This is a genomic window from Pseudonocardia sediminis (genome assembly GCF_004217185.1).
Classification (GTDB): Bacteria; Actinomycetota; Actinomycetes; order Mycobacteriales; family Pseudonocardiaceae; genus Pseudonocardia; species Pseudonocardia sediminis.
In genome coordinates this window covers 2,828,358-3,751,103 of record NZ_SHKL01000001.1, presented here as the reverse complement: position 1 = coordinate 3,751,103, position 922,746 = coordinate 2,828,358, and the positions used below count along the sequence as shown (strand labels likewise).

The following is a 922,746-nucleotide window of genomic DNA, read 5'->3' as shown; positions in this document are numbered from 1 at the left end:
CGCGCGGCCGGTTGACCCCCCGCGATCGGCTGTGGTCGAGTCAGTCCCGGTCGAGGTCGAGTCACCGCCGTTCTCCGGCGCGGGTCCGGCGGTCACGGATCCGGGGGAGGGGCGAGTGGTGCACGCAGGTCCGCTGGACGGGTTCTACGACGTGCTGCACGCCCGCCGCGACGTCCGCACCGGCTTCCTGCCCGACGTCGCCGTCGACGACGCCGCGCTGACCCGCGTCCTCGCCGCCGCACACGCCGCCCCGAGCGTCGGGTTCTCCCAGCCGTGGGACTTCGTCGTCGTGCGCGACCGCGTCGTCCGCGAGCAGGTGCACGCCCTCGTCGCGCGGCACCGGGAGGCCTACGCCGCGTCGCTGCCGACCGCCCGGGCCCGGGCCCTGCGTTCGATCAAGGTCGAGGCGATCCTCGACACCCCGCTCAACGTCGTCGTCACCGCCGACACCACCCGCGGCGGACGGCACACCCTCGGCCGGCACGGGCGTCCGGAGATGGGCACCCACTCCGCCGCGCTGGCCGTGCAGAACATGTGGCTGGCCGCGCGGGCGGAGGGTCTCGGCGTCGGCTGGGTCAGCTTCTTCGGCGACGACGGGCTGCGCGAGCTCGGCCGGCTGCTCGACCTGCCGTCGCACCTGGAGGTCGTCGCCTACCTGTGCGTCGGGCACGTCCGGGAGTTCCCCGACGAGCCCGAGCTCGCCGGGGCCGGATGGGCGCGGCGACGTCCGCTGGGCTGGGCCGTGCACCAGGAACGCTACGGGCAGCGCGGGCTGCCGGGAGAGGAACCGATGGACCTGCTCGCCGAGACCGTCGCCGCGATCACGCCGGTCGACGGGGAGTCCCGCGCCGCGGCCCGCGACCGCCTGGACCGGATGACGAAGCCGCGCGGCTCGCTCGGGCGCGTCGAGGACGTCGCGGTGACCCTCGCCGGGATCTCCGCGGCCTGCCCGCCGCCGGTCCCGGAGCCGGCCGCGGTCGCGGTGTTCGCCGCCGACCACGGCGTGCACGCCCAGGGCGTCACCCCGTGGCCGCAGGAGGTCACCGCGCAGATGGTGGCGAACTTCCTCGACGGCGGAGCGGTGGTCAACGCGTTCGCCCGCCAGCTCGGCGCCGAGGTCTGCGTCGTCGACGTCGGGGTGCTCGGCACGCTGGACCCTGCCGATGCTCGTTCCGCCGGGGCTCCTCTCGCTGTGCCTGGATTGCTGCCACGCAAGGTCGCCGCCGGCACCGCCGACATGACGCAGGGCCCGGCGATGACCCGCGAGCAGGCCCGCGCGGCCGTCGAGGCCGGGATCGAGGTGGCGCGGGACCTGGTCGCGGGCGGCAACCGCGCCCTGATCACCGGCGACATGGGCATCGCGAACACGACCGCGGCCGCCGCCCTGATCAGCGTGTTCACCGGCGCCGCCCCGGAGACCGTCACCGGTCGCGGCACCGGCATCGACGACGAGACGCTCGCCCGCAAGACCGACGTCGTGCGCCGCGCGCTGGAGCTGCACCACCCCGACCCGGCCGATCCGCTGGGTGCGCTCGCCGCGGTCGGCGGCCTGGAGCACGCCGGACTGGCCGGGCTCGTCCTCGGGGCCGCCGCGCTGCGGGTGCCGGTCCTGCTCGACGGCGTCAGCGCCGGTGCGGCCGCGCTGGTGGCGGCCGCGTTCGCGCCGGACGCCGTCGGCTACTGCGTGGCCGGGCACCGCTCGGTGGAGCCCGGCAGCGCGACGGCGTCGGAGCACCTCGGCCTGGAGCCGTTGCTGGACATGGGGATGCGCCTCGGGGAGGGGACCGGCGCGCTGCTGTCGCTGCCGATCCTGCAGGGCGCCGCCCGCGCGCTGGCCGACGTCGCGACGTTCGACAGCGCCGGGGTGACGGAAAAGACCGGCGGAGACGCGGACGGGGCGGGCGCGGCCGGTGGATGAGCCCGTCACCGTCGTCGGGATCGGGGCCGACGGCTGGGCCGGTCTGGCCGGGCCGTCCCGCGACGCCCTGCGCGCCGCCGAGGTGGTCCTCGGCGGCCCGCGGCAGCTCGACCTGCTCGACGCCTCCGTCACCGGGACCCGCCGCGCCTGGCCGTCACCGCTGGTCCCGGCCCTGCCCGGGATCCTCGACGAGCTCGCCGGGCGGCGCGTCGCGGTGCTGGCCAGCGGGGACCCGATGTTCTTCGGGATCGGCACCACCCTGGCCCGCGTCGCCGGGGCGGAACGGCTGCGCGTGCTGCCGCACCCGTCGTCGATCAGCCTGGCGTGCGCCCGGCTCGGCTGGGCCGTCGAGAACGTCGAGCTGGTCAGCGTCGTGGGCCGCCCGCTCGCACGGCTGGCCCGCTCGCTCGCGCCGCGGGCCCGGATCCTGGTGCTCAGCGCCGGGGCCGGATCGCCGGCCGCCATCGGGGAACTGGTCGCGGCGCACGGGTTCGGCCGCAGCACGATGACCGTCCTGGAGCGGCTCGGCGAGTCCGGAGAACGCGTGGTCACCGGCACCGCCGCGACCTGGGACGGCACCTCGGACGCCCTCAACGTCGTCGCACTCGACTGCGTCGCCGACCCCGGCGCGCGCCTGCTGGGGGAGACGCCCGGGCTGCCCGACGACGCCTACGACAGCGACGGGCAGCTCACCAAGCGCGAGGTCCGCGCCGTCACCCTGGCCCACCTCGCGCCACGGCCGGGTGAGGTGCTGTGGGACGTCGGCGGCGGGGCGGGCAGTGTCGGCATCGAATGGATGCGGGCGCACCGGACGTGCCGGGCGGTCGCGGTCGAGTCGCGTGCCGACCGTGCCGAGCGGATCATGGCCAACGCGGCGGCGCTCGGTGTGCCGGAGCTCCGCGTCGTCACCGGGACGGCGCCGGAGGCGTTGCGAGGGCTCCGCCGGCCGGACGCGATCTTCGTCGGGGGAGGCCTGACCGGCGACGGCGTTCTCGAGACCTGCTGGGACGCCCTGGAGCACGGCGGACGGCTGGTCGCGAACGCGGTCACCGTGCAGACCGAGGCACTGCTCGCCGGCGCGCACGAGCGCTACGGCGGGCACCTGGTGCGGCTGCAGGTCAGCCGGGCCGAGCCCGTGGGCCGGTACCACGGCTGGCGGGCGTCGATGCCGGTGACGATCTGGAACGTGGAGAGGACGACGCAGTGACGGTGCACTTCATCGGGGCCGGGCCGGGGGCGGTGGACCTGCTCACGCTGCGCGGACGCGACCTCATCGCGGCGTCCCCGGTGTGCCTCTACGCCGGCAGCCTCGTCCCGCCGGAGATGCTGGAGATCGCACCCGCAGACGCGCGGACGATCGACACCGCGCTGATGACGCTCGACGAGATCGTCGCCGAGATGGTCCGGGCCCACCGGCACGGCCTCGACGTCGCGCGCCTGGCGTCGGGCGACCCGTCGGTGTTCTCCGCGATGGCCGAGCAGATCCGGCGTCTGGAGGCCGAGGGCGTCCCGTACGACGTGTGCCCCGGCGTCCCCGCCTACGCCGCCGCGGCCGCCGCACTGGGCCGCGAGCTCACCGTGCCGACCGTCGCCCAGACCGTGACGCTGACCCGGATCGCGGCCCGCGCCACCCCGATGCCGGATCACGAGAACCTCGCGGAACTGGGCCTCTCCGGCGGCACGGTGGTCCTGCACCTGGCCGTGCACCGGATCGCCGAGGTCGTCGACGCGCTCCGCCCCGCCTACGGCCCGGACTGCCCGGCCGCGGTCGTCGCCCACGCCAGCCGGGCCCACGAGATCGTCCTGCGCGGGACGCTGGACACGATGCCCGCCGCGGTCCGGGAGTCCGGCATCGAACGCACCGCCGTGATCATCGTCGGCGAGGCCCTGGCCGCCCGGCACTTCCCGGACAGCCACCTGTACTCGTCCACCCGCTGCCGCACCTGACCCGGCATCAGCGACCGGCACGCTCGTCCGAACCTTGACGACGACAGTGCCGCTCGCTGGAGCAGGCCGGCTCAGTAGTCCTCGTGCCAGGCCCGGCCGTCGCGCTCGATCAGGTAGGTCGCCGACGCGGGGCCGTGGCCGCCTGCGGAGTAGGGGCGGGGCTTCTGGTCGGTCTCGGCCCAGGTGTTGAGCACCGGCTCCGCCCACCGCCAGGCGGCCTCGATCTCGTCGCGGCGCATGAACAGGGTCGGATTGCCGCGCAGGACGTCCATCAGCAGGCGCTCGTAGGCGTCCGGGAGACGGTCGCCGAACGTGCGGGCGAACGAGAGGTCCAGCGCGGCCGGGTGCGGGCGGATGCCGCCGGGGCCGGGCTGCTTGGCCGTCATGTGCAGGCGCACGCCCTCGTCCGGCTGCAGGCGCAGGACGAGGCGGTTCGGCGGGATCTCCTCACCGAACGAGGGGAAGATCGAGTGCGGGACGGGCTTGAACTGCACCACGATCTCGGACGCGTGCCGGGCCAGACGCTTGCCGGTGCGCAGGTAGAACGGGACGCCGGCCCAGCGCCAGTTCGCGACCTCGGCGCGCAGGGCGACGAACGTCTCGGTGTCGCTCGGGGTGAGCTCGTTCGGCGTGCCGGCGCGGGACTCGGCCAGCTCGGTGCCGTAGCCGGGGACGGCGGTGCCGTCGACGAGGCCCTCGGTGTACTGCCCGCGGACGGTGTCGCGCACGACGTCCGGCCCGACGAGCGGGCGCAGCGACTGCAGCACCTTGAGCTTCTCGTCGCGCACGCCCTCGCCGTCGATCCGGGCCGGGGGCTCCATCGCGACCAGGCAGAGCAGCTGCAGCAGGTGGTTCTGCACCATGTCGCGCATGGCGCCGGAGCCGTCGTAGTAGTCCGCGCGGCCGCCGACGCCGATCGACTCGGCCACGGTGATCTGCACGTGGTCGATCTGCCCGGCGTTCCACAGCGGCTCGAACAGGGAGTTGCCGAAGCGCAGGACCAGCAGGTTCTGCACCGTCTCCTTACCGAGGTAGTGGTCGATCCGGTAGATCTGCTCCTCGGAGAACACCGAGCCGACCTCGTCGTTGATCGCCTGGGCGGACGCGAGGTCGGTGCCCAGCGGCTTCTCCAGCACGACGCGCGAGGCGTCGTCGACGATGCCGTGGGCGTGGCTGCCGACGCAGATCCGGCCGAACAGCTTCGGCGCCGAGGCCAGGTAGAGCACCCGGATACGGCCCTCCGGCGGGCCGAGCAGGTCCGCGAGCGCCGACCAGTCGTCGTCGGCGACGTCGAGCGTCACGTGGTGCAGGCGGCGCAGGAACGTCTCGTGCACCTCGTCGGACTCGCAGGTCGAGCCGGTCCAGGCCGGGGTGGTGCGGCGGAGCTCGGAGTCGACCTTGTCGCGGTAATCGGCATCGTCGAGACCGGAGCGCGAGACCGCGACGATGCGGGTGTCGGCGTCGAGCTGGCCGTCCCGGTCGCGGAGGTAGAGGGCGGGCAGCAGCTTGCGCATCGCCAGGTCGCCGGTGCCACCGAACACCACGATGTCGGCCGGTTCCATGACGGGAAGGTTCGGCACAGGCCGTCTCCTCCAAGATCGGGTGCCGGTTCGCGGGGGTGCGTATCGGCGTCTTCTGTACTGTACCGGCTGACTTACGTCCTTCAAGCGCCATAAGGGTGTCGGTCGGTCGACACGACGATGGCGGGCGCTCTATGTTTCGACGTAGAACATAGGGATCGACCGTGGAGTGCGCCGTGCCCACCAGCCCGTCCGACGCCGCCGCGACCCTGGCCGCCGGCGCACCGCTGCACCTCCGGTCGGCCGGGGTGAGCGCGGTCGTCGTCCTGCCCGGATTCGAGAAGCCCGGGGACGGCCTGCCGGTCCTGCTGCACTGGGGCGCGGACCTGGGGGAGACGACGCCGGAGGACCTGCGCGAGCTCGCCCGGGCCGCGGTGCCGGCGACGGCGAACAACGAGGTCGGCGTCCCGGTCGTCGCCGGGGTGCTGCCCGAGCACGCGACCGGCTGGAACGGCCGACCCGGGCTGTCCGGGAGCCGCGCGGGCCGGGGGTGGTCGCCGTGGTTCCGCCGGACCGGCGTCTCGGTGAAGTCCGGTTCGGACGGCGGGGACCGGATCGTGGTGTCCGGCCACGACTCCGACGCCGGACTGGACGTCGTCGTCGAGATGGAGCTGCTGCCGTCGGGGCTGCTGCGCCAGCGCGCGACGGTCACCGCCGGCGACCATCCGTCGCGGGTTCCGTACGCGCTGGGCGGGCTCGGGCTCACCGTCCCGCTCCCGCCGGAGGCGACCGAGGTGTTCGACCTGGCCGGTCGCTGGGGACGCGAGCGTGCGCCGCAGCGCCGCGAGCTGACCGTCGGCGTGCACTCGCGGGAGAACCGGCGTGGGCGGACCGGTCCCGACGCCCCGCTGATCCTGGCCGCGGGGACGGCCGGGTTCGGGTTCCGCGGCGGCGAGGTGTGGGCGGTGCACACGGCCTGGTCGGGCAACCACGTCACCTACGCCGAGCGACTGTCCACCGGCGCGTCCGTACTCGGCGGCGGGGAGCTGCTCCTGCCGGGGGAGGTCGTGCTGGCGGCGGGGGAGTCGTACGCGTCACCGTGGCTCTACGCCGCGCACGGGATCGGGCTCGACGCCGTCGCCGCGCAGTTCCACACCCACCTGCGCGCCCGGCCGTCGCACCCGTCGACGCCGCGGCCGGTGGTGGTCAACAACTGGGAGGCGACCTACTTCGACCACGACGTCACCCGCCTGACCGAGCTGGCCCGGCGCGCGGCCGACGTCGGCGCGGAGCGCTTCGTGCTCGACGACGGCTGGTTCCGGCACCGTCGCGACGACACCGCCGGGCTGGGGGACTGGTACGTCGACGAGTCCGTCTGGCCGGACGGGCTGACCCCGTTCGTCGAGACGGTGCGCGGGCTCGGCATGGAGTTCGGGCTGTGGGTGGAGCCGGAGATGGTCAACCCCGACTCCGACCTGGCCCGCGCGCACCCGGACTGGATCCTGGCCACGGGCGGGCGGACGCCGGTGCCGTCGCGGAACCAGCAGGTCCTCGACCTCGCCCACCCCGACGCCTACCGCCACATCCTCGACCGGCTCGACGCGATCCTCTCCGCCGACGCGATCTCGTCGCTGAAGTGGGACCACAACCGCGACCTCGTCGACGCCGGGCACTCCCCGGGCGGCGAACCCGGGGTGCACGCCCAGACCGCCGCGGTCCACCGCCTGCTCGACGAGCTGCGCACCCGCCACCCCGAGGTGGAGATCGAGTCGTGCTCGTCCGGCGGGCTGCGGGTGGACCTGGCGATCCTCGAACGCACCGACCGGGTGTGGGGCAGCGACTGCATCGACGCCCTGGAACGCCAGCAGATCCAGCGCTGGACCGCCCAGCTCCTGCCGCCGGAGCTGATCGGCTCGCACGTCGGCGCGGCGCGGGCGCACACCACGGCCCGCACCCACGACCTGTCGTTCCGGGCCGGGACGGCGCTGTTCTGCTCGTTCGGTATCGAGTGGGACCTGACGGTGGTGTCCGACGACGAGCGGGCCGAGCTGGCGGCGTGGGTGGCGCTCCACAAGGAGCTGCGGCCCCTGCTGCACAGCGGGACCGTCGTGCGGGCGGACTCGCCGGACCCTGCGTCGGCACTGCACGGCGTCGTCGCGGCCGACGGGTCGGAGGCGGTGTTCGCACTGGTCCAGCTCGACGCCCCGCTGACCTCGGTGCCGGGCCGGATCCGCCTGCCCGGACTGGACCCGGACCGCCGCTACCGGGTCACCGCCGCCAACGCCGGTGGCCTTCCCGCGCTGCGGCACCGTCCCCCGCCGTGGGTGGCCGAGGGCGTCACCCTGTCCGGCGCGGCCCTCGGTCACGCCGGCGTCCGGGCCCCGTCCCTGCAGCCGGAGCACCTGGTCCTGCTCCGGGCCACCGCCGTCTGACGGGCCGCATCGGTCGTCAGGACAGGCGGGCGGCACCCTCGGAGGGGGTCGCGGTGAACGTGACGGGGGCGGTCCAGCCGCGGTCGGCGTAGGCCTTCTCCACCGCGCCGCGGACCGCCGGGACGTCGGCGTCGTCGACCAGGGCGATGACGCAGCCCCCGAAGCCGCCGCCGGTCATCCGGGACCCGTGCGCGCCGGCGTCGCGGGCGACCTCGGCGGCGACGTCGACGTGCGGGACGGTGATCTCGAAGTCGTCGCGTATCGACGCGTGCGAGGCGTCCAGGGCGGGACCGATCCGGCGCGGGTCGGCGCCGCCGGCCAGCAGGGCCACGACGTCGCGGACCCGGTCGTTCTCGGTGACGATGTGCCGCGCGCGGCGGCGGATCCGGTCGTCGGTCAGGGCCTCGACGGCCTCGAGGGTCGCGTCCCGCAGCGCGGGCACCCCGAGGGCATCGGCCGCGGCGGCGCAGTCGGAGCGGCGCTCGCCGTACTGCCCGTCGGCGTGCGCGTGCGGGGCCCGGGTGTCGATCACCAGCAGGGTCAGGCCGTGCCCGGAGAGCGGGAACGGGGTCAGCTCGATCGCGTCGTCGCGGGTGTCGAGGAAGACGAGCCGCTCCGGGCGCCCGTGCATCGACGCCATCTGGTCCATCCCGCCGGTGGGCGCGCCGACGAAGTCGTTCTCCGCGCGCCGCGCCAGCACCGCCATCGGCGTCCGGTCGACGCGCACGCCTCCCAGATCGGCGAGCGCCACCCCGACCGCGCACTCCAGGGCCGCCGACGACGACAGCCCCGCCCCGACCGGGACGTCGCTGTCGAGCACCAGGTCCAGCTCCGGCACCGGGTACCCGGCCTCGCGGAACGCCCAGAACATCCCGGCCACGTAGCCGGCCCACCCCGGCAGGTCACCGGGCGCCACGCCCGCCGCGGAGAAGGTGACGGTCTCGGGTTCCTGGGCGCTGGTGACCGTCGACCCGGAACCGGACGCCGGTGCGGCGGCGACCACGGCCCGGTGCGGCAGGGCGAAGGGGAGGACGAACCCGTCGTTGTAGTCGGTGTGCTCGCCGATCAGGTTGACCCGCCCCGGCGCGAACCACACCCCCGCGGGCTCGTGCCCGTGGCGCGACCGGAAACCGGTCGAGACGGCGGCGGCGGTGGGGGTCATCGATGGTCCTCCTGCGGACGGTGGGGTGGTGCTCATCCGACGGGCGCGTCCCCGCGGACGTGGTCCTGGACGGCGACGACGGCGGCCCCGCGGGCCCAGTCGGTGAACCCGAACGGCGCGATCCGCACCGGGACCGGGTCCTGGCCCGGGCCGATCCGCGCGATCTCCTCGTCGAACGCGGCGCGGGAGACCTCGAGCAGCTCGGCGCCCTCGCCGGAGATCAGCACGAGCTCCGGATCGGACAGTGCCGTGACGGCGGTGACCAGCTGGGCGAGCCCGCGCGCGGCGTCGTCGAGCACGGTGCGGGCGCCCGGGTCCCCGGCGCCGGCGAGGCCGAGCAGCTCGGCGTGGGTCACCGGGTGCCCGAGGCGCGCGGCGGCCGCGGCGGTCAGCCCGCCGGTGCCCAGGAGGGCCTGCGCGCAGCCGGGGTGCCCGAGGTCGCAGGGCCCGCCGGGGGCCGAGGCGACCAGCGGCAGGTGACCGATCCGGCCGCCCCGCCCGCGCGCCCCGCAGACCTGCCGGTCGTGCACGACGAGCCCGCAGCCGACCCCGGCTCCGATCGTGACCAGCGCGAACGAGTGCAGCCCGCGGCCCTGGCCGAACCAGTGCTCGGCCGCGGTGAGCGCCCGCACGTCGTTGTCGACTGAGACCGGCACACCGGTCGCCTCGCCCAGCAGCGCCGCCAGCGGGACGGCCCCGGTCCAGCCCAGGAACGGCGAGACGACGACGTCGCGGTGCTCGGTGACCAGCCCGGCGATGCCGACGCCGATCCCGGCCACCGGGCCGTGGGTCCGGGCGAGGTCGTCGACGACGGCGGCGACGCTGCGCACGACATCGTCGGGGGACCGGCCGGGCAGCGCGACGGTGCGGCGGTCCAGCACCGAGGCGCGCAGGTCGGTGACGACGGCGAACAGCTCGTCGGCGGTGATCTTCACGCCCGCGAACCGCACGCCGGTCGGGCGGACGTCGAGGGGGACCGACGGCCGTCCGGTGCTGCGCTGCAGCTCCGGGCCGCCCTCGACGAGCAGGCCGTCGTCGACGAGCGGGCGGGTCAGGCGGGTCAGCGAGCCGGGGGACAGGCCGAGACGGCGGGAGAGCTCGGCGCGCGGGAGCGGGCCGTGGCGCAGTACCTCGACCGCGACGGCGAGCAGGCTGCCGTCCAGACGGCCCCAACCGGTTTCTTCCGACACGGAAGTCACGGGATCACGCTACCCGAGCGACGGCGCGACCCCGGTCCACCCGGCCACGGGAACCCGGGTGACCGGCCCCGGGACCGGTAGGCATGATCGGCCCCATGGACGACCCGATGGCGAACCCGGTCTCGGCCGCACTCCACGGACCGTTGCGCGCCTTCGGCGACCGGCGCGGACGGGCCGTGCGCTTCGACCCCGACGTGTCCCCGTTCGCCGGTCTGCCCGCCGAGCCCGGCGATCAGGACTGGGCCGATCTCGCCGTGCTGGCCGGGCCGGGGGAGACGGTCGTGCTGGCCGGGCCCGGTGCCGTCCCGCCGCAGGGCTGGGAGGTCGTCCGGGCGCTCGACGGCGTGCAGATGGACGGCGCAGCCGTCACGACGGCGACCGACCCCGGGATCGTCGAGCTGGGCGTCGGCGACCGGACCGCGATGGCCGCGCTGGTGGAGCGGACCAAGCCGGGGCCGTGGGGCCCACGCACCGCCGAGCTGGGCACCTACCTGGGCGTCCGGCGCGACGGCGAGCTGGTCGCGATGGCCGGCGAGCGGCTGCGGATCCCGGGCCGGACGGAGATCAGCGCCGTCTGCACCGACCCGTCGGCCCGCGGGCAGGGTCTGGCCGAACGGCTGGTGCGCGCCGTCGCGGCGCGGATCGTGGCGCGGGGGGACCTGCCGATGCTGCACGCGTCCGCGGTCAACGAGCCGGCGCTGCGGGTCTACCGGCGGATGGGGTTCGTGCTCACCCGCCCGATGCGCTTCGACCTGCTCCGGACACCGGTGGGCACACCGGCGGGATGAGCGTTCAGACATCCGGGTCGGACAGCGCGGCGTCGACCGAGGCGGGGGCGAGCACCTCGTCGAGGACGAGGATCGCGCAGCCGGTGACGCCGCTGCGCCCGGACATCAGGCCGGGCTCGATCCGCAGGTCCTGGGTGGCTGCGGCCATCGACTGCCGGTAGATCGCCTCCCGGACACCGGCCACCAGCGGGTCGTAGGCGCCGACCAGGTCACCACCGATCGTCACGACGGCCGGGTTGATCAGGTTCACCGCCGCGGCGAGCACCTCGCCGAGACGCCGCCCGGCGGTGCGGACCAGCCGGACGGCGTCCGGGTCGCCCTGCTTGACCAGCGTGATCACGTCGCCGACGCCGTGCACGTCGCGCCCGGCGGCGGACAGGTCCCGGACCAGGGCGGCGCCGCTGGCCAGCACCTCCAGGCAGTCGACGTTGCCGCAGCCGCAGCCCACGCCCGGACCGTCGTGCACGGGGGTGTGCCCGATCTCCCCGGCCGCGCCCCACGCTCCGCGCTGCAGCCGCCCGCCCGACACCACCCCCGCGCCGACGCCGGTGGACACCTTCACCATCAGCAGGTCGTCCACGCCGGGGTGCGCGGCGTGCTCGGCCAGCGCCATCACGTTCACGTCGTTGTCGACGCGCACCGGCACGGGGAAGCGCCCGGAGAGCAGCGGCGGCAGCGACACGCCCTCCCAGCCGGGCAGGGCCGGGACGCCGATGCTGCTGCCCGACCCGCCGTCGACGGTGCCCGGAATGCTCACGCCGATCCCGCGGATCCCGGACTCGGCGGCGCCCGCGGTGGCCAGCAGCCTCTCCAGCACCGGGATCGCGGCGGCGATCAGCTTCTCCGGCCCGACCGACGCGGGCTGGTCGAGGACGTCCTCGGCGATCACCTCGCCGGTGAGGTCGCAGATCGCGGCCTTGGTGCGGCTGACGCCGATCGGGAGTGCGAGCACGGTGCCGCCGGTGGCGTGGAAGACGAGACGTGCGGCCGGGCGCCCACCGGTGGCCGCGGCGCCGACGACCTCGGTGACCAGGCCCTCGGCGAGCAGCCGGTCCACACGCGCCGCGACAGCGGTCCGCGACAGGCCGGTGGCACGGCCGATCTCGGTCCGGGTGCCGGCCTCGCCGTCACGGACCAGCCGGAAGATCTCGCCTGCGGTCGCGGGCGCGGTGGTGGGGGTGCGTCCTCGCATTTGACCAGTAGACCATGTGAGTTTGACCTGGGCTAACGCAGATGTCGGACCAGTAACGTCTTGTGAGTACTGAAGTAGCGCTCTAGAGTGCTCATTGCACGGTTCGACCCACCGCTTCCTCAGGAGACCGACGCACCGTGACCTTTCTTCCGACCGCCACCGGCGGCTCCACGAACGAGATGCACCCGATCGTCGCCGCCGTCACCGACCGGATCCGCACCCGCTCCGCAGCCCGCCGCTCCGCCTACCTCCGGCGCGTCCGCGCCGCCGGCTCCACCCCGGACGCCGCCACCGGCGCGAGTGGACCCAGCCGTGACGACCTGGGATGCGCCAACCTCGCGCACGGGGTCGCCGCCTGCGGGCCGGACAAGCTGACGCTCACCGCGTCGCCCGCCCGCAACGTCGCGATCGTGACCGCCTACAACGACATGCTCTCGGCCCACCAGCCGTTCGAGACCTACCCGGCCCGGATCAAGCGGGCCGCCCGTGCCGCGGGCGGGGTCGCCCAGGTCGCCGGCGGCGTCCCCGCCATGTGCGACGGCATCACCCAGGGCCGCGAGGGCATGGAGCTCTCGCTGTTCAGCCGCGACGTGATCGCCATGTCCACCGCGGTCGCCCTGTCGCACGACATGTTCGACGGTGCGGTGCTGCTGGGGGTCTGCGACAAGATCGTCCCCGGGCTGGTGATGGGGGCGCTGTCGTTCGGGCACCTCCCCGTCGTCCTGGCCCCGGCCGGTCCGATGACCTCCGGGCTGCCGAACAAGGAGAAGGCCCGCGTCCGCCAGCTGTTCGCCGAGGGGAAGGTCGGCCGCGACGAGCTCCTGGAAGCCGAGTCGAAGAGCTACCACGGCCCCGGGACCTGCACGTTCTTCGGCACCGCGAACTCCAACCAGCTGCTGATGGAGGTCATGGGCCTGCACCTGCCGGGCGCGAGCTTCGTCAACCCGGGCACCCCGCTGCGCGACGCGCTGACCGACGAGGCCGCGCGCCGGGCGCTGGACCCGGCGACCACGCCGATGGGCGAGGTCGTCGACGAGAACGCCGTCGTCAACGGGGTGGTGGCGCTGCTGGCCACCGGCGGCTCGACGAACCACACCATGCACCTGGTCGCGATGGCCGCCGCCGCGGGCGTCGAGCTGACCTGGGACGACTTCTCCGACCTGTCCGCGGTCGTGCCGCAGCTGACCCGGATCTACCCGAACGGCACCGCCGACATCAACCACTTCCAGGCCGCCGGCGGCATGTCGCTGCTGATCCGCGAGCTGCTCGGCGCCGGGATGCTGCACGACGACGTCGACACCGTCGCGGGGCACGGCCTGCACCACTACACCGAGGAGCCCTTCCTCGACGGTGACGGCGGCCTGGTCTGGCGCGACGGCCCGACCGAGAGCCTGGACAAGACCGTCCTGCGCGGCGTCGCGGACCCGTTCGCCCCGGACGGCGGCCTGCGCCTGCTGGACGGCAACCTCGGACGGGCCGTGGTCAAGACCTCCGCCGTCGAGGCCGACCACCGGGTCGTCGTGGCGCCCGCGCGGGTGTTCGACGACCAGGCCGAGCTGCTCGACGCGTTCGGCCGTGGCGAGCTCGACGCCGACATGGTCGCCGTCGTCCGCTACCAGGGCCCCCGCGCCAACGGGATGCCGGAGCTGCACAAGCTCACCCCGGCGCTCGGCGTGCTGCAGGACCGCGGCCACCGGGTCGCGGTCGTCACCGACGGCCGGATGTCCGGCGCGTCGGGCAAGGTCCCGGCGGCGCTGCACGTCACCCCGGAGGCCGCGCAGGGCGGGCCGCTGGGGAAGGTCCGCGACGGCGACATGATCCGTCTGGACGCCGAGACCGGCACGCTCTCGCTGCTGGTCGACGCCGACGAGTTCGACTCCCGCGACGTGGCGATCCCGCCGGTGACGGAGACGTTCGGGACCGGCCGCGAGCTGTTCGCCGCGTTCCGCGACGCCGTCGGACCGGCCGAGCGGGGCGCGAGCGTCGCCCTGCGCGACGCGTGACCGCCCCCGTTCTCCCGACTTCGAAGGACACGACCCCGATGACCACGACCACCCCGTCCCGCCCGATCACGGGCTCGCTGCTCGACCTCGCCCCGGTCGTCCCCGTGGTGGTGATCTCCGACCCCGCGACCGCCGTGCCGCTGGCCCGGGCGCTGGTCGCCGGCGGGCTGCCGGTGATCGAGGTGACGCTGCGGACCGCGGCCGCGCTGGAGGCCACCCGCCGGATCGCCCAGGAGGTGCCGGACGCCGTCGTCGGCGTGGGCACCATCCGCACCGCCCTGCAGGTCCGCGAGGCGCTCTCCGCCGGCGCAGGGTTCCTGGTCAGCCCCGGCGCGACGCCGTCGCTGCTGGACGCGATGGACGAGTCCGGGCTGCCCTACCTGCCCGGCGTCAGCACGATCTCGGAGATGCTCGCCGTCGCCGAGCGCGGCGTCACGGAGATGAAGTTCTTCCCGGCCGAGGCCGCCGGCGGGCGACCGTTCCTCAAGGCCGTCTCCGGGCCCCTGCCCGACCTGCGGTTCTGCCCGACCGGCGGGATCACCGTCGACTCGGCGCCGGACTACCTCGCGCTGGGCAACGTCGGCTGCGTCGGCGGGTCGTGGCTGACCCCGTCCGACGCCGTCGCGGCGGGGGACTGGGACCGCGTCACCGACCTGGCGTCGCAGGCGGCCGCGCTGCGCTGACCAGCGGCCGCTCCGCCCGGGCGCACCTCTCGCACGCGACACCGTGTCCTCGCACGCGACATTCCGCGTGCGACGGCACGGTTTCCGGTGCGGCGTCGGCGATCGCGGCCCGGCCCGCGTCCACGACGGGTGGCACCGGCCGGGCTCGACTAGGGTGGGCTGCGGTGTGCCGGGAAGTCTGGTCGGCGGTCGTCCCGTCGTGTCCGGACCCACCCGAGGAGCCCCGTGAGCCCCGCACCGTCCCGCCTGTTCGCCCGAGGATCCTGGCCCGAGGCCTCCCGGATCGGCGACGTCCTGCGCGCCGAGACCGTCGGCGGGGCCCTGCTGGTCGTGGCCGCCGTGCTCGCCCTGATCTGGGCGAACTCGCCGTGGCGCGAGGCCTACACCGCCCTCGGCTCGCTGACCGTCGGCCCGGCCGCCCTGGGGCTGGACCTGTCACTGTCCACCTGGGCCGCGGACGGTCTGCTGGCGATCTTCTTCTTCGTCGCCGGGCTGGAGCTCAAGCGCGAGTTCGTCGCCGGTGACCTGCGGGACCCCCGCCGGGCGGTGCTCCCGGTGGCCGCCGCCGTCGGCGGGATGGCGGTCCCGGCACTGATCTACACCGCCGTCAACCTCTCCGCCCCGGGCGCCGGCGCGGGTTGGGCGATCCCGACCGCGACCGACATCGCGTTCGCCCTCGCCGTGCTGGCCGTGATCGGGTCCAGCCTGCCGGCGGCGCTGCGCACGTTCCTGCTGACGCTCGCCGTCGTCGACGACCTGCTGGCCATCACGATCATCGCGATCTTCTACACCGACGACCTGGCCGTCGTCCCGCTGCTGCTCGCGGTCCTGCCCCTGGCCCTGTTCACGGTCCTCGTGCAGCACCGGGTGCGCTCGTGGTGGCTCCTGCTGCCGCTCGCGCTCGCGACGTGGGGCCTGGTGCACGAGTCCGGGGTGCACGCCACGGTCGCCGGGGTGCTGCTCGGGTTCGCCGTCCCGGTGATCCGGCGACGGCAGGGGCCCGGGCCGGGTCTGGCCGAGCACTTCGAGCACCGGTGGCGCCCGCTCTCGAGCGGGTTCGCCGTCCCCGTGTTCGCGTTCTTCGCCGCCGGCGTCTCGATCGTCGACGGCGGCGGTCTCGGCGCCGCGCTGGGCGACACGATCACGCTCGGGATCATCGGCGGTCTGGTGGCCGGCAAGGCGGTGGGCGTGCTCGGCGCTACGTGGGCGGTGCAGCGGTTCACCCGCGCCCGCCTCGCCGACGAGCTGGGCTGGTGGGACGTCGTCGGGCTGTCGTTGCTGGCCGGGATCGGCTTCACGGTGTCGCTGCTGATCGGCGAGCTGGCGTTCGGGACCGGGACACCGCAGGACGACCACGTCAAGATCGGGGTGCTGCTCGGGTCGCTGCTCTCGGCGGCACTGGCGACGGTGGTCCTGAGGGTCCGCAACGCCCACCACCGGCGGGTCACCGCCGCGGAGACGCTCGACGCGGACGGCGACGGCGTCCCGGACGTGTACGAGGATCCCGGCCGGTAGGAGCCGTGTCCACGGTTGTGTGCACTTTCGCCGTGCGGTTACCCGAGGTGCTGTCCCTGCGCGAGTTCCGCGGCGCCCTGGCCTCCACACTCAGACAGGTCCAGGAACCCGACGCCGAGCCCGTCTTCGTCGGCTCCCACCGCAAGGCCTCGGCCGTGGTGATGTCGGTCGAGTACTACCGGGGCCTGGTCGACGCCGCGAACCGGCGCGCCGACGTCGCCGAGGCACTGGCCTCCGTCCGCCCCGAGGGCATCGAGCCCGGCCCGGCCGGTCTGGTCCGTCTGTACGAGATCGCCGAGGGCCGGATGACCACCGCCGAGGCACGCGCCGCCGTCCGGGCCCGCCACGGTCGGTGACCGACCCCTACCTCGACCTCGACGCCGGGGCCCTGCAGAACCGGCTCGGCATCACCGATTCCGCCGAACTCGCCCAGGACGAGGTCGAGCTCAGCGCCCTGCGCCTGATCGAGCTGCGTGCCGAGCCGCTGCCCGGCGCCTACGACCTCGACCACCTGCAGGACGTCCTGACGACGCTGCTGGCCCGGCTGAACCTCCTGCACCCGTTCCGCGAGGGAAACGGCCGCACCCAGCGCGCGTTCCTCGCCCAGCTCGCCACCGACGCCGGCTACCTGCTCCGGTGGACGGCGATGGACCGCGAGCAGAACATCGCGGCGAGCCGGGCCGCCCACGACGGTGACCTGCAGCCACTGAGGGCGATGCTCGCCCCGCTGGTGCATCCGCTCGACGAGCTCCCACACGGCGAGCCGGACAGCCGGTGACCGGGGTCAGCGGTGGTCGGCCTGCTCGTTGGCCCAGCGCATCGCGGCCGGCGCCACACCGCGGCGGATCGGGTTCCAGGCGCCGGGGTCGGGTGCGGTGCAGGCCCGCGCGTGCACCGCGGACTGCAGCCGCCGGACCTCGCCGCTCTCGCCGTCGGTGACGCGGTGCGGGATCAGCCGCATCGGTTCGGAGGAGCGGTCGATCTCCGACCAGCAACGCTCGCAGACCAGGGTCGTCATGCGGCCCTCCGTCGTTGCCCGGCGCCGCCGGAGTGGACCAGGGCGGGGCAGCTCGGGGCGGTGTGGACCGTCGCGTCGTTCCAGACGACGTCGCCGTAGCGGTCGGCGTGCGAGATGTGGGCGAGGCGGAAGAAGTCCTCGCGGTCCGGGTCGATCGGCCCGTAGCAACGCTCGCAGAGCAGGGTCATCGTTCACCCTCCGGATCTCGGCGCGCAGCAGCGCGGAGTGGTTCGGAGCGCGTGTGGTGCCGCGCGATCAACAGTGACAGCGGACGGGACCGACGATGTCCCTGTCTCAGGCTGACACACTGATCCCCTTGACGTCGCCTCCGGCCGGCGTGGTCTTGCGCACGACACGAGTTCCGTCGGACCCGCGGTATACCCTCGACAGCGAGTTACAGCGGTGTCATTACCGGTGCCACGTCTGGAGGCGGCCTGATGCGACTCGTGCACGCCGCCGACCTGCACCTGGACAGCCCGCTGCTGGGCCTGGCCCGTCTCGGCGACTCCGACCTGGCCGACACGCTGCGCGCCGCGACCCGCCGGGCGTGCGAGAACCTGGTCGACGAGGTCATCGCGCAGGAGGCCGACGCGCTGCTGCTGGCCGGCGACGTCTACGACGGCAACTGGCGCGACTACGCGACCGGCGCGTTCTTCGTCCGCCAGCTCTCCCGGCTGCACGACGAGGGCGTCCCGGTCTTCCTGATCAACGGCAACCACGACGCCGAGTCCGAGATCACCCGTTCGCTGCGGCTGCCGCCGAACACCCACCGCCTGTCGGTCGACGAGCCGGAGACGGTCGTGCTCGACGACCTCGGCCTGGCCGTGCACGGGCAGGGCTTCGCCCGCCGCGCCGTGCTGGAGAACCTGGTCCCGGCCTACCCGGACCGGATCCGTGGGCTGGTCAACGCCGGGATGCTGCACACCTCGGTGCAGGGCGACCTGCGCCACGACACCTACGCACCCTGCCGCCCCGAGGACCTCTCCGGCTGCGGGTACGAGTACTTCGCGCTCGGCCACATCCACGAGCAGAAGATCGTCTGCGACGGGCCGCACGTGGCCGCGTTCTCCGGGAACCTGCAGGGCCGCCACCCCAAGGAGACCGGGGCGAAGGGGGCGCTGGTCGTCGACGTGGAGCCGGGGGAGGCCGCCCGGCTCTCGCCGCTGACGCTCGACGTCGCGCGCTGGGAGCTGGTCGAGGTCGCCACCGACGACTGCCGCGACGCCGACGAGGTGCTCGACGCCGTCGAGGTCGCCGTGCGGGAGCGGTGCGTGCAGGCCGCGCCCCGCGCCGTCGTCGTACAGGTGACGCTGACCGGGGCCACCGCGGCCGCGCCGGGGCTGGTCGAGGCGGAGTGGCTGCGCTCGGAGATCGAGCTGCTGGCCGCCAAGGCCGGTGCGGTGGTGGAGAAGATCCGCAACCGGACCCGTCCGCCCGCGGACGCCCTGCGCGTCGACCCGGAGCTGACCGGAGCGGTGGCCGCGGCGGCGTCCGGGCTGGTCGGCGACCCGGACCGGGTCCGCGAGCTGGCCGCCCCGCTGGAGCGCGAGATCGGACGGCGGCTGCGTGAGGCGGGCCTGCTGGACCTGCGCGACACCGACCGTCTGGAGTCCCTGGCCCGGCAGGCCGAGCAGCAGCTGCTGGCCCAGCTCGCGGGCGCCGGCGGTGAGGACGCCGCGTGCTGATCCGGTCGCTGACGCTGCAGCGCTACGGCGGGTACGAGAACCGCGAGCTGACGCTGGGGCCCGGCCTGACGATCGTCACCGGGCCGAACGAGGCGGGCAAGACCACGCTGCTCGACGCGCTGTCGGACCTGCTGTGGGGGATGCCGCGCCCGGTCCGCAACGCGTGGGCGTTCAGCCCGGCCCGGCTCGGTATCGCCGCGCGGACCGAGTGCGGGGGCCGTGAGGTGACGGTCCGGCGCACCACCCGCGGTCTGTTCTCCTCCCGCGAGGACGAGCCGGACGCCCCCTACGACGCGCCGTGGGGCCCCGGTGGCGCGGACGCCCGCAAGCGGTGGCGGCAGGGCTTCGGCCTGGGGCACGAGGACCTGCGCGAGGGCGGACGACGGCTGTGCGCCGGTGGCGGCGACCTGGCCGAGCTGGTGTTCACCGCCCGCAGCGGACGGGACGTGCGGGCCGTCGTCGGGGCGCTGGACGGCGAGGCCGACAAGCTGTTCAAGGAGCACAAGGGCAACAAGACGGTCGAGGTGCGGGCCGCGATGGGCCGCTACGAGCAGACCGAGAGCGCCGCCGCGGAGCAGATGGCCAAGGCCGGAGAGGTCACCGCGCTGGTCGAGGAGATCGGGCGTCTGGAGCGGCGGGCCGCCGAGCTGGCCCGGTCCCGCTCGCTCGCCGCGACCGGCAGCGACCGGGCCCGGCAGGCCGTCCGCGGGCACGAGCCCGCCCGGGTGCTGGCGGCGCTGCGCGCCGAGCGTGCGGCGCTGGAGGCGTCCGGGGTGGTGCTCGACGCCGGGCGGCTCGAGGAGTTCGAGCTCGCCTCGGCCGAGCTGGACACGGCCTCCGACGAGCTCGCCGAGCACCGCGCCTCGGCCGAGGACCTGCGGGAACGGCGCTCCGCCCTGGACGTCGACGACCGTCTGGTCGCCGACGCGCCGCGGGTGCGGGAGCTGGACTCCGCCGCCCAGGCCCGTGCGGCCGACGCCGAGCGGGCGGCCGCCCTGCGCGCTGAGGCGGCCGACGACTACCGCCGCGCCGAGGAGGCGCTGGCCGGTCTCGTCGCCGAGGACGGCCGCAGCGCGGCGCAGCGCCTGGCCGCGGTGCACCTGCCTGCCGACCGTGCGCGCGACCTGGACGCCCTGGCCGACGCCCTGCGCGGCGCCGACGCGGAGACCGACCGCGCCGAGGAGACGCACCGGGCGGCGCTGGCCGAGGTCCGCTCCGCCGCCGACGGCGCCGCGGGGCTGGACCTCGACCGGGTCGGGCGGGTCGCCGAGGTCCGGCAGGCGATCGAGGCCGAGGGCTCCGCGGCGGCGCTGAGCCGGGTCGCGATCACCGAACGGGCCCGCGCCCGGACCCGTCGCGCCGAGGCGCTCGCCGCGGCCGGGCACACGGGCGGCGGCGCACCGGCCGGGACCGGGCGCCACGCCGAGAAGGCGAGCGGCGCCGCGGCCGAGCCCCCGGGGCTGTTCGAGGCCGACGCGCCGATCTCCGTCCCGCCCGCCCGTGACGTACGCAGGCTGCGCTCCGCCCTGCGCACGGCCGAGCAGGACACGGCGGCCGCCGCGCGGGACGCCGGGACCGCCCGCGACCGGGTCCGGACGGCGACCGAGGCGCGCGACGCCGTCGCCGCGCAGGGCCGCCCGGTCGACGCCGGCACGCTGTCCGGGGCCCGCGAGGAACGGGACCGCCAGGTCGCGGCGCTGGTCGAGGTGCTGCGCGGCGAGATCGACGCCGCGGACCTGGCCGGGGCCGCCGCGCGGGTGGAGCGCGCGATCGGGGCGGCGGACCGGGTCGCCGACGACATGATCGACTCCGCGGACCGGGTCGCCGACCTGGCCCACCGCGAGGCCGAGCTCTCCACCGCCCGCGACGCGCTGACCGTCGCCGAGGAGGCCGCCGAGACCGCGGGGCGGGCACAGCGCGAGGCCGAGGCCGGGTGGGCGGCGCTCTGGACCGGGCACGGCGTCGCGACGCCGGAGCCGGACGAGGCCGACGCGGTCTGCGCCGCCCTCGCCGACGCGGTCCGCGCGCAGGGTGAGATCGACGAGGCCGACGAGCGGCTGGAACGGCTCTCCGGCCAGGCCCGCACCCAGCAGGAGGCCCTCGCCGTCGCGCTCGCCGGGGCGGGCCGCACGCGGGCCGGCGCGGACCTGGACACACTGCTGGTCGCCGCCGCCGACCTGGCCGCCGAGGCCGACCGCGCCCGCGACCGCCGCGTGCTGCTGGCCCGCCTGCGTGCCGACGCCGAGCGCGCCGGTGGCGCCGCCGACGCGGCCCGGCACGAGCGGGACCGGGCCGCGCTGCGCTGGCGTTTCGCCCTGGGCTCCGCCGGGCTGCCGGCCGACCTGGAGCCCGACGGGTGGGCGACACGGCGCGACACCGTCGCCGACGCGCAAGACGCCGGCGCGCACGCCCGTCGCTGCGAGGCCGAGGCCGCAACCCTGCAGAAGGCCGTCGACGCGCACCGCAGGGCCGTCGCGACGCTGGTGCGGACCCACCTGCACGGCGCCGCGGCCGCCGAGGCCGACCCGCAGGCGCGGCTGTCCGAGCTCGCCGACCGTGTCCGCGAGGTCACCGCCGCGGCCGTATCCGCCGCACACCTCGACGACGCGATCGCCGCCGCCGAGGACGCCGCCGTCCGTGCCGCCCGCGCCGCCGCGTCGTCGCGCTCGGTGCTCGACCGCCTCGCCGTCGAGCTGGCCCTGACCGAGACCCTCGACGACGGCGGGATGGAGGCGGCCGCCGAGCGCGGCGCCCGTGCCGTCGAGCTGGACCACCACATCGCCGAGGCCGCACGCCTGCTCGCCGCGGCCGCCCCCGACCTCGACGCCGACGAGCTGGTCGCCTCCGCCCCGGAGACCGAGACCGGCGCGCTGGACGAGACGCGGGCCCGCAGCGAGGAGACCGAGCGCGAGCTGGAGGTCGCCCACGCCGACGTCCGCGAGCAGCTCGGCGGGCTGCGCGCCCGTCGCCGCGAGCTGGAGGGCGCCGACGAGGCCGCGCTGCTGCACGCCGAGGCCCAGGAGCACCTGGCCCGCGCCGCGGACGCCGCCGAGCGCTACCTGGTGGTGCACCTGCAGCGGGAGATCCTGCGCCGCGAGCTGGACAGCTACGAGCGCACCCACGCCTCGCCGCTGCTCGTCGACGCCGGACGGCTGCTGGAACGGCTCACCAGCGGGCGGTTCGTCGCGCTGCGCCCACCCGCGGACGTCGCCGCCGGGGGCCGGAGCCTGGTCGCGGTCCGCGCCGACGGCGAGGAGCTGGCGCCGTCGCGCCTGTCGGAGGGCACCGCGGACCAGGTGCACCTCGCGCTGCGCCTGGCCGGGATCGGGCAGCTGCAGGCCGACCGCGCCGCGTCCGGGCTGCCGCCGGTCCCGGTGGTGCTCGACGACGTCCTGATGACCTTCGACGACGAGCGCGCCGTCGCCGCGACCGGTGTCCTCGCCGAGCTGGCACGCGACTACCAGGTGCTGCTGTTCACCCACCACGACCATCTCGTCGCGCTCGCCGACCGGGCCGGTCAGGACTTCACCGTCGCCACGCTGTCCCCGCCGGCGCAGGTCGACACGGTCGTCGACCCGGACGCCGCACGCGCCACCCCGGTGGCCGGCTGACCCGATACCGGCGGGTGGCGGAGCGGTGGCGCGGTGTGATCGCGGGTGCGGGAGGATCGAGGGGTGAGTGAACGGATGGACCCCTCCGGCCGGACCTTCGAGATCACCGACGGGGACGCGCACGCCGTCGTCTACGAGGTCGGGGCCACCCTCGGCGGGTTCACCTCCGGCGGTCTGAACCGCACGGAGCCGTACCCGCCCACGCAGCGCCCGCCGAAGGGCGCCGGGGCCGTCCTGGCGCCGTGGCCGAACCGCGTCCGGGCCGGGCAGTGGTCCCATGACGGTGTCGCGCAACAGCTCCCGCTCACCGAGCCGGACGCCGGCAACGCCATCCACGGCCTGCTCCGCCACGTTGCGTGGCAGTGCGACCAGCACGTCTCCGACGGCGTGACCCTCTCCGCGGTCGCGACCGTGCAGCCGGGCTGGCCGCAGCCGGTCCGCGTCGCCGTGACCTACTCGCTCGAGAACGGCGGCCTGGTCGTCTCCACCACCGCGACCAACCTCGGCGACGGACCCGTGCCGTTCGGGCTCGGTTTCCACCCCTACCTGCGCGTCGGTGACATCCCGACCGACGAGCTCGCCCTCGCCCTCGGCGCGCACACCGAGCTGCCGCTGACCGACCAGCTCCCCGACGGCGACGAGCACCCCCTCGCCGGCGCCGACCCGCTGCGCACCGGCCTGGTGCTGGCCGGGGAGGTCCTCGACGCCGCCTACGGCGGGTGCGCCCCGGCCGACGGCGACACCCTGGTGCGGCACCGCCTCACCGCCGCCGACGACCAGGGCACCGAGCTGTGGGCGGACCCGGCGTTCGGCTGGGTGCAGGTGTTCACCTCGGACGAGCTCACCGGTCACGGGCGGGCCGTCGCCGTCGAGCCGATGACGTGCCCGCCGGACGCCCTGAACTCCGGCACCGACCTCGTGACGCTGGAGCCGGAGAAGTCCTGGACCGCGGCCTGGGGCCTGCGCCCGATCGCCTGACGCGGGAACGCCCTCAGAGGCAGCCGTGCAGTGCGTCGAGGAGCCGCGCGGCGCGGGTGTCGGTGTCCTCGGAGCGCATCTCGTTGGTGACGAACGAGAAGCCCAGCTCGTGCTCCGGCCAGACGCCGTGGCGCCCGCCGCCCGCGCCGCTGTGCCCGAACGCCTCGGCGACCGGGCCGTAGGTGCCGATCGGGTCGGCCAGCTCGAAGCCGAGCCCGAACCGCAGTGGCCGGTCGTTGACGGCGTCGATCCCCTCGGACCGGGTGCGGGTCGCGGCGGCCAGCGCGGGCGCCGGGACCAGGGGATCACGGCGGTCGGCGAGACGGCCGTAGATCCGGGCCATCGACCCGGCGCCACCGACGCCGCCACCGGCCGGGGAGCCGGACGTCCGGTAGGCGGGGGAGTTGACCAGCTCGGGGTCGTCGGTGAGCACCCGGTACATGCGTTCGACGATGCGCCGCCGCACCGGGTCGGTGAGGAACGTGGACAGCCGGTAGCCGGGCTCGCGCACGATCCGCGCCATCCGCAGGGCCTCGGCGTCCGGTGTCCGCAGCGCGACATCCACCCCGGGCAGCGTGGCGAGCTCGGAGGCCACCAGCGCCGCGGTGTCGCGGCCGGTCGTGCGCCGCACCAGCTCGTCGACGAGGTGGCCGAACGTCAGCGCGTGGTAGGCGACCCGCGTTCCGGGCTCCCACAGCGGGGCCTGACCGGCCAGCGCCGCCGCACCCGCCCGGGTGTCGAGGACGTCGACGTCGTCGTCGGCGACGTAGGGCAGGCCCGCGGTGTGGGCGAGGACCTGGGCGACGGTCGTGGCCTCCTTGCCGCGGACGGCGAACTCGGGCCAGTAGCGGCCCACCGGGGCGTCCGGGTCGAGCACCCCGCGCGCGGCGAGCAGCGCGCACACCGTGGCCGCCAGTCCCTTCGTGCCGGAGAACAGCACGGCGGTGGTGCCGGCGTCCCACGGCCGGCCGGTGACGGGGTCGGCGAGGCCGCCGTACAGCTCGACCAGCGGCTCCCCGCGCCGGACGACGCTGAACGCGACCCCTCCGCGGGAGTCCGCCAGGACCTCGGCGAACGCCTCGGCCACCGGTCCGAACCCGGCCGCGAGGGTCCAGGCGGGGGTCCGGACGGCCCCGGCGCTCACGCCCCGACCCGCATCGTCGGCGTGTGCTCGAGCAGCTCGACGGTGTAGTCGTGCCGCGGGCGGGCCAGGACCTCGTCGACGGTGCCCTGCTCCACGATGCGTCCCCGGTGCAGCACCGCGATCCGGTCCGCGACGTGCCGGGCCAGCGCGATGTTGTGGGTCACGAACAGCATCGCCGTGCCCAGCTCGCGGCGCACTGCGGCCAGCAGGTCGAGGATCGCGGCCTGCACCGACACGTCCAGCGCCGAGGTGACCTCGTCGCAGATCAGCACGTCCGGTGCGGTGACCAGCGCTCGGGCGATGGCCGCCCGCTGGCGTTCCCCGCCGGAGAGCCCGCCCGGGTAGCGCCCGGCGAACGAGCTGTCCAGACGCACCTGGCCGAGCATGTCGTGCACCCGGTCGCGGCGCTGCCCGGCGTCGAGGTCGGTGAGCCGCCGCAGCGGCACCTCCAGCGAGCTCCCGATGGTCCGGCGCGGGTTCAGCGAGGCGAACGGGCTCTGGAACACGTACTGCACGCCGCGCCGCTGGGCCGGCGTCCGGTCGAAGCCGAGCGCCTCGCCGCGCAGCGCGACCGAGCCGTCGTCGAGCTCCAGCAGCCCCGCGAGCCCGCGGGCCAGCGTCGTCTTCCCCGAGCCGGACTCGCCGAGCAGCATCAGGCACTCACCGGGCGCGAGCTCCAGGTCGACGCCGTCGAGCACGGTGGCGCGCCCGTAGCGCTTGGACACCCCGCTCACCGCCAGCAACGGCCGCCCGTCCGGCGCCGGTGCCGGGGCGTCGCGTTCCGGCGCCGAGTGCAGGTCGGGCACCGCCGCGATCAGGCCGCGGGTGTAGGAGTGCTGCGGGGCGTGCAGGACCTGCGCGACCTCGCCGGTCTCGACCACCTCACCGGCGCACATCACCGCGACCCGGTCGGCCAGCTGCGCGACGACGGCCAGGTCGTGGGTGATGTAGAGCGCCGCCGTCCGGGAGCGGGTCACCAGCTCCCGGACGGTGTCCAGGACGAGGTCCTGGGTCGTCACGTCGAGCCCGGTCGTCGGCTCGTCGAGCACCACCAGGTCCGGGCGGCAGGCGAACGCCGTCGCGATCCCGACCCGCTGCTGCTGGCCGCCGGAGAGCTGGTGCGGGTAGCGGCGCAGGAACGCGTCGTCGCCGGGGAGCCCGACGTCGGCGAGCACCTCACGGACCCGCCCGGTCCGCTCCGTCGTGTCCATCGCGGTGTGCTCGGCCAGTACCTCGTCGATCTGCCGGCCCACCCGCAGCAGCGGGTTCAGCGACAGCGCCGGGTCCTGCGGCACGTAGCTGAGCAGGCGCCCGCGCATCGAGCGGATCGACGCGGCGGGCAGCGCCAGCAGGTCGTCGACCCGCTCGGTGTGGCCGTCGAAGGCGATCCGGCCACCGGTGCAGGTCAGGCCCTCCCGGAAGTGGCCCAGCGCGGCGAGTGCGGCGGTGGTCTTGCCGGACCCGGACTCGCCGACCAGGGCCAGGATCTCGCCGGGCGCGATCGCGTAGTCGACGCCGTGCAGGACCTCGCGGCCGCCGGTGGTGGCGATCCGAAGGTCCGTGCAGCGCAGCGTCGGCGACGTGGCGGGCGATGTGCCGTGCACCGTGTCGGTGGTGCTCATGCGGTCGCCTCCACGCTCGTGTCGGCGGACGCGCGCGCCAGCCCGTCGGTGATCATGTTGGTCCCCACGGTCAGGATCGCGATCGCGGCCACCGGGAGCAGCACGCCCCACGGGGCGACGACGAGGGCGATCCGGTTCTCGTTGATCTGCAGGCCCCAGTCCGCGGCCGGTGGCTGCACACCCAGGCCGAGGAACGACAGCGAGGCGATGTAGCCGATCGAGTAGGTCAGCCGCAGGCCCAGCTCCACCATCAGCGGGCCGGTGATGTTCGGCAGGATCTCGGTGGTCAGGATCCGGCGCCGGGGCATCCCGTACATCCGGGCGGCCAGCACGTAGTCCTGACCGGCCACCGACAGCGTGGCCTGCCGGGCGACCCGGGCCACCCGGGGGATGTGCGTGATGCCGATGACGAGCACCAGGAGCCAGCCCGACGAGCCGAGGACGGCCACCGCCAGGAGAGCGAGCACGAGCTGCGGGAACGACAGGAGCACGTCCCCGCCGCGCATCACCAGGCTGTCCAGGCGGCCGCCGCTGTAACCGGCGACCATCCCGGCCAGCGCGCCGCCGACGAGCCCGATCGCGGTCGCGGCGAGTGCGTAGAGCAGCACCGGGCCACCGCCGGCGAGGAAGCGGGTGAGGACGTCGCGCCCCAGGTCGTCGGTGCCGGCCGCGCCGTCCGGGCGGAACGGCTTGCCCACGAAGTCGCCGACGTCGTGGCCGGTCAGCAGTGGGCCGAGGACGGGCCCGAGCAGCGCGACGGCGACGACCACCAGCGTCAGCGAGGTACCGATCTTCACCTGACGGCGTCGCCAGGTGCGGCGCAGCAGCCCGGCCGCCGGGGCCGGTGCCGCCGTCTCCACCGGCGGAGGCGTGTCCACGGAGTCCTGTTTGGTGTCGGTGCTCATCGGGTCCCTCCGGTTCGGATCCGCGGGTCGGCGACGATGCCGACGATGTCCGCGGCGAGGTTCACCAGGACGTAGAACGCCGCGATGATCAACGTGATGGCCTGCACGACCTGCACGTCACGGGTCGCCACGGCGTCGATCAGGGCCTGCCCGATACCGGGGTAGCGGAACAGGAACTCCACCACCACGACGCCGCCGGCCAGCCAGGCCAGCTGCATGGCGAGCACCTGCGCGATCGGGCCTACGGTGTGCGGGACGGCGTGGCGCAGCACGACCGTCCGCTCGGGCAGCCCCTTGAGCCGCGCCATCTCCACGAAGCCGCCGTCGAGGGCCTCGGACAGCGTCGTGCGGGTCATCCGGATCACGTACGGAATCACCACCAGGGCCAGCGTCAGCACCGGCAGCACCAGCTGGGCGGGCTGGGACCAGACCGGCTCGCCCGGGCGGGACAGCGTCACCGACGGCAGCAGGCGGAACACCGAGGTGGACAGCAGCACCACCAGCAGCACGCCGATCACGAACTCCGGCAGCGCCGCCAGCACCAGGCTGACCCCGGACACCGCCGAGTCGCCGCGACGGCCGCGCCGCACCGCCGAGTAGGTACCCAGCGCCAGCGCCACCGGGGTGCTGATCACGGCGGTGAGCAGCAGCAACAGCCCGGACGAGACGAGCTTGCCGGCCAGCAGCTCCGACACCGGGCCCTGGGTGGCCGCGGAGAAGCCCAGATCGCCGGTGAGCACGCCGCCGAGCCAGTCCAGGTAACGCTGCCAGACCGGCTGGTCGAGCCCGAGCCGCTCGGACAGGGCCGCGACGCGTTCCGGGGTGGCCTGCTGGCCGAGGATGGCCCGCGCCGGGTCGCCGGGGAGCAGCAGCGTGGCCACGAACACCAGCACCGACACGATCAACAGCACGAGCACGCTCACCGCGAGCCGGCGCAGCACCATCCGCACCAGCAAGGAGGGTCCACGGGAGGTCGCCGCGCCCGGCGTCGTGACCTGTTCGGTCGTACTCACTGCGTCGTTGTCACTCACTGGCCCACCCACGCCTTCCGGAACTCGTAGCCGGACAGGGACAGCCCCGTCCGGTTGGGCACCAGGCCGCCGACGTAGCTCTGTGTCGCGTCGACCCGGTCCGGGAACGACCAGATCAGGTAGCCGCCGCGCTCATACTCGATCCGCTGTGCCTGCGCAACCATCGCCGTCCGCCGGGTCGCGTCCATCTCCGACCGTGCGCGCCGGATCAGCGCGACGTACTCCGGGTCGGTCCAGTGCGTCTCGTTGAACGGGGCCTCCGGCATCGAGCTGGACGCGGCCTGCGGGAGGTAGTTGCGGGTGTTCCAGAACGACTGGGCGAACTCCCAGCTCAGGTACTGGTCGGAGAAGAACGTCGAGGTGTCGACGCGGCGCAGCCCGATCTCCACCCCGGCGTCGCGGGCCTGGGTGGCGAGCACCTGGGCGGCCTCGACCGTCCCGGCCTGGATCGGCGAGGTGACCAGCTCCAGCGACAGCCGCGGTTTCCCGGCCGCGGCGAGCAGGTCGCGGGCCCGTTCCAGGTCCTGCTCCCGGTTCGGGACCGAGCGCAGATAGTCCCGGTCGAAGCGGGAGTAGAGGTCGTTGGCGGTGACGCCCTGGCCGCTGAGCACCTGGTTGACCATCTCCGCGCGGCCGGCGATCAGCCGCAGGGCCTGGCGGACCCGGACGTCGTCGAACGGGGCGACGTCGACGCGCATCGTGAACGGCAGCCAGGACGCGGTCGGCGACGTGAGCACGCGGACCGTGTCGTAGGCCTCCATCACCCCGGTCAGGGCCAGCGGGACCTGGTCGATCGCGTCCACCTGCGCGGAGAGCAGCGCGTTGACCCGGGCGTCGTCCTCTGCGAAGTTGATCAGCTCCAGGCGGTCGACGTGCGGCTCGTCCGGGCGCCAGTAGTACTCGTTGCGCAGGAACACGCTCTGCTGGCCGACGGTGAACGAGTCGAACCGGAACGCCCCGGTGCCGATCGGGCGCTCGACGTCGAAGTCGGCCGGCACGATGCCGGAGGTGTACTCGGCGACGTACTGGTCGAAGATCGGCGAGGGCTCGCTCAGCGTGAACCGCACCTGCCGGTCCCCGGCCACCGTCACGTCGCGGACCATGGTCAGGCTGGACGCGCCGGACTTCGGGTCGGCCGGGTCGAGGATCCGGCGGAACGTGGCGACCACGTCGTCGGGGGTGACCGGGCGGCCGTCGTGGAAGCGGATGCCGCGCCGGATCGTCGCGACCCAGGTCCGGCCCCCGTCGGCGGGGGTCACCGACTCGGCGACGGCCGGTTTGATCGTGTAGTTCTCGTCCCAGTGCAGCAGCGGCTCGTAGAGGTTGAGCGTGCGGGCGATGTCCGGGTTGGTGGCCGGGGTGTGCGGGTCGAGGGTGTCCGAGCTGCCGCCGCCGGTGACGCCGACGCGCAGTACTCCGCCGCGGCGGGGCGCACCGGCCTCGCGGGCTGCGGCGCCGGTGCCGCAGCCGGCCAGCAGGACCGCTCCGGACAGGCCGGCGAGGGTGCCGAGCATCCTGCGCCGGCTCAGCATCCGTGGAGCGGGACGGGGCTGGCTGTTCATCTGTTCTCTCCTGGGTCGGTGCCGCGGCTCCACTGCCGCGACGGGGGAGTGATCAGCTCGGTTGCCGGCGCACCACCGATCGGATCGCCCGCCCGGCCTCGTCGGGGGCCGGTCCCGTCAGGTCGTCCAGCGCGGCGCCGACCTCGTCCGGGAACGGCGTCGCACCCTCGGCGCCGACGTGCATCGTCATCAGCTCCTCAGTGGCGCAGAGACGGCCGTCGACGTGGAGCTCGTGCCAGAGCCGGGCCCGCTTCACGTCGCGCTCGAGCACCCCGGTCCGGACCTCCAGCTCGGAGCCCGGCGGCACCTCGCGCAGGTAGCGGACGTGCGCCTCGAGCGTGTACAGCGAGCAGCCGGTCGCGGATCGGTAGCCCGGCCCCATCCCGGCACGGTCCATCAGCGCCGTCGTCGCGTCGCCGAACACGAGCACGTAGTAGGGCTCGGACAGGTGCCCGTTGTAGTCGATCCACTCCGGACGCACGGTGTCGGTGTGGATCAGGCCGGGCTGGGTCGGCTCAGGCATGACCGGCCTCGCGGGCTGCGGCCACCGCGCGGGTCACGGCGATGATGGCCCGGTCCCGCTCGGCGACCAGGGTGGCCATGTCGCGCCCGCCGGCCGAGGCGTGCGCTCCGGCGACCATGTCGTCGCGCAGGCGCCCGGTCAGCTCGGGGGCCTCCAGCCGCGTCCACGGCGACTTCAGCGACGGTCCGAAGTGGTCGAGCATGTGGCCCATCCCGCCCTCGCCGCCGGCCAGGTGGAACGTCAGGCAGGGCCCGTGCACCGGCCACCGCAGGCCGGGACCGTCGGTGATCGACAGGTCGATCTGTTCGACGGTGGCCTCGCCCTGCGCGACCATGTGCAGCGCCTCGCGCCAGATCGCCTCCTGCAGCCGGTTCGCGATGAACCCGGGCAGCTCCCGGTCCATCTCGATCACCGACTTGCCGACGTGCCGGTAGAACGCGGCGGCCCGCGACACCGCCCACGGCGCCGTGTCCCGCCCGCCGACGACCTCGACCAGCGGGATCAGGTACGGCGGGTTGAACGGGTGCCCGACCACGAGCCGCGACGGGTCCGCGGCCGCGGTCGCCATGTCCGACATGGGGTACCCCGAGGTCGACGACGCGACGACGACGTCGTCGCCGGTCGCGGCGGCCAGCTCGGCCAGCAACGCCCGCTTGAGGTCGAGGTCCTCCGGTGCGCTCTCCTGCACGAACCCGGCCCCGTCGACGGCGTCGGCGGCGGTGGGCGCCATCTCCAGCGCGTCCGGGTCGGCGCCGGGGGCCAGGCCCAGCTCGGTGAGCGCCGGCCACGCGGCGTCGATCGTGCGGCGCAGCTTCGTGTGGGCGTCCGGGGCCGGGTCCCAGGCCCGGACCCGGTAGCCGCGGGCCAGGAAGTAGGCGACCCAGCCGCCGCCGATCACGCCGGCGCCGATGCAGGCCACGGTCTCGATGCCGGCCACCGCGGCGGCGGCGCCGGGATCGGTTCCGGGGGAGTGGACGGGCTCAGACACCGGCGCGCTCCTTCAGGCCCAGGATCTGCCGGGCACGGTCCGGCCCCGCGACGTCGGCGCCGAGCCCGCGCACGATCTCCACCGCCCGTTCGACGAGCTGGGCGTTGGTCGCCTTCACCCCGCGGGAGAGGTAGAGGTTGTCCTCCAGCCCGACCCGCACGTGCCCGCCCAGCAGCGCGGACTGCGCCACCCACGGCATCTGGTCGCGCCCGATCGCGAACGACGCGAACTGCGCACCGGCGGGCAGCAGGTTGACCATGGCGGCGAGCAGGCCCGGGTCGGCCGGGGCGCCGTAGGGGATCCCCATGCACAGCTGGAACAGCGGCGGGGCGTCGATCAGGCCCTCCTCGACGAGCGTGGAGGCGAACCAGAGCTGGCCGGTGTCGAAGATCTCGAGCTCCGGCTTCACGCCGAGCTCCTGCACCCGGCGCGCGCCGACGCGCAGCATGTCCGGGGTGGAGACGTAGAGCTGGCTGCCCTCGCCGAAGTTGAGCGAGCCGCAGTCCAGGGTGCAGATGTCGGGGAGCAGCTCCTCCACGTGCGGCAACCGCTCCAGGGCGTTCACCAGGTCGGTGCCGTCGATCGGCTTGAGCGGGTCGTCGGCGTCGATCACCAGGTCACCGCCCATGCCGGCGGTCAGGTTCAGCACCACGTCGACGCCGGCGTCGCGGATGCGCGACACCGTCTCGCGGTAGAGAGACACCGCGCGGGAGGGCTGCCCGGTCTCGACGTCGCGCACGTGGATGTGCACGACGGCGGCGCCCGCCTGCGCGGCGGCGATCGCGTCGGAGGCGATCGCGGCCGGGGTGACCGGCACGTGCGGACTCCTGCCCACCGTGTCCCCGGCCCCCGTCACCGCGCAGGTGATGATCACGTCACGGTTCATGCGTGCTCCGTCTTCTCGTGGGTCTTCTCGTCGGTGCTGTCGGTGCTGTCGATGGGTGTGGCTCCGGGGCGCAGCACGCTCCGGTCGATGAACTCGCGCAACGTGGCGCGCATACCCTCGGCCGTGGCGCCGGGCGTCCCGGCCATGACCTGGATGCCGAGGCCGTCGATCAGAGCGGTGAGCGCCCGGGTGAGGACCTCGGCGTCCGGGACGAACACACCGGCCAGGGCGCCGTGCTCCAGCGTCATCGCGACGCTGCGGTACCAGCGGTCGTAGGCGTCCCAGTACAGGGAGCGCCGTGCGGGGTCGACCGCGGACTCGGCCCACACCTGGATCCAGATCGACCACTCCCGGCGCAGGAGCGTGCTGGTGGGCAGCTGCAGATCGATCAGGCGCAGCAGCCTCTCGTGGGCGTCGGCGACCTCGCCCAGCTCGGCGACCTGCCGGTCGAACGCGAGCTTGACGTTGTGCCGCAACGCCTCGTCGAGCAGGGCCGAGCGGCTCGGGAAGTGGTAGTGGATCGTGGCCGGGCTGGTGCCGCACGCGCGGGCCACGTCGGCGGTCCGCACCTGGTGGTAGCCGTTCTCGGCGATCAGCTCCCACGCCGCGTCCAGGATCCGGCGCCGTGCCCGGGTCCCGCGGGTCTCGTTCGCCGCGCTCTCGGTGCGGGCCGCCCCGCCGGGGACGGCCGTGTGCGTGCGGGCGTCGTCGTGCCCGTGCAGCAGCCAGTTCACGGTGACGCCGGTGCGGTCGGCGATGGCGACCAGCTCCGCGGCGGTGAACCGTCGGCGCCCGGCGAGGGCCTTGGACAGCTTCGTCTCGGCGAGCCCGATGTCGGCGGCGAAGCGGCGCTGGGTGCCCGGGCCGGTCGCGACGAGGTCCCGCACCCGGGCCGCCACGGAGTCGTCGTCGGCGGCGGTCTCGGGGGCGGGCACGGAAGGATCGTAGGGACACGATTGCGGTAATCGCAAGAACTGTGCGCACGGCCGGACCGATCGCCGCAGCGCACAACGTTGTGACGGCACGTATCCGACTGGGCATTCAGTCAGGATTGCGACGACGTACGAGGGGCGGGCGTGGCACCCCGGTGGACGCTAGGGTCGGCCCGAGAACACACGCGAGGCCCGATCGAGGTGGGGAACGATGCAGTCGCTGGATTCCGGGACGGTCTGGACGCAGGGTGCCGAGGGCGTCGACGTCCCCGGCTACGACCGGAGCGGGATCACGACCGGCATCGTGCACTTCGGTGTCGGGGGCTTCCACCGTGCGCACCTGGCGATGTACGTCGACGCACTCCTGACGGCCGGGCAGGCCCGGGACTGGGGCATCTGCGGCGTCGGCGTGCTCGACGGCGACCGCCGCATGCAGAAGGTCCTCGGCGAGCAGGACGGGCTCTACACGCTGGTGCGCAAGGAGGCGGACGGGTCGCTGGCGCCGCGCGTGATCGGGTCGCTCGTCGAGTACCTCTTCGCCCCGGACGACCCGGAGAAGGTGATCGAGAAGATCGCCGACCCGGCCACCCGGATCGTGTCGCTGACGATCACCGAGGGCGGCTACGCGATCGACCAGGTCACCGGCGAGTTCGACCCGGAGGACCCGGGCATCCGCGCCGACCTGGCGCCCGGCGCGACGCCGTCGACGGTGTTCGGGCTGGTCGTGGAGGCGCTGGCCCGTCGCCGGGAGCGGGGGACCGGCCCGTTGACGATCATGTCCTGCGACAACATGCAGGGCAACGGCGACACCGCCCGCCGCGTGTTCACCGGGTTCGCCGCGCTGCGTGACGGCGACCTGGGCGCCTGGGTCGCCGACACCGTGACGTTCCCGAACTCGATGGTCGACCGGATCACCCCGGCCACCGCCGACACCGACCGCGAGGCGCTGGCCGAGCGCTTCTCGCTGCGCGACGGCTGGCCGGTGGTGTGCGAGCCGTTCACCCAGTGGGTCCTGGAGGACCACTTCGCCGCCGGGCGGCCGCCGTTCGAGGAGGCGGGTGTGCAAGTCGTCGACGACGTCGTGCCCTACGAGCTGATGAAGCTGCGCCTGCTCAACGCCACCCACCAGGCGCTGGGCTACCTCGGTTACCTGGCCGGGTTCCGCTATGTGCACGAGGTCGCCCAGGACCCGACGTTCGCCCGCTTCCTGCGCGACTACATGGACCTCGAGGCCACCCCCACCCTGCGCCCGGTGCCCGGCATCGACCTCGGCGAGTACAAGGCGACGCTGATCGAGCGGTTCGCCAACCCCGGCGTCGCCGACACCCTCAAGCGGATCAATTTCGGCAGCTCCGACCGGATCTCGCTGTTCCTGCTCCCGGTCGTGCGCCAACAGCTCGCCGACGGCGGGCCGATCGACCGGGCCGCGGCCGTCGTCGCGGGGTGGGCTCGCTACGCCGAGGGCACCGACGAGCAGCACGAGGCGATCGAGCAGCAGGACCGCCTGGCCGAGCAGCTGACCGAGCTGGCCCTGCGCCAGCGCGAGGAGCCGCTCGCGTTCCTGGGCGCGACGTCGGTGTTCGGCAACCTCGCCTCGGACGAGCGCTTCGCCGCCGCCTACACCCGGGCCCTGGAGACGCTGCACCGCGACGGTGCCCGCGCTCTCGTCACCTCACTCGTCGACGGCTGACGCGCCGAACCGGGCCGGGCCGGGCAGCTCAGCCGGTGCCGGGGGAGAACAACGCCCGCGTGTGGTCGAGCACCTGACGGAACAGCGTGCGGGCCTCGCGCTCGGACGGGTCGGCCAGCCAGGTCGTGATCGTGACCCGCAACGCGGCCATCGCCACCGCCGCGGCCGTGCGCGACTCGAGGTCGTCGACCGGGCGGCCGGCACGCTCGGCGACGGCCCGGACCAGCGTGTCCTCGACCGTCCACTCGACCGTCGCCATCCGCGGCCCGAGCTGCGGGTAGGCGCGCAGCAGCGCGATCTGCTCGTGCCACAGCGGGCTCGTGGTCAGCGCCGCGACCAGACCCTCGACGACGGTGAAGACCGCCGTCGCCGGGTCCTCCCCGGCCGGCCGGTCGCGCACCGCGGCGGACAGGTCGGCGACCATGTCCTCGTCCCAGTCGAAGAGCACGGCCTCCTTGCTGGGGTAGTAATTGAAGAACGTGCGGGCGGAGACCTCCGCGTCGTCGCACACCTCCTGCAGCGTGAATCCGTCCGGGCCCTGGGCGCGGGCGCGGGCCAGCGCGGCCGTGCGCAGTGCCCGCCGGGTGCGAGCCTTCTTCCTCGCACGCAGCCCCGGGTGCACGGTCTGTTCCGGCACGCCTCGCACCTCCCGCACTGTTCGACCGCTGGTCACCATACGGACATTCACTGCCCGGTCTGCAATTTTGCAGGGGGTGCATCCTAGCGCTAAAGTCGTGAGCACAGCCAACGATCCCGGCGGGCCGCATCCGGTCCGCCCGTCAGGCGTGGGCGTGAGGTGGAGGAGAGACGTGGTGGACCAGGAGACGGCGGACACGGGCACCGGTGAGAAGGAGGACTCGCCGCGGGTGCGCACGGCCAAGGAGCTGGCGCTGTCGTTGTGGTTCCCGACGTTCTTCGTGCTCGGCTTCATGCTGTTCTACCTGCTGCCCTTCCACGCTCCGGCTCCGAACGGGATCCCGGTGACGGTCGTCGGCAGCTCGGCGGCCCAGCAGGTCGGGGCCGAGCTGGCGCGGGCGGTGCCCGACGGCTTCGAGGTCTCCGCGGTCGGTGACGCCGGCGCGATCCGGGACGCGATCTTCGACCGGGACGCCGTCGCCGGCTACGACCCGGCATCGCACACGCTGTTCATCGCCAAGGCCGACGGCATGCAGCTCACCCAGGTGCTGCAGGGCATCTTCGCGCCGCTGAGCTCCGGCTCCGGTGCCCCGCTGACCGTCGTCGACCTGGCCCCGACCGCACCCGGCGACGGTTTCGGCACCGCCCTGTTCTACATCGCGATGGCCTGGAACATCTCCGGCTACATCGCCGTCATGATGATGATGCAGGCGCTGACCCTGTCCCGTCGTACGAAGCTCTGGGCGTTCGTCGGGTTCGGCGCCGCGGCCACCCTGATCTGCTGGATCTTCGGCATCGCGATCGACGCGATCCCGAACCACCCGGCCGTGGTGGTCGTCGGCTTCCTGCTCTCCCAGGCCGTCGCCTGGACGACGTTCGGTCTCGCCCCGTTCGTCAGGCGCGCGCTGCCCGGTGTGGCGATGGGCCTGTTCGTGCTGCTCTCGATCCCGTCCAGCGGTGGTGCCATCCCGAAGGAGATGGTGCCGTCGATGTTCCAGTGGCTGCACCACGTCATGCCGCTGGGCCAGGCGATCGACGCGGCGCGCAGCATCCTCTACTTCGGCGGCTCCGCGGTGACGGTGCCGATCCTGGGCCTGCTCGCCTGGTGGGCGTTCGGTGCGGCGCTCGTCGCGCTGGGGGTGTGGAAGGAGCGCCGGTCCTCCACGGAGGGCGAGACCTCCGCGGACGAGGACATCGAGGTTCGCGACGAGGACGAGCTCGACCGACGGGTCCGCGAAGCCGTCGCGGACGAGGCCTCGGTCGGTGGCGCACACCAGTACTCGCTGGCCGACGCGCGACTGCTCACCCACCCCGTCCCGACCCTGATCGGCCGGGTCGCCGACCCGGCCGGACACCCGGTGGCCCGGGCCCGGGTGACCGTCGTCGACGGCACCGGCGCCCAGATCGACGTCGCCACCACCTCCGAGGACGGCCGTTTCGCCGCCCGCGGCCAGGCCGAGGGCTGGGTGACGGTGCTGGTCTCCGCACCGGGGCACACGCCGGTCTCCGAACGCCTGCAGCTCTCCGGGCCGGTCGCGCACCGCAGCTTCCGGCTGGGCACCGCCTCCGACGGGGCGCGGCACGCCGCGGTCCCGGCGAGCGCCGGCGCCGCCCTGCGCTGACCCCTGTCTCCGGTCGTGCGCGGATATCGTCGCCCTGGCAGCGATATCCGCGCACGGGTGGTGTCAGTCCTCGTGGGCCAGGAGGGCGGCGCCGATGATGCCGGCCTCGTTCAGCAGGTGCGCCGGGACGATCTTCGTGCGGGTCTCGACGTAGGGCGCCCAGCGGTCGAACTTCTTGCTGACCCCGCCCCCGACGACGATCAGGTCCGGCCAGATCAGGTTCTCCACCGCCTGGAAGTAGCGGGTCAGGCGCCCGCCCCAGTCCTCCCAGGACAGCTCTTCCCGCTCGCGGGCGGAGTCGGCGGCCTTCGTCTCGGCGTCATGGCCGTCGACCTGGATGTGGCCCAGCTCGGTGTTGGGGACGAGCTTGCCGTGCGCGATCAGCGCGGACCCGATCCCGGTGCCGAGCGTCGTGACGAGCACGACGCCCTTGTTGCCGGCGGCGGCACCGAACTCGACCTCGGCCACGCCGGCCGCGTCCGCGTCGTTGACGATCAGCGCCTTGCGGCCGGTGGCGGACTTGAGGATGCCGCGGGCATCGGCGCCGATCCAGGACGAGTCGACGTTCGCCGCGGTCCGGGTCGTCCCGTGCTGGACGACGGCCGGGAACGTGCAGCCGAACTCGTCGGTCCAGCCGAAGTGGTCGAGGATCTCGCCGACCACCTTCGCCACCGCGTCCGGCGTCGACGGCTTGGGCGTCTCGACCCGCAGCCGCTCGTCGGCGAGCTTGCCCTTGTGCAGGTCGACCGGCGCGCCCTTGATGCCGGACCCGCCGATGTCGATGCCGAACCCGAGGTGCTTCTTCGTCACGTGCGTGCCTCTCTCGCTGTGTCAGCCCGACTTGAGTGCGGCGGCCACGACGTCGCGGGCCTCGTCCTGGATGCGGGCGAGGTGCTCGGGCCCGACGAAGCTCTCGGCGTAGACCTTGTAGACGTCCTCGGTGCCCGACGGGCGCGCGGCGAACCAGCCGTTGTCGGTGACGACCTTGAGACCGCCGATCGCGGCGTCGTTGCCCGGGGCGCGGGTCAGCCGGTCGGTGATCTTCTCCCCGGCCAGCTCGGTCGCGGTGACCGCATCGGCGTCGAGCTTGCCCAGGCGCGCCTTGTCCTCCCGCGAGCAGGCGACGTCGATCCGGGCGTAGGCCGGGGCGCCGAAACGGCCGGTCAGCTCGGCGTAGTGCTCGGTCGGGGTCTTCCCGGTCACCGCGGTGATCTCCGAAGCGAGCAGGGCCAGGATCAGGCCGTCCTTGTCGGTGGACCACGGCGTGCCGTCGTGGCGCAGGAACGACGCCCCGGCGCTCTCCTCGCCGCCGAACGCGATCTCCCCCGACCGCAGGCCCGGCACGAACCACTTGAACCCGACCGGGACCTCGATGAGCTTGCGGCCCAGGTCCTCGGCCACCCGGTCGATCATCGACGAGCTGACCGCGGTCTTGCCGATCGCAGCGCCACCGGGCCAGCCCGGGCGGTTCGCGTAGAGGTAGCCGATGGCGACGGCGAGGTAGTGGTTCGGGTTCATCAGGCCGCCGTCGGCGGTGACGATGCCGTGCCGGTCGGCGTCAGCGTCGTTGCCGGTGGCGATCCGGAACGGCGCGCCCTCGGACATGCGCGACACCAGGGAAGCCATCGCGTACGGCGACGAGCAGTCCATCCGGATCTTGCCGTCCCAGTCCAGCGTCATGAAGCCGAACGCGGGGTCGGTGTCCGGGTTGACGACGGTCAGGTCGAGCCCGTACCGGTCGGCGATCTCGCCCCAGTACGCGACCGACGCCCCGCCGAGCGGGTCCGCGCCGATCGTGACGCCGGCGTCGCGGATCGCGTCCATGTCCAGGACCTGGCCGAGCTCGGAGACGTAGGCGTCGAGGAAGTCGTAGCGCCCGACGTCGGCGCTGACCGCCTCGAACGACCGCCGCCGCACCCCGTGCAGCTCCGCCTCCAGCAGTTCGTTGGCGCGGTCCGCGATCCAGGACGTCGCGTCCGTGCCGGCCGGGCCGCCGTCCGGCGGGTTGTACTTGAAGCCGCCGTCGGCGGGAGGGTTGTGCGAGGGGGTGACGACGACGCCGTCGGCCAGCCGGGAGGTCCGCCCGGCGTTGGTGACGAGGATGGCGTGCGAGACGGCCGGGGTCGGGGTGAACCCGTCCCGGGAGTCGACGAGGACCTGGACGCCGTTCGCGGCGAACACCTCGGTCGCGGTGCGCCAGGCGGGCTCGGACAGCGCGTGCGAGTCACGGCCCAGGTAGAGCGGGCCGTCGGTTCCCTGCGCCTCGCGGTACTCGCAGATCGCCTGGCTGGTCGCGGCGATGTGGTCGTCGTTGAAGGTGCTGCTCAACGCCGACCCGCGGTGTCCGGAGGTCCCGAACGCGACCCGCTGCTCGGCGACCCCCGGGTCCGGGTGCCGGTCGGCGTAGGCGGCGAGCAGCTCCGGGACGTCGACCAGGTCCTCGGGCCTGGCTCGCGTTCCGGCGCGTTCGTGCACGGACATCGATGTCTCCTCCCCGGCGGCGCGGCGTCCCGCCGCTCCACCTGCAGGAGCAGCGGCGGACTCCCGGCCGCGCCGACCACCTTGCCGCATGGGCTGCGCCGCAGCACCGCCACCCGGCTGATCTCGTCGCGGCGGGTTACCCACGGCGATAGCCTCCATGCATGCGGATCGCGTCGTTGCTGCCCGCGGCCACCGAGATCGTCGGCGCACTCGGCCTGGACGACCGGCTGGTCGCCGTCACGTTCGAGTGCGACCACCCGGCCGGGATCCGCGACCGCTGCCCGGTCGTGGTGGACACCGCGCTGCCGCACGGCATGACGCCGGCCGAGATCGACGCCGTCGTCCGCGACCGTGCCGCCCGGGGCCTGCCGATGTACTCCCTCGACAGCGAGACCCTCGCGAGGGCCGACCCCGACCTGATCCTCACCCAGGACCTCTGCCGGGTCTGTGCGCTGCCCCAGGCCACCGTGGACGAGGCCCAGACGGCGATCGGCACGGACGCCCGGGTGCTCTCGCTCGACCCGCACACGCTCGACGAGGTGTTCTCGGTGATCGCCGAGGTCGCCGACGCCGCGGGCGCGGCCCCGGCCGCCGACGCCCTCCTGGCCGGGCTGCACGCCCGCCTCGACGCCATCGCCGCGGCCGTCGCCGGACGCCCGGTGCCGCGGGTGCTGGCCCTGGAGTGGACCGACCCGCCGTTCCTTCCCGGGCACTGGGTGCCCGAGCTGGTGTCGCGGGCCGGGGGAGAGGCGGTCGGGGCGATCCCGGGCGGGCGCAGCGTCGGGTTCGAGTGGTCCGACATGCCCGGCCCGGTCGACGTCGTCCTCGTCGCGCCCTGCGGCTTCGGCCTCGACGACGCCATCGCCCAGGCCGAGGCGGTCCGCGACCGTCTCCCGCCCGGGGTACCGGTGGTCGCGCTGGACTCGGCGTCGTTCGTCGTCCGGACCGGACCCCGCCTCGTCGACGGCATCGAGGCCATCGCCTGGGCCCTGCACCCCGACGCCGTCCCGGAACCCCCACCCGGGCGGGTGCGCGCCTTCGGCGCCCGTGCGCGGAAATAGTCGCCCCGGCAGCGATATCCGCGCACGACCGGTTCTCACTCCGCGAAGTGCTCCCGCAGGATGTCGGTGACGACCTGCTCGCCCCGGGGCAGGACGGACCGGTTCACCGGGGGATGCGAGCCGAGGCCGGGGTCGACACCGCGAGCAGGGTTCAGGATGACGTCGACAGTGATCACGCCCGATCCTGTGGGCCCGGTCCCGGCGGCCACCGTCCACTCGTGGTCCTGCCCATAGCCGCTGATCCCGCTCTCGGTGTAGTGCACCTCGTGCCCGTCGATCGGGCCGGAGCGGCCGGTCGGGCGTGGAGCCGGTTCCGAGTCCGGTCCGAGCCGGTATCTGTCCGTTGCCGAGACCATGACATCGACCTCGTGCGATGCGTCGACGAAATGACAGAAGTCCCCGTAGATCGCGGGTTGCATCTGTGGGCCGAACCAGCGGTGTACCGCATGCTGCGCCAGCGCACACGTGTACGCGGTGTTGGCGTGGGACGCGGCCAGGATGTTGCGGGGTTGGCCGGGGAGAGTGACCTGTCGTGGAATCCGGCACTCCGGCACGGGCGCGTCGGCGCATGCACCGACAGGGTCGACGTCGGGTTCGTCCGGTGCGAACAGCCGGACCGGCCGGGCTGCCGGATCCGGGTTGGGCACGGTGGACAAGGCCGACGGGAGGCGGTCTCCCGCGCGGCGGGCAGTTGCGCAGTCGGGAGCGGTATCGGTCAGTGTGATCTGGGACCGCCCGGTCACCTCGACACCCGGATCACTGTGCTCGTCCGGCTGGGGAAGGGGCACCGTGACGATGCAGCCACTGTCCGATGCGTGAACACCGGCCCCTCCGGGAAGGTCGTCGTACTCGGCCGCCAGCGCGATCTCGTGCTCGGGGGCGACCAGCGCCGTACAACCGTCGACCGTCGACGTCCGGTGACCCATCCTCGGCTCCGTGCCGGGCCATCGGGTGGGCGCCTCCGGCACGACTGCAGCGAGCAGCATGCAGGCGTCGCCGGCCCCCAGCGGAGCCCGGGACCCGATCCTGATGGTCAGATCCGACCCGTCGCGCAGGTGTGGGACGGCCTTCTCGACCAGCCGGGTCACCGTCGAGCACGGATCGCTGCCGGGAGGAGAGCTCACCACGAGACGCAGCCCCATCCGGAACGTGACCGGCACGAACGCATCGCAGCCTGCGGGCATGTACCGGCCGTCCGGGTCCTCCGCCTGTAGGTAGGCCCGGACGCCACCGGCTACGACCGGGCGAGCGCGCCACTTCTCGCCGTCGGTGATCAGGGCACCGACCGATACCTCCGTCCAGATGCGTCCGGCCGAGGTCGCGCAGGTGTGCGGCGCCGTCGCTACCAGGTCACCCCGGACCGGACCTACAGCGTCGCCCATCGCCCTGGCCAGCAGGGCGCAGGCGTCCATCTGCCGCAGTGTGACGGTCATCGGCTCGATGCCGCGGTCCGGCCGGAACTGGGCCGGGGTCCCGGCGGCGTCGGGGTTCCCCAGGTCCTTCTCCCACGGCCGGGGGCTCAACGGCCCTCCGCGGATCGACGACAGCAGGACGGCGAGAGCCACCACCCCGCCGAGCACGGTCCATCCGCGCCGCTGGGCCCTGACCGATATCCCGGACTCGGTACGCACCTGTCGAGGCTGACAGCGTGGCGGGGAACCCAGCCGGGTCCGAGACCAAGTCGTTTGCAGCTGTGAACGTCGTCAGGACCGTCAGCCCGTCGCGGAACCGAACCGGCGGCCGACCAGGCGGGCCAGATAGGGCGCGACCATCAGCATCAGGATCACGCGCAGGACCTGCACCGCGACCACCGACGTCACGTCGACGCCGGAGGAGATCGCCGTCGCCAGGACCGCGTAGACCCCGCCCGGGGTGGTGGCGAGGTAGCCCTCCAGCAGGGTCATCCCGGTCGCCCAGGACAGCAGCAGGCCCAGCCCGGCGCACAGCGCGACCACGCCGAAGATCAGCCCGGTGGCCAGCGGCAGCACCCGGACGACGGTGCCGAGCGCCTCGCGGGTGAACCGCAGACCGGCCTGCCAGCCGATCACCGCGTACGCCACGTCGACCAGCAGGGACGGCACCGAGGCGTCGAACGAGAGCCCGGCCAGGCTCAGCGCCAGCGCGATCACCATCGGGCCGAGCAGCGACCCGGCCGGCACCCGGCTCAGGCGCGCCAGCGGGATCCCGACCGCGCAGCACACGACCGTGACGCCGAGCCCGATGTACCAGGGCGCGGTGCCCGTCCCGGCGTCCCCGCTCCCGCCGGACCCGACGTGCCCGGCCCCGAACACGAGCGCGGCGACGACCGGCATCGTCGCCGTCACCAGCCCGACGCGCAGGTACTGGATGACCGCGACCATCCGCTCGTCGCCGCCGAGCTCGCGGGTGATCGCGACCAGGCCGGACGCCCCGCCCGCGGTCAGCGCGAGCATCCCGGTCAGCGGCGAGACCCCACGCGCCACGCCCATCAGCAGGCCCGCGGCCATGCTCGCCACCAGCGTCCCGAGGCTGATCAGCAGGACCGGGAGCCAGTCGGCGGCGACGGTGGCGAGGGTGTCCGGACGCGCCAGGAGCCCGATGACGACGCCGATCACGGCCTGCGCCCCGGCCGTCGCCGGCTTCGCGACCCGGGACGGTCCCCGCCCGAGCAGCGCGAGCACGGTCGCGACCAACAGCCCGGCGAACAGGGCGGGGGACGGGACGTCGACGGCACCGAGCGCCACCGTCACGGCGACGGTGAGCAGGGCCAGCAGTGCCCACCGGCCCCAGGCGACGGCCCGCAGGCGCTCCCGCCGTCGTTCGGTCAGCACGCCCATCCCCCGAGCGTAGGCAGCCGCCCACTGGGCCGCCGAACCGCGAGCGATCTTTGCGCCGTGAAATCCCACACCCCGTCCCGGGTCCGGAGAGGGCACCATCGACCTTGACGACGACGTCGAGACAGCGGAGGTGGCGGGTGGGCGAGCACGCGGACGAGGTCGGGCTGGGCCCGGTGATCGCGGGTCTGACCGCGCCGGGCGGCGAGTTCGAGCTGGCGACCGAACAGGTGGACGGCCGCCCGATGCGCGTCTACCGGCGCGGTCCGCACACGCTGCGCGAGCTCGTCGTCGGCACCGAGGTGTTCGGCGACGCGACGTTCACAGTCTACCGGGGCGAGCGGCGGACCTACCGCGAGCACCTGACGCTCGTCGCCGGGCTGGCCCGCGCCCTGCTCCACGACCACGCTCTGACGCCGGGGGACCGGGTCGCGATCGCGATGCGCAATCTGCCGGAGTGGCCCGTCGTGTTCTTCGCCGCCCAGGTCGCCGGGCTGGTCGCGGTCCCGCTCAACGCCTGGTGGAGTGGCTCCGAGCTGGCCTGGGCCGTCGAGGACTCGGGCTCGCGCATGGTGGTCGCCGACACCGAACGGACCGATCTGCTCGCCGCGGAGGGGGTCCCGGCGGACGGCGTCGCGGTCGTCCGGGTCCGCGGGGACGGCCCCGCTCCGGAGGGCGTGCGCGAATGGGCCGACGTGGTCGAGGGGCTCGATCCCGCCGCGACGGTGCCGGAGGCCCGCGTCGGACCGGACGACGTCGCCACGATCCTCTACACCTCCGGCACCACCGGTCGTCCGAAGGGCGCGGTCGGGACCCACCGCAACCACTGCACGAACCTGCTCAACGTCGCCCTGCAGGGACGCGCCGGGTCACTGCTCGCCGGCACCACTCCGAGCACCGAGCCCGGGACGCTGCTGGCCTACCCGATGTTCCACATCGCCGGCATCAACGGCCTCGTCGGCGCCGTGCTGGGCGGGGCGAAGCTGGCGACGCTGCACCACTGGGACCCCGACACCGCCCGCGAGCTGGTCCGCGACGAGCGTCTGACCCGCACCGCCGGCGTGCCCTCGACAATGGCCGCGCTCGTCGACCAGGCCGCCGAGCACCCGGCCGACCTGGCGTCGCTGACCACGATCGGCATGGGCGGGGCGCCGATCCCGCCGGAGCTGGTCACCCGGATCGGGCGCGACCTCGGTGCCGGAGCCGCGAACGGCTACGGCCTCACCGAGACGACGTCCGCGATCTGCGCGAACTCCGGCCCGGACTACCAGGCCCACCCGGACAGCGTCGGACGACCGGCACCCGGGGCGGAGCTGCGCATCGCCACCGCCGACGGCGAGGGCCCGGACGCGGCCGAGGGCGAGATCGGCGAGCTGTGGTTCCGCGGGCCCAACATCGTCCGCGGCTACTGGAACAACCCCGACGCCGACGCGGCCGCCTTCGTCGACGGCTGGTTCCGCACCGGCGATCTCGGCCTCGTCCGCGATGGCTGGGTGTACGTGGTCGACCGGCTCAAGGACGTCGTGCTGCGCGGCGGCGAGAACGTCTACTCGGCGCAGGTGGAGTCGGCGATCCACGACGTGCCCGGCGTCGTCGAGGTCGCCGTCCTGGGTGTGCCGCACCCGACGCTGGGGGAGGAGGTGGCCGCGATCGTGCACGCCGAGCCCGGTGCCGCCCGCGACGACGACGCGATCCGCGCCGCCGTGACCGCCCGGGTCGGGGCCTTCGCCGCCCCGGCTCACGTGCACTGGTCCGACGAGCCCCTCCCGCGCACCGCCACCGGCAAGATCCGCAAGCGCGACCTGCGGACCACGCTGCCCGGCCCGGCCTGACCCCGGCCGTGCCGACGTCCCGCCCCCCCGACCTCACAGGGGGTCGGTGCACCTCACAGACCGTCCACGCCGTGTGAGGTGCACCCAACCGGTGTGAGGTGGGACCGGACTGTTCTCAGGAGTCCTGCAGCTCGCGGACGGCGGCGTCGGCCCGGTCGCGGGCGGTCTCGGCCGTGCGGGCGGCGCGGGCCGCCTCCTTCTCGGCGGAGGCGGTGGTGTGCGCCTCCTTGTTCGCCGTGCTCGCGTCGGTGCGCGCCTGCTCCAGGGCCTCGATCAGCTCGGTGACGCGGTCGCGGGCCTCGTCGCGGCGACGCTCGGCGGCCTCGGCCTCGGAACGCGCGGTCTCGTGACGCTCCTGCGCCTGTTCGGCGGCCTCGCGGGCGCGGTCGGCCTCGGCCCGCGCGGTCGCGAGCTCACGTTCCCGACGGCGCGCCTCGGCGTCGTCGGGGGTCTCTTCGTCGGAGCCCGAGCCGGACCCGCCGCCGGACCCGACGTCCCCCGAGCCCGGGCCCGGGCGGTCCCGGGCCGGGCGGGACGGCTTCGGCTCCGCGCCCTCGTCCGGCGCCGGGCCGAAGCCGGCGTGCTGCTCGGCCTTCACCAGACGTCCGGAGCGCACCCGCTCGGCCAGCTCGGCGTCGGCGAGGGCGGACTCGAGGATCGTCCGGACCTCCCGCTCCAGTGTGGAGTCGACCCGGTGCCCGGCCTCGCGCCCCAGGGCGGCGGCCTGCCGGGACAGCGCGCCGACCAGCTTGCTGCGCTGCGCGGAGATCGTCCGCAGTGCGCCGCCGTCGAGGGAGCGCTGGGCGTCGGCGAGGGTGTCGGCCAGGCCGAGCAGGCCCTCGACCTCGTCGCGGCGGTCGTGGACCAGCAGGTTCGTCAGCCACGCGGGCCGCGACGGGCGTCGCAGCGCCCCGATCGCCTTGGCCGCGTCCTTGTCACCGGCCTCCTTGGCCCGGGCGACGTGCGCGTCCCGCTCGGCGACGAAGTCCTCGGGCGCGAGCAGGTACAACTCCGCCTGCGCCTGCTCGACCGCGTCCACACCGCACACCCTGCCGCCCCACCGGTCCCGGCGCGAGCACCCCCGCCGCAACGACCGTGACCGTCGAGGCACGACACGCAACGAGGGTCACTCTCGTTCAGGCCCCGGACACGCGCGCACCCCCGCCGGAGGCCGACGGGGGTGCACGGGTGGCGGAGCGGGGGCTCAGCGCAGGCAGACGCTCGCGTCCGGCTCGACGGCGCGGAACGTGAAGCTCTCCTCCAGGTAGAGGTGCACCTCGTTCGCGTCGTGGTCGGAGTAGCCGATCGCCAGGTCCTGGCCGACGTCGAGCAGGAAGTCCCCGCCGCGCTGGCTGACGACGACGGCGCCGTCGAGGCCGTGCGCGCGCAGGATCTGCCCGCCGAGGATCCGGCTCAGGTGCTCGAACAGCGGGTAGCCGCCGTGCTCGGCGGTCTCCACGATCCGGGTGTAGCCCTCGGGCGCGATCGCCATCGCGTACGGGCCCTCGATACCGTTGCGGCGCAGCTGGTCCACCGCGCGGGCGACGACGCCGGGGTAGCCCTCCGGGTTGTCGCCCAGCGTCACCGCGTCGTACGGCGAAACGCCGGCGATGCCCTCGAAGCCGGCCTCGGGCCAGCCGTGGAAGATGGCGCGGTTCTCGATCGCGGCGGCCTCACGGGCGGCGCGGGCGAGGTCGTCGAACTCGGGGTCCTGGGCGCCGCGCTGCAGGTCGTCGATCTCGTCGCGGGAGACCGAGAACGGCACCCGGAACTCGGCGAGCGGCTGCACCCGGCGCAGGCGCGCCTTGATGCCGTCGACGGCCACGCCGGGCGGGGGCCCGTCGAGGCGCAGCGAGCGGCCGAGGTCGACCGAGGACGTCTGCCAGCCGGCGGTACCGGTCCAGTCCGCGAGACGGCGTCCGGCCAGCAGCGGCGTCAGGCGCTCGCGGGCCTCGTCGTCGATCGCCTTCCACGACGTCGTCGGGATCGGGGCCTTGTCCCGCATGAGGTGGTCATGAACAGCCACGTCTACTTCTCCTTCAAGCTGCCGATCCCGAGCCCGTCACGGGTCGGGTCGGGCGGGTCGATCTCGGCCTCGACCGCTTCGACGTACCCCTCGGGGTCCTTGTCGGAGTTGTCGAGGCCCTCGGTGGTGGGGTGGGCGTCGAGGAACTCGGTGAACTGCTGGCCGAGCGCGTCGCGCAGGCCGGTGGTGGCGTTGAGGCGGAAGTTGGCGAGGCCCTCGTTCTCCTCCTCGCCCATGTGCTCGTCGTTCGCACGACGGGCGCTCCACACCCCCTCCCACCACTGGCCGCTGCCGACCGGGCTGCGCTCGGCCTGGGCGACGCCGTCGCGGATCTCGTTGTGGTCCCCGATGGCGTCGAGGGTCTCGTCCTCGGGGTTCTCCCCGTGCTCGAGAAGGTGCGGGTAGAAGATCTTCTCCTCGGCGATGGCGTGCACGTCCAGACGCGCGGCCAGCGGTTCCCAGAGCCGGGAGAGCTCACGGGGACTGGAGTCGCGGGCCTGGAGCTCGTCGAGGGCCGCGAACTGACGACGGAACCAGTTGTGGTCGTCCAGGATCAGTGTGGTGATGTCGGGCACCGGCGCAGGTTACGACGGTACGGGGCAGTCGGCTCGGTGAATGACCGCCCGCCCGGGTGACCTGCGCCGGGCGCGCGCTCAGCTGAGGTTGGCGTAGGTCCCGACGATCGTGGCCCGGGCCAGCGTGTGGCCGAACATGTTGAACGCGAGGAACGTCGGCGTCGCGGTGGCCGGGACCTCCAGGCTCTCCACGTCCAGCGCGTGCACCACGACGTAGTAGCGGTGCGGGCCGTGTCCGGGCGGCGGGGCGGCACCCAGGTAGCGGGGCAGGCTCGCGTCGTTGGGCAGCTGGACGGCGCCGGAGGGGAGCGCCGACCCGGACTCGTCACCGGCGCCGGTGGGCAGCTCGGTCACCGAGGCGGGGATGTTGAACACGGCCCAGTGCCAGAACCCGGCGACGGTCGGGGCGTCCGGGTCGTAGACGGTGACGACGTAGGACTTCGTGCCTTCCGGAGCACCGCTCCAGGACAGCTGCGGGGAGACGTCCTCGCCGCCGGCACCGAAGATTCCGGACAGCTGCGGGGTGGACAGCGTGGCGCCGTCGGTGAGATCGGTGCTGGTGAGGTCGAACGACGGCACCTGGGGGAGCTCGTCGTAGGGATTGCGGGACATGGTTGTGCGCACCTCCGGTCCGGGGTGGACGGTCATGACCTGCGGGGCGGGCCCGCGGCCACCGGCGATCCTGGCACGGACGAACGGTCCGCGCCGATCCGGACCGCGGCCCCGGCCCCGGCCATTGATCCGGGTGACCCGAGGACCGGAGTGACACAGTGACCGGGTGCAGATCCTGTTGCTGGTCGTCGGCCTGATGCTGGCCGCGGTGCTGCTGGTCGGGGTGGGGGACCGGCTCCGGCTGCCGTGGCCGGCGCTGATGGTCGTGATCGGCGTGCTGGTGGCACTGGTCCCGGGGCTGCCGGACATGTTCACGCTCGAGCCCGACCTGATCCTGCCGCTGTTCCTGCCCCCGCTGCTGTTCGCCACCGCGCAGCGGACCTCGTGGGCGGTGTTCCGGGCCCGGTGGCGCTCGATCGCGCTGCTGGCCGTGGCGCTGGTCGTGGTCACGGTCGCCGCCGTCGCCGGGACGGCCACGCTCCTGATCCCCGGTATCGCGCTCACCGCGGCGGTCGCGCTCGGGGCCATGGTCGCGCCGCCGGACCCGGTCGCCGTCGAGGCGGTCGCGGGCACGGTCCGGATCCCGCGACGGCTGCTGTCGGTGCTGCAGAGCGAGGGGCTGTTCAACGACGCGACGGCTCTCGTGGTCTTCCAGGCCGCCGTGCTGGCCACGGTCAGCCGTGACGAGCTGAGCCCGGCGGGCCTGGGACTGCGGTTCGTCGCCGGGGCCCTGGGCGCGGTGCTGATCGGGCTGGCGGTGGCCTGGCTCGCCCAGAGCGTGCTCGCGCGCCTGACCGACACCACCGGCCGCAGCGCCCTGACCCTGGTGCTGCCGTTCGCCACCTACCTCGCCGCCGACGAGCTCGGCGCCTCCGGGGTGATCGCGGTCGTCGTGCTGGCCCTGCAGCTTCGCCGCAACGCCGACGCCGACGAGGCCGCCGAGCGCCTGACCCAGACCTCGATCTGGAACGTCGTCGAGCTGCTGGTCACCGGCATCGCGTTCGGCCTGATCGGGCTGGACCTGCGCCAGGTCCTGATCGACGCCGGCGACGACCTGCCCCGGATGCTCGGCCACGCCGTCGTCGTGTGCGCGGTGGTGATCGTCGTGCGGGCGGCGTGGATGACGATGGCGTGGCGGGTCGTGCGGCGCGGCAGCGACTCCTCGGCCGCACCCCGGACCGGCCGTGAGGCCGTCCTGCTCACGTGGTGCGGGATGCGCGGGCTGGCCACGCTCGCCCTGGCGTTGTCGCTGCCGCTGACCACCGCCGACGGGACGCCGTTCCCCGGCCGCACCGAGATCGTCCTGATCGCGGTGTCGGTGCTGTTCACGACGCTGCTGATCCCGGGGTTCACCCTGCCGCTGCTGGTCCGGGCACTGGGGGTGGACGCCGAGGCCGACGCCGAGAAGCAGGCCGAGAAGATGATCGTCCTGCGGGCGCGCCGCGCCGCGGTCGCCACGATGGAGTTCGAGCAGCAGGTCCAGGGTGTGCCCGACGACGTCGCGACCGGCATGCGCGAGCGGATGAAGCGGCTCGAGGGTGTGCTCAGCGGCGAACCGGCGAGCGAGGACGACCGTCAGCGCCTGGCCACGCTGCGCCGGACGCGGGAGCGGGTCAACACCGCCCAGGCCGCAGCGCTGTCCGCCGCCCGGGCCGAGGTGCTCGCGGCCCGCCGCGAGCCCGGCGTCGACCCGCAGGCCGTCGACCGGGTGCTGCGCCGCCTGGACCTGCGGACGGTCCTGCTGGACTGAGCCGGATCGTCGCCGGCAGGACGGTCAGCGCGGGCCGTAGACGATCACGACGTTGCCCCACGGGTCCTTCGCCACCGCACGGGTCTCGTGCGGGCCCGCCTCCGGCTCGCGCACGACCGACCCGCCGGCCGTCGTCACGGCCTGCAGTGCGGCCGCCACGTCGGCGACCTTGAACGACGCCGCGGCCACTCCCGCGGTCAGGTCCTCCTCCGGCCCGGCGAGGGCGAGCTTCGTGCCACCGCCCCCGTCGAGGGCGGCGTAGCGGTCGCCGTCGGTGAAAAGGGCCGGGAGCCCGAACGCGTCGGTGTAGAACGCGACCGCCGCCCCGACGTCACCGACGGGGTGGTGCACGTTGCCGATCTTCGCCGGGGCGTCCGAGGTGGGCTTGGTGGTGTCCGGCCCGGTCGGGCTGGGCAGGGTCTCGTCCGGCACGGCCGGCCTCCAGATGCTGGTGGAGCGGGTCGTGCGCGGATATCACCGCCATGGCGGTGATATCCGCGCACGGGGGGTCAGAACAGGCCGACGACCTCGCCGTGCTCGTCGAGGTCGATCGAGTGGGCGGCCGGGGTCGCGCCGAGGCCGGGCATGGTGCGCATGTCGCCGCAGATCGGGTAGACGAACCCGGCACCGACCGATGCCCGGACCTCCCGGACCGGCAGCCGCCAGCCCGTCGGGGCGCCCTTGAGTGCCGGGTCCGAGGAGATCGACAGGTGCGTCTTGGCGATGCAGACCGGGAGCGAGCCGAACCCGTTGGCCTCGTAGGAGTCGAGCTGCTTGGTCGCGGCCGGGGTGTAGTCGACGCCGTCCGCGCCGTACACCTTCGTCGCGACGGTCTCGATCTTCTCCTTGAGCGACGCCGAGTCCGGGTAGAGGAACGCGAACTGCGACGGCTCCTCCGCGGCCTCCGCGACGGCCTCGGCCAGGTCGGTGGCGCCGGCGCCGCCGTCGGCGAAGTGCGTGCAGACCGCCCAGCGTGCGCCCATCTCCTCGGCGATCGCCGCGATCGCGGCGTGCTCGGAGGGGTGGTCGGTGGGGAAGGCGTTGATCGCGACGACCGGGGAGACGCCGTGCAGGCGCATGTTCTCGATCTGCTTGCGCAGGTTCGCCCCGCCCGCGGTGACGTCGTCCGGGTTCTCGGCGAGCATCGCCTCCGGCAGCGGCTTGCCGGCCACGACCTTGAACTTGTCCGAGTGCGCCTTGAGCGCGCGCACCGTCGCCACGATCACGGCGGCGTCCGGGACCAGGCCCGAGGCCCGGCACTTGATGTTGAAGAACCGCTCGGCGCCCATGTCCGCGCCGAACCCGGCCTCGGTGATCAGGTACTCGCCGCTCCGGATGCCGACCAGGTCGGCGACGATGCTGGAGTTGCCGTGCGCGATGTTGCCGAACGGCCCGGCGTGCACCAGCGCGGGCGTGTTCTCCAGGGTCTGCATCAGGTTCGGGGCCAGCGCGTCGCGCATGATCGCCGCCATCGCCCCGGCGCCGCGGATGTCCTCCGAGGTCACCGGCTTGCCCTCGCCGGTGTAGCCCACGACGATCCGGCCCAGCCGCTCGCGCAGGTCGGTCAGCGACGTGGCCAGGGCCAGGATGGCCATCACCTCGCTGGCGGTGGTGATGTCGAACCCGGTCTCGCGGGGGACCCCGTCCACCCGCGTCCCGAGCCCGGTCACGATGTTGCGCAGGGCCCGGTCGTTGACGTCGAGCACGCGGCGCCAGGTGATCGAGTGCGGCTCGATCTCGGTCTCGTTGCCCTGGTAGAGGTGGTTGTCCAGGACCGCGGAGAGCATGTTGTGCGCCGCGGTGACGGCGTGGAAGTCGCCGGTCAGGTGCAGGTTGAGCTTCTCCATCGGCACGACCTGGGAGTAGCCACCGCCCGCGGCGCCGCCCTTGATGCCGAACGTCGGGCCCATCGAGGGCTGCCGCAGCGCGATCACGGCCTTGCGCCCGGTCCGCGCCATCGCCATGCCCAGGCCGACGGTGGTGGTCGTCTTGCCCTCGCCCAGCGGGGTCGGGGTGATCGCCGAGACGATGACGTACTTGGCCTTGGGACGGTCGGCCAGCGCCTCGATCGCGTCCAGGCGGACCTTCGCGACGTCGTTGCCGTAGGGCTCCAGCAGAGCGGGGTCCAGGCCCATCGCGCCGGCCACCTCGGTCGGTGGAAGCAGTCGGGCCGCCTTCGCGATCTGCAGGTCGTCCACGGGCTCTCCTCGTCGATGGTGGATCGGGGGTCGGATTCACCCTAGATCGTCGGACGCACTCGGGGGTGCCGAGAGGAAGCGGCGGGAGAGCGGAGACGCCGCTGACCAGGGGCGAACGTCCGTAACCGTTGCGCCACAGCTGCTGCGACGTCCCCGTCCGCATGCACGGAGCGCGGTACGTTGCCGTGACCTGGGTCACCGCAGTAGCGTCGGAGATCGGCCACGTTCGCGCGAGGCGTGACGACCGGCCGCCACACGATCGAACGACGTCATGGTCCCCGGTCCCCGGACCCGTGCGGAACACCGTGCACGCCGATCCGTCCATTCCCGCGTTCCCGCGCCGGTGTGCGGCCGCGTCGCCGGTCCGCGACCGAACGAGCCCGATCGACATCCGAGGAGCTCCCATGAGCGGATACGACCCGCGCACCGCCACCGGCATCCCGACCGAACCCGTGGGCTCCCTGCCCCGGCCGCAGAAGCTGCAGGACGCCTACGCGGCCTACGACGAGGGCTCGATCGACAAGCCGGATCTGGAGGCCGAGCAGGAGACGGCGGTCAAGGACACCCTCTCGCGCTACGAGGCGACCGGGTCACCGATCATCTCCGACGGCGAGCAGCGCTGGTCCTCCTTCGCCACCTACCCGATCACCGACACGCTCGCCGGGACCGGACTGGCCCCCTCGCTCGGGCCGGGCGGGCAGTTCTTCGCGATCTTCGCCGACGGTCACGGGCGTCAGCTGCCGAAACTGGAGCGCGGGCCGTTCCGGTACACCAACTACGCCGCCGACTCGCTGTCGCAGTCGATCCTGTTCGCCCACGCCCCGATGAAGCAGGCGGTGATCTCGCCGTCGATGCTCGCGCTGCTCTACCCGCTGAAGGACCCGGTGCCCGGCTACAGCCGCGAGGAGTTCGAGGCCACCCTGGTCGACGAGTGCGAGCGCGACATCCGCGCGGCGTTCGCGGCCGGTGCGGCGCGGGTGTCGGTGGACTTCACCGAGGGCCGTCTCGCCACCCGGGAGGACCCGCGCAATCCCTGGACCGGTGCCGGTCTGCTGCCGCACTTCATCGAGCTGATCAACGCCGTGATGGCCCGCTTCGACGCCGCCGAGCGGACGAACATCGGCGTCCACACCTGCCCGGGCGGCGACCGGGACTCGGTGCACTCCGCGGACGTGCCCTACGGCAACCTCCTGCCGGAGATGTTCCGGATCGACGCCGGCTACTTCCTCATCCAGTGCGCATCCGAGCGGGACAGGGACCCGGTCTACGAGGCGATCGGCAAGAACCTGCGGGCGGACGCCGCCGGGGTGGCCCAGATGGCCTACATCGGTGTCACCAACCCCGGCAACCCGCGGGTGGAGAGCGCGCAGGAGGTCACCGACCAGCTCGTCCGGGCCGCGAACTTCATCCCGGGTGAGCAGCTGGGCTCCACCGACGACTGCGGGTTCTCACCGTTCTCGATCGACGAGAAGCCCGACCACGGCTCGCCGGACTTCGCCCGTGAGGTGGCGTTCGAGAAGATCCGGAGCCGGGTCGACGGCACCCGCGACGCCGCGGAGATACTCGGCGTCGGCTGAGCGCCGGCGATCCGGTCCGGACTCAGGTGATGGTCAGGCCACCGTCGACGGGGACCGTCTGGCCGGTGAGGTACCCGCCGGCGTCGGAGGCCATGAAGACCAGCGCGGCGGTGAGCTCCTCGGGGTCGCCGATGCGGCCCATCGGGATGCGCTCGCTCATCCGGTCGAGATAGCCGTCCTTGTACTGGTCCGTCATCTCGGAGGCGAAGAAGCCGGGGGCGATCGCGTTCACCCGGATGCCCTTGCGGGTGCCCCACTGCTGGGCCAGGTCGCGGGTGAGCCCGATCAGGCCGGCCTTGCTCGCGGAGTAGGCGGCCTGGGGCAGCTCGGCGGTGGTCAGGCCGATCACGCTGGAGATGTTGACGATGCTCGACCCGGGCTGCATCACCTTGCCGCAGGCTTGCGCCATCCAGTAGCAGCCGTTCAGGTTCACGTCGATGACCTGCGTGAACTGCTCGGGCGTCTCCTTCGTGGCGGGGACGGCGGTACCGATGCCGGCGTTGTTGACGAGCACGTCGACGCGCCCGAAGTCCTCCATCGCCGCGTCGACGAGAGCCTGGCAGTCGGGCTGGCTGGCCACGTCGGTGGTCACGGCGAGAGCGCGGCGGCCCAGGCCCTCGACCATCGCGACGGTCTCGGCGAGCTTCTCGGCACGACGGGCGCCGAGCACGACGTCGGCGCCGGCCTCGGCCAGCCCCCGGGCGAAGGCGACCCCGAGGCCGGACGAGGCACCGGTGACGACGGCGACCTTGCCGTCGAGGCGGAAACGATCCATCACGGTCATGGCGCGCACCCTATGCGGCGGACCACCCGTGTCCCACATGGAGCTTTCGTGCGGTGCGGCCGCACGAAAGCTCCACGGGTGCGTCCTGGCCGGACGCGCGGGGCCGGTCAGGCCAGGGAGCGGCGCTTGCGGGCCACGACGGCCCGGTAGTGCAGCGGGGCGCGGGTCGTCGCGAGGCGGTGCTGGTAGGTCACCGCACCGAGCTCCTCGAGCTCACCGGAGGCCAGCAGCGACTTGATCAGGCCGGAGAAGCCGCTGGTGTCGGTGTCGGAGAGGAAGTCGGCACGCAGCGTGAACGCCAGCCACCCGTCGTCGCGGACCATGTCGAACGCGGCCCGGAAGGCCTCCGGCGGGATGTCGCCGAAGCCGAGCGCGGCCACGCAGGCCAGGGCGTCGAAGCCGCCGCCCGCGATCTCGTCCGCGGCACCGGGCTCGAGGTCGGTGAGATCCACCACGCGGTAGTCGTCGTAGACCTCGGGACGGTCACGCAGAGCGGCGTCCTTCGCCTCGGCGATGATGTCGACACCCACGACCTTGCTGATGCCGCGGGCACGCAGCTCCTCGGCCACGATGCCGTTGCCGGCGCCGACGTCGAGCACCCGCAGGCTCCCCGGGTCGACGTTCTCCCCGGCCAGCTGCTCGGCGAGCAGGTCGCACACCACCGGCGGCGACTGGCACTGCAGGACCTCGTAGAACAGCCGCTCGTAGAGGCCGGGCACCTGGTAGATGTCGGAGTAGTCGTGGAAGCGCAGTTCGCGCCAGCCCGAACCGTCGTCGACGAGGCACCACTCGACGTCCTGCTCGTAGCTCTGGGTCGCGTCGGGGAGGGCGAGACGGAAAGCGGGGGCGGATCGTGCATCGGCCATGAGGGGACCTTCCTGGTCGAAGACGGGGGCGGCAGCTCGATGCTGCGACGCGGTCGGCGGGGTTCCGGCCGGCGGGTCGCGTGCACAGCGACGCGACTCACGGTAGTCGAGGAAGGGGCCCGGTGCGGGTGAGCAATACCGCTCCCTGCGCTGCGCACAGGCCTTGCGGGAATGACACGATCAGCTCCTGAGTCCGCACCGGAGGGTGCCGGGCACCGATGGATGCATTGCCGAAACACCGAGGAGAAGCACGCAATGACGCAGTCGCAGACCCGTACCGCGATCGTGACCGGCTCGGCCCGGGGGATCGGCGCGGCGACCGCCGTCCGCCTGGCGGCCGACGGTTTCGCGGTGGGCGTGGTGGACCTCGAGGAGTCCGCCACCAAGGCCACCGTGGAGACGATCGAGGCGGCCGGCGGGAAGGCGCTCGGCGTCGGCGCGGACGTGTCCGACGCGACCGCCGTGCAGAACGCCGTCGACACCGTCGCCGAGAAGCTCGGCCCGCCGACCGTGCTGATCAACAACGCCGGCATCACCAAGGACAACCTGCTGTTCAAGATGACCGAGAACGACTGGGACGCCGTCATGGGCGTGCACCTGCGCGGCTCGTTCCTGATGACCAAGGCCGTCCAGAAGCACATGGTGGACGCGAAGTGGGGCCGGGTGGTCAACCTGTCCTCGACCTCGGCGCTGGGCAACCGCGGCCAGGCGAACTACTCCACGGCCAAGGCCGGCCTGCAGGGCTTCACCAAGACCCTGGCCATCGAGCTGGGCAAGTTCGGCGTCACCGCCAACTGCATCGCCCCCGGGTTCATCGCCAGCGAGATGACCAAGGCCACCGCCGAGCGCCTCGGCGTGGACTGGGAGGAGTTCAAGTCCTCGCGCGCCAAGGAGATCCCGGTGCAGCGTCCCGGGCTGCCGGAGGACATCGCCAACATGGTCTCGTTCTTCGCGAACGAGGCCTCGGGCTTCGTCTCCGGTCAGGTCATCTACGTGGCCGGCGGCCCGAAGGCCTGAGTCGGCCCGCGACGTGAGGCAGCGGCTCTGAGAGGTACTTGCAGGACGACGCGGCGGCGTTGATCGTGGCCCCGTGACGAGCACACTGCGGGCACCCCTGCTGCTGCCCCCGCCCAGCGGGCCGGACCGGTTGTTCCGGGTCGGCCCGCTGCGGGTCGAGGACTCACCGGGACCGGACCCGATCGGCCGGGACACCGTGGTCGCCGCGACCATGGTGTCCGGGCCGTGGTGCCTCGGGCCGGACGGCCGTCCCGGCGTCGGTGCGCTCTGCGTGCTCCTCGACGCCGTGCTGGGTCAGGCGACGATCGTCGGTCGCCCGGACGGGCACTGGCCGGTCACCACGGAGATGACCGTCGACCTGTGCGGACCGATCCCCGGTGACGGTGGCGAGGTCACGGTGCGGGCGTGGGTGGTCGAGGCGGGGGACCGCGCCGTCCTGGCCCGCGGCGACGTCCTGGGCCCGCGCGGCGAGCTGATCGGCGTCGGCACCGAGTGGGGCCGGTTCCTCCCCGAGGTCCCCGACCTCGACTCCCTCGCCGACCCCGACGCGGGCACCGCCCCGCCGGACGGGGACGCCGCCGCCGTCCTGGGGGTGACGTTCCCGGACCGCTCGTCGGCGACCCCGGACGGGGTCGCCGAGCAGGGCCCGACGCTCGTCCTGCCCGGCTCGGCCGCACTGGCCAACGAGCGCGACACCATGCACGGCGGCATCCTCGCCGCGGTGAGCGAGCTGGCCGCCGTCGCGGCGCTGCCGGGGCCCGCCGAGCGGCCGCTGGCGACGGGGTCGCTGCACGTCACCTACCTGCGCCCGGCCGGTCTGGACGCCCCGACCACGGTCGAGGCCGACGTCGTGCACGCCGGGCGGTCCTTCGGCGTGGTGCGTACCGACGTCCGGAACGCCGCCGGGAAGCTCGCCGCCGCGGCGACCGTCACCCGCCGCGCTCTGGACTAGTTTCGACGTCGAGCGAGCAGGGAGGCGGAAGGGCGATGACGGTGCACCCGATGACCAGTGAGGCGTTGTCCGACGAGGTGGTGGCCAGCGTCGGGAACGCGCCAGCGCGGACCCGGGAGGTGCTGCAGGCGTTGCTGCGGCATCTCCACGCGTTCGCCGCGGAGGTGAACCTGACGACGGCGGAGTGGGAGGCCGGGATCGACTTCCTGACCCGCGCCGGGCACATCACCGACGACGAGCGCCAGGAGTTCATCCTGCTCTCCGACGTGCTGGGGCTGTCCATGCAGGTCGTGGGCCTCAACGCGGCCGAGGACCCGCGGGCCACCGAGTCCACGGTGTTCGGGCCGTTCTTCGTGGAGAAGACCCCGCACGTCGGGCTCGGCGACGACATCGCCGCCGGCGCCCCCGGCGAGCCCTGCTGGATCGACGGCACCGTCACCGACGTGCACGGGGCCCCGATCGCGGGAGCGCGGGTCGACATCTGGGAGACCGACGGCGACGGCGTCTACGACGTGCAGTACGGCGACTCCCGCACCGCCGCCCGCGGCTACCTGGTCACCGGCGACGACGGCCGCTACGCGTTCTGGTCGCTGCGCCCGGTCGCCTACTCGATCCCGGCCGACGGCCCGGTCGGGGACCTGCTCTCGGCGACGGGACGGCGCACCATGCGCCCGGCCCACGTCCACCTGCGCGTGACCGCCGACGGGTACCGCCAGCTCGTCACGCACGTGTTCGACCGCACGGACCCCTACATCGCCGAGGACGCCGTGTTCGGCGTGAAGGAGTCGTTGATCGTGGACTTCGAGCCGCAGTCCCCCGGGACCGGTCCGGGCGGGCGGGAACTGGACTCGACCTGGTACCGGGTGTCCTACGACCTCGTCCTGGCCGACGCGTGAGCGCCCCGGTGGTGGTCGAGACCGACGTCCTCGTCGTCGGCACCGGCCCGGCGGGAGCGGCCGCCGCACTGGCGCTGGCCACCTACGGCGTCGAGCACATCGTCGTCACCAAGTACCGGTGGACGGCGAACACCCCGCGGGCGCACATCACCAACCAGCGCACCGTGGAGATCTTCCGCGACCTCGGGATCGAGGACGAGGTGATCGCGCAGGGCACGCCGAACGAGCTGATGGGCGACACCGTGTTCTGCACCTCGCTCGTCGGCGAGGAGATCGGGCGCGTCCGCACCTGGGGCACCCACCCGTCGCGGCACGCGGAGTACACCCTGGCGAGCCCGTCTCGGCACTGCGACCTGCCGCAGACGCTGCTGGAGCCGATCGTCGTCGGCGCGGCCGCGTCGCGAGGGAGCCGGATCCGGTTCGACACCGAGTACCTGGGCTTCGTCCAGGACGACGACGGCGTCACCGCGAGCGTCCGGGACCGGATCACCGGCGCGGAGTACACGATCCGCGCGAAGTACCTGATCGGTGCTGACGGGGCGCGCAGCACCGTCGCCGCGGACGCCGGTCTGCCGTTCACCGGCGAGATGGACGTCGCCGGCAGCATGAACATCGTCTTCGACGCCGACCTGTCCGGGCTGGTCGCGCACCGCCCGAGCATCCTCTACTGGGTGCTGCAGCCGGGCTCGGACATCGGCGGCATCGGGATGGGCGTCGTCCGGGCGGTGAAGCCGTGGACGCAGTGGCTCGCGATCTGGGGCTACGACATCGCCGCCCCGCCGCCGGAGATGAACGACGAAGCCGCCACGAAGATCGTCCACGACCTGCTCGGCGACGACTCGGTCCCGGTCACCATCCGCGGGTACTCGTTGTGGGGCAACAACAAGTGCTACGCCACGAGCTACCGCTCCGGGCGCGTGTTCTGCGCCGGGGACGCGGTGCACCGGCACCCGCCGTCGAACGGTCTGGGGTCCAACACCTCCATCCAGGACTCCTACAACCTGGCCTGGAAGCTGGCCCTGGTGCTGCGCGGCGCGGCGGGGGAGTCGCTGCTGGACAGCTACGAGGCCGAGCGGACCCCGATCGGCGAGCAGATCGTGCTGCGCGCCAACAAGTCCATCGAGGAGTTCGGGCCGATCTTCGAAGCGCTGGGGCTGACCTCGACGGACGACCCGGACCTCATGGAACGCCACATGGCGGCCCGGTTCGACGACACCACCGAGGCGGCCGCGCAGCGCGAGGCCCTGCGCAAGGCGCTCGAGCTCAAGAACTACGAGTTCAACGCCCACGGCGTCGAGATGAACCACCGCTACCGCTCGGGCGCCGTCGTCCCGGACGGCACGGAGGAACCGGCGTTCGACCGGGACCCCGAGCTGCACCACCACCCGACGACCTGGCCGGGCGCCCGTCTGCCGCACTGCTGGCTGGGCCGTGACGGGCACCGGGTCAGCACCCACGACCTGGCGGGCAAGGGCAGGTTCGCGCTGTTCACCGGCATCTCGGGGCAGCGGTGGGCGGTCGCGGCCGAGCAGGTCGCGACGGACCTGGGCATCGAGCTGGTCGCGCACGTGATCGGGCCGGGCCGGGAGCACACCGACCTCTACGACGACTGGGCGCGGGTGCGCGAGGTCGCCGAGGACGGCTGCGTGCTCGTCCGCCCGGACACCCACGTCGCGTGGCGGGCCCACGACCTGGCCGACGATCCCGCCGCGGCCCTGACCGACGTCCTGCGCCGGGTGCTGCACCGCTGACCGCGCACGACGGACACGAACGGCCCCGATCCACCCGGATCGGGGCCGTTCGGCGTCGAGCGGGGTCAGGCGTTCGAGGGGACCTCGACGACCGCCCAGCCCGGGAGGTCCTCCTGGCCGGGGACCGGCACCGGGTCACCGCTGAGGTTGACCATCAGGACGTTGCCGTCGGTGTCGCGGAACGCGGTGAGCGGGCTGCCCTGGGCGCGCCCGAACTCGACGTTGCCGTCGCGCAGGCGGGGCACCAGCCAGGCCCAGGCCTCGGTCAGCGGCGTCGCCTGCCCGCCGTCGGACTCCGTCGCCGGCGTCCAGAGCGAGGAGTACTCGAGGTCGGAGCTGCCCTCCGGGCCCCAGAGCAGCGCACCCTCGGCCCCGGAGCGGGCCATCGCCGAGATCGCGGCCAGGGTGCTCACGGCGCTGGCCGGCTTGTCGTAGCCGGCCTCGGCCCCGGCCGGGACGTTGGCGTAGAACTCGGCCCACCAGATCGGGAGCTGGGTCCGCTGCTTGATCCAGTCGTTGACGACGGCGAACTTCTGCGCGCCGACGTCGACCGGGCTGATCGCGTCCTGCACACCCTTGTTGGTGGTCGAGCCGTCGACGACGATGAAGTCCGCGCCGACGTTGTTCTTGATCCAGTACTCCAGGACGTCGAGCGGGCGCTTGTCCAGCGCGCCCCACACCCCGGTGACGGTCGAGGCGTCCGAGGAGCCGGCGGGGACGCTGTTGGTCACCACGTACGGCCCGCCGACCTTGACGTCCGGCCGCGCGGCCTTCACGGCCTTGTAGACCTCGTTGTAGAACGCGGTGTAGCCCTCGTAGTCCCAGCGGTTCTCGGCCTCGTTGTAGAAGCCCTTGAGCTCGTTCCACACCATCACGCGGTCGACCTGCGGGTAGCGCTTGACGGCCTCCGCGGCGAGCTTCGCGTAGTCGGCGAAGTGCTCCGGGGTCGGCGCCTTCTCCAGCTGCGACCAGTCGGTCTGGCCGGGCTGACCGCCCTTCATCCAGTCCGGGGAGCAGCAGAGCGTCATCATCGCCTTGCCGTTGGTCTCCTTGGTCAGCTCCATCCGGCGGTCCAGCGACGACCAGTCGTACTCGCCCGGGGCCGGCTCGGGGTTGAGCGTGCCGAAGCCCATCAGGTGGTGGTTCTGGTACTCCTCGCCGGACCCGGAGAGGATCTCGGTGCCGCGCTGGCGGGCCTCGGCCGGCTCGGTGTCGTCGAGGCTGTTCTTGGTGTGGGTCACACCGATGTCGGTGGGGCCGGTCTGCTTGCGCCAGGCCCACCCCTGCGAGAGGTCGACGGCCTTCGCCGAGGCCTGCTCGGCCGACGTCGGCTGGGTGGGGGTGGAGCCCGGGTCGGAGCCGGTGGAGCAGGAGGCCAGCGCCAGCACCGCCACCAGCAGCGCCGCGATCGCGGGTACCCGCCTCGACGGGGACGAGGTCGGGCGGGGGTGGGGTGACGCACGCACGGGGGGAACCTCACGATTCGCAGGTGGTTCGGTCGGGTCCCGTCCTGGCTCGCCGCGGGGACTGCCGGCCGGGTGATCTCTACAGTGGCACCGAGCTCCTGTGATCGGGCTGAGAGACCGGCACCGCTCCTGTCAAGAGGCGTTCGGAGCAGGGTAGGGGGTCGGATCGCCCGCTCGGCGCGCGGCTCCGTCGTCGCCGTACAGCCGCTTGTCGCGCAGTGTGACGACGGTGTCGGCGCGCCGGAGACACGCCGGATCGTGCGTGATCAACAGCACCGAGCGGCCGGCGGACGCCGTCAGCAGATCGTCCAGGACGGCGTCGCGGGTGTCGGGGTCCAGGTGCGCGGTGGGCTCGTCGAGCACCAGCAGGGCCGGGTCGGTGAGCAGCGCACGGGCGAGTGCGAGGCGCCGGCGCATCCCGCCCGAGAGGCGCATCCCGTGCGCGCCGACCCCGTGGTCGAGGTCCAGCGCGGCGAGGCCGACCCGGTCCAGGACCGAGCGCAGCTCCGGGTCGGTCGCGTCCGGGCGGGCCAGGCGGACGTTCTCCCGGACCGTCGAGTCGAACACGTGCGGATCCTGCGGGACGCCGCTGACCGCGGCCCGCACCGCGTAGGGCGAGTGCGCCAGGAGGTCGGCGCCGCCGAGGGTGACCGTGCCGGACTCCGGGTCGAGGAACCGGAACAGGACCGAGGCCAGCGTCGACTTCCCGGAGCCGCTGGCCCCGACGAGCGCGACGTGCGCGCCGGCCGGGACATCGAGGTCGAGGCCGTCGAGGACGAGCGGGTTCGGCTCCTCCGCCTCGTCCCTCGTCACACCGTCCCCTGCCACCTCGACCCCCGCCGCTCGGTCCACCCCGTCCTGCGCCGCCCCGTCCCCGGGAAGCTCGTCGCCGACCAGGTGCTCCGGGCGGTGCCGGACCCGGAGGCCACGGATCCGCAGGTCGCCGCGGGCCGGGATCGGCTCGTCGTCGTCGGGCACGGCGCGCACCGCCGGTTCGACGGCCAGCACCCCGCCCAGGCGGTCCAGCCCCGACCGGACCGTGCCCAGGCGTGCCGCCGCGCCCGGCAGCGGTGCGACGACCTCGAACGCGGCCAGCGCCGTCAGGACCAGGACGGCCAGCGGGATCGGGCCCAGCGTGCCGCCGGCCACCGCGGTCACGCCGAGCAGCAGCGACCCGGCCAGCGTCAGGCCCGCGACCAGCGAGAACGCTCCCGCGCCGAGGCCCAGCAGGCGGGCGTCGCGGCGGGCGACGCGGGTGAGGTCGTCGTCGGCGCGCCGGACGGCGTCCGCGGCGCGGTCCATCGCCCCGTAGGCGATGAGGTCCGGGGCGCCGTGCAGGACGTCGACCAGGGCGGTCGACAGTTCCGAGCGGGCCCGCGCGGTACGTTCCGCGGGACGACGTCCGGCCGCGGCGGCCAGGGCCGGGACGGCGAGCCCGGCCAGCAGCAGTCCGGCCGCCAACAGCGCCCCGCCGGGCAACAGCAACGCGCCGGAGAGCAGGACCGCACCCGAGCCGGCGAGCGCGGCGGCCACCGGCGGGGCCAGGCCGCGGACGACGAGGTCCTGCACCGAGTCGGTGTCGGTGACCAGGCGGCTGACCAGGTCGCCGGAGCGGAACCGGCGGACCGGCTCGGTCGCGGCGAGGCGGGCGTAGACGCGGTCGCGGGCGTCGGCCAGTGCCCGCAGGGCCGCGTCGTGGGTGACGAGACGTTCGGCGTAGCGGGCCACGCCGCGTCCGACGCCGAGCGCCCGGGTCAGGACGACGGCGACGCTCAGCGCGGTGATCGGGGGGTGGGTGGCGGCGGTCGCGATCAGCCACGCGGCGAGGCTGAGCAGCCCGGCGCCGCAGGCGGTGGCGACCGCGCCGAACAGGGCTCCGGCCAGGATCTGCCGGGCCCGTGGACGCAGGACGGCGGTGACGAGCGACCGTGCCGGGGACCCGGTCATCGTGGTGCTCCTGCCTCGTCGTCGGCGGCGGTGTCCCTGGCGGTGTCGGCGGCGGTGCCGGTGGGCGCGTGCACGACGCCGTCGCGGACGGTCAGGGTGCGGTCGACCAGGTCGGTCCAGCCGTCGTCGTGGGCGACGACCAGGGCGGTGCGGCCGCGGAGCAGCAGCGCCGCGGAGGCCCGGACGGCGGCGGCCGAGTCGGGGTCCAGGTGCGCGGTCGGCTCGTCGAGCAGGACGAGTGGGGCGTCGCGCAGGAAGGCCCGGGCCAGGGCGACCCGCTGCCGTTCCCCGGAGGACAGCCGGGCCCCGTTCTCGCCCAGCGGGGTGTCGTAGCCCTGCGGGAGGCGGGCCACGACGGCGTCCAGCCCGGCCTGCTCGGCGGCCCGGCGGACGGCCTCGAGCGGGGCGTCCGGTTCGCCGAGGCGGACGTTGTCGGCGACCGACCCGGCGAACAGGTGGGGATGCTGCGGCACCCAGGCCACGGTGCGGCGCCAGTCGTCCGGGTCGAGGTCGCGCAGGTCGGTGCCGCCGGCCCGGACGGAGCCCGACCCGACGTCGACGAAGCGCAGCAGCACCGAGACCAGCGTGCTCTTGCCGGCCCCGCTCGGGCCCCGGAGCAGCACGGACTCGCCCGCCGCGACGTCGAACGACGCGTCCCGCACCGCCGGCTCGGCCGCGCCCGGGTACCGCACGACCACGCGGTCGAACTCCAGCGCGGTGGCGACTCCGGTCGATCGAGCGTCACGTTCCTGCTGCTCGGTCGACCACATCGTGACGCTCGACGGCGCCGGATCAGCAGTATGCGATCGGGCGTCACGTTCCGGTCGCACGCTCCGCCGTTTCGTGACGCTCAACGGTGCGGCGCCGTCGTGGGTCGGAGCGCCGGGGCCGTCGACCACGGCGAAGACGTGCCGGGCGGCGGCGACGCCCTCCATGCTGGCGTGGAAACGGGCGCCGACCTCGCGCAGCGGCAGGTAGGCCTCCGGGGCGAGGATCAGCACGAGCAGCGCCGTCTCCAGGTCCAGGTTGCCGTAGAGAAGGCGCAGCCCGACCTCGACCGCGACCAGCGCGACCGCCAGCGTGGCGAGCACCTCGAGCACGAACGCCGACAGGAACGCGACCCGCAGCGTGCCCATCGTGGCCCGCCGGTGCTCGTCGGTGGTCTCCCGGACCTTGCCCGCGACGGCCTGCGCCCGCCGGAACAGGGCGAGCGTCGGGAGTCCTTGCACGACGTCGAGGAAGTGCCCACCCAGACGCGAGAGCAGCTGCCACTGCCGCTCGGTGCGGGCCCGGGTGTGCATCCCGACCAGCGCCATGAAGATCGGGATCAACGGCAGCGTCAGGCCGATGACCAGCGCCGACACCCAGTCCGCGTCGGCGATCACGATCAGCACCGCGACCGGCACGAGCACGGCCAGGACGAGCTGGGGCAGGTAGCGGGCGAAGTAGTCGTCGAGGGCGTCGAGGCCGCGGGTGGCCAGCGTGACGAGCTCGCCGGCGTTGCGCCCGGCCAGGTCCGGGGGCCCGGTCGTCAGGCGGTCCACGAGCTGACGCCGCAGCTGGGACTTGGCCCGGGCGGCACTGCGGAGCGCGGCGGTCTCTGCTCCGTAGGCCAGTACCGCCCGGACCAAGGCCACCCCGGCGACGAGCGCGACCAGCGTCGTCAGGGTGATCATGTCCGCACCGTCGGTGGCCCCGGCGACGGTGCGGGCGAGCAACCAGGCCTGGGCGAGGATCAGGCCGGTCAGGGCGAGGCCGCACGCGGTGGCCACGAGGAGGTGGTTGCGCACCGCGCTCGCGGTGCGCAACAGGCGCGGGTCGACCGGCGGCCCGGGCGCCTGCGCGGCAGGGTCCAGCGCCACCGGGCCCGGCGCCATTGAGTCCGGCGCCACCGGGTCCGGCGGCAGTGGCCCCGGGGCGGCCGGACGGGTGGACGCGTCGAGAGGGGCGTCAGGGCTGTCCGGAGCGGGATCGACGACCGTGACGTCCCGCTCGGCGTCGACGGGCCCGGCGGGCCGGGTCACGACAGGCCGGCCGGGTCGGGCGCCGGCTCCACCCGCTCACCGACCAGGCGCTTGCGGAAGACCCAGTAGCTCCAGGCCTGGTAACCGATCACCAGCGGCAGGAACACCGCGGCGACCCAGGTCATGACCGTCAGCGTGTACGGCGCCGACGCGGCCCCGGCGACGTCGAGGGTCAGGGCCGGGTCGGTCGTCGAGATCAGGAGCTGCGGGAACAGCGACCCGAAGATCACCACGGCCAGGCCGGCGACGGTCGCGGCCGTGGCGGTGAACGCCCATCCCTCCCGGCCCCGGTGCACCGCACCGACGGCCAGGGCGAGCGCGGCGACGGTCGCCAGGGCGACCCAGACCGTCCACGTCGTCTCCCGCAGGAACAGCGTCCAGCCGAGGAACGCCGCCAGGAGCACCAGCACCGGGACCGACATCCGCACGGCCAGGGCGCGGGCCCGGTACCGGACCGGGCCGTCGGTCTTCAGGGTGAGGAACACCGCGCCGTGCAGGACGAACAGCGCGACCGTCAGCAGACCGCCGAGGAGCGCGTAGCCGTCGAACAGGTCGGTGAACCCGGCGTCGACGATGCCGACCCCCAGCGTCCCGGGGACCATCGGCAGGCCGCGGACGAGGTTGGCGACGACCAGACCCCAGACGAAGGCGGGCAGGAACGACCCGACGGCGATGCAGGCGTCCCAGCGGGCGCGCCACCGGGCGTCGTCGACCTTCTCCCGGTACTCCAGCGCGACCCCGCGCACGATCAGGCCGAGCAGCACCGCGAGCACCAGCAGGTATAAGCCGGAGAACATCGAGGCGTACCAGGCCGGGAACGCCGCGAACATGGCGCCGACGGCGGCGATCAGCCACACCTCGTTGCCGTCCCAGACGGGCCCGATCGCGCCGAGCATCACCTTCCGGTCGTCCTCGCGCCGGGCCAGCGGGCGCAGCAGCATCCCGACGCCGAAGTCGAAGCCCTCCAGCACCAGGTAGCCGGTCCAGAGGATCGCGACGGCGACGAACCACACGACGGGGAGATCCATGATCGTCTCCTAGTAGGTGAAGGCGGGGGCGCGGTCGTCGCGCTGCGGAGCCGGGCTGCCGTCGTCGGCGTGGTCGTCGGGCGGGCCGTCGAGGTAGGGCATGACGTGCCCCGGACCGGCCTTGACGTAGCGCAGCAGCAGCCGGAACTCGACGACGGCGAGTACCCCGTAGAGCGCGGTGAACGCGGCGAGGGAGATCGCGACCTCGGTCAGGCTGACGCCGGGGGAGACGCTCGCCGCCGTCAGGAGCTCGCCGTGCACCGTCCACGGCTGGCGTCCCATCTCGGTGAGCACCCAGCCGAAGATGTTCGCGGTCAGCGCGGCCGGCAGGGCGAGGACGACGATCCGGTACATCCAGCGGTGCGCCCACGCCCACCGGGCACCACCGGCGGCGTCACCCCAGCCGGGGAGACGCCCGCGGCGGGTCAGCCACAGGCCCAGCACCGACACCGCGACACCGGTCATGCCCAGGCCGATCATCAGCCGGAACGACCAGTACAGGACGGCGATGTTCGGCCGGTAGTCGCCGGGCCCGTACATCTGCTCGTACTGGGCCTGCACGTTGTTGATGCCCTGCACGGTGCCGCCGAGGTCGCCGGTGGCCAGGAAGCTCAGCACCGAGGGGATCTGGACGTTGATGTGGTTGCGGCTGCCCTCGATGTCACCGACGGCGAACAGCGAGAACCCGGCGCCCTCCTCGGTCTCCCAGAGCGCCTCCGCACCGGCGAGCTTCATCGGCTCGTAGGTCGCGGCGAGCTTGGCCTGGTGGTCGCCCGAGATCGCGAGCAGTGCACCGGCGATGGCGGTGACCAGGAAACCGGCCCGCAGCGTGCGCCGGAACATGCCGTGCTCGCTCTCGTGCGGTGCCGTCTCGCCACGCCGCGGCCACCGCTCGCGCATCAGCTTGAATGCGCTGACCGCGGCCACGAACAGCCCGGCGATGACGAACGCGGCCGAGACCACGTGCAGGTAGGTCGACCAGGCCTGGTCGTTGCCCAGGACGGCCCAGATGTCGGTCAGGCGGGCCCGGCCGGTCACCGGGTCGGTCTCGAAGCCGACCGGGTGCCGCATCCAGGCGTTCGCGGCGAGGATGAAGTAGGCCGACAGGTTCGACCCGATCGCGGCGGCCCAGATGCAGGCCAGGTGCACGCGCCTGCCGAGCCGGTCCCAGCCGAAGATCCAGAGCCCGATGAACGTCGACTCCAGGAAGAACGCGAGCAGCGCCTCCATCGCCAGCGGGGCGCCGAAGACGTCACCGACGAACGTCGAGTAGGCGCTCCAGTTCATCCCGAACTGGAACTCCTGCACGATCCCGGTCACGACGCCCATCGCGAAGTTGATCAGGAAGAGCTTCCCGAAGAACTTGGTCGCACGCAGGTAGTCCTCGCGGCCCGTCCGCACCCACGCGGTCTGCAGCGAGGCCACGATGACCGAGAGGCCGATCGTGAGCGGGACGAACAGGAAGTGGTAGATCGTCGTGATGCCGAACTGCCATCGCGCGAGATCGAGCGGGTCCATCGCGGCCGTCCCCCAGAGGTGCTGCTCGGCGAACTTCTACATCCAGTAGTAGTTCTACACCACGTAGAAGTCGGTGGCGACGTGCCGCGCGACACGTCCCGTCCATCCGGGAGAAAGGGCAGTTCAGGGGTTGCGGAACGCGCCGTGCGAGCGCAGGACGTCGAGGACCTCGGGCAGGTCCCGGAAGGCCGCCTCCACGTCGGCGGGGGTGACCACGCGGTGCGCGTTGGTGGCGACGTAGGCGCGCATCGCGGCGTCGAAACGGTCCGCCCCGACGCGCTCGCGACCGTCGAGCAGCGCGGCCGCACCCTGGTCGTAGACGCCGTCGGTCAGGGCCCGGAAGCCCCCGTTGGCGTCCCAGAACGACATCGGTGCGCCGATCGGGCCGGCGACCTCACCGGGGCCGAAGTTCCGGATCCGGTACAGGTCCTGCTGCCCGGCGGCGATCGCCTGGGCCCAGGTCGCGAACGACTCGTCGAGCCACGGGTCGCGCGCCTGGTTGTTGCCCACGAGCGAGTAGAACCAGGAGTGCGCGAGCTCGTGGGCGACCAGCGACGGGCGGGTCCGGGCGCCGACGTCACCGAACTGCAGGTGCGTCGGGAACTCCACGCCGTCGCTCTGGGTCGGCACGATGGTCAGCCACAGGTCCGGGTAGGGGTGGGGCCCGAGCAGGTCCTCCAGGCGGGCGAGCTGCTTCTCGACCTCCGCGGCCCAGTCCTGAGCCGAGGCCCGCACCCCGGTCCGCGGGACCGCGACATGGACCCTGGTGGCCCCGGCACTCGCCTCGGTGATCGCGTAGTCGCCGGCGGCCACCGCGACGTCGCGGATCGCGTCGGCGGTGAACAGGTGGGTCGTGCGGCCGGGTCCGGCGGCGCTGGTGCCGGCCGCGGTCCCGGTGCCGACGACCGTCTGGTCGGTCGCGGCGGTGACCTCCAGTGCGTTGAGCGAGAAGTCCTCGCTGGTCACGGTCTCGCCGGACATGCGGACGGCCGGGTCGCGGACCCAGCCCTGCCCGCGCACCCAGGCCAGCAGCGGCAGGACGGAGCCGAGCCAGGCCGTCCGGGCGCCGGGGGAGTACCCGATCCGCTCGGTCGAGTCGGCGCCGAGCGTGACCGTGAAACCGACCTCGGCGCGCACCGGCGTCCCGGCCGGGACGCAGGACGGCAGGGGCAGCTCGACGAGCGTGCCCGGAGCGCCCGCAGGGGCACCGGCCTGCTCGGTCCGCGGGGTGACCGGGTTGCCGTTGACGGCGGCCCGCGTGATCCGCGACGTCGTGCCGTCGGACACGGTCGTCGGCCGGTTCGCCCAGTTCCGGAACACGACCTCGCAGATCTGCTGGTCGGGGGTGAACAGGACGGACTCGGTGCCGGTCACCGAGGACAGGTCCGGGGCGAGGTCGAGGGAGGCGTCGACGACGGGGCGCCCGGGCCACGGCTGTGCCGGCTCGACGGCTGAGGTTCCCGCTCCGCAACCGGCCACGACGGCCAGCAGGACCAGGACCCCGACCAGGGCACGCTGCCGCACACCGAAGTCGATCATGTTCCGGAGGCTAATGTCGGTCGTCCCCCACGCGGACCGGCGCGCGGGACGCGCCGGGCGTCTCCACCCGATCGCGTCCGTCACGTCGCTTCCCCGATCGCCCCCGGTCACCGCGCCCCCGGTCACCGCGCCCGCGGCGGACACGGTCCCGGGCGGCGTGCGAGAGCATCGACACCGCGGCCTCCAGCGGGCCCCGTCCGACGGCGCGCTTCCACGCCACGCCGATCAGCATCGCGGCGACGACCTGGAACACGTAGCCCGGCACCGGGTCGAAGTCGTCCAGGCCGGAGTTCATGTAGAGCAGCGAGAGCGTGTAGAGCGTCAGCGTCATCGAGCCGGCCGCGGCGACCGGGCGCAGCACGTACCCGATCAGCCGTCCGGGGACGTGCGTGAGCAGCAGCGCCAGCCCGAGCACACCCAGCGCCGAGCCGATCGTCTGGACCAGGTCGAGCGGGGTCCCCGAGTGCGGCGCGATCGTCGCCATCCACCACCAGGTCGTCGTCGGGGTGACGCCGTCGGGGGAGGCGTTCACGAAGTCGACGATCGTGGGTGCCGTCTCGAGCTGGGCGGGCGGGGTGACGGCGGCGATCCGGGCGTACCCGCCCATCGCGCCGAGCAGGTACCAGGACGCCCCGGTCGCGGCCAGCGCCGCCGCGGCGCCGCCGCCCAGCAGGCCGAGCGCCGTGCGGATCGACGAGAGCCGCAGACGCCCGACCGCGATCCCGGCACAGAGGTAGGTGACCCAGGTCAGGGCGGGGTAGGCCCCGGTGAACGTCAGCTCGCTGAGCAGGCCCAGCGGGTCGCTGAAGATGTCGCCGAGGTGCGGGTTGTCCAGCGTCGGGACGGGCAGCGCGGGCCGCAGGAGCGCCGAGAGCACCGGGAGCCCGCCCGCGAGCACGACGGTCAGCCCGGCGAGCACCCCGGTCGGGAGCAGGACCAGGGGTATCGCGAGCAGGAACATGATCGCGTAGTACGGCAGGATCACCGCCGCGATCTCCGGGTCGGTCCAGCCCAGGGCCAGGCCGACGACCAGCAGGAGCCCGGCGCGGGTCGCCAGGGTCGCCGCGGCGGCGGTGAGGTCGGCACCGGGCCGGACCCGTCGCCGGCGGGTCATGAACGCGAACGCGACGCCGGCGAGCAGCGCGAACAGCGCCGCCGACCGGCCGCCGAAGACCAGGTAGTTGGTGGCCGGCGAGCCGTCCTCGTTGCCCTCGACGAGGGCGTGCACGGCGATGATGCCGAACAGCGCGAGGCCACGGGCGACGTCGACACCGATCAGGCGCGACGCGGCGCTCTCGTCGGTCCGGACCGGCGTGTCGCGGCCGGGCGTCGCCGTCGCGCTCGCCGCAGCCGGGCGGGCCTCGGCCGGGCGGGCTCCGGCCGGACGGGTCTCCGGTCGCGGAGCCGGGACGGCCGCCGGAGCCGGTTCGTCCCGCACCGGGGCCCCGACGGCGGTGTCCGGGCCGGGGCCGTGCAGGGCGGTCGTGGCGCCGGCGGGCCGCCGGTCGGCGGGGAGCTCCCGGCGAGGGGACGGGAGCGCCGGACGACGGCCCGTGGCTCCGGGATCCTGACGGCCCGTACCCGCGGGGTCCTGACCGTGAGCGGTCCCGGAGTCCTGACGGGCGGTGGCCGCGGGGTCTCGACGAACGGTGGCCGGGTCGGCGAGCGCTGACGTGGGGGAGTCGGTCACGCCCGGGCGCGGCGGACCGTCGACGCCCGGGCGCGGCGGGGCCGGACGGCGGGGCGGGATCGGGGCCGGGGTGACGGCGCGGGTGCGTTCGACGTCCGGGAACGGAGCGTCCGTCCGGACCTGCTCCGGGGGCGTCGGGACCGGGCGGGACCGCGAGGGAGCCGCGTGGGCGGCGCCGTTCGCCGCCGGACGGGTGGGGAGGGGACCGGACGTGCCTGTGCCGAAGCCCCGGACCGATTCGCCGGTCGCCGCTCCGGTGACGGGGACAGCCCCGTCGAGGGGCGCCCCGTTCACGGGCGCCCCGTTCACGGGCACCGATCCGTTGACGGGCGCCGCCCTGGTGACGGGCGCCGATCCGTCCCGGGCTGTCGGGACCTGCTCGTCGCGAAGGGAGCCCTCCGGCTCGCCCGCGACACGGTGCCGGGGCGCCGAGTCCTCGACGGAACGGGTGGGGAGCTCCGGGGCCGGTTCACCCTCGGGGCGACGGCGACGTCCACCGGTGCCGGGCTGCTGCCGGGGTCCGGTGCCCTCCGGCTCGGACGGGCCGTCGTTGCGGGGCGGCGCGGGACGCGTGCCGGGCGTGCGGCGGCGGGCCGAGTGGGTCGCCGGCCTGCCGACGCGGCCACCGGGCCGCAGGCCCGGTCCGGGCGTCGACGAGGACCCCTCGGTCGATCCGGAACCGCTGGTGTTGCGGTGCCGGCCGGAGGGGTGCTCGTGCGGGCGGCTCACGATCCGACCTCACCTGCCATCGTCGTCGTCGTTCGGGGCCTCACGACATCACCGTGTCGATCAGTTCGAGGCCGAGGTCACGGGCGTCGTGCATCGGTAGCCGGGCGTCGCCGAACCAGTCGGCGGTGGCCTCGGGGTGCGGGCCGACGACGCCGACCCGCCCGGCGCCGAAGGGGGCGACGAGCGCCGCCACCGTCCCGTTCGGGTAGCGGCCCAGCACCGAGACCCGGGCGTCGCGTTCGAGCAGGAAGTGCGGCCCGTCCTGGAAGAACAGGGTGCGCTCGCGGCCCCGCCAGGACACCCCGACGAGCGTGTCCTCGTCGTCGTCGACGGTGGCGCCGGGGGAGTCGATGTAGCGGTCGGTGTCGCCGGGCAGCAGGCCGAATCCCGGCGTCGCGCCGGCGAGGTAGCCGCCGAGGCAGAAGCCCAGGTAGCGGCCGCCGCCCGCGACGTGGTCGCGGATGATCCCGCGCTGGTGGCGCAGCTTCTTGTAGGCGTGCGAGAGCGTCCCGCCGCCCGGCTGGGCGTAGAGCGCGGCACCGGCCAGGGTCTCCGCGGTGAGCGGGAGGTCCTCGTCGGGGCCGACGTAGCGGACGTCGAACCCGTGCCGGCTCGCCGCCAGCAGCGCGGCGACGGCCTCGGAGCAGCCCTCCGGCCTCGCCGCCGGACCCCGGTAGACCAGGGCCAGTGGAGCGCCCGGACGGCGTGCCGGCGTCGCGTCGGCACGGCCGCCGAACAGCCCGAGGACCCGGTCGACGAGCCCGCTCACCGGCCTTCTCCGTCGGCGGGCCCCGGCGTGGGCCGGCGGTGCCGGCCGGACGTCGATCCCGACGGGCGCGGCACCGTCGGCAGACGGGTCGTCCCGTCGGCGTCCGGCCCCGCGACGACGGCTCGGTTCGGGCCCGTCTGGTGCCGGCCGGCCTGCTGCGGCACGGTCCGGTCGGGCACGACCCCGTTCGCTGCGGGCCCGTTCGCTGCGGGCCCGTTCGCTGCGGGCCCGTTCGCTGCAGGCCCATTCGGTGCGGGCCTGTTCGGTGCGGGCCTGTTCGGCGAGGGCCTGTTCGGTGCAGGCCGGTCGGACACGGCCGGGCGCGGACCGGTCTCCCTCGGCCCGAGCGGCCCGTTGGACGACGCTCGCGGCGCCGGAGCGGGACCGCTCGCCGGACCCGGCGACGGACGGACCGACGACATGCGGGTCGTCGGTTCCGCGGTGGTCTGCGGCTCCCGCTGTGCGGGCAGACCCGGGTCGAAGATCGGCGCCGGCGGCGTGGGGCGGCTGCCGGTGTCGGAGGGACGGGCGTCCGCCCGGCCCGGGCCGGCACGGTGACCGGCCGGGGGACCGTGCACCGGTCGGGCGCCGTCGGACGCCCCGTCGGTGTCCTCCGGGCGGGCGGTACCGGCGGACGTCCCGGGACGGCGCAGCACGCGGGCCTCGCCGGTGGCGTGCACCGACCGGATGCGCATCGTCCGGCCGACGTCGGCCGCGGCCAGGACACCGCTCGCGTCCGGACGGACCTGCGTCATCACGGTCGTCCGCTCCACGTCGGCGAACCGGGGGTCCGGGACGTCCGCGGCGGCGGGGACCGGTCGACGGACCTGGGGGATCGCCGTCGTGGCGGCGGCCGCGGCCGGATCCACGGGGTCCGCCGCGGCGGTGAGGGCGGGGACCGCGTCGGGCGCGGCCTCGGTGACGGGCTGGGCGGTGATCCCGCGCCAGCGCGTCCCGGGCGGGAGATGCTCGCCCTTCATCACCAGCGACAGGGCGTCGAGCGCCACCCCGGTGCCGACGACGGCGTCGTAGAGCACGATCGCCCGGTCACCGACGCTGGCGCCGTTCTCGATCCGCACCGTCGACATCTTCATGACGCGGTCCTCGAACAGGTGCGTCTGCAGCGAGACGTCCCGTCCGATCGTCACGTCGTCGCCGATGTCGACCAGGTCGTACTCGGTCATGTAGGTGGTGCCGACGTAGGTGCGGCGCCCGATCCGGCAGCCGAGCAGCCGCAGCGCGGGCGGCAGCATCGGCGTGCCGACCAGCATCATCAGCAGCCCGGGCACGGCCGCGGCCTCGTAGAGACCGGTGACGAACTCCGAGCGGCGCACGAACCGGCTCCAGAGCGGCTCGGTACGCGGCCGGTAGGTACCGACGACCACCCACTTCACGGCCGCCACCATGAGCAGCAGCGCCAGCCCGGTGCCGACCGCGAGCAGTGGCGCGACCAGGACCGTCGCCCACCACGGCGTGCTGCGGGCCATCCCGGACAGGCCGTAGAGGAACAGATAGAGCGACACCGAGATCATCGAGGCGGGCAGGGTCGCCCGCAGGAACTCGATCCCCAGCCGCTCGGCGACCTTGTACCGGGGCGGGCGGAACGTCGTCGACTCGTCGAAGTCGCCGCTGTCCTGCCGGACCGGCAGGTTCATCGCCGGGGAGCCGAGCCAGGTGCTGTCGCCGGGGACGCCCGCGATCGGGGGCACCGTGGCCACACCGATCAACGAGTCGTCGCCGAGACGGGTGCCGGCCGGGACGACCGCGGCGTTGCCGACGAACGCACGCCGCCCGACCAGGGTGGGACGACGCACCATCCAGCCGTTGTGGAACGTGGCGCTGCCCAGGCTCGCCATGTCGGCGACGAAGGAGCCCTGCTCGATCGTGAGCATCTCCGGGTCGATGTGCGAGGCGGTGGAGACCTCCGCGCCGCGCCCGATCCGCGCGCCGAGCAGCCGCAGCCATCCGACGGTGTAGAGCGTCGAGTAGAGCGAGTTCGTGTAGAGCAGGCTCATCTCGAGCAGCTTGTCGCCGAACCACTTGCGCAGGCCCACCGCGGACCGTGCCGGGAACACGCCCGGCCCGGTGCGCGGGGCGACGATCCGCCGCCCCACCGCGACGACCACGCAGACGGTCAGCACGAACACCGGTCCGACCAGTACCGCGGCGAGCAGCGCGAGACCCTCGCCGAAGAACAGCAGCGAGCCCCACACCAGCAGGACCGCCGGCAGCAGGCTCACCACGGAGATGAGCTCCAGCGCCGCCGCCCCGGCCGCCGCGGCGGCGAGCTGCGGGCGGGTCCAGGTCGGGGCCGGTCCGGCCTCGGTGAGCTCGGCGACGGCGGCGTCGGCCGGGTCGGGCACCGACGGCGACCCGGCCCAGTGCTCGCCGTCCGGGATCACCTGGTCGCGGGCCACCGACGACTGCTCGCCCATCACCGCGTCCGCGCCGACGAGCGCGCCGGGCTCGACCACGCAGTTCCCGCCGACGTGCGCCCGGGCGCCGATCGTGACCGGTGCGACGACGATCCAGCCGTCCTGCACCGTCCACGGGCGCAGCGCGGCGCCGTAGCCGACGGTCGCGCCGTCGCCGATCCGTACCAGCGACGGCAGCGACACCACCGACGTCCCGAGGTGGGTGTCGTGGCCGACGCGGGCACCGAGTATCCGCAGGTACGTCGCGGCGAGCGGGCCGCCGGAGAGGAACGGCAGCGGCGACATCGACAGCATGAGCTCGGAGGCCCACAGCCGCAGGTGCACCGACCCCCACATCCGGTGGTACCCGGGCCTGATCCCGGTGCCGAGAGCGCGCACCGCGATCGGCGCGAGCACCCATCGCTGCAGCAGGTAGATCGCCGTGGCGCCGAGTGCGAGCTCGGCCAGGACGTCGGGGGCGACCCGGCCCTCGTGGTAGGCGTAGACCCCGGCCGCGGGCAGCGTCATCACCAGCAGCAGCACGAACAGCACGGCGCTCTGGACGTAGCCGGCCGTGGCGTAGCGCAGCGTCGGGTGACGCAGCGGCTCGCGGCGCGGCGGGGGCGGGACGCTGCCGTCCGGCTCGGCCGCGGTGTCCAGGACCCCGGCGAGGCCGCGGATGGTCGGGTTGTCGTAGAGGTCGCGCACGGCCGGGCTGCGCCCGACCTCGTACCGGCGCAGCAGCGTCACGACGCGGGCGGCGAGCAGCGAGTGCCCGCCCAGCTCGTCGAAGAAGTCGGCGGTGACCGAGACCTGCGCGGGCTCCAGGCCCAGCGCCTCGGCCATGACGTCGCGGACGCGGGTCTCCAGCGCCGTCTCCGGCGCGACGGTGGGCCCGGCGCTGGTCATGATCCGCGGCCCGCGCGGGGCGGGCAGCTTGGAGCGGTCGACCTTGCCGCTGACCTGCGTGGGCAGCGACTCCAGGACGTCGATGTAGCCGGGGACCATGTACTCCGGCAGCCGGGTGCGCAGCAGCTCGTGCAGGCGCGCGACCAGAGCCGGCTCGTCGCCCCCGATCGCCTCCGCCGCCAGCGTCACGTAGACCGCGAGCTCCTCGGAGGTCTCGGTCTTCGACAGCGAGGCGACCGAGCTCTCGACGGCCGGGTCCTCCAGCGCGACGTTCTCGATCTCGCCGAGGTCGACGCGGTGCCCGCGGATCTTGACCTCGTCGTCGGCGCGGCCGAGGTAGACGATCTCGCCCTCGTCGTCGAAACGTCCGAGGTCACCGGTGCGGTAGAGGCGCCCGTCGCCGTTGGCCGGGGCGGCGGGGTGGGTGATGAACCGGTCGGCGGTCTTCTCCGGCAGGTTGACGTAGCCGTCGGCGACGCCGGGCCCGCCGATGCAGATCTCGCCGACCTCGCCGTAGGGCACTTCGACGCAGGCGTCGTCGAGGATCACCACGGAGTAGGTGGGGACGGGCCGGCCGATCGTGACCGGACGGCCCGGGAGCAGCTCGCCCCAGGTCGCGGTGACGGTGGCCTCGGTCGGCCCGTAGGTGTTGAGCATCCGGCGGCCGGGGCGGGCCCAGCGCTCGACGAGCCCGGCGTTGCAGGCCTCGCCGCCGACCATCAGCGTGCGCAGGTGCGGCAGCTCGCGGGGGATCGTGGCGAGCAGCGTGGGCACGCAGCAGAACACGGTGACGCCGGTGTCGTGCAGGAAGTCACCCAGCTCGGCGCCGATCCGCCGCGAGTCGGTGGGCCCGACGATCAGCGTGGCGCCGGCGGCGAACGTCGTCCAGATCTCCTCGATGGAGAAGTCGAACGAGATCGTCATGCCCTGGTAGACGCGGTCGTGCGACCGGACGTCGTAGACCTCGGTGATCACGTCGACGAAGTTGCAGATGCTCGGGTGCGAGACCGCGACGCCCTTGGGACGCCCGCTCGACCCGGACGTGTAGATCACGTAGCAGAGCGGGGCCTGCGGGCCCGTGGGCGGGGGCAGCGGGTGCCGCGCCTGCCCGAGGACGTCCTCCACGGCGTGGTCGAGCAGGACCAGGCCGTCCTGCTCCAGCTCCTCGGCCAGGTCGGAGGTGGTGACGAGCAGGTCGAGCGAGGCGTCAGAACGGATGTAGTCGACGCGGTCCGGCGGTGCGGCCGGGTCGATCGGCACGAACGCGGCGCCGGCCTTGAGCGCGGCGAGCAGCACGGCGTAGGTGCGCCAGGACCGGTTGAGCAGGATCCCCACCCGGCCGCCGGGGCGGAGCCCGCGCGCGAGCAGGTGGCGTGCGAGCTGGTTCGCGCGCGCGTCGAGCTCGAGGTAGGTCAGCTCGAGCGCGCCGTCCTGCAGGGCGACGGCGTCGGGACGGCGCGCGACGGAGGCCTCGAAGAAGCGGTGCAGCCGGTCCGGCCGGGGGGCGGGCCGGACCGGGGCCGCCGGGACCGGGCGCCGGAACGTACGTCCGTTCGAACGAGCGCGGGGTGGGGACAGAACCACGGGCGCCGCTACTCCTCTCCGACCGACGGGCGACCGGAGCGGAGGCCGGCTGGCCACCTGCGGACAGACTTCACCCTGCGGGCAGCACCGGGAGAACCGCAGGACGGATCTCGGTGTGACTACGCGGAGGGGGAGCAGCTCCGGTCACGACTCTGTGTCACGAATGTTATCGTTGACCACGCAGAAGTGTTACGCGGTGCAGGGTCTGAGCGGACCGTTGTGACGTAGCGTACTTCTTTGCGTGACCGTCACGGCCTCCGGCCCGAGCGGTGCCGACCGGTGCCACCCGTCCGGCCGAGCGACCCGCCCGCCGTCCGGGCGCCGGTCCTGGCGCGGTCGCGAGCGGCGTGCGCGAGCCGGGACACGACGGCTTCCACCGGGCCCCGGCCGATGATCCGCGCCCACGCGAGCCCGAACGCCAGCGCGACCACGACCTGCAGCAGGTAGCCGGGTACGGGGTCGAACGTGTCCAGCGGCGAGTTCATGAACAGGATCGACGCCGTGTAGAGCGTCAGCGTCATGCTGCCCGCGGCGGCGAGGGGGACCAGTGCGAGGTTCAGGATCCGGCCCGCTCCGCGGCGGGCGGCGTGCCCGAGCAGCAGCGCGGCGCCGATCACGGCCAGCGCGGAGCCCGTCGTCGCGATCAGGTCCGGCGGCGACGCCGAGTGCGGCGAGACGGCCGTGAGCCACCACCAGGTGTCGGTCGGCGTGGTCCCCTCGGGCGAGGCGATCACGTAGCCGGCGACGGTCGGGGCGGTCGACAGCTCGTCCGGCGAGGTGGCGTCGGCGATCCGGTCCAGACCCCCGAACGGGCCCAGCACCAGCCAGGACAGCCCCGTCACCACGAGCGCGGCCAGTGCGCCGCCGGCCAGCAGCCGCCATGCCGTACGGACCGAGGACAGGTCCAGGCGACCGACCACGATGCCCGCGCAGACGTAGGCCGTCCAGGGCAGGGCCGGGTAGTAGCCCGTGAGCGCCAGTTCGGACAGCAGCCCCAGCGGGTCCTGCACCACCTGGGCGAACGACGGGTTCTCCAGCAGCGGGGTCGGCAGGCCCGGACGGACGAGCTGGGACAGCACCGGGACTACCACCGCGATCGCGGATCCGAGGACGACGAGCGCCCGGGTCGGCAGCAGGACCAGCGGCACGGCCAGCACGAACATGATCGCGTAGTACGGCAGGATCACCGCGGCGACGCCCGTGTCCGTCCAGCCCAGGGCCAGGCCGAGCACCAGGAGCACGGCGGCGCGGGTGAGCAGCGTCGCCGTGGCCCCGCGCGCGTCCGGGCCGGGCCGGACCCGCGCGCGACCGGTCATGAACGCGATCGCGACGCCGGCCAGCACGGCGAACAGGGCCGCCGCGCGTCCGCCGACGATCAGGTAGTTCGCCGTCGGGGCGCCGTCGTCGGTGACCTCGAGCAGCGCGTGCGCGGCGATCATGCCGAGCAGCGCGACGCCGCGGGCGGCGTCCACCCCGCCGATGCGTGGGCGCCGCGTCGAGGTCGGCCGGTCCGGGCCGCCGGGCGGCGCGGTGCCGGTCCCGGGCCGGGCGGTCGGGTCGGCGGTGTCGCTCACGGATCTCCTCGCGCGTCGGGTCCCGCCCGGGCCCGGCCGCGCCGGGGACCGGCTGCAGGTCGGAGCCCTCGGGACGGGGGGTCACCCGGTCAGTTGCCGCTGAACCGGGTGACCACACGCGATCGGTCACGTGAAAGCGATCATGGTGACGTGACGAACACCCGTCACGCGTCGGCGGTGACCGCCAGCGTCCGGGTGAGGAAGTCGACCTGGGCCGCGGCGGAGCGCTCGAACATCTCGCCCGAGTAGATGTCGAAGTGCCCGCAGGACAGCTCCAGCACCTCCGAGCCCGCCCCGGCCTTCGCGGCCACGGCACGGACCGCGGACGGCGGCGCGATGTTGTCCCGGTCGGCGACCACCAGGAAGATCGGCGCGCGCAGCTTCGGCGCGGCCGTGACCGGGCGGTTCAACGGGATGATGACCGCGCCGCGGGCGCACATCTCGTTGCGGAACGTCGGTCCCATGATCGAGCGGTAGCCGGTCTCGGCGTCGTCGGCGGTGATCGCGGCCAGCGACCCGGGCGGGCCGACGACCGGGATCCGGTGCGGCTCGCGGCCCAGCAGGGCACCGGCGAAGTCCCGCAGCCCGTGCCCGGTGAGCTTGAGCAGCTGCCCGATCCCGGCGTAGCGGGCGATCTCCAGCAGGGCGGCGAGCCCGTCCATCGCCGCACCCTGGGAGATGACGGCCGCGACCTGCCCGTCCTTCGCCGCGACCGGCACCACGTGCCCGCCGGAGTAGGAGCTGCCCCAGAGCACGATCCGCTCCCGGTCGACCCCGTCCAGACCGCGGGCGTGCGCGATCGCGGAGTGGTAGTCCTGCCGGTGGCGCAGGTGGTTGACCTCCTGGCGCAGGTCGCCGTCGCTGGTGCCGTAGCCGCGGTAGTCGAAGACCAGGACGTCGGCCCCGGCGTCGGCGAAGCGCTCGGCGAACGGGAGCAGTCCGGCGTCGCGCGTCGCCCCGAACCCGTGGCCCATCACCACGCACGGGCGGCCGCGGGGACCGGTGAGCGCCTCGGACCGCGCCCGTAGGTGCCAGGCGGCGCACCGCACGCCGTGGCTGTCGAATCCGGTCTCGTCCGGGGTGGCGGTCATCGGCACTCCATCTGTTCGTCCCTGGGGCGCCACATCCTGCCGCACTCCGTCCCCGTGCGCGGATATCACCGCCCCGGCGACGACATCCGCACACGAGGGGTCAGCCGGTGGGGCCGAACTGCTCGACGCGGATCGACTCCGGCGCGACCCCGGCCTCGACCAGCAGCTCCGCGGCGGCGTCGGCGAACGCCGGTGAGCCGCACACATAGGCGGTCTCGCCGCCGCGCACGAGCGGCGCGACGTCGTCGATCGTCAGGCGCCCGGCGGGGCGGGTCGCGCCGTCCGGGGCGGTGCGGGTGTGCACGACCGAGACCTGCGGACCGGTGAGCTCGTCGCCGTAGAACAGGGACTCCGGGGTGCGGACCGAGACCAGCATCCGGACGAGGTCGGGGCGTCCGAGCGCGCGGGCGTGGCGCAGCATCGCGGCCAGCGGCACCATCCCGGACCCGCCGCCGACGAGCAGCGCGGGGGAGCCGCCGTCCCAGGCGAACCAGCCGCCGACCGGGCCACGGACCTCCAGGATGTCGCCGGGGACGACGACGTCGTGCAGGAACTCCGAGACCTCGCCGTCGTCGAGACGTTCGACGGTGAGCTCGATCGTCGCCGTGCCGTCGGGTGCGGAGGCGACGGAGTACGAGCGCTGCGCGGTGTAGCCGTCCTCGGCGGTCAGGCGCAGCACGTAGTACTGCCCGGGCAGGTGGGCGCTGACGTCCTGTAGGGCGAGACGGAACGTCCTGACGCCGGGGGCCTCGTCGCGGATGCCGGTGACGGTGGCGAGCTGCCAGCGCAGGGTCCGCCGCGACGTCGTGTCGGGGGCGCCCACGTCAGTCGCCCTGGAAGCGCTGCTCGGACCAGGGGTCGCCGCGGTCGTGGTAGCCGTTGCGCTCCCAGAAGCCGGGCTCGTCGTGGTCGGCGACGCGCAGCCCGGCGACCCACTTGACGCTCTTCCAGAAGTACAGGTGCGGGACCAGGAGCCGGGCCGGGCCGCCGTGCTCGCGGGTCAGCGGCGAGCCCTCGGCGTTCCAGACGACCCAGGCCTTCCCGCCCGTGACGTCGGCGAGCGGGAGGTTCGTCGTGTAGCCGCTGTGCGAGTGCGCGACGACGTGTGTCGCCTCAGGTCGCGGTCGGGCGCTGTCGAGCAGGGTGTCCACCGAGACGCCGTCGAAGCGCATCCCGAACTTCGTCCAGGTGGTGACGCAGTGGATGTCGCCGTCCCAGCGCTCGTCGGGTAGCGCGCGGATCTCGTCCCACGTCCACTGGGTCTCGCGCTCGACCAGGCCCTCGATCGTGAACGTCCAGCGGCTGGTGTCCAGGTGCGGGGCGCGCTCCGCGGTGAGCACGGGCCACTGTCCGCCGACGTCGTACTGCCCGGGTGGCAGGCGCTTGTCGCGGGTGCGGCGTCCGACGAAGCCTCGCGTGACCGGTGGCATGTCCACCTCAGCGCCGGGGCGGCCCGTCCTGTTCCCGGGCCCCGCCGAGAAGTCGATCACGGGTGAGATGACGTGGGTGGCGCCGGGCCGTCCGCGCAGCGCGATGGACGTCATCTCACCCCGCGGCTCAACCCGCCGTGACCGGGGCGGAGAGCCATACGCGCCAGGCCTCCGACAGGGCCTCGGGCGCGGCGCCGGCGTAGTCGTGGTGGGAGACGGCGACGGGCATGCCGATCGCGGACCGCTCGTGGAAGCGGATCAGGGCGCGGTCGGTGCGCAGGCCCAGGAACTTCCCGGTGACGTAGTCGATCTCGCCGGTGACCGTCCGTCCGCCCAGGTCGATCGTGGCCGTGCCGCCGGGGGCGTCCGGGCGGCCCAACGTGTCCCGGATCCGCTCCCACACCTCGCCGCCGGACCCTCCGGAGGCTTCCGCCTCGCCGTAGGTCGCGGCCCGGCCGGGGAAATGGGTGAGATAGGCCTGCAGGGTCGCGAAGTACTGGTCCCAGCCGGCGCGGGTCATGGCGTCGAACTCGTCACCCCAGCCCTCGGGTGCGTCCGGGACGTCCATGACGCCGCTGTGCACGAAGCGCAGGACCGCGGTGCCGCCGTCGGCGGCGTCGATCAGGAACTCGGTGGCCATCGTCGGTGTCGGGCGGACCAGCAGCCGGTGCGGCGGCTCCCATACCTCGACGCCCGGCGCGGTCGACGGGTCGGCGCCGGGCTCGGCCGGGACGGCCATGAACCACGCGGCCTGCCCCTCCGGCGTCGCGACGGCCTGCCAGACCTGCTCGGGTGTCGCCGGCAGGGCGACCGAGGTCCGGATGTCGAACTCGTGACTCATCGGGGGTCCTCCGTGTCGGTGGGGGTGCCGGCGGTCGTGTCCGCGGCGGCGACGGTGGGGTGCAGGCCGACGACGAGCCGGTGTGGACGCCCGCCCTCGGCGTTCTCGTCGTGGTAACGGGCGACGAGCCCGGCGACGGCGTCGGCCAGCTCGCGGGTGAACTCGGCCCGGCGCTCGGGGGAGGCGAAGCGGATCTCTCCGTCCACCGCGAACGTCGCGACCCGCTGGCCGGCCCGGTCGGCGCCGGTGATCAGGTTCCCGACGTCGCGGACCAGCCGGGCGCCGAGCGCGAGCAGCCACTGCGCGGAGAGACGGTCCGGGCTGCGGTCCGGGTCCGGCGCCAGCAGGGCCCAGGCCTGCGGCGACACGACGAACGCCCCGGCCACGGCCTGCATCACCCGCTCGGTCATGTTGCCCCGTCGCCGTTCCTCCACGAGCTGGACGAGCCCGTGTGACTCGAGCGCCCGCAGGTGGTGGTTGACGTTCTGGCGACTCAGCCCGAGGACCGGCGCCAGCGTGGTCGCCGATCCCGGCTCGGTCAACGCCCGGAGCATCCGCGCCCGCACCGGGTCCAGCGCCACGGCTGCGACCGCCGGATCGGAGATGACCGCCGTCTGCTGCACGGGAGAAAGTTCCCACCGAAAGGACGGACTGTCAAGAAAGTGAAACCTGTCGGTCGCACGAACGGAGCCGTCGTCCCACCGGGGCGCACGAACGGAGCTCTCGTCTAGCCGGAGGGGCGCCCACCCGGGCCGGCCACACGTGGAGCAACCCGCACCCCGCTCCACCGAGGAGTGCGCGAAAGGAGCTGTCGTCCATCCCGGAGGCGCGAAAGCAGCTCTTGCACAGCTGGAGCCGTGGCTCATCCAGAGGTGGCCATGCACGTACGGAGCCCTCGTCCAACCTGGACACGCGAACGGGGCTCTCGTGCAGGCGTCGGTCAGGTGCTGCGCTGGGAGGCGGCGACGTCGCGTTTGCGGATCTTGCCCGACGGGGTGCGGGGGAGGGCGCCGCTGAAGACGACCGAGCGGGGGACCTTGTACCCGGCCAGGCGTTCGCGCAGGAACGCCAGGAGCGCCTCGGGGTCGACCTCCGCGCCGGGTGACGGAACGACGACGGCGCGGCCGACCTCGCCCCACCGCTCGTCGGGCATCCCGACGACCGCGCACTCGGCGACGCCGGGGAAGTCGTGGATCGCGCTCTCCACCTCGGCCGGGTACACGTTCTCCCCACCCGAGATGATCATGTCCTTGATCCGGTCGACGATCCGGACGTAGCCGTCGTCGTCGACGGTCGCGACGTCGCCGGAGTGGAACCAGCCCTCACCGTCGAGTACCTCGGCGGTGGCCTCGGGCCGTTGCCAGTAGCCGTCCATCACGTGCGGGCCGGCGACCAGGACCTCGCCGCGATCCCCCGGGGAGACCGAGGCACCGTCCGGGCCGGCGACCCGGACGTCGGTGAAGAAGTGCGGCACCCCGGCCGAGCCGGCCTTGCTCTGGGCGTGCGCGGCGTCGAGCAACAGCACGCCGGGGGAGGCCTCGGTCATGCCGTAGCCCTGCAGGAACACCAGGTCGCGGGCCAGCCAGGTACGGATCGTCGACGCCGGGACGGGCGCGCCGCCGCAGAGCAGGGTCCGCATCCGGGACAGGTCCGCGCCGGCGAACTCCGGGCGGGCGGCGACGGCGTCGTAGGTCGCGGGGACGCCGAACATCAGCGTGACGCCCTCGTCGGAGATCCGGCGCAGCACCGTCTCGGGGTCGAACGCCGAGCACAGCGCCAGCTCCCCGCCGCGCAGCAGCACCGGCAGCGACACCATCCCGAGCGCCGCCGAGTGGAACAGCGGCGTGTAGACCAGCGCCTTCTCGTCGACGCGGATGTCGACGTCGAGCAGGACGTTGACCGAGTTCCACGTCAGGTTGCCGTGGGTCAGCACGGCTCCCTTGGGGCGGCCCGTCGTGCCGGAGGTGTAGAGGATCACCGCCGGGTCGTCGAGGGACACCGGCTCGTCGACCGGCCCCTGCTCCGCCGCCTGAACCGGACCGGACACCAGCGCGGCGTACCGGACGGGGTCGACGACGGTCTCCACCGCGAGGTCGGCGTCGGCGAACCCGTCCGCGGCGACGAGCACCCGGGTGCCGGAGTCCTCCACCAGATGGGCCAGCTCGGACGTCGTGAGCCGGAAGTTCAGCGGTACGAACACCGCGCCGAGCGCCGCCGTCGCGAACAGCGTCTCCAGGAACGACGGGTGGTTGGGTCCGAGGTAGGCGACCCGGTCCCCGCGCTCGACCCCGAGCGACCGGAGCCCGTGCGCGAGCCGGTCACAGCGGGCCGCGGCCTCGGCGTAGGTGAACCGCTGCCCGTCCGGGCCGTCACCGGACCACGCCGGACGCTCGGCGCAGGTCCGGGCCCTGCGATGCAGCCACGAACCCAGCCCCTGGTCGCGCACGCGCTCAGCTCCGCTCGTAGGCGCCCAGCCCGGGGCGCAGGGTCTTGTCGTCGAGGAACTGGGTCAGGCCCTGTTCCTTGCCGCGCTCCGGATCGTGCCCGGTCGTGGCGTCCAGCTTGGCGTAGAGGTAGTCCTCGGCCTCGTCCCAGGACATCGTCTGGGCCTTCTTGAACCCGACCTTCGCCGCGCGGAGCACGTGGGTGTTCATCCCGGCGAGCTTGCGGGCGACCTCGACCGTCCGCTCGCGCAGCCGCTCGGCCGGGACCGACTCGTTGATCAGCCGCATCTGCGCGGCGCGGCGGCCGTCGAACGTCTCGCCGGTCATGATGAACCACAGGGCGTCGCGCGAGGAGACGGTCTCGGCCAGCGCGCGGCTGACCAGGCCGCCCGGCGGGATGCCCCAGTTGACCTCGGACAGGCCGAACGTCGCGTCGTCGGCGGCGATCGCCAGGTCGCAGCACACGAGTGGGGTGAACGCCCCGCCGAAGCACCAGCCGTTGACCATCGCGATCGTCGGCTTCGAGAAGTGGATCAGGCGTCGCCACTGCCATTCCGCGGAGTCGCGCCGCGCCCGGACCTCGACGTGCGGCGGGCCGGCGTCGACCTCGCGGAAGTACTCCTGCAGGTCCATCCCGGCCGACCACGCGTCGCCGTCCCCGGTCAGCACGACCGCGCGGGCACCGTCCTCGGCCTCCAGGATCTCCAGCGCCGCGATCATCTCCCGGTTCAGCGTCGGGCTCATCGCGTTGCGCTTCTCGGGGCGGGCGAAGAACAGCCAGCCGATGCCGTCGTCATCGATCTCGACGCGGACGGTGGCGAACTCGCCGACGGTGCGGGTACCGGTCATCGGGCGACCCCAGATCTCTCGTTCTTCGATCCCAGTTGTTATCAGGTTACCTGATGATTACCGGAGAAGATCGGTCCTGCAACCCCCGTCCCGTCCGGTCCGCCTCACGCGGTCGGCGCCGCGGTCCCGCGGGCCACCGGCGCGACGGCCTGGTGGGCGCGTTCGAGGCGGTCGCGGAACGCCGTCAGCTCCTCGGGGCTCATCACGCCCTCGACCAGGCCTTCGAGCTCGGAGACGACGCCCGCGCAGGCACGCATCCGCTCCCGTCCAAGCGGGGTCAGGTGGATCAGCAGGATGCGGCGGTTGGTGGCGTCCTTGTCCCGGGAGACCAGCCCCGCCCGTTCCAGGGTGATCACCTGCTCGTGCATCGTCTGCGGGGTGACGAACGAGCGCCGGGCCAGCTGGGCCGAGGTCAGACCGTCGCGCGCCGCGAGCGCCGTCAGTGCCGTGTACTGCGGGGCGGTGATGCCGTACGGGCGGAGCACGTCGTCGAGCACGGCGCGGATCGCCAGCTCCAACTGCTTGACCATGTACAGCGTCGACGGCGTGTGGCTGAACGTGGCGGGCACGAGGGGCAGCGTAGGGGCAGGGGTGGCGGAGTGAAGGTCGGGACGTTCCTGTTGCCCGGAGGTTTCCCCGGACGGGACCACGCGGCCGTCCTGCGGGCCTCGGTGGACGCCGCGGTCGCGGCCGAGGAGGCCGGTTTCGACGACGTGTGGGTCGCCGAGCACCACTTCATGACCTACGGCCTGTGCCCGTCCGCGGTCACGCTGGCCGGCTACCTGCTCGGCGCCACCCGGCGGATCACCGTCGGCACCGCGGTCAGCGTGCTGCCGACCGTGCACCCGGTCGCGCTGGCCGAGCAGGCGCTGCTGCTCGACCAGGTCTCCGGCGGGCGGTTCCGGCTCGGCGTCGGACGTGGCGGGCCCTGGGTGGACCTGGAGGTGTTCGCCACCGGCGCCGACCGGCACGGCGAGGCCGGGTTCGCCGAGTCGCTGGACCTGCTGCTGGCCACGCTGGACGGCCCGAGCGTCGCCGCGGACGGGGAACGCTTCCGCTTCCGCGAGGTGCCGGTGACGCCCGCGCCGCGGCCCGGCACGACGCACGGCGGGGTGGCGCCGGTGCTGGCCGCGACGTCGACGTCCGGGATCGCGGCCGCGGCCCGACGCGGCCTGCCGATGCTGCTCGGGATGCACGCCGACGACGAGGAGAAGGCCCGGTTCACCGCCGCCTACAGCGACGCGGGCGGACCGCCGCGGATGCACCTGTCCGCCGGGATCGCGCACGTCGAGGACACCGCCGCCCGCGCTCGGACCGTGGTGCGGGCGTCGCTGCCGCGCTGGCTCGAGCCCGGTCTCGCCGGGTACGTCCGGCTCGACGGCGCGCCCCGGACCCCGCGCGACCCGCGGGAGTACACCGAGCTCCTGTGCCGGCTGCACCCGGTCGGCGACGCCGGGCACGCGATCGCCCGCCTGACCGAGACCGCGGCGACGACCGGGATCGACCACGTCGTGCTGCTCGTCGACTGCACCGGCGACCCGGCCCGCACCGCCGAGAACATCGCCCGCCTCGGCGCCGAGGTGCTGCCGTACCTGCCCGGGCGCGAGCCGGTCGGGGACCCCGGCGGGCACACGGCGTACCGCCCTCGACCGTCGGATGCGTCACACGGCGTGCGGGTCACACCACAGGCGCTGCCGGGGCCGAACGGCGCTCACTAGACTCCCCGCAACTCCACGGGAGAAGACGGAGCGGCCGCCCGTGGGCCGGTGAGGAGATGCGATGGCGACCACCCAGACCACCGGCACGTCCGAGGGCGGGGCCGATCAGGACGGCCCGGTCGAGCCCGAGAACCTGGTGCTGGCCGGCGAGTTCGCCGCCACCTCCCGGGACCAGTGGCTCGACGCCGTCGACCAGATCGTCCACAAGTCCGGCCGCATCCGCGAGGACGCGCTGCTCGGTGCCGGCGTGCAGAAGCTCTCCCGCACCAGCCCGGACGGGATCCGCGTCGCGCCGCTCTACGCCGCCGAGGACGTCGAGGACCTCCCGGGGACCGGCGTCCCCGGCGCCTGGCCGTTCACCCGGGGCTCCCGCGCCGCCGGGCACGTCGCCGAGGGCTGGGACATTCGCCAGCGCCACGCCGGCACCGACCCCGCCGCCGTGAAGGACGCCGTCATGGGCGACCTGGAGAACGGCGTCAACTCGGTCTGGCTCACCGCCGGTGACGCCGGCGTGCCGGTCGAGGAGATCGGGTCCGTGCTCGCGGACGTCTACCTCGACCTGGCGCCCGTCGTGCTGGACGCGGGGGAGCAGGCGGCCGAGGCCGCGGAGGCCTACCTGGCGCTCGCCGCCGAGCGCGGTATCGAGGACTCGGCCCTGCTGGGCACGCTCGGTCTCGACCCGATCGGCCTGCGCGCCCGCGCCGGCAACGGTCCGGACGTCGACTCCGTGGTGGCGATCGCCCGTCGCGTCGCGAACGACTTCCCGCTGGTCAAGGCCGTCGTCGTGGACGCCACCCCGGTCCAGGAGACCGGCGGCTCGGACGCCCAGGAGCTGGGCTTCTCCCTCGCCTCCGGCGTCGCCTACCTGCGCGCGCTGACCGCCGCCGGCCTGGACGTCGCCGCCGCGGCGAGCCTGCTCGAGTTCCGCTATGCGGCCACGCCCGAGCAGTTCCCGACGATCGCGAAGCTGCGCGCCGCACGCCGTCTCTGGGCGCGGGTGCTGGAGGCGTCCGGGACCACCGACGTCCCCCAGACCCAGCACGCCGTAGTCCCGCCGACCCTGTTCAGCCGCCGCGACCCGTGGGTCAACATGCTGCGCGGCACCGTCGCCGGGTTCGCCGCGGGCGTCGGGGGCGCGGACGCCGTCACCGTCCCGCCGTTCGACGTCGCGATCGGGGAGTCCGAGCCGTTCTCCCGCCGGGTCGCGCGCAACACCCAGGCGCTGCTGATCGAGGAGTCGCACCTGGCGCAGGTGATCGACCCCGCCGGTGGCTCCTGGTACGTCGAGCACCTCACCGACGACCTCGCGACGACGGCCTGGGCGTTCTTCCAGGAGATCGAGGGCGCCGGTGGCGTCGTCGCCGCGCTCGACTCCGGGCTCGTCGCACGGAGGACGGCCGAGGTCCGGGCCGGGCGCGAGCAGGCCGTCGCCCACCGGACGGCGCCGCTCACCGGCGTCAGCGAGTTCCCGAACCTCGACGAGCGCCTGGTCGAGCGGACCCCGCTGCCGGAGGCGATCGAGCGCGGCGGGCTGCCGCTCTACCGGCCGTCGGAGGCCTACGAGCACCACCGGGACCGCTCCGACGAGATCCTGGCCGACAAGGGGGAGCGCCCGTCGGCGTTCCTCGCCACGCTGGGCCCGCTGGCGGCCTACACCGCCCGCGCCGGGTTCGCCCGCAACCTGCTGCAGGCCGGTGGGCTCGACGCCCCGGAGGCCGGCGCGACCGAGTCCGCCGAGGAGGTCGCGACGGCCTTCCGCGAGTCGCCGAGCACGGTCGCGGTGCTGTGTTCGACCGACAAGCTCTACGACGAGCGCGCCGCCGACACCGCCGCCGCCCTGCGCGAGGCCGGTGCCACGCGCATCCTGCTGGCGGGACGTCCGGCCGAGGAGGTCCCCGGCGTCGACGGGTACCTCTACGCCGGGTGCGACGCCCTGGCCGTCATCGACGACGTGTACGCCGCTCTGGAGGCACAGGCATGAGCATCCCCGACTTCACCGGCGTCCCGCTCGCCTCGGACAAAGCGCCCGGCACCGACTGGGCCGCCGCCCTGGGCGGCGCGGACACCCCGCCGACCTGGGAGGCCCCCGAGGGGATCGGCGTCAAGCCGCTCTACGTCCCCGGTGACGTCGCCGACCTGGACTTCCTGCGCACCTACCCGGGCATCACCCCGTACCTGCGCGGGCCCTACGCCACGATGTACACCAACCAGCCGTGGACGGTGCGCCAGTACGCCGGGTTCTCCACCGCGGCCGAGTCCAACGCGTTCTACCGGCGCAACCTCGCCGCCGGGCAGAAGGGCCTGTCGATCGCGTTCGACCTGGCCACGCACCGCGGCTACGACTCCGACCACCCGCGCGTCGGCGGCGACGTCGGCATGGCGGGCGTCGCGATCGACTCGATCCTCGACATGCGCCAGCTCTTCGACGGCATCCCGCTGGACAAGATGTCGGTGTCGATGACCATGAACGGCGCCGTCCTGCCGGTGCTCGCGCTCTACATCGTCGCGGCCGAGGAGCAGGGGGTGACGCCGGACAAGCTCACGGGGACGATCCAGAACGACATCCTCAAGGAGTTCATGGTCCGCAACACCTACATCTACCCGCCGCAGCCGTCGATGCAGATCATCTCCGACATCTTCAGCTACACCTCGCGGGAGATGCCGAAGTTCAACTCGATCTCGATCTCCGGCTACCACATCCAGGAGGCGGGGGCGACCGCCGACCTGGAGCTGGCCTACACCCTGGCCGACGGCGTCGAGTACCTGCGCGCGGGCATCGACGCGGGCATGGAGGTCGACAAGTTCGCGCCGCGCCTGAGCTTCTTCTGGGCGATCGGCATGAACTTCTTCATGGAGGTCGCGAAGATGCGGGCCGCGCGCCTGCTCTGGTCGAAGCTCGTGCAGCGCTTCGAGCCGCAGAACCCGAAGTCGCTCTCGCTGCGCACGCACTCGCAGACCTCGGGCTGGTCGCTGACCGCGCAGGACGTCTACAACAACGTCGTCCGCACCTGCGTCGAGGCGATGGCCGCGACCCAGGGCCACACCCAGTCCCTGCACACCAACGCCCTCGACGAGGCGCTGGCGCTGCCGACGGACTTCTCCGCCCGGATCGCGCGCAACACCCAGCTGCTGCTGCAGCAGGAATCGGGCACCACGAACGTCGTCGACCCGTGGGGCGGCAGCTACTACGTCGAGCGCCTGACCTACGACCTGGCGCGACGCGCGTGGGCGCACATCGACGAGGTCGAGAAGGCCGGCGGGATGGCGCAGGCGATCGACGCCGGCATCCCGAAGATGCGCGTCGAGGAGGCCGCCGCCCGCACCCAGGCGCGGATCGACTCGGGCCGCCAGCCGGTGATCGGCATGAACAAGTACGTCGTCGACGTCGACGAGGCCGTCGACGTCCGCAAGGTCGACAACTCCACGGTGCGCCGCGAGCAGATCGAGAAGCTGCAGAAGCTCCGTGCCGAGCGCGACGACCGCGCCACCGACGACGCCCTGCGCGCCCTGACGAACGCCGCCGAGAAGATCGGCGAGGGCTCGTCGCGCAACGACGACCAGAACCTGCTGGCCCTGGCCGTGGACGCCGCCCGCGCGAAGGCCACCGTGGGGGAGATCTCCGACGCGCTGGAGAAGGTGTTCAGGCGGCACTCCGGGCAGATCAGGATCATCTCCGGCGTGTACTCCAAGGAGGCCGGGCAGAGCCCGGCGATCGACCGGGCCCGCGAGCTGGTGGCCGAGTTCGCCGAACACGAGGGACGCCAGCCCCGGATCCTGGTCGCGAAGATGGGCCAGGACGGCCACGACCGCGGCCAGAAGGTCATCTCGACGGCGTTCGCCGACATCGGCTTCGACGTCGACGTGGGCCCGCTGTTCCAGACCCCGGGCGAGGTCGCGCGCCAGGCCGTCGAGTCCGACGTGCACGTGGTCGGAGCCAGCTCGCTGGCCGCCGGTCACCTGACCCTTCTCCCGGAGCTGCGCTCGGAGCTGGCCGAGCTGGGTCGCGAGGACATCATGGTCGTCGTCGGCGGCGTGATCCCGCCCGGTGACGTCCAGGAGCTCCTCGACATGGGCGCCGCCGCGGTGTTCCCGCCGGGCACCGTGATCGCCGAGGCCGCGACCGACCTGCTCGGCAAGCTCTCGGCGGCGCTGGGTCACGGCTCCTCCGAGGACGGACCCGAGGCCGGGAGCGTGTTCGCCGACTGATGGCTCCCCGCACCCCCGATGTCGCGGCCCTGGCCAAGGGCGTGCTCGACGGCTCCCGCGCGACCCTGGCCCGGGCGATCACCCTGGTCGAGTCCAGCCGCCCGGACCACCAGCAGGCCGCGCAGGAGCTGCTGCTCGAGGTCACGCCCAAGGCCGGCGCAGCCGTGCGGGTCGGCATCTCGGGCGTCCCCGGCGTCGGCAAGTCGACGTTCATCGAGGCCCTCGGCACCCGTCTGACCGCGGCCGGGCACCGGGTCGCCGTGCTGGCCGTCGACCCGTCCTCGACCCGGACCAAGGGTTCCATCCTGGGCGACAAGACGCGGATGGCGGCCCTGGCCGTCGACGACAACGCGTTCATCCGGCCCTCGCCGACCGCCGGCACGCTCGGCGGCGTCGCCCGGCGCACCCGGGAGACGATGGTCCTGATGGAGGCGGCCGGCTACGACGTCGTCCTCGTCGAGACGGTCGGGGTCGGGCAGTCCGAGATCACCGTCGCCGGGATGGTGGACACGTTCCTGTTCCTGACCATCGCCCGCACCGGCGACTCCCTGCAGGGCATCAAGAAGGGGATCCTGGAGCTGGCCGATGTCGTCGCGGTGAACAAGGCCGACGGCCCGCACGAGCGCGACGCCCGCGCCGCCGCCCGCGAACTGGCCGGGGCCCTGCACATGATGACCCCGACCAGCTCCGCCTGGACCCCGCCCGTGCTGGCCTGCAGCGCGCAGTCCGGGATGGGCCTGGACAAGGTGTGGGACAAGGTCACCGCGCACCGCGCCGCCCTCGACGAGGCCGGCGAGCTGGCCACCCGCCGCGCCGACCAGCAGGTCGACTGGATGTGGGCGATGGTCCGCGACCGCCTGATGGACCGGCTGATGACCGACCCGGACCTGAAGGAGAAGCTGCCCGGGCTGACCCGCGACGTCCGCGACGGCGACCTCACCCCGACCCTGGCCGCCCAGCAGATCCTCGACGTCCTGCGCTGACGCGCGCGTGCGCGGATATCGCTGCTCCGGCGACGATATCCGCGCACGACCGGTGAAGATCACGACCCGGTCACCACCCGGGACACGCGCAGCCCGGAGGCGACAGATCCCGGCCTCGGCACGCATGCTGGGGTGGTGACCGACCAGCCCCCGGCCGACGAGCTTCCGGCCGACGAGCCCGTAGCGGCCGGCGGCGCGTGGGCCACGACGAAGCGCACGCTGTCCCGGGCCTGGGACGACAACATCTTCTCCGAGTCCGCCGCCGCCGCGTTCTGGCAGACGCTCTCGCTGCCGCCGCTCCTGCTCGGGCTGCTCGGCAGCCTCGGGTACGTCGGCGGCTGGTTCGGCCCGGACACGGTCGAGGTGGTGCAGGCCCGGATCGTGGAGTTCGCGAGCCAGGTGTTCAGCCGCAACGCCGTCGAGGAGATCATCGCCCCGACCGTCGACTCGATCCTGACGACCGGGCGCGGCGAGCTCGTCTCGCTCGGGTTCCTGATCTCGTTGTGGTCGGGATCGTCGGCGCTGTCGTCGTTCGTCGACGCCATCACCCGCGCGCACGACCAGTACGGCGTCCGGAACCCGATCTGGCAGCGGACCATCGCGCTGCTGCTGTACCTGGTCGGGCTCGTCGCCGGGATCGTCGCGCTGCCGGTCCTCGCGCTCGGCCCGGACCGGGTCACGCGCCTGATGCCCGTGGCCCTGCAGGACGGCACCGCATCGCTGATCGGCTGGCTCTACTACCCGGTGCTCGGTGTGCTGCTGATGGGCGCGCTGACCACGCTCTACCGGACCGCTCTACCGGCCAAGCCGCCGTGGCGGCGCTGCCTGCCGGGGGCGCTGCTCGCGGCGGTGGTGTTCCTGGTCGGGGTCACCGGCCTGCGCGTCTACCTGAACGTGATCACCACGACGGGTTACACCTACGGCGCGCTGGCCGCCCCGATCGCCTTCCTGCTGGCCGCGTTCTTCATCGGTTTCGCCGTGGTGATCGGGGCCCACTTCAACGCCTCGATCCAGCACTTCCACCCGGTGCGCCTCAAGGACCGCCGCGGGACGGTCGAACAGAGGGCCGACGACGGGACCACCGAGACGATCCCCGCCGGCACCGCAGGCCCCCGGCCCGTCGCGAGGCCTCAGCCCGAGTGAGCCCGGCTCTGCTCCAGCGCGGTCGTCGCGGCCGCGCGGAGCAGGGCGTGCTCGGCCGAGAGACCGAAGAACGAGAAGCCCAGCGACCGGTAACGGCGCAGGTTCTCCGGACCGGCGCACCAGATGCCGGTCGGGAGCCCGGCGTCGGCGCAGGTCGAGGTGATCCGGGAGAGCAGGGCGTCGTAGCCGGGGTCGCCGCCGTGCTGCGACGCCAGCGGGGTGCCGTGGGCCAGCGCCAGGTCCGAGGGGCCGACGAACACCGCGTCCAGCCCGTCGACGGCGACGATCTCCGGCAGCGTCTGCACCGCGGCACGCGTCTCGACCATGACCACGCACAGGCCGGGGGCGTCGGTGTCACGGCCCTGCCAGCCGAGCCGGGTCGGGCCGTAGCTGCGCACCCCCGTCGGCGGGTAGCGGCAGGCGGCGACGGCGGCGCGGGCCTGCTCGGCGGTGTCCACCAGCGGCACGATCACCCCGGCCGCACCCCGGTCCAGGGCCCGGCTGATCGGACCCTCGCCGTGTTCGGGCACCCGGACCAGCGCGTGCGTCCCGGTGGCCGAGAGCGCCTGCAGCATCGGGAGCAGCGCGTCGTCGCCGATCAGGCCGTGCTGGGCGTCGATCACCACGAAGTCGAACCCGACCGAGCCGATCACCTCGGCGGTCGCGGCGGAGGGGAGCTGGAGCCATCCGCCGACCATGTCGCCGGCGAAGCGGAGATCGTCCATGCCCCGCACTGTGCCCGGGCCACCCGCGCGACGCGACCCGTTCGGCTCGCCGGTCGCCGGGCGGTGCCGCCGGTGCCGTGCGTCACAGGTGCCCGGCGGTGTTGACGCGGCACGGACGGGCGTCGTTAGGGTCTGATCATGTTCCTCGGGGTCCGGCGTCGCCACGTCGACCTCCTGCGTACCGCGAGTGCTCGCTGTCGGGTCTCCTCCGCCCGCTGACGGCCCCATCCCGCCACGTCCGGTCCTCCCGCCACACGCGGCCCGGCGTGGTCGCCCGTGCGGCCGGACAGGCCCACCACGGCCGTTCCCACTCGCTCGCGCGTGGCCCGTGAACGCACGCGCGCCCTCGGACCAGCAGGAGACCCCATGACCCGGCAACTGCACCTCGGTGGATTCCAGATCGCCTCGCACGTGGCCCACTCGCACGCGGCCTGGCGGCATCCCGGCTCGGACCTCGACGTCCTGCGCCCCGAGTACTGGCACCGCGTCGGCCGCACGCTGGAGCGCGGACGCTTCGACTTCGTCTTCTTCGCCGACCTCCTCGCGGTCCCGACGAACTTCGGCGACAGCCTGGACGAGGCGCTGCGTCGCGGCACGCAGGCGAGCTCCACCCTCGATCCGTCCCTGGTCACCGCCAGCATCGCGGCCGTCACGAGGCACCTCGGCGTGGCGATCACCAAGAGCACGACCTACTTCCATCCGTTCGAGGTGGCGAGGATCTTCGCCACCCTCGACCACCTCAGCGGCGGCCGCGCGGCCTGGAACATCGTGACGTCGCTGTCCCGGGCCGAGGCGCGCAACTTCGGCTTCGACCAGGGCCTCGACCACGACCTGCGCTACGACCGTGCCCAGGAGTTCGTCGAGGCGGCGATCGCGCTCTGGGAGAGCTGGGAGCCGGATGCGCTCGTGCAGGACAAGGTCGGTGGCGTCTTCGCCGACCCGGCCAAGGTGCACCGGGTCGACCACGACGGGCCGTACTTCACGACCCGCGGTCCGTTGCCCACACCCCGCTCACCGCAGGGTCGACCGGTGCTCATGCAGGCCGGATCCTCGGGCAAGGGCAAGGACTTCGCGGCCCGGTGGGCCGACGTGATCTTCGAGATCGACCCGACGCCGGAGGGGCGGCGGGCCTACTACGACGACGTCAAGAGTCTCGCCTCGAACGCCGGCCGGGACCCCGAGGACGTCAAGATCTTCCCGTCGTTCATCCCGTTCGTCGGGGAGACCTCATCGATCGCGCGGGAGAAGCAGGCCTTCCACAACGACCTGGCCGACCCCGTGTCCGGACTGATCACGTTGTCGGTGCACACCGACCACGACTTCTCCACCTACGACCTGGACACGCCCGTCGAGCAGGTCGAGGTCTCCGGCAGCAAGGGCCTGTTCGACGTCGCCCGTCGGCTCAGCGAGCGCGACAACCTGACGTTGCGGGAGGTCGGGAAGCTCTACGCCCAGGGCGTGCTGCTCCCGCAGTTCGTGGGGACGGCCTCGGAGATCGCCGACGAGATCGAGGCGGGTTTCGCCGGTGGCGAGGCGGACGGCTTCATCCTCTCCGCCGCGCAGAGCCCGGGCACCTTCGACGACTTCGTCGACCAGGTCGTCCCCGAGCTGCAGCGGCGCAAGCTGTTCCGCTCGGAGTACACCGGCGCCACGCTGCGGGAGAACCTCGGGCTCGGGAGCTCCTGAGCGACGGGTCGCAGCAGAGCGGCCCGGCCCCCTTTCGTGCCGCGGGCGGGTACGACCGGGCATCATCTGCAGTCATGCACGTGAGGGCGCTTCCGGCGCGGCCGGTGATCGGGATCCTGCATCCGGGGGTGATGGGTGCGGCGCTCGGGTCGGCGCTCAAGGCCCGCGCCGGTGCGGTGATCTGGGCCGACGCCGGCCGTACGCACGCCACCGCCAAACGCGCCGAGATCGCGGACCTGGTCGCCGTCCCGGACGTCGCCGACCTCGCCCGGCGCGCCCACATGATCATCTCGATCTGCCCGCCGCACGCCGCCCGCGATGTCGCCGGGCAGGTCGCGGCGGCCCTGGAGGGCCGCGACGAGTGCCCCCTCTACGTCGACGCGAACGCCGTCTCACCCCGGACGGTCGCCGACATCGAGGGGATCCTCGGCACCGGGACGGTGTGCGACGGGGCGATCATCGGGCCACCGGCGTGGGAGCGCGGGAAGACGGTGTTCTGGCTGTCCGGGCCGGGTGCGGCGACCGTCGCGGACCTGTTCGCGGACACCCCGTTCGACGCCCGCGTACTCGGCGACGAGATCGGCACGGCGAGCGGGCTCAAGGCCTGCTTCGCGCTGCAGAGCAAGGCGCTGCCGACGGTGTGGCTCGCGATCGAGTCCGCCGCGGCACGGTTCGGTGTCACCGACGCGCTGCGCGACGAGCTCGACCGCACCGGCGCGGGCTACGACGCGGCGCTGGCGGCCGTCCGCGACAGGGCCGACGGCAAGGCGTGGCGCTGGGCGGGGGAGATGGACGAGGCCGGCGACGCCCTGGCCGCGATCGGGGTCCCCGACGGCTTCTCCCGCGCCGCCGCCGAGATGTACCGCCGCGAGGGCTGAGCCCGGGCCGTCTCGGCGGCCACGGGGCCGGCCGGGAGCGCCGAAGGGGCCCTCCGGGACACCTGACGTCCCGAGGGGTCCCCTCGAGGCGGGCGGATCGGCCGGCTACGTCGTCGCGGGGCGCCGCGCGCCGTAGGCGGCCAGCAGGACGGCGAGAGCGTCCTCGGTCAGGGCACCCGGCAGGTCGGCCCCGAGCTGACCGGACGCGGTCGCGCGGAGGCGCGATCCGCCCCAGGCCGAAGTCCCGGCACCCAGCACCGCGACGAACACCGCGGGCCACGGCGTCCGGCGGTCCCGCAGGGCCACTACGAACGCGGCGGCCGCCCCCAGCACGAGACGCCCGCCGAGACCGGCGGGGGCGAGCCGGCTGGGCACCGACGGGTGCTTGTCTGCGCCGGACTCCCCGAGCAGCGCCACCGCGGTCACCGCGCGCCCGGCCGTCGTCCCGAGCAGACGCGCCGGGCCGTCGTCCTTCGGCGTGGACGTCCAGGCCGCCGCGGCCACGCCGCTCGTGCTGCGGGCTCCGGAGGCGACGCCGAGGGCCGCGGCACGGAGGAGGTCGGGGGAGGAGGTACGCATCTGCGAGCGGTACCCGGACCGGACGAGGGTCAATCCGGGGGCGCGCCCGGTGGGGCAGCTCACGGCCCCGCCCCACCGGTCTGCCGGGGCGGAGCGGGAGCCCGTGCTCGATACTCGGTCCATGAGCGACTCGTCGACTGCGTCGTCCGGCTCCGCCGAGGTCATGGAGGCGCCGATCCCGGTCCTGCCCGCCCCGTACCACTCCCCGGAGCGCGAGGCCCTGCAGAAACAGGCCCGGGACTTCGCGATGGGCCGCGTCCTGCCCCTGGCCAACGAGCTGGACCCGCAGAAGGGCGAGATCCCGCGGGAGCTGATCGACGAGATGGCCGAGCTCGGCTACTTCGGGATCACGGTGCCGAAGGAGAACGGCGGCCTCGGGCTCGGCGCGTTCGAGTACTGCATGGTGGCCGAGGAGCTGGCCCGGGCGTGGATGAGCGTCGGGTCGATCATCGCCCGCGCCCAGGGCGCCGGGACCGGCGTCGCCGACTCCGAGCGCCGCGGAGAGCTCCTGCACCGCAGCGCCACGGGGGCCTGGATCGGCGCGATCGCGCTGTCCGAGCCCGACGCCGGGTCCGACCTCGCCGGCGTGGAGACCCGCGCCGTCCGCGACGGCGACGAGTTCGTGATCACCGGGCACAAGCGCTGGACCGGCAACGCGAAGGCCGCCGACTTCATCCAGGTCCTGGTCCGCACCGAGGACCCGGAGCCGGGGGAGAAGCGCTCGGCCGGGCTGGCGACGGTCGTGGTGGAGAAGGAGCGGGACTCCTTCCCCGACGGCCTCACCGGCACCCCGATCGACAAGATCGGCTACCACGGCTTCGTCACCTGGGACCTGCACTTCGACGGCCTGCGCGTCCCGGTGTCGAACCAGCTCGGCTCCGGCGGCGAGGGCTTCGCCGACGCCCAGGCCTGGCTCAACATCGCCCGGGTGCACACCGCCGCCCGTGCGGTCGGGCTGGCCCGCGCCGCGGTCGAGGACTCGATCGGCTACCTGCAGGAGCGGCGGCAGTTCGAGCACCCGATCGGCGACTTCCAGGCCCTGCGCTTCAAGCTGGCCACGATGGCCGCGCGGGTCGAGCAGGCGCGGTCGTTCTACCAGCACGTGGCGCACCGCCTGGACCAGGGCGAACCGTGCGAGCGGGAGGCCGCGATGGTGAAGCTGCTGGCCACCGAGATGGCCGCGGAGGTGACCGGCGACGGCATCCAGCTGCACGGCGGCAACGGCTACACCACCGAGCGCCAGGTGGAACGGCACTGGCGCGACGCCCGTCTGACGACGATCTTCGAGGGCACCAGCGAGATCCAGATGAAGATCATCTCGGACCGTCTTCTGCCCCGCGCCGGCACGAGCTGAGCGCTACCGGAACGCTCCGCGCACCATCCCGAGCACGTCGTCCTCGCCCAGGCCCAGCCGTCGGGCGAGGGCGACGAGCTCGGTCGCCCGCTCGGTGATCTCGGCGTGCCCACCGGTGGCCGCGGCGGTCAGCACCGCGCCCCGTCCACGGCGCAGGTCGACCAGGCCCTCGTCGCGCAGCTGCTGGTAGCCCCGCAGCACCGTGTGCAGGTTGATGCCCAGCGACGACGCGACCTCCCGCGCCGGTGGCAACCGGTCCCCGGCGCTCACCTGCCCCTCGGCCACCGCACGGCGCACCGACGCGGCGACCTGGTCTCCCAGCGGCGTCGGCGACGACGGGTCGACGCGGATCAGCACGCCGGGTCCGCCGCGCGCCGCCGGTCCAGCTCGGTGTTGACCAGCGCCGCGGCGGTGCCCGCGCCCGGGACCGTGACCAGGAACTCGCGGTCCCCGGACAGGTCCAGGTGCAGAGTCTCACCGGAGCGTGTCGCGCGGTAACCCGACACTCCCGGCCGGCGCAGTACGCCGTAGGCCGACCACGGCAGACGCTCCGGCTCGAGCGTTCGCCCGGTGGCCTCGACCACCTCGTCCAGCGGCGCCGCGGTCAGGGTCCGGCGCAGCAGCGGCTGCTCGACCCGTACGCCGTTGGCGTCCACCCGCACGCGGGCCCAGGCCTGCACGGCGGTCACGACGGCCAGGACCAGCAAGGCGGCCGGAGCGGCGAGGGTGCGGACCGCCCACCACTCGACCGCGGCCAGGACCAGCCAGAGGCCGGCGATCGCGAGTGCCGGACGGGCCACCACGGAGCGCGTCCACAGCACACGTTCCCCCGCGGCCAGCGGCATCCGGGGCGCGTCCGGACCCGGACGGCCACTCGTCGCCGGGCGCACCGGGTCCCGCCCCGCCGCGAGCCACCCGAGAGCTCCCGCGAGGACCGCGAGCACGAAGATCGCGGTCGATCCACCCCACCACTGATCCGGCCGGGCCGGCGGACCCGTCAGGTCGAGGTTGCGGGTCACCGTCGACAGCTCGAACAGCAGGCTGAACGCGGCCGCACCCCAGCCGAGCGCGACGGCGGAGCGCCCGCTGCCCGCCGGCGCGTTCCTGCGGAGCACCATGGCCAGCACGAACCCGATCGCGAGCACCTGCCAGACGAGGGGGAGGACGACCACGCGCGACCAGCTCAGGAAGCCGCTGTACCCGCCGTCGTCCCCCCACGCGCGGTCCGGCAGCCGGTCGGACAGCACCAGCGGCGCGAACGCCACCAGGAGTCCGGCCAGCACCGGCGCCAGTGCGACCACGATCCGGCGACGCCGGGTCCGTCCGTACTCGTCCATCGCTACCCCCCGAGTCGAACTTGTTTGCAAAATACTAGAACAAGTGTGTCTCGTGGTGCAACGCCGGCTCCGGAGGTACGACACGGACTACCCGTACGACCCGGCCCCGGATAGCGTCCGGCCATGCCGCTCGACCCGATCTTCCGCACGATGCTCGACACCCTCGAGAGCGCCGGCGCGCTGCCGCTGATCCGGGGCTCCGCCGTCGAGTCCCGGGAGCACTACCGCGCGTTGTCTCTGTCGCGCCGCGGGCCGGACTTCGTGCCCGAGGAGGTCGCCTCCGTCGTCGAGGACGCCGCGGACGGGCCGCACGGGCCGGTCCCGGTGCGGATCTACCACCCGGCGACGGACGGCGGCGCCGTCGTGCTGTGGCTGCACGGGGGAGGGTGGGTGCTCGGCGACCTCGACACCCACGACCCGCTCTGCCGGCGGGTGGCGAACGCGCTCGGCGCGGTCGTCGTCTCGGCGGACTACCGGCTCGCCCCCGAGTACCCGCACCCGGCGCCGCTCGACGACTCCGAGGCCGCGCTGCGAGCGGTGGCGCAGTGGTTCCCGGGCCGGCCGATCGGCGTGGCCGGCGACAGCGCCGGGGCGAGCCTGGCCGCCGGCCTGGCCCTGCGCGCCCGGGACGGGGGACCGGCCGTGGCCGCGCAGCTGCTGTTCTACCCCTCGACCGACCCGGCGCAGTCGCAGCCCTCGACGGCCGAGAACGGCGAGGGCTACTTCCTGACCGCGTCCGACATGCGCTGGTTCTACGAGCAGTACCTGCCCGGCGGCTCCGACGACCCGCAGGTCGACCTGCTGCACGCCGACGTCCGCGGCGTCGCACCGGCGGTGGTCGCGACCGCGGAGTTCGACCCCCTGCGCGACGAGGGCCTGGCCTACGCCGACCTGCTCGACCGGGCCGGCGTCACCGTCCGGCGCATCCCGGGGCCGGGCCTGATCCACGGCTATGCGGCGTTCCTCGGCGTGGTCGACGCGGCCGAACGGGCGGCGGCCGATGCTCTGAACGGGTTCAAGGAGCTGCTCACTCCTGGGTGATCGCGCACGTACTGACCGTTGCCGTCACGTCACCGTCACATTTGGGACACCGATCCGTAGCACGTCCGGTGCATATTCGGGCATCCTTCGATCGTGACGAGTGAGGTGGGGATGGGCCGTTCGGAGACCGGTCGTACCGGTGCCCGGTTCGGTGCGCCCGCCCGCCGGGCCGGGCACACCCCGGACCCCGAGTTCCCGCACGGGCGCCCGCCCGAGGAGCCCGAGCCCGTCGAGGCCGTCGCCGAGTTCTCCGGCGAGGCCCCGCTCCCGGCCGGAGCCCGCTTCGGCGGACAGACCCGCAGGCAGCGCAAGGCCGCCGCGAAGGCCGCGGCGGAGGCCGCGGTGACCGCCGAGGCACCGCCGGCACCGGAACCGCCGCATGCCGAGGAACCCGCCGAGCCCCCGGACGAGCGGGGACGGGCGTGGGAGACCACCCCGATGCCGCGCTTCGTCGACGAGCCCGAGCCCGCCGCCGCGACCACCCGCGCGGTCCGGCCCTACGTCGTCACCGGCGGGCGCACCCGCGCCCGGATGGAACTGCGGATCGAGACGCTCGTGACGGCCACCGGAGGTCCCGGCCAGGCCGACGTCGGCGAACGCCGGACGGTGCTGGAGCTGTGCTCGCGGCCGCGCTCGGTGAGCGAGGTCGCCGCGCTGACGAAGGTCCCCCTCGGTGTGGCCCGGGTTCTGATCGGCGACCTGGCCGGCGAGGGACGCCTGCGGGTGCACGTCGGTGTCGACGCGGCCACCGGGCCGGACATGGCGCTGCTCGACCGGGTCCTCTCCGGACTGCGCAACCTCTGACCCGGGCCGGCTCCGACCAGGGCCGCCTCCGAGGCCCCGGGCCGCAACCGGAACGGGACGGACGGGACGCTCGAGATGTCGGCCCGTCCGAACCGGACCAGCATGGGGCCATGACCACCGACCGTCCCGTCCGCATCGGGCTGCAGCTGCAGCCCCAGCACGCCGACTACTCCGAGATCCGACGCACGGTCGCCGCCGCCGAGGAGGCCGGCGTGGACATCGTCTTCAATTGGGACCACTTCTTCCCTCTCTACGGTGAGCCCGACGGCAAGCACTTCGAGTGCTGGACCATGCTCGGTGCCTGGGCCGAGGCCACCTCCCGCGTCGAGATCGGCGCCCTCGTGACCTGCAACAGCTACCGCAACCCCGAGCTTCTCGCCGACATGGCCCGCACCGTGGACCACATCTCCGACGGCCGCCTGATCCTGGGCATCGGCTCCGGCTGGTTCCAGCGCGACTACGACGAGTACGGCTACGAGTTCGGCACCGCCGGCGGCCGGCTCACCGAGCTGGGCAAGGCCCTGCCGCGCATCCGCGAGCGCTGGGGCAGGCTCAACCCGGCCCCGACCCGCGACATCCCGGTTCTGATCGGCGGGGGTGGGGAGAAGAAGACCCTGCGCTACACCGCCGAGCACGCCACCATCTGGCACGGCTTCGGCGACGTCGAGACGTTCACGCACAAGACCGGCGTGCTCGACGGGCACTGCCGCGACATCGGGCGGGACCCGTCCGAGATCGAACGGTCGGTCGCCGTCGAGGGGGCGCCGTCGGAGAACGGGCAGGCGCTGCTCGACGCGGGCGCGCGGCTGTTCACCATCGGGCAGGACGGGCCGGACTACGACCTGGGCAAGCTCGGGGACTGGATCGCCTGGCGCGACGAGCAGAACGCCGCGTAAGCCGTCACCGCACGAACGGTTCCCGGATCAGGTCCGGGATCCGTTCGGCCGGCACGGCGGGGGCGTAGTACCAGCCCTGGGCGTTGGTGCAGCCGTAGGAGCGCAGGCGTTCGGCCTGGTCACGGGTCTCCACCGCCTCGGCGGTGACGTCGAGGTGCAGCGAACGGGCCAGCTTCACCAGGGCTCGGAGGATGACGTCGTCGCGGTCGGCGGACCCGGCGACGAAGTTGCCGGCCAGCTTGAGGTTGTGCACCGGGAGCTGGCGCAGGTAGGACAGGTTCGAGTAGCCGGTCCCGAAGTCGTCGATCGCGATCTGCACGCCCATCGCGGCGAGCTCCTTGAGCGCCGCGGCCGGACGGCCGGGGGTGCCCATCAGGTCCCGCTCGGTGAGCTCGAGCTGCAGCAGCCCGGGCGGCATGTCGTACTCGGCGAGCACCGTGCGGATGTCGCCGACCAGGTCGTTCTCGCTCATCTGGCGGGCCGCGACGTTCACGCTGACGACCAGCTCGTGCCCGGCGTCGCGCCAGGCCCGGGCCTGGCGACAGGCCTCGTCGAGCACCCGGCGGCCCAGCGGGACGACCAGGCCGGTCTCCTCGGCCAACGGGATGAACCGGTCCGGCCCGATCAGCTCGCCGTCCGGGCGCTGCCAGCGCACCAGCGCCTCCACCCCGACCGTCCGCTCGTCGGCCAGGCGCACCAGCGGCTGGTAGACGACCCGGAAGTCGTCGCGCCGCAACGCCTCGGGCATCTGCGAGGAGAGCTCGAAACGCAGCACGTCGGAGCGGTGCCGCTCCTGGTCGAACACCGCGTACCGCCCGCGGCCGGCGTGCTTGGCCGAGTAGAGCGTCGTGTCGGCCGCCTTCATCAGCTCCTCGGGGCCGGCGTCGCCCTCGTGGCGGACGACCCCGATGCTCGCCGAGATCGCGACGTCGTGGGAGTCGATGCGGACCGGACGCCGCACCGTCTCCAGGGCGACGGAGGCCACGTCCTCCAGCTCCGGGCCGTCCTCCGAGCGCTCCACGAGCACGACGAACTCGTCGCCGCCCATCCGCGCCACCAGGTGCCCGCAGGGCGCGAGGGCGTCGCGCAGCCGGTCCGCGACGGCCTGCAACAGCCGGTCCCCGGTGTGGTGCCCGAGCGTGTCGTTGACGACCTTGAACCCGTCCAGGTCCAGGTAGCAGACCCCGGGCCGGGGGCCGGACCCGTTCTCGCCGACCCGGCGCATGGACGCGCGCAGCCGCTCGAAGAACAGGGACCGGTTGGGCAGACCGGTCAGCGGGTCGTGCTGGGCCTGGTAGGTCAGGCGCTGTTGCAGCTCCATCCGCTCGGTGATCTCGTTGACCATCGCGAGCAGGTAGCGAGGGTGCCCGTCGGTGTCCCGGACGGCGGAGACGACGGCGTCCACCCAGATCCGGCGCCCGTCCGGGCGCTGGTAGGGCCGCTCGACGGTGATCCGGTCCAGCGTGCCGTCGGCGAGGCGGGGGAGGTCGGCCCAGAACGCGGGGTCCTGCCGCGGCGGCACGACGTCCGCGACGGTCATCGCGCGCATCTCCTCGGCGGTGTGCCCGACCATCTCGCAGGCCGCGCTGTTCGCCTCCATCGACGTCCCGTCCAGGGCGAACACGATGATCCCGACGGTCGCGGCGTCGAACACCGCGGAGAAGCGCGCCTCGCTGGCCCAGCGCGCCTCGTCGGCGGTGGTGCGTGCGTCCAGCGCGGCCGTGGTGATCGCCTCGTGCTCGGTGAGCGTGCGCCGGCGCAGAGCGTCGGCGTACCCGCGCCCGAGCGCTCCCTGCAGGGCGAGCAGGCGCCGCAGCCGTCCGGGGTTGTCCGCGGCGTCGGCCAGGCACTCGCCGAGCACCAGATGGGTGTCCTCGAGAACGGCCGGCTCCGTGAGGTGCGCGTCGACGAGCGCGCGGCCGACCCGGCGGGCGTCCTCGGGGTCGAAGCGCTCGGCCAGGGCGGCGGCGAGCAGCCGGTCGGCGAGGGTGCCGATCAGCGCCCGCAGTTCGCCCATCGGCCTCGCCAGGTAGCGCGCACCGCCGACGACCTCGGTGAGCCACCGGTCGCGGAGCCGGTCCGCCCCGACGACGGCGTGTGCGGACAGCGGCTCACCGCCCTCGACCTCTGCAGCGGTCACCGGACGGCGCCACCTCTCGAATCCGGGCCCGCGAGCGCGCCGTACCGCATTCGCCAGCCCCCTTGTCCCACGCGCAGGCTACTGTCGTTCACTGCGCGTGATCGGGGAACACCATAACCAATGCGTTGCTCCGATAGGGCCGAATGTCACGTCCGGCCCTTCGTTCGGACGACCGGGCACCGGTCAGGGGCGGTCGGTCAGGCCGGTGATCCACACCACGGCCTCTCCGGCGTCGTCGGACGCGGCCAGGTCGACCTCGGCGGTGATCACCCAGTCGTGGTCGCCCGCCGGGTCGTCGAGCACCTGGCGGACGAGCCAGCGCTCCCGCTCCTCGACGATGTCGATCATCTTGGGCCCGCGGGCGTCCGGCCCGATCTCGATCCGTGGGTGCAGCGCGAAGTAGGGCTCGAACTCGGACCGCCAGCGCTCGGCGGTGAAACCGGACTCCCGGTCGAGCTCGCCGAGCAGGTCCCAGCGCCCGAACGAGGCGAGCTCGACCCGGCGGAACATCGCGTTGCGGACCAGCACCCGGAACGCGCGCTGGTTGGCGGTGACCCCGGACGGCGCCGCCCCGACCGCCTCGGCGGTGGGCGGGAGCACCTCGCCCCCGGCCTCGTCGGCGCCGGCGGCGAGCTTCTCCCACTCGTCGAGCAGGCTGGAGTCGGTCTGGCGGACGAGCTCGCCGAGCCACTCGATGACGTCGGTCAGCTCGTCGGTGCGGGCGTGCTCGGGCACGGTCTGGCGCAGCGCCCGGTAGGCGTCGGCCAGGTAGCGCAGCACCAGGCCCTCGGAGCGCGCCAGCTGGTAGTGCGACACGTACTCGGTGAACGTCATCGCCTTCTCGGACATGTCGCGGACGACCGACTTGGGCGACAGGCGCGCGTCCTCCACCCACGGCGCGCCACGGCGGTAGGTCTCCAACGCGGCGTGCAGCATCTCGTCGAGCGGCTTGGGGTAGGTGACGTCCTCCAGGAGCGCCATCCGCTCCTCGTACTCGATGCCCTCGGCCTTCATCGAGGCGATCGCCTCGCCGCGGGCCTTGTTCTGCTGGGCGGCCAGCACCTGGCGCGGGTCGTCCAGGGTCGCCTCGATCACCGACAGCACGTCGAGGGCGTAGCCGTCGGCCTCGGTGTCGAGCAGCTCGACCGCGGCCAGCGCGAACGGCGACAACGGCTGGTTGAGGGCGAAATCGAGCTGCAGGTCGCCGACGAGCTGAGGCCGCCGCCCCTGCGGGGTGTCGGTCTCGGTGACGATGCCGGCGGTGAGCAGCGCCCGGTAGATCGCGATCGCGCGCAGGATGTGCTTGCGCTGCCGGGCGCGGGGCTCGTGGTTGTCCTCGAGCAGGTGCTTCATCGCGGCGAAGGTGTCCCCGCCGCGGGAGATCACGTTGAGCAGCATCGCGAACGTGACCTGGAAGTGGCTGGTCAGCGGCTCGGGCTGGGCGGTCTGCAGCTTCTCGAACGAGGTCTGCGACCAGCCGACGAACCCCTCGGGGGCCTGCTTGCGGTTGACCTTGCGGCGCTTCTTCGGGTCGTCGCCGGCCTTGGCCAGGGCCTTCGCGTTCTCGATGTCGTGCTCCGGCGCCTCGGCCACGACGGTGCCGACGGTGTCGTAGCCGGCCCGCCCGGCGCGTCCGGCGATCTGGTGGAACTCCCGGGCCTTCAACGGGCGGCTGCGGGTCCCGTCGTACTTGCTCAGCGCCGTGAACAGCACGGTGCGGATCGGGACGTTGATCCCGACGCCGAGCGTGTCGGTCCCGCAGATCACCCGCAGCAGCCCGGCCTGGGCCAGCGTCTCCACCAGGCGCCGGTAGCGCGGCAACATCCCGGCGTGGTGCACCCCGATCCCGTGCCGCACCAGGCGCGAGAGCGTCTTGCCGAACCCGGCGGTGAACCGGAACGACCCGATCGTCTCGGCGATCGCCGCCTTGTCCTCCCTGGACGTGACGTTGACGCTCATCAGAGACTGCGCGCGCTCGACGGCGGACTGCTGCGTGAAGTGCACGACGTAGACCGGCGCCTCGTGCGTCTGGAGCAGCTCGGTGATCGTCTCGTGCAGCGGGGTGAGCTCGTAGCGGAAGTGCAGCGGCACCGGCCGGTCCACCGACGTGATCTGCGCCGTCTCGCGGCCGGTGCGCCGGGTGAGGTCCTCGGCGAAGAAGCCCGTGTCGCCCAGCGTGGCGCTCATCAGCAGGAACTGCGCCTGCGGCAGCTCGATCAGCGGGACCTGCCAGGCCCAGCCACGCGAGGGGTCGGCGTAGAAGTGGAACTCGTCCATCACGACCGAGCCGACGTCGGAGTCCCGCCCGGAGCGCAGCGCCAGGTTGGCCAGGATCTCCGCGGTGCAGCAGATGATCGGGGCGCGCTCGTTCACCGCGGCGTCGCCGGTGAGCATGCCGACCATGTCCGCGCCGAACACGTCGATCAGGGCGAAGAACTTCTCGCTGACCAGGGCCTTGATCGGCGCGGTGTAGAACGTCCGCTCGCCCCGGGCCAGTGCCGCGGCGTGCGCCCCGATCGCGACCAGCGACTTCCCGGACCCGGTCGGCGTGGAGAGGATGACGTTGGCGCCGGTGACCAGCTCGAGGACGGCCTCCTCCTGCGCCGGGTAGAGCGAGAGGCCGCGCTCCTCGAAGGCCCACTCGGCGAACGTCTCGACCAGGGCGTCGGGGTCGGCGCCGGGCGGGATGCGGTCGGCGAGCGTGGGGGAGGAGGTCGCGGAAGTCATGGTGACCCCATCGTCCCAGGCGGGGGCACCGGTGACACGCGCCGGGCGGGCGCCCGGACACGTCCGGGCGACGCCGTGGCGCTAGCGTGCCCCCTGTGGCGGGGCGCGATCAGTCGGGAATGCCCGACCTGGTTCCACCGATGCTGCCCACCCCCGGCGAGCTGGCCGAGGCGACCGACCCGGACCGCTGGGCCGTCGAGTTCGGGTGGGAGGGCCACCGCTGCGTCGCCTACGCCCGCCCCGGACGGGTCCGGCTGCTGTCCTCCACCGCGCGCAGCGTGACCGGTTCCTTCCCCGAGCTCGCCGCCCTCGGCGAGCAGGCCCCGGCCTCGGGCATGGTGCTCGACGGCACGGTCGTCGCCCTGGACGAGGCCGGACGCCCGTCGCGGCGGCCGCTGATGCGCCGCACCAACACCGTCCGCCCGGACGCGGCCCTGCAGTCCGAGGTCCCGGTCGGCTACGTCGTCACCGACCTGCTCTGGGCCGACGGGCAGCGGGTGCTGGACCTGCCCTACCGCGAGCGCCGCCACGAGCTGGAGGCCCTCGGGCTGGGCGGGCCGACGATCCTGGTCTCGCCGTCGTTCGGGCTCGACGAGGCCGACCTGGTGATGCGCACGGCCGAGCAGTACGGCCTCGACGGCCTGCACCTCAAACGCCTCGACGTGCCCTACCAGCCCGGACGGCGCACCCGGAACTGGTTGCGGGTCCCGCTGCGCCGGACGCGTCAGGTCGTGGTCGGCGGGTGGATCCCGGCGGGCCGCTCGGACCGGATCGCGGCGGTCCTGCTCGGTCTGCCCGGACCGGGCGGGCTCGCCTACGTCGGGCGGGTCGGGATCAGCACCACGCACGCCGGGGACGACGTCGAGACGCTGCTCGACGAGCCGGTCGCGCGGGACTCGCCGTTCACCGGGCCGGTGCCCGACGACGTCGCCGCGTACGCGCGCTGGCTCGACGGCGACCTCGTCGCGCTCGTGGAGCACCGGGGACGCACCGTGGCCGGACGGCTGGCGCTGCCGACCTGGCTCGGGCTCGTCGACTCCGGCGACGCCGACCCGGAGCTGTGGGAGCCGGGCCCGCCGGTCGCGGCCCCCGACCCGCCCTCCGCCGCGGACACCCCGGTACCGCCGGCCGAGCAGCACGTCCCGGCGTCGGCCGAGCGGGAGGAGGAGGACCGCAGTCCCTGGCACGGCCCGCTGAGCCGGCGTCTCGAGCAGCACTTCGTCTACAACACGCTGAACACGATCGCCGCCCTCGTGCGCACCGACCCGCCGCGGGCCCGCGAGCTGCTGCTGGGCTTCGCCGATCTGAGCCGCGCCGCGGACCGGGCGGGGGAGGCGAGCATCCCCCTGGCCGACGAGCTCGGCGCCGTCCGCGCCTACCTGATGATCGAACGGACCCGGTTCGGCAAGCGCCTCGACGCGGGGGTCGAGACCGACGACGCCCTCGCCGACGCCCCGGTGCCGCCGCTCGCCGTCCTGGCCGCCGTCCGCGCCGCCGTGCAGCAGTGGGTGGAGCCCGACCCCGACGGCGGTGCGGTGCGCGTCACGACCCGCCCCGGCCGGGCCGGTGGCGCCCCGACGTGCCTGGTCACGGCGTGGACGGCCGGGTCCCCGGCCCCGGTGACGGTGCTCGCGCTGGACCTGCCGGACCCGCCGGACTGATCACCTCCGGAGCCGGTTGGCCGCTTCTCGACCGATCCGGATACCGTTCGCGCATGCTGGGCCTCCCCGACGGCACACGCGCGTGCCTGTTCGACCTCGACGGCGTTCTGACCGACACCGCGAGCGTGCACGCCGCGGCGTGGAAGCAGATGTTCGACGAGTTCCTGCGCGGCCGCGACGGCGACGGGTTCACCCCGTTCGACGTCTCGTCCGACTACGGGCCCTACGTCGACGGCAAGCCCCGCCTGGAGGGCACCCGCAGCTTCCTGGCCTCCCGCGGCGTCGAGCTGCCCGAGGGCAGCACCGACGACGGCCCGGACGCCGAGACGCTCTGGGGACTGTCGACCCGCAAGAACGACCTGGTCCAGAAGAAGATCCGCACCGACGGGGTGGACGTCTACCCCGGCTCGCGGCGCTACCTCGAGGCCGTGCGCGCCGCGGGGCTGGCCACCGCCGTCGTCAGCTCCTCGGCCAACGCCGAGCAGATCCTGAAGGTCACCGGCCTGGCGAAGTACATCGACGTGCGGGTCGACGGGGTCAGCGCCCGCGAACGCGGCCTGCCGGGCAAGCCGGCGCCGGACACGTTCCTGGCCGCGGCCTCCGACCTCGACGCCGAGCGGGCCCAGGCCGTCGTGTTCGAGGACGCGCTGGCCGGGGTGCAGGCCGGGCACGCCGGAGGGTTCGGCGCCGTCGTCGGCGTCAACCGCCTCGACCAGGCCGACGCGCTGCGCGAACACGGCGCGGACGTCGTCGTCAACGATCTCGCCGACCTGCTGGAGAGCACGTGAAGCCCGAGCACGCCCCCACGTTCACCGTCGAGCCGTGGGTGATCCGTGAACCCCGCCTCGACCTGCCGAAGATGGGGCAGACGGAGTCGATCTTCGCGCTGTCCAACGGCCACATCGGCCTGCGCGGCAACCTCGACGAGGGCGAGCCGCACAAGCTGCCGGGCACGTACCTGAACTCCTGCTACGAGGTGCGTCCGCTGCCCTACGCCGAGGGCGGCTACGGCTATCCCGAGTCCGGCCAGACGATCATCAACGTCACCAACGGGAAGCTGATCCGCCTTCTCGTCGACGACGAGCCGTTCGACCTGCGCTACGGCACCCTTCGCAAGCACGAGCGCGTCCTGGACATGCAGGCCGGCACGCTGCACCGCGAGGTGGAGTGGGAGTCCCCGGCCGGCCGCACGGTCCGGCTCCGCAGCACGCGCCTGGTGTCGCTGACCCAGCGGGCGATCGCGGCGATCAGCTACGAGGTCGAGGTGCTCGACCCCGGTGACGACCCGGCGGGGGCGCTGCTGGTGATCCAGTCCGAGCTGGTCGCCAACGAGCAGCTGCCCGGCCGCAACGAGGGCGACCCGCGCCTGGACAAGTCCCTGGACAACGTCCTGGAGCCGGAGATGTCGCGCAGCTCCGACGCCGGCGCGACGCTGGTGCACCGCACCCACAAGTCCGCGCTGCGCGTCGGCGCGGCGATGGACCACGAGGTCGAGGGCCCGGACGGCATCCAGGTCACCTCCGACGCCAACGAGGACCTGGCCCGCACCACGATCATCGCCCGGGTGAAGCCGGGGGAGACCCTGCGCGTCACCAAGTACCTGTCCTACGGCTGGTCCTCGCGGCGCAGCCTGCCCGCCGTCTACGACCAGGTCCGTGCCGCCCTGGCCGCCGCCCGCTACACCGGGTGGGACGGTCTGGTCTCCGAGCAGCGCGGGTACCTCGACGAGTTCTGGTCCACCGCCGACGTGGAGATCGACGGCGACGCGGAGCTGCAGCAGGCGGTCCGGCTGGCGACGTTCCACGTGCTTCAGGCCGGTGCCCGGGCCGAGCGGCGCTGCATCGGCGCCAAGGGCCTGACCGGCGACGGCTACGACGGCCACACGTTCTGGGACACCGAGACGTTCTGCCTGCAGCTGCTCTCCTTCGTCGCCCCGGACGCGGCCGCGGACGCGCTGCGCTGGCGGAAGACGATCCTGCCGCAGGCCTTCGAGCGCGCCGCACAGCTGGGGTTGAAGGGGGCCGCGTTCCCCTGGCGGACGATCCGCGGCCACGAGTGCTCCGGCTACTGGCCGGCCGGCACCGCGGCCTTCCACATCAACGCCGACATCGCCGACGCCGTGCGCCGGCACGTCAACGCCACCGGCGACACGAAGTTCGAGCTCGAGGTCGGCCTCGACCTGCTGGTCGCCACCGCCCGTCTGTGGCGCTCGCTGGGCCACCACGACCCGGAGGGCAACTTCCGGATCGACGGCGTGACGGGGCCCGACGAGTACTCCGCGGTCGCGGACAACAACGTCTACACCAACCTCATGGCGCAGCAGAACCTGCGCTACGCCGCCGAGGTCGCCGCCAAGCACCCCCGCTCCGCCTCCCGCCTGGGCGTGGACACCGAGGAGGTCGCGAGCTGGCGCGACGCCGCGACGTCGATGTACATCCCGTTCGACGAGCGCCTGGGCGTGCACCCGCAGTCCGAGGGGTTCACCAGCCACAAGCTCTGGGACTTCGAGGGCACCGCGGCCGAGCACTACCCGCTGCTGCTGAACTTCCCGTACTTCGACCTCTACCGCAAACAGGTCATCAAGCAGGCCGACCTCGTCCTGGCCATGCAGATCCGCCCGGACGCGTTCACCGAGGAACAGCGCCGCCGCAACTTCGCCTACTACGAGTCGATCACCGTCCGGGACTCGTCGCTCTCGGCGTGCACGCAGTCGGTGATGGCCGCCCGCACCGGGCACCTGGACCTGGCCTACAACTACCTGGGCGAGGCCGCCCTGGTCGATCTGCACGATTTGGCCGGCAACTCCGACCACGGCATCCACATCGCCTCGATGGCCGGGACCTGGACGGCGATCACGCTGGGCTTCGGCGGGATGCGCTGTGAGGCCGACGGGCTGTCGTTCGCGCCGGCGCTGCCGTCGTCGCTGAGCCGGATCTCGTTCGGCCTGCACTGGCAGGGCCGCCGGATCCGGGTGACGATCACCCCCGGTGAGACCGAGTACCGGCTCGTCAGCGGCTCGCCGATGCGGCTGCGTCACCACGACGAGCCGGTCGCGCTGGCGGAGGACCCGGTGAGCCTGCCGATCCCGGTGCACGACTACGTCGAGCCGGTGGAGCAGCCCTACGGCCGCGCACCGCGCCAGCGGGGCTGAGGCCCGTCCCGGCCCGCCGGTGCGGGTTTCCGGTCGCCGCTCGCGGGTAGTCCATGTGCCGGGCCGGGCGAGAGTCGCCGGTCCGGAAGGGAGCACCATGTCCGACGAGCTGACCGGTCGCCGCATCGCCATCATCGCCACCGACGGTTTCGAGGAGGTCGAGCTCACCGAGCCGCGCAAGGCCGTCACCGAGGCCGGCGCGACCGCCGACGTCGTGTCCATCTCCTCGGACCCGATCCAGGCCATGAGCGGTGACATCGACAAGTCCGACACCTACGACGTGCAGGTCGTCGTGTCCGAGGCGAACTCCGCCGACTACGACGCCCTGATCATGCCGGGCGGCACCATCAACGCCGACACGCTGCGCGTCGACGCCGACGTGCGCGCGTTCGTGAAGGGCTTCTTCGACGCCGGCAAGCCGGTCGGCGTGATCTGCCACGCGCCGTGGACGCTGGTCGAGGCCGACCTCGTCAAGGGCCGGACGCTGACGTCGTACCCGAGCGTGCGCACCGACATCCGCAACGCCGGCGGGACCGTCGTCGACTCCGAGGTCGTCCGCGACAACGGGCTGGTCTCGAGCCGCAACCCCGACGACCTGCCCGCGTTCTGCGCCGCGATCGTCGAGGAGTTCGCGAAGGCCGCGACGCGCTGAGTCCCGTCCCCGGCAGGACCGGATCGCAGCCGGGCGCGGGCGTGCGCTGGTAGGTTGGTCAGTCGGTCGGCAGCACGGGGCGGATTCCGCGTCCGTGCGAGCCGCCTGGTCTGAAGAGTCCTTCTCGGTGGAGGAAGCCCCCACGTGTCCAACCCTGAGCCTGCCGGTCCCGACGTGACCACCGGCGGCGCCGGTTCCGAGCTGGAACGCGAGCAGGCCTACGTGGCGATGCTCTACGAACAGCTCGAGGACCGGCGCCGGGACACCGCGAAGCGCCTGCACGACACGCTGCACGACGAGACCGTCGGCACGCCGCAGGCGCTGACCCAGCGCGACGCGGCGGCGGCGCTCTACACCGATCGTCTGGCCGGACTGCGCGCGGCCGAGCACGGGCTCGCGTTCGGTCGTCTCGACACCGAGACCGGCGAGATCCGCTACGTCGGCCGGATCGGCCTGCTCGACGAGAAGCGCGAGTACGAGCCGCTGCTGATGGACTGGCGGGCCCCGGCGGCGCGGCCGTTCTACACCGCCACCGCCGCCTCGCCCGAGGGCATGCGGCGGCGTCGTCACCTGCGGACCCGGCTGCGGCAGGTCGTCGCGATCGACGACGAGCCGCTGGACCTGTCCGAGGCCTCGGAGTCCTCCTCCGGGCTGACCAGTGAGGCAGCGCTGCTCGCGGCCGTGTCGGAGGCCCGGACCGGGCGGATGGGCGACATCGTCGCGACCATCCAGGGTGAGCAGGACCGGATCATCCGGTCGAAGCCGTCCGGGGTGCTGGTCGTGCAGGGCGGCCCCGGTACCGGCAAGACGGCCGTGGCGCTGCACCGTGCCGCGTACCTGCTCTACACCCACCGCGACCGCCTCGCCCGCCGCGGCGTGCTGGTCGTCGGCCCGAACCCGACGTTCCTGCGCTACATCGGGCAGGTGCTGCCGTCGCTGGGGGAGACCTCCGTCGTGCTGGGCACGGTCGCCCAGCTCTACCCCGGCCTCGACGCCCGCCGGCCCGAGGACGCGGCCACCTCGGCGCTGAAGGGGAGCTCGGACATGTCGGCCGTGATCGCCGCGGCCGTGCGCGACCGCCAGCAGGTGCCGCGGGCGCCGATCCGGCTCGTCGTCGAGCAGCAGGACGTCCGGATCGACCGTGACGTCGTGACGCAGGCCCGCACGCGGGCCCGCCGCTCGCGCAAGCCGCACAACGAGGCCCGGCGGATCTTCCGCACCGAGCTGCTGCGGCTGCTGGCCGACCAGGTCGCCCGCGGCGTCGGACGCGACCTGCTCGACCGCCGCGACGTGCAGGACATCCGCGACGAGCTCACCGAGTCCGCGACGCTGGGGCGCGAGCTCGACGAGCTGTGGCCGACGCTGTCGCCGGAGACGCTGCTGACCGACCTGTTCGCCGACCGCAGGCGGCTCAACTCGGTGGCGCGACGCATCCCGGCCGAGAGGCGCGCCCTGCTCGAGCGCGACGCCCCGGCCGACGACGTCGAGCCCGGGCAGCGCTGGAGCGCCGCCGACGTGGCACTGCTCGACGAGGCCGCCGAGCTGCTGGGCGACGACGGCAGTGCCGCCGCCGCGGCCGAGGCCGCCGCCCTGCGCGAGGAGGTCGAGTACGCCCAGGGCGTGCTCGACGTGCTGGACCTGGAGGAGGACCTCGACCCGGAGCTGCTCCGCGCCACCGACGTCATCGACGCCGACCGCCTCGCCGAGCGCCGCCAGGTCTCACGGTTCGACTCCACCGCCGACCGTGCCGCCGCGGACCGCGAGTGGACCTACGGGCACGTGATCGTGGACGAGGCGCAGGAGCTGTCCCCGATGGCCTGGCGGATGATCATGCGCCGGGCGCCCGCCCGGTCGATGACCGTCGTCGGCGACATCGCCCAGACCGGCGACCGCGCCGGAGCGGGGTCCTGGGGCGAGGTGCTCTCGCCGTTCGTGGCGAGCCGCTGGCGTCTCGAGCAGCTCACCGTCAACTACCGGACGCCGTCGGAGATCGCCGACGTCGCCGACGACGTGCTGGCCGAGATCGATCCGACGCTGGCCCCGCCGAGCTCGGTGCGCAGCACCGGGGACCTGCCGTGGGCGGAGGTCCTGCCCGCCTCCGGGGCCGAGACCGTCATCGCGGAGCGGGTCGCCTCCGAGCGGGCGCGGATCGGGGAGGGCCGCACGGCCGTGCTCGCGCCGGTGACGTGGGTCGCCGGGTTGCGCACGGCGCTGCTCGACGGCGACGCCGATCCGGAGGACCTCAACGCGCCGCTGGTGGTCCTCCCGATCTCCGACGCCAAGGGCCTGGAGTTCGACGCCGTCGTGCTGGTCGAGCCGGCCGAGATCCTGGAGGAGTCCCCGCGCGGGCTCAACGACCTCTACGTCGCCCTGACCCGGGCGACCCGGCGCCTGGCCGTCCTGCACACCGGGGAGCTGCCGCCGGTGCTCAAGCGGATCCGCCGCTCCTGACGACGGGGAACCCCGCCCCCTCGCCGACCGGCAGGCCGGCCAGGGGGACACCCTGCTCCAGCCGGGTCAGCACGGTGTCCAGCGCCTCGACGTAGCTGCGCCCGGGGGAGAGCCGGACCCGGACCGGGTCCGCCCGGAAATCTACGACGCCGTCGACGGCGACCTGGTCCTGGTGCGTCCCGACGGCTATGTGGCCTGCGGGCCCGGGCCCGCGAGGAGGTCGAGGCCTACCTCGCCGGGATCGTGCCGGCGGCCGTCCCGCACTGAGCGGGACGACCGGCTCCGATCAGACCCGCGAGGTCCACTCGCCGGAGGGAACGGCGGCGGCCTGCTCACGCAGCGGGGCGCCGGCGTCGTAGAGCGAACGCAGGGTCTGCGAGTAGGAGTCGACCAGCCCGGTACGCAAGTAGTCGACGCCGATCTCGGCGCAGTAGGCCTGCACGATCGGCTGGGCCCGGCGCAGGTTCACCGAGGGCATCGCCGGGAAGAGGTGGTGCTCGATCTGGTGGTTGAGCCCGCCGTAGGCGATGTCGACCACATGCCCACCGGAGATGTTGCGCGAGGTCAGTACCTGCTTGCGCAGGAAGTCCATCGGCTCGTCGTCGGCGTCGACCAGCGGCATGCCCTTGTGGTTCGGCGCGAACGTCGAGCCCATGTAGAGGCCCCACAGCATCTGGTGCACCAGCACGAACGCGACCGCCTGCCAGAACGGCATCACGCCGAACACGAGCGCGACGTAGAGCAGCACGTGCGCGCTGAGCAGGGCCAGCTCGATGCCCCGGCCCGGCGTCTTCCGCGTGACGCAGGCGCGGAAGCCCGCGTAGTGCAGGTAGAAGCCCTCGAGCAGCAGGACCGGGAAGAACAGGAACGCCTGGTGGCGGCCGAACCAGGCCGGGACGCCGGTGGCCGCACGGGCCTGCTTCTGCGACCAGACCAGCAGGTCGGCCTCGACGTCCGGGTCGTGGTCGGTGTGGTTGGGGTTCGCGTGGTGGGCGGTGTGCTTCTCCATCCACCAGCTGTAGGACATGCCGATCCCGACGTTGCCGATCAGCCGTCCGACACCCATGCAGGTGCTCCGGCGGCGGAACACCTGCCGGTGCGCCACGTCGTGGGCCAGCAGCGCGACCTGGGCGAAGACCACCGCCAGGAACGCGGCGATCGCGAGCTGCCACCAGGAGTCGCCGAGCGCGACGACCCCGCAGAAGGCACCGATGTAGGCGCCGCCCACCAGGGCGAAGCGCAGGACGTAGTACCCGGGACGGCGGTCGGTGAGTCCGGCGTCGGAGATCCGACGGGACAGGCCCGCGAAGTCGTTGCGGACGCTGGAGGTGGTCATACCTCGTGACACTGCACCCACGTGTGCACCCCGGTAAGCCCACGGGCACCCCCACGGTGCCGGGGGTCTGCACCAGTGCCACCGAGCCCCCACGTCCGGACGTTCTGCCCCGCAGCGCCTCGCACCGGTAGTGGTGTGCCCGCCCGGGTCGTGGCGTGCTCGCACAGGTCGCACCGTGTGCGAGGACACGCGCCCTCCGCGTACGCGTGCCGTCGCGCGCTCAGCCCGGTTCCGCGCACTCAGCGCGTCGACGCGCGCTTCCCGGGGCGCGCGTCGACGCCCCCGGTGCGCGTCGACGCGGTGGGCGCGCGGGGTCGACCCATGGGCGACGAGGTGAACCGCCGGAATCGATCGAGCCCGTATCCGCGCGCTCGCCTTCCCGGCGCACGCCGACCGACGTTCCGCGGGCGCGGCCGCGATCGCGCGCCGAAGCCCAGCGCGCGGGAAGTCCCCGGCAGCGCGGAGTCGGGACCGGGGCGGGTCAGGTCCGGATGGTGTGGGGCGCCCGGGCGGCGTCGACGACGGCGCGCATCAGACGCAGGTCGGTGAGGTCCTGCTCGGGGGGCCACTGCACGCCCATGACGAACGGGTGCCCGTCCAGCTCGACGGCCTCGACGGTCCCGTCGTCGGCGCGGGCGGTGACCCGCAGGCCGTCGCCGGGCCGGTCGACCGCCTGGTGGTGGTGGCACCACACCTGCAGCGGGCCGCCGAGCAGGTCCGCGGCCCGGGTGCCCGGCTCCGGGGTCACCTCGACCGGGCCGTAGTGGCCGGGCGGATGCTGTGCCGCTCGTGCCCGACGACGTCCGGGAGGTGCTGGATCAGCGTGCCGCCCAGCGCGACGTTGAGCAGCTGGTGCCCGCGGCACACACCCAGGACGGGGATCCGGCGCTCCAGGGCGCGGCGGATCGCGGCCAGATCGGAGGCGTCGCGCTCGGGCCGCGGCGGGTCGGCGTGCGGGCCGGGCGTCGCACCGTAATGCGCCGGGTCGAGATCGGGCCCGCCGACGAGGACGACGGCGTCACACACCTCGACGGCGTCGGCCGCGGCCGCGGTGGGCGGCAGCAGCACCGGGGTCCCGCCGGCGTCGGTGACCATGTCGACGTAGGCACGCGGCAGCAGCGCGACCTCGTGCTCCATGATCCAGTACGCGGCGTGCTCCCCGTAGGTACTGAGCCCGACGACGGGCCGACGCCCCGGGGAGCCGCTCACGCGGGCTGCTCCGCGAGCGTCTCGAGGACCTGCTCGCCGTAGCGGGCGAGCTTGCCCTCACCGATCCCGCTGATCGCTCCGAGACCGGTCAGGTCGGACGGCATCCGTCCGGCGATCTCGCGCAGCGTCGCGTCGTGGAAGATCACGTAGGCGGGTACGCCCTGTTCCTTGGCCGCCGCGGCCCGCCAGGCGCGTAGCCGCTCGAACACCGGCGCCGCCTCGGCGGAGAGCTCCGCCGCCGGTGCCGAGGACCGGCCCGACGACGACCGCCGCGACCGGGCGGCCCTCTCCGGCTCGGTGCGCAGCAGCACCTTCTGCTCGCCGCGCATGGCGGCGGGGGACTCGTCGGTGAACTGCAACGTCGAGTGCGGTCCGCCGACCTCGAGCAGCCGGCGCGCGACGAGCTGGCGGATCACCCCGCGCCACTGCGGCTCGGTCAGGTCCGAGCCGACGCCGAACACCGAGAGCTCGTGGTGGTCGAACTGCTCGATCTTCGGGGTGCGTTTGCCGAGCAGGATGTCGATCACGTGCACGGCGCCGAAGCTCTGCCGACGCTCGTTCTTCAGCCGCCAGACCGTGGAGAGCACCTTCTGCGCGGGCACGGTGCCGTCCCACGTCGTCACCGGCGTCAGGCAGGTGTCGCAGTTGCCGCACTTCCGGGCGTCCCCGGTGGGTTCCTGGCCGAAGTAGCCGAGCAGCTGCGCGCGACGGCACTCGACGGTCTCGCAGAGCGCCAGCATCGCGTCCAGGTGCTGGCCCAGGCGTCGCCGGTGCGCGGCGTCGCCCTCGGAGTCGTCGATCATCTTGCGCTGCTGGACGACGTCGGCCATGCCGTAGGCCAGCCATGCCGTCGACGGGGCGCCGTCGCGGCCCGCACGCCCGGTCTCCTGGTAGTAGCCCTCGACGGACTTGGGCAGGTCCAGGTGCGCCACGAACCGGACGTCGGGCTTGTCGATGCCCATCCCGAACGCGATCGTCGCGACCATCACCACGCCGTCCTCGCGCAGGAACCGCGACTGGTTGCGGCGACGGACCCCCGCGTCCAGACCCGCGTGGTAGGGCAGTGCGGTCATGCCCTGGGCGGAGAGGAACTCCGCGGTCTGCTCGACGGACTTGCGGGAGAGGCAGTAGACGATCCCGGCGTCTCCGGCGTGCTCGGAGCGCAGCAGGTCCAGCAGCTGCTTGCGCGGCTCGTTCTTGCCCACGATCCGGTACTGGATGTTGGGCCGGTCGAAGCTGGCCACGAAGTGCCTGGCCCCGGTCAGCTGCAGCCGCTGCGCGATCTCGGTGCGGGTGGCCTCGGTGGCGGTCGCGGTGAGCGCGATCCGCGGGACGTCGGGCCAGCGGTCGTGCAGCTGGGAGAGCATCAGGTAGTCGGGCCGGAAGTCGTGGCCCCACTGGGCGACGCAGTGCGCCTCGTCGATCGCGAACAGCGCGACCGTCCCGCGGTCGAGCAGCCGCAGCGTCGACTCCACCCGCAGCCGCTCCGGAGCCAGGTAGAGCAGGTCCAGCTCACCGGAGAGGAACGCCGCCTCCGTGTCGCGACGTTCGTCCGGGTTCTGGGTGGAGTTGAGGAACCCGGCCCGCACGCCCAGAGCCCGCAGCGCGTCGACCTGGTCCTGCATCAGCGCGATCAGCGGTGAGACGACGACCCCGACACCGGGCCGGACCAGGGACGGGACCTGGTAGCACAGCGACTTGCCGCCACCGGTGGGCATCAGGACCAGTGCGTCCCCGCCGGCGACGACCTGCTCGACGATCGCCTGCTGCTCACCGCGGAAGGCGTCGTAGCCGAAGACGCGGCGCAGCACCTCGTGCGGGTCGGTCGAGGTGATCCGGGCGGGGGCCGGGGTCACCTCCCCGGGCGCCTCGGCCGGCGGTGCGGGCTCGTAGGGCCCGTCGGGGTACGGCTCGTCCGGGTACCCGTAGTCGTCCTCGGGAGGCTCCGGCGGCAGGGGGATCTCGTCGTCCGGGCCGGGATGCGCGTGGGGGACGGTGTCGGGCACCCCGCGATCGTACGAGTCGCCGCGTCCGCACCGCGGGCCCGGGACCGCCCCCGGAACCGTGCGCCGCGCCCGGACGTGCGCCGCAGCGCCACCGGCCGTGTGACCGGCCACGTCGGACACCGCAGGGTGGCCGCGCTGCAGCGCGACGGCCACGGGTGTAGCAGTGTGGGCAGCAACCGCGGCGGGCGATGATCGGAGCGCGCCGCACCACCCGGAGGACCCAGTGGATCTGAAGATCGGTTACAAGGCGTCGGCCGAGCAGTTCGGCCCGCGCGACCTGGTGGAGTACGCCGTCCGCGCCGAGGAGCTCGGCCTGGACAGCGTCTGGGCGTCGGACCACTTCCTGCCCTGGCGGCACAACGGCGGGCACGCCCCGGCCGCGCTGCCGTGGATCGCGGCGGTGGGGGAGCGCACGAAGCGGGTGCAGATCGGTACGTCGGTGCTCACACCGACGTTCCGCTACAACCCGGCGGTGCTGGCCCAGGAGTTCGCGACGATGTCGCTGCTCACCGGCGGGCGCGTCGCGCTCGGCGTCGGCACCGGCGAGGCGCTGAACGAGATCGCCGTGTCCGGCATGGAGTGGCCGGAGTACAAGGAGCGCTTCGCCCGCCTGCGCGAGTCGGTCCGCCTGATGCGTGCGCTGTGGACCGAGGACGGCAAGGTCAACTTCGAGGGCGAGTACTACACGACCGTCGACGCCGAGATCTACGACCGCCCCGAGCAGCCCGTCCCCGTCTACATCGCCGCCGGTGGCCCGATGGTGGCCCGCTACGCCGGACGCCAGGGCGACGGCTTCATCTGCACCTCCGGCAAGGGGATGGAGCTCTACACCGACAAGCTCATCCCCGGGCTGTACGAGGGCGCGGAGAAGGAGAGCCGCGATGCCGGGAAGATCGACCGCACGATCGAGATCAAGATGTCCTACGACCGCGACCCGGAGGCGGCGAAGGAGAACTGCCGGTTCTGGGCGCCGCTGTCGCTCTCGGCGGACCAGAAGAACTCGGTCTCCTCGTCCGAGGAGATGGAGCGCCTGGCCGACGAGCTGCCGCTGGACCAGATCACCGGGCGCTGGATCGTCACCTCCGACCCCGACGAGGCCGTCGCGCAGATCAAGCCCTACGTCGACGCCGGGCTCAACCACCTGGTCTTCCACGGCCCCGGCGACGACCAGGAGCGCTTCCTGTCGCAGTTCGCCGAGGACGTGCTGCCCAAGCTGCGGGCGCTCGCGTGAGCCCCACGGACGGCCCGGTCGTGCGGGACGGCCGGGTGCTGCGGGCGCAGATCTCGAAGGGCCGTCACGGGACCCTGGACGGCGACGTCCTCGCCGAGCTGCGCGAGCAGCTGACGAAGCTGGCCGGGCAGGACCCGGCCGACCCGGACGGCGTCGGCGCGGTGCTGCTGGTGGGCGAGGGCGAGAACTTCTGCACCGGCGGTGACGTGCGCGCCTTCGCCGGCGCCGAGGACCGCTACGCCTACGTGCACGATCTCGCCGACACGTTCCACGCGTTCCTGGAGCCGCTGGTGAACTCGCCGGTCCCGTCCGTCGCGGCGGTGCGGGGCTGGGCGGCGGGTGCCGGGATGAGCATCGTCTGCGCGACCGACATCGCCGTCGCCGGCCGGTCGACGAAGGTCCGTCCCGCGTATCCGGGGATCGGCTTCTCCCCGGACGGCGGTATGACCTGGACGCTCCCGCGGCTGGTCGGGGCGGCGCGGGCGCGCCGGATCCTGCTCACCGACGAGGTGCTCGACGCGGAGACGGCGCTGGAGTACGGCGTGGTCTCCACCGTCGTCGACGACGACGAGGTGCTGGCCGAGGCGGAGCGCACCGCGCACCGTCTCGCGGCGGGCCCCACGGCCGCTCTCGGGCGGATCCGGGGCCTGCTGACCCGCACCTGGGACGTCGGGCTGGTCGAGCAGTTCGCCGCCGAGGCGGACGGGATCGCCACCAGCGCCGCCGGGCCGGAGGGCGCCGAGGGTCTCGCGGCCTTCGGGGATAAGCGGCCCCCGCGGTTCCACTAGTCCGAACACGACGGAGCCCGCACACCCTCCGGGGCGTGCGGGCTCTGTCGTGTGATGGAGCCGGGAACCGGGTCAGCGCCCGGAGGCGGGACTCCCGGCGGCGAGACGGCGTCCGGCGGGACGGCTGCCGCGGACACCCGGCATACCGACCGACCAGCGCTGGACGGGCCGGTGCAGGCCCGGGCCGAGCGGCCAGCCGGAGTCCAGCGGCGCGAGCAGGCGGTCCAGCTCGGAGTCGGTGGTGGCGCCGATGCTCGAGCGCAGCAGCTCCTGGAACTCGGTGTACTCGGCCATGGCGCCGGAGACGTCGCCGCCGGCGAGCATGGCTTCGACCAGCACCCGGCGGGACCGCTCCCGGCTCGGCGCGGCGGCCACGACGCGGCGGGCGACCGCGATGGCGTCGTCGTGCTGGTCGGCGGCGGTCAGACCGGCCGACAGGCTCTCCATCGCCGAGAGCCGCAGCTGACGGAAGCGCTCGCGCTCGACGGCGATCCAGGACGCCGTCCAGGACGGCAGGATGTCGGACTCGAGCAGCTCCAGGTCCGGGCGGTGCTCGACGCGGATCCCGGACAGCGCCCGGATCAGCAGCATCGCGTCGGAGAGGTCCACCGCGACGTCGTCGCAGAGCGCCAAGCGGCCCTGGTCGTCACCGGTGAGCAGGCCCGGCACGTCGACGGCCGCGACGGCCTCGTCGAGCAGGCGGGCGGCGGCGGAGGGGTTCACACCGGGCCACAGGTCGGCGGCCAGCGCGGCCGTCGGCTGCGGGCGGCGGTGCACCGCAAGGTAGGCCACGAGCCGGCGGGAGTCCACCGGAAGAGGGATGGTGTCGGTGTCGACGTGCAGGGCGAAGGAGCCCAGCAGACGGACGGTCGGTACGCAGAGATCTGGGCGGGATCGACGGTGATCGTCGGACATGGGATGTCCCTGGTGGTGTAGCGGTCGGCCCGCAACAGCTGGCGCCGGGGCCCGGACGGCGTGCGTCCACGGATTCCGGGCACGACTGAAACCAACCGGGCACGGACGGCGGGCGGCGGATCCCGTGCGCGATCGCCCTCCAGGGTAGCTCAGGCGCGGGCCAGAAGTCGCACGTGGGTTCCGCCACTGTCTCGCCAGACGTGGAGCGCGTCGCACAACTGGCGGGCGATCCACGTGCCCCGCCCGCGGGCCTGCGACGGGTGCGGCGGCGCCAGGCCGATCAGCGGCTGCTCCAGACGACCCTCGTCGTGCAGCTCGCACACCAGCTCGTCCGGACCGGCCCACAGGAACAGCTCGGCCTGGCTGGACCCGTGCTCGACGGCGTTGGTCGCGATCTCGTTGACCGCGAGCACCAGGTCCTCGCCGCGGGTGCGCTCGAGCTCGGAGCCCCGGACCGCGTCCTCCACGGCGTCGCGCACCCGGGCCAGCTCGAAGGTGTTGTAGCGGAGGAAGACGTCCGGCGGGCCGAGCAGCTCCGGCGGGGCCACCGGCAGGTTCGCCATCACCTGGGCCGGACTGCGGTGCTCGGGGTTGTGCATCAGCTCGCCGGCGCGCAGCAGCAGCGGATGGTTGACCAGCGCCGCATCGGCCACGACCTGGTGCAGCGGGATCTGCGGGTAACCACACACCTGGGTGACGGGCAGCCCGCCGAGGGAGATGTTGAGCGCGGCCTCGAGCTCGGTCCAGTAGCTGCCGTCCGGGCCGTCGAGCGCCGCGTCGTGCTCGGTCACGACGAACACGTCGCGCCCGGCCGAGCACAGCGCGCGCAGCTCGCGGGCACGCCAGGCGGCCACCGTCTGCCCGGACCCGCGGGCGGCCGGGGCCAGCGCCGTCAGCGTGGAGACGCGTTCGCCGCCGAGCCTGTCACGCAACAGCTCCTCGGAGGCGGGGGAGACGGCCAGGGTGACCTGGTCGCCACGGGACAGAGCCGCCTCGGCCAGCGGGGCGACCCTCCCGACGAAGTCCGCCGGGCCGTCGTGCGACACCAGCCCGTGCGCGAACCGTGGCGCCGCTGCCTCGTTGACCCGCATCAGGCGATCCTAGGTCCGCGGACACCCCGGATCACGGTGTCTCCGGGATCACGGTCTCCGGAATCACGATCTCCGGCCTCGCGGGCTCCGGCATCACGGGACCTCCATCGGCGGGCGGTCGTCGAACCGCAGCTGCGGCGCGAACGGTGCACCGCACCGGTCGAGGATCCGCTGCACGCGGGGCCGGACCCGGTTGAGCACCAGGCTGTGGCTCGCCGGGAACATCTCGGCGGCGTGCACGAAGCTCACCGCGGAGGCGACGTCGATGAACCGGACCGAGGCCATGTCCAGCTCGATGTCGGTGGACGCGTCCGCCGACCGGAGTGCGGTGTCCAGCGAGGACTGCAGCAGCGACGCGATCTTGGGCCGGTTGCTGTGGTCGATCTCCCCGGCCAGCCGCGCGCTGGTGGCGTCGATCCGCACGATCCGCATCAGGCCGTCGTCGTAGGCACCGGTGAGCGCGAGGTGGTCGCGGTGCAGCGCCCGCATGATCTCGATCTGCTCGTCGGTGTAGTGCACGTGGTCGTAGGTGCACAGGGCCGTCAGCGGGGTGCGGCCGAGCACGTTGTCGAGCGCGCCGTCGAACTCCGGCAGCGTGGCCGACGTGCCGGGCTCGACGGAGGAGTGCATCTGCCCGGTCAGCCGGGCGCCGGCGTACCCCTCGTCGACGGCCGACCAGACGGTGCCGGCGACGGCCTCGGACAGCGCACCGATCGGGGTCCGGAACGCGGCCCGGGTGTACTCCTCCGGCAGGATCTCGATCTGCCCGGTGCGCAGCGGCTCCTCGACGGGGGCACCGTCCTCGCCGAGGCGGCGCAGCATCGCGTCGGCGGCACCGGCGTCGTCGTAGAAGAAGACCTTCTCGTTGCGGCGCAGGCCGCCGGCGACGAAGCGCGCGGACAGTTCGCTGAGGTGCTCGTCACTGTCCGGGACCGCGCACACGTGATCCCCGGATGACAGGTCATCCGCGAGCTTGATCACGCCTCACCTACCGGTACCGGTGTCACGACGGTCCTCACAGTACGTTCGGACGACCCGGCCGCCGACCGATCGTCGCAGGTCCACGCGCCGAGGCGTCGGACCGACGCGCCGAACGGGTTCCCCGGCGCGACAGTGAGCCACCTCCACGGTCGAAGCATGCCGTTCGCCGCATCCCAGGTGCCGCCGTTCAGGCTACGGGGGAGTGGTCCGGTCGCTGACAGTGGGCGCCGGACCGTCGCCGGGCGGGGAGCGGGCGTCCGGAACGCCGAGCGGCCCCGGACCTGTGCCGGTCCGGGGCCGCTCGAGGTATGGCGGGAAGGTCAGGACGAGGTGGCGACGCTGACCTCTGTGGTGGCGCTGCCCTTGATCGTCTGCAGGACGACGCAGTAGCGCTCGGTCAGCTTGATCAGGCTGGCGACCTGGTCCTCGCCGGCGTCGGTGACGACGTCGAAGTGCAGGCGGATGTCGCGGAACCCGACCGGCGCGTCCTTCGCCACGCCGAGCGTGCCGCGGAAGTCGAGGTCGCCCTCGGCCTTCACGGTGCCCGACACGTTCATCTCCATCGACGTCGCGACGGCGCGCATGGTGACGCCGGCGCACGCGACGAGCGCCTCGAGAAGCATGTCGCCGGAACAGAGCTGGGTGCCGTCCCCGCCGGTGGCCGGGTGCAGACCGGCCTCGGCCATCGCCTGGCCGGTGGAGACCTTGCACGCCACGCCGGAGCCGTCGAGCTCGCCGTCGGCCTTGAGGGTGACGACCGCCGACTCCGGGTCGTCGCGGTACTGCTGTTTGAGCGGGCCCTGCACGCCCTTGAGGGTGATCGTGTCCATACCGCCATCCTGACCGTCCGGGCGGCGAATAGCACGCTGCGGGCGGGGATACCCTCGCCGCGTGGCGGGGGTGGGGACGTGACGGACCGGGAGCGGGCGGCGACGGGCGTCGGCGGCGGGACCGACGGCGGGACCGGTCGCGGCGCGACGGGCGGCGGTGTGACCGGCGGGGGCGCGACGGGCGGCGGTGTGACCGGCGCGGCCGATGCGCTGTCGCGGGTGGCGGGTCTGCCCGAGCTCCCGCCCGGGCAGCGCGACCGGGTGCTCACGGTGCCGAACGCTCTGAGCGTGCTGCGCCTGGCCGGGGTACCGCTGTTCCTGTGGCTGATGCTCGGTCCGGAGGCCGACGCCTGGGCGGTCGTGGTGCTGGCCGTCGGCGGGGCCACCGACTGGCTCGACGGCAAGCTCGCCCGTGTCCTGGGGCAGTACAGCCGTCTCGGTGCCCTGCTGGACCCGGCCGTCGACCGCCTCTACATCCTGGCCGCGCTGGTCGGGCTGGCTCTGCGCGACATCGTCCCGTGGTGGCTGGTGCTCGCCCTGGTCGCGCGCGACCTGATCCTCGCCGGGTGCGTGCTGGTGCTGCGCTCGCGGGGCTACGGCCCGTTCGTCGTGACCTACCTGGGCAAGGCGGCGACGTTCGTCCTGCTCTACGCCTTCCCGCTGCTGCTGCTCGGCGACGGACCGTCGCAGGCGGAGTTCGTGGTGCGGGTGATCGCCTACGGCTTCGCCGGGTGGGGGGTGGCCCTCTACCTCTGGACCGGTCTGCTCTACCTGGCCCAGTTCGTGCTGGCGCTGCGGGCGCCGCTGCCTCGGCCGGGTGGTCCCGCCGGAGGCACACGCACCGGTGGGCCGCGCGAGTGACCCCTTCCGGACACCGGGGTACCGCGGGATAGGCTTCCTGCGTGAGTTCGGAGATTCCGGCGGATCTGATCTACAGCGAGGCCCACGAGTGGGTCCGCACCACCGAGGACGGCGTGGTCAGGATCGGTATCACCGATCATGCCCAGGGCCAGCTGGGGGACGTCGTGTTCGTCCAGCTGCCCGACGTCGGCGACACCGTCGCGGCGGGCGCCGCGATGGGCGAGGTGGAGTCCACCAAGTCCGTCTCGGACATCTACGCCCCGATCGGGGGTGAGGTCGCCGCGGTGAACGACAAGCTGGACGACAGTCCGGAGCTGGTGAACTCCAGCCCGTACGGCGACGGCTGGATCGTCGAGCTGAAGCTCGCCGACGGTGCCGCCGCAGCCCTGGACGACCTGCTCGACGCCGACGCCTACCGCCAGCTGACCGACGGTTCCTGAACGGGGACCTCCCGCGCTGACGCACCAGTGCAGAGCGGTAGCTTCACACCCTTCATCGGCCCCGGACCGCGTCCGGGACTTCGCACCCCAGGAGGAGACCCCGAGGTGACCACGAACGACGGACCCGCTGTTCCACCGGAGCGCGCACCGGAGACCACGTCGGTCTTCCGTGCCGACTTCCTCTCCGAGGCCGAGGCTCCGGCCCAGGAGCAGCCGGTCTCCGGCGTGGACGGCCTGCCGCCCGGCTCCGCGTTGCTCGTGGTCCGCCGCGGGCCGAACGCCGGCTCCCGGTTCCTGCTCGACATCCCCACCACGAGCGCGGGCCGGCACCCGGACAGCGACATCTTCCTCGACGACGTGACGGTCTCGCGCCGGCACGCCGAGTTCCGCCGCGACGCCGGCGAGTTCGTCGTCGTCGACGTCGGCAGCCTGAACGGCACCTACGTCAACCGGGAGCCGGTGGACACCGCCGTCCTGGCCAACGGTGACGAGGTCCAGATCGGCAAGTTCCGCCTGGTCTTCCTGACCGGGCCGCGCGAGACCGCCTGACCGACCCCGTCGAACGGGTACCGGCGTCGATCACGACGCCGGTGTCCGAGGCGTGCCGGGAAGGGCTGCTCCGGTGGGGCGCACCGCCCCCGCGTCGATCGCCGAAAGGTGACCGAACGCCCCGTCCGGAGGCGCGCGCCGGGGCGATCGCCCGTGTAGCGTCAACATGACCAGACACCGAGCGGTTCGCCCGGGTGCGCACAGTGAAGTCGACTGAGCGCGGGGGTCCCGATCGGAGTGCGGACGCAGTGGCTGAGGAGGCGGGCGGATGAGCGAGATGCGCGTCGTGGGTGTGAGGGTCGAACTTCCCGCCAACCAGCCGATTCTCCTGTTGCGTGAGACCAACGGAGATCGGTATCTGCCCATCTGGATCGGGTCGGTCGAGGCCACCGCGATCGCCCTCGAGCAGCAGGGGGTCAAGCCGGCTCGGCCGCTGACCCACGATCTGCTCAAGGATGTCATCGGCGCGTTGGGCCGCCGTCTCGAACAGGTCCGGGTGACCGACCTGCAGGAGGGCACCTTCTACGCGGAGCTGATCTTCGACGGCGGCGTGACGGTGTCCGCGCGGCCGAGCGACTCGATCGCGCTGGCCCTGCGGACCGGGGTCCCGGTGCATGCCGACGAGAGCGTGCTCTCCGAGGCCGGCCTGGTCATCCCGGACGAGCAGGAGGACGAGGTCGAGAAGTTCCGCGAGTTCCTCGACTCCGTCTCCCCGGAGGACTTCCGCGGGGCCCAGCCGGGCTGATCGCCACGCCCGGAACGTCGAACGGCGTTCCGGGAACGATCACCGGTTTCGACCGGGGACGGCGCGTGGCCGTCGTCGGTGAACGGATCATGGGACGCCCAGCGGTCGTCGTGAACCGATCGCCCCTTTCGGGTGACGCTCGGTCACGAGCCCGGCGGTCGATTTCGAGCGCCGCTGGGCCGAACCGGTGACCTGCGCCAAACCGGTCGGGCGACACGCCCGGCGTGAAGGTGGCCGTCCCGGCGAGCCGCGTTGACCGCCCTGGTCAGCGGGCCTACCGTTCCTTTCGTAACGACAACCGTGGCATCCGTCCCGGTCGATGCTGACGCGAGGGAGACTCCGTGGACGCCACTCCACCCGAGGGGCCGGGACAGGGCGAACTGTTTCCGGACCCGCTCGTCGGTGAGGGCTTCGACGGCGTCTCCGACCAGCTGGTCGGGTTCCGCGGGCCGACCGCCTGCCAGGTCGTCGGGATCACCTACCGCCAGCTCGACTACTGGGCCCGCACCGGGCTGGTGATGCCGTCCATCCGTGGCGCCGCCGGGTCCGGCAGCCAGCGGTTGTACTCGTTCAAGGACGTCCTCGTCCTGAAGATCGTCAAGCGTCTGCTCGACGCCGGGGTCTCGCTGCAGAACATCCGGGTCGCGGTGGAGCACCTGCGGCGCAGGGGGATCCGGGACCTCGCCGGCATCACGCTGTTCTCCGACGGCACCACGGTCTACGAGTGCACCTCCCCGGAGGAGGTCGTGGACCTGCTGCAGGGCGGTCAGGGCGTCTTCGGGATCGCCGTCTCCGGCGCGATGCGCGAGATCACCGGTCTGATCAAGGACTTCCCGGCCGAGCGCGCCGACGGTGGCACCGTCGACGACTCCCCGGAGGACGAGCTGGCCCGTCGCCGGGCCCGCCGCGCCATCTCCTGACCCCGCCCCCGCGGTCGCCGTCGGCTCAGGCCACGTTCCGGAACGGGTCGTGCTCGGCCAGGAGCTTGTCCATGCGCGCCTGGTCGACGCGGCTGACGACGGTCAGGCTCTCCTGCTTGTCCCGCACGCACTTCGCGAGCGTGAACGCCGAGGTCGTCACGTAGAGGACGGCGATCCCGAGGAACGCGCGGACCCACGGGTCGGCCGGCAGGTAGAGCAGGCCGATCGCGACCGCGGCGAGCGCCACGGCGAACGACAGGGCGGCCTGCAGGTGGAACGCCGCGGTGGTGGCAGGCGTCGGGGCGGAGCTGCTGGTGTTCGACATGGCCGAAAGTGTGACGACGCGAAGACGCGACGGTGGCCGTGGAACTACGCAATCACCGGTACCCTGACGTGCGTAGTCGCCGATCCCGCGCGGGAGAGATCCGGTCCAACCAGGGCCGGGCGCCGAAGGAGCAAACCCTTCCCGGAACCTCTCAGGCACCCAGGACCGCGTGGGCGAGACGCCTCTGGAAAGCGACGGGCACCCACCGGGGCATCCCGTCCGCCGACGGGGAAAGCACGGCCGGGCAGACGGGCCGCGTGAATCTCTCAGGCGCCCCGATGCGGGCACGGACAGAGGGGAGGGGCCGTAGACGCCCGCCCCGCCCTGCCCATCCGGAGGCCCGATGACCCCGCAGCAGGATCCCCGCCCGTCCCCCTCCCTCGCCGAGCTCGAGCGTGGGGTGCCCTTCGCCGACCGGCACGTCGGACCCCGTCCCGACGGGCTCGCGACCATGCTCGGCGCCCTCGGGCTGTCCTCGCTCGACGAGCTCGCGCACGCGGCACTGCCGGACGCGATCCGCGACGACGAGCCGGTCGCCACGTCGCTGCCGGAGCCGGTGAGCGAGACCGACATGCTCACCGAGCTGCGCGGGATCGCCGCCCGCAACACCCTGACCGTCCCGATGATCGGGCTGGGCTACAGCGGCACCCGCACCCCGTCGGTGATCCGGCGCAACGTCCTGGAGAACCCCGCCTGGTACACGGCCTACACGCCGTACCAGCCGGAGATCAGCCAGGGACGCCTGGAGGCGCTGCTCGCGTTCCAGACCACCGTGTCGGACCTGACCGGCCTGCCGGTCGCCGGCGCGTCCCTGCTGGACGAGGCGACGGCCGCGGCCGAGGCGATGACGCTGCTGCGCCGGGCCGGGAAGTCGACGAGCCCCCGGTTCGTCGTCGACGCCGACACGCTGCCGCAGACGATCGAGGTGCTGCGCACCCGCGCCGAGCCGCTGGGCATCGAGCTCGAGGTCACCGACCTGAGCGGTGGGCTGCCCGAGGGGGAGATGTTCGGGCTGCTCGTCAGCTACCCGGGCGCGTCCGGGCGGGTCGCGGACCCGTCGTCGCTGATCGCCGACGCCCACGGGCGTGGCGCGCTCGTCGCCGTCGCGGCCGACCTGCTGGCGCTGACCCTGCTCACCCCGCCCGGTGAGCTCGGCGCGGACGCCGCCGTCGGAACCACCCAGCGTTTCGGGGTGCCGCTCGGCTTCGGCGGCCCGCACGCCGCCTACCTCTCGGTCGGCGAGCGCCACGCCCGCCAGCTCCCCGGGCGCCTGGTCGGGATGTCGCGCGACGCCGACGGCAACCCGGCGCTGCGGCTGGCCCTGCAGACCCGTGAGCAGCACATCCGCCGGGAGAAGGCGACGTCGAACATCTGCACCGCGCAGGTGCTGCTCGCCGTCGTCGCCGCCTGCTACGCCGTGTACCACGGTCCCGAGGGCCTGGCCGCGATCGCGCGCCGCACCCACCGGATGGCCGCCGTCCTGGCCGCGGGCCTGCGCTCCGGTGGCGTGGAGATCGTCCACGACCGCTTCTTCGACACCGTCGTCGCCCGGGTGCCCGGCCGGGCCGACGCCGTCGTCGCCGCCGCGCACGACGCGGGGATCGCGCTGCGCCCCATCTCCTCCGACGAGGTCGGGATCTCCACCTCGGAGATCACCACGACGGCGCACCTGCGGACCGTGTGGTCGGCCTTCGGGGTCGACGTGGCCGACGTGGACGCCCTCGACGCCGCCACCGCGGACGCGCTGCCGCCCGAGCTGGGCCGGACGTCGGAGTACCTGACGCACCCGACGTTTCACGACCACCGTTCCGAGACCTCGCTGATGCGCTGGCTGCGCCGCCTCGCCGACGCCGACCTGGCGCTGGACCGCACGATGATCCCGCTGGGCTCGTGCACGATGAAGCTCAACGCGGCCGCGGAGATGGAGCCGATCACCTGGCCCGAGTTCGCGAACCTGCACCCGTTCGCACCCGAGGCCGACACCGCCGGGTCCCGGGAGATGATCTCCCAGCTCGAGGGCTGGCTCGCCGACCTGACCGGGTACCACGCGGTGTCGTTGCAGCCCAACGCCGGCAGCCAGGGTGAGCTGGCCGGGCTGCTGGCGATCGCGGCGTACCACCGCGCCAACGGCGACACCGGCCGCGACGTCTGCCTGATCCCGGCCAGCGCGCACGGCACCAACGCCGCGTCGGCGGTCATGGCCGGGCTGCGCGTCGTCGTCGTGGGCACCGACCCGCGCGGCAACGTCGACCTCGACGACCTGCGCGCCCAGATCTCCGAGCACGGCGAGCGCCTGGCCGCGCTGATGATCACCTACCCGTCGACGCACGGGGTGTACGAGGCGACCGTGCGCGAGGTCTGCGGCGCCGTGCACGACGCCGGCGGCCAGGTCTACGTCGACGGCGCGAACCTGAACGCGCTGGTCGGGGTGGCCCGTCCGGGTGCGTTCGGCGGCGACGTCAGCCACCTGAACCTGCACAAGACGTTCTGCATCCCGCACGGCGGCGGCGGTCCCGGCGTCGGTCCGGTCGCGGTGGCCGAGCACCTGGCGCCGTTCCTGCCCGGGCGCACCCCGGTGGCCGAGGGCGGCGTCGGGGCGGTGTCCGCGGCGCGCTACGGCAGCCCGGGCGTCCTGCCGATCTCGTGGGCCTACGTCCGGATGATGGGCGTCGAGGGGATGCGCCGGGCCACGCTGACGGCGGTGGCGGCGGCGAACTACGTCGCGCGCCGGCTCGGCGACCACTACCCGGTGCTCTACTCCGGCGTCGACGGGTCGGTCGCCCACGAGTGCATCCTCGATCTGCGCAGGATCACCAAGGACACCGGCGTCACGATCGACGACGTGGCCAAGCGCCTGACCGACTACGGCCTGCACGCACCGACGATGTCGTTCCCGGTGGCCGGGACGCTGATGGTGGAGCCGACCGAGTCCGAGGACATCGTCGAGATCGACCGGTTCGTCGACGCGATGATCGGCATCAAGGGCGAGATCGACCGCGTCGCGGCGGGGGAGTGGCCGGTGGAGGACAACCCGCTGCGCGGCGCCCCGCACACCGTCGCCTGCCTGGTCGACAAGTGGGACCACCCGTACCCGCGCGAGCTCGCCGCCTACCCGACCGACGGGACACCCGGGGTGCACGACCGCAAGGTCTGGCCGCCGGTGCGCCGGATCGACGGGGCGCACGGCGACCGCAACCTGGTCTGCTCCTGCCCGCCGGTGGAGGCCTACGGCGGCTGACCCGACGTGGCACTCGTGCGCCATCGGTTCCGTCAGACGGGACGAATGCCGCACGAGTGCCGGCGGGGAGGACCGGCGGGGGAGTGGTAGCGGGGCGTCACCGGGGCCGGTAGAGGGCCGCGACGGCGTCGAGGAGCTGCGCCCGGGCCGCGTCCGGCTCGGTGACGCCGATCAGCACGTAGTAGGCGAGACCCTCGGCCAGGGCGGCGAGCCGGGTCGAGACCGCGACCGGGTCCTGCTCCGCGTCGATCATTCCGGCGGCCTGGTCCCGGCGCACGAGGTCGGCGAGCTGCCGGTGGTGCAGGTCGTGGTAGCGCTCCCGGAGCCCGTCGGCGACGGCGCCGTGGTGCAGGGCCAGCGACGTGAACGACTGCCGGAACTGCAGGTGTGCCCGGGTCGCCTCGTCGTGCGGGACCAGCTCGGTGAGCACCACGGTCAGGACCTCCCGTGCGGGCGCGGTCTCCGGGTCGCCCCCGAGCGCCGCGGCGATGCGGGCACTGCGCTCGGCGTTGACCTGCTCGAACGCGGCCGACAGCATGTCCTCCCGGGTCGGGAAGTAGTGCTGCACCCGGCCCGGTGAGACCCCGGCGCGGCCGGCGACGGCGGACAGGGTCGCCGCGGCGACGCCCTTCGCGGCGGTGATCGCCAGAACCGCCGCGACGAGCTCTCCGCGACGCTGCTCGTGCGCGACCCCGGGTCCCCGCGTGCGGCTCACCTCTCCACCTTTCCGATGTGACGACATCGTTTTGACGAACCGCCCCATGGTTTTCTACCCTCGGACCCAGCAATCCAATGCTATCTCATTGTTCTGCTGGTCGACCCGAGCGGAGACTACTCGTGGACCGTGCACGGACGGACCCTCCGTCGGCGCCGGGTCGGGCGTCCACCGCGTCCGGGCTGGTGCTGCTGGTCGCCTGCGCGGCCGAGTTCATGGTGGTGCTGGACTCCTCGGTCGTGAACGTGGCACTGCCGGCGATCCGGGACGGGCTGGGCTTCAGCCCGGCGGGGCTGCAGTGGGTCGTCACGGTCTACGCGCTGGTGTTCGCCGGGTTCCTGCTGCTCGGTGGCCGGTTGGCCGACCTTTACGGCCGGCGGCGCGTGTTCCTGGCCGGGCTCGTCGTCTTCGTCGTGGCGAGTGCCGCGGGTGGTCTGGCGACGACGCCGGCCGTCCTCGTCGCGGCCCGGGCGGTGCAGGCCCTCGGGGCGGCCGTCCTCGCGCCGGCCAGCCTGACGATCCTGACCACGACCTTCCCCGAAGGTCCGCGCCGGGTCCGGGCGATCGCGATCTGGACCGCGCTCGCCTCGGCGGCGGGTGCGGCGGGGAGCCTGCTGGGCGGCGTGCTCACCGAGTACCTGACCTGGCGCGCCACTCTGCTGGTCAACGTGCCGATCGGCGCGCTCGCCCTGGTGGTGGCCGTGCGGGCGCTGTCGCCGGAGCGGCACGACACGACCCCGGCGCGCGACGACCCCCGCGTCCGGCTCGACGCGGTCGGCGCCGTCGCGGTGACGACCGGTCTCCTCGCCCTGACGTTCGCGGTCTCGCAGGCCCGCGGGTGGACGTCCCCGGTGACGCTCGGCGCACTGGTCGTCGCCGTGCTCGCGCTGGCGCTGTTCGTGGCGCAGGAGGGGTGGTGGTCGCGCTCCCCGCTGCTCCCGTTGCGCCTGTTCGGCCTGCGTGCGATCGCGGTCGGGAACCTGGCGATGCTGCTCGCCGGCGGCGCCCTGATGCCGATGTGGTTCTTCCTGTCCCTCCACATGCAGCAGACGCTCGGGCTCTCCGCCGTCCTGACCGGCCTCGGGTTCCTGCCGCACACCGTGGTCACGGTCCTGGTCGGAGCCCGGGTCGCGCCGTGGCTGATGCGGCGGATACCGGCCCGTTCCCTGCTGGGCATCGGGTCGCTCGTCGCCGCGGCCGGGTTCGGCTGGCAGAGCCTGGTGGCCCCCGGCGACACCTACCTGTCCGGCCTGCTCGGACCGGCGGTCCTGATGTCGGCCGGCGTCGGGCTGCTCAACACCCCGTTGAGCACCCTCGTCACCTCGGGGGTCACCGATCGCGACGCCGGCGCCGCGTCCGGGCTGATGAACACGACCAAGCAGGTCGGGGGCGCGCTCGGTCTCGCGGCCCTGCTCACGGTGTCGCTGCCGGCCGCGGGCGGCCCCGCGGGACCGGCGACCGCCGTCGCGGGCTTCGCCGGCGCGTTCCGGCTGATGGCGCTGCTGATGGTCGTCGTCGCCGTCCTCGCCGCGGCGCTGCCCCGGCCGGGTGCGCGGCCCGATGGTGCACGATGACGGCATGGACGGCCGGGATCGGACGGTCCGGGGATGACCGACCCCCGGCCCAGCGAACGGCTGCGCCAGCCACAGCCGTTGCTGCGCAGGAGAATCGGATCCGGCCGCGCCGCGATGGACCAGCCGAACGTCACCGGGGACGGCGACGTCCCGCTCACCGTCCGGTTCTGGGTGATGGTCGTCCTGACCGGCGTCGGCGCCGGGCTGTCCGGCGCGCTGCTGATGCTGCTGCTGTTCACGGTGGCCGACCTGGCGTTCGGGCCGGGGGCGGGGTCGGGGAGCTTCCAGGACGCCGTCGTGCGCGCCGACGCGCTCGGACGGATCGTGCCGCTGCTCGTCGCCGGGGTGGTCGCCGGCGTCGGCTGGTACCTGCTGCGGCGCCACGTGCCGGGTAAGACCGACGTCGACGACACCATCTGGACCGGCGACGGGAGGCTGGGTCTCCGTCGCAGCGCCGGGACGTCGGTGCTCTCGGAGATCGTGGTCGGGCTCGGCGCGTCGCTGGGCCGGGAGGCGGCGCCCAAGCTGATGGGCGGGGTGTGCGGCAGCCTGCTCGCCACGTGGTCCGGGCTCACCGTCCCGCAACGGCGCCTGCTCGTCGCCTGTGGTGCCGGGGCGGGGCTGGCGTGTGTCTACAACGTGCCGTTGGGCGGTGCGCTGTTCACCGCGGAGGTCCTGGTCGGGGCCGTGCGGCTGCCGGTGGTGCTGCCCGCGCTGGCCTGTTCGGGGATCGCCACCGTCGTCGCGTGGGTCTACCTGCCGCCGCTCCCGACCTACCTGGAGCTCCCGGCCTACGACTTCACGTTCGCCCCGCTGGTGTGGGCGCTGCTGGCCGGGCCGGTGATCGGCGTGCTGGCGACGGCGTTCGTCCGCCTGGTCGCCTGGGTCTCGGACCACCAGCCGTCGCACCGGTGGTGGCAGCTGCTCGCGCCGCTGACCGCGTTCGCGGTGCTGGGCGTCGTCGGGCTCGCCCTGCCCCAGCTCTTCGGCAACGGCAAGGACATGGCCGAGCAGGCGTTCACCACCGGCGGCGGGCTGCTCCTGCTCGGTCTGCTGGCGATACTCAAACCGCTGGTCACGACGATGTGCCTGGGCAGTGGCGCGTCCGGGGGCCTGTTCACCCCGGTGCTGAGCACCGGTGCGGTGCTGGGTGGGTTCCTCGGCACGGCGTGGTCGCTGCTGTGGCCCGGTTCGCCGGTCGGGGCGTACGCGCTGATCGGCGCCGCGGCGATGATCGGCGCCGCCATGCAGGCGCCGCTGGCCGGGCTGGTCATGGTCCTCGAGCTGACCCACACCGGGTTCGCGCTGATGGTGCCGATGGTCCTCGCGACGGTGCTGGCCACCGCCGTCGCCCGCTGGATCGACGGGTACTCGATCTACTCGGCGCGCCTGGCCGGCGGGACACCCTCGGACCAGGCGACCTGACCGCCGCCGGTCACGGCGCGGTGCCGCGGGAGCCGGTCCGGCCGGGGCGCGGGCGCGGCGAGCGCGCCCGCGCGATGCGCAGCAGGTCCCGGGCCGGACCGGCCGGCGCCGGGCCCTCCGGCCAGACGCCGCGCAGCTCGCGCCGCAGGTCCATCCCCCCGTCGATCCGGACCCGGACGAGCCGGCCGGTGTCGACGTCGTCGGTGACCGCGACGGCGGACAGGACGGCGGGGCCGGCCCCGGCCAGCACGGCCTGCCGGATCGCGGTGGTCGCCGACAGCTCCAGCGACGGCTTCGCCCGCGCCACACCGGGGGCCGCGACGTCCAGGGCGCGTTCGAGGACGAGGCGGGTGCCGGAGCCGCGCTCGCGGGTGACCAGTGCCGTCGCGGCCAGCTCGGCGGCGCCGACCCCGTTGCGGCGGCGGGCCCACCGGTGGTCGGGCGCCACCACGAGCACCAGCTGGTCGGTGCCGACGGTCACCGTGTCCAGCCCGTCCGGCAGGGTCGGCCCCTCCACGAAACCGACGTCCGCCTCGCCGGCGAGCACCATCGCCGCGACCTGCTCGCTGTTGCGGACCACCAGGTTGACGCCGGTCCCGGGGCCGAGCTCGGCGCGCAGCCGGGCGAGCCACGCGGGCAGCAGGAACTCCGCGACGGTGAAGCTCGCCGCGACGTCGAGGCGCCCGTCGCGGTCGCCGCGCACCGCTGTGATCGCGGCGTCGAGCTCGTCGGCGGCGGCCAGCACGCCGCGGGCCCAGTCGACGAGCATCGCGCCCTCGTCGGTCAGCGTCGTGCCGCGCACGTCGCGGCGCAGCAGCCGTACCCCGACCAGCTTCTCGGTCGACCGCATCCGCGCCGACACCGCCTGCTGGGTCATCCCGAACTCCCGCCCGGCGGCGCCGAGGCTGCCGACCCGGGCCACCGTCACCAGCAGCTCCAGCGACGTGAGGTCGGGGACGTGCGGGGAGAGAGCCACAACTGGATCCTAGGGCAGGGCACAACGTCTGTTTGTGGGCTACCCGCAGCGGGACCGGTACCCGGAGCCCGCCCCGGGCGGCACCGTGGACGTCATGGCCACTCCCGTCCTCGACCGCCCCGCCCGGCCCGCCGTCGGCCGGGACTCCGGCCCCCGGCGGCACCCGCTGCAGCGGGCCGGGCTGTTCCGCGCCCTCGACCACCCCCGCGACGTCGTCGCGAACCTGGGGCCCAACTGGTTCTCCTCGATCATGGGCACCGGGATCGTCGCCAACGCGGCGGTGACGCTGCCGCACACGGTGCCCGGCCTGCACGTGGCGGCACTGGTCGTCTGGGCGCTGGCCTCGGTGATGCTGGTGGCGCTGACCGTGGCGTGGGGCGCGCACTGGCTGCGCCACCGCGACACCGCCCGCGGGCACGCCGCGAACCCGGTGATGGCGCAGTTCTACGGCGCACCGCCGATGGCGCTGCTCACCGTCGGCGCCGGCACCCTGCTGCTCGGGCGCGACGTCCTCGGCGAGGCGACGGCCGTGCACGTCGCGGTCACGCTGTGGCTGCTGGGCACCGTCGCCGGGCTGGCGAGCGCGGTGGCGATCCCGTACCTGATGGTCACCCGGCTCGACCTGAGACCGGACTCGGCGTTCGGCGGCTGGCTGATGCCCGTCGTGCCGCCGATGGTCTCGGCCGCGACCGGCGCAGGCCTGCTGCCGCACGTGGCGGCCGGGCAGTTGCGGCTGACCCTGCTGCTGGCCTGCTACGCGATGTTCGGCCTGAGCCTGGTCGCCTCGATGATCGTCACGACGCTGATCTGGTACCGCCTGACCCTGCACGGGACCGGTCCGGCCGCGACCGTGCCGACGCTGTGGATCGTCCTCGGGTGGCTCGGGCAGTCGATCACCGCGGCGAACCTGCTCGGCGACGGGGCCCACCTGGCACTGCCCGCCCCGTACGCGACGGCGTTCGCGGTGCTCGGGCTCGTCTACGGCGTCCCGGTGTTCGGGTTCGCCCTGCTCTGGGCGGCCCTGGCCGCAGCGGTCACGATCCGGACCGTCCGCCGGGGGCTGCCGTTCGCCCTGACCTGGTGGTCGTTCACGTTCCCGGTGGGCACCGTCGTCACCGGCACCAGCGCGCTCGCCGTGCACAGCGGGTCGGTCGTGCTCGGCTGGACCGCGGTCGTGTTCTACGCCGGGCTGGTCGGCGCCTGGGCCACCGTCGCGGTGCGGACGGCGGCCGGGAGCCTGCGCGGCGACCTGTTCGCTGGGTAGCCCGTCCGGACGCGGCCTCCTCGCCGGAGCAGGTCCGGTGCGGGATCAACAGGCGGCGAATCGCATCGCGTGCGACGGTTCTCCTGCTCACCACCGCCCGGGTCCCCGGCGGATCACCGTTTTCCGGATCCGAGGGGGAGCAGTTCGTGACCACCACTGCGCCGAGGCCGACCACCAGCCGTCCGTATCCGTCGAGACGGCCGGACAAGGGTTCGAAGCTCCTGCACATGATGCGGACGACCGACCCCAAAGACATCGCGATCATGTATCTGGTGACGTCGTTCGCGATGTTCATGGCCGCCGGTGCGATGGCCCTGCTGATGCGTGCCGAGCTCGCCCGCCCGGAGCTGCAGTTCCTCTCCGTCGAGCAGTACAACCAGCTGTTCACCATGCACGGCACGATCATGCTGCTGCTGTACGCGACGCCCATGCTGTTCGGTTTCGCGAACTACATCGTGCCGTTGCACATCGGCGCACCGGACGTCGCATTCCCCCGGTTGAACGCGTTCTCCTACTGGCTGTTCCTGTTCGGCGCGCTGACCGTCCTGGCGGGTTTCCTCACCCCCGGCGGGGCGGCCCAGGCGGGATGGTTCGCCTACCAGCCGCTCGCGAGCGTCATCCACTCCCCGGGACCCGGCCAGGACCTGTGGACGATCGGCCTGATCGTGTCCGGCCTGGGCACCATCCTCGGCGCGGTCAACTTCGTCACCACGATCGTCTGCATGCGGGCGCCGGGCATGACGATGTTCCGGATGCCCATCTTCACCTGGACGATCCTGATCACCTCGCTGCTGATCCTGATCGCGTTCCCGGTGCTCACCGCCGCGCTGTTCGGGGTGGAGGTCGACCGGCACCTCGGCGGGCACGTGTTCGACCCGGCCCACGGCGGGGTGATCCTCTACCAGCACCTGTTCTGGTTCTTCGGCCATCCCGAGGTCTACATCGTCGCGTTGCCGTTCTTCGGGATCATCTCCGAGGTGATCCCGGTGTTCTCCCGCAAGCCGATCTTCGGGTACAAGGGCCTGATCTTCGCCACGATCGCGATCGGCGCCATCTCGGTGGTGGTCTGGGCGCACCACATGTACGCCACCGGTGCCGTACTGCTCCCGTTCTTCGCGTTCACCACGTTCGTGATCGCGATCCCGACCGGTGTGAAGTTCGTGAACTGGATCGGCACGATGTGGAAGGGGAAGATCACGTTCGAGACGCCGATGCTGTTCGCCGCCGGTTTCCTCGTGACGTTCCTGTTCGGCGGTCTGACCGGTGTCCTGCTCGCGATGCCGCCGGTGGACTTCCACGTCAGCGACACCTATTTCGTCGTCGCGCACTTCCACTACGTGCTGTTCGGGACGATCGTGTTCGCCACGTTCGCCGGGATCTACTTCTGGTTCCCGAAGATGACCGGGCGGATGCTGGGCGAGAAGCTCGGGAAGCTCCATTTCTGGACGACGCTGATCGGCTTCCACCTGACCTTCCTGGTCCAGCACTGGCTGGGCAACGAGGGCATGCCGCGCCGCTACGCGGACTACCTGCCGACCGACGGCTTCACGACGCTGAACATGATCTCCTCGATCGGCGCGTTCGTCCTCGGCGCCTCCACGCTGCCGTTCCTCTACAACGTGTTCCACAGCTACCGCTTCGGCCGCAAGATCACCGTCGACGACCCGTGGGGCTTCGGGAACTCGCTGGAGTGGGCGACGTCCTGCCCGCCGCCGCGGCACAACTTCACCGAGCTGCCCCGGATCCGCTCCGAGCGTCCGGCGTTCGACCTGCACTACCCGCACCTGGTCGAACGGATCCGCGCGGAGGCCCACTCCGGGCGCGCCCCCCAGCTCGCCGAGGTCCTCGCCCAGGGTGTCGGCAAGGAGGCCCAGCCCGACGACGACCCGAAGTCGGTCTGAGGCCGTGCACTCCGGCACCCGGCACCCGGCACTCCGGCACCCGGCACTCCGGCACCCGGCACTCCGGCACACCGAGCACGTGGAGACAGTCATGACCGTCGACGACCAGGGCGCCACGCCGCTCACCGACCGGGAGCTCGACGTCCTCGCCGACGTCGAGCGGGGGCTGGCCCGCACGGATCCGCCCACGGGTACCCGGGCCGCACCCGACCGGCGCCCGGGACTGATGGCGCTGTGGCTGGGGGCGGCGTGCACCGCGGTCACGGTGACCGCCCTGCTCGCCGGCCCCGGGGCCGCGCTGCTCGTCGCGGCGGCCGGGGGAGCGGGCCTGGTGGCGATGATGGTGTCGTTCGCCCGCCGGGACCCCTGAGGCGCGGACCCGACCGGTTGCCGGTCCGGGCGCCGTCCCGGTGTCCGGCTGAGGCCGGGGCTGGTCCGGCGGGCCGGGACACAGCACGATGGACGGATGCACGGTAACGGCACCGACGCGGCGCTCACCCTGCCCGGGACGCTCCGCCGGACGGCCACCATCGCCTCGCTGACCCACCCCGACGCCGGTGTCGTCACGCCGGTCGAACGGGCCCCGTGGGGGCGGATCCTCACCGGCTCCGAGGCGCTCGCCGCCCGGCTGGCCTACCTCGGCGTCCCCGACGGGGGACGGGTCGCGCTCCTGACCGGCAACTCCGTCGCCGGGGTCGAGATGGTGTTCGCCTGCGGGATGCTCGGCGCGGTGTGCGTGCCGGTTCCCGACGGGCACGACGTCGGGGAGCTGCGGCGCCTGCTGGCCGAGGCCGAGGTGGACACGCTCGTGGTGACCGATCCCGGGCGGCTCGACCTCGTCCGCGACGCCGTCCCCGAGCTGGGCGGATCCGCCGACCCCACCGCGCTCGACGTGGACGGCCTCCCCGGGCTGCGCCGCGCCGTCGTCGTCGGTGCGGACGCGGCCGGTCCGGCCCGCATCGACGACGACCCGGGCCCGTCGGCACCGATGCGGTTCGCCCGGCCCGGCGACGTCGCGGTGGTGCTCCGGACGGCGGGGACGACCGGGGACCCGCGCGGCTGCGAGCTGACCCACGGCGCGGTCGTCGCGGCCGGCCGGGCCCTCGGCGACCGGATCGGCCTCGACCCCGAGGACGTCGTGTGGTCCGTGCTGCCGCTTGACCGGCCCGGGTTCCTCGGGCCGTTGCTGGCGATCCTGGAGGCGGGCGGCACCGTCGTCACCGACGACGGGTTCGCGGCCGGACGGGCGTGGACCCAGGTCCGGGCCGAGCGGGCCACCGTCCTGGTGACCGGCGCCCCCGTCGTGACCGACGCCCTGCGGGCCGACCCCCGGGCGGCGTGGTCGTTCGAGAGCGTGCGCACGGTGCTCGACCTCGGCACGCCCAGAGCCCTGGGCGCTGTGCAGTCGGTTCTCCCGCGGGCGGTGGTCCTGACCGGGTACGCCGCCACCGAGACGGCCGGGTTCGCGACGCTGACCGGCCGGCGCGACGCCGACGCCGAGCGGCTCGGGACCCACGGTCACCCGCTGGCCGGAGTGGAGGTCGACATCGTCGACCCCGACACCGGCGGGCCGCTCCCGAGCGGGGAGCCCGGCCGGATCCGGGTGCGCGGCGCGACGACGTTCCTCGGCCACCTCGGCGCGGACCGCCGCGACCCGGACGCGTGGTTCGCCACCGGTGACCTCGGGTTGCTCGACGCCGACGGCCGGCTGCGCCATCTCGGCCGCGTCGCCGACCGGGTCACGGTGGGCGGGGAGAAGGTCGCCGCGCCGGAGGTCGAGGCGGTGCTCGCCGGGCATCCGGACGTCGTGGCCGTCGCCGTCGTCGCCGCGCCGGACCCGGACTTCGACGAGGTCCCCGCCGCGTTCGTGCAGCTGCGGCCCGGCGCGCAGGTGACCGCCGAGCAGCTGCAGGAGCACTGCGCCGACGCCCTCCCGCGGTTCAAGGTGCCGCGCCACGTCCGGTTCGTCACCAGCTGGCCCCTGGCCGGACAGGGCTTGTCGGGTCAGGGGTCGTCGGGGGAGGGGTCGTCGGGGGAGGGGATGTCGGGCACCGGGATCCGGAAGGGGCCGCTGCGGGACCGGATCGCCGAGGAGCTGAGCCCGGCCCGGCCACAGCAGAGCCGGCCGCCCCGGTAGGCCGGGGCCGGGCTCAGCCCCCGGTCGAGCGGGCGAGCCGTCGACGGCGGTGCGCGGCCATCCGGACCGGGGCGTCGGACCACCCGAACCCGTCGTGCCCGCCGACGCGCTGGACCAGGGCCAGGAACAGCCGCCCGTCCAGCAGCTCGGTACAGACCTGCAGGTAGGAGCCCTGGGCGTCGGCCTCGCAGAGCACCCCGAGCTCGCGGAACGCGGCCAGGCGTTCGGGCGGCGGCTCGAGGCGGGCGTCGAGGTCGTCGTGGTAGTTCGCCGGGATCTCCAGCAGCGGCGCACCGGCGGCGCGGGCCGCACGGGCGGTGGCGACGACGTCGTCGGTGGCCAGCGCGATGTACTGCGGATCCGACACCCCCGGCGCCCACTCCCCGCGGCGCAGCAGCGAGACCGTCAGCGCCAGACGCACGCGGCGGGCGTCGTCGGCCAGAGCGCGGCTGCGGACCAGGCCGAACGGCGCGGCGAACTCGCCGTCCGCGCACGGGGCCAGGCCGAGCACCGAGCGGTAGAACAGCGTCGCCTCGTCGAACACGTCGTAGGGCTGCGTGAGGCCGACGTGGTCGATGGCGGTCACCCCGGTGCCGGGGCCGGGTCGCTCGCCGGTCGGGACGAAGTCACCGGCCCAGCCGGCGCCGTCCGGGGCGTCGGTGCGGCAGAAGAACAGCGACGTCCCGTCCGGGGCGGCGACCTCGGCGAGGTCGGCCTCGCCCGGGCCGTGACGGCGCGGCAGCAGCGGAGCGCACAGCCGCTGCGCGCGCCGCGCCGAGGACTGCGGGTCGGCCGACTCGAGCGCCAGCGCGGCGATCGCCGTGGTGGTGCTCCCGCCCGAGCCGTGGCTCGTGTCGGCACCGGGGTCGTCCTCGGCGCCGGAGTTCACCAGGATCCGGGCCGCGCCCTGCTCGTACCGGGTGACCGGCTTGGAGCGGTGCACACCGGTCCGGGCGAAGCCGAGCGCGCGCAGCACCGTGCCGAGGTCCGGGCCGTCCGGGCCCGGATCGGCGGCGGCGCCGGCGGCGGCGGCGGCCTCGGCCTCGGCGACCGGGCGTTCCGGTCCGCGCAGCTCGACGAACGCGTGCCCGCCCAGCTCCGGGGCCGCGACGGCGACCGGGTCGGTCCCGGCGTGGTGTCCGGTGTCCCTCCGTGCCGTGGCCTCGGCCAGCGCCAGCAGCGAGCGACGGGCGTCGACGGCCGTGCGGACCGGGTCGGCCTGGCGGAAGACGTCGTTGAACACCTCGAGCGAGAGCGGCCCGCGGTACCCGGCCGCGAGCACCGGTTCCAGGAACGCGGGCAGGTCGAACTCGCCCTGCCCGGGGAACAGGCGGTGGTGACGGCTCCAGCTCAGCACGTCCATCGTCAGCTGCGGGGCGTCGGCGAGCTGCAGGAAGAACAGCTTCTCGCCGGGCACGTCGGCGATCCCGGACGGGTCCGAGCCGCGGGAGAGGATGTGGAAGCTGTCCAGGCACAGCCCCAAGGCCGGGTGGTCGGCGCGGGCGACGACGTCGGCCGAGTGGTCCCACGTGCCGACGTGCCGTCCCCAGGCCAGCGCCTCGTAGGCGATCCGCATCCCGCGCGCGGCGGCGTGCTCGGCGAGCCTGTGCAGCTGCCCGGCGAGACGGTCGTCGTCGGTGACGGCGTCGGGTGAGACCGACGAGCAGAGGAGCACCGTGTCGGCCCCCAGCCCGGCCATCACGTCGAACGTGGCGCCGGCGCGGCGCAGGTTGGCCGCGAACCGCGCGTCGTCGGTGGAGTCGATGTCGCGCAACGGCTGGTAGAGGTCGACCGACAGGCCCAGGTCCGCGCAGCGGGCACCGATGTCGGCCGGCGACAGGGGAGAGGCGATCAGGTCCGGGGCGAAGATCTCGACGCCGTCGAACCCGGCCGTCGACGCGGCGGCCAGCTTGTCCTCCAGCGTGCCGGACAGGCAGACGGTCGCGACGGCGGTCCGCGGGCGGGTGGCCGCGAACGGCGCCGCCGGGTCGGCGAGGACGGCGGGCTCAGGCGACACGGTCGGTCTCCTTCATCTCGGCGGTGGGGCTCTCCTCGGTCGCGACCAGCTCCGCGAGGTGGGCCAGCATCCGGGCCGGGTCCGGGGTCAGGCCGGTGAACAGCCGGAACGCCTCGGCCGCCTGGTGCACGGCCATCCGCCCGCCGTCGAGCGTCGGGCAGCCGGCGGCCCGCACGGCGCGCAGCAGCGCCGTGTCCAGCGGCCGGTAGACGATCTCGGCGACCCACAGCCCCGGGTGCAGCAGCGACGACGGGAACGGCAGGCCGGGGTGCTCGGCCATCCCGACCGGCGTCGCGTGCACGACGCCGTCGGCGCCGTCGAGGACGGCGGCGAGCTCGTCACGGCCGTGCCCGGCGGTGCGCCGTGCCTCGGCACCGGTCGCGCCGAAGCGCGCGGCCAGCTCGTCGGCCAGGTGCCGGGCGCGGCCGGCGTCGACGTCGACGACGTCGAGGTGCCCGGTGCCCAGGGTCAACAGCGCGTGCGCGGCGGCGGCACCGGCCCCGCCCGCCCCGAGCAGCACGACCCGGTCGCGCGCGGCACCCGGCAGTCCGGTGAGCAGGCCGTCGCGGAAGCCGGACCAGTCGGTGTTGTGCCCGGTCGCGCCGCGGTCGTCGAACACGACGGTGTTGACGGCGCCGATCGCGGCGGCGTCGTCGGAGAGGGCGTCGAGGTGGGGGATCACCTGCTGTTTGCAGGGGTGGGTGATGTTGAGGCCGCCATAGCCCTGCGCGCGGGCGCGTCCCAGCAGCTCACCGACGTCGGACGGCGCCGCGCCGAGCTCGTCGAGGTCCCAGCGGGTGTAGCGCAGCGGCAGCCCGAGCGCGCGGGCCTCCCGCTCGTGCAGGGCGGGGGACAGCGACGGGCCGATCCCGCTGCCGATCAGTCCGGTGCGGACGATCCCGGCCGTCGTGCTGTCCATGCCTGCTCCCTCGCTCAATGTACCGTCTGGTTAGTTGTACCCGACTCACGAGACGGTGAAAAGAGGTGCGCCTCCCGGAAACCCGGGGGAGCCGGTCGTAGAGTCCGCTCGACACGACCGGTGAGCCGGCCGACGGCGACCGCATCCGGGGCAGTACCCGGTGGCACCCGGCGACCGCGTGCACGCGGAGACCAGGAGGGACGGGGAGGACACCGTGGCCGCAGACCCGAGCGACCCCGTCCGCCAGCGCGACGCCGAGCGGACCCGCGCCGAGATCCTCGACGTGGCCACCGACGAGTTCGCCGACCGCGGCTTCGCCGGCGCCCGCGTGGACGAGATCGCCGCCCGGACCCGCACCACCAAGCGGATGCTCTACTACTACTTCGGCAGCAAGCAGGGCCTCTACGTCGCCGTCCTGGAGCGCGCCTACGTGGGCATCCGTGCGCTGGAGCAGACCCTGGAGGTCGACGACCTGCCGCCGGCCCGCGCCGTCCGCGCGCTGGCCGAGCTCACGTTCGACCACCACGAGTCACACCCGGCGTTCATCCGGCTGGTCGGCATCGAGAACATCCACCACGCCGAGCACCTGCGGACCTCCCCGATCCTGCCCGGGCTGGCCAACCCCGCCCTCGACGTCCTGGGCCGGATCCTGGAGCGCGGGCGCGACGCCGGGCTGTTCCGCGACGACGTCGACGCCCTGGACGTGCACATGATGATCAGCGCGTTCTGCGTGTTCCGGACGGCCAACCGGCACACCTTCCAGGCGATCTTCCACCGCGACCTGCTCGACGCCGGTCGTCGCGACCACTACCGGCAGATGCTCGGCGACATGGTGGTCGAGTACCTGACCGCGCACGTCGGCCGGGCCTGATCACCTGCGGGAACCGGCCCCTTGACACGTCCGGCGCGCTAACTCACTATTCGGTACGTAACCAGACGGTACATACGCGCGGCCCGCCGCTCGCGCCACCGTGCCTGCAACGTCGCACACGCCTGGAGGGCCCCGTGAGTTCCAGTCCGTCGTCCACCGCCACGAGCGGGGACCTCCCGCCCACGGCCCAGCCGAAGCGGGCCGCGCTCGCGGCCTGGGTCGGCAGCGCGCTCGAGTACTACGACTTCTTCATCTACGGCACGGCCGCCGCGCTCGTGTTCAACAAGGTGTTCTTCCCCGACTCCAGCCCCGCCGCCGGCACGCTGCTGGCGCTCGCGACGTTCGGGTTCGGCTACATCGCCCGGCCGCTGGGCGCGGTCCTGTTCGGGCACATCGGCGACCGGATGGGCCGCAAGAAGGTCCTGGTCGCGACCCTGATGATGATGGGCATCGCCACGCTGGCGATCGGCTTCCTGCCGACCTACGACCAGGTCGGCGTGCTCGCACCGATCCTGCTGGTCACCTGCCGCCTGCTGCAGGGGCTCTCCGCGGGCGGGGAGCAGGCCGGCGCGAACTCGATGACGCTGGAGCACTCGCCGCAGAACCGCCGGGCGTTCTTCACCAGCTTCACGCTGTCGGGCACCCAGGGCGGCCAGATCATCGCCACCGCCGTGTTCCTGCCGGTCGCGCTGCTGCCCGAGGACGCGCTGCTGAGCTGGGGCTGGCGGGTTCCGTTCTGGGCGAGCGTGCTCGTCCTCGTCGCCGGCGTGCTGATCCGGCGCACGCTGCACGAGACCCCGGTCTTCGAGAACGAGGTCGCCGCCGAGCGGACCGTGGACGGTGCCCCGGCCCCGGCGAAGAAGGAGCAGCTTCCGATCGCGGCGCTGTTCCGCGGGCACTGGCCGAACCTGCTGCGGGTCACCCTCGCCGCGACCGTCGCCTCGGTCAGCACCCTGATGACGGTGTTCGCGCTCTCGTTCGCCGTGAACACCGTCGGCCTGGAGCGCTCGACCATGCTCTGGGTCGTGGTCTCGGCCAACGTCGTCGCCCTCGCCGCGATCCCGCTGTTCGCCACGCTGGCCGACCGGATCGGCCGCCGCCCGGTCTTCATCGCCGGCGCCCTGGGCAGCGCCGTCATGCTGGCCGTCTACCTGTGGGCGGTGTCCACCGGCGAGCTGGCCCTGGTCTTCGCCGCCGGCATCCTGCTCTCCGGCGTCGTCTACAGCGCCGCGAACGGCGTCTGGCCGTCCTTCTACGGGGAGATGTTCCCGGCCAAGGTCCGGCTCACCGGCATGGCCGTCGGCACCCAGATCGGGTTCGCGCTCGGCGGGTTCGCGCCGACGATCGCCGCCGCGCTCGCCGGGGACAGTGCCTCGGGCTGGCTGCCGGTCGCCGTGTTCGGCGCGGTGATCTGCGTGGTCGCGGCCGCCTCGGCCTGGACCGCCCGGGAGACCGCACACCTGACCCTGACCGAGATCGAGACCGTCCAGGACCGGGAGCGGACCCCCGCCCACGTCTGACCCGACCGCGCCGACGGCCCGTGTCCCCGACCGGGGTGCGGGCCGTCGTCGTACCCCGGGTTCCCTATCCGTCGAGGCCGGTACGCCGGTGCTGCCACAGCGTCACCGCCACGACGAACACCGCCCCCAGCAGCATCGGGACCAGCATCGCCGCGGCCCCGGGATCGGGCGCGGCCATCGCCCGGTCGGCGTCCTGCCAGGGCCACAACGCCCGTAGCGCGCCGAGGAGCACCCCGGCCATGACCAGCATCATGGTGCGGTGGTGGCGCTCGAGCAGCCACTGCAGCAGCGAGACGAACGACCCGAGCCCGAGCGCGGCGCCCAGGGCGAAGACCGCGAGATAGGCGACGTCGCCGGAGGCCACCGCGCGCAGGGTCGGCTCGTAGAGCCCGAGGACCAGTAGCAGGAAGGACCCGGACAGCCCCGGCAGCACCAGGGCGCAGACGGCCAGCGCCGCGGCCCCGCCGACGAGCCACAGCGACGGCCCGCCGTCACCGGCCGGGGTCGGCAGCCCGGTCAGCACCCACGTCGCCCCGGCCGCCGCGACGACCACCAGCGGTTCGTGGACCGCCCGCAACCGGCCCAGTGCCAGCGCGGGGACCAGCACCGACGCCGCGACCATGCCGAAGAACACCGCCCGCGTCCCGACCGGACGGCCCTCGATCAGGTCCGGCAGGATCTGCGAGGCGATCGCCAGCGCGAGCACCATCCCGGCTCCGACGGCGGCCACGAGCGGGACGTCGACCCGGCCCAGCTCGGTCCGTGCACGGACGCCCCCGCGCCCGCGGGGCAGGTCCGACACCGCGGCCCGCACCGCGGCCACGAGGTGCCCGGCCACCGCGATCAGGCGCTCGTAGACGCCGACGATCAGCGCCATCGTCCCGCCGCTCACCCCGGGGACGGTCTCGACGACACCGATCGCGGCGCCCCGGGCGACATTGGAAACGGACGTAACGGACAGCACGCCGCCGACCGTACCGTCCCCGGCAGGGCGGCCCGGTCAGGCGTGCGCCGCGACGTGGCGGGCCAGGTGCTCCCCGGTGAACGAGCCGGTCGCGCCCACCAGCTCCGCCGGCGTCCCGGTGAACACGACGGACCCACCGCCGTCACCGCCGTCCGGGCCGAGGTCGATCACGTGGTCGGCATGCGCGACGACGTCGAGGTTGTGCTCGACGACGATCACCGAGCTGCCGCCGTCGACGAGGCGGTCGAGCAGCGCGAGCAGGTGCCCGCAGTCGGACATGTGCAGCCCGGTGGTGGGCTCGTCGAGGACGTAGACCCCGGACCGATCAGCAGGGCCCTCCTCGTGCAGTCGCCCGGCCAGCTTGAGCCGCTGGCACTCCCCGCCGGACAGCGTCGAGAGCGGCTGCCCGAGCGTCAGGTACCCGAGCCCGACGTCGACGACGGCCGAGAGCCGCTTGCGCACGTCGCGCTGGTCGAAGAACTCCACGGCCTTCGCCGCGGTCAGGTCCAGGGCGTCCGAGATCGACAGCCCGTCGACGGTGAGCGCGAGCACCTCGTCGGTGTAGCGGCGGCCCTCGCAGTCGGTGCAGGTGGAGCGCACGCCGTCGAGGTAGGACAGGTCGGAGTAGACGACGCCGAGCCCCTTGCAGGTCGGGCACGCGCCGGCCGAGTTGAAGCTGAAGAGGGCGGGCTTGGTCCCGGTGCGGGCGGCGTAGAACTTGCGGATCGGGTCCATCACGCCGGTCCACGTGGCCGGGGTCGAGCGGATCGAGGTCGCCACCGCGGACTGGTCGACGACGATCGTCTCCGGGTGCTGCGGCACGAGCACCTCGCGCACCAGCGTCGACTTCCCCGACCCGGCCACCCCGGTGACCGCGACGAGCACCCCGAGCGGGACGTCGAGGTCGAAGCCCCGCAGGTTGTTCGCCGTCGCCCCGGTGACCCGCAGCGTCCCGGTCGGCGTGCGGACCTGCGCCTTCGCCGTGATCGGGCGGTGCAGGAACTCCCCGGTCAGCGTCCCGGAGCCGCGCAGCCCGGCGACGTCGCCCTGGTAGACGATCCGCCCGCCGTCGCTGCCGGCGCGCGGGCCGAGCTCGACGACGTGGTCGGCGGCGGTGATCACGTCGGTGTCGTGCTCGACGACCAGGACGGTGTTGCCCTTGTCCCGCAGGCGCGCCATCAGCGCGTTCATCCGGCCGACGTCGCGGGGGTGCAGCCCGATCGTCGGCTCGTCGAAGATGTACATGACGTCGACCAGCGCGGACCCGAGGTGGCGGACCATCTTGATCCGCTGCGACTCCCCGCCGGACAGCGTCGAGGTCTCCCGGTCCAGCGTCAGGTAGCCCAGGCCCATGTCGACCAGCGCCCCGATCCGTTCCACCGCCTCGTCGACGATCGGGGCCACCTCGGCGTCGGAGAGCGAGGGCAGCAGGGCGTGCAGCGACGCCAGGTCGAGGGCGCAGATCCCGGGCAGCGTGTGCCCGCCGACGGTCGCCGTGCGCTGGGCCTGCGCGAGCCGGGTGCCGCCGCAGTCCGGGCAGCGCACCGACGTGGTGAACCGGGCCAGGGTCTCCTTCTTGCGGTCCGAGGTGCCCTCGCCGTCGGCGGCGACGAAGAGCCGGTTGAACTTCGCCTCGACGCCCTCGAGGTCCATGTTCAGCGTCTTGCGGCCGGTCGTGGCGAGCGCGACCTTCTCGTCGGCGCCCCAGAGCAGCAGCTGCCACTCCTCGTCGGTGTACTCGGCCAGGGGCAGGTCGTTGTCGAACTTCCCGGACTGGGCGTAGACGTGCCAGTACCAGCTGTCGACGGCGAAGTCGCGGTGCAGGATCGCGCCCTCGTTGAGTGACTTCGCCCGGTCGAACATCTTCGCGTGGTCCAGGCGCACCTGACGGCCGATGCCGGCACACCCCGGGCACATCCCGCCGGGCAGGTTGAACGAGAAGTCGAAGCCGGGCCCGACGTAGGGGACGCTGCGCCGGGAGAACAGCAGCCGCAGCAGCGGGTTGATGTCCGAGACCGTGCCCAGCGTGGAGCGCGAGCCCCCTCCGAGGCGCTTCTGGTCGACGACGATCGCGGTCGAGAGGTCCTCGATCAGGTCCGCGTCGGGCTGGCCCAGCTTGGGCAGGAACCCGCGCACGAACGCCGAGAACGTCTCGTTGAGCTGGCGCTGGGCCTCGGCGGCGATCGTGTCGAAGACCAGCGACGACTTCCCGGATCCGGACACCCCGACGAACGCCGTGATCGCCCGTTTCGGGATCGTCAGCGACACGTCGCGCAGGTTGTTCTCCCGCGCGCCGGTGACCGAGATGAACGCGCTGGCCGGTACCGAAGTGCTCATCGGGCTCCTTCGTCGTCGACAGGGCACCGGGTGTGCCCGCGCCCGCAGGGTGGACCGCCGGGGGTACGGATCCTCATCGGTCGGTGCCCGCCGGGCCGGGGTCGGCCTCGATCCGGAACACCGGGCAGACGCCGGCGATCTTCTCGAACGCCTCGGGCGTGACGGCCTCGACCACGCCCGCGTCGCGCATCATCCCGGCTCCCTGTTCGAACGCGACCGGCCACTCCCGCAGGACGGGCAGCGCCGCCTGCGCGTCCAGCTCGATCAGGCGCACCGGCTCGGCGGTCCGGCCCACGCTCAGCGTCCCGCGCCCGGCAGCCCGGGCGTTGCGGCCCCAGTCCGCGCCGGGGTAGCCGACCAGCAGGTAGCGCTGCCCGTCGAGGTGCAGCACGGAGACCGGCGTGTAGCGCGGCTCGCCGGAGCGACGGCCCGGCACGGTCAGGACGGGGAGCTCCTTCATCCCCAGGCCGAGGCGTTGCACGCCCATCAGGACACGGTTCATCGGCTTGAGCCAGCGGGGTGGGGTGCCGGTCTTGCGGGCGGCCATCGGATCGTCTCCTCGGTCCTGCTATTCAAACTTGAATTAGCAGTGTGCCACAGGCACGCGCCCGACCGGGTGGAGTTCGCCACCCCGTCGAATCGTTGTCAATGACAACCTCTTGCGCCGCCGTACGTCTCTCCTTGTAGGACGGACACGGCGATCCGGCCGGACACACGACGATCGGGGGAGACATGACGGGCGACGACCGACCACGGATGACGGCGCGACTGACGCTGGCCGCCGTCGCGGCGGCGACACTGGCACTCGCGGGGTGTTCGAGCGGGGAGGACTGGCCGACGACGGCGGGCGCCGCCTCCTCGGCACCGACGACGACGGCCGCCGCGCCGACCACCGACACACCGGCGAGCAACACCGCGGCCGGTGACTCGTCCGGCGGCGGCGCGGAGGGCTCGGGGAGCGGCGCGTCCGGCGGCGGGGCGGCCGGGGGCGGGAACTCCGCCCGCTGCACCACCGCGGAGCTGACGGGCTCGCTCGGCCCGGCCGACGGTGCCGCGGGTTCGGTGAACCAGACGCTGATCCTGACCAACAGCGGCTCGCGGACCTGCTACCTGCGGGGATTCCCCGGCGTGTCCTACGTCGGCGGTGACAACGGCGCCCAGGTCGGTCCGTCGGCGGTCATGGACGGCCCGCGCGGCGGCGACCTCCGGCTCGGGCCCGGTGGTTCGGTCGGTGCCGCGATGAAGCTGGCGAACGTGGCGAACTTCGACACGGCTTCGTGCCGGCCCGTCCCGGTGCGCGGGCTGCGCATCTACCCGCCGGGCGACACCGCGTCGCTGTTCGTCCCGCGCGAGGGCACCGGCTGCTCCGGGACCCCGTCGAGCGGCAACCAGCTCGCGGTGCGCTCACTCGAGGCCCGCTGAACCGCCCGGCCGCTCGAGCGTCACGATGTGGCGGCCACGGTCGCCCTGTCGTGACGCTCGCCGGACGGATCGCCCGACGCCGCGATCGAGCGTCACGTTCCGGCGGGGCGAACCGCCATCACGTGACACTCACCGAGCGGCAGGCCGCACACGGCCCGGGGCTCGGCATCGAGCGTCACGTACCTGATGTGCTCGCCGCCATGTCGTGACGCTCGTCGGCGGCGAGTGAGGCGGGGGGCGGTGCCGCGGGCCCGAGCGTCACGTTCCGGCGGGGCGGGTCGCCGTTTCGCGACGTTCAGAGATCGACGAGGCCGCGTGGCGGCACCCCGGCCACCCCGTCGTGCGGCACCCGGGGCGCTGCGGGCGCGCTGATCGGGCGGGACTCCGTGGGGTGATCGGCGGACGGGTACCGATCGACGCCACCCGTGGCCACCATCGGTACCCGTTCGACGATCACCGGTCTCACGCCCAGGGGGCTCCGGCCGCCGCCGAGCCCGGGACTATTCGCGCCGGTAGCGTGGCCGCCCGCATCGACCACGATCTCCGGCGACGGGGCGCAGCCCTCGTGCCGGCGGAAGGACGCCCATGACCCGCACCCAGGGCGACACGCGCGCGCTCGCGTCGTCGCTGCACGGCATGGACGGCGCGAGCTACGGCCGCTACAAGAGCCTGACCGGGCGGTGGACGATGGACGGCTTCACCCTCGAGGTGCGCCGGATCCAGGCCGACCCGTTCGCGCCGCCGAGCCGGATCCGGGTCGACGTGCCCGCCTCCACCGCCGGGTTCCCGGCGGAGCTGCACGACTCCGACGTCCGGCGGCGGGCCCTGGGCGGGTACCTGCTGCGGGCGTTGCGCCGGGCCCTGTCCGGCACCCCGGTCACGGTGGACGCCGGTGGCCAGGAGGTGCTGGCCCGCAGCGCGATCCGGCTCGACGACGGCGCGGTGCGGGTCGAGCTCGGCGTCCCGATGCCGGGGCACGGACGGCGGATCGACGGCAAGCAGGCCGCCCGCACACTCACCCGTGACCTCCCGGACGCCGTCCTCGCCGCGCTGCGCTGGGAGACCGCCGACCGGGCTGCCGCCGAAGAGTTCGTGCACACCGTCGAGGACGCGACGGCCCTGCGCGAGGCACTGGCCGGGAACGGCCTGGTCGCGTTCGTCGCCGACGGCGCCGTCCTGCCCCGGCGCAGCGGCGTCGACGAGCGCCCGCTCGACGGGGCCGTCCCGTTCGCCTCCCCGGAGTCGCTGCGCACCACTCTGACCACGCCGCACGCGGGCGAGGTCACCGGCATGGGCGTGCCCGAGGGCGTCACGTTGATCGTCGGCGGCGGCTACCACGGGAAGTCGACGCTGCTGCGCGCGCTGGAGACCGGCGTCTACGACCACGTGCCCGGTGACGGCCGCGAGCGCTGCGTGACCCGCCCGGACGCGGTGAGCGTGCGCGCCGAGGACGAGCGCGGCGTCGAGCGGGTGGACGTCTCGGCGTTCGTGTCGCACCTTCCCAGCGGCGCCCCGACCGACGACTTCTCGACCACCGCCGCGTCCGGGTCCACCTCACAGGCGGCGTCGACGGTCGAGGCCCTGGAGGCCGGCGCGGACGTGCTGCTCATCGACGAGGACACCTCGGCGACGAATGTCATGATCCGCGACGCCCGGATGCGGGAGCTGATCCCGTCCGAGCCGCTGGTGCCGTTCACCGACCGTGTCCGGCCGCTGCACGCCGACCACGGCGTCTCGACGGTGCTGGTCATGGGTGGGTCCGGGGACTACCTGGACAAGGCGGACACGGTGATCCTGATGGAGGGCTACGTCGCCTCCGAGGTCACCGGCCGGGCGCACGAGGTGGCGGCCGCGGCCGGCCCGGCGCGCACGAGCGAGCACACCGGCTTCCCGGACGTCACGCACCGGGTGTTCGACCCCGGCTCCGTCGACGCCGAGGTCCGCGGACGACGCAGGGTCACCGCCCGCGGGAGGGCCCGGCTGACGTTCGGCGCCGACGACATCGACCTGTCCGCCGTCGCCCAGCTCGTCGACTCCTCCCAGGTCACCGGCATCGGACTGGCCCTGGCGCACGCCGTGCACACGAAGTTGCTCGACGGGCGCCGCACGGTCGGCGAGGTGCTCGATGGGTTGGACCGCGACGTCGTCGAGGACGGGCTGGAGGGCATCGCGCACGGAGCGCTCTCGGACTACGCGCTGCCGCGCCGGCACGAGGTCGCGGCCGCGCTGAACCGCCTGCGGTCGGCCCGGGTCACGGAGCTGCGCGCCCGCTGACGGCCCGGGGACGGAGCGGGGGACGACGCGAGGGGACGGCGCGGTGACGACGACCACGATCGGCCGGGTCGTCCGTAAAGCAGTCAATGCTGACTGTTACTGTCCGCGCATCCGATCTCCCCGACCACCGGAGGGCCAACGATGACCGACCCGACCACCTCGCAGAGCCTCGAAGGCCGCACGATCGTCATGTCCGGCGGGAGCCGGGGGATCGGCCTGGCCATCCTGCTGGCCGCCGCCCGCCAGGGCGCGAACGCGGTGATCCTGGCCAAGACCGACGAGCCGGACCCGCGCCTGCCCGGGACCGTGCACACCGCCGTCGACGAGATCGTCGAGGCCGGCGGCAAGGCCGTGGCCGTGGTCGGCGACGTGCGGGTCGAGGAGGACGTGGAGCGGGCCGCGGCGACCGCCGTCGAGACGTTCGGCGGCATCGACATCGTGATCAACAACGCCAGCGCCCTGAACACCAAGGGCACCGCGGACGTCACGCCGAAGCGCTTCGACCTGATGCAGTCGATCAACTCGCGTGGCACGTTCCTCCTCACCCGCGCCTGCCTGCCGCACCTGAAGAACTCCACCGACGCGCAGATCGTCACGCTGTCCCCGCCGATCAACCTCGACCCGAAGTGGCTGGGGGAGTTCCCGCCCTACATGCTCTCCAAGTACGGCATGTCGCTGCTGACGCTGGGGTGGGCCGCGGAGTTCGCCGGGGACGGCATCCGCGCGAACTGCCTGTGGCCGCAGACCACGATCGCCACCGCCGCGGTGGTCAACCTGCTCGGCGGCGAGGAGGCGGCGTCCAAGGCGCGCAGCGTGGAGATCATGGGGGACGCCGCGGTCGCGCTGCTGACCGACCCGGCACGGCCGACCGGGCAGACCCTGATCGACGAGGACGCTCTGGCCGCGGTCGGGATCACCGACCTCTCGCCCTACGGCGGCGGGGACGACCCGGCGCTGGACTTCTTCGTCGAGAAGCGCTGACGACCCGTCCGGCCCCCGGATCGCTCCGGGGGCCGGATCGGAGATCGGTAATCGATATCCGACATTCGCGACATCGGCCCGGCGGCGCCACCGTGCACCGCTGATGATCGGGACGACGGCGGCGCGGCGACCCGCGCCCGACGATCTCGAGCACCGGAGTGGACATGGCCGAGCACGAGCAGTGGGACATCGTCAGCAGCGTCGGGTTCACCGCGCTGCTGGTCGCGGCCGGCCGGGCGGTGGAGACCTGCCGCGACGACCGTCTCGTCGACGACCCGTGGGCGCAGCGTTTCGTCGCCGCGGCGAACCCGCCCTCGTCAGTGCCGGTCCGCCCGGGCGAGACGTGGACCGTGCACGACCCGGACCCGGCGATCCGCTCCGAGGTCGACGGGTTCTGGACGATGATGGCCACCTACCAGGGCGTCCGCTCCCGCTTCTTCGACGACGCGCTCGACCGCGCCGTCTCCGCGGGCACGGACCAGGTCGTGCTGCTCGCCGCGGGCCTGGACGCCCGCGCGCTGCGCCTGCCCTGGGGTTCGGGCGTCACCGTCTACGAGATCGACCAGGCCGGGGTCCTGGAGTTCAAGGACGAGGTCGTCGAGGCCCACGACGGCCGCCCGACCTGCGACCGCCGCGTGGTCGGCGTGGACCTGCGCGACGACTGGGTGGCCGCGCTGCGGGCTCAGGGCTTCGACCCGTCCCGGCCCACGGCGTGGCTGGCCGAGGGGCTGCTGCCGTTCCTGCCCGCCGACGCGCAGGAGACGCTGCTGCGGGCGATCGACGAGCTCAGCGCGCCGGGGAGCACGATCGCGGCCGAGCACTTCGCCGACGTGATCGCGATGATGGCCCACCGGCCGAGCCTGGCCGCGCTGGTCGCGCCGTTCGGGGTGGAGTTCCCGTCGCTGATCTCGACCGAGGAGCGCCCGCCCGCGGCGCGGCGTCTGTCCGAGCTGGGCTGGGACGTCGACTCCGTGGACAGCCCCGGCGTGGCCCGCGGCTACGGCCGTGACCTGGCCGGGTTGCCCGACGGCATCGAGTTCAGCAGTGACCTGGTGACCGCCGTGAAGTCCTGACCGGACAACTCCGGCCCGAACCGGTCATCGATGGGATTCCCGGAACCGGGCGCCGTTCTCGTGCGACCGTGTCCGTGGCGGGCTGACCGTCCGCGACCCGACGAGCACGAGGAGCCACGACCGATGCGCCACATCGCCACCTTCTGCGGGAACTGCAACTGCGGCTGCCCGGAGCTGCACGTCGACGAGAACGCGGCCCCGGAGCGCCGGATCGTGATCACCGACGACTTCGGGCAGCGGATCCAGATGAGCACCGACCAGCTCGCCGACCTCGTCGCCGCGGCCCGCAACGGCGTCCTCGACGACCTGGTCCCCACCGGCTGACGTCCCCCGTGCGCGGATATCGCTGCTCTGGCGGTGATATCCGCGCACGACCGGGCGTCAGCGCATCAGTGGGTCAGGGACGCGCACACGGCCATCAGGCGGCGGCGCAGGGGAGCGGCCCGCTCGGCGAAGCCGGCCTGGGCGCGGGCGTAGTCGGCGCGGCCCTCCGGGGTCTCGATCCGGACCGGGGTGTACCCGTGCGCGGCGAGGTCGTAGGGGCTGGCCCGCATGTCCAGCTCACGGACGTCCACGGCCAGCTCGAAGCAGTCCGCCGTCAGGTCGGACGGGCAGCCGGGGGCGAGCTTGTAGGCCCACTTGTAGAGATCCATGTTCGCGTGCAGGCAGCCGGGCTGCTCCAGCTCGGTCTGACGCTCCCGGGTCGGCGTGAGCGCGTTGCGCGGGGCGGCCGACTCGGTGAAGAAGCGGTAGGCGTCGAAGTGCGTGCACCGCACCGGCATCGACTCGACGACCTCGTCGGTGCCCGCGGCCCCCAGACGCAGCGGGACGGCGCCGTGGCGCGGGGCGTCGGTGCGGTAGACCATCGCCCACTCGTGCAGGCCGAAGCAGCCCAGACGGGGCGCGCGCTCCAGGGTCGCCGCGAGCAGGCCGTGCACGAACTCCGCAGTGGCGCGCAGCCGGTCCGGCGCGCAGGCCGGGTCGAAGCGGACGCCGACGCCGTCGCGGCGGTAACCCGGCCGGTCCAGGAACTCCTCCGCGTCGTGCAGCACGACCCCGGGACCGGGATCCCACTGTTCGAGACGGACCGGCTTGTGCGAGTAGTAGGTGAACAGGAAGTCCATCACCGGGTGCGGCTCCCGGCGGCGACGGCGCTCCCGGTGCGGCCCGGTGAACACCGCCATCCGCTCCCGGTGCCGCTGCGCGGCCTCGCGCCACCGCAACCCGGAGAGCGAGGACAGCACGTCGGGACCGGCACTCACGCCGGCGGCCCGGGGGAGTGCGTGGCGTCGCGGACGGTGCCGACGTAGCGCTCGGTCAGATCCTCCATCGTCACCAGCCCGACCGTGGTGCCCGCGTCGTCCGTCGCCCGGGCCAGGTGTGCCCGCGACGTCCGCAGCGTGGACATGGCGACGTCGAGACGGGCCGAGGCGGAGACCTCGGGGAGGCTGCGGATCCGCTGCGGCGGGATCACCGTCGACGGCCCGTCGGCCAGGTCGAGCACGTCCTTGACGTGCAGGTACCCGGTCAGCCGGCCCTGCGTGCCGCGGATCGGGAAACGCGAGAACCCGGTGTCGGCGACGGCGGTGGTGACCTGGTCGACCGTCGGGCTCGGCGGCAGCGTGACCAGGTCGCCCATCGCGACGACCACGTCGGCGACGGTGGTCTCCGCCGAGCGCAGGGTGCGGGCGATCCGGCTGGACTCGTCGTCGTCGAGCAGGCCCTCGCGCTGCGAGTCGGCGATCATCTCCGACAGCTCGCCGGAGGTGAACGCGGCCTCCAGCTCGTCCTTCGGCGTGACCTTGAACAGCCGCAGCGTGGCGTTGGCCATCCAGTTGAACGCGTCGATCGCCGGGCGGGCGAGCTTCGTCCAGATCAGGAACGGCGGCACCAGCAGGATCGCGGCCCGCTCCGGGCCGGCGATGGAGATGTTCTTCGGGACCATCTCCCCGAGCAGCATGTGCGCGATCACGACCAGGATCAGCGAGATCGTGAACGCGATCGGGTAGACGGCGGCGTCGGGCACGCCGACGGCCTCCAGCGGCGTCTCGATCAGGTGCGCGACGGCCGGCTCGCCGAGGCGTCCCAGCAGCAACGACGCGATCGTGATGCCCAGCTGCGACGCCGCGAGCATCCGGGACAGGTCCGCGGAGGCGCCGAGCACGGTCCGCGCGCCGGACGACCCGGCCTCTGCCATCGCCTCCAGCCGGTCCTTGCGGGCGGAGATCAGCGCGAACTCGGCGCTGACGAAGAACGCGTTGGCACCCAGCAGCGCGAGCGCCGCCAGGAGAGCGAGCAGATCGGCAGTCATTCCGCCTCCGCGGGAAGAAGTGCGTCGGCGGGGGTCACGACCGCACCTCCCTGCTCGGGGCACCGACACCGGCACCGGTCAAGGCCGCACCGTCGAGGGACAGCCGCAGCTCGGCGACGCGGTTGCGGTCGCGGCGCAGGACGGTCAGGCGCCAGTCGTCGACCAGCAGGTCGTCGCCGACGTCCGGGATCCGGCCCAACCGGGCCAGCACCATCCCGGCCAGGGTCTCGTAGTCGCCGTCGGGCATCACGAACCCGGTCGCGTCGGCGATCTCGTCGGCGCGCAGCAGGCCGGAGACGACCCAGCTGCCGTTGCCGGCGCCGCGCACCCGGGACTGCTCGGCGCGGTCGTGCTCGTCACGGACGTCGCCGACGATCTCCTCGATCAGGTCCTCGAGGCAGACCAGGCCGGCCGTGCCGCCGTACTCGTCGACGACGACGGCCATCTGCAGCCCGGAGTCGCGCAGCCGGGTCATTAGGGCGTCGCCGTCCAGGGACCCGGGCACGGTCTCGACCGGCACCGTCATCGTCCGCAGGGTGGTGGTGGCCCGCTCCTCGACCGGCACGCCGAAGGCCTGCTTGACGTGCACGAGCCCGAGCAGCACGTCCGGGTCGCCGTCCTGCACCGGGAAGCGGGAGAACCCGCTGCGCCGCGACAGGGTCAGCAGGTCGGCCACGGTGTCGTCACCGTCGATGGTCTCCATCCGCACCCGCGGCGTCATCAGCTCGTCGGCGACGCGGTCGGTGAAGCGCAGCGAGCGGTCCAGCAGGGTCGCGGTGCCCTGGTCGATCGTGCCGTGCTCGGCCGAGGACCGGACCAGTGAGCTGAGCTCGTGCGGAGAGCGCGCCGAGCGCAGCTCCTCCGCGGGCTCGATACCGAGCTTGCGGACGATCGCGTTCGCCGAGGCGTTCAGGGCGCGGATCAGCCAGCGGAACGCGGTGGCGAACCCGGCCTGGATCCACACGACCTTGCGGGCGGTGCCCAGCGGGTGCGCGATGGCGAGGTTCTTCGGGACCAGCTCGCCGAACACCATCGACAACGCCGTGGCGATGACCAGCGACAGGACCGTCGAGATTCCGGTGGACAGCCCGGTCGGCACGCCCGCCGCCTCCAGCCCGGGGTTGATCAGCTCGGCGATGGCGGGCTCGGCGATGTAGCCGGTGGCCAGGGTCGTCACCGTGATGCCGAGCTGACAGCCCGAGAGCTGGAACGACAGTGACCGGTGGGCCTTCTGCACGGCGCGGGCGCTGCGGTCGTTCGCCTCGGCGACGTGGGCGTCGACCTGGCTTCGCTCCAGTGCGGTCAGGGAGAACTCCGACGCCACCGACATCGCGGTGCCGGCCGTGAGGACCGCGACGGCCACCAGGCCGAGGAGGGAGAGCAGCACGGTCATCGGAGGGCCCCTGCGGTGGCCCGGGCGGCCTGCGGCCGGGAGGGGATCGGCCGGGTCGCGTGACCCGGCCTACTACTGCAACCCGGCTCGGCGGGTCCTGCGGTGGGCACGAACACTCCTGGGCTGGACGGGACCCGGTCAGCGGGCAACGATACGCCGCCGACGGAACGGCGCCCGTCGGGCGTACCCCGTGCGAGCGAGGTCACGCAGGCGCGGGGCCGGGTGAGGTCTAGGTTGGGTGCCCATGACCACGGTCCCGACAACGGCAGCGACGCCGACGCGGTTCCCGTCCACCCGGGAGACCCCGGCTGCGGTAGCCCGGTGAGCCTCGACCGCAGGCCCGCGCCCGTCGACGAGCACCCGGCCCCGAAGGACGAGCTGTCCTCCCCGGCACGACATTCCGGCCTGGCCAAGGGCAGTGCCTCGCCCTTCGTGGACTTCGACCGGCGGGCCTGGTCGCAGCTCGCTGCGGCCTCGACCCGTCTGCCGCTCTCGGCCGAGGAGCTCGACCAGCTGCGTAGTTTCGGCGACTTCGTCGACCTCGACGAGGTCCGAGAGGTCTACCTCCCGCTGTCGCGGCTGCTGAACATGCACGTCCGGGAGGGTGGGCGGCTCTACCACGCCTACCGGCGCTTCCTCGGCGACACGGCGGCCCGGACCCCGTTCATGATCGGGATCGCCGGGTCGGTCTCGGTCGGCAAGTCCACCACCGCGCGGCTGCTGCGCCTGCTGCTGGCCCGCTGGCCCGAGCACCCCAGCGTCGAGCTCGTGACCACCGACGGGTTCCTGCACCCCAACGCCGAGCTGGAGCGGCGCGGGATCATGCACCGAAAGGGGTTCCCCGAGTCCTACGACCGCCGCGCGCTGCTGCGCTTCGTCTCCGAGATCAAGGGCGGCCGGTCCGAGGTCAGCGCTCCGGTCTACTCGCACCTGGTCTACGACATCGTCCCGGACGAGCGGCTCGTCGTGCGCAGCCCGGACATCGTGGTGATCGAGGGCCTCAACGTCCTGCAGCCCGCCACGTCCGGGGCGCTGACGGTCAGCGACTTCATCGACTTCTCGGTCTATGTCGACGCCGCGACCGCCGACGTCCGGCGCTGGTACGTCGAGCGGTTCCTGCGGCTGCGCGAGACCGCGTTCCGCGACCCGGCGTCGTACTTCCGCCGCTACGCCGAGCTGGACCACGAGGCGGCGGTCGCCCGCGCCGAGACGATCTGGGACGAGATCAACGCCCCGAACCTGGTGCAGAACATCCTGCCCACCCGGGGCCGCGCGAGCCTGGTGCTGAGCAAGGGCGCCGACCACAACATCACCCGCGTCCGGCTGCGCAAGCTGTAGGGAGTTCCCGCCCTGGTCCGGGGGTCGTTGTCATTGCTGGCACGATGTCGGGATGGGCGGGAACACGGGGACGGACACGGTGACGACGAAGTACTCCGGCACCGACGAGGAGCTCGCGGCCCGGCTGCGGCTCGCCGTGGGCCGGCTGAACCGCCGGATCCGGATCGACGACAAGGAGTCGCTGCCCCCGTTGCAGCTCTCCACCCTGGTCACCGTCGAGAACCACGGCCCGCTGCGCCTGTCCGAGCTGGCCCGCCGCGAGGCCGTCACCGCACCGACCATGTCCCGGGTGCTCACCGCGCTGGACGAGGCCGGTCTGGTGACCCGCGCCGCCGACCCGGGCGACGCCCGCGGCGTCCTGATCAGCATCTCCGCCACCGGCGTGAGCCGCCTGGCCGAGCTGCGCAGCCACCGCACCGCGCTCATCGCGCGGCGTCTCGACCGCCTCGACGACCAGCAGCGCAACGCCCTGGAGGCGGCCCTGCCCGCCCTGGAGGCACTGCTGGTCGACGAGGAGGACTGAGGTCCTTCCCGGGGTGAGCTCAGGCGGGCTCGCCGTCGACCTCGACCGTGACGCCGGTGTCGCCGCCGTCGGTGAAGCTGAGCAGGCCGCCGATCCGCGACGACTCGGGCAGCGGCTCGGGGTAGCTCCAGGCCACATCGGTCAGGACGGTGCCGTCCGGCAGGGTGGCGTGCGAGTAGGACGACCGGCCCTTGTACGGGCAGTGCATGTGGGTGTCGCTGGGCTTCAGCGGGACCCGGACGTCTCCGGGGCGCAGGTACCAGCGGTTCTTCAGGCCCGTCTCGGACAGGACCACCGGCTCCCGGGACTCCGCCAGGACCGTGTCACCGTGCCGGACGACGACGTCGCGGTGCGTCGGGCGGACGTCGACCCGCGTGTAGGGGTCCGTGAGGTGGGCGAAGACCTCCTCGTCCTCGTCGTACCAGGCGTCGGCGGCGTTCCAGTACAGCGCGGCCAGGCCCTTGAGCCACGGCGCCTCGTCGGTGGGCTGGGGGTAGGACCAGACGGCGTTCTCCGCGACCCGGTCGCCGACGACCAGCGAGTGGTAGGCGGCGTCACCCTTGAACGGGCAGTGCGTCGTGTGCTCGGTGGGGACCAGGACGTCGGCGTCGAGGTCGTCGAACGGCACGTAGAGCACCGGCAGCAGGTTCGACTCGTGCACCAGCTGCCCGGCACGGGTGTCGAGCACGGTGCGCCCGGCGAACTCGGCCCGCACGCGACGCGGGAACGGGTGCATCAGCAGCTTGTGCGGCGGGCCCTCGATCCGGTAGTTCACCGAGGTCGGGGCGTAGGGGGACAGCGGTCCGTCGGTGCGGGTCAGACCCACGATGGCTCCTCAGCTAGGGAACGAAGTACCTGCCCCGACCAACACCCCCGCCGCCCGTCGTGATTCCCGGAGCGCACTCGTGGCGCGAACGCGTCGCGAGCCCGCACATTCGCGCCCCGAGTGCGGCCCCGGCGCGCCACCCCCGGCGCACTCATGGAGCTTTCGTGTCGTGGAGCCACACGTCTGCGCCATGAGTGCGTGCGGGGTGGGGCCGGTCAGACGTTGAGCTCCACGTCGTAGTCGCCGAGCCACTGGTTCAGGTCGATGATGCGCTCGAGCTGCATCCGCTGACCCATGTGGTTCTGCTGGTGCGACGACGGCGCGTCCAGGCGCTCGCGGATCGCCTTGAGGTCGACCATCGGCGCGACGGGGGCGTTCTCACCCTCGGCGAGGATGCCGGCCACCCGGTCGCGCAGGGACTTCTCGTAGCCCTCGTCCTGCGTCGACGGGTACGGGCTCTTCACCCGCTGCACGACCGACTCCGGGAGCAGGTCCTTCGTGGCGTGGCGCAGGAGGCTCTTCTCCCGGCCGTCGAACGTCTTGTGCGCCCACGGCGTGCCGAAGACGTACTCGACGAGGCGGTGGTCGCAGAACGGCACCCGCACCTCGAGACCGACCGCCATGCTCATCCGGTCCTTGCGGTCGAGGAGGTTCGGCAGGAACTTCGTGAGGTAGAGGTAGCAGATCTCGCGCATCCGGCGCTCGTGCGGATCGGCCGCCGCGGGACCGGTGAGCTGCGGGACCTCGGCCAGGGCCGCGCGGTACTGGTCGTCGACATAGCCGGCGACGTCGAGCTTGGCGAACAGCCCCTTGTCGAACAGGCCCGGGTCCTTCGCGTCGTGGTTCATCATCCGGCCGGCCAGCCACGGGAACGTGTCCGCGGCGACGGTGTCGGCGTCGTGGAAGTCGCGGTACCCGCCGAAGACCTCGTCGGCCGACTCCCCGGACAGGGCGACCGTCGACTCCTCGCGCACCGCCTTGAACAGCAGGTAGAGCGAGGTGTCCATGTCCCCGATGCCCGCGGGGAGGTCGCGGGCGTGCAGGGCCGCGTTGCGTACCCGCGGGTCCATCATGTCCTCGGTGGAGAGCAGGATGTCGCGGTGGTCGGTGCCGACGAACTCGGCGACCTCGTGCACGTACGGGGTGTCCGGCGTGCCGCGGACGTCGTCGGCCTGGAAGTTCTCCGCGTAGCCGGCGAAGTCGACGGCGAACGAGCGGATCCTGCCGCCGCCCTGGTCGGTGACGTGCCGGGCGGCCAGCGCGGTCAGCGCGGAGGAGTCGAGCCCGCCCGAGAGCAGTGTGCACAGCGGGACGTCGGCGATCAGCTGGCGCTTCGCCGTGTCCTCGAGCAGCTCGCGGACGTGGTTCACCGTCGTCGGGACGTCGTCGGTGTGCCCGGTGTCCTCCAGGCGCCAGTACCGCTCCTCGCGGATCCCGTTGCGCCCGATCCGGACCACGTGGCCCGGCGGGACCTCGCGCATGCCGCGGAACACGGCGTTGGACGGGTCCGCGACCCAGGCCAGTGCCCGGCGCAGGCCTTCGGCCTCGACGACGCGGTCGGCGTCGGGGTTGGCCAGGATCGCCTTGGGCTCGGAGCCGAACAGCACGCCGTTCGGGGTGGGGTAGTAGTAGAGCGGCTTGATGCCGAGCCGGTCGCGGACGAGCACCAGCTCCTCGCTCCCGGTGTCCCACACCGCGTAGGCGAACATGCCGTTCAGACGGCGGGCGACCTCGCGCGGGTCCTTCCGGCCCCACTCGCGGTGCGCGCGCAGCACGACCTCGGTGTCGCTGGAGGTGCGGAAACGGTGCCCCGCGGCGTCGAGCTCGGCGCGCAGCTCCCGGAAGTTGTAGGTCTCGCCGCTGTAGACCATGTGCAGCGCCGGACCGCGGTCGTCGTCGTCGAGGGTCATCGGCTGGCGGCCGCCCTCGATGTCGATCACCGCGAGGCGCCGGTGACACAGGGCGGCGTGACGTTCGACCCAGATGCCCTCCTGGTCCGGGCCGCGGCAGCTCATCGTCTGGTTCATCCCGGCGAGGGTGCGCCGGTTCTGGTCGTCGCCCAGGTCACGCCGGTAGTCGATCCAGCCGCAGATTCCGCACACGGTGGGGGCCTCCTTGCACTTTGTTAACGGGGTGTTACTCGATTTCACCTCGCAACGTTGCAACGTGCAACAGGAGTAGAGTCTTGTTATGCAGGAACGTCCGATACGTCCGATTGGAGCTGGCCCTATGACGGCGTCGGCCGGTGTGACCTCCACCACCACGACCACACGCCCCGATGACTCCCTGCGACAGGGCTCCCCGGAACAGGACTCACTGCAACAGCTCGAGAAGCAGGTGACGCTGCTGGTCCGGCGAACCATGGAGTCGGTCTGGTCGGGCGGGTACGGACCGCACGAGGCGGTGGACCGCTACACCTATCCGGTCCTGCTCCTGCTCGACGAGGAGGGGCCGCACTCGCTGACGGCCCTGACCGCCAAGCTCGGCGTCAGCAAGCCCACCGCCAGCCGGCAGGTCTCGCGGCTGTCCCGAGCCGGGCTGGTGGAGGTCAGCCCGCACGAGCGGGACCCGCGCTCGGTCAGCGTCGCCCTCACCCGGGCCGGTGCCGCCGCCCGCGACGAGGTGCGCCAGGCCCGTCTGGCGCCGCTGCGCGAGGTGATGGAGCACTGGCCGGAGGACGACCGGGACGCCCTGGCCGGGCTGCTCGACCGGTTCAACACCGACCTGGAGCTCTTCGTCCGCTGAGCCCCGGGGCCCACCGACATCGTGGCGGCGGGGCCGTCGGGGGCGCTCGGTAGCCTGGGCGCGTGGCTGACACCGAGACCGCCGAGCCGGACGCCGTCCCGGACACCCCCGTCACGGGCACGGCTGCGCCGGGCACACCCGGGGCCGAGCCGGCGCAGCCGGTGGCGTGCTCCCGGTGCTCGACGGCGACGACCCTGCTCCACATCGTGGGCAACTGCGCGGACTGCCTCGCCGACATGGGGTTGAACCACCCCGAGCAGTTCACCGAGTTCAAGGCGCAGGTGCTGGCCAAGTACGGCAGCGGCGGCGCATAGGAGTCCCGCGGGCCGCAGGAACGTCAGTACCGGTCGCCCTGCGCTCCCGGCAGGGTCTCCAGCAGGGCGTGGTCCTCGGCGGTCAGCGTGACGTCCGCGGCGGCGGCGTTCTCCTCGACGCGCTCGGGGCGGGTGGTGCCCGGGATCGGCACGACACGCTCGCCGCGGGACAGAACCCAGGCCAGCGCGATCTGCGCCGGTGTGGCGTCGTGGCGCTGCGCGACCGTCGTGACGGTGTCGACGATCTCGGCGTTGGCCGCCATGGCCTCGTCGGTGAAGCGGGCGTTGTGGGCGCGGAAGTCCTTGCCCTCGAACGACCCGGGCGTCAGGGCGCCGGTGAGGAAACCGCGGCCGAGCGGGGCGAACGGGATGAAACCCGCCCCCCGCTGCTCGCACCAGGGCAGGACGTCGGTCAGGGCGCCGCGGGTCCACAACGACAGCTCGGACTGCACCGTGGACACCGGGTGGATCACCGAGGCGCCGTCGAGCTGGGCCGGCTCGACCTCGGACATCCCCAGCGCACGGACCTTGCCCGCGGTCACCAGGTCGGCGAGCGCTCCCCAGGTGTCGGCCAGCGGGACCTCCGGGTCGACCCGGTGCAGCTGGTAGAGGTCGATGACGTCCACGCCGAGGCGGCGCAGCGAGTCGTCGCAGGCCTGCGCGATCCGCTCCGGGCGCCCGTCCGGGGACGGGACCTGACCCGGGGTGCGGTCGGCGGTGACGACGAGTCCGACCTTCGTGGCGACCGTGAGCCGCTCGCGGTCCGACGGCGTCAGCCCGGCCAGGGCACGCCCGAGGAGCTCCTCGTTGGTGAACGGGCCGTAGACGTCGGCGGTGTCGAGCAGCGTCACCCCGCGGTCGAGCGCCCGGTGGATCGTCGCGACCGAACGCTCGTCGTCGCGCTCGGCGGGGGAGTAGGCCCAGGACATCCCCATACATCCGAGGCCGACCGCGCCGACCCGGGGACCGTCCTGCCACAGCTCGCGGTTGTCCATGCGCCGACGGTAACGCCGCCACCGCCGGCACACGCCGTCGCGGCCGCCCGACACGGCCGGGACACCCGTGCCGCGTCGTTCCCGGCGTCGGTGATGCCATAGTGGGAGTCGGACGGCGGAGGGGGTTTCGGGCGTGGACACGCTGGTGGCGCTCGTCGCCGGGCTGCTCGACGGTCTGCGCGGCCTGGCGGCGGACGCGTGCCCGGGCGAGTGGGCGTGGTCGGTCAGCATCCTCGGGGTGCTGGTCGGGCTGCTGCCGACGGCCGGGGCGGTCGCGGTCGCGCTGATCCGGCGCCGTCTCGGCTCGTCCTACGGGGCGTCGGGGTCCGTGCTCGTCGGCGGGATCGGGATCCTGACCGCCGGCCTGCTGCCGCTGGTCGCGTTCATCGCCACCGGACGGGTGTTCGCCGCCGCCACCGAGGGACAGCCGGTCCCGGGCATGGCCGCCGCGACGACCCGGACCATCCGCACCACGACCTGCTCGGTCGTCGGCACCCAGAGCAGCTACCTGGGCCAGGGCACCGTCGCCGGCGCGGTGGGCAGCGGCGACGTCGTCCAGTCGGTGATCGCGGTCGCGCTGCTCGGCGTGGTGCCGCTGATGGCGGTGCTGCTGGTCGCCGTGCAGGCCCGCACCGCGCTGCGCCGCGGGCCGAAGTGGCCGTCGAAGTTCTTCTGGATCCCGCTGTTCTCGCTGATCGTCCTCACCGCGGGGGTGCCCAGCGGCACCGCCGAGCACCTCTGGATCGGCGTGCTGGTCGCGACCCTGCTCGGGGTCGTCGTCGTGGCGATGGTGCCGCCGCCGTCGCGGGCCGCGCTCGCCGCGGCCGAGCGCCGGTCCGTCGACGCCGCCGGGCCGCCCTCGGGTCGCGCCGTCGGCGCCGGTCGACCCGGGCCGCCGCCCGGACATCCCTCCGCGGCCCACCCGGCCGCCTCGGCGCCCGCCGCCACGCCCAGCCTCGCCGACCGCCTGGCCGGCCGGTTCGCCGCACGCACCCCGGAGAGCCCGGTCGAGATCGGTGGCGCCGCCGCCGGGCGGGTCGCCCCGTCCGGCCGGGCCGCCGCGGCCGGTGGTCCCGGCTCCGGTGCCGCGCCCCGCCCGAACGGCACCCGCGCACTGTCCGGCCCGTACCCCGCGGCGCCGCCACCGGCGATGCCGCCACCGCCACCGCCGACGCCCGGACGATCGGGCCCGTTCCCGCCCCCGTCCGGCGGGTTCCGGACCGGTGGCGGCCCGCTCCCGCCCCCCGGACCTCCGCGCCGCCCGACGATGGTCGCCCCGGTCGGCGGCGTCACCGGCGGGCAACGCGCCCCGCGGTTCCGGCTGCTGCGCCGTCTCGGCTCCGGCGGGTTCGGACGAGTGTGGCTCGCCCACGACGCCAAGCTCGGCCACACCGTCGCGGTGAAGTCCGCGCACGCCCCGGACGCCGAGACCGAGGAGCGGATCCGCCGTGAGGCCGCGGCCCTCGGCGCGATGCAGCACCCGTGCTGCGTGCGGATCCACGACCTCGTGCAGGCCTCCAGCGACCCCGGGCTCGTCGGGATGGAGGGCCTGGTGATCGTCATGGAGTACGTCGACGGCCTGTCGCTGGGCCAGCTGGTGGCCGACCGCGGCCCCGTCGACGACGTCTCCGCGGCGCGGATCTGGACCGGGATCGCCGGGGCGCTGGACACCGCCCACCGGCGCGGGGTGCTGCACCGCGACATCAAGCCCGGCAACATCGTCGTCGACCCGCACGGCAAGCCGCACCTGATCGACTTCGGGATCGCCCGCAAGCAGGGCGACTCCACCCTGACCATGGCCGGCTACGTGCTGGGCACTCCGGACTACCTGGCCCCGGAGGTCGCGGCGGGCAAGCCCGCCTCCCCGGCCTCGGACGGCTGGCAGCTCGCCGCCGCGGTGTCGTTCGCGCTGTGCGGGCAGCCGCCCCGTGGCGAGAGCCAGGACGCCGTCGCGGGCCTGCGCGCGGCCGCGGCGGGCGGGAAGCTCACCCACCTGCCCTCGCGCACGGCGCACCTGAGCCTGCTCAAGTCCGCCCTGCGCACCGACCCGGGCCGCCGCCCGGAGCTCGCGACGGTCCAGGGCAAGCTCGACGACTGGCTGCACAAGCGCGGCGCCCGGATCGACGGGCCCGTGACCAGCATGTTCGACCGGATCTGAGTCCTCACCAGGCGTCGGCGAAGAGCTTCACGGCCAGCCCGAGGCCCGCGATCGCGATCCCGGCCCGCAGCAGGGTGGTGGGGACGCGGCGGGCGATGGCCGGGCCGGTCCAGCCGCCGATCAGCAGCCCCGCGGCCAGCGGGAGCACCGCCGTCCACACGACGTCGCCGAACAGCGCGAACCCGATCGCGGCGACGCCGTTCGCGAGTCCGAGCAGCACGTTCTTGACCGCGTTGGACTGCAGCAGCGTCAGCGGCTGCGAGATCGAGAGCAGGGCGAGCAGCAGCACCCCGGCGGCGGCGCCGAAGTAGCCCCCGTAGACCGCGACGGCCGTCATCGCGGCCAGGACCCACGGCCCGTCGCGGCGCGGTCCCTCCGCGGCGGCGGTCCGGATCCACGGCGAGGCCAGCAGGACCACCGACGCGCCGCCGACCAGGAACGGGACGATCTTCTCGAAGCCGCCGTCGGGCGTGACGAGCAGCAGCCCGGCCCCGGCCGCGCCGCCGACCACGGACAGCACCGCGAACCGCCGGACCATCGGCCCGAGCCCGGTCAGCTCCGGGCGTGACCCGGTGACCGACCCGACGCTGTTGAACAGCAGCGCGACGGTGTTCGTGACGTTCGCGCTGGTCGCGGGCAGCCCGACCGCGAGCAGCGCCGGGTAGGAGAACAGCGACGCCAGCCCGGCGATCGACCCGGACAGCCCGGCCCCGATCCCGGCGAGGAACAGCAGCAGGACCTGACCGGCGGTCACCCGCGGGCCCGTCGCGACGGTGACGGCACGCCGGGATCATCGCAATCCCCCGCCCGCCCCGCGCCGGCGGAGCAGCGACCCACCTCCCACGCCCCCGGAGCGTGATCAGCGGATCGGCGGCGATCCGCGACACCCCTGTCGTCGATCGCCGCCCGTCCGCCGATCATGGGACGCGGGATCCGGCCAGCAACGCGCGGGCCCGGCCGGCGGCCCGTTCGACCAGCGCGGCGAGGCGGTCCTCACCGGGCGGCCCGGTGTCCTGCGCCGAGGAGACCGGGCCCGCGGTGAGGGCCGCGACGATCTCCTCGCGGTCCCGCCCGCGCAGCAGCAGGAGGACGAACGGGTCCTCGTCGAGCAGCCACGCGGCCTGGTAGCAGAGCGCCCCGGCGTGGACGCAGGGGTTGCCCCAGTCCGGGCAGTCGCACTCCGGGTCCAGGTCCCCGATGTCGGGCAGCAGCGCCACCCCGGCGGCGTCCGCGGCCTGCACCAGCGCGCGCGGCACCTCCCCGGACAGCAGCGCCGCCAGATGCCCCGACTCGGCCGCGACCTGCTCGAGCAGCCGCGACCACTCCTCGTCGCCCAGGACCGCGAGTGCGACGGAGGCGTGCAGCCCGTCGGGGGCGTCCGGGTCGTCGACGGCGGCGGCCAGACGGCCGGGGGAGACCGTGATCGGCCCGACCCGTCCCGAGCCCGCGACCTTCCGCGAGCGGCGCAGCGCCGAGTGGTCGAGCGAGGTGTCCTCGACGGCGGCGACCCAGGCCCGCGCCCACCACGACCGGCCCCGGACGGCGTTCCCGCTCCGCGCCGCGAACGCGGAGAACCCCCGCGCGGCGCTCACCGGGACACCCCGGCCGCAGAGCCGGCCAGGTCGGAGCCGTCGGCGGGTTCGGCGGTGAGCGCGACGAGCTCGGCGAGCTGGTCGTCGGACAGGCCGGTCAGGGCGTCCTCGCCGCGGGCCAGCACCGAGTCGGACAGGGCGCGTTTGCGTTCCAGCAGGGCGGCGATGCGGTCCTCCAGCGTTCCCTCCGCGACGAGACGGTGCACGTGCACCGGCCGGACGCGCCCGATCCGGTGCGCGCGGTCGGTGGCCTGGTCCTCCACGGCCGGGTTCCACCAGCGGTCGTAGTGCACGACATGGTCGGCGCGGGTCAGGTTCAGCCCGGTACCGGCCGCGGTGAGCGAGAGCAGCAGCACCGGCAGCTCTCCGGCCTGGAACCGGTCGACGAGCGCGGTCCTCGCCGCCAGGGTCAATCCGCCGTGCAGGATCGCCGCGTCGGTCCCGCGACGGCGCAGGTGCAGCTCCAGCAGCTGGGCCATCGTCACGTACTGGGTGAACACCAGGGTGCGCTCGTCGGCGTCGAGTATCCGGTCCAGCAGCGCGTCCAGGGCGTCGAGCTTGCCGGAACGGCCGTCGAGGACGACGTCGTCGCCGGACTCGCCGAGGTAGTGGGCGGGGTGGTTGCAGATCTGCTTGAGCGCGGTGAGCAGCGCGCCGATCGCTCCGTGCCGGGCGACCCCGGCGCGTCCGGCGAGCTCACCGGTCGCCGCGTCGAGGGCGGCGGTGTAGAGCCCGGCCTGCTCGCGGGTCAGGCCGACCGGTCGGTCGGTGACGGTGCGGGCGGGCAGGTCCGGGGCGACGCCGGGGTCGGTCTTGCGCCGGCGCAGCAGGAACGGCCCGACGAGCCGGGCCAGCCGGTCGGTCGCCGCGGCGGCCGTCCCCGGATCGGCGGACTCGATCGGGTCGGACCAGCGGCGGGCGAACTCGGTACGGCCGCCGAGCAGGCCGGGCGTCGTCCAGTCCAGGATCGCCCACAGGTCGGCCAGCCGGTTCTGCACGGGCGTGCCGCTCAGCGCGACCCGCGCCGTCGCCGGGACGGTGCGCAGCGCGTGGGCGGTGTCCGAGCGGGCGTTCTTCACGTACTGGGCCTCGTCGGCGACGACCAGGTCCCAGTGCCGCCCGGCCAGGGGCTCCGGGTCCGCGCGCAGCGTGCCGTAGGTGGTCAGGAGGATCCCGCCGGTCCCGACGCCGGCGGAGCGCCCGGCGCCGTGGAAGCGGGTGACCGGCACGCCGGGGGCGAAGCGGCGGATCTCGCGTTCCCAGTTCGGCATCACCGACGCCGGGCACACGACCAGCGTGTCGCCCTCGACCAGCGTCCGCCGGTGCAGGTGCAGCGCGATCACGGTGATCGTCTTGCCGAGCCCCATGTCGTCGGCCAGGCAGCCGCCGAGGCCCGCGTCCACCATCCGGGCCAGCCAGCCCAGGCCCTGGCGCTGGTAGGCGCGCAGCTCGGCGGCCAGCCCGGGCGGCTCGGGCAGCGCCTCCGGCGCCGAGGCCAGCACGTCGCGCAGCCGCTCGAGCCCGCCCTGTGCCGTCACCGGGACCGCGACGCCGTCGACGAGCAGCTCCCCGGCCAGCGCCGCCGCGATCGCCCGGACCGCGGGCACCTGCTCGGGCCCCCCGCTCCGCGCCGCCCGCCGGGCCGTCGCCGGGTCGACGAGCACCCACTCGTCGCGCAGCCGGACCAGCGGCGACGCCGCGGAGGCGAGCGTCTCGTACTCGGAGACGGTCAGCGGGTCCCCGCGCAGGGCGAGCTGCCAGTCCAGGGCGACCGATCCGGTGCCGTCGAGCAGGCCCGCCCCCGCGCCGTCGTCCTCGCGACCGGCGACGATCCTCGGACGCAGGCCGTCGCGCAGACCCCGGGGCCAGTGCACGGCCACGCCGCCGGAGGCCAGCGCGGCGACGCCGGAGGCCAGCAGGTCGGCGAGGTCGGTGTCGTCGAGGTCGAGCGCGCCGGGGACGGCGGCGCTGAGCAGCCGCTCCAGCGGCGGCCACAGCTGTGCGGCCCGGCGCAGCGCCAGCGCCGTCACGACCCGGTGGCGCGGCGCGAAGCCGGAGACCGGCCCCTCCCAGAGCGCGGCGGCGTCGGTGACCAGGCCCGATGCATGGACCTGCAGTACCGCCCGGACGACCGGCCGGGAGCCGGCTCCGGCGGCACCGGTCCCGGAGTCGGTGTCGACGGCGTCCGCAGGACCGTCGAGGGCGTCGGCGGCGCCGGACTCGATCCGCAGCGAGAGCCGGACCGCCTCGGTCGTGCCCTGCGCCGTGCCGTCCCGGCCGAGGCGGACGACGTCGTTCCCGGCGTAGGCGCCGTGGTCGTCGCCGGACCGCGGGAGGGTGTCGGCGACGGCGTCGCAGAACGCACGGAGATCGCCCGGATCGTCGGCGGCCAGGCGGCGCAGCCGGACGTCGTCGGCGTCGTCGAGATCGGCGGCCCAGGCGTCGAAGCCGGCGGGGGAGACGCCGGGGACGAGGGCGCCGCGGGCGACGACGTCCAGGGCGAGCGCGGTGACCGCACCCCAGACGTCGTCGCGGGCGACCAGGTCCGGCAGCGCGTCGAGCAGGGGGACCGGGGTCCCGTCGAGGTGCAGCTCGCCGGTGCGGGGCGGGTCCTGCGGGGTGAAGATGAGCACGGGGTCGGGGCGGGTCGTGTCCGGCGGGCCGGAACGGCTCATGAGCACCTCGGCGTCTGGGGGATCGGGGCTCAAGTTTGAACTATCGGCCCCCGCAGCCTATTCCCCGGCGTCCGCACGCTCCTCGACCAGCTTCGGCCAGCTCCCCGGCGGGCCGGGCGACCCCGGCTCACCGTCCATCGCGTACTCGCCCGACTCCAGGCGCCCGATCAGCCCCCGCGCCCACTCCGCGCCACCGGTCGCGTCACCGGCCCACAGCCCGAACAGCTCCCGGACGTGCGGCGGCCAGTCCCATCCGTCCCGCCGCTCGATCGCCGACCGCTCCGCCTCCTCGCAGCTGGCGAGCCGCTCGTGCAGCAGCGCGATCGCCTCCCCGCGGGGGAGCGAGGGCAGGAACGCCAACGCCGCGCCGAGCTGGTCGGTGTGCCGGTCCGGGACCCGCAGCGCCGTGCGCAGCAGCCGGGAGAACTCGGCCTCGCCGCGCTCGGTGAGCTCGTACTCGGTCCGGCCCCGCACGCCGACGTGGTCGAGCAACGAGCCGGAGCGGGTCAGCGCGGCCAGAGCGTGGTAGATCGACCCCCACTTGACGTTCGCCCACCGGTCGGCCTCCCAGGCCAGCAGGTCGGTGCCGATCCGGTAGCCGTGCGCGCGGCCGTAGCCGCGCACCACACCGAGGACGAGCAGACGGGTGGCGGACACGACGACCAGCCTAGGAGCAGCCGTCGCCGCGCCGCCGTCACCCTGGTGCCGCTCATGATCCGTAGGGGTGCCGGGCGCGGGCCTCGCGCAGCGCGCGGCCCCACCACACCAGCTGGTCGGTGAGCACCTTCGCCGCGCCGGCGGGGCGGTCGTCGGCGACCCGGCCGTCCTCGTCGAAGGCGCTCCAGAAGTTCGCGAAGCTGACGCCGTCGCGGACCGGCGCGGCGTGCAGCTCGACGAACACCGGACGCAGGTGCTCGACGGCGCGCAGGCCGCCGGAGATGCCGCCGTAGCTGACGAACCCGACCGGCTTGGCCTGCCACTCGACGGAGAACGAGTCGATCGCCGTCTTCAGCCCGGCCGGGTAGCTGTGGTTGTACTCCGGGGTCACGACGACGAACGCATCCGCGGCGGCCAGCCGCGCCCGCAGCGCTCCGGTGGGGGCGTGGGGGTCGTCCGGGTTGCCGTCGAGCGCGGGGGAGAGGTTCACGTCGGCCAGGTCGATCAGGTCGGTCTCGACGTCCGGGTTCCCGCCCAGGGTGCCGGTGAACCAGCGGGCGACGGTCGGGCCGAACCGTCCGGTGCGGACGCTGCCGATGATCACGGCCAGGCGGATGGGGGTCGAGTCGTTCTGCAGTGCGGTCACGATGTCCTCGTTCCGTCCGCGGCGCGGTCCGCGCCGTCCGAGGCGAACGTAGGAGCTGAAGTCGGCTTCAGGTCAAGTCGCGTCGACCTGCAGGGCGAACCACAGCTCGGAGCGCACGCCGGGGGAGTCGAGGTCGCGTCCGAGGAGCGAGGCGACCCTGTCCATCCGCGCCCGCAGGGTGTGCCGGTGCACGCCGAGCCGGGTCGCCGCGGGGTCCCACTGCCCGTGGTGGGCCAGCCACTCGCGCAGCGAGCGGACGAGGTCACCGCGGCCGTGGGCGTCGTGGGTGACCAGCGGGCGCAGGAGGGACTCCGCGAACGCGGCGGCGTCGGCGTCCGGGACGAGGCTGCGCAGGCCCTCCCCGGCCAGCTCCCCGAACCGGACGAGCCGGTTGCCCCGGTGCGCCCCCGCGTCGAGGGCCTGCCGGGCCTGGCGCAGGCCCACACCGATGTCGTCGACCGGGTCCGAGACACCCGCCCGCACGTCCGGGCGCGGCCCGGCCAGTGCGGTGACCGGCTCCCCGGCGTCGGCGGCGACGACGGCCACGACGACGTCGTCCAGCGCGCCGAAGAACAGCGGCCCGGAGCGCGCGGCCACCGACTCCAGGACGTCGAGCAGCTCGCGGGTCGAGCCGGACCGCCTGCGCAGCACCACGACCCGGGCCCCGGCGCCGGGCAGCGGACCCCACAACTCCCCGGCGATCTCCCGCGCCTCCTGGGCGGGACCGTCGACCATCAGCCGCAGCAGCGCGGTCCGCAGCCGTCGCTCGGCCCGCCCGACCGCCGACGTGCGCGAGTGCAGCAGCGTCAGCACCGACACCGCCGACCCGATCACCTGCCGGTCCACCGGCGAGAACGCCCGGTCCCGCCCGACCACGAGCACCGCGCCCGAGCCGGGCAGCCGGATCGGTTGCAGCACCACCTGCCCGCCGTTCACCGCCACCGTGACGCTGGTCGGGTTGCGGTGCGCCCGCACCCGGTCGATCTCGGGCAGCAGCGCCTCGGCGCGACGCCCGGCCGTGCGCGGGGCGGCGTGCCGGACGGCCCCGTCGGCGTCGGAGACCAGGACCCACGCACCCAGGCGGCCGGCCAGGCCGCGCAACACCCGGCTGGTGCCCGACCTTCCGAGCGCGGCGGCGGTCAGCGCGCGCTGGGCCTCGTCGGTGCGCACGACCTGGGCGTAGGAGTCCGCGGCCAGTGACGCCGACACCGCCTTGGTGATGGCGATGAACGGCGTCCGCTCGGGGATCTCCAGCAGCGCGAGACCGTGCCCGGCGCAGGCGCGGACGACCTCGTCGGGGATCGCGTCGTGCCCCAGCCCGGTGCCGAACCCGAGCCCCACCAGCCCGTGCCGGGCCAGACCCGCGACGTAGCGGGCCGGGCCGGCCGCGTCGGGACCGAGACCGGTGGTGAGCAGCAGCTCGCCACCGTCCAGATAGGGCGCGGGGTCCGGCAGCTCGCTGCTGTGCACCCACCCCACCTCGCGATCCAGATCTGCGGAGGGACAGACGGACCGGAGTCCGAGGGTGCGGTCCGTCACCAGGTCCCGCAGCGTGATCGGCATCGTGCTCCCCCGTCCCGACGGCCCGGACCTGGACGGAACGTCCATGTCATCGTCCCGAAACCGACGATCCGGACACTACCGCTGGGCGGTGTGCTGGATCACGCTGTCGCCACAACTGATCCGCCCGGCAAGGAAATGAGACCTGGTGACCCAGACCGCGGAGCGTTACGTCGGCACGTCCATGCTGCGCAAGGAGGACCCGGCCCTGCTGACCGGGCGGGGGACGTGGGTCGACGACATCACCCCCGCCGGGACCCTGCACCTGGCGGTGCTGCGCAGCCCGTTGCCGCACGCACGCATCGACCGGATCGACGTGTCGGCCGCGCAGGCGCACCCGGGCGTCGTCGCCGTGCTGACCGGTGAGGACGTGGCCGGCGAGTTCCTCGCCGGCATCCCCTGCGGGTGGCCGGTGACCGAGGACATCAAGATCCCGGACCACATGCCGCTGGCCACCGCGGTGGTCTCGCACGTCGGCGACGGGGTCGCCGTGGTGCTGGCCCGCGACGCCAACGCCGCGCGCGACGCCGTCGACCTGATCGACGTCGACTACACGCCGCTGCCGGCCGTGGTGGACATCGAGGCCGCGATGGAGCCCGGCAGCCCGCTCGCGCACGAGGAGCTGGGCACGAACCACTGCTACACCTGGCCGCTGGCCACCGGCGACGTCGACGCCGCGTTCGCCGAGGCCGACGTCGTCGTACGGGGGCGTTACCTGCAGCAGCGGGTGATCCCGTCTCCGATGGAGCCGCGCGCGGTCGTGGTGACGCCGGACCCGGTCGGCGGCGGGTTCACCGTCTACACCTCCACGCAGGTGCCGCACTTCGTCCGCGACATCCTGGCCGCGATCTGCGGGGTCTCGGACACGAAGCTGCGCGTCGTCGCCCCGGACGTCGGCGGCGGGTTCGGAGCGAAGCTCAACGTCTACGCCGAGGAGGCGCTCGCGCTCGTCCTGGCCCGGCGCCTCGGCAAGCCGGTCAAGTGGACCGAGACCCGCTCCGAGCACCACCAGGGCACCACGCACGGCCGCGGGCAGGTCCAGCGGATGGCGGTGGCGGCGACCCGGGACGGGAAGATCCTCGGGATGAAGGTGGAGCTGCTCGCCGACATGGGCGCCTACCTGCAGCTGCTCACCCCGGGCATCGCCGTGTTCGGTGCGTTCACCTACTGCGGGCTCTACGACTTCGGCTCGTACTCCTTCGAGTGCAAGGGCGTGTTCACCAACCTCACCCCGACCGACGCCTACCGCGGCGCCGGGCGTTCCGAGGCCGCCTACGCCCACGAGCGGATCATGGACGACCTGGCCCGCGAGCTGGCGATGGACCCCGCACAGCTGCGCCTGCGCAATGTGCACCCGAGGTTCCTGGAGCCGCGCACCGTGCCGTCCGGGGTCCAGTACGACTCCGGCGACTACGAGGCCTGCATGCGCCGGGCGATGGAGCTCGTCGACTACGACGCGCTGCGCGACGAGCAGGCGCGGCGTCGCGACTCGGGCGACCCGGTGCAGATCGGCATCGGGATCGGGAACTTCACCGAGTCCGGCGGGCTGTCGCCGTCGAAGGTCGCGGCCGGGGTGCGGCTGCAGTCCGGCGGCTGGGAGCAGGCCACGGTCCGGATGACCACCAGCGGCAAGGTCGAGGTCGTCACCGGCACGTCGCCGCACGGGCAGGGCCACGAGACCGCCTGGTCGCAGATCGTCGCGGACTCGCTCGGCGTGCACCCCGACGACATCGAGGTGCTGCACGGCGACACCCTCGTCGCCCCGTTCGGCCGCGACACCTACGGCTCGCGCAGCCTGCCGGTCGGCGGGGTGGCGGTGCACCTGGCCGCGGGAAAGGTGCTGGCCAAGGCGACGACGATCGCCGCGCACCTGCTGGAGGCCGACGAGAAGGACCTGGACTTCACCGGCGGTCGGTTCTCGGTCACCGGGACGTCCGGGCCGGGGGTGACGATCCAGGAGGTCGCGGGCGCGGCGGCACTGGCCGCGGACCTGCCCGAGGGCATGGAGCCCAACCTCACCGCGGACCACGCGTTCGACCCGCCGAACTTCACCTGGCCCTTCGGCACGCACATCTGCGTGACCGAGGTCGACACCGAGACCGGCTTCACCCGGATCCGCCGCTACGTCGCCGTCGATGACTGCGGGGTCATCGTGAACCCGACGATCGTCGAGGGGCAGCTGCACGGCGGCATCGCACAGGGCATCGGGCAGGCGCTCTACGAGCAGGCCACGTTCGACGCCGACGGCAACCCGACCGCGGGCACGCTGGCCTCCTACACGATCCCCGCGGCGACCGACCTGCCGTTCTTCGAGCTCGACCAGCAGGTCACCCCGTCACCGACGAACCCGATGGGCGTCAAGGGGATCGGCGAGTCCGGAGCGATCGGCTCGTCGCCGGCGGTGGTCAACGCGGTGATCGACGCCGTCGCCCACCTCGGGGTGACCCACGTGGACATGCCCGCCACCCCGGAGGCCGTGTGGCGGGCGATTCGTGCGGCGGGCGGCTGACACGCACCCGGCGGACACGCCAGACTGCCTGCCAACCCGCGATCGGAAGGGGACGAGACCTCATGGTGGCCATCAACTGCGACATGGGCGAGTCGTTCGGCATCTACCACTGCGGCGACGACGAGGGGCTGATGCCGTTCGTGACCGTCGCCAACGTCGCGTGCGGGTTCCACGCCTCGGACCCGCGCGTGATGACCCAGACCGTGCGCCTGGCCAAGGCGCACGGCGTCAAGGTCGGCGCGCACCCGTCGCTGCCGGACAAGGAGGGGTTCGGCCGGCGCGAGATGAAGCTCGACCGCGACGAGTTGACCGCCGCCTGCGTCTACCAGATCGGCGCGCTGTCGGGGTTCCTCCGCGCCGAGGGCATGGAGCTCAACCACGTCAAGGCGCACGGCTCGCTCTACGGGATGGCCGCGCGCGACGAGGAGGTGGCGGCCGCGCTGGCCGACGCCGCCGACGTGTTCGACGCCCCGCTGATGGGCATGGCCGGCACCGTGCACGAGAAGGTCTGGGGCGACCGGAGGGCCGGGTTCATCTCGGAGTACTACGCCGACCTCGACTATCGCGACGACGGCTCGCTGATCATCACCCGGGTGCACGAGGCGTTCGACCCGCAGACCTCGGCGGCGGGCGCGGTCCGCGCCGTCACCGAGGGGAAGGCGACCTCGGTCAACGGCAAGGAGCTGCCGGTCCGGGCGGACTGCGTCTGCGTCCACTCCGACACCCCGAACGCCGTCGAGCTGGCCCGCGCCGTGCACGACGCCCTCGCACCGCACCTCACCTGACCCCGCACCTCACCTGACCCCTTTCCCACCCGCCCCGTTCCCCACCCGCCCCGTTCCCCACTGCAAGGAGCCTTCAGTTGCCGCGTCACGAGGTCGTCTCGCCGATCCCCGGCGTCTTCTACCGCCGTCCCGACCCCGGTAGCCCGCCGTTCGCCGAGGACGGTGCGACGGTGACGGAGGACCAGTCCGTCGGGCTCGTCGAGGTCATGAAGTCCTTCCACCAGATCCCGGCCGGAGCGGCGGGGACGCTGGTGGAGTTCCTGGTCGACGACGAGGCCGAGGTCGACGCCGGGCAGCCGGTCGCGGTGGTGGAGACCGGATGAGACGCCTGCTCGTCGCCAACCGCGGCGAGATCGCCGTCCGGATCATCCGAGCCGCCCGCGACCTGGGCATCTCCACGGTCGCGGTGCACAGCGAGGCCGACGCCGACGCCCTGCACACCCGGCTGGCCGACGTCGCGGTCGGGATCGGGCCGTCGGCGGCGTCGAAGAGCTACCTGGTCGCCGACGCGATCCTGGCCGCGGCGAAGGACACCGGAGCCGACGCCGTCCATCCCGGGTACGGGTTCCTCTCCGAGCGGGCCTCGTTCGCGGCCGCGGTCGCCGACGCCGGGCTGACGTTCGTCGGCCCGGACGCGGCGACGATCGAGCGGATGGGCGACAAGGTCGCGGCCCGCGAGGTCGCCCGCGCCGCCGGGGTCCCGACGGTGCCGGGCACACCCGGGGGAGTGGCCGACGCCGACGGCGCGGTGGCCGCCGCCGACGACGTCGGCTATCCGGTGATGCTCAAGGCCGCGGCCGGCGGCGGTGGGCGGGGGATCCGCGTCGTCGACGACGCGGAGGCGCTGCGCACGGCGTTCGGGCAGGCGTCGAACGAGGCGTTGAAGGCGTTCGGCGACGGCACGATGTACCTGGAGCGCTTCGTCACCCGCGCCCGGCACGTCGAGGTGCAGGTACTCGGCGACGGCACCGACGCGGTGCACCTGTTCGAACGGGAGTGCTCGCTGCAGCGGCGACGGCAGAAGGTCGTCGAGGAGGCCGTATCGCCCGGGATCTCCGCGCAGACCCGGGACGCGATGACCGCCGCGGCGGTCTCGCTGTGCCGCGAGGCCGGCTACCGCAGCGCGGGGACGGTCGAGTTCCTCGTCGACGACGAGACCGGAGAGTTCTTCTTCATTGAGATGAACACTCGGATCCAGGTCGAGCACCCGACGACCGAGCTGGTCACCGGTGTCGACCTGGTCGCCGAGCAGCTGCGCATCGCCGCCGGGGAGCCGCTGCGGTTCGCCCAGGACGACATCGTCCGGCGCGGGCACGCGCTGGAGTTCCGGGTGTGCGCCGAGGACCCGGAGAAGGACTTCCTGCCCTCGCCCGGGAACGTCGGGCGGGTGACGCTGCCGTCGGGTCCGTGGGTGCGGTGCGACACCTGGCTGGAGCCCGACGGCAAGGTCCCGCCCTACTACGACTCGCTGCTGGCGAAGGTGATCGTCTGGGGCTCGGACCGGACCGAGGCGATCGCACGGTCGCGGCGGGCACTGGCCGAGTTCTCCGTCTCCGGCATCCCGACCACCGCCGGGCTGTTCGCCGAGCTGCTCGACCAGGACTGGTTCGCCTCCGCGGACTTCCACACCGGGACGTTGGAACAGTGGCTGGCTACCCGAGGGGAGAACGCATGAGTGCCCGCTACAGCTGGGGCGGCGACGAGTTCGTGTTCGTCGAGCTGGCCGAGGAGATGAGCCTGCAGGCCAACTTCAAGGCCGTCGCGATCACCAGCCTGCTGCGCGACGAGCGCCCGGAGGGGATCCTGGAGATCTGTCCGGCGAACGCGTCCTACCAGGTCCGTTACGACCCCGACGTCCTCGAGCCGCACACGCTGCTGGCCCACCTCAAGGACATCGAGACCCGCGTGGGCGATGCCCTCGGCGTCACCCTGCCCTGCCGGGTCGTCGAGATCCCGGTGCTCTACCAGGACCCGTGGACCACCGAGACGCTGATGCGCTTCCGGGACCGCCACCAGGACCCGGACGCCACCGACATCGAGTACGCGGCCCGGATCAACGGCTACGGCAGCGTCGAGGAGTTCATCGCCGCGCACTCCGGCTCGCCGTGGTTCACCTCGATGGTCGGGTTCGTCGCCGGGCTCCCGTTCAAGTACCAGATGGTGCCCCGGGAGCGGCAGATCATCGTGCCGAAGTACGTGCGCCCACGGACCGACACCCCGAAGCAGACCGTCGGCTACGGCGGCTGCTTCTCCTGCATCTACTCGGTGCGCGGCGCCGGCGGCTACCAGATGTTCGGCATCACCCCGGCCCCGATCTACGACCCGCGCCAGACGAAGCCGGACTTCACCGAGCACAAGGTGTTCATGCGCTCCGGCGACATGGTCAAGTTCCGGCCGATCGACCGCGACGAGTACGACGACCTGGAGGCGAAGGCCGAGGCGGGGCAGTACCGGATCACCGCGCCGGACGTCGACTTCGACCTGCAGCCGTTCCTGGACGACCCGGACGGCTACAACAAGCGGCTGCTGGAGGTCCTGGCATGAGCGCCACGACGATCGAGGTCCGCAAGCCGGGCCTGTCCACGACGATCCAGGACGGCGGCCGTTCCGGCTACTACCACCTGGGCATCCCGCCCTCGGGCGCGCTGGACCAGTACTCGCTGGCCGCGGCGAACGGCCTCGTCGGCAACGCCGCCGACGACGCCGCGCTCGAGATCGTCTACATGGGCCCGGAGCTGGCGTTCACCGGCCCGGCCGTGGTCGCGGTGACCGGCGCGGGGATCGCGCCGCGGGTCAACGGGTCGGACCGGCCGCTGTGGGAGTCCTTCGAGGTCGCCGACGGCGACGTGCTCGACTTCGCCTACCTGACCGACGGCGCGCGGGCCTACCTGGCCGTGTCCGGCGGCTTGGACACCCGCGTCGACCTGGGTAGCCGAGCCACCTACGTGATCGGCTCGCTCGGCGGGGTGGACGGGCGCCCGATCGCCGCGGGCGACGTGCTGCCGGTCGGCTCCGGCGGCACGGGGCGGGCCGGGCTCGTGGTGCCCTCCGAGCTGCGGCCGGTGCTGTCCAAGGACGTCGAGGTGCGGGTCGTGATGGGGCTCTACGACCACCGGCTGACCGACAAGGGCCGCGCCACGTTCCTGGACACGACGTGGACGCTGACGCCGGTCGCGGACCGGATGGGGTTCCGCTACGGCGGCGGCGAGCTGGAGACCGTCGACCGGGAGCCGCCGTTCGGGGCCGGGCAGGACCCGTCGAACATCGTGGACGCGCCGTACCCGATCGGCTCGATCCAGGTGCCGGGCGGGGTGGAGCCGATCGTGCTGCACCGCGACGCGGTGTCCGGCGGCGGCTACATGATGGTCGCGACGGTGATCTCCGGTGACCTCGACGTCGTCGCGCAGTCCGCGCCGCGTACCCGGACGAGGTTCGTGGAGGTCGACCTGGAGACGGCCCTCGGGATTCGCGCGGACCGGCGCCGTCGTCTCGCCGCGCTGCACGAGGCCCTGTCCTGACCCGTGGGCCGGGGGGGTCTCCCGCTGCCACCTCCAGCGAGCGGCACTCTCGTCGGAACCATTGCGACGAGCGTGCCGCTCGATGCTCCGCCGGCGGGCGAGGCCCGGCACCGAGGTTCGGCGAGCGGCACTCTCGTCGGATCCTTCGGGACGAGGGTGCCGCTCGTCGCCTGGTAACTCCGGGTGATTGATCACATCGGTCCTGGTGAACGTTGATCTGTTCGGCCTAGAGTTCGTACCGACCGCTGCAGCAGTCGATCGGGAGGCGATCACAGATGGCCGGACGGCACCGGGCACGCGCGAGCGTGGTCAGGACGATGCTGGCCGTCGCCGTGCCGGTCGTCGGCGCTGCGGCCGTTGCGACCGCCGTCGTGCTGGGCAGCGCGACCGTCTCCGCCGGAGGGCCCGGGGTCGCGATCCCGACGTTCCCCTCCCAGGAGCGGGTCCTCGCCGCGAACGTCGTCGCCGTCTCGGCCGCGCCGTTCGCCGTGCACCGCAGCTCCGACATGGCCGGGGGAGCGGTGTCCGCGGCCACCACGGCCGTCGACCGCCGGGTCGACGAGCAGCGCGCCGCCGAGGCCCGTGCGCAGGCCGAGGAGCGCGCCGCCGCCCGCGCCGAGGCGGCTGCGCGGTCGGCCGAGGCCGCGGCCCGCGCTCCGCAGACCTCCGAGGCACCGGCGCCGCGCGTGGCTCCCCGGACGACGACGGCACCCCGCCCCTCGGCCGTCACCCCGCGCAGTACGCCCGCCCCGACGACGGCCCCCGATCTCCGGGCCCGGTCGGCGAGCCCCGAGCCCACCGAGGACTCCGACGACGACTCCGGCCTCCTCGGCGACGACGGCCTGCTCGACGGCACGCTCCTCGGTGAGGGCTCCCTGCTCGGCGGCTGACCGCATACGCCCGGACAGCCGATACCGCGCTGGTCGTGCCGGCCGTCATCATTCCAGGTGACAAGTGCTCTGTTCGGCTCACGACCGCTGCTCCCCGGCGATGATCCGGGTAGCGAACGAGCAGAAGGCGGGTGGCCATGTCCGGACGGCACCGACGACAGAGGGCACGGACCGGGATCGGCCGCCGGGTCCTGACCGGGGTGGTCCCCGTACTGGCCGCGGCCGGAGTGGCGGCGGCGGTCGTGCTCGGCGGTGGGGCTCTCGGCGTGGACTCCGGCCCCCGGGACATCGCCGCACTCGCCGCACCGCCCGGCGGCGCGTCTCCCGCGTCCGTCGTCGCGGCGGCGGCAGCGACGCCGTCGGTTCTTCGGGCGCTGCCGGGCGCCTCCGCGGCCGCGGACACGGCGGGCGAGGCCGTCACCGCTGCGTCCGCACGGGCCGAGCAGGACCGCCGGGAGGCCGAGCAGGAGACCACGGCACGCGAGGACACGGGCGACGACGACGCCGCGACAGGATCCGAGGCCGGATCGGGCGTGTGCGACCTCGAGGGCTCGCCCCGTTTCGACGACCCGGAGCACCCGAACTGGATCACGAACCGCGACTGCGGCTACGTCGACGACCAGGGCCGGGAGCGCTCGCTGGACCCGTGGATCGACGGGCAGCTGCTGTCCTCCTACGGCGAGTAGACAACGGGGAGTCACTGCGCGTGTTTGTTCTCGTCACCGTTGGGGCACAATCACGGCGGGAGGCGATCACATGAGCGGACGCCATCGACAGGGTGGACCGAGCATCACCGCACGCGCGCTGGCCGGAACGGTCCCCGTCCTCGGCGCGGCGGGCGCGGCGACCGGGCTGGTTCTGAGCAGCGGGGCCGCCGTGCCCCCGGCGGCTGACGCCGGTGCGACGACGGACGAGGCCGTGGCACCCACCGCGGCCGAGACCACGCCGTCGGTGCCGAGCGTGCGCACCGAGGTGCCGGGCCGGGCCGAGGAGGCCGTGTCGGCGGTGTCCGCTGCGAGCGACGCCGCACGGGAGCAGGACGCGCTGGCCCAGGCCCGCGACCAGCGCTCGGTGAGCGCCCTGGTCGAGGACGTCCGGGCCGACGCCCGCCAGCGTGACGCCGTCGTCCAGCAGCAGGGACGTGCGGAGCTCGAGGCGTTCCAGGACCAGCAGGTCCGCCGCCAGCAGGTTCTCGAGCAGCAGCAGGCGCAGGGCGAGGACCCGTCGTCGACGTTCTCCGAGCCCTCGCAGCCGGCCGAGCCCGGTGAGTGCGACGCTTCGGGCCTGCCCCGCCTGAGCCCGTCCGCCGACTCCGACGACATCGTCGGCCGGGACTGCCGCATGACCGACGACCAGGGCCGGGAACGCTCCCTGGACTCGTGGATCGACGGCCAGCTGCTGTCCTCCACCCACGACGACGACTGATCGCGCCGGTCGGCTAACGCTCCAGGACGATGAGTCCCAGCGCCTCACACACCGCGGACGCCTGAACCGGGGAGACGATCGCCCCGGCCAGCTCCCGCGGCGTGTCCGGGGTGATCTCGCCCAGGTCGCACGTCCGCAGGTCGGCGGCGCCCATCCGGGCGTGCTTGAGCACCGTGCCGCGCAGGCGGCACCGGTCGAAGACGACCTCGCGCAGGTCCGCGCCGCGCAGGTCGGCCTCGGACAGGTCGCACTCCTCGACCTGCATCCCCTTGAGGCTGAGCTCCTGCAGGTCCGCGACCTGCAGGTTGCACCCCACCAGCCGGAACGACGCGGCCAGGCCACGCAGGCCCCGCATCGACGTCCCGATCATGCGGCAGCCCTCGAACCGGGTGTCGCCGAGCATCGCCCCGGCGAACCGCGCACCGGACAGGTCGACGCCGGCGAGCACGGCGTCGGTCAGGTCGGCCTCGCGCAGGTCGGCCCGGGCGAAGCTGCCGCCGCTGATCCGCGCGCCGTCGAGGCGGACACCGCCCAGGTCGACGTCGTCGAACCGGCAGTCGCGCAGCTGCGCGCCGGCCAGATCGACCTCCCGCAGCTCGGTCCCGCGCAGGTCCAGATCGGTGCACGCTTTCCCGGCCCGGACGGCGGCGATCAGCTCTTCGGCGGACATGGTGCCCAGGCTGCCACCGGCCCGGGGGAGTACCCCGGGCCGGGGTGGACCGGTGCGGCCGGGTGGGTCAGATCGCGGACGGGGCGTCCGGCCCGACCGGCGTGCAGCGGACCGGCTTCGCGTTCGCCGGGTCCAGCGCGTTCTCGATGTGGCCCAGCGTCACCGGGTCGAACGCGACGGCGACGTGCTCGGCCAGGTCGGTCGGGCATCCGTCCTGCAGGACGATGTTCGTCGCGCCGTCGAGCTCACCGCTGGTGTAGGGCACGACCAGCTCGTCGTACTTCGTCATGATCATCGTGTACGTGACACCGTCGACCGCGGGGCCGCCGTCGGAGTTCATCTGCGCGATGAAGTCCGAGCCCGCGAGGAGCTGGCGGCAGGACCCGCACACCGGGTCCAGCGTCAGGCCCAGCGCCGGGTCCAGGCCGAGCTGCTGCCCGGTCCGGTTGAGGAACGCCAGCCCGGCGGTCTGGGTGCCGTCCCAGAGCGGGGTCATGCCGACGTAGCGGTCCACGTAGCGGTCGCCGCCGAGGAACTTCACGTAGTAGTTCGGCATCAGGCTGCCCTCGGAGTGCCCGACGATGTCGACCTTCTCCGCACCGGTCGTGCCGCGCACGCGGTCGACGAACGCGGCCAGCTCCTCCGCGCTGCGCTCCATCGGCGCCAGGCCGCCGACCTGCGGCAGGATCGGGTTCTCGCCGTAGGTCAGGGAGAACACGCAGTAGCCCTGCTGCGCGAGCCGAGGGGAGATGTAGGCCCAGTTGTTGGCCTGGTTGGCCGAGAGCCCGTGCACCAGGACGACCGGGTTCGGGTGGTCCTCACCGGGCTCGCAGCTCCAGTCGTTGGACCCCGGGGGAGAGGGGTCGAGCGCCGAGGGCGGCGGCAGCGAAGGCTGAGCGGCGGGCTGCTCGGGCGTGGCCTGGGCCAGCGGGGCCATCGCCAGTACCGCGGTCAGTGCGGCGACCGCCGTCCCGATCGCTGCCCATCGACGTCGGTTCATCCGTTCGGCCCCCCGCTACGTTGCGTTCCGTGCTGATCATGAGATCAACGACGGGCGACGGCCGAGGGTGCGCGGATCAGGTCACGGCAGCGCCTCGATCACGCCGCGCGGCGGGGTGACCGGCGGTCAGCCGACGCGCTCGACCTCCTCCAGCGGACGTCCGGTGCTGCGGGGTCCGAGCAGGCCGACGTCGAGGCACAGCAGCACGATCAGCACTGCGGCCCCGCCGAACACCGCGACCGGGCCGAGCGAGGCGAGCAACGGGACGGCGATGAACGGCAGCGCGATCGACGTCGCCCGGGACAGCGAGTAGGCGATGCCGCTGGCGGTGCTGCGGATGGCCGTCGGGAAGATCTCGGCCTGGTAGATGTGGAAGCCGTTGGAGAACACGTTGCTGATGGCGGTGAGCAGGAACCCGGACACGACGATCACCACCACGTTCTCCGCGGCGGCGAACACCAGCCCGAACACCCCGATCCCGATCGCCGAGTAGATGATCAGGAACTTCCGCTCGACGCGCTCGACCAGCGGCACCGAGGTCAGCGACCCGAGCGGGTAGCCGGCGAAGCTCAGCGCGGCGTAGCCCAGGGACTCGGTGATGTCGAAGCCCTTGGCCACGAGCACCAGCGGCGCGAGCGTGCCGAAGCCGTAGTAGGCGACCGTCTGCAGCACCTGGAAGATCACCAGCATCACGCTGCGCTGCCGGTAGTCCCGGAACGCGATGGTGAGCACCTCGGTGACGCTGCGGGCGTCGTCGCCCTCACGGCCGTCGGTGCGGGCGGGAGCCTCGGGCACCGGCGTCCCCGGCGCGACCTTCTCCACCACCGAGCGCACCACCTCACGCGCTTCCGCGAACCGGCCTCGGCTCTCCAGCCAGCGCGGCGACTCGGGCAGCATCGTCCGCACGGCCAGCACGAACACCGCCCCGAGCGAGCCGAACACGAGCAGCCAGCGCCAGCCGTCGATGCCGGCGAGCGTCTCCGCGGCGACGAGCTTCCCGCCGAGCAGGGCCGCGATCGGGACGCCCAGGAAGCCGACGGTGTAGGCCCACGCCGTCATCCGGCCGCGGACCCGGCCGGGCACGAACTCGGCGAGGTAGGTGTCGACGAGCACCAGTTCCGCACCGAGCCCGACCCCGGCCAGGAAGCGCAGCACCAGGAACGTCTCGATGTTCGGGGAGAACGCCGCGGCCAGCGAGAACACCGAGTACAGCAGCAGGTTCAGGATGAAGACCCTGCGCCGTCCCAACCGGTCCGCGGCGATCGAGAGCACGTTCGCGCCGACGAACATCCCGGCGAACCCGGCCGCCAGCACCGCGGCCTTGCCGGTCGAGCCGAGTGCGAACTCTTCGGCCAGGACCGGGGCCAGCACCCCGCCCAGGAACACCTCGTAGAGATCGAAGAACGACCCGATCCCGACGAGGACGACGAGGCGGCGGTGCCAGCCGGTGACCGGCAAGATCTCCAGCACGCTCGACGCCCGGTCGAGGACACGCCCCGACTGATCCGACATCCCGGCCCCCCGTCGACGGGCCCGGCGGCGGACGACCCACCGGGCGATGGGCGGATCGTCGCACTGTGACCTGCATCGTTGCCAGACGCAACGGTCGGACGTCCCACAGGGTGGGCGCCGCGGTCCGGTTCGTTCACCGTCAGGCGTTTCGCCGGGCTTCGACCGCCGTTCGCCCTGGGCGGACCGGCTCCCGAGGCGGCAGGACGGGTGCCAGGGTGGTCGTCGTGAGGGTGCTGGTGCTCGGAGGGACGCGCTTCCTGGGACGACGGGTGGCGGAGTCGGTGCGGTGGCACCTCGACCATCCACCCACCGGACCGACCTGGTCCGACGACGACACGGACGCCGACGACACCGCCCTCGCCTCCGCAATGTCCTGACGACCCCCGGGCGCAGGGTCGTTGCGCCGGTGACCCGGCCGGAGGACAGTCGGTATCAGGTCGTTCGACGACCTGCTCGGCACGCGCCGCCCGGCGCGCCACCGGGCGTGGCGGTTCCGTTACGCGTACCGAGGAGATCGAGCATGTCCGACAAGTCGCCCCGCCAGTCCAGTAGCAAGAAGTCCGAGAAGTCGCTCAAACAGAAGCGCGCGGACAAGAAGTCCGCGGCCAACGCCGCGGCCAACCCGGCGATCGTCCCGACGACCGGTCGCGGCAAGTAGGACTCGGCCGCCCCCGTCGCCCCGCAGGGCCGGGGGAGGGCGGCCGTCCTCGACGCCGCGAATACCGGGTGTCGAACCGAAACTCCGTTGCTAAGGTCGTCTCCGTGAGCAGCCCGGAGTCCGACAGACGCTGACCACCGGCCCCTCGCCGGTGGCGCAGGCAGGCCCGCGAGCAGGTGCGCAACCCTCGCCCGGCCCGACCCCGCCCGCCACGTGTGCAGTGGCCGCATCGCATCGTCGTCGATTCCCCGCCCCCGTACGGCCCGACCGCGCCCTCGACGGCCGCGGAGGTCCTGCGCGGGCTCGATGCTCGCGGAGCCGTGTCATGCCGTTCGTGTTGTACGTCCTCGCCTCGGCGGTCCTCGCCCAGGCGACCTCGGAGTTCATGCTCGCCGGTCTCGTCGCCGAGATCGCGCGGGACCTCGACGTCCCCGTCGCCGCCGCCGGATCGCTGACCTCGGCCTTCGCCGTCGGCATGGTGGTCGGGGCGCCGCTGATGGCGCTCTCGGCGCGCCGCCTCCCACCGCGGACCGCGCTCTCGGGGTTCCTGGCCGTCTTCCTCGCCGTCCACGTCCTGGGCGCGCTCACGCCGGGCTTCGGCGTGCTGATGGCGACCCGGGTCGTCGCGGCGCTCGCGAACGCCGGGTTCCTCGCCGTCGCGTTCGCCCTCGTGCTGCGGGTCGTCCCGCCGGAGCGGACCGCACGGGCGACGGCGACGCTGCTCGCCGGGACGACCCTGGCGTTGATCGTCGGGGTGCCCGCCGGGGCGATGCTGGGGCAGCTGCTCGGGTGGCGCTCGACGTTCTGGGCCGTGGCCCTGGTGTCGCTCCCCGTACTGGCCGGGGTCCTGGTCACGGTGCCCGGGCACGCGGACGGACGCGGTCCGGCACCGGCGGTGCGCCAGGAGCTCAGGGCCCTGAGGCGCGCCCCGGTCGTCCTGACGCTGCTGGTCGGAGCGCTGGTCAACGGCGGCACCTTCGCCGTCTACACCTACCTCGCCCCGCTGCTGACCGGTGCGGGCGGTCTCGGCGCCGAGGCGGTGCCGGTCGGGCTCGCACTGTTCGGGATCGGGTCCTTCGCCGGCGTGACGCTCGCGGGGCGGCTCGCCGACGCCCACCACCGTTCCCTGCTGCTCGTCGGCGGGACCATCGTCCTGCTCGGCTGGGTCGCACTCGCCCTGCCGGCCGGGCACGGACGGGTCACTCTCCTCCTGGTCGCGATGATGGGCGCCGCCGCGTTCGCGGTCGGGTCGGCGGTGATCGCCCGGTCGCTGACACTCGCCTCCGGTGCCCCGACTCTCGGGGGCAGTGCCACCACCGCAGCGCTCAACGTCGGCGCGACGGCCGGGCCGCTCGTCGGGGGATGGAGCCTGTCGATGTCGGCGACGGGTCCGGCATGGGCGGCCGCCGGGCTGACGGCTCTGGCCGCGGTGCCCGCCGTGGCCGCCTCGTGGTCGGGTGGACGGCGTCCCGGCGTCCGCACCCCGCCCTCCGGCGGACGCCGGACCGGCCCGGACCTATGACAAGAGTTCTTGCGAAAGACTTCTTGTCATGTCACGGTAGTGCCGTGCCCGAGCCCCGTCCGCAGGACATGGACCCCGAGAAGCCGAACTGGATCACGGACAAGAAGACGTTCCGGGCTCTCGCCCATCCCACGCGGTGGCAGATCCTCCAGCAGTTCGACCTCGAGCCGACGATGACCGCGACGCGGTGCTCGGAGCTGACGGGGGAGAGCGTGGCGAGCTGCTCCTACCACCTGAACACGCTGTCCCGGTACGGGTTCGTCGAGGCTGCCGAGGGCGGGACGGGCCGGGAGAAGCCGTGGCGGCTGGTCGTCGTCGACCGCAGCTGGCGGGCGGGAGGGGAGGGGCTCGACGACGAGGCGGCGGTCGCGGCGGTGGCGCTCAGCGACGTGTCGCTGGACCACCTGGCCGCGCACCTGAAGTCCTGGATCCGGTGGCGCAGCCGGGAGGAGCCGCAGTGGCTGGACGCAACGGCCGTCACCGAGACGGTCGCGTTCGTGACCGCCGACGAGCTGGCCGAGCTGACGGCGGACATCCGCACGCTGGTCCACCGCTACAACGACCGCGTCGGCGACCCGTCCGCCCGACCGGCCGGGGCCCGCGCCGCCCAGGTCTTCGCGGCCACGTCGTTGCGACGGCCTCCGGAGGTCGACCGTGGCGACCGATGACTACCTGCGGGCCGCCGTCGCCGCCCGCCGGGCGCAGCTGCGCTCCGTCGCGCGCCCACGCACCGGCTGCCCGCGGCGGTGGCGGACCGGGGTCGACCGCCTCCACCTGCGCCTGTGGTGGGCCACCCGGCCGCGCACCCGCAGGCTGCACTGCCTGGTGACCGCCGACGACGGTCTGTCCGTCCTCGGGGACCGCCGTCCGGCGGCGGAGGGTTTCGCCCTGCGCTGAATCCCGGCTCCGGTGTTCACCGGGCGAAAACCGTGGCGGTGCCGCCGCCGGACCCTGCGAGGGTGAGCCGATGCGCGACACGAGTCCGCCCCGGCGCCGGTTGACCCCGCGCCCGGGCTCGCTCTGGCGGCACCGCGACTTCCTGCTCCTGTGGTCGGGGGAGAGCGTCAGCCAGGTCGGGACACGGATCGGCGACGTCGCGATCCCGCTGCTGGCGGTGACCGTGCTCGGCGTGACCCCGTGGCAGATGGGTCTGCTCACCGCCGCCCAGACCGCGGGCTTCCTGCTCATCGGCCTGCTGGCCGGCGTCGTGCTGGACCGGGTGCGCCGGTTCCCGGTCATGATCGCCGCCGATCTGGCCCGGTTCGCGCTCCTGGCGACGATCCCGGTCGCCGGCTGGTTCGGCGTCCTGGGATACCCGCAGCTGCTCGTCGTCGCGTTCCTGGCGGGTCTGGGCACGGTGTTCTTCGACGTCGCCTACCAGTCCGTCCTGCCCTCGCTGGTCGGACGCGAGCACCTCGTCGAGGGCAACGGGAAGCTGGAGTCGACCCGCGCCGGCGCGGAGGCGGGCGGCCCCGCGCTGGGTGGCGGTCTGGTGCAGCTGGTGGGGTCCGTCGGTGCGGTCCTGGTCGACGCGGTGAGCTACCTGGCCTCGGCCGCCCTGCTCTCCCGTATCCGCACCGCGGAGCCGGAACCGGTGCCGTCGGGCACCTCGGTGCGCGCGGAGATCGGGGAGGGGCTGCGCTTCGTCCGGGACCACCGACTGCTGCGGCCGATCGTGCTGTGCACCGGGACGTCGAACCTGTTCACCGGCGTCATGCAGGCCGCGCTGGCGTTGTTCCTCGCCCGCGAGCTCGGCCAGCCGGCGGCGGTCGTCGGGCTGATCCTCGCCGCCGCCGGGGTCGGGGCACTGGTCGGGGCCGTCACCGCCGGAGCCTGGACGCGGCGGCTCGGCCAGGCGCGCACGATCGTCTGGTCGCTGCTGGTCACCAGCCCGATCATGGTGCTCGTCCCGCTCGCCCGGCCGGGCCCGCTGCTCGGTGCCGCGGCGGTGGGCCTGTTCGCCCTGGGTTACGGCTCGGTGGTCTACAACGTCGCCCAGGTCAGCTTCCGCCAGGCCATCTGCCCCGCACGCCTGCTGGGCCGGATGAACGCCAGCGTCCGCTTCCTGGAGTGGGGCACCATCCCGCTGGGAGGCCTCCTCGGCGGCGCTCTCGGCGAGGTGATCGGCCCGCGGGCGACCCTGCTCGTCGTCGCGGTCGGCAACACCCTCGCCCCGCTCTGGGTGCTGCTCTCCCCGTTGCGACGCCTGCGGGACATGCCCGAGGGGGAGTAAGGGCCCTACCGCGGAGACGGAGGACGGGCGTTGCGCAGCCGGATACCGCTGAACCCCAGGGTCCCGGCCGTCACCGCCTCCCAGAACGTCCACAACTCCGGCAGCACACGGAGCTCGATACCGGCCTGTTCGTGCAGTGCGAGGAGATCCCCGACGGGCTCGGGCCGCCCCAGCGGACGGATCCGGACCCGGGCGACGTGGGCCGACGGCTCCGCGGTCTCCTGCCGGCGCGCAGGCTCCGGCTCGGGGAACGGGCGGAACGGGGCGGCCGGCAGGCGGTAGGCGTACAGACGCACCGACCGCATCCGCTCCAGCCACGCGTACTCGACGGCGTGCACCCGCGTCACGCCGGACGGGCCGATGACACGCTCGACGTCCGCGACCGTGCTGCCGGACACTGCCCACGTCAGGACGCGCGGGCACTGCCGCGGGAACCAGTAGGCGGGTGCCCTCGGCGCGTCGACCGCCCAGACCAGGGTGTCTCGGACCCGGGCCGACGCGGCGATGTGCGGGACGAACTCCTCGATGGTCGGGTCCTCGGAGAAGTGCAGGACCTCGCCCTCACGCGGTCGCACGGCGCCCGGTTCCGTTCTCGGCGTGGTGCACCGCAGGAGCCTGCCCTGCTGTGACGCCACGCGTCGACCGGATAACCGTCGAGAGCCGCCGCTGCGGCCCGGGCAGGTGCACCACAGGGTAATCGCGTGGTGCCGGAGATCCACACATGGCAACCTGGACCGCCGGGGGGAGGTGGACCATGAAGCTGGCCGAGGCGCTCGCGCTGCGGGCCGACGCACGTCGACGGGTGGAGCAGCTACGCACCCGCGTCGTCGGCAGCGCGCGCTACCAGGAGGGTGAGCAGCCCCCGGAGGACGCGGCGGCGCTGCTGGGCGAGGCCGACGAGGTGCTCGACGAGCTGGCCGGGCTGATCCGCCGGATCAACCGCACGAACGCCGCCACCGACCTCGGCGACGACGGCACCATGACCGACGCCCTGGCCGTCCGGGACGTCCTGCGTCAGCGGCACGCACTGCTCACCGCGGCCGCCGACGCCGCGGCCGGGCACGGGGGTTTCCGGCAGCTGCGCTCGGAGCTGCGCCAGCTCTCCGCCCTACCGGTGGGCGAGCTGCGCAGCCGGGCCGACCGGGTGGCCCGCGACGTCCGCGAGCTGGACGCACGGATCCAGCAGGCCAACTGGACGGTCGATCTGCTCGACTGATCGTTATGACAACTGAATCGGCGCGGGAGCAGGTACCCGGGCGGGGAGCGGGCACGAGCCCGAGGGCCGGCGGGCGAAGACCGGCCCATGCCTGGCGCGCGAGGGGCCGCGCACGGGGTTCGACTCCCCGGACGCACACATCAGCCCAGCACGTCGCACAGGTGATCGGTGCACGCCGTACGACGCACCACCATGTGCCGGCCCCGCACGGGGAGGGAGGGCCAGGGGACCCCGCGCCCACAGGGGCGGTCAGATCCGGCGGGTGAACACGATCCGGTCCTGGCCGGGACCGTGATAATCGGCCTGCGGGTCGGAGACGTCGAACCCCAGGGCCCGGTGGAAGCGGACCGAGTCCTGGTTGCGCGGCGGGGTGATCGCCCGGACGCGGGTACAGCCGCGCTCACGCGCGAGGTCGAGGAACCTCCCGTAGAGCGCTCGCGCCAGGCCCTGTCCGCGACGCCCGGGGTGGACGCCGGCGAAGTGGATGTAGGCGTCCTGCGGTGACGCCGGGGACACGAAGGCGACCAGGAACCCGGCCAGGCCGGACGCGTCCTCGGCGACGAGGCTCGTCTCGTGGAAGTGCTCCAGGAACAGCCGCGGCAGGACCGGGCTGACCGTGCGTCCCCACCAGCCGTCCATCACCGTGACGATCGGGTCGTAGTCGGCCGGGGCGGCCGTCCGGATCCGAGGGACGCCCGGAACGAGGGGTGAGGCCATGGGGCGCAGAACCTCCCGCCGACGTATCAACTGTCATAACGCACATTATCGGCTCGATATCAGGGTGCCGATAACGGCGAGCCCGAACATACGTGTGGGCCGCCGGATCGTCTCCGACGGCCCACACGGCGAATGAATCAGTTCCCGCGACCGGTCTTCTCCTGCAACGCGTCGATGCGACGCGACGCCTCGGACTTGTTGAGCTTGTCCAGGTCGTCCGGCGCGTCCTCGCCGGCCTGCTGCAGCAGCGTCTCCAGGTACGAGCGCTGCGGCCCGGTCATCGGCTCGTCGCCGGTGGTCCAGTCCGCGGGGTCCTTCTCGGCCGTCCCGGGGTCGACGGTGTCTGCCTTGTGATCGTCGGTCATGGATCGAACATATCTTCGATCGTCCCCCGGCGCGCGGTGGGACGGCCCCGCTGCGCCGAACCTGTCATAACAAGCGCCGAGCGTGGATCAGCCCGGGTTCGGCGGCTGGTCGACGAGCTGCGCGAGGTACAGCGGCTCGCCCAGCTTCTCCATCAGCTCGAGGTTCGTCTCGATGTAGTCGATGTGGTGCTCCTCGTCGGCGAGGATCTCCTCGAACAGGTTGGCGGTCGTGATGTCGCCCTTGTCGCGGCACATCTGCACGCCGGGACGCAGGCGCTCGACGACGGCGAGCTCGATCGACAGGTCCGCCTCGAGCTGCTCGCGCACGGTCTGCCCGACCCGCAGCTGGAACAGGCGCTGGTAGTTGGGCAGACCCTCCAGGAACAGGATCCGGTCGGTGATCTTCTCCGCGTGCCGCATCTCGTCGATGGACTCGCTGCGGGTGTAGGCGGCCAGCTTCGTCAGGCCCCAGTTCTGCTGCATCTTCGCGTGCAGGAAGTACTGGTTGATGGCCGTGAGTTCACTGGTCAACTGGTCGTTGAGCAGGGAGATGACCTCGGCGTCGCCGCGCATCGGATTCTCTCGATTCGTCGCAAGGGTCTGGACGCGACGAATGTAGGACACCACTCGGGAGCACTGTCCGCTCAGGACCGACTCTGATTCGCCCAGCCTTGCCTGGGACAAGGGTGCGGATAGGTTCAGGCGGTGGCCGGCAGTCCGTCCAGATCGGACGGTGCGGCGGTCGTCATCAACAGCACGCCCAGGGTGTTCACGCACGACCCGCATCCGGTACCGGCGCCGCAGGCGTCGCCGATCTCCTCGACCGTGAGCGCGCCGAGACGGACGCAGTCGCGGACCTCGGACTCGGTGGCCGCAGCACAGATGCAGGCGAACAACGTGACCCCACCCTTCATGTAGGCAACCCTATCCTGACAGTTGATCACCCTCGGGCACAAGAGAACGCCGGGTCCGGTGCGGGACGCGTGGCTAGGCTGGCCGGGTGCCGCTCGAGGACTACCGCCGCAAGCGCGATCCGCAGCGCACGCCGGAGCCGATCCCGGAGACCGACCCGGAGGCCTCGGGCGCCGGCGAGCGCTTCGTGATCCAGGAGCACCACGCCACGGCGCTGCACTGGGACCTTCGCCTCGAGCGCGACGGCGTCCTCGCGTCCTGGGCGGTGCCGAAGGGTCTGCCCACCGACCCGTCGACGGTCCGGATGGCGATCCGCACCGAGGACCATCCGATGGAGTACCTGGACTTCGCCGGTGACATCCCGTCCGGCGAGTACGGCGGCGGGCACATGAGCGTCTGGGACTCCGGCCGCTACGAGACCGAGAAGTGGAACGACCGCGAGGTCGCCGTCGTCCTGCACGGCGAGCGCGCGCAGGGCAGGTTCGTGCTGCTGCACCGCCCGGACGGCAAGCGCGACACCTGGCTGCTGCGGCGGGCGAAGGACCAGGGCGACGACTCCCCCTCCGGTGAACCGCTCCCCCACGACGCCGCGCTCGTCGAGCCCACCCCCGCCGACGCGCTCCCCGACGGGCCGGGCTGGTGGATCCGCGTGCGCTTCGGCGGGCGCCGGGTGCTCGTGCGCAGCGACGGCGGGCGGGCGACGCTGACCGGCCCGGACGGCGCCGGCGGGTGGCAGGACATCGCGCTGCCGCCTCAGTTGCGCCGGTTCGGCCCGAGCCTCGGGGCCGGCGGGCACCTGCTCGACGCGGAGCTCACCACCGGCGGCGACCTCTGGATCTCCGACGTGCTCCACACCGGCGGCGAGGACCTGCGCGACCGGCCGCTGCGCGAGCGGCGGGAACGACTCGACGCGCTGCCGCTGGACGGCCCGCACTGGAAGGTCGCGCCGGTCTACCCGGACGCCGGGCCGGAGCTGCTCGACGCCGTCACGGCGCAGGGGCTGCCGTCGGTCGTCGCCGTGCGGGAGGACTCGGCGTACCGCACCGACGTCGTGCCGGACCCGGACTGGGTGGAGGTCCCCGCCGCCGCACCCCGCCGGCCTGCCGGTACCGGGCCGCTCGGAGCGGGGCGCGCGCGGCTGACCAACCCGGACAAGGTCCTCTACCCCCGCACCGGGACGACCAAGACCGACGTCCTCGCGCACTACCTGGCCGTCGCCGAGGTGATGCTGCCGCACATCGCGGACCGGCCGCTGACCATGGTGCGCTGGCCGGACGGGGTCGGGAAGCCGTCGTTCTTCGAGAAGAACGTCGCACGCCACGCCCCGGACTGGGTGCGCACCGCGCGGGTGGGCACGCCGGGCGGGCGGTCGGAGACCGCGGACTTCCCGGTGATCGACAGCGTCGAGGGGCTGGCCTGGGCGGCGAACCTGGCCGCGCTGGAGCTGCACGTCCCGCAGTGGCGCCTGGGCCCCCGCGACGGCAGGCACCCGCCGGACCTGGTGGTGTTCGACCTGGACCCGGGTGAGGGGACGTCGATCGTCGAGTGCTGCCGGGTCGCCGAGTGGCTCGACGACGTCCTCGCCGAGCACGACCTGGAGGCGTGGCCCCGGACGTCCGGGGGCAAGGGCCTGCAGCTCTACATCCCGGTCGGGGTGACCCGTGCCGAGCAGACCTCGGAGTTCGCCCACGACGTCGCCGACCGCCTGGCCACCGACCACCCGCGCGAGGTCGTCTCGGTGATGGCCAAGGCCCGGCGCACGGGCCGGGTGTTCGTCGACTGGAGCCAGAACAACACGGCCAAGACCACGATCGCGAGCTACTCGCTGCGCGGGCGGGAGCGCCCCACCGTCGCCACCCCCGTCACCTGGGACGAGGTCCGGGCCTGCCACGCCGCCGAGGACCTGCGCTTCGTCGCCGACGACATCCCGGCCCGCCTGGACCGCCACGGCGACCTGATGGCACCCCTGCTCGACACCGAGCGTTTCCGTCTGCCGCGTCGCACCTGATCACCGCACCTGGGAGGGTGAAGGCATGGGCGACCGTCATCCCTATCTCGAGGGCCCGTACCCGCGTGCGTACGCCCACCGCGGCTGGCACATCGACGACCTCACCGGCTGCGAGAACACCCTGGCCGCGTTCGTCCGCGCCGCCGACGAGGGCTTCGGCTACGTCGAGCTCGACGTGCACGCCAGCTCCGACGGCATCCCGGTGATCCACCACGACGCCCACCTCGACCGCACCACGGACGCGACCGGCCGGATCGCCGACCGGCACGCCGCCGAGCTGGACGAGGTCACGGTCGGCGGGCGCGAGAAGCTGCCCCGCCTGGAGACCGTGCTGCGGGCGATCCCGCGGACCCGGGTGACGATCGAGCTCAAGGCCGACGCCGTCGTCGCGCCCACGCTCGCCGTCCTGGAGCGGCTCGACGCCTGGGACCGGGTGTGCCTGGGGTCGTTCGAGGAGTCCCGCCTGGTCCGTGCCCGCGCATCGGCCGGACGACGGCTGTGCACCTCGTTGGGTCAGCGCGGGGTGCTGGGCCTGCGCGGGCGGGCGTGGCTCGTTGCGCTGCCCGGGCCGTTGCAGGCCGCGGGCCTGCTCGGGGGCGCGGTGCTGCCGCGGGTGCACGGGCAGGTCGCGCAGGTGCCGGCCCGGTTCGGGCCGCTGACCGTCGTCGACGAGCAGTTCGTCCGCACCGCGCACGCCGCGGGCACGGAGGTGCACGTGTGGACGGTCGACGAGCCGGGAACGATGCACACGCTGCTGGACCTGGGCGTGGACGGGATCCTGTCCGACCGCCCGGACGTGCTGCGCGACGTCCTCGCCGTGCGGTCCGAGGCACTGCGGCCACCCGAGGCCGGCTGAACGGGCACCGGCTCGGTAGTTCCACGGCGGGGATCGTCGCCGGTGCGCCGTTAGGCTCGCCGTGTGACCAGCCCCGCCGCCGCTCCCCCGGCCTCGCAGCCCGCTCCCCGACGCGGGCAGGTGTGGACCTGGGGCCTGTGGGACTGGGGCTCCTCGGCGTTCAACACGATCGCCCTGACGTTCGTCTTCTCGGTCTATCTCACCGACTCGGTCGGCGCCGACCTGCCCGGTTCCATCAGCGTGAACAGCTGGCTGAGCTGGTCCACCGCCGCGGCCGGCGTACTGATCGCGCTGATGGCACCGGTGATCGGGCAGAGCGCGGACCGGGCCGGGCGCAGGCTGCGCTCGACCGGGTTGTGGACGGCGGCCGTGGTCGTCGCGATGGCGCTGATGTTCTTCGTCCGCGACGACTACCACTACCTGTGGCTGGGCCTGCTCCTGCTCGCCGTGGCCTCGATCTTCTTCGAGCTGGCCCAGGTGTCCTACTTCGCCCTGCTCTCCCAGGTCTCGACGCCGGCCAACGTCGGGCGGGTGTCCGGGTTCGGATGGTCGATGGGGTACTTCGGCGGGATCGTGCTGCTGCTGCTCATCTACCTCGGCCTGATCGCCGGTGACGACGGCGGCCTGCTCGGTCTCGGCACCGAGGGCGGCATCAACATCCGGGTCGCGATGCTGCTCGCGGCGGCCTGGTTCGCGGTGTTCGCACTGCCGATGTTCTTCTCGCTGCCCGAGACCCCCGCCACCGGCAGCGGGGCCCGGCTCGGCGTCGTCGGGTCCTACCGCAGGCTGCTCGCCGACCTGCGCGACCTCTACCGGCGTGAACCGCACACCGTGTACTTCCTCGGGGCCAGCGCGCTCTACCGGGACGGCCTCAACGCCGTGTTCGCGTTCGGCGGGGTGATCGCGGTGACCGTGTACGGGATGGACCCCGGGACCGTGCTGATCTTCGGTGTGGTGATCAACGTGGTGTCCGCGCTGGGCGCGCTGACCGGAGGCTGGCTCGACGACCGGATCGGCCCGAAGGCCGTCGTCGTCGGCTCGCTCGGCGGGCTGGTGGTCGTGGGGATCATCCTGCTGTTCGTCTCCGGCCCGAACGCGTTCTGGGTGTTCGGCCTGATCCTGGGCCTGTTCGTCGGCCCGGCGCAGGCGTCGTCGCGGTCGTACATGAACCGGCTCTGCCCGCCCGGGCACGAGGGCCAGCTGTTCGGCCTCTACGCCACGACGGGGCGGGCGGTCTCGTTCCTGGCACCGGCCCTGATCGGGTTGTTCACCTATCTCTTCTCCTCCGACCGCGCGGGCACCGTCGGGATCGTGCTCGTCCTCGCCGCCGGTCTGGCCGCGATCATCCCGGTCAAGGCCCCGGCCCGTTCCGCACCAGCGGTGAACGCGGCCTGAAACGGTCCGCGGATCTTGCCTGCGCAAGCATCCTCACACCGTGCGGAAACAAGGGCGTGAACACTGCGCCAAGACAGGGTGAGCTAAGTCACAGATGGCTGACACGTCACATCAGCGTGTGCGATAGGCACAAATAGGGAACACTGGCTCGTCGGGCCAGGAACAGTTACCACCGGGTACTCACCGGAGGGAAAACCCTGGCCGGCCACCAGGAATGACAGTAACGCCACGAACGTTACACCTGGTGGCGGCGAAGTAACCGTCGAGGGTCCGTCCCTCGTACACCGCACAGGAGGGTGACACATGGCCGACCGCGTACTGCGTGGAAGCCGGCTCGGGGCTGTCAGCTACGAGACCGACCGTAACCACGACCTGGCGCCGCGGCAGATGGTGCGCTATGTGTCCGAGGCGGGATTCGAGTTCGAGGTCCCCTTCGCCAACGACGCCGAGCCGCCGGCCACCTGGGAGTCCCCCCAGGGTGGTGTCGGCAAGCGCGTCGACGGCAACGAGCCGGAGGCGAAGAAGGCCAAGCCCCCGCGCACGCACTGGGACATGCTGCTCGAGCGCCGCTCCATCGCGGAGCTGGAGGAGCTGCTGAACGAGCGTCTCGAGCTGCTGCGCGAGCGTCGCGCCGAGATCGCCTGACGCACGCCCACCACCACGTCCGAGACGACGCGCCGGACACCGCGGAGCCGGGTCACCCGAGAAGGGGGCCCGGCTTCGTCGTGTGCGGGGCCGTGCGGCGGCGGGCACCGGGGGCGGTGGGCATGATGGCGTCATGCCCGACACCCCTGAGGAGAACCCTTCCCGCGCCGTCCGGGACCTCGCCGACGACCACGTCCGACGCCTCGCCGCCCTGGACCCGGTCCTGGCCGGCGAGCTCGGCCACACCGACGGGCAGGACCGGCTCGGAGACCTCTCCCCCGCCGGTCAGGACGCGATCGACGCGCTGGACCGCGAGACCCTGGACCGTCTGACCGCGCTCACCGGCGACACGCCGCCGTCGGACCCCGACGAACGCCGCTGTGCGCGGCTGCTCTCCGAACGTCTGCGGGCCGGGCTCGACGTGTCGGCATCGGGCGAGAACCTGCGCGCGGTGCAGGAGCTGTTCGGCCCGGTCCAGGGCGTGCGCCTGGCGTTCACGCTGATGCCGGTGGCGACCGAGCACGACTGGGCGAACGTCGCCGGCCGGATGAGCCGCGTCCCCCAGGCGCTGCGCGAGTACCGCGAGAGCCTCACCGAGGGCGACCGGCGCGGTCTGTACGCCGCGCCCCGGCAGGTGGAGCGGGTCGCCGAGCAGATCGACTCCTGGGTGGCCGACGGCGCCGGGCGCGGCTGGTTCTCCGTCTTCGCGGACGGGGCCTCCCGTGCTCCGCTGGGCGACGGGGTCCGGGCCGACCTCGCCACCGCGGCGCCACAGGCCACCGGCGCCCTCGTCGAGCTGCGGGACTGGCTGCGCACCGAGTACCTCCCGCGCGCCGAGGGCACCCCGGACGGGGTCGGGGCCGAGCGCTACCGGCTCGCGTCGCGGTACTGGAACGGCGCCGACATCGACACCGACGAGGTCTACGCCTGGGGCTGGTCGGAGTTCCGTCGGCTGCGCGAGGAGATGGCGGTCGAGGCCGAGCGGGTCAAGCCGGGCGCCGGCGCCGCGGAGGCGATGGCCCACCTGGACCGGCACGGCGACGTCGTCGTCGGCGGGGAGGCGGCGCGGGCGCGGCTGCAGACGATGATGGACGACACGATCGCCGACCTGGGCCGCACGCACTTCGACCTGGCCGAGCCGATCCGCACCGTCGAGGCGTGCCTGGCCCCGGCCGGCAGCGCGGCCGCGCCGTACTACACGCCGCCCACACTGGACTTCTCCCGCCCGGGCCGGACGTGGCTGCCGCAGACCGCGGACGACCGCTACCCGATGTGGGACCTGATCAGCACCTGGTATCACGAGGGCGTCCCCGGACATCACCTGCAGATGGCGCAGTGGGCCTACCGGGCGGCGGACCTGTCGTCCTACCAGGCCAACGTCGGGTCGGTCAGCGCGAACCTGGAGGGCTGGGCGCTCTACGCGGAGCTGCTGATGGACGAGCTCGGCTACCACACCGACCCCGGGTCGCGGATGGGCTACCTGAACGGCCAGATGCTGCGCGCGATCCGGGTCGTGATCGACATCGGGATGCACCTGTCGCTGCCGATCCCGGACGACTCCCCCGTCGGTGCCGGCCTGCGCTGGACCCCGGAGCTGGGACGGGAGTTCTTCCGCAGCCACGTCGGCGGCAGCGACGAGCTGATCGACAGCGAGCTGCTGCGCTACCTCGGAGCGCCGGGCCAGGCGATCGGCTACAAGCTCGGTGAGCGGGTGTGGCTGGCCGGCCGGGACGCGGCCCGGCGGGCCCACACCGCCCGCGGCGGGGAGTTCGACGTCAAGGCCTGGCACATGACGGCGCTGTCGCAGGGCTCGCTGGGCCTCGACGACCTGGCCGGCGAGCTGGCCGCGATCTGATCGCTCCCCCGGGGTCCCGTTCAGGCGCGGACGGGGCCCTCGGGGATCGGGTCGACCGGGTCCGGCGGCCGGTCGCCGCTGCCGAAGCGGTGCGACATGCCCCAGCAGGTGACCCGCCAGAGCGCCTCGCCGACGATCGTGGAGTTCATCTTCGACGTGCCGCGCTCGCGTTCGGTGAACGTGATCGGGACCTCGCGGACCCGGAAGCCGGACTGCACGGCACGCCAGGCCATGTCGACCTGGAAGCAGTAGCCCTGCGAGGCGACGCTGTCGAGGTGCAGCTCCTCGAGCACCTCGCGCCGGTAGACGCGGTAGCCGCCGGTGATGTCGCTGATCGGGACGCCGAGCGCGAGCCGGGAGTACAGGTTGCCACCGCGGGAGAGCATCTGGCGGTGCCACGGCCAGTTCACGACACGTCCGCCGGGCACGTAGCGCGAGCCGAGCACGAGGTCGGCGTCGTCGAGGGCGTGCAGCAGGGCGGGCAGGTCCTCCGGGGCGTGCGAGCCGTCGGCGTCCATCTCCACGACGACCTGGTGCTCGCCGCGCAGGGCGTGCGCGAAACCGGCGAGGTACGCGGCGCCGAGCCCGGACTTGCCGGTGCGGTGCAGCACGCGGACGCGCTCGTCGGCGGCGGCGAACTCGTCGGCCAGCTCGCCGGTGCCGTCGGGACTCGCGTCGTCGACGACGAGGACGTCGGCCTCGGGCACAGCTGCGTGCAGGCGCGCGAGAGCCGGGCCCAGGTTCTCTCGCTCCTCGTACGTCGGGATCACCACCAGGACCGGACCCGGGGGCTCAGCCATGCTCGTCCTCTCCTGCCTCGGGCATACGACCCGCTGACCCTACGCCCGACCGCGGGCCCCGCCTCCGCGACGCTCCGAAGACGATCACCACGGCCAGTACGCCGATGGCCGTCAGCGTCCATTCCGGAACCGACCGCAGGTGTCCGGACAGCGTAGTGGTCCCCTTCAGGGGGATGCGATCGACCAGTACCCCGGGCACGAACTGGCCGGTCGAGGCCGTCACCGTGCCGTCCGGACGGATCATCGCGCTGACCCCGCTGGTGGTCGCGACGACGACCGGACGGTCGTGCTCGACGGCCCGCACCCGCGACATCGCCAGCTGCTGGAACGTCATCTCGGTGAGGCCGAACGTCGCGTTGTTGCTGGGCACGGCGAGGATCTGGGCGCCGGCGTCGACGCTGTCGGAGACCAGGTCGTCGAACGCGACCTCCCAGCAGATCGCGACGCCGACGGCGACCCCGGCCATCGGCGCGACACCGGCCCCCGGGCCGGGCACGAAGTTCCCCGCGCGGTCGACGTAGGAGGAGAACAGCCGGAAGAACGAGCGCCACGGCATGTACTCGCCGAAGGGCTGGACGCGGCGCTTGTCGGTGCGGGCGACGACGCCCTCGCCCGCCTCCCAGATCAGCGCGGCGTTGCTGGTCGTGCGGTCGCCGTTGACGAGCACGGCGCCGACCAGGATCGGGGCGCGGATCGCCGACGCGGCCCCGTCGATCAGGGCGGCGGCGTCGGCGTTGCGCAGCGGGTCGATGTCGGAGGAGTTCTCCGGCCAGATCACGATGTCGGGCTGGGGCTGCCGTCCGGCCGCGACCTCGGCGGCGAGGCGCTGCGTCTGGCGGACGTGGTTGTCCAGGACGGCGCGGCGCTGGGCGTTGAAATCCAGGCCCAGGCGCGGGACGTTGCCCTGGATCGCGGCGACGGTGACCGTCCGCTCCGGTGGTCCGGCCTGGGCCGGCACGAGCCCGGCCAGCGGTCCGGCCACCAGGACGAGCACGACCAGCAGCGCCGGGACGACGACCCCGGCCCGGGAGCCGGCCGCGCCGCCCGACGTGGGCCGGTGCCCGCGGACCAGGATCCGCAGCACCTCGCCCAGCGCGAGCCCGGCCAGGACCGTCGCGAACGACAGCAGCGGCACCCCGCCGATCGCGGCGAGCGGCAGCGTCGGGGCGTCCGGCTGACCGAAGCCGACCCGTCCCCAGGGCAGCCCGCCGAACGGGATCCGCCCGCGCAGCGCCTCCGCGCCGACCCACACCGCGGCGGCCCAGACCGGCCACAGCGCCGACGCCCACCGCGCCCGGAAGCCCGACACCAGTGCCATCCCGGCCCCGGCCACACCCAGGAACAGCGACTCGAACACCACGAGCGCGACCCACGGCAGCGACCCGACGAAGAACCCGGTCCAGCTCAGCAGCGGCAGCAGGAACCCGATCCCGAACAGCATCCCGATCTCGAACCCACGCCGCGGTCCCACGCCGCGCAGCAGCAGCCCCACCAGGGCGAACGCCGGCAGAGCGAGCCACCACAGGGTGCGCGGGGGGAAGCTGAGGTAGAGCAGGACACCGGCCCCGGCCGCGAGCACCCAGACCGCCAGCAACCGTCCCCAGGCCGAGGCCCGGGACTGCGGCGGCGACGTCGGCGAGGGCGGGCTGGTCAACGTCGCGGACACGCGATGAGACTACGTCCCCGCGCTAAAGGATCGCTGCGGACTCCACGTGCTCCGGACGCCGCGGCGCGCCGGCGAGCAGGTGCTCGTTGCCCAGGACGTCGAGCAGGCCGGACGCCCCGTCGCGCAGGAACCACTCGTAGCCGTAGGTGGCGGCGAACGTCTCGTCCGGCACCGCGTCCGGGCCGATCTGGCTGGCGTGGGTGAGCATCGCGGCGCGCTTGACGGCCAGGTCCGACGCCGAGCCGGCGACGGCCGTCGCGATCTCGGCGGTGACCCGGCCGAACGCGACGTCGGCGGCGCGGGCCGCGCCGTGCACCAGGTGCCGGTCGCGGGCGGAGAGGTGCAGGTGCTCGCGGTCGACGGTCATCCGGTAGCCGGTCGCCCCGGACAGCGAGGCGGCGGTGGCGCCGACGGCGTGGGCGACGCGGTGGTCGGGGTGGCCGTAGATGCCGGCGTCGTCGTCGTAGACCAGGGTCGCGGCGCCCTCGGCGTCGGCGAGCTCGGCCACCCGTCGTCCCAGGGCCAGGGGGTCGGCCCCGGCGAGGGCGCCCGCGTGGGACTCGTCCGGGCCGCCGGGCAGGCCGGAGTCGCGGTGCCCGAGCAGGACGAGCCGTGCGACGCCCAGGAGGTCGGCGGCACGCTCCAGCTCGCGTCGGCGGCGTGCGGCGACGGTCTCGCCGTCGGAGAGCGGGAGGCGGGACCCGCCGAGCTCGCCGCCGGTCGCCATCACGAGGACGACGCGGGCGCCGGCGTCGGCGAGGCGGCGCAGCGTGATACCGGTGAAGATCGCCTCGTCGTCGGGGTGGGCGTGCAGGGCGAGAACGGTCTCGCCGGAGAGATCAGGGGTGCCGAGGACGGCCATGGGGAGTGGTCACAGACGTGCGGGCCGCGCTGCGGCAGGGTGGACGGGGCCGGGGCGGGTCGGTGACGGTGCGTCGGCGCTCTGGACTCGGGGGTCTCAGGGACGACGGCAACGGCACGGACCCGGCTGACAGCACAGCCGACAGTCCACACAGGCGACGACGCAGGACAGGGCGCGGCGACGGAGGTCGCGGGCGCCGGTCCGGTCGATCACGGACGACATCATGCCAGTGGGGCCGCGCCTGTGCCGGCCCGGCCCCACCGCTCTCGCAGGCGCTCCGCGTGTCACCGCGGAGCGCGGGGTCTATGCCCTGGTCAGGACCGTGGTCCTGCCCGGGACGGGGATCCTGCTCAGAACTGCGCCTTGGGCATGATGAACCACAGCACGATGTAGATCACGAACTGCGGGCCCGGCAGCAGGCAGGAGATCAGGAACAGGAAGCGGACCGTGTTGCGGCCCCAGCCCACCCGGTCGGCGAGCCCGGCGCAGACCCCGGCGATGACCTTCCCGTTGCGAGGGCGGACGAGGGTTCCGGTCTGCGGCATGGTGCGTGCTCCTTCCCGGGTGCGGATCCGATGCGATCCACCCGGTGTCGTGGTCGTGGCCGGTGTATCCGACCGCGTCCGTTCCCACTCTGCTCGGTGGAGCCGGTGTCTTCACTCGGGTAACGCCCGGAGACCACCCTGAAGTTCCCCCGGACGGCGGGGGATGATGCTCAGCGGATCAGCCACGAGACGCAGGGGGTGTGCACGGTGACCGGATCGGTGCTGGAGGCGACACGTGAGGTGATGCGCCGCTTCGGCCTCACCACGGTGTTCGGCAACCCGGGGACGACCGAGGTCCCGTTCCTGTCCGACTGGCCGGAGGACTTCCACTACGTCCTGGGGCTGCACGAGTCCGTCGTCGTCGCGATGGCCGACGCCTACGCCCAGCTCACCCGGCGCCCGGCGCTGGTGAACCTGCACTCCGCCGGCGGGGTCGGGCACGGTCTCGGGGCGGTGTTCAGCGCGTCCCGCAACAACTCCTCGGTGATCGTCCTGGCCGGACAGCAGGCCCGCTCGATGCTCGGCGAGGAGCCGTTCCTGGGCGCGCCGGACGCGACCACGTTCCCGAAGCCGCACGTGCGGTTCAGCCACGAGCCCGCGCGGGCCGAGGAGGTCCCGGCCGCGCTGGCGCGGGCCTACCGGCACGCGGCGCAGCCGCCGCGCGGGCCGGTGTTCCTGTCCGTGCCGGTGGACGACTGGGACGCGCCCATCGGCGACGTCGAGCTGCCCGAGGCGACCGCGATCCGCGGCACCGCACCGCACCCGGACGCCGTCGACGAGCTGGTGACGGCGCTGTGGACCTACACGAAGCTGGGCTCGAACGCCCCGCTGACGAACGACCCGCCCCGTCTGGCCTTCGTGGCCGGCGGTGAGGTCGACGCCGACGGCGCGGTGGAGTGGCTGGTCACCCTGGCCGAGGGCTGCCGGGCCGCGGTGTTCGCGGCGCCGATGTCCGGGCGCTGTGCATTCCCCGAGGACCACCCGCTCTTCGCCGGGTTCCTGCCGCCCGAGCGTCGCGCGCTGGGGGCGGCGCTGAGCCCGTACGACCAGGTCATCGTGCTCGGCGCGCCCGCGTTCACCTACCACGTGCTGCGCGACGGGCCGATCCCGCCGCTGCCGCCCACCTACATCGTCTCCGAGGACCCGGACGTCCTGGCCCGGGCCCCGCACGGGCGCGGGATCCTGGCCTCCCCCGGGCTGGCGCTCGACGCCGTCATCCGCGCGCTGAACGAGTCCGGTGCGACGGTGCCGATCGGCGAACCCGGGTCGGCCGGCCTGGTGCGGCCGCCGGCCCCGGAGCTCTCCGGCGGGCTGACCGCGGAGCTGGTCTACGCGACGCTGTCGCAGCTGCTGCCCGAGGACGCGGTGGTCGTCGAGGAGACGCCGAGCCTGCGCGGCCCGCTGCACGACCACCTGCCGATCCGCTCCCGCGACGGCGGCTTCCTGACCACGGCGAGCGGCTCGCTCGGGTTCGGGATCGCCGCGACGGTCGGCGCGGCGCTGGCCCGTCCGACGTCGACCGTGGTCGGCGTGCTCGGCGACGGCTCGGCCATGTACGGCATCCAGGCACTGTGGACGGCGGCCCGCGAGGGCACGAACGCCGTGTTCATCGTGCTCGACAACGCCGAGTACGCCGCGGTCCGCCTGCTCGGAGAGGCCGCCGGCGGGAAGAAGCTGCCCGGCACGAAGCTGGGCGGGATCGACTTCGTCCCGCTGGCCCGGTCGATGGGCTGCGCCGCGTACCGCGTGGACGACGCCGCGGACCTGTCCGAGGCGATCTCGGGTGCCCTGAACTCCTACGGCCCGACGCTGCTGCACATCCCGATCGACGGGGCCTCCCCCGAGATCTACTGAGTCGTGAGTGGATATCGCTGCTCCGGCAGCGATATCCACTCACGGGGGCCTACAGGACCACGAGATCCCGCGGGTTGTGGTTCAGCCGCTCGACGCCGTCGGCCGTGACCACGACGATGTCCTCGATCCGGGCGCCCCAGCCGCCGGCCTGGTAGATGCCCGGCTCGATGCTGAACGCCATGCCGGGCTCGAGCACCAGCTCGTTGCCACCGACGATGTAGGGCTCCTCGTGCACGTCGAGGCCGATGCCGTGCCCGGTGCGGTGGATGAAGTGCTCCCCGTGCCCGGCCTCGGTGATCACCGTCCGGGCGGCGTCGTCGATCGACGCCGCGGTCGCGCCCGGCCGCACCGCGGCGACGGCCCGCTCCTGGGCCTCCTGCAGCACGGCGTAGGTCTCCTTGACCTGTGCCGACGGCTCGCCGCCGACGGCGTAGGTGCGGGTGCAGTCGGAGTTGTAGCCGTCGGGCAGGGGGCCGCCGATGTCGATGACGACGACGTCACCGGCCTCGATCACGCGGTCCGAGACGTCGTGGTGTGGGCTCGCGCCGTTCGGCCCGGACCCGACGATCACGAAGGCGGCCTCGGCGTGGCCCTCGGCGACGATCGCGGCGGTGATGTCGGCGCCGACCTCGGCCTCGGTGCGGCCCGGACGCAGCATCTCCCCCATCCGCGCGTGCACGCGGTCGATCGCCTCGCCGGCGGCGCGCAGCCGGGCGACCTCGGCGGCGTCCTTGCGCATCCGCAGCTCACGCAACACCGGTCCGCCGAGGCTCTGCGGGACGTCCGGGAACGCGTCGCGCAGGGCGAGCACGTGCCGGGCCGGCATCCCGTCGTCGACCGACATCCGGGTGGGGCCACCGGCGAGGTCGCTGACGAGCAGGTACGGGTCCTCGCCGTCGGTCCAGGTGAGCAGGTCGATGCCGAGCGCCTCCAGCGGCACGTCGGCGAACCCGGGCGCCTCCAGCTTCGGTACGACCAGCGCCGGCGGGGCGCGGTGCCCGGCGGCCGGGACGATCAGGCAGGTCAGGCGCTCGTGCGAGGCGCCGTCGAATCCGGTCAGGTACCGCAGGTCGGTGCCGGGGGTCAGGAACAGCACGTCGGTGTCCTGCTCGGCGGCGAACTCGGCGGCCCGGCGCAGACGGTCGGCGAGCAGCTCTGTGGGCACGGCGTCGGTCATGGTCCGCAGCGTAAGCCGGACACGGTCGGTGAGGGACCCACCCCGGCGTGGCTACCCAGCGGTACCGCGCCCGGCCCTACGCGTGCTCGCCGTCCAGTGCCGTCGGCCGGGACGCGAGCGTGGTCGCCAGATCGACGAGCTTGACGTTGAGGTCCTGCGAGGTGCGGCGCAGGATGTCGAACGCCTCGTCGGCGCTGAGCCCGCGGCGCGCCATCAGGATCCCCTTCGCCTGCCCGATCACGTCGCGCGAGGCGATCGCCGTCCGGAACTGGGCCTCCTGCAGGGCGGAACGGCTGATCGCCTCGGTCGCGGCCAGGGCGAGCGAGGCGTGCGTGGCCAGCAGCAGCGCGCGGTCCCGGTCCTCGTCGCCGAACGCGTCGCGCTTGCGCGCGTAGAGGTTCAGCGCGCCGGACAGCCGCGGCGCACGCGCGTCCGGCAGCAGCGTCGTCGCCAGCACCGAGCCGTACCCGTTCCGGACCGCCGCCGACGCGAACTCCGGCCACCGCGTCTCGAGGCCGAGGTCCCCGCTCAGTGCCATCGCCGGGCCGTCCTCCCGGGCGGAGTCCAGGCAGGGCCCCCGGTTGCTGCGGTACTGCTCCTGGTCCAGCTCCGCGGCCTCGGTGCCGGTCTCGACGGGGGTGTGGAAGGTCCCGTCCGGCGCCCTCAGCGTGATGCTGACCAGGTCCGCCGCGGGGATCACCGAGCGCGCCACCGTCACCACACGCTGCAGCGCCTCGGCGACGGTGCCCGCCGCGAGCAGGCCCGCGGTGAGCTCGGCGAACCGCCGGGCGAGCGGGCCCTCCTCCGCGACACCGGCCGCGTCGTCCAGGTCGACACCGCCCCCGGCCTCGGACCGGCGGAAGTCGATCCGGTCTCTCTCCCATTCGGGCCCGGTCTCCACCGTCCCCTGTTCCGTGTCAGTCACGCCGACCATCATGCCTTTCCCGGATGCGCGGGGCCGAGACCGATGCGACGCCTGCCATAGTGACGCACCATGACCGACCGTCCGCTGATGCTCCTGGACTCCGCGAGCATGTACTTCCGCGCCTACTTCGGGGTGCCCGAGTCGATCATGGCACCGGACGGGACGCCGGTGAACGCCGTGCGCGGGTTCACCGACATGATCGCCCGCCTGGTCACCGAGCACCGGCCGTCGAAGCTCGTGGCGTGCCTGGACCTGGACTGGCGGCCGGCGTTCCGGGTGGAGGCGCTGCCGTCGTACAAGGCGCACCGGGTCGAGACGGCGAAGGCTGCCGACGAGGTGCCGGCCGGCGTCCCGGAGGAGGTCCCGGACACGCTCGGCCCGCAGGTGCCGGTGATCATGGAGGTGCTGGCGGCGGCGGGGATCTGCACCGGCGGCGCCGTCGGCTGCGAGGCCGACGACGTGATCGGCACGCTCGCCCACACCGAGAGCTCGGACCCGGTGCTGGCCGTGTCCGGGGACCGCGACCTCATGCAGATCGTGCGCGACGGGCCCGCCCCGGTGCGCCTGCTCTACATCGGTCGCGGGCTGAACAAGGCCGAGTACCTGGGCCCGGCCGAGGTCGCCGAGAAGTACGGCGTACCGCTGGAGCGGGCCGGGGCGGCGTACGCGGAGATGGCGATGCTGCGCGGCGACCCCTCCGACGGGCTGCCCGGCGTCCCCGGCGTCGGCGCCAAGACCGCGGCCACGCTGGTCGGGCGCTTCGGCAGCTGGGACGAGTTGCTCACCGCTGTCGGCGACCCGTCCGACACCCGGATCGCCGCGACCGTCCGGTCGAAGCTGGGCGGGGCCACCGACTACCTCTCGGTGGTGGAGCCCGTGGTGCGGGTGGTCACCGACGCGAGGGTCGACCTGTCCGGCGACACCACCCTGCCGGTGACCCCGGCGGACCCCGACCGCCTCGTCGAGCTGGCGCAGCGCTGGGGACTGGAGTCGTCGGTCCAACGCCTGCTCACCGCACTGACCAAGGCCGCCGCGACCTGACCCGGCCCGCGGAGTGGGTCCGCGACGTGTCCGGGTCCGGTGGGGAGATACTCGGGGCGTGCCCGACCACCACACGGACCACACCCGCCCCGAACGACCCAGCCGCGCGTACCTCGACGCCGTCGCCCGCGAGACGGCCGTGCGCGCCGCCGGCGCCGAGCCGCTGACCTCCCCCTTCGACGGGGCGCCGGAGTCCCTGCGGGCCGCCGTCTCCGACGGGCTGGAGGCGGTCTCCGACGAGATCGTCGCGCTCTCGCGGGCCCTGCACGCCGACCCGGAGACGGCCTACGAGGAGCACCGCTCGGTCGCCGCCGTGGCCGACCTGCTGACGCGGCACGGCATCGACGCCGAGGTCGGCGTGCACGGGCTGGACACCGCGCTGCGCGCCCGGATCGGCGGTGACACCGCCGGGGGGAACGGCCCGACGGTCGCGGTGCTCGCCGAGTACGACGCCCTGCCCGGGCTCGGGCACGCCTGCGGGCACAACGTCATCTGCTCCGCCGCGGTCGGGGCGTTCCTGGCGCTCGCCCACGCGCTGTCCGCACCGGGCGCCCCCGGCGGGACCGTCGTGCTGCTCGGCACGCCCGCGGAGGAGGGTGGCGGGGGCAAGGAGCTCATGGCCCGCGACGGCGCCTTCGACGGGGTTGACGCCGCGGTGATGCTGCACCCGTTCGCCCACGACATCGCCGACCACCCGTTCCTGGGACGCCGTCAGGTCGACGTCGTCTACCACGGGGTCGCCGCGCACGCCGCCGCCCAGCCGTTCATGGGCCGCAACGCCCTCGACGCCGTCGTGCTCGGCTACCAGGGCGTCGCGATGCTGCGCCAGCACCTGCCCGACCCGGACCGGATCCACGGGGTGATCACCGAGGGCGGCGACCGCCCCAACGTCGTCCCGGACCGGGCCGCGGCCCGGTACTACCTGCGCTCGGCCGACGCGGACGCGTTGCGGGACATGACGACCCGCGTCCAGGCGATCGCCGTGGGCGCGGCCGCGATGACCGGGTGCGGCTACGAGCTGACCTGGGACCCGGCGCCGGCGTACCTGCCGATCCGGCACAACGGCACGCTCGCGGCCCGGTGGGCGGTGCACCAGGCCGGTCGCGGCCGGACCGTCCACCCGCGCGGCGTGGTGCCGGAGTCCGAGACGGGCTCGACCGACCTGGGCAACGTCAGCTTCCGGATCCCGGCGATCCACCCGATGATCGCCGTCGCGGAGCCGGGGACGTCGCTGCACACGGTCGAGTTCGGCAAGGCCTCGGGCGGGCCGGGTGGCGACCGGGCCGTCGTCGACGGGGCCGCGGGGCTCGCACTGACCGTGGCCGACCTGCTCGCCGACGGCGCGCTGCGCGAGGCCGTCGCGGCGGAGTTCGCCGAGGCGGGCGGTCCGGTCGACGTGCCGTCGTTCTTCGAGGGCGCCTGAGCGGTTCTTGCCATAACGGCAACGTCGCTGGCGTCAGCGGCATGACAAGCGCAGAGTCGTGGTCATGGATGACAACGGTTCTCACTACGATGTACTGGTGGTCGGCGGCGGGGCGGCCGGGCTCTCGGCCGGGCTGACCCTGGCCCGCGCACGGCGGGACGTGCTGGTCCTCGACGCCGGCGAGCCCCGCAACGCCCCGGCGGAGGGCGTACACGGCTTCCTCACCCGCGACGGGATCGCGCCGGCCGAGCTGACCGCGCTCGGGCGGGAGGAGGTCACCCGCTACGGCGGACAGGTCCGCTCGGGGCGGGCCGTCTCCGCGCGCCGCACCGCCGGGGGCTTCACGGTGCGGACCGCTGACGGCGACGAGCTCACCGCCCGCCGGCTGATCCTCGCGAGCGGCGTGGCCGAGGAGTTCCCGGACGTCGACGGTCTGCGGGAGCGCTGGGGCCGCGACGTCGTCCACTGCCCGTACTGCCACGGCTGGGAGGTGCGCGACCGGGCCATCGGCATCCTCGCCACCGGCCCGTTCGGGGTGCACCAGGCGCAGATGCTGCGCCAGTGGAGCGACGACGTGACGTTGTTCCTGCACACCGCCCCGGACCCCACCGACGAGGAGTGGGAGCGGCTGGCGGCGCGCGGGATCGCCGTCGTCGACGGGGAGGTGGCCGGGCTCGAGGTCACCGACGACGCGCTGTCGGGCGTCCGGCTGGCCTCGGGGCGCGTCGTCGCGCGGGAGGCGGTGGTCGTGCTCCCGCGTGCTGTGGCAGGAGGGGCCCTCCTCGACGGGCTGGGTCTCGAGATCGTCGAGCACCCGACGGGCGTCGCCACCCAGCTGGACACCGACCCGACCGGGCGCACCGCCGTGCCCGGGGTGTGGGCCGCCGGGAACCTGCGGGACCCGATGGCCACCGTCGTCGCCTCGGCGGCGTCCGGCGTCACGGCCGCGATGGCGGTCAACGGCGACCTGATCACCTCCGAGACCGACCGGGCCGTGGCGCTCCGCCGCGGCGACCCGTTCTCGGCCGCGTCCGAGGCGCGGGTCGCCGCGCTGGTGGCGGGCGACCGCGCGCACGGGCTCAGCGCCGCCGGATCCCGAACCTGAGGGTCAGAAGAACGTGCCGCACCACGGGACGTCCGCGGTGGCGAACAGGGCGTCGGCCCGGGCCACCGCGGCGTCGTCGTGGGCCCGCCACCACCCGGCCGCCACCAGCTCCGACGGGCGGCGGTCGCCGAGGTAGGCCATGGCCAGGGCGTCGACGTCGCACTCCAGGTCCGGTGCGGTGACGTCCTCGACCGGCTTCGGCCCGTCCGGGCCGATCCGGAACGCGCCGTCGTTGGCCGGGAGCAGGCGGTCGTGCACGCCCAGGACGACCGGTGCGGCGTCGCCCCAGGTCCGGGCCGCGAGCGCGGCCGGGACGTCGACCAGGCGCAGCCACGTCTCGTCGGCGACGTCCTCGACGTGGAACTCGCGCGGGTCGGTGAGCAGCAGCGACAGGTCCTCGTCGAGCGGGCGGAGGCGTCCGGTGACGCGGGCGGTCAGGTCCATCCCGAGCAGGAACCGCCACAGGTCCGCCGAGGCCACCGGGTTGCCGGCGTGCAGGTCCAGCACCCGCACGGTGTCGCCGTCGGCGTGGTCGCCGGAGTCGACGGACCACACGGCCCATCCGTCGTCGCCGTCCGGGCCGGTGTGCACCGCCATCGCACGGAACTCCGTCGCCGGACGGTGTCCCTCCAGGAACATCGGCCACCAGCCCTCGAAACGGGTCATCCCGCCCGGGCGGCGCAGCGCGGCGCGCTCGTGCAGCTCGGGCAGGACGGTCCGCGCACGGTCGAGGGGGATCAGCCGGACGGAGCCGCCGGACGGCGCGTCCGCGCGCAGCGTCGCGCCGGCACGGATCCGCACCTGACGTCCGCGGGTGGCGATGCCGTAGCCGAACCGGCCGTAGATGCCGGTCTCGCTGGCCCGCAACGTGGCCAGGACCTCGCCCCGGGACGCCACGTCGGCGAGCTGGGCCCGCATCAGCGCGCTCAGGTGACCGCGCCGCGTCCTGTCGGGGCGCACCGCGACCAGGCTGACCGCGGCGGTGTCCAGCCCCGCCCCGCCCGGTACGGCGGTGCGGCAGGGGAACGACATGGCCGTGCCGACCAGCTCGGGGTCCTCCCCCGCGGCGGGCTCCTCGAACGCTCCCAGCGTCCGGCCCGGGACGTGCCGGGATCCGCCGCGGCGCCACCCGTCGTCGTCGAGCGGGAGGATGTGCAGGGCGGCGCGGAACAGGTCGGTGGACGCGCGCAGCTCGTCGGGTTCGAGGACACGGACGCGGGGATGGTCGCTCACACCCCGAGCATCCCGGCTGAGACCCGCCCCGTCATCCGGATTGGGGCGCGTGCAGCGTCTCAGACGCGGCCGACCTGGTAGGCGCCGTCGTCGGTGATCACGCGGCCGGGGACGGCGAGCTGCTCGCCGTCGACGACGGCCTGGCACTCGAACGTCGTCCCGGCCGTGACCTCGACGTCGTCCGGGCAGTCGATCGCCCCGACCTGCAGCCGGTAGTTCTGGCTCAGGATCTGGTTGACGCCGTTCTGCAGGGCCGTCTTGTCCAGGGTCCGGGTCACCGCGAAGCCGGGTGCGACGAACGCCAGTACGAGCAGCACCGCGATCACCACGACCCCGCCGACGATCCCGACGAGCGCGCCCCGGCCCAGGCCGAGCGGGCCGCGCTTCGGGCGGCGCACGACGTCGTCCGGCGCCCACGGCTCCTCACCGGGCAGGACGCCGTCGTCGGTCGGGCCCCACACGCCGGTGGGCCCGGCTCCGGCGTCGTCGTCCGGAGCGCGGCGCCGTCCACCGGCCGGCGCGGCGACAGCGGTGGACTCGTCGCCCCAGACCGGCGCCCGTCCGGCGGGTACGTCCGAGCGGGGTGCGGCCGGCTGGTCCCAGGGGCTCGGTGCCCAGTCGCTGTCGTCATATCCCGGCCGGCCGGCGTACCCCGGCTGGTCCGGGACGCGGTCCTCGGCGCGACGGCGGCCGCCCGGCTGCGACGGCCACCCGCCGGTGCCCTCGCTCGCCGCCGGAGCCCAGCCCCCGGTCTCCTGCGCACCACCGGCCGGGGCCCACGCCCCGGTCGAACCCGCACCACCGGTCTGCTCCCAGACCCCGGTCGATCCGGCACCGCCGGTCGGCGCCCACCCGCCGGTCGCCTCGGCGCCGCGCCCGCCCTGCGGGCCGCCGGACAGGTCGTCGTCACGTCCGGGCGCGTCCGGGTCGGCCTGGCCCCAGCCCCCGGGCGGCGGGGTGCCCCAGGTGGGCAGCTCGCCGGTCTGCTCGGCGTCGGAGGGGTGGCGGCCCTGTCGATCGGGTCCCTGTGGCGTGCTCATCGCCGACCTTCCTGTCCGTCCGTCGTGCCGCGCCCTACCGACGCGGAAGGGCCCCGGGAGCCCATCGTTGCGCCAGACGCTACGTGACAGTGCCCCTGCGCAGCTCCGCAGGCTGCGTGTCGACGCGCAGCTCCGCAGGCTCCGTGCTCAGGCGCGGGCTCAAGCTCAGGCCATCCCCGCCGCCACGACCCCGCGCCGCACCGCGGCCGACGCGCGGTGCGCGGCCCGCCCGACCTCGCTGGAGCGCCCGGCGACACCGGCGATCTGGTCCAGCAGGTCGAGCACCTGCCGGCACCAGCGCACGAAGTCACCCGCGGAGAGCTCGTGCCCGTTGCGCTCCGCGGCCTCGAGCACCTGCGCCAGCGACTCGCCCCGGGCCCAGCGGTGCATCGGCCACGCGAACGCCAGGTCCGGCTGGCGGGTGCGCTCGGCCTTGAGGCGGCGCTGGTCGGCGTCGAGCTCGGACCACAGCTCCACGGTCCGCTCCAGGGCGTCGGCGACGGCCCCGGCGGGAAGGCGCGGCATCGGCGCGTCGTCGCGTCGTGACTCGTAGACCAGCGCGGACACCACCGCGGCCAGCTCCTCCGGGTCCAGCCCCTCCCAGACGCCGCGGCGCAGGCACTCCGCGGCCAGCAGGTCGGACTCGCCCCACAGCCGGGCCAGACGGCGTCCGTGCTCGGTGACAATGTCGGCCGGGTCGGTCGCGGACTCGTCGAGGTAGCCGCGCTCGGCGAGCACCGCCCGGATCCGGTCGAACGCCCGCGCCAGCGAGTGCGTCGTCATCCGGACCTTGTCGCGAAGCTGCTCGGTCTCGCGGTCCAGCCGGGCGTAGCGCTCGGCCCAGCGGGCGTGCGCCTCCCGGTCGTCGCAGCCGTGGCAGGGGTGCGCCCGCAGCGCCCGGCGCAGCGTCGCCAGTTCCGGGTCCTCGGCGGCACCGCTGCGGCTGCGGCGCCGCTCCTGGTGCGGCGCACTGATCCCGGTGTTGCGCAACGTCATCGCGAGGTCGCGCCGGACCTGCGGGGACCGGTGGTCGACGCGCTTGGGCAGCTTCATCCGGCCCAGTGCCTCGACCGCGGCCGGGAAGTCCGCGGCCGAGAGCCGTCCGGCCCAGCGGTCCTCGTTGAGCACCAGCGGGCGCGGTGAGTCCGCCCGGGAGTCCGGGTCGATCACGACGGCCAGCCCGGCGCGCCGGCCCGCCGGGACGGCGATGACGTCACCCGGCTTCAGCCCGCGCAGCGAGTCCGCGGTCTCCTCGCGGACCTCCGCCGTGCCCTGGCGGCGCAGCGACTTCTCCTTCTCCGACAACGTCCGGCGCAGCCGCGCGTACTCGGTGAAGTCACCGAGGTGGCACGTCATGGAACCCTCGTACCCGGCGAGTGCCTCCTCGTTGCGGTCGATCCGGCGTGCGAGTCCGACGACCGAGCGGTCGGCCTGGAACTGGCCGAACGAGAGTTCCAGCAGCTCCCGGGCCGCGTCGGTGCCCAGGCGCCCGACGAGGTTGACGGCCATGTTGTAGACCGGCCGGAACGAGCTGCGCAGCGGGTAGGTCCGGGTCGAGGCCAGGCCCGCGACCTGCTCGGGGTCCATGCCCGGCGTCCAGAGCACCACCGCGTGGCCCTCGACGTCGATGCCGCGGCGCCCGGCCCGTCCGGTCAGCTGGGTGTACTCCCCCGGCGTCAGGTCGACGTGGGCCTCGCCGTTGTACTTGACCAGCCGTTCCAGCACGACGGTGCGCGCCGGCATGTTGATCCCCAGCGCGAGCGTCTCGGTGGCGAACACGCAGCGCACGAGCCCGGCGACGAACAGCTCCTCGACGGTTTCCTTGAACGCGGGCAACATCCCGGCGTGGTGCGCGGCGATGCCGCGTTCCAGGGCCTCGCGCCACTCCCAGTAGCCGAGGACGCCCAGATCGGCCTGCGGGAGGTCACCGCAGTGCTTGTCGACGATGCGGCGGATCTCGTCGGTGTCGTCCGGACCGGTCAGGCGCAGCCCGGAGCGCACGCACTGCCCGACGGCGGCGTCGCAGCCGGCGCGGCTGAAGACGAACGTGATCGCCGGCAGCAGGCCCGCCCGGTCGAGACGGTCGATCACCTGCACCCGCGACGGCGGGCGGAAGCCGCCGCGCGTGCTGCCGCCCGGCCCGCCGGCGCGCGAGCCGCCCGAGACCGAACCGCCGCCCCGGCCGCCGCCCGAGCCCCCTCCGCCCGAGCCCCCGCCGCGCTGCACCGGGGCCCGGCCCCGGGTACGGCCGCGTGGCCCGCGGTCCCCCGCCCGGTCGCGGACACCGAGGGACTCGCGGCGCTGCATCTCCCGGGTGTTGCGCACCAGGTCCGGGTCGACGACGAGCTCGCCGCCCTCCCCCTGCCCGAACAGGTCGAACATCCGGTTGCCGACGATCATGTGCTGCCACAGCGGGACCGGCCGGTGCTCGTCGACGACGACGGCGGTGTCGCCGCGCACCTCGACCAGCCAGTCGCCGAACTCCTCGGCGTTGGACACGGTGGCCGACAGGCCGACGATCGCGACGTGCTCGGGAAGCTGGAGGATGACCTCCTCCCAGACCGCTCCGCGGAACCGGTCGGCGAGGTAGTGCACCTCGTCCATGACCACGTACCCGAGCTGGTCCAGGCGGCGGTTCGCGGCACCACCGGTCTCGCCGCCGTCGTCGGCGTAGATCATGTTGCGAAGCACCTCGGTGGTCATCACGACCACCTGGGCGTCACCGTTGATCGCGGTGTCGCCGGTGAGCAGGCCGACCGCGTCCGCGCCGTAGCGGGCCGTCAGGTCGGCGAACTTCTGGTTCGACAGCGCCTTGATCGGCGTCGTGTAGAAGCACTTGCGCCCCTCGGACAGGGCCAGGTGCACCGCGAACTCACCGAGGACGGTCTTGCCGGCGCCGGTCGGGGCGCACAGCAGCACGCCGTGCCCGTCCTCCAGCGCCTCACAGGCCTCCTGCTGGAACCCGTCCAGCTCGAACGGCAACAGCCCGGCGAACTCGGCCAGGCGCGGCCGAGCGGCCCGGGACTTCGCCGCGGCATAGGCCGCGGCCGGATCGGACGACGTGCGTGCGGTGCGAGGGCCCACCCGATCAGGCTGTCACACCTGCACCGCGGCCACACCGCGACCGCCCCGACACCCGGGCGTCACGTGGCCCGGCACCGGGTCGTCTACTGCACGAACTCGGCCTCGGTGACGTCGGCGTTGATCGCGGTGCCGTGGTGCTCGCCACGGCAGATGGCGGCCATCAGGCCGTCCTTCTCGATGTCGAAAACGTGCAGCGGGACGCCGTGGTCGCGGGCCAGGATGAACGCGGTCTGGTCCATCACGGCCAGCCGCCGGCTCAGCACCTCGTCGTAGGGCAGGCGCTCGTAGCGGCGGGCGTCGGGGTTCTTGTCCGGGTCGGAGTCGTAGACGCCGTCGACGCCGTGCTTGGCCACCAGCAGCGCGTCCGCGCCGATCTCCAGGGCCCGCTGGACACTCGGGTAGTCGGTGGTGATGAACGGCTGGCCGTTCCCGCCGGAGAAGATCAGGATGGCGCCCTTGTCGAGGTGGCGCTTGGCCCGCAGGCGCAGGAACGGCTCGGCGACGGCGTTGATCGGGATCGCCGTCATCACCCGGACGTTCTCCTCGCCCAGCGCGGAGAGCTTGCCGCGCAGCAGCAGGCTGTTGATCACGGTGCCGAGCATGCCGATGTTGTCGGCCTCGACCCGGTCGATCCCCCAGGAGTCCGAGCGGTTGCCGCGGAAGACGTTGCCGCCGCCGACCACGACGGCGATCTGTACACCCAGGTCACGGACCGCGAGGATCTGTGACGCGAGGTGCTGCAGGGCCTGTGCGCTGAACCCGAACCCGTCGTCACCGGACATCGCCTGTCCGCTCAGCTTGATGACCACCCGGTCGTACTTCATGCGTCCGCCCACTCCTCGGCCCAGATTTCGACGTCCGACGTTGCCCCGCCGCTGCCCGCGGCGATCGTACGGGCGGGGCGGCGGGGCGAGGACGTGCGGGGCGGGGCCGGGGTCCGCTGCGGGGCAGGGACTCGGACTCAGGTGATGTCGTCGTAGCGGTCGCGGCGGACGGTGTCCGCCCCGGCGGACACGGCCGGCGTCTCGACGGGCGCGGGGGCCTCGATCTGCGACGGGCCGTCGATCCGCGACGGCGTCGTGTCGATCGGCGACGGAGCGTCCGGGTCCCAGGTGTCCCAGCCCTCGGCGAGACGGCGCTTGGCCTTGCGCTTGTCGTTGATCCGCGCGACCTGGATCGCCATCTCGAACAGCACGGTCAGGGCCGCGGCCAGCGCGATCATCGAGATCGGGTCCTGGCCCGGGGTGGCGATCGCGGCGAACACGAACAGCCCGAAGATGATCCCGCGCCGGGACTTCTTCAACATCTCGTAGGAGACGACCCCGGTGAAGTTCAGGGCCACGACCAGCAACGGGACCTCGAAGCTGACCCCGAAGATGATCAACAGGTTGATCACGAGACTGAAGTACGAGGCACCGGTGAGCGCCGTCGTCTGGATCTCGTTACCGATCGAGAGCAGGAACGCGAGCGCCTGCGGGATGATCAGGTAGGCCAGCACCGCGCCGGAGACGAACAGCACCGCGCCGACACTCACGAACGAGTACGCGTACCGGCGCTCGTTCTTGAGCAGGCCCGGGGTGATGAAGCCCCAGATCTGGTACAGCCAGATCGGGCAGGCGAGGATCACACCGGCCGTCGCACCGACCTTGAGACGCAGCATGAACTGGTCGAACGGGCCGGTACCGAGCAGCGTGCAGGCGCCGGGCTCGGCGCTGAACGAGGCCCGCGACGACGCCGGCAGCGAGCAGTAGGGCTGCTTGAGCAGCTCCCCCAGGCTCGGCCAGCCGAAGAAGGCGACCTCGAACCAGATGTAGCCGAAGATCGTCGTGACGAGGATCGCCAGGATCGAGATGCCGAGCCGGTTACGGAACTCGTACAGGTGGTCGATCAGCGACATCGTCCCGTCGGGGTTCGCCCGACGGCGACGGCGGAACGGGGACTTCACGCGCGTATCAGGTCGCGTCGGTGCTGCGACCCGGCTGCGCCTGCGGCGTGGCCGCGGGCTGGGCCTGCGGTGTCGTCGGCTGCTGCCCGTTCTCCGGGGTGACGTTCGTCGTCGACGTCGGGAGCGGCTGCGGCGTCGCGGGGGCGGCGCCCGCGGCCGGCGTGGCGCCGTTCGACTTCGCGTCGGCGGGGCCCTCGTCCTCCTTGAGGCCCTTCATCTCACCCTTGAACACGCGGGCGGACTGGCCGATCGACCGGGCCATGTCCGGGAGCTTCTTCGCACCGAACAGCAGAAGCAGGACGGCGATGATGATGATCCACTCGTAGCCACCCGGCATGGGAACCTCCTCGACGACGGTGACGCGGCTCCCACCCTACCCGCGTCCGGATCACGCTCCGTCAGGTGTCCGATTCGCCCGCGCGACGTCGACCCCCGGTCACCTGCCGGACATCTCCTGGTCCAATGCCTCCCGGGCACGCTCCGCGACCGTCGCGGCGAGATCCGGCGGGTCCAGGATCCGGGCCGCGCCGCCGAGCCCGAGTACCAGCCGCACAAGCCATGCCGGGTCGGCGAAGCGCATCAGCACGCGGATCCGGCCGGTGTCGTCGACGGTGTCGGACACCACGTCGTCGACGGGGTAGTACTCGGCGATCCAGTGCGCGTCGGGCCCCAGCTCCAGCACCGCGGTGCGCTGGCCCGCCTCCGGGCGGAACAGGCCCTCGGAGACGTCGGTGGGCTCGGCGTCGGGGTGGGACTGGACGGGCTCGTCGAGCTGCTCGACGTCCTCGACCCGGTCGAGGCGGAACAGCCGCACCCCCTCGGCGCGGCGGCACCAGGCCTCGAGATAGCCACGGCCCTCGACGAGCAGCAGCCGCATCGGGTCGACCACCCGTCGCGAGACCGCGTCCCGGCCGGCGGTGTAGTAGACGATCCGCAGCGCCCGGCCCGCCTCCAGGGCCGTGCGCACCGCGGTCGTCGTCGCCTCCTCCTGCCGCCCGACGTCGACCACCATCCCGCCCGGCCCGGCGACGTCGCCGACCGCGGCTTCGATCTTGCCGGTGGCGCGGGCGACGGCGTCGGAGTCGACCATGCCCGGCGTCTCGTGCAGCGTGCGCAGCGCGACCAGCAGGGCCGTGGCCTCGGCGGTGGTCAGGCGCAGCGGCCGGCGCATCCCGGCGTCCTCGATGACCGTGACGGTGTCGCCGGCGAAGGAGAGGTCGACCAGGTCGCCCGGGCCGTAGCCGGGCAGCCCGCACATCCAGAGCAGCTCCAGGTCGCGGCGCAGCTGGCGCTCGTCGACGCCGAAGTCCGCAGCCGCCTCGGCGACCGGGACGCCCGGGTGCGCGCGCAGGTAGGGCACCAGCGACAGCAGCCGTGGCAGCCGGTCGGTCACTCCCCCACCACTCACGTGGACACCTCGGCCGGGCTCGCAGCGGCGACCCACAGCGCGCGCACCGCGTCGGCCAGCTCCGGCGGGTCCAGGACGGCGACGTCCGGGCCGTGCCCGGCCAGCCAGCGCGCCACCACCCGCGAGTCCCGCAGCTCGATCTCCAGCTCGACGCCGTCGCGGCCGCGGTGCGTCCGCGGCCCGACGGTCCGGCCCAGGCGTCGCAGGCCGTGTGCCCGGTCGGCGGCGACCCAGACCCGGGCGACGCCGGACACCGGCGGCGGGCCGACGCTGGCGCGGACCAGCTCGCGCAGGTCGACGCCGTCCGGGACGGACACCGCGCCGGACGCGCCGCGCGCCGTCACCGCGCCGGTGATCCGGGACAGGCGGAAGCAGCGCACGTCGTCGCGGTCGCGGTCGTGCCCGACCAGGTACCAGCGCCCGCGCCAGGACACCACGCCCCACGGCTCGACGGTGCGCCGCGAGACCTCGCCGCCGGGCCCGCCGCGGCGGTGCGCGAACTCCACGACCCGCCCGGCCTGGACCGCGGCCAGCAGCGCCGCGAGCGCCGGCTCACCGGCCTGCACGCGCGGCTGCACCGCCCCGGCGCGGGACTCGTCGACCTCGACACCGGCGGCGCGCAGCTTGACCACCGCCCCGTGCGCGGCGCCGGAGAGCTCCGGGGAGTCCCACAGCCGGGCGGCCAGCGCGACGGCGGTCGCCTCGTCCGGTTCGAGCTCGACCTCGCCCAGCTCGTAGTCGGCGCGGGCGATCCGGTACCCGTCGGCGGTGTCGAACGCCGAGGTCCGGCCCGTCTCCAGCGGGACGCCGAGTTCCCGTAGCTCGGCCTTGTCCCGCTCGAACATCCGGAAGAACGCCTCGTCGTTCGTCACGTCGGCGTAGCCCGGCACGGTGGCGCGGATCCGCTCGGCCGGCAGGAACTGCCGGGTCGACATGAGGCAGAGCACCAGGTTCACCAGGCGCTCGGCACGGGCTGAGGACACGCCTGGCATCGTATCGGCGGGACCGTGTCGCGCCCGGTCACCCCGCAGGTCCGGGAACCGGGAGCCGCGGTCAGAACTGCGCCCGTACGGCACTGCCCGTCGGCCGGACCAGCCGCCACACCCCCGCGAGGACCCCCACCACCGCCGCGAGCAGGATCCCGTACTCCGCCTCGACGTACTCCGGCACCAGCACCCCGAGCGGCTCGGTGATGATCTGCACCAGCACGAACAGGCCCAGTGCCAGCGCCGGTGCCAGCACGACCGCGACCGCCCGGGCCCACACGGGCCGTCCCCTGCTCGCCGCGAGACCGACGCCGGTCGCCGCGACCAGCAGCAGCCCCAGTCCCGCGCCGAACAGCGGCACGTCGACACCACCGCTGCCCTGCTGGGCCAGGATCACCGCGACCTTCGCCAGCCAGCTCGCCCCGCCCACCACTCCGCACACCGCGCTGACCGCGGTCCATCTGTCCGTGTTCATGACGGCAGGAGACGGCGCCGGCCGTCCGTTCCGACAGCGACCGGTGTACCCGTCCGATTCGGTACATCCGTCCGATGACACCGGTACGCGGCCTGCGTCATCATCGGTCGGTGCAGCAGCCGGGACGGCGGTGGAGCAGAGCTCTGAGCAGGGCCTCCTGGCTCGTCGCGGCCGCGTCGGCGGTGTCGGTCGTCGCCGCGGTCCCGCTCGCCGTGGCGAACTGGCGGACGGTCGGGCACGAGTCGGTCTACGTCGTCAACGCGATCATCGGTGCCGTCGTCCCGATGGCGGGGGCGTTCCTGCTCTCCCGCCGTCCCGGGCACCGGATCGGCATCGTCCTGCTCTCCGCATCCGGGCTCGGAATCTCGTTCCTGGCCCTGAGCTGGGCGACGTATGCGCTCCAGACGCGGCCCGGCGCACTGCCCGGCGCGGACTGGGCCGGCCTCGTCGGCGGCCTGACCTGGGTCCCGTTCCTGGCCCTGGTGACCCTGCTGCCGCTCTGGTTCCCCGACGGCCGGCTCCCCGGGCCGTTCTGGCGGGCCGCCGACGGCTGGGTGCTGGGGCTGCTGATCGGCGTCGAGGCGCTCAGCGTCGTCGAGCCGCGGGTCGCGCTCGGGCTCGCGCCGAACCCGCTGTTCGCCGGTCCGGCCTGGGTGACGCCGGCCGTCGACACGCTGACGGCCGTCGCGGTGTTCAGCGGTCTGCTGCTGTGCCTGCCCGGCGCCGTCCTGCGCCACGTCCGGGCCGGCCCCGTGGGGCGCGTCCAGCAACGGTGGTTCCTGCTGGCCGTCGCCCTCGTGACGGCATCGCTGTTCGTCCCCGGACCGCCGATCAGCGACGTCGTGACCGGTGTGGCGCTGTGCCTGGTCGCGCTGGCGATCACCGCCGCCGTCCTGCGCCACCGCCTCTACGACATCGACGTCGTGGTGCACCGGGCGCTGGTCTACACGACCCTGACCGTCACCGGCGTGCTGCTGTTCCTCGGCGTGGTCGCCCTGGTCGGCCTGGTGCTGCCGGACGGGGCCGCGCTGGTGGGCGCCGCCGTCGTCGCCGTGACATTCGCGCCGTTGCGGGAGCGGCTGCAACGGATGGCCCGGCGCCTGCTCTACGGCGACGGCGACGATCCCTACGCCGCGCTGACCCGGCTCGCGACCCGTCTCGAACGCAACCTCGAGCCCGAGGACGTCCCCGCCGTCGCCCTCGCCGAGGTGATCGCCGCATTGCGGGTGCCGCACGCGGCGGTGCTCGTCTCCGGAGCCCGGCTCGCCGAGGCCGGCACCGTCCCGTCCGACGGCCGGGGGGCCGAGACCATCCCCCTCGCACACCAGGGCGAGCACGTCGGTGACCTGGAGGTCACGCGGCGCGGGCCGTCCGAGCCCCTGACCGGACGTGACCGTGCGTTGCTCGCGGACCTGGCCCGCCCTCTCGGCGCGGTGCTGCACGCCGCCGCGCTGCGGACCCAGCTCCGGCGGTCCCGGGAGGCCCTGGTCGTGGCCCTGGAACGAGAACGGTCCCGGCTGCACCGCGACCTGCACGACGGCATCGGCCCGTCGCTGGCCGCGCTCGTCCTCGGCCTCGACGCGATCGCGCACGCGGCGCGCGGCGACGGTGCCGCCCTCGCCGTCCCCGAGCTGGCCGGGGAGCTCAAGTCCGACGTCCGTGTCGTCATCGCCGACCTGCGCCGGGTGGTCGACGAGCTGCGCCCGCCCGCTCTCGACGAGCTCGGCCTGGCCGGGGCCCTGGACCGCCACCTCGCGACCTACCGGTCGGTGCCGGGCCGGACCCGGATCCGACTCCACCCGCCCGGGCCGCTGGACGGGTTGTCGGCCGCGGTGGAGGTCGCGGCCTACCGGATCGTCGCCGAGGCGGTCACCAACGCCGTACGACACTCCGGCGCGTCGACCTGCGAGGTCCGGATCGCGCTGGAGGACCGTCTCGTCGTCGAGGTCGTCGACGACGGCCGGGGGATCCCCTCGCCCGAACCCGCCGGGACCGGGCTGCCGTCGCTGCGGGAGCGGGCCTCGGCCCTGGGCGGGGAGTGCGTCGTCTCGCGGCGGGACCGGGGCGGGACGCGGGTCCGGGCGGCGCTGCCGGTGCACCATGGATGAGCCGCCCATCCGGATCGTGCTGGTCGACGACCACCCGGTGTTCCGCTCCGGTCTCCGCGGCGTCGTCGAACGGATGCCGGACGCGGTCGTCGTCGGCGAGGCGGGCGACGGGACCGGCGCCCTGGACGTCGTCGACTCCCAGCGCCCCGACGTCGTCGTGATGGACCTGCACATGCCGGGCCCCGGCGGCATCGAGACCACCCGCGTGATCACCGGGCGCCACACCGGCCTCGCCGTCGTCGTCCTGACCATGGTCGAGGACGACGGCGCCGTCCTCGCGGCGCTGCAGGCCGGTGCCCGCGGGTACCTCCTCAAGGGAGCAGACGAGGCCGAGATCTCCTCCGCGCTGCGGATCGCCGCGACCGGCGGAGCGGTTCTCGGCCCCGCGGTGGCCGGTCCGGCACTGGCCGGCTACCGCTCCGGACCACCGGCGCACACGCCGTTCCCCCAGCTCAGCGCGCGCGAGTCCGAGCTGCTGGAGCTACTCGCCCGCGGCCGCTCGAACACCGAGATCGCGCGGACGCTGCACCTGGGGAACCAGACCGTCCGGAACTACGTCTCGTCGATCTTCGCCAAGCTCGGCGTCCAGGACCGCGCCGCCGCCATCGTGCGTGCCCGCGACGCCGGGCTGGGGCTCGGTCCGCCGTGACCGCCCCGGGTCGGTGTCTCATCCTGGGACGGCGTGATGCTTGACGCAGGTCCGCACACGACGAAAGGCTCCTACCCTGCGGCGTCGCGATCATCGGCGTCGTGGCGGAACGACGCCGGGAACAGATGCACGTGGAGGAGCCGGACACCATGGCCGAGAACGCAGCCGACATCGAGGCCGAGACGTTCAACCCGTGGAGCGTGGTCGACCTGGTGTTCCACCACCTCGCCGACCTGGGCCTGCACCCGGCGCTCGGCCAGTTCGGCGACCCCAAGGTGGCCGCGTCGGACCTGCTCCAGGCCATGGGGATCACCCCCGCCCCGGACCACGCCGGTCCGGCCGACGCCGGTGTGCAGAGCAACCTCGCCGAACTGCGCAAGAAATACATGCCCGACGTCGAGTGACGGCCCCGCGGCGGGACACTGGGCCGCATGGTCGACACGGCGGAACGCGAACTGGTCCGGACCCAGCTCGAGGAGCTGCGCAGCAGCTGCGGGCGGGGCGTCGGCAGCCTGCCCGGTGAGGAGGTCGTCAGCTACTACCCGCCGGAGATGGAGCAGCACGCCCACCTGTTCGGCCTCGCCGGGACGAACATCGACGGCACCCAGTGGTCGGTCGGCGACGCCGACGTCCGGTTCCCGCTGCACTCGATCTCGAAGGTGTTCACCTACGGCCTGGCCCTGGAGGACAACGGCCGGGACGAGACGACGCGCTGGGTCGGCGTCGAGCCCTCCGGCGACCCGTTCAACTCGCTGACCTTCGACGAGGTCCACCACCGCCCGTTCAACCCCATGATCAACGCCGGGGCGCTGGTCGCGGCGAACCTGGTGCACGGCGGCGACCGCGACGAGCGGGTGGCCCGGCTGCTGGAGCGCTTCCGCCTCTACGCCGGCAACCCGGAGCTGCAGGTCGACCAGGACGTCCTGGCCGACGAGCTGTCCTCCAACGACCGCAACCTCGGCATCAGCTACCTGATGCGCAGCCTCGGCATGCTCCGGGGCGACATCGAGGACAACCTGTTCGTCTACCTCTCGGCCTGCTCGGTCACCGTCACCGCGACCGAGCTGAGTGTCATGGGCGCGACGCTCGCCCACGGCGGGCGCAACCCCCTGACCGGCGAGCAGGCGCTGGCGCGGGAGTACACCCGCAGCATAGTCAGCGTGATGACGATGTGCGGGATGTACGACGCCGCCGGTGAGTGGACCCACGACGTCGGGATCCCGGCCAAGTCCGCCGTCTCCGGCGGGATCATGGCCGCGATCCCGGCCTACTTCGGCCTCGGCGTCTACTCCCCCGGCCTGGACCGGCACGGCAACTCCGTGCGCGGCGTCGCCGTGTGCCGGGAGCTCTCGGCCCGGTTCGGGCTGCACGTGTTCGCCGACCCGTCCGAGTCACGCTTCGGGCGGGTCGCCCGGCCGGAGCTCGGCTAGAGGGAGGCGATCAGGCGGTCCACCCGCTCGTCGACGGCCCGGAACGGGTCCTTGCACAGCACGGTGCGCTGGGCCTGGTCGTTGAGCTTGAGGTGCACCCAGTCCACGGTGAAGTCGCGCCCGGCGGCCTGCGCGGCGGCGATGAAGTCGCCGCGCAGCTTGGCCCGCGTGCTCTGCGGCGGGGTGTCCTTGGCGGCCTCGATCTCGCCGTCGTCGGTCACCCGGTCCACCAGGTCCTTGCGCTGCAGCATGTCGAACAGGCCCCGGCCACGGCGGATGTCGTGGTAGGCCAGGTCGAGCTGGGCGATCCGCGCGCTGGCCAGGTCCAGGTTGTTGCGGTTCTGGTAACGCTGCAGCAGGCGCTGCTTGATCGCCCAGTCGATCTCCCGGTCGATCAAGGACAGGTTCTGCGACTCGACGGCGTCGAGCGTGCGGCCCCAGAGCTCGACGACGCGTTCCATCGTCTTGTCCCCGGTGCCGCGCTGGGCCATGAACTCCACGGCCCGGGCGTGGTACTCGCGCTGGATGTCCAGGGCGCTGGCTTCGCGCCCGCCGGCCATCCGGACGGTCCGGCGCCCGGTCAGGTCGTGCGAGATCTCGCGGATCGCGCGGATCGGGTTGTCCAGGGTGAAGTCCCGGAACTGGACGCCGGCCTCGATCATCTCCAGCACCAGCGTGGCCGAGCCGACCTTGAGCAGGGTGGTCGTCTCGGACATGTTCGAGTCGCCGACGATGACGTGCAGGCGGCGGTAGCGCTCGGCGTCGGCGTGCGGCTCGTCGCGGGTGTTGATGATCGGGCGCGACCGGGTGGTCGCCGAGGAGACGCCCTCCCAGATGTGCTCGGCCCGCTGGGACAGGCAATAGACGGCGCCGCGCGGGGTCTGCAGGACCTTCCCGGCCCCGCAGATCAGCTGGCGGGTGACCAGGAACGGGAGCAGGACGTCGGCGATCCGGGAGAACTCGCCCTGCCGGGCCACCAGGTAGTTCTCGTGGCAGCCGTAGGAGTTGCCGGCGGAGTCGGTGTTGTTCTTGAAGAGGTAGATGTCGCCGCCGATGCCCTCGTCGACCAGCCGCCGCTCGGCGTCGACGAGCAGGTCCTCGAGGATCCGCTCACCGGCCTTGTCGTGCGAGACGAGCTGGGTCAGCGAGTCGCACTCGGCGGTCGCGTACTCGGGGTGTGAGCCGACGTCGAGATAGAGCCGCGCCCCGTTGCGGAGGAAGACATTCGACGACCGCCCCCAGGACACCACTCGGCGGAACAGGTATCGCGCGACCTCGTCCGGCGACAGCCGTCGCTGTCCGTGGAAGGTGCACGTGACACCGAACTCGGTCTCGACCCCGAAGATCCGACGTTGCATGCCCTTCAGGGTAGGCGTTGAACGGCCTCTACTGTCAGACCTGTGAACGAGTGGTATCGGCGCGCCGCCGGCAGGTCCCGTCATCTCCAGGGTGGGTTGGCGACCGTGTCCGCCACCGACCGAGCCATCACAGCGGCCATCGCGGCCCGCCCGTACAGCCGGATCGACGTCGTGATGACGCGTCTGTCGCGTGCCGCGGACCACAGCGTTCTGTGGATGGGGGTGGGCGCGGCGCTGTCGATCCGGCGCGGCAACGGCCGCAAGGCGGCGATGCGCGGTCTGCTGTCCATCGCGCTGACCAGCGCCACCGCCAACGCCGCGCTCAAGCCGCTGTTGCCGCGCCGGCGCCCGGCCGCGGCCGAGCTCCCGCCGTACCGCACGATCCCGGACCCGCCCACGTCGTCGTCGTTCCCGTCCGGGCACGCCGCCTCGGCCGCCGCGTTCACGACCGCCGTCGCCCTGGAGAACCCGAAGGCCCTGCCGCTGGTGCTCCCGCTCGCCGGTGCCGTCGCCTACTCGCGGGTGCACGTGGGCGTGCACTGGGCCTCCGACGTCCTCGTCGGCGCCGCGATCGGTACCGGCGTCGCGCTGGTCACCCAGCGCTGGTGGCCGGCCCGCACCCAGGACGAGGCCCGCGCCCGCCCGATCGACACCGTCCCGGTGCTGCCCGAGGGCGAGGGGCTGGTCATCGTGTCCAACCCGTTCTCCGGCCCGCCGGACTACGACGCCTCCGACGACGTCGCCGCCCGCCTGCCCGCCGCGCACCACCTCGTCGTCACCAAGGGGCTCGACGTCGACGAGCAGCTGGAGAAGGTGATCGCCGAGCGCGGCAGCTGGGTCCGCGCGGTCGGCGTGGCCGGGGGCGACGGGACGGTCGCGACCGCCGCCGCGGTGGCCGACCGGCACTCGTTGCCGCTGGTCGTGGTCCCGGCCGGGACGCTGAACCACTTCGCCCGCGACGTCGGCATCTACGACACCCAGGAGGCCGTCGACGCCACCCAGGCGGGCGAGGCGGTGGCGGTGGACCTGGCGCTGGTCGAGGCGCACCCGGGCCGCGACTCCGACCCGGAGGACCCGTCGGTCATCAACACCCGCTACTTCCTCAACACCGCCAGCATCGGCTCCTACCCGGAGCTGGTCCGACTGCGGGAGAAGTGGCAGCCGCGCTGGGGCAAGTGGCCGGCGTTCGCCGCCGCCCTGGTCACGGTGCTGCACCGCTCGGAGCGGGTGAAGGTGCGCGTCGAGGACAAGTGGCAGGAGGTCTGGTTCCTGTTCGTCGGCAACGGGCCCTACCACCCGCGCGGCGCCGTCCCGGCCTGGCGGCCGACGCTGGACTCCGGGCTGCTCGACGTGCGCTGGCTGCGCGCCGACGTCAGGTTCTCCCGCCTGCGCGTGGTCGCGGCGCTGTTCCTGGGCGCGCTCGGGCACAGCCGGGTCTACTCCCAGCGTGAGGTCTCCGAGCTCGACGTCGAGCTCAAGGAGCCGAGCATGCTGGCCACCGACGGCGAGCTCGTCGAGGAGGCCGGCCGCTACACCTTCCGGGTCGCGCCGAACCCGATCCCGGTCTACCGCCGCGACGAGGAGCGCTGGACCGGCCGGTCGCGGCCGTTCCAGGGCTGAGATCCGGCGGGACCCGTGCCACACCGCCGGGATCCCCGCGGCGGGCGCCCGTAGGGTCTCCCGAGTGGGGACACGGGCGAGGACACGGCGGTTCACCGGCTGGCTCGACCCGGTCAACGACGTCGACCAGGCGATCTCCCGTGCCGTGTCCCGGCACCCGAGGAGCCGCGTCGACGACGTCATGAAGGCCCTGTCCGGCGCGGCGAACCACAGCGTGCTGTGGTTCGCGATCGCCGCCGTGCTGGCGTCACGCAAGGGTGCCTCCCGCAAGGCCGCGCTGCGCGGGGTGCTGGCCGTCGCCGGGGCCAGCGCGACCGCGAACGGCATCGCCAAGCCGTTGCTGCCGCGGCGCCGTCCGGCCGCGTCCGAGCTGCCCGCCTACCAGGTGCTGGCGCACCCGCCGACGTCGTCGTCGTTCCCGTCCGGGCACGCCGCCTCGGCCGCGGCGTTCGCCACCGCGGTCTGCCTGGAGAGCCCGCGCCTGGGCCTGGTCGTGGCGCCGGTGGCCGCGACCGTGGCCTACTCGCGGGTGCACGTCGGCGTGCACTGGGCCTCCGACGTGCTGGTCGGATTCGGTCTCGGGACCGGGATCGCGCTGGCCACCCGTCGCTGGTGGCCGGTCCGTGCCTCCGACGAGGCCCGCGCCCGCCCGATCGACTCCGTCCCGCCGCTGCCCGGCGGCGAGGGCATGCTCGTCGTGGCCAACAGCCGCTCCGGCCCGGCCGGGACCGACCCCAGCGACGACGTCGCCGCCGCGCTGCCGCTGGCCCGGCTGGTGCCGGTCCGCGAGGGCGAGGACCTGACCGACGCGCTCGACGCCGAGATCGCCCGCTCGGACGGCTGGGTGAAGGCGATCGGTGTGGCCGGCGGCGACGGGACGGTCGTCTCCGCGGCGTCGGTGGCCGTGCGGCACGGGCTGCCGCTGATGGTCGTGCCGGCCGGGACGCTCAACCACTTCGCCCGCGACGTCGGCATCTACGACCTGCAGGAGGCCGTCGACGCGAGCGCCGCGGGCGAGGCGGTGGCCGCGGGGCTGGCCGAGGTCGTCGCACACCCGGTCGGCGACCCCACCGGGGACGCGGTGATCCGCCGCCACCACTTCCTCAACACCGCCTCGATCGGCTCCTACCCCGAGCTGGTGCGCCTGCGCGAGAAGCTGCAGCCGCGCTGGGGCAAGTGGCCGGCGTTCGCCGCCGCCCTGGTCACGGTGCTGCGCCGCTCCGAGAAGGTGCACGTCAGGATCAACGGCAAGTGGGAGTACGTCTGGTTCCTGTTCGTCGGGAACGGGCCCTACCACCCGCGCGGGATGGTCCCGGCGTTCCGGCCGACGCTGGACTCCGGGTTGCTCGACGTCCGCTGGGTGCGCGCGGACCTGCGGTTCTCCCGTCTGCGTGTGATCATCTCGCTGCTGCTCGGTGCGCTCGGGCACAGCCGCGTCTACCAGCAGGCCGAGATGACGCGCCTGGACGTCGAGCTCGTGCAGCCGAGCGTCCTGGCCACCGACGGCGAGGTCGTCGAGGAGGCGGGGCGCTACACCTTCGGCGTCTCGCCGCACCCCGTGCCGGTCTACCGGCGCGACGAACGCAACTGGTCGGATCGGGAGAGGCCCTTCTTGGGATGAGACACGAGCCTGGGATGAGACACGAGCCTGGGATGAGACACGAGCCTGGGACGGGCGACGTGCCCGGCGCGCGGACGTCACCGTCGGAGCAGCGTCATCCACGCACGACCACCGGGGCCGTCCTGCTGCGAGGTGCCCGCGTCCTCGGCGGGCCGCAGGGCTGGGCCCGCTCCGGTGACCCGGTCGACGTCCGGATCGAGCACGGGCTCGTCTCCGCCGTCGGGCCCGGTCTCTCCGCGGCCGGTGCGGAGGTCGTCGACCTCGACGGCCGGACGGTGGCGCCGGGACTGTGGGACAACCACGTGCACGCCGACCAGTGGTCGCTCGCCCGGCGCCGTACCGACGTGTCCGGGGCCCGCTCGGCCGCCGAGGCGGTCGCGCTCGTCGGGGAACGGCTGCGCACCGATCCGCCGGCCCCGGGCGAGACGCTGATGGGCTACGGGTTCCGCGACGCCCTGTGGCCCGAGCCCGCGCACCGCGACCTGCTCGACCCGGTCTCCGGCGACACCCCGGTCGTCCTGGTGTCCGGGGACCTGCACCAGGGCTGGCTGAACTCGGCGGCGCTGGCCCGGTACGGGCACCGCGACCACCCGACCGGCATGGTCCGCGAGTCCGACTTCTTCGCCCTGACCACGGCCCTGCAGAACGTCCCCGCCGACCGGCTCGACGCCTTCGCCGCCGACGCCGTGCACGCGGCCGCGGCCCGGGGCGTGGTCGGGATCGTCGACTTCGAGGCGCCGTGGCCGCTCGACGCCTGGGCCCGGCGGATCGCCGCCGGGGCGGACGCGCTGCGGGTGGTGGCCGCGGTGTGGCCGAGCCGCCTCGACGACCCGATCGCACGCCGCCTGCACACCGGGGACGTCGTTCCGGGTACCGGCGGGCTGCTCACCACCGGGCCGCTGAAGATCGTCACCGACGGGTCGCTGAACACCCGCACCGCCTACTGCCACGACCCCTACCCCGGTCTGGAGGGCTCGGCGCACCCGTGCGGGATGCTGCTCGTCCCGCCGTCGGAGCTCGAGCCGCTGCTACGCCGAGCCACCGCGAACGGCCTCGACGTCGCCGTGCACGCGATCGGTGACCGCGCGAACACGCTGGTCCTGGACGCGTTCGCCGCGACCGAGGCGCGCGGGCGGATCGAGCACGCGCAGCTGCTCGACGACGCCGACGTCCCCCGGTTCGCCGCGCTGGGACTCGTCGCGAGCGTGCAGCCCGAGCACGCCCTCGACGACCGCGACGTCGCCGACGCTCTGTGGAAGGGTCGCACGCACCGCTCGTTCGCGTTCGCGTCGCTGCACGCCGCCGGGGCCGGGCTGGCTCTCGGGTCGGACGCTCCGGTCGCGCCGCTGGACCCGTGGATCGCGATCGCCGCGGCGGTGCACCGCACCGCCGACGGCCGGGAGCGCTGGCATCCCGAGCAGGAGATCGGCCGCGACGTCGCCCTCGCCGCCTCGGCCGGACCGGACGGCCCGATCGCGGTCGGCCGCCGCGCCGACCTCGTCGTGACCGACGCCGACCCCGCCGTCTGCGACCCGGCGACGCTGCGCGCGATGCCGGTCGCCGGGACGCTCCTGGGTGGTCGCTGGACGCACCGCGCCGGGATCTGAGGCCGTGCGCCCGGCCGACCCCTCGCTGGTCGACGCCATCGTCCGGGCCGCCGGCCGGGACGTCGACGACCCCCTTCTCGACGTCGTGGCCGAGCCGGTGGATCTGCCCGGCGGGGTGGTCTCCCTGCTGCGTCCGCACGACCCGGACGCGTTGCCGTTCGAGACCGTCAGCTCCCCGGACGCCGAGGTCGAGGAGCTGCATCCACCGCACTGGGCCCGGCTGTGGCCGTCCGGGACCGCCCTGGCCCGCGCCGTGAACGCACCTCCCGCGTCCGGTGGGACCCGCCCCGGCGGCTCCGGGGCGGGTGACGTCCCGCTCGGCGGCGATGTCGGGCGGGAACGGTCCGATCCGCGCGGGCCCGCGCGGATCGTCGTCGGGGGGCGGTCGGTGCTGGAGCTGGGCTGTGGGCTGGGGCTGCCGTCCCTGGCCGCGGCCCGCGCCGGCGGACGCGTCCTGGCCACCGACCGCTCCCCCGGCGCCGCCGCCTTCGTCGCCGCGACCGCCACCCGCGCGGGCATCGGCCTGCGCGCCGCCTCCTGCGCCTGGAACGAACCGGAGAATCTCCTCGCCGGCGGGCCGTGGGACGTCGTGCTGGCCGCCGACGTGCTCTACGGCGCCGACGCCCTGACCCTGCTCGCCGACCTGCTGCCCCGCCTCACCGGCGACGACGGCGAGGTCTGGCTGGCCGACCCCCGCCGTCCCCTGGCCCCGGAGTTCCTCGCCGACGCCCGAGCCCGGTGGCGCGAGGTCGACACGGTCGACTCGACGGAGCCGGGCGTGCTGCTGCACCGGTTGCGCGGTCCCGCTCGGCCGTTCGTCTGATCGTTGCCGGCACCGGCGTCGTCCCCTGTGCTACTGGGAGGATCAGTCCCACCGATCCCCGCGTCGTCCCCTCCGACCAGGGCCGTCACCGGTCGGCGGGCCCACCTCGCACAGGTTCCGGTGTCCTCGCACAGGGTCGACCCTGTGCGAGGACGCGCCAACCTGTGCGAGGTCGCCACCCGGCCGGGTCCGCGATCCGGGTCTACCGTGATCACGTCCCGCGCGGGAGGACGACTTCCGTGCGGGCGTCGTCGAAGGAGGATCCGATTCCCCGCCTGCCGCAGGGCCCCGCGTTCGCGGGCCTGGTCGTCACGTTCACCGTCGTGATGCTCGGCGCGACGCTGCCGACCCCGATGTACTCGCTCTACCAGCGAGAGCTCGGCTTCTCGCCGGTCGTGCAGACCGTCATCTTCGCCGTGTACGCCGTCGGCGTCCTCGGCACGCTGCTGCTGTGCGGGCGGTGGTCCGACCAGATCGGCCGGCGCCCGATGCTGCTGGCCGGGGTGGCGTTCTCGCTGGTCAGCTCCGTGGTGTTCCTCGTCGCCGGGCCGGTCTGGGTGCTGCTGGTCGGCCGCCTGCTGTCCGGGGTCTCGGCCGGGATCTTCGCCGGGGCCGCGACCGCCGCGGTCATCGAGGCCGCGCCGGAGGCCTGGAAGTCGCGGGGCTCCGCCGTCGCCACCGCCGCGAACACCGGCGGGCTGGGCCTGGGCCCGATCCTCGCCGGGCTCGCCGTCCAGTTCCTGCCCGCGCCGCTGCACCTGTCGTTCGCGGTACACGCCGTTGCCGTGGCCCTGTGCGGGGCGCTGGTCCTGCTCGCCCCGGAGACCGTGACCCGCGCCGAGCACCCGCGACTGCGCCCGCAGACCCTCGCCGTGCCCGCCGAGGTGCGGGCCGTGTTCGCCAGCGCGTCGACGGCCGGCTTCGCCGGGTTCGCCGTGCTCGGCCTGTTCACCGCGATCTCCCCGCGGATCGTCTCCGAGGTGATCGGCGACCCGAACCACGCCGTCGCCGGGCTGATGTCGTTCCTGCTGCTCGGGGCGTCGGCCGCGGCCCAGCTGGCGCTGCGCCGCACGGACGTCGACCGCACCCTGAACCTGGGCTGCGTGCTGCTGATCGTCGGCATCCTGCTGGTGGGGCTGTCGGTGGCGACGGCGTCGTTCGTCGAGCTCGTGATCGGTGCGCTGGTCGCCGGGGTCGGGCAGGGCATGACGTTCAGCAAGGGCCTGGCCGCGGTGAACGCCCGGGTCGACCCGGCGCAGCGGGCCGCGGTGACCTCGTCGTACTTCGTGGTGCTCTACGTGGCGATCTCGCTGCCCGTGGTCGGGGTCGGCGCGGCGTCGATGGCGTGGGGCCTGGAGACGGCCGGGATCGTGTTCTGCATCGCGGTCGCCGTGTTGGCCGCGGTCGCGCTGACGGCGCTGCTGGTCCTGCAGCGCCGCAGCGCACATCAGCCCGACGCCGTCAGAGGCTGAGCGTCACCGCTTCAGCAGCGCCCGTACCGCGCGTCGACGACCTCGACGGGCGACCCCTCAGCCATGAAATGCCCGCACCCCACCGTCGCGTGCTCGAGGTCCGGCGCCCACGCCGACCGGCGGGCGGAGGCGTCGAAGGACAGCGGGGCGCCCCCGTCCTGCTGCAGGACGCCCGGCACGCCGAAATGCCTGAGAACGGCAACGAGCGATCATGGCCGCACCGGCGACGTGGCAGCGACAGCCCGATCCTCAGGAGGTCGACGCGTCGAACAGACCGTCGAGGTTGGCTATGCGAACTCCCGGTACGCCGTCGGACATCGCCGGCGGGGTGGACGGGTCCTTGCGCCGCGGCATCGGGATGTCGGGCATCGCCGCCGGCCGGCGACGTGGTGTGCGGGACGGGTCGATCCACCCCGGTGGGAGGAACTCGGGTTGTCCGTCGCGGATGCGGACGTCCCATCCGGGATGGTGGATCAACCGGTGGTGTTGTCGGCAGAGCATCACGAGGTTGTCGATCTTGGTTTCGCCGTGTTCTTCCCACGGGATGACGTGGTGGACCTCGCACCACGACGGCGGCCGGTCGCAGCCCGGGTGGGCGCATCCGCGGTCACGGGCGATCACCGCCCGGCGGAGCCCGTCGGGGATGGTGCGGGTGGCCCGTCCGACGTCGAGTGGCTGCCCCTTCCCGTCGAAGACGATGGGGATGACCGCTGAGTCGCAGGCCATCATCCGCAGCGTCTCCGGTGAGGTGCGCCCGCCGAAGTCGAGCATCCCGGTCTTCGCGCGCTTCTCCAGATCCTCCAAGGAGATGATCACTGAGATCTGCGGGCGACGCCCTCCGGTCTCCGGCACCAGCCCCGTCGGACCGTGCGACAACGCGAAGGCGCACACCTCGGCCAAGGCCTCGGCCTGGCGCTGCGCCGGCTCGCGAGTCTCGTCCGAGGAGGTGGGCTTGGACTTCGCATCGATCACCGTGGCGATCGTGTCGAAAATGGCCGCGTCGTCGAAACGCCCGGTGATCTTCCCGCCGGGACGGTTGCGGTGCCGCACGATCCGCAGCTCGTTGACCTCCGGCTCCGGCCGGTCGTCGTCAGGCTCGGGACCGTCCTGGTCGAGCTTGTCGACCAGGGCGGTGCCCCACACCTGCAGCTCGTTCGGGGTGTATTCAGCGGCCTTGGCGCCGATCTGCGCTTCTGCGGCGGCCCACACCTCAGGACTAAGCCGTTCGGCCGCGAGGGTCCCAAGGACCTTCGCCACGACCTCGACATGCCGCAGGCTGGTGCGCCCGGCGTCGAACACCTCAGTCGTGGCGGGCAGGCGCGGCGGCAATACGGTGCCGTCCAGAGCGGTCTTCCCGACCACGTTCTCGGCGGCCATCGCATGCCGGCGCGCCTCGAAACGCTCCCAGCCGAGGAGATCGGCCAGGGCGGCGGAGCTGTTCTTGTAGCCGCGGGAGGTGAACACGTCCCGGCGTTCAGCCGTGGCCAGCACGCCGACCGAGAGGTGGTCGAGGCGCCGACGTGCAGCTTCGCAGGCGATGAGCACGTTGATCTGATCGGTGTCGCTCGCCCAGGCGGTGGCCGCGCGCAGGTCTTCGACGGCCTCGATGAGGCGGTCGTGCGCTGCGGCGACCCGGCCGGTGGACATGCCTCAATCATACTCGAACGCATGTTCGTATCAAGGCTTGTCGTCGCAGCTCAGAAGCCATTCGGCGCATCATCCATCGCCTCGCGCACGGCACGAACATCGGTCACCGGAGCGACGTCGGCGCGCCGCAGGACCGGCTACGCCGGCAGGCGGCCCTCGACGAAGGCGCGGCGCAGGGCGCAAGTCCTGCCAGGCACGATGGACCCCAGGACGTCACCGGCGCGGCGAGGACGCCCTCCGACTGACGCGACGGCGACCACGAACCGAGCGAGCGACCACCGCGGAGGACGCATGCTCTCGACGCAGAGCTCCGACACGGACCTGGCCGTCGACGCCGTCCTCGCCGGCATGGATGTCATCACGGCGACGTCGGACGGTTCGATCGCCCGCATCACGAAGGCCGGGAACGACTTCGCGACGGCCGCGGACCTCGAGGCGGAACACGCGATCCGGTCGGTGCTGCGCGACGGGCGACCGGGCGATGCGATCGAGGGCGAGGAGCTCGGGCGGGCGGGGACCGGGCGCGGCCCGGTCGGCTCCGGAGTCGGTCTCGTCGTCGCCGCCGATGCGCAGGTGCACCGCGAGCTGCGCGCCCACATCGACAGGGTGACCGGCCACGGAGAAGCGAAGCGGTCAGTGCTCCGGGCCGAACAGCCGGATCTCGTGCCCATCCGGATCGTGCAGGGGCGCTGCCGGTCGTGCGCGGATATCGCTGCCCTGGCAGCGATATCCGCGCACGGGGGTCAGTAGTTCTGGACGTGCTGGAAGCCGAAGCGGCCCTTGATGCACAGGTGTCCGTGGGTGACCGAATGGTCGGCGGGGCTGGTGACGTTGACGATCGAGCCCTGCTGGACGTGCAGCTCCAGGTTGCAGCCGACGCCGCAGAACGAGCAGACCGTCGTCGTGACCGTCTCCTCCTCGGGGTGCCAGTCGTCGTCGGACCGGAGGTCGTGCTCGCGGACGGACTTCAGGGCGCCCGTCGGGCACACCCCGATGCAGTTCCCGCAGTACACGCACGCCGAGTCGGGCAGCTCCACCTCGTACTCGGTGGCGATCCGGGCGTCGAACCCGCGGCCCGCCGCGGCGATCGCGAAGGTGAACTGGGCGTCGGTGCCGCAGGCGTTGACGCACTTGTAGCACATGATGCAGCGCGAGTAGTCCCGCACGTAGAGGTCGTTGTCGATCTTGACGGGCTGGTGCACGTTCGCCGCGACGGCGCCGTCGGGGGCGTGGTGGTGCCCGGCGTGGCGGCGGTCGCGCTCGCCGGCCTCCGACGGCGGTGCGGGCGGGCCGTAGCGGGCGGCGTCGACGCCGTAGTCGCCCATCCAGCGTTGGACGTCGTCACTCGCCTGGCTCATGTCGGCCGAGGACGCGAGCAGCTCGAGGACCATCTTCCGGCTGTGACGGACCTTCTCGGTGTCGGTCCGGACCTCCATCCCGTCCTCGCACTTGCGGGCACACGACGGGACGAGCACGCGCGATCCCTCGACCTCGACGACGCACACCCGGCACGCGTTGATCGGGTCCATGTTCGGCGCCCAGCACAGGGTCGGGGTGTCGGCTTGAGCCGGAGTGCCCTCCTCGTGCAGGGCGTTCAGGATCGTCGAGCCCTCCGGGACGCGGACCTCGTCGCCGTCGACGGTCAGGGTCACCATGCGCTTGATCGAGCCGAGCATCACCGGGCCGGTCGGCAGCCGCTCCGCGGGGGTGCGGCCGGGCGCGACCGGGTCGGCGACGGTCGGGCCGACCGCCGACGACGGGTGGACCCCGCCACCGCCGGTGCCGCCCGGGGTGGGTCCGGACGGCGCGGTGATCGCCGCCCCGCCGGCGGCCTCGTTCGCGCCGTCGACGGAGACGTCACCGGCGAAGCTCGATCCGCCGGACGGTCCGGCGGGACCCTTCCCGCCGGGTGCGCCGTTGCCGGTCCGGTCTCCGGTGGCCCGGTCCGAGGTCGTCATCAGTGCGGGACCTTTCCGTTGCGGTTCCCGTTCAGAGCGGGCGGTGCGTCGAGCAGGCCCAGGGACAGGGCCGAGGTGACGGCCGCGGGCGCGGTCTGCCCGAGACCGCAGATGGAGGCGTCGCGCATCACGCGGGCCAGGTCCTCGAGCAGGGCGAGCTCGGTCTCGCGGGACCCGAGCGGCGCCCCGCGCTCCAGCCGCGCCAGCGCCTCCTCCTGCCGGACGGTGCCGACACGGCAGGGCACGCACTGCCCGCACGACTCGTCGCGGAAGAACGCGGCGATCCGACGCAGCGTCCCGGTGAGGTCGGCGTCGGTGTCGAAGACCAGGACGACGCCGGAGCCGAGGGTGGCGCCGATGTCGCGGGCGCCCTCCAGGGTGAGCACCACGTCGAGCTGGTCGGGCATCACGAACCCGCCCGCCGCCCCGCCGAGCAGGATCGTGCGCATCTCCCCGCGCAGCCCACCCGCCAGGTCGAGCAGCTCGCGCAGGGTCGTCCCGAACTCCACCTCGTAGACGCCGGGCTTCGCCACGGCCCCGGAGAGGCAGAACAGCTTCGACCCGGTCGAGCGCCCGCCCCCGACGGAGGCGAACGGCGGCCCGCCGATGTTGAGCACCTCGAGCACGTTGTACAGCGTCTCGACGTTGTTGATCGCGGTCGGCTTGCCGAACAGGCCGGACACGGCCGGGAACGGCGGCTTGTTGCGCGGCTCCCCGCGGTAGCCCTCCAGCGACTCCAGCAGCGCCGTCTCCTCGCCGCAGATGTAGGCGCCGGCGCCGCGCCGGAGCTCGATGTCGAAGGCGAAGCCCTCCCCCATGACGTCCTCGCCGAGGTAGCCCCGGGAGCGCGCGGCCTCGATGGCCGTGGCCAGACGGCGGGTGGCCAGGGGGTACTCGCCGCGGATGTAGAGGTAGCCGGTCGCCGAGCCGGTGACGTACCCGGCGATCGTCATGGCCTCGATCAGGGCGAACGGGTCGCCCTCCATCAGGACCCGGTCCTTGAACGTGCCGGGCTCGGACTCGTCGGCGTTGCAGACCAGGTAGTGCGGGCGCTCCGGGGCGCCGGAGACGCCGTCCCACTTGACGCCGGTGGGGAACGCGGCACCCCCGCGTCCGGTCAGCGAGGAGTCCTTGAGCTCGGCGATCACGCGCGTCGGCCCGAGGTCGACGGCGCGGCGCAGCCCCTGGTAGCCGCCGTGCGCGCGGTAGTCGTCGAGACTGGAGGGGTCGACGACGCCGACGCGGCGCAGCAGCCGCAGCGGGCCGCCGCCGGGCAGCGTCCCGCGCGGCCCGGTCTGCGGGGCGCTGACGGTCGCGTCGGCGAACACCCGGTCGGCGTCGTCGGCCACCTGCGCGCCGGTCGCCCGTGCCGCGGCCAGCACGTCGACGGCGCGGGCCGGGGCCTGGCTCAGGTCGGGCTCGCCGGCGCGCTGGTGCATGACGGCCGGGGCGCGCTCGCACAGGCCGAGGCAGGGGCTGCGGACCCAGCAGGCCGACGGCGGCTCCCCGCCCCCGGCCGGTGCGGCGTCGAGATGCGGGGACTCCGCCGCCGGGCCGAGCTCGCGCTCCAGCTCGGCGATGATCTCCTCGCCACCGTACGGGCCACAGGCCACGTCGTCACAGACGTGCACGACCCGCGGCGCGCGCGGCTCGACGGAGAACATCGCGTAGAACGTCGCCACACCGTAGATCTCCGCCGGCGGCACCGACAGCGTGACCGCGATGTGGTTCAGCGCCCCCTCGGAGATCCACCCGACGGCGTCGGACACGGCGTGCAGCACCGGCAGCAGCAGGTGCCGACGCGAGCGGGCGCCGTGCCCGGCGTGCACCGACCGCGTCGGCCTGTCCGCGGCGGGCCCCGAACCGTTCGACCCCGAGCCGTTCGACCCGGGCCTCCGCGGTGCGGGCGCCGCGAGCGCGGCGAACGCGGTGTCGATGGCGTCCCGTTCGACCGTGCTCGGTGCCGCCTCCGACAGGTGCAGATCCACGCGTACTCCCTTATTGCCCGGCCACCGGAAGAACCCCGGAGACCTTCTCGATGCGGATCGCGGTCGCCTTGAACTCCGACGTACCGGACTTGGGGTCCCACGCGTCGTTGGTCAGGACGTTGACGTCGACCTCCTCGCTGAAGTGCGGGGTGAACGACGCCAGTCCCGGCCGCAGGGACGCGTCCACCGACACCGGTGCCTCGACCGCGCCGCGGCGCGAGACCACACGCACCCGGTCGCCGTCGGCGATGCCGAGCGACGCCGCGTCGGCGGCGTCCATCCGCAGCGACTCCCGGCGGCGCAGCGGCGAGGAGTACCCGCCGGTCTGCACGCCGGAGTTGTAGGCGTCGAGCACCCGCACCGTGGTGAGCCGGATCGGGAAGTCGTCGTCCAGGGCGTCGATCGGCGCGACGTGCTCGACCGGGGTGAACGGGGCCGGCGTCCCGAGCTCGTCGGGGTCGTCGGACCAGAGCCGGTCGTGCATCAGCGGCGTGCCCGGGTGGTCCTCGGACGGGCACGGCCACTGGATGCCGCCGAGCTCCTCCAGCCGGGCGTAGCTCATGCCGGCGTGCCAGTTCAGCGACACCGACCGCAGCTCGTCCCAGACCTCCTCCGCGGTGGGCTCGCCCCAGTCCTGGCCGAGCTTCGTGGCCAGGTCGCAGATGATGTGGGTGTCCGGGCGCGCCATGCCCGGCGGCTCGATCGCCTTGCGCACCCGCTGCACCCGGCGCTCGGAGTTGGTGACGGTGCCCTCGTACTCGCACCAGTCCGCCGTCGCCGGGAACACGACGTCGGCCAGCTCCGCCGTGGCCGTGCGGAAGATGTCCTGCACGACCAGGCAGTCCAGGCCCTCGAGCATGGCCCGCGCGTGGGTGGCGTTGGCCTCGGACTCGGCCGGGTTCTCCCCGATGCAGTACAGCGCCTTGAGCTCGCCGCGCTCCATCGCCTCGAACATCTGCGACAGGTGCATGCCCGGCTCCGGCGGGATCGGACGGCCGCCCCAGGCCGTCTCGAAACGCGCGCGGGCGTCGTCGTCGCCGACGTCGTAGCCGCCCGGCAGCTTCGCCGGGATGGAGCCCATGTCGCCGCCGCCCTGCACGTTGTTCTGCCCGCGCAGCGGCACCAGGCCGGAGCCGTACCGGCCGACGTGCCCGGTCAGCAGGGACAGGTTGATCAGCGCGAACACGTAGTCGGCGGCGTTGTGGTGCTCGGTGATGCCCAGTGTCCAGCAGATCTGCGCGCGGTCGGCGCGGGCGTAGGCGTGCGCCAGCTCGCGGATCGTCTCCGCCGGGACGCCGGTGATCTCCTCGCCGCGTTCGAGCGTGTACGGCTCGACCGTGGCCGCGTACTCGTCGAACCCGGTGGTGGCCCGGTCGACGAACGCGCGGTTCACCAGGCCGGCGTGGATGATCTCGCGTCCGACGGCGTTGGCCAGCGCGATGTCGGTGCCCACGTCGAGCCCGAGCCAGGCGTCCGCCCAGTGCGCGGTCGAGGTGTGGCGCGGGTCGACCGAGTACATCCGGGCGCCGCGCTCGATCCCCTGCAGCACGTGGTGGAAGAAGATCGGGTGGGTCTCACGCGCGTTCGAGCCCCACAGGATCAGAAGGTCGGCGTGTTCCGCCTCGACGTAGGCGGAGGTGCCGCCGCCGGCACCGAAGACAGTCGTCAGACCGACGACACTGGGAGCGTGTCAAGTTCGGTTGCAGCTGTCGACGTTGTTGCTGCCCATCACCGCCCGGGCGAACTTCTGCGCGGTGTAGTTCATCTCGTTGGTGGCCTTCGAGCAGCTGAACATGCCGAACTGCTCGGGCGCGACGCCGCGGAAACCGGCCGCGGCGCGCGTCAGCGCCTCGTCCCAGCTCGCGGGCCGGAGTTCCCCGTTCTCCCGGACCAGCGGTTCGGTGATCCGTACGTGGCGTACGCGGTTGCGGCGGCGGGGCATCGTCGACCTCCAGGTGTAACTGCGGTGCAGGGACCACGATAGGCGCCCCGGTGGCCACCGTCACACACTGGCAACACCCGTTTCAACCGCCTCGCCGTCGTCCACTCCTTTCAGTGGGGGAACGGCCGGGCCAGCGCGGCCTCGTACTCCCCGGGCGTGTTCACGTTGGTGAGCGACTCGAGCCCGGGGTCGGCGCGGGCGAGCTCCGCGTCCGCGAGCAGTCCCGCCTCCTCCAGCCGCAGGACGCGCACCCGGTCGAACAGCGACGGCGGGCGCCCGATCCCGGCCTCGACCAGCTCGGCGATCGTCGGGGCCAGTGACGTCCGGTAAGCGGCGGCGAGGGGCTGGTGGTGCCCGTGTGCGACCGGCAGGACGACGTCGTGGGTGTCGTCGAGGGCACCGAGCACGGCGGCGACGAACTCCGGGCGCAGCAGGGGGATGTCGACCGAGGCCACGAACGCGGCGCCGGCACGGTCGGCCACCCGGGCCAGGCCGACCCCGATCGCGGGCAGCGGGCCGCGGTCGGGCACCGGGTCGTCGACGACCTCGGTGCCGGCCGGCAGCTCGGGCAGCTCCTGACCGGCGCCGCGCACCACGACGACCGGCCCGTCCAGCGCCCGTCCGAGCAGTGCGACCGTCCGGGACAGCAGCGGGACCCCGTGCCAGTCCAGCCACGCCTTGTTCGATCCCATCCGCGACGAGCGCCCGCCCGCGACCACGATCCCGGCTCCGACACGCCGTTCCACGCCCACGCGGTGGATCGTAGGGCGCGGCGCCGCGCGGGCTCCTACCCTGGAGGGCGACGACGCGACGCGTCGACGAAGGACGGGGGAACGAGATGGGCCGGCTGACCGTGCGACGCCCGGTGCTGCGCCTGGGCCCGGACGGCACCTCGCGCTCGCGCCCGGACACCCTCGTCACCGAGGAGCCGCTGGAGCTCCGGGTCGGCGGGCGTCCGCTGAGCGTCACCATGCGCACGCCCGGCCACGACGTCGAGTTCGCGCACGGCTTCCTGCTCACCGAGGGTGTGATCGGCTCCGCCGACGACCTGTCGAGCGCCCGCTACTGCGACTCCGTCGACGATGCGGGCCGCAACACCTACAACGTGCTCGACATCGACCTCGCGCCCGGCGTCGCCCCGCCGGATCCGTCGGTGGAGCGCAACTTCTACACGACGTCGTCGTGCGGGGTCTGCGGGAAGGCCTCGCTGGACGCGGTGAAGCTCAAGACCCGCTACTCCCCCGCCGCCGACCCGCTGGAGCTGCGCCGCGACGTCCTGGTGTCGCTGCCGGACCGGCTGCGCGAGCAGCAGAAGGTGTTCGGCTCCACCGGCGGCCTGCACGCGGCGGGGCTGTTCACCGCCGACGGCGAGGCGCTCGTGGTGCGCGAGGACGTCGGGCGGCACAACGCCGTCGACAAGGTCCTGGGCCACGAGCTGATGGCCGGGCGGGTCCCGGCCACCGGGACCGTGCTGATGGTCTCCGGGCGGGCGTCGTTCGAGCTGGTGCAGAAGGCGGTGATGGCGGGGGTGCCGGCGATGGTCGCGGTGTCGGCGCCGTCGTCGCTGGCCGTGGAGCTGGCCGAGGAGGCCGGGATGACGCTGGTCGGGTTCCTGCGGGGCGAGACCGGCAACGTCTACACCGGCGCCGAACGCATCGGCTGAGACTCCCGGCACCGATCACGTCGGGCGCGCGAACCGGACATCGGCGAAGCTGTGCCCATGCGTCCCGCTCTCGTGCTCGGTCCCGTGCTCGCCCTGTTCGTGCTCACCGGGTGCGGGAGCTACGAAGCCCAGCTCACCGCGCCCGGCGGGGCCGACGACACGACCGGCACGATCGCGGTCCGCGACGCGCGGATCTCGGCGAGCACCCCGCGCGCCGGGGACGAGGCGTACGACGCGGGCGAGGACGCTCCGCTGACGCTGACGATCGTCAACAACGGGGACGCGACCGACCGGCTGCTGGCGGTGTCCTCGCCGGTCGCCGAGGACGCCTCGATCGACGGCGACGCCCAGATCCTCGGCGGGTTCGCGCTGGTCTCGGGCTACGACCAGGTCGCCCCGGCGCAGACTCTGCCGGCGACGGTGCGCGCCGACATCACGCTGACCGACCTGCGCGAACCCGTCCGGGCCGGTCTGACCTACCCGGTGACGTTCACGTTCGAGCGCTCCGGCGCCGTCGTGCTCGAGGTGCCGGTGGGCAACCCGGACGTCCCCGCCCCGCGCGCCACCGACGACGAGCCCACCACCGACGTCCCGGGGACCGACGTCACCGACGACGACGTGTCCGAGCCCGACACCCCGGCCGCCCCCGGCAACGGCTGAGCCCCGGTAACGGCCGGGCCGGGCCTCAGGCCTGCGCGCCGTCGCGTCCCAGGACCACGCCGGTCTCCCCGGACGCGACCGTGGCCAGGATCTGCTCCGCGACGTGCTCGGCGGTCTGCACCGCGAAGGGCAGGTCGTCGGGCAGGTCGTCGTAGGACCGTGACTCCCCCGCCTCGACCGAGCCCGCGAACTCGGTCCGGGTCAGCGACGGCAGCAGCGTGCTGACGACGATGCCGTCGGGCGCGAGCTCGACCCGGGCGACGGCCGAGAACTGCTCCAGCGCGGCCTTCGTCGCCGCGTAGACGCCGGTCCCGGGCAGCGCCATCAGCGTCGTCCCGGAGCTGACGTTGACGACGACGCCCTCGCCGCGGCTGCGCATGTCCGGAACCACCGCCTGCATCATCCGCAGCGCCGCGACGACGTTGAGCTCCACGATCGACCGCACCTGCTCGAGGCCGCTGTCGGCCACGGGGAGGTTCAGGCCCCGCCCGGCGTTGTTCACCAGCACGTCGACCCGCCCGAAGCGTTCGACGGTGCGGCGGACGATCTCGGCCGGCGCCGACTCCCCGGTGACGTCCATCGTGAGGGCGAACGAGCCCGGCAGGTCCTGCACGAGCCGGTCGAGGCGTTCCGCGCGCCGGGCCACCATCGCCACGCGCGCCCCGCGCTCGTGGGCCAACCGCGCCGTCGCCTCCCCGATCCCCGACGAGGCCCCGGTCACCAGTACCACCCGATCCGCGATGTCCATGCCGACCGCATGCCCTCTCAGGGCCGGACGACACGGCGGCGGCCCGCCCATCTAGCCGACGGCGGGGGCCACAGCCGGGCGTCGACGAGGTAGTGGCGCCCGGGTCGCGGCCCACACCGTCGCCACGACCAGGGCGCTGCCGGCCAGCTGCGCGACCGTCGGGCTCTCACCCAGCACCACCACGCCGAGGACGACCGACAGCACCGGGTGCACCAGCAGCAGCGCCGCCGTCGTCCCCGGGGCCAGCCCGGCCGACCCGCGCCCGATCAGCACCCAGGCCACCACCTGGCCGGTGACGGCCAGCAGCGCCAGCCACATCCACGTCGGCGCGGGCAGCGACACGGCGATCCCGGTGGTCGCGACCCCGGCCAGGCCGGTCGTCACCGCCGCCGACGCCGTCGCCACGGCGACCGGGGTGAACACGTGCACGGCGCTGCGCCGGGCCCCGGCCCGCTGCAGGAACAGGTACCCGGCGTAGGCCAGGCCGGCGAGAGCCCCCAGGACGGCACCGCGCACGGGGGCCGGGGTGTCGCCCGCACTGCCCAGCACCCCGCCGGCCAGCGCGATCCCGGCCAGCAGCACCGGCGCGGCGAGCAGCTGCCGGCGAGGCACCCGCGTGCCGGAGACCAGCCATGCCAGCAGCGGCAACGCCACCACCTGGACGCTGAGCACGACGTTGGCGATCCCGGCGCCGGCGTCGAGCACGCTGCGGGTCCAGAGCAGGAAGTCGGTGCCCAGCAGCACTCCCGCCAGCGCCGCCCAGCCCACCATGCCCGCGTCCGGACGACCGTGACGGCGGGCCTCCCGCCACGCCAGCGGGCCCAGCACCACCAGCGCCAGCGCGCACCGCCAGAACGACGCCGTCGCCGCGTCGGTGCCGGCCAGCGCGACCAGGATCCCGGTCCAGGACAGCGCCGCGGCCCCGGCGAGGAGGGTGCCGACGGCGCGCGGGTCGGGCGACAGCGGGGAGGGAGCGGGGACGTACGGGCGGCGGGTGTCGAGGGAGGCGGTCACGGCGTCCACGCTCCCCGCCGCGATCACAAACATCCAATGATTGTTTCTGCGGTGTACCGCGTAGCCTGGCTTAGGTGATCGCCTGGGAGAGGTTGCGGGTCTTCGCCGCCGTCGCCGAGCACGGCTCGATCGGGGCCGCGGCGGCCGCGCTGCACATCACCGGCCCGGCCGTCACCCAGCAGCTGCGCAAGCTCGAACGCGAGGCCGGGTCCCGGCTCGTCGAGCCGGACGGGCGCGGCATCCGGCTGACCGCCGCCGGGCATGTCCTGGCCGGGCACGCGGGAACGGTCGCAACGACCGTCGCCGACGCCGCCCGCGACCTCGCCACGCTGCGCGACGACGTCGCCGGGCCGTTGCGGATCGGGTCGCTGGCCAGCGCGTTGCGGACCCTGATGCCGCAGGTCCTGCACACCCTCACCGCCGCCCACCCCCGGCTGGTGCCGACCGTCCGTGACGGCGAGGTGTTCGAGCTGCTGCCGGCCCTGCGCCACCGCGACCTCGACGCGGTCCTGCTGGAGAGCTGGACGAACCGGCCCGCCCGCATCCCGGCCGGCGTCCGGGTGACGACGCTGGTCACCGAGCCGGTGCTGCTCGCGGTCCCCGAGGGCCACCCGATCGCCGAGGAGGACCCGGCTCCGATCGGCGAGCTCGCCCGGGAGACCTGGGCGTCCTGCCCGGTCGGGACAGAGGCCTACGAGGCCCTGGTCCAGCTCGTCCGCGCGCACCACGTCGAGCCGGACGTCCGCTACCTGGTGACCGACTTCACCACCCAGCTCAGCCTCGTCCGAGCCGGTCTGGCCGTCGCGACGGTGCCGGGCATCGCCGCCGTCCCGGCACCCGAGGGCGTGCGGTTCCTGCGCTGCCGCCCGGCGATCGAGCGGTCGCTGGCGCTGGCCACCCGGGAGCAGGACGGCGACCTGCCGGCCCTGCGCGCGCTCACCACCGCCCTGAGGACGGCCGCCGAGAACGCCGTCCGTGCCGCCCCCGAACCAGGCGCCTGAGGAGCCCTGCCCGGTTCAGCGCTGCTGGGCCTTCAGCTCGCGCAGCAGGTTGGCCGAGAACCGGTCGCCCATCATCTGGATGGTGGTCTGCATCGTGCGGGTCACCACCGGTGTGGCGAGCTTCGACAACGGCAGGTCGACGGCGAGGTCGAGGCTGATCGCCAGGTGGGTCCCGTCGTCGACGTCGGAGAGCTCGTAGTGCCCCTCCGCCCCGGCCCACTCGGTGACCCCCGCCGGAGGGTCGTGGGTGAACGAGATTCGCTGCTTCTCCGAGAACGTCATGCGCTCGGTGAACACCGGGCTGATCCCGACACCGAGCACCTTCAGTCGGACCAGGTGCCAGCGCCAGTGCTCACCGTCGGCCTCGATCCGGCTGAGCAGCGGCGTCAGCTTCGGCAGCCGGTCGGGATCGACCAGGATGTCCCACACCGCGGAGCGGTCCGCGGTGACGACGGCCTCGGAGCTGGTGCCGGCGGTGAACCGGGTCAGGACCCACCGCCCTCGGGCAGTGCACCGCCGGCCGCCGGGGTGTCGTCCCCGCCCGCGACGCCGGGCTCGGGGTCCTCGGTCCCGCGGTTCGCGGCCGGCAGCAGCTCGGCCAGCGCGGCACCCTCGATGCGGCGGAACGTGCGGCGCGGCCGGTTCCGGTCGAGCACGGCGACCTCGAGCGCGTCCGGCCCGAGCACCCGCGGCGTGGTCGAGCCGTTCGCCGCGGACGGGTCGGCCCCGGGGACCTGCAGGCCGCCCAGCGCGACCCCGATCGCGGCGGAGAGCTCCATGCCGTGCTCGTAGGACTCGCCGAGCTTCGTCGAGATCGGCTCGGTCTGCCCGCCCATCACCACGTAGCGCGGCTCGTCGGTGATCGAGCCGTCGTAGGTGATGCGGTAGAGCTGGTCGCCGCCGGCCTCGCGGCCGACCTCGGCCACGCAGAGCTCCACCTCGAACGGCTTCTGCTGCTCGACGAACGCGGTACCCAGCGCCTGGGCGTAGGCGTTGGCCAGCATCCGCCCGGTGACGTCACGGCGGTCGTAGGTGAAACCGCGGAAGTCGGCCATCCGGATGCCGCCGGTGCGCAGGTTCTCGAACTCGTTGTACCGGCCGACGGCCGCGAACCCGATCCGGTCGTAGATCTCGGAGACCTTGCGCAGCGACGTGCCACGGTTCTCGGCGACGAACAGGACGCCTCCGGCGTAGGTCAGCACGACCACGCTGCGACCGCGGGAGATGCCCTTGCGGGCGAGCTCGGAGCGGTCGCGCAGCAGCTGGTCGACGGAGGAGTAGAACGGCATCGTCATGGGGAGCGCTCCAGGTCTTCTCTAGCGGCGGGCAGGCGGTGGGCGGGGGCCGGGAGCTCAGCCACCGGGCCGCTCGGTGCGTCCGGCGACCACCTGCGTCACGACGTCGGCGATCTCGTCCTCGCCGCGGCGCTCGGCGCCGTCGGCGGTGATGGACACGACGACCGGGTAGATCCGGCGGACCGTGTCCGGGCCACCGGTCGCGGAGTCGTCGTCCGCGGCGTCGTAGAGGGCCTCGATCGCGGTGCGCACGGTGGCGGCCAGGTCCGCGGACGGGTCGTGCAGCTTCTTCAGCGACGACTTCGCGAACACCGAGCCCGAGCCGACCGCGTGGTAGCCCAGCTTCTCGTCGTAGCGCCCGCCGGTGGCGTCGTAGGTGACGATGCGCCCGGCGGTGGCCGGGTCGGTGGCCTCGGTGTCGAAGCCGGCGAACAGCGGGACGACGACGAAGCCCTGCATGGCCGCGCCGAGGTTCGCCCGGACCATCCCGGCCAGCTTGTTGGCCTTGCCGTCGAGCGAGAGCGAGACACCCTCGATCTTCTCGTAGTGCTCGAGGTCCACGCTGAACAGCCGGACCATCTCGATCGCCATGCCCGCCGAGCCGGCGATCCCGACGGCCGAGTACTCGTCGGTGACGAAGACCTTCTCGATGTCGCGCTGGGCGATCATGTTCCCCTGCGTGGCCCGCCGGTCACCGGCGATGACCACCCCGCCGGAGAACACCAGCGCGACGATCGTGGTGCCGTGCGGGACGCCCAGCTGCGCCGCGGCTCCCCCGCCGGCGGCCGTGGCCGGACCGGGATCGGGCAGCAGGTGCGGTGTCACCGACCCGACGAACTCGGAGAAGGACTGCGAGCCGGTCATGAACGTACCGAGCTGTCCTGTAGCGGGGCCGGGGGCGATCCCGGGGTTGACCGAGGGCCGGAAGTCCATGGTCGGGTGAGTGCCTCTCCTCGTGCGGGTGTGGTGCTTGTCGAACGGTGGCCCGCAGGGGGCGACGGCCGCGACGGGCCGTCGCCACCCACGGGGTGGAGCGGCCGGGCGGCTACTGGCCGCCCTTCTGCACGTAGGACCGGACGAAGTCCTCCGCGTTCTCCTCCAGCACGTCGTCGATCTCGTCGAGGATGGTGTCGACGTCCTCACCGAGCTTCTCGCGGCGCTCCTGGCCTCCGGACTCCGCGCCCTCGCCGCTCTCGTCGTCGCCGTCGCCACCGCCCTGGCGCTTCGTCTGCTCCTGCGACATGAGGTCTCCTCCTCGCACATGGGCCCGGCCACCGCACGCTCTCCCGTGCGACGGACCGGGTCCGGTACCTGTCCACCCTACCCACCGGGTGAACGACACGCCCGTGAACTGCGCAGACCCGTTCGGCGTGTCCCACTACGCCCTCGGTCGGCGCCCTCAGCCCTGTGTGAGCTTGTCCACGAGCTCCTCGGCCGTCGACGTGGCCTCGAACAGCTCGCCGACGTGCTTGCGGGTGCCGCGCAGTGGCTCCAGCGTCGGGATCCGCACCAACGACTCCCGGCCCAGGTCGAAGATCACCGAGTCCCAGGACGCCGCGGCGACCTCGACCGGGTAGCGCTTCATGCAGCTGCCCCGGAAGTAGGCGCGGGTGTCCTCCGGCGGCTCGGTCATCGCCGCCATCACCTGCTCCTCGGTGACGACCCGGCGCATCGACCCGCGGGTGACCATCCGGTTGTAGAGGCCCTTGGCCAGCCGGACGTCGGAGTACTGCAGGTCGACCATGGCCAGGCGCCCGGAGTTCCAGCCCAGGCCGTCGCGCTGGCGGTAGGCCTCGAGCAGGTGCAGCTTGGCCGTCCAGTCCAGCCGGTCGGTGGTGAGCATCGGGTCCTTCGCCAGGTCCGCGAGGACCTCGCCCCAGGCGTCGAGGACCTCGAGGGTGTCGGCGTCCCAGGCGGAGCGGTCGGCGCCCTGCTGGCGCGCGACGTGGGCCTCGGCGCGCTCGTAGTACTCCTGCTGGATCTGCAGGCCGGTGAGCTTGCGACCGTCGGCCAGGTCGACCGTGCGCTTCAGCGACGGGTCACGGCTGATCTGGCTCACCGCACGGACCGGCTCGGACAGGCGCAGATCCTCGAACCGGACGCCGTGCTCGATCATGTCGAGCACGATCGCCGTCGTCCCGACCTTGAGCAGGGTGGCGAACTCGGACAGGTTCGCGTCGCCGATGATGACGTGCAGCCGGCGGTACTTGTCCGCGTCGGCGTGCGGCTCGTCGCGGGTGTTGATGATGCCGCGCTTGAGCGTGGTCTCCAGGCCGACCTCGACCTCGATGTAGTCCGAGCGCTGCGCGAGCTGGTAGCCGGGCTCGTCGCCCTGCTGACCCAGCCCGACGCGTCCGGCGCCGCAGACGACCTGCCGGGAGACGAAGAACGGAGTGAGCCCGCCGACGATCGACGGGAACGTCGTCGCCCGGGCCATCAGGTAGTTCTCGTGCGAGCCGTAGCTCGCACCCTTGCCGTCGACGTTGTTCTTGTAGAGCTGCAGGCGCGGGGACCCGGGCACCGTGGCGGCGCGGTTCGCGGCCTCCAGCATCACCCGCTCGCCGGCCTTGTCCCAGGTCACGACGTCGCGGGGGCTCAGCACCTCGGGCGTGGAGTATTCCGGGTGCGCGTGGTCGACGTAGAGCCGGGCGCCGTTGGTGAGGATGACGTTCGCGGCGCCGAGGTCGTCGAGGTCGGTGTCGAGCTGCGGGGCCAGCGACGGCGCCGACAGGTCGAACCCGCGCGCGTCGCGCAGTGGGGACTCCACCTCGTAGTCCCAGCGCGCACGACGGTTGCGCGGGATGTCCGCCGCGGCGGCATAGGCGAGCACCACCTGCGTCGACGTGACGACCGGGTTGGCCGTGGGGTCACCGGGCACCGCGATGCCGTACTCGATCTCCGTACCCATGATCCGGCGTGCGGTCATACTGCCGCCTCCCCCTCAACGTGCATTGCGCGAGCCTAACCGCCATCGCACCCCGCGCGCCCCGAGCACGCCGGTGTATCCGGCCACGTCGGGCTGTCACGGGCCCCGATGCGACGATCCGTGCGTGACCGACCCCGCCCGTGAGCGCATCGCCCTCTACGACGCCGACGGCCGGGTGGTCGGCGAGGCCGACCGCGGCGAGGTCTACGCCCGCTCGCTGTGGCACGGCACGTCGGCCACGCTTCTGCGCAGCACCGACGGCGCCCGCGTCTACGTGCACCGGCGCAGCGACGACAAGCTCGTCATGGCCGGGCTGTACGACTGCTGGGCGGGCGGGGTGATCGACGCCGGGGAGAGCCCCGACGACGCCGCAGCGCGCGAGCTGGCCGAGGAGCTCGGCATCACCGGCGTCGCGCTGGAGCATCTGTTCACCCGCGCCTGGGACGCCTCCGCCGAAGGGGCCGACACCGGTCCCGGCACCGGCCCGTACGGGCTGCGCGCCCACGTGTTCGCCTACCAGGCGTTCTCCGACGGCCCGGTCGTCCACCAGCCGAGCGAGATCGCGGAGGGCGGCTGGATGGAGATCGACGAGCTGCGACGGCGTCTCGACGACCCGTCCTGGCCGTTCGTGCCGGACGGGCGCGCGGCCGCCCGGAGGTGGCTGTCCAGTCTCTGACCCGCGGGTGACCCGGCTCACCCGATGTGGTGTCTGGATCGGTTAACACGCGGCGGGTCGCGCGACGACATCCCGGAAAGGGCCCACCGTCGGGTCCCCCGCACGTGCCGCCGCCGGACCGGTTCACGCCGCCCCGGCACGGTGACCACGCGCCGGCGCCCTGACCCAGCACCGTCGCCCCACCCGACGGGGTCGCCCCGGCGCCCGCAGCCACGCAGTTCCAGGAGACCCACCATGGTCAGCATCTCCGTCTCGGCCCGTTCCCTCGCCGCCGCCCGCCTGGTCGACCCGCACGTCTCGACCGCCGCCGTCCACGCCGCCGTCGAGGAGGCCCTCGCCGCCGACCGTCGCGAGGCCCGCCGCGAGGCCGCCCGCACCACCGATACCTCCCCGCGCCCCACCCGCTGACCGAGCCCCGCCGAGGCGCCCCGCCCACGCGCCCCATCGCCGCGCCTCCGTCGAGGCGCCCCGGCCACGCGGAGCCACGAGGGGATCCCCGGGGACCGTCGGGTGTGCGAGGGGACCCTCCGGGACGCGCTCGCCGGGCACGTCCCCGGGGCCCGCAGCACCCGCCGCGTCACCAGGGGAGCCCCCGGGACCTCCCGGTGAGCGAGGGGACCCCCAGGGACACCCCTAGCCGGGCACATCCCCGGGCGCGCAGTACCCGCCGCGTCACCAGGGGAGCCCCCGGGACGTCCCGGTGAGCGAGGGGACCCCCAGGGACACCCTTGGCCGGGCACATCCCCGGGCGCGCAGTACCCGCCGCCGCGTCGCCAGGGGAGCCCTCGGGACGTCCGGTGAGCGAGGGGACCCTCTCGGACACGTCACGGGGGGGTGTGACGCAGCTCGGGCGCCCGCCCCCGGACCCCACACAGACGAAAACCGCTCACGAACTCCGAGAGTTCGTGAGCGGTTCGCTGGAACAACCCGCCGGGAGACCGGCCGGGAGTCAGAGGTTGATCATGTGCCCGGCGAGGCCGTGGATGGCCTCCTGCAGGCCCTCGGACAGCGTCGGGTGGGCGTGCACGTTGCGGGCCATCTCGTAGACCGTGAGGTCCCACTTCTGGGCCAGGGTCAGCTCGGGCAGGAGCTCGGTGGCCTCCGGGCCGATGATGTGGCCGCCGAGCAGCTCGCCGTAGGTCTCGTCGGCGATGAGCTTGACGAAGCCGTTCGGCTCGCCCATGCCCTGTGCCTTGCCGTTCGCGGTGAACGGGAAGGACACGGCCTTGACCTTCCAGCCCTTCTCGTCGGCCAGCTCCTCGGCCTGGGCCTGGGTGTAGCCGAAGCTCGCGACCTGCGGCTGGCAGAACGTGGCCCGCGGCATCATCACGTAGGACAGCTCCTGGGTCTCGGCCCCGGCGAGCGTCTCCGCGGCCACCACGCCCTGCGCCTCGGCGACGTGGGCGAGCATCAGCTTCGCCGTGACGTCACCGATCGCATAGACGTGCTCGGCGCTGGTGCGCATGTAGTCGTCGACCTGGACGGCGCCGCGCTCGGTCAGCTCGACGCCGATCTTGTCGAGGCCGAAGCCGTCGACCCGGGGGGCGAAGCCGATCGCCTGCATGACCTTGTCGGCACGGATCTCCTCCGAGCCGCCCTTCTCCGAGGAGACGGTGACGGTGACGCCGGACCCGTCGTCGACGATCGACTCGACCTTGGTCGACGTGCGGACGGTGACGCCGAGCTTCTTGTAGCGCTTGCCGAGCTCCTTGGACACGTCGGCGTCCTCGAGCGGCAGCAGCCGGTCCAGGTACTCGACGATCGTGACCTCGACGCCGTAGTTGGCCAGCACGTAGGCGAACTCGACGCCGATCGCACCGGCACCGGCGATCACGATGGACTTCGGCAGCTCGCGGGTGAGGATCTGCTCCTCGTAGGTCACGACGCGCTCGGAGAGCTCGGTCCCGGGCAGCAGCTTCACCGTGGAGCCGGTCGCGATGATCACATCGGTGTAGGTGACGGTCTCGCTGCCGCCGTCGGAGAGCTCGACCTCGATCGTGCCGGGCTCGGAGAAGCGGCCCAGGCCGTCGAACTCGGTGATCTTGTTCTTCTTCATCAGGAAGTGCACGCCCTTGACCCGGCCGTCGGCCACGGTCCGGCTGCGGTCGAAGGCGGCGCCGAAGTCGAAGGAGACCTCACCGGAGATGCCGAAGGTCTTCTGCTCGTGGCTCATGATGTGGGCGAGCTCGGCGTTGCGCAGCAGGGCCTTCGACGGGATGCAGCCCACGTTGAGGCACACCCCGCCCCAGTACTTCTCCTCGACGACGGCCACGCTCTTCCCGAGCTGGGCGGCCCTGATGGCCGCGACGTACCCACCGGGGCCGGCACCGAGAACGACGACGTCGAAATGAGGCATGTGCCCAGCCTAGGACGTCGCGGGCGTCACGGCCTCGTCCGGTACGTCACCCTGTCGCCGAGTCGTCCGGACACCCCTCCGCGCCGGGGGCGTCGTCGTCGGGGCAGCTGCCGGAGTCGTCGTCCGCCGGCCAGGTCCGACCGGTCGACAGGTGGGCCACCAGCGCCTCCCCCACGTCCAGCAGGGCCGCCTGCTGCCCGGGGCTCAGGCCGTCGAAGAGCACCTCCTGCACCGTCGTGGCGTGGCCGGGCGCGGCCTCGCGCAGCACCCGCATGCCCTCGTCGGTGAGCTCGGCGAGCTGGCCGCGGCGGTCGGTCGGACAGGACCGGCGCCGGATCCATCCGCTCTCCTCCATCCGGGCCACGGCGTGCGAGACGCGGCTGCGCGAGGACAGCGACGACGTCGCGAGCAGGCTCATCCGCAACGTGTGCTCGGGCGCCTCGGACAATCGCACCAGGATCTCGTAGTAGGCCTGCGGCATGCCCGAATCGGACTGCATCTGACGCTCGACACGCTCGAACACCAGCCGCGTGGCGGCCAGGTACGCGCGCCAGGTCCGCTGTTGCTCCTCGTCGAGCCAACGCGGGTGAGCCACGACACCTCCCAGAAACAGTTGAACGCTCAAGTCGTTAGTACTAGTATCGCTCTCAACAAGTGAGAGTTCAACCAACTTACGGAGGATCACCCATGTCCGCTCCCTCGACCACCACCATCCCCAACTACATCGCGGGGACCTGGGACATCGACGCCACCCACTCCGTGATCGCGTTCAGTGTCCGTCACATGATGGTCAGCAAGGTCAAGGGCCGCTTCGACCAGTTCGCCGGCGAGATCGTCACCGCCGACAACTTCGAGGACTCCTCGGTCAGCACCACGATCGACGCCACCTCCATCAACACCGGCAACGACCAGCGCGACGGCCACATCAAGTCGGCCGACTTCTTCGAGGTCGAGACCCACCCGGAGTGGACCTTCCGCTCGACCGGCATCACCGCCAAGGGCGACGACTTCGTCCTCGCCGGCGACCTGACCATCAAGGGCGCGACCAAGCCGGTCGAGCTCGCCCTCGAGGTCGGCGGCTTCGGCCCGGACGCCTGGGGCGGCACCCGCTGCGGCTTCACCGCCACCACCACGATCAACCGCAGCGACTTCGGCGTCGACATCTCGCTGCCCCTCGACGGCGGCGGCGTCGTCGTGAGCGAGAAGATCGGCATCGAGCTGGAGATCGAGGGCGTCCTGCGCGCCTCCTGACTCCCGCACGTGACCCGGGGCCGACCACGCCCCGAGCGAGAACGAGCCCCGGCCGGCGATCCCGGCCGGGGCTCTCCCGTGTCCGGCCCCTGACCACGGCACTCGTGGCGCATTCGTGCGGCCGGGCGGAACTTTCGCGCCACGAGTGCGGGGCACGCGGCCTCGGTAGGCTGCGGCGGCATGAGCGGGTCGCGCTACCGGGAGCTGGTGCCGCAGCGGCTGCCCGCGCCGGTGCGTGCGCTCGTCGAGTGCGCCTGGCGGGCGGAGGTCCCGGCCGGCGCGGCGCCCCATGAACAGCGCGTGCTCCCGGACGGGTGCATGGACCTGCTGCTGGCCGACGGCCGGATCGTCGTGGCCGGCCCGGACACCGCGGCGCACGTCGCCCGGTCCGTCCCCGGCTCCGCGACCGTCGGACTGCGGTTCCACCCCGGGGCGCTGCCCGCGCTGCTCGGCGTCGCCGCCGACGCGGTGCGCGACCACCGGGTCGACCTCCTCGAACTGATCCCCCGCGGCCGCCCCGCCGCACGGTCGGCCATCGGGAGCACCGCCGAGATGCGGCTCACCGTCGCCGGCGGGTCCGCGGACGACGCTGATGTGCATCTCGGCGGGGGCGGACCGGCCGCTCGTCACGGCGGGAGCGGACCGGGCGCTCGTCACGGCGGGGACCGAACGGCCACTCATCGCGGTGGGACCGGGCCGGTCGCTCGTCTCGGCGGGACCGGGCTGGCTGCTCTCCTCGACACGACCACGGCCCTGCTCGCCGCCGCCGAGCAGGACCGCCACCGGCTGCCCGAACCGCTCCCCGGATCGGCACTGCGCGCGCTGACCGCCGGGATGCCCGCCGCCGAGGTGGCCGACCGGGTCGGCGTCACGACCCGCACGCTGCACCGGCGCTGCCTGGCGACCCTCGGCTACGGGCCGTCGGTGGCACGGCGCGTCCTCCGGTTCCGTACGGCCACCGGGTTGTTGTACGCCGGCGTCCCACCCGCCGAGGTCGCCGCCCGGGCGGGCTACGCCGACCAGCCGCACCTGAGCCGGGAGGTCAGAGCCCTGGCCGGGGTCTCCCCCGGCGAGCTGGCCCCGCCGCGGTGAGATGACGCCGAGGGCGCTCCGCCCGGCGGCGGAGCGTCACGACGGTCGTCCCACCCGCACGTCAGGCCTCCTCGGCATCCACCCAGGCGAACAGGTCCAGCGACGAGCCGTCGGGGTCGGTGACGGTGGCGTAGCGCTGGCCCCACGGCGCGTCGAACGGCTCGAGGACGCCGACGTACCCGGCCCCGGTGATCCGCTCGTAGGCGGCGTCGACGGCCGCGGCGTCCGGGAGCAGGAACGCCAGACCCACCCGGCCCTCCCCCGACGACGGCGGGGTCCATCCGTCGTGGAAGCCCGACACCAGGGCGTCGGTGTCGAAGCCCAGCCGCAGACCACCCCGCAGCGGCACCTCCACGTGCACCTCGGCGTCGGCGGACTCCGGGATCTCCAGGCCGAGGAGCCGGTAGAACGCCAGGGACCGGGCCATGTCCGACACCACGATCCCGATCATGTCCAGCTGCGCGCCGATCGTCTCGTTGCTCATGGGACCCGACCGTAGGGCCGGAGCCCTCGGCCGTCGTGAACGGATCGGACACGCGAACGGGCCCCGCCGCGGGATGCGGCGGGGCCCGTCCGGGTGGAGCAGGTGCCTACAGGTACTGGCCGGTGTTCGACGCGGTGTCGATCGCGCGGCCGGTGGCGTCGTTCTTGCCGGTGACCAGCGTGCGGATGTAGACGATCCGCTCGCCCTTCTTGCCCGAGATCCGTGCCCAGTCGTCCGGGTTGGTCGTGTTGGGCAGGTCCTCGTTCTCGGCGAACTCGTCGACGATCGCGTCCAGCAGGTGCTGCACGCGCAGACCCCGCTGACCGGTCTCGAGCACCGACTTGATCGCGGACTTCTTCGCCCGGTCGACGATGTTCTGGATCATCGCGCCGGAGTTGAAGTCCTTGAAGTAGAGCGTCTCCTTGTCCCCGTTGGCGTAGGTGACCTCCAGGAACCGGTTCTCCTCGGTCTCGTCGTACATCCGCTCGACGATCCGCTGGATCATCGCGTCGACGCACGCCTTGCGACTGCCGCCGAACTCGGCGATGTCGTCGGAGTGCACCGGCAGGGTGTCGGTGAGGTACTTGGAGAAGATGTCCTGGGCGCCCTCGGCGTCCGGACGCTCGATCTTGATCTTCACGTCGAGCCGGCCCGGCCGCAGGATCGCCGGGTCGATCATGTCCTCACGGTTCGAGGCACCGATGACGATGACGTTCTCCAGGCCCTCGACGCCGTCGATCTCGGCGAGGAGCTGGGGCACGATCGTCGTCTCGACGTCGGAGGACACACCCGAGCCACGGGTCCGGAAGATCGAGTCCATCTCGTCGAAGAACACGATCACCGGGGTTCCGGCGCTCGCCTTCTCACGGGCGCGCTGGAAGATCAGGCGGATGTGCCGCTCGGTCTCGCCGACGAACTTGTTGAGCAGCTCCGGGCCCTTGATGTTGAGGAAGAACGCCCGTCCCTCGTCCGGGTCGTCGCCGCGCTGCTTGGCGATCTTCTTCGCCAGCGAGTTGGCGACCGCCTTGGCGATCAGCGTCTTGCCGCAGCCGGGCGGACCGTAGAGCAGGACACCCTTGGGCGGGCGCAGCTCGTACTCGGTGAACAGCTCCGCGTGCAGGAAGGGCAGCTCCACGGCGTCGCGGATCTGCTCGATCTGGCGGAACAGGCCACCGATGTCCTCGTAGGCGACGTCCGGGACCTCCTCGAGCACGAGGTCCTCGACCTCCGCCTTGGCCACCCGCTCGTAGGCGTAGCCCGCGCGGGAGTCGACCATGAGGTGGTCGCCGATCTTCAGCGGCGAGGAGTCCTCGTCCAGGCCCAGGTCGAACAGCGGCGCGGCCAGCCAGACCACGCGCTCCTCGTCCGAGTGCCCGACGACCAGACCGCGTCCGGCGCCGCCGTCCTCGGTGGGACGGTCGATGATGTCGCGCAACGAGTACAGGTCACCGACCTGCTCGAAGCCCATCGCCTCGACGACCGTGAGCGCCTCGTTGAGGCGCACCGACTGGCCGGGCCGGATCTGCTCGCTCTCCACCGCCGGCGACACCGGGACACGCATCCGGCGGCCCGAGGTGAAGACGTCGACCGTCTCGTCGTCGTAGCGGGCGAGGAAGACCCCGTAGCCCGACGGCGGCTGGGCCAGCCTGTCGACCTCCTCGCGCAGGGCGATCAGCTGACCACGAGCCTCTTTGAGGGTCTCGGTCAGCTTCTCGTTACGCGCGTTGAGGGCGGAGAGACGACTGGTCGTCTCTGCGAGTCGTTGCTCGAGGACGCGGCTCTGCCGCGGTGTCTCGGTCAGCCGCTGGCGCAGCGTCGCGATCTCGTTCTCGAGGTATCGGATCTGTTCGGTGGCCTCAGATGGGCTGAGATCACCGCTGTCACGCCTGCCGGGACCATCGTCCTGTGGGTTCACGGCAGCCTCCCTCCGTGTTCCGTTTCACCACGGTACCCGTTCAGGGGGCGCCGTGGCGGTGCGTCGAACCGGTGATCCCGACCTCAGCCGGACGGCACCTTGACGACACTGTGCGGCCTCTTCCCCGTCACCGCACCGTCGAATCGGACGGGTTCGTGTAAACATCTCGTGCCGCGTGGTACCTCAGCGGGTGGCGGTGGGGCGACGCTGCGGCCGCGGTGTGGTGACGCCGTCGGCGAGCCGCCGGGCCGTCACTAGGAACGCCGTGTGACCGACCATCCGGTGGTCCGGGCGCACCGCCAGGCCGACCACGTGCCAGGGCCTGACCAGCGACTCCCATGCCTGGGGCTCGGTCCAGCACTGCTGTTCGCGCAGCGCCTCGGTCAGCACCGAGAGCTGCGTCGTGGTGGCCACGTAGCCGACCAGCACCCCGCCCGGGATGAGCGCGTCACGCACCGTGTCGAGCACGTCCTGGGGCGAGAGCATGTCCAGGATGACCCGGTCGACCTCGCCGACGTGGTCGCGCAGGTCGGCGACGTGCAAGCGCCAGTTGGGTGGCGTGTGCCCGAAGAACGTCGTCACGTTCCGTTCAGCATCGGGTGCGTGGTCGGCGCGGATCTCGTAGGAGGTGACGCTGCCGGTCGGGCCGACGGCCTGCAGCAGCGAGCACGTCAGCGCGCCCGAGCCGGCCCCCGCCTCCAGCACACGGGCGCCTGGGAAGATGTCGCCCCACATCAGGATCTGGGCGGCGTCGCGGGGGTAGATGACCTGCGCACCGCGGGGCATGGCCAGGACGTAGTCGGCCAGCAGCGGGCGCAGCGCGAGGTACGGCGTGCCGACGGCGGACCGCACGACGGAGCCCTCCGGCTGCCCGATCAGGTCGTCGTGGACCAGCCCTCCGCGGTGGGTGTGATACACGCCACCTTCTTCGAGGACGACGGTGTAGCGGCGGTTCTTCGAGTCGGTCAGCTGCACCCGGTCACCGGCCCGGAACGGTCCGCCCTGGCGCAGCGGCCGCGGGGCCGGGTCCGCCGGAGCGGCCTCGACGTTCTCCGCGTCGTCGGCGGGCTGCGGGGCGGTGGGCTCGGCCGCGGACGTCACGTCGGCGGCGGTCTCGGCGTCGGGCACGAGGCGCAACGCTATCCACGCTCACCGGCGGCCCCGGGCGCGGGCCCGCCCCGCGACGGCCGGGACCTCTCCCCGGGGCGACCCGGCAACGGCCGGAAGCTCCCCCGGGCGGTCCGCGACGCCCGGAAGACCGAGGGGAGGGACCGACGGCGGTCGTCACCGCGTGGCACGGGCTCCGGCAGCGCCGTCGCTAGGCTGGCCCCGTGGGAAACAGGGCTCTGTCGGCGCCGGCCGTGCGCTGGACGCTGGTCCTGTCGATCCTGTGCGGGGTCCTCGCCATGCACGCCCTCGTCCTGGGCCACTCCGCCCACATCGCAGCGGCGTTCCCGGCGCACGCGACGGTCTCCCCGGCCGAGCACGGTTCGGCCGCTCCCTCGCCGACGGCGGCGTTCCCGGCGGTCCACACCGTCGCCGACGGCCCCGCCGCCCACGTCGCGGCGGGACACGCCGCTCCGGCGGTCGCGCCGGGCCGGTCGGACGCGGCCGCCGGTCCTACCGCTGCGGGTCACTCCCCCGCGGGTCACTTCCCCGCCGGACACGACCACGGGTTGCTGCACCTCTGCCTCGCGGTACTGACCACCCTGGCCGGTCTCGCGGCCGTGCCCCTGGTGGCGCGCCTGCTGCTCCCCGTCGTCGCGGGCCTCGACCACCGGAGCGGCCGCAGTCGCGTCGTGACCACGGCGGCCGCGCCACCACCTCCCAGCGCCGTACGCCTGGCGCAGCTCTGCGTCCTGCGGACGTGATCGCGACGGCCCACGCCGTCGTCCGATCCGTTCCTCACGCAGGAGTACACCCATGCACCGACGTCCCCTCGGCGTGCCCGCACGCCGTCCCGCTCTCGTCGTGGCGGCACTGGCCGCCGCCCTGACCCTCGCCGGATGCGCCGGCTCCGGCGTCGACTCCCCGGTACCGGCCGCACCGGAGGCCTCGACGGCCGCCGCCCCGGCCGACGCCGACGTCGCGTTCGTGCGCGGCATGACCCCGCACCACGACCAGGCCCTGCAGATGACCGCCCTGGCGCCCGACCGGGCATCCTCCCCGCGGGTCACGGCGCTCGCTTCGGAGATCTCGGCCGCCCAGCAGCCGGAGATCACCACCATGCGGGACTGGCTCTCCGCGCGCGGGCTGCCGGCCACCGATCCCGCCCACGCCGGTCACGCGATGACCGGGATGCTCGACGCCACCGCGCTGCAGCGCCTGGAGGCATCCCGCGGCCCGGCGTTCGACCGCCTGTTCCTGGAGCAGATGGTCGCCCACCACGCCGGTGCGCTGGAGATGGCACGGACCGAGGTCGCCACGGGCCGCGATCCGCAGATGGTCGCCCTGGCCCGCGACATCGTCGCCTCGCAGCAGGCCGAGATCGACCGGATGCGGGCGATGCTCGGCTGAGGCGCGGCCGGCGGCGGGACCGGAGCGCGCCCGTGCCGGCGACGTCGCCGGCACGGGCACCTCTCCGCTGAGCGGCTCCCGCAGAGCCGGGGTCAAGGGGCGCGGCGGAACCGGTCGCGTACCCGTCGCCATCCGGAGCGGGGCCGGAAGCCGGCGCATCCGCCCGGCCTGCATTCCGCGCAGTCGCTTCCGGACCGGTAGTGCTCGTGCAGTTCCGCGTCGTGCCCGCACAGGCACGTCCGGGAGGAGCCGGTGGCGGGGTCCGGCACGACCGGTGGAGGCCGGTCGACGTCGTCGTCCCGCACGTCGCCGTCGTCGGCGGCGGGGCCGGAACTCCTCCCGTCGAGGCTGCTCCGGTCGTCCGGATCCACGGAGAGGAGAGCGAACAGACACGCGAGCGCGACGAACACAGTGGTCCTCCACGACACCGGGGCACGACATGCCCAGTATCGGAACCGGCCGCTGGCGACACATCCTCACAATTGGCGGGATTCCGCCGTTCCGGTCGCCCTACCGGCGGGAGCGCCGTGGCGCGAGCAGCCACCCGGCCACGAGGAGGAGCAGAACGCCGGCCGCGATCACCAGGCCGGGCCCGGACGTCAGCGACGTGAGCCACCCGCCGACCTTCGGGACCGAGTACCACTCGACCCCGATCACGTCCGCCGCGGCGACGGCGCGCTGGTCCGGGTCGGCGTTCGCGTCGCCCTTCGTCCGGAACGACGGCCCGTCCTCGATCCCGACGACGCGGTGGGTCACGGTGCGCGTGGCCCCGGTGGACGGCTCGCGGTCGGTGAAGGAGACGACGTCGCCGACCGCGAGCCCGTCGACCGGCTCCGGCCGCACCACCACGAACGACCCGACGCCGAGCGTCGGCGTCATGCTCGGCGAGAGGACCGTCAGGCCCGTCGCGCCGGCGATCGCGGGCACGACGGTCATGGCCAGGGCCAGCGCGACCACCGCCAGCACGACGAGCGACAGGAGCCCGCTGAGCGCACGCCGCACCGCGGACGGGCGGGTGGTCGGCGGGACCGGTGTCGAACGGGTCCAGGCGGCCGCCGTGCTCCCCGATGCGGAGCGGGCCGCGCCGGGGTGCCCCGCGCCGTTCGCAGCCGGACCGGACGCTGAGGAGCTCGTCGAGGAGTGGCGACCCATGGTCGCCACCATAAGTGGGCAAGCGACCACCTTCCGTACACGATCGGGCGGTGAGCTGCGGTGATGGAACGGGAACGAACGCGCATGGACACCAAGAAACGCATCGGCATCGGCGTGGCCGCCCTCGCCGTCGCCGCCCTCGCGATCGGCCTCGGGACCTACGCCGCGTTCACCGACAACGAGCAGGGCCCGGGGGCGTCGATCGCCTCGGGCACGCTGGACCTGGAGGTCGGGAGCTCCGGAGCCACCACCCTGCTCAACGAGTCGAACATCGCTCCCGGGTTCACCAAGGACACCTCGATCTCGCTGCGCAACGCCGGGTCGCTCCCGGGCACTCTCTCCAACAAGGTCACCGTCTCCGGCAGCAACGTCACCTGCACCGAGCCGGAGGCCGAGGCCGAGGGCGTCGGCATCTCCGCCTGCGCCGGGAACCTGCAGGAACAGATGACGGTCTCGGTGCTCAGCGGACCGGGGATCACCGCGCCGACCACACCGGTGAAGCTGGCCGGCCTGACCTCGCTGCCCGGTGGCGGGAACATCAAGGAGGACGGCGGCACAGCCGTCTACCAGCTGCGGTTCGCCCTCCCGACCTCCGGCAGCAACGTCACCGACAACAAGGTGCAGGGCGACGCCGTCACCGTCAGCTCGTCCTTCACCCTCGACCAGCAGACGTGACCGGCCGGCGCGCGACCGGCGCGCGCCGACGGCTCGGCGCCCGCCGGGTCCCCCTCCTGCTCGCTGCCGCGGTCGCGGTCCTCGCCGTCACCGGGACGGCGTTCGGGACCTGGGCGGCGTTCACCGACTCCGACAGGGGCGGCTCCGCCACGGCGGGGGCGGCCACCGTCGTCCTCGGGGGCCGCGCCGCGCCTCCCTCCCTCTCGTTCACCGGGATGCGGACGAACGAGACGCGGACGGTCCCGCTGACCGTCGACTACCGCGGCTCGGTCCCGGCCACGATCTCCCTGCAGCTCCCGTCGGGGGCGTCGAAGACGTCGTGCATCGGCTCCGGCGGGACCCTCGTCGACCCCCTCAACATCGGGACGCTGAGGGTCACCCTCGGCAGCCGTGCCGCGGAGAACTGGTGCGCGCTGCTCGACGGCACCGCGCGCACGGTGCTGGCCACGGTGGCTCCGAACACGGTGACGACCGTGCCGGTCACCGTCACGGCCGGCACGGTGCTCCTCGGACGGACCGAGACCGCCGCGCTCCGGATCCGGTCGGTCGGTGGGTTCACCGACCAGGTCACCGGCTCGATCACGATCTCCACGACCCTGATCTCCGGACGGACCGCGGCGGCCCGCGCCGCCGCCCCTGCCGCCGTCGCCGCCACGCCGGTCGTCACCCCGCCCGCGGAGTGCACCGCGGCCGGGCTCACCTCGTTCGCCGAGGTGGTCACGCTGACCCCGCAGAACCCCCGGTTCGACGCCGCGCGCGACCGTCCCGGCGCGGCCGGGCCGTTCCTGGTCCTCGGGACCAGCGGGGACGACACGGTCGTCGGGTCCGCGACCGGTGACTGCCTGGCCGGGGCCGGCGGCGCCGACTCGCTGGACGGGGCCGGCGGCGCCGACGTCCTGGTCGGTGGCGACGGCGACGACACGCTCCTCGGCGGGGACGGCGACGACCGGCTCCTCGGCGGGCTCGGGGTGGACACCCTGACCGGCGGCCCGGGTGCCGACGTCCTCGACGGGGGCGCCGACGGCGGCACCTGCCCGGACGCCGACGCGGCCGACACCGTCACGACCTGCACCGTCCCGCCCGCGGGCGCTCCGGTCGCGATCCCGGCCGCACCCGTGCCGGCTCCCGCGGCCTCCAGCGCCGCCCCGGTGCCGGAGGGGGCCGCGGACCCGCCCGTCACCTCGACCCCGCCCACCACCGGGTCCACCACCCCGGCCGCCCCGGCCCCCGGAGGGACAGCGGTACCGGAGGGCGCACCGGACACGTCGACGTCCGCGCCCGGCTGACGGGATAGGCGGACGGGCACAGGCGGACGGGGACAGGCGAAAGGGGGCCGGACCCCCGTCCGGGCAGGAACGTCAGGGGTCTGGCCTAGCCTCGGCGATCGTGGACAGCGAGACACCGGCCGGGTCATCGGCGGAGGCACCGGAGCGGCCCCGTCGGCGGCCGGCGTTGTCCCCGTCCCGCGCCTCGGACTTCCGGCGCTGCCCGCTGCTCTACCGCTTCCGCGCCGTCGACAAGCTGCCCGAGACGCCGACTCGGGCTCAGGTCCGCGGCACGCTCGTGCACGCGGTGCTGGAGAAGCTGTTCGCGCTCCCGGCCCCCGAGCGGGTCCCTGAGGCGGCGCGGTCGTTGCTCGGCCCGGCCTGGGACGAGCTCGTCGCGTCCTGGCCGGAGGTCGTGACCCTGCTGTTCACCGGTCCGGAGGACCCGGCGCTGGCGTTGTGGCTGGACTCCGCGACCGCTCTGCTGGACACCTACTTCACCCTCGAGGACCCGCGGGCGGTCACCGCGACGTCGGTGGAGGAGCTCGTCGAGGTCGACCTCACCCCCGACCTTCCGCTGCGCGGCTACCTGGACCGGCTCGACGTCGCGCCGGACGGGGCGATCCGGGTCGTCGACTACAAGACCGGGGCCTCGCCGCACGAGTACGGCGAGCTGCGTGCGATGTTCCAGCTGAAGTTCTACGCGCTCGCCGTCCTGCTGATGCGCGGGGTGGTCCCGGCCGAGCTGCGGCTGCTCTACCTGGCGAACGGCGAGTCGCTGACCTACTCCCCCGACGCCGACGAGCTGCACCGCTTCGCGACGCTGCTGCAGGCGATCTGGGCGGCGGTGCAGCGCGCGGCGCCGGACGGCGACTTCCGCCCGAACCGCGGCCCGGCGTGCCGCTCGTGCGACCACAAGGCGGTCTGCCCGGCCTGGGACGGCACGCCACCGCCCTACCCCGGCTGGCCGACCGGCCCCGTCGACGTCGGCATCGGCCCGGCTCCCGGTGCCGCGGGCACCATGGCCGGCACCGCCCCGGGCACGGACGCGGGTCCACAGGGCATGATCGGGTCGTGAGCGATCTGCAGCCCTTCTACCTGCCCCTCCCCTCGCCGGAGGGAACAGCGGACGCCGCACGGGACGACGAGGCCGGGACCGAGCGGTTCGAGGCGACGTTCTCCACCACCGGCCCCTGGTTCGCCGACGCCCAGCACGGCGGCCCGCCGTCGGCGCTGCTGGTGCGGGCCCTGGAGCGGGTCGAGCCCAGCCGCGCGGACGCACCGCCGGCGATGCTGGCGCGGATCACCGTCGAGGTGCTCGGCGCCGTCCCGGCCGGGCCGGTCGAGGTCCGTGCCGGGGTGGAGCGCTCCGGGCGGACGATCGAGATGCTGTACGCAACCATGTCGGCCGGTGGTCGCGACGTCCTCAAGGCCCGGGCGTGGCGCCTGGCCCGCGGGGACACCGCGGCCCAGCAGACCGGCCTCGCGCCGTCCCTGCCCGGGCTCGACCACGCGACCGTGCGCACCGAACGTCCCGAGGGCTGGCTCCCCGGCTTCATGGACGCCGTCGAATGGGCCTGGCTCGACGGCTGGCTCGCCGAGGCCGGGCCCGGCCGGGCGTGGATCCGCCCGCGGGTCGCGATCGTCGACGGCGAGCAGGCGAGCCCGCTGCAGAACATGATGATCGCCGCGGACTCGGCCAACGGTCTCGCCGCCCCGCTGGATGTTCGGGAATGGCTCTTCGTCAACACCGAGCTCACCGTGCACCTGCACCGCGACCCGGTCGCCGGGTGGACCGGGGTGGAGGCCTCGACCGTCGTCGGGCCGTTCGGCGTCGGCACGGTCTCGGCGAACCTCTTCGACGGCGACGGGCACGTCGGGCGGATCTCGCAGGCCCTGACCATCCGCAGCCGGTAGCCCGGCGGGCGCTCCGGTCGCCGGGTCCGCACCGGCGGGGCAGGGTGAGGCGGTGATTTCTCCGGCCAAGCGCGACGACATGCTCGTCCACCAGAGCGAGCCCTACAACGCCGAGCCCCCGCGGGGCGCGCTGGCCGACGACGTCGTCACCCCGATCGCGGCGTTCTACGGGCGCAACCACGGCACGTTCCCCGACACCGACGCCGCGACCTGGCGGCTGTGCGTCGGCGGCATGGTCGACCGGCCGCTCGAGCTCTCGCTCGACGACCTCCGGAGCCGGTTCACCCGGCACGAGGAGATCGCCACCCTGCAGTGCGCCGGGAACCGGCGCGCCGGGCTGATGGCCGTGCACGACATCCCCGGTCAGCACCCGTGGGGTCCCGGCGCGACGTCGACGGCCCGCTGGGCCGGCGCGCGCCTCGCCGACGTCCTCGACGCCGCGGGCCTGGACCCGGCCGCCACCGACATCGCGTTCGACGCCCCCGACGTCGCGGACGAGGCCGACCCGCCGCAGGGCTTCGGCGGCTCGATCGGCGTCGGCAAGGCCACCGCGGGCGAGGTGCTGCTGGCGTGGGAGATGAACGGCGAGCCGCTCCCGGTCGCGCACGGCGCCCCGGTCCGGGTCGTCGTCCCCGGCCACATCGGCGCCCGCAGCGTGAAGTGGGTCGAGACGATCACGGCGCGGGACCGGCCGTCGGACAACTTCTTCCAGGCGACGGCCTACCGGCTGCTGCCCGCCGACACGAAGGACCCCGGACCGGGCGACGGCGTCGCCCTCGGTGCGGTCGCGCTGAACTCCGAGATCCTGCGCCCCGACGACGGCGACGAGGTCCCGGCCGGGCCGACCGCGGTCACCGGCTATGCCTTCGCCGGTGAGGACCGCACGATCATCCGCGTCGACGTCTCGGCCGACGGCGGCGACACCTGGGTGCAGGCCGACCTCGACGAGCAGCTCGGCCCGTGGACGTGGCGGCTCTGGCACGCCACCGTCGACGTGCCGGCCGGACGGACGACGATCACCGCGCGGGCCTGGGACAGCTCGGCCGCACTGCAGCCCGAGCACCCCGCCAGCGTCTGGAACCCGAAGGGCTACGTCAACAACTCGTGGCCCGCGGTGACCGTCACCGGCCGGTGACGGCTCAGTCGTCGCCGTTGGTCGTCATGGCGCGGCAGGAACGGATCTCCGAGGTCAGGATGGCCTTGGCGCCGAGGCGGGCGAGCTTGTCCATGACGCGGTTGGTGTCCTTGGTCGGCACCATCGTCCGGACCGCGACCCAGCCCTCCTTGTAGAGCGGCGAGACCGTCGGCGCCTGCAGGCCGGGCGCGATCTTCTCCGCTTCCGGCAGCAGACCCTTCGGGCAGTCGTAGTCCATCATCAGGTACTCGCGGGCGAGCACGACGCCGCGCAGCCGCTCGGCGAAGATCGCCTTGACCGCGGTGGTCTCCTCGGACTCGGCCCGGTCGTGGCGCGGCTCGCGCTCGATCAGGGTGGCCTGCGACGAGGCGATCGGGTCGCCGATGACGGCGAGCCCGTGCTGGCGCAGTGTCCGCCCGGACGACACGACGTCCGCGATGGCGTCCGCGAGGCCGAGCTGGATGGAGATCTCCACCGCGCCGTCGAGCTTCACGATCTCGGCGCCGATCCGCTTCCCGGACAGGTACGAGCGCACCAGCCGCGGGTAGGAGGTGGCGATCTTCTTGCCGTCGAGGTCCTCGAGCTTCCAGTCGTCCCCGGCCGGGACGGCGAACTGGAAGCGGGACTTGCCGAAGCCCAGCTCCAGCACCGTCTGGACCTGGCTGCCGGACTCCTCCATGAGGTCGAACCCGGTGACGCCGAGGTGCAGGTCGCCCTTGCCGACGTAGGTCGCGATGTCCTTCGGGCGCAGGTAGAAGAACTCGATGCCGTTCTCCTCGTCGACCATGGACAGGTCGCGCGAGTCGGACCGCTGTCGGTAGCCGGCCTCCCGCATCATGGTGGCGGCGGGCTCGGCCAGGGTGCCCTTGTTGGGCAACGCGACGCGGAGCATGGGGCTCTCCTCGGATGTCACAGTGTTCTCAGTACCAGGTATCGCGGGTGGTGCGGCAGGTCAGCTCAGAGGAACTTGTAGACGTCCTCCAGGGCCAGCCCGCGCTGGAGCATCAGCACCTGTACCCGGTAGAGGAGCTGCGAGATCTCCTCGGCGAGCGCGTCGTCCGGCTCGTGCTCGGCGGCCAGCCAGACCTCGCCGGCCTCCTCGAGCACCTTCTTGCCCTGTGCGTGCACGCCCGCGTCGAGGGCGGCCACGGTGCCCGACCCCGCCGGGCGCTCGGCCGCCTTCGCGCTGAGCTCCGCGAACAGGCCGTCGAATGTCTTCACGTTGATTGACCCCTTTCACGACCAGTGTCAACTCTGGTCCATACCGCCATCCAGCGCATTCGCGGGTCTGAGATCGCCGGACAACCTTCTGCGCCGGGTGGTACACCCAGAGTGACGAACCTACCGTGGGCCATCCGTTCGTCGTGCCCCGCGGTCCGTTCGCGAGCCGGTCACACCGACGCGGCGCTCACCACCGACGCATGGATGGAAGCAAGATCACTCAGTGTGACCCCTGTGAGTGACGTGCGTTGCACCCGCCGCGGTCCGTCCGGCACCGGGACCTCGCAGGGCACGACGAGGACGGCGCACCCGGCCGTCTCCGCCGAGACCGCCCCGGTCGGCGAGTCCTCCACGGCCAGACAACGGGCCGGGTCGAGCCCGAGCAGCTCCGCCGCCCGCCGGTAGGGGTCCGGCGCCGGCTTCGGGTGCTCGACCTCGTCGCCGCACACGGTCGCGGCGAAGCTCTCCCGCCCGAGCGTGTCGAGCGCCAGCTCGGTCAGCGACCGGATGGTGTTCGTGACCAGTACGGCCGGGACGCCCGACTCGCGCAGGGTCGCCAGCAGCTCCCGCGCACCCGGCCGCCACGGCAGTCCCTCACCGAACAGCTCTCCGGTGCGGGTGAACAGCCACTCCCCGGTCGCGGCCATCTCCGCCTCGGAGACCGTCGACGGGTCACGGCCCGCCTCCCGGAAGCAGATGTGCACGCTCGACCACAGCGACCCGCCGATCGACTCGCGCCGGGCCTCGGTGGTCAGCGGACCGGCCCCGAGATGGACCATCAGCTCGTTGAGCGAGCGGTCCCAGACCTTCTCCGAGTCGATCAGCGTGCCGTCCATGTCCAGGAGCACACCCGCCGGTGCCGCGACAGCGGCACCGGCGGGACGTGCGGACGAGCGGGACGCGGGACCGTCAGGCCCCATCGGCGGCCTTCGCCTCCGGTGAGTAGCCCAGGTTCGGACGCAGCCAGCGCTCGACCTCGAGCACCTCGGTGCCCTGGCGCTGCGCGTAGTCCTCGATCTGGTCCTTGCCGACCCGGCCCACGGTGAAGTACCGCGAGTCGGGGTGGGCGAAGAGCATGCCCGACACCGCCGCGGCCGGCGTCATCGCGAACGACTCGGTGAGGTGGATGTCCAGCGTCGTCGCGTCGAGCAGGTCGAACAGCTTCTGCTTCTCGGTGTGGTCCGGGCAGGCCGGGTAGCCGAACGCGGGACGGATGCCCCGGAACTTCTCCCCCAGCAGCTCCTCCGCCGACGGGTCGGCGTCGGGCTCGAACCACTCGCGACGGGCCTGCAGGTGCGCGTACTCGGCGAAGGCCTCGGCGAGACGGTCGGCCAGGGCCTTCACCATGATCGACTTGTAGTCGTCGAGGTTCTTCTCGTACTCCCCCGACACCTTTTCCGCGCCCTGGATGCCCACCGCGAACGCGCCGAGGTGGTCGCCCTCGGGCGCCACGAAGTCGGCGAGGCAGCGGTTGTGACGGCCCAGCGGCTTCTTCGTCTGCTGACGCAGCATCGGGAGCCGGACGTCGTTGCCGTCCTCGTCGATGACGATGTCGTCGCCCTCGGCGTGCGCCGGCCAGAACCCGTAGACGCCCTTGGCCTCGAACAGGTCGTTCTCGATGATGTGGTCGAGCATCGCGTTGGCGTCGTCGTAGAGCTCACGCGCCACCGGCTCGTCCAGGATCTTCGGGAACTTGCCCTTCATCTCCCAGGCCAGGAACAGGAACTGCCAGTCGATCAGCTCGCGCAGCTCCGCGATCGTCGGGCTGAGGTGCTTGACCCCGGTGAACGACGGGACCGGCAGCTCCTCGTCGAAGGAGACGACCTCCCGGTTGGCCCGGGCCTCCTCGATCGACAGGAGCGGCTTCTGCTCGCGGCCCTCGTGCTGCTCGCGCAGGCGCTGCTGCTCCTCGGCGTTGCTCGCCGCGAGCACCTCGGCACGGTTGTCGTCGAACAGGTCGGACACGACACCGACGACGCGCGAGGCGTCGAGCACGTGCACGGTGGTGCCGTCGTAGGCCGGCGCCACCTTGACCGCGGTGTGCTGCTTGGACGTCGTCGCGCCGCCGATCAGCAGCGGCAGCTTGAGACCGCGCCGCTCCATCTCCGCGGCCACCCCGACCATCTCGTCGAGCGACGGGGTGATCAGCCCGGAGAGACCGATCGCGTCCGCGTCCTCGGCCACCGCGGTGTCCAGGATCGTCGCGGCCGGGACCATCACGCCGAGGTCGATTACCTTGTAGCTGTTGCAGCCCAGCACGACGCCGACGATGTTCTTGCCGATGTCGTGCACGTCGCCCTTGACCGTGGCCATGACGACGGTGCCGTTGCCGCGGTCGGAGGTGATCTCCCCGCGCGCCTTGGCCTCCTCCTTCTCCTTCTCCATGAAGGGCTCGAGGTAGGCCACCGCGCGCTTCATGACCCGGGCGGACTTGACCACCTGGGGCAGGAACATCTTGCCGTCGCCGAACAGGTCGCCGACGACCTTCATGCCGTCCATCAGCGGACCCTCGATGACGTGCAGCGGCTTCTCGGCCTGCTGGCGCGCCTCCTCGGTGTCGTCCTCGACGTAGTCGACGATGCCGTGCACCAGGGCGTGCTCGAGCCGGGCCTTGACGTCGTTCTCGCGCCAGGTCAGGTCCTGCTTGCGCTGGGTGCCCTCGCCCTTGAACCGGTCCGCGGCGTCGACGAGACGGTCCGTCGCGTCGTCGCGCCGGTTGAACAGGACGTCCTCGCACATCTCGAGGAGCTCGGCGTCGATGTCCTGGTAGACCGCGAGCTGGCCGGCGTTCACGATGCCCATGTCCAGGCCGGCCCGGATCGCGTGGTAGAGGAAGACCGAGTCCATCGCCTCGCGCACCACGTTGTTGCCGCGGAAGGAGAACGACAGGTTCGAGATGCCGCCGGAGATGTGGACGCCCGGGCAGCGCTCCTTGATCTGCGGGCACGCCTCGATGAAGTCCTTGGCGTAGTCCGCGTGCTCGGACATGCCGGTCGCGATGGCCAGCACGTTCGGGTCGAACACGATGTCCTCGGGCGGGAACCCGACCTCGTCGACGAGGATCTTGTAGGCCCGCTCGCAGATCTCGACCTTGCGCTGCGCGGTGTCGGCCTGGCCCTTCTCGTCGAAGGCCATGACGACGACGCCCGCGCCGAAGGAACGGACGATGTTCGCGCGCTCGCGGAACTCGTCCTCGCCCTCCTTGAGGCTGATCGAGTTGACGACACCCTTGCCCTGCACACAGCGCAGACCGGCCTCGATGACCGACCAGCGCGAGCTGTCGATCATGATCGGCCAGCGGGCGACCTCCGGCTCGGTGGCCACGAGGTTCAGGAACGTCGTCATCTCCTCGTCGCTCTCGAGGAGGTCGGCGTCCATGTTGACGTCGAGCATGTTCGCGCCGCCGCGGACCATGTCCAGCGCCACGTCGAGCGCGCCGTTGTAGTCCTTGGACTCGATGAGGCGCCGGAACCGCTTGGAGCCGGTGACGTTTGTGCGCTCACCGATCATCACGAACCCGGTGTCGGGGCCGATCTCGAACCGCTCCAGGCCGGAGAACCGGGTCCCTTCGGGCCGCTGGACCGGAGTACGCGGCGGCAGGGACGTGACCGACGCCGCGATCGCGGCGATGTGGTCGTGCCCGGTGCCGCAGCAGCCGCCGACGATGTTGACTAGCCCGGACTCGCCGAACTCCTTGAGCAGCGCCGCGGTCTGGTCCGGGGTCTCGTCGTAGCCGCCGAACGCGTTCGGCAGCCCGGCGTTCGGGTAGCTCGCGGTGTAGGTGTCCGCGATCTCGGACAGTGCCTGCACGTGCGGGCGCATCTCGTCCGCGCCGAGCGAGCAGTTCAGGCCCACGATCAGCGGCCGCGCGTGCCGGACCGAGGTCCAGAACGCGTCGACCGTCTGGCCGGACAGCGTCCGGCCGCTCCGGTCGACGATCGTGACCGAGATCCAGATCGGCAGGTGCGGGGCGACGTCGTAGGCCGCCTGCAGCGCCGCCTTGCTGTTGAGCGTGTCGAAGATGGTCTCGATCAGGAGCAGGTCGACGCCGCCCTCGTCGAGCGCGGAGATCTGGTCGGCGTAGGTGTCGTAGACCTGCTGGTAGGTGACCGCCCGGTAGGACGGGTCCTCGACCTTCGGTGACAGGGACAGGGTCACGTTGAGCGGGCCGATCGAGCCGGCGACGAACTTGTCGCCCTCGGCCTCGTCGGCGGCCTGGCGGGCCAGTTTGGCCGCCGCCAGGTTCATCTCGCGCACCTTGCCCTCGAGGGCGTAGTCGGCCTGGCCGATGGTGGTGGCGGTGAAGGTGTTCGTCGTGGTGATGTCCGCGCCGGCCTCGAAGTAGCGCCGGTGGCTGTCCAGAATCAGGTCTGGCCGGGTCAGGTTGAGGAGGTCCGGGTCACCGTTGGTGTCCTTCGGATGATCGACCAGGAAGTCGGCCTGGTAGTCCTCCGGGGACAACCCCAGCCCCTGGATGACCGTTCCCCACGCGCCGTCGACGACGCCGATCCGCTCGTCCAGAATCTCTCTGAGACGCTGGGTCCTGGCGGCCGTCGCCTCCACACGTCCCGCCCTGTCCTGCTTGCCCTCTGACACCGCGATGTCCTCGCCCGAAGAGTTGCTCACCGAGTGATCCGCTCCCGTCGTTGATGACACGATCAGTCAGGTTACCTCCTGAACGGGGTTCGCCCGGATTGTGAGAGCCCCGGGCCGTAGGCTGTAGCGATGACGGATCGAGACCCGAGGGCCGTGGGAACGGGCGAGCAGCCGTCCCTGGTCGAGCCGGTGCTGATCGCCGCGTTCGAGGGCTGGAACGACGCCGGTGAGGCCGCGAGCACCGCCCTGGAGCACCTCGAGCTCAGCTGGGACGCACAGCCTCTGACCTCGATCGATCCCGAGGAGTACTACGACTTCCAGGTCACCCGGCCGCACGTCAAACTGTCCGACGGCGTCACCCGCAAGATCGAGTGGCAGACCACCCGGCTGTCCTGGGCCACGCTGCCCGGCACCGACCGTCACGTCGTGCTCGTGAGCGGTATCGAACCGAACATGAGATGGCGCGCATTCTGCCGTGAGCTGATCGGTCACATCGAGCGACTGGGAGTGACGAAGGTCATCACGCTCGGTGCGCTGCTGACCGAGGTCCCGCACACTCGGCCGACCCCGGTGAACGGGATCTCCTGGGACGCCGACTCGTTCAAGTCGATGGGCACCGAGCCGTCGAACTACGAGGGTCCGACCGGGATCGTCGCGGTGTTCCAGCAGGCCTGCGTCGAGGCCGGGGTGCCGGCGATGTCGTACTGGGCCGAGGTGCCGCACTACGTCTCGCAGGCCCGCGTGCCCAAGGCCGCGGTGGCGCTGCTGCACCGGATCGAGGAGGCGCTCGACGTCGAGGTCCCGCTCGGCGGGCTGCCGGAGGCGGCCGAGGAGTGGGAGCGCACGGTCTCGGAGATGGCCGACGCCGACGACGAGGTGCGCGAGTACGTCCGCCAGCTCGAGGAGCAGGCCCAGGAGTCCGACGCCGAGGAGGCCGAGGTCGAGCTGCGCGAGACCAGCGGGGACACCATCGCCGCGGACTTCGAGCGCTACCTGCGCCGTCGCGGCTCCGGGCCGGGCGAAGCCGCCGGGTCCTGAGCACCGCATCCGCCCGGTGATCGCGTCCCTGCGGCGCGGGGCGCTGTTCGCCGGGGCGTTCCTCGGGCCGTTCGGTGGCGGGGTGACGGCGGCGATGCTGCCCGAACTCGGTGCCGACTTCGGCGTCCCCACCGGGTCCGCCGCCGCGTCGATCACGGCGTACCTGCTGCCGTTCGCGGCGTTGATGCTCGTCAGCGGCACCCTCGGGGAGCGTTGGGGGCGACGGCGCACCGTCGTCGTCGCATACGGGGTGTACGTCCTGGCCTCGCTGGCCTGCGTCGTGGCCGCGTCCTGGTCGCTGTTCCTGGCCGCCCGCGCGTTGCAGGGCGCGGCGAACGCGTTCACCACCCCGCTGCTGCTGGCCACGCTCGCCGGGTCGGTCGGGCCGGACCGGCTGGGGCGGGCGCTGGGATGGTTCGGGTCGCTGCAGGCGGCCGGGCAGACCTCGGCCCCGCTGATCGGTGGCCTGGCCGCGGAGGTGGACTGGCGGCTGGCGTTCTACGGCGTCGGTGCCGTCGCGCTGTTGCTGGCGCTGGCCGGGCTGCCGGATCCGGGGCCGCGGGCGGCCGGGCCGGGGTCGCGCCCGTCGCTGCGCTCGGCGTGGACGCCGGCGACGCTGCGCGCCGGTCTGGCCGCGGCGCTGGGCTGGGGCGCGCTGGCCGGGCTGAACTTCCTGCTGGCGCTGCGCCTGGAGGACGCGTTCGCGCTGGGCTCCGGGGCCCGCGGGCTGGTGCTGACCGCGCTGGGCCTGACCGGCATCCTCACCGCCCGGCTGATCGGCGGCGCGGTGGACCGGGTCGGGCCGCGGCGCTGCGTGCTCACCGGGGCGCTGTCCGGGGCGGTGCTGGTCGCCGGGATCGGGCTGGTGCCGGTGCTGGGTGTGGTGGTGGCGCTGTGGGCGCTGGCCGGGGTGTCGAGCCAGCTGGTGCTGGTCGGGGTGAACGCGCTGGTCCTGGGCGGTGGCGGGCCGAACACCGGCGGCGCGGTGTCGGTGGTGCAGGCGCTGCGGTTCGGGGGCACGGCACTGTCCCCGGTCGCGCTGACGCCGGTCTACCACGCCGACCCGGTCGCCGGGTTCCTCGTCCCCGCGGCACTCCTCGCCGCCGGCGTTCCGGCCCTGCTGGCCCGCCGCACGGGCGCGCAGCGCTAGACGGCGAACTTGCGCAGCTCGTCGAGGTTGACCCACTCCAGGGTCTTGGCGTGGGTGGCCTCCAGTACGACCGACGGGGCGAACCCGGCCTCGTGCGCCTCCACCCAGCGGTCCGCGCACAGGCACCAGCGGTCGCCCGGCTTCAGACCGGTGAAGCCGAACTCCGGGTGCGGGGTGCGCAGGTCGTTGCCGCGGCTCGCGCTGAACTCCAGGAACTCCGCGGTGACGCGGGAGCACACGGTGTGCACCCCGGTGTCGTCACCGCCGGTCTCACAGCATCCGTCGCGGAAGAACCCCGTCATCGGGTCCGTTCCGCAGGTCTCCAACTCGCCGCCGAGCACGTTCTGCGCCATGGCGGCCATGCAACCAGACGCGGGGAGGACCCGCGCGGTGCCCGGGTGGGTCAGACGACGACGCCGAGCAGGGCGTCCAGGGCCTCGCGGGCGCTGCCGGGGGCGTAGCTGTCGGTACCGCGACGGTTCAGCGCCTCCTCGACCCACGCGTCGACCGCCGCCAGTGCGCCCGGGGTGTCCAGGTCGTCGGCGAGGTGCGTGCGGATCTGCGAGACCAGGTGCTCCGCCGACGGCGCCGCGTCCAGGGTGAGGGCCTCGCGCCACCGGTTCAGCCGTGCCTGGGCCCGGGCCTGCAGCTCGTCGGTCCAGGACCGATCGGTGCGGTAGTGCCCGGACAGCAGCGCCAGCCGGATCACGTTGGGGTCGACGCCGAGGGCCCGCAGCTTGGACACGAACACCAGGTTGCCCTTGGACTTCGACATCTTCGCGCCGTCGAGGCCGATCATCCCGGTGTGGGTGTAGTGCCGGGCGAACGGGTGCTCGCCGGTCAGCGACTCGGCGTGCAGGGCGCCGCACTCGTGGTGCGGGAACGCCAGGTCGGACCCGCCGCCGTTGAGGTCGATGCGGGTGCCGAGGCGGTTCAGCGCGATCGCCGCGCACTCGACGTGCCAGCCGGGACGGCCGCGGCCCAGGTCGGACTCCCACGCCGGCTCGCCCTCGCGCTCCATGCGCCACAGCAGCGGGTCGAGGCGGTGGCGCTTGCCCGGGCGGTCGGGGTCTCCCCCGCGATCGCCGAACAGCTCCAGCATCGTCGCCTCGTCGTAGTTCGACTCGTAGCCGAAGTGCCCGGTGGAGGTGATGTCGTGGTAGACGTCCGGGTACTCGGGGTCGTCGAGGCGGTAGGCCACGCCGGAGGCGAGCAGCTTGCCGACCAGCTCGGAGATCTCCGGGATGGCCTCGACGGCGCCGATGAACTGCCGCGGCGGCAGCACCCGCAGCGACTCCATGTCCTCGCGGAACAGCGCCGTCTCGCGCATCCCGAGCACGACCCAGTCGTCCTGGTCGCGGGCGGCGCGCTCGAGCAGCGGGTCGTCGATGTCGGTGACGTTCTGGACGTAGTGCACGTCGTGGCCGAGGTCGAGCCAGAGCCGGTGCACCAGGTCGAAGGCCAGGTAGGTGGCGGCGTGCCCGAGGTGGGTCGCGTCGTACGGGGTGATCCCGCAGACGTACATCGTCGCGGTGTCGCCGGGGGCGGTCGGACGGACCCGGCCGGTCGCCGTGTCGTGCAGACGCAAGGGGGGCCCCGCGCCGTCGATGGCGGGGATGTCGACGGAGGACCACGTACGCATGCCTGACAACCTACGCGTCGGGATCGGTCCGGGCGGTAGGGCTCGTGTCACCCTTTTCCGCGTCGACGAGGAGGACACCGATGGTCGACCTGTCGATCACGGCGGGGACCCTGGTGACCGGTGACGACCGGGTGCCGGTGGGTCCGGGCTGGGTCCGGGTGCGCGACGGACGGATCCTCGAGGCCGGCGTCGGCCGCCCCGGCTTCCCCGTCGTCGTCGACCTGCCGGACGCCGTCGTGGTGCCCGGTTTCGTCGACCTGCACGTGCACGGCGGCGGGGGTGCCTCCTTCCCCGGCGGTGATCCCGTCGACGCGCTCCGGGCGCTCGCGCTGCACCGCGCCCACGGCACCACGACGAGCCTGGCGAGCCTGGTCAGTGACACCCCGGCCGCCCTGGACCGGGCCGTCGCCGCGCTGTCGGAGCTGGTCGTCGACGGTGAGCTGGCCGGGCTGCACCTGGAGGGGCCGTGGCTGGCGTCCGCCCGCTGCGGCGCCCATGACCCGTCGACGCTGCGGGACCCTGACCCGGCCGAGATCGCGCGGCTGTTGCGCCGCGGGACGGTCGCGATGGTCACCCTGGCCCCCGAGCGCCCCGGTGGGCTCGACGCCGTGCGGCAGGTCGCGGGTGCCGGGGTGGTCGCCGCGGTCGGGCACACCGACGCGTCGTACGCGCTGGTCGTCGACGCGATCGGGGCCGGGGTGCGGGTCGGGACGCACCTGTTCAACGCGATGGCCCCGCTCGGTCACCGGGAACCGGGACCGGCCGCGGCGCTGCTCGGGGACCCGCGGGTGACCGTCGAGGTCATCGCCGACGGGGTGCACGTGCATCCGGCCGTCGTGTCGCTGGTGCTGGCGACGGCACCGAATCGGGTCGCGGCGGTGACCGACGCGATGTCCGCGGCCGGGACGGGCGACGGCGACCACCGTCTCGGGCCACTGGACGTGCGTGTCCGTGACGGGGTGGCGCGCCTGGCCGGGAGGGACACGATCGCCGGGTCCACCGCGACCGGGGACGTGCTGTTCCGCCGTCTCGTCGCCGGGCCCGGGTCTCCTCCCGAGCCGGGGACATCGGCGTGGACCGCGGCGCTCGCGCGGGCCGTCGACGCGACGTCCACGGCCCCGGCCCGGGTCCTCGGCCGTGACGACGTCGGCCGCCTGGCGCCGGGTTCGCGCGCGGACCTCGTCGTGCTGGACCGGTCACTGCAGGTCCGGACGGTGTACCGCGGCGGCGCCGAGGTGCCCCCGTTCGCGCCCACCGCCGCCGACTCGTCCCCCGGGCGTCGGTAGCACTCCCGGTGTTTTCGTACGGCGCGACCGCACCGAAGCCCCACGAGTGGGTCCCGCTCGCGCCCCCGGTGCCGCACTCACGGGCCTTTCGTGTCGCGAGACCGCACGACAGCGGTACGAGTGGGCCGGACGGCGCGGGCTCACCACCACTCGTGGGAGAGCTTCGCCTCGATGTCGCGGACGTGGCGGCGGGCGCAGGGCGGGCAGAGCCACCGTTCGCGGCCGTGCTCGTCGCGCTCGCGGACCCACGTCAGCGCGGCCGTCCCCGGCGACCCCGCCACGGTCGCGCAGATCAGGCAGGACGGCGCCGGCTCCTCGGACACCGGTGGCTGGGACATCGGCGGCTGGGACACCGGCGTCATGATGCCGCGACGGGCTCGGCCTGCGGAACCTCCCGCCGTCGCGCCAGACGGGCCGCGATCGCCGCGCACACCATGAGCTGGATCTGGTGGAACAGCATCACCGGCAGCACGACCAGCGCGACGGCGTGCCCGGCGAACAGCACCCCGGCCATCGGCAGCCCGCTGGCCAGGCTCTTCTTCGACCCGCAGAACAGGATCGTGATCCGGTCGGCCGGGTCGAACCCGGCGGCCCGCGCGCCCCACCACGTCACGGCCAGCACGACCGCCAGCAGCACCACGTTCACCGCGAGCAGCACGACCAGCGACAGACCCGTCAGCTCGCGCCAGGTGCCGGCGACCATGCCCGCGCTGAAGGCCGAGTAGACGACGAGCAGGATCGACCCGCGGTCGACCACGAGCAGCTGCGTCTTGTGCGCCAGCACCCACTTCCCGATCAGCGGCCGGGCCAGCTGCCCGGCGACGAACGGCGCCAGCAGCCGCAGCCCGATGTCGAGCAGCGACGACGCGGAGAACCCGCCCTGGGTGGAGAGCAGCAGCGCGGCCAGCAGGGGCGTCACCACGACACCGAGGACGTTCGACAGCGACGCCGCGACGACGGCCGCCGGCACGTTGCCCCGGGCGAGCGAGGTGAACGCGATCGAGGACTGCACGGTCGAGGGCAGGCAGCACAGGAACAGCACCCCGGTCGCCAGCGGCACCGGCAGCAGCCAGGCCGGCAGCAGGCCCGCGGCGAGCCCGAGCAGCGGGAACAGCACGAACGTCGCGGCCAGCACCGTGGAGTGCAGGCGCCAGTGCCGCAGCCCGTGCAACGCCTCGCGGGTGGACAGGCGCGCGCCGTAGAGGAAGAACAACAGCCCGATCGCGACGGTCGTGGCCACGTCGACCACGCCCGTCGCCGCGCCGCGGGCCGGGACCAGAGCGGCGACGCCGACGGTCGCCAGCAGCAGGACCAGGAAGGGGTCGATCCGGCGCAGCGCGTTCATGTCCTCGATCCTGCGCTCCCGGCGATCATCGGGAAACCGGGCAGGCGCGATCATTGTCATCGTCTCCTATGATGACCGGGTGCTGGACCCGGTGCTGCTGCGCTCGTTCGTCACCGTCGCGCGGACGCTGAGCTTCACCGGGGCCGCGCGACGGCTCGATCTCGGGCAGTCGACGGTCAGCCAGCACGTGCGCAAGCTCGAGGACGTCGTCGCCCGACCGCTGCTGCGCCGCGACACCCACTCGGTCGAGCTCACCCCCGACGGCGAGGCGATGCTGGAGTTCGCGGCCACGATCCTCGACGCCGGCGACCGGGCACTCGCCCACTTCCGCGAGACCCGGGTACACGGACGGCTGCGCTTCGGCGTCTCCGAGGACCTGGTGCAGACCCGGCTGCCGACGATCCTGGCCGACTTCCGCCGTCGTCACCCGCAGGTCGACCTGGAGCTGACGGTCGGGCTCAGCGAGAACCTGGAGCAGCAGATCGACCACGGCGAGCTGGACCTGCTCTTCGCCAAGCGCTCCCCCGGCCGCACCGGCGGGACGACGGTCTGGGCCGACCGGTTCGTCTGGGTCGCCGAGCCCGGGTTCGGCCTCGCGCCGGAGGAGACGGTGCCGCTGGTCAGCTACCCGCCGCCGAGCCTGTCCCGGGCCGCCGCCGTCGCCGCCCTCGAAGCGCGGGGCCGGTCCTGGCGGATGGCGTGCACGAGCGGGAGCCTGTCCGGTCTGCGCGCCGCCGCGCTGGCCGGGCTCGGGGTGGTGGCGCACGCGGAGACCCTGATCCCCGACGGCCTCGCCCCGGTCCCCTCCCGCGCCGGCCTGCCGGAGCTGGACGCGTTCGACTTCGTCCTCACCCCCGGCCGCCGCTCCACCGCACCGGCCGAGGCGCTGTCGCGCAGCATCCGCACCTCCGTCGACCGTCTCCGCAGCTGAGGTGTGCGGGTTAGGGTGCGCCACGTGCGACGAGGCGCGATGCGACGTTCGGTACTGACGGCCCTGGCGGGGACCCTTCTCGTGACTGTCGCGGGGTGCGGGTCGGCCGCCCCCGAGCCCGCCGCACCACAGCCCGCCGCGTCGGCGACCCTGGACCGGGTCGGGCGGACGACGGAGCTGCGCGTCTGCAGCACCGGCGACTACCGGCCGCTCACCTACCGCGACCCCGCGAACGGGCGGTGGTCCGGGATCGACGTCGACATGGCCGGTGCCCTCGCCGCGTCCCTCGGCGCGAAGGCCACGATCGTGCCGACGACCTGGTCGAACCTGCTCGGCGACCTCACGTCCGATCGGTGCGACATCGCGATGGGCGGGGTCTCGGTCACCGACGCCCGGGCACAGAAGGCGGCGTTCACCACGGCCTACCTCTCCGACGGCAAGACCCCGATCACCCGGTGCGAGAACGTCGCGAGGTACCAGACCGTCGAGCAGATCAACCGGCCCGAGGTCCGCGCGGTGGTCAACCCGGGCGGCACGAACGAGCAGTTCGCCCGCGAGACTCTGAGCCGGGCGACGATCGTCCCGTACCCGGACAACAACACGATCTTCGACGCGGTCGCCGACGGCCGGGCCGACCTGATGGTCACCGACGCGATCGAGACCCGCTGGCAGGCCACCCGCGGCAAGGGGCTGTGCGCGGTGCACCCGGAGAAGCCGTTCACCAGATCGGAGAAGGCCTACCTGCTGAAACAGGGCGACCCGGCGTTCCTGGACCGGGTGAACACCTGGCTGCGCGGCGCGATGACGGACGGGACCTACCAGCGCTTCGCCCGCCCCTGGATCGGGTGAGCTGCGCCGAACGGAGCAGTCCCGGGCCGACCTGGCACGATCCGGGGCCACGGCCCAGGAGTACCGGGAGGAACGCGGGTGGGTAGCTACGCGGTGCACGTCACCACCGAGCTCGGCGAGATCGACGACGAGACCTACGACCAGCTCGAGGACGCCCTCGTCGACGTCTCGGGCGTCGTCGGCGAGGTGGGCGGTATCTGGGTGCAGCTCACGATCACCGCGGACGACGCGGGCGAGGCCGGCACGACCGGGGAGAACGCGGTGCGCACGGCGATGGCCGCGCTGGACCTGCCCGGCGCCGTCGAGGCCGCCGAGGTCATGACGGTCGAGGACTTCGAGGCCGCCGGCGGCATCCTGCGCCACTACGAACAGGAGCCCGACACCGCCCAGGACCAGCGCCTCGACGAGCTCCGAGCCCGCATCGCGGCGGTGCTCGAGGACGAGGGCGAGCCCTCGCCGGACGCCTGACCGACCGAGACTGTCGGACCCCTCCGGCACACTCCGCCTCGTACGCCGCACCCGAGGCGAAGGAGAGCGATCGTGCGGATCGCCGTCACCACCCCCACCGGGAACGTCGGATCGCGGGTGGTCCAGTTGCTCGTCCAGGCCGGGGTGCGCCCCGTCCTGCTGATGCGCGACCCGGGGAGGCTCGACCCCGCCCTGCGCGACCGGGTCGAGGTCGCGGCGGCCGACCAGACCGACCCCGGCCAGGTCGTGGCCGCGACCCGCGGCGCGGACCGCCTGTTCTGGGTCAGCCCGGCCGCCACGTCCGGGGACCCGATCGCCCAGCACGTGCTGACCGGCGAGAACGTGGCCCGGGCGATCACCGAGAACGGGATCGGCCACACCGTCTTCCAGAGCAGCGGCGGCGCGGAGAAGCGGCACGGTGCCGGTGAGATCGACGGTCTGGCGCGCATCGAGGAGCTCCTCGACGCGACCGGCGCGAACGTGCTGCACCTGCGCTGCGGGTTCTTCTTCACGAACCTGCTGATGCAGCTCGACGACCTGCGCGGCGGAACGCTGCCCACGACCTGGCCCCTGGACCTGCCCCTGGCCTGGGTGGACCCTCGCGACATCGGCGACGTCGCCGCGGCCCGGCTGCTCACCGGAGGGTGGACCGGCCGACAGGTGCAGGCCGTGCACGGGCCGGAGGACGTGACGTTCGCCCGGGCCGCGGAGATCCTGGGGGCGGCGCTGGGCGCCACGATCGAGCCCGTGCGGATCTCCGATGCGGGCCTGCGGGCCGGGCTGTCCGCGGCCGGGCTCGGGCCCGAGATGGTCGACGCGATCGCCGGCATGTCCGCCGGTCTGAGCGACGGCTTCGTCGCCGAGAACCCGCGCGACGTCACGACCACGACACCGACGACGCTCGCCGCCTGGGCGCACGCGCATCTGCGGCCGCTGATGTGATGCCCGGCGGTCCCGAGCACGGTGAGCCGGTGGCGCCGCGGGGGACGCGGCGCCACCGGGGCTCAGCTACGGCGCTTGGCCAGGTAGTCCGCGACGACCTCGGCGCCGAGGCCGTCCAGGCTCGGGTTGACCACCCGTCCCCCGCAGCGGCGCGCGACCCGGTCCATGAACGCGGCCAGGCGCGGGTCGTCACCGAGGACGAAGAACGTGAACTGCGCGTCCATCCCGGTCAGACGGTCGATGCCGTCGATCGTGGCCCGGATCGTCTCCGGAGCCGGCGGGTAGTCGAACCACGCCTCGCCGTCGGGTTCCAGGTGCGCGGTCGGCTCGCCGTCGGTGACGACCAGGACCACCGGCATCGCGTCCGGCTGCCGGGCCAGGCGTTGCTGGGCCAGGAGCAGGGCGTGGTGCAGGTTCGTGCCCTGCGCGTAGACGCCCTCCAGCCCGACCAGCTCGCCGAGCTGCACGGTCTGGGCGTGCCGGCCGAACGTGATGATCGACAGGTCGTCGCCCCGGAAACGGGTGGAGATCAGCTGGTGCAGGGCCAGCGCGGTGCGCTTCATCGGCACCCAACGGCCCTCGGCCACCATCGACCAGGACGTGTCCACCAGCAGCGTCACCGCGGCGCGGGTCCGCTGCTCGGTCTCGGTGATCTCGACGTCGGACACGTCCAGGGCCCGGGTGTCGCCGCCGGCCCGACGGAGCTGGGCGTTGAGCAGCGTGCGCGGTACCGACCAGGCCTCGGTGTCGCCGAACGCCCACGGCCGGGTCGCCCCGGTCGCCTCGCCCGCGGCACCGGCCCGCCGGGTCTCCCGCTCGCCCTGACGGCCACCGATCCGGTCGGCGACGTCGCGCAGCACGGACTGCCCCAGCCGGCGCAACGCCTTCGGCGAGAGCATCAGCGAGCCGTCCGGCGTGCGCTCGAACAGGCCCTGACGCTGCAGCTCGCGCTCCAGGTCGGCCAGGGTCTTCGCGTCGACGGCGGCCTGCGGGCCGAGTGCCTCGGCGAGCGCGTCGAGGTCGATGTCCTCCATGCGCGCGCCGGGGTAGCTCTGCGAGAGCTGCTCGGCCAGCGCGTCGAGCTGCCCGAGCTCCTCCATCGCGCGGGTGGCCTCGCCCATCCCCATCGGGTTGTCCCCGCGGAAGCGGCCCGAGCCCTCCCAGTCCTCGCCCGGGCGCATGCCCTGCAGCTGCGCGTCGAGCTGCTGCAGCGACTCGGCCAGGCGCGGGTCGCCGAACGCCTGCTGCGAGAGCTCCATCAGCTCGGCCCGCTGCTCGGCCGACATCGAGTTCAGCATCCGCTGCGCGGCCGCGGCCCGGGCGGCGAGCAGGTCGACGAGCTCCTCGGTGTTCCGCGGGTTCTCCGGGAAGTTCTGGCCGTGCTTGGCCATGAACTCGGCGAACTGCTCGGTCGTGTCGTTGCCCTGCGCGTGGTTCGCGAGAAGGGCGTTGAGGTCGTCGAGCATCTCCCGGATCCGCTCGACGTCCTCCGGGGTGGCGTTCTCCATCGCCTCCTTCATGCCCTGGAAGCGCTGGTCGAGCATCTCGCGGCCGAGGAGGTCCCGGATCTCCTCGTAGGCCTGGCGGGCCTCCGAGGAGCGCCAGTCGTACTCGCCCAGCTCCCGCACGGCACCACCGGTGTCGTTCGGCAGCGCGTCGAGCTGCATCTCCCGGAAGCGGGCATCGTCGGAGTCCTCGTTGCGCAGGGACTCCTTCTCCGCCGTCATCGCACGCTCCAGGAGCTCGCGGACCTCCTGGAGCGTGCCGTCGACGTTGTTGTCCCGCTGCAGGTCGCGGCGGCGTTCCCAGACCTGGCGGGTCAGCTCGTCGAGCCCGTTGCGCTCGTTCATGCCGCGGCGCATCAGCTCCTGCAGCGCCTGCCGGGGCGAGGACCCCTCCATGACGTCGCGGCCGATCTGGTCCATCGCCTCGCGGATGTCGAACGGAGGCGCCAGCGGATCGGGGCCCCCGGTGTAGGGACCGTAGGCGTAGCGCCTGCGGCGACGCCGGGGATCAGCCATACGACACCGTGTCCCCGTCGTCGGACTCGTCCTTGGCCAGCTTGCGGGTCAGGAACAGGTACTCCAGCGCCAGCTCCGCGGCCGAGGCCATCGGGCCCGGGTCCTCGGTGCCGGACGCGCCCAGCTTCGTGGCGACCTCGGTCAGCGCGCCGACCTTCGGCAGTGCCGCGACGACCTCGGCGGCCGGGACCCGCTCCCCGGTGCGGACCGGGCGGGTGGACACCTCGACCGCGAGCTCGTCGAGGTCGACCCCGCGCAGGGCGAAGCGTGCGGTGTCGGCGACGGCCCGGCGCAGCAGGTGCTCGAGGACCTCGTCCTCGCGCCCCTCCTCGCCGGAGGAGAACTCCAGCTTGCCGCGCAGCACCGACGGGACCGACTCGAGGTCGACCGGGCGGGCGAAGGCGCGGTCCTCACCGGTGATCGCGGCCCGGCGCAGCGCCGCGGCGGCGACGGTCTCGGCGGCGGCCACGGCGAACCGGGCGGAGACGCCCGAGCCCTGGTCGATCGCGCTCGACTCGCGCAGGTGCCGGGTGAAGCGGGCGACGACCTCGATCAGGTGCTTCGGGACCTCGGCGGCCAGGTCGGCCTCCTGCTGCACCAGCGCCACCTCGGGCGCGAGCTCGAGCGGGTAGTGCGTGCGGATCTCGGCGCCGAACCGGTCCTTGAGCGGGGTGATGATCCGCCCGCGGTTGGTGTAGTCCTCGGGGTTCGCGCTCGCGACGAGCAGCACGTCCAGGGGCAGCCGCAGCGTGTAGCCACGGACCTGGATGTCGCGCTCCTCCATCACGTTGAGCAGCGCGACCTGGATCCGCTCGGCGAGGTCGGGCAGCTCGTTGATCGCGACGATGCCGCGGTGCGAGCGCGGGACCAGACCGAAGTGGATGGTCTCCGGGTCGCCCAGGGACCGTCCCTCGGCGACCTTCACCGGGTCCACGTCACCGATCAGGTCGGCGACCGCGGTGTCCGGGGTGGCGAGCTTCTCGGTGTAGCGCAGCGACCGGTGGACCCAGTCGACTCCCAGGTCGTCGCCGAGCTCGGCGGCGCGCCGGATCGTGGCCGGGGCGATCGGCTCGTAGGGGTGCTCCCCCAGCTCGGAGCCCTCGATGACGGGCGCCCACTCGTCGAGCAGGTTGCCCAGGGAACGCAGCAGCCGGGTCTTGCCCTGGCCGCGCTCCCCGAGGAGGACGAGGTCGTGGCCGGCGATCAGGGCCCGCTCCAGCTGCGGGATGACGGTGTCTTCGAACCCGACGATGCCGGGCCAGGGGTCGCGGCCCTCGCGCAGGGCCGACAGGAGGTTGTCGCGGATCTCGGTCTTGACGCCCCGCAGCTCATGGCCCGACGCGCGCAGCGCGCCGAGGGTGCGGGGGAGCTCTGTGGGTGTGACGGGCACGGCAACCAGGCTACGCCCGACTCCGCGCCCCGGCGCGCGATCGCGCACGACCGTCTCGCGACGCAACACGCCGTTCACGGGTCACTCCGGTTGATCACCCACCGTGCCGAGGCCGGGCCGCAGCCGGCCCACGACGTCCCAGGGGGTCCCCTCGCTCACCGGCGCGTCCCGAGGGATCCCTCGCGGCCGACACGATCACGGTGCAGCGCACCCGTGCCGCGGCGCGCCGGTGTCCTAGGGGGTCCCCTCGCTCACCGGCGCGTCCCAAAGGGTCCCCTCGCGGCCGACACGATCACGGTGCGGCGCACCCGTGCCGCGGCACACCGGCGTCCCAGGGGGTCCCCTCGCTCACCGGCGCGTCCCAAAGGGTCCACCCGCGGCACCATCGGGCGGGTCGCCTGGGCCGCGAGCCAGCAGGGAGTCCAAGGCTCCGCGCAGGTTCGGGCACTCGCGGAGTGGGTCGGACTCCGGGCAGTCCCGTCCCTGCGCCAGCACGTCACGGGTCCGCCGCATCCGCGCGATCCGCTCGTCGAGCCGCGCGATCTGGACGTCGACGGCCGCGGCCCAGCCGCCGGGCTCGGGGTCGAGCACCGATCGGATCGCGGCCAGGTCGAGACCCATCTCGCGGGCCATCGCGACGAACGCGAGCCGTCGCAGGGCCTCGTCGTCGTAGCGGCGGCGGCCTCCCCGTTGCGGGACGGGACCGAGCAGGCCCTCCCGCTCGTAGAACCGCACCGCCGACGGCGCGATCCCGAGACGTCGCGACGCCTCGCCGATCCCGACCGTTGACGTGCACCGCGGTTCACCGTCCACCGTGGGATCCATGACGTCCTCCGGCCCGGTTCCTGCCCCGTCCATCACCCCATCGTCGCGTGTCCGGCCGTGCTGGAGCACCGGAAATCCGCCTAACCGGGTCGCCGCCCTCCCGTCCGGGGCCCTCGGGCGGCTCGGCGGGGCGGTCATGCGGCGGGGGAACGCCCGCCAGCAGCGGGAGGTCGCGGAGCTGCTGGACGGCCTGCCCGGCCGGACCGGGGCGCGCGCACCGTCGGACGTCGTCGAGGTGGGATGCGGACCCGGTGTGCTGCTCGGAATGCTCGCCGGTCGGACCACCACCGGCCACCTGACCGGGATCGACCCCTCACCCGGGATGCGGCTCATGGCCGCACGGTCGACGGCCCCGGCCGTCGCCGACGACCGTGTCCGGATACGGCCCGGGGACGCCGGGTGCACCGGTCTGCCCGACGCCGTCGCCGACGTCGTGGTCTCGGTGAACAGTGTCGCGATCTGGCCCGATCTGGACGCCGGCATCGAGGAGCTCGGCCGCGTCCTGCGACCGGACGGGTACCTGGTGCTGAGCTGGCACGGTGGCAGCGCACCGTCACGGTCGGGAGCGGCCATGTCGCTGACGGCCGAGCAGCTCGACCGGGTGGATCGCGCGCTCTCCGCCCGCTTCGGCGACGTTCGTCGCGAGCTGACCACGCGGTGCACCGTCTTCGTGGCACACCGGTGTCTCGCGGGGTCCCCTCGCTCACCGGAACGTCCCGAGGGGTCCCCTCGCAGCGCCTGACCGGACCGTGCCGGGCGGATCAGGTGGGCGGCGCCCCGGGAACCGGACGAGCCGGGTCGGACGAGCAGGTTCAGACGAGCAGGGCGGTCAGGGGCGCGAGGATCAGGACCGCCGCGCCGATGCGGATCGACAGGCGCACCGGCAGGGGCAGCGGCGGCGGGGGCGAGGAGATCCGGTCGATCCGGTGCTCCAGGGCCGCGGTGAACGAGCTCAGGGCCGCGGCCGGGACCGATCCCCCGACGGCCTTGAGCGCCGTCACCAGCTCCGCGGGGTCGCAGCGGCAGCCGGCGACGTCGTCGGCGCGCATCTCGATCAGCTTGGCCACCGCGATCTGGGCGCACACCATCCCTCGCACGAACGGCGCCGTCGCACCCCACGCGACGAACGGGAGGACGACGAGGTCGTGGCGTTCGCGCAGGTGGGCGCGCTCGTGGGCGAGCACGGCCCGGACCCCGGCGGTGTCGAGCGCCTCCAGCACCCCGGCCGAGACGACGAGGCGGGAGCTGCGTCCGGGCAGGCAGTAGGCCACCGGGACCGGGTGGTCCAGCACCCGGGTACCGGGCGCGTTCGGCCACGGCGTCGCGAGGACGTCGAGCAGGTCCCGGTGACGACGGCGGGTGCGCAGCGTCCGCACGGTCGTGACGCCGAGGACGGTCAGCAGCCGCACCAGCACGACCAGGGCCACCAGGAGCGCGATCAGGTGCAGCGCACCGAGCCCCTCCGGGTAGCGGCCGCGGGCCAGGTCCGACACGGCGGCACCGGTCGCCTCGGGCAGGCTGTCCCCCAGCGGGGCGAGCCCGTAGGCCAGCCCGGCGCCGAACAGGGAGATGCCGCCGGACAGCCCGACCGCCTGCCAGACCAGGAGCGCGCCCACGGGGTCGCGGTCGGGCCAGTCGGCCCGCGCCAGACCACGGCTGACCGGCTCGGCGAGGACCACGCCGAGCACGACCAGCGCCAGCGCGGTCAGCTCCATCGCTGCATCATGGTGGGTGGGGGTCGGTACCGATACTCGGTCCCCCGGGAGGGGCGGATCGGCGCCGTCGCCTGTGCGCCATCGGTGCCGGGTCCGTCCCGGTACCGGCTCAGTCGAGCAGGTCGCGCAGGTTGGCCCGTTCCTCCTCGGACATCGATCCGAGGAACCGGGCCAGTGCCGCGCCGCGGTCCGACGCGCCGTCGAGGGCGTCGCTCATGAGCTCGGCGACGTGGTCCTCGCGGCTGGCGACGGGCCGGTAGTGGTGCGCCCGGCCGTCGCGCATCCGGCGCACCAGCTGCTTGCGTTCCAGGCGGCCGAGCACGGTCAGCACCGTGGTGGTCGCGAGGTCCCGGTCGGAGAGCGCGTCCTGGACGTCGCGTGCCGTGAGATCTTCGTCTGCTCCCCAGAGGACGCCCATGACCGCTCGTTCCAACTCGCCCAGGCTCGCCACGAAGGTCATCCTACGCGAACCTTTCTACCGGGCGTAGAACGGATTCCCCATGAAATCCTGTGAATCGCCGCGGAGGGCTCCCTGGAGGGGGTCAGTAGACCTGGACCTCGTCGCCGACCTGCAGCGTCGCGAAGTAGCGCTTGGCCTCGGACTCGACCAGTTTCACGCATCCGGCCGACGGGGTGTCCATGCGCCCCTGGTGGAACGCGACGCCCCCCGGCGCGAAGAACACCGAGTACGGCATCTGGGTGTAGGTTTCGCGGCTGGTCCACTGCTCGGCCTTCCACTGGACCGCGAAGACCCCCTTCGGCGTCGGGTCCTGGGCGTCGCCGGGACGCATCGCGACGGGCCCGTGGACCACCCGGCCGCTCTCGATCAGCCAGGTCTGGCGCTTGGCGACGTCCACGCAGGCCCGGGCGGACGCGGTGCAGGGCGTTCCGGGGACGGCGGCGCCGGTGGCGACCATCGGGGCGTTCGAGCCGGACGAGGGCTGGGTCCCGGACGGGGCGTCCTCGGCCGAGGCGATCCCGACCGAGACCGCGCCGGCGAGGGCGACGACCCCGAGCAGCACGCCGGTCCGGCGTCCGCGCAGCATCCCCATCGAGTACCTCCGAGCCCGTCGTCGTCCCGGGCCTGAACGGCCCGGAGGTCGATCGACACGGGCCCCGGCTCCGTAGCCCTCTGCGATCGTTCGGAACGAAGAGTAGCCATCAACGATCTTGGTCCGAACGGCGGGTACCACGTTGCGCCGTTCGCCGCCCGGCGAGCGGTTAACGGCCGTTGAAGCGGGGCGGACGCTTCTCCGAGCGGGCCACACGGCCCTCCTGGATGTCCTCGCTGTCCCAGCAGCGCTCGAACTCGGCGTCCAGATCGGTGCCCGCGGCGGACGCGCCCCGGCCGTAGGAGTTCACCGCGAGCTTGTTGTAGGCCAGCGTCAGCGGCGCCATCGTCGCGATGTCGGTGGCCAGTGCGAGGGCGTCGTCGCGCTCGCCGAGGGAGTCGACGAGTCCGCGGGCGTGCGCGGTCGCGACGTCGAGCTGGGCGCAGGCGAGCAGCAGGCTCCGGGCGCTCCCGCCGCCGGCGACCTGGACGAGTCGCTCGATCGTCCAGGGGTCGACGGCCAGGCCGAGCCGCGCGGTCGGCAGCCCGAACACCGCCGACGGCGCCGCCACCCGCAGGTCGCAGGCGATGGCGAGCTGGGTCCCGGCCCCGATGGCCGGACCGTTGACCGCGGCGACGACCGGCATCGGCAGGTCCACGACGGCGTGCAGCGCCGTGTAGAGCGCCTCCCGGAACCCGTCGGTGTAGACCTCGCCGAAGTCGGCGCCGGAGCAGAAACTGCTGCCGCTCCCGGTGACGACGACGGCGCGGGCGCCCTCGTCGCGCACCCGGGCGGTCGCGTCGACGAGCTCACGGCACGTCGAGACGTCGAGGGCGTTGCGGCGGTCGGGCCGGTCGAGCTCGATCAGCCCGACACCGTCGGTGGTCGACACGTTGATCACGCCGACGAGCCTACGACGGGGTGCGCGACTCCCCCTGCCGGGCTCCCGCCCCGGCGGGCGCGGGCGGGCCCGGTTCGACCCAGCTGCGGCCGGTGAGGTCACGCGAGAGACCCACCGCGAGCTGGTCGATGCGGCGCAGCATCCGGGCCACCCCGAGCAGCGCGAGCCGGTCCCGGGACGGCCCGGCGGCCGACGCGTCGGCCTCGGCGGCGTCGATCAGGTCCTCGGCCGAGACCACCGGGAAGGCGTCGGTGTCCCCCGCGGGCGGGCCGCCGCGGCCGCGGCGCGAGGGGCCGTAGCCGTCGCGCAGGATCCGCCGCAGGCCCTCCAGGTTCTGCCGGACCCTCTCGGTCGCCGGGTCGAGCGTGCCGGCCCAGTCCGGGCTGCGTGCGGTCTCGGTCAGCGACGCCAGCATCCGCACGTAGTAGTCGAGCCCGGCGATGATCCGCACGGTGTGGTGCACCCCGCGGCGCAACGGTCGGCGCGCGACCGGGTGCTCCAGCGGGCGCGCCCGGATCCGGACCGTCGACACCGCGGCGTCGAGCTCGCGGGCCAGCTCCAGCGGGTGCTTGTCCCCGGGGCGTCCGAGGATCCGGTCGACCGAGCCGGTCAGCCCGGCCACGACACCGTCCACGGCCTCGACCAGCGCGTCGCCGAACGCCGTACGCGAGCGCGTCGGCAGCACGAGGAACGCGGCCAGCATGCCCAGCGCCCCACCGACCGCCGTCTCCTCGACGCGCAGCAGCAGCGTCTCGACGCTGAACTGGCCGATCACGCCGTAGAGCAGCGCGAGCACGGCGGTGATCCAGAACGCCATCATCGCCTGCGAGATCTTCACCAGGTACAGCGCCAGGAACACGCAGACGAACAGCAGCACCAGGCTCAGCACCAGGTTCCCGCCGACGACCAGCGCCAGCAGCATCCCGGCGACGACCCCGCCCGCCGTGCCGACGACGCGTTCCCAGCCGCGGGAGAGCACGTCACCCCGGCTGGACGTGCCGGCGAAGACGACGAACGCGGCGATCACCGCCCAGTACCAACGCGCCGGGGAGATCAGCTCGCCGACGACGATGGCCAGGCTCGTCGCGATCCCGACCTGCACGGCCTGGCGGGTGTGCAGGGTCAGGCCGGTGTCCCGGTCTGCGTCGGCCTCCCGGGGGTCGTCCGGGGTCGCGGGGTCTGCGGCGGAACGGTCGGCGGCGGGGTCGGCCTCGTGCCGCCCGTGGTCGCGGGCCGGGAACGCCTCCTGTGCGGGGGTGTCCGCCTCGTGCCGGCCGTGCCCCGGTGCCGGTTCGGCGGCGCTCCCCCGGTCGCGGCGTCGTTCGTCGATCCTGCACTGGGCCTGCTCGACGGTCGTCTGCATCGCGTCCGCGACCCGCACGACGGCGAACGCGATCCGCTGCTCGCGGGCGATGACGTCGGTCCCACCCGGCAGGTCGACGATCCGGTGCACCGACGAGCGCGCGGACTCGTAGAGGCTGGCCGCCATCGCCCGCGGCGTGCCGACGGAGGTCGCCGCGGCCAGCGCGCGAACGCCCTCGGCGAGCGCCTCCCGGTGCTGTGGCGGGATCGGGTCGTGGTGCTCCACCAGCCGCCGCGTCGACACCGCCAGCCGTTCCGCGGCCAGCTCGGAGTCCACGATCCACTGCCGCAGCCCCTCGAGCGCGACGGTCCCCTCCTCCGCGCCGTCGCCGCCGGGCGCTCCGGGGAGGGAGCGCGGAGGAGGGCCGTCCTCCGCCTCGTCGAGACGGTCCGCCACCAGCAGGACCGTCTCGTTGAGCCGGGCCTGCGCCTGGGCGATCTCCTCGAGATCGCGCTCCCCGTGCCCGGCCTCCAGGACCTCCAGAACCTCCAGCGTCAGTGCGTGCAGCCGCGCCTCGAACGCTCGCAGCAGCCGGTCCACCACCCGGTCGACGGGCTCGGTGAAGATCAGGCAGCGCAGGACGAACGTGGACCCGATCCCGACCCCGACCCCGGCGATCAGGAACGGCAGCTCGGACGGGCCCGCTTTGAGGAACAGCACGAAGAAGTAGGGCATGAACGCCGCCATGCCGAGGGCGATGAACCGCGCGCCCCACCGCCGGATCGCGACCGCACCCATCATGACCAGCACGAACACGATGTCGGTCACGACCCGGTTGGACTCCAGCAACGAGCTGACCGTCGCCGACGCCGCCGCCGGCAGCACCATCAGCGCGGTCGTGACCCGTCGCCGGGCCAGCACCGGCTCGTTCACCGCCAGGTTGCTGATCATCGCCAGGACGACGGCGAACAGGACCACGGTGACCGGCTGCCCGGTCACCGTCCGCAGCACGCTCATCAGGACCGCGGCGAGGATCATCGACGCGGTCGCGACCGAGGCCAGGTGCAGGCGTGTGCGCCCGGGGTCGATCGCCGCCATCCGCGTGCGGAGCTCGGACCACCAGGTCATCGGGCTCGCCGCCAGGTCGTCACCGCAGAATTCTGACACGGTCCACCGACGTTCCGGCGGCCCCGGGCGGTCCTACCCGCGCGTTCCCCCGCGCCCGTCGCCGGCGATCCGGCGGGAGTCGTGGGTCTGCGGGAACGACACCGGTTCGACCCGGATCAGCACGCGGCCCGGGCTGTCGAGCAACGTGTGCAGCCGCTGCGCGCCGGCGGGCGCCAGGTGCTCGCTCATCCGCGGCAGCATCCGGGCCCGGGTCTCGGCGTCGTCGTGGACGGTTGCGTGCCCCTTGACCCGGACCATCCGGCGACCGTCGAGGTCGGTGCCGAGGCTGGAGATCACCAGCCCGACGCGCGGGTCGCGGCGCGCGGCCCGGACCTGGGCCCGGGTACCGACCGAGGTCAGCCAGAACACGCCGTCGTCGTAGAGGTGGCTCATCGTGACCCCGGCGGGCCAGCCGTCCTCGGCGGTGAAGACGAACGTGCACTCGCGGGCCGTCGTCGCCAGCTCCGTGATCAGGTCGCCTTCCAGGCGAGCCTGCTCCATCCGTTCGAGGTCCTGCTCACCGACGCGGGGCATGACCGGAGACCGTAGGTGTTCTCAGCTCCCGGCGGGAGGGGCGACCGGGACGCCGACGACCTCGCCGAGTGCGGCGGCCATGGCCCGCTCGCCCTGGGCGTTGGGGTGCACCGGGGCGGCCGGCGACGTCGGGACCAGGCCCTCGATCCACTTCTTGCCGGGCACCTGGCAGGCGTCGTGGCCGATGGTCGGGGTGTAGGTGTCGACGAAGTCGACGCCCGCGTCCTTCGCCTCGCCGGCCAGCATCGCGTTGAGCTTCTTCTCGGTCTCCCGCAGGTACGCGGTGTCACCGGCACTGAACGGGACGACCGGGTAGCAGCCGGGACCGGTGTCGGGAAGGATCGACGGATACCCGACGACCGCGACCCGGGCCTGCGGGGAGCGCTCCTTGATCTCGGAGAGCGCGTCGGCGATCTTCGAGGCGGTGCCGTCGATCCGGCCGGTCAGCTCGTCCTCGCCGCCCTTGCCGTAGAAGTCCTTGCACGCCGCACCCAGCAGGTTCGTCGACGACACCGACACGCACTTCTGGATGATGTCGCCGAAGCCGATGTCGTTGCCGCCGATGGTGAGCGTGACCAGACCCTCGGAGCCGGTCAGCGCGTCGTACTGCGGCGCGTTCGGGCCGGGGTTGACGGGCTGGGGCGCGGAGAAGTCGTCGGTCTTCGCACCGCTGCACGTGACGTCGACGAAGTCCTTCTGACCGGCCGACTTCGCGAGCACCGACGGGTAGTTCTGGTTCGAGCGCAGGCACCCTGCCGGCTGCCCGGTCTGCACCGGGACGAGCGGGCCGGCGGCGTAGGAGTCGCCGAGGGCGACGTAGCGGCCGATCGAGGAGACGTCGAGGTTGCGCGACGAGGTCGTCGCTGCCGTCAGCGTCGTCGGGGCCTCGGCCTGGGCCGGGGCCAGTGCACCCATCCCCGCGGAGGTCAGCAGCGTCATCGACGCCACGGCGATCCAGCGGGCGGGGCGGGGACGACGCACGGTTGACGGACCTCCAGCTCGGCTCCCGGCGACGATCACCGGTCTGTCCGGCTCAACGAGGCGGTGAGGACGGGGTTACGCACCGTCGCGATTGCCGGTCGGGTGATCGTCGGCGACCGACCGGCCACGCAGGGTCAGGCCGACGCGGCCGGGTCCGGGCCCACCGGGGCCCCGTTCCCGGACGGACGGTCGCCTCTCCCCTCGTTCCCGGGCCGCGGGCGCGGGGCGGTGCGCGACGGCGCCATCACCGGCCTGCCCGGTGGCTCGCCCGCGGCCGGATGCGGGGCGGCACCGGTGCCCGGACGCCCGGCCTGCGGCCCGGGACCGTCGGCCGGGGCCGCGACCGACGCGGCGTCCGGTCGTGGCGGAGCCGGCATCGGGCGGGGCGGGACGGCCGGCATCGGCCGGGGACGGGGCGGCGGGGAGGACGGGGCCGCTCCCCGGTTCCGGGCCGGTGCGCCGGGCACCGGGGCGACCGCGCCGGTGGCGGACGGCACGGCCATCGAGACCGTCGGGCCGTCCAGACCGCGGGCGGACGGTTCCGGCCGCGATCCCCCGAGCAGCGCGGGGACCTGTCTGAGCACCATCCGCACGTTGCGCCGGTTCCAGACCGGGTTCGACGCGTACTGGGTGGACTTCGTCGCGGTCTTGGACACGTGCTGCAGCCAGCCCAGGAGCAGCAGCACCCGGGTGTCGACGAGGTCGGAGCCGAGCATCCGCTGGGTGCGCCCGAGCAGCACGTGGTGCTCCGGCGGATCCGCGGACAGCCAGCGCAGCAGCTGCGGTCCGAGCTCCTGCTCGTCGCCCATCGCGACCGAGAGCTGGAAGAACACGACCAGGTCCAGGACCTGCAGGCCGTCGCGCTCGGCGTCGCACCAGTCGATCACGGCGCTGATCCGGCCGTCGGCGGTGGTGAGCACGTTGACCGGGTTGTAGTCGCCGTGCGACCAGCCGACCGAGATCCGCCTGCCGCGCAGCCCGGCGTCGAGGGCGTCGGCGAGGACCTGCACGTCGTCGTGCATCGGGCGGGGCACGATGCCCCGGACGACGTCGAGCGGGTCGTGCACGAAGCGGCGCAGCTCGGCGTCGCCGGCCTCGACGACCCGGCCGGTGCGGCGGTGCAGCTCACCGATCGTGGCCACTGCGCTGGACTGGAACGTCCGCCGGGTGTGCGGGTCGCGCAGGGCCCCGAGCCCGATGTCGCCGCCGAGACGGGACTCCATCACGCAGTAGCTGCCACCGACGTCACCGTCGCCGAGCACCACCGGGACCAGCTCGGCCCAGCGACCCAGGCGGGGATCGGCGTGCAGCTCGGCGAGGACCTCGGTCTGGTGGCGCAGCGCGTCCTGGCTGCGCGCGGTGTCGCTGGCCTTGAGCAGCGCGCCCGGACCGTCCTCCGGCCCGATCCCGACCACGACCGACTCCGACCCGCCGGAGAGGACCTCGCGGACCTCCCAGTGCCCGGAGTCCTCCGGTCCGGTGCTGCTGATCGCCTTCGTCCCGACCCGGCGCAACAGGGCGGCGCTGCGCGCGGCGTCGATCCGGGTGCCCAGCAGCGGCGGCAGCCACGGCGCCTGCCCGACGAGGATCACGCTCACCACCACGAGCTGCCCGAGCAGCCAGCCGATGCCGACGGCCAGGATGCCCAGCATCGGCATCAGCAGCCACGACGTCACGATCACGATCGACGCGATCGACGCCGGCACCGCGAACTGGACGCCGGTGCGCCGCCGGACCCGCGCCGCGCTCATCGTCGCCGAGGTCACGCAGTTCGGGATGGCGGCCAGCGCCACCAGGATCAGGGTGCCGACCCCGCTGTCGCGGTACTCGGTGCCGAAGACCGACAGGATCCACGGCGACCCGACGATCAGCACGACCGAGGCCGGCACGACGAGCGTCAGCGAGCGCATGACCATGGCCCGGCGTGCGGCCTCGACCCTGCCGGGGTCGGTCGCGTTGTGCGCGATCATCGACTGGCCCATCCCGGAGGCGACCAGGAACAGCGACATCCCGAACTGCCAGACGATGTTCCAGACCGCCGCGGACTCGCCGCCGAGCCGGGTGCCGACCAGCACCGTCATGCCGGTGAGGGCGGCCTGCCAGAAGATCGCGCCGGCGTAGTCGCCGCGGACGAACCGCCCGACCGCGCCGAGCGTGATCGGCATCGCCTCGCCGGCCCGCTCCCGGCCGTGCGCGGGCAGCACCCGCAGCAGCAGCCAGGCGTTGACCACGACGACCATGACGGCGGTCGCGACGACCCAGGAGATCGCGATGCCGCCGTCGACGGCGATCACCGCGGCCACGACCAGGAGCACGATCTTCAGGACGGCGAAGACGGCGTTCTCCAGCGGGACCACCGTCGCGCGGCGGACGGCGGTGAGCACGTAGTCCTGCACGGTGAAGATCGCCCAGACCGGGGCGGCGACCATGAAGAACAGGACGAGCCGGCCCTGCCCGAGGAGCTCGACCGCCTCCGGCGCCCAGATCCCGGCCCCGAGCGCGAACAACCCGCCGACCAGCGAGCTGAGCACGGCCGCGACGGCGTAGCCGCCGAGCACCAGGCGCCGCGACACCGCCCCGGCGACCGGGACGAACCGCAGCAGCGCGTGCGTCATGTTGAGGTGGGCGACGCCGCCGATCAGCATCATCGCCGAGAGCAGCGTGGAGTTCCGGCCCACCGTCTCGACGTCGAACGTCCGGGCGGCGACGGCCCAGTACGCCAGCCCGACCAGTGCGGTCAGGCCGGAGCTGAACACGAGGGCCAACCCGTCGCGGTTCGCCGGGGAGCTCCAACCGCGGACCAGGGACCCCAGGGACCGGGGGCCGGGGACCCCCGGTCCGACGGAGGCGTCGGGCACGATCGCCAGACTAGCAACCCCCGTTCAGGGGTTCTCCGGCGAACTCCGGCTGAACACGCGGAATCGTGTGCGCGACCGGAGGGCGAATCCGGTTCGTCCCGCTGGTCCGGTAGGGCACCCCGGCCGGGTCCGGCCGGGGTGCCGTCAGGCTCCGGTCACTCCGTGAGACGTCGCAGCGACAGCGGCGCGACGAGCCGGTGACGCAGGCTGGTCTCGTCGATCGTCTCCGGCCGCGACGGCGCCTGGGCCAGCCGCGCGGCGGTCACCTCGCCGGGGTCGCCCGGGTCGGAGCGCACGCCGGCCAGGAACGCCCACTCGTGCTCCTCGCAGCCGATGTAGACCCCGCGCCCGCCGGTCGCGCCGAACACCGAGTCGAACCGGGTCCAGGCCGAGCGCAGCGTGGCGTCGCGCCAGACGGCCGGGCTGCCGGCCTGGAACACCAGCACCCCGCCGTCGGTGAGGCGGTCGGCGCAGGCGCGGACGAAGTCCTCGGCGTAGAGCAGGTTGATCTGGGCGTCGGGCTCGTCCGGGCGCTCGTCGGGGAGGTCGACGATGATCAGGTCCCAGTGCTCGGTCGAGTCGAGCACGAACTGCCGTCCGTCGGCGTAGGTCAGGCGGATCGGGCCGTCGCCGCGCTCGGCGGCGGCGAGGGTCTCCGGGGTGTAGCCGTAGGGCAGGTGCTCGGCGCAGATCCGCACACAGTCGGTGTCGATGTCGACGTGGTCGACGTGGCTCGCGCCCGCGGCGACGGCCATCTCGCTGGCCACGCCCTCGCTGGAGCCGACGATCAGCACCCGGTCGAGGTTGCGGGCGAGCATCGCGCCCGGCCAGACCAGCGCCTCGTGGTAGGTCAGCTGGGTGTGCTCGGTGCTCTGGCGCTCGTCGTCGCAGAACAGGGTGACGCCGTGCGCGGTGTCGGCGACCATCACGCGCTGGAACGGCGTCGCGGAGCTGTGGTGCACGGTGCCGAGGTCCCAGCGCCGGGTCAGGCCCTCGGAGATCGGCTCGGTGACGGTGCGCGGCACACCGCCGCGGGAGACGACCTGCAGCGCGGTGTCGCCTGCGCCGACTCCCTCGGCGAGCAGGCGGACCGCGGCGACCGGGTCGGCGTCGTCACCGCAGGTGAACACGTCGACGTGCATGCCGCCGAGCTCGGGCCAGGTGTGGATCGACGCGTGCGACTCGGCGAGCACCGCGACGACCGTGACGCCCTGGGGCTCGAACGCCTCGACGACGATCTGACGCACCTGCGCGCCGGCCTCGGTCAGCGACCGTCCGAGGATCTCCCGCAGCCGGGCGGCGTCGTCCAGCAGACCCGGATCGATCCCGCCGAGCTCGGCCAGCACATGTCGGCCCACCGGATGCGACGACGTGGACAGGGTGGGGGCGTCCGGACCGGGGAGTCCGGCGACGAGGCTGCTGCCGTCACCCGCGACCTGCGCGGGGTGACGGTCGGTGATCGGGGCGGTGAAGGACGGTGACACGTCGGAAACGGTAACCGTCGGGTGTCGGGGGTGTCCTCCCCCATCGGGCTCCTTTGATCACTCCTTGAGGCTGCAGGGCGTGGGGTGCAGCACACCGGCGGGGGTCGCCGGTACCTCCGGAGCGGTGTCGGCGACGACGACCGTCAGGGGCCCGAACCCGTTGAACCCGACCGAGGCGTAGCTGGAGGTGTACGCGCCGGTGTGCAGGAGGTCGACGAGATCGCCGGCCCGCAGGTCCAGCGGCAGGGCGCACGGGGTGCGGCGGTAGATCACATCGTCGCCGTCGCAGGTGGGGCCGGCGATCACCACCGGGCCGGGGGCACCGGTGCGGCCCGGGACGCGCAGCGGGTAGCCGATCGCCTCGCCCTCGGTCTCGGCCAGCCCCTGGTAGCGGCCGACGTCGAGGTAGACCCACCGGCGGTGGTCGACGCCCGGCCGTCGCGACACCCGCAGCACCCGCGAGCGCAGCACCCCCGCCTCGGCGACGAGCGCGCGTCCGGGTTCGAGCAGCAGGTCCGCGCCCTCGACGTCCCCGGCCGCGACGGCGGCCGACACCGCGCCGTCGACGGCGGCGGCGAACTCCTCCGGCCCGGCGACCCCGGACCGGTAGGGCACCGGCCAGCCGCCGCCCAGGTCCAGCTCGGGGCGGCGCAGGCCGGCCCGTCCGGCGACCCCCAGCGCGAGCGCGACGGCGTCGGCGTAGGTGCCGGGCAGCGTCTGCTGCGAGCCCGCGTGGAACGTCACCCCGGCCGCGGTCAGCCCGGCGTCGGCGACGGCGGCGAGCAGCCGCACGGCCTCGTCGGGCAACGCTCCGAACTTGCCGAAGAACGGGGTCGCCGACCCGGCGTCGGCGACCATCAGCCGCACCAGCACCCGCGAGCCCGGTGCCTCGACGGCGAGCTGCTCGACGTCCTCGACGCTGTCGGTGACGAACCGTCGCACCCCCAGCGCGTACGCGGCCGCGGCGGCTCCCGGCCCGCGGACGGGGTTGCCGTGCTGGATCAGGTCCGGGTCCGCGCCGGCGGCCACGCACAGGCGGATCTCCTCGTGGCTCGCGACGTCGAACCCGCTCCCCCGCGCCACCAGTGCCGCCAGCACCGACGGCTCCGGGCACGCCTTGACCGCGTAGAGCATCCGCGCCGGGGCGAACGCCGCGGCCAGCCGGTCGTGGCGGTCGGCGACGACCTGCGGGTCCAGCGCGAGATAGGGCGTCGGCCGGTCGGACCCCAGGAGCCGTTCCAGAGCCGGGGACGGCGCGGGCGGCGGGACGGACGACGGTTCGGTGCGCACGTCCGAGATCCTCTCCCGCGCACCGGTCCCGCGCTCCACCCCGGTCCCCGTGCGCGGACATCGCCGCGGCGCTCCGGTTCCCCGTGCGGGAACGCACGCCTGTCACCGGCGGTCCGGGCGCCCTACCGTCCCGGAACCATGCAGCGCAGCACCGACCGCATCCTGACCACGCACGTCGGCAGCCTCGGACGGCCGCACGACCTGCTCGAGATCATGCGGGAGAAGGAGCACGGCCGCCCCTACGACGCCGACGGCTACGCCAAGCGCGTCACCGGCGCGGTGGACGAGGTCGTCGCCTCCCAGGTCGGCGCCGGCATCGACGTCGTCACCGACGGCGAGATGAGCAAGGTCAGCTTCCTGACCTACGTCAAGGACCGCCTGGCCGGGTTCTCCGCCGGCGCGGGCGAGAAGCTCATGCCGCCGTCGTGGCAGGTCGAGATCGACGCGTTCCCGGACTACTACGCCGGCTACCTGGGCAAGTACAAGGACCAGGTCAGCCCCATGACCACGATGGTCTGCAACGCGCCCGTCAGCTACGACGGCCACGAGCAGCTCGCGATCGACGTCGCCAACCTGCGCGCGGCGATCGCCGCCCAGCCGGAGGGGTCGGTCACCGAGGCGTTCCTGCCCTCGACCAGCCCGAGCGGGTTCGGCCGCAACGAGTACTACGGCTCCTACGGCGAGTACCTCTCCGCCGTCGCCGAGGCCCTGCGCGAGGAGTACCTGGGGATCATCGACGCCGGTTTCGTGCTGCAGGTCGACGACCCCTGGCTGATCGAGTACCTCTCGGAGAACCCGGCCACCACCCCGGAGCAGCGACGCCGCGACGCCGAGCAGCACATCGAGATCCTCAACCACGCCCTGCGCGGGATCCCGCCGGAGAAGATCCGCCTGCACACCTGCTACGGCCTCAACCACGGCCCGCGGATCCACGACCTGGACTTCCGCGACATCGCCCCACTCATGCTCAAGGTGAACGCGGGCGCCTACTCCTTCGAGGTCGCCAACCCACGCCACCAGCACGAGTGGAAGATCTGGCGCGACATCGCCCTGCCCGAGGGCAAGATCCTCATCCCGGGTCTGCTCGGGCACGCGACGAACTACGTCGAGCACCCGGAGCTGATCGCCGACACTCTCGAGCTCTACGCCGGGATCGTCGGGCGGGAGAACGTCGTCGCGGGCGCGGACTGCGGGTTCTCCTCGCGGGCCTCGTTCCACCCCGAGGTGCACCCGAGCGTCGTCTGGGAGAAGTTCCGGGCCCTCTCGGCCGGTGCGAAGCTCGCCACCGAGCGGCTCTGGGGCTGATCACGCGCGTTACCGTCGGCACATGACGGAGCAGTCCCAGGCAGCACAGGAACCGAAGCCCCAGCGCCGCATGCGCAAGATCGCCATGACCTCCGAGGAGGTCGACGCGTTCCTCGCCGAGCAGCGCACCTGCCGTGCCGCCACCAACGGCACGAACGGCCCGCACGCCACCCCGCTCTGGTACCTCTGGGACGCCGGTGCGCTCTGGTTCTCGACGCTGTCGAAGAGCCAGCGCTGGACCGACCTGCAGGCCGACCCGCGGATCGCGGTCGTCGTCGACGCCGGTCACGACTACGCCGAGCTGCGCGGCGTGGAGATCCGCGGGACCGTCGAAGTGGTCGGCGAGGTGCCGCGCACCGGCGAGCCGAACGAGACCCTCGAGCGCGTCGAGCGGCTCATGGGTGAGCGCTACTTCAACGGCTCCTACGGCCACGACGGCCGTCACGCCTGGATGCGCGTCAACCCCGACAAGATCACCAGCTGGGATTTCCGCAAGATCCCCCAGGGCTGACCCCCCGGGCCCGCCGGACTGCACGAGAGCTCCGTCCGTCCAACCGGGGTGGACGAGAGCTCCGTTCGTGCAACCCACACTCGTGGCCCTGGTGCCGGGCCCCGGCTACGCGAGAGCCCCGTCCGTCCAAACGGGCTGGAGGGGAGCTCCGCTCGCGCACCCACGCTCGTGGCCCTGGTGCGGGCCCCGGCTATGCGAGAGCCCCGTTCGTCCAGCCGATCCGGACGAACGGGGCTCTCGTGTCAGCCGAGGGTCAGGGGGTGCCGGTGACCAGTGGCCAGAGGCCGTCGGGGCCGGCGTTCAGGGCGCGGGTGCCGACGACGCCGTTCCAGTAAGAGTCGTTGCCGTCCTCGTCGCGCCAGGCCCACAGACGCGTGGTGGTCAGGCGCAGGTCGTGCTCGCGGGTGAAGCCGATCGCGCCGTGCACCTGGTGCGCGATCCGGGCCACCGCGGTGGCGCTCGCCCCGCACCGGGACTTGGCGGCGGCGATCGCGAACGTCGTCGCGTCGTCGGCGAACCCGCGGTCCGACGCCGTGCGCGCCGCGGCGGCGGAGGCGGCGGCCGCGGCGGCGACCTCGGACCCGGCCTCGGCGAGCTGCTGCTGCACGGCCTGGAACTTCGCGATCGGACGGCCGAACTGCACCCGCTCCCCCGCGTAGCCGATCGAGCGGGCCAGCGCGCCGCGGGCGGCCCCGGCCAGCAGCAGCGAACGGCCCAGCGCGGCCCGCAGCGCGAGCTCCTCGGCGGCGCCGTCCGGGGCGTCACCGGCGGCGAGCGGGGTGGCACCGGAGGCGACGAGCGTGTCCCGCGGCTCCTCGGCGACGTTCGTGCCCTCGTGCACGGTCAGCGCCGACGGCGACAGCACGACGACCCGCGCCCCGGTGAGCACGACGACCGTGGAGACCGCCCGGCCCCACGGCACGCGCGGCAGCGTCCCGGACACGGTGCCGTCCGCGGCGACGTCGAGGTCGGCGGCGACGGCCACCAGCGGCCCGTCCGGGACGTCCAGGCCGGCGGCGTGGGCGAGCCAGCCACCGAGCAGGTCGGTCTCGGCCAGCGGCACCCGCGCCGCGTGCGCGCCCGCGGCCTCGAGCAGCGCGGCGGCGTCGGCGAGCGTGCCCTCGCTGCCCCCGGCCGACTCGGGCAGCGTCATCCGGGCCAGGCCGGTCTGCTCGCAGGTCTTCCAGAGGTCGGTGTCGAGGCCGACGGCGTCACGGTCGTAGGCGTCGACGAAGACCGACTCGGCCAGTTCTCGCAGCTCAGAACTCATCAGCGCAGCCCCATCCCCCGCGCGACGATGCCGCGCAGGACCTCGTTCGTGCCGCCGCGCAGCGTGAAGCCGGGGGCGTGCTGGACGGCCTCGGCGAGCAGCCGGGCGAAGCCGGGCTCGGCGCCGGGGTCCGGCGGGATGTCGACGAGCAGGCGCGAGGCGTCGACGATCTCGTTCTCGTAGCGGGTGCCGAGGTCCTTGACCAGCGCCGCCGCCAGCTCCGGGGCCTCGCCGGACTCCAGCGCCCCGGCCACGGCCAGCGACATCCGCCGCAGCGTCCACAGCCGCGAGACCAGCGCGCCGATCTCCCGGCGGGTACCCGCGTCGACGTCCGACGCTTTCCCCAGCTCCCCCACCAGGGAGGCGAGCAGCGGGAACGTCGAGAGGAACCGCTCCGGCCCGGACCGCTCGAACGCCAGCTCACCGGTCACCTGGGCCCAGCCCGAGCTCAGCTCGCCGAAGACCATCTCGTCCGGGATGAACACGTGGTCGAACACGACCTCGTTGAAGTGGTGCGCCCCGGTGAGCAGGGGGATCGGACGGATCGTGATGCCCGGGCGGTCCAGCTCGACGAGGAACTGCGACAGGCCGGCGTGCCGGTTGTTCTCGTCCTTGGGCGAGGTCCGCACCAGGGCGAAGAACGCGTGCGCGTGGTGGGCACCGGACGTCCAGACCTTGGTGCCGGTCATCTCCCAGCCGCCGTCGACCCTGTCCGCGCGGGTGCGGACCGACGCGAGGTCGGACCCGGAGTCGGGTTCGGACATGCCGATGCCGAAGTAGATCTCGCCGCGGGCGATGCCGGGCAGGAATTTCCGCCGCTGCTCCTCGGTGCCGAAGCGCATCAGCGACGGTCCGATCTGACGGTCGGCGACCCAGTGCGCGGCCACCGGCGCCCCGGCGGCGAGCAGCTCCTCGGTCACGACGTAGCGGTCCAGCGCGGTACGTCCCTGCCCGCCGTACTCGGTGGGGATCGTCATCCCGAGCCAGCCCCGGGCCCCGAGGCGCTTCGAGAACTCGGCGTCCCAGCCCGAGAGCCAGACGTCGGCACCGGGCGTCCACTTCCCGGCCGCGCGTTCGGCAGCCAGGAACTCGCGTACCTCAGCGCGCAGCTGCGCCAGGTGGCCGGGCAGCTCCACCGGCTCCGGGACCAGCGCGGGCAACTTCGTCAGCGTCTCGCTCACCCCGCCATCCTGACCCATGGCGGCGCCGGTGGCACCGTCACCCGGGCGATGATCGGCGCGAGGTCGGCCACAGGCCCCGGCACGGCCGGGCGTCAGGCGGGACAGCGGATCCAGGAAGGACAGGGCCGGGTCCCGCAGGTACGTTGCGGCCATGACGAACGCCGACCGAGAGCGCACGATACTCGACGCCGTCCCGACCGGGCTGTTCATCGGAGGACGGTGGCGCGACGCGGAGAACGGGGCCACCGCGAAGGTGGAGGACCCGTCCACCGGCGAGGTGCTCACCGAGGTCGCCGACGCCTCCCCCGCCGACGGGATGGCCGCCCTCGACGCCGCCCACGCCGCCCAGCCGACGATCGCGGCCCTGCCGCCCCGGCAGCGCAGCGAGATCCTCTACCGCGCCTACCAGCTGCTGCACGAGCGGGCCGACGACCTCGCCCTGCTCATGACGCTGGAGATGGGCAAGCCGCTGGCCGAGGCCAAGGGCGAGGTCGTCTACGCGAGCGAGTTCCTGCGCTGGTTCGCCGAGGAGGCCGTCCGGATCGACGGCGGCTACCAGGTCGCGCCGAACGGCCTGACCCGCTTCCTCACGATCCGCCAGCCGGTCGGCGTCTGCGTGTTCGTGACGCCGTGGAACTTCCCGCTGGCCATGGGCACCCGCAAGATCGCCCCGGCGATCGCGGCCGGCTGCGCGTCGATCATCAAGCCGGCCCCGCAGACGCCGCTGACGATGCTCGCCTTCGGGCAGATCCTCGCCGACGCCGGTCTGCCCGACGGCGCCCTGAACGTCATCAACGCCACCGACGCCGGTGGCGTCATGGAGCCGATCATCCGTGACGGCCGGGCGCGCAAGATCTCCTTCACCGGGTCGACCCCGGTCGGCAAGAAGCTGCTGGAGCAGGCCGCGGACAAGGTCCTGCGCGCCTCGCTGGAACTGGGCGGCAACGCCTCGTTCATCGTCCTCGACGACGCCGACGTCGACGCCGCGATCGAGGGCGCCATGGTCGCGAAGATGCGCAACATGGGCGAGGCCTGCACCGCGGCCAACCGCTTCTACGTGCAGAGCGGCGTGGCCGGCGAGTTCGCCCGCAAGCTGGCCGAGAAGATGGGCGCTCTCAAGGTCGGCCGCGGCACCGAGGACGGCGTCCAGGTGGGCCCGCTGATCGACGGCAAGGGCCTGAACAAGGTCACCGACCTCGTCGCGGACGCGGTCGCGAACGGCGCCAAGGTCGCCATCGGCGGCACCGCCCAGGACGGGCCGGGCTACTTCTACCCGCCGACGGTGCTCACCGACGTGCCGGTGAACTCCCGGCTCAACCACGAGGAGATCTTCGGCCCGGTCGCGCCGATCACCGTCGTCGAGTCCGAGGAGCAGGCCCTCGACGCGGCGAACGCGACCGAGTTCGGGCTGGTCAACTACGTCTACACCCGCGACCTGAACCGGGCGCTGCGGATCTCCGAGCGACTGGAGAGCGGCATGATCGGGCTCAACACCGGCCTGGTGTCGAACCCGGCGGCGCCGTTCGGCGGGGTCAAGGAGTCCGGACTGGGCCGCGAGGGCGGCAACGTCGGGATCGACGAGTTCCTCGAGACCAAGTACGTGGCGATCGGCTTCTCCGGATAGCCGCCCCGCACGCACGAGAGCCCCGCACGGATCCGTGCCGGGGCTCTCGTGTGTGTCGGTCCGATCAGGGGTTGGCCGGAGCTGCGGGAGCGGCCGGGGCGGCGGGCGCCGCCGGCTGCGGGGCCACCGGCGCGGTGTCCGACGGCGTGCTGGTCTCCGCCGACCCGTTCAGGAGCATGCCGGTCAGCGTGAGACCGCCGTTGAGCGCGGCCAGTGCGATCAGCAGCACCACCGCCCCGGCCGCGGCCCACGTCAGGCCCCGCTGGGCGGCACCCGCGGTGTTCAGCCGTCCCCGGTTGGTCTCGACCACCCAGGCACGGGCGCCGAACAGGACGAGCACCAGCAGGAACGCCAGCCAGGTCAGTGCCGCGCCGATCACTGCGGCACCCCCTGGTCGTCCGCCGGGGCGGCCGGGGCCGCGGGAGCGGCCGGCGCCGGTGCCTGGGCCACCCGGACCAGGACCGCGGCGAACCCGTTCTGGTAGGTCGCCCGGTACTGCCCGGAGGCGATGAGCTGGTCGCGGATCTTCGTGCTCCAGCCCGGCGCCTCGCCGTTGAGCACGACGCCCTGCTTCTCGATCGACTCGTAGAACAGGATCGTCTGCGGCTGGATCTTGTCGATGCAGGGCAGCGGGTCGTTGGCGAGCTGCGTGCAGCCCTCCACGCCCGGCGCCTTGTTGTGCTCGCCGACGCCCTCGAGCTGGTAGGGGCCGACGTTGGACAGCGGCAGCACCAGCGAGTCCGGCGGGGCCTGGTCGTAGGCCGCCCGGGTCATCGCGACGTCCTCGGTGGTCACGTCCATGTAGGCGTCGTTGCCACCGCGGATGAGCACCAGCACCGGGAACAGGACGAGCATCCCGACCGCGAGCGCGATCTCCCGTCTCCGGTCCGCCCGCACGAACGCGCGCAGCGCGTCCACGCCGAGGATCGCCAGGACGGGCAGACCGTAGAGGATGACGCGCAGCAGCAGCTCGCCGCCGTAGCTCTGCACGGCCGCCATGCCCATCGGCACCACGGCCAGCAGGATCGGCACCAGGTCCCGGCGCCGCTTCCAGTAGACCCACGCCCCCGCGATCGCGAGCAGCCAGGTCAGGACCGGCATGACGGCGCGGAGCAGTTTCACCACGAGCTGGCCGGTGTCACCCTGCAGCCGTTCGAAGAAGCCGGCCTCGATCGCGCCGCCCTCGTCGCTGCCACCGGTGATCATCGAGATCTGGGTCATCCAGAAGTCCCGGCCCGCGATCAGGATGTAGATCACCACGGCCAGGATCCCGATGATCACCAGGCCACGGCCCCGGAAGCGTCCGACGACCGCGAGCACGACCAGCTGGCCGATGATGGCGAACGGCGTCAGCTGGTGGGTCGGGGCGATCGCGAGCAGGCACAGCGAGGCGCTGAAGTAGATCAGCAGGAGCTGGCGCGCCGGCAGGGTCGGGTTGTTCGGTGGCGTCATCGCACTGACCAGCCATCGCCGCCATCGCGGCAGCCGGGGCGCGTCCTTGTGCGCCCGTGGCCAGCCCGCGGCGCCGGCGGTGTCGGTCCGCCGGGTCGCCAGCGGGCCGAGGGCGAAGGTCAGCACGGTCAGCAGCAGCACGATCGCGGTCGCCTGCGGGGAGAAGTAGTCCTGCTCGATCCAGTTCAGGCCGAGGAACAGCCAGGCCGCGACCCACGGCGCGCGGGTGCCGCCGAGCATCGAGCGGGCGAGTGCGTAGACACCGATCGCCCAGACCGCGACGACGGCGGGCGGGTACCAGCGCAGGACGAGGTCGAGGTTGTCGGCGCCGGCGGCGTCGCGGATCCACGCCCACTGGGCGAAGAACGCGGGCCAGTAGAACCGCGCGTCGATGCCGGTCGGCGGGACACCGGTGCCGGACAGCGCGTCGACGAAGCCGCCGATCAGCCAGGCGGTGGTGAACCGGGCCTGCGGCTGCACGACCGAGGGCATGCCGAAGCTGCACAGGATCAGCACACCGGTCGCGGCACCGAGCATCGGGATCCGCGGGCGCTTCGACCACAGCTCGACCACACAGGCGGCGACCGCGAGCCCGAGCGAGAGCCAGGCGAACGGCGAGAGGACCGCGGCCAGACCCCAGCCCCCGAGGTTCTCCAGGTCCGTGGTGGCCGCGGCGATCGGCAGCAGCACCACCGCGAGCACGGCGAGGACCGGGGAGCCCCAGATCCACAGCGGGGACAGCGGCTCGGCCGGTCCCGGCGCCGGGGTCGGCGGGCGGGGCGTGTCGGACGAGGACTCCCCCGGCGGGCGCGGCGACGGCGGGCGGACCGCCGTCGTCGGCGCGTCCAGCGGGTTCGCCGGGCGCCTCGGGTCCAGGTACTGGGTGGACTCCGCGGACCGCGTCGACGACGCGGATGCGGTCACCTGGTCGGGTCCCGTTCTGCGGGTCTCCGACGTCACGACTTCACCTCCGGGCGGAACCGGCGCCGCAGCGTCGGAAGGAACATCACGACAAGCGCGCAGAGCGCCTGGACCACCACGTAGCCGATGACCACGGGCATGAGCAGGGTATCGAGCGGCACCTCGCCGAACACACCCAGCGGGACGAACGCGGCCACGGCGAGGATCAGCCCGGTGTTGGTCAGCTGGATCCGGGCGAAGCCCATGCCGTCGCCGGAGGCCTGGCGCTGGGCCAGCTCGAAGACGACGAGCAGCCGGAACGCGAGCCCGATCATCAGCACGGCCAGCGCCGGCGCGGCCGCCGCGTAGCCCTCGCCGAGGATCGACAGCACCGGGTAGCCCAGTGCGGCACCGAGTGCGAGCACCGGCAGGAACAGGATCAGCATGCGCTTGCGAGCCGACCGGGCCAGCTCGGCGGCCCGGTGCGGTTCGCGCGCGGTGTGCACCGACAGCGAGTTCATGAAGAACACCGCGGCGATGTCGACGACGGTCACCGCCTGCCAGCAGATGAAGAACGCGGCACCGGCCTCGTTGCCCAGGCGCAGGTTCACCAGCAGCGGGACCTGGTTGTAGAGCAGGGCGTTGCCGAGCTGGGCCAGCGCGGTCGGCCCGAGGAAGCGCAGGGCCTCCTCGCGGCTGGGCAGCACACCCGGGCCGCTCCGTGCGGCGTAGCGCCGGACGATGAACCAGATGACGACCGAGCCACCGGCGATCCAGAGCACGATCGGGACGACCCAGCTCAGCACCATGCCCTCGGCCGCGTAGGCCGAGCCGAGCAGGAGCAGCAGTCCGATCCGGACGACGGCGAACGTCCCGTTGCGCCACACCGCCACCCACGGCCGTCCGAGCGCGACGACGATGAAGTCGTGCACGACGAACACGCCCCAGCCCGCACAGGCCAGGACGAGCAGGAGCAGCCCGAACCCGAACGACCCGTCCGCACCGGCGGCCGTCTCGGCGATGCTCGGGACGATGATCCCGTAGACCAGCCCGATCAGGCCGGACAGCGGCATGATGAGCAGCAGCGACGCCCAGACGAGGCGGACCGACTTCTTGCCCGCCCCGGGGAGCCAGCGCATCAGGCCGATCCCGAGGTTCAGCTGCGCGGCCCCGCCGATCAGCTGGAACGCCGAGACGAACTCCGTCGCCCGGCCGACCTCGGCCTGCGGCATGATCCACGCCGCGATCAGCCAGCTCAGCAGACCGGCGACCGAACCGAGCGCCGACGCGATGGACAGCGCGAGGCCGTCGCCGATCTTGCCGTTCTGCGGGTCGTCCCCGGTCGTCCCGGACTCCCCGGGAGACGTCGGGGGCGGCGCGGACGGATCCCCGGTGACGGGGATGCGGTCGGTCGGCGGCTCCGCGGGCGAGGTGACGGCCAGACGCTGCGTCGCCTCGGAGTCGGGTCCGGCCGGCTGCGGCGCGCCCGTGGCGCGGCCCGGTACGGCACCGTCCGGCAGGCGATACGGGTTCAGGCGCGACGTCGGCAGGTCGCCGACGGGCCTCACCACGGGGCCACCGCCGCCGGGGCAGCCCTCACTGGGCGACCACCGCGTGCCGCAGCAGGAACGGGACGCTGATCAGCGTCATCACGAACAGGGCGACGCTCGGGTACCAGGCACCGAAGCTGACCATGATCTGCGCGACCAGCAGCGTGCTCGCGACGCCGACGCCGACCGTGAGCAGCCAGACGTGCGCGGCGGGAGCACGGCGGAGGAACCCCGCGGCGGCCCAGCCGGGGCCCAGCAGCAGGAACGCGATGGTCAGCAACAGGCGCACGTCGCCGATCACACCGCCGGTCGACCCGATCAGGTTCAGGGCGCAGGCCAGCACCCCGGCGACCACCAGGGCGATGGCGACCCCGCGACGGGCCGTGCGGGCTCGTGTCAGCTCGGCCGACGACGGCATGCTCACCGCGGGACTCCCCTTCTCCACGACGGCCGGGGCGCGGAACGGTGTTCCGCTCCCCGGAGTACTACTCGGGCGTCAGGACGCCTCTTCACCCCATGCGTACCGCACGCCGACGGCGTCCGATCGGGCGGCCCCGTCGGTCCCGGTCGGACGGTGGCCGTTCTCCTGCGGACGGTGCGCCCGCGGGGTCGGCGAGGGCGTCATCGGCCGCGCACCGTTGCCCTCGTGGGCGACCGGCGGGACCGACGCGGTGGAAGGCAGAGTGGTCTGCACCGTCGGCGGCTCGACGTAACGACGGCCGTTCACCGGTGCGGAGGCCTCCGCCTGCGGCACCGCGGTCGGCGCCGGCGTCGACGGGGACGCCGCGGGCGGGACCGGCATCGCGGTCCGGTTGGCGCGCTTGCGCTCCGAGGCCAGCGTCCGCAGCACGCGCGTGCCGTCGGCGAAGGTGCGCAGGTTCGTCTGACCGAACATCCGCTCGCGCTCCATCGAGGGCACCTCGGTGATCGCGAGCCCGGCCGCGGCCACCCGGCAGTTCAGCACGGTCTCGATCTCGAAGCCGTCGCCCCAGTGCATCGTGCCGTCCGCACGCGGCGGCAGGTCGACCTCGGGGAGGTCGAGCAGCGGCAGGACGTCGGACCAGAAGGCGTTGTACCCGTAGCAGAGGTCGGTGTACCGGGTCCCGAACAGCGCGTTGGCCACGCCGTTGAGCCCGTAGTTCCCGCCCTTGCGCAGCAGGGTGATGTCGTCGCTGCCGCCCCCCCGGACGAAACGACTGCCCTTGGCGAAGTCGGCGCCGTCGATCAGCGCCTGGACGAACGCGGGGATCTCGGCCGGGTCGGCCGAGCCGTCGGCGTCGAACATGACGACGACGTCACCGGTGGCCGCGGCGAAACCGCAGGCCATCGCGTTTCCCTTGCCCTTGCGGGTCTGCATCACGATCCGCACGTCGGGCAGGACCCGGCGGGCGGTGTCCACGGTGCCGTCCTTCGAGTTGCCGTCGACGACGATCACCTCGTGCACGGCGGGCCGTACCGCGGCCACGGCCGGCAGGACGACCTCCAGGTTCCTGGCCTCGTTCCGTGTCGGAACGATCACCGAGACCCTGGGTCGGGATGGTCGTGTCGTGCGGGCAGGGCGCTGGTTCACCGGTCTCCCCCGATCGATCGGTCTGGGCGCGCAGTTGCGGGTGTTCTCATCGCATCGGTCGAGACGTCTCCGGGATCGCCGGACGTCACAGATGCCGACGTCTGCTGTATCTCTCGGGGCGCCGCTCGCGTTACGTGACCTGTACCGCAGAGTACCTACGCCATTCGGAGCAACGAACCCGGCCCAACGGCGCGTCGGAGTCGCTCCTGTCCTTCCGCACTGTACTGATCGGCGCGGTGGCGACGGTGGACCCCCCGAAGGCGACGGGGGGACGCGTTCACCGGCGCGGTAGCGTCGGCGGTTGCCCGTCCCCCGTCCTCGACCAGCGTGAGGTGCCCATGCGGCCCGGCGGTTTCCAGCCCAGCGTCTCGATCTGCATTCCGGTCTACAACGGTGAGGCCTTCCTCGCCGAGACCATCCGCAGTGTTCTCGAGCAGACGTTCCGGGATTTCGAGCTCGTCATTCTGGAGAACGCCAGCAGCGACCGCAGCGACGAGATCGCGCGCTCGTTCCCGGACCCGCGGATCCGCGTCGAGCGCAATCGGGAGACGTTGTCCCAGCCGGACAACTGGAACCGCGCCGTCCAGCTGTGCCGCGCACCCCTGGTCAAGCTGCTGTGCGCGGACGACCTGCTGCACCCCCGCTGCCTGGAGCTGCAGGTCCCGCCGATGCGCGACGACCCGTCGCTGGCCCTGGTCGCGTCGCGCCGGCACATGATCGACGAGCAGAGCCGGGTGATCGTGCCCCGTCGCGGTCTGGGTGGTGGCCTGGTCGGTACGCACAGCGGCAGCGAGGTCGCCCGCCGGGTGATCCGCAACGGGGCGAACCCGATCGGCGAGCCGGGCAACGTGCTGTTCCGGATCGAGCAGTTCGTCACCGCGGGCGGCTGGCGCAGCGACCGCCGCTTCATCATGGACCTCGACTGCTGGATGCGGCTGCTGCAGTACGGCGAGTTCCTCGGCCTGCCGGAGACCCTCGCCGCGTTCCGGATCCAGCGCGGCTCGGTCTCCGCGGAGAACGAGCAGGCGATCTACGACGAGCAGCGCGCGCTGATCGAGGAGCTCGGCTCGTCCGGGGCGTTCGACGTGCGCAGCCTGGACGTGACGGTCGGTCGCGTGGCCGCGCCACTGGGCCGGGCCCGGCGCAAGGCCCTGTTCAGCGTCTCCCAGTTCGCGGCCCGCCGCGACGAGAAGGAGACCGCCGACCGGGCCGGGTGACCGGGCAGGACCTGCCCGTTCGGCGGGTTCCGCACCCGGTTCGTCCGTTTTCGCACGTCTTCGCCTCCTGCCACCTCTTGGCCGCAGCCATCCCGGCGCGTTGAATACCCCTGTCACCCGGACGAGCCGGTGACCCGGGCGCCGAGGAGGTCGCGATGCGGACGCACGCCGTCGCGATGCACATGAGTGACGGGCTGGTGAACGGCACGACGTCGCTGCTGTTCGGAGCCGTGGCCCTGATCGCCCTCGCGATCGCGGTGACGCGGGCCCGCGCCGACCTGGACGACCGCACCGCACCGATGGCCGGGCTGGTCACCGCGTTCGTGTTCGCGGTCCAGATGATCAACTTTCCGATCCTGCCCGGCGCCAGCGGCCACCTGCTCGGCGGCGCGCTCGTCGCGATCCTGGTCGGCCCCTGGGTCGGCATGATCTGCATCGCGATCGTGCTGGTCGTGCAATGCCTGCTCTTCGCCGACGGCGGCCTGACCGCTCTCGGCATGAACATCACCAACATGGCCGTGATCGGCGTGTTCACCGGGTTCCTGGTCGCGCTCGCGCTGCGCCGCCTCGCCGTCCGCTCGCGCGGCGGCCTGATCGTGACGGCGTTCGTCGCGGCGTTCCTCAACACCGTCGTCGCGTCGCTGGGCTTCGTGCTCGAGTACGCGATCGGCGGGGCGGGCGGGGCGTCGCTGGGGACGGTGTTGGTCCTGATGGTCGGGCTCCACGCGCTGATCGGGATCGGCGAGGGCGTGATCACCGCGGCCACCGTCGGCGCGGTCGCGGCGATCCGGCCGGACCTGGTGTACCTGCTGCGCGGGGCTCCCGGCTCGGCCCTGGCCCGGCGTTCCGGCGTCGAGGCCGGCGGGGGTGTGGCGTGAACCGGTCCACGCGGTCCCGCCGGCCGCTCGCGTTCTTCCTGGGCTTCCTCCTCGTGGCGCTCGTCGTCGCCGGCGGGATCTCCTACCTCGCCAGCGGCGACCCGGACGGTCTCGACTCGGTCGCTCTCAACGGGTGCCAGACGGTCGAGGTCGGCGGCGAGGAGCAGCTGCAGGGCACCTGTATCGCCCAGAACGAGGCGTCGCACCCGGCGGAGTCCGGCCCGTTCGCGGGCTACACCGTGGGCGGGGCCGAGGGCACGAACGGGGTGGCCGGGGTGGTCGGCGTGCTGGTGACCGTGGTGCTGGCCGGCGGGGTCTTCCAGCTCCTGCGCGGGCGCCGGCGGGACGGCTGAGCCGGGCGTGGGCGCAGGGCACTCGCATCCGCTCCACCTCGACCGGGACTCCCCGGTGCACCGGCTCCCGCCGGAGGTCAAGATCGTCACGGCGTTCCTGGTGGTGGTGTGCGTCGTCGCCACCCCGAGGGAGGCCTTCGCGGTGTTCGCCGGGTTCGCCGTGCTGCTCTGCGGCGTCTGGACGGCGGCCCGGATCCCGCTCGGCTGGATCCTGCGGCGGTCGGTGATCGAGGCACCGTTCGTCGTCCTGGCGGTGCTGCTGCCCTTCACCGGCCCGGCGCCGTCGGTCGAGTGGTGGGGCCTGACCCTGTCGGAGCCCGGCCTGCTCGGGGCGTGGAACATCCTGGTCAAGGGCACGCTCGGCGTCCTGACCTCGCTCACGCTGGCCGCCACCACGCCGATGCGGGACCTGCTCCTGGGCCTGCAACGCCTGCACGCCCCGGCTCTGGTCACCACGATCGCGACCCTGATGCTGCGCTACGCCGACGTCATCACCGGCGAGGCGCGACGGATGCGCCTGTCCCGGGTCTCCCGTGGGCACGACCCCCGTTTCCTCTGGCAGGCCGCCGCGACCGCCCGCGGCGTCGGGGCGCTGTTCGTGCGGTCCTACGAACGCGGCGAGCGCGTGCACCTGGCGATGCTCTCCCGCGGCTGGACCGGGGCGATGCCGCCGATGGCCGACGCGCCCACCACCACGCGACAGTGGGTGGCGGGGCTCTCGGCCGTCGTCGTCGCCGTCGCACTGGCCGGGACCGGATGGGTCCTGACGTGAGCACGCCCTCCCTGCACGTGCACGACCTGGCCTTCGCCTACCCGGACGGGCACCAGGCGCTCTACGGCGTGAACCTCTCCATCGCCCCCGGCGAGCGGGTCGCCCTGCTCGGGCCCAACGGCGCCGGCAAGACGACGCTGGTGCTGCACCTCAACGGCATCCTCGGCGGGCGGGACTCGGGCCGGGCCGAGGGGACGGTCTCGGTCGGCGGGCTGGACGTGGCGAAGCCCCATCTGCAGGAGATCCGGCGCCGGGTCGGGATCGTGTTCCAGGACCCGGACGACCAGCTGTTCATGCCGACCGTCGGCGAGGACGTCGCGTTCGGGCCGGCGAACTTCGGGCTGCGCGGCGCCGAGCTGACCGCCCGGGTGCACCAGGCCCTCGACGCCGTCGGGATGGCCGAGCACACCGACCGGTCGCCGCTGCACCTGTCCGGCGGGCAGCGCCGCCGGGTCGCCCTGGCCACGGTGCTCGCGTGCGACCCGGAGATCCTGGTGCTCGACGAGCCGTCGTCCAACCTGGACCCGGTGGCCCGCCGCGAGCTGGCCGAGGTCCTGCTCGGACTCGACCGGACGATGCTGATGGTCACCCACGACCTGCCCTACGCCCTGCAGCTGTGCCCGCGCAGCGTGGTCCTCGACGGCGGGGTGGTCGCCGCGGACGGCCCCACCCGCGATCTGCTGGCCGACGCGGACCTCCTGGCCCGGCACCGCCTGGAGCTCCCGTTCGGCTTCGTCCTGGCCTGAGCTCCCGCCGCGGGTCCACCCCGGAACGAACGGCACCCTCGTCGGAAAGGTTCCGACGAGGGTGCCGACCGCTGTGGTGTGGTCAGGCCTGACCGTTGGTGTTGCCGGTCTCGATGCTCAGCGTCTCCTCGGTGGTCGCGCGCGGGATCGGCGGCACGTCGGACCCCACCGGCGGCACCTCCTTCTGCGCGGCCTTCGTGGCCTCGGCGACCTGGCGGGCGATCTCCGGGTCGGTGGAGACGTCGAACCAGTCCTTGACGGCCTCGTCGTCGTTCTCCGGGGTGATGTCGCCGTCGGTCCGGCTGGGCTCGTAGCGGAACACGCCGTCCTCGCCGGGCGCCCCGAGCATCTTCGTGAAGCCCTCGAGGGCCTTGCCGAAGTCGCTGGGGACCATCCAGACCTTGTTCGCCTCGCCCTTGGCCATCTCGGGCAGGGTCTGCAGGTACTGGTAGGCGAGCAGCTCCGGGGTGGGCTTGCCCCTCTTGATGGCCGCGAACGTCTTCTCGATCGCCTTGGCCTCACCCTGTGCCTCGAGGTACTGGGCGGCACGGCGACCCTGCGCCCGCAGGATCTCCGACTGGCGCTCGGCCTCGGCGTTGAGGATCGCCGCCTGCTTGGCGCCCTCCGCGGTGAGGATCTGCGACTGCTTCTGGCCCTCGGCGCTGCGGATCGCCGACTCCCGCTGACCCTCGGCGTTCAGGATCATGGCCCGCTTCTCGCGGTCGGCCTTCATCTGCCGCTCCATCGACTCCTGGATGGACGCGGGCGGGTCGATCGCCTTGATCTCGACCCGGCCGACGCGGATGCCCCAGCGTCCGGTGGCCTCGTCGAGCTCGCCGCGCAGGACCGTGTTGATCCGGTCCCGCGAGGTCAGGGTCTGCTCCAGCGTCATGCCGCCGACCACGTTCCGCAGCGTCGTGGTGGTGATCTGCTCGACGCCGGCGATGTAGTTCGCGATCTCGTAGACCGCGGACTTGGCGTCGTGCACCTTGAAGTACACGACGGTGTCGATGTTGACGGTCAGGTTGTCCTGGGTGATCACCGGCTGCGGCGGGAACGAGACGACCTGCTCACGCAGATCCACCCGCTCACGCGTGCGGTCGACGAACGGGATGAGAATCGCGGGGCCGCCCTCGCGGGTGCCCTTGTACTTTCCCAGCCGCTCGATGATGTAGGCCCATTCCTGCGGCACGATCACGATCGACTTCACGACCACCGTGATCACCAGTACCAGCAGGATCACAACGAAGATCAACGTTCCCGGTTCCATCCGGCCCTCCCCCGTACTCGATGTCGCACCGGCAGGGCCGGCGCTCACGTCCCCGGCCCGCGTGGGCCGGTCTGTCCGCGACCCCGGACGGGGTCACGTCGTACACGGCCCCGCGAGGGGGCCAGGTGTGGAGTTGTCTAGGAGGCCAGGTCCCGGTCGTCGGGTCCGGGAAGCTCCCCGCGCCCGGTGACCAGCGCGATCGCGCCGGACACCTCCAGCACGGTGGCGATGGAGCCCTCCTCGATCACCTCGTGGCCGTCCTTGGAGCGGGCCGACCACAGCTCACCGGCGATCTTGACGCGCCCGGTCTCGCCGTCGACGCGGTGCACCACCTCGGCGTCGCGGCCGACCATGGTGCCGTGATGGGTCTCCAACGGAGTCATGGACGACTCGAGGCGGCGGCGGACGATCGGGCGCACGGCCAGCAGCAGCGCCACCGACACCACGGCGAACACCACCGCCGCGCCGAAGAAGCCCAGACCCAGCGCGACGCCGCCGGCCGCGGCGATCGCTCCGCCGCCGAGCATCAGCAGGAACAGTTCTCCGGACACCGCCTCGGCACCGATCAGCACCACTCCTGCGAGTAGCCAGATCAATGCCGGGGTCATATGTCCAGGATGCCAGAAGTCGATCGGGAGGGTCCCCGATCAGCGATTTCCCTTGCCCGGATCGTTATTCCACACGTCACTCGGCGGCTTGTGTCACATGGTCGATGAGCTGCTCGACGGCGCCGATCAACGGCGTTTCCAGGTCCCGGAAACTGCGTACCGCGCCGAGAACGCGACGGGCACCGTCGGCCGGTTCGCCCCAGCCCAGCGCCGTGCAGACGCCGGTCTTCCAGTCCGTGCCGCGCGGGATCCGCGGCCAGGCCCGGATGCCGACGACCTCGGGCTTCACGGCCTCCCACACGTCGACGTAGGGGTGGCCGGTGACCAGCACGTGCTCACCGGCGACGGCCGTCGCCTCACGGGCCTGGCGGGTCTCCTTCGACCCGTCGACGAGGTGGTCGACGAGGATGCCGAGCTTGCGCTTCGGGCCGGGTGAGAACTCGCGCACGGCCGCGGCCAGGTCGTCGACGCCGTGCAGCGGCTCGACGACGATGCCCTCGACGCGCAGGTCGTGGCCCCACACCCGCTCGACGAGCTCGGCGTCGTGCAGGCCCTCCACCCAGATCCGGGCGGCCCGGGCAGTACGGGCCTTGAGGTTCGCGACGTGCACCGAGCCGGACGCGGACAGCGCCCGTCCCGCGGGGGCACCCGGGGCCGGCTTCACCAGGGTCGCCGGCTGCCCCTCGAACAGGAACGCGGCCGGGCGGAGCGGGAAGACCCGTCGTCCGCCGTGGCGGTCCTCGAGCGTGACCTCGCGGGAGTCGATCGCGACGACGGCCCCGCAGAATCCGCTGGCCGGGTCCTCCACGACCAGGCCGCGCTCCGCGGGGACCTGCGGGATCTCCCGGCGGGTCTGCGTGCGGGTGCCGGCGGCGTCGAACGCGCCCCGGTAGTCGTGGGTGCGGGACGGCGGTCGCGTGCTCACGCCGGGCAGTATCGCCGCGGACCGGCGCGGCGCCCGGGCACGACACGCGCCCGCGGCCGGAGTCCACGCGGGCGGCGCAACCCGTCATCGAACGGCGGTGTGCCCCATGAGCTGCGGCGACACCGTGCGCACACCGGAGGCGATCACGATCACCCGCACGGCGCTCGCGCACCCCGGGTGTCCGGTGGTTAGCCTGGCGTCCGTGCCTCGCGCCTCTGCCACCCTGGCGGTGTGGGCCTCGGCGTGGCTCGCCGGGGCCGCCGCACCCGACGACGTCCTGGACTCGCTGGCGCCCTGGTCGCAGGCACACGACGTGCTCGCCACCGACGCCGACACCGCCGAGTGGACCGGTGTCCCGGGCCCCGGCTCCGCGCCGACGTCGATCACCATGCTGCTCGCCGCGCTGCGCCGGATCACCCCGCGCGGACAGGCACGGCTGGTACTGCCCGCGCCCGGCGACGTGCGCGGCCTGCCCGGCCCCGGTCCGTTCAGCCGGGAGGCGACGGCCGCGGGCGAGGGCATCCTGTTCCCCGAGGCCGGGTTCGGCGTCGTGCCCAGCGACATCGCCGACGGCGTCGTGCGCTGGACCGTCTACCGCGTACCCGACCCGGGCCCGGTGCCGGAGTACGTCGCTCTGAACCAGGCCGAGGCCGACCTGCGCGAGCAGGTGCGGACGTCGGCGTCGGTGCTGACCGATCTCGGGGTCGCCCGGCACCGTCCGGGCGTGCGCGAGGAGATCGCCGCCGCGCTGCGCTCGCGGCCGAGGTCGCTCTGGCCGGCGGGGATGCCGCCGCGGGCCCTGCGCGTGCTGCAGCAGGCCGACGAGGTGGACGCGATCCTCGCCGCCGCGGCCGGCGACGAGCTCGGGGGGTGGCAGGAGGCGGAGCCGACGGGGCGGGGAGAGTACGGCGCGCTGTCGGCCTCGGCGGCCGACGCCCGCAGCGAGGCCCTGCGCCCGATCGAGACGGCCGTGCGGGTCGCCCGCCGGGCCGCCGTCGCCGAGGCCGTCCGGATCCTGGTCTCGGTCCCGACGTAGGTCACCCGCCCCGGTGCGGATCGGGCCGTGCGGCGCCCTCAGCCGGTCACCGAGCGCGTGATCACGACGGTGTCGCCGTCCCGGGTCGGCGAGCGTTCCAGCTCGGGCGGGCGCGGGGTCCAGCCGGAGATCCCGGACAGTCCGGTCGTCTGGTCGCGGACGACGAGCCGCTGCGGCGCCGGTGAGTCCGTGCGCAGGACGATCCGCGCTCCCCCGCGCGGCACCGCGAACAGCCGCAGGTTCAGACGTCCCTGCACCGGCAGCACGACCGGCCGTCGTCCGACGTAGGTGACCTCGACCGACGTCACGCCCCCGGTGTCGGCCCGCACGCCGAGGACGTCCGCGCCGCGCCGCGACCCCACGCGCAGCTCGACGGCCCCGCCGGGCAGGCGACGGGCGACCGCCGCGGGCGCCGGCAGCCCGACGACGGGCGCGGGCCCGGTCCGGATCGGCGTGTCCGCCGGCCACGGCAGGTCACGGCCCGGCGCGGTCGGCTCGCCGGTGACGTAGCGGGCGGTCCACGGCGCCGGGACGGGGTCGCGGCTGACCCAGCGCGCGGTGCCGGAGTCGGTGTCGTGCAGGTAGGCGAGATCGGCACGGTCCGGGTGCGCCGCGTCCGGGCGGTCGACGAGGACCCCGAGCGCCCCCAGCCCGACGGCCGCGACCAGCACCGCCACCGGGACGCGCGTGGGCAGCCGCCGCCCGGCGACGAGCGCAGCCAGGGGCGCCAGCGCCAGGACCACGCACAGGGCCGGCAACGCCGACCCGGCCAGCCCGGCGGCGTCGAACAGCGCAACGGAGAACGGCACCAGCAGCACGGCGGTCGCGAGCCCGCCGACGGCCACCGGCAGCGGCCGCCACAGGGGCGGGACGAACACGGCGACGCCGATCCCGAGCGCCGCACCCAGCGCGGGCAGCGCGAACAGGAACGACGCCCCGGGCACCAGCACGGCGGTGACGATCCCGAGCACCGCGAGCCACGCCGTCGCGGCGAGTCCCATCGCGGCGGCCCCGAGCCGGCGTCGCAGCAGCACGCCCCACAGCAGCAGCGCGAGCAGGCCGAGCAGCAGGACCCCGACCTGCGTCAGCTCCGGACGGTGCACGACGCCGGCGCTGTTCGCATAACCCGACCGCGACCACGCCAGCACCCGCCACGCACCCTCCCCGAGCAGTGCCGCCACGCCGACGACCACCGGCCAGGACGCCAGCGCCCCGGCGCACCGCCCGGGGGTGACGAGCCGTCGGCGCAGCGTCGCCACGCCCGCCCCGACGACGGCGAGCGCGGCCAGCGCCGCCAGCGGCAGGACGTAGCCGTCCGGGTAGACCCACAGGTGTCCGAACACCGCGGCGTAGGTGACGTCCCCGGACGGCGGCGCACCGCTGACCGCCGGGTCGAACGGGGCCAGATCGGCCGCGCCGAGCACCTGCGTCAGCGCCAGCATCGACGTGCCCTGCTGCTGCGCCGAGGCCGGATCGAGGTTGGCCGGGGTGTCGCCGGGGGTGTGGTAGCGGCTCGCGCGCTCGACGAACGCGCTGTTCAGACCCGGGCGGCCGGCGGCCAGGAACGGGCTGAGGTCGGTGTCGTTGGGCAGCAGCGCGTAGGCCGCGGCCAGCGCGGAGTGGCCGGCGGGGTGCTGGACGGCGCGGTAGGCGTCGATCAGCCGGGCGTTGCCGGGCGAGGTCTGGAACAGCAGGGCCGGACCACCCGATCCGCGCGCCTCCCAGTTCAGGACGACGGCCGGGCGCCCCCGCAGCGGATCGGCGCGGGTGAAGGCCCGGGCTCCGAGCAGGCCGGACTCCTCGCCGTCGGTGAGCAGGACGACCAGGTCGTTGCGCAGCGCCGGGCCGGTCGACAGGGCCCGCACCGTCTCCAGGATCGCGGCCACCCCGGACGCGTCGTCGGCGGCGCCGGGCCCGGCCGGCACGGAGTCGTAGTGGGCCATCAGCACGACGGCGCCGGTCGGGGCGCTCCCCCGCCGGGTCGCGACGACGTTGTCCACCACGCCGACCGACTGCACGCCGTCACCGGCGAACGTCCCCACCGACGGCGTCGTCGACGTCTGCAGACCCATCGCGCGCAGGCGGACGGCCAGGCCGTCGCGGGCGCGGTCCGATGCGGCACTGCCGATCGGGCGCGGCCGGTCCGCCAGCGCTGCGACGGTCCCCGTCGCGCGGGCCGAGCTGAACGCCGACGGCGGGACGTCGGCGGCCGCGGGTGCGGGTGGCCGCGACGTCACGATCGCCGCCGCCCCGGCCGCGACCAGCACCAGCACGGCGACGAGCAGCACGGCACGGGCCCGGAGGAGCTCCACCCGCGCCGGAACGGTGTTCGGCGTCCCGCTCACGACGCGACGGAGGACGGGACGGCGGATGTCACGGCGCACACTCTGGACCATCGACGCGTCCGGGTCGGCGCATCGACACACCTTCGCAACCTCGCCGCGCCCGGCGTCGCGCCGCCGTGGACCACCGGCCGGTCCCGGGCCGGCTCACAGGGCGGCGAGCACCTCGCCGACCAACGCCCGCGCCGCGGGACCGCTCGGGCCGCCGGACCGCCACGCCAGGTGCAGCCGCGTCCGCACCTCGGGGTCCAGCGGGACGGCCACCGGTGGGACGTCGAGGGCCTGCACGGCCGGTGCCCCCAGAGCCGGCTCCGGCACGACCGCGACCCCCACCCCGCGTGCCGCCAGGCGCAGCAGCAGGCTCATGGCACCGGCCTCGAACGCCACCCGCGCCTGCAGCCCGGCCGCGGCACAGGCGCGGTCCAGCGCCGCCCGCAGACCGTGGCCCTGCGGCAGGCAGATCAGGGGCCGCTCCACCAGCTCGTCCAGCCCGATCCGCGAGCGCCCGGCCAGCGGGTCGTCCGCGGCGACGGCGGCGACCAGCCGGTCGTCGAGCAGCACCCGCCCCTGCAGCCCCTCGGGCAGCTCTCCCGGCGCACCGAGGTAGGCGACGTCCAGGCGCCCGGCCAGCAGCTCGGACTGCAGGGCGTCGGCGGTGTCCTCCCGCAGCGTCACCGTGACCTGCGGGTGCGCGACGGCGAACTCGGCGACGGCGTCGGAGAGCACCGTGTCCGGCAGCGAGGACGCCATCCCGACGGCGACCCGGCCGCGCAGGAGTCCCTGCAGCGCGGCGACGGCGTCGCGGGCGTCGTCGACGGCGGCCAGCGCGGCGTGGGCGTGCGGGAGGACGGCGCGACCGGCCTCGGTCAGCGCGACCGCCCGTGGCCCGCGCTCCAGCAGCGGCTCGCCGAGCTCGCGTTCGAGCTGCCGCAGCTGCGCGCTGACCCCCGGCTGCGCGACGTGCAGCCGGGCCGCGGCACCGGTGATCGTGCCCTCCTCGACGACGGCGACGAGATAGCGCAGGTGACGCAGCTCCATAACAAGCGATGCTAACTCACAGCAGAAACAGCTCTTCGACTTCTGTCACGAACGGCAGCATGCTCGTTCCCATGAGCGCACACACCGCCACCAGCACCCTCGTCGACGAGCTGATCGCGCAGGTCGGCGGCACCGTCCTGGGCCCGGACGCCCCGGAGGCGGCCGAGGAGTCCACCGGGTTCCAGCTGGGCGTACGGCACCGGCCGGGCGCCGTCGTCGCCGCCCGCACCGCCGACGACGTCCGCACCGCGGCCCGCGTCGTCGCCGAACAGGACCTGCCCGTGACCGTGCAGCACACCGGGCACGGCACCCGCGTCCCCGCCGACGGCGGCATCCTGCTGCTGACCGCGGGGATGGACACGATCGACATCGACGCCGCCGAGCGGACCGCCCGGATCGGCGCCGGCGCCGTCTGGGGTGACGTGACCGCGGCCGCGGATGCGGTCGACCTGATGGCGCCGAGCGGCTCCTCCCCCGGCGTCGGGGCGATCGGCTACACGTTCGGCGGTGGACTCGGGCTGACCGGCCGCACGGACGGCTGGGCCGTCGACCACGTGCGCGCGTTCGAGATCGTCGACCGCGTGGGTGACCTGCGCGAGGTCACCACGGACACCGACCCGGACCGGTTCGCCCGGCTGCGCGGTACCGGTCCGGCAGCGGGCGAGGTCGTCACCGCGATGACGATCGGGCTGCTCCCGGCCGGCCCGCTGACCGGCGGCGCGCTCGTGTTCGACCTGGGCCCGATCGACGAGCCGGGCGACGCCGCACCGCTGCACACCTACCGCGCGTGGACCGCTGACCTGCCCGACGCCGTCACCTCCGGGATGTCGGTCGTCACCTACCCGGACTGGGACGTCCTGCCGCCGCACCTGCGCGGACGTCGCATCGCCCGGATCGCCGTGACCGTCCGCGGTGACGCCGCGACGGCCGATGCGCTGCTCGCCCCGCTGCGTGCGGCGACCCGGCCGGCCGAGGACACGGTCGGTCCGCTGCGCCCGGTCGAGTCGTCGCGGGTCTACGCCGAGCCGGAGATGCCGCACGCCTACACCGGCGAGAACCTGCTGCTCGACGACCTGGCCCCGGCCGGGCTGGACGCCGTCGCGGCGCTGGACGGGCCGATGACGGTCGTCGGGATCCGCCACCTCGGTGGCGCGCTGGGCCGTCCCGCCGCGGTGGCGGACACCGTCTCCGGCCGCGACGCCGCCTACCTGGTCGGTGCGCTGTCCCCGCTCGACGCCGAGCAGGCGGTCACCGACCCCGCGTCGGCCGTCGCGGCGGTGGACCCGAGCCGCGCGCTGCGGCCGTTCGGACCGGCCGCGGTGGGCACGATCCGCACCTTCGGCTACGGGCCGCGGGCGGCGTGACCCCTCCGGACGACGGCCGGGGGGCTACCCCCGCACTCCGCCGGCCGTCGTCGGGTCCGATCCGGCGATCAGCGCGGCCAGGCCGTGCTCGAACGCCTCGTCGCTCTCCGGTGGCCCGCCGTCGACCAGCGCCCCGACCAGCAGCGGCGTCATCGCCTCGATCTCGGCGACGTCCGGGACCGGCCCGGTCAGTGCGGCGTGACGCCGGGCGGCACCCTGCTCCTCGATGACGAAACCGGTCACGTAGTGCCCGACGGCCACCAGCAGGCGGAACCCGCCCACGGCGCCGAACCCGGCATCGCACAGCACCCCCAGGTCGGACTCGGTCCGCGCGGCGATCTCGAATCCCGGCCGGGTCCCCACGACCAGCCGTGCCCCGTCGCGGCGCGACAGCAACGCCCGTCGACGCCGGCGCGCACCGTCGGCGACCCACTCCCGCCAGTCCTCGCCGGACCGGACCGGGGTGTGCACGTCGGGCCGCAGGATCTCCCGGGCCATGAGGTCGAGCAGCTCCGCCTTGTCGCGGAAGTGCCAGTACAACGCCGGTGACCTGACCCCCAGCACCTCGGCCAGGCGGCGGACGGAGAGCCCGTCGAGGCCGACCTCGTCGAGCAGGTCGAGCGCGGCGGAGGCCACCGCAGCGCGGTCGAGCCCCGCCCTCACGACTGTCACCCCACTACCTTATCGGCGCTAAGGACCGTGCCACTGATCACCGATAAGGACGGCTCGACGATCGCCGACGGCCCGCGGCGCCGCCGTACGACCGCACGGTGATCGGCGGCGGCCTCCGCCGGGTCCGGGCCGGTCGGGGCCTGACCAGCACGGTTCCGGCATCCGAACCGTTCCGGGGCGGCGTCTCCCGGCGTAGGGTCCGCGCATGGATCAGCCGGTGACGGCCCCCGCCGCCCCCGCGGACCTCGACGACGAGGCCCGCCTCGAGGCCTGGGAACGCCGCAGCGACATCCCCCTGACCGTCCTGTCCGCCGCGTTCCTCGTCGTCTACGCCGTGCAGGTGCTGGCCACCCGGCCCGGCCAGCCCGCGTGGACCGCGCTCGAGGCGGTGCTGTGGCTGACCTGGGCGGTGTTCGTCGTCGACTACGTCGGACGGCTGGTGTGCGCCCGGCATCGACAGCGGTTCGTGCTCGCGAACCCGGTAGACCTGCTCATCGTGCTGGCGCCGTTCTTCCGGTTCCTGCGCCTGCTCCGGTTGATCGCCGCGGTCTCGGTGCTGACCCGGGTGCTGCGCGACGACTTCCGTGGACGAGTCGGCGGGTATCTGATCGTGACCGTCTCGCTGGTGTCCTTCGTCGCGGCGCTGGGGGTGTTCGAGGCCGAGCGGGACGCCCCGGAGTCGTCGATCACGACCTTCGGCGACGCCCTGTGGTGGGTCCTGACCACGATCACGACCGTCGGCTACGGGGACCGCTACCCGGTCACCACCGAGGGACGGCTCGTCGCCGCGGCGCTGATGCTGGCCGGGATCGCCGTGCTGGGCACGGTGACCGCGGCGATCGCGACCTGGTTCCTCGAGCGGGTCGGTGACGAACAGCGCGCCGCGCAGCCGACGCCCGCGGACTGGACCGCCGTGCTCACCGAGCTGCGCACCCTCCGGAACCGGGTCGAGGAGCTGGAGGCCACGACGCCGTCGGAACGCTCGCCCGGCCGCTGAGTCGCCCACCCAGCTCCCTGCTCACCTCCCGCCCGCCTCGCGGGCCAGCGTCTCCAGCCGGTCGTGGTACTCCCGCCGATGCGTCTCGTCGCCGGGCGGCATGTTGTCGTTGCCGTCCCGGAGCCCGGCCGTCCCGTCGATCCGTTCCCGGAGGATGTCGGCGTGCCCGGCGTGACGGTGCGTCTCGGCGATCATGTGGACGAGCGCGCGATGCAGCGTGATCTCCTGTCCGCCCTCGGCCCACCACGGGACCCGGCCGACGGCGTCGAGTTCCAGTGCCTCGACCGTCGCGTCCGAGTGCGCCCACACCCGCCGGTAGAGGGCGACGACGTCGGCGGGTGACTCGTCGGCGGTCGCGAACAGGTCGGCCTGCGGGTCCGCGTCCTCCGCGAACCAGGGCTGGGGCTCGTCGGCCGGGCGTCCGAAGACGGCACCGAGATACCCCATCTCGCACGCCGCGACGTGCTTGACCAGGCCCAGGAGGTTGGTGCCGGTCGGTGTCATCGGCCGGCGCAGGTCGTACTCGCCCAGGCCCTCGGTCTTCCACAACAGGGCCTCGCGCCCCGCCTGCAGGTAGCGGAGCAGCTCCGCCTTCGGTGCCCATCCGGTCATGGCCGGAGGATCGCATCCGGCACCGACAGAACGTCCGCGATCGTTTCCCGGCACCCATCACGCACCAGAAGCACCCGAGCCGGTTGCACGAGAGCTCCGCTCACACGCCCGGGCTGGACGAGCGCTCCGCTCGCACAATCGTTCGGCCGTGGAGCCTGGCCCGTGACGGACGCGGGCCGCGCCCGCGCGCCTGCCGGTAGGCGTCGGTGTCGCTCACGTGCGGGTCGGCGGTGGGCTCTCCGGGCCGGCGTCGTCCTGGGAGCGCAGCGCCGCGACGAGGGTCCGCAGGTCGTCCGGGTGGAGTCGCGCGGCCCGGTCGGAGACCGACTGTTCGGCCCGTTCCCGGCGTGCGGACTCGTCGTCGGCGCGTTCCCGCAGGCGGACGGCCTCGGCGCGGGCCGTGTCCAGTTCGGCGCGGACCTCGGCCAGTTCGGAGCGAGCGTCGTCGCGGACCCGGTCGCGCTCGGCCACGAGCTCGTCGACCCGGAGCCGGGTGGTGTCCCGCTCCGCCCGCGCGGCATCGCGTTCGGACGACAGGCGGTCCCGCTCCTCCCGGGCGTGGTCGCGTTCGGCGCGGACCGTGGCCAGGTCGGTGCGCAGCCCGTCGGCGACCGCGCGGGCGTCATCCCGTTCGGAGGTGACGGCGGCGATCCGGGCCCGTTCACCGTCGCGTTCGTCCTGGGCGCGGTGGGCGTCGAGAACCGCCTCGGCCCGCGCCTGCTCGGAGGCCGCGGCCCGGGCCTCCGCCGCGGCCGCCTCCTCGTTCGCCCGCGCCCGTGCCGCGCCGGCCTCCTCGACCTGCTGGCGCGCGGCACCGAGAGCCTCCGTCGCCTCCATCACCTGCTGGGCGGCGGCGGTCGCCCGGGTGACCGCGTCCGCCCGGTCGGTTGCCGCCGCCTCGGCCTTCCGGACCGCCTCGCGGGCCCGGGCGACGGCCTCGTCCCGCACCCGTTCCGCCTCGGTACGGGCACGCTCGGCGTCGGCGGTCCGCGTCCGGGCCTGCTCGACGGCGTCGACCGCCTCGCGCTGGACCTGGTCCAGCCGGGCCCCCACCCCGTCGAGGGCCTCCCCCAGCTCCCGGACCGGCCCGCGGACGGCGTCGACGTGTTCGCGCAACCGGTCGGCGTCGAGCGCGAACGCGCCGGCGCCGGCGTCGAGCCCGAGTGCCCCGAGGGCTTCCCGCTCGGCGCGGGCCATCTGCGAGCAGGTCTGCCCGCCCGGCCACCGCGTGTCCCGGCAGAACGTCCGGGGCCGCCCACCCTGCGGGCCCGGCGCCGGCAGCTCGGCGCGGCATCGGCTGTATCCGCAGCGTACGGCGTCGTCGTCCACGTCGAGCAGCGTACCAGTTCGAGTATTGATAACTAATAACCATGTATTCAGTATCAAAACTAGCTGCAGCTACCAACGGAACCATCGTTTCGTTCGTGCTTTCGGTCGTCCGCCCGGCGAAAACCAGGAGGGGGCCGGCGCGTCGCTCCGTCGGGGACGCACCGGCCCCTTCTACGGTCGGATCGATGAGCGCCTCGCCCGTGCGTCGTCCGACCGACCTCGATGTGGTGCGCGAGTCCTACGACCGCGTCGCGGACAACTACGTGGACATGGTCGTCACGACCGGCGTCGGCGACGTCCGCAACCACCCGTGGCTCAAGGCCGCGATGGACGTCTTCGTCGACGCGGTCGCCGGGCGCGGACCGGTCCTCGACGTCGGGTGCGGGCCGGGCACCGTCACGTCTTACCTCGTCGAGCACGGCGTCGACGCGACCGGCGTGGACCTCTCACCGCGCATGATCGAGCACGCGCGCCGCCTCCACCCCCACTGCCGATTCGACGTGGCCTCGGCGACCGAGCTCGAGCCGGCCGAGTCGTCGCTGGCCGGGGTGCTGGGCTGGTGGTCGTTGTTTAACCTGCCCCGCGATGTACTGCCGCAGGTCCTGGCGTCGTTCGCCCGTGCCCTCGCACCCGGGGGTCATCTGATCCTCGCGACGCACGCGGGCGACGACGATCTCGTCCGTACCGAGGCCTACGGCGGTGTCGCCGTGAGCTGGACGACCTACCAGTGGCGACCCGAGCAGCTCACCTCGTTGATCGAGCAGGCCGGACTTCGGCTGGTGGCCGACCTACGGCTCCCGCCCGACGGCCGGTCCGGCGCGGTCGTCGTGCTCGTGGCGCGGCGTGATCGCTGAACGTACGAGACCGGCGATCGTGATCGGTACGGGTCAGGGCGCGTTCAGGACCCGTTCCAGCGTGGCGTAGCCGGCCGGCTCCCAGGTCGCTTTTCCCTCCGGGCAGGCCGAGCCTGCCGGTTCCGCCGTCCCGGAGGGCAGCAGGCGTAGGCGTCGGCAGCGGGGCGCGGCGTCGTCGGCCTGCCGGTAGGTCAGCCGGGCGGATACCGCGCACAGAGCGTGCCCCGTCCTGCTCCGCTCGCCCGGCCGACCTCGGCCGGGTCCGTGCACCCGCAGCGGGAAGAATCGGACGAAACGCTTGAGTGTGCCGCTACGGCACGGTGTCTCCTGACCTCAGCCGATCCGTGCGGGCGACCGTCCGCCGGGAGGCCCCAGGACAGAGGAAGGGACCCGATGTACGACACGATCATCGTCGGAGCCGGATCCGCGGGTGCGACGATCGCGTCCCGGCTGACCGAGGACGACCACCGGAGCGTCCTGCTCCTCGAGGCCGGTCCGGACTACCGCTCGGCCGAGACCTCCCCCGAGCTCCGGAGCGTCGAGCCGGGCGCGATCGGGCTGACGGCACAGCTCGCGGACACCCACACCTTCCCGAACCTGACGGCCACGAGGTCCGCGGCCCAGTCTGCGCTGCCGTACGTGCGGGGACGCGGCGTCGGCGGCAGCTCCGCCGTCAACGGCCTGTTCGCGATCCGGGCCACCGTGGAGGACTTCGACGGCTGGGCGGCCCGCGGCGCCACCGGCTGGGGCTTCGACGACGTCCTGCCCCTGCTCAACAGGCTCGAGAACGACCGCGACTTCGGCGACGAGCCGTTCCACGGCGACGCGGGCCCGATCCCCGTCACGCGACCGCGCCGGGAGAACTTCGCGACGATCGAGAGGGCCGTCGACCAGGCCACCGAGCGGCTGGGCCACCCGTGGGCGCCCGACCACAACGCCCCCGGCTCGACCGGCGTCTCGCCGTACGCCTACAACGGCGTCGACGGGCGGCGCGTCTCGACCAACGATGCCTACCTCGAACCGGCCCGCGACCGGCCCGGGCTGACCGTCGTCGGCGACGCCCTGGTCGACCGGATCCTGTTCTCCGGCACCCTCGCCGTCGGTGTGGTCGCGATCGTCGGCGGCGAGACCGTCGAGTACCGGGCCCGCGACGTCGTTCTGTCGGCCGGCGCGATCGGATCCCCCGCGATCCTGCTGCGCTCCGGGGTCGGCCCGTCGGCGGACCTGCGGGCACTGGGCGTCGAGCCCGTCGCGAACCTCCCGGTCGGGCACGGTCTGCAGGACCACCCCGGGATCGTGCTGGCCCTCGGCCTGCACGAACCGCCCGACTTCGGGGACGAGCCGCAGCGCGGTCAGCTCTGCGTGCGGTTCAGCACCGGGGTCGGCGACGAGGTCAACGACGCGATGCTGGCCACGCCGGGCGCGCTGGGCATCGGCGTCCCGGCCGCCGGGGTCATCGGCTGGGGCAACCACGTCGTCTCGACCGGCCGCGTGCAGCTCGCCTCGACCGATCCCTCCGTCGACCCGCAGGTCGACTTCGACATGCTCTCCCACCCCGACGACATGCGACGGTTCCGCGTGGTCGTCGACGAGCTGCGCACGCTGGCCGCACAGCCGGAGCTGCAGAAGGTCGCCACCGCGTCCTGGCTGGGCACGGGCATGGCCGATCCCGCGACGACGATGTCGGACCGGGAGTTCGCCGAGTTCGCGCTGGCCAACGTGATCGACACGGTGCACGCGTCCGGGTCCTGCCGGATGGGCGCACCGGACGACCCGGACGTCGTCGTCGACCCGGAAGGGCGGGTCCTCGGTGTCGACGGTCTGCGCGTCGCCGACGCGAGCGTCTTCCCCTGGGTGACCCGCGCCAACGCACACCTGACCGCGGTCCTGGTCGGCGAGAAGATCGCCGACGCGATCCGGTCGGCTCACCGGGGGACGGTCTCGCCCCGGTAGTCGAGGAACCGCAGTCCCGGCTCACCGGCGTGGGCGGTGATCGCGTCCACGACCCCGGGGACGGTCGGTGTCGCGCCCGGGCCGCCGAGCACGGTCCGCACGTGCCCGGGGTCGATCAGCAGCAGGCTGCGCGGGTCGTCCTGGTGACGGGCGGCGTAGGAGCGCATCAGCCGTGGTCGGCGTCGGGGCTCAGGCGAGCACCGCCGGGCGCAGGACGTCCTCGCACCACTGCCGGAACGTCGTCGGGCTCGCGGTGTCCGGGGTGCGGGCCACGCCGTCGTCGAGACCCTCGTCCTTCGCCCGCATCATGTCGACCATGCCCCGGGCGAACGCCTCGCCCGCCCCGAACCCGGTGAGCCGCGCTGCGAGGTTCTCGAGCGGCTCGCGCCGGTAGCGGACGGGACGGCCGAGCACCTCGGTCATGATGCGTGCCATGTCCTCCTGCGAGAGGTCCTCCGGGCCGAGCACCGCGACGCTGCCGGCGCCGGTCCAGGACCGGTCGAGCAGCAGGTCGACGGCGACCGCGGCGATGTCGCGGGTCGCGGCGGACGGTGCGCGACGGTCGGGCGCCTGGGTGTCGGTGAACACCCCGTCGTCGCGGATCGAGGCGATCTGGCGCAGCAGATTGTCCATGAACGTCGGGTTCGCCAGCGCCCGGTAGGCGACGCCGGTGGCGGCGATCAGGTCGTCCATGGCGAGCGAGGCCGTGACGAGCCCGGCGCGGTCCGCGACGGGTGTGCCCCGGCCGAGCGCCGAGACCCCGACGACGTGGGAGACCCCGTGCACCGTGAACGCCTTCGCGGCGGCCCGGGTGAACCCGGAGTACGCGACGTCGAGGCTCGGGGCCTGCGAATCCGGCGGGACGAGCCAGAACACGGCGTCGGCGCCGTCGAAGGCCCGGTCGACGACGTCGGCGTCACCGTGCGATCCGGCGACGACCTCGACGCGGTCGCGGACCGGCGCGGGGAGCCTGGCGGGGTCGCGGACGACGACGCGGACCTCCTCCGACGGCGCGGTCTCGAGGACGCGGGTGAGGACCTGGCTGCCGATGTCGCCCGTGGGCGTGGTGATGACCAACATGGGCCCAACCCTGCGCCTGGCCTGCGGAGATCGTCCAATACCTGTCGGCGACGATTGATACCCTCAGGGCATGGATCTGGACCTGCTCAAGCTGCGCTACTTCGCCGCGGTCGCCGAGCACCGGCACTTCGGGCGGGCCGCCGAGGAGCTCTACATCGCGCAGCCCGTCCTGAGCCGCCAGATCCGGGCGCTGGAGCAGGAGCTCGGGTGCGCGCTCCTGACCCGGACGACGCGCAGCGTGCAGCTCACCCCCGCCGGTGAGCAGCTCCGGGAGGAGGCGCGCGGGGTGTTCGCGACCGTCGACTCCGCCGTCCGGCGTGTGCTCGAGGCCGGCCGGGGCGTCGAGCGGCTGGTCGTCGCGTTCGCGCCCGGCCTGCACGTGTCCGACGCGGTCCGGGCGTTCACCGCGACCCACGCCGGCGTCGAGATCCAGCTGCTCCGCCTGCACTGGTGGGAGCAGACCGCGCCGCTGCGCGACGGCCGTGCCGACGTCGGGGTGCTCCGCCGCCCGTTCGACGACGCCAGCCTGCGCACCGTCGACCTCGGCGCCGAGGCGAAGGTCGCCTGCATGCCCGCGACGCACCCGCTCGCGCGGCGCCGCTCGTTGACCGCGGCCGACCTCGAGGGCGAGACGATCCTCGACGCGCACGCGCGGCGGACGTCGTCGCTGGAGGAGAAGTTCGAGCTCATCGCCGCCGGGTACGGCATCGCCATGGTGCCGAGCACGGTCGCGGAGTCGTACTCGCGACCCGACCTCGTCCACCTCCCGGTGACCGACTCGGTCCCCGTCGAGACCTGCGTGGTCGTGTCACAGGACCGCCGGGAACGCCGGGTCCTCGACTTCGTGGAGATCGCCGCGGCGACCCTGCGCGAGCAGCCGCCGCGGCTCGCCGCCGTGGACTGACCCTTGACCTCGAGCCGGATTCAGGTTGCACCGTCGGGTGTGACACCGGCACATCGAGCAGGGAGACGACCATGGACGTCACGCCGACCACCGACCGCTTCGAGCAGGCCTACCTCGACGGGACTCCGCCGTGGGTGATCGACGAGCCGCAACCGGCGGTCGTCGTGCTCCAGCGGGCGGGCGGGTTCCGGGGCCGCGTCCTCGACATCGGCTGCGGCACCGGCGAGCACACGCTGCACCTGGCCTCCCTGGGCCACGACGTACTCGGAGCCGACGCCGCACCGTCCGCACTGGCGCGGGCCCGCACCGCCGCCGCCGAGCGCGGTGTCACCGCCCGGTTCACCGAGGTCGACGCCCTGGACCCGGCCGGCCTGCGAGCCCTGGGTGGGTTCGACACGGTGCTCGACAGCGCCCTGTTCCACATCTTCGACGCACGCGACCGGGTCCGCTACGCCGACGCCCTGCTCGGGGTCTGCGCACCCGGTGCCACCCTGCACCTGCTCGCCCTCTCCACCCGCGGGCCGGGCTTCGGCCCCGAGATCGACGAGTCCGACATCCGCACCGCGTTCGACCGTCCCGGGTGGCGGGTCGACGGCGTGGGGACGAGCACGTACCGCGGTGTCGTGGCCGAGCACCAGAGCGCTGCGCTCGGTATCCCGGCCGGTGACCGGGTCGACGTCCCGGCGTGGCTGGCCCGCATCCGGCGGGTCTGAGGACCGGGCGTCACACCCGCGGCGGGTCTGCGCCGGGGACGGTGGCGCGTGGGAGACGATCGGTGGGTGGCCGACGAGACGATCTCCGGGCCGATCGCGGTGCTGGCGAGCCTGCCCCGGCCGGTTCCGCCGCCGGACCTGCAGCCCGAGAGCGAGTGGCCCGGCGTCGAGGACCCCGACGCGCTGCGTGCCCTGGTCGCGCAGTGGCTCGCCGGCTACGGCGGAGCCCAGACCCGGCGTACCTACGCCTACGCCCTCGGGCTGCCGATCGGCTGGGCGGACGGGGTGACGGGCCGGCCGGACACCGCCGCCGGGGGCGGCAGCACCGGGGGCGGCAGCACCGGGGGCGGCAGCACCGGGGGCGGCAGCACCGGGGGCGGCAGCACCGGGGCCCGCGCCACCGCCCCCGTGTCCGGCTCGCCGGGACCCGCCGAGTCGTCCGGGGCCGGTACCGGCCGGTCCCCGGGGCGCACTCCCCCACCCGCCCCGCGCGGGCCGTTGCACCATCTGGCCTGGTTCCGCTGGTGCGCCTCCCGGTCCCTGGACCCCCGGCACGCGACCGCCACCCACGTCACGGCCTGGCTGCACGCCCTCGACACCGCCGGCGCGCAGAAGCGGACCCGGGCCCGGATGCTCTCGACCGTGTCCGCGTTCTACGGCCACCTCCTCGACGAGGGGGTGATCGCCGGCAATCCGGCCGCGCTCAACCGCAAGCGCCTCGGCCTCTCCGGCGGCTCGCGCGACCCGTCGCCGACGGTCCGGCTGACCGCGGCGCAGGTCAGAGCCCTGCTGGAGTCGGCGGCGCGGCTGCCACACCCCACCCGGCACCGCGATCTCTACGCCCTGCGCGCGGTCACCGTCGTCGCGCTGCTGTCGCTGGGCCTGCGGGTCTCCGAGGTGGCCGGGCTGGACCGCGACGACCTCGTCGTCTCCGGCGGGGAACGCCTGCTGCGGGTGCTGGGCAAGGGCGGGGTCCGGCGCGAGGTCTACCTGACCGGTCTCGCCGCGGACGCGCTCACCGCCTACCTGGCCGAACGGGACCGCACGGCGGGCACGGCCGTTCCCGCCCGGCGCGGGCGGGGCGCCGCGTCGTCGCCTCTGCTGGCGACCCGCGACGGCGGCCGCTGCACCCGGTTCGCCCTCTACACGCTGCTGCGCCGCGTCGCCGAGACCGGCGGCCCGGAGCTCGACGACGTCGCCGACCGGGTGCACCCGCACGCCCTGCGCCACGCCTACGTGACGATCGCGCTGGAGAACGGCGCCCCGATCCAGCACGTCCAGGCCGACGTCGGGCACGCCACGATCGCCACCACCCAGCACTACGACCGCGGACGGCGGACCCGCTCGTCCAGCGCCGCCGACGTCGTCGCCGAGGCCCTGCGCCCGACCGGCGGGGGCACGGGTCCTCGGGAGTCCGGCACCTCGACGTCCTGACCGCCGCGGGTGGATGCACGTCCCGCGGAGACGGCAGGCGACGTCGGGGGCGGCGCGGGAGACCGCCGGCCGCCGGATGTCCCCCGGAGTGGGGTGTCCCACGGCTCCGGATCGGGGCACGATCGGGCGTCAGGACCGAAGCACCGGAGGATCAATGACGACCACCGACACGACCCCCGCCGCCCGCATCATCGCCGCCCTGGACGCACTGGACGTCGACCGGGAGCTGATCGCCGACGGCGCCACCGCCTGGCACAACTTCGACGATCTCGACATGGCGCTGGTCGACACGTTCGAGTCGGTCCGCACGATCCGGACGAAGGTCCCCGACTTCCGGTTCACCGACGTCCGGACCACCGCCCCCGGCGACGACGGCATCTCCGTCGCCCGTTACACCTTCCGCGGCACGCTGCCCGACGGCGGTGAGGTCGCCGCCCACGCCTGCCTGGTCGTGCACTCCGACGGCGGGAAGGTCACCCGCATCGAGGAGTACCTCGACACCGCCCAGCTCGCCCCGATCCTCGCCCTGCTGGCCTGATCCGCCGGCCCGGCACCGAGTTCGCACCTCTACCGGCGATCCGCACACCCTGCAGCAGGTGCGGATCGACGGCAGGGGTGCGGATCGGTGACCGGGGTCAGGCGGCGACCGCGGCGGGCTCGACGGCGGTGAAGTGGTCGGCGAGGTACTTCTCCCCCTCGTCGCTGCAGAACGTCACGATCGTCGAGCCGGGATGCGCGGCCAGCCACGCCCGGGCCGCGACCAGGTGCGCGCCGGAGCTGGGCCCGACGAACAGCCCGAACGACCGGGCCATCCGCCGCATCTCGGCGAGCGCGTCCTCGCTGGCCACCGACACGACGTCGTCGACGACGTGACGGTGCCGGGCGAGGATGCCAGGCACGAAGCCGTCGGCGATCCCTTCGATCCGGTGCTTGCCGATCTCCCCGCAGCGGATCGTGCAGGACTCGTGCGGTTCGAGGCCGATCACCGCGCAGCCCGGGTTGACCTCCCGGAACGCCCGGCCCACCCCGATCAGCGTGCCGCCGGTCCCGATCCCGCAGACCACGGCGTCCGGCGGCGACGGGAGCTGGCCCAGGATCTCCGGACCGAGCCAGGTCGCGTTCTCCTCGACGTTGTCCTCGCTGTCGAACTGCGACGGCGCGAACCAGCCCGGGCGCTCCCCCAGCCGCGCGGCGACGGCCAGGGCGTCGGTGACGTGGAAGTCCCCCACCTCGAGCACCTCGGCCCCGAACGCCCTGGATATCGCGGTCCGCTCCCGGCTCAGCCCGGTCGGCGTCACCACCACCATCCGGTACCCGCGCACCGCGGCGACCATGGCCATCGCGTTGCCGGTGTTGCCGGAGCTGGCCTCGACGATCGTGTCCCCGGGGTGCAGCAGCCCGCGCTCCTCGGCACGGCGGATCACGTGCAGCGCCATCCGCGCCTTCACCGAACCCGACGGGTTGAGGTGCTCCAGCTTCAGCCACACGCCGTCGACCTGCACCAACGGGGTGTCACCGATGTGATCGAGGATGCTCACGCCGCCCCCTCCGACGCCTCGGGCACCGCGACGATCTCGCCGAGCGAGGTCCGGACCCAGGTGTGGAACTCCTCGATGTGGTGCTCGGTCGGCACCAGCACGCCGCCGTCGCGGTAGACGCGCGAGCCCATCCCGGACTGGCAGCGCTCGCAGGCGTCGAAGTCCTGCCGGTTGACCCGGTCGAACAGCTCCACCGACCGCGAGATGTCGGTCCCGGCCGCGACGACGTCGGGGTGCACCAGCCAGTCGCACTCGATCACCGTGCGGTTCGCCGAGAGCGGGAACATCCGGTGCACGATCACGTGGTCGGGCACCAGGTTGAGGAACACCTGCGGCGCGACGGTGACGGCGAAGTAGCGGCGGTCCTGCTCGTCGTCGATGTCGGGCAGGCGACCGAGGCCGGCCGAGCCGTCGACGGTGAACCCCTCCACCGACGCGCCCATCTCCGCGCCGTGGCCCACGTAGTACTGCGCCGCCCAGCCCTTCGCGAACTCCGGCAGCACGCCGGTGAGCTCGGGGTGGATCGTCGCGCAGTGGTAGCACTCCATGAAGTTCTCGACGACGAGCTTCCAGTTCGCGGCCACGTCGTAGGTGATCCGCTTCCCCAGCGCCAGGGACCCGACGTCGTAGCGGTCGACGGCGGCGACGTCGCCGAGCCGCGAGGCGACCGACGCCATGACGGTGTCGGCGAACGAGGGCGGGTCGTCGGCGAGGCACACCCAGACGTAGCCGAGCCACTCCCGGACCGCGATCGTGCGCAGCCCGTACTCGGTGCGGTCGATGTCGCGCATCTGCGGCAGGTGCGGCGCGCCGGCGAGCTTGCCGTCGAGGTCGTAGGACCACGCGTGGTACGGGCAGCGGAACGTCCGCCCGACCGTGCCGGAGGACTCGGTGCACAGCCGCGCGCCGCGGTGGCGGCACACGTTGAAGAACGCGCGGACCTCCCCGGTCCGGGAGCGGGTGATCAGCACGCTCTCCCGCCCGACGGTGACGGTCCGGAACGAGCCGGCCTTCGGGAGGTCGACGGCGGCGACGGCGCAGAACCAGTTCGCCTCCAGGATGCGGGCGCACTCGGCGTCGAACGTCGCCGGGTCGGTGTAGGCGGTGCCGGGCAGGGTCGGGCGGAGGCTGGACGGCAGCGGTGTGGTGCTCATGCGACGTGCTCCCCGAAGTGCGTGGAGTGGGCGGGGGTGGATCGAGCGGAGAATCGAGCAGGGTCGAACAGGTCGATCGGGTGCGATGTGGAGCCCGCGGTGACGAGGTCGGCGACGATCTCCCCGACGACCGGGACGAACTTGAAGCCGTGCCCGGAGAACCCGCACGCCACCGTGACGGCCGGGTGCGCCGGGTGCGGCGCGATTACGAAGTGGTGGTCGGGGGTGCAGGTGTACATGCAGGTCTTGGCGCGCACGAACTCCGCCACCGCGCCCGGGACGTGCGGCGCCGCGAACGCCCGGATCTCCTCGACCTCGCCGGGGTGCACCGTGCGGTCGATGCTCGCCGGGTCGCAGACGTCGCCGCCGCGGAAGAACGCGACCTTGACGGTGCCGTCCCCGCCGAGCCCGAACCCGTAGAACTGGCGCCCGCCCGGGCCCTCCCAGATGTAGACCGGGTGCCCGGCGAACGCGGCCGGGTCCGACGGGGCGAACCAGAACTGCACGTACCGCTCGATCTGCATCGGGACGCCCAGGTCGGCCAGCAGGTCCGGGGCCCAGGCGCCCGGGGCGAGCACGAGCCGGTCGGCCTCGTGGGTCGCCCGTTCGGTCCGCACCCGCACCCCGGCATCGGTCGCCGTCCAGTCCAGGACGGTCTCGCCGTGGCGCAGGTCGGCGCCGTACCGGCCGGCGAGATCGAGGTGGGCGCGGACGCTCTCCTCCGGGTTCACCGATCCGGCACGTCGCTCGACCAGCGCGACGTCGGCGTCGGACGGGCGCAGCGTCGGGTACCGGGTATGGATCTGTCCGGCGTCGAGCAGCTCGTGCTCCAGGCCCCAGTACCGGGCGCTGGCCAGCGACCCGGAGATCGTGGGCCCGTCCGGCCGCCCGACCATCACCCCGCCGCTCCAGTCGACGAGGTGCCGGCCGGACTCCTCGGCGACGGCGTCCCACAGCTCTCCGGCGCGGCGCAGCAGCGGCACGTAGGCGGGGTCCTCGAAGTAGGCCTGCCGGGTGATCCGCGACCCGCCGTGGCTCGACCCCTGGTCGTGCGCCGGCGGGTGGCGGTCCAGGCCGAGCACCCGCAGCCCGCCCGCGGCGAGCCGGTGCGCCGAGGCGCTGCCCATGCCGCCGAGCCCGACGACGATGACGTCGTGTCCCATGTCGTTCCCTCTCCCCCGTCGGTCCGGCTACCGGGCCCGCATACGGGACATCGACGGGTCGTAGCGCGGGCCGTCGACGACCTCGGCCCCGAGCCGCTTGCCCAGGTACTCGACCTCGACCCGGGTCCCGGCCACCGCCTTGTCCGCCGGGAGCCACACGTGGGCGATCGACTCCCCCACCGTGTGCCCGACCGCGGCACTGGCGACGTACCCGAGAACCCCGCCCGTGCGCGGATATGGCTGCCCTGGCGACGATTTCCGCTCACGAGGGTCGAGGGGGTCACCGGTGGAGCCGTCGTCGAGCAGGTAGGGCCCGCGCCCGGAGCGGTGGGCGTCCGGGACGTCGTACACCGGCTCCTGTCCGAACAGGACGGCCTGCGGGCAGTCCAGGACGAGCGTGGCCAGCGACCGGGCGGGCGGCCCGGCGAGGCGTCGCTGGTGCAGCGCGGCGCGGCCGAGGAACGGGCCCTTGTCCATGCTCACCGCGAACCCGAGACCGGCCTCGTCGGGGTCGTACTCGGTGCTGATGTCGGTGCCCCAGGAGCGGTAGCCCTTCTCCATCCGCAGCGAGGAGAACGCGTGCCGCCCGGCGGCGACGAGGCCGTGCCGCGCCCCGGCGGCGTAGATCGTGTCCCACAAGGCTTCCCCGTGCTCGGCGGCGGTGGAGAGCTCCCAGCCGTACTCGCCCACGTAGGACACCCGCAGCCCGGTGACCGGCACGGCCCCGACGTGGAACTCGGCCGCCTTGAAGAACCCGAGGCGCTGCGCGGACTCCGGCACCAGGCCGTCGAGGATCTCCCGGACCTTCGGCCCCCAGAGACCCAGGCAGCAGGTCTCCTCGGTGACGTCGCGGATCGTCACCCCGGCACGGGCGTAGGACCGCAGCAGGCCGACGTCGAGACGGTTCGTGACCCCGAGCGCGAACCGCTCCGGGCCGAGCCGGGTGACCGTGAGGTCGGCGCGGATGCCGGCGGACTCGTCGAGCATCAGGGTGTAGGTGACGGTGCCGACGGGCCGGTCGAGCTGGTTGGTCGTCAGGCGCTGCAGGAACTCGAGTGCATGGGGCCCGGTGACCTCGACGCGGCGCAGCGGGGACAGGTCGTAGAGCCCGGCCGCACGCCGGGTGACCAGCGCCTCCGCGCCGGCGACCGGCGACCAGTTCCGGCCCGCCCACCCGGTGCGGCGGGTGGTCTCGCAGACCTCCGGCAGGGTCGCGTTCGCCTCGAACCACATCGGACGCTCCCACGCCGCGCCCTCGCCGAACACGGCGCGCAGCTCGACGTGCCGCGAGTGGAAGGGGCTGGTGCGCACCGGCCGCGCGACGGCCGGCGGGTCGTGCGGGTGCACGATGTCGTAGACCTCGTCGAAGGCCCGGCACGAGCGCGCCCGCACGGTCTCGGGCTCCAGCATCGCCGGGTCGAACCGGTCGAGGTGGGCGCACGAGAGGTCGATCGGCTCGCCGCCGACGGCCGGACGACCGGTCGTCATCCACTCCGCGACGGCCTCCGCGACCCCGGCCGAGTGGGTGATCCACACCGCCTCGGCTGACCAGAACCCGGCCAGGTCGGGGTGCTCACCGAGCAGCGGCATCCCGTCCGGGGTGAAGGAGAAGACGCCGTTGATCCCCTCCTCGACCTTGGTGTCGCCGAGTGCCGGCAGCAGCGCGAGCGCCGCGTCCCAGGACGGGTCGAAGTCCTCGGCGGTGAACGTGCGCTCCGAGGGCATGGTCGTGTTCGGGTCCTGGACGTCGAGCTCGAGGGGGTCCATCGGCATCGCGCGGTGGCCGTAGGCGCCGATCCCGATCCGGTCGCCGTGCTCGCGGAAGTACAGGTCCGCGTCCTGGTGACGCAGGATCGGCAGCGACGCGTCGGCCCGCCCGACCAGGGAACCCAACGCGTGCACCGCGTCCAGCGCGGCGACCGGCGAGGTGATCGCGTACTGGTGCGCCATCGGGACCAACGGGATCGTGACCCCGGCCAGACCGCCGACCAGCGGGCCCCACATCCCCGCGCAGGAGACGACCATGTCGGCGTCGAACCGTTCGCCGGCCGAGGTGCACACCGCGCGGACCCGCCCGCCGGAACGCTCGATCGCGGTGACGCGGCGGTGCCCGAGGAACTCCGCGCCGCGGGAGATCGCGGCGCGGGCCTGGGCCTCGGCGGCCGCGACCGGCGACGCGAGCCCGTCGCCGGGGATGTGCAGTCCACCCAGGATGGTCGACGGGTCGATGAGTGGGTGGAGCGTCGCGCACTCGTCCGCGTCGATCATGCGGGACGCGATGCCGGACGCGGCGGCCCAGCCATGACGTCGGTGCAGGTCGGTGAGGCGCTCCGGGGTGGCCGCGACCTCGATCCCGCCGACGGGGCGGAAGCAGCGGGCACCGTCGAGTGTGGTCTGCGAGTACTTGGTGACGGTGGCGTCGGCGAGGCGGGTCATCGTGCGGTTCCCGGTCGTCCGGAACACCAGGCCGGGTGCGTGCGAGGTGGAGCCGCCGGTGGTGAAGAGCGGTCCCTGGTCGAGGACGGTGACGTGGGTGCGTCCGCGCCGGGTGAGCTCGTCGGCGAGGGCGCATCCGACGATGCCGGCTCCGACGATGACGATGCGGGGCTGTGTGGCCATGGCGGCTCTCCTGCGTACGTGTCACCCAGGCCAGACGACCCGCCGCGAGGGGCGGGTGCGACACACGGGAGAGGGCCGGGCCGTTGATGGAGCCAGCGGCGTGTGTTGCTCTATGGGCAACGATGTTCTTCTGTACGCAACACCATGAAGGCCATCCGGAACGCCTGTCAAGGGTCTCTTTTCCGACCCTGTGACGCGAAGATCTGCAGGTCATCTGCCTGAAACACAGAGGACGGTCAACGTCGGCGATGACCACTGCACAACACCGTTGCGTCGACCGCAACGCTGCAGCGCTCAGCTCTGCTCGGCGATCTCCTGGTGCCGTGCGCGGGCGTACGCCGCCGGTGTCTCCCCGAGAGCGGACCGGAAGTCGCGGACCAGATGGGCCTGGTCGGCGAACCCCAGCTCGCGGGCGACCTCGGCCCACGAGACCGTCTCTCCTGCGCGGACGCGCTCGGCCGCGTCGAGCAGGCGATAGCGGCGCAGCACCCACGTCGGGGACACCCCGGCGTGCTCGCGGAAGAGCCGCTGCAACGACCGCACCCCGATCCCGGCCGCCTCGGCGAGCTGCTCGACGCGGCGCAGGCCGCGGTCGGTCTCGGCCAGGCGTGCGACACCGGTGACGTCGCGGGCGGCGGCGACCCGGTCTGGGTCGGCGCGCTCCAGGACGCCGGTGAGCGCGGCGGCGAGGACCTCGACCCGGCGCGGCTCGTCGTCGACCGACGTGGCCCGCCCCACCAGGTCCGGCCCGTCCAGGCCGAGCGCATCGACCCCGACGATGCGGTCGGTCACGTCCTGCGCGGGGACGGCGAGGAACGCGCCGATCCCACCCGGGGCCATCCGCGCCCCGACCGTCCAGCCGGAGCGTCGCAGCACCCGGCTCGACAGGTCACGGGTGACGCCGTGGACGCCGGCCACGATCGTCTCCGGATCGTCCTCGGCGCTGCCGACGGTGACGTTGACGCTCGGGTGGGTCAGCACGGCCTGGGTGTGCTCGACGCCGTCGGGCAACGCCCAGCACACCGCCCAGAACTGCCCGACCAGCCCGTCGAGCTCACCGCGCGCCGGGTAGCGGTTCAGCGACGCGGTGCGGGACAACCGGACCGGCCCCACGATGCCTCGGGTGTCGGGTGGGAGCGGGTGTACGCCGGGCCGCGAGGGACGCGTCATGACCCCCACCTCCCGATCCGGCAGCAACGGTGCACCACTCGACCGGTCAGCCGTAGGCGACCGGGATCGAGCGACGCATCATCGTGGCGAGGCGGGACATCGGGTGCAACAGCGCGTCCCCGGTGTGTCGCGCCGGTGCGGCGGTGGACTCAGCGCTGCGGGCGGCGGACCGGGACGCAGCAGTCGACGGCGCACGGTGCGCCGTTGGCCGTGCACCCGGCCGAGGGGATCGAGCTCAGGCGCCGCGCCGGGATGCCGGCGACGTGCTCGCCCACCAGCTCGATCACCATGTCGGCGAAGCGCGGGTCCGGCCCGGCGGTGGTCGCCCGTGCGAGCCCCATGCCCAGCTCGGTGGCGTGCTCGAGTGCCTCGTTGTCGAGGTCCCACACCACCTCGACGTGGTCGGAGACGAACCCGACGGGCGCGATCACCACGGCCGGGACGCCCTTGGCGTGCACCGTGTCGAGGTGGTCGACGATGTCCGGCTCCAGCCACGGCACCTGCGGCGGGCCGGAGCGCGACTGCCAGACGACGTCGAAGTCGTCCACCCCCACCTCGGCCGCGACCAGCGCCGCGGCCTCGGCGACCTGACGGGAGTAGCGGTGCCCGCCCTCCTCCGGCCGTCCGGCGGCCTCGTCGGCCGAGGTCGGGATGGAGTGCGCGGTGAAGACCAGGCGGGCGCCCTCGCGCTGGGACTCCGGCAGCCGGGCCCAGGCCGCGCGCACGGCGTCGGCGTTGGCGGCGACGAACTCCGGGTGGTCGAAGAAGTGCCTCAGCTTCACCAGCTCCGGCGCCGTGTCCCCCACCGATTCACGGGCCCGGGCGATGTCGTCGTGGTACTGACGGCAGGCCGAGTAGCCGCCGTAGGCGCTGGTGGCGAACACCAGCGCGCGCCGGACGCCGTCGCGCGTCATCTCGGCGACGGTGTCCTCGGCGTAGGGCGCCCAGTTCCGGTTGCCGAAGTACACCGGCAGCTCGGTGCGCGCCGAGATCGCCGCGATCAGCTCGCGGTTGCGGGCGTTGATCGGCGAGACGCCGCCGAAGTGCTGGTAGTGCTCCTCGACGGCGTCGAGACGCTCGGGCGGCACCCCGCGTCCGCGCACCACGTTCTCCAGGAACGGGCGGACCTCCTCCGGGGCCTCGGGGCCGCCGAAGGAGAGCAGCAGGATCGCGTCGTACGGAGCGGAGTCAGTGGCAGGAGCGGTGTCGGGCACCCCCCGATTACACACCCACCGCGTGCACGCCGCCGTCCGCCATGACCATCGAGCCCGTCGTGGTGGGCAACCAGTCCGACAGGACCGCGCAGACGGTCTTGGCGACCGGCACCGGGTCGTTCATGTCCCAGCCCAGCGGAGCGCGCTTCCCCCAGACGTCCTCGAACGCGGAGAAGCCCGGGATCGACTTCGCGGCCATCGTCTTCACGGGCCCCGCGGCGACCAGGTTGACCCGGATCCCGTCCGGGCCGAGGTCGCGGGCCAGGTACCGGGTGACCGACTCCAGCGCGGACTTCGCGACGCCCATCCAGTCGTAGGCGGGCCAGGCCTGCCGGTTGTCGAAGTCCATCCCGACGATCGAGCTGCCCGGGCCGAGCAGCGGCTTGCACGCCATGGCGAGGGACTTCAGCGAGAACGCACTGACCTCGATCGCGGTGGAGACGTCGGCCCACTCGGCTTTGAGGAACGCACCCTCGCCGAGCGCTCCGGCCGGCGCGAACGCGATCGAGTGCAGTACCCCGTCCAGGCGCGGCTCGTCGCCCAGGTGCGGGGTGACCCGCTCGACCAGCGAGTCCAGCTGTGACTGGTCCTGCACGTCGAGCTCGACGACCGGGGCCGGCTTCGGCAGTCGCTGGGCGATCCGCTCGACCAGGCGCATCCGGCCGAACCCGGTCAGCACGACCTCGGCCCCCTGCTCCTGAGCGATCTTCGCGGCGTGGAAGGCCAGCGAGGCGTCCGTGATCACGCCGGTGATCAGCAGGCGCTTGCCGTCGAGCAGTCCCATGTCGTCCCTTCGGTGGTGGTGGAGCGGGTGTGAGCGGCTAGTGGCCCATGCCGAGGCCGCCGTCGACCGGGATCACCGCGCCGGTCACGTAGCCGGCGCCGGGTGAGCCGAGCCAGGTCACCACGGACGCCACCTCGGTGACGTCGGCGTAGCGGGCCAGCGGGATCGTGCCGAGGATCTCGTCGCGGCGCTTGTCGCCGAGCGCGCGGGTCATGTCGGTGTCGACGAAGCCGGGTGCGACGACGTTGGCGGTGATGCCGCGACTGCCCAGCTCGCGGGCGACCGACCGGGTCAGCCCGACCAGCCCGGACTTCGAGGCCGCGTAGTTGACCTGACCGGCCGAACCGGACAGCCCGACCACCGACGACACGAAGATCATCCGACCGCCCTTGGCCTTGAGCATCCCGCGCGAGGCGCGCTTGGCGACCCGGTAGGCGGCGGTCAGGTTGGCGTCGACGACGGAGGTGAACGAGTCCTCGCTCATCCGCATCAGCAGGCCGTCGTCGGTGATGCCGGCGTTGGACACCAGCACCTCGATCGGTCCGTGCGCGGTCTCGGCCTCGGTGAAGGCGGCATCGATCGAGGCCGTGTCGGTCACGTCGCAGTGCACCGGCAGCAGGGTGTCGGGCAGTCCGTCCTTTCCGGAGCGGTAGGTCACCGCCACCTGATCCCCCTGCTCGGCGAACGCGTTCGCGATCGCGAGTCCGATTCCGCGGTTTCCTCCGGTCACCAGCACGCTGCGTCCCACGCCGGAGAACCTAACGCACCGGCCCCGCCCGGGTCGTCCGAGCGCGACGGGCCGCACATTCTCCCGCGTCCCCGGCTCCCGCGTCTCCTTGCGGTGGATCAGCTCCGGTCCTGGCCGAAGTCGATGCGGGCGAACAGCGCGGCGAGCCGGTCCCGCCGCGCCGGTCGCCCGGTGCCCGCCCACGCGATCCGCCCGAGCAGGTACTCGCGGAACGCCGGGTGCCCCGCGGTGTTCTGGGCGTCCGGCCCGGTGCGGGCGCAGTTGTGCAGCAGGGCGCGCAGGTCGTCGTAGTCGCGCCGCGACACCGCGGGGCCGGCGTTGACGACCAGGCCGGTCACCCGCTGACGGTGGTGCGCGGGCATGACCCGCGTCTTGTCCGGCCGGACGTCGAACCCCTCGTCGGCCGCGATCTCCCCGGCCCGGCGCAGCAGCCCGTGCACCGGCAGGTCCGCCTCCCCGGAGAACACGAGGTCGTCGGCGTAGCGGGCGTACCGGGCGCCGACGGCGCCGGCGAGCCCGTCCAGGCGCCGGTCCAGGCCGTGGGCCAGGACGTTCGCGACGGCCGGTGAGGTCGGGGCGCCCTGCGGCAGGTGCGGCAGCGCGAGCCGGTCGATCAGGCGGCGGCGGGCCTCCCCGGGCGCTCCGGGGGCGCGTCGCAGGACCGCCCGCGGGGTGCTCGTGACCAGCATGCCGGCCAGGACGGCGGCCACCGCCGCGGGATAGCCGGCCGTCCGCAGGAGCCCGGCGATCCGGGCCGGACCGATGCGGGAGAAGAAGCCCTCGACGTCGACGCGCAGCACCATCGCCGCTCCGGCGTGCACGGCCGCGAACGTCGCCGGCGAGCGGCCGCGGACGTAGCCGTGCGCGGCCGGGTGCACGGGGATCCGCATCAGCACCCGGCGTCCGATCCGCCGCTGCAGCTCCGCGATCCGGGGCGCCGGGGTCTCCAGCAGCCGCGGCGCTCCGGACGGCGACACCCTCCAGGTCCCGCGGTAGTGGTGCAGCGGCCCCTCCGGCGCACGTCGCAGCCAACCGCCGGGGTCGGCGAACCACTCGGTCTCGCCGTCGCGCAGGTCCAGACCGCGGCTCAGCGCGTCCACCGACTCCCATTCCGCGACGCCCCAGCGCCACGACGGCTGCGGCTCGGCAGGGACCAGCCGGCGGCGCACCGCCAGCAGCACCGCGATCTCCTCGACGAGGTCGGCGTGCGTACCGCGCGGGGCCTGCGGCCAGCGTTCGACGAGGCGCTCCGCCGCACCGGCCGCCCGCTCCCCTATCCGGTCCGCCAGCGCGGCGGCCAGCGGCGCGACCTCCCAGCGGACACCGAGGACGTCACGCAGGACGCCCTCGGCCTCCTCGGTCACGACCCGCCCCCGCCGGTAGGAGCGCCCCGTCCCGCGGCACAGCGTCTCGCGGTGGAGGGGGTGGCGATGCGGCGGCGCACGACCGACCCGTGTTCCCGTCCGCCGCGCGCCGCAGTTCCCTCCGGCGAGGGCGACGCGCGCGGGACGCCATGCCGTGCGGAGAAGGTGCACCCCGGGGTTGCCCCGGAGCCGCGATCGCCGCCCGGGCCGACCCGGCCCGGGCCGCGGTTCGCCCACTCGCCCGAGCGCCGCCGCATCGCCGTCCAGCCTAGGGCAGGCGGCGGCCCAGCAGGATCCCGGCGCCGAGACCCAGCACGAGCAGCAGCACTCCGCCGACCAGCCAGGGCTTGCTCGCGTCGACCTCGCGTTCCTCGTAGCCGAGCTGCTCGGACAGGTCCGCGTAGACCTGTTTGAGCTCGTCCTCGGTGGCGGCGGTGAAGAACTGACCGCCGGAGATCTGCGCGATCCGCTCCATCGCGGCGTCGTCCACGGCGACCGGGGTGCGGCTGCCGTCGAGGTCGATCGTGCCGTAGCTGGTGCCGAACGAGATCGTGGAGACCGGGATCTGGCGTCCGGCGGAGTCCTTGGCCGCGGTGAACGACCCGCGCGGCTCGTTCTCGCCGTCCGGGCCGGGCACGGTCTGGGTGCCGTCGGAGAGCAGCACGATCCGGGCCGGCGGCGGTGCGCCCGTCTCGTCCGGGGCGCCGCCGATGGAGCGGGAGAACGAGTCGATCGACTGCAGCGAGGTGAAGATCGCCTCCCCGGTGGCGGTGGACTCGGCCAGCTGCAGCCCGTCGACGGCACGCTTGACGGTGCCCCGGTCGGTGGTGGGCGAGACCAGCACGGCCGCGGTCCCGGCGAAGGAGACCAGGCCGAGGTTCACCCCCGGCGTCAGCTGGTCGGCGAACTGTTTCGCCGCGGCCTGGGCGGCGGCGAGACGGGTCGGGGCGACGTCGGTGGCCTTCATCGACAGCGACACGTCGATGATCAGCATGACGGTGGCCCGGTTGCGCGGGACCTTCGCCGTCGCCTGCGGCCCGGCCAGGGCGACGGTCAGCACGGCCAGCGCGAGGATCATCGCCACCGCGGGGACGTGCCGCACCCAGCCCGGGCGCCGCGGCGCGACGGTCTCGAGCAGCTCCAGGTTGGTGAACCGCACGACGTCGCGACGGCGGCGGCGCAGCAGCACCACGTACCCGGCGGCGAGGGCGGCGACGACGAGCAGGCCGAGCAGCCACCAGGGGCTCGCGAACCTCATCAGCGCCCCCCGGGAGCACGGGTCGGCTGGGCGTGCTTGCGCGCCACGGCGAACCGGACGATGTCGGCGACCCAGTCCGAGTCGGTGCGCAGGGTCAGCTGGGCGCACCCGCAGCGCCGCAGCGCCGCCGCCACCCGGTCGCGGTGCGCCGAGGCGGCCGCGGCGAACTCGCGGCGCAGCAGCGGGGTGGTGTCGACCTCGCGCTGGCGTCCGGTCTCGGGGTCGGCGAGCACCACCGTCCCGACGTCGGGCAGCTCCAGCTCGCGCGGGTCGACGATCTCGATCGCGAGCAGCTCGTGGCGCCCGGACAGGGCCCGCAGGGAGCGCTCCCACACCGGCTCGCCGAGGAAGTCGGAGATCACCGCGACCAGGCCGCGACGCCGCGGCGGGCGGCGCAGCTGGTCCAGCGCGCCGGTCAGGTCACCGCGGGTGCCCTCCTCGGCCCTCGGGGTGTCCGCGACCCGGCGGACCAGGCCCCGGGCGTGCGCCACCCCGGAGCGCGCGGGGAGCCGCAGCGTCGTCGCGCCGGTGGTGACGACGGCGCCGATCCGGTTCCCGCCGCCGCTGGTCAGGTGCGCGACGGCGGTCAGCGCGGCCAGGGCGAGCTGGCGCTTCTCCAGGTCGGCGGTGCCGAAGTCGAGGCTCGGCGAGAGGTCGAGCGCGGCCCACGTCTCGAGCTCGCGGTCGGCGATCGTCTCCCGCACGTGCGGCGACGTGGTGCGGGCGGTGACCGCCCAGTCCATGCGGCGGACGTCGTCACCGGCCTGGTACGGGCGCGCGTCGCCGGGCTCGGAGCCGGGCCCGGGCAGCAGGCCGACGTGGTTGCCCTGCAACAGGCCGTCGAGACGGTGCCGGACGGTCAGCTCCAGGGCGCGCAGGCTCGCCTCGAGACGCTCCGGGCTCGCGGTCCGGCCCGTCGCTGCGGCACCCGCCGCCGGGCTCGCCGTCGCGGGGGGCTCGCTCGCGTCCTGCTCGACCCCGGGCTCGGGGCCGGTCGTCACGCCGGGCCACCTGCCGACGGTGCCGCCGGGTACCCCGCGGCCGTCGGGACCGGCGTCGCGGCCGCACCGGGACGGGCGCTGACCTGCGGCAACGGCACCGTCTGCAGCACCCGGGAGACGAGGTGGTCGACCGGGACCTGGTCGGCGACGGCGTCGTAGGACAGCACCAGACGGTGCCGCAGCACGTCCGGCGCGACCTCCAGCACGTCCTGGGGCAGTACGTAGTCCCGCCCACGGACCAGCGCCAGCGCGCGGGCGGCGGCCACGATGCCGAGCGATGCACGCGGCGAGGCACCGTAGGCGATCCAGCTCGCGACGTCGGTCAGGCCGTGCTCGGCCGGGGTGCGGGTCGCGACGACGAGCCGGACCACGTAGTCGACGAGTGCGTGGTGCACGAAGACCTTCTCGGCCGTGCGCTGCAGCCGGACCAGGTCGGTCGGCTCGAGCACACGCTGGGCCACCGGGGGCTGCGCGCCCATCCGGTAGATGATCTCGCGCTCCTCCTCGACGCCCGGGTACTCGATCAGGAGCTTGAACAGGAAGCGGTCGCGCTGGGCCTCCGGGAGCGGGTAGACGCCCTCGTTCTCGATCGGGTTCTGGGTGGCGAGCACGAGGAACGGGTCGGGCATCGGGAACGTCTTGCCGCCCAGGGACAGCTTGCGCTCGGCCATCACCTCGAGCATCGCCGACTGCACCTTCGCCGGCGCACGGTTGATCTCGTCGGCGAGCACGAAGTTGGCGACGACGGGGCCGAGCTCGATGTCGAACTCCTCGCGGCCCTGGCGGTAGATCCGGGTGCCGAGGATGTCGGCGGGGACCAGGTCCGGGGTGAACTGCAGGCGGGAGAACGTCCCGCCGACGACGGTCGCGATCGTCTCCACGGCAAGCGTCTTGGCGACGCCGGGCACACCCTCCAGGAGCAGGTGGCCGCGGGCCAGCAACCCGACCAGCATCCGCTCCACCAGCCGGTCCTGGCCGACGATCACGCGCTTCACCTCGAACACCGCGCGTTCGAGCTGCTCGGCGTCGTGCGCGGGGGTGGCGGTGCCCGTTCCGTTGCTGGTCCCGGCCTCGGATCCGGACGAGGGTTGCGTGCTCACCGTGTCATTTCACCGTGCACACCGTGTGAGCCCGGTGAAGGGGTCCCCGATCCCCTGCCCCGTCCCCGTTCGTGGTGCCGCCCGGGCGGGTCGGGGCCCCGGCCGGCCTGACTCTGCCGGTTGTCGAGCAGGTAGCCCTCGCCGTCGGCCATGCCGTGATCCTGGCCTGCCCCACTGTGCTCGTCGGCCTCGCGGGCGGGCCGGTGGATCCGGCCGGAGCTGAGAGATTCTCAGCGAATCGCCTGGATCGGCGCAGCTCAACGCGATAGAAACGAACGCATGTTCCCCAGGTCGACCGCCTTCACGGACACCGGGCCGCGCCCGACCCGTGGCCGGTCGATGTGGGTCGAGGTCGCCGACGGCGTGTGGGCGCCGCACCCGGTGATCGGCGAGGCGGAGCTGCCCGATCCCGCCGAGCACCGCCGCCTGACCGACACCCGTCCCGGCGCCGGGCTGGCCGAGGGGATCGAACACGCCCTGCTCGACCTCGACGGGCTCAACGACGCCGAGGTCGTCGACGCGATCACCGGCGCCGAGCACCTCGCCCGCTGGGCCGCCGGGGTGCAGGCGCAGCTGGTGGCCGAGTTCGCCCACCGCCGCCCCGGCGACGAACCCACCCTGGTCTGCACCGACACCGTGCTCACCGGATCCCGCTGGGCCCCCGACGAGCTCGGCCTGGCCCTGGAACAGACCCGCTTCGACGCCACCACCCGCCTGGCCCGCTCGCTGCGCCTGACCCACGTGCTGCCCGACACCCTCGCCGCGCTCACCGCCGGGGCGATCGACGAACGCCGCGCCGTCGCGATCTGCGACACCACCGCCCTGCTCCCCGCCGCCAAGGCCCGCGCGGTCGAGGCGATCGTGCTGCCCGCCGCCCCGGGACGGACCCTGCGCCAGCTCCGCGACCGGCTCCGCCGCGCGGTGCACCGCGTCGACCCCGACGGGGAGTACCGCCGCCACCAGGCCGCCCACGACGACCGCCGGGTCACCATCTCCTCCCGCGACGAGGGGATGGCCTCGATCTGGCTGTGCGCGTCGAGCCCCGACGCCGAAGCCGCGTTCGCGATGATCACCCGGCTCGCCGAGGCCGTGGGCGCCGACGGCCGCACCCTCGACCAGCGCCGCTCCGACATCGGCATCCAGCTCTGGCAGGGTCGCCTGACCCTGACCGAACTCGACGACGTCAGCACCGCGATCTCCGCCAGAACCGGCACCGCGCCACACGAGACGACGACAGACACCGACCGCACGAACGTGCCCGACACCGGTGCAGAAGCCGCCGCCGCCGAGGCCTCCGCTTCGGGGAACGGCACCGAAACGGGCACGTCGACCGCCGCCGGATCGAATGTGTCCACGACCGCGGCCTCAGCGACCTCCGCGACCTCCGGAACCCAGCCCGGGGCCCTCGCGGGGACCGGTGCGTACACAGGGACCAAGACCGACGTCGCGACGAAGGCCGACACAGCGGACCTGACGGACCTGACCATGGTGATCGACGACGGCACCACTTCGACCGACACCACCTCGACCGGCGACGCAGGCAGGGACCCGAACTCGGAGACACCCGGGGACATCAGGACCGGATCCGGTCCCCCAGGCGCCGCCGGCGCCGACCACGCGAACAGACTCCGACCGAGCAGAACCTGATCGACGCCGTCGCGGCGGTACTGGCCCGGCGACCACAGGTCCACGAGACCGTGCGCAAACCGTTGATCCAGGTCGTCGTCGGCCTCGACACCCTCACCGGGACATCCCAGCGCCCCGCCGAACTGCTCGGGCACGGCCCCATCGACGCCGACACCGCCCGCACCCTCGCCGCCGACGCACTCTGGAAACGCCTCACCACCGACCCGCTCTCCGGGACCCTGCTCGACCACGGCCGCACCACCTACCGCCCACCCACCCCACTGGCCGACCACGTCACCGGCCGCGACCAGTACTGCCGCTTCCCCACCTGCACCCGACGCGTCCTCGAACTCGACCACCACGAACGCTTCCACGGCCCCGACAACGGCCACACCTCCGACACCAACCTCAACGGCTACTGCCGCACCCACCACCTGCTCAAGGAACACCAGGACTGGCACGTCCTCGCCCACCCCGACGGACGCCTGACCTGGATCACCCCCACCGGGGCGCGCCACGTCAGCGAGCCCTACGACTACCGCCCCTTCACCGACCCGCTCCCCGACCTCGACGCCCCACAGGAGATCCCGAGCGCCGACGTCGAGACCGGCGACGGCCCGGACACCACCGAGGACGACGACCCACCGCCCTTCTGATCACCGCTCCGCTCGGACTGCGGCCTGTCGTCGGCATCGCGATCTCCTGAACCCGCGGGATGAGTTCGGCTGCCCGGTCGCCGCCGAGGACCACCGTGCGCAGGAGGGGCGGTTCGCCCGGTGCCTACGGTCAGTCGCTGCTTGGCGGACGAGCGGGGCTCGCCCAGCAGAGACGCGTCCGGGTCAGACGGCACGGGTCGTCCTGCATGTGACGACGAAGGTGGAGACCAGAGCGAGCCCGAGGCAGCCGAGGGCCGTCGCGGACAGGGTGGTGGGGTCCAGTTGCAGGGTCACCCGCGTGCCGGTCGCCTCGGACAGTCCCGACGCGACCCCGACCAGGGGCGGGATCGTCACGAGCAGGCCCAGGAGGATCCCGACCACGACGACCGCACCCGTCTCGGCGAGAGCGATCCGGACCAGCTGAGCCCGGGTCGCCCCCGCGGTCCGTAGGACGGCGAGGTCCCGCCGACGGCCGTGCGCGGCCGTCGCGGTGCCGTTGGCGACGGCGAGACCGCTGTAGCCGACCGACATCGCCACGAGCAGCGCGACCAGGCCGTCGGTCAGCCGGGCGTCGGTCTCGTAGTCGGCGAGGGCGTAGCTCTGCGCGTCCCGGACGGTGGCGCCCGGCCCGACGGCGGCCGGAGCCCGGTCGCTCGGGACGAAGACGGCGTCGGTCAGCGCGGACGGGTCGTGGGAACGGACGGTGTCCCGGGCGACCGCCAGGTCGCCGCGCGTCGGGTCCACCGGGAGCACGGCCCTGACCTGCAGCGACGCAGTCTCCCCGTCGACGAACCGGACCGGGAGCGTCGACCCGGCGCGTGCGCCGAGGGCCGCGGCCATCGGCTCGCTGAGCACCGCCTCCCCCGGCGCGACGAGCGCGCGGTCGAGCGTTCCGATCGCGTCGACGACCGTCGTGTCGGACGGGGCGCCGGATCCGGGCACGAACACCTGCGTGGGCAGCGGGGCCCGGGTTCCGGGCGGGGCGCCGACCTCGCGCAGGACGTCGTCGCCGAGCCCGGGCGCACCGTCGGCGTCGATCAGGGTCTGCCCGGCCAGCTGACGGGTCTGCTCGGCCGGGTAGGCGACCGCCATCGTGTCGACCATGCCCGTCAGCAGCACCGCGGCCCCGACGGCGGCGATCACCGGCGCCGCGGTGGCCGCGCTGCGCCGCCCCGCGGCCCGGACCTCGGCACGCACCAGCATCGGCACCGCGGAGGCGAACCCCCTGCCGAACGCCCGGACACCCACCAGCGGACCGATCACCAGTGGCGCGAACGCCGTCGCGGCGACCACCAGCGCCGCCCCCGCCCCGAGACCGAGGCCAACCCGGGCGTCGCTCCCCGTCAGCGCGGCGGCCACGACCAGCACCACCCCGACGCCGAGCGCCGCGGCGGCGCCGATCAGCCGGCCGCGCGTCATCGGCCGGTGCTCGGCAGTCGCGTCACGCAGCGCATCCGACGGCAGTGTCCGCGCCGCCGTCCGGCTCGCGCCCCACGCCCCCGCGACCGACACCGCGACGCCGAGCACCACCGCCACGACCAGGGGACCGGGCGTGATCCGCAGGGCCAGGCCGGTCGGCGCCGCGCCCAACCCCTCCAGGACCTCGACCAGGACCGGCGCCAGCGCGCACGCGGCGACGGCCCCGACGACGCCCCCGGCGAGGCCGATCCCGGCCGCCTCCCCCAGCACCATCCGGCGCACCCGGCGCGGCTCTGCGCCGATCGCCCGGAGCAGCCCGAGCTCGCGACGACGTCCGGCGATCCCCAGCGTAAGCGTCGTCGCCACCACGAACACCGTGGTGAACACCGCGACCAGCGCCATCGCCGCGATCACCTGCGTCCCGAGGAACCGCTGGTGGGCGACCCATCCCGGTTCGACGACGGCACGCTGCGACCCGATCAGCAGCGAGCCGCGGCCCTCGACCACCGCGGACGTCCCCCTCGTGACGTCCGCGCCGGGAGCGGCCAGGATCCCGATCGCCCGCACGCCGGGCTCGCGGACGCGCGCCTCGGCGTCGGAGACGTAGAGGCCGGGACCGTCGACGGTGCCGGTCACCCGGTAGGTCTGCGGCCCGGTCGCCAGGTGGACCGTCAGCGGCGCCCCGACGTCCACGCCCAGGGCACTGTCGACCACGACCTCGCCGGGCGCACGCGGCCCGGCACCGTCGACGAGCCGGTACGGGCCGAGCGCCAGGCTCGACCAGCCGTGGCCGGCCTCGTCATCGTCCGGGTCGCCGGCGGGCCGCCCGTCCGGGAACGCCTGGGCGTAGAACGACCGGTCCGGCACGGCCGCGGCCACCCCCGGGACCGCGGCGAGGTCCCGCACCAGGGCGTCGGCCTCCGTCGGCGACCACGGGACGGAGCCGCCCGGATAGAAGCTGCGGTTCGTCCCCGCCTCCGGCGCCACCGCCAGGACGGCGGTCGACCGTAGGCGCGGCTGCACGTCGGGCTGCGCGGAGTCCTGCACGAGCAGGGTCGCCCCGACCAGTCCCGTCCCCACGACGACGGCGAGGAACGTCGCGACGAAGCTCGGCCACCGCTCCCTCAGGTTCGCCCACGCGATCATCGCCCCGCCTCCGGCTGCCCCGCCCCGCCCTGCGCCGCCGCGCCCTGCGCCGCCGCGCCCCGGACCCTCCCGGCCTGCGCCGCCCCGCCCCGGACCGTCCCGGCCTGCGCCGCCCCGCCCCGGGCCGTTCCGCACCGGGCCGGTTCGGATCGCGCCGTCTCCGACCGGGCCACGGCGGCCGCGATCCGGGCCGGGGTGTCGCTGTGGCCGGGCTCGTTGCGGATCCGGTCGGCGACGCGGCCGTCGGCCAGGACCACCACCTCGTCCGCGTACGCGGCGGCGACCGGGTCGTGGGTCACCATCAGCGTCGTCTGCCCCCACCGATCGACCAGCCGGCGGAGCAGCGCCAGCACCTCGTGCGAGGTGCGGGTGTCGAGCGCCCCCGTCGGCTCGTCGGCGAAGAGCACCTCGGGCCTCCCGAGCAGAGCCCGCGCGATCGCGACCCGCTGCTGCTGGCCCCCGGACATCTCCGACGGCCGGTGCCGGGCCCGGTCGGCGAGCCCGACCTGCGCGAGCGCGGCGTCGACGTCGGCGGCCGGCACCCGGCGGCGGCCCAGCCGCGCCGGCAGCTCCACGTTCTGCGCGGCGGTGAGCGAGGTGACGAGGTTGAGCTCCTGGAACACGAACCCGACGCGGTCGCGGCGCAGGACCGTGCGCGCCGTCTCCGACAGGGCCCCGACGTCGGTCCCGCCGAGCAGGACGTGGCCGCCGGTCGGCGCGTCCAGCCCGGCGGCGCACTGCAGCAGCGTGGACTTGCCGGAACCGGACGGCCCCATGACCGCGGTGAACGTGCCGTGGCCGAACCCGATCGACACGCCGTCCAGTGCCGTGACGGCCCGGTCACCGCCGCCGTGGACCTTGCGCAGCCCGCGGAGCTCGACCGCCCACGGCCCGCCCGCACCGGCCGTCCTCGATACCGCGCGATCCGGAAGAGGTGGCGGGTCCTGCGTCGCGACCGCGCCCGGGGACACGGCCGCGTCCGGAGGCATGCAGGGCGCCGGAGGTGTGCAGGGCTCCGGGGACACGGGGGGAAGGGGCGCTGTTCGTCGTCTCCACACCATGACCCGATCCGACCGCGGCGGGCGGCCGGCGGGCAGTCACCCGGGCGGTACGGCCGCGGTAGTGCCTGCGCTACTGCGCGCCGCGCCGCCGATCTCCTACGGTCGTCGGGATGCGTGTCGCGACGGCCTGGCAGGCCATGGACCAGCGGCCGTTGCGGTTCCTCGCCACGGCCTGGCCGTGGCGTGCGCTGGGCTACCTGCTGTCGGGTGTGATCGTCGGCGGTGTCGTCGTCGCCGCGGCGGTCATCGGGGTCAGCGGGATCGTCGTCCCCCTGATGGTCCCGGCCGGGCTGCTGCTCCTGACGGTGTGGGCACTGTGCGGCCCGGCGGTGGCGCGGCTGGAGCGGTGGCGGCTGCGGCTGGTCGACCTCGACCCGGTCCCCGACCCCCACCGCGCGCCGTTCGAGCGCGGCGTCCGCGCCCTGCTCTCGACCCGCCTGCGCGAGCGGGCGACCCGGCGGGAGGCGGGCTACGCGTTGTTGACGCTCGTGCTGAGCTGCCTCGACGCCGTCGTCCTCGGTATCGCGTTCGTGCTGCCCGTGTCGATGTTCCTGTCCCCGGTCGACGACCCGCGCGCCTGGCCCGCGGTGATCGTCGGCGTCGTGCTGCTGCTCGCCGCGCCCTACACGGTCACCGCCTGGGCCGGTGCGCGGGCGACGCTGGCCCGGACCGTCCTCGGCCCCCGCGACGCCGAGCTCGGGGCGGAGCTGACCGACGTCGCCGCGTCCCGGCGACGGCTGGTGGACGCGTTCGAGGCCGAGCGCGCGCGGATCGAGCGCGACCTGCACGACGGAGCCCAGCAGCGCCTGGTCTCGGTGAGCATGGCCCTCGGGCTGGCCCGCCTCGACGCGGACGACGGGTCACCGGTGGCGCACCGTCTCGACGACGCGCGCACCGAGCTGACCGCCGCCCTGGCCGAGCTGCGCGACCTCGTCCGGGGCCTGAACCCGCAGGTCCTCAAAGACAACGGGCTCGTCGCCGCGCTGGAGGACAGCGCCGGCCGCTCCCCCGTCCCGACCACCGTCGACGTCAGCCTCCCGCGACGGCTGCCACCGCACGTCGAGGTGACCGCGTACTTCGTGGCCACCGAGGCGATGACGAACGTCGCACGGCACAGCGGCGCCACCGCCGCCCGCCTGCACGGCCGTCACCAAGCGGACACGCTGCTGCTCGAGATCAGCGACAACGGCGTCGGTGGCGCGACACCAGGCGGCAGAGCACTCGACAGCAGAGCGCCCGGCAGCGGGGAGCCCGGCGGCCGGGAGCCCGGCGGGACCGGCCTGGCCGGGCTCGCCGAACGCCTCACCGCCGCCGACGGGCGCCTGCGGCTGTCCAGCCCGCCCGGCGGGCCGACCCTGCTCCGGGCGGAGATCCCGTGTCGCTTCGAGTGACTCTCGCCGAGGACTCCGCGCTGATGCGGGAGGGCCTGATCGGGCTGCTGGAGCGGTTCGGGCACACCGTCGTCACCGCCGTCGTCGATGCGGGCGCGATCGCCGGGGCCGTCGCCCGCGACCGGCCCGACCTGTTGCTCACCGACGTCCGGATGCCCCCGCGTCACGCCGACGACGGGCTGCGCGCCGCGCTGGAGGTCCGCCGCACCCATCCCGGGCTGCCGGTCCTGGTGCTGAGCCAGTACGTCGAGCAGTCCTACGCCTCCCAGCTGCTCGACTCCGGCGACGGCGAGGCCGTCGGCTACCTGCTCAAGGACCGGGTCGGCGACGTCACCGCGTTCGTCGGCGCGCTGGAGCGGGTCGCCGCGGGCGGTACCGTCGTCGACCCCGAGGTCGTCCGCCAGCTGATCCGTCGCCGTCGCGACCCGCTGGAACGTCTCAGCGCCCGAGAGCGCGAGGTGCTCGCCCTGATGGCGGAGGGCCACTCCAACGCGATGCTCGCGCAGGCCCTGTTCGTCGGCGACGCCGCCGTGCAGAAGCACATCCGCAGCATCTTCACCAAGCTCGACCTGCCCGCCGACGCCGACGGGCACCGCCGCGTCCTCGCCGTCCTGGCCCACCTGCGGTCGTGAGAGACCTCAGACCATGCGGGTGACGGTGTCCATCAGGTTCTTGTAGCGCACCGGGGAGACCTTGACCTCGGAGCCGGAGTACGGCGCCTCGAGCATCTTGCCGTCGCCCAGGTAGAGCGCGATGTGGTAGGTCCGGCCGTTCTCGGCCCAGGCCAGCATGTCGCCGCGGCGCATCTGGTCGGCCGGGACCTGCTCGCCGGCCTTGTGCTGGTTGCCGCTGTAGCGGGGCAGGTCGATGCCGATCCCGGCGAAGGCGTAGAGCATCAGCCCGGAGCAGTCGAAGCCCTCGTTGGCGTAGTCGCGGTGCGCGTCGCCGGCGCCGCCGTCGCGGATGCCCTTGGTCGGGCCGCGGGAGTTGCCGCCGCCCCAGGAGTAGCGGATACCGATCTGGGCCATCGCCCGGTCGATCACGGTCTCGATCGCGTCCGAGCCGCCCCGCCGCGGCGGGGGCGCGGGGGCGGCCGCCGAGTCCGAGGAGGACTCCTCCTGCCGGGCGCGCGCCCGGTTGCGGGCCTCGGCCGCGGCCTGCTCGGCCCGTTCCCGGGCCCGCTCGGCGGCGGCCTGGGCGGCCTGCCACTGCTCGAAGCGCTGCCGCTGGCCGCGCAGCGTCGCGTCGGAGTTCTGGGCGGCGTCGAGCTGCTGCTGCACCGACGCCGTCTCACCGTTGACGGCGTCGAGGCGCTGCGACTGCTCGTCGGCTGCCGCCTGTGCCTCGACGAGGGCCTGGTCGGCGGCGCTGCGGGCCTCGTCCGCGGCCTGCTTGCGACGGTCGGCCTCCTCCTGCGCCGCGCGGGCGAGGGAGTCGGCGTTGGCCTGGGCGACCCGGGCGCGTTCGAGCGCGTCGAGGGCGTCGGCCTGGTCCTGGCTCAGCGCGTCGGTCAGCCGCGCACGGTCCATCAGGTCCTGCGGGTCGGTCGCGCGGCTGAGCAGTCCGAGCGGGCCCAGGTCCAGTCCGTGGCCGTAGATGCCGGCGACGAACTCGTCGAGACGGGTGCGGGCGTCGTCGATCGCGGCGCCCGCCTCCTCTGTCCTGCGGCGCGCCTCGGTGGCCTTGTCCGCCGCCTCGGCGGCCGCGGCGCCGGCGGCGTCGGAGGTGTCGCGCGCGGCGTTGGCCGACTCGCGCTGGGACGCCACCTGGATCTGCAGCTCGTCGGCCTCGGCGGCGAGCTCGGACAGGCGCGCGGTCAGCCGTCCCACCTCGGCGGCGCGGGCGGCGACGTCACCGCGGGACCGCTCGAGCTGCTCGTCGTCCGGGTTGGGCGGAGGGACGGGCGGCGGAGGCTGCTCGGGGAGCAACGACGACGACACGGCGACGGTCCCCGGCGCGGTGGAACGCTCGACGGCGGGAGAGCCCGCGGCGCGGCCGGCGGCGGGGCCGGGGTCGACGCCCGGGGTGGCGACGAGCACGGCGGTCAGCAGACCCAGCACGCCACACGTCGCGGGCGTGCCGAACGATCGCCGAGCCGTACGCGTCACGCCGTTCCCTTCCGCTGGCCACACCGATGCCCGCCACTGTCCGTGACCGGGCGCAGACTCTCACTCCCGTCCCTGGCGTCACAGCGCGACACACGGAACACCCGGACAACTTCCGCCACACGAGCGATGCCGCCCGGGTGCCGGGCTGTGTCACATCCGGTCGCGCCGTCATATAGGACGCGCGTACTATTTGGTGTCGAGGGGTCGTGCTGCCGCACACGGCGCGGTGCGCGAGACTCGCGAACGACCTCACCAAGACCCGAACCAGTACGCGCCCACCACGCGGGAGGACAGCCAGTGGCCAGCACCGACAGCTTCGGCGCCCAAGGACAGCTCGACGTCGACGGCACCGGGTACGAGATCTTCCGTCTCTCCGCCGTCGAGGGGTCGCAGCGTCTCCCCTACAGCCTGAAGGTCCTGCTGGAGAACCTCCTGCGGACCGAGGACGGCGCGAACGTGACCGCCGACCACATCCGCGCGATCGCGAGCTGGGACCCGAAGGCCGACCCGGACACCGAGATCCAGTTCACCCCGGCACGGGTGATCATGCAGGACTTCACCGGCGTGCCCTGCGTCGTCGACCTCGCCACCATGCGCGAGGCCGTCACCGAGATGGGCGGGGACCCGGCGAAGGTCAACCCGCTGGCACCCGCCGAGCTGGTCATCGACCACTCGGTGATCATCGACGTGTTCGGCACCCCGGACGCGTTCGAGCGCAACGTCGACTTCGAGTACGGCCGCAACAAGGAGCGCTACCAGTTCCTGCGCTGGGGCCAGGGCGCGTTCGACGAGTTCAAGGTCGTCCCCCCGGGCACCGGCATCGTGCACCAGGTCAACATCGAGCACCTGGCCCGCACCGTCATGTCCCGCAACGGGCAGGCCTACCCGGACACCCTGGTCGGCACCGACTCGCACACCACGATGGTCAACGGACTGGGTGTGCTGGGCTGGGGCGTCGGCGGCATCGAGGCCGAGGCCGCGATGCTCGGCCAGCCCGTCTCCATGCTCATCCCGCAGGTCCTCGGCTTCAAGCTGACCGGTGAGATCCCGGCCGGCGCGACCGCCACCGACGTCGTCCTGACGATCACCGAGATGCTGCGCCAGAAGGGCGTCGTCGGGAAGTTCGTCGAGTTCTACGGCGAGGGCGTCGGCGCCGTGCCGCTGGCCAACCGGGCCACGATCGGCAACATGAGCCCCGAGTTCGGCTCCACCGCCGCGATCTTCCCGATCGACGACGAGACGATCCGCTACCTCACGCTCACCGGGCGTTCGAAGGAGCAGATCGCGCTGGTCGAGGCGTACGCCAAGGAGCAGGGCCTCTGGCACGACCCGTCGAGCGAGCCGGTCTTCTCCGACACCCTCGAGCTGGACCTGTCGACGGTCGTCCCGTCGATCGCCGGCCCGAAGCGCCCGCAGGACCGGATCGCGCTGACCCAGTCCAAGGAGGCGTTCCGCTCCTCGCTGGGCAACTACGCGCAGGGCAGCAGCTCCGCCGTCGACGAGGCCGAGGAGGAGAGCTTCCCGGCCAGCGACGCCCCCGCGCACACCGGCGGCAACGGTGGCGGCGCCCCGCGGGCCCCGATCTCCGCCGCGACCGGCGCGCACGGCCGCACCAGCAAGCCGACGAAGGTCACCTACAACGGCGCCGAGTTCGAGATCGACCACGGCGCGGTGGTGATCGCGTCCATCACGAGCTGCACCAACACGTCGAACCCGTCGGTGATGCTCGGCGCGGCGCTGCTGGCCAAGAACGCCGTCGACAAGGGCCTGGCCGTCAAGCCGTGGGTCAAGACGTCGATGGCGCCGGGCTCGCAGGTCGTCACCGACTACTACGAGAAGGCCGGTCTCTGGCCGTACCTGGAGAAGCTGGGCTACCACCTGGTCGGCTACGGCTGCACCACCTGCATCGGCAACTCGGGCCCGCTGCCCGAGGAGGTCTCGGCCGCGGTCAACGAGGCCGACCTCGCCGTCGTCTCCGTGCTGTCGGGCAACCGGAACTTCGAGGGCCGGATCAACCCGGACGTCAAGATGAACTACCTGGCGTCCCCGCCCCTGGTCATCGCCTACGCGCTGGCCGGGACGATGGACTTCGACTTCGAGACCCAGCCGCTGGGCCAGGACACCTCGGGGAACGACGTGTTCCTGCGTGACATCTGGCCGGCCGCCGAGGACATCCAGCGCACCATCGACGACTCGATCAGCCAGCAGATGTTCACGAAGGACTACGCCGACGTCTTCGCCGGTGACGAGCGGTGGACGTCGCTGCCCACGCCCGAGGGCCAGACCTTCGAGTGGGACCCGCAGTCGACCTACGTGCGCAAGCCCCCGTACTTCGAGGGCATGGCGACCGACCCCGAGCCGGTCACCGACGTCTCCGGCGCCCGCGTGCTCGCCCTGCTCGGGGACTCGGTCACCACCGACCACATCTCCCCCGCCGGTGCGATCAAGCCGGGCACCCCGGCCGCGCAGTACCTCGACGAGAACGGCATCGACAAGGCCGACTACAACTCGTTCGGCTCCCGGCGCGGCAACCACGAGGTGATGATCCGCGGCACGTTCGCGAACATCCGGCTGCGCAACCAGCTCCTCGACGACGTCTCGGGCGGCTACACCCGCGACTTCACCCAGGACGGTGGGCCGCAGGCGTTCATCTACGACGCCGCGCAGAACTACGCCGCGCAGGACACCCCGCTGGTCGTGCTGGGCGGCAAGGAGTACGGCTCCGGCAGCTCGCGCGACTGGGCGGCCAAGGGAACGGCCCTGCTCGGTGTGCGCGCGGTGATCGTCGAGTCCTTCGAGCGCATCCACCGGTCGAACCTGATCGGCATGGGCGTCGTCCCGCTGCAGTTCCCGCAGGGCGAGTCGGCGTCGTCGCTGGGCCTCGACGGCACGGAGACGTTCGACATCTCCGGCATCACGGCGCTCAACGACGGCTCCACCCCGAAGACCGTGCACGTCACGGCGACGAAGGAGTCCGGCGACAAGGTCGAGTTCGAGGCCGACGTCCGGATCGACACCCCCGGCGAGGCGGACTACTACCGCAACGGCGGCATCCTGCAGTACGTCCTGCGCGGCATGCTCCGCGGCTGACCTCTCCGTGCGGCTGACGCCGCCCGTGAGTGGATGTCGCTGCCAGGGCGGCGATATCCACTCACGACCCCGATGACCACGGCGCCCCGCCCGGGACCACACGTCCCGGCGGGGCGTCGTCGTGTGCCGGGAATGCCGGGTCCGTCCTTGACCCTCCGGTGAACGGCGACCTAGCGTCCGAGCCGACCGGGGGGTGCGGACATGGTGGTCCAGATCGTGGCTCTGGTGATCTTCGCCGGGGTGTTCCTGATCGCCGAGGTGCGCAGGTCGCACATCGGGATCGTGATGTTCGCGGCCGCCTGCGGGGTCGGGCTGCTGGTCACCGGTCTGCCGCTGGACGACATCCTCGGCGGGTTCCCGGTCGACATCCTGATCCTGTTGGTCGGGGTGACGTACTTCTTCGGGATCGCCAAGTCCAACGGCACCATCGCTCGTCTCGTCGACCTCGCGCTGGCCCGGGTCGGGGACAACGTGACGGCGCTGCCGCTGGTGTTCTTCGCCCTGACCGGAGTCGTGTCGGCGATGGGATCGCCGCTGGGCGGGCTGGTGATGGCACCGATCGGGATGTCCGTGGCCGGCCGCCGCGGGATCGACCCGATGCTGATGGGCCTGGCCATGGCGTGCGGGCTCAGCGCCGGCGGCTTCGCCCCGACCAGCCTGTTCGGCATCGTCACCTACGGCACGGCGGCCTCGGCCGGGATCGCGCTGAATCCGCTCGTGCTGTTCGGGACGGCGGTCGTCGCCAACGTGCTGCTGCTCGGCCTGGCCTACCTGCTGTTCGGCCCGGGTGCGGGCGCCCGGCGGGCACGTCGCGGAAACGGGCGGGTGGTGGCCGCCGGCAGCCCGGGTCTCGACGGTCGGGACGGGGCCGGGTCCGCGCCCGCACCGCGGGAACAGGGGGACCAGCTGGGCGCGGCGGCGACCACGACCGACGACACGGGCGGCGACAGGGGCGGCGACAGGGGCGGCGCCCGGACCTCGGCCGGGCCGTCCGGCACCGACCCGACGGCGACACGCGATCCGGGAGACGACACCGGTGGCCGGGCGTCCGACGCGACCGGGTCCTCCCCGGATCGTTCGGCCCCGCCCGTTCCGGAGCCGTTCGAGCGCGAGCACCGGATCACCGTGCTGGCGATGCTGGGCCTCGTGGTCGCCGTCGTCGTGCTGGCGTTGATGGGCTCCGAGCCGGACATCGGCGTGCTGGCGTTCGCGTTCGGCGCGGCGCTGACGCTGATCGACCCGCCCGCGGGCCGGACCGCGCTGGCCGAGATCGACTGGTCCACCGTGCTGCTCGTCGGCGGGATCATCACCTACGTCGGCGTCCTGCAGACCGCCGGTGCGGTCGACCTGCTCGGCGACCTCGCAGCGGGGCTGGCGTTCCCGGTGCCGGCCGCGTTCGTGCTCTGCGCGGTGTGCGGGCTGATCTCGGCGTTCGCGTCGACGACCGGGATCCTCGCGGCGCTGGTGCCGCTCGCGATCCCGCTGGTGCAGACCGGCGGGGTGCCCGGCTGGGCCCTGATCTGCGCACTCGGTGTCTGCTCGTCGCTGGTCGACGTGTCCCCGTTCTCGACCGTCGGCGCGACGATGGTGGCCACCGCGACCGACCCGGAGGAGAGACCCCGGATGACGTCGCTGCTGACCCGCTGGGGCATGTCGATGGTCGTCGTCGGGCCGGTCCTGCTGCTCGGCACGCTGATGCTGCCCGCCATGGCGGTCTGAGTATCGGCTCTTCTCCGGTCCCGGCCGGCGCTGCTAGCGTCTCCGGTGCGCCCCCATGGGCCTACCGGGAAGGAGCTGCTGTACCGGCCGGCTGCGACGTCCACGTCGTGCCGAGCACCTCCCGCACGGGCCCGCGGCGCATCCTTCCCGGCTCCGACGTGTCCTGCGGTCTGCTCCCGTCGGCCCGGCGGCGCTCCCGACCGGTGCACGCACGCGCCGACTCAGGAGGACCATCCGTGCCCGTCACGTTCAACCACACGATCATCGCCGCCCGCGACCGCCACGCTTCCGCGCAGTTCTTTCGGGACGTCCTGGAAGCCTCGGACGCCCCGTCGTGGGGTCCGTTCACCAACCTGCTGCTCGAGGGCGGGGTGATGATCCAGTTCGCGGACCTGCCCGTCGCGGCCTACCCGGAGATCCAGAACCAGCACTACGCGTTCCTCGTCGACGACGCGCTGTTCGACCGCGCCTACGCGCGACTGTGCGAGCGCCGGATCGAGCACTGGGCGGACCCGCAGATGAGCCGCCCCGGCGAGACGACACCGGACACGGTGGACGGGGCGTCTACTTCCGCGACCCGGCGGGCCACTTCCTGGAGATGATCACCCAGCCGTACCTGTGACCCCGTCTGGCCGGCAGCGACCGGCACTCTCGTCCGAGAGGTTCCGCCGAGAGGGCCGGTCGCTGGAGCACGTGTCAGTGGTGGGCGGCCCGGTCGATGGTGGTCTGCAGGGCCGCGAGGAGCTCCTTCGCCGTGTCCAGGCTCAGCTCGACCGCGACGCGCGCCGACGGGCCGCGTTCCGGGTTCAGGAAGTCGATGTTGACGGTGTGCTCGTCCGGCGCATGCACGGGGTGGTCGTAGTAGACCGTCGCGGTGCGCAGCGGGAACCAGCCGTCGGGGCCCTTCCCGCTGCCGGCCGCGACGTCGATCTTCTCGGTGCTGTAGGTGCACATGCTCATGCCCCCAGGTGCCGGCGGTAGAAGGCGCGGATCTTCTCCCAGCCGTCGAGGGCGGCGGCGACCCGGTAGGACGGGCGGTCGACGGAGAAGAACGCGTGCCCGGCGTCGTCGTAGCGGTGGAACTCGTAGGTCCTGCCCGCCTCCTGCAGGAGCTTCTCCAGCTCGTCGACGTGCGACGGCGACGGGTAGGCGTCCTCGTTGCCGAACAGGCCCAGCAGCGGGGCGCGCAGCTCCGGGACCCGGTCGGCCAGCTGCGCGACCTGTAGCGGGAACCCCTCCGGCGGCGTGCCGACGACGAACGCGCCGTAGCAGTCGACGGCGGCCTGCACGTCGAGCTCGACCCCGGACAGGAACGCCTGCCGCCCACCGGAGCAGAAGCCGATCGTGCCGACCTTCCCGCTCGCCCCGGGCAGCGCGCGCAGCCACGCGACGGCACCGGCTGCGTCACCGACGAACCGCTCGTCCGGCGCCCCGCCCTGCGCACGCGCGGTGGCCGCGGCGTCGTCGGGGTCGGCGCCGGGCGCCTCGCGGCTGTAGAGGTTGACGCACATCGCGTCGTAGCCCTCGGCGGCGAACCGCCGCACGGTCTCCTTGGACTCCCGGTCGTAGCCGGGCATGTGGTGGATGACGAGGACCCCCGCCCGCGGGCCCGGTGTCAGGGGGCGGGCGGTGTAGGCCTCGACCTCGTCACCGCCGTGGCCCCGGATCGCGACCGTCTCGGACAGCACGGCGTCGTAGCGCAGACCTTCGATCATGACCGCGACGCTACGACTCCCCCGGACCGTCCGCGCGCGGCGGTCCGGCCGGCGTCCGGTTCGGGTTCCGGTGCCCGGATCAGGACCGGTGCAGGGGGTCCACCCAGGGCACGTGCTCCGGGTCGGCGACGCCGTCGATGTCGAGGTTGACCACCACCGGCTCCTGCCCGCTGCGGGTCAGGACGCACTCCAGCGGCTCGTCGTCGAGTGCGTTGATCTCCTGGTGCGGCACCCACGGCGGGACGAAGATGAACCCGCCCGGCCCGGCCTCGGCGACGAACTCCAGGTTCTGGCCCCACTTCATCCGGGCCCGCCCGCGGACCACGTAGATCACGCTCTCCAGATCGCCGTGGTGGTGCGCGCCGGTGCGGGCGCCGGGATGGATCGTCACGGTTCCGGCCCAGAGCTTCTGCGCCCCGGCCCGGTCGTGGGTGACCGCGGCGGCCCGGTTCATGCCGGGGGTCTGCGGGGTGTTGGTGTCCAGGGCGTCGCCGGGGATCACGCGGACGCCGTCGTCGCGCCAGTCGGTGGCCATGGCCTCCACGCTAGTGGCGCCCGGTCGTGCGTGGATATCGCTGCCCTGGCGACGATCTCCGCGCACGGGTGCCGGAGGCGCTCTGGGGACGAACGGCGTGGAAGCGGTGGGAGCGGGTGCCGAGCTCGGTGGCCGGGGCGGTCAGGCCGGCCGCGGACGGACGAGACCAGCCCCGAGCGGCGCTCAGACGAACACCCCGCTGACGCCGACCGCCAGCGCCAGGCCGACCACCACCGTGCCGACGGCTCCGATCCAGCGGCTCCGGGAGCCGTCCCCGCGATCCGGGTCGAGCTGCCGCCACCGCAGCACCGCGATCCCGGCCCCCGCCCCGGCGAGCGCGCAGCCGACGAGCCAGAACGGCGCGAACAGCCAGGACACGGCGCCGAGCACGAACGCCGCCGTGAACCCGAGCAGCGTCGACCCGGCCGCCCCCACCACACGGGAGCGCCGCACCGTCCCCGACGCGCGCCGGCCCCAGCCCCCTCGCACCGTGGCGAGGAACCAGGCCCCGGTGAACACGGGCAGAATCGTCGCGGCGGCGGTCGCGATCAGGGCCGCCGGCTCCAGCAGCGAGGACAGGCCCGACGGCGCCGGGGCACCGATCAGCCGGAACGCCGTGTCGTCGACCGAGGCGTTCGAGTTGCCCAGCACGACGACGGCGCGTCGCTGCTCGGGGTCGACGAGGATCGACGAGCTCATCCCGCCCGAGCCGCCGTTCTTCCAGAGCAGTGTCCGGCCGCCCCGCTCGAGCGTGTACCAGGCGTAGCCGATCCGGCCCAGGGACCCGGCGTCCCAGCGCGGCGTCGCCGCGTCCGCTCCCGGGGCCCAGCCGTCCATCATCGCCCGGGCGTAGACGGCCATGTCGGCAGCCGTGGAGAACACACCGGACCCGGCCGGGGCGTCGCCGGGGCTGATCCAGTCCTGCACCGGGCGTCCGGTCTCGTCGTGGCCGATCGCCGCGCCGGCCGGCGGGTCCTGCGCCGGGACGGCGGTCGCAGCCAGGCCCAGCGGCGCGGTGACGTGGATCCGGAGCAGCTCCGGGTACGGCGTCCCGGTCCGCGTGGCGAGGGCGTGCCCGAGCAGCGAGATCCCGAGGTTCGAGTACTGCACCTCGCCGCGTCCGCTCGGGGTCGCCTCGTCGGCCGCGGCGAAGGTGTCGTCCGGGGTCGCGTCGTACGGGTTGATCCCGAAGAGCGTGTACCCGTAGTTGCGCACGATGCCGCCGAGGGAGACCGGGAGGCGGGGCAGGCCGGAGCGGTGCGAGGCCAGCTCGGCCAGGGTCGCGTCTCCCCCGCCGCCGTCCCGCCACGGCCGGTCCGGCACCAGGTCACGGACCCGGTCGTCGGGCCGCACGACGCCCTGGCGGACCAGGTCGGCGAGTACGGCGCCGGTGAACGTCTTGGTGATCGACCCGATCTCCATCGGCGCGTCCGCGCGGAGCGGGTCGCCGTGCCCGTCGTCGCCGATCGCCGCGGAGACGGTCCCGCCCGGCCCGATCTCCGCCGCCGCCAGGCCGACCTGCCCGGGTTCGGACGCGGCCCGCAGCCGCGCGGCCAGGTCCGGGTCACCGGTCCGCTCGTCACCGATGCTCGCCGGGAACGGCGCGAGCAGGGCGCCGAGGACCAGCGCGAGCAGCACGGCGACGGCCGGTACCGCGAAGCGGACCGGGCCCGAGCGGACCGGGTCGGGCGGCCCGGGGACGGATGGCGACGACTCGGAGGTGGCGACCATGTGATTACGATATTCCGTAATTACGTTCTGCACCAGCCCCGGATCCGGTCCCGAGGACTTCCCGGGAACGACGAAGGCCCCCCGACGTTCTCGTCGGAGGGCCCCGGGACGTCCGCCGTGTCAGGCCGCGGTCACCAGGCTGAGCGCGAACCGCTCGTCGGCGTCGGTCCAGCGGCGGGTCGGCTCGAACCCGGCCGCGACGACCATGGAGTCGATGTTCGACGGCCGGAACTTGCCCGAGATCTCGGTGCGCATCTCCTCACCGGCGGTGAACGTGACGTCCAGGTCGAGCGCCTCGACCCGCACCTCCATGTCCCGCTCGGCGCGCAGCCGCATCTCCAGCCACTCCTTGTCCGCCTCCCACGCCGCGACGTGGGTGAACGCGTCGACGTCGAAGTTCGCGCCCAGCTCGCGGTTGAGCACGTGCAGCACGTTGCGGTTGAACTCGGCGGTGACGCCGGCCGAGTCGTCGTAGGCGGGGACGATCACGGCCGGGTCGGTGACCAGGCCGGTCCCGATGAGCAGCTGCTCCCCCGGCTCCAGCACCGACCGCACGTGGGTCAGGAACGCGTGCCGCTGGTCGGGGAGCAGGTTGCCGATCGTCCCGCCCAGGAACGCGATCATGCGCTTGCCACCGGGGGCGGCGGCGGGCAGGCGGTCGAGGTCCTTGGTGAAGTCACCGACGACGCCGTGCAGGGCCAGGCCCGGGTAGCGGCCGGCCAGCTCGTCGATCGCGCCGCGCAGGGCGGACTCGCTGACGTCCTGCGGGACGTAGCAGCCCAGCGTCCCGGCCTCGCGGAACGCGTCGAGCAGCAGGCGGGTCTTGGTCGAGGAGCCCGACCCGAGCTCGACGACCGTCTCCGCGCCGGAGGCGCGGGCGATGTCGGCGACCGAGTCGGCCAGCAGCGACCGCTCGGCGCGGAACGGGTAGTACTCGGGAAGGTCGGTGATCTTCTCGAACAGCTCGGAGCCGCGGGCGTCGTAGAACCACTTCGGCGGCAGTTCCTTGGGACGGGCGGTGAGCCCGGAGGCGACGTCGGCGCGCAGTGCCGCGTCGGCGTCGGCCTCGGTGAGATGGACGTCGAGCCGGATGAGTCCGGAGTTCATCGTGCTCCTGTCGGTCGCTCCCGACCCCGGGGAGGTCACCGCGCGGTCGCGCGATCGCGATGGTGCTCCGCGAGGGGGTGCAGGTCGTGGTGACCCGGACGGGCCACCACCAGGTGCCCGTCGGGCACCTGAGTCCATGAGGGGAGCGGGTCCGTCGGCTCGGACGCGACCGTCACCGACACCTCGTCGGTGTGCACGGCCAGCGCATGCCGCCAGGCCGTTCCCCAGATCGTCGTGCCGTCGGTGAGAAGCAGGTTCAGCCGCGATCCCGGGGCCGCCGACTCGGCGGCGAGCACCGTGTCGGTGAGGATCGTGGCGGGGTCGTGGCCGGCGCGGAGCCGGTGGCGGACCAGCGCCCAGAGCACCGCGGCGTCGGTGGGCGCGTCGAGGGTGATCAGGTCCAGCGTCGGCAGGGTCGCGGCGAGCCCGGCCAGCGAGCCCGGCCAGTCCCGGACCATGCCGTTGAGGCTGAACAGCCACCGGTCCTCGGCGAACGGCGCCGCCGCGGTGGAGACGACCGGCATCCCGGGACTGGCCGATCGGACAGCCCCGAGCACTCCGGTCGCGAGCGTGCTCGACGCGACCGCGGCGAACGAGGTGTCCGACCAGATCGGCTGGTCGCTGCGGATCCGCACCGGTGCGGCCCGGTCGTCGCCGTGCGAGCCCTCGCGAACGGCCTGCGGCGGCGCGTCCGGGTCGATCACGGCGTGGCCGTCGCCGCCCGGAGCCGCGAGGGGCGGGTACCACCCGGCGCCGAACCCGTCGACGTTGATCGTCCCGCCGCCGCGCATGTCGGCCGGTGCGTAGGCCTGCTCGAGCAGCCCGTGGGCAGGTTCGAGGAGGACCGAGGCCACCGTCCGCGGCGGACCCAGCCAGGCGAGATGTCGGCACACCGGGCGGTTACGCCCCCTGCTGGTCGGACGGGCGTACGTCGCGGGCCAGCCGGATGCCGGAGAAGATCTGCCGGCGGATCGGGTGGTCCCAGTTGCGGAACGTCGTCCGGATCGCCGAGGCGTCGGTGCCGAACGACCCGCCGCGCAGGACCGCGTAGTCGCCGCCGAAGAAGACCTCGGAGTACTCCGGGTACGGGAACATCTCGAAGCCCGGGTAGGGGTGCCAGCCGGAGTCGCACCACTCCCAGACGTCACCGATCATCTGGTGCACCCCGAGCGCGGACGCGCCGGCCGGGTAGGCACCGACCGGGGCCGGCTGCAGGTGGCGCTGGTCGAGATTGGCGTGCAGGTGGGTGGGCTCGTCGTCGCCCCACGGGTAGCGGCGCGAGCGGCCGGTGGCCGGATCGAACCGGGCCGCCTTCTCCCACTCGGCCTCGGTCGGCAGACGCTTGCCCGACCAGCGCGCGAACGCCTGGGCCTCGTGGAACGTCACGTGCACGACCGGCTCGTCGGTCACGATCGGCTCGACGGCGCCGAAGCGGCGCCGCAGCCAGTCGCCGCCGGCGTCGCGCTGCCAGAACTGCGGGGCGGCCAGACCGGCCTCGCGGACGTACGCCCAGCCGCGCTCGGTCCAGTACCGCGGGTCGTCGTAGCCGCCGGCGTCGACGAACTCGGCGTACCGCCCGTTCGTCACCGGGTAGGTGTCGATGACGAACGCCGGGACGTCCACGACGTGCGCCGGACGCTCGTTGTCCAGCGCCCACGGCTCGGTCGAGGTGCCCTGGGTGAACGCCCCGCCGGGGACCAGCACCTCGGCCGGGCCGAGCGGGGTGCTCCGGCGCGGCGGGGCCGGGGCGTGCAGCAGGGGGGACCCGGTGCGCAGCTGGTGGGTGGCCAGCATCGTCTCGTCGTGCTGCTGCTCGTGCTGCACGATCATCCCGAACGCGAACGCGTCGTTCTCCAGGCGGCGGCCCCGCAGCGGGCTAGCGCCCAGCGCGTCGAGCGCCTTGTCCCGGACCTCGGCCACGTAGGTGCGCGCCTCGGACGGCGTCAGCAGCGGCAGTTCGACGCGGCTGGAGCGGCTGTGCTGGAACGCGTCGTAGAGCCCGTCGATCTCCGGGCGCAGCGGCTCGCGGCCGCCGACGTCTCGGACCAGCCAGAGCTCCTCCTGGCTGCCGATGTGGGCCAGGTCCCAGACCAGCGGCGACATCAGCGGCGAGTGCTGGGTGGTCAGCTCGGCCTCGTCGACGTCGGTCAGCACCGCGCTGCGGGCGCGCGAACGCTCCAGCAGGCCGGCGACCCGGGTGCGCAGCGTCTCTGCGTCCTCGCCGGGTCGCGGCGCCGCGAGGCGGGGCGTGCCCGGCTCGTCCGTCGCCGGGGTCCGGGTGACAGCGTCGGTCATCTAGCGCGCTCCTTCTTCGACGTGCGGTCGTGCGGTCGCGGCCGGGGACGTGCCGTCGGGGCGGCCGTGCTCCGGACGGGGCGGCGCGGGGGCGGGGCGGTAGAGCCCGGCCGGGAACGGCGTCTCCGGGGCACCGACCCCGGGGGCGCCGGTCTCCAGCGGTGACGGGTCGTCGGCCGGACATCGCCCGCGCAGAACTCGCTGCTCGGTGACCTCCTCCAGCCGTGCGACGAGCTCGGAGGGCCCCCACGCGAGACCGGTGCCCCGGCCCGCGTCGGCGGACCGGCGCAGGACCTCGCAGGCCAGCGTGAACACCGTCGCGGCGGCGCGGGCGAGCGCCGGGTCGGCCAGGGCGTCGCGGCTGGCGGTGACCCAGTGGTCGCGCACCGGTTCGCACGCCTCCCGTGCGCGGTCCAGCGCACCGGAGTCCGAGGTGAGCGCGAGCAGCAGCGCGGTGGGCAGTGCCCAGTCGCGGCCGTCCTGCCCGTCGACGTAGCGGACCTCGAGGTGCCCGTGCGGGCGGACCGGTGGGAACATCGTGGAGACGTGGTAGTCCAGGTCCGTGGTGGTCGGCGGACGCGACAGGACGCCGTCGAATCGGCCGCGGCCGGCGCCGTCGATCCAGTCCGCGAACGTGACCTGCGGCGGGACCTCCCAGCTGCCCTCGGAACGGACGCACAGCAACGGGGTGGACACGACCCGCTCCGCCCACGTCCGGGCCGGGTCGTCCGACACCGGCGGCGGTGCGGTGCGCAGCGGGTCCAGGCTCAGCCAGGACGCCATCCGGGAGGACTTCCAGCCGGTGACGCGGCCGTGCAGTACCGGGGAGTTCGCGAACGCCGCCACCAGCACCGGTCCGAGCGCGTGCAGGGCGTCCCAGCGCTGCGGGGCCGACTCCACGGTGCCCGCGTCCAGGCACACCTGCACCGACGACGTCGAGCACATGCCGCTGCGCCCGTGCGGGCCGACGCGGTCGAACGCGCACTCCATCGCGCGGTAGCGCGGCAAGTCCAGCAGCCGCCGCGCCGGGCGGACCGGGTCCGCGGCGCGGGCGTGCGGGCGCAGGCCCTTCGCGGCGAGCAGGGCGTGCAGCCGGTCGGCGTCGCGGGTGACGTCGCGCAGCAGCGAGCCCAGGTCCGGCAGCGGCGGACCGGCGATCTCGATCTGGCCCCCGGGCTCGACGGTCACGTCGCAGCCACCGGGAAGAGGAAGAGCGGGAGAAGACGGGTCGAGGGACTTCGGGGCGTGCGGGCCGAGAGCGGCGCGCAGCGTGTCGACGTCGACCGGTGCGTCCGGGGTCTCGGGACGGTAGAGCATCCATTCCAGTTCCACACCGACCAGCCGGGGCGGTCCGTGCTTGAAGCAGACCGAGGCCACGTACGCCTCGGCCTCCGCACGGCTGCGCAGGACACCGGGTCCGGCGTCGTCCCGAGCCGCGGCGTCTCCCGCTTCTCCTGTCACGGGGGAAAACGCTACCCCTGCCCCCTGACAATCGCAGTCCGCTGAACGAAGCTCACGCCGTGAGGATGCGCACCGGACGGCCCTTGCGCTGCGGCACAACGGGCATACCGCGCCTCGTCGCCGCCCCCGCACCGCTCCGGTGCTTCCGGTGGACCGTCGTCCGGGGACATGGACGACGCGCGTACGGAATACTCGGCGGCATGCCCCGCGTCAGTACCGATCAGCTCGCCGCGCGGCGCCGGCAGATCCTCGACGGGGCGCGCCGGTGCTTCGCCGACCACGGCTACGAGGGGGCCACGGTCCGGCGGCTGGAGACCTCCACCGGCCTGTCCCGCGGCGCGATCTTCCACTACTTCCGGGACAAGGAGGCCCTGTTCCTGGCCCTGGCCGAGGAGGACGCGCGGCGGATGGCCGACGTCGTCGCCGAGCAGGGACTGGTCCAGGTCATGCGCGAGCTCCTCGACACCGCTCGCGCCGCGGACCGCGGTGCCCCGGAGGACGGGCCGGGGAACGGCGGGACCCCGTCGGACGGGGCGGCGACGGACCGCAGCTGGCTCGGGACCCGCCTGGAGGTCTCCCGCCGGCTGCGCACCGACCCGGAGTTCCGCGGCCGCTGGCAGGCGCACTCGGCGGCGCTGACCGCCGCCACCCGCCAGCGTCTGGAACGCCAGGCCGCGGCCGGGGCGCTGCGCGACGACGTGCCGGTCGCGGTGCTCGCGCAGTACCTGGAGCTCGTGCTGGAGGGCCTGGTCTCGCACCTGGCGATGGGTCTGCCGGCCGGCGACCTGGACGCCGTCCTCGACGTGGTCGAGAACGGCGTCCGGGCCGGGGCCGATCGCTGACGGGCCGGCGAGGAGGTCCGGCCCGGCGGATCGGCGCCGGGGTACACCGCATCCGGGCCCGGGCATGGGCACGGTGCGGCGAGGTCGGGCCGACCGGGGTCCGGGGCCGTCCCGGCTCATCGTCGCGGTCACGCGGCCGCAGGGCTTGTCACCGCGTGCCGGGTTGTTGGCGAGCAGTGCCGGGAACGGCGATCACCGCAGATCGGAACCGGAGGGGCCCGAGGGGCCGTAGGTGAGGGGACCGTCCCGCCGTAACGCGATCGTCCCTTGACGTCGTACGACCGGGCTGTGAACGCTGGGCGAAATCGGATCCGGGACGGGGGTGCACGGCAGTGGTCCTCGCCCCGGGCTCCGAGCCGGTGGAGCGCTCCACCCGCCGCTATGACGAGTGGCGTGAGACGCTGCGTCACGACTTCGTCGCCCTCGACGTGGCTCCCGACCGCAGCCGCGCGGCCTCGTTCGCCGGGACGGCCCGGAGCACGACCCTGGCCCACCTCCAGGTCTCCGAGGTCGGCTCGGTCGCCCAGACCTGCCGGCGGACCCCGCAGCTCGCCGGCCACGACCACCGGGAGTACCTGCAGGTGGGGATGCTCGCCCGGGGTACCGCCTCGCTCGAGCAGGACGGCCGGAGCACCGTGCTGCACCCCGGTGACATGGCACTCTACGAAACCGGACGGCCGTTCTGCTGGTCGTTCGGCGGGGACTGGGTGCTGCAGGTCTTCACCTGGCCGCGGGACACCCTCGACCTGGCCGCGTCCGAGTCCGCAGCCGCCACCGCGCGGCGGCTGGACGGTCGCTCGGGCCTGGGTGCGATAGTCGGCGGGGTGCTGCGCGACCTGGTGACGAGCCCGCCGCCGCTGAGCGCCCCGGGTGCCGTCCGCCTCGCCGACGAGGTCGGCGGCCTGGTCGTCACGCTCGCCGGCGAGCGGACCGCCGGTGCACCGGTGGCCGCGAGCGAACGCTCCCGCGCGGAGCTGCGCGAGCAGATCGAGCTCCACATCGCCGCCCGTCTCGACGACCCCGACCTCGGTCCGGCCTCGATCGCGGCGGCGCTCTTCATCTCCCCTCGGCAGCTGCACCGGCTCTATGCCGAGACCGGCGAGTCGGTGACCCGGCGGATCCGCCGCTCCCGCCTGGAGCACGCCCGTCGTGATCTGGGCGACCGCCGCCTGGCCGACGCGTCGATCACGCACGTCGCCCGGCGCTACGGCTTCACCGACCTCGCCGCCTTCAGCCGGGCGTTCCGCACCGCCTACGGGGTCTCCCCCAGCGAGTACCGCTGCGCCGGTCGCGCTCTCCCCTGACGCCACCGCGCGCCGGGACGCCTCCCGACGTCACCCGTACGGACGTCGTTCCGATCGACGGCCGGGCCCGGGTGGGGCGGGTTCAGCGCGCGGTGGCGACCGGGGCCGGGACGTCGACGTCGAACAGCACGGCGAGCCGCTCGGCCGTGCCGCGCGCCCAGCGCCCCGTCGTGACGAGCGCGAGGACGACGACCAGCAGCCCGCACCCGCACATGACGACCCAGGAGACCCGGGCGGCGTCGACGAACCCGGTGGCCACCGGCCCGACGATGGTCGCGGTGACGAGCGCGCCCAGCACCGCCACCCCGAGCGCCGTCCCGGCGGCCAGGGCCGGCACCGCCATGCCGACGATCACGGCGAGACGAGACCGTGCGTCGGGGACTCGATGATCCCGAACGTCACCGAGCCCAGCAGCACGAGACCGATCCGGAACACCTTCCGGCGCCCGACACGGTCGGCCGTCGACCCGGCCGGCACCAGCAGGCTCGCCAGGACGAGCGTGTAGGCGTCGATCGTCCACTGCAGGCCGGAGAACCCGGCGTCGAGGTCACGGCCGATCGCCGGCAGCGCCAGGTTGACGATCGTGACGTCCATCCCCACGACGAACAGGCTGCAGCAGCAGATGGCGAGGACGACGAGCCGTCCGCGGCGGTCCAGGTCCGGCACCGGCCCCCTCCTCGACATCCATGCCTGTCGGCAACCGTTAGGACGGTACAACCATCGGTGGCGCCACGGCACCGTGTCCCGGGACACCTCACGCCGCGGAGGTCAGAGGGCCGCGGAGGTCAGAGGGTCGCGGCCACCCCGCCCTGCCGTGAGCGGGCGTCGTCGGGAGCGAACTGCGTGCGGTAGAGCCGGGCGTAGCGGCCTTCAGCGGCGAGCAGCTCCTCGTGCGTGCCGCTCTCGGCGACCCGTCCCGCCTCGATGACGGCGATCCTGTCCGCGGCCCGCACGGTGGACAGGCGGTGCGCGATCACGATCGCCGTCCGCCCGACCAGCGCCTCCCCCAGCGCGTCCTGGACGGCGGCCTCGGACTCGGAGTCCAGGTGCGCGGTGGCCTCGTCGAGGATCACCACCCGCGGCTTCGCGAGCAGCAGGCGCGCGATCGTCAGGCGCTGGCGCTCGCCGCCGGACAGACGGTAGCCCCGCTCCCCGACGACGGTGTCGAGCCCGTCCGGCAGCGCGTCGAGCAGGTCCCCGAGCCGCGCCCGGCGCAGGGCGTCGCGCATCTCGTCCTCGGTCGAGCCCGGCGCGGCGTAGCCCAGGTTCTCGGAGATCGTGTCGTGGAAGAGGTGCCCGTCCTGGGTGACCATCCCGACCGCACCGCGGATCGCCGAGAACCTCAGGTCACGGACGTCGGTGCCGGCCAGCTCGATCGCGCCGGAGTCCACGTCGTAGAGCCGTGGGACGAGGGTGGCCAACGTGGACTTGCCGGCGCCGGACGTCCCGACCAGCGCGAGCAGCTGCCCGGGCCCGACCTCGAGGTCGACGCCGTGCAGCACCTCGACGTTGGTCCGCTGGTCGAGGACGGCGACCTCCTCCAGCGAGGCGAGCGAGACGTCCTCGGCGCTGGGGTAGGTGAAGTGCACGTCGCGCAGACGGACGCCGATCGGGCCGTCCGGGAGGTCCTTCGCGTCCGGGCGCTCGGTGATGTTGGGCTTCAGGTCGAGCACCTCGAAGACGCGCTCGAACGCGACCAGCGCCGTCATCACGTCGACGCGGGCGTTGGCCAGCGCCGTCATCGGCGTGTAGAGCCGGGTCAGCAGCAGGCCGAGGGCCACCACGGTGCCGGCCGGGATCTGGCCGGTCACCGCGAGGTAGCCGCCGAAGCCGTAGATCAGGGCCTGGGCCAGAGCGGAGACCAGCGACAGCGCCGTCACGAAGATCCGCGACACCATCGCCGACCGGACGCCGATGTCGCGCACCTTCGCGACCTGTGCCCGGAACACGACGGCCTCCGCGGCCGGGTCGCCGAACAGCTTGACCAGCGTCGCGCCGGGGGCGGAGAACCGCTCGGTCATCTGGTTGCCCATGGCCGCGTTGAGGTCCGCGGCCTCGCGGCGCAGCTCGGCGATCCAGTTGCCCATCCGCCGCGCCGGCAGCACGAAGATCGGCAGGAGCAGGATCGCCAGGACCGTGACCTGCCAGGCCAGCCCGATCATCACCGCGACGGCGAGCACGAGCTGGATCGAGTTCGACAGCACCGTGGACAACGTGCCGGTGATCGCGGTCTGGGCGCCGATCACGTCGTTGTTGAGCCGGCTCACCAGTGCGCCGGTGCGGGTGCGGGAGAAGAACGCCAGCGGCATCGCCTGGACGTGGCTGAACACGGCGACGCGGAGATCCTCGATCAGGCTCTCGCCGAGCCGCGAGGAGAACCATCGCCCGGCCAGCCCGACGACGGCCTCCAGGATCGCCATCCCCGCGATGCCCAGGGCGAGGATGATCACGACGCGGCCGGCGTCCGGGATCTGCCCGGCGTCGACGATGTTGTTGACGACGCGGCCGGCAAGCACCGGCGTCGCGACACCGATCACCGCGGTGACCGTGGTCAGGGCCAGGAACGAGATCAGCCAGCGGCGGTAGGGCGCCACGAACCGCAGGATCCGCGGCCAGGTGCCCGGCGTGATCGACCGCGGGCTCTCGGCACCGCGGATGACCCCGCGCAGCATGGTGAGCTGGCGATCCATCGAACTCCCCTCGCCGGTGGTGGACGGCGAGCTACCACGTTACGTCGCGCACGGATGCTCGGCGCGCGATGCACCGTGACCGGCGACCCGGGGTCCGGGGGGTGCCGGCCGGGGCGGGAGTCGCCCCTGCGCACCGGGTCCCGGGCCGTACGTCGGCCCGGGACGGCGATGCGTGGTGGTGTCGAGCTACTTCTTCTTCGTGCGCGTCGCGCCACCGCGCCCGCGCAACGTCACACCGGTCTCACTCAGCACCCGGTGCACGAATCCGTACGAACGCCCGGTCTGCTCGGCGAGGGAACGAATGCTCGCGCCCTTCTCGTACTTCTTCTTCAGATCGGCGGCGAGTTTGCCCCGTTGCGTCCCGGTGATCCGGGCGCCCTTCTTCAGATCGGCCACTGGCCCTCCTCATCCCCGCCGCGGATGCCCCCGCGGATCGTCACGAGAGGCGTGACGATCCGGCAATGATGATCCAGTTGAGGAATTCTGGCCAGGACGGCGAGAACGCGATCGGTGAACGGTTCCGCCGAATGGATCATCCACGTCGGTGGACGGCGGAGGAATTGCTCTACACGGCGTCAGAAAACGATCACCCGATCGGAGAGATACCGGGTCGTGATCGAGAGTCCGACGACTTTCGTGCACACACGCACGATCGGTTCGTAGTCCGATCGAGTGACGAGACGATCATGCGCCGTCCGGCCGACGAGCGGCCGGGCACCGTCAGGCCAGCTGCACGAGTTCCAGGTACTCGGCGGACCAGTGGTCCTCGGTGCCGTCCGGGAGCACGATCACCTTGTCCGGCTCCAGGGCCTCCACCGCGCCCGGGTCGTGCGTGACCAGGACGACCGCGCCGGTGAAGCGGCGCAGCGCGTCGAGCACCTGCTCGCGGCTGGCCGGGTCCAGGTTGTTCGTGGGCTCGTCGAGCAGCAGGACGTTCGCGGCGCTGGAGACCAGACCGGCCAGTGCGAGACGCGTTCGCTCGCCGCCGGACAGCGTCCCGGCCGGCTGCTCGAGCTGCTCCCCGGAGAACATGAACGTGCCGAGCACGGTGCGCAGGCGCTGGGCGTCGGTGTCCGGAGAGGCGTGCCGGATGTTCTCCCAGACCGAGGCGTCCATGTCGAGGGTGTCGTGCTCCTGGGCGAAGTAGCCCGTGCGGAGGCCGTGACCGGGCACCATCCGACCGGAGTCCGGGGCCTCGGTGCCACCCAGCAGGCGCAGCAACGTCGTCTTCCCGGCACCGTTGAGGCCCAGCACGACCACCTTGGCGCCGCGGTCCACCGCGAGGTCGACGCCGGTGAAGACCTCCAGCGACCCGTAGGCCTTCGACAGGCCCTCCGCCGTCATCGGGGTCTTGCCGCACGAGGCGGGGTCCGGGAAGCGGATCTTGGCGACCCGGTCGGCCTGCTGCTCGGGCTCGAGACCGGAGAGCAGCTCGTCGGCGCGGCGGGCCATGTTCTTGGCCGCGACCGCCTTGGTGGCCTTGGCGCCCATCTTCAACGCCTGGGTGTGCAGCTGCGAGGCCTTCTTCTCGGCGTTGGCGCGCTCGCGGCGGCGGCGCTTCTCGTCCGTCGCGCGCGCCTCCTGATACCGCTTCCAGTCCATGTTGTACTGGTCGGCCTCGCCGCGCATGGCGTCGAGGAACCACACCTTGTTGACGACGGCGGCCAGCAGCTCGGTGTCGTGGCTGATCACCACGAGCCCGCCCTCGTGCTGCTGCAGGAACCCGCGCAGCCAGGTGATCGAGTCGGCGTCGAGGTGGTTCGTGGGCTCGTCGAGCAGCAGGGTGGTGGCACTCTGCGAGCCGCCGTCGGAGGCGGCGAACAGGATGCGCGCCAGCTCCACGCGGCGGCGCTGGCCACCGGAGAGCGTCTCGATCTGCTGGGTGAGCACCCGCTCGGGCAGGCCGAGGTTGGTGCAGATCCGTGCGGCCTCGCTCTCCGCGGCGTACCCGCCCAGGGAGGAGAAGCGGTCCTCGAGCCGGCCGTACTCGCGCACCAGCTTGTCGTTCTCGTTCTCGTCGACGACCTCGGCCATCGCGGTCTGGACCTTCTCCAGCTTGGACAGGAGCACGTCCAGCCCGCGGGCGGAGAGCACGCGGTCCTTGGCGGTGACCGTCAGGTCGCCCTCGCGCGGGTCCTGCGGCAGATAGCCGACCGGCGAGTTCGACATGATCTTGCCGGAGTAGGGCTCGCCCTCACCGGCCAGCACGCGCATCGACGTCGTCTTGCCCGCGCCGTTGCGGCCGACCAGGCCGATCCGGTCGCCGGGCTGCACGCGCAGGTTCGCGCCGGAGAGAAGGATCCGGGAACCGGCACGCAGTTCGATATCGGATGCGGTGATCACGCGAGAGAGCTCCAGACAGTGGAGTACGGGGGTGGTCGAGACGAGAACGTCGGGCAGGGGGCGCCGGGCGTGGGCACAGCAGTGCTCACCACGCCGCGCACTCACCTACTCCAGCAGGACCACGCATATCAGGCTACCGGCCGGGTCGACCGTATTCCGAACGTAGGGTCCCGGTCATGACCGACGTCACCGCCCCCGTCCCCCCGCCGGCCGACCTCGTGGGCCGGGCCGCTCTCGTCACCGGCGCCAGCCGCGGCATCGGGTACGGCATCGCTGCCGAGCTGCTCGCGCGCGGCGCGTCCGTCACGATCACCGGCCGCAAGGTCCCCGAGCTCGATGCCGCGGTCGCCGCGCTCGGCGAGGAGGCCGGGGCGCCGGAGCGGGTGCTCGGCGTGGCGGGCAACGCCGGGGACGCCGCGCACCGCACCGAGGCCGTGCGGGCGACCGTCGAGCGGTTCGGGAACATCGCGATCCTGGTCAACAACGCCGGGATCAACCCGCAGTACGGGCCGCTCGTCGACGCCGACCTCGACGCCGTCCGCAAGATCTTCGACGTGAACGTGGTCGCCGCCCTGGGGTTCGTGCAGGAGGCGTACCGGGCCGGGATGGGCTCGGCCGGCGGGTCGGTCGTGAACGTCGCCTCGGTCGGCGGGATCCGCTCCACCGGCGTCATCGGGGCCTACGGCGCGTCCAAGGCGGCGCTGATCCGGCTCACCGAGGAGCTGGCCGGGCAGCTCGGCCCGAGGATCCGGGTCAACGCGGTGGCCCCGGCGGTGGTCAAGACCCGCTTCGCCGAGGCGCTCTACGCCCACGACGAGCAGGGCGTCGCGAACGGCTACCCGATGCGACGCCTCGGCGTGCCGGCCGACGTCGCCGCGGCCGTCGGGTTCCTGGTCTCCGACGCGGCGAGCTGGATCACCGGGGACACGATCCGGATCGACGGCGGCTCGCTCGCCGCCGGCCGTCACGGATGACCGTGCCGGAGGGCGGTGATCGGCGGTCCGGTACCGATCGAGGCCGTCGACGGCCCGTACCGGGACCCCTCCGCCGATCACCGGGCCCCTCCCCGGACCTCACCGGTGCCCGGGGTCTCCCGTGCATGCGAGAGGCGCTCCATGGCGCTGCGGCGCGGATCGGGCAGCGATGACGCGCATCTCGCGTGCGGAACCGGACCGCGGCGGACCGGCCGGCCCGGCGTCGGGGTCCGCCGACGTCGTCGTGCTCGGGGGCGGCCCCGCGGGGCGGGCGCTCGCCGGAGAGTGTGCGGCACGCGGGCTGCGCACCACGCTGGTCGACCCGGCCCCGGATCGGCCGTGGCGCAACACCTACGGCGCGTGGGCCGCCGACCTGCCGCCGGGCGTGCCGGACTCCGCGATCGGCTCCCGGTCGCGCGCCCGCATGTTCGGGACCGGCGAGCACACGGTGGAGGGCACCTACCTGGTGCTCGACACCGCCGGCCTGCGGGCGCACCTCGACGCCGGACTGGGCGAGGTCCGGGTCCTCGCCGGACGCGTGCACGAGGTCGATGCGCAGCCGGCCCACACCGTCACCCTCGCCGACGGGCGGGTTCTGACCGCGGGCGTGGTCGTCGACGCCACCGGTGCACCGAGCACGCTGCGTCCGTCCCGGCCGGGGCCGGCGGTCGAGCAGACCGCGTACGGCGTCGTCGTCCCGGAGGCGGTGGCGGCACCGCTGGTGGGCCCGGGCGAGGCGGTGTTCATGGACTGGCGCGCCCACCACGGGCACACCGGCTGGCCGACGTTCCTCTACGCCGTCCCCTACGGCGACGGGACGGTGCTGCTGGAGGAGACCTCCCTGGCCCGGCGCCCGGGGCTGCCCCTGTCCGAGCTGCGCGGTCGTCTGCACACCCGGCTGCTCCGGCACGGCGTGCGGGTCCCCGACGGCGCGCCCGTCGAGAAGGTCCGTTTCCCGGTCGACGAGCCGCGTGCCCCCGCGCACCCGGTCGCGTTCGGCGCCGCTACGCCGCTGGTGCACCCGGCCAGCGGGTTCAGCGTCGCGACCGCGCTGACGCTCGCCCCGGCCGTCGCCGACGCCCTGGCCGCCCACCTGCCCGGCTCCCCCACCGCCGCGACGACCGCGGCGGCCGCGGTGCTCTGGCCCGCTCCGGCCCGGACCGTGCACCGCCTGCGTCACCTCGGCCTGCGCACGGTGCTCGACCTTCCCCCCGGCCTCGTCCCGGCGTTCTTCGACGCGTTCTTCCGTCTCCCGCAACGCGACCGCGCCGCCTTCCTCTCCGGGCGCGACGACCTCGCCGGGACCGTGCGGGCGATGGGCGCGCTGTCGCTGACCGCGACCGCCCCCGTCCGACTGCGCATGCTTCGTTCCGCTGTCCGGCCCAGCCGACTGGTCACCCTGGACGAGTGATTTCGGTGGTGTCGGTGGAGTGCGCCCGAACTACCCGTAGTAACTTCTGGGCACTCAGCGCAGAGCGCCCCGGCCCCGCGCCCGGGCTCGTGCTCCCCACACGGAGGCTCCCCATGCCCGCTTACCGCACCGTCGTCGTCGGTACCGACGGCTCCGCGACCTCGTACGCCGCCGTCGACCGCGCGGCCGGCGTCGCCGCCGACAGCGACGCCCAGCTCGTGATCGTCTCGGCCTACACCCCGACCAGCCGCGAGGACACGTCCGCGGCGCAGGACGCCCTCAAGGAGGAGTCCTACCTCGTCGTCGGCTGGACCCCGGCCGAGGAGGCGCTGCGCGAGGCCTCGGACCGGGCGACCAAGGCCGGTGCGCGCAAGGTCAGCACGCACGCCGAGGACGGCGCCCCGATGGACGTGCTGCGCAAGGCCGTCAAGGACCACAACGCCGACCTGCTCGTCGTCGGCAACAAGGGCCTCAACACCCTGTCCGGGCGCCTGCTCGGCTCCGTGCCCGCGGACGCGACCCGGCGCGCCGGCGTCGACGTGCTCGTCGTGCACACCAGCTGAGCGGTGGCCGGACGGGGCGAGGACCGCGACGGTCCCGGTGACGCACCGGGACCGCGCGAACCCTTGCCCGGTGACGTCCCGCCCGAGGCCGGCGCCGGGATCGACCTGGCGTCGGTCAACTGGAGCGACCTCGACGAGTCGGTCCTCGACGAGTACATCCTCGGCGCGCCCCGGGAGTTCACCCGCGACGAGGTGATCGCCGCCGCGGAGCTCGACCCCGAGGAGGCGCACCGCCTCTGGCGCTCGCTCGGCTTCCCCGACTCCGGGCCCGACGAGCGCGTCTACACCCGGCTCGACGTCGAGGCCGCGAAGACCGTCGCGGCGATGAGCAGCCAGTGGCTGCCCGACGCCGGGGTCCGCGAGGCCGTCGCCCGCGCGGTGGCGCAGTCGATGTCGCGCCTGGCCGAGTGGCAGGTCGGGATGCTGGCGCAGATCGTGGCCGCGCACGTCGACGAGCTGCACCCGCGCGGTGCCGCCCGCCTGGCCGCCGAGGTCCTGCCCGAGCTCGAGCAGATGCAGTCCTACGTGTGGCGCCGCCACCTCGCCGCGACCGCCTCGCGCTTCATCGCCGGCGTCCAGCAGTCCGATCCGGACACGATCGCGGCCGACACCTGGCCGCTCTCGGTCGGGTTCGCCGACATGGTCGGGTTCACCCGCACCACCCGGCGCCGTTCGATGGACGAGCTCGGGGAGATGATCGAGCGCTTCGCCGTCGTCACCACCGAGGTGATCGCGAACGGCCGCGGGCGGATCATCAAGACCGTCGGCGACGAGGTCCTGTTCGTCACCGAGCACCCCGCCGACGCCGCCGCGATCGCACTCGGCCTGCGCGACCGGGTGCGCTCCGAGCCGTCGCTGCCGCAGCTGCGGATCGGTCTCGCCCACGGCATGGTGCTGACCCGCTATGGCGACGTCTACGGCGAGGTCGTCAACCTCGCCGCGCGCCTGACGTCACAGGCGCGGCCGGACACCGTCCTCGTCGACCGGGAGGTCGCCGACGTGCTCTCCGACGACCCGCGCTACGAGCTGCGACGCCTGCCGTCGCAGAACACCCGCGGCTACGCCCACCTCAAGGCGTGGGCGCTGCGGGCCGCACGAGAGGGCTGAGGGCCCCGCAGGACCACCCCGGGAACGTGCTTGACCTCAACCCCGCTCCAGGGGCCAGGCTGCCGGTATGACCTCCGTACGGACCGACCTCGCCCCCTACCTGGAGCGGATCGGTGTCACGCCGGGGCAGCCCGACGCCGACACCCTGACCGGGATCGTGCAGGCGCACATCACGGCGATCGCCTTCGAGAACCTGGACCCGTTCACCGGGACCGAACCGCCGACCACCCGCGACGGGATCGAGCGCAAGCTCGTGCACGGCCGGCGCGGCGGATGGTGCTTCGAGCACAACCGCCTGCTGCACGACGTGCTCGACGACCTCGGCTACCGGGTCACCCCGCTGGTCGGGCGGGTCCGGCTCGGCCTCGACGACGACGCGCCGTCCACCCACCGCTCGCACCGGCTGACCCTGGTCGACATCGACGGCGAACCCTGGACGGCCGACGTCGGGTTCGGCGGCACCGTCCCGTTCGCCCCACTGCGGCTGGCCGCCGACGTCGAGCAGCCGACGGTGCACGGGACCTACCGCTACCGCCGCGACGACGACGGCGTCTGGTGGCTGCAACGCCGCGGCTCGGGCGACTGGCGCACCCAGTACGTGTTCGACCTCGTCCCGGTCCCGGACGTCGACTTCGTGATGGGCTCGTTCTTCACCGCCCACCACCCGGACTCGGGCTTCCGCAACGGCCTGACCGCGGCCCGCTCGGCCCACGGCCGCCGATGGACCCTCGACGGGCGCCGGTTCACCGTCCGCCACCCGGACGGGCGCGCCGAGCCGAGCGAGCTGGACACCCCGTCGCGGGTTCTGGAGACCCTGGAGACGGTCTTCGGCGTCGACACCTCCGGGGTGACCGGGCTCGAGGCCCGGATCGGGGAGGCGCACTTCGCCTGACCGGGCCCGCACACACGACGAGCCGGGTCCCCGGTGTCGGGGATCCGGCTCGTGTCGTGCGGAGTGGCCTGCGTCAGACGCGGAAGCCGAGGGCGCGCAGCTGCTCGCGGCCGTCCTCGGTGATCTTCTCCGGGCCCCACGGCGGCATCCAGACCCAGTTGATCCGGATGTCCTCGACCATGCCGTCGGCGGTGAGCGCGGAGCGGGTCTGCTCCTCGATCACGTCGGTCAGCGGGCAGGCCGCCGACGTCAGCGTCATGTCGATGACCGCGGTCTTCCCCTCGACGCCCAGCCCGTAGACGAGACCGAGGTCGACGACGTTGATCCCGAGCTCGGGGTCGACGACGTCCTTCATCGCCTCCTCCAGCTCGTCCTGCGACGGGCCGCCCTCGGCCGCGGCGGGCGGCTCGGGCATCCCGGCGGCGCCGCGCACCACCTCGTCCTCGGCCGTGACGGCCGGCGTGTCCTGCGTGGTCTCGCTCATCCGGAAGTCCCCTTCTGGTCCTGCTTCTGCGCGCTCGGCACGATCTCGGCGGGCGTACGGCTCACCGCGTCCTTGAACGCCATCCAGCCCAGTAGAGCGCACTTCACCCGGGCCGGGTACTTCGCGACGCCCGCGAAGGCGACGCCGTCGCCGAGCACGTCCTCGTCCGGCTCGACCTTCCCGCGACTCTGCGCCATCTCCTGGAACGCGTCCAGGATCCGCATCGAGTCGGCGACGCTGCGCCCGACGACCAGGTCGTTGAGCACCGACACCGACGCCTGGCTGATCGAGCAGCCGAGGGTGTCGTACGAGACGTCGCTGACGATGCTGTGGGTCTCGTCCAGCTTGACCCGCAACGTCACCTCGTCGCCGCACGTGGGGTTCACGTGGTGCGTCTCGGCGTCGTAGGGCTCACGCAGGCCGGAGCCGTGCGGCGACCGGTAGTGGTCCAGGATGATCTCCTGGTACATCTGCTGCAGTTGCATCTACCGACCCACCCCGAAGAAGTCCTGAGCCGCCCGGATCCCGTCGGCGAGCTGGGCGGCCTCGTCCACCGTGTTGTACACCGCGAACGACGCGCGCGCGGTCGCCACGATCCCGTACTTGCGGTGCAGCGGCCACGCGCAGTGGTGCCCCACCCGGATCGCGATGCCGCGGTCGTCGAGGACCTGCCCGAGGTCGTGCGCGTGCACCTCGTCGACGACGAAGGAGACCGCTCCCCCGCGCGCCTCGGTGCTGTCCGGGCCGACGAGACGGACGCCGGGGACCTCGCGCAGGGAGTCCAGCGCGACCCGGGTCAGCTCGGCCTCGTGCGCCGCGACGGCGTCCATGCCGATCAGCCGCAGGTAGTCCACGGCCGCGCCCAGGCCCACGGCCTGCGACGTCATCGGCACACCGGCCTCGAAACGCTGCGGCGGCGGGGCGTAGGTCGACCCCTCCATGTGCACCATCTCGATCATCGAGCCGCCGGTGAGGAACGGAGGCATGGCCTCCAGCAGCTCGGAACGGCCCCACAGCACGCCGACACCCGACGGCCCGAGCATCTTGTGCCCGGAGAACACCGCGTAGTCGACGCCCAGCGCGTGCAGGTCGACCGGCATGTGCGGCACCGACTGGCACGCGTCGAGCAGCGTCAGCGCACCGACCGCCTGCGCCCGCCGCACGAGCTCTTCGACGGGGGCGACGGCTCCGGTCACGTTCGACTGGTGGGTGAACGCGACGATCTTCGTCCGGTCGGTGAGCTCGAGCGAGTCGAGGTCGATCCGGCCGTCGTCGGTGACCGAGTACCAGCGCAGGACCGCGCCGGTACGCCGGCACAGCTCCTGCCACGGCACCAGGTTCGCGTGGTGCTCCAGCTCGGTGACCACGATCTCGTCACCGGGGCTCAGGGCGAACCGCTCCGACTCCGCGCTCAGCCCGGTGCGGACCGAGGCGTTGCCGAACGCGTACGCGACCAGGTTGATGCCCTCGGTCGCGTTCTTGACGAACACCACCTCGTCGCTCGTCGCGCCGACGAACGCCGCGATCCGCTCGCGGGCGGACTCGTAGGCGTCGGTGGCCTCCTCGGCGAGCTGGTGCGCACCGCGGTGCACGGCCGCGTTGTGGTTCTCCAGGAACTCACGCTCGGCGTCGAGCACCTGGCGCGGCCGCTGCGAGGTGGCCCCGGAGTCCAGGTAGACCAGGGGCCGGTCCTCGCGCACGGTGCGCCCGAGGATCGGGAAGTCCTCCCGGATGCGCGCGACGTCGAGACCGGACCCGGACGATCCGGCGCCGACGCGGGGCGCCGACACCGCGGTCATCGTGCGTTCGCCAGCCCGGACTCGACCGAGGCGGCCTCGGCGCCGGTGAAGCGCACGTAGCCGTTCGCCTCGAGCTCGTCGGCCAGCTCGGGACCGCCGGACTCGACGATCTTGCCGCCGGCGAACACGTGCACCTTGTCCGGCTTGATGTGGTTCAGGATCCGCGTGTAGTGCGTGATCAGCAGGACACCGTTCTCACCGCTCTCGCGGTAACGGTTGATCCCCTCGGAGACCACGCGCAGCGCGTCGACGTCGAGGCCGGAGTCGGTCTCGTCGAGGACGGCGATCTTCGGGTTCAGCAGCGCGAGCTGGAGCACCTCGTGGCGCTTCTTCTCACCGCCGGAGAAGCCCTCGTTGACCGAGCGGTCGGCGAACTCCGCGTCGATGTCGAGATCGGTCATCGCGGACTTCACCTCCTTGACCCAGGTGCGCAGCTTCGGCGCCTCGCCGCGCGTCGCGGTGGCCGCGCTGCGCAGGAAGTTCGCCATCGACACGCCGGGGACCTCGACCGGGTACTGCATGGCCAGGAACAGCCCGGCCCGCGCCCGCTCGTCGACGCTCATCTCGAGGACGTTCTCGCCGTCGAGGAGCACCTCGCCCGAGGTGGTCGTGTACTTCGGGTGCCCGGCGATGGCGTAGGCCAGCGTCGACTTGCCGGACCCGTTCGGGCCCATGATCGCGTGGGTCTCGCCGGCGCGAATCGTGAGGTTGACCCCGCGCAGGATCTCCTTCGGCCCGTCCTCGGTGGTCACCGAGGCGTGCAGGTCCTTGATCTCCAAGGTGGACATGTACTCGTCGCTCCGTCGTTCGTCGAAAGTGTGGTGGGAGGCCCGGGGGAACTCAGACGCCGGTGACGGCGAGCTCGGCCTCGACGGCCTCTTCCAGGCGCTCGCGCAGCTCGGGCAACTGGATCTTGTGCAGGATCTCGTGGAAGAACGCGCGCACGACCAGCCGGCGGGCGTCCTTCTCCGGGATGCCCCGGCTCTGCAGGTAGAACAGCTGCTCGTCGTCGAAGCGACCGGTGGTGCTGGCGTGCCCGGCGCCGGCGATCTCGCCGGTCTCGATCTCCAGGTTCGGGACCGAGTCGGCACGGGCGTGCTCGGTGAGCACCAGGTTCCGGTTGAACTCGAACGTCCGCGTCTGCTCCGCCGCCGCCCGGATCAGCACGTCGCCGATCCAGACCGTGTGCGCGGGGTCGTTCGCGTCGTTGGTCTGCAGCGCGTTCTTGTAGAACACGTTCGACGTGCAGTTCGGCTGCGCGTGGTCGACCAGCAGGCGCTGCTCCAGGTGCTGCCCCCCGTCGGCGAAACCGAGGCCGAGCAGCTCGGCGTCGCCGCCGGGAGCCGCGTACCGAATGGTCGAGCTGACCCGCACCAGGTCGCCGCCGAGCTGCACCGCGGTGCCGCGCAGCGTCGCGTCCTTACCGATCGACAGGTGCTCGGCGCCCACGTGCACGGCGTCGTCGGCCCACTCCTCGGTGACGACCAGCGTCAGCTTCGAGGCGTCGGCCAGCACGACCTCCAGGTTGTCGGCCAGCGCGCCGCTCCCCTGCCGGACCACCACGACGGTGGCCTCGGTGTTCGGGGTGGTGCGGATGTGCAGGTGCGACACGGCGGTGACGCCGGCCCCGGGGCCCTCGACGGTGACCGTCACCGGGTCCGGGTTGCCGTCGAGCGTCACCACGGTCGCCTCGCGGAAGGCCGACCAGGCGGCCGCGGCGACGCGGTCGGCGGGCACTCCGGCCTCACCGAGCCGCTTGTCGTCGCGGCCGACCGTCTCGACGGTCACCCCCGCCACCTCGGGAACCGAGATGGCGGCGGTGCCGTCGAACGGGGCCGTGCCGTCGTGCAGGCCGCGGAGACGACGCATCGGGGTGAAGCGCCAGTTCTCCTCGCGGCCGCCGGGAACCTCGAACGCGTTCACGTCGAACGACTGGAACCGCTCGCCGGCCGAGGCGATCGGGACCTCACCCTGGCCCTCTTTCGCACTCTTCAGCTCGGGTGCCAGACCAGAAACTTCGGTGGTCATCCGACAGAGCCCTCCATCTGCAGCTCGATGAGCCGGTTCAGTTCCAGCGCGTACTCCATGGGCAGCTCACGTGCGATGGGCTCGACGAACCCGCGCACGACCATCGCCATGGCCTCGTCCTCGGTCAGACCGCGGCTCATCAGGTAGAAGAGCTGGTCCTCGCTGACCTTGGACACCGTGGCCTCGTGACCCATCGACACGTCGTCGGTGCGCACGTCCACGTACGGGTAGGTGTCGCTGCGGCTGATCGTGTCGACCAGCAGCGCGTCGCACTTCACCGTCGAACGCGAGTTCTTCGCCCGCGCGTTGACCTGGACCAGGCCGCGGTAGGACGTACGCCCACCGCCCCGGGCCACCGACTTCGAGATGATCGTCGACGACGTGTTCGGCGCCATGTGGACCATCTTCGCGCCGGCGTCCTGGTGCTGGCCCTCGCCCGCGAACGCGATCGAGAGGACCTCGCCCTTGGCGTGCTCGCCCATCAGCCAGACGGCCGGGTACTTCATGGTCACCTTGGAGCCGAGGTTGCCGTCGACCCACTCCATGGTCGCGCCCTCCTCGGCCTTGGCGCGCTTGGTGACCAGGTTGTAGACGTTGTTCGACCAGTTCTGGATGGTCGTGTAGCGGCAGCGGCCGCCCTTCTTCACAACGATCTCGACGACGGCCGAGTGCAGCGAGTCCGACTTGTAGATCGGCGCCGTGCAGCCCTCGACGTAGTGCACGTAGGCACCCTCGTCGACGATGATCAGCGTCCGCTCGAACTGGCCCATGTTCTCGGTGTTGATCCGGAAGTAGGCCTGCAGCGGGATGTCCACGTGCACGCCCTTCGGCACGTAGATGAACGAGCCGCCGGACCACACCGCGGAGTTCAGCGCGGAGAACTTGTTGTCCCCGGACGGGATCACCGAGCCGAAGTACTCCTTGAACAGCTCCGGGTGCTCCTTCAACGCCGTGTCGGTGTCGAGGAAGATGACGCCCTGCTCCTCGAGGTCCGCACGGATCGAGTGGTAGACGACCTCGGACTCGTACTGGGCCGCGACACCGGACACCAGGCGGGCCTTCTCGGCCTCGGGGATGCCCAGCTTGTCGTAGGTGTTCTTGATGTCCTCGGGCAGGTCGTCCCAGGTGGCGGCCTGCTTCTCCGAGGAGCGCACGAAGTACTTGATGTTGTCGAAGTCGATGCCCGACAGGTCGGAACCCCACCGCGGCATCGGCTTGCGACCGAAGATGTCGAGCGCCTTCTGGCGGAACTCGAGCATCCACTCCGGCTCGCTCTTGAGCTGGGAGATGTTCGCGACGACCTCGGAGGAGAGGCCGCGGCGCGCGGTCGAGCCGGCGACGTCCGAGTCGGACCAGCCGAACTCGTAGCGGCCGAGCGTCGCGATCGTCTCTTCCTGGGTGAGCTCTGGCTTCACATCATGAGTGGCGGTCATTCGGACTGCCTCCCTCTCGGGGACCGTGGTGGGAGATTGACCCGTCTGCGACGGGGCTCTCTTCTTCTTGCATCGTGGTGGCGCCGGAGATGAGCGGCGCCTTTCTATCTCTCTCCCGTGACCGCCCGAAGAGTTCGGGATCGTCGAGCGGTACGTGTGTGGTGCACGCGGCGTCGCCGCGGGCAATGGTGGCCAGCCGCTGCACGTGCGTCCCCAGCAGCTCGGCGAAGGCCTTCGTCTCGGCCTCGCAGAGCTCCGGGAACTCGGCGGCGACGTGCGCCACCGGGCAGTGGTGCTGGCACAACTGCACCCCGCGTCCCCCATGTCGCGCCTGCGCAGCGTAGCCACGGGCCGACAGGACCCTGGCCAGTGCGTCGGCACGCTCCTCGGGGGCGTCCGGGGCGGTGATCTCGGCGCGGTCGGCACCCAGCAGGTCGTTGACCCGCTTGCGTGCGAACGCGTCGACGGCGTCGGTCCCGGCCTGCTCGGCCAGGAACCTCAGCGCCGAGGAGGCGAGGTCGTCGTAGCCGTGCCCGAACCGCACACGACCCGCATCGGTGAGGACGTACTCCTTGGCCGGACGGCCACGGCCCCGCGGACGCGTCGTCACCGACGGGCGGCGGGTGTCCGCCTCGCCGTCGGCGATCATCGCGTCGAGGTGCCGGCGCACGGCCGGGCCGGAGAGCTCCAGCTCGGTCGCGACCGACGCCGCGGTCACCGGGCCCTGCTCCATGAGCAGGCGGGCCACCGCGGCCCGGGTGCGTCCCTCACCGGAGGACGGCACACCGACATCCGGCCCGTGCCCGCAGGCAGGGTCGTGCGACACGAGGGTCGCGTCGGGTGTCCGATCCGTTTTCACAACATCAGTGTTGCCTATATCGGTGCGCGCGGCAAAGCCGACCCCCCTGCCGGTGACCCGGCTCACCGCCGGACCGGTCCCCGGCACCGTCCACCGCCCCTACTAACCTGCTCGCATGGTGACGCCCGAGGTCGCCCCGCCGGAGCGGGAGGCCCCTCCCGCCGGTGCGGCGGCCCAGCCCGCGACGGCCCGGCCCCGGGCGAGCCGCTACAGCCGCCCGTTGCGGGAACAGGCCCGGATCGCACGCCGGCTCGGGCTGACCGGGTCGCTGCTGATGGCGATCAGCGCGCTCGGCTCCGGCGCGTTCCCGGTGCCCAACCCGCTCAACGGGCTGCGCGTGCTCGGGCTTCCCGGACGCAACGTCACCGCCTCGATCGCGGTCACCTACGCCGGGCTCGGGATGGTCGTGCTGGCGTGGCTCTGGATCGGCCGGATGCTCACCGCCCGCGGCGCCGTCGCACCGGCCCCGGAAAAGCGCGAGCTGGTCCGCACCGGGCTCCTCTGGGCGATCCCGCTGGCGCTGGCCCCGCCGATGTTCACCAAGGACATCTACAGCTACCTCGCCCAGAGCGCGACGCTCGCCCGTGGCATCGACCCCTACGTGATCGGCCCGGCACAGGCCCTGGGCATCGCCGACCCGCTGGTCAGCGGCATCCCGACGGTCTGGCGCGACACCCCGGCGCCCTACGGGCCGCTCTTCCTCGGCCTGGGCCGTGTGATCACCGCGATCAGCGGCGAGAACGCGGTGCTCGGCGTCCTGGAGCACCGCGCGCTGGCCCTGCTCGGCCTCGGCCTGATCTTGTGGATGCTGCCCAAGCTCGCCCGGCGGGCCGGGCTCGACCCGGGCCTGGTGCTCTGGCTCGGCGCGGCGAACCCTCTGGTGCTGTTCCATCTCGTCAGCGGCATCCACAACGAGTCGCTGATGATCGGCCTGATGCTCGTCGGCCTGCACCTGGCCCTCGGCGAGGACGACACGGTGCAACCGCCGTGGCGATGGCTGCTCGGTGCGGTGTTCATCGTCTCGGCGGCGTCGGTGAAGCTGCCCGCCCTGCTCGCACTCGGGTTCGTCGGCGTCTACCTGATCCGGCGACGGGGCGGCAGCGTCCGGGACTGGGCGGTCGTCGGCGGTGCGCTGACGGCGGTGGCCGCGGTGGTGTTCACGATCTACAGCGTCGGCACCGGCCTGGGCTTCAACTGGCTCAAGGGGCTGTCCGCGCCCGGCGCGATCCGCAGCTGGATGTCGGTCTCCACCGACCTCGGCCTGCTCGCCGGGCAGATCGGCAAGGTCGCCGGGCTGGGCGACCACACCGACTCCACGCTCTCTCTCACGCGCCTGCTCGGCGGTATCGCGTTCTCCCTGGTGTGCCTCTGGCTGCTCTACGGCTGCCTGCGCGGGAAGGTCGAGCCGATCGTCGGCGTCGGAGCGGGTCTGGGGGCGGTCGTGCTGCTCGGGCCGGTCGTGCACCCCTGGTACCTGCTGTGGGCGGTGATCCCGCTGACCGCGACCCGCGCGATGCCCCACTACCGCCGTGCCGTGCTCGGGCTGTCCGCGGTGCTCGCCCTCGTCGTGCCCCCGACCGGTGCCGACTTCATCTTCCGGGCCTTCCAGCTGCCGCTCGCGATCATCGCCGGGATCGTGGTGTTCGTCGTCGCCCTGCTGTGGGTCCGGCGCGAGCTGCGCAAGCCCGTGCGGGGCGCGGACCCGGCGCCCTCTCTAGAATCCGCCGCGTGAGCGCCACACGTCCGAGCCCGTCCGGGCCAGCGTCGTCGGGCCCGGCCGTCTCGGTCCGGGGCCTGGTCAAGCGCTACGGATCGACGACGGCCGTGGACGGCATCGACCTGGAGGTCTCGGCCGCGTCCGTGCTGGCCCTGCTCGGGCCGAACGGCGCCGGCAAGACGACGACCGTCGAGATCTGCTCCGGGCTCACCGCCCCGGACGCCGGTGAGGTCCGCGTGCTCGGGCGCTCGCCGTCGTCGGAGGAGGTGCGGGCCCGGATCGGGGCGATGCCGCAGGGCGGCGGCGCCTACCCGGGGGTCAAGGCGGGCGAGATGCTGCGCCTGGTCGCGTCGTGCTCCGCGAACCCGCTCGACCCCGACTGGCTGCTCGACGTCCTGGGCCTGCGCGAGCACGCCCGGACCACCTACAAGCGCCTCTCCGGCGGGGAGCAGCAGCGCCTGGCCCTGGCGTGCGCCATCGTCGGACGCCCGGAGCTGGTGTTCCTCGACGAGCCGACCGCGGGCATGGATCCCCAGGCCCGGCACCTGGTCTGGCAGCTGGTCACCTCGCTGCGCCGCGACGGCGTGGCGGTGCTGCTCACCACGCACCTGATGGAGGAGGCCGAGGCGCTCGCCGACGACGTCGTGATCATCGACCACGGACAGGTCGTCGCGCACGGCAGCCCGGCCCAGCTCACCGCCGGTGACCAGCAGGAGCTGCGCTTCCGCGCCCGTCCCGGGATGGACCTCGACCACCTCGACGCCCGTCTGCCCGTCGGCTACACGACGTCGGAGACGCTGCCCGGGCGCTACCTCGTGCAGGGCCGGATCGACCCGGCCGCACTGTCGGCGATCACGTCGTGGTGCGCCGACCAGGGCGTCCTCGCCGACGACGTCCAGGTCGCGCGCCGCAGCCTGGAGGACGTCTTCCTCGATCTGACCGGACGGGAGCTGCGCTCGTGACCACCGCCGACGCACTCGTTCCCGAGGGGGCGGCATGAGCACCCCTCCCACGTTCGCCGAGGGCACGTTCGCCCCGAACCCGGCCCGCGGGTCGCTGCTCGGGATGCTGCGCGCCCAGGCGGGGATCGAGACCCGGCTGGCGCTGCGCAACGGCGAGCAGGTCCTGCTCACGCTGCTGATCCCGGTCGTGCTGCTGCTCGGGCTGAGCCTGATCCCGCTGCTCCCGGTGCCCGAGCCCCGCGTCGGGTCGGTGCTGCCGGCGATCCTGGCCCTGGCCGTGATGTCCTCGGCGTTCACCAGCCAGGCCATCGCACTCGGCTTCGACCGCCGTTACGGCGTCCTGCGCCGCCTCGCCGCGACCGCGCTGCCGCGCTGGCTGCTGGTCACCGGACGTCTGGTGGCGGTGCTCGCCGTCGTCGTCATCCAGGTCGTGCTGTTGTGCGTGCTGGCGGCGCTGATCGGCTGGCGGCCGTCGGACATGGCGGCCGGCGCCGGGGCGGACCTGGGTGGCGCCGTCGTGGCCGTGCTGCTGGGCGCCGCCGCGTTCGGAGCGCTCGGGATCCTGCTCGGCGGCACGCTGCGTGCGGAGATCGTCCTCGCGCTGGCGAACGTCGTGTGGTTCGTACTCCTGCTGGCCGGCGGGATCGTGATCCCGCTCTCGGTGCTGCCGGAGCCGATCGCCACGATCGCGTCGTTCCTGCCGTCGGGGGCCCTCGCCGAGGCACTGCGCGCGACGATGGTCGAGGGCTCGCTGCCCGGCATCGGTCCGGTGCTGGTGCTCCTCGTCTGGGCTGTGGCCGCCGGGCTGATCGCGGCGCGCACCGTCCGCTGGCGCTGAACCGGCCGGACTGGCCCCACTCCGTGTCCAGAGGGGCCCCCTCGCACACCGGGGAGTCCCGAGGGGTCCCCTGGCTCGCCGGGGTCCGCGTCCCTCGAGTCCCATGGGGTCCCCTCGCACGCCGGGACGTCCCGGGGGCTCCGTTCGGGACGGGGCCGGTGATGCGCCCCTCCTGATCGGGCGTGTGCGACCGACCGGCCTACCATCGACGGCGTGGCCAGACCTTCCCTCGTCTCCCGGATCCCCGCGACGCCGCCGGTGCTGATGCGCCGTCTCGCGATCGGCAACCTGGTCGCGCAGGTCGGGATCGCCGTGACCGGCTCGGTGGTCCGGGTGACCGGCTCCGGGCTCGGCTGCCCGACCTGGCCGCAGTGCAACCCGGGCAGCCTGGTGCCGACGCCGCACCCGGAGATCGCGCCTCTGATCCAGTGGATCGAGTTCGGCAACCGGCTGCTGGGCGTCGCGGTGGTGCTCGTGGCCGGGGCCTGCCTGCTCGCCGCGCTGTTCACCCGGCCGCGTCGCCGGCGCTTGACCGTGTTGACCGCGGCGATGCCGCTCGGTGTCGTCGCCCAGGCGGTGATCGGCGGCTTCACGGTGCTCGCCGGGCTGTCCTGGTGGAGCGTGATGCCGCACTTCCTGGCGTCGATGGTGCTGGTCTGGCTCTCGGTCCTGCTGGTCTCCGCCGCCGGGGAGGACGACGTCCCGGCCACCCGGACCGTCCCGGGCGCCGTCCGCGGGCTGATCACCGTCTCGACCGTGGTCCTGGCCGGCCTGCTGATCGCCGGGACCCTGGTCACCGCCGCCGGACCGCACGCCGGTGACGCGACGACCCCCCGCCTCGACGTCGACGTCCCGCTCCTCGCGCAGCTGCACGCCGACCTGCTCTTCGCCTACCTCGGCACGCTCGTCGGCCTGGGCTTCGCCCTGCGCGCCGTCGCCGCCCCGGCCGCACTGGGCCGCCGCTTCGGCGTCCTGATCGCCGTGGTGCTCGCTCAGGGCGCGCTCGGGGGCATCCAGTACGCGCTCGGCGTGCCCGAGCTGCTCGTGTCGCTGCACGTCCTCGGCGCCGGTCTGGTCACCGCGGCCGCCGCGTCGGTCTGGACGGGCACGTCCACCCGTCCCGCGCCGCCGACCCCGGCCGGACCGGACACGGCCCTCGACTCCGGCGAGTCGGCACGCCCCCTCGCCGAGGCCGGCACCGCCGACCGCTCCTGAGCACACCCGCTCGACCCGTACGCGCCGCCGAGCGTCGGAGAGGCGCAGATCGGCCACGCCGCCCCGGAGCCGGGAGTCACGACATGGTGAGTCCGACCGCCATAACGTGACGCCCGATCAAGCCTCGCCGCCCGGAGCGGCATGGGCGTCACGAAACGGCGCCCCGTGGGGCCATTTCGTGGCGTTCGATCGCCGCAGCGGACGGTGAGGCCGCCGGCGGCCGCGAGTCCGGGGGCGCGGCGACGGCCGCGGGCCAGCGCACCTCCAGGCGCGCGCCTCCGCTCGGGGACACCCCCGCCGCGACGTCTCCGCCGCGCCCCCGCACGACGGCGGCGACCAGGGCCAGCCCCAGCCCGGCGCCCTCCGCGGCGTGCGGTTCGAGGCGGGTGAACCGGTCGAACACCCGTATCCGGTCGGGCTCCGGGATGCCCGGACCGTCGTCGTCGACGACCAGGCGCACCGACCGTCCGGCGGGCAGCACCGCGACCCGGACCACCGAGCGGGCGTGGCGGAGGGCGTTGCGCAGGAGGTTGTCCAGCACCAGGTCGACCTCGGACGGGCTCGCCGCGGCACGGGCCGCCGCCGGTACGACCAGTTCGATCGCGGGCACCGTCGCCGACGCCGACGGCTTGCTCTCGAGCGCCGACGCAGCCGGCTCGCCCGCGGACCCGGACCCGGGTGCGACCGGCTCGCCGGCGGGGACGCCGGCCCCGTCGCGGATCCGGTCCCGAGCGGCGCGAGCGGCTCCGGCGAGGTCGACCGCGCCGGCCGGGACGCGCTGCCCGGCGTCGGCCCGGGCCAGGGCGAGGAGGCCGTCGAGCATGACCGTGAGGCGACGGGCCTCGCCGGCGACGGCGCGCAGGGTCTCGTCGGCCAGGTCGGGATCCGGGTAGGCAGCGGCCACCTCGGCCTGTGCCCGCAGCGACGCGACCGGCGACCGCAGCTCGTGCGCGGCGTCGCCGGTGAAGCGCTCCAGCCGGGCGACGGCGTCGTCGCGGCGCCCGAGCAGCGCGTTGATCTCGGTGGCCAGGCCGTGCAGCTCGTCGCGGGCGACCGGGACCGGCAGTCGTTCCCCCGGCGGCAGACCGGCCGCAGCCCGGCGCATCCGGTCCACCGGCCGTAGCGCCGCCCGGGTCGCGAGCCAGGCCGCGGCCGTCACCGCGGCGGCCACCACGACGGCCGCGAGCAGGAACACCACCAACGCCCGGGCCGGCAGGCCGCGCCCGCCCAGCAGGTCACCCGCGGCGAGCACGAACCGTGTCGACCCGTCGGTCACCACGACCGGGACCGCGGCCCAGCGCAGCGGCCGGCCCCCGGCGAACACCGTCGCGGGCTGTCCCGCGGCGAGCTCCTGCATCTCGTCGCGCCCGATCGGGACCGGTCCACGGCCGTCGACCGGGGTGCCCGCGGTGTCCACCACCCGGATCCCCGGCGCGGTCGCCTCACCCCGCGCCACCCGGTCCGCCGACGTCGACGCCCGGTCGCGCAGATCGGAGTCGGCTGCGCTCAGCAGGGAATCGAGCATCAGCCCGGCGCCGATCCGCGCCAGCGCCAGGAGCGCGACGAGAGCCACCCCGCCGACGACGATCGTGATGCGCGTCCGCAGCGGACGCGTCTCCCACCAGCGCCGGAGCCGTACACGACGCCCGGCCGTCCCCCCGCGCGTCACGGCACACCCACCCGGTACCCGCGGCCCCGCTCGGTGGTGAGCACCTCACCGGCCCCGGCGGCGGCCAGCTTGCGCCGCACGTACCCGACGTAGACCTCGACGACGTTGCGGCTGACCGGCTCCCCCTCGCCCCAGACCAGGTCGCGCAGCTCGTCCTTGCCCACCACCGACCCCGGCCGCACGGCGAGCGCGTGCAGCACCGCGAACTCCCGGGGCGAGAGCTCCAGCTCCTGACCGGCCCACGCCGCGGAGCCGGCGGCCGGGTCGACCACCAGCTCCCCGAGCGTGATCCGGGGCGCCGCCGACCCCGCGTCGCGGCGGCGCAGCAGAGCCTTGAGCTGGGCGACGAGCACGACGAACGAGAACGGCTTGACGAGGTAGCCGTCCGCGCCCAGGTCGAGCCCGTCGGCCTGGTCGACCTCCCCGTCCTTCGCCGAGACCAGCAGCACCGGCGTCCCCACGCCGGCCGCGCGCAGCCGCTCCAGCACCCGGTACCCGGAGAGCCCGGGCAGGATGATGTCCAGGACGACGGCGTCGAACCCCCCGGTCAACGCCGCCTCCAGGGCCGACGTCCCGTCGGCGAGGGCGACGACGTCCATCCCCTCCGCGGTGAGCCCGCGCCGCAGCGCGGACCGCACCCCGGCCTCGTCGTCCACCACCAGCACCCTCGTCACGGCAACGACGGTAGGGCCCGCCACCGACAATCGCGGAACGCTCGCGCTGAGAACCTCTCAGGCTCGGTGCGTCAGGCTGTGGTCATGGGGAACCGGAGCACTGCACGACGCCGCTGGACGGCGGGGGGAATCGGTGCGGCACTCGCCGCCGCCGTGGGGATCGGTCTGGTCGTCGCACCGGGCGGGGCGTCGGCGGCCCCGGAGCTGCCGCCGGTCAGCCCGGAGGAGCTCGTCTCGTCGGTGCTGACCGCGAAGCCCGGCCCGTTCGACGGCACCGTGGCACTCGACAACCGGCTCGGGCTGCCCGCACTGCCGGGCGTCCCGCAGGCCGCGAACGGCACCAGCACCGCCCGCATCTGGTCCGGCGACGACGGCAAGGGCCGTGTCTCGCTGCCGACCGCGCAGGGCGAGAAGACCTACGTCGCCGACGGGACCACGCTGTGGTCCTACGACTCCGAGAACCGCACGGTCACGAAGACCCCGGCGAGCAAGGGCGAGAAGCCCGGCCCGCCGGAGGGCGCCACCACCGACCCGGCCGCCGCGGCCGCACAGGCGATCGGCGAGCTGCGCACCACCAGCACCGTCTCCGTCGACGGCACCGCCGAGATCGCCGGCCGACCGGCCTACCAGCTCGTCCTCGACCCCAAGCCCACCGAGCGCACGCTGCTGCGCGAGGTGCGGATCGCCGTCGACGCCGAGAAGCGCGTCCCGCTGCAGCTCTCGGTACTGGCCAACGGCTCGCCCGAGCCGGCGTTCCAGGTCGGCTTCACCGACGTGACGTTCGGACCGCAGGACGCGTCGCTGTTCGCCTTCACCCCGCCGCCGGGTTCCACGGTGCAGGACCAGCCGGCCCGCCCGGAGGGCGCGAAGCCGGGTGCCGGGGCGCCGAGGTCCGGGGAGAAGCAGGCCGCCGGTTCGCCGAGGATCGTCGGCGACGGGTGGGACACGGTCGTCGTCGCGCAGACGCCGAAGGGCGAGCCCGGTACGGCGAAGCCGGACGAGCAGGCGGGCCCGGACGGGGCCGGTGCGCCGGACCTGTCGCAGCTCGGCACCCCGGTCAGCGGAGCGTGGGGCAGCGGACGCCAGATCGGCACCGCCGTCGGCACCGCGATCATCACCGACGACGGCCGGATCGCCGCCGGTGCCGTCCCGGCCCAGGTCCTCACCGAGGCCCTGGCCAAGTGACGGACCGTACGACGAGCGGCGCCACCACAGGCACCGCCGTGGACACGGCCCCGGCGCACGTCGCGCCGGGGCCGGTCCCCACGGCCGGGAGCACAGGGGTCGGGAGCACCGGGGCCGGAACCGCAGGGGCCGGGACGACACCGGCCGGTCCGATGGCGGCCCGCGCGGTCGGGCTGCGCAAGGTGTTCGGCCGGACCGTGGCCGTCGACGGCATCGACCTCGACGTCCCGGCCGGCTCGGTCTTCGGGATGCTCGGCCCGAACGGCTCCGGCAAGACCACGCTGATCCGGATGCTGCTCGGCCTGACCCGGCCCAGCGGCGGCACCGCGGAGCTGCTCGGACGCCCGGTCCCGGGTGACCTGTCCGCGACGCTGCCCGACGTGGGCGCGCTGGTCGAGGGTCCGGGTTTCCACCCGTTCCTGTCCGGCCGGGAGAACCTGCGCCGGGTCGCCATGACCGAGCCCCGGCTCAGGCGCGCCGACATCGCTCCGGCCGTCGAGACGGCGCTGGAGCGGGTCGGGCTCGCCGGCGCCGCCGGTCGCCGTTTCCGCGGCTACTCGCTCGGCATGAAGCAGCGGCTCGGCCTGGCCTCGGCGCTGCTGGTGCCTCGACGCCTGGTCGTGCTCGACGAGCCGACCAACGGGCTCGACCCCGCCGGCACCCGGGAGGTGCGCCGGATCGTGGGCGAGCTGCAGGCCGGCGGGGCGACGGTGCTGCTGTCGTCGCACCTGCTGGCCGAGGTGGAGGCGATCTGCACGCACGTCGCCGTGCTGCAGGCCGGCTCGCTGGTCGTGACCGGCGAGCTGTCCACACTGCTCGACGCGGGCGCGGGCGGCCTGGAGATCACGGTCGCCGACACGGACGCGGCCGTCGAGGTCCTGCGCGGGGCCGGAGCGACCGCGTTCACCGAGTCGCCGGAGACGGTCGTCGCCGACGGCGGTCCCCCCGCCCCCCGGCTGCTCGCCGCGCTCGTGCACGCCGACGTCGACGTCTTCGAGGTGCACCGGCGCCGCCCGCACCTCGAAGAGCTGTTCACCCGCCTCACCGAGGACCTGAACGACCGGGACGGGGAGTCCGCATGACCGCCGCGACGCTGTCCACCACGACCGGGGACCCGCGGCCGGTCCCGACACTGCGCCTGTTCGCCGCGGAGCTGCGCTGGGTCCTGCGCCGCCCGCGCACGCTCATCATGTTCGGCCTGTTCGCGCTGGTCCCGATCCTGATCGCGATCGGCGTCGTGGTCGCCGACGGCGACGGGGACGGCAACGGCGGGCGCGGCCTGATCGGGTCCATCGGCGGCAACGGGCTGGTGCTGCCGATCGCCGCGATGACCGTCTCGCTGGCCCTGCTGCTGCCCCTGGCCGTCGCCGTGGCCTCCGCCGACGCGATCGCCGGGGAGGCCTCGCACGGCACCCTGCGCGGGCTGTTGCTGTCTCCGGTGGGCCGCCTGCGGCTGGTCGGGATGAAGGCGTTCGGGGTGCTCGTGGTCGCCGCCGTCGCGACGCTGGTGATCGCCGTGGTCGGGGTGCTGGCCGGGCTCGTCGTGGTCGGGGGCGCGGACGGGCAGCTCGTCACGCTCTCCGGGACGACGGTCGGGTTCGGCGAGGCACTGGGACGTGTCGGGCTCGTCGCGCTGTGGACGATCGGGCAGCTCGCCGCGGTGGGTGCGGTCGCGCTGGCCGTGTCGTCGTTCACCGAGCACCCGCTGGTCGTGCTGGCCTCGGTGCTCGGCGGTCTGATCACGTTCGGCGTGCTGAGCGCGATCCCGGCCCTGGACTGGCTGCAGCCCTACCTGCTGACCACCGGCTGGTCGTCGGCCGCGGACGCGCTGCGCGACCCGCTGCCCCTCGACGGTATGGGTTCCAGCTCGCTGGTCGCCCTCGTCTACCTGCTGGTGGGCGCCGCGGTGCTGATCACCAGGATGTCGCGCCGCGACGCCTGAGCCCCGTCTCGCCCGCGCCGCTGCCGCGCGGCATGATCGCAGCGGCAGCGGTGACGGCGACGAGGAGGACGCATGCGTGCGGTGCAGGTGAACGAGGCCGGTGGACCCGAGGTCCTGACGGTCGTCGACGTGGACGACCCCACCCCCGGTGCGGGTGAGGTCCTGGTCGACGTGGCCGCGGCCGGCGTCAACTACATCGACACCTACCAGCGCCAGGGCATCTACCCGATGGACCTGCCCTACATCGCGGGCATGGAGGGCGCAGGACGCGTCTCCGCGCTCGGCGAGGGCGTCACCGACGTCGCGGTCGGCGACCGGATCGCCTGGTCGGAGACCCTCGGCAGCTACGCCGAGAAGGTCGCGGTCCCGGTCGACAAGTCCGTCCCGGTCCCCGACGGGGTCCCCGACGACGCCGCCGTCGGCGCCCTGCTGCAGGGCATGACGGCGCACTTCCTGGTCACCGACACGTTCCCGCTCGGCGGCGGCGAGACCGTCCTGGTGCACGCCGCGGCCGGTGGCGTCGGACTGCTGCTGACCCAGATGGCCTCCGCCCGCGGCGCGCGGGTGATCGCCACCGTCTCCACCGCCGAGAAGGAACAGCTCGCCCGGGGCGCCGGAGCGGCCGAGGTGATCCGCTACACCGAGGTCGACGACCTGGCCGCCGCCGTCCGCGAGCTGACCGGCGGGACCGGCGTCGACGCCGCCTACGACAGTGTCGGGAAGACGACCTTCGACGCGAGCCTGGCCAGCCTGCGCAAGCGCGGCATGCTCGTCCTCTACGGGGCGGCCAGCGGCCCCGTCCCGGCCGTCGACCCGCAGCGGCTCAACAGCGCCGGATCGGTGTTCCTGACCCGGCCGAAGCTCTTCGACCACATCGACACGACCGAGGAGCTGCGCACCCGCGCCGCGGCCGTCTACAGCGCCGTCGCCGACGGCACGCTCGACGTCCGGATCGGGCACCGGTACCCGCTGGAGCAGGCCCGCACCGCGCACGAGGACCTCCAGGGCCGGCGCACCACCGGAAAGCTGCTCCTGACCCCGTAGCGACACCACCGATGTCGGGGTCCGGTGCCAGAATCTCCCCGTGGCACGCGATCCCGAGACCCCGTTCGACGACCTGCAGACCTTCGTAGGTCTCCCCCGGCTGTCCGGGCTGGCCCTGTCCGCGGACGGGACCCGCCTGGTCACCCGGGTCTCCGAGCTCGACCCGGACCGCACCGGCTACGTCGGTGCGCTCTGGGAGCTCGACCCGGCGGGCCGGGAGCTGCCCCGGCGTCTGACCCGCGGCTCCGCGGGCGAGTCCGCGCCGGTGTTCACCCCGGACGGGGACCTGCTGTTCACCTCCGCCCGTCCGGATCCGGACGCCTCGCCCGACGCCACGGACACCCCGTCGTCGCTGTGGTCGCTGCCCGCCCACGGCGGCGAGGCGCGGCTGGTCGGCACCCGGCCCGGGGGCGTCGGCGGCGTGGTCGTGGCCCGGGAGGCCGGCACCGTCGTCGCGACGTCGTCGACGCTGCCCGGCTCGGTCGACGCCGAGGACGACGAGCGGCGCCGCACGGCCCGCACCGAGTCGAAGGTCACCGCGATCCTGCACGACGGGCACCCGGTCCGGCACTGGGACCACGACATCGGACCCGCCGTACCCCGTCTGCTCGCCGCCCCGCCGGCGGATGGCGGCGACGCCGGGGACACCGCGGCACGCCTGGACTGGACGGACCTCACACCCGAGCCCGGGCACGCGCTGGTCGAGACCGACCACGACGTCTCCCCGGACGGGCGCACCGTCGTCACCGGCTGGTACACCGCGTACGGGCACGGCGAGTGGCGGCCGTCGGTCGCCGCGATCGACGTCGCGACCGGCGAGCGCCGCGTCCTGCTCGACGACCCCTCGGCGGAGTTCTCCGGCCCGCGGATCAGCCCGGACGGCACGCGGGTGGTGGCGCTGCGCGAGACCGTGCCGTCCCCGGACCGGGCCCCGCGGATCGACCTGGTCGTGGCGGCCCTCGACGGAGGATCACCGCACGCCGGGGAGCCGGTCGCGCACGGCTGGGACCGCTGGCCCTCGGACGTGCGGTGGACCGCGGACTCCGCGGCGCTGATCGTCACCGCCGACGAGGGCGGCCGGGCTCCGCTGTTCCGGGTGGACCCCGGCACCGGGACGGTCGTGCGCCTGACCGGCGACCACGGCGCCTACACCGACCCCTGCCCGTCCCCCGACGGCCGGTGGGTCTACGCGTTGCGGGGCGCCGTCGACGCCGCGCCCGCCCCGGTCCGGGTGGACGCGCACACCGCCGACGGCGCCCCCGAGCCCCTCGTCGGGCCAGTGCCCGAGCACACCCTGCCCGGCCGGCTGACCGAGGTCACCGCGACCGCGGCCGACGGGAGCCCGCTGCGCGCCTGGCTCGCCCTGCCGGCCGACGCCGCGACCGATCCCGCGCCGCTGCTGCTGTGGATCCACGGCGGGCCGCTGAGCAGCTGGAACGCCTGGTCGTGGCGGTGGAACCCGTGGCTGATGGTCGCCCGCGGATACGCCGTCCTGCTGCCCGACCCGGCGCTGTCCACCGGCTACGGGCAGGACTTCGTGCAACGCGGCTGGGGAGGCTGGGGCGGGACGCCCTACACCGACCTGATGGCCGTCACCGACGCCGCCGAGGCCCTGCCGGAGATCGACGCCGGCCGCACCGCGGCGATGGGCGGGTCCTTCGGCGGCTACATGGCGAACTGGGTCGCCGGTCACACCGACCGGTTCCGGGCGATCGTCACCCACGCCAGCCTGTGGGCACTGGACCAGTTCGGCCCGACCACCGACCACACCGAGTACTGGCGCCACGAGATGAGCCCGGCGATGGCGGAGGCCAACAGCCCCCACCGGCACGCCGACGCGATCGTCACGCCGATGCTGGTGATCCACGGCGACCGCGACTACCGGGTCCCGATCGGCGAGGGGCTGCGCCTGTGGTGGGACCTGACGTCGCGACAGCCCGACCCGGCGACGAACCCGCACCGGTTCCTGTACTTCCCGGACGAGAACCACTGGGTGCTCTCGCCGCGGCACTCCGTGCTCTGGTACGAGACGGTGCACGCGTTCCTGGCCGTGCACGTGCTCGGCGAGGAGTGGGAGACACCCGACCTCCTGCGCTGACCGACGCCGGTCAGACCACCGGTCGGTCGGGGGCCTCGCGGTGGCCCTCCAGCAGGGACGACCGCGAGAGCACCACCACCCCGGCGACCGTCACCACCGCGGACAGGCCGGCCCCGGCCAGCCACCAGCCGCCGCGGACCTGCTCGCCCAGCGGCCCGACGCCCCAGACTGCGGCGACGAGCGGGTTGGCCAGCGTGATGCCGGGCTGCGAGGCGACCAGCCGTCCCGCCTGGACCGCGTTCTGCAGCAGGAAGAAGCCGGACGTCCCCACTGCGAGCAGGGCCCAGGTCTGCCAGGTGGTCAGGACCGCGAGCGCCCCGCCGTCCGCGACCGCGGTGACCGGCTTGACCAGCACCGCGCCCAGACCGGCCGACACCCCGGCCGCCCCGCCGTAGAGCGCGGTGCCGATACCGGGACGGGTCCGGCGTGCCACCAGCAGGGCCACGGCGATGGCGGCCAGCGTCACGCCCAGGCCGACCAGCCAGGTGAGGAGGTCGACCGACTCCGGGTCCCCGCCGGTCGGGGCGAGCGAGAGCAGCAGTCCCCCGACCCCTGCCGTCATCGCCACGATCGCGGCCCACTCCCGGGCGCCGAGACGCCCGCCGAGCAGGAGCGCCGACAGGACCAGGACCGCCGGCAGCTCCATCACCACCATCAGCTGCACCAGCGAGACGGGACCGCTCGCCAGTGCCGCCACCTGGAGCGCGTACGAGGCCACGATGGTGGCGATGCCCGCGGCCCACACCGGGCGGTGCCGCACCAGCAGCCAGAGCAGCGCCAACGAGAACCCCGCGCGGGGCGCCTCGGCCTCGGTCGCCTTGCGCAGTAGCACGATGCCCAGCGCCCCGACGACGGCCGCGGCGAGCACCAGCCCGATGACCATCACCACGAGCGCATCCCCGTCCGTCAGGAGGACGAAGGAGCCGGCCCCGGATCCCGAGGGTAGGGCCCGGGCGGGCCCGGCGCCGGGACGGTCAGAGCAGGACGGGCAGCCCGACGGCGGCGTCCACCGCGATCGCGGCGAAGAGCACGCACAGGTAGAGGTTCGAGAGGTGGAACAGCGGCATCGGCGAGATCTCGCGTCCCGCCTTCACCGACGAGTGCAGACGGTGCGCGCGGTAGACGAAGTACGCCCCGCCGAGGACCGCGACCGCGGCGTAGATCCACGAGGTGGCCGGCAGCAGGAGCAGGCTCCACGCCGCCATCACCCAGCTGTAGATCACGATCCGGATCGAGACCTGCCGCGGCGTCGCGACCACCGGGAGCATCGGGACGCCGGCGTTGGCGTAGTCCTCGCGGTAACGCATGGCCAGGGCCCAGAAGTGCGGCGGCGTCCAGAAGAAGATGACGCCGAACATCACCAGCGCCGGCCACTCGACCGTGCCGGTCACGGCCGCCCAGCCGATCACCACCGGCATGCAGCCGGCGGCACCGCCCCAGACGATGTTCTGCGACGTCCGCCGCTTGAGCAGCAGCGTGTAGACCAGCACGTAGAAGGCGATCGCGGCGACCGATAGTGCCGCGGCCAGCCAGTTCGCGGTCAGGCCCAGCCACACCGAGCTCAGCGCGCCGAGGACCAGTCCGAAGATCAGGGCGTTGCGGGTGGGCACCTTCCCGGCCGCCAGCGGGCGGCGGGCGGTGCGCTTCATCTTCTGGTCGATGTCGGCGTCGACGACGCAGTTGAGCGCGTGCGCGCTCGCCGCCGCCATCGCGCCGCCGATCAAGGTCGCGATGATCAGCCAGATCGACGGGACGCCGCGTTGGGCCAGGAACATCGCCGGAACGGTCACGACGAGCAACTGCTCGATGATCCGGGTCTTCGTCAGTCCCAGGTACGCGCGCAGCGTCGCGGAGATCCGCTCCCACCGTCCGCCGGTCGTCGCCGGCCCACCGGGCTGCGTGCCCGCGGCAGGGGGCGTCGACTCCGGCCGTCCCGGTCGGGACACGGGTGCGCTCACCTGCAGCTACCTCGCTCGGGGTCGATCGTCTCGTGGTGGTGGTGCGTGAGGTGCGCCGGCGGTTCACCGGCGTCGGGTCTCCACAACGTTCTACAGCGCGTCGAGCCTAACCGGTGGAATGCGATCCGGGGCGACCGGGTAGTCCACCCTCAGGAGATCGCGGGCGGCCGTTCGCGAACGCGACCAGAGTGTTCGTGTTCATCCCCCGGTCACCGGCATTACTGCTGGCCGGAGGCTCGCGCAGTAGGGTGCGGGTGAGCACGACGGCGGGCGGTGTGGCCTGCGTCGCACGGCCCGCGCCACCCATCGAGGCAGGCCGCCCGGGAAGCCCCGTCGTACCGCAGCGAGAAGTCCGTTCGAGAAACGAGCACAGGAGTCATCGACTTGTCCGTCACCGCAGAGTCCCCCCACTCCGGAGAGAGCGCCGTGCGCGCCCTGACCACGGCGCACGTGCCCGAGGACTGGACCGACCTGGACAGCCGGTCGGTGGACACGGTCCGGGTGCTCGCCGCGGACGCGGTGCAGAAGTGCGGCAGCGGTCACCCCGGCACCGCGATGAGCCTGGCCCCCCTGGCCTACACGCTGTTCCAGCGTGTCATGCGCCACGACCCGTCCGACCCGGAGTGGATGGGCCGCGACCGGTTCATCCTCTCGTGCGGTCACTCCAGCCTGACCCTCTACATCCAGCTCTACCTGGCCGGCTACGGCCTCGAGCGCGAGGACCTGGAGCAGCTGCGGACCTGGGGCTCGCTCACCCCCGGGCACCCCGAGGTCGGTCACACCCGCGGCGTCGAAATGACCACCGGTCCGCTGGGGCAGGGCCTCGCCTCGGGCGTCGGCATGGCCATGGCGGCACGCCGCGAGCGCGGCCTGTTCGACCCGGACGCACCCGAGGGCTCGAGCCCGTTCGACCACACGATCTACGTGGTCGCCTCGGACGGGGACATCGAGGAGGGCGTCACCAGCGAGGCGTCGTCCCTCGCCGGGCGTCAGGAGCTCGGGAACCTCACGGTGATCTACGACGCCAACGAGATCTCGATCGAGGACGACACCCGCATCGCCCTCAACGAGGACACCGCGGCCCGGTACGAGGCCTACGGCTGGCACGTCCAGACCGTCGAGGGCGGCGAGAACGTGGCCGGGATCATCGCCGCGCTCGACGCCGCGAAGGCCGAGACCACCCGTCCGTCGTTCATCGTGCTGCGCACCGTGATCGGCTACCCCGCACCGAACAAGATGAACACCGGCGCCGCGCACGGCTCCGCGCTGGGCGACGACGAGGTCCGCGAGATCAAGTCGGCGCTGGGCTTCGACCCGGACAAGGAGTTCGACGTCGACCCCGAGGTGCTGGAGAACACCCGGTCGGTCGGCGAGCGTTCCCGGGCCGAGCGCGAGAAGTGGCAGGGCTCGCTCGACGACTGGGCCGCCCGCGAGCCGCAGCGCAAGCAACTGCTCGACCGGCTCTACGCCCACCGTCTCCCGGAGGGCTGGGCCGACGTCCTGCCGCACTGGGACACCGACGAGAAGGGCATCGCGACCCGCAAGGCCTCCGGTGAGGTCCTCGGCTCGCTCGCCGACGTGCTGCCGGAGCTCTGGGGCGGCTCGGCCGACCTCGCCGAGAGCAACAACACCACCATGAAGGGCGTGGACTCGTTCGGCCCGAAGGACGCGTCCACCGGCATGTGGACCACCAGCCCCTACGGCCGCACGCTGCACTTCGGCATCCGCGAGCACGCCATGGGCTCGATCCTCAACGGCATCTCGCTGCACGGCCCGACCCGGCCCTACGGCGGCACGTTCCTCGTGTTCTCCGACTACATGCGCCCGGCCGTGCGCCTGGGCGCGTTGATGAAGACGAGCGCGATCTACGTCTGGACCCACGACTCGATCGGCCTCGGCGAGGACGGCCCGACCCACCAGCCGATCGAGCACCTCGCCTCGCTGCGCGCGATCCCCGGCCTGGCCGTGGTCCGCCCCGGCGACGCGAACGAGACCGCGTACGCCTGGAAGGCCGCCATCGAGAAGCCCGAGGACGGCCCGATCGGCTTCGCGCTGACCCGTCAGGCCGTGCCGACGCTGCCGGGCACCTCGGCCGAGGGCGTGGCCCGCGGCGGGTACGTGCTCGACGAGGCGTCGTCCGGCGTCCCACAGGTGGTGATCATCGCCACCGGCTCCGAGCTGCACCTGGCCGTGCAGGCCCGGACGGCGCTGGAGAACGAGGGCATCGGTACCCGCGTGGTCTCGATGCCGTGCGTGGAGTGGTTCGACGCGCAGGACTCCGACTACAAGGAGTCGGTGATCCCGACGGCGGTGAAGGCGCGGGTGGCGGTCGAGGCCGGCATCGCGATGCCGTGGCACCGCTTCGTCGGCGACGCCGGCCGCGTCGTCTCGATCGAGCACTTCGGTGCCAGCGCGGACCAGGCCACCCTGTTCGAGAAGTTCGGCTTCACCGGCGAGACCGTCGCCGAGGCCGCCCGGCAGTCGCTGTCCGCAGCGTCCTGACCGGCTCCCCCATCCGCATCGCCACGAGCGAAGGAGAACCCATGAGCAACGAACGACTCGCCGCGTTGTCCGCGGCAGGCGTGTCGGTCTGGCTGGACGACCTGTCCCGCGAACGCCTGACCAGCGGGAACCTCAAGGAGCTGATCGCCGACTACTCGGTCGTCGGTGTCACCACCAACCCGACGATCTTCGCCGGCGCGCTGTCCGACGGTGAGGCCTACGACCAGCAGGTCCGTGAGCTCGCCTCCCGCGGCGCCGACATCGACACCGCGATCCGCGAGATCACCGTGGCCGACGTCCAGCACGCCTGCGACCTGTTCTCCGGTACCTGGGAGACCACCGGCGGCGTCGACGGCCGCGTCTCGCTCGAGGTCGACCCCCGCCTGGCGCACGAGACCGAGAAGACCGTCACGCAGGCCCTCGACCTGTGGAAGGCCGTTGACCGGCCGAACCTGCTGGTCAAGATCCCGGCGACGGAGGAGGGCCTGCCCGCGATCACCCGGGCGATCAGCGAGGGCGTCAGCGTCAACGTCACGCTGATCTTCTCGGTCGAGCGCTACGAGCTGGTGATGGAGGCCTACATCGCCGGTCTGGAGAAGGCGCACGCCAACGGCGAGGACGTCGCCCGGATCCACTCGGTCGGGTCCTTCTTCGTCTCCCGCGTGGACTCCGAGATCGACGAGCGGCTGAAGAAGATCGGGACCGAGGAGGCGCTCGCGCTGCGCGGCAAGGCCGGGATCGCGAACTGCCGGCTGGCCTTCGCCGCCTACGAGAAGGCCTTCACCGGGTCGCGCTGGGACAACCTGGCCCAGGCGGGCGCGCACGGGCAGCGCCCGCTGTGGGCCTCGACCGGGGTGAAGAACCCGGACTACTCGGACACGATGTACGTCACCGAGCTCGCCGTGCCCAACACCGTGAACACGATGCCGGGGAAGACGCTGCGGGCCTTCGCCGAGCACGGCGAGGTCGAGGGCGACAAGGTGACCGGCACCGCGGCCGACGCGCAGAAGGTCTTCGACGACCTCGTCGCCGTGGGCATCGACCTCACCGACGTCTTCCTCACGCTCGAGAACGAGGGCGTCGAGAAGTTCGAGGGCTCCTGGACCGAGCTGCAGGACATCGTCCGCGGCCAGCTCGACGGCGCGAAGTAGCGCCGGTGTCCGACTCCCCCGGCGGAGACCGGCCCGGTCCCGAGGGGGACCGCCGCGCCCCGGTGCACGTCCACCTCGACGGTGAGCCGTTCACCGGGGCCGCACTGCGGATCGCCGGCGAGCTCGCGTCCGAGACCGTCGCGTCCCGGCTGGCCGAGGCGGACCCGAGCGTGTGGGGCCCGCCCGCGACCCACCGTCTCGGCTGGGTGCACCTGCCCCGGGCGTCGCGGCCGCTGGCCGGGCAGGTTCGCGCGCTGCGGGAGAAGTTCGTCAGCTCCGGCGCGCACCGGGTCCTGCTGGTCGGTGGCCCGGCCGCGACCGCCGGGGCCCGCGCGCTCGCCGAGCCGTCCGCGGCCCGGCTGACCGTCCTCGACGGCGCGGACCCGTCCCAGGTCGCGGACGCGCTCGCCGGGGAGCTCTCCGCCACCGTGCTGGTGGTCGCCGACGCGGCCGGGGACGACCCGGTCGTCGCCGCGGTGCACCGGGTCGTCGCCGACGCGATGGCCGAGGAGCTGTCCGACGACGACGCGGGCGCGTCCGACGATCCGGTGGCACGCGCGGCGCTCGCCGAGCGCACCGTCTATCTGACCGAGCCCGGCTCGCCGCTGGACGAGCGCGCCCGTGCCGACGGCTCGGTGGTGGTCACCACCGACGCCGACGTGCCGGAGCGGTTCTCCGCACTGGGCCCGTTCGGGCTGGTCCCGGCCGGCCTGGCCGGTGTCGACGTCGAGTCGCTGCTGGCCGGGGCGGGTGCCGCGGCACCGCTGCTGACCGCCGACGACCCGGACAACCCGGCACTCGTCCTGGCCGGGGCGCTGGTCGCGGCCCGGGGGTCGTTGCTCGCGCTGCGCGGCGCCGACGACGCTCCGGGGCAGTCCGAGTGGATCGCGCAGATGGTCTCCGGTGCCCGGGGACCGCTGGTGGTCGTCACCGACGACGACACCGGGCTGGTCCCCCCGCGGAACCCCGCGCCGTCGGACGCCCCGCCGGTGGTCGAGGTGTTCGCCGGGCGCGCCGGTGTCGCCGACGACGCCGGTGTCCGGACCTCCGGGGACCCCGGCGCCTCCGTGCTGCTCTGGCAGGTCGCGGTGGCGGTGGCCGCCCGGCGACTCGGCACCGACCCGTTCGCCCCCGCCCCGGTGCCCGCACGCGATCCCGGCGAGGCCTCGCCGTCGTTCGTCGACGGCGGGGTGGAGGTGCACGCCGGGACATGGCTCGCCGCACCGGTGGACACGGTCGGCGAGGCGCTCGCCGAGCTGGTCGCGCTCGCCCCGGAACGCGGGCACCTGGCCGTCGCCGCGTGGCTGGACCCGGAGACCGACGCGTCGGTCGCGGTCCTGCGCGGCGTCCTCGCCGAGCGCACCGGGCTGCCCACGACGTTCGGCTGGGCGCCGCGGACGTGGGCCGGCGAGGGCCGGCGTCACCTCGACCCCGGCGACTGGAGCGCCTCGCCCGGCGTCCACTGTCACCTGACCGGTGGACCGCCGGACGACATGCCGACCCCGGACCACGCGCCCGGGCTGACCGAACTGGATAGCCTGCACGCGGCACAGGCACGGTCGGTCGTGGCCGCCCTGGACGAGCACGGTCAGCCGGTCCTCCGGCTGCACCTCACCGACCGCGTCGCGGGACTGGTGACGCTCGCCCGGGCGATCCAGGACCTGCCCGTCGACCCCCGCTCCCGCCCCGCCCGGTGAGGCGGACCCACGAGCGCACGCGGAACGAGAGTTCGTACCGAGAGGAACAGGTGATCGACCGATGACCGCCGGAAACGGGGATCGGGTCAACCCGCTGCGCGACCCACGGGACAAGCGGCTGCCACGGATCGCCGGTCCCTGCGGCCTGGTGATCTTCGGCGTGACCGGGGACCTGTCCCGCAAGAAGCTGATGCCGGCGATCTACGACCTGGCCAACCGCGGCCTGCTCCCGCCGGGCTTCGCGCTCACCGGGTTCGCCCGCCGCGAGTGGGACACCCAGGACTTCGGCGAGGTCGTCTACGAGGCCGTCAAGGAGCACGCGCGCACGCCGTTCCGCCAGGAGGTCTGGGACCGGCTGTGCGAGGGCTTCCGCTTCGTGCAGGGCGCCTTCGACGACGACGACGCGTTCGACCGCCTCGAGGCGACCGTCCGCGAGCTCGACGAGGTGCGCGGCACCGGCGGCAACCACGCGTTCTACCTGTCCATCCCGCCGGGCGCGTTCCCCGTGGTGTGCAAGCAGCTCGCCCGTTCCGGGCTGTCCGACCAGGAGACCCCGGGCTGGCGCCGGGTCGTCATCGAGAAGCCGTTCGGGCACGACCTGGCCTCGGCCAGGGAGCTCAACGCCATCGTCAACGACGTCTTCCCCGAGGACTCGGTCTTCCGGATCGACCACTACCTGGGCAAGGAGACCGTCCAGAACGTGCTGGCGCTGCGGTTCGCCAACCAGCTGTTCGAGCCGATCTGGAACTCCAACTACGTCGACCACGTCCAGATCACGATGGCCGAGGACATCGGTCTGGGTGGGCGCGCCGGCTACTACGACGGCATCGGCGCCGCCCGCGACGTGATCCAGAACCACCTGCTGCAGCTGCTCGCGTTCACCGCGATGGAGGAGCCGACGTCGTTCTCCTCCGCCGAGCTGCGCGCCGAGAAGATCAAGATCCTGAAGGCCGTGAAGCTGGCCCAGCCGCTCGACGAGACGACCGCGCGCGGGCAGTACGAGGGCGGCTCGCAGGGCGGCGAGCAGGTCCCCGGTCTCAAGGAGGAGGAGGGCTTCAACCCGGAGTCCACCACCGAGACCTTCGCCGCGATCACCTGCGAGGTGGAGACGCGCCGCTGGGCCGGGGTGCCGTTCTACCTGCGCACGGGCAAGCGTCTGGGACGGCGGGTCACCGAGATCGCCGTGGTGTTCAAGCGCGCGCCGCACCTGCCCTTCGACGCCACCATGACCGAGGAGCTGGGCCAGAACGCGCTGGTCATCCGGGTGCAGCCGGACGAGGGCGTCACCATGCGCTTCGGGTCCAAGGTGCCGGGCAACCAGATGGAGGTCCGCGACGTCACGATGGACTTCGGCTACGGCAGCGCGTTCACCGAGGCATCGCCGGAGGCCTACGAGCGCCTGATCCTCGACGTCCTGCTCGGCGAGCCGTCGCTGTTCCCGGTGAACGAGGAGGTCGAGCGGTCCTGGGAGATCCTCGACCCGGTGATCGAGCACTGGGCGGCGAACAAGAAGGGCCCGGACGCCTACCCCGCGGGGAGCTGGGGCCCGGACTCGTCGGCGGCCATGCTCGCCCGCACCGGCCGCGTCTGGCGCCGGCCGTGAGCCCCATCCCTTCCCGGCGAGGAGCCGACACATGATCATCGATCTTCCGTCGAGCAACACCTCGGCGGTCAACCGCAAGCTCGTGGAGCTGCGCGAGTCCGGCGGCGTGTTCGCGCTGGGCCGTGTCCTGACGCTCGTCGTCGTCACCGAGGACGGCCGGGAGATGGAGCGCGCCGTCGAGGCCGCGAACCAGGCCAGCCGCGAGCACCCCTGCAGGGTGATCGTGCTGGCCCGCGGGCAGCGTCGCGCGGCCCCACGGCTCGACGCCCAGATCCGGGTCGGCGGTGACGCCGGGGCCAGCGAGGTCGTCGTGCTGCGCGGATACGGGCCGCTGGCCGAGGAGAGCGCGGGCGCCGGCATGGTGATGCCGCTGCTGCTCCCCGACGCTCCGGTCGTCGCGTGGTGGCCCGGCGAGGCGCCCGCGAACCCGTCCCAGGACGCGATCGGCAAGCTCGCCCAGCGGCGGATCACCGATGCACTGGCGTCGAAGAACCCGACGAAGGCCTTCGAGCAGCGCCGCAAGGACCACGTCGCCGGCGACACCGACCTGACGTGGACGCGGCTCACGCACTGGCGGGCCCAGCTCGCCGCGGCGCTCGACGTGCCGCCCTACGAGGACGTGACGTCCGCGGTCGTCGCCGGCGAGGCGATCTCACCGTCCACGGAGCTGATCGCGGGCTGGCTGGCCTCGGCGCTCGGGGTGAAGGTGAAGCGCTCGCCGTCGGAGAAGAACCAGGGCCTCGCGCTGGTCCGGCTGGTCCGCGCGTCGGGCCCGGTCGAGATCTCCCGGCCGGACGGCAAGACCGCGACGCTGATCCAGCCCGGGCAGCCGGACCGGCTGATCGCGCTGTCGCGGCGCGACGTGGCGGACTGCCTGTCCGAGGAGCTGCGCCGCCTGGACCCCGACGAGGTCTACCACGAGGCCCTGAACGGCATCTCGTCCGTCAGCCGGGGCCGCACCCCGGTCAAGGTCTGAGCCCCGCACCGCAGAACAAGGAGACGCCCGTGTCCGACACCGAGATCGCCGTCCACGCCGACGCCGACAACCTGGCCGCCGCCGTGGCCGCGCGCCTGGTCACCCGCCTGATCGAGCTGCAGACCGAGGGCCGGGTCCCGCGGATCGTGCTGACCGGTGGCGGTGTGGGCATCGACCTGCTGCGCCGGCTGCGCGAGCTGCCCGACCAGCAAGCCGTCGACTGGGGGCGGGTGGAGCTGTTCTGGGGTGACGAGCGCTTCGTCGCCCCCGACGACCCCGAGCGCAACGACCTGCAGGCCCGCGAGGCCCTGCTCGACCACGTCGCGCTCGACCCGGCCCGGGTGCACCCGATGGGCGCCGACACCGGGTCCGGGCCGTCCGGGGCGGAGAAGGCGGCACAGGAGTACGCGGACCTGCTCTCCGGTCTGGCCGGCCCCGGTGCCGCCGTGCCGGGCTTCGACGTCGTGCTGCTCGGCATGGGCGGCGAGGGGCACACGCTCTCGGTGTTCCCCGACTCCCCCGCCGTGCACGAGACGCGCCCGACCGTCGTGGCCGTGCACGACTGCCCGAAGCCGCCGCCGGACCGGGTGTCGCTGACGCTGGCCGTGCTGGACCGCGCGCACGAGGCGTGGGTGGTCGTCGCCGGTGACGCGAAGGCCGACGCCGTGGCGGCGGCCGTCGGCGGTGCGTCGGAGACCGACGTCCCGGTCGCGGGGGCCCGACGGGCCGGCACCACCCGCTGGCTGCTCGACACCGAGGCGGCGGCGAAGATCTCCGAGCGGTGACCGCACCGCCCGTGTGACCGCGGGTGTGACATGACCCCGGCTCGCCTTCACGCCGGCCGATCACCGCGACTACGGTCCGCAGGATGGGAATCGGTACCCCCCTCAGCCCGACCGCGACGCGTGTGATGCTGCTCGGCTCCGGGGAGCTGGGCAAGGAGGTCGCGATCGCGTTCCAGCGACTCGGGGTCGAGGTGATCGCGGTGGACCGCTACCCCGGCGCCCCCGCGCACCAGGTCGCCCACCGCTGGCACGCGATCGACATGACCGACCCGGTCACGCTCGGCACGCTGATCGAGCAGGAGCAGCCCGACCTGGTCGTGCCGGAGATCGAGGCGATCGCGACGTCCGCGCTGGCCGAGGTCGAGGCGGCCGGCACGACCGTCGTCCCGACCGCCCGCGCGGCGCGGCTGACGATGGACCGCGAGGGCATCCGGCGTCTGGCCGCCGAGGAGCTGGGCCTGCCGACGTCGCCGTACGCGTTCGCCGACACGATCGACGAGGTGCACGCCGCCGTGGCGAAGGTGGGTGTGCCGTGCGTGCTCAAGCCGGTGATGTCGTCGTCGGGCAAGGGCCAGTCGGTGATCCGCGACGCCGGTGACGCGCAGTCCGCGTGGTCGCACGCGCTCGACGCGGGACGTGTGGCGAGCACGCGGGTGATCGTCGAGGGGTACGTCGACTTCGACTACGAGATCACCCAGCTCACCGTGCGCGGTGCCGAGGGGACCGTGTTCTGCGAGCCGATCGGGCACCGTCAGGAGTCCGGGGACTACGTCGAGTCCTGGCAGCCGCAGCCGATGAGCGACGCCGCCGCGGCCGCCGCCCGCGACGTCTCCGAGAAGATCACCACGGCGCTGGGCGGACGTGGGGTGTTCGGCGTCGAGCTGTTCGTGCGCGGTGACGAGGTGCTGTTCTCCGAGGTCAGCCCGCGTCCGCACGACACCGGTCTGGTGACGATGGCGACCCAGCGGCTCTCGGAGTTCGAGCTGCACGCCCGCGCCGTGCTGGGGCTCCCGCTCGACGTCACGCTGCGCTCCCCCGGCGCGTCCGCGGTGATCTACGGGGGCGTCGAGGCGAAGGCACTGGTGTTCTCCGGCGTCGACGAGGCGCTGGCCGTCCCGGAGTCCGACATCCGTCTGTTCGGCAAGCCGCAGAGCCACCCGAAGCGCCGGATGGGCGTCGCGGTGGCCTCGGGGCCGGACGTCGACACCGCCCGCGAACGCGCCACCCGCGCCGCCTCGCTCGTCCGTCCCCTGCCCGCCCCCGACGCCTGACCGCACCCCGTCGTGCGGGGCTGACCGGGCAGGTGCTCGGACTGCCCGCCGTCCTGCGTGCCCTGATCGGCCTGCCCGTGCGGCTGACCAGCCTCGTCGACCCCGGACGCCAGCGCGAGACGCTGGCCCGGGTCGTCGACTGGGACCGGCTGCACGACAACGTCGCCCGCGGCCCGGTGGACGCCGTCGCCGTCCCGACCACGTCCGTCGCGACCGGCGGCACCGTCGTGTTCGTCGAGCGCAAGGACTCCGTCGAGCTCCCGCCGCCGGACACCGAACGCGACATCACCTACGTCGACGCCGTCCTCACCCCGGAGCACCTGCTCGCCTCCGCGGCGGTCCCGACGCTGTTCCGGCCCGTCCGGATCGACGCGCCCCGCGGGGCCGCCGGCTGGTACCTCGACGGGGGCGTCCGGATGAACACCCCGCTCAAACCCGCCCTCGCCCTGGGCTGCGACCGGCTCGGCGTGGTGCCACGACGCCGGAGGTGCCCTCGGAGCCACCGCCCGCCGATCCGGACACGGTCGAGCCGGACGTCTTCGCGGCCGGTGCGCTGGCCCTGCGGATCCTGCTCGGCGGCGCGGTGACCGACGACCTGCGGGCCCTGCTCGCGATGAACGCCCAGGCCCGGGTGGCGTCGGATCCGCACGCCCTCGTCGACGTCTGGTTCGCCGGCCCGCCCGCGGACCGCGCTACCGACCTCGCGACCCTGGCGAACACGGTGTTCCGGCGCGGGTTCCGCGGGCGGCGGGCGATGCGCAGCCCGGCCCTGTGTGCGCTGGACCGGGCGATCGGCGGGTCCGACGCCGACCACGGCGAGCTGCTCAGCTTCGGAGTTCTTCGACCCGACGTTCGCCGAGGCCGCGATCGCCCTCGGCACCGAGCACGCCGCGTTGCTGCCGGAACCGGTGTCCTGACCGGAAAGGAACGCCGGTCAGGACACCGGGAACGGTTCTAGCCCTGCTCCTCCATCAGACGACCGTTGTTGTAGTCGTCGTAGGCGGACAGGTCGAGGAACCCGTGACCGCAGTAGTTGAACAGGATGACCTTCTCCTCGCCGGTCTCCTTGGCGGCCAGCGCCTCGTCGATCGCGGCGCGGATGCCGTGCCCGCACTCGGGCGCGGGGATCTTGCCCTCGGTGCGGGCGAACTGCACGGCGGCCTCGAACACCTTGCCCTGCGGGTAGGCGATCGCCTCCATCCGCCCGTCCTTGACCAGCGACGAGATCAGCGGCGAGTCGCCGTGGTAGCGCAGGCCTCCGGAGTGGATCGACGGCGGGACGAAGTCCGCGCCCAGGGTGTACATCGGCATCAGCGGGGTCAGGCCCGCGACGTCGCCGAAGTCGTACTCGTAGGTCCCCTGGGTCAGCGTCGGGCACGACAGCGGCTCGACGGCGAGCAGACGCACGTCGGAGTCGGGCACGAACGGGAACGCGATCCCGCCCAGGTTGGAGCCACCGCCGCACGGCGCGATGACGACGTCGGGCAGCTTCTCCCCGGCCAGCGCCAGCTGCTCCTTGGCCTCCAGACCGATCACGGTCTGGTGCAGCAGCACGTGGTTGAGCACCGAGCCCAGTGCGTAGTGGGTGTCCTCGCGGCCCATGCAGTCGCGGACGGCGTCGGAGATCGCCGAGCCCAGCGAGCCGGGGTGGTCCGGCTCGTCGACCGGCGACGGCACGACCTCCCCGCCCCAGGTCTCGATGGCGATCCGGCGGTAGGGCTTCTGCCCGTAGGACGCCCGCACCATGTAGACCTTGAGCTCGAGGTCGAACTGGGCCGAGGCGAACGACAGCGCCGTGCCCCACTGCCCGGCGCCGGTCTCCGTGGACAGGCGCTTGATGCCCTCCTTGGCGTTGTAGAACGCCTGCGGGACGGCGGTGTTGGTCTTGTGGCTTCCGGACGGGGAGATCGACTCGTCCTTGAAGTAGATCCGGGCCGGGGTGCCCAGCTCCTTCTCGAGACGCGTCGCGCGGACCAGCGGCGTCGGGCGCCACAGCTTCAGGATGTCGAGCACCTCACCCGGGATGTCGATCCACGGTGCGGCGCTCATCTCCTGCTCGATCAGGGTCGAGGAGAACAGCGGGGCCAGGTCGTCGGGGCCGACCGGCTCGCGCGTGCCCGGGTGCAGCGGCGGCTGCAACGGCGTCGTCAGGTGCGGGGCCACGTTGAACCACGCGCTCGGAATCTTGTCCGGGGGGAGCGTCCAGCGAGTCATGTCCCGCAGCGTAAACAATGCGTGCGCGATCAAGGAACGGAGCCCGGCCGCAGGTGAGGGCGCCGCCTGACGGACCCGGGTGGTGTCCCGCATCCCCGGCCGGACGGGCGAGCCCGGCCGGCGCGGATCGTCCCTCCGGCCGAGGCCACGACTCCCGCTCGGCTCCTACCGTCCGACCGTGACGTCCACTCCCCCTCCCGCCGGCCCCCGCCTCGCCGAGGTCGACGCCTTGCGCGGCCTCGCGGTCATCGGGATTTTGCTGAGCAACGTCCCGGAGATCACGGAGATGCGCTCCACCGACGAGCCGGGCGGACCGATGCTGCCGATCCCGGCCGCGCTGGAGCTCGTCGCCCACCAGCGCTTCTTCCCGATCTTCGCGTTTCTGTTCGGCGTCAGCCTCGCGCTGTTCCTGGACGGTTCCGCCGCACGCGCATCGCGGCCGCGGTTGCTCCTCCTCCGGCGGCTCGTCGTCCTGGCCGGCATCGGGGCGCTGCACCACCTCGGGCAGCCCGGTGAGGCGCTGCTGCCGTACGCCGTCATCGGGCTGGTGGTGCTTCTTCCCGCGACGTGGCTGCCACGGTGGGCCGTGGCGGCCGGCGGGGCCGGGCTGGTCGTCACCGCGCTCGCGCTGGGGACCTCGGGGCTCGCGCTGGTGCCGGGGCTGTTCCTGCTCGGGCTGGCCACCGCCCGCTACCGGATCCCGTCCACCCTGCACCGGCACGGCCGCCGGATCGCGGTCGCCGGGGTCCTCTGCGCGGTGGTGGCCGCGGTGACCCTGCCGTGGCAGCTGTCGGACCTGGCGAACAGCGGCTTCGACACCGACTCGGCCGTCGCCGGGCTCGCGGTCGCGGGGCTCTGGACCGTGGCGCTGCTGGGTGTGCTGCGCACCCGTGCCCGGGGCGGGGTGCTGGCCGTGCTGACCCCGCTCGGACGCACGGCGTTGACGCAGTATGTGGGCGCGACCCTGCTCGTCCTGCTGCTCGCCGGCCCGGCCGGGCTGCCGGACTCGACGCGCTTGCCGGCGATGCTCGGGGTCGCGGCGGTGATCGTCGTCGTCGGCGTGCTCGCCGCGCGCTGGTGGCTCGCACGGTTCCGCCACGGACCGCTGGAGTGGGTCTGGCGGTGCCTGACCTGGTGGCGGATCGTGCCACTGCGGCACGGGCCGGAGCCCGCCGTGATCAGCCCTCGGTGATGCGGACCGCGACCTGTTCGTTGTTCAGGGTGTAGCAGACGTAGCGGTACGCGACGTCGTGCTTGTCGGCGTACTCCCACCAGGCGCGGGCCTCGTGCTGCTCCCACTCCGGGAAGTTCAGGAACTCGTCGAAAAGCACGATGCTGCCCGGTCGCAGGCGCGGCCCGACGGCGTCGAGCACGGTGACCGCGGAGGAGTACAGGTCCGAGTCGACGTGCAGGAAGTCCACCGGCCCGGGGTGGGCCTCCAGGAACCCGTGCAGCGTGTCCGAGAACAGGCCGACGACCAGCTCGGCGCCGGGTACGTCGGGCAGGCCGTCGACGTCGTCGAACGCGCCGGGACCGAACCCGGAGCGCCACAGCTCGGGCAGCCCGGTGAACGAGTCGAAGCCGTACACCCGGCCGTCGCCGCGGTGCTCGGCGATCGCCCGCAGCGTGCCTCCGGTGTAGACGCCGAACTCCAGCGCCATGCCGCCGGCCGGGGCGAGGCCCAGCGCGTGCGCCAGCGTCTCCGGCGGGGCGGCGAGCATGACCGCGTCGGGCATGGCCTCGCGGGCGAACCGGGCGCTGGAGAGCACGGCCTCGCGCTCGCCCGCCGCGATCATGTCCCGGCGGTCGCGCACCTCGGCGGCGTGCACCTCGCGGATCGCGCGGTCCACCTCGTCGCGCAGGCGGTGGTCGAACGTGTCGCGCAGCGCGGCCAGCTCGGTGCGCAGTGCGGCGGTCTGGGCCGCGGTGTGGCGGGCCAGCACCTCGTCGACGAGGCGCCCGGCCGAGCGGCGGGCGCGTCGGGCGAGCCGGCGGGCGGGGTCACGCAACAAGGGCGGCACCGCCCCCGTCGTCACCAAGGGGGATCAGAGCTCGCGGGAGGCCCGGAGCCGTCCCAGCGCCTCCTCCAGGATCGCGTCGCCGTCGGCGTCGCTGCGGCGCTCCTTCACGTAGGCGAGGTGCGTCTTGTACGGCTCGTTGCGCAGCGGGGCCGGCGGGGCCTGCGCGTCGCGGCCACCGAGGAGACCGCAGCGCGGGCAGTCCCAGGTGTCCGGGATCTCGGCGCCGGAGGCGAACCAGGTGTCGTTGACGTGCCCGTTGGCGCAGTAGTACGGGACGAGCTCTCGGGACGCGGTCTCACCACGCTCCGACTCGCCCATCGGGCCGGCACCCACGCGGGTCCCGCGAATGGCGTTGCCACCTGCCATGGTCTTGTCTCCCTAGCGTCGAGGGGTACAGCGTCGAGAGGCGTGCGCGGTCGAAAGGTGTGCGGGTGTCAGCTCGTCGAGACGAGCAGTCCGTTACCGATGACCGCGATCAGCCAGATCAGGGCCACGAAGACCGTGTACCGGGAGACGTTGCGGTCCGCGGCGGCGGAGCCGGACAGGCTCGACTGCACGCCACCACCGAACAGGCTGGTCAGACCACCACCACGGCTGCGCTGCAGCAGGATCAGCACGACCAGCAGGATGCTGGTGATGATGAGGACGATCTGCAGGGTCAGGAGCACGCGGGCAGTCCAATCTCGTTCGCTCGCCGGAGCCCCCGAGAATACCCGCGTACACCGACGGTGTGACCGGCGCCCCTGCCCGTGGGACGACGACGGGCCGGTCCCTCTCGCGTCACACGGAGAGGGACCGGCCCGGGTCCGGTCCGGCGGGGGCCTACGGCAGCGGGCCGCCCGCGGAGATGGCGCAGAGCTTGGCGAACTCGTCGGCGTCCAGGCTCGCGCCGCCGACGAGGGCCCCGTCGACGTCGCCCTGGGCCACGATCTCGGCCACGTTGGACGACTTCACCGAGCCGCCGTAGAGCACCCGTACCCGTGCGGCGACGTCGTCGCCGTAGAGCTCGCGCAGGGTCTGCCGCAGCGCGGCGCACACCTCCTGGGCGTCCGCCGCGCTCGCGACCCGGCCGGTGCCGATCGCCCACACCGGCTCGTAGGCCAGCACGAACGACGCGGCCTGATCGGCCGTGACCTTCTTCAGCGCCCCGCGCAGCTGGTCGGTGCAGTGCTGCACGTGGTCGCCGGCCTCGCGCACGTCGAGGCCCTCGCCGACGCACAGGATCGGGGTCAGACCGTTCTTGACTGCCGCCTGCACCTTGGCGTTGACCAGGGCGTCGTCCTCGCCGTGGATCTCGCGGCGCTCGGAGTGCCCGATCACCACGTAGGTGCAGCCGAGCTTGGCCAGCATCGCCCCGGACACGTCACCGGTGTAGGCACCGGAGTCGTGCGGGGACAGGTCCTGGGCGCCGTGCACCATGTGCAGACGATCGCCGTCGATCATCGTCTGGATGCTGCGGATGTCGGTGAACGGCGGGATCACCGCCACGTCGACCTTGGCGTAGTACTTCTCCGGCAGCGCGAACGCCAGCTTCTGCACCAGCCCGATGGCCTCGAGGTGGTTCAGGTTCATCTTCCAGTTGCCGGCGATCAGGGGCTTGCGCCCGGCCGGGTTGTTCGACGTCGTCATGTTACTGCTCCTCCAGGACGGCCACACCGGGCAAGGTCTCTCCTTCGAGGAACTCCAGCGACGCGCCGCCGCCGGTGGAGATGTGCGAGAAGCCGTCCTCGGGCAGGCCCAGCGCACGGACCGCGGCCGCGGAGTCCCCGCCGCCGACGACGCTGAACGCGCCCGCCGCGGTGGCGTCCACGATCGCCTGCGCCACACCGCGCGTGCCCTCCGCGAACGGCGCCATCTCGAACACGCCCATCGGGCCGTTCCAGAAGACGGTCTTCGTCGCGCGGAGCAGGGATCCGAACACCGAAACCGAGTCCGGCCCGATGTCGAGGCCGGACCAGCCGTCCTCGATGCCCTCCACCGGCACCGTGCGGGTGTTCGCGTCGGCGGAGAACGCGTCCGCGACCACCACGTCGACCGGCAGGACGATCTTGCCGGAGTCGAGCAGACGGCGACAGTTGTCCACCTGGTCGGCCTCGAGCAGCGAGGACCCGACGCCGTGGCCCTGAGCGGCGAGGAACGTGAAGCACATCCCGCCGCCGACCAGCAGCTGGTCGACGCTCGGCAGCAGCGCCTCGATCACGGCCAGCTTGTCCGAGACCTTCGACCCGCCGAGGACGACGTTGTACGGGCGCTCCGGCGAACCGGTGAGCGTCCGCAGCACCTCGACCTCGGAGAGCACCAGCCCGCCGGCGTAGGAGTCGAGCCGCTGCGCGACGTCGTAGACCGAGGCCTGCTCGCGGTGCACCACGCCGAACCCGTCGGAGACGAACGCGGCGTCGTCGCCCACCAACGCGACGAGCTCGTCGGCGAACGCGCCGCGCTCGGCGTCGTCCTTGCTGGTCTCGCGCGGGTCGAACCGGATGTTCTCCAGCAGGACCACGTCGCCGGCCGCCATGTTCGGCAGCTCCTTGCCCAGCTCGGCCAGCCGCACCGGTGCGGCGCGCAGGTCACCCAGCCGCTCGGCCACGGGAGCCAGCGAGTACTTGTCCTCCGGCCCGTTCTTCGGACGGCCCAGGTGCGCCATGATCACGACGAGCGCTCCGGCCTCGGCCAGCGCGGTGATCGTCGGGATCGACGCCTTGATGCGGCCGTCGTCGGTGATGGTGCGGTCGTCGTCGAGCGGGACGTTGAGGTCGCTGCGTACGAGGACGTAGCGGCCCTGGACGTCCTCGTCGAGAAGGTCGTCGAGCGTCTTCACAGCTTCGACGCCACCAGCCCGGCGATGTCGACCAGTCGGTTGGAGTAGCCCCACTCGTTGTCGTACCAGCCCACGACCTTGACCTGGTTGCCGATGACCTTGGTCAGGCCGGCGTCGAAGATCGTCGAGTGCGGGTCGGTCACGATGTCGGAGGAGACGATCGGGTCCTCGGTGTACTTGAGGACGCCCTGCAGCGGTCCGCTCTCGGCCGCGGCCTTGAACGCCGCGTTGATCTCGGCGACCGTCGCCTCCTTGCGGACCTCGACGGTCAGGTCGGTGGCCGAGCCGGTGGGGATCGGCACCCGGAGCGCGTAGCCGTCGAGCTTGCCCTTGAGGTGCGGCATGACCAGCGAGATCGCCTTCGCCGCACCGGTCGAGGTGGGGACGACGTTCAGCGCGGCGGCGCGGGCCCGGCGGAGGTCCTTGTGCGGGCCGTCCTGCAGGTTCTGGTCCTGGGTGTAGGCGTGGATCGTGGTCATCAGACCCTTCTCGATCCCCAGCAGGTCGTCGAGCACCTTCGCCAGCGGCGCGAGGCAGTTCGTGGTGCAGGACGCGTTCGAGATGATGTTCTGCGAACCGTCGTAGTCGCCGTCGTTGACGCCCTTGACGATCGTGATGTCCTCGTCGCTGGCCGGGGCCGAGATGACGACCTTCTTCGCACCCGCGTCGAGGTGCTTCGCGGCCGCCTCACGCTTGGTGAACAGGCCCGTGGACTCGACGACGACGTCGACGCCGAGGTCCTTCCAGGGCAGCTCGGCGGGGTCGCGGACGGCCAGGCCCTTGAAGCCCTTGCCGTCGACGACGATCTCGTCGTCGGTCGAGGAGACCTCGTAGGGCAGCCGTCCGAGGATCGAGTCGTACTTCAACAGGTGCGCGAGGGTGGCGTTGTCGGTGATGTCGTTCACCGCGACGATCTCGATGTCGCTGGTTCCGGCGACGCGCTGAGCGTCCACCGCGCGCCAGAAGTTCCGGCCGATCCGGCCGAAACCGTTCACTCCTACGCGGACCGTCACTGTGCCTCCACAGGCTCGTCGTACGTCGTCGGTCGTGCAGCGCACCTGCCGCCGGAGTTCCGGCGACGGACGGCGCACCCGGGTCGCGGGCACGCCACCGGTGGCTCTCGGGCGTCACCCTATCCGGAGTGACCACCCCGAACGGGACCCCACGGTGGGTGACCTGCGCCGCGATCTCCGAACCCCTCGCCCGCCGCCGGACGGCTCGCGGGCGCCGGACGTGTCCGGGCGCCGACCACCGGGGCCGGGGGTCGGTACCCGACGGGGCCGGTGTCAGGCGCCGAGGCCGAACAGGCGACGCCACCAGACCGGCCGGGCCGGTGCGGGGACCGACGCCGCGGCGCGCTCCTCGTCGGCGAAACCCTCCACGGGCTCCCACGGGCGGGTCTCCCGCGCCCGGGACACGAACGCCGACGCCGCGGCCAGGCCGGCCCGCACACCGTCGGGACCCGGACCGGCGAGGATCGCGGCCGTCGCCGGGACGCCCAGGCGGGCCTCCGCGGCCGGGACATCCGTCCGCTCCCCCACCAGGAGGTCCCCGGCGGTCGCGTCGGCCTCGACCGGTCCGTCGGTACGGGTCTGCCCGGCGACGGGCTCGCCGCCCACCGCGTCACCCCGGTCCGGGGCGCCCGGCCCGGCCGGCTCGTCCGCCGCCGGCACGCGAGCGCCGGAGGCGACGTCCACCAGCACGAACTCCCACGCGTAGTCGTGACGCTGGCGCTCGACCAGCTCACGGACCCGCTCGGTCTCCCCGGCGTCGGCCACGGTGTCGCCGACCACCATCAGCACGACCCGCTCCGGGCGCTCGGACTCCTCCAGCCCGGCCAGCTCGGTCCCGACGTCGTCGATCAGCGTGACGATCCCCTCGTGCAGCGCCGAGTCGCCCCGCGGCTTCAGGGCCACGGGCCCGACGTCGGCGACCGGGCTCAGCGCGCACGCGGTCTCCTGCCCGGCGGCACCGCGCGAGGCCAGGGTGACCAGCAGCTCACCCGGACGTTCCCGCTGGTCGGCGAGCAGGGCGTCGACCCCGGAACGGATCGCACCGGCTGCGGTACACGCGGAGCTGGATCGATCGAGAAGGACGGCGAGGAGGGAGAGACCCGGTTTCGTCACGGCGGCATGATGCCGCAGCCCGCTCCGGCTCTCCGCACCGGCCCCGCCACGGGCAGTCACTGAGGTCTCTACCCACGGTGACGAATCCCACGACGCGGGCTCGTCGGCCGGCCTCGATCACCGGCCGTACCCGCCGGGGACGGTCAGGCCGGGTCCTCGGCCTCCAGGAGCTCCGCGGTGACCGCCGACTCGGTGTCGGGGATGCCCAGATCGGCCGCACGCTTGTCGGCCATGTGCAGCAGGCGCCGGATCCGACCGGCGACGGCGTCCTTGGTCATCGGCGGGTCGGCGAGCTGGCCCAGCTCCTCCAGGGAGGCCTGGGTGTGCTCGGCGCGGAGCTTCCCGGCCGTCTGCAGGTGGTCCGGGACGTCGTCGCCGAGGATCTCCAGCGCACGCTGGACGCGGGCGGCGGCGGCCACGGCGGCGCGGGCGGAGCGGCGGAGGTTGGCGTCGTCGAAGTTGGCCAGGCGGTTCGCCGTCGCCCGGACCTCGCGGCGCATCCGCCGTTCCTCCCAGGCCAGGACGCACTGGTGGGCACCCATCCGGGTCAGCAGCGCACCGATCGCGTCGCCGTCGCGGACGACCACCCGGTCCGCCCCGCGGACCTCCCGGGCCTTGGCCGCCACACCGAGACGACGCGCGGCGCCGACCAGGGCGAGCGCGGCCTCCGGCCCGGGGCAGGTCACCTCCAGGGCGGAGCTGCGGCCGGGCTCGGTCAGCGAGCCGTGCGCCAGGAACGCACCCCGCCAGGCGGCCTCGGCGTCGGCCAGGTCCCCGGAGACGACGGGCGGCGGCAGCCCGCGCACCGGCCGTCCGCGGTTGTCCAGCAGCCCGGTCTGGCGGGCCAGCCCCTCGCCGTCGCGGATCACCCGGATCACGTACCGGGCACTGCGGCGCAGCCCACCGGCCGTGATCACGTGCGCCTCGGCGGTGTGGCCGTAGAGCTCGTGGATCTCGCGACGCAGACGGCGCGCCACCGAACCGGTGTCCACCTCGGCCTCGATGACGACGCGGCCACCCACGATGTGCAGTCCCCCGGCGAACCGGAGCAGCGAGGCCACCTCCGCCCGCCGCGAGGACTGCTTGGTGACGGTGAGCCTGCTCAGCTCGTCCTTCACCGCAGCGGTCATGGCCATCGCGGGCTCCTCTCGGACAGGTGCGCCATCACGTCGTCGTCGGTCCGCGACGGTGGCACCGCCGTCGCGCCGGGGTGGCCCGGGTCGGGGCCGATGATCTCGTCGAACACGTCCAGCAGCGCCGTCGCCAGCGCGTCGGGGTCGTGACGGGGCGTCGTCGCCGTGCCGTCCGCGACCGGGGCCAGGCGGACCCGGCCCCCTGCCGTCAGCATCTGCGCGGCCGCTCGGTCCAGGCGGTCGGGCAGCGGAACCGACGCGGAGTCGGCGAGAACGGCGTGCGCCCTCAACGAGGGGGCGTGGGCGGACAGTACCTCCAGGTGCTGTTCCGGCGAGAAGCCGGCCGTCTCCCCCGGCTCGGGCTCGAGGTTGAGCAGCACGACCCGCCGCGCCGACGTCTCCACGACGGCGTCGCGCAGCTGCGGGACGAGCAGGTGCGGCAGCACGCTGGTGAACCACGACCCCGGGCCCAGGAGCACGACGTCGGCCTCGCGGACCGCGCGCACCGCCTCCGGGCAGGCCGGCGGGTCCTCCGGGCGCAGCCACACCTTCAGCACCCGCCCGGGCGTCGAGGCGACCGCGACCTGGCCGCGGATCCGGTACGGACCGGGCACGTCGTCCAGCTCGACCTCGGCCTCGATGTCGAGCGGCACCGTCGACATCGGGAGCACGCGGCCGGCGATCCCGAGCAGCCCGCCGACGGTGTCCAGCGTCGCGACCGGGTCGTCGGTGACCTCCAGCAGCCCGGCCAGGAGCAGGTTCCCGACGGCGTGCCCGGCCAGCGCCCCGCTGCCGCCGAAACGGTGCTGCACGACCCCGGACCAGAACCGGCCGCGCTCGTCGTCGGCGGCCAGTGCGGACAACGCCATACGCAGGTCACCCGGTGGCAGCGATCCCAGCTCGCGGCGCAGCCGCCCGGACGAGCCGCCGTCGTCGGCCACGGTGACCACGGCCGTCACCTCGGAGACCCGCGGTGAGCAGCGCCGCAGAGCCGAGAGCGTCGCGTGCAGCCCGTGCCCGCCGCCCAGGGCGACGACCCGCAGGCCGGACGACTCCCCGCTGCCCGGCACCGGCGCCGGCCTCACTCGCGGCCCATGTCCCGGTGCGTCACGTGCACCTGCACCCCGTCGGACCCGGCGAGCCGGCGGCCGATCTCCTCGCTGATGGCGACGCTGCGGTGCTTGCCGCCGGTGCAACCGACCGCGACGGTCAGGTACCGCTTGCCCTCGCGGCGGTAGCCGGCGCCGACCAGGCCGAGCAGCTCCAGGTACCGGTCGACGAACTCCTCGGCGCCCTCCTGGGACAGCACGTAGTCGCGGACCTCGGCGTCGCGCCCGGTGTGCTCGCGCAACTCGGGGATCCAGTGCGGGTTGGGCAGGAAGCGGACGTCGACGACGAGGTCGGCGTCGAGCGGCAGCCCGTACTTGTAGCCGAAGGAGAGCACCGTGACCCGGGTCGCCGCCTCGGCACCGGCGCCCATGAACGACTGCTCGATCCGCCCGCGCAGGTCGTGCACCGACAGGTTCGAGGTGTCGACGACGAGGTCGGCGTCCTCGCGCAGCGGGCGCAGGACCTCGCGCTCGGCGTTGATCCCGTCGGTGAGACGGCCGTCGCCCTGCAGCGGGTGCGAGCGCCGGTTGTTCTCGAAGCGCCGGACCAGCACCGCGTCCGAGGCCTCCAGGAACAACAGCTTGGGACGGTAGCCACGACCGTCGAGGTCCTTGATCACCGATTCGAGGTCGTCGGTGAACGCCCGGCTGCGGACGTCCATCACCACCGCGATCCGGGTGACCTCACCACGGGCCCGGGAGCCGAGCTCGACCATGGTCGCGATCAGCTCCGGTGGCAGGTTGTCCACCACGAACCAGCCCAGGTCCTCCAGGACCTTCGCCGCGGTGCTGCGCCCGGCCCCGGACAGGCCGCTGACCACCGCGACCTCGATCCCCGGCCCGCTCCCGGCCCCCGCCGTGTCCTCAGTCTCCGGCAGCAGCCGAGTCCCGCCGATCGCCCCCGTCATCGCCCCTCCGACCCGATGGGTTCCTGCGTCCTGTCCCCGTCCGGACCGCTCGGTCCGGGCACGTCCTGCGCATTGTCGGGGCCACCCTCCCCCAGAGCGGCCAGGACCGCCTCCGCTGTCCGCCTTCCGAGACCGGGGACCTGGCTGATCTCCTCGGCCCCGGCGGCGCGCAGCTTCCGCACCGATCCGAAGTGCTTGAGCAGCGCCTGCTTACGGGCCGGCCCGAGCCCCGGCACCCCGTCCAGCGCCGAGGCCGTCATCCCCTTGGAACGACGCTGGCGGTGGTAGGTGATGGCGAAGCGGTGCGCCTCGTCGCGCACCCGCTGCAGGAGGTAGAGCCCTTCGCTCGTGCGGGACAGGATGACGGGGTCCTCGTCGTCGGGCAACCACACCTCCTCCAGCCGCTTGGCCAGGCCACAGACCGCGACGTCGGTGATCCCCAGCTCGGCGAGCACGGCGGCGGCCGCGTCCACCTGCGGTTTCCCGCCGTCGACGACGAGCAGGTTCGGCGCGTAGGCGAACTTGCGCGGCCGGCCGGTCTCGGGGTCGATGCCGGTCCGCACCGTCGGTTCCGCGTCCGCCTCGACGGCGCCGGAGGCCGTGTCCCCGACGGCGCCGGAGGACTCGGCGTCCGGCGGTGCGCCGTCACCGGTGTATCCCCCGGTCTCGGCGAGGTAGCGGCGGAAGCGCCGGCGCACGACCTCGGCGATCGAGGCGACGTCGCCGCGCTCGGCCGCGTCCTTGATCTCGAAACGGCGGTACTCGGACTTGCGGGCCAGCCCGTCCTCGAACACGACGAGCGAGGCGACGACGTTCGTGCCCTGCACGTGGCTGATGTCGACGCACTCGATCCGCAGCGGCGCCGTGTCGAGCTCGAGACCCTCCTGGATCTCCTGCAGCGCCGCCGAGCGCGCCGTCAGGTCGCCGGCCCGGCGCAGCTTGTGCTGCTGGAACGCCTCCTTGGCGTTGCGGGCGACGGTCTCGGCCAGGGCCCGCTTGTCCCCGCGCTGCGGGATCCGCAGACCGACCCGCGACCCGCGCAGGGTGGAGAGCCAGTCGGTGAGCGCCTCGGCCTCGGGCGGCAGCTCCGGGACCAGGATCTCCTTCGGCACCGGCTGGTGGGCGTCGTCGGCGGACTCGGCCAGCCCGGCCTGCTCGCCGTAGAACTGGATGACGAACCGCTCCACCAGCTGGGCGGTGTCGGTCGGCTCGACCTTGTCGATGACCCATCCGCGCTGGCCGCGGACCCGTCCGCCGCGCACGTGGAAGACCTGGACCGCGGCCTCGAGCTCGTCCTCGGCGAACGCGACGACGTCGGCGTCGGTGCCGTCACCGAGCACCACCTGCTGGCGCTCCATGGCCCGGCGCAGGGCGCCCAGGTCGTCGCGCAGGCGGGCGGCGCGCTCGAACTCCAGGTTGTCCGAGGCCTCGGTCATCTGGCGCTCGAAGTCGCGGACCATCCGGTCGGTGCGCCCGGAGAGGAAGTCGGAGAAGTCCTCGACGATCTCGCGGTGCCGGGCGGCGTCGACGTTGCCGACGCACGGGGCCGAGCACTTGTCGATGTAGCCGAGCAGGCAGGGACGTCCGATCTGGCCGTGCCGCTTGAACACCCCGGCGCTGCAGGTCCGGGCCGGGAAGACGCGCAGGAGCATGTCCAGGGTCTCCCGGATGGCCCAGGCGTGGGCGTAGGGGCCGAAGTAGCGCACGCCCTTGCGGCGCGGGCCGCGGTAGACGTGCAGCCGCGGGTACTCCTCGTTCATCGTCACCGCGAGGACCGGGTAGGTCTTGTCGTCGCGGTAGCGGACGTTGAACCGCGGGTCGTACTCCTTGATCCAGTTGTACTCGAGCTGCAGGGCCTCGACCTCGGTCCCGACGACGGTCCATTCGACCTTCGCCGCGGTGGTCACCATCTGGCGGGTGCGGGGATGCAGGCCGGACAGGTCCGCGAAGTAGGAGTTCAGCCGCTGGCGCAGGCTCTTGGCCTTGCCGACGTAGATGACCCGGCCGCGCGGGTCGGAGAAGCGGTAGACGCCCGGCGACTCCGGGATCGTCCCGGTGGCCGGTCGGTAGGTACTGGGGTCGGGCATGGTCCTCCCAGGGTAGTTCGGCGCGTCCCGGGCGTGTCCGCACCCGCCCCGCCGACCGGCGGGCGGACGGGGTGTAGAGAGGAACGGCTGCGATTCTTCTCCGTGGCCGGGTCGCGGCGCGCCGGAATTGTCGGTGGGCCGGGGTACACAGTCTCCGAACAGTAGTTCGAAGGAGGACCTGATGACGACCGACACCGACACCGGGCTCCCGCCCGGGGACCCCTCGTCGCCCCGTGACCCTGCGGCGCCGCCGGGTGACGCGGGGGTACCGGCCGCGCGCCTGGACCGGGTGCGCAAGCTGCTGGCCAAGGCCGAGCGCGCGGGAACCCCGGACGAGGCCGAGATCTACACCGCCAAGGCCGTCGAGCTGATGGCCCGGCACGGCATCGACGACGCCGTGCTCGCCGCCGCGGACCCGTCGCGCACCGCCGACCGGATCGGGTCGGTCCGGATCGGGATCGACGACCCGTACAGCGCCGGGAAGGCCCGGCTGCTGGGCTGGACGGCGTCGGCGCTGCGCTGCCGCTGGGTGATGCACGACGCCCGGGGCGGTCGGGTGCCCGCGGTGACCGTGTTCGGGTTCGACTCCGATCGCGAACGGGCCGAGCTGCTCTACACCTCGCTGCTGCTGCAGGCCGCCCGTCCGCTGGCCGAGCTGCGCCCTCCGGGCCGCGACGAGTCGGTGGCGGCGTATCGCCGGTCCTGGCTCTACGGGTTCGCCGCCCGGATCCACGAGCGGCTGCGCGAGGCCGAGAGCCGGGCCGTGGCCGAACGCGACGGGACGGCCGCGCCGACGCCGGGGACCGGGAGCTCCACCGCCCTGGTGCTGGCCGACCGCACCGACCAGGTCGACCGCGCCTACGCCGAGGAGTTCCCGTCGCTGCGGCGCGCGCGGCGGCCGTCGGTGTCCGGGTCCGGGTTTCGCCACGGCGCGGACGCCGCCGACCGGGCCGACCTGGGCGGTGGCCCGGAGCTGGGCGGTCCCGGCCGTGGCCGCGTGCTGCCCGCCGCGCGCTGAGGCGCGCCGGGCCCGGTCAGCCGCGGGCCGGGCGCCGCGAGTCGCCGTGCAGGCCCCGCAGGGTCCGGATGCCCCGGACGGCGAGCTGACGGTCCACGGCCTGGACGGCGAGCACCGGCAGGTACTCGTCGTCGGGCAGGTCGATCCGGGCCCAGGACGCACCGTCGGGGAACGCGATGCCCTCGACCTCGGCCCACGGGTACCAGTGGGTGGCCCAGACGTTGCGGATCTCGATGCCGCCGGCGTCGGCGCGCACCCGGGGGCGGGCCATCAGCAGCAGGCCGCCCGCGATGAGCAGGCCGAGCACGAGCATCGAGACCTGGTCGGCGGCCCGGAAGTACACGCCCGTGTCGACCTCGGGCAGCAGGTAGGCGACCACGGCGAAGATCGCCACGACGATCGCGGCCGAGACCCACGCGCTGATCAGCAGGACCCGCGGCCGGAGGACGACGGGGTCCGGCCCGATGCCGAGCGCGGGTCCCCCGCCCGTGTCCGCGGTGCCGGTCCCCCTCGTGTCGGATCCCGTCGTGTCGGATCCGGTCGTGTCCGCTCCGGTCATGCGCGCACCTCCGGTGCGGTCCTCGCCCGCAGGTCGCGCAGGACGAGGGCGGACTGCAGCGCCGCGTGGCACGCCTCCGCGCCCTTGTCCTCGGCCGCGCCCGGTACGCCGGAGCGGTCGACCGCCTGCTGGACGGTGTCGGTGGTGAGCACGCCGTTGCCGACCGGGATCCGCTCGTCGAGGGCGATCCGGGTCAGCCCGGCCGTCACCGAGTCACAGACGTACTCGAAGTGCGGGGTACCGCCGCGGACGACGACCCCGAGCGCGACGACGGCGTCGTTCGTCCGGGCGAGCTCCTGGACCACGACGGGCAGCTCGAGCGTCCCGGCGACCCGCACGACGGTCGGCTCCGCGCCGGCCCTCCGCGCGGTGTCGACGGCCCGTTCCAGCAGCGTGTCCACGATCTCGGCGTGCCACTGCGTCGCCGCCACACCGACCCTCAACCCGTCGGCGTGCAGCTCCTCGGCCTGCGCGGGCCGGCCCTCACCGCTCATGAGCCGATTCTCGCCGGTCGGGTCGTCCCCGGGACGCGCGGGGTCACCGGCCGGGCTCGCCGGTCTCGCCGAGCTCGGGCAGGTCGTGGCCCATGCGGTCGCGCTTGGTCTTGAGGTACCGCAGGTTCTGCGGGGTGGCGCGGACCGGCATCGGCACCCGGCCGGTGACGGTCAGGCCGTAGCCCTCCAGCCCGGCGCGCTTCTCGGGGTTGTTGGTCAGCAGCCGCATCGAGCGCACGCCCAGGTCGGAGAGGATCTGTGCGCCGATGCCGTAGTCGCGGGCGTCGGCGGGCAGGCCCATCGCCAGGTTCGCGTCGACGGTGTCGGCCCCGGCCTCCTGCAGCTGGTAGGCCTGCAGCTTGTGCAGCAGGCCGATCCCGCGGCCCTCGTGCCCGCGCATGTAGAGCACCACGCCGCGCCCCTCCTTCGCGACGGCCTCGAGGGCGGCGTCGAGCTGGGGTCCGCAGTCGCAGCGCAGCGAGCCGAGGACGTCGCCGGTGAGGCACTCGGAGTGCACCCGGACCAGCACGTCCTCGCCGTCGCCCTCCGGGGTGCCGACGTCGCCGACGACCATCGCGATGTGCTCGATGCCGTCGAGCAGCGAGTCGTAGCCGTAGGCGCGGAAGTCGCCGTGGTCGGTGGGGATGCGTGCCTGCGCGACCCGCTCGATGTGCTTCTCGAAGCGGCGCCGGTAGGCGATCAGGTCCGCGATCGTGATCAGCGTCAGGTCGTGGTCGGCGGCGAAGACGCCCAGCTCGTCGCCGCGGGCCATCTCCCCGCCGTTCTTCTCCGAGACGATCTCGCAGAGCGCACCGGCGGCCGGCAGTCCGGCCATCCGGGCCAGGTCGACCGCGGCCTCGGTGTGCCCCGGGCGGCGCAGCACCCCGCCCTCGCGGGCCTGCAGCGGCAGCACGTGCCCGGGGCGGACGAGGTCGCTCGACCCGGTCTCCGGGTCGGCGAGAAGCCGGATCGTGTGTGCGCGGTCGGTCGCCGAGATGCCGGTGGTGATGCCCGCCTTGGCGTCCACGGTCACGGTGAACGCGGTGCGGAACGAGTCGGCGTTGGTGTGGTGCATCGGCGGCAGGTCGAGCCGTCCGCAGTCGGACTCGGTGAGCGCGACGCAGATGTAGCCCGAGGTGTAGCGCACGGTGAACGAGACGAGCTCGGGGGTGGCCTTGGACGCGGCGAAGATGAGGTCGCCCTCGTTCTCCCGGTCCTCGTCGTCCATCACGACGACGGCCTTGCCCTCGGCCAGGTCGGCGATCGCCCTCTCGATCAGGGCGAACCGTTCGGCACGCTCGGTCGGCGTCATGGTCGCGTGCGGCGGGGCCGCCTCGACATCCTGTCCGTGCGTCTGCAGCGAGTCCGTCACCGGCCGGCCCCTTCCTGTCCCGACCCGGCGCCCGGCCCGTCCGTGGCGCTCTGCGCCCGGTCGTGCAGGTATCCCGCGGTCATCCGTTCCACATACTTCGCAATCACATCGACCTCAAGATTGACCGTGTCTCCCGGTCGGCGCACGCCGAGGGTCGTATCGGCCAGGGTGGTCGGGATCAACGCCACCCCGAATCCGTCCGGGTACACCGCCGCCACCGTCAGCGAGACACCGTCCACCGCGATCGAGCCCTTCTCCACGACGTACCGCGACAGCTCGGCGGGGAGGCTGAAGCGCAGCTCGTCGCTGCGCTCCCCCGGCTCCCGGCTGACGAGCGTGGCGATGCCGTCGACGTGGCCCTGCACGATGTGCCCGTCCAGTCGCCCACCGGCCGGGACGGCCCGCTCGAGGTTCACGGTCGACCCGGCGGTGACGTTGCCCAGCGAGGTCCGCTTCAGCGTCTCCGGGACCAGCTCCAGCCGGATGAGGCCGTCCGCGGCACCGGTGCGCTCCGGGTCGACGGCGGTGAGGCAACAGCCGTTCACGGCGATCGAGTCGCCGTGCGCGACGTCGGCCACGCGGTGCCCGCGCACGGTCAGTACCACGACGTCGTCGGACTGCCGGATGTCGGCGACCTCGCCGACCTCCTCCACGATCCCGGTGAACATGTCTGTGAGTTCCTCCTGCCTACCCGGACGCCTGCGACGTCGTCGGCGTACCGGTCCGCTCCGGCCGGGCGTCGACGAGGACGTCGGCTCCGACACGATGTACCCCATCCACGTGCAACCGCACGATGTCCGAGATCGTTCCCACACCCGCGTCACCCAGAGCGGTGCTTCCGGATCCGAGCAGCGCCGGGGCGAGGTAGGCCAGCACGCGATCGACCCGTCCGGCGGCCACGAACGCCCCGGCCAGGACCGGTCCGCCCTCCAGCAGGACGTCGACGACGTCGCGCGCGGCCAGGGCGTCGAGCACCTCGTCCGGGTCGTGGGTGCGCACGTGCAGCACGTCGTCGGCCGCCAGCGCCGCGCCGGTGGGCACGTCCCGGCGCCCGACGACCACCCGCAGCGGCTGGTGCTCGGCGAGCGTGCCGTCCGGGCGGCGCGCGGTGAGTGCGGGGTCGTCGGCCAGGACGGTGCCGGTCCCGGCGACGATCGCGTCCATCCGGGCGCGCAGCGCGTGCACGCCCTCCCGCGCGGCCTCCCCGGTGATCCACCGGCTGGAGCCGTCCGCGGCGGCGATCCGGCCGTCGAGGGTGGCGGCGAGCTTCCAGGTGACGTGCGGGCGGCCGGTGCGCTGACGGTGCAGCCAGCCGCGCAGCGGGCCGGCGGAGACCTCGTCGGCCAGTGTCCCGACGGTCACCTCGACCCCGGCGGCACGCAGCCGCTCGACCCCGCCCGCGGCGGCGGGGTGGGGGTCGCGCAGAGCGACGTGCACGACCGCGATACCGGCCGCGAGGACGGCGTCGGTGCAGGGCGGGGTGCGCCCGTGGTGCGCGCAGGGCTCCAGGGTGACGACCGCGGTGCCTCCCGCGGCCCGGTCACCGGCCTCGCGCAGGGCGGTGACCTCGGCGTGCGGGCCACCGGGAGGGGCGGTCGCGCCGACCCCGGCGACCTCGCCCGCGGTGTCGAGCACGACACAGCCGACGGACGGGTTCGGGCTGGTCCGCCCGTGGGCGGCGACCGAGGCCGCCAGCGCACGGCGCATCGCGGCCTCGACACCGTCCGCCGTGGCGCTGCCCGCCGTCGCGCCGTCCGGGCCGGTCACCTCAGGGGTCCGGTCACGACGACCACCGGTGCGGGTTGGTGCGGCGGACGGAGTCACGCAGCGCCGCGACGGCCCTGCCGGGGTCCTCCGCGCCGTAGACGGCCGAGCCCGCGACGAAGCAGTCCACCCCGGCCTCGGCGGCCTCGGCGATGGTGTCGGCGTTGATCCCGCCGTCGATCTCGACGAGCAGGCGCAGGTGCCCGGTGTCGACCAGCCGGCGCGCGGTGCGGACCTTCTCCAGGACGTCGGAGATGAAGCTCTGGCCGCCGAAGCCCGGCTCGACGCTCATGACGAGCAGTGTGTCGTAGTGCTTGAGCACCTCGAGGTAGGGCTCCAGCGGTGTGTTCGGCTTGATCGACAGACCGGCGAGCGACCCGGCGGCGCGCAGGTTCTTCGCCAGGGCGACCGGGTCGTGCGCGGCCTCGACGTGCACCGTGACGTTGTGGGCCCCTGCCTCGGCGTAGCCGATCGCCCACCGGTCCGGGTCCTCGATCATGAGGTGGCAGTCGATCGGGATCTCGGTGGCCCGGAGCAGGCTCTCCACGACCGGCAGCCCGAGCGTCAGGTTCGGGACGAAGTGCGCGTCCATGACGTCGACGTGCAACCAGTCCGCGCCGTCGCCTCCGGCCGGGGCCACCGCGGCGGCCTCCTCACCCAGCCGGGCGAAGTCCGCCGAGAGGATGCTCGGAGCGATCAGAGGGTGCACGCCCGCAGGTTACTGCGCGCGACGCATGTGTCGGTGACCCCCGCCGGAGTGCGTCGTCACACACCGGGCCACTACTCCGGCCACCGGTCCCGCACGGTCCGGCGGCGCCGTCGCCGGCCGCCCCGCTCGCTACTCCGCGGGCCGGCGGAGCAGTGAGACGAACATGGCGTCGGTGCCGTGACGGTGCGGCCACAGCTGGACCGTGGGCCCCTCGCCGAGAGCGGGGATCTGCTCCGGCAGGTACCGCCGGACGTCGAGGCGCTCCACCTCGGCCAGCTCGGTGCCGCGGCGCAGGGCCTTGGCCAGCACCCCGACCGTCTCCGACAGGTGCGGCGAGCACGTCACGTACGCGACGACGCCACCGGGCCGGACGTGGCGCAGCGCGGCCAGCAGCAGTTCGCGCTGCAGCTTGGTCAGCGCGGACACGTCGTCCGGGCTGCGCCGCCAGCGCGCCTCCGGACGCCGGCGCAGTGCTCCGAGGCCGGTGCACGGCGCGTCGACGAGGACCCGGTCGAACTCGCCGTCGGGCAGCGGGGCCTCGCGACCGTCGGCGGTGTGCACGGTCACCGGCAGGTCGACGACGGCCTTGCGGACCAGCTCGGCGCGGTGCTCGGAGTGCTCGACGGCGTCCAGCGTCCCGCCGTTCACCGCGACGAGGCCGCCGAGCAGCGCCGACTTGCCGCCGGGCCCGGCGCACAGGTCGAGCCAGCGACCGCCGTCCTCGCCCAGGAGCTCGGCACGGGCCAGGGCGAGCGCGGCCAGCTGGCTGCCCTCGTCCTGCACGATCGCCATGCCCTCGGAGACGGGCGCGAGCTCCCCGACGTCGCCGGTGCCTGCCTCGAGGTGCACCCCGTACGGCGAGTACGGGGCGGGCTCCCCACCGGTGGCCAGCGCCAGCTCCTCGGCCGAGATCTCCCCCGGCCGGGCCAGCAGGTGGACGACCGGGCGGGTGTCGTCGGCGGCGAGGGCCTCGACGAGCTCCTCGCCGGTGGTGCCGAGCGCGTCGGCGAAGGCCTGCGCGATCCAGCGCGGGTGCGCGTGCCGCAGCGCCGCGGACCCGACGGGGTCCTGCGCGGGGTCGGGCGCCAGCTGCTCGAGCCAGGCAGCCTCGTCCTTCTCCCCGATCCGGCGCAGCACCGCGTTGACGAAGCCGGCCGAGCGCGACCCGGCGTCGCCGCGGACCAGCTCGACGCAGGTGTCGACGGCGGCGTGCGCCGGCACCCGGGTGCGCAGCAGCTGGTAGGCGCCCAGGCGCAGGGCGTCGAGCAGCGGGTGCTCGATCTTGCTCAGGGCACGGTCGGTGCACGCGTCGATGACGGCGTCGAGCAGGCCCTGCGCGCGCAACGTGCCGTAGCCCAGCTCGGTGGCCAGTGCGGCGTCGCGGTCGCGCAGGCGGTGCCGGCGCAGGATCCCGGGCAGGGCGAGGTTGGCGTAGGCGTCGCGCTCGCGGACCGCCGTCAGCAGCTCGTAGGCCGCCTGCCGGGCCGGGTCGACGGCCGGTGGGCGCCCGGGGCCGACCCGTCCACGCGGCGGACCGGCGTTGCGGGGACCGGGGGTCCGGCCCCGGTCGTCACGGGAACCGGTGCGAGGCCCACGCTCGTCCCGCGGGCCGGTGCGCGGGCTCCGGTCGTCGCGCGGGCCCCGCTCGTCGCGGCCGGCGCGGTCACCCGGGCCGTCCCGGCGTACGTCGTCGCGCCGGGGTCCCCGGGCGACGTCGCCACCCTCGTGGCTCGGACGCCGCGGACGGTCGCGGTCGGCCCGCGGACCGGCCGGACGGCGGTCGCCGCCCCGGTCGGAACCGCGGTCGTCGCCCCGGTCGGAACCGCGGTCGTCGCGGCGTGGCCGGTCGTCACGGGAAAGGCGGTCGTCACGCCGCGGACGGTCGTCCGCGGTACCGCGGTCCTCGCGCCGGGGCCCGTCGTCGCGCCTCGGACGGTCATCGCGACCGCCGGCGGACGAACCGCGCCGATCCTCCGGCCGGCCGTACCGCTCGGACCCGCCGGACGAGTTCGCCGGACGACGGTCGTCGTGGCCGCCGGAGGCATCTCTCCGCGACGAGGACGGTCGCCGGTCTCCGCCGGACGACGGCCGGCCGCGGTCACGATCCCCCACCGGGCGACCGGCCCGGTCGTCGCGGGCTGCGCCGGAGCCCCCGCGGTCCGACCCCGCGCGGTCCTTCCACGGTCGTCCGGCGCCGCCGCGATCGCTTCCGGAGCGTGCGCCTCCCGGGCGGTCGCCGGCGGGACGGCCGGAACCGGAACGGTCGCCGCCCGAGCGGTCGGCATCCGAACGATCCGAGCGGGGGCGATCGGTGCGGGGCCGGCCGTCGCGGCCGCCGGCCGGGCGTGCCGCGGAGGGACGGTCGTCGTCCCGGCGTGCTCCGCCGGCGGACCAGCCGTCACCGGTCCGGTCGGATCGTCGGTCGGGCTTCTGGTCACTCACGGGGTCTCCTCGCGGCGGTGGTGGGCCGCGTCGGCGGCAGTGCTGGTCGTCGCCGGCGGGGACGATCGAGTGTCACGTTCCGGTCGTGCGAGGGCCCGTTCCGTGACGCTCGATCGGGGATCGGGTGTATCCGGGAATCGAGCGTCACGTTCCGGCGATCGGACCCACCATGGCGTGACGCCCGGCACGAGCACGCCGGTCCGGTCGATGCGGACCGCGGCGCGCACCGACGCCGGGCTGGTCACCGCACGGGAGGATCGAGCCCCGGAGGGGACGAGCGGGCCCCCGGCGCGAGGACGGCGCACGACGCGCCGGGTCGCGCACGGGACGTCCCGGGCCCGGCGCGCGGGGGCGCTCATCCCAGCGACTCCCCGGCGTCGATCCGGGCACCGCGCGCCCAGTCCGGGGCGGGCATCGCCCGCTTGCCGACCGGGCGGACCTCGCCCAGCTGGACGGGGACCGTCGCGGTCCCGACCAGCACCCGCTTGCGTTCGACCAGCAGCTCCCCGGGCGCGAGGTCGACCTCACCGGTGCGCAGCGGCCGGACCGGTCCCAGCCCGAGCCGTTCGCCGCGGAACTGGCACCACGCACCGGGATCGGGGCTGACCGAGCGGATCAGCCGGTCCAGGGCGGCGGCCGGGGTCTTCAGCTCGGCGCGGGCGTCGGCGGTGGTGACCTTCGGGGCCATCGACACGCCCTCGGACGGCTGCGGGGCGGCGAACAGGGTGCCGTCCTCGATGCCGTCGAGGGTGGCCGTCAGCAGCCGGGCACCGGAGTCGGCGAGCCGCCCGAGCAGGGCACCGGCGGTGTCGGTGGGGCCGATCGCGTCGGTGACCACGCCGAACGTCGGGCCGGTGTCCATGCCCTCCTCGAGCCGGAACGTCGTGGCGCCGGTGACGTCGTCGCCGTGCCGGATCGCGGCCTGAACCGGGGCCGCGCCCCGCCATGCCGGGAGCAGTGAGAAGTGCAGGTTGACCCAGCCGAACCGCGGCACGTCGAGCGCCGCGCGCGGGACCAGCGCGCCGTAGGCGACGACCGGGGCGCAGTCCGGGGCGAGCTCGCGCAGGGTGTCCCGGAACTCGGGGTCGGACGGGCGGCCCGGCGTGAGGACCGGGATCCCGGCCTCGTCGGCGAGCGCACCGACGGGCGACCGGACGATCTTGCGACCGCGCCCGGCGGGCGCGTCCGGCCGGGTCAGGACGGCGACGACCTCGTGCCGCGGCGAGTCCAGCAGAGCCCGCAGCGAGGGCACCGCCGGGTCGGGGGTGCCGGCGAAGAGCAGTCTCATCGCACCTTGCCGAACAGCGGGTGCGGGCTGACCTTGACCGTCGGCTCCGGCTCGCCGAACCAGGACGCGGCGCGGATCTCGGCCATGGCCGCCTTGCGGGTCTCGGCGTCGAGGCGGTCGACGAACAGGACGCCGTCGAGGTGGTCGGTCTCGTGCTGGATCGCCCGGGCGAGCAGCTCGCTGCCCTCGATCACCTGCGGCTCGCCGTGCATGTCCCATCCCCGGGCGACGACGTGCAGGCGCCGGCGGCAGTCCCAGCCCAGACCGGGGATCGACAGGCATCCCTCGGTCCCGATCTGGTCCTCGTCGCCGACGGCCTCCCAGGTCGGGTTGACCAGGTGCCCGGAGAACCCGTCGCAGTCGAAGACGAACACCCGCTGGCTCACACCGATCTGCGGCGCGGCCAGGCCGGCGCCGCCCTCGTCGTGCATGGTGTCGGTGAGGTCGGACACCAACCGGCGCAGCTCGGCGTCGAACGTCTCGACCTCGGTCGCGCGGGTGCGCAGGACCGGGTCACCGAAGAGCCGGACGGGCTGGATGGGCACGGTTCTCCTCGCAGCTGAGGTCGGGTCCCGCGGTGGCGGGCCGGTGATCGGTCCGAGGGACGAGGCCGACGGCGGCACCGCCGCGACGTCGATGGCCGGTGGGCACGGGCGGCTCCCCATTCTGCCACCGACGACAGCGCACATCCGGGCGGGACCGGGTCCGGCTCAGCCGATCTCCGACGGGTCCAGGCGCACGCGCACCGGCTCGGCCGCCTTACGGGCGCTGCGACCGGCCTGCGCCGCCGCCAGGGCGGCGGCCAGCTCCCGTCCGGACGCCCGCGGCACCCGCAGGAGCGCCCGCTCCCGGATCTCGTCGTCCGACCCGTGACCGGACGACGGGCCCGACGACGGACCGGACGGCCGCTCCGGCGGGTCGATCTCCACCGGGCCCAGCAGCTCCACGCCCGAGGGCGCCCGGTCCGCCGCCAGCACCGCGTCGACGACCTCGGCCACGGCCCCGGGCGGTCCCTCCACGGCAGCCATCCGGACCGCGGGCGGGAACCCCACCTCGGCGCGCGCGGCGAGCTCGGCCTCGGCGTGCCCGGCCGGGTCCCAGCGCACGAGCGCCTGCACCGTCGGCAGCGACGAGTCCGCGACGACCACGACGCGACCGCCGTCGCCGTGCGGCACCACCGCGGCCGCCGCGGCGAACCACCGTCGCAGCGTCTCCTCGGCGACCTTGAGGTCCGGGCGCGACAGCATCGCCCACCCGTCGAGCAGCAGCGCCGCGCCGTACCCGCCCTCGACGGCCGGTTCGGCCCCCGGCGTGGCGACCACCAGCGACGGCTCGGCCGCCACCGTGGACAGCACCGGCGCGCCGCCGCCGGAGGAGCGCACGGACACGCCGGGGAAGGCACGCCCCAGCTCCTCCGACGTCCGCCCGGCGCCGACCACACCGGCACGCAGCCGGCGCGACCCGCAGCCCCCGCACCGGTAGGCGGGCTCCGCCCGGCCGCACCAGCGGCAGTGCGGCAGCCCGGCGGCGCCGTCCGGCGCTCCCCCGGCACCGGGACGGGGCAGACCCAGGGGGCCCGCGCAGTGCCGGCACCGCGCGGTCTCCCGGCACGAGGCACACGCCAGCCACGGCAGGTACCCGGCGCGCGGCACCTGCACCAGCACCGGGCGCCCCGCACCCAGCGCCGCCCGCGCGGCCTCGAACGCCACCGCCGGTACCCGGGCAGCGCGCGCCGTGGGGTCGCGCGCGAGCTGGGTGTCGGTCTCGCCGATCGCGGTGATCCGCGGCGCGCGCTCCCGCACGATGGCGCGGTCGGCCGCGATGGGGCTCGCCCAGCGGGAGTCGACGAGCACCTGCGACTCCGCGGTCCGGGCGAACCCGCCCACCAGCAGCGCCGCTCCGGCCCGGTGCGCGCGCAGCACCAGGACGTCACGCACGTGCGGGTACGGGGCGCGGGGCTCGGTGTGCGAGTCGTCACCGTCGTCCCAGACCGCGAGCAGGCCCAGGTCCGACAACGGCGCGAACGCCGCCGACCGGGTCCCGATCACGACCCGCACCGCGCCCCGTCGCACCGAGAGCCAGCGCCGGTAGCGCTCCGCCGGGCCGAGGTCCGCCGACAGCGCGACCACACCGTCGTCGCCGACGAGCGCCGAACACGCGGCCAGCAGCCGCTCGACGTCGCGCTGGTCGGGGACCACCAGCAGGGCACCCCGCCCGGCGGCCGCGGTCTGCGCGGCGGCCTCGGCCAGGCGCGCCGCCCAGTCCTCCCCCGGCAGCGCCTGCCAGACCGCGTGCGCGGCCCGGCCTCCGGCGAGGGCGTCCAGGAACGACTCGCCGCGCGGGTACGCGGCCCAGCCGGCCCGGTCGGGGGTGAGCTCGTCGGGCCCCGGGGTCCGCTCGCGCGGCTTCTCCGCCTCGACGCGGGCGTGCCGCGGCGGGACGGCCATCCGCAGCACGTCGGCCAGCACACCGGCGTAGCGGTCGGCCACGGCCCGGCACAGCTGCTCGACCTCTGCGGTGAGCACCGGCTCGGCCGAGACGACCTTGTCGATCCAGGCGAGCTTCCCGGTGTGCGCGGACTCCTCGGCCCGGGCGAGCAGGTAGCCGTCGACCAGACGGCCGGCGAACCGGACCCGGACCCGGACGCCGGGGACCGCCTGGTCGTCGAGGTGGGCGGGTACCCGGTAGTCGAACGGGCGGTCCAGATGCGCCAGGCCGACGTCCACCGCGACCCGGGCGACCGGCAGCGCGGCGGCCGGGCGCCACTCGCCGCGGGTCCTGCTCGCCGGTGGGGTGCTCACGCCCCGGGGTCTACCAGACGGCCCGGAGCCCGCCCGCGGCAGCGGGCACGGACCGGGGGCCGGCGACGTCGTGATCGTGGACATGGGCCGAGCATGCCCCCCGACCCCGACAGTTCCGCCGGACCGCGCGACCACGGACGAACGAGCGGCACTCTCGTCGTAGAGGTTCCGACGAGAGTGCCGCTCGTCGGGACCGGAGCCGGACAGACCACCGGCCGGGTCCGGCGAACCGGACCCGGCCGATGGACAGGGAGAACCGCCTCAGCTACCGGCGGCCGACTTCAGCGCGTCCGCGCGGGAGGTGTCCTCCCACGGGAGCTCGACGTCGGTGCGGCCGAAGTGGCCGTACGCGGCGGTCGGCGCGTAGATCGGGCGCAGCAGCTTCAGGTCGCGGATGATCGCGGCCGGACGCAGGTCGAAGACCTCCTCGATCGCGGCCTGGATCTTCGCCGGGTCCACGTTCTCGGTGCCGAAGGTCTCGACGAACAGCCCGACCGGGGCGGCCTTGCCGATCGCGTAGGCGACCTGGACCTCGATCCGCTGGGCCAGGCCCGCGGCGACGGCGTTCTTGGCGACCCAGCGCATCGCGTAGGCCGCGGAACGGTCCACCTTCGACGGGTCCTTGCCGGAGAACGCGCCACCACCGTGACGGGCCATGCCGCCGTAGGTGTCGACGATGATCTTGCGGCCGGTGAGGCCGGCGTCACCCATCGGGCCGCCGAGCACGAAGCGGCCGGTCGGGTTGACCAGCAGCTTGGGCTGCGTGGCGTCCCAGCCCAGCGCCTCCACCTCGGGGGTGACGACGTGCTGCAGGATGTCCGGCGTCAGCATCCCGTCGAGGTCGACGTCCGCCGCGTGCTGGCTGGAGACGACGACGGTGTCGAGACGGGCCGGCTTCTCGCCGTCGTACTCGATGGTGACCTGGGTCTTACCGTCGGCGCGCAGGTACGGCAGCGTGCCGTTCTTGCGGACCTCGGTCAGGCGGCGCGACAGCCGGTGCGACAGCGCGATCGGCAGCGGCATGAGCTCCGGCGTGTCCATGCACGCGTAGCCGAACATCAGGCCCTGGTCGCCCGCGCCCTGCTTGGCGATCTCGTCCTCGGCCGACTCGACGCGCTTCTCGTAGGCGGTGTCCACGCCCTGCGCGATGTCCGGGGACTGCGCACCGATCGCGATGTTGACGCCACAGGTCGTTCCGTCGAAGCCCTTGGACGACGAGTCGTACCCGATCTCCAGGATCCGGTCCCGGACGATCTTCACCAGGTCCGGCTTGGCCGTCGTGGTGACCTCACCGGCGACGTGCACCTGGCCGGTCGTGACCATCGTCTCGACCGCGACACGGCTGCTCGGATCCTGCTCGAGCATCGCGTCGAGGATCGAGTCGCTGATCGCGTCGCACATCTTGTCGGGATGACCTTCGGTCACCGACTCGCTGGTGAACAACCGTCGGCTCGTGTTCGACACGTGCTGTACTCCGTCCGATCGACTTGTCGCGGCCGTACGACCGCGCTCGTCCGGCCGGAACCATGATCGCTCCGGCCTCTGGGATTCCACCCTAGTCCAGTAAAGCCCGTCCTCCGATGTCCTGCATCACGCAACAGCGACACGGAGAGTGATTTCATGCCCTCGACCAGCAACGCTGAGTCGCTAGATGGGGTGATTGACGAGTGGATCACGAATCCGGAGCCCGCCCACTCGTTGGGCGAGACATCACCCCCGCACCGAGTGGGAGGTGAATCCACAGCAGCTGATCCACGCCCTTGCGGCACGGAGGTTTTCCCACGATGAAGGCGCACACCACGCCCGGACGGCGCATCGCCGCCGTCGCCGGCGCGCTCGCGATCGCCGGCGTCTCGACCGCGGCCCTGATCGCCGGCACGGCGTCCGCCGCCGGCACCGGCACCTGCACCTCGAGCGTCAACGTGCGGTCGGAGGCCAAGGAGTCCGCGCCCATCGTGGGCGTCTGCGAGCGCGGCGAGACCACCACCGTCGGCGAGAAGCGCAACGGCTTCGTCAAGCTCGACGAGTTCGGTGGCTGGGCCAACGCCCAGTACGTCAAGACCGGCTCCGAGGGCACCACGTCGAGCCCGAACCGCGCCGAGGAGAGCGACGACGAGGACTTCTTCTCCTCGCCGCGCAGCTCCGAGTCCCCGCGGTCGTCGGAGTCGTCGCCGAGCTCGAGCAGCCCGCGATCGGGCAGCAACCCGGAGCGGTCCGAGGGCAGCAGCACCTCCCCGAGCGGCTCCGAGTCCTCGCCGCGCAGCGGCAGCTCGTCGCCGAGCTCCTCGGAGTCGTCCCCGAGCAGCAGCAGCTCCTCGCCGCGCATGACGACCTCGCCGAGCAGCAGCTCCGACCTCGACGACTGAGGCACCCCGACAGCCCTCGTGGGGCGGTACCGGAGAACCCCGGGACCGCCCCACGGGCGCGTCACGGGCCTACAGGCGCTCGACGACCGCGTCCCAGACCCGTGAGGCCAGCAGCGCCTTCGAGCCGTTCGGGATCTCGCTCTCCCCGCCGTCGGCACCGAGCAGCCAGCCGGCGTTCTCGCCGACCTCGAACGCCTTCCCGTCCCCGACCGCGTTGACGACGAGCAGGTCGCACCCCTTGCGGCGCAGCTTGGCCCGCCCGTGGTGCAGCACGTCCCCGGACGCGTCACCGGTCTCCGCGGCGAAGCCGACGACGACCTGCCCGGGGGCCCGCTCGCGGACCAGCCCGGCCAGGATGTCCGGGTTCTGCGCGAGCCGCAGCGGCTCCGGTTCGGCGTCACCGCGCTTGATCTTGTCGACGGCCAGGTCGACCGGGCGGAAGTCGGCGACGGCGGCGGCCATCACGACCGCGTCCGCGTCCTGCGCGGCGTCGTGCACGGCGGCCTGCAGCTGCGCGGCCGAGCCGGCCCGCACCACGTCGACGGCGGCCGGGTCCGGCAGGTCCGCGGTGTGCGCGGCGACGAGCGTGACCCGCGCCCCGCGCTGGGCCGCGACCCGGGCCAGGGCGTAGCCCTGACGCCCCGAGGACCGGTTGCCCAGGAACCGGACCGGATCCAGCGCCTCGCGCGTCCCCCCGGCGGAGACGACGACGTGCCGTCCGGCCAGGTCGCGGGGCAGCGCATCCCCGCGCTCGAGCAGCAGGCGGGCGAAGTCGGCGATCTCGGACGGGTCGGGCAGTCGTCCGGGGCCGGTGTCCTTGCCGGTCAGACGGCCGGAGGCGGGTTCGAGCACGACCGTCCCGCGGGAGCGCAGCAGCGCCACGTTGTCCCGGGTCGCGGGGTGCTCCCACATCTCGGTGTGCATCGCCGGAGCCAGCAGGACCGGACATCGCGCGGTCAGCAGCGCGGCGGTCAGGAGGTCGTCGGAGCGGCCGTGGGCCACCCGCGCCATCAGGTCCGCGGTGGCCGGGGCGACGACGACGAGGTCGGCGCTCTGCCCGAGCTTCACGTGCGGCACGGACGGGACGTCGGTGAACACCCCGGTCGCGACCGGCTGCCCGGACAGGGCCTCGAACGTCGCGGCGCCGACGAAGTTCAGCGCGGACTCGGTCGGCAGGACCCGGACCGCGTGCCCGGTCTCGGTGAGACGGCGCAGCAGCTCGGCGCTCTTGTAGGCGGCGATGCCGCCGGCGACGCCGAGCAGGACCCGCGGACGGTCCGCGGACGAAACGGCCTCCCCCGACGGCTCGTCGGGGGAGGCGGGTCGTGCCGTCATCGGTACTACTGCTCGCCCTCGGTGTGCTCGAGCATGCCGGCCTGGATCTCGCGCATGGCGATCGAGAGCGGCTTCTCCCGCGGGCCCGGCTCGACGAGCGGTCCGACGTACTCCAGCAGGCCCTCGCCGAGCTGGGAGTAGTAGTCGTTGATCTGACGCGCGCGCTTGGCCGCGTAGATGACCAGCGCGTACTTCGAGCTCACCTGGCTCAGAAGGTCGTCGATCGGGGGGTTGGTGATGCCCTCGGGGGTGGTGGAGAGGCCGCTCATGGGCGTGCTCACTGGTGGAACTCCTGACGCGGTGCTCGGATCTGCGGTGCCGGGGCCGAAAGGTCCCGGCGGGAGTGGTCGTCGATCACGGGGAGGGGCTGGACACCCGCGGGCCGGTGTCACGAGAGGAGTCGGCCGACCCCGTCTCGCCACGGTCGACCGCCAACTCTACCAACCTGTCCACCGCGTCCTGCAGCACGTCGTTGACGACGACCACGTCGAACTCGTGCTGGGCGGCCAGCTCCTCCCGCGCGGTGAGCAACCGGCGCTCCCGCTGGGCGGGCGACTCCGTGCCGCGATCGGTGAGGCGGCGCTCGAGCTCGGCCATCGACGGCGGAGCGATGAACACCGTCAGCGCCTCCGGCAGCGCCGCCTTCACCGCGCGTGCGCCCTGCAGATCCACCTCGACGAGCACCGGGCTCCCGTCACCGAGGGCCCGCTCGACCGGCTCGCGCAGCGTCCCCGAGCGCTGCAGCCCGCCGTGCACCTCGGCCCACTCGAGCAGCTCGTCGCGGGCGATCAGCGCGTCGAAGCCGTCCCCGTCGACGAAGTGGTAGTCCCGGCCCGGGACCTCGCCCTCACGGGGGGCGCGGGTCGTGGCCGAGACGCTGAACACCAGACCGGGCACGGCGGCCCGGAGTCCGGCGACCAGGTGGGACTTGCCCACCCCGGACGGCCCGGCCAGCACGAGCAGCCGGCCGGGAGCGCGCGAGGTGGACATGACGACTCAGGCCGAGAACTCGGCCAGCAGCGCCTTGCGCTGACGCTCGCCGAGGCCACGCAGACGGCGGCTGGGGGCGATCTCGAGACGCTCCATGAGCGACGCGGCGCGGACCTTGCCGACGCCCGGCATCGCCTCGAGCAGAGCCGAGACCTTCATCTTGCCGAGGACCTCGTCGGTGTCGGACTGGGTCAGGACCTCACCGATCGTCGTGCCCCCACGCTTGAGGCGGTCCTTCAGCTCGGCCCGGGCGCGACGGGCGGCCGCGGCCTTCTCCAACGCAGCGGCGCGCTGTTCCTCGGTCAGCTGGGGAAGGGCCACGGTTCTCCTCCGATTGGTGCGATGTCTTCTCGACGCGGGTGATGCTCGGGTCCGCGGGGGGCGACCCGACGCCGGGCACGTCCCCCGGCTCCGTGAGCGAACGTACCCACGACCTCCCGGGGAGCGCCAATGGGGGTCCCACCACCGGGTTTGCGGGACGGTGAGTGATCACGGGCACGCCGCGACGGCCCGTGGTCGCGTGCGCCACTGGGCTCGCCGATCGGGCCCGTCGTCGCACCGAGCGCGTCGCCGGCGGGCACGCCCGTGCGACCGGCGGCCGCGGCCGGGGCCGAATCGCCGTCCGGCTCCGGGCGCCGACCTCGCGGCGCGGGCGGTTCAGCCCGCGTTGCGGCCTGCGGCCTCGATCTCGTCACTCAGCGCGAGCGCCGCGCCACGCAGCGCCGACGGGTCGGGCCCGGCCCGCAGGACCGAGCGCGCCGCGGCGGGCAGCACCGTGCCGCCGACCTCCCGGAACCTCGACGCGATGTCGGCCGGTCCGGCGCCCTGCGCACCCAGTCCGGGCACCAGGACCGGGCCGTTCAGCGCGGACAGGTCCAGACCGTGCTCGGCGGTGGCGCCCACCACGATTCCCACCTGACCCAAGGGTGAGGTCCCGGCGCCCTCCGCGGCCGCGGCGTCCACGATCGCTTGCGCCACAGAGACTTCCCCGGTGCGGGCGAGCTGCACCTGCGCGCCCTCCGGGTTGGACGTCCGGGCGAGCACGAACACCCCCCGACCGGCCTCGGCGGCGGCGTCCAGCCCCGGCCGCAGCGACCCGAACCCGAGGTAGGGCGAGAGCGTGACGGCGTCCGCGCCCAGCGGGGCACCGACCCGCAGGTAGGCGTCGGCGTAGCCGTCCATGGTGGAACCGATGTCACCGCGCTTGACGTCGAGCACGCTCAGCGTGCCGGTGCCGGTCAGACCGGCCAGCAGCCGTTCCAGGACCGCGATCCCCCGCGAGCCGTGGCGTTCGAAGAACGCCGACTGCGGTTTGACCGACGACACGTGCCCGGCCAGCGCGGACAGGCAGGTGTCGGCGAAGACTGCGAGCCCGTCCGCGTCGTCGGGCAGACCCCAGTCAGCGAGCAGACCCGGGTGCGGGTCGATCCCCACGCACAGCGGCCCGTACCGGGCGACGGCGTCGGTGAGCCGCCGCCCGAACGGTGCCTGCGCCGACGCCGGCACCGGCTCACGGGCGACGTGGCCGCCCGAGGACAGCGTCACGACGTCGCCTCCGCAGAGGACCCCGGGGAGACGACGGCCGAGGCCGACGGGGTCGGGGTCGACGAGGACGGGGCCGATGTGGACGACGCGGCGCGCTGCTCGCGCAGGGCCGCGTGCGCCTGCTGCAGCGACCGCACGCCGAGCCCGCCGGAGATCAGCGCCTCGATCCCCTGCACCGCCGCGGCCGCCCCCTGCACCGTCGTGATGCACGGGATCCCGCGGGACACGGCGGCGGCGCGGATCTCGTAGCCGTCCACCCGGGGCCCGGGGTTGCCGACCGGGGTGTTGAGGATCAGGTCGACCTCCCCGGCGATGATCGTGTCCACGATGGTCGGGGCGTCGGCGCTGGAGCCCTCGCTGTGCTTACGCGCGACGGTGACCTCGATCCCGTTGCGGCGCAGCACCTCCGCCGTGCCCTCGGTGGCGAGGATCTGGAAGCCGATGTCGGCCAGGCGCCGGACGGGGAACATCATCGCCCGCTTGTCCCGGTCGGCGATCGAGACGAACACCGTCCCGGAGACCGGCAGCGAGCCGTACGCCGCGGCCTGCGACTTCGCGAACGCCGGCCCGAAGGCGCGGTCGAAGCCCATCACCTCACCGGTGGACTTCATCTCCGGTCCGAGCAGCGGGTCGACGCCGAGACCGTCCTTGGTGCGGAAGCGGTTGAACGGCAGCACCGCCTCCTTCACCGCGACCGGCGCGTCGCGGCCGGGGTTGCCACCGTCCCCGGTGGACGGCAGCAGCCCCTCGGTGCGCAGCTCGGCGATCGTCGCGCCCAGCATGATCCGCGCGGCGGCCTTGGCCAGCGGCACCGACGTCGCCTTGGACACGAACGGCACCGTGCGGCTGGCGCGGGGGTTGGCCTCGATCACGTAGAGCGTGTCGCCGTGCAGCGCGTACTGCACGTTGAGCAGCCCACGGACGCCGACACCGTGCGCGATCGCCTCGGTGGACCGACGGACCTGCTCGATCACGCTGTGGCCCAGCGTGATCGGGGGCAGCGTGCAGGAGGAGTCGCCGGAGTGCACGCCGGCCTCCTCGATGTGCTCCATCACGCCGCCGAGGAAGACCTCGGTGCCGTCGCACAGGGCGTCGACGTCGATCTCGATGGAGTCGTCGAGGAACTTGTCGACCATCACCGGACGGTCCTGGCTGACGGTGGTGGCGCGGGCGATGTAGCCGCGCAGCGTCTCGTCGTCGTAGACGATCTCCATGCCGCGCCCGCCGAGCACGTAGGACGGTCGCACGAGGACCGGGTAGCCGATCCGCGCGGCGATCTCGCGGGCCTGCTCGAACGAGGTCGCCATGCCGAACTCCGGCGCGGGCAGCCCGGCCTTGCGCAGCACCTCGCCGAACGCGCCGCGGTCCTCGGCCAGGTCGATCGCCGCGGCGCTGGTCCCGACGACCGGGACACCGGCCGCGGTCAGCCGCTGGGCGAGCCCGAGCGGGGTCTGCCCGCCCAGCTGCACGATCACGCCGGCGACGGTGCCGGACTGCTGCTCGGCGTGCACGACCTCGAGCACGTCCTCGAAGGTGAGCGGCTCGAAGTAGAGGCGGTCCGCGGTGTCGTAGTCGGTGGACACCGTCTCCGGGTTGCAGTTGACCATCACGGTCTCGAACCCGGCGGAGCGCAACGCCATCACCGCGTGCACGCAGGAGTAGTCGAACTCGATGCCCTGCCCGATCCGGTTCGGGCCCGAGCCCAGGATCAGGACCTTGGGCTTCTCGGTCTGCGGGGCGATCTCCGACTCCGCGCTCGGGTCGGTCTCGTAGGCGCTGTAGTGGTACGGCGTCCTCGCGGCGAACTCGGCGGCGCAGGTGTCGACGGTCTTGTAGACCGGCCGGATGCCCAGGCGGTGGCGCAGCGCGCGCACCCCGTCCTCCCCGGCGAACTCCGGGCGGACGACGGCGAGCTGGCGGTCCGAGAGGCCGTGGCGCTTGGCGCGGCGCAGCAGGTCCGCGTCCAGCACCGGGGCGGCCTCGAGCTCGGCACGCAGCTCGCCGAGCAGGGCGATCTGGTCGACGAACCACGGGTCCACGCCGGAGGACTTCGCGACGTCGGCGACGCTCGCCCCGCCCCTCAGGGCCCGGTCGATGTCGTAGATCCGCCCGTCGACGGGGGTGGCGACGTCCGGCTCGGTGTCCGGGTCGGGCTGGGTCCAGAACCCGGCGAGGCTGCGTTCCATCGACCGCATGGCCTTGCCGAGGGCCTCCGGGAACGAGCGGCCCAGGGCCATCGCCTCACCGACGGACTTCATCGTGGTGGTGAGCTGCGGGTCCGCGCCGGGGAACTTCTCGAACGCGAACCGCGGGATCTTGACCACGACGTAGTCCAGCGTCGGCTCGAACGCGGCCGGGGTCTCGCCGGTGATGTCGTTGCGGATCTCGTCCAACGTGTACCCGACGGCGAGGCGTGCGGCGATCTTCGCGATCGGGAAGCCGGTCGCCTTGGACGCCAGCGCCGAGGACCGCGAGACGCGCGGGTTCATCTCGATCACGACCAGGCGCCCGGTCTCCGGGTGGATCGCGAACTGGATGTTGCAGCCGCCGGTGTCGACGCCGACCGCGCGCAGCACCTCGATGCCGACGTCGCGCATGTGCTGGTACTCGCGGTCGGTCAGGGTCATCGCCGGGGCGACGGTGATCGAGTCACCGGTGTGCACGCCCATCGGGTCGAGGTTCTCGATCGAGCAGACGACGACCACGTTGTCGTGGTGGTCGCGCATGAGCTCGAGCTCGTACTCCTTCCACCCGAGCACCGACTCCTCGATCAGCACCTCGGTGACCGGGGACGCGGCCAGGCCCTGCCCGGCGAGACGCTCCAGCTCGGTCTCGTCGTAGGCCAGGCCGGAGCCGAGCCCGCCCATCGTGAACGACGGCCGGATGACCACCGGCAGGCCGAGCTCGCCGACGGCGGCGCGCACCTCGGCCATCGAGTGGCAGACCTGCGAGCGCGGGACGTCGCCGCCGATGGAGGTGACGATGTCCTTGAACTTGAGCCGGTCCTCGCCCTTCTCGATCGCCTCGACGTCGGCGCCGATCAGCTCGACGCCGTAGCGCTCGAGGACGCCGTTGTGGTGCAGGGCGATCGCGGTGTTCAGCGCGGTCTGGCCACCCAGGGTGGCGAGGATCGCGGTGATCGGGGTGCCGTTGTCGCGTTCGGCGGCGATCACCTTCTCCACGAACTCCGGGGTGATCGGCTCGACGTAGGTGGCGTCGGCGAACTCCGGGTCGGTCATGATCGTCGCCGGGTTGGAGTTGACCAGCGAGACGCGGATCCCCTCGGCCTGCAGCACGCGGCAGGCCTGGGTCCCGGAGTAGTCGAACTCGCACGCCTGGCCGATCACGATCGGCCCGGAGCCGATCACCATCACGTGGGAGATGTCGTCGCGGCGGGGCATCAGCGGTCCTCCTGCCGGGGCTGTGCGGTCGCGTCCCCGTGGGTGGTGGGGGGCTCGTCGTCGGGTCGTGGCGGTGGCCACGGGCGGTCGGTGACGGGGCCGGATCGTCCGGCCACGCCACCGGCGTGGGCGGTGCCGGCCGGGTCGGACGGGTCGTCGTCACCGGGGCGGCGGCGGACCAGCGCGTCCTCGACGTCGGAGAACGGCGCGGTCAGCGGGTCCGGCTCGGAGCCCGAGGGGGCGACGACCGGGAACGGGCCGGTCGGGGCCTCGGCGTCCGCGTCGACCGTGTCCAGGGGCCTGCCGTCGTTGGAGACGGTCGGGGCCGGGCCCGGGTCGAGCACGGGCCGCTCCACCTCGACCCGCTCCGGCTCGGGCAGGCCCGCGTCGATCGGGCCCGCGTCGGCCGGACGGTCCGTTCCGGCCGGGACCGCGCCGGGCAGGGGCACGCCCGCGGCGCCGCCGTAGCCGACCGGGTGCTCGGCCATCAGCGTCACGAAGCGGTCGAACAGGTCCGCGGCGTCGTGCGGGCCGGCCGCGGCCTCCGGGTGGTACTGGACGCTGAACGCCGGGAAGTCGATCCCGGCCAGGCCCTCGACGCAGCCGTCGTTCGGGCAGGTGTGGGTGATCTGCGCGTTCCCGTACGGGGTCCGGAACCTCTCCCCCGCCTCACCCGCGACGGCGAAGCCGTGGTTCTGCGAGGTGATCGCGACCCGCCCGGTGGCGTGCTCGATCACCGGGATGTTGATGCCGCGGTGGCCGTAGCGCAGCTTGTAGGTGCCCCGGCCCAGAGCGCGTCCGAGGATCTGGTTGCCGAAGCAGATCCCGAACAGCGGGATCCGGCGCTGGAGCACCTGCTGCGTCAGCGCGACCGGCCCGTCCGCGGTGGCCGGGTCGCCCGGGCCGTTGGCCAGGAAGAACCCGTCCGGGCGCAGCTCGTCGATCGCCTCGATCGCGGTGTCGGCGGGCAGCACGTGCACCTCGACGCCGCGCGCGGCCAGCATCCGCGGGGTGTTGAACTTGATCCCGACGTCGAGGGCGGCGACGACGAAGCGCCGTTCGCCCACCGCGGGGACGACGTAGGCCTTCTCCGTCGTCACCGCGCCGTAGAGGTCCGCACCCTCCATCGACGGGCTCTGGCGCACCCGCTCCACCAGGGACTCGTCGGGGGCCAGCGACGGCCCGGAGAACACCCCGGCCCGCATCGCGCCACGCTCACGCAGGTGGCGGACGGCAGCGCGGGTGTCGATGCCCGCGACCCCGACGACGCCCTGGGTGCGCAGTGCGTCCTCCAGCGAGGAGGTGGAGCGCCAGTTCGACGCCCGCCGCGACGGGTCGCGCACGACGTAGCCGGCGACCTGGATCCGCGCGGACTCGTCGTCCTCGGTGTTCCAGCCGGTGTTGCCGATCTGCGGCGCGGTCTGCAGCACGATCTGGCGGTGGTAGGACGGGTCGGTCAGCGTCTCCTGGTAGCCGGTCATGCCGGTGGTGAACACCGCCTCGCCGAGGGACTCCCCGACAGCCCCGAAGGACTCGCCGCGGAAGATCCGCCCGTCCTCGAGGACCAGTAGTGCTGTGTTGCCGGTCATGCCTGCACCTTTCCGTCCCGCGCGGTGATACGGCCACGCAGGATCGTCGCGGTCACCGCTCCGGGCAGCCGCATTCCCTCGTACGGCGTGTTCGCCGCCTTGCTCGCCAGTGCCGCCCCGCGCACCGTCCACTGCGCGTCCGGGTCGACGAGCGCGAACGTCGCCGGCTCGCCCTCGGCGATCGGACGGCCCTGGTCGGGCAGCCCGCCGATCTCGGCCGGACGCTCGGAGAGCACCCGTGCCACGCCGTGCCAGTCCAGCAGGCCCGGCTCCACCATCGTCTCCACCAGCACCGACAGCGCCGTCTGCAGCCCGAGCATCCCGGGCTTCGCGGCCTGCCACTCGGTGTCCTTGTACTGCGACGCGTGCGGGGCGTGGTCGGTCGCGACGACGTCGATGACGCCCTCGGCGAGCGCCTCGCGCATCGCGCGGGTGTCGGTGGCCGTGCGCAGCGGCGGGTTCACCTTGTTCACCGGGTCGTAGCCGGTGAGCCGGCCGTCGGTGAGCAGCAGGTGGTGCGGGGTGACCTCGGCCGAGACCCTGATCCCGGCCGCCTTCGCGGTGCGCAGGACGTCGATCGTGCGGGCGGAGGAGATGTGGCAGACGTGCAGCGCCGCGCCGGCGTCCCGGGCCAGGGCGCAGTCGCGGGCGACGATCGTCTCCTCGGCGCTCGCCGGCCATCCGGCCAGGCCCAGGCGGGCGGCGACCGCGCCCTCGTGCGCCTGCGCTCCGCCGGTGAGCCGGTGGTCCTCGGCGTGCTGGGCGATCACGACGCCGAGCGCGGAGGCGTACTCCAGCGCGCGGCGCATGATCAGCGGGTCGTTGACGCACTTCCCGTCGTCGGAGAACAGGCGGACCTGCGCCCGGGACGCCGCCATCGTGCCCATCTCGGCGAGGCGCTCCCCGCCGAGGCCGACGGTGACGGCGCCGACCGGGTGCACGTCGACGAGCCCGACCTCCTCGCCGCGGCGGCGCACGTGCTCGACGACGACGTCGGAGTCGGCCACCGGGTCGGTGTTCGGCATCGCGAACACCGCGGTGAACCCGCCCAGGGCCGCGGCGCGGCTGCCGGTCTCGATCGTCTCGGACTCCTCGCCGCCGGGCTCGCGCAGGTGTACGTGCAGGTCGACGAAGCCCGGCAGCAGGACCGCGCCGTCCGCGTCCAGGACCTCGGCGTCGGACGGGGCGTCGAGACCGTTCCCGATCGCGGTGACGACGCCGCCGGTCACCAGCACGTCGACGGCGTCCTCGCCGTACGGGCGCGCGTTCTTGATCAACAGGTCGGTCATTCCGGTGCTCCCGCGAGAAGGTGGTAGAGGACGGCCATCCGCACGTGCACGCCGTTGCGGACCTGGGCCAGGACCGCCGAGCTCGTGCCGTCGGCGACCGCGGGGGCGATCTCCATGCCGCGCACCATCGGGCCGGGGTGCAGCACCGGCGCGTCGTCGGGCAGCAGGGCGGCGCGGGTCTCGGACAGGCCGTAGCCCACCGCGTACTCCCGCGCCGAGGGGAAGAATCCGCCGTGCATCCTCTCGGCCTGCACCCGCAGCATCATCACCGCGTCCAGGGCGGGCAGCTCCGCGTCGAGCTCGTGGCTGACCCGGCACGGCCACTGGTCGACCCCGACCGGCAGCAGCGTCGGCGGCGCGACGAGCACCACCTCGGCACCGAGGGTGGCCAGCAGCAGCACGTTGGAGCGGGCGACCCGGCTGTGCAGCACGTCGCCGACGATCCCGATCCGCCGCCCGGCGATGCCGCCGAGGCGCTCGCGCAGCGTCGCGGCGTCGAGCAGCGCCTGCGTGGGATGCTCGTGGGTGCCGTCGCCGGCGTTGACGATGCTCGTGTGGGTGCCGGTGACGTCCTGACCGCGGTCCATCCAGCCCGCCAGACGATGTGCCGCCCCCGAGGCCGGGTGCCGCACGATCACGCAGTCGGCGCCCATCGAGGACAGCGTCAGGGCGGTGTCGCGCAGGGACTCCCCCTTCGACACCGACGAGCCGGACGCGCTGACGTTGACGGTGTCGGCGCTCATCCACTTGCCGGCGATCTCGAACGAGACCCGGGTCCGGGTGGAGTTCTCGTAGAACATCGTGATGACGGTGCGGCCGCGCAGCGTGGGCAGCTTGCGCACCTCGCGCCCGAGCAGGGCCTGGCGCAGCCGGTCGGAGGTGTCGAGCAGCGCGGTGGCCGCGGTCGCGTCCAGGTCGGCGACCGAGAGCAGATGCCTCATGCCTCTCCCTCCGGCTCGGTCCCGGGGCCGTCCGCCCCGATGCCGGCACCGGTGTCCGCGGGGGCGGCGGCCAGGCCGATCGCGACGCCGTCGCGCTCGTCGGACTCGGTGAGCATGACCAGGATCTGCTCGGTGCGGGCGGTGGGGACGTTCTTGCCCACGTAGTCGGCGCGGATCGGCAGCTCCCGGTGCCCGCGGTCGACCAGGACGGCGAGCTGAACCGCCCGCGGACGGCCCTCGTCGCGCAACGCGTCCAGGGCGGCGCGGGTGGTGCGCCCGGACATGAGGACGTCGTCGACGAGCACGATCAGCTTGTCGTCGACACCGCCCTCGGGCATCGCGGTGCTCTCCAGCGCCCGGGCCGGGCCGCGGCGCAGGTCGTCGCGGTAGAGCGTGGCGTCCACGGATCCGACGGCCGGGGTGGCGCCGGTGAACTCGGTGATCGCGGCGGCGAGGCGGTGCGCCAGGTGCACGCCGCGGGTCGGGACGCCGATCAGGACGAGATCGGCGGCGGAGTCCGGGGAGAACGCCGTCTTCTCGATGATCTGGTGCGCGATGCGCGCGACGGTGCGGGTGACGTCGGCCGCGCTGAGCAGTTCCCGCGTGGGGTCCTGCGCGCTCTCGACGTCCCCGCGGCGGAGGTTCGCCACGAGGTGCTCCTTCCCCGCCTCACGGGACGGGCTTTAAAGGACGGTGTGCCCGGCCAACCTAGCAACTCCGGGGCCTCCGACCGGCCTCGGACGGGGCGGACGCGACGAACGCCACGCTCGCCCGTCTCTCACCCGGGTGGCGTCACGGTCCGATCACGATGGACGGCCGTCGTGGTGGGACGGATGAGGTTCGCGATACCCGGTTCTGCGCAGCGCGGGGGTCACGGCCCGTCGCCCGCTCGGCTCTCGACGCCGGTTCCTGCACCGTCTGCTACCGCTGTCGGGGGACGGAGACTGACCCGAACGTGTGGGAATCGGCTCGTCAATGCCCCGAGAAGGGTAGCGAGCTTGACCGCGCCGGACAGGACCCGGAGGATTACTCTCCGTATCAATTGATGAACGTGAGGGTGTGCGACGACGGGCTCGCCCGCACGGCGCCACCTCTTTCGACCCGGACGAATCGCCGTCACAGCGCGACTCGCCCCGTCCGGGCCGACACGAACGCAAGCACCGGAATGAGGGGATCGCCAGATGGGCGACTACGCCAAGGCCCTCGGAGGAAAACTCCGGGCCATCCGACAGCAGCAGGGGCTGTCGCTGCACGGCGTCGAGCAGAAGTCGGGGGGACGATGGAAGGCCGTCGTCGTCGGCTCCTACGAGCGAGGCGACCGCGCGGTGACGGTGCAGAAGCTGGCCGAGCTGGCCGACTTCTACGGCGTCCCGGTGGCCGAGCTGCTTCCCGAGGGGCGCATCCCCTCCGGTAGCGAGCCGGCCACGAAGATCGTGATCAACCTGGAGCGGCTGCAGCAGCTGCCCGCGGACAAGGTGGGCCCGCTGGCCCGCTACGCCGCGGCCATCCAGAGCCAGCGCGGCGACTACAACGGCAAGGTGCTCTCGATCCGCGCCGAGGACCTGCGGTCGCTCGCGATCATCTACGACATGTCCCCCGGCGAGCTCACCGAGCAGCTCATCGACTGGGGCGTCCTCCCGCAGGACGCGCGCCCGGCGAACCGCGTCGACTAGGGACCCGCAGCCGGTCCGGCGCGCCAGGGGAAGGGAGGCGCCGGACCCCGCCCGCGGACGCAGAACGGCCCGGACACCACACGGTGTCCGGGCCGTTCGTGCTGTGGGCCGTGCTCAGAGGGTGGCGCGGAGGTGCTCGGCGATGTCGGAGATCTGGCCGAGGACGCCGTTGACGTAGCGCGGGCTGTCGTCGGTCGACAGGGTCCGGGCCAGCTCGACGGCCTCGGTGATCGCGACCGGGTCGTCGATCTCGTCGACCCAGAGCAGCTCGAAGACCCCGATCCGCAGCAGCGTGCGGTCCACCGCGGGCATCCGGTCGATCGTCCAGTCACCCTCGGCGTGCTCGGTGATCAGCTGGTCGATCCGGGTGAGGTGCGCGGTGACGCCCTCGACGATCAGTGCGGCGTAGTCCGAGACCGGCGGGGCGTCGTCGGTCTCCCGGCGCTGGGCCAGGACGGCGCCCGGGGCGTCCCCGCGGGCCTCGGACTCGAAGAGGATGTCCAGTGCGCGCTTGCGTGCCTTCGTCCGTGCTCGCACGTCAGACGCGGCCGAGGTACCGGCCGTCGCGCGTGTCCACCTTGACCTTGGTACCGGTCTCGAGGAACAGCGGGACCTGGATCTCGGCGCCGGTCTCCAGCGTGGCCGGCTTGGTGCCGCCGGTGGAGCGGTCGCCCTGCAGGCCCGGGTCGGTGTGGGAGATGACCAGCTCGACCGAGGTGGGCAGCTCGATGAACAGCGGTGCGTCCTCGTGGAAGGAGATCTGCGCGACCTGGTTCTCCAGCAGGTAGTTCGCGCTGGTGCCGACCGTCTTCTCCGGGATCGGGAGCTGGTCGAACGTGTCGCCGTCCATGAACACGAAGTCGTTGCCGTCGCGGTAGAGGAAGGTCATGTCGCGGCGGTCGACCGTCGCGGTCTCGACCTTGCTGCCGGCGTTGAACGTCTTGTCGACGACCTTCCCGGTCATCACGTTCTTCAGGGTGGTGCGCACGAAGGCGCCGCCCTTACCCGGCTTGACGTGCTGGAACGCCGTGACCGACCACAGCTGGCCGTCCAGGTTCAGCACCAGGCCGTTCTTCAGGTCGTTGGTCGAAGCCACGTGCGCGTTCTCCTGCTCGGGTCGGGGTAGTTCGTCGTCCGTCGGTGGGACCGGCGCGGTGGCCGTGGCCCGGTTCGGGCCCTGCGCGGCGCGGTGTCGCGGCCGGTCCGGTGTGCCTCCGCCTCGACGGGCGGTGCACACGAGTGTTCCCAGCCTACCGGGGCCGTGGTTCCGGGCCGACGTCAACCCGTCGGTGCTGCCAGGATGAGCGGCGTCGACGTGGGACGGCCGCTCGGGGGGATGCATGACCACACGGGTTCTGGTGGCCGACGACCAGGCCGTGGTCCGGGCCGGGTTCCGGGCGGTACTCGCCGAGGCGGACGACATCGAGGTCATCGGCGAGGCCGCCGACGGTGCCGACGCGGCCGAGCAGGCTCGGCACCTGCGGCCCGACGTCGTGCTGATGGACGTCCGCATGCCCGGCACCGACGGCATCGAGGGCACCCGGCGGATCGCCGCGCTGACCGACCCCGTGGTGCGGGTCCTGATCGTCACGACGTTCGACCTGGACCGACACGTCTACGACGCGCTGCGGGCCGGGGCGAGCGGGTTCGTGCTCAAGGACGTGCTGCCGGCCGACCTGCAGGTCGCGGTGCGCACGGTGCACGCCGGGCACGCACTGTTCGCGCCGTCGGTGACGAGCCGGCTGGTCGGGTCGTTCGTCCCGTCCGGGTCCGAGCCCGCAGCCGTCCCCGCCGCGCCCGCCCCGGTGCCGGCCGGCCCACCGCCGCCCGGTCTCGCGGCGCTGACCGAACGCGAGCGCGACGTCCTCGGCCTGGTCGCGCAGGGGCTGTCCAACGGCGAGATCGCGCAGCGCCTGCACCTGGGCGGGACCACCGTGAAGACGCACGTGTCGCACCTGCTGGGCAAGCTGGAGCTGCGCGACCGGGTGCAGCTCGTCGTGTTCGCCTACGAGAACGGGCTGGCCGGTGGCGGCTGAGACCCCGGCCCGGGTGCCGCCGGTGCCCGGGCCGGAGCCCGAGGTGCCGGGGCGGCTCGGGGCCGACCTCGCGCTCGCCGGGCTGGTGCTGATCTACGGGCTCATCGAGGTGAGCGTCGTCGCGGCCGACATCGGTCCGGGCCGGACGGTCACCGCGGCGGTGTTCGTGCTGGCCCAGGCGCCCCTGGTGCTGCTGCGGCGCCGTCGGCCGCGCGGCGCGTTCGTGGGCCTGGCCGTCCTGATGCCGCTGCAGCTCCTCATCGCGGGCTCGGTGCCGTCGCTGGCCTGGTCGGTGCTCGCGTTCACGGCGATGCGCGCCCCCGGGACCGCGGCCGGCCTGGTGGTCGCGTCGTTCTCCGCGTCCGTCGCCCTCGTCGCGCTGGTCCGTGGCACCGCCGGAGGGCAGCCGGTCGGCGACGCCGTCGGGTTCGGGCTCGGTATCGCGGTGAGCGTCGGGGTCTTCGTCCTGATCGGCGCCGTGCTGGGCCGCACCACCCGCAGCGGGCGCGAACGCGAGGAGCGGGAGCGGACCGCGGCTGCGAGCGCGCGGCTGGCCGGGGCACTGGAGCGCGAGCGCGCCCGGATCGCCGACGAGATCGGCAGCGGCGTTCTCACCGGGCTGCGCCGGCTGACCGCACGCGCCGCCGCACTGAGGGCACCGGACGTCCCCGACGCCGTGGTCGCCGACCTGCACGACGACGCCCGCGCCGTGCTCGCCGGGATGCGACGGGTCCTCGGGGCGTTGCGCGAACCCGCCGACGTCACCGAGGAGCCCGCGCCGCCGGAGCGGTCGCGCCGGACGCTGCCCGCCCCGACCCGCAGCGGCCTGGTCCTGCTGGCTGTGTTCGGGATCCCCGCGGCGGGCCTGGCCGCGCTGCCGACGTCGCCGTCCGGCGAGCCCCGGATCGACCGGCTGCTGGCGATGCTGGACCTGCCCCTGACGATGCCGCTCGCGTTCGCGGTGGTGTCGGTGCAGCTCGCGACCGTGGCCTGGTGGCGCAGTGCCCCGCTGACGGCGTTGCTGGTGTCCTCGGTGGCGTCGGTCGTGTCCGCGCTGCTCGGCGGGACGAACCTGCTCGTGGAGGGCACCTGGTCGGTGCTGGTCTACGGGGCCGCGGTCGGCGCGCGGCCGCTGGTCTCCGGGCTCGTGACGCTGGCCGGGACGCTGATCGTGCTGGGCGGGTACCTGACGCTGGGCACCGGGTTCACGGCCGGGGTGCCGGGCGGGGAGCTGGAGGTGGCGGGGTCGTTCGTGCTGGTCCCGCTGTTGTGGCTGGCCGGGGTGTTCGTGTGGCTGCACCGTCGCCGGACCGAGTCGCAGCGGCGGGCCCGCGCCGCCGCCGACGAGCAGGACGTCGTCGAACGGGAGCGGCTGCGGGTGGCGCGCGAGCTGCACGACGTCGTCGCCCACCACGTCTCGGCGATCACCGTGCAGGCCGGCGCTGCGCGCACCACGTCCGACCCGGAGATCCGCACGCAGGCACTGGCGCACATCGCCGACTCCGGTGCCCGGATCGAGGCCGCGCTGCCGGAGCTGGACGGGCTCACCCCGGACCCCGGCGGGGTCGCGCTGACCGGGGACGGCCTCGAGGAGCTGGTGGCACCCGTCCGCGGATCGGGGGTGCCGGTGGACGTCCGGACGTCGGGCACCCCGGCCGACCCGCCGGGCGACGCGGAGCTGTTCGCCCAGCGCATCGTCACCGAGGCCCTGACCAACGTGGTGCGCCACGCCGGGCCGAGCGCGACCCGCGTCGAGCTGGAGCACGGTCCCGCGGCGGTGTCGGTGCTGGTGGCCGACGCCGGGCGGGTCGCAGGTCACCGGCCCTCGCGCGCCGGGTCCGGGCTGGGACTGGTCGGGATGCGCGAGCGGGTCGCGCTGCTGGGCGGGTCGTTGGAGGCCGGCGCGGAGCCGGGCGGGGGCTGGGCGGTGCGGGCGCTGCTGCCGCGCTCCCCCGGTCCCGCCGCGACCGTCCCCGCCGGTGCCGGCCTCCTTCCCGCGGAGGAGACCGGGGTGACGATCTCCTCCGCGACGACGACGCGACCGTCCCCCGGCACGCCCTAACGTCGATCACCGGTAACGACCAGGAAGCGGGGCCACCATGACCGAGCAGACCGACCGTCCCTCCGGGGACCGGCTCGTCCCCGACGGCGGAGCCGGATCGGGCGTCGACGGGGCCGGGACCGGCCAGGGGCCCGGGATCGGCGACGCTGCCGCGCCGGGCCCGGTCCGTCCGGGCACGGGTCGGCCGGGACGGCCGTCGATCGGCTGGACCGAGATCGGCGTGGGCGTCGTCGCCTACCTGGTGCTCTCCGTGGCCGCGGCGCTGGCGATCGGCGCCGGGACGCCCGGCGCACAGCCCGCGGCGTTCCCGCTGCTGGTGGCGACGGGGATGGCCACGCTCCTCGCCGCCCTGGTCGCGCTCGCCGTCCGGGTGCGGTGGTTGCCGGCGATCGGCCTGTGCCGCACGACCGTCCGCTGGCTCCTGATCGGTGTGGGCGCCGGTGTGGTGGCCCGCGTGATCAGCATCGGCGCGGTGTTCGGCTACCTCGCGCTGACCGGGGACACCGACAACCCGCAGGCGATGCTCGGCGAGGCCGCGGCCGGCACGACGCTGGAGCTGCTCGGCCTGATGCTCGGTGGCGCGGTGCTCGTCCCGATCGCCGAGGAGCTGCTCTTCCGCGGCATCGGCTACAGCGGCCTGCGGCGTTACGGCGTGTGGGTCGCGCTGATCGTGAGCTCGCTGGTCTTCGGACTCGCGCACGGGATCAACGTGGTGCTGCCGGCCGCGGTCTGCCTCGGCGCGATCAACGCGTTCCTCTACGAGCGGTCGGGCTCGATCTGGCCGTCGGTGCTGAGCCACGGCGTGCACAACGCCCTGGGCTTCGGCATGGCCGCTCTGATGCTGGGCTGACCCACCCCGCCGCACCGCCCCGCCGTCGCGGGCGCTCAGAGCTCGACGAGCTCGCGGGTCGTCGCCGTCAGGGACTGCGCGGCGTCGGCCCGGACGACGAGGGTGTCCTCGATCCGGACGCCGCCGCGCCCCTCCAGGTAGACGCCCGGCTCGATCGTGACGACCTGGCCGGCGGCGATCGTCCCGGTGCCCCTCGCCGAGAGCCACGGCGCCTCGTGGATCTGCAGCCCGACGCCGTGGCCGAGCCCGTGCACGAACTGCTCGCCGAACCCGGCGTCGACGATCACGTCCCGGGACGCGGCGTCGACGGCCGGGATCTCGACGTCCGGGGCCAGCGCGTCGCACCCGGCGCGCTGCGACGCCGCGACCAGGTCGTACAGGTCGCGCTGCCAGCCGGCGGGCGGTCCGAGGACGAACGTGCGGGTCATGTCGGAGTGGTAGCCCTCGACCAGGGCACCGAAGTCGAGCTTCACCAGGTCACCGCGGCGCAGCTCGGCGCCGGTCGGGCGGTGGTGGGGGATCGCCGAGTGCGTCCCGGCCGCCAGGATCGTCTCGAACGCCGGGCCGCTCGCGCCGAGGCGGCGCATCCGGGTCTCCAGGTCCAGCGCCACGTCCAGCTCCGTGCGCCCGGCCGCGATGCCGCCGTCGGCGAGCAGGCCGGCCAGCGCCTCGTCGGCCAGCGCGCACGCGGTGCGCACGGCCTCGACCTCCCCGTCGTCCTTGACCGTCCGCAGCCGGGCGACCAGTCCGGGGGCCCGGCGCAGGTGCCGGCCCGGGGCGGCCGCGACGAGCGCGGCGTGGGCGTCGACGGTGAGGTGGTCGGACTCGTAGCCCAGCGCGGTGCCGGCCGGGACGGCACGGGCGCACTCCACGGCGCAGGCCCGCGCGATCACCGTCGTCAGGCCGCCGACCTCGGCCGCGGCCTGGGTGGTGTAGCGGCCGTCGGTGCAGAACACGTCGCCGCCGGGGCCTGCGGCGTCGACCACGAGCGCGGCGTTGGAACCGGTGAACCCGCTCAGGTAGCGGACGCCGACGAGGTCGGTGACCAGGAGCGCGTCGAGTCCGTCGGCGCGCAGGAGGGTGCGCAGGGCGTCACGCCGCTCGGGTGCAGGCATACCTGTAGAGCCTAGGCGCCGTAGCCGCTCGCCTAGGGTGTCGGACATGAGTGAGGGCCTGTACTTCCGCCAGCTGCTGTCCGGCACGGACTTCGCGGTGGGCGACCCGGTGGCCACGCAGATGGTCAACTTCTCGTACCTGATCGGCGACCGTGCCACGGGCGAGGCCGTCGTCGTCGACCCCGCGTACTCCCCCGACGACCTGCTGGCCACCCTCGACGCCGACGGCATGCGGCTGACCGGGGTGCTGGCCACCCACCACCACCCCGACCACGTCGGTGGCTCGATGATGGGTTTCGACCTGGTCGGGCTGGCCGAGCTCCTCGGCGAGGCCCCGGTCCCGGTGCACGTGCAGCGCGAGGAGTCGGACTGGGTCACCCGGATCACCGGGCTCTCGGCCACCGACCTCACCCCGCACGACCACGACGACGTCGTGCAGGTCGGCTCGATCCCGATCCGGCTGCTGCACACCCCCGGGCACACCCCGGGCAGCCAGTGCTTCCTGCTCGACGGGCCGGAGGGCCCGCGCCTGGTCGCCGGGGACACGCTGTTCCTGCAGGGCTGCGGGCGCACCGACTTCCCCGGCGGTGACGTCGACGCGATCTACCGCAGCCTGCAGCACCTCGCCGGGCTGCCCGGCAACCCGACGATCTACCCCGGGCACCGCTACTCCGACGCGCCCAGCGCCCCGCTCGACGACGTGCGCCGCACGAACATGGTGTTCCGCGCGACCTCGGCCGAGCAGTTCCGGGCGGCGTTCGGCAACTGAGCGACCGCGCCCCTCCGGCCCCGGCGGGTACCGCCCCGGGCCATGACACCCGGGCGTGCCCACCGCGCGGCGCCCGCGCTCAGTGCCCGACCGGCACCTGCCGGCGCAGGACCGTGTCGGGCACCTCCGGTGCACCGGAGGGGTCCACCAGCACCCGCAGGGTCTCCGGGTGGCAGCCCGCCGACCCGACGACGAGCTGGTAGCTCGCACCGGCGGCCGCACCGAGGTGGTAGCGGCCGTCGGGGTCGCACCGGGTCCGGCCGACCTGACGACCGTGGGCGTCGACCAGGGTCGCGACGGCGTCGGGCAGTGCCGCACCGTGGTCGTCGAGGACCCTGCCGTCCACGGCCCGGACGACGGTCCCGCCGACCGTGGGCGGACCCGCCGGAACCGGGACCACCGAGGGGCCGCCGCCCGGGGACGGTGCGCCGGCGCCCGTGGACCCGCTGCTCGACGGAGACGTGTGCGCCTCCGCTTCGCCGTCCACCGGCGCCCCGGACCAGCCACCGTGCGCCGAGGCACCGGTACCGCCGCCGGATGCCGAAGCACCGGGCCGGTCGCCGAATCCCGAAGCGCCGGATCCGGAGGCGCCGGATCCGTGGGCGGGCGTCGAGCGGTCCGTCGCAGCGGGGTCCTGACCGGCCGCCGGGGTTCCCTCGGCGCCGCCGGCCGTCGGAGTTCCCGCGGCGCCGGCGGCCGCCGCGGTGCGCGCTCGACGTGCGGAGACCGTGTCCGCGATGCTGACCAGCAGCGCCAGCACCACCAGACCGACCGTGACCACGAGTCCGGTCGAGATGGCCGAGCCCCAGTCCCCGGGCGCCGAGGCCAGCCGGCCGAAGAACACGGCCCCGACCGCGGAGATCCCGATCGCCGAGCCGATCCGCTGGCCGGTCTGCAGCACCCCGGCCGCCGTGCCGCCCTGACCGGCCGGGACGTCCTGCAACGCCAGTGTCTGGTTCGGCGCGATCACCAGGCCGCTGCCGAGTCCGGCGACGAGCAGCGGCCCCGCGATCGCCCAGCCCACCTGCCCGGGTTCGGCGCGCAGCACGACGTCGGTCGCGAGCAGGCCCGCGGCGACGACGACCAGGCCGACGACCACCAGCGGCTGCCCGAACCGGGCCACCACCCGTCCCCCGAACGCCGACGCGGCGGCCGACCCGCCCGCGAACGGCGTCAGCGCCAGACCCGCCTCGAGCGGGGTGTAGGCCAGTCCCTGCTGGAAGTACAGCGTGAGGACGAAGAAGATCGACGTGAACCCGGCGAAGTAGAGCAGCCCGACCGACGTGCCGAGCGCGTAGCTGCGGGTCCGCAGCAGTGCGAAGTCGACGAGCGGGTGCCCGTGGGTCCGGCGCGCCCTCCGTTCCCACAGCACGAACGCGACCGTCAGCACGGCGGCCACACCGAGCAGCCACCACGGTGCCGCCGCCGGGTCCCGTTCGGAGAGCACCAGGGGCAGCATCAGCGCCACGACGGCCAGCCCGAGCAGCAGCGCACCGACCGCGTCGAGCGGACGGGGCTCACCACGGGCGGCGTCGCGGGGCAGCAGACGGGCCCCGAGCACGAGCCCGACGACGCCGATCGGCACGTTCACGTAGAACACCCACCGCCACCCGTCGGCGGTGCCCGCCCACGCCAGCAACAGGCCCCCGAGCAGCGGCCCGACTGCCGTGGACACCCCGATCACGGCACCGAACAGCCCGAACGCGCGTCCACGCTCCGGGCCCTGGAACAGCTGCTGGATGAACCCGATGACCTGCGGGTTCAGCATCCCGCCCGCGACGCCCTGCAGCAGCCGCGCGACGACCAGCCAGGTGGGGTCCGTCGCCAGCCCGGCCAGCGCGCTGGTCACCGTGAACAGGGCGAGCGAGCCGAGGAACATCTTCCGCCGGCCCCGGTCGTCGCCGAGGCGCCCCGACGACACCAGGACCAGCCCGAACGTCAGCGCGTAGCCCGACACCACCCAGGACAGCTCCGCCGAGGAGGCGCCGAGCCCGGACTGCATCGCGGGCAGTGCGACGTTGACGATGCTGACGTCGAGCAGGGTCATGAACCCGGCGATCAGGCAGACCGCGAGGGCGCGCCAGCGCCGTGGGTCCGGTGCGGATGAGGTCACCGGCGCATCCTCGCCCGTCCACGACGCGCGGGCATCTCGACCCCGGAGTCCGGCACCCGCCTGAACAGGACGAATGCGACACGCGCCTGTCCCCGCGTCCTCCCGGGACCGTGGCGCGCGTCGACCGGACCGGACGGGTGAGACTCTCGCAGCGCCCTACGCCACGAGAGTCACTCTCGTCGGTCCGGGCTACGGGGTGCCGGTGAGGGCGGCGTAGGCCGTTTCGAGGAGCTCGGGGGCCGGGTCCTCGAGACGGGCGGGCTTCGCCAGGCCGTCGAGGACGACGAAGCGCAGCATCCCGGCCCGGGACTTCTTGTCCCCCTTCATCGTCTCCACCAGCTCCGGCAGGACGCCGGGAACGTAGGAGACGGGCAGGCCCACGGACTCGAGGACGGTGCGGTGCCGGTCGGTGGTGGCGTCGTCGAGGCGGCCGGCGGCGCGGGCGAGCTCGGCGGCGAACACCAGTCCGACGCTCACCGCGCTGCCGTGGCGCCACCGGTAGTCCTCGCGGCGCTCGACGGCGTGCCCGAGCGTGTGGCCGTAGTTGAGGATCTCGCGCAGGTGCGACTCGCGCAGGTCCGCGCCCACGACGTCGGCCTTGACCCGGATGGAGCGGCGCACCAGCTCGGCCAGCACGTCACCGGAAGGGTCCAGGGCCGCGACCGGGTCCGGCTCGACGAGGTCCAGGATCACCGGGTCGGCGATGAACCCGGCCTTGAGTACCTCCGCGGACCCGGCGACGAGCTCGGCCTCCGGCAGGGTGCGCAGCGTGTCCAGGTCCACCAGCACCGCGGACGGCTCGTGGAACGCCCCGACCAGGTTCTTCCCGGCCGCGGTGTTGATCCCGGTCTTACCGCCGACGGCGGCGTCGACCATGGCCAGCAGGGTCGTGGGAACGTGCACCACGGCGAGCCCACGCATCCAGGTGGCGGCCACGAACCCGGCGAGGTCGGTGACCGCTCCCCCGCCGAAGCCGACGACGACGTCGGAGCGGGTCAGTCCGGCGTCGGCGCAGGCCTGCCAGCAGCGCGCGAGGCTGTCCAGGGACTTGCCGTCCTCGGCGTCGGCGACCTCGATGCGGTGCGCGGTCACGCCCGCCGCGAGGAGCTCCTCACGCGCGGCCTCGGCTCGCGAGGACAGTGTCGGCGGGTGCACCAGCAGCGCGGTGCGGGCGCCGAGGCCGGTGACGGTCTCCGGCAGCCGGGCGGCCACGCCGTGCCCGACCCATACCGGGTAGGGGCGCTCCGCGGAGACGTCGATCCGGCTGGTGCCGTCCGGGCCGGGGGCGTCGCGGTCGGTTCCGGTGGCGGGGGCGCTCACGAGGCGTCCGTCGGACTCGGGGCACCGATGCCGGGGGTCGGCAGCGGAGCGTCGTCGCGGGCGGTCGGCCGGTCCAGCGGATCGGGCGCGTCCGGCGCGGCCGCGGGCTCCACCACCGATGTCTCGCCCAGGGCGGCCAGCACCGCGGCGACGACCTGGTTCGGGCTGCGGCGCGACGTGTCGACCTGCACGGTCGCGACCTCGCGGTAGATCGCGGCACGGGCCTCGAGCAGCGTGCGGAACGTCGCCCGCGGGTTGACCCCGGCCAGCAGCGGCCGCGCGGTGGACATCCCGGTGCGGCGCATGCCGTCGGAAAGGTTGACGTCGAGCGCCAGGACGCGGTGCTCGCGCAGCAGCTCGCGGGTATCCGGCGCCAGGACCGAGCCGCCACCGAGGGCCAGCACCCCGTGCCCGGCACGGAGCTGCTCGGCGACGACCTCGCGCTCCAGCGCCCGGAACGCGTCCTCGCCGTCAGTGGTGAACATGTCCGCGATCGGGCGACCGATCCGCTCGACGATCACGGCGTCGGTGTCGGCGAAGACCAGGTCCAGGCGCCGGGCCAGCAGCTTTCCGATCGTCGACTTCCCGGACCCGGGCGGCCCGACGACGACCACGAACGGCCGCCCGTCGGCGTCGGGACCCCGGTGGGCCGGCGCGGTCTCGGAGGCGCTCATCGCGATCCCCCGATCCCGCCGGAGGCCTCGAGGTAGCCGGCGAGGTTGCGCCGGGTCTCCTCGATCGAGTCCCCGCCGAACTTCTCCAGCGCGGCCTGGGCCAGCACCAGCGCCGTCACCGACTCCACGACGACACCGGCCCGGGGCACGGCGCACGCGTCGGAGCGCTGGTGGATGGCGACGGCCTCCTCACCGGTGGAGGTGTCGATCGTGCGCAGCGCGCGGGGCACGGTCGAGATCGGCTTCATGGCGATCCGGACCCGGACCGGCTCGCCGTTGGTCATCCCACCCTCGATGCCGCCGGCCCGGTTGGACAGCCGCTTCACCGGCTCGCCCGGGATCATCTCGTCGTGGGCGGCGCTGCCGCGGCGGTGCGCGGTCCGGAACCCGTCGCCGATCTCGACGCCCTTCATCGCCTGCACTCCCATCAGAGCGCCGGCCAGGCGGGCGTCGAGGCGGCGGTCGGCCTGGACGTAGGAGCCGACGCCGACCGGCATCCCGTAGGCGATCACCTCGATCACCCCGCCGAGGGTGTCGCCGTCGTCGTGCGCGGCGTCGATCTCGGCCATCATCGCGGTGGCGGCGTCCTCGGAGAACGCCCGGACCGGGCTCGCGTCCACCCGCTCCAGGTCACCGGGGCCGGGCACCGGGCCGTCGTCGGGGGCGTCGACCGCCCCGATCGCCACCACGTGCGACACGACGTCGACACCGAAGGCCTGCTTGAGGAACGCCTTCGCCACCGTCCCGAGGACGACCCGCGACGCCGTCTCCCGGGCGCTGGCGCGCTCCAGGACGGGGCGGGCGTCGTCGAAGCCGTACTTCGTCATGCCGGCCAGGTCGGCGTGCCCGGGCCGGGGACGGGTCAGCGGGGCGTTGCGGGCCCGGCCGGCGATCAGCTCCTCGTCGACCGGGTCGGCCGCCATCACCGTCTCCCACTTGGGCCACTCGGTGTTGCCGATCCGCACCGCGAACGGTCCGCCCTGGGTGATCCCGTGCCGGAGGCCGCCGATCACCTCGAGCTCGTCGGCCTCGAACGACATACGCGGGCTACGGCCGTGGCCGAGCTTGCGGCGCTCGAGCTCGGCGCTCAGCTCCTTCGTGGTGATCTCGACACCGGCGACCATGCCTTCCAGCACGGCCACCAGCGCAGGACCGTGGGACTCCCCGGCGGTGATCCATCGCAGCACGGCGTCCATCCTCTCACCCGATGCCCGCGACGCCTGCCGAACCCGCGGTGAACAGGACCACGGCCCACGCCGCGGCCAGCATCGACGGCCCGTGCGGCAGCCGGGTCCACCGCCCGTACCGCCCGGCCAGCACTCCGGCGGCCGCCACCAGGCCGGTCAGGAGCAGGGCCAGCACCGCGCCGGAGGGCAGCGCGGCCCACGACGGCCCGGCCAGGGCCGCACCCACCGGCGCGGCGAGCTTCACGTCCCCGGCCCCCATCGCCGACGGTGCCACCAGATGCACGACGGCGTGCGCGAGCGCGAGCAACGCCGCCCCGGCCAGACCGCGCAGGACCGCGTCCGTACCCGCCGGCACGAGCAGGAGGAGCACGCCCGGCAGCGCGGGCAGGGTCAGGGCGTTCGGCAGCCGGCGCCGGCGCAGGTCGACCGCCGACCCGGCCACGCCGAGCCAGCCGAGACCCAGCAGCAGCGGCAGCAGTGCGCCCGGCAGAGCGCCGAGCGACCACCACAGGACGGGCACGGCCCACAGCAGCGCCGTCGCGAGCTCGCACCACGGCGGCGGGACCTCCGCCCCACGCCGCAGCCCGGCCAGCCACCGCCGGGCCAACGCACCGGCGGCGGCACCGGTCGCAGCGGCCAGGACGGCGAGCGCGAGCGCCGGCACCGTCCCGGCCGGGGGCGTGACGTCGAGCAGGGCGGCGAGGTGCGGTTCCATGCGTCGATCGTGCTGCCGCGCGACCACCGCGGCGGACCGATCTCCGATCTGGGGATGCACGGAGCAGGTTGTGGACCGACCCCGCGCGAACGGCCCACCCCGCCACGGCGAACGCACCATCGAGGTGCCGCCACCCCGGCGCGCCACCAGCGATCGGCACTCTCGTCGCATCGGTTCCGACGAGAGTGCCGCTCGTTGGTCCGACGCGGGTCGGGCGGGTCGGGGCGCGGTGGTGGGAGGATGGTCCCGGTGTCCCGCCACCGTTCCGACGATCGTCCCGCGCCCGTCGTCGTCCGCGCCGAGGTCGATCACGGCTCGGCCGAGCTGATCTCCGACCCGGACCGCCCGCACGCCTGGACGCTGCTCCTCGACGGCACCGCGCAGTCGCACGTCGACCTCGACGACCCCGAGCACCTGGAGTTCGAGTACGTCCGGCGGATGGCACACGTCGTCGACCTGCTCGGCGAGCCGTCCCGGCCGCTGCGCGTGCTGCACCTGGGCGGCGGGGCCTGGACCCTGGCCCGCTACGTCGCCGCGACCCGGCCCGGATCGGTCCAGACGGTGGTCGAGCTCGACGTCGCACTCGCCGAGCTGGTCGCCCACCGGCTCCCCGGACCCGGTCCCGAGGACGGCCTCGACATCGTCACCGGCGACGCCCGCGCCACCGTCAGCGCGCTCCCGTCCGGCGCGTTCGACCTGGTCGTGACCGACGTCTTCGCCGGTGCACGCACGCCCGCCCAGGTCACGACAGCGGAGTTCCTGGCCCAGGTCGTGCGGGTGCTGACCCCGGGCGGCACCCACATCGCCAACCTCGGCGACGGCGCGCCCTGGCCGTTCCTGCCCGGCCAGATCGCCACCGCGGGTGCCGCGTTCCCACGTCTGCTCCTCGTCGTCGCACCGGACGTCCTGCACGGGCGGCGCTTCGGCAACCTCGTCCTCGTCGGCCGCCCGGCCGGTGCGGGCCGGGACGGGAACGACGAGGTCGTCCCCGCCCTGACCCGCCGCACCGCGGGCGACCCGTTCCCGGCCCGCGTGCTCGACGACGACGCCACCCGGTCACTGGCCGGGGACGCCGCCGTCGTCACGGACCGGACGTCGACCCCGTCGCCGCGCCCGCCGGCGGGGTTCTGGGGTCAGTGAGCATCAGGCGGTCGGGTCGACCAGGACCTTCATCTTCCGCCCGTCGTGCAGGGCCTCGAAGCCCTCGGCGACCACGTCGTTCATCGCGATCTTCTCGACCCAGCCGGTGGTGTCGTAGTGGCCCTGCGACATCAGGTCGATCACGTTGCGGTAGTCGTCGTGGTTGTAGCAGAGCGAGCCCTGGATCCGGGACTCGTTCATCACCAGATTGATCAGCGGCGTGGCCAGCGGCGTCTCGTAGATCGCGACGCTGACCATCGGCTTGGCGAAGCCGATCGAGGCCAGCGCCGTCTCGACCGCGGGCTGTACCCCGGCCGCGTCGTAGGCCGCGTCCGCGCCGCTGCCGCCGGTGGCCTCGGCGATGGCCGCCGGGACGTCGACCGACATCGGGTCGAGCGTGGTGGCGCCGAGCGCCTCGATCGCGGCGCGGCGGGTGGCCGAGGGCTCGACCACCCACACGTCGTCGACGCCCATCCCGCGCAGCGCGAACCACAGCCCGATGCCGATCGGCCCGGCCCCGAACACCGCGGCCGACCCGCCGCGTTCGACCTGGCCCAGCGCAGCGGCGTGGTAGGCGACCGCCATCGGCTCGACCAGCGCGCCCATCTCCAGCGACACGTCGTCGGGCAGCTTGTGCAGCATGTGCGCCGGGACGACGGTGGACTCGGCCATCCCGCCGTCGGCCATCAGGCCGTGGAACCCGATCTGGGCGCACACGTTGGGCCGCCCGGCCCGGCAGCGCTCGCACCGGCCGCAGGTGTAGAGCGGCATCACCGCCGCCCGGTCGCCCTCGGCGACGTCGGAGACGCCGGGGCCGACCTCGACGACCGTGCCGGCGAACTCGTGCCCGAGCGTCAGCGGGAGCTTGCCCCGGTCAGCGGGTGGACGTCGTCCTGCGGGATGAAGATCGGCCCGGCGAAGTACTCGTGCAGGTCGCTACCGCAGATGCCGTTGTAGCCGACCTGCAGCTTGACCTCGCCCTCGCCGGCCTTCGGCTCCGCGACGTCGTCGATGCTGATGTCGTTGCGCCCGTTGTAGACGACCGCTCGCATGGGAGTCCTTCCGTCGGAGACACCGTTGTCTGCCCCGAGCGTGGCACCGGAGGACGCCGACGAGAAGGGTTGCCCGCGGGTTGCATGCGCACCCGTCGATGCGACGGATCCGGGCTCAGAACGCCCCGGCCTCGCGGGCACGGGCCACGTTGGCCTGGTGCTCCGGGAACGTCACCGCGAAGCAGGAACCGCCCTCGGTGGTGCACCGGACGAAGAACAGCCACGGCCCGGGCGCAGGCTCCCGCGCCGCGGCCAGCGCCGCGTCGGACACCGAGCTGACCGGCGTCGGCGGCAGTCCGGTGTTGAGGTAGCTGTTGTAGGGCCCGGGGGTGCCGCGGGCCTCGGACGTCGTGCGCAGGGCCTGCACGTCGAGCGGGTAGTTGACGGTGGAGTCGAGCTCCAGGCGCTGCCCGGCGAGCAGCCGGTTGGAGATCACCCGGGCGACCTGCGGCATGTCCCGGGCGATCGCCTCCCGCTCGACCAGCGACGCCCGGATGAGGGTCTCGTAGGAACCCTCGCCGCCGAGGCCCGCGCTCTCCAGCCGCGGCACCGACGTCGTCAGGACGCTGCGCAGCACCTGCACCGGGCCACCGGTCGGGTCGAGGTCGTAGGTGCCGGGCGCGACCAGTCCCTCCAGGCGCCGGTTCGGTGCGGCCCGGGTGTACCCTGCCTCGGCCCAGTCCGGGACACCGAGCGCCTCCGGAGCGGCCTTCGCCATCGTCGCCCGCAGCGTCTCGACGCTGAGGCAGCGACGCTGGGACTCCTCACCGACGCAGGTCGCCTCCGAGATCTGGCTCAGGACGCCCGGGGTCACGGTGCCGTTCGGCGCCTTCGTGTCGTCGAGCTGGATGCCGCCCTTGACGTCCATGAACCCGACCCGGGCGTCCGGGTCGAGCAGCGCGGTGGCCGCCGCGTCGCCGGACATCAGCTCGCGCATCTCGTAGTAGCCCGGCTGCACCCTCTGGATGTCGGGCTGCTCAGAAGCCGCGTCGACGAAGGCGGCCCGGCTGGCGACCACGCCGCGGCCGAGGAGCATGTCGCCGATCGCGCTCGTGGAGTCGCCCCGCTCGATCCGGACCACGACGACGCCCTGGCCCTCACCCGGGTAGTCCTCCGGACCGACGAGGTAGAGGGCCGCGGCGACCACCGCCGCGCCCGCGAGGAGCGCCGTGGCCAGCAGCAGCAGCCGTCGACGCCACTGGCGCTCGACCGGGGCCCGGTGACGGACCGGCTGGGCGGTCGCCGGGCCGCTCACGCCTCGCTCGCGGGCCGGGTGGGAAGGGGAAACCGGTCGATCGTCGCGAACTCACCGGCTCCGGTCACACGGTCGAGGGTATCGGCACGCAGCGTCCCGCCGCCGACCGCATCCGTGATGTCGATCTTGTGTGGACGGTCCGGCGCAACGTCGCTGGTCAACGGCCGCGGGTCTGGTCGAGCCAGCCCTGCAGGATCGCGACGGCCGCGACCTGGTCGACGACGGCGCGTTGCTTGCGCCCCTTGACCCGTCCGGCGAGCTGTCGCGTCGCGACGACGGTCGTCATCCGTTCGTCGGTCATCTCCACCGGCACGTCGACCGCTCGGCGCAACGTCTCGGCGAACTCCAGCGCCGCCTGCGCGGCCGGCCCGTCACGCCCCGCGAGCGTGCGCGGCAGGCCGAGCACGATCGCCACGGCGTCGTGCTCGGCCACCAGCTCGGCGATCCGGCGCGCGTCCGCGCCGCCCTCGGCGTCACGCGGCACCGTCTCCAGCGGCGTGGCCAGGATCCCGTCCGGGTCGCAGAGCGCGACCCCGACCCGGACGGCCCCGACGTCGACGCCCAGGCGTCTCCCCCGCGTCCAGGTCATCCCCGTACGGCGGTGCGCAGTGCCTGGATGGCGGCGTCGATCCCGGACGGGTCGGTGCCACCGCCCTGCGCCAGGTCCGGCTTGCCGCCCCCGCGACCGCCCACGGCCGGGGCGAACGACGGGATCAGCTTCCCGGCGGCCAGCCCGTTGTCCCGCGCCGCGGCCGTGGTGGCGACGACGAACGAGACCTTCCCGGCGTCCGGGTCGGCGGAGAACAGCGCGACCACACCGGGCCGGGCGCCGAGCTTGCCGCGCACGTCGGACGCCAGCGAGCGCAGGTCGTTGCCCTCCACCCCGGGCGGGGCGGTGACGGCGACGAGCGCGGTGCCGTCGAGGTCCTCGGCGTTCTGCGCGAGCGCGCCGGCCGAGGCCAGGACGGCGTCGGCGCGGTGCTTCTCCAGGTCGCGCTCGGCCGTGCGCAGCCGCTCGACGATCCCCTGGATGCGGTCCGGCAGCTCGTCGGGACGGGCCTTGAGCTGCTCGGCCAGCTGCGAGACCAGCACGTGCTCGGTGGTGGCGTGCTTGAACGCGTCGATGCCGACCAGGGCCTCCACCCGGCGCACCCCGGAGCCGATCGAGGCCTCCGACAGCACCCGGACCAGGCCCAGCTCGCCAGTGCGGCGCACGTGCGTGCCACCGCAGAGCTCGCGGGAGTAGTCGCCCATGTCGACGACGCGGACGCGGTCGCCGTACTTCTCGCCGAACAGCATCATGGCGCCGAGCTTGCGGGCCTCGTCCATCGTCGTCTCGTAGGTCTGGATCTCGCGGTCGGACTGCAGGACCGTGTTGACCTCCTCCTCGATCTCGGACAGCGCCGCGGGCGGCACCGCTCCGGTCGGGGAGGTGAAGTCGAAGCGCAGACGTCCGGGGGCGTTGAGCGACCCGGCCTGGGCGGCGGAGGTGCCCATCGCACCGCGGATCCCGGCGTGCACCAGGTGCGTCGCGGTGTGCGCGCGGGAGATCGCACCGCGACGGGCCGGGTCGACGTGCGCCTCGACGTCGGCGTCGAGGGTGACGGTGCCGGCGGTGACCGTGCCCCGGTGCACCCGCAGGCCCGCGACCGGGGACTGGACGTCGTCGACGCGCACGGTGAACGAGGCGCCGGACAGCGTGCCGGTGTCGGCCTGCTGTCCACCGGCCTCGGCGTAGAACGGGGTGCGGTCGAGGATGACCTCGACCTGCTCGCCCTCCTCCGCGGCCGGCACCGAGGCGCCGTCGCGCAGCAGCCCGACGACGCGGGCCTCCGAGGACAGGGTCTGGTAGCCCAGGAAGTCGGTGCCGCCGTGGGTGTCGAGCACGGCGCGGTAGACCGAGGCGTCGACGAAGCCGACCTTGCGGGTCGCGGCGTCGGCCTTGGCACGCGTGCGCTGCTCGCCCATCAGCTCGGCGAACCGGTCGCGGTCGACCGACAGCCCGGCCTCGGACGCCATCTCCAGCGTCAGGTCGATCGGGAAGCCGTAGGTGTCGTGCAGCGCGAACGCCTGGTCACCGGGCAGCGTCGAGCCGCCGGCGCGCTTGGTCTCCTCGACGGCGGTCTCGAAGATCCGCGACCCGGCCGAGAGGGTGGACAGGAACGTCTCCTCCTCGGCCCGGATGACCGCGGAGATCCGCTCGAAGTCGCTCGCCAGCTCCGGGTAGGTGGGCGACATCGCGTCGCGCACGACCTCGGCGAACGCGCCCAGCACGGGCTCGGTGATGCCGAGCAGACGGGCGGAGCGCACGATCCGGCGCAACAGGCGGCGCAGCACGTAGCCGCGGCCCTCGTTGCCGGGCGTCACGCCGTCGCCGACGATCATCACACCGGAGCGGGCGTGGTCGGCGATCACCCGGAAGCGGATGTCGTCCTCGGTGTTGCTGCCGTAGCGCTTGCCGGAGAACTCCTCGGCCTTGGCGATCACCGGGCGGACGAGGTCGGTCTCGTAGACGTTGTCCACGCCCTGCAGCAGGAACGCGACGCGCTCGACGCCCATGCCGGTGTCGATGTTCTTGTGCGGCAGCGTGCCGATCGGCGGGTTGCCCTTCTTCGGGGACAGCTCGCCGCGCTCGTCCTGCATGAAGACGAGGTTCCAGATCTCGAGGTAGCGGTCCTCGTCGACGACCGGGCCGCCGTCGGCGCCGAACTCGGGTCCGCGGTCGTAGTAGATCTCCGAGCAGGGCCCGCCGGGACCGGGCACGCCCATGTCCCAGTAGTTGTCCTCGCCGTCGCGGCGCTGGATCCGCTCCTCGGGCAGCCCCGCGATCTCGCGCCAGAGCTCGATCGCCTCGTCGTCGGTCTCGAAGACGGTGACCCAGATCCGTTCCGGGTCGAACCCGTATCCGCCCTCGTCCGGCGAGCCGGTGACCAGGGACCAGGCGTGCTCGATCGCGCCGCGCTTGAAGTAGTCGCCGAACGAGAAGTTGCCCGCCATCTGGAAGAACGTGGCGTGCCGGGTGGTCTTGCCGACCTCGTCGATGTCCGGGGTGCGCACGCACTTCTGGATCGACGTCGCGCGCGGGTAGGGCGCGGGGACGTCACCGAGGAAGTAGGGCTTGAACTGCACCATGCCCGCGTTCACGAACAGCAGGTTCGGGTCCTCGAGGATCAGCGACGCGCTGGGCACCGACGTGTGGCCGGCGTTCTCGAAGTGGGCGGTGAAGCGGCGGACGATCTCGTGGGTCTGCACCGGAAAACTCTCGTGACGGGTACGGCACTCGGCAGATGTCGATCACCGTACGGCGGGCGCGGGCGGGGCTGGCACACCTCGATCGCCACGCGCGTGGAGATCGGGGTCCAGGTTACCCGCCGGTGCCGGGCCGTTCCGCCCGCGGTGGCCGGGCCACCGCGCCGGGCGCCGGGCCGTCCCGGGCAGGGCGTCAGACGGCGACGGCGACCCGCTCGTCGGAGGAGCGCTGCGCCGGGACGGAGACCTCGGCGACGCGCGGCGCGGGGATGAGGGAGACGGCGGCACCGAGCGCGGCCTCGCGGCGGCCGGCGCGCTCCTCGAGCTCGCGGCGCAGACGCTGCAGGGCCCGGTGCTGTGCCACCCGGACCGCGCCGGGGGTGGAGTCGAGCGCGGCCGCCGTCTCCTCGGCCGAGAGGCCGACCGCGATGCGCAGGGTCAGGATCTCGACCTGGCGCGGCCCGAGCACCGCGAGCAGCTCCTCCAGACGGCCGTTGCGCTCGGCCTCGAGCACCATCTGCTCCGGGCCGTGGTCGGTGCTGATCCGCTCCGGGAGCTCCTCGACGGCGTCACAGCGGTTGCGGGCCATGGCCCGGAACGCGTCCGCGATCTTGTGCCGGGCGATGCCGAAGACGAACGCGCGGAACGAGACGCCGGCGAAGCGGTAGTCGGGCAGCACGGCCAGGACGGCCATGCACACGTCCTGGGCGACGTCGTCGGCCGAGCCCATCGTGGTCTCGCGGCGTCCGAGGCGGGCCCGGCAGAAGCGCTGGACCTGCGGGTGGATGCGGCCCAGCAGGGTGGCGACGGCGATCGGGTCCCCGGCCACGGCGGCGCGCAGCATCTCCGGCGAGAGCAGATCGTCCTCACGGGTGACCGGCACCGGCGGCAGGTCCCCGGACGGGTCGGCCTGCTCGGTGTCCACTGCGCTCTGCACGACGTACATCCCCATCGCTCCTCCGGCGCGCGGTCACGCGCCGTGTTCCGGCGTCGTCGAACACACCCCGTGGTCGTCGGGGTGTGACGGCGGCGCACATGGTGTAGTCCCGGAGCCGGAGCTGCGGGGTTCGTCCCGCCGGAGTCGCGTGGTCCGGACGACTCCCGGTGGCCCCGGCCGGGATCGGTGGGTCCGGATCCCGGCCGTGTTCCGGCCTGGGATCAACCCTGGTCAGGTAACGCCTGGGGGTCAATGCATATGCACAATTTGCGGTATGCCGTCCGGTCGAGTAGCGGGCCGCCGTTCGACGGCGTCCCGACGTCGTGTATCGGCACTGTCGCCTGTCATCCGACCGTGGCGATCCGTGTCGACGCGTGACCTGAACGGAGCAGCCTCGTTGAGCCGGTTACCGACCGCACCGCTCCCCCGTAAGGACTCTCCGTGCACCTGCGCCGCCCGCACCGGCCTCGCCGCACCGCGCTCGCCCTCCTCGCCGGTGTCCTGGCCGTCACCGGGACGGTCGGCGTCGGCACGGCCGTCGCCGCTCCGTCGCTCCCCCTCGACGGGCTGGACGAGGCCGCCGCGTCGGAGCTCGTCCCCGCGGTGACCACGGCCGCGGGCGGGGCGCTCGCCGGGATCTGGTTCGAGCCGTCGTCCGCCTCCGGGCCGGACTCCACGGGACGGCTCATGGTCGGGACCTGGGACGCCGCGCTCGCCCCGGCCCTGTCCGCCCTCGGCGCGACGCCGGTCGTCCGGGACGAGCCGCGCCGCGACCCGTCGGCCGCGCTGCGCACGCTCACCGAGCGGACCGCGACCGGGATGCCCGCGTCGCTGGCCGCGTTCGGTGTCGACGAGAGGTCCCAGCAGCTCGTCGTCTCCGAGGTCGAGGGGGCGCCGAGCTCACCGGTGGCCGAGCTGCTCGGCGGGCTGGACCCGTCGGCCGTGCGGATCGAGAAGGTGCCGTCCGCGCCGCGCCTGCAGGCCTCGATCGGCGGCGGGGACACGATCACCGACGGCAGCAAGCGCTGCACCGCCGGCTTCTCCGCGACCGACGGCTCGGCCGGCTGGCTGATCACCGCCGGGCACTGCACCCGCGGCTCGTCGACCTGGTACGCCGGTGCCGACCAGGAGACCATCGGGTCCGGCGCCCGCAGCGCCGGTGGCAGCACCGACGTCGGCGCGATCCCGGTGACCGGGGACTGGACGCTCACCCCCACCGTCAGCGGCACCACGGTGACCGGCAGCCGCTCGGCCGCGGTCGGGACGTCGGTGTGCCTCTACGGCTCCACCAGCGGGCGCAGCTGCGGCGCGGTGGACCGCAAGGACGTCACCGTGAACTTCGACGGGCAGCAGCAGAGCGGGCTGACCGCGGTCGCGACCTGCGCCAAGGAGGGCGACTCCGGCGGGCCGTACATCACCTCCGACGGCCAGGCCCAGGGTGTGCACACCGGCGCCGGCGGCACGAACGGCTGCACCAGCTACTTCACGCCGATCAGCACCGCCCTGTCGACGCTGGGGCTCTCGCTCAAGACCGGCTGAGCCCGCCGCCGACCGCCGATCCGCCGACCGCCGGTCAGCGGCCCCGGACGGCGCGGCGGAGCTTGGGCAGGCGCTCGGAGAGCGTCCGCTCGTTGCCGTGGTTCGTGGGGACGTAGTAGTCGCGCCCGACCAGGTCGTCCGGCGGGTACTGCTGGGTGAGGACGCCGTCCGGCGAGCTGTGCGGGTAGCGGTAGCCGACGGCGTTGCCGAGCTTCTCCGCCCCGGCGTAGTGCCCGTCGCGCAGGTGCGCCGGGACCGAGCCGACGGCGCCGGCGCGGACGTCGGACATCGCGGCGTCGATCGCGGTGATGACGGCGTTGGACTTGGGCGCGGTCGCCAGGTGCAGCGTGACCTGGGCCAGCGCGATGCGGGCCTCCGGCATGCCGACGAGCTGGACCACCTGCGCGGCCGCCGTGGCGGCCTGCAGCGCGGTCGGGTCGGCGAGGCCGATGTCCTCGCTGGCGTGCACCATCAGCCGGCGCGCGATGAACCGGGCGTCCTCCCCGGCGACGATCATGCGGGCCAGGTAGTGCATGGCCGCGTCGGGGTCGGAGCCGCGGATGGACTTGATGAACGCGCTGATCACGTCGTAGTGCTGGTCACCGGCCCGGTCGTAGCGCACCGCGACCTCGGTGACGGCCCGTTCGACGGCGGTGAGGTCCAGCTCCGGCGGTACGGCCGGGGAGTCCCCGGCGTCGGCGAGCACCCCGTCGGCCGCGGCCTCCAGCGCGGTCAGGGCGCGCCGGGCGTCACCGGCGCAGAGCCGGACGAGCGCGTCCTCGCCGTCCTGCGTGAGCGTCACCGCCCCGGCGAGCCCCCGTTCCGAGGCGACGGCGCGGTGCAGCAGCGACCGGACGTCGTCGGGTTCCAGTGACGTCAGCTGCAGCACGAGCGAGCGTGAGAGCAGCGGTGAGACGACCGAGAACGACGGGTTCTCCGTGGTCGCGGCGACGAGCAGCACCAGCCGGTCCTCCACGGCACCGAGCAGGGCGTCCTGCTGGGTCTTGGAGAAGCGGTGCACCTCGTCGATGAACAGCACGGTGGACGTTCCGGCCATGTCGCGGCGCCGGCGCGCCTCGTCGATCACCGCCCGCAGCTCCTTGACCCCGGCCGAGAGCGCGGACAGGGCCACGAACCGACGCCCGCCCCCGCCGGCTCCGGCCATCAGTCGGGCCAGCGTGGTCTTGCCGGTCCCGGGCGGGCCGTAGAGCAGCACCGACGCCGCGGCGCCGCCCTCGAGGAGGCGCCGCAGCGGGGCGCCGGACTTGAGCAGCTCCCGCTGGCCGACGACCTCGTCGAGCGACCGCGGGCGCATACGGACGGCCAGCGGTGCCGCCGCGGAGATCCGCTCGTCGGGCTCGGGGTCGTCGCCGCCCGGGTCGATGTCGAAGAGGCCGTCGGTGCTCATCGCCCACCAGCGTGCCACCGGTGCCCCGTGTGCCCGGACACCGGCGGCACGACGGTCACCGCTGCGTCAGCTCCGCGGAGAGGCGGGCGGTCGTGACCTGGCCCGGCGCCTCGTGGTGGCGCAGCTCGGCGTAGGTCACCACGGCGACCCCGACGGACAGGAGCGCGACCGGGATCGAGAGCACCTGCACGATCGGCTGCGTCCACGGGTTGGCCTCGGCGTCGCCGAGCAGGCTGATCACGACGTAGGAGATGATCCCCTGGTAGACGGCGCTGCCGACGAAGAGCAGCAGCAGACGTCCGAACGTCGGGAACCACCGCGGGTTGACCAGGCTGAAGCAGCGGCCGATCCCGTCGCGCTCGTACATCACGACGCAGGCGACGACGTAGAGCACGACGCCGAGGTAGATCCCCGGGATGACCAGCAGGACGAACCCGACGAACACGATGATCGCGGCGAGGATGCCCCAGCCCAGCAGCGGCAGGGCCCGGGAGGCGCCGAAGCGCACCGCGTCGCCGACCGACTCCGGCGCCCCGGCGGCGTCCTGGGTCACGAAGTAGTACGACGCGCCCTGGGCGATCAGCAGCGCCGCCACGAACACGACGAGGACGATGAACCCGAGCAGGGCCACCACGAGCGGCGGTGTCCCGATCACGGCCAGACCGGCCACGAGCAGGCCGAGCACGAACGGCACCGCGTAGGCCGCGACCTGGATCAGCAGCAGGGCCTTCCAGCTGCGTGCCAGCACCCCGAAGGACTTGGAGAACCACTGCTGGAACGTCGTGGCGACCAGCGGGTCGGCCGGGTCGAGCGCCCCGCCCTGGTAGCCGGGTGGCGGGTAGCCGGGGTAGGCGCCGCCCTGCGGGTAGCCGGGGTCGCCGCCCTGCGGGTAGCCGGCGGGCGGCGGGTACCCGGGCTGGCCGTAGCCCTGCTGCGGGTACGGCTGCTGCGGATACGGCTGTTGCCCGTACGGGTCCGGCTGGCCGGGCTGGTGCGGTGAACCCCCCTGCGACTGCCCCTCGTCCCCCGGGCGTCGCTGCTGGTCACCGCCATCGGATGGCGGATAACTCGTCATGCGCGACGACCCTAATCGCCTCTGTCGCCCGGTAGCGGCGATATCGGCCCCGTGCGCCCGATCGTGATCAACCGGCCACACGGCCGTCACCGGGAGCGCCACGATCGGCACCACACAGCGTTCTCCCGAACGCAACAGCGACGACGCGGCCGTTCACACCCCGGCAACGACGGTCCGGCACCGTTCGTCCATGGACCCCGTGACCCGATCGTCCTGCCCGCTCTGCGGCCGCCCGCACACCCCCGCGGACGCCCGTGGCCTGGGCTGGAGCAGCGAACACACCCCCACCGGCGTCGTCTGGATCTGCGGGCCCTGCACCCGCGTCCACCTCGTCGAGATCGAGACCGGGCTGCCGGTGCGACCGCTCGACCTGCGCGCCGTCGCCTGAGCTCGCACCGCGGACCGCGTGCCCGGAGGCGGGACGTAAGGTCGCCGGTGTGCGGGAGATCCTGGAGTTGCTCGAACGCGACGCGCAGCTGAGCCACGACACCATCGCGACGATGGTCGGCCTGCCGGTCGGCGAGGTCGACGCCCTGATCGGCGACTGGGAACGGTCCGGGGTGATCCGCCGGCACAAGGCCGTCGTCAACTGGGAGGCCGTCGAGGGCCGGGACCAGGAGGTCACGGCGTTCATCGACGTCTCGGTCGCACCGGCCCGCGGCGTCGGGTTCGACGACGTCGCCACCCGCATCTCCCGCTTCGACGAGGTCCGCGACTGCTACCTGGTCTCCGGCGGGCACGACCTGCGCTGCACGATCGTCGGCCGCGACATCCGTGCGATCAGTGACTTCGTCAGCCAGAAGCTCTCCACGATCGACCGCGTGCAGTCCACCGCGACGCACTTCGTGCTGGCCACGCACAAGCGCGACGGCGACACGTTCGCCGAGCCGGAGCCCGACCACCGCCTGCCGGTCACCCCCTGAGGGCTCGGACGTGAAGCCGCTCAACGACACCATCACCGCCTGCCCGCCGTCGGGCATCCGGAAGTTCTTCGACATCGCCGCCGAGATGGACGACGTCATCTCCCTCGGCGTCGGCGAGCCGGACTTCGTCACCCCGTGGCGGATCCGCGAGGCCGGCATCTACGCCCTGGAGCACGGCTACACCACCTACACCGGCAACTCCGGCCTCGCCCAGCTCCGCCGCCTGATCTGCGACGACCTGTCGTCGCGCTACGACGCGCACTACGCCTGGGACTCCGAGTGCCTGATCACCACCGGCGTCTCCGAGGGGCTCGACCTCGCGCTGCGGGTGCTGCTCAACCCCGGCGAGGAGGTGATCGTCCCGGAGCCCTGCTACGTCGCCTACCAGCCGTGCGTGTCCTTCGCGGGCGGGACGCCGGTCGGTGTCGCGACGCGCGCCGAGGACTCGTTCGCGATCGACGTCGCCGCGATCGAGGCGGCGGTCACGCCGCGGACGAAGGCCATCCTGATCGGCTCGCCCGCCAACCCGACGGGCGCGGTGCAGCCGGTCGAGGTGCTGCGCGACCTCGTCCGCCTGGCCGAGCGCCACGACCTCTACCTGGTCTCCGACGAGATCTACGACCGTCTGACCTACACCGGGTCGCACACCTGCCTGGGCGCGGTGCCCGGCGCGCGCGAGCGGACCGTGGTGCTGGGCGGGTTCTCCAAGGCCCAGGCGATGACGGGCTGGCGGGTCGGCTGGCTGGCCGCGCCGCGCGCGATCGCCGAGCTGTGCGTGCGCGTGCACCAGTACACGATGCTGTGCGCCCCGCACGTCTCCCAGGTCGCCGCCGTCGAGGCGCTGACCTCCGCCGAGGGTGACGTGACGGAGATGGTCGCCGACTACGACCGTCGACGGCGGGTGTTCGTGAAGGGCCTGCGCGAGATCGGCCTGGAGTGCCCGGAGCCGGCCGGGGCGTTCTATGCGTTCCCGTCGATCCGGTCCTCGGGGCTGAGCTCGGAGGAGTTCGCCGAACGGCTGCTCAAGGCCGAGTCGGTGGCCGTGGTGCCGGGCAGCGTGTTCGGCCCCTCGGGCGAAGGGCACATCCGCTGCTCCTACGCCACCGCGCTGCCGCAGCTGGAGCAGGCCGTGGAGCGGATGGGGCGGTTCCTGCAGTCGCTGTGAGGCCGCTGTCCCACCGGGTCCGGAGCCGGGGCCCCAGGCCCCGCACCATCACGGGGCCCAGGTCGCGGCCGCGGCGCACGAGCCAGGGCACGCCCTCGACGAGCATCCACAGCCCGCGGTCCAGCGCGGTGACCGGCCGTCCGCCCGCGCAGTCGGGCAGGACCGGGTCCGGCACGGCGAAGCCGGCGTCGGTCAGCAGGTCGCCCAGCCCCCGGGCCAGCAGGCGGTGCCCGAGCTCGGACGGGTGCAGGCGGTCCACGCTCCACGACGCGGGGTCGTAGCCGCCGGGCATCCGGTGCAGGTCCAGCACGCCGACGCCGTCCCGCCCGGCGACGGCGACGTCGATCGCGGCGTTGAGGGCGTCGATCCGGGCGGAGAGCGTGCGGCGCAGCGGGCCCGGGAGCCGGAAGACGCGCGCGTGGTCGTGGTAGCGCAGCAGCAGGACGTGCGCGCCGGCGTGGCCGAGGACGTCTAGGGCGTCGGCACAGTCGCGGCCGATCGCGGCGGCGTCGAAGTCCGAGCGCATCGTGTCGTTCATGCCGGCGCTCAGGACCGCGACGTCCGGGGCGAGCGCCGCGGCGGCCGGGACCTGGTCGTGCCGGGCCGAGCCCATCCGGGAGCCGGTGCGGGCCAGGACGTCGAGCCGGACCCGGTCCGGCCCGCCGAGCGCGTCGCGCAGCAGCGGGGCGAACCCGCGCCACCCTCCGCCGGGCAGCGGATCACCGAGACCGACGGCGGTGGAGTCGCCGAGTGCGACGAGATGACGGACGGGGCGCAGGTGGTCGCCCTGGGCGGGAGTCGGGGACGGTGCGGACGGGACGGTGGTCGGACGCACGCGTCCACCATCACCGCGGCCGGCTCACGCCCGGTGTGCGGACGATGACGGACGGCGGACCGGCGCGGAAATCTTTGCCCCCGCCGCACCGGGCCCTCTCACCCCGCCGAGCGGAACGCCCTCACACCGACGCCCTCACACCGCCGTGCGGAACGCCGGGAACACCGGAAGGTCCGGCGCCGCGTCGGGGTAGCGCTCGTCGAGGGCCGAGGCCACCCGCTCCGCCAGCTCCGCCGTGGCCGGACGGTCGGTGACGGCCGCGGCGGCGCCGAGACCACGCCAGTAGTGCCGCAGTGCCGAGCTGATCCGCGGCGAGCGGCCGGTGTCGCGGCCGATCGGGCCGTCGCGTTCGAGCAGGCGCGGGAGCAGCGTGAACGTGCACCACCACACCCACAGCACGTGACCGTCGGTCAGCCGCGACTCCAGCAGCTCGGAGTCGTCGAGCTCGGGCCAGACCTGGGCGACCTCGGTCCGCCACGCCGCCTGCATCTCCGCGGCCATCCCCGGCGGCAGCGCGAAGCTCGTCGGGCAGGCCGGGAAGGGGACACGGAAGTACGCCGCGTCCAGCACGACGTCGCGGAAGCAGCCCCATTCGAAGTCGACGAACCGTACGCCCAGGCTCGTCACGAGGTTGTTGTCGGGGCAGGTGTCGGCGGGGCTGAACGCCCGGAACCGGGTGCCGCCGAGCAGCCGCGCCGTCGCCCGCGCCTCCAGTTCCGCCGACGGCGGCAGCTCCACCCCGAGCACCTCGAGCAGCATCTCGGGCAGCCCGGCGAGCGCGGCGCGGGCCTCGTCGGAGATCGGGTCGCGGCGGACCTTCTCCCCCAGCCGGCGCAGCAGTGCCCCGAAGTCGTCCTCGCGCCCGGCCGTCGAGGCCTGCATCCGGCCCAGGGCGCGGGCCCAGCTGAGCAGGCCGCGCTGCGCGGTGACCCGGTCCGGGCCGAACAGCTTGTCCGCCAGGGTCGAGCTGCGCCCGAGGTCCTCCAGGACCAGCAGCCGCTGCGCCGGATCGTGGGCGATGATCATGGGGCTGGGCCGGACGTCGGCCGGGAGCGCGGTGAACAGCTGGCAGCTGGCGACCTCGTAGCGGAACGGGTCGAACGGCTCCAGGTCGCCGAGGTACTGCTTGACGACGACGCTGCGCCGGCTGGAGAACGGGTTCTGCGCCATCCGCGCCCGCGCGACGACCGAGTGGCCGCTGCCGCCGAGGTCCTCCGGGTCGGCCAGACGGACGCTCGCCCCGGCCCGGCGGCTGAGCAGCCGTTCGGCTCCGGCCACGGCCTCGGCGATCGGACCGCCGGGGGAACCCGGATCTGTCATCGGGCAGACCCTACCCCTCGGACAGGGCCCGGTCCGCCCCTCGACGCCGGCTCTGACGCCGTGCCAGCAACAGGACCGCGGCCGCGGCGACCACCACACCCACGATGTTGACCAGCAGCTGCACCAGCGAGCTGATCGCCTCGCCCCAGCGTCCCTCGACCGCGGCGACCGCCCCGTAGGCCGCCGCCGGCACCGTCGTCACCGAGATGAACACCCCGACCAGGGCCGAGGACCGCGCCGAGGTCAGCGACAGCATCCCGGCCGCGCCCGCGAGCAGCGCGACGATCAGCGAGAACGGGCCGACCTCGTAGATGAAGTCCATCTGCTCCAGCGAGTCCAGCGACCCGCTCGACATCAGGCCCGTGGCGTCGAACACCAGCGTGGCCAGCACCGTCACCAGGATCGCGGCCGGGAACCCGACCAGCAGGGCGAGCGAGCCCCGGACGACCAGGTCACGGCGGCGCAGCACCAGCCCGATCGCGACCGCGGCCATCGGGCCGAACTCCGGTCCCAGCACCATCGCCCCGACGACGGTGACCGGCGAGTCGGTCACCGCGCCGACGGCGGCGAGCAGGCACGCGATCGTCAGGAACGCCAGGAAGCTGACGGTCAGACGCGAGTCCTCGCCGGTGCGCCCGATCAGCTCGTCCCAGACCACGGCGTCCGCACCGTCGCCCGGGGCGCGCTCCTCGGCGTCGTCGGCCCGGTCCGAGAGCACCGTGTCGAGCTGTTCGAGGGTGATCGCGCCGGTGTGGTCGAGGCCGAGGTCGGTCAGCGTCCCGAGCACGCCGTCGGCGCACTCACGGGCGATGTCGGCCTCGACCAGGTCACCGGAGGGCCGGACGGCGGCGCCGGGGTGCACCACCAGGTGCGCCACCCCCGGCTCCGCCTCCAGCGCCGCGCGCACGTCCGCGGTCAGCTCCGCCGGGCTGACCACCCGCAGATGCAGCACCGGCGGAGAAGGTCAGCTCGCCGGCGTCGGCGGGGTGGCCCCGGACGCCGCCGGCGCCGGGCGCTCGACGCCCGCGGAACCGCCCGGTCCGGCCGCCGCCCCGCCGGGAGCGGGGGCCGCCGGCTTCGCGTCGACGCCGGCCTCCTTGCGCTGCTGCGCGGTGATCGCGGCCGGTGCCGCCGTCAGCGGGTCGTAGCCGCCGCCGGTCTTCGGGAACGCGATGACCTCGCGGATGGAGTCCATCCTCGCCAGCAGCGCCACGATCCGGTCCCAGCCGAACGCGATCCCGCCGTGCGGCGGCGCGCCGTAGGCGAACGCGTCGAGCAGGAAGCCGAACTTCTCCTTTGCCTCGGCCTCGGTCAGCCCCATGATTTCGAAGACGCGCTTCTGCACGTCGGCCGAGTGGATACGGATGGAGCCCCCGCCGATCTCGTTGCCGTTGCAGACGATGTCGTAGGCGTAGGCCAGTGCGTTGCCCGGGTCGGACTCGAACGTGTCGATCCACTCCGGGGTAGGCGAGGTGAACGCGTGGTGCAGCGCGGTCCAGGCGCCCGCACCGACCGCGACGTCGTCGGTGTCGGCGGCGGACTCGAACAGCGGCGCGTCGACGATCCAGACGAACGACCAGGCGTTCTCGTCGACGGCACCGATCCGGCGGGCGATCTCGCCGCGCGCAGCACCGAGGAGGGCGCGGGCCTCGGTGGCCTTCCCGGCGGCGAAGAAGATGCAGTCGCCGGGGTTCGCCCCGACGGCGGCGGCGAGACCGGAGCGCTCGTCCTCGGAGAGGTTCTTGACGACGGGGCCGCGCTCGTCGACCGAGCCGTCCTCGCCGATCAGCACGTAGGCCAGGCCGCGGGCGCCGCGCTGCTTGGCCCACTCCTGCCAGGCGTCGAGGGTCTTGCGTGGCTGCGACGCCCCGCCCGGCATGACGACGGCGCCGACGTAGGGGTTCTGGAACACCCGGAACCCGGTGCCCTCGAAGTACGACGTGAGCTCCGTGAGCTCGATGTCGAAGCGCAGGTCGGGCTTGTCCGAGCCGTAGCGGCTCATCGCCTCGGCGTAGCTCATCCGCCGGACCGGGGTCGGGACCTCGTAGCCGATCAGGCTCCAGATCGCGACCAGCACCTTCTCGGCGAGGGCGATCACGTCGTCCTGCTCGACGAAGCTCATCTCGATGTCGAGCTGGGTGAACTCGGGCTGGCGGTCGGCCCGGAAGTCCTCGTCGCGGTAGCAGCGCGCGATCTGGTAGTACCGCTCCAGGCCGCCGACCATCAGCAGCTGCTTGAACAGCTGCGGGCTCTGCGGCAGGGCGTACCAGTTGCCCGGGCGCAGGCGCGCCGGGACCAGGAAGTCGCGGGCGCCCTCGGGGGTGGACCGGGTCAGGGTCGGTGTCTCGACCTCGATGAAGTCCTCGCCGGCCAGCACGTCGCGGGCCGCCTTGTTGACGTCGCTGCGCAGCTTCATCGCCGCGGCCGGGCCGGGACGGCGCAGGTCCAGGTAGCGGTGGGTCAGCCGGATCTCCTCGCCGACGCCGGCGTACTCGTCGACCGGGAACGGCAGCGGGGCCGACTCCGAGAGCACGGTCAGCTCGGTGGCGGTGACCTCGATCGACCCGGTGGCCAGCTCGGTGTTCTCGTTGCCGTCGGGACGCAGGGTGACCTCGCCGACGACCTGGACACAGAACTCGGCGCGCAGACGGTGCGCACGCTCGGCCATCTCGCCCTCGCGGAACACGACCTGGGCGGAACCGGAGCGGTCGCGGAGGTCGATGAAGATCACGCCGCCGTGGTCACGGCGGCGGGCCACCCATCCGGCGAGGGTCACGGTCTGGCCGGCGTGCTCGGCACGCAGGGTGCCGACGGGGTGGGTACGCATCACGACGGGAAAGGCTATCCGCACGCCCCCGGGGACCGGCCAGCAGGTTTCCTCCCCGCCGATCCACGCCGTGGCCTCCGCCGCCCGCGCCGTGCTCCCCGCCGGTCCGCCGGGAGTCAGAGCAGACTCAGCTGCCCCTCCCTCGGGTCGGACGGCGCCTGCGTCGACCCGCCCCGGGTGCGCGGCGTCGGGAACGGCCGGTCCAGGCCGTGGCGGGTGAGCAGCGGCGCCACCCGACGTGCCAGGGCCTTCCGGTAGTCGGCGTCGACGTAGGCACCGCGCCGGTAGAGGCGCTCGTAGCGGGGCACCAGCGCCGCGTACTGCCGGGCCAGCCAGCCCATGAACCACTCCTTCGTGCCCGGCCGCAGGTGCAGGGCCATCACCGACGCGCCGCTCGCCCCGGCGGCGGCGATCTCGGCGAGCAACGCGTCCAGGGCCTCGTCGGAGTCGGTGAGCAGCGGCAGCACCGGCGCGACCATCACCCCGCACGCCAGCCCGGCGTCGGCGATCCGCCGGACCAGGTCCAGGCGCGCCGACGGCGTCGGCGTCCCCGGCTCCAGATGGGCCTGCAGCGCGCGGTCGACCAGCGCGATCGACACGCCCATCCCGACCGGCACATCGGTCGCCGCGGCGGCGATGTCGGGCAGGTCGCGGGCCAGGACGGTCCCCTTGCTCAGCAGCGAGAACGGCGTCCCGGAGCGGCCGAGCGCCCGGATCACCCCGGGCATCAACCGGTAGCGGCCCTCCGCGCGCTGGTAGGGGTCGGTGTTCGTACCCATCGCCACCGGCTCGCGGCGCCACCGCGGCGCGGACAGCTCGCGTTCGAGCACCCGGGCGACGTTCACCTTGACCACGATCTGGGAGTCGAAGTCCGTGCCCGCGTCGAGGTCGAGGTAGGTGTGGGTGTTGCGGGCGAAGCAGTTGTGGCTGATCACCCCGGCGGCCACGAAGTCACCGGTACCGGTGGTGATGTCGAACATCGGGATCTCGACGCCGAGGTCGCGGACCGACTCCACCCGCGGTGACCCGCCGGGCGGCTCCCCCACCGGTGCGCCGCGCACGTCCCGCACGCGTCCGACGGCCGGGTCCACGGCGGCGATCAGCCGCAGGTGCTCCGCCGCACCACCGAGAAGGCGCAGCCGCACGGCGTCGCGCACGGTCGAGGGCTCGGCCGCCACCCGGAAGCCGAGACGTCCCAGCGCCTCCACCGTGGCCCGGGCCATCTCCTCGCCCGCCACGACGAGGCGCAGCCCGCCCTCGGCGACCTCACCGCACGCGTCGAGCACGCCCGCGACGAACCCGGCCGACCAGCCGGGCCCGGGCTCCGGCGGCCACGCCACCGACCGCGCGACCGGCGCGGGCAGGGCCGGGTGCAGGTCGGACCGCGACGGGTCCGTGTGCGCCGGATCCGCGCCCGCCGGCTCGGCCGCACCGGGCCGGACCGCGACCGCCCGGCCGGTCCCCGCCCCGACCACCTCGCGGTGCCGTCCGGTCCGCGGCACCGCAGCCGTGTCCGCCCCGGCCTCCGGCAACCCGGCGAGCAGGTGGTGGGCCCGGGCGAGCGCCTCGAGCTCGACCCACTCCGACGGGAACGGCTCGGCCGTCGCCCGGGTCCGCGCCGCGTCCGCCCGTACCAGCCCGCACAGGTACCCGGAGCCGTAGTCCACCGAGCCCCGCGGCGACGGCGGCACCGGCCCGGGCCCGCGCAGCACCGTCCCGGCCCGCAGGTGCGGACGCCGCCCGCTGCGGCACCAGCCCGGGGTGACGTGCCGCCAGCCGTCGTCGGCCAGGAAACGGTGCTCCTCGCTGGTGACGACCGCCGTCCCGTCGGTGAGCGCCACCCGGTGCGCGCGGCGGCGGGTCGACCAGTGCGCCAGGACGGTGGTCCGCACGTAGCGGCGCCGCCCGCCGGGCCCGTCCGGCTCGGTCCCGAGCACCTCGTCGCCCACCCGCAGCTCGGCGATCTGCCGGGACCCGCCGTCGGCCAGACGCACCGGTGTGTCCCCGCTCAGGCAGTAGACGCAGGCGTGGGTGCAGCCCCGGTACGGGTTCACCGTCCAGCTGAACGGCACCTGCGACGTCCCGGGGACCCGGTTCAGCGCCGAGCGTGCCTCGACCTCGTGGAACACCGTCCCGGCGAACTCCGGCGTCCGCACCGAGCGCAGCAGCCCCTGCAGCCCGGGCAACGCCGCGTCGTCGCCGATACCCTCGTCCCGCACCTGCTGTCCGCTCCACCGCACACGCTCATTCGAACATCGGTTCGAACGACGGCGCAAGCCGGATGCGCCGAACGGGCGGGCATCGGGAAGCATGGTGACCATGACCGCGACGACGACACTGATCGTGATGGGCGTGTCCGGGGTCGGTAAGACGACCGTCGCGACCGCGCTGGCCGACCGCACCGGCTGGCCCTACACCGAGGGCGACGACCTGCACCCCGAGGCCAACCGGGCCAAGATGGCCGCCGGTCACCCCCTCGACGACGACGACCGGTGGCCCTGGCTGCAGAAGATCGCCGACTGGATCGGCGAGCAGGAGCGGGCCGGTCGCAGCACGGTGATCACCTGCTCGGCGCTGCGCCGCCGCTACCGCGACCTGCTGCGCGACGGTCACCCGTCGGTGCACTTCGTGCACCTGGCCGCCGACGAACAGGTGCTGCGGGATCGTGTGCAGAGCCGGCACCACGAGTACATGCCGGCCACCCTGCTGGACTCCCAGCTCGCGGACCTGGAGCCGCCCGCCGACGACGAGCCGGCGATCACCGTGGACGCGAGCGCGCCCGTCGAGGAGATCGTGACCGCCGTCCTCGACGAGACCGATCCCGCGCGGACGGTCGACACGACGTGAGCGGCGGGCGGCCCTCGCGGATCGTCCGGGGGAATCCCCCGGCACGTCCGAGTGACGGCGCGCACCATGCGTTCACGGTCTTGGCAGGATGCGCTCGTGCAGTCGCATGAGCCACCCGGGGCCGACGACCGGGCCGAGCGTCCGGACTCCCCCTCGCGGGAGGGAACGCCGGGGCACGCGCGGCACCGCCGCCGTCGCACCGACCCGCCCACGCCGGGCGGCGGCATGCCCTTCATCCGGCAGGAGCCGCTCCCGCGCACCGTCGGCGAGTACGTGTCGCGCCAGGGCGGGCGCCCGATGGGCTCGGGCCGCTACCGCGCCGTCACCGTGACGCCGCCGTCCGGATCGCGACCCGCCGACATCGCCGGTCCTCCGCCCGAGGTCGAGCCGGGCGCCGCGCGGCAGCAGCCGGAGATCCGGCAGCCGGACACCCACCGGCCGGGCGAGCAGGACTCCGGGGCGCACCCGGCCCGGCCCGTCCCCCGGCCGCGTCCACGACCGCGCCCGGAGCCGGCGGCCGAGGAGCCGCTCGATCCCCGGGACACCGGCCGGCGGACTCCGGAGGCCCCGGCGGCCCACCCCCGGGACACGGGCGAACGGCCGCCGACGCCCGGTCCGGCGCCCCGCGCGGGCCTCGACGCCCCGCCCGACCACCGCGTCGATCCCGAGTATCGCGCGCGGCGCCGGTCCCGCGCCCGGGCACCGGAGCCCGACCCGTTCAGCATCGCGAACCCCCCGCCGGTCGAGGAGCCGCGACGCCGCTCCCCCATCGGACGGCGCCCGAAGACCGTCTCCGACGCCGCCCGCGAACGGGGACTCGGTGCACCGGAGGTCGCCGCCGGTCCGGTCCGCCACCCCGCCACCGGCCCGCAGACCGTCGTCCCCGCCGCCGGACACGGGCACGGTCACGGGCACGGCCCCGCCGCCCCGGCCGGACGGCGGGTGCGGATCCTGCTCGCCGCGCTGCTGATCCCGTGCGCCCTCGCCACCGCGGTCGGGGTGTTCCTGCTCTGGCCCGGCGCCGCGCCCACCCCGTCGGTGCCCCCGCAGCAGACGGTGAACGCCCAGGTCACGGCGACCCAGGCCGCCGACTGCACGCCCGGCTCCGGCAGCGGCGGGTGCACCGGCGTCACGGTGGCGATGACCGACGGCCCGCGCGCCGGGCGCGACCTGGTCCAGCTCGTGCCGGCCGAGCCGTCGACGCCGCGGTTCGCCGTCGGCGACGAGGTGGTGCTGGCCTACTCCGGCGGCGACGCCGACGACCCGGGCTCCTACCAGATCACCGATTTCCAGCGCGGCTCCTCGCTGCTGTGGCTGGCCGGGGCGTTCGCGGTGGCCGTGCTGCTGCTCGGGCGCTGGCGCGGGCTGGCGGCGCTGGTCGCGCTCGGGCTCAGCTTCGTGATCCTGGCGCTGTTCGTCCTGCCCTCGATCCTGGGTGGCAACAACCCGCTGGCCGTCGCCGTCACCGGGGCCTGCCTGATCATGTTCGTGGTGCTGTACCTGTCGCACGGGTTCTCCGCGCGGACGTCGTGCGCGGTGCTGGGCACGCTCGTCTCCCTCGCGCTGATCGGCGTGCTCGGGTCGCTGTTCTCCGCCGCCACCCGGTTGACCGGCCTCGACGACACGACGGCCAACCTGATCGGCACGCTGGGCAACGTCCCGATCGACGCCCGCGGGCTGGTCCTCGCCGGGCTGGTGATCGGTGCGCTGGGTGTGCTCGACGACGTGACGGTCACCCAGGCCAGCGCGGTCTGGGAGCTGCGCGACGCGAACCCGTCGATGGGCCCGGGGGGGCTGTTCGCCGCCGGGATGCGGATCGGGCGCGACCACGTCTCGTCGGCGGTGAACACCCTCGTCCTGGCCTACGCCGGCGCCGCGCTGCCGCTGATGCTGCTGTTCACGGTGTCCTCGGCCGGGGTGGGACAGATCCTGACCAGCCAGGACGTCGCCACCGAGATCGTCCGCACGCTGGTCGGCAGCATCGGCCTGGTCGCCTCCGTCCCGGTGACGACCGGACTCGCCGCCCTGGTCGCGGCCCGCAACCGGCCGTCGGCCGCCCCGTCGTCACCCGAGGACGGGTCCGCCTACACCACCTGGTGATCGGCGGTCCGGTACCGATCGGCGCCACCGACGGCGCGCATCGGTACCGGACCGCCGATCATGGACGGCGCCGGGCCAGCAGGGAGGCCTCGCCGTCGCGCTCGAGGTGGTCGACGACGTCGAGGCCACCGAACGCGGCGAGCAACTCCCCGGGCCCGGCCCGGAACCGCCCACCGGAGTCGCCGACCTCGCTGAGCACGGTCACGACCAGCAGCCCACCGGGCCGCAGCGCCGCGGCCAGCACCGGGTACAGCGACGGCTCCCGGAAGCGCTGGCAGACGACCAGGTCGTATCCCGGTCCACCGTCCTCCGTGCCGGGCCTGCCGTCCTCCGTGCCGGGCACGCCACCGGCGTGGGGCCGGCGCGTCGCGTCGGGCACGTCGGCGACGAGCGGTTCGGTGGGCAGACCGTCGTCGAGATCGGCACGGATCCACCGGACCCGGTCGGCCACCCCGTGCCGCCCGGCCAGCTCCGCCCCGCCCTCCAGACCGGCCGTGGAGACGTCCACGGCGTCGACGGTGAACCCGCGCAGCGCCAGCCACACCGAGACCGCCCCACGCCCGCACGCGACGTCCAGAGCCCGCCCGGGCGCCCGGAGCAGGTGCTCACGCCCGAGCACGGCGGCCGGAGGCATCGGCTCCCCCATGGAGACGACGGCGTGACGGGAGTCCCAGAGCTCCCGGTCCGACCCCGCCATCAGTACCTCGCCATCAGAAGGCCCTCACGCCTGCAGGGACGCGATGACCTCGTCGACCGCCCCGTCCAGACCGACCGCGCGCTGCTCACCGGAGAGAAGGTCCTTGAGCCCGACCGTGCCCGACTCCAGGTCCCTCTCCCCCAGGACCAGCGCGAACCGCGCGCCGGAGCGGTCCGCGGTCTTCATCGCGCCCTTGAGCCCGCGCCCGCCGTAGGACAGGTCCACCCGGACGCCACGGGCCCGCAGCGCGGCCGCGATCACGACGAGCCGGCGTCGTGCGGTGTCGCCCAGCGGCACCCCGAACACCTCGACCCGTGCCGTCGACCAGGGCGTGAGACCCTCCGCGGCGCAGGCCATGACCGTCCGGTCGACGCCGATGCCGAACCCGACGCCGGAGAGCTCCGGCCCGCCGAGGGTGGCCATCAGCCCGTCGTAGCGCCCGCCGCCGCCGATCCCGGACTGCGCGCCGAGGCCGTCGTGCACGAACTCGAACGTCGTTTTCGTGTAGTAGTCCAGCCCGCGCACCATCCGGGGGTTCGGCGTGTAGGCCACCCCCAGGTCGTCCAGGTGCTCCAGGACGGCCCGGTGGTGCTCGGCGGAGGCCTCGGAGAGGTAGTCGATCAGCAGTGGCGCGTCGGCCATCGCGGCGCGGACCTCGGGGCGCTTGTCGTCGAGCACCCGGAGCGGGTTGATCGCCGCGCGCTCGCGGGTGGCCTCGTCCAGGTCGAGCCCGGCCAGGAACTGCTGCAGCAGCTCCCGGTAGGCCGGACGGCACTCGGCGTCGCCCAGCGAGGTGATCTCCAGCCGGTAGCCGGTCAGGCCGAGGGCCTTGAAACCCTCGTCGGCGACGGCGATGACCTCGGCGTCCAGGGCCGGGTCGTCGGCGCCGATCGCCTCCACGCCGACCTGCTGCAGCTGCCGGTAGCGACCGGCCTGCGGGCGCTCGTAGCGGAAGAACGGCCCGGCGTAGCGCAGCTTGACCGGCAGCCCCTGCTTGTCCAGGTTGTGCTCGATCACCGACCGGACGACGCCGGCGGTGCCCTCGGGGCGCAGCGTCACCGAGCGGTCGCCGCGGTCGGCGAAGGTGTACATCTCCTTCGACACGACGTCGGTGGACTCGCCCACCCCGCGCGCGTAGAGCCCCGTCTCCTCGAAGACCGGCAGCTCGATGTGCCCGTACCCGGCGCGCTCGGCCGCCCCGGCCAGGGTGTCCCGAACGTGGGTGAACCCGGCCGACTCCGGGGGCAGGTACTCGGGGATGCCCTTCGGTGCGGCGAACGGGTCGGGCCTGCGCACCTTCCCGCCGTCGGGGTCGGGGCGCTGCTCGGTCGCGGCGCTCACTGCGCACGTCCTCTCGTGGGGGTGAGATCGGCCAGGAACGGGTTGTGCGCCCGCTCCGCGCCGATGGTGGTCGCAGGGCCGTGACCGGGCAACACGATTGTCGTGTCGTCCCTGCTCAGCAGCCGTGCGGCGATGCTGTCGAGCAGCGTGTCGTGGGATCCGCCGGGCAGGTCGGTGCGACCGACCGAGCCCTGGAACAGGGTGTCGCCGCCGAACACGACACCGGTGCCGTCCTCGGTCGTGGTGGTGAAGCAGACCGAGCCCGGCGTGTGGCCGGGGGTGTGCGCGACACCCAGCTCCAGACCGGCGAGCCGCAGGGTCGCGTCGTCGGCGATGTCGCGGACCTCGCCCGGCTCGGGCAGGCGCAGGTCACCGAACACGGCCCGGGACTGCTCGGACATGCCGAGCATCGGCTCGGTGAGCCACGCCCGGTCGTCCGGATGGATCCACACCGGCACGCCGTGGGCGTCGGCGACCTCGGCCGCGCAGTAGGTGTGGTCGAGGTGGCCGTGGGTCAGCAGCACCGCGGCCGGGGTCAGGGAGTGCTCGGCGAGCAGCACGTCGAGGTCGGCCACGGCGTCCTGCCCCGGGTCGACGACCACGCACGCCCCGCCCGCGGCGGGCGCGAGCACGAAGCAGTTGGTCCGGAACGACCCGGCCGGGAACCCAGCGACAAGCACCCCACCAGCCTAGATCCCGCCCCCGACGGTCCCTCCGCCCCGGGTGCGACGCCGACGGTCCGCGGCGCCGCTCATCGTCGTCTCAGGATCACTCGATACCCTCGCCGTCAACCCCGGTGATCCCCAGCCACCGGAACGGCGGAAAGGTGTGCACGAGACGTGGCGACGAACGAGATGCGCCGGGAGGCGGCCAAGCGCAAGCTGGCCAACCAGCAGGCCCACCGCGCCGAACGGGCCCGCAAGCGCAAACGGACCGCGACGATCGCCTCGATCGCGACGGTCGTCGTCGTGGTGGTCGCCGTCATCGCGGTCTTCGCCCTGACCGGCAACGGTTCCTCGACCGACACCGAGGCCGCCGCCCCGCCGCCCGCGAACGGCCCGGACACCTCCGGCCTGCCGGTGGCCCCGCTGCCGACCCGCCCGACGGCCCTGCCCGCCTCGGTGAACTGCACCTACACCCCCGGTGAGCAGGCCGCCAAGCCCGTGAACCCGCCCGCGAACGGGCCCGTGTCCACCCAGGGCCAGGTCCCGGCCACGCTGGACACCAGCGCCGGTGCGGTCGGCCTGACCCTGAACCGCGCGCTCGCGCCGTGTGCGGTGAACAGCTTCGTCAGCCTCGTCAAGCAGGGCTACCTCAACGACACCCCGTGCCACCGCCTGACCACCGGCGAGGGCCTGCAGGTGCTGCAGTGCGGCGACCCGACTGGCATCGGCACCGGCGGCCCGGGCTACAAGTTCGACGACGAGGTGTTCGAGGGCCTCAAGTACGGCCGCGGGATGCTGGCGATGGCCAACTCCGGCCCGAACACGAACGGCAGCCAGTTCTTCATGATCTTCGGAGACGCCCAGCTGCCGCCGAACTACTCGGTGTTCGGCTCGATCGACGCTGGTGGCCTCGCCACCCTGGACAAGATCGCCAAGGCCGGCGACGACAGCGTCAACGGCCCCGGCGACGGCAAGCCGAATGTCCCGGTGACGATCCGGTCGGCCACCGTGCAGGCCTGAGCCGCCGATCCGCACCCCTGCCGTGCGTCCGCACCCCCTGCACGGGGTGCGGACCGCCGGTGGGGGTGCGGATCGCTGCGGGTCCGGTCAGGCGGCGCTGGTGACCCGGTAGACGTCGTAGACGCCCTCGATGTTGCGCACCGCGGCGAGCAGGTGGCCCAGGTGCTTCGGGTCGCCCATCTCGAACGAGAACCGGGACACCGCGACCCGGTCGCGTGAGGTCGTGGTCGACGCCGAGAGGATGTTGACCCGCTCGTCGGCGAGCACCTTGGTGACGTCGGAGAGAAGGCGGTGCCGGTCCAGCGCCTCGACCTGGATCGCGACCAGGAACACCGACTCCGGCGACACCGACCAGGCCACGTCGACGAGGCGTTCGCTGCGCGACTGCAGGTCACCGGCGTTCGTGCAGTCCGTGCGGTGCACGCTGATGCCACCGCCGCGGGTGACGAAGCCGAGGATCTCGTCGCCGGGCACGGGCGTGCAGCAGCGGGCGAGCTTGATGTAGAGGTCGCCGAGGGTGGCCCCGTCCTCGCCCTGGACGACGACGCCGGCGTTCCCGGCCGGGCGGCGCTGGCGGACCGTCGACGGGGTGGCCCGCTCGGCGAGCTCCTCCTCCGCGTCCTCCTCGCCGCCGAACCAGGCGACCAGGCGCTGCACGACGTGCTGGGCGCTGGCCTGGTGCTCCCCGACCGCGGCGTAGAGCGCGGAGACGTCGGGGTAGTGCAGCTCGCGGGCCAGGGCGGACATGGCGTCGCCGGAGATCAGGCGCTGCAGCGGCATCCCGGTGCGGCGCGCCTCCCGGGTGATCGACTCCTTGCCCTCCTCGACGGCCTCCTCGCGGCGCTCCTTGGCGAACCACTGCTTGATCTTGGCCTTGGCCCGCGGCGACTGGGCGATCTGCAGCCAGTCCCGGCTGGGCCCGGCGTCCTCGGCTTTGGACGTGAAGATCTCGACGACGTCGCCGGACTCGAGCTTGCGTTCGAGCGCGACGAGCTTGCCGTTGACCCGGGAGCCGATGCAGCGGTGCCCGACCTCGGTGTGCACGGCGTAGGCCAGGTCGATCGGGGTGGCCCCGGTGGGCAGCGTGATCACGTCGCCCTTGGGCGTGAACACGAAGATCTCCCGCGCCGCGAGGTCGAAGCGCAGCGAGTCCAGGAAGTCGCCCGGGTCCGCGGCCTCGCGCTGCCAGTCGAGCAGCTGGCGCATCCACGCCATGTCCTCGACCTCAGGGTTCTTGCCGGCCGCGCCGCGGACCTCCTTGTAGCGCCAGTGCGCGGCGATGCCGTACTCGGCGGTGCGGTGCATCTCCTTGGTCCGGATCTGCACCTCCAGCGGCTTGCCGTCCGGGCCGATCACGGTCGTGTGCAACGACTGGTAGACGCCGAAGCGGGGCTGGGCGATGTAGTCCTTGAACCGGCCGGGCATCGGCTGCCACAGCGCGTGCACCATGCCGATCGCGGCGTAGCAGTCGCGCACCTCGTCGACCAGCACGCGGACGCCGACCAGATCGTGGATGTCGTCGAAGTCGCGGCCCTTGACGATCATCTTGCGGTAGATCGAGTAGTAGTGCTTCGGCCGTCCCTCGACGGTCGCGGAGATCCGCGCGGAGTCCAGCTGCAGCGTCACCTCGTCGATGACCTGGCGCAGGTAGGTGTCGCGCGACGGCGCCCGGTCGGCGACCAGGCGGACGATCTCCTGGTACTTCTTGGGCTGCAGGATCGCGAACGAGAGGTCCTCGAGCTCGAGCTTGACCGTCGCCATGCCGAGGCGGTGCGCCAGCGGGGCGAACACCTCGAGCGTCTCGCCGGCCTTCTTGGCCTGCTTCTCCGGGCGCAGGAACCGCATCGTGCGCATGTTGTGCAGGCGGTCGGAGAGCTTGATGACCAGCACCCGCGGGTCGCGGGCCATCGCGACGACCATCTTGCGGATCGTCTCGGCCTCGGCGGCGGTGCCGAACTCGACCTTGTCCAGCTTCGTGACGCCGTCGACCAGGTGCGCGACCTCGTCGCCGAACTCGGCACGCAGCCGTTCCAGGGAGTAGTCGGTGTCCTCGACGGTGTCGTGCAGCAGCGCCGCGACCAGCGTCGTGGTGTCCATCCCCAGCTCGGCGAGGATCGTGGCGACGCTGAGCGGGTGGGTGATGTAGGGGTCACCGGACTTGCGGCTCTGCCCCTCGTGCTTCTCCTCCGCGACGTCGTAGGCGCGCTGCAGGAGGATCAGGTCGGCCTTGGGGTGCAGGGCACGGTGGACCGCGGCGAGCGGCTCCAGCACCGGCTTGACGATCGCGACCCGCTGCGGCGTCATCCGCCGCGCGATCCGGGCCCGCACCCGCCGCGTGGCGGACGGGCGGGCGGGGCTGTCGTCGTCCGCGGCCGCCGACTCGGCCGCGGACGCGCCCGTCTGGTCGAGGTCCGTCACCGGACCGCCCGGCGCCGTGTCGTGGACGTCGCGGACGTCGGCTTCGGGATCGCCTGCATCTTGACCAGGGTAGACCCCCGCCCGCGCGGGGCCGAGTCGTGGCGGGCACCGTGTTCCGCTCGGCGCGCGGACGCGCGCCGCTCGACGGCGGCGCGCGCCCGCCTCAGCCGTTGAGCAGCGCGTCCACCCGCACGTCGCCCAGCTTCGACCGGCCGCCCAGCGCCGGCAGCTCGAGCAGCGCACCGAACCCGACGACCTCCGCGCCGACGTCGGTGAGCAGTGCGCACGCCGCGGCGGCCGTGCCGCCGGTGGCCAGCACGTCGTCGACGACGTAGACGCGGGTGCCGGGCGCGACGGTGTCCGCGGCCAGCTCCAGCGTCGCGGTGCCGTACTCCAGGTCGTAGGTGCGGGTCGCGGCGACGACGGGCAGCTTGCCGGCCTTGCGGACCGGCACCGTCCCGACGCCGGCGACCAGCGCGACCGCCCCGCCCAGCAGGAAGCCGCGGGCCTCGACGCCGACGACCAGATCGGCCTCGCCGGCGAGCGCGGCCAGCTCGGTGGCCACCACGGCGAACGCCTCGCCGTCGGCCAGGACCGGGGTGATGTCGCGGAACAGCACGCCGGGCGTCGGGTAGTCCGGCACGCTGCGGATCAGACCGGCGACCCGGTCCAGGTCGATGCCGGAGTCGAGGTCGCCGACCTCGACGGCGGGGCGGATGTCGGGCGCGGCCGTCACCGTCGCCGCCTCCCGCCGGTGGAGCGGCCGGCCTTGCCGGTCGGACGCGCCGGACGGGCACCCGGGCGCGGCGCGCTCGCCGGTGCCGCGGTGCGGCCCGCACCGGTGGTGGCGAGCTCGGCGGTCGCGGGCTCGGCGTCGTCCGGGTCGATCTCCCCGGCGCGGACGGCCGCGGCCCGGCGGCGGCGCGCCGCGACCCGCTCGGCCTGCTGGGTGAAGCGCTTGTCGCGCATCTTGATGTCCACCAGCAGCGGCGTGGCCAGGAACAGCGACGACACGACGCCGCAGATCATGCCGATCAGCTGCACCAGCGCGAGGTCGGCCAGCGTCCCGACGCCCAGCAGCCCGACGCCGATCACCAGCAGCCCCAGCACCGGCAGGATCGCGATCACCGAGGTGTTCAGCGACCGCATCAGGGTCTGGTTCAACGCGAGGTTCGCCGCCTCCGGGTAGGTGCGGCGGGTGAGCTTGAGCAGTCCCCTGGTGTTCTCCCGGACCTTGTCGAACACCACGACCGTGTCGTAGAGCGAGAAGCCCAGGATCGTCAGCAGGCCGATCACCGTCGACGGCGTGACCTCGAGCCCGATCAGCGAGTAGATGCCCGCCGTGACGACGATGTCGTGCACCAGCGCGACGAGTGCCGCCAGCGCCATCGCACGTTCGAAGTACAGCGCCAGGAACAGCGTGACCAGCACGATGAACACCAGCAGCGCGATCAGGGCCTGGGTGGTGATCTCCCCGCCCCAGGTGCCGCTGACCGCGGAGTCGCTGATCGCGGCCGCGTTCGGCTGCCCGTCCGCGCCGAGGGGCTGCAGCTGGGTGAACAGCGCCTCGCGCAGCGGCACGAGCTGCTGCGGTCCGAGCGACTCCGACCGGATCAGGATCGACGACGAGCCGCCCGCCCCGACCGACTGCACCGACACCGGCTCCATGCCGACCGACGAGGTGTAGATGTCGGTGACCTGCTGCTCGGTGATCTGCCCTCTCGCACCGGTGCCCGGGAGCTGGATCTGCGAGCCGCCGGTGAAGTCGATGCCCAGGTTGAAGCCGCGGATCGCGATGGACAGGATGCTGACCACGATCAGCACCGCGAACATCACGTACCAGATCTTCTTGCGCCCGACGACGTCGATGTTGCCGGTACCGGTGGTCAGACGCGTCCAGGCGCTCGTGCGCTCGGAGTCGCGCTGTCCCGCGCGGTCCCCCGACGCGTCGACCGTGGTGTCCGTGCTCATGCCCGCGCTCCCTTCACCGTGGTGGCGGCGGCGGTGGCCTGCCGGTGCCGGGCCCCGATCCTCGCGACCGCACCCAGCCCGGACAGCGACGGCTTGCCGAGCTTCTTCGACTTCGACACCAGGATCACCAGCGGGTGGGTCACCAGGAACACGACGACCAGGTCGAGCACGGTCGACATGCCGAGGGTGAACGCGAAACCGCGGACCTGGCCGACGGCCAGGATGTAGAGCACCGCGGCGGCCAGGAAGCTGACGGCGTCGGCGGTGAGGATCGTGCGCCGCGCGCGTTCCCAGCTGCGCGGCACCGAGGCCCGGAACGTTCTGCCCTCCCGCATCTCGTCCTTGAGCCGTTCGAAGAAGATCACGAACGAGTCGGCGGTGATACCGATGGCGATGATGAAGCCGGCGACGCCGGCGAGGTCGAGTGTGAACCCGATCCAGCGCCCGAGCAGGATCAGCACGGCGTAGACGACGACGCCGGACAGCACCAGGGACAGGATCGTCAGCACGCCCAGGAGCCGGTAGTAGAGCAGGCAGTAGACGAAGACGAGCGCCAGCCCGATCGCGCCGGCGATGAGCCCGGCCTCCAGCGACGCCAGCCCCAGGGTCGCCGACACGGTCTGCGCCTCACCGGAGTCGAACGACAGCGGCAGCGAGCCGTAGCGCAGCGTCCCGGCCAGCTCCTGGGCGCGCTCCTGGTTGAACTGCCCGGAGATCTCGGTCGGGCCGTAGATCGCCTGGTTGATCCGCGGGGCGGAGACAACGGCGCCGTCGAGGACGAAGGCCGTGGCCTTGCCGACGTTGGCGGCGGTGTACTGGCCCCAGGTCTCGGCGCCCTGCGGCTTGAACGTCAGGCTGATGACGTAGCCGGCGCCGTTGCTGCTTTGCTGCGCCTGCGCCGACTCGATCTGCGTGCCCTCGATGAAGGTGGGCCCGAGCAGGTACTTCTCGGTCCTGTCCTCGCTGCAGGCCACCAGCGGCTTGGCCGGGTCGTCGTAGCCCTGCAGCGGGTCCGGGGCGTTACAGTTCAGCGCGAGAGCGGCCTGCTGCTGCACGGCCGGGTCGTCGCTCTGCCGGGTCTGGCGCAGCTGCGCGACCTCCGCGGCCACGCGCGGGTCGGCCGGCGACGAGGTCCCGCCGGAACCGCCGTCGCCGCCGGGCGGCGGCGCCGGGTCCTGCAACGGGGCCGAGAACGACACCGGAGCGACGTCGCGGGACTGCGTCGTCCCGTCCGGGCCCATCGACTGCGGGGTCGGAGCGGGCGCCGGTGCCGCGGGGGCGGGCGCCTGGCCGGTCGTGCCCTGTCCCGCCTGCCCCGGCTGTGCGGGCTGACCCGGCTGTGTCGCCCCCTGGGCGGCGGAGTTCGCCGGGATCGGCCCGCCGATCACCTCGCGGAAACGCAGCTGCGCGGTCTGGCCGAGCGAACGCGCCTCGTCACCGCCGTCGCCGGGGACCGTGATCGTCAGGTTGCTGCCGTCGAGGACGACCTCGGCGCCGCTGACGCCCAGGCCGTTCACGCGCTGCTCGATGATCTGCTGCGCCTGGATCAGCTGGTCCCGCGGCGGGACACCGCCGTTCTCGGTACGCGCGGTGAGCGTCACGCGGGTGCCGCCCTGCAGGTCGATACCCAGCTTGGGCGAGATGTTCCCGCCACCGGTGAACAGCACCAGCGCGTAGAGGATCACGACGATCCCGACGAATGCCGTCAGATACCGCCAGGGGCTGATCTGCTGCCCCGGGGACGAAGCCACGTTCCTGCTCTCCAGATGGTCTCCGGCCGACCGGGGCCGGCCCGGCGACGGACCGGCCCGTCGGGCGGGCGTCCGTCGTCGGCGTGCGCTCTACCGGGACCGGCCCGTCTCGGCATCCGTGTCGGTGCCGCCGGACCGGGACCGGATCAGTGGATGATCGGCTTGTTGTCCGAGGGGGTGACCTTCGGCGACTCCGTCGAGGACGAGGTGGCCTCGTTCTCGATGCCGGGACCGGGGTCCTCCTCGACCGCGATGTCGCCGTGGCCGGCGTTCGGGTCGACCTTCTCGCGCACCGCGGCGCGCAGCCAGGTCGTCACGACACCGTCGGCGATCTCCAGGTCGACGGTGTCCTCGTACGAGTCATCGGTGATCGTCCCGCGGAGGCCGGACGTCGTGATGACGACGTCGCCGATCTCGAGCGCGGACTGCATCGCCTGCGTCTCCGCCATCTGCCGGCGCTGCTTACGGCCGTTGAGGAACAACGGGACGAACAGCAGCAGGATGATGAGGAAGGGCAGCAACGACATGATCGAGGTCTGTGGCATGTCTCCGGGATCTCCGTCTCTTGTCGAGGTCTGCGAGTGTGCCAGCCGGGACCGTGCGTCCATCGCGGGCCCCTCCCGGGCTACCGCCATTCGGACTACGGTGACGACACCGGTCAGAACAGCGCCGGCGATTGCGGACCGGCGGTTCCGTCGGCCGGCGGCGTGAGGCCGAGGTGGCTCCAGGCCGCCGCCGTCGCGACACGACCGCGCGGTGTGCGGGCCAGCATTCCGGCCCGCACCAGGTAGGGCTCGCAGACCTCCTCGACGGTACCGGCCTCCTCACCCACGGCGACGGCGAGCGTCGAGATTCCCACCGGACCGCCGCCGAAGCTGCGCACCAGGGCGCTGAGTACGGCGCGGTCGAGCCGGTCCAGGCCGAGCTCGTCGACGTCGTAGACGTCGAGCGCGTCCCGGGCGACGCCGCGGCGGATGACGCCGTCCGCGCGGACCTCGGCGAAGTCGCGGACCCGGCGCAGCAGGCGGTTCGCGATCCGCGGGGTGCCGCGGCAGCGGCCGGCGATCTCCTCGGCGCCGTCGGCGCGCAGGTCGATCTGCAGGATCTGCGCGGCGCGGCGCAGCACGAGCTCCAGCTCGTCGGGCTCGTAGAACTCCATGTGCGCGGTGAAGCCGAACCGGTCGCGCAGCGGGCCGGTCAGCGACCCGGCCCGCGTGGTGGCCCCGACCAGGGTGAACGGCGCGACGTCGAGCGGGATCGACGTCGCCCCGGGGCCCTTGCCGACGATCACGTCGACCCGGAAGTCCTCCATCGCGAGGTAGAGCATCTCCTCGGCCGGGCGGGCGATGCGGTGGATCTCGTCGATGAACAGGACGTCGCCGGGCACGAGGTTCGACAGCATCGCGGCCAGGTCCCCGGCGCGCTCCAGAGCCGGTCCCGAGGTCAGCCGCACCGAGACGCCCAGCTCCGCGGCGACGATCATCGCGAGGCTCGTCTTACCCAGCCCGGGCGGGCCGGAGAGCAGGATGTGGTCGGGCGGGTCGCCGCGGCGGCGCGCGCCCTCCAGGACCAGCTCGAGCTGCTCGCGGACCCGGGGCTGCCCGATGAACTCGGTGAGCACCCGCGGGCGCAGCGACACGTCGAGGTCGCGGTCGTCGGGGTGCGGCTCCGGGTCGACCTCGCGGAGCTCGTCGGCGTACGGGTCGTCGTGGACCACGTCCTCACCCCCGTTCACGGTGTCGCCCCTCGCACCCGCGAAGGGATCACCGCGAGCGTCCCAGGGACGACAGCGCCGCCCGCAGTAACCCCGCCGCGTCGGCGTCCGGCGTCGCGGCCAGCACGGCGTCGACGGCCTGCTCGGCCGGGCGGGCGGTGAAGCCGAGCCCGACCAGCGCCTCGACCACCTGATCGCGCTGCCCGAGCACCGGGGTGGGCGCCGACGTGACGCCGCCCGCGGCGACCGGGGACGGCGCGGTGATCTTGTCCCGCAGCTCCAGGACCAGGCGTTCGGCGCTCTTGCGGCCGACACCGGGGATCCGCGTGAGGACGGCCAGGTCGCCGTCGGCCAGTGCTCGGCGCAGCGTGTCCGGCTCCAGCACCGCGATCGTGGCCAGCGCGAGCCGGGGACCGATGCCCGACACCGTCTGCAGCAGCTGGAACAGCTCGCGCTCCTCGACGTCGGCGAACCCGAACAGGGTCAGCGACTCCTCGCGCACGATCAGCAGCGTCGCCAGGCGCGCCTCGTCGCCGCGGCGGAGCCCGGCGAGCGTGTTCGGGGTGGCGTACACGGCCAGGCCGACGCCGCCGACCTCGACCACCGCGTGGTCGAGCCCGATCTCCAGCACCGGGCCGCGGACCGAATGGATCACTTCTGACGTCCGTTCGTCGTACTCGTGGGACTCGTCGAACCGGGCGCCGCGTCACGAACGCCCGTTCGACCGCGGACGGTACCGCGGGGGTACGACACCCCCGGTCGCGACCGGGCGGCCTCGGCGAGCCGGGCCTTGTGGACCTTCGCCATCTCGTCGGCGCGCGCCTTGGCCTCGGCCATCCGGTCCAGCATCGGGGCCCGCCAGCAGTGGCAGATGGCCAGCGCGAGCGCGTCCGCGGCGTCCGCGGGGCGCGGGGCCTCGGCGAGCCCGAGCAGCCTCGTCACCATGGTGGTGACCTGCTCCTTGCCCGCCCGGCCCTCGCCGGTGACGGCGGCCTTGACCTCGCTGGGGGTGTGGAACGCGACCGGCAGCCCGGCCCGCGCCGCGACCAGCGCGACCACGCCGGACGCCTGCGCGGTGCCCATCACGGTGCGCACGTTGTGCTGGCTGAACACCCGCTCGATGGCGATCACGTCCGGCCGGTGACGCTCGACCCAACGACCGACCTCGTCGGCGACACCGAGCAGGCGACGTTCCAGCGGCATGTCCGGGGCGCTGCGGACGACACCGACGTCGACGCAGGCCACGGTGCGCCCGGGTCCGCCCTGGACGACCCCGATCCCGCACCGGGTCAGTCCCGGGTCGACACCGAGCACCCGCACCTGGACCCCCTCCGCCGAACAACGGTTCGAGCTTCGGAGGCTACCGGCCGCTCCGGCGCCGCCCGCCCGGGACGCGCCGGACCGCCCGGGTGACCCCGCCCGGGCAGGACGGGCGCGCCGCGCCCGTCACGTCGGGGGCCCCGCGTCGGGCGGACCCGGCCGGGCGGGACCGGGCCCGGCGCGCCGCCGCTCGCAAGGGGTGGTGAGCTGACCGTGTCGATCGAGATCCCGGGAGGACCTGTGACGGCCTGGCTGCTGCGGCTGGTGGGCGGGCTGTGGTGCGTCGGCCTGCTCGTCGTCCTGCTGGGGGCGTTCGTGCCGCGGCTGCCCGTCGTCGGGTTCCTGGGGTCGTTCGTGACCGGGCAGTACCCGGTGCACGCCGCGCTGGCCGCCGTCCTCGGCATCGGGATCGGGGCCGGCGCCTGGGCGACCGGGGCCCGCGGCACCGGCGTGGCGACGACCGTCGTGTCGGTGGCGACCGTCGTCGGGATGGTGGTCGTGCTGAGCAGCCTGGCCGCGACGGCGCGCGCCGAGTGGGTGCGACTGGACTGGGGCGCGGCCCTGACCACACCCGGGCAGCCGGACGGGCACCCGGACCTGACCGCGGAGTACACGCCGGGCCGGTCGCTCGACCTCTACCGGCCGTCCACGGCGGGGCCGCACCCGGTCGTCGTGTGGCTGCACGGCGGGAGCTGGGTGCGCGGGGAGCGGACGGACCGGACGGCGCTCAACCGCTGGCTCGCCGACCGCGGCCACGCCGTCGTCGCCGTGGAGTACCGGCTGCCGCCGCCGAACCCCGTGGGTGAGGACCAGCGCCGCGACGTGGCGTGCGCGGTCTCCTGGGTCCGGGCCAACGCCGCGGCGCAGGGCCTCGACGCGGGCCGGATCGTCCTGGCCGGGCAGTCGGCCGGGGCGACGCTGGCCCTGAACACGACCTCGGGACTCACCGACGGCTCGCTGCGCTGCCCGGGAGACCCCGCGCCGCTGCCGTCACCACGCGGGGTGGTGGCCTACTACCCCGCGTCGGACCTGCGCCTGATCGCCCCGGAGCTGCAGGACGCGCTGTTCGGCGGGCCGGGCGACGAGAATTCCGCCCTGCGCCGCGAGCTCTCCCCCGTCGACCACGTCCGCCCGGGGCTGCCGCCGACCCTGTTGCTGCTCGGCTCGGCCGACCACTTCGTGTTCGCCGACCGGGTGATCCGTTACGACCGGCAACTGCGCGACGCCGGCGTGCCGGGGCGTCTGCTCGTCATCCCCTACGCCGACCACGTCTTCGACCACCCGTTCGGCAGCCCCGGCGCCCAGATCACCCGTCCCGCCGTCGCGCGGTTCCTCGACGACCTGCCGTGACCTCCCGGGTCACCGCCGCTCGGGGCCGAGGGCGGCGGTCACCCACGGCCGGAGGACGTTCTCGACCTGGTCGTCCGAGATCTCGGCCAGCGCGTCCAGGGAGAGGAAATGGCGCGCGATCGTCAGCCCCAGGATGCTGCTGACGGTCAGCGCCGCCCGCAGCTCGGCGTCCTCACCGATCGCCGCCCGCGTCAGGTTGGCGACCCGCTCGTCGAGGAACGCCTTCATCGACGCGGCGGCCTCGGGCGCGGTGAGCATCGACCGCACCAGGGCGCGGGTCTCCGGCGGGAGCTCGCCGAGACGCACGTCGAGGACGTCGAAGAGGTGCTCGGCGACGTCGCCGTCACCCGCGTCGCCCTCGAGCCGGGTCGCGACCGCGAACAGGTCGTTCTTCGTGCCGTAGTGCTGGATGACCAGCGACGGGTCGACCCCGGCCCGCGCCGCGATCGCGCGCACGGTGGTGGCGTCGAGGCCGTGCTCGCCGAACTCGGCCTGGGCGGCGGAGAGGATCCGCTGGGCGGTCGCGGCACGCCGGGCGGCGCGGGACGTCGGTGGGCTCACGGCGTTTGACTCTACAGTCGTTGAGCGAGTAGTCCTAGGTCCCGCTCACCGGAACACGAGTCGGAGGAGTTCGATGAGGGTCGTCGCGATCGAGGAGCACTGGACCACCCCGGGGATCGACCGGGCGCTGCGTGCCGGCGGCCACGACGAGAGCGTCGTGCTGAACGACCGCGGCGACATCCCCGAACGCCTGCTCGACATCGGTGAGCAGCGGATACGGGTGATGGACGACGCCGGCGTCGACGTCCAGATCCTCTCCCTCGCCCCGCCCGGCACGCAGGGGCTCCCGGCCGCGGAGGCGGCCGCCCTGAGCCGGGACGCGAACGACCGCGCCGCCGAGGCCGTCGCCCGGTACCCGGACCGCCTGCGGGCGATGACGACGTTGCCGACGTCGGACCCGGACGCGGCGGTGGCCGAGCTTGCGCGGACCGCGGACGCGACCGGGCACGTCGGGATCATGTCCTACGGGCGCAGCGGCGACCGGCCGCTCGACGACCCCGCCCACGACGAGCTGCTCGGCGCCGCCGCCGCGCTGGGGCGGCCGGTGTTCCTGCACCCCCAGATCCCCTCGGACACGACCCGGGACGCGTCCTACCGCGGGTTCGACGCGACCGTCGAGCTCGCGCTCGCCACCTTCGGATGGGGGTGGCACCTCGAGGCGGGCACCGCGGCGCTGCGGCTGATCCTGCGCGGCACGTTCGACCGCCACCCGGACCTGCAGCTCGTCCTCGGCCACTGGGGCGAGATGCTGCTGTTCGCCCTCGACCGGGCCGACAGCCTGTCGAACGTCGCCGGCCACCTCGACCGCCGCGTCGCCGACTACTTCCGGACCAACATCCACATCGCGACCAGCGGGATGCTCGCCCCGCGCCTGCTGCGGCACGCCCTGGAGTACACGACCGCCGACCGGATCCTGTTCTCCGGCGACTACCCGTTCCACCGCGGCACCGCCGACGAGCTCACGGCCCTGCTGGAGACGCTGCCGGACCAGGACGACCGGGAGCGGATCGCGCACGCCAACGCCGAGACCCTCTACGGCCTGTAGCGGGCTACGGGGCCGGCCAGGGGCGCGGCGGCGGGGACAGCATCTCGTGCAGGCGGGCCAGGGTCAGGACGCCGACGTCGTCGAAGCGCGGGCCCACGATCTGCAGCCCGATCGGGAGGCCGTCGCCGGTCCAGCCGCAGTTCACCGACACGGCGGGCTGGCCGGACATGTTGAACGGCACGGTGAAGCCGATGTGCTCGAACGGGCGCTCGCCGTCGTCGGAGGGGAAGGCCTGCTCGACGCCGAACGCCGGGATCGGTGCGGTCGGGGTGAGCAGGTAGTCGATGCCCTCCCACAGCGTCGCCGCGGCGCGGGCCATCGCGTCCATCTGGCTGAAGCCGTGGAAGACCTGCTCCCCGGTCAGCTCCTGACCGGTGCGGGCCCAGCGCAGGATCTCCGGGAGGACCTTCGACGCCCGCGCCGGCGGCAACGCGGAGACCTCGGCCCAGGCGCGGGCCCGCCAGAAGCGGTCCAGGCCGTCGAGCATCTCACGGCGCAGGAGCGGGCCGACCGGCTCGACGTCCGCTCCGGCGTCGGCGAACCGGCGGGCAGCGGCGTTCACCGCGGACGAGATGTCCGGCTCGACGGCGAACCCGACACCGGAGTCGGCCATCACCCCGATCCGCACCCCCTCCAGCCGCGTCTCGTCCGCCCGGGCGACGGCGTCCCAGTCGAGGTCGGCGGGCGGCAACGACGTGTGGTCGCGCGCGTCGGGGGCGGAGACGACGCGCATCAGCACCGTCGCGTCGTCGACGGTCCTGGTCAGCGGCCCGATCGCACGCCCGTAGTAGGGCGGCACGACCGGGACCCGGCCGTGGCTGGGCTTGAACCCGACCAGCCCGCAGCAGTGCGCGGGCTGACGGACCGAGCCGCCGATGTCGGTGCCCAGGTGCAGCGGCCCGTACCCGGCCGCCGCGGCCGCACCGGCCCCGGACGACGAACCGCCCGGCGTGCGCCGGGGGTTCCACGGGTTCGTGGTGCGCGGGTGGAAGCTCGACACCGACGACCCGAGCATCCCGAGGTCGGGCATCGTCGTCTTCGTCGTGATCACCGCGCCGCCCTCGCGCAGCCGCGCCGCGGCCGGGGCGTCGCGGGGAGCGGGGACGAGCTCGGTGGCCGCGGTCCCCGACGGCACCGGGACGCCGCGGGTGGCGATGTTCTCCTTCAGCGTCACCGGGACCCCGTCGACGGGGCCGAGCGGCTCGCCGCGACGCCACCGCTCGGTCGCCTCCGCGGCCGCCGCGCGGGCACCGTCGGGGTCATGGGCGTAGGTCGCGAACAGCTTCGGCTCGCAGGCCGCGATCCGCGCCAGCACCGACTCGAGCGCCTCGGACGGGGACAGCGTCCCGGACCGGTAGGCCTCGACGAGCTGCGCCGCCGTCGCGTCCGACGGCTCACCTGCGATCTCGGACGTCACGTGCTCCACTCTCCACCCCCGGCCGGGCGCCCCGCCCGGCCGACCGCGCGGCCCACCGGGACCGCCTCCGGCTGCGCCAGCCGGCCCTCCGCGGTGTCGGCCGGTCGCAGCCGGGTGATCACGGTAACCACCAGCAGGTTCACCGCGAGCGCGACCACCCCGGCGTTGACGCCGCCGAGCGGGTCGTTCCCGCTCGCGACCAGGGCGACGTCCACGACCAGCCCGGCCCCGAGCCCGGCCAGCGCCGCCGACACCGGCATCCGCCGCCAGAACAGGGCCAGCAGCACCAGCGGCAGCAGCTGTGCCATCCCCTCGTAGGAGATCAGCGACAGGCGCACGAGGGCGTTCGGGAACAGGTAGGTCATCGCGAGCGCCACGACGCCGGCGGCGAGCGTGACGACCTGGGCCAGCCGTCGCCGGCGCACCTCCGCCGCACGCCCCGTCCCCCGGATCACCGGACCCCACATCGTGCCGATGACCAGCATGAACATCGCCATCGGCACGATCGCCGAGAGCGCACCGGCCGCGCCGACGAACCCGAGCGCCCACGGCGGCATCGCCTGGCGGACGAGCTCGAACATGGCCTGGTTGGAGTCACCGAGCCCCGGCACGACGAACAGCGCCGCCATCCCGAGCACCACCGGCACGAACAGCAGCACCTGGTAGAGCGGCAGAACCATCGCGTTGCGCCGCAGCACCTGTGGGCTCGCCGCGCCCAGGAACCCGGCGACCTGCGGCGGGAAGATGCAGAACACGACGGCGTTGAGCAGCACCGTGGAGGCGAACCAGCCCACGCCCAGCGTCGCGTCGTCCGGGCCGGGCAGCGTCAGCCAGGCCTCGCGCTGCTCCACCAGCCGTGTCATCAGCTCGCCGTAGCCGCCGAAGAAGTGCAGCGGCACGTAGACGAACACCGCGGCCAGCGTCACCAGCACCAGGACGTCCTTCAGCGCCGACACCCACGCGCTCCCGCGCAGCCCGGACAGCAGCACGAACGTCTCCGCGATTCCGAACGCGACGAGGTAGGACACCCCCAGCCCGATCGCGCCGTAGCCGACCGAGGCCACGACGACGCCCATCCCGGTGATCTGCAGCTGGATGTAGGGCAGCACCAGGATCGTCGCGACGACGGCGACGACCGTGTTCAGCCACGGCGCCCCGAACCGGTGTGCGGCGATGTCGGCGATCGAGTGCAGGCCGTGGCGCTGGGCGTAGGTCCACAGGATCGGCGCGACGACGTAGCTCACCGCCATCCCGATGCCGAGGTAGGCCACGACGTAGAGCGCGGAGATGCCGTTGTCGTAGGCCCAGCCGGCCGCGCCGAGGTAGCTGAACGTCGTGTACGTCTCCCCCGCCGTCAGCAGCAGCGTGAACAGGAAGCCGAGACTCCGCCCGCCCAGTGACCACTCGGCGAGGTCGTCGCCGCCGTTCCTCCCGCGACGTCCCCGCCCGGCCCGGATCCCGAGCAGGCAGGCCAGCACCATGAACGCGGCCAGGATGCCCAGCGACACCGCCGCGTCGCCGGTCATCGGAGGTCCTCCGGCACGTCCGGCCGATCGGCCCCACCGCCCCCGGGCTCAGGGGCGTTTCCCGTGGCAGCCGGCCCGGCCCCGCCGGAGCGCCACACCGGGTCACCACGAGCGGCCAGCCACACCGCGAGCGGCGTCAGCAGTGTCGCGCCGAACAGCCACACCGCCAGGAACGGCAGCCCGAACACCAGCGGCTCCACCCGGTTGACCAGCGGCAACGCACCCACGTAGAGCACCGGCACCACCAGCAGCCAGGCCAACGACCCCCGACCCCGAAACACACCCACCCCCGTCCGTCCGGCGGGAGCCTCCCCCACCGCGCCGCCTCCCGCCACAGCGAGCGGCACTCTCGTCGCATCCTTTCCGACGACGGGGCCGCCGGTCCGACCGGTGCCGGCGCCCCTGACCGTGCACACCTCCGGACAGGCCCAGCGAGCGGCACTCTCGTCGGAACCTTTCCGACGACGGGACCGCTCGTCCGACCGGTGCCGGCCGTCCGATCGGGCGGCGGACGTAGCGTGGTCGGGGTGACCGGAGAGGTGCGGGTGGAGATCACGACGCTGCTCGTGTCCCCCGTGCACGCCTACGAGGGCCGACCGGGCGACGGCCCGGCACCGGATCCCGAACCGGTGTCGCGGGAGTTGGTGCGGGTCCGCGGCGGCCTCGGGCTCGCCGGGGACCGCTACTGCGGCCGGGCAGCGCACCGCAGGGCCGCCGTCACGGTGATGGCGGCGGAGTCCCTGGACGCCGTGCGCGACGACCTCGGTCTCGACGCGGCGCCGGACGCTGTCGACACGCGCCGCAACATCATCTTGCGCGGGTTCCCGATCGACTCCCTGGCCGCGCTCGGCCGGGGCGGCGCGGGGGCGGTGTTCGTCCTCGACAGCGGCGACGGCCCGGTCCGGTTCCGCGCGCACCGCCCGGCCGCGCCGTGCCGGTGGATGGACGTCGTCCTGGCACCCGGGGCGTTCCGCGCCCTGCGCGGGCGCGGCGGCGTGCGCTGCGAGCCCCTCGACGACGGCGTGCTGCGCCTCGGTCCGGCCACCCTGACCGTCCTCGAGCCCGCCGTTGCCGACGAGCCCCTCCGTGCCCGGACGCCGGCTCCCTGAGCCGTCGCCCGACGAGTCCGCTCACCGCGCGCCGGACCACCGATCCCGGCACTCCGGCCCCGGCACTCCGAGGTCTGCGACGGCCCGTCGCGCCGCCCTCTCCCACGCGGTCGCAGCGGTGTCATCGACAAGGTTGGCGACATCGTCTCTCCCGCTGCTGAGCTGCGACGACGGGTTCCTCCGAACGGCCTTCCGCAGCGGGCGCCCGGCGGTGTCCGGGGCCGATCGCCCGGCACTACTCTCGCCCGCACCCCGGAGGTCGTCCACCGTGTCCTGCCCGGTCCCGCCCGAGCTCCGAGGCCCACGTGACCGACGGACGAGAGGCTTCGACATGAGCAACGGCGACGAGATCAGGCAGCTGATGCAGCGTCTCGAGGACGCGATGAACTCCCGGGAGCTGCACCTGCTCGACGACATCCTGACCGAGGACTTCGTCCGGCACTGCGAAGCCACCCCGGACCTCGTCGTCCACAGCCGGGAGGATTTCAAGGGCTTCCTGCGGTCGAACACCGAGTCCTTCCCGGACAACGTGCAGACGTTCCGGCACGTCGTCGTCGAAGGCGACAAGGCAGGAATCTGGTGCACCTACGAGGGCACCCAGGACGGCCCGCTCGGCCCGTTCCCCGCCTCCGGCAAGAAGGCCTCGTTCGATTTCGGCGGGGTGTTCCGCGTCGAGAACGGCAAGTTCGCCGAGTCGTGGATCACCTGGGACAACATGGCGATCCTGGGCCAGCTCGGCCACCTGCCCTCGCCGTAGCCGGCCGGTCCCGGGGCCGCGGGCCGTTTCGACGGCCGGGCCCCGGGTTCAGGTGAAGATCAGTGTGCGGCGGCGTCCCAGCTGCGCCCGTACCCGACCGAGACCTCCAGCGGCACCGACAGCTCCGCCGCGGCGGCCATCTCCCGGCGGACGAGCGTCTCCAGCGCGTCCCGCTCGCCCTCGGCGACCTCGATCACGAGCTCGTCGTGGACCTGCAGCAGCATCCGGCTGCGCAGGTCCTCGGCCTTGAGCGCCTTGTGCACGCCGAGCATCGCGACCTTGATGATGTCCGCGGCGCTGCCCTGGATCGGGGCGTTGAGCGCCATCCGCTCGGCCATCTCCCGGCGCTGACGATTATCGCTTACCAGGTCCGGCAGGTAGCGGCGACGGCCCATGATGGTGGCCGTGTAGCCGTCCTTGCGGGCCTGGTCGACGACGCCGGCCAGGTAGTCGCGCACCCCGCCGAACCCGGCGAAGTAGTCGTCCATCATCGACTTGGCCTCGTCGGTGGAGATCCGCAGCTGCCCCGACAGGCCGTAGGCGGACAGGCCGTAGGCCAGCCCGTAGTTCATCGCCTTGATCTTGGCGCGCTGTTCGACGGAGACCTCGGTCGGCTCGACGCCGAACACGCGGGCGGCGGTCTCGGCGTGGAAGTCGTGCTGGGAGCGGAACGCCTCGATCAGCGCCGCGTCCTCGGACAGGTCGGCCATGATCCGCATCTCGATCTGGCTGTAGTCCGCGGTCATCAGCTCGGTATAACCGTCGCCCACCACGAACGCGTCCCGGATCCGGCGTCCGGCCGCGGTGCGGATCGGCACGTTCTGCAAGTTCGGATCGGTCGAGCTCAGACGTCCGGTCGCCGCGATCGTCTGCGAGTACGTGGTGTGGATCCGGCCGTCGTCGGCCACGGACTTGATCAGGCCGTCGACGGTGACCTTGAGCCGGGTCGCGTCCCGGTGCAGGAGCATGTGCTGCAGGAACGGGTGCTCGGTCTGCTCGAACAGGCTCTGCAATGCGTCCGCGTCGGTGGTGTAGCCGGTCTTGGTGCGCTTGGTCTTCGGCATGTTCAGCTCGTCGAACAGCACCACCTGCAGCTGCTTCGGCGACCCGAGGTTGATCTCCTTGCCGATCACCTCGTAGGCGTCGGAGGCGGCCTGGCGGACCTGCGAGCCGAAGTCGGACTCCAGCCCGGACAGGTACTCCGCGTCGACGGCGATCCCGGCCGACTCCAGGTCCGCGAGCACGAACGCCAGGGGCAGCTCCAGCTCGGCGAGCAGCTCGGACCCGCCGCGCTCGGCGAGGTCGGCGTCGAGCGCGTCGGCCAGCTCCTGCACGGCGGAGGCGGCCAGCATCTCGGCCTCGGCCGCGGCGTTGTCGGCCTCCTCCTCACCCCCCAGCAACGACAGCTGCCCGTCGCCCTCGGACTCGGTGCGCAGCTCCCGGCGCAGGTAGCGCAGCGCCAGGTCGGCCAGGTCGAACGTGCGCTGGCCCGGCTTGGCGAGATAAGCGGCGAGCGCGGTGTCGCTGGTCAGGCCCTCGAGGGTCCAGCCGCGGGCGCGCAGCCCGTGCAGTACGGCCTTGATGTCGTGCGCGGCCTTGGGCACCGACGGGTCGGCCAGCCACTCACCGAGCGCGGCCTCGTCGTCCGGGGTCAGCGTCGCCACGGCAAGGTAGCCGGCCTGCGGCACCCCGGCCGTCGCACCGGCGGCGCGCGCCTCGACGGTCGGCTCACCGACCGCGAACCCGATCCCGGTCAGGTCCCGCGCCGCCACCGGCCCGGCGACCCCGCCGAACGAGAGCGCGACCCGGCGTCCGTCGCGGGTGTGCTCGTCGAGCCAGGAACGCACCGAGCCCGGCTCGATCACCGCGCCCTGCACGGTGAAGCCCTCCTCGGCCTCCGGCTCGGCCGAGGACAGCGTCGCGAACAGCCGCTCGCGCAGGACCCGGAACTCCAGCTCGTCGAACAGCCGGTGCACCGCGTCGCGGTCCCACGGCCGCACCTCGAGCTGCGACGGGTCGGATCCGAGGTCGACGTCGCGGACCAGCTCGGTCAGCTGACGATTGAGCAGCACGTTGGCCAGGTTCGCCCGCAGGGCGTCGCCCGCCTTGCCCTTGACCTCGTCCACCCGGTCGGTCAGCTCGGCGAGCGAGCCGAACTCGCGGACCCACTTCGCCGCCGTCTTCTCCCCCACCCCGGGGATCGACGGCAGGTTGTCCGAGGGGTCCCCGCGCAGCGCCGCGAAGTCCGGGTACTGCGTCGGGGTCAGCCCGTAGCGGGCGTCGACCTCGGCCGGGTCGATCCGGCCCAGGTCCGACACCCCACGCTTGGGGTAGAGCACCGTGACGTGGTCGGTGACCAGCTGGAACGCGTCCCGGTCCCCGGTGGTGATCAGGACGTTCATGCCCTGGGCCTCGGCCTGTGTGGTCAGCGTGGCGATGAGGTCGTCCGCCTCGTAGTTGTCCACGGCGAACACCGGGATGTTGAGCGCGTTCAGAACCTCCTTGATGAGGTCCACCTGGCCGCGGAAGTCGTCCGGGGTGCTGGAGCGGTTCGCCTTGTACTCGGCGTAGCGCTCGGACCGGAACGTCTTCCGGGAGACGTCGAACGCGACGGCCAGGTGCGTCGGCTCCTCGTCGCGCAGCAGGTTGATCAGCATCGAGGTGAAGCCGTAGACGGCGTTCGTGGTCTGCCCGGTGCCGGTGCGGAAGTTCTCCGCCGGCAGGGCGAAGAACGCCCGGTAGGCCAGCGAGTGTCCGTCGAGCAGGAGCAGCCGCGGCGTGTCCTCCTTCTTGGAGGACGTACCGGAGCCGGCCTTGGCTGTGCTGCTCTTCCCAGGACCGGTCTTCTTCGGGGACTGTGTCGCGGCGCTCATCGGAAACGAGTCTAGGACCGACCCCCGACAGTTCCGGCCCCACCCGCGCCGCGAGATGCACGGACGGAGCTCCCGCCCATCCGGGCCGCGCACGGAACTCCCCCCCATCCGCCGGGGAGCCGAGCCGGTGCTCCGGCCCATCCCGGTGTAGGCGAACGGAACTCTCACCCAAGGCGTCCGCACGAGCGGGGCTTCCGCCCAAGTAGCCAAGTATCGGGCCGGCGCACCGGCTCCCCCAGGAGGACTCAACGAACGGAGCTCTCGTCCACCCAGGCTGCGCGAACGGAGCTCTCGCCCAACGAGCCAGGGGTTGGGCCGGCGCAACGGCGTCTCCGCGGAATGAACGAACGGAGCGCTCGTCCCACCCGGCCACACGAGCGGAGCTCTCGTCCAGCAAGCCGGAGCCTCGGGCCGGTGCTCGGATCACCGCCGGCTGCACGAACGCAGCTCTCGCCCACCGCGTCCGCACGAGCGGGGTTCTCGCCCAAGGAGCCAGGAACCGGGCCGGCGCACCGGCTCCCACGAGGACTCAACGAACGGAATTCTCGTCCAGCCAGGCTGCGCGAACGGAGCCCTCGTCCAGCAGGCCGCAGCCTCGGGCCGGTGCTCGGATCACCGCCGGTCGCATGAGCGGGCTCTTGCCCAAGGAGCCAGGAACCGGGCCGGTGCACTAGCTCCCCATGATGATTCGACGAACAGAACTCTCGTCCAGCGGGACGGATGGCACGTGCAGCTGCGGCCCCGCCCACCGCCCGGGGTGGGCGGACGGAGCTCTCGTCCATCCCGGGCGTACGAGCGGAGCTCTCGTGCGAACCGGTGTCGCGGTGGTGCGGGTGCGGCGTCAGCCGACCTCGGCCATGACCTCGTCGGACACGTCGAAGTTCGAGTAGACGTTCTGCACGTCGTCGGAGTCCTCGAGCGCCTCGATCAGGCGGAAGATCTTCTTCGCGCCCTCGGCGTCCAGCTCGATCTGCATCGACGGGATGAACGTCTGGTCGGCCGAGTCGTAGTCGATGCCGGCCTGCTGCAGCGCGGTGCGGACGGCGACGACGTCACCGGCCTCGCTGATCACCTCGTAGGTCTCGCCGAGGTCGCTGACCTCCTCCGCGCCGGCGTCGAGGACGGCCATCAGCACGTCGTCCTCGGCCAGCTCGCCCTTGGGCAGGAGCACGACGCCCTTGCGGGTGAACAGGTAGGCCACCGAGCCGGGGTCGGCCATCTGCCCGCCGTTGCGGGTCATCGCGGTCCGGACCTCGGTCGCGGCGCGGTTGCGGTTGTCGGTCAGGCACTCGATGAGGACCGCGACACCGTTCGGGCCGTAGCCCTCGTAGGTGATCGACTGGTACTCGGCGCCGCCGGCGTCGGCCCCGGAGCCGCGCTTGAGGGCGCGCTCGATGTTGTCGTTGGGGACCGAGCTCTTCCTGGCCTTCTGGATCGCGTCGTAGAGCGTGGGGTTGCCGTCGGGGTCTCCCCCGCCGGTCCGCGCCGCGACCTCGATGTTCTTGATCAGCTTCGCGAACATCTTGCCGCGACGGGCGTCGATCACGGCCTTCTTGTGCTTGGTCGTCGCCCACTTGGAGTGACCGCTCATCGGCTACCCACCTCTCGTCTCGTGCGGGCCGCGCGGAACCGCGGCCGGGCAGGTCCTCCCGGGCCGCGGACTCGGCCGCGGCGGGGACCTGCGGGAACCCCTCGATGCTACCGGCGTGCGCCCGGTTCGCCGACCGTGCCCCGGCCGGGCGATCACGACCACACCGCCCGCGGAGTGTCGGTGCCGCGGGATACCCTTGATCCAAACGACCACGGTTGTCACCGAGGTCGCGTCGGAAGGAGCACGTCAGTGGTGGTCGGAGCATTGGCCGGCAAGGCAGCAGGGCTGGTCGTCAGCGGTCTCGCGGGTGCCGTGGCCTACGACGGCGTCAAGCGGGTCGCACAGTCCGGTGCCGTGCGCAGCGCCGCGGTCACCGTGACGTCGTGGGGTCTCCTGGGCGCCCGTGCGGCGGAGACCGGCGCGGAGCGCGCCCGTCTCGCGACCGCGGACATCGTCAGCGAGGCCCGCGGGCGGATCGGTGAGCAGGCCCCCGCACCGGGCGCGGCGAGCACCGGGCACGGCCACGAGCACTGAGCCGGGCCGCACCGCGCACCACGACCAGCCGACGACGGGGACCCCGATGGAACACGACGACGTCCGCACACTGAGCGACGCCGCCGGACGGGTCCGGTTCGCCGTCCCCGCCCTGCGCGGCCGGGTCGGCACCGCCGTGGCCGTGGAGGACGAGGTCGACCACGTCACCGGCGTCCGGCAGGTGCACGCCTATCCGCGCACCGGCAACGTCGTCGTCTGGTACCAGGAGCAGCGCTGCGACCGGACGGAGCTGCTGGAGGCGATCGGCAAGGGCCTCGGCGCCGACGCCGACGCCACCGCCGCCCGCTCGCCGCGCTCGGCCGACGTCGGCAACACCGAGCTGGTCCGCCTCGTCGTCGGCGGGGTCGCGCTGGCCGCGCTGGGCTTCCGCCGCTACGGCCTGCGCCGGCCCCCGGTGCTCGGCCCGACCAGCCGTACCGTCGCCACCGGCGTCACGATCTTCACCGGCTACCCGTTCCTGCGCGGCGCGCTGAAGTCCCTCACAGGTGGGCGCGGTGCGGGGACCGACGCGCTCGTGTCCGCGGCCACCGTCGCGAGCCTGGTGCTGCGCGAGAACGTCGTCGCGCTGACCGTGCTGTGGCTGCTCAACATCGGTGAGTACCTGCAGGACCTCACGCTGCGCCGCTCCCGGCGCGCGATCTCCGAGCTGCTCACCGGCGCCCAGACCCGCACCTGGATGCGCCTGGCCGACGGCACCGAGATCGAGGTCGACATCGCCGACGTCGCGCTCGGCGACGAGGTCGTCGTGCACGAGCACGTCGTGCTGCCGGTCGACGGCGAGATCGTCGAGGGCGACGGCGTCATCGACCAGGCCGCGATCACCGGCGAGCAGCTGCCGGTCACCGTCGGACCCGGCATCACGCTGCACGCCGGGTCGGTGCTGCTGCGCGGGCGGATCGTCGTCCGGGCCACCGCCGTCGGCCGCGACACGGCGATCGGGCGGATCATCGACCGGGTCGAGCAGGCCCAGGACGACCGCGCCCCGATCCAGACCATCGGCGAGAACTTTTCCCGCCGGTTCGTGCCGGCGTCGTTCGTGCTCTCGGCGCTGACGCTGATCGTGACCCGCGACGTCCGCCGGGCGATGACCATGCTGCTCGTCGCCTGCCCGTGCGCGGTCGGGCTCTCCACACCGACCGCGATCAGCGCCGCGATCGGCAACGGTGCCCGCCGCGGCATCCTGATCAAGGGTGGCGCGCACCTGGAGGCCGCCGGCCGGGTCGACGCGATCGTGTTCGACAAGACCGGCACGCTCACCCTCGGCCGCCCCGTCGTCACGAACGTGATCTCCTTCGACGACGCGTGGTCGCCGGAGCAGGTGCTCGCCTACGCGGCCAGCTCCGAGATCCACTCCCGGCACCCGCTGGCCCAGGCCGTGATCCGCTCCACCGAGGAGCGCCGGATCGAGATCCCGCCGCACGAGGAGTGCGAGGTGCTGCTCGGGCAGGGCATGCGCGTGCAGTCCGACGGCCGGGTCCTGCTGATCGGCAGCGTCGAGCTGCTGCGCAAGCAGAAGGTCCCGGTCAGCCGTAAGGCCGCGGACTGGGTGCGTCGCCTGCGCAAGGACACCGAGACGCCGCTGCTCCTGGCCGTCGACGGCACGCTGGTCGGCCTCGTCTCGCTGCGCGACACCGTGCGGGCCGAGTCCCGCGAGGTGCTCGACGCCCTGCGCGCCGACGGCGTAAAGCGGATCGTGCTGCTCACCGGGGACCACCCGGCGACGGCCGCCGCGGTCGCCGAGGAGCTGGGCATCGACGAGTACCGCGCGCAGGTCATGCCGGAGGAGAAGCAGGACGTCGTGCGGAGCCTGCGCGAGGACGGCTACACCGTGGCGATGATCGGGGACGGCACGAACGACGCCCCCGCGCTGGCCCTGGCCGACATCGGCATCGCGATGGGCGTGGCCGGCACCGACGTCGCCGTCGAGACCGCCGACGTCGCCCTGGCCGCGGACGACCTGCGGGCCCTGCTGGAGCTGCGCGACCTCGGACGCCGGAGCATCACGCTGATCCGGCAGAACTACGGGATGTCGATCGCGGTCAACGCGGCCGGGCTGCTGGTCTCCGCCGGGGGCGCGCTGTCGCCGGTGGTGGCGGCGATCCTGCACAACGCGTCCAGCGTCGCCGTCGTCGGCAACAGCTCGCGCCTGATCCGCTACCGCCTGGACGAGAAGGCCTCCTGACCGCGCCGCCCCACCGAGGCCGGCGGGGCGGATCAGGCGGAGGTGCGGATCAGGCCGAGGTGCGGACCATGTCGACGAACAGGCCGTGCACGCGGCGGTCGCCGGTGAGCTCCGGGTGGAACGAGGTGGCCAGGACCGGGCCCTGACGGACGGCGACGGGGCGTCCGGCCGCGGCGCCGGGGTCCTCGCCCATGCTGGTGACGTGCGGGACGCTTGCGAGCACCTCGACGTCGCTGCCGGTCTTCTCCACCCACGGGGCCCGGATGAACACCGCGTGCACCGGGCCACCGTCGAGGCCGCGGAAGTCCAGGTCGGTCTCGAACGAGTCCACCTGCCGTCCGAACGCGTTGCGCCGCACGACGACGTCGAGTCCGCCGAGCTGGTGCTGGTCGGAGCGCCCGTCGAGGATCCGGTCGGCGAGCAGGATCATCCCGGCGCACGAGCCGTAGGCCGGCATCCCCGCACCGAGCCGGGCGCGCAGCGGCTCCAGGAGCTCGAACACGTCGAGCAGCTTGCTCATCGTGGTCGACTCACCGCCGGGCAGGATCAGCCCGTCGACGGCGTCGAGCTCGGACTCGCGGCGCACCGGCACCGGACGCGCCCCGCACGCGGTCAGCGCGTCCAGGTGCTCACGCACGTTGCCCTGCAGGGCCAGCACTCCGACGGTCGGGGACGTCATGGGTCGAGCCTAACCCGCGTCCTACCTGCGGTAACCGCCCGTACGGAGGTGACCCGCGGCACCGTCCGGCGGTTCCCCCACCCCCGTCCGCGCCGGATCCTGGTGACGTCGGCGGGTCCACCCGCCGGCCACCGGAGCAGCAGGGGGCGACATGAACATCGGACGCACCATCCGGGTGTTCCGGGCCGAACCCGTCGTCGGCCCGGTGCCCGGCCCCGACCCGGCGACGGTGGAGAGCGCACGGCGCGTAGCGGAGGCCCGGCAGGAACCACCGGTGGAGGTCGACGCCGACCAGGCCACCCCACCGGTCCGCCTCGGCGGGTGATCCGAGGGTGACCGCCCCGGACGTCGCGGGCGTCGTCGTCGGCTGGCGGACCTGGCAGGTCCGCGACCCCGGCCCCGCCGCCCACCGCGGCCCGGTCCGTCCCGGCCCGGTCCACCCCGGTGCGGTCCGGCTTCGGTCCCCGGTCAAGGTCTCCACCGACTGGCCGGCCGGCGCGGCGCTGGAGGCCCGGTGCGAGCTGCGCGGCCATCCCGCGCCCGAGCCGTCGTGCACCTGCGGGCTCTACGCCGCGCGGGACCCCGCGGACGTCGGCGGCGTCGGGTTCGGGGGCGCGACGCTGCTCGGGTGCGTCGCGATGTGGGGCACCGTGGTCGAGGGCGAGAGGGGATGGCGTGCCGGTACCGGCCGGCCCGTCGCACTGTTCTGCGGCCCGGCGCTGTCCGAGGACGTCCGCGCCGGGCTGGCGGTCGCGTACGGGGTACCCGTGCACCGGCTCGGCCGGCCCGTCGCCGTGACCGTCGAGCAGGCCGGGATCGGCGCGGCCGCGGACCGGCTCCGGACGGTCCTGGGCGAAACCCCGCCGCCCGACGCCGGCGCGGTCGACGACGCCGTCCGCGCGTTCACCGACGCCGTCGGACGGCCCCCGGCCCACGGGACACCACCGGGGCCCGGACCGGGATCCCGGCCGGGGACCGGGCAGGGATCCGGACGGGGCCTCGCGCGACGTCCCCGGCGGACCGCCGTCGGCACGGCGCTGCTCGCCGCCGTCGCCGCCTCGGCCCTGCTGCTGACCCCGTCCGGGCAGGGCGCGGACCCGGCGCCGGCGACACCGGCGCCGTCCATCACCCCGGCACCGTGACCGGGCCCGGCCACGGACGGGACGTCAGCCCGCCTCGACCTCGCCCTTGCGGGCCTGCTTGCCCGCTGCGGTGCGCAGGGCCTCGGCGACGGCGGGCGCGACGGTCGTGTCGAACACGCTCGGCACGATGAACGACGGGCTCGGCTCGGCCACCACGTCGGCGATCGCGGCCGAGGCGGCGAGCATCATCTCGTCGGTGATGTCGTGCGCCTGCGCGTCGAGCAGCCCGCGGAACACGCCGGGGAAGGCGAGCACGTTGTTGATCTGGTTCGGGTAGTCCGAGCGCCCGGTCGCGACGACGGCGGCGTGCTGCTGGGCCACCGCCGGGTCGACCTCAGGATCCGGGTTGGCCAGCGCGAACACGATCGAGCGCTCGGCCATGGTCGCCAGCTCGTCGGCACCGAACAGGTTCGGCGCCGAGACGCCCACGAACACGTCGGCGCCGACCAGGGCGTCGGCCAGCGAGCCGGTCTTCCCGTCCTTGTTGGTCTGCGCCGCGATCGAGACCAGGTTCTCGTCCATGCCGGGACGGTCCTGGTGCACGATGCCGTCGACGTCGACCGCGAGCACGTCCGCGGTCTCCTCCGACCCGAGGAGCCGGATGATCGCCGAGCCGGCGGCGCCGACCCCGCAGACCACGACCTTGACGTCGGCGAAGCGCTTGCCCACCACGCGCAGGGCGTTGCGCAGCGCCCCGAGCACGACGACCGCGGTGCCGTGCTGGTCGTCGTGGAACACCGGGATGTCGAGCATCTCGCGCAGCCGGCGCTCGATCTCGAAGCAGCGCGGCGCGGCGATGTCCTCGAGGTTGATCCCGCCGTAGCCCGGCGCCAGGATCTGCACCGTCCGGATGATCTCCTCGGTGTCCTGGGTGTCCAGGCACACCGGCCAGGCGTCGACGTTGGCGAACTGCTTGAACAGCGCCGCCTTGCCCTCCATCACCGGCATCGCGGCGGCGGCACCGATGTTGCCCAGCCCGAGCACGGCGGACCCGTCGGTGACGACGGCGACGGTGTTGCGCTTGATCGTCAGACGCCGGGCGTCGGACGGGTTCTCCGCGATCGCCATCGACACCCGCGCGACGCCCGGGGTGTAGGCGCGGGAGAGATCGTCACGGGTACGCAGGTTGACCTTCGAGCGGACCTCGATCTTGCCGCCGAGGTGGAGCAGGAACGTCCGGTCGGAGATCTTGCGGACGGAGAAGCCCTCCAGGGCGTCGATCGCGTCCTTGATCTCCTCGACGTGGTCGGTGTTGCGCGCGTTGGCACTGATGTCGACGACGATCGAGTCGGTCTTCGCCTCCACCACGTCGAACGCGGTGACGACGCCGCCGACGACACCGACGGCCGCGGTCAGGTCGCCTGCGGACGTGGAGGTGGCGGGGGCGTCGACGCGGGCGGTGATCGCATATCCGGGACCGGGGATGGGCACGGGCCGGGACACTACCGGCCCCGTCGAGCACCACGGCCGCGCTCGTGGCCCGGGGCACGGGTGACGTCGGCGACGATGTGGGGTCGATCGCAGACCCGGGGATTCCCGCCGCGCACGGCCGGGTAGAGGAAGAAGATCGAGACCGTCCACCGAGGAGCCGAGAGTGCCGCAGAACCGGGAACCCGACACGGGTGGGAACCGGCGGGTCGCCGTGGTCTACCGGGACGAGACCACCGGCCCCGCCGACGGCGACGACACCGCCGCGATGGCCGCCCTCCTGCGCGGCTCGTCCTGGAACTTCGACGTCGTCACGGCCGGCCCGGAGGGCGAGCTCGGTGTCCGCGAGGCGCTGCAGCTGCCGGGGGTCGTCCTCTACGGACAACCCGGCGGTTCCGGCGACGACGAGTCCGCGTTCCGCCGGCAGAGGCGCGACAAGGGCGCGATCCGGCGGTTCGTCGCGTCCGGCGGTCGCTATCTCGGCATCTGCATGGGCGGGTATCTCGCCGAGCCCGGCTTCTTCAACCTCTTCCCCGGCCGGGTCCACGAGTACTACTCGTCGAAGGGCGCCCTGGTCGACTCGGACGAGCCGGCACTGGTGCCCGTGCACTGGCGCGGTGAGACCCGCGAGATGTACTTCCAGGACGGCGGGTACATCGTCCCCCGCCGACGCTCGGCGGAAACGGTGAACGTTCTCGCGCGCTACGGAAACGGACCGATCGCCGCGGCCACGGCACCGTTCGGCGACGGAATGGTCGGTGTGTGCGGACCACATCCGGAAGCGCCCCCCGAGTGGTTTCGGAATGCAGATCTCCGGTGTCCTGATCCGGCCGACGATCTCGGCCGGGATCTGATCGACTCACTGATGACCGCACCTTTAACGACGTAGTCCGGATCACCACGGTCCGAGGTGAATTCGCGATGAACCCGCGCGTGATCCGCATACCCGCCGATACGCCGGGAAACCCTGCCGAAACGCTCCGGCCCGACATTGACATGGCTCATCCGTGCTCGTACCGCCTGGTGCGCAGGGCGATCGACGACGATTCGCCATCGGTCTCCGGCTTCCCTACGTCCGGCGGACCGCGATGGTTCACCGCGCAAGCGGTGAGGAACGCCACCCCTGCACATGCGAATGCACCACGGCGGTAGCGGGGTATTCGTAGAGCATGTCCGACGTACTGCGCAGGGGTTCCGCGGGTGACCGAGTGGTCACACGCGGCGATATCGGGACCGCACCCCCCGGTCCGGCCGCCGAGATCGATCCGACTCTCGTGCTGACCGCGGGCAGCATTCCCGAACCACCCCGGACCCACTCCGGAGAACGGCTCGTCCACCTCTTCGAGCAGGTGTGCGAGACGCATGCGGACTCGGTCGCCGTCGACACCGGCGAGCAGCAGCTGACCTACGCCGAGCTCGACGCCTGGGCGAACCGCCTCGGGCGCCACCTGCTCGAGCGTGGCGCGCGCCCCGGCGACCGGATCGCCCTGCTCTTCGACCAGGCGGTCGGTTCCTACGTCGGCATGCTGGCCGTCCTGAAGATCGACGCGGCGTTCGTGCCCGTCGACGTCGGCTTCCCGCCGGACCGGATCAGCTACATCCTCGAGGACTCGGCGGCCACCATGCTGCTGACGTCGGGGTCCGCCCTGGACCAGGTCGAGGGGCTCGCCGAGACCACCCGGGAGCGCGGCGTCGCCGTCGTGCGCACCTGGGAGGAGGCCGACCGGATCCTGCGCCAGGACTCCGACCGGCTCGTGCCGGAGAGGCGCGAGGACCCGGCCGACGAGCTGGCCTACATCATCTACACCTCGGGTTCGACCGGGCGCCCCAAGGGCGTGGCCGTCGAGCACCCGAGCATCTGCAACTTCGTCCGGGTCGCCGGCGACGTCTACGGCATCACCGGCGACGACCGGATGTACCAGGGCCTGACGATCGCCTTCGACTTCTCGGTCGAGGAGATCTGGGTGCCGTGGATGGCCGGCGCGACGCTGGTCCCGAAGCCGGCCGGGGTCTCGCTGCTCGGCCCGGACCTGCACGACTTCCTCACCTCGCGTGGCGTCACCGCCATGTGCTGCGTGCCGACGCTGCTGGCCACGCTCGACGACGACGTGGAGGACCTGCGGTTCCTGCTGGTCTCCGGTGAGGCCTGCCCGCAGCACCTGGTGCAGCGCTGGCACCGCGAGGACCGGCGCTTCCTCAACGTCTACGGCCCGACCGAGGCCACCGTCACCGCGACCTGGACCGAGCTGCACCCGGACCGCGCGGTGACGATCGGGAAGCCGCTTCCCACCTACATGATCGTGATCCTGGACCCCGAGGACCCGAACCGGGCCCTGCCGCTCGGGGAGACCGGGGAGATCGGCATCGCCGGTGTCGGGCTCGCGCGGGAGTACCTCAACCGCGAGGAGAAGACCCGCGAGTCGTTCATCCCGGACTTCCTGGACCTCCCGGCCAACCCGTCGGGGCGGATCTATCGCACCGGCGACCTCGGCCGGGTGGACGACGCCGGAGAAATCGAATACCAGGGCCGGATCGACCTCCAGGTGAAAATACGCGGGTACCGCATCGAGATCGGTGAGATCGAGTCGGTGCTGCTCGCCGTGGACGGGGTGGCCCAGGCCGTCGTCGACACCTACGAACCGCAGCCCGGGACGAAGGAGCTCGTCGGGTATTACAGCGCGCGCCGCGACGCGACCGCACCGGAGCCCGGCGTCGTGCAGGAGCACCTGCGCGAGCGGCTGCCCGCCTACATGGTCCCGGCCTACCTCGAACCCCTCGACACGATCCCGCTGACCACCAGCGACAAGGCCGACCGCAAGAACCTGCCCGCCCCGACGGGTGGCCGGCTGACCTCCGGCGGCCCGCACGTCGAGGCGGAGAACGACGTCGAGCGCGCGCTGGCCGAGGTCCTGGCCGAGACCCTCGGCGCCGACCGGGTGTCGGTGACCGGGCACTTCTTCGACGAGCTCGGCGCCACGTCGCTGCTGATGGCCGGCTTCGCCGCCAAGGTCCGGGCCCGCCCGGACCTGCCCTCGGTGTCCGCGCGCGACGTCTACCGTCACCCGACCGTCCGCGACCTCGCCGCGAACCTCGGCGAGGCCACCGCGGCCCCGTCGACGACCGACCTGCCGGTGCCGCGCACCAGCTCGGTCGGCTACGTCCTGACCGGCGCCGCACAGGCGGTGCTGCTGGCCCTGTTCGCGCTGGTGAGCGCGTTCGTCCTGACCCAGGGCTACCGCTGGTCCGCGGCCGGGACCGACTGGCTCTCCGTGGGTGGCCGCGCGGCGCTGGCCGGCGTGGGCGTGTTCGTCGCGCTGTGTGTCCTGCCGGTGGCCGCCAAGTGGCTGCTGATGGGCCGCTGGAAGCAGACGTCGTTCCCGGTCTGGAGCGGGCGCTACCTGCGGTTCTGGCTGGTCACCACGCTGGTGCGGATCAGCCCGATGACGCTGTTCGCCGGGTCGCCGCTCTACAACCTCTACCTGCGCGCGCTCGGCGCGAAGGTCGGGCGCGGCGCCGTCGTGCTGACGCGCGACGTGCCGGTGGTGACCGACCTGCTGCGGATCGGCGAGCGCACGCTCGTCAACCAGGAGGTCATGATGCGCGGCTACCGCGTCGTCGGTGGCCGCCTGGAGACCGGGCCGGTGGAGCTCGGTGACGACTGCTGGGTCGGCGAGGGCAGCGTGCTCGACGTCGGCACGTCGATGGGCGACGGAGCCCAGCTCGGGCACAGCTCGGCGCTGCACCCGGGGCGCTCCGTCCCGGCCGGGCGGACCTTCCACGGCTCCCCCGCCGAGCCGGCGACCACGGACTACCGGACCGTGCCCACCTCGGGTTCCGGTCGCGTCCGGGCCACGGCCTACAGCGCCGCACTGCTCGCGGCCGTCGTCGGCGTCGTGGCCCTCGTACTCGCCGTCGTCGTGGTCCTCTACCGCGAGGTCGGGCCGGCGATCGCCTCGGCCCTGGGGCTGAGCGCCGCCGGCGGGGTCACGAGCTGGACGCCCTACGCCGTCGGTGCCGCGATCGTCGCGGGGATCTACGTCGCGCTCATCGTGATCCTGCTGCTCGCGGTGATGCTGCTGCCGCGTCTGGCCGCGGTCGCGATCACCCCGGAGAAGACCTACCCGCTGCACGGCGCGCACCACCTCGTGCAGCAGCTGCAGACCCTGCTGAGCAACAACCGGTTCCTGGTGCTGCTGCTCGGCGACAGCTCGTTCATCACCGGCTACCTGCGCGGGATGGGCTACGACCTGTCGCAGCTGCAGCAGACCGGCTCGAACTTCGGCACCCAGCTGCGCCAGGACTCCCCCGGCCTGACGACCATCGGCACCGGGACGATGGTGTCCGACGGGCTGCGGGTGATGAACGTCGACTACTCGCACGACTCGTTCACCGCGCGACCGGTCGCGCTCGGGGCGAACAACTTCGTCGGCAACGACGTGCACTTCCCCGCCGGTGCCCGCACCGGGGACAACGTCCTGCTCGCGACCAAGGCCATGATCCCGATGGACGGGCCGGTGCGGCACGATGTCGGTCTCCTCGGCTCGCCGCCGTTCGAGATCTCGCGGAACAGCATGAGCCGCGAGACCGACGAGGCACGCTTCCCCGAGGGCGATGAGCTGACCCGGAAGCTGCGCGCCAAGAACCTCTACAACGCCGGCACGGTCGCCGTGGTGCTGCTGCTGCGCGCGCTCGGGATCGTCCTCGCGCTGCTGCCCTTCGCCGCCGCGGCCGCGCTGTGGCCGACCCTGGGCCTGTTCGCGCTGGCCGGCGCGGTGCTCGTCGGCCCGCTCCTGCTCGTCACCTGGTCCGCCCTGCTGGAGCGGGCGGTGCTCGGCTTCCGGTCGCTGTCGCCGCGCTACTGCACGATCTACGACCGCTACTTCTGGCACCACGAGCGGCTGTGGAAGTTCTACGTCCGCGCCCCGCTGCCGGGCACCCCGTTCGCCAACGTCGTCAACCGGATCGCGGGCCTGAAGATCGGCCGCCGGGTGTTCGACGACGGCGCGGGCCTGCCGGAGAAGTCGCTGGTCACGATCGGCGACGACGTGACGCTCAACGCCCTGAGCGTGATCCAGTGCCACTCGCTGGAGGACGGCTACTTCCAGTCCGACCGCGTCCACGTCGGCGACGGCGCCACCCTCGGCGTCCGCGCCTTCGCCCACTACGGGACGAGCATCGGCGACGGCGCGCGGCTGGCCGCCGACTCGTTCCTGCTCAAGGGCGAGCAGGTCGGCCCGCACGAGTACTGGGGCGGCAACCCCGCCGTGCTCGACGGTGCCGACGCAACCCGGGCCGACGCGACCCCGGCCGACGCACCTACCGAGACCACGCCGGAGTCCGGGGCCGTCCCGGCCGGCGCGACACCACGAGAGGAGTGACCATGCACCTGACCGACGAGGTGTTCCTGACCCGGGTCCAGCACCGGCTGGGCATGCACGACACGACACGGGCCGACGAGGCCTCGATCGCGGTCCTGGAGACCCTGATCGACTCGCTGACCCCCGATGAGGCCCGTGCGCTGTCCGGAGCCCTGCCGCCGCGGCTCGGCCGTCGGCTCGGCGTCGTGGACACCCCCGTCGTCGCGGCGCGGTCGCGCGGCGGACAGCACGCGGTCGGCCCGCTGGACTAGGTCCCGACCACGTCCGGGCCCGTTCCCCGCGCCGGGGGCGGGCCCGGACTCATGCCTCGTCGTCGTCCGCGGCGATGCGGAACCGTCCGGTCGCGTCGGCGACGGCCATCTTCGCCGCCGAGTCCGTCGGCGCGGACCCGCCCAGCGCGGCCAGCGCGACGGCGTCCCCGACGTCGGCGCAGGCGCGCTCGCTGAGGATCCAGCGCACCTCCAGCAGGTCGCAGTAGGCCTGCACCGGCGTCCCGACGTGGCCCAGCGCCGCGTGCGCACGTTCCATCCCCGGCCGGAGCACGTCGTCGAGCCAGCTCAGCGCGGCCGCCCGCTCGCCGACCGGGGTCCCGGCGTTCCTCGCCATCCACTCCCGGTGCGCCCGCACGTCGCCGAGCAGGATGATCGCCTGCCCCTCGCCGACGTCGAGACCGGTGAGCTCGCGCAGGTGCCCGGAGTGGAAGCTCCGGTCCCCCACCGCCACGTTGAGCCGCAGCTGCCCGGCCTCGCCCTCGACCGGGGCCAGGTTCAGCTCCTCGACGGCGAACCCCAGGTCGTTCAGCTCCCGGATCTTGCTCTCCACCCGGTACCGGTCGCCGAACGCGAACGTCGGCGCCGTGTGCAGCGCGTCCCACAGCGCCCGGTAGCGGTCCGGGATGCCCTGTGCCTCGTCGATGAGCTGCGGGTAGATCTCCGGCGGCCGCTCCAGCCGGACCGCGAGGTCGATCATCCCGCTGGCGACGTTCTCCACCAGGATGTCGAGGTCGTGCTCACGCTGGCCGTTCGACAGGCTCGGGTGGACCTCGCTGGTCTCGGCGTCGACGAGGTAGGCCTGCAGGATTTGCCCGTCGCGCATGAACAGCGTGTTCGCCAGCGAGCAGTCGCCCCAGAACACCCCGTGCCGGTGCAGCTCGACCAGCAGCCCGGCCATCGCGTCGAACAGACGGGCGCGGTGCCGGGGCCGGTTCGGCGGCAGCCGCATGAACAGCCGCCGGTACTGCCAGGACCCCTCCAGGTAGCGCGTCACGAGGATCGACGTGTCGTGGTCGGGCTGGTGCACGACGCCGGCCGGGCGCACGGCGTGCAGGCCGTCGTCCTCCAGGCGGCGCAGCACCGAGTACTCGCGGCGCGCGATCCGCTCCGGGAGGTCCTTGAGCGCCCACAGGCAGCCGTCGGTCTCGACGAACCGGACCAGGTGCCGGCTCGGCCCGACCGCGATGTCGCGCAACGGGACGTCGGTGACGTCCCACTCCTCCAGCGGGCGCTCCCACGGCAGGGCCAGCAGGCCCGGCGACGGGACGCGCAGCGTCAGCTCCGGCGGTGTCATCTCCCCGCCCCCGCGGGAGAGAGCACGTCGGCGGGGATCACGCGTCCACCCTGCGCCCACCGCGGCGGACCCGGCGCGGCGGCGCCGTGCTGCCCCGGATCACCAGGCGGGTCCCGACGAGGACGGCACGCTCGAACTCCTCGCCGCGCAGGCCCGCCACGACCATCCGGCCCGCGATCTCGCCCTGCTCGCGGACCGGCTGGCCGACCGTGGACAGGTCGGTCAGCGCGGCGAGCGGGTGGTCGTCGATGCCGATCACCGAGACGTCCTCGGGCACCCGCAGCCCGGCCCGTCGCACCGTGCGCACGGCGCCGAGGGCCACCTCGTCGGAGTGCGCGAACACCGCGGTCGGCGGCGACGTCGCACCGAGCAGCGCGCTCATCGCCTCCGCCCCCTGCTCCACGCCCCAGTCCACGGTGGTCACCAGCCGGTCGTCGACGCCGATGCCGGCGTCGGCCAGCGCCGCGTAGTACGCCGAGGACCGCCCGGCCGGATGCCCGGCGTCCTCGCCGGGGTCGTTCGCGGCGATCATGGCGATCCGCCGGTGTCCGAGATGGATCAGGTGGTCGACGGCCTGGCGCCCGGCGGCGTGGTCGTCGATCCGCACCGAGGGGTAGGACGCGATCTGCCCGCCGGCGGCCACGATGTCCACCCCGATCCGTTCCAGGCGGCGGCGCTCGTCGTCGCCGACGGAGAACCCGACCACCACCACCGCGTCGACCTTGCGACGGGCCGGGAGCTTGTCGAAGAACGCGTGCCGCTCGGCGGCGTCGCCCACCCGGTAGAGCAGGACGTCCAGGTCGGACTCCCGCAGCACCGACTCCAGTCCCTCCAGGACGGACCCGAAGAACCATCGCGACAGGTGCGGCACGACGACGGCGACCCGGCCGGTGCTGCCCCCGGCCAGACGCGACGCCTCGGGCGAGACGACGTACTCCAGATCGGTCGCGACCTGCCAGACCCGGGCACGTGTCGCCGGGGCGACGTGCGGGTGGTCGCTCAGCGCACGGGACGCGGTCGCGGGCGAGACCCCGGCGATCCGCGCGACATCGGCCAGGTTGACCGCGGTGGACACGGCAGGGAGCGTACCGCGAAATGTTGGAAGCGTTTGCAGATCTTTCCGGGTCGGTTTGGCTGGGTCCGGCTGGATCTGGGCGACGAACGAGCAGATAACGAACGATGGTGTGACCCTTGACACCCGTCCCCCGTCGGGGCGAGAGTGCACCGCTGAAAGCGCTTCCAACGCAAAGGTGCTGCGGGCGGCCCCGGTCCGCCCGTCACGGACCGGACTCGCGACGGTGACGGGAGGGGGACATCCGTGACGGAGCGCGCGCTCGACGACCCCGCACCCTGGTGGCGCACCGCCGTCGTCTACGAGGTCTACCCCCGCAGCTTCGCCGACGGCGACGGCGACGGGATCGGCGACATCGCCGGCCTCCGCGCCCGCTTGCCGCACCTGGTCGACCTCGGCGTCGACGCGATCTGGATCGCCCCCTGGTACCCCTCCCCGATGGCCGACGGCGGCTACGACATCAGCGACCACTGCGCGATCGACCCGGTGTTCGGCACCCTCGACGACGCCGACGCCCTGATCGCCGACGCGCACGCCGCCGGGATCCGGGTGATCGTCGACCTGGTCGCGAACCACACCTCCGAGGAGCACCCCTGGTTCACCGCGGCACTGGCCGGGGAACCGGGTGCCCGCGCCCGCTACCACTTCGCCGACGGCCGCGGCCCCGGCGGCGACGAGCCCCCCAACGACTGGATCAGCGCGTTCGGCGGGCCGGCCTGGACCCGGGTCGTCGAGGCCGACGGCCGTCCCGGCCCGTGGTACCTGCACCAGTTCGCCCCCGAGCAGCCCGACCTGAACTGGGACGACCCGGTGGTGCACGAGGGCTTCGACGCGATCATCACGTTCTGGCTCGACCGCGGTGTCGACGGCCTGCGCCTCGACGCCGTCCCCGCGATGGCCAAGCGGCCCGGACTGCCCGACGCCGGGCACGGGCCGGACGCGATCTTCGACCCGGCGGGCTGGACGGACAGCCCGCACTGGGACGTCGACGAGGTGCACGAGATCCTCCGGCGCTGGCGCAAGATCGCCGACTCCTACGACGGCGACCGGATGCTCGTCGTCGAGGCGGTGGTGCACGGGCCGGAGCGGCTGGCCCGCTACCTGCGCCCGGACGAGGCGCACACCGCGTTCACCTTCGACTACCTGCGCTCCCCCTGGGACGCGGGCTCGCTGCGCACGGCGATCGAGGACACCCTGGCCGCGCTCGCACCGGTCGGGGCCGCGCCGACGTGGGTGCTCTCCAGCCACGACGAGACCCGCCATCCGACCCGCTTCGGCCGCGACGACACCGGCGCCGCCCCGATGGCCGCGGACGTGTCCGGACGCCCAGTCGACCTCGGCCTCGGCGCGCGGCGGGCCCGCGCCGCGGTGCTCCTGACGCTCGCGCTGCCCGGCGGCGCCTACCTCTACCAGGGCGAGGAGCTCGGCCTGCCCGAGGTCGACGACCTGCCCGACGACGTCCTCACCGACCCGGCGTGGGAGCGCTCCGGACACACCGTGCGCGGCCGGGACGGGTGCCGGGTGCCGCTGCCGTGGGAGGGCGCGCACCCGCCGTTCGGCTTCTCCCCCGACGGCGTCGCCCCCTGGCTCCCCCAGCCCGCCGGCTGGTCGGCACTGACCGCCGCCGCGCAGCGGGAGACGCCGGGGTCGATGCTGCGGCTCTACCGCGCGGCCCTGCATCTGCGCCGTTCGCTCGACGACCTGCACACGTCGTCGCTGACCTGGTGTCCCGCCACGGACGGCGTGCTCGTGTTCGACCGCGGCGCGGAACTGCGCTGCGTGGTGAACCTGTCCGGCGCCCCCGTCGACGTGTCCGCCGACGGGACCCCGCTCCTGTCCAGCGAGTCCCTCGTGGACGGACGACTCCCTGGCGAGGCGACCGTCTGGCTGCGACGATGAGCCGCCCCCGAGCCCCGGCGGTACCCCCTCCACCACCGACGTCAGAGACACCCAGCCCGCAAGAGTTCGGAGTTGAACGCCCATGCGTCGCCCCAGATGGAGAAGCCGCGCCCTCGCGGCCGGCGTGGTCGCGGCCGCGCTGGTCGGGCTCGCCGGGTGCGGGGCCGGCCCGGCCGGTCCACCGACCCTGAACTGGTACATCAACCCCGACGACGGCGGGCAGGCGGAGATCGCCGCACGCTGCACGACGGCGGCCGCCGGCAAGTACCGGATCGCGGTCTCGCAGCTGCCGCGCCAGTCCGCCGAGCAGCGCCAGCAGCTCGTACGCCGGCTCGCGGCGAACGACACCTCGATCGACATCATGAGCCTGGACCCGCCCTACATCCCGGAGTTCGCCGAGGCCGGGTTCCTGGCGCCGGTACCCGACGACGTCGCGCAGCGGACCACCACCGGCGTCGTGAACTCGGCGATCGAGGGCGCGAGCTGGCGCGGCAGGCTGGTGACGGTCCCGATGTGGGCCAACACCCAGCTGCTCTGGTATCGCAAGTCGATGGTCGCCGGAACCGGGCTGGACATGTCCAAGCCGGTCACCTGGGACCAGGTCATCGCGGCGGCGCAGTCGAAGAACAAGCAGGTCGCGGCGCAGGGCATCCGCGCCGAGTCGCTGACGGTGTGGCTCAACGCGCTCGTCGAGTCCGGTGGCGGGCAGATCGTCACCAACCCCTCGCCGGACGACCCGAAGGGCGTCCAGCTCGGGCTCGACTCGCCCGCCGCGACGAAGGCCGCCGAGATCATGAAGGCGACTGCCCCGGTCGCCGGTCCGGGCTTCTCCACCGCCAGTGAGGACGAGAACTCCGAGGCGTTCCAGGGCGGCGACGCGATGTTCTCGCCGATCTGGCCGTTCATCTGGGGCAAGGTCAAGAGCGCGGTCGAGGACGGCTCGGTGCCGGCGAGCGTGCCCGCCGACTACGGCTGGGCCCTCTACCCGCGGACGGACGCGTCGCAGCCGAGCAAGCCGCCCTACGGGGGGATCAACCTCGGCGTCGGCGCGTTCAGCGCCAACCCGGAGCTGGCCTACGAGGCCACAGAGTGCATCACCTCGACCGAGAACCAGGCGTACTACTTCGTCTCGAACGGCAACCCGGCGGCGAAGGAGGCGGTGTACAAGGACCCGGAGGTGCTCGAGGAGTTCCCGATGGCACCGGTGATCGAGCAGTCGCTGCAGCAGGCCGCGCCGCGACCGCAGACCGCCTACTACAGCGAGGTCTCGGAGAGCATCCAGCGGATCTACCACCCGACGGGTGGCATCGACCCGGCCACCGTCGGTCCGGCCGCGGCCGCGCTGATCAAGGCCGTCCTGGCGAAGGAGAAGCTCCTGTGAGTACGACGACGGTGCGCACCGAGGAGACGGCCGCTCCGGCTCCCGGGCCGAAGAAGGGCAGGATGTCGGACCGGTCGAAGGCCGAGCAGAAGCTCGGCTGGATGCTGGCCGGCCCGGCGTTCGTGGTCATGCTGCTGGTCACCGCCTACCCCATCCTCCAGGCGGTCTACTACTCGTTGTTCGACTACCGCCTCACCGACCCGGCGAAGCGGTCGTTCGTCGGGTTGAACAACTATCTGGTGATCCTCACCGACGAGATCTGGTGGACCTCGTTCGGCGTCACGGCGTTCATCACGATCGTCACCGTCGCCGTCGAGCTGGTGCTCGGGTTCGCGCTGGCGCTGGTGATGGTCAAGGCGCTCAAGGCGATCCGCCCGATCCTGCGCGCCGCGATCCTGATCCCCTACGCGGTGATCACGGTCGTCTCGGCGTTCGCCTGGCAGTACGCGTTCTCGCTCGACTCGGGGTTCGTGAACTCCTGGTTCGACTGGATCCCGGGCGTCACCGCCGAGACGGACTGGTTCGGCGGCACGTTCTCCTCGCTGTTCGTGATCTGCCTGGCCGAGATCTGGAAGACCACGCCGTTCATCTCGCTGCTGCTGCTCGCGGGCCTCGCGCAGGTGCCGGAGGTGCTGCAGGAGGCCGCGAAGGTCGACGGCGCCAGCTGGTGGCAGCGGATGAGCAAGGTGACCATCCCGAACATGAAGGCCGCGATCATGGTCGCGCTGCTGTTCCGCACCCTGGACGCGTTCCGGGTGTTCGACAGCGTGTTCGTGATGACGGCCGGGGCGAACAGCACCGAGACGCTGTCGTTCCTGGCCTACCGCCAGACCATCTCCCGGGTGGAGATCGGTCTCGGGTCCGCGGTGTCGGTGATGCTGTTCATCTCCGTCGTGCTGATCTGCGTGCTGTTCATCAAGGGATTCAAGGTGGACCTGTCCGCCCAACGAGGGGAGAAGTGATGTCCACCCGCGAGAAGGTCCTCTGGTACGTCGCCGGGCTGGCCATCGTCATCTACGCCCTGTTCCCGGTCGGCTGGATCGTGTCGCTGTCGCTGAAGTCGTCCTCCGACATCGCGAACGGGCAGTTCCTGCCCACCGACGTGTCCTGGGAGAACTACTCCCAGATCCTCGTCGGCGACGCGGCCGGCCTGTTCCTGCCCGCGCTGCGGAACTCGTTCGGGATCGTGCTGATCGCGACGTTCATCTCGTGCATCCTGGCCATGTTCTGCGCCTACGCGATCGCGCGGCTGGACTTCCGGGGCAAGAAGCTGATCCTGTCCTCCGCCCTGGCCGTGGCGATCTTCCCGGTGATCTCGATCGTGACGCCGCTGTTCAACCTGTGGCGCCAGATCGGGCTCTACGACACCTGGCCCGGCCTGATCATCCCGTACCTGTCGCTGACCCTGCCGATCTCGATCTGGACGCTCTCGGCGTTCTTCCGCGAGATCCCGTGGGAGATGGAGCAGGCCGCGCAGGTCGACGGCGCGACCACCTGGCAGGCGTTCCGCAAGGTGATCGTCCCGCTGGCCGCACCGGGGGTGTTCACCACGGCGATCATCGCGTTCTTCATCGCTTGGAACGACTTCGCCTACGGCATCTCGCTGACCTCCACCGGGGCCGCCCGACCCGTCCCGGCCGCTCTGGGCCTGTTCTCCGGAGCGTCGCAGTTCGAGTCGCCGAACGGGCCGATCGCCGCCGCCGCGGTGATCGTCACCATCCCGGTCGTCGTGCTCGTGCTGCTGTTCCAGCGTCGCATCGTGGCCGGTCTGACCAACGGCGCCGTCAAGGGCTGACGCAGCCCCACCACTTCGAAGGAGGACGACCAGTCATGGCGTCGATCGACATGAAGAACATCGTCAAGAAGTACGGGGACGGGTTCCCCGCCGTGAACGACGTGAGCATGGACATCGCCGACGGCGAGTTCATGATCCTCGTCGGACCGTCCGGCTGCGGGAAGTCCACGCTGCTGCGCATGATCGTCGGCCTGGAGGACATCACCTCCGGCGACATGGTCATCGGCGGCAAGAAGGTCAACGACAAGGCTCCGCGCGACCGGAACCTGTCGATGGTCTTCCAGAACTACGCCCTCTACCCGCACCTGTCGGTGTTCGAGAACATCGCGTTCCCGCTGCGCCTGCAGAAAGCCCCCGAGGACGAGGTCAAGCGCAAGGTCAACGAGGCCGCGGACGTCCTGGAGCTGCACGAGCACCTGCAGCGCAAGCCGGCGAACCTCTCCGGTGGTCAGCGCCAGCGGGTCGCGATGGGACGCGCGATCGTGCGCGCCGCGGACGCGTTCCTGTTCGACGAGCCGCTGTCGAACCTCGACGCGAAGCTGCGCGGACAGATGCGCACCGAGATCGCGCGGCTGCAGCGCCGGCTGGGGATCACCACGGTCTACGTCACCCACGACCAGACCGAGGCGATGACCCTGGGCGACCGGGTCTGTGTGCTGCGCAAGGGCGTCATCCAGCAGGTCGCGTCGCCGCGCGAGCTCTACGAACAGCCCGTCAACCTGTTCGTGGCCGGGTTCATCGGCTCGCCGCCGATGAACTTCCTGCCTGCGACGCTCAAGGGGAACACCCTCGACACCCCGTTCGGCCCGATCGAGCTCGACGACAGGCGGGCCAAGGCCGTCGGGGATCGGGACCTGGTGCTGGTGGGCATCCGCCCGGAGTACTTCGAGGACGCCTCACTGGTGGAGGAGACCAAGAAGCACGTGGGGTCGACGTTCACCGCGCGCGTCGACGTCACCGAATGGCTGGGCGACTCGCAGTACGCCTACATCCCCTACGAGGCCCCGGCCGACGTTACCGCGCAGCTCAAGGAGCTCTCCCGGGAGCTCGACTCGGACCAGCTGCGGACGCAGGCGATCGTGTCGATCGACTCGACCAGCCGGATCCGGGAGGGACGCGAGTCGAAGTTCTGGCTGGACAGCCGCAAGATCCACGTGTTCGACCCGGCGACCGGCGACAACCTGACCCGCGACGCCGAGGCCGGGGCCGAGCTGACCCGCCTCGCCTCGGAGGACCGGGCCGAGCAGGTCGAGCACGCCCGCAACAGCGGCCTGACCGTCACCGGCAAGCACGCCGCGAGCGACGACAAGGCGAGTTGACGCCCGTCCGGCACGCCACGAGGGGACCCTCCGGGACGCATACGGTCCCGGAGGGTCCCTTCGTCGTCGGGGACCGGGTCAGAGGGCTTTCAGAGCCCGGCGGTGGTTGCTCGCGGCGACACCGGCGATCGTGCGGGCCATCACCGCGAACACGAACTGGTGCCCGGGGTACACGGCGTACCAGTAGGCGCGCCCGGCCATCCCCTTCGGACGGAACGTGACGCGCTGGACGTAGCGGCTCGTCCGCCGCCCGGTGCACTCCACGCGCAGCTCGAGACGCGCGGTCCCGGGCAGCGCGGCCTCGGCGCGCAGCCGCAGGCGCCGGCCCTCCTCGACGTCCTCCACCCGCCAGAAGTCCAGGGCCGCGCCCTCGGTCAGCCGCGACGGCTTCGTGCGCCGGTTGCCCGGCCCGCCCAGCAGGCCGTCGACCCAACCGCGGACCGTCCAGACGCCGGGCACGGTGTACCAACCGGTGTCGCCACCCAGCCCGGCGATCACGGACCAGACCGCCGCGGCCGGGGCGCCGACCTCGTGGACGTGCTCGGAGACCAGCTCGAGAGGACCGGAACCCGGTGCGTCCGACGGCCCCGGTCCGGCCGACCCGGCCTCGTCGAGGGCGCGGCGCACGGCCGTCCGGTACGGCGTCGGTCCGCCGGGCGGGTGCCCGACCAGGGCGGAGAGCTCCTTCAGGTCCTGCTCGTCGCAGACCAGCTCGTGCTTCATCGACTCCACGAGCGGCTCGGCCAGGCCGCGCTGCACCGGCGTCAGCGCCGCGACGGCGCGGGCGGTCAGCTTCGGCGCGGACAGCGGCACCGGGATCGGCAGCGGGCGGCGCAGGCCGGCCTCGGCCGCGTAGCCGGACATCAGCCGCTGGTAGGTGAGCACCTCCGGCCCGCCGATGTCGAAGCCGCGGTTCACCTCCGCCGGCAGGTCGAGGCACCCGACGATGATGTGCAGGACGTCGTCGACGGCGATCGGCTGGATCCGGTTCCACATCCGGTCAGGCAGCGGCAGCACGAACGGGCCGCCCATCGCCGTCTCGGTCAGGTGGCGGATCATCTCGAAGCTCGCCGAGCCGGTCCCGACGACGATCCCGGCCTTGAGCACCACGGTCGGCACGGGCCCGGCGAGCAGGATGTCACCGACCTCCCGGCGCGAGCTCAGGTGCCCGGAGACCGTGTTCGTGTCCGCGGCCGGCTGCAGCCCGCCGAGGTAGACGATCCGCTGTACGCCCGCGGCGGCGGCGCCGTCGGCCAGTGCCTCGGCGGCCACCCGGTCACGGTCGGCGTAGCCGGGGCCGTCCATCGCGTGCACCAGGTGCACGACGGCGTCCATCCCGTCGCAGGCCGACGCGACGTCGTCGCGGTCGGTCGCGTCGCCCTGCTCGACCTCGACGGCGCGGGCCCACTCCTGGCCGTCCAGGCGGGCGGGGTCACGGGCCAGCACCCGGACCGAGTGACCGGCGTCGAGCAGCCGGGGCACCAGCCGGGATCCGATGTAGCCGGTCGCGCCGACGACGAGGCAATGCATGGCGACGATCCTCGCGTGCCCGGTCCGTCACCGCGCGATGGCGGGTGCGGTTCGTGACCCGGGTCGCCCGTCACGTCGCCCGGCGCCGGGTCAGGCGACGCCGAGGAGGCGCAGGCCCGCCGTCGTCCCGGCGGCGAGGACGACCACGAGCACGAACGGGACCCTGCGCCACACCGCGACCGCCGCGACGGCGACCCCGGCCGGGCGGGCCCATCCGGCGAACTCCGCGCCCTCGAACCAGGTCCCGGTCGCGGCCAGGGCCACCAGCAGCGCCACCGCGCCGAGCTCGACGAACCGGACGGTGCGGGCGGAGAGCTCGAGCCGGTCGTGCAGCAGCAACGGGAGCAGACGCATCAGGTAGGTGCCGGCGGCCAGCACGATCAGCGCGGTCCAGGTCATGACCGGCCGCCGATCGTGCGGAACGCACGGGCGTGCACCCGCTCCCAGCAGGCGAACGCCCGGGAGGCCGCCGCCCCGGCCCGCTCACCGCCGCGACCGGCCAGGCCGAGCCCGAGCAGTCCGGCCAGGACCGGGACGCCGGCCGGGACGAACGGCGACGCCGTCAGGGCGACGACCGCGGCGGCACCGCCGACGCGGCGGGCGTCGGCCCGGCGCAGCATCGGGAACAACATCGCCAGCAGGGCGGCCGGGAACGCGGCGTCCAGCCCGAACACCGACGGGTCGGGGATGGCCGTGCCGAGCAGCAGACCCAGGGCGGTCCCGCCCTGCCAGCAGGTGAACTTGATCGTCCCGAGGACCCAGAACGCGCGACGGGCGCGGGCCGGGTCGTCGGAGCGGGCCAGGACGAACGCCGTCGACTCGTCGGTGACGACGTGCGCGCCGGGGAACCTCGACGGGCCGCGACCGATCGTCCCGGCCAGAGCCAGCCCGAACGGGAGGTGCCGCAGGTTGAGGACCAGGCCTGCGACGACGGCCGCGACCAGACCGCCCCCGGCCGCCAGCGCGCCGGTGACGAGGAGCTGCGCTCCCCCGGCGAAGACGAGGACGGACATCGCCATCGTCATCAGCGGGCTCAGCTCCGCCGCCGGGGCCAGGGCTCCGAACGACACCCCGACCACGCCCACGGCCACCGACAGCGCCACCGCGTCGCGGACGTCGGCTCTGCGCCACGACGCCGGCGACCGGCCGTCCGATCGCCTCGTTCGATCTGCCGAACTCATGACCGGTACGATGAACGCAGCGACGAACGTTCGTCAAGCCGAACGAGGAGACCGATGGACCGAACGCCTCCGCTGCAGACGATCGCGGCCGCCATCCGGCGCGAGCGCACCCGGATGGGGATCTCGTCCGCCGAGCTGGCCCGCCGGGCCGGGATCGCGAAGTCGACGCTGTCCCAGCTCGAGGCCGGGACCGGGAACCCGAGCGTCGAGACGCTGTGGTCGATCGCGGTGGTGGCCGGCGTCCCGTTCAGCTCGCTCGTCGACCCGCCGGTGAGCGGGGTCCGGGTGATCCGGGCCGGTCAGGGGCCGGCGATCGGGTCGGAGACGTCCCCGTTCACCGGGACGCTGATCTCGGCCTGCCCGCCCGGGGCCCGCCGGGACCTGCACGTGATCACCAGCGAGCACGGCGACCCCCGCGTCGCGGAGTCGCACAGCCCGGGGACGACCGAGCACATGGTCGTCTCGGAGGGGAGATGGACGGCGGGGCCGGTCGGCGAGGAGGTCGATCTCGACCCCGGTGACTACGTCACCTTCCCCGCCGACCGGCCCCACTCCTATCGAGCCCTGACCGGCACCGCGACCGCGGTCCTGATCATGGAGTACCAGTCCTGATCAGTCAGACACCGCTCGGCCCGCGCTGCCCGGCCCCGGTGAGAGCCGGGTCGGGCGCGCCCTCGGTACGGCGGGGCTGATCCGGCCGGCCCTCGCTCTTGTCGTCCGAGCCCTGGTCGTCCGAGCCCTTGTCGTCGGAACCGCTCTTGTCGTCGCCCTGCTCGCTCTCCGGGATCGAGTACTGCTTGACCCAGTCGACCTGCATCTCCGACGGCTTCACGTCGCCCTCGCCCTTGGGGAACCAGTCCAGCTGGATGCACAGGTGCATCGGGCCGGGCGGCAGGATCGAGGTGTCCTTCGTGGTCCACCACTCCTTGCCGTTGAGGAACGCGGTGATGTGGTCCGGCGTCCACTCGACGGCCCAGTTCTGCCACTGTGTCGCGTCGACCTTCACCTCGCCCTGCACCTGGCTGTTGTCCTCGCCGTAGTGCAGGAACATCTCGGTCTTCTGCCGGGTGCTGTCGCTCATCTCCATGAAGTCGACCTCGCCGCCGACCGGGAAGTTCTCCGCGTCCGGCCAGAGCAGGAGCAGCGCGTTGTACGACGGGTCGGACGCGGGCGCCTTCACCCGGCCCTCCCAGCGGCCGTACTTCTGGCCCGGGTTCCAGGCGAGGCCGGCGGTCGTGCCCTCGGCGTCGCCGTTGATCGTGAGCAGGCCGTCCTTGACCGACGCCGCGTCCGGCGAGCGGCGGCCGTTGCCGGCGTGCCCGGGGCCGTCGTAGGCCGACCAGCCGGACAGGTCCTTGTCGAACTCGTCGACACGGTTCGGCTCGCCCCACTTGTTGATCATGGCGGCGCTCGTCGCGGCGCCCGCCCCGGGCGCTCCGGGTGCCGGCTCCGCGGCACCCGGGGCCGGGGTGGCCGCGGCAGGGGCGGCGCAGTCGGCCGGGTCCGCCGGTGCCGGCTTCCCCGCCGCACCGGTGTCCCCGCTCTTCTTCTCGTCGGCCGGCTTCTCGTCGGCGGGCTTCTCGTCGGCGGGCTTCGGAGCCACCGCCGCGGTGCCCTCGGACGACGAGCCCCCCGAGCCCGAGTCCCCGGACCCGTCACCGCTGTCACTGCTGTCGCCGCCGGAGTCGCCCCCGTCGTCGCCCGGCTTCTGCTCGTCGGACTTCTGCTCGCCGGTGTCGCCGTCGGCGGGCTTCTCGTCGGCGGGCTCGTCGCCGCCGGACGCGTCGTCGGCCGGCTCGTCGCCCTGCTTCTGGTCCTCGGGCTTCTCGCCGCCGGTGTCGTCGCCGGACTTCTGGTCCGCGGACGTGCTGTCGTCGGGCTTCTCGCCGCCGGACGCGTCGTCCCCGGCGGGCTCGTCACCGGACGGCTTCTCGTCCCCGGCGGGCTCCTCCCCTGCCGGCTTCTCGTCACCGCCCGTGGCGGGCTCACCCGATCCGGAGGCACCCGGCGTGCCCGGGCCGGTCGCGGGACAGTCGGCAGGTGCCGCGACCGGCCGCGTCGGAACGTCCGCGATCGCGGACATCGGCGCGGTCAGCATCACCGCGGCGACGACGCTCGCGATCGTCACAGAACGTTTCATTCGGGTCCTCCGCCACTCTCGTCGGTCCCAGGCGTCGCGTCATTCCCAGGTGTCTCGTGCTTCCCGGGGGACGCTATGTGTCACAGGGTCACCGTGTGCACCGGTATCACCACATCGAGTCGTCAAACCAACACTCGGGTGACGACGGACCGTGCACGGGAGGGAGCGGGGAGTCCGCGTCACACGACAGCGCCCCGCCCGGTGACCCGGACGGGGCGTTGTGTTCTGAGCGGGGCCTGCGTACCGGGTAGCGGCACGCGGGCGGGCGGACTACCAGCCGCGAGCGGCGTAGCGCTGGTCCTCCGGGAGGTCCGGGATGTTGATCCCGACCATGGCCTCGCCGAGACCGCGGGAGACCTTGGCGATCATCTCCGGGTCGTCGTGGAACGTCGTGGCCTTGACGATCGCGGACGCGCGCTGCGCCGGGTCGCCGGACTTGAAGATGCCCGAGCCCACGAACACACCCTGCGCGCCGAGCTGCATCATCATCGCGGCGTCGGCCGGGGTGGCGATGCCGCCCGCGGTGAACAGCACGACGGGCAGCTGCCCGGTGCGGGCGATCTCGCTGACCAGGTCGATCGGCGCCCGCAGCTCCTTGGCCGCGATGTAGAGCTCCGCGGTGTCCATGGTGGTGAGCTTGCCGATCTCGGAGCGGATCGAGCGCATGTGGCGCGTCGCCTCGACGACGTTGCCGGTGCCGGCCTCACCCTTGGAGCGGATCATCGCCGCGCCCTCGGAGATCCGGCGCAGCGCCTCGCCGAGGTTCGTCGCACCGCACACGAACGGCACGGTGAACGCCCACTTGTCGATGTGGTGCGCCTCGTCGGCCGGGGTCAGGACCTCGGACTCGTCGATGTAGTCGACGCCGAGGGACTGGATCACCTGGGCCTCGACGAAGTGGCCGATCCGGGCCTTGGCCATCACCGGGATGGACACCGCGTCGACGATCCCGGTGATCATGTCCGGGTCGCTCATGCGGGCCACACCGCCCTGGGCGCGGATGTCGGCCGGGACGCGCTCGAGCGCCATGACGGCGACCGCGCCGGCGTCCTCGGCGATCTTCGCCTGCTCGGCGTTGACGACGTCCATGATGACGCCGCCCTTGAGCATCTCGGCCATCCCGCGCTTGACCCGCGCGGTGCCGTGCTCGGGACCCTGGTTCTGGGAGCCCTGGTTCTCGGGACGGGCGTGATCGGACGACACGGACACCTCTGCTCACCTCACTGAACGACGACCATCCGAGTCTACGTCAGCGGGACCTGCGGCACTCCCGGCCGGTTCCGGGTCCACGATCTCGAAGTACACCGGCACCGGCGCCGTCCCGGCGAGGTGCAGCCAGCGGACCAGACGGCGCGAGCGCAGGCCGAGGGTGTCGCGCACGGCGTCGTTGTGCACGCGCCGGGCCAGGATGACCAGCTGCTGGGCGTCGGCCAGCTCCGCCGAGAGCGCACGGCCGAGCCGGGCGGGGTCGGCGGCAGCGAGTTGCCTGGTCAGGGCGTTCTCGGCGGTCTCGCGGGCCTGCCGGGCACCGGCGGGGTCCCGGCCGTCCGGGGCGGGCGCGCCGGTCGCGGCGGCGGTCCGGGCGGCCGTGCGCAGTGCCGTGGCCCGCTCCGCGTCGAGGACGTCGGCGACCCGCGCGGTGACCTCGACGCGACGGGCGAGCGCCCCGCCGAGCCCGGCGCGGGCGGCGTCGACGCGGCGGTGCAGGCGGTCCAGGCGCCGTACCCGTGTCACGCACCACACGGTGAGCGCCGCCACCACCAGGACGGCGACGAGCACCAGGCCGACGAGGAGGAGGACGTTCATGCCCGGCCGGACCTCACGCCGCGCCGCCGGCGACCGGACGGGGATCGGCGGCGATCGCGGCCCGGTAGACCTGCAGCACCTCCGCGGCGACGACCGGCCAGTCGAACCCGGCGGCCCGGGCCCGGCCCGCGGCGACCAGGCGGGCGCGGGCGGCCGGGTCGTCGAGCAGCGAACCCAGGGTCGTCGCGAGCGCGGCCGAGTCACCGATCGGCACCACCACCCCGGCCGGGTCGTCGCGACCGAGGACGGCGCGGAAGGCTTCCATGTCGCTGGCCACCACCGGCGTCCCGGCCGCCATCGCCTCCAGCAGCACCATCCCGAAGCTCTCGCCGCCGAGGTTGGGCGCGCAGTAGACGTCCATCGCGCGCAGGGCCGCGGCCTTCGTCGTCTCGTCGACGGCGCCGAGCACGTCGATCCTGCTCGCCAGCTCCGGTCCGGCCTGACGGCGCAGTGCGGTCTCGTCGCCGCGTCCGACGACGAGCATGCGCAGGTCGGGCCGGGTCCGCGACAGCGTCCGGACCGCTTCGAGCAGCACCGGGAAGCCCTTGCGGGGCTCGTCGAACCGGCCGAGGAAGCCGACCGTGGGCCCCGGACGGCGGCCGGGCAGGTCCGGGCCGTGGGCGTAGCGGGCGACGTCGACGCCGTTGGGCACCTCGGTCGCGTCGCCGCCGAGGTGCTCGACCTGCACGCGGCGGGCCATCGCCGAGACCGCGATCCGGGCCGTCACCTTCTCCATCAGCGGCCGCAGCATCCCGCCGAAGGCGATCAGGGCGCGGGAACGCTCGGTCGAGGTGTGGAACGTGGCCACGATCGGCCCCTGCGCGGCGAACAGGGCCAGCGACGACACGCTGAACGTCGTCGGTTCGTGCAGGTGCAGCACGTCGAGCTCGCGCTCGGCGAGCCAGCGGCGGACGCGGGCGTAGGTGACCGGGCCGAACGTCACCCGGGCCACGGACCCGTTGTAGGGGACGCCGAGCGCGCGGCCTGCGGAGGTGACGAAGTCCGGGACGGCGGTGGCGTCGACGGCCGGGGCCAGCACCTCGACGTCGTGGCCGAGCTCCTGCAGGGCGACCGCGAGGTCGAGGACGTGGGCCTGCACCCCGCCCGGGACGTCGAGCGAGTACGGGCAGACGATCCCGATCCGCAGCCGCCCGCCCGTCGAGAGGTCGATCGCCGCGGGCCGGGCCCGACCGGGCCTCACCGGGCCCGCTCCACGACGGGAGCCCGCGGCGGGCCGGCGGGCTCGGCGGTGGCGGGGCCGGGGCGCGCCGGGGCGGGCAGGTCGGCGGTCCAGATCGGCTGCAGCATGTGCCAGTCCTCCGGCTTCGCCGCGATCATCGAGGCGAACTCGACGGCCAACGCCTGCACCGCGGCCGGGACCGACGCCCGGTCCGGAACGGCGATCTCGGGCCCGACCCGCGCGCCCCACGCGTCCGGGGTGAACGTCGCGTACGCCGGGTGCAGCGCCGCGCCTGTGAGCAGCGCGAGCCGGGCCGGACCGGCCGGGAGACGGGCGGGCGCGCCGCAGAAGTCGACCGGAACGCCGGTGCCGGACAGGTCGCGGTCGGCGATCAGGCAGACCACTCCCCCGGCCGCGAGCCGACGGGTCAGCGCCCGGTGCGCCGCGCGGCCGTCGTCGGCGGCGACCACCTCGAAGCCGAGCGAGGACCGGTAGTCGACGAACCGGCGGTAGAGCGACTCCGGGCTCAGGCGCTGCACCACCGTCGTGATCGCGGGCTCGAGCCCGAGCCGGGCGAGCTCACGCACCATGTAGAGGCCGGCGACGTCCCAGTTCCCGGCGTGCGGCAGCGCGTAGATCACGCCGCGGCCGGACTCCAGGGTCGTCAGCGACGGCCCGATCCCGCGGACGTGCGGGTGCATCGCGGCGTGCACGGCCGCCGGGTCCATCGACGGCAGCCGGAACGCCTCCTGCCAGTACCGGGCGTAGCTGCGCATCCCGTCCCGGACCAGGACGTCCAGCTCGGCCGGGCCGGCGCCGGGACGGACCCGCGCCAGGTTCGACCGCAACCGGTCGACCCCTCCTCCGCCGCGACGGGCCGCGAGGTCGGCCCCGGCCCGGAACGCGGCCGTGACCAACGGTTCCGGCAGGCGACTCACCAGTGCCCAGGCCGCCGCGTACTCCACGTCCGCGAGACGTTCGGCGAGACGTGCCCGCCACAGCGCCGCGGCCGGGCTCATGTCCGCTCCCGGGCGCTCCGGTGCACGGCCGCGATCCGCTGCGCGAGGGTGACGGCGGTGCCGACGGCCAGGACGATCAGCGCCACCTCGAGGGCGTAGGGCACCCCGACCCCGGCGAGGAACGTGCCGACCAGGCCCAGGATCAGGCGCTCGGCCCGCTCGACCAGGCCGCCCTCGGCCCGGAGGTCCACGCTCTCGGCGCGGGCCTTGACGTAGGAGACCAGCTGCCCGCCGACCAGGCACACCAGCGCGGCGCCGCCGGCCAGCCGGGAGTCCCCGGACTGCAGCGCCCACCAGGCCAGCGCCGCGAACAGGGCGCCGTCGACGATCCGGTCGCACGTGGAGTCCAGCACCGCGCCGAACGGTGTGCCGTACCCGCGGGCGCGGGCCATCGCGCCGTCGACGAGGTCCAGCAGCACGAAGAACGTGATGACGATCGGCCCGACGACGAACGCGCCCCGGGGCAGGAACCCGACCGCCGCGGCGACCGCCCCGACGGTGCCGAGCACCGTCGCCGTGTCCGGGCTCATGCCGCGGTCGACCAGCCACCGGCCCACGGGGTCGGTGACCCGGTTGACGTGTGCGCGGGCGAACAGGTTGAGCATCGGCGGGAGCCGTCTCCTCGTAAGACGTCGGCGGGGCCCCGGGCTCGCGCGCGAGGACGCGGGCCAGACTAGTCGGGTACGGACCCGTCGCCGTGGGGTGGCTCCCACGCCGCCGCCAGCTGGGCCCGGGTCTCGGCGAGCAACTGAGGGATCACCTTGGTCTGGCCGACGACGGCGATGAAGTTCGCGTCCCCGCCCCACCGCGGCACCACGTGCTGGTGCAGGTGCTCGGCCAGCGACCCGCCGGCGACCGTGCCCAGGTTGAGCCCGACGTTGAACGCGTGCGGCGCGGCGACCTTCTTCATCGTCACCACGGCCTGGCGGGTGAAGACCATCAGCTCGGAGGCCTCCGAGTCGGTGAGGTCCTCCAGCTCCGCGACGTGCCGGTAGGGCAGCACCATCAGGTGCCCAGGGTTGTACGGGTGCAGGTTGAGCAGGGCGTATACCTCACGGCCCCGGGCGACGACGAGGTTGTCCTCGTCCGGGTTCTCGGATCCCGGGCCGGCGTCCCCCGCCGCGATCCGGCAGAACGGGCAGCGCGAGTCGGTGGCGTCCTTGATGTAGGCGAGCCGGTGCGGGGTCCACAACCGGGCGAAGCCGTCCGGTGTGCCGACCCCGTCCTGCGGAACCCACTCCGGTTCCGTCGCGCCGGCACCGTCGTCCATGAACGCCGATCCTAGGCTTCCGGCAGGACGTCCGCGGTCGGGGAGACGTTGCTCCGCGAGGCGATCCAGGACGCGATCGTCTCGACGGCCTGATCCACCGGCACCCCGTTGCGCTGGCTGCCGTCGCGGAACCGGAAGCTGACCGCGCCCGCCTCGACGTCGCGGGCGCCCGCGAGCAGCATGAACGGCACCTTCTGCAGGGTGTGGGTGCGGATCTTCTTCTGCATCCGGTCGTCGCCGGAGTCGACCTCGACCCGCACGCCGCGCTTCTTGAGCGCCGCCGCGATCTCCCGGACGGCCGGCTCCTGCTCGTCGGTGACCGGGATGCCGACCACCTGGACCGGCGCCAGCCAGGCCGGGAACGCGCCCGCGTAGTGCTCGGTGAGCACCCCGAAGAACCGCTCGATCGAGCCGAACAGCGCGCGGTGGATCATCACCGGACGCTGCCGGGACCCGTCGGAGGCGGTGTACTCCAGCTCGAAGCGGTCCGGGAGCATCAGGTCGACCTGGATGGTCGACATCTGCCAGTAGCGGCCGATCGCGTCGCGGGCCTGGACGGAGATCTTCGGCGCGTAGAACGCGGCGCCGCCCGGGTCGTCGACGAGGTCGAGCCCGAAGCCCTGCGCGGCCTCGCGCAGCGCGTCGGTCGCCTCGGCCCACGATTCGTCGGAGCCGATCGACTTCTCCGGGTTGCGGGTGGAGAGCTCGAGGTAGAAGTCGTCGAGGCCATAGTCGCGCAGCAGGTCCAGCACGAACTGCAGCAGGCTCCGGATCTCCCCGGCCATCTGCTCGCGGGTGCAGTAGATGTGGGCGTCGTCCTGGGTGAAGCCCCGCGCCCGGGTCAGGCCGTGCACCACGCCGGACTTCTCGTAGCGGTAGACGGTGCCGAACTCGAACAGCCGCAGCGGCAGCTCGCGGTAGGACCGCCCGCGCGAGCGGAAGATCAGGTTGTGCATCGGGCAGTTCATCGGCTTGAGGTAGTAGTCGACGGCCGCCTTCTTCAGCTTGCCCTCGGCGTCCCGCTCCTCGTCGAGCTTCATCGGCGGGTACATGCCCTCGGCGTACCACTCCAGGTGCCCGGACAGCTCGAACAGCGAGCCCTTGGTGGCGTGCGGGGAGAAGACGAACTCGTAGCCGGCCTCGGTGTGCCGCAGCCGGGACAGGTCCTCCAGCTCCTTGCGCACGATGCCGCCCTTGGGGTGGAACACCGCGAGCCCGGAGCCGATCTCGTCCGGGAAGCTGAACAGGTCCAGCTCGGTGCCCAGACGGCGGTGGTCGCGGCGCTCGGCCTCGGCGATCCGCTCCAGGTACGCGTCCTGCGCCTCCTGCGACTCCCACGCGGTGCCGTAGATGCGCTGCAGCTGGGCGTTGGCCTGGTCGCCGCGCCAGTAGGCGGCGGCGCTGCGCAGGACCTTGAACGCCGGGATGAACTTCGTGGTCGGGATGTGCGGGCCGCGGCACAGGTCCGACCAGACGGTCTCGCCGGAGTGGGCGTGCACGTTGTCGTAGATGGTCAGCTCGCCGGAGGAGTCGACCTCCATGACCTCGCCGTCGGTGGCGGCGTCGTCGTCTCCGGTGCCGCCCTTGAGGTCGATCAGCTCCAGCTTGTACGGCTCGTCGGCGAGCTCGGCGCGGGCCTGATCGCGGGACTCGAACCGCCGACGGGAGAACCGCTGACCGCCCTTGACGATCTTCTTCATCGCCGACTCGATCTTGGTGAGGTCCTCCGGGGTGAACGGGGTGTCCACGTCGAAGTCGTAGTAGAAGCCGTCGGTGACGGGCGGGCCGATGCCCAGCTTCGCCTTCGGGAACAGCTGCTGGACTGCCTGGGCGAGCACGTGCGCGGCCGAGTGCCGGATGACGCTGCGGCCCTCCTCGGTGTCCGCGCGCACCGGCACGACCTCGGCGTCGGCGTCGGGGGCCCAGGCCAGGTCGCGCAGGGTGCCCTCGTCGTCCTTGACCACGATGATCGCGTCCGGGCCGCTGGTGGGCAGGCCGCCCTCGCGGATCCGGGCACCGGCCGTCGTCCCGGCCGGCACCCGGATCGGGGCGGACGCGGGCGGGGCGAGCGGTGCGGACACGGGGATTCCTCCGGGAAGACTGGTATCGGACACCCGGGACGCCGCCTCTGCGCGGGGCTCCCGCACCGGCGGGCCGGGCGGGGGCGACTCCGCCGCGTGCGGCGCGATCGGGCCTGATGGCGATGCTAGTCGGGGCGCTGAACGGGATTGCGCGCGCGTCCCGGCCGGCGAGCCTGTCGTGGGCGCACCCCGGGGCCGCCGATGCCGATGATCGATCGGTGTGGGGCGATCGGTGCCACGGGTGGCACCGATGTGCCGACACAGATCGATCATGTGAACCGGGCCGGGCCCGTCGTGCCCGTGGCGCGGCGCGGGAAGAACGGTGGGCGGGCCGGCGTTGGACCCGTCGTGGTTCCCCTTTCGATTCTCGACCTGGTCCCGGTCGCCGCCGGGACGTCCGCGACCTCGGCGCTGGAGCACAGCACCCGGTTGATCCGGCGGGCGGAGGAGCTCGGCTACCAGCGCTTCTGGGTGGCCGAGCACCACGCGATGCCCGGGATCGCCAGCTCGTCGCCGCCCGTACTGATCGCGCACCTGGCCGGGGCCACCGAGCGGATCCGGGTCGGCTCGGGCGGGGTCATGCTGCCCAACCACCGCCCGCTGGTCGTCGCCGAGCAGTTCGGGACGCTCGAGGCCCTGCACCCGGACCGGATCGACCTGGGCATCGGTCGTGCGCCGGGCACCGACCCGAAGACCGCCGCCGCCCTGCGCGGGATCAGCGCCCACCAGCTCGGCGCCCCGGACGACTTCCCGGACCAGCTCGTCGAGCTGGCCTCCTATTTCCGCGGTGACGCCGACGTGCTCGCCGTCCCCGCCGCCGGCAACGCGCCCGCCATGTGGCTGCTGGGCTCGAGCGGCTACAGCGCGCAGGTGGCCGGAATGCTCGGACTGCCGTTCGCGTTCGCGCACCACTTCAGTGCCGAGAACACGCTGCCGGCGCTGAAGCTCTACCGGGAGAACTTCCGCCCGTCGGCGAACCTGTCCGAGCCCTACTCCATGATCGCGGCCAGCGTGTTCGTCGCCGACACCGACTCCGCGGCCCGGGAGCTGGCGATGCCGGCCGCGCTGCAGTTCCTGCGGCTGCGTCTGGGACAGCCCGGCCCGGTGCCGTCGCCGGAGGAGGTCGCGGCGTTCGAGTGGACCGACCAGGCCCGCGCGTTCGTCGAGCACCGCCAGGCCGACCAGATCATCGGATCGCCGGAGACTGTCCGGCGTGGGGTGGACGAGCTGGTGCGCGTCACCGGCGTCGACGAGCTGATGGTCACCACCTCGACGTTCCTGGGCGAGGACCGGCTGCGGTCCTACGAGCTGCTCGCCGAGACCGTCGGCATGACCCCGGACGCCCGGATCGCCGCCTGAGCCCGCCGTCCCGACGCCCGTCCTCGTCGCTCCGGGTCGTCGGCCCGAGGGGTGATCGACGCGACGGGCTTCGCCCGTGTCCACGGGTGCTGTAATGCCGGGCATGACCGACACCACGGGTGCCGCCGCGTTCCGGGCCGCGATCGAGTCCGGTGACCTGGACGCGGCCGTCGCCCTCTTCCGCGACGACGTCGAGTTCCTCTCCCCCGTCGTGCACCGTCCCTACCGCGGGCGCGAAGAGCTGCACCAGATCCTGACGGCGGCGTTCGCCACCTTCGAGGACTTCCGTTACACCCACGAGTACGGCGGGCCCGACGGCCACGTGCTGGAGTTCGAGGCCCGGGTCGGCGACCGCGGCGTGCAGGGCGTGGACATCCTCCGTGACGGCGAGGGCGGGCTGTCCCGACTCACCGTGATGGTCCGGCCCTACTCGGCCGCCACCCTGCTGCGCGAGCGGATGGCCGCACTGCTGAGCGGCTGAACCGACCAGCAGCCTGCGTCCGACCGCCGGGCGCCGGTGTGTCGGCGCGTCGTCGCACACCGCCGCCCGTTGCCCGACCGAACGCTCCCCGGGCGCCGCGGCGGCCTGCCGCGCAGGCACGATGGTTCCGCCGAGGCGTTCCCCCGACCCAGGGTCACGAACCGGCGCAATGTTTTCCGCGTATGCCGACATTCGAGTGACGTTGATCGAGAGGCATACCGGGACCCCCCACGGCCTCGTTATCCCCACGAGACCGACCGACACGCGCCGGGGCGAGAAGGCCCGCCGGCGCCGACGCGAGCCGCGAAAGGAGGAGGCGGGTGCCCGGACCCACCACCCCGCCCCCGCCGCGGTCGTCCGGTTCGACGGACGAGCGCGGAGGTCGGCGGCGCCGCAGCGGCGGCCCCGACGGGCGGGCCACCGACGGTCGCACCCCCGAGCGGCGTGCTCCCGAGGGCCGGGCCGCCGAGGGCCGCACCGCCCAGGGACGGGCCGGCCAGCAGGGACGGGTCCAGCAGGCACAGGTCACACGAGGAGACACGGAGCGCCGCGACGAGCGGCCCGATCTCCGACGCGACGAGGCGGATCGCCCGGGGACCGGGGCCACGCCCTCCCGCCGGCGTCCCGACGCCGGCGGACGTGACGGAGCCTCCGATCCCGACCGTGGACGCGGTGGAGGCCGCAGTGGGGGGCACGCCGTGCCGGACGGCCCCGCCGACCGGCCCGCCGCGACCCCCACGCCTGCCTCGCCGCGCTCCGGCGCGGACACGGGCCCCGGCCGCGCGGGTGCGACCGGCACCGCGCGCGTCGGCATGCGGGTCCGTGGCGGAACGGTGCCCCGGGAGCCCGGCGCTCCCGCCGGTCCACCCGCCCCGAACGGCACCGACGGCGCCGGACCGGTCACCCGGGGACGCCCCCGCGCCGGCGGCACTCCTCGCGGAGACCGCCCGTCCGGCCCGAACCGGATACCGGACGGACCCCCGACGAACGGGGCGCGTCCGAACGGGGCGCGTCCGAACGGCGCACCTCCGACCACGGCTCCGGCGAACGGGGCTCCGCGCAACGGTGCTCGCACGAACGGGGCTCCGGCTAACGGGACCGCGGCTAACGGGACCGCGGCGAACGGAGTTCCGCGCGACGCCGTGCCGCCGGCGAACGGCTCCCGGCGCGATCCGGCCGCCGCGCCGGTCACCCCGGAGTCGGCCACGGGCACGGTCCCGGTCCGGTCCCGCCGGGCCCGCACCGACACCGGCCCCCAGGCCGCTGCGACACCGACCGCGGCGACACCGGCCGCGCCCACACGGGCCACGCCCCCGCCGGCCGCAGCCAGTCAGCCCACACCTCCGCCGTCGGCGCCCCCACGGGCCACGCCGTCCGTGGCTCCCCCCCGGGCCACACCGGCCGGAGCCGACCCGGCCGCCGCGACGGACGGGATGCCGGCACGCCGCGGCTCCCGCCACGGCGCCGAGGGCCGTACGTCCGGGCGTCACGGCGTCCCGGCCCCGGAGGCCGACCGCACCGCGGCGACGTCCCGCAACGGGTCGGCCCGCCACGCCGGACCACCGACCGGGACCGCGGCCCCGGTGGTCCCCGCCGTCCCGACGGACGGCCAGGACGACGAGACGGGACTGTTCACCCACCCCGAGCCGTCGGCCGGGTCCGCGCCCGGCACCCCCACCCGCGCCGGCGACGCCGCCACCCGCGCCGTCCCGGCACGGGGCGAGGCGGCCCGGGCCGACGCGGCGCGGGCGAGCGCCGAGCGGGCGAGCGCGATGCAGACCGGCGCCATGCCGACGAGCGCCGTCCCTGCGAACGGGGCACGGGCGAACGGAACACCGGAGAACGGGGCCCCGACGACCGCGGTGCCGACGAGCGAGGCCCCGACCGGCCTGCTCACCGCGTCCGCCGACACCGGCGGCGACGACCCCGCGAGCCTCACCCGCGTCACGGGCGGACGGCGCCACCGCGCCGCATCGGCCGGCGGCCCGCTGGACAAGGTCCGCGCCCTGGCCGGTCCCGCCGTGGAGACCGTTCGCACGAAGCTCGGCATCCTCGACGCCGAGGCCAAGGCCGCCCTCACCGCCGACGAGCTGAAGGCCCGGCGCCGCAAGCAGGTGAAGTACGGCCTGATCGGTTCGGCCGCGTCGGTCGTCCTGCTGCCGCTGCTGCTGTTCGGCCTCGGATGGCTGTTGTTCTCCGTCCCGACCCCCGACGACGCCGTCAACAACCAGATCGCGACCGTCTCCTACGCCGACGGCGGGCAGCTCGCCCGGCTCGTGCCCGAGCAGGGCAACCGCATCAAGGTCCCGCTGGCGGAGATCCCGGTGCCGGTGCGCGAGGCCGTCCTCGCGGCCGAGGACCGGTCGTTCTACTCCAACCCGGGCTTCGACATCTCCGGCATCGCCCGCGCGGCCTGGAACCAGATCCGCGGCGGCGACGGCGGCGGCTCGACGATCACACAGCAGTACGTGAAGAACACCCTCGTCGGCAACGAGCAGTCCTACTTCCGCAAGTACAAGGAACTGATCGTCTCGCTCAAGGTCTCGCAGCAGAAGACCAAGGACGAGATCCTGGGCGACTACCTCAACGCGATCTACTTCGGCCGCGGCGCCTACGGCGTGCAGTCCGCGAGCCTGGCCTACTTCGGCAAGCCGGCGAGCCAGCTGCAGCCGAACGAGGGCGCGCTGCTCGCCGGCGTCATCCAGTCCCCGTCGCGCTGGGACCCGGCCAGTGACCCGCAGAAGGCCCGCGAGCGCTGGTCGTTCGTGATGGACGGGATGCTCCAGCAGAGCTGGATCACGAAGGACTACCGGAGCTCCGCACAGTTCCCGGCGACCATCCCCCGCGCCAACAGCTCCACGAGCAGCTCGCTGACCGACGACCGCGGACACATCCTGACGGCCGTGAAGAACGAGCTCGAGGGCCTCGGCATCTCCGACCAGGCGTTCTCCCAGGGCGGTCTGCAGGTCACCACGACCATCGACCCGACCCGCCAGAAGGACCTGGTCACGGCCGTCCAGAGCAGGATGGAGGGCCAGCCCGACGTGCTGCGGGCCGGCTCGGTCGCGATCGACCCGAGGACCGGCGGGATCGTGGGGTACTACGGCGGTCAAGACGGCACCGGGCTGGACTACGCCAAGGTGCTCAAGCAGCCGGGGTCGACGTTCAAGCCCTTCGTGGTCCTCGCCGCGCTGATGCAGGACCCGCCGATCGGGCTGGGTCAGAAGTTCGACGGCTCCGAGCAGCCCGGCCTGCGCAACGCCGAGGGCGCCAACTGCCCCCGCTGCGACGTCAAGCAGGCGCTGACGATCTCGAACAACGTGGTGTTCACCAAGCTCGCGGCCGAGGTCGGGCCGCAGAAGGTGGCCGACGCGGCGCGCCTGGCCGGGATCACCTCGCCGATGGACAACCCGGACGCCCGCCTGGCCCTGGGCAACAAGGAGACCACCCCGGTCCAGCTCGCGTCGGCCTACGCGACGATCGCCGCGGGCGGGGTCTGGCACGCGCCGCACCTGGTGTCCAAGGTCGTCGACTCCGAGGGCCGGGTCCTCTACGAGTACCAGCCGGGCGAGGGCGAGCAGCGCTTCCCGGAGCAGGTGGCGCGCAACGTCGTCGAGGGCATGCTGGGCGTCGTCGGGCACGACGACCTGGACCTCCCCGGGGGCCAGGAGGCCGCCGGCAAGACCGGCACCGTGCAGTCCCGCTTCGACGGCCAGAACAACGACGCCTGGTTCGCCGGCTTCACCCCCGACCTGGTGACGACCGTGTGGATCGGCACCGACCGCAACGACCCGATCACCAACGCCGACGGCGAGCCGATCAGCGGTGCGATGCTGCCCGGCAAGGTCTGGCAGGCGTTCATGTCCGACGCCGTGCGCGCCGCCGACCAGACGCAGGACTTCCCGTCCTACGAGCCGATCGGCAAGGCCCCCGCGGCCGACGAGCCGACCGAGGCCGCCACGGCGACCGCCACCGCACCGGCCACGACGTCGGCGCCGGAGCGGCAGCAGGACGAGGAGCCCGCGGAACCGGTCGTACCGCCGGCGCCGGCCGCCCCCGCGGCACCCGTCGCGCCCTCCACCACGGCCGCACCCGCCCCGACCGGCGCGTCGGATCCGGGTGAGGAGGCCGCCGACCGGGCGGGCCGCACCACCGAACCGACCGTCGGCTGAGCGGAGACGGCTCACAGCCCGTGACACCGGATCGCCGCGTCCGGACCTGACGCGGCACAGCGTCGGCGGGCTACCGTGGGCCGGTGACCGGAAGCCATCACTTCGAGGTGGTGGCCTGGCGGGCCGACCGTCGGCTCACCCTGTACGTGCCGGGCATCGAGGCCTCGACGACGGTCGACGACCCGCGGGCCGCCGACGACGCCGTCCGCGAGCTGATCGCGGACCTGACCGGGTTCCCGTCGGAGGACATCACCTGCGAGATCCGCCTGGGCCGGCCCTGGCGCAGCGGTGCCTGATCGATCCTGGCGCAGCGGCGCCTGATCAGTCCTGCTGCAGGGCGCGCGCCGCGACCCGGCGGACGGAGGCGGTCAGCTCGTCGAGCACCGTGGTCCGCAGGCGCCAGTGCTGCCAGTACAGCGGGACGTCGAGGTACCTCTCGCCGCCGAGGAGCACCAGCTGCCCGGCGGCGGTCTCCCGGCGGGCCGGGACGTCGGTGAACATCCCCCAGCCCAGGCCCGCCCGGACCGCCGCGTGGTAGCCGTCCGCGGCCGGGACCCGGTGTGCGGGGCCGGTGCAGGGACGGTCGGTGACCATCTCGACGAACCGGGTCTGCAGCCGGTCCTTGGGCCCGAAGTCCACCCGCGGGGCCGCCGGGAACGCGAGCGCCGGGTCGCGGCCGTCGAACCAGCGCGCCACGACCTCCGGGGTGGCCACCGCGCGGTAGCGCATGGCGCCCAGCGGCTCGGCCGCGCAGCCCTGCACCGGTTCGGGCGCGGTGGTCACCGCGCCGACCACGGTCCCGTCGCGGAGCAGGTCCGCGGTGTGCCCCTCGTCGTCGACGTGCAGGTCGAGACGGACGTCGTGCTCGGCGACCAGGGGTGCGAGCGCGTCGAGGAACCAGTGCGTCACCGAGTCGGCGTTGACCGCGATCGGCAGGTGCGCCGGCGTCGCCGGGCCGAACGTCCGGGCGACCTCGCCCTCCAGCACGGCGATCTGGCGGGCGAGGCGCAGCAGCGCCGTCCCGGCGTCGGTCGCGGTGCACGGCCGGGTGCGGCGGACCAGCACCCGACCCGCCTGCTGTTCGAGCGCCTTGATCCGCTGCGACACCGCCGACGGCGTGACGTGCAGGCGCGCCGCGGCGGGCTCGAAGCCGCCCTCCTCCACCACGGCGCTGAGGGTGGCCAGCCGCTCCCGATCGTACATGAAGCCATACTAATCTTGGACAAGAAAGTTGAGCTGGTCTGCGTCTCTACGGATCCTTAACGTCGTCGCCGTGACTCCCCTCCTCTCCCCGCTGCTCGTGGGGTTCGGCACCGGTATCTCGTTGATCGCGGCGATCGGCGCGCAGAACGCGTTCGTGCTCCGCCAGGGCCTGCGCCGCGAGCACGTCCTGGCGGTGGCGTCGTTCTGCTCGGTGGCCGACCTGGTGCTGGTCATGGCGGCGATCGGCGGGGTCGGGGCCGTCATGGCGCAGGCACCCGGACTGCTCACGGCGGCGCGTGTGCTGGGGATCGTCTACCTGCTCGTCTACGGCGCGATGGCACTGCGGCGGGCGTGGCGGCCGGACGCGCTCGTCGCCGGGCCGGACCGGCGGACGTCGACGCCTCTGACGGTCGTGCTCGGGACGGCCGCGGCGATGACGCTGCTCAACCCGCACCTCTACCTCGACGTGCTGATGCTGGGCTCGATCGCGAACGCCCATCCCGGAGACGGGCGGTGGCTCTTCGGCGCGGGCGTCGTCGTCGCGAGCGTGACGTGGTTCTTCTCCCTGGCCTGCGGCGCGACCCGGCTGGCCGGGGTGTTCGCCCGGCCGGCGGCGTGGCGGCTGCTCGACCTGGGCGTCGCCGTCGTCATGGTCGTGATCGCGGCGACGCTGGCGGCCGGGTTCGTCTCCTGATCACCCGGCTCCCTCGATCAGCCGGCCCCGCCGATCACCCGACTCCCTCGATCACCCGGCCTCGTCGATCACCAGGTCGGCACGGTCCCGGGTGGCGCGGACGCGGGCGGCGTTGGGTTCGTCGACGTCCTGCACCCACCGCGCGGCGTGGGCCGGGGACTTGCCGAACTCCTCGTGCCGGGCGATCAGGCGTCGCAGGCGCAGGTCGTCGGGCGGGTCGACGAACCACACCCGGTCCAGCTCGGCCGCGACGGCCGGCCAGGGGTCGTCGGGCAGGAGCAGGTAGTTGCCCTCGGTCAGGACGAGCCGGGCCGCGGCCGGGACGTCGATCGCCCCGGCCAGGGGTTGCTCGAGGTCCCGCTCGAACGCCGGGGCCCAGACCGTCTCCCCGGTGTCGGCCCGCAGGCGGCGCAGCAGCGCGAGGTAGCCGTGGGCGTCGAACGTCTCGGCGGCGCCCTTGCGGTCGCGCAGCCCGAGCCGTTCCAGCCCGGCGTCGGCCAGGTGGAACCCGTCCATCGGGACGTGCGCGACCCAGGTACCGGGCTCGCATCCCGGCGGCGGCGACGCCCGCAACGCGTCCCGCAGCCCCTCCACCAGCGTCGTCTTGCCCGCCCCCGGCGCCCCGGTGACGCCGAGCAGCACCCGCCGACGGCCGTCGCCCACGAGCTCCCGAACCGTGCCGGCGAGATCCATGCCGCCATTCTTCACCCGTGAGCGGATATCGCTGCTGGAGCAGCGATATCCGCGCACGAGGGTTGCGGTTGACGCAGCGTCAAGCTCTAGCGTTCTCCTCGTGACGGAGAAGGAGAGCTGGTCGACCGCCGAGCTGGTGCGGCTGACCGGGGTCAGCTCCCGCACGTTGCGCCACTACGACCACGTCGGCCTGCTCGTCCCGGCCGGCGCTGCCCCGGGTGGGCAGCGTCGCTACGAGCGGCCCCAGCTCCGACGCCTGCAGCACGTGCTGCTGCTGCGTCAGCTGGGGCTGGGCCTCGCCGACATCGCGGCGGTGCTCGACGGGTCCGACGACGAGGTGGAGGCACTGCGCCGCCACCACGACCGTCTGCTCGCCGACGCCGACCGCCTGCTGCGGCTCGCCGACACCGTCGCGAAGTCCATCGAGGAGAGAGAAGGGGGAGATCGGATGAGTGCCGACGAGATGTTCGCCGCGTTCCGCAACGACCCGTACGCCGCCGAGGCGCGCGAACGCTGGCCCGAGCAGTACGCCGCGACGCGGGAGAGGACGGCCGACTGGGGCCCGGAGCAGGTGGCGGCGATGCACGCCGAGAAGGACACCGTGCACCGCACGCTGGCCCGGCTGATGACGGCCGGTGAGCCGGTCGACGCCCCGGCCGTGCAGTCCGCGGTCGCCGCGCACCACGCGTGGGTCGGCCGGTTCTGGACGCCGGGCCGCGAGGCCTACATCGGTCTGGGCCGGATGTACGTCGACGACCCGCGGTTCACCGCGACGATCGACGCCTACGCCGCCGGCCTGTCGCCGTACCTGGCCGAGGCGATGGCCGTCTACGCCGGGGCGCACCTGGAGTAGGTGGTTCTGCCGCGGCGGGGGGTGCGGCAGAATCGAGGAGATGACGCCTCCACCGGGGCATCCCGTCCCTGCAGTCGCGGGATAGGGCTGCCCCGGTGAAGCCGGAGTTCGTCCCGGGGCGGCCCCCGGCCGTGCTGTCCGGGCTCGTGCGGCGCTACCTCGGTTACCGCGAGTACAGCGCGACGCCCCTGCGCCGGCGTCAGGCACCCGTCGGGAGCTGTGCACTGATCATCGGGTTCGGGCCGACGATGCGGCTCGACGGCCCCGGTGGCACGGTGACGACCGGCGCGTTCCTGGCCGGGATGCACGACGCCGCGGTGCTCACCACGTTCGCCGGCGAGCAGCACGGGCTCCAGGCCGACCTGACCCCGCTGGGGGCGTACCGGCTGCTGCGGCGGCCGATGAGCGGGCTGACCAACCTCGTCCCCGCCCTCGACGAGCTCGACGACCCGGTGCTGGGCGCGCTGCCCGCGCGACTGGCCGATCTGCCGGACTGGCCGGCGCGGTTCGCCCTGCTCAGCGACGTGCTCGCGGCCCGGATGCTGGACGACGGGACCCGCGCACCCGACCCGGAGGTCGTGTTCGCGTGGGACCGGCTCTCCCGCACCGCCGGCGCGACCGGCGTCGCCGAGCTGGCCGCCGAGACCGGATGGAGCCGCCGGCACCTCCTGACCCGCTTCCGCGGCCAGATCGGCCTGCCCCCGAAGACCGCGGGCCGGGTGCTGCGCTTCCAGCGGGCGTCCGGGCTGGTCACGGCCGGGGTCACCTCCCTGGCCGACGTGGCCGCGACCTGCGGTTACGCCGACCAGCCGCATCTGGTGCGCGAGTTCCGCGCGCTCGCGGGGGTGACGCCGACGGCGTTCCGCGCCGAGTGGGGCGGCACCACACCCGGGAGTTCCCATTCGTCCAATCCCGGGGCTTCCCCCGGGTCCTAGGTTTCTCCCATGAGCATTCACCCGACACTGCGCTACGCCGACCCCCGCGCCGCGATCGCGTTCCTCACCGGGACCCTCGGGTTCCAGGAGCTGCACGTCTACACCGGCGACGACGGCTCCGTCGCCCACGCCGAGCTCGCCTGGGACGACGGCGACGACACCGGCATCGTCATGCTCGGCAGCCGGACCGACCCGCCCGGTCCGTTCGACACCGGCAAGGCCGTGATCTACCTGACCGTCGGCGACCCGGACGCCCTGCACGACAAGGCCGTCGCGGCCGGCGCGAACGTGGTCATGGGGCTGACCGACCAGGACTACGGCTCGCGGGAGTTCGCCGTCGCCGACGCGGAGGACAACCGCTGGAGTTTCGGCACCTACCGTCCGGCGTCATGACCTCGACAAACACAACGGAGGACCCGCTCCCGAGACTGCGGGAGATCTGTCTGTCGCTGCCCGAGGTGACCGAGAAGATCAGCCACGGGACGCCGACCTGGTTCGTGCGCAGGACGTTCGTCATGTTCGCCGAGCACCACCACGGGCACCCGCACGTCGCGTTCTGGTGCGCCGCCCCGCCCGGTGTGCAGGAGGATCTGGTCGCCGCCGAGCCGGAGCGGTTCTTCCGCCCGGCCTACGTCGGGCACCGCGGCTGGCTCGGCGTCGTCCTGGACGGCGAGGGGGACGCCGCCGTCGACTGGGACGAGATCACCGGGATCGTCACCGACGCCTACCGGACGGTCGCGCCGAAGAAGCTCGTCGCCCTGCTCGGGTGACGGCACCCGGCCTACGATCACGGGCGTGCCGACCCTGCCCACACCGCTGCCGATGCTCGACGTGGGCGGGGGCCGCGTCGAGTACGACGACGTCCCCGGCGACCCCGGACGGGCCGCACTGCTGTTCCTGCACGAGGGCCTCGGCTCGGTGGGGCTGTGGCGGGGGTTCCACCGGCGGATCGCCGAGGCGACCGGCCGGCGCGCGGTGGCCTACTCCCGCCTCGGGCACGGGTTCTCCGACCTCCCGTCCTCGAAGCGCGAGCCGTCGTTCATGTCCGAGGAGGCGTCGGACGTCGTCCCTGCGCTCTGCACGGCCCTGCGCATGGAGCGCCCGATCCTCGTCGGGCACAGCGACGGCGCCACGATCGCCCTGCTCGCGGCCGCCCGCCACGACGTGTCCGGCGTAGCCGTGATGGCACCGCACGTGTTCGCCGAGCCGATCGGGCTCGACGGGATCACCGCCGCCCGCACCGCCTACACCGACGGCGCGCTGCGCACCCGGATGGCGAAGCACCACCGCGACCCCGACGTGACGTTCTGGAGCTGGAACGACGTCTGGCTCTCCCCCGGGTTCGCCGACTGGGACATCCGCGGCGAGCTCTCCGGGATCACCGCGCCCGCCCTCGGCATCCAGGGCGACGACGATCCGTACGGCACCGCCGCCCACGTCGAGGGCGTCCGCGACCACTCCTCCGGCCCGGTCACGCTCGTCGAGCTGGCCTGCGGACACTCCCCGCACCTGGAGATGCCCGACGAGACCGCCTCGGCGCTGCTCGGTTTCCTCTCCGGCCTGCCGTGAGCGGATGTCGCTGCCCGGGCAGCGATATCCGCTCACGACCCGCTCAGGACGCGGTCCAGCCGGTCCAGCTGGTCGGGGTGAGGACCGTGACCGGGCCGTCCGGACGTTCCCGATGGTAGGGCTCGTACTTCGCGACGAGCGCGTCGAGCGCACGGTCCCGGAACTCGCCGGAGGAGTGCTCGGCCATGGTCCCGTCGACGCGCACCCACCACAGCTGCGACCAGTCCTCGTCCCAGCGGTCGACGATCAGCGCGGCCCGCGGGTCGGCGTCGACGTCGCGCAGGCGGGCCAGCCGCTTGTCGCTCTTGGGCTTGATCTTGTCCACCGCCGAGCAGAACAGGCCGTCGACGACGGCGAAGGTGCAGGGCACCAGCCTGGGTGTGCCGTCGGTGTTGCGGATCGTGGCCAGCCGGGCGACGCGCTCGCCGTCCACCCGCCGCCGGCACTCGTCCTCGTCGAGCTTGGGCACGTCAGGACTCCTTCGCCGGGACGGTGACCTGCACGCTGAGCAGCTTCGCGTCCCGTGTCTCGCGCCGCTCGTGCTCGAAGAAGTTCGGCGCGACGCACAGGAACAGCGTCCGGCCGTCCGCACCACCGAGGGCGACGGCGTAGCAGCCGTTCGCCTCCGTGCCGACCGAGTCGGCGATCTCCCCGCCCGGGAGGACCCGCACCGCGCGGTTGTTCTTCGCGTCCGCCACCCAGATCGCGCCCTCGGCGTCGGCCACCGAGATCCCGTCCGGGCCCACCGCGACCTCGCCGATCGCCTCCAGGGCGTCGCTGGCCGACGGGAGCGGCCCGAAGCTCGCCCAGTCGCGGCGGTCGGACAGCGAGCCGTCGTCGGCGATGTCGAAGGCCGACATCCGGTTGCCGAGCGTCTCCGCGACCACCAGCGTCGAGCCGTCGACGATCGCGGGCCCGTTCGGGAAGTGCAGCGGCTCGGAGACCTCGGTGACCGTGCCGTCGGTGTCGACCCGCAGCAGCGGGGCCGGCTTGCGCGGGTCACCGGCCATCAGGTCGAAGCCGAAGCTGCCGACGAACGCGCGGCCCCGGTCGTCGACGATCATGTCGTTGAGCACGGAGGGGGCGTGGCCGGAGAGGTCGGCGTGTCGGGTCAGGGTGCCGTCGGTCTCGCGGAGAAGGATCGACCGGTCGCGCATCGAGACGATCAGCAGCCGCCCGTCGGGCAGCCATCCCAGCCCCGACGGCTGACCCGGCACCTCGGCCTCGACGCGCAGGTCCGAGCCGTCCTCGGCGGCCGAGAGGACCTGGTTGGTGTAGAAGTCGCTCACCCAGATCCGGCCCGCGTGCCAGCGTGGACCCTCCAGGAAGGACAGGTTCTCCAGGACCACCGTGCTCATGCTCGACTCCCTTTCGACGACGACGTCGATCGCGAGTCTGGCCCGGACGGTCCCCCGGCGCACGTCGCCACGGAATGTTCCGGCTACCGTGTTCGTTGAGCGTGCAACAACCTCGACCAACCGGAGGCCCCATGCCCGCCGTCACCGTCGCCGACGTCACGGTCCTGCCACGCGTCCCCGAGCCCGGCCCCACCGACCTCGACCGCGGCGTCCGCCGGGTCACGACCGCCCCGTCCGGGCACGAGGGCGAGGGGTTCCCGGTCCGCCGGGCGTTCGCCGGGGTGGACCTGCGCGACCTCGACCCGTTCCTGCACATGGACCAGATGGGCGAGGTCGAGTACGCCCCGGGGGAGCCGAAGGGCACGTCCTGGCACCCGCACCGGGGCTTCGAGACCGTCACCTACATCATCGACGGCGAGTTCGAGCACGCCGACTCGCACGGCGGCGGCGGAGCGATCACCAACGGCGACACCCAGTGGATGACGGCCGGCTCCGGGCTGCTGCACATCGAGCGTCCCCCGGAGGCCCTGGTCGCCAGCGGCGGGCTGTTCCACGGGCTGCAGCTGTGGGTGAACCTGCCGCAGGCGAACAAGTGGCTCGAGCCCAAGTACCAGGACCTGCGCGCCGCGGAGTCCGCGCTGCTCACCACCTCCGACGGCGGGGCGCTCGTCCGCGTGATCGCCGGCTCGGTCGGCGGCCACGAGGGCCCGGGCTCGACCTACACCCCGATGGCGATGATGCACGCGACGCTCTCCCCCGGAGCCCGGCTGCGGATGCCGTGGCCGCGGGAGTTCAACGCCCTGGTCTACGTCCTCTCCGGCGCCGGCACGGTCGGCGCGGACCGGCGCCCGATCCGCACCGGGCAGCTGGCCGTGTTCGGGCCCGGCGACGTGATCACCGTCGCGGGTGACACGTCGCAGGAGTCGCGCCTGCCCGGGCTGGACGTGGTCCTGCTCGGCGGACTACCGATCCGCGAGCCCGTCGCGTGGGCCGGGCCGTTCGTGATGAACACCAAGGCCGAGGTCATGACGGCGTTCGAGGACTACCAGAAGGGCCGCCTCGGCGTGATCCCCGCGAGCTACATCCCGCACGGGCGCCTGGGCGGATCCTCCGCCTGATCGGCAGAGGTCGAGCGACGCACCATCGCCCTTCGACAAGGCCGGAGCCCACGATGGTGCGTCGCCCGGGTGGTTGTTCGCAGCGTGCCCCCGGAATGGTTCGACGCGACCCGATCGTCCGGCCCGGTTCGTCCGGCGAGAGACGCACCACGGCGCCGATCCGCCCGAACCACGGCAACAGCGCGTCAGTGGTCCTCCCCGCGCCGCGTCGCGAGCGCCGAGTGACGCACCATTGCTCCGATCGTGCGTATCAGCAGCGATGACGCGTCCCTCGCCGGAACGCGAGTGGCCCGGCTTCGCGGCCCAGCCCACCAGCCGAGAGTCGCACCGTTGCCGGGCCGGGCGGGTCTCACCGCCAGGGCGCGTCGCTCGTCGATCGGCGCTGGTCGATCCCGCGCCGGATCATCGCGACCGTGCGCTCCGGTGTACCGAGGACGTCCTGGCCGACGAACCGGTAGATCCGCCAGCCCTGGTCGACCAGGTTCGTGATGCGGCGGATGTCGCGGCGAACCCGATCCGGACGGAAGTGGTCCGGACCCTCGTACTCGATGCCGATCCGCAGTTCCGGGTAGGCGAGGTCCAGCCAGACGACCGTGCCGGCGACCGGGTCCTGGACCGGGTACTGCAGCTCCGGGACCGGCAGACCCGCGCCGATCACCAGCAGCCGCATCCGGGTCTCCATCGGCGATCCGGACCGGGCGTCGGCCCGGCGGACGGCATCGTCGAGAGCCGAGGAGCCCCGAGCGCCGGGATGCCGGGCCGCGACCTCGAGGATCCGCTCGGGCGCGAACGTGCCCGCGTTCGCCACGGCGTCGAGCGCCACCACGGCCTCGACCGGACAGGATGCACGCCGGACCACGTCGTAGCCGGTCCGCATCGCCGTGGCCACCCGCATGCCGTGGACGACGGTGATCTCGTCCGGCAGGAGTGCCTCCCGTCGCACCACCAGCCCCGGCCGTGACCGGATCCGCGCCCCGCACGCGGTCACCTCCTGCGGCGCACCCCGGGGAGCGCAGTCCGCGCCCAGGACGGTCGCCGCGGAGAAGCCGCACAACACGCCCTGCTCCCCCACCAGCACCGACGCCGCCCGCTCGGCCAGGAGCACGTCCGGCTCGTCGCACACCATCGCGTAGACGTCCGGGTGCACCCGCCGGAACCGCGGCCCGCGCAGCGTCGACCAGCGGACCAGCCCGGCCGCCACCGCCTCCGACCCGCGGAACGCGACCGGCCAGCCCCGTACGCGTCCCGGTCCCGGTTCATCTCTCGCCATGCGCGGAACCGTCTCCGGAAGCCGGCACGTGCGGCGGCGACTCGGGCCGGTCCGGAACGCTCCACCGCGGCCGGCGTCACCATCGCGAACCGGCCCCGACGCGCGCCGCGGGTCCATCCCGGTCGGGCGTGGCCGGCCCCGGGCCCTGCCCACGTCGCCGAACGACGCACCATCGACTCGCCATGGGCGATCGGGAACCACACCGCGTCACTCGCGCCCGGCCCGCGACCGCGGGGCCGGGGGCCGGCCGGGGGTGAGCGACGCGCCATCGCGGTAGATCGGTGGACCGGCAGCCACTACGCGCCCCTCGCCGGATGCGAGCCGTACTGCGCTCGAGTTTATTCAACTTGTGGGTTGAGTACGGCTGCGAGGCGCGCTACGGTCTATTCAACCGCAAGGTTGAGCAAGGAGGAGAGCGATGGAGGACCGGCTGAACCGGGTGTTCTCGGCCCTGGCCGATCCGATCCGGCGCGACATGGTGGCCCGTCTGGCCGCCGACGACGCGACGGTGAACGAGCTCGCCGAGCCCTACGACGTGTCCCTGCAGGCCGTCTCCAAACACCTCAAGGTGCTGGAGGACGCGGGGCTCGTCAGCCGTTCCCGGCAGGCACAGCGCCGGCCGGTGCACCTCGAGGCGAAGGTGTTCGACCTGATGACGGCATGGATCGAGCGGTACCGGCGGCAGGCCGAGGAGCGCTACCGGCGTCTCGACGCCCTGCTCGCCGCGATGGACGACAGCACGGACGGCACCCGGTCACCCGACCAGGAACGAGGCGCATCATGAGCACCACCACCCACGAGACCACCATCGAGGCCGTCGCCGACGTACCGGCGATCCGGATCGTGCGCGAGTTCGACGCGTCACCGGAGAAGGTCTTCCGGGCCCACGTCGAACCGGAGCTGGTGAAGCAGTGGCTCGGCCCGCGCGGACTCACCATGACGATCGACCGGTGGGACGCCCAGACCGGCGGGACCTACCGCTACGTCCACCGCGACGACGACGGCGAGTACCGCTTCTACGGCTCGTTCCACGAGGTGCGGCCCCACGAGCGGATCGTGCAGACGTTCACGTTCGAGGGCTTCCCGGACGGTGTCGCCCTGGAGACGATGACCTTCACCGACCTCGGCGACGGACGCACGCGGATCGTCGGGAGCTCGACGTTCGAGACGTTCGAGGGCCGCGACTCGGCCCTGGCCAGCGGCATGGAGATCGGGGTCAACGAGGGCTTCGAGCAGCTCGACGAGCTGCTGGCGCGCTCCTGACCACCTGCCGCCGCTGCCGCACCCGGCCCGACGGCCGCGGCGGCGGACAGCGGGGTGCGGCGCGGAGAACTGTCGGGGGTCGCGCCTAGCCTGGTCGAGTGCTCGTCGTCCATGCCCTGTGGTCCCCCGGTCGGGGTGTGCTGCTGTGGGCCGAGGACGGCGAGCGCCCGGCGCGGACGTCGCGACGCTCGTTGCGCAGCGCCCGGCCGCACCCGTTCGCGGTGCCGTCGACGGAGCTGTCCGGGATCCATCCCGGGCGGGCGACGACCACCACCCTGCTCCTGCCCTCGCACGCGAACGGCCCGGTGGACTCCCCCGGCCTGGTCCGGCCGGACGGACCGGCGCGCAAGCGCTCCACCCTGACGCTGTCCCCGTGGAGCGTCCCGGGCGTCGTGGTCGACGTGGCCGAGCTGGAGGACCCGTCGCCGGACGTGCGCTACGGCGACTCGGTCGACCACGTCGTCGCGCTGGCCCACTTCGCCGCGGACCTGGCCGGACGTGGCCGGGTGCTGCCGACGCTCGACGACGATCGTCCGCGGGCGCGGTGGCGGCCCGTGGTGCAGGGACTGGACGCCGTGTCGCGTCAGGCGCTGGTCGACGCGACGCCACCGGTGGCGAGGGCCGAGCAGCGTCGCGCGGGCGACGTCGCCGGCCGCGATCCCGGCGAGCTGCTCGACGACGCGTTGTCCGTGCTCACCGACGCGGCGGTCCGGGAGCGGCTGGGCCGGGCCGAGGAACCGTTGGCACTGGTCCCTCCGCGCCGCGGGCGGACACCGGCCCGATCGGTGGCCGTCGAGGCGTGGCTCGGCGCCCTGACCGGCGAGGACCCGTCCGTCGACGCGCCGGAGAACGAGGTCGCCGAGCTCGCCCGGGCGCTCGAGGGCTGGGACGAGATCGGCAGCGGACCGGCCGGGCCGGGTCGCGGGGTGTTCCGCCTCGCCGAGGTCCGGACGCTGCACGACCCGGCCGACCCCGGCGACGACCCGGAGGACCAGACCGGCGACGGCACCCGCTGGGAGCTGCAGTTCGCGCTGCAGTCCACCGAGGACCCGAGCCTGCAGCTCGACGCCGACGACGTGTGGGCCGGCGACGCCGACAAGCTGATCACCGGCGCGCAGGACCTGCTGCTGGCCGAGCTCGGGCGGGCCGCCCAGCTGCTCCCGGACCTCGTCCCGGCCCTGCGCCGGGCCCGGCCGGCGACCCTCGACCTCGACGTCGACGGGGCCCACCGCTTCCTCACCCGGGACGCCTCGACGCTGGTCACGGCCGGTTTCGGGGTCCAGCTTCCTGCCGGGTGGAACGGGTCGCGCCCGCTCGGGCTGCGTCTGTCGGCGTCGTCCACCCCGGCACCCGGGGTGATCGTGCGCGGTGGGCTCGGCCGGGAGGAGCTGTCCGGGTTCCGCTGGTCGATCGCGGTCGGCGACGAGGAGCTGGGTGAGGAGGAGATCGCGGCCCTGGTCGCGGCGAAGGCGCCGCTGGTGCGCGTGCGCGGGCAGTGGGTCAGCGTCGACGCGACCGCCCTGGCCCAGGGCCTGGACTTCCTGCGCCGGCGCCGCACGCACGCGCCGACCGCCGCCGACGTCCTGGCCGTGAGCCGCGGCGACGTCGACACCCCCCTGCCGGTCACCGGGATCCGGGCGGAGGGGTGGCTCGCCGACCTCATCGAGGGCACCGCCGACCGCGAGCTCGACCCGACACCGGCCCCGCCCGGCTTCCTCGCCACGCTGCGGCCCTACCAGGAACGCGGCCTGTCCTGGCTGGCGTTCCTGTCCTCTCTCGGGCTCGGCGCGTGCCTGGCCGACGACATGGGCCTGGGCAAGACCGTCCAGCTCCTGGCGCTGGAGACGCACGACCGCCAGGGCGACGCGACGACCGCACCGACCCTGATCCTGTGCCCGATGTCGCTGGTCGGGACGTGGCAGCGGGAGGCCGCCCGGTTCGCCCCGGCCCTGCGGGTGCACTCACACCACGGAGCCGGACGCCGGCACGGCGACGAGCTGGACGCGCTGCTGGCCGACGCCGACGTCGTGGTCACCACCTACGGCACCGCCACCCGCGACGCCGAGGAGCTGCAGCGGTGGCGCTGGCACCGGCTCGTCCTCGACGAGGCGCAGGCGATCAAGAACGCGAACGCGACGGCGTCGCGCGTGGTCCGGCGGTTCGACGCCGCGCACCGGATCGCGCTGACCGGCACGCCAATGGAGAACCGGCTGGCCGAGCTGTGGTCGGTGCTCGACTTCCTCAACCCCGGCCTGCTCGGCGCGCCGGAGCGGTTCAAGCAGCGCTTCGCGATCCCGATCGAGCGCCACGCCGACCCGGACGCGGCCCGGAAGCTGCGCCGGATCACCCGCCCCTACCTGCTGCGACGGGTCAAGACCGATCCCGAGGTGATCGACGACCTGCCGGAGAAGATCGAGATCATCCAGGACTACCGGCTCACCCGCGAGCAGGCCTCCCTCTACCGCACGGTCGTCGACGACATGATGGAGAAGATCGAGGACTCCCAGGGCATCGAGCGGCGCGGCAACGTGCTGTCGGCGATGGCCAAGCTCAAGCAGGTCTGCAACCACCCCGCCCAGCTGCTGCACGACGGCTCGCCCATCGGCAGGCGCTCGGGCAAGGTCGCCCGGCTGGAGGAGATCCTGACCGAGATCCTGGCCGAGGGCGACAAGGTGCTGCTGTTCACCCAGTTCACCGAGTTCGCCGCGATGCTGCGCCCGCACCTGTCGGCGCGGTTCGACACCGAGGTCGCCTACCTGCACGGCGGCACGTCGAAGAAGCGGCGCGACGAGATGGTCACCCGGTTCCAGGCCCCCGGCGGGCCGTCGATCTTCCTGCTCTCGCTCAAGGCCGGCGGCACCGGACTCACCCTGACCGCGGCCAACCACGTCGTGCACCTGGACCGCTGGTGGAACCCGGCGGTGGAGAACCAGGCCACCGACCGGGCGTTCCGGATCGGTCAGAAGCGCACCGTGCAGGTGCGCAAGTTCTGCTGCCCGGGCACCGTCGAGAAGCGGATCGACGCGCTGATCGAGTCGAAGAAGTCGCTCTCGGAGATGGTCGTCTCCGACGGCGAGGACTGGCTGACCGGGCTGTCCACCGGCGAGCTGCGCGAGGTGTTCGCCCTGGGCAACGAGGCCGTCGGCGACGACGGGGGTGAGCCGTGAGCGACCGCCCGTTCTGGGCCGACGAGGAGTACGTCGCCCGCAAGCCGTTGCGCGTACCCGGCGGGATCCAGATCAACTCCACCCGCGGCGCCGTCGCCCGGACCTGGTGGTCGGCGCGGTTCATCGCGGTGCTGGAGGAGCTCGGGGTCGGGGGCCGGCTCACCCGCGGGCGCTCCTACGCCCGGTCCGGCCAGATCGTCTCGCTCGACGTCGACGCGGGCTCCGCCGTCGCGCTCGTGCAGGGCACCCGTCCGGCGCCGTACAAGGCCCGGATCGGCCTGCGCGTCTGGGACAAGGAGCAGTGGGGCCGCGCCGAGCAGGCCCTGGCCGACGACGCGTTCTACGCCGCGACGCTGCTGGCCGGCGGGATGCCGACCGAGATCGTCGAGATGCTCGACGGCCTGGGCCTCTCGCTGTTCCCGGACGCCTCCGGCGAGCTGTCGATGGACTGCAACTGCCCGGACGCGACGGTGCCGTGCAAGCACCTGGCCGCGGTGTTCTACCTGCTCGCCGAGCGCTTCGACGCCGACCCGTTCGAGCTCTTCGCACTGCGTGGACGCGACCGGGAGACGCTGCTGTCGAACCTGCGCGAACGCCGCGGCGGTGTGGCGGCCGAGAGCGACGAGCCCGCCGCGCCGCCCGCGTCGGTGCCTCCGTTGTCGGAAGTCCTCAACCGCTTCTACGACGCCGCGCCGTCCGGCGCCACGCCTCCGCGACCGCCGGTGACCTCGCCGGATGCGGTCCTGGACCAGGTCCCCGAGATCCCGGCCCGCGTGCGGGGGTCCACGGTCACCGACCTGCTCCGCCCCGCCTACCGCCAGCTCGCCGCCGACGAGTGAGCCCGGCGGGAGAGCCGGACGAGTGAGCCCGGCGAGTGCGGCTCAGGCCGCGGCGACCGGGTCCAGCTGCCCACGGCGGGCGACCCGGCGTTCGAACCAGATCGTGACCAGCGGCGGGATGCTGGCCAGCAGGCCGACGACCGTCGTGCGCAGGTCCCACCGGAACGTCCGCGCGGTGAGGAGCGTGACGATCACGTAGGCCACGAACAGCGCGCCGTGGATCGGCCCGAAGACCTTCACGCCGATGTCGTCGAACACGACCAGGTACTTGAAGACCATGCCGATCAGCAGTCCGGTCCAGGAGCACGCCTCGGCGATGGCGACGCCGCGGAAGATCCGGGCCAGGACGGTGGGCTCGATCATGGGGCCGCTCCTGCAGGACGGGTCGGTCGTTACCGCCGTCCACTGTGCCGCACCCGCCCGCCTCAACTTCTACCGGGTGTCGAATCCCACGGACACCGATGAGAACGGGTTCCCGTCGCGGTCGACCCCGGCAGACGCACACCGAACCCGAGGAGCGAGCCGTGCCCGAGACCACCACGCCCACGATCGACCTCACCCCGACGGCCCGCGCCGTCGCCGAGCTGGTCCGCCAGGTGCCCGACGACCGGCTCGCCGCGTCCACCCCGTGCCCCGGCATGACCGTCGCGACCCTGCTCGACCACCTGCACGGCCTGGCCGGGGCGTTCCGCGACGCCGCCACCAGGACCGTGCCACCGGGTGGATCGCAGTCGCCGCAGCCGTCTGCGAGAACCTGGTCGCCGGCTGGCGGGAGGCGGTCCCGGCCGTGCTCGAGGAGCTCGCCGCCGCCTGGACCGCGCCCGGGGCCTGGGAGGGCATGACGCAGGCGGGTGGCCTCGACCTGCCCGGGGAGGTCGCCGGCGTCGTCGCCCTGGACGAGGTCGTCCTGCACGGGTGGGACCTGGCCGTCGCGACCGGTCAGGACTTCCGCCCGGACGACGCCGCGGTGGCGGTGGTCCTGGAGTTCACGTCGTCGATGTCGGGCCCCGGCCAGGAGGAGGGCCGGCAGGGCCTGTTCGGCCCCGTGGTCGACGTACCCGACGACGCCCCGGCGTTCGAGCGCGCCCTCGGCTACTCCGGCCGCGACCCCCGCTGGGCTCCCTGACGAACCCGTCGTAAGGACCGGCGGGTCACTGCCGCCCGGTGAGGTACTCCGGGTCGGGCGCCGGCAGGGGGACCACCGGGCTGTCGCCGAGGATGTCGCCCATCGCCCGGTACCAGGTCCGGGCCGGGGCCATACCGCCGTAGATGTTGCCCCCTCCGCAGGTGTGCGGCGGGCTGCCCTCGCAGATCGGCTTGGGCGAGCTGGAGTCGTCGAACACGATCGCCGCGCCGGCCAGGGTCGGCGTCGTCCCGACGAACGTCGCCGACTTGTACTCCTGCGTCGTCCCGGTCTTCGCCGCGACGGGGCGGGTCCAGTCCATGGTCCGCGCCGCCGCGGCCGACGTGCCGCCGGGCTGGTCGTCCTTGCTCATGCCGGTCAGCAGGGTGTCGGCGATGCCCGGCGCGACCGCCTGCGTGCAGGCGGCCTGAGTGATCGGGACCGGCCGCCCGTCCTGGCCGGTCACCGACTGCAGCGGCGCCGGCGGGCACCAGGTGCCGTGCGAGGCCAGGGTCGCCTGGACGTTCGCCAGCTCCAGTGCGCTGGTCGGAGTGACACCGAGGGTGAACGAGCCCAGGCGCTGGTCCTTCATCGTCGTCGCGATCGACGGGGAGTCGTCGCCCCCGTCGGAGGAGGACTCGGCCAGCGAGGTCAGGCCCAGGCGCACCGCCATGTCGACGACCGGCGGGATCCCGGTCGTCTCCTCCAGCTTCACGAACGCGGTGTTCGGCGACTCGGCCAGGGCGTCGGTGAGGGAGAGCTGCGGCGGGTACTTCCCGGCGTTGCCGACCGGGACCGAGGAGCCGTCGCCGTTGCGGTAGATCGGCGAGGCGTAGCCGTCCGGCGGGACCGGGATGATCGAGTCGATGCCGATGTCGTGCTGCTCCAGCGCCGTCGCCGCGGTGAAGATCTTGTAGACCGAGCCCGCGCCGAGGTTCTCCGGCTCGTAGGGGAGCCCGTAGGCGGACTGGCCCTCGGCGTTGCCGAACGTCCGGTTCGCGGCCATCGCGGTCACCGGGTGCGACGTCGCCCCCGGCGCCACGATCGACATGACGTCGGCGACGTGCGGCTGGTCGGCGGGGACCTGGCCGTCGATCGCGGCCTTGAGCGAGCCGAGCTGCCTGCGGTCGAGCGTCGTCCGGATCGTGTAGCCGCCGTCGATGAGCTGCTGCTGGCTCATCCCGGCCTCGGTGAGGTAGCGCACGACGTAGTCGCAGAAGTAGCCGGCGTCCCCCGCACCCGTGCAGCCCTCGCCGGGCACCGACGGGTCGGGCTTCACCGCCAGCGGCGACGCCGTCGACCGCGCGGCCTGGGCCGGGTCGATCGACCCGGCCTGACGCATCTGCTCGATCACGATGTCGCGGCGGCCCTTCGCCGCGTCCGGGTGCCGCGCCGGGTCGTAGGGGCCGGGGCTCTGCACCATCCCGGCCAGCAGCGCCGCCTGCGGGACCGTCAGCGCGCTCGCGTCGACCCCGAAGTAGGCCTGCGCCGCGGCCTGCACGCCGTAGGCGCCGTGCCCGAAGTACACGAGGTTCAGGTAGCCGGTGAGGATCTGGTCCTTGGTCAGCTGGTGATCCAGGCTGACCGCCAGCTCGGCCTCCTTGATCTTGCGGGCGTAGTTCGGCGCGACCGCCGCCTGCTTCTCGGCCTCGGTGCGTGCCGTCACGTAGAGGTCGTAGTTCTTGACGTACTGCTCGGTCAGGGTCGAGGCACCCTGCTGCGACGCGCCCTCGGAGTTGTTCACCAGCGCCCGCGCGACGCCGACGGGGTCGACCCCGCCGTGGGAGAAGAACCGGCGGTCCTCGATGGCGACGATCGCGGCCTTCATCGCGACCGAGATCCTCTCGCTCGGCACCGAGATCCGGTACTGGTCGTAGAAGTACGCGACGGGCGCACCGGAGGAATCGGTCATCACCGTCGCGGACGGGAGAATTCCGCTGCGAATGGACCCGGACGTCTCCGTCGCCGATTCCGCGACCTGCTTCGCGAGAATTCCGCCACCACCCACGACCGGGAACAGGATCCCGGCCAGCAGCACCCCGCCGACCACGACCAACGCAGCCAGCTGCCGTCCCCGTTCCCTACGCACATCACCAGGTCTACCAGCACGGTCCCGGCTCGCGTGCGTCGAGACCCGGCGCGTCGCGGTGGACCCGGCGAGTGCGACCCCGGCGGAGGAAAACGACGTGGACGACGATTCGGACAGTTCTTGAGAATCCCCTGTGAATTGCGACACCGGAGATGAGCGGATTTCCCCGGTACGGATCCTGAAGGCCGAGCTCGGCGGCGACGTCCCGGCCTCCCCTGCCACCCCGGGGTCCGCGCCGCCCGACACCGCCGCCGGTCCCACACCGGCCGACCGGGCCGGTCCCGGCGGGGACGCCACGGGCCCGCTCCACCACCCCCCGCACGGGCACCTGAGCGGGATCACGTTGCCCGGGGCCGACGGGCGCGGTTAGCGTCGAGTCGGTGACCGTCTCCACGCCCCTGATGAAGGTCCGCATCGGTATCGGCTCGGTGGGCCTGCACCCCGAGAGCCCCGGCACCGAGTTCGACGAGTTCGTCGACGCGCTGGAGTCGCGCGGCATCGACTCGCTCTGGTTGCCCGACCTGGTCTCGGCCGGCGGCGTGGACGCGATCACCGGCATGGCGTGGGCCGCCGCGCGCACCCGCTCGCTGAAGGTCGGCACCGGGGTGATCGTCCTGCCCGGGCGCAACCCGGCGCTGCTCGCCTCGCAGCTCGCGACTCTGGCCGTGCTCGCACCGAAGCGGATCCTGCCCGCGTTCGGTGTCCGTGCGGCCACCCCCGCCGAGCGCCAGCTCTACCCGGTCGACGGCGTGCGGGCCGAGGTGTTCGAGGAGGCACTGGTCGTCCTGCGCCGGCTGCTGTCCGAGCCCGAGGTCACCCACCACGGCACACACTTCACCCTCGACGGCGCGAGCGTGAACCCGCGCCCGTCCCGTCCGCTGGACCTGTGGCTGGGCGGCCGGGCCGAGGTCGGGCTGCGCCGTGTGGGCCGCCTCGCCGACGGCTGGCTGGGCAGCTTCCTGACCCCCGACGAGGCGGCCCGCGCCCGGGTCACGATCGAGAACGCAGCGCGCGAGGCCGGCCGGGAGGTCGAGGAGGACCACTACGGCACGAACGTCAGCATCGTCCTGCCCGGGACCAGGGAGGACCGGGTGACCGCGATGCTGCGACGCTCGGCGGAGCAGCGGCCCGAGGTCGACCCGGAGAAGCTGATCGCCCGCGGCTGGGACGGCGCGCGGGAGCTCATCCGGCAGTTCGTCGACGGCGGGTTGACGAAGTTCGTCGTCCGCCCGGCGGGACCGGTCGAGGACTGGCCGGCCTTCCTGGACCAGTTCTCCGCCGAGCTGGGACCGCTCGAGAACTGATCGCTTGCACCTCCCCCACGGGGAGGCCCGACACTGGCCCCATGCTGAGCATCGGACAATTCGCCCAGTCGACGGACCTGACGGTGAAGGCGCTGCGGCACTACGACGAACGGGGCCTGCTGGTCCCGGCCCGGGTGGACCCGCAGACACGCCACCGTGCCTACGGGGACGCCCAGATCCGGGACGCGGTGGTGATCAAGGCCCTGCGGGATGCCGACGTACCGGTGGAGTCGGTGCGCCGTGCCCTCACCGATCCGGCCACCACACGCGAGATCCTCACCGACTTCCGTACCGAGGTGACGGCGGCGCGTGCCGCGCAGGACGCCGCGCTCGACGCTGCGGAGTACTTGGCCGCGGCGCTGGAGAACCCCGGCCCGGTCGAGGAGCGGGAGGCGCCGCTGCAGCATTTCGCCGCCGTCGTCGTGCACATCGCGACGGACGGGTCGCAAGAGGTCGGCGACGACTCCACGAACACCGCGTTCGGCGACCTGCACCGGGCCCTGACCGAGCACGGTCACCCGCCGACCGGACCGTTCTGGACCGGTATCGACGCGGTGCCCAGCAGACCCGAGCTGGCAGAGCTCACCCTGTGCTGGCCGACCGCCGAACCGGTGGGCGACGGGCTCACCCTCCCCGACATGGAGGTCCGCGCCGGCACGCTGCCGGAGCGACGCGAGCTGGTGTCGCGCCACCTCTACACCGACGGCGAGACCCTCCCCGAGGGTGTGCCGCACCCGGCCTTCATCGCCCTGCTGAGCGAGCTGGCCCGGCGGGCCGAGGAGGACGGCCCCGAGAGCGGTGACCTCGCCGCCGTCCGGCAGGTCGGGATCCTGGGCGACGAGGGCCTGATCGGTGTGGAGCTCGCCGTCACGATGGGCTGAGGGCCTACTTCGTCGTGGAGATGCCGCCGTCGACGGGGATCACCGCGCCGGTGACGTAGGCACCGGCCAGGCTGGACAGGAAGATCGTCGCGCCGGCCACGTCCGACGGCCGCCCGATCCGGCCCAGCGGGGAGGTCGCGGCGATCTCGTCGCCCGCGGCCTCCAGCGTCGCCCGCATCATCTTCGACGGGAACGGGCCCGGCGCGATCGCGTTCACCGTGATCCTGCGCGGGCCCAGGTCGCGGGCGAGCACGTGGGTGAGGTGGTGCACCGCGGCCTTGGACGCCGAGTAGGAGTAGTTCGGCAGCTCCGGGACCCGGATGCCGTCGATGCTCCCGATGTTGATCACCCGCGACGGGTCGTCGTCGGTGGCGCCGGCCTCGAGCAGCGGCAGGAACGCCCGTGTCAGGAAGAACGGGGACTTGACGTTGAGGTCGAGCACCTTGTCCCAGGCCGCGGCCGGGAACTCCTCCAGCGGCGCGCCCCAGGTGGCGCCGGCGTTGTTGACCAGGATGTCCAGGCGGTCCTCTCGCGAGGAGATCTCGCCCGCCAGGCGCAGACACTCGTCCTCCCTCGACAGGTCCGCCGGGATGCCGACGACGCCGATCTCGGACTCCGCGGCGGAGCAGGCGTCGGCCTTGCGGCTGGCCACGTAGACCGTCGCCCCGGCCTCCTTCAGCCCCTGGGCGATCATGAAGCCGATCCCGCCGGTACCGCCGGTGACCAGGGCGACCTTGCCCGCCACGTCGAACAGTCCGCTCACGTGTTCCTCCTCGAACGTCGTCGGAGGAGCAACCTAACCCGGTGGTGATCACCCGTCGACGGGACGGGGGATGCGTCACGTGGGCTGCACCGGTGCGTCGGCGGTGGCAGGCTCGGACCGATGTCCTCAGCACAGCGCCGGGACCGCGACGAACGCGGTCGCGCCCGCAACGCCCGTCCCCGCGACGCCGCCGGGCGTCCGCTCCCGCACGGCGCCGAGGGCGTCGAGCGGGTCCCCGAGGACCTGGTCCTGACCCCGGAGGAGTCCGTCGCCGAGGCCCAGCGCCTGCTCGACGAGGGTCTGCCGTTCCAGGCGCACGAGGTCCTCGAAGGCGCGTGGAAGGCCTCCGGCGACGACACCCGCGAACTGTGGCGGGCGCTCGCCCAGCTCGCCGTCGGGCTCACCCACGCCCAGCGGCACAACTCCCGCGGCGCGGTCTCGCTGCTGCGCCGAGGGGCCGAGGGCGTCGGCGAGTGGGCGTCGTCGGCGACGGTGCCCGCTCCGGCCGGGCTGGACCTGCCCGGGCTGAGCCGGCACGCCGCCGCGGTGGCCGACCGGGTGGAGCGCGACGGCGTCGTCACCCTCTCCCCCGCCGAGCTCGCCCCGCGGCTGCGCGCCGACGCCTGACCGCAGGCCGATGAGTCCGGCCCGCGCCGCAGGTCCTACCGGCATGACACGGAACGAGAAGTCGGCGACCGTCGGGCGACGGGTCGCGATGCTCGCCGACGTCGAGGCGCAACGGCTCGGCCTCGCCGACGTGCTCGACACCCTCGACGACGCCGAGTGGGCGACGCCGTCGCTGTGCGGCGACTGGACCTGCCACGAGGTCCTCGCCCACCTGGCCCTGTCCAACCGGTCGCCGTTCGTCGCCACGATGCTCGCGATGATCAGGGCGCGCGGTGACTTCGACCGGGTCTCGGCGGAGGAGGCGCGGGAGTACGCCCGGCGGTTCGGCCCCGCCGAGCTCCTCGGCCTGCTCCGGGAGACCGCGGGCCTGGACCGGAAGTTCGCCCTGGCCGGGAAGCTCGACCCCCTGGTCGACGTCCTGGTGCACGGCCAGGACATCCTCCGCCCGCTCGGACGGCGGCGCGCGATACCGGCCGATCTGGCCGTCCCGTCGCTCGACCACGTGTGGAAGAGCCCGTTCCTGACGATCCCGAAGCGGTTCGCCGGGATCCGGTTCGTCGCCACCGACGCCGGCTGGTCGAACGGCCAGGGCACGCACGAGCTGCGCGGGCCCGCCGGTGACCTGCTGCTGGCCGTCACCGGTCGCCCGGCCGGACTCGCGGCGCTCGACGGCCCGGCGCTGGCCGACATGACCCGGCGGCTGGCCTGAGCTCAGCCGGTCGCGACCTCGTCGGCCGCCCGGAGCACGCGCAGGGCGTTGCGCCCGGCGAGCTTCGCGCAGTCGTCGCTGCTCCAGCCGCCTGCCAGCAGCGCGTCGAACAGGCGCGGGTAGCCGGAGACGTCCTCGAGCCCGACCGGGAGGTCGGCGACACCGTCGTAGTCGCCGCCGATCCCGATGTGGTCGATCCCGGCCGCCTCGCGGACGTGGTCGAGGTGCGCGACGACGTCGTCCATCGTCGCCGACGGGGCGGCCGGGCCGTCCCACCGGTCGGCGAACGCGTTGCGGGCGGCGAGGTCGCGGTGGTCCAGACCCGCCGCGGTCATCTCCTCCGCGAGGCGAGTGTCCCAGTCGGCGACGACGGTCGAGACGAACCGGGGCACGAACGTCACCATGCAGACGCCACCGTTGCCGGGCAGTGCCGAGAGCACGTCGGCGGGCACGTTGCGCGGCACGTCGGTGACGGCGCGGGCGCCGGAGTGGGTGAACAGCACCGGGGCCGACGTCGTCTCCAGTGCGTCGCGCATCGTCGTCGCGGCGACGTGCGAAAGGTCGACGATCATGCCGATCCGGTTCATCTCGGCCACCACCACGCGCCCGAACGGGGCCAGCCCGCCGTGCACGGGCTCGTCGGTGGCCGAGTCGGCCCAGTCGTTGTTCAGGTTGTGGGTCAGCGTCATGTACCGGACCCCGGCCCGGCGCAGGGACCGCAGGACGCCCAGCGAGCCGGCGATCGCGTGCCCGCCCTCGGCGCCCATCAACGACGCGACCCGACCGCCGGCGAACGCGGCCTCGGCCTCGTCGGCGGTGTCGGCCAGGGCCAGGTCACCCGGGTAGCGGGCGGCGAGGCGGTGCACCCGGTCGATCTGCTCGAACACCGCCGTCACGGCGCTGTCGCCGGTGAACGAGCCGGGGACGTAGACCGACCAGAACTGCGCCCCGACCGCTCCGGCCCGCAGCCGCGGCAGGTCGGTGTGCAGGCGCGGCTCCACCGCCGCCAGGTCCGGTTCGGGCCCGTCCAGCAGGCGCAGCGCCCACGGGAGGTCGTTGTGGCCGTCGACGAGCGGAGTTGCGGCGAGCAGGTCGGCTGCGGTCATGGTCCGCAGTATGCGATCAGCCGGCCGGGGCCAGGATCTGCACCCCGTGCGCGGCGGCGTGCGCGGCGACCGCGTCCGGAGCGGGGGGACCGGCCTGGCCGAGCGCGACGTCGGGGGTGGGCAGGGTGTGGGTGACGCCGTCGAGGTCGACGTCCAGCTCGCCGTCGGTGAGGTGGAAGACCTTGTCCGCGACCCGACGCGACGGGGCCCGGTCCGCGCTGTCGCGAACCGGGCCCCAGGTCGGCCGAGAGGTCGTGCGTGGATATCACCGCCAGGACGGTGATATCCGCGCACGGGAGGTCAGCTGTACTTGATGACGCCGCGCATGATCTTGCCGTCGTGCATGTCCTGGTAGCCCTGGGCGACCTCGTCGAGGGTGTAGTTCTTGGTGACGAGCTCGTCGAGCTTCAGCGCGCCCGACCGGTACAGGTCGAGCTGGCGCAGGATGTCCCAGTTCGGGTTGGACTGCCCGAACATCGCGCCCTGGATCCGCTTCTGGAACAGGGTGACGTCGGCGAGCGAGACCGGCAGCGCGGTGGTGTCGGCGATGTTGCCCAGCGCCGTCACGACCACGGTGCCCGCCTTGCGGATCGAGGCCATGGCCTGACCCACGTACTCGGGCTTGATCACGCCGACGGTGATGATCGCCTGGTCGGCGCCCTGGCCGTTGGTGAACTGCTTGGCCAGCTCGGTGGCCTCCTCCATGGACTCGACCGCGTGCGTGGCGCCGAGCTCCTGGGCCTTCTCACGCTTGAACGCGACCGGGTCCACGGCGATGATGTTCGACGCTCCGGCGTGCCGGGCGCCCTGCACCGCGTTGATGCCGATGCCGCCGATGCCCATGACGATCGTGGTGTGGCCGGGCTGGACCTCGCCCGCGTTGACCGCGGAGCCCCAGCCGGTGCCGACGCCGCAGCCGACGAGGCAGGCCACGTCGAGCGGGATGTCGTCCGGGACCTTGACGCAGGAGTCCTGCGAGACCGTCGTGGTCTCGCAGAAGGTCGAGATGCCGCACATCTGGCCGACCGACGTGCCGTCGGTCAGCTTCAGACGGGTGGTGTCCTCCTCCCACCGGGTGCCGGCCAGCAGGCCCGCCCCGAGGTCGCAGAGGTTCTGCATGCCCGACGCGCACCAGCGGCAGTGGCCACAGGACGGCAGGAAGGAGAAGACGACGTGGTCGCCCTCCTTGAGCCCCTTGTTGTTGCGGCCGGCCTTGGTCACGATGCCGGCGCCCTCGTGGCCACCTGCGAACGGGTAGATGCCGACCGGGATGTCACCGGTGGCGATGTGGTCGTCCGAGTGGCAGAGGCCCGACGCGGTCATCTTGACCTGGACCTCGCCGTCGCGAGGGTCGTCCACCTCGAGGTCGACGACCTCGTACTTGCCCGGCGCCTGCCGGACGATTGCTCCGCGGGTCTGAGCCACTGTCGTGTTCTCCTTCGACATCATCGTCTGCGGGGATGCGCACGAGACCATATGGCTCCGGTCACCCGGGCGGAAGTACCACACGGCAATCGACGCCGATCAGTCGATTGTCGTCTGTCGGAGGTGGTCGGGACGCCGCGTACGACGTCCCGACCCTCACTCCGCGTGAAACGCCGGTCACCCGGCGGTGCGTCGCTCAGGAGTACTCGATGACACCCCGGATGTTCTTGCCGTCGCGCATGTCCTGGTAGCCCTGGTTGATCTCGTCGAGGTTGTAGGTCTTGGTGATCAGCTCGTCCAGCTTGAGCGCACCGGTCCGGTACAGGTCGAGCTGGCGCTTGATGTCCCAGTTCGGGTTGGAGCCGCCGAACAGGGCTCCCTGGATGCGCTTCTGGTAGAGCGTCAGCTCGGCGACCGGGATGGGGACGCCGACCTCGGTGATGTCCCCGATGCCGGTGACGACGGCGGTCCCGGCCTTGCGGATCGAGGCGAACGCCTGGGCGACGTGCTGGCCGGTGGTCACACCGACGGTGACGATCGCGGAGTCCGCGCCCTGCCCGTTGGTGAACTGCTTGGCCAGCTCGGTGGCCTCCTCCATGCTCGACGCGGCGTGCGTCGCGCCCATCTCCTGGGCCTTCTCGCGCTTGAAGGCCACCGGGTCGCAGGCGATGATGTTCGCCGCGCCGGCGTGCTTCGCGCCCTGCACGGCGTTGATCCCGATGCCACCGATGCCCATGACGATCACGGTGTGCCCGGGCTTGACCTCCGCGGCGTTGACCGCCGAACCCCAGCCGGTGCCGACACCGCACCCGACCAGGCAGGCGACGTTCAGCGGGATGTCCTTGTCGATCTTCACGGCCGACTCGATCGACGCCGTCGTCGTCTCGCAGAACGTGGAGATGCCGCAGGCCTGGCCGACCGCCTCGTCGCCGTCGACGGTGCGGAGCCGGTAGGTCCCGTCGGTCCAGCGCGGTCCCTCCAGGATGGACGCGCCGTGGTCGCACAGGTTCTGCTGCCCGCTGGCGCACCAGCGGCAGTGCCCGCACGAGGGGATGAACGAGAAGATGACGTGGTCGCCCTCCTCGATCCCCTTCGAGTTCGGCCCGACCTTCGTGACGACGCCCGCGCCCTCGTGGCCACCGGCCATCGGGTAGGTGCCGACCGTGATGTCGCCGGTGGCGAAGTGGTCGTCGGAGTGGCACATGCCCGACGCGACCATCTTGACCTGCAGTTCGTCCGGCCGCGGGTCCTCCAGCTCGAGGTCGACGACCTCGTACTTCCCCGGCGCCTGCCGGATCACTGCTCCACGGGTCCGCATCGCGGGCCTCCCTCGACGTCGTTGTCTCCTCGGATGCCTGGCCGACGATATGACCGCCGTCACGGTGCGGGAAGCGTCCTTCGCGGATTCGACCCCGACGGCCGAAACGTCTAGCCCGGACGGCCGGTGTGACGCGGGTTCGCGACCCGCAGCCGCGCCACGACGTCGGCCCGGACGGCGTCGACGACGTCGGCGCGTCCGTCCATCCCGCCGGCCCGGATCGCCGCCGCGAGGGCGGTGTCGCCGGTGACGCCGAGCGCGGCCAGTCGCTCCCGGTGGGCGACGTCGTGGGCGGGCCCGGCGCGCAGCTCACGCCGGGCGATGGCCAGTGCGTTCGCCGCGACGCGCGCGCTGAACCGCAGCCTCGCGTCGTCGAGTGCGTCGGGGAGCTCGTCGGTCAGGAAACCCGAGACGGCCTCGAGCAGCTCGTCGACGGTGGGGCGTCCGTGCAGGTCCGCGGCCCGGGCCGGTTCGTCGAGCAGGTCGGGGACGGCGGCCGGGGCGGTCAGGCCCAGCGCCAGGAGCGCGTCGTGCTCGGACTCGGCGGCGCGGCGCCCGAGCACGGCCATCTCGACGGTCCGCTCGGTGCCCGACAGGTGCCTCTCGGCCTGCATCCGGCAGATCACTGCCCAGTGCACGGCGGCGAAGACCTCCCACCATCGGACGACGCCGGGGTCCGGCCGGGTGCCGGCGACCTCGGCGTAGCCGTCGAACAGCTCGTCGTAGGGGCCGAACCCGCCCACCGGCTCCGGCGAGCCGAAGCGCCACGCCTTGCCGCAGAGCCAGCCCAGGTCCTCCATCGGGTCCCCGGCGTGCACCAGCTCCCAGTCCAGGACGCCGAGCACGCCGTCGGTGCCGTCGGTGCCGTCGGGTCCCGGCCCGATCAGCAGGTTGCCGGTGCGGAAGTCGCCGTGCACCAGGTGCGGCTCGACCACGGGCGGGCGGTGGAGCTCGAGCCACCGGAACACCAGCTCCAGCGCGGGGTTCGGCTCGCCGAAGCGGTCGTGGCGGTCGCGCAGGGCGTCGAGGCGGTCGCCGGTGCCGAGGTGATCGCCGACGCCGGGGGTCAGGACGTCGGCGGGCGGGATCGTGTGGATCCGGGCCAGGACCCGTCCCAGCTCGCGGGCCAGGCGCGGGCGCACGGCGGCCCAGCGCTCGTCGCGCAGCAGGCGGCGCGGGATCGTCTCGCCGTCGATACGGTCGACGATCAGGAACGGGGTACCGACGGCCGGGCCGCCGGACGCCGGTGCCCCGCCGTCCTCCGAGGCCGGGACCGCGCCGTCGCCGTGGGCGTGCAGGCGCGGGACCGGCACGCCGGCCGCGGCGGCGGCGGTGAACGCGGCCGCCTCGCGGGCCATCCCGGCGGCGTCGGCGTCGTCGGGACGGTCGCGGCGCAGCACGAGCGGGACCGGTGCGCTCCCGCCGTCGGGACCGCCGCCGGGGGTGGCGTCGAACGCCCAGGTCTCGCGGCTCGCCCCGCCCGCCAGGCGCGACAGGCCGGTGACCTGCACCGTTGTCCCCCATGCCCGTCGCAGGACCGCCTCCAGCGCCGCGCCGTCCACACCGACCCCCCGTCCCGCACCGGCATTCGACGATCGGCACCGGCGCGTCCGAGGGGTAGCGTCGATGATCGGACCGATCTCCCGCAACGACGAGGGAGCCCTGAGTGGATCGCACCCTGCCCACCGAGATCACCACGCTGCTCGCCGACCTCGACGCGTTCATCGCCGACGAGATCGTCCCGCTGCAGGCCGCCGACGACAACGAGCGCTTCTTCGACCACCGCCGCGAGTGGGCCCGCACCGACTTCGAGGCCGACGGCACCCCGCGACCGGAGTGGGAGGCGTTGCTCGGCGAGATGCGCCGGCGTGCCGACGCGGCCGGGTTCCTGCGCTACGGGCTCCCGGTCGAGCTCGGCGGGCGGGCCGGGTCGAACCTGGCGATGGCCGTCGTTCGCGAGCACCTGGCGCACCGGGGACTCGGGCTGCACAACGACCTGCAGGACGAGTCCTCGGTGGTCGGGAACTTCCCCGCGTTGCTGCTGCTGTGGCGCTTCGGCACGCCCGCGCAGCGCGAGGAGTTCTGCGAACGGATCATCACCGGCGAGCGCCGGGTCGGGTTCGGGCTGACCGAGCCCGACCACGGCAGCGACGCGACCTGGCTGGAGACCACCGCCGTCCGCGACGGCGACGACTGGGTCATCAACGGCCGCAAGCGCTGGAACACCGGCGTGCACACCGCCACCCACGACCTGATCTTCGCCCGGACCTCGGAGAGCGAGACCTCACGCGGCGGCAAGGCGGCCGCGATCAGCGCGTTCCTGGTCCCGACCGACTCCCCGGGTTTCTCCGTGCCGTTCTACTGGTGGACGTTCAACATGCCCACCGACCACGGCGAGGTCGAGCTGCACGACGTCCGGGTGCCGGCGTCGTCGATGCTCGGCGAGGAGGGGCGCGCGCTGGCCGTCGCGCAGACGTTCGTGCACGAGAACCGGATCCGCCAGGCCGCGTCCGGGGTCGGGGCGGCGCAGTACTGCATCGACCGCTCGGTCGCCTACGCAAAGGAGCGGGTGACGTTCGGTGAGCCGCTCTCGCGCCGGCAGGCGATCCAGTTCCCGCTGGTCGAGCTGCACACCGAGGCCGAGATGTGCCGGGTGCTGGTCCGCGCGACCGCGCACGAGCTCGACGTGCGCCCGCACATGGAGGTCAGCGACCGGGTGTCGATGTGCAACTACCGCGCCAACCGCCTCGTCTGCGACGCCGCCGACCGGGCGATGCAGGTGCACGGCGGCCTGGGCTACAGCCGCCACCAGCCGTTCGAGCACATCTACCGCCACCACCGCCGCTACCGGATCACCGAGGGATCCGAGGAGATCCAGATGCGGAAGGTCGCCGGCCACCTGTTCGGCTTCACGGGCGGATAGCGCTGCCGCGCCCGTGCGCGGATATCGCTGCCAGGGCGACGATATCCGCGCACGAGTGCGATCGCGCAGGTCAGCGCGGCATGCGTCGCCAGATCGGGCGGGGCAGCAGGCGCAGGACGGCGAACAGGGCGCGCAGGGTGCCGGGGACCCAGACGTCGCCGCCGCGGCCCTTCCGCAGTGCGGCGACGGTGGCGTCGGCGACCTGCTCGGGCGTCGACGACAGCGGCGCCGGTTTCATCCCCTCGGTCATCCGCCCGATCACGAAACCGGGCCGGACCAGCAGCAACCGCACCCCGGAACCGTGCAGCGCGTCGGCCAGGCCGGAGGCGAAGCCGTCGAGCCCGGCCTTCGCCGAGCCGTAGACGTAGTTGGCGCGCCGCACCCGGACCCCGGCCACCGACGAGTAGACGACGAGCGTCCCCTCCCCCTGGGCGCGCAGCGTGGCGGCCAGCTCGGTGAGGACGTGCACCTGCGCGACGTAGTCGGTGTGCACGACGGCGGCCGCGTGCGCGGCGTCGGTCTCGGCGCGGGCCTGGTCGCCGAGGATCCCGAACGCGACGACGACGGTGTCGATCCGGCCGTGCCGGGCCGTGACGTCGTCGATCAGCGTCCGGTGCGAGGAGAGGTCGTCGGCGTCGAACTCGACCGCGTCGACGGTCGTCGCACCGGCCCGTCGCAGACGCTCGCGCTCGACCTCCAGCTCACCGCAGCGCCGCGCGGCCAGCACGACCGTGCTCGCCTCGCTCCCGGCCAGCCGCTCCGCCACGGCCAGCCCGATCTCGCTCCGACCGCCCAGTACCAGCACCGTTCCGCCCACGACGGTCACTCTTCCAGCCCACCCGCGGCGCCCGGCGCGGCCCCACTCATGGCACTTCTGTACCGCCGTGCCGAACTCGTGCCGCATGAGTGCGGCGCGGGGCGGGTGGCCGCCGGGTGAGGCACGATCGGTCCGTGCTGAGCGACGGCGGACCCGTGTACGACTCCGTGCTCGAGGCGGTGGGCGCCACCCCGCTGGTGCGGCTGCGCCGGATCGTCCCGGACGGCGGCGCGCCGGTCTGGGTGAAGACCGAGTGGGCCAACCCGGGCGGGAGTGTGAAGGACCGCGCGGCGCTCAACATGGTCCTCGACGCCGAGCGCTCCGGGGCGCTGACTCCCGGCGGGACGATCGTCGAGGGCACGTCCGGCAACACCGGGATCGGCCTGGCCATGGTCGCCGCGGCACGCGGGTACCGGGCGGTGTTCGTCGTCCCGGACCGGACGACCAAGGAGAAGATCCAGCTCCTGAAGGCCTACGGCGCCGAGGTCGTCCCGACACCCGGGCTCGTCCCGCGTGAGGACCCGCGCCACGTCCAGCAGCTCGCGGCGCGGATCGTCGCCGAGACCCCGGGCGCGTGGCTGGCCGACCAGTACGGCAACCGGGCCAACCCGGACGTGCACGAGCAGACCACCGGCCCGGAGATCTGGGCCCAGACCGGCGGGCGGATCACCCACCTGGTGGCCGGTGCCGGAACCGGCGGCACGATCACCGGCACCGGCCGCTACCTGCAGCGCACGGGTGGGGTGACGGTCGTCGCCGCCGATCCCGAGTCCTCGCGCTACGGCGGCGGCGACGGCAGCCCGTACTTCATCGAGGCCGTCGGGCACTACCTGCACCCGGGCACCACGACCGACACCTGGCCGTCGGTGTTCGACACGTCCGTGCCGGACCGGTTCGAGCGGATCGGCGACGGCGAGTCGCTGCGCACCGTGCGCCGGCTCGCCCGCGAGGAGGGTCTGCTGGTCGGGGGCTCGGCCGGGACCGCGGTGGCCGCCGCCCTGCGGGTGTCGGCCACCGCCGGTCCGGATGCGCTGGTCGTCGCCGTGCTGCCGGACTCCGGACGGATCTACCTGTCCAAGTACTTCGACGACGACTGGCTCACCACCCTCGGGTTCCTCGACGCCCCCGGAGGGCCCCTGGTCCGCGACCGGGTCGGGACCTACGAGCCCGGACTGTTCGTGGCGCCGTCGACGAGCACGGTCGCATCCCTGATCACGGCGGTGCCCCCGGGGACCGCCGTCGTCCCGGTCGTCCAGCCGCGGCGCACGGACGCGACGACGTGGTCGGGACCGGACGTCGTCGGCACGATCGCGGTCGCGGACCTGGCCACGCTCGACCCGTCCGCCGAGGTGGGCGCGCACGCCGGACCGCCGCCGCCCGCCGTCGGGCACGGGGAGGGCGCCGCCGCGGCCCGGGCCCGGATCGGCGACGGTCCCGCCGACGCACCGGTGCTGGTGCTCGTCGACGGCCGCGCCGTCACCACGACCACCCGCGCAGCGCTGCACACCTGAGCAGCCTTCCCCGAGTGACGCGACGCTGCGGTCCGGGCACGGATCCGGCACCGTGGTGCGTCACCCGGTGATCCACATCCGGCGGTCGTGTGTGGCCGGTCACACCGCCGTCGCGGCATGACCGCGGGAGCGCAGGGTGTTGTGGCGAGGAGCAACCCGGCGGAGAGGGGAACGACGTGGAGCTGCTGCTGCAGCACGGGCTGACCGTGGCGGGCCAGTTCATCTCGTGGGCCGAGCTGGTCGGGCAGATCGGCGCGCTGGCCGTGGTGTTCCTGGCCCAGCGGCGCAGCCTGGCGACGTGGCCGGTGCAGATGGCCGCGTGCATCCTGCTGTTCTCCGTCTACATCTCCGCGCACCTCGGCGGACTCGCGTTCCGGCAGGTCATCGTGTTCGCGATCTCGGTGTTCGGGCTGATCGCCTGGATGCGGCGCCGCGACCCCGTCTACGGGCTCGCCGTGCGCACGGCGACGTGGACGCAGCGGCTCGGGCTCGCCGCCCTGCTCGTCGTGGGGACGGCCGGGATGGCGTTCGTGCTCGACGCCCTCGACGCCTCGTGGGCACCGTGGCCGGACGCCGCGATCTTCGTCGGGACGGCCGTCGCGTTCCTCGCCCAGGGCCTGCGCCTGATCGAGTTCTGGCTGCTCTGGCTGCTGGTCGACGCCGTCGGTGTCCCGCTGCAGATCGCCTCCGGCCTCTACTTCTCCGCCGCGATCTACATCGTGTTCGCCGTCCTGGTGGTGCAGGGATGGTGGAGCTGGGTCCGTTCCCGCCGCGCCGCCGACGCCGCCCTGCCCGCACGGGTCCCCAGCACCACCTCCTGATCCGTCCCCGGCCCCGAGGCGGCCATAATCCCGGGGTGAGTCCCGAACCGACGTCGCGCCGGGCCGCCGTGCTCGGCTCACCGATCACGCACTCGTTGTCCCCCGCGCTGCACAACGCCGCCTACACCGCGCTCGGCCTGCCGGGCTGGCACTACGACGCGCACGAGGTCGACGAGCGGGCGCTGCCCGGGTTCGTGGACTCCCTCGGCCCGGAGTGGGCCGGGCTGTCGCTGACGATGCCGCTCAAGCGGGTCGCGCTCGACGTCGCCGACCACGTCGCCCCGGCGGCGGCCGCGATCGGGGCGGCCAACACCCTGGTGTTCGGCCCCGACGGCCGTACCGTGCACAACACCGACGTGACGGGCATCGTCGCGGCCCTGCGCCGGGCCCGCGATGCGGGCGTCCCGGGGCCGGACGGCGCGGTCGCGGCGGAGGCCGACCGCCCGGCGGCGGGGTCCGGCGCCTTCGCGGTGGAGCCCGACGGCCCGGCGGCGGGGTCCGGCGACCTCGCGACGGGGTCCGGCGACCTCGCGACGGGGTCCGGTACCGGTCGCGACAGCTCGGCCGGCAGCCGGGGACGGGCCGTGAACCGGGCCGTCGTACTCGGCGCCGGGGGGACGGCGCAGGCCGCGATCGCGGCGCTGGCCGAACTCGGGATGCCGGAGGTCGCGGTCCTGGTCCGCGACGCCGGGCGGACCACCGAGTTGCGGGAGACGGCGCGTCGCCTGGGCACGGACCCGCAGATCCGAGCCGTGCTCACCGACCCCCTCGAGGCCGCGCGCGCCCTGGACGGCGCCGACGTCGTGATCTCCACGCTCCCCGCCGGTGCCGCCGACGAGCTCGCCGGGGCGCGTTGGAGGCCGGGCACGACCCTGCTCGACGCGGTCTACGCGCCGTGGCCGACCGCCGTCGCGGCGGGGGCGGCGGCCGGAGGGGCGACGATCGTCAGCGGTCTGGAGATGCTGCTGCAGCAGGCGATCGCGCAGGTCGAGCTGATGACCGGCCGTCCGGGCCCGGAGCAGGCCATGCGCGAGGCGCTCGACGCGGCCGTCCTCGCCCGCAGCGCCTGATCCCCGCAGCGCCTGATCCCCGCAGCGCCTGATCCCGTACGGGAGTACACCGGCCCGGGCAGCGCGTGCGGGCGCGGACCCGCGCAGCGGTCCCGTGGGCGGGCCGGGTCAGCGTGCGGCGCCCGCAGCGGCCGGCCGGGTGCCCGCGGCCCGGCGGGTGCGGCGTTCCCGGCCCCACGGCGTCCGGCCCCAGGGCTTGGCGACCGACGCCCACGTCATGAACAGGAACGCGACGATGTTGAGCCCCGCGCCGTAGGCGAGCTGCCCGGCGACCGGGCTCTCCGGCGCGCCCGCCGCCACCGCCGCGATGCTCTCCTCGACCCAGACCCCGATCAGGAACGTGCTGTAGACGATCACGGCGACAGTCAGCACGAGCTTGGTCAGCACCCACCAGTACCGCGAGAGTCCCCACGGGCTCGCCACCGACACCACGACGCCGCTGACCAGGGTCGCGAAGGCCAGCGGAATGACCAGCCACCAGTCGATCCGGTCGATCAGCTGGTAGCAGGCCAGTCGCAGGACCGGGTCGGGCGAGTATCCGGCGGTCAGCGCCAGCACGACGTTCGCCGCTCCCGCGCCCATCCACCCCACCGAGACCGCGACGTGGACGAACACCAGCAGCTGACGCGTCTTCTTCCCGACCAGGGCACGAGCCATGCGTCGACTATAAGGCTCCTGATACCAGCCCGCCACCGCGCGCGACGGGTTCACGGCGACGACGATGGACCCCATGGCGCAGGAGGTGCACGAGGACAAGGTCTGTGCCGTGTGCGGGCGGCGGATCACCTGGCGTCGCAAGTGGGCGAAGAACTGGGACCAGGTCCGCTACTGCGGCGCCGCGTGCCGCTCGCGGGGTGTCCGCGACGTCGACGGGCAGCTGGAGCAGGCGATCGGGGACCTCCTCGACGCCCGCGCCCGGACGTCGACGATCTGCCCGTCCGAGGCGGCCCGCAAGGTCGACCCGGAGGGCTGGCGGGACCTGATGGAGCCGGCCCGGATGGCGGCGCGGCGGCTCGTCGAGGCGGGGTCGGTCGAGATCGTGCAGTCCGGGCACGTCGTGGACCCGTCGACGGCGAAGGGACCGATCCGGATCCGCCGGACGCGGTGAGCCCGGGAGACGGGGATGGCAGAGTCCTCGCCATGCCCGAGGACGTCTACACCCACGGCCACCACGAGGTCGTGCTCCGCTCGCACGGTGCCCGCACGGCCGTGAACTCCTGCGGCTACCTGCTCCCCCTGCTGCGCCCGGACCTGACGCTGCTCGACGTCGGGTGCGGGCCCGGCAGCATCACCGTCGACCTGGCGGAGATCCTCGGTCCGGGCCGGGTGCGCGGCGTCGAGGTCACCGAGGACCCGCTGCACCAGGCCCGGGCGACCGCGGCCGGACGCGGGGTGGACGTCAGCTTCGCCGTCGACGACGTCTACGCGCTCTCCGACGCCGACGACACCTACGACGTCACGCACGCCCACCAGGTTCTGCAGCACCTGTCCGACCCGGTCGCCGCACTGCGCGAGATGCGGCGGGTGACCCGTCCCGGCGGGGTGGTCGCGGTGCGCGACGCCGACTACGCCGCGTTCCACTGGTGGCCCGCCGACGAGCGTCTGGACAGCTGGCTCGACCTCTACCGCGGCGTCGCCCGCGGCAACGACGCCGAGCCCGACGCCGGCCGCCGCTTGCTCGCCTGGGCGCACGAGGCCGGGTTCACCGAGGTCACGCCGTCGGCGTCGGTGTGGTGCTACGCCACGCCGGAGGAGACGGCGACCTGGGGCGGGATGTGGGCGGAGCGGATCCGCTCGTCACGCATCGGTGAGCAGGCCCTCGAACGCGGGCTGGCCACCCCCGAGGACATCGCGGAGATCTCACAGGCCTGGCGGGACTGGGCCGCGCACCCGGACGCGTACTTCGTCATCCCGCACGGCGAGGTACTGGCCCGCGCCTGACCCCCTGTGCGCGGATATCGTCGCCAGGGCGGCTACATCCGCTCACGAGCATGCAGCGAGACGGCGTAGTCGCCGCCGACGTAGGGGTCGCGGGTCCAGGTGGACCAGCGCCCGACCGGGGTCAGGCCGGCGTCGGTGCACCAGGCGTCGTACTCGTCGAGACCCGGCCATCCGTCCTGCAGCTGGAACCCGGCGAGCAGGTGCCCGCCCGGGACGAGGTGCCGGGCGCACGCGGCCACGACCGCGGTCCGGTGCTCGGGTGCCGCGTAGGGGATGACGTTGCCCGCCAGCACGACGAGGTCGAACCGCTCGTCGAGCACCAGGTCCTGCAGCCCGCTCTGCACCCAGCGCAGGTCGGGGGCCTTGTCCCGGCAGGCGGCGATCATGTCCGGGTCCGGGTCCACGCCGACGACGGCGACACCGCGCCGGGCCAGCTCGATCCCGACCCGCCCGGTGCCGCAACCGCCGTCGAGCACCGAGGCCGGGCCGAACGAGGACACCAGGTCGGCCTCGCCGTGCGGGTTCTCCCCCGCCTGCTCCATCGCCGTCCAGCGCTCGTCGTAGCGCTCCAGGTCGACGCCGTCCTTCCAGGCCGACCAGGCCTGGGGAAGGCCGGCGGGGGCGCACAACGGATCGTCGGTCATCCCCGGAGCCTACGAGCCCGCCCCCGGCCGGCCGAGACGATGTCCGTTCCGGAGGCTCCTCGCACGCCGCGACGCCCGGTGCGCCCGTTCAGCGGCGGCGCGCCACGAACCCCGCGATCGCGACGACGCCGAGCAGGGCCAGCTGCCCGCCGAGGACGATCCGGTTGACGTCGACGGCCGGGTGCCAGGAGACCTTGCCGTCGGCGGAGATCGAGAAGGCCCCCACCGGCCGGGCGACGACCCCCGTGCCCTGACCGCGCCGCCCCGGTCCGGACCCACCACCGGCCCGGACGCGCGCCACCGGGACGACCACCGCCCCGGCCTGCTCGACGGGTGCACCGAACACCTGGTCGCGGCCGATCCGGTCGGCGAGCTGGTCGACGGCGGGCCGGGGGTCCGGCGAACTCTGCTGCGTCATGCCTCCACCTTGGACCGGTGGGAACGGCTCCTCTCCGGCACCCCCTCGTCGGGACCGTCACCGGCCCTGCGGCGACTCCCCGAGACCGGCACGGCGGGCCCGGGCCACGGCCTCGGCGCGGCCGTGCACCTGCAGCTTCGCGAAGATCGACGACGTGTGGTTGGTGACGGTCTTGGGCGCGAGCCCGAGCCGGGCACCGATCGCGGCGGTGCCCAGACCAGAGGTGAGCAGCTCCAGGACCTGCAGCTCGCGCGGGGTGAGCTCCGGGAACGGGGCCGCCTGCGCGACCGGGCCGGACAGCTGCCCGAGGACACGCCGGGCGACGCCGGGCCCGAAGATCGCCTCCCCGGCGGCCACGGCCTGGATCGCCCGCACGATCTCGTCCTGCGACGCACCCTTGAGCAGGTAGCCCCGGGCCCCGGCACGCATGGCGGCGAACACCGAGTCGTCGTCGTCGAACATCGTCAGCATCAGCACGGCGACGTCCGGCGCGGCGCGGCCGATCTCGCGGGCCGCCGCGACGCCGTCGAGGTCGGGCATCTGCAGGTCCAGCACGAGGACGTCGGGTCGCTCGGTGACGGCGGCACGGATCGCCTCGCGCCCGCCGGACGCGGTGCCGACGACATCGATCCCCTCCCGCGACGACAGCAGCGCCGACAACCCGTCCCGGACGACGGGGTGGTCGTCGGCCAGCACCACCCGGATCGTCACGACGCCGCCCCGGTCAGCGGCAGCCTCGCCGCGACCCGTCCCCCGCCGGGCTCCGGACCGGCCGCCACGCTGCCGCCGAGCTCGGCGGCGCGCTCGCGCATCGAGGTCAGACCGACGCCGGGCGTCCATCCGGACGCGCGGCCGCCGTCGTCGTCCACCGACACCTCCAGCGCGCCGTCCACCTCGATCCGCAGGTCCACCCGCTCGCCGCCGGAATGCCGGACCGCGTTCGTCAGCGCCTCCACCGCGATCCGGTAGGCGGCCACCTCCACCGCCGCCGGGAGCTGCGGCAGCGTCGCGGGCGCGTGCACGGCCACGGTGGGCGCACCGACACCGAGCTGGTCGGCGTGCCGGCGCAGCGCCTCGATGAGGCCGAGCTCGTCGAGCGCGGGCGGGCGCAGGTCGTGCACGAGACGCCGGACGTCGGCGATCGCCTCGGTCGCCGCGGCCCGCAGGGCGATCAGCAGGTCCGCGGCCGCCTCCGGGTCGGACGTGAGGAGGTTGCCGGCCGCGTCGGCCTGGAACGAGATGCCGGTCAGGACGGGGCCGAGGCCGTCGTGCAGATCGCGGCGCAGACGGCGGCGCTCCTCCTCACGGGCGGCCACGATCTGCTCGCGCGAGCGCTGCAACGACTCCGACAGGGCCGTCGCGTGCACGGCGACGGCCAGCGGCGCGGCGAGGATCTCCAGCGCCGCACGGTCCGCCCGGTCCAGGCCGCGTTGCCCGGGCCGTGCGCCGACGGCGAGCTCGCCGACGCGCTCGCCCTGAAAGTTCAGCCCGACGACCTCCTGCGAGTCGGTGGGGTCGCCGTGGCGGGCCCGTTCGGTCCCGTCGCGGCGCAGCGCGGCGTAGGGCAGGCGCAGCGCCTCGCACACGGCGGCGAGGACCTCGCCCGGGTCGTCCCCTCCGGAACGGAGTCGCTCCCCCATCCGCGCCAGCGCGCGCACCGGGTCGGCGCGGTCGCCGTAGAGCGCGCGGTCGACGACCCGCTGCAGCCGCACGCGCACCGGGTTGAACCCGACCGCGATCACGAGCGTGGCCAGCACCGAGTCACCGATCCCGGGACCGGGGCGCAGCACCTGCCCGGCGAAGGCCACCAGCCCGAGGTAGGCCACGACGACGGCGCAGGTCAGCAGGGCGTAGAGCACCGTGCGGGAGAGGACCAGCCGGATGTCGAGCAGCTGGTGGCGCAGCACCGCGATCGTCATCGCGCCGGGGACCAGCGCGATCGCCAGCAGCTGCAGGATCGGGCCGGCCGTGAACAGCCCCCACGGCACCAGCATCACGGTGACCACGACCAGCGCCAGGACCAGCCAGAGGAGCTGGCGACGCCGCTGCTCGTCGCCGCGGCGGTAGCGCAGCACGAGACCGGCCACGGCCAGCAGGTAGACGGCGATGTTGATCAGCTCCGCGGCCGTCCACAACGGCGCGAGCTGCGCGTACCCGGTGAGGACCGGCCAGGGCTGCACGGGGCCGGCGGCGGTCGGGAGTCCGGCCGGGTCGCTGCCGACCTCGAGGGCGAACAGCGGTCCGAGCAGTACGGCCAGCCCGACGGCGGCCCGCCAGAACCGTCCGGGCAGCAGGCGGCCCTCGGGGAACATCAGCAGCGCCAGCGGCAGGAACGTCCCGATCGACCACGGCCACGCGTACGCGGTGACCGTGGCCAGGGTCCGCAGCGCCGGGCCGGACCACCCGGCCCGGGCGGCCAGGTCGAGCAGTGGCGCGAACGCGGCGGTGCCGGACTGGGCGACGCCGGCGGCCAGGAGCAGCCAGCCGACCGGGTTGCGCGGCCGCTGCCACGCGATCAGGAACCCGGCGATGCCGCAGGACAGGCCGATCACGAAGTTCGTGACGACGAAGGCGTCGACCATCTCGGCGAACGTCCAGCCGGCGGCCGCGGCGGCGACCGCACCGGCGACGAGCTCGGCGAGGACGACCCCGGCCACGACGAACGCCGTCACCGGACCTCGCCCGGTGCGGTCATACCCGTCGCTGGTCACCGCGGAAGTGTGGCCCAGGTCGCACCCCCGTGTCCCGGGTCCGTTCCCGGTGCGGTCCGGGATCCTGCCCGGGTGGGCCCCGGGGACCGTCCCTTCCGGACGGGTCGGCGCCGCTCGCACGCTGCCGTCATGACGACCACAGCCCTCGCCCCGCCCACCGGCGCCGACCGATCCCACCGGTTGCGGACCGCCGTCCTGATCGCCCCGATCGGCCCGCTGGCCGTCGCGGCACTGCGCGGCGTGATGCCCTACTCCACCGACGACGACCCGCTCACGATCGCCACCTCGGCGGCCGACCGGCCCGGTGCGCAGAGCGCCGTACTCTGGCTCGCCTACCTCGCCCTCCTGACGCTGCCGCTCGGTGTGCTCGTCGTCGGGCGGGTGGCCGCGGCCGCCCGCCCGGTGCTCGGCACGGTCGCGGCCGTGCTGAGCTGGGTGGGATTCACCAGCCTGTTCTGGGTGACCGCGTCCGACCAGCTCGTGCTGGCCGCGCCGCGCGCCGGCGTCGCGCCGGGCACCGTCGCCGCCCTGAGCGGCGCCCTCGACGCGAACCCGACCGCCGTGGTCGCCTCGCTGCTGTTCGTGGGCGGGCACATCCTCGGCACGGTGCTGCTCGGGATCGCCCTCTGGCGGGTGATCCCCCGCTGGGTCGCGGTCGCGCTGGTCGTGTCCCAGCCGCTGCACCTGGTGTTCGCGGTCGTGGTGCCGAACCACCTGCTCGACGCGCTGGCGTGGTGCCTCACCGCGCTCGGGTTCGGCGTCGCGGCGACGGCGGCGGGGCGGGTGCAGCGATGATCCGCGCCGGTCTCCTGCTGCTCGGGTTGCTGTCGCTGGTCGACGTGGCCGGGATCCTGCTCACCGACGGCGAGCACCCGCCGATCGCGATCGCCGCGATCGGGACGGCGATAGGCGTCGTGTCGCTGGCCCTGCTGTGGTTCGCGTGGCGCGGCCACCGGGGCGCGACGATCGGGCTGGTGCTGCTGCGCCTGGTCTCCGCGGCGACCGCGGTGCCGGCCTTCACCGAGCCCGGCGTCCCGGCGGCCGCCCGGGTGGCCGCGGGGGCGGTCGTCGTGCTCACGGTCGTCGGCTGCGGCCTGGTCGTACCGGCACTGCGACGGGGCGTCGTCCGGTCCGGGTGACCGCTCCGGCGGGCTGCTCGCGCAGCCTTCGTGCGGGCCGGCCGCACGGAGGCTCCGCCAGTGCGGGCACCGTCAGGTGGAGGGGTTCGCCTCCAGATGGGCCAGGACCGCGAGGACCCGGATGTGGTCCTCGTCCGACGCGGCCAGCCCGAGCTTTCCGATGATCGAACCGGTGTGGGTCTCGACGGCGGAGGCGCCGCCGGGGGCCGAGCTCTTCGGGGCCGGCCTGGGGGTGCTCGCGCTGCTCCCGGTGCTCGCGTGGTTCGGGCTGCGCCGGTCCGGTGGCGGGAGGGTCGCGATATGGGTCGCCGTCGTGTTCCGGATGATCTCGTCGCTGCTGCCGATGCTCGGGCTGGGTGAGATGCCCGTGTGGATGGCGGTGGTGACCGTGGTGCTCCTGGCGGCCGCGGTCGTCGCCGTGGTGATGGTCCGCCCGGCCCAGGGACGACGCGAGCCTGCCCTCGCCTGACCCGGCGTCCCGGGGCGCCGCACCCGTGGAGCTTCCGTGTCGCGGGCCCGCACGACAGCTCCACGAGCCGGAGGCGCAGCCGTCTCGCGCCGGGGGTCGTGCGCGGATATCGCTGCTCCGGCAGCGATATCTGCGCACGGGCGGCGTCAGCCGCGCTATCCGCAGACGGCCCCGTCGGCGGCGGAGGAGACGAGCTTGGCGTACTTGCCGAGCACGCCGTAGCGGTTCGTCGGCTCCGGGCGGACCCAGGCGGCGCGGCGGCGCTCGAACTCGGCGTCGTCGATGTCCAGGCTCAGCGTCCGGTCGGTCATGTCCAGGGTGATCCGGTCGCCGGTCTCGACCAGGGCGATCGGGCCGCCGTCCGCGGCCTCCGGGGCGACGTGCCCGACGCACAGGCCGGTGGTCGCGCCGGAGAACCGGCCGTCGGTCACCAGCAGCACGTCCTTGCCCAGCCCGGCGCCCTTGATCCGCCCGGTGACGGCGAGCATCTCCCGCATCCCCGGACCGCCGCGCGGACCCTCGTAGCGGATCACCACGATGTCCCCGGCGCCGACCGTGCCGTCGTCGACGGCGTCGAGTGCGCCCTGCTCGCCGTCGAACACCCGGGCGGTGCCGACGAACTGCGCCGCGTCGAAGCCCGCGGACTTGACCACCGCACCGTCCGGGGCCAGCGACCCGCGCAGGATCGTCAGGCCGCCGGTGGGGTGGATCGGGTTCTTCAGGTCGCGGATCACCGAGCCGTCGATGCCCGGCGGGTCCAGCTCGGCCAGGTTCTCCGCCACCGTGCGCCCGGTGACGGTCAGCGCGTCGCCGTGGAGCAGTCCGGCGTCGAGCAGCGCCTTCATCACCACCGGCACGCCGCCGACCTGGTCGACGGCGTACATCAGGTGCTTGCCGAACGGCTTGACGTCGGCCAGGTGCGGCACCCGGTCGCCGACCCGGTTGAAGTCGTCGAGCTCCAGCGGGACCCCGGCCTCGCGGGCGATCGCGAGCAGGTGCAACACCGCGTTCGTGGACCCGCCGAACGCCACGACGACGGCGATCGCGTTCTCGAACGCCTCCCGGGTCATCACGTCCCGGGCCGTGATCCCCTTCTCGATCATGCCGATGGCCGCCTCACCGGACGCGCGGGCGACGCCGTCGCGGCGACGGTCCACCGCGGGCGGGCTGGCCGAGCCCGGCAGCGCCATGCCCATCGCCTCGGCCGCCGCGGCCATCGTGTTCGCGGTGTAGAAGCCGCCGCAGGCACCCTCGCCGGGACACATCGCCCGCTCCAGGGTGTCCAGCTCGGCCTCGGTGATCAACCCGCGCGAGCACGCGCCGATCCCCTCGAACGCGTCCGAGATGTTGACCTCCCGGTCGCCCACCCGGCCCGGCATGATCGACCCGGCGTAGACGAACACCCCGGCCAGGTCCAGCCGTGCCGCGGCCATCAGCATCCCGGGCAGCGACTTGTCGCAGCCGGCGAGCAGCACCGTTCCGTCGAGACGCTCGGCCTGCACCACCGTCTCCACCGAGTCGGCGATGATCTCGCGGCTGACCAGCGAGTAGTGCATCCCGACGTGGCCCATCGAGATGGCGTCGGAGACCGAGATCGTGCCGAACTCCATCGGGTAGCCGCCCGCGGCGTGCACGCCCTCCTTGGCCGCCATCGCCAGGCGCTGCAGCGACAGGTTGCACGGGGTGATCTCGTTCCAGCTCGACGCAATGCCGATCTGCGGCTTGCGGAAGTCGTCGTCGCGCATCCCGACCGCGCGCAGCATGCTGCGCGCGGCGGTGGCGCCGATGCCGTCGGTGACCTGATGGCTGCGCGGCTTGAGGTCCCTGCGGGTCGCCGGATCGGTCGTCGTCATGGGGACTCCTCGCGTGGTGGTGTGCAATTCCGGACGCCGTCAGCGTGACGCCCGCCGCCATACCTACCCCGACCGGGTGGAGCCGACAAGGGATCGAACCCGCTCCCGGAGACGGCTCGTTGGTCCCTGAGTACGTCCCGCGAACGTCCGAGAGGAACACCGAGAACCGATGGTGCGCACGACCGGCCGACACGACGCCCCCACCGACGGATGCGCGGCCGGCCGCCGCCGGCGGGTACTCGCGGTCGTCACGGTCGGCCTGCTGGCCGGGGTCGGCGCCGCCGGGACCGCCGTCGCCGCCCCGGACACCGTCGACGGCACGCCGTGCGCCGTCGGGACGCGGGCCTGCGTGGACCTGGAGAACGACCGGGCCTGGCTGATCCGCCACGGTGAGATCGAGTACGGCCCGGTGACGATCAGCCACGGCGGTCAGGGCCGGGAGACCCCGACCGGCGCGTTCTCGGTGCAGCGCAAGGACGCCCACCACCGCAGCAAGGAGTTCGACGACGCCCCCATGCCGTGGGCGGTGTTCTTCGCCCCGGGCGGGATCGCGTTTCACGAGGGCAACCCGGAGACGCCGTCCGCGGGCTGCGTGCGGATGCCCGGCGACGACGCCCGGACCTTCTACGAGGGTCTCGAGCCCTACGACCGCGTCGAGGTCCACTGACCCCTGGAACACGAGAAGGGCCCCGTCACACCGTGTGGTGTGGCGGGGCCCTTCCCGTGCGTGACTAGCGGGCGCCTGCGGCGTCGCGGTCGCGGCGCACGTTGGCCTTGCGGCCCTTGAGCGTCGTGGCGCCGCGCAGCGACTTCACGACGTCGTCGGCCGCGTGCTCGGGCACCTCGACCAGGGCGTGGCGCTCGTGGATCTGGATCGCGCCGATGTCACGGCCGGACAGGCGCGACTCGTTGGCGAGTGCACCCACGATGTCCTGCGGGCGCACCCCCGACGCGCGACCGGCCGAGACGAACAGCCGGGTGGTGCCGGCCTTCGGCGGGCGCGAGCCCTGACCGCGGGCGCCACCGGGACCGCCGGGGCCCTCGCGACGCGGGCCGCGGGCGTCCCGGCCACCGGCGGCACCGCCGCGCGGGGCCCGGACCTCCGGGATGTCGATCTCGTCGTCGGCGACGGCCGTGCCGGCCCGTGCCATCCGGATCGCGGCGGCGGCGATCGTCTGCAGGTCGTTCTCCTGGGCCAGCTCCAGCACCAGGGCGTCGACGCCGTCGTTGTCGCTGCCGGCCTCGATCTGCTCGGCGATCGTCACCGCGGTGCGCGCCAGGCGCGCGTCGCGCAGGTCCTGCACGGTCGGCACCGGCGCCACCGGCACCGTGGTGCCGGTCAGTCGCTCGATGCCGCGCAGGTGACGGACCGACCCCGGGGTGACCAGGGTGATCGCGACGCCCTCGCGTCCCGCACGGCCGACCCGGCCGATGCGGTGCACGTAGGCCTCCGGCGAGGACGGGACGTCGTGGTTGACCACGTGGGTCAGCGAGTCGATGTCCAGGCCGCGCGCGGCGACGTCGGTGGCGACCAGCAGGTCGGTCCGGCCGGCGCGCAGACGCTCCACGACGCGGGTGCGGTGCTCCTGATCCATGCCGCCGTGCAGCGCCTCGGCGCGCAGGCCGCGGCCGGTGAGCGTCTCGGTGACGGCGTCGACGTCGGCCCGGGTGCGGCAGAAGACGATCGCCGCGGTCGGGCGCTCCATCTCCAGCACGCGGCCCAGCGCCACCGTGACGTGGCTGCGCGGGACGTTGTACGCGGTCTGACGGACCTTGGGGGCCTCGCCCTCCGGCGTCTCGACCTTGCCCATCCGGATGTCGACCGGGTCGTTGAGGTGCTTGCGCGCCAGGCTGACGATCCGGCTCGGCATCGTCGCGGAGAACAGCACCGTCTGGCGCGTCGCCGGGGTGGCGTCGAGCAGCAGGTCGATGTCCTCGATGAAGCCCATGTCGAGCATCTCGTCGGCCTCGTCCAGGACGGCGACCTCGATCGCGTCCAGGGACAGGGCGTTGCGGTTGAGCAGGTCGATCGCGCGGCCGGGGGTGGCCACCACGATGTCGACGCCGCGGCGCAGGGTGCCCAGCTGCGGGCCGATCGGGGCGCCGCCGTAGACGGTGACGACCTTCGCGCCGACGTTGCGGCCGTAGCGCGCCACCGCCTCGCCGACCTGCATGGCCAGCTCACGGGTCGGTGCCAGGACCAGCCCGAACGGGCGCGATCCGCGGGACTTGCCCGCCCGGCCGTCGGTCAGGCGCTGCAGCATCGGCAGCGCGAACGCCGCCGTCTTGCCGGTACCGGTCGCGGCCTGGCCGAGCAGGTCACGGCCGGCGATCAGCGGGACGATCGACTCCGCCTGGATCGGGCTGGGGTGCTCGTAGCCGAGGCCCTCGAGCTCGCGCAGCAGCTGCGGCGCGAGGCCGAGGTCGGCGAACGTCGTGCCGGTGCTCTCCGGCTCGTCGTCGGTGTCGTCGTCCGTGTCGTTCTCGGCGGCCTCGTCGGTGACGGTGTCGTCGACCGGGCGCTCGGTGGCGTCGTTCCCGGGGGTGTCGTTCTCGGTGATGTCGTCCTTCACCGTGTCGCTCTCGACGGTGTCGATCGCAGCGGTGTCGTTCTGGGGGGTGTCGATGTCGGCGATGTCGCCGTTCGCCTCGCTCGTGTCGGGGATCTCGGTGATCCGGTCGTCGTTGATCAGGGCTTGGTCCAGCAGAGTGCTCACTCGGTCCTCAGTCGCGGCAGGGCGTGCGTACCCGATCGGTCGCATCACCCGCGGAAGCCCGGAGGCCCGCGCGGCACCGTTGACCCGTGCCGTTGACTGGACCCTGAGGGGCTCTCGGCTGACGTCATCGCTGACAGCCGACCAACACATCATTCCACGTGACGCCGCCGCCGTGTGGCCGGGTCCGCCGTGCCGCCGATCACTCACCCCCCGACCGCTGTGGCCGACGACACCGGTGCCCGTGATCACGGCGGCTCCGGATCCGCCCGCACCACCGGGACGCTGGAGATCGTGACCGCCTCCTCGCTCCTCCGGACCGCCCGCCCCGCGAACCTGCGCGACGTCGGTGGCCTGAGCACCGTCGAGGGGTTCCGCGTTCGCCCCGGGTTGCTCTACCGCGGCGACGCCCCGCAGCCCGGTGACCCGCGCACCGCCCGCGCGGTCGGGCTCGACGCAGCTCTGACCTGGCCGCCGGCCGTCGTGATCGACCTCCGCTCGGAGGTCGAGACCGGGCCGTCACACCCGCTCGACGACGTCGCACGGGTGCACCACATCCCGCTCGGTGCATCGCTGGCTCCCGAGAAGGTCGCCGCGACCCCGACGGCCGACCGCGACATCACCTGGGCCTACCGGCTGTTGGTCACCGAGGCCGGGCCGAGCCTGGCCCGGATCGTCGGGCTCGTCGCGCAGGCACCCGGCCCGGTGTTCGTGCACTGCGCCGCGGGCAAGGACCGCACCGGCATCGTCATCGGCACGGTGCTGGCCGCCCTGGGCGTGCCGCGCGAGCAGATCGTCGCGGACTACCTGCGCACCAACGACAACCTCGACGCCCTGTGGGCCCGGCTGCGCGCCGCGGGCGCCCCGGAGCCCGACCACGACTCGCTGCTCGGCGTCGAGGCGGCCGCGCTCGAGGTCGTCCTCGACGAGCTCGCCGACCGTCCGGGCGGGGTGCACGGGCGTCTGCTCGACGCCGGCACCGACCCGTCGGACCTCCGCCTGCTCTCCGAGCGGCTGCTCACCGCCGACGACGCTCCCGGACGACCGCTCGACGCGTAGTCGCGGACCACCGGCGACGCGGCCGGACCCCGCGTCCGCACGATCCTCGCGCTGCACGACGCCGACCGGACGCTCACGCGCACCGGCCCGTCACGCGCCCCGGCCGGCGATGCGGCGGCGGCTCAGCTCTTCCCGAAGCCCGCCTTGCGCAACGCCTCGGCCATGGCGTCGTTCGCGGGGGCGGAGCGCTTGTCGTCGCGGCGCTGTCCGCCGCCACCGCCCTGACCGCCGCCGCGCCCGCCGGGGCCACCCCGTCCACCGGGGCCGTTGCCCTTGCCGCCGGGGCCGCCACCGGGCCGCCCGCGGCCACCGCGCTCCCCGCCGACCTCGGGACGACCGCCGCCCTTGCCGGCACCGGGCTCGTCCTCCAGGCGCATGGTCAGCGAGATGCGCTTGCGGGCCTCGTCGACCTCCATGACCTTGACCTTGACGACGTCACCGGACTTGGCCACGTCGCGCGGGTCGGACACGAAGTCCTTGCTCATCGCCGAGACGTGCACCAGGCCGTCCTGGTGCACCCCGACGTCGACGAACGCGCCGAACGCGGCCACGTTCGTCACCACGCCCTCGAGCAGCATGCCCGGGCGCAGGTCGGAGATCTTGTGCACGCCCTCGGCGAAGGTCGCGGTGCGGAACGCCGGACGCGGGTCACGGCCGGGCTTCTCCAGCTCGGCCAGGATGTCACTGACCGTCGGGAGGCCGAACGAGTCGTCGACGTAGTCCTTGGCCTTGATCGCACGCAGCTTGCCCGCGTCGCCCATCAGCGCCGCGACGTCGACCTTGGTGCGCTCGACCATCTTGCGGACGACCGGGTACGCCTCCGGGTGCACGCCGGAGACGTCGAGCGGCTCGTCGCCACCGCGGATCCGCAGGAAGCCCGCGCACTGCTCGAACGCCTTCGGCCCGAGCCGCGGGACGTCGGCGAGCGCGGTGCGGGTCCGGAACGGGCCGTTCGAGTCGCGGTGCGCCACGATCGCCCCGGCGAGGGACTCGCTGATCCCCGACACCCGGCGCAGCAGCGGCGCGGACGCGGAGTTCACGTCCACCCCGACCGCGTTCACACAGTCCTCGACGACCGAGTCCAGCGAGCGCGACAGCGACGACTCGGGCAGGTCGTGCTGGTACTGACCGACGCCGATCGACTTCGGGTCGATCTTGACGAGCTCGGCCAGCGGGTCCTGCAGGCGCCGGGCGATGGAGACGGCGCCGCGCAGCGACACGTCCATGTCCGGCAGCTCGGCCGAGGCGTAGGCCGACGCCGAGTACACCGACGCGCCCGCCTCGGAGACCATCACCTTGGTCAGCTTCAGGCCCGGGTTGTCCTTGATCAGCTCACCGGCGAGGGAGTCGGTCTCGCGCGACGCGGTGCCGTTGCCGATCGCGATCAGCTCGACGCCGTGCTTCGTCGCCAGCGCGGTCAGGGTCCTGATCGACCCGGCCTTGTCGTTGCGCGGCTCGTGCGGGTAGATCACCGAGGTGTCGAGGACCTTGCCGGTCGCGTCCACGACGGCCACCTTGACGCCGGTGCGCAGGCCCGGGTCCAGGCCCATCGTCGGGCGTGTGCCGGCCGGGGCCGCGAGGAGCAGGTCGCGCAGGTTGGCCGCGAACACGCCGATCGCACCCTCCTCGGCGGCGGCGCGCAGCCGGACGCGGATGTCGATGCCCAGCGCGGTGAGCATGCGGGTGCGCCAGGCCCAGCGCACGACGCCGAGCAGCCACGCGTCCGCCGCGCGGCCCTGGTCGGCGATGCCGTACTCGGCGGCGATCAGGCGCTCGTAGGCGGTCGGCGTCTCGTCGTCGCCGGCGTCGAGGGTGACGTCGAGAGCCTCCTCGGTCTCGCCACGGAACACCGCGAGGATCCGGTGGCTGGGCAGCGTCGTGAACTTCTCGGAGAACTCGAAGTAGTCCGAGAACTTCGACGCGGCCTGGTCGTTCTCCTTGCCCTCGCGGACCTTGGTGACCATCCGGCCGTTCGACCACATGCGCTCGCGCAGGCCGCCGACGAGGTCGGCGTTCTCCCCGATCCGCTCCACGATGATCGAGCGGGCGCCCTCCAGGGCGGCACCGCCGTCGGCGACCTCGTCGGTGACGTAGCCCTGTGCGGTCTCCATCGGATCCAGGGTGGGATCGGCCAGCAGCGCGTCGGCCAGTGGCTCGAGCCCCTGCTCGCGGGCGATCATCGCCTTGGTGCGGCGCTTGGGCTTGAAGGGCAGGTAGATGTCCTCGAGCCGGGCCTTGGACTCCGCGGCCCAGATCCGGGCCTCCAGAGCCTCGTCGAGCTTGCCCTGGGTGCGGATGGAGTCCAGCACCGCGGCACGCCGCTCCTCGAGCTCACGCAGGTAGCGCAGCCGCTCCTCGAGCGTGCGGAGCGCGACGTCGTCCAACCCGCCGGTGGCCTCCTTGCGGTACCGGGCGACGAACGGGACGGTCGCGCCGCCGTCGAGCAGGTCCACCGCCGCCGCGACCTGGTTCTCGCGGGCGCCGAGCTCGTCGGCGATGCGCCGACGGATGGAGCGGTGCTGGACCGCCTGGTCCTGGACCGATCCGTCCTGGGCGGGTGCCGTGGGAGCCGGCCCCTCCGGGGCCGACGGGTCACCGTCGGAGGGAGTCGGGGCGGGGGTGTCCGGAAGTGCCGAGCCTGTCACCCCTCCATGGTCGCGAACGGGGACGAGCGGGCAACCGCCGGGTGGGGGCTCGGTGCCGCCGGCGGGTGTGCTCGCTCGTCACCCGGACGATCTACCAGGTCACGGGCACCGAGCGAACCCCGCCGGTGAGCTGGTCGGAGCGCACCTCCAGCTCGTCCACGCCGACCGCGAGGCGCAGGCCGGGCAGGCGTGTGAACAGCGTCGAGAACACGGTGGTGAGCTCCGTGCGGGCGAGGCTGGCGCCGATGCAGAAGTGCGCGCCGTGCCCGAACGACAGGTGCGCGTTCGGGCGCCGGGTCGGGTCGAACTCGTCGGCGTCGTCGAAGGCGGTGGCGTCGCGGTTGGCCGAGGCCGAGGACAGGAACACCGCGTCGCCGCGCGGGATCGTGAACCCGCCGATCTCGATGTCGTCGTGGGCGTAGCGGACCAGGCCCAGCCCGCCCGGGGCGGACAGGCGCAGGACCTCCTCGACGGTGGTCTGCACGCGTCCTGCGATGTCGGCGGCGAACGCGTCGCGCCGCGTGGTGTCGCTGAGCAGCATCAGCACGCCGAGGTCGATCCGCCCGACGGTCGTCTCGTGCCCGGCGAACAGCAGCCCGGCGGCGAGGCGGGTCATCTCCTCGTTCGAGAACTCCGGGTCCTGCGCCTGCGCCGCGGCCAGGTCGGACAGGACGTCCTCGCCCGGGTCGGCCAGCTTCGCCGCCGCCAGCTTCCCCATGTACTGGTGGAACTCGCCCATCGCCTGACGCGCGTCGTCCCCGGAGTTGAGGGAGGCGACGCGCTCGGAGAGGCCGCGGAAGTAGTCGCGGTCGTCGAACGGCACGCCCAGCAGCTCGCAAATCACCAGCACCGGCAGCGGGAACGCCAGCGTCTCGTGCAGGTCGACGACGCCGTCCGCGGACGTCTCGTGCGCGGCGACGAGGTCGTCGATGCAGCCGTCGACCAGGGTCTGCACGTGGTCGCCGAGCAGGCGCATCCGCTTGGCCGAGAACGACGGGACGAGCAGCTTGCGCATGCGCGTGTGCTCGTCCTTCTCGGTCTCGTAGGTCCCGCTCGGCCCGCCCATCACGGCGGCGTCGGAGATCTTGGCGGCGTCCTCGGGCGACGGGTGCGAGCGCCCGAGCCGCGGGTCGCCGAACAGCTCGCGGCACTCCTCGTAGCGCGTGACCAGCCAGGCCGGGTCACCGGCCGGGGTCCGGACCGCCACGATCGGCGCCTCCCGCCGCAGGACCTCGTAGAGCGGGGCGACCTGCAGGATGTCCGGTCGGTCGAACGGGAGCTGCGGCGCGGGCTGGGTGGTGGTCATGGGATCTCCTCCGACGGCGGATCGTGATCTCCACGGTAGGTGAAAGTTGCAGACTCTGCAGCAATTACGACGCTGCAGTTTCGTCACACAACGATCGGGGTAGCGTCGGGCGGGCACCGATCGGTGCCTGTGGTCGCCACCGGAAGGACCGCGATGTCGCTCGCCGAACCGGGCCTGCTCGACCTGGTCACCGCCTGGACCTTCACCCCGCTCGGCGACCTGCTGATCGTGCTCGGCGTCCTCGCGTACGCGTTCGGGGTGCACCGGGTGCACGCCCGGGGCGGCACCTGGCCGATCGCGCGGTCGGTCGCGGCGGGTGGCGCCGTCGTCGCGCTGGTGGCGGGGCTGAACAGTGCGATGGCCGTCTACGGGCACGTGCTGTTCTGGGTGCACATGCTCCAGCACCTGATGCTGATCATGGTGGTGCCGGTGCTGCTGGTCTGGGCCCAGCCGATACGGCTGGCGAGCGACGCCGGCGGGTCGCGGATCGTCGACGCCGTGCTCCGCAACCCGGCCGTCCGGTTCGTGACCCACCCCGTCGTCACGATGGCGTTCTACGCCGCGGTCCTGGTGCTCACCCACCTCACCGCGTTCCAGGCCGAGATGCCGACGACGCCCTGGATGCACGAGTTCGAGCTCGTGATCTACCTGGTCTCGGGCTACCTGTTCTTCCTGCCGCTGGCCGGCGACGAGCGCACGCCGTGGGACGTGCCCTACGCACTGCGGCTCGCCGTGCTGGCGGTCGGGATGGGCGCGGACACGCTCGTCGGGATCGCGCTGATGCTGACCGGGCACCCGATCGCCGACTTCTCGATGATGCGCGGCGCCTGGGGCCTGGACGCGATCTCCGACCAGCACACCGCGGGCGGGATCATGTGGGCCCTCGGCGACGGCCTGATGATGCTGCTGATGATCGTCATCGGGGTGCGGTGGGGCGTGGCCCGCCCGGAGAAGCAGACGATGGGCCGCTGGCTCGAGGGCGCCCGCTCCCGCGAACTGCTCGACGACGACACCGACCGCGCCGACGCGAGCGTGGACGACGACGAGGACGCCCTCGCCCGCTACAACGCCCGCCTGGCCGCACTGCACGGCATCGACCGGGGCCCTGCCGTTCGCACCGGCGGGGACACCGGCACGTCCGTCACCACCGCGCGCCACGGCGGCGGAGCTGGGAACGTCGACGAGCCGGGTCCGTCCACGTCCGGCGGCGGCACCTGACCGTTCGGCCCTCCGGCGGAGCGGATCGGCGAACCACCGCGCCCCACGATCCGAAGGCCCACCATGCCCCGCCGAGCACTACTGGCCCTGACCGCCGCGACGCTCGTCCTGACCGCGGGCTGCTCCGGGTCGTCGGAGTCGGGCTCGACGCCCGCCGCCCCGACGACACCGGCGACGCTGACCACCCCCGGCGTCCCCAACCGCTTCCCGGAACCGCTGCAACCGCCGGCCGAGCCCGCGGTCGCACCTGTCCCGACCGTGACGCCCGCCGGCCGGACCGTCCGGGTCGGGGCCGTGCCGGAGGGCATCGTCGCCGACGGGCCGAGCCGCCGCGTCGCGGTCGGCGTGCGCGAGCCGAACCAGCTGGTGCTGCTCGACACCGACACCGGGGCGGTCGCCGGCCGGGTGCCACTGCCCGGCGTGCTGCGCCACCTGCAGGTCGCCGTACCCGGCGGCCCGGTACTGGTGCCCGACGAGAGCTCGAACTCCCTGATCCAGGTCGCGTTGCCGAACGGACCGGTGACGTCGCAGGTCACGACCGGCACCAGCCCGCACGACGCGACCCAGGCCCCGAACGGGACGATCTTCGCCGCCAACGAGGGCGGCGGCACCGTCGTCGCGATCCGCGACGACCAGGTCGTGCACACGTTCACCGACGTCACCCAGCCCGCCGGGCTCGCGCCGGTCGGCGACCGCGTCGGGCTGATCGACGTCCGCGACAACTCGCTGACGATCTACGACACCGACACCTACGCCGGGATCCTCGAGCTCCCCGCCGGCGCCGGACCGACGCACCTGGTTGCGGACAAGCACGGCCGCATGATCGCCACCGACACCCGCGGCGGGCAGATCCTGGTCTACGACCCCGCCGGGACCCCGCGCCAGATCGCGCAGCTCTCCGTGCCGGGCGAGCCCTACGGCATCACCTACGACCCGGTCCGCGACCGCCTGTGGGTCACCGTCACCGGAGCGAACCAGCTCATCGGCTACGACATGACGAACCCGACGCCGCGCGAGATCGCCCGCATCCCGACGGTGCGCCAGGCCAACACGGTCGCGGTCGACCCCGACACCGGACGCCTGTTCGTCACCGGCACCAACGACGGCATCGTCCAGATCGTCGAGGGCCCGGCGTAGGGGGCCGCTCAGAGGTCCTGCGCGGCGCGCAGGGCCGCGTCGACGGCGTCCATCTCCTCCGTCGACGCGACGTGCACCCGCTCGCCGAGCCGGCGCCGCGACCGCCCCGGAGTGCCCAGCACCGGGTCGTAGGTCCACACCTCTCCGCGCCGCACGGTCGACAGAATCGCAGAGATCGTTTACCCGGCGCCGTCCGACCCCGGTGTCCGCGCCGGAGCCGGTCATGATCGACTGTTACGGTCGGCGCAGCACGTGGTTGCGCCTAGGGTTCCGCCCGCCACCCGCGACATCCCACAACCAGGGTGGTCCGGGGACAGGACCGAGCGGCGCCAGGTGCGGCGTGACGTCGCCGCTCCCACACCTGACGGGACAAAAGCCCCGAGGGCCCCATAGTCGTCGTGGCCGTTTGCGGACGGGCCCGGTCCCGGGAGCCTTCGATGTCACCCCTCACCCTGCCGACCGCCTCACCCGGTCCCCTCGTGATCGCGCTCGTCCTGCTCGCCGCGGTGCTGCACGCGAGCTGGAACGCGATCGCCCACTCCGTCCCCGACCGTCTCGTCGGGTTCGCCATGATCGGCCTGGTCGACCTCGTCGGCGGCGCGCTGCTGGCCGCGTTCGGCGGACCGCTGCCGGCTCAGGCGTGGCCGTTCGTGATCGCGTCGGCCGTCCTGCACGTCTTCTACAACCTGCTCCTGCTGGCCAGCTACCAGCTCGGTGACTTCAGCCAGGCGTACCCGCTGGCCCGGGGCACGGCGCCGTGGCTGGTCGCGCTGGCCGCGGTCGTCCTGCTGGGGCGGACGTTGCCGGTCCTCGAGCTGGTCGGGGTCCTGGTCGTCTCGGCCGGGCTGATCGCGCTGGTCCTGGCGGCCGGTCGGCCCGGGCGGGCACAGCTCCCGGCGTTCGGGGCCGCGTTCGCCACCGGCGTGATGATCGCGGGCTACACCGTCGTCGACGGGGTGGGCGTCGGGCTCGCGCCGGTCGTCGCCTACACGGGGTGGATGTTCGCGCTGCAGGGCCCGCCGCTCGTGGTGCTGGCCTGGTGGCGGCGCGGACGGGCCTTCCCGGCGGCGGTCCGCCGGTACGGTGCGGCCGGGGCGACCGGCGGGGTGATCTCGCTGGCCGCCTACGGGATCGTGCTCTGGGCGCAGACCAGCGGCGAGCTGGCCCAGATCGCGGCGCTGCGCGAGACCAGCATCGTCTTCGGCGCGATCATCGGCGCCGTCGTCCTGCGCGAGCGGTTCGGGCTCCGCCGGATCGTCCCGTCCGTCGTCGTCCTGGCTGGGGTGATCATGATCGGCCTGGGCTGAAGCACACGCTCCGCACCTACGTTCACGCCTCGGCACACACCGCGCATCCTGTGTGCCGGGAAGCGAACGTGTGTGACGTCCGCTCGGACGGTGGGCGTCCCCACATCTGATGGTCACGGCCGGACCGGACGTGACAGACCACGCTCAGCGCAGGACGGAGCCCTTCGTCTCGGGCAGGCTCAGGATCGCGAAGAACGCGATCGCCGCACCCACCGCGACGTAGACGAAGAACAGGTTCGACAGTCCCGCCGTCCCGAGGGCCGAGATGACCAGCGGAGCCGTGCCGCCGAAGATCGCGACCGTCAGGTTGTACCAGGCCCCGATGCCCAGGCCCCGGACCTCGGTCGGGAACAGCTCGCTCATGATCGCCGGGGCGATCGAGGTCATGGCGGTGTAGAGCACCAGCCCCACGCCGAACACCACGAGCATGTTCCCGAACCCGGGCCCGATCAGCGCCGAGAGCGGCACGATCAGGATCGCCGTCGCCGCCGACCAGATCAGCAGCTGCGGCTTGCGCCCGAACCGGTCCGCGGCCGCGCCCATCGGGTACTGCAGCAGCACGAACGCCGCGGTCGCGATGGACAGCGCCAGGAACACCTCGCTCGGGTCCGCGCCGCGGGACTTGGTCGCGAACGGCGTCAGCGCCGAGAAGAACGTGTAGTAGCAGAGCGTGGAGAGCAGCGAGAACCCGACGAGCTGCATGACCGCCTTCGGGTGCTCGCGCAGCGTCAGCATCAGCGGACTCTTGATCTTCGCCGCCGCCTCCTTGTTCTGCTCGAACTGCTCGGTCTCGGCCATGCTGCGCCGCATCCACATCCCGAGCAGGCCCAGGACGCCACCGATCAGGAACGGCACCCGCCAGCCCCACGACCCGAGCTGCTCCTCGGTCAGCGTCGACGACAGCAGCGCGCCGAGCAGTGACGCGATCAGCACCGCCGAGCCCGTCGAGATGTAGAAGAACGACGAGTACCGGCCACGACGCTCGGCGGGCGCGATCTCGGCGAGGTAGGCCGAGGCGTTGGAGACCTCCCCGCCCAGCGACATGCCCTGCGCGATCCGCGCCAGCAGCAGCAGCGCCGGGGCGAGCCAGCCGACCATGTCGAACGTCGGCAGGATCCCGATCACGAACGACCCGCCGGCCATCAGCAGGATCGTCACCAGCATCGCCGTCCGGCGCCCGCGCAGGTCGGCGAAGCGGCCGAGCAGGAAGCCACCCAGCGGGCGGAAGAAGAACGCCAGCGCATACGTCGCGAGCGTCGACAGCAGCGCGGCGGTCGGGTTGCCGGACGGGAAGATCTGGGTCGCGAAGTAGATCGAGAACGTCGCGTAGATCGTCCAGTCGTACCACTCGACGGCGTTGCCGATCGACGCCGCGACGAGCGTGCGGACCGGTAACCGGTGGCGTTCGGTGGTGACGGGCTGGGACACGGCTTCCCCCTGGTCGCGTGTCGGGTGGGTCGTCGGAGACTAGACATCAGGACACCTGATGTGGAAGGGACGGACCGGACCATTCCGCTGCCCGCCAGCGGTCGCCGTCGGGCGACGGGGGTGATAGGCCGGGGCCACGCCCGACGAAGGAGATCACCACCATGCCCACCGGCTCCCCGGTCGACGGATTCCGCCTCACCTACGACCGGCACGGCTCCCCCACCGCCGGACGCCCGACCGTCGTGCTGCTGCACGGCTGGCCGGGCGACCGCACCGACCTCGACGCCGTCGCCGCACGCCTGGCCGGTGACCACGACGTCCTGGTCCCGGACCTGCGCGGGTTCGGCGAGTCCGACAAGCACCACGAGGACCCGGCCACGGCCTACGGCCCGGACGCGCAGGCCCGCAGCGTCGCCGGTCTCGCCGACGAGCTGGGCCTGACCGATCTCGTCGTCGCCGGCTACGACGTCGGCAGCCGGGTCGCCCAGCAGCTGGGCCGCGACCGGGGAGATCTGACGCGCGCGATCGTCGTCGCCCCGCCCGCCCCCGGGGTGGGCAGGCGCGTCCTGGCCGAGGGCCCGATGCGGGAGTTCTGGTACCAGGCCTTCCACCAGCTCGACCTCGCCGAGGAGCTGGTCGACGGCAGCACCACCGCCGCGCGCGCCTACGTGAAGCACTTCTGGTCGCACTGGTCCGGTCCGGACTTCACCCCCGACGACGCCCGCCTGGACCACCTGGCGTCGGTGTACGGGCCGGCGGGCGCGTTCGTCGCCTCCGTCGGCTGGTACCGCGCGGGCGGCGGGATGGTCGCCCGGTCCCTCGCCGAGCAGGCCCCGGACCCCGCCGACCGCCTCGCCGTGCCGACCACGTTCGTCTGGCCCGAGCACGACCCGCTGTTCCCGCGCGAGTGGTCCGACCGCCTCGACGAGTTCTTCTCCGACGTCACGGTGATCCCGGTCGACGGGGTCGGGCACTTCGTGCCGGTGGAGGCGCCGGAGGCGTTCACCGCGGCCGTCGCGCACGTCGCCGACCTGCACTCGACCGCGGGAGGAAGCCGATGACGACCACCACACCGGCCCCCGAGGACGAACGGGCCCGCAGCCTCATCGTCGCCGAGCAGAAGGCGATCCGGCTCTTCGGCGAGGTCACCCGCCGCGGCCTGATCGAGGCGGGCGCCACCGAGAAGCAGGTCAGCGACCGCGTCCGGGACCTCGGCGCGGAGATGTTCGGCACCGACAAGCACTGGCACAAGCGTGTCGTGCGGTCCGGGCCGAACACCCTCGAGCCCTACACCGAGAACCCTCCGGACCGGACGATCGAGGCCGACGACATCGTCTTCCTCGACTTCGGGCCGATCTTCTCGGAGTGGGAGGCCGACGTCGGGCGCACCTACGTCCTCGGCGGGGACCCGGTCAAGGCGCGCCTGCGCGACGACCTGCCGCGGATCTTCGAGGCCGGCAAGGAGCACTTCGAGTCGCACCCGGAGATCAGCGGCGAGGAGCTCTACCGCCACGTGTGCGGGCTGGCCGCCGACGCCGGCTGGGAGTTCGGCGGCAAGCACAGCGGTCACCTGGTCGGCGAGTTCCCGCACGAGTGGATCGACGGCGAGAAGATCGAGTCCTACCTCACGCCGGGCTCCACGCACCCGATGCGCCGCACCGACCCGTCGGGACGGCGGTGCCACTGGATCCTGGAGATCCACCTCGTCGACCGCGAGCGCGGCATCGGCGGGTTCTTCGAGCAGCTCCTGACGCTCGACAGCTGAGGCCGGCGACCGTACAGGCGGGCGGCGACCGTAACGAGCCGTTCGGACGAGCGAGGGTGATCTCGTGGCCTACCTCCAGCCCCCCGCCCCGGCACCACGACGCCGTGGCCTGCGGGTCGCCGTCGTCGTCTGGGCGGTGCTCACGGCCGCGGTCCTCGCCCTGGCCGTCAGCCTGGTCGTCGGCTACACCTCGCAGCCCGAGGACCAGCACATCCCGCTGGCCGGCGGCGTCGTGACGATCGCCGAGCCCGGCGAGTACTCGGTCTGGTACGAGACGGACCGCGAGTCCTACGCCGAGCTGACCGGCATCACCGGCCCGGACGGCCGGTCGGTGCCCGCCACCCGGCCGAGCGTGACCGAGACCTACTCGGTGAACGAGCGGGCCGGGGTCAAGCTGGCGTCGTTCACCGCGACGGCGCCCGGCGACTACCGCCTGACCGGGACGTCCGAGGACATCACCCGCGGCGACGAGCTGGTGGTCGGGACACGCACCGTCGGCGCGATCCTGGGAGCGGTCTTCATCGGGGTCGCCGGGCTGGGCGTCCTGGTCGTCGGCGGGGTCGCCCTGCTGCTCGTGTTCCTGCACCGGCGGCGGCTGGACGCCCGGCGCACCGGCGCGTGGCCCGGCGGGCCCGCCCCGGCCGGATGGCCGCCACCGGGCGGGCCGGGCCACCCCGGAGCCGGGTACCCGCCGACGCCGCACACGGGCACACCGCCACCGGGTCCGCCGCAGCCGGGCGCGCACGATGGTCCCCGTGACCGCTGATCCACTTCCCCGCGCCCGGCCGCTCGCCGCCGGCCCCGGTGCACGCGCGGCACGACGGCACGAGTCGCGCCTGCTGTTCTCCGCCCGTCCCGCGCTGTGGGCCCTGTTGCGGGCGGGCGCCCTCGCCGGACCGGTGCGCCGGGTCCCGCGACTGGGCTGGCTGGTCACCGACCCGATACTGGCCCGGCGGCTGCTCACCGACCACACGTCGACGTCCCTGCTCGGCGAGGGCGGCGTCGGGCACCTGTGGGCGCAGGTCCTCGGCGACTGGGTCCTGGAGATCTTCGACGGGCCCGGGCACGCCGACCTGCGGGCCCGCTCCCGGGACCTGTTCACGAAGGCCACCTCGCAGGAACTGGTCTCCCGGGTGCTGGCCCCACGCCTGGGCCGGGCCGGCGCCGAGCTCGCCGGCGGTGGCGAGCTGGACGTCGCCGACCTGTCCCGCGTGTTGGTCGGACGCATGGTCGCGGACCTGTTGGGGATGGACCGCGGCGACGACGACGCCGCGTTCCGCGCGCTGTTCGCCACCGGTGAGCGGCTGGCCGCGATCGCCCTGGGCAGCACCGCCTCCACCCACCTGGACCCGGCCGACGTCACGGCCGCGCGGGCGATCGTCGACGAGCTGACGGTCGGCGTCGCCGACGGGTTCGCCACCGCACCGCCGGACCGGCTCCTCGGACGCTGCCGCGAGCTCGGGCTGAACCTGCGCGAGACGACGGGCCTCGCCGCGCTGCTCACCGTCGCCGGCACCGAGACCGCGGCGAGCGCGATGGCCCGCACCGTGGCGCTGCTCGCCGACACCGGGCAGCACCGGCGTCTCGGCGACGACCGGAGCGAGGAGCTCGTCGAGGCCGCCGTCCGGGAGGGGCTGCGGGTGTCGACCCCGGCCCCGATGATCGGCCGGCACGTCACCGCCGACATCGCGCTCGGACCGGCACGGCTGCGGGCCGGGGACCGGGTGCTGGTCCTGACCCACGTCGCCGACAACGCCGCCGGCGGCTTCGACGTCGACCGGCCCTACGACCCGCGCACCCGGCACCTCTGGTTCGGCGCCGGACGCCACCAGTGCCTCGGCGCCGCCCTGGCCCGGGCCGAGATCACCGCCCTGCTGGAGACCCTGCTCGACACCGGCCGCGGGTGGCGGGTCGTGCGGCGCCGCTACGGTCGCCGCGTGCTGATCCCGTCCTACGCCGAGCTGACGATCGCGGCGGACTGACCGTGCCCGTCGTCGCCGTCGGCACGGCGCTGCTCGCCTCGCTGCTGTTCGCGCTGTCCGCGGTCGCGCAGCAGCGGGCCGCGGCCGACGCGCCGGGCGGGGCCGCGCTGCTCGGCGCGCTGGTGCACAGCCCGTTGTGGCTGGCCGGGACGGCGGCCGGCGGTCTCGGGTTCGTGGCGCTGGTCGGGGCGCGGGCCTCCGGGCCGCTGCTGCTGGTGCAGCCGCTCCTGGCGACGACGCTGTTGTTCGCGCTGCCCCTGGCCGCGCGCCTGCGGGGACGTCCGGTCACCCGGGCCGACCTCACCTGGGCGGCGACGCTGACCGTGGCGCTGGCGGTGTTCGTCGCCTCCGGCCGCCCGGAGCCCGGCGCGGCCCCGGCGTCGTCCGCGAGCTGGGCGCCGGCGGTGGGCGGGGCCGTCGTCGTGGTCGCCGCGTGCGTCGCGGCCGCGGCGCGCCGGCCGCCGGGGACGGCGCGGGCGGTCCTGCTGGCCGCGGCCGCGGCGGTCTCGTTCGCCCTCGGCGCGGTGCTGCTGGCCGGCGTGGTCGACTCCCTCGGCCGTGGTCCGGTCGCCGCGGTGACGGCGTGGCCGACGTGGGCCGTCCTGGCCGCGGTGCTCGGCGGGTCGTGGCTGCAGCAGGCCGCCTACCAGGCCGGGGACCTCGCCCTGTCGCTGCCGGTGGTGACGGCGGGCGAGCAGGGGGTGGCCGCGGTGCTCGGCGTCGTCGTCCTCGGGGAACGTGTCGCCCCGGGCCCGGCAGCGGTGCTCGCGTTCGTCGTCGTGCTGGTCGCGGCGGCGGTCCTGGCCCGCGCCGCCGCACCGGCCCGCAAGCGGGCCGCCCGCTGACCGGGCCGTGATGTCACGATCGACATCGCGGCCGGCACCGGTCGCGCGCCACGATCTTCGGGAGTGCGGATGGGTCTGCCCCTGGTACGCGACGACGGGACGGTCCGGCGGATCACGCTGGACCGCCCGGAGCAGGCGAACGCGCTGCGGCTCGAGGACCTCGACGCGGTCGCCGAGGCCGTCACCGGGATCGGGCCGGACATCCGGGCGGTCGTGCTCACCGGGTCCGGGGACCGGGCCTTCGGCGCCGGGATGCACCTGGACACGTTCCGCGACGCCGCCCCCGGCGACGGGTACGCGATCATCTCCCGGGTCGCGGCGTGCCTGGACGCGGTGCGCCGCTGCCCGGTCGCGACGGTCGCGCGGCTCAACGGGGTCTGCGTCGGCGCGGCGTTCGAGATGGTGCTGGCCTGCGACGCCCGGGTCGCGCACCCCGGCGTGCGGGTGGGGCTGCCGGAGGTGAAGGTCGGGATCCCGTCGGTCGCCGACGCCGCCCTGCTGCCGGCGTTCCTCGGGCCGTCGAAGGCGCACGAGCTCATCCTGACCGGCGACCTCTACACCCTCGACGAGCTGGGCGCGGACCGTCTGGTCAACCGCCTGGTCCCGGCCGGGGAGCTCGACGATGCCGTCGCCGACCTGTGCGCCCGGCTCAGCGCGCCCACCGCGGAGGTGATCGCCGCACAGAAGGGCCTGTTCGAGACCTGGCGCAACACCGGGATCGCCGGGAGCGTCACGACCAGCCTCGACGTGTTCGCCGAGGTCTTCGCCCTCCCGGCGACCCGCGCCGCGATCGAGGGGTACCGCCGGTGAGCGGACCGGTCGTCGTCTCCGGGGCCGGGATCGCCGGATCCGCGCTGGCGCTGGGCCTGGCGCGGGCCGGGATCGACGTCGTCGTCTGTGAGGCGCACCCCGACGACGGCGCGGACGCCGGGGCGTTCCTCACCCTCGCCGCCAACGGGGTCCGCGCGCTGGACGCACTGGACGCCGCGGACGCGGTCGCCGCCGTCTCCGACGAGATGACCGACCTGCGGGTGTTCGACGCGACCGGCGCCGAGGTGCACCGCAGTCCGCTCGGCGGTGGGGACGAGACCGTCCGGTACCGCTGCCTGACCCGTGCGGTGCTCGCCCGCACCCTGCGCGACCTCGCGGTCGCCCGCGGGGTCGAGGTCCGCCACGGCGCACGGGTCGCCGGCGCGACCCCGGGCGCCGACGGCGTCACCGTGCACCTCGACGGCGCCGACGACCTGCACGGATGCCTGCTCGTCGGCGCGGACGGCCTGCACTCGCCGGTGCGCACGATCATCGACCCGCAGGCGGAACCACCGCGGCCGATCGGGCAACGCGTCTACTACGGCTCCTCCCACGGCGCCGGGACCGGGCGTCCGGGGGACTTCCACGTGTTCCGGACCGGGGTGCAGGCCTTCGCCGCCATCCCCACCCCCGACGGCCGGACCCGGTGGTTCGCCCGCGTCGACGACCCCGTGCCCGACGACGCCGTGCCCGACGACCCCGTGCCCGACGACGCCGACCCGCGCGCCGCGCTGCTCGCGGTCCTGGGCGGAGGGACCGCAGCGGAGATCGTCGCCGCGGCCGAGGAGACCTTCGTGACCGACGTGCACGACCTCCCCCACGTCGGGCCGTGGTCCCGCGACCGGATGGTCGTGATCGGCGACGCCGCGCACGCCGCCTCCCCCGCGACCGGGCAGGGCGCGACGATGGCGCTCGAGGACGCCGTCGTCCTGGCCAAGGCGCTGCGCCAGGACCCCGCCGTCGACGCCGCGCTCGCCCGCCACGAACGGCTCCGCCGCGGCCGCACCCAGGCCAACGTCGTCGCCAGCGCCGCGATGAGCGGGCACCCGGCCGAGGGCGCCGACCCCGGCGAGACGCTGCCCGACGAGGTCCTGCACACCCACCTGGACCGGGACCGGCCGCTGCCCTGAGGCGATCCGCCTACCCTGGCGGCCATGCCACGCACGACGAAGATCGCGGACCTGACCGGGCCCGGCCTCACCGACGCCTACGGGGTGGGCGGGACCGACCTCGGGATCGTCACCACCGCCCCCGACGGACGCCTGGTCGCGGTCTTCGGCGACACGTTCGACGACGCCGGCGTGGGCGGCCCGGGCTGGCGCTCCCCCGTCGTGCTGTTCGCCGACCCCTCCGACGCCACGACCCGGGGCCTGCGCTGGACCGGCTCCGGCGGCGACCCCGCCGACTACGCCTGCCAGCTCGTCCGGCACCCGAAGGCGGGCTGGATGTGGAAGCGGCGGATCACCACGATGCTCCCCGCGGACGTCATCACCGTCGGCGACACGATGTATCTGCACGTGATGGCCAACCGCGGCCTCGGCAACGTGCTGTGGACCGAGATCATCGCCTCCACCGACAACGGCGTGACGTGGGAGCGCACGGGCTGCGAGTGGCCCGGCAACCACTACCAGGGCCTGTTCCAGCAGCTCACGTGGTGCGAGGGCGACGACGGGTACGTCTACGCCTACACCACCGGCTTCCAGCGCAACGCCGGCCTGCTGCTGCACCGCGTCCCGGCGGACCGGATCACCGACCAGGACGCCTGGGAACCCTGGGGCTTCGCCGACGAGCGGTGGGCCTGGGGCAACCCGCCGACGATCACCATCCCCGGTGCGCTCGGCGAGCTGAACCTGCGCCGCGTTCCCGGCCCGGACGGGAACCTGCACTGGCTGCTGACGTTCTTCAACGCCGGCGAGTACCGGATCGACACGCTGCTGCTGGACCGGCCGAACGCCGACCTCTACCGCGCCCCGCGCGCGACCGTCCTGACCGGCTGCGGATGGGCAGACGAGGACCACACCACCGGCCGGGTCGCGCAGCTCTACGGCGGGTACGTCGTCCCCGGTTCCACCCTGTCCGACCTGCACCTCATCGTCAGCCAGTGGAACACCGACCGGAACTGGCCGTACCGCTCGATGCAGTTCCGGACCGACGTCTCCGAGCTCCTGCCCGGCCCGCATCCACGAAACTGATGATCTACGACACAGCGTGTAGCGCGGCGTGCGAGAGCGCGATGAATCGGACATGGAGACCCCATCGGCCATGAGCACCCTGCACCCCGCCTCCACCGGACCCTGGTGGATCGCGACCGCGCTCGTCACCGGATGCGCGATCACACCCGCCGAGATCGACGCGCTGACCGAGATGCGTCCCGCCCCGGTGGCCCTCCGGGCGGAGCTGCGTGACGGCGGCGTGATGCTCACCGCGACGTTGCCGGCGCCGTCGGTCCGTGCGGCCCGGAGCCGGATGCGCACCGCGGTGTCCGTCCTGCTCGACGGCTTCGGCGCGACGATCGGCGACGTCCGCGCCGTCTCCGAGGACCCCGAGGTCCCGGCCCAGCGGACGTTCTCGCTGCGCCGGCTCGGCATCGGCCGGGGCTGAGGCCCCTCCAACGCGTCTGCCCCGGCGATGCTCAGTTCGCCGGCGGGAGAAGGCTCAGGTACCAGCGGTCCCGCTCCTGCGTGATCGACAGGGTGACGACGACACGTCCGGACCGGATCTCGGCGGCGTCGGTGCCGATCCGGGTCAGCTCCGGCCGGCCGGCGGCGGTCAGCCGGTCCACGTAGTCCCGGGCGAAGCCGCTGTCGGAGCCGTCGAGCAGGAGCTCGCCGAAGGCCGGGGCGTCGCCCTCCTGCAGCGCGACGCTCCCCCGGTCGAACAGGTCGCGCTCGGAGTCGGCGCCGCTCTCGCCGGTCGCGGCGATCGTGGTGAACGTCCCGATGATCCAGACCGCCAGGAACGTCACGGCCAGCAACGGGAGGTAGAGCCTCCGCGCACGCACCTTCATCCGGACCATCTCCACCACTCTGACACACCCGCTCCCGCTCTCCGTGCCCGATGATCGGTGGGCCGGGCTTGACCCGTCCCCGAGGGCCGGGTCGACCGTGGTCGGCGACCGGGCACCGTGCCCGGCGACGAGGAGACGCACGTGGAGCTGCTGACGATCGGACGGTTCGCCCGCCTGTCCGGGCTGACCCGCAAGGCGCTGCTGCTCTACGACCGGCTCGACCTGCTCGCTCCCGCCCGCACCGACCCGGTGACCGGCTACCGGCTCTACGCCCCCGACCAGCTCGAACGGGCCCGTCTCGTGGCGTGGCTGCGCCGGGCGGGGATGCCGCTGCCCCGGATCCGGGAGATCTGTGACGCCCCGGCCGGCGTCGCGGCGGAGCACGTCCGGTGCTGGTGGGACACGGTCGAGCGGGACACGGCCGTGCGCCGTGACCTGGTCGCGGACCTCGTCCGGTTCCTGTCCGAGGAGGACGCCATGACCACCACCCCTCTCGTCCTGCGCTGCGCCGCCGGTTCCGACCGCGGGCTCGTCCGCGCGGAGAACCAGGACCGCGCCGCGGGAGGCGAGCGCTACCTGGCCGTCGCCGACGGGTTCGGCCCCGACGGTGGACGGGCCGGTGACCTGGCCGTCTCGACCGTGGCGGAGCTGGGTCCCGGCACCGGCGCGGGCACCGTGCTCGCCACGCTGCAGGACGCGGTCGCCCGGGTCGGTGCGCGGCTCGGCGACCCCGGGTTCGACGGCCCCGGGTTCGACGGCCCCGGGTTCGACGGCCCCGGGTTCGACGACCCCGGGATCGACGACACGGATCCCGGGGGCCCCGGCGACGGCCCCGGTCGCGGGACGACGCTCACGGCCCTCGTCCGGGCGGGCGACTCCCGGCTGGCCCTCGTCCATGTCGGGGACTCGCGCGCCTACCTGCTGCGTGACGGCCGGTTGTCCCGGCTCACCCACGACCACACCCTCGTCGCCTCGATGGTCGAGGCGGGCACACTCACCGAGGCCGAGGCGGCGTCGCACCCGGAGCGCTCCACGCTGCTGCGCGCCGTCCACGGCCACGGACCGGCCGAACCCGATCTCGCGCTGCACGAGATCCGGGCCGGCGACCGCCTGCTGCTCTGCACCGACGGCGTGCACACCGTGCTGTCCGCTGCCGCGATCGACGAGGTCCTGCGCACCTCCCCCGACCCGGACACGGTGGTCGACCGGCTCACCGGGCTGGCCCTCGCGGCGGGCGCGCCGGACAACGTCGGGATCGCCGTCGCGGACGTGGCCGCGGCCGGCTGATCAGCGGCTCGGCGGTGATACGCGACAGCGCTGTCGCGTATCACCGCCGGGGCTCCGATCACCGGTCGGCCAGCTCGCGCAGGGATCCCTCCGCGACCCCGTACTCCCACCCGACTCCGGGCAGCTCGTCGGGCCATCGAACCAGGTCGAGGCGGGGGTGCAGCGCGTCGATCTCGGACTGCGGGACGTCGATCCGGAACGGTGTGAGCGTCATGGGACCGACGCTAGGAGCCGATGCGGACGGCAACGGTCCTCGATCGGTTCCCGGTAACGCGAGGAGCGGCGTACGGATGCCCCCGTACGCCGCTCCTCGACCGCGCGGGAGACCGTCAGGCGGTGACGATCGTCCCGACGTGCTCGCCGGCCAGGGCCTTCGTGATCGCGCCGCGGGTGGTCCCGTTGACGATCTGGATCTCCCGGACGTGCTTGGCCCGGCCGAGCAGCTCCAGCGCGAGACGGTCGATCGGGAGCGGGCGGGCCGGGTCGGCCAGCAGCTCGCCGGCCTTGGCGTTGCGGATCACCGCCGGCGAGCCACCGGCGGCGGGGTCGCCGTCGAGGATGCCGTCGACGTCGCGGACGTAGGTCAGCGACTCGGCGCCGTAGGCGTCGGCGAGCAGCAGCGCGCCGGCGTCCGTGCGGTGCGGGGGGATCTTCCCGACCGCGGGCGGGAACTCGTGCACACCGAACGGCGGGAAGCCGTTGGTGACCGCGGCGTTCGACGCGGCCAGGTGCACCGGCAGCTGGTGGGCGACGGTGTCGTGGCCCAGGTAGGATACGCCCTGCTCGGCGAGCAGCGCGGCGACCATGTGCCCGTTCTGCTCGGCCTCGCGGCCGGCCAGGGTGGACAGCGCGCCGGTGGGCAGGCCGAGGTCGAGGCCGACGCCCATGGCGTGACGGGCCCGGATGCCGGCGCCGGTGCAGATCAGCAGCTTCCGGGTCTCCAGGGCCGAGCGCAGCTCGTCGACGACCGGGAGCAGCACGTCGCGGCCCTGGTCGATGATCGAGCGGCCGCCCAGGACGACGACCTGGAGCCACGGCAGCATCCGGATGACCGGCTGGCGCTGGTCGACGGGTGCGACCTGCTCACGGTCGAGGAGGGTCTGGCGGGCCAGCGGGGACGGGACGTCCTTGCTGTAGGGGTTGCTCATCAGGCCTTCCCTCCGGCGGTGATCACGGTGCCGACGTGCTCGCCGGCGAGGGCACGGGTCAGGTTGCCGGGCTTGAGACCGTTCACGATCTGCACCGAGCGGACGTAGCGCGCGTTGCGCATCAGCTCCAGCACCGGACGCTCGATCACCAGGTCGGGCAGGTCGCGCTCGATCAGCTCGTCCACGGTGATCTCGGGGATCAGGGTGGCCTTCGGGTCGTTCTTCGGGTTGGCCGTGTAGAGGCCGTCCTCGTCCTTGACGAAGATCATGTTCTTGCAGCCGTAGGTCTCGGCGACCAGGTAGCACCCGGCGTCGGTCCGGTACGGCGGGATGACGCCCTCGTCGGGCAGTGGCTGCCACATGTCGTAGGGCGGCATGCCGGCGAAGATCGCGGCGCGGGCCTCGGACAGGTACAGCGCCAGGGCGTCGAACCCGGCGCCGGCGACGACCGGGACGCCGTGCTGGGCCATCAGGTAGCCCAGCATCTGCGCGTTCTGCCCGGCGACCGCGGAGCCGACCGAGCTCAGCACACCGGTGGGCAGGCCCAGCTCGGCGGCGAGGGAGTAGGCGTGGCGGGCGCGGGTGCCCCCGCCGGTGCCGATCAGCAGCTTGTGCGTGCGGCGCGCCTCGAGGATCTCCTCGACCAGCGGGTAGACGGCCTCGCGGCCCCGGTCGATGAAGCTCTGGCCACCGACCTTGATCACCGAGACGTCGGGCAGGATCGGCTTGTCCGGGGTGGCGTCGGTCGCCGCCATCAGCTCCGGGTCGTTCAGCGAGCGGGTCATCAACAACGACTCCAGCTCGGCCGCGCTCGCGGCTCCCGTCATCGGGGTTCCTCTCGGTTCAGGTCGGCCGCCAGGGTCCCGGGCGGCCTGTCGCGACCGACCGTATCGGGACCCGGCTCCGTTGCCGAATCGCCGTGTGACGTGCGCGGATGCCGTTGTGCGGCAGGTGTGTCGCGCGCCGGGCCGACGCTGCGGGCGACGATGATCAGCGGGGACCGCATCCGCGTCGACGACCGCCGAACGGGTGATACCCGGCACACGTTCCGCGGTCACCGGGGTTCAGGACCGGACGCCCACCGAGGTGTCCCGGCCACGCAGCCGCGGGTACTCCGGCAGGACGGGCACGTGCTTCTGGCTGGTGAGGAGGTTCTTCTCGGCGATGCCCCGGACCGGCCGGGAGGTGGTGACGCGCAGGAACGCCCGCATGATCGAGACTCCGGTGGACGTCATCGGGTGCAGGATCCCCGGCGCACCCGGAGGCAGTCCCTGCGCGCTGTCGACGTAGCGGCGCAGGAGCTTCTCGTACCGGGCGAACGCCGCCGCCGGTGTCGCACCGGGCTCGCGCAGTGTCCGGCCGAGCTCGCCGGCCAGGACGTGCGACCCGACCAGGGACAGCGTGGTGCCCATGCCCGTGGGGCCGGAGCCCCACGCGGCGTCGCCGACGAGCGCGACCCGCCCGGCGCTCCACCGGGGCATGATCACCTGCGACATCCGCTCGGTGTAAAACTCCTCGGGCCGGGCCACGAACCCGTCGACGACCCGGTCGGTCTCCCATCCGACGCCGCGGAACCGTTCCCGCAGGATCGCGATCTGGGCGTCGGACGGCAGGGTCTCGAAACCGAACGGCGGGGTCAGGAAGCTCATGTGCGCCCGGAGGGTGCCGACGTTGTCGGGGCGGATCGCGATGGAGCGGCCCCCGGTCGTCGACAGCCAGGTCCACCAGTCGGTGTCCGCAGACCGCCGGTCGATCGTGCCGTAGGCGATGCTGACGCCCTTGTCGACGGTGCGGGCCTCCTCGGCGAACAGCAGCCGCCGGGTCCGGGAGCTGCGTCCCTCGGCGACGAGCAGCAGGTCGAACCGCTCGCGGCGCCCGCTGTCCAGGGTGACGTCGACACCGGTGGCGTCCTGGTCGACGGCGGTGACGAAGTCGCCGTAGCGGACCTCCACGTCGTCGGCGATCAGATCGAGCAGGATCCCGGCGAGCTGCCCGCGCAGGATCTCCACCTGGGCCGTGGGACCGTCACGTCCCTCCTCCGGCGAGACCTCGACGAAGGGGCGGCCCGACTCGTCGACGAAACGCGTGCCGACCTCGCCGGTCAGGCTGCCCGTGACGGCGTCGTGGATGCCCATCCGGTGCAGGATCTCGTGCCCGAGACCGCGGATGTCGATGTTCTGTCCGGCGGCCCGCCGCTGCGGCGAACGCTCCAGCACGACCGCCTCGAACCCCTCCCTGTGCAGTGACCAGGCCAGGGCCGGTCCGGCGATGCTGCCCCCGGTGATGAGGACGCGGGGTCGTCGTTGTCGGGACATGGCTGCTCCTGTCGTGCCGCGGCCCCGTCGTCGGGCCGCTGGTGCACTCACTCGACCACAGAATTATTCTGCGGTCAAACTACTTTACAATGTGATAGGTTCGCGCTTCACGGCGACGACGAGGTGGTGTGCGTGACGGACGGCAGGCAGGAGGCCCGGGAGCGGGTCGTGCAGGGGCTGCGTGCCTTCGCCGCGACGCAGAGCGAGCTGGGCCGGGTGTTCGCGCGGAGCAGGCGGATGCACACCACCGACGCCGCCGCCGCGGTGGAGATCCTGACCGCCGAGGAACGCGGTGAACCGCTGACGCCGGCCCGCCTCGCGGAGCGGATCGCCCTCACCCCGGGAGCCACCTCGACGTTGCTGAACCGGCTGGAGGGCGCGGGGCACATCCTGCGGACCCGCGGGCACAGCGACCGGCGGATCGTCACGCTGCACACCACCCCGGCCATCAACGAGGCGGCCGACGCCTTCTACGCCCCGCTCGCCGAGCGTCTCGACGCGGCGATCAGCGGCTACTCCGAGGCCGAGCTCGCCCTCGTCGAGGAGGTCGTCGACCGGCTGCACCACGCCATGACCACGTCCACGGAGACGATCGACGAGTCCATGACGACCGACCCGCTGTAGTCGCCCGGCCCACGTCGCCCGGTTTCCGTCTCCGCCCTACGTCTCCCGCAGGGTGAACACCCCGGCGCCGGGGTCGAACGCGAGCTCCTCGGTGTCGAAGGCCCGCCCGATCGCCCCGCCCGCGGCCAGCACGTCCGGCGCGTCGGCGACGAACCCGCCGTCGCCGTCGAGCAGCCACGCCCGGTCGGCCAGGCGCAGCGCCAGCTCCAGGTCGTGGGTGGACAGCAGCACGCACAGGTCCTGCTCGCGGGAGAGCCGGCGCAGCAGCCCGAGCAGCGCCACCCGCGCGGAGACGTCGAGGAACGCGCTCGGCTCGTCGAGCAGCAGCAGCGACGGCCGCTGGGCCAGCGCCCGGGCGACGAGCAGGCGCTGCCGTTCGCCGTCGGAGAGCTCCTGCAGCCGGCGCCCGGCGAGCGCGCCCGCGCCGACGGCGTCGATCGCCTCCTCGATGCACGCGTGGTCCTCCGCACGCAGGACGCCCGACGCCCCGGTGTGCGGGTGCCGCCCGAGCGCGACGACGTCGCGCCCGGTGAGCAGCCCGCCGTCCGGGCGGTCGGTGAGCACCACCCCCACCTGCCGGGCCCGCTGCGCCGGCGCGAGGCCGAGCAGGTCCGCGCCGTCCAGCAGCGCGGCACCCCGCAGCGGAGGGAGCAGCCCGGCCAGGGTGCGCAGCAGCGTGGACTTGCCGGAGCCGTTCGGCCCGATCAGCACGGTCAGCTCCCCGCGCCCGGCGTGCGCGGACAGGCCGTCGAGCACCGGGCGGGCCCGCCGTCCGCGCCGGTGCCCGACCGCCAGGCCGTCGAGGACGAGGCTCATCCGACCGACCCCGCCGCGAACCGGCGGCTGCGCAGCAGCACGACGATCACCACCGGCGCCCCGACCAGCGACGTCACGACGTTCAGCGGGAGCACCGTTCCGGTCCCCGGCGGATGCCCGACGATCGCGCACGCCAGCCCGACCAGCGCCCCGGTCAGCACGGTGGCCGGCACCAGCACCCGGTGCCGCGACGTGCCGACGGCGAGCCGCGCCAGGTGCGGCACCGCGATACCGAGGAACCCGACCGGCCCGCAGAACGCCGTCACCGTCCCGGCCAGCACGGCGGCGACGACCAGGACGACGCCGCGCACCCGCGCCACGTCGACGCCCATCGTGGCGGCGTAGTCGTCGCCGAGCAGCAGCGCGTCGAGCGGCTTGGCCAGCAGCGCGACCCCGAGCAGGCCGGCCGCGACGATCCCGCCGAGCACCGGGAGGTCCGTGTTCGCGACGCCGTCGACGCTGCCCAGGCCCCACACGAGGTACTGCTGGGCGGTGCGGGGGTCGGTCCAGACCAGCAGCAGGCTGACGACCGACGTGACGACGGACCCGACCATCACGCCGACGACGAGCAGCGTCACCGTCGACCGGGTCCAGCGCGAGAGCAGCAGCACCAGCGCGAGCAGGACCGCCGCACCGAGCGCGGCGGCACCGACCGAGCCGAGGCGGCTCACCCCGGACTGCGCGGCCCCGAGACCGCCGGTGGCGAACACCGCGACCGCACCCGTCCCGGCCGTCACGTACAGCGCGACGCCGAGCCCGGCGCCCGCGCTGACGCCGAGGACGTACGGCTCGGCGAGCGGGTTGCGGAACAGGGTCTGGGTCAGCAGCCCGGCCGCCCCCAGACCCGCCCCGACCAGGGCGGCGGTCACCGCGCGCGGCACCCGGACGTCGCGGATCAGGACGTCCAGGCGTGTGTCCCCCGCCCCCAGCAGCGATCCGACGGTGTCGCCGAGCGGGATCGTCACCGACCCGAGCGTCACGGCCAGGGCGAACGCCGCGACCACCGCGACTCCGAGCCCGGCCAGCACCAGTGCGACACCCGTCCCGGACCGGCCGGCCGGGTGGTCCCCGGTGTCGCCCGCACCGGGCCGGCCCGCGATCCGGCGGGGACGGGCCCCACCCGCGGTCCGACCGTCCCGGTCCGGTCTCACCGTGCCCGTCACCCCGCCGGGACCCGGCGGTAGTAGACGAAGCCGTGCCCGGGCAGGAGCTGGGGGTGCAGGATCGCGACCAGGTCGGCGAGGATCTCGTCGGGGTGCGCGACACCGCGTTCGAAGATCTGGTTCCCGCCGCCCGGCCCGAGCAGCCGGTCCCGGGTCCAGACCTGCCCGCCCGGTCCGGCCGCGGCGATCCGGGGCAGGCGGGGGTCGGTGGAGGCGACGTCGGCGGTGGTCCGCCACGGGCCGTCGGCCAGCCAGGTCCGGGCCCCGCCGTCCGCGGCGAGCACCGCCTCGAGCGAGCGCGGCAGGCTCCCGGTGGCCGAGGTCGCGGTGCCGGACCAGGTCGCGCCGGCGTCGCGGAACAGGGTGCCCGCCGTCGAGCCGCCGGCCGGGACGTTCCAGGTGCCCTGCATCGGCTGGCCGGCGACGATCGGCACCGGGGCCCGGCCGCGGACCCGGCCGGCGAGCTCGGTGTAGCGCTGCGCGATCGCGTCGAACGCGGTGGCGGCCTCGGCTTCGCGGCCGGTCAGCGCGCCCATCACCTTGATCCACTCGGCCTGGCCGAGCGGGCCGTTCTCCAGGTACTCGGCCCACCCGATGACCGGGATCCGTGCCGCCCGCAGGGCGGGGAACGCCGGGTCGTCGGTGCCCTGGCTCAACAGCACGCCGGGCGCGGCCGCGATCACCTGCTCGGCGTTCGTGATGCCACCGGGCGCGAACGTGGCGACACCCCCGGCGTCGACCCGCGCCCGCACCGCCGGGTCGCTGACCAGCGCCGGGTCGGCGACGCCGGTGAGCCGGTCGAGCTCGCCGAGCTCGGTGACGAACGGGAGCTGGGTCGTGGACCCGGAGTAGACGCCGGTCACCGGTGTGCGCACGACGCCCGCGCCGGCCAGGTCCGGCGGGAGGGCCGGATCCGGCGCGTCGCAGGACACGAGCACCACCGACTGCGGTGCTGCGCCCGGGTAGGGCTGCGCCACCGTCAGAACCCGGTAGCCGTCGCGTTGCTCGATCGCGACGTTGCGCGCGAACCGGAAGTCGGTCGCCGCCGCCGGGGCCGGGACGCAGCCGGGCGCCTCCGGCGGCGACGTCGCCGGAGCCGAGCACCCGGCGATCAGCAGCAGCACGACCAGGAGACCGGTCGGGGGTCGTCGCAGGCTCATCTGAGCAGTCTCACATACGTCAGACCCTCAGCTCGTCGCGCTCACCCTCCGACGAACGCCGCCAGCCCGTCGAGCAGACGGTCGACGTCGGCGTCGTCGGTGTAGGGAGCCAGACCGATCCGCAACGACCCGGTGTCACCGAGGCCGAGCCGGCGAGACGCCTCCAGCGCGTAGAACGAGCTGGCCGGTGCGCTGATCCGGCGCTGGGCGAGGAACCGGTACGCCTGCGCCGGGTCGCGGTCGTCGAAGGTGACCAGCAGGGTCGGCGTGCGCTCTGCGGCCCGCGAGCGCACCCGCACGCCGGGCAGCTCGGCCAGGCCCTTCTCGATCCGCTCGCGCAGCGGCTCCTCGTGGGCGTGCACCGCCTGCATCGACGCCGCGAGCGCCCCGCGCCGGTCCGCGGCCCCGCCGGGAGCGAGCCCGGCCAGGAAGTCGACGGCCGCGCTCGTCCCGGCGAGCAGCTCGTAGGGCAGCGTGCCCAGCTCGAAGCGCTCCGGGACGGTGTCCGCCGACGGCGCCAGCTTCGCCGGGCGCAACGTCTCCAGCAGGTCCGGCGCCGCGGCGAGCACTCCGCAGTGCGGGCCGAGGAACTTGTAGGGCGAGCAGGCGTAGAGGTCCGCGCCCAGGGCCGCGACGTCCACGGGTGCGTGCGCGGTGAGGTGCACCCCGTCCACCATCAGCAGCGCCCCGGCCGCGTGCACGGCGTCGGCGATGCGCCGGACCGGCGGTCGGGTCCCCACCAGGTTCGACGCCCCGGTCACCGCGACCAGCCGGGTCCGTTCCGAGAGGACGGACGACACGTCGTCGAGCTCGGTCGTCTCCGGGTCGAAGTCGAGCCACCGCACCGTCACCCCGGCCGCCTCGGCCGCGACGAGCCAGGGGCGGATGTTCGCGTCGTGGTCCAGACGGGTCACGACGATCTCGTCGCCCGGCGACCAGGTCGCGGCCAGTGTCCGGGCCAGGTCGAACGTCACCGCGGTCATGCTGCGCCCGAACACGATCCCGCGCGGGTCGGCGCCGAGCAGGTCGGCCATCGCGGCGCGGGCGCCGAGCACGATCGCGTCGGCGGCGATCTCCCCGGGGGTGATCGCGCCGCGATTGGCCAGCGGCGAGGTCATCGCGGCGGCGACCGCTCCGGCCACCGCGTCCGGGACCTGGGACCCACCGGGGCCGTCGAAGTGCGCGATCCCGGCCCGCAGCGCGGGGAACCGGCTGCGCACCGCGGCGACGTCGTAACTCATGGAGCTGCCCCCTGTTCGTTCCCACCCGGTCGGGCGGCGGGTCGAGCCTCGCACCGGGACGGCGCGTGTGCGACCCCTCAGTGACCCACCCGGGTTACCGAATCGTGATCATAAGTTGACCATGCGGTGCCGAGACTTTGTGATCATGCATCACATGTCTCGTTCCTGGGAGCGGTCGCGAGGACGGCACCGCCCCGGGCGGCGGTCCGGCCCGCGGTCCCTGCGCCACAGATCCATCACCCTGCACCGTCGCACGCTGGCCAAGCTCCTCGCCGTCGGCGTGGTCGTCGCGGCGCTGGCCGCCGGCGGCGCGACCGCGTTCGCGTCGGACTCCGTGCGCGACGCCATCGCGAGCAATCTCAGCGGTGTCGGGAAGGGGCTCGGCGCGGGCTCCGACTCCCCCTCCGACGGCGACTCCTCCTCCGGCGACGAGCAGGCCGACGTGCCGCCGGTCCTCACCGCCAGCCCGCTCGCCGGGGCCACCGGCGTCAAGCCGCGCGACGCCGTCCGGACGACGGTGACCAGCGGTGAGCTGCGCGACGTGGCCCTGACGAACACCGACGGCGACGCGGTGAAGGGAGAACTCGCCCCCGACGGCCGCACCTGGTCGGTCTCCGAGCCGCTCGGCTACGACGCCACCTACCGCTGGAGCGGGTCCTGGGTCCGCCCCGACGGCACCGTCACGCCGCTGACCGGGCAGTTCGGCACCGTCGACCCGGCCCGCACCGCGCGGGCGAGCATGAACATCAGGGACGGCGCGACGGTCGGCGTCGGCGCCCCGGTGATCATCACGTTCGACCGGGACCTGAGCGCCAAGGCCAAGGCCGATGTCGAGCGGGCCCTGAGCGTGCGCACGTCGAAGCAGGTCGAGGGTGCCTGGGCGTGGCTGCCCGACACTGCCGACGGCTCGCGCGTGCACTACCGCCCGCGGACGTACTGGCCGGCGAACACCACCGTCACCGTGGACGCACCGCTCTACGGCCTCGACCTGGGCGACGCCGGCTACCCGGCGAAGGACCTGAGCAGCACGTTCACCGTGGGGCGCAGCCAGATCGTCAAGGCCGACGCGCAGAGCCACCAGCTCGTGGTGGTCCGCGACGGGAAGACGGTGAGCACGTACGACGCCTCCTACGGCAAGGAGTCCGACCCGCGCCGGGTCACCCGCAGCGGCACCCACGTCGTCATGAGCAAGTCGCAGAAGGTCCTCATGACCAACCGCGACTACGGCTACGTCGACCTGCCCCAGTACTGGGCCGTGCGGATCTCCAACAACGGCGAGTTCATCCACGCGAACCCCGCGTCGACGTCGTCGCAGGGCAACAGCAACGTCACCCACGGCTGCGTGAACCTGTCGACGAAGAACGCGCGCGCCTACTTCGACACCGCGATCTTCGGCGACCCGGTCGAGGTCACCGGCACCACCGAGAAGCTCTCGGCGGCCGACGGCGACATCTACGACTGGGCGATCACCTGGGCGGACTGGAAGTCGATGTCCGCCCTGGCCCGGGCGAGCTAGGACCTCAGCGGATCCGGTGCTCCTGGCCGGACCACGCCTCGTCGCGCAGCACGAACTTCTGGATCTTCCCGGTGGAGGTCTTCGGGAGCTCGGTGAACGTGACGGTCTTCGGCGCCTTGAACCGGGCCAGCCGCGTCCTCACGTGCTCGATGATCTCCTCCTCGGTCGCCGACTCGCCGTCACGCAACGTCACGTAGGCGGCCGGGACCTCGCCCCACCGCTCGTCCGGAATCGCGATCACGGCGACCTCCAGGACCGAGGGATGGTCGGCGATGGCCTGCTCGACCTCCACCGACGCGATGTTCTCCCCGCCGGAGATGATCACGTCCTTGGAGCGGTCGCGCAGCTCCACGTAGCCGTCCGGGTGCATCACGCCGATGTCGCCGGTGCGGAACCAGCCGTCCGGCGCGGCCTCGCGCGTGGCCTCCTCGTCGTCGAGGTACCCGAGCATGACGTTGTTGCCGCGCAGGGCGATCTGGCCGGTCGTCTCGCCGTCGGCCGGAGCGTCGGACCCGTCGTCGGTGATCACCCGCACCGCGCAGGCGATCATGTTCCCGACGCCCTGGCGGGCCTTCATCCGGGCCTGGGTCTCGCCGTCGAGGTCGTTCCACTCGGGCTGCCAGTCGCAGATCATGGCGGGGCCGAACGTCTCGGTCAGGCCGTAGAGGTGCGTGACGTCGAAGCCCAGCTCGGCCATCCGGCGCAGGATCGCCGGGCTCGGCGGGGCGCCGCCGGTCGCGACCTTCACCGTCGTCTCGACCGGTCCGGCCTCGGGCGCGTAGGCGATCATCGACAGCACGGTCGGGGCGCCGTTGAGGTGGGTGACGCCCTGCTCGCGGACCAGCGACCAGATCGTCGTCGGGTCGACCTTCGGCAGGCAGACGTGCGTCGCGGCGGCCGCGGTCACCGCCCACGGGAAGCACCAGCCGTTGCAGTGGAACATCGGCAGCGTCCACAGGTGCACCGACGACGGCGTCAGCCCGGTGTGGCCGACCATCGACAACGCCTGCAGGTAGGCGCCCCGGTGGTGGTACATCACGCCCTTGGGTTTGCCGGTCGTGCCGGACGTGTAGTTGATCGACAGCAGCGACCGCTCGTCGTCCGGGACGACCGCCAGCGGTTCCGAGTCCGCGATCAGCTTCTCGTAGTCCTCGCCGACGCGGACCACCGTGGGCCGGGCGTCCATGCGCCCCAGCACGTCGGCGACCAGTTCGTCGAAGACGGGGTCGTGCACGAGCACGGCGGCGTTCGAGTGCTCCAGGATGTAGGCGACCTCGCCGGCACTGAGCCGGGTGTTCACCGCGACCAGCGGCACCCCCGCCCACGGCACGCCGAACGCCGCCTCCAGCCCGACGTGGATGTTGGGCACGAGCACCGCCACCGGCCGGCCCTGCGCCAGGGGCGCGAGCCCTCCGGCCAGGCGACGGCAGCGGTCGTGCAGCTCGGCGTAGGTGAACCGCAGGTCCCCGTCGACGACGGCGACGCGCTCGCCGTGCGCGGCCGCGGCCCGGTCGAGGTAGGAGACCGGGGTGAGCGTCTCGAACGACAACGACTCCAGGTCCGAGGGCACTCCCGCCGGGTGGACGGCGGCGGACGGAACGGCAGCGGTGTCGGTCACAGCCGAACCCTCCCCCGCCCGGCTCCCGCCAGCAAGACCGGACGAGAGCTCCCCCCGTCCAGCTGCGCCGTGGTGGGAACGATCAGGGTCGGACGGTCCGCGAGGTGAAGTAGCCCTTGCCCTCGACGAACTTGTACGCCGTCACCACGGCCACCGGCGACCGGTCGGCCCGATCGGCCACCGTGAACGTCTGCCCCGGGGCCAGCGTCCTCGCGGTGCTCCCGGCCACGCCCGAGATGCGCGCCTGGATCGTGTGCGCCCCGACGTTGCGCACCGAGACCGCGTTGATCCGACCGTCGCGGTCGGAGTCGACGGCCCGGGTGTCCAGGCGCGGGTCCACCACGCACGACGAGGCGTTGAACGCCGCCGTCGAGGTGGCGTAGAAGCCCTTGCCGTTCTGGAACTTGTAGGCCGCGATCGTCACCGTCCCGGCTGCGACGGACCCGCGTCCGGTGTCGAAGCGGTGGTAGTAGGCCTTCCCCGGAGCGATCTTCGACTGCTTGACCTCGCCGTAGGGCGTGGTGACGCGGACGTCGATCGGGGCGGAGTCCCGGTTCAGCACGTACACCGGCAGGATGGCCCGCTCGGTGTTCCGGTCGCACTCGGTCTTGGCCGACGCCACCGTGTTGACGGCCGGCGGCGCCGCAGAGGCGGGGGCGGCGAGAGCCACGCCCGTCCCGACCATGACGGTGGCGCTGAGGACAGCACCGATGATGCGCGAGACGTTCATGAGGACTCCTCTGTTCCGAGGGACGCGGCGTGCCCACCGCTGACCGGAACATCGCCGTTCGGAGCAGAACGGTTACCCACCATTCGGGTTAATGACTCTCGGTATTCGGACTAATGATCGAGATCTGTTTCCTCGTCACGGCGGAGCGCCCCGCCCGGCGTGCATTACGTTCGGGGAAGGCCGCGGACGCGTCGGCCCGAGCCCGACCCGGAAGGCGATCACGATGGCGTGGGACTTCTCCACCGACCCCGAGTTCGAGGACAAGCTGAAGTGGATGCGCGGCTTCGTCCGTGACGAGATCATCCCGCTGGAGACGCTCGACATCGACCGCGAGACGTTCGCGCGGATCACCGCGCCGCTCAAGGAGCAGGTCAAGGAGCAGGGCCTGTGGGCCGCGCACCTGCCCCCGGAGCTCGGCGGCGGCGGGTTCGGGCAGGTCAGCCTCGGTCTGATGCACGAGATCCTGGGCCAGTGCCGGTACGCGCCGGGCATCTTCGGCAACCAGGCGCCGGACTCCGGCAACGCCGAGCTGCTCGCCATCGGCGGCAGCCCGGAGCAGAAGGAGCGCTGGATGCACCCGCTGCTGCGCGGGGAGGTGCGCAGCTGCTTCTCGATGACCGAGCCCGGCGCCGGCGCCGACCCGACGCTGCTGTCCACCCGCGCGGTCCTCGACGGCGACGAGTACGTGATCAACGGCCACAAGTGGTTCTCGTCGAACGCGATGAACTCGGACTTCCTGATCGTCATGGTCGTGACGGACCCGGACGCGGCGCCGTACCAGCGGGCGTCGATGATCGTCGTCCCGACCGACACCCCGGGCGTCGACGTCGTCCGCGACATCCCGGTGATGGACCACCCGGAGATCGGCGGCGAGCTCTACGGCGGGCACGCCGAGGTCGTCTACCGCGACGTCCGGGTGCCCGTGGAGAACCTCGTCGGCAACCCCGGTGACGGGTTCAAGCTGGCCCAGCAGCGCCTCGGGCCGGGCCGGATCCACCATGCGATGCGCTGGCTGGGCCAGTCGCGGCGCGCGTTCGACATGCTCTGCGAGCGGGCCGTGAGCCGCAGCGCCGGCGGGTCGCGCCTGGCGGACAAGCAGATGGTGCAGGACATGGTGGCCAGCTCGTCGGCCGACATGCAGGCCGCGCGCCTGCTCACCCTGCACGCGGCATGGACGATGGACCAGGTCGGCGCGTCGAACGCCCGGATCGAGATCGCCCAGATCAAGTACTGGGGCGCGAAGGTGCTCCACGACGTGATCGACCGCGCGATCCAGGTGCACGGGTCGCTGGGCTTCTCCGGTGACCTGCCGCTCGAGCAGATGTACCGGGCCGCCCGCGCCGCACGGATCTACGACGGTCCGGACGAGGTGCACAAGGAGTCGGTCGCGCGCCGGATCCTGCGCGGCTACACCCCGGTCGACGTGCCCACCGAGCACGTCCCCACCCGCACCGAGGCCGCCCGGGTCAAGTTCGCCGAGTACCTGGACCTCTCCACCGCCAACGCCTGACGCCCTCAGGGCCCCGGCCGGGTCCGCACTCATGACGCTTCCGTGCCGCGTAGCCGAACCGGAGCGCCACGAGTGCGGCTCGCACGGCCGGCACGGGCCGGCGGGTGTCAGTCGGACGCGGTGGCGGCGGGTGCCGGGTCGGCGAGGTGCGTGCGGTGGTCGGCGACCAGGGCCGTCATCGCGGCCAGGAAGCGGGCGGCGGCGTCGAGCTCGGACGGGGTGAAGTCCTGCAGGACCTCACCCATCCTCGCCCCCAGCGGGCCGAAGAACGCGGCCCCGACGGCGGCGGCGGTCTCGCTGTGGCGCAACGTGACCCGTCGACGGTCGGAGGACTCCCGGCTGCGGGTCACGTGGCCCGCCCGCTCCAGGCGGTCGATCAGCGCCGTCGTCGCGCCGGTGGTCAGGCCCAGCGCCGAGCCGAGCGCGCCGGGCGTCAGCGGCTCCCCCGCGTTGCCGGCGCGCATCACGGCCAGCAGGCCGTGCAGGTCGGTGACGTGCAGGCCGTTGTGCCCGGCGAACGCCTGACCGAGACGGTCGGCCTCGCCGGCGTAGTCCTGCAGCAGCGCCACCAGCTGCTCGCGTCCCGGACCACCCATGATCCCAGCCTATCCCCCGCCGCCGGGGTCAGGAGTTCGTCCAGCGGGGCGGGCGCTTCTCCAGGAAGGCCGCGACGCCCTCCTGCCGGTCGGCGGTGCCGGCGATCGCGGCCGAGGCCTCGTCGGTGGCGTCCCAGCCGCGGGCGTCGGGCTCGGAGACGACCTGCTCCAGCGCCCGCAGCGACGCCGCCACCGCGACCGGGGCGTTGGCGCACACCTGCTCGGCCAGCGCGATCGCGCCCGCCTCCGCCTCCCCCGGCTCGACGAGCTCGTTCACCAGGCCGAGGACGTGGGCGCGCTCGGCGCCGAGCGGCTGCCCGGTGGTCAGCATCTGCCGGGCGACGTTGAGCGGCAACGGCCGGGGCGTCCGGAACAGCGCACCGCAGTTCGCGACCAGCCCGCGCGCCACCTCCGGCAGGCCGAACCGTGCAGCGCGGGAGGCGACGACCATGTCGCAGGCCAGCACGATCTCGAACCCGCCGCCGTAGGCGATGCCCTCCACCGCCGCGATCAGCGGGGTGCGCCGGTCCCGGCGGACGACGCCGTAGTTGCCGCCCCGATCGGTCGGCCCGCCCGACCCCGCGGCCAGGTCGGTGCCGGCGCAGAACGCCACCGCGTCGCCGGCCAGGACGCCGCACCACAGGTCGGGGTCGTCGTCGAGGGTGTTGAGCGCCGCGTCCAGCCCGGCGGTCATCGCCGCGTCGACGGCGTTGCGCTTGTCCGGCCGGGACATCCTGATCACCAGGACGTGCCCGCGCCGCTCGGTGGCGACCCGCTCGGGCGCCACCCGTCCCGTCTCCACCGACCCCGAGATGCTCATCACCCCACCGTAGATCCCGCTGCCGCCCGCGCCACCGGCGTTCGTAACCTGGTGCCGTGCCGTCTCCCACGCTGCGCCGCACGCTCCCGTTCGCCCTGACCGTCGCCGGAGGGGCCGCCGCGCTCGCGCTCCACGCCCGGGCCGAGATGGGAGCGTCGCGACGGAGGCTGCGCGCCGCCGCCTCGACCTCGCCGCACGCCGTGGACGGGATCTTCGCCAACACCGAGACCGGGCGTCCCCGCGAGCGACTGAGCATCCGGACCGTGGTCCGCATGCTGCTGCTCCGCAACAAGAACGGCGTCCCTCCCCGGCCCGTCCCGCTGGCGCCGGTGCACATCCCGGCGCACCCCGCCCCGCTGGCCGTGACCTGGATGGGCCACGCCTGCGTACTGCTCGAGATCGACGGACGCCGGGTCCTGGTCGATCCGGTGTGGTCCGACCGGGCGTCGCCAGTGCCGCTGATCGGCCCACGCCGGTTGCATCCGGTGCCCGCCCCGCTGGTCGCGCTGCCCGACATCGACATCGTCCTGCTGACCCACGACCACTACGACCACCTCGACCGCCGGACCGTGCGCACCCTGGCGCGGGACACGACGGCGACGTTCGTCGCGCCGGTCGGGGTCGGCGAGCACCTGCGGGCCTGGGGTGTCCCGGAGGGGCGCATCGTCACGCGCGACTGGAACGGTGCGGCGGAGGTCGCCGGGCTGCGGCTGACCTGCCTGGAGGCCCGGCACTTCTCGGGACGTGGCCTGCGCCGCAACACCTCCCAGTGGGCGGCGTGGGCCGTGGCCGGGCCGGAGCACCGGGTCTACGTCGGCGGCGACACCGGCCCGACCAGCGCGTTCGCCCGGTCCGGGGCCGCCCACGGACCGTTCGATCTGACCGTCCTGCCGATCGGCGCCTACTCCGATCTGTGGCCCGACATCCACCTCGACCCGGAACAGGCCCTCTCCGGGCACCGTGATCTGCGCGGCGACGTCCTTCTCCCGATCCACTGGGCGACGTTCAACCTCGGATTCCACGGATGGTCGGAACCGGCGGAACGGTTGTGCCGGGCCGCCGACGCGGCCGGGGTCCGGCTGGCGTTGCCCCGTCCCGGTGAGCGCCTCGACCTGGGAGAGCCGCTGCGTCCGGCGGCCTGGTGGTCCGCACCCATCCGTTAACGGCCTCGCTCGACGCACTCCACCTTTCTTCCGATTGCCTTCACCCGAACGCCGAGGCCGCACGGACGACTCACCGTTCTTGCGGAAACACGCCGGAGGCGGTTCGACAAACCGCGCGGGCATACCTTATCGTTTCGCTCAGATTGACGATCGCACTCTAAGGATCCGTGCACGCTTCCCCCCTCGACAGCCGAGGGCGGCTTCGCGTACCCGGAAATACCGGAAGGAATGTGGCGTGGCAAAGCACACCACCGTCACCCTTGTCGACGACCTCGACGGGGGCGAAGCCGACGAGCAGGTACAGTTCTCGGTCGACGGCCGGTCCTACGAGATCGATCTGTCGTCGAAGAATGCCGAAAAGCTGCGGGACAGCTTGGCCCCCTACGTTTCCGCGGCCCGGCGCGGTGGCGGTCGCGCGGCCTCGGCGTCGCCGTCGTCGAACGGATCCAGCGCATCCGAGCGCGCGGTCAACCGCGCGGTTCGGGAATGGGCCGTCGCACAAGGTATGAAGATCTCCGAGCGGGGCCGGATCCCGTCGTCGGTTCTCGAGGCTTATCACAGCGCGCACTGACAGCGCGTACGGAAAGCGCGACCCTCCGGAGCCCGAGAAACGGGGGCTCCGCGACGGGCGGGTCGGATGGCAGGATCGACGGACGGATCCCGCACATGCCGACGAGAGGGCCCGATGTTTCCAGGAACGCACGCCGCCACCACACCGGACAAGCCGGCCGTGGTGATGGCCGGAACCGGTGAGACCCTGACCTACGCGGAGCTCGAGGCGGGATCCGCCCGGTTCGCGCGGTACCTGTACGACTCGGGCCTGCGCCGCGGCGACGTGATCGCCCTGATCTCGGACAACACCCCGCGTGTCTACGAGGTCTACTGGGCCGCCCAGCGCTCCGGGCTCTACATCACCGCGGTGAACCACCACCTCTCCGCGCCGGAGGCCGCCTACATCGTCACCGACTGCGGCGCGAAGGCCCTCGTGGTCTCCGCCGGGGTGGCCGGTCTGGCGGGCGCCGTCGCCGACCACGTCGACGTCGGGGTCCGGCTCGCGTTCGGCGGGGAGATCCCCGGGACGTCGAGCTACACCGACTACGACACCGCGCTGGCCGGGATCTCCGCGGAGCCGCTGCCCGATCAGCCGCGCGGCGCCGACATGCTCTACTCGTCGGGCACCACCGGGCGGCCCAAGGGCATCAAGCCGACCCTGCCGGAGCGCCAGGTCGACGAGCCGGGCGACACCTACGTCGCGATCTTCGGGCAGATGTACGGGTTCGACTCCGACACCGTGTACCTGTCCCCCGCGCCGCTCTACCACGCGGCACCGTTGCGGTTCAGTGCCACGATCACCGCGATCGGCGGGACCGTCGTGGTGATGGAACGCTTCGCCCCGGAGGCGGCTCTGGAGGCGATCCAGACCCATCGCGCGACGCACAGCCAGTGGGTGCCGACGATGTTCATCCGGATGCTGAAGCTGCCCGACGAGGTCCGCGCGCGCTACGACGTGTCGTCGCTGAAGGTCGCGATCCACGCCGCCGCGCCGTGTCCGGTCGAGGTCAAGCAGAAGATGATCGACTGGTGGGGCCCGGTGCTCTACGAGTACTACGCGGCCACCGAGTCGTCCGGGATCACGTTCATCGACTCCGCCCAGTGGCTCGCCCACCCCGGCTCGGTCGGGCGCGGCGGCGTGCTCGGCGACGTGCGGATCTGCTCCGAGGACGGGACGTTGCTGGGCACCGGCGAGGTCGGCACGATCTACTTCGAGCGCGACGTCCGCCCGTTCGAGTACCACAACGACCCGGACAAGACGAAAGCCGCGGAGCACCCCGAGCACTCCAACTGGACGACCACGGGCGACCTCGGCTACCTCGACGACGAGGGCTTCCTCTACCTCACCGACCGCAAGGCGTTCATGATCATCTCCGGCGGGGTGAACATCTACCCGCAGGAGGTCGAGGACTGCCTGGCGCTGCACCCGAAGGTCCTCGACGTCGCCGTGATCGGCGTGCCGGACGAGGAGATGGGCGAGGCCGTGAAGGCGGTCGTGCAGCCGGCCGACGGCGTGGAGACCGGTCCGGAGCTGGAGGCCGAGCTGATCGCGTTCGTCCGCGAGCGGATCGCGCACTACAAGGCCCCGGGCTCGGTCGACTTCACCGACTTCCTCCCGCGCACCGCCACCGGCAAGCTGGTCAAGCGCCAGGTCCGCGACCGCTACACCGTCTGAGCCCGGCCGCGGGGTCGCAACGGCGCCGATCCCGGCCGCGAGGGGACCCCTCGGGACGCCAGGAGCCGCGAGGGGAACCTTCGGGACCGGGACCGGGACCGGGACCGGGCCCCGGTCGGGCAAGGCCGACGCCCGGGCGACGTCGCGCCGCCGCCGCCGCCGAGCCCCGGCCGCGAGGGGACCCTCCGGGACGCCCGGAGCCACGTGGGGACCCCTTCGGACGGGGACGGCGCGCCAGGCCGAGCCGACCCCCGGTCGACATCGCGCCGCAGCCGCCGAGTCCAGGCAACGTGGGGACCCTTCGGGACGCCCGGAGCCACGAGGGGACCCCTTGGGACGGGCGCGGGGGCGGTCAGGCGGAGCCCACCCCCGGTCGACGTCGCGCCGGCGCCGCCGAGCCCTGGCCGCGAGGGGACCCTCCGGGACGCCCGGAACCACGAGGGGACCCTTGGAACGGGGACGGCGCGCCAGGCCGAGCCGACGCCCGGTCGACATGGTGACGCCCGCCGAGCCCCGATTGCGAGGGGAACCTTCGGGACGCCCTGAGCCGCGAAGGGAACCTTCGGGACGGGACGGGAGGGGCGGGACGGGGACGGCGGCGGGGCCGGCAGGTCCTCGGCCGAAAGGTGGAGGTCAGGGCGCCGAGATGGCCCCGCGGGCCGATCCGGACGGTGGCGCGGCGCGTCATCCTCGATGCATGACCTTCTCGGACATCGTGACCGTTCTCGGCGCAGGCGCCGGGATCCTGCTCCTGCTGACCATCGCGGCCGCTCCGCTCCTGGCCGATCTCGACCCGAACCCGCGCGGCCGGGCCCCCGTTCCTGCCGGTCTGGTCGACCGCGCAGCGAGTACCCCGGCACGCACGGTCGACGTCCCGGCGCCGCGGTCCCCCTCCGCCGTCGAGGCGATGGCGCGGGTGTCGGGCCACGCCCGGCACGCCGCCGCGCGCTGACAGGAGCCGGCAGGCCGGATCTCGAGCCGCGCCGACGGGGCCACGCCGACGGGGCCACGCCGACGGAGCCGGACCGTCGGCGGGGCCGGACCGACGACGGGCCGAACCGAGAGGAGACCGGGCCGTGGGGAGAACGGTCGTCACGGTGGGCACTCTTCGCTCAGGCGCGGGACGTCCGCCCGTAGCGCCACCGGGCGAGCGCCGCGGCGACGACCAGCGGCACCGCGACGACCAGTGCCACCCGGAACACCGATCCGAACTCACCGGCGTCGGCCAGCGGCGCGGCGAGAGCCGTACCGGCGGCGCTGCCCAGGAACAGGACCGTCGCGAACAACGCCACCGCCGACGCCCGGGCCTGCGGCACCACCTGCGTCGCCCAGGTCTGCAGCGTCGAGTGCAGGAACGCCCAGGCCCCGCCGAGACCGATCCCGGCCGCGAGCACCGTCCCCAGGTTCACCGTGACCGACGGACCGGCCCACGCCGCGACCAGGAACGCGCCGCCGACCGCGGCCAGGCCGGCCGGCGGGACGCTGCCGACCAGGCGTCGCACCAGGCGTGAGAACACCAACGCCCCGACGCCGAACCCGCCGGAGACGAGCCCGGCCACACCGGCCGACGAGCCCAGCGACTGCAGCGCCGGTGCCAGGAACGTCAGCGCCGCGAGCACGACCACGCCCTCGACGAACGCGAGCAGCAGGACGATCCGCGCCCAGCCGTCGGCCAGCACCGTTCCCAGCGGGCGCAGCGCCCCGACCAGGCCGGACGCGGCGGCGGGACCGGTGGACGGGGTCGGCTCGGGCAGGCGGCGCAGCGCGACGAACAGGACGGCACCGGCCGCGGCGGTCAGACCGAACACCGTCCGCCAGCCGACGAGGTCGGCCAGCAGGCCCGCACCCGCCGTCGCGACGGCGGTGCCGAGCGCGGACGCGGCGAGCACGTCGGACAGCGGTCGCTGGCGGACCTTCTCGGGCCAGGTGTCGCCCACGTACACCAGCGACGCCGGGATGAGCGCCGCGAAGCACCCGCCGGTGACCACCCGGGCGACCAGCAGGACCGTCACGGTCGGCGCCAGTGCCGAGGCCAGTCCCGCGGCGGCGGCCCCGCACAGCGCCACCCGCATCACCCGGACCCGGCCCAGCCGGTCGCTGAGCACGCCCCACACGGCCTGCATCAGGCCGTAGGCCAGGAAGTAGCCGCCCGCCACCCCTGCCGTGACGCCGAGCGAGACGTCCAGGTCGGCCGCGATCAGCACCAGCAGGGGTGCGATCGCGAACCGGTCACACGTGCTGACAAGCGACGCGACCTGCAGCAACCGGAGGCGCCGCACACCGTCCGGGACCCCGGCGGCGTCCGGGACGGCACCGGAGGCCGGTGAGGGATCGGACGCGGAGGGGCGCGGGGGACGATCGGGCACGCCGTCACTGTCCCCCGGCGCCTCGCTCCCCGGCGACGCCGGGCCACCACGCCGGCCCCGCAGAGCATTCCCCGCGGCGGGGAACCTGGGACCCGGACCGGAACCCCGGCCCTGTGACGGCGGACCTGTGGCGGCAGACCTCTGGCGGCGGGTCCCGGGTTCGGGCGGGCCCCGCCGCCTCTTGCCGCCCCGGGCGCATCGGGGGAAGAGTGGGCCCGTCCGGCTGAGCGGCCGGCGGACCGTCGACGACGATGGACGAGGAGTGCCGTGGCGAGCAGCGGATCCGCGAACGAGACCGGCCGGGTCACCGGACGCGGGATGACCATGAGCGACCTGCTCGCCCGCCACGCCCGGACCCGCCCGGACGCGGTGGCGCTGCGCGACGCGCGGGTGTCGCGCAGCTACACCGAGCTCGACGACCGCGTCACCCGTCTGGCGAACGCGCTGCTCGAACGCGGTGCCGGACACGGCGAGCGGGTCGCGGTGCTCGGCCTGAACTCGGTCGAGGTGGTCGAGGCCTACCTGGCCACGCTGCGGACCGGCGCGATCTGCGTCCCGGTCAACTTCCGGCTCGTCGCCGACGAGATCGCCTACGCGCTCGACGACAGCGGCGCGGTCGTCGTCGTCTGCGACACCGCGTTCGGGCCGTCGGTGGAGAAGGCGCGGGAGTCGGCGCCCTCGGTCCGCTCGGTGATCACCATCGGGGACGGGCCGGAGCCGCTGGAGAACGTCCTCGCCACCGCGTCGGACGTCTACTCCGAGGCCGACGTGGCCGACGACGACCCCGCGTTCATCATGTACACCTCGGGCACGACCGGGCGCCCCAAGGGCGCTGTGCTCACCCACCGCAACCTGCTGCTGCACGCGTTCTCCCAGATCGCGCACCTGGGCATCGGCTCCGACGACAAGGTGTGGCTCTCCGGGGCTCCCCTGTTCCACATCGCCGGGCTGGCCGGGATGATCCCGCCGCTGATCACCGGCGGGCGCACGATCATCGCCTCGTCGGGCGGGTTCGACCCGGCCGGGACGATCGCGCTGCTGGAGCGCGAGTCGGTGTCGTCGTGCTTCTTCGTGCCGGCCCAGTGGGCGGCGATGTGCGCGGTCCCGAACATCGGCGACCGGGACCTCTCGGCACTGCGCCGGATCTCCTGGGGCGCGGCCCCGGCGTCGACGTCGCTGCTCCGCACGATGATCGACACGTTCCCGCAGGCCAACGTCATCACCGCCTTCGGGCAGACCGAGTGCAGCCCGGTGACGTGCACGCTGCGCGGCGAGGACGCGATCCGCAAGATCGGCTCGATCGGCACCCCGATGGTCAACGTCGAGGTGCGGGTCGTCGACGACGAGATGAACGACGTCCGGCCCGGCGACGTGGGCGAGATCGTCTACCGCGGCCCCACGGTGATGAAGGAGTACTGGAACAAGCCCGCCGAGACCGCGGAGGCGTTCCGCGGCGGCTGGTTCCACTCCGGTGACCTGGTCCGCGAGGATGCGGACGGCTACTACTACGTGGTCGACCGCAAGAAGGACATGATCATCTCCGGGGGCGAGAACATCTACTGCGCCGAGGTGGAGAACGTCCTGGCCGGGCACCCGAAGGTCGCCGACGTCGCGCTGATCGGCGTGCCGCACCCGAAGTGGGGCGAGACGCCGCTGGCCGTCCTCGTCGCGGCCGACCCCGCCGACCCGCCGACCGGGCCGGAGATCGAGGAGTTCTGCCGCGAGCGCCTGGCCGCCTACAAGCGACCGACGCAGGTCACGGTCCTGCCCGAGCTGCCACGCAACCCGAGCGGGAAGGTCCTCAAGACCCGCCTGCGGGAGGAGAACCGGGCCGGTTCACTCGTGTCGGAGCCCGCCGTCTGACCCTTACTGAAAACTGTTATCGTTTCGGACATGACCGATCGCGTGCCCGTCACGGTCCTGTCCGGCTTCCTCGGCGCCGGGAAGACGACCCTGCTCAACCACGTGCTGGCCAACCGCGAGGACCGGCGGGTGGCGGTCGTGGTCAACGACATGAGCGAGGTCAACATCGACGCCGCCCTGGTCGCCGGCCAGGGACGGCTGCACCGCACGCAGGAACGCCTCGTCGAGCTGACCAACGGCTGCATCTGCTGCACGCTGCGCGAGGACCTGCTGGAGACGATCGGCGCGCTGGCCGACGAGGGCCGCTTCGACCAGATCCTCGTCGAGTCCACGGGGATCTCCGAGCCGATGCCCGTCGCCGCGACCTTCGAGTGGGAGTTCCCCGACGGCACGCACCTGTCCGAGAAGGCCCGCCTGGACACGATGGTCACCGTCGTCGACGCGTCGACGTTCGGCACGGACATGACCACGGAGGACGCGCTCGCCGACCGCGGGCTGCAGGCCTCCGACGGCGACGAGCGCACGATCTCGGACCTGATCGTCGAGCAGGTCGAGTTCGCCGACCTGCTCGTGGTGAGCAAGACCGACCTCGTCCCGCACGGGCGCCTGCTGACGCTCGAGGCCCTGCTGCACAAGCTCAACCCCACGGCGCGGATCGTGCGGGCGGTGCACGGGGCGGTCGCGCTGGACGAGGTGCTCGACACGGGCCGTTACGACCCGGACGCCGCCGCCCGGGCGCCCGGCTGGGCCCGCGAGCTCAGCGGTGACCACACCCCGGAGACCGAGGAGTTCGGGATCAGCTCGGTCACCTACCGGGCGTCGCGACCGTTCCACCCCGCCCGACTGTTGGACGCCCTCGGCGACTGGCCGGGCCTGCTGCGCAGCAAGGGCTTCTGCTGGATCGCCACCCGCCCGGACGTCGTCGGGCTGTGGTCGCAGGCGGGCCCGAACGTCGCGCTGGACCCGACGGCGTACTGGTCGGGCTTCGAGGGCACGCGCGGGCAGGAGATCGTGTTCATCGGCCTCGGGGTGCGCGCCGACGCCGTCCACGCACGCCTGGACCCGGCCCTGCTCACCGACGACGAGCTGCTCGGCGGGCCGGCGTCCTGGCGACGGTTCGACGACCCGCTCCCGGCGTGGGAGGACGACGCGCTCCATGAGCACTCCCACTGACCCGGCCGTGCCGCGGGCGGGCGTCGGCGACGCCTTCGACAGCGCGGTCGCGGGGTTCGCGACCTGGACTCCCCTGCTCTGGGACCCGGTGGGGGCGGCGACCGTGGACGCGGCGGGTCCGCGCCCCGCGGACCGGGTCCTCGACGCGTGCTGCGGCAACGGCTCGGCTGCGATCCCGGCCGCCCACGCGGTCGGGCCGGAGGGGCTGGTGGACGCCGTCGACCTGTCCGCGAACCTGCTCGCCGCAGGTCGGGAACGCAGCACCACGATGCCCTGGCTGCGCTTCCACCACGCCGACGCCGCGACCTGGCCGGGAACCGGATACGACGTCCTCACCTGCGTCTTCGGGGTGTTCTTCCTCCCGGACCCGGACGCGGGAACGCGTCACCTGGTGGCCGGCGTGCGGCCCGGCGGACGGGCCGCCGTCACGGTCTGGGCACGCGGCTCGGTCGACCCGCTGATCGTCCCGTTCCTGACCGCGGTGGGCCGGGAGCGGCCGCTGCCGCCCCCGGGCCCGCTGCAACGGACCTCCGAGCAGCTCGCCGACCCGGGTCGCTTCGCCCGGTGGTTGGGCGAGACCGGGCTCGTCGACGTCGACGTCGTCACCCATCGCGCCGACGTACCGGTCGACCCGGACCTGTGCTGGGCGCTCGTCACCGGCTCGGCGACGGCCGGGCTGCTGCTCGGCCTGGACGACCCGGCGGTGGCCCGGGTGCGCGACGCCTACCGGGAGGCCGTCGCGGGCGTCGAGGTGTTCCGGGTCGCGGCGTCGATCGGCACCGGCCGGCGCGCGACGAGTGACCGGACGGGCTGAGCCCGGCGGGATACCGTCCGGCCCATGCCCGACCTTGATCCCGAGGAGTTCCGCCGTCTCGCCCACCGCTACGTCGACTGGGTCGCCGACCACCGCGCCGGGCTGGCCTCGCGCCCGGTCCGCGACGACGTCGTCCCCGGCTCGGTACGCGCGGCCTTCGCGGCAGAGGCGGCCGAGGAGCCACAGGAGCTCGAGGCGCTGCTGGACCGGGTGGACGACGTCGTCGTCCCGGCCGACACCCGCTGGCAGCACCCCGGGTTCCACGCGTTCTTCCCGGCCAACGCCTCGCTGACGTCGCTGCTCGGCGAGATCGTCGCCGGCGGTCTGGGCCCGCAGGGGATGCTGTGGTCGACCTCGCCGGCGTGCACCGAGGTCGAGCAGGCGGTGACCGACCAGCTCGCCCGCGCGCTCGGGCTCGGCGAGGCGTTCACCCACACCGGCGGGGGCGGCGGGTCGATCCAGGACTCGGCGTCGTCGGCGGCGCTGGTCGCGTTGCTCGCCGCCCTGCACCGGGCCTCCGGCGGGACCTGGCGCGACACCGGCGTGTCCGGCACCGAGCGGGTCTACGTGACGGCGGAGACGCACTCGTCGCTGGCCAAGGCGGTGCGGGTGGCGGGCCTGGGCGAGCGGGGGCTGCGGGTCGTCCCGTTCGCGCCGGGGACCCGCACGATGGACCCGCTCGCACTGGCCGCGATGCTGGAGGTCGACGCGTCGCAGGGGCTGGTCCCGGTGATGGTGTGCGCGACCGTCGGCACCACCGGTACCGGCGCGGTCGACCCGGTCCGGGAGATCGCGGTGGCCGCCGCGTCGCACGGCGCCTGGACCCACGTCGACGCCGCCTGGGCCGGGGTGGCCGCACTGTGCCCGGAGTTCCGCCACCTCGTCGACGGCGTGGAGCTCGTCGACTCGTTCTGCACCGACGCGCACAAGTGGCTGCTCACCGCGTTCGACGCGTCGCTGTTCTGGGTGCGGGATGCGACGGCGCTGCCGGCCGCGCTCTCCCTGACCCCGGCCTACCTGCGCGACAGCGCGTCCGACTCCGGCGCCGTCGTCGACTACCGGGACTGGCAGGTGCCGCTGGGACGTCGGTTCCGGGCCATGAAGCTCTGGGCCGTGCTCCACGGGCAGGGGCTGGAGGGGCTGCGGGCCCACCTGCGCGGGCACGTCGCGCTGGCCGCGGAGCTCGCCGGCCGGGTCCGAGCCCACCCCGGGCTGGAGCTGGCCGCGGAGCCGTCGCTGTCGCTGGTCTGCCTGCGGGTGCGCGCCGACGACGACGGCCCCACCCGGCAGCTGCTGGCCGAGGTGAACGCCACCGGCCGGGCGTTCCTGTCGCCGACCGAGATCGACGGGCGGTTCGTGATCCGGGTGGCCTTCGGCGCCCTGACCACGTCCGGTCAGCACCTCGACGAGCTCTGGACGATCCTCACGCGATCTCCGGCGATCGGCGCCGCCCGGTAAGGTTACCCTGCCCGCATGACGGGGTCGGGGACGCGAGCGGTGACGGGTGCGTCCGTACTCCGGGCGTCGGTGGGGGCGTTCCGCGGGAGGCTGACCGCGGCGTCGGTGTTGTTCGGGCTGCACCAGGCCGGTGAGGCGCTGGTGCCGGTGCTCGTCGGCGTCGTGATCGACCAGGCGGTGGGCACCGGGGACGTGGGCGACCTCGTGCTGTGGCTGCTCGTGCTCGGCGCCGACTTCGCGATGCTGTCCTACAGCTACCGCTTCGGGGCCCGCCAGGCCTGGTACGCCGACGTGCACGCCGACGTCCGGCTGCGGATGCAGATCGCGCAGCGGCTCCTGCACCCCCGCGGCGGCGCCGAGGCCGGACGGCTGCCCGGCAGCCTTGCCAGCATCGCGGTGGCCGACGCCAAGCGCGTCGGCGTGGTGAACTTCGCGCTCCCGCTGGGCGTCGCCGCGATCACCGCCGTCGCCGTCGCCGCGATCTCCCTGCTCACCATCTCGCTGCCGCTGGGCCTGCTGATCCTGCTCGGCACTCCCCCGCTGCTCTGGCTCGTGCAGCTGGTGGGCAAGCCGCTGGAACGGCGCAGCGGCCCGGAGCAGGAGCGCGCCGCCCAGGCCTCCGGCGTCGCGGCCGACCTGGTGACCGGGATCCGGGTGCTCAAGGGCATCGGGGCGGAGGCCTCCGCCGTGCGCCAGTACGCCGCGACCAGCCGCAACGCACTCGGCGCAACACTGCGCGCGACCCGGGCCGAGGCCGGGTTCCTGGGTACCGTCCAGCTCGCCAACGGGTTGTTCCTGGCCCTGATCGCGCTGGTCGGCGGCCGTCTCGCCGCGGACGGGGAGCTCAGCATCGGCGGACTGGTCGCGGCCGTCGGGCTGGCCCAGTTCCTGGTCGGGCCGCTGCAGGTGTTCGGCTTCGTCAGCGCCCGGATCGCGCAGGGCCGCGCCTCGGCGAACCGGATCGCCGAGGTCCTCACCTCTGAGCACGCCGTCGGAGCCGGGCGGGACACCACCGACGACGCGACCGTCGCATCCGCCCTCGTCGGAGGCGTGCTCGCGGTGCGCGACCTGACCCACGACGGCCTCGACGGGCTGGATCTGGAGGTGCACTCCGGCGAGCTGGTCGGGGTGGTCGCCCGGGACCCCGCGCACGCCGGGGCCCTGCTGCGCTGCCTCGGCCGCGAGGTGGAGCCGGAGTCCGGGCGGGTGGAGCTCGACGACGTGCCCCTGGAGGCCTACCCGCCCGAGGTCGCCCGCGCCGCGGTGCTCGTCGCGGCGCACGACGCGCACCTGTTCTCCGGGACCCTGCGCGACAACGTCCTCGCCGGCGGCCCCGCGTCGCGGGACCTGGAACCGGCGATGGCCGCCGCCCAGGCCGACCAGGCCGCGGACTCGCTGCCCGACGGACGGGACACCGAGATCGCCGCGCGCGGCAGCTCACTCTCCGGCGGCCAACGCCAGCGGGTCGCGCTGGCCCGCGCGCTCGCCGCGGACGCCCCGGTGCTCGTCCTGCACGACCCGACGACGGCCGTCGACGCCGTCACCGAGGCCCGGATCGCGGCCGGGCTGCGCGACGTCCGGGCGACGCGCTCCACGGTGCTGCTCACCACCAGCCCGGCGCTGCTCGCCGTGACCGACCGGGTCCTGCTGATCGACGGCGGCCGGGTCACCGCCCGGGGCACGCACGACGAGCTCATGGCCGACCCCACCTACCGCGCGGCGGTGACCGGATGAGCGCCGGGAAGCTTCTGCCCACCGCGGACGGGGCCCGGATGCGGGCCGTGCTGCGCGAGCTGCTGCGACCGCACCGCCCGGTCGCGGCCGTCGCACTGGTCGTGCTCGTCGCCGGTGCCGCGGTCAGCCTGCTGACCGCACCACTGCTCGGGCGGATCGTCGACATCGTCGCGCAGAACCGGGGCGCCGACGCCGTCACCGGGCCGGTGCTCGCCCTCGTCGGCGTCGCGCTCGGGCAGGGCCTGCTCGCGGTGCTCGGTGTCGCGCTCGTCGCCCGGGTCGGCGAGACGATGCTGGCGCGGCTGCGCGAACGGTTCGTCGACCGCGCCCTGCACCTGCCGCTGGAACAGCTGGAGCAGGCCGGGTCCGGCGACCTGACCTCCCGGGTCACCGACGACGTGAAGGTCGTCGGCGACGCCGTCCGCGAGGCTCTGCCCGAGTTCGCCCGCGCCGCCCTGCTGATCGGGCTGACACTGGTCGGCCTGGCCGCGCTGGACTGGCGGTTCCTCGTCGGCGCGCTGCTCGCGGTGCCGATCCAGGTGGTGACCGCCCGCTGGTTCCTGCGCAACTCCGGCCCGATCTACGCCGAGGGACGCATCGCCAGCGGCGCCCAGCAACAGCAGCTGCTCGACACTGCGGGCGGGGTCTCCACCGTCCGGGCGTTCCGCCTGCACGAGCGGCACCTCGGCCGGATCCGGGAGCGCGCCGACGCCGTCGCCCGGCTGGCGATGCGCACGGTCCGGCTCCGGACGCGGTTCTTCGGACGGCTCAACGGCGCCGAGTTCGTCGGCGTCACCGGGGTGCTCGTCGCCGGATTCCTGCTGGTCCGCTCCGGCGGCGCGACGATCGGCACGGCGAGCGCGGCGGCGCTGTACTTCATCAACCTGTTCACCCCGATCAACATCGTGCTGTTCCAGCTCGACGCCGCGCAGCTGGCGACGGCCGGGCTGCGCCGGATCATCGGTGTGGCCGACCTGCCCCCGGAGCACCGCCCGGACGAGCCCGCCCGGCCCGCCGACTCCCGGCTGCGGGTGTCCGGGCTGGGCCACGCCTACGTCGAGGGCCACCCGGTGCTCAGCGAGGTCGACCTCGACCTCGCACCGGGGTCACGGGTCGCGCTGGTCGGGGCGAGCGGTGCGGGCAAGACGACCCTGGCCAAGCTCGTCGCCGGGATGCACACCCCGACGACCGGCTGGATCGACGTGGGCGGTGCCCGGCTGCAGGACCAGGGCCCGGAGACGGCACGCGAGACGGTCGCCCTGGTGACCCAGGAGGTGCACGTCTTCGCCGGCCCACTGGCCGCGGACCTGCGCCTGGCGCGCCCGGACGCGACCGATGACCAGCTCCGCGACGCCCTCGCCACGGTCGGGGCCCTGGACTGGGCGACCGCGCTGCCCGACGGGCTCGACACCGTCGTCGGCGACGGCGGGCACACGCTGACCGTGGTCCAGTCCCAGCAGCTCGCCCTGGCGAGGCTCGTGCTGGCCGACCGTCCGGTGGTGATCCTCGACGAGGCGACCGCCGAGGCCGGCAGCTCCGGCGCGCAGACCCTGGAGGCCGCCGCCGACGCCGCCCTGCGCGGGCGGACGTCGCTGGTGGTCGCGCACCGGCTGACCCAGGCCGCGGGCGCCGACCTCGTCGTCGTGCTCGACGGCGGCCGCGTCGTCGAGCAGGGCACGCACGCCGAGCTCGCGGCGGGCGACGGCCGCTACGCCCGGCTGTGGTCGGCCTGGTCCGGACTGCGGGACCCGCTCCCCCCGTCAGAGGTGAACGTCACTCCGCCGTGACACGGAGGCTCTTGTCCCGCAGCCGGTCAGAGGCGAAGCTCCCCCGGGTCCGTCCGACGGGCCCGAGGGAGGCGGATCTCGATGGCGCGGATGGGCTGGACGCTGGTGCACGGTGGCGCGACGCCGCCGGCGGGCGAGGTGGTGGCCCCGGACGAGCGGTTGTCCTGGCCGCGGACGATCGGCCTCGGCGGGCAGCACGTCGTCGCGATGTTCGGGGCGACGTTCGTCTTCCCGGTCCTGATGGGACTGAACCCGAACATCGCGATCCTGTGCTCCGGCGTCGCGACGGCGCTGTTCCTGCTGATCGTGCGCGGCAAGGTCCCCAGCTACCTGGGGACGTCGGCGTCGTTCGTCGGGGGCGTCGCGGCGATCCGGGCCCAGGGCGGTGACTCGGCCGCGGTGACCGGCGCGATCGTGGTCGCCGGGCTGGTGCTGCTCGTGGTCGGGATCGTCGTGCACCGGCTCGGGACCCGCGTGGTGACCGCGCTGCTGCCGCCGGCGGTGACCGGCGCGGTCGTGATGCTGATCGGGTTCAACCTGGCCTCGGTCGCGGGCACCGTCTACTGGCCGCAGGACCGGTGGGCCGGTCTGGTCACGATGGTCGTCGTGATGGCCGCAGCCGTGCTGCTGCCCGGGTTCTGGGGCCGGATCGGGGTGCTGATCGGACTGCTGGCCGGGTTCGCGTTCTCCCTCCTGCTCGACGTCACCGCCGGGCCGATCACCGGTCCGGACGCCGACGGCGTCGTGTCCACCCACGCCCGCGTCGACCTCTCCGGCGTCGCGGGCGCGGACTGGTTCGGGCTGCCGCCGGCCACCATGACCGGCCCGGACGGCATGGAGATCACCGGCTGGCACCTGCCGACGTTCTCGTTCGCGTTCGTGCTGCTCGTCCTGCCCTCGGTGATCGCGCTGATCGCGGAGAACACCGGTCACGTGAAGGCCGTGCAGGACATGACCCGCACCGACCTCGACCCCTACCTCGGCCGCGCCCTGGCCGCGGACGGCCTGACCACGGCGCTGGCGGGCTCGGTCGGCGGCTCCCCCACCACCACCTACGCCGAGAACATCGGCGTGATGGCCGCGACCCGCGTCTACTCCACGGCCGCCTACTGGGTGGCCGCGGCGTTCGCGGTGCTGCTCGGGTTCTGCCCGAAGTTCGGCGCGATCGTCGTCGCGGTGCCCGGCGGGGTCCTCGGCGGGCTGACCGTCGTGCTCTACGGGATGGTCGGGCTCCTCGGAGCGTCGATCTGGGTACGCAACGCCGTCGACCTGAGCCACCCGGCGAACCTCATCCCGCTGGCCGCCGGGCTGATCATCGGCATCGGCGGGGCGAGCCTGGAGATCGGCTCGTTCGAGCTGTCGGGCATCGCCCTCGGCACGATCGTCGTCCTCGTCGGATACCACGGCCTGCGCCGGGCCCTGCCCACCGACCGGCGCCCGCCCGTGGACGCCGGCCGGGCCGAGGAGGCGCCCGCCCGGGACTGAGACGCGGCGGTCTACGGGGCCGGGTGCGAGGTCAGGTAGCCGCCCATCTGCGTGAAGTACTCGGTGCCGTCGAGCTCGGTGCCGTCGTCGAGGCGGACCCGCTCGATCACCAGGCCCCGGTTGCGGCCGCGGCGGGCGTCGGCACCGGCCACGATCGCGACGCCGGTGCCCTCCCGCAGGAAGATCCGGCCCGGGGTGCCCCCGTAGACCTTCTCCGAGACCCGCGCCCGCAGGATCCGCAGCCGGGTCGTCCCGTGGAAGCAGTAGGCGTTGGGGTACGGGTCGGTCTGGGCGCGGACCAGGTTGAACACCTCCCGGGCCGTGTCGTCGAAGGTGATCCGGTTCTCCTCGTCGGTGCGCCGGTGGAAGTGCGACGCCGCGCGGCGGTCCTGCGGGGTCCAGTCGGTGCGCCCGGCCGCGATCAGCTCGAGCGCGTCGACGGTGATCGGGCCGAACATGGCCAGCGTGCGGTCGAACAGGTCGGTGACCACGTCGTCGTCGGTGATCGGGGTGGTGCGCTGCAGGACGATGTCCCCGGCGTCGAACTCGTCGTTCATCATGTGCGCGGTGACGCCGACCTCGGGCTCGTCGTTGACCAGCGCCCAGTTCAGCGGCGCGAAGCCCGCGTAGGCGGGCAGCGGCGCGTCGTGCACGTTCAGCGTGCCCAGGCGCGGGATCGAGAACACCTCCGGCGAGAGCCACGTCCGCCAGTTCGACACGACCATGATGTCCGCGCCGGCGTCGGCGATCGCCTTCTTCACCTCGTCGTCGTCGGCCCGGTTGCGCACCAGGGCCGGGATGCCGCGTTCGGCGGCGAGCTCGGAGACGGACTCGTTGAAGATCTTCTCGTAGGGGTTGTCGCTGTCCGGGTGCGTGACGATCAGCGGCACCTCGTGGCCCGCGTCCAGGATCGCCTCGATCGTCCGGCGTCCCCACGTCATGAATCCGAACGCGACCACCCGCATGTCCCGACACCCCTCGTTGCGTCCTGCTCCGCCGATGTCCGAAACATGTGGTTTCGGCGAAATGTGTACCTGACTTCACATCCTGGTCAGGTGAACCTAACCGAAGCCCGCGACGGGAGTCACGCCGATCGCCACCCGTCCGCAAGATCGACATACGCTGCCCCTGAGCCGAGGTCAGGTTAGACTCACTTAACTGACCGAAATGTCTGCTTCACGACCCCATGTCGCCTCCGCGACACGAGGAGGAACGCGATGACAGTCGGACGGACCGGGCCCGCACTCGGGCTCCGACCCCCGCTGCCACGGTCCACCGGAGCCTGGACCTTCCGCACCGCCCAGCCGGTCACGCCCGACCTGGACCTGGTGCACGCCTGGATGAACGACCCGGACGTCGCGCGGTTCTGGGACCAGGCCTGGTCCCGCGAGGCGTGGCGCGAGGAGCTCTCCGCCCAGCTCGCTGACGGACCGGCGCACCCCTGCATCGTGGAACGGGGAGGGCTGCCGTTCGCCTACCTGGAGCTGTACTGGAGCGCGCAGCACGCGATCGCGGCGCACTATCCGGCCCGCGACGGCGACGTCGGCGTGCACATCGCCCTCGGTGACCCGGCCGCACGCGGCGCCGGACGGGGCAGCGCGCTGCTGCGCGACACCGCGCGGGGCGTGTGCGCGGTGACGCCCGGGTGCACGCGGGTGTTCGCCGAGCCCGACGCCGGCAACCGGGCCGCCCGGGGCGCCTTCGGCCGGGCCGGTTTCCACGAGCTGGGCGAGATCGAGCTGGCCCACAAGCGTGCCGCCCTGGTCGTGCACACGACCGACCCGGCCGAGGTGGCGGCGCTGCGCCGCGAGGTCGTCACCCACCCCCGGTGACGGGAGCGGACCGGCGACCCGGTCAGCGCCAGGCCGCGGCCGCGTCCGGATAGAAGTCCTCGAACATCCCGAGGTCGGTGGCGCGCTCGTAGTTCGGGTTGTCGCGGTGCTCCGGCACCGCGGCGACCGCCTTCGAGCCGTAGTAGGCCGACGGGCCGTCGGGCTGCGGCCGGGCGACGAGCGTCCCGTCGACGGCGGCGTCGAGGTGGTCGGTGAACAAGGCGTGGCAGGCCTCCATCAGCTCCACCATGACGTCCTCGAACACGTCCTCGTCGTCGATCGGGAAGCGCTGCACGGCCACCACCGGCCCGGTGTCGATGCCCGGGTCGACCCGGTGCAGGGTGGCGCCGAACTCGCTCTCGCCGTTGAGGATCGCGTGCGCCACGGTGGCCAGCGGGAGCCCGCGGTAGCCGGGCAGCGGGCCGCCGTGGATGTTGTAGACGGTCAGATCGCCGTCGAGCACCTCCGGTCCGAACAGGAACCGGTTGTCGATCGACCAGACGATCCCGTCCGAGCAGGCGCTGTGGATCTCCGGGCCGAGCGGGCCGATCGCGTCGACGGTCCGTACATCGAGATCGCCCAGACCGGATGGCGCGGTCGCCCGTCCCCCGGTGCAGACCATGTCGACCGTCTTCCCGCCGTCGACGGCGTGCCGTACGGCCCGCCAGAGCAGAGCCCCGTCGCCCACGAAGATCACTGTCGTTCCTCCCTGCGGCGCATGCGCCGGTGACCGGGCCGGACGGCATCTCGAGACGATCTTGGTGCCCGGCCCGCGGATGATCGATCGCCGGGATGAGGTTAGCCTGCGTTCATGAGCGATCGCACCGCCGTGGTGACCCCGACGACGGTGCTCCGCAACACCGTTCGCGCCTTCCGCGGACGGGTGGTCGGCGGCACGGTCCTGCTCTGCAGCCACCAGGCCGGCGAGGCCCTCGTCCCCGTCCTGGTCGGCGTCGTGATCGACGAGGCCATCGCCACCGGTGACGTCACGGCGCTGATCGGCTGGCTGCTGGTGCTCGCGCTCGACTTCGTCTGGCTGTCCTACAGCTACCGCTTCGGAGCCCGCCTGGTCCTGCACGCCGACCTGCACGCCGACGCCCGGATCCGTCTCGACGTGGCACGCCGCCTGCTCGACCAGCGCGGCGGCGCCGAGGCCGGCCGCCTGCCCGGCGGCATCACCTCGGTCGCCGTGGCCGACGCCAAACGGGTCGCGGTGGTCAACTTCTGGATACCGACCGGGCTGGCCGCGCTCGCCGCCGTCGTGGTCGCCGCGATCTCGTTGCTGCGGATCTCGGTCCCGCTGGGGCTGCTGATCCTGCTCGGGACACCGCCGCTGCTCTGGCTGGTCCAGCTCGTGGGCCGGCCACTGGAACGGCGCAGCGGCGCCGAGCAGGAGCGCGCCGCCCGCGCGGCCGGGACGGCCGGCGACCTGGTCTCCGGGATCCGGGTGCTCAAGGGCATCGGCGCGGAGCGGGCCGCCGCCGACCGGTACGCCCGGACCAGCGGGACCGCGCTGAGCGCGACCCTGCGGGCCACCCGGGCCGAGGCCGGGTTCCTCGGGACCGTCGAGCTGGCCAACGGCCTGTTCCTGGCCGTGATCGCGTTCGTCGGCGGGGGGCTGGCGCTGTCCGGCTCGATCACCGTCGGCGGTCTGGTCGCCGCTGTCGGACTGGCCCAGTTCCTCATCGGCCCGCTGCAGACCACCGGCCTGGCCGGGGCCCGCCTCGCCCAGGCCCGGGCGTCGGCGGGCCGGCTCGCCGAGCTGCTCGACTCCCCGCCGGCGGTCGGCCCGGGGCGCGGGACCCCGGCGGCGTCGGCGTCGGAGGGCGCCGGGCCGGTCGGCGGGCTGGACGTGCGCGACCTGCGCCACGGGACCCTGGACGGCTTGAACCTCGACGTCGGCGCGGGCCAGATGCTCGGGATCGTGGCCGCCGACCCGGCGGACGCCTCCGCGCTCGCCGCCTGCCTGGCCCGCGAGGTCGAACCCGGCGGCGGGCGGATCGCGGTCGACGGGTCCGCGCTGGAGGACCTGACCCCGGACGACGCCCGCGGGCGCGTCCTGGTCGCCGCGCACGACTCGCACCTGTTCACCGGGACGCTGCTGGACAACGTGCTGGCCGGGCGGCCCCGGAACGACGACACCACGAACCACGGCACCGGGAACGACCACACCGAGACGGCGATGCGGGCCGCGCGGGCCGACCAGGCCGCGGACACGCTGCCGCAGGGACGCGACACCGAGGTCGCCTCCCGCGGCAGCTCGCTGTCGGGCGGGCAGCGACAGCGGGTCGCGCTCGCCCGCGCGCTCGCCGCCGATCCCCCGGTGCTGGTGCTGCACGACCCGACGACGGCCGTCGACGCCGTCACCGAGGCCGAGATCGCCGCCGGGATCCGCGCGATGCGCGGCGGCCGCACCACGGTCCTGCTCACCACGAGCCCGGCGCTGCTCGGCGTCACCGACCGCGTGGTCGTGCTGAGCTCCGGGCGCCTGCACGCCGACGGCACGCACGAGTCCCTGATGGACGACCCCGGCTACCGCTCGGTGGTGACCGGATGACCGCCCCCACCACCTCCGGGCCGGACGAGGTCACCCGGCTGCTGCCGATCGCCGACGGGGCCCGCGTCCGGACCGTGCTCCGGGACCTGGCGCGGCCGCGCCGCGGGGTCGCGGTGCTCGCGATCGCCGCGCTGGTGGCCGGCTCCGCGGTGAGCCTGCTGGCCGCTCCCCTGCTCGGCCGGATCGTCGACGCGGTCGCCTCGGCACAGGGGGGCGCAGCGACCGGGAACGGGACCGGCGTCCTGCTCGGCCCGGTCCTGGGACTGGTCGGGATCGCCCTGGGCCAGGGCCTGCTCGCGTTCGTCGGGGTCGCGCTGATCGCGCGGGTCGGCGAGACGATGCTGGCCCGGCTGCGCGAGAGGTTCGTCCAGCGTGCCCTGGTCCTGCCGCTGGCCCGGCTGGAACGGGCCGGCTCCGGGGACCTGACGTCGCGGGTCACCGACGACGTCAAGGTCGTCGGGACGGCGGTCCGGCAGGCGCTGCCGCAGTTCGCGCGCGCGGCGTTCCTGATCGTCCTGACGCTGGTCGGCCTGGCCGCGCTGGACTGGCGGTTCCTGCTCGGCGCGCTCCTCGCGGTGCCGATCCAGATCGTCACCGCGCGCTGGTTCCTGAACTGGTCGGGCCCGCTCTACACCGAGCAGCGGATCGCCGGCGGGGCCCAGCAGCAGCAGCTGCTCGACACCGCGGGCGGGGTCGCCACCGTGCGCGCGTTCCGGATGCGCGACGAGCACCTGGAGCGGGTACGCGAACGCGCCCACGCCCTCGTCGCGATCGGGCTGCGGCTGGTGCGGCTGCAGACCCGCTTCTTCGGACGGCTCAACGCCGGTGAGCTGGTCGGGCTCGTCGGCGTACTGGTGGCGGGGTTTCTGCTGGTCCGCAGCGGCACCGCCACGATCGGCGTCGCCAGCGCCGCGGCGCTGTACTTCATCAACCTGTTCACCCCGATCAACATCGTGCTGTTCCAGCTGGACGCCGCCCAGTCCGCGATCGCGGGCCTGCGCCGGATCATCGGGGTGGCGGACCTTCCCGACGAGGACGCCCCGGCCGATCCGGCCGTCCCGTCCGGGGGCGCCGTGCGGGCCGGGGCTCTCGCCTACTCCTACGTCGACGGCCACCCGGCGCTGTCCGGCGTCGACCTGGACGTGACGGCGGGGACCCGCGTGGCGCTCGTCGGCACCAGCGGCGCGGGCAAGTCGACGCTGGCCAAGCTCGTCGCCGGGATGCACGACCCCTCCGGCGGGACGGTGGAGATCGGCGGCGCGCCGTTGGCGCAGCAGAGCCCGGACGGTCGCCGCCGCACGGTCGCCCTGGTGACCCAGGAGGTGCACGTCTTCGCCGGCCCGCTCGCCGACGACCTGCGCCTGGCCCGCCCGGACGCCACCGACGACGAGCTGCGCGCCGCCCTCGACACCGTCGGCGCGCTGGGCTGGGCGGACGCCCTGTCCGACGGCCTGGACACCGTCGTCGGCGACGGCGGGCACACGCTGACCGTCGTGCAGTCCCAGCAGCTCGCCCTGGCCCGGCTCGTGCTGGCCGACCCGCCGGTCGCGATCCTCGACGAGGCGACGGCGGAGGCGGGCAGCGCCGGCGCCCGCGTGCTGGAGGACGCCGCGGCGGCCGCGCTGACGGGCCGTACCGCTCTCGTCGTCGCGCACCGGCTGACCCAGGCCGCCGACGCCGACGTCGTGGTGGTGCTCGACGGCGGCCGCGTCGTCGAACAGGGCCGGCACGACGACCTGGTCACCGCCGGTGGCCGCTACGCCGATCTGTGGCGGGCCTGGTCCGGGGCCCGCCACGACCCGCGGAGCTGAGCGGAACCTCCTGTTCGGCCGATTCGTCCGGGTGACTTGACGGGGTTGGTGAGGGTAGGCGAACCTGACCCGGCCAACATCGTCTTCCGCGCGTCGGAGCCGGCGGTTGGCACTCACCTCCGTCCGCCTCCGAGAACAGGGAGCTCATGCACCCGACGCCAGACCGACCCCGGCGCCGTACCGGCCACCGTCTCCGCGTGCTGCTGACCGCAGTCGTCGCGACCGTCGCGCTCGCCGCGTGCGGGTCACCCTCCGGGGGCGAGGCGGAGCAGTCGTCGGGCGGGCAGGCGGACGGCGCCTTCCCCGTCACCGTCGAGCACGCCTACGGCAGCACCGAGGTCGCCGCCGCGCCGAAGCGCGTGATCACCCTGGGGTACACGGACCCGGACCCGCTGCTGGCGGTGGGCATCGCCCCGATCGGGATCGTCAACTGGTTCGTCACGCCGCCGCCGAACAACAAGTGGCCCTGGCAGGAGGCCGCCTACGGCGCGACCGTGCCGGAGGAGGTCGGCAAGCGCGACGAGTACAACCTGGAGAAGATCGCGGCGCTGCAGCCGGACCTGATCATCGCCGCGTACTCCGGCATGACCCAGGCCCAGTACGACCAGGTCTCGAAGATCGCCCCGACGGTGGCCCAGCCGAAGGACTACCCGCAGTTCACGGCGCCGTGGCAGGTGTTCACCCGGCACATCACCAAGGCGGTCGGGCAGGAGCAGCGCGGCAACGAGCTCGTCACCCAGACCGAGGCGAAGATCGACGAGGTCAGGACGGCGCACCCGGAGTGGGCGCAGCAGACCGCGGCGGTCATGCAGTACCAGGCGCCGGACTACCGCGTGTTCTCGAAGGGCGACCTCAAGGCCGACCTGATGAGCGCGCTCGGGTTCCAGGCCCCGCCGGAGATCGCCCAGCTCGCCGCGGGCAAGAGCGACGCCTCGGTCAGCCCGGAGCGCGCCGACCTGTTGAACGTCGACAAGCTCCTCGTCTTCGCCCGCAGCCCGCAGGTGCAGGCGGAGATCTCGGCCCGGCCGGAGTTCGCGGCCCAGCCGGTCGTGGCGCAGAAGCGCGTCCGGTTCCTGAGCACCACCGAGCCGACGTCCGCCGCGATCAGCTACGGCAGCCCGATCAGCTTCCCCTACGCCCTGGACAAGCTGGTCCCCCTGCTGGAGGGCATCCCCGCCCCCACACAGTGATCCCCGCACGCTGAACGGACGGCGCCCCCGTCGGAACCTTTCCGACGGGGGCGCCGCTCGTTCGACGGGGTCAGAGACCGGCGAGGGTCCGCAGCACCCGTGACCAGGTGCCCGCCAGGTCGGTCACCGCCTCGTCGTCGAGGACCGCGTCGGGGCGGATCCAGTCGGCGTGCAGGACCGGGCCGTCCGGGCCGTCCACCGTGCGGACGATCACCGCCAGCGGGAAGCGCTGGCGCATCCCCGGCTCGACGGCGATGTCGAGCGCGTCGGACTCGTCGGCGAAGCCCCAGTCCCGGCGCTCGCGGCGGTCGAACCGGCCGAGGTAGTTGAACTCGATCTCGGGCAGCGGCAGCGCGGCCAGCACCGGCCCGGTCTCCGGGTTGAGGTGGCGCAGCAGCCCGTAGCCCAGGCCGTGGTCCGGCTCGGCGGCCAGGTGCTCGCGCAGCCGCTCCACCACCGTCGACGCGGTCCCGCCGTCGGTCACGGCGTCCGCCGGGTCCAGCCCGGAGGTGTCCACCGGCACCGGGCGGAACGAGGTGAACCAGCCGACCGTGCGGGACAGGTCGGCCCGGGGACGGACCGCCTCCTCCTCACGGCCGTGCCCCTCGACCGCCACCGGCAACAGGCCGGATCCGCCGGAGCCGCCGTGGCGGCGGCCCCAGTCGGTGACGGCGATGCCCAGGGCGGCGAGCAGGATCTGGTCGACGCTCGCCCCGGACACCCGCGGCACCGCGTGCAGCACCGCGTCCGAGACCGTCACCGGCAGCGCCGTCGAGTACACCCGGTTCGTGCCGTGCACGTCGCGTTCCGGGTCGAACGGCACCCGCAGCGGCAGCGTCTCCCGTCCGCCGGAGAGGACCTGTTCCCAGCGCGGCAGCTCGGCCACCCGGTCCGGGCGGACCGACTCGGCGGCCAGCAGCTGCGCCCACGTCCGGTACGACGTCGGGACCGGCGCCGGGTCCGGCTCGTCGCCGGCCCGGAGTGCGGTGACCGCACCGGCCAGGTCCTCCAGCAGGATCCGCCAGGTCACCCAGTCGACCGCCACGTGGTGCACCACCAGCAGCAGCCGTCCGGGTTCGTGGTCGCCGGAGCCGCAGAACACCGCGGAGAGCAGCATGCCGGTCCGCGGGTCGAGCCGGTCGCGTGCGACGAGTGCCTCCCGCGCCACCACCTCGCGCAGGTCCTCCCCCGCCGCCGGGACGACCGTCAGCGCGACGTCGGCCGGGTCGACGGCGCCGTCGGGGATCTCGAGCACCGCCCCGGAGCCGGGAGCCGCCCGGCGTGCACGCAGCATCCCGTGCCGCTCCACGACGGCCGCCAGCGCGGCCCGGAGCGTCGCCTCGTCGAGCCCGGCCGGGGTGTCGACGAGCACCGACTGGTTGAAGCCGTCGGTGTCGCCCTCGAGCTCGCGCAGCCACTCCAGGATCGGGATGCCGGGCACCGGGCCCGTCCCGGGATCGTGCGTCACGGGCTCGGCGACCGGCTCGGCGACGGCGGCCAGCGCGGCCACCGTGCGCTGCGTGAACACCGTGCGCGGCGTGACCACGAGCCCCGCCGCACGTGCGGCGGACACCAGGCGGATCGCGATGATCGAGTCCCCACCGAGGGCGAAGAAGTCGTCGTCCGCCCCCACCTCGGGCAGGCCCAGCAGCTCGGCGACGACGCCGGCGAGCACCCGCTCCCGCTCGGTCTCCGGAGCGCGGCCCCGTGTCCCCGAGTCCTCCGGCTCCGGCAGCGCGGCCCGGTCGATCTTGTTGTTCGGGGTGCGCGGCAGCGGGCCGTCCAGCGTCACCAGCGCCGCGGGCACCATGTGCTCGGGCAGCCGTTCACGCAGGTAGGCATCCAGGTCGTCCGGTGCGGAGCCGACCGGCACCACGTACCCGATCAGCCGGGTCACCGGCCCGCGCCGCTGCACGACGACCGCCGCCTGCGCGATGTCCGGGTGCCCGGAGAGCACGGACTCGATCTCACCCGGCTCGACCCGGTAGCCACGGATCTTGACCTGCGCGTCGGCCCGTCCGAGGAACTCCAGGGCCGGCCCGCCCGGCGAGTCGCCGTCACCGTCGCCCGGGTGCAGACGCACCCGGTCCCCGGTGCGGTACATCCGCTCCCCCGGCTCCCCGAACGGGCAGGCGACGAACCTCTCCGCGGTGAGCGCGTGCCGCCCGAGGTAGCCGCGGGCCAGGCCCGCCCCGGCGATGTAGAGCTCGCCGGGCACGCCCGGCGGGACCGGGACGAGCGCGTCGTCGAGCACGAACATCCGGGTGCCGGGGTCCGGCTGCCCGATCGGCGACCGGAACGGCGTGCCCGGCTCCGCGCGCCAGAGCGTCGAGTTGACCGTGGTCTCGGTCAGCCCGTAGGCCACGAACAGGTTCAGACGCTGCGACCACCGGTCGATCAGGTCCGGGGGCACCTGCTCGGTGCCCGCCAGCACGGTCATGCCCTCCGACAGCTCGGCGCCCTCGGGCAGCGCGGTGACCAGCGACGGCGGCAGCGCGCCGACGGTCACGCGGTTCTCGGTGAGGAAGTCGGTCAGCGCGTGGTCCGGGCGGCGGACCTCGTCCGGGGCCACGACCAGCGTGCCGCCGAGGCCCATCGCCATCACCACCTCGAACACCATCACGTCGAAGCCGGGCGAGGAGAACTGCAGCACCCGGCTGTCCTCGTGCACGCCGAGCGTGGTGTTCGCCAGAACGGCCAGCTCCTCCAGGCCCGCGTGGGTCAGAACCGTCCCCTTCGGACGACCGGTCGAACCGGACGTGTAGATCACGTAGGCGGCCCGCTCCGGGTCCGCCGGGACGGCCGGTGCGGGCGCCCCGTCCGCGGGGAGCGCGGCGGGGTCCAGGTACAGGTGCTCGACGCCGTCGACGTCCGGGAGGTCCGCTGCCGCCTCGGCGGTGGTCAGCACGAGCGGGGTCCGGGAGTCGGTCAGCTGGTGGCGCAGCCGCTCCGGCGGCAGCGCGAGGTCCAGCGGCAGGAACGCCGCACCGGCGCGGACCACGCCGATCAGCGCGGTCACCATCGCGGCCGAGCGCGGCATCGCCACGCCGACGATCGCGTCCGGGCCGACCCCGTGGGCGGCCAGGACACCGGCCAGCGCCGCCGAGCGGCGGTCGAGCTCGGCGTAGGTGATCTCGCCGTCGGCGTCGCTCAGAGCGACCGCGTCCGGACGACGGGCCACCTGCCCGGCGACCATCTCCGGCAGCGTGCGCGCACGCGGCGCCGGGTCCCCGGCGTCGAGGACCTCGGTCACCAGGTCCTGCTCCGCGGCGGAGGCGACCTCGATCCGGCGCACCGGCCGGGCCGGGTCGTCGACGACGGCGCGCAGCACCGCCGTCAGGCGCTCGCCGAGCCGGGTCACGGTGGCCTCGTCGAACAGCTCCGTGCGGTACATCAGCCGGCAGCGCAGCGGTTCGTCCGCCGCACCCTCCTGGAACTCGAAGACCAGGTCGAACCGCGCCTGGCCGACGGCGGCCGGCTCGTCGCAGACCTCTAGCCCGGGCAGCTCCAGTATCGGGGCCCCGGCGGCCTCGTTGCGGCCGCGGTAGGCGACGACGGCCTGGACCAGCGGCGTCGTGTCCAGCGTCCGCTCCGGGTTGACCGCGCGGACGACGGCGTCGAAGGGCACGTCGGCGTTCGCGAAGGCGGACAGGTCGGTGGCGCGGACCCGGCCCAGCAGGTCGGCGAAGCCGGGGTCGCCGGAGAGATCGGTGCGCAGCACCAGGGTGTTGACGAAGAACCCGACGACGTCGTCGAGGGCCTCGTCGGTGCGCCCGCTGATCGGCGCGCCGAGCGGGATGTCGGTCCCGGCACCGAGACGGTGCAGCAGCACCGCGACCGCGGCCCGGGTGAGCATGAACATCGTCGCGCCGTGCGCGCGGGCGAGCCGGCGCAGGTCCTGCGCCAGGTCCGGCTCGATGACCAGGTCGACGTCGGCGGCCGCCATCGTCGGGGTCGCCGGCTCGGCGCGGTCGGTGGGCAGCTCGATGCGTTCCGGGACGCCCGCGAGCGCGCCGGTCCAGTACGCGAGCTGGCGGGCCGAGAGGCTCCCCGGGTCCGCCGGGTCGCCGAGCAGGCGCTGCTGCCAGATCGCGTAGTCCGCGTACTGCACGGGCAGGGCCGGCAGTTCCGGGGAGCGCCCGGCCGCGCGGGCGGCGTAGGCCGCGGACAGGTCGCTCAGGAACGGCCGGTCGGAGCGCTCGTCGGTGGTGATGTGGTGCAGCAGCAGCACCACGACGTGGTCGTCGGTGCCGGTCACGTCCAGCAGGGTGACGTGCAGCGGGATCTCGGTGCCCAGGTCGAACGGCCGTCGCACCGCGTCGCGCACGACGGCGGCGACGTCGGCCTCGGCGACCGCGCGCCGGGTGAACGGCACGACGACGTCCCCGGCCGGGTGCACGACCTGCACCGGCTGCCCGTCGACGTCCGGGAACACCGTGCGCAGGGCCTCGTGCCGGGTGACGACGTCGCCCACCGCGGCCTGCAGAGCATCCGCGTCGAGGTCGCCCCGCAGGCGCAGCGTGAGCGGGAAGTTGTAGGACCCGCTCCGGCCGGCCTCGGTGTCGAGGCGTTCGACGATCCACAGCCGCTGCTGGGCCGGTGAGACCGGCAGCGGGTCCGGGCGCGGCATCGGTTCCAGGGCCGGCCGCGCCGGGCCCTGGTCCTCTTCGTCCGGGGCGCCGAGCGCCCGGGCGAGCGAGGCGACGCTCGGGTGGTCGAAGAGCTGGCGCGGGGTGAGCCGCACGCCCTTCTTCCGGGAGCGCCGGGCCACCTGGATCGAGCTGATCGAGTCGCCGCCGAGGTCGAAGAAGTCGTCGTCGACGCCGACCTCGTCGCGCCCGAGCACCTGCGCGAAGATCTCGCACAGCGCCCGCTCGACGTCGTTCGCCGGGGCCCGCGACGGGCCACCACCGGCCCGGGTGTCCGGCTCCGGCAGCGCGCGGACGTCGAGCTTGCCGTTCGCGGTCAGCGGCATCTCGTCGAGGACGACGAACGCGGACGGGACCAGGTAGTCCGGCAGCGCCGTCCGCAGGTCGTCGCGGACGGCGGTGACGACGTCGGCGTCGTCCCGGTCGGCGGCGACGAGGTAGGCGACCAGGCGGGTCGCCCCGCCGTCCTTCGCCGCGATCACGGCGGAGTGCGCCACCCGCGGGTGCTCGTCGATCTTCGCGGTGACCTCGCCCGGCTCGACGCGGTGCCCGCGGATCTTCACCTGGTCGTCGGTGCGGCCGAGGAAGTCGATCACACCGGTGCCGTCGGTGCGGCGTTGCACCAGGTCACCGGTGCGGTACATCCGCCCGCCGGTGGTCCACGGATCGGCGACGAAGCGCTCCGAGGTCTGGCCGAACCGTCCGGCGTAGCCGCGGGCGAGCCCGCTGCCGGCGATGTAGAGCTCGCCGGGCACCCCGTCCGGGACCGGGCGCAGCCACGCGTCGAGCACGTGCGCGACGGTGTTGGTGATCGGGCGCCCGACCGTCGGGGTGACCGAGTCCTCGGTGCCCGCGCCGAGCGTGTTGATCGTGTACTCGGTGGGCCCGTAGAGGTTGTAGCCGAGCACGCCCGGCGTCTGGCGCAGCGCGTCCCACACCGCGTCGGAGACGGCCTCGCCGCCGAGCAGCACCAGCGGCGGCGGGTGCGGGCCGGTCAGCAGGCCGGTCTCGAACAGCACCGTGGCGTAGGTCGGGGTCACGTTGACGACGTCGACGGCGTGCTCACCGCAGTAGGCGACGAGCGCGTCCGCGTCGCGGCGCAGCTCCTCGTCGCAGACGTGCACCTCGTGGCCCTCGACGAGCCAGAGCAGCTCCTCCCACGACATGTCGAACGCGAACGACACCGTGTGCGCGATCCGCAGCCGGCGCCCACCGGCCGAGGCGACGACCGGGTCGAAGATCTCGCGGCGGTGGTTGAGCTGCATGTTCGTCAGGCCCCGGTACGGGGTGACGACGCCCTTCGGTCTCCCGGTCGAGCCGGAGGTGTAGATCAGGTACGCGGGCCGGTCGAGGCGGTCCGGGACGTCACGGGCGAACGCGCCCAGCTCGTCGTCGGTCAGCGGGCCGGGGTCGAGCGCGGCCCTCGTGTCCGCGGTCGCGGGGTCGTCGAGCACCAGCGCGTCGACGCCGGACGGGGCCAGCGACCCCGCCATCGCGGCCACCGTCACCAGGCACACCGGGGACGCGTCGGCGAGCGTGCCGAGGAGGCGCTCCGCGGGGTGGTCGAGCTCCAGCGGCAGGTACGCCGCACCCGTGCGCAGCACCGCGAACAGCGCGACGACGGTCTCCACCGAGCGCGGCACGGCCAGCGCGACGACGGTCTCCGGCCCGGCTCCGTGCGCCCTCAGCAGGCGTGCGGTGCGGTTGATCGCCGCGTCGAGCCCGGCGTAGGTCAGACGGTCGTCCCCGCACACGAGCGCGAGGTCGTCCGGGATCAGGGCGGCGCGGTCGGCGAGCAGGTCGGCGACGGTCTCGGTGCCGACCTCGATCGCGCCGCCGTCACGGACGGCGGCCAGCGCCGCGCGCTCGGACTCCGGCAGCGGGTCCAGCCGTCCGGTCGGCGTGCCGGCGTCGTCGAGGACCTGGCGCAGCAGGGCGAGGTAGCGGTCCATGACGGCGGAGGCCGCGTCGTCGTCGAGGGCGTGCGAGAGCATCAGCTCCATCCGCTCGCCCGGGGTCACGATCATGTTCAGCGGGTAGTGCGTGCGGTCGACGACGTTCAGCGACCGGACGCCGTGCTCGTCGCGCAGCGCCTCGGTCCGCTCGTCACCGCCCTCGAGGCGGTAGACGAACAACGTGTCGAACAGCCGCCGGTGCCCGGAGATCCGCTGGATCTCCCCGAGCCCGACGAACTCGTAGGCCACCGTACGCAGCCGCTCGTCCTGCAGGCGGGCGAGCGCGTCGCGCACCGGCTCACCGGCGCGGAACCCCATCCGGACCGGCACCGTGTTCATGAACAGCCCGACCGCGGTCTCCACGTCGGGCACCTCGGACGTGCGCCCGGCGACGACGGTGCCGAACACGACGTCGGTGCGCCCGGTCAGCACACCGAGCGTCATCCCCCAGACGGCGCTGAGCACGCCGTTCGCGGTGACGCCGTGGGTGCGGGTGAACTCCCGCAGCCGCGCGGCGTCGTCGGAGGGGAGGTCGACGTGGAGCTCGGAGGTCGCCTCGACGTCCGGTGCGTCCGAGGTCGTATCGCCGACGAGGGTGGCCCCGTCGAGCCCGTCGAGTGCCTCGCGCCACGCCGCGGCGGCGCGTTCGGAGTCCTGCCGGGCGAGCCATCCCAGGTAGTCCCGGTACGTCCCGACCGGGCCGATCTCCCGTCCGGCGTAGGCGGCGAGCAGCTGCTCGATCACCAGCCACCCGGACCAGCCGTCCCAGAGCAGCTGGTGCCGGTTGATCACCACCCGGTCACCGTCGCCGGTGCGGATCACCAGGATCCGGAACAGCGGCGGGCGGGCGATGTCGAACGGGACCGCGCGGTCGGCGGCCAGTGCCTCCTCGACCCGGGCCTCGCGCTCCCCGGCTCCGACGTCGGACAGGTCGATCTCGGTGATCGGCGGGTCGAGGTGCCCGGCGACGATCTGCACCGGCCGGTCCAGGCCCTCGCTCGGGAACGCGGCCCGCACGGCCGGGTTCGCCGCGAGCACCTGCGCGCACGCCGCGTGCAGGCGCCCGGCGTCGACCGGGCCGGAGAGCTCGATCGTCTCCTGGATCGTGTAGACGTCCCGGCCGTCCTCCATCGAGGCGTGGAAGTACAGCCCGTCCTGCAGAGGGGACAGCGGCCACACCTCGGCGACCGGCACCGGGGAGTCGCGCCGGAGCCCTTCCAGCTGCTCGGCCGGCAGGTCGACCACGGGTGCGGGGATGGCCGCGTCGGAGCCGGAGAGCTCCCCCGCGGCAGCGGCGATCCCGGCCGGCGTCCGGCCGGTCAGCACGTCCTGCGGGCCGACGCCCAGCCCGGCGCGCCGGGCCCGGGTGGACACCGAGATCGAGGTGATGCTGTCGCCGCCGAGGGCGAAGAAGTCGTCGTCGGGTGCGCAGTCGTCGCGGCCGAGGACCTCGGCGAACGCGGCGCACAGCGCCCGCTCGGCGTCGTTCGCCGGTTCGCGGGCGGGCCCGGAGCGGGCCTGCTCCGGGGCGGGCAGCGCGGCCCGGTCGAGCTTGCCGCTGGGGTTGAGCGGCAGCGCGTCGAGCAGCACGACCGCGGACGGGACCATGGGCGGCGGCAGCTGCCCGGCGAGTGCGTCCCGGAGGTCGTCGGGATCCGTCTCCGGAGACGACGGGACGACGTAGGCGACGAGCACGTGCCCGGCGCCCTCGCGGCGCGCGACGACCGCCGAGCGCGCGACGCCGGGCAGGCCGGCGAGCACGGCGTCGATCTCGCCCGGCTCGACCCGGTTGCCGCGGATCTTGACCTGGTCGTCGCTGCGCCCCAGGTACTCCAGGACGCCGTCGCCGGCGCGGCGCACGACGTCCCCGGTGCGGTACATCCGCTCCCCCGGGCCACCGCGCGGGTCGGCGACGAACCGGTCCGCGGTCAGCCCGGCGCGGCCGTGGTAGCCGCGGGCCAGCTGGACACCGGCCAGGTACAGCTCGCCGGGGACCCCGTCGGGGACCGGGCGCAGGGCCGGGTCGAGCACCTGGACCCGGGTGTTGGCCACCGGTCGTCCGATCGGGACCGGCTCGTGCGGCGTCGCCTCCACCGCGTGGTGGGTGACGTCGACGGCGGCCTCGGTCGGCCCGTAGAGGTTGTGCAGCACGACGCCGGTCAGCTCGCGCCAGCGTGCCGCCGCGGCCGCGGGCAGGGCCTCGCCGCTGCAGAACACGCGGGTCAGGTCACGCGCCCACGAGACGTCGTCGGTCACGGTGCCCGCGGCGAGGAAGCCCTGCAGCATCGAGGGCACGAAGTGCATGGTGGTGATCTGTTCGCGGCCGATCAGCCCGGCCAGGTACTCCGGGTCGCGGTGCCCGTCCGGGCGGGCCAGCACGACCCGCGCGCCCTGGATCAGCGGCCAGAAGAACTCCCACACCGACACGTCGAAGCTCGCCGGGGTCTTCTGCAGCACCCGGTCGTCGGAGGTGAGGCGGTACTCGTCCTGCATCCACTCCAGACGGTTGACGATCGCCCGGTGACTCACCAGCACGCCCTTGGGGCGCCCGGTCGAGCCGGAGGTGTAGATCAGGTAGGCGGCGTCGTCCGGGTCCGGCTGATGACCGTCGTCGGACGACGGCGCCGGGCCCTGGGCTGCGGTGGGGACCAGCTCGATCCCGTCGGGGTCGACGCCGTCGAGCTCCGGGTGCACGGTGTCGACGACGACCGTGTCCACGCCCGCGTCGGCGACCATGAACCCGAGCCGCTCCGGCGGGTAGTCCAGGTCCAGCGGCAGGTAGGCCGCGCCGCTGCGCAGCACGCCGACCAGCGCGACCATCAGCTCGGCCGACCGCGGCACGGCCACGCCGACGACCCGGCCCGGACCGGCGCCGCGGGCGCGCAGCCGTGCGGCCAGCTCGGCGGTCCGGGCGTCCAGCTCGGCGTAGGTGAGGGTGGCGTCCTCGGCGACGACGGCCGTCGCGTCGGGGGTGCGCGTGGCACGGGCGGTGATCAGACCGGGCAGCGTCGTGGCCGGGACGTCGAGGTCGGCGCCGCGGTCCGGCGCGGTGTCGGGTCGCAGCGCGATCGAGCCGACGGTCGCGCCGGGGGTGCGGGCGAACGTGTCCAGGTGGCGGTCGAGCAGCTCCAGCAGCAGCTCGGCCGCCTCGCCGGAGACGCGGTCGGCGTCGAACTTGAGCGTCAGCCCCAGCTCGCGGCCCGGCGCGGCGAGCAGCGCGAGCGGGTAGTGGACGGCGTCGCGGACCTCCTCGCCGTGCAGGACCAGCCCGCCGTCGACGGACGTGTCCTCCGCGCGCGGGTAGTTCTCGACCACGACGAGGGTGTCGAACGGCTCGTCGCCGCCGGTCAGGCGCTGCAGCTCGCCGAGCCCGACCTGCTGGTGGTCCAGCAGTGCGGTGCGCGAGGTCTGCAGTCGGCGCAGCGTCGCCGACAGCGGCTCCCCCGCACGCAGGCGCACGCGCACCGGGACGGTGTTGATGAACAGGCCGACCGCGTCCTCGATCCCGGTGACGGGCGCGTCGCGGCCGGAGACGGTGCTGCCCAGGAGCACGTCGGAGGACCCGGTGAGCGCCCCGACGACGATCCCCCACGCGCCGTGCAGCAGCGTGGACAGGGTCAGCCCGTGGGCCCGGGCCTGTTCGGTCAGCGCGGCGGTGCGGCGCTCGTCGAGCTGCAGCTCCCGCTGCTCGTGCAGCCCCTCGCCCCGCCTGCCGGTGTCGTCCACATCGGACGACGGCGGCGGCAGGGAGGGCAGGAGGCGGGTGGCCTCGTCGATCCCGGCGAGCTCGTCGCCCCAGGCCGCCAGCGCCGCGGGGCGCTCGGCCGCGATCTCGCCGAGCCGGTCGAACCACGCGCGCAGGCCCTCGGCCGGAGCGTCCCCGGTGGGCTCGGCGCCGGCGGTGCGTTCCAGGATCTCGCGGACGAGGAGCGCGACCGACCAGCCGTCGAGCACGGCGTGCTGGAACGTCAGAGCCAGGTCCGCCCGCCCGGGTCCGGTGTGGACCAGAGCGGCCCGCAGCAGCGGGGGCTGCGCGAGGTCGAAGCGCCGGACCCGCTCGGCGTCGAGGAGGGCGGCCCGGTCCGCGGCCGGACGGCCCGTGAGGTCGGCCTCGGTCCAGGGCAGCTCGACGTGGGCGGCGACCGCCTGCACGATCCGCCCGTCGGCGCGCTGGGCGAACCCGGCGCGCAGCTGCGGGTGGCGGTCCAGCGACGCCTGCACCGCGGCGCGCACGACGGCCCCGTCGACCGGGCTCCCGCCGGCGGCGCCGAGGTGGAACACCTTCTGCACGGTGTAGACGTCCGGGCCGGACGTGCCCAGCGCGGCGTGGAAGAAGAAGCCCTCCTGCAGCGGCGACACCGGGCCGACCGCGACGATCTCGCCGAGCCCGGCCAGCGCCTCGCGCGCGGTGTCGTCGAGCTCGACCGCGGGGACGGCCGGGGCGGCCGCCCCGTCCGGCCGGGCCGGGGCGCCGCCCGTGCGTCCACGGGCCTTGCGCGCGGTCGCGACCCCGGCCAGCTCCTGCACCGTCGGGTGGTCGAAGACCTGGCGCGGGGTGAGCCTCAGGCCCGCCTCACGGGCGCGGCGGGTGAGCTGGATCGAGCTGATCGAGTCGCCGCCGAGGGCGAAGAAGTCGTCGTCGACGCCGATCCCGGGGAGGTCGAGCACCTCGGAGAACAGCGTGCACAGCAGCTCCTCGCGCGGCGAGGACGGCGCCCGGCCCCGCACGAGGGAGGTCAGGTCCGGCTCGGGCAGCGCGGACCGGTCGATCTTGCCGTTGGTCCCGACCGGCAACGCGTCCAGCAGCACGACCGCCGCCGGCACCATGTGCTCGGGCAGCCGGTCGCGCAGGTGCTCCCGCAGCTCGCCCGACAGGTCGCCCGGGTCCGCCGCCGTGCGCGGAACCACGTAGGCGACCAGGCGCCGCTCCCCCGGCCGCGGCTCGCGGACCTGCACCGTGACCTGGTCGACGCGCGCGTGGGCGGCCAGTACCGACTCGATCTCACCGGGCTCGATCCGGAACCCGCGGATCTTGACCTGGTCGTCGGTGCGCCCCAGGTACTCCAGCGAGCCGCCCTCGTCGGAACGCACGACGTCACCGGTGCGGTAGAGGCGCCCGCCGGGCGGGCCGAACGGGTCGGCGACGAACCGCTCCGCGGTCAGGTCCGGGCGTCCCAGGTAGCCGCGCGCCAGACCGGTCCCGCCCAGGTAGAGCTCGCCCTCCTCGCCGGCGGGCACCGGGCGCAGCTGCTCGTCGAGCACGTGGACGTCGGTCTGCGGGTCGGCCACGCCGATCGGCACGGTCGGCCCGCGACGGCCCGGGTCGCACTCCCCGAGCGTGGAGTTCACGGTGGCCTCGGTCGGCCCGTAGGCGTTGAGCATCACCCGGCCGTGCCCCCAGCGGGCCACCAGCTCCGGCGACACCCGCTCGGTGCCGGCGAGCAGCGTCGCCGGCGGCAGCGTCACGTCGTCGGGCATCGCGGCCAGCAGCGCCGGCGGCAGCGCCATGACGGTGATCGCGTGCGCGGTGATGTACCCGGCCAGCTCCGGGCCCGGGGCCCGCAGCTCGGCGGGCACCATCACCAGCCGACCGCCGGAGAGCAGCGCCATGCACAGTTCCCAGAACGCCAGGTCGAAGCCGGTGGCCGCGAACGCCAGCACCCGGGCGTCCGATCCGACCTTCAGCCGCTCGGTCTGGGTGGCGACGAGCTTGGCCACCCCGGTGTGGGTCAGCACCACGCCCTTCGGACGGCCGGTCGACCCGGACGTGTGGATCACGTAGGCGGCGTTGCGGACGTCGAGCTCGGGCAGCGGGTGCGGCTGCGCGGAGGCGATCTCGGCCGCGTCCTCCCTGTCGTCCAGGACGACGGTGACGACGCCGTCGGCCAGGTCCCCCAGCGCGTCCACGGTCGCGGTGGTCCCGACCAGCACCGCCGGCCGGGCGTCGTCGAGGACCAGCCCGGTGCGGGCGGCGGGCTGGTCCGGGTCCACCGGCAGGTACGCGGCACCGGCCCGCAGCACCGCGACCATCGCCACCACCAGGTCGATCCCCCGCGGCACCGCCAGCGCCACCGTCCGCTCCGGCCCGGCACCCCGGTCGGCGAGCACCGCGGCGAGACGGGCCGTCCGGTCGTCGAGCTCGGCGTAGGTCAGCTCGGCGTAGGGAAGGCCGGACGGCGTCGGCGCCGACTCCGTACCCGCCGGCGAGGAGCCGTCGGGTGCCGGGGTTCCGAAGCACACCGCGACGGCGTCCGGTGTCGCGGCGACCTGTTCGGCGAACAGCCGGGGCCAGGTCGCGATGTCGGTACCGGGGTCGGACGAGGTGGGCAGGGTGCGGGTCACGACAGCGCTCCTGGGCGGTTCGGGGGCGTGGTGGCGGCGGAGACGGCTCAGCTGCTGCCGGCCTCGGTGCGCTCGACCAGGCTGCGGGGCCGCAGGTCCGTCCAGTTCTGCTCCACGTACTCCAGGCAGGACGCCTTGTCCGCCGGGCCGTGCACGACCGTCCAGCCGGCCGGCACCTCGGCGAACGTCGGCCAGAGCGAGTGCTGGCCCTCGTCGTTCACCAGCGCGTGGAACGTGCCGTTCTCGTCGTCGAAGGGGTTCGTGGACATGGCTTCTCCCGGGATGTCGTGACGTGAGAGGTGGAGGCGGGCCGTCAGCGGCCGGTGTGCGCGACGCCCGGCAGCTCGGCGGCGACGCCGTCGGTGGCGGGCACACCGGCCGGGCGGCCCGACCCGGAGTCGCCGCCGGTGACGATCGACCCGGCGATCTCGCCCGAGCGCACGGCCACGTTGGACAGCAGCGTCGAGGAGATGCCGTGGGTGTGCTCGGTGGGGCCCTGCAGGTAGATGCCCGCGGTGACCGGGGTGCCGTCGGCGAGCGCCTCGGTGCCCACCCGGTAGTCGCGGCGGACGTCCAGGCGCCCGGCCACGTCGCGCCCGCAGGCCTCGGGCAGGCCACCGCCGAGCAGCCAGAGCGGGTCGCCCGCCCGGTAGCCGGTCGCGTAGACGACGACGTCGGCGGTGATCACCTCACGCTCGCCGTCGATCAGCGACTCCACGGCCAGCTCGACCCGGTCGTCGACCTCGACGACGTCGGCCACCCGGGACACGTTGCAGAACTTCAGGCGCTCCTTGCCGGCCACCCGCTCGTGGTAGTGCGTCCGGTAGAGGCCGTCGATCAGCTCCGGGTCGACGACCGAGTAGTTCGTGTTCGCGTGGTAGCCCAGGATCATCTCCTTGACCCCGTCCGGCGCGGTGTAGAAGTCGTCGACCGCGCCCGGGTCGAAGATCCGGTTCGCGAACGAGCTGTCGTCGGCCGGGCTGTAGCCGTAGCGGGCGAACACCGCGTAGACCTCGGCGTCGGGGAACGTCCGGTGCAGGTACTCGACGGTCTCGGCGGCGCTCTGCCCGGCGCCGATGACGGCCATCCGCTTCGGGGCCGTCCCGACGAGGTGCGGGGCCCGGTGCAGCAGGTCCTTGTTGTGCCAGATCCGGGCGCCGGCGGTGATCCCGCGCGGCAGCGCCGCGGTCAGCCCGGTGGCCAGCACGACGTTGCGGGCGCGACGGCGGACCGTCCCGCCCCCGTGGCGGTAGACGACCTCGACCTGTTCCACCGAGCCGCCCTCGGACCGCACCGGCACGATCTCCTCGACCTCGGAGCCGTAGTCGACCCGGTCGGTGAACCGCGACGCGGCCCACTCGAGGTAGTCGTGGAACTCCAGCCGGGTCGGGAAATTGCTCCCGTAGTTGATGAAGTCGACGAGGCGGTCGCGCTCCTTGAGGTAGGACAGGAACGAGAACGAGCTGTTCGGGTTCCGGATCGTGACCAGGTCCTTGAGGAAGGAGACCTGCATCGTCGCGTCCTCGATCAACATGCCCCGGTGCCAGCCGAACTTCTCCTGGCGTTCGACGAACCGGGCGGTGATCCTGTCCTCGGGGGCGGCGGTGGCGTTGTGCTCCTCCAGCGCGATGGCCAGCCCGAGGTTCGACGGTCCGAAACCGACACCGATCACGTCGAGTACCTCGTGCCCGGGCCGGGCGGTCACGTTCACCATCGTCATCCTCTCGAGCGCCGGTGGGTCGACGCATGGTCGGCATGCCTCTGCTAAGGCCAGGCTAACTGGATCATGCCGACGGGCGTGCCGCCTAGAGGGTGAGGAACATTGGGCCCAACGGAGCAGAATCCTCGCAGATCGGAACCGGTGGACGTCGTCGACGTCACATTCCGTTAACGACGCGCGGAGGGTCTCCGAGGCTCAGCCGGGGTCGTCCGCGAGCAGGACCCGGGCCAGGTCCTTCCACTGCGCCAGCATCGAGTCGCCGGCGGGGTCGCGCGGGTCGAAGGTGTAGGTCAGCGCCGTACCGCGCATGGACGTCAGCAGCAGGTCGCGTAGTTGCTTGAAACGCGGACGCGCGGCGAGCTCGTCGCCGAACATGCGGGCCATCGACGCCCGGATACCCGCGCCGAGACGGCGTTCCTCGGGGCGCAGCGCCTCGGCGATCTCGCCGTTGGCCCGGGCGGCCGTCCACAGCTCGACCGAGGCCCAGAAGTGCGGTTCGGAGAAGCTCTCCCAGAGCAGCTCGATCACGCGGTCCGCGCGTTCCCAGGGGCCCACGGGAACCGGACCGCCGTCGAGCAGACGGGTGATGCGGTCCTCGGTGTCGGCCACCCGTTTGACCGCGAGGTGCTGTGCCGCGGCCACGAGGAGCCGGTCCCGGGACGGGAAGTGGTGGAGCAGCCGACCGCGGGAGACTCCGGCGGACCCCTGGATGGTCAGGGTGGTCGCGCCGGAGTACCCGCCGTCGATCAGGCACGCGACGGCGGCGTCCAGGATCCGGGCACGGCTGTCGGAGGACCGCTGCGCCCGGGTCCTGGGGACCGACACGTCGTTCGTCGCCATCGTGGAGATCGGTCTACAGCCCGAGGCCGCGACCGATCACCTCCTTCATGATCTCGGTGGTGCCACCGTAGATCCGGGTGATGCGCGCGTCGGCGTAGGCCTTCGCGATCGGGTACTCGTTCATGTAGCCGTACCCGCCGTGCAGCTGCAGGCAGCGGTCGACGACCCGGCCCTGCAGCTCGGTGCACCAGTACTTCGCCTTCGACGCGTCGACCGCCGTCAGCTCGCCGGCGTTGAGTGCGCGCACGCAGTCGTCGACGTAGTGCTCGGCGATGTCGATCTCGGTGTCCATCTCGGCGAGGACGAACTTGGAGTTCTGGAACGAGCCGATCGGCGAGCCGAACGCCTTGCGCTCCTTGACGTAGGCCAGCGTCTGGTCCAGCGCCGTGCGGGCCGCCGCGACACCCGCGACCGCGATCGACAGGCGCTCCTGGGGCAGGTTCGTGACCAGCTGCGTGAAGCCCTGGCCCTCCTCGCCGCCGAGCAGGTTCGCCACCGGCACCTTGACGTCGGTGAACGAGAGCTCCGCGGTGTCCTGGGCGTGCTGGCCGAGCTTGTCCAGGTTGCGGCCGCGCTCGAAGCCCTCCATCCCGCGCTCGAGCACGAGCAGGCTCATGCCCTTGTGCTTCTGCGACGGGTCGGTCTTCACCGCGGTGATCATCAGGTCGGCGTTGATCCCGTTCGTGATGAACGTCTTCGCGCCGTTGACGACGTAGTGGTCGCCGTCGCGGATCGCCGTGGTCGACATCGATGCCAGGTCCGAGCCGATGCCGGGCTCGGTCATCGCGATCGCGGTGATCAGCTCCCCGGAGGCGATGCCGGGCAGCCAGCGCTTCTTCTGCTCGTCGTTGCTGTAGGCGAGGAAGTACGGCAGCACGATGTCGGTGTGCAGGGTCAGGCCCAGCCCGGCCGCGGACGCGTTGGCGCGCATCAGCTCCTCGACGATGACGGCGTTGAACCGGAAGTCCTTGATGCCGCCGCCGCCGAACTCCTCGGGGATCTCCATCCCCAGGAAGCCGGAGCTGCCCGCCGTGGTGAACAGCTCGCGCGGAACGATGCTGTCGCGTTCCCACTGCTCCAGGTTCGGAGCGATCTCCTTCTCGACGAAGGCGCGGTACGCCTCGCGGAAGTCGGTGTGGTCGGACTCGTAGAGCGTGCGCTTCATGGTGGGTGTGCCTCCTACCGCGGGGTCATGCGGATGGCGCCGTCGAGACGGATGGTCTCGCCGTTGAGCATGGGATTGGCGACGATGTGCGCCGCGAGCTGGCCGTACTCCGACGGCTGCCCCAGGCGCGAGGGGTGCGGCACCTGCTTGCCGAGCGACTCCTTGACGTCGTCCGGGAGCCCGCCGAGCAGCGGGGTCTCGAACAGGCCCGGAGCGATCGTCACCACGCGGATGCCGATGTTCGCCAGGTCACGCGCGATGGGCAGCGTCATGCCGACGATCCCGCCCTTGGACGCGGAGTACGCGGCCTGACCGATCTGGCCCTCGAACGCCGCCACCGAGGCGGTGTTGACGATGACGCCGCGCTCGCCCTCGACCGGGTCGGACTGCGAGATCCGCTCCGCGGCGAGACGGATCACGTTGAACGTGCCGATCAGGTTGACGTTGATGACCTTGGTGAAGTCGGCCAGCGGGAACGGGCCGTTCTTGCCGACGGTCTTGATGCCGTTGCCGATGCCGGCGCAGTTCACGGCGACGCGCAGCGTGCCCAGCTCGGCGGCGACGTCGAGCGCGGCGGAGATCTGCGCCTCGTCGGTGACGTCGGCCGGGGCGAAGCGGACGCTGTCGCCCAGCTTGTCGGCGACGGCCTCACCGGCCGAGGAGGGCAGGTCGACGATGACGACCTTGCCGCCGGCCTCGACGAGCTTCTCGGTGGTGGCCAGGCCCAGGCCGGACGCGCCACCGGTGACGAGCGCGACGGCTCCGTTGATGTCCATGGGTGCGGGTTCCTCCAGTGATCGGGGAGCACACGCGGGCCGCCGCCGCGACGACGGCCCACGTGCAGAGGGTGAGGACTTACAGGAGCTCGAGGATGGTGGCGTTGGCCTGGCCGCCGCCCTCGCACATGGTCTGCAGGCCGTAGCGGATTCCGTTGTCGCGCATGTGGTGCACGAGCGTGGTCATGATCCGCGCGCCGGAGCCGCCGAGGGGGTGGCCCAGCGCGATCGCGCCGCCGTTCGGGTTCAGGGCCGAGGCGTCGGCGCCGATGTCGGACAGCCACGCGAGCGGGACCGGCGCGAACGCCTCGTTGACCTCGAACGCGCCGATGTCGCCGAGCGAGAGGCCCGACTTCTTCAGGGCCTTCTCCGTCGCCGGGATCGGCGCGGTCAGCATGATGACCGGGTCGGCGCCGGCGAGCACCGCGGTGTGGATGCGCGCGATCGGGGTCAGGCCCAGCGCCTTAGCCTTCTCGCTCGTCATCATCAGCAGTGCGCCGGAGCCGTCGGAGATCTGCGAGGAGTTGCCGGCGTGGATGACGCCACCCTGGTCGGCGTCCTTGAACACGGTCTTGAGCTGCGCCAGACCCTCGAGGGTCCCGCCGCGGCGGACGCCCTCGTCGGCGGTGACGCCGGCCAGCGGGGCGATCTGGCCGTCGAAACGGCCGTCGTCCTGCGCGGCGGCGGCCTTGGCGTGCGACTCCAGCGCGAACTCGTCGAGCTGGGTGCGCGAGTGGCCCCACTTCTCGGCGATCATCTCCGCGCCGACGCCCTGGTTCGGGGACGCGTTGTAGCGCTCCATGTACGACTCGCCGTACGGGTCCATCCCCATGGTCCCGGAGAACATCGGCACCCGGGTCATCGACTCGACACCACCGGCGACGGCGACGTCGTACTGCCCGGCGATCAGGCCGGCCGCGGCGAAGTGCACGCTCTGCTGGCTCGACCCGCACTGGCGGTCCACGCTCACGCCGGTCACCGTCTCCGGGAACCCGGCGGCGAGCGCGGCGTTGCGGGCGATGTCCATGGTCTGCTCGCCGACCTGCGACACGCAGCCCCAGATGACGTCCTCGATCTCGGCCGGGTCGATGCCCGAGCGCTCGACCAGGGACCTCAGCACGTGCGCGGAGAGGTCCACCGGGTGCGTCCCGGCGAGACCGCCCTTGCGCTTGCCCACCGGGCTCCGCACCGCTTCCACGATGACTGCGTCTCGCATGTGCCCACGCTCCTTCGCGACGGGTGCGGCGCCCGTACGGCGCCGTCGACTCGTCCGCGACGGTATCACCGAAACAGTCAGCACTGACTGTCACGGTGGGTGCGAGCCACGTCACGACCCGATCACCCGGGCCGACCACCCGGGCCGACCACCCGGGCCGACCACCCGGGCCGGCCGGGCGCTCAGCCCGCGATCGCGTCCAGCTCGGCGACGATCTCCGGCGTCAGCTCCAGGTCGGCCGCGGCGACGTTCTCCCGCAGGTGCGCGACCGAGGACGTGCCCGGGATCAGCAGCATCGTGGGCGAGCGCTGCAGCAGCCACGCCAGCGCGACCTGTTGCGACGACGCCCCGACCCGCGACGCGACGTCGTCGAGCACGCCGGACTGCACGGGGGTGAACCCGCCGAGCGGGAAGAACGAGACGTAGGCGATGCCGTCGCGGGCACAGCGGTCGACCAGGGCGTCGTCGCCGCGCTGAACGAGGTTGTAGAGGTTCTGCACGCAGACGACCGGTGCGATCAGCTCCGCCTCGGCCAGCTGGATCTCGGACACGTTGCTGACGCCGAGGTGGCGGATCAGGCCCTTGCCCTGCAGCTCGGCGAGCGCGGCGAACGGCTCGCCGAGCGAGGTGGCGCCCTCGTCCATGACCCGCAGGTTGACGACGTCGAGGGCGTCGACGCCGAGGTGGTCGAGGTTGTCGTGGACGGCCCTGGTGAGGTCCTCCGTCGACAGGGCCGGGTCCCACGAGCCGTCGTCGCCGCGGAAGGCATCGACCTTGGTGACGATCCGCAGGTCTGACGGGTAGGGGTGCAGCGCCTCGCGGACCAGCTCGTTGACGACGTAGGGGCCGTAGAAGTCGCTGGTGTCGATGTGGGTGACGCCGAGCTCGACGGCCGTGCGCAGCACCGCGATCGCCTCGTCGCGGTCACGGGGCGGGCCGGACACACCGGGTCCGGCGAGCTGCATGGCGCCGAATCCCATCCGGGTCAGGGTGAGGTCGTCGGCAAGGGTGAGCGTCGGTGTCATGACCCCACTGTCACCCTTTCGTGGACCCTGCGCCCGACACTCCCCTCCCCCTCCCTCCGGACCCCCGGGCCCCGACCTCCGGCACTCCGAAGGGAGCCCTCGGGGCGCCCCGAGCAGCGAGGGGACCCCGTGGGACCGCCCCGCTGGCGCCGATCCCGCACCCGGCTCCACAGGGACGCGCGGCCCGTCGACGCGAGGGGACCCTTCGAGACCGTCGAGTGCACGAAGGGATCCTCCGGGACCCGACGCCGTGCCGGTCACCGGCCGCGCGGGTGCCCGGCGACCGGCTTCGTGATCGGGCACACAGCCCGCTACCCCGTGCGTAATCGATTTCGCAATGCAACACTGATCTTGAGCATTGCTCACGACTTTGGAGGTTCGCGATGACATCCCCGACGACCGGGCACACCCCGACCGGCGGCAACTCCGTGGCCGGACCGTGGAACATCACGACCAGCGTCGGACTGACCGCCCTCGCGGTCTCGGCGGCCCGCGCGGTGGAGAACACCCGCGACGACGCGCTGGTGCACGACCGCTACGCGACCGACTTCGTGCACGCGGCGAACCCGAGCCACCCGCTGCCGACGACCACGGCGGAGGTGGACAGCGAGGCCTGGGTCTCGATGGTCGACTTCATGGCCGTCCGGTCGCGGGCCCTCGACGACCTGCTCCTCGACGCCACCCGGAGCGGGATCGACCAGGTCGTCGTCCTCGCCGCGGGGCTCGACGTCCGGGCCCAGCGGCTCGACTGGCCGGCCGGCACCACCGTCTTCGAGATCGACCAGGACCAGGTGCTCGACTTCAAGCAGCAGGTCCTCGACGCCGACGGCGCGACACCGTCCTGCACCCGCCGCGCGGTCCCGTGCGACCTGCGCGACGACTGGCCCGCCGCCCTGGCCGACGCCGGGTTCGACCACGCGAAGCCCACCGTGTGGCTGGCCGAGGGCCTGCTGCCCTACCTGCCCGCGCAGGCCGAGGCGGACCTGTTCGCCGCGGCCGACAAGCTCTCCGCCCCGGGCAGCCGGATGGCGGTCGAGGCACTCGGCCTCGACGTCGCCGACCGCTTCCTGGACAGCCCCGAGGTCGCACAGATGGGCGCGTCCATGGGCTGCGACATGCGCGAGCTGTGGAACACCGAGCGCCGGACCGACGCCCCCGACGAGCTGCAGGGCCTGGGCTGGACGGTGAGCCACCGGACCCTCGGCGAGCTGGCGTCGTCGTTCGACCGGACGCTGGGCGGGTCGTTGCGCGACATCATGGCCGCGAACCGGATCATCGACGCCCGGCGCTGAGCCGCTACCAGGTCCCGGCACCGGCGAACGACGTCGGTGCCGGGACCAGGCCGAGACGGGTGCGCGCGGCGCCGAGGTCGAGCGTGCGCTCGCGTCCGAGCTGGCTGACCGCGTAGCGGGTCAGCCGCGGCGGGCGGGGACGGCGCAGCGCCCGCGCGGCCCGCTCGGCGGCGGTGGCCACCGGCCAGACCGCCGCGACCGGGACGAACCGGGCCGTCACCGGTTCGCCCAGCTCGGCGAACAGCTCCCGGACCAGCGCGTCGAGGGTGAGCGGCTCCGCGTCGCCGACGTTGTAGACCCCCGGTGGCGCGTCCGGCGAGCAGGCGCGCAGCACGGCCTCGACGAGCGTGTCGACGGCGGTGAGCGTGTGCCGGGTCGATCCGTCCCCGGGCAGCAGCAGCGTCCGCCCGCGCACGGCCTCGCGCAGGCGGGGCAGCAGCGTCGGGTCGCCGGGGCCGTACACGGCGTGCGGTCGCAGGACGACGGTGTCCGGGCGGTGGGTGAGCACGCGCTCGGCGGCGGCCTTGGACGCGGCGTAGGCGTTGAGGTGCCGGGTGCCCGGCCCGTCGGACTCGCGCGCGTGCACGGTCGCGACGAACGGGTCGTACACGCTCGCGGTGGAGACGTGCACCAGCCGGACGCCGGGGAACGTCGCGGCGACGTGCCGGGTGCCCTCGACGTTGGCTATCCGGATCGGCGCGGACGGCCCCCAGTCGGTGACGGCGGCGGCCGCGTGCACGACGGCGTCGACGGCCGGCGGGTCGGGCAGCGGCCCGCGCGCGATGTCCCAGTATGTGGCGTGCTCGGATCCCGTGACACGGCGGCCGTAGGCGTGCACCGTCCATCCCCGTCCCCGGGCGGCGCGGGCGACGGCGCCCCCGACGAAACCGGTCGCCCCGGTGACGGCCAGCCTCACCGTCGCGCCCGGAACCTCGACCCGGCCCGGGGTGTGCGCGGCGCCGGGACCGGTGCCTCCAGCTGGTGCGCGGCCAGGCGGGTCATCGCCGTCCGGTCCGGCTTGCGGGTGCGGCCGTCGCGCGGCACCGCCGTCACGGTGAGCACCCGGTCCGGCAGCGCGGACGCGTCCATGATCCGGGGCAGGACCTCGCGCACCCGGTCGGCCAGGTCGGCCGGCGCGCCCTGCGCGGGCCGCAGCAGCAGCACCACACGCTCGTCGCCGATGCCGTCGGGCACACCGACGAGGTAGGCCTCGGCGACGCCGGGCAGGTCGGCGATCCCCGGCTCGTACAGGCCGGGGTAGATGTTCGTCGCCCCGCGGATGATCATGTCCTTGGCCCGTCCGACGAGCACGATCCGTCCGGCCTCGATGCGGGCGAGGTCGCCGGTGTCGTGCTCGGTCAGCTCCGGCCCGCCGAGGTGGCCGCGTGCCATGTTCGGGCCGCGGACGAGCAGGTGCCCGTCGTCGTCGACCCGCACCCGCACCCCCGGCAACGGGGCGCCGAGCAGGTCCCCGTCGCCGTCGAACGCGAGCTTCTGGGTCGCCGTGGCGACCGCGACCGGGAGGATCTCGGTCATCCCGTAGACGGCGAGGATCTCGACGCCGGGCAGCAGCGACGACGCCCGGCGCAGCAGCGGGGCCAGCACGGGGGCGGCGCCGACGAGCACCTGGCGCAGCCGCGGCGGCACCGGCAGCACGCCGTCGGCGATCCGGTCGAGCAGCGCGGAGAGGTCGGCCGGAACGAGGAACGTGTGCGTCGCGTCGGTGAGACCGCGGGCGATCTCGTCCGGGTCGCTGCCGGGCGCGAGGCCGTAGGGCGGCATGCTCCAGTGCCCGCTGCCGGTCAGGGCGGGCAGTCCGAGCAGGAACTGGTCGGTGTGCACGCGGCTGCCCGGCCCGAGCGTGCAGCGCGCGGCCAGGATGTCGAGGGCGGAGCCGAGCGAGCCGCGGGTGTGCACGACCGCCCGCGGCGACGCGGTCGTCCCGGCGGTGAAGACGACGACGGCGTCCTGCTCCGGCGCGTACCGCACGGGCGTGCCGGGCGGCTCCGGGATCCCGACCGGGCGCTGCAGGTCGGACAGGGCGAGCGCCCCGCGCGGGACGCCCGGCAGCCACCGTCCGGTGTGGACGTGCCGGACGGGCAGCGCGGCGTAGTCCGGCAGCAGCACGCCGCGGCGCCGGGCCAGCGGGCGCAACGGGCGTCGTCCCACGGTGTAGAGCATCGACTCGGCCGCGGCCCACCGGGCGCGGGCGAGCCCGGTCCGGGCGGCGAACAGCTCCGGTCCCACGCCCGGGTCGAGGAACACGACGCAGCCACCGGCGGCGACCACGCCGAGGGCGAGCACGACCGAGTCCGGTCCGGGGCGCACCGAGAACAGCATCCGCTTGCCCGGCGCGAACCCGGCCTCCCGCAGACGCGACGCCACGGCGACGATGCGCGTCGACAGCTCGCGGTGGGTCAGGGTCGCACCGTCCGGGCCGGTCAGCGCCGGTGCCGCCGGGTGCTCCCGTGCCGCGTCGAGCAGGGCGGCGACGACGTCGGGCCGGTCAGCCATGCCCGACCACCAGCTCCCGGTAACCGGGCACCAGCACCTGCCGGGCCACGCGGCGGCGCAGCACCCGCACCGGTCGTTCCCGGTGCGCGTCGAGGACGGCGGTGCGCAGTGCCCGGATCTGCGCCGTCGCGAGCGGCATGCCGAGGCAGAAGTGGGGGCCGGCGCCGAACCAGAGGTTCCGGACCGCGGGGGGATGCGGGCGCTGCGGATCGAAGCCGCCGGTGGCCCGGGCCGCGGACACGGTGGCGATCACGACGCGGTCGCCGGGACGGACCTCGGTGTCCCCGACGACGCCGGGCCGGGCGACGCTGCGCAGCATGACCGGGGATGGTGCCACGACGCGCAGGGCCTCGGTGGTCACCGTCTCGGCCGTGTCGGGGTCGGCGGCCACCGCGTCCAGGAGACCCGCGTCGTGCACGAGCGCGACCAGGCGCGGGACGAACGACACGACGGTCTCGGTGCCGGTCAGCGCGAACGCCGCCACCGCGCCGCGGGCCTCCTCCTCGTCGAGGCCCAGCGCCCGCATCCGCCCGGGGACGGTCGACGGGTCGCCCTCGCGGTAGGCCGCGACGGCCGGTGCGGTCAGCGTCGCGAGCGCGGCCCGGGCCCTCGTGACCTGACGCGTGGTGAGCGACGGACGCCCGAGCCGCACCATCCCGGTCAGCGCCCGGGCGGCGTCCAGGGCCGGGCCGGGCGGCCCGAACCCGCCGCTCCGTGTGTCCGCCCGCGCGGGTCCGGCCGCCGTGCCGCCGCGCCCGGATGCGCCGGTGCGGGTCTCGGCGGGCTCCCCCAGGCCGACCAGCTCCGCGATCGCCGCCCCGGCCATCGACGCGGTCGCGGCGACCAGGTCGACCTCCTCCCCCGCGACCAGACGCCGGCGCACCAGCTCCGGCACCGCGGACGCGGCGACCAGCTCCTCGACCGCGCGCGGCGTGAACAGCTCGGACAACGCCGTGCGCAGCCGCGCGTGGTCGGGTCCCTCCATGTTCAGCAGCACCGACGGCCCGACCACCGGCGTCCACAGCGCCGCCGGCGACCCGGGGCCGGTCTTGCGGAACGCCGACGGGTCGCCGAGCACCGCGCGCGCCACGGCGGCGTCGCTGACCACGACGCCGACCCGCGGCACCCGCACCACCGGCCCGAGCCGGGCCAGCCCGCGCAGCAGCGGGTAGCCGAGGGGGTGCGCGGCGAGCTGGACCCGGCGCTCCCACCGGTCCGCCCGCCTCGTCGGGTGAGCCGTCACCGGATGTCCACGTGCGCGGGCCGGTAGCGGTGGTCGGCGTACCAGCCCAGCGTCCGGACCAGCCCCCACGCGCGCACCCGGCGGCTCGACGCGGACACGACGACGTCGCGCCGCGACACGACGTGCGCACTGAGCGGGCGCGCGGCGTTAACCAGTGCGCGGTCCTCGTGCAGGTCCTGGATCCGGGTGCGCGGGAACCCGCCCGCGGCGAGGTAGAGCTCCGCGGTGACGGCCATGTTGCAGCCCGGCGCCATCACGTACCCGCCGCGTGCGCCGGGGACCCGGTTCCCGGGGCGGAGGCGTCCGAACGCCGCCGCCAGCTCCAGCGCGCCGGTCATCGCCGTCCGCCTCCACCACGCCACGCCCTCGTCGGTGCGCGGGCGCAGGCGGCCGCCGACCAGCTCGTCACCGCGGGCGAACGCGGCCCGCACGCGGGCGGTCCAGTCCGGGGCGGGCAGGCAGTCGGCGTCGGTGCGCGCCAGCCACCGGGCCCCGGCGGCGATCGCGTGCCGCATGCCGGTGTCCGCGGCCGCGCCGGTCCCCCGCTGCGGCTCGTGCACGACGTCGACCCGCACCAATGGGTGCGCCTCCGCGAAGCGCCGCACCACCCCGGCCGTGCCGTCGGTGCTGGCGTTGTCCACCACGACCAGCGCGAACCCGCGGTCGGTCTGCGCGGCCAGCGCGGCGAGCGTGGCGCCGATCCCGGCGGCCTCGTCGAACGCGGGGACGACCACCCAGAGGTCCGGGCCACCGGGGCCGGGCGTCACAGCCGCACCACGATCAGCCCGAGGCTGACCCCGCCGGCCAGCCCGACGAGCCCGACCAGGTCACCGGGGCCGGCCCGTCCGGACTCGCGGGCGCGGGCGAGCTGCAACGGCAGGCTCGCCGCGGCGCAGTTGCCGTGCTCGGCGACGGTCACCACGAGCTTGTCGCGCGGCACCCCGGCCCGGTCGGCGAACACCTCGAGGTAGGGCAGCGACACCTGGTGCACGCCGACGACGGCGAGGTCGTCCCATCCCAGGCCGGCCCCGGCGAGGGTGCGGTCGAGGATCCCGGTGCCCAGAGCCAGGAACGCCTTCTTCAGCGCGGCGGCGTCGAGGGTGAAGTAGGTGTGCTCGGGGTCGCGAGGGTGCATCGAGCCGCCGGTGGCCAGCGTCCCGGCCGCCCAGTGCCGGGAGTCCGCGGCGAACCCGGAGGCGAGGATCCCGGGCGTCTCCGCGGCGGTGAGCAGGACGGCCGCGCCGGCGTCGGAGAGCGTGTAGCCGGGCAGCGCGCGCAGGAACTCCCGCAGTGACGCGACGTCGCGCCGCACCGCCCGCGACGGCGACTCCCCGCACGCCACCAGCACCGTGCGGTAGCGCCCGGTGGCGATCAGCGCGTCGGCGGTCTCGATCCCGTTGAGGACGCTGTTGCAGGCGTTCTTGACGTCCATCACCGGGCAGGACACGCCCAGCTTCGCCGCGACGATGTGCGCGGTCGCGGGCTCCACCAGGTCCTGGCTGGCCGCGGCGAAGATCAGGAGATCGACCTCGTCCGGCGACGTCCCGGTCGCGGCGAGGACCTTCCGGGCGGCGGCGACGGCCAAGTCGGACGCCTGCTCGTCGGCGTCCATGACGTGCCGCGCGGCGATCCCGGTGAGCCGGTGCAGCAGGCCGGGCGGCGGCCGGAACGGGCCCACCCACGCCTCGAGCTCGGCGGTGGGCACCCGCCGCGACGGCAGGTGCACCTCGACCCCGGCCACTCGCGCGCCCACCGCCACCCCCGTCGGTTCCTGTGCCACACCCCGACTCTAGGAAGCGTGATCCTCTCCACGCCTGCGTCGAACTACCGATACCGGGCGTTACGCCCGTACTCGTGGAGCCTCCGTGCGGCGGCACCGCACGGAGGCTCCACGAGTGGGGTGACTCAGCGGTCGGCGAGCTCGCGGGTGGGCTCGGCGGCGGCCGTCGGACCGCCGGGCGTCGAGCCGGTGACCGGAGCGGCGTCGAGGTCGGCCGGCTCCACCTCGCCGCGGGCGACCCGCTCGTCGAGGAGGCCCTCCTGGCTCGCGACGACGACCGGGACGGTGATCTGCCCGGCGACGTTCGTCGCGGTGCGCATCATGTCCAGGATCGGGTCGATGCCGTAGACGACGGCGATCCCGACCGCGATCACCTGCGGCGGCATCCCGATCGCGCCCAGGGTCAGCGTGAGCATCGTGAACCAGCCGGTCGTCCCGGCCGTGGCCAGCGCGCCGAACACGGCGACGGCGACGATCACGAGGTACTGCCACGCGGCCAGCTGCACGCCGGTGACGTGCGCGATGAAGATCGTGGCCAGCGCCGGGTAGATCGCGGCGCAGCCGTCCATCTTCGTGGTGCTGCCCAGCGGGACGGCGAAGCCGGCGTAGCCCGGGTCCACCCCGAGGTCGACGGCGGCGCGGCGGGACAGCGGCAGCGACGCGCTCGACGAGCGGGACACGAACGCGAACTGCAACGTCGGCCAGGTGACGGCGAAGAACCGGCGCGGGCTGACGCCGGCGACGTAGCGCAGCAGGATCGGGTAGACGACGAACAGCACCAGCGCGCAGCCGACGTAGACGGTCACGATCAGGCCCAGCAGCGACTGCACGAACCCGGTGCCGTAGCTGGCGAACGCGTTGCCGATCAGGCCGAGCACGCCGATCGGGGCCAGCTTCACGATCCAGCCGATGATCTTCTGGATGATCTCGAACGCGGAGCGGGTGAACGCCACGAAGGGCTCCGCCCGGTCACCGAGCGCGTAGGCCGCGATGCCGATCAGCAGCGCGAGGAACACGACCTGCAGGATCTCGCCCTCGGAGAAGGCGCTGAAGAAGTTCTCCGGGATCAGCCCGGACAGGACCGAGTCCCAGGACCCCTGCGTCCGGCCCTGGACGGTGGCCAGCGACTCCGGGTCGGCCGCGACGGTCACGCCCGCACCGGGACGGGCGATCAGCCCGATCCCGATGCCGATCAGGACCGCGATCAGCGAGGTGCCGGCGAACCAGGCCACGGTCCGGCCGCCGAGACGGGCGGCGGTGCGTCCGCCGCCGAGGTTCCGCAGGCTGACGATGCCGACGACGATCGCGGCGAACACCAGCGGCACGACCGTGAGCTGCAGCAGCCCGGTGAACAGGGTGCCGATCGTGTCCAGGCTCGAGGCCAGCCACTCGGCGCCGGTGGCGCGGGCGACCAGACCGAGAACGGCGCCGAGCACGAGCCCGGCGAGGGTGAGGAGGGCGAACGTGCGCGGTCGGGACCAGGCACGGGCCGCACGGGTGATGACAAACATCGGGCAGGCTCCGGAGATCGGATGCGGTCAGGGACGGGGCGGTGACCCCGGACAGCCGCTCGACCGCCGTCGTCCGTAATCGATGACACGGCGACGCGTCAGACCCTCACCCACAGCACTCCCCCACACTCCCGGCCACAACATCCCGCTCGCCGGCTCCCATTCCAGCCTGTAACGAGCGGCACTCTCGTCGGATCGGTTGCGACGAGAGTGCCGCTCACCGGGGTGGAACGGGGTCAGCGGGCCAGGAAGCCGCCGTCGACCGGGTAGTAGGCGCCGGTCACGAAGGACGCGGCGTCGCTGGCCAGGAACGCGGTGACGGCGGCGACCTCCTCCGGGCGGCCCAAGCGCTGCGGCGCATGGCGGGCCTCGATGTCGGCGCGCGCCGCGGCGTCGATCCGCCCGGCCAGGAGCGGGGTGTCGATGTAGCCGGGCCCGACGGCGTTGACGCGGATGCCGTCGGCGGCGTGCTCCCACGCGGCGGCCTTCGTGAGCCCGACGACGCCGTGCTTGGCCGCGACGTAGGACCCGCTGTTCGGTGAGCCGACCTGCCCCAGCACCGACGCGATCGAGACGATCGACCCGCCGGCCCCGGCCGCACGCATCGCCCGCACCGCGGAGCGCATCGTGTGGAACACCCCGTCCAGGTTCACACCGATCACGTGCTGCCAGGACGCGTCGGACCCGTCACCGGTCGGCGCCGGGTCGCTCGCGACACCGGCGTTGAGCACCGCGATGTCGAGACGTCCGAACTCGGCGGCGACGGACCGCATCGCCGCCTCCACCGCGTCCGGGTCGACGACGTCGACGACCGCCCCGTGGTGCCGCGCGCCCAGCGAGGCGCGCGCGGACTCGACCCGGCCGGCGTCGAGATCCCACACCGAGACCGCGGCTCCGGAATGGGCCAGGGCCTGCGCGCAGGCGAGCCCGATCCCGGACGCGCCACCGGTCACGACGGCCACCCTGCCGCCGAGCTGAAAGTCGATCATCCGATTTCCCTCTTTCCCCGGGCCTCGCCGCCCGACCGATTCCGGATCATTCCGGCATGACCTTTTGGTCTGTTTCGCACGACGACCGACGACGCGTCAATGCCTTCCGCCGGGAATTCCCGAGGGTGGATGTGCCGTTGTCGACAGCGACGCCGAAAAGTACTGGACCTGAACCGCGGTCGAGGTCATACGGTCGTTCGACGAACCGGGCGACACCGTTGTCGTCCTTCCCGAGTACGTCCGATCGAGAAGGACCCCCATGACCACTTCGGCCCGCCGCTGGTGGATTCTCGCCGTGATCGGTATCGCCCAGCTCATGGTGATCCTGGACAACACCATCGTGAACATCGCGCTGCCCTCGGCGCAGATGGACCTGGATTTCAGCGACCCGCAGCGGCAGTGGATCGTCACCGCCTACGCGCTGTCGTTCGGCAGCCTGCTGCTTCTCGGCGGGCGCCTGGCGGACGTGTTCGGACGCCGCGGCGCGTTCATGACCGGGCTCGTCGGTTTCGCCGTCGCGTCCGTCCTCGGCGGCCTGAGCCCGAACTTCGAGGTGCTGGTCGCGGCTCGGGTGCTGCAGGGCGTGTTCGGGGCCCTGCTCGCCCCGGCCGCGCTGTCGCTGCTCACGACGACGTTCCCGGGCGGTAAGGACCGGGCCACGGCGTTCGGCGTGTTCAGCGCCCTCGCCGGCTCCGGCGCCGCGGTCGGGCTGCTGCTCGGCGGCGCACTCACCGAGTACGTCGACTGGCGCTGGTGCATGTACGTCAACGCCGTCTTCGCCGTCGCCGCGCTGGTCGGCGCCCTGACCTTCATGCCGAAGGTCCCGGCACCGGAGAACCGGCCCCAGCTCGACATCACCGGCACGATCCTGGCCAGCGCGGGACTGTTCGGCCTGGTCTACGGGCTGGGCAGCGCCGAGACCGACGGCTGGTCGTCGCTCCCGGTGTACGCGTTCCTGGCTGCCGGGGTGGTGCTGCTGACCGTGTTCGTCATCGTCCAGCGCCGCGTCCGGTCCCCGCTGCTGCCGTTGCGGGTGCTGCTCGACCGCTACCGCGGCGGGTCGTTCCTGACGATCCTCACGCTCACCCTCGGCATGTTCTCACTGTCGCTGTTCCTGACCTACGTGCTGCAGCAGAACCTCGGCTTCTCCCCGATGCTCTCCGGCGTCGCGTTCCTGCCGATGGTGGCGAGCATCGTGCTCACCTCGACGACGCTGCCGCGGGTGGTGCTGCCGCGGACCGGGCCCAAACCGTTGATCATCGTGGGCCTGCTGCTCGCGTCCGGCGCGATGTTCTGGCTCTCGTTCCTCGACTCCGGCTCCACCTACGCCGGATCCATCGCCGGACCGATGGTCATGATGGGCCTGGGCATGGGCACCGCGATGTCCACCTCGATCAACACCGCGACGCTGGGCGTCGAGCCGCGGGACGCCGGGGTCGCCTCGGCCACGGTGAACACGATGCAGCAGGTGGGCGGCTCGGTCGGCACCGCGCTGCTGTCGAGCGTCGCCGGCACGGCGGGGGCGGCCTACGTCGTCACCGCCGGGGAGTCGCCGCTGGACGCGACGCTGCACGGCTACGCGGTCGCGTTCCTGGTGACGTCGGTGGTGTTCGTGGTCGCGGCCGTGGTCTGCGGCTCGATCGTCCCGTCCGGCCGCCCGCACCGGGTCCGGACCGACGCTGAGGAGGCGGCGGACGCCACGGCCGCCGCAGCCACGAGCGACGCAGCCACCTCCGACGCGGCGACGGCCGACGGTGGCGGCACCGACGGCTCGACGGCCTCGCCCGCTCCGGGCCCGGACCCGGCGTTCGAGCCGGTCGTGCCCGGACGTGTCACTGAGCCCGGTCCGGCACTGGTCGGTCAGGTGCACGGGACGACCGAGGCCACCGCCGGCACGGTGCTGACCCTGATCGACGCGACGAACGGTCGTCAGGTCGCCCGCGCCGTCACCGAAGCCGACGGCCGCTACCGCCTCGACGCGCCCCGTCCGGGCAGCTACACCGTCGTCGCCCGGGCACCCGGGCACCGGCCGGTGGCCGAGCGCCACTCGCTGACCGCCGAGGCCCAGGAGGTCCCCGTCCGCCTGGAGCCGCTCGCGACGCTCCCGGCCTGACCGCACCGACGATCCGCACCCGCTGCACGGGGTGCGGATCGCGGTCAGGGGTGCGGATCGCGCCGGGTGACCAGCGCAGGGGTGATCGGGGCCGGGGTGATCGGGGCCGGGGTCAGAACCACTCGTCGCGGACGTCGAGGGTGGTGCGGTCCAGGGACGCCAGCAGGTCCAGCTGCGGGCCGACCTTCGGAAGTTCGTACCGCAGGAAGTAGCGGGCGGCGGCGCGCTTGCCGTCGTAGAAGTCGCCGTCGTGACCGTCCGCGGCCAGGAACTGCTCCACCCACATCCACGCGACGACGACGTGCCCGACGGCCTCCAGGTAGACCGAGGAGTTCGCCAGCGTGACGGCCGGGTCCCCGGCCGCCCACAGCGCCGCGGTGACCTCGCCGACCCGCGCCACGGCGGCGTCGAGGGCCCCGGCCAGCTCCTCGGACTCGCCGCCGGCGCCCCGGGCGCGGGCGACCGTCTCGCCGATCGTCGTGGTGAGCAGCTCCAGCCCGGCGCCCCCGGACATGACCACCTTGCGTCCCAGCAGGTCCAGGCCCTGGATGCCGTGCGTGCCCTCGTGGATGGCGTTGAGCCGGTTGTCGCGGTAGAGCTGCTCGACGTCGTACTCGCGGGTGTAGCCGTAGCCGCCGAGGATCTGGATGGCCAGGTCGTTCGCGGCCAGGCACCACTGCGACGGCCAGCTCTTCGCGACCGGGGTCAGCACCTCGAGCAGGAGGTTGGCCCGGGACCGGTCGTCGTCGGTCTCGCCGGTCGTCTCCTCGTCGAGCAGCCGCCCGCAGTACAGGTTCAGCGCCAGGGCGCCCTCGACGTAGGACTTCGCCGCGAGCAGCATCCGCCGGACGTCGGCGTGGGCGATGATCGGCACCTGCGGCGACGTCGGGTCCTTGGCCCCGGCGAGGCGGCCCTGCGGACGGGTACGGGCGTAGTCGAGGGCGGTGAGGTACCCGGCGTAGCCGAGCGCGGTGGCGCCCGCCCCGACCCCGACGCGGGCCTCGTTCATCATGTGGAACATGTAGGACAGGCCCCGGTGGGGCTCGCCGACGAGGTACCCGACCGCGCCCGGCTCGCCACCCGGCGTCGAGCGTCCCTCACCGAAGTTCAGCAGCGTGTTGACGGTGCCGCGGTAGCCCATCTTGTGGTTCAGCCCGGCCAGCGCGACGTCGTTGCGCTCCCCGTTCTCCAAGATCCTGGGGACGACGAACAGCGAGATGCCCTTCACCCCGGCCGGTCCGCCGGGGATCTTGGCCAGCACCAGGTGCACGATGTTCTCGCTCAGGTCGTGCTCTCCGCCGGAGATCCACATCTTGTTGCCGGTCAGCCGGTGGGTGCCGTCGTCGCGGGGCTCGGCGCGGGTGGTGACGTCGGCCAGCGACGACCCGGCCTGCGGCTCGGACAGGCACATCGTGCCGAAGTAGCGGCCCTCGACCATGGGCGTCACCCAGGTCTCGATCTGCTCCGGGGTCCCGTGCGCGCGCAGCAGGTTCGCCGCGGCGATGGTCAGGAACGGGTAGGCCGCGGTGCCGACGTTGGCGGCGTGGAACCAGGCGAAGCACGCCTGCGCGACGACGGCCGGCATCTGAAGCCCGCCGACCGAGGAGTCCATCCCGGCACCGACGATCCCGGTCTCGGCGAACACCTCGAGCGCGGCCTTGACCTCGGACGGGATCGTCACCGTCTCGCCGTCGAACGTCGGCTCGGCCGAGTCGGAGATCTTGCGGTGGGTGGCGAAGTGCTCGGTGGCGACGTCGGTGGCCAGGTCGAGCGCGGCGTCGAACGTGTCGCGGCCGTGCTCGGCGAAGCGTTCCCGCTTGGTCAGCGACTCGACGTCGAGCCACTCGTAGAGCAGGAAGTCCAGGTCACGACGGGAGAGCAGCAGCGAACGCACCCCTCAACGATGTCACGGCGGCGCCGGGATCGCCTCGCCACATCGCTCACACACCGTCGGCGGATCCTCGACCGCGAACAGCCCGCACTCGGGGCAGACCCGGCTCGACCAGCAGGCCGGGTCACCGCCCTCGTCGTCCGGTGCTGCCACCCGTCCACGGTAGGGCACGGTCGTGCGCGGATATCGCTGCCGGAGCGGTGATATCCGCGCACGGGTGTGTCAGCGCGGTGTGCCGGGCCGGCGCCAGCGGCCGGTGATCGCCAGGACGTAGCCCGGCGTCTGGATACCGGCGAAGAGGATCTTCCCGTCGGTGGAGAACGTGGGTCCGGCGAACTCGCTGTCGTTGAGGTCGTTGCGCGCCAGGGCGTAGGACTTCCCCTGGTCGGTGACGCCGACGAGGTGCTGCACGCCCTCGCCGTCCTCGGAGACCACGACCCCGCCGTACGGCGAGACGGTGATGTTGTCCGGCCCGTCGAAGTTCGTGCCGTCGGAGTCCGGGTCCTCGTTCACCGTGAAGATGGTCTTGAGGGTGATCTGCCTGCGCGCGGGCTCGTAGAACCAGATCTGGCCGTCGTGGGCGTTCTTGCTGCCGTCGTCGAGGCGGGCGTAGCTGGAGACGATGTAGGCGCCGCCGTCGCCCCACCAGGCGCCCTCGAACTTGCGGGCGCGGGTGACGCGGTCCTCGGGCAGCTGCTTGCGGGTCGACGTCGACGCGGCGAGGCGGTCCGGCACGTCGACCCACTCGACGCTGTAGCGCGTGCCCGGCTGGGTGGCCTCGGACAGGTCGCGGACGTGCTGGCTGCCGCGCAGGCAGCGCATCGCCTGCAGGGTGCCCGCGGTGTCGCCGACGGTCTCGGCGAGGTTCTTGAGCTCCCACTTGCGGCCGCGGAAGCCCTTCGGCGGCTCCCAGCGGTAGAGCAGGCCGTTCGGGCCGGACGCGTCCTCGGTCAGGTAGATCGACTTCGTGCGCGGGTCGACGGCGACGGCCTCGTGCGAGAACCGGCCGAGGAACTTCAGCGGGACGGGGCTGTTGCCCTTGTTCTCGGCGCCGACCGGGCTGACCTCGAAGACGAACCCGTGGTCCTTCGTGAGCGCGCCGCCGGCCTTGGCCTCGGTCTCCTCGCACGTGAGCCACGTGCCCCAGGGAGTCTCGCCGCCCGCGCAGTTGTTGTGCGTCCCGGCGACGCTGACGTACTCGCCGGTCCGCTTCCCGGAGCGGTCGACGGTGATGTTGGTGGTGCCGCCGCCGGCGCCCGGGTCGTAGGTGAGCCCGTCGCGGGTGGGGACCCGGTGCGGCTCGTCGCCGCCGATCTCGTGGTTGTTGACCAGCACGAACCCGCCGCGGTCAGGGAAGCAGGCGGTGCCGTCGGTGTCGCTGGGGGTCGGCTCGCCGCCGTCGGTGAGCTTCGTGACGCCCGCCTGGGCGACGACGGTGTAGGCGAAGCCCGCCGGCAGGGCCAGGACGTTCTTCGGGTCGTCGACCAGCGGGCCGTAGCCGGCCGGGGCCCGGGTGGGTGACGCGGACGCCGTCGTCCCGGCGATCGCGTCGATGCTGCCGGCGATGGCGATACCCATGCCGGCGACGGCGGAGGCGCGCAGGACATTGCGGCGCGTGGTGCCCGACGCCGTCGTGTCCGGAGTGGTGGTGGTGTCCGGTGTGGTGGAACCGGACCGATCGTGCAGGGAGGTCATGCGTCCTCTTTCGGGTGAATCGGAGGCGACGCGTGACTCCACCCCACCCGGCCGAACGCCCGGCCTCCCGGCGGTGAACCTCCGGTGGGCCCGATCATGAACAGCTGGGGTCGGCCCGCGCGCGCCCGACACGCGGACCGACCCGGCACCTCACCCGTCCGTGACGGTGTGGGCTCAGCCGGTGGCGACCACGGGCGCGCGCACGTCGCCGAGCGCGTCCAGCACGCGCGACGACACGACCTCGCGGTAGGCCTCCGCGCTGCCCAGCAGGGCGGCGTCGGCGATGGCGCGCTTGTAGTACAGGTGCGCCTGGTGCTCCCAGGTGAACCCGATGCCGCCGTGCATCTGGATCGCGTCCGCGGCGATCCGGTAGCAGGCCTCCGAGCACGTCGACTGCGCGATCGCGACGGCCAGCTCCGGGTCGTCGAGCGACGGGTCCTGCACCGCCCAGGCCGCGTGGTAGGCCGTCGAGCGGGCGTGCTCCACCGCGACCAGCATGTCCGCGCAGCGGTGCTTGACCGCCTGGAACGACCCGATCGGACGGCCGAACTGCAGCCGCTCCTTCGCGTAGGCGACGGTGATGTCGAGCAGGTGCTGGGCGATCCCGACCTGCTCGGCGGCGAGCAGCACCCCGGCGACGGCGTAGGCGTGCCGGATCGCGCGGTCGGCTCCGGCACCGGAGGCGACCACCCGGCCCTGGGCCCCGTCGAGGTCGACGCGGGCATGCCGGCGGGTCAGGTCCAGCGACCCGCGCACGGTGATCCGGGCGTCGGCGGACTCCACCGCGACCAGTACCGGGCCGTCCGGGCCCGATGCGGCGACGAGCAGGACGTCGGCCGCACCGGCGTCCGGGACCTGCTCGACGGTGCCCGAGAGCGTCGTCCGCTCCCCCGCACCACTGGACGCGATCGTCGTCGCGGACGGGTCGTAGGGCGCGAACAGCGCACCGACGAACGCCGCGGTGCGGGTGCCCTCGGCCAGCGCGGGCAGCAGCTCGTCGCGCACCGGGCCGGCGGGTGCCGCGACCAGGGCCGGGATCGCCAGCCCGACGGTGCCCAGCAGCGGGCCGCAGAACAGCGCCGCGCCCAGCTCCTCGGCCGCGATCGCCTGGTCCACCAGCCCGGCCCCGGCGCCGCCGAGGTCCTCCGGCACGGCCAGCGCGAGAGCGCCCAGCTCGGAGCCGAGACGGCCCCACAGCGCGCGGTCGTAGCCGAGGTCGGTCTCGATCAGGCGGCGCACGGTCGCCTCGTCGCTCTGCCGTTCGACGAACCGGCGCAGGCCCGTGCGCAGCTCGTTCTGCTCGGCGGAGAAGTCGAACTCCGGGGTCGACGGCACGGTCGCCTGCACCGTGGGCTCCTCGGGCACGGCGGGGCGCACCGGCTCGTCGCCGCTCGCCGGGACGGAGGGGGTCTTGTCGTCGTCGTTCTCAGCCACGGGGCACCTCGCGCCAGGGTCGGTCGGAGTCGGCACGCATGTCGCCGGGCAGGCCCAGCACGCGTTCGCCGAGGATGTTGCGCATCACCTCGGACGTGCCGCCCTCGATGGTGTTCGCGCGCGAGCGCAGGAAGCGCTGCTGCAGGGTCGCGCCGGGGTCGTGACCGATCCGGTCGGCGCGGCGCAACGTGTAGTCGTCGTAGAGCAGGGCCTCCGGGCCGAGCAGGTCCATGCAGAACTCGTAGACGTCCTGGTTGAGCTCGGCCGCGACCAGCTTGGACACCGAGCCCTCCGGGCCGGGCTGACCTTTCGTCGCGGTGCGGCGGGCGCGGGCCAGGGTCAGCCGGTGCGCCTCGGTCTTCGTCCAGAGGGCCGAGAGACGGTCACGCAGCACGGGGGTGCGCCGCTCGGGCATCGCCGACCAGAGGCCGAGCGCCTCGGCGATCGGGCCGGTCCCGCGCTTGCCGGCGACACCGCCGATCGCAGTGCGCTCGTTCATCAGCGTGGTGATCGCGACCTTCCACCCCGCACCGACCTCGCCGAGCCGGTTGGCGTCCGGGATCCGGGCGTCGTTGAGGTAGACCTCGTTGAACTCGGCCTGCCCGGTCATCTGCCGCAGCGGGCGCACGTCGACGCCGGGCTGGTGCATGTCGAGCACGAAGTAGGTCAGCCCGCGGTGCTTGGGCTGGTCCGGGTCGGTCCGGGCGACGACCATGCCCCAGCGCGAGACGTGCGCCAGCGTCGTCCAGACCTTCTGGCCGTTGAGCACCCACTCGTCGCCGTCGCGGACGGCCGTGGTCGCCAGCCCGGCGACGTCGGAGCCGGCGCCGGGCTCGCTGAAGAGCTGGCACCAGATGTCCTCGCAGGTCGCGAGCGGGCGGAGCCAGTCGCGGGCCTGCTCGGTGCTCTGCGCGTACTCGACGACGGTCGGGGCGCCCATGCCGTAGCCGATCGGGTTGAGCGCGAAGCCGCGCGGCCCGCCGGCGTCGACGACGATGCCGTCCACGATGGACTGCAGGCCCCGCGACAGTCCGAGCCCGCCGAGTCCCTCCGGGAAGCTGACCCAGGCCAGCCCCGCGTCGAACAGCGCGCCGAGCAGCTCCTCGCTGGGCACCGACCGGGGGTCGTGCTCGGCGACGACCTTCCGTGCGGCCTCCTCGACGCGCAACGCGTCGGAGGTGGTTGTGGACGTTCCTGGGCTCATCGTCGAACTCCGACCTCACGTCGCCTGCAGTACGTCGTCGAACCTATGCGACAGCACCGCTGTCACGCGAGGGCGCCGGTCTCGTCATCAATTTAGACCAGAGGGGGTAATGCAAATTGGTCCGTCTGCGAAACGCGAGGTGACACCACCGGCGGGACCCGCCGGGACGAACACCGCAGCGGCAGAACGGGATCCCAACATGACGACGCAGTGGCACCAGGGACAGGGCGGAGCTCCGTACGGCCCGCAGTACGGGTACCAGAACGCGCCCTGGCCGCCGCCTCCGCGGCGCGGCGCCCCGCGGTGGGCGATCGCCGTGATCGCCACCGCGATGGTGCTCGTCCTCGGGCTCGGCGTCGTGATCGTGCTGGCGCTGCTTCCCGGGACCGCGTCGGCGTCCGAGGTGACCCGCGAGCCGGTCGCCACCGCCGGGGCGAACCCGTTCATGCCCGCCGTCGGCACCGACGCCACCGGCGTCACCGCCCCGACCGGCACCGGCGGCACGTTCCGCGCCGACACCGCAGGCCTCTACGGCGGTACCCGCGACGACAGTGCCTGCGACGGGGCGAAGCTCGTCCGCTTCCTGGAGTCGCACCCCGGCGAGGCGGCGGCCTGGGCCGGCGTCCTCGGGATCCGGACCGCGGAGATCGCCGACTACGTCTCCGGTCTGACCCCGGTCGTGCTGCGCGCCGACACTCTCGTCACCAACCACGGCTACGCCTCCGGGCGGGCGACGGTCATGAGTTCGGTGCTGCAGGCCGGGTCCGCGGTGTTCGTCGACGTCTACGGCTCGCCGGTCGTGCGCTGCGCCTGCGGCAACCCGCTGACCGCGCCGACGCTGCTCACGTCCCCGATCTACGTCGGCCCGACCTGGGTGTCGTTCAACCAGACCAACGTGACGGTCGTGCAGACCAGCACCACGATCATCAACGACTACACCCTCGTCGACCCGTGGGAGCGTCGCCCCTTCACCCGCCCGAGCCGCTCCGACGGCACCCGTGACGGCGACTCCACCTACTCGCCGGAGACGTTCACCGGCGGCGGGTTCGACGGCCGTCCGTCCACCGGCGGCGACCCCGGCACCTCGTCCGGTCCCAGCACCTCCCGGGACTCCGGCTCCTCCTCGGACCCGTCCACCACCTCCGGCGACCCGGCCGTGCCGTTCGACCCGAGCACCGCGCGCTTCGTCTGCGACACCTCCGGTCCGGCCCTGGCCCCCGACGGCGCCTCCGGTGGCACCCCCGCCACGGTCGCCGCGACCTCCGCGGCCGACCTGACCAGCGACGGGAAGGACGACACCGCGGTGCTGCTGGAGTGCGCCTCCGGTACGGGGTCGGGGTCGGGCGAACCCATCCAGGACGTGCAGGTCTTCGGCTCCGACGGCACGCAGCTCGGCTCGCTCGGCTCGCCGCAGGCACCCGCCGGCAGCACGGTCACCCCGCGGTTCGACCCGTCGACGTTCACCCTGTCGCCCGGCTCGCTGCAGACCGGCATGGACGTCTTCGCCCCGGCCGACACGACCACGCCGACGCTGTCGCAGACCTGGACCTGGGACTGGAACGGGTCGTCGTTCACGCTCGACCAGTCGACCGTGACGCCGGTCGAGGCGAGCGAGGCCCCGGTCCCGTCGACCCTGCCCGGCACGATCGAGCCGATCGCCCCGGTCGCCCCGTCCTCGTCGTCGGCCCCGAGCTCCTCGCTCGAGGTCCCGACGAGCAGCTCCGGCGCACCGGTCGGCTGAGCCGCCCGCGGGCCGCGGCGAGTGAGCTGTGCTCTGCACACACGGACGCGTCCGGAGACCGGCGACGGCCGTGGACGCGCAGGGGTGCGCAGAGCAAAGGACGGCCCGGTGTATGCCGGTCGGGGGTTCCCCCGACCGGCATACACTGCGTTCCGCGATGCCCCAGCTGCCCGATCTCCCGGTCCGACCCGCCCTCGGCGACGTCACCGACGCCCTGCAGCGACGCGGTGGGGCGGTGCTCGTCGCCCCGCCCGGCACCGGCAAGACCACCCTCGTCCCGCTCGCGCTGGCCGGGCTCGACGGCGGCGACCCGCGGCCCGGCAAGGTCCTGGTCGCCGAGCCGCGTCGGGTCGCGGCGCGGGCGGCGGCGAGCCGGATGTCGTCGCTGCTCGGGACGCCGGTCGGTGGCGCCGTCGGCTATGCGGTGCGCGGGGACGCGAAGAGCTCGCCCGACACCCGGGTCGAGGTCGTCACCTCGGGGCTGCTGCTGCGCCGGCTGGCGAGCGACCCGGAGCTGGCCGGGGTGCACACCGTGGTCCTCGACGAGTGCCACGAGCGCCACCTCGACGCGGACCTGCTGTTCACGCTGCTGCTCGACGCCCGCGACGGGCTCCGGCCGGACCTGCGGCTGCTCGCCACGTCGGCCACCCTCGACGCGGCCCGCCCGGCCGAGCTCCTCGCCGATGCGGGCGGCCCGGCGCCGATCCTGACCGTCGAGGCGAGGACCTACGGCGTCGAGACCCACCACCTGGCGCCGGCCCGCGGGGAGCGCATCGAGGCGACGGTGATCCGGGCGGTGCGAGCCGCCCGTGCGCACGGCAGCGTGCTCGCGTTCCTGCCCGGGGTCGCCGAGATCAACCGGGTCGCCTCCGCGCTGCGCGACGACCCCGGCCTCGACGCCGACGTCCTCACCCTGCACGGGCGCCTGCCCGCGGCCGAGCAGGACGCGGCGCTGCGCGAGGGCCCGCGGCCGCGGGTGGTGCTGGCGACGTCGATCGCGGAGTCGAGCCTGACCGTGCCCGGTGTGCGCGCCGTCGTCGACGCCGGGCTGGCGCGGACCCCGCACACCGACCACCGACGCGGGATGTCCGGGCTGGTCACCCGGCGCGTCTCGCAGGCCGTCGCCGACCAGCGCGCCGGGCGGGCGGGCCGCGAGGCGCCCGGGCACGTCTACCGCTGCTGGGGAGAGGGCGAGACGCTCGTCCGGGCGCCGGAGCCGGAGATCCGTACCGCGGACCTGACCCGGCTCGCGCTGGACCTGGCCGCGTGGGGCACCCCGACCGGCGAGGGTCTGCGCTGGTGGGACGCCCCACCGCCGGGTCCGCTGGCCGCCGGGCGGGACGTCCTCACCGCGCTGGGTGCCCTCGACACGCAGGGCGCGGTCACCGGCCGCGGTACCCGGATGGCCGGGATCGGGCTGCACCCGCGGCTGGCCCGTGCCCTGCTCGACGGCAGCGCGGAGGTCGGCGCGCGGGCGGCGGCGGAGATCGTCGCCGTGCTCGACGACGACACCCTCGCCGGCTCGGAGTCCGACCTCGGCACGGCGCTGGCGCGGCTGCGGTCCGGCGACGCCCGCGGCACCGGGCGGTGGCGCGGGGAGATCGGCCGGCTGCGGTCGGCGGTCCGCGGCGACCGCGACCGGCCCGCGCGCGGGTCCCGCACCGACGACGCCGCACTCGTCACCGCGCTCGCGCACCCCGAGCGGCTCTCGCGGCGCCGGGCGAACGAGCCGGGGGTCTACCTGATGGCCGGGGGCACGGCCGTCGAGGTGCCGGCCGGGCCGCTGCGCGACCACGAGTGGCTGGCCGTCGCCGTGGCCGACCGCCGTCCGGGCCAGATCCACGGGCAGGTCCGCCTGGCCGCCGTCGCCGACCAGGAGCTCGCCGAGCACGCCGGAGCCGCGCTGCTGTCGGAGTCCGTCGAGGTGGAGTGGTCCGGCGGCGACGTCCGGGCCCGGCGGGTGCGACGGCTCGGCGCGCTGGTGCTCGGCGAGCGTCGCGTCACCGACCCGGCGCCGGACGCCGTCCGCGCCGCGCTGCTCGAGGGCATCCGCACCGAGGGCACCGGGCTGCTGCACTGGACGGCCGGGTCCCGCTCGCTGCGGTCGCGGCTGGACTTCCTGCACCGCACGCTCGGCGACCCGTGGCCGGCCGTCGACGAGGAGTCGCTGCGCGCCGGTGCCGCCGACCCCGCCGGGTGGCTCGCCGGGCCGCTGGCCACCGCGCGCCGTCGTAGCGACCTCGCCCGCGTCGAGGCCGGGGCCGCGCTGCGCTCGCTCGTCGCGGCGCACGCGGGCGGGCTGGCCGGGCGGATCGACGAGCTCGCCCCGGAACGGCTGGAGGTCCCGACCGGCTCGAAGATCGCGCTGGACTACTCCGGCGACGCCCCGGCGCTACCGGTCCGGGTGCAGGAGGTGTTCGGCTGGACCGCCTCACCCGCCGTCGCGGGCGGACGGGTGCCGGTGGTGCTGCACCTGCTCTCCCCCGCCGGACGCCCGGCCGCGGTCACCGCGGACCTGGAGTCGTTCTGGCGGGGCGCCTACCCGCAGGTGCGCGCCGAGCTGCGCGGGCGCTACCCCAAGCACGCCTGGCCGGAGGACCCGCTGACGGCGGCCCCGACCCGGCGCACCACACGTCGCCGGGACTGACCGTCGACGGACCGATCGCGACCTGTTCGTGATCAGGGCGTGCAAAGGTGGCGGCTCCGAGATCGGGGGCCGATGGGATCGACACGACGCGCGACGACGGCGTGGGCGGCGGTCGTCGCCGCGCTCCTGCTCCTGCCCGGCTGCGCGACCGCACCCGCGCCCCCGCCGGACGCCCCGCTCGCGCGCACGCTCGCCGGTCAGGTCGGCGCCGAGGGGGCGACGGTCCACCTCGAGGCCCTGCAGACGATCGCCGACGACAACGGCGGCGACCGCGCCTCCGGTGGCCCCGGGTACGAGCGCAGCGTCGACTACGTCGCCGGGGCCCTGCGCGACGCCGGGTTCGAGGTCACCACCCCGGCCTACGAGGTCGCGCCCGGGCAGGTCCTGCGGAACGTCGTCGCCCAGACCCGCACCGGCGACCCCGCGGCGGTGGTGATGGCCGGGGCGCACCTGGACTCCGTCTCCGACGGGCCGGGTCTCAACGACGACGGATCCGGGGTCGCGGCGCTGCTGGAGATCGCCGAGGAGCTCGGCCCCGACCCGGACGTCCGCCACGCCGTGCGCTTCGGCTTCTGGGGTTCGGAGGAGGACGAGCTGCAGGGCTCGACCGGCTACGTCCGGAGCCTCTCCGCGCCGGAGCAGGCGTCGATCGCGCTCTACCTGAACCTGGACATGCTGGCCTCTCCGAACGGCGGCTACTTCGTGCAGGGCGGCGAGGGGATGCGGCGGTCGAGCTCCGGGCCGTCCGGGTCGGAGACGGTGGCGCGGGTGCTCACCGAGGAGCTCGCGCGGACGGGTGTGACGGCCGAGACGATCCCGTTCACCGGCGACGACGAGTCCGCGTTCGTCGAGGCGGACATCCCGGTCGGCGGCGCGGTCACCGGGGACGACGAGACCAAGACCGCCGAGCAGGCCCGGGCCTGGGGCGGTGAGCCCGGCGCCGTCTACGACCGCTGCTACCACGAGTCCTGCGACCGGCTCGGCAACGTGGACGAGACCTCGCTGGACCGTTACACGCGCGCCGTCGCCGGCACGCTGGCGCGCTTCGCCACCGCGCCGGACCGGCCGCTCCCCTGATCGGAGTGCCGGCGCTCAGGCGCGCAGGTCCGCGAACACCACGACGTTGGACCGGTAGCTGTGCGCGTCGCCGTCGAACTCACCGCCGCAGGTGATCAGCCGCAGGCCGGCGTGGTCGAGGTCGCCGTAGACCTCGTCGGTCGGGAACACCGACTTCGGGTACTGCCGCACGCGCGTCACGTCGAACACCGCGGTACTGCCGTCGGCGCGCTCGATGCGGATCTCCGCGCCCGGCGCCACCGTCTCCAGCGCGGCGAACGCGCCCGGCTTCCCGCGCCAGTTCACGTGCGCGGCGACGACGGCCGGTCCGAGCTCGCCGGGGGTGGGCCCGCCGGTGAACCAGCCGCTGGTCGGGCCGTCGGAGGGAACCTCCATGCCGCCGTCGGGCTTCAGGCCCAGGCCGATCACCGGAGCGTCGATCCCGGCCGAGGGGACCGTGATCCTCGTCGGCTCGGACTCCTCCAGGACCGTCGCCGGGGGCGCCTCGGCGACGGACGGGCGCGTCGTCGCCGAGGCGGAGCGCAGCGCGTCGGTGGTGGGTGCCGCGGCCGGGTCGGCGACGACGAGCGCGAGGCAGGCCACGACCCCCACCCCCGCCGCGCGCAGGGCGAGGCGGAGGTGGGCGGGACGTGGCCGGGCGCTCACCCCGTCAGGAGGTGCGGCGCGCGACGCGGCGCAGTGCCACCGCGCCGACACCGCCGGCGACGACGGCACCCGCGATGATCGGCAGCGGGTCGGTGCCGGTGTCCGACAGCGGCCCGTCACCGGCCTCGACGCCGCCGACCGGCTTGGCCGCGACCTGCTCGGTGCTGTCGTCGTCGCTGCTGCTCGAGGCGGCCGCGTAGCCGTCGTAGTCCTCGCAGGCCTGCCCGTCCTTGTCCCGGTCGAGACGCTCCGGGTCGCCCGGCTGCAGTGCAGCCTGCGCTTCCGCCTGGCTGGAGAAATCGGGGCAATCGCGATCGGCGGACTGCGCGAACGCGACGCCGGCGAGGGGGAGGCCGAGACCGGCGGCGAGCACGGCCGAGGCGGCCAGGGTGCGGATGCGCATGGGGAGAGGGTCCTTTCGGGAGGACTGAGACCGGAGAGCCTCAGACCGTTAACGCCCCGTTCGTGACATCGGTGACGCTCCGTCCCGATATTTCTCGATCGGGTCGTACAAATGATCACCGGAACGGGTCGAACCACGGGGTGGCCACCACGGTGTGTGGGGGCTCACTGATCTGGACGTCCGATATGCGACGTGGTTCCGTCATGTACGGAGCAACCGGTTCGTCCGTTCGCCGGTAAGGGTTGAACGGCCCCACGGCCGCGACGGAGGCTGGGCCCATGACCGCCGCCGCACCCACCTCCGCCGACCCCCTCGACCTCCCGACGATCGACGACGTCCGCGCCGCCGCGGTGCGGATCCGCGAGGCCGCGCACCGCACACCGGTCCTGACCTCGCGGCTGGTCGACGCCGAGGTCGGTGCACAGGTGTTCGTGAAGGCGGAGAACCTGCAGCGCTCGGGCAGCTTCAAGTTCCGCGGCGCGTTCAACACGCTGTCCCGGCTCTCCGCCGAGCAGCGGGCCGCCGGAGTCATCGCGTTCTCCTCCGGCAACCACGCCCAGGCCGTCGCGCTGGCCGCGTCGATCCTGCACGTCCCGGCCACGATCGTGATGCCCACCGACGCCCCGGCCACCAAGATGGCCGCGACCCGCGGCTACGGCGCCGAGGTCGTCACCTACGACCGCTACACCGAGGACCGCGAGGCGATCGCGACCGCGCTGGCGGGCGAGCGCGGGCTGACGCTGGTCCCGCCCTACGACCACCCCGACGTCATCGCCGGGCAGGGCACCGCGGTGCTGGAGCTGCTCGAGGAGACCGGCCCGCTGGACGCGCTCTACGTCTGCCTGGGCGGTGGCGGGCTGCTGTCCGGGTCGCTGCTCTCGGCGCGGTCGCTGGCCCCGGACTGCACCGTCTACGGCGTCGAGCCCGCGGCCGGTGACGACGGGCAGCAGTCCCTGCGCGCCGGCCGGATCGTGCGGATCGAGCCGCCGCGCACGCTCGCCGACGGCGCCGCGACCCCCTACCTGGGCACCCGCACGTTCCCGATTATCCGGGACCTGGTGACCGACATCCTCACCGTCACCGACGACGAGCTGGTCGACGGGATGCGGATGTTCGCCTCCCGGATGAAGGTCCTCACCGAGCCGACCGGCTGCCTGGCCTACGCCGGGATGCGCGCGGCCGCGGCGGCCGACCCGGAGCGCTTCGCGGGGGCGCGGATCGGTGTGGTCGTCTCCGGCGGCAACGTCGACCTGGACCGCTTCGCAGCACTGGTCGGCTGACGTCCGGCCGCCGCACCGCGGAGCACGCCACGCGGGAACCGCCGTCGTCGTCCCGACGACGTGTCGCACCGGCCGCCGGGTAGGTTCCCGGGCGTGGGCACGCGCGAGGATCCCGGGGCGGAACGGCAGGCACTGACCGGGGTCGTCGTCGGTGCGGTCGCGATCGTCGGGGCCGTGGTGCTGGCCGTCCTGGGCTGGGCCGGCGGAGCGGTCGCGGTGATCCTCGGGCAGGTCGCCCGCCGGCGCGGCGCCGGGAGCCGCGCGACCACGGCCGTCGTCCTCGGGGCGGTGGCGATCGTGCTGGGCATGGCGAACGCGGTGTTCGGCGCCTACCTGTTCTCCCGGTGATGCGGGACCGGGTCCGGCGGGCCCTGCAGCGTCCGGGCACCGCGGATCTGAGCCACCACCGTCGTGCCGTGGCCGCCGCGGGCGAGGCCGAGGCGCGGTGCGAGGCCCTGACCGACGCCGAGCTGGCGGACACGGCCCGCCGTGCGGCGACGGCGGCGCCCGGACGGCGCACCGACGGCCGGGCCGACTTCTGCGCCGCGGCCCGGGAGTCGGTGCGGCGCACCTGCGGCGTGCGGCTCTTCGACGAGCAGCTCTACGGCGTGCTCGGCCTGCTCGACGGGCTGGTCGTGCAGATGGCGACCGGCGAGGGCAAGACGCTGTGCGGCGCGGTGGCGGCGGCCGGTTTCGCGCTGCAGGGCCGCAGCGTGCACGTGCTGTCGGTGAACGACTACCTCGCCCGGCGCGACCGCCTCTGGACCGCGCCGCTGACCGACCTGTGGGGCGTGACCGGGGACTGGATCGAGCAGTCGCACTCCCCCGATCGGCGGCGCACCGCGTACGCGACGTCGGTGGTGTTCGGCTCCGCCACCGAGATCGGGTTCGACGTGCTGCGCGACCGCCTGGTCCGCGACGTCGCCGACCGGGTGCTGCCACACGCCGACGTCGCGATCGTCGACGAGGCCGACTCGGTGTTGATCGACCAGGCGCGGGTCCCGCTCGTGCTGGCCGGCAGCGCCGACGGCGAGGCGTTCGACCGGGCCCTGACCGACCTGGCCGCCACCCTGCGCCCGGGGACCGACGTCCGGACCGACGCCGAGCAGCGCAACATCGAGCTCACCGACCGCGGCGTCGACCGGGTCGAGGCCGCGCTCGGCGGGATCGACCTGTACACCGAGGAGCACGCGCCGACGCTGGCCGCGGTGCACGTCGCCCTGCACGCGGAGTTCCTGCTGGCGCGCGACGTCGACTACATCGTCCGCGACCGGGCCGTCGAGCTGGTCGACCCGACCCGCGGACGGGTCGCGATGCGCCAGCGCTGGCCGGACGGTATCCAGGCCGCCGTCGAGGCCAAGGAGGGTCTGGAGGCGAGCGCCACCGGCGCGGTGCTGGACCAGACGACGGTCGGCGGGCTCGTCGAACGCTACGACAGGGTCGCCGGGATGACCGGCACCGCGGTCGCGGTCGCCGAGGAGCTGCGCGAGTTCCACGCGCTCGAGGTCGCCGTCGTCGCGCCGCACCGGCCGTGCGTGCGCGACGACCTGCCGGACCGCGTCGTCGACACCGCCAGCGAGCGCCGCGACGCCGTCGTCGCCCGGATCGTCGACGTCCATGCGGGCGGGCGTCCGGTGCTGGTCGGCACGCCGGACGTCGCCGCGTCCGAGGACCTGGCCACGGCGCTGCGCGCCCGCGGCGTCGAGGTGGCGGTGCTCAACGCCCGCAACGACGGCGACGAGGCCGCCGTCGTCGCGCGGGCCGGGGAGCCGGGGCGGGTCACCGTGTCCACCCAGATGGCCGGGCGCGGCACCGACATCCGGCTCGGCGGCGTCGACGGCACCGGCCCGGCGCACGAGCGGGTCGTCGCCGACGGCGGTCTCTACGTCCTCGGGTACGGGCGTCACACCAGCAGCCGCCTCGACGACCAGCTCCGCGGCCGCGCCGGGCGCCAGGGCGATCCCGGTGTGAGCGAGTTCTTCGTCGCCCTCGACGACGACGTCATCACCCGCTTCGGCGACGGCGCACCGGTCGCTGCCGACGACCCGCAGGCGGCACGCGTCGTGGACCGTGCACAACGCGTCGCGCAGGCCGACGAGCTGCAGGTCCACCGCACCACCTGGAACTACCACCACCTGCTCGACCAGCAGCGGGCCCGGCTCCTGGAGCACCGCGAGCAAGTCCTGACCACCGCGCTCGCCTCCGACGACCTCGCCGGCCGGTACCCGGAGCAGCACGCCGCACTCGTCGCCGCGCACGGCACCGAGGCGGTGACACGCGCGGCCCGGCTGATCCGGCTGCACCACCTGGACCGGCGCTGGAGCGAGCACCTGGCCGTCGTCGCGGAGCTGCGCGAGGGCATCCACCTGCGCGGCCTCGCCCGCGGGATGACGGCGCTGTCGCCGCTCGACGAGTTCCACCGCGACGCGATGGCCGCGCTCACGACGCTCACCGAGGACGTGGACCGCGACACCGGTGACGCGTTCGCCGCCCTCGACCCGGACGGCCCGATCGAGCCGGACGCGGTCGTGCCCCGGCCGTCGAGCACCTGGACCTACCTGGCCACCGACACCCCGTACGGCTCGGACGCCGAACGCGCCCTGAGCGGGCTAGTCCGGGTCGTGGCCGGCAGGAAGGCCGCCACCCGTCCCGGCTGGTCGCCGGTGCGGATCGTCCTCGGGCTGGCCGTCGTGGCGATGGTGGTCGCGATCGCGTTCCTGCTGGTCTTCGGCTGACCCGGCGCCGACCGCCGGGGCTCAGCGCACCCGCAGGACCGGCTTGCCCGGCGCCCGGTCCGGGGAGTCGACGTAGGCGTGCGCCGCGGCGACGTCGTCGAAGTCGAAGACCCGGTCGACCGTCGGAGTGAACGCCCCCGACGCCAGCCCGGCGCGGACGAAGTGCTCGGCACGGCGCAACACGGCCGGGTCGCCGGTGACCTCGAACAGGTGGAAGCGGCGCAGCCAGACCGGTGCGTAGGTGCCGCCGGGCAACGGGGTCGGCTGCCCGGACAGACCGCCGTGCACGATCACGGTCGCGCCCGGCGCGCAGGCGGCCACCAGCTGCGTGACCTGCGGCCCACCGTCGGCGTCGAGCACCAGGTCGGCGCCGTGGCCGTCGGTCGCGGCGAGCAGGTCCGCGGTCAGGTCCTCCCCCGGCACGACGACGTGTGCGGCGCCGGCGGCACGCAGCGCCTCGGCGTGGTCGAGCGTGGCCACGGTCGCGACCGGCTCCGCGCCGAGGTGGCGCAGCACCTGCAGGGCGGTGACGCCGATGCTGTTCGACGCCGACGTCACCACCACCCGGTCGCCGGGCCGCACCCGGACGGTCTCGGCGACCATCCCGTACACCGTCACGTACGGCATCCACACCGCGGCACTGCTCACCGCGTCCAGCCCCTCCGGGCGCGCGACCAGCGCGGACGCGGGCACGACCGCCTCCTCCGCGTAGACCGGGTAGTCGTTCTGGGAGAACGCCGGGACGACGCTGACCTCGTCGCCGACACTCCAGCGCGGCACGTCCGGACCGATCTCCAGGACCACCCCGGCCGCCTCCGAGCCCAGACCGGCGGGCAGGCGCGGGGCCTCCAGGTAGGTGCCGCGGCGGAAGTTCACCTCCGCGCGGTTGAGCCCGATCGCGTCCACCCGGATCCGCACCTCACCCGGTCCGGGCGCGCGCACCGGCACGTCCTCGATGCGCAGCACCTCGGGCCCGCCGAGTGAGTGGAAACGGATCGTCGACACCATGGCGCCCAACCTACGGCGGAGCGCACCCCGATAGGTTCGCCGACGGCGACGCGCGAGGGGGTCCGAGGTGGACGAGGACGACACCGGTCTCGACCGGTTGACGATGTTCAGCGACGGGGTCTTCGCGATCGCGATCACCCTGCTCGTGCTGCCGCTGACCGACACCGAGATCCCGGACGGACGGGTCGGCGAGTCCCTCGCGGCGCTGTGGCCGCAGATGTTCACGTTCGCGCTCAGCTTCGCCGTGATCGGCCGCTACTGGATGATCCACCACAAGATCTTCCGGAAGATCGTCCGCTCGGACGCGCGGCTCCTGGTCCTGAACCTGCTCTACCTGTTCTGCATCGCGTTCCTGCCGTTCCCGACGTCGGTGCTGGGCGAGCAGGGCGAGGAGGCCGCGGTGGTGGTGCTCTACGCCGGCAACCTGATCGCGATCGGGCTCGTCTCGGTGACGCTGTGGTGGTACGCCTCGTCCCGGGGGCGGCTGGTCACCGACAAGGTCTCGCCGCGGGAGGCCCGGGCCTCGATCGCCGCCGGGATCGCCCCGACACTGGGGCTGGTGCCCTCGATCCCGCTCGCCTTCCTCGCGCCGGACTGGGCGAAGTACTCCTGGCTCCTGATCATCCCGTTCTCGATCGTCGGCGAGCGCCTGTTCCCGCAGTCCGACGACTGACCCCCTCGCTGCGGTCGCCCGATCGGGCGACCCGGGATACCGTCGACATCACTGACAGTGGTCGCTCTGGTCCTCGGTGACCGCAGACGGACCGTGCTGTGCTCGGATCCTGCAGGGAGGACCTGAACGTCATGACCGACCGTGGCCGGAACCTGGTCGACGACGACGCCGGGAGCGACCCGGGGAACGACGCGGGCGGCACCGACGTCGCCGGCGTCCCGCTCCCCCGCCGCAGCCCCCGGCCCGGCCGCAGCGAGATCGCGCAGGCCCGGTCCGAGCTGTTCGGCGACGACGGCGACGTCCTGTGGACCGACGCCACACGCACCGATCCGGACCCGGCCGGCGAGCCACCGGTGACCGGCGCCGAGAGCCCCGACGACGCCACAGGCCCCGGCGACACGGCACGGGCCGCGTACCCGGCGGACGCACCCGCCGGGCTCACGCCCGCGCAGGACCCGCCGACGGTGTTCCTGACCGCCCCGCCGTCGCCGCCCACCGGGCCCGGCTACGTCCCGCCGCCACCGCCGCCGAAGGACCCGGAGCCCGCCGGGCGCCGGTCGTGGCCCCGGATCGTGCTGGCCGTGGTCGTCGCGGCGGTGCTGCTCGGGCTCGCCTTCGGCATCGGTCGCGCCACCGGGACGGCACCCGTGCAGGACACCGCGGCACCGGCCCTGCCGTCGCGGCCGACCATGATCGGCCAGGTGCTGTCGGTGCGCAGCGCCGACACCGTCACGGTGCGGGTCGCCGACCAGACCTTCGACGTGTCGGTCCTCGGCCTCGACGCCCCGCAGCCGGCGCGCCCGGCGGGACCGGACGGACCCGCCGTCCCGGCCGAGTGCGGCGCCGACGCGGGCATCGCCTACGCCTCCGACCAGCTGATCGGGCGTCAGGTCACGCTGGTCCCGGACCCGACGGTCGACGAGTTCGACCAGCAGGGCCGCCGGCTGGCCTACCTCGTGCTGCGCACCGAGCAGAACTACACCGACCAGGCGCTCGTCGCGGGCATCGCGCGGGCCAGCACCGATCGCCCCCTCTGGTACAGCGACGTGCTCGCCCAGGGCGAGACGACCGCCCGCGCCGCGGGGGCCGGCATCTGGGGTTTCCCCTGCAACGAGACGCGCTGAGCCCGGCGTACCCGGTACCGCCGGTCCGTTCCGCACGCTGCCCTCACAGGGCGTTGCTGATCTCCACCAGGTTCGCGTCCGGGTCCCGGACGTAGACGCTGAGCAACGGCCCGCGGGCGCCGGTGCGCTCGATCGGGCCCTCCTCGACCGCGACGCCGTGCTCGGCCAGCTCGCGCCGCACCTGCTCCAGCGGGTCGAGCGTGATCAGGCAGACGTCGGCACTGCCCGGCGTCGGACGCTCGGCCTTGGGCTCGAACTCGTTACCCGCCCGATGCAGGTTGATCTTGCTGGAACCGAACGCGAGGGCCCGCCGTCCCTCGCCGAAGGTCACCTCCTCCATGCCGAGCACGTCGCGGTAGAAGGCGACGGTCCGGTCCACGTCGGCGACGGTGAGGACGAGGTGGTCGAGCCGGTCGATGCGCACGCCGACGATCCTGTCAGCCCGCTCCGGCCCCCAGCGGGCGGGTTTGCCACCCCACCCTCCGGGAAGGCGGCACCGGACACCGACCCCCACCGCGAGGAGACCACCGTGCCCGCCGAGACCCGCAACGGACCCGAGCTCCACCCGATGACCGAGAACCTCGCGACCGGGAAGAACTACGCCTCGGTCGCGACGATGCTGCCCAGCGGCCACATCCAGAACCAGATGATCTGGGTGCACGTGATCGCCGGGCAGATCGTGCTCAACACCGAGACCCACCGGGTGAAGTACGTCAACGCCACGACCGACCCGCGGATCACGGTGCTGATCCGGGACGAGGACGACCCGTACCGCTACGCCGAGGTCCGCGGCACGGTCACCGACTTCACCACCGGCGACCGGGCCCGCGCCCAGCTCGACGAGGTCTCGCGCAAGTACACCGGCGCCGACTACCCGCCGGAGGCGATCAAGTCCGAGCGCGTGCTCATGTGGGTCACCCCGGACCGTCAGACGGTGATCGACCAGAACCACGACATCGCCGACTAGCAGACGTGGCGGGCGCCGGGCGAACCCCAGGGTCGGCGCCGTCGAACGTCTGTTCTACCCTCACCCTGGTTGCGCGACATCGCAGCGACGAGCGAGATGAGGGAGCACGTGGACGAGGCCCAGCCTGGCACCCCCACCACCGAGCCCACCGGCAGCGGGATCGGTGACACCGCCCCGGCGGACGGCGTCACCGCCGCGCCGACGACCGGCGGTACCGCGGATGCTGGCTCCCCCGCGGAGGGAACGCCGTCGACGTCCACGTCCCCGGAGCAGGCCTCCGTGGAGACCCCGGAGAAGCCGAAGCGCGGGCGCCCGAAGGGCTCTTCGACGGCCAAGACCACCCGCGTGGTCAGTCTGACCCTGACCGTCAGCGGGTCGGCGGACGGCGAGTGGCAGGCCGAGCTCAAGAACGGCGCGACCTGGGTCGCTCGTGGCCTGCCGGTCACCGCGGCCGCGGTGTCGCAGGCCGCCGCCGCGCTGCACGCCGACCTGGCCGGCCCGATCGACGAGGTGATCGAGACCGCGCGGTCGGCGAAGGCCGCCCGGGTGGCCGAGCTCGAGGCGGAGCTGGAGCAGGCGAAGAAGGCCCTCGCCGAGATGGAGTAGCTCCTCAGGCGAGGAGCGGTTCCAGACGGCGGGCGTGGTCGCGCAGCGCCTCGACGAGCTCGGGGTCCGGGTCGGCGATCCGGTGCGCCGGGCCGGAGAGCGCGAGGCCCGCGACCAGCCGCCCGTCGCCGGGGGCCCGCACGGCGACGGCCAGACAGCCGCGGTCGGCACGTAGCTCCCCGCACTGGCGCGCCAGGCCGTCGCGGGTCACCTCGGCCAGGCGCGCGGTCAGCTCGTCCGGCGAGGCGACGGTGTGCGCGGTGAACGTGCGCAGGTCGCGGACCAGGGCCCGCCAGTCCGGCTGCTCGGCCAGCAGCAGCCGTCCCAGGGCGGAGACCTGCGGATAGCGGGCGAGCAGGTCGGCGTCGCTGGGCGGGTGGTCCGGGTCGGGGTCGACGATCCGCAGCTGCCCGCCGTCGAACGATGCCAGGTGCACGCCCCAGCGGACCATCCCGCGCAGGTGCTCCAGGACTCCCCGCGCTGCGGTCGGCAGCGTGGTCACCGCGGGCAGCGCCAGACGGGCGGCGCGGCGGCCGAGGGCGAAACCGCGCAGGTCCGGCAGCCGGACCAGGTACTCCTCGGCGACGAGCAGGTTGAGCAGCCGGTAGGTCGTGGCCGGGGGCAGCCCGAGCGCTCCTGAGATCTCCTTCGCCGTCACGCCGGGCCCGGCCGCGACGACCTCCTCCAGCACCGCCAGCGTGCTGCGCACGGCGCGGGGCTGGCGGCCGGAGAACGGCGGCGGGCCGCCCTGCCGTCCCGGGGACTCGCCGGGACGGTCCTGCGGCGGGCCGGTCACGCGGCCCGGCCGAGCACGTCGTCGGCCACCGTCTCGTCGTAGACGCCGATCCCGTCGAGGGTGTCGCGGCGGCGCAGGCGCAGCCAGCCGTACCAGCCCAGGGCGAGCAGCGCCGTCGCGCCGAGGACGACGGCGGCCCGCGGCGACCCGGACAGGAACGCCACCAGCACGACGACGAGCACGGGCGCGATCACCGCCGTCGTCGCGACGGCGGGCCAGGTCAGCTCCCCGATCCGGCGCAGGAACACCGGCGCGGCCACGCACACCAGCAGGTAGGCGACGAGGAACCCGGCGGTGGCCAGCGTCAGCAGCGCCACCAGCACCGTCCACGACGGGACACCGAGCGCCACCGGTACCGCGAACGCCGCGACCGCGACCGGCACCGACGACGTGATCGCGACGTGCGGGGTCCGGAACCGGGTGTGCGTCCGGCCGAGCGCCCGCGGTGCGACACCCTCGCGAGCCAGCGAGAACAGCACCCGGGCCAGGGCGTTCGCGGTCGCCGCGGCGCAGGCGAAGAACGACATGCTCAGCGCGAGGTCGAGGACGGTCGGGATCCAGGACCACCCGCGCGCGGAGGCCAGCACCAGCACCGGCTCGGTCTGCCCGGCGAGTCCGCCCGGGGTCCCGGCGAACCCGACGACCTGGGTGTAGGCGGCGAACAGGTACAGCACGCCCGCGACGGCCGCCGTCGCCCCGACCGCGCGCGGCACCGTCCGGAAGGGACGGCGGGCCTCCGCGCCGAGCGACGTCGCGATCTCGAACCCGATGAACGCGGCCACCGCCGGCAGCACGCCGGCGGCGATCCCGGACAGGCCCGGGTCGGGTGCGGCGGGCACATCGCCCGGCCCGGGCAGCGACCCGCCGGCCAGCAGCAGCGCGAACACCACGACCAGCACGGTGATCGCGACCGTCTCCACGAGCAGCACCACCCGTGCGGCGACCCGCACCCCGCGCAGCGCCAGACCGACGACCACGACCCCGACCACCAGCGCCGCCGCCACCGTGACCCGGCGACCGCCGCCGAGAAGCACCGTCAGGAACGTCGACGCCCCGGCCACCGCCGCCGCGCAGAGCAGCCCGTACCCGAGCAACGACGCCACCCCGCAGGCGAACGCGGCGCCCGGCCCGAGCCCCTGCGCGGTGAGGCTGTACAGCCCGCCCGGCGCGGCCATCCGCCGGGTGAACCGCCCGATGCAGGCCGCGACCAGCAACGCGAGGACGGTCGCGACGGCGAACGAGACGATCGTCGCCCCGCCCGCGGACGCCGCCACGATCACCGGGGTGGCCGCCATCGCCGCGGACGGCGCGGCCCCCGAGACCGACTGCGCGAACACGTCGAGCACGCCGAGACGACGGCGCTCCAGGCCGTGCACCGGGGAGCGCTCGCGCAGTGACGGGAGGTGGCGCATCGACGTCCTCTCAGGAGTTCCGCGAACAGTAGGAGCGCCACGTTAGACGCCGATCCCGGCGCTGTGACCAGCGACGACGAGCCGAATGAGAATTTCTCCGGGACGTTTCCCGCGGCGTGGGAACGCGCCGGCACGTGATTCGCACCACCGGGGAGCGGCCTTTGACCGGCCCGTACTGGCCGGGCGACGGTCACCGGGCCCGTACCTCGCACCCCTTCCCGGGAGACGCCCGTGAGCGCACCCCCTCAAGCCCCCGCCGGCACCCACCGCACGCTCACCGGCTCGCTCGGCGTCGGCTCGATCGTGTTCATGGTCGTCGCCGCGGCCGCACCGCTGACCGTCATCGCGGGCACCGTCCCGCTGGGCATCGCGGCCGGCAACGGCGCGGCGTTCCCCACGACGTTCGCGCTGTGCTGCGCGATCCTGCTGCTGTTCGCGGTCGGGTTCTGCGCGATGAGCCGCCACGTCCCGGAGGCCGGGGCGTTCTACTCCTACATCGCCCGCGGGCTGGGCCGCGCGCCCGGCCTGGGCTCGGCGTTCCTGGCCCTGGTCACCTACACCGCCGTGCAGCTGGCCGTCTACGGCTACGTCGGCGCGGTGATCGACGGGCTGGTGCAGCACTGGGGCGGCCCGGAGCTGCCCTGGTACGTGTGGTCGGTGGTCGTCCTGGCGGTCGTCGGGACGCTGGGCTACCGGCACATCGAGCTGTCCGGGCGGGTGCTGGGCGTGCTGCTGGTCGCCGAGGTCGCGATCGTGCTGGTGTTCGACGCCGTCGTCATCGGGTCCGGCGGCGGGTCGGCGGAGGGGCTGTCGAACACGTTCCTGGTGCCGAGCCGGTTCGTCTCCGGGTCGCTCGGCATCGCGATCATGTTCGCGATCGCGTCGTTCATCGGGTTCGAGGCGACGGCGGTGTTCCGCGACGAGGCCCGCGACCCGCAGCGCACCATCCCCCGCGCCACCTACACCGCGCTGATCCTGATCGGGGTGTTCTACACGCTCTCGGCGTGGGCGGTGATCTCCGCGTGGGGCGACACCGAGGCGATCGCGCAGGCCGGCGCCGACCCGGGGAACATGATTGTCACGACGATCACGAACACGCTCGGCCCGGTCGGCGGCGACATCGCCCAGGTGCTGCTGATGACGAGCCTGATCGCGGCGATCCTGTCCTTCCACAACGTCCTGGCCCGCTACTTCTTCGCGCTCGGCAACTCCGGCGCGCTCCCGGCCCGGTGCGGGCACAGCCACCCGCGGCACGCCTCGCCGCACGTCGCCTCGCTGACCCAGTCGGTCACCGCCCTGGTGTTCGTGGCCGTGTTCGCGATCGCCGGGCTGGACCCGGTGACGCAGGTGTTCGCCTGGATGGCCGGCACCGCCACGCTCGGCGTCCTCGCGCTGATGGCCCTGACCTGCGCCGCGGTGCTGGTGTTCTTCCGTCGCTCGCGAGTGGACACCCAGCCGTGGCACACGCTCGTCGCCCCTGCGCTGGGGCTGGTGGGCCTGGTCGTCTGCCTCTACCTGACCGTCTCGAACTTCACGACCCTGATCGGCGGCTCGCCCGTGCTGGCCGCCGGGATCGGCGCCGTCCTTGTCGTCGCCTTCGTCCTGGGCGCAGTCTGGTCGCGCCGCCGTACACCCCCGCCCGGGCCCACCGCCCCGGCCGCCGACGCCGCCGTCGACGCGGCCTGAGAGGAGAACGACGATGACGACCCTGGAGTCCCGCACGGGACACCCGCTGGAGATGACCACCGAGGCCGAGGTGACCGCCGTCCGCGAGGTCCTGGCCGACGCCGGGTTCCTCGGCGAGCACGTGCGCTACGCGTTCTTCGCGCCGGAGGAGCCGGCCAAGAACGACGTCCTCGCCCACTCCCCCGAGGACCGCCCGGACCGTCGCTTCCGGGCGGTGCTGCTGGACCTGTCGACCGGCCGGTCCTGGGACACCGTGGTCTCGTCGACCGACCGGGTCGTGGTGTCGAGCCTGGAGCTGGACCCGCCGGTCGACGGCCAGCCGCCGATCATCGACAGCGAGTTCGAGTTCATCGAGGACGTGCTCAACGCCAGCCCGGACTGGCTCGCCGCGCTGGAGGCTCGCGGCATCGAGCCGGCGTCGGTGCGGGCGGTGCCGCTGTCCGCGGGCGTCTACGACTACCCCGACGAGTCCGGGCGCCGGATCGCCCGTGCGTTCGGGTTCCAGCAGGACCACGAGAAGGATCACGCGTGGGCCCACCCGATCGACGGGCTCGTCGCCTACGTCGACCTCACCGCGCGCAGCGTCGACCGCGTGATCGACACCGGTATCGTCCCGGTGCCCGCGACCAGCGGGAACTTCGACGACCCCTCCGTGCAGGGCGAGCACATGACCTCGTTGAAGCCGATCGAGATCACGCAGCCGGAGGGTCGTTCGTTCACCGTCGACGACGGGCACGTGCGCTGGGGCAAGTGGGACCTGCGGATCGGGTTCAACGAGCGCGAGGGCCTGACCCTGCACCAGATCGCGTTCGACGACCGTCCGATCTGCTACCGCGCGTCGGTGGCCGAGATGGTCGTCCCCTACGCCGACCCGGCGCCGGTGCGGTTCTGGCAGAACTACTTCGACTGCGGCGAGTACATGTTCGCCCGCTACGCCGACTCGCTGCAGCTGGGCTGCGATTGCCTCGGCGACATCCACTACGTCGATGCCACCATCGCCGACGACCTCGGCAACCCGAAGACGATCTCCAACGCGATCTGCATGCACGAGGAGGACTACGGCGTCCTCTGGAAGCACTCCGACATCTTCACCGGCTCCCGCGAGGTGCGTCGCCAGCGCCGTCTGGTGATCTCGTTCTTCACCCCGATCGGCAACTACGACTACGGCTTCTACTGGTACCTCTACCTCGACGGCACGATCCAGCTCGAGGTGAAGGCGACCGGCATCGTGTTCACCGCCGCCTACCCCGAGGGCGGGAACCCGCACTCGTCCGAGGTCGCGCCCGGCCTCGGCGCGCCGTACCACCAGCACCTGTTCTCGGCACGGCTGGACATGACCGTCGACGGCCCGCGCAACGCCGTCGAGGAGGTCGAGGCGCAGCGGATGCCGATGGGCGAGGGCAACCCCTACGGCAACGCGTTCCGCCAGTCCCGCACGCGCCTGCGGAGCGAGTCCGACGCACAGCGGGCGAGCAACCAGGGCGCGGTCCGGACCTGGCACATCGTCAACCCGGACAAGCAGAACGCGCTGGGCCAGGACGTCGCGTACGCGCTGCACCCGGAGGGCAAGGCGACCCTGCTGGCCGACGACGCGTCGTCGATCGCCGCCCGCGCCGCCTTCGCGCGGAACACCCTGTGGGTGACGGCCTACGACCCGGCGCAGCGCTACCCGGCCGGTGACTTCGTCAACCAGAACGCCGGCGCCGGCCTCCCGGCCTGGACGCAGGCCGACCGCCCGGTCGACGGCGAGGACATCGTCCTCTGGCACACCTTCGGCACCACTCACTTCCCCCGCCCGGAGGACTGGCCGATCATGCCCGTCGACTACACCGGCTTCACCCTGAAACCGGTCGGCTTCTTCGACAGAAACCCCGCCCTGGACATCCCGCCGTCCCCCGGCACCTGCCACTGACCGCTCTCGCAGCCGAAACGGTGCCCTCGCACGTGACTTGTCGCGTGCGAGGGCACCGTTTCCTGTGCGACCTCAGAGGCCTAGGAGGTGTGCTATGCGGTTGGCCGGCCAGGTGAGGTCGGGAAGGTCCTGCCAGGTCCACCGGACGACCGTGTAGTGCTCGGTCCGGATCGTGTCCTCGCGCTGCTTCTCGCGGAACACGGCGTCGCCGGAGCGCTCGCCACGACGCACGAGGCGGCCGTACTTGATCCGGCCGTCGAACTCGGCGACCACCCGATGCTCCGGCCAGGCGAAGTCCACGGTGGCCAGGACCAGGCCGGACGGTCCGGCCACCTCCCACTGGAGCTCCGGCGCGGGAAGACCGGCTGCGGCGAGAGCGACCCGGCTGCGGGACTCACCGACGCTGCCACTGCGCCCGTCGGCGAACGCCATCACCCGGCGGGCGGCCGCAGTGCCGGGACGTCCGGCCGCCGCGTCGAGGGCGGCGGACAGTTCGGCCCGGGTCACCAGCGGCGGCCGGTCCCGGTCGGGACGACGCAACGCGGCGTCGGCGACGACGACGGCCTGGACGAACCCGGCGGAGCGGGCGATGTCGACGACGGTGCGGGCCGGTGTGGTGACGGCGACCGTGTCCTGCTCACCACGAGCGGAGTCCTCCCCCGCTCGGCGCGCACCTGTGTCGCGGTCGGCCGAGACGTCCTCCACGTCCTGTGCAGGCAGAGGAGCGACGTGCAGGTGGACCGTGCCGGTCCGGCGAGCACCCGAGCGGCGGTCCCGGGTCAGATGCGCACGGTCCAGCGGCAGGCCCCAGCACGGGAGGCCGTGGACGAGGGCAGCCGAGACGTGGCTGACCACCACCCCGGGGTCCGCGCGGCGTACCGCGGCCGCGGCCCGCAACCGGTGCTCGGTCTCGAGTCGGGCCCAGTGATCGCCGGCGTCGGATCCGTCCGGCGCCGCATCGTCGACGGCCAGGTAGGCCCCGTGACCGATCCGGCGGATCTCGCCCCGCCGGCACATCCGCCGCAGCTCGTCCTCGGTCCAGCCTGCCGCGAGCAACTCGGCCCGCGTCGCCACGCCCCGCCACCGCATCCCGTCCCGCATGCCCGGCACCCCACCACCCGCCCCGGCGCACCCGTGCCCGATCCTCCGGTCTCGTTCGCGGTCGCATATCGGTCGTCGCACGCGAAACCGTGGCCTCGCACGTGACGTATCGCGTGCGAGGCCACGGTTTCCGGTGCGAGATAGGTCAGAAGCTCGCCTTCGGGACGCCCTGGCCGGGGTCGATCTTGTGCGGGCCGTTCGGGCCGGGGCGGACGTCGAAGTCGAAGATCGCGGTGGGGATGTAGACCGTGGAGCAGCTGTTCGGGATGTCGACGACGCCGGAGAGTCGGCCCTCGATCGGGGCGGCGCCCAGGATCATGTACGCCTGGATCGGGCTGTAGCCGAACGCGGTCAGGTAGTCGATCGCGTGCAGGCAGGCGCGCTGGTAGGACAGGTGCGAGTCGAGGTAGCGCTGCTCACCGTCCAGGGTCACCGACGTGCCGGAGAACGCGAGCCACTGGCTGTACTGCGGGTCGGTGTTGCCCGGCATGAAGATCGCGTTCTCACCGACGCCGTAGGTGTCCATCCCGCCGCGGATGACGTCGACGTGCAGGTCGATGAACCCGCCCATCTCGATCGCGCCGCAGAAGGTGATCTCGCCGTCGCCCTGGGAGAAGTGCAGGTCGCCGACCGAGAGGTTCGCCCCGTCGACGAAGACGGGGTAGAAGATCCGGGTCCCCTTCGTCAGGTTCTTGATGTCCTGGTTGCCGCCGTTCTCCCGCGGCGGGGCGGTGCGGGCGGCCTCCGCCGCGGCCCGGTCGAAGTCGGCGCCGGTCAGCGACCCGAGGATCGCGGAGTCGGCCAGCGGGGGTAGGGCGAGCGGCGGGACCCGTTGCGGGTCGGTGTCGATCAGCGCCTGCTCGCGGGCGTTCCAGCGGCTGAGCAGGTCGGCCGACGGCGCGGTGCCCATCAGTCCGGGATGCACGATCCCGGTGAACGACACCCCCGGCACGTGCCGCGACGTCGCGGTGCCGCCGGTGAAGTCCCAGATCACCTTGTAGGCGTCCGGGAACTGCTCGGTCAGGAACCCGCCGCCGTTCTCGGTCGCGAACACCCCGGTGTAGCCCCAGCCCTGCCCGGCCAGTGGGCCGGAGTCCTCCTGCGGGATCGGGCCGACGTCGAGGATGTCGACGACCAGCAGGTCACCGGGCTTCACGCCCTCGACGGCGATCGGCCCGGACAGCACGTGCACGCCGTTCAGCGGGGCGTTGAGGATGTCCTCGGCGGAGTCGTCGTTGTGGATGGCGCCGTCGAACCACTCCCGGCAGTGCACCCGGAACGAGTCGCCCGGCTTGACGTGCACCTGGGCCGGGACGTCCGGATGCCATCGGTTGTGACCGACGATCCGCTGGTCGGTGAAGGTCTTCGTGGAGTCCAGGGGGAACACGAGCTCGGGCACGACGGTGTGTCCTTCCTTCTCGGCGGAGCGGGGTGCGGACGTGCGGTTCAGGGGCGGGGCAGGCGCGACCACGCCGGGTTCGTCGACGGAGCGGGTCCCCGACGCGCCGCGGGAGGAGGTGCGGACACGACGTCCGGACGTTCCCGGGAGCGTTCGGTGCGCTCGATCAGCGACCGCGCCGAGGAGGAGCCGAGAGCGAGCATCGGTACCGCGAACACCCGCGGCATCGCGACGCCGCACTCCGGGCAGTCCAGTGTGCCCTCGGCGGTGCCGATCGGGCGGACCACGTCACGCGGGCCGTCGGTCTCGCAGCGGTACCGGTAGGTCGCCATGGGCCGCCTCCGCGTCGTGGGAAGACCGATGGTGGCACTCGATGCGGTGCAGGTCGATCGGCCGTTCGCCGGTGCCGGGGGCGGGCAGATGCTCCCCTGTGGACCGGGGCGAGGGGCGCGGTACGGCCGAACGGGGTCTACGCTCCGCGCAGATCTTCATCCACCCGAGGTACCTCCCGAACCAGGAGCTCACGTGGCCCTCTCCGCCGGTGACACCATCCCCGACGTCACCCTCATGACCATGACCGCGGACGGCCCGACGCCCGTCCAGAGCAGCTCGGTGCTCGGCAGCGGCACCGTCGTGCTGTTCGGCGTGCCCGGAGCCTTCACCCCGGCATGCTCGGACAACCACCTGCCCGGCTACGTGCTGCGCGCCGACGACCTCAAGGCCAAGGGCGTCGACACCGTCGCCTGCATCGCCGTCAACGACGCGTTCGTCATGAACGCCTGGGGCGAGGCCCGCGAGACCGGTGACACGGTCCTGATGCTCGCCGACGGCAACGCCGACTTCGCCAAGGCCGCCGGCCTGGAGCTCGACGGTTCCGGCTTCGGCCTGGGCACCCGCTCGCAGCGCTACGCCGCGATCATCAAGGACGGCGTCGTCACGGAGATCGGTGTCGAGGACGTCCCGACGAACGTGACCGTCAGCGGCGTGGAGTCGGTGCTCGAGAAGCTCTGACCGCTCCAACCGCACGGCTCCTCGTCGTCGCGCCACGGCGCTAATCTGGGCGTCCACCCGCGACGACGAGGAGGTGCACCCGTGCCGAAGGTGATCGGTGGTTCGCTCGTCGCCCACCGCGGTGAGGTGCGCGCGCGGGTCTTCGCCGCCCTGCGCGAACAGCTCTACGAACGCGGCTTCGCCTCCGTGACGCTGTCCGGGATCGCCGCCGACGCCGGCGTCGGGCGCTCGTCGATCTACAACCACTTCCCGGACCGCCAGTCGCTGCTGGTCGCGTTCGTCGAGCACGAGGCGGAGCGCTACGTCACCGACCTCGACGCCGGGCTGCAGGCCGCCGGGTCACCCACCGAGCGCCTGGCCGTGTTCGCCCGGATGCAGCTGCAGCGCCTCGCCGAGTTCCACCTGCCGCCCGGGCAGGCCCTGGCCGGGGCGCTGGACCCGTCGGCCTACCGGCGGATCGCCGCGCACGCCGACCCGATCACCGGACGCCTGACCGCGATCGTCGCCGACGGTATCGCCGCCGGTAAGATGGCCGGTCGGGATCCGGACGTCCTGGTCGCGATGGTGGCCTCGGCGCTCTCGGCCCGCCAGATCGTGGATGTGCCTGCCGACGAGCTGCCGGCATCGATCGAGTCCGCGGTCGGGATCGTGCGCCGGATGGTGTCCACGGAGCCCGGTAAAGGCTAGCCTTACCGACGAGGGTGCCCTAGCCTCGATCTGACACCGTGTCAGAACGATCGGCGAGGGAGCTCACGTGACGGGTACCGGGACCGTTCCGCTGTCGACCAGCCTGCGCCAGGCCACGATGGACGTCCACGAGCGGGCGCATCATTCGACCTACATGGCCGCCCTGCTGGGCGGGCACCTCCCGCTCGACGGCTACACGCTCCTCGCCGAGCAGTACGGCGCGATCTACGGCGCCCTGGAGGCCGCCTCGGACGCCCTGGCCGACGACCCGGTGGCCGGCCCGTTCGTGATCGACGAGCTGCGACGCCTGCCCGGCCTGCACGCCGACCTCGACGCGCTCGACAGCGGCATCCCGCGGATCCTGCCCGCGACGCACGCCTACGTGGATCGGTTGCGCACGGCCGCCGGAGACCCGCAGCTGTTCGTGGCCCACCACTACACCCGCTACCTCGGCGACCTGGCCGGTGGGCAGATGGTCGGGAAGCTGCTGGACCGCACCTACGGCATCACCGGTCCCGGCGCGCTGTTCTACGACTTCGCGACGCTGGGCAGCCCGTCGAAGTTCCGCGTCCGCTACCGCGCGCTGCTCGACGCCGCGCCGTGGGACGAGGTCGCCCGCGCCCGCGTCGCCGCCGAGGCGGTGCACGCGTTCGAGCTGAACATCGCCGTGCTCGGCGAGCTGGCCGACGAGGTCGGGGTCGGTCTGGCGGCCTGAGCGCCCCCGTACACTCGACGGGTCCTTTCTGACCAGACCCCTCAGGAGCGCACGGTGACCGCCACCGAGCCGTCGACCCGGCCCGCCGCGAGCCCGCTCTCCGGGATCGACCCCGAGGACCTGCAGACCTGCCTACGCGTGCTGGCCCAGGTGGACACGCTGCCGACCGAGCACCCGGACGCGGTCGCGGTGCGCCGGGCCACGGCCGGGATCTGGAAGTCGCTCAAGCTGCGCCGCCGCGCCGACAAGCGCCGCGAGATCGTCGAGAACGACGCCGCCGTCACCGCGGCGACGGCGACCGGGGCGACCGGCCGGATCGACGACGAGACCGCCGGGATCCCCCTGGTGTCGACCGCGCCCGGCGCGACCGCCGGGGTCCTGCGCGTCGCCCGCGGCTGCTACGTCTGCAAGCAGCGCTTCACCGTCGTCGACGCGTTCTACCACCAGCTCTGCCCGAGCTGCGCCGCGACGAACCACCGCCACCGCGACGCCCGCACCGACCTGACCGGCAGGCGCGCGCTGCTCACCGGCGGCCGCGCCAAGATCGGCATGTACATCGCGCTGCGGCTGCTGCGCGACGGCGCGCACACCACGATCACCACCCGCTTCCCGCGCGACGCGGCACGCCGGTTCGCGTCCCTGCCGGACAGCGCCGACTGGCTGCACCGCCTGCGCATCCTCGGGGTGGACCTGCGCGACCCCGGGCAGGTGGTGGCGCTCGCCGAGGACGTCGCGGCGCAGGGGCCGCTGGACATCCTGGTCAACAACGCCGCCCAGACCGTGCGCCGCTCCCCCGGCTCGTACTCCGCCCTCGACGAGGCCGAGCGGGCTCCACTGCCGTCCGGGCCGCTGCCGGAGATGGTCACGTTCTCCGCCGCTGCGCGCCTGCACCCGGCGGCGCTGACCGGGGTGCTGGACGCCGCCGACGCGGCCGACCTCGCGTCGCTGGCCACGACGGCCCGGAGCGCGTCGCCGGAGCGGATCGCCGCGGGCACCGCCGTCGACGCGGGCGGGCTGCTGCCCGACACCGCCGTCGCGAACAGCTGGGTCGACCACGTCGAGCACGTGGACCCGCTCGAGCTGCTCGAGGTGCAGCTGTGCAACCAGACGGCGCCGTTCATCCTGATCAGCCGCCTGCGCACGGCGATGGCGGCGTCGACGGCGCGGCGCAAGTACGTGGTGAACGTGTCCGCGATGGAGGGCGTGTTCGGCCGCGGCTACAAGGGCCCGGGGCACCCGCACACGAACATGTCCAAGGCCGCGCTGAACATGCTCACCCGCACCAGCTCGCAGGAGATGTTCGACGCCGACGCGATCCTGATGACCGCCGTGGACACCGGCTGGATCACCGACGAGCGCCCGCACGCGATGAAGCTGCGCCTGGCGCAGGAGGGCTTCCACGCCCCGCTCGACCTCTCCGACGGCGCCGCGCGGGTCTACCACCCGATCGTCGCCGGCGAGGCGGGCGAGGACCTGCACGGGGTGTTCCTCAAGGACTACGTCCCCGGCTCCTGGTAGTACTCACGGCCCTTTCGTGCGGCGGCGCGGCACGAAAGCTCCCTGAGCACACCGGCCGGTGGCCGGGAGCGGGCGGGGCGCCCCGGTTCTGTCGGGGGGCGCCGATAGCGTGCGGGTCGTGCTGGAACTGCATCGGGCCGAGCGCGCGGACACCCTCGTGGACGCGCTGGCCGCCGTGCTGTCCGGGCCCGCCGAGGACCCGTTCGCCGCCGAGGTGGTGGCCGTTCCCGAGCGCGGCGTGGAGCGCTGGCTCGCCCAGCGGCTCTCGCACCGGCTCGGCGCGGGCTCCGGGTCCGGCGGGGTGTGTGCGAACGTGCTGTTCCCGGCCCCGGCGGGACTGCTCGGCGAGGTCGTCGACACCGTCACCGGGACCGACCCGGAGCAGGACCCGTGGGCTCCGGGACGGGCGGTCTGGCCACTGCTGGAGCTGATCGACACCGCCGTCGCCTCCGGTGACGGGCGGTTCACCGGCCTGGCCGCGCATCTGGAACGCGGAGGGCACGGCCGTCGCTACGCCCTGGCCCGCGCGCTCGCCGGGCTGTTCGGCAGCTACGCCACCCACCGCCCGTCGCTGCTGCGGGCCTGGCAGGAGGGCCACGACCGTGGCCCGGCCGACCTCGCCTGGCAGCCCGAGCTGTGGCGGCGGCTGCGCTCGGGTCTGGGCGTCCCGGGTCCGGCGGAACGGCTCGACGCCGCGGTCACCGCGCTGCGCGACGGCGCCGACCCCGGCCCGGTCCCGGCCCGGCTGTCGCTGTTCGGGCCGACCCGGCTCGCCGCCGAGCACCTGGCGGTCCTGGAGGCGCTCTCGGCGCACCGTGACGTCCACCTCTGGCTGCCGCACCCCTCCCCCGTCATGTGGGACGCCGTGCGCGCCGACCGCCACAGCGAACCGCCGGCCCGTGCCCTCGATGACAGCGCCGCGCTGGTGCGCAACCCGTTGCTGCGCTCGCTCGGCCGGGACGTCCGCGAGCTGGCGCTGCGGCTGCCCGCCGCCGGTCCGGGGGTGCGCGACACCCACCACCCGTCCGGCGAACCGCCGCCGGCCGCGCCGACACTGCTGCGCCGGCTGCAGGACGCGCTGCGCGACGACTCCCCGCCCGTGCCGCCCGCCGACCGGCCGCTGCTCGACGGGGCCGACCGCAGCGTCGTGCTGCACTCCTGCCACGGCCCGGACCGGCAGGTCGAGGTGCTGCGCGAGGCCCTGCTCGGACTGCTCGCGGCCGACCCGGAGCTGGAGCCCCGCGACATCGTGGTGATGTGCCCGGACATCGAGGTGTTCGCCCCGCTGATCACGGCGTCGTTCGGGCTCGCGCCGGACCCGGTGGCGGGCGGCGTGGGCGACCCGCAGTCCGGGCCCTCGCGCGACGAGCTCCACCCGGGACACCTGCTGCGGGTCCGGCTCGCCGACCGTGCGCTGCGCCAGGCGAACCCGCTGCTGGGAACGGTCTCGACGCTGCTGGAGCTGGCCGGGTCGCGGCTGAGCGCCTCCCAGGTGCTGGACCTGATCGCGTCCGGACCGGTCCGGCGCCGCTTCCGGCTCGACGACGACGCCCTGGAGCGCATCTCCGAGCTGGTCACCGCGGCCGGGGTGCGCTGGGGGCTCGACGCCGAGCACCGCCGGCCCTACAAGCTCGACGGCGTCGAGCAGAACACCTGGCGATCCGGGCTGGACCGGATGCTGGTCGGGGTGACGATGGCCGAGACGCCCGGAGCCCCCGCCTGGCTGGGGTCCGCGCTCCCGCTGGACGAGGTGGACTCCTCCGACGTCGACCTGGTCGGTCGGCTCGCCGAGATCGTCGACCGGCTCGGCACCACGCTCGACGCGCTGAGCGGGCCGCAGCCGCTGTCGGGCTGGATCGACGCGCTGACCGAAGGCCTCTCCGCGCTCACCGACACCGCGCCGTCCGACGACTGGCAGGCCGCGCAGGCGCGGTCCGAGCTCTCCGACGTGCTGCACTCCGCGGGGCCGCAGGCCGGGACCGTCGACCTGGACCTCACCGACGTCCGCGGCCTGCTCGCCGAGCGCCTGCGCGGGCGCCCGAGCCGGGCGAACTTCCGGACGGGGACGCTGACGGTCGCGACGCTGGTGCCGATGCGCGCGGTGCCGCACAAAGTCGTCTGCCTGCTGGGGTGCGACGACGGCGTGTTCCCCCGCGCGGGCGCCCCGGACGGTGACGACGTGCTGGCCCGCGACCCGGTCGTCGGCGAGCGGGACCCGCGCGGCGAGGACCGCCAGCTGTTGCTCGATGCGATCGGCTCGGCCACCGAGCACCTGGTGGTGGTGTGCTCGGGCGCCGACGAGCGCTCCGGGGCCGAGCGGCCGCCGTCGGTGCCGATCGGGGAGCTCTTCGACGCCGTCGACGCGTGCGTCCGGACCGGGACCGTCACCTCCGACGGGACCGAGCTCCCGGCGTCGGAGGCGCTGCGGGCACGGCACCCGTTGCAGCCGTTCGACCGGCGCAACTTCGTTGCGGGCACGCTGCTCACATCCGGCCCGTTCAGCTTCGACCGCGCCGCTCTGCGCGGGGCCGAGGCCGCCGCCGGGGACCGCGCACCGGTGCCGCTGTTCCCGGCCGAGCCGCTGGAGCGCGCCGACCTCGGGAGCACCGTCGAGCTGGACGACCTGGTGACCTTCGTCGAGCACCCGGTGCGGGCGTTCCTGCGCCAGCGCGTCCGGGTGCTGCCGCCGCAGGAGAACGCCGAGCCCGACGACGCGCTGCCCGTCGAGCTGGACGGCCTGGACACCTGGAAGATCGGCGACCGGCTGCTCGCCGACCGGATCGCCGGAGCCCCGCCGCAGACCGCGGCCCGGGCCGAGACGCTGCGCGGTGACCTGCCGCCCGGCGGGATCGGCTCCCGTGTGCTGTCCGAGGTCGGGCAGAACGTGGAGCCGCTGGTCGCCGCGGCCGTCGCCGTGCGGACCGGGGAGCCCGGATCGCAGGACCTGCTGGTGTCGCTGAGCGGGACGTCGCTCGACGGCACGGCCCTGGACGGGGTCGAGGTGTCCGGGACGGTGCCCGGGATCCACGGCGACACCGTCGTCCGGGTCGAGTACTCCCGGCTCAAGGCCAAGCACCGCCTCCGGGCCTGGGCGCAGCTGGTCGCGCTCACCGCCGCGCACCCGGACCGCCGGTGGACGGCGGTGACGGTCGGGCGCGGGACCGGTGGTGTCGCCCGGTCGACGCTCGGCCCGGTCGACCCGGGCCGCGCCCGCGGACTGCTCGCCGACCTCGTCGCCCTGCGCGCCGAGGGCCTGCGCGAGCCGCTACCGCTGCCGACCGATGCCTCGGCGGCCTACGCGCGTGCCCGGTCGAAGGGCGTCGTCGTCGCGAACGCGCTGGCCACCGCGGAGGCGGAGTGGTCGAAGTTCGAGAGCTCGGACGCCGCGCACGTGTTCGTCCGGGGTCCGAAGGCACCGCTGATCCTGCGCGACGAGCCCGGCGCCGGGGCCGAACCGACCCGCTTCGGCATGCTCGCCGCCCGGCTGTGGGCCCCGCTGCTCGAGCACGAGAGGCAGGACGCGCCGTGACCGCGCTGCTCAACGCCCCCACGTTCACCGTCGACGGGCCGCTGCCGTCCGGGACCACCGTCCTGGAGGCCAGCGCCGGCACCGGCAAGACCTACACGATCGCCGCCCTGGCCACCCGCTACGTGGCCGAGGGCGTGGCCGGCCTGGACCGGTTGATGCTGGTCACGTTCGGCCGCGACGCCACCCAGGAGCTACGCGAACGCGTCCGGGAACGGCTGGTCGGCACCGAGCGGGGTCTCGCCGCGGTACTGGCGACCGGGATCGCCCCGGACGGCTCGGACAAGGTCCTCGCGCTGCTGGCCGAGGGCGACCGGGCGGTCGTCGAGCAGCGTCGCGAGCGGCTGGCGACGGCGTCCGCGGCGTTCGACGCGGCCACCATCGCCACCACCCACCAGTTCTGCCAGCAGATGCTGGCCGGGCTCGGCGTGGCCGCCGACAACGACCCGGACGCCGAGTTCGTCGAGCACGTCGACGACATCGTCACCGAGGTCGTCGACGACTTCTACGTCCGCAAGTACGCCTCCGCCTCGGCCGGGCGGCCGATGTTCAAGCGGGCCGAGGCGCTGAGCCTGGCCCGGCGCGCGGTCGCCGACCCGCAGGCCGAGCTCGAACCCCGCGACGCCGACCCGACCTCGCCCGCCGCAGTCCGGTACGGGTTCGCGGTCGCCGTGCGCCGCGAGGTGGACCTGCGCAAACGCCGGCTGCGCGTCTACAGCTACGACGACATGCTCTCCCGCCTGGCCGCGGCGCTGCGCGACCCGGACCGCGGGCCCGCCGCCCGCGATCGGCTGCGGTCGCGGTTCTCGGTGGTGCTGGTCGACGAGTTCCAGGACACCGACCCGCTGCAGTGGGAGATCCTGCGTCGCGCGTTCCACGACGACCCCGACACCGCTGCGGCCGACGGTGACGACCCGGCCCGGGCGCTGGTGCTCATCGGCGACCCGAAGCAGGCCATCTACGCCTTCCGCGGCGCCGACGTGCACAGCTATCTCGACGCGGCGAAGGCCGCCTCGGACCGGCAGACCCTGGAGACGAACCGGCGCAGCGACGCCGACCTGCTCCGCGCGCTGGAGGGCGTGTTCGACGGGGCCGCCCTCGGCGACCCGGAGATCGTCGTGCACCCGGTCGAGGCGCACCACACCGGACGGCGGCTGTCCCGCACCGGGCAGGACGCGCCGTTGCGGCTGCGCCTGGTCGACCGGGACCGGCTCGACCTCACCGGCCGCAAGCTCGGCCGCGCCCCCGCCGCGCGGGAGGTGGTCGCGCGCGACGCCGCCGTCGACCTGTCCCGGCTGCTCGACGGCTCGGCGACCTACGAGGGCGCCCCGCTGCGGCCCGGGCAGGTCGCGGTCCTCGTGCGCACCAACGCCCAGGGCGTCCTGATCCGCGACGCGTGCGCCGCGGCCGGGGTGCCGGCCGTGCTCACCGGCAGCACCAGCGTGTTCACCACCCCGGCCGCACAGGACTGGCTGACCCTGCTCGAGGCCGTCGAGCAGCCGCAGCGGTCGTTGCGGCTGCGGGCGGCGGCGCTGACCCGGTTCGTCGGGCACACCGTGGAGCAGCTGTGCGGGCCGGAGTCCGACCGGCTCGTCGACGCGCTCGGTGCTAACCTGCGGATCTGGCACACCGTGCTGGCCGAACGCGGCGTCGCGGCGATGCAGGAGGCGGTGTTCGCCCGGTACGGCCCGACCGAGCGGCTGCTCTCGCGCCCGGACGGCGAGCGCGACCTCACCGACGTGCGGCACGTCGGTCAGGCGCTGCACTCGGCGGCGCTGGAACGCCACCTCGGGCCGACCGCGCTCACCGAGTGGCTGCGGCACCGGATCGGCGAGGCGCACCGCGACACCTCGGCGGAGCGGAGCCGGCGTCTGGAGTCCGACGCGGACGCGGTGCAGATCGTCACCGTACACCGGTCCAAGGGGCTGGAGTTCCCGGTGGTCTACCTGCCCTTCGCCTGGGACAGGTGGGTTCCCGACGCCCCGGACGTACTGCTCTACCACGACACCGCTCCCGGTTCCGCGGGCGAACGGCGGCTGCTCGACGTCGGTGACTCCACCGGACCGGACCGGCAGGAGCGGATCGCCAAGCACCAGGCCGAGGAGGCCGGCGAGGACCTGCGCCTGCTCTACGTCGCCCTGACCCGGGCCTGCAGCCAGATCGTCGCCTGGTGGGTCCCGGCGACGACGGCGGCGACGTCGTCGCTGCACCGGATGATCGTCGGACGTCCCGGTCCGGGCCGGGAGCCCGCGGCCGCGGTGTCGGTGCCCGGTGACGCGAACGCCCTGGCGTTCCTCCGCGAGAACCTCGGCCCGTACGGGGTGGTCGTGGAGACGCTCAGCGACCGCGACCCCGTGTCCGCGCCCGCCGAGGCGCCCGGGGCCGCGCCGGAGGCCGCGGTGTTCCGCCGGACCCTGGACACCGCGTGGCGGCGTACGTCCTACACCGCCCTCACCGCGCAGGCGCACGCCGCACACGGGGCCCACCTGGCCGCCATGACCGGCGCCGACGAGCCGGACCCCACCCCGGCGCCCGGGGTGCTGAGCGAACCCGAGCGGGAGGGCATCGTCGACGAGCCCGACGCCGCCGGGTCCGCGGCCGGGACGGCCGTCCCGGGTACGTCGGGGACGGCCGCAGGGCCGGATCCGGCGGCCGTGCCGTCGCCGATGGCGGACCTGCCACTCGGGGCCGGGTTCGGCACGCTCGTGCACGCGGTGCTCGAGCACGTCGACACGACGACCGCGGCCGACGACGGCGCCCTGCGCGCCGAGCTGGTCACCCGCACCACGACGGAGCTGCGACGACAGCCCGCCGACGTGGATCCCGAGGAGCTCGCGGACGCCCTCCTCCCGGTCCTGCGCACTCCCCTGGGCCCGTTGGCCGGCGGCCGGTCGCTGGCCGACGTCGCCCCGCACGACCGGCTCTCCGAGCTCGACTTCGAGCTGCCGCTGTGCGGCGGGGACACCCCGGCCGGGCGGCTCACGCTGGCCGGGCTCGCCGCGGCGATCCGGCGCCACCTCGGCCCCGGCGACCCGCTGCACGGCTACGCCGACCACCTCGACGCCCCCGACCTGGCCGGCCAGCCGCTGCGCGGCTACCTCACCGGCAGCATCGACTCGGTGCTGCGCGTCGACGGGCGCTTCCTGATCGTCGACTACAAGACGAACTGGCTGGGCCCGCACGGACCGGCCGGGCGGGAGCCGCTGACCGCCGCGCACTACACCTTCCCCGCCCTGACGACGGCGATGATCGAGGCGCACTACCCGCTGCAGTCGCTGCTCTACGCGGTCGCGCTGCACCGCTACCTGCGCTGGCGGGTGCCCGGATACAGCGCGGAGGAGCACCTCGGCGGTGTCGGCTACCTGTTCCTGCGCGGCATGTGCGGGCCCGGCACCCCGGTCACCGGGGACGGGCCGCTGGCCGCCCCGTGCGGCGTGTTCGCGTGGCGTCCGCCCGCGGCGCTGGTGACCGATCTGTCGGACCTGCTGGACGGAGGGACGTCGTGACCACCACACCACCGGGCACCGCCGCGGCGCCGGAGACGAGCCCGACGACCGTGACCGGCCCGGGTGCCGGCGGCACCACGGCTCCGGAGCGCGACCCCTACGGCGCGCGCGCCGCCCGTACCGCCACCGGGGTCCTGGCCGCCTTCAACTCCGCCGACGTCCTCGCTCCCGGAGACGTGCACGTGGCCCGGCGGCTGGCGCGCCTCGGCGGGCGCGGTGACCCCACCGGTGTAGTGGCCAGGTGCGTGAACGGCGGAGCAGCCGGCAGCGGAGCGGGCGGCAGCGGGCCGACCGGCGACGCGGCAGCGGGCGGCGCCGGCGGTGTCGGCGCAGCGTCCGGGGACGCCGAACCGGAGGCGGTCGTGCTGGCCGCCGCGCTCGCCGTGCGGGCGATCCGCAACGGGTCGGTCTGTGTCGACCTCGCAGGCGTCCGTGACACCGCGGCGGCCGAGGGCGAGGTCGCGGTCGACGTGTCCGGCCTGCCGTGGCCCGACCCGGTGACGTGGCGGGCGGAGTGCGTGGCGAGCCCCCTGGTCGCCGACGGCGACGCCGCACCGCCCGGTCTCCCGTTGCGCCTGGTCGGTGACCTGCTCTACCTGGAGCGGTACTGGCAGGAGGAGGAACTGGTCCGGACCCAGTTCGAGGCCCGCTCCGGGCCGGTCGCCACGGTGGACCCGGCGCGACTGTCGGCCGCGCTGGACCGGCTCTTCGGCGAGCCCGGTGCCGAGCGCCAGCGCCTCGCGGCCGCGGTCGCGGCGCTGCGCCCGGTCAGCGTGATCGCCGGCGGTCCGGGTACCGGCAAGACGACGACCGTCGCCCGGCTCCTCGCGCTGCTGCACGACCTGCACGGGGCACGGACCGGGCGGCCACCTCTGCGGGTGGCCCTCGCCGCCCCGACCGGCAAGGCCGCGGCACGTCTGACCCAGTCGGTGGCCGACGCGGTTCCGCGGATGCCCGGCGACGAGGGATCCGTGCTCAGCGGCACCGCCGCCTCCACCCTGCACCGGCTCCTCGGGTCCCGCGGCTCGTCCGGACGGTTCCGCCACCACCGCGGCAACCGGCTCCCGCACGACGTCGTCGTGGTCGACGAGACGTCGATGGTCTCGCTGACGATGATGGCCCGGCTGCTCGACGCCGTCCGTCCGGACGCGCGGCTGGTGCTGGTCGGCGACCCCGACCAGCTGGCATCGGTCGAGGCGGGCGCGGTCCTGGGCGACCTGGCCGCCGCCGACGGCCGGGAGGAGCCCGAGCTGCAGGCCGCGTTGCTGGCCTGTGGTGCGTTCCGCGCGGACCGACGCCCGACGGCCACCGCCGGCTCGTCCACCGGCGTCCCGTCCACCGGCTCACCGGCCGTCGCGGCCCCGGGCACGGCCGGCACGGTCGCTCCCGGGCCGACCGGCGCCGGCGAGCCGGGAGAACCCGAGACGGTCCGGCACGGCGTGGTGCGGCTGACTCGGAACTGGCGCTTCGCCGGTGCGATCGCCGAGTTCGCCGCCGCGGTGCAGGACGACGCCCCGGACCGGGCGATGGAGCTGCTGCGGACCGGGTCGGCGGAGCTGTCGTTCGTCGACGCGGACCCGGCCGAGGTCGGCCAGGACCGGCTCGCGTCGTTGCGCGAGGACGTCGTCCGGGCCGGGACCGATCTGATCGGCGCCGCGGACGCCGGTGACGACGAGCAGGCCCTGCGTGTGCTCGACCACCACCGTCTGCTGTGCGGTCACCGCCGCGGCCCGCACGGTGTCGCCCGGTGGACCGTCGAGGTCGAGCGCTGGCTCGCCACCGCCCGTCCGGGTTACGACGCCGAGGGCCCCTGGTACCCGGGCCGCCCGTTGCTGGTCACCGCGAACGATTACGACCTCGGGCTGTTCAACGGCGACACCGGCGTCGTCGTCCGGACCCCGCGGGGCAGGCGAGCGGTGTTCTCCCGCGAGGGCGTGCCCACCGGTTTCGAGCCCGCCCGGCTGGGTGCGGTCGGCACCGTCTACGCGATGACCGTGCACCGCAGCCAGGGCAGCCAGTTCAACCGGGTCACGGTGGTCCTGCCGCCGCCGGACTCGCCGCTGATGACCCGCGAGCTGCTCTACACCGCCGTCACGCGGGCACAGACGTCGGTGCGGGTGATCGGGACCGAGGCGGCGGTGCGGGCTGCAATCGCCCGTCCCGCCGGGCGGGCCAGTGGACTGCGGGGCCGGTTGGGCCGGGTCTGATCGGCAGGGGGAGGAACCCTCAGGCGGATGCGCGGGCCTTGGCCTGCGCACGTCGTCCGGACAGGAACGCGACGACGACGACCAGCCCGAGACTGATCCACAGCGCGTACTTGTCCACGAGCAGCACCACGTCGACGGCGGACTGCCCGAGGCCGTAGCCGAGCCCCGCGACGAGACCCGTCATCAGGGCCGCGCCGATCGCGTCGAACAGCAGGAACACGCCCAGGCGCATCCGGCCGAGCCCGGCCAGGGCGAACACCGCGACCGCCGGGACCCCGGGCAGCGCCGCGGCCACGACCACGAGCCGCTGCGCCCAGGCCGGCCAGGACCGCACCGTCGCGACGAACTTCCGGGCTCGCTCCCCCGGGGCGAACATGCCGACGACCTTGGCGCCCCACCGTCGTCCGGCCAGCCAGAACAGCCAGTCGAACTTGATCATCCCGACGACCCCGGCCACGATCACCAGCCACAGCGGTGCCTCGCCGATCCGCGCGAACGCCGCGCCCGCGCCGATCGCCGACAGGCTGCCGGTCACGAACTCCAGCACGATCGGGTGCGAGGCGAGCAGGAACGGGCGCAGCGGGATCGTCGCCATCAGGACCAGCAGGATCCCGCCGATCAGACCCAGCAGGACCTTGTCCCCCCGCTGTGCGGGGCCGTCCCAGGGCAGCGCGTCGCGCCATGTCTGCGGCGGGGTGGCGAACGGGTCCAGGGCGTCGACGGCGGGCGTCTGCGCGGACGTGTCGTCGCGCTGCGTCCCGCCGGCGCCGGTCGGTCCCTGTCGGCCGGTCCCCCGCGCCTCGCCGGTTCCCGTGTCACTCGTCGTCACGTCGGTGCCCGTCACGTCGCTCCCTCTCCGATCGCTGCCCGTCATCGCGTCCCTTCCGTGGCGCTGACCCCCCGCCATCGCTGTCGCCGACGCTATCGGCGGTCGCGACGTCCGCGCGTCCTCACAGCGACGGAGATCGACATCTCGTCCTCCTCCCCGAGGAGGAGGCGGGAAGCGACGGGCACGTCGTTATCCTCGCCCGTACCGACTTCCGAACTCACCCCGAGGAGCCCCGTGCCGCCCGTGACCAGCGCCGGCCTGCTGCTCTACCGGCGCGGCCCCGGAAACGCCCCCGAGGTGCTGCTCGGGCACATGGGCGGCCCGTTCTGGGCGCGCAAGGACGCCGCGGCCTGGTCGATCCCGAAGGGCGAGCACGACGCGGACGAGGCCCCGCTCGACGCCGCGCGCCGCGAGTTCACCGAGGAGATCGGGCTCGCACCCCCCGACGGCGACCCGTTCGACCTCGGCACGGTCACCCAGTCCGGGCGGCGCAAGACCGTCACCGCCTTCGCGCTGGACGGGAGCGGGTTCACCGGCGCCGAGGCCGTCGCCGACCGCCCCGACGACGGCAGCTGGGTCGAGGTCGAGTGGCCGCGCGGCTCGGGGAGGACACTGCGGTTCCCGGAGATCGACCGGGCGGAGTGGTTCGACCTGGACACGGCGCGGGAGAAGATCGTGCGCGGGCAGCTGCCGCTGCTCGACCGGCTGGCCGAGCTCCTCGACGGGTGAGAACGGCCGCGCATGGTCCATCCGACGCCGGGGTACACCCTCACATGCCCGATCCCAGCATCAAGGACGAGAAGACCTACGAGGCGCTCCGCGACGAGGGTGCGTCGAAGGAGAAGGCCGCCCGCATCGCGAACGCCGCGGCCCGCGACGGCCGCTCGACCGTCGGTGAGCGCGGCGGCGAAGCGGGGAACTACGAGGACATGACCAAGGACCAGCTCTACGAGCGGGCCCAGCGCGTCGGCATCGACGGCCGGTCGGACATGTCCAAGGACGAGCTGATCACGGCCCTCCGCAACCACTGACCGGTAGCGCTGCGTCACTGTCTCGCGGACATACCGGACGCCGTGGAGGTCCGGCGGATCGGATGTGGGACACCGTGTCACTATTTACCGGTTCCGTCGTGTGCCACGTCACGCGCTACCGTCCGTCATGCCGGTCCGGGTCCGCAACGGCGCGGTCCGGCCGGCCCCGAACCCCTCCCGCGCCGCCGCAGAAGCAGCCGCCGCAGAAGCAGGAGCGACACCGTGTCCCGCCGCCACGACCACGACGCCGGTGGCGATCCGGAGGTCCTCGCCCGCAAGGCGGAGCTGCGCGACGAGGTCTGGACGGCACTGACCGAGGCGAAGGTGGCCCGGTTCCCCGGCGCCCGTAACCGGATCTCCAACTTCACCGGTGCCGAGGCCGCGGCACGGCGACTCCGGGAGACCGGCGCCTGGGCCGGCGCCCGCACGGTGAAGTCGAACCCGGACTCCGCGCAGCTGCCGGTGCGGCAGTACGCGCTGGAGGACGGCAAGACCGTCTACATGGCGGTGCCGAAGCTGGCCGAGCCGGACCCGTTCTTCCTGCTCGATCCGGACGACCTCGCCGACCCGCCCCGTCGCGCCGTCTCGATCAAGAACGCCACCCGCTCGGCCCGCCGCGTCGCGGTCGCCGACCTGGAGCCGGTCGGCCTGGTCGTCACCGGCTGTGTGGCCGTCGGCGCCGACGGAGCGCGCCTGGGCAAGGGCGGCGGGTTCGCCGACCTGGAGTTCGCCCTCGCCCGCGAGGCCGGGCTGATCGGCGACGACACGCTCGTCGTCACCACGGTGCACGAGCTGCAGCTGCGCGACGCCGGCGAGATCCCGGTCGCCGACCACGACGCGCCCGTCGACCTGGTCGTCACCCCGGACCGGATCGTCGACTGCCGGGAGCACCGGCGCACCCGGCCCTCGGGTGGGATCCTGTGGGAGTCCCTGACCCGGGACAAGATCGCGGCGATCCCGCTGCTGGCGGCACTCGAGGAGGCGCGGACGTGACCGACATCGTCACCGTGCGGGGCGACATCACCGAGGCCGCCGTCGACGCCGTGGTGAACGCGGCCAACTCGACACTGCTCGGCGGTGGCGGGGTGGACGGCGCGATCCACCGGGGCGGCGGGCCGGAGATCCTCGCCGAGTGCCGGGCGGTCCGGCGCGACCGCTACCCCGACGGGCTGCCGACCGGGCAGGCCGTCGCGACCACCGCCGGACGGCTCCCGGCGCGCTGGGTGATCCACACCGTCGGTCCGGTGTACGCGAAGCGCGAGGACCGTTCCGCCCTGCTGGCCTCGGCGTACGCGACGTCCCTGGCGGTCGCCGACGAGCTCGGCGCGCTGTCGGTCGCGTTCCCCGCCATCTCGGCCGGCATCTACGGCTGGCCGATGCCCGACGCCGCCCGGATCGCCGTGCAGACCGTGCGCGAATCCGGGACGAAGGTCGAGCAGGTCCGGTTCGTGCTGTTCAGCCTGGACGCGCTGACCGCGTTCGAGGCCGCGGTCGCGGACTGAGTCCCGGCCGGGATCCACACGGTCTCATGCGGCACGATCGAGCCGTGTCCTTCCGTGTCGCGTTCCTCGACGACTACCAGGACGTCGCGCTGTCGCTGTCCGGGTTCCCCGCCGACGTCGACGCCGTCTCCTTCGCCGACCACGTCGACGAGCCGTCCCGCCTGATCGCCCGCCTGCAGGGTTTCGACGCCGTCGTCTGCATGCGTGAGCGGACGCCGGTCACGGCACCGATCCTCGACGGCCTGCCCGACCTGAAGCTGCTGATCACCACCGGGATGCGCAACGCCTCGATCGACGTCGCCGCGGCCCGCGAGCGCGGCGTCACCGTCTGCGGCACCGGCAGTGGCGCCGGGCGCGCGTCGACGACGGAGCACACCTGGGCGTTACTGATGGCCCTGGCCCGCAACCTCCCCGCGCAGGACGCCGCGATCCGCGCCGGCGGCTGGCAGCGCGGCCTGGGCACGGTGCTGTCCGGGTCGACGCTCGGCCTGGTCGGACTCGGCAAGCTGGGGGCGGCGATGGTGCCGGTGGCCCGCGCGCTGGGCATGCACGTCACGGCGTGGAGCACGAACCTCACCGCCGAGCGGGCCGCGGAGGTGGGTGTCGAGGCGCTCGAGCACGACGCGTTCTTCGCCGGCGCCGACGTCCTGAGCGTGCACCTGGTCCTGTCGGAGCGCTCGGTCGCGACGATCGGGCCGCGCGAGTTCGCGCTGATGAAGCCGGGTGTTCTGCTGGTCAACACCTCGCGCGGGCCGATCGTCGACGAGGCGGCTCTCGTCGACGCGCTCTACGCCGGCCGGATCGGTGGCGCCGCCCTGGACGTCTACGACACCGAGCCGCTGCCCGGCGAGCACCCGCTGCGGACGGCCCCGCGGACCGTGCTGGCCCCGCACACCGGGTACGTGTCGTGGTCGTCCTACCGGGAGTACCACGCCGACGTCGTCGAGGACGTCGCCGCGTTCCGCGCCGGTGCCCCGGTCCGGGAGCTGACCCCATGACCGAGAATGGCGCGATGATCGAGATCAACGGGAAGCGCCCGACCGTGGACCCCGGCGCGTGGGTGGCCCCCGGTGCGGTCGTGGCCGGCGACGTGACGCTGGCCGAGCAGGTCAGCATCTGGTTCACCTGCGTGCTGCGCGGCGACTTCGACGCCATCCGGATCGGTGCCCGTACCAACATCCAGGACGGCACGGTCGTGCACGCCGACCCCGGGTTCCCGTGCTCGATCGGCGAGGGCGTCAGCGTCGGTCACCGGGCGGTGCTGCACGGCTGCACGGTGGAGAACGACGTGCTGGTCGGGATGGGCGCGATCGTGATGAACGGCGCGACGGTCGGCGCCGGGACGATCGTCGCGGCCGGCGCGGTGATCACCCAGGGCATGCAGGTGCCGCCGGGCTCGCTGGTGGCGGGCGTGCCGGCGAAGGTCCGCAAGGAGCTCGGCGAGGACGAGCGCAACGCGATCGGACTCAACTCCGCCGGCTACCTGTGGCTCGCCGACCAGTACCGCGAGGCCACCACCTGACCCCTGCCACCGGGCTCTAGGAACGCACGAGCCGACGGTCGACGGCGAACAGCAGCGTCATCAGCAGGAACGTCACCACCTCGCCCGCGATCCAGACGCCCCAGGACAGCGGGCCGAGCCACCACCGCGGGTCGGCGACGTCGACGACCGCGACGACGATCCCGGCCGTCAACGACGCCAGCACCCCGACCACACCGAGCCCCTGCGGGATCCCGCGGCGGGCCATCGGGGTGGACGGTGCCCCGTCGGCGGTCGCGGCGACGAGCATCAGCACCAGCGACACCGCTCCCCCGACGACGACCAGCGTCGCGAGGTTCGTCCAGACCGACCAGGCGTCCATCCGCACACCTTGGCCCATCGCGGACCCGCGCGACAGATGTGACACCCGTAGAACCGACGAGCTGAGGCGGGCACCCCCGTCTAGGGTCGGGGCGCTGGCGTGAACGACAGCCCACCGCCCACCACCGGAGGCTCCATGACCGTCGGTCTCATGGTCACGTGCATCAACGACGCGCTGTTCCCGGACACCGGGAAGGCCGTCGTGACACTGCTGCGACGCCTCGGCGTCGACGTCGCGTTCCCGTCCGCGCAGACCTGTTGCGGGCAGCCGATGGTCAACACCGGCTACCTCGACGAGGCGGTGCCGCTGCTGCGCAACCACCTCGACGCGTTCGCCGGGTACGAGGCGATCGTCGCGCCGTCCGGGTCGTGCGCCGGGTCGGTGCGCCACCAGCACCGGATCGTCGCCGAGCGCTCCGGTGACCCGGGCCTGGTCCATGCCGTGGAGGCCGCGCCGCCGGTCCACGAGCTGTCCGAGTACCTGGTCGACGTGCTCGGGGTGACCGACGTCGGCGCGTACTTCCCGCACCGCGTCACCTACCACCCGACGTGCCACTCCCTGCGGATGCTCGGCGTCGGCGACCGGCCGCTGTCGCTGCTGCGCGCGGTGCGCGGGATCCGCCTCGAAGAGCTGCCCGGTGCTGACGAGTGCTGCGGCTTCGGCGGGACGTTCGCCATGAAGAATGCGGAGACCAGTATCGCGATGGGCAACGACAAGGCCCGCCACGTCCGCTCCACCGGCGCCGAGGTGCTGGTCGCGGGCGACAACTCGTGCCTGATGCACGTCGGCGGGCTGCTGTCGCGGCAGCGGTCCGGGGTGCGGGTGATGCACCTGGCCGAGGTGCTCGCGCAGACCGAGCCGGTCGTGCACAGCGTCACCTCCGCCGGCAGCGCGCCGACGCGCGAACCGGCCGTCGGGTCCGGCGCGCCGACCGAGGGAGGTCCGCGATGACGGCGACGTTCGTCGGCATGCCCGCCTTCCCCACCGCCGCGAAGGCCGCCCTGGCCGACACCCAGCTGCGCCGCAACCTCGCCCACGCCACCGGCACGATCCGCACCAAGCGGGCCGGCGTCGTCGGCGAGGTCGACGACTGGGAGGAGCTGCGCCTGGCCGGCGCGGCGATCAAGGACCGGGTCCTGCGCCACCTCCCGTACTACCTCGAGCAGCTGGAGACGTCGCTGCAGGCCGCGGGCGCGACCGTGCACTGGGCGCGCGACGCCGCGGAGGCCAACGCGATCGTCGTCGGCATCGCGCAGCAGCACGACGCGCGCGAGATCGTCAAGGTCAAGTCGATGGCGACGGCGGAGATCGGCCTGAACGAGGCGTGCGAGGCCGCCGGGATCGACGCCTGGGAGACCGACCTGGCCGAGCTGATCGTCCAGCTCGGCGACGACCTGCCCAGCCACATCCTGGTCCCGGCGGTCCACCGCAACCGCGCGGAGATCCGGGAGATCTTCCTGCGCGAGATGGGCACCGCCGGCCGCGCCGCCCCCGAGGGCCTGACCGACGAGCCGGCCGAGCTCGCCGCCGCCGCACGGGCCCACCTGCGGGAGAAGTTCCTGCGCGCGAAGGTCGCCGTGTCGGGCGCGAACTTCGCCGTCGCCGAGACCGGCACCCTGACCGTCGTCGAGTCCGAGGGCAACGGGCGGATGTGCCTGACCCTGCCCGAGGTGCTCGTCTCCGTCGTCGGCATCGAGAAGATCCTCCCGACCTGGGACGACCTGGAGGTCTTCCTGCAACTGCTCCCCCGGTCCTCGACCGGTGAGCGGATGAACCCCTACACCTCCACCTGGTCCGGGGTCACCCCCGGCGACGGGCCGCAGGAGGTGCACGTGGTGCTGCTGGACAACGGCCGCACGAACGTGCTCGCCGACGAGGTCGGGCGCCAGGCGCTGCGCTGTATCCGCTGCTCGGCGTGCCTGAACGTGTGCCCGGTCTACGAACGCACCGGCGGGCACGCCTACGGCTCGGTCTACCCGGGCCCGATCGGCGCGATCCTGACGCCGATGCTGCGCGGGGTCGGCCACGACAAGCAGACCGACTCGCTCCCCTACGCCTCCAGCCTGTGCGGGGCGTGCTTCGAGGTCTGCCCGGTGCGGATCGACATCCCGGAGGTGTTGGTGCACCTGCGTGCGGAGGTCGTCGACGCGCACAAGGCGGCGCCGGGACTGCCGTCGGTGCAGGACATGGCGATGAAGGCGGCGTCCTGGACGCTGAGCTCGTCCGGCCGGATCGGCGCGGCGGAGAAGGTCTCCGGGCTCGGCGGCCGCCTGATCAACAAGCTGGGTGGGCACGCCGCCCCGGGCGGAGCGCCGATGCTGGGCGCGCTGCCGGGCCCCGCCGCGGCGTGGGCGGGGTCGCGCGACGTCCCGGTCCCGGCGGAGGAGTCGTTCCGGGCCTGGTGGGAGCGCACCGACGGAGGACGGGCCGAGACCGGCGACGGGCCCGGGGTGAACGGGCACGGCACGAACGGGGTGGGAGACCGATGAACGCCCGCGAGGAGATCCTGGGACGCGCCCGGCAGGCCCTCGGCGACGTGACGGTGGCCGACCCCGCCACCGACGTCCCGGTCACCCGTCCCGCCCCCGCGACCGGACCCGCCACCCCCGCTCAGGTCGACCTGTTCGCCGAGCGCGTCGCCGACTACCGGGCCGTCGTCGAGCGCCCGACCGTGCTCACCGCAGCGGACGCCGTCCTGGCCGCGGTCACCGGCGCCTCCTCGGGCACCCGAAGGATCCTCGTCCCCCCGGGCTTCCCGGACGCCCTGGTCCCCGTCGACGACCGGGTCGAGATCATCCGCGACGGCCCGACCGTCACCACCGCCGAGCTCGACACCTGCGACGGGGTGCTCTCCACCGCCGCGATCGGCATCGCCGAGACCGGCACGATCGTGCTCGACCACGGTGAGGGCCAGGGACGGCGGGCGGCCACCCTCGTCCCCGACCTGCACGTCTGCGTGGTCCGGGTGGACCAGGTCGTCGCCGGCGTCCCAGAGGCGGTCGCGGCGCTGGACCCGTCCCGCCCGCAGACCTGGATCAGCGGACCGAGCGCCACCAGCGACATCGAGCTGGACCGCGTCGAGGGCGTGCACGGCCCCCGCACGCTGCACGTGCTCCTGGTCGGACCGGCCTGATCACCGGGATCGTGCGGAGACCTGCACCGGTGCAGGTTCTCGCACGATCCCGGCGATCACGTCGTGGGCTGGCGGCGCCGAGGTGGTCGGCCCGGACGTCGCGGTCGGGCACGTGAGGTTCCCGGTCGAGTCCCTCGGCGCGGCCGCCCGGTACGCCGCGTCGTTCGCCGCCGGGCCCGCCTGATCCCGGTCCTCGTAGGACTCGACGGCGCGAGCGCCTAGCATCGCGCCCATGTGGAGCGGGCGCAGGAGTGGCTGACGCACAGGACGTCCGACGGCTCGCCCTGTCCCTCGACGGCGTCGAGGAGGCCGACAGCGACGGGTTCGACTTCAAGGTGGGCGGGCGCGGGATCGTCTGGTCCTATCCGGAGCGCGTGGGCGGGAAGCCGAGGGTCCTGCGCACCGACATCGCCGTGCTCTACGTCGGCGACGAGGCCGAGAAGCAGGCGCTGGTGCTGGGCGAGCCCGATCTGTTCTTCACCACCCCGTCCTACGACCGCATGCCGCTGGTGATGGTGCGGCTGGAGAAGGTGGGGGTGGAGCGGCTGACGGAGCTGGTCACCGACGCCTGGCACATGCGCGTCACGGACTGATCCTCTGATCGTAGGCTGACCGCATGTCCGAGAACCGGTTCACCTTCTCCGACTCGATCCGGATCGAGGCGACCCCGCAGGCCGTCTACGACACGGTGTCCGACATCGCCCGCACCGGGGAGTGGAGCCCGGTCTGCATCGGCTGCGAATGGGACGACGACGGCGGTCCGCGCGTCGGCGCCCGCTTCACCGGGCACAACCGCAAGCCCGACCGCGAGTGGAGCACCAGCAACGAGGTGGTCGCGGCCGAGCCCGGCCGGGCGTTCGCCTGGGAGGTCAACGGCGGTCTCGTCCGCTGGGGCTACGAGATGGCCCCGGACGGGGAGGGCACCCGGCTCACCGAGACGTGGGAGTTCCGCGAGGCCGGCCGGGCGTTCTTCGGGGAGCGCTTCGGCGAGTCCGCCGACCACGAGATCGAGGTCCGGGTCGCCGACGCGCGCTCGGGCATCCCCGCCACCCTCTCCGCGATCAAGAGGGTCGTCGAGACGGCCCGGTGATCACGGCGCAGTGGTCACGGTGCAGTGGTCACGGTGCAGTGGTCACGGTGTGGGGATCACGGGCGCAGGACCCGGACGACCACGGTCGCGACCTGCTCGGCCACCTGCTCCGGCGGGTGGCGGGGCAGGACGATGTGGCTGACGGTCAGGCGGGTCGCGGTCTCGGCCGCGAGGTCCACCGCGGACGGGTCGAGATCCGGGAAGGCCCGGCGCAGGTAGGCGACGCTGCGGTCGGTGGCCGCGGCGACGATCGGGCCGGAGTCGGCGCCGAACAGCTCCGGCGCGGCGCCCTCGCCCGTCAGCAACGCCTTGGTCAGCGGGTTCGCGGCGGACTCGGTGAGTGCGGCCCCGACGGCGGCGACCCACGCGGCGTGCAGGTCGGTCTCGGCGGCGAGCGCGGCCTCGATCCGGGACAGGAACCGCTCCGTGCAGCGCAGGACCAGCGCCGAGGCCACCCCGCCGCGGTCGCCGAACTCGCTGTAGAGCGTCTGCCGGCTCACCCCCACCCGCTCCGCGAGCTCGCGCATCGACAGCCCACGCGGGCCGGAGGCGACCATCAGCTCCTCGGCGACGTCGAGCGCGTCCGAGCGCAGCACCTCACGGCTGCGCTGCACCATCGACCGTCGCTCCACCATCGGGCCAGCCTGGACGATTCCGGAGCGATGGTCAACGATCTGGACACTCGATACCGAGATGTCTAACGTGACGGACGTGACCGTCATCGAACGCAGCCCCCGGGGTCTCGTCCGCGCCGCGCGGGAGCGCTGGTCGTCCGTGCTCACCGTGCCCGCCCCGGACCGGTTCGACGCGGCGCTGCTCGCCCGCGGCGTCGACGGCCGTCACCCCGGGCCGTTCGCCCCGGTCCCCGAGGGACTGCGGCCGATCCCCGGCGACGAGGGCATGCCGCTGCTCGGGCACGCCCTGAGCTACGTCCGGTTCGGCTCCACGTTCACCCGCGCCCGCTCGGAGAAGCTGGGCCCGCTGTGGTGGATGCGCAGCCCCCTCGGGCGCGCGGTCGTCGTCACCGGCCCGGCGGCCACCCGCGAGGTGCTGACGAACCGCGACAAGGCGTTCTCCCAGGAGGGCTGGCGCTCGACGATCGACTCGTTCTTCCACCGCGGCCTGATGCTGCTCGACTTCGACGAGCACCGGGCGCACCGGCGGATCATGCAGGAGGCGTTCACCGCTCCGCGGATCGAGACCTACATCGCCGAGACGACGCCGGTCGTGCGCGAGGTGCTCCCCACGTGGGACTCGCAGCTGCGGCTCTACCCGGCGTTGAAGAGCCTGACCCTGGACGTCGCGCAGAAGGTCTTCATGGACGGGCGCAGCGGGCCCGAGGCACAGGCCGTCAACCAGGCGTTCGTCGACTGCGTGCGCGCGGCGAACTCGTTCGTCCGCAGGGACCTGCCCGGGACGCGCTGGCGCAAGGGCCTGCGCGGGCGCGCCTACCTGGAGAACTGGTTCCGCTCCAACCTCGAGGCGAAGCGCGCCGGTGACGGCGAGGACCTGTTCTCCGCGCTGTGCCACGCCGTGACCGACGACGGCGAGCGGTTCTCCGACGACGACGTCGTCAACCACATGATCTTCCTGATGATGGCCGCGCACGACACGTCGACGATCACCGCGGCGTCGGCGGCCTATCACCTGGGCCGGAACCCGGAGTGGCAGGAGCGCTGCCGCGCCGAGTCCGACGCGCTCGCGGCATCCTCGGGCGACGCGACACCGGACGTCGCCGCTCTCCGGTCGCTGACCAGCCTGGACCTGGTCATCCGCGAGGCGCTGCGGATGGACGCCCCGGTGCCGATCGTCATGCGGACCGCGGTCAAGGACACCAGCGTCGCCGGCTACCACGTGCCGGCGGCGTCCCGGGTCGTCGTCGCGCCGGCGGTGAACCACTACGACCGCTCCTGCTGGACCGACCCGGACACGTTCGACCCCGAGCGCTTCGGCCCGAACCGCCGCGAGGACCGCTCCGACCGCGACGCGTGGGTCCCGTTCGGCGGCGGGGTGCACAAGTGCATCGGGCTGCACTTCGGGACGCTGGAGGTCACCGCGATCCTGCACGAGATGCTGCGCCGCTACCGGTGGGACGTCGAGCCCGGCTACCGCCTGCGCTGGGACAACACCTCGCTGCCGGTCCCGGTCGGGGGGATCCCGGTGCGCCTGACCCCGCGCTAGGAGATCGACCACTCCCCGCGGGCGATCCGGCCGGAGAGACCCAGCAGACCGACCGCGGCCTCGTGCAGCTTCCGCCCCATCTCGGCGGGGGCCTTGCCGGCCGCGGCGCGGGCCTGCGTCCCCTCCAGGACGATGCCCATCTTGAATCCGGCCAGTGCGGTGTACCAGTCGATCCGGGACGTGTCCCGGCCCCCGGCATCGGCATAGGCCGCGACGAGCTCGGCGCGGGTCGGCAGCCCGCCCAGCGCCGAGAGCGCCGGCCCGGCGCTCATCCCGATCGGCTCCTCGGGCCAGGTGACCATCAGCCAGCCGAGGTCGAGCAGCGGGTCGCCGACGGTGCACATCTCCCAGTCGATGACGGCCGCGACCCGGGGCTCGGTGCGGTGCAGCATCACGTTGTTCAGGTGCAGGTCGCCGTGCACGACGCCCGGTGCGGCGTCCGGCGGTCGGTGCTGCTCCAGCCAGTCCGCGACCAGGTCGACGTCCGGCAGCGTCCCGGACTCGTAGTCGGGCACCTCGTCGTAGCTCGCGAGGTGCTTGGTCCACTGCGGGACCTGACGTTCCAGGAAGCTGCCCGGGCGTTGCAGCTCCCCGAGCCCGATCGCGTGCGGGTCGAGCCTGCCGAGCCGGGCCGCCGCCCGTGCCATGTCCAGGGCACCGCCGTGGCGCAGCTGCTCCGACGCCTCCTGCTCCGGGCTGACCGCCTCGCCCGGGTTGAGCCCGTCGACGTCGGTCATCAGGTAGAACACGACGCCGAGCACGCCGGTGTCGGTGCACCCGGCGACCAGCTCCGGGTGCGGCACGTCGGAGCCGGCCAGCGCGCCCAGGACGGTGATCTCCCGGGCGATCGTGCGGTCGGAGTTCGGGCGCGGGTGCGCCGGTGGGCGTCGCAGCACCAGACGGCGGCCGTCGACGACGACGCGCACCACGACGTTCTGGGTCCCGCCGGCGAGCGGGGTCACCTCGGTGATCTCCCCGTCCATCCCCTGCGTGCGCAGCCAGGAGGCGAGGGCATCGGTGTCGACCAGCTCGGTCACGTCGACCACGCGAGGCCTCCGTCGATCTTGATGGTGGAGCCGGTGGTGTACGACGCGGTCGGTCCCGTCAGGTACAGCACGGCGCCGACGATCTCGTCGGCCTCGCCGACCCGGCGCAGCGGGATCGTGCCGTCCTCGAAGCGCTGCAGGACCTCCGGCGGCCAGTTCTCCGCGATGTCGGTGCGGAACGGCCCCGGCATGACCGTGTTGACCCGGACCTTTGGCGCGTAGGCGCGGGCCAGGCCGACGGTCAGCGCGTTGAGCCCGGCCTTGGCGGTGGCGTAGGGCAGCTCGACCGGGCTCGGCTCGACGGCGGCGATGCTGGAGATGTTGACGATCGACCCGCCGTCGCCGTCGGCCATCAGCTTCCCGACGCGCGAGCCCAGCCGGAACGCACCACGCAGGTTGACGGCGATGACCTTGTCGAACAGCTCCTCGGTGACCTCGTCGAGCGAGGGGTAGAGCGGCGACATCCCGGCGTTGTTGACCAGCACGTCGATCCGCCCGAACTCGTCGAGGACCCGGTCGACCAGGGCGTCGCAGTCCGCCCAGCGGCCCACGTGGGCGCCGACACCGAGCGCGGTCGCGCCGAACTCGTCGCGCAGCTGCGCCGCGAGCGCCTCGCAGGCCGGTGCCTTGCGGCTGGCGACGACCACCCGGTCGCCCTGTGCCGCGAACCCGCGGCACATCTCCCGGCCCATCCCCCGGCTCCCGCCGGTGACCACCACGACCCGTCCCGCGTCTCCTGCGACATCTGCGTCGACCACGACGATCACCCTGCCACGCGCGACGGCGCCGTGGGACCGCTACGGTCACGTGGCGATCACGAGGAGGCCCTGATGGACGTGTTCCTGGCGACCCGGCTCGCGCGGCTCGACCACCGCGGACGGATCGCGCACCGGCGCTACCTGGACGCCCGCGACGCGGCCTTCGCCCAGATGACGGCGACCGCCGAGGGCCGCGGCGACCGCACCGCCCTGATCGGCGCCATCCGCACCGTGATCGTCGCGCTGGAGGAGGAGCTGGGCTTCCAGCTGCAGGCGGCGTGGATCGTCGAGCAGGAGGACCCGGCGATGTCCGCGCGCCTGCAGGAGGCCGCGCAGGACACCCGGCTGCGCCTGAACCTGCAGTACTCCTCGTTCGCCGAGGACAGCATCTACGGGCTGACCCCCGACGACCTCGACGAGCTGGCCACCACCCCGGAGTGACCCCGGGTCAGCCCTTCCCCTGGTTCCACTCGCGGTCGGCCTTGTCCTGCGCCTCGGTCCGCTCGCGCGCGATCTCGAGTGCCCGCGCGGCGGTCTCCTTGTCCGGGTAGGGCCCCAGACGGTCCGCGGCCCGGCAGCCCGCACCGGGCTCGACCGTCTTGTGCACCAGGCAGTAGAACCATTGCTCGTCGCTCATGGGAGCAGGGTGCCAGCTCGCCGCTCGCGATGTGCCGCGGGGAGGACCACGCCGAGCCGGCGGCCGTGGCGCAGCCCTGTCGCCGCCGTCATCGAGACCCGAGGTCCGTCGTCGAATGCGGTAGTTGCGACCACGCGCGGGCCGCGGCGACGAGCTCGGCCGCGTCGGCGGGATGGGTCATGCGCCGGCCGGTCTCGGACTCGAGCCGCCGAAGGCGGTAGCGAACGGTGTTGGGATGGCAGAACAGGACCGTGCTGGCCTCCTGCGCCGACCCACCGGCGTCGACCCACGTCTCGAACGTGGTGAGGAGGAGATCCCGGTCGTCGGGCGGCAGAGCGAGAAGGCCGCCGAGCACCACCCGGGCCGTCTCGAGTGCGGCGTGCGGTGCTGCCGCCAGCAGAAAGTTCAACGGACGGTCACGGAACTGCTCGACACCGACGCCACCGTCCGGCCGGCCTTCCAGGGCGAGGCGGGCGAGTCGTAGCCCCCAGGCGGCCTGGCTGAGCTCGCCGAAGACCGGACTCACCCCGACCGGCCCGCCGGCGTGCTTGTCCAGGACGGCCAGCGCCGACTGCTCACGACTGCGGTCGGTCAGGGACAGCACGCCGATGCCCAGATCGGTCTCCAGGCGCCAGACCGATCTGATGTCGTGCACAGCGAGCGCGGACTCCACCCGGGGCATCGGGTCGTGGCCCAGGTCCGCGCGCGCCGCGACGATCATGAAGGCACCGTCGAGCGGGAGTCGCAGGGCATGCGCGACGTCCCAGAGGGGCCCGGCGCCGGCCGGGCCGGTCAGGATCGCCTCGACCAGCACGGCCCTCTCGCGTTCGTGGGCGCGGACCATCTGCTGCGCCTCGTCGCGGTAGGCGACGATGGCCGCGTCGCAGTACTCGTTGAAGAGCGCGAACAGCGGGCCGCCCAGGGCGACGAGGACGTCGTCCGGAGCGCCGGGCAGTGCGCGGGCGGTGGCGACGAGTCCGGAGCACACCTCGGCGAACCCCACGCGGTAGGCCGAGAGCATCTCGACGAGCGGTGCCCCCTGGGCCGCCCGGGCTCGTCCTGTGGCGCGCGGAGCCCGGAGATCGGAAGGGTCCGCGCCGGTCAGCCCCTTGATGATGTGGTCGACGTTGTCGGCGACCGAGGAGCGGAGCTCGTCGATGCCGACGATGTCGGTCCGGCCGTAGGACGGAACCTCGCGACGGATCCGCCGGACGACCCGGTCGAGCAGCGAGGCCATGTCCGCCTGGACGCCCGCGGCGATCTGCGTGGCGACAGCCTGGTGTTGTGCCGACCTCGGCGGACTCATGCCCGCACCGTAGACCGGTTGTGCGGGGGGACAAATCGGATATTGCGACGTTGTTCCGGCGCACGTTCGGATATCGACGCACGGCCAGCAGGCTGGGGCAGCACCACAGGATGCCCCCGAACACCGACGGAGCAGCCATGACCAGCCTCGCCATGCTGCTGTCCGAGGCCGCAGCCCAGTACCCCACCCGACCCGCCGTCCGCCACGACGGGCGGGTCCTGACCTACGCCGAGCTCGACGAGGCGTCGGCCCGGGTCACCGCCCTGCTCGTCTCCCGGGGAGTGGGTCCCGGCCCTCCGGTGGGGCTGATGATGCCAACATCCCCGAGTTCCCCGTCCTCTACTACGGGATCCTGCGGGCCGGAGCGGTCGTCGTGCCGATGAACCCGTTGCTCAAGGAGCGCGAGGTCGCCTACAACCTGGCGGACTCCGGTGCCACGGTGCTGTTCGCCGGCCCGGCGTCGGGTCCGCACGCCGCCGCGGCCGCCCGCGCCGCGGGCGTCGAGCTCGTCGAGGTCGACGAGGAGTCCCCCGCCCTGTTCACCGGGCCCCGGCCCGTCTCGTGGCTCGTGCACCGCGCCGACGACGACGTCGCCGTCCTGCTCTACACCTCGGGGACCACCGGGCACCCGAAGGGCGCCCAGCTCACGCACTCCAACCTGCGGCACAACGCATCGGTCAGCGCGACGACCCTGCTCCTGCTGGGGCACGAGGACGTGCTGCTGGGATGTCTCCCGCTGTTCCACGCGTTCGGTCAGTCCTGCGTCATGAACGCGGCGGTGTGCAGCGGCGCCTGCCTCTCCCTGCTCTCCCCCTTCGATGCGGCGTCGGCCCTGTCGGTGATGGAACGGGACGGGGTCACCGTGTTCTCGGGTGTGCCGACGATGTACTCCGCGCTGCTGCGGCAGCCGGCCGGGTCCGCCGACACCTCGACGCTGCGGCTCTGCATCTCCGGCGCCTCGGCACTTCCCGTCCAGGTCCTCGAGGACTTCGAGGCCGCCTACGGCGCGCCCGTCCTGGAGGGTTACGGGCTGTCGGAGACCTCACCGGTCGCGTCGTTCAACCATCCCGGCCGCCCCCGTAAGGCCGGATCGGTCGGGACGCCGGTGAGCGGGGTGGAGATGCGGCTGCTCGACGACACGGGCCGGGAGGTCGGCGGCGACGAGATCGGCGAGATCGCGATCCGCGGGCACAACGTCATGCGCGGCTACCACGGTCTCCCCGCGGCGACGGCCGAGGCGATCCCCGACGGCTGGTTCCGCACCGGCGACCTCGCCCGCAAGGACGCCGACGGCTACTACTTCCTCGTCGACCGCAAGAAGGAGCTGATCATCCGCGGCGGGTTCAACGTGTACCCGCGCGAGATCGAGGAGGTGCTCCACCAGCATCCCGCCGTGAGCGAGGCGGCCGTCGTCGCCATCCCGCACCCCGAGCTCGGTGAGGAGATCGGCGCAGCGGTGGCACTGTGCGCCGACGCCGATCCCGCCGAGATCCGCGAGTTCGTCCGGGCCCGCGTCGCGGCGTACAAGTACCCGCGCCGGGTCTGGGTCGTCGACGAGCTGCCCAAGGGGCCGACCGGCAAGATCCTTCGCCGCGACGTCGTCGTCCCGGCCGGGGCACGGTCGTGAGAAAGGGCCCGAGACCGGACGACGCGACGACCGCCGGACCGGATGTCCCCACGTCCGGGGTCGTCACACCGGCCGGCACGGACGGGGCCGACAACGCGGCCGCACTGGACACGCTGATGGTCGACGGCGCCCTCGGGCCCGGGCACCGGCTGATACCCGTGGGGTCCGGCGCACGCCTGGCCGGCCGCCTCCTCCGGCGGCCCGGCGCGGTCGCCAGCCGCACACGCGAGCTCACCGCCGAGCTCGCCGAGGTCGCCGTGGGCCGCTCGACGCGCACATCGGCGAAACGGGACCGGCGCTTCACCGACCCGGCCTGGAGCTCCAACCCGGTGTTGCGGCGCATCGTGCAGGCCTATCTGGCCGCGGGCGGCAGCGCCCGGGCACTGCTCGCGGACGCCGGGCTGGACTGGCGCGACCGCACCCGGCTCGAGCTCGCCGTCGACAACGTGATCGCCGGCCTCGCTCCCAGCAACAACCCGCTGGTCAACCCGTCCGCGTGGAAAGCGGTGATCGACTCGGGCGGCGGCAGCATCGTCACCGGGCTGCGCAACCTCGTCACCGATCTGGTCAGCGCGCCCCGGATCCCGGCGATGGTGCGACCCGACGCGTACGAGGTCGGCGTCGACCTGGCCGTCACCCCGGGGGCCGTCGTCCTGCGGACCGAGACGTTCGAGCTCATCCGGTACGCCCCGCAGACGGCGACGGTGGCGACCAGGCCGGTCCTCGTCGTGCCGCCAGTGATCAACAAGTACTACCTGGTCGACCTCGCGCCCGGTCGGAGCCTCGCGGAGTTCCTCGTCCAGGGCGGCCAACAGGTGCTCGTGGTCTCCTGGCGGAACCCCGACGCCCGGCACCGCGAGTGGGATCTCGACACCTACGGCCGGGCGATCGAGGATGCTCTCGACGCCGCACTCGCCGTCACCGGCGCCGACGCGGCCACCCTGCTGGGCTTCTGCTCCGGGGGCACCTTGCAGTCGATAACGCTGGCGGCGCTGGCGCACCGCGGGCAGCTCGGCAAGGTCGCCGGATTCGCCGTCGCCGTCTGCGTCCTCGACCAGACCCGGGCCGGAGTGGGCGCGGCGCTGGTCGACGACACGACCGCGAAGGCCGCCGTGGCGGCCTCCCGGGCACGCGGCTACCTCGACGGACGGACGCTGGCCGAGGTGTTCGCCTGGCTGAAGCCCGATGACCTCGTGTGGAGCTACTGGGTCAACAACTACCTGCTGGGCCGTGACCCGGCCCGCTTCGACATCCTGTTCTGGAACGCCGACACCACGCGCATGGCCGCCGGCCTGCACCGCGACTTCATCGAGCTCGCCCTGACCAACGCCCTGGTCTCCCCCGGTACGGCGACCATGTCGGGCCGACCGGTGGACCTGTCGGACATCGACGTCGACGGCTACGTGGTCGCCGGGGCAACCGACCACATCTGCCCGTGGCAGAGCTGTTACCGCAGTGCGGGGCTGTTCGGCGGGACGACCCGGTTCGTGCTGTCGACCGGCGGCCACATCGCTGCGACCGTCAATCCCCCGGGCAACCCCCGGTCGTCCTTCCAGGCCGGCGAGGACGTCGGCGACCCGGCTGTCACGGTCGTACGCTTCGACCCGCCCGGAGCCGGTGGGTCGCCGCTGCCCGGCCGGCCCTACCGGATGCGTGGCCTGGCGCTCGCCATGACGGGACTGCTCGACACGCTCGGCCACGAGCGTGTCGACGTACTGGGCATCTCCTGGGGCGGAGCGGTGGCCCAGCAGTTCGCGCACACGGCCGGTGACCGGTGCCGGAGGTTGGTGCTCGTCGCCACCGGCACGGGATCGCTGATGGTTCCCGCCGGGCCCGGTGTCCTCGCCACGATGGCGACACCGCGCCGCCACCTCGATCCCGGGTTCCTCCGCCGCGTCGCCCCCGGAATCTACGGCGGCGTCGCACGAGACGACCCCGAACGCGTCGTCGCGATCATGCGCCGGCACAGCCGCGGCGGATCGTGGCGGGGCTACGCGTGCCAGCTGCTGGCCGGTGCCGGGTGGACGAGCCTGGCGTTCCTGCCCCGGCTGCGGCAGCCGACCCTCGTCCTCGCCGGCGACGACGACCCGATCATCCCGCTCGCCAACGCCCACATCATGACCACCCTCATCCCCGGAGCGCGCCTCCACGTCTACCGCGGAGGCCACATCGACCTCGTGGCCGCGCCGGAACGCCTCGCCCCGGTCGTCGAGGAGTTCCTCGGTCACCGCACCCCGACGCCGGACTCCCCCCGGCCACGAGAGGACCTCACATGACCAGCGGACCACAGGTGGGGTCCAGGACCAGCGGCACGCGGATCACGGTCATCGATTCCGACCCCGACGGCTGATCATGGTGCTGCCCACGGTCGGCGACACGGTGTCGATGTGTTCCTGTGCCCTGTTGCTGCCTGCGGTACTGCTGGCACTCCTCGCCGTCCTGATCACGACGGTGGCCTCGGTGCGGCAGGAGCACGAGAACCACGTCGGGACGGGCCGGGTCCGGGACCAGGACCTGGTCGCCTCGTACGTCCATGAGCTCGCGTTCGTGGCGGACGTCGACGGTTGGCTGCGCTACGTCTCCCCCGCCGGGACGGCGTCGCTGGGACTCCACCCGGACGACCTCGTCGGCTACGGCTGGCGGCAACGGCTGCACTCCGATGACCTCGACCATGTCACAGCCGCCTTCGAGCGCATGACGCTCGGCGATCCGACGGTCGAGTGCACGGCCCGAGTCCGCCACACCGACGGCACCTGGCGGTGGTACGCCACCCGCCTCGGTACCGGAGGCATCGCCGGGCGGACGCCCGACCGGATCATCGGCGTCGCCCACGACATCACCGCCAGTATCGTTCGCCAGCACTGGCTCGAACACACCAACGCCGAGCTCGAACACGTCGCCGCGACCGACGCGCTGACCGGCCTGCCCAACCGTCGCCGCCTCGACGAGGTCCGGCGGGCGACGTGGGCGCAGGCACGACGGAACTCGGAGCCGATATCGATGCTGGTCATCGATATCGACAACCTCAAGGCCTATAACGACCGCTACGGCCACGACGCCGGCGACCGCTGCCTCGTCACGGTCGCACGGACCGTCGCTGCCGCCCTGAGGCGGGCCACCGACGTCGCGGCGCGGTACGGGGGCGAGGAGTTCGTCGTCGTCCTGCCGAGCACCACGTCGGACGGAGCGCGACGGGTCGCCGAGTCCCTCCGCGACGCCGTCCGCGCCGGCGCGCTACCGCACGCCGGTGTGTCGGCGGGCATCGTCACGGTCAGCGTCGGCGTCGCCACCACCACCCCGGACCGTGAGGACGACGGCTCGTTGTTCACCCGCGCCGACGCCGCCCTGTACCGGGCGAAAGAACGTGGCCGCGACCGCGTCGAGACGGCGCCCCCGATCCCCGGCAGCCGGTGACGGTGCGCTCATGGCCGGTGAACGGCGCCACCGTTCCCATCGATGGCAGGGTGGACCCCATGGCGCTGGTGCTCGGAGTGGACTCCTCGACGCAGTCCTGCAAGGTCGTCGTCCGTGATGCGGAGTCCGGGGAGCTGGTCCGGTCCGGGCGGGCGTCGCACCCTGACGGGACCGAGCTCGACCCCGCGCACTGGTGGACGGCATTGCAGACCGCACTCGACGACGCCGGCGGAACGGACGGCGTCGAGGCGGTCTCGGTGGCCGGCCAGCAGCACGGCATGGTCTGCCTCGACTCCCGCGGCGAGGTGGTCCGCCCGGCACTGTTGTGGAACGACACCCGCTCCGCGCAGGCCGCCACCGACCTCGTCGACGAGCTGGGCGCGGACCGCTGGGCGGAGCTGACGGGCGTCGTCCCGGTCGCGTCGTTCACCGTCTCCAAGCTGCGCTGGCTCGCCGGGAACGAGCCGGAGAACGTCGCGCGGACGGCGGCGGTATGCCTGCCCCACGACTGGCTGACCTGGAAGCTGCGGGACACCACGGACCTCGACGCCCTGGTCACCGACCGGTCCGACGCCTCCGGCACCGGCTACTTCGACGGCCGCACCGGCGAGTACCGCCCGGAGCTGCTCGCCCGCGGTCTCGGCCGCGAGGTCGCACTCCCCCGTGTGCTCGGACCGGCGGAGTCGGTCGACGGGCCCGGGTTCCGGCTCGGCGCCGGGGCCGGGGACAACGCCGCCGCAGGGCTGGGCGTCGGGGCAGGCGACGACGTCGTCGTCTCGCTCGGGACGTCGGGCACCGTGTTCGCCCGCGCGGACCGGCAGGCCCGTGACCCGTCCGGGATCGTCGCCGGGTTCTCCGACGCGACGGGTGCGTTCCTACCGCTTGTCTGCACGCTCAACGCGGCCCGGGTCCTCGACGCCGCCGCGCGCCTGCTCGGCGTCGACCTCGACGAGCTGTCCCGGCTCGCGCTGGCCGCCGAACCCGGCGCGGATGGGCTGACCGTCGTCCCGTACCTGGAGGGCGAGCGCACGCCGAACCTGCCGGACGCGACCGGCGCCGTGCACGGCATGACCCTGGCCAACGCGACGCGGGAGAACCTCGCCCGCGCCGCCGTCGAGGGGATGCTGTGCGGGCAGCGGGTCGGGGTGGACGCGCTCGCCGGGCAGGGCGTGTCGGTGACGGGGGTGCGGCTCGTCGGCGGGGCGGCGCGCTCGGAGGCGGTGCGCACGATCGCGCCGTCGGTGTTCGGGGTGCCGGTCACCGTGCCGGAGCCGGGCGAGTACGTCGCCGACGGCGCCGCCCGCCAGGCCGCGTGGACCCTCCTCGGGGGCGCCACCCCGCCGGAGTGGAGCTCGTCGGGCGCGCCCGCCCGCTTCGACGGCGCCGAGACACCGGGCCTGTGGGACCGCTACCGCGAGGCGGCCGACCTGCACCTGTCCCGCAGGTAGAGTGCCCCGCGTGGCGGACGGGAACGAGTCTCGGCACCGGCCGCTGCTGGTCCTGGGCAAGATCACCGACATCCTGGACGCGTTCACCCTCGCCCGGCCGGTGCTCTCGCTCGGCGAGATCCAGCAGGCCACCGGCGTGCCGGCGTCGACGGTGCAGCGGCTGGTATCGAACATGGTCGCCGAGGGGCTGCTGGACCGGGTCGGCGACCGGGTCCGGATCGGCGTCCGGATGGCCTACTGGGCCGGGGCGGCCGCGCGCGGCGTCGACGTCCTGGAGCTCGCCGCACCGGTCCTGCGGGAGATCCGGGACGCGACCGGCGAGACGGCCGCGTTCTTCCGCGTCGAGCAGGGCCACCGGGTGTGCGTCGCGGTCGCCGAGACCCGGCACGCGCTGCGCCGCGAGATGCACGTCGGCAAGATCCTCCCCCTGCACGCCGGCTCGGCCGGGCGGGTCCTGCTGGCGTGGGACGACGAGCTGGCCGAGCAGGTGCTGACCGGCCCGCTGGAGACCCTGACCGACCACACGGTGACCACGCCCGAAGTGCTGCGCGAGCTCGTCGGGCAGACCCGCCGCGACGGCTTCGCGATCACCTCCTCCGAGCGCGACGACGGCGCGTCCGGACTGTCCGCGCCGGTGTTCGCAGCCTCCGGCGAGCCCGCCGGGGCCCTGACGATCAGCGGCCCGACGATCCGGATGCCGCGCGACCAGTGCGAGAAGTGGGTCGACCTCCTGGTGGCCCAGTCCGACCGCCTGACCCGCACCCTGGGCGGCCGTCCCCCGGCCTGACTCGTCCGCGCCCGACCGGCCACCACCCGGCCCGCGCGATCCGCACCCCTGGCCTCGATCCGCACCCCCTGCAGGAGGTGCGAACCGGCGAAAGGGGTGCGAACCCACTGTGGCGCGGGCGTCCCCGGCGCGGTCGTCCCGGCGCGGTGGCCGGGTCACCCGTCTGCCTACCTCGCGTCGCGGTCGTCGGCGTCGTCGGGGTGTCACGCTTTCGTGGTGCACTCCGACGAGGTCCCCCGGTGGTCACGGCGCACGGTTCTGGGGGCGGCCGGAGCCGTCGCGCTGGGCGCGGTGGCCGGGTGCAGCGCCTCCGCCACACCGCCTCCGGCCACTCCGGCCCCGGCGCCTGCCGCACCGACGACCACCTCCCCGGCCCCGGCCCCGGCGAAGATCGACATGGCGGCGCCCGCGGCGGCCGTCCTCCCCCGCGCGACGGTGCCCGTCCTGTGCTGGCACCAGCTGCGCGACTGGCGCTCCGACGACTCCGCCTACTCCCGCGGGTCCCTGATCTGCCCACCGGCGATGTTCCGCGCGCAGCTCGACGGGATCGCTGCCGGCGGGTTCACCGCGATCGGCCCCGACGACTACCTCGCCCACCTGACCACCGGCGCCGCGCTCCCGCCCCGCCCGGTCCTGCTGACCTTCGACGACTCGCAGGGCAGCCAGATCTCGGTCGGCCTCCCCGAGCTGCGACGCCGGACGCTGACGGCCACGTTCTTCGTCATGACGGTGCCGCTGGGCAAGCCGGACTGGATGCGCCGCGACGACGTCCGGCGCCTGCACGGCGAAGGCATGACGATCGGGGCGCACACCTACGACCACCACCGCGTCGACCGTTACTCCGGCGCCGACTGGGCCACCCAGCTCGACCGCCCGCGCCGCGAGCTGGAGACGCTGATCGGAGCCCCGGTCCGGCACTTCGCCTACCCGTTCGGCGCCTGGAACCCCGCCGCCTTCCCCCACCTCGACCAGGCCGGCTACCGGACCGCCTTCCAGCTCGGCGACGAGCCGGTCGACCGCACCCGCCCGCTGCTGAGCCTGCGCCGCATCCTCGTCACCTCGACCTGGACCGGCCCCGAGATCACAGCCGAGCTCTCCCGGCCGGTCTGATCGGCGGGTCGGACACCATCCGTGACCTCATCCGACCCACAGCACGTCCAGCAGGTCGACGCGACGGTCGCGTTCCTGGACGAGGTAGAACACCGCGCCACGGTCATACGGACCAAACGTCCGGAAGCGCACCAGGGCGTCCGGGGCAGCCGTGTTGACCGAACGTCCCGAACACGGTGCAAGCTCGAGAACTGCACGCGTCTCGACGAAGCCGACAAGAGCATCGGCCGGTAGGTGGGTGATCTGGTCGTCGACCTGATCACTGGAACGGATTGTGTACACCGGCAGGCGAGACGGTCACATGCGGGCTTTGGCGCGGGTGACCGAGAGCGGTTCGTCGTCCGGGCTCGGCTCCCCGGTCAACAGCTCCGCGGCGCGACGGGCCACGGCGTGAAACCGCGACGGATCCTGCTGGAGCAGGGCCAACCCCCGCCAAGTCTCCAGCATCTCGAACAACGCGGTCAGGTCGAGACTGACCTTGGCCTCGGTCAGGGCTGACTCGTATGCAAGGTCGAACCTGCGCCGGTCTTCCGCGAGCAGAGCCGATCGGATCGCCTGCGGCGAGGCACCTCGACGCAGCGAACCCCCGCCCGTGCTCGAATCACCCACCGAGTACGTCGCACCCATGCCCGGGAGGATAGCGGCCGGCACCGACAATCACGGGTCGATCAGGCGCGCGGCCCCGCGGTCCAGGCGAAGGCACTGGCCTCGGACCGGACGCCCTGCACGGCGCGGGAGCGGTTCGGCTCCCCCAGCTCGGCCAGCAGGTCCTCGGACCGCTCCACGAGCCCGGCCAGCACCTCCGGCGTCAGCCAGTCCGGGCGCAGGGCGAACAGCAGGTCCTCCGACGCCGTGTTCCCGCTCGCCCCGGGCGCGAACGGGCAGCCGCCCAGGCCGCCGAGCGCGCCGTCGACCATCTCCGCACCCGCACCGACGGCGGTGAGCGAGTTGGCGACGCCCTGGCCCCAGGTGTCGTGGCCGTGGAAGACCATCCGCCGGGCCGGCGAGTCCTCGCGTACCCGGGTCAGCAACGCACCCACCTGCGACGGGATCGCCTGACCGAGCGTGTCGCACAGGACGATGTCGCAGGCGCCCTCGGTGCGCGGGTCGTTCGCGATCTGCAGTACCCGGTCCGGGTCGACCGGGCCGTCGAACGGGCAGGTGAACGTCGTGGCCAGGCACAGCTCGATCCGCCCGCCCGCACCGAGTGCGTGCTCGACGGCGGCCGGCATGGCGGCGAGGCTGACCTCGGTGTCGCGGCCGATGTTGGCGCGGTTGTGGGCGTCGGAGACCGAGAAGCAGTACTGGACGTTGCGCGCCCCCGCGGCGACCGCCTTCTCCACGTGCCGCGGCGTCGCGACCCATACCCAGCAGCGCTCCAGCTCTTCCGGGGTGAGCGCGGCGACGACGTCGAGGGTGTCGGCCAGCGGCGGGACCATGTCGCCGCGGGCCAGCGAGCCGATCTCCAGCTCGGGCACGCCCGCCGCCAGCAGGGCCCGGACCAGGTCCACCTTCGTCTGCGTCGGGAGGAGCTTTCCGGTCAGCTGCAGGCCGTCGCGCAGGGTGACATCGCGCAGCAGGGTCATGACGTCTCCGTTCCGGCCGCCGCGGCGACCTGCTCGTCGGTGTAGCCGAGGAGTCCGTGCAGGATCTCGGTGGTGTCCGCGCCCAGGTCCGGCCCGACGCTGCGGACCGGCACCGACGTGCCGTCCAGCACCGGCACGACACCCGGGAAGCCGACTCGCTGCGGAGCGGACCCACCGGTGTCCACGTCGAAGTACTGGATCATGTCGCGGGCGTTGAACTGCTCGTCGGCGACGATGTCGGGCGCGGCGTAGATCGGCCCGGCCGGGACGCCCGCCTCCTCCAGCCGTTCCAGGACCTCAGCGCGGGGCAGGGATCTCGTCCAGGCCTCGATCGCGGCGTCGAGCTCGTCGCGCCGCGCCCACCGACCGGCGTTGGACGCCAGGTCGGGCTCGGTGCCCAGCTCCGGACGTCCGATGACCTCCATGAACCGGCCGTAGATCGAGTCCCCGTTCCCGGCGATGACGACCGAGCCGCCGTCGGCACAGACGTAGGCGTTGGACGGGGCGATGCCCTCCATCCGTCCGCCGACCCGCTGCCGCTCCACCCCATAGGCGAGGTGGTCGGGGATCAGCGACTCCATCATCGACAGCACGGCCTCGTTCAACGCCACGTCGAGGCGGCGGTGCACCGGGCGGTCGGTGCCGCGGCGGGTCTCGCGCTGGAACAGACCCATCATCGCGCCGAACGCGGCGTAGAGCCCGGCGATCGAGTCACCGATCGACACCCCGGTCCGCGACGGCGGCCGGTCCGGCTCCCCCACCAGCTCGCGCAGCCCGCCCATCGCCTCGGCGACGGCGGCGAAGCCCGGGCGGTGCGCCAGCGGCCCGGTCTGACCGAACGCCGAGACCCGCACGAGCACGACGTCGGGGTTCGCCGTCTCCAGCGCGTCCGGACCCAGACCCCACTTCTCCAGCGTGCCGGGCCGGAAGTTCTCCAGCACCACGTCGGACTGCGCGACCAGCGCGAGGACGGCGTCGCGTCCGGCGTCGGTGCGCAGGTCGAGGACGACGGAGCTCTTGTTGCGGTTCAGCGTGCGGTAGAGCATCGACGTGTCGCCGGCGTAGAGGCGCCAGTTGCGCACCTCGTCGCCGGTCCGCGGCCGTTCGACCTTGATCACCTCGGCGCCGAAGTCGGCCAGCAGGCGACCGGCGGTGGGGGCGGCGATGTAGTTGCCCAGCTCCAGCACGCGGACGCCGGACAGCGGCAGGTCGGTCGTCATGACTCCTCTTTCGACGGACATGGTCAGAACACCAGCGACATCGGCAGGATGATTCCGATCGCGACCACCGAGGCGACCGAGACCCCCACCGAGCAGGTCTTCAACGCTCCACGGGTGGTCTGCCCCATCAGCGACTGCAGCAACCAGAACGTGTTCGACGTGACGTGCACGGCGAACAGCGATCCGGCCCCCGCGGCCAGCGCGACCAGCACCGGGCTGAGCCCGATGATCGGCGCGACCGGGGCCAGGACGCCGGCCGCGGTGATCGCCGAGATCGTCACCGATCCGATCGCGACGTGCAGCACGGCGGCGATCACCCAGACCATCAGCAGCGGGGCGACGGTGGTGGCGGAGAAGTACTGCCCGAGGATGTCGCCGAGCCCGGCCTTCTGGATGGTCGTGGCCAGCGAGCCGCCGACGCCGGTCAGGATCAGGATCTGCCCGCTCTCCCGGAACCCGCCCGCCACCGACTCCTCGACGGCGGTCCGCCCGGTCGCGTAGGAGCACACGACGGTGGTGCCGATCAGCCCGATCAGCAGCGCGATCACCGGCTCGGCGACGAACGCGAGCACCGGGACCGACACCTCGGCCACCTCGAGCACCGCACCGGCGGCGATCAGGAGCAACGCCACGAGCAGCGGGGTGAACAGCAGCAGCAGGGAGACATCGCGCCGCATCGGACCGGCGTCGGTGAGCGTGGTCGACGACGGTGCCGCGGCCGCCGCGAGGGGCTCCCGGTCCGGGGCGGCCGCCGTCGCAGCGGGCCCGGCATCGTCGGTGGACGGCCCACCCGCCGGGCTGCCGCCGGTGACCGGGCCCGCGGCGGCGAGCTCGGCCTGCTCGTCCCGGATCGGATCCCACCAGCCCCGGCGGAAGACGAACGTCATGATCGCGGTGGCGATCAGCACCGTCGGCACGACCAGCACGAACCCGGCCAGCAGCATCGTCCCCAGCGGCACCCCGAGCAGGCCGGCCAGCGCGAGCGCCCCGACGCCGGGGACCATCAGCACGATTCCGCACTCCAGGCCGATCGCCAGGGCGGTCGCCATCCGGGGGAGGCCGTGGTCACCGATCCGGGGTGCGAGCCGCCGGGCCAGCGGGGCGGAGATCACGAGCAGGACGTCGACGAAGATCGACTGCAGGACCGTACCGACGGTGACGGCCGTCGCGTACGGCATCCCGCGCGGGCCGCAGACCCGCAGCAGCATCGCGACCAGCCGCTCGATCGCGCCGGCCCGTTGCAGCATTGCGCCGGTGAGCACACCGAACGCGATCAGCAGCCCGACCTCGGCCAGGATGTCGCCGAACCCGCCCGTGATCGCCTCGACGGTGCCCTCGACACCCAGCCCCGCGGTCAGCCCGAGATAGGCCGCGCCGATCACGAGCGAGACCACCGGGTTCAGCCGGAAGCGGACGATGAGCAGGACCGTGGCCAGCACGGCCACGACCGTGTTGACGATGATCGCGGTGTCGGACAAGAACGCTCCACGGGGCGGGACGGCCCTCGCGGGTCACGTCGACGACGTCGGTGTCACCCGCATCATGAACTCTCACCCACGATGCGGGCAAGCGCGCGGCCCCGGGTCTTGATCAGGTACACACCACGGCACCGGGTTCGCCGAAAGGCAGCGATGACGCGTCAGTCGACGGCGAGCGCGGCTCCGAAGCCCAGCAGCGCGACGCCGGAGACCGCGTCCCCTGCGCGGCGCACCCGGCGCCGGGAGAACCACTCCCGGGCGCGGTGCACGAGGAGCACCAGCCCGACGAACCAGAGCCCGCCCAGCACGGCGACGGTCAGCGCGAGCAGCAGCGCGTCGCCGGTCCCGGTCACACCGGGCACCAGGAACTGCGGAAGCACCGACAGGTACATGATCAGGATCTTCGGGTTGGTGACGTTGGACAGGAACCCGCGCCCGAACGCCTTCCCCGCTCCGGCGACCGGCGCCGCGCCGTCGAGCGAGGGGTAGTCGCCGCGCCGGGCGGCCCGCAGCGCGCCGAACGCGAGGACGCAGAGGTAGGCGACACCGGCCCAGCGCAGGATCGTGAACAGGGTGTGCGACTGCGTGATCAGCACCCCGAGCCCGAACGCCGCGGCGCTGCCCTGCACGGCGTTGCCGGTGAACACCCCGGCCGTCGTCAGCAGGCCCGACCGTCGCCCGCCGGTCAGCGACGAGCGCAGGAGGACGAACGTGTCCGGTCCGGGGACCAGCACGAGGACGACGACGATCAACAGGTACGCACCGTAGGAAGCCCAGCTCACGAGCGACCACGCTAACGACCGGCGCGGCCGAACCCCAGGGAGAATCGGGTCACGCCGCCCGTAGCCTGGACCCGGTGCGACGCCGGCTCCGATCCCCGCTGCCGCAGCGGCACGGGCTGGACCCGGCACGGCTGCGGACCCCCGACGACGGCAGCACCTGGCCGTCGATGCGGGCGCACCTGATCGAGCGGCTCCCCCGCGTCGACCCGGTCCGGCTCGACGAGATGCTGGCCGGCGGCGAGATCGTCGGCACCGACGGCCCGCTGGGTCCGGACAGCCCGTTCGCGCCGGGGACGTTCCTGTGGCTGCACCGCGACCTGCCCGACGAGGTCGCCGTCCCGTTCGGGATCGGGATCGTGCACCGTGACGACGACATCCTCGTCGTCGACAAGCCGCACTTCCTGGCCACGATCCCGCGCGGGCGCCACGTCCTGGAGACGGCGCTGGTCCGCCTGCGCCGCGAGCTCGACCTGCCCGCGCTGAGCCCCGCGCACCGCCTCGACCGGGCCACCGCAGGCCTGTTGCTGCTGGTCGTGCGCCCGGAGCTGCGTGGGGCCTACCAGACGATGTTCGCCAAGCGTCGCGTCGCGAAGACCTACGAGGCGATCGCGCCGTACGAGCCGTCGCTGGAGCTGCCGCGGACGGTCCGGTCCCGGATCGTCAAGGAGCGCGGCGTCTTCCAGGCCGTGACCGAGCCCGGTGAGGTCAACGCCGAGACGCTCGTCGAGCTCGACGGGCACCGCGACGGCCGCGGCCGCTACCGCCTCACCCCCTACACCGGGCGCACCCACCAGCTGCGCGTGCACATGAGCGAGCTGGGCGTGCCGATCCTGGGTGACGACTTCTACCCCGACCTCCGCGATCGCCCGCTGGACGACTTCGCCCGCCCGCTGCAGCTCCTCGCCCGGACACTGGAGTTCACCGACCCGGTCAGCGGCGAGCCCCGCCGGTTCGAGAGCCGCCGCACGCTGCAGGCGTGGGACGACCGCGCCGGCTGGTCAGGCGAGCCGGACCGGTAGCCGCAGCAGGCCGCGGATCAGGGTGGACTCGCGCCAGGCCAGCTCCTGCGGCTCGGCGGCGAGGGACATGTGCGGGAAGCGGCCGACGAGCGTCCGGAACTCGATCTCACCCTCCAGCCGGGCCAGCGCCGCACCCACGCAGTGATGGATGCCGTAGCCGAACGCGACGTGGTTGCTCGTGTCGCGGGTCAGGTCGAGGGTGTCCGGGTCCGGGTAGCGCTCAGGGTCCCGGTTCGCGGAGTCCAGGGCGATCATGACGATCTCGCCCTCGCCGATGTCGACGCCGCCGATCGTCACCGGCTCGGCGGTGAAGCGCAGGGTCGCGAGGTTGATCGGGCCGTCGTAGCGCAGGAACTCCTCGACCGCCTTCGGGGCCAGGTCGAGGTCCTCGCGCAGGCGAGCCATCTGCTCGGGGTGGGTGAGCAGGGCGCGCATCCCGTTGCCGATCAGGTTCACCGTGGTCTCGTGCCCGGCGACGAGCAGCAGGAACGCCATCGACGTGGCCTCGGTCGTGCTCAGCCGGTCCTCGTCGGCAGCGCCGATGCTCGTTCCGCCGGCGCTGCTCTCGGTCTCCGCCACGATCGCCGACAGCATGTCCTCACCCGGCTCGGCGCGCTTCTGCTCGACGAGCCCGGACAGGAACGCGCCCATCTCCCGGCTCGCCGTCGCGCGGACGTCGGGCTCGCCCTGCGAGAGCAGGGTGCTCGACCAGCGCCGGAAGTCGTCACGCCGCTCCTCGGGCACGCCGAGGATCTCGCAGATGACGGTCATCGGCAGCAGGAACGCGAACGCGTCGAGCAGGTCGACCTCCCGCTCACCGGCGTCCAGGCGGGCCTGCATCGCGTCGGCCAGGCCGGTGGCGATCTCGGTGATCCGCTCCCGCATCCGGGCGATCGCGCGCACCGTGAACGCGCGGCCGACGAGCTTGCGCAGCCGTGTGTGGTCCGGCGGGTCGGAGTTCAGCATGTGCTCGGAGAAGACCTCGGAGAACTGCACCAGGCGCTCCGGGGCGACCGAGTGACGCTGGATGATCTCGCCGAAGCGGCTGCCCTGCTTGGACAGACGCGGGTCGTTGAGCGCGGCCCGGACGTCGGCGTAGCGGGTGACGACCCAGACGTTGAGCCCCAGCCCGGTGACGGCCCGGGTCACCGGCCGTTCCTCCCGCAGCAGCGCGTAGGCGGCGTGCGGATCCTGCAGGAACGCGTGGTCGAGCTCGATCGGGACGGTGGCGCCGGCGGTCATCTCCGGTCCTCTCCGGACGGCGGCTCGCGGTCTGGTTCCCGAACCTACGCCCGCCGCACCGGCGACGTCCCACCGTTTCAGCCGACGTTGCGGCCGTCCTCGCCGAAGGGCGCGGCACCGTTGGTGCCGTTGTCGCCCGGGAAGCCGTGCGCCTCGGGACGCCCGTGACCCGGTACCGGTGCCATCGGCTGGGCGGTCGGCCACGGAGCGGATCCGTTGCCGTTCGCGGCGGCACCGTTGGTGCCCTGCTGCTCCTCGGCCGCGCGGTGCCGGCCCTCCCGCAGGCCGCGCTGGTAGCTGGCCAGGCGGTTGCGGACGCGGTCGGGCTGGCGCTCCATCGAGCTGGCGTGCCGGGAGGCGCCGGCGTCCCGGCGTGACGGCGGGACCATCTGCTGCCCCGGACGGCGCTGGGGCAGGCCCTGGGCCGTGGTCGGGGACTCGACGACACGGTTCGCGCGGATCCGGGCGGCCTCGAACTCGGCGTCACCGACGGTGGACCAGTTCTCCGGGCCGCGGGCGCCGTTCGTCCCGGCGGTCGGCAGCGCGGTGGTCCGGGCGGACCCCGCGGCACCCTCCGGGTCGCGGAACCAGGCGGACGCGACGGCGGCGAAGATCGGCGTGCCGTCCATGTCGTCGACGGCCACCGGCACGTCCGTGTCGAACGGCCCGAACAGCTCGACCGGCGGGGTCGTGCCGGGGACCGGCAACGCCTCGGTCACCGGCGGCGTCTCGGCGACCGGCTGCTGCTGGAACGGCGGCCGCGCGCCGGGCCCCTGCGGCGATCTCGTGGGCAGCGGCGGGACCGGGAGGGACGGCGGCCGCGGACCCGACTGCCCGGAGAGCGCCTGGCCGGAGAGCGGCTGGCCGGGGACCGGCGGGCCCTGCGGTGAACGCGGCGGACCGGCCGGGCCGTCGGGGCTCGGACCGGACTGCGGTGCGTTCGGGTGCCGGCGCCACGCGCCGAGGGGCATCGGCCGCACGGGGATGCGCGACGGCCCCTCCCCCGGCGGTACCTGACCGACCGCCGGGTCCCCCGGAACGAGCGGGGCGTGCCCGTTCGGGGCCTGCGCCGTCGGGACCTGCTCGGTGGGGACCTGCCCGGTCGGGAGCTGACCCGCCGGGGCCGGGCCCGTCGGCAACCGGCTCGTCGGGACCTGACCCGTCGGGAGCTGGCCCGTCGGGAGCTGGGCGGACGTACTACCGGCCCCGGTCCCGGCCGGGATCGGCGGCCACGGCGGGACGGGCGGCTCGGCGGACGGGACGGACGGCGCCGGCGGCTCGGACGGTGTCTCGGCGACCGGGGCGAGGTCCTCGGGACCGGGCGCGACGACGTCCTCGGTGCGGACCGAGTCCTGCCCACCCCCACGGCCCCCGGCCAGCAGCGACGGTGGGAGATGCAGCACCGCGACCGGCGAGAGCCCCGGCACCGACTGCGTCCCGGCGGAGCTGCGGGTCCCGAGCCGGGCACCGATCGCGCGGGCCAGGCGGGCCGCGACATAGAGCCCGATCTCGTTCGGAGCCACCGCACCGTCCGGGCGGCCGGCGGCCAGCATCCGGTCCAGGTCCTCGATCGGGGCCCGGTTCTGCGCCGGCTGGGCGCAGAGCAGCTCCAGCACGACGCCGCCGTCGGGCGCCCAGCGGATGTGCAGCTCGAGACGCTCACCCGGCCCGGTCGTCGTGACCGCGTGGGCGAGCAGCTCGGCGAGGATCTGCCCGAAGACGGGCTCGGCGGCGCCGTCGAGGGACACGCTCGGCGTCGGCGGCACGACGGTGCGGGAGGCTGCTTCGCTGGCGGCGACCGCCGTCGACAGGGCCTGCCCCAGCGGCACCGCCCCGGTGCTGCGCGGCGTCGGCGGGGTGCCGGACATGACGAGGATGTGGTCGCCGTCGCGCACCCCGCGACGGGCTGCGGCGGCCAGCTCGGCGAGGTCGGCCAGGGCGCCGGGGCGCAGCTCACCGCTGCGCAGGCGTTCGGTCAGCAGCTGCTGGCGCTCGGAGCGGGCGCGGAGCCGGTGGGCCAGGGCGGCCATGACGGCGTCGCCGTCGGTCCCCGGCGCAGCGCCCTCCCCGCGGGAGCCGGCTGGCGCGGGACCGCCCGGCCGGGTGCCCGACGGGTCGTCTCGCTGCACGCGATGTCCTCCGAACGACTCGTGCGACGCCCGTGCCTCGGACGCCTCCGGCCCGGATCGGATGGACCCGGGCACGCTCGGAAAGGGAATCTACCGGCTGGTTGCCTACGAGCCGCCCCGGATGCGGTGGGCGGTGCCCCACACGGGGCCGGGCGGCTCCGGCACGGAGGCGTCCACCCCAGGTCCGGGGTCCGACACGCCCGGCGGACGACCGTGCGCGACGGGCCGCGCTTGCACCGGCCGGACGGACCTGGTCACGTGAGACCGGGAGGGGCCGCCCGCGCCCCGGCTCGACTGGAGGTCACCCCCGTGCCCCGCAACCCGATCCGGATCGGCAACTTCTCCGGCTACCTCGGCGACCGCTTCACCGCGATCGACGAGGCGCTGGCCGGTGACCCCGTCGACGTCCTGATGGGCGATTACCTGGCCGAGGTCACCCTCGCCGCGCTGGCCGTGGGCTACCGCAAGGACGCGAGCGGCGGGTACGTCGCCTACTTCCTGCGCCAGCTCGAGCCGCATCTGGCCACGATCGCCGAGCGCGGGACCAAGGTCGTCACCAACGCCGGCGGCTTCAACCCCTCCGGCCTGGCCGACGCGCTGCGGGAGCGGATCGCCGCGGCCGGGCTGTCGCTACGGGTCGCCCACGTCGAGGGCGACAACGTGCTGGACCGGCTCGGCGAGTTCCACACCGAGGGCCACGGGATGGAGCACCTCGACACCGGCGCGCCGCTCAAGGACTGGGGCGTCGAGCCGATCGCGGCGAACTCCTATCTGGGCGGGTTCGGCATCGCCGCCGCGCTGGCCGGGGGTGCCGACATCGTCGTCACCGGCCGCGTCACCGACGCCTCGCTGACGGCCGGGCCCGCGGCCTGGTGGCACGGCTGGACCCCGGACGACTGGGACGCCCTGGCCGGCGCCGTCACCGCCGGGCACGTCATCGAGTGCGGCGCGCACGCCACCGGCGGCAACTTCTCCGGGTTCACGCAGGTCCCGGGCATGGTGAAGTGCGGCTTCCCGATCGGCGAGATCGCCGCCGACGGTTCCAGTGTGATCACCAAGCACGCCCGCGACGGCGGCATGGTCACCGTCGACACGGTCACCGCCCAGCTCGTCTACGAGATCCAGGGCCCGCGCTACCTCAACCCCGACGCCACCGTGCACCTGGACACGGTGACGCTGGAGCAGGTCGGGCCCGACCGGGTCGCGATCGGGCCGGTCACCGGATCTCCCCCGCCGCCGACGGCGAAGATCGCGGTGTTCGCGCCGATCGGCTACGAGATCTCCCAGATGCTGTTCTGCACCTCCCCGAACGTCGCCGAGAAGGTGGACCTGCTGCGCGAGCAGCTGCGCGCCCAGCTCGAGGGCCACGTCGACCAACTCGACGTGACGCCGCTGGGCACCGCGGCGCAGGACCCGTCCGACCAGTGGGAGGCGACGGTCCCGATCCGGGTGATCGCGACCGCCCGCGACCCCGAGCCGTTGCGCCGGTTCGTCCCCGCCGTCGGCAGCCTCTACCTGCAGGGATTTCCCGGCTTCCACCACGACGGGCACGCCCAGCGGGTCAGCGAGCCGTGGCCACGGATCGACTACTGGCCCGCGCTGCTGCCCGCCGAGCTCGTCCCGCACCGCGCCGTGCTCGACGACGGAACGGTGCTCGACGCGCCCGTCACGTCCCGGTTCGCCACCGTCGAGGAGATCGCCCAGCCCCCGCAGGACGGGTCCGCCGGCGCCCCCCGGGCCGGTGGGGGCCGGGTGATGCTCGGCGACCTCACCTACGCGCGGGCCGGGGACAAGGGCGGCAACTCCAACGTCGGGATCTGGGCGCCGGACCCGGCGCACTGGGAGTGGCTGCGCACGACCCTGAGCACCGAGAAGATCCGCGAGCTCCTGCCGGAGGCGAAGGACTGCGAGGTCGTCCGGCACGAGCTGCCGCACCTGCGGGCGGTGCACGTCGTCCTCAAGGGGCTGCTCGGGACCGGGGGTTCGTCGAACCTGCGCGTCGACCAGATCGGGAAGTCGGTCGGCGAGTACCTGAGGTCGAGGTACGTCACAGCTCCGTAGACGCTTCTCGCAACGGGTCAGTGATACATTTGTTCCACTATCCCGGCTGTGAGAACGAGGTCCGACCATGCCCGCCGCCGTCCTTCTGGCGTTCGCGATCCTGCTCGAGGTGGCCGGGACGGTGAGCCTGCGACTGTCCGAGGGGTTCACGAAGCTGGTCCCCTCGATCGTCGTCGTCATCGGCTACCTCGGTGCGTTCGCGCTGCTCTCACAGGTGCTCAAGATGGGCATGCCCCTGGGCGTCGCCTACGGCATCTGGGCGGCAGCCGGGGTCGCCCTGGTCGCGATCATCGGCGCCGTGTTCCTCGGCGACGGCCTGACCGGCGTCCAGATCGGCGGCATCGTGCTGGTCATCGGCGGCGTGCTGGCCCTGGAGCTGGGGGCGGCGCACTGATGGCCGACGACGCGCCCCCCACCGGCGAACCCAGGATCGACGGGCGCCGGGCGCACGGTGAGCGTCGCCGTCGCAAGCTGCTCGACGCCACGCTCGAGGTGATCGCCCGCGACGGGGCCGGGCACGTCACGCACCGGTCCGTCGCCGCGGCGGCCGGCGTCGCGCACTCCTCGGTGGCCTACTACTTCACCGACATCGACGACATCCTGGTCTCGGCACTGACCCGGGCCGGAAAGCGCTACGTCGAGGCCGGGGACCAGGTGTTCGCCGCCGTCCGCGAGGGGGCCGACCTTCCGACGGCCCTCGCCGAGTCGATCATCGGCTGGGACGTCGTGCCGGGCAACGCCCTGATGGCCGCGGAGTACGAGCTCTACCTGATGGCCGCGCGCCGCCCGGAGCTCGCACCGGTCGCGCTGGAGTGGGCGGACCGGCTCGCCGAGATGATCGGCGGGCACGTGGCCGATCCGGGGCGTGTGCAGGCGGTGGTCGCGCTCGTCGAGGGGACGTTGCTGCAGGCGCTGCTCGGCCGGCCCACCACGGTCGAGGACCTGCGCTCCGCGCTGCAGCGCCTGCTCGACGCCTGACCCCGGCCCGGAGGGACCGGCTCAGAACAGGCGAGCCAGCCAGCGGGAGTAGGTCTCGTCGTAGCGACCGTCGGCGCGGGAGTCGGAGCGTGCTTGCTCGGCGGCGATGGCCGGGCGCAGGCGCGGGGCCCACTCCGGCTCGGCGTAGACGAGCTGCCAGTAGTCCTCCCGCATCTGCACCGCGGCGACCTGCTCGTAGCCACGGGTCGCCGCCGGGACGTCCAGCCCGTACGCGGTCACCGGCGGGACCGGGTTCGTGCTCGTCACGACCACGACGGTCGGTCGCTCGGCACCGACCACGTCCGTCGGGGAGGCGCCGCGGGCGATCGCCTCGTCGTTGAGGCCGATGTAGTCGATGGCCTGCCAGTCGCTGTAGTAGGGGATCGCGCCGGCGTCGGAGGTGGCCAGCGTGCGCGCCGGGACGGGCAGGTCCGCGTCGGCGAGGCCCCGCCCGATCGCGGCGTGGGCGCGGTCCAGGTCGACCCCGTAGTTGACGATGACGCGGGCGTCGTTCGCGGTGACGCCGGCCAGCGCGGTCCAGCCGACCGCGACCGCCCCGACCACCGCCGCGAGACGCCGGGGCATCACCGTGTCCAGCGCGAACCCGGCCGCCAGGCACAGCACCGGCACGGCGTGGAAGGCGAACCGGTGCAGGTAGTCCATCGACGGGCCGGACAGCGCGTACGTCACGTAGGTCAGGCCGACCGTCACGCTGATGAGGACCCCTGGCCGCCACGCGTCGCGCCGCAGCGCCAGGGACGCGGCCAGCACGATCAGCGGCAGCAGCGCGGCGCAGGTGACCTCGAGCCAGCGCTGCCCAGCCGCGAGGTGACCGAACTTCACGTAGAACGTGTTCGGCAGCAGCTGGCCGTAGTACGACCACCGCCAGAGGAAGTAGACGGCGCCGACGACGGCGGCGCCCCCGGTCCACAGCCAGGTGCGCCGGTCGGACCGGGTCGTCCAGGCCCACACCGCGAGCGCCGGGACCACCGCCACCGCGCCCTCCGGACGCAGCATCCCGCCGACGAGCAGGAGCACCGGCAGCTCCCAGGCCCGCACCCCGACACCGCGCAGCACCCGCACGCCGAGCACCACCACGCGGAGCAGGACCAGCGCGAACGCCGCGGTCTCCAGACCGGCGACGACGTGCAGGTACGTCGGCAGGAACAGCAGGTAGGCCCCGACGGCGGTGGCCTTGCCGGTCCGGGTCGCCGGCTCGCGCAGCAGCATCCACGCCGTCGCGGCCGCGCAGAGCGCCGACGTCAGCTTCGAGACCAGCGGGAGCGGCACACCGAGCGCTGCGAACGGGACGTGCCAGGCCATCCAGGCGAAGTTGGTGAACCCCTCCACCGGGTCGGCGCCGGGGTTCCATGTCGGGCCCACCCCGTCGGCCGCGTGCAGCGCGTAGCGGTAGGTGATGAACGCGTCGTCGATCGTCGTGCTCCACGTCGCCCAGATCCCGATCGCGAGCACCACCAGGATCCCGGCGAAGGCGGCGATCGGGAGACGGTCGCGACGCACGGCGCGTTCCCGTTTCCCTCGGCTCGGCCAGGGCGGGGACTGCTGCTCAGGGGCGGTCAGCACGGCCCCCAGTGTGCCGGGCCCGACCCGTACGGCTCACCGCGGGTGACGGTCCCCCGGGCTACACGGCGGGAGAACCGCGCAGCAGCGTCGCCGACGATCCCGCCAGGAAGTACGCCCCGCACCCCAGTCCGGTGACGGCCGCGATCACGGGCGCCGACGCGCCGAGCAGCCCCACCAGGACGCCGACGATCCCGATCCCCAGGATCACCGCACCCACGGTGTAGAAGCGCCGCTGGAACACCCGGCCGAAGCCGAGGAAGTGCACGCCGACGACGATCGCCGTCCAGCAGATGACGTACTGCGCCAGCCCGAACGCCTGCAGGACGACGTTGCCGGCGAACAGTCCGACCAGCTCGGCCAGCACCGTCAACCGGTAGGCACGCGAGGCGAACATCGAGCCGCCCCCGGAACCGGCACCCGGCGGCGCGGACCGCAGCAGCGTCACCGCCCGCACCAGCAGCGCGACCGCGACGACGACCGCCACCACACGCACCACCAGCGGCACCGGCGAGGCGAGACCGCCCGACCCCCAGAACACCCAGGCCACGCCGAACACGGCGCCGACCGCGACACCGACCAGTGCGTCCCGGGGCAGTACCGGAGCGCTCACGCGGCGAAACGGGAGGGATCACCGGCGCCGGCGCGGATGATCTCGGGCTCGTCGCCGGAGAGGTCCACGACCGTCGTCGGCTCGACGCCGCAGTCTCCGGAGTCGATCACCGCGTCGACGACGTGGTCGAGCTCCTCCTTGATCTCCCAGCCCTGCGTCATCGGCTCGGAGTGGTCGGGCAGGAGCAGGGTCGACGACAGCATCGGCTCGCCGAGCTCGGCCAGCAGTGCCTGGGTGGTCGCGTGTTCCGGGATCCGCACGCCGACGGTCTTCTTCTTCGGGTGCAGCAGCCGGCGCGGGACCTCCTTGGTCGCCGGGAGGATGAACGTGTAGCGGCCCGGGGTCGAGGCCTTCACCGCCCGGAACACCGCGTTGCTGATCTGCACGAACTGCCCGAGCTGGGCGAAGTCGGCGCACATCAGGGTGAAGTGGTGCCGGTCGTCGAGGTGGCGGATGGTCCGGATCCGGTCCAGCCCCTCCTTGTTCCCGAGCGAGCACCCGAGGGCGAAGCACGAGTCGGTCGGGTAGGCGATCAGCCCGCCCTCCCGCACGAGGTCGACGACCTGCGTGATGCTGCGTCGTTGCGGGTTCTGCGGGTGCACGTCGTAGTACCTCGCCATCGGGCGAGCCTACGACGCGACGCCACCCCGCGGGGCCTCCGGACGCCGACGATCATCGAACGCGGTCCGGTTGTCGCTCCGGTGATCCATGCGGCATGCTGCATCGGCCGGTGTAACCCCGATCACCAGGGCATACCAACTCGACGAGGAGAGCGATGTCCGACTCCGACAAGATCAAGGTCACGATCCTTCCGACCGGCGTCATGCACGCCGACCTGACCTGGCTGCTGATCGACCCCAGCCGCATGGCGACCTACCAGCAGCCGGACAAGAAGAAGGACTGGGTCGAGGTCCCGACCCACGTCGTCTACATCGAGCACCCGTCGGGCAAGAAGCTGATCTGGGACTCCGGGGTCCCCCGCGACTGGGAGACCCGCTGGGCCCCGTCCGGGCTGGGCCAGTTCTTCCCGGTCGACGCGGCCACCGAGGACATGTGGCTCGACTCGCGGCTCAAGCAGCTCAACCTCGAGCCGAACGACATCGACTACCTGCTGCTCTCGCACCTGCACCTGGACCACGCGGCGAACGCGCAGATGTGGGCCAAGACCGACACCAAGATCATCGTCGACGAGAAGGAGAAGGAGGGCGCGTTCTCCTTCGACGGCCACAACCTCGGCGCGCACATCAAGTCCGACTACGACGGGCTCGAGCTCGACACGATCAACGAGGACACCGAGATCCTCCCCGGGATCACGCTCCTGCGTACCCCCGGTCACACCTGGGGCACCATGAGCCTGCAGGTGGACCTCAAGGACGAGGGCACGATGATCTTCGCCTCGGACTCGCTGTACCGCTCGGAGTCCTACGGCCCGCCGCCGATCGCCGCCGGCATCGTCTACGACACGGTCGGCTGGTTCGCCTCGGTCGAGAAGATCCGCGGCATCCAGGAGAAGACCAACGCCAAGGTCATCTTCGGCCACGACGCCAACCAGATCACCGAGCTGCGCACCGGCCCGGGCAACTCCTACACCTGATCCACCCCGCTCACCTCGCGGTCCCCGGCACGGGTGCGGCGTTCGTCGCGTGCGACGCGACGAACGCCGCTCTCGTCCACCGCGGCCGCGGTTCGCACGACTCGGAGGAGAATTCCGGTGCCCCTGTACGACTACGCCTGCGCCTGCGGGGCCCGCTTCGAGCTGATGGTCCCGTCCTGGAGCTCCCCCGCGCCGGACTGCCCGTCCTGCGGGGGCGCGACCACCCGTCGCCCACCCTCGCCCGCGGTGCACGGCCGCGGCCGCGCCACTCCCCCGCCGGCGATGTCGAAGGCCCCGCAGTCCTGGGAGGGCCTCAACAACGGCGACCGGGACACGATCACGCACTGGCGACGCACCGTCGAGGCGCGTCAGGAGTTCGAGGCGAACAACCCCGAGCACAAGGAGCACCGCGACGCCGTCGCCGCGCACGAGGGCGTCTTCGAGCGCAAGCCCCTGACCTACAAGGAGCTCGCCTCCCGCGCCGCGACCAGCAAGAACGCCACCGCGGCCGCCGCCGAGGCGAGCAAGGACCGGGTGAAGCCCACGGCGCCGAAGGACTGAGCCCGGCGCCCCTGCAGGTCCTGCGCGACCCCGCCGTCCGGTGACGCCCGCGCGCTTGATCGGATCCTCGGAGGCGATGTGCGACATCGTTGTCGCGTATCGCCGCCCGGCTACCGATCACCGGCCCCTTGCCGTGTCGAGCCGCGATGACGAGGATCGCCCGATGCAGGTCGTCGAGTACCGCCCCGAACCCGGCCAGTACGCCTGGACGTTCGGCGGCGTCGCGCCCACGCACCGGATCTCCCCCGGCACGTGCCTGCGGCTCTGGACCGAGGACGCGTTCTCCGGGCGGCTGACCCGCACCACCGACCGTCCGAGCGACGTGCTGAACATGGCCGAGGTGAACCCGCAGACCGGGCCGTTCTTCGTCGAGGGTGCCGAGCCCGGCGACACCCTGGCCCTGCACATCGTCGACCTGACGCCGGCGCGGGACTGGGGCGCGTCGACGCTCATCCCGTTCTTCGGGGGGCTGTCGGTCACCGACCGCACCGCGCTGCTGCACGACCCGCTGCCCGAGCGGACCTGGATCTACCAGCTCGACCGCGCCGCCGGCACCGTGCTGTTCGAGGCGCAGAGCACCGAGATGCGCCTGGAGCTGCCGTGCAACCCGATGCTCGGCACCGTCGGCGTCGCCCCGCCCGGGCGTGAGGTGCGCAGCTCCCTGGTGCCCGACGTGTTCGGCGGCAACATGGACACGCCGGAGATGAAGCCCGGCGCCACCTGCTATCTGCAGGTCAACGTCGACGGCGCGCTGTTCTCGGTCGGGGACGGGCACTACCGCCAGGGAGAGGGCGAGAGCTGCGGGACCGCCGTCGAGGGCGCGATGGACGTCGTATTGCTCGTCGAGCTGATCAAGGCGTCCCCGGAGAACCCGGCCCCGGCGTGGCCGCGGATCGAGAGCGACACGCACTACACCGTCGTCGGGTCGTCGCGGCCGCTGGAGGACGCCTGGCGGGCCAGCCAGATCGGCATGATCGCCTGGCTCGGCGAGCTGTACGGGCTGGACCGGCTCGACGCCTACCAGCTGCTCACCCAGATCTCGGAGTCCCCGCTGGCCAACGTCGTGGACACCAACTACAGCGCGGTCACCAAGGTCGCGAAGGGGCTCCTCCCGGCCGGTGCCGCGTACGGCGGCGTGCACCGGCACCTGCGCGAACAGTCCCGCTCCCTGTAGACCCCCGACCCAGGAGACATCCCATGGACATGCTGCTCACCGGACGCGTCGTGCTGGTCACCGGCGGATCGCGCGGGATCGGCCGCGCCGTCGTCGAGGGTCTGGTGGCCGAGGGCGCGCGGGTCGCGTTCTGCGCCCGCGGCGAGGACGGTGTGCGCGCGGCCGAGGCGGAGATCCGGGCGAACGGGGCCGACGTCGTCGGGACGGCGGTGGACGTCGCCGACTCCGCCGCCGTCGCGTCCTGGGTGGAGGCCTCGGCGCAGCACTTCGGGCAGGTGGACGCCGTCGTCGCCAACGTCAGCGCGCTGGCGATCGGGCCGGGCGAGGAGAACTGGCGCAACAGCTTCCAGGTCGACCTGATGCACACGGTCGCGCTGGTCGAGGCCGCGCTGCCGCACCTGGAGCGCAGCGACGCCGCGTCGGTCACGGCGATCTCCAGCGTCTCCGGCCGCGAGATCGACTTCGCCGACGGCTCCTACGGGGTGATGAAGGCGGCGCTGGTGCACTACGTCTCCGGGCTGGCCTACGACCTGGCGTCGAGGGGCGTGCGGGCCAACGCCGTCTCCCCCGGCAACGTCTACTTCGACGGCGGCGTGTGGCAGCAGACCGAGCAGGGCTCCCCCGACTTCTTCGCCGACATCCTCGCGATGAACCCGACCGGCCGGATGGGCACGCCGGAGGAGACCGCCTACGCAGTGGTCAGCCTGGTCAGCCCGCGGGCGAGCCGGATCAGCGGGACGAACCTCGTCGTCGACGGTGCCCTCACGAAGGGCGTGCAGCTCTAGCTCGACCGGCGACCCCCGACCGCCGTGGGCCCCGCAGGGCGCTCAGCCGGGGTTCCATCCCTCCCTGAGACGTCCCCCGAGCGTCACGAAATGGTTGTTCGACGACCCCTTCGTGGCGCTCGCGTCCGAGGACGGCAACCTCGCCCATCGAGCGTCACGTTATCGCTCGACGCCTCACGATCTCGTGACGCTCGGCTGGTCGCCGTCTTCATGGGGTCGATCACCGACGTCGGGCATCGAGGTGACGGTCGAAGCCGAGGCGGACGGCGCGCTCGACCGGCGAGTGGGCGCCGTCCGGGCGGTCGAGGTCCAGGTCGGCGACCGGTTCCAGCGGCGGCTGGGCCATGAACCTCGGCCGGGTGCCGCGGTGCGGCTGCACGGAGTGCACGACGAACGGGTGCACCAGGTAGACGTCGCCGGCGGAGCCCGTCGCGTCGACGACCGGGTGCCCGTCCGTCGCCGGGACGGCCTCGCCGGCGAAGGCGAAGAACCCCGCGCCGGCCTCGCCGTACGGGGCGAGCAGCGCCGCGACGTCACGGTGCGAGCCGACGCGGATCCGGGTCGGGGCGTCGTCCGGGCCGACGTCGGAGTAGAGGAACAGCATCAGCAGTGCGCGGCCGTGGGAGCGGAGGTTCAGCCGCATCTCGCCGGCGGGTCCGGCGTAGCTGCCCTCGACGTGCCAGCCCGCGTCGCCGGGGTCGCCGGGGTGCGGGAAACGGATCGGGAACGTGCCCATCCCACGCCGCGGCCGCCAGCGTCCGGGACCCACGAGCGAGTCGAAGGCGGTGTGCAGGGCCGGGGTGTTCGCCGAGGCGGTGAACGGCTCGTCGGACATGCCCTCGATCCGCACGACCGGGCGGGTCCAGGTCGACGGGTCGCCGGGGTCGGCGCCGGTCCGGGCCCACAGCAGATCGCGGCAGGTGGCGGCCAGGTCCCGGTCGAACGCCTCGGGAACGCGGACGAAGCCGTCCCGGACGAACGCCTCGGTCCGCTCGTCGGACCATGTGGTGTCGGACATCGGGGGAGATCCTGCGCGGTGGCCGCGCGGCGGTCCACCCGTTTCCGTACGGACCGGTGTCTGCCGATCACCTGCGCGACATGTGGATGTCGGCCTGCGGCCATCCTCACGGCGCATGTTGTGCAGCGTGGACGACGAGACGCCCGAGACCCCGGCCGAGCACGACACCCCGACCGACGCCTCCGGGAGCACCGACTGGCCGACGTCGCGCGTCGCACATCCGGCGCACCTGGACCCGCGCCTGGCCGACCCGTCGCGCTACCAGGTCGACGACTCCGACGACGACGACCCGACGCTGCTCGGCCCGGACGGCGCGAAGGTCGACACCTGGCGCGAGGGCTACCCGTACGACAGCCGCCTGAGCCGCGACGAGTACGAGCGCACCAAGCGCCTGCTGCAGATCGAGCTGCTCAAGCTGCAGAACTGGGTCAAGGACACCGGCAGCCGGATCGTCGTGCTGTTCGAGGGCCGCGACGCCGCCGGCAAGGGCGGGACGATCAAGCGGTTCACCGAGCACCTCAACCCGCGCGGCGCCCGCGTCGTCGCGCTGGAGAAGCCGTCCGAGCGCGAGGCCGGGCAGTGGTACTTCCAGCGCTACGTGGCCCACCTGCCGAGTGCGGGCGAGATCGTCCTGTTCGACCGCAGCTGGTACAACCGCGCCGGCGTCGAGCGGGTCATGGGGTTCACCGACGCCCGCAACTACATGGAGTTCCTGCGCGCCACCCCGGAGCTGGAGCGGATGCTCGTCCGCAGCGGGGTGCACCTGGTCAAGCTGTGGTTCTCGGTCTCCCGCGACGAGCAGCGCACCCGGTTCCTGATCCGCCAGGTCGACCCGGTGCGGCAGTGGAAGCTCTCGCCGATGGACCTCGCGTCGCTGGACAAGTGGGAGTCCTACACCGAGGCGAAGGAGGCGATGTTCTTCTACACCGACACCGCCGACGCGCCGTGGACGGTGATCAAGAGCAACGACAAGAAGCGCGCCCGGCTCGAGGCCATGCGCCACGTCCTGAGCCTGTTCGACTACCCGAACCGCGACCCGGAGATCGCGACGGCGCCGGACCCGCTGATCGTCGGCCCGGCGGCGTCGATGTTCGAGCACGACGAGGCGCCGCACCGCTTCCCGCCGCTGTCGGACCACCGCAACCGTCAGTAGGGCTCCACCAGCAGTGTCGCGGTGAACGAGTGGCCGACGCCGAGACCGGCGTCGGCCGCGTCGCGCTCGCAGGCCAGGAGCTCTCCCGCCAGAGCGGCGGCGTCGGCCGCGGACAGAGCGCGACCGGCGTAGGGCTCCAGCGCGGCGTTCCACCGCCCCGCGAACGACGCCAGGTGCGCGAGGACCGGCTCCGGGGCGCCGTCGACGGCCGGGCTGAAGCGCAGCTGTTCGGCGCGGACGTCGCCCGGGTCACGGACGAGGGCGTTGACCAGGCTGCGGAAGCGCGGGACCTCGGGGTGGAACGTGCCGGTCGCGGTGTGCCGCCCGAGGAGCACCGACCGGTCGGTGAAGGCGCGCCGGGTGATCGGTGCGCCGGTCGCGGCCGCGGCGTCGGTGACGATCCGGTCCAGGGACGGGCGGTCGTAGAACGTCATCGGCTCCTCGATGTGCTCGCCGCCGCCGGCGAAGAAGCTCATCGCGTAGTCCCAGCGGTCGAGGTGCCAGCGCGGGCGCCACTCCACCGAGTAGCGGCCCAGCACGTCGACGATGACGACCGCCCGCCGTCCGGAGGCGGTGATCGACCCCAGCACCGACTCCAGCGCCTCGCCCAGCTCGCCGGTCGTGAGATGCGAGTACGGGACGCCGCAGGACAGGTAGAGGTCGAACTCGCCGTCGGGCAGGTCGTCGCGGACGTCGCCGAGGACGAACGACGCCTGCGGTGACGTGACGACGGCGGACGCGGTGGTGACCATCTCGGGGTCGACGTCGAGGCCCACGTAGCGGCAGCGGGACTCCGGCAGCACCACGACGCCGTCCTCGTCGGGTGCGGTGAGCAGCGAGAACCCGTCCGCCGTGCCGCTGCCGACGTCGAGGACCCGCACCGGCGCGTCCTCGGGCAGCTCCAGCCACGACAGCGCGCGGGCGATGATCCGGCGCGAGACCGGCTCCTCGGACCCGACCTTCACCGGGTCCCGGCGCTGCGGGGACAGGTAGTGCTGCGCCGCCCCTTCGTAGGAGGCGGTGGCGCGGGCGGGCTCGGTGTCGTGTCCGTTCGGGCTCACGATCCTTTTCCTACACGCCCGGGCCGTCCGGGTGGGGCGGGAACGATCTTTCCCACGTGGACGCCGGGTCCTCAGCGCCCCTGGTAGCGGTCGGCGAGTCCACGCAGGCCGGCCGGGAGGTCGAGCGGGCCGGTCCGCACGTGCAGGACCGCGAGACGACCGGGGTCGGAAGCCGCCCCGGACAACGCCGCGTCCAGCTCCGACGGCGTCCCCGGCTGCGACGTCAGCATGTCCACCCCCGGCGCGAAGGCCCGGGCGAGCGCACACCAGTCCCACGCCGCGACGTCGTTGTAGACCGCCTGCGGGCTCTGCAGCGCGCGTTCGATCGTGTAGCCGGAGTTGTCGACGACGACCACGATCGGCGGGTGCGGCAGCCGCGCGACGGTGCTGAGCTCCTGCACCGTCATCTGCGCGGCGCCGTCGCCGATCACCAGGACCGGGCGGCGGGACGGGTCGGCCACGGCACAGCCCAGGCTCGCCGGGAGCGCGTAGCCGATCGAGGACCACACCGGCTGCGCGACGACGTCGGCGCCGGCGGGCAGGACGATCCCGGCCGCTCCCCAGGACGAGGTGCCGATGTCGGTGACCAGGCGGTGCCCGCTCGGGAACCAGTCCTGCAGGTGCGCCCAGAGCGTCGCCTGGTCCAGGGTCTCCCCCGCGACCGGGCCCTCCGGCGCCGAGTCGGGCAGCTCGCGGCGCAGCGCGTCGCCGTCGACCAGTCCGGTCAGGACCTCCAGCGCGGTCGCGAACGGGACGCCGTCGATCACCCGTCCGGCGACCGTCGCGGTGCGCACGCCCAGGTGGATCGTGTGGGCCGGGTCGTCGCGGTGGGAGAACATGCCGGTGACGGCGTCGGCCATCAGCGTCCCGGCCTCGATCACGACGTCGGCGGTGTCGACGGCGAGGATGGCACGCTTGGCCCCGATCGCCCCGCAGTAGACGCCCGCGAAGTGCGGCGACGCCGGGTCGACCGCGCCGCGGCCCGACGTGAGGGTGACGACCGGTGACGCCGCCGCGTGGACGAGCCGGGCGAAGGAGCCGACGGTGCCGGTCCGCTCCACCAGGTGCCCGGCGACCAGGACCGCACTGTGCGCGTCGGCGAGAAGGGCGGCGGCCGCCCGGCGGAACTCGGCGACGGCCGGCGCGTCGACGCGGGGACCGGGCAGCGGTGCCGTCGGCTCGGGGACGAGCGCGGTGGCGACGTCGACGGGCACGGCCAGGTAGACCGGACGCAGCTCGCGCACCGCGGTGGCCAGGACCTCGTCGATCCGGGCGGCCGCGTCGGTGGCGGTCAGGACGGCGCCGTCCGCGGTGACCTCGGCGTAGGCGCGGGCGAAGCGGCCGAAGTCGCCGTCGCCGAGCGTGTGGTGCAGCAGCGCGCCCCGCTCGGCGAGCGCCGACGGCGGGGCACCGGTGATCTGGACCAGCGGCACGTTCTCCGCGTAGGCGCCCGCGACGGCGTCGATCGCGCTGAGCTCGCCGACCCCGAACGTCGTGACCATCGCGGCCATCCCGCGGGTCCGGGCGTAGCCGTCGGCCGCGTACCCGGCGTTGAGCTCGTTCGGCGACCCGGCCCACTCCTGGCGCCCCTCGGCCAGCAGGTGGTCGAGCAGGGTCAGGCTGAAGTCGCCGGGAACCCCGAAGAGGTGCTCGACATCCAGCTCGCCGAGTCGCCGGGCGAGGTACTGCGCAACGGTCAGCATGGCCCCAGGACACGCCGACACATCGTTCTGCGCAATACTCGTCTTCGAGACTGCGCAGGATGCGTCATCCGACGCCGGACGGCAGAGCGGAAGTGGTCACGATGCGTCCCCTGGACCGGACCGACGCCAGGATCCTGCTGGCCCTCGACGACGACCCGGCCGCGACCGTCGTCGCCCTCGCCGAGCGGCTGGGCCTGGCCCGCAACACCGTCCAGTCACGACTGCGCCGACTCGAGGCCGACGGCGCCCTCGCCCCGCCCAGCGTCCGGGTCCGGCCCGGTCACGCCGGGATGCCGGTCCTCGCGTTCCTGACGCTGGCGATCGACCAGAACGACTCCGCGGCCACGATCGCCGAGATCCGCGCGGTGCCGGAGGTCCTGGAGATGCACGCCATCACCGGTGACGGCGACCTGCACGTCCGCGTGGTGGCCGCGGACAACGCCGACCTGCACCGCGTCACCGGGTGCCTGCTCGGCTGCACCGGGGTCGTCCGCTCCAGCACGGTGATCTCGATGGTCGAGGTGGTCCCGATGCGGACGGCACCGATGCTGGGGCTGATCGCCGGAGCGGACGCACGCCCCCGGACCTGAGCACCCGGCGCGCGCGGGGGCGACTGCGCGCGCCGGGGCCGTCGTCAGGCGAGGTCGTCGAGCTCGCCGTTCTTGATGGCCCCGAGGAACGCGGCCATCCCGGAGGCGGAGAAGGCCAGGATCGCGCCGTGCGGCTCACGCGAGTTGCGCATCGCCACCTCGCCCCGGCCCAGGAGGGCGGAGCCGTCGGTCGTCGCCAGCTCGACGCAGTTGCCCTGGTAGCCGCTGCGACGGCTCTTGCGCCACGCGAGCTCGTCGCGGCCGTCATCTGCTCGCTGCATCTGAGCCATGCGAACGCCCACCCCACTTGCATATGCATCGACATTCGGTCGTGCACAAGCTAACAGCCGGGGACGACGGGAGCCGACCGAGACCGTTCGTCTACGACGGGCGGGTGATTGTCAGCGCTCGGCGCGCACCTTGGCCAGGTGCTGCTTGGTCTGATCGGGTGTCAGGGCGTCGATCGTGAGCCTGTCCATCACCCGGGTGTAGGACTCCACGTCGGCACGACGGTCGAGGTAGGTCGCCCCCGTGTGCTCCTCGAGGTAGACGATGTCCGGCAGCTCCGCCTCGGCGAATCGCAGCATCGTGAACGCGTGCTCGGCGGAGTAGCCGCTCAGGCCCCACGGCAGGATCTGCAGCACGATCGACCGGTTCGACGCCAGCTCCAGCAGGTGGTCGATCTGGGCGTTGAGCACCCGCGGCCCGCCCACCGGCCGGTGCAGTACCGACTCGTCCAGGACGGCCCAGAACGTCGGCCCGTCGCGGCGCTGCAGGAGACGCTGGCGCCCCAGGCGCAGCGACAGGCGGTGTTCGACGTCCGGGTCGTCGACGTCGGGACGGCCACCGCTGACGGCGGCGCGTGCGTACTCGGGGGTCTGCAGCAGGCCCGGGACGAACAGCAGCTCGTAGGTCTGGATCCGGGACGCGGCGCTCTCCAGGCCGACGAAGTCCTCGAACCAGCTCGGGATGACGTCGTTGTAGCGCTGCCACCATCCGCTGCGGTTGCTCTGCGAGGCCATGCCCAGGACGTGCTCACGCTCCGGCCCCTCGGGCAGGCCGTAGAGGGTCAGCAGGTCGGCGACGTCGCGGTCCTTGAAGCCGACCTTGCCGGCCTCCAGCCTGCTCATCTTCGAGTCGGAGCCGCGGATGTGGTACGCCGCGTCACCGCGGGACACGCCCGCGCGCTCGCGCAACCGCTTGAGGTGTACTCCGAGCAGAATCCGGCGCGCCGTGGGTCCGGTGTCGTTGAGCTCGTCGTCGTCGGCCGGGGTCTCCTGCGACGGGTTCGAGGCCACGGGGGCTCCTGCACTGTCGGTCGCGGCATGATCGCGCCCGACGGCCGTCCAGGGGCGGTCACCGGGCTGTCAGACCGTACACCGCGGTCACCGCGCGTGTCTGCGTCCTGATCACCTGCGACGGACGGCGGACGCCCGCCCCGGACGACCGTGGCCGTCGCTCACGGGTCACCGCTACGCTGATCAACGATCGGTGACGGCCCGTCACCGGACGGTACGACGTGAGGACGACGATGGCCGAGACCCCGACGGACGATCGCGTCCCCAGCTACATCGACACCACCAAGGCGAGCATCGCCCGGGTCTACGACTACGCGCTCGGCGGCAAGGACAACTACCCGCCCGACCGCGAGACGATCGAGGCCGTCCGCAAGGTCTCCCCGGAGGTCGAGCTGCTCGCGGTGGACAACCGTGCGTTCCTGATCCGGGCGCTGCGCTTCCTCGCCACCCAGTCCGGGATCACGCAGTACCTCGACTGCGGCTCCGGGTTGCCGACCGCCGAGAACACCCACCAGGTCGTGCAGCGCCTGCAGCCCGACGCCCGGATCGTCTACGTGGACAACGACCCGTCGGTGATCGCGCACGGGCGCGCGCTGCTCGAGGACAACGAGCGGACGATGTTCAGCCCGGCCGACATCTTCGACCCGCGTCGCGTTCTCGAGGACCCGGCCACGCGGGCGTTCCTCGACTTCTCCGAACCCCTCGTGCTGATCCAGAACGGCACCCTGCACCACTACGCCGACCCGGCCCGGTCGCCGCAGGACATCATGGCCGAGTACGTCGAGGCGCTGCCGTCGGGCTCCTACGTCGTGCTCGCGCACTTCTTCGACCCCGAGAACGAGGACAGCGACCTCGCCCGCCGGATGGAGCAGGTCTTCATCCACAGCCCGATGGGCAGCGGGAGCTTCCGCACCCAGGCCGAGATCGAGGGCATGTTCCCCGGCCTGGACTTGGTCGAGCCGGGCGTCGTGCCGTGTGCGACGTGGTGGCCGGACGGCCCGCAGCTGCAGCCGCTCGCCCCGGCGCAGCGCTGCATCGCCGGCGGGGTCGGCCGCAAGCCGTAGAGCCCGCCGATGAGTCGCGGCCACGGGGACGGTCCGCCCTGACGTAGACCACTCCCCCGAGGCCGCCGTGCTCGCCACCGCACGTCCCGACATCCGTTCGGTCCTGGCCCGGCACGTCGACGCGGGCACCGTTCCCGGGGCGTCCCGGTCTCCCGCGCGGCCGGCACGACGGTGGAAGAGGTGCTCGACGAGCGCGTCCTGCGCCCGCTCGGATGTCCGACACCGCGTTCTCGGTGCCTCCGGAGAGCTCGCCCGCTTCTGCCCGGAGCACGACGTCACATCCGTCCTGCTCACCCAGGTCATGTGGACGAGCCCGGCCGGCCCGCGGACGCTGCAGGACTTCCGCCGCGCCGCACATGTCGGGACCACACACCCCTGAGCCCGTCGGCTTGACGCCGTGAACGGGCCGGGAGCACACTCGTCCCATTGAATTCATCACGTGATGAATAACGGGGAGATGGTGGAGATGGAGCACACGACCTGCTGCGTGGTCGGCGGCGGACCCGCCGGGATGATGCTGGGGTTGCTGCTGGCCCGCGCCGGCGTCGAGGTGACGGTGCTGGAGAAGCACTCGGACTTCCTGCGGGACTTCCGCGGCGACACCGTGCACCCGACGACGCTGGACCTGCTCGAGGACCTCGGCCTCGGCGAGCGGTTCGACGCGCTGCCGCAGAGCCGCCTGACCGAGGTCGCGTTCCCGGTCGACAGCGGGCAGACCATGCAGGTGTTCGGCGACCTGGCACAGCTGCGCCGCTTGAACGTCCGGCACCCCTACATCGCGATGGTCCCGCAGTGGGACCTGCTCGACCTCCTCGCCGACGCCGGACGGGCCGAGCCGACGTTCACCCTGCGGATGGACACCGAGGTGACGGGCGTCGTCCGCGAGCACGGCCACGTCGCAGGCGTGCGCTACCGGACCGCCGACGGCGGCACCGGCGAGCTGCACGCCGACCTCACCGTCGCCTGCGACGGACGGGGTTCGGTACTCCGTGCCGAGTCGGGCCTGCCGGTGACCGAGTACGACGTGCCGATCGACGCGTGGTGGTTCCGCCTGCCCCGCCACGCGCACGAGACCGCGTCGGCGCTGTCCCCGCGGATCGGCGACGGTCGTTTCGCCGTCGTCATCCCGCGGGAGGGCTACTTCCAGATCGCCTACCTGGGCCGCAAGGGCACCGACGCGCAGCTGCGCGCCCGCGGGCTCGAGGCGTTCCGCGCCGACGTCGCCGAGCTGGTCCCGGAGTTCGCCGACCGGATGGACGCGATCACGTCGATGGACGAGGTCAAGCACCTCGACGTCCGTCTCAACCGGCTGCGCCGCTGGAACACCGAGGGCCTGCTCTGCATCGGCGACGCCGCGCACGCGATGTCGCCGATCGGCGGCGTCGGGATCAACCTCGCCGTGCAGGACGCCGTGGCCGCGGCGACACAGCTGGCCGGGCCGCTGCGCGAGGGGACGCTGACCACGAGCGACGTCGCCCAGGTCCGCAACCGGCGGCTGCTGCCGACGGTCCTGGTCCAGGGCCTGCAGCGGCTCATGCACAAGGCGATCGCGGTGCCGGCGCTGCAGGGACGGCTCGACGGCCCGCCCGCACCGATGATCGAGCTGATGCGGCGCGTCCCCGCGGCGCGGGTCGTCCCGGCCTACCTGATCGGCGTGGGGTTCCGCCCGGAGCGGGCGCCCGAGTTCGCCCGCCGCAAGCCGGTACCGGCGGTCTGACCTTCCCGACACACGGTCGGATTCACCTACGGGGAGTTGGTGGGTCCGGCCGTTAGGCTTTCCGGGTGACGTCCGGGATCCCAGAGCTCCCCGGGTTGGCCGATCTCTCGCCACTCGGGCAGGGCGGGCTGGCCGACGTCTACCTGGCCCGGCAGATCCACCTGGAGCGGTGGGTCGCGGCGAAGGTGTTCCGGGTCAGCCTCGACGACGAGCAGGCCGCCGACCGGTTCCGCGCCGAGTGCCGGGCGCTGGGCCGTCTCGACCAGTACCCGAACATCATCACGGTCTACGACGCCGGCGTGCTCCCCGACGGCCGTCCGTACCTGATCTCCGAGCGTTGCGACGGCTCGCTGGCCGACCTGGTGTCGGTGCGCGGGCCGCTGCCCGCCGACCGCGTCGCCGATCTGGGGCTGACGCTGGCCCGGGCACTGCACTACGCGCACGCCGCCGGTGTCCTGCACGGCGACGTCACCCCGCAGAACGTGCTGCTGCGCTCCAGCGGGGCGCCGGTCCTGGCCGACTTCGGCCTGGCCGTACTGCGCGACCACTGCACCGCCACGGCGGCCGGGTTCACGCAGGCGCACGCGGCACCCGAGACGCTCGGCGACACCCGCGCGATCGACGAGCGCAGCGACGTCTACGGCCTCGGCTCCACTTTGTACGCCGCGCTGACCGGGCAGGCGCCGTTCCCGCGCGAGCCCGGTGAGGACGACCCGGAGCACGTCGACCGCATCCGCACCGAGCCGGTGACCGAGCCGGCCGGACCGCCGCCGCTCACCGGCCTGATCGTCGCGATGCTGGCCAAGGACCCGGCGCGCCGGCCCGGTACCGACGAGATCACCGACCGGCTCGGGGCCGTCGTCGACGGCGTCGCGACCCAGGCGATGCGGCTGCCCGGCGTCACGACCGTGGCGTGGAGCGACCCGGGCGACACGGTCGCGGGCAGCACCGCGCACGTCCCGGGCCCCACCGAACGCACCCGCATGCACCACGGCCCGCAGCGCACACCGGCGACGGCGGCCCGTCCCCTCCCGCGACGACGGCGCAAGGGGCTCGTGCTGGGCACCGTCGCCGGGGTGCTCGTCCTGGCCGCCGGCGGTGCCACGGCCGCGGTCTGGCAGGCCTCCCGCGACACCCCCGCGGCCGCACCCGCCGCCCCCGCGACCACGTCCGCCCTCCCGGCTCCGGCACCGGTCACGCCCCCGCCGACGACGACCACCGCGGAGCCGGCACCGACGACGTCGTCGCGCAGCAGCACACCGCGCCGCACGGCGACCCGCGCACCGGTGACCTCGGAACGCGAGGAGCCGCGCAGCAGCGCGCCCGCCGCGCCGGTCCCGACCCGGGCACCGTCGAGCAGCAGCGCGGCCCCGACGCCCGACCCCGGTCCCGACCCCGCCCAGCCGGGTGTGGTGGGCCCCGGTACCCGGTCCGGTGCCGGGCAGCGGGGCCCGTCCGGGACCGGGAACAACGCGCCGACACCCGAGGCCGGTCGGCGCAACGCTCCCGCAGCGGCCGGCGTCGCGCCGGCGTCCGCTCCCCCGGAGGGCGCCCCGTCCGAGAACAGCGCGCAGCGGGCCGCGTCGTCGCCGGAGTCCGCCGCCCGTCCGGCGGCAACGCCCACCCCGGCGCGCTGATCACGCCGCACTGATCACCCCGCACTGATCACCCCGCGCCGGCCCCGCCGGCGGACCGCTCAGCTGTGGTGCGCGGCCCGGTGCTGGGTCAGGGCGTCGAGGCCGAAGTCGGTGGTGGGGTCGCGCCACACCGAGTGCGCGTGGTTCGCCTCGCGCTGGGTGTTGTCCCACTCGATCAGCAACCGCGGGCCCTGCACCCGGTAGTAGTGCGGCGCACCGGGTTCGGTCGGCCCGGCCCAGGCCAGGTGCACCGCGTCCAGCGCGGCGTCGTCGGCGTAGCGCCCGATCGGTGACAGCGCCTCGGGCACACGCTGCAGGTAGGTGCCCAGCAGCAGGCGCAGCTGCTCGCGCTGCCCGGCGTCCAGCGCCGAGGCGGGGACGCCCTTGGGCTCGTCGGACAGCTCGACGGCCCGGTGGTCGTCCTCGGTGAGCCCGGCGCGTTCCTCGATGCCGTCGCTCATCTTGTCCAGCTTGGCCTGCTCGACGGGGTCGGCGAACGGGGCGCGCCAGATCCCGGCCAGCGGGATGTGCCGGTCACCGGCCTTCGGCGTGGTCCGGTTGGCGGCCTCCAGGTCCGGCGGCGCCTTGTCCAGCAGCACCGCCTGCGACGCGAGGTCGGCCGGCAACGAGCGCACGATATCGCGCGCGAGGTCCTCGACCTGTCCGAGCGGGCGCAGCGACACCCCGCCGAGCAGGTCCGAGGTGGCCGGGTCGGCGCCCAGGAAGCACGGCGTCGAGGAGACGACCACGCCGTCGACGACGAGGAAGTTCAGCGACACATGATGCCCGCCGAAGCGCCAGCCCCAGGCCCCGGTCGGGCCGGGCTCGCCGAAGACCCGCAGGTAGTACATGTGCGGGTCGCGGCCGCGGGTGCGGTCGAACATCGTCACGAAGCCCTCGGTGTGGTCGAGGACGTTCTCCAGCCCCATCACCGTGGAGACCGTGACGTAGGCGGCGCGCGTCAGCCCGGAGGCGACGAGCTTCATCGCGCCGCGCTGCTGCGGCGGGCGCTGCTCGTGGAAGGTCAGCCCGCCGTGGTCGGTCGGGGTGTAGAACCAGCGCCTGCGCTCGGCGTCGGGGCCCTCGCCGTCCGGGTCGTCGGCGACCGGTGCGTGCCCGGTCGCGGTGCTCCGCTGCTCGGCGTCCAGGCTCTCCAGCCACGCCCGCGCCGCCTCGGCCATGCCCGTGGCGATCTCGGTCGTCCCGGCGCCGTCCGGAGTCTCGATCATGCGGGCGAACCTACCGGCGGACGCGTGCCTCGGCAGCCCGGCCACAGGAGCCGGTCCGTGGTATCCAGTGATCGCAATCCGTTTCCCCGCACCAGGAGGACCACCGATGGCCACCCCCACCGACGACAACCGCGACCTGCTCACCGTGATCGCCCGGATGAAGGCGAAGCCCGGCAAGGAGGCCGACCTGCGCCGCGAGCTGGAGGCGCTGATCGAGCCCACCCGGGCCGAGAAGGGTTGCGTCAACTACGACCTCAACCAGGGCACCGACGACGACGGCGTGTTCTTCTTCTACGAGAACTGGACCTCTGAGGCCGCCCTCGACGAGCACCTCGCGACCCCGCCGCTGCAGCGCTTCGTCGGGCTCATCCCCGAGCTGCTCGACGGCGAGCTCGTCATCCAGAAGCTCCGCCGGATCGCCTGATCCCCACCTCGCAGCCGAACCGGTGCCCTCGCACGTGACATTCCCCGTGCGAGGGCACCGTTCTGCGTGCGAAGTCATGGCGGTGCCCGTGCGGAGCCGCGCCGGTCAGCGGTCGCGGAAGCCGCTCGCCAGGCGGGTGAACGCGTCGGGGTCCACCAGGGACGTGGTGTCCCCCGGCTCGCGGCCGGCGGTGACGTCCAGCAGCAGCCGGCGCATGATCTTGCCGGAGCGGGTCTTGGGCAGCTCCTCGACGACGATCACCTCCCGCGGACGCGCCACCGGTCCCAGCTCGCGACCGACGTGCGCGCGCAGCTCCGCGTTCAGGTCCTCCCCCGGCGTCGCCTCCCCCGCGGCGATCACGAACGCGACGACGGCCTGCCCGGTCGTCGCGTCCGGGGCCCCGACGACGCCGGCCTCGGCCACGCGCGGGTGGCTGACCAGCGCGGACTCCAGCTCGATCGAGCTCAGGCGGTGCCCGGACACGTTCATCACGTCGTCGACGCGGCCCTGAAGCCAGACGTAGCCGTCGGCGTCGATCCGGGCGCCGTCGCCGGCGGTGTACCAGCCCTGGTCGGCGAACTTCTCGAAGTAGCTGCGCCGGAAACGCTCCGGGTCGCCCCAGACCGTGCGGGCCATCGCCGGCCACGGACGGTCGATCACCAGCAGGCCGCCCTCGTCCGGGTCGCAGTCGCGGCCGTGGTCGTCGACGACCCGCACCGAGAGCCCGGGCAGCGCGTGCGTCGCCGAGCCGGGCTTCAGCGTGGTCGCGCCCGGCAGCGGCGCGACGACCGCGGCACCGGTCTCGGACTGCCACCACGTGTCGACGATCGGGCACCGGCCGCCGCCGATGACGCGGTGGAACCAGCGCCACGCCTCCGGGTTGATCGCCTCGCCGACCGAGCCGAGCAGCCGCAGCGACGACAGGTCGTGCGCGGCCGGGACGTCCTCGCCCCACTTCATGTACGTCCGGACCAGCGTGGGTGCCGTGTAGTAGACCGTCACCCCGTAGCGCTCGATGATCTCGAAGTGGCGGCCCGGCGCGGGCGAGTCCGGGGTGCCCTCATAGATCACCTGCGTGACGCCGTTGGACAGCGGGCCGTAGACCTCGTAGGTGTGCGCGGTGACCCAGGCGAGGTCGGCGGTGCACCAGTAGACGTCGTCGGGCTTGTGGTCGAAGCACGCCCACGCCGTCCACGACGCCTGCGTCAGGTAGCCGCCCATGGTGTGCAGCAGGCCCTTCGGCGTGCCGGTGGTGCCCGAGGTGTAGACGAGCATCAGCGGCGACTCGGCCCCGAACGCCTCCGCCGCGTGCTCGGACGGCTGGCGGTCGACGACGTCGTGCCACCAGACGTCGCGGCCGTCGGTCCAGTCGACGTCGTCGCCGGTGCGGCGCACGACGAGGACGTGCTCGATCGACTCGACCCCGTCGACGGCGGCGTCGGCGTTCGGCTTGACCGGCACCGACTTCCCGCGCCGGTACTGCCCGTCCGTGGTGACCAGCAGCTTCGCGCTGCCGTCGGTCACCCGGAACCGCAGCGCGCTCGCCGAGAACCCGCCGAAGACCATCGAGTGCACGGCACCGATCCGGGCGCAGGCCAGCATCACCACGACCGTCTCGACCAGCACCGGGAGGTAGACGACCACGACGTCGCCCCGGCCGACGCCCAGCTCCGTCAACGCGTGCGCGCAGCGCGAGACCTCGGCCTGCAGGTCGGCGTAGGTGACGGTGCGGATGTCACCGGGCTCGCCCTCGAAGTGCAGCGCGACCTTCTCCCCGCCGCCTGCCTCGACGTGGCGGTCCACGCAGTTGCGGGCGACGTTGAGGGTGCCGTCGGCGAACCACGTGACGTCCGGGAACGCGGAGCCGTCGTAACCCTGCGCCGGTTCCTTCGTCCACTCCAGCCGCTTCGCCTGCTCGGACCAGAACGCCTCGGGATCCGCGGCGGCGCGGGCGTAGGCCTCCGCTCCGACGTTCGCGGCCGCGGCCAGCTCGGTGGGCGGGGGGAACGTCTCGTCCGGCGTACTCACCGCACCGAGCCTGCCATCGCCGGCGCGCACACCCCGAGCCGGAACGCGGTGAATGCGCTCACGCACCGGGACCGGACCGGTGAACGAACGGAGCTCTGGTCCAGCCAGGTCGCACGAACGGAGCTCCCACCCAGCAAGGTCGCGGGCCACGGGCCGGGCCCGCTGAGCCACATGACTGCACGAGCGGAGCTCTGGTCCAGCCAGGTCGCACGAACGGAGCTCTCGACCAGCGAGATCGCGGGCCACGGGCCGGGCCAGCTCAGCCACATGACTGCACGAACGGAGCCCTCGTCCAGCCGGGTCGCACGAACGGAGCTCTCGACCAGCGAGATCGCGGGCCGCGGGCCGGGCCAGCTCAGCCACTTGACTGCACGAGCGGAGCTCTCGTCCAGCCGGGCCGCACGAACGGAGCTCTCGTCCAGCCGGGCCGCACGAACGGAGCTCTCGTCCAGCCGGGCCGCACGAACGGAGCTCTCGTTCAGCCGGGGCGGGACGTCGCCGGGGTCATCCGGGCAGGAGGTCGTGGCCGTCGTGGGCGCGGGAGGGGGCCGGGGCGGCGTCGAGGGCGTCGGTGACGCGGACCGCGAACGCCGGCGGCATGGCCTCGACCACCCGGTCGCGGGTCCACCACTCCACGCGTTGCGACTCCTCGGTCGGGTGCGGGGCACCGCCGACCGCGCGGCAGCGGAACGCGATCACCACGATGTCGCGGACGACGTTGGTGTAGACGCCGGTCAGCGGCCCGGCCTCGACCCGGACGCCGGTCTCCTCCTCGACCTCGCGGCAGGCGGCCTGCGCCGGGGTCTCACCGGTCTCCAGGTGACCGCCGGGCGGCTCCCACCGGCCGTTGTCGCGGCGCTGGACGACCAGCACCCGCCCGTCGTCGCCGACCACGACCCCGACCGCTGCCACCGCGTACGCCATGTCCCCATCAGACCCACCCGGTCCGGACACCGACCGGCCGGGGTGCCCGCTCGAAAGCGGTACCGGCGCGAACGGGGTACCGGGCGCGGACGGGGCCTCAGGCGCGGGCGGTCACCCGGGTCGCGCGCGGGACGACGTCGTCGCGGTGCCGGGCCTCGTCCCCGTGGGCGCGGACCGGCGGGCCCATCTCGGGGAACCAGCGGAACGCCTGCGCGTGCCGCTCCCATCCGCACTCGCAGCGGCCGGTCGAGTCGTCGTCGTGGGACATCCGCACCTCATCTGCTGTTGCCTAGTTATTGCATCAACAGTGTGCGGCGAACAACGCCCGCTGTCGACGCGGACGGGCCCGGTCCCCGCCGAACGCCCAGGAAAGCCGACCGCACAGGAGCCGTACGCCTGGGAGAATCGGCGTTCCACCGGGCGGTCCGGCCGGTAGCGTCCCCACCGTGCGCGACGCCGACCACGAACCGTCCGCCGGTGTGCCGGACGAGCACCCGGACCACAACCACCCGGACCACAGCGAGCTCGGCCCGATGGACGCCCGGGTCCGGGCGCTGGAGTCGATCCTGGTCGACAAGGGTTACGTGCAGCGCGAGGCGCTCGACGAGATCGTCGAGGCCTACGAGACGCGGATCGGACCGCACGGCGGCGCCCGGGTCGTCGCCCGCGCCTGGACCGACCCGGACTACGCGGCACGTCTGGCCGCCGACGCCACCTCCGCGGTCGCCGAGCTCGGCCTCGGCGGGCGTCAGGGCGAGCACATGGTGGCGGTGTTCGACGACGCCGGCACCCACCACCTCGTCGTCTGCACGCTGTGCTCCTGCTATCCGTGGGCCGTACTGGGCATCCCGCCGGCCTGGTACAAGTCCTCGGCCTACCGGGCCCGCGCCGTCTTCGAACCCCGCGCCGTGCTCGCCGACTTCGGCACCGTGCTCCCCGACGACACCCGCATCCGGGTGTGGGACTCCACCGCGGAGATCCGCTACCTCGTCGTCCCCCGCCGCCCGGCCGGCACCGAGGGCTGGGACGCCGAACGCCTCGCCGAGCTGGTCACCCGGGACGCGATGATCGGCGTCCGTCTCGCGGACGAGCCCGCGGCGGTCGGGGCGCGGTCGTGAACGGCGCGCACGACCTCGGCGGGACGATGGGGTTCGGCGAGGTCGTCCCCGAGGTCGACGAGCCGGTGTTCCACACCGACTGGGAGCGCCGCGCGATGGCGGTGACGCTCGCCGGGGCGATGCTCGGGCGCTGGACCCTCGACGAGTCGCGGCACGTCCGCGAGAACCGCCCGCCCGCGACGTACCTGACCTCGGCGTACTACCGGATCTGGCTCGACGCCCTGGAGTCGCTGCTCGTCGCGCACGGGCTCGTCGGCGCCGACGAGCTCGCCGACGGGCGCGCCCACCGACCCGGCGACGACGGCGTCACCGCGGTCTCCCCCGGCACCGTCACCCGGGTGCTGGCCCGCGGCGCCCCGACCGAACGCCGCGCGGAGGGCACCCCGGCGTTCGCGGTCGGGCAGGCGGTGCGGGCCCGCAACATCCACCCCGGCGGCCACACCCGCCTGCCCCGCTACGTGCGCGGGCACCGCGGCACCGTCGAGCTGGTGCACGGCGCGCACGTCCTGCCGGACACCAACGCGCACGGGGGCGGCGAGAACCCGGAGTGGCTCTACACCGTCCGCTTCGCCGGGACCGAGCTGTGGGGCGAGGCCGCGGACCCGTCGGTGGAGGTCTCGGTGGACGCGTGGGAGAGCTACCTTGAGCCGGCCTGACCCGCCGTCCGAGCTCCCGCCGCGTGACCGTCCACCGCCGGAGCCGGTGTTCGCCGAGCCGTGGCACGCCCAGGCGTTCGCCCTCGCCGTCGCGCTGCACGAACAGGGTCGTTTCGCCTGGCCCGAGTTCGCCGACGAGCTGGCCGCGGCCGTCCGTGCCCAGCCGGACCGCGAGTACTACGCGAGCTGGCTGACCGCGCTGGAACTCGTCGTCGTCACTCGTGGTCTGACCTCGGCCGACGACATCGCCGCACGTGAGGACGCCTGGCACCGGGCCGCCCACGCGACCCCGCACGGCGAGCCGATCACCCTGGAGCGGGCCGGCTGAGCAGCTCGCGCATCGCCGGTCGGTCGCGGGTCTCCACCGGGTGCTCGGTCGGCAGCCACTCCCCTCCGAGCTGGGTGAACTGCACGATCGACCCGCCCGAGTCGGGCACCTGAACCCGGTTCAGTACCGCCGCCAGGATCTGCCGCGACATCACACCCAGCTGCAGCAACGACCGGTTCCGGTGCTTGCGGACACCCAGGTTGACCTGGGCCAGCGCGTCCAGGCCACGGCTGCGCTCGGCGTCGATCAGCAGGCCGAGCTCGACGCCGTAGCCGGCGGCGAAGGGCACCGACTCCAGCAGCTCGCGGGTCGCCGCGTACTCCCCGCCGAGCGGCTGGACGATCCCGGCCAGGCGCGGGCACAGCGCGGTGATCACGGGCCGGGCCAGCAGCTCGGTCACCCGCCCGCCCCCGGTCTCCAGCTCGGCGGTCTCGAGCGCCGGTGTCCGATCTGCCTGCGCTCCTCTGAGCCGCAGCGGCCGCCGGTAGAACCCCTTCACCAGTTCGACCCCGTGATCGGTGAGCAACGGACCGAGCAGGGACGTGACGAACCGGGTGTCGACGTCGACGAGGTCCGAGTCCAGGAAGACGATCACGTCGCCGGTCGTGGCGGCCAGGGACCGCCACAGCACCTCGCCCTTGCCCGGACGGGGCTCGACGCCGGGCAGTGCGCATTCCCGGGTGACGACCCGCGCTCCGGCGTCGGCGGCGATCCGCCGGGTCGCGTCGGTCGAGCCGGAGTCGAGCACGACCAGCTCGTCGACCAGGGGTGACGGTCCGCGGGTGAGCGGGACGACCGCGGCGACGACCGCACCGACCGTCTCCTGCTCGTCGAGCGCCGGCAGCACGACCGACACCGTGCGGCCGCGTTTGGCGGCGACCAGGGAGGCGGCGTCCCACCGGGGGTCCTGCCACGTCCGCCGCGCGAACCAGTCCTCGAGCTCGGGAAGCATCCGTTCCTCGTCGCCGCGCACGCGCCGAGCACGCCCGGCCGGTCGATCCGACCCTACGTGGACGGGTCGGATCCGCTCCCGCGCAGGGCCGTCCGCACCAGGGCCCGGCCCAGGACCCCGGCCGCCAGCACACCGGCGCCCGTCAGCACCGTCGCGACCGGCAGCGCGAACGCCAGGGCGAGGCAGCCCAGCAGGCCCAGCACCGAGAGCGGGCGCAGCCACCGCCGGGACGGGCCGTCGAGGGTGAGGGCCGCGGCGTTGGTGACCGCGTAGTAGACGAGCACCGCGAAGGCGGAGAACCCGATCGCGCCGCGCACGTCGGCGACCAGGACGATCACCACCACGACGGCACCGAGCAGCAGCTCGGCGCGGTGCGGGACGCGGTACCTCGGATGCACCGCCGCCAGCGCGCGGGGCAGCTCGCCGTCGCGGGCCATCGCCATCGTCGTCCGCCCGATCCCGGCCATCAGCGACAGCAGCACCCCGGCCGAGGCGACCGCGCCGCCGATCCGGACGGCCGGCGTCAGGAACCCCAGCGTCCCGGACGACGCGACGGCCGCCAGCGGAGCCGCGGCGGCCGCGAGCCCCTCAGGGCCGACGGTGAGCAGCGCGGTCGTCGCGACCAGCACGTACACGGTCAGCACGATCCCCAGCGCCAGCGGGACCGCCCGCGGGATCGTCCTCGCCGGGTCGCGGACCTCCTCCCCCAGGGTCGCGACCCGCGCGTAGCCGGCGAAGGCGAAGAACAGCAGCGCCGCGGCCTGCCCGATCCCGGGCACGTCCGCGTCGGCCCACCCCGCCAGGTTCGCGGTGTCGACCGCGCCGCCACCCAGACCGGCGACGACGACCGCGGCCAGCGCGAGCAGCGTGACCGCGACGAGCAGCCGGTTCAGCCCGGCCGTCCTGGCCACCCCCAGGCAGTTGACGACGGTCAGCGCCACCACAGCGGCCACCGCCGGGACGGCGGGGTGCGACGGCCACGCGTACGCCCCGAACGTCAGCGCCATCGCCGCGCAGCTCGCGGTCTTGCCGACGACGAACCCCCACCCGGCCAGGAATCCCGGGACCGGGCCCAGCCGGCGTCGCCCGTAGACGTAGGTGCCGCCGGACTCCGGATGCACCGCGGCCAGGCGGGCCGAGGCGGTCGCGTTGCAGTAGGCGACGACGGCAGCCACCCCGAGTGCCACCAGCAACCCGCTGCCGGCGGCCGCGGCGGCGGGGCCGACCGAGGCGAACACCCCGGCCCCGAGCATCGAGCCGAGCCCGATCAGGACGGCGTCGCCGACTCCCAGACGTCGACGAAGAGCCGCATCCGTCACCGGCGCAGACTATCGGGCGCGTGCGGCGGGATCAGACGAGCTGGGTCAGCCGGAGCAGGGCGAACACGATGAGCAGGACGCCGATGATGGCGAACAGGTCGATCGGGCGCGGCGTGTACGGGACCCGCTCGGGAGCCCGTACGACCGGAATCGTGCGGTAGCCCCTCGGCCCGGACATCGTCACCATGAACTCAGAAGATAGACGAGACTATCTTCCGGCGCCAGCCCCGTCGTCGAACGATGTCACCCTGGATGCAGGGCCGTCGTCGCTCAGTGCACGGGCGTCGGCCAGCGGGTGTGGTTGTCGTCGATCACGATCCGGTGGGTGTGGGTCCACACCGCGCCGTCCCACTCGGCGTGTGCCAGGTGGTCCTCGTCCTCGGAGCCGTCGTGGACGTGCCGGAACTCCTCCGGCAGGCCCCGCGGCCACACGCGCACGGCGAGGACCGACGCGGCCGCGACCAGGACCGCCAGCACGGCCCACGCGGTGGTGAACCCGGCCAGGGACCCCACCCAGCCCGTCAGCGGGTAGGTGAGCAGCCAGCAGGCGTGCGAGAGGGAGAACTGGGCGGCGAACGCGGCCGGCCGGTCCCGGGCGCCGGTGGAGCGGCGGACCACCCGCCCGGTCACCACCATGATCGCGCCGGGCCCGGCCCCGACCAGTGCCCACACCGCGGCGGCGAGTCCCGGCCCCGGGACCAGCGACAGGACCAGCGCCCCGGACACGGCCGCCACCGACACCGCCGCGCCGGCGAGCATCACCGACCTCTCGGTGTGCCGGCGCAACAGCCACGGCGCGCTCAGCGCCGCCACCGCCGTCCCGGCTCCGCTCACCGCCAGCAGCAGCGCGACGTCGGTCTGCGACCCGCCGAGCAGGTCCCGCCCGACGTTCACGGTGCTGACCAGAGCGATCACCCCACACGCGGCCACCACCATGTTCAGCGCGAGCACGCCGCGCAGCCGCGGGGTCGCGGCGAAGATCCGCACGCCGACGACGAGCCGGTCCCGGAAACGGTCGTGGGTACTGCGCCGTCCGGCCGGCACGACGGCGCCGACGACGAGCGCCGCGGAACAGAGGAATCCGGCCGTGGTGCCGAGGAACAGCGAGTGGAATGCGACGACGGTCAGCAGAGCGGCGGCCAGCAACGGGCTCAGAATGTTCTCGGCGCTGACCGCGAACTGTGACGCCGACAACGCCCGGGTGTAGTCGTCCTCGTCGGGGAGCACGTCCGGCAGCACCGACTGGAACGTCGGCGTGAACGTCGCCGACGCCGCCTGCAGCAGCGCGATCAGCAGGTACACCTGCCACACCTGCGTGACCACCGGCAGCATCAGCACGACCGCGGCCCGCACCAGGTCCGCGCCCACCATGAGGACCTTGCGGGGGACACGGTCCGCCCACGCGCCGACGACCGGGGCGATCGCGACGTAGGCGACCATCTTGATCGCCAGCGCGGTGCCCAGCACCTCCCCCGCCCGCTCACCGGCCAGCTCGTAGGCGAGCAGCCCCAGCGCCACCGTCGCCAGACCGGTCCCGACGAGGGCGAGCATCTGGGCCACGAACAGCCGCCGATAGGCACGATTCTGCAGGAGAATGCGCATGGCCGGTTTCTGTCGCCTTCCGTCGAACGGTCCGAGAATTTCAGAGTAGGTGCCGAATTCGATTGCGACAATCGCGTCACTGCCAGTTCCTGGCAGATGGATATCGCTGGTAGAAATGGGCGTACCGAGACGGACGGAGATCCGATGCCCCACCCCGGCCTGACCGACGGACCGATCTACCTCGACTACAACGCCACGACACCGGTCGACCCGGCCGTGCTCGAGGTCGCGCTGCCCTACCTCGCGACACATTTCGGCAACCCGTCGTCGAGCCACCACTACGGCACCGCCCCGTACGAGGCCGTCTCCCGTGCCCGCGCGCAGGTGGCCGCACTCCTGGGCGCGACGGCCGGCGAGATCGTGTTCACCGGCGGCGGGTCCGAGTCCGACACCCTCGCCGTACGCGGCGCCGTCCTCGCCGCGCCGCCGTCACGCCGGAGGGTGGTCACGCTCCCGACCGAGCACCCCGCGGTCCTGAACGCGTGCCGGAGCCTGGAGGCCGGCGGCGTCACCGTCACCCGTCTCCCGGTCGACGGGCACGGCCGCGTCGACCCGGCCGTCCTGCGGGAGGCGATCGGCGACGACACCGCGCTCGTGTCGATCGCCTACGGCAACAGCGAGACCGGCACGCTGCAGCCGATCCGCGAGCTGGCCGCGGTCGCCCACGGGCACGGCGCGCTGTTCCACACCGACGGAGCGCAGGCGGTCGGCAAGGTCGCGATCGACGTCGAGGAGCTCGGCGTCGACCTGCTGACGGTGGTCGGGCACAAGATGTACGCGCCGAAGGGTGTGGGCGCGCTCTACGTCCGCGACGGCGTCGTGCTGACGCCCACCGTGCACGGCGGCGGGCAGGAGAACGGCCTGCGTGCCGGTACCGAGAACGTCGCGTTCGTCGCCGCCCTCGGCGAGGCCGCCGCGCTGGCCGGGGCCGAGCTGCCTGAGAGCGCCGGACGGCTGGCCGGCCTGCGCGACCTCCTCCACGACGAGCTGGAGCGCCTGCTGCCCGCCCGGGTACGGCTCAACGGCCACCCCGAGCACCGGCTGCCCGGGACCCTCAACGTCAGCATCGACGGGGTCGCGAGCAGCCGGGCGCTGCTCGCCGGCCTGCCCGGGATCGCGGCCGCGACCGGGTCGGCGTGCCACGAGGGCGTCGACGCGCCGTCGGAGGTGCTGCTGGCGATGGGACTGTCGCCGGAGCGCGCGAACGGGGCACTGCGCCTGTCGCTGGGCCGGTGGACGACCGAGGGCGAGCTGCGCGAGGCTGCCCGCCTGGTCGCGGACGCCGCCGTCGCCGAGCCCGCGGTCGCCGGGTAAGAGGAGGTCGCCGGGAGGTCGTGGGGCGGGCCCGGGTCAGACCTCGTCGGTCTCGATCACCATCTCCGAGGTCAGGGTCCGGTGGACCGGGCAGCGGTCGGCGATCGCGATCAGCTTCGCCCGCTGCGCGTCGTCGAGATCGCCGACGAGACGGACCTCGCGCACGATGCGATCGACGTGCCCTGTCGACGTCTCGCACTCCTCGCAGTCCCTGGCGTGCAGGCGGTCGTGGGTGAGGGTGACCGTCACGTCGTCGAGCGGCAGACCCGCCCGGTCGGCGTACATCCGCAGGGTGATCGCGGTGCACGTGCCGAGGGCGGAGAGCAGCAGCTGGTACGGGTCCGGGCCGGAGCCCGCGCCGCCGGCGGACTCGGGCTCGTCGGCGTTCCAGTGCAGGAGATCGGTGTCGACGTCCTGGCCGTAGGGCCGTGCGTCGCTCGCGGACACGACGACCGTGCCCGGTTCGGGCCGGGCCGTCGTGTCGCCGGAGGTCGGGTGTGGGGTGCTCACGGGCACAGGCTGCCCCAGCCCGGCCGGAGACGCCGTCCGTGGTCTCCAGGCGGGCGAATCACACGCTTGGTAGTCACGCGTGTACGCAACGCATCGCCGACTCCCAGTAGTCGCACTGCACCGTCCGCCTGACGTTCCGGCCGCGCCGCGCACACAGATCGCTCACGTAGAGCTACTACGGTTCCGGTGTCGGGCCCGCCTCGCCGCGGGCCGCCGACACGAGCCAGGCCGGGTGGGGTGTGCTCCCCACATCCCACCCGGTCTGCCTGTCGGACCGGACCGATCCGGTATCGCCACAGCTCAGGGACGGTGCCATGCTCCGGCACCGCCGTTCGTCCCACTCCGCTCGGTGAGGCCTCTGAGCCGAACGGCCGAGATCACCGAGCCGTCGAGCGCATCATTCGTCCCGGTGGGGATGTCTACGGACGGTCACGTCCCGCAGAACGTGGTGTACGGGCCGAACTCCGCCGGAGCGGCGTAGTCCTCGAGGCCCGCGCGCTCCTCGAACGGGCGGGCGAGCACGTCCATCAGGCGGTGGAACGGCGCGAGGTCTCCCCCGGTCGCCGCGGTCAACGCCTCCTCGACGCGCTGGTTGCGCGGGATGTAGACGGGGTTGACGCGGTCCATCGCGTCGGCGACCGCACCGGGCTCGCCGGCGGTGGCCACGGCCGCCGTCCACCGCGCCGTCCACCCGTCCAGGGCGGAGGGGTCGACGAGCAGCGAGCGCACGGGTGCGTCGTCACCGCGCACGGCCGCCGACAGGGACCGGTAGAACGCGGTGAAGTCGACCTTCTGCGCGGCGATCAGGGCCGGCAGGTCGTCGACGATCGCGTCGTCCGGCTCGGTGGCGCCGGTCAGCCCGAGCTTCGCGCGCATCCCGTCGCGCCAGTAGCCGTGGTAGCGCTCCGGGAACGTGCCCAGCACCTCGGTGGCCGCGGCGACGGCGGCGTCGGGGTCGTCGTCGATCAGCGGGAGCAGCGCCTCGGCCAGGCGCGCGAGGTTCCATTGCGCGACCCGGGGCTGGTTGCCGAAGGCGTAGCGGGCGGCGTGGTCGATGGAGCTGAACACGGTCGACGGGTCGTAGGCGTCGAGGTAGGCGCAGGGGCCGTAGTCGATCGTCTCGCCGGAGATCGTCATGTTGTCGGTGTTCATCACGCCGTGCACGAACCCGGCCAGCATCCAGCGCGCGATCAGCGACGCCTGGGCGTCGAGCACGCGCTCGAAGAACGACAGGTACGGGTTGTCCGCCGACGCGGCGTCGGGGTGGTGGCGGGCGATGGCGTAGTCGGCCAGGCGCCGCAGCAGCGCCACCTCGCCCAGCGCGGCGGTGTACTGGAACGTGCCGACCCGCAGGTGGCTCGACGCGACCCGGGTCATCACCGCACCCGGCAGCAGGGTGTCCCGCGCGACGTCCTCGCCGGTCGCGACGACGGCCAGCGCCCGCGTCGTCGGGATGCCGAGCGCGTGCATCGCCTCGCCGATCACGTACTCGCGCAGCATCGGGCCGAGCGGGGCCTTGCCGTCGCCGCCACGGGCGAACGGGGTCCGGCCGGAACCCTTGAGGTGCAGGTCGCGGCGGTTCCCCGCGCGGTCGTGCACCTCGCCGAGCAGCAGCGCACGGCCGTCGCCGAGACGCGGTGAGTAGTTGCCGAACTGGTGACCGGAGTACACCTGCGCGACCGGCTGCGCGCCGTCGGGCACGGTGTTGCCGACGAGGACGTCGATCCCCTCCGGCGATCCCAGCGCCGCGGCGTCGAGGCCCAGCTCGTCGGCCAGCTCCTCGTTGAGGGCCAGCAGGCGCGGGGCCGGGGCCGGGGCGGCCTTCCACGGCTCGTAGAGGCCCTCCAGCTCGCGCACGTAGGTGTTGTCGAACGTGAACGAGGTCCCCAGCGCGACGGTCATGACTCCAGGCTACGACCGTCGCGCGTGCTCAGGGGCAGATGGTGAGCGCCGTGATGCGTCCCCCGGAGACGGTGAGGTGGTGGTGCAGGTCGACCGGGCTGGTGTCGCCGCCCGGGGGCGGGGCGAACTCCGGACCGGGAGCCTCTCGACGAGTCCCGGTCAGCCGCCCGCCGTCGACAGTCGCCGGGCGGCCTCGGCGCAGGTCGCGACGCGGACGGCCGCGGCGTCCTGCACGCTCGCGCCGTACTGCGTGCCGCCGTCGGGCAGACGCGCGGAGAGCCGGTCCGCCGTCGGGGAGAGACCTGCGTAGCCGGCGCCGCCGTAGACCCACACCGGCGCGACGGCCTTCACCGTTCCAGTGGCGCCGACGACGTCGGCCGAGAGGTAGGTCAGACCGCGGGCGCCCTGGATGGTGAACCGGGCGGTCGCGAAGCGGTCCCCGCTCCCCGCGAGGTGGGCGGAGAGCCCGTCGAACAGGGTGGTCTGCGCCCGCTCGCAGGAGGCCAGGGCCGCGCGCGGGTCGGTGAGCGCCTGCTGCCGGAACGCGGTCGCGTCGGCGAGGTCCCCGGCCTGCTGCTCGGACATCGCCCCGTCGGAGGCGTTCGCCGTGTCCGACGGCGGGTAGAACCACAGCGCGGCACCGACCAGCGCGACGACGGCGAGAACCGCACCGACCGCGACCGCGGCGATCGACAACTTCTGGCGCACACGAGATCCTGTCCCGGAGGCGGTGCCGCTACCCGGCCCGCACGGTGAGATTCCAGAATGCTCGCCCCCGCGGGACCGTGCCACCGACGTCTGTGTGACGGCCGTCGCGCCGGCGACCCGGACCCGCTGCTCAGGACCCCAGGGCGAGCACGTTGCAGACGTCGCCGCGTCCCCCGGTCGAGGTCAGCCCGCGCTGCGACCCGATCCGCTCGGCGAGGTACTCCGCGTCGTCGCCGACGCCGGAGAACCGGCCCGAGCCCCAGGTCCACTGCCAGGCCAGGCCCAGGAAGTACAGGCCGGGGACGCTGGTGGTGCCGCGGCTGTGCGACGGCGCGCCGCGCCCGTTGAACACCGGCACGTCGATCCAGCGGAAGTCCTGCCGGAAGCCGATGCACCACACGACGGAGGTGATGCCGGTGTCGGCCAGGACCAGCTCGGTGGTCTCGGCCCCGGGACGCCACACCGGGGTGTAGCGCTCCTCGACGGGGGCGTCGACGCCCTGCGCGGGGATGAACCTGTCGATCGTGTCCTTGATCGACTCACTGACCTCGTCGGCGTGGTCGAGGGACTCGGTGAGGTTCGGCCGGAAGTGCAGCGCGCCGTCTCGGTGGTCGGTCATCAGGCCGTAGAGGCGCATGCCGTCGCGGGCGTGGGCGCGCAGGTCGATGTCGCGTCCGCCGTCGCGGCCGGTGACGTAGTGGTTGGCCTGTGCCCGGACGGCCTCGCGGCGTGGGTGCTCGGTGACGGGCATCCGGTAGTAGCCCATCTCGTCGAGCCAGTCGGTGACGTCGCGGCCGCGGTAGAAGCGCGCGACGCGCGGCGCCTCCCCGACCACCAGGTGCACCCGGCGTCCCTCGAGGTGCAGGTCCTCGGCGATCTGCGCACCGGACTGCCCGGACCCGACGACGAGCACCTCCCCCGGCGGCAGCATCGCGCCGGACTTGTAGTCCTGCGACTGCACCTGGGTGATCTCCGGCGGCAGCGGCTCCGACATCGGCGGGGTGATCGGCGTGTGGTACCCGCCGGTGGCCACCACGACCTGGTCGGCGGTGCAGTCCCCGGCCGAGGTGCTGACGTGGAAGGTCCCCCGGTCGTCGCGGGTCACGTTCAGGACGGTGACGCCCTCGAGGATCGGCGGGTCCACGAACGCGCGGTAGGCCTCGAGATAGTCGATGATCTGCGACCGGACCATGAACCCGTGCGGGTCGTCGCCGGCGTAGGGGAAATCGGGCAGCTTGCACTGCCAGTTCGGCGTGACCAGGCAGAACGTGTCCCACCGGAAGTTCTTCCACGACGCAGCCACCGTGTCGCGTTCGAGGACGACGTGGTCGACGCCGCGCTTGTCGAGGCACCGGCTCATGGACAGGCCGGCCTGCCCGCCTCCGATCACGACCACCGACCGATGCTCGCCCGACAGGTCGGCCGGGACCGGCCTGCGCTTCGTGCCCGTCATCGAGGTCATCGCGGTACTCCTGTCGAAAGACATTCGTCGTGGAAGTACCCGACGCTTCCCGGTCCCCGTTTCCGAGCGGTTACCGACAGACCACCCCGACATTTCCTTGTGTTACGTAACCCCCGCCTCACAGTGCGCCGGTTCCGACTCGTCCCCGTAGTTCCGTCGCAACGCACCGGAAATGAATCATTGGTGTTCTTGGGGCCTTCCCGAGCCGGAACGACGGCCGGTATCCGCTCCACCCGTCCCACATCCGATCTCCCGGAGGAGACACCCGTGACCACCGTTGAGCTGTCCGACGTCGAGAAGAAGAGCCTCGAGGAGATCCCGCACCCCTCCCTGCCCGAGGGCTCGAGCATCTACGGCGGCACCAAGGTCTTCCCGGACCTGCAGGCCGAGAACGGGGAGTCCTACTTCACCCTCGTCCACGGCATCGCGCACGAGTCCTCGGTGAGCTTCGTGGCGGTGCTGCAGGCCACCCGCGCACTGCGCAAGGGGTTCGAGTCGGCGATGTACTTCTACGGCCCGGGTTCGCTGAACTGCCTGGCCACCCGCGGATTCCCCACCACCGGGACGTCCGCGTTCCCGGGTGAGCACAACATCAACGACCAGCTCAAGACGTTCATCGGCGAGGGCGGCAAGGTCTACTGCTGCCGCTTCGGACTGTCGCTGCACGGAGCGCGCGAGGAGGACCTCATCGAGGGCGTCATCCCGACGCACCCGCTCGACGTCCAGGACGCGCTCATCCACTACGCCCGCAAGGGCGCGATCATCAATTCGACCTACCAGCTCTGATCCGCCCCGGTCCGGGGACGGCCCGCGCGCCGGCCCCGTATCCGCCCGTCGAGATGCGGATCGGGGCGAGCTGCCGATCATCGAACAGCGCTGAGCTGCATCTCGACGGGTTCCGCCCCGGCCGCCGTCGCGCCCGCCGAGCATCCTGGAGGTCCGCCGCACATGTCCGACCCCGATCCGAACGACTCCGACCTCGGCCTGCACGCCCGTACCGAGATGGCCGTTCGCGGTGTGGCGATCGACCCTCCGACCTCTCCTGCGGCCCCGGCGAACGTGACCGACCTCGGATCGGTCATCCCGCTGCGCCGTCCCGGTGGCGCCGGACCGTCGGCCGACGGGCACGTGCTCGTCGACGGCCTCAGGACCACCGTCCCGATCGTCGAGTCCAGTCCGTACCGCCTGCGTGACGGGCGGCTGGTGCGCCGCGAGGTCGACGGCGGCGTCACGGACATGGGCGTCGCCGTCGACACCGTCGACCGCCCCGCCTTCTACGACCTCACCACCTCCGACGGCGTCTCCTACGAGAAGATCGCCCGCCTGCACGGGAACGACGTGCTCGCCACGACCGTCGTGCAGACCTGTGTGCGCTACGGCGAGGCCGACCGCTGCCGGTTCTGCGCGATCGAGCAGTCCCTCGACGCCGGCGCGACGACCGCCGTCAAGACGCCCGACCAGCTCGCCGAGGTCGCCGAGGCCGCCGTCCGCCTGGACGGGGTGAAGCAGATGGTGCTCACGACCGGCACCAGCAACGGCCGTGACCGCGGCGCCCGGCACCTCGCCCGCTGCGTGCGCGCGATCAAGGCCGCGGCGCCCGGCCTCCCGGTGCAGGTGCAGTGCGAGCCCCCGTCGCCGGACGACCTCGACGCCCTCACCGAGCTGCGCGACGCGGGCGCGGACGCGATCGGGATCCACGTCGAGTCCCTCGACGACGACGTCCGGCGCCGCTGGATGCCCGGCAAGGCGACCGTCCCGCTGTCGCAGTACCGGACGGCGTGGGACGAGTCGGTGCGCCTGTTCGGGCGCAGCGCCGTCTCGACCTACCTGATCGTCGGTCTCGGCGAGGATCCGGACGAGCTCGTCGCGGGCGCCGCGGAGCTGATCGACCGGGGCGTCTACCCGTTCGTCGTCCCCTACCGCCCGATCCCGGGCACCCTGGCCTTCGCCGACGGCGACCCCGCACCCGATGCCGACCTGCTCGCCGACGTCACCGCACGGGTGGCCAAGACGTTGCAGGCCGCGGGCATGCGCGGGTCCGACCAGGCCGCCGGCTGCGCGGCCTGCGGTGCCTGCAGCGCGCTGTCCGCGGTCGGGGGCTGAGCGATGACCGTCATCGACCCCCGCCCCGCCGGCGATCGCGTCGACGGCCCCGGCCCCCGGTTCACGACCGGCGGGGCGCCCTGGGCGACCCCGTCCTCGCGCTGGGTCGCCGACGAGCTGCTCGGCGGTCGCCCGCGCACCGCCGCCGACTCGGTGACGATCACCGAGGTCCCCGCCTCCGACGCCCGCGACCCGCTGGTGACGGCCTACCGCGACCTGCGCCGCGCCGTCTTCATCGACGAGCAGGGCCTGTTCGACGGCCGTCCCTCCGGCGACCACGACGACCACGACGACGACCCGCGCGCCCTGGTCCTGCTCGCCCAAGACCACGACGGCGAGCTGCTCGGCGGGGTCCGCCTGGCCCCGGCCGACGCCGGGACGCCGGACCTGGGCTGGTGGTGCGGCAGCCGGCTCGTCGTCGCACCGGGTGCCCGCCGCCGCGCCGGGGCCCGGGTCGGTGCCGCGCTGATCCGCGCCGCCTGCGCTCGGGCCGAGTCCGCGGGGGTCCTGCGGTTCGAGGCCGACGTGCAGCCGGCCAACGAGACCCTGTTCCTCCGCCTGGGCTGGGACCGGGTCCGGGACACGACCGCCGCCGGACGCCCGCACGTCCGGATGCGGTGGCCGATCGGGAAGATCCAGAAGCTCGTCGACGCCACCAAGGCCCCGCTCGGAGCCCTGGTCCGGGGTCTGGGGCCGGAGGGCTTCGTCGGTGACGACGGCGCACCGGTGCCGGGCAGCGAGATGATCGCCGCCTGCGACGCGATCGTCCCGGCGATGGTCGAGCGCGACCCCGAGTGGGCCGGCTGGTGCGGCGTGCTCGTCAACGTCAACGACCTGGCCGCCATGGGTGCGCGACCGGTCGGGCTGCTCGACGCCGTCGGCGCGCGGGACCCCTCGTTCGCGCACCGGATCCTGACCGGGATGCGGGAGGCGGCCGCCGCCTACGGCGTCCCGATCCTCGGCGGGCACACCCAGCTCGACGTCCCGGCGTCGCTGTCGCTGACCGCACTCGGCACCACACCGCACCCGGTCCCGGCCGGTGGCGGGCGGGCCGGGCACCGGGTCCGGCTCACCGCCGACCTCGGCGGCGGCTGGCGCCCGGGCTACACCGGGCGCCAGTGGGACTCGACGTCGTCCCGGACCCGCGCCGAGCTCACCGCCATGGTCGGCGCGATCGGCCCGGCCGCCGCGCACCGCCCGGCCGCGGCCAAGGACGTCTCCATGGCGGGGCTGGCCGGCACGCTCGGCATGCTGGCCGAGGCCTCCGGCACCGGCGCCGTCCTCGACGTCGCCTCCGTCCCGCGCCCGTCCGGGGCGAGCGTCGGCGACTGGTTCACCTGCTTCCCGGGCTTCGCCCTGATCACCGCCGACGAGCCGGGCGCCCCGCTCCCGGACGCCGGACCGGCCGTCTCCGCGGAGTGCGGCGAGCTCGTCCCGGGAGCCGGCGTCGCGCTGCGCTGGCCCGACGGGGAGACCACCACCGCGGTACACGGCACCGTGACCGGCATGGGCACGGCAACCGGATGGGGACGCACGACATGACGAGAACGACCTTCGCCGCGGCCGCCGCCGGTTTCGTCCGCGATCTCGACGAGGACTTCGCCCGCATCGAGACGATCGTCGCCGACGCCCGGTCCCGCGACGTCGCCCTGCTCGCCCTGCCCGAGGCCGCCCTGGGCGGGTACCTCTCCTCCCTCCACGGTGACAACGGTGGGGACCCCGACGACGTCCCCCCGCAGCTCGACGCCGACGGGCCGGAGATCAAGCGCCTGGCCTCCCTGGCCGGGGACATGGTCGTCACCGCGGGCTACTGCGAGCGCGGGGACGACGGGAGCGGCCTGCCCTACAACAGCTGCGTCGCCGTGACCGGCGACGGCGTGCTCGGGCACCACCGCAAGGTCCACCAGCCGCTCAACGAGCACAACTCCTACGCCGCGGGTGACCGGTTCGCCGCGTTCGACACCCCGGTCGGGCGGATCGGCATGATGATCTGTTACGACAAGGCCTTCCCGGAGGCCGCCCGCGCCCTCGCCCTGGACGGCGCGCGGATCGGCGTCTGCATGTCCGCCTGGCCCGCGTCGCGCACCCACCGCGCACCGGTGATCGCCGAGGACCGCTGGGCCAAACGGTTCGACCTGTTCGACCGGGCCAGAGCACTGGAGAACCAGATCGTCTGGGTCTCGGCCAACCAGGCCGGGACGTTCGGGGACATGCACCTGGTCGGCAACGCGAAGGTCGTCGACCCGGGCGGCGAGGTCCTCGCGGCCACCGGCACCGACGCCGGGCTGGCCGTCGCCTCGGTCGACGTCGACGAGGCCGTCTCCTCGGCCCGCCGGTTCATGGGCCACCTGCGCGACATGCGGCCGGCCAGCTACGCGTCACCGGCCGCCTAGCCGTCGTGGTGCGCCTCGCCGCCGCGGCGGCCAGCTTCTCCCGTGACGTCGCGTTCGACCTCGACCGGATCGGGGTGATCATCTCGCACGCGCGCGACGCCGGGGCGGCGGTCCTGGCGCTGCCCGACGGGGCGCTCGGCGGCTACCTCGACGACCTGCGCGACCCGGACCCCGGCTCGTTGCCGCCGGAGCTGGATCCCGACGGCGAGGAGATCCGGGCGGTGATCCGCCTGGCCGGGGACATGGTCGTCTGCCTGGGCTACTGCGAGGGCGGGCCGCCCGACGAACACGGGCCGGTGCGCTACAACGCCGCCGTCTGCCTCACCGGCGACGGGGTGCTCGGCCGGCACCGCAAGGTGCACCACCCGCCCGGGGTCGCCCCGCTGTTCCGTCCCGGGCACTGCTTCACCGCCTTCGACACCCCCGCCGGGCGGATGGGCATGATGATCGACCACGACAAGACGTTCCCGGAGGCGGCCCGGGCGCTGGCCCTCGACGGCGCGGGCGTCATCGCCTGCCTGTCGGCGTGGCCGACGTCGCTGACCAACCGCGCACCGCGGATGACCCAGGACCGTCAGGCCCGCCTGTTCGACCTCTACGACCAGTCCCGCGCGGCCGAGAACCAGGTCGTGTGGCTCTCGGCGAACCAGAGCGGGCGCAACGGCGCGCTGCACTTCCTGGGCCGGGCCAAGGTCGTCGGGCCGGGCGGCGAGGTGCTCGCCCGGACCTGGTCCAAGGGCGGTCTGGCCATGGCCGAGGTCGACCCGCCCGCGATGATCGGTGCCGCCCGCGCGGTGCTGCACCACCTCGAGGAACGGCGACCGGACACCTACGGCCGTTGCCGGTAACATGCCCGAAACACCACACGCCGACGTGCTGGTGCGGAGGTGGGGAATGAGCCGGCCGGACAGCGGTGTCGAGAGCTGGGACGCGTTCGTGCGGGCCCACGAGTGGCTCACCCCGGAGACCGACGTGGCACCCCCGCCGGACGTCCGCCGCCACATCACCGACCAGGCGATCGTCTCCGGCGAGCTCTGACGCGGCATACCCGGGGGTGCCGGCGACGTTGCGCCGAGGGAGTCCTGGCCACCGTCACCGGAGGAACATCGTGCCGTCCCCGTCCGTCCCGCTCGCGAAGCTGGGTTTCCTCACCATCGGCTCGTTCGACGCCGACGACCCCCGCGCCGGGCACGAGACCACCCTCGAGGTGATCGAGCTCGGCGAGCGGCTCGGCTTCGACAGCGCCTGGCTGCGGCACCGGCACCTGCAGTACGGCATCTCCTCCCCCGTCGCCGTGCTGGCCGCGGCCTCGCAGCGCACCAGCCGGATCGAGTTCGGCACCGCCGTGACGCCCCTGGGCTGGGAGAACCCGCTGCGCCTGGCCGAGGACCTCTCGACCGTCGACATCCTGTCCGGCGGCCGCGTGCACCCCGGTGTGAGCGTCGGGCCGCCGATGCACTTCGCCGACGTCCGCGAGACGCTCTACCCCGACACCGCCGACGCCGAGGACTTCACCTACGAGCGGGTGAAGCGGTTCGTCGGCCTCGTCCGCGGCGACACCGCCAGCACGTTCTCCGGGGTCGAGGGCATCGAGCAGTTCTCCGACCGCGTCCAGCCGCACGCGCCCGGCCTGGCCGACCGGATCTGGTACGGCGCCGCCAGCCTGAACTCCGCCCGGTGGGCCGGTGAGCAGGGCCTGAACCTGCTGACCAGCAGCGTCGTCAAGGCGTTCGGGCCCGACGACACCGACTTCGCCGCCATCCAGCACGGCCAGATCGAGGCGTTCCGCAGCGCCCACCCCGACGGCGCCGCCGCCCGCGTCTCGCAGGGCCTCGTCGTGATCCCGACCGACAGCGCCACCGCGGAGCAGCGGGAGAAGTACACCGCCTACGTCGACGCCCGGACGCCGCGGACCGCGAAGCCTCAGGGCCCGGCGAACATGCTCTTCGCCCAGGACCTGGTCGGGACCTCGGACGAGATCGCCGAGCGCCTCTACGCCCACGCCGCGTTCCGGGACGTCACCGAGGTCGTGTTCGCGCTGCCGTTCAGCTTCGCCGCCGCCGACTACGAGCAGATCCTGACCGACATCGCGACCAAGCTCGGCCCGGCCCTGGGCTGGTCGCCGCGCTGAGGCCCCCGGTTCAGCGGCGGTGCGGGTCGGTGACGCCGCCTCCGCTGGCGTGGGCCTCGACGTCCCAGCCGGCCCGGGTCGCGCCCGCCCGGTAGGCGGCCTCGGCGAACTCCAGCACCGTGGCCACGGGATCCGCGGCCGCGCGGGCGGTGTCGTACGGGAGCACCGCGAGGTGGCTGCTCCCGGCGGCCACCCAGCTCGCGCCCGCCGGCAGCGGCTCGTCGGCCAGGCCGGCCGGTTCCGGGGCGGTGTAGGAGTAGAACGCCGGGAACGGGTTGGCCGGGTCGCCGAACCAGAACCCGGTGCTCACGACCTCGCGCGAGTAGGCCTCGCGGGTCACCGGGTCGGTCGACGGCGGGTGGTCGACGGCGGTGTCGGCGAACCGGGTGAGCGCGATGTCGAACGTGTGCCAGAAGTGGTGCACCGGGCTGGTCTTGCCGGAGAAGCGGCCCGCGAACTCCTCGAGCACGACGTTGACCTGGCTGAGCACCTGCCAGTACCGGGTGACCGCCGCCGCGTCGTAGTGCGCGTGCTCGGTGTCCTCGGCGAACGGCCGCCCGGCGTCGGGGAGGTCGAACGGGCGGGCACCGGCGAGGTCCCCGGAGTCGATGCCGAACGCCGCGAGCCCGGCGACGACGTCGGCGTGGAACCCGGCCACCGACCGTCCGACCAGCGGGAACGATGCCGATCGTCCGTCGACGACGTCGATCCGCAGCAGATGGGAGTGGAAGTCGAAGTCGATCGCGAACGTCGGGTCCAGGCCCATCGGCCGGGTCGTCAGCCCGCGTCCGGTGAGGTGGAACGGCACGTTCCACCAGTGGTTGCGGCGTGGGCTCGCGCCGAGCCGGACCCGGCCGACCACCTGGGCGAAGCGGTGCACGGTGGCCAGGGTGTCGGCCCAGCCCGTGTACGGGATCGGTGGGAAGAGCTCCATCGCAGGCGACCTCCGGTCGGTGGCGGGCCCCGGGATGTGGGCGGGCACCGGGAGCATGATGGCAGTGACCGCCCGACCCACCTACGGCAGACGGAGGCCTCGTGCCCGACCCCGACGAAGGCGACGACACCACCCTCGAGCAGCTCGACTCCGAGGACACCCTCACCGACCCGCGGGTCGACAAGCTCGACGAGGGCTGGTCGCCGCCCGAGCGCCCGCGCGGCCTGGAGACCTGGGGCATCACCCCCGAGGAGGAGCACACCGGCGAGCCGCTCGACGGACGGCTGCGCCGCAAGGAGCCCGACGTCGACCCGTACGCGGAGACCGGCGACGGCATCGGTGACACCTCCGACACCGACGGCGAGCCCTACGACCGCGAGGTCGGCGACGACCGCGCCGGGCGTCTGACCTACGCCGACTACGGCGCGGACGACTTCTTCGACGCCGACGTCGGCCGCCAGAACTCCGACGAAGTCTTCGCCACCGACGTCGGCATCGACGGAGCCGCCGCCAGCGCCGAGGAGGCCGCCGTCCACGTGGTGCCGGACGAGAGGGTCTGACCCGGCCGGGACGGGTCTGCCGGTCGGGATCAGTGGTCGTGGTCGTGTCCGGCGGGACGCTCCGCCAGGGTCGACGAGCGGTTCAGCACGTCCCCCGGAGCGAGCTCACCTGCGGAGACCAGGACGTCCTCCAGCGCACGGAGCCAGCATCGGTAGTAGCGGAACGACGGGTTGTCGACGCCGTGCTCGGCCTCCCACCGGGCGATCCGGGCGATGAGACGGTCCCGGAAGGCGTCCCAGGTGAACGCCCCGGCGTCGGCGAGGGCGACGGCCATGCCGAAGGCGCGGCTCTCCCACGGCTCGGCGAAGACGAGCTCGCCGTTGTCGCGCGGCGGCGAGCCCGGGCCGTCGGTGTCGAGGAGGGCGGTCACGCCGCGCTCACCTCCGCGACCCCGACCATCGCGTCGCGGGTGACGATCCCGGCGAGGGCGTCGGCATCCCAGGACCCGGTGCCGGCGGGGCGTTGCGGGAGCACGAGGTAGCGCACCTCGGCGCTGGAGTCCCAGACCTCGATCCGGCGCTCCGGCGGGACGTCGAGGCCCATCTCCGAGAGCACCGTGCGGGGCTCTCGGACGACCCGGGCGCGGTAGGCCGGGTCCTTGTACCAGGACGGCGGCAGGCCCAGGACCGGCCACGGATAGCAGGAGCACAGCGTGCAGACCACGACGTGGTGCACCTCCTCGCTCTGCTCGAGGACCACGATGTGTTCGCCCTGCGGGCCGGAGAAACCCATCTCCTCGATCGCCGCCGTCCCGTCGCACAGCAGGGCGGCCCGGTAGCCGGGGTCGGTCCAGGCCCGGGCCACCACGCGGGCGCCGTTGAGCGGGCCGACGTCGCGCTCGTAGGTGGCGATGAACCTCTCCATCACCGACGGGTCGACGAGGCCGCGCTCGGTGAGCAGCTGCTCCAGCGCCTCGGTCCGCAGGGCGGGCGGGATCCGGTCGGGCGGGATGCTCATGCCGCGGCCTCCAGGTAGCTCTCGAACAGCTCGGCGTGCAGCGTGAACTCCTCGGCGCCGGGACCCCAGAGCTCGGCCGAGGTGAACGCGACGGTGTAGACGTGCTGGGCGTTCTCGCCCGCGAACACGGCGTTCGTGTCGGGCAGGACGTGCGCCGGGCAGACGGCGGTGACGGTCCCGGTACGGCGGCGCAGGTAGCCGGGGAGCTTGGTCGGCCCCACCGGGTGCAGGTCGAGGGTGCGCACGGCGTCGCCCTCGGCGAACGCCGGGGCCTGCTCCACCTCGCGCAGCGACCCGGCGGCGGTCGGCGTGTAGTCGGGCTTGTCCGGCTCGGGGACCCCCGGCTCGGTGACCGTCTCGCCGCCGTTGCGCCGGGCCCGGGCGTCGACCGCACCGGGGCCGAGGATGCTGCTGTCGGTCAGCATCAGCTCGGCGGCGTGGAGCCAGCGGCCGTAGTAGCCGTCGACGAGGTAGTCGACGGGGTGCAGGCGGGCCAGCGCATGACGGAACGCGTCGAGGTTGCGTCCCGAGATGCGGCCCATCGTCAGCACCGTCATGGCGAAGGCGCGGCCCTCCCACGGCTCGGCGAACGGGGGCTCGTCCGCGGCAGGGACCCGCACCCTCCCCCACCCCTGCATCCCGCCGAGGTCGGCGATCGAGTCCACCGGGACCAGTCCTCTCCTCGCGCGCGGTGTCGGCCGGCGACGGCCCGCACTGCGGCGAGCGAGCCGGATCGGCCGTCGACGGCCAGTGGACCACCGCACCGTTACGACGGGGTGTCAGCCGGATGTCCGCCCCGTCGCCGCGGTCGCCGGACGGCACCGCGGTCCGGTGCACCCGGGTCAGGAGCTCACCCCGCCGCCGACGACTCCGCGTCCCGCGCCGCCGAACGGCGCGACAGCCTCGACGCCCCCAGCACGGCGACCAGGCAGAACCCGAGCACCCACCAGAACGTGTCGGCGAAGGCCAGGGTGACGCCGGCGTCGCCGGCGGGTGCGCGGGCGTCGAGCCGGCTCTGCAGGACCACCGCCAGGACCGCGGTGCCGATCGACCCGCCGACCGTGCTCAACAGGTTCAGGGCACCGGACGCGCGCGGGATCATCGCCGGTTCCATCGTGCGGTACACCAGCGCCATCACCGGCGCCCCGATCATCGCGATGCCCAGGCCGCGGATCAGCAGCGACGCGGCGATCAGGCCGTCCGGCGGAGCGTGGTCGAGCTGGGTGAACACGACCGTGCCGGCGGCGATCAGGGCGATCCCGGTCAGGACCAGCGTCCGCGTCGCGAGACGGTCGACGGTCCGGTTGACGACGATCGAGCCCACGGCGGCGCCGACCCCCTGCGGGGCCAGGAGCAGTCCGGTCTCCCAGGCGCTCAGGCCCCGCCCGGTCTGCAGGTAGAGCGGCAGCAGGAACAGCGCGCCGAACATCGACGCACCGAGGATCACCAGGGCCAGTGCCGCGGCACCGAACGGGGGCCGGGTGAACAGCCGCGGGTCGATCAGCGGGGTCGCGCGGGTGCGCAGCCCGTGCACGACGAACCCGGCGAGCATCGCCGCGCCGACCACGACCCCGGCGACCGCGAGCGTCGTCGCTCCACCGCCGTCGCCGATCTCGGTCAGCCCCAGCACGAGGACGGCCAGGCCCGGCGAAAGCAGCATGGCGCCGCGCAGGTCGAAGCGGGCCCCCGCGGCCGCCGGCGAATGGGCCGTGACCACGCGCAGCCCGAGCACGACGGCGACGAGCCCGATCGGGATGTTGACCAGGAACAGCCAGGGCCAGTCCGCGACCGAGAGGATCGACCCGCCGACCAGCGGCCCGAGCACCGGGGACAGCAGCGGGACGATCCCGACGATGCTGATCATCCGGCCGATCCGGCGCGGCCCGGCGGCCCGGGCGAGCAACGCCTGCCCGGTCGGGGGCAGCAGTCCCCCGGCCAGTCCCTGCAGCACCCGGAACACCACCAGGCTGGTCAGCGACCAGGACAGCGCGCACAGCACCGACGCCAGCAGGAACACCACGACCGCGGTGATCCAGGTGCGCCGCCCGCCGAAGCGGTCGGCGAGCCACCCCGACGCCGGGACGGCGGCGACCACGGCGAGAAGGTAGGCGGTGCTGACCCACTGGACCTCGGTGACGCCGACGTCGAACTCGCGCGCCAGCGTGCCGATGCCGACGGAGACGATCGTGGCGTCCAGGGTCGCCATGAACGTGCCCAGAACCAGCACGAACGCCGTCTGCACCAGCCTCTTGTCGATCTTCTCCGGTGCCGGGGCCGGAGGCGGGTCCCCGTTCACGACGTGATCCTCCCGACGAGCTCGGAGGGCGCGGCCGACGACGCGGACGGCGCGGCGAGGGCGTCGAGGGCCCGCAGCAGGTCGTCGGCGAGACGCTGCGCCCGCTCGGCCGGCACGGACTCCGGCCGGTGCGCGAGCACCACCGTCCAGCCGTCGTCCCCGGGCACCACGGTCACGCTCACCGGGTGGTGGGTGGCCTCCCGGAACCGGGTGCCGACGACCGTCAGCCCCGGCGCCGGGCGGCGCATCGCGTCCGGGTCGACCGGGTAGTTCTCGAACACCAGCAGGCTGTCGAACAGTCGGCGACGCCCGGTCAGGCGCTCCAGCGCGGGCAGGCCGACGTCGAGGCCCTCGGCGTTGCCCTGGTGCCGTCCCTGCAGGTCGGAGAGCAGCGCGGCGACGCTCGCGTGGCCGTCGAACCGGACCCGCACCGGCAGCGTGCCGGCGAGCAGGCCGAGGATCTCCTCGACGCCGTCGACGTCCGGGGTGCGGCCGGAGACCATCGCGCCGAAGCACACGTCGGTGCGCCCGGCGTGCGCGGCGAGGACCGCGGCCCACGCCGCCTGCAACAGTGTTCCCACGGTCACCCCGGCGACGGTGGCGGCCGCGGTGAGTGCGGCGACGCGGCCCGCGGGGACCTGCGCCAGGACCGTCCCGGTGGGCTCGGCGCCCGGCGTGCCGCCGTCGCTGACGTGGTCGCCCTCGGGCAGGCCGGCGAGCTCGTCGGCCCAGTGCCGCAGGGCCGCGTCATGGTCGCACCCGGCCCGCCACCGCAGGTAGCGCTCGAACGGGACCGGCGCCGGGAGCGCGGCCGGCTCACCGGACACGCGCGCGGTGTAGAGCGCGAACGTCTCGCCCAGCATCCGCGGGGCGGACCAGCCGTCGGAGAGCACGTGGTGGGTGGTGAGCACGAACTCCGACCGTCCCGGGCCGCGGCGGATCACCGTGATCCGGACCGGCGGCCCGCCGGCGAGGTCGAACGGCTCGGCCAGGTCGGAGTCCAGCAGACGTTCCACCTCGGCGTCCTGTTCGGACGGGCCGGACCCGGAGACGTCGAGCAGGCGCGTGTCGGGGCGCGGGTCGTCGAGCAGCACCTGGACCCCGTCCGGCACGACCGGGAACACCGCGCCGAGGTTCGGGTGCCGGCGCAGCAGGTCCGCCCCGGCGGCGTGCAGGGCGTCGACGTCCAGGTCCCCGGCCAGCGAGAACGCCGCCTGCACGGTGTAGGGGTCGGCGACGCCGCGGCGTCCGCGGGAGTGCCGCAGCATCAGCTCCTGCAGCGGGGTCAGCGGCAGGATGCCGGCGACCGGGTGGACGCGTTCGAGGGCGTCGATCGTGGACTGGTCGACCGCGACGAGGTCGACGTCGGACGGGGTGAGCCCGGCACCGGCCGCCACGCCGGGATCGCCGGCCAGCGTGGTCAGGGCGCCGCGCAGGCGTTCGGCGACCTGCTCCATCCGCTCCGGCGCGAACAGGGCCGACGGCCAGGTGAACCGGATCCCCAGCGTGGTCTCGCCGTCGGCGTCGAAGGCCAGCGCGTTGACCATCAGGCTCTGCGGCAACGGCATGTCGTCGCCTCCGCCGGAGCCGAGCGGGTCCGCGTCCGGCGGGGCCTGCCACGGCGTCTCGGCGGCCGCGCCGGACAGGAACCGGCCCAGGTAGTTGAGGCCGACCCGCGGCTCGACGGTCCCCACCTCGGATCCCAGGATGCCGTAGCCGAGTCCGTCACCGGCCGCGTTGAGCTGTTCCTTGACCGACTTCAGCGCGTTCGCGCCGCCGCGCCGGTCCGGACGGATCCGGGCCGGGTGCACGGCGGTGAACCAGCCGACGGTCTGCGACAGGTCCACCGGCCCGCTGCGGTCCGGGGTGTGGTCCGGCCGGCCGTGGCTCTCCCGCGCGACGAGCAGCTCGGGGCCGCCCGCGTCCGAACGCAGGCCGATCGCCGTGGCGAGCGCCGTGAGCAGCACGGTGTCCGGGGTGGTCCGGTACGCGGCCGGCAGTGCGGTGAGCACGGCGTGCGTGGTCGCGGCGTCGAGCCGGATCTCGTGGTGCGTCGCGGTGGCGACGGTGTCGCGCCGCGGGTCCGGCTCGACGTCGGACAGGGTGGGGTTCGGTGCCTCGACGACGGCGCGCCAGTGCGCGAGCTCGTCGCGGCGCGCGTCGACGGCCCCGGTGAGCGCGGTGGCCCACGCCGGGAACGACGGCCCGCGCCGCGCCAGAGCGGGCACGGCGCCGTCGGCGGTGCGGGACTCGAACGCGTGGCGCAGGTCGTCGAGCAGGATCCGCCACGAGACGCCGTCGACCACCATGTGGTGCGCGACGAGGACCATCCGCCCCGGCGCGTCCGGTCCGGCGTCGAGCCACACCGCGCGCAGCAGCGGGCCGCGGTGCAGGTCCATCGCCTCCCGCGCGGCGGCGGTGTGCGTGTCGGCGAGGGCGCGCCGGTCGGCGCCCTCGCCCACGTCGACGACGGTCAGGACGTCGGCCCCGGTGACGGTCCCGGCGGCCGGGATCCGCAGCACCGGCTCGGCGCCCGAGGAGGAAGACGAGGAGACGAGGTGTGAGCGCAGGACGTCGTGCCGGTCCAGCAGCGCGGTCAGCACCGCCTCCCACCCGGGGCGGTCTCCCCCGCCCGGGACGACCACCTCCGTCCACTGGCAGAACCCGTCCGCGGTGGTCCCGGCCGCGGCGCAGCGGGACAGGAGGTCGCGCATCACCGGCGTCAGCGGGGCGTCGCCGGTCACGGGGCCCGTGTCGTCGCCGTCGGCGTCTCCGGAGGACGAGCCGCGGGCGGCGATCCCGGCGACCGTGCCGCCCTCGAACACGTCGCGCGCGGTCAGCACCAGGTCGCGCCGTCGCGCCCGGGAGACGACCTGCAGGGACACGATGCTGTCCCCGCCGACGTCGAGGAACGCGTCGTCGACACCGATCTCCGTGGTCCCGAGGACGTCGCGCAGGATCTCCAGCAGCGTCTCCTCGGCCGGGGTCGCGGGCTCGCGGGAGGCGGTCCCGGACCCGGCGTCGGGGACCGGGAGCGCGGCCCGGTCGAGCTTGCCGGCCGGGTTGAGCGGCAGCCGGTCGAGCAGCACGAGCGCCGACGGGACCATGTGGCCGGGCAGCACGTCGCCGAGGTCGGCGCGCAGGCGTTCCGGCTGCAGGTCGGCGCAGTCGGTGGGGACGACGTAGCCGGCCAGGCGGCGGTCGCCGGGCCGGTCCTCGCGGACCACGACCACGCAGGCCCGCACCCCCGGCTGCCGGGCGAGCACGGTCTCGATCTCGGAGAGCTCCACCCGGAAGCCGCGGATCTTGATCTGGTGGTCGGTGCGGCCGAGGAACACCAGCTGCCCGTCGCCGCGCCAGTGCACCCGGTCCCCGGTGCGGTACATCCGCGTGCCGGGCGGGCCGAACGGGTCGGCGACGAACGCGCCCGCGGTGAGCCCGGGCCGTCCGACGTAACCCCGCGCCACGCTCGGACCGGCCAGGTACAGCTCTCCGGGCACACCCACCCCGACCGGCATCAGGCCGGCGTCGAGGACGTACGCGGCGACATTGGGGTCCGGGCGCCCGATCGGCAGCGGCCCCGGGTCGTCGGGGTCGTAGCGCCACATCGTGGCGTTGATCGTGACCTCGGTCGGGCCGTAGGCGTTGAACATCGCCCGCCGCGCTCCCCAGCGCCGGGCCAGCTCCGGGTCGAGCCGTTCCGCGCCGACCATCAGGAGCACGTCCGGGTCGATGGTGCGGTCGTCGGGCATCGCGGCCAGGAACGAGGGCAGCAGGTTCACCCCGGTGCAGCGCTGCGCGGCGATGTAGTCGAGCAGGTCGTCACCGGAGAGGCGCACCTCCTCCGGCGCGATCACCGACGTCCCGCCGGAGAGCAGCGGGATCATCGTCTGCCAGAACGCGACGTCGAAGCTCGTCGAGGCGAAGTGCAGGTAGCGGATGTCGGAGGTGACGCCGACGACCTCCTCCTGCAGCGCGACCAGGTCCGGGATCCCGCGGTGGGTCACGGCGACGCCCTTGGGACGCCCGGTGGTGCCGGAGGTGTAGATGACGTAGGCCAGCGCGTCCTCGGTCAGCCCGCGGCGGGCCCCGGCCGGGTCGGTGTCCGGGAGATCGGCGGCGGGCTCGTCCAGGCGCACCAGCGGCACCGGACGGTCCGACGGCAGCGCACCCCCGAGCTGCGCCAGCGCACCGGCGGTGGTGACCGCGGCGGCCGGGGTGATGTCGTCGAGCATGAACGCGAGACGGTCGGCCGGGTAGGACGCGTCCATCGGCACGTAGACGGCCCCGGCGCGGAGCACACCGAGGATCGCGACCGGCATCTCGACGTCGCGTTCGAGCAGCACCGCGACCGCGTCCTGCGGCGCCACCCCGTTCGCGATCAGCGCGTGCGCGAGCCGGTTGGCGGCCCGGTCCAGCTCGGCGTAGGTCAGGCCGCGGTCGCGGCAGACGACGGCCTCGTGGTCCGGGCGGGCCCGCACCTGCGCCGCGAACTCGTCCAGGCACGGCCGCCGCGGGACCCGCGGCACGCGCTCGGTGCCGGTCCGCAGGAGCCGGTCGCGCTCCTCGGGCTCGAGCACCGGTACCCGTCCGGACGGCCGGTCCGGGTCGGCGACGATCTCGCGCAGCAGCGTCTGCAGCCAGCGGCCGTAGTCGCGCACGGTCGACTCGTCGAAGGCCTGGGGCTGGTAGCCCAGTCCCACCACGACGGTCTCCCCCGGGATCACGATCACGGTGAGCGGGTAGTGGGTGGCGTCGGTGATGTCGACGCCGGTCAGGTCCAGGCCGGGTGCGAGCGGCACCCGGTTGCGGCTGGAGAGCGGGAAGTTCTCCATCACCAGCATCGTGTCGAACAGGTCGCCGACGGCGGCGTCGCGCTGCACGTCGGGCAGGCCGACGTGGTGGTGATCGGCCATCGCGACGCCCTGGTCGTGCACCGCGGACAGCACGTCGGCGACGGTGTCGGCGGGCGCGCACCGGACGCGGACCGGGATCGTGTTCCCGAGCTGCCCGATCATCGACTCGACGCCCGGCACCTCGGCCGGGCGCCCGGACACCGGGCAGCCGAACACGACGTCGTCGCGGCTGGTGAGGCGTCCGAGCAGGAGGCCCCATGCGGTCTGCAGCACCGAGGTCAGGGTGATGCCGCGGTCGCGGGCGAACGCCCGCATCTCCTCGCTGAGCGTCTCGCCGAGGTCGATCCGGACCCGGCCGGGCCGGACGACGGCCTCGCCCGCGGTGGCCGGGGCGAGCCGGGTGCCCTCGTCGACGCCGTCGAGCAGGTCGCGCCAGGCCTGCCGGGAGACCCCGCGGTCGCGCCCGTCGAGCCAGCGGAAGTAGTCGGCGACTCCGACTGGCGCCGGGACGGCCGGGCCGCCGCCGAGCTCGGCGTAGATCGCGAGCAGGGTGCGGCCGACCAGGGGCATCGACCACCCGTCGAGCAACGCGTGGTGGTTCGTGATCGCGAGCCGGTGCGCGCCGGGTCCGAGCGTGCACAGCAGGAAGCGGATCAACGGCGGCCGCGCCGGGTCGAACGGGCGGCGCAGCTCGCGCCCGAGGTGCTCGGCGAGCAGCGTGGCGTCCCCGGAGGCGTCGACGTGCCGGAAGTCCGGGACGACGTCGCGGGGCACCACCTGCACGACGTCCCCGGAGGTGGTCGCGGCCAGGCCGATCCGCAGCGACGGGTGCCGGCGCAGCAGCTCGGCGGTGGCGCGGCGCATCCGGTCCGGGTCCAGGGCCCCGGCGAGCGAGGTGACGGCCTGCACGACGTAGACGTCGGTGTCGTCCTCGCCGCGGACCAGGCTGTGGAACGACAGCCCGACCTGCAGCGCGGTCGCGGGCAGGACGTCGTCGACGCGGTGCTCGCGCTCCAGGGCGTCGATGCCGTCCTGGTCGAGGTCGACCAGCGGCAGGTCCGACGGCGTGAGCCCGCCGCCGTCGGGTCCGATCCGGGCGGCGTGTGCGGCCAGGGCGTCGAGCGCGGCCGCGAAGTGGGCCTGCAGCTGTGCGACGACGTCGAGCCCGAGCACCAGGCCGGCGGCGGTCCACTCGACCGACAGCCGGGGCGCGCCGTCCTCGTGCACGAAGCAGTTCAGCGCCAGCACCTGCTCCAGAGCCTTGCCGGGCGGCTCGACGACCGCGAACGCGGCCCCCTCGGGGAGTCGCCACCCGTCGCCGGGCGACGCGGCGAAGCGGCCCAGGTAGTTGAGCAGCACGTCCGGCGACGGGCCGGCCGCCAGCTCGTCGCGGGTGCGCGGGTCGAGGTGGCGCAGCACGCCGTGGCCGACGCCGCCGTCCGGGACGGCGCGCAGGGTCTCCTTCACCGCGCGCAGCAGCCGGCCCGCGGCGGGACCGCCGGCGAGGGCGTCGGCCAGGTCGGTGTCGTCCCGCACGGCGTCGGTGGGGACGGGCACCGGGTACTCGGCGGTGAACCAGCCGACGGTCCGGGACAGGTCGGTGCCGGCGCGGTCGCGGCCGTGGCCCTCCACGGTGACGGTCGTGGCGTCGGTGACGGGACGTCCGCACTCCGCCCGCCACGTGCGCAGGGCCAGGGCGAGCGCGGTCAGCAGCACCTCGTGCACGCCGGCCCGGTAGGCGGCGGGCAGCGTCGTGACCAGCGCGTCGGTGACCTCGGCGGAGGCGGTCGTGGTCGTCTGCGTCGCGGTGGAGACGGTGTCGCGCGACCGGTCGAGACCCCGGTCCCCGAGGTGGTCCCCGGCGGTGGCCCGGCGCCAGTACGCCAGCTCCGGAGCCCGGGTGTGCTTCTCGCCCTCCTCGGCCAGGAGCGTGGCGTGCCGGCGCCAGGAGGTACCGGACGGCGCGGGCTCCGGCGCGCGACCGGCCGCCGCGGCGGTGCAGGCCTCGTGCAGGTCCGGCAGCAGGATCCGCCAGGACACCCCGTCGGCGACGAGATGGTGGGCGAGCACCAGCAGCCGGTCCGGCTCCCCGTCCGGGGTCCGCACCAGCGCCACCCGCAGCAGGTCCCCGGACCGCGGGGCCAGCTCGGAGGCCAGGTCGGCGGCGAGATCGGCGAGGACAGCGGTGTCGGTGATCTCGCCGACGACTCCGGTGGCCGCGACGGCACCACGCGGGCGCACCAGCAGCTGCGCCGGCTCCCCGCCGTCGCCGCCGGTCACCAGCAGGCGCAGCGCGTCGTGGCGGTCGAGCACCGTCTGCACGCCCGCCACGAGATCGGGCAGGGCCAGGGGGTCGTCGATCCGCAGCGCCGTCCACTGGGCGTACCCGGCGATGTCGGTGAGGTCGGGATGCGGGTCGAGCAGGGCACGCACGATCGGCGGCGCCGGGACCGGACCGGTCGGGTCGTCCGGGGCGGCCTCCGCCGCGCCGTCCACCTCACCGGCGCCGGCGGCCAGCGACGCGAGCGTCCTCCGGGCCAGCAGGTCCCGCGGGCGCAGATCCAGGCCGACCGCGCGCAGGCGGCTGCTGACGCTGATCGCGGTGATGCTGTCCCCGCCGAGGGCGAAGAAGTCCTCGTCGACGCCGACCCGGTCCAGGTCGAACACCTCGGCGACCACACCGCAGAGCAGCCGCTCCCGCTCCGTACCGGCCTCCCGGCCGCTGCCCTCCCAGCGCGGCACCGGCAGCGCGGCGCGGTCGAGCTTGCCGTTGACCGTCACCGGCAGCGCGTCCAGCACGACGACGGCCGAGGGCACGAGATGGTCCGGGACGCGCTCGGCCAGCGACTCGCGCACGGCGTCCGGGGTGAGCGGCGCCGACGACGGCACCACGTAGCCGACGAGCCGGGCGCGCCCGCCGTCGGTCCGCACCACCGCCGCGGCCGCGGCCACCCCCGGCACGGCGGACAGGCCGCTCTCGACCTCGCCGATCTCCACCCGGTAGCCGCGGATCTTGACCTGGCCGTCGTCGCGTCCGAGATGGACGATGCCGCGGCCGGGCACCCACCGGGCGCGGTCCCCGGTCCGGTACATCCGCTCCCCCGGACCGCCGAACGGGTCGGCGACGAACCGGTCCGCGGTCAGGTCCGGGCGTCCGGCGTAGCCGCGGGCCAGGTGCGGCCCGGCCAGGTACAGCTCGCCGGGCGCGCCGTGCGGCACCGGCTGCAGCGCGTTGTCCAGCAGGTAGGTGCGGGTCCCGGCGAGCGGCAGGCCGATCGCGGGATCGCCGTCGTCGACCCGGGCGAGCGTCGTGTCGACCGACGCCTCGGTCGGGCCGTAGAGGTTGAACGCCGCGATCCCGGAGGCGTGGACGCGGCGCCACAGCGCGTCCGGGGTGGCCTCGCCGCCGAGGATCAGCAGCCGCAGCGGGAGGTCGAGCAGACCCGCCTCGACCAGCGGCGCGGCCAGCGACGGGGTGGTGTCGACGACGTCGATCCCGTCCCGGCGGTACACCGCCAGCAGCGCGTCGGCGTCGCGGACCAGGTCGGAGCCGTAGAGGTGCAGCTCGTGCCCGCAGAGCAGCCACATCAGCTGGTCGAGCGCGGCGTCGAAGGAGAACGAGTAGGTGTGCGCGGCGCGCAGCGGACGCCCGATGTCAGCTGCGGCGTCGGCGACGACCGTCGAGCGGTGGTGGTGCACCAGCGACGCGAGTCCGCCGACACGTCCCAGCACGCCCTTCGGGCGACCGGTGGAACCGGACGTGTAGATCACGTAGGCGAGGTGCTCGGGATCGCGGGGCGCGGCGAGCTCCGCCGGTGCGAGCGGGTCGCCGGACCCGGCGGGCACCTCGTCGAGCATCAGCCGCGCGGGACCGCCCGGCAGGTCCAGGGCACGGTCGGTCACCAGCAGGGCCGGTCGGGCGTCGTCGACGATGCCGCGCAGGCGCTCAGCCGGGTGGTCGGTGTCGAGCACCAGGAACGCGGCCCCGGCGTCGAGCACCGCGAGCAGGGCGACGACGAGGTCGGCCGAGCGCGGCAGCCCGATCGCCACCACGACGTCCGGCCCGGCCCCGCGCGAGCGCAGCACCCGGGCCAGCCGGTGCACCCGTGACGCCAGATCCACCCTGGTCAGGCGCTCGTCGCCGGCCACCAGCACGGTCCGGTCCGGGTGCGTCGCGGCCAGGTCCGCGAGCAGCGTCGGGACGTCGGCAGGGTGGCCCGGCAAGGGCGGCACGGAGCGGTCGGCGAGTACCTGCGCGCGGCGGTCCGGGGCCAGCAGCGCGACGCCGCCGACCGGCGGCAGGCCGGGGCCGGACAGCTCCCCGACCAGCCTGACCAGTGCGTCCAGGCGCGCGTCGACCGCGTCCTGGTCGTTCGTGCGGGCGTCGACCTCGAAGCCGAGCAGCAGCCCGCCGTCGGCGGTCGGGGTGGCGGTCAGGCCGAAGTCCTCCGGCGGGCCGCCGGCGACGTTGCGCAGCACGCCGGTCGCGCCGGCCAGGTCGATCGAGAAGTCGAACGCCTTGAGGTTGACGCCGCGCCCGTGCAGCAGCGCGCCGGCCCCGGGCACGGCGAGGTCCTGCGGCAGGTTCTCGCCGCGGTAGCGCTGGTGGGTCCGCATCTCGCGCATCGCCTCCGCGGTGCGCCGGCTCAGCTCGTCGAGCCGGTCGCCGCCGCGCACGTCCACCCGCAGCGGCAGCACGTTCACCGCCATCGCCGGCGTGCGCAGGGCCGCCTTCCCGGAGCGGCACATCAGCGGCAGCGCGAACACGACGTCGGACGCGCCGGAGACCCGGTGCAGGAACGCGGCGTAGCAGGCGATCAGCACCTCGCCCCAGGTGACGTGCGCGTCGTCGGCGACGGCGCGCAGCCGGTCCAGTCCCTCGGGGCCCAGCACCGTGCGGGCGGTCAGCGTCCGGTCCGGCGGGCCGACGGCGGACCCGCCGGTCTCCCCCAGCTCCGGCAGGGGCGTGAGGCGGTCGCGCCAGTAGTCGCGGTCGGTCGCGAACCGCTCGCTCGACCGGTAGGCGAGGTCGGCCCCGACCAGGTCGGCGAACCGCCCGAACGTCGACGGCGCCACCTCGGTCCCGCCGGTCAGCGCCGTGTGGTGCGCGGCGATCCGCCGGCACAGCATCGCCGCCGAGTACCCGTCGAAGATCAGGTGGTGGCCGAGCTGGACGTACCAGACCTCGCGGTCCGACACCCGCACGAGGACCTGGTGGTACAGCGGCCGGTCCACCATCGCCCGGCAGGCCTCGGCCGCGCGGACGCGCTCGGCGTCCACCGTCGCCTGCGCGGCCGCGGACGGATCGCGCTCGGCCCGCAGGTCGACGATCCGGGGCGCGCGCACCGGCTCCGACGACACGATCTGGCGCGGCCCGTCCGGGGTGTCGAACACCCGCAGCCGCAGCGACTCGGCCTCCTCCGTGGTCAGTCGCACCGCCTCGGCCAGCGCCGCGACGTCGACGGCGTCCGGCCCGGAGACCTCCAGCACGTCGCCGACCAGGTAGTGCCGTGAGTCGGGTTCCAGCCGTTGCGCGTTCCAGATGCCGAGCTGGGCGGCGGTCAGCTCGAGGACCTCACCGGAGGGGTCGGTGACCTCCGGGCGGGACCGGACGGGTGCGGTGCTCAACTCGTACTCCCGGGACGTGCGGTGTGCGGGCGGGGCGGGCGGTGGCTAATGGCCGTGGCCGTGTTCCTCCTCGTCGTCGTCGAAGTCCGCGGTCCCGCGCTTCCAGTAACCGGTGATCTCGTGGTCGTCACCGGCGAGACCCAGCTCGTCGCGGACCCAGCGGCGCAGCGGCTTGAGCGAGCCGGCCTCCCCGGCGATCCAGGCGTAGACGCGCTCCCCGTCGGGGACCCGCACCTCGCGCACCGCCTTCTCCAGGGCGTCCGAGAGGCCCGGCGCGACGCCGCCGCGGTGCACCCAGCGGACCGAGACCCCGGCCGGTGCCGCGATCTCGATCTCCTCGGAGGCGTCGGTGACCTCGACGAACGCCCAGCCCCGCGCGTCGGAGGGGAGCCCCTCCAGCCAGCGGGCGATCGCCGGCAACGCGGTGATGTCACCGGCCAGGAGCCAGCGGTCGTAGCCGTGCGGCACGGCGAGCCCCCCGGGCGGGCCGGCCACGTGCAGCGTGTCGCCGGGGGCGGCGTCGACCGCCCAGTCCGAGGCCAGACCGCCCCGGTGCAGCGCGATGTCGATGTCCAGCTCGCCGGCGTCCGCGTCGTGGCGGCGCACGGTGTACTCCCGCGACCGCGGCACCGGGCGCGGCCAGCGCAGCATGTCGCCGTCCGGCTCGGGCAGGCGCAGCGAGCCGTCCGGCTCGGGGAAGATCAGGCGCACGTGCTCGTCCGGGCAGTGGCTGACGAACCCGGCCAGACCCTCACCGCCGAACGTCACGCGCAGCAGCGCCGAGCCGACCATCCGGCTGCGCAGCACCTGCAGCTCCCGGATCCGGATCGGGTAGGGCACCTTCTCCGACCCGGTGCGCCGGTCCCGGACGACCGCCAGCTTCTCCTCGACGCCGCCGCGGCCGCTCATGCGCCACCCGCCAGGATCTCGGTCCAGCGCCGCAGCACCGGCTCCTCGGCCAGGTCCGCGAACTCCAGCCCCGCAGCGCCGGCGCCGCGCCACCGCTCGATCAGCGACATGATCCGCACCGAGTCCAGGCCCAGGTCGAACAGGTCGTCCTCGGGCCCGATGTCCTCCGGCGGGCAGTCCAGCAGCTCGGCGACGTCGGTGCGGATCCGCTCCTGCGTCAGCCCGGTCCCGGTGGCGCTCATCGGCCCACCCCCGCCGGGGACGGCGCGAACGCCTCGAGCACCTCGGCGGTCGCGGTGACGACACCGCAGCGCTGGGCGACGTACTCGCACGCCCGGTCGTGGTGGCCGCGGGAGAAGTCGGCGACGGCGTCGGCGACCAGGAACGGCGCGACGTCGCGCATGAACGCCTCGACGGCCGTGGCCTGGCAGCCGATGTGCGCGTAGATGCCGGTGACCAGGAGCTGGTCGCGTCCGGCCTCGGCCAGCTGCTCGCCGAACGTGCTGCGCTGGAACGCGCTGTAGCGCCACTTCGTCAGCACCGTCTCCGACGGCAGCGGCGCGAGGTCGTCGACGATGTCGGCGGCCCGCGGGTCGTCGTCGATCACGGCACCGATCCCCTCCCCCCAGAACTCGGTCAGCAGCCCGCGGTCGGCGGGATCCTGGTGCCCGGGCTGGGCGGTGTAGAACACCGGCACGCCGGCGTCGCGGCACGACGTGAGCAGCGCGGCGATGTTCGCCGTCACCTCCGGGACCGGGGCGCCGGCGTAGGGCGCCAGGAAGTAGCGCTGCATGTCGTGCACCAGCAGTGCGGCGCGCGCCGGGTCCGGCCGCCACCCGACCCGCCCGGCGGGACGGTCGGACGGCGCGGGCAGTGGGTAGGGCTCGATCCGGGGCAGGGACACGGGGTCCACCTCTCTTCCTCGCTCAGTGCTCGCCGCTCCGCAGTGCCCTGCGGAGCTCGCGTCTGCTCGTCTTGCCGACGCCGGTGACCGGGAACGCCTCGACCACCCGGACCACGTCGGGGACCTTGAACGCCGCGACGCCGCGCTCGCGCACGAAGCGCCGCAGCACCGGGCCGGTCGGTGGCTCGTCGCCGGGGACCGGCACCACGTAGGCGCAGGTGCGCTCGCCCAGGAACTCGTCCTCGACGCCGATGACGGCGGCGTCGAGCACGCCCGGGTGGGCCATCAGGTGGTCCTCGACCTCCTCCGGCGCCACCTTCTCCCCACCCCGGTTGACCTGCTCCTTCACCCGCCCGACGACCTCGATGTGCCCGGTCGGGCCGCGCCGGACCAGGTCGCCGGTGCGGTAGAAGCCGTCCGGGGTGAAGGCGGTCGCGTTGTGCTCGGCGGCCCGGTAGTAGCCGCGGATCGTGTAGGGCCCGCGGGTCAGCAGCGCGCCCTCGGCCCCGGGCGCGACCTCGGCGTCGGAGGGGGCCAGCGGGTCGTCCGGATCGACGACGCGCACCTCGTCGTCCGGCGAGATGGGCCGTCCCTGGGTGGTCAGGACGAGCTCGTCCGGGTCGTCGAGGCGGGTGTAGTTCACCAGCCCCTCAGCCATCCCGAACACCTGCTGCAGCCGGCAGTCCAGGGCGGGTCCGATCCGCGCGGCCAGCTCGCGCCCGCACTTGGCCCCGCCGACCAGGACGACCTCCAGGCTCGACAGGTCGCGCGCGGTCCGCCCGGCGGCCTGCGCCCACGCCGCGGCCAGCGGCGGAACCAGGCCGGTGATCGTCACCCGCTCGGACTCGACGAGCGCGAACGCGGTGTCGGCGTCCGGGCCCGGCGAGAACACCGACGTGGCACCGGCGTGCAGCGCGCCGAGCACGCCGGGCGAGCTCAGCGGGAAGTTGTGTGCCGCCGGCAGGGCGGCCAGGTAGACGCTGTCGCGGCGCAGCCCGCAGATCCGGGCGCTCTCCCGGACGCTGTAGAGGTAGTCGTCGTGGGTGCGCGGGATCAGCTTCGGCAGCCCGGTGCTGCCGCCGGAGAGCTGCAGGAACGCGACGCCCTCGGGGTCGGGGTCGGGCAGGTCCAGCGGGTCGGCGTAGAGGTCGGCGAGACCGACGGCGCCGCCGAGGTCCACCCCGGCACCGGTGTCGAGCACGATCGCGTTCCGCACCGAGGCGACGTCACCGGCGACCGCGGCGGCCAGCGCGGCGTGGTCGAAGCGCTCGTGGGCGTCGACGGTCAGGATCGCGACGGCCCCGGTGCGCTCGGCGAAGTGGCGCAGCTCGGACCCGCGGTGCGCGGGCAGCGCGAACACCGGCCACGCCCCGAGCCGGAACAGCGCGAAGACCACCGGCAGGAACTCCGGCACGTTCGGCAGCTGCAGCACGACCCGGTCCCCGGCCCGCACGCCGAGACCGTGCAGGCCCGCGGCCAGCCGGTGCGCACGGTCGTCGAGCTCGGTGAAGCTCCAGCGCTGCGTCCGTCCCCCGGTCCGTCCGACGACGGCGGTGCGGCCGCGGTGGGCGTCGGCGAGCAGGGTCAGCAGCGTGCCGAACGTCTGTCCGCGCCAGTGCCCGGCGGCGCGGTGCCGGGCGGCCTCGTCGGCCGGCCACCGGGTGTGGTCCGGACCGGGGTCGGTGGCCGGGTCGTCGGATGGTCCGGTGGATCGGCCGGCGACGGAGGTCACGGCGCCGCCTCGACGCCGATCGCGCGCAGCAGCGTCCGGAACTTGGCGGCGGTCTCGGCCAGCTCGGACTCCGGCACCGACCCGCCGACGACGCCGGCCCCGGCGAACAGCCGCAGCGTCGCCTCGCAGACCTCGGCGCTGCGGATGGTGACCACCCACTCGCCGTCGCCGGAGGCGTCGACCCAGCCGACCAGTCCGCTGTAGTAGCCGCGGTCGACGGTCTCGACCTCGTTGATCGCCGAGCGCGCGGCCAGCGGCGGCACCCCGCACACGGCCGGCGTCGGGTGCAGTGCCTCGGCCAGGTGCAGCGCGGTCGTCGCGTCGTCGGCGAGGCGCCCGGCGATCCGGCTCGACAGGTGCCACATGGTCGCGGTGCCGATCACCGCGGGCTCGGCCGGAGCGGTGACGCCGGTGCAGAACCGGCCCAGCACCTCCGAGACCCGTTCGGAGACCAGTGCGTGCTCGTGGCGGTCCTTCTCCGAGGCCAGCAGAGCCGCGATCCGCTCCCGGTTCTCCGCCTCGTCGGCCGAGCGCGGCGCGGACCCGGCCAGCGGGTTCGCCTCCACCACTCCGCCGCGACGCGATACGAGCAGCTCCGGGCTGGCCCCGACCAGCGTGCGGGTCGCCCGGTCACCGGGTGCGGTCACGTCCGCGGCGAAGGCGTAGGCGCCCGGGTCCGCCAGCACCAGGCGGGTCAGCAGGTCCGGCACCGACACCGGGTCCGCCGAGGCCAGCTCCAGGCAGCGGGCCAGCACGACCTTGTCCAGCACGCCGTCGTCGACCAGGTCCAGGACCTGGCGGACGCCGTCGGCGTAGTCCTCGGGGGCCGGGTGCTGCCGCACCGTCCAGTCCGACACCGGCGGGGCCGGCCGGCGCACCGCGGGCGCCGCGCCGGCGTCCCCCGGGGCGCGGCGGACCACCGCCGGCACGACCAGGCTGCTCGGTGCGTCGGGGAGGAAGCCCAGCGCCCCGACGACGACGGGGTCGCGCACGCCCGCCTCCCGGGCGTCGCGCAGCGCGTCGGCCGCGGCGTCGGCGTGACCACCCGGGCGTCCCTCGACGCTCGCGTGCACGCCGTCGGCGAGCAGGGTGCCGCGCGGCGAGCGATGGAAGAACGAGCCGGGCAGATACGCCGTCAACAGGTCGGCGGCGTCGTGCACCGGACTCGGCCGGACCAGGGCTTCGATGGTCACGGGAGGTTCCTTTCGCAGGTGTGTCAGGCGCCGAGCGTGGCGCCGCCGTCGACGGTCAGGCTCTGCATCGTGATCTGGCGTGCGGCGTCGGAGGCCAGGAACAGCACGGCGGCCGCGACGTCGTCGGCCTCGCCGATGCGGCCCAGCGGGATGCCGAGCCGGTGCTGCTCCAGCGAGCCGGCGATCACCGGCCCGGCGCCGGAGTCGTCGGTGGGGCCGGCGGTGGGGTCGGCCCACAGCCCGCGTTGCATCGCGGTGTCGGTGGAGCCGGGACAGACGACGTTGCAGCGCACGTGCGGGGCGAGCTCCAGGCCCAGGGACCGGGTCAGGGCCACCGACGCGGCCTTGGACGCGGAGTACGCGGCCATCCCGACCCGCGGGGTCCCGGCCGCGTTCGAGGCGACCGTGACGATCGCCCCGGCGCCCCGGTCGTACATCCGCCGACCGGCCGCGCGCCCGGCGTTCCACACACCGGTCGTGTTCACGGCCAGACAGTCGGCGAGGTCGGAGTCCGGGACGTCGAGGACCGCGCCGGTGCGCAGCACCCCGGCGACGTTGGCCAGCAGGCCGAGCGGGCCGAGCTCCTGTTCGGTCGTCGCCACGGCCCGTTCCACCGCGTCGGCGTCGGTGACGTCGGCGACCAGGGCCAGCGCCGCGGCGCCGCCCTCGGCCAGCGACCGTGCGGTCTCCTCGACGTCGCCGGTCCGGTCCAGCAGCGCGACCGGGACCCCGGCACCGGCCAGGGCCGCCGCGACCGCGGCTCCGATGCCCTGTGCCGCACCGGTGACCAGGGCGGCTCCGGTGACCGGTCGGGCGTCCGTGCGACGTTCTGCGGGCAGCATCGAGCTCGGCTCCTCACATGGTGTCGGAGGCGGCCGCGCGGCGGCCGGGTCGGTGGGGCGGGGCGGCTCAGCCCGTGGTCTTCGGGAACTCCTGGCCCAGGATGTCCAGGGTGGACAGCGCGGCGTCGTAGTCGGGCCGGTAGCTCGTGGCCGGTAGCTCGTGCACGCTGCCGGCCCGGAACGCCGGCAGCTGGGCCCAGACCGGGTCCTTCGCCAGCTCGGCGGCCGGCTTGCCGTTCACGTTCACCACGAACACGTTCGGCGCGTCCACGACCTGGGGCAGCAGCTCCGCGCTCAGCTCGAAGGAGTCACCGGTACTGGCCAGCCGCGGGTTCCTCGCCTTGGTCAGGACGTCGGGGTCCGGGACGATGCCCACGTCCTTCGCCAGCACCGGCAGGGCGGCGGTCGGCGGAACGACGTAGATCTTGTCGCCGGGGTAGGACAGGACGAACGTCGACTCACCGGCGGGAGGCGCGATCGAGGCCTTCACCTGGTCGAGCTTCGTCCGGTAGTTCCCCAGCAGGGGCTCGACCCGGTCGGTGCGCCCGGCCGCGTCGGCGACGGCGCGGAGCTGGTCCTGCCAGGCGGTGACGGTCCGGGGCACCAGGACGGTCGGCGCGATCGCGGCCAGGCGGTCGTAGGCCTGGGCGGCCTGCACGGCCGTGATCCCCTGCCCGCCGCCGATGATCAGGTCCGGCTTGGCCGCGGCCACCGCCTCGACGCTGAGCTGCTCACCCTTCGGCAGCTCGGTGGTGCCCTGCTTCTGCGCCGCCGCGGCCCAGGAGGGCGGGAATCCTCCCCCGGCGTTGGTGACACCGAGGACGCGGGTGTCGGTCGCGACGACCGGGGCGTCCAGCGCGTAGAGGTAGCCGGCGAGTCCCCCGCTGAGCACCACGATCCGCTGCGGGGCGGCCGGGACCTCGAGCTGCCCCTTGTCGGTGGCGATCGTGCGGGTACCCGCCTCGGAGGACGAGGCGTCCTCCCCGGAGGAGCAGCCGGCCAGGACCACCGCCGCCAGTAGCGCGGCCAGGACCGCGCCCAGGCCCCGTGACCGTCGACCTGCACCCGCCATGAGTCCCCCTCGAAGTCGAGTAACTCCGTCACCCGGAGCAACGTTGGCGGGAGTATTCATCAATTTAGGGTAGGCTATCAAGAGATGAGGCTCACTTGTTTTTCGATAGCAGTTTATGGCAACAAGGTGTCGGCAACGTGAACGTCGGCCGTCACCGGCCCGTGTGGACGATCCGGTCCAGCCATTCCCGCAGGAGGTTCCGCTCCGACGGGGTCAGCGCCTCGACCTCCGGCAGGAGCGCGCGCAGGGCGGCGGCCGCCCCGACCGGACCCGGCTCGGGCACGGCGGGGACGTCGGTGGTGATCGCGGCGATGACGGCGTCGCGCGCCGTGTGCGACAGCGCCGGGTCCCGCTCCCCCTCCGGCGTGGCGATGAGCGTCAGCGTGGTGCCGCTGCCCGCCGCGTGCACCAGCGCCGCGGCGCGCTCCTCGGGGACGCGCAAGCGCCCCGCCTCGGCGATCCGCCGGATGTGCCCGGCGAGCACGGCGAACGCCGCGTCCGCGGCCGGGGACGTCGCGCCGGGGCGGGGCCGGACGTACATCAGGGCGTAGAGCGACGGGTCGGCCAGCCCGAGACCGACGTGCAGGTCCCAGCCGGCGCGCAGGTCCTCGACCGGGTCGCCGGTGGACCCGACGCTCGCCTTGCTCTCCAGGTACGCGGTGAAGCCGTGCGAGGCGACGGCGTCGAGCAGCCCCTGCTTGTCGCCGAAGAGCCGGTAGATCGTCGGAGCCTGCACCCCGGCCGCGGCGCCCACCGCGCGGGTCGACACCGCGTCGGGCCCGCCGTCGGTCAGCAGCCGCGCGGCCGCGGTGACGATCCGGTGCCGGGTGTCGTCCCCGGCGTCGTCGATCCCCATGTTTCCGATGCTAACAGTGCTTCGTTAGCGGCCGAGCTTTTCCGGTGCTACGTTCCGAGTGTTAGCACCGAGAACACCAGGAGGACGCCATGATCATCGTCACCGGAGCGACGGGCCTGCTCGGACGGGCGGTCGTCGGATCCCTGCTCGGACGCGTCCCCGCCGGCGGGATCGGCGTCAGCGTCCGCGACCCGGACAAGGCGGCCGACCTCGCGGAACGGGGCGTCCGCGTCCGGCGCGGCGACTTCACCGAGCCGTCGACGCTGCCGCACGCGTTCGAGGGGGCGTCGAGGGTGCTCGTGGTGTCCTCGAACAGCTCGGGCACCTCCGCGGTCACCCAGCACCGCAGCGCGATCGAGGCCGCGGTGACGGCCGGTGCCGGCCGCGTCGTCTACACCGCCCACATGGGTTCGAACCCGGCGTCGCCGTTCCCGCCGATGCCCGACCACGCCGCCACCGAGGAGCTGCTGCGCGACTCCGGCGTCGCGTTCACGTCGCTGCGCAACGGCTTCTACACCTCGACCGTGCCGATGCTGCTCGGCGACGCCGCCGAGACGGGCGAGCTGCGCCTCCCCGAGGACGGGCCGGTGGCCTGGACCGCGCACGCCGACCTCGCCGAGGCCGCGGCCGTGGCGCTGACCAGCGACGACCTCGACGGCCTCACCCCGGCGCTGACCGCCGTCGAGGCGCCCGACATGGCCGGCGTCGCCGCGATCGCCTCCGAGCTCACCGGCCGCCCGATCCGCAGGATCACCGTCCCCGACGCCGAGTACCGGGCCGCCCTGCTCGCCCGCGGACTGCCGGAGTCCGCCGCGGACATGCTCGTCGGCCTGTTCGCCGCGAGCCGCGACGGTGACTTCGGACCCGCCGACCCGACCCTCACGGGCCTGCTCGGCCGTCCCCCGCTGTCGGTGCGCGACGTCCTGCGGACCGCGCTCGTCACGGCCCCGGTCTGACCCTCACCAGGTCACCGACAGCGACTCCAGCCCGTGGATCGGGTGCGCGACGTCGAACGACACCTCCTCGTCGGGCACGGCGAGGCGCAGGCCCGGGAAGCGCCGCAGCAGTGCCGGGAAGGCGATCGTCATCTCCATCCGGGCCAGCGGGGCACCCAGGCAGTGGTGGATCCCGTGGCCGAAGCCCATGTGTGCGGTGACGCGGCGGGTGACGTCGAGGCGTTCCGGGTCGTCGACCGCCTCCGGGTCGCGGTTCGCGGCCGGCAGGTTGAACGAGACGAGATCGCCCTCGCGGATGGTCACCCCGCCCAGCTCGACGTCGCGGGTCGCCAGGCGCGGTGAGCCGGAGTTGACGATCGACAGCCAGCGCAGCAGCTCCTCCACCGCGGGCCCGACCGCGGAGTCGTCGTCGCGGACGAGGGCGAGCTGCTCGGGGTGGCGCAGCAGAGCCAGCGTGCCGAGGCCGAGCATGTTCGAGGTCGTCTCGTGCCCGGCAACCAGCAGCAGGTTGGCGATGCCGACCAGCTCGTCGTTGCTCAGGTCCTCGTCGTGCTCCCGGATGAGCATGCCGATCAGGTCCTCGCCGGGGTCGCGGCGGGCGGCGGCGACCAGTCCCTGCATGTAGGCCAGCGCCTCGGCGGCGGACGCGGCCTTCTCCGACGCCGACGCCGTCATGTCGAGCTGGCGACGGGTGCGCTCCTGGAACTCGTCGCGGTCGGCCGGCGGCACGCCGAGCAGCTCGCAGATCACCAGGGACGGGATCGGCAGCGCGTAGGTCGAGACCAGGTCGACCGGGCCGCCGCGGCGCTCCAGGGCGTCGAGGTGGTCGTCGACGATCTCCACGATCCGCGGCTCGAGCCGGCGCATCCGCCGCACCGTGAACTCCGGGGTGAGCATGCGACGCAGGCGGGTGTGGTCGGGCGGGTCGAGGGAGAGCAGGTTGCCGCTGCGGTCGCCGGTGATCTGGCGGGGGTCGCGGGCGTCGCCGGGCAGGTCGGCCGGGGTCCACCCGTTCCGGAAGGACTCGGCGTCACCGAGCATCGCGCGGACGTCGGCGTGCCGGGTGAGCAGCCACGCCGACGGGCCGAACGGCGTCGGGACGCGGATGACGCCGTCGGCCTCGCGCACCGCCGCGATCTCCGGGGCGGGCCCGAAGCCGTGACGGCGGAAGTCGACCGGCCGGGGGTCGGTGGGGGCCTGGGTCATCGTTCGCTCCTCGGTGGGGGGTCTCCTCAATGTAAATCAACTGTTTGACTGAAGCGAGGGTGAGGGGTTGACTGTGGTCATGCCGGCCAAGGCGCGCACCGACCGCAGCACCGTCACCCGCGAGCGGATCCTCGACGCCGCCGAGCGGCTCTTCGCCGAGCACGGCGTCTACGCGGTGTCGAACCGGACCGTTGCCGAGGAGGCCGGGCAGGGCAACACCGCCGTCGTCGGCTACCACTTCGGCACCAAGACCGACCTGGTGCGCGCCATCGCCGCCCGGCACGCCGAGCAGGTCGAGCAGCGGCGCACCGAGATGGTCGACGCCGTCGAGGGCAGCGCCGACGTCCGCGACTGGATCAACGCCCTGGTGCGGCCCGGCGCGGAGTACCTCGCCGAGTCGGGCGAGCCGACCTGGCACGCCCGCTTCTCCGCGCAGGTCATGACCGATCCCGCCCTGCGCGAGATCATGAGCGACGACGCCCTGACCTCACCGGCCCTGCGCCGCATCGTCGACGGCCTCAACGCCTGCCTGCCCACCCTGCCGCTCGAGGTCCGTCTCGAACGCGCCGACATGGGCCGCCACCTCATGGTCCAGATGCTCGCCGAGCGCGAGCGCGCCCTCGCCGAGGGCTCCCCCACCCCGCGCGCGACCTGGTCGGACGCCGCCACCGGGCTCGTCGACGCCCTGGTCGGCCTCTGGCTCGCCCCCACCACCGCACCCGTCACCGCACCCACGAAGGAGACGACATGACGTCGAACCGCACCGGACGCATCGCGGGGAAGGTCGCGCTGGTGACCGGCGCCGCCCGAGGCCAGGGCCGCGCCGACGCCGAGCGCTTCGCCGCCGAGGGCGCCGACCTCGTGCTGGTCGACGTCTGCGGGCCGCTACCCGGCGTCGACTACGACTCCGCCGTCCCGGACGACCTCGCCGAGACCGTCGCGCTGGCCGAGAAACACGGTGCCCGGGTCGTCACCGGGCAGGTCGACGTCCGCGACCTCGACGGCCTGCGCGGCGTCGTCGACGGTGCGGTCGCGGAGCTGGGACGGCTCGACGTCGTCGTGGCGAACGCCGGCATCTGCATCCCGCGCGCCTGGGACGCGGTGACGCCGGAGATCCTGCGCGACACCCTCGACGTCAACGTGACCGGCGTCTGGAACACCGTCATGGCCGGCGCCCCGCACCTCGTCGACGCCGGCGGCGGCTCGATCATCCTGATCAGCTCGGCGGCCGGGATGAAGGTCCAGCCGTTCATGATCCCCTACACGACCAGCAAGTGGGCGGTCCGCGGCATGGCCAAGGCCTTCGCCGCCGAGCTGGCCAAGCACCACATCCGCGTCAACAGCGTGCACCCCACCGGCATGGCCACCCCGATGGGCACCGACGACATGCAGGCCGCACTCGGCACGGCCATGGGCACCGACCCGCGCCTGGGCGGGATGTTCGCGAACATGATGCCGGTCGAGATCACCCGGCCCGAGGACGTCGCCGACACGGTGCTGTTCCTCGCCTCGGACGAGTCGCGCTTCATGACCGCGCACGAGCTCGCCCCCGACGCCGGCGTCACCGAGTTCTAGACGGGCCTAGCTGACCAGGCCGGTCCGGAACGCCAGCGCCACGGCCTGGACGCGACTCCGCGACCCGGTCTTGGCCAGGACGTGCCCGATGTGGGTCTTCACCGTCGCCTCGGACAGGAACAGGTCCGAAGCGATCTCGGAGTTGGTCAGCCCCTTCCCCATCAGCACGAGGACCTCGGTCTCGCGGGGAGTGAGCTCGGCCAGGGCCGCGTTCGGGGTCGGGGCCCGCGGCGAGACGGGCTCCGCCAGGAGCGGTGCCGTCGCGCGCAGCAGGCGGCGGGTGGACACCGGGTCGACGACGGAGTCGCCCCGGTAGACCGTGCGCACCGCCTCGATCAGCGACTGCGGCGCGACGTCCTTGAGCAGGAACCCGCTGGCCCCGGCCGCGATGGCGGCGGTCACCGACTCGTCGAGGTCGAACGTCGTGAGCACGACGACCCGCAGGCCGGGGTGCGCGGCGACCGCGCGCCGGGTCGCCTCGATGCCGTCGAGGCGCGGCATCCGCACGTCCATCAGCACCACGTCGACGGTCGTGCGCTCCAGCACCGCGAGGGCCTCCTCGCCGTCGGCGGCCTGCGCGACGACGGAGATGTCGTCGGTCGAGTCGAGGACCATGGCGAAGCCCGCGCGGACGAGCTCCTGGTCGTCGACGAGCATCAGGCGGATCGGGTCGTTCGTGCTCACGGGCGGGTCCTCACGTGCCGGGGGTCAGGGGCAGGCGCAGCCGCACGACGAAGCCGCCGTCGGGGTGCGCGCCGGTCTCGACGGACCCGCCGTGCAGGGCGGCGCGTTCGCGCATCCCGGTCAGGCCGTGCCCGCCGGCCGGCGGGGTCGGACGCGGGCCGCGTGCGCCCTCGTCGCGGACCCGGACGGTCAGCTCGTCGTCGGTCCAGTGCAGGGACACGTGGGTCACCGCGGTGGTGCCGGCGTGCTTGATGACGTTGGTCAGCGACTCCTGCACGACGCGGTAGGCGGTCAGCCCGGCCCCGGACGTCAGCGGGCGCGGGGATCCGGTGACCTCGAGGTCGACCGACAGACCACCGGCACGCACCTGCTCCACCAGCGCCGGGACGTCGTCGGTGCCGGGCTGCGGGCGCGAGGCGTCGTCGGGGTCGTCGACCGGCGCGGTGTCGCGCAGCATGCTCAGCAGCCCGCGGACGTCGCCGAGGGCCTCGCGGCCGGTGGTGGCGATGCCGGCCAGGACCTCGACCGCGCGCTGCGGGTCCCGGGTCGCGGCGTACTGGCCGCCGTCGGCCTGGGCGATGATCCCGGACAGCGAGTGCGCGACGACGTCGTGCACCTCCCGGGAGATCCGCGACCGTTCGGCGAGCAGCTCGAGGCGCACCTCCTGTCGCCTGCCCTCCTCGAGCAGCCGTGCCCTCTCCCGCAGCCGCTCGACCGACGTGAGCTGGGCCCGGCGCAGTGAGCCGGCCAGCCACGTGCTGGTCCCGAACAGCGCGGCGACGACGAGGAGGAACACCAGGACCAGGAGGTCGTCGGGCAGTCCGTTGCGGACCGCGGGCAGCAGGCTCCCGACCATCATCACCCCGAGGGTCGCCGGGCCGGCCCACCGCGGCCCGTAGGCCACCACCGAGTAGCCCATGATCAGGGCGGGCAGCTCCAGACCCCGGACCCCCGTGATCGGGAGCGCGACCACCCCGACGACGGCGGCGACGATCGCGGCGGGCAACGGGTAGCGGCGCCGCCACACGATCGGAGCGGCCGCCAGGATCGCGACGACAGTGCTCGAGTCCCACTGCGCGCGCGGGCTGTAGGCGCTGCGGGCCAGCGCGACCCCGATCAGCGCGACCACCACCGCGAGGACGGCGTCGACGGTCACCGGGTGCCGGCGGCAGGCGTCCACGAACCGCTCCACCACCGACGGGCGGCGGGTCCCGGCCGGGGCGCTCATCGCCGGTCCCCGGCCGTCGCGGGCTCGGCCTCGTGGCCGCCGGGAACCTCCACAGCCGGAGATGATCCACCGGAACCGGCGGACACGACCGATGACCCCCTCCCGGGGCGACGGGTGATGCACGCAGTGATCGTCATGGCCTCGACGATGCCGTCGCGAGGACCCCCGCGCGTCGGAGCACGGTCGGAGATCGGCTCTACGACCACGGTAGGAGAAGGCCCTCCGACGGGTGATTCCCGTCGCCCCGACGGGCGATATCCGCCGTCTGTGCCGGAGTTTGCGTTACCTGCGTGAGAACGTCCCGCATCCGCCGGAGGAGAAAGCAGGTGCGGGTATGACGGCCCAGCTCGCCCGACCCTTTCCCGTGCGCTATCGGGCGCGTCGGACCGATGGGGTCGGGGTTCCGAACATTCCGGGTCTCGACGGTCTCCGGGCCGTCGCGGTCCTGGCCGTCCTCGCCTATCACGCCGATCTCGGATGGGCCGGAGGCGGTTTCCTCGGCGTCGAGATCTTCTTCACCCTCAGCGGATTCCTGATCACCCATCTGCTGGTCGCAGAGCTGCGCCGCTACGGTCGCGTCGACGGCGGGGCATTCGTCCGGGCGCGGGCACGGCGATTGTTGCCGGCTCTCGTCGCCTGTGTGATCGCCACCGTCGCCGTTCAACGCATCGTGGACCCGGAGTCGGTCGCCGACCTCCGCGGCGACGCACTCGCGTCGTTGTCCTATCTGCAGAACTGGCATCTCGTCCTCGCCGGCATCCCCTACTCCGAGTCGTTCTCCGCTCCGTCCCCGTTCCTGCACCTCTGGTCGTTGTCGATCGAGGGACAGCTCTACCTCGTCTGGCCGCTGCTCTACGTCGGCGTGATCGCGTTCTGCCATCGGTGGACGAGGGTCGGTCTGACCGCCGCGCTCGCGATCGCGTCCGCGGTCTCTCTCGCGGCGCAGTACGACCCGGACGGCGGTGGGCTCGCCTACTACGCCACCGACGCCCGGTGTTCGGGGTTCCTCGCCGGGGCCGCCCTGGCCCTCGCGTGGCGTCCGGACACGTGGCTCCGTCCCCGTCGTCCGGCGTGGCGGATCGCGCTGAACGGCGCGGGCCTGCTCGCGTTGACCGCGCTGCTCGTCGACGTGGTCGTGGTCTCCGAGTTCGACGGCGACCTCTACCGCCACGGCGGCCTCCTGAGGACGGGGGTCCTGACGGTCGTCGTCATCGCCGCGGTCGGCCGGTCCCCGGGCCCTGTCTCACGGCTGCTCGGAGCACGCCCCCTCGTCGCGGTCGGGAAGCGCTCGTACGGCCTGTACCTCTACCACTGGCCGGTCATCGTGCTGTTCCGCGATCTTCCCTCGAGCACGGCCGTGCGCGACGTCCTCGCCCTGTCCACCACAGTCGTGGTCACCGAGGTCTCCTACCGATTCCTGGAAGCCCCGATCCGGCGTGGTGGGCTCCGCGTGGTCGGCGCCCGGCTCCGGATGGGCCCGGCGGGCCGGGTCGGGGCCGCCCTCGCGGGCGCGTTCGCCGTCGCCTCGGTGGCCGTTGCGTGCACCACGCCGGTCGCCGGTGCACCGCTCCCCCCGTCGCCGGCCCCGGTGCAGCCTCCCACCCCGTCGCCCGCCCCCACCCCCGCCGCGAGCACCTCGGCGACCCCCACGGCGACCCCCACGGCGACCCCCGCTGCGACACCGGCCCTGGTCGTCGGCGACTCGATCGCCATCGGGAGTGCCGAGGCCCTGCGCGCCGCGCTCGGGCCCCGCACCACCGTCGACGGCAAGGTCGGACGCCAGTTCGCCGCCGCACCGCCGATCGTCGAGGACTGGGTCCGCGACCACGACGGACCGGTGGTCGTCGATCTCGGGGCCAACGGCACCGTCGAGCAGGACGACGTCGACGAGGTCGTCCGCCTCACCGCGACGGCTCCCGGCGGACCGCGGCGTCTGGTGCTGGTCGGCGTCGAGGTGGATCGGCGCTGGGAGGACCCGAACAACGCGGTCCTGCGCGGGGCCGCCGAGACCGGCGCACCGGACGTCGTCTTCGTCGACTGGTCGGCCCTGGTCGGGTCCCGCCCCGGTCTGCTCGGTCCGGACGGGGTGCATCCCGGGCCGCAGGGCAGGACCGTCCTGGCCGATGCCGTGGCGGACGCGCTGCGTCGTTGATCCGCTCCACGGGCGCCTCCCGCATCCGGAGGCGGAGCGGTGCCGCGGCGAGATCACGGCAGCCCCGGCGGCTCGCGACGACGGTCGTGTCGCGCAGGGGATACTCGGCGGGAAGGAGGCCTCGTGACACTGCTCGCCGTCGCGCTCGCCCTGGTGGCCGCGGTCCTGTTCGCCGCCGCCTCGGTGGCCCAGCACCACGTCGCCGCCGCCGACACCGGCGAGCCCCTGGTGCGCCGGCTTGCCCGCTCCCCGCTGTGGTGGGTCGGCACGTTCGGCGACTCGGCCGGGTTCGCGGTCCAGGCCGCGGCGCTGGGCGTCGGGTCGTTGCTGCTGGTACAGCCGTTGCTGGTGACCACCCTGCTGTTCGCGCTGCCGCTCGGGGCCCGCTGGGCCGGACGCCGGGTGACGCGCCTCGAGTGGGTCCGGGCGCCGGTGCTGGTCGCGTCGCTGGCCGTGTTCGTGGTGGTCGGCGAGCCGGGCGGGGGCGTCGACCGGGCGCCGGCCCGGGACTGGCTGCCGACCGGCACGGTGCTGGCCGCGGTCGTCGCCGGGTGCGTCGCGGTGGCCCTGCTGCGCCGGGGCACGGCGCGGGCCCTGTCGCTCGGGGTGGCCGCGGGAGTGGCGTTCGGCGTGGCCGCGGCCCTGGTCAAGGGCGTCGTGAACCTGATCGGCGACGGGCCCCTCACCCTGCTGACCAGCGCGGAGACCTGGGTGCTGGTCGTCGCCGTCGCCGGGGGTACCGCGGCTCAGCAGTGGTCCTACTCCGCCGGTGACCTGTCCGCGTCGCTGCCCGCGGTGACCGTCGGCGAGCCGCTGGTCGCGGCCGTGATCGGGCTGCTGGTGCTCGGCGAGACGATCCGCGCCGACGGCCCGGAGTGGGTGCTGATCGGCGTGACGGTCGTGGCGATGGTCGTCGCGACGGTCTCCCTGGCGCGTTCCTCGGCCCGCCCGGCCGCGACCCCCGTCGGGCCCGGGCCCGACGACCGGGGACGGTGACCGTTCCCCGTCGCACCCGATCCGGTGCCTTCGCACGCGACATCTCCCGTGCGAGGGCACGGCAACGGGTGCGAGGACGTCCGCTGCGTCTCCGGCGCTACCGTGCTCCCGTGCCGCAAGACGTGCCCGCCGGGACCGCGTCGTGAACACACCCGTCACGACGCCCACGTTCCTGGTGATGCTGGCCGTGGCGAGCCTGCTGTTCCTGGCGGGAGTCCTCGTACTGCGGCGCGGGCGTGGCCGGTTCGTCGTAGTGCTGGCCACCGTCCCGCTGCTCGTGGTCAACGCCGCGGCCGCGACGAACGCCTACTACGACTACTTCCGCACCCTGGGCGCCGTCGTCGGCGCCGAGCCCGCCGACGAGGTCGCGCTGGCCCGGCTGCTGCGGCGCACCGACCGGCCGGACCAGGGAGTGTTCGCACCGGTGACGATCCCGGCCGGGAGGACCGGGTTCGCCGCCCGGCAGGCGCTGGTCTGGGTGCCACCCGCGTGGTTCGCCCGACCGCGCCCGCCGTTGCCGGTGATCGTCCTGCTGCACGGCACGCCGGGGTCCCCGCAGGACTGGACGGACGGCGGGATGGCCGATGAGACCGCCGACGCGTACGCCGCGGCGCACGGCGGGCGGGCCCCGATCCTGGTCATGCCCGACATCAACGGGACCCTCGACGCCGACACCGAGTGCGTCGACGGCCCGGCCGGGCGCGTCGAGACCTACCTGACGGTCGATCTCCTCGAGTTCGTCCGCAGCACGTTCCGCACGGAGCGGCCCGGGCCGGGCTGGGCCGTGGCCGGGCTGTCCGAGGGCGGCTCCTGCGCGGCGATGCTCGCGCTGCGTCACCCCGGCCTGTTCTCCACGTTCGGCGACTACTCCGGACTGACCGGGCCGCGCCTCGGCGAGACGAACGACGACACCGCGTCCACCGTCTCCGGGCTGTTCGGCGGGTCCGCGCAGGAGTTCGCCGCGCACGAGCCGGCCGACCTGCTCACGACCCGCCGCTACCCGCGGACCGGTGGCTGGTTCGAGGTCGGCTCGGCCGACGCCCAGCCGCTCGCGGCCGTCCAGAAGCTGGTGCCGCTGTCCCGCAGCGCCGGGATCGAGACCTGCGAGGTGGTGATCCCCGGTGGCGGACACACGTTCGACGTGTTCTCCCAGGCATTCGCCGACTCCCTGCCCTGGATCGCACACCGGCAGGGGCTCGACCCGGGTACCGACGTCCGGTGCCCGGCGGGCTGAGGTCCGCCGTTCACTCGTGCCGGTCGGGACCCCCGGCGACGGGAGGAGTCCGCTCCGGCGCAGTCACCGGGAGGTCGCGGACCGGAGCGGGCGCATTGTCGTCGTCGACGGCCCGCATCTCCCCTTTCAGTACCCGGGCGGAGCGGCCGATGGACCGCGCCGCCTCCGGCAGCCTCTTCGCGCCGAACAGAAGCACGAGTACACCGACGACGATCAACCAATGCACGGGACTCATTGCGCCCATACGGTTTCCCACCTTTCACACGCCACGACGACGATCCGTGGACGACGGATATGTGCAGGTCCAGACGTCGCCGGCGCGCGAGCGGGCGTGAGTGGCGGCATGACGCATCCGGCGTTCGGTACCCGCCCGGCATCGGTTCACACCTCGTCGGACCGACGATGCGGACCCGGCACCCGACGTCGGCGGAACACATATGTATCCATTCTCCGCACGGTGACGTGATACAAATCACAATCACCGATGACACTGATCCGGATCGCGAATCCGTCCGAACGAACCGGTGCATCACGGCGTGATGCGGATCATCTCCGGACTGCGTGGATGACATTCATCGACAACGCGCAGGGCGAGGGAGATCGATCATGTTCGACCGGAAGTTCATCACCGCGGCGATCAGCCGGAGTGCGGAGAACCCCCTGGACCGGCGCCGGTTCCTACGAGCGGCCGGCCTGACCGGACTCGGGGTCGCCGGCGCGAGCGTGCTCGGGGCGGGCACCGCCTCGGCCCAGGACGACGACTCCGGCCCGATCAGCGACGCCGCCGTCCTCAACTTCGCGCTGAACCTGGAGTACCTGGAGGCGGAGTTCTACTCCCGGGCCCTGACCGGGGAGGGCCTGCCCGACGACCTGATCGGCGGGACCGGCCGTCCCGGCTCGGTGACCGGCGGCAAGAAGGTGCCGTTCCAGGACGACGCCATCCGCCAGTACGCCACCGAGATCACCGACGACGAGAAGAACCACGTCCGTTTCCTGCGCACCGCGCTGGGTGACGCCGCGGTGGCCCGTCCGACGATCGACCTGCAGGCCAGCTTCAACGCCGCGGCCGCCGCGGCCGGGCTGATCGCGCAGGGCGAGACGTTCGACCCGTTCGCCAACGACGAGAACTTCCTGCTGGGCGCGTTCATCTTCGAGGACGTCGGCGTCACCGCCTACAAGGGCGCGGCACCGTTGATCTCGAACAAGACCTACCTCGCGGCCGCCGCCGGGATCCTCGCCGTGGAGTCCTACCACGCGGCGAACATCCGGACGACGATCCTGGCCAAGGGACTGGCCGACTCGGCGAACAAGATCTCCGACGCCCGCGACTCCCTCGACGGCTCCGACGACCTCGACGAGGGGGTGACCGTCGGGGGCGACTCCAACATCGTCCCCACCGACGACAACAGCCTCGTCTTCGGCCGCACGCCGGGCCAGGTCCTCAACATCGTCTACCTGACCCCGACCGCCGCGACGTCGGGCGGGTTCTTCCCGGACGGCGTCAACGGCGCGCTGAAGTCGAGCGGCAGCGGCGCGGTCGCACCGTCCGGTGGCGCCGAGACCGGCGCCGGTGGCACCGCGGGCGGCACCGACGCCGGTGGGCTGCTCACCGGTGCGGGCGGTGTCCTGCTCGGCGGGGCGGGCGTCGCCGCGGCGATGGCCGTGCGCAACCGCACCACGGGCGGCGTGGACGCGGCCGGGCCCCGCAGCACCGGGGAATGACACTCGGACAGGGACGCGGCGGCGGGCGCTCACCTCGCAGGTGGGTGCCCGTCGCCGTCCTGGCCGTGGCCGGGATCGTCACCCTCGTCGTGGGGCTGGGCATCGGGTCGTCCCCGGACGACGGCGCGGCCGCGACGGCCGCGGTCGAGGGCCCGCCCGCACCCGTGGCCGAGCCGGTCGGGACGGGCGCCGACACCGCCGTCCCCGTCTCGCTGCCCGCCTCACCGCCGGTCTCGCTGGACATCCCGTCGATCGGGGTGAAGACCGGCCTCGACCCGCTCGGGCTCAACCCCGACAGCACCGTGCAGGTCCCCACCGACTTCGCCCGCGCCGGCTGGTACACCGGTGCCCCCACCCCCGGGCAGACCGGACCCGCGGTCCTTCTCGGGCACGTCGACTCCTTCCGGGGCCCGGCCGTGTTCTACGAGCTCGGGAAGCTGAAACCGGCCGACGTCGTCGAGGTCACGCGCGCCGACGGCGTCCGTGCCCGGTTCGCCGTGGAGTCCGTGCGCGAGTACCCGAAGGACGCGTTCCCCACCGAGGAGGTCTACGGCGCCACCGACTTCGCCGGTCTCCGGCTGATCACCTGCGGCGGGCCCTTCGACTCCGACGCCCGCAGCTACCTGAACAACACCGTCGTCTACGCCCGTCTGCTCCCGCCGGAGCCGGCCGCGCAGCCGGCCTCACCGGCCGACGTGCCGTTCCCCGATGCACCCGCCGCACTGGCGGGGGTCACCGGCCCGCCCACCCTCTACGGCCGGGTGGTCTCGGTGACCGACCCGTCCACCGCGGTGGTCGAGGTGCAGCGGCGCCGGATCACCGTGCGGGTGATCGGCCTCGGCCCCACCCCGGACTGCGCCCGCGACCCGGCCACGGCGTTCGCGCGCCTGATGCTGACCGGGGAAGACGTCACGCTCGTCCCGGACCCGACGCTGCCGGCCGACGCCGCCGCGCCCGACTGGCCCGCCTATCTCGTCCTCGACAGCCAGCAGTCCTACACCGACGCCGCCATCCGGGCGGGCTGGGCGCCGGCCGGGGAGGGGCGTTACCGGTCCGGGTTCCAGGAGCGGGAACAGGAGGCGCGCGACGCCGGGAGCGGCATGTGGGGGTCGCCCTGCCGGTGATCCCGCTGCCGCTCGGAGCGGGCGGGCGGGCGGGCGTCGACAGGGACCCGACCCCCTGCGGACGTGCCCCTCCGCCTCCTCCGGAGGTCGTAGGCCGGGTGTGGCCCCGCGCCCGATGTGATCGCGGGCCCTGCTCGACAGGCTCGTCGCATGACATCGCACCGCTCGATCCCGGCGCGTCTCGCCGCGCTCGTGGGCGCGGGGGCCGTCGTGGCGCTGGTCGCCGGATGCGGCGCCCCGGCCGCCCTGCCCACCCCCGCCCCGCCGATCCCCCCGCCCGGCACCGCCGCCCTGCCCACCCCCGCCCCGCCGATCCCCCCGCCCGGCACCGCCGCCCTGACCGGCCCCGACGTCGGCGCCTGGCTCGACGGGCTGGTGCCCGCCGGGCTCGCCCGGTCGGGCATCGCGGGGGCCGCGGTCACCGTCGTGCACGACGGGCAGGTGATCGCCACGCGCGGGTACGGCTTCGCCGACTCCGGCTCCGGCGGCCCGGGACCAGACAGCACCGGGTCGGACAGCACCGGGCCCCGGCCGGTCGACCCGGACCGCACGCTGTTCCGCGTCGGGTCGGTGTCGAAGGTGTTCACCGCGACGACGGTGCTGCAGCTCGTCGAGCAGGGGCGGATCGACCTCGACGCCGACGTCGGCCGCTATCTCGACGTCGCGATTCCCCGGTCCTTCGACGCCCCGATCACGATGCGGAACCTGCTGACCCACACCGCCGGGTTCGAGGAGCGGATCAAGGGGCTCATCTCCTACGGGGAGTCGCCGGTGAACCTGCGCGACGCCGTCGCCGTCGACCCGCCGGAGCAGGTGTTCGCGCCCGGGACCGTGCCCGCGTACTCCAACTACGGCTACGCGCTGGCCGGCTACATCGCCGAGCGCGTGAGCGGGACACCGTTCGAGACGCTGGTCCAGCGAGACGTGCTCGCACGGGCCGGGATGACGTCGTCGACCTTCGCCCAGCCGCTCCCGCCGGAGCTCCGCGACCGGCTGTCCCATGGCTACGACACCGCCTCGAACCCGGCCGGACCGTTCGAGACCGTCGGGCCCGCCCCGGCCGGAGCGCTGTCGGCGACGGCGACCGACATGGCCCGCTTCCTGCAGACGGAGCTGGGCGGGACCGGACGGCCGCCGCTCCTGACACCGCAGACGCTCGCGTCGATGCGGGCACCCGCACTCGACGCGTCGACGCTGGGCACCCTCGCCGACGGCCCGCGGATGGCGCTGGGTCTGTTCGACGAGAGCCGCAACGGGCACCGCATCGTCGGCCACGGCGGTGACACCGGCTACTTCCACGCCCACCTGCAGATGTACCCGGACGACCGGACCGGTGTGTTCGTCGCCCTGAACAGCACCGGCCGCGGCCCGACCGACACCCTGGAGCTGCGGGAGTCGCTGCTCGACGGGTTCGCCGACCGCTACTTCCCCGCCCCACCGGCGCCACCCGCGCCGACGGCACCCACCGCGTCGGAGCACGCCGCGATGGCGCAGGGCAGCTACGAGAGCTCCCGCTCGCTCTACAGCACGTTCCTCTCCGCGATGGGCGTCACCGGCCAGACGACGGTGACCGCCCGCCCGGACGGGACCGTGCTCGTCGCACCCGGTCCGGGAACGGCGTATCCGGCCGTCTACCGCGAGGTCCGGCCGTGGGTGTGGCAGGAGGTCGGCGGGCAGCGGACCCTCACGATGCGCGCCGACGACGACCGCGTCACCGCGATCGGCTACCAGTCCGCGTTCACGCTGCTGCGCGCCGAACCGGGCCGCGCCGCCGGCGTCGCCCTGCCGGTGCTGCTGTCCTCGGCCGCGGTCCTGCTCGTCGCCCTGCTGGCCTGGCCGGTCGGGGCGGTCAACCGTCGCCGCCACCGCCTGCCGGCACCGGCGTCCCTGGGCCGCCTCGGCGACCTCGCACGGCTGCCGACCCGGATCGCGACCGCCGCCGCCGTCCTCGCCCTGGCCGGATGGACGACGGCGATCGCCACGATCGCGGGGCTGCAGGAGTTCCCGGACGTCGTCGTCCGAGTCCTGCAGGTCGCGCAGTGGACGGCCCTGGCCGGGGTGGCCCCGGCCGCGGTGCTGCTGATCGCCTCTGTCCGCCACCGGGCCGGGCGCGGACGGGTCCTCGGCGCGGCGCTCGTCCTGCTGGCCCTGGTCGGGGTCGCCTGGTTCGGGACGATGTTCGGGCTGTTCTCCGCGTCGGTGTCGTACTGAGATGCTCTCCCGCATCGGCCCTCCTCCCCGCCCCTCCGACGATCCGGTGATCCCATGAGCCCGTCCCGCCCGGACGCCCCGGCCTCCGCCGAGGTGTCCGGGTGGCCGGACCGGCTCGGGGCCCGGTTCGACGAGCGGCTCACCCGCCTCGGCCTCACCGGCGAGTTCCGGCGCGACGCCGCGCTGGCGGTCGTGGTGGCGGTCGTCTCGACCGGGCTGATCGCCGTCCTCGTCACCGTCCCGGCTGCGGCGATCATTCCGGGGCTCACCCCGTTCCAGACGGTCACGGCGATCGTGGTGACGGCCGTCCAGTCGCTGCTGCTGTGCCTGCGGCGTGTGCATCCGGTGCTCTGCCTGGCGGGGATCGTCGCGCTGGAGGTGCCCCTGGTGGCGGTGCTCCCGGCCGGGCAGAACCTCAACGGCCTCGCCGTGTTCGTCGCCGCCTACACCTGCGGCACACGCCTGTCCGCCCGCCGGACGGCGGAGGTCCTCGTCGTGGCCGCACTCCTGGAGGCCATCGGGTTCGCCGTTCTGAACCTGGGCCCCGCCCTCCGGGCCGGGTCGCCGCTGGTGGAGGGCGGGCCGCCGTTGACGACGGCCGCGCTGTGGGCGGTGCTGGCCGGTCATCTGGCCTCGACCCTCCTCACGTTCGGCGCGGGCGCGATGATCGGCGCCTACGTCGCGACCCGTCGCCGCTACGTCGACCTGGTGCGGGTCCGCGCGGCGGAGGCCGTCGAGGCGCAGCGGGCGCGGGCGGACGCCGCGATCGGACAGGAGCGCTCGCGGATGGCCCGGGAGCTGCATGACATCGCCGCGCACCACCTGTCCGGGATGGTCGTGCAGGCGGCGGTGGTCGAGCGGCTGATCGACCGCGACCCGCAGGCGGCGAAGGAGGCCGCGGCGTGGGTCCGGGGGCAGGGCAAGGAGACGCTGCACAACCTGCGGCTCGTCGTCGGGGCGCTGCGCGGGTCCGACGACGACGCACTCGACGACGGCGCGCCCGTTCCGGGCCTCGGCGTCCTCGACGCCCTGGTGGGCACCGCCCGGGACCTTGGTACCCCGGTCGAGCTCGTGCGTGAGGGCGAGCCGCCCGAGCTTCCGCCGATCGCCGACGTCACGTTCTACCGGGTCGCGCAGGAGGCGCTGGCGAACGCGCGGGACCATGCGCCGGGCGCACCGGTCCGGGTCCTGCTGCGCGACGACGGGACGGCGGTCGTCCTGGACGTGGTCAACGAGGCGTCCGGCACCCGCGCCGGGGCCCCGGCGGAGCACCGTGGGCTGGGCCTGGTCGGGATGAGGGAGAGGGCACAGATGATCGGGGCATCGTGGGAAGCCGGGGAGATCCCGTCCGGCGGGTGGCGGGTCCGCCTGAGCCTGCCGTCCGAGACCCCGTCGCCCGAGACCCTGCCGTCCGACACCCTGTCCTCCGGGGCCCTGCCGCCGGGGACGCTGCCGTCCGGGCCGGGGGCGACCGCGTGATCAGGGTCGTGCTCGCCGACGACCAGACGATGGTCAGGACCGGGTTCCGCGTCATCCTCGAACTGGCCGGCGACATCGAGGTCGTCGGCGAGGCGTCCGACGGCCCGGCCGCCGTCGCGCTCGCCCGCCGCCTGAACCCCGACGTCATCTGCATGGACGTCCGCATGCCCGGCGGCAACGGGCTCGCCGCCACCCGCGAGATCGTCGACGGCGCGGCACCCGGGGCGTCCCCCGCCGTCCTCGTGGTCACCACGTTCGACCTCGACGAGTACGTCTTCGGTGCGCTGGAGGCCGGCGCCAGCGGGTTCGTCCTCAAGGACACCGAGCCGGACAACCTCGTCGACGCCGTCCGGCGCCTGGCGGGCGGGCACGGTCTCCTCGACCAGACCGTCACCCGCCGGGTGATCGCCGAGTTCGCCCGCCGGCGTCCCGCCCCGATCGCCGAGCCCGTCGCGGCGCAGCAGCTGACGGCCCGCGAGACCGACATCGTCCGGCTGCTCGCCCGGGGTCTGTCGAACGCCGAGATCGCGGCCGAGCTGGTCATCGAGACGACGACGGTCAAGTCCCACCTCGGCCGGGCCATGACGAAGATCGGCGTCCGGGACCGGGTGCAGACCGTCGTGTGGGCCTACCGCAACGGGATGGTGCCCCGCGACGGCGGCTGAGCCGGCCCGGACGACTGGCACACTCGGGTCGATGGGCTGGTTCCTGACTCCCCTCCGCCGGTACGCGGACTTCACCGGACGGGCCCGGCGGACCGACTACTGGATGTTCGTCCTGTTCGTGGGCCTGGGCGCCGTCCTCCTGCGCTTCGTCGACGAGAGCCTCGGGGCGACCTACGCGGACGCCGGTGTCGAGGGAGGGATCCCGTTCGTGGCCGGATCCGGGGTGCTCGGATCCATCTACTCCCTGTTCCTGCTGGTCCCGACGTTCGCGATCGGAGCCCGTCGCCTGCACGACATCGGTGTGAGCGGCTGGCTCCAGCTGATCGCGATCATCCCGGTACTCGGGATCATCGCGCTGCTCGTGTTGTGGGTGGTGAACGGGACCCCCGGGCCGAACCGCCACGGCCCAGATCCGAAGACCCCGGCCGGGCCGGAGGACGTCGACCGGGGCTGAACCGCCCATGATCGGCGAGCGGGTCCCGATCCCGGCCACGTGCGGCGCCGATCGGTACCCGTCCGGTGATCATGCTCCGGGATCGGAGGCACCGTCAGCCGATGTCGCGCCGGTCCAGGACCGCCGCGCTCACCGCGACCACCGCCGCCGTCAGCACGACCGACGCGACCACCAGCACGGCGACGACCCCGGCGGTGACCGGCCCGGTGTCGGCGAACGTCCCGGTGCCCAGCTGCGTCGTCCGGGTGAGCAGGGCGTAGGGCACGACCACGGCGCCACCGCCGGCGGTCATCAGCAGCCCCACCGACGCGGCGGCGCCGAGCAGCGCCACCGCGACCGGCGCGGCGAACGAGCGCATCAGCATCGACAGGGCGGACTGCAGGGCGGCGACCGGCAGGCACGCCAGGACGACCAAGACGCTGACGAGCAGGTAACGGGCGGGCAGGAAACCCGGGAGCCCGAACGCCGTCTTCCCGGCCAGGACCGTGCCGGCCACCAGCACCACCTGCATCGCCGCGACCAGCGCGGCCAGGACGGCGGCCTTGCCTGCGACGACGCCGAGGCTCGACGTCGACCGGCCCATCAGCGCGTTCCAGTTGCTCCCCCGGTGCTCGACCCGCCACACCAGCGACGCCAGCACGGCGATCCCGGCCGCCAGCGGGAACAGGCCGTGGAACACCACCACCCGCAGCCACAGGGTGTGCCAGCCCTGCGCGAGCGCGGCCCCGGAGGCGAGCGTCGTGGCCGTGCCGGAGACGATCGCCGTCAGCGGCAGCAGGACCACCACCGCCCAGCTCAGGGACCGGCGGAGCTTGCCGAACTCGGCTCGGAGCGAACCCATGGTCAGACCTCCCGGCGGTCGAGACGACGCGAGACGAGCAGGAACACCACCGTCGCGGCGACGCCCAGCGCGACGACGCTCCCGTGCGACGGCGCCAGCGCGACGAGCTCCCCGTCGCGGTGGTCGACGGGCGCTGCGAGGGAGTAGTAGCCCCACGGGGTGAGGTGCGCCGCCCACGCCGGCATCGCGGGGGCGGTGGCCGCGGCGAACACGCCCAGGACCCCGATCCCCGTTCCGACCAGCTGGTTCTCGACGACGGCCGCGACCAGCACGTGCAGCGCGAGCAGGACCAGGTTCACGACGACCACCGACGCGGTGTGGGCCGCCCAGACACCCAGTGGCAGGTCCACGGTGATCCCGGCGAGGACTCCGGCCCCGACGACGAGCGCCGACGCGGTCACGGTCGCCGGGACCAGCACCGCACCGGTCGCGACGAGCTTCGCCCGGCACAGCCGCCCGGCCGGCAGACCCGCGGTGGCCGAGGACAGCCAGCCGTTGCCCTGGTGCTCCAGGTCGACCTGACGCCCGGCCAGCACCGCGATCAGCACCGGTGAGACGAGCGGGACGGCGAACCCTAACCCCAGCAGCAGGCGGTGCCACGGCAGGCCGGCCGAGTCGTCCATCGCGCCGGAGAACCCCGGCGAGGCCAACTCCACGCAGGACAACGCGACCACGCCGGCCACCATCGCGGCGACGACCGGGCCGACCCGCAGGCGTCGCATCTTGGCGAGCTCGTTCACCACGGCGGGGGCGGTCACAGTCCCCGCCCGCCGGTCAGCGCCATGAACACGTCCTCGAGGGACTGTTCCTCGCGACGGACCCCGTGCACGCCGACACCCGCCGTGACCAGGGCCGTCACCATCCGGGCCGTCGAGGCGCGGTCCAGGCCGGAGACCCGCACCGTCGCGCCGTCGAGTCGGGTGGGGTGCGCGCCGGCCGTCACCGACGCGGCGCGGCGGGGATCGGAGGTGTCGACGAGGACGTCGGGGACCGACCGCGCGAGCAGCTGCTCGCGGCGGCCCTGGAACAGCAGGCGTCCGCCGCCGAGGATGCCGAGGACGCCGGCCGTCCGGTCGATCTCGCCGAGCAGGTGACTGGAGACCATGACGGTGGTCCCGCCGGCGGCGAGGCGGGTCAGCAGGTCGCGGATCTCCTCGATGCCGGCCGGGTCGAGTCCGTTGGTGGGCTCGTCCAGGATCAGCAGCCGGGGCTCGCGGGCCAGCGCCATCGCGATCCCGAGGCGCTGCTTCATGCCCAGCGAGTAGTCGCGGACGCGCTTGTCGAGATGGCCCTGCAGGCGCACCGTGTGCACGGCGCGGGTGACCTGGGCGTCGGTCAGATCCAGCAGCCGCTGCAGCAGGCGCAGGTTCTCCCCGCCGGTGAGGTGCCCGTAGCCGGGCGGGGACTCGATCAGTGCACCGACGTCGCGCAGCAGCGTGCGGCGCGTGGAGCGGAGCATCGGACGCCCCAGCAGGTGGATCTCGCCGCGGGTCGGGCGCACCAGCGAGAGCAGCATCTTCATCGTGGTCGACTTGCCGGACCCGTTCGGGCCGAGAAAGCCGTAGACGCATCCCTGCGGGACGTGCAGGTCCAGGCCGTCGACGACCGTGTGCCCGCCGTAGGTCTTGCCCAGCTCGTGGGTGGTGATCACCGGATTCACACCGCCGACGATGCCGGGCCGGCGGTCACCGGTCGTCTGTCCCGAGGGGGATCTCCGCGTACGACCCGAGGCGTACCCGCTACTGCTCCCCCGCCGTGACGACGCCGGACTCGTAGGCCAGGACCACCGCCTGGACCCGGTCGCGCAGGCCCAGCTTGGTCAGGATCCGGCCGACGTGGGTCTTGACCGTCCCCTCGGAGAGCACGAGGTGCCCGGCGATCTCGGCGTTCGACAGGCCCTGCGCGACGAGCACCAGCACCTCCCGCTCGCGCGCGGTCAGCCGGTCCAGCCCCGCGGGTGCGGGCCGCGTCCCCTCTCCGGCCGGCCTCCCGTCGACGAAGTGGGTCAGGAGCCGTCGCGTCGTGCTGGGGGCGACCACCGCGTCGCCGGAGTGGACGTGCCGGATCGCCGAGACCAGGTCGTCGAGCGGTGTGTCCTTGAGCAGGAACCCGCTCGCCCCGGCGCGCAGGGCGTCGTAGGCGTACTCGTCGAGGTCGAACGTGGTCAGGATCAGCACCCGCGGTACGTCCCCGCCGGCGCGGATCCGCCGGGTCGCCTCCACCCCGTTCAGCCGCGGCATCCGCACGTCCATCAGGACGACGTCGGCCTCGACCGTCTCCAGCAGCGCCAGCGCGGTCTCCCCGTCGGCCGCCTCGCCGACGACATCGATGTCGGATCGGGCGTCGAGAACCATCCGGAAGCCCATCCGGATCAGCTCCTGGTCGTCGACCAGGACGACGCGGATCGTCACGTGTCCTCCCCCACCGGCAGCGTCGCGGACACCGTGAACCCACCGCCCGGCCCCGCCCCGGTGTGCAGGGTGCCGCCGTGGGTCGCGACCCGTTCGCGCATCCCGGCCAGCCCGTGCCCACCGGCGGGCCCGTCGACGGGTCCCCGGCCGTCGTCGACGACGTCGACCCGCACGGTGTCGTCGTCGATCCGCACGTGCACGTCGACGCGGGTCAGGTCGGGCCCGGCGTGCCGGCGCGCGTTCGTCAGCGCCTCCTGCACGATCCGGTACACGGCCAGGTCGGTACCGGCGGGCAGGTTCCCCGGCGTCCCGTCCACGGTGAGCATGACCGGCGTGCCGGAGGTGCGGGCGTCGCCGACGAGCTGCGCCAGCTGCGCGACCCCCGGCTGCGGTGCCTCCGTACCCGGCGGCGGGGACCCGGGCTCGCCGTCGCGCAGGACGCCGAGCATCCGCCGCATCTCGGTCAGCGCGGACCGCCCGGTCCCCTCGACGGCCGCCAGCGCCTCCACCGCCCGGTCGGGGTCGGTGCGCACGCTCGCCGACGCACCCCGGGCCAGCACCACGACCACGCTCAGGCTGTGCGAGACGATGTCGTGGATCTCCCGCGCGATCCGGGCCCGCTCGGCCTCCACGGCGGCCCGGTCCCGCTGGTCGCGTTCGCGTTCCAGGGCGGCGGCGCGCTCGCGCAGCGTCGCCACGTGGGCCCGCCGGATGCCGATCATGGAACCCCACATCCACACCGTCACCACGGACACCGCGGCCGTCAGCAGCTCGGAGACCCGCCCGTCGCCCCACCGCGCCGACGCCAGGAGCGCACACGCCGCCAGCACCGCGGCGGCCCCGACCGAGACCGCCCGCCTCCGGTGGACCGCCACGGCGTACAGCGCGAGGAACAACATGACGTCCGCCGGCACCGGGCCCATCCCGATCGCGAACTGGACCAGGAAGACCGCGACGACGGCGCCGAACACACCGAGCGGGAACGACCGGCGCACCACCCACGGGGCGCACAGCCCGACCGAGACGAGGACCCCGGTGCCCGCGGGCAGGCCCGCCGGGACGTAGGCGCCCTGGATGGGGAGGGTGTAGGCGAGGACCACGACGGCGACCGCCGCGTCGACGGCCCGCGGACGCCCACGCACCCAGGAGCCCGCCGCCGCGATCACCCGGACATCGTGCCAGGCGTCCCCGGGCGCGGGCGCCCGTCCGTGATCGGCGGACCGGTCCCGAGCCGGGCCGCTCGTGGCTCCGATCGGGACCCGACCGACGATCATGACGCCGTCGCCCGGCGACGCACGGGCGTGGGGACACGGTCCGCGGGTAGGCGACGGGCATGGATCGCGACCCGAACGAGGAACCACGCCCCACCACGACACCCGACCGGCGTGCGGCCTACCGCGAGGGGCTGCCGGGCTACCACGACCCGACGGCCGGGTTCGACGGCTCGACCCCCGCGCGGAGTGCGCTGACCCTGCGCGCGGCACTCGCCGCCTTTGGGCTCGTGGCCGGCGTCGTCGGTGCGGTGCTGATCTTCCGCATCCCCGCGGTCTCCGCCTTCGGGTGGGTGATGGTGGCGATCGCGGTGGTCGCACTGCTCGACCTGGCCTGGGTGCTCTACCGCAAATGGCGGGGCGAGCCGGGCTGACCGGCCCGCCCCGGGGTCACTCCAGCAGGCGTCCGGCGGTGGTCAGCTCCCCGCTGGCGTCGACAAGATCGAGGACCTCCGGCGACGCCGTCCCGACCGGCCGCGTCGTGACGCCGTCGGGGGTCCAGAGCAGGTTGTGGACCTGGGCCGGGTCGAGGTCGGGGTGGTCGGAGCGGACGTGCGCCCCGCGCGTCTCGGTGCGGGCGAGCGCGCAGTCGAGCGTGGCGCGGGCTGCGAGGAGCGAGCCACGCAGGTCGAGGGCGTGCGCGAGGTCGTCGTAGCCGGAGATGTCGGCGCGCACCGTGATCGACGCCGCGCGGGTCTCCAGGTCGTCGAGCTCGGCCAGCCCCCGGCGCAGGCCGGTCTCGTCGCGGACGACGCCGCACCACGTCGACATCAGGTCCCGCACCGCGCGTTGAAGCGGCCGGGGGAAGTCGTCGGTGGCGCTGCCGTCGCCGAGCAGGCCGTCGATCTCGGCGCGGGCGGCGTCGATGGCGGCGCGGTCGCGTACGTGAACGTCGACCTCGGCGGAGAACCGGGCGGCCTCGCGCCCGACGGTCCGGCCGAACACCACGCACTCACCGAGCGAGTTGCCACCCAGGCGGTTGGCACCATGCACCCCCGACGCGCACTCGCCGACGGCGTAGAGCCCCTCGACGTCGCTGGCGTGGGTCTCCGGGTCCACCCGCACCCCGCCCATCGAGTAGTGCGCGGTCGGCGCGACCTCCATCGGCTCGCGGGTGATGTCGAGCATGACCAGGTCGATGAACTGGCGGTACATCCGCGGCAGACGCTCCAGGATGTGCTCGCGGTCCAGGTGCGTCACGTCGAGCCACACCCCGCCGTGCTCGGTGCCCCGGCCCTCGGCGATCTCGGTGTGGTTGGCCAGCGCGACGCGGTCGCGGGTGGAGAGCTCGCGGCGCTCCGGGTCGTAGCGCTCCATGAACCGCTCGCCGTTCGCGTTGACCAGCCGCCCGCCCTCGCCGCGCACCGCCTCGGTGACAAGCGTGCCCTCGGCGCCGTCGGGGTAGACCATGCCGGTCGGGTGGAACTGGACCAGCTCCATGTCCTGCAGGCGCGCCCCGGCCATCGAGGCCAGCCGCATCGCGTCGCCGGTGTTCTCGTCGCGCCGCGACGACGACCGCCGCCAGATCCGCGTGTGCCCGCCGGCCGCCAGCACGACCGCGTCGGCGAAGATCAGGTGCCTTCTGCCGGTCTGGATGTCGAACCCGTAGGCGCCGAACACCCGGTTGTCGTGGACCAGCAGCCGGGAGATGTAGAGGTCGTCGCGGAAGGGCACCTCGAGCTGCTGGGCGCGAGCCAGCAGGGTCTGCTGGATGATCCGGCCGGTGTAGTCGCCGGCGAAGCAGGTCCGGCGCCACTTGTGGGCGCCGAAGAAGCGCTGGCTCAGACGGCCGTCGTCCTCGCGGGCGAACTGCGCGCCCCATTCGACCAGCTCGGCGATCGCCTCCGGCGAGTGCTGCGCCAGGTACTCCACGGCCTCGGGGTCGGAGAGCCAGTAGCCCTCGCGCAGGGTGTCGGCCGCGTGCTGGGCCCACGAGTCCTCGGGGTCCATCGTGCCCAGCGCGGCGTTGATCCCGCCCGCGGCCAGCGTCGTGTGGGCGTCGTCGCGACGGCGCTTGCCGACGCAGAGCACCTCGACGCCCTGCTCGGCCAGCTCGATGCTCGCCCGCAGGCCACCCGCTCCCGCGCCGATCACCAGGACGTTCGTCGCGGACCGCTGCTCCATCGACCGCTGCTCTGTCGTCACCATGGAGGTCGACTACCCGGCCCGGCACGGCGGAACCGGCGCGTGGAGGGTCACCCCACGGCGGTGACGGTCAGGCTCCCCGGGGCCGCATCGCACACGGTCCGGATCTGCCCGAGGAGCTCGGCCAGACCGGGCCCGTCGGAGGCCGACCAGTCGTCCAGGGCGACGTGCACGACGCCGACCAGCATCTCCAGGCACAGACGCAGCCGGTGGTCTCCGGGGTCGAGACCGGTCCGCCGCCCGATCGTCTCCAGCAGGACACGGGTCGTGCGCTGGCAGAAGTAGCGGCCGTGGGCCTCCATCGACGGCACGGCCCGGGTGAGCCGGTGCTCGGCCAGGACGCCGGGACGCCGGTCGTCACGTTCGGGCTGGGCGGCGCGTGGGCGCAGCTGCGCGCGGTGGACACCGGACGCACCGGGACGGTCCCCGAGGGCGCCGACCCGCTCGACGGCGTGCTGGACACGATCGGCGGGCCCACGCTCGTCGCGGCGTTCGACCGGCTCGCCGAGGGCGGCACCCTCGTCGCGCTCGGGCACTCCTCGGGGGCCGGGGAGACGTTCGGCTACGGCGCCCTGTTCGGTGGCCCCGGCACCGCCGACCGCTCGATTTGGACGTTCTACCTCGGCGCGCACCCGGACCTGTCCGCCGACCTGACGCGGCTCGCCGCACAGGTCGCCGCGGGCGACCTCGACCCCGGCATCTCCTGGCGCGGCGACTGGCACGACGTCACCACCGCCACCCGCGCCCTGCTCGACCGCACCCTCGCCGGCAAGGCGGTCGCCGACGTCACCTGAGCGGCTCCCGCTCCCGGGCGACGGCCTGCGCGGCGTCGACGAAGCCCTGCGCCGCCTCACCGATCGTGCGGGTCCCGCGCCACGCGATACCGACGATCCGACTCGCTGCACCGCGTCACCCCGGTCGGCGGGGACCGGACGCGCATCAACGCGGTGCCGGCCCACTCCGAGCGGCCCGGCGACACGATGAACGCCCTGCCCCAGGAGCTGTTCTACGGCCGCAGCGCTACTTGAGGAACCCGCCGATCAGGCCGCCGACGCCGCTCTCCTCGCCGCTGCCGCCTCCGGCCAGCGCGTCGAGCGGGACCTCCTCGGAGGCCTGGACGATCACGAACCCGTTCCCGGAGAAGGCCATCGTGTAGCGCTCGCCGGTGCTGCGGCCCAGCAGCGTCTTGATCCCGAGCGACTCGGCGCGGTGCATCCCGACCCGCAGCCCCGCCGACCAGGCGATCGCCGCCTGTGGGTCGGCGTAGGTCGGCACGTCGACGTTGAGCACGACCGGCGCGCCCTTCGCGGTGATCGCGAGCCGTCCCCGTCCGCGGAAGATGCAGTTGAACAGCCCGGCCCCGCCCATGGAGCCCGCGCCGGAGGTCATCTGGACGTCGTAGGACAGCGTCGGCTCGAAGGCCAGGACGTTCTTCCCGTTGATGGTCAGGGTGTCGTCGGGGCCCTCGAGGTCGATCACGTGGACGTCGGCGGCGGCGTCGGCGAGGAACACGTCCCCGCGGCCGACCACCTTCATCAGCGGCACGCCCTCGCCGGTCAGCTTCTGCTTGATGAACCGGCCGATGCCGCCGGCGCCCTTGGCCTCGAAGCGGACGTCGCCCTGGTAGGCGACCATCGAGCCCTGGCGGGCCATGACCTCGCCGTTCAGCTCGACCTTGAGCATCTTCGAGTTCTGCAGCCGCAGTCCCGGCTGCGCCGACTCCTGCTCCTGGTTCTCCGGTGCGAAAAGGTTGCTGCGCATGTCCTGGTTCCTCCCCCGTGTTCGGGTGCTCGGATCCCCCGCCGAGCACACCTGGAGAACGACCGTGTGATCGCCGCGGTTCCCGAGTACTCGACCGGAGGGGAAGCGGTGTTTCTCCGCGGACCCGTTCCTCAGCCGGTCGCCGTCCCGGACAGGGCCCGGTCGAGGATCTCCAGGCCGCGGTCGATCTCGGCGTCGGTCGCGGTCAGCGGCGGTGCGATGCGGAAGGTCCCGCCCATGCCGGGCAGCTGCACGATGTTCATGTGCAGGCCGAGCTCGGCGCAGCGGCGGGTCACCGCGGCGCCGAGACGGTCGACGTCGGCGGTGTCCCCGGCGTCGGTCAGCTCCAGTCCGACCAGCAGTCCCCGACCGCGGACGTCGCCGATCACCGGGTGCCGGTCGGCCAGCTCGAGGAGCCCCTTGCGGAGGCGTTCGCCCAGGTCGCGGGCGCGCACGTCGAGACGGTCGCGCTCCAGGACGTCCAGGACGGTGTTGCCGACCGCGGCCGGGAGTGGGTCGTTGACGTGCGTGGTGAAGAACAGGAACCCGCGTTCGTGGGCCCGCTCCTCGATCTCGGCACTGGTCAGGACGGCGGCGAGCGGCAGTCCGGCGCCGAGGGTCTTGGACAGGGTGAGGATGTCGGGGACGACGCCGTCGCGCTGGAACGCGTACCAGTCGCCGGTGCGGCAGAGACCGGTCTGGGCCTCGTCGAGGATCAGCAGCATGCCCCGCTCGCGGCACTTGTCCCGCAGCGCGGCCAGGTAGCCGGGCGGGAGGTCGACGACGCCGCCGGAGCTCAGGATCGGCTCGACCAGGCACGCCGCGAGGCTGCCGACCGACTGCGCGTCGACCATGGCGAAGCCGAGGTCGAGCTGGCGGCGCCAGTCGAGGTTCCCGTCCGCGTCGACGATGTCGGGCCGGAACCGGTCCGGGACCGGTAGCGCGAGGTTGCCCGGGGCCGCCGGCCCGTACCCCGCGCGCCCGGCGACGTAGGTGGCGTTCGCCGCGCCCTGGGTCATGCCGTGCCAGGACCGGGCGAACGAGACGACCTCGAACCTCCCGGTGACCAGCTTCGCCATCCGCAGCGCGGCCTCGTTCGCCTCGGCCCCCGTCGTCAGCAGCATCGACCGGTCCAGCGGCCCGCGGTCCGAGGGCACCGGCAACGTCCCCGCGAGCCGCCGGGCGAGGTCGAGGACGGGGCGGCTCAGCATCCCGCTGTAGAGGTGGTCGAGCCGTCCGATCTGCTCCCGGACGGTCGCGACGATCTCGGGGTGGGAGTGCCCGAGGATCGCGCTCATCTGCCCGGAGGTGAAGTCGAGCAGCTCGCGACCGTCCTCGGTGAACACCGAGCTGCCCTCGGCACGGACGATGAGCTCGGGACTGAACCCTCCCCGTCCGGAGTAGCGGATCAGGTGCCGGGCGGTGCTGTGGTCGAACATGTGCGGTGACGCTACGAACGACGTCAGCGCACGTCCAGAGCGTCTCCGGCGACGCCGTGGGTGGCGGCGTGGAGAGCCTCGGCGAGGCGGGCGCCCGGGTCGGGGTGGCGCGTGCCGTCGAGGAGCGCGGCGGCGAACTCCTCGCTGGTCAGGCGCAGGGCGCCGGCGATCGCGGCCGCCTGCACGCGGATCGCGAGCTCGTCGGGCGAGCGGCCGAGGCGCTCGGCGACCAGCTCGGCCACCGCGGCCTCCGCCCGTTCGGAGACGACCAGCCAGACCGCGCGCAGGGCGGGCTCGTCGCGGGACAGGCCGATCACGACCAGCGCCGCCTCGGAGTCGGCGGCCGCCTCGGAGTCGTCCCGGGCACCCCCGACCAGGTGCTCGTCGAGCGTGCGGTCGGCGGGCCAGTGACGCAGGGACTCGACGAAGGAGTCGACGCTGCGGGTCAGGACCGGCTCGACGCACTCCTCCTTGGCCCGGAAGTAGCGCCACAGCGTGCGCGAGGACAGGCCGACCTCCTCGGCGATCCGCTCCCCGCTGGTCCCGGCCACGCCGTGCTCCCGGAACAGGCGGACCGCGACGCGCGAGATCTCCAGCCGCAGCCGGGTCCGGCGCAGCGGGCTCATCGGCGGGCGGCCCGGATGGGCCCGTTCCCGGTCCGACGCGGTGGCAGGGGCCGTCATCGGAGCTCCTGTCGTCGGGGACGTCGTGGTGCGGTCAACCTACCGGCACCGGGTCCGGTGCGGACCGAGAGCATTGTCTCTCGCTGTCTAATTGGCACTACGCGCCATTAATTGGGTATGGTGATCTTGTCGGCCCGCGAGTCCGGCGACGCCCGACCCGACTGCCGCGGAGGAGACACCGTGACCACCACCCAGCCCAGCAGCGCCGCGACCGGGGGATGCCCGGTCGCCCACTCCTACCCGCTCGGCGAGTCGGCGCAGCTCGACTTCGCGCCCGGGTACGCCGAGCTGCGCCGCGACGAGCCGCTGACCCGGGTGCGCCTGCCCTACGGCGAGGAGGGCTGGCTGGTCACCCGCTACGACGACGTCCGCACCGTCATGTCCGACCCGCGGTTCAGCCGGGCCGCCGTCGTCGGCGCCGACGTCCCGCGCGCGCTCCCGGAGCGCCCGGCCCAGCCCGACTCGATCATCAACATCGACCCGCCCGAGCACGGCCGCCTGCGCCGGCTGGTGGCCTCGGCGTTCACCGCGCGCCGGGTGGAGAAGCTGCGACCGCACGTCGAGGAGATCGCCCGGAAGCTGATCGACGACCTCGTCGCGAACGGCGAGCCGGCCGACCTGGTCTCGGCGGTGTCGATGCCGCTCCCGGTCGTCGTCATCTGCGAGATGCTCGGGGTGCCGCTGGAGGGCCGCGACACGTTCCGGGCCGGTGCCGACGCCGCGCTGTCCACCTCGGACGTCCCCGTCGAGCGCCGCCGGCAGGCGTTCACCGACCTCTACGCCTACATCGCGTCGCTGATCGCCGAGCGCCGTGAGCGTCCCGAGGACTTCGGCGACGACCTGCTCGCCGCTCTGATCACCGCCCGCGACACCGACGGGGACAAGCTCTCCGAGCCGGAGATGGTCTCGCTCGGCGTGGCCATCCTGATCGCCGGCCACGAGACCACGATGAACATGACCGGCAACATGGTCTGGACGCTGCTCTCCGAGCGCTCCCGCTGGGAGGCGCTGGTGGCGGACCCGGACGGCATCCCGGCCGCGGTCGAGGAGATGCTGCGGTTCACCCCGCTCGGCCGCCAGGCCGGCCTGCCGCGGATCGCCACCGAAGACGTCGAGCTCACCGGCGGCACCGTCCGCGCCGGCGAGGCCGTGCTGGTGTCGACGAACGCCGCCAACCGTGACCCGGAGGTCTTCGACGACCCCGAGGAGCTGCGGCTCGACCGCGAGCCCGGCTCGCACGTCGCGTTCGGCTTCGGCCCGCACTTCTGCCTGGGCGCCTCGCTGGCCCGGATGGAGCTGCAGACCGTCCTGCGCGCGCTGGTGACGCGCCTGCCCACGCTCGACTTCGGTGGTGAGCCGGAGTGGCGCACGACGTCCGCCGTCCGCGGCCTGTCGCGCTTCCCCGTCACCTGGTGAACCCCGAACCCGCCCCGGCACGCACACGGAGGAGCCCCACGGTGACGACCACCGACGACCGCTCGACCCCCGCTGATCCCACGGCGGCGGACATGGATCGGCTGCGCGAGCGCTACCGCGCCGAGCGCGACCGCCGGATCCGCACCGACGGCACCGCCCAGTACCAGGCGATGACGGGCGAGTTCGGCTACTACGCCGACGACCCGTGGTCCGATGTCGCCGGTCGCGAGCCGGTCGCCGACCACGTCGACGCCCTCATCGTCGGCGGCGGGTTCGGCGGGCTCGTCGCCGGGGCCCGCCTGCGCGACGCAGGCCTGGACCGGATCCGGATCGTCGACGCCGCGGGCGACCTGGGCGGCACCTGGTACTGGAACCGCTACCCCGGCATCGCCTGCGACATCGAGTCCTCGATCTACCTGCCGATGTTGGAGGAGATCGGGACGGTCCCGAGCCGCAAGTACCCGCCGGGCGAGGAGATCCGCGGGCACGCCCGGGCCATCGGCGAGCGCTTCGACCTCTACCGTGACGCCCTGCTGGGCACCGAGGTCACCTCGCTGGCCTGGGACGACGGGGCCGGGCTGTGGCGGGCCCGCACCGACCGCGGCGACGCGTTCTCCGCGCGCTACGTCGTGATCTCGTCGGGGCCGTTCAACAAGCCGAAGCTGCCCGGCATCCCGGGCATCGCCGACTTCGCCGGGCACACGTTCCACACCAGCCGCTGGGACTTCGGCTGGACCGGCGGCGACGCGAACGGCGGCCTGGACCGGATCGGCGACAAGAAGATCGCGGTGATCGGCACCGGCGCGACGGCCATCCAGTGCGTGCCGCACCTCGCCGAGGGCGCCGAGCACCTCTACGTGGTGCAGCGGACGCCGTCGTCGGTCGACACCCGCGACGACGAGCCCTACGACGAGCAGTGGTGGGCCTCGCTGGAGCCGGGGTGGCAGCGGCGCCGTCGCGAGGACTTCCTGAACCTGATGAACATGCTCCCGCCCGTGCACGGAGTGGACGGCGTCAGCGACAAGTGGACCGACACCGCCCCGATCCGCGGCGTGGCGCGCTACGCCCGCACCCACGACACCGAGAGCCTGGCCGACGCCCTGGAGATCGCCGACGCGGAGAAGATGGACGAGATCCGGGCCCGGGTCTCCGAGATCGTCCGCGACCCGGCGACGGCGGCCGCGCTCAAGCCCTGGTACCGCCAGATGTGCAAGCGGCCGACGTTCTCCGACCGCTACCTGCAGACGTTCAACCGCGAGAACGTGACGCTGCTCGACACCGGCGGACAGGGCGTCGAGCGGATCACCTCCGGCGGCATCGTGGTCGGCGGCACCGAGTACCCGGTCGACGCGATCGTGTTCGCCACCGGCTTCGAGCTCGGCGCCGACCCGGCCACCCGCGCCGGAGCCGACATCCGTGGCCGCGGCGGGCTCGCGCTGGCCGAGAAATGGTCCGACGGCCTGAGCACCCTGCACGGCTGGGTCAGCCGCGGGTTCCCGAACCTGTTCCACGTCGGCGCGCTGCAGAACTCGGCGTCGGTGAACTTCGCCCACGTGCTGGAGGAGCAGGCCACGCACATCGCCACGGTCGTGACCGAGGCGGAGAAGCGCGGCGTGGACGCGATCGAGCCGACGGCGGAGTCCGAGGACGCGTGGGTGGCCACGATCCGCGAGCGGGCGGTCGACCAGCACGGGTTCCTCGCCGAGTGCACGCCCGGCTACTATAACTTCGAGGGCCGGCCGCGGAAGCGCAACGAGCAGTTCGGCGGCGGACCGGTCGAGTTCCACCGGATCCTCGGCGCGTTCCGCGAGGGTGACATGAACGAGGTCCTGGGGGGCGGCCGATGATCGCGCGTCCCCGGGCCGGGGGCGGCGCCGGCCCCCTGTGGACCGCGCCGGGTGTGCGAGCCGAACGCCTCGTCCCGCCGAACCTGCTGTGGGCCTCCAACGGGATCGCGTTCGGGCCCGACGGGCGCCTCTACATCGCCCAGTTCCTCGGCGCGACGATCAGCGCGCTGGACGTGGACACCGGCGAGCTGGAGACCGTCCTCGGCCCGGACGGTCCGTTGACCGCACCGGACGACATCGCGTTCGCCGACGACGGCGCGATGTTCGTCGTGGATCTTCCGGCGGAGCTGGTCTGGCGCCGCGACCCCGACGGGACGATGTCGGTGGTCGCGGAGGGGATCGTCGCCCCGGACGGCGTCGCCTGCCACCGCGGGCGGCTGTTCGTCAACGAACTCGCGGTCGACGGCCGTCTGCTGGAGATCGACCTCGCCGGTGGGCCGCCGCGGGTGATGGCGACCGGGCTGGTGCTGGGCAACGCGATGCAGGTCGGCCCGGACGGACTCCTCTACTACCCGCACCTGATGGGCGGCGAGGTCTGGCGCGTCGGTCTCGACGGCGGCGAGCCGGAGCGCGTGCTCGACGACATCGTGATGCCGGTCGCGGTCCGGTTCGACCCCTCCGGCGGCCTGCGGGTGCTCTCCGCGCGGAACGGGCAGCTGCACCGGATCGACCTGCGCTCGGGAGAGCGTGACGTGCGCGAGTCCGGCGTGATCGGGGCGGACAACGTCGCGTTCGCCCCGGACGGCACCGCCTACGTCTCCGGTGCGTTCCGCGGCGGGCTGCGCGCTCTGTCCCCCGACGGCGGAGTGCGCGTCGTGATCCCGGAGGGGCTCAACGGCCCGTTCGGCATCGCGGCCCTGGCCGGCGGGGACCTGCTGCTGGCCGACCACTTCGGCACCGCGCGTCTGCCCGGCGGCACCGGCGAACCCGTCCGCGAGGACTGGCTCGCCGAGCTGCACGAGGCCGGGATCCGCGGGCTGGCCACGGCCGGGGACGACGTCGTCGTGACGACCGAGAACGGCAACGTCCACCGTGGCTCCCCCACCTCGGGCTGGTCCACCACACGCGGGCTCGACGACCCCGGCGGCGCGGTGACCACCCCGGACGGCCGCGTCCTCGTCGCCGAGATCGGCGGCGGGCGCGTGGTGGAGCTCGACGGCGACGGCGGGTTCCGGCCGGTCGCCGAGGGCCTCGACCGGCCGGTCGACCTCACCGTCGACGACCACGGCGACGTCTGCGTCTCGGTCACCGGCGGCGGGCGGGTCGTGCGCCTGCGCGACGGACGCGTTCTCACCGCGGGGCTCTCCCGTCCCGAAGGGCTGGTCGCCGCGCACGGCGCGCTGTGGTGCGTCGCCGCCGGTGAGGGACGGCTGTACCGGATCGACCCGGACACCCGGGCCGGCTCGGTCGTCGCGAGTGGACTGGCCACCGACGTCCGCCCGCCGCACGTGCCCGACCGTGCCGCCAGCGGCGTCGCCCGGCGGCCCCGCCCGTTCGCCGCGGTCGAGCGCGCCGGCGACGACCTCGTCGTCGGCCTGGGCGCCGAGGGCAGCCTCCTGCGCCTGTCCGGCCTGGCAGCATCCTCCGGGTCCCCGACGAAAGGAACCCGATGAACGACCTCACCGGACTGCAGGCGCAGCGCGACTTCGACGTGACCGACGCCGACACCGCCGCGGCGCTCGGCAGCGGGACCGTCGGCGTCCTGGGCACACCGCGCCTGCTCGCCTGGCTCGAGGCCGCCACCGTCTCCGCACTCGACGGCCGGCTCGGCGACGGCGAGACCTCCGTGGGCACCCGGGTGGACCTGAAGCACCGCAAGCCCTCCGCGGTGGGCTCGACCGTCCGCTGCGCCGCCGAGGTCACCGGCCACGACGGCCGCAAGCTGGAGTTCCGGGCCACCGCCCACGCCGACGACGGCACGCTCCTGGCCGAGGCCGCCATCCACCGCGCGATCGTGGACGAGTCCGCCTTCGCCTGAAGCCCTCCGACCGATCATGATCGATCTGTGTGGTCGGGTTCGTGCCATCGGTGGCACCGATCGTCCCACAGAGATCGATCATGAAGTCTGGACCCGTCCCGGGGGCTCGGCACCGCGGGGGCGCGCGGTCGTCTCACCCCGAGGCCCGGTCCCGGATCCAGTCCGACGTCCCGGTGATGAGCTCGCGGGCGAAGCGGTCGATCAGCGACTCGAACGTCGCACGCTCCTGCTCGGTCCACGACGCCAGGACGTGCTCGTAGACGGCCTGCCCGGCGCGGTTGATCTCCTCCCAGGTGTGCGTGCCCGCGGTGGTCGCGCTGAGCCGCACGGCCCGCCGGTCGCCGGCGTCCGGACCGCGCTCGACCAGGCCTCGGCGCTCCAGGCGCTGGACCTGCGGGGTGACCGTGGACTTGTCGACGCCGTGCAGCTCGGCCAGATCCGAGACCCGCACCGGCCCGGACACGACGATGCTGCGCAGCAGCGCGATGTCGTTCGCCGACAGGTCGCGCCCGGCCTCCCCCACCATCGCTGCGCGCACGTCCCCGCGGTTGCCCCACCGCACGATGTCGGCGACCGCCGCGGCGGCCGGGCTCTCGTCCGTCCGGTTCGTCATCCTGTGACCGCCCCCACGAAGGTTGGTTGGTACCACCCAACGACTATACAGTTGGGTGGTACCAACCAACATAGAACACCGACTCAGGGAGACGACCATGACCGCGTCCGACATCACCGCCCCCGCCCCCGGACCGGTGCCGCCCGCCTTCGGCGCGGCGACGGTCGCGGAGTACGACGACTACCTCGGTGCCCACCGCCTGGTCGACGCCCTGTCCGACGACGACTTCCGGTCGAGCGCGTGCGCATCGTCGGTACCGGCATCCGCACCGTCGAGCAGGTCACCGGCCGGATGACGACCGGTCGCGCGGCGCTGGCCGGGGCCGGCTCCGGCGCCTGGATCGGCCTGCTGTTCGGGCTGCTGTTCACGCTGTTCACGATCGGCCCGTGGGTGGGCGCGGTCCTGGGCGCCGTCGTGATCGGTGCGGTCTGGGGTGCGCTGTTCGGGTTCGTCGCGCACTGGGCGACCCGCGGACGCCGTGACTTCTCCAGCGTCCGCGGCGTCGAGGCGGCCCGCTACGCCGTCGAGACCGAGCCGGCCCTGCTCGATCGGGCCCGCGCCGTCGCCTCCCGCATCTGACACCGACCACCGCAGCAGGAGGAGTACTCGCGATGGACGTCCCGGGCATCGTCTGGGGCCTGACGGTCCTGGGCATCGTCGGACTTCTGGTCTTCGACTTCGTGTTCCACGTGCGCAAGGCGCACATCCCGACGCTGAAGGAAGCGGGCGCGTGGTCGGCCGTCTACGTCGGCATCGCGATCGTGTTCGGCCTCGGGGTGTGGTGGTTCGGCGGCGCCGACATGGGCACCGAGTACTTCGCCGGCTACGTCACCGAGAAGGCGCTCTCGGTCGACAACCTGTTCGTCTTCCTGATCATCATGGCGAGCTTCTCGGTACCACGGGCCGACCAGCAGAAGGTCCTGCTGTTCGGCATCGTGTTCTCCCTGATCGCGCGCACCGGGTTCATCTTCGTCGGCGCCGCGCTGATCAACTCCTTCGCCTGGGTGTTCTACATCTTCGGCGCGATCCTGCTGCTCACCGCCGTCAACCTGCTCCGTCCCGACGACGGGAACGAGGGCGAGAACATCATGGTCCGCCTGGCGCGGCGGCTGTTCCACACCTCGGAGCACTACGACGGCGACCGCCTGTTCACCCGGGAGAACGGGCGCCGGGTGATGACCCCGATGCTCCTGGTCATGGTCGCGATCGGCGGCACCGACATCCTGTTCGCGCTCGACTCGATCCCGGCCATCTTCGGGCTCACGCAGAACACGTTCATCGTGTTCACCGCGACGGCGTTCTCCCTGATGGGCCTGCGCCAGCTCTACTTCCTGATCGACGGCCTGCTCGACCGGCTGATCTACCTGTCCTACGGCCTCGCGGCGATCCTGGGCTTCATCGGCGTCAAGCTGATCCTGCACGCCCTGCACGAGAACACCCTGCCGTTCCTCAACGGCGGCGAGCCGCTGGGTGTGCCGGAGATCAGCACCGGGCTCTCTCTCAGCGTGATCATCGGGGTCCTCGCCGTCACCGTCGTCGCCTCGCTCATCAGTCCGAAGGGGCGCGCGACCGCCGCGGCCTCGGCCGTGCGCCGCAGCGCCACCGCCTACCTCGAAGCCGACGAGCCGGCCGAGCGCGAGAGGACCTGGAACGACCTCGTCAGCTCGGAGCACTCGCTCGAGGGCCTGTCCGAGGAGCAGCGGGCGACGTTGCGCGCCGACGAGGAGCTGACCGACCTCCTGGATCGGGCGCATGCCCGTCAGGGGTAGGGACTACCGCGAGAACAGGTCGCCCTTGAGGTAGATGTTCCAGTCCGCGGCCAGCAGGCCGTGCCCGCCGGAGCGCAGGTGGTAGCTCATGGCCGGACCGCGGAAGTCCTTGTCGGTCGCCGGCTTCCAGCTCGTCGACGGCAGGCCGGTGTCCCCCAGCCCGTAGAGGTCGTAGACCTTCGACGCGGCGACGTAGGACAGGAACTCGCCCTTCGGGTCGGCGTTCGAGTCCTCCGTCGCACTGCCCACGACCACGCGTCGTGGTGCGACCAGGGCCAGCAGCTCGTGCTGGTCGACCGGCAGCGAGCTCTCACGACCGTTGTAGGCCTTGTAGGTCTGCGGGAACCAGTGCGGGAAGGAGCTGTTGATGCGCGAGACCGTCTCGGCGCCGACACCGCCGTCCCCGCGCCGGGCGAGCTTGGTGCCGGTCGACCCGGAGTCGTTCGTGATGACCGCGGCGAACCGCTGGTCCTGGGCACCGGCCCACAGCGACGCCTTGCCGCCCCGGGAGTGACCGATGACCGCCACCTTCGACGGGTCGATGTCGGGGTCGCTCTGCAGGTAGTCCATGGCGCGGCTGGCGCCCCACGCCCAGGCGCTGATGGTCCGGCCGGCGTCGGAAGGCAGGCTCTGCGAGGACGGGTGGAACAGGTTGATCATCTTGCTGCGGTAGCTGCCACTGTCGTCCGGTGCGATGGAGCCGGCGTCGATGGAGGCGAACGCGTAGCCGGCGGCGGTGATCTTCGAGACCGGCGCGTACTCCGACGACTGCGTCGGCGAGTCGGTGACGGCGCCGCGGTGGTCGATCATCAGGAACGTCCCGCGCGGCGTGGTGCCGGTCTTCGGGACGAACAGCCGCAACGTGAAGCTGCCCGTCCCCTGCGGCCCGGTGACCGTGATCTTGACGATCTTGCGGGTGACCCCGGAGGTGCTCGTGGGCGTCACACTGAACGTCTGTCTGGTGGGCTTGGGCAGGGTCTGTCCGTAGACGTTCTTCCGGAAGCCGGCCAGCAGCTCCGCGCGGCGGGTGCCCTCCCACGACGACGTGCCGGTCACGGCGTCGCCGTTGTCCAGGCGCAGCGGGTCCGGGTACTCCTTCCCGTCGATCGTGATCGACTCCGCCGCCGGCGCGCTCGTCGCCGACACGGCGGCGGCCGTCCGGACGGCCGCCGTTCCGCCGTCCGTCGTGGACACACCTCCGGTGGCGACGGCCAGGGCGACGAGCCCCGTCGTCACACCCCGGGTGATGACGTGGCGTGATGCGCTTCGGCTTCCCACGGGGACACCCTGACCCGAAAGGCCGGTCCGGCGCAGCGTTTCGGAGGAATCCGTACCCGACCGTGCAGACGGCTCCACGGAGGAGTGAGGTGCCGACGGCCCGGCGGGGACACGCCACGACTCGCCCGGACGCGTCTCCACGGGCACGCTGGAACCAGAACCCCGTTGATCCACCGGCACCCTCGACCCGGCACGGTCCGGTCGTCGGATGTCGATCGCCGACGAGACGAGACCATGACTGACACCGCCTCTCCCCTCCCCCCGCGCACGACCGTCGGCGCCTACCTCGCGACCCGGCTGGTCCAGCTGCAGGCCACCCACGTGTTCGGCCTGCCCGGCGACTACAACCTCTCGCTCCTCGACGAGATGCTCACCGTCGACGGGTGGACGTGGGTCGGCTCGACCAACGAGCTCAACGCCGCCTACGCCGCCGACGGCTTCGCCCGCGTCGGGCGCCGGCCGGCCGCGATCCTGACGACCTACGGCGTCGGGGAGCTCTCCGCCCTCAACGGGGTCGCCGGCAGCTACGCCGAGGACGTCCCGGTCGTGCACATCGTGGGCATGCCGTCCCGGTCGTCGATGGAGAGCGGGGCGCCGCTGCACCACACCTTCCTCGACGGCGACTTCCGCCGCTTCGAGCGGATGTCGCGGGAGATCACCGTGATGCAGACCGTCGTCGGGCCGGGCAACGCCGCCCAGGAGATCGACCGGGTGCTGCGCGGGGCGCTGGAGGCGAGCAAGCCCGTCTACATCGGGGTCCCCCTCGACGTCGCCACCGCGACCGTCTCCGCCGAGCCCCTCGCGACGCCGCTGCTCACCCCGGAGAGCGAGCCCGGGGCCGTCGAGGAGTTCCGGGACGCGCTGCGGTCGCGGCTCGCGGGCCGGTCTCGCGTCGTCGTGCTGGCCGGTCCCCGGGTGCACCGGCGCGGACTCGAGCACCTGGTCGCCGCGCTCGCCGAGCTGCCCGGCGTGCAGGTGGCGTCGCAGTCGAGCGCGAAGGCGATCCTGGACGAGGACCATCCCGCCAGCCTGGGCACCTACCTCGGCGCCACCACGCAGTCCGACGCCGCCCGCGAGATCGTCGACACCGCGCCGCTGCTGGTCATGCTCGGCACCGTCCACAGCGACTTCACCACCGGGTTCTTCACCCACGGCTACGACCCGGCCTCGGCGGTGAACCTGGCGATCGACCAGGCCCGGATCGGGCGGGCGGTCTACCCGGGCGTCCGGCTGGAGGACTCCCTGCAGGTCCTGCACGAGCTGGTGGCCGGGAGCGCGTTCGAGGCCGTCGAGACACCGCCGATCCCGGCGCCGCGGCCCGGTCCGGAGGCCTCGGCCGGTGACGCGCTGGACCAGGAACGGTTCTGGGCGGAGATCCAGCGGTAAATCGCGCCGTCGACGACCGTCATCGCCGAGGCCGGGACGGCGTTCTACGGGGCGCTGGACCTGCGGCTGCCGCGGGAGTCCGACCTGCTGGGCCAGCCCGTCTGGTCCTCGATCGGCTACACGCTGCCCGCGATGCTCGGCGCCGGGCTCGCCCGCCCGGACCGGCGGCCCGTCCTGTTCATCGGCGACGGCTCCGCGCAGCTGACCGTGCAGGAGCTGGGCACCGTGTTCGCCCGCGGCCTGACGCCGGTCGTCTTCCTGCTCAACAACGACGGCTACACCGTGGAGCGGGCGATCCAGAGCCCGGACGCCGAGTACCAGGACATCGTCGGGTGGAACTGGACCAAGGTCCCGGCGGCGCTGGGCGCGGACGCCGTCGTGTGCACGACCGTGCGAACGGTGGGCGAGCTGCGCGGCGCCCTCGATACGGCAGGCGATCCGGGGACGGCGTTCCTCGTCGAGGCGGTGCTGCCCCGGCTGGACTCCCCGCGGCTGCTCACCGAGCTGGCCCGCGGCATCTCCGCCGCCAACGCGAAGGACTGACCCGGTGCCCCGGCCGCACCCGGCGGGGTGCGGCCGGGGCGGGTCCGGTCAGCCGCTCATGCCGCCGTCGATCGCGAACGTCGACGACGTGACCATCGCGCTGGCGTCCGAGGCCAGGTAGAGGGCGGACTGCGCGATCTCGTCGACGGTGGTGTGGCGCCCCAGCGGGATCATGGCGTCGAAGTCCAGGGCGGCGTCGGCCTGGGACTTGCCGGTCGCGGTCATCTCGATGTCGTCCTGGAACGGGGTGGACGTCGGCCCGGGGTGCAGGGTGTTGACCCGGATCCGCCTTGGGGCGAGCTCCTTGGCCGCCGAGCGCATGAGTCCGACCTGGCCGTGCTTCGCCGCGACGTAGGCCGACAGGTCGCCGAACCCGACCAGCCCGACGACGCTGGAGGTGATGATGACGCTGCCGCCGTCGTCGACGTGCGGGGTGCCGTGCTTGAGGACGTGGAACGCACCGAGCACGTGCACCGCGAGGGTCTTGGCGAACACCTCCGACGGGTAGTCGACGATCTTGCTGACGGCGCCGCTGATGCCGGCGTTGCTGAACAGGACGTCGTAGTGCCCGAAGCGCTCGACGCCGGCTCGGACGGCCTCGGCGACGGCGTTCTCGTCGGTGACGTCGGCGACCGACGCGAGCGCGTGCTCCGCCCCGATCTCCTCGGTGGCCGCCTTCAGCTTCGCCTCGTCGATCCCGACGAGGTGCACCCGGGCGCCCTCGGCGACGAAGAGCTTGGCACTGGCCAGCCCGATGCCGCTCTCGCCGCCGGTGATCAGCGCGACCTTGCCCTGCAGTGTGCCCATCGTGAGTACCTCTCCGTCCGCGGTGACGACCCGGGACCCGGACGACGTGGGGTCCCGGTGTTCGGGGCCCATCGTCCCCGATCTTCGTCCGCCGTGCGGTCTCGACGTCTTCGCACGTCACGGCCGCCGGGACGGGTCGGAGCACCGTGTCGGAGGCGCGTCAGCGGCATCTCGGCGTGGGGGCCGGTGGTCGGCTGATGCGCGGCCGTCCGGGCGTCACGTGTACTGCCTGCGGAACTGCTCCTCGAGCTGCTCGAGCGAGCGTCCACGCGTCTCCGGGACGGCGCGGTGGACGAACAGCAGTGCGGCCAGCCCGAGTGCCACGAAGACGAAGAACGTGCTCGCGATGCCGATCGCCTCGACGACCGGTGGGAACACCAGCGCCACCAGGGCATTGGCCAGCCACAGCGCGAGAACGCTGATGCCGATGGCCAGGCTTCGGATCCTCAGCGGGAAGATCTCGGAGAGGATCAGCCAGACCAGCGGGCCGATCGTGCCCTGCATGCAGAACACGAACAGCACGACGAGGACCAGGATGACGTAGGCCTTCGCGGTGCCGTCCGGCAGCAGGAGCGCCGACAGCCCGACGAGCAGGTGGAACGTCGTGGTCAGGGCGAACCCGCCGAGCAGCATGGTCCGCCGGTCGATCTTGTTGATCAGCAGGATGCCGGCCGTGATGCCCAGGACCGAGAACAGCCCGTTGAGTGTGTTGGCGATGATCGCCGCGCCGGCGGAGAACCCGACGTCGCCGAGCAGCTGGGTACCGTAGTACATGATCGAGTTGATACCGGTGAACTGCTGGAACACACCCAGACCGGCTCCGATCCAGATCAGCCGCCGGATCCAGCGCACGCTCAGCTCGGTGGCACCCGCGGCCGTCGAGAGCTGTTCCTCCTCGGCGAGGCGGCGGACCTCGTCGACCTCGGCGCGGGCCCGTTCGGGTGAGCGGACCTGCTCCAGCACGGCCAGCGCCTCGGCCTCGCGGCCCTGCGCCATCAGCCAGCGCGGACTCTCCGGCATCCGCAGCATCCCGGCGAACAGCGCGATCGCGGGCAGCAGCGCCACCAGCAGCATGAACCGCCAGACGCCGGACTCGTCGCCCCAGACGGTGAAGATGACCGCGTTGACGACGAACGCGGCGAACTGGCCGGACACGATCATCACCTCGTTACGGGTGACGATGCCGCCGCGTCGTTCCACCGGCGCGGTCTCGGCCAGGTAGACCGGCACCGTCGCCGACGCGCCACCGACCGCGAGCCCCAGGACGAACCGGAAGGCCGCCAGCGCCTCCCACCCGGGCGACAGGACGCAGCCGACGGTGCCGATCGAGAACACCACGGCCAGCAGCAGGATGTTGTGCCGGCGCCCGTAGCGATCCGACAACACCCCGCCGACGACCGCACCGAGTGCCGCACCGAAGATCAGCATGCTGACGACCAGGCCCTCGGTGGACGACGTCAGCCCGAGGTCGGCCCTCAGCGGCTCCAGCGCGCCGTTGATGACCCCGGTGTCGTACCCGAACAGGAGCCCGCCGAAGGTCGCGACGACGGTGATCAGGCCCAGGCGCCGCGAGTGCGGGCCCCTGATGTCCCGAGGCAGATCGGGCGAGCCTGCGTTCCCGGTCGTCACGGCGTGCCTCCCCCCGGTGGGTGGTCGTGCTCGGCCATTCGGATCAGGTGTTCTGCGGGAACCCGAGGTCGAGCCCCCCGTGCGACGGATCGAGCCAGCGGGTGGTGACGACCTTGCCGCGGGTGAAGAAGTGCACGCCCTCGACACCGTGGGCGTGGGTGTCACCGAAGAGCGAGTTCTTCCAGCCGCCGAAGCTGTAGTAGGCCGTCGGGACCGGGACCGGCACGTTGACGCCGATCATCCCGACCTCGACCTCGTTCTGGAACCGCCGCGCGGCGCCGCCGTCGTTGGTGAAGATCGCGGTGCCGTTGCCGTAGGGGTTGGCGTTGATCACCTCGACGGCCTGCTCGTAGGTCTCGACCCGGACCACCGACAGGACGGGTCCGAAGATCTCATCGGTGTAGACGCTCATCCCGGTGCCGACGTGGTCGAGCAGGGTCGGGCCGACGAAGAAGCCCTCCCCCTCCGCGTCGAACTCACCGGTCCGGCCGTCCACCACGACCCTCGCGCCCTCGGCCTCACCGGCGTCGACATAGCCGGAGACCCGTTCCTGCGCGGCCCTGGTGACGAGCGGGCCCATGTCGCAGCCGCGGCGGCCGTCTCCGGTACGCAGGCCCCGGGCCCGCTCGGCGATCTTGTCGACCAGTGTGTCGGCGCAGGAGCCGACGGCGACGAGCACGGAGACCGCCATGCAGCGCTCGCCCGCCGAGCCGAACCCGGCGTTGACGGCCTGGTCGGCGGCCAGGTCGAGGTCGGCGTCGGGCAGCACGACCATGTGGTTCTTCGCCCCGCCCAAGGCCTGCACGCGCTTGCCGTGCGCGGTGCCGGTCTCGTAGATGTAGCGGGCGATCGGGGTGGACCCGACGAAGCTGACGGCCTTGATGCCGGGGTGGGTGAGCAGGCCGTCGACGGCGGCCTTGTCCCCGTTGAGGACGGTGAACACGCCCTCGGGCAGCCCCGCCTCCTTCCACAGCTCGGCGATCCAGAGCGCAGAGGACGGCACCTTCTCCGAGGGCTTGAGCACGACCGTGTTCCCGGCGGCGATCGCGACGGGGAAGAACCACATCGGCACCATGGCCGGGAAGTTGAACGGGCTGATGATCGCGACCGGGCCCAGCGGCTGGCGCACCGAGTGCACGTCGACGCCGGTGGAGGCGTTCTCGGAGGCGCTGCCCTTGAGCAGGTGCGGCATCCCGCAGGCGAACTCCACGACCTCCTGGCCGCGGGCGACCTCGCCGGCCGCGTCGGAGAGGACCTTGCCGTGCTCGGCGGTGATCAGCGCCGCCAGCTCCGGAGCCTTAGCGTTGAGCAGCTCGCGGAAGCGGAACAGGATCTGGGTCCGCTTGGCCAGCGACGTGTCGCGCCAGCCGGGGAACGCGGCGGTCGCAGCGGCGACGGCCGCCTGCACCTCGTCGTCGGAGGCGAACGGCACCCGGGCGCTCACCGCCCCGGTGGCGGGGTCGGTAACGTCGCCGAAGCGGCCGCTCGTGCCCGGACGGGCGGCCCCGCCGATCCAGTGGGTGAGCTCCGGCGTGCCGTCGCCGGTGGGGGTCCGGGCGGTGCCGGTCATCGTGCTGCTCATCGTCGAAGTCCGATCTCGGCTCGGCCGCGCGGGGGCGGCACGGATCTGGTGGTGGACGCCGGTCGGCGTCAAGGTGCTTGCGACGAGCGTGACCGGTCGCGTCGTACTCGGCGACCGGGAGGCACCTCTCCACGAACGACAGGACACGGGGCCCTGTCGTCGCGGACGCCACGTGCGGTGCGGGCCCACACCGGCGATCAACCGGGGGCGGGCGTCGACGCCATGGCCAGATAGGCGTCGACGGCCTCCACCGCCCACGCGGTCCGGTCACCCCGGGCCCGGCGGACGACGTGCAGTGCGAGCCCGTCGACCAGCGCGTGCAGCTGGTCGACGTCGACCTCCGAGCCCCGGCCGATCGCGGCGCAGGCGCGGGCGCAGATCTCGCGCACCGCGGCGTGCATGGCCTCGTTGGCCGGGACGAGGACCGGGTCGGTCATCGCCGCGGCGCCGAAGGCCAGCGTGAGCTCCATCTCGGTCCGTCGTTCGTCGTCGAGCGGGAGGAGTTCGAGCACGGCCCCGCGGGCCCACCCCCGCCCGTCGACGGCGTCGGGGATCGCGGCGACGCGCGCCCGGAGGCGGTCGAGGACGGCCTCGACGGCGCGTTCCCGCAGGCTGGCCTGGCTGGGGAAGGTATAGCGCAGCGAGCTGGGCGGGAGTCCCGCCTCTGCCGCGACGTTGCGCACCGACAGCGCGGCCAGCCCGTCACGTGTCAGAACCGTCCACGCCGCCTCGACCACCACGCGGTCGCGCTCCGCGGCGTCCATCGTTCTCGGCACCACGCCATTCTCGCACAGTCGTACGAACTGTGGTACGAACGTACTCGTACAGTCGTACGAACAATGCGGGGAGCGGGACATGGCCTGGGCGGTACTGATCGCGTCGGGGGTGCTGGAGGCGGTGTGGGCCACCGCGCTCGGCGCCTCGCAGGGGTTCACGAGGAGACGGCCGACGGTCGTGTTCGTCGTCGCGATCGTGGTCAGCATGGTCGGGCTGGCGTACGCGATGACCGAGCTGCCCACCGGCACCGCCTATGCGGTGTGGGTCGGCATCGGCGCCGTGTTGACCGTGGTCCTCGCGGTCGCCCGGCGGCAGGAGCGGCTCGTCCCCGCCCGCGCGGCGCTGCTGGTCGTCCTCATCGGGTGCGTCGTCGGACTCAAGGCGGTGAGCTGAGGTGTCGTGGATCGCGTTGTTCGTCAGTGCCGTGCTCGAGGCGGTGTGGGCCACCGCGCTGGGTCAGAGCGACGGGCTCACGCAGCTGGTGCCCTCGCTGATCTTCCTGGTCGGGCTCGTCCTGAGCATGCTCGGGCTCGGCTACGCCGCCCGGCACATCCCGATCAGCACCGCCTACGCGGTCTGGACCGGCACCGGCGCGGCGCTCACCGTGACGTGGGCGATGGCCACCGGCGAGGAGACCGTCACGGTGCTGCGCGTGCTGTTCCTGGCCGGCATCGTCGCGAGCGTGGTCGGCCTCAAGCTCGTCAAGGCGCCCTCGCGACCGAAGGACGCCGAGACGGCGCGGGCGGGGAGCTAGGAAGCGTCCGGCGGCTGGACGAACACCCCGCCGACCGCGACCTCGTTCTCCCCGACCTCGAGGAACCGGATCCGCGTCCGCTCCGGCGTGGCCCCGAGATGCACGACCGCCGCCTCGGTCACCGCCTCGACGAAGGCGCGTCGCTGTTCGACCGTGCGTCCGCGCAGGATCTCGACGGTGATGTTCGGCATGGGGACCTCCGGGTCGGCTTCACCTTGATCTCCACGAGTCTGCCCCGCGGAGCAAGGCCGGCCGGACGCCGGTTCTCAGACCGAGCCCTGCTCCACCGGTCCGATGTAGCTGCCCGGCCGCGTCGCGCCGTCCTGTCGCTGCACCGGGCCCCCGCGCCACGGCACGGTCTTCGAGACCGTCTCGTCGGGCGCGGTGACGACCACCTCGGTGGGGGTCCAGTCGCCGCCGGAGAGCGTGGTGATCGTGGTGATCCCGGTGCCGCCCGGCTCGAGGGTGACCGTCGTCGGCTGCGCGGACGAGCGTGGCAGCGAGTACGACGACCCGAACATCGGGTCGTCCGGGCCGCGCAGGTCGACCCCGCCGAATCCGGCCAGCGTGCAGGGACGGTCCGAGACGTTCCGCCAGGCCAGGATCGTGTTCTGCTGACCGCTGCCGGTGGGCTGGGCGAGGGTCGCCGTCAGGTCGGCGTCGGTGCAGCGGCCCGTCACGGCCGGCTCCGCGGAACCCTCCTGTGCCGGTGCGGCCGGTGCCGGGGCCGACGCCGAGGACGGCTGGGCCATCTGTCCCGCCGCCGTCGGCCCCGGGTCCCCGCCACAGCCGGTGAGCAGCAGACCGGCTGCGACCAGCCCCGTCACGAACGATGCACGTCTCATGCGGACACCCTTGCGCCGGTACGGGAACCCGCGCACGGGATCGCGCCCGACTCCACCCGTCCGTGACGGGGCCGGCGGTCTGCCGCCGCTCCCCGGGCTCCCGGGGATCAGGCCGCCTCGCCCGCGGCGCGGGCCTTCTTCTCCTTGTCCTCCTTGTAGCCGCGGTAGCCGGCCCGGAACGAGACGAGGACGACCAGCGTCAGGGTGATCCACAACGCGTACTCGTCGATCATCAGCACGACGTCGACCGCGTACTGGCCCACCCCGTAACCCAGGCCCGCGACCAGACCCGTGATCAGCGCGGCACCGATCGCGTCGAAGATCAGGAACCGGACCAGGCCCATGCCCCCGAGTCCGGCCACGGCGAACACCGCCGGGGCCGGGATCCCGGGCAGCGCGGCCGCGATGACCACCAGCGGCATGGCCCAGGCCGGCCACGACCGGATCCGTGACACCACCCGTTTCGCGACGTCACCCGGCGCGAACATCTCGACGACCTTCGCGCCCCACCGCCGTCCGGCCAGCCAGAACAGCCAGTCGAACTTGATCATCCCGAACACGCCCGCGGCGACCACCAGCCACAGCTCGCCCTGCCCGATCCGCGCGAACGCGGCCCCCGCGCCGATCGCGGACAGGCTGCCGGTCACGGCGCTCAGCGCGATCGGGTGCGACGCCAGCAGGAACGGCCGGAACGGCATCGACGCCAGCATCAGCACGATGACGCCGAGCGTGGAGAAGACCAGGACCTTGTCGCCCCGCGACATCGGGTGGTCCCACGGCATGGCGTCACGCCACGCCTTCTTCGCCTCCGCCATCTCCTCCGGCGAGTAGTCCTTGCTCCGCCATCGGAACCGCGAGGGCTTCTCCTGCTTCGTGGTCTCCGGCGGCGTCGCTCCGCCGTCCGCCGTCTCCTCGTTCGCCCCCGTCATGGCTTCCCCTCCGCAGTCGATCCGTCCGATGTGGCACATCGTTCGCCACGTACCGGAACGAGTCGACACCATGCCGCAGCGGCACAGTCAACTGCCACTCCGGGAACCGGCGACGGGGCGACCGGAGAAGAGGGTCAGGGCATGGACAGGATCGTCACCACACAAGCGTTGCCGTCCATGCCGGCGCACCGCCGCCCATCGTCTCCACCATCCCGACGCGGTGCCGCGCCACCTGCCGGGCCCCGCCACGGCCGCGCAACGCCAGACGATCTCGGCCGGTGCGCCTGTTCTCCACCGCGCGATCGCGGCGAGCTGCTCGGGCGTCATGCCGAACTCCCGCACGTAGCGCTGCGCGCCGAGCGCGGAGAGCCCGGGCAGAGGCAGCGAGGACGCTCCCTCCGAGTCGTCGTCTCGGGCACGATCGCGCCGTCGAACAGCGTCGACATCTGGTGGCCGGATGCACGTGCCGGTAGCGGGCGAGGGCATCAGTGCGCTCAGGGCGCAGGCGGGACTGGTCCCGGTCGCGCACACGATCGGCACCGACTTCCGTCCCGCGCCCCGGGTCGGGGTCGACGAGGTCCTGCGGTGGGACACGTGGTGAACGACCCCTTTCCTCTTGACTCCACAGGCGTTGAGCGAGTTACAGTGATTTCGCTCAACACGTAATGAGCGAGATACCGACGTGACCGCAAGGAGTACTCGTGACCACGAACCACAGCCATGACCCGGCCCCCACCGTCCTGATCGTCGGGGCGTCGCGGGGCCTCGGCCACGCGATCGCCGCCGAGCTCCTGACCCGGGGATGGGACGTCGTCGGCACGGTGCGGGACCCGGACGTCCGCACCCCTCTGCACGACCTGGCCGACGCCCATCCCGGCAGGGTCGGCATCGAGACCCTCGACATCAACGACCCGGCCGAGCTCGACGCGCTGCACGCCCGCCTGCGCGGCCGGTCGCTGGAGATGCTCTTCGTCAACGCCGGCACCACGAACAACCAGGGGACGCCGATCGGGAGCGTCCCGGCCGAGGACTTCACCACCGTCATGCTCACGAACGCACTGAGCCCGATCCGCGTGGTGGAGACCCTGTCCGACGTCGTGTCCCCGACCGGACTGATCGGGGCGATGAGCTCCGGCCAGGGCAGCATCGGCAACAACACCTCGGCCGGGCGCGAGGTCTACCGCGGCAGCAAGGCGGCGCTCAACATGTTCATGCGCTGCGTCGCCGTGCGGCAGTCCGACACCGAGCGGGCGTTCCTGCTCCTGGCCCCCGGCTGGATCCGCACCGACCTCGGCGGGTCCGACGCGCCGTACACGCTCGAGGAGACCGTCCCCCTCCTCGTCGACGTCATGCTCGCCAAGCGGGACCGGCCGGGCCTGGAGTACCTCGACCGGTTCGGGAAGACGGTGCCGTGGTGAGCACCCGGTAGCGCAGGTGACGGTCGGACGGGCACGACCGCCCTCCGAAGTCCGCGACCGCCGTCCAGGTGTCGGCGACCCGCAGCCGGGTAGCCGCACCTCAGGGTTAGGCGGGTCCGACCGCTCGACCGACGATCCGGTGCCCTGCGCCGGGGTCGAGGGGACGAACCGCATGAGTTCGAAGACGACGTCGACCCGGGCCGCCGGCGCCGACCGCGCCGCGCACACGCTCGACGAGCTCGACCAGCGCTACCACCCCGCCGGGGGCATGCGGAAGCAGTTCAACAAGGTCTTCCCGACGCACTGGTCGTTCATGCTCGGCGAGATCAACATGTACAGCTTCGTCGTGCTGTTGCTCACCGGCACCTACCTGGCGTTGTTCTACGACCCGTCGATGGCCGAGGTCGTCTACGACGGGCCCTACGACAACCTGCGTGGGATCTCCATGTCACGGGCCTACGCGAGCACCCTCGACATCTCGCTGCAGGTCCGCGGCGGGCTGTTCGTCCGACAGGTGCACCACTGGGCCACCCTGATGTTCCTGGCCTCGATGTTCGCGCACATGTTCCGCACCTACTTCACCGGCGCGTTCCGCAAGCCACGCGAGTCGAACTGGGTGCTCGGCGTCGTCCTCGTCCTGATCGGCACGTTCGAAGGGTTCATCGGCTACTCGATGCCCGACGACCTGCTCTCCGGCACCGGCCTGCGGATCGCGTCGGGCATCACGCTGTCGGTCCCGGTCGTCGGCACCTGGGCGCACTGGGCCCTGTTCGGCGCCGAGTTCCCCGGCACCGAGATCATCCCCCGGCTCTACATCGTGCACGTGCTGATCTTCCCCGGGCTGCTGTTCGCACTGATCGCCGCGCACGTCGGCCTGGTCTGGTACCAGAAGCACACCCAGTTCCCGGGCACCGGACGCACCGAGACCAACGTCGTCGGGGTCCGGATCCTGCCGCAGTTCGCGGCCAAGGGCGGCGCGTTCTTCCTCGTCACCGCAGGCGTCATCGCGATCATGGGCGGGGTGCTGCAGATCAACCCGATCTGGACCATGGGCCCCTACGACGCGGCCCGTGTCTCGGCGGGCTCGCAGCCCGACTTCTACATGATGTGGTCCGACGGCATGGCCCGGATCTTCCCGCCGTGGGAGTTCTACCTCTTCGGCGAGTACACGATCCCCTCGGTCTTCCTGCCCACGGCGGCGTTCCTGCCGGTCCTGTTCGTCATCGCCGGCGCCTACCCGTACCTGGAACGGTGGTTCACCGGGGACGACGCCTTGCACAACCTCCTGCAACGGCCCCGTGACGTCCCGGTGCGCACCTCGCTCGGGATGATGGGCATCGCGTTCTACATGGTGCTGGTCGCGTCGAGCTTCAACGACTGGATCGCCTACTTCGGCAAGCTCTCGCTCAACGCCACCACCTGGGCCGGACGGATCGGGCTTCTCGTCGTCCCGCCGGTGGTCTACTTCCTCACCTACCGGGCGTGCCTGAGCCTGCAGAAGTCCGACCGCTCCGTCCTGCGCCACGGCATCGAGACCGGCATCATCAAGCGGCTGCCCAACGGCGAGTTCATCGAGGTCCACCAGCCCCTCGCCGGTACCGACGCCCACGGCCACCCGGTCGAGCTCGAGTACCAGGGCGCCCCGGTCCCGAATCGGATGAACCAGCTCGGAGCGAGCGGCGCACCGGTGCCGGGATCGCTGATGCGCCCGGACCCGGTGGAGGAGACGCGCGCGCTGAACCGGGCCCGCCTCACCGCCGCCGAGCAGGAGACCCGACGCGCCACCCACGGCGACGCCCCCGACGAGATCAGCCCCGCCACGATCGACGAACCGGTCCTCTCCGGCCGGCCCGTCGACGGACGACCAGCCCCGCCCACGGAGTAGGAACCGGGGCCGGTCCGTCACCGACGCGTGACGCCCGGGGTCACCGTCATCACGCCGACGGTCGGTCGCGCCACGGGTCGGACGCGGTGTCCTCCCCGGCACGGACGCGGGCGGCCGCGATCGAGATCGCCGTGCCGTTGCAGCGGTACCAGCGGCGCAGAGCGGCCCGATGGCGACGACCGACCCGCCGCACCGCTCCCCGGCTGCACCCGCTCACGGGCAGGGCGCACAGGTACCGGTAGGCCAGCGTCTCGGCGTCGGCGGACTCGGTGATGTCGAGCCAGAGCGACGACCGCACGGTCTCGAGCCACGCCTGGGCGATGCGGTGGGCCGCCCGGTCCTCCGACTGCAGCTCGCCGCTGCTGGCGGCGAACCTCGTGAGCGCCGCCAGCGCCTTCTCGATCTCCCCCGGCGACGACCGCACGTCCCGTCGACGACTGCGCTGGACCTCGACGAGCAGTCCGCGGGCCACGCCCGCGCGGGTGACCAACAACGATCGTCCCGCATCCCGTGCAGAGTGGTCGCTCACCGGTCAGCGATACCCCCGGCCGGGGGACCTACACCACGTCGGGCCTCCGCCGACGAGTTCCGGTGCCGGTGCCGGTCGAGACGGACAACCTGGTCGGCGCGGCGTCGTCCACCACACGTACTCCGCCTACGACCGCGGGACCGGGGCGTTGAACGCGATCCGGCAGCAACTGGACCGCGCGCCGCTCGGCCGCGGCGAGGACTTCTCCGGGTGGCCGCGCAAGCGCGACGAGTACCCGGCGCAGGCGCTACCGCGTCGGGATCGGGTTGTAGCCGTCCAGCACGTTGTGCCCGGCGTCGACCGGCAACGCGACGCCGGTGATGTTGACGGCCTCGTCGCTGACCAGCCAGAGGATGGCGTTGCTGACCGTCTCCGGCGGCATCATCGACCGGCCGTGCAGCAGATGGAAGTGCCGGACGGCCTCGAGCGCCTCCTCGCGGGTGCTGTCCGCCCTGCCCGCCATCCGCTCGTAGAGCGGCGGGTTGTTGACCATCCTCGTGTCGATCACGCCGGGGCAGACGGCGTTGACCCGGATGTCGTAGGGCGCCAGCTCGACGGCGTAGTTGCGCATCAGCCCGAGCACGCCGTGCTTGGCCGCCACGTAGTGCGAGAGCTGGTAGCCGGGACTGAACCCGTTCACCGACGCGGTCAGCACGATCGCGCCGCTGCGCCGTTCGATCATGTGCGGGGCCACCGCCTTGCAGGTGCGCCACACCCCGGAGAGGTTGACGTCGATCATGTCCTGCCACATCTGCTCGGTCAGCTCCCAGAAGTTCGCCTGGGAGTAGATGCCGGCGTTGGCGCTGAGGATGTCGATCCGCCCGAACTCGGACAGGCCGCGGGACACGGCGTCGTCGAGCGAGCCCTGGTCACGGACGTCGGCCTGCACGAAGAGTGCGCGCCGGTCCAGGTCCTCGACGTCGCGGGCCGTCTGCTCGAGCTCGTCGCGGGTGGCGAGGCCGTAGGGCACGGTGTCGATGTCCTGCAGGACGTCCACGCCGATGATGTCCGCGCCCTCCCGGGCGAGGGTGAGCGCGTGCGCCCGCCCCTGGCCGCGCGCGGCCCCCGTGATCAGTGCGACCTTGCCGTCCAGCCGTCCCATGACCGGCTCCTCCCCGTCGAGGTGTCCATCCTCGACGAGTAGACACGCCGCTCCGGGACGGGCGCCAGACCCTTCTCGCGCTCCAGCGGTCGGTGTCTCGGCCGGACCGATACCGCGTCGGAGCGTCGCGGGCCACCACCGGTAACGCCGCACCCCGGCCACACCGAGTCCGCTCCGGGAACGTTGGAGGGAGGCCCACGTGAGCTCGGATGCGGCCGACGCAGGGCAGTGGCGGATATCGGACGCGATCGCGCGGCTACATGCGTACCTCGACCGGCTTCCGGACGACGCCGACCTGCCCGCCGCCCTGCTTGAGGCCGCCCAGCTGATGATTCGTCACGGTGAGTACGGGGAGGCGACACGGCTCACCGAGCGATCGAACGAACTGGCGCTGCGTCGGGGCGACGAGGCGGGCGCACTGGTCGCCGAGGGCACCCTGGGCCAGTTGCTGCGTCGGGGCGGTGACCTCCGCCGAGCGCTGCTGGTCGCCCGCACCGGCTTCGACCGCGCCACTCGCCTGGGGCTCGACCACGAGCGGTCCACCTTCATGATCGACGTCTCGCTCGCACTCCACCTGCTGGGCGACCTGCCCGGCTCGCTCGACGCCGCCCGCAGCGCCGAACGGATCGCCGACGAAGGCGGCGACCCGTCGGGTGGTCTCCACGCCGCCGGTCGGATCGGGGTCGCGCTGCGTGCGATGGGCCGGATCGACGATGCGCACCGGACGACGCTCGACGGGATCCGACGGGCACGTGAGCTCGGCGACCACCGCGAGGAGTTCGCTTTTCAGACCGATCTCGCGCAGTGCCTGCTCCTGCTGGATCGGCCGGCCGAGGCGCTGGAGGCCTACCGCGCGGCAGTGGTGCTCGCGTTCGACCACAACGAGCGCGACTCCGCTGTCCGGGTCGCGGAGACGATCGGCGACGAACCACTCTCGCAGGCGCAACCCCCGATCCTGTGGCTGGGCACCGTCGCCGCGGCGTCGGTCGCCATGCAGGGCGGGGAACTCCGGTCGCGGGCCGCGCAGGCCGCGGTACGGGCTGCAGCAGTTGCGACGGCCACCGACTCACCGACCGGAGTCGCGTCCGGCCTGGTCAACCTCCGCAAGATCGTCCCGAGGGTGGGTGACGGGTCGCCGCGCTCGCTCCTCGACCTTGCTCTGGAGGCGATCATGAGCTGGTATATGGGCGCCGACCTGCGCGGGATCCGCGACTCGATCGCCGATCTCGACCGGGATCTGGGCACCGAGCCCCTCCTCACCGACCTGCTCACCGGTCCACGACCGGCCGGGGCGGAGACGTTCGACGGAACGCCACACGACCCGACGGACGCGGTCCGGGACACCGGATCGGAGTAGGCCGCGGCGAGCACGACCACGCAGCCCGGGTCGCCGGGTCGGGGCACTCCCCCGGGCTCGCCCGAGGGATCAGAACCGGTGTTCGGACCTGACCATCCGCACCGTGTCCGGCGACGAGCACAGCACCATGGACTCCGTGGTGAGGCGACCCGAGCGGTTCCGGACACCGCGCAGCAGCTCGCTGGTGGTCACCCCGGTCGCGCAGAACAGGACGCGGCCGTCGCGCACCAGGTCGCCGGTGTGGAGGACCTCGTCGAGGCGTCCGCACCGCAACCGGACCTGCAGGGACCCGCCCAGGCAGGACAGGGCGGCCGCGGCGATCGTCCCCGCCTCCGCTCCCCCGGTTCCCAGCAGCATGTCGACCGAGCTCTCCGGACGTGCCGCGGCGATCGCCCCCGCGACGTCACCCCCCTGCAGCACGTGGACCCGCGCACCGGCGGCGCGGATCTCGTCCACGAGCACCCGGTGGCGCGGCCGGTCGAGGACGGCGACCACCACGTCCGACGCCCGCATCCCCTTGGCCGCGGCGACCGCGCGCACGTTCTCGGCGACGGGCCGGGTGACGTCCACGACGTCGGCACAGTCGGAGCCGACGGCCAGTTTCTCCACCACGACGGCCGGCGGCGGCGCGTACAGCACCCCGGGCTCGGCCACGACGACCGCGGTCAGGGAGTTCGGCACGTCGTTGACCGGGGTCCGGGCGCCGTGGCCCACACCGATCGCGACGTCGCACACCGGCCCGTCGCCGAACCCGACCTCGTCACCCGTGCAGAGGGCGGTCCCGCCGTCGAGCTCGCCCGCACCGATCACCACGGTGCCGCGCACGGGCACGGACGTGAGGTGCTCGTCCAACGCGATGGTGGCGGCGGCCCGGCCGCTGTTGCGCTCACCGCGCCCGACCCACCGGCCGGCCGCGAGCGCCGCGGCCTCGGTCACCCGCACGAGCTCCAGCGCCAGATCCTCGTCGGACCCTCCGGACAACCCGGTGGCGAACCGTTCCTGAGTACTCATCACTCTCGATCCACTCGAGCGGGCCGGGACACGAGCGGGGGAAGTCGAGGGCGGCCGGGCTCCCGGCAGATCCGGCCGCCCTCGACAGGTCGATCGCTCAGCGCGCGGCGGCGTTGGCGACGGCTCGCACGGACAGCGCCTCCTGCCCGGCGGCCCGGTTGTTCTCGTCACCCCGCCACGCCTCGAGCGCCGGCCCGACCAGGGCCCGGCCGAACGAGTACGTGAGCTCCCAGGGCAGCGGGTCGAGCTTCTGCATCGCCCCGAGGTGGTGCGTGGCCACCTCCGGGTCCTGTCCACCGGAGAGGAAGGAGATCCCCGGGACGGAGGAGGGCACGGCCTCCCGCAGCGACTCCACCGTGGCGGTGGCGACGTCCTCCACCGAGGGCTGCTCCCCGCTGCCGGTCCCGGCGACCACCATGTTGGGCTTGAGGACGATGCCGTCCAGCTCCACCTTCATGAGCTCGAGCTCGGCGAACACCGTCTTGAGCACGGAGGTCGTCACCTCCCGGCAGGTCGCCAGCGAGTGGGAGCCGTCCATGAGCACCTCGGGCTCCACGATCGGCACCAGGCCACCCTCCTGGCAGAGGCCGGCGTAGCGCGCGAGCGCGTGCGCGTTCGCGTGCACCGCACGCTCCGACGGCATGTCGTCGCCGATCGTGATCACCGCACGCCACTTGGCGAACGTCGCGCCGAGCCGCACGTAGTCCGCGACCCGCTCCCGCAGCCCGTCCAGGCCCTCGGTGATCTTCTCGTCCGGGGATCCGGCCAGCGGCTTCGCCCCGGTGTCGACCTTGATCCCGGCCAGGATCCCGATGTCCTGCAGGTACTCCGGGAACGTACGCCCGTTGTCCAGCTTCTGGTAGAAGGTCTCGTCGGCGAGGATGACCCCGCTGATCGACTCGGCGAGCTTCGGGGTGGTGACGATCAGCTCCCGGTACACCCGGCGGCTCTCCGCGCTCGGCTCGACGCCGACGCCCTCCAGCCTGGCCGACATCGTCCCGATGCTCTCGTCGGCGGCGAGAATGCCACGCCGGTTGGACACGAGAGTCTGTGCGATCTTGTTCAGAGCTGACATCGTCGTTGATTCTCCTGTGGTCGCTACGGATTCGACAGTCATGCGATCGCCTCGTGGGCGTCGATCGCCATGGATGTGCGTGGCCGTGATCCCACGCGCTTGCGCGAAACGGCCTGTCTGGATTTCTGGCCCGGCCCGATGACGGGTACCGAGGAACCCTTCGAGGCGGCGATCTCCACCAGCTCCGCCGCATATCTCGGAAGGCCCCGGGACTCGCTCCAGGTCGCATGGATGGACCTGGCGGGCATCTCCTGGTCGACGGCCACCAGATGCAGCCGCCCTTCCGCGAGCTCGGCCCGCACGGTGGAGACGTTCAGCACCGTCGCCCGCCGGCTGGTCGTCACCGCCTGCTTGATCGCGCTGGTGGACGGCAGCTCGAGGTAGCCCCGACCGGTGTCCGCGGCCCCCAGCAACTCGTCGGTGAACTCGCGGAGCCCGGAGCCGCGCTCGCGCAGAGCCAGGGGCGCGGCCGCCAGCTCCGACACCGTCAGAGGGGTGCTCCGCATCGCCCACGGGTGACCCGAGCCGACCACGACGGCCAGCTCGTCGTCACAGATGTACCGGGCCACCAGTCCATCGCGATGCTGTTGCCCCCCTTGATTTCCCGACTGGCACCAACCGTCGATGAACGCGAGGTCCACGTGGCCCGCCAGGATCGACTGGCGCAGCTCGTCGACGCCGCCGGTCTGCACCTCGACCCGTGCTTCGCCGAACGAGAAACCCGAACGGTTGAGCCACTCGGGGATGAGATGCTCGGAGATCCCCGGGCTGCCGGCGACCCGGAGCCGTCGCACCTCGGAGGACCGCGCGCTGGAGCCGAACTCCAGCAGCTCACGCGCCGCCTGCATCACGTTGCGGGCGTACTTGGCCAACATCTCGCCGTCCTCGGTGAGCTTCGAACCGGTGGGCGAGCGCTCCAACAACCGGAGGCCGAGCCGCCGTTCCATCGCGCTGATCCGAGTGCTGGCAGCCGGCTGGGAAAGGCTGTGCGCCTGCGCGGCCTTTCCCACACTGCCGTAACTTTCGACCGACAGCAGCAGATCGAGGTCGGCGAGCTGAGGCATTTTGGACGGAAGCACCATTGATTTCACCCTCTCGCGCTGACCCTTTCGGATCGCGGTACCCACCGAGCCTGCGCAACGCGTGTTGCAACGGTCAAGCCGCCGGATACGAACGCACGCCGTTCGCGCATGAACGGCGTGTGTCGGGCCATCTACGGGGCGGTTTCCGAATGATCAGCGGTGACGGCGTTCACATTCCCTCTCGTGACGCCGTAGCCGCCGTTCGTCACCGCCGGCCCGCCGTTCGTCCGGCCCACCGTCACCGCGGTGCCGGCCGCACCGGTCACCGTCCCGGTGTCGTCACCGTCGGCCGGCGGTGGACGAGCTGCCCGTCGGCCCCGCGATCGTCCTGGTTGGCCCGGACCAGCGCGTCGGTCACGAGGTGGTGGTCCGGCGAGTGCTGGCAGACCGGGTCGGTGCGTCCCGCGTCGCCGGTCAACGCGAAGGCCTGGCAACGGCAGCCACCGAAGTCGATCTCCTTGCGCGAGCAGCTGCGGCACGGGTCGGGCATCCACTCCGTGCCCCGGTACGCCTCGAAGGCGGGGGACTTCGCCCAGATCCATCCGAGGTCGTGCTCCCGCACCGAGGCGAACTCCATCGTGGTGATCTCCGCGGCGACCGGGCACGGGTACACGACGCCGTCCGGAGCGACGGTCAGCGCCGTCTGCGCCCAGCCACCCATGCACGGCTTGGGATAGGGCTCGTAGTAGTCCGGGAGGATCCAGAGCATCTCCATCTGCTCGGCCAGCTCGGCCTTCCGCCGCTGGTAGACCGCGACCGCGTCGTCCAGCTGGGCCTTGCCGGGCATGAGCTGGTCACGGTTGCGCAGCGCCCAGCCGTAGTACTGGGTGTTGGCGAGCTCCAGGCGTTCGGCGCCCCACCGCGCGCAGACGTCGATGATCGCGTCCAGCCGCGACAGGTTCAGCCGGTGCAGGACGACGTTCATGTTCAACGGCAGCCCGGCGTCGCGGATGATGCGCGCGGCCGCCTCCTTCTTGTCGAACCGCTTGCTCGCCGCGACCAGGTTCGTCGACTCGGCGGTGTCGCCCTGGATGCTCAGCTGGGCGCTGTTGAGTCCTGCGGCGACCAGTGACTCCGCCCTGCTCTCCGTGAGCCCGAGCCCGCTGGTGATCAGGTTGGTGTACATGCCCAGGCGTCGGCACTCGGCGACCAGCGTCTCCAGGTCGCCGCGGACGAGTGGCTCCCCGCCCGAGAGGTGGACCTGCAGGACACCGAGATCCGCGGCCTGGCCGAGCACGCGCAGCCAGTCCTCGACCCCGAGCTCGTCCTGGCGTTCGAGCAGCGCCAACGGGTTCGAGCAGTAGACGCAGTGCAGTGGGCACCGGTGGGTGACCTCGGCCAGCAGGCCGTAGGGCTGCGGAGTCACGTTCACGAGACCACGACCCAACCACGCCCGCGGGCGTCCCGGAGGAAGGACATGACGTCGTCCGTCAGGTCGGTCGCGTCGAACTCCTCCTCGAGCCGGTCGACCAGCTGCCGCACCGTCCGGTTGCCGTCACACAGGCCCAGGATCGCGGCGCTGGACATGTTGAGGAGCACGACCCGCTCGGGCAGCAGCAGCATCTCCACGTCCCGGACGCGGTCGTGCTTGAGCATCGCCTTGGTCGCCAGCCGGGGGGTGGCACTCAGATCGTCGCCGTCCGTCATGAACTCGTGCCGTTTTCCATTGATGGCGCCCCTCCGCAGGATCTACCCCGGTCATCCACTTTTCGGCCACTGTCTTCACTGCCGTCACGCCCTGGCAAGCGATCACGAACGATCGGGGGCACACCACGGACGAACGGTGACCGGCCCGTCATGAGCGGCCCGGCGCCGGACCCGGGGATTGCTCGTGGCTATTCGTGGTGTGTATCCGGGGATTGTTTTTGCGGATGTGCTCGGGTGTTGCCGGTTTCTGTGGGGGTCGGTGATGGTGGTGGGGACTCTTGGCAGTGCTCGTGGTGAGGAGATTGTTGTGAAGTTGCAGGTTGCTCTGGACGTGTTGGATCTGCCGTCGGCGTTGACGCTGGCGGGTCAGGTGGCCGAGCACGTGGACATCCTCGAGCTGGGTACGCCGTTGGTGAAGTCGGCGGGTATCGCGGCGGTGACGGCGATCAAGGCGGCGCACCCGGACAAGCAGGTGTTCGCGGATCTGAAGACCGCTGATGCCGGTGAGCTGGAGGCGACGCTGGCGTTCGAGGCCGGCGCGGACCTGGTGACGGTGATGGGTGCTGCCGACAACGACACCATCAGTGGTGCGGTGGCGGCGGGGAAGAAGTACGGCAAGCAGGTCGTGGCGGACATGATCAGTGTCGTCGACGGGCGGGTCGCGCGGATCCAGGAGGTCGCGAAGCTGGGTGTGGACTTCGTGGAGATCCACGCGGGTCTCGACGAGCAGGCGCGTCCGGGTTACACGATCAAGCAGCTGCTCGAGGACGGTCGCGCCGCGGGTGTGCCGTTCTCCATCGCCGGTGGCGTGAAGGCGGACACGATCGGGTCGGTGCGTGATGCCGGCGCGGTGGTCGCGGTCGCGGGTGGGGCCATCTACGGCGCCTCGGACCCCGGTGCCGCCGCCGCCGAGCTCAAGAAGCGCGCCACCAGCTGAGAGGAGAGCCGGCGTGGACGACCGAGGATCCCGGCGGACGACGATGGCCGCGAAGGACACCTATGCGGCCCTGATGCTGCAGGCCGCCGGCGTGATCCGGTTGCGCTACGTGGTCTGCGGCCGGAACGACCAGCTGCCGCCCGTCGCGGCGGACGAACTGGCGAACCTGTTCGAAGGCCTCTCCAACGGGGACCCCGCCTTCGACCAGATCGATCCGAACGAGGCGATCGCGCTGGCTCATCGGCTGCTCGACGACGACCACCCCGAACAGTCGAGACTGTGGCCCCATAACCCCTGAGAATCGGAGGTCCGCCGGGAGGCGGGCCTCCGATTTTTTCGTCACCGGCCGGAGCGGCCCGCGGTTCGCGGGCCGCTCCGGCCGGTCTTCCCGTTCCGGGACCGCCGATCCGGGTGCATCCCGGAGGAATGAGACGACCTTGCCCGCCAGCGACGGCATCCGATCGCTTCTCGCCGAAGCGCCGCTGATCGACGGCCACAACGACATGATCTCGAAGATCCGCGACCAGGCCGGTCTGGACTTCGGGAGGCTCGACATCGCCGTCGCGCAGCCCGAGGCGCTCCAGACGGACCTGCCCCGGCTCGAGGCGGGCGGGGTGGGAGCCCAGTTCTGGTCGGTGTGGATGCCGTGCTCGGCGACCGGTGAGGCACTGGCCACCGGGACGCTGGAACAGTTCGAGGGGATCCACCGCATCCAGGCGCTCTACCCGGACCGGACCGCCCTGGCCCTCACCGCCGACGACATCGAGAAGATCAACGGCGAGGGCCGGATCGCGTCGCTGATCGGGGTGGAGGGCGGGCACCAGATCCTCGGCTCGCTCGACGTCCTGCGTCTGTTCCATCGGCTCGGAGCCCGCTACCTGACGCTGACGCACACCCGGAACACCGGCTGGGCCGACAGCTGCGCCGACGTCGTCGGCACCGGCGGCCTGAGCGACTTCGGACGCCGGGTCGTGGCCGAGCTCAACGACCTCGGGATGCTCGCCGACCTGTCCCACACCTCACAGGCGACCATGCACGCGGTCCTCGACGTGACGCGCGCGCCGGGGTTCTTCTCCCATTCCGGGGCCCATGCCGTGTGCGGGCACGCCCGGAACGTCCCGGACGCCGTGCTCCACCGCGTCCGATCGAGCAACGGCATCGTCATGGCCGTGTTCCTGCCCGAGTTCCTCAGCGAGGATCTGTGGAACTGGGAGAAGGCCAGGACGGCGTTCCGGGCCGGCGCGGCGGACACAGGATCGCCGGTCGAGGACGCCGTCGCCGAGTGGGAGCGGGAACATCCGTGCCCCGCGGTCGGGATCACGGACATCGTGCGGCACCTCGACCACCTCCGCGAGGTCATGGGGGTGGACCACGTCGGGATCGGCAGCGACTTCGACGGCATGACTCCCCCGTCCGACATCCCGAGCGTCGAGTACTACCCCCACCTGTTCGACGCGCTCGAACGCGGGGGCTGGAGCCACGCCGACCTGCGCAAGCTCGCCCGCGACAACGCCCTGCGCGTCCTGCGCGACACGCAGGACGTCGCTCGCTCCCGGGCATGACGACGACGGGGCGAGGGCGGATTCCCGCCCTCGCCCCGCCCGTGTGCAACCGTCAGCAGAAGCCCGCGCTGACGGCCTTCTCCCGGTCCGACACCGGGCCGAAGTCGGCCGGCTGACAGGTGGTCTCGAGCACCGACAGCCACATGTCGCCGTTGGGGTCGATCTGGTTGCGCCGGCTCGTCATCAGCGACAGCGGGACGTGCACGAAGCGGCGCCGCCAGCGGGCCACGGCCGAGGCCGTTCGGCCGGCCATGGCCGCGTGCACCGCGGCGTGGGCCAGCCGCAGGCAGTAGACACTGTCGTAGGCGTTTGCGGCGATGCTGCGGATCGCGTAGCTCGGGTCGATGTAGCGGATCGTGGGCGCGAGGCCGACCGAGGTCAGGTGGTCGGTGATGGCCTCCTTCAGCCGCTCCTCGATGTTGCCGAGCCGGACGTTGCCCGACGCGTCGGTGGCGCGGCCGTCGCGCGGCGGCAGGCCCGCGCCGTCCAGGAGGTCCTGACCCGCCCCCTCCGCGAGGACGATCACGATGTACCCCTTGGTCCGGACGTGCTGCTCGACGTAGGCCAGCACACCGTCGTCGCCCTCGAGCGCGAACGGGACCTCGGGGATCAGGACCATGTCCGCGGCACTGGCGGCCAGCGCGGCGTAGCTGGCGATGAACCCCGAATGGCGGCCCATCAGCTTCACGATCCCGACGCCGTTCGGGCTGGCCGCGGCCTCGACCGCGACCGCGGAGATGAACTCGGTGGCCCGCGCGAACGCGCTCTGGAACCCGAACGACTGGTCGGTGAAGGGCAGGTCGTTGTCGATCGTCTTCGGGACCCCGATGACGGCGATGTCGAGACCGCGCGCCCGGACCGCATCGCTGATCGCCGTCGCGGCGCGCATCCCGCCGTCGCCGCCGATGACGAACAGCATGTCGATACCGCGGTACACGAGGGTGTCGACCATCTCGTCGGCGTCCTGCCCGCCGCGCGAGCTGCCCAGGATGGTGCCGCCGGAGGTGTGGATGTCACGGACGCCGTTCACCGTCAGCTCGACGGTGTCGTCACGATGGTCGGCCGTCAGGCCCCGGAGGCCGTGCTGGAAGCCCAGGATCCGCTTGGCCCGGTAGTGCACGACGAGCTCCTGGACCAGGCCGCGGATGACGTTGTTGAGGCCCGGGCACAGTCCACCGCAGGTGACCACACCCGCGGTCACCTCGGTGGGGTCGAAGAATATCTTGCGGCGCGGGCCGGCGGCTTCGAAGCTCGGGACCTCGACGGGCGGGAGATCGTGCTCGGCCAGCATCGAGACGGTGTCCTCGAGCAGGACCCGGTCGCCCTCCGCGACGTAGTGCGGCGAGGTCTGCTTGACCGCGAGCATCTCGGCCAGCGGCGAGTCGTGACGACACTCGCCGAGGTCGCGGACGCGGAGGTCGTTCAGGTGCAGCACAGAATCTCCTTGGTCATCCCGGCGCGGTCATCCGAAGGTGGTGTGGGTGATGTGGCGGATCTGCCCCTTGGAGACCAGCAACGACTCGACGACGGTCGTCCCGCCGCCGATGCGCGGCCGCCCGAGCAGGGGTCCGCCGTTGACCCCGCTGGCGACGAAGAAGGCCTCCCCGGCCACGAGCTCCTCGCAGTCGTAGACGCGGTCGAGGGACATGCCCGCCGCGCGGATGGCGTCCGCCTCCTCGTCGCGCTGCGGGGCCAGGCGGCCCACCATGCCGCCGCCCAGTGCCCGGACCGCCGCCGCCGTCATCACACCCTCCGGCGTGCCGCCGATCCCCAGGAGGAGGTCGATGTCGTGGGTCGGCAGCAGCACCGCCAGGCTCCCGCCGACGTCGCCGCCCGCCGGAGTCTGGACCGACGCGCCCGCCTGCAGCACGCGGGAGATCAGGTCCTTGTGCCGCGGCTTGTCCATGATGACCACGCGCAGGTCACGGACCTCCTTGCCGAGTGCCCTCGCGACGTTCGCCAGCGTCTGCTCGGGAGGATCGTCGAGGTCGACGGCGCCCTTCGCACCCGGGGGGACGACGATCTTGTCCATGTAGAACCCGGGCTCGGGCGACCACATGGTGCCGGCCTGCGCGAACGCGATCGTCGCCAGCGAGCCGGGCAGGTCCCACGCGCAGAACGAGGTGCCCTCGAGCGGGTCGACGGCGATGTCGAAGTCGGGCCCGTTGCCGTTGCCGACCACCTCGCCGTTGAACAGCATCGGGGCGTTGTCCTTCTCCCCCTCCCCGATGACGACGGTCCCCCGACCCGGCGCGTCGGCCAGCGCCGCACGCATCGCCGACGTTGCCGCCCCGTCGGCGGCGTCCTGGTCGTTGCGGCCGACCCAGGCGTAGCCGGCCACCGCGGCGCTGCGGGTGGCTTCCAGCGCCACCGCTTCCAACGTGCTGATATCGGTGTCCGGCATCTCTGGCTCCTCGGGGGATCGTGTCATCGGGGTGGGACGGGCGCGAAGGTCACTCGAGGTTCGCGTGCAGGCGCCACAGCTCGCGGGCCTGGGCGCCGGCGGTCTTCCACAGCGTGTGGAAGAGCGCGTCCGAGTTCAGCAGGACGGACTGCTCGAACAGGCTGCCCGCGTACTGGACGGACGCGTTGCCGTCGAAGTCCTGCTTGTCCGCGGCCGGGATGATGAGCACCTCGGTCGCGAGCCCGGCCAGCGGCGACTCGGCCGCCGTGGTCAGCGCGATCACGCTCGCACCCTGGTCACGGGCCTTCTCCGCGGCCTTGACCACACGGCCCGTCGTGCCCGAACCCGAGGCCGCCACCAGGACGTCGCCCTCGCCGATCGCGGGGGCGGTGACCTCACCGACGACGTGCGTCGAGAGTCCGAGGTGCATGAACCGCATCGCGGCCATCTGCAGGGCGAGCCCGCTGCGCCCGGTCCCGAGGGTGAACACCTTCTGCGCGTTGAGCAGCAGCTCCCCGGCACGCGTCCAGGCCTCGGGCTCGACCGCGGCACTCACCCGCTCCACCTCCCCGACGACCGTACGGGTGGCGTCTGCGAAGGTGCCGGCGTCCAGCTTCTTCGATGTCGACTGCGTCAACGAAATCTCCCTTTCTGATGATCGAGGCGGCGGCGGGTCATCCCTGCCGCACGGACTCCACGCTGCGCCGCGCCGCGGCGGCCACGGCCTCGGAGGTGATGCCGAACTCCCGGAACAGGGTCTTGAAGTCGGCCGAGGCGCCGAAGTGCTCCAGGGACACGATCTCGCCGGCGTCGCCGACGTACCGGTGCCACGGCTGGGCCACGCCCGCCTCGACGACCACCCGCGCCCGCACGGCCGGCGGCAGCACCTCGTCGCGGTAGGACCGGTCCTGCCGGTCGAACCACTCCACGCACGGCATCGACACCACGCGGGTCGCGATGCCCTCGGACTCGAGGACGGTCCGGGCCTCCACGGCCAGCTGGACCTCGGAACCGGTGCCGACCAGCACCACGTCGGGAGATCCCGAGGACGCCTCGGCGAGCACGTACCCGCCGCGGGCGACCCCCTCGGCGGAGGTGCCGTGCAGCGTCGGCACGTTCTGGCGGGTGAGCGCCAGCCCGGCCGGACCGCTCGTGTCCTCCAGAATCGCCTTCCAGGCGTGCGCGGTCTCGTTCGCGTCCGCGGGGCGCACCACGGACAGGCCGGGGATGGCGCGCAGCGTCGCGATCTGCTCGACGGGCTGGTGGGTCGGTCCGTCCTCGCCGAGGCCGATCGAGTCGTGCGTCCACACGTAGACGACCGGCAGCTTCATCAGCGCCGCCAGGCGCACCGCGGGGCGCATGTAGTCGCTGAAGATGAGGAAGGTTCCGCCGTAGGGGCGGGTGCCGCCGTGCAGCGCGATGCCGTTGAGGATCGACCCCATCGCGTGCTCGCGGATGCCGAAGTGCAGCGTGCGGCCGTAGGGCTGGGCCGTCCAGGCCGAGGTGGAGATCGTGGCGGGGCCGAACGAGTCCGCGCCCTTGATCGTGGTGTTGTTGCTCTCGGCGAGGTCCGCCGACCCGCCCCACAGCTCGGGAAGCACGTCACCGACCGCGGCCAGCACCGCGGCCGACGCCTTGCGCGTGGCGACCCCGGCGTCGTCGGGCTCCCAGGTCGGCAGGGTGTCGGCCCAGCCGGCCGGGAGTCCGCGGACCGCGAGGCGGTCCAGCAGCGCCTTGCGCTCCGGGTTGGCCTGCGCCCAGGCGTCGAAGTCGACCTGCCACTTCTCGTGGTCGGCCCGTCCCCGCTCGGCCACCTCGCGGGTGTGGCGCAGGACGTCGTCGTCGACCGGGAAGCTGCGGTCGGGGTCGATGCCGAGAGCGCGCTTGACCGCGGCGATCTCCTCGGCGCCCAGCGCGGCGCCGTGCGCCTTGCCGGTGTTCATCAGGTTCGGTGCCGGGAAGCCGATCACGGTGCGCAGCACGATCATGGTCGGGCGTGCGGTCTCGGTCCTGGCCTGCTCGACCGCTTCCAGGAACGCGGAGACGTTCTCGCCGCCGTCGACCGTGACGACGTGCCAGCCGTAGGCGCGGTAGCGCATCGCCGTGTCCTCGGACAGCGCGATGGCCGTGTCGTCCTCGATCGAGATCTCGTTGGCGTCGTAGATCACGGTGAGGTTGCCCAGCTGCTGCGTGCCGGCCAGGGACGACGCCTCGGAGGTGACGCCCTCCTCGATGTCGCCGTCGGAGGCGATCACGTAGATCTGGTGGTCGAACACGCTCTTGCCCGGCTCGGTGTCCGGATCGAACAGCCCGCGCTCGCGGCGGGCGGCCATCGCCATGCCGACCCCGTTGGCCAGGCCCTGGCCGAGCGGGCCGGTGGTGGTCTCCACGCCCTTGGTGTGCGAGTACTCGGGGTGGCCCGGTGTCTGCGAACCCCACGTGCGCAGGGCCTTCAGGTCGTCGAGCTCCAGGCCGTAGCCGGAGAGGAACAGCTGGATGTAGAGGGTGAGGCTGGAGTGCCCGGCCGAGAGCACGAACCGGTCCCGTCCCGGCCACAGCTCGTCGTTCGGGTCGTGCCGCATGACGCGCTGGAACAGCGAGTAGGCGACCGGCGCGAGGCTCATCGCCGTGCCGGGGTGCCCGCTCCCGCACTTCTCGACCGCGTCAGCGGCCAGCACACGGACGGTGTCGACCGCGCGCCGGTCCAGATCGGACCAGTCCTCGGGAACTCGCGGGGTGGTCAGGCGTACGACCTCGTCGGCGGAATGGTGTGGTGCCATGAACGGAGGAGTCCTTAGTCTCGCCGGGCGGGTGGACGGAGCGGGTCAGCTGGTGGCGCGCTTCTTGAGCTCGGCGGCGGCGGCACCGGGGTCCGAGGCGCCGTAGATGGCCCCACCCGCGACCGCGACCACCGCGCCGGCATCACGCACCGACCCGATCGTGTCCGCCTTCACGCCACCGGCGATGGAGAACGGCACACCCGCGGCGCGACCGTCCTCGAGCAGCTGCTTGATCGTGTAACCCGGACGCGCCTGCTCGTCGAGACCCGCGTGGATCTCCACGAAGTCCACACCCAGCTTCGCGACCTCCTGGATCCGCGCGACCCGCCCGTCGACGACACTGATCATGTCCGCCACGACCTGCTTGCCGTACTTCTTCCCCGCCGCCACCGCACCACTGATGGTGTCGTTGTCGGCAGCACCCATCACCGTCACCAGGTCCGCGCCGGCCTCGAACGCCAGCGTCGCCTCCAGCTCACCGGCATCAGCGGTCTTCAGATCCGCGAACACCTGCTTGTCCGGGTGCGCCGCCTTGATCGCCGTCACCGCCGCGATACCCGCCGACTTCACCAACGGCGTACCCAGCTCGAGGATGTCCACGTGCTCGGCCACCTGACCCGCCAGCGTCAACGCCGACGGCAGATCCAACACGTCCAGAGCAACCTGCAACTTCACAACAATCTCCTCACCACGAGCACTGCCAAGAGTCCCCACCACCATCACCGACCCCCACAGAAACCGGCAACACCCGAGCACATCCGCAAAAACAATCCCCGGATACACACCACGAATAGCCACGACCGATCCCGCGCGCCTTACGGTCGGAGCCGTGTCGAATCAGCCCCTGATTGCGCCGTCCATCCTTTCCGCCGACTTCGCACGGCTCGCCGACGAAATGGCCGCCGTGGACGGGGAGCCCGGCCGCGGTGCGGACTGGCTGCACGTCGACGTCATGGACGCGCACTTCGTGCCGAACCTGACCCTGGGCCTGCCGGTCGTGACGTCGATCCTGGCCGTCACCGAGATCCCGGTGGACTGCCACCTCATGATCGAGAAGCCGGACCACTGGGCGATCGGCTACGCCGAGGCGGGCTCACACAACGTCACCGTGCACGTCGAGGCGGCCGACGACCCGGTCATGCTCGCGAAGAACCTGCGCTCCGCCGGCGCGAAGGCCGGGCTGGCGATCAAGCCGGGCACGCCGCTGGAGCCCTACGTCGACGTGCTCAAGCACTACGACACCCTGCTCGTGATGTCCGTCGAGCCCGGCTTCGGCGGACAGTCGTTCATCGCCGACGTCCTCGGCAAGGTGCGTACGGCACGGAGGCTCGTCGACACCGGCCACCTGAACCTGATGGTGGAGATCGACGGCGGCATCAACGCCGAGACGATCGAGCAGGCGGCCGAGGCCGGCGTCGACTGCTTCGTCGCCGGCTCGGCCGTCTACTCGGCCGCGGACCCGGCGCAGGCGGTGGAGGACCTGCGCCGGCGTGCGGCCGCGGTGTCCGGACGATCGGGCTGATCAGATCCCGAGCATGCGCCGCAGGTCCGGGGCGTGGCGCCGGGAGACGGGGACGAGCTCGTGGTTGCGCGAGTCCATGATCAGGAACAGCTCTCCCTTGATCCCCCGCTCGACCTCCGCCACCCGGCGCAGGTTCACCAGGTACCGCCGGTGCACCCGGCGGATCCCGTACGGCGCCAGCGACCGCTCGACGTTGTCGAGGCCACGGGTCGCGGCCTGGATCCGGCCGCGCTCGGTGACCAGCCAGACGATGTTGCGGTCGGCCTCGGCGTAGCGGATCTCCGACGGCGACAGCAGGACCAGCCGGTCGTCGCGCATCCCGATGATGCACCGGGGCAGCGGGCCGACCGACTCCTCGTCCTCCTGCTCGTAGGCCTCGCCGTCCTGCACCCCGAACGAGCACAGCATGCCCACGACGTGGTTGGCGTCGACGACGGACCGCATCGTCAGCGGCACGGGCTCCTCGCCGGGACACACCGGCAGCCGCGCGTAGCCGCTCCACTCCGTGTTCCCCTCGGCCCGCGCCTTGGCCCACCGCACGACGTCCGGCAGCCCGGGGATGTCCGGGCTCCAGCGCTCCGCCGGTTCGGTCGCCCCGGCGACGATCGGCGTCTCGCCGGCCAGCCCGAGCATCGTCACGGCCGCGTCGGTCGCGGCGATCACGTTCCCGCCGCGGTCCATCGCCATCAGCGCACCACCGTTCTGCGCGCTCCTCCTGGTGAACTCGGCGACCACCTTGTCGGCCTCGTAGATGGCACGCCGGTAGATCTCCTGCTCCACGCACGAGACCGCCTTCGTCAGCCACGGCGGCACGAGCTTGGGCAGCGACGCGTTCCACCGCGAGATGTTGATCGACGCGACCGGCGCGCCGGTCACCACGTCACGGATGGAGATGCCCGCACACGCCCACTGGTGGAACGCCTGGCACCAGTGTTCCGGCCCCGTCACGGTCACCGGGCCGGACACCTCGAGCGACGTCCCCATCCCGTTCGTACCGGTGCACGCCTCCGACCACGACGACCACGGCGCGAGGTTGTGCAGCTCGGCACGCCGCTGCGCCGACGGGTCGCCCCAGGCGCCGAGTACGCGGCCCTTGCCGTCCGCCACGGTGACGACGGCGCCGTCCTGCGCGACCTCCTGGCCGGCCAGCGCACCCAGCCCGCCGAGCCCGGTGAAGATCACGCTGTTGTCGACCCGCTGGGCGTCGTCGCCGCGGGCCCCCGGAGCGACGTCCAGGGTGCGGTCGACCTCGTACTGGTCCCGGCACCGGTACCACGACGCCAGGATCTCGGGCCGTACACCGGTCTCGATGTCCTCACCCGAGGCGAAGTCCTCCCACGCGCGGGCCACCTCCTTGGCCGACGGGGAGGCCACCAGGGAACCGGCGGGCACCCGCTCACCTCCGCCCGGCCGACTCGGCGCGATCACCAGCGGTGGCACTCGTCCAGTCATGTGACCTCCTCGTCGACTGACACACCGGAGATCCTTCGACCGCCTGGGTAACAGAATCGCCAAGCTAACTCTACGCCGCCGAACACATCAACCTGAGTTTTTCCGCGCTCGGCCATATGGCGGAAGAACCACCCGAAAGGCGAGGTAGGCCACCATAACCTCACAAATTCCAACACACGACGAACTTTCGGCTCCTCCTGCGCGGCAGGGCTTCCCGCCGCTCAAGGGTGTGTTTCCGTCCGCTTATCATCGATTCACCGCCGCTCGTCAACCGCCGGCCCACGTCGCTTGCCCTTGATCAGAGTCGGCGATTAGCGTTCGGAGAAGGTCGCATCGCCGCGCCCGGCCCGACAGACCGAAGGCGGTCTCGCATTGTCCCAGGTACGCCGTCCCGACCCCGGCTCCAGCAGCCGAGGTGACACGGCGGTCCGCCGAGCGTGGGAGCGGTTCGCCGGGGGCGAGGACGAACTCAACGGCGTGCGGCCCGAGATAGCGATCTCCTGGCACCGGTGCCGGGACCAGTACCGGGTCGACCCGAACCTCTCCAAGGCCCCGGCGGCTGTCGCCGAGGCCGACCACGCGCTGGAGCACGACGTGGTGATCGCCGAGCTCGGGTTCCGCGCCGCGGCGATGGCGCACGAGGTCAGCACCACCGGCGGCATCGTGACCATCACCGACGCCATCGGGCGGGTCCTGGCCCAGTGGGGCGACCCGGAGACGCGCACCGTCGCCGACGAGGCCAACCTGGCCCAGTGGTTCTGCTGGTCGGAGGGTGCCGCCGGGACGAACGGCATGGGCACGGCGCTGATGTCGCACGGCCCCGTACTGATCCGCGGCGCCGAGCACTGGTGCCAGGCGTTCCACGACTGGACGTGCGCCGGCGTGGCGGTCCGGGACGTGGTGACCGGGAAACCGATCGCCGTACTGAACGTCTCCTGCTGGCGCACCGAGCTCCCCGGAACCGTGGGCGCCTGGCTCGGCAACGCCGCCACGATGACCCAGCGCGTCCTGCGCCAGCGCGCCCGGAACGACGGCGCCGAGCTGATGGCCGCCTTCGCCCAGGCCAGGTCGGGTTCGAGCGCGACGCTCGCGGCCGTGGACCCCGCGGGCCGGGTCGTCCTCGCCGACGACGCCGCGGGGGTGCTCCTCGGCATCCCGGGCTCCTCGCCGGTGCCCGATCCCGCGGTGCGCTGGAGACCGGAGCTGCCCGAGTTCATCCAGGCCGCCCGGTTCGCCGCCGAGCAGGCCGCACGCGATCCCGACTGGACAGGCTCCACGCAGATCGTCACCCGGCTCTCCAACGAGCCGACGTCGATCAGCTTCCGGCCGGTGTTCCTGGCCGGGCACCTCGTCGGCAACGTGGTCTCGTTCGGCGTCTCGGAGGGCAATCCGCTCCCCCGTACGGCGGAGGACGTACCGCCCCGGACGCAGCCGCGCCGGATGGTCGCCACGCGCGAGAACCGCATGGTCCTGCTCCGGACGCCCGAGGTGTCGTTCGCCCAGTCGGACGGCAACGACGTGTGGCTGTCGACCGACGAGGGGCTGTTGCGGTCGACCTCGCCCGGACTCGACCGGCTCGAGACCGAGCTGTGCGACTCCGGCTTCCTGCGGGTGCACCGCCAGTACGTCGTGAACCTCAGCCGCATCCGGGAGGTCGAGCGCCGGGACAAGGGCGAGCTGGTCCTGGTGATGGACGACCAGGCCAGGACGATGGTGCCGGTCTCCCGGCGGAACACCCCGACGGTCCGCCGGGCACTGGAGATCTGACCCGGCGGCCGCGGGGCCCGCGGCGTCAGCCCCGGTACTGGTGCACGTCACACACGCAGTACATGAGGCGGCAGTCGAAGCATGCGGGCTTGTCGACGCACGTGATGCACCGCCCGCAGTGCACCGGCTCGGTGTGCAGCGCGACGTCGTCCGGCCCGTAGCGCTGTCCGCAGTACAGGCACGGCAGGTACTCCTCGCGCCGGGTCTCCGTGGACCGGGTCATCACATCACCATCGTTTCCGTCGCCGTCGGCTGAAACACCGAACCGGTGGCCGGGCCGTTCCGCGTGGGAACGGCCCGACCACCGGTCGGCAGCACGTCAGAGGAACGTGTCGATCAGAGGGAGAACACGATCAGCGAAGCACCGTGTCCCTGGCCGGACAGACCCGGGACGATGCCCTCCAGCCAGCCACCCCAGCCGACCGGCACGGCCACGTACTGCTTGCCGTCGATCATGTAGGTGCTCGGGCTGCTGTGGTGACCGCTGCCGCACTGGAAGCTCCAGAGCTTCTCGCCCGTCTGGGCGTGCAGCCCCAGGAAGTCGCCCGCCGGGGTGCCGGCGAACACCACGTCGCCCGCGGTGCTCAGGGTCGAGGCGGCCATCGGCATGTTGTCGAGCCGGTAGCGCCACTTCTCCTCACCGTGGGAGTCGAACGCGCTGACCGAGCCGGCCATGTCGTCGATGTCGACCTCGACGGCGGCACCCCAGTAGGGCATGCCCTCCTTGAACTCACGGCGACGCCGGGTGGCGGTGGCGCCCACGTCGGCGACCGGCACGTAGAACAGGTCGTGCTCGGGGTTGTACGACGCGTGGGTCCATTCCTTCGCACCGGCCGGGCCGGGGAAGAAGTGGCAGGGCTCGCCCTCCTTGTCCGGGTACTTCCGCGGGGTCACCTTGCCGTCGCGGGTGATGACCCCCCAGTCGATCCGGTCGACGAACGGCGTGACGTCCTGCAGCTCGCCGTTGGTGCGGTCGAGGACGAACATGTACCCGTTCTTGTCGAAGTGGGCCATGAGCTTCTTGCCGTCCCGCTCGAAAAGGGTCATCTCCATGGTGGAGTCGTAGTCCCAGAGATCGTGCGGGGTGAACTGGTAGTGCCACTTGATCTCGCCGGAGTCCACGTCCAGCGCGACCACGCTGTCGGTGTAGAGGTTGTCGCCGGGGCGGACCTCGCCGTCGAAGTCGGGAGCCGGGTTACCGGTGCCCGCGAAGTAGAGGTTCAGCTCCGGGTCGTAGGTGCCGGTGACCCAGTGGTTCGCGCCGCCACGCTGCCAGGCCTCGCCGTCGTCGGGCCACGTCTCCGAGCCCTTCTCCCCCGGCTTCGGCACGGTGTAGGTGCGCCACTTCTGCTCACCGGTCTCCAGGTCCCACGCGTCGATGTGACCGCGCACTCCGTACTCGCCGCCGGCGGAACCGGTGATGAGGAAGTCCTTGATGACCAGAGGAGCGATCGACGCGCTCTCGCCCGCGCGGACGTCGCCGATGGTCTTCTGCCAGATCTTCTGACCGTTGGTGGCGTCGAGGCAGACCAGCTGCGCGTTCTGGGTGACCATGTAGACCTTGCCGTTGGCCACCGCACAGCCGCGGTTGACGTTGGCGCAGCAGAGCGTCACGTCGATCGGCACCGCGTGCTTGTAGCGCCACAGCTGCTCGCCGGTCTTCGCGTCGAGGGCCCAGAGCCAGCCGTCCCAGCCCGTGACGAACATGACGCCGTCGACGACGATCGGGCAGGCCTCGAACGCGTAGGTCGAGGTCGACGCCATCATGCCGGTCGCGCTCGCCTGGAACATCCAGGCGACCTTCAGGTTCTCGACGTTGCCGGCGTTGATCTGGTCGAGCAGGCTGTGCCGCTTGCCGTCGTAGTCGCCGTAGTAGGTGATCCAGTTCTGCGACTCGCTACGGGCCTGCAGGATCCGCTCGTAGTCGAGCCCGCGGGTCACGTCCGGCGCGGTGTGCTTCAGGGTGGACAGCTGGCTCTGGTTGATCGCCTTGCCGGCGTCGGTGTACTCGATAGTCATGTGGTGCTGCCCTTCTACGGTCGCGGCTGCGCGGGTCGGTCGAGCTTCGCCTCGGGCGGCACCTCGCCACTGACGACGATCGCCGCGGTCAGACCGCGGCCCTCGTCGTTGCCGGCGGGCGAGCCGTAGTAGTAGCAACCGGGGCCGTCCAGCTCGAGGGTCGCAGTGCCCTTGGAGTGGTTCAGCAGGCCGATGAACTGCTTGTCGCCGTTACTGGGCAGCAGGCAGGCGTGGGTGTTCGTGTCATCATTGATGATCGTCAGGTTGAGGATGCCGGCGTGCGGCATGATCAGAACCGACGGCTCCCACACCATGGCGTCCTCCGGAATCCGGATGGTCGCCTCCATCGTGCCGTCGGGCAGGACGGTCGCCTTGGCGACCTGCCCGGTTCCCAGCACAGCACCGATGGTTGCCCTGTTCTGTCCGCCGAGTTCGGACAGGAGTTCTTCTCTACTCTGTGCAGTCGTCATCGGACGTCACCTCCTCGTCATCGAGAAATGAGAATCCCGGCCGATATCGCAGCATTTCCCGCACATGGACGGTAATGATGCGACGACCGCGATGAAACGGCATGGCGTCTACAGATCCTGATGTCGGCTCAATCGTTGCCGCCGAACCTGTAACACGTGTTGAGCGTAACCATGTTCGAGCGTTTCCGGTATATCTCTCCGCTAACTGGTCGACATCCGCCGTTCGCACGGCGGAAGGTACCGTTCGTATCGGCCACCTCGGCGGTGTGGCACATTTCCCCTGGTCGCGCGGACAAGTCCGATTCCCCGCGGCATGAATCGGTCCCGGGGACCGGATCGAACACGGTCCCCGGGACCCGCTCCGGGGGGGGTGCCTCAGCCCAGGTCGAACCGGTCGAGCTCCATGACCTTCACCCACGCCGCGACGAAGTCCCGGACGAACCTGCCGCCCGCGTCGTCGCTCGCGAAGACCTCGGCGAGCGCCCGCAGGTCGGAGCTCGAGCCGAAGACGAGGTCGACCCGGCTCGCGGTCCACCTCACCTCACCGGTGGACACGTCACGACCCTCGTAGATCGGGCCGTCGCCGCGCGGTCCCGGTGACCACTGCGTCCCCATGTCCAGCAGGTTGACGAAGAAGTCGTTGGTCAGCACTCCCGGCGTCGCGGTCAGCACCCCCGCCGAGGATCCCCGGTGGTTGGCTTCGAGCACCCGCAGCCCGCCGACCAGCACCGTCATCTCGGGCACGTTCAACGTCAGCAGGCTCGCCCTGTCCACCAGGAGCTGCTCCGCCGGAACCCGGCCGTCCTCGCCCGCGTAGTTCCGGAAGCCGTCCGCCCGGGGCCGCAGTGCGTCGAACGACTCGACGTGGGTCCACTCCTGGGTCGCGTCGGTGCGCCCGGGCCGGAACGGGACCTCGACCTCGTGGCCGCCGGCCGCGGCGGCCTGTTCCACCGCGGCGCACCCGCCGAGCACGATCAGGTCGGCCATCGAGATCCGCGTGCCGTCCGTCCGGGAGTCGTCGAACCGCTGCCGAATCGTCTCCAGTGTGGACAGGACGACGTCCAGCTGCTCGGGGTCGTTGACCTCCCAGCTGCGCTGCGGTTCGAGCCGGATCCGCGCCCCGTTCGCCCCACCGCGCTTGTCGGTGTCGCGGTAGGTCGACGCCGACGCCCACGCCGTGGCGACGAGCTGCGCCACCGTCAGGCCGGATCCGAGGATCTCGCGCTTGAGGGCGGCGACGTCGTCGGCGGACACCAGGCCGTGGTCCACCTCCGGCAGCGGGTCCTGCCAGATCAGCGCCTCGTCCGGGACGAGCGGACCCAGATACCGCTGGACCGGGCCCATGTCGATGTGCGTCAGCTTGAACCAGGCGCGGGCGAACGCGTCCGCGAACTCGTCCGGGTGCTCGAGGAAACGCCGTGAGATCGCCTCGTACTTCCGGTCCTCGCGCAACGCGAGGTCCGTGGTGAGCATGACGGGGTGGTGCTTGACGTCGGGATCGAAGGGGTCCGGCACGGTGCCCTCGCCCTCACCGTCGCTCGGGATCCACTGCCACAGGCCGGCCGGGCTGAGCTCGACGTCCCACCCGTACTTGAAGAGCGTCTCGAAGTACGAGTTGTCCCACTCGACGGGGGTTTCCGTCCACATCCCCTCCAGCCCGGTGGTGACCGTGTCCGCCCCGACGCCGCTGCCGTGCCCGCCGCGCCAGCCCAGGCCCTGCTCGGTGAGCGGCGCGCCTTCCGGCTCGGGGCCCGCCGTCTGGTGCGGGTCCGCCGGGCCGTGCATCTTGCCGAAGGAGTGCCCGCCCGCGATGAGCGCCACCGTCTCCTCGTCGTTCATCGCCATCCGCGCGAAGGTCTGGCGGATGTCGCGGGCCGAGAGCCTCGGGTCCGGGTTGGTGGCCGGGCCCTGCGGATCGACGTAGATGAGCCCCATCTCGCTGGCCGCCAGCGGCTCGTCGAGCTGGCGCAGGCCGCTGTACCGCTGCTCGGCCAGCCACTTGCTCTCCGGTCCCCAATACGTCTCGTCGGGTTCCCACACCTCGGGGCGGCCTCCGGCGAACCCGAAGGTCGTGAAGCCCATCGACTCCAGTGCCCGGTTGCCGGCGAAGATCATCAGGTCCGACCAGGAGATCCGGCACCCGTACTTCTGCTTCACCGGCCACAGCAGCCGGCGGGGCTTGTCCAGGTTCCGGTTGTCCGGCCAGCTGTTGAGCGGGGCGAAGCGCTGCATCCCGGCGCACGCGCCGCCCCGGCCGTCCAGGGCGCGGTAGGTGCCGGCGGCGTGCCAGGCCATGCGCAGCACGAGCGGGCCGTAGTGCCCGAAGTCGGCGGGCCACCAGTCCTGCGACGTCGTCAGCACGTCGTCGATGTCCCGGGCCAGCTCGTCGAGATCCAGAGACTTGAATCGATCGGCGTAGCCGGGGTCCGCGGGCCGGTTCCGGCGCAATGGCGACAGGTCGACCCGCTGGGGCCACCAGTCGCCGGCGCGACCACTGCCCGCCGGCTTGGCCGTCAGGCCGGCCAGGACCTTGTCATAGGTGCGGTAGACGTGGGTGTCGGGATTTTCGGGCATCGTTGTCCTCCCGGTCGACCGCTACCGGGTCAGCCGAGGACCGGCGGCAGTGAGACCACTCGCCAGCTGATCTGAACCATTCGGACCGCCACTGCCGGTGGGCCGGCGCAGGGCGGGTGCCCTACGCCGGCCCGGACGAGCAGAACGAGTCCGAGAACGGACCGTCAGCCCCGGTGGAAGTACCCGGTGGCCTCAGCGCAGACCTCGACGATCGTGTACTCCGGAGTTTCCCAGTTCATTTCTTCCTCCTCATGTCGTGATCCGCGCAAACCCGAGCGTGTCGTCCCGGTTTCCGCGGTCCGGATGATCCTGAGTGAATTTCCGGAGTCGTCGCAACCGGGGTCGCACCAGTGGTCCGCGATCTGTGCCGAACGGCGCTCCGGAGTTCACGAGTGGGGTGGACGCGGACACCGACGGACAGACCACGGTCACCCCCTGCTCCGACCCTGCTCCACCTCCGTCCGGGTGCCGTCTCCCCCGCGTCCGGCGACGGCCATAACAGAATCGGCCGCGGTCATCACGGTTTCCGATGCCCGTCGTCCGAATCCGCCGTGCATAGACTGCCGACGTGCGCATCTATCTCGGTTCCGACCACGCAGGGCTCGAGCTCAAGAACCATTTCGTCGGGCGGCTGGCCGAGCTGGGTCACGACGTCACCGACGTCGGCCCCCACGCCTACGACGCGGACGACGACTACCCGCCCTTCTGTGTCGAGACGGCGCGGCGCGTGGTCGCCGACGGGGGCAGTCTCGGCCTCGTCATCGGCGGTTCCGGGAACGGGGAGCAGATCGCCGCGAACAAGGTTCCCGGCGCCCGCGCCGCCCTGACCTGGAGCGTCGAGACCGCCCAGCTGGCGCGGCGGCACAACGACGCCCAGCTGGCCGGGATCGGCGCCCGGATGCACGAGGTCGAGGAGGCCGAGCGCATCGTGGACGCGTTCCTCACCACGGAGTTCGAGGGCAGCCGCCACCAGCGCCGGATCGATCAGCTGGCGGACTACGAGCGCACCGGCGAGCCGCCGGCGCTGCCGCAGGCCTGACCGGGCCGTCCGGTCACACGGGCGGGCTACCGATCGTCGGAGTCGGTGCCGGGGCGATGAGTCCCGCGGTCGCGTCCGGTCTATCGGGGGACCACTTCCCTCGAGCCCGGGAGCCACGATGACCGAACCGACCGCACCGGCCCCGTCCCGTAGCGGGCACCTGCGAATCGACGGCCTGAGCCTCTACCACGAGGTGTACGGCGAGCTCGGTGTCCCGGGCACGACGCCGCTGCTGCTCGTCCCCGGTGCCTTCATGGACACCGGCTCGATGTCCACGTGGGTGGCCCGGTTCGCGGCCGGCCGCACGGTGATCGTTTTCGACCAGCAGGGACACGGCCGGACCCCGGACACGACGCGCGTGATGTCCTACGAGCGCTTCGCCGACGACGCCGCCGCGTTGCTGCACGCGCTCGGCGTCGATCGCGTGGACGTGATGGGCTACTCGCAGGGCGGCGGGGTCGCGCTGCAGCTCGCCCTGCGCCGCCCGGCGCTGGTCGGGAAGCTCGTGTCACTGTCCGCGACGTTCCGCAGGGACGGGTGGTACCCGTCGGTCGGGACGGCCGTCGCCGGGCTCGACGCCACGATGTTCGCCGGTACGCCCGTCGAGAAGGCGTTCCTGGAGCACACCCCGGACGCCGCGGCGTTCGATGCCTATCTCGAGAAGATGAAGGTCCTCAACGTCGAGGACCAGGAGATCACCGACGCGCAGATGCGGTCGATCACGGCGAAGGCCATGGTGATCATCGGCGACGCGGACGGCGTGCGGCCCGAGCACGCGGTGGAGATGTTCACGCTGCTCGGCGGCGGTGACGAGGACGCGGCGGCCTCGGGAGTGCTGCAGACCGTCCCGGCGGCGCGGCTGGTGATCCTCCCGGCGACGTCGCACGTCGGCATCTCCGGAGAGTCCGACGTCCTGGTCCCCATGATCACCGCGTTCCTCGACGACGCGACCCCGTCGACGCCGGAGCTGTTCTGACGTCCCGACCCGCCGGCCGGTCGGCGGACGGTCAGCCGGCCGGCCGGGCCTGTGCACCCTGGCGGGCGGCCTTCTCCGGCTCGGAGGTGGCGCGGTTGTCGAGGAATGCCTGCTTGGTCGCCTCGTCCCCGCCGACGACGTGGTCGTCACCGGCGAACAGCGCGTCGATCCCCTGGCGTCCCACGAGGCGCTTGTCGTTCTTCCAGCTGTTGTCACCGAACCTGGTGTTGCCCATGCCGGCATTCGCGTGGAACTCCGAGTCGGTGGCGCCGGGCAGCAGGGCGGTCACGGTGATCCCGGACCCCCGCAGCTCCTCGCGCAGGGACTCGGCGAAGGAGAACCCGAACGCCTTGGTCGGACCGTAGACGGTCTCGTACGGCGTCGGCGTGGAGGCCGAGATCGAGGAGACGATCAGGATCCGCCCCCGGCCCTGGGCGAGCATGGCGTGGGTGACCCGCTTGGCCGTGTGCACCAGCCCGGTGCAGTTGATGGCGATCATGCGGAACTCGTCGGCGAGGTCGGTGTCGGCGAACCCCGCCCCTCCGACGCCGATGCCGACGTTGAGGCAGGCCACCTCGACCGGACGGCCGAGGTCGGCGACGAAGGTCCAGAACGCCTCCACGCCGTCGTAGGTGGAGGCGTCGGCCTGGAACGGATAGGCGTCGACGCCGAGGGCCTCGAGCTCCTTCGCCGAGTCGTGCACCCGCCCGCTCTGCCCGGAGATCGCGACGTCGTGGCCGCGTCCGGCGAGCTCGCGGGCCAGTTCGAGCCCGATGCCCGACGAGCCTCCGGTGACCATGGCGAGGGGGCGGTCGTGCGTCATCTCGTTCTCCCGGTGCGGTTGCAGGGACCGCGGACGTGCCCGCGGAACTGCGCCCGGGTACCCGGAACCGGCGACTACGATGTGCACCCGGTCGTCCCGTCGTTGCTTCTACGAATCGGTAGAAGTAGCGTGGCGGTATCCCCTCCGGTACCGCTCGTGGCGGAGGGCTCCGCGGAACGGGTCCTCCCACGCGAGACGACGGTTCTGCGCAGGAGGTCCTCGGCCCGTGGCGATCCGACGGCCTCAGGGCGCGCGACGGCCTCAGGGCGCGCGACGGCCGGTTCTCCCGGCCGGGAGGCGGGTGGGGCCGGGCCGCGCGTCGCCGCGGGAGCGGACTCTCGCCGGCTGGGCCGGGATGGCGGGAGCCTGTTGCTACAGCTGGTATCTCGCCGCCCCGCTGTTCGGAACACGTCTGGACCCGACACGGGCGTACGTCAGCGAGTTCGCGGTACCGGGCTCTCCCGGTAGCGCCTGGTTCCGGATCGCCGACGTCGCGGCGGGCGTATTGATCATCCTGCTGGCCGCGGGTCTGCAGCGGTCGGCGGTCCGGCCCGTGGACCGCCGGGAGACCGTGGGGGCCGCCGCCGTCGCCGTCGTCGGCCTGACGGCGGTCGTCGACGGCCTCCACCCGATGGAGTGCGCCCCGTCGGCGGACCCGGCGTGCCGTCTCGCCGAGCAGGCACAGCCACTGATGGGCCAGCTCACCGACCTGCACACGCTGTCCGGGCTGGCCGGTGTCGCAGCCGCCACGACCGCGATGGTCACGCTCTCACGGCCCCGGGCCGGAGACCGGCCCCGGCGCACGGGAGTGCGACCCGGACAGGTGTGCGCGGCGGCCCTGGTGCTGCTCGCCGCCGTGGTCAGCGTGCTGGCCCTGACGGGCGCCGACGGCGTCGGCGTCGTGGAGCACCTTCAGCTCATGCTCGTCGCCGGCTGGGTCGCCGCCGTGTCGGCGATGCTCGTCGGGTCCCGGCGATCTCGCCGGGAAGTAATGGATCGAGCACGTTGAGTAGTAGTTCAGCCGGCACTTTGCTTCTACTGCTTCGTAGAAGTAACGTCGGTCCGGCCGGTCCGGGATCCTCCGGAACCGTCACCCCCGTCCGACGACCCGTCACCGGGTTCCGGGCCGGGCGGACGGGGCTCCGGCGCCCGTCGACCCGGAAGGGCACTTCCGGGAGCGAAGGGTCCCTCCTGCACGGGCGGGGGTCCGCGCAGGAGGGACCGGCGCACGGCGGCGGTGTCACCGGTCCGGCCCCGGGCCCGGCGGATCGGCGACCTCGTCGGCCGCCGCGGCGCGGCGACTCCCCCGTGGTCTCGCCTCGCCGACGGTCGTGTCGCGCACGGTCTGACGTTCCGCCTCCGCGTTGATCTCGGCCCCGAGCAGCACGATGTAGGCGGTCAGGTAGAGCCACAGCAGCAGCACCACGACCCCGGCCAGCGCGCCGTAGGTCTTGTTGTAGCTCCCGAAGTTGTTGACGTACAGGCTGAACAGCAGACTGCCGAGCAGCCACAGCACCGCGGCGAGCAGGGCCCCCGGACTGACCCAGGCGAACCGTGGCGAGTCCCGGTCCGGGGCCACCCGGTAGACCACGGCCAGGCTCCCGACCACCAGGGCCACCAGCAGCGCCCAGCGCACGACCTGCGCCAGGACGGTCCCGACGATCCCCAGCGGTATCGCGTCGAGGACCGGCGGGACGACCGCCACCAGCGCCAGCGTGGCCAGGACGAACACGACCGCGCCGACGGTGAGCAGCAGCGCGGTCCCGCGCAACGCGACGAACCCACGCCCCTCCTTCTCGTCGTAGGCCAGGTTCACCGCCTGCATCAGGTTGCCCACCCCGCTCGAGGCCGACCAGACCGCCGCCAGCAGCGACACGACCAGACCGATCCCCAGGGCGCTCCCGCCACCGGAGGCGATCGAGGTCAGCTGATCGGTGATCAGGGGCTGCGCCTCCTGCGGCAGCAGCGCGGTCAGGTCCTGCACCTGCCGGGTCACCGTGGCCGGATCGGCGACGAGCCCGTACAGGGTGACCCCGGCGATCAGCGCCGGGAAGATCGCCAGGAAACCGAAGTAGGCCACGCCGCCGGCGAGCATCGACACGTTGTCGGCGGAGCTCTCCGCGAAGGCGCGCCGCAACACCTGCCACCACCCGCGCGGCGGCACCCCCGTGGGTGTGCGCGCCTGCCGGCCGGACAGCGACGACTCCGCCGTCACGTCCGCTCCGCCCGAATCACCGGACAGACGTGCCGGTCGTGCGACATCGAAACCTCCACCAGAGCGTCGATCCGGACGGTGGTTCCGCCCGATACGGGTACTCGTCACACCGGGGTGCCCGGATCCGGATCGTTCAGTCCTGCAGCGACTGCCTCCCCGTCTCGTCTCCCCGGACGGGCCGGGTGAGCCGTCCGACACAGGTGGTCCGGCCCTGCCACCGGCCGGCCCACGGCTGCGCCGCGAGGCCGACCGGCGCGTCGGTCTGGGCCTGCGGCTGTGGGAGCTGGGCTCCCGCGCGTCCACGGCGTTGTCGCTCCGGGAGGCGGCGATGCCTCTGATGGAGGACCTGCACGCGGTCGTCGGCCACCACATCCAGCTCGGGGTGCTCGACGACGCCGAGGTGCTGTTCCTGGAGCGGCTCTCGGCCCCCGCCGCGGTCGTCAACTACACGCGCATCGCGGGACGGCTCCCGCTGCACGTGTCGTCCTCGGGTCTGGTTCTCCTGGCCCACACCGACGCCGACGTCCAGCAACGGACCCTGGCGGGACCGCTGCGCGCCTACACCCCCGACACCATCACGAACCCAGGCCGGCTGCGGGCGATGCTCGACCACGTTCGTCACGAGGACGTGGCGTTCTGCCCGGGCTTCATCCACCCCGACGCCTGCGGGATCGCCGTCCCGGTGCGCTCGCAGGCGGGTGCGGTCGTCGCGGCCCTGGCCGTGATCGTTCCCAACGACGGTGACGCGAGGGCCCAGGTACCCGCCCTCCGGGCGGCGGCGCGGGGTATCGGCCGACGCCTCGCTTCTCACTGAGCGAGAACGCCATGGTCGGGGTGACGCGGTGACGTCCACTCTCGGGGACATGTCGGCAGCCGTACCTCCCCGCGTCGATCCCGGTCGTGGGCTCAGCCTGCGCGTCACGTCCAAGACCCCGGCGGCGGACGGTGTGGTCGCCCTGACGCTGACCGACCCGACCGGCGCGAGGCTGCCGGACTGGACGCCGGGCTCGCACATCGACCTGATCCTCCCCTCCGGCGAGAGCAGGCAGTACTCGCTCTGCGGGGACCGCTGGGACGCCCACACCTACCGGGTCGGGGTTCTCCGCGAACCCGGGGGACGCGGTGGCTCGGCCTGGATCCACGACGAGCTCGCGGTCGGCGACCTGGTCGGGATCGGCGGGCCGCGCAACCGGTTCGGCCTGGTCCCGAGCTCGCGCTACCTCTTCGTCGCCGGCGGGATCGGCATCACCCCGCTGCTGCCGATGATCGCCGCCGCCGACCGGCTCGGCACCGACTGGAGGCTGGTCTACGGCGGCCGCACCCGCGGCTCGATGGCCTTTATCGACGAGCTCGCCGGTCACCGCGACCGGGTCTCCGTCCTACCCCAGGACGAGCACGGGCTCCTGCCCCTCGCCGACCTTCTCGCCGAGGTCGACG

General features: G+C 73.6%; 812 protein-coding genes, 9 pseudogenes and 1 riboswitch (1 of these 822 cut by a window edge). Of the genes and pseudogenes, 374 read left to right on the top strand and 447 right to left on the bottom strand.

Annotated features, from left to right (window positions below; all coding sequences use genetic code 11):
* The first annotated feature begins 115 nt into the window (after window positions 1–115).
* The 3 genes from cobT to cobM are packed head-to-tail and all read left to right on the top strand — an operon-like array spanning window position 116 to window position 3,865.
* On the top strand, window positions 116–1,918 hold the full coding sequence (cobT, locus tag EV383_RS17265) for a nicotinate-nucleotide--dimethylbenzimidazole phosphoribosyltransferase (RefSeq protein ID WP_242623159.1): 1,803 nt from the start codon (window positions 116–118) through the stop codon (window positions 1,916–1,918).
* Complete coding sequence (gene cbiE / locus EV383_RS17260) at window positions 1,911–3,125, top strand: precorrin-6y C5,15-methyltransferase (decarboxylating) subunit CbiE (RefSeq protein ID WP_130290861.1); 1,215 nt, start codon at window positions 1,911–1,913, stop codon at window positions 3,123–3,125. Before cobT ends, cbiE begins: the two co-directional genes overlap by 8 nt.
* Window positions 3,122–3,865 carry a precorrin-4 C(11)-methyltransferase gene (cobM, locus tag EV383_RS17255; RefSeq protein WP_130290860.1) on the top strand — a complete coding sequence of 248 codons (744 nt, stop codon included), beginning with the start codon at window positions 3,122–3,124 and terminating at the stop codon, window positions 3,863–3,865. Before cbiE ends, cobM begins: the two co-directional genes overlap by 4 nt.
* Window positions 3,866–3,936: 71 nt before the next feature.
* On the opposite strand, the gene zwf (EV383_RS17250) is transcribed toward cobM, so the two are convergent.
* Entirely contained in the window at window positions 3,937–5,445 is a 1,509-nt protein-coding gene (gene zwf / locus EV383_RS17250; protein WP_242623158.1) for a glucose-6-phosphate dehydrogenase, read from the bottom strand.
* A 176-nt stretch (window positions 5,446–5,621) separates the two neighbouring features.
* On the opposite strand from zwf (EV383_RS17250), the gene EV383_RS17245 reads away from it, so the two are divergent.
* Entirely contained in the window at window positions 5,622–7,817 is a 2,196-nt protein-coding gene (locus tag EV383_RS17245) for an alpha-galactosidase (protein WP_207223560.1), read from the top strand.
* A gap of 16 nt (window positions 7,818–7,833) precedes the next feature.
* Here EV383_RS17245 and galK read toward each other — a convergent pair whose 3' ends face one another.
* Both galK and EV383_RS17235 read right to left on the bottom strand, forming a co-directional pair.
* Window positions 7,834–8,979 carry a galactokinase gene (gene galK, locus EV383_RS17240; RefSeq protein ID WP_130290859.1) on the bottom strand — a complete coding sequence of 382 codons (1,146 nt, stop codon included), beginning with the start codon at window positions 8,977–8,979 and terminating at the stop codon, window positions 7,834–7,836.
* Window positions 8,980–9,011: 32 nt separating this feature from the next.
* Entirely contained in the window at window positions 9,012–10,178 is a 1,167-nt protein-coding gene (locus EV383_RS17235) for an ROK family transcriptional regulator (protein ID WP_207223559.1), read from the bottom strand.
* Between the two features lie 95 nt (window positions 10,179–10,273).
* On the opposite strand from EV383_RS17235, the gene EV383_RS17230 reads away from it, so the two are divergent.
* On the top strand, window positions 10,274–10,966 hold the full coding sequence (locus EV383_RS17230; protein ID WP_130290858.1) for a GNAT family N-acetyltransferase: 693 nt from the start codon (window positions 10,274–10,276) through the stop codon (window positions 10,964–10,966).
* A 4-nt stretch (window positions 10,967–10,970) separates the two neighbouring features.
* Here the strand turns inward: EV383_RS17230 and EV383_RS17225 are convergent, their stop codons facing one another.
* Window positions 10,971–12,158, bottom strand: a complete 1,188-nt coding sequence (locus tag EV383_RS17225) for an ROK family transcriptional regulator (protein ID WP_130290857.1) — start codon at window positions 12,156–12,158, stop codon at window positions 10,971–10,973.
* Window positions 12,159–12,337: 179 nt separating this feature from the next.
* On the opposite strand from EV383_RS17225, the gene edd reads away from it, so the two are divergent.
* The 5 genes from edd (at window position 12,338) to EV383_RS17200 (ending at window position 17,137) form a co-directional block, all read left to right on the top strand.
* Window positions 12,338–14,161, top strand: a complete 1,824-nt coding sequence (gene edd, locus EV383_RS17220; RefSeq protein WP_130294609.1) for a phosphogluconate dehydratase — start codon at window positions 12,338–12,340, stop codon at window positions 14,159–14,161.
* 38 nt (window positions 14,162–14,199) lie between these two features.
* Entirely contained in the window at window positions 14,200–14,844 is a 645-nt protein-coding gene (locus EV383_RS17215; RefSeq protein ID WP_130290856.1) for a bifunctional 4-hydroxy-2-oxoglutarate aldolase/2-dehydro-3-deoxy-phosphogluconate aldolase, read from the top strand.
* A gap of 225 nt (window positions 14,845–15,069) precedes the next feature.
* Window positions 15,070–16,359 (top strand): Na+/H+ antiporter NhaA, encoded by a 1,290-nt coding sequence (gene nhaA, locus EV383_RS17210; protein WP_130290855.1) that lies wholly within the window; start codon window positions 15,070–15,072, stop codon window positions 16,357–16,359.
* Between the two features lie 32 nt (window positions 16,360–16,391).
* The gene (locus tag EV383_RS17205) at window positions 16,392–16,715 is read left to right on the top strand and encodes an antitoxin VbhA family protein (RefSeq protein ID WP_130290854.1); all 324 of its coding nucleotides are present in this window, start codon (window positions 16,392–16,394) and stop codon (window positions 16,713–16,715) included.
* Complete coding sequence (locus EV383_RS17200) at window positions 16,712–17,137, top strand: Fic/DOC family protein (protein ID WP_130290853.1); 426 nt, start codon at window positions 16,712–16,714, stop codon at window positions 17,135–17,137. The genes EV383_RS17205 and EV383_RS17200 overlap by 4 nt, the downstream gene beginning before the upstream one ends.
* 6 nt (window positions 17,138–17,143) lie before the next feature.
* Here the strand turns inward: EV383_RS17200 and EV383_RS17195 are convergent, their stop codons facing one another.
* Entirely contained in the window at window positions 17,144–17,377 is a 234-nt protein-coding gene (locus EV383_RS17195) for a hypothetical protein (RefSeq protein WP_130290852.1), read from the bottom strand.
* Window positions 17,374–17,565, bottom strand: coding sequence for a hypothetical protein (locus tag EV383_RS17190; protein WP_130290851.1), 192 nt, complete (start codon window positions 17,563–17,565; stop codon window positions 17,374–17,376). The genes EV383_RS17195 and EV383_RS17190 overlap by 4 nt, the downstream gene beginning before the upstream one ends.
* Before the next feature lie 249 nt (window positions 17,566–17,814).
* Between EV383_RS17190 and EV383_RS17185 the strand changes: the two genes are divergently transcribed.
* The 3 genes from EV383_RS17185 (at window position 17,815) to EV383_RS17175 (ending at window position 23,651) form a co-directional block, all read left to right on the top strand.
* Window positions 17,815–19,062, top strand: a complete 1,248-nt coding sequence (locus tag EV383_RS17185; RefSeq protein ID WP_130290850.1) for a metallophosphoesterase family protein — start codon at window positions 17,815–17,817, stop codon at window positions 19,060–19,062.
* Window positions 19,056–22,673: an AAA family ATPase gene (locus EV383_RS17180; RefSeq protein ID WP_130290849.1), complete on the top strand. Its 3,618-nt coding sequence runs from the start codon at window positions 19,056–19,058 to the stop codon at window positions 22,671–22,673. The genes EV383_RS17185 and EV383_RS17180 overlap by 7 nt, the downstream gene beginning before the upstream one ends.
* A gap of 63 nt (window positions 22,674–22,736) precedes the next feature.
* The gene (locus EV383_RS17175; protein WP_130290848.1) at window positions 22,737–23,651 is read left to right on the top strand and encodes an aldose 1-epimerase family protein; all 915 of its coding nucleotides are present in this window, start codon (window positions 22,737–22,739) and stop codon (window positions 23,649–23,651) included.
* Between the two features lie 13 nt (window positions 23,652–23,664).
* On the opposite strand, the gene EV383_RS17170 is transcribed toward EV383_RS17175, so the two are convergent.
* From EV383_RS17170 to EV383_RS17130, 9 genes are all read right to left on the bottom strand, one after another.
* On the bottom strand, window positions 23,665–24,795 hold the full coding sequence (locus tag EV383_RS17170) for a serine hydrolase domain-containing protein (RefSeq protein ID WP_130290847.1): 1,131 nt from the start codon (window positions 24,793–24,795) through the stop codon (window positions 23,665–23,667).
* The gene (locus tag EV383_RS17165; protein WP_130290846.1) at window positions 24,792–26,417 is read right to left on the bottom strand and encodes an ABC transporter ATP-binding protein; all 1,626 of its coding nucleotides are present in this window, start codon (window positions 26,415–26,417) and stop codon (window positions 24,792–24,794) included. The genes EV383_RS17170 and EV383_RS17165 overlap by 4 nt, the downstream gene beginning before the upstream one ends.
* The gene (locus EV383_RS17160) at window positions 26,414–27,322 is read right to left on the bottom strand and encodes an ABC transporter permease (RefSeq protein ID WP_130290845.1); all 909 of its coding nucleotides are present in this window, start codon (window positions 27,320–27,322) and stop codon (window positions 26,414–26,416) included. The genes EV383_RS17165 and EV383_RS17160 overlap by 4 nt, the downstream gene beginning before the upstream one ends.
* Window positions 27,319–28,275, bottom strand: a complete 957-nt coding sequence (locus EV383_RS17155; RefSeq protein WP_130294607.1) for an ABC transporter permease — start codon at window positions 28,273–28,275, stop codon at window positions 27,319–27,321. The genes EV383_RS17160 and EV383_RS17155 overlap by 4 nt, the downstream gene beginning before the upstream one ends.
* Before the next feature lie 74 nt (window positions 28,276–28,349).
* The gene (locus EV383_RS17150) at window positions 28,350–29,915 is read right to left on the bottom strand and encodes an ABC transporter substrate-binding protein (protein WP_242623157.1); all 1,566 of its coding nucleotides are present in this window, start codon (window positions 29,913–29,915) and stop codon (window positions 28,350–28,352) included.
* A 52-nt stretch (window positions 29,916–29,967) separates the two neighbouring features.
* Window positions 29,968–30,438 carry a thioesterase family protein gene (locus tag EV383_RS17145; protein ID WP_130290844.1) on the bottom strand — a complete coding sequence of 157 codons (471 nt, stop codon included), beginning with the start codon at window positions 30,436–30,438 and terminating at the stop codon, window positions 29,968–29,970.
* Complete coding sequence (locus EV383_RS17140; protein ID WP_130294603.1) at window positions 30,431–31,375, bottom strand: 3-hydroxyacyl-CoA dehydrogenase NAD-binding domain-containing protein; 945 nt, start codon at window positions 31,373–31,375, stop codon at window positions 30,431–30,433. Before EV383_RS17140 ends, EV383_RS17145 begins: the two co-directional genes overlap by 8 nt.
* A 43-nt stretch (window positions 31,376–31,418) precedes the next feature.
* Window positions 31,419–32,312: a beta-keto acid cleavage family enzyme gene (locus EV383_RS17135; protein ID WP_130290843.1), complete on the bottom strand. Its 894-nt coding sequence runs from the start codon at window positions 32,310–32,312 to the stop codon at window positions 31,419–31,421.
* Window positions 32,309–33,247 (bottom strand): TetR/AcrR family transcriptional regulator, encoded by a 939-nt coding sequence (locus tag EV383_RS17130; RefSeq protein WP_242623156.1) that lies wholly within the window; start codon window positions 33,245–33,247, stop codon window positions 32,309–32,311. Before EV383_RS17130 ends, EV383_RS17135 begins: the two co-directional genes overlap by 4 nt.
* A gap of 208 nt (window positions 33,248–33,455) precedes the next feature.
* On the opposite strand from EV383_RS17130, the gene EV383_RS17125 reads away from it, so the two are divergent.
* Complete coding sequence (locus tag EV383_RS17125) at window positions 33,456–34,934, top strand: mannitol dehydrogenase family protein (protein ID WP_130290842.1); 1,479 nt, start codon at window positions 33,456–33,458, stop codon at window positions 34,932–34,934.
* A 28-nt stretch (window positions 34,935–34,962) separates the two neighbouring features.
* Here the strand turns inward: EV383_RS17125 and EV383_RS17120 are convergent, their stop codons facing one another.
* Window positions 34,963–35,571, bottom strand: a complete 609-nt coding sequence (locus EV383_RS17120; RefSeq protein ID WP_165438379.1) for a TetR/AcrR family transcriptional regulator — start codon at window positions 35,569–35,571, stop codon at window positions 34,963–34,965.
* 175 nt (window positions 35,572–35,746) lie between these two features.
* Here EV383_RS17120 and EV383_RS17115 point away from each other — a divergent pair, with 175 nt between their 5' ends.
* A complete protein-coding gene (locus tag EV383_RS17115) occupies window positions 35,747–37,192 on the top strand; it encodes a carboxypeptidase regulatory-like domain-containing protein (protein ID WP_130290840.1) in 1,446 nt (481 codons plus the stop codon).
* Window positions 37,193–37,255: 63 nt separating this feature from the next.
* On the opposite strand, the gene ppgK is transcribed toward EV383_RS17115, so the two are convergent.
* The gene (gene ppgK / locus EV383_RS17110) at window positions 37,256–38,002 is read right to left on the bottom strand and encodes a polyphosphate--glucose phosphotransferase (protein ID WP_130290839.1); all 747 of its coding nucleotides are present in this window, start codon (window positions 38,000–38,002) and stop codon (window positions 37,256–37,258) included.
* 21 nt (window positions 38,003–38,023) lie between these two features.
* Entirely contained in the window at window positions 38,024–39,673 is a 1,650-nt protein-coding gene (gene pgm / locus EV383_RS17105; protein WP_130290838.1) for a phosphoglucomutase (alpha-D-glucose-1,6-bisphosphate-dependent), read from the bottom strand.
* A 161-nt stretch (window positions 39,674–39,834) separates the two neighbouring features.
* Here pgm and EV383_RS17100 point away from each other — a divergent pair, with 161 nt between their 5' ends.
* Entirely contained in the window at window positions 39,835–40,734 is a 900-nt protein-coding gene (locus tag EV383_RS17100; RefSeq protein ID WP_130290837.1) for an ABC transporter substrate-binding protein, read from the top strand.
* A 35-nt stretch (window positions 40,735–40,769) separates the two neighbouring features.
* On the opposite strand, the gene EV383_RS17095 is transcribed toward EV383_RS17100, so the two are convergent.
* Complete coding sequence (locus tag EV383_RS17095; protein ID WP_130290836.1) at window positions 40,770–42,365, bottom strand: hypothetical protein; 1,596 nt, start codon at window positions 42,363–42,365, stop codon at window positions 40,770–40,772.
* Between the two features lie 81 nt (window positions 42,366–42,446).
* Window positions 42,447–43,550, bottom strand: coding sequence for an AbrB family transcriptional regulator (locus EV383_RS17090; RefSeq protein WP_130290835.1), 1,104 nt, complete (start codon window positions 43,548–43,550; stop codon window positions 42,447–42,449).
* A 137-nt stretch (window positions 43,551–43,687) separates the two neighbouring features.
* On the opposite strand from EV383_RS17090, the gene EV383_RS17085 reads away from it, so the two are divergent.
* Entirely contained in the window at window positions 43,688–45,379 is a 1,692-nt protein-coding gene (locus EV383_RS17085; protein WP_130290834.1) for a class I adenylate-forming enzyme family protein, read from the top strand.
* Window positions 45,380–45,494: 115 nt separating this feature from the next.
* Here EV383_RS17085 and EV383_RS17080 read toward each other — a convergent pair whose 3' ends face one another.
* From EV383_RS17080 to EV383_RS17065, 4 genes are all read right to left on the bottom strand, one after another.
* Window positions 45,495–46,418 (bottom strand): hypothetical protein, encoded by a 924-nt coding sequence (locus EV383_RS17080; protein WP_130290833.1) that lies wholly within the window; start codon window positions 46,416–46,418, stop codon window positions 45,495–45,497.
* Window positions 46,419–46,583: 165 nt separating this feature from the next.
* Window positions 46,584–47,405 (bottom strand): family 1 encapsulin nanocompartment shell protein, encoded by an 822-nt coding sequence (locus tag EV383_RS17075; protein WP_242623155.1) that lies wholly within the window; start codon window positions 47,403–47,405, stop codon window positions 46,584–46,586.
* Between the two features lie 2 nt (window positions 47,406–47,407).
* Window positions 47,408–47,980: a hemerythrin domain-containing protein gene (locus EV383_RS17070; RefSeq protein WP_130290832.1), complete on the bottom strand. Its 573-nt coding sequence runs from the start codon at window positions 47,978–47,980 to the stop codon at window positions 47,408–47,410.
* A gap of 78 nt (window positions 47,981–48,058) precedes the next feature.
* Window positions 48,059–48,592: a YbhB/YbcL family Raf kinase inhibitor-like protein gene (locus tag EV383_RS17065; protein WP_130290831.1), complete on the bottom strand. Its 534-nt coding sequence runs from the start codon at window positions 48,590–48,592 to the stop codon at window positions 48,059–48,061.
* Between the two features lie 166 nt (window positions 48,593–48,758).
* On the opposite strand from EV383_RS17065, the gene EV383_RS17060 reads away from it, so the two are divergent.
* Complete coding sequence (locus EV383_RS17060) at window positions 48,759–50,342, top strand: Na+/H+ antiporter (RefSeq protein ID WP_130290830.1); 1,584 nt, start codon at window positions 48,759–48,761, stop codon at window positions 50,340–50,342.
* Between the two features lie 24 nt (window positions 50,343–50,366).
* Here the strand turns inward: EV383_RS17060 and EV383_RS17055 are convergent, their stop codons facing one another.
* Both EV383_RS17055 and EV383_RS17050 read right to left on the bottom strand, forming a co-directional pair.
* Window positions 50,367–50,774 (bottom strand): VOC family protein, encoded by a 408-nt coding sequence (locus tag EV383_RS17055; RefSeq protein WP_242623154.1) that lies wholly within the window; start codon window positions 50,772–50,774, stop codon window positions 50,367–50,369.
* A gap of 77 nt (window positions 50,775–50,851) precedes the next feature.
* A complete protein-coding gene (locus tag EV383_RS17050; protein ID WP_130290829.1) occupies window positions 50,852–52,540 on the bottom strand; it encodes a formate--tetrahydrofolate ligase in 1,689 nt (562 codons plus the stop codon).
* Between the two features lie 404 nt (window positions 52,541–52,944).
* On the opposite strand from EV383_RS17050, the gene EV383_RS17045 reads away from it, so the two are divergent.
* Window positions 52,945–54,117, top strand: a complete 1,173-nt coding sequence (locus EV383_RS17045; RefSeq protein WP_130290828.1) for a uroporphyrinogen decarboxylase/cobalamine-independent methonine synthase family protein — start codon at window positions 52,945–52,947, stop codon at window positions 54,115–54,117.
* Window positions 54,118–54,139: 22 nt separating this feature from the next.
* Here the strand turns inward: EV383_RS17045 and EV383_RS17040 are convergent, their stop codons facing one another.
* Both EV383_RS17040 and EV383_RS17035 read right to left on the bottom strand, forming a co-directional pair.
* Window positions 54,140–54,901, bottom strand: coding sequence for an SDR family NAD(P)-dependent oxidoreductase (locus EV383_RS17040; RefSeq protein ID WP_130290827.1), 762 nt, complete (start codon window positions 54,899–54,901; stop codon window positions 54,140–54,142).
* A gap of 107 nt (window positions 54,902–55,008) precedes the next feature.
* Window positions 55,009–55,767: a class I SAM-dependent DNA methyltransferase gene (locus tag EV383_RS17035; RefSeq protein ID WP_130290826.1), complete on the bottom strand. Its 759-nt coding sequence runs from the start codon at window positions 55,765–55,767 to the stop codon at window positions 55,009–55,011.
* Window positions 55,768–56,022: 255 nt separating this feature from the next.
* Here EV383_RS17035 and fabG (EV383_RS17030) point away from each other — a divergent pair, with 255 nt between their 5' ends.
* The 4 genes from fabG (EV383_RS17030) (at window position 56,023) to EV383_RS17015 (ending at window position 60,383) form a co-directional block, all read left to right on the top strand.
* Window positions 56,023–56,784 carry a 3-oxoacyl-ACP reductase FabG gene (gene fabG, locus EV383_RS17030; protein WP_130290825.1) on the top strand — a complete coding sequence of 254 codons (762 nt, stop codon included), beginning with the start codon at window positions 56,023–56,025 and terminating at the stop codon, window positions 56,782–56,784.
* 73 nt (window positions 56,785–56,857) lie between these two features.
* A complete protein-coding gene (locus tag EV383_RS17025; protein WP_130290824.1) occupies window positions 56,858–57,736 on the top strand; it encodes a PaaI family thioesterase in 879 nt (292 codons plus the stop codon).
* Between the two features lie 50 nt (window positions 57,737–57,786).
* Window positions 57,787–58,632, top strand: a complete 846-nt coding sequence (locus tag EV383_RS17020) for a dioxygenase family protein (RefSeq protein WP_130290823.1) — start codon at window positions 57,787–57,789, stop codon at window positions 58,630–58,632.
* Window positions 58,629–60,383, top strand: a complete 1,755-nt coding sequence (locus EV383_RS17015) for an FAD-dependent oxidoreductase (protein ID WP_130290822.1) — start codon at window positions 58,629–58,631, stop codon at window positions 60,381–60,383. The genes EV383_RS17020 and EV383_RS17015 overlap by 4 nt, the downstream gene beginning before the upstream one ends.
* Window positions 60,384–60,448: 65 nt before the next feature.
* Here the strand turns inward: EV383_RS17015 and EV383_RS17010 are convergent, their stop codons facing one another.
* From EV383_RS17010 to EV383_RS16925, 18 genes are all read right to left on the bottom strand, one after another.
* Entirely contained in the window at window positions 60,449–61,849 is a 1,401-nt protein-coding gene (locus EV383_RS17010; protein WP_130290821.1) for a GH39 family glycosyl hydrolase, read from the bottom strand.
* A 132-nt stretch (window positions 61,850–61,981) separates the two neighbouring features.
* On the bottom strand, window positions 61,982–63,796 hold the full coding sequence (locus tag EV383_RS17005) for an amino acid ABC transporter ATP-binding/permease protein (protein WP_130290820.1): 1,815 nt from the start codon (window positions 63,794–63,796) through the stop codon (window positions 61,982–61,984).
* Window positions 63,793–65,820, bottom strand: a complete 2,028-nt coding sequence (gene cydD, locus EV383_RS17000) for a thiol reductant ABC exporter subunit CydD (RefSeq protein WP_242623153.1) — start codon at window positions 65,818–65,820, stop codon at window positions 63,793–63,795. The genes EV383_RS17005 and cydD overlap by 4 nt, the downstream gene beginning before the upstream one ends.
* Window positions 65,817–66,848: a cytochrome d ubiquinol oxidase subunit II gene (cydB, locus tag EV383_RS16995; protein WP_130290819.1), complete on the bottom strand. Its 1,032-nt coding sequence runs from the start codon at window positions 66,846–66,848 to the stop codon at window positions 65,817–65,819. Before cydB ends, cydD begins: the two co-directional genes overlap by 4 nt.
* A gap of 9 nt (window positions 66,849–66,857) precedes the next feature.
* A complete protein-coding gene (locus EV383_RS16990) occupies window positions 66,858–68,366 on the bottom strand; it encodes a cytochrome ubiquinol oxidase subunit I (RefSeq protein ID WP_130290818.1) in 1,509 nt (502 codons plus the stop codon).
* Window positions 68,367–68,489: 123 nt separating this feature from the next.
* Window positions 68,490–69,905, bottom strand: coding sequence for a M1 family aminopeptidase (locus EV383_RS16985; protein WP_130290817.1), 1,416 nt, complete (start codon window positions 69,903–69,905; stop codon window positions 68,490–68,492).
* 10 nt (window positions 69,906–69,915) lie between these two features.
* Window positions 69,916–71,343 carry a heparan-alpha-glucosaminide N-acetyltransferase domain-containing protein gene (locus tag EV383_RS16980; RefSeq protein WP_130294593.1) on the bottom strand — a complete coding sequence of 476 codons (1,428 nt, stop codon included), beginning with the start codon at window positions 71,341–71,343 and terminating at the stop codon, window positions 69,916–69,918.
* A gap of 1,021 nt (window positions 71,344–72,364) precedes the next feature.
* The gene (locus EV383_RS16975) at window positions 72,365–73,093 is read right to left on the bottom strand and encodes a BPL-N domain-containing protein (RefSeq protein WP_242623152.1); all 729 of its coding nucleotides are present in this window, start codon (window positions 73,091–73,093) and stop codon (window positions 72,365–72,367) included.
* Window positions 73,090–78,000 carry a Pls/PosA family non-ribosomal peptide synthetase gene (locus tag EV383_RS16970; protein ID WP_242623151.1) on the bottom strand — a complete coding sequence of 1,637 codons (4,911 nt, stop codon included), beginning with the start codon at window positions 77,998–78,000 and terminating at the stop codon, window positions 73,090–73,092. Before EV383_RS16970 ends, EV383_RS16975 begins: the two co-directional genes overlap by 4 nt.
* Window positions 78,001–78,248: 248 nt before the next feature.
* Complete coding sequence (locus EV383_RS16965; RefSeq protein ID WP_242623150.1) at window positions 78,249–79,574, bottom strand: heparan-alpha-glucosaminide N-acetyltransferase domain-containing protein; 1,326 nt, start codon at window positions 79,572–79,574, stop codon at window positions 78,249–78,251.
* A gap of 164 nt (window positions 79,575–79,738) precedes the next feature.
* Window positions 79,739–80,665, bottom strand: coding sequence for an alpha/beta hydrolase (locus EV383_RS16960; RefSeq protein ID WP_130290816.1), 927 nt, complete (start codon window positions 80,663–80,665; stop codon window positions 79,739–79,741).
* Window positions 80,666–80,765: 100 nt separating this feature from the next.
* Entirely contained in the window at window positions 80,766–81,488 is a 723-nt protein-coding gene (locus EV383_RS16955; RefSeq protein ID WP_130290815.1) for a ferredoxin reductase, read from the bottom strand.
* Between the two features lies 1 nt (window position 81,489).
* A complete protein-coding gene (locus tag EV383_RS16950) occupies window positions 81,490–82,095 on the bottom strand; it encodes a sulfite oxidase-like oxidoreductase (protein ID WP_130294584.1) in 606 nt (201 codons plus the stop codon).
* Between the two features lie 127 nt (window positions 82,096–82,222).
* Complete coding sequence (locus EV383_RS16945) at window positions 82,223–82,936, bottom strand: SRPBCC family protein (protein ID WP_130290814.1); 714 nt, start codon at window positions 82,934–82,936, stop codon at window positions 82,223–82,225.
* Complete coding sequence (locus EV383_RS16940; RefSeq protein WP_130290813.1) at window positions 82,933–83,559, bottom strand: ArsR/SmtB family transcription factor; 627 nt, start codon at window positions 83,557–83,559, stop codon at window positions 82,933–82,935. The genes EV383_RS16945 and EV383_RS16940 overlap by 4 nt, the downstream gene beginning before the upstream one ends.
* Window positions 83,560–83,876: 317 nt before the next feature.
* The gene (locus EV383_RS16935; RefSeq protein WP_130290812.1) at window positions 83,877–85,382 is read right to left on the bottom strand and encodes an acyl-CoA synthetase; all 1,506 of its coding nucleotides are present in this window, start codon (window positions 85,380–85,382) and stop codon (window positions 83,877–83,879) included.
* Between the two features lie 4 nt (window positions 85,383–85,386).
* Window positions 85,387–86,229 carry a p-hydroxycinnamoyl CoA hydratase/lyase gene (locus tag EV383_RS16930; RefSeq protein ID WP_130290811.1) on the bottom strand — a complete coding sequence of 281 codons (843 nt, stop codon included), beginning with the start codon at window positions 86,227–86,229 and terminating at the stop codon, window positions 85,387–85,389.
* Window positions 86,230–86,333: 104 nt separating this feature from the next.
* The gene (locus EV383_RS16925; protein WP_423213651.1) at window positions 86,334–86,798 is read right to left on the bottom strand and encodes a MarR family winged helix-turn-helix transcriptional regulator; all 465 of its coding nucleotides are present in this window, start codon (window positions 86,796–86,798) and stop codon (window positions 86,334–86,336) included.
* Window positions 86,799–86,828: 30 nt separating this feature from the next.
* On the opposite strand from EV383_RS16925, the gene EV383_RS16920 reads away from it, so the two are divergent.
* The 5 genes from EV383_RS16920 (at window position 86,829) to EV383_RS16900 (ending at window position 94,279) form a co-directional block, all read left to right on the top strand.
* Window positions 86,829–87,947 carry an LLM class flavin-dependent oxidoreductase gene (locus tag EV383_RS16920; RefSeq protein ID WP_130290810.1) on the top strand — a complete coding sequence of 373 codons (1,119 nt, stop codon included), beginning with the start codon at window positions 86,829–86,831 and terminating at the stop codon, window positions 87,945–87,947.
* A gap of 61 nt (window positions 87,948–88,008) precedes the next feature.
* Window positions 88,009–89,928: a methylmalonyl-CoA mutase family protein gene (locus EV383_RS16915; RefSeq protein ID WP_130290809.1), complete on the top strand. Its 1,920-nt coding sequence runs from the start codon at window positions 88,009–88,011 to the stop codon at window positions 89,926–89,928.
* Window positions 89,925–92,153 carry a methylmalonyl-CoA mutase gene (scpA, locus tag EV383_RS16910; RefSeq protein WP_130290808.1) on the top strand — a complete coding sequence of 743 codons (2,229 nt, stop codon included), beginning with the start codon at window positions 89,925–89,927 and terminating at the stop codon, window positions 92,151–92,153. Before EV383_RS16915 ends, scpA begins: the two co-directional genes overlap by 4 nt.
* Entirely contained in the window at window positions 92,153–93,136 is a 984-nt protein-coding gene (gene meaB / locus EV383_RS16905) for a methylmalonyl Co-A mutase-associated GTPase MeaB (protein WP_130290807.1), read from the top strand. The genes scpA and meaB overlap by 1 nt, the downstream gene beginning before the upstream one ends.
* 135 nt (window positions 93,137–93,271) lie before the next feature.
* Window positions 93,272–94,279, top strand: a complete 1,008-nt coding sequence (locus tag EV383_RS16900) for a YihY/virulence factor BrkB family protein (protein WP_130290806.1) — start codon at window positions 93,272–93,274, stop codon at window positions 94,277–94,279.
* Here EV383_RS16900 and EV383_RS31235 read toward each other — a convergent pair.
* Window positions 94,267–95,004 carry an HpcH/HpaI aldolase family protein gene (locus EV383_RS31235; protein WP_165438378.1) on the bottom strand — a complete coding sequence of 246 codons (738 nt, stop codon included), beginning with the start codon at window positions 95,002–95,004 and terminating at the stop codon, window positions 94,267–94,269. The genes EV383_RS16900 and EV383_RS31235 overlap by 13 nt on opposite strands.
* A 138-nt stretch (window positions 95,005–95,142) precedes the next feature.
* Between EV383_RS31235 and EV383_RS33095 the strand changes: the two genes are divergently transcribed.
* From EV383_RS33095 to EV383_RS16885, 3 genes are all read left to right on the top strand, one after another.
* On the top strand, window positions 95,143–95,223 hold the full coding sequence (locus EV383_RS33095; protein ID WP_423213696.1) for a putative leader peptide: 81 nt from the start codon (window positions 95,143–95,145) through the stop codon (window positions 95,221–95,223).
* 147 nt (window positions 95,224–95,370) lie between these two features.
* Window positions 95,371–96,690, top strand: a complete 1,320-nt coding sequence (locus tag EV383_RS16890) for an LLM class flavin-dependent oxidoreductase (RefSeq protein ID WP_130290804.1) — start codon at window positions 95,371–95,373, stop codon at window positions 96,688–96,690.
* Between the two features lie 80 nt (window positions 96,691–96,770).
* Window positions 96,771–97,568, top strand: a complete 798-nt coding sequence (locus tag EV383_RS16885) for a DUF1932 domain-containing protein (protein WP_242623149.1) — start codon at window positions 96,771–96,773, stop codon at window positions 97,566–97,568.
* 105 nt (window positions 97,569–97,673) lie between these two features.
* Here EV383_RS16885 and EV383_RS16880 read toward each other — a convergent pair whose 3' ends face one another.
* Window positions 97,674–98,147 carry a hypothetical protein gene (locus EV383_RS16880; protein ID WP_130290802.1) on the bottom strand — a complete coding sequence of 158 codons (474 nt, stop codon included), beginning with the start codon at window positions 98,145–98,147 and terminating at the stop codon, window positions 97,674–97,676.
* Between the two features lie 121 nt (window positions 98,148–98,268).
* On the opposite strand from EV383_RS16880, the gene EV383_RS16875 reads away from it, so the two are divergent.
* Complete coding sequence (locus EV383_RS16875; protein WP_207223556.1) at window positions 98,269–99,501, top strand: acyl-CoA dehydrogenase family protein; 1,233 nt, start codon at window positions 98,269–98,271, stop codon at window positions 99,499–99,501.
* Window positions 99,502–99,504: 3 nt separating this feature from the next.
* On the opposite strand, the gene EV383_RS16870 is transcribed toward EV383_RS16875, so the two are convergent.
* Window positions 99,505–99,858 carry a GntR family transcriptional regulator gene (locus EV383_RS16870; protein WP_130290801.1) on the bottom strand — a complete coding sequence of 118 codons (354 nt, stop codon included), beginning with the start codon at window positions 99,856–99,858 and terminating at the stop codon, window positions 99,505–99,507.
* Window positions 99,852–100,838: a hypothetical protein gene (locus EV383_RS16865; RefSeq protein ID WP_130290800.1), complete on the bottom strand. Its 987-nt coding sequence runs from the start codon at window positions 100,836–100,838 to the stop codon at window positions 99,852–99,854. The genes EV383_RS16870 and EV383_RS16865 overlap by 7 nt, the downstream gene beginning before the upstream one ends.
* 123 nt (window positions 100,839–100,961) lie before the next feature.
* On the opposite strand from EV383_RS16865, the gene EV383_RS16860 reads away from it, so the two are divergent.
* The 3 genes from EV383_RS16860 to EV383_RS16850 all read left to right on the top strand — a co-directional run bounded on the left by EV383_RS16860 (window position 100,962) and on the right by EV383_RS16850 (window position 103,579).
* A complete protein-coding gene (locus EV383_RS16860; protein ID WP_130290799.1) occupies window positions 100,962–101,879 on the top strand; it encodes an alpha/beta hydrolase in 918 nt (305 codons plus the stop codon).
* A 93-nt stretch (window positions 101,880–101,972) separates the two neighbouring features.
* On the top strand, window positions 101,973–102,683 hold the full coding sequence (locus EV383_RS16855) for a DUF742 domain-containing protein (protein ID WP_207223555.1): 711 nt from the start codon (window positions 101,973–101,975) through the stop codon (window positions 102,681–102,683).
* Window positions 102,684–102,793: 110 nt separating this feature from the next.
* Window positions 102,794–103,579: an LLM class F420-dependent oxidoreductase gene (locus EV383_RS16850; RefSeq protein ID WP_130290798.1), complete on the top strand. Its 786-nt coding sequence runs from the start codon at window positions 102,794–102,796 to the stop codon at window positions 103,577–103,579.
* 4 nt (window positions 103,580–103,583) lie between these two features.
* Here the strand turns inward: EV383_RS16850 and EV383_RS16845 are convergent, their stop codons facing one another.
* The gene (locus tag EV383_RS16845; RefSeq protein ID WP_130290797.1) at window positions 103,584–105,719 is read right to left on the bottom strand and encodes a putative bifunctional diguanylate cyclase/phosphodiesterase; all 2,136 of its coding nucleotides are present in this window, start codon (window positions 105,717–105,719) and stop codon (window positions 103,584–103,586) included.
* A 183-nt stretch (window positions 105,720–105,902) separates the two neighbouring features.
* On the bottom strand, window positions 105,903–108,446 hold the full coding sequence (locus EV383_RS16840; RefSeq protein WP_130290796.1) for a DEAD/DEAH box helicase: 2,544 nt from the start codon (window positions 108,444–108,446) through the stop codon (window positions 105,903–105,905).
* Window positions 108,447–108,586: 140 nt separating this feature from the next.
* Here EV383_RS16840 and EV383_RS16835 point away from each other — a divergent pair, with 140 nt between their 5' ends.
* From EV383_RS16835 to EV383_RS16815, 5 genes are all read left to right on the top strand, one after another.
* Window positions 108,587–110,107, top strand: coding sequence for an ATP-dependent DNA ligase (locus EV383_RS16835; protein ID WP_165438377.1), 1,521 nt, complete (start codon window positions 108,587–108,589; stop codon window positions 110,105–110,107).
* Window positions 110,108–110,160: 53 nt separating this feature from the next.
* The gene (locus EV383_RS16830; protein ID WP_130290794.1) at window positions 110,161–110,895 is read left to right on the top strand and encodes a beta-phosphoglucomutase family hydrolase; all 735 of its coding nucleotides are present in this window, start codon (window positions 110,161–110,163) and stop codon (window positions 110,893–110,895) included.
* Window positions 110,892–113,258: a glycoside hydrolase family 65 protein gene (locus EV383_RS16825; RefSeq protein WP_130290793.1), complete on the top strand. Its 2,367-nt coding sequence runs from the start codon at window positions 110,892–110,894 to the stop codon at window positions 113,256–113,258. The genes EV383_RS16830 and EV383_RS16825 overlap by 4 nt, the downstream gene beginning before the upstream one ends.
* 97 nt (window positions 113,259–113,355) lie before the next feature.
* Complete coding sequence (locus tag EV383_RS16820; RefSeq protein ID WP_130290792.1) at window positions 113,356–113,910, top strand: type 1 glutamine amidotransferase domain-containing protein; 555 nt, start codon at window positions 113,356–113,358, stop codon at window positions 113,908–113,910.
* 144 nt (window positions 113,911–114,054) lie between these two features.
* Window positions 114,055–116,361: a HelD family protein gene (locus tag EV383_RS16815; protein WP_242623148.1), complete on the top strand. Its 2,307-nt coding sequence runs from the start codon at window positions 114,055–114,057 to the stop codon at window positions 116,359–116,361.
* 286 nt (window positions 116,362–116,647) lie between these two features.
* Here EV383_RS16815 and EV383_RS16810 read toward each other — a convergent pair whose 3' ends face one another.
* From EV383_RS16810 to recQ, 4 genes are all read right to left on the bottom strand, one after another.
* Entirely contained in the window at window positions 116,648–117,697 is a 1,050-nt protein-coding gene (locus tag EV383_RS16810; protein ID WP_130290791.1) for a fatty acid desaturase family protein, read from the bottom strand.
* A 481-nt stretch (window positions 117,698–118,178) separates the two neighbouring features.
* Entirely contained in the window at window positions 118,179–118,445 is a 267-nt protein-coding gene (locus EV383_RS32915) for a gamma-glutamyl-gamma-aminobutyrate hydrolase family protein (RefSeq protein ID WP_341273737.1), read from the bottom strand.
* Window positions 118,442–118,906: a gamma-glutamyl-gamma-aminobutyrate hydrolase family protein gene (locus tag EV383_RS32910; protein WP_341273736.1), complete on the bottom strand. Its 465-nt coding sequence runs from the start codon at window positions 118,904–118,906 to the stop codon at window positions 118,442–118,444. Before EV383_RS32910 ends, EV383_RS32915 begins: the two co-directional genes overlap by 4 nt.
* Window positions 118,903–120,762, bottom strand: coding sequence for a DNA helicase RecQ (gene recQ / locus EV383_RS16800; RefSeq protein ID WP_423213695.1), 1,860 nt, complete (start codon window positions 120,760–120,762; stop codon window positions 118,903–118,905). The genes EV383_RS32910 and recQ overlap by 4 nt, the downstream gene beginning before the upstream one ends.
* Before the next feature lie 373 nt (window positions 120,763–121,135).
* On the opposite strand from recQ, the gene fgd reads away from it, so the two are divergent.
* Together fgd and EV383_RS16790 are read left to right on the top strand one after the other, a co-directional pair.
* Window positions 121,136–122,143, top strand: coding sequence for a glucose-6-phosphate dehydrogenase (coenzyme-F420) (gene fgd / locus EV383_RS16795; protein WP_130290790.1), 1,008 nt, complete (start codon window positions 121,136–121,138; stop codon window positions 122,141–122,143).
* On the top strand, window positions 122,140–122,931 hold the full coding sequence (locus EV383_RS16790; protein ID WP_207223554.1) for an enoyl-CoA hydratase/isomerase family protein: 792 nt from the start codon (window positions 122,140–122,142) through the stop codon (window positions 122,929–122,931). Before fgd ends, EV383_RS16790 begins: the two co-directional genes overlap by 4 nt.
* Before the next feature lie 72 nt (window positions 122,932–123,003).
* Here the strand turns inward: EV383_RS16790 and EV383_RS16785 are convergent, their stop codons facing one another.
* The 4 genes from EV383_RS16785 to EV383_RS16770 form a co-directional block, all read right to left on the bottom strand.
* Window positions 123,004–123,846: an AfsR/SARP family transcriptional regulator gene (locus EV383_RS16785; protein WP_130290789.1), complete on the bottom strand. Its 843-nt coding sequence runs from the start codon at window positions 123,844–123,846 to the stop codon at window positions 123,004–123,006.
* A gap of 149 nt (window positions 123,847–123,995) precedes the next feature.
* A complete protein-coding gene (locus EV383_RS16780) occupies window positions 123,996–124,937 on the bottom strand; it encodes an ATP-binding protein (protein WP_130290788.1) in 942 nt (313 codons plus the stop codon).
* Between the two features lie 93 nt (window positions 124,938–125,030).
* The gene (locus tag EV383_RS16775; protein WP_242623147.1) at window positions 125,031–125,879 is read right to left on the bottom strand and encodes an MEDS domain-containing protein; all 849 of its coding nucleotides are present in this window, start codon (window positions 125,877–125,879) and stop codon (window positions 125,031–125,033) included.
* A gap of 359 nt (window positions 125,880–126,238) precedes the next feature.
* Window positions 126,239–126,748, bottom strand: coding sequence for an OsmC family protein (locus EV383_RS16770; protein ID WP_130290786.1), 510 nt, complete (start codon window positions 126,746–126,748; stop codon window positions 126,239–126,241).
* A 210-nt stretch (window positions 126,749–126,958) separates the two neighbouring features.
* On the opposite strand from EV383_RS16770, the gene clsA reads away from it, so the two are divergent.
* The 5 genes from clsA (at window position 126,959) to EV383_RS16745 (ending at window position 130,263) form a co-directional block, all read left to right on the top strand.
* On the top strand, window positions 126,959–127,609 hold the full coding sequence (gene clsA, locus EV383_RS16765) for a cardiolipin synthase ClsA (RefSeq protein WP_130294568.1): 651 nt from the start codon (window positions 126,959–126,961) through the stop codon (window positions 127,607–127,609).
* A gap of 41 nt (window positions 127,610–127,650) precedes the next feature.
* Window positions 127,651–128,049, top strand: a complete 399-nt coding sequence (gene gcvH, locus EV383_RS16760; protein ID WP_130290785.1) for a glycine cleavage system protein GcvH — start codon at window positions 127,651–127,653, stop codon at window positions 128,047–128,049.
* Window positions 128,050–128,154: 105 nt separating this feature from the next.
* Window positions 128,155–128,598 carry a glycogen accumulation regulator GarA gene (garA, locus tag EV383_RS16755; RefSeq protein WP_130290784.1) on the top strand — a complete coding sequence of 148 codons (444 nt, stop codon included), beginning with the start codon at window positions 128,155–128,157 and terminating at the stop codon, window positions 128,596–128,598.
* Window positions 128,599–128,866: 268 nt separating this feature from the next.
* Window positions 128,867–129,343, top strand: coding sequence for a bifunctional nuclease family protein (locus EV383_RS16750; RefSeq protein WP_130290783.1), 477 nt, complete (start codon window positions 128,867–128,869; stop codon window positions 129,341–129,343).
* A 341-nt stretch (window positions 129,344–129,684) separates the two neighbouring features.
* The gene (locus EV383_RS16745) at window positions 129,685–130,263 is read left to right on the top strand and encodes a MerR family transcriptional regulator (RefSeq protein ID WP_130290782.1); all 579 of its coding nucleotides are present in this window, start codon (window positions 129,685–129,687) and stop codon (window positions 130,261–130,263) included.
* 25 nt (window positions 130,264–130,288) lie between these two features.
* Here the strand turns inward: EV383_RS16745 and EV383_RS16740 are convergent, their stop codons facing one another.
* Window positions 130,289–130,588 (bottom strand): YiaA/YiaB family inner membrane protein, encoded by a 300-nt coding sequence (locus EV383_RS16740; RefSeq protein ID WP_130290781.1) that lies wholly within the window; start codon window positions 130,586–130,588, stop codon window positions 130,289–130,291.
* A gap of 80 nt (window positions 130,589–130,668) precedes the next feature.
* A riboswitch (glycine riboswitch) is annotated at window positions 130,669–130,766 on the top strand.
* Between the two features lie 165 nt (window positions 130,767–130,931).
* On the opposite strand from EV383_RS16740, the gene gcvP reads away from it, so the two are divergent.
* Window positions 130,932–133,826, top strand: coding sequence for an aminomethyl-transferring glycine dehydrogenase (gene gcvP, locus EV383_RS16735; RefSeq protein WP_130290780.1), 2,895 nt, complete (start codon window positions 130,932–130,934; stop codon window positions 133,824–133,826).
* Between the two features lie 97 nt (window positions 133,827–133,923).
* Here the strand turns inward: gcvP and EV383_RS16730 are convergent, their stop codons facing one another.
* The gene (locus EV383_RS16730; RefSeq protein WP_207223553.1) at window positions 133,924–134,541 is read right to left on the bottom strand and encodes a TetR/AcrR family transcriptional regulator; all 618 of its coding nucleotides are present in this window, start codon (window positions 134,539–134,541) and stop codon (window positions 133,924–133,926) included.
* Between the two features lie 122 nt (window positions 134,542–134,663).
* On the opposite strand from EV383_RS16730, the gene EV383_RS16725 reads away from it, so the two are divergent.
* Window positions 134,664–136,115, top strand: coding sequence for an MFS transporter (locus EV383_RS16725; protein WP_242623146.1), 1,452 nt, complete (start codon window positions 134,664–134,666; stop codon window positions 136,113–136,115).
* A 33-nt stretch (window positions 136,116–136,148) separates the two neighbouring features.
* Window positions 136,149–137,540 carry a chloride channel protein gene (locus EV383_RS16720; RefSeq protein WP_130290777.1) on the top strand — a complete coding sequence of 464 codons (1,392 nt, stop codon included), beginning with the start codon at window positions 136,149–136,151 and terminating at the stop codon, window positions 137,538–137,540.
* A 10-nt stretch (window positions 137,541–137,550) separates the two neighbouring features.
* Here the strand turns inward: EV383_RS16720 and EV383_RS16715 are convergent, their stop codons facing one another.
* A complete protein-coding gene (locus EV383_RS16715) occupies window positions 137,551–138,516 on the bottom strand; it encodes a LysR family transcriptional regulator (RefSeq protein ID WP_130290776.1) in 966 nt (321 codons plus the stop codon).
* Window positions 138,517–138,610: 94 nt separating this feature from the next.
* On the opposite strand from EV383_RS16715, the gene EV383_RS16710 reads away from it, so the two are divergent.
* The 4 genes from EV383_RS16710 to EV383_RS16695 all read left to right on the top strand — a co-directional run bounded on the left by EV383_RS16710 (window position 138,611) and on the right by EV383_RS16695 (window position 143,818).
* Complete coding sequence (locus tag EV383_RS16710) at window positions 138,611–139,780, top strand: TDT family transporter (protein WP_130290775.1); 1,170 nt, start codon at window positions 138,611–138,613, stop codon at window positions 139,778–139,780.
* Between the two features lie 146 nt (window positions 139,781–139,926).
* Window positions 139,927–141,681, top strand: a complete 1,755-nt coding sequence (ctaD, locus tag EV383_RS16705) for an aa3-type cytochrome oxidase subunit I (RefSeq protein WP_130290774.1) — start codon at window positions 139,927–139,929, stop codon at window positions 141,679–141,681.
* Window positions 141,682–141,772: 91 nt separating this feature from the next.
* Complete coding sequence (locus tag EV383_RS16700) at window positions 141,773–142,051, top strand: DUF3040 domain-containing protein (RefSeq protein WP_130290773.1); 279 nt, start codon at window positions 141,773–141,775, stop codon at window positions 142,049–142,051.
* A 96-nt stretch (window positions 142,052–142,147) separates the two neighbouring features.
* Window positions 142,148–143,818 (top strand): class I adenylate-forming enzyme family protein, encoded by a 1,671-nt coding sequence (locus tag EV383_RS16695; RefSeq protein ID WP_130290772.1) that lies wholly within the window; start codon window positions 142,148–142,150, stop codon window positions 143,816–143,818.
* 13 nt (window positions 143,819–143,831) lie between these two features.
* Here EV383_RS16695 and EV383_RS16690 read toward each other — a convergent pair whose 3' ends face one another.
* On the bottom strand, window positions 143,832–145,835 hold the full coding sequence (locus tag EV383_RS16690) for a sugar phosphate isomerase/epimerase and 4-hydroxyphenylpyruvate domain-containing protein (protein ID WP_130290771.1): 2,004 nt from the start codon (window positions 145,833–145,835) through the stop codon (window positions 143,832–143,834).
* On the bottom strand, window positions 145,825–146,754 hold the full coding sequence (locus tag EV383_RS16685; RefSeq protein ID WP_130290770.1) for a shikimate dehydrogenase: 930 nt from the start codon (window positions 146,752–146,754) through the stop codon (window positions 145,825–145,827). The genes EV383_RS16690 and EV383_RS16685 overlap by 11 nt, the downstream gene beginning before the upstream one ends.
* A 214-nt stretch (window positions 146,755–146,968) precedes the next feature.
* Between EV383_RS16685 and EV383_RS16680 the strand changes: the two genes are divergently transcribed.
* Window positions 146,969–147,625, top strand: a complete 657-nt coding sequence (locus EV383_RS16680) for a TetR/AcrR family transcriptional regulator (RefSeq protein ID WP_130290769.1) — start codon at window positions 146,969–146,971, stop codon at window positions 147,623–147,625.
* A gap of 134 nt (window positions 147,626–147,759) precedes the next feature.
* Complete coding sequence (locus EV383_RS16675; protein ID WP_130290768.1) at window positions 147,760–149,145, top strand: MFS transporter; 1,386 nt, start codon at window positions 147,760–147,762, stop codon at window positions 149,143–149,145.
* 64 nt (window positions 149,146–149,209) lie between these two features.
* On the opposite strand, the gene EV383_RS16670 is transcribed toward EV383_RS16675, so the two are convergent.
* From EV383_RS16670 to EV383_RS16660, 3 genes are all read right to left on the bottom strand, one after another.
* Window positions 149,210–150,109: a DUF368 domain-containing protein gene (locus tag EV383_RS16670; protein WP_207223552.1), complete on the bottom strand. Its 900-nt coding sequence runs from the start codon at window positions 150,107–150,109 to the stop codon at window positions 149,210–149,212.
* A gap of 36 nt (window positions 150,110–150,145) precedes the next feature.
* Window positions 150,146–152,446: an ATP-binding cassette domain-containing protein gene (locus EV383_RS16665; RefSeq protein ID WP_130290767.1), complete on the bottom strand. Its 2,301-nt coding sequence runs from the start codon at window positions 152,444–152,446 to the stop codon at window positions 150,146–150,148.
* 73 nt (window positions 152,447–152,519) lie between these two features.
* Window positions 152,520–152,993 carry a nitroreductase/quinone reductase family protein gene (locus tag EV383_RS16660; protein WP_130290766.1) on the bottom strand — a complete coding sequence of 158 codons (474 nt, stop codon included), beginning with the start codon at window positions 152,991–152,993 and terminating at the stop codon, window positions 152,520–152,522.
* Window positions 152,994–153,202: 209 nt separating this feature from the next.
* Between EV383_RS16660 and EV383_RS16655 the strand changes: the two genes are divergently transcribed.
* From EV383_RS16655 to EV383_RS16635, 5 genes are all read left to right on the top strand, one after another.
* Complete coding sequence (locus EV383_RS16655; protein WP_165438376.1) at window positions 153,203–153,868, top strand: DUF4232 domain-containing protein; 666 nt, start codon at window positions 153,203–153,205, stop codon at window positions 153,866–153,868.
* 585 nt (window positions 153,869–154,453) lie between these two features.
* The gene (locus tag EV383_RS16650) at window positions 154,454–156,142 is read left to right on the top strand and encodes an ABC-ATPase domain-containing protein (protein ID WP_130290764.1); all 1,689 of its coding nucleotides are present in this window, start codon (window positions 154,454–154,456) and stop codon (window positions 156,140–156,142) included.
* A gap of 141 nt (window positions 156,143–156,283) precedes the next feature.
* Window positions 156,284–157,123 (top strand): SDR family oxidoreductase, encoded by an 840-nt coding sequence (locus EV383_RS16645; RefSeq protein ID WP_130290763.1) that lies wholly within the window; start codon window positions 156,284–156,286, stop codon window positions 157,121–157,123.
* A 164-nt stretch (window positions 157,124–157,287) separates the two neighbouring features.
* Window positions 157,288–158,196, top strand: a complete 909-nt coding sequence (locus EV383_RS16640; protein ID WP_130290762.1) for an SAM-dependent methyltransferase — start codon at window positions 157,288–157,290, stop codon at window positions 158,194–158,196.
* A 123-nt stretch (window positions 158,197–158,319) separates the two neighbouring features.
* Window positions 158,320–158,520 (top strand): hypothetical protein, encoded by a 201-nt coding sequence (locus EV383_RS16635; protein ID WP_130290761.1) that lies wholly within the window; start codon window positions 158,320–158,322, stop codon window positions 158,518–158,520.
* 65 nt (window positions 158,521–158,585) lie between these two features.
* On the opposite strand, the gene EV383_RS16630 is transcribed toward EV383_RS16635, so the two are convergent.
* The 3 genes from EV383_RS16630 to EV383_RS16620 form a co-directional block, all read right to left on the bottom strand.
* Window positions 158,586–159,380 carry a 3-methyladenine DNA glycosylase gene (locus tag EV383_RS16630; RefSeq protein ID WP_242623481.1) on the bottom strand — a complete coding sequence of 265 codons (795 nt, stop codon included), beginning with the start codon at window positions 159,378–159,380 and terminating at the stop codon, window positions 158,586–158,588.
* Window positions 159,381–159,454: 74 nt separating this feature from the next.
* A complete protein-coding gene (locus EV383_RS16625) occupies window positions 159,455–160,507 on the bottom strand; it encodes a hemolysin family protein (protein ID WP_130290759.1) in 1,053 nt (350 codons plus the stop codon).
* A gap of 34 nt (window positions 160,508–160,541) precedes the next feature.
* A complete protein-coding gene (locus EV383_RS16620; protein ID WP_130290758.1) occupies window positions 160,542–161,900 on the bottom strand; it encodes a hemolysin family protein in 1,359 nt (452 codons plus the stop codon).
* Between the two features lie 405 nt (window positions 161,901–162,305).
* On the opposite strand from EV383_RS16620, the gene coaA reads away from it, so the two are divergent.
* Together coaA and EV383_RS16610 are read left to right on the top strand one after the other, a co-directional pair.
* Window positions 162,306–163,238: a type I pantothenate kinase gene (coaA, locus tag EV383_RS16615; RefSeq protein ID WP_207223819.1), complete on the top strand. Its 933-nt coding sequence runs from the start codon at window positions 162,306–162,308 to the stop codon at window positions 163,236–163,238.
* Window positions 163,239–163,290: 52 nt separating this feature from the next.
* Window positions 163,291–163,761, top strand: a complete 471-nt coding sequence (locus EV383_RS16610) for a MarR family winged helix-turn-helix transcriptional regulator (RefSeq protein WP_130290757.1) — start codon at window positions 163,291–163,293, stop codon at window positions 163,759–163,761.
* 19 nt (window positions 163,762–163,780) lie between these two features.
* Here EV383_RS16610 and EV383_RS16605 read toward each other — a convergent pair whose 3' ends face one another.
* Together EV383_RS16605 and asnB are read right to left on the bottom strand one after the other, a co-directional pair.
* Window positions 163,781–164,587 (bottom strand): DUF427 domain-containing protein, encoded by an 807-nt coding sequence (locus EV383_RS16605; RefSeq protein ID WP_130290756.1) that lies wholly within the window; start codon window positions 164,585–164,587, stop codon window positions 163,781–163,783.
* A 215-nt stretch (window positions 164,588–164,802) separates the two neighbouring features.
* Complete coding sequence (asnB, locus tag EV383_RS16600) at window positions 164,803–166,689, bottom strand: asparagine synthase (glutamine-hydrolyzing) (RefSeq protein ID WP_130290755.1); 1,887 nt, start codon at window positions 166,687–166,689, stop codon at window positions 164,803–164,805.
* A gap of 127 nt (window positions 166,690–166,816) precedes the next feature.
* On the opposite strand from asnB, the gene EV383_RS16595 reads away from it, so the two are divergent.
* Together EV383_RS16595 and EV383_RS16590 are read left to right on the top strand one after the other, a co-directional pair.
* Window positions 166,817–167,332, top strand: coding sequence for a MarR family winged helix-turn-helix transcriptional regulator (locus EV383_RS16595; protein ID WP_207223551.1), 516 nt, complete (start codon window positions 166,817–166,819; stop codon window positions 167,330–167,332).
* 62 nt (window positions 167,333–167,394) lie between these two features.
* Window positions 167,395–167,646: a hypothetical protein gene (locus EV383_RS16590; RefSeq protein WP_130290754.1), complete on the top strand. Its 252-nt coding sequence runs from the start codon at window positions 167,395–167,397 to the stop codon at window positions 167,644–167,646.
* Between the two features lie 23 nt (window positions 167,647–167,669).
* On the opposite strand, the gene EV383_RS16585 is transcribed toward EV383_RS16590, so the two are convergent.
* Window positions 167,670–168,641, bottom strand: a complete 972-nt coding sequence (locus EV383_RS16585; RefSeq protein ID WP_130290753.1) for an aldo/keto reductase — start codon at window positions 168,639–168,641, stop codon at window positions 167,670–167,672.
* 133 nt (window positions 168,642–168,774) lie between these two features.
* Between EV383_RS16585 and EV383_RS32670 the strand changes: the two genes are divergently transcribed.
* The gene (locus tag EV383_RS32670) at window positions 168,775–170,799 is read left to right on the top strand and encodes a serine/threonine-protein kinase (protein ID WP_130290752.1); all 2,025 of its coding nucleotides are present in this window, start codon (window positions 168,775–168,777) and stop codon (window positions 170,797–170,799) included.
* A gap of 4 nt (window positions 170,800–170,803) precedes the next feature.
* On the opposite strand, the gene EV383_RS16575 is transcribed toward EV383_RS32670, so the two are convergent.
* From EV383_RS16575 to EV383_RS16550, 6 genes are all read right to left on the bottom strand, one after another.
* The gene (locus EV383_RS16575; protein ID WP_130290751.1) at window positions 170,804–171,553 is read right to left on the bottom strand and encodes a sulfite exporter TauE/SafE family protein; all 750 of its coding nucleotides are present in this window, start codon (window positions 171,551–171,553) and stop codon (window positions 170,804–170,806) included.
* A 163-nt stretch (window positions 171,554–171,716) separates the two neighbouring features.
* Complete coding sequence (locus EV383_RS16570; RefSeq protein ID WP_130290750.1) at window positions 171,717–172,391, bottom strand: SWIM zinc finger family protein; 675 nt, start codon at window positions 172,389–172,391, stop codon at window positions 171,717–171,719.
* The gene (locus tag EV383_RS16565; protein WP_130290749.1) at window positions 172,388–175,066 is read right to left on the bottom strand and encodes a DEAD/DEAH box helicase; all 2,679 of its coding nucleotides are present in this window, start codon (window positions 175,064–175,066) and stop codon (window positions 172,388–172,390) included. Before EV383_RS16565 ends, EV383_RS16570 begins: the two co-directional genes overlap by 4 nt.
* 57 nt (window positions 175,067–175,123) lie before the next feature.
* A complete protein-coding gene (locus EV383_RS16560; RefSeq protein WP_130290748.1) occupies window positions 175,124–175,723 on the bottom strand; it encodes a PadR family transcriptional regulator in 600 nt (199 codons plus the stop codon).
* Window positions 175,724–175,775: 52 nt separating this feature from the next.
* Complete coding sequence (locus tag EV383_RS16555; protein ID WP_130290747.1) at window positions 175,776–176,372, bottom strand: NADPH-dependent FMN reductase; 597 nt, start codon at window positions 176,370–176,372, stop codon at window positions 175,776–175,778.
* 69 nt (window positions 176,373–176,441) lie between these two features.
* The gene (locus EV383_RS16550; protein WP_278044836.1) at window positions 176,442–177,932 is read right to left on the bottom strand and encodes a PucR family transcriptional regulator; all 1,491 of its coding nucleotides are present in this window, start codon (window positions 177,930–177,932) and stop codon (window positions 176,442–176,444) included.
* Between the two features lie 145 nt (window positions 177,933–178,077).
* Here EV383_RS16550 and EV383_RS16545 point away from each other — a divergent pair, with 145 nt between their 5' ends.
* The 9 genes from EV383_RS16545 to EV383_RS16505 all read left to right on the top strand — a co-directional run bounded on the left by EV383_RS16545 (window position 178,078) and on the right by EV383_RS16505 (window position 187,056).
* A complete protein-coding gene (locus EV383_RS16545; protein WP_242623142.1) occupies window positions 178,078–180,438 on the top strand; it encodes a xanthine dehydrogenase family protein molybdopterin-binding subunit in 2,361 nt (786 codons plus the stop codon).
* Window positions 180,439–180,500: 62 nt separating this feature from the next.
* The gene (gene pxpA / locus EV383_RS16540) at window positions 180,501–181,223 is read left to right on the top strand and encodes a 5-oxoprolinase subunit PxpA (RefSeq protein WP_130290746.1); all 723 of its coding nucleotides are present in this window, start codon (window positions 180,501–180,503) and stop codon (window positions 181,221–181,223) included.
* Window positions 181,224–181,300: 77 nt separating this feature from the next.
* A complete protein-coding gene (locus EV383_RS16535) occupies window positions 181,301–181,546 on the top strand; it encodes an acetyl-CoA carboxylase (RefSeq protein WP_130290745.1) in 246 nt (81 codons plus the stop codon).
* Window positions 181,543–182,898, top strand: coding sequence for an acetyl-CoA carboxylase biotin carboxylase subunit (locus EV383_RS16530; protein ID WP_130290744.1), 1,356 nt, complete (start codon window positions 181,543–181,545; stop codon window positions 182,896–182,898). The genes EV383_RS16535 and EV383_RS16530 overlap by 4 nt, the downstream gene beginning before the upstream one ends.
* Complete coding sequence (locus EV383_RS16525; protein ID WP_130290743.1) at window positions 182,895–183,767, top strand: 5-oxoprolinase subunit B family protein; 873 nt, start codon at window positions 182,895–182,897, stop codon at window positions 183,765–183,767. The genes EV383_RS16530 and EV383_RS16525 overlap by 4 nt, the downstream gene beginning before the upstream one ends.
* Window positions 183,764–184,741 (top strand): 5-oxoprolinase subunit C family protein, encoded by a 978-nt coding sequence (locus EV383_RS16520; protein ID WP_130290742.1) that lies wholly within the window; start codon window positions 183,764–183,766, stop codon window positions 184,739–184,741. The genes EV383_RS16525 and EV383_RS16520 overlap by 4 nt, the downstream gene beginning before the upstream one ends.
* A 275-nt stretch (window positions 184,742–185,016) precedes the next feature.
* Window positions 185,017–185,631, top strand: coding sequence for a hypothetical protein (locus EV383_RS16515; protein ID WP_130290741.1), 615 nt, complete (start codon window positions 185,017–185,019; stop codon window positions 185,629–185,631).
* 137 nt (window positions 185,632–185,768) lie between these two features.
* Window positions 185,769–186,317, top strand: coding sequence for a hypothetical protein (locus tag EV383_RS16510; protein WP_130290740.1), 549 nt, complete (start codon window positions 185,769–185,771; stop codon window positions 186,315–186,317).
* A gap of 70 nt (window positions 186,318–186,387) precedes the next feature.
* A complete protein-coding gene (locus EV383_RS16505; protein WP_130290739.1) occupies window positions 186,388–187,056 on the top strand; it encodes a hypothetical protein in 669 nt (222 codons plus the stop codon).
* Window positions 187,057–187,069: 13 nt separating this feature from the next.
* On the opposite strand, the gene EV383_RS16500 is transcribed toward EV383_RS16505, so the two are convergent.
* From EV383_RS16500 to EV383_RS16490, 3 genes are all read right to left on the bottom strand, one after another.
* Window positions 187,070–187,726, bottom strand: a complete 657-nt coding sequence (locus EV383_RS16500; protein ID WP_130290738.1) for a pentapeptide repeat-containing protein — start codon at window positions 187,724–187,726, stop codon at window positions 187,070–187,072.
* Window positions 187,727–187,793: 67 nt separating this feature from the next.
* Window positions 187,794–188,726 (bottom strand): lipase family alpha/beta hydrolase, encoded by a 933-nt coding sequence (locus tag EV383_RS16495; RefSeq protein ID WP_130290737.1) that lies wholly within the window; start codon window positions 188,724–188,726, stop codon window positions 187,794–187,796.
* A gap of 126 nt (window positions 188,727–188,852) precedes the next feature.
* Window positions 188,853–190,238, bottom strand: coding sequence for an MFS transporter (locus EV383_RS16490; RefSeq protein WP_130290736.1), 1,386 nt, complete (start codon window positions 190,236–190,238; stop codon window positions 188,853–188,855).
* A 224-nt stretch (window positions 190,239–190,462) separates the two neighbouring features.
* Between EV383_RS16490 and EV383_RS31230 the strand changes: the two genes are divergently transcribed.
* The 6 genes from EV383_RS31230 to EV383_RS16470 all read left to right on the top strand — a co-directional run bounded on the left by EV383_RS31230 (window position 190,463) and on the right by EV383_RS16470 (window position 194,651).
* Window positions 190,463–190,615: a hypothetical protein gene (locus EV383_RS31230; RefSeq protein WP_165438375.1), complete on the top strand. Its 153-nt coding sequence runs from the start codon at window positions 190,463–190,465 to the stop codon at window positions 190,613–190,615.
* 143 nt (window positions 190,616–190,758) lie between these two features.
* Entirely contained in the window at window positions 190,759–190,896 is a 138-nt protein-coding gene (locus EV383_RS31225; RefSeq protein ID WP_165438374.1) for a hypothetical protein, read from the top strand.
* Between the two features lie 325 nt (window positions 190,897–191,221).
* The gene (locus tag EV383_RS16485; RefSeq protein ID WP_130290735.1) at window positions 191,222–192,418 is read left to right on the top strand and encodes a Cmx/CmrA family chloramphenicol efflux MFS transporter; all 1,197 of its coding nucleotides are present in this window, start codon (window positions 191,222–191,224) and stop codon (window positions 192,416–192,418) included.
* Window positions 192,419–192,462: 44 nt separating this feature from the next.
* The gene (locus EV383_RS16480) at window positions 192,463–193,086 is read left to right on the top strand and encodes a winged helix-turn-helix domain-containing protein (RefSeq protein WP_165438373.1); all 624 of its coding nucleotides are present in this window, start codon (window positions 192,463–192,465) and stop codon (window positions 193,084–193,086) included.
* Window positions 193,073–193,315, top strand: coding sequence for a hypothetical protein (locus tag EV383_RS16475; RefSeq protein WP_130290733.1), 243 nt, complete (start codon window positions 193,073–193,075; stop codon window positions 193,313–193,315). The genes EV383_RS16480 and EV383_RS16475 overlap by 14 nt, the downstream gene beginning before the upstream one ends.
* 70 nt (window positions 193,316–193,385) lie before the next feature.
* The gene (locus EV383_RS16470; RefSeq protein WP_130290732.1) at window positions 193,386–194,651 is read left to right on the top strand and encodes an MFS transporter; all 1,266 of its coding nucleotides are present in this window, start codon (window positions 193,386–193,388) and stop codon (window positions 194,649–194,651) included.
* A gap of 5 nt (window positions 194,652–194,656) precedes the next feature.
* On the opposite strand, the gene EV383_RS16465 is transcribed toward EV383_RS16470, so the two are convergent.
* Window positions 194,657–195,226 (bottom strand): DUF6886 family protein, encoded by a 570-nt coding sequence (locus EV383_RS16465; protein WP_130290731.1) that lies wholly within the window; start codon window positions 195,224–195,226, stop codon window positions 194,657–194,659.
* Window positions 195,227–195,405: 179 nt separating this feature from the next.
* Between EV383_RS16465 and EV383_RS16460 the strand changes: the two genes are divergently transcribed.
* A complete protein-coding gene (locus tag EV383_RS16460; RefSeq protein ID WP_130290730.1) occupies window positions 195,406–195,867 on the top strand; it encodes a DIP1984 family protein in 462 nt (153 codons plus the stop codon).
* A gap of 249 nt (window positions 195,868–196,116) precedes the next feature.
* Here the strand turns inward: EV383_RS16460 and EV383_RS16455 are convergent, their stop codons facing one another.
* The 4 genes from EV383_RS16455 to EV383_RS16440 all read right to left on the bottom strand — a co-directional run bounded on the left by EV383_RS16455 (window position 196,117) and on the right by EV383_RS16440 (window position 197,863).
* Entirely contained in the window at window positions 196,117–196,584 is a 468-nt protein-coding gene (locus EV383_RS16455) for a GNAT family N-acetyltransferase (RefSeq protein ID WP_130290729.1), read from the bottom strand.
* 137 nt (window positions 196,585–196,721) lie between these two features.
* A complete protein-coding gene (locus EV383_RS16450) occupies window positions 196,722–196,949 on the bottom strand; it encodes a DUF3072 domain-containing protein (protein ID WP_130290728.1) in 228 nt (75 codons plus the stop codon).
* Window positions 196,950–197,036: 87 nt separating this feature from the next.
* Window positions 197,037–197,522, bottom strand: coding sequence for a bacterioferritin (bfr, locus tag EV383_RS16445; RefSeq protein ID WP_130290727.1), 486 nt, complete (start codon window positions 197,520–197,522; stop codon window positions 197,037–197,039).
* A gap of 125 nt (window positions 197,523–197,647) precedes the next feature.
* A complete protein-coding gene (locus EV383_RS16440; RefSeq protein ID WP_242623141.1) occupies window positions 197,648–197,863 on the bottom strand; it encodes a (2Fe-2S)-binding protein in 216 nt (71 codons plus the stop codon).
* Window positions 197,864–197,949: 86 nt separating this feature from the next.
* Here EV383_RS16440 and ligD point away from each other — a divergent pair, with 86 nt between their 5' ends.
* From ligD to EV383_RS16410, 5 genes are all read left to right on the top strand, one after another.
* On the top strand, window positions 197,950–199,869 hold the full coding sequence (ligD, locus tag EV383_RS32905) for a non-homologous end-joining DNA ligase (RefSeq protein ID WP_341273735.1): 1,920 nt from the start codon (window positions 197,950–197,952) through the stop codon (window positions 199,867–199,869).
* A 25-nt stretch (window positions 199,870–199,894) separates the two neighbouring features.
* Complete coding sequence (locus tag EV383_RS16425) at window positions 199,895–200,725, top strand: glycerophosphodiester phosphodiesterase family protein (RefSeq protein ID WP_130290726.1); 831 nt, start codon at window positions 199,895–199,897, stop codon at window positions 200,723–200,725.
* A gap of 63 nt (window positions 200,726–200,788) precedes the next feature.
* Window positions 200,789–202,120, top strand: a complete 1,332-nt coding sequence (locus EV383_RS16420) for an MFS transporter (RefSeq protein WP_242623140.1) — start codon at window positions 200,789–200,791, stop codon at window positions 202,118–202,120.
* A gap of 303 nt (window positions 202,121–202,423) precedes the next feature.
* Window positions 202,424–202,765 (top strand): RNA polymerase-binding protein RbpA, encoded by a 342-nt coding sequence (locus EV383_RS16415; protein ID WP_130290725.1) that lies wholly within the window; start codon window positions 202,424–202,426, stop codon window positions 202,763–202,765.
* Window positions 202,766–202,898: 133 nt separating this feature from the next.
* Entirely contained in the window at window positions 202,899–204,620 is a 1,722-nt protein-coding gene (locus EV383_RS16410) for a DUF885 domain-containing protein (protein WP_130290724.1), read from the top strand.
* 20 nt (window positions 204,621–204,640) lie between these two features.
* Here the strand turns inward: EV383_RS16410 and EV383_RS16405 are convergent, their stop codons facing one another.
* The 4 genes from EV383_RS16405 to EV383_RS16390 all read right to left on the bottom strand — a co-directional run bounded on the left by EV383_RS16405 (window position 204,641) and on the right by EV383_RS16390 (window position 208,493).
* Window positions 204,641–205,420, bottom strand: a complete 780-nt coding sequence (locus EV383_RS16405; RefSeq protein WP_130290723.1) for a polyprenol monophosphomannose synthase — start codon at window positions 205,418–205,420, stop codon at window positions 204,641–204,643.
* Entirely contained in the window at window positions 205,413–207,086 is a 1,674-nt protein-coding gene (gene lnt / locus EV383_RS16400) for an apolipoprotein N-acyltransferase (protein WP_207223550.1), read from the bottom strand. The genes EV383_RS16405 and lnt overlap by 8 nt, the downstream gene beginning before the upstream one ends.
* Before the next feature lie 22 nt (window positions 207,087–207,108).
* A complete protein-coding gene (locus EV383_RS16395) occupies window positions 207,109–207,948 on the bottom strand; it encodes a PIG-L deacetylase family protein (RefSeq protein ID WP_130290722.1) in 840 nt (279 codons plus the stop codon).
* 350 nt (window positions 207,949–208,298) lie between these two features.
* Window positions 208,299–208,493: a PspC domain-containing protein gene (locus EV383_RS16390; RefSeq protein ID WP_130290721.1), complete on the bottom strand. Its 195-nt coding sequence runs from the start codon at window positions 208,491–208,493 to the stop codon at window positions 208,299–208,301.
* A 198-nt stretch (window positions 208,494–208,691) separates the two neighbouring features.
* Here EV383_RS16390 and mdlC point away from each other — a divergent pair, with 198 nt between their 5' ends.
* A complete protein-coding gene (mdlC, locus tag EV383_RS16385) occupies window positions 208,692–210,347 on the top strand; it encodes a benzoylformate decarboxylase (protein WP_130290720.1) in 1,656 nt (551 codons plus the stop codon).
* 49 nt (window positions 210,348–210,396) lie between these two features.
* Here mdlC and EV383_RS16380 read toward each other — a convergent pair whose 3' ends face one another.
* Together EV383_RS16380 and EV383_RS16375 are read right to left on the bottom strand one after the other, a co-directional pair.
* On the bottom strand, window positions 210,397–211,524 hold the full coding sequence (locus tag EV383_RS16380) for a M24 family metallopeptidase (protein ID WP_130290719.1): 1,128 nt from the start codon (window positions 211,522–211,524) through the stop codon (window positions 210,397–210,399).
* 76 nt (window positions 211,525–211,600) lie between these two features.
* Window positions 211,601–212,449: a GAF and ANTAR domain-containing protein gene (locus EV383_RS16375; RefSeq protein WP_423213650.1), complete on the bottom strand. Its 849-nt coding sequence runs from the start codon at window positions 212,447–212,449 to the stop codon at window positions 211,601–211,603.
* Window positions 212,450–212,518: 69 nt separating this feature from the next.
* On the opposite strand from EV383_RS16375, the gene EV383_RS16370 reads away from it, so the two are divergent.
* The 3 genes from EV383_RS16370 (at window position 212,519) to EV383_RS16360 (ending at window position 216,018) form a co-directional block, all read left to right on the top strand.
* Complete coding sequence (locus EV383_RS16370; protein WP_130290717.1) at window positions 212,519–213,490, top strand: 5'-3' exonuclease; 972 nt, start codon at window positions 212,519–212,521, stop codon at window positions 213,488–213,490.
* A gap of 58 nt (window positions 213,491–213,548) precedes the next feature.
* Window positions 213,549–214,913, top strand: coding sequence for a M20 family metallopeptidase (locus tag EV383_RS16365; protein WP_130290716.1), 1,365 nt, complete (start codon window positions 213,549–213,551; stop codon window positions 214,911–214,913).
* Window positions 214,914–215,010: 97 nt separating this feature from the next.
* Complete coding sequence (locus EV383_RS16360) at window positions 215,011–216,018, top strand: NAD(P)/FAD-dependent oxidoreductase (protein ID WP_423213649.1); 1,008 nt, start codon at window positions 215,011–215,013, stop codon at window positions 216,016–216,018.
* Between the two features lie 3 nt (window positions 216,019–216,021).
* On the opposite strand, the gene EV383_RS16355 is transcribed toward EV383_RS16360, so the two are convergent.
* The 9 genes from EV383_RS16355 to EV383_RS16315 form a co-directional block, all read right to left on the bottom strand.
* Window positions 216,022–217,251 carry a GNAT family N-acetyltransferase gene (locus EV383_RS16355; RefSeq protein ID WP_130290714.1) on the bottom strand — a complete coding sequence of 410 codons (1,230 nt, stop codon included), beginning with the start codon at window positions 217,249–217,251 and terminating at the stop codon, window positions 216,022–216,024.
* 59 nt (window positions 217,252–217,310) lie between these two features.
* A complete protein-coding gene (locus EV383_RS16350; protein ID WP_130290713.1) occupies window positions 217,311–218,291 on the bottom strand; it encodes a DUF4333 domain-containing protein in 981 nt (326 codons plus the stop codon).
* A gap of 165 nt (window positions 218,292–218,456) precedes the next feature.
* Window positions 218,457–221,375, bottom strand: coding sequence for a DEAD/DEAH box helicase (locus EV383_RS16345; RefSeq protein WP_130290712.1), 2,919 nt, complete (start codon window positions 221,373–221,375; stop codon window positions 218,457–218,459).
* A gap of 83 nt (window positions 221,376–221,458) precedes the next feature.
* Window positions 221,459–222,199, bottom strand: coding sequence for a UMP kinase (gene pyrH / locus EV383_RS16340; RefSeq protein ID WP_130290711.1), 741 nt, complete (start codon window positions 222,197–222,199; stop codon window positions 221,459–221,461).
* A gap of 137 nt (window positions 222,200–222,336) precedes the next feature.
* Complete coding sequence (gene tatC / locus EV383_RS16335) at window positions 222,337–223,272, bottom strand: twin-arginine translocase subunit TatC (protein WP_207223817.1); 936 nt, start codon at window positions 223,270–223,272, stop codon at window positions 222,337–222,339.
* Window positions 223,273–223,327: 55 nt separating this feature from the next.
* Window positions 223,328–223,657, bottom strand: coding sequence for a Sec-independent protein translocase subunit TatA (gene tatA, locus EV383_RS16330; RefSeq protein ID WP_130290709.1), 330 nt, complete (start codon window positions 223,655–223,657; stop codon window positions 223,328–223,330).
* Window positions 223,658–223,756: 99 nt separating this feature from the next.
* Window positions 223,757–224,728, bottom strand: coding sequence for a helix-turn-helix transcriptional regulator (locus EV383_RS16325; RefSeq protein WP_130290708.1), 972 nt, complete (start codon window positions 224,726–224,728; stop codon window positions 223,757–223,759).
* Window positions 224,725–225,711 carry a helix-turn-helix transcriptional regulator gene (locus EV383_RS16320; protein ID WP_130290707.1) on the bottom strand — a complete coding sequence of 329 codons (987 nt, stop codon included), beginning with the start codon at window positions 225,709–225,711 and terminating at the stop codon, window positions 224,725–224,727. Before EV383_RS16320 ends, EV383_RS16325 begins: the two co-directional genes overlap by 4 nt.
* 70 nt (window positions 225,712–225,781) lie before the next feature.
* A complete protein-coding gene (locus EV383_RS16315) occupies window positions 225,782–226,189 on the bottom strand; it encodes a hypothetical protein (protein ID WP_130290706.1) in 408 nt (135 codons plus the stop codon).
* Window positions 226,190–226,299: 110 nt separating this feature from the next.
* Between EV383_RS16315 and EV383_RS16310 the strand changes: the two genes are divergently transcribed.
* The 4 genes from EV383_RS16310 (at window position 226,300) to glsA (ending at window position 230,376) form a co-directional block, all read left to right on the top strand.
* On the top strand, window positions 226,300–228,297 hold the full coding sequence (locus EV383_RS16310) for a sensor histidine kinase (RefSeq protein ID WP_130290705.1): 1,998 nt from the start codon (window positions 226,300–226,302) through the stop codon (window positions 228,295–228,297).
* Window positions 228,290–228,946, top strand: coding sequence for a response regulator (locus tag EV383_RS16305; protein ID WP_207223549.1), 657 nt, complete (start codon window positions 228,290–228,292; stop codon window positions 228,944–228,946). The genes EV383_RS16310 and EV383_RS16305 overlap by 8 nt, the downstream gene beginning before the upstream one ends.
* Before the next feature lie 149 nt (window positions 228,947–229,095).
* The gene (locus EV383_RS16300; RefSeq protein ID WP_130290704.1) at window positions 229,096–229,350 is read left to right on the top strand and encodes a hypothetical protein; all 255 of its coding nucleotides are present in this window, start codon (window positions 229,096–229,098) and stop codon (window positions 229,348–229,350) included.
* 27 nt (window positions 229,351–229,377) lie between these two features.
* Window positions 229,378–230,376 (top strand): glutaminase A, encoded by a 999-nt coding sequence (glsA, locus tag EV383_RS16295; RefSeq protein ID WP_130290703.1) that lies wholly within the window; start codon window positions 229,378–229,380, stop codon window positions 230,374–230,376.
* Here the strand turns inward: glsA and pafA are convergent.
* Complete coding sequence (gene pafA / locus EV383_RS16290; protein WP_130290702.1) at window positions 230,373–231,734, bottom strand: Pup--protein ligase; 1,362 nt, start codon at window positions 231,732–231,734, stop codon at window positions 230,373–230,375. The genes glsA and pafA overlap by 4 nt on opposite strands.
* 105 nt (window positions 231,735–231,839) lie before the next feature.
* Here pafA and EV383_RS16285 point away from each other — a divergent pair, with 105 nt between their 5' ends.
* The 5 genes from EV383_RS16285 (at window position 231,840) to EV383_RS16265 (ending at window position 238,877) form a co-directional block, all read left to right on the top strand.
* The gene (locus EV383_RS16285; protein ID WP_341273733.1) at window positions 231,840–233,354 is read left to right on the top strand and encodes a bifunctional phosphatase PAP2/diacylglycerol kinase family protein; all 1,515 of its coding nucleotides are present in this window, start codon (window positions 231,840–231,842) and stop codon (window positions 233,352–233,354) included.
* A gap of 64 nt (window positions 233,355–233,418) precedes the next feature.
* The gene (locus EV383_RS16280) at window positions 233,419–234,975 is read left to right on the top strand and encodes a bifunctional phosphatase PAP2/diacylglycerol kinase family protein (protein ID WP_242623139.1); all 1,557 of its coding nucleotides are present in this window, start codon (window positions 233,419–233,421) and stop codon (window positions 234,973–234,975) included.
* Window positions 234,976–235,007: 32 nt separating this feature from the next.
* Window positions 235,008–236,582, top strand: a complete 1,575-nt coding sequence (locus EV383_RS16275; protein WP_130290701.1) for an amidohydrolase — start codon at window positions 235,008–235,010, stop codon at window positions 236,580–236,582.
* A 4-nt stretch (window positions 236,583–236,586) separates the two neighbouring features.
* A complete protein-coding gene (locus tag EV383_RS16270) occupies window positions 236,587–237,405 on the top strand; it encodes a class I SAM-dependent methyltransferase (RefSeq protein WP_130290700.1) in 819 nt (272 codons plus the stop codon).
* Window positions 237,406–237,644: 239 nt separating this feature from the next.
* Window positions 237,645–238,877: an MFS transporter gene (locus tag EV383_RS16265; protein WP_242623138.1), complete on the top strand. Its 1,233-nt coding sequence runs from the start codon at window positions 237,645–237,647 to the stop codon at window positions 238,875–238,877.
* 11 nt (window positions 238,878–238,888) lie between these two features.
* Here EV383_RS16265 and EV383_RS16260 read toward each other — a convergent pair whose 3' ends face one another.
* Together EV383_RS16260 and EV383_RS16255 are read right to left on the bottom strand one after the other, a co-directional pair.
* A complete protein-coding gene (locus EV383_RS16260; RefSeq protein ID WP_207223548.1) occupies window positions 238,889–239,056 on the bottom strand; it encodes a hypothetical protein in 168 nt (55 codons plus the stop codon).
* 70 nt (window positions 239,057–239,126) lie between these two features.
* On the bottom strand, window positions 239,127–240,524 hold the full coding sequence (locus EV383_RS16255; RefSeq protein WP_130290699.1) for an HNH endonuclease signature motif containing protein: 1,398 nt from the start codon (window positions 240,522–240,524) through the stop codon (window positions 239,127–239,129).
* Between the two features lie 291 nt (window positions 240,525–240,815).
* Between EV383_RS16255 and EV383_RS16250 the strand changes: the two genes are divergently transcribed.
* Window positions 240,816–241,274 carry an FIG domain-containing protein gene (locus EV383_RS16250; protein WP_130290698.1) on the top strand — a complete coding sequence of 153 codons (459 nt, stop codon included), beginning with the start codon at window positions 240,816–240,818 and terminating at the stop codon, window positions 241,272–241,274.
* On the opposite strand, the gene EV383_RS16245 is transcribed toward EV383_RS16250, so the two are convergent.
* The 4 genes from EV383_RS16245 to mobA all read right to left on the bottom strand — a co-directional run bounded on the left by EV383_RS16245 (window position 241,268) and on the right by mobA (window position 247,164).
* Window positions 241,268–242,482, bottom strand: coding sequence for a 2Fe-2S iron-sulfur cluster-binding protein (locus EV383_RS16245; protein ID WP_242623137.1), 1,215 nt, complete (start codon window positions 242,480–242,482; stop codon window positions 241,268–241,270). The genes EV383_RS16250 and EV383_RS16245 overlap by 7 nt on opposite strands.
* Entirely contained in the window at window positions 242,482–244,470 is a 1,989-nt protein-coding gene (locus EV383_RS16240) for an NAD(P)H-dependent oxidoreductase subunit E (protein ID WP_130290697.1), read from the bottom strand. Before EV383_RS16240 ends, EV383_RS16245 begins: the two co-directional genes overlap by 1 nt.
* A gap of 10 nt (window positions 244,471–244,480) precedes the next feature.
* Complete coding sequence (locus EV383_RS16235) at window positions 244,481–246,412, bottom strand: molybdopterin oxidoreductase family protein (protein ID WP_130290696.1); 1,932 nt, start codon at window positions 246,410–246,412, stop codon at window positions 244,481–244,483.
* Between the two features lie 110 nt (window positions 246,413–246,522).
* Window positions 246,523–247,164 carry a molybdenum cofactor guanylyltransferase gene (gene mobA, locus EV383_RS16230; protein ID WP_130290695.1) on the bottom strand — a complete coding sequence of 214 codons (642 nt, stop codon included), beginning with the start codon at window positions 247,162–247,164 and terminating at the stop codon, window positions 246,523–246,525.
* Between the two features lie 86 nt (window positions 247,165–247,250).
* On the opposite strand from mobA, the gene fdhD reads away from it, so the two are divergent.
* Both fdhD and EV383_RS16220 read left to right on the top strand, forming a co-directional pair.
* Entirely contained in the window at window positions 247,251–248,075 is an 825-nt protein-coding gene (gene fdhD / locus EV383_RS16225; protein WP_130290694.1) for a formate dehydrogenase accessory sulfurtransferase FdhD, read from the top strand.
* Between the two features lie 57 nt (window positions 248,076–248,132).
* Window positions 248,133–248,735, top strand: a complete 603-nt coding sequence (locus EV383_RS16220) for a copper chaperone PCu(A)C domain-containing protein (RefSeq protein ID WP_130290693.1) — start codon at window positions 248,133–248,135, stop codon at window positions 248,733–248,735.
* A 25-nt stretch (window positions 248,736–248,760) separates the two neighbouring features.
* On the opposite strand, the gene EV383_RS16215 is transcribed toward EV383_RS16220, so the two are convergent.
* Together EV383_RS16215 and EV383_RS16210 are read right to left on the bottom strand one after the other, a co-directional pair.
* The gene (locus EV383_RS16215; RefSeq protein WP_130290692.1) at window positions 248,761–249,483 is read right to left on the bottom strand and encodes an SDR family NAD(P)-dependent oxidoreductase; all 723 of its coding nucleotides are present in this window, start codon (window positions 249,481–249,483) and stop codon (window positions 248,761–248,763) included.
* 51 nt (window positions 249,484–249,534) lie between these two features.
* Window positions 249,535–250,497 (bottom strand): DMT family transporter, encoded by a 963-nt coding sequence (locus EV383_RS16210; protein ID WP_242623136.1) that lies wholly within the window; start codon window positions 250,495–250,497, stop codon window positions 249,535–249,537.
* A gap of 74 nt (window positions 250,498–250,571) precedes the next feature.
* Between EV383_RS16210 and EV383_RS16205 the strand changes: the two genes are divergently transcribed.
* Complete coding sequence (locus EV383_RS16205) at window positions 250,572–251,498, top strand: LysR family transcriptional regulator (RefSeq protein WP_130290690.1); 927 nt, start codon at window positions 250,572–250,574, stop codon at window positions 251,496–251,498.
* A gap of 15 nt (window positions 251,499–251,513) precedes the next feature.
* On the opposite strand, the gene EV383_RS16200 is transcribed toward EV383_RS16205, so the two are convergent.
* The 5 genes from EV383_RS16200 to dop all read right to left on the bottom strand — a co-directional run bounded on the left by EV383_RS16200 (window position 251,514) and on the right by dop (window position 255,719).
* Window positions 251,514–251,987: an SRPBCC family protein gene (locus tag EV383_RS16200; RefSeq protein WP_479725236.1), complete on the bottom strand. Its 474-nt coding sequence runs from the start codon at window positions 251,985–251,987 to the stop codon at window positions 251,514–251,516.
* Entirely contained in the window at window positions 251,984–252,793 is an 810-nt protein-coding gene (prcA, locus tag EV383_RS16195) for a proteasome subunit alpha (protein WP_130290688.1), read from the bottom strand. Before prcA ends, EV383_RS16200 begins: the two co-directional genes overlap by 4 nt.
* Before the next feature lie 57 nt (window positions 252,794–252,850).
* The gene (prcB, locus tag EV383_RS16190) at window positions 252,851–253,657 is read right to left on the bottom strand and encodes a proteasome subunit beta (protein ID WP_130294540.1); all 807 of its coding nucleotides are present in this window, start codon (window positions 253,655–253,657) and stop codon (window positions 252,851–252,853) included.
* Window positions 253,658–253,838: 181 nt separating this feature from the next.
* Window positions 253,839–254,036 carry a ubiquitin-like protein Pup gene (locus EV383_RS16185; RefSeq protein ID WP_130290687.1) on the bottom strand — a complete coding sequence of 66 codons (198 nt, stop codon included), beginning with the start codon at window positions 254,034–254,036 and terminating at the stop codon, window positions 253,839–253,841.
* A 156-nt stretch (window positions 254,037–254,192) separates the two neighbouring features.
* Window positions 254,193–255,719 carry a depupylase/deamidase Dop gene (dop, locus tag EV383_RS16180; protein ID WP_130290686.1) on the bottom strand — a complete coding sequence of 509 codons (1,527 nt, stop codon included), beginning with the start codon at window positions 255,717–255,719 and terminating at the stop codon, window positions 254,193–254,195.
* 124 nt (window positions 255,720–255,843) lie between these two features.
* Here dop and EV383_RS16175 point away from each other — a divergent pair, with 124 nt between their 5' ends.
* Together EV383_RS16175 and EV383_RS31220 are read left to right on the top strand one after the other, a co-directional pair.
* Window positions 255,844–256,395 carry an NUDIX domain-containing protein gene (locus tag EV383_RS16175; protein WP_242623135.1) on the top strand — a complete coding sequence of 184 codons (552 nt, stop codon included), beginning with the start codon at window positions 255,844–255,846 and terminating at the stop codon, window positions 256,393–256,395.
* Window positions 256,396–256,629: 234 nt separating this feature from the next.
* A complete protein-coding gene (locus EV383_RS31220) occupies window positions 256,630–256,803 on the top strand; it encodes a hypothetical protein (RefSeq protein WP_165438372.1) in 174 nt (57 codons plus the stop codon).
* A gap of 541 nt (window positions 256,804–257,344) precedes the next feature.
* Here EV383_RS31220 and lpdA read toward each other — a convergent pair.
* Both lpdA and EV383_RS16165 read right to left on the bottom strand, forming a co-directional pair.
* Window positions 257,345–258,751 carry a dihydrolipoyl dehydrogenase gene (gene lpdA, locus EV383_RS16170; RefSeq protein ID WP_130290684.1) on the bottom strand — a complete coding sequence of 469 codons (1,407 nt, stop codon included), beginning with the start codon at window positions 258,749–258,751 and terminating at the stop codon, window positions 257,345–257,347.
* Window positions 258,752–258,797: 46 nt separating this feature from the next.
* The gene (locus tag EV383_RS16165; protein WP_130290683.1) at window positions 258,798–259,346 is read right to left on the bottom strand and encodes a MarR family winged helix-turn-helix transcriptional regulator; all 549 of its coding nucleotides are present in this window, start codon (window positions 259,344–259,346) and stop codon (window positions 258,798–258,800) included.
* 92 nt (window positions 259,347–259,438) lie between these two features.
* Here EV383_RS16165 and EV383_RS16160 point away from each other — a divergent pair, with 92 nt between their 5' ends.
* Both EV383_RS16160 and EV383_RS32230 read left to right on the top strand, forming a co-directional pair.
* The gene (locus EV383_RS16160) at window positions 259,439–260,002 is read left to right on the top strand and encodes a YceI family protein (RefSeq protein WP_130290682.1); all 564 of its coding nucleotides are present in this window, start codon (window positions 259,439–259,441) and stop codon (window positions 260,000–260,002) included.
* 180 nt (window positions 260,003–260,182) lie between these two features.
* Complete coding sequence (locus EV383_RS32230) at window positions 260,183–261,094, top strand: helix-turn-helix domain-containing protein (RefSeq protein WP_242623134.1); 912 nt, start codon at window positions 260,183–260,185, stop codon at window positions 261,092–261,094.
* A 61-nt stretch (window positions 261,095–261,155) separates the two neighbouring features.
* Here the strand turns inward: EV383_RS32230 and EV383_RS16145 are convergent, their stop codons facing one another.
* The 3 genes from EV383_RS16145 to EV383_RS16135 form a co-directional block, all read right to left on the bottom strand.
* Entirely contained in the window at window positions 261,156–261,578 is a 423-nt protein-coding gene (locus EV383_RS16145) for a VOC family protein (protein WP_130290679.1), read from the bottom strand.
* Between the two features lie 106 nt (window positions 261,579–261,684).
* Entirely contained in the window at window positions 261,685–263,493 is a 1,809-nt protein-coding gene (gene arc, locus EV383_RS16140) for a proteasome ATPase (RefSeq protein ID WP_130290678.1), read from the bottom strand.
* Between the two features lie 183 nt (window positions 263,494–263,676).
* On the bottom strand, window positions 263,677–264,504 hold the full coding sequence (locus tag EV383_RS16135) for a tRNA (adenine-N1)-methyltransferase (protein ID WP_130294537.1): 828 nt from the start codon (window positions 264,502–264,504) through the stop codon (window positions 263,677–263,679).
* A gap of 320 nt (window positions 264,505–264,824) precedes the next feature.
* On the opposite strand from EV383_RS16135, the gene EV383_RS16130 reads away from it, so the two are divergent.
* Entirely contained in the window at window positions 264,825–265,364 is a 540-nt protein-coding gene (locus EV383_RS16130) for a hypothetical protein (protein ID WP_130290677.1), read from the top strand.
* A 52-nt stretch (window positions 265,365–265,416) separates the two neighbouring features.
* Entirely contained in the window at window positions 265,417–266,010 is a 594-nt protein-coding gene (locus tag EV383_RS16125) for a DUF305 domain-containing protein (RefSeq protein ID WP_130290676.1), read from the top strand.
* Between the two features lie 510 nt (window positions 266,011–266,520).
* Here the strand turns inward: EV383_RS16125 and EV383_RS16120 are convergent.
* The gene (locus EV383_RS16120; protein ID WP_165438371.1) at window positions 266,521–267,162 is read right to left on the bottom strand and encodes a signal peptidase I; all 642 of its coding nucleotides are present in this window, start codon (window positions 267,160–267,162) and stop codon (window positions 266,521–266,523) included.
* 84 nt (window positions 267,163–267,246) lie between these two features.
* On the opposite strand from EV383_RS16120, the gene EV383_RS16115 reads away from it, so the two are divergent.
* The 5 genes from EV383_RS16115 (at window position 267,247) to EV383_RS16095 (ending at window position 272,154) form a co-directional block, all read left to right on the top strand.
* Window positions 267,247–267,837, top strand: coding sequence for a TasA family protein (locus EV383_RS16115; RefSeq protein WP_165438370.1), 591 nt, complete (start codon window positions 267,247–267,249; stop codon window positions 267,835–267,837).
* On the top strand, window positions 267,834–269,123 hold the full coding sequence (locus EV383_RS32665) for a calcium-binding protein (protein ID WP_130290673.1): 1,290 nt from the start codon (window positions 267,834–267,836) through the stop codon (window positions 269,121–269,123). The genes EV383_RS16115 and EV383_RS32665 overlap by 4 nt, the downstream gene beginning before the upstream one ends.
* 97 nt (window positions 269,124–269,220) lie before the next feature.
* Complete coding sequence (locus EV383_RS16105; RefSeq protein WP_165438589.1) at window positions 269,221–270,180, top strand: RecB family exonuclease; 960 nt, start codon at window positions 269,221–269,223, stop codon at window positions 270,178–270,180.
* On the top strand, window positions 270,177–271,019 hold the full coding sequence (locus EV383_RS16100) for a thioesterase family protein (RefSeq protein WP_130290671.1): 843 nt from the start codon (window positions 270,177–270,179) through the stop codon (window positions 271,017–271,019). Before EV383_RS16105 ends, EV383_RS16100 begins: the two co-directional genes overlap by 4 nt.
* A 52-nt stretch (window positions 271,020–271,071) precedes the next feature.
* Window positions 271,072–272,154 carry a sulfite oxidase gene (locus EV383_RS16095; RefSeq protein ID WP_242623133.1) on the top strand — a complete coding sequence of 361 codons (1,083 nt, stop codon included), beginning with the start codon at window positions 271,072–271,074 and terminating at the stop codon, window positions 272,152–272,154.
* Window positions 272,155–272,158: 4 nt separating this feature from the next.
* Here the strand turns inward: EV383_RS16095 and hisG are convergent, their stop codons facing one another.
* The 4 genes from hisG to metH all read right to left on the bottom strand — a co-directional run bounded on the left by hisG (window position 272,159) and on the right by metH (window position 277,938).
* A complete protein-coding gene (hisG, locus tag EV383_RS16090; RefSeq protein ID WP_130290670.1) occupies window positions 272,159–273,046 on the bottom strand; it encodes an ATP phosphoribosyltransferase in 888 nt (295 codons plus the stop codon).
* A 65-nt stretch (window positions 273,047–273,111) separates the two neighbouring features.
* A complete protein-coding gene (locus EV383_RS16085; protein WP_130290669.1) occupies window positions 273,112–273,375 on the bottom strand; it encodes a phosphoribosyl-ATP diphosphatase in 264 nt (87 codons plus the stop codon).
* A 170-nt stretch (window positions 273,376–273,545) separates the two neighbouring features.
* Entirely contained in the window at window positions 273,546–274,295 is a 750-nt protein-coding gene (locus tag EV383_RS16080; RefSeq protein ID WP_130290668.1) for an HAD family hydrolase, read from the bottom strand.
* Window positions 274,285–277,938: a methionine synthase gene (gene metH, locus EV383_RS16075; RefSeq protein ID WP_130294532.1), complete on the bottom strand. Its 3,654-nt coding sequence runs from the start codon at window positions 277,936–277,938 to the stop codon at window positions 274,285–274,287. Before metH ends, EV383_RS16080 begins: the two co-directional genes overlap by 11 nt.
* Window positions 277,939–278,100: 162 nt before the next feature.
* On the opposite strand from metH, the gene EV383_RS16070 reads away from it, so the two are divergent.
* Window positions 278,101–279,009 (top strand): PAC2 family protein, encoded by a 909-nt coding sequence (locus tag EV383_RS16070; RefSeq protein WP_130290667.1) that lies wholly within the window; start codon window positions 278,101–278,103, stop codon window positions 279,007–279,009.
* 16 nt (window positions 279,010–279,025) lie between these two features.
* Window positions 279,026–280,159: an MFS transporter gene (locus EV383_RS16065; RefSeq protein WP_242623132.1), complete on the top strand. Its 1,134-nt coding sequence runs from the start codon at window positions 279,026–279,028 to the stop codon at window positions 280,157–280,159.
* Here the strand turns inward: EV383_RS16065 and EV383_RS16060 are convergent.
* Together EV383_RS16060 and mshC are read right to left on the bottom strand one after the other, a co-directional pair.
* Window positions 280,156–280,512 carry a DUF2237 family protein gene (locus tag EV383_RS16060; protein ID WP_130290665.1) on the bottom strand — a complete coding sequence of 119 codons (357 nt, stop codon included), beginning with the start codon at window positions 280,510–280,512 and terminating at the stop codon, window positions 280,156–280,158. The genes EV383_RS16065 and EV383_RS16060 overlap by 4 nt on opposite strands.
* A 50-nt stretch (window positions 280,513–280,562) precedes the next feature.
* Window positions 280,563–281,801, bottom strand: a complete 1,239-nt coding sequence (mshC, locus tag EV383_RS16055) for a cysteine--1-D-myo-inosityl 2-amino-2-deoxy-alpha-D-glucopyranoside ligase (RefSeq protein ID WP_130290664.1) — start codon at window positions 281,799–281,801, stop codon at window positions 280,563–280,565.
* Window positions 281,802–281,881: 80 nt separating this feature from the next.
* On the opposite strand from mshC, the gene EV383_RS16050 reads away from it, so the two are divergent.
* Window positions 281,882–283,087, top strand: coding sequence for an N-acetylglucosamine-6-phosphate deacetylase (locus EV383_RS16050; protein ID WP_130290663.1), 1,206 nt, complete (start codon window positions 281,882–281,884; stop codon window positions 283,085–283,087).
* Window positions 283,088–283,227: 140 nt separating this feature from the next.
* Here EV383_RS16050 and EV383_RS16045 read toward each other — a convergent pair whose 3' ends face one another.
* Entirely contained in the window at window positions 283,228–283,440 is a 213-nt protein-coding gene (locus tag EV383_RS16045) for a hypothetical protein (protein WP_242623131.1), read from the bottom strand.
* 5 nt (window positions 283,441–283,445) lie between these two features.
* On the bottom strand, window positions 283,446–284,432 hold the full coding sequence (locus EV383_RS16040; RefSeq protein WP_130290662.1) for a bile acid:sodium symporter family protein: 987 nt from the start codon (window positions 284,430–284,432) through the stop codon (window positions 283,446–283,448).
* 79 nt (window positions 284,433–284,511) lie between these two features.
* On the opposite strand from EV383_RS16040, the gene EV383_RS16035 reads away from it, so the two are divergent.
* The 4 genes from EV383_RS16035 to EV383_RS16020 all read left to right on the top strand — a co-directional run bounded on the left by EV383_RS16035 (window position 284,512) and on the right by EV383_RS16020 (window position 287,622).
* The gene (locus EV383_RS16035) at window positions 284,512–285,363 is read left to right on the top strand and encodes a LysR family transcriptional regulator (protein WP_130290661.1); all 852 of its coding nucleotides are present in this window, start codon (window positions 284,512–284,514) and stop codon (window positions 285,361–285,363) included.
* Window positions 285,364–285,444: 81 nt separating this feature from the next.
* Window positions 285,445–286,212 carry a transporter substrate-binding domain-containing protein gene (locus EV383_RS16030; protein WP_242623130.1) on the top strand — a complete coding sequence of 256 codons (768 nt, stop codon included), beginning with the start codon at window positions 285,445–285,447 and terminating at the stop codon, window positions 286,210–286,212.
* Between the two features lie 78 nt (window positions 286,213–286,290).
* Entirely contained in the window at window positions 286,291–286,680 is a 390-nt protein-coding gene (locus EV383_RS16025; protein WP_130290659.1) for a hypothetical protein, read from the top strand.
* A 72-nt stretch (window positions 286,681–286,752) separates the two neighbouring features.
* Complete coding sequence (locus tag EV383_RS16020; protein WP_130290658.1) at window positions 286,753–287,622, top strand: NmrA family NAD(P)-binding protein; 870 nt, start codon at window positions 286,753–286,755, stop codon at window positions 287,620–287,622.
* Between the two features lie 62 nt (window positions 287,623–287,684).
* On the opposite strand, the gene EV383_RS16015 is transcribed toward EV383_RS16020, so the two are convergent.
* The 3 genes from EV383_RS16015 to EV383_RS16005 form a co-directional block, all read right to left on the bottom strand.
* Window positions 287,685–289,643 carry a vWA domain-containing protein gene (locus tag EV383_RS16015; protein ID WP_130290657.1) on the bottom strand — a complete coding sequence of 653 codons (1,959 nt, stop codon included), beginning with the start codon at window positions 289,641–289,643 and terminating at the stop codon, window positions 287,685–287,687.
* Window positions 289,636–291,033 carry a sigma 54-interacting transcriptional regulator gene (locus EV383_RS16010; protein ID WP_130290656.1) on the bottom strand — a complete coding sequence of 466 codons (1,398 nt, stop codon included), beginning with the start codon at window positions 291,031–291,033 and terminating at the stop codon, window positions 289,636–289,638. The genes EV383_RS16015 and EV383_RS16010 overlap by 8 nt, the downstream gene beginning before the upstream one ends.
* Window positions 291,034–291,381: 348 nt before the next feature.
* Window positions 291,382–291,858 carry a helix-turn-helix domain-containing protein gene (locus tag EV383_RS16005; protein WP_165438369.1) on the bottom strand — a complete coding sequence of 159 codons (477 nt, stop codon included), beginning with the start codon at window positions 291,856–291,858 and terminating at the stop codon, window positions 291,382–291,384.
* 136 nt (window positions 291,859–291,994) lie between these two features.
* On the opposite strand from EV383_RS16005, the gene EV383_RS16000 reads away from it, so the two are divergent.
* Window positions 291,995–292,600 carry a class I SAM-dependent methyltransferase gene (locus tag EV383_RS16000; RefSeq protein WP_165438368.1) on the top strand — a complete coding sequence of 202 codons (606 nt, stop codon included), beginning with the start codon at window positions 291,995–291,997 and terminating at the stop codon, window positions 292,598–292,600.
* Window positions 292,601–292,670: 70 nt separating this feature from the next.
* Here the strand turns inward: EV383_RS16000 and EV383_RS15995 are convergent, their stop codons facing one another.
* The 10 genes from EV383_RS15995 to EV383_RS15950 all read right to left on the bottom strand — a co-directional run bounded on the left by EV383_RS15995 (window position 292,671) and on the right by EV383_RS15950 (window position 305,143).
* Window positions 292,671–293,573, bottom strand: coding sequence for a M56 family metallopeptidase (locus tag EV383_RS15995; RefSeq protein ID WP_130290653.1), 903 nt, complete (start codon window positions 293,571–293,573; stop codon window positions 292,671–292,673).
* A gap of 109 nt (window positions 293,574–293,682) precedes the next feature.
* Window positions 293,683–294,033 carry a BlaI/MecI/CopY family transcriptional regulator gene (locus EV383_RS15990; RefSeq protein ID WP_242623129.1) on the bottom strand — a complete coding sequence of 117 codons (351 nt, stop codon included), beginning with the start codon at window positions 294,031–294,033 and terminating at the stop codon, window positions 293,683–293,685.
* Window positions 294,034–294,115: 82 nt separating this feature from the next.
* Window positions 294,116–294,625, bottom strand: coding sequence for a L,D-transpeptidase (locus EV383_RS15985; protein WP_130290652.1), 510 nt, complete (start codon window positions 294,623–294,625; stop codon window positions 294,116–294,118).
* 169 nt (window positions 294,626–294,794) lie between these two features.
* On the bottom strand, window positions 294,795–295,526 hold the full coding sequence (locus EV383_RS15980; RefSeq protein ID WP_130290651.1) for an enoyl-CoA hydratase: 732 nt from the start codon (window positions 295,524–295,526) through the stop codon (window positions 294,795–294,797).
* Between the two features lie 10 nt (window positions 295,527–295,536).
* Entirely contained in the window at window positions 295,537–297,996 is a 2,460-nt protein-coding gene (locus EV383_RS31715) for an FUSC family protein (protein WP_207223545.1), read from the bottom strand.
* Window positions 297,997–298,029: 33 nt separating this feature from the next.
* On the bottom strand, window positions 298,030–298,530 hold the full coding sequence (locus EV383_RS15970) for a pyridoxamine 5'-phosphate oxidase family protein (protein WP_207223544.1): 501 nt from the start codon (window positions 298,528–298,530) through the stop codon (window positions 298,030–298,032).
* Window positions 298,531–298,551: 21 nt separating this feature from the next.
* Window positions 298,552–299,511, bottom strand: coding sequence for an SGNH/GDSL hydrolase family protein (locus tag EV383_RS15965; RefSeq protein WP_130290650.1), 960 nt, complete (start codon window positions 299,509–299,511; stop codon window positions 298,552–298,554).
* Between the two features lie 134 nt (window positions 299,512–299,645).
* Window positions 299,646–302,369, bottom strand: a complete 2,724-nt coding sequence (locus EV383_RS32660; RefSeq protein WP_130290649.1) for a phosphotransferase — start codon at window positions 302,367–302,369, stop codon at window positions 299,646–299,648.
* A 155-nt stretch (window positions 302,370–302,524) separates the two neighbouring features.
* Window positions 302,525–303,853: an adenosylmethionine decarboxylase gene (gene speD, locus EV383_RS15955; protein WP_242623128.1), complete on the bottom strand. Its 1,329-nt coding sequence runs from the start codon at window positions 303,851–303,853 to the stop codon at window positions 302,525–302,527.
* A 57-nt stretch (window positions 303,854–303,910) separates the two neighbouring features.
* Window positions 303,911–305,143, bottom strand: coding sequence for a type III PLP-dependent enzyme domain-containing protein (locus EV383_RS15950; RefSeq protein ID WP_207223543.1), 1,233 nt, complete (start codon window positions 305,141–305,143; stop codon window positions 303,911–303,913).
* A gap of 138 nt (window positions 305,144–305,281) precedes the next feature.
* On the opposite strand from EV383_RS15950, the gene EV383_RS15945 reads away from it, so the two are divergent.
* Both EV383_RS15945 and EV383_RS15940 read left to right on the top strand, forming a co-directional pair.
* Entirely contained in the window at window positions 305,282–306,448 is a 1,167-nt protein-coding gene (locus EV383_RS15945; RefSeq protein WP_130290647.1) for a cobalamin-independent methionine synthase II family protein, read from the top strand.
* 22 nt (window positions 306,449–306,470) lie between these two features.
* A complete protein-coding gene (locus tag EV383_RS15940; RefSeq protein WP_130290646.1) occupies window positions 306,471–306,959 on the top strand; it encodes a pyridoxamine 5'-phosphate oxidase family protein in 489 nt (162 codons plus the stop codon).
* A 253-nt stretch (window positions 306,960–307,212) separates the two neighbouring features.
* Here the strand turns inward: EV383_RS15940 and EV383_RS15935 are convergent, their stop codons facing one another.
* A complete protein-coding gene (locus tag EV383_RS15935) occupies window positions 307,213–308,229 on the bottom strand; it encodes an acyl-CoA dehydrogenase family protein (protein ID WP_130290645.1) in 1,017 nt (338 codons plus the stop codon).
* Window positions 308,229–309,410 carry an acyl-CoA dehydrogenase family protein gene (locus EV383_RS15930; RefSeq protein ID WP_242623127.1) on the bottom strand — a complete coding sequence of 394 codons (1,182 nt, stop codon included), beginning with the start codon at window positions 309,408–309,410 and terminating at the stop codon, window positions 308,229–308,231. The genes EV383_RS15935 and EV383_RS15930 overlap by 1 nt, the downstream gene beginning before the upstream one ends.
* Window positions 309,411–309,561: 151 nt before the next feature.
* On the opposite strand from EV383_RS15930, the gene EV383_RS15925 reads away from it, so the two are divergent.
* Window positions 309,562–311,034: an NAD-dependent succinate-semialdehyde dehydrogenase gene (locus tag EV383_RS15925; protein ID WP_130290643.1), complete on the top strand. Its 1,473-nt coding sequence runs from the start codon at window positions 309,562–309,564 to the stop codon at window positions 311,032–311,034.
* Between the two features lie 64 nt (window positions 311,035–311,098).
* On the opposite strand, the gene EV383_RS15920 is transcribed toward EV383_RS15925, so the two are convergent.
* The 5 genes from EV383_RS15920 to EV383_RS15900 form a co-directional block, all read right to left on the bottom strand.
* Window positions 311,099–311,413, bottom strand: a complete 315-nt coding sequence (locus EV383_RS15920; RefSeq protein WP_130290642.1) for a hypothetical protein — start codon at window positions 311,411–311,413, stop codon at window positions 311,099–311,101.
* On the bottom strand, window positions 311,410–313,410 hold the full coding sequence (locus EV383_RS31210) for a hypothetical protein (protein ID WP_165438367.1): 2,001 nt from the start codon (window positions 313,408–313,410) through the stop codon (window positions 311,410–311,412). The genes EV383_RS15920 and EV383_RS31210 overlap by 4 nt, the downstream gene beginning before the upstream one ends.
* A 32-nt stretch (window positions 313,411–313,442) precedes the next feature.
* The gene (locus EV383_RS15910) at window positions 313,443–314,957 is read right to left on the bottom strand and encodes a lipopolysaccharide biosynthesis protein (RefSeq protein WP_130290641.1); all 1,515 of its coding nucleotides are present in this window, start codon (window positions 314,955–314,957) and stop codon (window positions 313,443–313,445) included.
* 25 nt (window positions 314,958–314,982) lie between these two features.
* On the bottom strand, window positions 314,983–315,360 hold the full coding sequence (locus tag EV383_RS15905) for a hypothetical protein (RefSeq protein WP_130290640.1): 378 nt from the start codon (window positions 315,358–315,360) through the stop codon (window positions 314,983–314,985).
* Between the two features lie 72 nt (window positions 315,361–315,432).
* Window positions 315,433–316,455: a glycosyltransferase family 2 protein gene (locus tag EV383_RS15900; RefSeq protein WP_130290639.1), complete on the bottom strand. Its 1,023-nt coding sequence runs from the start codon at window positions 316,453–316,455 to the stop codon at window positions 315,433–315,435.
* Window positions 316,456–316,844: 389 nt separating this feature from the next.
* Between EV383_RS15900 and EV383_RS15895 the strand changes: the two genes are divergently transcribed.
* The 5 genes from EV383_RS15895 to EV383_RS15875 all read left to right on the top strand — a co-directional run bounded on the left by EV383_RS15895 (window position 316,845) and on the right by EV383_RS15875 (window position 320,472).
* Window positions 316,845–317,723 carry a glycosyltransferase gene (locus EV383_RS15895; protein WP_130290638.1) on the top strand — a complete coding sequence of 293 codons (879 nt, stop codon included), beginning with the start codon at window positions 316,845–316,847 and terminating at the stop codon, window positions 317,721–317,723.
* Between the two features lie 155 nt (window positions 317,724–317,878).
* Window positions 317,879–318,601 carry an energy-coupling factor ABC transporter permease gene (locus EV383_RS15890; RefSeq protein WP_207223542.1) on the top strand — a complete coding sequence of 241 codons (723 nt, stop codon included), beginning with the start codon at window positions 317,879–317,881 and terminating at the stop codon, window positions 318,599–318,601.
* On the top strand, window positions 318,598–318,954 hold the full coding sequence (locus tag EV383_RS15885) for a PDGLE domain-containing protein (protein WP_130290637.1): 357 nt from the start codon (window positions 318,598–318,600) through the stop codon (window positions 318,952–318,954). Before EV383_RS15890 ends, EV383_RS15885 begins: the two co-directional genes overlap by 4 nt.
* Window positions 318,955–318,961: 7 nt before the next feature.
* Window positions 318,962–319,726 (top strand): cobalt ECF transporter T component CbiQ, encoded by a 765-nt coding sequence (gene cbiQ, locus EV383_RS15880; RefSeq protein WP_130290636.1) that lies wholly within the window; start codon window positions 318,962–318,964, stop codon window positions 319,724–319,726.
* The gene (locus tag EV383_RS15875) at window positions 319,711–320,472 is read left to right on the top strand and encodes an energy-coupling factor ABC transporter ATP-binding protein (RefSeq protein ID WP_130290635.1); all 762 of its coding nucleotides are present in this window, start codon (window positions 319,711–319,713) and stop codon (window positions 320,470–320,472) included. The genes cbiQ and EV383_RS15875 overlap by 16 nt, the downstream gene beginning before the upstream one ends.
* An 82-nt stretch (window positions 320,473–320,554) precedes the next feature.
* On the opposite strand, the gene EV383_RS15870 is transcribed toward EV383_RS15875, so the two are convergent.
* The 3 genes from EV383_RS15870 to EV383_RS15860 all read right to left on the bottom strand — a co-directional run bounded on the left by EV383_RS15870 (window position 320,555) and on the right by EV383_RS15860 (window position 323,275).
* On the bottom strand, window positions 320,555–321,742 hold the full coding sequence (locus EV383_RS15870; RefSeq protein ID WP_130290634.1) for an SPFH domain-containing protein: 1,188 nt from the start codon (window positions 321,740–321,742) through the stop codon (window positions 320,555–320,557).
* Between the two features lie 137 nt (window positions 321,743–321,879).
* The gene (locus EV383_RS15865; RefSeq protein ID WP_130290633.1) at window positions 321,880–322,350 is read right to left on the bottom strand and encodes an NfeD family protein; all 471 of its coding nucleotides are present in this window, start codon (window positions 322,348–322,350) and stop codon (window positions 321,880–321,882) included.
* A 76-nt stretch (window positions 322,351–322,426) separates the two neighbouring features.
* Window positions 322,427–323,275, bottom strand: coding sequence for a DUF3097 domain-containing protein (locus EV383_RS15860; RefSeq protein WP_130290632.1), 849 nt, complete (start codon window positions 323,273–323,275; stop codon window positions 322,427–322,429).
* Window positions 323,276–323,477: 202 nt separating this feature from the next.
* Between EV383_RS15860 and EV383_RS15855 the strand changes: the two genes are divergently transcribed.
* Window positions 323,478–324,311 carry a hypothetical protein gene (locus EV383_RS15855; protein WP_130290631.1) on the top strand — a complete coding sequence of 278 codons (834 nt, stop codon included), beginning with the start codon at window positions 323,478–323,480 and terminating at the stop codon, window positions 324,309–324,311.
* Window positions 324,312–324,349: 38 nt separating this feature from the next.
* Here the strand turns inward: EV383_RS15855 and EV383_RS15850 are convergent, their stop codons facing one another.
* Both EV383_RS15850 and EV383_RS15845 read right to left on the bottom strand, forming a co-directional pair.
* On the bottom strand, window positions 324,350–326,656 hold the full coding sequence (locus EV383_RS15850) for a M20/M25/M40 family metallo-hydrolase (protein ID WP_165438366.1): 2,307 nt from the start codon (window positions 326,654–326,656) through the stop codon (window positions 324,350–324,352).
* 144 nt (window positions 326,657–326,800) lie between these two features.
* On the bottom strand, window positions 326,801–327,691 hold the full coding sequence (locus tag EV383_RS15845; protein WP_130290629.1) for a LysR family transcriptional regulator: 891 nt from the start codon (window positions 327,689–327,691) through the stop codon (window positions 326,801–326,803).
* A 71-nt stretch (window positions 327,692–327,762) separates the two neighbouring features.
* Between EV383_RS15845 and EV383_RS15840 the strand changes: the two genes are divergently transcribed.
* Window positions 327,763–329,055 (top strand): FAD-binding oxidoreductase, encoded by a 1,293-nt coding sequence (locus EV383_RS15840; protein ID WP_165438365.1) that lies wholly within the window; start codon window positions 327,763–327,765, stop codon window positions 329,053–329,055.
* Window positions 329,056–329,079: 24 nt separating this feature from the next.
* On the opposite strand, the gene EV383_RS15835 is transcribed toward EV383_RS15840, so the two are convergent.
* Complete coding sequence (locus tag EV383_RS15835; RefSeq protein ID WP_130290627.1) at window positions 329,080–329,727, bottom strand: TetR/AcrR family transcriptional regulator C-terminal domain-containing protein; 648 nt, start codon at window positions 329,725–329,727, stop codon at window positions 329,080–329,082.
* Between the two features lie 205 nt (window positions 329,728–329,932).
* Between EV383_RS15835 and EV383_RS15830 the strand changes: the two genes are divergently transcribed.
* On the top strand, window positions 329,933–330,724 hold the full coding sequence (locus tag EV383_RS15830) for a potassium channel family protein (RefSeq protein WP_130290626.1): 792 nt from the start codon (window positions 329,933–329,935) through the stop codon (window positions 330,722–330,724).
* A 21-nt stretch (window positions 330,725–330,745) separates the two neighbouring features.
* Here the strand turns inward: EV383_RS15830 and EV383_RS15825 are convergent, their stop codons facing one another.
* Window positions 330,746–331,336: a DinB family protein gene (locus EV383_RS15825; protein WP_130290625.1), complete on the bottom strand. Its 591-nt coding sequence runs from the start codon at window positions 331,334–331,336 to the stop codon at window positions 330,746–330,748.
* 213 nt (window positions 331,337–331,549) lie between these two features.
* Window positions 331,550–332,665: a coiled-coil domain-containing protein gene (locus EV383_RS15820; RefSeq protein ID WP_242623125.1), complete on the bottom strand. Its 1,116-nt coding sequence runs from the start codon at window positions 332,663–332,665 to the stop codon at window positions 331,550–331,552.
* Window positions 332,666–332,850: 185 nt separating this feature from the next.
* Here EV383_RS15820 and EV383_RS15815 point away from each other — a divergent pair, with 185 nt between their 5' ends.
* Window positions 332,851–333,519: a class I SAM-dependent methyltransferase gene (locus EV383_RS15815; RefSeq protein WP_130290624.1), complete on the top strand. Its 669-nt coding sequence runs from the start codon at window positions 332,851–332,853 to the stop codon at window positions 333,517–333,519.
* Between the two features lie 393 nt (window positions 333,520–333,912).
* A complete protein-coding gene (locus tag EV383_RS15810; RefSeq protein ID WP_130290623.1) occupies window positions 333,913–335,472 on the top strand; it encodes a GMC family oxidoreductase in 1,560 nt (519 codons plus the stop codon).
* Here EV383_RS15810 and EV383_RS15805 read toward each other — a convergent pair.
* Both EV383_RS15805 and EV383_RS15800 read right to left on the bottom strand, forming a co-directional pair.
* The gene (locus EV383_RS15805) at window positions 335,445–335,639 is read right to left on the bottom strand and encodes a Rossmann-fold NAD(P)-binding domain-containing protein (protein ID WP_130290622.1); all 195 of its coding nucleotides are present in this window, start codon (window positions 335,637–335,639) and stop codon (window positions 335,445–335,447) included. The two genes, EV383_RS15810 and EV383_RS15805, sit on opposite strands and share 28 nt — an antisense overlap.
* A gap of 22 nt (window positions 335,640–335,661) precedes the next feature.
* Window positions 335,662–336,552: an NAD(P)H-binding protein gene (locus EV383_RS15800; RefSeq protein WP_130290621.1), complete on the bottom strand. Its 891-nt coding sequence runs from the start codon at window positions 336,550–336,552 to the stop codon at window positions 335,662–335,664.
* A gap of 70 nt (window positions 336,553–336,622) precedes the next feature.
* Here EV383_RS15800 and EV383_RS15795 point away from each other — a divergent pair, with 70 nt between their 5' ends.
* From EV383_RS15795 to EV383_RS15780, 4 genes are all read left to right on the top strand, one after another.
* Window positions 336,623–337,456, top strand: coding sequence for a LysR family transcriptional regulator (locus tag EV383_RS15795; RefSeq protein WP_130290620.1), 834 nt, complete (start codon window positions 336,623–336,625; stop codon window positions 337,454–337,456).
* A gap of 71 nt (window positions 337,457–337,527) precedes the next feature.
* Window positions 337,528–338,169: a class I SAM-dependent methyltransferase gene (locus EV383_RS15790; RefSeq protein ID WP_130290619.1), complete on the top strand. Its 642-nt coding sequence runs from the start codon at window positions 337,528–337,530 to the stop codon at window positions 338,167–338,169.
* A 66-nt stretch (window positions 338,170–338,235) separates the two neighbouring features.
* The gene (locus EV383_RS15785; protein WP_242623124.1) at window positions 338,236–339,603 is read left to right on the top strand and encodes a tyrosine-type recombinase/integrase; all 1,368 of its coding nucleotides are present in this window, start codon (window positions 338,236–338,238) and stop codon (window positions 339,601–339,603) included.
* Between the two features lie 154 nt (window positions 339,604–339,757).
* Window positions 339,758–340,141 carry a nuclear transport factor 2 family protein gene (locus tag EV383_RS15780; protein WP_130290618.1) on the top strand — a complete coding sequence of 128 codons (384 nt, stop codon included), beginning with the start codon at window positions 339,758–339,760 and terminating at the stop codon, window positions 340,139–340,141.
* A 97-nt stretch (window positions 340,142–340,238) separates the two neighbouring features.
* On the opposite strand, the gene EV383_RS15775 is transcribed toward EV383_RS15780, so the two are convergent.
* The 12 genes from EV383_RS15775 to EV383_RS15720 form a co-directional block, all read right to left on the bottom strand.
* Window positions 340,239–341,141 (bottom strand): PLP-dependent cysteine synthase family protein, encoded by a 903-nt coding sequence (locus EV383_RS15775; protein WP_130290617.1) that lies wholly within the window; start codon window positions 341,139–341,141, stop codon window positions 340,239–340,241.
* On the bottom strand, window positions 341,138–342,295 hold the full coding sequence (locus EV383_RS15770) for an aromatic ring-hydroxylating oxygenase subunit alpha (RefSeq protein WP_130290616.1): 1,158 nt from the start codon (window positions 342,293–342,295) through the stop codon (window positions 341,138–341,140). Before EV383_RS15770 ends, EV383_RS15775 begins: the two co-directional genes overlap by 4 nt.
* Window positions 342,292–343,458 carry an N-methyl-L-tryptophan oxidase gene (gene solA / locus EV383_RS15765; RefSeq protein ID WP_130290615.1) on the bottom strand — a complete coding sequence of 389 codons (1,167 nt, stop codon included), beginning with the start codon at window positions 343,456–343,458 and terminating at the stop codon, window positions 342,292–342,294. Before solA ends, EV383_RS15770 begins: the two co-directional genes overlap by 4 nt.
* Window positions 343,459–343,485: 27 nt before the next feature.
* On the bottom strand, window positions 343,486–346,077 hold the full coding sequence (locus EV383_RS15760; RefSeq protein WP_130290614.1) for a GcvT family protein: 2,592 nt from the start codon (window positions 346,075–346,077) through the stop codon (window positions 343,486–343,488).
* 294 nt (window positions 346,078–346,371) lie between these two features.
* On the bottom strand, window positions 346,372–347,247 hold the full coding sequence (locus tag EV383_RS15755; RefSeq protein WP_130290613.1) for a helix-turn-helix domain-containing protein: 876 nt from the start codon (window positions 347,245–347,247) through the stop codon (window positions 346,372–346,374).
* Window positions 347,248–347,396: 149 nt separating this feature from the next.
* Window positions 347,397–348,461 carry a ferrochelatase gene (locus tag EV383_RS15750; RefSeq protein ID WP_130290612.1) on the bottom strand — a complete coding sequence of 355 codons (1,065 nt, stop codon included), beginning with the start codon at window positions 348,459–348,461 and terminating at the stop codon, window positions 347,397–347,399.
* Between the two features lie 7 nt (window positions 348,462–348,468).
* Entirely contained in the window at window positions 348,469–349,245 is a 777-nt protein-coding gene (gene fabI, locus EV383_RS15745; RefSeq protein ID WP_130290611.1) for an enoyl-ACP reductase FabI, read from the bottom strand.
* Between the two features lie 37 nt (window positions 349,246–349,282).
* Entirely contained in the window at window positions 349,283–349,993 is a 711-nt protein-coding gene (gene fabG, locus EV383_RS15740; RefSeq protein ID WP_130290610.1) for a 3-oxoacyl-ACP reductase FabG, read from the bottom strand.
* Between the two features lie 98 nt (window positions 349,994–350,091).
* Window positions 350,092–351,357, bottom strand: coding sequence for a reverse transcriptase family protein (locus EV383_RS15735; protein WP_130290609.1), 1,266 nt, complete (start codon window positions 351,355–351,357; stop codon window positions 350,092–350,094).
* Window positions 351,358–351,625: 268 nt separating this feature from the next.
* Window positions 351,626–352,615: a VWA domain-containing protein gene (locus tag EV383_RS15730; protein ID WP_130290608.1), complete on the bottom strand. Its 990-nt coding sequence runs from the start codon at window positions 352,613–352,615 to the stop codon at window positions 351,626–351,628.
* Window positions 352,615–353,616 (bottom strand): DUF58 domain-containing protein, encoded by a 1,002-nt coding sequence (locus tag EV383_RS15725; RefSeq protein WP_130290607.1) that lies wholly within the window; start codon window positions 353,614–353,616, stop codon window positions 352,615–352,617. The genes EV383_RS15730 and EV383_RS15725 overlap by 1 nt, the downstream gene beginning before the upstream one ends.
* A complete protein-coding gene (locus EV383_RS15720; protein ID WP_130290606.1) occupies window positions 353,613–354,716 on the bottom strand; it encodes an AAA family ATPase in 1,104 nt (367 codons plus the stop codon). The genes EV383_RS15725 and EV383_RS15720 overlap by 4 nt, the downstream gene beginning before the upstream one ends.
* A gap of 279 nt (window positions 354,717–354,995) precedes the next feature.
* On the opposite strand from EV383_RS15720, the gene EV383_RS15715 reads away from it, so the two are divergent.
* Window positions 354,996–356,363, top strand: coding sequence for a DUF222 domain-containing protein (locus tag EV383_RS15715; protein WP_130290605.1), 1,368 nt, complete (start codon window positions 354,996–354,998; stop codon window positions 356,361–356,363).
* 50 nt (window positions 356,364–356,413) lie between these two features.
* The gene (locus tag EV383_RS15710; RefSeq protein ID WP_130290604.1) at window positions 356,414–356,998 is read left to right on the top strand and encodes a hypothetical protein; all 585 of its coding nucleotides are present in this window, start codon (window positions 356,414–356,416) and stop codon (window positions 356,996–356,998) included.
* A gap of 183 nt (window positions 356,999–357,181) precedes the next feature.
* Here the strand turns inward: EV383_RS15710 and EV383_RS15705 are convergent, their stop codons facing one another.
* Complete coding sequence (locus EV383_RS15705) at window positions 357,182–359,563, bottom strand: ABC transporter permease (RefSeq protein ID WP_130290603.1); 2,382 nt, start codon at window positions 359,561–359,563, stop codon at window positions 357,182–357,184.
* 179 nt (window positions 359,564–359,742) lie between these two features.
* Window positions 359,743–360,552 (bottom strand): annotated as a pseudogene (locus EV383_RS32215) (ABC transporter ATP-binding protein); the annotation flags it as partial.
* Between the two features lie 182 nt (window positions 360,553–360,734).
* Here EV383_RS32215 and EV383_RS32210 point away from each other — a divergent pair.
* Entirely contained in the window at window positions 360,735–362,015 is a 1,281-nt protein-coding gene (locus tag EV383_RS32210; RefSeq protein ID WP_242623123.1) for a sensor histidine kinase, read from the top strand.
* Between the two features lie 23 nt (window positions 362,016–362,038).
* Window positions 362,039–362,647 (top strand): response regulator, encoded by a 609-nt coding sequence (locus tag EV383_RS32205; protein ID WP_278044874.1) that lies wholly within the window; start codon window positions 362,039–362,041, stop codon window positions 362,645–362,647.
* 6 nt (window positions 362,648–362,653) lie between these two features.
* Here the strand turns inward: EV383_RS32205 and EV383_RS15690 are convergent, their stop codons facing one another.
* Window positions 362,654–364,075 carry an NlpC/P60 family protein gene (locus tag EV383_RS15690; RefSeq protein ID WP_165438364.1) on the bottom strand — a complete coding sequence of 474 codons (1,422 nt, stop codon included), beginning with the start codon at window positions 364,073–364,075 and terminating at the stop codon, window positions 362,654–362,656.
* Window positions 364,076–364,420: 345 nt separating this feature from the next.
* Between EV383_RS15690 and EV383_RS15680 the strand changes: the two genes are divergently transcribed.
* The 3 genes from EV383_RS15680 (at window position 364,421) to EV383_RS15670 (ending at window position 369,534) form a co-directional block, all read left to right on the top strand.
* Entirely contained in the window at window positions 364,421–367,213 is a 2,793-nt protein-coding gene (locus tag EV383_RS15680; RefSeq protein ID WP_207223541.1) for an aconitate hydratase, read from the top strand.
* Window positions 367,214–367,414: 201 nt separating this feature from the next.
* Complete coding sequence (locus EV383_RS32200) at window positions 367,415–368,932, top strand: SLC13 family permease (RefSeq protein WP_130290598.1); 1,518 nt, start codon at window positions 367,415–367,417, stop codon at window positions 368,930–368,932.
* 236 nt (window positions 368,933–369,168) lie between these two features.
* A complete protein-coding gene (locus tag EV383_RS15670) occupies window positions 369,169–369,534 on the top strand; it encodes a VOC family protein (RefSeq protein WP_341273732.1) in 366 nt (121 codons plus the stop codon).
* Window positions 369,535–369,628: 94 nt separating this feature from the next.
* Here EV383_RS15670 and EV383_RS15665 read toward each other — a convergent pair whose 3' ends face one another.
* The 8 genes from EV383_RS15665 to egtA form a co-directional block, all read right to left on the bottom strand.
* The gene (locus EV383_RS15665; RefSeq protein ID WP_423213648.1) at window positions 369,629–369,892 is read right to left on the bottom strand and encodes a DUF6295 family protein; all 264 of its coding nucleotides are present in this window, start codon (window positions 369,890–369,892) and stop codon (window positions 369,629–369,631) included.
* Window positions 369,889–370,647 carry a dienelactone hydrolase family protein gene (locus EV383_RS15660; protein WP_165438363.1) on the bottom strand — a complete coding sequence of 253 codons (759 nt, stop codon included), beginning with the start codon at window positions 370,645–370,647 and terminating at the stop codon, window positions 369,889–369,891. The genes EV383_RS15665 and EV383_RS15660 overlap by 4 nt, the downstream gene beginning before the upstream one ends.
* A gap of 79 nt (window positions 370,648–370,726) precedes the next feature.
* Window positions 370,727–371,182 (bottom strand): cupin domain-containing protein, encoded by a 456-nt coding sequence (locus EV383_RS15655; protein ID WP_130290597.1) that lies wholly within the window; start codon window positions 371,180–371,182, stop codon window positions 370,727–370,729.
* A gap of 183 nt (window positions 371,183–371,365) precedes the next feature.
* Window positions 371,366–372,913, bottom strand: coding sequence for a serine hydrolase domain-containing protein (locus tag EV383_RS15650; RefSeq protein ID WP_130290596.1), 1,548 nt, complete (start codon window positions 372,911–372,913; stop codon window positions 371,366–371,368).
* 120 nt (window positions 372,914–373,033) lie between these two features.
* The gene (egtD, locus tag EV383_RS15645; RefSeq protein WP_130290595.1) at window positions 373,034–374,020 is read right to left on the bottom strand and encodes an L-histidine N(alpha)-methyltransferase; all 987 of its coding nucleotides are present in this window, start codon (window positions 374,018–374,020) and stop codon (window positions 373,034–373,036) included.
* 35 nt (window positions 374,021–374,055) lie between these two features.
* Complete coding sequence (locus EV383_RS15640; protein WP_130290594.1) at window positions 374,056–374,913, bottom strand: class II glutamine amidotransferase domain-containing protein; 858 nt, start codon at window positions 374,911–374,913, stop codon at window positions 374,056–374,058.
* A gap of 7 nt (window positions 374,914–374,920) precedes the next feature.
* Window positions 374,921–376,315: an ergothioneine biosynthesis protein EgtB gene (gene egtB / locus EV383_RS15635; protein WP_130290593.1), complete on the bottom strand. Its 1,395-nt coding sequence runs from the start codon at window positions 376,313–376,315 to the stop codon at window positions 374,921–374,923.
* Complete coding sequence (gene egtA, locus EV383_RS15630; protein ID WP_242623121.1) at window positions 376,316–377,776, bottom strand: ergothioneine biosynthesis glutamate--cysteine ligase EgtA; 1,461 nt, start codon at window positions 377,774–377,776, stop codon at window positions 376,316–376,318. It lies immediately after the preceding gene.
* Between the two features lie 200 nt (window positions 377,777–377,976).
* On the opposite strand from egtA, the gene EV383_RS15625 reads away from it, so the two are divergent.
* Complete coding sequence (locus EV383_RS15625) at window positions 377,977–378,618, top strand: TetR/AcrR family transcriptional regulator (RefSeq protein ID WP_130290592.1); 642 nt, start codon at window positions 377,977–377,979, stop codon at window positions 378,616–378,618.
* A gap of 332 nt (window positions 378,619–378,950) precedes the next feature.
* The gene (locus EV383_RS15620) at window positions 378,951–379,922 is read left to right on the top strand and encodes an AraC-like ligand-binding domain-containing protein (RefSeq protein ID WP_130290591.1); all 972 of its coding nucleotides are present in this window, start codon (window positions 378,951–378,953) and stop codon (window positions 379,920–379,922) included.
* An 82-nt stretch (window positions 379,923–380,004) separates the two neighbouring features.
* Here the strand turns inward: EV383_RS15620 and EV383_RS15615 are convergent, their stop codons facing one another.
* The 5 genes from EV383_RS15615 to EV383_RS15595 form a co-directional block, all read right to left on the bottom strand.
* Window positions 380,005–380,277 carry a hypothetical protein gene (locus EV383_RS15615; protein ID WP_130290590.1) on the bottom strand — a complete coding sequence of 91 codons (273 nt, stop codon included), beginning with the start codon at window positions 380,275–380,277 and terminating at the stop codon, window positions 380,005–380,007.
* The gene (locus EV383_RS15610; protein WP_130290589.1) at window positions 380,274–380,588 is read right to left on the bottom strand and encodes an MFS transporter; all 315 of its coding nucleotides are present in this window, start codon (window positions 380,586–380,588) and stop codon (window positions 380,274–380,276) included. The genes EV383_RS15615 and EV383_RS15610 overlap by 4 nt, the downstream gene beginning before the upstream one ends.
* 119 nt (window positions 380,589–380,707) lie before the next feature.
* Window positions 380,708–382,612: an ABC transporter ATP-binding protein gene (locus tag EV383_RS15605; protein ID WP_130290588.1), complete on the bottom strand. Its 1,905-nt coding sequence runs from the start codon at window positions 382,610–382,612 to the stop codon at window positions 380,708–380,710.
* A 186-nt stretch (window positions 382,613–382,798) separates the two neighbouring features.
* Complete coding sequence (locus EV383_RS15600; protein WP_130290587.1) at window positions 382,799–383,008, bottom strand: helix-turn-helix domain-containing protein; 210 nt, start codon at window positions 383,006–383,008, stop codon at window positions 382,799–382,801.
* Between the two features lie 324 nt (window positions 383,009–383,332).
* Window positions 383,333–384,955, bottom strand: coding sequence for an ABC-F family ATP-binding cassette domain-containing protein (locus EV383_RS15595; RefSeq protein WP_130290586.1), 1,623 nt, complete (start codon window positions 384,953–384,955; stop codon window positions 383,333–383,335).
* 176 nt (window positions 384,956–385,131) lie between these two features.
* Here EV383_RS15595 and EV383_RS15590 point away from each other — a divergent pair, with 176 nt between their 5' ends.
* The 5 genes from EV383_RS15590 to EV383_RS15570 all read left to right on the top strand — a co-directional run bounded on the left by EV383_RS15590 (window position 385,132) and on the right by EV383_RS15570 (window position 389,902).
* Window positions 385,132–385,929 carry an SDR family oxidoreductase gene (locus EV383_RS15590; protein WP_130290585.1) on the top strand — a complete coding sequence of 266 codons (798 nt, stop codon included), beginning with the start codon at window positions 385,132–385,134 and terminating at the stop codon, window positions 385,927–385,929.
* Window positions 385,930–386,098: 169 nt separating this feature from the next.
* Complete coding sequence (locus tag EV383_RS15585) at window positions 386,099–387,340, top strand: lycopene cyclase family protein (protein WP_130290584.1); 1,242 nt, start codon at window positions 386,099–386,101, stop codon at window positions 387,338–387,340.
* A 113-nt stretch (window positions 387,341–387,453) separates the two neighbouring features.
* Window positions 387,454–387,903: a universal stress protein gene (locus EV383_RS15580; protein WP_130290583.1), complete on the top strand. Its 450-nt coding sequence runs from the start codon at window positions 387,454–387,456 to the stop codon at window positions 387,901–387,903.
* Window positions 387,904–387,906: 3 nt separating this feature from the next.
* A complete protein-coding gene (locus tag EV383_RS15575; RefSeq protein WP_242623120.1) occupies window positions 387,907–389,010 on the top strand; it encodes an adenylate/guanylate cyclase domain-containing protein in 1,104 nt (367 codons plus the stop codon).
* 67 nt (window positions 389,011–389,077) lie between these two features.
* Window positions 389,078–389,902, top strand: a complete 825-nt coding sequence (locus tag EV383_RS15570) for an arylamine N-acetyltransferase family protein (protein ID WP_130290582.1) — start codon at window positions 389,078–389,080, stop codon at window positions 389,900–389,902.
* A gap of 73 nt (window positions 389,903–389,975) precedes the next feature.
* On the opposite strand, the gene EV383_RS15565 is transcribed toward EV383_RS15570, so the two are convergent.
* The 7 genes from EV383_RS15565 to EV383_RS15535 are packed head-to-tail and all read right to left on the bottom strand — an operon-like array spanning window position 389,976 to window position 396,505.
* Complete coding sequence (locus tag EV383_RS15565) at window positions 389,976–390,386, bottom strand: metal-sulfur cluster assembly factor (RefSeq protein WP_130290581.1); 411 nt, start codon at window positions 390,384–390,386, stop codon at window positions 389,976–389,978.
* The gene (sufU, locus tag EV383_RS15560) at window positions 390,383–390,871 is read right to left on the bottom strand and encodes a Fe-S cluster assembly sulfur transfer protein SufU (RefSeq protein ID WP_130290580.1); all 489 of its coding nucleotides are present in this window, start codon (window positions 390,869–390,871) and stop codon (window positions 390,383–390,385) included. The genes EV383_RS15565 and sufU overlap by 4 nt, the downstream gene beginning before the upstream one ends.
* Window positions 390,872–392,185, bottom strand: a complete 1,314-nt coding sequence (locus tag EV383_RS15555) for a cysteine desulfurase (RefSeq protein ID WP_130290579.1) — start codon at window positions 392,183–392,185, stop codon at window positions 390,872–390,874.
* Complete coding sequence (gene sufC, locus EV383_RS15550) at window positions 392,182–392,973, bottom strand: Fe-S cluster assembly ATPase SufC (protein WP_130290578.1); 792 nt, start codon at window positions 392,971–392,973, stop codon at window positions 392,182–392,184. The genes EV383_RS15555 and sufC overlap by 4 nt, the downstream gene beginning before the upstream one ends.
* Before the next feature lie 52 nt (window positions 392,974–393,025).
* Window positions 393,026–394,213, bottom strand: a complete 1,188-nt coding sequence (gene sufD, locus EV383_RS15545) for a Fe-S cluster assembly protein SufD (RefSeq protein WP_130290577.1) — start codon at window positions 394,211–394,213, stop codon at window positions 393,026–393,028.
* Window positions 394,210–395,646, bottom strand: coding sequence for a Fe-S cluster assembly protein SufB (gene sufB / locus EV383_RS15540; RefSeq protein ID WP_130290576.1), 1,437 nt, complete (start codon window positions 395,644–395,646; stop codon window positions 394,210–394,212). Before sufB ends, sufD begins: the two co-directional genes overlap by 4 nt.
* Window positions 395,630–396,505: a helix-turn-helix transcriptional regulator gene (locus EV383_RS15535; protein ID WP_479725234.1), complete on the bottom strand. Its 876-nt coding sequence runs from the start codon at window positions 396,503–396,505 to the stop codon at window positions 395,630–395,632. Before EV383_RS15535 ends, sufB begins: the two co-directional genes overlap by 17 nt.
* Before the next feature lie 115 nt (window positions 396,506–396,620).
* Between EV383_RS15535 and mptB the strand changes: the two genes are divergently transcribed.
* From mptB to EV383_RS15520, 4 genes are all read left to right on the top strand, one after another.
* Complete coding sequence (gene mptB, locus EV383_RS31700) at window positions 396,621–398,237, top strand: polyprenol phosphomannose-dependent alpha 1,6 mannosyltransferase MptB (protein ID WP_207223538.1); 1,617 nt, start codon at window positions 396,621–396,623, stop codon at window positions 398,235–398,237.
* Complete coding sequence (locus tag EV383_RS31695; RefSeq protein WP_207223537.1) at window positions 398,234–399,184, top strand: ABC transporter ATP-binding protein; 951 nt, start codon at window positions 398,234–398,236, stop codon at window positions 399,182–399,184. Before mptB ends, EV383_RS31695 begins: the two co-directional genes overlap by 4 nt.
* A gap of 34 nt (window positions 399,185–399,218) precedes the next feature.
* Window positions 399,219–400,022 (top strand): ABC transporter permease, encoded by an 804-nt coding sequence (locus tag EV383_RS15525; RefSeq protein WP_130290575.1) that lies wholly within the window; start codon window positions 399,219–399,221, stop codon window positions 400,020–400,022.
* Between the two features lie 213 nt (window positions 400,023–400,235).
* Window positions 400,236–401,237 carry a COX15/CtaA family protein gene (locus EV383_RS15520; protein ID WP_242623119.1) on the top strand — a complete coding sequence of 334 codons (1,002 nt, stop codon included), beginning with the start codon at window positions 400,236–400,238 and terminating at the stop codon, window positions 401,235–401,237.
* A gap of 148 nt (window positions 401,238–401,385) precedes the next feature.
* On the opposite strand, the gene EV383_RS15515 is transcribed toward EV383_RS15520, so the two are convergent.
* Window positions 401,386–402,906, bottom strand: coding sequence for a sensor histidine kinase (locus EV383_RS15515; RefSeq protein ID WP_130290574.1), 1,521 nt, complete (start codon window positions 402,904–402,906; stop codon window positions 401,386–401,388).
* Window positions 402,903–403,580 carry a response regulator transcription factor gene (locus EV383_RS15510; protein WP_130290573.1) on the bottom strand — a complete coding sequence of 226 codons (678 nt, stop codon included), beginning with the start codon at window positions 403,578–403,580 and terminating at the stop codon, window positions 402,903–402,905. Before EV383_RS15510 ends, EV383_RS15515 begins: the two co-directional genes overlap by 4 nt.
* Window positions 403,581–403,664: 84 nt before the next feature.
* Between EV383_RS15510 and EV383_RS15505 the strand changes: the two genes are divergently transcribed.
* The 5 genes from EV383_RS15505 (at window position 403,665) to EV383_RS15485 (ending at window position 409,849) form a co-directional block, all read left to right on the top strand.
* Complete coding sequence (locus tag EV383_RS15505; protein ID WP_130290572.1) at window positions 403,665–404,765, top strand: LolA family protein; 1,101 nt, start codon at window positions 403,665–403,667, stop codon at window positions 404,763–404,765.
* 152 nt (window positions 404,766–404,917) lie between these two features.
* Window positions 404,918–405,847 (top strand): ABC transporter ATP-binding protein, encoded by a 930-nt coding sequence (locus EV383_RS15500; protein WP_130290571.1) that lies wholly within the window; start codon window positions 404,918–404,920, stop codon window positions 405,845–405,847.
* A complete protein-coding gene (locus tag EV383_RS15495; protein WP_130290570.1) occupies window positions 405,844–406,707 on the top strand; it encodes an ABC transporter permease subunit in 864 nt (287 codons plus the stop codon). The genes EV383_RS15500 and EV383_RS15495 overlap by 4 nt, the downstream gene beginning before the upstream one ends.
* Window positions 406,708–406,779: 72 nt before the next feature.
* Complete coding sequence (locus EV383_RS15490) at window positions 406,780–407,751, top strand: quinone oxidoreductase family protein (protein ID WP_130290569.1); 972 nt, start codon at window positions 406,780–406,782, stop codon at window positions 407,749–407,751.
* A 40-nt stretch (window positions 407,752–407,791) separates the two neighbouring features.
* Window positions 407,792–409,849, top strand: coding sequence for an alpha/beta fold hydrolase (locus EV383_RS15485; RefSeq protein WP_130290568.1), 2,058 nt, complete (start codon window positions 407,792–407,794; stop codon window positions 409,847–409,849).
* Window positions 409,850–409,859: 10 nt separating this feature from the next.
* Here EV383_RS15485 and EV383_RS15480 read toward each other — a convergent pair whose 3' ends face one another.
* A complete protein-coding gene (locus tag EV383_RS15480) occupies window positions 409,860–410,732 on the bottom strand; it encodes a DMT family transporter (RefSeq protein ID WP_242623474.1) in 873 nt (290 codons plus the stop codon).
* A 91-nt stretch (window positions 410,733–410,823) separates the two neighbouring features.
* On the bottom strand, window positions 410,824–411,807 hold the full coding sequence (locus EV383_RS15475; RefSeq protein WP_130290566.1) for a heme o synthase: 984 nt from the start codon (window positions 411,805–411,807) through the stop codon (window positions 410,824–410,826).
* Between the two features lie 426 nt (window positions 411,808–412,233).
* Here EV383_RS15475 and tkt (EV383_RS15470) point away from each other — a divergent pair, with 426 nt between their 5' ends.
* The 9 genes from tkt (EV383_RS15470) (at window position 412,234) to EV383_RS15430 (ending at window position 422,750) form a co-directional block, all read left to right on the top strand.
* Complete coding sequence (tkt, locus tag EV383_RS15470; protein WP_242623118.1) at window positions 412,234–414,309, top strand: transketolase; 2,076 nt, start codon at window positions 412,234–412,236, stop codon at window positions 414,307–414,309.
* Window positions 414,310–414,350: 41 nt separating this feature from the next.
* Window positions 414,351–415,460, top strand: a complete 1,110-nt coding sequence (gene tal, locus EV383_RS15465) for a transaldolase (protein WP_130290565.1) — start codon at window positions 414,351–414,353, stop codon at window positions 415,458–415,460.
* A gap of 5 nt (window positions 415,461–415,465) precedes the next feature.
* Window positions 415,466–417,157, top strand: coding sequence for a hypothetical protein (locus EV383_RS15460; RefSeq protein WP_130290564.1), 1,692 nt, complete (start codon window positions 415,466–415,468; stop codon window positions 417,155–417,157).
* A 61-nt stretch (window positions 417,158–417,218) separates the two neighbouring features.
* Window positions 417,219–418,760: a glucose-6-phosphate dehydrogenase gene (zwf, locus tag EV383_RS15455; RefSeq protein ID WP_130290563.1), complete on the top strand. Its 1,542-nt coding sequence runs from the start codon at window positions 417,219–417,221 to the stop codon at window positions 418,758–418,760.
* A gap of 31 nt (window positions 418,761–418,791) precedes the next feature.
* Window positions 418,792–419,736: a glucose-6-phosphate dehydrogenase assembly protein OpcA gene (gene opcA / locus EV383_RS15450; RefSeq protein ID WP_130290562.1), complete on the top strand. Its 945-nt coding sequence runs from the start codon at window positions 418,792–418,794 to the stop codon at window positions 419,734–419,736.
* A 29-nt stretch (window positions 419,737–419,765) separates the two neighbouring features.
* The gene (gene pgl, locus EV383_RS15445) at window positions 419,766–420,521 is read left to right on the top strand and encodes a 6-phosphogluconolactonase (RefSeq protein WP_130290561.1); all 756 of its coding nucleotides are present in this window, start codon (window positions 419,766–419,768) and stop codon (window positions 420,519–420,521) included.
* 83 nt (window positions 420,522–420,604) lie between these two features.
* Window positions 420,605–421,792: a formate-dependent phosphoribosylglycinamide formyltransferase gene (gene purT / locus EV383_RS15440; protein ID WP_130290560.1), complete on the top strand. Its 1,188-nt coding sequence runs from the start codon at window positions 420,605–420,607 to the stop codon at window positions 421,790–421,792.
* Between the two features lie 32 nt (window positions 421,793–421,824).
* Complete coding sequence (locus EV383_RS15435) at window positions 421,825–422,379, top strand: patatin-like phospholipase family protein (RefSeq protein WP_165438362.1); 555 nt, start codon at window positions 421,825–421,827, stop codon at window positions 422,377–422,379.
* The gene (locus EV383_RS15430) at window positions 422,376–422,750 is read left to right on the top strand and encodes a hypothetical protein (RefSeq protein WP_165438361.1); all 375 of its coding nucleotides are present in this window, start codon (window positions 422,376–422,378) and stop codon (window positions 422,748–422,750) included. Before EV383_RS15435 ends, EV383_RS15430 begins: the two co-directional genes overlap by 4 nt.
* Here EV383_RS15430 and EV383_RS15425 read toward each other — a convergent pair.
* Window positions 422,747–424,015 carry a TrpB-like pyridoxal phosphate-dependent enzyme gene (locus tag EV383_RS15425; RefSeq protein ID WP_423213694.1) on the bottom strand — a complete coding sequence of 423 codons (1,269 nt, stop codon included), beginning with the start codon at window positions 424,013–424,015 and terminating at the stop codon, window positions 422,747–422,749. The genes EV383_RS15430 and EV383_RS15425 overlap by 4 nt on opposite strands.
* Window positions 424,016–424,184: 169 nt before the next feature.
* On the opposite strand from EV383_RS15425, the gene EV383_RS15420 reads away from it, so the two are divergent.
* Window positions 424,185–425,198, top strand: a complete 1,014-nt coding sequence (locus EV383_RS15420; protein ID WP_242623117.1) for a DUF418 domain-containing protein — start codon at window positions 424,185–424,187, stop codon at window positions 425,196–425,198.
* Here the strand turns inward: EV383_RS15420 and EV383_RS15415 are convergent.
* The 11 genes from EV383_RS15415 to uvrC form a co-directional block, all read right to left on the bottom strand.
* Complete coding sequence (locus EV383_RS15415; protein WP_341273731.1) at window positions 425,185–426,018, bottom strand: class I SAM-dependent methyltransferase; 834 nt, start codon at window positions 426,016–426,018, stop codon at window positions 425,185–425,187. The genes EV383_RS15420 and EV383_RS15415 overlap by 14 nt on opposite strands.
* 33 nt (window positions 426,019–426,051) lie before the next feature.
* Entirely contained in the window at window positions 426,052–426,393 is a 342-nt protein-coding gene (locus tag EV383_RS15410) for an RNA polymerase-binding protein RbpA (protein ID WP_130290556.1), read from the bottom strand.
* 68 nt (window positions 426,394–426,461) lie between these two features.
* Window positions 426,462–426,695 (bottom strand): preprotein translocase subunit SecG, encoded by a 234-nt coding sequence (gene secG, locus EV383_RS15405; RefSeq protein ID WP_130290555.1) that lies wholly within the window; start codon window positions 426,693–426,695, stop codon window positions 426,462–426,464.
* Between the two features lie 154 nt (window positions 426,696–426,849).
* On the bottom strand, window positions 426,850–427,656 hold the full coding sequence (tpiA, locus tag EV383_RS15400) for a triose-phosphate isomerase (RefSeq protein ID WP_130290554.1): 807 nt from the start codon (window positions 427,654–427,656) through the stop codon (window positions 426,850–426,852).
* Between the two features lies 1 nt (window position 427,657).
* Complete coding sequence (locus EV383_RS15395) at window positions 427,658–428,845, bottom strand: phosphoglycerate kinase (protein WP_130290553.1); 1,188 nt, start codon at window positions 428,843–428,845, stop codon at window positions 427,658–427,660.
* Complete coding sequence (gene gap / locus EV383_RS15390) at window positions 428,842–429,858, bottom strand: type I glyceraldehyde-3-phosphate dehydrogenase (protein ID WP_130290552.1); 1,017 nt, start codon at window positions 429,856–429,858, stop codon at window positions 428,842–428,844. Before gap ends, EV383_RS15395 begins: the two co-directional genes overlap by 4 nt.
* Window positions 429,859–430,131: 273 nt before the next feature.
* On the bottom strand, window positions 430,132–430,971 hold the full coding sequence (locus tag EV383_RS15385) for a hypothetical protein (RefSeq protein WP_130290551.1): 840 nt from the start codon (window positions 430,969–430,971) through the stop codon (window positions 430,132–430,134).
* Window positions 430,972–431,114: 143 nt separating this feature from the next.
* A complete protein-coding gene (gene whiA, locus EV383_RS15380) occupies window positions 431,115–432,107 on the bottom strand; it encodes a DNA-binding protein WhiA (protein ID WP_130290550.1) in 993 nt (330 codons plus the stop codon).
* Window positions 432,098–433,147: a gluconeogenesis factor YvcK family protein gene (locus EV383_RS15375; protein ID WP_130294493.1), complete on the bottom strand. Its 1,050-nt coding sequence runs from the start codon at window positions 433,145–433,147 to the stop codon at window positions 432,098–432,100. Before EV383_RS15375 ends, whiA begins: the two co-directional genes overlap by 10 nt.
* Before the next feature lie 38 nt (window positions 433,148–433,185).
* A complete protein-coding gene (gene rapZ / locus EV383_RS15370) occupies window positions 433,186–434,046 on the bottom strand; it encodes an RNase adapter RapZ (protein ID WP_130294491.1) in 861 nt (286 codons plus the stop codon).
* A 71-nt stretch (window positions 434,047–434,117) separates the two neighbouring features.
* Window positions 434,118–436,208, bottom strand: a complete 2,091-nt coding sequence (gene uvrC, locus EV383_RS15365; RefSeq protein WP_130290549.1) for an excinuclease ABC subunit UvrC — start codon at window positions 436,206–436,208, stop codon at window positions 434,118–434,120.
* 181 nt (window positions 436,209–436,389) lie between these two features.
* Between uvrC and EV383_RS15360 the strand changes: the two genes are divergently transcribed.
* Window positions 436,390–437,226, top strand: coding sequence for a DUF2786 domain-containing protein (locus tag EV383_RS15360; RefSeq protein ID WP_130290548.1), 837 nt, complete (start codon window positions 436,390–436,392; stop codon window positions 437,224–437,226).
* 16 nt (window positions 437,227–437,242) lie between these two features.
* Here the strand turns inward: EV383_RS15360 and EV383_RS15355 are convergent, their stop codons facing one another.
* From EV383_RS15355 to metK, 11 genes and pseudogenes are all read right to left on the bottom strand, one after another.
* On the bottom strand, window positions 437,243–437,785 hold the full coding sequence (locus tag EV383_RS15355) for a PH domain-containing protein (RefSeq protein WP_130290547.1): 543 nt from the start codon (window positions 437,783–437,785) through the stop codon (window positions 437,243–437,245).
* Window positions 437,782–438,279, bottom strand: coding sequence for a 6,7-dimethyl-8-ribityllumazine synthase (gene ribH / locus EV383_RS15350; RefSeq protein ID WP_130290546.1), 498 nt, complete (start codon window positions 438,277–438,279; stop codon window positions 437,782–437,784). The genes EV383_RS15355 and ribH overlap by 4 nt, the downstream gene beginning before the upstream one ends.
* Window positions 438,280–438,322: 43 nt before the next feature.
* Window positions 438,323–439,591, bottom strand: coding sequence for a bifunctional 3,4-dihydroxy-2-butanone-4-phosphate synthase/GTP cyclohydrolase II (locus EV383_RS15345; RefSeq protein WP_130294489.1), 1,269 nt, complete (start codon window positions 439,589–439,591; stop codon window positions 438,323–438,325).
* A 56-nt stretch (window positions 439,592–439,647) separates the two neighbouring features.
* The gene (locus tag EV383_RS15340) at window positions 439,648–440,319 is read right to left on the bottom strand and encodes a riboflavin synthase (protein ID WP_130290545.1); all 672 of its coding nucleotides are present in this window, start codon (window positions 440,317–440,319) and stop codon (window positions 439,648–439,650) included.
* A gap of 19 nt (window positions 440,320–440,338) precedes the next feature.
* Complete coding sequence (gene ribD / locus EV383_RS15335; RefSeq protein WP_130294487.1) at window positions 440,339–441,358, bottom strand: bifunctional diaminohydroxyphosphoribosylaminopyrimidine deaminase/5-amino-6-(5-phosphoribosylamino)uracil reductase RibD; 1,020 nt, start codon at window positions 441,356–441,358, stop codon at window positions 440,339–440,341.
* Between the two features lie 73 nt (window positions 441,359–441,431).
* Window positions 441,432–442,115: a ribulose-phosphate 3-epimerase gene (gene rpe / locus EV383_RS15330; RefSeq protein ID WP_130294484.1), complete on the bottom strand. Its 684-nt coding sequence runs from the start codon at window positions 442,113–442,115 to the stop codon at window positions 441,432–441,434.
* 138 nt (window positions 442,116–442,253) lie between these two features.
* Window positions 442,254–443,696: pseudogene (locus EV383_RS15325) on the bottom strand (RsmB/NOP family class I SAM-dependent RNA methyltransferase); the annotation flags it as partial.
* Between the two features lie 1,225 nt (window positions 443,697–444,921).
* Window positions 444,922–445,854, bottom strand: a complete 933-nt coding sequence (gene fmt / locus EV383_RS15320) for a methionyl-tRNA formyltransferase (protein WP_130290543.1) — start codon at window positions 445,852–445,854, stop codon at window positions 444,922–444,924.
* A complete protein-coding gene (gene def / locus EV383_RS15315) occupies window positions 445,851–446,399 on the bottom strand; it encodes a peptide deformylase (RefSeq protein ID WP_130290542.1) in 549 nt (182 codons plus the stop codon). The genes fmt and def overlap by 4 nt, the downstream gene beginning before the upstream one ends.
* Before the next feature lie 165 nt (window positions 446,400–446,564).
* Window positions 446,565–448,739, bottom strand: coding sequence for a primosomal protein N' (locus tag EV383_RS15310; RefSeq protein ID WP_165438360.1), 2,175 nt, complete (start codon window positions 448,737–448,739; stop codon window positions 446,565–446,567).
* 177 nt (window positions 448,740–448,916) lie between these two features.
* The gene (gene metK, locus EV383_RS15305) at window positions 448,917–450,119 is read right to left on the bottom strand and encodes a methionine adenosyltransferase (RefSeq protein ID WP_130290540.1); all 1,203 of its coding nucleotides are present in this window, start codon (window positions 450,117–450,119) and stop codon (window positions 448,917–448,919) included.
* A gap of 320 nt (window positions 450,120–450,439) precedes the next feature.
* On the opposite strand from metK, the gene EV383_RS15300 reads away from it, so the two are divergent.
* On the top strand, window positions 450,440–451,021 hold the full coding sequence (locus tag EV383_RS15300) for an SH3 domain-containing protein (RefSeq protein WP_130290539.1): 582 nt from the start codon (window positions 450,440–450,442) through the stop codon (window positions 451,019–451,021).
* Between the two features lie 69 nt (window positions 451,022–451,090).
* Here EV383_RS15300 and coaBC read toward each other — a convergent pair whose 3' ends face one another.
* The 10 genes and pseudogenes from coaBC to pyrR form a co-directional block, all read right to left on the bottom strand.
* Window positions 451,091–452,356, bottom strand: a complete 1,266-nt coding sequence (gene coaBC, locus EV383_RS15295) for a bifunctional phosphopantothenoylcysteine decarboxylase/phosphopantothenate--cysteine ligase CoaBC (protein WP_130290538.1) — start codon at window positions 452,354–452,356, stop codon at window positions 451,091–451,093.
* Window positions 452,357–452,361: 5 nt separating this feature from the next.
* Entirely contained in the window at window positions 452,362–452,625 is a 264-nt protein-coding gene (gene rpoZ, locus EV383_RS15290; RefSeq protein ID WP_130294481.1) for a DNA-directed RNA polymerase subunit omega, read from the bottom strand.
* An 85-nt stretch (window positions 452,626–452,710) separates the two neighbouring features.
* Window positions 452,711–453,346, bottom strand: a complete 636-nt coding sequence (gene gmk / locus EV383_RS15285; RefSeq protein ID WP_130290537.1) for a guanylate kinase — start codon at window positions 453,344–453,346, stop codon at window positions 452,711–452,713.
* A gap of 6 nt (window positions 453,347–453,352) precedes the next feature.
* Window positions 453,353–453,667: an integration host factor, actinobacterial type gene (gene mihF / locus EV383_RS15280; RefSeq protein ID WP_130290536.1), complete on the bottom strand. Its 315-nt coding sequence runs from the start codon at window positions 453,665–453,667 to the stop codon at window positions 453,353–453,355.
* Window positions 453,668–454,003: 336 nt separating this feature from the next.
* On the bottom strand, window positions 454,004–454,885 hold the full coding sequence (gene pyrF / locus EV383_RS15275) for an orotidine-5'-phosphate decarboxylase (RefSeq protein WP_242623471.1): 882 nt from the start codon (window positions 454,883–454,885) through the stop codon (window positions 454,004–454,006).
* A gap of 2 nt (window positions 454,886–454,887) precedes the next feature.
* The gene (gene carB / locus EV383_RS15270; protein ID WP_242623116.1) at window positions 454,888–458,292 is read right to left on the bottom strand and encodes a carbamoyl-phosphate synthase large subunit; all 3,405 of its coding nucleotides are present in this window, start codon (window positions 458,290–458,292) and stop codon (window positions 454,888–454,890) included.
* A gap of 485 nt (window positions 458,293–458,777) precedes the next feature.
* A pseudogene (carA, locus tag EV383_RS15265) lies at window positions 458,778–459,881 on the bottom strand (glutamine-hydrolyzing carbamoyl-phosphate synthase small subunit); the annotation flags it as partial.
* Complete coding sequence (locus EV383_RS15260) at window positions 459,878–461,170, bottom strand: dihydroorotase (RefSeq protein ID WP_130290534.1); 1,293 nt, start codon at window positions 461,168–461,170, stop codon at window positions 459,878–459,880. The gene EV383_RS15260 and the pseudogene carA, both read right to left, overlap by 4 nt.
* Window positions 461,167–462,111, bottom strand: a complete 945-nt coding sequence (locus tag EV383_RS15255; protein WP_130290533.1) for an aspartate carbamoyltransferase catalytic subunit — start codon at window positions 462,109–462,111, stop codon at window positions 461,167–461,169. The genes EV383_RS15260 and EV383_RS15255 overlap by 4 nt, the downstream gene beginning before the upstream one ends.
* Window positions 462,108–462,761, bottom strand: coding sequence for a bifunctional pyr operon transcriptional regulator/uracil phosphoribosyltransferase PyrR (pyrR, locus tag EV383_RS15250; RefSeq protein WP_130290532.1), 654 nt, complete (start codon window positions 462,759–462,761; stop codon window positions 462,108–462,110). The genes EV383_RS15255 and pyrR overlap by 4 nt, the downstream gene beginning before the upstream one ends.
* A 531-nt stretch (window positions 462,762–463,292) precedes the next feature.
* On the opposite strand from pyrR, the gene bldD reads away from it, so the two are divergent.
* Window positions 463,293–463,784, top strand: coding sequence for a transcriptional regulator BldD (gene bldD / locus EV383_RS15245; protein ID WP_130290531.1), 492 nt, complete (start codon window positions 463,293–463,295; stop codon window positions 463,782–463,784).
* A 114-nt stretch (window positions 463,785–463,898) separates the two neighbouring features.
* On the opposite strand, the gene nusB is transcribed toward bldD, so the two are convergent.
* Window positions 463,899–464,321 carry a transcription antitermination factor NusB gene (gene nusB, locus EV383_RS15240; RefSeq protein ID WP_130290530.1) on the bottom strand — a complete coding sequence of 141 codons (423 nt, stop codon included), beginning with the start codon at window positions 464,319–464,321 and terminating at the stop codon, window positions 463,899–463,901.
* Between the two features lies 1 nt (window position 464,322).
* A complete protein-coding gene (gene efp / locus EV383_RS15235; RefSeq protein ID WP_130290529.1) occupies window positions 464,323–464,880 on the bottom strand; it encodes an elongation factor P in 558 nt (185 codons plus the stop codon).
* Between the two features lie 244 nt (window positions 464,881–465,124).
* On the opposite strand from efp, the gene EV383_RS15230 reads away from it, so the two are divergent.
* Genes EV383_RS15230 through EV383_RS15220 form a run of 3 tightly spaced genes read left to right on the top strand, consistent with a single transcriptional unit; the run spans window position 465,125 to window position 468,732 of the window.
* Window positions 465,125–465,820: a response regulator transcription factor gene (locus tag EV383_RS15230; protein ID WP_130290528.1), complete on the top strand. Its 696-nt coding sequence runs from the start codon at window positions 465,125–465,127 to the stop codon at window positions 465,818–465,820.
* Entirely contained in the window at window positions 465,810–467,882 is a 2,073-nt protein-coding gene (locus EV383_RS15225) for a sensor histidine kinase (RefSeq protein WP_130290527.1), read from the top strand. The genes EV383_RS15230 and EV383_RS15225 overlap by 11 nt, the downstream gene beginning before the upstream one ends.
* Before the next feature lie 37 nt (window positions 467,883–467,919).
* On the top strand, window positions 467,920–468,732 hold the full coding sequence (locus EV383_RS15220; protein WP_130290526.1) for a CPBP family intramembrane glutamic endopeptidase: 813 nt from the start codon (window positions 467,920–467,922) through the stop codon (window positions 468,730–468,732).
* A gap of 35 nt (window positions 468,733–468,767) precedes the next feature.
* Here the strand turns inward: EV383_RS15220 and EV383_RS15215 are convergent, their stop codons facing one another.
* On the bottom strand, window positions 468,768–469,847 hold the full coding sequence (locus EV383_RS15215) for a M24 family metallopeptidase (protein WP_130290525.1): 1,080 nt from the start codon (window positions 469,845–469,847) through the stop codon (window positions 468,768–468,770).
* A gap of 46 nt (window positions 469,848–469,893) precedes the next feature.
* On the opposite strand from EV383_RS15215, the gene EV383_RS15210 reads away from it, so the two are divergent.
* Window positions 469,894–470,616, top strand: coding sequence for an MBL fold metallo-hydrolase (locus EV383_RS15210; RefSeq protein WP_130290524.1), 723 nt, complete (start codon window positions 469,894–469,896; stop codon window positions 470,614–470,616).
* Between the two features lie 79 nt (window positions 470,617–470,695).
* Here EV383_RS15210 and EV383_RS15205 read toward each other — a convergent pair whose 3' ends face one another.
* The 5 genes from EV383_RS15205 to EV383_RS15185 all read right to left on the bottom strand — a co-directional run bounded on the left by EV383_RS15205 (window position 470,696) and on the right by EV383_RS15185 (window position 476,625).
* Entirely contained in the window at window positions 470,696–472,729 is a 2,034-nt protein-coding gene (locus EV383_RS15205; protein ID WP_130290523.1) for an MFS transporter, read from the bottom strand.
* Between the two features lie 189 nt (window positions 472,730–472,918).
* Complete coding sequence (gene aroB / locus EV383_RS15200; RefSeq protein ID WP_130290522.1) at window positions 472,919–474,049, bottom strand: 3-dehydroquinate synthase; 1,131 nt, start codon at window positions 474,047–474,049, stop codon at window positions 472,919–472,921.
* Window positions 474,046–474,723: a shikimate kinase gene (locus EV383_RS15195; RefSeq protein WP_130290521.1), complete on the bottom strand. Its 678-nt coding sequence runs from the start codon at window positions 474,721–474,723 to the stop codon at window positions 474,046–474,048. Before EV383_RS15195 ends, aroB begins: the two co-directional genes overlap by 4 nt.
* A complete protein-coding gene (gene aroC / locus EV383_RS15190; RefSeq protein ID WP_130290520.1) occupies window positions 474,720–475,910 on the bottom strand; it encodes a chorismate synthase in 1,191 nt (396 codons plus the stop codon). The genes EV383_RS15195 and aroC overlap by 4 nt, the downstream gene beginning before the upstream one ends.
* Before the next feature lie 13 nt (window positions 475,911–475,923).
* Window positions 475,924–476,625 carry a prepilin peptidase gene (locus EV383_RS15185; protein ID WP_165438359.1) on the bottom strand — a complete coding sequence of 234 codons (702 nt, stop codon included), beginning with the start codon at window positions 476,623–476,625 and terminating at the stop codon, window positions 475,924–475,926.
* A gap of 249 nt (window positions 476,626–476,874) precedes the next feature.
* Between EV383_RS15185 and EV383_RS15180 the strand changes: the two genes are divergently transcribed.
* Window positions 476,875–477,765 (top strand): spermidine synthase, encoded by an 891-nt coding sequence (locus EV383_RS15180; protein WP_242623115.1) that lies wholly within the window; start codon window positions 476,875–476,877, stop codon window positions 477,763–477,765.
* A gap of 3 nt (window positions 477,766–477,768) precedes the next feature.
* Here EV383_RS15180 and EV383_RS15175 read toward each other — a convergent pair whose 3' ends face one another.
* From EV383_RS15175 to shbA, 7 genes and pseudogenes are all read right to left on the bottom strand, one after another.
* Window positions 477,769–478,623 (bottom strand): alcohol dehydrogenase catalytic domain-containing protein, encoded by an 855-nt coding sequence (locus EV383_RS15175; protein ID WP_242623469.1) that lies wholly within the window; start codon window positions 478,621–478,623, stop codon window positions 477,769–477,771.
* Window positions 478,620–478,817, bottom strand: coding sequence for a hypothetical protein (locus tag EV383_RS32195; RefSeq protein WP_242623114.1), 198 nt, complete (start codon window positions 478,815–478,817; stop codon window positions 478,620–478,622). The genes EV383_RS15175 and EV383_RS32195 overlap by 4 nt, the downstream gene beginning before the upstream one ends.
* A gap of 115 nt (window positions 478,818–478,932) precedes the next feature.
* A complete protein-coding gene (locus tag EV383_RS15170) occupies window positions 478,933–480,072 on the bottom strand; it encodes an endolytic transglycosylase MltG (protein WP_242623113.1) in 1,140 nt (379 codons plus the stop codon).
* Complete coding sequence (locus tag EV383_RS31205) at window positions 480,069–480,233, bottom strand: hypothetical protein (RefSeq protein ID WP_165438358.1); 165 nt, start codon at window positions 480,231–480,233, stop codon at window positions 480,069–480,071. The genes EV383_RS15170 and EV383_RS31205 overlap by 4 nt, the downstream gene beginning before the upstream one ends.
* On the bottom strand, window positions 480,230–480,661 hold the full coding sequence (gene ruvX / locus EV383_RS15165) for a Holliday junction resolvase RuvX (RefSeq protein ID WP_130290517.1): 432 nt from the start codon (window positions 480,659–480,661) through the stop codon (window positions 480,230–480,232). Before ruvX ends, EV383_RS31205 begins: the two co-directional genes overlap by 4 nt.
* Window positions 480,658–483,324: an alanine--tRNA ligase gene (gene alaS, locus EV383_RS15160; protein WP_130290516.1), complete on the bottom strand. Its 2,667-nt coding sequence runs from the start codon at window positions 483,322–483,324 to the stop codon at window positions 480,658–480,660. The genes ruvX and alaS overlap by 4 nt, the downstream gene beginning before the upstream one ends.
* 319 nt (window positions 483,325–483,643) lie before the next feature.
* A pseudogene (gene shbA / locus EV383_RS15155) lies at window positions 483,644–484,165 on the bottom strand (RNA polymerase sigma factor ShbA); the annotation flags it as partial.
* A gap of 534 nt (window positions 484,166–484,699) precedes the next feature.
* Between shbA and EV383_RS15150 the strand changes: the two are divergent.
* Window positions 484,700–485,797, top strand: a complete 1,098-nt coding sequence (locus EV383_RS15150; protein ID WP_130290514.1) for a S1 family peptidase — start codon at window positions 484,700–484,702, stop codon at window positions 485,795–485,797.
* 34 nt (window positions 485,798–485,831) lie between these two features.
* Here EV383_RS15150 and EV383_RS15145 read toward each other — a convergent pair whose 3' ends face one another.
* Window positions 485,832–487,205 carry a replication-associated recombination protein A gene (locus EV383_RS15145; protein ID WP_130290513.1) on the bottom strand — a complete coding sequence of 458 codons (1,374 nt, stop codon included), beginning with the start codon at window positions 487,203–487,205 and terminating at the stop codon, window positions 485,832–485,834.
* Window positions 487,206–487,260: 55 nt separating this feature from the next.
* Complete coding sequence (locus EV383_RS15140; protein ID WP_130290512.1) at window positions 487,261–488,280, bottom strand: hypothetical protein; 1,020 nt, start codon at window positions 488,278–488,280, stop codon at window positions 487,261–487,263.
* A 190-nt stretch (window positions 488,281–488,470) separates the two neighbouring features.
* Between EV383_RS15140 and EV383_RS15135 the strand changes: the two genes are divergently transcribed.
* The 3 genes from EV383_RS15135 to EV383_RS15125 are packed head-to-tail and all read left to right on the top strand — an operon-like array spanning window position 488,471 to window position 490,368.
* Window positions 488,471–488,668, top strand: coding sequence for a hypothetical protein (locus EV383_RS15135; protein ID WP_130290511.1), 198 nt, complete (start codon window positions 488,471–488,473; stop codon window positions 488,666–488,668).
* A 49-nt stretch (window positions 488,669–488,717) separates the two neighbouring features.
* The gene (locus tag EV383_RS15130) at window positions 488,718–489,203 is read left to right on the top strand and encodes an Lrp/AsnC family transcriptional regulator (RefSeq protein WP_130290510.1); all 486 of its coding nucleotides are present in this window, start codon (window positions 488,718–488,720) and stop codon (window positions 489,201–489,203) included.
* Between the two features lie 10 nt (window positions 489,204–489,213).
* The gene (locus EV383_RS15125) at window positions 489,214–490,368 is read left to right on the top strand and encodes an aminotransferase class I/II-fold pyridoxal phosphate-dependent enzyme (RefSeq protein WP_130290509.1); all 1,155 of its coding nucleotides are present in this window, start codon (window positions 489,214–489,216) and stop codon (window positions 490,366–490,368) included.
* A 223-nt stretch (window positions 490,369–490,591) separates the two neighbouring features.
* Here the strand turns inward: EV383_RS15125 and EV383_RS32190 are convergent.
* The 5 genes and pseudogenes from EV383_RS32190 to EV383_RS31690 form a co-directional block, all read right to left on the bottom strand.
* Window positions 490,592–491,203, bottom strand: a pseudogene (locus EV383_RS32190) (GDSL-type esterase/lipase family protein); the annotation flags it as partial.
* 135 nt (window positions 491,204–491,338) lie between these two features.
* Entirely contained in the window at window positions 491,339–492,523 is a 1,185-nt protein-coding gene (locus tag EV383_RS15115) for a hypothetical protein (protein ID WP_130290507.1), read from the bottom strand.
* Window positions 492,524–492,533: 10 nt separating this feature from the next.
* A complete protein-coding gene (locus tag EV383_RS15110; RefSeq protein ID WP_130290506.1) occupies window positions 492,534–493,475 on the bottom strand; it encodes a DUF389 domain-containing protein in 942 nt (313 codons plus the stop codon).
* 12 nt (window positions 493,476–493,487) lie between these two features.
* Window positions 493,488–495,353, bottom strand: a complete 1,866-nt coding sequence (gene aspS, locus EV383_RS15105) for an aspartate--tRNA ligase (RefSeq protein ID WP_130290505.1) — start codon at window positions 495,351–495,353, stop codon at window positions 493,488–493,490.
* A gap of 113 nt (window positions 495,354–495,466) precedes the next feature.
* Window positions 495,467–497,662 carry an intein-containing Rv2578c family radical SAM protein gene (locus EV383_RS31690; RefSeq protein WP_278044872.1) on the bottom strand — a complete coding sequence of 732 codons (2,196 nt, stop codon included), beginning with the start codon at window positions 497,660–497,662 and terminating at the stop codon, window positions 495,467–495,469.
* Window positions 497,663–497,669: 7 nt separating this feature from the next.
* Between EV383_RS31690 and EV383_RS15095 the strand changes: the two genes are divergently transcribed.
* A complete protein-coding gene (locus EV383_RS15095; RefSeq protein WP_207223533.1) occupies window positions 497,670–498,197 on the top strand; it encodes a gluconokinase in 528 nt (175 codons plus the stop codon).
* A 96-nt stretch (window positions 498,198–498,293) separates the two neighbouring features.
* On the top strand, window positions 498,294–500,297 hold the full coding sequence (locus EV383_RS32900) for a YibE/F family protein (protein WP_341273730.1): 2,004 nt from the start codon (window positions 498,294–498,296) through the stop codon (window positions 500,295–500,297).
* 58 nt (window positions 500,298–500,355) lie between these two features.
* On the opposite strand, the gene EV383_RS15085 is transcribed toward EV383_RS32900, so the two are convergent.
* Genes EV383_RS15085 through EV383_RS15075 form a run of 3 tightly spaced genes read right to left on the bottom strand, consistent with a single transcriptional unit; the run spans window position 500,356 to window position 503,015 of the window.
* Window positions 500,356–500,994 (bottom strand): class I SAM-dependent methyltransferase, encoded by a 639-nt coding sequence (locus EV383_RS15085; protein ID WP_130290504.1) that lies wholly within the window; start codon window positions 500,992–500,994, stop codon window positions 500,356–500,358.
* 24 nt (window positions 500,995–501,018) lie between these two features.
* On the bottom strand, window positions 501,019–502,290 hold the full coding sequence (gene hisS, locus EV383_RS15080) for a histidine--tRNA ligase (RefSeq protein ID WP_130294466.1): 1,272 nt from the start codon (window positions 502,288–502,290) through the stop codon (window positions 501,019–501,021).
* 41 nt (window positions 502,291–502,331) lie between these two features.
* Window positions 502,332–503,015, bottom strand: a complete 684-nt coding sequence (locus EV383_RS15075; protein ID WP_130290503.1) for an MBL fold metallo-hydrolase — start codon at window positions 503,013–503,015, stop codon at window positions 502,332–502,334.
* 159 nt (window positions 503,016–503,174) lie between these two features.
* Between EV383_RS15075 and EV383_RS15070 the strand changes: the two genes are divergently transcribed.
* Window positions 503,175–504,020 (top strand): peptidylprolyl isomerase, encoded by an 846-nt coding sequence (locus EV383_RS15070; RefSeq protein WP_130290502.1) that lies wholly within the window; start codon window positions 503,175–503,177, stop codon window positions 504,018–504,020.
* 87 nt (window positions 504,021–504,107) lie between these two features.
* On the opposite strand, the gene EV383_RS15065 is transcribed toward EV383_RS15070, so the two are convergent.
* The 8 genes from EV383_RS15065 to ruvC all read right to left on the bottom strand — a co-directional run bounded on the left by EV383_RS15065 (window position 504,108) and on the right by ruvC (window position 513,194).
* Window positions 504,108–506,438 carry a RelA/SpoT family protein gene (locus tag EV383_RS15065; RefSeq protein ID WP_130290501.1) on the bottom strand — a complete coding sequence of 777 codons (2,331 nt, stop codon included), beginning with the start codon at window positions 506,436–506,438 and terminating at the stop codon, window positions 504,108–504,110.
* Between the two features lie 163 nt (window positions 506,439–506,601).
* On the bottom strand, window positions 506,602–507,117 hold the full coding sequence (locus EV383_RS15060) for an adenine phosphoribosyltransferase (RefSeq protein ID WP_207223809.1): 516 nt from the start codon (window positions 507,115–507,117) through the stop codon (window positions 506,602–506,604).
* 53 nt (window positions 507,118–507,170) lie between these two features.
* Entirely contained in the window at window positions 507,171–508,409 is a 1,239-nt protein-coding gene (secF, locus tag EV383_RS15055) for a protein translocase subunit SecF (protein ID WP_130290500.1), read from the bottom strand.
* Window positions 508,406–510,160: a protein translocase subunit SecD gene (secD, locus tag EV383_RS15050; protein WP_130290499.1), complete on the bottom strand. Its 1,755-nt coding sequence runs from the start codon at window positions 510,158–510,160 to the stop codon at window positions 508,406–508,408. Before secD ends, secF begins: the two co-directional genes overlap by 4 nt.
* Window positions 510,161–510,306: 146 nt before the next feature.
* A complete protein-coding gene (gene yajC / locus EV383_RS15045) occupies window positions 510,307–510,705 on the bottom strand; it encodes a preprotein translocase subunit YajC (RefSeq protein ID WP_242623112.1) in 399 nt (132 codons plus the stop codon).
* A gap of 113 nt (window positions 510,706–510,818) precedes the next feature.
* Window positions 510,819–511,877 (bottom strand): Holliday junction branch migration DNA helicase RuvB, encoded by a 1,059-nt coding sequence (gene ruvB / locus EV383_RS15040; protein ID WP_130294457.1) that lies wholly within the window; start codon window positions 511,875–511,877, stop codon window positions 510,819–510,821.
* 46 nt (window positions 511,878–511,923) lie between these two features.
* A complete protein-coding gene (gene ruvA, locus EV383_RS15035) occupies window positions 511,924–512,529 on the bottom strand; it encodes a Holliday junction branch migration protein RuvA (protein WP_130290498.1) in 606 nt (201 codons plus the stop codon).
* A complete protein-coding gene (ruvC, locus tag EV383_RS15030) occupies window positions 512,526–513,194 on the bottom strand; it encodes a crossover junction endodeoxyribonuclease RuvC (RefSeq protein WP_130290497.1) in 669 nt (222 codons plus the stop codon). Before ruvC ends, ruvA begins: the two co-directional genes overlap by 4 nt.
* Before the next feature lie 240 nt (window positions 513,195–513,434).
* Here ruvC and EV383_RS15025 point away from each other — a divergent pair, with 240 nt between their 5' ends.
* A complete protein-coding gene (locus EV383_RS15025) occupies window positions 513,435–514,544 on the top strand; it encodes an alpha/beta hydrolase (protein ID WP_130290496.1) in 1,110 nt (369 codons plus the stop codon).
* 9 nt (window positions 514,545–514,553) lie between these two features.
* Here the strand turns inward: EV383_RS15025 and EV383_RS15020 are convergent, their stop codons facing one another.
* Complete coding sequence (locus EV383_RS15020) at window positions 514,554–515,105, bottom strand: TetR/AcrR family transcriptional regulator (protein WP_130290495.1); 552 nt, start codon at window positions 515,103–515,105, stop codon at window positions 514,554–514,556.
* A 73-nt stretch (window positions 515,106–515,178) separates the two neighbouring features.
* Between EV383_RS15020 and EV383_RS15015 the strand changes: the two genes are divergently transcribed.
* A complete protein-coding gene (locus tag EV383_RS15015; protein WP_130290494.1) occupies window positions 515,179–516,150 on the top strand; it encodes an amidohydrolase family protein in 972 nt (323 codons plus the stop codon).
* A 4-nt stretch (window positions 516,151–516,154) separates the two neighbouring features.
* Here the strand turns inward: EV383_RS15015 and EV383_RS15010 are convergent, their stop codons facing one another.
* From EV383_RS15010 to EV383_RS15000, 3 genes are read right to left on the bottom strand one after another with little or no spacing between them, the layout of a single operon-like run.
* Window positions 516,155–517,567, bottom strand: a complete 1,413-nt coding sequence (locus EV383_RS15010) for an amidase (RefSeq protein WP_242623111.1) — start codon at window positions 517,565–517,567, stop codon at window positions 516,155–516,157.
* Window positions 517,564–519,093 (bottom strand): sodium:solute symporter family protein, encoded by a 1,530-nt coding sequence (locus EV383_RS15005; RefSeq protein ID WP_130290493.1) that lies wholly within the window; start codon window positions 519,091–519,093, stop codon window positions 517,564–517,566. The genes EV383_RS15010 and EV383_RS15005 overlap by 4 nt, the downstream gene beginning before the upstream one ends.
* Entirely contained in the window at window positions 519,090–519,353 is a 264-nt protein-coding gene (locus EV383_RS15000) for a DUF3311 domain-containing protein (protein WP_130290492.1), read from the bottom strand. The genes EV383_RS15005 and EV383_RS15000 overlap by 4 nt, the downstream gene beginning before the upstream one ends.
* A 267-nt stretch (window positions 519,354–519,620) precedes the next feature.
* Here EV383_RS15000 and EV383_RS14995 point away from each other — a divergent pair, with 267 nt between their 5' ends.
* Both EV383_RS14995 and EV383_RS14990 read left to right on the top strand, forming a co-directional pair.
* The gene (locus EV383_RS14995) at window positions 519,621–520,202 is read left to right on the top strand and encodes a molybdenum cofactor biosysynthesis protein (protein ID WP_242623110.1); all 582 of its coding nucleotides are present in this window, start codon (window positions 519,621–519,623) and stop codon (window positions 520,200–520,202) included.
* Between the two features lie 331 nt (window positions 520,203–520,533).
* Window positions 520,534–520,959 carry an ester cyclase gene (locus EV383_RS14990; protein WP_130290490.1) on the top strand — a complete coding sequence of 142 codons (426 nt, stop codon included), beginning with the start codon at window positions 520,534–520,536 and terminating at the stop codon, window positions 520,957–520,959.
* Between the two features lie 59 nt (window positions 520,960–521,018).
* Here EV383_RS14990 and polA read toward each other — a convergent pair whose 3' ends face one another.
* Together polA and EV383_RS14980 are read right to left on the bottom strand one after the other, a co-directional pair.
* A complete protein-coding gene (gene polA / locus EV383_RS14985; RefSeq protein ID WP_130290489.1) occupies window positions 521,019–523,832 on the bottom strand; it encodes a DNA polymerase I in 2,814 nt (937 codons plus the stop codon).
* An 841-nt stretch (window positions 523,833–524,673) separates the two neighbouring features.
* Window positions 524,674–525,423 carry a YebC/PmpR family DNA-binding transcriptional regulator gene (locus EV383_RS14980; protein WP_130290488.1) on the bottom strand — a complete coding sequence of 250 codons (750 nt, stop codon included), beginning with the start codon at window positions 525,421–525,423 and terminating at the stop codon, window positions 524,674–524,676.
* A gap of 252 nt (window positions 525,424–525,675) precedes the next feature.
* On the opposite strand from EV383_RS14980, the gene EV383_RS14975 reads away from it, so the two are divergent.
* Complete coding sequence (locus EV383_RS14975; RefSeq protein ID WP_242623109.1) at window positions 525,676–525,957, top strand: DUF1490 family protein; 282 nt, start codon at window positions 525,676–525,678, stop codon at window positions 525,955–525,957.
* A gap of 46 nt (window positions 525,958–526,003) precedes the next feature.
* Window positions 526,004–528,160, top strand: coding sequence for a heavy metal translocating P-type ATPase (locus EV383_RS14970; protein WP_130290487.1), 2,157 nt, complete (start codon window positions 526,004–526,006; stop codon window positions 528,158–528,160).
* Window positions 528,161–528,209: 49 nt separating this feature from the next.
* Here EV383_RS14970 and pdxT read toward each other — a convergent pair whose 3' ends face one another.
* Window positions 528,210–528,839: a pyridoxal 5'-phosphate synthase glutaminase subunit PdxT gene (gene pdxT, locus EV383_RS14965; RefSeq protein ID WP_130290486.1), complete on the bottom strand. Its 630-nt coding sequence runs from the start codon at window positions 528,837–528,839 to the stop codon at window positions 528,210–528,212.
* 151 nt (window positions 528,840–528,990) lie between these two features.
* Between pdxT and EV383_RS31200 the strand changes: the two genes are divergently transcribed.
* Window positions 528,991–529,164, top strand: a complete 174-nt coding sequence (locus tag EV383_RS31200; RefSeq protein ID WP_165438357.1) for a hypothetical protein — start codon at window positions 528,991–528,993, stop codon at window positions 529,162–529,164.
* A gap of 7 nt (window positions 529,165–529,171) precedes the next feature.
* A complete protein-coding gene (locus EV383_RS14960; RefSeq protein WP_130290485.1) occupies window positions 529,172–529,981 on the top strand; it encodes a hypothetical protein in 810 nt (269 codons plus the stop codon).
* A gap of 24 nt (window positions 529,982–530,005) precedes the next feature.
* Here the strand turns inward: EV383_RS14960 and EV383_RS14955 are convergent, their stop codons facing one another.
* Window positions 530,006–531,412 carry an NAD-dependent malic enzyme gene (locus tag EV383_RS14955; protein WP_130290484.1) on the bottom strand — a complete coding sequence of 469 codons (1,407 nt, stop codon included), beginning with the start codon at window positions 531,410–531,412 and terminating at the stop codon, window positions 530,006–530,008.
* Between the two features lie 163 nt (window positions 531,413–531,575).
* On the opposite strand from EV383_RS14955, the gene EV383_RS14950 reads away from it, so the two are divergent.
* From EV383_RS14950 to EV383_RS14940, 3 genes are all read left to right on the top strand, one after another.
* Entirely contained in the window at window positions 531,576–532,298 is a 723-nt protein-coding gene (locus tag EV383_RS14950; RefSeq protein ID WP_130290483.1) for a hypothetical protein, read from the top strand.
* Between the two features lie 460 nt (window positions 532,299–532,758).
* Window positions 532,759–536,787 (top strand): Pls/PosA family non-ribosomal peptide synthetase, encoded by a 4,029-nt coding sequence (locus EV383_RS14945; protein WP_207223531.1) that lies wholly within the window; start codon window positions 532,759–532,761, stop codon window positions 536,785–536,787.
* Between the two features lie 2 nt (window positions 536,788–536,789).
* Window positions 536,790–537,038, top strand: coding sequence for a DUF2267 domain-containing protein (locus EV383_RS14940; RefSeq protein ID WP_130290481.1), 249 nt, complete (start codon window positions 536,790–536,792; stop codon window positions 537,036–537,038).
* A 49-nt stretch (window positions 537,039–537,087) separates the two neighbouring features.
* Here the strand turns inward: EV383_RS14940 and EV383_RS14935 are convergent, their stop codons facing one another.
* Both EV383_RS14935 and EV383_RS14930 read right to left on the bottom strand, forming a co-directional pair.
* The gene (locus EV383_RS14935) at window positions 537,088–538,353 is read right to left on the bottom strand and encodes a DUF4032 domain-containing protein (RefSeq protein WP_130290480.1); all 1,266 of its coding nucleotides are present in this window, start codon (window positions 538,351–538,353) and stop codon (window positions 537,088–537,090) included.
* 37 nt (window positions 538,354–538,390) lie between these two features.
* Window positions 538,391–539,428, bottom strand: a complete 1,038-nt coding sequence (locus EV383_RS14930; protein WP_130290479.1) for a LacI family DNA-binding transcriptional regulator — start codon at window positions 539,426–539,428, stop codon at window positions 538,391–538,393.
* 243 nt (window positions 539,429–539,671) lie between these two features.
* Between EV383_RS14930 and EV383_RS14925 the strand changes: the two genes are divergently transcribed.
* The 5 genes from EV383_RS14925 to EV383_RS14905 all read left to right on the top strand — a co-directional run bounded on the left by EV383_RS14925 (window position 539,672) and on the right by EV383_RS14905 (window position 545,819).
* On the top strand, window positions 539,672–541,324 hold the full coding sequence (locus tag EV383_RS14925; RefSeq protein WP_130290478.1) for a glycoside hydrolase family 13 protein: 1,653 nt from the start codon (window positions 539,672–539,674) through the stop codon (window positions 541,322–541,324).
* Window positions 541,325–541,406: 82 nt separating this feature from the next.
* Window positions 541,407–542,705: an extracellular solute-binding protein gene (locus EV383_RS14920; protein WP_130290477.1), complete on the top strand. Its 1,299-nt coding sequence runs from the start codon at window positions 541,407–541,409 to the stop codon at window positions 542,703–542,705.
* Window positions 542,702–543,667 (top strand): carbohydrate ABC transporter permease, encoded by a 966-nt coding sequence (locus EV383_RS14915; protein WP_130290476.1) that lies wholly within the window; start codon window positions 542,702–542,704, stop codon window positions 543,665–543,667. Before EV383_RS14920 ends, EV383_RS14915 begins: the two co-directional genes overlap by 4 nt.
* Complete coding sequence (locus EV383_RS14910) at window positions 543,667–544,500, top strand: carbohydrate ABC transporter permease (RefSeq protein WP_130290475.1); 834 nt, start codon at window positions 543,667–543,669, stop codon at window positions 544,498–544,500. The genes EV383_RS14915 and EV383_RS14910 overlap by 1 nt, the downstream gene beginning before the upstream one ends.
* Window positions 544,501–544,535: 35 nt before the next feature.
* Window positions 544,536–545,819, top strand: coding sequence for an ABC transporter ATP-binding protein (locus EV383_RS14905; protein ID WP_130290474.1), 1,284 nt, complete (start codon window positions 544,536–544,538; stop codon window positions 545,817–545,819).
* Between the two features lie 78 nt (window positions 545,820–545,897).
* Here EV383_RS14905 and EV383_RS14900 read toward each other — a convergent pair whose 3' ends face one another.
* The 3 genes from EV383_RS14900 to EV383_RS14890 all read right to left on the bottom strand — a co-directional run bounded on the left by EV383_RS14900 (window position 545,898) and on the right by EV383_RS14890 (window position 548,530).
* Window positions 545,898–547,349, bottom strand: a complete 1,452-nt coding sequence (locus tag EV383_RS14900) for an SDR family oxidoreductase (RefSeq protein ID WP_130290473.1) — start codon at window positions 547,347–547,349, stop codon at window positions 545,898–545,900.
* Window positions 547,350–547,439: 90 nt separating this feature from the next.
* The gene (locus EV383_RS14895; protein WP_130290472.1) at window positions 547,440–547,748 is read right to left on the bottom strand and encodes an AzlD domain-containing protein; all 309 of its coding nucleotides are present in this window, start codon (window positions 547,746–547,748) and stop codon (window positions 547,440–547,442) included.
* On the bottom strand, window positions 547,745–548,530 hold the full coding sequence (locus tag EV383_RS14890) for an AzlC family ABC transporter permease (protein ID WP_130290471.1): 786 nt from the start codon (window positions 548,528–548,530) through the stop codon (window positions 547,745–547,747). Before EV383_RS14890 ends, EV383_RS14895 begins: the two co-directional genes overlap by 4 nt.
* 54 nt (window positions 548,531–548,584) lie before the next feature.
* Between EV383_RS14890 and EV383_RS14885 the strand changes: the two genes are divergently transcribed.
* Complete coding sequence (locus tag EV383_RS14885) at window positions 548,585–549,142, top strand: helix-turn-helix domain-containing protein (RefSeq protein WP_130290470.1); 558 nt, start codon at window positions 548,585–548,587, stop codon at window positions 549,140–549,142.
* 4 nt (window positions 549,143–549,146) lie between these two features.
* Here EV383_RS14885 and EV383_RS14880 read toward each other — a convergent pair whose 3' ends face one another.
* The 8 genes from EV383_RS14880 to thrS all read right to left on the bottom strand — a co-directional run bounded on the left by EV383_RS14880 (window position 549,147) and on the right by thrS (window position 558,026).
* Window positions 549,147–550,658 carry a family 16 glycosylhydrolase gene (locus EV383_RS14880; protein WP_130290469.1) on the bottom strand — a complete coding sequence of 504 codons (1,512 nt, stop codon included), beginning with the start codon at window positions 550,656–550,658 and terminating at the stop codon, window positions 549,147–549,149.
* Between the two features lie 282 nt (window positions 550,659–550,940).
* The gene (gene pdxS / locus EV383_RS14875) at window positions 550,941–551,873 is read right to left on the bottom strand and encodes a pyridoxal 5'-phosphate synthase lyase subunit PdxS (protein ID WP_130290468.1); all 933 of its coding nucleotides are present in this window, start codon (window positions 551,871–551,873) and stop codon (window positions 550,941–550,943) included.
* 12 nt (window positions 551,874–551,885) lie between these two features.
* Window positions 551,886–552,476, bottom strand: a complete 591-nt coding sequence (locus tag EV383_RS14870; RefSeq protein WP_130290467.1) for an NUDIX hydrolase — start codon at window positions 552,474–552,476, stop codon at window positions 551,886–551,888.
* Window positions 552,477–552,489: 13 nt separating this feature from the next.
* Window positions 552,490–553,623: a glycosyltransferase family 4 protein gene (locus EV383_RS14865; RefSeq protein WP_130294451.1), complete on the bottom strand. Its 1,134-nt coding sequence runs from the start codon at window positions 553,621–553,623 to the stop codon at window positions 552,490–552,492.
* Between the two features lie 50 nt (window positions 553,624–553,673).
* Window positions 553,674–554,675, bottom strand: coding sequence for a phosphatidylinositol mannoside acyltransferase (locus EV383_RS14860; RefSeq protein WP_130290466.1), 1,002 nt, complete (start codon window positions 554,673–554,675; stop codon window positions 553,674–553,676).
* Window positions 554,672–555,280 (bottom strand): phosphatidylinositol phosphate synthase, encoded by a 609-nt coding sequence (gene pgsA, locus EV383_RS14855; protein ID WP_130290465.1) that lies wholly within the window; start codon window positions 555,278–555,280, stop codon window positions 554,672–554,674. The genes EV383_RS14860 and pgsA overlap by 4 nt, the downstream gene beginning before the upstream one ends.
* Before the next feature lie 68 nt (window positions 555,281–555,348).
* A complete protein-coding gene (locus EV383_RS14850) occupies window positions 555,349–555,945 on the bottom strand; it encodes an HIT family protein (RefSeq protein WP_130290464.1) in 597 nt (198 codons plus the stop codon).
* Between the two features lie 11 nt (window positions 555,946–555,956).
* Window positions 555,957–558,026 carry a threonine--tRNA ligase gene (gene thrS, locus EV383_RS14845; RefSeq protein WP_130290463.1) on the bottom strand — a complete coding sequence of 690 codons (2,070 nt, stop codon included), beginning with the start codon at window positions 558,024–558,026 and terminating at the stop codon, window positions 555,957–555,959.
* 348 nt (window positions 558,027–558,374) lie between these two features.
* On the opposite strand from thrS, the gene EV383_RS14840 reads away from it, so the two are divergent.
* From EV383_RS14840 to EV383_RS14825, 4 genes are all read left to right on the top strand, one after another.
* The gene (locus tag EV383_RS14840) at window positions 558,375–559,385 is read left to right on the top strand and encodes an LLM class flavin-dependent oxidoreductase (protein WP_242623108.1); all 1,011 of its coding nucleotides are present in this window, start codon (window positions 558,375–558,377) and stop codon (window positions 559,383–559,385) included.
* Between the two features lie 103 nt (window positions 559,386–559,488).
* On the top strand, window positions 559,489–559,866 hold the full coding sequence (locus EV383_RS14835) for a nuclear transport factor 2 family protein (RefSeq protein ID WP_130290462.1): 378 nt from the start codon (window positions 559,489–559,491) through the stop codon (window positions 559,864–559,866).
* 1,376 nt (window positions 559,867–561,242) lie between these two features.
* Window positions 561,243–564,038 (top strand): transglycosylase domain-containing protein, encoded by a 2,796-nt coding sequence (locus tag EV383_RS14830; RefSeq protein ID WP_242623107.1) that lies wholly within the window; start codon window positions 561,243–561,245, stop codon window positions 564,036–564,038.
* 83 nt (window positions 564,039–564,121) lie between these two features.
* Window positions 564,122–564,334: a hypothetical protein gene (locus EV383_RS14825; protein WP_130290461.1), complete on the top strand. Its 213-nt coding sequence runs from the start codon at window positions 564,122–564,124 to the stop codon at window positions 564,332–564,334.
* Window positions 564,335–564,359: 25 nt separating this feature from the next.
* On the opposite strand, the gene EV383_RS14820 is transcribed toward EV383_RS14825, so the two are convergent.
* Window positions 564,360–565,241 carry a LysR family transcriptional regulator ArgP gene (locus EV383_RS14820; RefSeq protein WP_130290460.1) on the bottom strand — a complete coding sequence of 294 codons (882 nt, stop codon included), beginning with the start codon at window positions 565,239–565,241 and terminating at the stop codon, window positions 564,360–564,362.
* Window positions 565,242–565,311: 70 nt separating this feature from the next.
* On the opposite strand from EV383_RS14820, the gene EV383_RS14815 reads away from it, so the two are divergent.
* Window positions 565,312–565,935: a LysE/ArgO family amino acid transporter gene (locus EV383_RS14815; protein ID WP_130290459.1), complete on the top strand. Its 624-nt coding sequence runs from the start codon at window positions 565,312–565,314 to the stop codon at window positions 565,933–565,935.
* Window positions 565,936–565,986: 51 nt separating this feature from the next.
* Here EV383_RS14815 and EV383_RS14810 read toward each other — a convergent pair whose 3' ends face one another.
* Window positions 565,987–566,628 (bottom strand): nucleoside/nucleotide kinase family protein, encoded by a 642-nt coding sequence (locus EV383_RS14810; RefSeq protein WP_130290458.1) that lies wholly within the window; start codon window positions 566,626–566,628, stop codon window positions 565,987–565,989.
* 100 nt (window positions 566,629–566,728) lie between these two features.
* Here EV383_RS14810 and EV383_RS14805 point away from each other — a divergent pair, with 100 nt between their 5' ends.
* The 5 genes from EV383_RS14805 to EV383_RS14785 all read left to right on the top strand — a co-directional run bounded on the left by EV383_RS14805 (window position 566,729) and on the right by EV383_RS14785 (window position 569,985).
* Window positions 566,729–567,481, top strand: a complete 753-nt coding sequence (locus tag EV383_RS14805; RefSeq protein WP_242623106.1) for a MerR family transcriptional regulator — start codon at window positions 566,729–566,731, stop codon at window positions 567,479–567,481.
* 95 nt (window positions 567,482–567,576) lie between these two features.
* Complete coding sequence (locus tag EV383_RS14800; RefSeq protein ID WP_130290456.1) at window positions 567,577–568,416, top strand: helix-turn-helix domain-containing protein; 840 nt, start codon at window positions 567,577–567,579, stop codon at window positions 568,414–568,416.
* A 9-nt stretch (window positions 568,417–568,425) separates the two neighbouring features.
* Window positions 568,426–568,809: a VOC family protein gene (locus EV383_RS14795; protein WP_130290455.1), complete on the top strand. Its 384-nt coding sequence runs from the start codon at window positions 568,426–568,428 to the stop codon at window positions 568,807–568,809.
* Complete coding sequence (locus tag EV383_RS14790) at window positions 568,806–569,186, top strand: MmcQ/YjbR family DNA-binding protein (protein ID WP_130290454.1); 381 nt, start codon at window positions 568,806–568,808, stop codon at window positions 569,184–569,186. Before EV383_RS14795 ends, EV383_RS14790 begins: the two co-directional genes overlap by 4 nt.
* A 25-nt stretch (window positions 569,187–569,211) precedes the next feature.
* Entirely contained in the window at window positions 569,212–569,985 is a 774-nt protein-coding gene (locus tag EV383_RS14785) for an alpha/beta fold hydrolase (RefSeq protein WP_242623105.1), read from the top strand.
* A gap of 43 nt (window positions 569,986–570,028) precedes the next feature.
* Here EV383_RS14785 and EV383_RS14780 read toward each other — a convergent pair whose 3' ends face one another.
* Window positions 570,029–570,454, bottom strand: a complete 426-nt coding sequence (locus EV383_RS14780) for a TIGR03668 family PPOX class F420-dependent oxidoreductase (protein ID WP_130290453.1) — start codon at window positions 570,452–570,454, stop codon at window positions 570,029–570,031.
* Between the two features lies 1 nt (window position 570,455).
* Entirely contained in the window at window positions 570,456–571,343 is an 888-nt protein-coding gene (locus tag EV383_RS14775) for an SMP-30/gluconolactonase/LRE family protein (RefSeq protein WP_130290452.1), read from the bottom strand.
* 131 nt (window positions 571,344–571,474) lie between these two features.
* Between EV383_RS14775 and EV383_RS14770 the strand changes: the two genes are divergently transcribed.
* On the top strand, window positions 571,475–572,461 hold the full coding sequence (locus tag EV383_RS14770; protein WP_130290451.1) for a pirin family protein: 987 nt from the start codon (window positions 571,475–571,477) through the stop codon (window positions 572,459–572,461).
* 349 nt (window positions 572,462–572,810) lie between these two features.
* On the opposite strand, the gene EV383_RS14765 is transcribed toward EV383_RS14770, so the two are convergent.
* On the bottom strand, window positions 572,811–573,731 hold the full coding sequence (locus tag EV383_RS14765; protein WP_130290450.1) for a DUF559 domain-containing protein: 921 nt from the start codon (window positions 573,729–573,731) through the stop codon (window positions 572,811–572,813).
* Window positions 573,732–574,149: 418 nt separating this feature from the next.
* On the opposite strand from EV383_RS14765, the gene EV383_RS14760 reads away from it, so the two are divergent.
* From EV383_RS14760 to EV383_RS14745, 4 genes are all read left to right on the top strand, one after another.
* The gene (locus tag EV383_RS14760; RefSeq protein ID WP_130290449.1) at window positions 574,150–574,515 is read left to right on the top strand and encodes an ArsR/SmtB family transcription factor; all 366 of its coding nucleotides are present in this window, start codon (window positions 574,150–574,152) and stop codon (window positions 574,513–574,515) included.
* The gene (locus tag EV383_RS14755) at window positions 574,512–574,994 is read left to right on the top strand and encodes an SRPBCC family protein (protein ID WP_130290448.1); all 483 of its coding nucleotides are present in this window, start codon (window positions 574,512–574,514) and stop codon (window positions 574,992–574,994) included. The genes EV383_RS14760 and EV383_RS14755 overlap by 4 nt, the downstream gene beginning before the upstream one ends.
* 98 nt (window positions 574,995–575,092) lie before the next feature.
* A complete protein-coding gene (locus tag EV383_RS14750; RefSeq protein ID WP_130290447.1) occupies window positions 575,093–578,161 on the top strand; it encodes a DEAD/DEAH box helicase in 3,069 nt (1,022 codons plus the stop codon).
* Window positions 578,158–579,000, top strand: a complete 843-nt coding sequence (locus EV383_RS14745; protein ID WP_130290446.1) for an SWIM zinc finger family protein — start codon at window positions 578,158–578,160, stop codon at window positions 578,998–579,000. The genes EV383_RS14750 and EV383_RS14745 overlap by 4 nt, the downstream gene beginning before the upstream one ends.
* A gap of 42 nt (window positions 579,001–579,042) precedes the next feature.
* Here the strand turns inward: EV383_RS14745 and EV383_RS14740 are convergent, their stop codons facing one another.
* A complete protein-coding gene (locus tag EV383_RS14740; RefSeq protein ID WP_130290445.1) occupies window positions 579,043–579,363 on the bottom strand; it encodes a DUF3817 domain-containing protein in 321 nt (106 codons plus the stop codon).
* Between the two features lie 98 nt (window positions 579,364–579,461).
* Between EV383_RS14740 and EV383_RS14735 the strand changes: the two are divergent.
* Window positions 579,462–580,126, top strand: a pseudogene (locus EV383_RS14735) (TIGR03086 family metal-binding protein).
* A gap of 25 nt (window positions 580,127–580,151) precedes the next feature.
* On the opposite strand, the gene EV383_RS14730 reads toward EV383_RS14735, so the two are convergent.
* Window positions 580,152–582,212: a transglycosylase domain-containing protein gene (locus EV383_RS14730; RefSeq protein ID WP_130290444.1), complete on the bottom strand. Its 2,061-nt coding sequence runs from the start codon at window positions 582,210–582,212 to the stop codon at window positions 580,152–580,154.
* A gap of 380 nt (window positions 582,213–582,592) precedes the next feature.
* On the opposite strand from EV383_RS14730, the gene EV383_RS14725 reads away from it, so the two are divergent.
* Both EV383_RS14725 and EV383_RS14720 read left to right on the top strand, forming a co-directional pair.
* Window positions 582,593–583,516: a TIGR03854 family LLM class F420-dependent oxidoreductase gene (locus EV383_RS14725; protein ID WP_207223530.1), complete on the top strand. Its 924-nt coding sequence runs from the start codon at window positions 582,593–582,595 to the stop codon at window positions 583,514–583,516.
* Window positions 583,517–583,557: 41 nt separating this feature from the next.
* Complete coding sequence (locus tag EV383_RS14720) at window positions 583,558–584,397, top strand: MerR family transcriptional regulator (protein ID WP_130290443.1); 840 nt, start codon at window positions 583,558–583,560, stop codon at window positions 584,395–584,397.
* A 4-nt stretch (window positions 584,398–584,401) separates the two neighbouring features.
* On the opposite strand, the gene EV383_RS14715 is transcribed toward EV383_RS14720, so the two are convergent.
* On the bottom strand, window positions 584,402–585,160 hold the full coding sequence (locus EV383_RS14715) for an SDR family oxidoreductase (RefSeq protein ID WP_130290442.1): 759 nt from the start codon (window positions 585,158–585,160) through the stop codon (window positions 584,402–584,404).
* A gap of 120 nt (window positions 585,161–585,280) precedes the next feature.
* Between EV383_RS14715 and EV383_RS14710 the strand changes: the two genes are divergently transcribed.
* Both EV383_RS14710 and EV383_RS14705 read left to right on the top strand, forming a co-directional pair.
* On the top strand, window positions 585,281–585,787 hold the full coding sequence (locus tag EV383_RS14710) for a DUF309 domain-containing protein (RefSeq protein WP_130290441.1): 507 nt from the start codon (window positions 585,281–585,283) through the stop codon (window positions 585,785–585,787).
* A 43-nt stretch (window positions 585,788–585,830) separates the two neighbouring features.
* Window positions 585,831–586,496, top strand: coding sequence for a maleylpyruvate isomerase family mycothiol-dependent enzyme (locus tag EV383_RS14705; RefSeq protein ID WP_130290440.1), 666 nt, complete (start codon window positions 585,831–585,833; stop codon window positions 586,494–586,496).
* A 2-nt stretch (window positions 586,497–586,498) separates the two neighbouring features.
* Here the strand turns inward: EV383_RS14705 and EV383_RS14700 are convergent, their stop codons facing one another.
* The 4 genes from EV383_RS14700 to EV383_RS14685 all read right to left on the bottom strand — a co-directional run bounded on the left by EV383_RS14700 (window position 586,499) and on the right by EV383_RS14685 (window position 591,907).
* Window positions 586,499–587,602 carry a dipeptidase gene (locus tag EV383_RS14700; protein ID WP_130290439.1) on the bottom strand — a complete coding sequence of 368 codons (1,104 nt, stop codon included), beginning with the start codon at window positions 587,600–587,602 and terminating at the stop codon, window positions 586,499–586,501.
* A gap of 300 nt (window positions 587,603–587,902) precedes the next feature.
* Window positions 587,903–589,027 (bottom strand): NDMA-dependent alcohol dehydrogenase, encoded by a 1,125-nt coding sequence (locus tag EV383_RS14695; RefSeq protein WP_242623104.1) that lies wholly within the window; start codon window positions 589,025–589,027, stop codon window positions 587,903–587,905.
* Window positions 589,028–589,223: 196 nt separating this feature from the next.
* Window positions 589,224–590,345 carry an NDMA-dependent alcohol dehydrogenase gene (locus EV383_RS14690; protein WP_130290438.1) on the bottom strand — a complete coding sequence of 374 codons (1,122 nt, stop codon included), beginning with the start codon at window positions 590,343–590,345 and terminating at the stop codon, window positions 589,224–589,226.
* A gap of 110 nt (window positions 590,346–590,455) precedes the next feature.
* Complete coding sequence (locus EV383_RS14685; protein WP_242623103.1) at window positions 590,456–591,907, bottom strand: phosphotransferase family protein; 1,452 nt, start codon at window positions 591,905–591,907, stop codon at window positions 590,456–590,458.
* Between the two features lie 104 nt (window positions 591,908–592,011).
* On the opposite strand from EV383_RS14685, the gene EV383_RS14680 reads away from it, so the two are divergent.
* Window positions 592,012–593,268, top strand: coding sequence for an acyl-CoA dehydrogenase family protein (locus EV383_RS14680; RefSeq protein WP_130290437.1), 1,257 nt, complete (start codon window positions 592,012–592,014; stop codon window positions 593,266–593,268).
* Between the two features lie 70 nt (window positions 593,269–593,338).
* Here the strand turns inward: EV383_RS14680 and dprE2 are convergent, their stop codons facing one another.
* Window positions 593,339–594,085 (bottom strand): decaprenylphospho-beta-D-erythro-pentofuranosid-2-ulose 2-reductase, encoded by a 747-nt coding sequence (dprE2, locus tag EV383_RS14675; RefSeq protein ID WP_130290436.1) that lies wholly within the window; start codon window positions 594,083–594,085, stop codon window positions 593,339–593,341.
* Window positions 594,086–594,219: 134 nt separating this feature from the next.
* Here dprE2 and EV383_RS14670 point away from each other — a divergent pair, with 134 nt between their 5' ends.
* From EV383_RS14670 to EV383_RS14660, 3 genes are all read left to right on the top strand, one after another.
* The gene (locus EV383_RS14670; protein ID WP_207223529.1) at window positions 594,220–595,596 is read left to right on the top strand and encodes a PLP-dependent cysteine synthase family protein; all 1,377 of its coding nucleotides are present in this window, start codon (window positions 594,220–594,222) and stop codon (window positions 595,594–595,596) included.
* 176 nt (window positions 595,597–595,772) lie between these two features.
* Window positions 595,773–596,417, top strand: a complete 645-nt coding sequence (locus tag EV383_RS14665) for a nicotinamide mononucleotide transporter family protein (RefSeq protein ID WP_130290435.1) — start codon at window positions 595,773–595,775, stop codon at window positions 596,415–596,417.
* Between the two features lie 35 nt (window positions 596,418–596,452).
* On the top strand, window positions 596,453–597,487 hold the full coding sequence (locus EV383_RS14660; protein WP_242623102.1) for a shikimate dehydrogenase: 1,035 nt from the start codon (window positions 596,453–596,455) through the stop codon (window positions 597,485–597,487).
* Window positions 597,488–597,595: 108 nt separating this feature from the next.
* On the opposite strand, the gene EV383_RS14655 is transcribed toward EV383_RS14660, so the two are convergent.
* Window positions 597,596–598,144: a DUF2269 family protein gene (locus tag EV383_RS14655; protein ID WP_130290433.1), complete on the bottom strand. Its 549-nt coding sequence runs from the start codon at window positions 598,142–598,144 to the stop codon at window positions 597,596–597,598.
* Window positions 598,145–598,217: 73 nt separating this feature from the next.
* Here EV383_RS14655 and EV383_RS14650 point away from each other — a divergent pair, with 73 nt between their 5' ends.
* Together EV383_RS14650 and EV383_RS14645 are read left to right on the top strand one after the other, a co-directional pair.
* A complete protein-coding gene (locus EV383_RS14650; RefSeq protein WP_207223528.1) occupies window positions 598,218–598,595 on the top strand; it encodes a DUF2256 and DUF3253 domain-containing protein in 378 nt (125 codons plus the stop codon).
* A 32-nt stretch (window positions 598,596–598,627) separates the two neighbouring features.
* Window positions 598,628–599,428, top strand: coding sequence for a methyltransferase domain-containing protein (locus EV383_RS14645; RefSeq protein ID WP_130290431.1), 801 nt, complete (start codon window positions 598,628–598,630; stop codon window positions 599,426–599,428).
* 32 nt (window positions 599,429–599,460) lie between these two features.
* On the opposite strand, the gene EV383_RS14640 is transcribed toward EV383_RS14645, so the two are convergent.
* The 4 genes from EV383_RS14640 to EV383_RS32180 form a co-directional block, all read right to left on the bottom strand.
* Window positions 599,461–600,072, bottom strand: coding sequence for a class I SAM-dependent methyltransferase (locus EV383_RS14640; RefSeq protein ID WP_130290430.1), 612 nt, complete (start codon window positions 600,070–600,072; stop codon window positions 599,461–599,463).
* A gap of 88 nt (window positions 600,073–600,160) precedes the next feature.
* A complete protein-coding gene (locus tag EV383_RS14635) occupies window positions 600,161–600,490 on the bottom strand; it encodes a hypothetical protein (RefSeq protein WP_130290429.1) in 330 nt (109 codons plus the stop codon).
* A 57-nt stretch (window positions 600,491–600,547) separates the two neighbouring features.
* Window positions 600,548–601,201 (bottom strand): response regulator, encoded by a 654-nt coding sequence (locus EV383_RS14630; protein WP_207223897.1) that lies wholly within the window; start codon window positions 601,199–601,201, stop codon window positions 600,548–600,550.
* A complete protein-coding gene (locus EV383_RS32180; protein ID WP_130290428.1) occupies window positions 601,198–603,201 on the bottom strand; it encodes a sensor histidine kinase in 2,004 nt (667 codons plus the stop codon). The genes EV383_RS14630 and EV383_RS32180 overlap by 4 nt, the downstream gene beginning before the upstream one ends.
* A gap of 129 nt (window positions 603,202–603,330) precedes the next feature.
* Here EV383_RS32180 and EV383_RS14620 point away from each other — a divergent pair, with 129 nt between their 5' ends.
* The 3 genes from EV383_RS14620 (at window position 603,331) to EV383_RS31195 (ending at window position 604,809) form a co-directional block, all read left to right on the top strand.
* The gene (locus tag EV383_RS14620; RefSeq protein ID WP_130290427.1) at window positions 603,331–603,996 is read left to right on the top strand and encodes a hypothetical protein; all 666 of its coding nucleotides are present in this window, start codon (window positions 603,331–603,333) and stop codon (window positions 603,994–603,996) included.
* The gene (locus tag EV383_RS14615) at window positions 603,993–604,340 is read left to right on the top strand and encodes a hypothetical protein (RefSeq protein ID WP_130290426.1); all 348 of its coding nucleotides are present in this window, start codon (window positions 603,993–603,995) and stop codon (window positions 604,338–604,340) included. Before EV383_RS14620 ends, EV383_RS14615 begins: the two co-directional genes overlap by 4 nt.
* Before the next feature lie 172 nt (window positions 604,341–604,512).
* Window positions 604,513–604,809: a hypothetical protein gene (locus EV383_RS31195; protein WP_207223527.1), complete on the top strand. Its 297-nt coding sequence runs from the start codon at window positions 604,513–604,515 to the stop codon at window positions 604,807–604,809.
* A 155-nt stretch (window positions 604,810–604,964) separates the two neighbouring features.
* Here EV383_RS31195 and ilvD read toward each other — a convergent pair whose 3' ends face one another.
* A complete protein-coding gene (gene ilvD / locus EV383_RS14605; protein ID WP_130290425.1) occupies window positions 604,965–606,662 on the bottom strand; it encodes a dihydroxy-acid dehydratase in 1,698 nt (565 codons plus the stop codon).
* 169 nt (window positions 606,663–606,831) lie between these two features.
* On the opposite strand from ilvD, the gene EV383_RS14600 reads away from it, so the two are divergent.
* Window positions 606,832–607,329 (top strand): L,D-transpeptidase, encoded by a 498-nt coding sequence (locus EV383_RS14600; protein ID WP_130290424.1) that lies wholly within the window; start codon window positions 606,832–606,834, stop codon window positions 607,327–607,329.
* 64 nt (window positions 607,330–607,393) lie between these two features.
* Here the strand turns inward: EV383_RS14600 and EV383_RS14595 are convergent, their stop codons facing one another.
* Entirely contained in the window at window positions 607,394–609,379 is a 1,986-nt protein-coding gene (locus tag EV383_RS14595) for a DEAD/DEAH box helicase (RefSeq protein ID WP_242623101.1), read from the bottom strand.
* A gap of 291 nt (window positions 609,380–609,670) precedes the next feature.
* Between EV383_RS14595 and EV383_RS14590 the strand changes: the two genes are divergently transcribed.
* A complete protein-coding gene (locus EV383_RS14590) occupies window positions 609,671–610,435 on the top strand; it encodes a tyrosine-protein phosphatase (protein ID WP_165438355.1) in 765 nt (254 codons plus the stop codon).
* Between the two features lie 122 nt (window positions 610,436–610,557).
* Here the strand turns inward: EV383_RS14590 and EV383_RS14585 are convergent, their stop codons facing one another.
* Window positions 610,558–612,945 (bottom strand): Tex family protein, encoded by a 2,388-nt coding sequence (locus tag EV383_RS14585; RefSeq protein ID WP_130294435.1) that lies wholly within the window; start codon window positions 612,943–612,945, stop codon window positions 610,558–610,560.
* A 226-nt stretch (window positions 612,946–613,171) separates the two neighbouring features.
* Entirely contained in the window at window positions 613,172–614,386 is a 1,215-nt protein-coding gene (locus tag EV383_RS14580) for a cytochrome P450 (RefSeq protein ID WP_130290421.1), read from the bottom strand.
* Between the two features lie 153 nt (window positions 614,387–614,539).
* Here EV383_RS14580 and EV383_RS14575 point away from each other — a divergent pair, with 153 nt between their 5' ends.
* Window positions 614,540–615,604: a cytochrome c oxidase assembly protein gene (locus EV383_RS14575; RefSeq protein ID WP_130290420.1), complete on the top strand. Its 1,065-nt coding sequence runs from the start codon at window positions 614,540–614,542 to the stop codon at window positions 615,602–615,604.
* A gap of 63 nt (window positions 615,605–615,667) precedes the next feature.
* The gene (locus EV383_RS14570) at window positions 615,668–616,741 is read left to right on the top strand and encodes a YncE family protein (RefSeq protein WP_130290419.1); all 1,074 of its coding nucleotides are present in this window, start codon (window positions 615,668–615,670) and stop codon (window positions 616,739–616,741) included.
* Between the two features lie 8 nt (window positions 616,742–616,749).
* Here EV383_RS14570 and EV383_RS31190 read toward each other — a convergent pair whose 3' ends face one another.
* Window positions 616,750–616,896, bottom strand: coding sequence for a hypothetical protein (locus EV383_RS31190; RefSeq protein WP_165438354.1), 147 nt, complete (start codon window positions 616,894–616,896; stop codon window positions 616,750–616,752).
* Window positions 616,897–617,178: 282 nt separating this feature from the next.
* Here EV383_RS31190 and EV383_RS14565 point away from each other — a divergent pair, with 282 nt between their 5' ends.
* On the top strand, window positions 617,179–618,048 hold the full coding sequence (locus EV383_RS14565) for an EamA family transporter (RefSeq protein ID WP_165438353.1): 870 nt from the start codon (window positions 617,179–617,181) through the stop codon (window positions 618,046–618,048).
* A gap of 144 nt (window positions 618,049–618,192) precedes the next feature.
* Here EV383_RS14565 and EV383_RS14560 read toward each other — a convergent pair whose 3' ends face one another.
* Window positions 618,193–619,476: an MFS transporter gene (locus tag EV383_RS14560; protein ID WP_130290418.1), complete on the bottom strand. Its 1,284-nt coding sequence runs from the start codon at window positions 619,474–619,476 to the stop codon at window positions 618,193–618,195.
* A 161-nt stretch (window positions 619,477–619,637) separates the two neighbouring features.
* On the opposite strand from EV383_RS14560, the gene EV383_RS14555 reads away from it, so the two are divergent.
* The 9 genes from EV383_RS14555 (at window position 619,638) to EV383_RS14515 (ending at window position 627,479) form a co-directional block, all read left to right on the top strand.
* The gene (locus tag EV383_RS14555; RefSeq protein ID WP_130290417.1) at window positions 619,638–620,537 is read left to right on the top strand and encodes an alpha/beta fold hydrolase; all 900 of its coding nucleotides are present in this window, start codon (window positions 619,638–619,640) and stop codon (window positions 620,535–620,537) included.
* Window positions 620,534–621,241 carry a M24 family metallopeptidase gene (locus tag EV383_RS14550; protein WP_130290416.1) on the top strand — a complete coding sequence of 236 codons (708 nt, stop codon included), beginning with the start codon at window positions 620,534–620,536 and terminating at the stop codon, window positions 621,239–621,241. The genes EV383_RS14555 and EV383_RS14550 overlap by 4 nt, the downstream gene beginning before the upstream one ends.
* Window positions 621,242–621,305: 64 nt before the next feature.
* Window positions 621,306–622,007 (top strand): hypothetical protein, encoded by a 702-nt coding sequence (locus EV383_RS14545; RefSeq protein WP_130290415.1) that lies wholly within the window; start codon window positions 621,306–621,308, stop codon window positions 622,005–622,007.
* Window positions 621,997–623,223, top strand: coding sequence for a cytochrome P450 (locus EV383_RS14540; RefSeq protein ID WP_207223526.1), 1,227 nt, complete (start codon window positions 621,997–621,999; stop codon window positions 623,221–623,223). Before EV383_RS14545 ends, EV383_RS14540 begins: the two co-directional genes overlap by 11 nt.
* Before the next feature lie 2 nt (window positions 623,224–623,225).
* Window positions 623,226–624,068, top strand: a complete 843-nt coding sequence (locus tag EV383_RS14535; protein ID WP_130290413.1) for a DMT family transporter — start codon at window positions 623,226–623,228, stop codon at window positions 624,066–624,068.
* Window positions 624,069–624,137: 69 nt separating this feature from the next.
* Window positions 624,138–624,878 (top strand): enoyl-CoA hydratase/isomerase family protein, encoded by a 741-nt coding sequence (locus EV383_RS14530; RefSeq protein ID WP_130290412.1) that lies wholly within the window; start codon window positions 624,138–624,140, stop codon window positions 624,876–624,878.
* Window positions 624,875–626,008, top strand: a complete 1,134-nt coding sequence (locus EV383_RS14525) for an FAD-dependent oxidoreductase (RefSeq protein ID WP_165438352.1) — start codon at window positions 624,875–624,877, stop codon at window positions 626,006–626,008. The genes EV383_RS14530 and EV383_RS14525 overlap by 4 nt, the downstream gene beginning before the upstream one ends.
* Window positions 626,009–626,032: 24 nt before the next feature.
* Window positions 626,033–627,070 (top strand): DUF4185 domain-containing protein, encoded by a 1,038-nt coding sequence (locus EV383_RS14520; protein ID WP_130290410.1) that lies wholly within the window; start codon window positions 626,033–626,035, stop codon window positions 627,068–627,070.
* A gap of 70 nt (window positions 627,071–627,140) precedes the next feature.
* The gene (locus EV383_RS14515; protein WP_130290409.1) at window positions 627,141–627,479 is read left to right on the top strand and encodes a hypothetical protein; all 339 of its coding nucleotides are present in this window, start codon (window positions 627,141–627,143) and stop codon (window positions 627,477–627,479) included.
* 31 nt (window positions 627,480–627,510) lie between these two features.
* On the opposite strand, the gene EV383_RS14510 is transcribed toward EV383_RS14515, so the two are convergent.
* Window positions 627,511–627,894 carry a hypothetical protein gene (locus EV383_RS14510; protein WP_130290408.1) on the bottom strand — a complete coding sequence of 128 codons (384 nt, stop codon included), beginning with the start codon at window positions 627,892–627,894 and terminating at the stop codon, window positions 627,511–627,513.
* A gap of 132 nt (window positions 627,895–628,026) precedes the next feature.
* On the opposite strand from EV383_RS14510, the gene EV383_RS14505 reads away from it, so the two are divergent.
* Complete coding sequence (locus EV383_RS14505; protein WP_130290407.1) at window positions 628,027–629,172, top strand: MerR family transcriptional regulator; 1,146 nt, start codon at window positions 628,027–628,029, stop codon at window positions 629,170–629,172.
* Window positions 629,173–629,230: 58 nt separating this feature from the next.
* On the opposite strand, the gene EV383_RS31185 is transcribed toward EV383_RS14505, so the two are convergent.
* The 4 genes from EV383_RS31185 to EV383_RS14490 form a co-directional block, all read right to left on the bottom strand.
* A complete protein-coding gene (locus EV383_RS31185; RefSeq protein ID WP_165438351.1) occupies window positions 629,231–629,386 on the bottom strand; it encodes an epoxide hydrolase N-terminal domain-containing protein in 156 nt (51 codons plus the stop codon).
* 115 nt (window positions 629,387–629,501) lie between these two features.
* Window positions 629,502–630,320 carry an amino acid kinase family protein gene (locus EV383_RS14500; protein ID WP_130290406.1) on the bottom strand — a complete coding sequence of 273 codons (819 nt, stop codon included), beginning with the start codon at window positions 630,318–630,320 and terminating at the stop codon, window positions 629,502–629,504.
* Window positions 630,320–631,147 carry an amino acid kinase family protein gene (locus EV383_RS14495; RefSeq protein WP_130290405.1) on the bottom strand — a complete coding sequence of 276 codons (828 nt, stop codon included), beginning with the start codon at window positions 631,145–631,147 and terminating at the stop codon, window positions 630,320–630,322. Before EV383_RS14495 ends, EV383_RS14500 begins: the two co-directional genes overlap by 1 nt.
* Window positions 631,148–631,384: 237 nt before the next feature.
* Complete coding sequence (locus EV383_RS14490) at window positions 631,385–632,635, bottom strand: FAD-dependent monooxygenase (protein ID WP_130290404.1); 1,251 nt, start codon at window positions 632,633–632,635, stop codon at window positions 631,385–631,387.
* 132 nt (window positions 632,636–632,767) lie between these two features.
* On the opposite strand from EV383_RS14490, the gene EV383_RS14485 reads away from it, so the two are divergent.
* Window positions 632,768–633,259 carry a MarR family winged helix-turn-helix transcriptional regulator gene (locus tag EV383_RS14485; protein ID WP_242623100.1) on the top strand — a complete coding sequence of 164 codons (492 nt, stop codon included), beginning with the start codon at window positions 632,768–632,770 and terminating at the stop codon, window positions 633,257–633,259.
* Between the two features lie 36 nt (window positions 633,260–633,295).
* Here EV383_RS14485 and EV383_RS14480 read toward each other — a convergent pair whose 3' ends face one another.
* Genes EV383_RS14480 through EV383_RS14465 form a run of 4 tightly spaced genes read right to left on the bottom strand, consistent with a single transcriptional unit; the run spans window position 633,296 to window position 637,639 of the window.
* Complete coding sequence (locus tag EV383_RS14480) at window positions 633,296–634,075, bottom strand: ABC transporter ATP-binding protein (RefSeq protein ID WP_130290403.1); 780 nt, start codon at window positions 634,073–634,075, stop codon at window positions 633,296–633,298.
* Window positions 634,072–635,226 carry a FecCD family ABC transporter permease gene (locus EV383_RS14475; RefSeq protein ID WP_242623099.1) on the bottom strand — a complete coding sequence of 385 codons (1,155 nt, stop codon included), beginning with the start codon at window positions 635,224–635,226 and terminating at the stop codon, window positions 634,072–634,074. Before EV383_RS14475 ends, EV383_RS14480 begins: the two co-directional genes overlap by 4 nt.
* An 8-nt stretch (window positions 635,227–635,234) precedes the next feature.
* Window positions 635,235–636,398, bottom strand: coding sequence for an ABC transporter substrate-binding protein (locus tag EV383_RS14470; protein WP_130290402.1), 1,164 nt, complete (start codon window positions 636,396–636,398; stop codon window positions 635,235–635,237).
* 41 nt (window positions 636,399–636,439) lie between these two features.
* Window positions 636,440–637,639, bottom strand: coding sequence for a cysteine desulfurase-like protein (locus EV383_RS14465; RefSeq protein WP_130290401.1), 1,200 nt, complete (start codon window positions 637,637–637,639; stop codon window positions 636,440–636,442).
* A gap of 154 nt (window positions 637,640–637,793) precedes the next feature.
* Here EV383_RS14465 and EV383_RS14460 point away from each other — a divergent pair, with 154 nt between their 5' ends.
* Complete coding sequence (locus EV383_RS14460; RefSeq protein WP_130290400.1) at window positions 637,794–639,155, top strand: L,D-transpeptidase; 1,362 nt, start codon at window positions 637,794–637,796, stop codon at window positions 639,153–639,155.
* A gap of 4 nt (window positions 639,156–639,159) precedes the next feature.
* On the opposite strand, the gene EV383_RS14455 is transcribed toward EV383_RS14460, so the two are convergent.
* Both EV383_RS14455 and EV383_RS14450 read right to left on the bottom strand, forming a co-directional pair.
* Window positions 639,160–640,713: an AMP-binding protein gene (locus EV383_RS14455; protein ID WP_130294427.1), complete on the bottom strand. Its 1,554-nt coding sequence runs from the start codon at window positions 640,711–640,713 to the stop codon at window positions 639,160–639,162.
* A gap of 142 nt (window positions 640,714–640,855) precedes the next feature.
* The gene (locus EV383_RS14450; protein WP_130290399.1) at window positions 640,856–641,503 is read right to left on the bottom strand and encodes a hypothetical protein; all 648 of its coding nucleotides are present in this window, start codon (window positions 641,501–641,503) and stop codon (window positions 640,856–640,858) included.
* A 223-nt stretch (window positions 641,504–641,726) separates the two neighbouring features.
* Between EV383_RS14450 and EV383_RS14445 the strand changes: the two genes are divergently transcribed.
* Window positions 641,727–643,013, top strand: a complete 1,287-nt coding sequence (locus tag EV383_RS14445) for an acyl-CoA dehydrogenase family protein (protein WP_130290398.1) — start codon at window positions 641,727–641,729, stop codon at window positions 643,011–643,013.
* A gap of 107 nt (window positions 643,014–643,120) precedes the next feature.
* Here EV383_RS14445 and EV383_RS14440 read toward each other — a convergent pair whose 3' ends face one another.
* Both EV383_RS14440 and EV383_RS14435 read right to left on the bottom strand, forming a co-directional pair.
* A complete protein-coding gene (locus EV383_RS14440; protein ID WP_130290397.1) occupies window positions 643,121–643,609 on the bottom strand; it encodes a MarR family winged helix-turn-helix transcriptional regulator in 489 nt (162 codons plus the stop codon).
* 28 nt (window positions 643,610–643,637) lie between these two features.
* Complete coding sequence (locus EV383_RS14435; protein WP_130290396.1) at window positions 643,638–644,429, bottom strand: enoyl-CoA hydratase-related protein; 792 nt, start codon at window positions 644,427–644,429, stop codon at window positions 643,638–643,640.
* 56 nt (window positions 644,430–644,485) lie between these two features.
* Between EV383_RS14435 and EV383_RS14430 the strand changes: the two genes are divergently transcribed.
* From EV383_RS14430 to EV383_RS14415, 4 genes are all read left to right on the top strand, one after another.
* Window positions 644,486–645,592 carry an MBL fold metallo-hydrolase gene (locus tag EV383_RS14430; protein WP_242623098.1) on the top strand — a complete coding sequence of 369 codons (1,107 nt, stop codon included), beginning with the start codon at window positions 644,486–644,488 and terminating at the stop codon, window positions 645,590–645,592.
* A gap of 235 nt (window positions 645,593–645,827) precedes the next feature.
* Window positions 645,828–646,163, top strand: coding sequence for a histone-like nucleoid-structuring protein Lsr2 (locus EV383_RS14425; RefSeq protein WP_130290395.1), 336 nt, complete (start codon window positions 645,828–645,830; stop codon window positions 646,161–646,163).
* Window positions 646,164–646,277: 114 nt separating this feature from the next.
* Window positions 646,278–647,819 (top strand): acyl-CoA synthetase, encoded by a 1,542-nt coding sequence (locus EV383_RS14420; protein WP_130290394.1) that lies wholly within the window; start codon window positions 646,278–646,280, stop codon window positions 647,817–647,819.
* A gap of 697 nt (window positions 647,820–648,516) precedes the next feature.
* Window positions 648,517–648,771, top strand: a complete 255-nt coding sequence (locus EV383_RS14415) for a hypothetical protein (protein WP_130290393.1) — start codon at window positions 648,517–648,519, stop codon at window positions 648,769–648,771.
* 160 nt (window positions 648,772–648,931) lie between these two features.
* On the opposite strand, the gene EV383_RS14410 is transcribed toward EV383_RS14415, so the two are convergent.
* Window positions 648,932–650,185: an MFS transporter gene (locus tag EV383_RS14410; protein ID WP_242623097.1), complete on the bottom strand. Its 1,254-nt coding sequence runs from the start codon at window positions 650,183–650,185 to the stop codon at window positions 648,932–648,934.
* 267 nt (window positions 650,186–650,452) lie between these two features.
* Here EV383_RS14410 and EV383_RS14405 point away from each other — a divergent pair, with 267 nt between their 5' ends.
* The 7 genes from EV383_RS14405 (at window position 650,453) to EV383_RS14375 (ending at window position 660,499) form a co-directional block, all read left to right on the top strand.
* Entirely contained in the window at window positions 650,453–652,048 is a 1,596-nt protein-coding gene (locus EV383_RS14405; RefSeq protein ID WP_341273728.1) for a long-chain-fatty-acid--CoA ligase, read from the top strand.
* A 30-nt stretch (window positions 652,049–652,078) separates the two neighbouring features.
* A complete protein-coding gene (locus EV383_RS14400; RefSeq protein WP_130290392.1) occupies window positions 652,079–653,221 on the top strand; it encodes a GTP-binding protein in 1,143 nt (380 codons plus the stop codon).
* Window positions 653,205–654,035 carry a class I SAM-dependent methyltransferase gene (locus EV383_RS14395; RefSeq protein ID WP_130290391.1) on the top strand — a complete coding sequence of 277 codons (831 nt, stop codon included), beginning with the start codon at window positions 653,205–653,207 and terminating at the stop codon, window positions 654,033–654,035. The genes EV383_RS14400 and EV383_RS14395 overlap by 17 nt, the downstream gene beginning before the upstream one ends.
* Window positions 654,036–654,059: 24 nt before the next feature.
* The gene (locus tag EV383_RS14390; RefSeq protein WP_130290390.1) at window positions 654,060–655,493 is read left to right on the top strand and encodes a pyridoxal phosphate-dependent decarboxylase family protein; all 1,434 of its coding nucleotides are present in this window, start codon (window positions 654,060–654,062) and stop codon (window positions 655,491–655,493) included.
* A 15-nt stretch (window positions 655,494–655,508) separates the two neighbouring features.
* Complete coding sequence (locus EV383_RS14385) at window positions 655,509–657,227, top strand: ABC transporter transmembrane domain-containing protein (protein WP_130290389.1); 1,719 nt, start codon at window positions 655,509–655,511, stop codon at window positions 657,225–657,227.
* Window positions 657,224–659,014, top strand: a complete 1,791-nt coding sequence (locus EV383_RS14380) for an ABC transporter ATP-binding protein (RefSeq protein WP_130290388.1) — start codon at window positions 657,224–657,226, stop codon at window positions 659,012–659,014. Before EV383_RS14385 ends, EV383_RS14380 begins: the two co-directional genes overlap by 4 nt.
* Window positions 659,015–659,095: 81 nt before the next feature.
* Window positions 659,096–660,499 (top strand): uracil-xanthine permease family protein, encoded by a 1,404-nt coding sequence (locus EV383_RS14375; protein WP_130290387.1) that lies wholly within the window; start codon window positions 659,096–659,098, stop codon window positions 660,497–660,499.
* 11 nt (window positions 660,500–660,510) lie between these two features.
* On the opposite strand, the gene EV383_RS14370 is transcribed toward EV383_RS14375, so the two are convergent.
* A complete protein-coding gene (locus tag EV383_RS14370; protein WP_130290386.1) occupies window positions 660,511–661,464 on the bottom strand; it encodes a methionyl-tRNA formyltransferase in 954 nt (317 codons plus the stop codon).
* A 252-nt stretch (window positions 661,465–661,716) separates the two neighbouring features.
* Here EV383_RS14370 and EV383_RS14365 point away from each other — a divergent pair, with 252 nt between their 5' ends.
* The gene (locus EV383_RS14365) at window positions 661,717–662,331 is read left to right on the top strand and encodes a GNAT family N-acetyltransferase (protein ID WP_130290385.1); all 615 of its coding nucleotides are present in this window, start codon (window positions 661,717–661,719) and stop codon (window positions 662,329–662,331) included.
* Between the two features lie 22 nt (window positions 662,332–662,353).
* On the opposite strand, the gene EV383_RS14360 is transcribed toward EV383_RS14365, so the two are convergent.
* Window positions 662,354–663,019, bottom strand: a complete 666-nt coding sequence (locus EV383_RS14360; RefSeq protein WP_130290384.1) for a formyltransferase family protein — start codon at window positions 663,017–663,019, stop codon at window positions 662,354–662,356.
* 123 nt (window positions 663,020–663,142) lie between these two features.
* Here EV383_RS14360 and EV383_RS14355 point away from each other — a divergent pair, with 123 nt between their 5' ends.
* From EV383_RS14355 to EV383_RS14345, 3 genes are all read left to right on the top strand, one after another.
* Complete coding sequence (locus tag EV383_RS14355; RefSeq protein WP_130290383.1) at window positions 663,143–664,888, top strand: ABC transporter ATP-binding protein; 1,746 nt, start codon at window positions 663,143–663,145, stop codon at window positions 664,886–664,888.
* The gene (locus tag EV383_RS14350) at window positions 664,885–666,699 is read left to right on the top strand and encodes an ABC transporter ATP-binding protein (RefSeq protein ID WP_130290382.1); all 1,815 of its coding nucleotides are present in this window, start codon (window positions 664,885–664,887) and stop codon (window positions 666,697–666,699) included. Before EV383_RS14355 ends, EV383_RS14350 begins: the two co-directional genes overlap by 4 nt.
* A 197-nt stretch (window positions 666,700–666,896) precedes the next feature.
* On the top strand, window positions 666,897–667,889 hold the full coding sequence (locus tag EV383_RS14345; RefSeq protein WP_130290381.1) for an iron-siderophore ABC transporter substrate-binding protein: 993 nt from the start codon (window positions 666,897–666,899) through the stop codon (window positions 667,887–667,889).
* 70 nt (window positions 667,890–667,959) lie between these two features.
* On the opposite strand, the gene EV383_RS14340 is transcribed toward EV383_RS14345, so the two are convergent.
* From EV383_RS14340 to EV383_RS14310, 8 genes are all read right to left on the bottom strand, one after another.
* Window positions 667,960–680,835, bottom strand: a complete 12,876-nt coding sequence (locus tag EV383_RS14340) for a non-ribosomal peptide synthetase (protein WP_165438350.1) — start codon at window positions 680,833–680,835, stop codon at window positions 667,960–667,962.
* A gap of 47 nt (window positions 680,836–680,882) precedes the next feature.
* On the bottom strand, window positions 680,883–681,104 hold the full coding sequence (locus tag EV383_RS31180) for an MbtH family protein (RefSeq protein ID WP_165438349.1): 222 nt from the start codon (window positions 681,102–681,104) through the stop codon (window positions 680,883–680,885).
* Between the two features lie 44 nt (window positions 681,105–681,148).
* On the bottom strand, window positions 681,149–682,549 hold the full coding sequence (locus tag EV383_RS14335) for a lysine N(6)-hydroxylase/L-ornithine N(5)-oxygenase family protein (RefSeq protein ID WP_130290379.1): 1,401 nt from the start codon (window positions 682,547–682,549) through the stop codon (window positions 681,149–681,151).
* A gap of 201 nt (window positions 682,550–682,750) precedes the next feature.
* On the bottom strand, window positions 682,751–683,395 hold the full coding sequence (locus EV383_RS14330) for a TetR/AcrR family transcriptional regulator (protein WP_130290378.1): 645 nt from the start codon (window positions 683,393–683,395) through the stop codon (window positions 682,751–682,753).
* 13 nt (window positions 683,396–683,408) lie between these two features.
* Window positions 683,409–684,560: an acyl-CoA dehydrogenase family protein gene (locus EV383_RS14325; protein ID WP_130290377.1), complete on the bottom strand. Its 1,152-nt coding sequence runs from the start codon at window positions 684,558–684,560 to the stop codon at window positions 683,409–683,411.
* Window positions 684,561–684,574: 14 nt separating this feature from the next.
* Window positions 684,575–685,336, bottom strand: a complete 762-nt coding sequence (locus EV383_RS14320) for a 3-hydroxyacyl-CoA dehydrogenase (RefSeq protein ID WP_130290376.1) — start codon at window positions 685,334–685,336, stop codon at window positions 684,575–684,577.
* A 79-nt stretch (window positions 685,337–685,415) separates the two neighbouring features.
* Window positions 685,416–686,552 carry a thiolase family protein gene (locus tag EV383_RS14315; RefSeq protein WP_130290375.1) on the bottom strand — a complete coding sequence of 379 codons (1,137 nt, stop codon included), beginning with the start codon at window positions 686,550–686,552 and terminating at the stop codon, window positions 685,416–685,418.
* 182 nt (window positions 686,553–686,734) lie between these two features.
* A complete protein-coding gene (locus EV383_RS14310) occupies window positions 686,735–687,577 on the bottom strand; it encodes an oxidoreductase (RefSeq protein ID WP_130290374.1) in 843 nt (280 codons plus the stop codon).
* A 383-nt stretch (window positions 687,578–687,960) separates the two neighbouring features.
* Here EV383_RS14310 and EV383_RS14305 point away from each other — a divergent pair, with 383 nt between their 5' ends.
* Complete coding sequence (locus tag EV383_RS14305; RefSeq protein ID WP_130290373.1) at window positions 687,961–688,869, top strand: SAM-dependent methyltransferase; 909 nt, start codon at window positions 687,961–687,963, stop codon at window positions 688,867–688,869.
* Window positions 688,870–688,873: 4 nt separating this feature from the next.
* Here the strand turns inward: EV383_RS14305 and EV383_RS14300 are convergent, their stop codons facing one another.
* The 7 genes from EV383_RS14300 to EV383_RS14270 form a co-directional block, all read right to left on the bottom strand.
* Window positions 688,874–689,785 (bottom strand): NAD-dependent epimerase/dehydratase family protein, encoded by a 912-nt coding sequence (locus EV383_RS14300; protein ID WP_130290372.1) that lies wholly within the window; start codon window positions 689,783–689,785, stop codon window positions 688,874–688,876.
* Entirely contained in the window at window positions 689,782–691,383 is a 1,602-nt protein-coding gene (locus EV383_RS14295; protein ID WP_130290371.1) for a class I adenylate-forming enzyme family protein, read from the bottom strand. Before EV383_RS14295 ends, EV383_RS14300 begins: the two co-directional genes overlap by 4 nt.
* On the bottom strand, window positions 691,376–692,626 hold the full coding sequence (locus EV383_RS14290; RefSeq protein ID WP_130290370.1) for a cytochrome P450: 1,251 nt from the start codon (window positions 692,624–692,626) through the stop codon (window positions 691,376–691,378). Before EV383_RS14290 ends, EV383_RS14295 begins: the two co-directional genes overlap by 8 nt.
* Window positions 692,623–693,393: a glycosyltransferase family 2 protein gene (locus EV383_RS14285; protein WP_130290369.1), complete on the bottom strand. Its 771-nt coding sequence runs from the start codon at window positions 693,391–693,393 to the stop codon at window positions 692,623–692,625. The genes EV383_RS14290 and EV383_RS14285 overlap by 4 nt, the downstream gene beginning before the upstream one ends.
* The gene (locus tag EV383_RS14280; RefSeq protein WP_242623096.1) at window positions 693,390–694,406 is read right to left on the bottom strand and encodes a 3-oxoacyl-ACP synthase III family protein; all 1,017 of its coding nucleotides are present in this window, start codon (window positions 694,404–694,406) and stop codon (window positions 693,390–693,392) included. Before EV383_RS14280 ends, EV383_RS14285 begins: the two co-directional genes overlap by 4 nt.
* A 125-nt stretch (window positions 694,407–694,531) precedes the next feature.
* On the bottom strand, window positions 694,532–695,917 hold the full coding sequence (locus EV383_RS14275; protein WP_130290368.1) for a dicarboxylate/amino acid:cation symporter: 1,386 nt from the start codon (window positions 695,915–695,917) through the stop codon (window positions 694,532–694,534).
* A gap of 236 nt (window positions 695,918–696,153) precedes the next feature.
* The gene (locus tag EV383_RS14270; protein WP_130290367.1) at window positions 696,154–696,906 is read right to left on the bottom strand and encodes an SDR family NAD(P)-dependent oxidoreductase; all 753 of its coding nucleotides are present in this window, start codon (window positions 696,904–696,906) and stop codon (window positions 696,154–696,156) included.
* 259 nt (window positions 696,907–697,165) lie between these two features.
* Here EV383_RS14270 and EV383_RS14265 point away from each other — a divergent pair, with 259 nt between their 5' ends.
* Window positions 697,166–699,019 (top strand): MFS transporter, encoded by a 1,854-nt coding sequence (locus tag EV383_RS14265; protein WP_130290366.1) that lies wholly within the window; start codon window positions 697,166–697,168, stop codon window positions 699,017–699,019.
* A gap of 112 nt (window positions 699,020–699,131) precedes the next feature.
* On the opposite strand, the gene EV383_RS14260 is transcribed toward EV383_RS14265, so the two are convergent.
* The 5 genes from EV383_RS14260 to EV383_RS14245 all read right to left on the bottom strand — a co-directional run bounded on the left by EV383_RS14260 (window position 699,132) and on the right by EV383_RS14245 (window position 705,243).
* Entirely contained in the window at window positions 699,132–700,913 is a 1,782-nt protein-coding gene (locus EV383_RS14260; protein ID WP_130290365.1) for an acyl-CoA dehydrogenase, read from the bottom strand.
* A gap of 12 nt (window positions 700,914–700,925) precedes the next feature.
* Complete coding sequence (locus EV383_RS31175) at window positions 700,926–701,063, bottom strand: hypothetical protein (RefSeq protein ID WP_165438348.1); 138 nt, start codon at window positions 701,061–701,063, stop codon at window positions 700,926–700,928.
* Window positions 701,064–701,132: 69 nt separating this feature from the next.
* Window positions 701,133–702,605 (bottom strand): alkaline phosphatase PhoX, encoded by a 1,473-nt coding sequence (locus tag EV383_RS14255; protein ID WP_130290364.1) that lies wholly within the window; start codon window positions 702,603–702,605, stop codon window positions 701,133–701,135.
* Between the two features lie 174 nt (window positions 702,606–702,779).
* Complete coding sequence (locus EV383_RS14250) at window positions 702,780–704,039, bottom strand: acyl-CoA dehydrogenase family protein (RefSeq protein ID WP_242623095.1); 1,260 nt, start codon at window positions 704,037–704,039, stop codon at window positions 702,780–702,782.
* Window positions 704,032–705,243: an acyl-CoA dehydrogenase family protein gene (locus EV383_RS14245; protein WP_130290363.1), complete on the bottom strand. Its 1,212-nt coding sequence runs from the start codon at window positions 705,241–705,243 to the stop codon at window positions 704,032–704,034. Before EV383_RS14245 ends, EV383_RS14250 begins: the two co-directional genes overlap by 8 nt.
* A 199-nt stretch (window positions 705,244–705,442) precedes the next feature.
* On the opposite strand from EV383_RS14245, the gene EV383_RS14240 reads away from it, so the two are divergent.
* The 3 genes from EV383_RS14240 (at window position 705,443) to EV383_RS14230 (ending at window position 710,708) form a co-directional block, all read left to right on the top strand.
* The gene (locus EV383_RS14240) at window positions 705,443–706,984 is read left to right on the top strand and encodes a DUF6777 domain-containing protein (RefSeq protein WP_130290362.1); all 1,542 of its coding nucleotides are present in this window, start codon (window positions 705,443–705,445) and stop codon (window positions 706,982–706,984) included.
* 157 nt (window positions 706,985–707,141) lie between these two features.
* Window positions 707,142–709,631 carry an ATP-dependent helicase HrpB gene (gene hrpB / locus EV383_RS14235; RefSeq protein ID WP_130290361.1) on the top strand — a complete coding sequence of 830 codons (2,490 nt, stop codon included), beginning with the start codon at window positions 707,142–707,144 and terminating at the stop codon, window positions 709,629–709,631.
* 72 nt (window positions 709,632–709,703) lie between these two features.
* The gene (locus EV383_RS14230) at window positions 709,704–710,708 is read left to right on the top strand and encodes a M28 family peptidase (protein ID WP_130290360.1); all 1,005 of its coding nucleotides are present in this window, start codon (window positions 709,704–709,706) and stop codon (window positions 710,706–710,708) included.
* Between the two features lie 15 nt (window positions 710,709–710,723).
* On the opposite strand, the gene EV383_RS14225 is transcribed toward EV383_RS14230, so the two are convergent.
* Together EV383_RS14225 and EV383_RS14220 are read right to left on the bottom strand one after the other, a co-directional pair.
* Window positions 710,724–711,353 carry a class F sortase gene (locus tag EV383_RS14225; protein WP_130290359.1) on the bottom strand — a complete coding sequence of 210 codons (630 nt, stop codon included), beginning with the start codon at window positions 711,351–711,353 and terminating at the stop codon, window positions 710,724–710,726.
* A 4-nt stretch (window positions 711,354–711,357) separates the two neighbouring features.
* Window positions 711,358–711,756: an excalibur calcium-binding domain-containing protein gene (locus tag EV383_RS14220; RefSeq protein ID WP_130290358.1), complete on the bottom strand. Its 399-nt coding sequence runs from the start codon at window positions 711,754–711,756 to the stop codon at window positions 711,358–711,360.
* A gap of 278 nt (window positions 711,757–712,034) precedes the next feature.
* On the opposite strand from EV383_RS14220, the gene EV383_RS14215 reads away from it, so the two are divergent.
* From EV383_RS14215 to secA2, 3 genes are all read left to right on the top strand, one after another.
* The gene (locus EV383_RS14215; protein WP_130290357.1) at window positions 712,035–713,036 is read left to right on the top strand and encodes a threo-3-hydroxy-L-aspartate ammonia-lyase; all 1,002 of its coding nucleotides are present in this window, start codon (window positions 712,035–712,037) and stop codon (window positions 713,034–713,036) included.
* Window positions 713,037–713,129: 93 nt separating this feature from the next.
* Window positions 713,130–713,384 (top strand): hypothetical protein, encoded by a 255-nt coding sequence (locus tag EV383_RS14210; protein WP_130290356.1) that lies wholly within the window; start codon window positions 713,130–713,132, stop codon window positions 713,382–713,384.
* Entirely contained in the window at window positions 713,384–715,771 is a 2,388-nt protein-coding gene (gene secA2 / locus EV383_RS14205; RefSeq protein ID WP_130290355.1) for an accessory Sec system translocase SecA2, read from the top strand. The genes EV383_RS14210 and secA2 overlap by 1 nt, the downstream gene beginning before the upstream one ends.
* A gap of 21 nt (window positions 715,772–715,792) precedes the next feature.
* Here secA2 and EV383_RS14200 read toward each other — a convergent pair whose 3' ends face one another.
* On the bottom strand, window positions 715,793–716,779 hold the full coding sequence (locus EV383_RS14200; RefSeq protein ID WP_130290354.1) for a zinc-dependent alcohol dehydrogenase family protein: 987 nt from the start codon (window positions 716,777–716,779) through the stop codon (window positions 715,793–715,795).
* Between the two features lie 67 nt (window positions 716,780–716,846).
* Between EV383_RS14200 and EV383_RS14195 the strand changes: the two genes are divergently transcribed.
* A complete protein-coding gene (locus EV383_RS14195; protein WP_130290353.1) occupies window positions 716,847–717,452 on the top strand; it encodes a TMEM175 family protein in 606 nt (201 codons plus the stop codon).
* 131 nt (window positions 717,453–717,583) lie between these two features.
* A complete protein-coding gene (locus tag EV383_RS14190) occupies window positions 717,584–718,576 on the top strand; it encodes a thermonuclease family protein (RefSeq protein ID WP_130290352.1) in 993 nt (330 codons plus the stop codon).
* A 43-nt stretch (window positions 718,577–718,619) separates the two neighbouring features.
* Here EV383_RS14190 and EV383_RS14185 read toward each other — a convergent pair whose 3' ends face one another.
* Window positions 718,620–719,000, bottom strand: coding sequence for a VOC family protein (locus EV383_RS14185; RefSeq protein ID WP_130290351.1), 381 nt, complete (start codon window positions 718,998–719,000; stop codon window positions 718,620–718,622).
* Window positions 719,001–719,105: 105 nt separating this feature from the next.
* Between EV383_RS14185 and EV383_RS14180 the strand changes: the two genes are divergently transcribed.
* Window positions 719,106–719,543 carry a PPOX class F420-dependent oxidoreductase gene (locus EV383_RS14180; protein ID WP_130290350.1) on the top strand — a complete coding sequence of 146 codons (438 nt, stop codon included), beginning with the start codon at window positions 719,106–719,108 and terminating at the stop codon, window positions 719,541–719,543.
* A gap of 96 nt (window positions 719,544–719,639) precedes the next feature.
* The gene (locus EV383_RS14175; RefSeq protein ID WP_242623094.1) at window positions 719,640–720,149 is read left to right on the top strand and encodes a DUF6319 family protein; all 510 of its coding nucleotides are present in this window, start codon (window positions 719,640–719,642) and stop codon (window positions 720,147–720,149) included.
* A 4-nt stretch (window positions 720,150–720,153) separates the two neighbouring features.
* On the opposite strand, the gene EV383_RS14170 is transcribed toward EV383_RS14175, so the two are convergent.
* Together EV383_RS14170 and EV383_RS14165 are read right to left on the bottom strand one after the other, a co-directional pair.
* Window positions 720,154–720,945 (bottom strand): IclR family transcriptional regulator, encoded by a 792-nt coding sequence (locus EV383_RS14170; protein ID WP_130290349.1) that lies wholly within the window; start codon window positions 720,943–720,945, stop codon window positions 720,154–720,156.
* Entirely contained in the window at window positions 720,942–722,357 is a 1,416-nt protein-coding gene (locus EV383_RS14165; RefSeq protein WP_130290348.1) for an APC family permease, read from the bottom strand. The genes EV383_RS14170 and EV383_RS14165 overlap by 4 nt, the downstream gene beginning before the upstream one ends.
* Before the next feature lie 231 nt (window positions 722,358–722,588).
* Between EV383_RS14165 and EV383_RS14160 the strand changes: the two genes are divergently transcribed.
* Both EV383_RS14160 and EV383_RS14155 read left to right on the top strand, forming a co-directional pair.
* Complete coding sequence (locus EV383_RS14160; RefSeq protein WP_242623093.1) at window positions 722,589–724,043, top strand: APC family permease; 1,455 nt, start codon at window positions 722,589–722,591, stop codon at window positions 724,041–724,043.
* A gap of 13 nt (window positions 724,044–724,056) precedes the next feature.
* Window positions 724,057–725,955: a primary-amine oxidase gene (locus EV383_RS14155; protein ID WP_130290347.1), complete on the top strand. Its 1,899-nt coding sequence runs from the start codon at window positions 724,057–724,059 to the stop codon at window positions 725,953–725,955.
* Between the two features lie 72 nt (window positions 725,956–726,027).
* Here the strand turns inward: EV383_RS14155 and EV383_RS14150 are convergent, their stop codons facing one another.
* The 3 genes from EV383_RS14150 to EV383_RS14140 form a co-directional block, all read right to left on the bottom strand.
* Window positions 726,028–727,056: a type IV toxin-antitoxin system AbiEi family antitoxin domain-containing protein gene (locus tag EV383_RS14150; protein WP_207223525.1), complete on the bottom strand. Its 1,029-nt coding sequence runs from the start codon at window positions 727,054–727,056 to the stop codon at window positions 726,028–726,030.
* 145 nt (window positions 727,057–727,201) lie between these two features.
* Entirely contained in the window at window positions 727,202–728,455 is a 1,254-nt protein-coding gene (gene fmdA, locus EV383_RS14145; RefSeq protein WP_130290346.1) for a formamidase, read from the bottom strand.
* 47 nt (window positions 728,456–728,502) lie between these two features.
* Complete coding sequence (locus EV383_RS14140; RefSeq protein WP_130290345.1) at window positions 728,503–728,787, bottom strand: FmdB family zinc ribbon protein; 285 nt, start codon at window positions 728,785–728,787, stop codon at window positions 728,503–728,505.
* A gap of 193 nt (window positions 728,788–728,980) precedes the next feature.
* Here EV383_RS14140 and EV383_RS14135 point away from each other — a divergent pair, with 193 nt between their 5' ends.
* From EV383_RS14135 to EV383_RS14105, 7 genes are all read left to right on the top strand, one after another.
* Window positions 728,981–729,466 (top strand): peroxiredoxin, encoded by a 486-nt coding sequence (locus EV383_RS14135; protein ID WP_130290344.1) that lies wholly within the window; start codon window positions 728,981–728,983, stop codon window positions 729,464–729,466.
* A gap of 81 nt (window positions 729,467–729,547) precedes the next feature.
* The gene (locus EV383_RS14130; protein WP_130290343.1) at window positions 729,548–730,153 is read left to right on the top strand and encodes a TetR/AcrR family transcriptional regulator; all 606 of its coding nucleotides are present in this window, start codon (window positions 729,548–729,550) and stop codon (window positions 730,151–730,153) included.
* A gap of 67 nt (window positions 730,154–730,220) precedes the next feature.
* Window positions 730,221–730,868, top strand: a complete 648-nt coding sequence (locus tag EV383_RS14125) for a biliverdin-producing heme oxygenase (protein WP_278044835.1) — start codon at window positions 730,221–730,223, stop codon at window positions 730,866–730,868.
* Window positions 730,869–730,922: 54 nt separating this feature from the next.
* Entirely contained in the window at window positions 730,923–732,386 is a 1,464-nt protein-coding gene (locus EV383_RS14120) for an SDR family NAD(P)-dependent oxidoreductase (protein WP_130290342.1), read from the top strand.
* A gap of 118 nt (window positions 732,387–732,504) precedes the next feature.
* Window positions 732,505–735,915, top strand: coding sequence for an exodeoxyribonuclease V subunit gamma (gene recC, locus EV383_RS14115; protein WP_165438347.1), 3,411 nt, complete (start codon window positions 732,505–732,507; stop codon window positions 735,913–735,915).
* Window positions 735,912–739,418 carry a UvrD-helicase domain-containing protein gene (locus tag EV383_RS14110; RefSeq protein WP_242623092.1) on the top strand — a complete coding sequence of 1,169 codons (3,507 nt, stop codon included), beginning with the start codon at window positions 735,912–735,914 and terminating at the stop codon, window positions 739,416–739,418. The genes recC and EV383_RS14110 overlap by 4 nt, the downstream gene beginning before the upstream one ends.
* On the top strand, window positions 739,415–741,625 hold the full coding sequence (locus EV383_RS14105; RefSeq protein ID WP_130290339.1) for an AAA family ATPase: 2,211 nt from the start codon (window positions 739,415–739,417) through the stop codon (window positions 741,623–741,625). Before EV383_RS14110 ends, EV383_RS14105 begins: the two co-directional genes overlap by 4 nt.
* Before the next feature lie 19 nt (window positions 741,626–741,644).
* Here EV383_RS14105 and EV383_RS14100 read toward each other — a convergent pair whose 3' ends face one another.
* Entirely contained in the window at window positions 741,645–742,469 is an 825-nt protein-coding gene (locus EV383_RS14100) for a DedA family protein (RefSeq protein WP_242623091.1), read from the bottom strand.
* 228 nt (window positions 742,470–742,697) lie between these two features.
* On the opposite strand from EV383_RS14100, the gene EV383_RS14095 reads away from it, so the two are divergent.
* The 6 genes from EV383_RS14095 (at window position 742,698) to EV383_RS14070 (ending at window position 746,509) form a co-directional block, all read left to right on the top strand.
* Window positions 742,698–743,183 carry an NUDIX hydrolase gene (locus EV383_RS14095; protein WP_130290337.1) on the top strand — a complete coding sequence of 162 codons (486 nt, stop codon included), beginning with the start codon at window positions 742,698–742,700 and terminating at the stop codon, window positions 743,181–743,183.
* Between the two features lie 44 nt (window positions 743,184–743,227).
* A complete protein-coding gene (locus tag EV383_RS14090; protein WP_130290336.1) occupies window positions 743,228–743,485 on the top strand; it encodes a DUF7218 family protein in 258 nt (85 codons plus the stop codon).
* Window positions 743,486–743,707: 222 nt separating this feature from the next.
* Window positions 743,708–744,478: a 5-formyltetrahydrofolate cyclo-ligase gene (locus EV383_RS14085; protein ID WP_130290335.1), complete on the top strand. Its 771-nt coding sequence runs from the start codon at window positions 743,708–743,710 to the stop codon at window positions 744,476–744,478.
* Window positions 744,475–744,987: an O-acetyl-ADP-ribose deacetylase gene (locus EV383_RS14080; protein ID WP_130290334.1), complete on the top strand. Its 513-nt coding sequence runs from the start codon at window positions 744,475–744,477 to the stop codon at window positions 744,985–744,987. The genes EV383_RS14085 and EV383_RS14080 overlap by 4 nt, the downstream gene beginning before the upstream one ends.
* Window positions 744,988–745,031: 44 nt before the next feature.
* Window positions 745,032–745,985: a D-2-hydroxyacid dehydrogenase family protein gene (locus tag EV383_RS14075; RefSeq protein ID WP_242623090.1), complete on the top strand. Its 954-nt coding sequence runs from the start codon at window positions 745,032–745,034 to the stop codon at window positions 745,983–745,985.
* Window positions 745,982–746,509, top strand: a complete 528-nt coding sequence (locus EV383_RS14070; protein ID WP_165438345.1) for a gamma carbonic anhydrase family protein — start codon at window positions 745,982–745,984, stop codon at window positions 746,507–746,509. Before EV383_RS14075 ends, EV383_RS14070 begins: the two co-directional genes overlap by 4 nt.
* Before the next feature lie 16 nt (window positions 746,510–746,525).
* Here the strand turns inward: EV383_RS14070 and EV383_RS14065 are convergent, their stop codons facing one another.
* Complete coding sequence (locus tag EV383_RS14065) at window positions 746,526–746,849, bottom strand: hypothetical protein (protein WP_130290332.1); 324 nt, start codon at window positions 746,847–746,849, stop codon at window positions 746,526–746,528.
* A gap of 135 nt (window positions 746,850–746,984) precedes the next feature.
* Between EV383_RS14065 and EV383_RS14060 the strand changes: the two genes are divergently transcribed.
* The 5 genes from EV383_RS14060 to EV383_RS14040 all read left to right on the top strand — a co-directional run bounded on the left by EV383_RS14060 (window position 746,985) and on the right by EV383_RS14040 (window position 751,072).
* The gene (locus EV383_RS14060; protein WP_130290331.1) at window positions 746,985–747,800 is read left to right on the top strand and encodes a (Fe-S)-binding protein; all 816 of its coding nucleotides are present in this window, start codon (window positions 746,985–746,987) and stop codon (window positions 747,798–747,800) included.
* On the top strand, window positions 747,797–749,338 hold the full coding sequence (locus tag EV383_RS14055; protein WP_130290330.1) for a lactate utilization protein B: 1,542 nt from the start codon (window positions 747,797–747,799) through the stop codon (window positions 749,336–749,338). The genes EV383_RS14060 and EV383_RS14055 overlap by 4 nt, the downstream gene beginning before the upstream one ends.
* Entirely contained in the window at window positions 749,335–749,982 is a 648-nt protein-coding gene (locus EV383_RS14050) for a LutC/YkgG family protein (protein ID WP_130290329.1), read from the top strand. Before EV383_RS14055 ends, EV383_RS14050 begins: the two co-directional genes overlap by 4 nt.
* Before the next feature lie 251 nt (window positions 749,983–750,233).
* A complete protein-coding gene (locus tag EV383_RS14045; protein WP_130290328.1) occupies window positions 750,234–750,575 on the top strand; it encodes an MmcQ/YjbR family DNA-binding protein in 342 nt (113 codons plus the stop codon).
* A 23-nt stretch (window positions 750,576–750,598) separates the two neighbouring features.
* A complete protein-coding gene (locus tag EV383_RS14040) occupies window positions 750,599–751,072 on the top strand; it encodes an SRPBCC family protein (RefSeq protein WP_130290327.1) in 474 nt (157 codons plus the stop codon).
* A 56-nt stretch (window positions 751,073–751,128) separates the two neighbouring features.
* Here the strand turns inward: EV383_RS14040 and EV383_RS14035 are convergent, their stop codons facing one another.
* On the bottom strand, window positions 751,129–751,707 hold the full coding sequence (locus EV383_RS14035) for a TetR/AcrR family transcriptional regulator (RefSeq protein WP_165438344.1): 579 nt from the start codon (window positions 751,705–751,707) through the stop codon (window positions 751,129–751,131).
* Window positions 751,708–751,765: 58 nt separating this feature from the next.
* Between EV383_RS14035 and EV383_RS14030 the strand changes: the two genes are divergently transcribed.
* Window positions 751,766–753,253 carry a cytochrome P450 gene (locus EV383_RS14030; protein WP_130290325.1) on the top strand — a complete coding sequence of 496 codons (1,488 nt, stop codon included), beginning with the start codon at window positions 751,766–751,768 and terminating at the stop codon, window positions 753,251–753,253.
* Here EV383_RS14030 and EV383_RS14025 read toward each other — a convergent pair.
* Both EV383_RS14025 and EV383_RS14020 read right to left on the bottom strand, forming a co-directional pair.
* Window positions 753,250–754,299: a phosphotransferase family protein gene (locus tag EV383_RS14025; RefSeq protein ID WP_242623088.1), complete on the bottom strand. Its 1,050-nt coding sequence runs from the start codon at window positions 754,297–754,299 to the stop codon at window positions 753,250–753,252. The two genes, EV383_RS14030 and EV383_RS14025, sit on opposite strands and share 4 nt — an antisense overlap.
* The gene (locus EV383_RS14020) at window positions 754,287–755,057 is read right to left on the bottom strand and encodes an SDR family NAD(P)-dependent oxidoreductase (protein WP_242623087.1); all 771 of its coding nucleotides are present in this window, start codon (window positions 755,055–755,057) and stop codon (window positions 754,287–754,289) included. The genes EV383_RS14025 and EV383_RS14020 overlap by 13 nt, the downstream gene beginning before the upstream one ends.
* Window positions 755,058–755,129: 72 nt before the next feature.
* Here EV383_RS14020 and EV383_RS14015 point away from each other — a divergent pair, with 72 nt between their 5' ends.
* Complete coding sequence (locus EV383_RS14015; protein ID WP_130290324.1) at window positions 755,130–755,498, top strand: hypothetical protein; 369 nt, start codon at window positions 755,130–755,132, stop codon at window positions 755,496–755,498.
* Between the two features lie 7 nt (window positions 755,499–755,505).
* On the opposite strand, the gene EV383_RS14010 is transcribed toward EV383_RS14015, so the two are convergent.
* Complete coding sequence (locus EV383_RS14010) at window positions 755,506–755,694, bottom strand: hypothetical protein (protein WP_130290323.1); 189 nt, start codon at window positions 755,692–755,694, stop codon at window positions 755,506–755,508.
* Between the two features lie 88 nt (window positions 755,695–755,782).
* Window positions 755,783–757,000: a PucR family transcriptional regulator gene (locus EV383_RS14005; protein WP_130290322.1), complete on the bottom strand. Its 1,218-nt coding sequence runs from the start codon at window positions 756,998–757,000 to the stop codon at window positions 755,783–755,785.
* Between the two features lie 110 nt (window positions 757,001–757,110).
* On the opposite strand from EV383_RS14005, the pseudogene EV383_RS33090 reads away from it, so the two are divergent.
* From EV383_RS33090 to EV383_RS13975, 7 genes and pseudogenes are all read left to right on the top strand, one after another.
* Window positions 757,111–758,153, top strand: a pseudogene (locus tag EV383_RS33090) (AMP-binding protein); the annotation flags it as partial.
* A gap of 45 nt (window positions 758,154–758,198) precedes the next feature.
* Complete coding sequence (locus tag EV383_RS33085; protein ID WP_423213693.1) at window positions 758,199–758,627, top strand: AMP-binding enzyme; 429 nt, start codon at window positions 758,199–758,201, stop codon at window positions 758,625–758,627.
* A 116-nt stretch (window positions 758,628–758,743) separates the two neighbouring features.
* Window positions 758,744–760,903: an alpha/beta fold hydrolase gene (locus tag EV383_RS13995; RefSeq protein ID WP_130290321.1), complete on the top strand. Its 2,160-nt coding sequence runs from the start codon at window positions 758,744–758,746 to the stop codon at window positions 760,901–760,903.
* A 76-nt stretch (window positions 760,904–760,979) separates the two neighbouring features.
* Window positions 760,980–762,041: a GGDEF domain-containing protein gene (locus EV383_RS13990; protein WP_130290320.1), complete on the top strand. Its 1,062-nt coding sequence runs from the start codon at window positions 760,980–760,982 to the stop codon at window positions 762,039–762,041.
* A 59-nt stretch (window positions 762,042–762,100) separates the two neighbouring features.
* Window positions 762,101–763,489 carry a xylulokinase gene (gene xylB, locus EV383_RS13985; RefSeq protein WP_130290319.1) on the top strand — a complete coding sequence of 463 codons (1,389 nt, stop codon included), beginning with the start codon at window positions 762,101–762,103 and terminating at the stop codon, window positions 763,487–763,489.
* Between the two features lie 10 nt (window positions 763,490–763,499).
* A complete protein-coding gene (locus tag EV383_RS13980; RefSeq protein WP_130290318.1) occupies window positions 763,500–764,276 on the top strand; it encodes an IclR family transcriptional regulator in 777 nt (258 codons plus the stop codon).
* 216 nt (window positions 764,277–764,492) lie between these two features.
* Window positions 764,493–765,386 (top strand): polysaccharide deacetylase family protein, encoded by an 894-nt coding sequence (locus EV383_RS13975; RefSeq protein ID WP_130290317.1) that lies wholly within the window; start codon window positions 764,493–764,495, stop codon window positions 765,384–765,386.
* A gap of 27 nt (window positions 765,387–765,413) precedes the next feature.
* On the opposite strand, the gene EV383_RS13970 is transcribed toward EV383_RS13975, so the two are convergent.
* The 6 genes from EV383_RS13970 to EV383_RS13945 all read right to left on the bottom strand — a co-directional run bounded on the left by EV383_RS13970 (window position 765,414) and on the right by EV383_RS13945 (window position 770,452).
* Complete coding sequence (locus tag EV383_RS13970) at window positions 765,414–765,668, bottom strand: hypothetical protein (protein WP_242623086.1); 255 nt, start codon at window positions 765,666–765,668, stop codon at window positions 765,414–765,416.
* 15 nt (window positions 765,669–765,683) lie between these two features.
* On the bottom strand, window positions 765,684–766,013 hold the full coding sequence (locus EV383_RS13965) for a DUF6247 family protein (protein WP_130290316.1): 330 nt from the start codon (window positions 766,011–766,013) through the stop codon (window positions 765,684–765,686).
* 41 nt (window positions 766,014–766,054) lie between these two features.
* Entirely contained in the window at window positions 766,055–766,972 is a 918-nt protein-coding gene (locus EV383_RS13960) for a beta/alpha barrel domain-containing protein (RefSeq protein WP_130290315.1), read from the bottom strand.
* Window positions 766,969–768,192 carry a CaiB/BaiF CoA transferase family protein gene (locus tag EV383_RS13955; protein ID WP_130290314.1) on the bottom strand — a complete coding sequence of 408 codons (1,224 nt, stop codon included), beginning with the start codon at window positions 768,190–768,192 and terminating at the stop codon, window positions 766,969–766,971. Before EV383_RS13955 ends, EV383_RS13960 begins: the two co-directional genes overlap by 4 nt.
* Before the next feature lie 23 nt (window positions 768,193–768,215).
* Window positions 768,216–769,670, bottom strand: coding sequence for a GntP family permease (locus EV383_RS13950; protein WP_130290313.1), 1,455 nt, complete (start codon window positions 769,668–769,670; stop codon window positions 768,216–768,218).
* Between the two features lie 161 nt (window positions 769,671–769,831).
* Window positions 769,832–770,452, bottom strand: coding sequence for a LysE family translocator (locus tag EV383_RS13945; RefSeq protein ID WP_130290312.1), 621 nt, complete (start codon window positions 770,450–770,452; stop codon window positions 769,832–769,834).
* A gap of 74 nt (window positions 770,453–770,526) precedes the next feature.
* Between EV383_RS13945 and EV383_RS13940 the strand changes: the two genes are divergently transcribed.
* Window positions 770,527–771,471 carry an RluA family pseudouridine synthase gene (locus EV383_RS13940; protein WP_130290311.1) on the top strand — a complete coding sequence of 315 codons (945 nt, stop codon included), beginning with the start codon at window positions 770,527–770,529 and terminating at the stop codon, window positions 771,469–771,471.
* Here the strand turns inward: EV383_RS13940 and EV383_RS13935 are convergent.
* Together EV383_RS13935 and EV383_RS13930 are read right to left on the bottom strand one after the other, a co-directional pair.
* Window positions 771,451–772,713 (bottom strand): cytochrome P450 family protein, encoded by a 1,263-nt coding sequence (locus tag EV383_RS13935; protein ID WP_130290310.1) that lies wholly within the window; start codon window positions 772,711–772,713, stop codon window positions 771,451–771,453. The genes EV383_RS13940 and EV383_RS13935 overlap by 21 nt on opposite strands.
* 77 nt (window positions 772,714–772,790) lie before the next feature.
* Entirely contained in the window at window positions 772,791–774,842 is a 2,052-nt protein-coding gene (locus tag EV383_RS13930; RefSeq protein WP_130290309.1) for an ATP-binding protein, read from the bottom strand.
* Between the two features lie 309 nt (window positions 774,843–775,151).
* Between EV383_RS13930 and EV383_RS13925 the strand changes: the two genes are divergently transcribed.
* The 3 genes from EV383_RS13925 to EV383_RS13915 all read left to right on the top strand — a co-directional run bounded on the left by EV383_RS13925 (window position 775,152) and on the right by EV383_RS13915 (window position 777,881).
* Window positions 775,152–776,903, top strand: coding sequence for an acyclic terpene utilization AtuA family protein (locus EV383_RS13925; protein ID WP_242623085.1), 1,752 nt, complete (start codon window positions 775,152–775,154; stop codon window positions 776,901–776,903).
* Window positions 776,904–776,970: 67 nt separating this feature from the next.
* A complete protein-coding gene (locus tag EV383_RS13920; protein ID WP_130290307.1) occupies window positions 776,971–777,297 on the top strand; it encodes a DMT family transporter in 327 nt (108 codons plus the stop codon).
* A complete protein-coding gene (locus tag EV383_RS13915) occupies window positions 777,297–777,881 on the top strand; it encodes a TetR/AcrR family transcriptional regulator (RefSeq protein ID WP_130290306.1) in 585 nt (194 codons plus the stop codon). Before EV383_RS13920 ends, EV383_RS13915 begins: the two co-directional genes overlap by 1 nt.
* A 21-nt stretch (window positions 777,882–777,902) precedes the next feature.
* Here the strand turns inward: EV383_RS13915 and EV383_RS13910 are convergent, their stop codons facing one another.
* Genes EV383_RS13910 through EV383_RS13900 form a run of 3 tightly spaced genes read right to left on the bottom strand, consistent with a single transcriptional unit; the run spans window position 777,903 to window position 780,695 of the window.
* Window positions 777,903–779,465, bottom strand: coding sequence for a hypothetical protein (locus EV383_RS13910; RefSeq protein ID WP_242623084.1), 1,563 nt, complete (start codon window positions 779,463–779,465; stop codon window positions 777,903–777,905).
* 58 nt (window positions 779,466–779,523) lie between these two features.
* Window positions 779,524–780,075, bottom strand: a complete 552-nt coding sequence (locus EV383_RS13905) for a hypothetical protein (protein WP_130290305.1) — start codon at window positions 780,073–780,075, stop codon at window positions 779,524–779,526.
* A complete protein-coding gene (locus EV383_RS13900) occupies window positions 780,072–780,695 on the bottom strand; it encodes an L-threonylcarbamoyladenylate synthase (protein ID WP_130290304.1) in 624 nt (207 codons plus the stop codon). Before EV383_RS13900 ends, EV383_RS13905 begins: the two co-directional genes overlap by 4 nt.
* 155 nt (window positions 780,696–780,850) lie before the next feature.
* Between EV383_RS13900 and EV383_RS13890 the strand changes: the two genes are divergently transcribed.
* From EV383_RS13890 to EV383_RS13875, 4 genes are all read left to right on the top strand, one after another.
* The gene (locus tag EV383_RS13890; RefSeq protein WP_130290302.1) at window positions 780,851–781,669 is read left to right on the top strand and encodes an N-acyl homoserine lactonase family protein; all 819 of its coding nucleotides are present in this window, start codon (window positions 780,851–780,853) and stop codon (window positions 781,667–781,669) included.
* Window positions 781,670–781,786: 117 nt separating this feature from the next.
* Window positions 781,787–782,230, top strand: a complete 444-nt coding sequence (locus EV383_RS13885; protein WP_130290301.1) for an FmdB family zinc ribbon protein — start codon at window positions 781,787–781,789, stop codon at window positions 782,228–782,230.
* Window positions 782,231–782,393: 163 nt separating this feature from the next.
* A complete protein-coding gene (locus EV383_RS13880; protein ID WP_130290300.1) occupies window positions 782,394–783,404 on the top strand; it encodes an acetamidase/formamidase family protein in 1,011 nt (336 codons plus the stop codon).
* Window positions 783,405–783,427: 23 nt separating this feature from the next.
* Window positions 783,428–784,189, top strand: a complete 762-nt coding sequence (locus EV383_RS13875; RefSeq protein ID WP_130290299.1) for an SDR family NAD(P)-dependent oxidoreductase — start codon at window positions 783,428–783,430, stop codon at window positions 784,187–784,189.
* Window positions 784,190–784,409: 220 nt separating this feature from the next.
* Here EV383_RS13875 and EV383_RS13870 read toward each other — a convergent pair whose 3' ends face one another.
* On the bottom strand, window positions 784,410–785,207 hold the full coding sequence (locus EV383_RS13870) for a phytanoyl-CoA dioxygenase family protein (RefSeq protein ID WP_130290298.1): 798 nt from the start codon (window positions 785,205–785,207) through the stop codon (window positions 784,410–784,412).
* Between the two features lie 127 nt (window positions 785,208–785,334).
* Between EV383_RS13870 and ppk2 the strand changes: the two genes are divergently transcribed.
* Window positions 785,335–786,360, top strand: coding sequence for a polyphosphate kinase 2 (ppk2, locus tag EV383_RS13865; protein WP_423213646.1), 1,026 nt, complete (start codon window positions 785,335–785,337; stop codon window positions 786,358–786,360).
* On the opposite strand, the gene EV383_RS13860 is transcribed toward ppk2, so the two are convergent.
* Complete coding sequence (locus EV383_RS13860; RefSeq protein WP_165438343.1) at window positions 786,354–787,421, bottom strand: class I SAM-dependent methyltransferase; 1,068 nt, start codon at window positions 787,419–787,421, stop codon at window positions 786,354–786,356. The two genes, ppk2 and EV383_RS13860, sit on opposite strands and share 7 nt — an antisense overlap.
* A 71-nt stretch (window positions 787,422–787,492) precedes the next feature.
* The gene (locus EV383_RS13855; RefSeq protein WP_130290295.1) at window positions 787,493–789,124 is read right to left on the bottom strand and encodes an alpha-keto acid decarboxylase family protein; all 1,632 of its coding nucleotides are present in this window, start codon (window positions 789,122–789,124) and stop codon (window positions 787,493–787,495) included.
* A 101-nt stretch (window positions 789,125–789,225) separates the two neighbouring features.
* Between EV383_RS13855 and EV383_RS13850 the strand changes: the two genes are divergently transcribed.
* The gene (locus EV383_RS13850) at window positions 789,226–789,714 is read left to right on the top strand and encodes an Lrp/AsnC family transcriptional regulator (protein WP_130290294.1); all 489 of its coding nucleotides are present in this window, start codon (window positions 789,226–789,228) and stop codon (window positions 789,712–789,714) included.
* A gap of 44 nt (window positions 789,715–789,758) precedes the next feature.
* Here EV383_RS13850 and EV383_RS13845 read toward each other — a convergent pair whose 3' ends face one another.
* The gene (locus tag EV383_RS13845) at window positions 789,759–789,995 is read right to left on the bottom strand and encodes a DUF397 domain-containing protein (protein WP_130290293.1); all 237 of its coding nucleotides are present in this window, start codon (window positions 789,993–789,995) and stop codon (window positions 789,759–789,761) included.
* Window positions 789,996–790,115: 120 nt separating this feature from the next.
* Window positions 790,116–791,012: a helix-turn-helix domain-containing protein gene (locus tag EV383_RS13840; protein WP_130290292.1), complete on the bottom strand. Its 897-nt coding sequence runs from the start codon at window positions 791,010–791,012 to the stop codon at window positions 790,116–790,118.
* Window positions 791,013–791,245: 233 nt separating this feature from the next.
* Between EV383_RS13840 and EV383_RS13835 the strand changes: the two genes are divergently transcribed.
* The 3 genes from EV383_RS13835 (at window position 791,246) to EV383_RS13825 (ending at window position 795,430) form a co-directional block, all read left to right on the top strand.
* Window positions 791,246–792,076 (top strand): SAM-dependent methyltransferase, encoded by an 831-nt coding sequence (locus EV383_RS13835; protein ID WP_130290291.1) that lies wholly within the window; start codon window positions 791,246–791,248, stop codon window positions 792,074–792,076.
* Between the two features lie 457 nt (window positions 792,077–792,533).
* The gene (locus EV383_RS13830) at window positions 792,534–793,793 is read left to right on the top strand and encodes an FAD-dependent oxidoreductase (RefSeq protein ID WP_130290290.1); all 1,260 of its coding nucleotides are present in this window, start codon (window positions 792,534–792,536) and stop codon (window positions 793,791–793,793) included.
* Between the two features lie 65 nt (window positions 793,794–793,858).
* A complete protein-coding gene (locus tag EV383_RS13825; RefSeq protein WP_130290289.1) occupies window positions 793,859–795,430 on the top strand; it encodes a serine/threonine-protein kinase in 1,572 nt (523 codons plus the stop codon).
* Window positions 795,431–795,489: 59 nt separating this feature from the next.
* Here the strand turns inward: EV383_RS13825 and EV383_RS13820 are convergent, their stop codons facing one another.
* Window positions 795,490–796,659, bottom strand: coding sequence for a DUF3500 domain-containing protein (locus EV383_RS13820; RefSeq protein ID WP_207223523.1), 1,170 nt, complete (start codon window positions 796,657–796,659; stop codon window positions 795,490–795,492).
* Between the two features lie 106 nt (window positions 796,660–796,765).
* On the opposite strand from EV383_RS13820, the gene EV383_RS13815 reads away from it, so the two are divergent.
* Window positions 796,766–797,083, top strand: a complete 318-nt coding sequence (locus EV383_RS13815) for a putative quinol monooxygenase (protein ID WP_130290288.1) — start codon at window positions 796,766–796,768, stop codon at window positions 797,081–797,083.
* Window positions 797,084–797,188: 105 nt separating this feature from the next.
* Here EV383_RS13815 and acs read toward each other — a convergent pair whose 3' ends face one another.
* From acs to EV383_RS31170, 3 genes are all read right to left on the bottom strand, one after another.
* Entirely contained in the window at window positions 797,189–799,111 is a 1,923-nt protein-coding gene (acs, locus tag EV383_RS13810; protein ID WP_130290287.1) for an acetate--CoA ligase, read from the bottom strand.
* A 504-nt stretch (window positions 799,112–799,615) separates the two neighbouring features.
* A complete protein-coding gene (locus EV383_RS13805) occupies window positions 799,616–800,035 on the bottom strand; it encodes an NUDIX hydrolase (protein WP_130290286.1) in 420 nt (139 codons plus the stop codon).
* 97 nt (window positions 800,036–800,132) lie between these two features.
* Complete coding sequence (locus EV383_RS31170) at window positions 800,133–800,303, bottom strand: hypothetical protein (protein ID WP_165438342.1); 171 nt, start codon at window positions 800,301–800,303, stop codon at window positions 800,133–800,135.
* Between the two features lie 265 nt (window positions 800,304–800,568).
* On the opposite strand from EV383_RS31170, the gene nthA (EV383_RS13800) reads away from it, so the two are divergent.
* Genes nthA (EV383_RS13800) through EV383_RS13790 form a run of 3 tightly spaced genes read left to right on the top strand, consistent with a single transcriptional unit; the run spans window position 800,569 to window position 802,137 of the window.
* A complete protein-coding gene (gene nthA, locus EV383_RS13800; protein ID WP_130294391.1) occupies window positions 800,569–801,153 on the top strand; it encodes a nitrile hydratase subunit alpha in 585 nt (194 codons plus the stop codon).
* Window positions 801,150–801,809 carry a nitrile hydratase subunit beta gene (nthB, locus tag EV383_RS13795; protein ID WP_130290285.1) on the top strand — a complete coding sequence of 220 codons (660 nt, stop codon included), beginning with the start codon at window positions 801,150–801,152 and terminating at the stop codon, window positions 801,807–801,809. Before nthA (EV383_RS13800) ends, nthB (EV383_RS13795) begins: the two co-directional genes overlap by 4 nt.
* Window positions 801,796–802,137 (top strand): nitrile hydratase accessory protein, encoded by a 342-nt coding sequence (locus EV383_RS13790; RefSeq protein WP_130290284.1) that lies wholly within the window; start codon window positions 801,796–801,798, stop codon window positions 802,135–802,137. Before nthB (EV383_RS13795) ends, EV383_RS13790 begins: the two co-directional genes overlap by 14 nt.
* Here EV383_RS13790 and EV383_RS13785 read toward each other — a convergent pair.
* From EV383_RS13785 to EV383_RS13775, 4 genes are all read right to left on the bottom strand, one after another.
* The gene (locus EV383_RS13785; RefSeq protein ID WP_130290283.1) at window positions 802,115–803,089 is read right to left on the bottom strand and encodes a glucosyl-3-phosphoglycerate synthase; all 975 of its coding nucleotides are present in this window, start codon (window positions 803,087–803,089) and stop codon (window positions 802,115–802,117) included. The genes EV383_RS13790 and EV383_RS13785 overlap by 23 nt on opposite strands.
* 53 nt (window positions 803,090–803,142) lie before the next feature.
* Complete coding sequence (locus tag EV383_RS13780) at window positions 803,143–804,408, bottom strand: APC family permease (RefSeq protein ID WP_130290282.1); 1,266 nt, start codon at window positions 804,406–804,408, stop codon at window positions 803,143–803,145.
* Window positions 804,409–804,439: 31 nt separating this feature from the next.
* Window positions 804,440–804,595, bottom strand: coding sequence for a hypothetical protein (locus tag EV383_RS31165; RefSeq protein ID WP_165438341.1), 156 nt, complete (start codon window positions 804,593–804,595; stop codon window positions 804,440–804,442).
* A gap of 83 nt (window positions 804,596–804,678) precedes the next feature.
* Complete coding sequence (locus tag EV383_RS13775; RefSeq protein WP_130290281.1) at window positions 804,679–806,010, bottom strand: MFS transporter; 1,332 nt, start codon at window positions 806,008–806,010, stop codon at window positions 804,679–804,681.
* Between the two features lie 144 nt (window positions 806,011–806,154).
* Between EV383_RS13775 and EV383_RS13770 the strand changes: the two genes are divergently transcribed.
* Window positions 806,155–807,324 (top strand): cysteine desulfurase family protein, encoded by a 1,170-nt coding sequence (locus tag EV383_RS13770; RefSeq protein ID WP_130290280.1) that lies wholly within the window; start codon window positions 806,155–806,157, stop codon window positions 807,322–807,324.
* Between the two features lie 36 nt (window positions 807,325–807,360).
* Here the strand turns inward: EV383_RS13770 and EV383_RS13765 are convergent, their stop codons facing one another.
* The 4 genes from EV383_RS13765 to EV383_RS13750 all read right to left on the bottom strand — a co-directional run bounded on the left by EV383_RS13765 (window position 807,361) and on the right by EV383_RS13750 (window position 811,906).
* The gene (locus EV383_RS13765; protein ID WP_207223521.1) at window positions 807,361–807,834 is read right to left on the bottom strand and encodes an OsmC family protein; all 474 of its coding nucleotides are present in this window, start codon (window positions 807,832–807,834) and stop codon (window positions 807,361–807,363) included.
* 429 nt (window positions 807,835–808,263) lie between these two features.
* Window positions 808,264–809,736: a protein adenylyltransferase SelO gene (locus tag EV383_RS13760; RefSeq protein ID WP_130290278.1), complete on the bottom strand. Its 1,473-nt coding sequence runs from the start codon at window positions 809,734–809,736 to the stop codon at window positions 808,264–808,266.
* A 159-nt stretch (window positions 809,737–809,895) separates the two neighbouring features.
* The gene (locus EV383_RS13755; RefSeq protein ID WP_130290277.1) at window positions 809,896–810,444 is read right to left on the bottom strand and encodes a hypothetical protein; all 549 of its coding nucleotides are present in this window, start codon (window positions 810,442–810,444) and stop codon (window positions 809,896–809,898) included.
* Between the two features lie 130 nt (window positions 810,445–810,574).
* A complete protein-coding gene (locus EV383_RS13750) occupies window positions 810,575–811,906 on the bottom strand; it encodes an MSMEG_0569 family flavin-dependent oxidoreductase (RefSeq protein ID WP_207223520.1) in 1,332 nt (443 codons plus the stop codon).
* A gap of 267 nt (window positions 811,907–812,173) precedes the next feature.
* Here EV383_RS13750 and EV383_RS13745 point away from each other — a divergent pair, with 267 nt between their 5' ends.
* The 7 genes from EV383_RS13745 to EV383_RS13720 all read left to right on the top strand — a co-directional run bounded on the left by EV383_RS13745 (window position 812,174) and on the right by EV383_RS13720 (window position 818,533).
* Entirely contained in the window at window positions 812,174–812,692 is a 519-nt protein-coding gene (locus EV383_RS13745) for an MSMEG_0572/Sll0783 family nitrogen starvation response protein (protein ID WP_130290276.1), read from the top strand.
* Between the two features lie 162 nt (window positions 812,693–812,854).
* Window positions 812,855–814,009 carry an MSMEG_0568 family radical SAM protein gene (locus EV383_RS13740; protein ID WP_242623083.1) on the top strand — a complete coding sequence of 385 codons (1,155 nt, stop codon included), beginning with the start codon at window positions 812,855–812,857 and terminating at the stop codon, window positions 814,007–814,009.
* A gap of 3 nt (window positions 814,010–814,012) precedes the next feature.
* Window positions 814,013–815,551: an MSMEG_0567/sll0787 family protein gene (locus EV383_RS13735; protein WP_130290275.1), complete on the top strand. Its 1,539-nt coding sequence runs from the start codon at window positions 814,013–814,015 to the stop codon at window positions 815,549–815,551.
* Window positions 815,548–816,402 (top strand): carbon-nitrogen hydrolase family protein, encoded by an 855-nt coding sequence (locus EV383_RS13730; RefSeq protein ID WP_130290274.1) that lies wholly within the window; start codon window positions 815,548–815,550, stop codon window positions 816,400–816,402. Before EV383_RS13735 ends, EV383_RS13730 begins: the two co-directional genes overlap by 4 nt.
* Before the next feature lie 5 nt (window positions 816,403–816,407).
* Window positions 816,408–817,250: a carbon-nitrogen hydrolase family protein gene (locus EV383_RS13725; protein ID WP_130290273.1), complete on the top strand. Its 843-nt coding sequence runs from the start codon at window positions 816,408–816,410 to the stop codon at window positions 817,248–817,250.
* A 46-nt stretch (window positions 817,251–817,296) separates the two neighbouring features.
* Window positions 817,297–817,440 (top strand): hypothetical protein, encoded by a 144-nt coding sequence (locus EV383_RS31160; RefSeq protein ID WP_165438340.1) that lies wholly within the window; start codon window positions 817,297–817,299, stop codon window positions 817,438–817,440.
* 70 nt (window positions 817,441–817,510) lie between these two features.
* Window positions 817,511–818,533 (top strand): LLM class flavin-dependent oxidoreductase, encoded by a 1,023-nt coding sequence (locus EV383_RS13720; protein WP_130290272.1) that lies wholly within the window; start codon window positions 817,511–817,513, stop codon window positions 818,531–818,533.
* 10 nt (window positions 818,534–818,543) lie between these two features.
* Here the strand turns inward: EV383_RS13720 and EV383_RS13715 are convergent, their stop codons facing one another.
* Window positions 818,544–819,467: a DUF5996 family protein gene (locus EV383_RS13715; RefSeq protein ID WP_130290271.1), complete on the bottom strand. Its 924-nt coding sequence runs from the start codon at window positions 819,465–819,467 to the stop codon at window positions 818,544–818,546.
* Between the two features lie 101 nt (window positions 819,468–819,568).
* Here EV383_RS13715 and EV383_RS13710 point away from each other — a divergent pair, with 101 nt between their 5' ends.
* Entirely contained in the window at window positions 819,569–820,027 is a 459-nt protein-coding gene (locus EV383_RS13710) for a DUF5709 domain-containing protein (protein ID WP_130290270.1), read from the top strand.
* Between the two features lie 29 nt (window positions 820,028–820,056).
* On the opposite strand, the gene EV383_RS13705 is transcribed toward EV383_RS13710, so the two are convergent.
* The 13 genes from EV383_RS13705 to EV383_RS13645 form a co-directional block, all read right to left on the bottom strand.
* Entirely contained in the window at window positions 820,057–820,398 is a 342-nt protein-coding gene (locus EV383_RS13705; RefSeq protein ID WP_130290269.1) for a nitrile hydratase accessory protein, read from the bottom strand.
* Entirely contained in the window at window positions 820,395–820,985 is a 591-nt protein-coding gene (gene nthA, locus EV383_RS13700; RefSeq protein WP_130290268.1) for a nitrile hydratase subunit alpha, read from the bottom strand. The genes EV383_RS13705 and nthA (EV383_RS13700) overlap by 4 nt, the downstream gene beginning before the upstream one ends.
* Window positions 820,982–821,650 (bottom strand): nitrile hydratase subunit beta, encoded by a 669-nt coding sequence (gene nthB / locus EV383_RS13695; protein ID WP_130290267.1) that lies wholly within the window; start codon window positions 821,648–821,650, stop codon window positions 820,982–820,984. The genes nthA (EV383_RS13700) and nthB (EV383_RS13695) overlap by 4 nt, the downstream gene beginning before the upstream one ends.
* Window positions 821,651–821,835: 185 nt before the next feature.
* Window positions 821,836–823,281, bottom strand: a complete 1,446-nt coding sequence (locus tag EV383_RS13690) for an MDR family MFS transporter (protein WP_242623082.1) — start codon at window positions 823,279–823,281, stop codon at window positions 821,836–821,838.
* Complete coding sequence (locus EV383_RS13685) at window positions 823,278–833,765, bottom strand: non-ribosomal peptide synthetase (RefSeq protein WP_130290266.1); 10,488 nt, start codon at window positions 833,763–833,765, stop codon at window positions 823,278–823,280. Before EV383_RS13685 ends, EV383_RS13690 begins: the two co-directional genes overlap by 4 nt.
* 45 nt (window positions 833,766–833,810) lie before the next feature.
* Window positions 833,811–834,674, bottom strand: a complete 864-nt coding sequence (locus EV383_RS13680) for a siderophore-interacting protein (protein WP_130290265.1) — start codon at window positions 834,672–834,674, stop codon at window positions 833,811–833,813.
* Window positions 834,671–834,916 carry a phosphopantetheine-binding protein gene (locus EV383_RS13675; protein WP_130290264.1) on the bottom strand — a complete coding sequence of 82 codons (246 nt, stop codon included), beginning with the start codon at window positions 834,914–834,916 and terminating at the stop codon, window positions 834,671–834,673. Before EV383_RS13675 ends, EV383_RS13680 begins: the two co-directional genes overlap by 4 nt.
* Window positions 834,913–835,578 carry an isochorismatase family protein gene (locus EV383_RS13670; protein ID WP_130294383.1) on the bottom strand — a complete coding sequence of 222 codons (666 nt, stop codon included), beginning with the start codon at window positions 835,576–835,578 and terminating at the stop codon, window positions 834,913–834,915. The genes EV383_RS13675 and EV383_RS13670 overlap by 4 nt, the downstream gene beginning before the upstream one ends.
* Before the next feature lie 22 nt (window positions 835,579–835,600).
* Entirely contained in the window at window positions 835,601–837,310 is a 1,710-nt protein-coding gene (locus EV383_RS13665) for a (2,3-dihydroxybenzoyl)adenylate synthase (protein ID WP_130290263.1), read from the bottom strand.
* The gene (locus EV383_RS13660) at window positions 837,307–838,503 is read right to left on the bottom strand and encodes an isochorismate synthase (RefSeq protein ID WP_130290262.1); all 1,197 of its coding nucleotides are present in this window, start codon (window positions 838,501–838,503) and stop codon (window positions 837,307–837,309) included. Before EV383_RS13660 ends, EV383_RS13665 begins: the two co-directional genes overlap by 4 nt.
* Window positions 838,504–838,526: 23 nt before the next feature.
* Window positions 838,527–839,345, bottom strand: a complete 819-nt coding sequence (locus EV383_RS13655) for an SDR family oxidoreductase (protein ID WP_130290261.1) — start codon at window positions 839,343–839,345, stop codon at window positions 838,527–838,529.
* Window positions 839,346–839,412: 67 nt separating this feature from the next.
* A complete protein-coding gene (locus EV383_RS13650; protein ID WP_130290260.1) occupies window positions 839,413–840,417 on the bottom strand; it encodes an ABC transporter substrate-binding protein in 1,005 nt (334 codons plus the stop codon).
* Window positions 840,418–840,568: 151 nt separating this feature from the next.
* Window positions 840,569–841,273, bottom strand: a complete 705-nt coding sequence (locus EV383_RS13645) for a TetR/AcrR family transcriptional regulator (RefSeq protein WP_130290259.1) — start codon at window positions 841,271–841,273, stop codon at window positions 840,569–840,571.
* Between the two features lie 89 nt (window positions 841,274–841,362).
* Between EV383_RS13645 and EV383_RS13640 the strand changes: the two genes are divergently transcribed.
* Window positions 841,363–842,229 carry an NAD(P)H-binding protein gene (locus EV383_RS13640; RefSeq protein ID WP_130290258.1) on the top strand — a complete coding sequence of 289 codons (867 nt, stop codon included), beginning with the start codon at window positions 841,363–841,365 and terminating at the stop codon, window positions 842,227–842,229.
* Window positions 842,230–842,232: 3 nt separating this feature from the next.
* Here the strand turns inward: EV383_RS13640 and EV383_RS13635 are convergent, their stop codons facing one another.
* Window positions 842,233–843,435, bottom strand: a complete 1,203-nt coding sequence (locus tag EV383_RS13635; protein ID WP_130290257.1) for a cytochrome P450 — start codon at window positions 843,433–843,435, stop codon at window positions 842,233–842,235.
* 79 nt (window positions 843,436–843,514) lie between these two features.
* Here EV383_RS13635 and EV383_RS13630 point away from each other — a divergent pair, with 79 nt between their 5' ends.
* Both EV383_RS13630 and EV383_RS13625 read left to right on the top strand, forming a co-directional pair.
* On the top strand, window positions 843,515–844,186 hold the full coding sequence (locus EV383_RS13630; RefSeq protein ID WP_130294381.1) for a TetR/AcrR family transcriptional regulator: 672 nt from the start codon (window positions 843,515–843,517) through the stop codon (window positions 844,184–844,186).
* Window positions 844,183–845,010, top strand: coding sequence for a mycofactocin-coupled SDR family oxidoreductase (locus EV383_RS13625; RefSeq protein WP_130290256.1), 828 nt, complete (start codon window positions 844,183–844,185; stop codon window positions 845,008–845,010). The genes EV383_RS13630 and EV383_RS13625 overlap by 4 nt, the downstream gene beginning before the upstream one ends.
* A 6-nt stretch (window positions 845,011–845,016) precedes the next feature.
* Here EV383_RS13625 and EV383_RS13620 read toward each other — a convergent pair whose 3' ends face one another.
* Window positions 845,017–845,667 carry a response regulator transcription factor gene (locus EV383_RS13620; RefSeq protein ID WP_130294379.1) on the bottom strand — a complete coding sequence of 217 codons (651 nt, stop codon included), beginning with the start codon at window positions 845,665–845,667 and terminating at the stop codon, window positions 845,017–845,019.
* Window positions 845,668–845,704: 37 nt separating this feature from the next.
* Window positions 845,705–846,922, bottom strand: coding sequence for a sensor histidine kinase (locus tag EV383_RS13615; protein ID WP_130290255.1), 1,218 nt, complete (start codon window positions 846,920–846,922; stop codon window positions 845,705–845,707).
* 334 nt (window positions 846,923–847,256) lie between these two features.
* Here EV383_RS13615 and EV383_RS13610 point away from each other — a divergent pair, with 334 nt between their 5' ends.
* The 3 genes from EV383_RS13610 (at window position 847,257) to EV383_RS13600 (ending at window position 851,304) form a co-directional block, all read left to right on the top strand.
* A complete protein-coding gene (locus EV383_RS13610; protein ID WP_130290254.1) occupies window positions 847,257–849,074 on the top strand; it encodes an acyltransferase family protein in 1,818 nt (605 codons plus the stop codon).
* A gap of 123 nt (window positions 849,075–849,197) precedes the next feature.
* Entirely contained in the window at window positions 849,198–850,070 is an 873-nt protein-coding gene (locus tag EV383_RS13605; RefSeq protein WP_130290253.1) for a DMT family transporter, read from the top strand.
* Between the two features lie 142 nt (window positions 850,071–850,212).
* On the top strand, window positions 850,213–851,304 hold the full coding sequence (locus tag EV383_RS13600) for an alpha/beta hydrolase (RefSeq protein WP_242623081.1): 1,092 nt from the start codon (window positions 850,213–850,215) through the stop codon (window positions 851,302–851,304).
* 10 nt (window positions 851,305–851,314) lie between these two features.
* Here EV383_RS13600 and tatA (EV383_RS13595) read toward each other — a convergent pair whose 3' ends face one another.
* Window positions 851,315–851,539 carry a Sec-independent protein translocase subunit TatA gene (gene tatA, locus EV383_RS13595; RefSeq protein WP_242623463.1) on the bottom strand — a complete coding sequence of 75 codons (225 nt, stop codon included), beginning with the start codon at window positions 851,537–851,539 and terminating at the stop codon, window positions 851,315–851,317.
* Between the two features lie 371 nt (window positions 851,540–851,910).
* Between tatA (EV383_RS13595) and EV383_RS13590 the strand changes: the two are divergent.
* The 6 genes and pseudogenes from EV383_RS13590 to EV383_RS13565 form a co-directional block, all read left to right on the top strand.
* Window positions 851,911–852,834 (top strand): annotated as a pseudogene (locus tag EV383_RS13590) (ferritin-like domain-containing protein); the annotation flags it as partial.
* 236 nt (window positions 852,835–853,070) lie between these two features.
* Complete coding sequence (locus tag EV383_RS13585; protein WP_242623080.1) at window positions 853,071–854,150, top strand: class F sortase; 1,080 nt, start codon at window positions 853,071–853,073, stop codon at window positions 854,148–854,150.
* Between the two features lie 150 nt (window positions 854,151–854,300).
* Window positions 854,301–856,361, top strand: coding sequence for a serine hydrolase domain-containing protein (locus tag EV383_RS13580; protein ID WP_130290250.1), 2,061 nt, complete (start codon window positions 854,301–854,303; stop codon window positions 856,359–856,361).
* Between the two features lie 54 nt (window positions 856,362–856,415).
* Window positions 856,416–857,840 (top strand): sensor histidine kinase, encoded by a 1,425-nt coding sequence (locus EV383_RS13575; protein WP_130290249.1) that lies wholly within the window; start codon window positions 856,416–856,418, stop codon window positions 857,838–857,840.
* On the top strand, window positions 857,837–858,505 hold the full coding sequence (locus EV383_RS13570; RefSeq protein WP_130290248.1) for a response regulator: 669 nt from the start codon (window positions 857,837–857,839) through the stop codon (window positions 858,503–858,505). The genes EV383_RS13575 and EV383_RS13570 overlap by 4 nt, the downstream gene beginning before the upstream one ends.
* A 31-nt stretch (window positions 858,506–858,536) precedes the next feature.
* Window positions 858,537–858,959 (top strand): DUF805 domain-containing protein, encoded by a 423-nt coding sequence (locus tag EV383_RS13565; RefSeq protein WP_130290247.1) that lies wholly within the window; start codon window positions 858,537–858,539, stop codon window positions 858,957–858,959.
* A gap of 94 nt (window positions 858,960–859,053) precedes the next feature.
* Here EV383_RS13565 and EV383_RS13560 read toward each other — a convergent pair whose 3' ends face one another.
* From EV383_RS13560 to EV383_RS13540, 5 genes are all read right to left on the bottom strand, one after another.
* Window positions 859,054–859,800, bottom strand: a complete 747-nt coding sequence (locus tag EV383_RS13560; RefSeq protein WP_130290246.1) for an ABC transporter permease — start codon at window positions 859,798–859,800, stop codon at window positions 859,054–859,056.
* Between the two features lie 2 nt (window positions 859,801–859,802).
* Entirely contained in the window at window positions 859,803–860,558 is a 756-nt protein-coding gene (locus EV383_RS13555; protein WP_130290245.1) for an ABC transporter permease, read from the bottom strand.
* Entirely contained in the window at window positions 860,555–861,460 is a 906-nt protein-coding gene (locus tag EV383_RS13550; protein WP_130290244.1) for an ABC transporter ATP-binding protein, read from the bottom strand. Before EV383_RS13550 ends, EV383_RS13555 begins: the two co-directional genes overlap by 4 nt.
* 79 nt (window positions 861,461–861,539) lie before the next feature.
* The gene (locus EV383_RS13545; protein WP_130290243.1) at window positions 861,540–862,211 is read right to left on the bottom strand and encodes a response regulator; all 672 of its coding nucleotides are present in this window, start codon (window positions 862,209–862,211) and stop codon (window positions 861,540–861,542) included.
* Window positions 862,208–863,377: a sensor histidine kinase gene (locus tag EV383_RS13540; protein ID WP_165438339.1), complete on the bottom strand. Its 1,170-nt coding sequence runs from the start codon at window positions 863,375–863,377 to the stop codon at window positions 862,208–862,210. Before EV383_RS13540 ends, EV383_RS13545 begins: the two co-directional genes overlap by 4 nt.
* 167 nt (window positions 863,378–863,544) lie before the next feature.
* Here EV383_RS13540 and EV383_RS13535 point away from each other — a divergent pair, with 167 nt between their 5' ends.
* Entirely contained in the window at window positions 863,545–863,856 is a 312-nt protein-coding gene (locus tag EV383_RS13535) for a hypothetical protein (protein ID WP_207223518.1), read from the top strand.
* Window positions 863,857–863,872: 16 nt separating this feature from the next.
* Here the strand turns inward: EV383_RS13535 and EV383_RS13530 are convergent, their stop codons facing one another.
* Window positions 863,873–865,630, bottom strand: coding sequence for an L-aspartate oxidase (locus EV383_RS13530; protein WP_242623079.1), 1,758 nt, complete (start codon window positions 865,628–865,630; stop codon window positions 863,873–863,875).
* A 47-nt stretch (window positions 865,631–865,677) separates the two neighbouring features.
* Complete coding sequence (locus EV383_RS32175) at window positions 865,678–865,929, bottom strand: acyl-CoA-like ligand-binding transcription factor (protein ID WP_242623078.1); 252 nt, start codon at window positions 865,927–865,929, stop codon at window positions 865,678–865,680.
* Here EV383_RS32175 and EV383_RS13525 point away from each other — a divergent pair.
* Window positions 865,918–866,421, top strand: coding sequence for a zinc-binding dehydrogenase (locus EV383_RS13525; protein WP_242623077.1), 504 nt, complete (start codon window positions 865,918–865,920; stop codon window positions 866,419–866,421). The genes EV383_RS32175 and EV383_RS13525 overlap by 12 nt on opposite strands.
* A 226-nt stretch (window positions 866,422–866,647) precedes the next feature.
* Here the strand turns inward: EV383_RS13525 and EV383_RS13520 are convergent, their stop codons facing one another.
* From EV383_RS13520 to EV383_RS13510, 3 genes are all read right to left on the bottom strand, one after another.
* Window positions 866,648–867,388, bottom strand: a complete 741-nt coding sequence (locus tag EV383_RS13520; RefSeq protein WP_130290240.1) for an AIM24 family protein — start codon at window positions 867,386–867,388, stop codon at window positions 866,648–866,650.
* A 131-nt stretch (window positions 867,389–867,519) separates the two neighbouring features.
* Complete coding sequence (locus tag EV383_RS13515) at window positions 867,520–868,827, bottom strand: aspartate aminotransferase family protein (RefSeq protein WP_130290239.1); 1,308 nt, start codon at window positions 868,825–868,827, stop codon at window positions 867,520–867,522.
* Between the two features lie 23 nt (window positions 868,828–868,850).
* Entirely contained in the window at window positions 868,851–869,510 is a 660-nt protein-coding gene (locus EV383_RS13510) for a TetR/AcrR family transcriptional regulator (RefSeq protein ID WP_242623076.1), read from the bottom strand.
* Between the two features lie 180 nt (window positions 869,511–869,690).
* On the opposite strand from EV383_RS13510, the gene EV383_RS13505 reads away from it, so the two are divergent.
* From EV383_RS13505 to EV383_RS13490, 4 genes are read left to right on the top strand one after another with little or no spacing between them, the layout of a single operon-like run.
* Window positions 869,691–870,926, top strand: a complete 1,236-nt coding sequence (locus EV383_RS13505; protein ID WP_242623075.1) for a cytochrome P450 — start codon at window positions 869,691–869,693, stop codon at window positions 870,924–870,926.
* A gap of 41 nt (window positions 870,927–870,967) precedes the next feature.
* Entirely contained in the window at window positions 870,968–872,773 is a 1,806-nt protein-coding gene (locus EV383_RS13500) for a flavin-containing monooxygenase (RefSeq protein ID WP_242623074.1), read from the top strand.
* Window positions 872,770–874,386 (top strand): Vgb family protein, encoded by a 1,617-nt coding sequence (locus EV383_RS13495; protein ID WP_130290237.1) that lies wholly within the window; start codon window positions 872,770–872,772, stop codon window positions 874,384–874,386. The genes EV383_RS13500 and EV383_RS13495 overlap by 4 nt, the downstream gene beginning before the upstream one ends.
* Complete coding sequence (locus tag EV383_RS13490; RefSeq protein ID WP_130290236.1) at window positions 874,383–874,751, top strand: thioesterase family protein; 369 nt, start codon at window positions 874,383–874,385, stop codon at window positions 874,749–874,751. The genes EV383_RS13495 and EV383_RS13490 overlap by 4 nt, the downstream gene beginning before the upstream one ends.
* A 133-nt stretch (window positions 874,752–874,884) precedes the next feature.
* Here EV383_RS13490 and EV383_RS13485 read toward each other — a convergent pair whose 3' ends face one another.
* Window positions 874,885–875,364 (bottom strand): MarR family winged helix-turn-helix transcriptional regulator, encoded by a 480-nt coding sequence (locus tag EV383_RS13485; protein ID WP_165438337.1) that lies wholly within the window; start codon window positions 875,362–875,364, stop codon window positions 874,885–874,887.
* A gap of 97 nt (window positions 875,365–875,461) precedes the next feature.
* Between EV383_RS13485 and EV383_RS32170 the strand changes: the two genes are divergently transcribed.
* The 3 genes from EV383_RS32170 to EV383_RS13470 are packed head-to-tail and all read left to right on the top strand — an operon-like array spanning window position 875,462 to window position 877,133.
* On the top strand, window positions 875,462–875,659 hold the full coding sequence (locus tag EV383_RS32170) for a hypothetical protein (RefSeq protein WP_130290234.1): 198 nt from the start codon (window positions 875,462–875,464) through the stop codon (window positions 875,657–875,659).
* Window positions 875,605–875,943, top strand: coding sequence for a general stress protein (locus EV383_RS13475; RefSeq protein ID WP_165438336.1), 339 nt, complete (start codon window positions 875,605–875,607; stop codon window positions 875,941–875,943). The genes EV383_RS32170 and EV383_RS13475 overlap by 55 nt, the downstream gene beginning before the upstream one ends.
* Before the next feature lie 32 nt (window positions 875,944–875,975).
* On the top strand, window positions 875,976–877,133 hold the full coding sequence (locus EV383_RS13470) for a TerC family protein (RefSeq protein WP_130290232.1): 1,158 nt from the start codon (window positions 875,976–875,978) through the stop codon (window positions 877,131–877,133).
* A 3-nt stretch (window positions 877,134–877,136) separates the two neighbouring features.
* On the opposite strand, the gene EV383_RS13465 is transcribed toward EV383_RS13470, so the two are convergent.
* Entirely contained in the window at window positions 877,137–878,369 is a 1,233-nt protein-coding gene (locus EV383_RS13465; protein ID WP_242623073.1) for a glucuronyl esterase domain-containing protein, read from the bottom strand.
* Between the two features lie 276 nt (window positions 878,370–878,645).
* On the opposite strand from EV383_RS13465, the gene EV383_RS13460 reads away from it, so the two are divergent.
* Window positions 878,646–879,797: a thiamine pyrophosphate-binding protein gene (locus EV383_RS13460; protein ID WP_130290231.1), complete on the top strand. Its 1,152-nt coding sequence runs from the start codon at window positions 878,646–878,648 to the stop codon at window positions 879,795–879,797.
* Window positions 879,798–880,340, top strand: coding sequence for a thiamine pyrophosphate-dependent enzyme (locus EV383_RS13455; protein WP_130290230.1), 543 nt, complete (start codon window positions 879,798–879,800; stop codon window positions 880,338–880,340).
* A 48-nt stretch (window positions 880,341–880,388) separates the two neighbouring features.
* Here the strand turns inward: EV383_RS13455 and EV383_RS13450 are convergent, their stop codons facing one another.
* The 4 genes from EV383_RS13450 to EV383_RS13435 form a co-directional block, all read right to left on the bottom strand.
* Window positions 880,389–881,147 carry an SDR family NAD(P)-dependent oxidoreductase gene (locus EV383_RS13450; protein WP_130290229.1) on the bottom strand — a complete coding sequence of 253 codons (759 nt, stop codon included), beginning with the start codon at window positions 881,145–881,147 and terminating at the stop codon, window positions 880,389–880,391.
* Between the two features lie 216 nt (window positions 881,148–881,363).
* Window positions 881,364–882,776: a sugar porter family MFS transporter gene (locus tag EV383_RS13445; protein ID WP_130290228.1), complete on the bottom strand. Its 1,413-nt coding sequence runs from the start codon at window positions 882,774–882,776 to the stop codon at window positions 881,364–881,366.
* 43 nt (window positions 882,777–882,819) lie between these two features.
* Window positions 882,820–884,358, bottom strand: coding sequence for a CoA-acylating methylmalonate-semialdehyde dehydrogenase (locus tag EV383_RS13440; protein ID WP_130290227.1), 1,539 nt, complete (start codon window positions 884,356–884,358; stop codon window positions 882,820–882,822).
* Window positions 884,359–884,555: 197 nt separating this feature from the next.
* On the bottom strand, window positions 884,556–885,134 hold the full coding sequence (locus tag EV383_RS13435) for a TetR/AcrR family transcriptional regulator (RefSeq protein WP_130290226.1): 579 nt from the start codon (window positions 885,132–885,134) through the stop codon (window positions 884,556–884,558).
* Between the two features lie 79 nt (window positions 885,135–885,213).
* Here EV383_RS13435 and EV383_RS13430 point away from each other — a divergent pair, with 79 nt between their 5' ends.
* Both EV383_RS13430 and EV383_RS13425 read left to right on the top strand, forming a co-directional pair.
* A complete protein-coding gene (locus EV383_RS13430; protein WP_130290225.1) occupies window positions 885,214–885,528 on the top strand; it encodes a DMT family transporter in 315 nt (104 codons plus the stop codon).
* A gap of 1 nt (window position 885,529) precedes the next feature.
* On the top strand, window positions 885,530–885,889 hold the full coding sequence (locus tag EV383_RS13425; RefSeq protein ID WP_130290224.1) for a DMT family transporter: 360 nt from the start codon (window positions 885,530–885,532) through the stop codon (window positions 885,887–885,889).
* Here the strand turns inward: EV383_RS13425 and EV383_RS13420 are convergent.
* The 3 genes from EV383_RS13420 to EV383_RS13410 form a co-directional block, all read right to left on the bottom strand.
* Window positions 885,886–886,080: a tautomerase family protein gene (locus EV383_RS13420; RefSeq protein WP_130290223.1), complete on the bottom strand. Its 195-nt coding sequence runs from the start codon at window positions 886,078–886,080 to the stop codon at window positions 885,886–885,888. The genes EV383_RS13425 and EV383_RS13420 overlap by 4 nt on opposite strands.
* A 75-nt stretch (window positions 886,081–886,155) precedes the next feature.
* Window positions 886,156–886,734, bottom strand: a complete 579-nt coding sequence (locus tag EV383_RS13415) for a DUF4232 domain-containing protein (protein ID WP_242623072.1) — start codon at window positions 886,732–886,734, stop codon at window positions 886,156–886,158.
* A 107-nt stretch (window positions 886,735–886,841) separates the two neighbouring features.
* Complete coding sequence (locus EV383_RS13410; RefSeq protein WP_130290222.1) at window positions 886,842–887,663, bottom strand: DedA family protein; 822 nt, start codon at window positions 887,661–887,663, stop codon at window positions 886,842–886,844.
* A gap of 457 nt (window positions 887,664–888,120) precedes the next feature.
* Here EV383_RS13410 and EV383_RS13400 point away from each other — a divergent pair, with 457 nt between their 5' ends.
* From EV383_RS13400 to qcrB, 3 genes are all read left to right on the top strand, one after another.
* On the top strand, window positions 888,121–888,264 hold the full coding sequence (locus EV383_RS13400; RefSeq protein WP_207223517.1) for a hypothetical protein: 144 nt from the start codon (window positions 888,121–888,123) through the stop codon (window positions 888,262–888,264).
* Between the two features lie 100 nt (window positions 888,265–888,364).
* Complete coding sequence (locus EV383_RS13395) at window positions 888,365–889,081, top strand: SDR family NAD(P)-dependent oxidoreductase (RefSeq protein WP_130290221.1); 717 nt, start codon at window positions 888,365–888,367, stop codon at window positions 889,079–889,081.
* A gap of 172 nt (window positions 889,082–889,253) precedes the next feature.
* Window positions 889,254–890,966, top strand: a complete 1,713-nt coding sequence (gene qcrB, locus EV383_RS13390) for a cytochrome bc1 complex cytochrome b subunit (RefSeq protein ID WP_130290220.1) — start codon at window positions 889,254–889,256, stop codon at window positions 890,964–890,966.
* A 49-nt stretch (window positions 890,967–891,015) separates the two neighbouring features.
* On the opposite strand, the gene EV383_RS32165 is transcribed toward qcrB, so the two are convergent.
* The gene (locus EV383_RS32165) at window positions 891,016–891,438 is read right to left on the bottom strand and encodes a hypothetical protein (RefSeq protein WP_130290219.1); all 423 of its coding nucleotides are present in this window, start codon (window positions 891,436–891,438) and stop codon (window positions 891,016–891,018) included.
* Between EV383_RS32165 and EV383_RS33080 the strand changes: the two are divergent.
* Window positions 891,344–891,718 (top strand): annotated as a pseudogene (locus EV383_RS33080) (DUF899 family protein); the annotation flags it as partial. The gene EV383_RS32165 and the pseudogene EV383_RS33080 overlap by 95 nt on opposite strands.
* 24 nt (window positions 891,719–891,742) lie before the next feature.
* Here the strand turns inward: EV383_RS33080 and EV383_RS13375 are convergent.
* Window positions 891,743–892,597 carry a mycofactocin-coupled SDR family oxidoreductase gene (locus tag EV383_RS13375; protein ID WP_130290218.1) on the bottom strand — a complete coding sequence of 285 codons (855 nt, stop codon included), beginning with the start codon at window positions 892,595–892,597 and terminating at the stop codon, window positions 891,743–891,745.
* A 199-nt stretch (window positions 892,598–892,796) separates the two neighbouring features.
* On the opposite strand from EV383_RS13375, the gene EV383_RS13370 reads away from it, so the two are divergent.
* Window positions 892,797–893,954: a tetratricopeptide repeat protein gene (locus tag EV383_RS13370; RefSeq protein WP_130290217.1), complete on the top strand. Its 1,158-nt coding sequence runs from the start codon at window positions 892,797–892,799 to the stop codon at window positions 893,952–893,954.
* Between the two features lie 69 nt (window positions 893,955–894,023).
* Here EV383_RS13370 and EV383_RS13365 read toward each other — a convergent pair whose 3' ends face one another.
* The 5 genes from EV383_RS13365 to pqqD form a co-directional block, all read right to left on the bottom strand.
* Window positions 894,024–894,965 carry a fructose-bisphosphatase class II gene (locus tag EV383_RS13365; protein WP_130290216.1) on the bottom strand — a complete coding sequence of 314 codons (942 nt, stop codon included), beginning with the start codon at window positions 894,963–894,965 and terminating at the stop codon, window positions 894,024–894,026.
* Window positions 894,966–895,062: 97 nt separating this feature from the next.
* On the bottom strand, window positions 895,063–896,040 hold the full coding sequence (locus tag EV383_RS13360; protein ID WP_130290215.1) for a class I fructose-bisphosphate aldolase: 978 nt from the start codon (window positions 896,038–896,040) through the stop codon (window positions 895,063–895,065).
* 38 nt (window positions 896,041–896,078) lie between these two features.
* On the bottom strand, window positions 896,079–897,122 hold the full coding sequence (locus EV383_RS13355) for a LysR substrate-binding domain-containing protein (protein WP_130290214.1): 1,044 nt from the start codon (window positions 897,120–897,122) through the stop codon (window positions 896,079–896,081).
* Between the two features lie 262 nt (window positions 897,123–897,384).
* On the bottom strand, window positions 897,385–898,494 hold the full coding sequence (pqqE, locus tag EV383_RS13350; protein ID WP_130290213.1) for a pyrroloquinoline quinone biosynthesis protein PqqE: 1,110 nt from the start codon (window positions 898,492–898,494) through the stop codon (window positions 897,385–897,387).
* Window positions 898,491–898,769: a pyrroloquinoline quinone biosynthesis peptide chaperone PqqD gene (gene pqqD, locus EV383_RS13345; protein ID WP_130290212.1), complete on the bottom strand. Its 279-nt coding sequence runs from the start codon at window positions 898,767–898,769 to the stop codon at window positions 898,491–898,493. The genes pqqE and pqqD overlap by 4 nt, the downstream gene beginning before the upstream one ends.
* Before the next feature lie 184 nt (window positions 898,770–898,953).
* Between pqqD and hxlA (EV383_RS13340) the strand changes: the two genes are divergently transcribed.
* From hxlA (EV383_RS13340) to EV383_RS13330, 3 genes are all read left to right on the top strand, one after another.
* Window positions 898,954–899,706, top strand: coding sequence for a 3-hexulose-6-phosphate synthase (gene hxlA, locus EV383_RS13340; protein ID WP_242623070.1), 753 nt, complete (start codon window positions 898,954–898,956; stop codon window positions 899,704–899,706).
* A 43-nt stretch (window positions 899,707–899,749) separates the two neighbouring features.
* Window positions 899,750–900,004 (top strand): hypothetical protein, encoded by a 255-nt coding sequence (locus EV383_RS13335; protein WP_130290211.1) that lies wholly within the window; start codon window positions 899,750–899,752, stop codon window positions 900,002–900,004.
* A gap of 139 nt (window positions 900,005–900,143) precedes the next feature.
* Complete coding sequence (locus tag EV383_RS13330; RefSeq protein WP_242623071.1) at window positions 900,144–901,268, top strand: dipeptidase; 1,125 nt, start codon at window positions 900,144–900,146, stop codon at window positions 901,266–901,268.
* 52 nt (window positions 901,269–901,320) lie between these two features.
* Here the strand turns inward: EV383_RS13330 and EV383_RS13325 are convergent, their stop codons facing one another.
* Genes EV383_RS13325 through hxlA (EV383_RS13305) form a run of 5 tightly spaced genes read right to left on the bottom strand, consistent with a single transcriptional unit; the run spans window position 901,321 to window position 907,250 of the window.
* Complete coding sequence (locus EV383_RS13325) at window positions 901,321–902,703, bottom strand: ATP-dependent 6-phosphofructokinase (RefSeq protein ID WP_207223516.1); 1,383 nt, start codon at window positions 902,701–902,703, stop codon at window positions 901,321–901,323.
* Window positions 902,704–902,730: 27 nt separating this feature from the next.
* Window positions 902,731–903,672, bottom strand: a complete 942-nt coding sequence (gene glpX, locus EV383_RS13320) for a class II fructose-bisphosphatase (protein WP_207223515.1) — start codon at window positions 903,670–903,672, stop codon at window positions 902,731–902,733.
* A gap of 49 nt (window positions 903,673–903,721) precedes the next feature.
* Window positions 903,722–904,309 (bottom strand): 6-phospho-3-hexuloisomerase, encoded by a 588-nt coding sequence (gene hxlB / locus EV383_RS13315; RefSeq protein ID WP_130290209.1) that lies wholly within the window; start codon window positions 904,307–904,309, stop codon window positions 903,722–903,724.
* A 37-nt stretch (window positions 904,310–904,346) separates the two neighbouring features.
* Window positions 904,347–906,452: a transketolase gene (tkt, locus tag EV383_RS13310; protein ID WP_207223514.1), complete on the bottom strand. Its 2,106-nt coding sequence runs from the start codon at window positions 906,450–906,452 to the stop codon at window positions 904,347–904,349.
* A 45-nt stretch (window positions 906,453–906,497) separates the two neighbouring features.
* Entirely contained in the window at window positions 906,498–907,250 is a 753-nt protein-coding gene (gene hxlA, locus EV383_RS13305; protein WP_242623070.1) for a 3-hexulose-6-phosphate synthase, read from the bottom strand.
* A 46-nt stretch (window positions 907,251–907,296) separates the two neighbouring features.
* Between hxlA (EV383_RS13305) and rpe (EV383_RS13300) the strand changes: the two genes are divergently transcribed.
* Window positions 907,297–907,974, top strand: a complete 678-nt coding sequence (rpe, locus tag EV383_RS13300; protein ID WP_130294354.1) for a ribulose-phosphate 3-epimerase — start codon at window positions 907,297–907,299, stop codon at window positions 907,972–907,974.
* Here the strand turns inward: rpe (EV383_RS13300) and EV383_RS13295 are convergent, their stop codons facing one another.
* On the bottom strand, window positions 907,975–909,366 hold the full coding sequence (locus tag EV383_RS13295; RefSeq protein WP_242623069.1) for a DNA-binding protein: 1,392 nt from the start codon (window positions 909,364–909,366) through the stop codon (window positions 907,975–907,977).
* Between the two features lie 537 nt (window positions 909,367–909,903).
* Here EV383_RS13295 and EV383_RS13290 point away from each other — a divergent pair.
* A complete protein-coding gene (locus tag EV383_RS13290) occupies window positions 909,904–911,193 on the top strand; it encodes a DNA-binding protein (protein ID WP_242623068.1) in 1,290 nt (429 codons plus the stop codon).
* 25 nt (window positions 911,194–911,218) lie between these two features.
* Here the strand turns inward: EV383_RS13290 and EV383_RS13285 are convergent, their stop codons facing one another.
* From EV383_RS13285 to katG, 4 genes are all read right to left on the bottom strand, one after another.
* On the bottom strand, window positions 911,219–911,416 hold the full coding sequence (locus EV383_RS13285; protein WP_130290206.1) for a recombination activating protein 1: 198 nt from the start codon (window positions 911,414–911,416) through the stop codon (window positions 911,219–911,221).
* Window positions 911,417–911,529: 113 nt separating this feature from the next.
* The gene (locus EV383_RS13280) at window positions 911,530–913,212 is read right to left on the bottom strand and encodes a PQQ-dependent dehydrogenase, methanol/ethanol family (RefSeq protein WP_130290205.1); all 1,683 of its coding nucleotides are present in this window, start codon (window positions 913,210–913,212) and stop codon (window positions 911,530–911,532) included.
* Window positions 913,213–913,226: 14 nt separating this feature from the next.
* Window positions 913,227–913,682: an MSMEG_3727 family PQQ-associated protein gene (locus EV383_RS13275; protein ID WP_130290204.1), complete on the bottom strand. Its 456-nt coding sequence runs from the start codon at window positions 913,680–913,682 to the stop codon at window positions 913,227–913,229.
* A 375-nt stretch (window positions 913,683–914,057) separates the two neighbouring features.
* Window positions 914,058–916,256, bottom strand: coding sequence for a catalase/peroxidase HPI (katG, locus tag EV383_RS13270; protein ID WP_130290203.1), 2,199 nt, complete (start codon window positions 916,254–916,256; stop codon window positions 914,058–914,060).
* Between the two features lie 568 nt (window positions 916,257–916,824).
* Between katG and EV383_RS13265 the strand changes: the two genes are divergently transcribed.
* Window positions 916,825–917,295 carry a ribose-5-phosphate isomerase gene (locus EV383_RS13265; protein WP_130290202.1) on the top strand — a complete coding sequence of 157 codons (471 nt, stop codon included), beginning with the start codon at window positions 916,825–916,827 and terminating at the stop codon, window positions 917,293–917,295.
* A gap of 118 nt (window positions 917,296–917,413) precedes the next feature.
* Entirely contained in the window at window positions 917,414–918,271 is an 858-nt protein-coding gene (locus EV383_RS13260) for an alpha/beta fold hydrolase (protein ID WP_130290201.1), read from the top strand.
* Between the two features lie 31 nt (window positions 918,272–918,302).
* Here the strand turns inward: EV383_RS13260 and EV383_RS13255 are convergent, their stop codons facing one another.
* Window positions 918,303–919,094 carry an SDR family NAD(P)-dependent oxidoreductase gene (locus EV383_RS13255; RefSeq protein WP_207223513.1) on the bottom strand — a complete coding sequence of 264 codons (792 nt, stop codon included), beginning with the start codon at window positions 919,092–919,094 and terminating at the stop codon, window positions 918,303–918,305.
* Window positions 919,095–919,395: 301 nt separating this feature from the next.
* Here EV383_RS13255 and EV383_RS13250 point away from each other — a divergent pair, with 301 nt between their 5' ends.
* On the top strand, window positions 919,396–920,103 hold the full coding sequence (locus EV383_RS13250) for a DUF998 domain-containing protein (protein WP_165438335.1): 708 nt from the start codon (window positions 919,396–919,398) through the stop codon (window positions 920,101–920,103).
* Between the two features lie 231 nt (window positions 920,104–920,334).
* Here the strand turns inward: EV383_RS13250 and EV383_RS13245 are convergent, their stop codons facing one another.
* Window positions 920,335–921,309, bottom strand: coding sequence for a YihY/virulence factor BrkB family protein (locus EV383_RS13245; RefSeq protein WP_242623067.1), 975 nt, complete (start codon window positions 921,307–921,309; stop codon window positions 920,335–920,337).
* On the opposite strand from EV383_RS13245, the gene EV383_RS33075 reads away from it, so the two are divergent.
* Both EV383_RS33075 and EV383_RS13235 read left to right on the top strand, forming a co-directional pair.
* On the top strand, window positions 921,263–922,123 hold the full coding sequence (locus EV383_RS33075) for an IclR family transcriptional regulator (RefSeq protein ID WP_423213645.1): 861 nt from the start codon (window positions 921,263–921,265) through the stop codon (window positions 922,121–922,123). The two genes, EV383_RS13245 and EV383_RS33075, sit on opposite strands and share 47 nt — an antisense overlap.
* Before the next feature lie 49 nt (window positions 922,124–922,172).
* On the top strand, window positions 922,173–922,746 hold the 5' portion of the coding sequence (locus tag EV383_RS13235) for a PDR/VanB family oxidoreductase (RefSeq protein WP_130290199.1). It continues 401 nt past the right edge of the window; 574 of the gene's 975 nt are visible here — the first part of the coding sequence; it begins with the start codon at window positions 922,173–922,175; its stop codon lies beyond the right edge, outside the window.

Coding starts and splice junctions, on each gene's coding strand:
- galK (WP_130290859.1), bottom strand. CDS start 8,979: ATGACCCCCACCGCCGCCGCCGTCTCGACCGGTTTCCGGTCGCGCCAC.
- EV383_RS17230 (WP_130290858.1), top strand. CDS start 10,274: ATGGACGACCCGATGGCGAACCCGGTCTCGGCCGCACTCCACGGACCG.
- EV383_RS17225 (WP_130290857.1), bottom strand. CDS start 12,158: ATGCGAGGACGCACCCCCACCACCGCGCCCGCGACCGCAGGCGAGATC.
- edd (WP_130294609.1), top strand. CDS start 12,338: ATGCACCCGATCGTCGCCGCCGTCACCGACCGGATCCGCACCCGCTCC.
- EV383_RS17215 (WP_130290856.1), top strand. CDS start 14,200: ATGACCACGACCACCCCGTCCCGCCCGATCACGGGCTCGCTGCTCGAC.
- EV383_RS17195 (WP_130290852.1), bottom strand. CDS start 17,377: ATGACGACCCTGGTCTGCGAGCGTTGCTGGTCGGAGATCGACCGCTCC.
- EV383_RS17190 (WP_130290851.1), bottom strand. CDS start 17,565: ATGACCCTGCTCTGCGAGCGTTGCTACGGGCCGATCGACCCGGACCGC.
- EV383_RS17185 (WP_130290850.1), top strand. CDS start 17,815: ATGCGACTCGTGCACGCCGCCGACCTGCACCTGGACAGCCCGCTGCTG.
- EV383_RS17165 (WP_130290846.1), bottom strand. CDS start 26,417: ATGAGCACCACCGACACGGTGCACGGCACATCGCCCGCCACGTCGCCG.
- EV383_RS17160 (WP_130290845.1), bottom strand. CDS start 27,322: ATGAGCACCGACACCAAACAGGACTCCGTGGACACGCCTCCGCCGGTG.
- EV383_RS17150 (WP_242623157.1), bottom strand. CDS start 29,915: ATGAACAGCCAGCCCCGTCCCGCTCCACGGATGCTGAGCCGGCGCAGG.
- EV383_RS17145 (WP_130290844.1), bottom strand. CDS start 30,438: ATGCCTGAGCCGACCCAGCCCGGCCTGATCCACACCGACACCGTGCGT.
- EV383_RS17135 (WP_130290843.1), bottom strand. CDS start 32,312: ATGAACCGTGACGTGATCATCACCTGCGCGGTGACGGGGGCCGGGGAC.
- EV383_RS17125 (WP_130290842.1), top strand. CDS start 33,456: ATGCAGTCGCTGGATTCCGGGACGGTCTGGACGCAGGGTGCCGAGGGC.
- pgm (WP_130290838.1), bottom strand. CDS start 39,673: ATGTCCGTGCACGAACGCGCCGGAACGCGAGCCAGGCCCGAGGACCTG.
- EV383_RS17100 (WP_130290837.1), top strand. CDS start 39,835: ATGCGGATCGCGTCGTTGCTGCCCGCGGCCACCGAGATCGTCGGCGCA.
- EV383_RS17090 (WP_130290835.1), bottom strand. CDS start 43,550: ATGGGCGTGCTGACCGAACGACGGCGGGAGCGCCTGCGGGCCGTCGCC.
- EV383_RS17065 (WP_130290831.1), bottom strand. CDS start 48,592: ATGTCCCGCAATCCCTACGACGAGCTCCCCCAGGTGCCGTCGTTCGAC.
- EV383_RS17045 (WP_130290828.1), top strand. CDS start 52,945: ATGAGCGGATACGACCCGCGCACCGCCACCGGCATCCCGACCGAACCC.
- EV383_RS17040 (WP_130290827.1), bottom strand. CDS start 54,901: ATGACCGTGATGGATCGTTTCCGCCTCGACGGCAAGGTCGCCGTCGTC.
- EV383_RS17035 (WP_130290826.1), bottom strand. CDS start 55,767: ATGGCCGATGCACGATCCGCCCCCGCTTTCCGTCTCGCCCTCCCCGAC.
- fabG (WP_130290825.1), top strand. CDS start 56,023: ATGACGCAGTCGCAGACCCGTACCGCGATCGTGACCGGCTCGGCCCGG.
- EV383_RS17020 (WP_130290823.1), top strand. CDS start 57,787: ATGACCAGTGAGGCGTTGTCCGACGAGGTGGTGGCCAGCGTCGGGAAC.
- EV383_RS17005 (WP_130290820.1), bottom strand. CDS start 63,796: ATGACCGGGTCCCCGGCACGGTCGCTCGTCACCGCCGTCCTGCGTCCA.
- cydB (WP_130290819.1), bottom strand. CDS start 66,848: ATGGATCTCCCCGTCGTGTGGTTCGTCGCCGTCGCGATCCTCTGGACC.
- EV383_RS16990 (WP_130290818.1), bottom strand. CDS start 68,366: ATGGACCCGCTCGATCTCGCGCGATGGCAGTTCGGCATCACGACGATC.
- EV383_RS16985 (WP_130290817.1), bottom strand. CDS start 69,905: ATGATCGACTTCGGTGTGCGGCAGCGTGCCCTGGTCGGGGTCCTGGTC.
- EV383_RS16960 (WP_130290816.1), bottom strand. CDS start 80,665: ATGACCGCCACCCCGGACGAGACCGGATTCGACAGCCACGGCGTGCGG.
- EV383_RS16950 (WP_130294584.1), bottom strand. CDS start 82,095: ATGCCACCGGTCACGCGAGGCTTCGTCGGACGCCGCACCCGCGACAAG.
- EV383_RS16945 (WP_130290814.1), bottom strand. CDS start 82,936: ATGAGTCACGAGTTCGACATCCGGACCTCGGTCGCCCTGCCGGCGACA.
- EV383_RS16930 (WP_130290811.1), bottom strand. CDS start 86,229: ATGACCGGTACCCGCACCGTCGGCGAGTTCGCCACCGTCCGCGTCGAG.
- EV383_RS16915 (WP_130290809.1), top strand. CDS start 88,009: ATGGCGACCACCCAGACCACCGGCACGTCCGAGGGCGGGGCCGATCAG.
- scpA (WP_130290808.1), top strand. CDS start 89,925: ATGAGCATCCCCGACTTCACCGGCGTCCCGCTCGCCTCGGACAAAGCG.
- meaB (WP_130290807.1), top strand. CDS start 92,153: ATGGCTCCCCGCACCCCCGATGTCGCGGCCCTGGCCAAGGGCGTGCTC.
- EV383_RS31235 (WP_165438378.1), bottom strand. CDS start 95,004: ATGGACGATCTCCGCTTCGCCGGCGACATGGTCGGCGGATGGCTCCAG.
- EV383_RS33095 (WP_423213696.1), top strand. CDS start 95,143: ATGTTCCTCGGGGTCCGGCGTCGCCACGTCGACCTCCTGCGTACCGCG.
- EV383_RS16890 (WP_130290804.1), top strand. CDS start 95,371: ATGACCCGGCAACTGCACCTCGGTGGATTCCAGATCGCCTCGCACGTG.
- EV383_RS16880 (WP_130290802.1), bottom strand. CDS start 98,147: ATGCGTACCTCCTCCCCCGACCTCCTCCGTGCCGCGGCCCTCGGCGTC.
- EV383_RS16875 (WP_207223556.1), top strand. CDS start 98,269: ATGAGCGACTCGTCGACTGCGTCGTCCGGCTCCGCCGAGGTCATGGAG.
- EV383_RS16865 (WP_130290800.1), bottom strand. CDS start 100,838: ATGGACGAGTACGGACGGACCCGGCGTCGCCGGATCGTGGTCGCACTG.
- EV383_RS16860 (WP_130290799.1), top strand. CDS start 100,962: ATGCCGCTCGACCCGATCTTCCGCACGATGCTCGACACCCTCGAGAGC.
- EV383_RS16850 (WP_130290798.1), top strand. CDS start 102,794: ATGACCACCGACCGTCCCGTCCGCATCGGGCTGCAGCTGCAGCCCCAG.
- EV383_RS16840 (WP_130290796.1), bottom strand. CDS start 108,446: ATGACTTCCGCGACCTCCTCCCCCACGCTCGCCGACCGCATCCCGCCC.
- EV383_RS16835 (WP_165438377.1), top strand. CDS start 108,587: ATGCTGCCCACCCCCGGCGAGCTGGCCGAGGCGACCGACCCGGACCGC.
- EV383_RS16830 (WP_130290794.1), top strand. CDS start 110,161: ATGCTGGGCCTCCCCGACGGCACACGCGCGTGCCTGTTCGACCTCGAC.
- EV383_RS16820 (WP_130290792.1), top strand. CDS start 113,356: ATGTCCGACGAGCTGACCGGTCGCCGCATCGCCATCATCGCCACCGAC.
- EV383_RS16810 (WP_130290791.1), bottom strand. CDS start 117,697: ATGACCACCTCCAGCGTCCGCAACGACTTCGCGGGCCTGTCCCGTCGG.
- EV383_RS16785 (WP_130290789.1), bottom strand. CDS start 123,846: ATGTCCGACGATCACCGTCGATCCCGCCCAGATCTCTGCGTACCGACC.
- EV383_RS16780 (WP_130290788.1), bottom strand. CDS start 124,937: ATGCGGGTCAACGAGGCAGCGGCGCCACGGTTCGCGCACGGGCTGGTG.
- EV383_RS16770 (WP_130290786.1), bottom strand. CDS start 126,748: ATGGACACGATCACCCTCAAGGGCGTGCAGGGCCCGCTCAAACAGCAG.
- EV383_RS16750 (WP_130290783.1), top strand. CDS start 128,867: ATGAGCGAGATGCGCGTCGTGGGTGTGAGGGTCGAACTTCCCGCCAAC.
- EV383_RS16740 (WP_130290781.1), bottom strand. CDS start 130,588: ATGTCGAACACCAGCAGCTCCGCCCCGACGCCTGCCACCACCGCGGCG.
- gcvP (WP_130290780.1), top strand. CDS start 130,932: ATGACCCCGCAGCAGGATCCCCGCCCGTCCCCCTCCCTCGCCGAGCTC.
- EV383_RS16720 (WP_130290777.1), top strand. CDS start 136,149: ATGACCGACCCCCGGCCCAGCGAACGGCTGCGCCAGCCACAGCCGTTG.
- EV383_RS16710 (WP_130290775.1), top strand. CDS start 138,611: ATGGCCACTCCCGTCCTCGACCGCCCCGCCCGGCCCGCCGTCGGCCGG.
- EV383_RS16700 (WP_130290773.1), top strand. CDS start 141,773: ATGACCGTCGACGACCAGGGCGCCACGCCGCTCACCGACCGGGAGCTC.
- EV383_RS16695 (WP_130290772.1), top strand. CDS start 142,148: ATGCACGGTAACGGCACCGACGCGGCGCTCACCCTGCCCGGGACGCTC.
- EV383_RS16685 (WP_130290770.1), bottom strand. CDS start 146,754: ATGGACAGCACGACGGCCGGGATCGTCCGCACCGGACTGATCGGCAGC.
- EV383_RS16665 (WP_130290767.1), bottom strand. CDS start 152,446: ATGAGCACTTCGGTACCGGCCAGCGCGTTCATCTCGGTCACCGGCGCG.
- EV383_RS16660 (WP_130290766.1), bottom strand. CDS start 152,993: ATGGCCGCCCGCAAGACCGGCACCCCACCCCGCTGGCTCAAGCCGATG.
- EV383_RS16655 (WP_165438376.1), top strand. CDS start 153,203: ATGACGGCGCGACTGACGCTGGCCGCCGTCGCGGCGGCGACACTGGCA.
- EV383_RS16650 (WP_130290764.1), top strand. CDS start 154,454: ATGACCCGCACCCAGGGCGACACGCGCGCGCTCGCGTCGTCGCTGCAC.
- EV383_RS16645 (WP_130290763.1), top strand. CDS start 156,284: ATGACCGACCCGACCACCTCGCAGAGCCTCGAAGGCCGCACGATCGTC.
- EV383_RS16640 (WP_130290762.1), top strand. CDS start 157,288: ATGGCCGAGCACGAGCAGTGGGACATCGTCAGCAGCGTCGGGTTCACC.
- EV383_RS16635 (WP_130290761.1), top strand. CDS start 158,320: ATGCGCCACATCGCCACCTTCTGCGGGAACTGCAACTGCGGCTGCCCG.
- EV383_RS16630 (WP_242623481.1), bottom strand. CDS start 159,380: ATGGCGGTGTTCACCGGGCCGCACCGGGAGCGCCGTCGCCGCCGGGAG.
- EV383_RS16625 (WP_130290759.1), bottom strand. CDS start 160,507: ATGACTGCCGATCTGCTCGCTCTCCTGGCGGCGCTCGCGCTGCTGGGT.
- EV383_RS16620 (WP_130290758.1), bottom strand. CDS start 161,900: ATGACCGTGCTGCTCTCCCTCCTCGGCCTGGTGGCCGTCGCGGTCCTC.
- EV383_RS16610 (WP_130290757.1), top strand. CDS start 163,291: ATGGGCGGGAACACGGGGACGGACACGGTGACGACGAAGTACTCCGGC.
- EV383_RS16595 (WP_207223551.1), top strand. CDS start 166,817: ATGACGGCGTCGGCCGGTGTGACCTCCACCACCACGACCACACGCCCC.
- EV383_RS16585 (WP_130290753.1), bottom strand. CDS start 168,641: ATGGACAACCGCGAGCTGTGGCAGGACGGTCCCCGGGTCGGCGCGGTC.
- EV383_RS16565 (WP_130290749.1), bottom strand. CDS start 175,066: ATGAGCCGTTCCGGCCCGCCGGACACGACCCGCCCCGACCCCGTGCTC.
- EV383_RS16550 (WP_278044836.1), bottom strand. CDS start 177,932: ATGCCGATCACGCTGCGGGACCTGGTGACGGACCGCACCCTCGGACTC.
- pxpA (WP_130290746.1), top strand. CDS start 180,501: ATGGTGGCCATCAACTGCGACATGGGCGAGTCGTTCGGCATCTACCAC.
- EV383_RS16530 (WP_130290744.1), top strand. CDS start 181,543: ATGAGACGCCTGCTCGTCGCCAACCGCGGCGAGATCGCCGTCCGGATC.
- EV383_RS16525 (WP_130290743.1), top strand. CDS start 182,895: ATGAGTGCCCGCTACAGCTGGGGCGGCGACGAGTTCGTGTTCGTCGAG.
- EV383_RS16520 (WP_130290742.1), top strand. CDS start 183,764: ATGAGCGCCACGACGATCGAGGTCCGCAAGCCGGGCCTGTCCACGACG.
- EV383_RS16515 (WP_130290741.1), top strand. CDS start 185,017: ATGGCCGGACGGCACCGGGCACGCGCGAGCGTGGTCAGGACGATGCTG.
- EV383_RS16510 (WP_130290740.1), top strand. CDS start 185,769: ATGTCCGGACGGCACCGACGACAGAGGGCACGGACCGGGATCGGCCGC.
- EV383_RS16505 (WP_130290739.1), top strand. CDS start 186,388: ATGAGCGGACGCCATCGACAGGGTGGACCGAGCATCACCGCACGCGCG.
- EV383_RS16500 (WP_130290738.1), bottom strand. CDS start 187,726: ATGTCCGCCGAAGAGCTGATCGCCGCCGTCCGGGCCGGGAAAGCGTGC.
- EV383_RS16495 (WP_130290737.1), bottom strand. CDS start 188,726: ATGAACCGACGTCGATGGGCAGCGATCGGGACGGCGGTCGCCGCACTG.
- EV383_RS16490 (WP_130290736.1), bottom strand. CDS start 190,238: ATGTCGGATCAGTCGGGGCGTGTCCTCGACCGGGCGTCGAGCGTGCTG.
- EV383_RS31225 (WP_165438374.1), top strand. CDS start 190,759: ATGTCCGACAAGTCGCCCCGCCAGTCCAGTAGCAAGAAGTCCGAGAAG.
- EV383_RS16485 (WP_130290735.1), top strand. CDS start 191,222: ATGCCGTTCGTGTTGTACGTCCTCGCCTCGGCGGTCCTCGCCCAGGCG.
- EV383_RS16470 (WP_130290732.1), top strand. CDS start 193,386: ATGCGCGACACGAGTCCGCCCCGGCGCCGGTTGACCCCGCGCCCGGGC.
- EV383_RS16460 (WP_130290730.1), top strand. CDS start 195,406: ATGAAGCTGGCCGAGGCGCTCGCGCTGCGGGCCGACGCACGTCGACGG.
- EV383_RS16455 (WP_130290729.1), bottom strand. CDS start 196,584: ATGGCCTCACCCCTCGTTCCGGGCGTCCCTCGGATCCGGACGGCCGCC.
- EV383_RS16450 (WP_130290728.1), bottom strand. CDS start 196,949: ATGACCGACGATCACAAGGCAGACACCGTCGACCCCGGGACGGCCGAG.
- bfr (WP_130290727.1), bottom strand. CDS start 197,522: ATGCGCGGCGACGCCGAGGTCATCTCCCTGCTCAACGACCAGTTGACC.
- EV383_RS16440 (WP_242623141.1), bottom strand. CDS start 197,863: ATGAAGGGTGGGGTCACGTTGTTCGCCTGCATCTGTGCTGCGGCCACC.
- EV383_RS16425 (WP_130290726.1), top strand. CDS start 199,895: ATGGGCGACCGTCATCCCTATCTCGAGGGCCCGTACCCGCGTGCGTAC.
- EV383_RS16415 (WP_130290725.1), top strand. CDS start 202,424: ATGGCCGACCGCGTACTGCGTGGAAGCCGGCTCGGGGCTGTCAGCTAC.
- EV383_RS16410 (WP_130290724.1), top strand. CDS start 202,899: ATGCCCGACACCCCTGAGGAGAACCCTTCCCGCGCCGTCCGGGACCTC.
- EV383_RS16405 (WP_130290723.1), bottom strand. CDS start 205,420: ATGGCTGAGCCCCCGGGTCCGGTCCTGGTGGTGATCCCGACGTACGAG.
- EV383_RS16395 (WP_130290722.1), bottom strand. CDS start 207,948: ATGGCCGTCCTCGGCACCCCTGATCTCTCCGGCGAGACCGTTCTCGCC.
- EV383_RS16390 (WP_130290721.1), bottom strand. CDS start 208,493: ATGCCGCAGACCGGAACCCTCGTCCGCCCTCGCAACGGGAAGGTCATC.
- EV383_RS16380 (WP_130290719.1), bottom strand. CDS start 211,524: ATGACCGACGCCGTGCCCACAGAGCTGCTCGCCGACCGTCTGCGCCGG.
- EV383_RS16370 (WP_130290717.1), top strand. CDS start 212,519: ATGACCGACCGTCCGCTGATGCTCCTGGACTCCGCGAGCATGTACTTC.
- EV383_RS16350 (WP_130290713.1), bottom strand. CDS start 218,291: ATGAGCACGCCACAGGGACCCGATCGACAGGGCCGCCACCCCTCCGAC.
- pyrH (WP_130290711.1), bottom strand. CDS start 222,199: ATGAAGTACGACCGGGTGGTCATCAAGCTGAGCGGACAGGCGATGTCC.
- tatC (WP_207223817.1), bottom strand. CDS start 223,272: ATGTCGCTGATCGACCACCTGTACGAGTTCCGTAACCGGCTCGGCATC.
- tatA (WP_130290709.1), bottom strand. CDS start 223,657: ATGCCGGGTGGCTACGAGTGGATCATCATCATCGCCGTCCTGCTTCTG.
- EV383_RS16315 (WP_130290706.1), bottom strand. CDS start 226,189: ATGAACACGGACAGATGGACCGCGGTCAGCGCGGTGTGCGGAGTGGTG.
- EV383_RS16305 (WP_207223549.1), top strand. CDS start 228,290: ATGGATGAGCCGCCCATCCGGATCGTGCTGGTCGACGACCACCCGGTG.
- EV383_RS16300 (WP_130290704.1), top strand. CDS start 229,096: ATGGCCGAGAACGCAGCCGACATCGAGGCCGAGACGTTCAACCCGTGG.
- glsA (WP_130290703.1), top strand. CDS start 229,378: ATGGTCGACACGGCGGAACGCGAACTGGTCCGGACCCAGCTCGAGGAG.
- pafA (WP_130290702.1), bottom strand. CDS start 231,734: ATGCAACGTCGGATCTTCGGGGTCGAGACCGAGTTCGGTGTCACGTGC.
- EV383_RS16275 (WP_130290701.1), top strand. CDS start 235,008: ATGAGACACGAGCCTGGGACGGGCGACGTGCCCGGCGCGCGGACGTCA.
- EV383_RS16255 (WP_130290699.1), bottom strand. CDS start 240,524: ATGTCCACCGGCCGGGTCGCCGCAGCGCACGACCGCCTCATCGAGGCC.
- EV383_RS16250 (WP_130290698.1), top strand. CDS start 240,816: ATGCTCTCGACGCAGAGCTCCGACACGGACCTGGCCGTCGACGCCGTC.
- EV383_RS16245 (WP_242623137.1), bottom strand. CDS start 242,482: ATGACGACCTCGGACCGGGCCACCGGAGACCGGACCGGCAACGGCGCA.
- fdhD (WP_130290694.1), top strand. CDS start 247,251: ATGGGCCGGCTGACCGTGCGACGCCCGGTGCTGCGCCTGGGCCCGGAC.
- EV383_RS16220 (WP_130290693.1), top strand. CDS start 248,133: ATGCGTCCCGCTCTCGTGCTCGGTCCCGTGCTCGCCCTGTTCGTGCTC.
- EV383_RS16215 (WP_130290692.1), bottom strand. CDS start 249,483: ATGGACATCGCGGATCGGGTGGTACTGGTGACCGGGGCCTCGTCGGGG.
- prcA (WP_130290688.1), bottom strand. CDS start 252,793: ATGACGATGCCGTTCTACTCCTCCGTCGACCAGCTGCTGCGCGACCGC.
- prcB (WP_130294540.1), bottom strand. CDS start 253,657: ATGACCGGCTCGCAGTCCTTCTCCGAGTTCGTCGGGTCGGTGACACCG.
- EV383_RS16185 (WP_130290687.1), bottom strand. CDS start 254,036: ATGTCGCAGGAGCAGACGAAGCGCCAGGGCGGTGGCGACGGCGACGAC.
- dop (WP_130290686.1), bottom strand. CDS start 255,719: ATGACCGCACGCCGGATCATGGGTACGGAGATCGAGTACGGCATCGCG.
- EV383_RS31220 (WP_165438372.1), top strand. CDS start 256,630: ATGGTCAGCATCTCCGTCTCGGCCCGTTCCCTCGCCGCCGCCCGCCTG.
- lpdA (WP_130290684.1), bottom strand. CDS start 258,751: ATGCCTCATTTCGACGTCGTCGTTCTCGGTGCCGGCCCCGGTGGGTAC.
- EV383_RS16160 (WP_130290682.1), top strand. CDS start 259,439: ATGTCCGCTCCCTCGACCACCACCATCCCCAACTACATCGCGGGGACC.
- EV383_RS32230 (WP_242623134.1), top strand. CDS start 260,183: ATGAGCGGGTCGCGCTACCGGGAGCTGGTGCCGCAGCGGCTGCCCGCG.
- EV383_RS16145 (WP_130290679.1), bottom strand. CDS start 261,578: ATGAGCAACGAGACGATCGGCGCGCAGCTGGACATGATCGGGATCGTG.
- EV383_RS16125 (WP_130290676.1), top strand. CDS start 265,417: ATGCACCGACGTCCCCTCGGCGTGCCCGCACGCCGTCCCGCTCTCGTC.
- EV383_RS16120 (WP_165438371.1), bottom strand. CDS start 267,162: ATGGGTCGCCACTCCTCGACGAGCTCCTCAGCGTCCGGTCCGGCTGCG.
- EV383_RS16115 (WP_165438370.1), top strand. CDS start 267,247: ATGGACACCAAGAAACGCATCGGCATCGGCGTGGCCGCCCTCGCCGTC.
- hisG (WP_130290670.1), bottom strand. CDS start 273,046: ATGCTCCGCGTCGCGTTGCCCAACAAGGGCACCCTGGCCGAGCCCGCC.
- EV383_RS16080 (WP_130290668.1), bottom strand. CDS start 274,295: ATGGGGCCTGACGGTCCCGCGTCCCGCTCGTCCGCACGTCCCGCCGGT.
- EV383_RS16070 (WP_130290667.1), top strand. CDS start 278,101: ATGACGGATCGAGACCCGAGGGCCGTGGGAACGGGCGAGCAGCCGTCC.
- EV383_RS16060 (WP_130290665.1), bottom strand. CDS start 280,512: ATGGCGCAGAACGTGCTCGGCGGCGAGTTGGAGACCTGCGGAACGGAC.
- mshC (WP_130290664.1), bottom strand. CDS start 281,801: ATGCGTACGTGGTCCTCCGTCGACATCCCCGCCATCGACGGCGCGGGG.
- EV383_RS16050 (WP_130290663.1), top strand. CDS start 281,882: ATGGTCGACCTGTCGATCACGGCGGGGACCCTGGTGACCGGTGACGAC.
- EV383_RS16040 (WP_130290662.1), bottom strand. CDS start 284,432: ATGAACGCGCTGCGCCGGATCGACCCCTTCCTGGTCCTGCTGCTGGCG.
- EV383_RS16015 (WP_130290657.1), bottom strand. CDS start 289,643: ATGGCTGATCCCCGGCGTCGCCGCAGGCGCTACGCCTACGGTCCCTAC.
- EV383_RS16005 (WP_165438369.1), bottom strand. CDS start 291,858: ATGGATCCCACGGTGGACGGTGAACCGCGGTGCACGTCAACGGTCGGG.
- EV383_RS16000 (WP_165438368.1), top strand. CDS start 291,995: ATGCGGCGGGGGAACGCCCGCCAGCAGCGGGAGGTCGCGGAGCTGCTG.
- EV383_RS15995 (WP_130290653.1), bottom strand. CDS start 293,573: ATGGAGCTGACCGCGCTGGCGCTGGTCGTGCTCGGCGTGGTCCTCGCC.
- EV383_RS15990 (WP_242623129.1), bottom strand. CDS start 294,033: ATGACCTTCGTGGCGAGCCTGGGCGAGTTGGAACGAGCGGTCATGGGC.
- EV383_RS15985 (WP_130290652.1), bottom strand. CDS start 294,625: ATGGGGATGCTGCGCGGACGCCGGACCGGCGTGCTGCTCGGGGTCGTC.
- EV383_RS15970 (WP_207223544.1), bottom strand. CDS start 298,530: ATGCCCCGCGTCGGTGAGCAGGACCTCGAACGGATGGAGCAGGCTCGC.
- EV383_RS15945 (WP_130290647.1), top strand. CDS start 305,282: ATGCAGCGCAGCACCGACCGCATCCTGACCACGCACGTCGGCAGCCTC.
- EV383_RS15940 (WP_130290646.1), top strand. CDS start 306,471: ATGACGGAGCAGTCCCAGGCAGCACAGGAACCGAAGCCCCAGCGCCGC.
- EV383_RS15935 (WP_130290645.1), bottom strand. CDS start 308,229: ATGAGTTCTGAGCTGCGAGAACTGGCCGAGTCGGTCTTCGTCGACGCC.
- EV383_RS15925 (WP_130290643.1), top strand. CDS start 309,562: ATGACGAACGCCGACCGAGAGCGCACGATACTCGACGCCGTCCCGACC.
- EV383_RS15895 (WP_130290638.1), top strand. CDS start 316,845: ATGCGGCCCGGCGGTTTCCAGCCCAGCGTCTCGATCTGCATTCCGGTC.
- EV383_RS15890 (WP_207223542.1), top strand. CDS start 317,879: ATGCGGACGCACGCCGTCGCGATGCACATGAGTGACGGGCTGGTGAAC.
- EV383_RS15875 (WP_130290635.1), top strand. CDS start 319,711: ATGGGTCCTGACGTGAGCACGCCCTCCCTGCACGTGCACGACCTGGCC.
- EV383_RS15870 (WP_130290634.1), bottom strand. CDS start 321,742: ATGGAACCGGGAACGTTGATCTTCGTTGTGATCCTGCTGGTACTGGTG.
- EV383_RS15865 (WP_130290633.1), bottom strand. CDS start 322,350: ATGACCCCGGCATTGATCTGGCTACTCGCAGGAGTGGTGCTGATCGGT.
- EV383_RS15845 (WP_130290629.1), bottom strand. CDS start 327,691: ATGGAGCTGCGTCACCTGCGCTATCTCGTCGCCGTCGTCGAGGAGGGC.
- EV383_RS15840 (WP_165438365.1), top strand. CDS start 327,763: ATGAGCGCACACACCGCCACCAGCACCCTCGTCGACGAGCTGATCGCG.
- EV383_RS15830 (WP_130290626.1), top strand. CDS start 329,933: ATGGATCAGCCGGTGACGGCCCCCGCCGCCCCCGCGGACCTCGACGAC.
- EV383_RS15825 (WP_130290625.1), bottom strand. CDS start 331,336: ATGACCGGATGGGCACCGAAGGCGGAGCTGCTCCGCTACCTGCAGGCG.
- EV383_RS15815 (WP_130290624.1), top strand. CDS start 332,851: ATGAGCGCCTCGCCCGTGCGTCGTCCGACCGACCTCGATGTGGTGCGC.
- EV383_RS15810 (WP_130290623.1), top strand. CDS start 333,913: ATGTACGACACGATCATCGTCGGAGCCGGATCCGCGGGTGCGACGATC.
- EV383_RS15805 (WP_130290622.1), bottom strand. CDS start 335,639: ATGCGCTCCTACGCCGCCCGTCACCAGGACGACCCGCGCAGCCTGCTG.
- EV383_RS15800 (WP_130290621.1), bottom strand. CDS start 336,552: ATGTTGGTCATCACCACGCCCACGGGCGACATCGGCAGCCAGGTCCTC.
- EV383_RS15795 (WP_130290620.1), top strand. CDS start 336,623: ATGGATCTGGACCTGCTCAAGCTGCGCTACTTCGCCGCGGTCGCCGAG.
- EV383_RS15790 (WP_130290619.1), top strand. CDS start 337,528: ATGGACGTCACGCCGACCACCGACCGCTTCGAGCAGGCCTACCTCGAC.
- EV383_RS15780 (WP_130290618.1), top strand. CDS start 339,758: ATGACGACCACCGACACGACCCCCGCCGCCCGCATCATCGCCGCCCTG.
- EV383_RS15770 (WP_130290616.1), bottom strand. CDS start 342,295: ATGAGCACCACACCGCTGCCGTCCAGCCTCCGCCCGACCCTGCCCGGC.
- solA (WP_130290615.1), bottom strand. CDS start 343,458: ATGGGACACGACGTCATCGTCGTCGGGCTCGGCGGCATGGGCAGCGCC.
- EV383_RS15760 (WP_130290614.1), bottom strand. CDS start 346,077: ATGGCCACACAGCCCCGCATCGTCATCGTCGGAGCCGGCATCGTCGGA.
- EV383_RS15755 (WP_130290613.1), bottom strand. CDS start 347,247: ATGACGCGTCCCTCGCGGCCCGGCGTACACCCGCTCCCACCCGACACC.
- fabI (WP_130290611.1), bottom strand. CDS start 349,245: ATGGGACTGCTCGACGGCAAGCGCCTGCTGATCACCGGCGTGATCACG.
- EV383_RS15730 (WP_130290608.1), bottom strand. CDS start 352,615: ATGAGGTTCGCGAGCCCCTGGTGGCTGCTCGGCCTGCTCGTCGTCGCC.
- EV383_RS15715 (WP_130290605.1), top strand. CDS start 354,996: ATGTTCCCCAGGTCGACCGCCTTCACGGACACCGGGCCGCGCCCGACC.
- EV383_RS15705 (WP_130290603.1), bottom strand. CDS start 359,563: ATGATCGCGTGGGCGAACCTGAGGGAGCGGTGGCCGAGCTTCGTCGCG.
- EV383_RS32210 (WP_242623123.1), top strand. CDS start 360,735: ATGCGTGTCGCGACGGCCTGGCAGGCCATGGACCAGCGGCCGTTGCGG.
- EV383_RS32205 (WP_278044874.1), top strand. CDS start 362,039: ATGCGGGAGGGCCTGATCGGGCTGCTGGAGCGGTTCGGGCACACCGTC.
- EV383_RS32200 (WP_130290598.1), top strand. CDS start 367,415: ATGGTGGTCCAGATCGTGGCTCTGGTGATCTTCGCCGGGGTGTTCCTG.
- EV383_RS15665 (WP_423213648.1), bottom strand. CDS start 369,892: ATGAGCATGTGCACCTACAGCACCGAGAAGATCGACGTCGCGGCCGGC.
- EV383_RS15660 (WP_165438363.1), bottom strand. CDS start 370,647: ATGATCGAAGGTCTGCGCTACGACGCCGTGCTGTCCGAGACGGTCGCG.
- EV383_RS15655 (WP_130290597.1), bottom strand. CDS start 371,182: ATGGCCACCGACTGGCGCGACGACGGCGTCCGCGTGATCCCCGGCGAC.
- EV383_RS15650 (WP_130290596.1), bottom strand. CDS start 372,913: ATGGTCGCCACCTCCGAGTCGTCGCCATCCGTCCCCGGGCCGCCCGAC.
- egtD (WP_130290595.1), bottom strand. CDS start 374,020: ATGAACTCCGGACTCATCCGGCTCGACGTCCATCTCACCGAGGCCGAC.
- egtB (WP_130290593.1), bottom strand. CDS start 376,315: ATGACCGACGCTGTCACCCGGACCCCGGCGACGGACGAGCCGGGCACG.
- EV383_RS15625 (WP_130290592.1), top strand. CDS start 377,977: ATGCCCCGCGTCAGTACCGATCAGCTCGCCGCGCGGCGCCGGCAGATC.
- EV383_RS15605 (WP_130290588.1), bottom strand. CDS start 382,612: ATGGATCGCCAGCTCACCATGCTGCGCGGGGTCATCCGCGGTGCCGAG.
- EV383_RS15590 (WP_130290585.1), top strand. CDS start 385,132: ATGACCGACGTCACCGCCCCCGTCCCCCCGCCGGCCGACCTCGTGGGC.
- EV383_RS15585 (WP_130290584.1), top strand. CDS start 386,099: ATGACGCGCATCTCGCGTGCGGAACCGGACCGCGGCGGACCGGCCGGC.
- EV383_RS15580 (WP_130290583.1), top strand. CDS start 387,454: ATGCCCGCTTACCGCACCGTCGTCGTCGGTACCGACGGCTCCGCGACC.
- EV383_RS15570 (WP_130290582.1), top strand. CDS start 389,078: ATGACCTCCGTACGGACCGACCTCGCCCCCTACCTGGAGCGGATCGGT.
- EV383_RS15565 (WP_130290581.1), bottom strand. CDS start 390,386: ATGAGCGAGACCACGCAGGACACGCCGGCCGTCACGGCCGAGGACGAG.
- sufU (WP_130290580.1), bottom strand. CDS start 390,871: ATGCAACTGCAGCAGATGTACCAGGAGATCATCCTGGACCACTACCGG.
- EV383_RS15555 (WP_130290579.1), bottom strand. CDS start 392,185: ATGACCGCGGTGTCGGCGCCCCGCGTCGGCGCCGGATCGTCCGGGTCC.
- sufC (WP_130290578.1), bottom strand. CDS start 392,973: ATGTCCACCTTGGAGATCAAGGACCTGCACGCCTCGGTGACCACCGAG.
- sufD (WP_130290577.1), bottom strand. CDS start 394,213: ATGACCACCGAAGTTTCTGGTCTGGCACCCGAGCTGAAGAGTGCGAAA.
- sufB (WP_130290576.1), bottom strand. CDS start 395,646: ATGACCGCCACTCATGATGTGAAGCCAGAGCTCACCCAGGAAGAGACG.
- mptB (WP_207223538.1), top strand. CDS start 396,621: ATGGTGACGCCCGAGGTCGCCCCGCCGGAGCGGGAGGCCCCTCCCGCC.
- EV383_RS15525 (WP_130290575.1), top strand. CDS start 399,219: ATGAGCACCCCTCCCACGTTCGCCGAGGGCACGTTCGCCCCGAACCCG.
- EV383_RS15505 (WP_130290572.1), top strand. CDS start 403,665: ATGGGGAACCGGAGCACTGCACGACGCCGCTGGACGGCGGGGGGAATC.
- EV383_RS15500 (WP_130290571.1), top strand. CDS start 404,918: ATGGCGGCCCGCGCGGTCGGGCTGCGCAAGGTGTTCGGCCGGACCGTG.
- EV383_RS15495 (WP_130290570.1), top strand. CDS start 405,844: ATGACCGCCGCGACGCTGTCCACCACGACCGGGGACCCGCGGCCGGTC.
- EV383_RS15490 (WP_130290569.1), top strand. CDS start 406,780: ATGCGTGCGGTGCAGGTGAACGAGGCCGGTGGACCCGAGGTCCTGACG.
- EV383_RS15480 (WP_242623474.1), bottom strand. CDS start 410,732: ATGGTCATCGGGCTGGTGCTCGCCGCGGCCGTCGTCGGGGCGCTGGGC.
- tal (WP_130290565.1), top strand. CDS start 414,351: ATGAGCAACGAACGACTCGCCGCGTTGTCCGCGGCAGGCGTGTCGGTC.
- zwf (WP_130290563.1), top strand. CDS start 417,219: ATGACCGCCGGAAACGGGGATCGGGTCAACCCGCTGCGCGACCCACGG.
- opcA (WP_130290562.1), top strand. CDS start 418,792: ATGATCATCGATCTTCCGTCGAGCAACACCTCGGCGGTCAACCGCAAG.
- purT (WP_130290560.1), top strand. CDS start 420,605: ATGGGAATCGGTACCCCCCTCAGCCCGACCGCGACGCGTGTGATGCTG.
- EV383_RS15410 (WP_130290556.1), bottom strand. CDS start 426,393: ATGGCAGGTGGCAACGCCATTCGCGGGACCCGCGTGGGTGCCGGCCCG.
- tpiA (WP_130290554.1), bottom strand. CDS start 427,656: ATGACGACGTCGAACAACCCGGCCGGGCGCAAGCCCCTGATCGCCGGC.
- whiA (WP_130290550.1), bottom strand. CDS start 432,107: ATGGCCATGACCGCTGCGGTGAAGGACGAGCTGAGCAGGCTCACCGTC.
- uvrC (WP_130290549.1), bottom strand. CDS start 436,208: ATGCCCGACCCCAGTACCTACCGACCGGCCACCGGGACGATCCCGGAG.
- EV383_RS15360 (WP_130290548.1), top strand. CDS start 436,390: ATGACGACCGACACCGACACCGGGCTCCCGCCCGGGGACCCCTCGTCG.
- EV383_RS15355 (WP_130290547.1), bottom strand. CDS start 437,785: ATGACCGGAGCGGACACGACCGGATCCGACACGACGGGATCCGACACG.
- ribH (WP_130290546.1), bottom strand. CDS start 438,279: ATGAGCGGTGAGGGCCGGCCCGCGCAGGCCGAGGAGCTGCACGCCGAC.
- EV383_RS15345 (WP_130294489.1), bottom strand. CDS start 439,591: ATGACGCCGACCGAGCGTGCCGAACGGTTCGCCCTGATCGAGAGGGCG.
- EV383_RS15340 (WP_130290545.1), bottom strand. CDS start 440,319: ATGTTCACCGGGATCGTGGAGGAGGTCGGCGAGGTCGCCGACATCCGG.
- ribD (WP_130294487.1), bottom strand. CDS start 441,358: ATGCGCCGTGCGCTGGCGGCCTCGGTCGCCGCCCACGGGCGGACCAGC.
- fmt (WP_130290543.1), bottom strand. CDS start 445,854: ATGAGACTGCTCTTCGCCGGCACCCCCGACCCGGCGGTGCCCTCGCTG.
- EV383_RS15310 (WP_165438360.1), bottom strand. CDS start 448,739: ATGTCCACGATCACGACGTCGCCGGCCCCCGGTCCGTGCCCGCTGCCG.
- EV383_RS15300 (WP_130290539.1), top strand. CDS start 450,440: ATGAAGGCGCACACCACGCCCGGACGGCGCATCGCCGCCGTCGCCGGC.
- coaBC (WP_130290538.1), bottom strand. CDS start 452,356: ATGACGGCACGACCCGCCTCCCCCGACGAGCCGTCGGGGGAGGCCGTT.
- rpoZ (WP_130294481.1), bottom strand. CDS start 452,625: ATGAGCGGCCTCTCCACCACCCCCGAGGGCATCACCAACCCCCCGATC.
- gmk (WP_130290537.1), bottom strand. CDS start 453,346: ATGTCCACCTCGCGCGCTCCCGGCCGGCTGCTCGTGCTGGCCGGGCCG.
- carB (WP_242623116.1), bottom strand. CDS start 458,292: ATGCCCCGCCGCGACGACATCTCCCACGTGATGGTGATCGGCTCCGGG.
- EV383_RS15260 (WP_130290534.1), bottom strand. CDS start 461,170: ATGACCGACCTGTTGATCAAGAACGCGCGCCCGTACGGCGAGGACGCC.
- EV383_RS15255 (WP_130290533.1), bottom strand. CDS start 462,111: ATGAGGCATCTGCTCTCGGTCGCCGACCTGGACGCGACCGCGGCCACC.
- bldD (WP_130290531.1), top strand. CDS start 463,293: ATGGGCGACTACGCCAAGGCCCTCGGAGGAAAACTCCGGGCCATCCGA.
- EV383_RS15230 (WP_130290528.1), top strand. CDS start 465,125: ATGACCACACGGGTTCTGGTGGCCGACGACCAGGCCGTGGTCCGGGCC.
- EV383_RS15220 (WP_130290526.1), top strand. CDS start 467,920: ATGACCGAGCAGACCGACCGTCCCTCCGGGGACCGGCTCGTCCCCGAC.
- EV383_RS15215 (WP_130290525.1), bottom strand. CDS start 469,847: ATGCCTGCACCCGAGCGGCGTGACGCCCTGCGCACCCTCCTGCGCGCC.
- EV383_RS15210 (WP_130290524.1), top strand. CDS start 469,894: ATGAGTGAGGGCCTGTACTTCCGCCAGCTGCTGTCCGGCACGGACTTC.
- EV383_RS15195 (WP_130290521.1), bottom strand. CDS start 474,723: ATGAGCGCCTCCGAGACCGCGCCGGCCCACCGGGGTCCCGACGCCGAC.
- EV383_RS15185 (WP_165438359.1), bottom strand. CDS start 476,625: ATGGAACCGCACCTCGCCGCCCTGCTCGACGTCACGCCCCCGGCCGGG.
- EV383_RS32195 (WP_242623114.1), bottom strand. CDS start 478,817: ATGCGAGCGGTCGTCTACAACGGGCGCAACGACATCAGCATCGACGAC.
- ruvX (WP_130290517.1), bottom strand. CDS start 480,661: ATGACCTGGACGCGGGGGAGACGCCTGGGCGTCGACGTCGGGGCCGTC.
- EV383_RS15145 (WP_130290513.1), bottom strand. CDS start 487,205: ATGAGCACCGACGGCCTCTTCGACATCGACCCGGGCGGCGACGACCCC.
- EV383_RS15140 (WP_130290512.1), bottom strand. CDS start 488,280: ATGACGAGTTATCCGCCATCCGATGGCGGTGACCAGCAGCGACGCCCG.
- EV383_RS15135 (WP_130290511.1), top strand. CDS start 488,471: ATGGACCCCGTGACCCGATCGTCCTGCCCGCTCTGCGGCCGCCCGCAC.
- EV383_RS15115 (WP_130290507.1), bottom strand. CDS start 492,523: ATGACAGATCCGGGTTCCCCCGGCGGTCCGATCGCCGAGGCCGTGGCC.
- EV383_RS31690 (WP_278044872.1), bottom strand. CDS start 497,662: ATGCTTCCCGATGCCCGCCCGTTCGGCGCATCCGGCTTGCGCCGTCGT.
- EV383_RS15095 (WP_207223533.1), top strand. CDS start 497,670: ATGACCGCGACGACGACACTGATCGTGATGGGCGTGTCCGGGGTCGGT.
- EV383_RS15085 (WP_130290504.1), bottom strand. CDS start 500,994: ATGGCGGGGTCGGACCGGGAGCTCTGGGACTCCCGTCACGCCGTCGTC.
- secF (WP_130290500.1), bottom strand. CDS start 508,409: ATGAGCACGGACACCACGGTCGACGCGTCGGGGGACCGCGCGGGACAG.
- yajC (WP_242623112.1), bottom strand. CDS start 510,705: ATGCCACAGACCTCGATCATGTCGTTGCTGCCCTTCCTCATCATCCTG.
- EV383_RS15015 (WP_130290494.1), top strand. CDS start 515,179: ATGAGGGTCGTCGCGATCGAGGAGCACTGGACCACCCCGGGGATCGAC.
- EV383_RS15005 (WP_130290493.1), bottom strand. CDS start 519,093: ATGACCGGCGACGCGGCGGTGTCGCTGGGCATCCTGGCCGCGTTCATG.
- EV383_RS14990 (WP_130290490.1), top strand. CDS start 520,534: ATGAGCAACGGCGACGAGATCAGGCAGCTGATGCAGCGTCTCGAGGAC.
- polA (WP_130290489.1), bottom strand. CDS start 523,832: ATGAGCGCCGCGACACAGTCCCCGAAGAAGACCGGTCCTGGGAAGAGC.
- EV383_RS14980 (WP_130290488.1), bottom strand. CDS start 525,423: ATGAGCGGTCACTCCAAGTGGGCGACGACCAAGCACAAGAAGGCCGTG.
- EV383_RS14970 (WP_130290487.1), top strand. CDS start 526,004: ATGGAACACGACGACGTCCGCACACTGAGCGACGCCGCCGGACGGGTC.
- pdxT (WP_130290486.1), bottom strand. CDS start 528,839: ATGACGTCCCCGACCGTCGGAGTGCTGGCCCTGCAGGGCAACGTGCGT.
- EV383_RS31200 (WP_165438357.1), top strand. CDS start 528,991: ATGAACATCGGACGCACCATCCGGGTGTTCCGGGCCGAACCCGTCGTC.
- EV383_RS14940 (WP_130290481.1), top strand. CDS start 536,790: ATGCACCTGACCGACGAGGTGTTCCTGACCCGGGTCCAGCACCGGCTG.
- EV383_RS14935 (WP_130290480.1), bottom strand. CDS start 538,353: ATGACACCGCCGGAGCTGACGCTGCGCGTCCCGTCGCCGGGCCTGCTG.
- EV383_RS14920 (WP_130290477.1), top strand. CDS start 541,407: ATGCGTCGCCCCAGATGGAGAAGCCGCGCCCTCGCGGCCGGCGTGGTC.
- EV383_RS14910 (WP_130290475.1), top strand. CDS start 543,667: ATGTCCACCCGCGAGAAGGTCCTCTGGTACGTCGCCGGGCTGGCCATC.
- EV383_RS14905 (WP_130290474.1), top strand. CDS start 544,536: ATGGCGTCGATCGACATGAAGAACATCGTCAAGAAGTACGGGGACGGG.
- EV383_RS14900 (WP_130290473.1), bottom strand. CDS start 547,349: ATGCATTGCCTCGTCGTCGGCGCGACCGGCTACATCGGATCCCGGCTG.
- EV383_RS14895 (WP_130290472.1), bottom strand. CDS start 547,748: ATGACCTGGACCGCGCTGATCGTGCTGGCCGCCGGCACCTACCTGATG.
- EV383_RS14890 (WP_130290471.1), bottom strand. CDS start 548,530: ATGAGTTCGGCAGATCGAACGAGGCGATCGGACGGCCGGTCGCCGGCG.
- EV383_RS14885 (WP_130290470.1), top strand. CDS start 548,585: ATGGACCGAACGCCTCCGCTGCAGACGATCGCGGCCGCCATCCGGCGC.
- EV383_RS14870 (WP_130290467.1), bottom strand. CDS start 552,476: ATGAACGTCCTCCTCCTCGTCGGCCTGGTGCTCGTCGCCGTCCTGGTG.
- EV383_RS14860 (WP_130290466.1), bottom strand. CDS start 554,675: ATGAGCCCGGCCGCGGCGCTGTGGCGGGCACGTCTCGCCGAACGTCTC.
- pgsA (WP_130290465.1), bottom strand. CDS start 555,280: ATGCTCAACCTGTTCGCCCGCGCACACGTCAACCGGGTCACCGACCCC.
- EV383_RS14850 (WP_130290464.1), bottom strand. CDS start 555,945: ATGGACGACGGTGCCGGCGCGACGGAACCGGAGTGGGTTCCGCAGGAC.
- EV383_RS14835 (WP_130290462.1), top strand. CDS start 559,489: ATGACCGACACCACGGGTGCCGCCGCGTTCCGGGCCGCGATCGAGTCC.
- EV383_RS14820 (WP_130290460.1), bottom strand. CDS start 565,241: ATGTACGATCGGGAGCGGCTGGCCACCCTCAGCGCCGTGGTGGAGGAG.
- EV383_RS14810 (WP_130290458.1), bottom strand. CDS start 566,628: ATGGATCTCGCCGGCACGGTTCGGGAGCTCGTGGGCGACGGCCGTCGG.
- EV383_RS14795 (WP_130290455.1), top strand. CDS start 568,426: ATGAGCATTCACCCGACACTGCGCTACGCCGACCCCCGCGCCGCGATC.
- EV383_RS14790 (WP_130290454.1), top strand. CDS start 568,806: ATGACCTCGACAAACACAACGGAGGACCCGCTCCCGAGACTGCGGGAG.
- EV383_RS14775 (WP_130290452.1), bottom strand. CDS start 571,343: ATGAGCACGGTGGTCCTGGAGAACCTGTCCTTCCTGGAGGGTCCACGC.
- EV383_RS14770 (WP_130290451.1), top strand. CDS start 571,475: ATGCCCGCCGTCACCGTCGCCGACGTCACGGTCCTGCCACGCGTCCCC.
- EV383_RS14765 (WP_130290450.1), bottom strand. CDS start 573,731: ATGGCGAGAGATGAACCGGGACCGGGACGCGTACGGGGCTGGCCGGTC.
- EV383_RS14760 (WP_130290449.1), top strand. CDS start 574,150: ATGGAGGACCGGCTGAACCGGGTGTTCTCGGCCCTGGCCGATCCGATC.
- EV383_RS14755 (WP_130290448.1), top strand. CDS start 574,512: ATGAGCACCACCACCCACGAGACCACCATCGAGGCCGTCGCCGACGTA.
- EV383_RS14740 (WP_130290445.1), bottom strand. CDS start 579,363: ATGATCGAGCCCACCGTCCTGGCCCGGATCTTCCGCGGCGTCGCCATC.
- EV383_RS14720 (WP_130290443.1), top strand. CDS start 583,558: ATGCTGAGCATCGGACAATTCGCCCAGTCGACGGACCTGACGGTGAAG.
- EV383_RS14710 (WP_130290441.1), top strand. CDS start 585,281: ATGTCCTCAGCACAGCGCCGGGACCGCGACGAACGCGGTCGCGCCCGC.
- EV383_RS14705 (WP_130290440.1), top strand. CDS start 585,831: ATGACACGGAACGAGAAGTCGGCGACCGTCGGGCGACGGGTCGCGATG.
- EV383_RS14700 (WP_130290439.1), bottom strand. CDS start 587,602: ATGACCGCAGCCGACCTGCTCGCCGCAACTCCGCTCGTCGACGGCCAC.
- EV383_RS14690 (WP_130290438.1), bottom strand. CDS start 590,345: ATGCGGACCCGTGGAGCAGTGATCCGGCAGGCGCCGGGGAAGTACGAG.
- EV383_RS14655 (WP_130290433.1), bottom strand. CDS start 598,144: ATGGCTCGTGCCCTGGTCGGGAAGAAGACGCGTCAGCTGCTGGTGTTC.
- EV383_RS14650 (WP_207223528.1), top strand. CDS start 598,218: ATGGCGCAGGAGGTGCACGAGGACAAGGTCTGTGCCGTGTGCGGGCGG.
- EV383_RS14645 (WP_130290431.1), top strand. CDS start 598,628: ATGCCCGAGGACGTCTACACCCACGGCCACCACGAGGTCGTGCTCCGC.
- EV383_RS14640 (WP_130290430.1), bottom strand. CDS start 600,072: ATGACCGACGATCCGTTGTGCGCCCCCGCCGGCCTTCCCCAGGCCTGG.
- EV383_RS14635 (WP_130290429.1), bottom strand. CDS start 600,490: ATGACGCAGCAGAGTTCGCCGGACCCCCGGCCCGCCGTCGACCAGCTC.
- EV383_RS14620 (WP_130290427.1), top strand. CDS start 603,331: ATGACGACCACAGCCCTCGCCCCGCCCACCGGCGCCGACCGATCCCAC.
- EV383_RS14615 (WP_130290426.1), top strand. CDS start 603,993: ATGATCCGCGCCGGTCTCCTGCTGCTCGGGTTGCTGTCGCTGGTCGAC.
- ilvD (WP_130290425.1), bottom strand. CDS start 606,662: ATGACGACGACCGATCCGGCGACCCGCAGGGACCTCAAGCCGCGCAGC.
- EV383_RS14600 (WP_130290424.1), top strand. CDS start 606,832: ATGGTGCGCACGACCGGCCGACACGACGCCCCCACCGACGGATGCGCG.
- EV383_RS14580 (WP_130290421.1), bottom strand. CDS start 614,386: ATGACCACCACCCAGCCCGCGCCGCAGCTCCCGTTCGACCGACCGGAC.
- EV383_RS14575 (WP_130290420.1), top strand. CDS start 614,540: ATGTCGCTCGCCGAACCGGGCCTGCTCGACCTGGTCACCGCCTGGACC.
- EV383_RS14570 (WP_130290419.1), top strand. CDS start 615,668: ATGCCCCGCCGAGCACTACTGGCCCTGACCGCCGCGACGCTCGTCCTG.
- EV383_RS14565 (WP_165438353.1), top strand. CDS start 617,179: ATGTCACCCCTCACCCTGCCGACCGCCTCACCCGGTCCCCTCGTGATC.
- EV383_RS14555 (WP_130290417.1), top strand. CDS start 619,638: ATGCCCACCGGCTCCCCGGTCGACGGATTCCGCCTCACCTACGACCGG.
- EV383_RS14550 (WP_130290416.1), top strand. CDS start 620,534: ATGACGACCACCACACCGGCCCCCGAGGACGAACGGGCCCGCAGCCTC.
- EV383_RS14530 (WP_130290412.1), top strand. CDS start 624,138: ATGGGTCTGCCCCTGGTACGCGACGACGGGACGGTCCGGCGGATCACG.
- EV383_RS14520 (WP_130290410.1), top strand. CDS start 626,033: ATGCCACGCACGACGAAGATCGCGGACCTGACCGGGCCCGGCCTCACC.
- EV383_RS14515 (WP_130290409.1), top strand. CDS start 627,141: ATGAGCACCCTGCACCCCGCCTCCACCGGACCCTGGTGGATCGCGACC.
- EV383_RS14510 (WP_130290408.1), bottom strand. CDS start 627,894: ATGGTCCGGATGAAGGTGCGTGCGCGGAGGCTCTACCTCCCGTTGCTG.
- EV383_RS31185 (WP_165438351.1), bottom strand. CDS start 629,386: ATGACGCTCACACCGTTCCGGATCGACGTCCCGCAGTCCGAGATCGAC.
- EV383_RS14500 (WP_130290406.1), bottom strand. CDS start 630,320: ATGAGCAACCCCTACAGCAAGGACGTCCCGTCCCCGCTGGCCCGCCAG.
- EV383_RS14495 (WP_130290405.1), bottom strand. CDS start 631,147: ATGACGGGAGCCGCGAGCGCGGCCGAGCTGGAGTCGTTGTTGATGACC.
- EV383_RS14490 (WP_130290404.1), bottom strand. CDS start 632,635: ATGTCCCGACAACGACGACCCCGCGTCCTCATCACCGGGGGCAGCATC.
- EV383_RS14480 (WP_130290403.1), bottom strand. CDS start 634,075: ATGAGCCTCGTCCTCGACGGCCTGGCGGTCGGGCACCGGCGCGGACGG.
- EV383_RS14470 (WP_130290402.1), bottom strand. CDS start 636,398: ATGAGCCTGCGACGACCCCCGACCGGTCTCCTGGTCGTGCTGCTGCTG.
- EV383_RS14465 (WP_130290401.1), bottom strand. CDS start 637,639: ATGAGTTACGACGTCGCCGCGGTGCGCAGCCGGTTCCCCGCGCTGCGG.
- EV383_RS14460 (WP_130290400.1), top strand. CDS start 637,794: ATGTCTCGTTCCTGGGAGCGGTCGCGAGGACGGCACCGCCCCGGGCGG.
- EV383_RS14450 (WP_130290399.1), bottom strand. CDS start 641,503: ATGAACGTCTCGCGCATCATCGGTGCTGTCCTCAGCGCCACCGTCATG.
- EV383_RS14445 (WP_130290398.1), top strand. CDS start 641,727: ATGGCGTGGGACTTCTCCACCGACCCCGAGTTCGAGGACAAGCTGAAG.
- EV383_RS14440 (WP_130290397.1), bottom strand. CDS start 643,609: ATGGGTGGTCCGGGACGCGAGCAGCTGGTGGCGCTGCTGCAGGACTAC.
- EV383_RS14435 (WP_130290396.1), bottom strand. CDS start 644,429: ATGAGCATCTCGGGGTCGGTGGAGACGGGACGGGTGGCGCCCGAGCGG.
- EV383_RS14420 (WP_130290394.1), top strand. CDS start 646,278: ATGTTTCCAGGAACGCACGCCGCCACCACACCGGACAAGCCGGCCGTG.
- EV383_RS14415 (WP_130290393.1), top strand. CDS start 648,517: ATGACCTTCTCGGACATCGTGACCGTTCTCGGCGCAGGCGCCGGGATC.
- EV383_RS14400 (WP_130290392.1), top strand. CDS start 652,079: ATGACCGATCGCGTGCCCGTCACGGTCCTGTCCGGCTTCCTCGGCGCC.
- EV383_RS14395 (WP_130290391.1), top strand. CDS start 653,205: ATGAGCACTCCCACTGACCCGGCCGTGCCGCGGGCGGGCGTCGGCGAC.
- EV383_RS14390 (WP_130290390.1), top strand. CDS start 654,060: ATGCCCGACCTTGATCCCGAGGAGTTCCGCCGTCTCGCCCACCGCTAC.
- EV383_RS14385 (WP_130290389.1), top strand. CDS start 655,509: ATGACGGGGTCGGGGACGCGAGCGGTGACGGGTGCGTCCGTACTCCGG.
- EV383_RS14380 (WP_130290388.1), top strand. CDS start 657,224: ATGAGCGCCGGGAAGCTTCTGCCCACCGCGGACGGGGCCCGGATGCGG.
- EV383_RS14375 (WP_130290387.1), top strand. CDS start 659,096: ATGGCGCGGATGGGCTGGACGCTGGTGCACGGTGGCGCGACGCCGCCG.
- EV383_RS14370 (WP_130290386.1), bottom strand. CDS start 661,464: ATGCGGGTGGTCGCGTTCGGATTCATGACGTGGGGACGCCGGACGATC.
- EV383_RS14365 (WP_130290385.1), top strand. CDS start 661,717: ATGACAGTCGGACGGACCGGGCCCGCACTCGGGCTCCGACCCCCGCTG.
- EV383_RS14355 (WP_130290383.1), top strand. CDS start 663,143: ATGAGCGATCGCACCGCCGTGGTGACCCCGACGACGGTGCTCCGCAAC.
- EV383_RS14350 (WP_130290382.1), top strand. CDS start 664,885: ATGACCGCCCCCACCACCTCCGGGCCGGACGAGGTCACCCGGCTGCTG.
- EV383_RS31180 (WP_165438349.1), bottom strand. CDS start 681,104: ATGTCCACGAACCCCTTCGACGACGAGAACGGCACGTTCCACGCGCTG.
- EV383_RS14335 (WP_130290379.1), bottom strand. CDS start 682,549: ATGGTGAACGTGACCGCCCGGCCCGGGCACGAGGTACTCGACGTGATC.
- EV383_RS14330 (WP_130290378.1), bottom strand. CDS start 683,395: ATGGCGACGAACGACGTGTCGGTCCCCAGGACCCGGGCGCAGCGGTCC.
- EV383_RS14325 (WP_130290377.1), bottom strand. CDS start 684,560: ATGAAGCGCACGCTCTACGAGTCCGACCACACCGACTTCCGCGAGGCG.
- EV383_RS14320 (WP_130290376.1), bottom strand. CDS start 685,336: ATGGACATCAACGGAGCCGTCGCGCTCGTCACCGGTGGCGCGTCCGGC.
- EV383_RS14315 (WP_130290375.1), bottom strand. CDS start 686,552: ATGCGAGACGCAGTCATCGTGGAAGCGGTGCGGAGCCCGGTGGGCAAG.
- EV383_RS14310 (WP_130290374.1), bottom strand. CDS start 687,577: ATGACACCGACGCTCACCCTTGCCGACGACCTCACCCTGACCCGGATG.
- EV383_RS14305 (WP_130290373.1), top strand. CDS start 687,961: ATGACATCCCCGACGACCGGGCACACCCCGACCGGCGGCAACTCCGTG.
- EV383_RS14295 (WP_130290371.1), bottom strand. CDS start 691,383: ATGGCTGACCGGCCCGACGTCGTCGCCGCCCTGCTCGACGCGGCACGG.
- EV383_RS14275 (WP_130290368.1), bottom strand. CDS start 695,917: ATGTTTGTCATCACCCGTGCGGCCCGTGCCTGGTCCCGACCGCGCACG.
- EV383_RS14270 (WP_130290367.1), bottom strand. CDS start 696,906: ATGATCGACTTTCAGCTCGGCGGCAGGGTGGCCGTCGTGACCGGTGGC.
- EV383_RS14265 (WP_130290366.1), top strand. CDS start 697,166: ATGACCACTTCGGCCCGCCGCTGGTGGATTCTCGCCGTGATCGGTATC.
- EV383_RS14255 (WP_130290364.1), bottom strand. CDS start 702,605: ATGACCTCCCTGCACGATCGGTCCGGTTCCACCACACCGGACACCACC.
- EV383_RS14245 (WP_130290363.1), bottom strand. CDS start 705,243: ATGAGCCCAGGAACGTCCACAACCACCTCCGACGCGTTGCGCGTCGAG.
- EV383_RS14240 (WP_130290362.1), top strand. CDS start 705,443: ATGACGACGCAGTGGCACCAGGGACAGGGCGGAGCTCCGTACGGCCCG.
- hrpB (WP_130290361.1), top strand. CDS start 707,142: ATGCCCCAGCTGCCCGATCTCCCGGTCCGACCCGCCCTCGGCGACGTC.
- EV383_RS14230 (WP_130290360.1), top strand. CDS start 709,704: ATGGGATCGACACGACGCGCGACGACGGCGTGGGCGGCGGTCGTCGCC.
- EV383_RS14220 (WP_130290358.1), bottom strand. CDS start 711,756: ATGCGCATCCGCACCCTGGCCGCCTCGGCCGTGCTCGCCGCCGGTCTC.
- EV383_RS14215 (WP_130290357.1), top strand. CDS start 712,035: ATGACCGCCGCCGCACCCACCTCCGCCGACCCCCTCGACCTCCCGACG.
- secA2 (WP_130290355.1), top strand. CDS start 713,384: ATGCGGGACCGGGTCCGGCGGGCCCTGCAGCGTCCGGGCACCGCGGAT.
- EV383_RS14200 (WP_130290354.1), bottom strand. CDS start 716,779: ATGGTGTCGACGATCCGTTTCCACTCACTCGGCGGGCCCGAGGTGCTG.
- EV383_RS14190 (WP_130290352.1), top strand. CDS start 717,584: ATGACCGACCGTGGCCGGAACCTGGTCGACGACGACGCCGGGAGCGAC.
- EV383_RS14175 (WP_242623094.1), top strand. CDS start 719,640: ATGAGGGAGCACGTGGACGAGGCCCAGCCTGGCACCCCCACCACCGAG.
- EV383_RS14165 (WP_130290348.1), bottom strand. CDS start 722,357: ATGCGCCACCTCCCGTCACTGCGCGAGCGCTCCCCGGTGCACGGCCTG.
- EV383_RS14155 (WP_130290347.1), top strand. CDS start 724,057: ATGACGACCCTGGAGTCCCGCACGGGACACCCGCTGGAGATGACCACC.
- EV383_RS14150 (WP_207223525.1), bottom strand. CDS start 727,056: ATGCGGGACGGGATGCGGTGGCGGGGCGTGGCGACGCGGGCCGAGTTG.
- EV383_RS14140 (WP_130290345.1), bottom strand. CDS start 728,787: ATGGCGACCTACCGGTACCGCTGCGAGACCGACGGCCCGCGTGACGTG.
- EV383_RS14090 (WP_130290336.1), top strand. CDS start 743,228: ATGCCCGATCCCAGCATCAAGGACGAGAAGACCTACGAGGCGCTCCGC.
- EV383_RS14070 (WP_165438345.1), top strand. CDS start 745,982: ATGACCGAGAATGGCGCGATGATCGAGATCAACGGGAAGCGCCCGACC.
- EV383_RS14065 (WP_130290332.1), bottom strand. CDS start 746,849: ATGGACGCCTGGTCGGTCTGGACGAACCTCGCGACGCTGGTCGTCGTC.
- EV383_RS14060 (WP_130290331.1), top strand. CDS start 746,985: ATGACCGTCGGTCTCATGGTCACGTGCATCAACGACGCGCTGTTCCCG.
- EV383_RS14055 (WP_130290330.1), top strand. CDS start 747,797: ATGACGGCGACGTTCGTCGGCATGCCCGCCTTCCCCACCGCCGCGAAG.
- EV383_RS14050 (WP_130290329.1), top strand. CDS start 749,335: ATGAACGCCCGCGAGGAGATCCTGGGACGCGCCCGGCAGGCCCTCGGC.
- EV383_RS14040 (WP_130290327.1), top strand. CDS start 750,599: ATGTCCGAGAACCGGTTCACCTTCTCCGACTCGATCCGGATCGAGGCG.
- EV383_RS14035 (WP_165438344.1), bottom strand. CDS start 751,707: ATGGTGGAGCGACGGTCGATGGTGCAGCGCAGCCGTGAGGTGCTGCGC.
- EV383_RS14030 (WP_130290325.1), top strand. CDS start 751,766: ATGTCTAACGTGACGGACGTGACCGTCATCGAACGCAGCCCCCGGGGT.
- EV383_RS14015 (WP_130290324.1), top strand. CDS start 755,130: ATGGACGTGTTCCTGGCGACCCGGCTCGCGCGGCTCGACCACCGCGGA.
- EV383_RS14010 (WP_130290323.1), bottom strand. CDS start 755,694: ATGAGCGACGAGCAATGGTTCTACTGCCTGGTGCACAAGACGGTCGAG.
- EV383_RS14005 (WP_130290322.1), bottom strand. CDS start 757,000: ATGAGTCCGCCGAGGTCGGCACAACACCAGGCTGTCGCCACGCAGATC.
- EV383_RS33085 (WP_423213693.1), top strand. CDS start 758,199: ATGCGCGGCTACCACGGTCTCCCCGCGGCGACGGCCGAGGCGATCCCC.
- EV383_RS13995 (WP_130290321.1), top strand. CDS start 758,744: ATGGTCGACGGCGCCCTCGGGCCCGGGCACCGGCTGATACCCGTGGGG.
- EV383_RS13990 (WP_130290320.1), top strand. CDS start 760,980: ATGGTGCTGCCCACGGTCGGCGACACGGTGTCGATGTGTTCCTGTGCC.
- xylB (WP_130290319.1), top strand. CDS start 762,101: ATGGCGCTGGTGCTCGGAGTGGACTCCTCGACGCAGTCCTGCAAGGTC.
- EV383_RS13965 (WP_130290316.1), bottom strand. CDS start 766,013: ATGGGTGCGACGTACTCGGTGGGTGATTCGAGCACGGGCGGGGGTTCG.
- EV383_RS13960 (WP_130290315.1), bottom strand. CDS start 766,972: ATGACCCTGCTGCGCGATGTCACCCTGCGCGACGGCCTGCAGCTGACC.
- EV383_RS13955 (WP_130290314.1), bottom strand. CDS start 768,192: ATGACGACCGACCTGCCGCTGTCCGGCGTCCGCGTGCTGGAGCTGGGC.
- EV383_RS13935 (WP_130290310.1), bottom strand. CDS start 772,713: ATGACCGCCGGCGCCACCGTCCCGATCGAGCTCGACCACGCGTTCCTG.
- EV383_RS13920 (WP_130290307.1), top strand. CDS start 776,971: ATGCCCGCCGCCGTCCTTCTGGCGTTCGCGATCCTGCTCGAGGTGGCC.
- EV383_RS13915 (WP_130290306.1), top strand. CDS start 777,297: ATGGCCGACGACGCGCCCCCCACCGGCGAACCCAGGATCGACGGGCGC.
- EV383_RS13900 (WP_130290304.1), bottom strand. CDS start 780,695: ATGGCGAGGTACTACGACGTGCACCCGCAGAACCCGCAACGACGCAGC.
- EV383_RS13890 (WP_130290302.1), top strand. CDS start 780,851: ATGTCCGACTCCGACAAGATCAAGGTCACGATCCTTCCGACCGGCGTC.
- EV383_RS13880 (WP_130290300.1), top strand. CDS start 782,394: ATGCAGGTCGTCGAGTACCGCCCCGAACCCGGCCAGTACGCCTGGACG.
- EV383_RS13875 (WP_130290299.1), top strand. CDS start 783,428: ATGGACATGCTGCTCACCGGACGCGTCGTGCTGGTCACCGGCGGATCG.
- EV383_RS13870 (WP_130290298.1), bottom strand. CDS start 785,207: ATGTCCGACACCACATGGTCCGACGAGCGGACCGAGGCGTTCGTCCGG.
- EV383_RS13855 (WP_130290295.1), bottom strand. CDS start 789,124: ATGCTGACCGTTGCGCAGTACCTCGCCCGGCGACTCGGCGAGCTGGAT.
- EV383_RS13850 (WP_130290294.1), top strand. CDS start 789,226: ATGCGTCCCCTGGACCGGACCGACGCCAGGATCCTGCTGGCCCTCGAC.
- EV383_RS13845 (WP_130290293.1), bottom strand. CDS start 789,995: ATGCAGCGAGCAGATGACGGCCGCGACGAGCTCGCGTGGCGCAAGAGC.
- EV383_RS13835 (WP_130290291.1), top strand. CDS start 791,246: ATGGCCGAGACCCCGACGGACGATCGCGTCCCCAGCTACATCGACACC.
- EV383_RS13830 (WP_130290290.1), top strand. CDS start 792,534: ATGGTGGAGATGGAGCACACGACCTGCTGCGTGGTCGGCGGCGGACCC.
- EV383_RS13820 (WP_207223523.1), bottom strand. CDS start 796,659: ATGATCGAGACTCCGGACGGCGCCGGGACGACCGAGATCGCCACGGGC.
- EV383_RS13815 (WP_130290288.1), top strand. CDS start 796,766: ATGGCCACCCCCACCGACGACAACCGCGACCTGCTCACCGTGATCGCC.
- EV383_RS13805 (WP_130290286.1), bottom strand. CDS start 800,035: ATGGCGTACGCGGTGGCAGCGGTCGGGGTCGTGGTCGGCGACGACGGG.
- EV383_RS31170 (WP_165438342.1), bottom strand. CDS start 800,303: ATGTCCCACGACGACGACTCGACCGGCCGCTGCGAGTGCGGATGGGAG.
- nthA (WP_130294391.1), top strand. CDS start 800,569: ATGGACGCCCGGGTCCGGGCGCTGGAGTCGATCCTGGTCGACAAGGGT.
- EV383_RS13785 (WP_130290283.1), bottom strand. CDS start 803,089: ATGCTTCCCGAGCTCGAGGACTGGTTCGCGCGGCGGACGTGGCAGGAC.
- EV383_RS31165 (WP_165438341.1), bottom strand. CDS start 804,595: ATGGTGACGATGTCCGGGCCGAGGGGCTACCGCACGATTCCGGTCGTA.
- EV383_RS13775 (WP_130290281.1), bottom strand. CDS start 806,010: ATGCGCATTCTCCTGCAGAATCGTGCCTATCGGCGGCTGTTCGTGGCC.
- EV383_RS13770 (WP_130290280.1), top strand. CDS start 806,155: ATGCCCCACCCCGGCCTGACCGACGGACCGATCTACCTCGACTACAAC.
- EV383_RS13760 (WP_130290278.1), bottom strand. CDS start 809,736: ATGACCGTCGCGCTGGGGACCTCGTTCACGTTCGACAACACCTACGTG.
- EV383_RS13750 (WP_207223520.1), bottom strand. CDS start 811,906: ATGACCTCGATGACGGGCACGAAGCGCAGGCCGGTCCCGGCCGACCTG.
- EV383_RS13740 (WP_242623083.1), top strand. CDS start 812,855: ATGTCCGACCCCGATCCGAACGACTCCGACCTCGGCCTGCACGCCCGT.
- EV383_RS13735 (WP_130290275.1), top strand. CDS start 814,013: ATGACCGTCATCGACCCCCGCCCCGCCGGCGATCGCGTCGACGGCCCC.
- EV383_RS13730 (WP_130290274.1), top strand. CDS start 815,548: ATGACGAGAACGACCTTCGCCGCGGCCGCCGCCGGTTTCGTCCGCGAT.
- EV383_RS31160 (WP_165438340.1), top strand. CDS start 817,297: ATGAGCCGGCCGGACAGCGGTGTCGAGAGCTGGGACGCGTTCGTGCGG.
- EV383_RS13715 (WP_130290271.1), bottom strand. CDS start 819,467: ATGGAGCTCTTCCCACCGATCCCGTACACGGGCTGGGCCGACACCCTG.
- nthA (WP_130290268.1), bottom strand. CDS start 820,985: ATGAGCATCCCGCCCGACCGGATCCCGCCCGCCCTGCGGACCGAGGCG.
- EV383_RS13680 (WP_130290265.1), bottom strand. CDS start 834,674: ATGAGCGGCCGCGGCGGCGTCGAGGAGAAGCTGGCGGTCGTCCGGGAC.
- EV383_RS13675 (WP_130290264.1), bottom strand. CDS start 834,916: ATGAGCGCCACCGGGACCGGGCTGACGCAGGAGCGGATCCGCACCGAC.
- EV383_RS13655 (WP_130290261.1), bottom strand. CDS start 839,345: ATGCTGCCCGCAGAACGTCGCACGGACGCCCGACCGGTCACCGGAGCC.
- EV383_RS13650 (WP_130290260.1), bottom strand. CDS start 840,417: ATGGCGGGTGCAGGTCGACGGTCACGGGGCCTGGGCGCGGTCCTGGCC.
- EV383_RS13645 (WP_130290259.1), bottom strand. CDS start 841,273: ATGGGGATCGACGACGCCGGGGACGACACCCGGCACCGGATCGTCACC.
- EV383_RS13640 (WP_130290258.1), top strand. CDS start 841,363: ATGATCATCGTCACCGGAGCGACGGGCCTGCTCGGACGGGCGGTCGTC.
- EV383_RS13635 (WP_130290257.1), bottom strand. CDS start 843,435: ATGACCCAGGCCCCCACCGACCCCCGGCCGGTCGACTTCCGCCGTCAC.
- EV383_RS13630 (WP_130294381.1), top strand. CDS start 843,515: ATGCCGGCCAAGGCGCGCACCGACCGCAGCACCGTCACCCGCGAGCGG.
- EV383_RS13625 (WP_130290256.1), top strand. CDS start 844,183: ATGACGTCGAACCGCACCGGACGCATCGCGGGGAAGGTCGCGCTGGTG.
- EV383_RS13620 (WP_130294379.1), bottom strand. CDS start 845,667: ATGCTCGTCGACGACCAGGAGCTCGTCCGCGCGGGCTTCGCCATGGTC.
- EV383_RS13615 (WP_130290255.1), bottom strand. CDS start 846,922: ATGAGCGCCCCGGCCGGGACCCGCCGCCCGTCGGTGGTGGAGCGGTTC.
- EV383_RS13610 (WP_130290254.1), top strand. CDS start 847,257: ATGACGGCCCAGCTCGCCCGACCCTTTCCCGTGCGCTATCGGGCGCGT.
- tatA (WP_242623463.1), bottom strand. CDS start 851,539: ATGAGTCCCGTGCATTGGTTGATCGTCGTCGGTGTACTCGTGCTTCTG.
- EV383_RS13580 (WP_130290250.1), top strand. CDS start 854,301: ATGACATCGCACCGCTCGATCCCGGCGCGTCTCGCCGCGCTCGTGGGC.
- EV383_RS13575 (WP_130290249.1), top strand. CDS start 856,416: ATGAGCCCGTCCCGCCCGGACGCCCCGGCCTCCGCCGAGGTGTCCGGG.
- EV383_RS13565 (WP_130290247.1), top strand. CDS start 858,537: ATGGGCTGGTTCCTGACTCCCCTCCGCCGGTACGCGGACTTCACCGGA.
- EV383_RS13560 (WP_130290246.1), bottom strand. CDS start 859,800: ATGGGTTCGCTCCGAGCCGAGTTCGGCAAGCTCCGCCGGTCCCTGAGC.
- EV383_RS13535 (WP_207223518.1), top strand. CDS start 863,545: ATGGATCGCGACCCGAACGAGGAACCACGCCCCACCACGACACCCGAC.
- EV383_RS13530 (WP_242623079.1), bottom strand. CDS start 865,630: ATGGTGACGACAGAGCAGCGGTCGATGGAGCAGCGGTCCGCGACGAAC.
- EV383_RS32175 (WP_242623078.1), bottom strand. CDS start 865,929: ATGGAGGCCCACGGCCGCTACTTCTGCCAGCGCACGACCCGTGTCCTG.
- EV383_RS13520 (WP_130290240.1), bottom strand. CDS start 867,388: ATGCGCAGCAACCTTTTCGCACCGGAGAACCAGGAGCAGGAGTCGGCG.
- EV383_RS13515 (WP_130290239.1), bottom strand. CDS start 868,827: ATGTTCGACCACAGCACCGCCCGGCACCTGATCCGCTACTCCGGACGG.
- EV383_RS13510 (WP_242623076.1), bottom strand. CDS start 869,510: ATGACGGCCCCTGCCACCGCGTCGGACCGGGAACGGGCCCATCCGGGC.
- EV383_RS13495 (WP_130290237.1), top strand. CDS start 872,770: ATGATCGCGCGTCCCCGGGCCGGGGGCGGCGCCGGCCCCCTGTGGACC.
- EV383_RS13490 (WP_130290236.1), top strand. CDS start 874,383: ATGAACGACCTCACCGGACTGCAGGCGCAGCGCGACTTCGACGTGACC.
- EV383_RS13485 (WP_165438337.1), bottom strand. CDS start 875,364: ATGACGAACCGGACGGACGAGAGCCCGGCCGCCGCGGCGGTCGCCGAC.
- EV383_RS32170 (WP_130290234.1), top strand. CDS start 875,462: ATGACCGCGTCCGACATCACCGCCCCCGCCCCCGGACCGGTGCCGCCC.
- EV383_RS13470 (WP_130290232.1), top strand. CDS start 875,976: ATGGACGTCCCGGGCATCGTCTGGGGCCTGACGGTCCTGGGCATCGTC.
- EV383_RS13460 (WP_130290231.1), top strand. CDS start 878,646: ATGACTGACACCGCCTCTCCCCTCCCCCCGCGCACGACCGTCGGCGCC.
- EV383_RS13450 (WP_130290229.1), bottom strand. CDS start 881,147: ATGGGCACACTGCAGGGCAAGGTCGCGCTGATCACCGGCGGCGAGAGC.
- EV383_RS13440 (WP_130290227.1), bottom strand. CDS start 884,358: ATGAGCAGCACGATGACCGGCACCGCCCGGACCCCCACCGGCGACGGC.
- EV383_RS13430 (WP_130290225.1), top strand. CDS start 885,214: ATGGCCTGGGCGGTACTGATCGCGTCGGGGGTGCTGGAGGCGGTGTGG.
- EV383_RS13420 (WP_130290223.1), bottom strand. CDS start 886,080: ATGCCGAACATCACCGTCGAGATCCTGCGCGGACGCACGGTCGAACAG.
- EV383_RS13415 (WP_242623072.1), bottom strand. CDS start 886,734: ATGAGACGTGCATCGTTCGTGACGGGGCTGGTCGCAGCCGGTCTGCTG.
- EV383_RS13410 (WP_130290222.1), bottom strand. CDS start 887,663: ATGACGGGGGCGAACGAGGAGACGGCGGACGGCGGAGCGACGCCGCCG.
- EV383_RS13400 (WP_207223517.1), top strand. CDS start 888,121: ATGCACGTGCCGGTAGCGGGCGAGGGCATCAGTGCGCTCAGGGCGCAG.
- qcrB (WP_130290220.1), top strand. CDS start 889,254: ATGAGTTCGAAGACGACGTCGACCCGGGCCGCCGGCGCCGACCGCGCC.
- EV383_RS13375 (WP_130290218.1), bottom strand. CDS start 892,597: ATGGGACGGCTGGACGGCAAGGTCGCACTGATCACGGGGGCCGCGCGC.
- EV383_RS13365 (WP_130290216.1), bottom strand. CDS start 894,965: ATGAGTACTCAGGAACGGTTCGCCACCGGGTTGTCCGGAGGGTCCGAC.
- EV383_RS13360 (WP_130290215.1), bottom strand. CDS start 896,040: ATGTCAGCTCTGAACAAGATCGCACAGACTCTCGTGTCCAACCGGCGT.
- EV383_RS13355 (WP_130290214.1), bottom strand. CDS start 897,122: ATGGTGCTTCCGTCCAAAATGCCTCAGCTCGCCGACCTCGATCTGCTG.
- pqqD (WP_130290212.1), bottom strand. CDS start 898,769: ATGACGGACGGCGACGATCTGAGTGCCACCCCCCGGCTGGCGACCAAG.
- EV383_RS13335 (WP_130290211.1), top strand. CDS start 899,750: ATGGCCGCGAAGGACACCTATGCGGCCCTGATGCTGCAGGCCGCCGGC.
- glpX (WP_207223515.1), bottom strand. CDS start 903,672: ATGCCGGACACCGATATCAGCACGTTGGAAGCGGTGGCGCTGGAAGCC.
- tkt (WP_207223514.1), bottom strand. CDS start 906,452: ATGGCACCACACCATTCCGCCGACGAGGTCGTACGCCTGACCACCCCG.
- EV383_RS13285 (WP_130290206.1), bottom strand. CDS start 911,416: ATGACCCGGTCCACGGAGACCCGGCGCGAGGAGTACCTGCCGTGCCTG.
- EV383_RS13280 (WP_130290205.1), bottom strand. CDS start 913,212: ATGACTATCGAGTACACCGACGCCGGCAAGGCGATCAACCAGAGCCAG.
- EV383_RS13275 (WP_130290204.1), bottom strand. CDS start 913,682: ATGACGACTGCACAGAGTAGAGAAGAACTCCTGTCCGAACTCGGCGGA.
- katG (WP_130290203.1), bottom strand. CDS start 916,256: ATGCCCGAAAATCCCGACACCCACGTCTACCGCACCTATGACAAGGTC.
- EV383_RS13260 (WP_130290201.1), top strand. CDS start 917,414: ATGACCGAACCGACCGCACCGGCCCCGTCCCGTAGCGGGCACCTGCGA.
- EV383_RS13255 (WP_207223513.1), bottom strand. CDS start 919,094: ATGACGCACGACCGCCCCCTCGCCATGGTCACCGGAGGCTCGTCGGGC.